827 protein-coding genes, 21 tRNA genes, 3 rRNA genes, 1 other RNA gene, 25 pseudogenes and 2 riboswitches (1 of these 879 only partly in view) are annotated in these 907,397 nt (G+C 70.6%); of the genes and pseudogenes, 439 read left to right on the top strand and 438 right to left on the bottom strand.

What is annotated here, in order from left to right:
- The 3 genes from OG322_RS14460 to OG322_RS14470 form a co-directional block, all read left to right on the top strand.
- Window positions 1-1,069, top strand: partial view of a 2-oxoacid:acceptor oxidoreductase subunit alpha gene (locus OG322_RS14460; protein ID WP_329306509.1) — the 3' portion only. It extends 884 nt beyond the left edge of the window; the window shows 1,069 of its 1,953 coding nt (coding positions 885-1,953); its start codon lies beyond the left edge, outside the window; it ends in the stop codon at window positions 1,067-1,069.
- Window positions 1,062-2,168, top strand: a complete 1,107-nt coding sequence (locus OG322_RS14465) for a 2-oxoacid:ferredoxin oxidoreductase subunit beta (RefSeq protein WP_185095361.1) — start codon at window positions 1,062-1,064, stop codon at window positions 2,166-2,168. Before OG322_RS14460 ends, OG322_RS14465 begins: the two co-directional genes overlap by 8 nt.
- Window positions 2,169-2,325: 157 nt before the next feature.
- Window positions 2,326-4,281, top strand: coding sequence for an APC family permease (locus tag OG322_RS14470; RefSeq protein WP_123461010.1), 1,956 nt, complete (start codon window positions 2,326-2,328; stop codon window positions 4,279-4,281).
- Between the two features lie 60 nt (window positions 4,282-4,341).
- Here OG322_RS14470 and OG322_RS14475 read toward each other — a convergent pair whose 3' ends face one another.
- Window positions 4,342-4,761, bottom strand: a complete 420-nt coding sequence (locus OG322_RS14475; protein WP_405699928.1) for a winged helix-turn-helix transcriptional regulator — start codon at window positions 4,759-4,761, stop codon at window positions 4,342-4,344.
- Between the two features lie 109 nt (window positions 4,762-4,870).
- Between OG322_RS14475 and OG322_RS14480 the strand changes: the two genes are divergently transcribed.
- The 6 genes from OG322_RS14480 (at window position 4,871) to OG322_RS14505 (ending at window position 11,553) form a co-directional block, all read left to right on the top strand.
- Window positions 4,871-5,731, top strand: coding sequence for an SDR family oxidoreductase (locus OG322_RS14480; RefSeq protein ID WP_329306510.1), 861 nt, complete (start codon window positions 4,871-4,873; stop codon window positions 5,729-5,731).
- A gap of 159 nt (window positions 5,732-5,890) precedes the next feature.
- Window positions 5,891-6,877, top strand: a complete 987-nt coding sequence (gene rarD, locus OG322_RS14485; protein WP_123461007.1) for an EamA family transporter RarD — start codon at window positions 5,891-5,893, stop codon at window positions 6,875-6,877.
- 88 nt (window positions 6,878-6,965) lie between these two features.
- Window positions 6,966-8,537, top strand: coding sequence for an FAD-dependent monooxygenase (locus OG322_RS14490; RefSeq protein WP_123461006.1), 1,572 nt, complete (start codon window positions 6,966-6,968; stop codon window positions 8,535-8,537).
- A gap of 58 nt (window positions 8,538-8,595) precedes the next feature.
- Window positions 8,596-10,371 (top strand): hypothetical protein, encoded by a 1,776-nt coding sequence (locus OG322_RS14495; RefSeq protein ID WP_329306511.1) that lies wholly within the window; start codon window positions 8,596-8,598, stop codon window positions 10,369-10,371.
- Window positions 10,368-11,039 (top strand): class F sortase, encoded by a 672-nt coding sequence (locus tag OG322_RS14500; RefSeq protein ID WP_260146764.1) that lies wholly within the window; start codon window positions 10,368-10,370, stop codon window positions 11,037-11,039. The genes OG322_RS14495 and OG322_RS14500 overlap by 4 nt, the downstream gene beginning before the upstream one ends.
- 64 nt (window positions 11,040-11,103) lie before the next feature.
- Window positions 11,104-11,553 (top strand): VOC family protein, encoded by a 450-nt coding sequence (locus tag OG322_RS14505; RefSeq protein ID WP_124284762.1) that lies wholly within the window; start codon window positions 11,104-11,106, stop codon window positions 11,551-11,553.
- Window positions 11,554-11,832: 279 nt separating this feature from the next.
- Here OG322_RS14505 and OG322_RS14510 read toward each other — a convergent pair whose 3' ends face one another.
- A complete protein-coding gene (locus OG322_RS14510; protein WP_329306512.1) occupies window positions 11,833-12,369 on the bottom strand; it encodes a GNAT family N-acetyltransferase in 537 nt (178 codons plus the stop codon).
- 239 nt (window positions 12,370-12,608) lie between these two features.
- On the opposite strand from OG322_RS14510, the gene OG322_RS14515 reads away from it, so the two are divergent.
- Complete coding sequence (locus tag OG322_RS14515) at window positions 12,609-13,415, top strand: HAD family hydrolase (RefSeq protein WP_124284761.1); 807 nt, start codon at window positions 12,609-12,611, stop codon at window positions 13,413-13,415.
- A 27-nt stretch (window positions 13,416-13,442) separates the two neighbouring features.
- Here OG322_RS14515 and OG322_RS14520 read toward each other — a convergent pair whose 3' ends face one another.
- The 6 genes from OG322_RS14520 to OG322_RS14545 form a co-directional block, all read right to left on the bottom strand.
- Window positions 13,443-14,189: a class I SAM-dependent methyltransferase gene (locus OG322_RS14520; RefSeq protein ID WP_123461001.1), complete on the bottom strand. Its 747-nt coding sequence runs from the start codon at window positions 14,187-14,189 to the stop codon at window positions 13,443-13,445.
- A gap of 114 nt (window positions 14,190-14,303) precedes the next feature.
- A complete protein-coding gene (locus OG322_RS14525; protein ID WP_123461000.1) occupies window positions 14,304-14,894 on the bottom strand; it encodes a TetR/AcrR family transcriptional regulator in 591 nt (196 codons plus the stop codon).
- A 197-nt stretch (window positions 14,895-15,091) separates the two neighbouring features.
- Window positions 15,092-15,982, bottom strand: a complete 891-nt coding sequence (locus tag OG322_RS14530; RefSeq protein ID WP_329306513.1) for an ABC transporter permease — start codon at window positions 15,980-15,982, stop codon at window positions 15,092-15,094.
- Window positions 15,969-16,976, bottom strand: coding sequence for an ABC transporter ATP-binding protein (locus OG322_RS14535; RefSeq protein WP_241200106.1), 1,008 nt, complete (start codon window positions 16,974-16,976; stop codon window positions 15,969-15,971). The genes OG322_RS14530 and OG322_RS14535 overlap by 14 nt, the downstream gene beginning before the upstream one ends.
- Before the next feature lie 150 nt (window positions 16,977-17,126).
- A complete protein-coding gene (locus OG322_RS14540; RefSeq protein WP_124284758.1) occupies window positions 17,127-18,380 on the bottom strand; it encodes a LolA family protein in 1,254 nt (417 codons plus the stop codon).
- A 229-nt stretch (window positions 18,381-18,609) separates the two neighbouring features.
- Window positions 18,610-19,620 (bottom strand): polyprenyl synthetase family protein, encoded by a 1,011-nt coding sequence (locus OG322_RS14545; protein WP_123460997.1) that lies wholly within the window; start codon window positions 19,618-19,620, stop codon window positions 18,610-18,612.
- 156 nt (window positions 19,621-19,776) lie between these two features.
- Here OG322_RS14545 and OG322_RS14550 point away from each other — a divergent pair, with 156 nt between their 5' ends.
- The 5 genes from OG322_RS14550 to OG322_RS14570 all read left to right on the top strand — a co-directional run bounded on the left by OG322_RS14550 (window position 19,777) and on the right by OG322_RS14570 (window position 25,661).
- Window positions 19,777-21,276 carry a peptide MFS transporter gene (locus OG322_RS14550; protein ID WP_123460996.1) on the top strand — a complete coding sequence of 500 codons (1,500 nt, stop codon included), beginning with the start codon at window positions 19,777-19,779 and terminating at the stop codon, window positions 21,274-21,276.
- Window positions 21,277-21,285: 9 nt separating this feature from the next.
- The gene (locus OG322_RS14555) at window positions 21,286-23,280 is read left to right on the top strand and encodes a CocE/NonD family hydrolase (RefSeq protein WP_123460995.1); all 1,995 of its coding nucleotides are present in this window, start codon (window positions 21,286-21,288) and stop codon (window positions 23,278-23,280) included.
- Window positions 23,281-23,429: 149 nt separating this feature from the next.
- Window positions 23,430-24,659: a fumarylacetoacetase gene (gene fahA / locus OG322_RS14560; protein ID WP_123460994.1), complete on the top strand. Its 1,230-nt coding sequence runs from the start codon at window positions 23,430-23,432 to the stop codon at window positions 24,657-24,659.
- Window positions 24,656-24,904 (top strand): GPP34 family phosphoprotein, encoded by a 249-nt coding sequence (locus OG322_RS14565; RefSeq protein ID WP_124284756.1) that lies wholly within the window; start codon window positions 24,656-24,658, stop codon window positions 24,902-24,904. The genes fahA and OG322_RS14565 overlap by 4 nt, the downstream gene beginning before the upstream one ends.
- Before the next feature lie 148 nt (window positions 24,905-25,052).
- Complete coding sequence (locus OG322_RS14570) at window positions 25,053-25,661, top strand: Uma2 family endonuclease (RefSeq protein WP_123462348.1); 609 nt, start codon at window positions 25,053-25,055, stop codon at window positions 25,659-25,661.
- A gap of 28 nt (window positions 25,662-25,689) precedes the next feature.
- On the opposite strand, the gene recQ is transcribed toward OG322_RS14570, so the two are convergent.
- The 15 genes from recQ to OG322_RS14645 all read right to left on the bottom strand — a co-directional run bounded on the left by recQ (window position 25,690) and on the right by OG322_RS14645 (window position 44,052).
- On the bottom strand, window positions 25,690-27,750 hold the full coding sequence (gene recQ, locus OG322_RS14575) for a DNA helicase RecQ (protein ID WP_329307734.1): 2,061 nt from the start codon (window positions 27,748-27,750) through the stop codon (window positions 25,690-25,692).
- A gap of 171 nt (window positions 27,751-27,921) precedes the next feature.
- On the bottom strand, window positions 27,922-29,586 hold the full coding sequence (nuoN, locus tag OG322_RS14580; protein ID WP_266411224.1) for an NADH-quinone oxidoreductase subunit NuoN: 1,665 nt from the start codon (window positions 29,584-29,586) through the stop codon (window positions 27,922-27,924).
- Window positions 29,583-31,178 (bottom strand): NADH-quinone oxidoreductase subunit M, encoded by a 1,596-nt coding sequence (locus OG322_RS14585; protein WP_123460992.1) that lies wholly within the window; start codon window positions 31,176-31,178, stop codon window positions 29,583-29,585. The genes nuoN and OG322_RS14585 overlap by 4 nt, the downstream gene beginning before the upstream one ends.
- Window positions 31,179-31,182: 4 nt before the next feature.
- Complete coding sequence (gene nuoL, locus OG322_RS14590) at window positions 31,183-33,084, bottom strand: NADH-quinone oxidoreductase subunit L (protein ID WP_123460991.1); 1,902 nt, start codon at window positions 33,082-33,084, stop codon at window positions 31,183-31,185.
- Window positions 33,085-33,100: 16 nt separating this feature from the next.
- Window positions 33,101-33,400, bottom strand: a complete 300-nt coding sequence (gene nuoK / locus OG322_RS14595) for an NADH-quinone oxidoreductase subunit NuoK (protein WP_024493678.1) — start codon at window positions 33,398-33,400, stop codon at window positions 33,101-33,103.
- Window positions 33,397-34,227, bottom strand: coding sequence for an NADH-quinone oxidoreductase subunit J (locus OG322_RS14600; RefSeq protein ID WP_123460990.1), 831 nt, complete (start codon window positions 34,225-34,227; stop codon window positions 33,397-33,399). Before OG322_RS14600 ends, nuoK begins: the two co-directional genes overlap by 4 nt.
- On the bottom strand, window positions 34,224-34,952 hold the full coding sequence (gene nuoI, locus OG322_RS14605) for an NADH-quinone oxidoreductase subunit NuoI (protein WP_164494379.1): 729 nt from the start codon (window positions 34,950-34,952) through the stop codon (window positions 34,224-34,226). Before nuoI ends, OG322_RS14600 begins: the two co-directional genes overlap by 4 nt.
- A complete protein-coding gene (gene nuoH / locus OG322_RS14610; RefSeq protein ID WP_123460989.1) occupies window positions 34,945-36,351 on the bottom strand; it encodes an NADH-quinone oxidoreductase subunit NuoH in 1,407 nt (468 codons plus the stop codon). Before nuoH ends, nuoI begins: the two co-directional genes overlap by 8 nt.
- Entirely contained in the window at window positions 36,348-38,855 is a 2,508-nt protein-coding gene (locus OG322_RS14615; protein WP_123460988.1) for an NADH-quinone oxidoreductase subunit G, read from the bottom strand. Before OG322_RS14615 ends, nuoH begins: the two co-directional genes overlap by 4 nt.
- Window positions 38,852-40,216: an NADH-quinone oxidoreductase subunit NuoF gene (gene nuoF, locus OG322_RS14620; RefSeq protein WP_123460987.1), complete on the bottom strand. Its 1,365-nt coding sequence runs from the start codon at window positions 40,214-40,216 to the stop codon at window positions 38,852-38,854. The genes OG322_RS14615 and nuoF overlap by 4 nt, the downstream gene beginning before the upstream one ends.
- On the bottom strand, window positions 40,216-41,046 hold the full coding sequence (gene nuoE, locus OG322_RS14625; RefSeq protein ID WP_123460986.1) for an NADH-quinone oxidoreductase subunit NuoE: 831 nt from the start codon (window positions 41,044-41,046) through the stop codon (window positions 40,216-40,218). The genes nuoF and nuoE overlap by 1 nt, the downstream gene beginning before the upstream one ends.
- 29 nt (window positions 41,047-41,075) lie before the next feature.
- A complete protein-coding gene (locus OG322_RS14630) occupies window positions 41,076-42,398 on the bottom strand; it encodes an NADH-quinone oxidoreductase subunit D (protein WP_123460985.1) in 1,323 nt (440 codons plus the stop codon).
- Window positions 42,398-43,123, bottom strand: coding sequence for an NADH-quinone oxidoreductase subunit C (locus tag OG322_RS14635; protein WP_123460984.1), 726 nt, complete (start codon window positions 43,121-43,123; stop codon window positions 42,398-42,400). Before OG322_RS14635 ends, OG322_RS14630 begins: the two co-directional genes overlap by 1 nt.
- Window positions 43,120-43,674 (bottom strand): NuoB/complex I 20 kDa subunit family protein, encoded by a 555-nt coding sequence (locus tag OG322_RS14640; protein WP_024491742.1) that lies wholly within the window; start codon window positions 43,672-43,674, stop codon window positions 43,120-43,122. Before OG322_RS14640 ends, OG322_RS14635 begins: the two co-directional genes overlap by 4 nt.
- A gap of 18 nt (window positions 43,675-43,692) precedes the next feature.
- On the bottom strand, window positions 43,693-44,052 hold the full coding sequence (locus OG322_RS14645) for an NADH-quinone oxidoreductase subunit A (RefSeq protein ID WP_123460983.1): 360 nt from the start codon (window positions 44,050-44,052) through the stop codon (window positions 43,693-43,695).
- A 791-nt stretch (window positions 44,053-44,843) separates the two neighbouring features.
- On the opposite strand from OG322_RS14645, the gene OG322_RS14650 reads away from it, so the two are divergent.
- Window positions 44,844-45,680, top strand: coding sequence for a C40 family peptidase (locus OG322_RS14650; protein WP_266411232.1), 837 nt, complete (start codon window positions 44,844-44,846; stop codon window positions 45,678-45,680).
- A gap of 220 nt (window positions 45,681-45,900) precedes the next feature.
- Entirely contained in the window at window positions 45,901-47,118 is a 1,218-nt protein-coding gene (locus tag OG322_RS14655; RefSeq protein ID WP_443066545.1) for an MFS transporter, read from the top strand.
- 22 nt (window positions 47,119-47,140) lie between these two features.
- Here the strand turns inward: OG322_RS14655 and OG322_RS14660 are convergent, their stop codons facing one another.
- Window positions 47,141-47,593 (bottom strand): ATP-binding protein, encoded by a 453-nt coding sequence (locus tag OG322_RS14660; RefSeq protein ID WP_124284752.1) that lies wholly within the window; start codon window positions 47,591-47,593, stop codon window positions 47,141-47,143.
- A gap of 265 nt (window positions 47,594-47,858) precedes the next feature.
- Between OG322_RS14660 and OG322_RS14665 the strand changes: the two genes are divergently transcribed.
- The 3 genes from OG322_RS14665 to OG322_RS14675 all read left to right on the top strand — a co-directional run bounded on the left by OG322_RS14665 (window position 47,859) and on the right by OG322_RS14675 (window position 49,583).
- Complete coding sequence (locus tag OG322_RS14665; RefSeq protein ID WP_124284751.1) at window positions 47,859-48,713, top strand: helix-turn-helix domain-containing protein; 855 nt, start codon at window positions 47,859-47,861, stop codon at window positions 48,711-48,713.
- Between the two features lie 11 nt (window positions 48,714-48,724).
- Window positions 48,725-48,925: a DUF397 domain-containing protein gene (locus OG322_RS14670; RefSeq protein ID WP_024491737.1), complete on the top strand. Its 201-nt coding sequence runs from the start codon at window positions 48,725-48,727 to the stop codon at window positions 48,923-48,925.
- Window positions 48,926-49,178: 253 nt separating this feature from the next.
- On the top strand, window positions 49,179-49,583 hold the full coding sequence (locus OG322_RS14675; RefSeq protein ID WP_123460978.1) for a hypothetical protein: 405 nt from the start codon (window positions 49,179-49,181) through the stop codon (window positions 49,581-49,583).
- 227 nt (window positions 49,584-49,810) lie between these two features.
- On the opposite strand, the gene OG322_RS14680 is transcribed toward OG322_RS14675, so the two are convergent.
- Window positions 49,811-51,094 carry a geranylgeranyl reductase family protein gene (locus OG322_RS14680; RefSeq protein WP_123460977.1) on the bottom strand — a complete coding sequence of 428 codons (1,284 nt, stop codon included), beginning with the start codon at window positions 51,092-51,094 and terminating at the stop codon, window positions 49,811-49,813.
- A gap of 97 nt (window positions 51,095-51,191) precedes the next feature.
- Here OG322_RS14680 and OG322_RS14685 point away from each other — a divergent pair, with 97 nt between their 5' ends.
- Window positions 51,192-51,716 carry a GNAT family N-acetyltransferase gene (locus OG322_RS14685; RefSeq protein WP_124284749.1) on the top strand — a complete coding sequence of 175 codons (525 nt, stop codon included), beginning with the start codon at window positions 51,192-51,194 and terminating at the stop codon, window positions 51,714-51,716.
- 26 nt (window positions 51,717-51,742) lie between these two features.
- Here the strand turns inward: OG322_RS14685 and OG322_RS14690 are convergent, their stop codons facing one another.
- On the bottom strand, window positions 51,743-52,435 hold the full coding sequence (locus OG322_RS14690; RefSeq protein ID WP_123460976.1) for a demethylmenaquinone methyltransferase: 693 nt from the start codon (window positions 52,433-52,435) through the stop codon (window positions 51,743-51,745).
- Between the two features lie 363 nt (window positions 52,436-52,798).
- Here OG322_RS14690 and OG322_RS14695 point away from each other — a divergent pair, with 363 nt between their 5' ends.
- From OG322_RS14695 to OG322_RS14705, 3 genes are all read left to right on the top strand, one after another.
- Window positions 52,799-52,993: a hypothetical protein gene (locus OG322_RS14695; protein ID WP_329306514.1), complete on the top strand. Its 195-nt coding sequence runs from the start codon at window positions 52,799-52,801 to the stop codon at window positions 52,991-52,993.
- Window positions 52,983-53,903 carry a DUF3152 domain-containing protein gene (locus tag OG322_RS14700; protein WP_266411236.1) on the top strand — a complete coding sequence of 307 codons (921 nt, stop codon included), beginning with the start codon at window positions 52,983-52,985 and terminating at the stop codon, window positions 53,901-53,903. Before OG322_RS14695 ends, OG322_RS14700 begins: the two co-directional genes overlap by 11 nt.
- 183 nt (window positions 53,904-54,086) lie before the next feature.
- Window positions 54,087-54,722: a DUF3152 domain-containing protein gene (locus OG322_RS14705; RefSeq protein ID WP_329306515.1), complete on the top strand. Its 636-nt coding sequence runs from the start codon at window positions 54,087-54,089 to the stop codon at window positions 54,720-54,722.
- 23 nt (window positions 54,723-54,745) lie between these two features.
- On the opposite strand, the gene OG322_RS14710 is transcribed toward OG322_RS14705, so the two are convergent.
- From OG322_RS14710 to OG322_RS14725, 4 genes are all read right to left on the bottom strand, one after another.
- Window positions 54,746-55,399 (bottom strand): imidazolonepropionase-like domain-containing protein, encoded by a 654-nt coding sequence (locus OG322_RS14710; protein ID WP_123460974.1) that lies wholly within the window; start codon window positions 55,397-55,399, stop codon window positions 54,746-54,748.
- 7 nt (window positions 55,400-55,406) lie between these two features.
- Window positions 55,407-56,606, bottom strand: a complete 1,200-nt coding sequence (gene mqnC / locus OG322_RS14715) for a cyclic dehypoxanthinyl futalosine synthase (RefSeq protein WP_123460973.1) — start codon at window positions 56,604-56,606, stop codon at window positions 55,407-55,409.
- Between the two features lie 72 nt (window positions 56,607-56,678).
- On the bottom strand, window positions 56,679-58,382 hold the full coding sequence (locus tag OG322_RS14720) for a serine/threonine-protein kinase (RefSeq protein ID WP_123460972.1): 1,704 nt from the start codon (window positions 58,380-58,382) through the stop codon (window positions 56,679-56,681).
- Between the two features lie 359 nt (window positions 58,383-58,741).
- Complete coding sequence (locus OG322_RS14725; protein ID WP_123460971.1) at window positions 58,742-59,620, bottom strand: menaquinone biosynthetic enzyme MqnA/MqnD family protein; 879 nt, start codon at window positions 59,618-59,620, stop codon at window positions 58,742-58,744.
- A gap of 352 nt (window positions 59,621-59,972) precedes the next feature.
- Between OG322_RS14725 and OG322_RS14730 the strand changes: the two genes are divergently transcribed.
- Both OG322_RS14730 and OG322_RS14735 read left to right on the top strand, forming a co-directional pair.
- Window positions 59,973-60,176, top strand: a complete 204-nt coding sequence (locus tag OG322_RS14730) for a cold-shock protein (RefSeq protein WP_003967102.1) — start codon at window positions 59,973-59,975, stop codon at window positions 60,174-60,176.
- Window positions 60,177-60,481: 305 nt separating this feature from the next.
- On the top strand, window positions 60,482-61,309 hold the full coding sequence (locus OG322_RS14735) for a MerR family transcriptional regulator (RefSeq protein ID WP_329306516.1): 828 nt from the start codon (window positions 60,482-60,484) through the stop codon (window positions 61,307-61,309).
- A 57-nt stretch (window positions 61,310-61,366) separates the two neighbouring features.
- Here the strand turns inward: OG322_RS14735 and OG322_RS14740 are convergent, their stop codons facing one another.
- The gene (locus tag OG322_RS14740; protein WP_123460969.1) at window positions 61,367-62,599 is read right to left on the bottom strand and encodes an amidohydrolase family protein; all 1,233 of its coding nucleotides are present in this window, start codon (window positions 62,597-62,599) and stop codon (window positions 61,367-61,369) included.
- Between the two features lie 236 nt (window positions 62,600-62,835).
- Here OG322_RS14740 and OG322_RS14745 point away from each other — a divergent pair, with 236 nt between their 5' ends.
- Window positions 62,836-65,805 carry an AfsR/SARP family transcriptional regulator gene (locus tag OG322_RS14745; protein WP_124284746.1) on the top strand — a complete coding sequence of 990 codons (2,970 nt, stop codon included), beginning with the start codon at window positions 62,836-62,838 and terminating at the stop codon, window positions 65,803-65,805.
- A gap of 195 nt (window positions 65,806-66,000) precedes the next feature.
- A complete protein-coding gene (locus OG322_RS14750) occupies window positions 66,001-66,219 on the top strand; it encodes a hypothetical protein (RefSeq protein WP_123460967.1) in 219 nt (72 codons plus the stop codon).
- Window positions 66,220-66,412: 193 nt separating this feature from the next.
- Here the strand turns inward: OG322_RS14750 and OG322_RS14755 are convergent, their stop codons facing one another.
- On the bottom strand, window positions 66,413-67,975 hold the full coding sequence (locus OG322_RS14755; protein WP_123460966.1) for a FadD3 family acyl-CoA ligase: 1,563 nt from the start codon (window positions 67,973-67,975) through the stop codon (window positions 66,413-66,415).
- A 102-nt stretch (window positions 67,976-68,077) separates the two neighbouring features.
- On the opposite strand from OG322_RS14755, the gene OG322_RS14760 reads away from it, so the two are divergent.
- The 3 genes from OG322_RS14760 to OG322_RS14770 are packed head-to-tail and all read left to right on the top strand — an operon-like array spanning window position 68,078 to window position 70,461.
- Window positions 68,078-69,226, top strand: coding sequence for a lipid-transfer protein (locus OG322_RS14760; RefSeq protein ID WP_123460965.1), 1,149 nt, complete (start codon window positions 68,078-68,080; stop codon window positions 69,224-69,226).
- A gap of 5 nt (window positions 69,227-69,231) precedes the next feature.
- Entirely contained in the window at window positions 69,232-69,672 is a 441-nt protein-coding gene (locus OG322_RS14765) for a Zn-ribbon domain-containing OB-fold protein (RefSeq protein ID WP_185095358.1), read from the top strand.
- A 6-nt stretch (window positions 69,673-69,678) separates the two neighbouring features.
- The gene (locus OG322_RS14770; RefSeq protein WP_123460963.1) at window positions 69,679-70,461 is read left to right on the top strand and encodes an enoyl-CoA hydratase/isomerase family protein; all 783 of its coding nucleotides are present in this window, start codon (window positions 69,679-69,681) and stop codon (window positions 70,459-70,461) included.
- A 38-nt stretch (window positions 70,462-70,499) separates the two neighbouring features.
- Here OG322_RS14770 and OG322_RS14775 read toward each other — a convergent pair whose 3' ends face one another.
- A complete protein-coding gene (locus tag OG322_RS14775; RefSeq protein ID WP_123460962.1) occupies window positions 70,500-71,045 on the bottom strand; it encodes a hypothetical protein in 546 nt (181 codons plus the stop codon).
- Window positions 71,046-71,311: 266 nt separating this feature from the next.
- Between OG322_RS14775 and OG322_RS14780 the strand changes: the two genes are divergently transcribed.
- Window positions 71,312-71,947, top strand: coding sequence for a hypothetical protein (locus tag OG322_RS14780; protein WP_123460961.1), 636 nt, complete (start codon window positions 71,312-71,314; stop codon window positions 71,945-71,947).
- 96 nt (window positions 71,948-72,043) lie between these two features.
- Here OG322_RS14780 and OG322_RS14785 read toward each other — a convergent pair whose 3' ends face one another.
- Together OG322_RS14785 and OG322_RS14790 are read right to left on the bottom strand one after the other, a co-directional pair.
- On the bottom strand, window positions 72,044-74,428 hold the full coding sequence (locus OG322_RS14785; protein ID WP_123460960.1) for an outer membrane protein assembly factor BamB family protein: 2,385 nt from the start codon (window positions 74,426-74,428) through the stop codon (window positions 72,044-72,046).
- Between the two features lie 179 nt (window positions 74,429-74,607).
- Window positions 74,608-75,408, bottom strand: coding sequence for a VOC family protein (locus OG322_RS14790; RefSeq protein ID WP_123460959.1), 801 nt, complete (start codon window positions 75,406-75,408; stop codon window positions 74,608-74,610).
- A gap of 311 nt (window positions 75,409-75,719) precedes the next feature.
- On the opposite strand from OG322_RS14790, the gene OG322_RS14795 reads away from it, so the two are divergent.
- Window positions 75,720-76,367 carry a TetR family transcriptional regulator gene (locus OG322_RS14795; RefSeq protein WP_123460958.1) on the top strand — a complete coding sequence of 216 codons (648 nt, stop codon included), beginning with the start codon at window positions 75,720-75,722 and terminating at the stop codon, window positions 76,365-76,367.
- Window positions 76,368-76,521: 154 nt separating this feature from the next.
- On the opposite strand, the gene OG322_RS14800 is transcribed toward OG322_RS14795, so the two are convergent.
- The gene (locus OG322_RS14800; RefSeq protein ID WP_123460957.1) at window positions 76,522-77,019 is read right to left on the bottom strand and encodes a nitroreductase family deazaflavin-dependent oxidoreductase; all 498 of its coding nucleotides are present in this window, start codon (window positions 77,017-77,019) and stop codon (window positions 76,522-76,524) included.
- The gene (locus tag OG322_RS14805; RefSeq protein WP_329306517.1) at window positions 77,019-78,269 is read right to left on the bottom strand and encodes an acyl-CoA dehydrogenase family protein; all 1,251 of its coding nucleotides are present in this window, start codon (window positions 78,267-78,269) and stop codon (window positions 77,019-77,021) included. Before OG322_RS14805 ends, OG322_RS14800 begins: the two co-directional genes overlap by 1 nt.
- A 163-nt stretch (window positions 78,270-78,432) precedes the next feature.
- Here OG322_RS14805 and OG322_RS14810 point away from each other — a divergent pair, with 163 nt between their 5' ends.
- On the top strand, window positions 78,433-79,602 hold the full coding sequence (locus tag OG322_RS14810; protein WP_123460955.1) for a thiolase C-terminal domain-containing protein: 1,170 nt from the start codon (window positions 78,433-78,435) through the stop codon (window positions 79,600-79,602).
- Window positions 79,603-79,653: 51 nt separating this feature from the next.
- Here OG322_RS14810 and OG322_RS14815 read toward each other — a convergent pair whose 3' ends face one another.
- Together OG322_RS14815 and OG322_RS14820 are read right to left on the bottom strand one after the other, a co-directional pair.
- Window positions 79,654-80,058 (bottom strand): type II toxin-antitoxin system VapC family toxin, encoded by a 405-nt coding sequence (locus tag OG322_RS14815; protein ID WP_124284743.1) that lies wholly within the window; start codon window positions 80,056-80,058, stop codon window positions 79,654-79,656.
- Window positions 80,051-80,329 carry a type II toxin-antitoxin system Phd/YefM family antitoxin gene (locus tag OG322_RS14820; RefSeq protein ID WP_123460953.1) on the bottom strand — a complete coding sequence of 93 codons (279 nt, stop codon included), beginning with the start codon at window positions 80,327-80,329 and terminating at the stop codon, window positions 80,051-80,053. Before OG322_RS14820 ends, OG322_RS14815 begins: the two co-directional genes overlap by 8 nt.
- A 77-nt stretch (window positions 80,330-80,406) precedes the next feature.
- On the opposite strand from OG322_RS14820, the gene OG322_RS14825 reads away from it, so the two are divergent.
- Window positions 80,407-81,123 carry a pyridoxine/pyridoxamine 5'-phosphate oxidase gene (locus OG322_RS14825; protein ID WP_123460952.1) on the top strand — a complete coding sequence of 239 codons (717 nt, stop codon included), beginning with the start codon at window positions 80,407-80,409 and terminating at the stop codon, window positions 81,121-81,123.
- Window positions 81,124-81,202: 79 nt separating this feature from the next.
- Here OG322_RS14825 and OG322_RS14830 read toward each other — a convergent pair whose 3' ends face one another.
- Both OG322_RS14830 and OG322_RS14835 read right to left on the bottom strand, forming a co-directional pair.
- Entirely contained in the window at window positions 81,203-81,391 is a 189-nt protein-coding gene (locus tag OG322_RS14830; RefSeq protein ID WP_123462335.1) for a ferredoxin, read from the bottom strand.
- A gap of 35 nt (window positions 81,392-81,426) precedes the next feature.
- Entirely contained in the window at window positions 81,427-82,647 is a 1,221-nt protein-coding gene (locus OG322_RS14835) for a cytochrome P450 (protein ID WP_329306518.1), read from the bottom strand.
- A gap of 216 nt (window positions 82,648-82,863) precedes the next feature.
- Between OG322_RS14835 and htpX the strand changes: the two genes are divergently transcribed.
- Window positions 82,864-83,775 carry a zinc metalloprotease HtpX gene (gene htpX / locus OG322_RS14840; RefSeq protein WP_123460950.1) on the top strand — a complete coding sequence of 304 codons (912 nt, stop codon included), beginning with the start codon at window positions 82,864-82,866 and terminating at the stop codon, window positions 83,773-83,775.
- 9 nt (window positions 83,776-83,784) lie between these two features.
- A complete protein-coding gene (gene pspAB, locus OG322_RS14845; protein WP_123460949.1) occupies window positions 83,785-84,366 on the top strand; it encodes a PspA-associated protein PspAB in 582 nt (193 codons plus the stop codon).
- A gap of 34 nt (window positions 84,367-84,400) precedes the next feature.
- Here the strand turns inward: pspAB and OG322_RS14850 are convergent, their stop codons facing one another.
- The 3 genes from OG322_RS14850 to OG322_RS14860 are packed head-to-tail and all read right to left on the bottom strand — an operon-like array spanning window position 84,401 to window position 85,887.
- Window positions 84,401-84,859: a GNAT family N-acetyltransferase gene (locus OG322_RS14850; protein ID WP_260146759.1), complete on the bottom strand. Its 459-nt coding sequence runs from the start codon at window positions 84,857-84,859 to the stop codon at window positions 84,401-84,403.
- A 3-nt stretch (window positions 84,860-84,862) separates the two neighbouring features.
- A complete protein-coding gene (locus OG322_RS14855; protein ID WP_123460948.1) occupies window positions 84,863-85,114 on the bottom strand; it encodes a DUF397 domain-containing protein in 252 nt (83 codons plus the stop codon).
- Entirely contained in the window at window positions 85,111-85,887 is a 777-nt protein-coding gene (locus OG322_RS14860; protein ID WP_123462331.1) for a helix-turn-helix domain-containing protein, read from the bottom strand. The genes OG322_RS14855 and OG322_RS14860 overlap by 4 nt, the downstream gene beginning before the upstream one ends.
- 123 nt (window positions 85,888-86,010) lie before the next feature.
- On the opposite strand from OG322_RS14860, the gene OG322_RS14865 reads away from it, so the two are divergent.
- Complete coding sequence (locus OG322_RS14865) at window positions 86,011-86,415, top strand: hypothetical protein (RefSeq protein ID WP_123460947.1); 405 nt, start codon at window positions 86,011-86,013, stop codon at window positions 86,413-86,415.
- 54 nt (window positions 86,416-86,469) lie between these two features.
- Window positions 86,470-87,060, top strand: a complete 591-nt coding sequence (locus OG322_RS14870) for a DUF1707 SHOCT-like domain-containing protein (RefSeq protein WP_123460946.1) — start codon at window positions 86,470-86,472, stop codon at window positions 87,058-87,060.
- 18 nt (window positions 87,061-87,078) lie between these two features.
- On the opposite strand, the gene OG322_RS14875 is transcribed toward OG322_RS14870, so the two are convergent.
- The 3 genes from OG322_RS14875 to OG322_RS14885 all read right to left on the bottom strand — a co-directional run bounded on the left by OG322_RS14875 (window position 87,079) and on the right by OG322_RS14885 (window position 88,864).
- Window positions 87,079-87,861, bottom strand: coding sequence for a thioesterase family protein (locus tag OG322_RS14875; RefSeq protein ID WP_123460945.1), 783 nt, complete (start codon window positions 87,859-87,861; stop codon window positions 87,079-87,081).
- An 89-nt stretch (window positions 87,862-87,950) separates the two neighbouring features.
- Window positions 87,951-88,415, bottom strand: a complete 465-nt coding sequence (locus tag OG322_RS14880; RefSeq protein WP_185095357.1) for a Zn-ribbon domain-containing OB-fold protein — start codon at window positions 88,413-88,415, stop codon at window positions 87,951-87,953.
- On the bottom strand, window positions 88,412-88,864 hold the full coding sequence (locus OG322_RS14885) for a DoxX family protein (RefSeq protein WP_123460944.1): 453 nt from the start codon (window positions 88,862-88,864) through the stop codon (window positions 88,412-88,414). Before OG322_RS14885 ends, OG322_RS14880 begins: the two co-directional genes overlap by 4 nt.
- A gap of 148 nt (window positions 88,865-89,012) precedes the next feature.
- Here OG322_RS14885 and OG322_RS14890 point away from each other — a divergent pair, with 148 nt between their 5' ends.
- The 3 genes from OG322_RS14890 (at window position 89,013) to OG322_RS14900 (ending at window position 93,583) form a co-directional block, all read left to right on the top strand.
- Window positions 89,013-90,200, top strand: coding sequence for a flavin-containing monooxygenase (locus OG322_RS14890; protein WP_123460943.1), 1,188 nt, complete (start codon window positions 89,013-89,015; stop codon window positions 90,198-90,200).
- Between the two features lie 226 nt (window positions 90,201-90,426).
- The gene (locus tag OG322_RS14895; RefSeq protein WP_329306519.1) at window positions 90,427-92,655 is read left to right on the top strand and encodes an acetate--CoA ligase family protein; all 2,229 of its coding nucleotides are present in this window, start codon (window positions 90,427-90,429) and stop codon (window positions 92,653-92,655) included.
- A gap of 88 nt (window positions 92,656-92,743) precedes the next feature.
- Window positions 92,744-93,583, top strand: a complete 840-nt coding sequence (locus OG322_RS14900) for an enoyl-CoA hydratase/isomerase family protein (protein WP_123460941.1) — start codon at window positions 92,744-92,746, stop codon at window positions 93,581-93,583.
- 87 nt (window positions 93,584-93,670) lie between these two features.
- On the opposite strand, the gene OG322_RS14905 is transcribed toward OG322_RS14900, so the two are convergent.
- A complete protein-coding gene (locus OG322_RS14905) occupies window positions 93,671-94,492 on the bottom strand; it encodes an SDR family NAD(P)-dependent oxidoreductase (protein ID WP_123460940.1) in 822 nt (273 codons plus the stop codon).
- 264 nt (window positions 94,493-94,756) lie between these two features.
- Here OG322_RS14905 and OG322_RS14910 point away from each other — a divergent pair, with 264 nt between their 5' ends.
- Complete coding sequence (locus tag OG322_RS14910; protein ID WP_123462328.1) at window positions 94,757-95,386, top strand: flavin reductase family protein; 630 nt, start codon at window positions 94,757-94,759, stop codon at window positions 95,384-95,386.
- A gap of 36 nt (window positions 95,387-95,422) precedes the next feature.
- On the opposite strand, the gene OG322_RS14915 is transcribed toward OG322_RS14910, so the two are convergent.
- Window positions 95,423-96,739, bottom strand: coding sequence for an MFS transporter (locus tag OG322_RS14915; RefSeq protein WP_398911167.1), 1,317 nt, complete (start codon window positions 96,737-96,739; stop codon window positions 95,423-95,425).
- A 222-nt stretch (window positions 96,740-96,961) separates the two neighbouring features.
- On the opposite strand from OG322_RS14915, the gene OG322_RS14920 reads away from it, so the two are divergent.
- Window positions 96,962-97,282, top strand: a complete 321-nt coding sequence (locus OG322_RS14920; protein WP_241200104.1) for a hypothetical protein — start codon at window positions 96,962-96,964, stop codon at window positions 97,280-97,282.
- Here the strand turns inward: OG322_RS14920 and OG322_RS14925 are convergent.
- Complete coding sequence (locus tag OG322_RS14925; protein WP_123460938.1) at window positions 97,239-97,664, bottom strand: ribosomal maturation YjgA family protein; 426 nt, start codon at window positions 97,662-97,664, stop codon at window positions 97,239-97,241. The genes OG322_RS14920 and OG322_RS14925 overlap by 44 nt on opposite strands.
- A gap of 38 nt (window positions 97,665-97,702) precedes the next feature.
- Window positions 97,703-98,926, bottom strand: coding sequence for an MFS transporter (locus OG322_RS14930; protein WP_443066546.1), 1,224 nt, complete (start codon window positions 98,924-98,926; stop codon window positions 97,703-97,705).
- Between the two features lie 141 nt (window positions 98,927-99,067).
- Between OG322_RS14930 and OG322_RS14935 the strand changes: the two genes are divergently transcribed.
- Window positions 99,068-100,060 carry a GlxA family transcriptional regulator gene (locus OG322_RS14935; protein ID WP_266411254.1) on the top strand — a complete coding sequence of 331 codons (993 nt, stop codon included), beginning with the start codon at window positions 99,068-99,070 and terminating at the stop codon, window positions 100,058-100,060.
- A 73-nt stretch (window positions 100,061-100,133) separates the two neighbouring features.
- Here the strand turns inward: OG322_RS14935 and OG322_RS14940 are convergent, their stop codons facing one another.
- The 12 genes from OG322_RS14940 to OG322_RS14995 all read right to left on the bottom strand — a co-directional run bounded on the left by OG322_RS14940 (window position 100,134) and on the right by OG322_RS14995 (window position 106,763).
- Entirely contained in the window at window positions 100,134-100,589 is a 456-nt protein-coding gene (locus tag OG322_RS14940; protein WP_266411256.1) for an Asp23/Gls24 family envelope stress response protein, read from the bottom strand.
- A gap of 136 nt (window positions 100,590-100,725) precedes the next feature.
- On the bottom strand, window positions 100,726-101,004 hold the full coding sequence (locus tag OG322_RS14945) for a gas vesicle protein K (RefSeq protein WP_123460934.1): 279 nt from the start codon (window positions 101,002-101,004) through the stop codon (window positions 100,726-100,728).
- Complete coding sequence (locus OG322_RS14950; RefSeq protein WP_123460933.1) at window positions 101,001-101,228, bottom strand: gas vesicle protein; 228 nt, start codon at window positions 101,226-101,228, stop codon at window positions 101,001-101,003. The genes OG322_RS14945 and OG322_RS14950 overlap by 4 nt, the downstream gene beginning before the upstream one ends.
- Window positions 101,229-101,231: 3 nt before the next feature.
- On the bottom strand, window positions 101,232-102,050 hold the full coding sequence (locus OG322_RS14955; protein ID WP_266411258.1) for a GvpL/GvpF family gas vesicle protein: 819 nt from the start codon (window positions 102,048-102,050) through the stop codon (window positions 101,232-101,234).
- Window positions 102,051-102,071: 21 nt separating this feature from the next.
- On the bottom strand, window positions 102,072-102,410 hold the full coding sequence (locus OG322_RS14960) for a gas vesicle protein (RefSeq protein WP_123460931.1): 339 nt from the start codon (window positions 102,408-102,410) through the stop codon (window positions 102,072-102,074).
- Window positions 102,403-103,530 carry an SRPBCC family protein gene (locus OG322_RS14965; RefSeq protein WP_124284737.1) on the bottom strand — a complete coding sequence of 376 codons (1,128 nt, stop codon included), beginning with the start codon at window positions 103,528-103,530 and terminating at the stop codon, window positions 102,403-102,405. Before OG322_RS14965 ends, OG322_RS14960 begins: the two co-directional genes overlap by 8 nt.
- A 6-nt stretch (window positions 103,531-103,536) precedes the next feature.
- Window positions 103,537-104,457, bottom strand: a complete 921-nt coding sequence (locus tag OG322_RS14970) for a histone protein (protein ID WP_329306520.1) — start codon at window positions 104,455-104,457, stop codon at window positions 103,537-103,539.
- Window positions 104,458-104,464: 7 nt separating this feature from the next.
- Window positions 104,465-104,719 (bottom strand): gas vesicle protein GvpG, encoded by a 255-nt coding sequence (locus tag OG322_RS14975; protein WP_123460929.1) that lies wholly within the window; start codon window positions 104,717-104,719, stop codon window positions 104,465-104,467.
- Window position 104,720: 1 nt separating this feature from the next.
- A complete protein-coding gene (locus OG322_RS14980; protein ID WP_123460928.1) occupies window positions 104,721-105,470 on the bottom strand; it encodes a GvpL/GvpF family gas vesicle protein in 750 nt (249 codons plus the stop codon).
- 2 nt (window positions 105,471-105,472) lie between these two features.
- A complete protein-coding gene (locus OG322_RS14985) occupies window positions 105,473-105,934 on the bottom strand; it encodes a gas vesicle structural protein GvpA (protein ID WP_123460927.1) in 462 nt (153 codons plus the stop codon).
- Between the two features lie 33 nt (window positions 105,935-105,967).
- The gene (locus OG322_RS14990) at window positions 105,968-106,288 is read right to left on the bottom strand and encodes a gas vesicle protein GvpO (RefSeq protein WP_123460926.1); all 321 of its coding nucleotides are present in this window, start codon (window positions 106,286-106,288) and stop codon (window positions 105,968-105,970) included.
- Between the two features lie 301 nt (window positions 106,289-106,589).
- A complete protein-coding gene (locus OG322_RS14995) occupies window positions 106,590-106,763 on the bottom strand; it encodes a CsbD family protein (protein ID WP_123460925.1) in 174 nt (57 codons plus the stop codon).
- Between the two features lie 209 nt (window positions 106,764-106,972).
- Between OG322_RS14995 and OG322_RS15000 the strand changes: the two genes are divergently transcribed.
- Both OG322_RS15000 and OG322_RS15005 read left to right on the top strand, forming a co-directional pair.
- Entirely contained in the window at window positions 106,973-107,143 is a 171-nt protein-coding gene (locus tag OG322_RS15000) for a hydrophobic protein (protein WP_123460924.1), read from the top strand.
- A 255-nt stretch (window positions 107,144-107,398) separates the two neighbouring features.
- Window positions 107,399-107,752, top strand: a complete 354-nt coding sequence (locus tag OG322_RS15005) for a PRC-barrel domain-containing protein (protein ID WP_123460923.1) — start codon at window positions 107,399-107,401, stop codon at window positions 107,750-107,752.
- 148 nt (window positions 107,753-107,900) lie between these two features.
- On the opposite strand, the gene OG322_RS15010 is transcribed toward OG322_RS15005, so the two are convergent.
- The 3 genes from OG322_RS15010 to OG322_RS15020 all read right to left on the bottom strand — a co-directional run bounded on the left by OG322_RS15010 (window position 107,901) and on the right by OG322_RS15020 (window position 111,275).
- Entirely contained in the window at window positions 107,901-108,950 is a 1,050-nt protein-coding gene (locus tag OG322_RS15010) for a Zn-dependent alcohol dehydrogenase (RefSeq protein ID WP_123460922.1), read from the bottom strand.
- On the bottom strand, window positions 108,947-110,173 hold the full coding sequence (locus OG322_RS15015; RefSeq protein WP_123460921.1) for an acyl-CoA dehydrogenase family protein: 1,227 nt from the start codon (window positions 110,171-110,173) through the stop codon (window positions 108,947-108,949). The genes OG322_RS15010 and OG322_RS15015 overlap by 4 nt, the downstream gene beginning before the upstream one ends.
- A 184-nt stretch (window positions 110,174-110,357) precedes the next feature.
- A complete protein-coding gene (locus tag OG322_RS15020; protein ID WP_124284735.1) occupies window positions 110,358-111,275 on the bottom strand; it encodes an SDR family oxidoreductase in 918 nt (305 codons plus the stop codon).
- A gap of 83 nt (window positions 111,276-111,358) precedes the next feature.
- Between OG322_RS15020 and OG322_RS15025 the strand changes: the two genes are divergently transcribed.
- Window positions 111,359-112,285 carry a cyclase family protein gene (locus OG322_RS15025; protein WP_123460919.1) on the top strand — a complete coding sequence of 309 codons (927 nt, stop codon included), beginning with the start codon at window positions 111,359-111,361 and terminating at the stop codon, window positions 112,283-112,285.
- A 73-nt stretch (window positions 112,286-112,358) separates the two neighbouring features.
- On the opposite strand, the gene OG322_RS15030 is transcribed toward OG322_RS15025, so the two are convergent.
- The 4 genes from OG322_RS15030 to OG322_RS15045 form a co-directional block, all read right to left on the bottom strand.
- The gene (locus tag OG322_RS15030) at window positions 112,359-112,913 is read right to left on the bottom strand and encodes an ATP-binding protein (RefSeq protein ID WP_241200103.1); all 555 of its coding nucleotides are present in this window, start codon (window positions 112,911-112,913) and stop codon (window positions 112,359-112,361) included.
- Window positions 112,914-113,408: 495 nt separating this feature from the next.
- Window positions 113,409-114,356 (bottom strand): acyl-CoA dehydrogenase family protein, encoded by a 948-nt coding sequence (locus OG322_RS15035; RefSeq protein WP_329306521.1) that lies wholly within the window; start codon window positions 114,354-114,356, stop codon window positions 113,409-113,411.
- Between the two features lie 7 nt (window positions 114,357-114,363).
- Window positions 114,364-115,521 carry an acyl-CoA dehydrogenase gene (locus OG322_RS15040; protein WP_124284733.1) on the bottom strand — a complete coding sequence of 386 codons (1,158 nt, stop codon included), beginning with the start codon at window positions 115,519-115,521 and terminating at the stop codon, window positions 114,364-114,366.
- Between the two features lie 7 nt (window positions 115,522-115,528).
- Entirely contained in the window at window positions 115,529-116,722 is a 1,194-nt protein-coding gene (locus OG322_RS15045; protein WP_124284732.1) for an amidohydrolase family protein, read from the bottom strand.
- 144 nt (window positions 116,723-116,866) lie between these two features.
- On the opposite strand from OG322_RS15045, the gene OG322_RS15050 reads away from it, so the two are divergent.
- Window positions 116,867-118,408, top strand: a complete 1,542-nt coding sequence (locus OG322_RS15050; protein ID WP_266411264.1) for a class I adenylate-forming enzyme family protein — start codon at window positions 116,867-116,869, stop codon at window positions 118,406-118,408.
- A gap of 166 nt (window positions 118,409-118,574) precedes the next feature.
- Here the strand turns inward: OG322_RS15050 and OG322_RS15055 are convergent, their stop codons facing one another.
- Window positions 118,575-119,096: an EF-hand domain-containing protein gene (locus OG322_RS15055; RefSeq protein ID WP_123460914.1), complete on the bottom strand. Its 522-nt coding sequence runs from the start codon at window positions 119,094-119,096 to the stop codon at window positions 118,575-118,577.
- Between the two features lie 107 nt (window positions 119,097-119,203).
- Entirely contained in the window at window positions 119,204-119,572 is a 369-nt protein-coding gene (locus OG322_RS15060) for an STAS domain-containing protein (RefSeq protein WP_123462321.1), read from the bottom strand.
- A 388-nt stretch (window positions 119,573-119,960) separates the two neighbouring features.
- Between OG322_RS15060 and OG322_RS15065 the strand changes: the two genes are divergently transcribed.
- Window positions 119,961-120,557 (top strand): RNA polymerase sigma factor, encoded by a 597-nt coding sequence (locus tag OG322_RS15065; RefSeq protein WP_123460913.1) that lies wholly within the window; start codon window positions 119,961-119,963, stop codon window positions 120,555-120,557.
- Complete coding sequence (locus tag OG322_RS15070) at window positions 120,554-121,918, top strand: zf-HC2 domain-containing protein (protein ID WP_124284731.1); 1,365 nt, start codon at window positions 120,554-120,556, stop codon at window positions 121,916-121,918. Before OG322_RS15065 ends, OG322_RS15070 begins: the two co-directional genes overlap by 4 nt.
- A gap of 49 nt (window positions 121,919-121,967) precedes the next feature.
- Here OG322_RS15070 and purU read toward each other — a convergent pair whose 3' ends face one another.
- The gene (purU, locus tag OG322_RS15075) at window positions 121,968-122,870 is read right to left on the bottom strand and encodes a formyltetrahydrofolate deformylase (RefSeq protein WP_123460911.1); all 903 of its coding nucleotides are present in this window, start codon (window positions 122,868-122,870) and stop codon (window positions 121,968-121,970) included.
- Window positions 122,871-122,898: 28 nt separating this feature from the next.
- The gene (locus OG322_RS15080) at window positions 122,899-123,345 is read right to left on the bottom strand and encodes an SCO4402 family protein (RefSeq protein ID WP_123460910.1); all 447 of its coding nucleotides are present in this window, start codon (window positions 123,343-123,345) and stop codon (window positions 122,899-122,901) included.
- Between the two features lie 174 nt (window positions 123,346-123,519).
- On the opposite strand from OG322_RS15080, the gene OG322_RS15085 reads away from it, so the two are divergent.
- On the top strand, window positions 123,520-124,800 hold the full coding sequence (locus tag OG322_RS15085) for an ABC transporter substrate-binding protein (protein WP_329306522.1): 1,281 nt from the start codon (window positions 123,520-123,522) through the stop codon (window positions 124,798-124,800).
- A 42-nt stretch (window positions 124,801-124,842) separates the two neighbouring features.
- Here OG322_RS15085 and OG322_RS15090 read toward each other — a convergent pair whose 3' ends face one another.
- Window positions 124,843-126,363, bottom strand: coding sequence for a hypothetical protein (locus tag OG322_RS15090; protein WP_206432352.1), 1,521 nt, complete (start codon window positions 126,361-126,363; stop codon window positions 124,843-124,845).
- Between the two features lie 199 nt (window positions 126,364-126,562).
- Window positions 126,563-127,945, bottom strand: a complete 1,383-nt coding sequence (locus OG322_RS15095) for a transcriptional regulator (RefSeq protein ID WP_329306523.1) — start codon at window positions 127,943-127,945, stop codon at window positions 126,563-126,565.
- 324 nt (window positions 127,946-128,269) lie between these two features.
- Between OG322_RS15095 and OG322_RS15100 the strand changes: the two genes are divergently transcribed.
- Genes OG322_RS15100 through OG322_RS15110 form a run of 3 tightly spaced genes read left to right on the top strand, consistent with a single transcriptional unit; the run spans window position 128,270 to window position 131,442 of the window.
- Window positions 128,270-128,926, top strand: coding sequence for a bifunctional DNA primase/polymerase (locus OG322_RS15100; protein ID WP_123462285.1), 657 nt, complete (start codon window positions 128,270-128,272; stop codon window positions 128,924-128,926).
- A 39-nt stretch (window positions 128,927-128,965) separates the two neighbouring features.
- Window positions 128,966-129,796 carry an ABC transporter ATP-binding protein gene (locus tag OG322_RS15105; protein ID WP_123460906.1) on the top strand — a complete coding sequence of 277 codons (831 nt, stop codon included), beginning with the start codon at window positions 128,966-128,968 and terminating at the stop codon, window positions 129,794-129,796.
- Window positions 129,793-131,442 (top strand): transporter, encoded by a 1,650-nt coding sequence (locus OG322_RS15110; protein ID WP_124284728.1) that lies wholly within the window; start codon window positions 129,793-129,795, stop codon window positions 131,440-131,442. Before OG322_RS15105 ends, OG322_RS15110 begins: the two co-directional genes overlap by 4 nt.
- Window positions 131,443-131,476: 34 nt before the next feature.
- Here the strand turns inward: OG322_RS15110 and OG322_RS15115 are convergent, their stop codons facing one another.
- Window positions 131,477-132,370 (bottom strand): alpha/beta fold hydrolase, encoded by an 894-nt coding sequence (locus tag OG322_RS15115; RefSeq protein WP_123460904.1) that lies wholly within the window; start codon window positions 132,368-132,370, stop codon window positions 131,477-131,479.
- A gap of 639 nt (window positions 132,371-133,009) precedes the next feature.
- The gene (locus tag OG322_RS15120; RefSeq protein WP_123460903.1) at window positions 133,010-133,702 is read right to left on the bottom strand and encodes a metal-dependent transcriptional regulator; all 693 of its coding nucleotides are present in this window, start codon (window positions 133,700-133,702) and stop codon (window positions 133,010-133,012) included.
- A 207-nt stretch (window positions 133,703-133,909) separates the two neighbouring features.
- On the opposite strand from OG322_RS15120, the gene OG322_RS15125 reads away from it, so the two are divergent.
- From OG322_RS15125 to OG322_RS15135, 3 genes and pseudogenes are all read left to right on the top strand, one after another.
- A complete protein-coding gene (locus OG322_RS15125; protein WP_123460902.1) occupies window positions 133,910-134,665 on the top strand; it encodes an SIS domain-containing protein in 756 nt (251 codons plus the stop codon).
- 277 nt (window positions 134,666-134,942) lie between these two features.
- A pseudogene (locus OG322_RS15130) lies at window positions 134,943-135,673 on the top strand (transposase family protein).
- Between the two features lie 134 nt (window positions 135,674-135,807).
- The gene (locus tag OG322_RS15135; RefSeq protein WP_241200102.1) at window positions 135,808-138,132 is read left to right on the top strand and encodes a M9 family metallopeptidase; all 2,325 of its coding nucleotides are present in this window, start codon (window positions 135,808-135,810) and stop codon (window positions 138,130-138,132) included.
- 904 nt (window positions 138,133-139,036) lie between these two features.
- Here the strand turns inward: OG322_RS15135 and OG322_RS15140 are convergent.
- The 3 genes from OG322_RS15140 to pdxH form a co-directional block, all read right to left on the bottom strand.
- On the bottom strand, window positions 139,037-139,828 hold the full coding sequence (locus tag OG322_RS15140; protein WP_329306524.1) for a DUF2785 domain-containing protein: 792 nt from the start codon (window positions 139,826-139,828) through the stop codon (window positions 139,037-139,039).
- 296 nt (window positions 139,829-140,124) lie between these two features.
- Window positions 140,125-141,558, bottom strand: coding sequence for a PAS domain-containing protein (locus OG322_RS15145; protein ID WP_329306525.1), 1,434 nt, complete (start codon window positions 141,556-141,558; stop codon window positions 140,125-140,127).
- 417 nt (window positions 141,559-141,975) lie between these two features.
- Entirely contained in the window at window positions 141,976-142,644 is a 669-nt protein-coding gene (gene pdxH, locus OG322_RS15150; RefSeq protein WP_123462283.1) for a pyridoxamine 5'-phosphate oxidase, read from the bottom strand.
- A gap of 225 nt (window positions 142,645-142,869) precedes the next feature.
- On the opposite strand from pdxH, the gene OG322_RS15155 reads away from it, so the two are divergent.
- Complete coding sequence (locus OG322_RS15155) at window positions 142,870-143,979, top strand: citrate synthase 2 (protein WP_123460898.1); 1,110 nt, start codon at window positions 142,870-142,872, stop codon at window positions 143,977-143,979.
- Window positions 143,980-144,352: 373 nt separating this feature from the next.
- On the top strand, window positions 144,353-144,997 hold the full coding sequence (locus OG322_RS15160; protein ID WP_266411271.1) for a hypothetical protein: 645 nt from the start codon (window positions 144,353-144,355) through the stop codon (window positions 144,995-144,997).
- A gap of 63 nt (window positions 144,998-145,060) precedes the next feature.
- Here the strand turns inward: OG322_RS15160 and OG322_RS15165 are convergent.
- Both OG322_RS15165 and OG322_RS15170 read right to left on the bottom strand, forming a co-directional pair.
- Window positions 145,061-145,468, bottom strand: a pseudogene (locus tag OG322_RS15165) (VOC family protein); the annotation flags it as partial.
- Window positions 145,469-145,588: 120 nt separating this feature from the next.
- The gene (locus OG322_RS15170) at window positions 145,589-146,200 is read right to left on the bottom strand and encodes a hypothetical protein (protein ID WP_329306526.1); all 612 of its coding nucleotides are present in this window, start codon (window positions 146,198-146,200) and stop codon (window positions 145,589-145,591) included.
- Between the two features lie 237 nt (window positions 146,201-146,437).
- Between OG322_RS15170 and OG322_RS15175 the strand changes: the two genes are divergently transcribed.
- Window positions 146,438-146,791, top strand: a complete 354-nt coding sequence (locus OG322_RS15175; RefSeq protein WP_241200101.1) for a PadR family transcriptional regulator — start codon at window positions 146,438-146,440, stop codon at window positions 146,789-146,791.
- A complete protein-coding gene (locus OG322_RS15180; RefSeq protein ID WP_123460895.1) occupies window positions 146,788-147,609 on the top strand; it encodes a hypothetical protein in 822 nt (273 codons plus the stop codon). The genes OG322_RS15175 and OG322_RS15180 overlap by 4 nt, the downstream gene beginning before the upstream one ends.
- 104 nt (window positions 147,610-147,713) lie before the next feature.
- Here OG322_RS15180 and OG322_RS15185 read toward each other — a convergent pair whose 3' ends face one another.
- Both OG322_RS15185 and OG322_RS15190 read right to left on the bottom strand, forming a co-directional pair.
- Window positions 147,714-148,073 (bottom strand): DUF397 domain-containing protein, encoded by a 360-nt coding sequence (locus tag OG322_RS15185; protein WP_123460894.1) that lies wholly within the window; start codon window positions 148,071-148,073, stop codon window positions 147,714-147,716.
- The gene (locus OG322_RS15190; protein ID WP_123460893.1) at window positions 148,070-148,855 is read right to left on the bottom strand and encodes a helix-turn-helix domain-containing protein; all 786 of its coding nucleotides are present in this window, start codon (window positions 148,853-148,855) and stop codon (window positions 148,070-148,072) included. Before OG322_RS15190 ends, OG322_RS15185 begins: the two co-directional genes overlap by 4 nt.
- Window positions 148,856-149,342: 487 nt before the next feature.
- Here OG322_RS15190 and OG322_RS15195 point away from each other — a divergent pair, with 487 nt between their 5' ends.
- From OG322_RS15195 to OG322_RS15205, 3 genes are all read left to right on the top strand, one after another.
- The gene (locus OG322_RS15195) at window positions 149,343-150,305 is read left to right on the top strand and encodes a MarR family transcriptional regulator (RefSeq protein ID WP_329306527.1); all 963 of its coding nucleotides are present in this window, start codon (window positions 149,343-149,345) and stop codon (window positions 150,303-150,305) included.
- 159 nt (window positions 150,306-150,464) lie between these two features.
- A complete protein-coding gene (locus OG322_RS15200) occupies window positions 150,465-151,754 on the top strand; it encodes an AAA family ATPase (RefSeq protein ID WP_329306528.1) in 1,290 nt (429 codons plus the stop codon).
- Complete coding sequence (locus tag OG322_RS15205) at window positions 151,738-152,358, top strand: RloB family protein (RefSeq protein ID WP_329306529.1); 621 nt, start codon at window positions 151,738-151,740, stop codon at window positions 152,356-152,358. The genes OG322_RS15200 and OG322_RS15205 overlap by 17 nt, the downstream gene beginning before the upstream one ends.
- Window positions 152,359-152,375: 17 nt before the next feature.
- On the opposite strand, the gene OG322_RS15210 is transcribed toward OG322_RS15205, so the two are convergent.
- The 12 genes from OG322_RS15210 to OG322_RS15265 form a co-directional block, all read right to left on the bottom strand.
- Entirely contained in the window at window positions 152,376-152,918 is a 543-nt protein-coding gene (locus tag OG322_RS15210) for a GNAT family N-acetyltransferase (protein ID WP_329306530.1), read from the bottom strand.
- Window positions 152,919-152,971: 53 nt separating this feature from the next.
- Window positions 152,972-153,328, bottom strand: a complete 357-nt coding sequence (locus OG322_RS15215; RefSeq protein WP_329307735.1) for a DoxX family protein — start codon at window positions 153,326-153,328, stop codon at window positions 152,972-152,974.
- A 273-nt stretch (window positions 153,329-153,601) separates the two neighbouring features.
- Window positions 153,602-154,657 (bottom strand): aldo/keto reductase, encoded by a 1,056-nt coding sequence (locus tag OG322_RS15220; protein WP_329306531.1) that lies wholly within the window; start codon window positions 154,655-154,657, stop codon window positions 153,602-153,604.
- 311 nt (window positions 154,658-154,968) lie between these two features.
- Window positions 154,969-155,259 carry a hypothetical protein gene (locus OG322_RS15225; protein WP_266411277.1) on the bottom strand — a complete coding sequence of 97 codons (291 nt, stop codon included), beginning with the start codon at window positions 155,257-155,259 and terminating at the stop codon, window positions 154,969-154,971.
- Window positions 155,260-155,317: 58 nt separating this feature from the next.
- Window positions 155,318-155,911 carry a TetR/AcrR family transcriptional regulator gene (locus OG322_RS15230; protein WP_266411278.1) on the bottom strand — a complete coding sequence of 198 codons (594 nt, stop codon included), beginning with the start codon at window positions 155,909-155,911 and terminating at the stop codon, window positions 155,318-155,320.
- Window positions 155,899-156,636, bottom strand: a complete 738-nt coding sequence (locus OG322_RS15235; protein ID WP_266411279.1) for an enoyl-CoA hydratase family protein — start codon at window positions 156,634-156,636, stop codon at window positions 155,899-155,901. Before OG322_RS15235 ends, OG322_RS15230 begins: the two co-directional genes overlap by 13 nt.
- Complete coding sequence (locus tag OG322_RS15240; protein WP_266411280.1) at window positions 156,633-158,258, bottom strand: 4-coumarate--CoA ligase family protein; 1,626 nt, start codon at window positions 158,256-158,258, stop codon at window positions 156,633-156,635. Before OG322_RS15240 ends, OG322_RS15235 begins: the two co-directional genes overlap by 4 nt.
- Before the next feature lie 153 nt (window positions 158,259-158,411).
- Window positions 158,412-159,572: an acyl-CoA dehydrogenase family protein gene (locus OG322_RS15245; RefSeq protein WP_123460886.1), complete on the bottom strand. Its 1,161-nt coding sequence runs from the start codon at window positions 159,570-159,572 to the stop codon at window positions 158,412-158,414.
- A complete protein-coding gene (locus OG322_RS15250; protein ID WP_123460885.1) occupies window positions 159,569-161,539 on the bottom strand; it encodes an acetyl/propionyl/methylcrotonyl-CoA carboxylase subunit alpha in 1,971 nt (656 codons plus the stop codon). Before OG322_RS15250 ends, OG322_RS15245 begins: the two co-directional genes overlap by 4 nt.
- A gap of 8 nt (window positions 161,540-161,547) precedes the next feature.
- Window positions 161,548-163,146, bottom strand: a complete 1,599-nt coding sequence (locus OG322_RS15255; protein WP_329306532.1) for an acyl-CoA carboxylase subunit beta — start codon at window positions 163,144-163,146, stop codon at window positions 161,548-161,550.
- Window positions 163,143-164,873 (bottom strand): acyclic terpene utilization AtuA family protein, encoded by a 1,731-nt coding sequence (locus OG322_RS15260; protein WP_329306533.1) that lies wholly within the window; start codon window positions 164,871-164,873, stop codon window positions 163,143-163,145. Before OG322_RS15260 ends, OG322_RS15255 begins: the two co-directional genes overlap by 4 nt.
- Window positions 164,870-165,670 (bottom strand): TIGR03084 family metal-binding protein, encoded by an 801-nt coding sequence (locus tag OG322_RS15265; RefSeq protein ID WP_329306534.1) that lies wholly within the window; start codon window positions 165,668-165,670, stop codon window positions 164,870-164,872. Before OG322_RS15265 ends, OG322_RS15260 begins: the two co-directional genes overlap by 4 nt.
- 297 nt (window positions 165,671-165,967) lie before the next feature.
- On the opposite strand from OG322_RS15265, the gene OG322_RS15270 reads away from it, so the two are divergent.
- Window positions 165,968-166,921, top strand: coding sequence for an alpha/beta fold hydrolase (locus OG322_RS15270; protein WP_329306535.1), 954 nt, complete (start codon window positions 165,968-165,970; stop codon window positions 166,919-166,921).
- A 98-nt stretch (window positions 166,922-167,019) separates the two neighbouring features.
- Here OG322_RS15270 and OG322_RS15275 read toward each other — a convergent pair whose 3' ends face one another.
- From OG322_RS15275 to OG322_RS15290, 4 genes are all read right to left on the bottom strand, one after another.
- Window positions 167,020-167,340, bottom strand: coding sequence for a hypothetical protein (locus OG322_RS15275; protein ID WP_329306536.1), 321 nt, complete (start codon window positions 167,338-167,340; stop codon window positions 167,020-167,022).
- Window positions 167,341-167,648: 308 nt separating this feature from the next.
- Window positions 167,649-168,146, bottom strand: coding sequence for a phospholipase (locus OG322_RS15280; RefSeq protein ID WP_329306537.1), 498 nt, complete (start codon window positions 168,144-168,146; stop codon window positions 167,649-167,651).
- Between the two features lie 304 nt (window positions 168,147-168,450).
- Window positions 168,451-168,858, bottom strand: a complete 408-nt coding sequence (locus tag OG322_RS15285; protein WP_329306538.1) for a hypothetical protein — start codon at window positions 168,856-168,858, stop codon at window positions 168,451-168,453.
- A 141-nt stretch (window positions 168,859-168,999) separates the two neighbouring features.
- Window positions 169,000-169,206 (bottom strand): hypothetical protein, encoded by a 207-nt coding sequence (locus OG322_RS15290; RefSeq protein ID WP_185095352.1) that lies wholly within the window; start codon window positions 169,204-169,206, stop codon window positions 169,000-169,002.
- Between OG322_RS15290 and OG322_RS15295 the strand changes: the two genes are divergently transcribed.
- Window positions 169,196-169,828 (top strand): MmyB family transcriptional regulator, encoded by a 633-nt coding sequence (locus OG322_RS15295; protein WP_329306539.1) that lies wholly within the window; start codon window positions 169,196-169,198, stop codon window positions 169,826-169,828. The two genes, OG322_RS15290 and OG322_RS15295, sit on opposite strands and share 11 nt — an antisense overlap.
- Window positions 169,829-169,952: 124 nt before the next feature.
- Window positions 169,953-170,027: transfer RNA gene (locus tag OG322_RS15300), tRNA-Trp, on the top strand.
- Window positions 170,028-170,097: 70 nt separating this feature from the next.
- Here OG322_RS15300 and OG322_RS15305 read toward each other — a convergent pair.
- The gene (locus tag OG322_RS15305) at window positions 170,098-171,069 is read right to left on the bottom strand and encodes an EamA family transporter (protein WP_123460878.1); all 972 of its coding nucleotides are present in this window, start codon (window positions 171,067-171,069) and stop codon (window positions 170,098-170,100) included.
- 162 nt (window positions 171,070-171,231) lie between these two features.
- Here OG322_RS15305 and OG322_RS15310 point away from each other — a divergent pair, with 162 nt between their 5' ends.
- Window positions 171,232-172,176, top strand: coding sequence for a LysR family transcriptional regulator (locus OG322_RS15310; protein ID WP_123460877.1), 945 nt, complete (start codon window positions 171,232-171,234; stop codon window positions 172,174-172,176).
- A gap of 61 nt (window positions 172,177-172,237) precedes the next feature.
- On the opposite strand, the gene OG322_RS15315 is transcribed toward OG322_RS15310, so the two are convergent.
- A complete protein-coding gene (locus OG322_RS15315; protein WP_329306540.1) occupies window positions 172,238-175,099 on the bottom strand; it encodes an FAD-binding and (Fe-S)-binding domain-containing protein in 2,862 nt (953 codons plus the stop codon).
- Window positions 175,100-175,365: 266 nt separating this feature from the next.
- Here OG322_RS15315 and OG322_RS15320 point away from each other — a divergent pair, with 266 nt between their 5' ends.
- From OG322_RS15320 to OG322_RS15360, 9 genes and pseudogenes are all read left to right on the top strand, one after another.
- Complete coding sequence (locus tag OG322_RS15320; RefSeq protein WP_329306541.1) at window positions 175,366-176,937, top strand: sensor histidine kinase; 1,572 nt, start codon at window positions 175,366-175,368, stop codon at window positions 176,935-176,937.
- Window positions 176,934-177,371 (top strand): roadblock/LC7 domain-containing protein, encoded by a 438-nt coding sequence (locus tag OG322_RS15325; protein WP_123460874.1) that lies wholly within the window; start codon window positions 176,934-176,936, stop codon window positions 177,369-177,371. The genes OG322_RS15320 and OG322_RS15325 overlap by 4 nt, the downstream gene beginning before the upstream one ends.
- Window positions 177,368-177,733, top strand: a complete 366-nt coding sequence (locus OG322_RS15330; RefSeq protein WP_123460873.1) for a DUF742 domain-containing protein — start codon at window positions 177,368-177,370, stop codon at window positions 177,731-177,733. The genes OG322_RS15325 and OG322_RS15330 overlap by 4 nt, the downstream gene beginning before the upstream one ends.
- Window positions 177,714-178,367 carry a GTP-binding protein gene (locus tag OG322_RS15335; protein WP_123460872.1) on the top strand — a complete coding sequence of 218 codons (654 nt, stop codon included), beginning with the start codon at window positions 177,714-177,716 and terminating at the stop codon, window positions 178,365-178,367. The genes OG322_RS15330 and OG322_RS15335 overlap by 20 nt, the downstream gene beginning before the upstream one ends.
- Window positions 178,364-179,629: a cytochrome P450 gene (locus OG322_RS15340; RefSeq protein ID WP_123460871.1), complete on the top strand. Its 1,266-nt coding sequence runs from the start codon at window positions 178,364-178,366 to the stop codon at window positions 179,627-179,629. Before OG322_RS15335 ends, OG322_RS15340 begins: the two co-directional genes overlap by 4 nt.
- The gene (locus OG322_RS15345) at window positions 179,626-180,834 is read left to right on the top strand and encodes a cytochrome P450 family protein (RefSeq protein ID WP_123460870.1); all 1,209 of its coding nucleotides are present in this window, start codon (window positions 179,626-179,628) and stop codon (window positions 180,832-180,834) included. Before OG322_RS15340 ends, OG322_RS15345 begins: the two co-directional genes overlap by 4 nt.
- A gap of 106 nt (window positions 180,835-180,940) precedes the next feature.
- On the top strand, window positions 180,941-182,059 hold the full coding sequence (serC, locus tag OG322_RS15350) for a phosphoserine transaminase (protein ID WP_124284707.1): 1,119 nt from the start codon (window positions 180,941-180,943) through the stop codon (window positions 182,057-182,059).
- A gap of 95 nt (window positions 182,060-182,154) precedes the next feature.
- Window positions 182,155-182,472 (top strand): annotated as a pseudogene (locus OG322_RS15355) (Uma2 family endonuclease); the annotation flags it as partial.
- A gap of 61 nt (window positions 182,473-182,533) precedes the next feature.
- A complete protein-coding gene (locus OG322_RS15360; protein WP_124284706.1) occupies window positions 182,534-183,043 on the top strand; it encodes a DinB family protein in 510 nt (169 codons plus the stop codon).
- A 75-nt stretch (window positions 183,044-183,118) separates the two neighbouring features.
- On the opposite strand, the gene OG322_RS15365 is transcribed toward OG322_RS15360, so the two are convergent.
- Window positions 183,119-183,661 (bottom strand): GNAT family N-acetyltransferase, encoded by a 543-nt coding sequence (locus OG322_RS15365; protein WP_329306542.1) that lies wholly within the window; start codon window positions 183,659-183,661, stop codon window positions 183,119-183,121.
- Window positions 183,662-183,701: 40 nt separating this feature from the next.
- On the bottom strand, window positions 183,702-184,688 hold the full coding sequence (locus OG322_RS15370) for a WD40 repeat domain-containing protein (protein WP_123462275.1): 987 nt from the start codon (window positions 184,686-184,688) through the stop codon (window positions 183,702-183,704).
- Window positions 184,689-184,746: 58 nt separating this feature from the next.
- Here OG322_RS15370 and OG322_RS15375 point away from each other — a divergent pair, with 58 nt between their 5' ends.
- Window positions 184,747-185,466, top strand: a complete 720-nt coding sequence (locus OG322_RS15375) for a GDSL-type esterase/lipase family protein (protein ID WP_124284704.1) — start codon at window positions 184,747-184,749, stop codon at window positions 185,464-185,466.
- Here the strand turns inward: OG322_RS15375 and OG322_RS15380 are convergent, their stop codons facing one another.
- The 4 genes from OG322_RS15380 to OG322_RS15395 all read right to left on the bottom strand — a co-directional run bounded on the left by OG322_RS15380 (window position 185,467) and on the right by OG322_RS15395 (window position 187,642).
- A complete protein-coding gene (locus tag OG322_RS15380; RefSeq protein WP_123460866.1) occupies window positions 185,467-186,093 on the bottom strand; it encodes a helix-turn-helix domain-containing protein in 627 nt (208 codons plus the stop codon).
- A gap of 43 nt (window positions 186,094-186,136) precedes the next feature.
- Window positions 186,137-186,793 (bottom strand): TetR/AcrR family transcriptional regulator, encoded by a 657-nt coding sequence (locus OG322_RS15385; RefSeq protein WP_123460865.1) that lies wholly within the window; start codon window positions 186,791-186,793, stop codon window positions 186,137-186,139.
- Between the two features lie 93 nt (window positions 186,794-186,886).
- Complete coding sequence (locus OG322_RS15390) at window positions 186,887-187,078, bottom strand: hypothetical protein (protein WP_123460864.1); 192 nt, start codon at window positions 187,076-187,078, stop codon at window positions 186,887-186,889.
- Window positions 187,079-187,243: 165 nt separating this feature from the next.
- Window positions 187,244-187,642 (bottom strand): hypothetical protein, encoded by a 399-nt coding sequence (locus tag OG322_RS15395; RefSeq protein WP_329307736.1) that lies wholly within the window; start codon window positions 187,640-187,642, stop codon window positions 187,244-187,246.
- 144 nt (window positions 187,643-187,786) lie between these two features.
- On the opposite strand from OG322_RS15395, the gene OG322_RS15400 reads away from it, so the two are divergent.
- The 4 genes and pseudogenes from OG322_RS15400 (at window position 187,787) to OG322_RS15415 (ending at window position 190,450) form a co-directional block, all read left to right on the top strand.
- Window positions 187,787-188,563: a helix-turn-helix domain-containing protein gene (locus tag OG322_RS15400; protein ID WP_123460862.1), complete on the top strand. Its 777-nt coding sequence runs from the start codon at window positions 187,787-187,789 to the stop codon at window positions 188,561-188,563.
- Window positions 188,560-188,739: a DUF397 domain-containing protein gene (locus OG322_RS15405; RefSeq protein WP_123460861.1), complete on the top strand. Its 180-nt coding sequence runs from the start codon at window positions 188,560-188,562 to the stop codon at window positions 188,737-188,739. Before OG322_RS15400 ends, OG322_RS15405 begins: the two co-directional genes overlap by 4 nt.
- Before the next feature lie 73 nt (window positions 188,740-188,812).
- A pseudogene (locus OG322_RS15410) lies at window positions 188,813-189,813 on the top strand (IS5 family transposase).
- A gap of 220 nt (window positions 189,814-190,033) precedes the next feature.
- Window positions 190,034-190,450 (top strand): hypothetical protein, encoded by a 417-nt coding sequence (locus OG322_RS15415; RefSeq protein WP_329306543.1) that lies wholly within the window; start codon window positions 190,034-190,036, stop codon window positions 190,448-190,450.
- Between the two features lie 22 nt (window positions 190,451-190,472).
- On the opposite strand, the gene OG322_RS15420 is transcribed toward OG322_RS15415, so the two are convergent.
- Window positions 190,473-190,871: a VOC family protein gene (locus OG322_RS15420; protein WP_123460859.1), complete on the bottom strand. Its 399-nt coding sequence runs from the start codon at window positions 190,869-190,871 to the stop codon at window positions 190,473-190,475.
- Window positions 190,872-190,963: 92 nt separating this feature from the next.
- On the opposite strand from OG322_RS15420, the gene OG322_RS15425 reads away from it, so the two are divergent.
- The gene (locus OG322_RS15425) at window positions 190,964-191,953 is read left to right on the top strand and encodes a helix-turn-helix transcriptional regulator (protein ID WP_329306544.1); all 990 of its coding nucleotides are present in this window, start codon (window positions 190,964-190,966) and stop codon (window positions 191,951-191,953) included.
- A 51-nt stretch (window positions 191,954-192,004) separates the two neighbouring features.
- Here OG322_RS15425 and OG322_RS15430 read toward each other — a convergent pair whose 3' ends face one another.
- A complete protein-coding gene (locus OG322_RS15430; RefSeq protein WP_266411295.1) occupies window positions 192,005-192,748 on the bottom strand; it encodes a VOC family protein in 744 nt (247 codons plus the stop codon).
- Between the two features lie 148 nt (window positions 192,749-192,896).
- Between OG322_RS15430 and OG322_RS15435 the strand changes: the two genes are divergently transcribed.
- Window positions 192,897-193,316 (top strand): YwqJ-related putative deaminase, encoded by a 420-nt coding sequence (locus OG322_RS15435; RefSeq protein WP_123460856.1) that lies wholly within the window; start codon window positions 192,897-192,899, stop codon window positions 193,314-193,316.
- On the opposite strand, the gene OG322_RS15440 is transcribed toward OG322_RS15435, so the two are convergent.
- From OG322_RS15440 to OG322_RS15450, 3 genes are read right to left on the bottom strand one after another with little or no spacing between them, the layout of a single operon-like run.
- Complete coding sequence (locus OG322_RS15440) at window positions 193,277-194,305, bottom strand: endonuclease/exonuclease/phosphatase family protein (protein WP_221198122.1); 1,029 nt, start codon at window positions 194,303-194,305, stop codon at window positions 193,277-193,279. The genes OG322_RS15435 and OG322_RS15440 overlap by 40 nt on opposite strands.
- Window positions 194,302-194,949, bottom strand: coding sequence for a CGNR zinc finger domain-containing protein (locus OG322_RS15445; RefSeq protein ID WP_329306545.1), 648 nt, complete (start codon window positions 194,947-194,949; stop codon window positions 194,302-194,304). The genes OG322_RS15440 and OG322_RS15445 overlap by 4 nt, the downstream gene beginning before the upstream one ends.
- 49 nt (window positions 194,950-194,998) lie before the next feature.
- Complete coding sequence (locus OG322_RS15450; protein WP_123460853.1) at window positions 194,999-195,523, bottom strand: GNAT family N-acetyltransferase; 525 nt, start codon at window positions 195,521-195,523, stop codon at window positions 194,999-195,001.
- A 182-nt stretch (window positions 195,524-195,705) separates the two neighbouring features.
- Between OG322_RS15450 and OG322_RS15455 the strand changes: the two genes are divergently transcribed.
- On the top strand, window positions 195,706-196,284 hold the full coding sequence (locus OG322_RS15455) for a carboxymuconolactone decarboxylase family protein (RefSeq protein WP_329306546.1): 579 nt from the start codon (window positions 195,706-195,708) through the stop codon (window positions 196,282-196,284).
- A complete protein-coding gene (locus OG322_RS15460; RefSeq protein ID WP_123460851.1) occupies window positions 196,281-197,150 on the top strand; it encodes an RNA polymerase sigma-70 factor in 870 nt (289 codons plus the stop codon). The genes OG322_RS15455 and OG322_RS15460 overlap by 4 nt, the downstream gene beginning before the upstream one ends.
- Before the next feature lie 40 nt (window positions 197,151-197,190).
- On the opposite strand, the gene OG322_RS15465 is transcribed toward OG322_RS15460, so the two are convergent.
- A complete protein-coding gene (locus OG322_RS15465) occupies window positions 197,191-197,682 on the bottom strand; it encodes a hypothetical protein (protein WP_123460850.1) in 492 nt (163 codons plus the stop codon).
- A 34-nt stretch (window positions 197,683-197,716) separates the two neighbouring features.
- Complete coding sequence (locus OG322_RS15470) at window positions 197,717-198,964, bottom strand: FAD-dependent monooxygenase (protein WP_123460849.1); 1,248 nt, start codon at window positions 198,962-198,964, stop codon at window positions 197,717-197,719.
- 253 nt (window positions 198,965-199,217) lie between these two features.
- Between OG322_RS15470 and OG322_RS15475 the strand changes: the two genes are divergently transcribed.
- The 3 genes from OG322_RS15475 to OG322_RS15485 all read left to right on the top strand — a co-directional run bounded on the left by OG322_RS15475 (window position 199,218) and on the right by OG322_RS15485 (window position 201,768).
- Window positions 199,218-200,207, top strand: coding sequence for an ABC transporter ATP-binding protein (locus OG322_RS15475; protein WP_329306547.1), 990 nt, complete (start codon window positions 199,218-199,220; stop codon window positions 200,205-200,207).
- Window positions 200,204-201,034, top strand: a complete 831-nt coding sequence (locus tag OG322_RS15480; protein ID WP_123460847.1) for an ABC transporter permease — start codon at window positions 200,204-200,206, stop codon at window positions 201,032-201,034. The genes OG322_RS15475 and OG322_RS15480 overlap by 4 nt, the downstream gene beginning before the upstream one ends.
- Window positions 201,035-201,210: 176 nt before the next feature.
- Window positions 201,211-201,768 carry a YceI family protein gene (locus OG322_RS15485; protein WP_329306548.1) on the top strand — a complete coding sequence of 186 codons (558 nt, stop codon included), beginning with the start codon at window positions 201,211-201,213 and terminating at the stop codon, window positions 201,766-201,768.
- Between the two features lie 104 nt (window positions 201,769-201,872).
- On the opposite strand, the gene OG322_RS15490 is transcribed toward OG322_RS15485, so the two are convergent.
- The 6 genes from OG322_RS15490 to OG322_RS15515 are packed head-to-tail and all read right to left on the bottom strand — an operon-like array spanning window position 201,873 to window position 212,057.
- Complete coding sequence (locus tag OG322_RS15490; RefSeq protein WP_329306549.1) at window positions 201,873-202,820, bottom strand: thiopeptide-type bacteriocin biosynthesis protein; 948 nt, start codon at window positions 202,818-202,820, stop codon at window positions 201,873-201,875.
- Window positions 202,821-202,855: 35 nt separating this feature from the next.
- On the bottom strand, window positions 202,856-204,421 hold the full coding sequence (locus OG322_RS15495) for a hypothetical protein (protein ID WP_329306550.1): 1,566 nt from the start codon (window positions 204,419-204,421) through the stop codon (window positions 202,856-202,858).
- On the bottom strand, window positions 204,418-206,352 hold the full coding sequence (locus tag OG322_RS15500; protein ID WP_329306551.1) for a TOMM precursor leader peptide-binding protein: 1,935 nt from the start codon (window positions 206,350-206,352) through the stop codon (window positions 204,418-204,420). Before OG322_RS15500 ends, OG322_RS15495 begins: the two co-directional genes overlap by 4 nt.
- A complete protein-coding gene (locus OG322_RS15505; protein WP_329306552.1) occupies window positions 206,342-208,282 on the bottom strand; it encodes a hypothetical protein in 1,941 nt (646 codons plus the stop codon). Before OG322_RS15505 ends, OG322_RS15500 begins: the two co-directional genes overlap by 11 nt.
- Window positions 208,279-210,888 (bottom strand): lantibiotic dehydratase, encoded by a 2,610-nt coding sequence (locus OG322_RS15510; protein WP_124284694.1) that lies wholly within the window; start codon window positions 210,886-210,888, stop codon window positions 208,279-208,281. Before OG322_RS15510 ends, OG322_RS15505 begins: the two co-directional genes overlap by 4 nt.
- Window positions 210,885-212,057, bottom strand: coding sequence for a hypothetical protein (locus tag OG322_RS15515; protein ID WP_329306553.1), 1,173 nt, complete (start codon window positions 212,055-212,057; stop codon window positions 210,885-210,887). The genes OG322_RS15510 and OG322_RS15515 overlap by 4 nt, the downstream gene beginning before the upstream one ends.
- 255 nt (window positions 212,058-212,312) lie before the next feature.
- On the opposite strand from OG322_RS15515, the gene OG322_RS15520 reads away from it, so the two are divergent.
- Window positions 212,313-212,903, top strand: a complete 591-nt coding sequence (locus tag OG322_RS15520; RefSeq protein ID WP_266411313.1) for a hypothetical protein — start codon at window positions 212,313-212,315, stop codon at window positions 212,901-212,903.
- A gap of 133 nt (window positions 212,904-213,036) precedes the next feature.
- On the opposite strand, the gene OG322_RS15525 is transcribed toward OG322_RS15520, so the two are convergent.
- The 3 genes from OG322_RS15525 to OG322_RS15535 all read right to left on the bottom strand — a co-directional run bounded on the left by OG322_RS15525 (window position 213,037) and on the right by OG322_RS15535 (window position 215,139).
- Window positions 213,037-213,204 carry a thiazolylpeptide-type bacteriocin gene (locus tag OG322_RS15525; protein ID WP_123460839.1) on the bottom strand — a complete coding sequence of 56 codons (168 nt, stop codon included), beginning with the start codon at window positions 213,202-213,204 and terminating at the stop codon, window positions 213,037-213,039.
- Window positions 213,205-213,253: 49 nt separating this feature from the next.
- Window positions 213,254-213,421, bottom strand: coding sequence for a thiazolylpeptide-type bacteriocin (locus OG322_RS15530; RefSeq protein ID WP_123460838.1), 168 nt, complete (start codon window positions 213,419-213,421; stop codon window positions 213,254-213,256).
- Between the two features lie 179 nt (window positions 213,422-213,600).
- On the bottom strand, window positions 213,601-215,139 hold the full coding sequence (locus OG322_RS15535; RefSeq protein ID WP_329306554.1) for a SagB/ThcOx family dehydrogenase: 1,539 nt from the start codon (window positions 215,137-215,139) through the stop codon (window positions 213,601-213,603).
- Between the two features lie 257 nt (window positions 215,140-215,396).
- Between OG322_RS15535 and OG322_RS15540 the strand changes: the two genes are divergently transcribed.
- The 4 genes from OG322_RS15540 to OG322_RS15555 all read left to right on the top strand — a co-directional run bounded on the left by OG322_RS15540 (window position 215,397) and on the right by OG322_RS15555 (window position 220,675).
- Window positions 215,397-216,881 carry a multicopper oxidase family protein gene (locus OG322_RS15540; RefSeq protein ID WP_329306555.1) on the top strand — a complete coding sequence of 495 codons (1,485 nt, stop codon included), beginning with the start codon at window positions 215,397-215,399 and terminating at the stop codon, window positions 216,879-216,881.
- 74 nt (window positions 216,882-216,955) lie between these two features.
- Window positions 216,956-218,638: a class I adenylate-forming enzyme family protein gene (locus OG322_RS15545; protein ID WP_123460835.1), complete on the top strand. Its 1,683-nt coding sequence runs from the start codon at window positions 216,956-216,958 to the stop codon at window positions 218,636-218,638.
- Window positions 218,635-219,588 (top strand): 2-amino-3,7-dideoxy-D-threo-hept-6-ulosonate synthase, encoded by a 954-nt coding sequence (locus tag OG322_RS15550; protein WP_123460834.1) that lies wholly within the window; start codon window positions 218,635-218,637, stop codon window positions 219,586-219,588. The genes OG322_RS15545 and OG322_RS15550 overlap by 4 nt, the downstream gene beginning before the upstream one ends.
- Window positions 219,560-220,675, top strand: coding sequence for a 3-dehydroquinate synthase II (locus tag OG322_RS15555; protein WP_207319768.1), 1,116 nt, complete (start codon window positions 219,560-219,562; stop codon window positions 220,673-220,675). The genes OG322_RS15550 and OG322_RS15555 overlap by 29 nt, the downstream gene beginning before the upstream one ends.
- Window positions 220,676-220,791: 116 nt before the next feature.
- Here the strand turns inward: OG322_RS15555 and OG322_RS15560 are convergent, their stop codons facing one another.
- Window positions 220,792-221,397, bottom strand: coding sequence for a response regulator transcription factor (locus OG322_RS15560; RefSeq protein ID WP_123460832.1), 606 nt, complete (start codon window positions 221,395-221,397; stop codon window positions 220,792-220,794).
- 46 nt (window positions 221,398-221,443) lie between these two features.
- Entirely contained in the window at window positions 221,444-221,950 is a 507-nt protein-coding gene (locus OG322_RS15565) for an SDR family NAD(P)-dependent oxidoreductase (protein ID WP_123460831.1), read from the bottom strand.
- A 144-nt stretch (window positions 221,951-222,094) separates the two neighbouring features.
- Between OG322_RS15565 and OG322_RS15570 the strand changes: the two genes are divergently transcribed.
- Window positions 222,095-223,084, top strand: a complete 990-nt coding sequence (locus OG322_RS15570; protein ID WP_123460830.1) for a helix-turn-helix transcriptional regulator — start codon at window positions 222,095-222,097, stop codon at window positions 223,082-223,084.
- Between the two features lie 31 nt (window positions 223,085-223,115).
- Here the strand turns inward: OG322_RS15570 and OG322_RS15575 are convergent, their stop codons facing one another.
- Complete coding sequence (locus tag OG322_RS15575; RefSeq protein WP_123460829.1) at window positions 223,116-223,394, bottom strand: hypothetical protein; 279 nt, start codon at window positions 223,392-223,394, stop codon at window positions 223,116-223,118.
- A gap of 278 nt (window positions 223,395-223,672) precedes the next feature.
- Here OG322_RS15575 and pip point away from each other — a divergent pair, with 278 nt between their 5' ends.
- Both pip and OG322_RS15585 read left to right on the top strand, forming a co-directional pair.
- Window positions 223,673-224,650, top strand: a complete 978-nt coding sequence (gene pip, locus OG322_RS15580; protein ID WP_123460828.1) for a prolyl aminopeptidase — start codon at window positions 223,673-223,675, stop codon at window positions 224,648-224,650.
- Window positions 224,651-224,925: 275 nt separating this feature from the next.
- Window positions 224,926-225,921, top strand: coding sequence for an aldo/keto reductase (locus tag OG322_RS15585; RefSeq protein ID WP_123460827.1), 996 nt, complete (start codon window positions 224,926-224,928; stop codon window positions 225,919-225,921).
- 284 nt (window positions 225,922-226,205) lie between these two features.
- Here the strand turns inward: OG322_RS15585 and OG322_RS15590 are convergent, their stop codons facing one another.
- Both OG322_RS15590 and OG322_RS15595 read right to left on the bottom strand, forming a co-directional pair.
- Window positions 226,206-227,540: an MFS transporter gene (locus tag OG322_RS15590; protein WP_123460826.1), complete on the bottom strand. Its 1,335-nt coding sequence runs from the start codon at window positions 227,538-227,540 to the stop codon at window positions 226,206-226,208.
- A 95-nt stretch (window positions 227,541-227,635) separates the two neighbouring features.
- The gene (locus tag OG322_RS15595) at window positions 227,636-228,076 is read right to left on the bottom strand and encodes a MarR family winged helix-turn-helix transcriptional regulator (RefSeq protein WP_123460825.1); all 441 of its coding nucleotides are present in this window, start codon (window positions 228,074-228,076) and stop codon (window positions 227,636-227,638) included.
- Between the two features lie 145 nt (window positions 228,077-228,221).
- Here OG322_RS15595 and OG322_RS15600 point away from each other — a divergent pair, with 145 nt between their 5' ends.
- Entirely contained in the window at window positions 228,222-228,428 is a 207-nt protein-coding gene (locus OG322_RS15600; protein ID WP_185095349.1) for a ribbon-helix-helix protein, CopG family, read from the top strand.
- Window positions 228,429-228,456: 28 nt separating this feature from the next.
- Here the strand turns inward: OG322_RS15600 and OG322_RS15605 are convergent, their stop codons facing one another.
- Window positions 228,457-229,911, bottom strand: coding sequence for an NCS2 family permease (locus OG322_RS15605; RefSeq protein ID WP_123460824.1), 1,455 nt, complete (start codon window positions 229,909-229,911; stop codon window positions 228,457-228,459).
- A 197-nt stretch (window positions 229,912-230,108) separates the two neighbouring features.
- On the opposite strand from OG322_RS15605, the gene OG322_RS15610 reads away from it, so the two are divergent.
- Together OG322_RS15610 and OG322_RS15615 are read left to right on the top strand one after the other, a co-directional pair.
- Complete coding sequence (locus OG322_RS15610) at window positions 230,109-230,405, top strand: DUF2530 domain-containing protein (protein WP_123460823.1); 297 nt, start codon at window positions 230,109-230,111, stop codon at window positions 230,403-230,405.
- A gap of 162 nt (window positions 230,406-230,567) precedes the next feature.
- Complete coding sequence (locus OG322_RS15615) at window positions 230,568-233,051, top strand: cation-translocating P-type ATPase (RefSeq protein ID WP_123460822.1); 2,484 nt, start codon at window positions 230,568-230,570, stop codon at window positions 233,049-233,051.
- 48 nt (window positions 233,052-233,099) lie between these two features.
- On the opposite strand, the gene OG322_RS15620 is transcribed toward OG322_RS15615, so the two are convergent.
- The 3 genes from OG322_RS15620 to OG322_RS15630 form a co-directional block, all read right to left on the bottom strand.
- Complete coding sequence (locus OG322_RS15620) at window positions 233,100-234,035, bottom strand: hypothetical protein (protein ID WP_329306556.1); 936 nt, start codon at window positions 234,033-234,035, stop codon at window positions 233,100-233,102.
- Between the two features lie 239 nt (window positions 234,036-234,274).
- Window positions 234,275-237,481, bottom strand: coding sequence for a sacsin N-terminal ATP-binding-like domain-containing protein (locus OG322_RS15625; protein ID WP_329307737.1), 3,207 nt, complete (start codon window positions 237,479-237,481; stop codon window positions 234,275-234,277).
- A gap of 322 nt (window positions 237,482-237,803) precedes the next feature.
- Window positions 237,804-238,730: a DUF3027 domain-containing protein gene (locus tag OG322_RS15630; protein ID WP_123460819.1), complete on the bottom strand. Its 927-nt coding sequence runs from the start codon at window positions 238,728-238,730 to the stop codon at window positions 237,804-237,806.
- 419 nt (window positions 238,731-239,149) lie between these two features.
- Here OG322_RS15630 and OG322_RS15635 point away from each other — a divergent pair, with 419 nt between their 5' ends.
- Genes OG322_RS15635 through OG322_RS15650 form a run of 4 tightly spaced genes read left to right on the top strand, consistent with a single transcriptional unit; the run spans window position 239,150 to window position 242,664 of the window.
- Window positions 239,150-240,583 (top strand): MFS transporter, encoded by a 1,434-nt coding sequence (locus OG322_RS15635; protein WP_329306557.1) that lies wholly within the window; start codon window positions 239,150-239,152, stop codon window positions 240,581-240,583.
- 27 nt (window positions 240,584-240,610) lie between these two features.
- On the top strand, window positions 240,611-241,090 hold the full coding sequence (locus OG322_RS15640) for a DUF2771 domain-containing protein (protein ID WP_123460817.1): 480 nt from the start codon (window positions 240,611-240,613) through the stop codon (window positions 241,088-241,090).
- Between the two features lie 28 nt (window positions 241,091-241,118).
- Complete coding sequence (locus OG322_RS15645; RefSeq protein WP_329306558.1) at window positions 241,119-241,826, top strand: futalosine hydrolase; 708 nt, start codon at window positions 241,119-241,121, stop codon at window positions 241,824-241,826.
- Complete coding sequence (locus OG322_RS15650; protein WP_124284688.1) at window positions 241,807-242,664, top strand: 1,4-dihydroxy-6-naphthoate synthase; 858 nt, start codon at window positions 241,807-241,809, stop codon at window positions 242,662-242,664. The genes OG322_RS15645 and OG322_RS15650 overlap by 20 nt, the downstream gene beginning before the upstream one ends.
- A 9-nt stretch (window positions 242,665-242,673) precedes the next feature.
- On the opposite strand, the gene OG322_RS15655 is transcribed toward OG322_RS15650, so the two are convergent.
- Complete coding sequence (locus tag OG322_RS15655) at window positions 242,674-243,057, bottom strand: cold-shock protein (protein ID WP_123460814.1); 384 nt, start codon at window positions 243,055-243,057, stop codon at window positions 242,674-242,676.
- 160 nt (window positions 243,058-243,217) lie between these two features.
- Here OG322_RS15655 and OG322_RS15660 point away from each other — a divergent pair, with 160 nt between their 5' ends.
- Window positions 243,218-243,442, top strand: coding sequence for a hypothetical protein (locus OG322_RS15660; protein WP_329306559.1), 225 nt, complete (start codon window positions 243,218-243,220; stop codon window positions 243,440-243,442).
- Between the two features lie 47 nt (window positions 243,443-243,489).
- Here OG322_RS15660 and OG322_RS15665 read toward each other — a convergent pair whose 3' ends face one another.
- Window positions 243,490-244,113 carry an HAD family hydrolase gene (locus tag OG322_RS15665; protein WP_123460812.1) on the bottom strand — a complete coding sequence of 208 codons (624 nt, stop codon included), beginning with the start codon at window positions 244,111-244,113 and terminating at the stop codon, window positions 243,490-243,492.
- 104 nt (window positions 244,114-244,217) lie between these two features.
- Here OG322_RS15665 and OG322_RS15670 point away from each other — a divergent pair, with 104 nt between their 5' ends.
- Genes OG322_RS15670 through OG322_RS15685 form a run of 4 tightly spaced genes read left to right on the top strand, consistent with a single transcriptional unit; the run spans window position 244,218 to window position 248,151 of the window.
- Window positions 244,218-245,228, top strand: coding sequence for a FecCD family ABC transporter permease (locus OG322_RS15670; protein ID WP_123460811.1), 1,011 nt, complete (start codon window positions 244,218-244,220; stop codon window positions 245,226-245,228).
- Window positions 245,225-246,295 (top strand): FecCD family ABC transporter permease, encoded by a 1,071-nt coding sequence (locus tag OG322_RS15675; RefSeq protein ID WP_123460810.1) that lies wholly within the window; start codon window positions 245,225-245,227, stop codon window positions 246,293-246,295. The genes OG322_RS15670 and OG322_RS15675 overlap by 4 nt, the downstream gene beginning before the upstream one ends.
- Window positions 246,292-247,137: an ABC transporter ATP-binding protein gene (locus tag OG322_RS15680; protein ID WP_329306560.1), complete on the top strand. Its 846-nt coding sequence runs from the start codon at window positions 246,292-246,294 to the stop codon at window positions 247,135-247,137. Before OG322_RS15675 ends, OG322_RS15680 begins: the two co-directional genes overlap by 4 nt.
- Before the next feature lie 36 nt (window positions 247,138-247,173).
- Window positions 247,174-248,151 carry an ABC transporter substrate-binding protein gene (locus OG322_RS15685; RefSeq protein WP_329306561.1) on the top strand — a complete coding sequence of 326 codons (978 nt, stop codon included), beginning with the start codon at window positions 247,174-247,176 and terminating at the stop codon, window positions 248,149-248,151.
- 79 nt (window positions 248,152-248,230) lie between these two features.
- Here the strand turns inward: OG322_RS15685 and OG322_RS15690 are convergent, their stop codons facing one another.
- Window positions 248,231-249,322, bottom strand: coding sequence for a hypothetical protein (locus tag OG322_RS15690; RefSeq protein ID WP_266411323.1), 1,092 nt, complete (start codon window positions 249,320-249,322; stop codon window positions 248,231-248,233).
- Window positions 249,323-249,397: 75 nt separating this feature from the next.
- Between OG322_RS15690 and OG322_RS15695 the strand changes: the two genes are divergently transcribed.
- Entirely contained in the window at window positions 249,398-251,851 is a 2,454-nt protein-coding gene (locus tag OG322_RS15695; RefSeq protein WP_124284685.1) for a helicase C-terminal domain-containing protein, read from the top strand.
- Between the two features lie 86 nt (window positions 251,852-251,937).
- Here the strand turns inward: OG322_RS15695 and rph are convergent, their stop codons facing one another.
- Window positions 251,938-254,535, bottom strand: coding sequence for a rifamycin-inactivating phosphotransferase (rph, locus tag OG322_RS15700; protein WP_329306562.1), 2,598 nt, complete (start codon window positions 254,533-254,535; stop codon window positions 251,938-251,940).
- Between the two features lie 336 nt (window positions 254,536-254,871).
- Window positions 254,872-256,923 carry a DNA topoisomerase (ATP-hydrolyzing) subunit B gene (gyrB, locus tag OG322_RS15705; protein ID WP_123460804.1) on the bottom strand — a complete coding sequence of 684 codons (2,052 nt, stop codon included), beginning with the start codon at window positions 256,921-256,923 and terminating at the stop codon, window positions 254,872-254,874.
- Window positions 256,924-257,667: 744 nt separating this feature from the next.
- Here gyrB (OG322_RS15705) and OG322_RS15710 point away from each other — a divergent pair.
- Window positions 257,668-259,308, top strand: coding sequence for a DNA repair helicase XPB (locus OG322_RS15710; protein WP_123460803.1), 1,641 nt, complete (start codon window positions 257,668-257,670; stop codon window positions 259,306-259,308).
- Window positions 259,309-259,334: 26 nt separating this feature from the next.
- Here OG322_RS15710 and OG322_RS15715 read toward each other — a convergent pair whose 3' ends face one another.
- On the bottom strand, window positions 259,335-259,526 hold the full coding sequence (locus tag OG322_RS15715; RefSeq protein WP_123462267.1) for a hypothetical protein: 192 nt from the start codon (window positions 259,524-259,526) through the stop codon (window positions 259,335-259,337).
- Between the two features lie 405 nt (window positions 259,527-259,931).
- Between OG322_RS15715 and OG322_RS15720 the strand changes: the two genes are divergently transcribed.
- Entirely contained in the window at window positions 259,932-262,049 is a 2,118-nt protein-coding gene (locus OG322_RS15720; protein WP_123460802.1) for a HelD family protein, read from the top strand.
- Between the two features lie 228 nt (window positions 262,050-262,277).
- Here the strand turns inward: OG322_RS15720 and OG322_RS15725 are convergent, their stop codons facing one another.
- Window positions 262,278-262,967, bottom strand: a complete 690-nt coding sequence (locus tag OG322_RS15725; protein WP_123460801.1) for a copper homeostasis protein CutC — start codon at window positions 262,965-262,967, stop codon at window positions 262,278-262,280.
- 251 nt (window positions 262,968-263,218) lie between these two features.
- Between OG322_RS15725 and OG322_RS15730 the strand changes: the two genes are divergently transcribed.
- From OG322_RS15730 to OG322_RS15740, 3 genes are all read left to right on the top strand, one after another.
- Window positions 263,219-265,522 (top strand): heavy metal translocating P-type ATPase, encoded by a 2,304-nt coding sequence (locus tag OG322_RS15730; RefSeq protein WP_398911083.1) that lies wholly within the window; start codon window positions 263,219-263,221, stop codon window positions 265,520-265,522.
- Window positions 265,523-265,612: 90 nt separating this feature from the next.
- On the top strand, window positions 265,613-266,161 hold the full coding sequence (locus OG322_RS15735; protein ID WP_206432349.1) for a hypothetical protein: 549 nt from the start codon (window positions 265,613-265,615) through the stop codon (window positions 266,159-266,161).
- On the top strand, window positions 266,158-266,814 hold the full coding sequence (locus OG322_RS15740) for a hypothetical protein (protein ID WP_329306563.1): 657 nt from the start codon (window positions 266,158-266,160) through the stop codon (window positions 266,812-266,814). The genes OG322_RS15735 and OG322_RS15740 overlap by 4 nt, the downstream gene beginning before the upstream one ends.
- Here the strand turns inward: OG322_RS15740 and OG322_RS15745 are convergent.
- The 4 genes from OG322_RS15745 to OG322_RS15760 form a co-directional block, all read right to left on the bottom strand.
- Entirely contained in the window at window positions 266,718-267,584 is an 867-nt protein-coding gene (locus tag OG322_RS15745; protein ID WP_123460798.1) for a biotin-dependent carboxyltransferase family protein, read from the bottom strand. The genes OG322_RS15740 and OG322_RS15745 overlap by 97 nt on opposite strands.
- The gene (locus OG322_RS15750; RefSeq protein ID WP_123460797.1) at window positions 267,581-268,279 is read right to left on the bottom strand and encodes a 5-oxoprolinase subunit B family protein; all 699 of its coding nucleotides are present in this window, start codon (window positions 268,277-268,279) and stop codon (window positions 267,581-267,583) included. The genes OG322_RS15745 and OG322_RS15750 overlap by 4 nt, the downstream gene beginning before the upstream one ends.
- Window positions 268,276-269,025, bottom strand: coding sequence for a LamB/YcsF family protein (locus OG322_RS15755; RefSeq protein WP_123462263.1), 750 nt, complete (start codon window positions 269,023-269,025; stop codon window positions 268,276-268,278). The genes OG322_RS15750 and OG322_RS15755 overlap by 4 nt, the downstream gene beginning before the upstream one ends.
- A gap of 84 nt (window positions 269,026-269,109) precedes the next feature.
- The gene (locus OG322_RS15760) at window positions 269,110-269,763 is read right to left on the bottom strand and encodes a maleylpyruvate isomerase family mycothiol-dependent enzyme (protein ID WP_124284681.1); all 654 of its coding nucleotides are present in this window, start codon (window positions 269,761-269,763) and stop codon (window positions 269,110-269,112) included.
- A gap of 117 nt (window positions 269,764-269,880) precedes the next feature.
- Here OG322_RS15760 and OG322_RS15765 point away from each other — a divergent pair, with 117 nt between their 5' ends.
- The gene (locus OG322_RS15765) at window positions 269,881-270,555 is read left to right on the top strand and encodes an HD domain-containing protein (protein ID WP_329306564.1); all 675 of its coding nucleotides are present in this window, start codon (window positions 269,881-269,883) and stop codon (window positions 270,553-270,555) included.
- A 187-nt stretch (window positions 270,556-270,742) separates the two neighbouring features.
- Window positions 270,743-271,975, top strand: coding sequence for a Cmx/CmrA family chloramphenicol efflux MFS transporter (locus OG322_RS15770; RefSeq protein ID WP_123460794.1), 1,233 nt, complete (start codon window positions 270,743-270,745; stop codon window positions 271,973-271,975).
- 6 nt (window positions 271,976-271,981) lie between these two features.
- Here the strand turns inward: OG322_RS15770 and OG322_RS15775 are convergent, their stop codons facing one another.
- Window positions 271,982-272,254, bottom strand: a complete 273-nt coding sequence (locus tag OG322_RS15775; RefSeq protein ID WP_123460793.1) for a DUF4031 domain-containing protein — start codon at window positions 272,252-272,254, stop codon at window positions 271,982-271,984.
- Window positions 272,251-272,619, bottom strand: a complete 369-nt coding sequence (locus OG322_RS15780; protein ID WP_123460792.1) for a hypothetical protein — start codon at window positions 272,617-272,619, stop codon at window positions 272,251-272,253. The genes OG322_RS15775 and OG322_RS15780 overlap by 4 nt, the downstream gene beginning before the upstream one ends.
- 103 nt (window positions 272,620-272,722) lie before the next feature.
- Here OG322_RS15780 and OG322_RS15785 point away from each other — a divergent pair, with 103 nt between their 5' ends.
- The 3 genes from OG322_RS15785 (at window position 272,723) to OG322_RS15795 (ending at window position 276,244) form a co-directional block, all read left to right on the top strand.
- On the top strand, window positions 272,723-273,640 hold the full coding sequence (locus tag OG322_RS15785; RefSeq protein ID WP_123460791.1) for a MurR/RpiR family transcriptional regulator: 918 nt from the start codon (window positions 272,723-272,725) through the stop codon (window positions 273,638-273,640).
- A 70-nt stretch (window positions 273,641-273,710) separates the two neighbouring features.
- On the top strand, window positions 273,711-274,676 hold the full coding sequence (gene murQ / locus OG322_RS15790; RefSeq protein WP_123460790.1) for an N-acetylmuramic acid 6-phosphate etherase: 966 nt from the start codon (window positions 273,711-273,713) through the stop codon (window positions 274,674-274,676).
- A gap of 47 nt (window positions 274,677-274,723) precedes the next feature.
- On the top strand, window positions 274,724-276,244 hold the full coding sequence (locus OG322_RS15795; protein ID WP_329306565.1) for a PTS transporter subunit EIIC: 1,521 nt from the start codon (window positions 274,724-274,726) through the stop codon (window positions 276,242-276,244).
- A gap of 135 nt (window positions 276,245-276,379) precedes the next feature.
- Here the strand turns inward: OG322_RS15795 and OG322_RS15800 are convergent, their stop codons facing one another.
- A complete protein-coding gene (locus tag OG322_RS15800; RefSeq protein WP_123460788.1) occupies window positions 276,380-276,985 on the bottom strand; it encodes a Uma2 family endonuclease in 606 nt (201 codons plus the stop codon).
- 118 nt (window positions 276,986-277,103) lie between these two features.
- Entirely contained in the window at window positions 277,104-277,988 is an 885-nt protein-coding gene (locus OG322_RS15805) for an EamA family transporter (RefSeq protein WP_266411327.1), read from the bottom strand.
- A gap of 231 nt (window positions 277,989-278,219) precedes the next feature.
- On the opposite strand from OG322_RS15805, the gene OG322_RS15810 reads away from it, so the two are divergent.
- Both OG322_RS15810 and OG322_RS15815 read left to right on the top strand, forming a co-directional pair.
- A complete protein-coding gene (locus OG322_RS15810) occupies window positions 278,220-278,759 on the top strand; it encodes an ArsR family transcriptional regulator (RefSeq protein WP_124284676.1) in 540 nt (179 codons plus the stop codon).
- Window positions 278,756-280,039, top strand: a complete 1,284-nt coding sequence (locus tag OG322_RS15815) for an MFS transporter (RefSeq protein WP_123460785.1) — start codon at window positions 278,756-278,758, stop codon at window positions 280,037-280,039. The genes OG322_RS15810 and OG322_RS15815 overlap by 4 nt, the downstream gene beginning before the upstream one ends.
- Here OG322_RS15815 and OG322_RS15820 read toward each other — a convergent pair.
- The 3 genes from OG322_RS15820 to OG322_RS15830 are packed head-to-tail and all read right to left on the bottom strand — an operon-like array spanning window position 280,000 to window position 281,380.
- Entirely contained in the window at window positions 280,000-280,851 is an 852-nt protein-coding gene (locus OG322_RS15820; protein WP_123460784.1) for an inositol monophosphatase family protein, read from the bottom strand. The genes OG322_RS15815 and OG322_RS15820 overlap by 40 nt on opposite strands.
- Window positions 280,852-280,905: 54 nt before the next feature.
- The gene (locus OG322_RS15825; protein WP_123460783.1) at window positions 280,906-281,148 is read right to left on the bottom strand and encodes a hypothetical protein; all 243 of its coding nucleotides are present in this window, start codon (window positions 281,146-281,148) and stop codon (window positions 280,906-280,908) included.
- Window positions 281,138-281,380, bottom strand: coding sequence for a hypothetical protein (locus OG322_RS15830; RefSeq protein ID WP_123460782.1), 243 nt, complete (start codon window positions 281,378-281,380; stop codon window positions 281,138-281,140). Before OG322_RS15830 ends, OG322_RS15825 begins: the two co-directional genes overlap by 11 nt.
- A gap of 113 nt (window positions 281,381-281,493) precedes the next feature.
- On the opposite strand from OG322_RS15830, the gene OG322_RS15835 reads away from it, so the two are divergent.
- Both OG322_RS15835 and OG322_RS15840 read left to right on the top strand, forming a co-directional pair.
- Window positions 281,494-282,336 (top strand): helix-turn-helix domain-containing protein, encoded by an 843-nt coding sequence (locus OG322_RS15835; protein ID WP_329306566.1) that lies wholly within the window; start codon window positions 281,494-281,496, stop codon window positions 282,334-282,336.
- Entirely contained in the window at window positions 282,317-282,532 is a 216-nt protein-coding gene (locus OG322_RS15840) for a DUF397 domain-containing protein (protein ID WP_124284671.1), read from the top strand. The genes OG322_RS15835 and OG322_RS15840 overlap by 20 nt, the downstream gene beginning before the upstream one ends.
- Here OG322_RS15840 and OG322_RS15845 read toward each other — a convergent pair.
- Window positions 282,513-282,902, bottom strand: coding sequence for a VOC family protein (locus OG322_RS15845; RefSeq protein WP_123460779.1), 390 nt, complete (start codon window positions 282,900-282,902; stop codon window positions 282,513-282,515). The genes OG322_RS15840 and OG322_RS15845 overlap by 20 nt on opposite strands.
- A gap of 67 nt (window positions 282,903-282,969) precedes the next feature.
- Window positions 282,970-284,367, bottom strand: a complete 1,398-nt coding sequence (locus tag OG322_RS15850; RefSeq protein WP_164494374.1) for a ricin-type beta-trefoil lectin domain protein — start codon at window positions 284,365-284,367, stop codon at window positions 282,970-282,972.
- 399 nt (window positions 284,368-284,766) lie between these two features.
- Between OG322_RS15850 and OG322_RS15855 the strand changes: the two genes are divergently transcribed.
- Both OG322_RS15855 and OG322_RS15860 read left to right on the top strand, forming a co-directional pair.
- Entirely contained in the window at window positions 284,767-286,179 is a 1,413-nt protein-coding gene (locus OG322_RS15855; RefSeq protein WP_329306567.1) for a DUF6056 family protein, read from the top strand.
- A 225-nt stretch (window positions 286,180-286,404) separates the two neighbouring features.
- On the top strand, window positions 286,405-286,755 hold the full coding sequence (locus OG322_RS15860; RefSeq protein ID WP_123460776.1) for a hypothetical protein: 351 nt from the start codon (window positions 286,405-286,407) through the stop codon (window positions 286,753-286,755).
- Window positions 286,756-286,805: 50 nt separating this feature from the next.
- Here OG322_RS15860 and OG322_RS15865 read toward each other — a convergent pair whose 3' ends face one another.
- Window positions 286,806-287,327 (bottom strand): hypothetical protein, encoded by a 522-nt coding sequence (locus tag OG322_RS15865; RefSeq protein ID WP_124284667.1) that lies wholly within the window; start codon window positions 287,325-287,327, stop codon window positions 286,806-286,808.
- Window positions 287,328-287,849: 522 nt separating this feature from the next.
- Here OG322_RS15865 and OG322_RS15870 point away from each other — a divergent pair.
- Both OG322_RS15870 and OG322_RS41550 read left to right on the top strand, forming a co-directional pair.
- Window positions 287,850-289,211, top strand: a complete 1,362-nt coding sequence (locus OG322_RS15870; protein WP_123460774.1) for an erythromycin esterase family protein — start codon at window positions 287,850-287,852, stop codon at window positions 289,209-289,211.
- 200 nt (window positions 289,212-289,411) lie between these two features.
- A pseudogene (locus tag OG322_RS41550) lies at window positions 289,412-289,507 on the top strand (IS5/IS1182 family transposase); the annotation flags it as partial.
- A gap of 15 nt (window positions 289,508-289,522) precedes the next feature.
- Here the strand turns inward: OG322_RS41550 and OG322_RS15875 are convergent.
- Entirely contained in the window at window positions 289,523-290,395 is an 873-nt protein-coding gene (locus OG322_RS15875) for an aldo/keto reductase family oxidoreductase (protein ID WP_123460773.1), read from the bottom strand.
- A gap of 130 nt (window positions 290,396-290,525) precedes the next feature.
- Between OG322_RS15875 and OG322_RS15880 the strand changes: the two genes are divergently transcribed.
- Window positions 290,526-290,969, top strand: a complete 444-nt coding sequence (locus tag OG322_RS15880) for a winged helix-turn-helix transcriptional regulator (protein ID WP_123460772.1) — start codon at window positions 290,526-290,528, stop codon at window positions 290,967-290,969.
- A gap of 67 nt (window positions 290,970-291,036) precedes the next feature.
- Here OG322_RS15880 and OG322_RS15885 read toward each other — a convergent pair whose 3' ends face one another.
- On the bottom strand, window positions 291,037-291,879 hold the full coding sequence (locus OG322_RS15885) for an IS5 family transposase (protein ID WP_329306568.1): 843 nt from the start codon (window positions 291,877-291,879) through the stop codon (window positions 291,037-291,039).
- 393 nt (window positions 291,880-292,272) lie between these two features.
- Complete coding sequence (locus OG322_RS15890; RefSeq protein ID WP_123460770.1) at window positions 292,273-292,626, bottom strand: beta/gamma crystallin domain-containing protein; 354 nt, start codon at window positions 292,624-292,626, stop codon at window positions 292,273-292,275.
- Between the two features lie 418 nt (window positions 292,627-293,044).
- Here OG322_RS15890 and OG322_RS15895 point away from each other — a divergent pair, with 418 nt between their 5' ends.
- The 6 genes from OG322_RS15895 (at window position 293,045) to OG322_RS15920 (ending at window position 297,197) form a co-directional block, all read left to right on the top strand.
- A complete protein-coding gene (locus OG322_RS15895; RefSeq protein WP_329306569.1) occupies window positions 293,045-293,758 on the top strand; it encodes a TetR/AcrR family transcriptional regulator in 714 nt (237 codons plus the stop codon).
- 321 nt (window positions 293,759-294,079) lie between these two features.
- Complete coding sequence (locus OG322_RS15900; RefSeq protein ID WP_123460768.1) at window positions 294,080-294,913, top strand: hypothetical protein; 834 nt, start codon at window positions 294,080-294,082, stop codon at window positions 294,911-294,913.
- A gap of 55 nt (window positions 294,914-294,968) precedes the next feature.
- Window positions 294,969-295,103: a hypothetical protein gene (locus OG322_RS15905; RefSeq protein ID WP_260146750.1), complete on the top strand. Its 135-nt coding sequence runs from the start codon at window positions 294,969-294,971 to the stop codon at window positions 295,101-295,103.
- 76 nt (window positions 295,104-295,179) lie between these two features.
- Entirely contained in the window at window positions 295,180-295,740 is a 561-nt protein-coding gene (locus tag OG322_RS15910; protein ID WP_370375069.1) for a DinB family protein, read from the top strand.
- 193 nt (window positions 295,741-295,933) lie between these two features.
- Window positions 295,934-297,025, top strand: a complete 1,092-nt coding sequence (locus tag OG322_RS15915) for a hypothetical protein (protein ID WP_123460766.1) — start codon at window positions 295,934-295,936, stop codon at window positions 297,023-297,025.
- A 37-nt stretch (window positions 297,026-297,062) separates the two neighbouring features.
- Window positions 297,063-297,197 carry a hypothetical protein gene (locus OG322_RS15920; RefSeq protein WP_277426231.1) on the top strand — a complete coding sequence of 45 codons (135 nt, stop codon included), beginning with the start codon at window positions 297,063-297,065 and terminating at the stop codon, window positions 297,195-297,197.
- Between the two features lie 31 nt (window positions 297,198-297,228).
- Here the strand turns inward: OG322_RS15920 and OG322_RS15925 are convergent, their stop codons facing one another.
- Both OG322_RS15925 and OG322_RS15930 read right to left on the bottom strand, forming a co-directional pair.
- Window positions 297,229-297,987: a GNAT family N-acetyltransferase gene (locus OG322_RS15925; RefSeq protein WP_329306570.1), complete on the bottom strand. Its 759-nt coding sequence runs from the start codon at window positions 297,985-297,987 to the stop codon at window positions 297,229-297,231.
- 657 nt (window positions 297,988-298,644) lie between these two features.
- Window positions 298,645-300,324 carry a CocE/NonD family hydrolase gene (locus OG322_RS15930; RefSeq protein WP_329306571.1) on the bottom strand — a complete coding sequence of 560 codons (1,680 nt, stop codon included), beginning with the start codon at window positions 300,322-300,324 and terminating at the stop codon, window positions 298,645-298,647.
- A gap of 161 nt (window positions 300,325-300,485) precedes the next feature.
- Here OG322_RS15930 and OG322_RS15935 point away from each other — a divergent pair, with 161 nt between their 5' ends.
- Together OG322_RS15935 and OG322_RS15940 are read left to right on the top strand one after the other, a co-directional pair.
- Window positions 300,486-301,202: a TetR/AcrR family transcriptional regulator gene (locus tag OG322_RS15935; RefSeq protein ID WP_123460762.1), complete on the top strand. Its 717-nt coding sequence runs from the start codon at window positions 300,486-300,488 to the stop codon at window positions 301,200-301,202.
- Window positions 301,203-301,886: 684 nt separating this feature from the next.
- Window positions 301,887-302,090 carry a hypothetical protein gene (locus tag OG322_RS15940; RefSeq protein WP_241200094.1) on the top strand — a complete coding sequence of 68 codons (204 nt, stop codon included), beginning with the start codon at window positions 301,887-301,889 and terminating at the stop codon, window positions 302,088-302,090.
- An 88-nt stretch (window positions 302,091-302,178) separates the two neighbouring features.
- Here OG322_RS15940 and groL read toward each other — a convergent pair whose 3' ends face one another.
- From groL to thrC, 4 genes are all read right to left on the bottom strand, one after another.
- Complete coding sequence (gene groL, locus OG322_RS15945; RefSeq protein ID WP_123460761.1) at window positions 302,179-303,801, bottom strand: chaperonin GroEL; 1,623 nt, start codon at window positions 303,799-303,801, stop codon at window positions 302,179-302,181.
- Window positions 303,802-304,163: 362 nt separating this feature from the next.
- Window positions 304,164-304,370 (bottom strand): cold-shock protein, encoded by a 207-nt coding sequence (locus OG322_RS15950; RefSeq protein ID WP_003967346.1) that lies wholly within the window; start codon window positions 304,368-304,370, stop codon window positions 304,164-304,166.
- A gap of 432 nt (window positions 304,371-304,802) precedes the next feature.
- Entirely contained in the window at window positions 304,803-305,081 is a 279-nt protein-coding gene (locus OG322_RS15955; protein WP_123460760.1) for a MoaD/ThiS family protein, read from the bottom strand.
- 80 nt (window positions 305,082-305,161) lie between these two features.
- On the bottom strand, window positions 305,162-306,454 hold the full coding sequence (thrC, locus tag OG322_RS15960) for a threonine synthase (RefSeq protein WP_123460759.1): 1,293 nt from the start codon (window positions 306,452-306,454) through the stop codon (window positions 305,162-305,164).
- Window positions 306,455-306,471: 17 nt separating this feature from the next.
- Window positions 306,472-306,598, bottom strand: a riboswitch (SAM riboswitch).
- A gap of 153 nt (window positions 306,599-306,751) precedes the next feature.
- Between thrC and OG322_RS15965 the strand changes: the two genes are divergently transcribed.
- Both OG322_RS15965 and OG322_RS15970 read left to right on the top strand, forming a co-directional pair.
- Window positions 306,752-307,702, top strand: coding sequence for a glucosyl-3-phosphoglycerate synthase (locus OG322_RS15965; protein WP_329306572.1), 951 nt, complete (start codon window positions 306,752-306,754; stop codon window positions 307,700-307,702).
- A gap of 57 nt (window positions 307,703-307,759) precedes the next feature.
- Window positions 307,760-309,151, top strand: a complete 1,392-nt coding sequence (locus OG322_RS15970) for an alpha,alpha-trehalose-phosphate synthase (UDP-forming) (protein ID WP_123460757.1) — start codon at window positions 307,760-307,762, stop codon at window positions 309,149-309,151.
- On the opposite strand, the gene otsB is transcribed toward OG322_RS15970, so the two are convergent.
- From otsB to OG322_RS15985, 3 genes are all read right to left on the bottom strand, one after another.
- The gene (gene otsB / locus OG322_RS15975; protein WP_123460756.1) at window positions 309,128-309,985 is read right to left on the bottom strand and encodes a trehalose-phosphatase; all 858 of its coding nucleotides are present in this window, start codon (window positions 309,983-309,985) and stop codon (window positions 309,128-309,130) included. The genes OG322_RS15970 and otsB overlap by 24 nt on opposite strands.
- A 69-nt stretch (window positions 309,986-310,054) precedes the next feature.
- Complete coding sequence (locus tag OG322_RS15980) at window positions 310,055-310,324, bottom strand: DUF3263 domain-containing protein (protein WP_123460755.1); 270 nt, start codon at window positions 310,322-310,324, stop codon at window positions 310,055-310,057.
- A 32-nt stretch (window positions 310,325-310,356) separates the two neighbouring features.
- Window positions 310,357-311,574 carry an extracellular solute-binding protein gene (locus tag OG322_RS15985; RefSeq protein WP_164494372.1) on the bottom strand — a complete coding sequence of 406 codons (1,218 nt, stop codon included), beginning with the start codon at window positions 311,572-311,574 and terminating at the stop codon, window positions 310,357-310,359.
- Window positions 311,575-311,907: 333 nt separating this feature from the next.
- Here OG322_RS15985 and OG322_RS15990 point away from each other — a divergent pair, with 333 nt between their 5' ends.
- The 5 genes from OG322_RS15990 (at window position 311,908) to OG322_RS16010 (ending at window position 317,100) form a co-directional block, all read left to right on the top strand.
- A complete protein-coding gene (locus OG322_RS15990; RefSeq protein ID WP_123460754.1) occupies window positions 311,908-312,816 on the top strand; it encodes an SIS domain-containing protein in 909 nt (302 codons plus the stop codon).
- Between the two features lie 162 nt (window positions 312,817-312,978).
- On the top strand, window positions 312,979-313,911 hold the full coding sequence (locus OG322_RS15995) for an ROK family protein (RefSeq protein ID WP_123460753.1): 933 nt from the start codon (window positions 312,979-312,981) through the stop codon (window positions 313,909-313,911).
- Window positions 313,911-315,071: an N-acetylglucosamine-6-phosphate deacetylase gene (nagA, locus tag OG322_RS16000; RefSeq protein ID WP_123460752.1), complete on the top strand. Its 1,161-nt coding sequence runs from the start codon at window positions 313,911-313,913 to the stop codon at window positions 315,069-315,071. Before OG322_RS15995 ends, nagA begins: the two co-directional genes overlap by 1 nt.
- A gap of 168 nt (window positions 315,072-315,239) precedes the next feature.
- A complete protein-coding gene (locus OG322_RS16005; RefSeq protein WP_124285257.1) occupies window positions 315,240-316,181 on the top strand; it encodes a 1-phosphofructokinase family hexose kinase in 942 nt (313 codons plus the stop codon).
- Between the two features lie 55 nt (window positions 316,182-316,236).
- Complete coding sequence (locus OG322_RS16010) at window positions 316,237-317,100, top strand: class II fructose-bisphosphate aldolase (RefSeq protein WP_123460751.1); 864 nt, start codon at window positions 316,237-316,239, stop codon at window positions 317,098-317,100.
- Window positions 317,101-317,305: 205 nt separating this feature from the next.
- Here OG322_RS16010 and OG322_RS16015 read toward each other — a convergent pair whose 3' ends face one another.
- Both OG322_RS16015 and cdgB read right to left on the bottom strand, forming a co-directional pair.
- Window positions 317,306-318,289 (bottom strand): CBM35 domain-containing protein, encoded by a 984-nt coding sequence (locus OG322_RS16015; protein WP_123460750.1) that lies wholly within the window; start codon window positions 318,287-318,289, stop codon window positions 317,306-317,308.
- 152 nt (window positions 318,290-318,441) lie between these two features.
- Window positions 318,442-320,091, bottom strand: coding sequence for a diguanylate cyclase CdgB (gene cdgB, locus OG322_RS16020; RefSeq protein WP_123460749.1), 1,650 nt, complete (start codon window positions 320,089-320,091; stop codon window positions 318,442-318,444).
- A 299-nt stretch (window positions 320,092-320,390) separates the two neighbouring features.
- Here cdgB and OG322_RS16025 point away from each other — a divergent pair, with 299 nt between their 5' ends.
- Window positions 320,391-320,897, top strand: a complete 507-nt coding sequence (locus OG322_RS16025) for a flavin reductase family protein (protein ID WP_123460748.1) — start codon at window positions 320,391-320,393, stop codon at window positions 320,895-320,897.
- A gap of 135 nt (window positions 320,898-321,032) precedes the next feature.
- On the opposite strand, the gene arfB is transcribed toward OG322_RS16025, so the two are convergent.
- The gene (gene arfB, locus OG322_RS16030) at window positions 321,033-321,467 is read right to left on the bottom strand and encodes an alternative ribosome rescue aminoacyl-tRNA hydrolase ArfB (protein ID WP_123460747.1); all 435 of its coding nucleotides are present in this window, start codon (window positions 321,465-321,467) and stop codon (window positions 321,033-321,035) included.
- A 191-nt stretch (window positions 321,468-321,658) separates the two neighbouring features.
- Between arfB and OG322_RS16035 the strand changes: the two genes are divergently transcribed.
- Both OG322_RS16035 and OG322_RS16040 read left to right on the top strand, forming a co-directional pair.
- Window positions 321,659-322,234 carry a TerD family protein gene (locus tag OG322_RS16035; RefSeq protein ID WP_123460746.1) on the top strand — a complete coding sequence of 192 codons (576 nt, stop codon included), beginning with the start codon at window positions 321,659-321,661 and terminating at the stop codon, window positions 322,232-322,234.
- Window positions 322,235-322,511: 277 nt separating this feature from the next.
- Window positions 322,512-324,095: a M4 family metallopeptidase gene (locus OG322_RS16040; RefSeq protein WP_124284657.1), complete on the top strand. Its 1,584-nt coding sequence runs from the start codon at window positions 322,512-322,514 to the stop codon at window positions 324,093-324,095.
- A gap of 28 nt (window positions 324,096-324,123) precedes the next feature.
- Here OG322_RS16040 and OG322_RS16045 read toward each other — a convergent pair whose 3' ends face one another.
- Window positions 324,124-325,548 (bottom strand): M1 family metallopeptidase, encoded by a 1,425-nt coding sequence (locus tag OG322_RS16045; RefSeq protein ID WP_124284656.1) that lies wholly within the window; start codon window positions 325,546-325,548, stop codon window positions 324,124-324,126.
- Between the two features lie 346 nt (window positions 325,549-325,894).
- Window positions 325,895-326,452 carry a GlcG/HbpS family heme-binding protein gene (locus tag OG322_RS16050; protein ID WP_123462254.1) on the bottom strand — a complete coding sequence of 186 codons (558 nt, stop codon included), beginning with the start codon at window positions 326,450-326,452 and terminating at the stop codon, window positions 325,895-325,897.
- Window positions 326,453-326,693: 241 nt separating this feature from the next.
- On the opposite strand from OG322_RS16050, the gene OG322_RS16055 reads away from it, so the two are divergent.
- The 3 genes from OG322_RS16055 (at window position 326,694) to OG322_RS16065 (ending at window position 329,217) form a co-directional block, all read left to right on the top strand.
- Window positions 326,694-327,941, top strand: a complete 1,248-nt coding sequence (locus OG322_RS16055) for a sensor histidine kinase (RefSeq protein WP_124284655.1) — start codon at window positions 326,694-326,696, stop codon at window positions 327,939-327,941.
- The gene (locus tag OG322_RS16060; RefSeq protein ID WP_329306573.1) at window positions 327,938-328,621 is read left to right on the top strand and encodes a response regulator transcription factor; all 684 of its coding nucleotides are present in this window, start codon (window positions 327,938-327,940) and stop codon (window positions 328,619-328,621) included. The genes OG322_RS16055 and OG322_RS16060 overlap by 4 nt, the downstream gene beginning before the upstream one ends.
- A 98-nt stretch (window positions 328,622-328,719) precedes the next feature.
- Window positions 328,720-329,217 carry a hypothetical protein gene (locus OG322_RS16065; protein ID WP_123460741.1) on the top strand — a complete coding sequence of 166 codons (498 nt, stop codon included), beginning with the start codon at window positions 328,720-328,722 and terminating at the stop codon, window positions 329,215-329,217.
- A gap of 81 nt (window positions 329,218-329,298) precedes the next feature.
- Here OG322_RS16065 and OG322_RS16070 read toward each other — a convergent pair whose 3' ends face one another.
- On the bottom strand, window positions 329,299-330,006 hold the full coding sequence (locus OG322_RS16070; protein WP_185095346.1) for a pentapeptide repeat-containing protein: 708 nt from the start codon (window positions 330,004-330,006) through the stop codon (window positions 329,299-329,301).
- Between the two features lie 110 nt (window positions 330,007-330,116).
- Between OG322_RS16070 and OG322_RS16075 the strand changes: the two genes are divergently transcribed.
- Window positions 330,117-331,304 carry an NAD(P)-binding protein gene (locus OG322_RS16075; RefSeq protein WP_329306574.1) on the top strand — a complete coding sequence of 396 codons (1,188 nt, stop codon included), beginning with the start codon at window positions 330,117-330,119 and terminating at the stop codon, window positions 331,302-331,304.
- Between the two features lie 34 nt (window positions 331,305-331,338).
- On the opposite strand, the gene OG322_RS16080 is transcribed toward OG322_RS16075, so the two are convergent.
- Entirely contained in the window at window positions 331,339-331,815 is a 477-nt protein-coding gene (locus OG322_RS16080; RefSeq protein WP_124284653.1) for a GNAT family N-acetyltransferase, read from the bottom strand.
- 31 nt (window positions 331,816-331,846) lie between these two features.
- The gene (locus OG322_RS16085; RefSeq protein WP_405700088.1) at window positions 331,847-332,815 is read right to left on the bottom strand and encodes an aminoglycoside phosphotransferase family protein; all 969 of its coding nucleotides are present in this window, start codon (window positions 332,813-332,815) and stop codon (window positions 331,847-331,849) included.
- Between OG322_RS16085 and OG322_RS16090 the strand changes: the two genes are divergently transcribed.
- Together OG322_RS16090 and OG322_RS16095 are read left to right on the top strand one after the other, a co-directional pair.
- Window positions 332,801-333,478 (top strand): rhomboid-like protein, encoded by a 678-nt coding sequence (locus tag OG322_RS16090; RefSeq protein WP_123460737.1) that lies wholly within the window; start codon window positions 332,801-332,803, stop codon window positions 333,476-333,478. The genes OG322_RS16085 and OG322_RS16090 overlap by 15 nt on opposite strands.
- 74 nt (window positions 333,479-333,552) lie before the next feature.
- On the top strand, window positions 333,553-334,953 hold the full coding sequence (locus OG322_RS16095; RefSeq protein WP_123460736.1) for an NAD(P)/FAD-dependent oxidoreductase: 1,401 nt from the start codon (window positions 333,553-333,555) through the stop codon (window positions 334,951-334,953).
- A 68-nt stretch (window positions 334,954-335,021) separates the two neighbouring features.
- Here the strand turns inward: OG322_RS16095 and OG322_RS16100 are convergent.
- Window positions 335,022-335,094 (bottom strand) — tRNA-Thr (locus OG322_RS16100).
- Between the two features lie 155 nt (window positions 335,095-335,249).
- On the opposite strand from OG322_RS16100, the gene OG322_RS16105 reads away from it, so the two are divergent.
- The 4 genes from OG322_RS16105 (at window position 335,250) to OG322_RS16120 (ending at window position 339,501) form a co-directional block, all read left to right on the top strand.
- Window positions 335,250-336,650 (top strand): RNA-guided endonuclease InsQ/TnpB family protein, encoded by a 1,401-nt coding sequence (locus OG322_RS16105; protein ID WP_123460735.1) that lies wholly within the window; start codon window positions 335,250-335,252, stop codon window positions 336,648-336,650.
- A gap of 340 nt (window positions 336,651-336,990) precedes the next feature.
- On the top strand, window positions 336,991-338,127 hold the full coding sequence (locus tag OG322_RS16110; RefSeq protein ID WP_123460734.1) for an ABC transporter ATP-binding protein: 1,137 nt from the start codon (window positions 336,991-336,993) through the stop codon (window positions 338,125-338,127).
- A gap of 214 nt (window positions 338,128-338,341) precedes the next feature.
- Window positions 338,342-338,755, top strand: a complete 414-nt coding sequence (locus OG322_RS16115) for a hypothetical protein (protein ID WP_123460733.1) — start codon at window positions 338,342-338,344, stop codon at window positions 338,753-338,755.
- Window positions 338,756-338,790: 35 nt separating this feature from the next.
- The gene (locus OG322_RS16120; protein WP_123460732.1) at window positions 338,791-339,501 is read left to right on the top strand and encodes a nucleotidyltransferase family protein; all 711 of its coding nucleotides are present in this window, start codon (window positions 338,791-338,793) and stop codon (window positions 339,499-339,501) included.
- Between the two features lie 161 nt (window positions 339,502-339,662).
- Here OG322_RS16120 and OG322_RS16125 read toward each other — a convergent pair whose 3' ends face one another.
- The 10 genes from OG322_RS16125 to OG322_RS16170 all read right to left on the bottom strand — a co-directional run bounded on the left by OG322_RS16125 (window position 339,663) and on the right by OG322_RS16170 (window position 351,696).
- Window positions 339,663-341,339 carry a DoxX family membrane protein gene (locus OG322_RS16125; protein ID WP_260146749.1) on the bottom strand — a complete coding sequence of 559 codons (1,677 nt, stop codon included), beginning with the start codon at window positions 341,337-341,339 and terminating at the stop codon, window positions 339,663-339,665.
- 278 nt (window positions 341,340-341,617) lie between these two features.
- Complete coding sequence (rlmB, locus tag OG322_RS16130) at window positions 341,618-342,574, bottom strand: 23S rRNA (guanosine(2251)-2'-O)-methyltransferase RlmB (RefSeq protein WP_123460730.1); 957 nt, start codon at window positions 342,572-342,574, stop codon at window positions 341,618-341,620.
- Between the two features lie 87 nt (window positions 342,575-342,661).
- Entirely contained in the window at window positions 342,662-344,065 is a 1,404-nt protein-coding gene (gene cysS, locus OG322_RS16135) for a cysteine--tRNA ligase (RefSeq protein ID WP_123460729.1), read from the bottom strand.
- A 120-nt stretch (window positions 344,066-344,185) separates the two neighbouring features.
- Entirely contained in the window at window positions 344,186-345,490 is a 1,305-nt protein-coding gene (locus OG322_RS16140; protein WP_329306576.1) for an MFS transporter, read from the bottom strand.
- Window positions 345,487-347,229 carry an ABC transporter permease subunit gene (locus tag OG322_RS16145; protein ID WP_329306577.1) on the bottom strand — a complete coding sequence of 581 codons (1,743 nt, stop codon included), beginning with the start codon at window positions 347,227-347,229 and terminating at the stop codon, window positions 345,487-345,489. The genes OG322_RS16140 and OG322_RS16145 overlap by 4 nt, the downstream gene beginning before the upstream one ends.
- A gap of 4 nt (window positions 347,230-347,233) precedes the next feature.
- Complete coding sequence (locus OG322_RS16150) at window positions 347,234-348,754, bottom strand: ABC transporter substrate-binding protein (protein WP_123460726.1); 1,521 nt, start codon at window positions 348,752-348,754, stop codon at window positions 347,234-347,236.
- A 54-nt stretch (window positions 348,755-348,808) separates the two neighbouring features.
- Entirely contained in the window at window positions 348,809-349,381 is a 573-nt protein-coding gene (locus OG322_RS16155; protein WP_123460725.1) for a GNAT family N-acetyltransferase, read from the bottom strand.
- 119 nt (window positions 349,382-349,500) lie between these two features.
- Window positions 349,501-350,040 (bottom strand): 2-C-methyl-D-erythritol 2,4-cyclodiphosphate synthase, encoded by a 540-nt coding sequence (gene ispF, locus OG322_RS16160; protein ID WP_185095344.1) that lies wholly within the window; start codon window positions 350,038-350,040, stop codon window positions 349,501-349,503.
- Entirely contained in the window at window positions 350,030-350,776 is a 747-nt protein-coding gene (gene ispD, locus OG322_RS16165; RefSeq protein WP_123460723.1) for a 2-C-methyl-D-erythritol 4-phosphate cytidylyltransferase, read from the bottom strand. Before ispD ends, ispF begins: the two co-directional genes overlap by 11 nt.
- Before the next feature lie 437 nt (window positions 350,777-351,213).
- The gene (locus OG322_RS16170) at window positions 351,214-351,696 is read right to left on the bottom strand and encodes a CarD family transcriptional regulator (RefSeq protein WP_006380568.1); all 483 of its coding nucleotides are present in this window, start codon (window positions 351,694-351,696) and stop codon (window positions 351,214-351,216) included.
- Between the two features lie 622 nt (window positions 351,697-352,318).
- Here OG322_RS16170 and OG322_RS16175 point away from each other — a divergent pair.
- Entirely contained in the window at window positions 352,319-352,981 is a 663-nt protein-coding gene (locus tag OG322_RS16175; protein ID WP_123460721.1) for a DUF461 domain-containing protein, read from the top strand.
- A gap of 91 nt (window positions 352,982-353,072) precedes the next feature.
- On the opposite strand, the gene OG322_RS16180 is transcribed toward OG322_RS16175, so the two are convergent.
- Entirely contained in the window at window positions 353,073-353,753 is a 681-nt protein-coding gene (locus tag OG322_RS16180) for a response regulator transcription factor (RefSeq protein ID WP_123460720.1), read from the bottom strand.
- Entirely contained in the window at window positions 353,750-355,024 is a 1,275-nt protein-coding gene (locus tag OG322_RS16185; RefSeq protein WP_123460719.1) for a sensor histidine kinase, read from the bottom strand. Before OG322_RS16185 ends, OG322_RS16180 begins: the two co-directional genes overlap by 4 nt.
- Before the next feature lie 198 nt (window positions 355,025-355,222).
- Here OG322_RS16185 and phoU point away from each other — a divergent pair, with 198 nt between their 5' ends.
- Complete coding sequence (gene phoU, locus OG322_RS16190) at window positions 355,223-355,900, top strand: phosphate signaling complex protein PhoU (protein ID WP_123460718.1); 678 nt, start codon at window positions 355,223-355,225, stop codon at window positions 355,898-355,900.
- A gap of 195 nt (window positions 355,901-356,095) precedes the next feature.
- The gene (locus tag OG322_RS16195) at window positions 356,096-356,245 is read left to right on the top strand and encodes a hypothetical protein (RefSeq protein ID WP_164494371.1); all 150 of its coding nucleotides are present in this window, start codon (window positions 356,096-356,098) and stop codon (window positions 356,243-356,245) included.
- Window positions 356,246-356,362: 117 nt separating this feature from the next.
- Here the strand turns inward: OG322_RS16195 and OG322_RS16200 are convergent, their stop codons facing one another.
- On the bottom strand, window positions 356,363-357,682 hold the full coding sequence (locus OG322_RS16200) for an MDR family MFS transporter (protein ID WP_329306578.1): 1,320 nt from the start codon (window positions 357,680-357,682) through the stop codon (window positions 356,363-356,365).
- Window positions 357,683-357,913: 231 nt separating this feature from the next.
- Between OG322_RS16200 and OG322_RS16205 the strand changes: the two genes are divergently transcribed.
- The 4 genes from OG322_RS16205 (at window position 357,914) to OG322_RS16220 (ending at window position 360,460) form a co-directional block, all read left to right on the top strand.
- Window positions 357,914-358,675 carry a phosphoglyceromutase gene (locus OG322_RS16205; protein ID WP_124284647.1) on the top strand — a complete coding sequence of 254 codons (762 nt, stop codon included), beginning with the start codon at window positions 357,914-357,916 and terminating at the stop codon, window positions 358,673-358,675.
- Window positions 358,676-359,063: 388 nt separating this feature from the next.
- Window positions 359,064-359,915: a hypothetical protein gene (locus OG322_RS16210; protein ID WP_329306579.1), complete on the top strand. Its 852-nt coding sequence runs from the start codon at window positions 359,064-359,066 to the stop codon at window positions 359,913-359,915.
- A 57-nt stretch (window positions 359,916-359,972) separates the two neighbouring features.
- Entirely contained in the window at window positions 359,973-360,221 is a 249-nt protein-coding gene (locus OG322_RS16215; RefSeq protein ID WP_123460714.1) for a hypothetical protein, read from the top strand.
- On the top strand, window positions 360,218-360,460 hold the full coding sequence (locus OG322_RS16220) for a hypothetical protein (protein WP_123460713.1): 243 nt from the start codon (window positions 360,218-360,220) through the stop codon (window positions 360,458-360,460). Before OG322_RS16215 ends, OG322_RS16220 begins: the two co-directional genes overlap by 4 nt.
- A gap of 7 nt (window positions 360,461-360,467) precedes the next feature.
- Here the strand turns inward: OG322_RS16220 and OG322_RS16225 are convergent, their stop codons facing one another.
- Window positions 360,468-361,247, bottom strand: coding sequence for a hypothetical protein (locus OG322_RS16225; protein WP_329306580.1), 780 nt, complete (start codon window positions 361,245-361,247; stop codon window positions 360,468-360,470).
- Window positions 361,248-361,494: 247 nt separating this feature from the next.
- Between OG322_RS16225 and OG322_RS16230 the strand changes: the two genes are divergently transcribed.
- Window positions 361,495-362,511: a phosphotransferase family protein gene (locus OG322_RS16230; RefSeq protein ID WP_124284636.1), complete on the top strand. Its 1,017-nt coding sequence runs from the start codon at window positions 361,495-361,497 to the stop codon at window positions 362,509-362,511.
- Between the two features lie 33 nt (window positions 362,512-362,544).
- On the opposite strand, the gene OG322_RS16235 is transcribed toward OG322_RS16230, so the two are convergent.
- The 3 genes from OG322_RS16235 to mshA all read right to left on the bottom strand — a co-directional run bounded on the left by OG322_RS16235 (window position 362,545) and on the right by mshA (window position 366,334).
- Window positions 362,545-364,254 carry a glycosyl hydrolase family 28-related protein gene (locus tag OG322_RS16235; protein ID WP_124284635.1) on the bottom strand — a complete coding sequence of 570 codons (1,710 nt, stop codon included), beginning with the start codon at window positions 364,252-364,254 and terminating at the stop codon, window positions 362,545-362,547.
- A gap of 149 nt (window positions 364,255-364,403) precedes the next feature.
- Window positions 364,404-364,913, bottom strand: coding sequence for a YbjN domain-containing protein (locus OG322_RS16240; RefSeq protein WP_124284634.1), 510 nt, complete (start codon window positions 364,911-364,913; stop codon window positions 364,404-364,406).
- 56 nt (window positions 364,914-364,969) lie between these two features.
- On the bottom strand, window positions 364,970-366,334 hold the full coding sequence (gene mshA, locus OG322_RS16245) for a D-inositol-3-phosphate glycosyltransferase (protein ID WP_123460709.1): 1,365 nt from the start codon (window positions 366,332-366,334) through the stop codon (window positions 364,970-364,972).
- 203 nt (window positions 366,335-366,537) lie between these two features.
- Between mshA and OG322_RS16250 the strand changes: the two genes are divergently transcribed.
- From OG322_RS16250 to OG322_RS16260, 3 genes are all read left to right on the top strand, one after another.
- Window positions 366,538-367,314, top strand: coding sequence for a class I SAM-dependent methyltransferase (locus OG322_RS16250; RefSeq protein ID WP_124284633.1), 777 nt, complete (start codon window positions 366,538-366,540; stop codon window positions 367,312-367,314).
- A gap of 242 nt (window positions 367,315-367,556) precedes the next feature.
- Complete coding sequence (locus OG322_RS16255; RefSeq protein WP_123460707.1) at window positions 367,557-368,618, top strand: C40 family peptidase; 1,062 nt, start codon at window positions 367,557-367,559, stop codon at window positions 368,616-368,618.
- Between the two features lie 519 nt (window positions 368,619-369,137).
- Window positions 369,138-370,481 (top strand): PP2C family protein-serine/threonine phosphatase, encoded by a 1,344-nt coding sequence (locus OG322_RS16260; protein ID WP_123460706.1) that lies wholly within the window; start codon window positions 369,138-369,140, stop codon window positions 370,479-370,481.
- Here the strand turns inward: OG322_RS16260 and OG322_RS16265 are convergent.
- The 3 genes from OG322_RS16265 to OG322_RS16275 form a co-directional block, all read right to left on the bottom strand.
- Window positions 370,463-370,798, bottom strand: a complete 336-nt coding sequence (locus tag OG322_RS16265) for a DUF2516 family protein (RefSeq protein ID WP_123462248.1) — start codon at window positions 370,796-370,798, stop codon at window positions 370,463-370,465. The two genes, OG322_RS16260 and OG322_RS16265, sit on opposite strands and share 19 nt — an antisense overlap.
- Before the next feature lie 115 nt (window positions 370,799-370,913).
- Window positions 370,914-371,555 carry a hypothetical protein gene (locus tag OG322_RS16270; protein WP_123460705.1) on the bottom strand — a complete coding sequence of 214 codons (642 nt, stop codon included), beginning with the start codon at window positions 371,553-371,555 and terminating at the stop codon, window positions 370,914-370,916.
- Between the two features lie 27 nt (window positions 371,556-371,582).
- Window positions 371,583-372,038 carry a helix-turn-helix domain-containing protein gene (locus tag OG322_RS16275; RefSeq protein WP_123460704.1) on the bottom strand — a complete coding sequence of 152 codons (456 nt, stop codon included), beginning with the start codon at window positions 372,036-372,038 and terminating at the stop codon, window positions 371,583-371,585.
- Between the two features lie 222 nt (window positions 372,039-372,260).
- Between OG322_RS16275 and OG322_RS16280 the strand changes: the two genes are divergently transcribed.
- The 4 genes and pseudogenes from OG322_RS16280 (at window position 372,261) to OG322_RS16295 (ending at window position 375,351) form a co-directional block, all read left to right on the top strand.
- Window positions 372,261-372,764, top strand: coding sequence for an NUDIX domain-containing protein (locus OG322_RS16280; protein WP_306088580.1), 504 nt, complete (start codon window positions 372,261-372,263; stop codon window positions 372,762-372,764).
- A 254-nt stretch (window positions 372,765-373,018) separates the two neighbouring features.
- Window positions 373,019-373,780, top strand: coding sequence for an SMI1/KNR4 family protein (locus OG322_RS16285; protein WP_329306581.1), 762 nt, complete (start codon window positions 373,019-373,021; stop codon window positions 373,778-373,780).
- 209 nt (window positions 373,781-373,989) lie between these two features.
- Window positions 373,990-374,208 (top strand): annotated as a pseudogene (locus OG322_RS16290) (DUF5958 family protein); the annotation flags it as partial.
- 345 nt (window positions 374,209-374,553) lie between these two features.
- Window positions 374,554-375,351 carry a hypothetical protein gene (locus tag OG322_RS16295; RefSeq protein WP_329307738.1) on the top strand — a complete coding sequence of 266 codons (798 nt, stop codon included), beginning with the start codon at window positions 374,554-374,556 and terminating at the stop codon, window positions 375,349-375,351.
- Between the two features lie 165 nt (window positions 375,352-375,516).
- Here OG322_RS16295 and OG322_RS16300 read toward each other — a convergent pair whose 3' ends face one another.
- The 3 genes from OG322_RS16300 to OG322_RS16310 all read right to left on the bottom strand — a co-directional run bounded on the left by OG322_RS16300 (window position 375,517) and on the right by OG322_RS16310 (window position 378,252).
- Window positions 375,517-375,933, bottom strand: coding sequence for a hypothetical protein (locus OG322_RS16300; RefSeq protein WP_329306582.1), 417 nt, complete (start codon window positions 375,931-375,933; stop codon window positions 375,517-375,519).
- A gap of 431 nt (window positions 375,934-376,364) precedes the next feature.
- On the bottom strand, window positions 376,365-376,856 hold the full coding sequence (locus tag OG322_RS16305; RefSeq protein WP_329307739.1) for a nucleotidyltransferase domain-containing protein: 492 nt from the start codon (window positions 376,854-376,856) through the stop codon (window positions 376,365-376,367).
- Window positions 376,857-377,061: 205 nt separating this feature from the next.
- Window positions 377,062-378,252, bottom strand: a complete 1,191-nt coding sequence (locus OG322_RS16310; RefSeq protein WP_124284631.1) for an MFS transporter — start codon at window positions 378,250-378,252, stop codon at window positions 377,062-377,064.
- A gap of 90 nt (window positions 378,253-378,342) precedes the next feature.
- On the opposite strand from OG322_RS16310, the gene OG322_RS16315 reads away from it, so the two are divergent.
- Complete coding sequence (locus OG322_RS16315) at window positions 378,343-378,798, top strand: winged helix-turn-helix transcriptional regulator (protein WP_123460700.1); 456 nt, start codon at window positions 378,343-378,345, stop codon at window positions 378,796-378,798.
- A 111-nt stretch (window positions 378,799-378,909) separates the two neighbouring features.
- Here the strand turns inward: OG322_RS16315 and OG322_RS16320 are convergent, their stop codons facing one another.
- Window positions 378,910-379,869: an NAD(P)H-dependent flavin oxidoreductase gene (locus tag OG322_RS16320; RefSeq protein ID WP_123460699.1), complete on the bottom strand. Its 960-nt coding sequence runs from the start codon at window positions 379,867-379,869 to the stop codon at window positions 378,910-378,912.
- Between the two features lie 447 nt (window positions 379,870-380,316).
- Window positions 380,317-380,667 carry a winged helix-turn-helix transcriptional regulator gene (locus OG322_RS16325; protein WP_123460698.1) on the bottom strand — a complete coding sequence of 117 codons (351 nt, stop codon included), beginning with the start codon at window positions 380,665-380,667 and terminating at the stop codon, window positions 380,317-380,319.
- Window positions 380,668-380,714: 47 nt separating this feature from the next.
- On the opposite strand from OG322_RS16325, the gene OG322_RS16330 reads away from it, so the two are divergent.
- Window positions 380,715-381,602 (top strand): NAD(P)-dependent oxidoreductase, encoded by an 888-nt coding sequence (locus tag OG322_RS16330; protein WP_123460697.1) that lies wholly within the window; start codon window positions 380,715-380,717, stop codon window positions 381,600-381,602.
- 68 nt (window positions 381,603-381,670) lie between these two features.
- Here OG322_RS16330 and OG322_RS16335 read toward each other — a convergent pair whose 3' ends face one another.
- Window positions 381,671-382,498, bottom strand: coding sequence for an alpha/beta fold hydrolase (locus OG322_RS16335; RefSeq protein ID WP_329307740.1), 828 nt, complete (start codon window positions 382,496-382,498; stop codon window positions 381,671-381,673).
- Between the two features lie 74 nt (window positions 382,499-382,572).
- Here OG322_RS16335 and OG322_RS16340 point away from each other — a divergent pair, with 74 nt between their 5' ends.
- Window positions 382,573-383,235, top strand: a complete 663-nt coding sequence (locus tag OG322_RS16340; protein ID WP_123460695.1) for a sigma-70 family RNA polymerase sigma factor — start codon at window positions 382,573-382,575, stop codon at window positions 383,233-383,235.
- Between the two features lie 15 nt (window positions 383,236-383,250).
- On the opposite strand, the gene OG322_RS16345 is transcribed toward OG322_RS16340, so the two are convergent.
- Together OG322_RS16345 and OG322_RS16350 are read right to left on the bottom strand one after the other, a co-directional pair.
- The gene (locus OG322_RS16345; RefSeq protein ID WP_123460694.1) at window positions 383,251-384,654 is read right to left on the bottom strand and encodes an MFS transporter; all 1,404 of its coding nucleotides are present in this window, start codon (window positions 384,652-384,654) and stop codon (window positions 383,251-383,253) included.
- Window positions 384,655-384,828: 174 nt separating this feature from the next.
- Window positions 384,829-385,944 carry a DUF4037 domain-containing protein gene (locus OG322_RS16350; RefSeq protein WP_329306583.1) on the bottom strand — a complete coding sequence of 372 codons (1,116 nt, stop codon included), beginning with the start codon at window positions 385,942-385,944 and terminating at the stop codon, window positions 384,829-384,831.
- Window positions 385,945-386,067: 123 nt separating this feature from the next.
- Here OG322_RS16350 and OG322_RS16355 point away from each other — a divergent pair, with 123 nt between their 5' ends.
- The 3 genes from OG322_RS16355 (at window position 386,068) to OG322_RS16365 (ending at window position 387,867) form a co-directional block, all read left to right on the top strand.
- Window positions 386,068-386,556 carry a MarR family winged helix-turn-helix transcriptional regulator gene (locus tag OG322_RS16355; protein ID WP_266411377.1) on the top strand — a complete coding sequence of 163 codons (489 nt, stop codon included), beginning with the start codon at window positions 386,068-386,070 and terminating at the stop codon, window positions 386,554-386,556.
- Window positions 386,557-386,670: 114 nt separating this feature from the next.
- Window positions 386,671-387,159, top strand: a complete 489-nt coding sequence (locus OG322_RS16360; RefSeq protein WP_123460692.1) for a pyridoxamine 5'-phosphate oxidase family protein — start codon at window positions 386,671-386,673, stop codon at window positions 387,157-387,159.
- Window positions 387,160-387,351: 192 nt separating this feature from the next.
- Window positions 387,352-387,867 carry a DUF2199 domain-containing protein gene (locus tag OG322_RS16365; protein ID WP_443066547.1) on the top strand — a complete coding sequence of 172 codons (516 nt, stop codon included), beginning with the start codon at window positions 387,352-387,354 and terminating at the stop codon, window positions 387,865-387,867.
- Between the two features lie 64 nt (window positions 387,868-387,931).
- On the opposite strand, the gene OG322_RS16370 is transcribed toward OG322_RS16365, so the two are convergent.
- Together OG322_RS16370 and OG322_RS16375 are read right to left on the bottom strand one after the other, a co-directional pair.
- Window positions 387,932-388,603: a TetR/AcrR family transcriptional regulator gene (locus tag OG322_RS16370; RefSeq protein WP_124284626.1), complete on the bottom strand. Its 672-nt coding sequence runs from the start codon at window positions 388,601-388,603 to the stop codon at window positions 387,932-387,934.
- Between the two features lie 25 nt (window positions 388,604-388,628).
- Window positions 388,629-389,447, bottom strand: a complete 819-nt coding sequence (locus OG322_RS16375; protein WP_329306584.1) for a TetR/AcrR family transcriptional regulator — start codon at window positions 389,445-389,447, stop codon at window positions 388,629-388,631.
- A 147-nt stretch (window positions 389,448-389,594) separates the two neighbouring features.
- On the opposite strand from OG322_RS16375, the pseudogene OG322_RS16380 reads away from it, so the two are divergent.
- From OG322_RS16380 to OG322_RS16395, 4 genes and pseudogenes are all read left to right on the top strand, one after another.
- Window positions 389,595-390,383: pseudogene (locus OG322_RS16380) on the top strand (ATP-binding cassette domain-containing protein); the annotation flags it as partial.
- The gene (locus OG322_RS16385) at window positions 390,376-390,531 is read left to right on the top strand and encodes a hypothetical protein (protein ID WP_260146746.1); all 156 of its coding nucleotides are present in this window, start codon (window positions 390,376-390,378) and stop codon (window positions 390,529-390,531) included. The pseudogene OG322_RS16380 and the gene OG322_RS16385, both read left to right, overlap by 8 nt.
- 181 nt (window positions 390,532-390,712) lie before the next feature.
- Complete coding sequence (locus OG322_RS16390; protein ID WP_123460688.1) at window positions 390,713-391,873, top strand: PP2C family protein-serine/threonine phosphatase; 1,161 nt, start codon at window positions 390,713-390,715, stop codon at window positions 391,871-391,873.
- 94 nt (window positions 391,874-391,967) lie between these two features.
- Window positions 391,968-392,129 (top strand): annotated as a pseudogene (locus tag OG322_RS16395) (ABC transporter permease); the annotation flags it as partial.
- A 288-nt stretch (window positions 392,130-392,417) separates the two neighbouring features.
- Here the strand turns inward: OG322_RS16395 and OG322_RS16400 are convergent.
- The 8 genes and pseudogenes from OG322_RS16400 to OG322_RS16430 all read right to left on the bottom strand — a co-directional run bounded on the left by OG322_RS16400 (window position 392,418) and on the right by OG322_RS16430 (window position 397,621).
- Window positions 392,418-392,681 (bottom strand): DUF7848 domain-containing protein, encoded by a 264-nt coding sequence (locus tag OG322_RS16400; RefSeq protein ID WP_329306585.1) that lies wholly within the window; start codon window positions 392,679-392,681, stop codon window positions 392,418-392,420.
- Window positions 392,678-393,142, bottom strand: a complete 465-nt coding sequence (locus tag OG322_RS16405; RefSeq protein WP_329306586.1) for a hypothetical protein — start codon at window positions 393,140-393,142, stop codon at window positions 392,678-392,680. Before OG322_RS16405 ends, OG322_RS16400 begins: the two co-directional genes overlap by 4 nt.
- Before the next feature lie 210 nt (window positions 393,143-393,352).
- Window positions 393,353-393,913, bottom strand: a pseudogene (locus OG322_RS16410) (transcriptional regulator); the annotation flags it as partial.
- A 9-nt stretch (window positions 393,914-393,922) separates the two neighbouring features.
- A pseudogene (locus OG322_RS41555) lies at window positions 393,923-394,234 on the bottom strand (helix-turn-helix domain-containing protein); the annotation flags it as partial.
- Window positions 394,194-394,538, bottom strand: a complete 345-nt coding sequence (locus tag OG322_RS16415; protein WP_266411381.1) for a GNAT family N-acetyltransferase — start codon at window positions 394,536-394,538, stop codon at window positions 394,194-394,196. The pseudogene OG322_RS41555 and the gene OG322_RS16415, both read right to left, overlap by 41 nt.
- A gap of 78 nt (window positions 394,539-394,616) precedes the next feature.
- Complete coding sequence (locus OG322_RS16420; RefSeq protein WP_329306588.1) at window positions 394,617-395,870, bottom strand: GNAT family N-acetyltransferase; 1,254 nt, start codon at window positions 395,868-395,870, stop codon at window positions 394,617-394,619.
- Window positions 395,871-395,964: 94 nt separating this feature from the next.
- Complete coding sequence (locus OG322_RS16425; RefSeq protein ID WP_123460681.1) at window positions 395,965-396,951, bottom strand: asparaginase; 987 nt, start codon at window positions 396,949-396,951, stop codon at window positions 395,965-395,967.
- A gap of 46 nt (window positions 396,952-396,997) precedes the next feature.
- Window positions 396,998-397,621 (bottom strand): RsiG family protein, encoded by a 624-nt coding sequence (locus tag OG322_RS16430; RefSeq protein ID WP_185095341.1) that lies wholly within the window; start codon window positions 397,619-397,621, stop codon window positions 396,998-397,000.
- Window positions 397,622-397,737: 116 nt separating this feature from the next.
- Here OG322_RS16430 and dtd point away from each other — a divergent pair, with 116 nt between their 5' ends.
- Window positions 397,738-398,187, top strand: coding sequence for a D-aminoacyl-tRNA deacylase (gene dtd, locus OG322_RS16435; protein ID WP_123460680.1), 450 nt, complete (start codon window positions 397,738-397,740; stop codon window positions 398,185-398,187).
- A 34-nt stretch (window positions 398,188-398,221) separates the two neighbouring features.
- Here the strand turns inward: dtd and ygfZ are convergent, their stop codons facing one another.
- The 6 genes from ygfZ to OG322_RS16465 form a co-directional block, all read right to left on the bottom strand.
- Window positions 398,222-399,190 (bottom strand): CAF17-like 4Fe-4S cluster assembly/insertion protein YgfZ, encoded by a 969-nt coding sequence (ygfZ, locus tag OG322_RS16440; protein WP_123460679.1) that lies wholly within the window; start codon window positions 399,188-399,190, stop codon window positions 398,222-398,224.
- A gap of 24 nt (window positions 399,191-399,214) precedes the next feature.
- Window positions 399,215-399,661: a Fur family transcriptional regulator gene (locus OG322_RS16445; RefSeq protein WP_123460678.1), complete on the bottom strand. Its 447-nt coding sequence runs from the start codon at window positions 399,659-399,661 to the stop codon at window positions 399,215-399,217.
- Window positions 399,662-399,735: 74 nt separating this feature from the next.
- The gene (locus tag OG322_RS16450) at window positions 399,736-400,308 is read right to left on the bottom strand and encodes an FABP family protein (RefSeq protein ID WP_123460677.1); all 573 of its coding nucleotides are present in this window, start codon (window positions 400,306-400,308) and stop codon (window positions 399,736-399,738) included.
- 262 nt (window positions 400,309-400,570) lie between these two features.
- Complete coding sequence (locus tag OG322_RS16455) at window positions 400,571-401,464, bottom strand: hypothetical protein (RefSeq protein ID WP_123460675.1); 894 nt, start codon at window positions 401,462-401,464, stop codon at window positions 400,571-400,573.
- On the bottom strand, window positions 401,461-402,300 hold the full coding sequence (locus OG322_RS16460) for a hypothetical protein (RefSeq protein WP_241200236.1): 840 nt from the start codon (window positions 402,298-402,300) through the stop codon (window positions 401,461-401,463). Before OG322_RS16460 ends, OG322_RS16455 begins: the two co-directional genes overlap by 4 nt.
- Entirely contained in the window at window positions 402,297-403,094 is a 798-nt protein-coding gene (locus tag OG322_RS16465; protein WP_241200091.1) for a hypothetical protein, read from the bottom strand. The genes OG322_RS16460 and OG322_RS16465 overlap by 4 nt, the downstream gene beginning before the upstream one ends.
- Window positions 403,095-403,275: 181 nt before the next feature.
- Here OG322_RS16465 and OG322_RS16470 point away from each other — a divergent pair, with 181 nt between their 5' ends.
- Window positions 403,276-403,638, top strand: coding sequence for a DsrE family protein (locus OG322_RS16470; protein ID WP_123460672.1), 363 nt, complete (start codon window positions 403,276-403,278; stop codon window positions 403,636-403,638).
- Between the two features lie 13 nt (window positions 403,639-403,651).
- Here the strand turns inward: OG322_RS16470 and OG322_RS16475 are convergent, their stop codons facing one another.
- The 8 genes from OG322_RS16475 to OG322_RS16505 all read right to left on the bottom strand — a co-directional run bounded on the left by OG322_RS16475 (window position 403,652) and on the right by OG322_RS16505 (window position 409,497).
- Complete coding sequence (locus OG322_RS16475; protein WP_123460671.1) at window positions 403,652-403,978, bottom strand: DUF3099 domain-containing protein; 327 nt, start codon at window positions 403,976-403,978, stop codon at window positions 403,652-403,654.
- Window positions 403,979-404,196: 218 nt separating this feature from the next.
- Entirely contained in the window at window positions 404,197-404,484 is a 288-nt protein-coding gene (locus OG322_RS16480; RefSeq protein ID WP_018490348.1) for a DUF1416 domain-containing protein, read from the bottom strand.
- A 101-nt stretch (window positions 404,485-404,585) separates the two neighbouring features.
- Window positions 404,586-405,431, bottom strand: a complete 846-nt coding sequence (locus OG322_RS16485; protein WP_207319451.1) for a sulfurtransferase — start codon at window positions 405,429-405,431, stop codon at window positions 404,586-404,588.
- A 143-nt stretch (window positions 405,432-405,574) separates the two neighbouring features.
- A complete protein-coding gene (locus OG322_RS41560; RefSeq protein WP_353962123.1) occupies window positions 405,575-405,682 on the bottom strand; it encodes a putative leader peptide in 108 nt (35 codons plus the stop codon).
- A gap of 273 nt (window positions 405,683-405,955) precedes the next feature.
- The gene (locus OG322_RS16490; protein WP_124284618.1) at window positions 405,956-406,645 is read right to left on the bottom strand and encodes an LmeA family phospholipid-binding protein; all 690 of its coding nucleotides are present in this window, start codon (window positions 406,643-406,645) and stop codon (window positions 405,956-405,958) included.
- 183 nt (window positions 406,646-406,828) lie between these two features.
- Window positions 406,829-408,286 (bottom strand): hypothetical protein, encoded by a 1,458-nt coding sequence (locus tag OG322_RS16495; protein ID WP_329306589.1) that lies wholly within the window; start codon window positions 408,284-408,286, stop codon window positions 406,829-406,831.
- A gap of 10 nt (window positions 408,287-408,296) precedes the next feature.
- Window positions 408,297-408,551 carry a MoaD/ThiS family protein gene (locus tag OG322_RS16500; RefSeq protein ID WP_123460667.1) on the bottom strand — a complete coding sequence of 85 codons (255 nt, stop codon included), beginning with the start codon at window positions 408,549-408,551 and terminating at the stop codon, window positions 408,297-408,299.
- Window positions 408,552-408,600: 49 nt separating this feature from the next.
- Window positions 408,601-409,497: an alpha/beta hydrolase family protein gene (locus OG322_RS16505; protein WP_123460666.1), complete on the bottom strand. Its 897-nt coding sequence runs from the start codon at window positions 409,495-409,497 to the stop codon at window positions 408,601-408,603.
- A gap of 302 nt (window positions 409,498-409,799) precedes the next feature.
- Between OG322_RS16505 and OG322_RS16510 the strand changes: the two genes are divergently transcribed.
- The 6 genes from OG322_RS16510 to OG322_RS16535 all read left to right on the top strand — a co-directional run bounded on the left by OG322_RS16510 (window position 409,800) and on the right by OG322_RS16535 (window position 415,441).
- Complete coding sequence (locus tag OG322_RS16510; RefSeq protein WP_123460665.1) at window positions 409,800-410,603, top strand: response regulator transcription factor; 804 nt, start codon at window positions 409,800-409,802, stop codon at window positions 410,601-410,603.
- Between the two features lie 24 nt (window positions 410,604-410,627).
- A complete protein-coding gene (locus OG322_RS16515) occupies window positions 410,628-411,680 on the top strand; it encodes a LacI family DNA-binding transcriptional regulator (protein ID WP_123460664.1) in 1,053 nt (350 codons plus the stop codon).
- 172 nt (window positions 411,681-411,852) lie between these two features.
- Window positions 411,853-412,998 (top strand): S1C family serine protease, encoded by a 1,146-nt coding sequence (locus OG322_RS16520; protein WP_329306590.1) that lies wholly within the window; start codon window positions 411,853-411,855, stop codon window positions 412,996-412,998.
- Window positions 412,999-413,008: 10 nt separating this feature from the next.
- The gene (locus tag OG322_RS16525; protein ID WP_266411388.1) at window positions 413,009-413,200 is read left to right on the top strand and encodes a hypothetical protein; all 192 of its coding nucleotides are present in this window, start codon (window positions 413,009-413,011) and stop codon (window positions 413,198-413,200) included.
- 88 nt (window positions 413,201-413,288) lie between these two features.
- The gene (locus OG322_RS16530; protein ID WP_123460661.1) at window positions 413,289-414,020 is read left to right on the top strand and encodes a response regulator transcription factor; all 732 of its coding nucleotides are present in this window, start codon (window positions 413,289-413,291) and stop codon (window positions 414,018-414,020) included.
- The gene (locus OG322_RS16535) at window positions 414,017-415,441 is read left to right on the top strand and encodes a sensor histidine kinase (RefSeq protein WP_123460660.1); all 1,425 of its coding nucleotides are present in this window, start codon (window positions 414,017-414,019) and stop codon (window positions 415,439-415,441) included. Before OG322_RS16530 ends, OG322_RS16535 begins: the two co-directional genes overlap by 4 nt.
- A 149-nt stretch (window positions 415,442-415,590) precedes the next feature.
- Here the strand turns inward: OG322_RS16535 and OG322_RS16540 are convergent, their stop codons facing one another.
- A complete protein-coding gene (locus OG322_RS16540) occupies window positions 415,591-416,484 on the bottom strand; it encodes a phosphatidylinositol-specific phospholipase C (RefSeq protein WP_123460659.1) in 894 nt (297 codons plus the stop codon).
- A 217-nt stretch (window positions 416,485-416,701) separates the two neighbouring features.
- Between OG322_RS16540 and OG322_RS16545 the strand changes: the two genes are divergently transcribed.
- Window positions 416,702-416,775, top strand: a tRNA-Met gene (locus OG322_RS16545).
- Between the two features lie 156 nt (window positions 416,776-416,931).
- On the opposite strand, the gene OG322_RS16550 is transcribed toward OG322_RS16545, so the two are convergent.
- Complete coding sequence (locus tag OG322_RS16550) at window positions 416,932-418,818, bottom strand: bifunctional metallophosphatase/5'-nucleotidase (protein ID WP_124284614.1); 1,887 nt, start codon at window positions 418,816-418,818, stop codon at window positions 416,932-416,934.
- A 379-nt stretch (window positions 418,819-419,197) separates the two neighbouring features.
- Between OG322_RS16550 and mshD the strand changes: the two genes are divergently transcribed.
- The 7 genes from mshD to OG322_RS16585 all read left to right on the top strand — a co-directional run bounded on the left by mshD (window position 419,198) and on the right by OG322_RS16585 (window position 426,410).
- Window positions 419,198-420,133: a mycothiol synthase gene (mshD, locus tag OG322_RS16555; RefSeq protein ID WP_124284613.1), complete on the top strand. Its 936-nt coding sequence runs from the start codon at window positions 419,198-419,200 to the stop codon at window positions 420,131-420,133.
- Between the two features lie 90 nt (window positions 420,134-420,223).
- Window positions 420,224-420,634, top strand: coding sequence for a GntR family transcriptional regulator (locus OG322_RS16560; RefSeq protein ID WP_123460656.1), 411 nt, complete (start codon window positions 420,224-420,226; stop codon window positions 420,632-420,634).
- Window positions 420,631-421,533 carry an ABC transporter ATP-binding protein gene (locus tag OG322_RS16565; RefSeq protein WP_123460655.1) on the top strand — a complete coding sequence of 301 codons (903 nt, stop codon included), beginning with the start codon at window positions 420,631-420,633 and terminating at the stop codon, window positions 421,531-421,533. Before OG322_RS16560 ends, OG322_RS16565 begins: the two co-directional genes overlap by 4 nt.
- Window positions 421,530-422,501: a hypothetical protein gene (locus OG322_RS16570; protein WP_329306591.1), complete on the top strand. Its 972-nt coding sequence runs from the start codon at window positions 421,530-421,532 to the stop codon at window positions 422,499-422,501. The genes OG322_RS16565 and OG322_RS16570 overlap by 4 nt, the downstream gene beginning before the upstream one ends.
- A 243-nt stretch (window positions 422,502-422,744) precedes the next feature.
- The gene (locus OG322_RS16575) at window positions 422,745-425,000 is read left to right on the top strand and encodes an RNA degradosome polyphosphate kinase (RefSeq protein ID WP_329306592.1); all 2,256 of its coding nucleotides are present in this window, start codon (window positions 422,745-422,747) and stop codon (window positions 424,998-425,000) included.
- A complete protein-coding gene (locus OG322_RS16580; RefSeq protein WP_260146744.1) occupies window positions 424,987-425,988 on the top strand; it encodes a CHAD domain-containing protein in 1,002 nt (333 codons plus the stop codon). The genes OG322_RS16575 and OG322_RS16580 overlap by 14 nt, the downstream gene beginning before the upstream one ends.
- Window positions 425,985-426,410, top strand: coding sequence for an NUDIX hydrolase (locus OG322_RS16585; RefSeq protein ID WP_123460652.1), 426 nt, complete (start codon window positions 425,985-425,987; stop codon window positions 426,408-426,410). Before OG322_RS16580 ends, OG322_RS16585 begins: the two co-directional genes overlap by 4 nt.
- 212 nt (window positions 426,411-426,622) lie before the next feature.
- On the opposite strand, the gene OG322_RS16590 is transcribed toward OG322_RS16585, so the two are convergent.
- Window positions 426,623-427,249 (bottom strand): hypothetical protein, encoded by a 627-nt coding sequence (locus OG322_RS16590; protein ID WP_329306593.1) that lies wholly within the window; start codon window positions 427,247-427,249, stop codon window positions 426,623-426,625.
- A gap of 525 nt (window positions 427,250-427,774) precedes the next feature.
- Here OG322_RS16590 and pstS point away from each other — a divergent pair.
- From pstS to pstB, 4 genes are all read left to right on the top strand, one after another.
- A complete protein-coding gene (pstS, locus tag OG322_RS16595) occupies window positions 427,775-428,911 on the top strand; it encodes a phosphate ABC transporter substrate-binding protein PstS (RefSeq protein WP_123460650.1) in 1,137 nt (378 codons plus the stop codon).
- A gap of 150 nt (window positions 428,912-429,061) precedes the next feature.
- Window positions 429,062-430,054, top strand: coding sequence for a phosphate ABC transporter permease subunit PstC (pstC, locus tag OG322_RS16600; protein WP_123460649.1), 993 nt, complete (start codon window positions 429,062-429,064; stop codon window positions 430,052-430,054).
- The gene (gene pstA / locus OG322_RS16605; protein ID WP_124284607.1) at window positions 430,051-431,133 is read left to right on the top strand and encodes a phosphate ABC transporter permease PstA; all 1,083 of its coding nucleotides are present in this window, start codon (window positions 430,051-430,053) and stop codon (window positions 431,131-431,133) included. The genes pstC and pstA overlap by 4 nt, the downstream gene beginning before the upstream one ends.
- Before the next feature lie 23 nt (window positions 431,134-431,156).
- The gene (gene pstB / locus OG322_RS16610; RefSeq protein WP_123460647.1) at window positions 431,157-431,933 is read left to right on the top strand and encodes a phosphate ABC transporter ATP-binding protein PstB; all 777 of its coding nucleotides are present in this window, start codon (window positions 431,157-431,159) and stop codon (window positions 431,931-431,933) included.
- A 176-nt stretch (window positions 431,934-432,109) separates the two neighbouring features.
- Here the strand turns inward: pstB and OG322_RS16615 are convergent, their stop codons facing one another.
- Both OG322_RS16615 and OG322_RS16620 read right to left on the bottom strand, forming a co-directional pair.
- Entirely contained in the window at window positions 432,110-433,108 is a 999-nt protein-coding gene (locus OG322_RS16615; protein WP_123460646.1) for an inorganic phosphate transporter, read from the bottom strand.
- Between the two features lie 5 nt (window positions 433,109-433,113).
- Window positions 433,114-433,734, bottom strand: coding sequence for a DUF47 domain-containing protein (locus OG322_RS16620; RefSeq protein ID WP_024493297.1), 621 nt, complete (start codon window positions 433,732-433,734; stop codon window positions 433,114-433,116).
- Between the two features lie 200 nt (window positions 433,735-433,934).
- Here OG322_RS16620 and OG322_RS16625 point away from each other — a divergent pair, with 200 nt between their 5' ends.
- Window positions 433,935-434,330, top strand: a complete 396-nt coding sequence (locus OG322_RS16625) for a metal-sensitive transcriptional regulator (protein WP_123460645.1) — start codon at window positions 433,935-433,937, stop codon at window positions 434,328-434,330.
- Window positions 434,331-434,434: 104 nt separating this feature from the next.
- Here OG322_RS16625 and OG322_RS16630 read toward each other — a convergent pair whose 3' ends face one another.
- Both OG322_RS16630 and OG322_RS16635 read right to left on the bottom strand, forming a co-directional pair.
- On the bottom strand, window positions 434,435-434,629 hold the full coding sequence (locus tag OG322_RS16630; protein WP_123462240.1) for a hypothetical protein: 195 nt from the start codon (window positions 434,627-434,629) through the stop codon (window positions 434,435-434,437).
- A 156-nt stretch (window positions 434,630-434,785) separates the two neighbouring features.
- Window positions 434,786-435,712 carry a hypothetical protein gene (locus OG322_RS16635; RefSeq protein WP_329306594.1) on the bottom strand — a complete coding sequence of 309 codons (927 nt, stop codon included), beginning with the start codon at window positions 435,710-435,712 and terminating at the stop codon, window positions 434,786-434,788.
- A gap of 133 nt (window positions 435,713-435,845) precedes the next feature.
- Here OG322_RS16635 and OG322_RS16640 point away from each other — a divergent pair, with 133 nt between their 5' ends.
- Entirely contained in the window at window positions 435,846-436,031 is a 186-nt protein-coding gene (locus OG322_RS16640; RefSeq protein ID WP_123460643.1) for a hypothetical protein, read from the top strand.
- 53 nt (window positions 436,032-436,084) lie between these two features.
- Complete coding sequence (locus OG322_RS16645) at window positions 436,085-437,689, top strand: FAD-binding oxidoreductase (protein ID WP_123460642.1); 1,605 nt, start codon at window positions 436,085-436,087, stop codon at window positions 437,687-437,689.
- A 227-nt stretch (window positions 437,690-437,916) separates the two neighbouring features.
- On the opposite strand, the gene OG322_RS16650 is transcribed toward OG322_RS16645, so the two are convergent.
- From OG322_RS16650 to OG322_RS16675, 6 genes are all read right to left on the bottom strand, one after another.
- Window positions 437,917-438,651: a phosphatase PAP2 family protein gene (locus tag OG322_RS16650; RefSeq protein WP_123460641.1), complete on the bottom strand. Its 735-nt coding sequence runs from the start codon at window positions 438,649-438,651 to the stop codon at window positions 437,917-437,919.
- Window positions 438,652-438,920: 269 nt separating this feature from the next.
- Entirely contained in the window at window positions 438,921-439,913 is a 993-nt protein-coding gene (locus tag OG322_RS16655) for a C40 family peptidase (RefSeq protein WP_164494367.1), read from the bottom strand.
- A 96-nt stretch (window positions 439,914-440,009) separates the two neighbouring features.
- Window positions 440,010-440,465 carry a hypothetical protein gene (locus OG322_RS16660; protein WP_123460639.1) on the bottom strand — a complete coding sequence of 152 codons (456 nt, stop codon included), beginning with the start codon at window positions 440,463-440,465 and terminating at the stop codon, window positions 440,010-440,012.
- A 101-nt stretch (window positions 440,466-440,566) separates the two neighbouring features.
- Window positions 440,567-442,366, bottom strand: coding sequence for an alpha/beta hydrolase (locus tag OG322_RS16665; protein WP_329306595.1), 1,800 nt, complete (start codon window positions 442,364-442,366; stop codon window positions 440,567-440,569).
- A complete protein-coding gene (locus OG322_RS16670) occupies window positions 442,363-442,605 on the bottom strand; it encodes a hypothetical protein (protein WP_329306596.1) in 243 nt (80 codons plus the stop codon). The genes OG322_RS16665 and OG322_RS16670 overlap by 4 nt, the downstream gene beginning before the upstream one ends.
- Before the next feature lie 348 nt (window positions 442,606-442,953).
- Window positions 442,954-444,774, bottom strand: a complete 1,821-nt coding sequence (locus OG322_RS16675; protein WP_329306597.1) for a hypothetical protein — start codon at window positions 444,772-444,774, stop codon at window positions 442,954-442,956.
- Window positions 444,775-445,123: 349 nt separating this feature from the next.
- On the opposite strand from OG322_RS16675, the pseudogene OG322_RS16680 reads away from it, so the two are divergent.
- A pseudogene (locus OG322_RS16680) lies at window positions 445,124-445,855 on the top strand (low temperature requirement protein A); the annotation flags it as partial.
- Between the two features lie 107 nt (window positions 445,856-445,962).
- On the opposite strand, the gene OG322_RS16685 reads toward OG322_RS16680, so the two are convergent.
- Entirely contained in the window at window positions 445,963-447,135 is a 1,173-nt protein-coding gene (locus OG322_RS16685) for a hypothetical protein (protein WP_311316949.1), read from the bottom strand.
- A 197-nt stretch (window positions 447,136-447,332) separates the two neighbouring features.
- Between OG322_RS16685 and OG322_RS16690 the strand changes: the two genes are divergently transcribed.
- Window positions 447,333-447,797, top strand: coding sequence for a hypothetical protein (locus tag OG322_RS16690; protein WP_123460636.1), 465 nt, complete (start codon window positions 447,333-447,335; stop codon window positions 447,795-447,797).
- A 679-nt stretch (window positions 447,798-448,476) separates the two neighbouring features.
- Here OG322_RS16690 and OG322_RS16695 read toward each other — a convergent pair.
- Window positions 448,477-451,644 carry a glycoside hydrolase family 2 TIM barrel-domain containing protein gene (locus OG322_RS16695; protein ID WP_329306598.1) on the bottom strand — a complete coding sequence of 1,056 codons (3,168 nt, stop codon included), beginning with the start codon at window positions 451,642-451,644 and terminating at the stop codon, window positions 448,477-448,479.
- A 156-nt stretch (window positions 451,645-451,800) separates the two neighbouring features.
- A complete protein-coding gene (locus OG322_RS16700) occupies window positions 451,801-452,259 on the bottom strand; it encodes an ATP-binding protein (protein WP_123460634.1) in 459 nt (152 codons plus the stop codon).
- 222 nt (window positions 452,260-452,481) lie between these two features.
- Here OG322_RS16700 and OG322_RS16705 point away from each other — a divergent pair, with 222 nt between their 5' ends.
- The 11 genes from OG322_RS16705 to OG322_RS16755 all read left to right on the top strand — a co-directional run bounded on the left by OG322_RS16705 (window position 452,482) and on the right by OG322_RS16755 (window position 462,680).
- On the top strand, window positions 452,482-453,333 hold the full coding sequence (locus OG322_RS16705) for a helix-turn-helix domain-containing protein (protein WP_123460633.1): 852 nt from the start codon (window positions 452,482-452,484) through the stop codon (window positions 453,331-453,333).
- 11 nt (window positions 453,334-453,344) lie between these two features.
- Window positions 453,345-453,533: a DUF397 domain-containing protein gene (locus OG322_RS16710; protein WP_123460632.1), complete on the top strand. Its 189-nt coding sequence runs from the start codon at window positions 453,345-453,347 to the stop codon at window positions 453,531-453,533.
- Window positions 453,526-453,777 carry a DUF397 domain-containing protein gene (locus OG322_RS16715; RefSeq protein ID WP_123460631.1) on the top strand — a complete coding sequence of 84 codons (252 nt, stop codon included), beginning with the start codon at window positions 453,526-453,528 and terminating at the stop codon, window positions 453,775-453,777. Before OG322_RS16710 ends, OG322_RS16715 begins: the two co-directional genes overlap by 8 nt.
- Before the next feature lie 22 nt (window positions 453,778-453,799).
- Window positions 453,800-454,183: a hypothetical protein gene (locus OG322_RS16720; protein ID WP_123460630.1), complete on the top strand. Its 384-nt coding sequence runs from the start codon at window positions 453,800-453,802 to the stop codon at window positions 454,181-454,183.
- Between the two features lie 94 nt (window positions 454,184-454,277).
- Window positions 454,278-455,009 carry a DUF402 domain-containing protein gene (locus OG322_RS16725; protein ID WP_329306599.1) on the top strand — a complete coding sequence of 244 codons (732 nt, stop codon included), beginning with the start codon at window positions 454,278-454,280 and terminating at the stop codon, window positions 455,007-455,009.
- A gap of 316 nt (window positions 455,010-455,325) precedes the next feature.
- Window positions 455,326-455,634: a hypothetical protein gene (locus tag OG322_RS16730; protein WP_024493027.1), complete on the top strand. Its 309-nt coding sequence runs from the start codon at window positions 455,326-455,328 to the stop codon at window positions 455,632-455,634.
- Between the two features lie 182 nt (window positions 455,635-455,816).
- Window positions 455,817-456,686: a hypothetical protein gene (locus tag OG322_RS16735; RefSeq protein WP_123460629.1), complete on the top strand. Its 870-nt coding sequence runs from the start codon at window positions 455,817-455,819 to the stop codon at window positions 456,684-456,686.
- Complete coding sequence (locus tag OG322_RS16740) at window positions 456,676-458,034, top strand: hypothetical protein (protein ID WP_123460628.1); 1,359 nt, start codon at window positions 456,676-456,678, stop codon at window positions 458,032-458,034. Before OG322_RS16735 ends, OG322_RS16740 begins: the two co-directional genes overlap by 11 nt.
- The gene (locus tag OG322_RS16745; RefSeq protein ID WP_207319182.1) at window positions 458,031-459,581 is read left to right on the top strand and encodes an SCO6880 family protein; all 1,551 of its coding nucleotides are present in this window, start codon (window positions 458,031-458,033) and stop codon (window positions 459,579-459,581) included. The genes OG322_RS16740 and OG322_RS16745 overlap by 4 nt, the downstream gene beginning before the upstream one ends.
- Before the next feature lie 65 nt (window positions 459,582-459,646).
- The gene (locus OG322_RS16750; RefSeq protein ID WP_123460626.1) at window positions 459,647-461,065 is read left to right on the top strand and encodes an ATP-binding protein; all 1,419 of its coding nucleotides are present in this window, start codon (window positions 459,647-459,649) and stop codon (window positions 461,063-461,065) included.
- Window position 461,066: 1 nt separating this feature from the next.
- A complete protein-coding gene (locus OG322_RS16755; RefSeq protein WP_329306600.1) occupies window positions 461,067-462,680 on the top strand; it encodes a type IV secretory system conjugative DNA transfer family protein in 1,614 nt (537 codons plus the stop codon).
- 21 nt (window positions 462,681-462,701) lie between these two features.
- Here OG322_RS16755 and OG322_RS16760 read toward each other — a convergent pair whose 3' ends face one another.
- Window positions 462,702-463,259, bottom strand: a complete 558-nt coding sequence (locus OG322_RS16760) for a GNAT family N-acetyltransferase (protein ID WP_123460624.1) — start codon at window positions 463,257-463,259, stop codon at window positions 462,702-462,704.
- Window positions 463,260-463,401: 142 nt separating this feature from the next.
- On the opposite strand from OG322_RS16760, the gene OG322_RS16765 reads away from it, so the two are divergent.
- The 4 genes from OG322_RS16765 to OG322_RS16780 all read left to right on the top strand — a co-directional run bounded on the left by OG322_RS16765 (window position 463,402) and on the right by OG322_RS16780 (window position 467,121).
- Window positions 463,402-464,340 (top strand): ABC transporter ATP-binding protein, encoded by a 939-nt coding sequence (locus tag OG322_RS16765; protein ID WP_306088738.1) that lies wholly within the window; start codon window positions 463,402-463,404, stop codon window positions 464,338-464,340.
- Window positions 464,337-465,128, top strand: coding sequence for an ABC transporter permease subunit (locus OG322_RS16770; protein ID WP_329306601.1), 792 nt, complete (start codon window positions 464,337-464,339; stop codon window positions 465,126-465,128). Before OG322_RS16765 ends, OG322_RS16770 begins: the two co-directional genes overlap by 4 nt.
- A gap of 68 nt (window positions 465,129-465,196) precedes the next feature.
- A complete protein-coding gene (locus tag OG322_RS16775) occupies window positions 465,197-466,459 on the top strand; it encodes a sensor histidine kinase (protein ID WP_266411404.1) in 1,263 nt (420 codons plus the stop codon).
- Window positions 466,456-467,121 carry a response regulator transcription factor gene (locus OG322_RS16780; RefSeq protein WP_329306602.1) on the top strand — a complete coding sequence of 222 codons (666 nt, stop codon included), beginning with the start codon at window positions 466,456-466,458 and terminating at the stop codon, window positions 467,119-467,121. The genes OG322_RS16775 and OG322_RS16780 overlap by 4 nt, the downstream gene beginning before the upstream one ends.
- An 80-nt stretch (window positions 467,122-467,201) precedes the next feature.
- On the opposite strand, the gene rrf is transcribed toward OG322_RS16780, so the two are convergent.
- The 4 genes from rrf to OG322_RS16800 form a co-directional block, all read right to left on the bottom strand.
- Window positions 467,202-467,318, bottom strand: a 5S ribosomal RNA gene (gene rrf, locus OG322_RS16785).
- A gap of 79 nt (window positions 467,319-467,397) precedes the next feature.
- Window positions 467,398-470,522: ribosomal RNA gene (locus OG322_RS16790) — 23S ribosomal RNA — on the bottom strand.
- Window positions 470,523-470,821: 299 nt separating this feature from the next.
- Window positions 470,822-472,347: ribosomal RNA gene (locus OG322_RS16795) — 16S ribosomal RNA — on the bottom strand.
- Together the 16S, 23S and 5S rRNA genes form the textbook arrangement of a ribosomal RNA operon.
- Before the next feature lie 693 nt (window positions 472,348-473,040).
- On the bottom strand, window positions 473,041-473,595 hold the full coding sequence (locus OG322_RS16800; RefSeq protein WP_123460619.1) for a MarR family winged helix-turn-helix transcriptional regulator: 555 nt from the start codon (window positions 473,593-473,595) through the stop codon (window positions 473,041-473,043).
- Window positions 473,596-473,751: 156 nt separating this feature from the next.
- On the opposite strand from OG322_RS16800, the gene OG322_RS16805 reads away from it, so the two are divergent.
- The gene (locus tag OG322_RS16805; protein ID WP_123460618.1) at window positions 473,752-475,059 is read left to right on the top strand and encodes an MFS transporter; all 1,308 of its coding nucleotides are present in this window, start codon (window positions 473,752-473,754) and stop codon (window positions 475,057-475,059) included.
- Window positions 475,060-475,076: 17 nt separating this feature from the next.
- On the opposite strand, the gene OG322_RS16810 is transcribed toward OG322_RS16805, so the two are convergent.
- The gene (locus OG322_RS16810) at window positions 475,077-476,741 is read right to left on the bottom strand and encodes an ATP-binding SpoIIE family protein phosphatase (protein WP_123460617.1); all 1,665 of its coding nucleotides are present in this window, start codon (window positions 476,739-476,741) and stop codon (window positions 475,077-475,079) included.
- 226 nt (window positions 476,742-476,967) lie between these two features.
- Window positions 476,968-478,365: an NAD(P)/FAD-dependent oxidoreductase gene (locus tag OG322_RS16815; protein ID WP_123462229.1), complete on the bottom strand. Its 1,398-nt coding sequence runs from the start codon at window positions 478,363-478,365 to the stop codon at window positions 476,968-476,970.
- 469 nt (window positions 478,366-478,834) lie between these two features.
- Between OG322_RS16815 and OG322_RS16820 the strand changes: the two genes are divergently transcribed.
- The gene (locus OG322_RS16820) at window positions 478,835-479,635 is read left to right on the top strand and encodes a TetR/AcrR family transcriptional regulator (protein ID WP_398910964.1); all 801 of its coding nucleotides are present in this window, start codon (window positions 478,835-478,837) and stop codon (window positions 479,633-479,635) included.
- Between the two features lie 121 nt (window positions 479,636-479,756).
- On the opposite strand, the gene OG322_RS16825 is transcribed toward OG322_RS16820, so the two are convergent.
- A complete protein-coding gene (locus OG322_RS16825; protein WP_164494365.1) occupies window positions 479,757-479,951 on the bottom strand; it encodes a hypothetical protein in 195 nt (64 codons plus the stop codon).
- 164 nt (window positions 479,952-480,115) lie between these two features.
- Between OG322_RS16825 and OG322_RS16830 the strand changes: the two genes are divergently transcribed.
- Window positions 480,116-482,182, top strand: a complete 2,067-nt coding sequence (locus OG322_RS16830) for a sigma-70 family RNA polymerase sigma factor (protein ID WP_329306603.1) — start codon at window positions 480,116-480,118, stop codon at window positions 482,180-482,182.
- 37 nt (window positions 482,183-482,219) lie between these two features.
- On the opposite strand, the gene OG322_RS16835 is transcribed toward OG322_RS16830, so the two are convergent.
- Both OG322_RS16835 and OG322_RS16840 read right to left on the bottom strand, forming a co-directional pair.
- The gene (locus OG322_RS16835) at window positions 482,220-485,642 is read right to left on the bottom strand and encodes an ATP-binding protein (RefSeq protein ID WP_329306604.1); all 3,423 of its coding nucleotides are present in this window, start codon (window positions 485,640-485,642) and stop codon (window positions 482,220-482,222) included.
- 101 nt (window positions 485,643-485,743) lie between these two features.
- Complete coding sequence (locus tag OG322_RS16840) at window positions 485,744-487,855, bottom strand: asparagine synthase-related protein (protein ID WP_124284589.1); 2,112 nt, start codon at window positions 487,853-487,855, stop codon at window positions 485,744-485,746.
- Window positions 487,856-489,268: 1,413 nt separating this feature from the next.
- On the opposite strand from OG322_RS16840, the gene OG322_RS16845 reads away from it, so the two are divergent.
- The 4 genes from OG322_RS16845 to OG322_RS16860 all read left to right on the top strand — a co-directional run bounded on the left by OG322_RS16845 (window position 489,269) and on the right by OG322_RS16860 (window position 494,881).
- The gene (locus OG322_RS16845; protein WP_123460611.1) at window positions 489,269-490,918 is read left to right on the top strand and encodes a sporulation protein; all 1,650 of its coding nucleotides are present in this window, start codon (window positions 489,269-489,271) and stop codon (window positions 490,916-490,918) included.
- Window positions 490,919-491,053: 135 nt separating this feature from the next.
- Window positions 491,054-492,310 carry an L-2-hydroxyglutarate oxidase gene (gene lhgO, locus OG322_RS16850; RefSeq protein WP_124284588.1) on the top strand — a complete coding sequence of 419 codons (1,257 nt, stop codon included), beginning with the start codon at window positions 491,054-491,056 and terminating at the stop codon, window positions 492,308-492,310.
- A 4-nt stretch (window positions 492,311-492,314) separates the two neighbouring features.
- Window positions 492,315-493,193: a tRNA (guanosine(46)-N7)-methyltransferase TrmB gene (gene trmB, locus OG322_RS16855; RefSeq protein ID WP_398911722.1), complete on the top strand. Its 879-nt coding sequence runs from the start codon at window positions 492,315-492,317 to the stop codon at window positions 493,191-493,193.
- Window positions 493,194-493,273: 80 nt separating this feature from the next.
- Window positions 493,274-494,881 carry a PrsW family intramembrane metalloprotease gene (locus OG322_RS16860; protein WP_123460608.1) on the top strand — a complete coding sequence of 536 codons (1,608 nt, stop codon included), beginning with the start codon at window positions 493,274-493,276 and terminating at the stop codon, window positions 494,879-494,881.
- A 47-nt stretch (window positions 494,882-494,928) separates the two neighbouring features.
- On the opposite strand, the gene OG322_RS16865 is transcribed toward OG322_RS16860, so the two are convergent.
- From OG322_RS16865 to OG322_RS16880, 4 genes are all read right to left on the bottom strand, one after another.
- Window positions 494,929-495,873, bottom strand: coding sequence for an aldo/keto reductase (locus OG322_RS16865; RefSeq protein ID WP_123460607.1), 945 nt, complete (start codon window positions 495,871-495,873; stop codon window positions 494,929-494,931).
- Window positions 495,874-496,160: 287 nt separating this feature from the next.
- Entirely contained in the window at window positions 496,161-497,336 is a 1,176-nt protein-coding gene (locus tag OG322_RS16870; protein WP_443066548.1) for a M23 family metallopeptidase, read from the bottom strand.
- An 11-nt stretch (window positions 497,337-497,347) separates the two neighbouring features.
- Window positions 497,348-497,501, bottom strand: a riboswitch (cyclic di-AMP (ydaO/yuaA leader).
- Between the two features lie 191 nt (window positions 497,502-497,692).
- Window positions 497,693-498,847, bottom strand: coding sequence for a PP2C family protein-serine/threonine phosphatase (locus tag OG322_RS16875; protein WP_164494364.1), 1,155 nt, complete (start codon window positions 498,845-498,847; stop codon window positions 497,693-497,695).
- Between the two features lie 219 nt (window positions 498,848-499,066).
- Window positions 499,067-499,140, bottom strand: a tRNA-Met gene (locus OG322_RS16880).
- 507 nt (window positions 499,141-499,647) lie between these two features.
- Here OG322_RS16880 and OG322_RS16885 point away from each other — a divergent pair.
- Entirely contained in the window at window positions 499,648-499,959 is a 312-nt protein-coding gene (locus tag OG322_RS16885) for a hypothetical protein (protein WP_123460606.1), read from the top strand.
- 128 nt (window positions 499,960-500,087) lie between these two features.
- Here OG322_RS16885 and OG322_RS16890 read toward each other — a convergent pair whose 3' ends face one another.
- Together OG322_RS16890 and OG322_RS16895 are read right to left on the bottom strand one after the other, a co-directional pair.
- Entirely contained in the window at window positions 500,088-501,320 is a 1,233-nt protein-coding gene (locus tag OG322_RS16890; protein WP_123460605.1) for an SPFH domain-containing protein, read from the bottom strand.
- Between the two features lie 32 nt (window positions 501,321-501,352).
- Complete coding sequence (locus OG322_RS16895; RefSeq protein WP_123460604.1) at window positions 501,353-501,574, bottom strand: hypothetical protein; 222 nt, start codon at window positions 501,572-501,574, stop codon at window positions 501,353-501,355.
- A 210-nt stretch (window positions 501,575-501,784) separates the two neighbouring features.
- Between OG322_RS16895 and OG322_RS16900 the strand changes: the two genes are divergently transcribed.
- Complete coding sequence (locus tag OG322_RS16900; RefSeq protein WP_123460603.1) at window positions 501,785-502,195, top strand: SHOCT domain-containing protein; 411 nt, start codon at window positions 501,785-501,787, stop codon at window positions 502,193-502,195.
- Between the two features lie 63 nt (window positions 502,196-502,258).
- Here OG322_RS16900 and OG322_RS16905 read toward each other — a convergent pair whose 3' ends face one another.
- From OG322_RS16905 to OG322_RS16920, 4 genes and pseudogenes are all read right to left on the bottom strand, one after another.
- Entirely contained in the window at window positions 502,259-503,707 is a 1,449-nt protein-coding gene (locus OG322_RS16905) for an NAD(P)/FAD-dependent oxidoreductase (RefSeq protein ID WP_123460602.1), read from the bottom strand.
- A 137-nt stretch (window positions 503,708-503,844) separates the two neighbouring features.
- Window positions 503,845-504,213: pseudogene (locus OG322_RS16910) on the bottom strand (MFS transporter); the annotation flags it as partial.
- Window positions 504,174-505,322, bottom strand: a complete 1,149-nt coding sequence (locus tag OG322_RS16915; RefSeq protein ID WP_260146834.1) for a sensor histidine kinase — start codon at window positions 505,320-505,322, stop codon at window positions 504,174-504,176. The gene OG322_RS16915 and the pseudogene OG322_RS16910, both read right to left, overlap by 40 nt.
- Window positions 505,323-505,387: 65 nt before the next feature.
- A complete protein-coding gene (locus tag OG322_RS16920) occupies window positions 505,388-506,044 on the bottom strand; it encodes a response regulator transcription factor (protein ID WP_123460600.1) in 657 nt (218 codons plus the stop codon).
- A gap of 166 nt (window positions 506,045-506,210) precedes the next feature.
- Here OG322_RS16920 and OG322_RS16925 point away from each other — a divergent pair, with 166 nt between their 5' ends.
- The 8 genes and pseudogenes from OG322_RS16925 (at window position 506,211) to OG322_RS16960 (ending at window position 512,735) form a co-directional block, all read left to right on the top strand.
- Window positions 506,211-506,744, top strand: coding sequence for a hypothetical protein (locus OG322_RS16925; RefSeq protein WP_123460599.1), 534 nt, complete (start codon window positions 506,211-506,213; stop codon window positions 506,742-506,744).
- A gap of 2 nt (window positions 506,745-506,746) precedes the next feature.
- The gene (locus tag OG322_RS16930) at window positions 506,747-507,874 is read left to right on the top strand and encodes a peptidoglycan-binding domain-containing protein (RefSeq protein ID WP_329306605.1); all 1,128 of its coding nucleotides are present in this window, start codon (window positions 506,747-506,749) and stop codon (window positions 507,872-507,874) included.
- Complete coding sequence (locus OG322_RS16935) at window positions 507,874-508,599, top strand: ABC transporter ATP-binding protein (protein ID WP_123460597.1); 726 nt, start codon at window positions 507,874-507,876, stop codon at window positions 508,597-508,599. Before OG322_RS16930 ends, OG322_RS16935 begins: the two co-directional genes overlap by 1 nt.
- Complete coding sequence (locus OG322_RS16940; RefSeq protein ID WP_123460596.1) at window positions 508,596-509,789, top strand: ABC transporter permease; 1,194 nt, start codon at window positions 508,596-508,598, stop codon at window positions 509,787-509,789. The genes OG322_RS16935 and OG322_RS16940 overlap by 4 nt, the downstream gene beginning before the upstream one ends.
- A 158-nt stretch (window positions 509,790-509,947) precedes the next feature.
- Window positions 509,948-510,214, top strand: a pseudogene (locus OG322_RS16945) (site-specific integrase); the annotation flags it as partial.
- Between the two features lie 310 nt (window positions 510,215-510,524).
- The gene (locus OG322_RS16950) at window positions 510,525-510,695 is read left to right on the top strand and encodes a hypothetical protein (RefSeq protein WP_329306606.1); all 171 of its coding nucleotides are present in this window, start codon (window positions 510,525-510,527) and stop codon (window positions 510,693-510,695) included.
- Window positions 510,696-511,006: 311 nt separating this feature from the next.
- Window positions 511,007-511,138, top strand: a complete 132-nt coding sequence (locus tag OG322_RS16955; RefSeq protein ID WP_329306607.1) for an Rmf/CrpP fold protein — start codon at window positions 511,007-511,009, stop codon at window positions 511,136-511,138.
- A 139-nt stretch (window positions 511,139-511,277) separates the two neighbouring features.
- The gene (locus OG322_RS16960) at window positions 511,278-512,735 is read left to right on the top strand and encodes an NF041680 family putative transposase (protein ID WP_329306608.1); all 1,458 of its coding nucleotides are present in this window, start codon (window positions 511,278-511,280) and stop codon (window positions 512,733-512,735) included.
- 263 nt (window positions 512,736-512,998) lie between these two features.
- Here the strand turns inward: OG322_RS16960 and OG322_RS16965 are convergent, their stop codons facing one another.
- From OG322_RS16965 to OG322_RS17015, 11 genes are all read right to left on the bottom strand, one after another.
- Window positions 512,999-514,513, bottom strand: a complete 1,515-nt coding sequence (locus OG322_RS16965; RefSeq protein ID WP_241200083.1) for a pentapeptide repeat-containing protein — start codon at window positions 514,511-514,513, stop codon at window positions 512,999-513,001.
- An 832-nt stretch (window positions 514,514-515,345) separates the two neighbouring features.
- On the bottom strand, window positions 515,346-515,567 hold the full coding sequence (locus tag OG322_RS16970; protein WP_124284581.1) for a hypothetical protein: 222 nt from the start codon (window positions 515,565-515,567) through the stop codon (window positions 515,346-515,348).
- An 86-nt stretch (window positions 515,568-515,653) separates the two neighbouring features.
- A complete protein-coding gene (locus OG322_RS16975; RefSeq protein WP_123460593.1) occupies window positions 515,654-516,502 on the bottom strand; it encodes a helix-turn-helix domain-containing protein in 849 nt (282 codons plus the stop codon).
- Complete coding sequence (locus OG322_RS16980; RefSeq protein WP_123460592.1) at window positions 516,499-517,239, bottom strand: DUF6879 family protein; 741 nt, start codon at window positions 517,237-517,239, stop codon at window positions 516,499-516,501. The genes OG322_RS16975 and OG322_RS16980 overlap by 4 nt, the downstream gene beginning before the upstream one ends.
- Window positions 517,240-517,714: 475 nt before the next feature.
- Window positions 517,715-517,790, bottom strand: a tRNA-Lys gene (locus OG322_RS16985).
- Window positions 517,791-517,881: 91 nt separating this feature from the next.
- Window positions 517,882-519,492, bottom strand: coding sequence for an amino acid permease (locus tag OG322_RS16990; protein WP_241200082.1), 1,611 nt, complete (start codon window positions 519,490-519,492; stop codon window positions 517,882-517,884).
- An 81-nt stretch (window positions 519,493-519,573) separates the two neighbouring features.
- Window positions 519,574-521,709, bottom strand: a complete 2,136-nt coding sequence (locus OG322_RS16995) for an FG-GAP repeat domain-containing protein (RefSeq protein ID WP_260146833.1) — start codon at window positions 521,707-521,709, stop codon at window positions 519,574-519,576.
- Between the two features lie 50 nt (window positions 521,710-521,759).
- Complete coding sequence (locus tag OG322_RS17000; protein WP_329306609.1) at window positions 521,760-524,813, bottom strand: FG-GAP-like repeat-containing protein; 3,054 nt, start codon at window positions 524,811-524,813, stop codon at window positions 521,760-521,762.
- A gap of 231 nt (window positions 524,814-525,044) precedes the next feature.
- Window positions 525,045-527,351 carry a DEAD/DEAH box helicase gene (locus OG322_RS17005; RefSeq protein ID WP_329306610.1) on the bottom strand — a complete coding sequence of 769 codons (2,307 nt, stop codon included), beginning with the start codon at window positions 527,349-527,351 and terminating at the stop codon, window positions 525,045-525,047.
- A gap of 210 nt (window positions 527,352-527,561) precedes the next feature.
- Window positions 527,562-528,044 (bottom strand): hypothetical protein, encoded by a 483-nt coding sequence (locus OG322_RS17010; RefSeq protein WP_323179806.1) that lies wholly within the window; start codon window positions 528,042-528,044, stop codon window positions 527,562-527,564.
- Window positions 528,045-528,323: 279 nt separating this feature from the next.
- Window positions 528,324-528,674 carry a metallopeptidase family protein gene (locus OG322_RS17015; protein WP_185095426.1) on the bottom strand — a complete coding sequence of 117 codons (351 nt, stop codon included), beginning with the start codon at window positions 528,672-528,674 and terminating at the stop codon, window positions 528,324-528,326.
- Between the two features lie 85 nt (window positions 528,675-528,759).
- Here OG322_RS17015 and OG322_RS17020 point away from each other — a divergent pair, with 85 nt between their 5' ends.
- The 4 genes from OG322_RS17020 (at window position 528,760) to OG322_RS17035 (ending at window position 530,751) form a co-directional block, all read left to right on the top strand.
- A complete protein-coding gene (locus tag OG322_RS17020) occupies window positions 528,760-530,295 on the top strand; it encodes a metallophosphoesterase family protein (protein WP_123460587.1) in 1,536 nt (511 codons plus the stop codon).
- A 173-nt stretch (window positions 530,296-530,468) separates the two neighbouring features.
- Window positions 530,469-530,541 (top strand) — tRNA-Glu (locus OG322_RS17025).
- A 36-nt stretch (window positions 530,542-530,577) separates the two neighbouring features.
- Window positions 530,578-530,652, top strand: a tRNA-Asp gene (locus tag OG322_RS17030).
- A 22-nt stretch (window positions 530,653-530,674) separates the two neighbouring features.
- Window positions 530,675-530,751 (top strand) — tRNA-Phe (locus tag OG322_RS17035).
- A gap of 38 nt (window positions 530,752-530,789) precedes the next feature.
- Here the strand turns inward: OG322_RS17035 and OG322_RS17040 are convergent.
- The 3 genes from OG322_RS17040 to OG322_RS17050 form a co-directional block, all read right to left on the bottom strand.
- On the bottom strand, window positions 530,790-531,683 hold the full coding sequence (locus tag OG322_RS17040; protein WP_123460586.1) for a cytochrome c biogenesis CcdA family protein: 894 nt from the start codon (window positions 531,681-531,683) through the stop codon (window positions 530,790-530,792).
- Window positions 531,680-532,489 (bottom strand): DsbA family protein, encoded by an 810-nt coding sequence (locus OG322_RS17045; protein ID WP_123462217.1) that lies wholly within the window; start codon window positions 532,487-532,489, stop codon window positions 531,680-531,682. Before OG322_RS17045 ends, OG322_RS17040 begins: the two co-directional genes overlap by 4 nt.
- Window positions 532,490-532,568: 79 nt before the next feature.
- On the bottom strand, window positions 532,569-532,973 hold the full coding sequence (locus OG322_RS17050; RefSeq protein WP_329306611.1) for a hypothetical protein: 405 nt from the start codon (window positions 532,971-532,973) through the stop codon (window positions 532,569-532,571).
- 178 nt (window positions 532,974-533,151) lie between these two features.
- Between OG322_RS17050 and hrpA the strand changes: the two genes are divergently transcribed.
- From hrpA to OG322_RS41565, 3 genes are all read left to right on the top strand, one after another.
- Window positions 533,152-537,108, top strand: coding sequence for an ATP-dependent RNA helicase HrpA (gene hrpA, locus OG322_RS17055; RefSeq protein ID WP_329306612.1), 3,957 nt, complete (start codon window positions 533,152-533,154; stop codon window positions 537,106-537,108).
- Window positions 537,109-537,222: 114 nt separating this feature from the next.
- Window positions 537,223-537,297: transfer RNA gene (locus tag OG322_RS17060), tRNA-Asp, on the top strand.
- Between the two features lie 140 nt (window positions 537,298-537,437).
- Window positions 537,438-537,914, top strand: a complete 477-nt coding sequence (locus tag OG322_RS41565) for a DUF6274 family protein (RefSeq protein WP_443066549.1) — start codon at window positions 537,438-537,440, stop codon at window positions 537,912-537,914.
- A gap of 514 nt (window positions 537,915-538,428) precedes the next feature.
- Here OG322_RS41565 and bldC read toward each other — a convergent pair.
- Window positions 538,429-538,635, bottom strand: coding sequence for a developmental transcriptional regulator BldC (gene bldC, locus OG322_RS17070; protein WP_003949541.1), 207 nt, complete (start codon window positions 538,633-538,635; stop codon window positions 538,429-538,431).
- Window positions 538,636-539,147: 512 nt separating this feature from the next.
- Window positions 539,148-539,993, bottom strand: coding sequence for a hypothetical protein (locus OG322_RS17075; RefSeq protein ID WP_123460582.1), 846 nt, complete (start codon window positions 539,991-539,993; stop codon window positions 539,148-539,150).
- Window positions 539,994-540,175: 182 nt separating this feature from the next.
- On the opposite strand from OG322_RS17075, the gene OG322_RS17080 reads away from it, so the two are divergent.
- Together OG322_RS17080 and OG322_RS17085 are read left to right on the top strand one after the other, a co-directional pair.
- Window positions 540,176-541,267 (top strand): Leu/Phe/Val dehydrogenase, encoded by a 1,092-nt coding sequence (locus tag OG322_RS17080; RefSeq protein WP_123462215.1) that lies wholly within the window; start codon window positions 540,176-540,178, stop codon window positions 541,265-541,267.
- Between the two features lie 314 nt (window positions 541,268-541,581).
- Entirely contained in the window at window positions 541,582-541,839 is a 258-nt protein-coding gene (locus OG322_RS17085) for a DUF3073 domain-containing protein (protein WP_123460581.1), read from the top strand.
- Window positions 541,840-541,982: 143 nt separating this feature from the next.
- Here OG322_RS17085 and purM read toward each other — a convergent pair whose 3' ends face one another.
- The 4 genes from purM to OG322_RS17105 all read right to left on the bottom strand — a co-directional run bounded on the left by purM (window position 541,983) and on the right by OG322_RS17105 (window position 546,759).
- The gene (gene purM / locus OG322_RS17090) at window positions 541,983-543,056 is read right to left on the bottom strand and encodes a phosphoribosylformylglycinamidine cyclo-ligase (RefSeq protein WP_329306613.1); all 1,074 of its coding nucleotides are present in this window, start codon (window positions 543,054-543,056) and stop codon (window positions 541,983-541,985) included.
- 60 nt (window positions 543,057-543,116) lie between these two features.
- Window positions 543,117-544,643, bottom strand: a complete 1,527-nt coding sequence (gene purF, locus OG322_RS17095; protein WP_123460579.1) for an amidophosphoribosyltransferase — start codon at window positions 544,641-544,643, stop codon at window positions 543,117-543,119.
- 523 nt (window positions 544,644-545,166) lie between these two features.
- A complete protein-coding gene (locus OG322_RS17100) occupies window positions 545,167-545,967 on the bottom strand; it encodes a maleylpyruvate isomerase family mycothiol-dependent enzyme (RefSeq protein WP_329306614.1) in 801 nt (266 codons plus the stop codon).
- A 141-nt stretch (window positions 545,968-546,108) separates the two neighbouring features.
- Window positions 546,109-546,759: a TetR/AcrR family transcriptional regulator gene (locus OG322_RS17105; RefSeq protein WP_123460577.1), complete on the bottom strand. Its 651-nt coding sequence runs from the start codon at window positions 546,757-546,759 to the stop codon at window positions 546,109-546,111.
- 130 nt (window positions 546,760-546,889) lie between these two features.
- Between OG322_RS17105 and OG322_RS17110 the strand changes: the two are divergent.
- Window positions 546,890-547,624, top strand: a pseudogene (locus tag OG322_RS17110) (MFS transporter); the annotation flags it as partial.
- 103 nt (window positions 547,625-547,727) lie between these two features.
- Here OG322_RS17110 and OG322_RS17115 read toward each other — a convergent pair.
- The 5 genes from OG322_RS17115 to purS all read right to left on the bottom strand — a co-directional run bounded on the left by OG322_RS17115 (window position 547,728) and on the right by purS (window position 552,621).
- A complete protein-coding gene (locus OG322_RS17115; protein WP_123460576.1) occupies window positions 547,728-548,630 on the bottom strand; it encodes a M23 family metallopeptidase in 903 nt (300 codons plus the stop codon).
- Window positions 548,631-548,701: 71 nt separating this feature from the next.
- Window positions 548,702-549,235: an ArsR/SmtB family transcription factor gene (locus OG322_RS17120; RefSeq protein WP_123460575.1), complete on the bottom strand. Its 534-nt coding sequence runs from the start codon at window positions 549,233-549,235 to the stop codon at window positions 548,702-548,704.
- A gap of 196 nt (window positions 549,236-549,431) precedes the next feature.
- On the bottom strand, window positions 549,432-551,681 hold the full coding sequence (purL, locus tag OG322_RS17125; protein WP_266411425.1) for a phosphoribosylformylglycinamidine synthase subunit PurL: 2,250 nt from the start codon (window positions 551,679-551,681) through the stop codon (window positions 549,432-549,434).
- Window positions 551,678-552,358 (bottom strand): phosphoribosylformylglycinamidine synthase subunit PurQ, encoded by a 681-nt coding sequence (gene purQ / locus OG322_RS17130; RefSeq protein ID WP_123460573.1) that lies wholly within the window; start codon window positions 552,356-552,358, stop codon window positions 551,678-551,680. The genes purL and purQ overlap by 4 nt, the downstream gene beginning before the upstream one ends.
- The gene (gene purS, locus OG322_RS17135; protein ID WP_123460572.1) at window positions 552,355-552,621 is read right to left on the bottom strand and encodes a phosphoribosylformylglycinamidine synthase subunit PurS; all 267 of its coding nucleotides are present in this window, start codon (window positions 552,619-552,621) and stop codon (window positions 552,355-552,357) included. Before purS ends, purQ begins: the two co-directional genes overlap by 4 nt.
- A gap of 480 nt (window positions 552,622-553,101) precedes the next feature.
- On the opposite strand from purS, the gene OG322_RS17140 reads away from it, so the two are divergent.
- From OG322_RS17140 to OG322_RS17175, 8 genes are all read left to right on the top strand, one after another.
- Window positions 553,102-553,437 carry a histone-like nucleoid-structuring protein Lsr2 gene (locus OG322_RS17140; RefSeq protein WP_185095337.1) on the top strand — a complete coding sequence of 112 codons (336 nt, stop codon included), beginning with the start codon at window positions 553,102-553,104 and terminating at the stop codon, window positions 553,435-553,437.
- Window positions 553,438-553,602: 165 nt separating this feature from the next.
- Window positions 553,603-553,674: transfer RNA gene (locus OG322_RS17145), tRNA-Gly, on the top strand.
- A gap of 81 nt (window positions 553,675-553,755) precedes the next feature.
- Window positions 553,756-553,828, top strand: a tRNA-Gly gene (locus OG322_RS17150).
- Window positions 553,829-553,972: 144 nt separating this feature from the next.
- A complete protein-coding gene (locus OG322_RS17155) occupies window positions 553,973-554,947 on the top strand; it encodes an ABC transporter ATP-binding protein (RefSeq protein ID WP_123460570.1) in 975 nt (324 codons plus the stop codon).
- Window positions 554,944-555,756, top strand: coding sequence for an ABC transporter permease (locus OG322_RS17160; RefSeq protein WP_123460569.1), 813 nt, complete (start codon window positions 554,944-554,946; stop codon window positions 555,754-555,756). The genes OG322_RS17155 and OG322_RS17160 overlap by 4 nt, the downstream gene beginning before the upstream one ends.
- Window positions 555,757-555,769: 13 nt before the next feature.
- Window positions 555,770-557,107, top strand: a complete 1,338-nt coding sequence (locus OG322_RS17165) for a sensor histidine kinase (protein ID WP_329306615.1) — start codon at window positions 555,770-555,772, stop codon at window positions 557,105-557,107.
- The gene (locus OG322_RS17170; protein WP_123460567.1) at window positions 557,104-557,715 is read left to right on the top strand and encodes a response regulator transcription factor; all 612 of its coding nucleotides are present in this window, start codon (window positions 557,104-557,106) and stop codon (window positions 557,713-557,715) included. Before OG322_RS17165 ends, OG322_RS17170 begins: the two co-directional genes overlap by 4 nt.
- Before the next feature lie 22 nt (window positions 557,716-557,737).
- Window positions 557,738-557,810: transfer RNA gene (locus OG322_RS17175), tRNA-Gly, on the top strand.
- A 60-nt stretch (window positions 557,811-557,870) separates the two neighbouring features.
- Here the strand turns inward: OG322_RS17175 and OG322_RS17180 are convergent.
- From OG322_RS17180 to ffs, 6 genes are all read right to left on the bottom strand, one after another.
- Window positions 557,871-558,785, bottom strand: a complete 915-nt coding sequence (locus OG322_RS17180; protein WP_123460566.1) for a phosphoribosylaminoimidazolesuccinocarboxamide synthase — start codon at window positions 558,783-558,785, stop codon at window positions 557,871-557,873.
- 105 nt (window positions 558,786-558,890) lie between these two features.
- Window positions 558,891-560,354 carry a N,N-dimethylformamidase beta subunit family domain-containing protein gene (locus OG322_RS17185; protein ID WP_123460565.1) on the bottom strand — a complete coding sequence of 488 codons (1,464 nt, stop codon included), beginning with the start codon at window positions 560,352-560,354 and terminating at the stop codon, window positions 558,891-558,893.
- Between the two features lie 278 nt (window positions 560,355-560,632).
- Window positions 560,633-562,447 (bottom strand): hypothetical protein, encoded by a 1,815-nt coding sequence (locus tag OG322_RS17190; protein ID WP_329306616.1) that lies wholly within the window; start codon window positions 562,445-562,447, stop codon window positions 560,633-560,635.
- A 294-nt stretch (window positions 562,448-562,741) separates the two neighbouring features.
- Window positions 562,742-563,992: a phosphoribosylamine--glycine ligase gene (purD, locus tag OG322_RS17195; protein ID WP_123460563.1), complete on the bottom strand. Its 1,251-nt coding sequence runs from the start codon at window positions 563,990-563,992 to the stop codon at window positions 562,742-562,744.
- A 286-nt stretch (window positions 563,993-564,278) separates the two neighbouring features.
- A complete protein-coding gene (locus OG322_RS17200) occupies window positions 564,279-566,474 on the bottom strand; it encodes a DNA polymerase III subunit gamma and tau (RefSeq protein ID WP_329306617.1) in 2,196 nt (731 codons plus the stop codon).
- Between the two features lie 142 nt (window positions 566,475-566,616).
- An RNA gene (gene ffs / locus OG322_RS17205) (signal recognition particle sRNA small type) lies at window positions 566,617-566,711 on the bottom strand.
- 121 nt (window positions 566,712-566,832) lie between these two features.
- On the opposite strand from ffs, the gene OG322_RS17210 reads away from it, so the two are divergent.
- From OG322_RS17210 to OG322_RS17230, 5 genes are all read left to right on the top strand, one after another.
- Window positions 566,833-566,920 (top strand) — tRNA-Ser (locus OG322_RS17210).
- Window positions 566,921-567,149: 229 nt separating this feature from the next.
- A complete protein-coding gene (locus OG322_RS17215) occupies window positions 567,150-568,148 on the top strand; it encodes a CBASS oligonucleotide cyclase (protein WP_329306618.1) in 999 nt (332 codons plus the stop codon).
- Between the two features lie 2 nt (window positions 568,149-568,150).
- Window positions 568,151-568,666, top strand: coding sequence for an HORMA-1 domain-containing protein (locus tag OG322_RS17220; RefSeq protein ID WP_328904893.1), 516 nt, complete (start codon window positions 568,151-568,153; stop codon window positions 568,664-568,666).
- Between the two features lie 31 nt (window positions 568,667-568,697).
- The gene (locus OG322_RS17225) at window positions 568,698-569,618 is read left to right on the top strand and encodes an AAA family ATPase (protein ID WP_275535643.1); all 921 of its coding nucleotides are present in this window, start codon (window positions 568,698-568,700) and stop codon (window positions 569,616-569,618) included.
- Window positions 569,618-571,102, top strand: coding sequence for an SAVED domain-containing protein (locus OG322_RS17230; RefSeq protein WP_275535644.1), 1,485 nt, complete (start codon window positions 569,618-569,620; stop codon window positions 571,100-571,102). The genes OG322_RS17225 and OG322_RS17230 overlap by 1 nt, the downstream gene beginning before the upstream one ends.
- A 116-nt stretch (window positions 571,103-571,218) precedes the next feature.
- Here OG322_RS17230 and OG322_RS17235 read toward each other — a convergent pair whose 3' ends face one another.
- The 3 genes from OG322_RS17235 to OG322_RS17245 all read right to left on the bottom strand — a co-directional run bounded on the left by OG322_RS17235 (window position 571,219) and on the right by OG322_RS17245 (window position 573,447).
- Window positions 571,219-572,469, bottom strand: coding sequence for a tyrosine-type recombinase/integrase (locus OG322_RS17235; RefSeq protein ID WP_329306619.1), 1,251 nt, complete (start codon window positions 572,467-572,469; stop codon window positions 571,219-571,221).
- Window positions 572,466-572,765: a helix-turn-helix domain-containing protein gene (locus OG322_RS17240; protein WP_329306620.1), complete on the bottom strand. Its 300-nt coding sequence runs from the start codon at window positions 572,763-572,765 to the stop codon at window positions 572,466-572,468. The genes OG322_RS17235 and OG322_RS17240 overlap by 4 nt, the downstream gene beginning before the upstream one ends.
- A 136-nt stretch (window positions 572,766-572,901) precedes the next feature.
- Window positions 572,902-573,447 carry a helix-turn-helix transcriptional regulator gene (locus OG322_RS17245; RefSeq protein ID WP_329306621.1) on the bottom strand — a complete coding sequence of 182 codons (546 nt, stop codon included), beginning with the start codon at window positions 573,445-573,447 and terminating at the stop codon, window positions 572,902-572,904.
- Between the two features lie 275 nt (window positions 573,448-573,722).
- Here OG322_RS17245 and OG322_RS17250 point away from each other — a divergent pair, with 275 nt between their 5' ends.
- The 4 genes and pseudogenes from OG322_RS17250 to OG322_RS17265 all read left to right on the top strand — a co-directional run bounded on the left by OG322_RS17250 (window position 573,723) and on the right by OG322_RS17265 (window position 578,945).
- Window positions 573,723-575,252, top strand: a complete 1,530-nt coding sequence (locus OG322_RS17250; protein ID WP_443066595.1) for a DnaB-like helicase N-terminal domain-containing protein — start codon at window positions 573,723-573,725, stop codon at window positions 575,250-575,252.
- Between the two features lie 295 nt (window positions 575,253-575,547).
- A pseudogene (locus OG322_RS17255) lies at window positions 575,548-576,342 on the top strand (DUF2637 domain-containing protein).
- A 322-nt stretch (window positions 576,343-576,664) separates the two neighbouring features.
- Window positions 576,665-577,216, top strand: a complete 552-nt coding sequence (locus OG322_RS17260; protein WP_329306623.1) for a MobC family plasmid mobilization relaxosome protein — start codon at window positions 576,665-576,667, stop codon at window positions 577,214-577,216.
- 4 nt (window positions 577,217-577,220) lie between these two features.
- Window positions 577,221-578,945 (top strand): relaxase/mobilization nuclease domain-containing protein, encoded by a 1,725-nt coding sequence (locus OG322_RS17265; protein ID WP_329306624.1) that lies wholly within the window; start codon window positions 577,221-577,223, stop codon window positions 578,943-578,945.
- A 588-nt stretch (window positions 578,946-579,533) separates the two neighbouring features.
- Here OG322_RS17265 and OG322_RS17270 read toward each other — a convergent pair.
- The 5 genes from OG322_RS17270 to OG322_RS17290 form a co-directional block, all read right to left on the bottom strand.
- Entirely contained in the window at window positions 579,534-580,121 is a 588-nt protein-coding gene (locus OG322_RS17270; protein WP_329306625.1) for a class IV adenylate cyclase, read from the bottom strand.
- Between the two features lie 20 nt (window positions 580,122-580,141).
- Entirely contained in the window at window positions 580,142-580,795 is a 654-nt protein-coding gene (locus OG322_RS17275; RefSeq protein ID WP_329210440.1) for a class I SAM-dependent methyltransferase, read from the bottom strand.
- A complete protein-coding gene (locus OG322_RS17280) occupies window positions 580,713-581,354 on the bottom strand; it encodes an AAA family ATPase (RefSeq protein WP_329306626.1) in 642 nt (213 codons plus the stop codon). Before OG322_RS17280 ends, OG322_RS17275 begins: the two co-directional genes overlap by 83 nt.
- Entirely contained in the window at window positions 581,347-582,249 is a 903-nt protein-coding gene (locus OG322_RS17285; RefSeq protein WP_329306627.1) for a radical SAM protein, read from the bottom strand. Before OG322_RS17285 ends, OG322_RS17280 begins: the two co-directional genes overlap by 8 nt.
- A gap of 106 nt (window positions 582,250-582,355) precedes the next feature.
- Complete coding sequence (locus OG322_RS17290) at window positions 582,356-583,048, bottom strand: HAD family hydrolase (protein ID WP_329306628.1); 693 nt, start codon at window positions 583,046-583,048, stop codon at window positions 582,356-582,358.
- A gap of 98 nt (window positions 583,049-583,146) precedes the next feature.
- On the opposite strand from OG322_RS17290, the gene OG322_RS17295 reads away from it, so the two are divergent.
- The gene (locus OG322_RS17295) at window positions 583,147-583,920 is read left to right on the top strand and encodes an XRE family transcriptional regulator (protein WP_329306629.1); all 774 of its coding nucleotides are present in this window, start codon (window positions 583,147-583,149) and stop codon (window positions 583,918-583,920) included.
- Window positions 583,907-584,374, top strand: coding sequence for an NUDIX hydrolase (locus OG322_RS17300; protein WP_329306630.1), 468 nt, complete (start codon window positions 583,907-583,909; stop codon window positions 584,372-584,374). Before OG322_RS17295 ends, OG322_RS17300 begins: the two co-directional genes overlap by 14 nt.
- Here the strand turns inward: OG322_RS17300 and OG322_RS17305 are convergent.
- Window positions 584,362-584,925 carry an HD domain-containing protein gene (locus tag OG322_RS17305; protein WP_329306631.1) on the bottom strand — a complete coding sequence of 188 codons (564 nt, stop codon included), beginning with the start codon at window positions 584,923-584,925 and terminating at the stop codon, window positions 584,362-584,364. The two genes, OG322_RS17300 and OG322_RS17305, sit on opposite strands and share 13 nt — an antisense overlap.
- A gap of 234 nt (window positions 584,926-585,159) precedes the next feature.
- On the opposite strand from OG322_RS17305, the gene OG322_RS17310 reads away from it, so the two are divergent.
- The 4 genes and pseudogenes from OG322_RS17310 to OG322_RS41570 form a co-directional block, all read left to right on the top strand.
- Window positions 585,160-588,240 (top strand): N-6 DNA methylase, encoded by a 3,081-nt coding sequence (locus OG322_RS17310; protein ID WP_329306632.1) that lies wholly within the window; start codon window positions 585,160-585,162, stop codon window positions 588,238-588,240.
- Between the two features lie 250 nt (window positions 588,241-588,490).
- Window positions 588,491-589,267, top strand: a complete 777-nt coding sequence (locus OG322_RS17315) for a hypothetical protein (RefSeq protein WP_329306633.1) — start codon at window positions 588,491-588,493, stop codon at window positions 589,265-589,267.
- Window positions 589,268-589,365: 98 nt separating this feature from the next.
- Window positions 589,366-590,379, top strand: coding sequence for a PIN domain-containing protein (locus OG322_RS17320; protein ID WP_329306634.1), 1,014 nt, complete (start codon window positions 589,366-589,368; stop codon window positions 590,377-590,379).
- Window positions 590,380-590,507: 128 nt separating this feature from the next.
- Window positions 590,508-590,662 (top strand): annotated as a pseudogene (locus OG322_RS41570) (IS5/IS1182 family transposase); the annotation flags it as partial.
- On the opposite strand, the gene OG322_RS41575 reads toward OG322_RS41570, so the two are convergent.
- The 3 genes from OG322_RS41575 to OG322_RS17335 all read right to left on the bottom strand — a co-directional run bounded on the left by OG322_RS41575 (window position 590,596) and on the right by OG322_RS17335 (window position 593,348).
- Window positions 590,596-590,766, bottom strand: coding sequence for a hypothetical protein (locus OG322_RS41575; protein WP_443066550.1), 171 nt, complete (start codon window positions 590,764-590,766; stop codon window positions 590,596-590,598). The pseudogene OG322_RS41570 and the gene OG322_RS41575 sit on opposite strands and share 67 nt — an antisense overlap.
- 488 nt (window positions 590,767-591,254) lie before the next feature.
- A complete protein-coding gene (locus tag OG322_RS17330; protein ID WP_329306635.1) occupies window positions 591,255-592,586 on the bottom strand; it encodes a helicase-associated domain-containing protein in 1,332 nt (443 codons plus the stop codon).
- 39 nt (window positions 592,587-592,625) lie between these two features.
- Window positions 592,626-593,348, bottom strand: a complete 723-nt coding sequence (locus tag OG322_RS17335) for a hypothetical protein (RefSeq protein ID WP_206432343.1) — start codon at window positions 593,346-593,348, stop codon at window positions 592,626-592,628.
- Between the two features lie 112 nt (window positions 593,349-593,460).
- Between OG322_RS17335 and OG322_RS17340 the strand changes: the two genes are divergently transcribed.
- The 3 genes and pseudogenes from OG322_RS17340 to OG322_RS17350 form a co-directional block, all read left to right on the top strand.
- The gene (locus OG322_RS17340) at window positions 593,461-593,787 is read left to right on the top strand and encodes a hypothetical protein (RefSeq protein WP_241200079.1); all 327 of its coding nucleotides are present in this window, start codon (window positions 593,461-593,463) and stop codon (window positions 593,785-593,787) included.
- A gap of 83 nt (window positions 593,788-593,870) precedes the next feature.
- Window positions 593,871-594,014: pseudogene (locus tag OG322_RS17345) on the top strand (IS1096 element passenger TnpR family protein); the annotation flags it as partial.
- A pseudogene (locus tag OG322_RS17350) lies at window positions 593,948-594,349 on the top strand (plasmid pRiA4b ORF-3 family protein); the annotation flags it as partial. The pseudogenes OG322_RS17345 and OG322_RS17350, both read left to right, overlap by 67 nt.
- Before the next feature lie 233 nt (window positions 594,350-594,582).
- Here OG322_RS17350 and OG322_RS17355 read toward each other — a convergent pair.
- From OG322_RS17355 to OG322_RS17365, 3 genes are all read right to left on the bottom strand, one after another.
- Complete coding sequence (locus OG322_RS17355) at window positions 594,583-594,996, bottom strand: DNA-binding protein (RefSeq protein WP_124284569.1); 414 nt, start codon at window positions 594,994-594,996, stop codon at window positions 594,583-594,585.
- Entirely contained in the window at window positions 594,978-595,262 is a 285-nt protein-coding gene (locus tag OG322_RS17360) for a hypothetical protein (RefSeq protein WP_123460560.1), read from the bottom strand. The genes OG322_RS17355 and OG322_RS17360 overlap by 19 nt, the downstream gene beginning before the upstream one ends.
- 386 nt (window positions 595,263-595,648) lie before the next feature.
- The gene (locus OG322_RS17365; protein ID WP_329306636.1) at window positions 595,649-597,013 is read right to left on the bottom strand and encodes an FAD-binding oxidoreductase; all 1,365 of its coding nucleotides are present in this window, start codon (window positions 597,011-597,013) and stop codon (window positions 595,649-595,651) included.
- Between the two features lie 628 nt (window positions 597,014-597,641).
- Here OG322_RS17365 and OG322_RS17370 point away from each other — a divergent pair.
- Window positions 597,642-598,572 (top strand): IS5 family transposase gene (locus tag OG322_RS17370; RefSeq protein WP_443066535.1). Its coding sequence is split into 2 segments (ribosomal slippage): window positions 597,642-597,979 and window positions 597,978-598,572, totalling 933 coding nucleotides; the frame shifts between segments, so codons are not numbered across the junction.
- Between the two features lie 196 nt (window positions 598,573-598,768).
- On the opposite strand, the gene OG322_RS17375 is transcribed toward OG322_RS17370, so the two are convergent.
- Window positions 598,769-599,995: an IS701 family transposase gene (locus OG322_RS17375; RefSeq protein WP_123466689.1), complete on the bottom strand. Its 1,227-nt coding sequence runs from the start codon at window positions 599,993-599,995 to the stop codon at window positions 598,769-598,771.
- Between the two features lie 332 nt (window positions 599,996-600,327).
- Between OG322_RS17375 and OG322_RS17380 the strand changes: the two are divergent.
- Together OG322_RS17380 and OG322_RS17385 are read left to right on the top strand one after the other, a co-directional pair.
- A pseudogene (locus tag OG322_RS17380) lies at window positions 600,328-600,771 on the top strand (IS30 family transposase); the annotation flags it as partial.
- A 487-nt stretch (window positions 600,772-601,258) separates the two neighbouring features.
- A complete protein-coding gene (locus OG322_RS17385) occupies window positions 601,259-604,030 on the top strand; it encodes a hypothetical protein (protein WP_329306637.1) in 2,772 nt (923 codons plus the stop codon).
- A gap of 208 nt (window positions 604,031-604,238) precedes the next feature.
- Here OG322_RS17385 and OG322_RS17390 read toward each other — a convergent pair whose 3' ends face one another.
- The 3 genes from OG322_RS17390 to OG322_RS17400 all read right to left on the bottom strand — a co-directional run bounded on the left by OG322_RS17390 (window position 604,239) and on the right by OG322_RS17400 (window position 606,928).
- Entirely contained in the window at window positions 604,239-604,889 is a 651-nt protein-coding gene (locus tag OG322_RS17390; RefSeq protein WP_123460557.1) for a TetR/AcrR family transcriptional regulator, read from the bottom strand.
- A 60-nt stretch (window positions 604,890-604,949) separates the two neighbouring features.
- The gene (locus tag OG322_RS17395; protein ID WP_329306638.1) at window positions 604,950-606,449 is read right to left on the bottom strand and encodes an MFS transporter; all 1,500 of its coding nucleotides are present in this window, start codon (window positions 606,447-606,449) and stop codon (window positions 604,950-604,952) included.
- A 239-nt stretch (window positions 606,450-606,688) separates the two neighbouring features.
- The gene (locus OG322_RS17400; RefSeq protein ID WP_266411430.1) at window positions 606,689-606,928 is read right to left on the bottom strand and encodes a hypothetical protein; all 240 of its coding nucleotides are present in this window, start codon (window positions 606,926-606,928) and stop codon (window positions 606,689-606,691) included.
- Between the two features lie 113 nt (window positions 606,929-607,041).
- Here OG322_RS17400 and OG322_RS17405 point away from each other — a divergent pair, with 113 nt between their 5' ends.
- On the top strand, window positions 607,042-607,965 hold the full coding sequence (locus OG322_RS17405; RefSeq protein ID WP_329306639.1) for a phosphorothioated DNA-binding restriction endonuclease: 924 nt from the start codon (window positions 607,042-607,044) through the stop codon (window positions 607,963-607,965).
- Between the two features lie 162 nt (window positions 607,966-608,127).
- Here OG322_RS17405 and OG322_RS17410 read toward each other — a convergent pair whose 3' ends face one another.
- Window positions 608,128-608,823 carry a hypothetical protein gene (locus OG322_RS17410; protein WP_164494363.1) on the bottom strand — a complete coding sequence of 232 codons (696 nt, stop codon included), beginning with the start codon at window positions 608,821-608,823 and terminating at the stop codon, window positions 608,128-608,130.
- Window positions 608,824-609,463: 640 nt separating this feature from the next.
- Here OG322_RS17410 and OG322_RS17415 point away from each other — a divergent pair.
- Both OG322_RS17415 and OG322_RS17420 read left to right on the top strand, forming a co-directional pair.
- On the top strand, window positions 609,464-611,635 hold the full coding sequence (locus OG322_RS17415; RefSeq protein ID WP_329306640.1) for a TerD family protein: 2,172 nt from the start codon (window positions 609,464-609,466) through the stop codon (window positions 611,633-611,635).
- 323 nt (window positions 611,636-611,958) lie between these two features.
- Window positions 611,959-612,579: an HhH-GPD-type base excision DNA repair protein gene (locus tag OG322_RS17420; protein WP_123460552.1), complete on the top strand. Its 621-nt coding sequence runs from the start codon at window positions 611,959-611,961 to the stop codon at window positions 612,577-612,579.
- Window positions 612,580-612,593: 14 nt separating this feature from the next.
- On the opposite strand, the gene OG322_RS17425 is transcribed toward OG322_RS17420, so the two are convergent.
- Window positions 612,594-612,749 (bottom strand): hypothetical protein, encoded by a 156-nt coding sequence (locus OG322_RS17425; protein WP_164494362.1) that lies wholly within the window; start codon window positions 612,747-612,749, stop codon window positions 612,594-612,596.
- 103 nt (window positions 612,750-612,852) lie between these two features.
- On the opposite strand from OG322_RS17425, the gene OG322_RS17430 reads away from it, so the two are divergent.
- Complete coding sequence (locus OG322_RS17430; protein WP_073736427.1) at window positions 612,853-613,149, top strand: type II toxin-antitoxin system VapB family antitoxin; 297 nt, start codon at window positions 612,853-612,855, stop codon at window positions 613,147-613,149.
- A 139-nt stretch (window positions 613,150-613,288) separates the two neighbouring features.
- Entirely contained in the window at window positions 613,289-613,882 is a 594-nt protein-coding gene (locus OG322_RS17435) for a LytR C-terminal domain-containing protein (protein ID WP_123460551.1), read from the top strand.
- A gap of 61 nt (window positions 613,883-613,943) precedes the next feature.
- Here the strand turns inward: OG322_RS17435 and upp are convergent, their stop codons facing one another.
- The gene (gene upp / locus OG322_RS17440) at window positions 613,944-614,579 is read right to left on the bottom strand and encodes a uracil phosphoribosyltransferase (RefSeq protein WP_123460550.1); all 636 of its coding nucleotides are present in this window, start codon (window positions 614,577-614,579) and stop codon (window positions 613,944-613,946) included.
- 103 nt (window positions 614,580-614,682) lie between these two features.
- Here upp and OG322_RS17445 point away from each other — a divergent pair, with 103 nt between their 5' ends.
- The 4 genes from OG322_RS17445 to OG322_RS17460 all read left to right on the top strand — a co-directional run bounded on the left by OG322_RS17445 (window position 614,683) and on the right by OG322_RS17460 (window position 616,528).
- A complete protein-coding gene (locus OG322_RS17445; protein WP_123460549.1) occupies window positions 614,683-614,934 on the top strand; it encodes a hypothetical protein in 252 nt (83 codons plus the stop codon).
- A gap of 348 nt (window positions 614,935-615,282) precedes the next feature.
- Window positions 615,283-615,843 (top strand): tRNA adenosine deaminase-associated protein, encoded by a 561-nt coding sequence (locus OG322_RS17450; RefSeq protein WP_123460548.1) that lies wholly within the window; start codon window positions 615,283-615,285, stop codon window positions 615,841-615,843.
- 9 nt (window positions 615,844-615,852) lie between these two features.
- Complete coding sequence (tadA, locus tag OG322_RS17455; RefSeq protein WP_123460547.1) at window positions 615,853-616,365, top strand: tRNA adenosine(34) deaminase TadA; 513 nt, start codon at window positions 615,853-615,855, stop codon at window positions 616,363-616,365.
- Window positions 616,366-616,443: 78 nt separating this feature from the next.
- Window positions 616,444-616,528: transfer RNA gene (locus OG322_RS17460), tRNA-Ser, on the top strand.
- Window positions 616,529-616,594: 66 nt separating this feature from the next.
- Here OG322_RS17460 and OG322_RS17465 read toward each other — a convergent pair.
- Window positions 616,595-616,897, bottom strand: a complete 303-nt coding sequence (locus OG322_RS17465; RefSeq protein ID WP_124284564.1) for a hypothetical protein — start codon at window positions 616,895-616,897, stop codon at window positions 616,595-616,597.
- A gap of 451 nt (window positions 616,898-617,348) precedes the next feature.
- Here OG322_RS17465 and OG322_RS17470 point away from each other — a divergent pair, with 451 nt between their 5' ends.
- The 5 genes from OG322_RS17470 (at window position 617,349) to OG322_RS17490 (ending at window position 620,992) form a co-directional block, all read left to right on the top strand.
- Entirely contained in the window at window positions 617,349-617,513 is a 165-nt protein-coding gene (locus OG322_RS17470; RefSeq protein WP_164494361.1) for a hypothetical protein, read from the top strand.
- A gap of 10 nt (window positions 617,514-617,523) precedes the next feature.
- Window positions 617,524-617,817, top strand: coding sequence for a Dabb family protein (locus tag OG322_RS17475; RefSeq protein ID WP_123460545.1), 294 nt, complete (start codon window positions 617,524-617,526; stop codon window positions 617,815-617,817).
- 340 nt (window positions 617,818-618,157) lie between these two features.
- Window positions 618,158-618,973, top strand: coding sequence for an RNA polymerase sigma factor SigF (locus OG322_RS17480; RefSeq protein ID WP_241200196.1), 816 nt, complete (start codon window positions 618,158-618,160; stop codon window positions 618,971-618,973).
- Window positions 618,974-619,207: 234 nt separating this feature from the next.
- Window positions 619,208-620,074, top strand: a complete 867-nt coding sequence (locus OG322_RS17485) for an RNA polymerase sigma factor SigF (protein WP_123460544.1) — start codon at window positions 619,208-619,210, stop codon at window positions 620,072-620,074.
- A 57-nt stretch (window positions 620,075-620,131) separates the two neighbouring features.
- Window positions 620,132-620,992, top strand: a complete 861-nt coding sequence (locus OG322_RS17490) for a hypothetical protein (protein WP_329306641.1) — start codon at window positions 620,132-620,134, stop codon at window positions 620,990-620,992.
- A 30-nt stretch (window positions 620,993-621,022) separates the two neighbouring features.
- On the opposite strand, the gene OG322_RS17495 is transcribed toward OG322_RS17490, so the two are convergent.
- On the bottom strand, window positions 621,023-621,235 hold the full coding sequence (locus OG322_RS17495; RefSeq protein WP_123460542.1) for a hypothetical protein: 213 nt from the start codon (window positions 621,233-621,235) through the stop codon (window positions 621,023-621,025).
- Between the two features lie 551 nt (window positions 621,236-621,786).
- Between OG322_RS17495 and OG322_RS17500 the strand changes: the two genes are divergently transcribed.
- The 5 genes from OG322_RS17500 (at window position 621,787) to OG322_RS17520 (ending at window position 627,308) form a co-directional block, all read left to right on the top strand.
- A complete protein-coding gene (locus OG322_RS17500; RefSeq protein ID WP_123460541.1) occupies window positions 621,787-622,308 on the top strand; it encodes a MarR family winged helix-turn-helix transcriptional regulator in 522 nt (173 codons plus the stop codon).
- Window positions 622,309-622,331: 23 nt separating this feature from the next.
- Window positions 622,332-624,839 carry an MFS transporter gene (locus tag OG322_RS17505; protein WP_185095336.1) on the top strand — a complete coding sequence of 836 codons (2,508 nt, stop codon included), beginning with the start codon at window positions 622,332-622,334 and terminating at the stop codon, window positions 624,837-624,839.
- A gap of 176 nt (window positions 624,840-625,015) precedes the next feature.
- Window positions 625,016-625,834: a YceI family protein gene (locus OG322_RS17510; protein ID WP_123460539.1), complete on the top strand. Its 819-nt coding sequence runs from the start codon at window positions 625,016-625,018 to the stop codon at window positions 625,832-625,834.
- 25 nt (window positions 625,835-625,859) lie between these two features.
- A complete protein-coding gene (locus OG322_RS17515; protein WP_123460538.1) occupies window positions 625,860-626,330 on the top strand; it encodes a PPOX class F420-dependent oxidoreductase in 471 nt (156 codons plus the stop codon).
- 42 nt (window positions 626,331-626,372) lie between these two features.
- Window positions 626,373-627,308, top strand: a complete 936-nt coding sequence (locus tag OG322_RS17520) for an NAD(P)-dependent oxidoreductase (protein ID WP_123460537.1) — start codon at window positions 626,373-626,375, stop codon at window positions 627,306-627,308.
- Window positions 627,309-627,366: 58 nt separating this feature from the next.
- Here OG322_RS17520 and OG322_RS17525 read toward each other — a convergent pair whose 3' ends face one another.
- Window positions 627,367-628,128, bottom strand: coding sequence for a TetR/AcrR family transcriptional regulator (locus OG322_RS17525; protein ID WP_329306642.1), 762 nt, complete (start codon window positions 628,126-628,128; stop codon window positions 627,367-627,369).
- 93 nt (window positions 628,129-628,221) lie between these two features.
- On the bottom strand, window positions 628,222-629,745 hold the full coding sequence (locus tag OG322_RS17530) for an MFS transporter (RefSeq protein ID WP_124285241.1): 1,524 nt from the start codon (window positions 629,743-629,745) through the stop codon (window positions 628,222-628,224).
- 141 nt (window positions 629,746-629,886) lie between these two features.
- Between OG322_RS17530 and OG322_RS17535 the strand changes: the two genes are divergently transcribed.
- On the top strand, window positions 629,887-630,750 hold the full coding sequence (locus tag OG322_RS17535; protein WP_329306643.1) for an endonuclease/exonuclease/phosphatase family protein: 864 nt from the start codon (window positions 629,887-629,889) through the stop codon (window positions 630,748-630,750).
- A gap of 23 nt (window positions 630,751-630,773) precedes the next feature.
- Here OG322_RS17535 and OG322_RS17540 read toward each other — a convergent pair whose 3' ends face one another.
- From OG322_RS17540 to OG322_RS17565, 6 genes are all read right to left on the bottom strand, one after another.
- Complete coding sequence (locus tag OG322_RS17540) at window positions 630,774-632,969, bottom strand: ArnT family glycosyltransferase (protein ID WP_329306644.1); 2,196 nt, start codon at window positions 632,967-632,969, stop codon at window positions 630,774-630,776.
- The gene (locus tag OG322_RS17545) at window positions 632,966-634,375 is read right to left on the bottom strand and encodes a bifunctional glycosyltransferase family 2/GtrA family protein (protein WP_329306645.1); all 1,410 of its coding nucleotides are present in this window, start codon (window positions 634,373-634,375) and stop codon (window positions 632,966-632,968) included. Before OG322_RS17545 ends, OG322_RS17540 begins: the two co-directional genes overlap by 4 nt.
- Window positions 634,376-634,401: 26 nt before the next feature.
- Entirely contained in the window at window positions 634,402-635,958 is a 1,557-nt protein-coding gene (locus OG322_RS17550; RefSeq protein ID WP_329307742.1) for a HAMP domain-containing sensor histidine kinase, read from the bottom strand.
- Between the two features lie 46 nt (window positions 635,959-636,004).
- The gene (locus OG322_RS17555) at window positions 636,005-636,745 is read right to left on the bottom strand and encodes a response regulator transcription factor (protein WP_123460532.1); all 741 of its coding nucleotides are present in this window, start codon (window positions 636,743-636,745) and stop codon (window positions 636,005-636,007) included.
- Window positions 636,746-636,859: 114 nt separating this feature from the next.
- Window positions 636,860-637,744, bottom strand: coding sequence for an amidohydrolase family protein (locus OG322_RS17560; protein WP_123460531.1), 885 nt, complete (start codon window positions 637,742-637,744; stop codon window positions 636,860-636,862).
- Between the two features lie 89 nt (window positions 637,745-637,833).
- Window positions 637,834-638,760: a DUF2797 domain-containing protein gene (locus tag OG322_RS17565; protein WP_123460530.1), complete on the bottom strand. Its 927-nt coding sequence runs from the start codon at window positions 638,758-638,760 to the stop codon at window positions 637,834-637,836.
- 124 nt (window positions 638,761-638,884) lie between these two features.
- Here OG322_RS17565 and sigJ point away from each other — a divergent pair, with 124 nt between their 5' ends.
- Together sigJ and OG322_RS17575 are read left to right on the top strand one after the other, a co-directional pair.
- Entirely contained in the window at window positions 638,885-639,832 is a 948-nt protein-coding gene (sigJ, locus tag OG322_RS17570; protein WP_329306646.1) for an RNA polymerase sigma factor SigJ, read from the top strand.
- A 92-nt stretch (window positions 639,833-639,924) separates the two neighbouring features.
- Entirely contained in the window at window positions 639,925-641,133 is a 1,209-nt protein-coding gene (locus OG322_RS17575) for an NAD(P)/FAD-dependent oxidoreductase (protein ID WP_124284556.1), read from the top strand.
- Window positions 641,134-641,188: 55 nt separating this feature from the next.
- On the opposite strand, the gene OG322_RS17580 is transcribed toward OG322_RS17575, so the two are convergent.
- From OG322_RS17580 to OG322_RS17590, 3 genes are all read right to left on the bottom strand, one after another.
- Entirely contained in the window at window positions 641,189-641,329 is a 141-nt protein-coding gene (locus OG322_RS17580; protein ID WP_241200076.1) for a hypothetical protein, read from the bottom strand.
- Window positions 641,330-641,527: 198 nt separating this feature from the next.
- Window positions 641,528-642,703: a cell wall protein gene (locus OG322_RS17585; protein ID WP_124284554.1), complete on the bottom strand. Its 1,176-nt coding sequence runs from the start codon at window positions 642,701-642,703 to the stop codon at window positions 641,528-641,530.
- Between the two features lie 287 nt (window positions 642,704-642,990).
- Entirely contained in the window at window positions 642,991-643,311 is a 321-nt protein-coding gene (locus tag OG322_RS17590; RefSeq protein WP_124284553.1) for a hypothetical protein, read from the bottom strand.
- Between the two features lie 191 nt (window positions 643,312-643,502).
- On the opposite strand from OG322_RS17590, the gene OG322_RS17595 reads away from it, so the two are divergent.
- Together OG322_RS17595 and OG322_RS17600 are read left to right on the top strand one after the other, a co-directional pair.
- Window positions 643,503-643,733, top strand: a complete 231-nt coding sequence (locus tag OG322_RS17595) for a hypothetical protein (protein WP_123460524.1) — start codon at window positions 643,503-643,505, stop codon at window positions 643,731-643,733.
- A gap of 171 nt (window positions 643,734-643,904) precedes the next feature.
- A pseudogene (locus OG322_RS17600) lies at window positions 643,905-644,135 on the top strand (site-specific integrase); the annotation flags it as partial.
- Window positions 644,136-644,223: 88 nt separating this feature from the next.
- Here OG322_RS17600 and OG322_RS17605 read toward each other — a convergent pair.
- A tRNA-Arg gene (locus tag OG322_RS17605) sits at window positions 644,224-644,296 on the bottom strand.
- A 230-nt stretch (window positions 644,297-644,526) separates the two neighbouring features.
- Window positions 644,527-644,617, bottom strand: a tRNA-Ser gene (locus tag OG322_RS17610).
- A 224-nt stretch (window positions 644,618-644,841) separates the two neighbouring features.
- On the opposite strand from OG322_RS17610, the gene OG322_RS17615 reads away from it, so the two are divergent.
- Window positions 644,842-645,303 carry an SSI family serine proteinase inhibitor gene (locus OG322_RS17615; protein WP_123460523.1) on the top strand — a complete coding sequence of 154 codons (462 nt, stop codon included), beginning with the start codon at window positions 644,842-644,844 and terminating at the stop codon, window positions 645,301-645,303.
- A gap of 212 nt (window positions 645,304-645,515) precedes the next feature.
- Window positions 645,516-650,072, top strand: coding sequence for a PAS domain-containing protein (locus OG322_RS17620; RefSeq protein WP_329306647.1), 4,557 nt, complete (start codon window positions 645,516-645,518; stop codon window positions 650,070-650,072).
- Between the two features lie 84 nt (window positions 650,073-650,156).
- Here OG322_RS17620 and OG322_RS17625 read toward each other — a convergent pair whose 3' ends face one another.
- The 8 genes from OG322_RS17625 to OG322_RS17660 all read right to left on the bottom strand — a co-directional run bounded on the left by OG322_RS17625 (window position 650,157) and on the right by OG322_RS17660 (window position 658,404).
- Window positions 650,157-651,806: a long-chain fatty acid--CoA ligase gene (locus tag OG322_RS17625; RefSeq protein ID WP_123460521.1), complete on the bottom strand. Its 1,650-nt coding sequence runs from the start codon at window positions 651,804-651,806 to the stop codon at window positions 650,157-650,159.
- A gap of 300 nt (window positions 651,807-652,106) precedes the next feature.
- A complete protein-coding gene (locus OG322_RS17630) occupies window positions 652,107-652,808 on the bottom strand; it encodes a SigE family RNA polymerase sigma factor (RefSeq protein WP_241200075.1) in 702 nt (233 codons plus the stop codon).
- Window positions 652,809-652,978: 170 nt separating this feature from the next.
- Window positions 652,979-654,145, bottom strand: a complete 1,167-nt coding sequence (locus tag OG322_RS17635; protein WP_123460520.1) for a lipid-transfer protein — start codon at window positions 654,143-654,145, stop codon at window positions 652,979-652,981.
- Window positions 654,142-654,537, bottom strand: coding sequence for a MaoC family dehydratase (locus OG322_RS17640; protein WP_123460519.1), 396 nt, complete (start codon window positions 654,535-654,537; stop codon window positions 654,142-654,144). Before OG322_RS17640 ends, OG322_RS17635 begins: the two co-directional genes overlap by 4 nt.
- Window positions 654,534-655,568, bottom strand: coding sequence for an acyl-CoA dehydrogenase family protein (locus OG322_RS17645; RefSeq protein ID WP_123460518.1), 1,035 nt, complete (start codon window positions 655,566-655,568; stop codon window positions 654,534-654,536). Before OG322_RS17645 ends, OG322_RS17640 begins: the two co-directional genes overlap by 4 nt.
- A gap of 1 nt (window position 655,569) precedes the next feature.
- Window positions 655,570-656,691: a bifunctional MaoC family dehydratase N-terminal/OB-fold nucleic acid binding domain-containing protein gene (locus tag OG322_RS17650; RefSeq protein WP_329306648.1), complete on the bottom strand. Its 1,122-nt coding sequence runs from the start codon at window positions 656,689-656,691 to the stop codon at window positions 655,570-655,572.
- Window positions 656,691-657,866: an acyl-CoA dehydrogenase family protein gene (locus OG322_RS17655; protein WP_123460516.1), complete on the bottom strand. Its 1,176-nt coding sequence runs from the start codon at window positions 657,864-657,866 to the stop codon at window positions 656,691-656,693. The genes OG322_RS17650 and OG322_RS17655 overlap by 1 nt, the downstream gene beginning before the upstream one ends.
- Before the next feature lie 226 nt (window positions 657,867-658,092).
- Window positions 658,093-658,404, bottom strand: coding sequence for a hypothetical protein (locus OG322_RS17660; RefSeq protein WP_123460515.1), 312 nt, complete (start codon window positions 658,402-658,404; stop codon window positions 658,093-658,095).
- Window positions 658,405-658,718: 314 nt separating this feature from the next.
- Here OG322_RS17660 and OG322_RS17665 point away from each other — a divergent pair, with 314 nt between their 5' ends.
- Both OG322_RS17665 and OG322_RS17670 read left to right on the top strand, forming a co-directional pair.
- The gene (locus OG322_RS17665) at window positions 658,719-659,600 is read left to right on the top strand and encodes a bifunctional DNA primase/polymerase (RefSeq protein ID WP_123460514.1); all 882 of its coding nucleotides are present in this window, start codon (window positions 658,719-658,721) and stop codon (window positions 659,598-659,600) included.
- Window positions 659,601-659,989: 389 nt separating this feature from the next.
- On the top strand, window positions 659,990-660,775 hold the full coding sequence (locus OG322_RS17670) for an NUDIX domain-containing protein (RefSeq protein ID WP_329306649.1): 786 nt from the start codon (window positions 659,990-659,992) through the stop codon (window positions 660,773-660,775).
- On the opposite strand, the gene OG322_RS17675 is transcribed toward OG322_RS17670, so the two are convergent.
- Window positions 660,759-661,766 carry an XRE family transcriptional regulator gene (locus OG322_RS17675; RefSeq protein WP_329307743.1) on the bottom strand — a complete coding sequence of 336 codons (1,008 nt, stop codon included), beginning with the start codon at window positions 661,764-661,766 and terminating at the stop codon, window positions 660,759-660,761. The genes OG322_RS17670 and OG322_RS17675 overlap by 17 nt on opposite strands.
- A gap of 796 nt (window positions 661,767-662,562) precedes the next feature.
- Here OG322_RS17675 and OG322_RS17680 point away from each other — a divergent pair.
- From OG322_RS17680 to OG322_RS17760, 17 genes are all read left to right on the top strand, one after another.
- The gene (locus OG322_RS17680; protein WP_329306650.1) at window positions 662,563-662,826 is read left to right on the top strand and encodes a DUF6284 family protein; all 264 of its coding nucleotides are present in this window, start codon (window positions 662,563-662,565) and stop codon (window positions 662,824-662,826) included.
- On the top strand, window positions 662,823-663,275 hold the full coding sequence (locus OG322_RS17685) for a Pycsar system effector family protein (protein ID WP_329306651.1): 453 nt from the start codon (window positions 662,823-662,825) through the stop codon (window positions 663,273-663,275). Before OG322_RS17680 ends, OG322_RS17685 begins: the two co-directional genes overlap by 4 nt.
- Window positions 663,272-664,135: a protein spdB gene (locus OG322_RS17690; RefSeq protein ID WP_329306652.1), complete on the top strand. Its 864-nt coding sequence runs from the start codon at window positions 663,272-663,274 to the stop codon at window positions 664,133-664,135. Before OG322_RS17685 ends, OG322_RS17690 begins: the two co-directional genes overlap by 4 nt.
- Window positions 664,135-664,464, top strand: coding sequence for an RRQRL motif-containing zinc-binding protein (locus tag OG322_RS17695; protein WP_329306653.1), 330 nt, complete (start codon window positions 664,135-664,137; stop codon window positions 664,462-664,464). The genes OG322_RS17690 and OG322_RS17695 overlap by 1 nt, the downstream gene beginning before the upstream one ends.
- Window positions 664,465-664,481: 17 nt before the next feature.
- On the top strand, window positions 664,482-664,865 hold the full coding sequence (locus tag OG322_RS17700; protein WP_329306654.1) for a DUF6251 family protein: 384 nt from the start codon (window positions 664,482-664,484) through the stop codon (window positions 664,863-664,865).
- An 84-nt stretch (window positions 664,866-664,949) separates the two neighbouring features.
- The gene (locus tag OG322_RS17705) at window positions 664,950-665,165 is read left to right on the top strand and encodes a hypothetical protein (RefSeq protein WP_329306655.1); all 216 of its coding nucleotides are present in this window, start codon (window positions 664,950-664,952) and stop codon (window positions 665,163-665,165) included.
- A 54-nt stretch (window positions 665,166-665,219) separates the two neighbouring features.
- The gene (locus OG322_RS17710; RefSeq protein WP_329306656.1) at window positions 665,220-665,540 is read left to right on the top strand and encodes a hypothetical protein; all 321 of its coding nucleotides are present in this window, start codon (window positions 665,220-665,222) and stop codon (window positions 665,538-665,540) included.
- 42 nt (window positions 665,541-665,582) lie between these two features.
- On the top strand, window positions 665,583-665,969 hold the full coding sequence (locus tag OG322_RS17715; protein ID WP_329306657.1) for a ParB/RepB/Spo0J family partition protein: 387 nt from the start codon (window positions 665,583-665,585) through the stop codon (window positions 665,967-665,969).
- Between the two features lie 83 nt (window positions 665,970-666,052).
- The gene (locus OG322_RS17720) at window positions 666,053-668,167 is read left to right on the top strand and encodes an FtsK/SpoIIIE domain-containing protein (protein WP_329306658.1); all 2,115 of its coding nucleotides are present in this window, start codon (window positions 666,053-666,055) and stop codon (window positions 668,165-668,167) included.
- Between the two features lie 204 nt (window positions 668,168-668,371).
- Window positions 668,372-668,545, top strand: a complete 174-nt coding sequence (locus OG322_RS17725) for a hypothetical protein (RefSeq protein WP_329306659.1) — start codon at window positions 668,372-668,374, stop codon at window positions 668,543-668,545.
- Window positions 668,546-668,562: 17 nt separating this feature from the next.
- Window positions 668,563-668,955, top strand: coding sequence for a hypothetical protein (locus tag OG322_RS17730; protein WP_329306660.1), 393 nt, complete (start codon window positions 668,563-668,565; stop codon window positions 668,953-668,955).
- Between the two features lie 84 nt (window positions 668,956-669,039).
- Complete coding sequence (locus OG322_RS17735) at window positions 669,040-670,317, top strand: DNA cytosine methyltransferase (RefSeq protein WP_329306661.1); 1,278 nt, start codon at window positions 669,040-669,042, stop codon at window positions 670,315-670,317.
- A gap of 85 nt (window positions 670,318-670,402) precedes the next feature.
- Window positions 670,403-671,305 carry a bifunctional DNA primase/polymerase gene (locus OG322_RS17740; RefSeq protein WP_329306662.1) on the top strand — a complete coding sequence of 301 codons (903 nt, stop codon included), beginning with the start codon at window positions 670,403-670,405 and terminating at the stop codon, window positions 671,303-671,305.
- Entirely contained in the window at window positions 671,302-671,652 is a 351-nt protein-coding gene (locus OG322_RS17745; RefSeq protein ID WP_329306663.1) for a hypothetical protein, read from the top strand. The genes OG322_RS17740 and OG322_RS17745 overlap by 4 nt, the downstream gene beginning before the upstream one ends.
- Complete coding sequence (locus tag OG322_RS17750; RefSeq protein ID WP_329306664.1) at window positions 671,649-672,809, top strand: DUF3631 domain-containing protein; 1,161 nt, start codon at window positions 671,649-671,651, stop codon at window positions 672,807-672,809. The genes OG322_RS17745 and OG322_RS17750 overlap by 4 nt, the downstream gene beginning before the upstream one ends.
- A 204-nt stretch (window positions 672,810-673,013) precedes the next feature.
- Window positions 673,014-673,202 (top strand): helix-turn-helix transcriptional regulator, encoded by a 189-nt coding sequence (locus OG322_RS17755; protein WP_329306665.1) that lies wholly within the window; start codon window positions 673,014-673,016, stop codon window positions 673,200-673,202.
- 59 nt (window positions 673,203-673,261) lie between these two features.
- Window positions 673,262-674,647, top strand: coding sequence for a tyrosine-type recombinase/integrase (locus tag OG322_RS17760; protein ID WP_329306666.1), 1,386 nt, complete (start codon window positions 673,262-673,264; stop codon window positions 674,645-674,647).
- A gap of 143 nt (window positions 674,648-674,790) precedes the next feature.
- Here OG322_RS17760 and OG322_RS17765 read toward each other — a convergent pair.
- Window positions 674,791-674,877: transfer RNA gene (locus OG322_RS17765), tRNA-Ser, on the bottom strand.
- 52 nt (window positions 674,878-674,929) lie between these two features.
- Window positions 674,930-676,417, bottom strand: a complete 1,488-nt coding sequence (locus OG322_RS17770) for a S1C family serine protease (protein ID WP_123460513.1) — start codon at window positions 676,415-676,417, stop codon at window positions 674,930-674,932.
- Window positions 676,418-676,616: 199 nt separating this feature from the next.
- Here OG322_RS17770 and OG322_RS17775 point away from each other — a divergent pair, with 199 nt between their 5' ends.
- From OG322_RS17775 to OG322_RS17785, 3 genes are all read left to right on the top strand, one after another.
- Window positions 676,617-677,462 carry a glycerophosphodiester phosphodiesterase gene (locus OG322_RS17775; RefSeq protein WP_123460512.1) on the top strand — a complete coding sequence of 282 codons (846 nt, stop codon included), beginning with the start codon at window positions 676,617-676,619 and terminating at the stop codon, window positions 677,460-677,462.
- A 173-nt stretch (window positions 677,463-677,635) separates the two neighbouring features.
- A complete protein-coding gene (locus OG322_RS17780) occupies window positions 677,636-678,175 on the top strand; it encodes an ATP-binding protein (protein ID WP_242644764.1) in 540 nt (179 codons plus the stop codon).
- 246 nt (window positions 678,176-678,421) lie between these two features.
- A complete protein-coding gene (locus OG322_RS17785) occupies window positions 678,422-679,387 on the top strand; it encodes a DUF5926 family protein (RefSeq protein WP_123460510.1) in 966 nt (321 codons plus the stop codon).
- A gap of 835 nt (window positions 679,388-680,222) precedes the next feature.
- Here OG322_RS17785 and OG322_RS17790 read toward each other — a convergent pair.
- A complete protein-coding gene (locus OG322_RS17790) occupies window positions 680,223-680,933 on the bottom strand; it encodes a bifunctional DNA primase/polymerase (protein ID WP_123460509.1) in 711 nt (236 codons plus the stop codon).
- Window positions 680,934-681,415: 482 nt separating this feature from the next.
- On the opposite strand from OG322_RS17790, the gene OG322_RS17795 reads away from it, so the two are divergent.
- Window positions 681,416-682,903 (top strand): PP2C family protein-serine/threonine phosphatase, encoded by a 1,488-nt coding sequence (locus tag OG322_RS17795; protein ID WP_329307744.1) that lies wholly within the window; start codon window positions 681,416-681,418, stop codon window positions 682,901-682,903.
- A gap of 131 nt (window positions 682,904-683,034) precedes the next feature.
- Window positions 683,035-684,498 (top strand): aminopeptidase P family protein, encoded by a 1,464-nt coding sequence (locus tag OG322_RS17800; RefSeq protein ID WP_123460507.1) that lies wholly within the window; start codon window positions 683,035-683,037, stop codon window positions 684,496-684,498.
- 51 nt (window positions 684,499-684,549) lie between these two features.
- Here OG322_RS17800 and OG322_RS17805 read toward each other — a convergent pair whose 3' ends face one another.
- Window positions 684,550-685,125 carry an ATP-binding protein gene (locus OG322_RS17805; protein ID WP_329306667.1) on the bottom strand — a complete coding sequence of 192 codons (576 nt, stop codon included), beginning with the start codon at window positions 685,123-685,125 and terminating at the stop codon, window positions 684,550-684,552.
- A 257-nt stretch (window positions 685,126-685,382) separates the two neighbouring features.
- Between OG322_RS17805 and OG322_RS17810 the strand changes: the two genes are divergently transcribed.
- The 9 genes from OG322_RS17810 (at window position 685,383) to OG322_RS17850 (ending at window position 695,370) form a co-directional block, all read left to right on the top strand.
- The gene (locus OG322_RS17810; RefSeq protein WP_185095335.1) at window positions 685,383-686,204 is read left to right on the top strand and encodes a hypothetical protein; all 822 of its coding nucleotides are present in this window, start codon (window positions 685,383-685,385) and stop codon (window positions 686,202-686,204) included.
- Between the two features lie 165 nt (window positions 686,205-686,369).
- A complete protein-coding gene (locus OG322_RS17815; protein ID WP_123460505.1) occupies window positions 686,370-687,104 on the top strand; it encodes a YcnI family copper-binding membrane protein in 735 nt (244 codons plus the stop codon).
- Between the two features lie 50 nt (window positions 687,105-687,154).
- Window positions 687,155-687,808, top strand: coding sequence for an SCO family protein (locus OG322_RS17820; protein ID WP_123460504.1), 654 nt, complete (start codon window positions 687,155-687,157; stop codon window positions 687,806-687,808).
- Window positions 687,805-688,254 (top strand): copper chaperone PCu(A)C, encoded by a 450-nt coding sequence (locus OG322_RS17825; protein ID WP_123460503.1) that lies wholly within the window; start codon window positions 687,805-687,807, stop codon window positions 688,252-688,254. The genes OG322_RS17820 and OG322_RS17825 overlap by 4 nt, the downstream gene beginning before the upstream one ends.
- A gap of 14 nt (window positions 688,255-688,268) precedes the next feature.
- On the top strand, window positions 688,269-690,263 hold the full coding sequence (locus OG322_RS17830; RefSeq protein ID WP_329306668.1) for a copper resistance CopC/CopD family protein: 1,995 nt from the start codon (window positions 688,269-688,271) through the stop codon (window positions 690,261-690,263).
- Window positions 690,264-690,325: 62 nt separating this feature from the next.
- Window positions 690,326-691,636, top strand: coding sequence for an iron uptake transporter deferrochelatase/peroxidase subunit (gene efeB / locus OG322_RS17835; protein ID WP_123462199.1), 1,311 nt, complete (start codon window positions 690,326-690,328; stop codon window positions 691,634-691,636).
- Window positions 691,637-691,663: 27 nt separating this feature from the next.
- The gene (gene pheA, locus OG322_RS17840; protein ID WP_123460501.1) at window positions 691,664-692,599 is read left to right on the top strand and encodes a prephenate dehydratase; all 936 of its coding nucleotides are present in this window, start codon (window positions 691,664-691,666) and stop codon (window positions 692,597-692,599) included.
- Between the two features lie 663 nt (window positions 692,600-693,262).
- Window positions 693,263-694,552 carry a serine--tRNA ligase gene (gene serS / locus OG322_RS17845; RefSeq protein ID WP_123460500.1) on the top strand — a complete coding sequence of 430 codons (1,290 nt, stop codon included), beginning with the start codon at window positions 693,263-693,265 and terminating at the stop codon, window positions 694,550-694,552.
- A complete protein-coding gene (locus OG322_RS17850) occupies window positions 694,549-695,370 on the top strand; it encodes an HAD family hydrolase (protein WP_123460499.1) in 822 nt (273 codons plus the stop codon). Before serS ends, OG322_RS17850 begins: the two co-directional genes overlap by 4 nt.
- A 2-nt stretch (window positions 695,371-695,372) precedes the next feature.
- On the opposite strand, the gene OG322_RS17855 is transcribed toward OG322_RS17850, so the two are convergent.
- The 6 genes from OG322_RS17855 to OG322_RS17880 form a co-directional block, all read right to left on the bottom strand.
- Window positions 695,373-695,461 (bottom strand) — tRNA-Ser (locus OG322_RS17855).
- Between the two features lie 277 nt (window positions 695,462-695,738).
- Window positions 695,739-696,434 carry a hypothetical protein gene (locus OG322_RS17860; RefSeq protein ID WP_124284542.1) on the bottom strand — a complete coding sequence of 232 codons (696 nt, stop codon included), beginning with the start codon at window positions 696,432-696,434 and terminating at the stop codon, window positions 695,739-695,741.
- A 297-nt stretch (window positions 696,435-696,731) separates the two neighbouring features.
- Window positions 696,732-697,451: an ABC transporter permease gene (locus tag OG322_RS17865; protein WP_123460497.1), complete on the bottom strand. Its 720-nt coding sequence runs from the start codon at window positions 697,449-697,451 to the stop codon at window positions 696,732-696,734.
- A 30-nt stretch (window positions 697,452-697,481) separates the two neighbouring features.
- The gene (locus OG322_RS17870) at window positions 697,482-698,393 is read right to left on the bottom strand and encodes an ABC transporter ATP-binding protein (protein ID WP_123460496.1); all 912 of its coding nucleotides are present in this window, start codon (window positions 698,391-698,393) and stop codon (window positions 697,482-697,484) included.
- Window positions 698,390-699,298 carry an ABC transporter permease gene (locus tag OG322_RS17875; RefSeq protein ID WP_123460495.1) on the bottom strand — a complete coding sequence of 303 codons (909 nt, stop codon included), beginning with the start codon at window positions 699,296-699,298 and terminating at the stop codon, window positions 698,390-698,392. The genes OG322_RS17870 and OG322_RS17875 overlap by 4 nt, the downstream gene beginning before the upstream one ends.
- Window positions 699,288-700,322, bottom strand: coding sequence for an ABC transporter ATP-binding protein (locus tag OG322_RS17880; RefSeq protein ID WP_260146731.1), 1,035 nt, complete (start codon window positions 700,320-700,322; stop codon window positions 699,288-699,290). Before OG322_RS17880 ends, OG322_RS17875 begins: the two co-directional genes overlap by 11 nt.
- 278 nt (window positions 700,323-700,600) lie before the next feature.
- Here OG322_RS17880 and OG322_RS17885 point away from each other — a divergent pair, with 278 nt between their 5' ends.
- From OG322_RS17885 to OG322_RS17900, 4 genes are all read left to right on the top strand, one after another.
- Entirely contained in the window at window positions 700,601-701,452 is an 852-nt protein-coding gene (locus OG322_RS17885) for a M24 family metallopeptidase (protein WP_124284541.1), read from the top strand.
- The gene (locus OG322_RS17890) at window positions 701,449-703,230 is read left to right on the top strand and encodes an SDR family oxidoreductase (protein WP_329306669.1); all 1,782 of its coding nucleotides are present in this window, start codon (window positions 701,449-701,451) and stop codon (window positions 703,228-703,230) included. The genes OG322_RS17885 and OG322_RS17890 overlap by 4 nt, the downstream gene beginning before the upstream one ends.
- On the top strand, window positions 703,227-704,195 hold the full coding sequence (locus OG322_RS17895; protein WP_329306670.1) for a MerR family transcriptional regulator: 969 nt from the start codon (window positions 703,227-703,229) through the stop codon (window positions 704,193-704,195). The genes OG322_RS17890 and OG322_RS17895 overlap by 4 nt, the downstream gene beginning before the upstream one ends.
- Window positions 704,196-704,659: 464 nt before the next feature.
- Entirely contained in the window at window positions 704,660-704,908 is a 249-nt protein-coding gene (locus OG322_RS17900; RefSeq protein WP_123460490.1) for a hypothetical protein, read from the top strand.
- 141 nt (window positions 704,909-705,049) lie between these two features.
- Here OG322_RS17900 and OG322_RS17905 read toward each other — a convergent pair whose 3' ends face one another.
- On the bottom strand, window positions 705,050-705,952 hold the full coding sequence (locus tag OG322_RS17905; protein ID WP_266411491.1) for an LLM class flavin-dependent oxidoreductase: 903 nt from the start codon (window positions 705,950-705,952) through the stop codon (window positions 705,050-705,052).
- 140 nt (window positions 705,953-706,092) lie between these two features.
- The gene (locus OG322_RS17910; RefSeq protein WP_329306671.1) at window positions 706,093-706,971 is read right to left on the bottom strand and encodes an isocitrate lyase/PEP mutase family protein; all 879 of its coding nucleotides are present in this window, start codon (window positions 706,969-706,971) and stop codon (window positions 706,093-706,095) included.
- Window positions 706,972-707,247: 276 nt separating this feature from the next.
- On the opposite strand from OG322_RS17910, the gene OG322_RS17915 reads away from it, so the two are divergent.
- Window positions 707,248-708,114 (top strand): HAD hydrolase family protein, encoded by an 867-nt coding sequence (locus tag OG322_RS17915; RefSeq protein ID WP_123460485.1) that lies wholly within the window; start codon window positions 707,248-707,250, stop codon window positions 708,112-708,114.
- A 90-nt stretch (window positions 708,115-708,204) separates the two neighbouring features.
- Here the strand turns inward: OG322_RS17915 and OG322_RS17920 are convergent, their stop codons facing one another.
- The 5 genes from OG322_RS17920 to hisC form a co-directional block, all read right to left on the bottom strand.
- Window positions 708,205-709,956 carry a GAF domain-containing sensor histidine kinase gene (locus OG322_RS17920; RefSeq protein WP_123460484.1) on the bottom strand — a complete coding sequence of 584 codons (1,752 nt, stop codon included), beginning with the start codon at window positions 709,954-709,956 and terminating at the stop codon, window positions 708,205-708,207.
- Between the two features lie 72 nt (window positions 709,957-710,028).
- Window positions 710,029-713,562: a thiol reductant ABC exporter subunit CydD gene (gene cydD / locus OG322_RS17925; protein ID WP_329306672.1), complete on the bottom strand. Its 3,534-nt coding sequence runs from the start codon at window positions 713,560-713,562 to the stop codon at window positions 710,029-710,031.
- Between the two features lie 46 nt (window positions 713,563-713,608).
- Window positions 713,609-714,610 carry a cytochrome d ubiquinol oxidase subunit II gene (cydB, locus tag OG322_RS17930; RefSeq protein WP_123460483.1) on the bottom strand — a complete coding sequence of 334 codons (1,002 nt, stop codon included), beginning with the start codon at window positions 714,608-714,610 and terminating at the stop codon, window positions 713,609-713,611.
- Window positions 714,611-714,628: 18 nt separating this feature from the next.
- Complete coding sequence (locus OG322_RS17935; RefSeq protein ID WP_329306673.1) at window positions 714,629-716,137, bottom strand: cytochrome ubiquinol oxidase subunit I; 1,509 nt, start codon at window positions 716,135-716,137, stop codon at window positions 714,629-714,631.
- Window positions 716,138-716,478: 341 nt separating this feature from the next.
- Window positions 716,479-717,558: a histidinol-phosphate transaminase gene (gene hisC / locus OG322_RS17940; protein WP_124284534.1), complete on the bottom strand. Its 1,080-nt coding sequence runs from the start codon at window positions 717,556-717,558 to the stop codon at window positions 716,479-716,481.
- A gap of 371 nt (window positions 717,559-717,929) precedes the next feature.
- Here hisC and OG322_RS17945 point away from each other — a divergent pair, with 371 nt between their 5' ends.
- From OG322_RS17945 to OG322_RS17955, 3 genes are all read left to right on the top strand, one after another.
- Complete coding sequence (locus OG322_RS17945; protein WP_329306674.1) at window positions 717,930-719,042, top strand: LacI family DNA-binding transcriptional regulator; 1,113 nt, start codon at window positions 717,930-717,932, stop codon at window positions 719,040-719,042.
- A 173-nt stretch (window positions 719,043-719,215) separates the two neighbouring features.
- Complete coding sequence (locus OG322_RS17950) at window positions 719,216-720,274, top strand: metallophosphoesterase (protein ID WP_123460480.1); 1,059 nt, start codon at window positions 719,216-719,218, stop codon at window positions 720,272-720,274.
- A gap of 182 nt (window positions 720,275-720,456) precedes the next feature.
- On the top strand, window positions 720,457-721,281 hold the full coding sequence (locus OG322_RS17955) for a hypothetical protein (protein ID WP_123460479.1): 825 nt from the start codon (window positions 720,457-720,459) through the stop codon (window positions 721,279-721,281).
- Window positions 721,282-721,378: 97 nt separating this feature from the next.
- Here OG322_RS17955 and thiC read toward each other — a convergent pair whose 3' ends face one another.
- On the bottom strand, window positions 721,379-723,154 hold the full coding sequence (gene thiC, locus OG322_RS17960) for a phosphomethylpyrimidine synthase ThiC (RefSeq protein ID WP_123460478.1): 1,776 nt from the start codon (window positions 723,152-723,154) through the stop codon (window positions 721,379-721,381).
- A 196-nt stretch (window positions 723,155-723,350) separates the two neighbouring features.
- Between thiC and OG322_RS17965 the strand changes: the two genes are divergently transcribed.
- Complete coding sequence (locus tag OG322_RS17965) at window positions 723,351-724,685, top strand: YibE/F family protein (RefSeq protein WP_329306675.1); 1,335 nt, start codon at window positions 723,351-723,353, stop codon at window positions 724,683-724,685.
- Window positions 724,686-724,766: 81 nt separating this feature from the next.
- Here OG322_RS17965 and OG322_RS17970 read toward each other — a convergent pair whose 3' ends face one another.
- The 4 genes from OG322_RS17970 to OG322_RS17985 form a co-directional block, all read right to left on the bottom strand.
- Window positions 724,767-725,204 carry an SsgA family sporulation/cell division regulator gene (locus tag OG322_RS17970; RefSeq protein ID WP_024489558.1) on the bottom strand — a complete coding sequence of 146 codons (438 nt, stop codon included), beginning with the start codon at window positions 725,202-725,204 and terminating at the stop codon, window positions 724,767-724,769.
- Window positions 725,205-725,305: 101 nt separating this feature from the next.
- Window positions 725,306-726,076, bottom strand: coding sequence for an IclR family transcriptional regulator (locus tag OG322_RS17975; RefSeq protein ID WP_185095333.1), 771 nt, complete (start codon window positions 726,074-726,076; stop codon window positions 725,306-725,308).
- 239 nt (window positions 726,077-726,315) lie between these two features.
- The gene (locus tag OG322_RS17980) at window positions 726,316-726,528 is read right to left on the bottom strand and encodes a DUF5326 family protein (RefSeq protein WP_024489556.1); all 213 of its coding nucleotides are present in this window, start codon (window positions 726,526-726,528) and stop codon (window positions 726,316-726,318) included.
- A 142-nt stretch (window positions 726,529-726,670) separates the two neighbouring features.
- Complete coding sequence (locus OG322_RS17985) at window positions 726,671-726,988, bottom strand: cupin domain-containing protein (protein WP_123460477.1); 318 nt, start codon at window positions 726,986-726,988, stop codon at window positions 726,671-726,673.
- Window positions 726,989-727,056: 68 nt separating this feature from the next.
- On the opposite strand from OG322_RS17985, the gene OG322_RS17990 reads away from it, so the two are divergent.
- The 5 genes from OG322_RS17990 (at window position 727,057) to OG322_RS18010 (ending at window position 731,527) form a co-directional block, all read left to right on the top strand.
- A complete protein-coding gene (locus OG322_RS17990; protein WP_123460476.1) occupies window positions 727,057-727,434 on the top strand; it encodes a phage holin family protein in 378 nt (125 codons plus the stop codon).
- A gap of 67 nt (window positions 727,435-727,501) precedes the next feature.
- On the top strand, window positions 727,502-728,632 hold the full coding sequence (locus OG322_RS17995; protein ID WP_123460475.1) for a cystathionine gamma-lyase: 1,131 nt from the start codon (window positions 727,502-727,504) through the stop codon (window positions 728,630-728,632).
- A 216-nt stretch (window positions 728,633-728,848) separates the two neighbouring features.
- The gene (locus tag OG322_RS18000; RefSeq protein WP_123460474.1) at window positions 728,849-729,745 is read left to right on the top strand and encodes a LysR family transcriptional regulator; all 897 of its coding nucleotides are present in this window, start codon (window positions 728,849-728,851) and stop codon (window positions 729,743-729,745) included.
- A gap of 63 nt (window positions 729,746-729,808) precedes the next feature.
- Window positions 729,809-730,288 (top strand): NUDIX domain-containing protein, encoded by a 480-nt coding sequence (locus OG322_RS18005; protein WP_266411500.1) that lies wholly within the window; start codon window positions 729,809-729,811, stop codon window positions 730,286-730,288.
- Window positions 730,289-730,621: 333 nt separating this feature from the next.
- Window positions 730,622-731,527, top strand: coding sequence for a GNAT family N-acetyltransferase (locus OG322_RS18010; protein WP_266411501.1), 906 nt, complete (start codon window positions 730,622-730,624; stop codon window positions 731,525-731,527).
- A gap of 136 nt (window positions 731,528-731,663) precedes the next feature.
- On the opposite strand, the gene OG322_RS18015 is transcribed toward OG322_RS18010, so the two are convergent.
- Together OG322_RS18015 and OG322_RS18020 are read right to left on the bottom strand one after the other, a co-directional pair.
- The gene (locus OG322_RS18015; protein ID WP_123460471.1) at window positions 731,664-732,089 is read right to left on the bottom strand and encodes a GlcG/HbpS family heme-binding protein; all 426 of its coding nucleotides are present in this window, start codon (window positions 732,087-732,089) and stop codon (window positions 731,664-731,666) included.
- Window positions 732,086-733,303 (bottom strand): MFS transporter, encoded by a 1,218-nt coding sequence (locus tag OG322_RS18020; protein ID WP_123460470.1) that lies wholly within the window; start codon window positions 733,301-733,303, stop codon window positions 732,086-732,088. The genes OG322_RS18015 and OG322_RS18020 overlap by 4 nt, the downstream gene beginning before the upstream one ends.
- Window positions 733,304-733,445: 142 nt before the next feature.
- Here OG322_RS18020 and OG322_RS18025 point away from each other — a divergent pair, with 142 nt between their 5' ends.
- Genes OG322_RS18025 through OG322_RS18035 form a run of 3 tightly spaced genes read left to right on the top strand, consistent with a single transcriptional unit; the run spans window position 733,446 to window position 735,597 of the window.
- A complete protein-coding gene (locus OG322_RS18025) occupies window positions 733,446-733,904 on the top strand; it encodes a MarR family winged helix-turn-helix transcriptional regulator (protein WP_123460469.1) in 459 nt (152 codons plus the stop codon).
- Window positions 733,905-733,951: 47 nt separating this feature from the next.
- Entirely contained in the window at window positions 733,952-734,404 is a 453-nt protein-coding gene (locus tag OG322_RS18030) for a GNAT family N-acetyltransferase (RefSeq protein ID WP_123460468.1), read from the top strand.
- Between the two features lie 29 nt (window positions 734,405-734,433).
- Entirely contained in the window at window positions 734,434-735,597 is a 1,164-nt protein-coding gene (locus OG322_RS18035) for a winged helix DNA-binding domain-containing protein (RefSeq protein WP_329306676.1), read from the top strand.
- Window positions 735,598-735,669: 72 nt separating this feature from the next.
- Here the strand turns inward: OG322_RS18035 and OG322_RS18040 are convergent, their stop codons facing one another.
- Both OG322_RS18040 and OG322_RS18045 read right to left on the bottom strand, forming a co-directional pair.
- A complete protein-coding gene (locus OG322_RS18040) occupies window positions 735,670-737,052 on the bottom strand; it encodes a serine hydrolase domain-containing protein (protein ID WP_329306677.1) in 1,383 nt (460 codons plus the stop codon).
- A 122-nt stretch (window positions 737,053-737,174) separates the two neighbouring features.
- A pseudogene (locus OG322_RS18045) lies at window positions 737,175-737,653 on the bottom strand (SDR family oxidoreductase); the annotation flags it as partial.
- A 186-nt stretch (window positions 737,654-737,839) separates the two neighbouring features.
- On the opposite strand from OG322_RS18045, the gene OG322_RS18050 reads away from it, so the two are divergent.
- Window positions 737,840-738,682 carry a dienelactone hydrolase family protein gene (locus OG322_RS18050; RefSeq protein WP_329306678.1) on the top strand — a complete coding sequence of 281 codons (843 nt, stop codon included), beginning with the start codon at window positions 737,840-737,842 and terminating at the stop codon, window positions 738,680-738,682.
- A 13-nt stretch (window positions 738,683-738,695) separates the two neighbouring features.
- Here the strand turns inward: OG322_RS18050 and OG322_RS18055 are convergent, their stop codons facing one another.
- Entirely contained in the window at window positions 738,696-739,889 is a 1,194-nt protein-coding gene (locus OG322_RS18055; RefSeq protein WP_329306679.1) for an acyl-CoA dehydrogenase family protein, read from the bottom strand.
- Between the two features lie 134 nt (window positions 739,890-740,023).
- On the opposite strand from OG322_RS18055, the gene OG322_RS18060 reads away from it, so the two are divergent.
- Window positions 740,024-740,680 carry a TetR/AcrR family transcriptional regulator gene (locus OG322_RS18060; RefSeq protein WP_124285235.1) on the top strand — a complete coding sequence of 219 codons (657 nt, stop codon included), beginning with the start codon at window positions 740,024-740,026 and terminating at the stop codon, window positions 740,678-740,680.
- Window positions 740,681-740,951: 271 nt separating this feature from the next.
- On the opposite strand, the gene OG322_RS18065 is transcribed toward OG322_RS18060, so the two are convergent.
- From OG322_RS18065 to OG322_RS18075, 3 genes are all read right to left on the bottom strand, one after another.
- Entirely contained in the window at window positions 740,952-741,785 is an 834-nt protein-coding gene (locus tag OG322_RS18065) for a PIG-L family deacetylase (protein ID WP_123460465.1), read from the bottom strand.
- A gap of 636 nt (window positions 741,786-742,421) precedes the next feature.
- Window positions 742,422-743,081, bottom strand: coding sequence for a response regulator (locus OG322_RS18070; protein ID WP_123460464.1), 660 nt, complete (start codon window positions 743,079-743,081; stop codon window positions 742,422-742,424).
- Between the two features lie 50 nt (window positions 743,082-743,131).
- The gene (locus OG322_RS18075; RefSeq protein WP_123460463.1) at window positions 743,132-744,346 is read right to left on the bottom strand and encodes a sensor histidine kinase; all 1,215 of its coding nucleotides are present in this window, start codon (window positions 744,344-744,346) and stop codon (window positions 743,132-743,134) included.
- 125 nt (window positions 744,347-744,471) lie between these two features.
- Here OG322_RS18075 and OG322_RS18080 point away from each other — a divergent pair, with 125 nt between their 5' ends.
- Window positions 744,472-744,963: a hypothetical protein gene (locus tag OG322_RS18080; protein ID WP_241200069.1), complete on the top strand. Its 492-nt coding sequence runs from the start codon at window positions 744,472-744,474 to the stop codon at window positions 744,961-744,963.
- Between the two features lie 10 nt (window positions 744,964-744,973).
- On the opposite strand, the pseudogene OG322_RS18085 reads toward OG322_RS18080, so the two are convergent.
- Window positions 744,974-745,210, bottom strand: a pseudogene (locus OG322_RS18085) (transposase); the annotation flags it as partial.
- A gap of 36 nt (window positions 745,211-745,246) precedes the next feature.
- A complete protein-coding gene (gene dnaB / locus OG322_RS18090) occupies window positions 745,247-746,725 on the bottom strand; it encodes a replicative DNA helicase (RefSeq protein ID WP_266411508.1) in 1,479 nt (492 codons plus the stop codon).
- Window positions 746,726-747,184: 459 nt separating this feature from the next.
- Between dnaB and OG322_RS18095 the strand changes: the two genes are divergently transcribed.
- Window positions 747,185-748,522: an MATE family efflux transporter gene (locus tag OG322_RS18095; RefSeq protein ID WP_124284529.1), complete on the top strand. Its 1,338-nt coding sequence runs from the start codon at window positions 747,185-747,187 to the stop codon at window positions 748,520-748,522.
- A 127-nt stretch (window positions 748,523-748,649) separates the two neighbouring features.
- Here the strand turns inward: OG322_RS18095 and rplI are convergent, their stop codons facing one another.
- From rplI to rpsF, 4 genes are all read right to left on the bottom strand, one after another.
- Complete coding sequence (gene rplI, locus OG322_RS18100; protein ID WP_123460461.1) at window positions 748,650-749,096, bottom strand: 50S ribosomal protein L9; 447 nt, start codon at window positions 749,094-749,096, stop codon at window positions 748,650-748,652.
- Between the two features lie 18 nt (window positions 749,097-749,114).
- Window positions 749,115-749,351 (bottom strand): 30S ribosomal protein S18, encoded by a 237-nt coding sequence (rpsR, locus tag OG322_RS18105; RefSeq protein ID WP_003967857.1) that lies wholly within the window; start codon window positions 749,349-749,351, stop codon window positions 749,115-749,117.
- A 44-nt stretch (window positions 749,352-749,395) separates the two neighbouring features.
- Window positions 749,396-750,025: a single-stranded DNA-binding protein gene (locus OG322_RS18110; RefSeq protein WP_123460460.1), complete on the bottom strand. Its 630-nt coding sequence runs from the start codon at window positions 750,023-750,025 to the stop codon at window positions 749,396-749,398.
- A gap of 74 nt (window positions 750,026-750,099) precedes the next feature.
- Window positions 750,100-750,390 (bottom strand): 30S ribosomal protein S6, encoded by a 291-nt coding sequence (rpsF, locus tag OG322_RS18115; RefSeq protein ID WP_018101872.1) that lies wholly within the window; start codon window positions 750,388-750,390, stop codon window positions 750,100-750,102.
- 280 nt (window positions 750,391-750,670) lie between these two features.
- Here rpsF and OG322_RS18120 point away from each other — a divergent pair, with 280 nt between their 5' ends.
- The 3 genes from OG322_RS18120 (at window position 750,671) to OG322_RS18130 (ending at window position 753,469) form a co-directional block, all read left to right on the top strand.
- Window positions 750,671-750,985, top strand: a complete 315-nt coding sequence (locus OG322_RS18120) for a hypothetical protein (RefSeq protein WP_123460459.1) — start codon at window positions 750,671-750,673, stop codon at window positions 750,983-750,985.
- 190 nt (window positions 750,986-751,175) lie between these two features.
- Entirely contained in the window at window positions 751,176-752,294 is a 1,119-nt protein-coding gene (locus OG322_RS18125) for a lipid II:glycine glycyltransferase FemX (RefSeq protein WP_123460458.1), read from the top strand.
- 143 nt (window positions 752,295-752,437) lie between these two features.
- Complete coding sequence (locus OG322_RS18130) at window positions 752,438-753,469, top strand: alanine racemase (RefSeq protein WP_123460457.1); 1,032 nt, start codon at window positions 752,438-752,440, stop codon at window positions 753,467-753,469.
- A 57-nt stretch (window positions 753,470-753,526) separates the two neighbouring features.
- Here the strand turns inward: OG322_RS18130 and OG322_RS18135 are convergent, their stop codons facing one another.
- Together OG322_RS18135 and OG322_RS18140 are read right to left on the bottom strand one after the other, a co-directional pair.
- Entirely contained in the window at window positions 753,527-755,032 is a 1,506-nt protein-coding gene (locus OG322_RS18135) for a glycosyltransferase family 87 protein (protein ID WP_123460456.1), read from the bottom strand.
- Between the two features lie 135 nt (window positions 755,033-755,167).
- On the bottom strand, window positions 755,168-757,903 hold the full coding sequence (locus tag OG322_RS18140; protein WP_329306680.1) for a transglycosylase domain-containing protein: 2,736 nt from the start codon (window positions 757,901-757,903) through the stop codon (window positions 755,168-755,170).
- A gap of 401 nt (window positions 757,904-758,304) precedes the next feature.
- Between OG322_RS18140 and OG322_RS18145 the strand changes: the two genes are divergently transcribed.
- The 3 genes from OG322_RS18145 to OG322_RS18155 all read left to right on the top strand — a co-directional run bounded on the left by OG322_RS18145 (window position 758,305) and on the right by OG322_RS18155 (window position 761,591).
- Window positions 758,305-759,009, top strand: a complete 705-nt coding sequence (locus OG322_RS18145; RefSeq protein ID WP_123460454.1) for a PadR family transcriptional regulator — start codon at window positions 758,305-758,307, stop codon at window positions 759,007-759,009.
- Window positions 759,010-759,071: 62 nt separating this feature from the next.
- On the top strand, window positions 759,072-760,154 hold the full coding sequence (locus tag OG322_RS18150) for an inositol-3-phosphate synthase (protein WP_123460453.1): 1,083 nt from the start codon (window positions 759,072-759,074) through the stop codon (window positions 760,152-760,154).
- Between the two features lie 168 nt (window positions 760,155-760,322).
- Complete coding sequence (locus tag OG322_RS18155; RefSeq protein WP_329306681.1) at window positions 760,323-761,591, top strand: MFS transporter; 1,269 nt, start codon at window positions 760,323-760,325, stop codon at window positions 761,589-761,591.
- A gap of 247 nt (window positions 761,592-761,838) precedes the next feature.
- Here the strand turns inward: OG322_RS18155 and OG322_RS18160 are convergent, their stop codons facing one another.
- Entirely contained in the window at window positions 761,839-763,281 is a 1,443-nt protein-coding gene (locus OG322_RS18160; RefSeq protein ID WP_123460451.1) for a CCA tRNA nucleotidyltransferase, read from the bottom strand.
- Window positions 763,282-763,464: 183 nt separating this feature from the next.
- On the opposite strand from OG322_RS18160, the gene OG322_RS18165 reads away from it, so the two are divergent.
- The 7 genes from OG322_RS18165 (at window position 763,465) to trxA (ending at window position 773,009) form a co-directional block, all read left to right on the top strand.
- On the top strand, window positions 763,465-765,762 hold the full coding sequence (locus OG322_RS18165; RefSeq protein ID WP_123460450.1) for a DUF6049 family protein: 2,298 nt from the start codon (window positions 763,465-763,467) through the stop codon (window positions 765,760-765,762).
- Between the two features lie 49 nt (window positions 765,763-765,811).
- Window positions 765,812-767,974 carry a murein biosynthesis integral membrane protein MurJ gene (gene murJ, locus OG322_RS18170; RefSeq protein ID WP_123460449.1) on the top strand — a complete coding sequence of 721 codons (2,163 nt, stop codon included), beginning with the start codon at window positions 765,812-765,814 and terminating at the stop codon, window positions 767,972-767,974.
- Window positions 767,975-768,102: 128 nt separating this feature from the next.
- A complete protein-coding gene (locus OG322_RS18175) occupies window positions 768,103-769,821 on the top strand; it encodes a protein kinase family protein (RefSeq protein WP_123460448.1) in 1,719 nt (572 codons plus the stop codon).
- 79 nt (window positions 769,822-769,900) lie between these two features.
- Window positions 769,901-770,605, top strand: coding sequence for an RNA polymerase sigma factor SigM (sigM, locus tag OG322_RS18180; protein WP_123460447.1), 705 nt, complete (start codon window positions 769,901-769,903; stop codon window positions 770,603-770,605).
- Window positions 770,602-771,537, top strand: coding sequence for a hypothetical protein (locus tag OG322_RS18185; RefSeq protein ID WP_329306682.1), 936 nt, complete (start codon window positions 770,602-770,604; stop codon window positions 771,535-771,537). Before sigM ends, OG322_RS18185 begins: the two co-directional genes overlap by 4 nt.
- A 133-nt stretch (window positions 771,538-771,670) precedes the next feature.
- Entirely contained in the window at window positions 771,671-772,633 is a 963-nt protein-coding gene (trxB, locus tag OG322_RS18190; protein ID WP_123460445.1) for a thioredoxin-disulfide reductase, read from the top strand.
- A gap of 43 nt (window positions 772,634-772,676) precedes the next feature.
- A complete protein-coding gene (gene trxA, locus OG322_RS18195; RefSeq protein ID WP_123460444.1) occupies window positions 772,677-773,009 on the top strand; it encodes a thioredoxin in 333 nt (110 codons plus the stop codon).
- Window positions 773,010-773,100: 91 nt separating this feature from the next.
- Here the strand turns inward: trxA and OG322_RS18200 are convergent, their stop codons facing one another.
- The 9 genes from OG322_RS18200 to rpmH all read right to left on the bottom strand — a co-directional run bounded on the left by OG322_RS18200 (window position 773,101) and on the right by rpmH (window position 779,877).
- Window positions 773,101-773,718, bottom strand: coding sequence for a GNAT family N-acetyltransferase (locus OG322_RS18200; RefSeq protein ID WP_123460443.1), 618 nt, complete (start codon window positions 773,716-773,718; stop codon window positions 773,101-773,103).
- Window positions 773,719-773,918: 200 nt separating this feature from the next.
- Window positions 773,919-775,010, bottom strand: coding sequence for a ParB/RepB/Spo0J family partition protein (locus OG322_RS18205; protein WP_123460442.1), 1,092 nt, complete (start codon window positions 775,008-775,010; stop codon window positions 773,919-773,921).
- Window positions 775,007-776,083 (bottom strand): ParA family protein, encoded by a 1,077-nt coding sequence (locus OG322_RS18210; protein WP_123460441.1) that lies wholly within the window; start codon window positions 776,081-776,083, stop codon window positions 775,007-775,009. Before OG322_RS18210 ends, OG322_RS18205 begins: the two co-directional genes overlap by 4 nt.
- 292 nt (window positions 776,084-776,375) lie before the next feature.
- The gene (gene rsmG / locus OG322_RS18215; RefSeq protein ID WP_123460440.1) at window positions 776,376-777,092 is read right to left on the bottom strand and encodes a 16S rRNA (guanine(527)-N(7))-methyltransferase RsmG; all 717 of its coding nucleotides are present in this window, start codon (window positions 777,090-777,092) and stop codon (window positions 776,376-776,378) included.
- Window positions 777,093-777,200: 108 nt separating this feature from the next.
- Window positions 777,201-777,710 (bottom strand): Jag family protein, encoded by a 510-nt coding sequence (locus OG322_RS18220; protein ID WP_123460439.1) that lies wholly within the window; start codon window positions 777,708-777,710, stop codon window positions 777,201-777,203.
- A 14-nt stretch (window positions 777,711-777,724) separates the two neighbouring features.
- Window positions 777,725-778,987, bottom strand: a complete 1,263-nt coding sequence (yidC, locus tag OG322_RS18225) for a membrane protein insertase YidC (RefSeq protein ID WP_123460438.1) — start codon at window positions 778,985-778,987, stop codon at window positions 777,725-777,727.
- A gap of 3 nt (window positions 778,988-778,990) precedes the next feature.
- Complete coding sequence (yidD, locus tag OG322_RS18230; protein ID WP_078617610.1) at window positions 778,991-779,350, bottom strand: membrane protein insertion efficiency factor YidD; 360 nt, start codon at window positions 779,348-779,350, stop codon at window positions 778,991-778,993.
- Window positions 779,347-779,718, bottom strand: a complete 372-nt coding sequence (rnpA, locus tag OG322_RS18235; RefSeq protein ID WP_123460437.1) for a ribonuclease P protein component — start codon at window positions 779,716-779,718, stop codon at window positions 779,347-779,349. Before rnpA ends, yidD begins: the two co-directional genes overlap by 4 nt.
- Window positions 779,719-779,739: 21 nt before the next feature.
- Entirely contained in the window at window positions 779,740-779,877 is a 138-nt protein-coding gene (rpmH, locus tag OG322_RS18240; RefSeq protein ID WP_030930485.1) for a 50S ribosomal protein L34, read from the bottom strand.
- A 381-nt stretch (window positions 779,878-780,258) separates the two neighbouring features.
- On the opposite strand from rpmH, the gene dnaA reads away from it, so the two are divergent.
- The 9 genes from dnaA to OG322_RS18285 all read left to right on the top strand — a co-directional run bounded on the left by dnaA (window position 780,259) and on the right by OG322_RS18285 (window position 793,170).
- Window positions 780,259-782,055, top strand: coding sequence for a chromosomal replication initiator protein DnaA (gene dnaA / locus OG322_RS18245; RefSeq protein WP_123460436.1), 1,797 nt, complete (start codon window positions 780,259-780,261; stop codon window positions 782,053-782,055).
- A 1,108-nt stretch (window positions 782,056-783,163) separates the two neighbouring features.
- A complete protein-coding gene (gene dnaN, locus OG322_RS18250) occupies window positions 783,164-784,294 on the top strand; it encodes a DNA polymerase III subunit beta (protein ID WP_123460435.1) in 1,131 nt (376 codons plus the stop codon).
- A 131-nt stretch (window positions 784,295-784,425) separates the two neighbouring features.
- Entirely contained in the window at window positions 784,426-785,304 is an 879-nt protein-coding gene (gene gnd / locus OG322_RS18255) for a phosphogluconate dehydrogenase (NAD(+)-dependent, decarboxylating) (RefSeq protein ID WP_123460434.1), read from the top strand.
- 99 nt (window positions 785,305-785,403) lie between these two features.
- Entirely contained in the window at window positions 785,404-786,558 is a 1,155-nt protein-coding gene (recF, locus tag OG322_RS18260; RefSeq protein WP_123460433.1) for a DNA replication/repair protein RecF, read from the top strand.
- Between the two features lie 26 nt (window positions 786,559-786,584).
- Window positions 786,585-787,151, top strand: coding sequence for a DUF721 domain-containing protein (locus tag OG322_RS18265; protein ID WP_123462177.1), 567 nt, complete (start codon window positions 786,585-786,587; stop codon window positions 787,149-787,151).
- A 393-nt stretch (window positions 787,152-787,544) separates the two neighbouring features.
- Window positions 787,545-789,632: a DNA topoisomerase (ATP-hydrolyzing) subunit B gene (gene gyrB, locus OG322_RS18270; protein WP_123460432.1), complete on the top strand. Its 2,088-nt coding sequence runs from the start codon at window positions 787,545-787,547 to the stop codon at window positions 789,630-789,632.
- 46 nt (window positions 789,633-789,678) lie between these two features.
- Entirely contained in the window at window positions 789,679-792,324 is a 2,646-nt protein-coding gene (gene gyrA / locus OG322_RS18275; RefSeq protein ID WP_123460431.1) for a DNA gyrase subunit A, read from the top strand.
- Window positions 792,325-792,417: 93 nt separating this feature from the next.
- The gene (locus tag OG322_RS18280) at window positions 792,418-793,026 is read left to right on the top strand and encodes a DUF3566 domain-containing protein (protein WP_123460430.1); all 609 of its coding nucleotides are present in this window, start codon (window positions 792,418-792,420) and stop codon (window positions 793,024-793,026) included.
- A gap of 70 nt (window positions 793,027-793,096) precedes the next feature.
- A tRNA-Ile gene (locus OG322_RS18285) sits at window positions 793,097-793,170 on the top strand.
- Between the two features lie 381 nt (window positions 793,171-793,551).
- Here the strand turns inward: OG322_RS18285 and OG322_RS18290 are convergent.
- Entirely contained in the window at window positions 793,552-793,923 is a 372-nt protein-coding gene (locus OG322_RS18290; protein ID WP_123460429.1) for a DUF6344 domain-containing protein, read from the bottom strand.
- Between the two features lie 321 nt (window positions 793,924-794,244).
- On the opposite strand from OG322_RS18290, the gene OG322_RS18295 reads away from it, so the two are divergent.
- The 3 genes and pseudogenes from OG322_RS18295 (at window position 794,245) to OG322_RS18310 (ending at window position 797,843) form a co-directional block, all read left to right on the top strand.
- Window positions 794,245-794,379, top strand: a complete 135-nt coding sequence (locus OG322_RS18295) for a DLW-39 family protein (protein WP_003958712.1) — start codon at window positions 794,245-794,247, stop codon at window positions 794,377-794,379.
- A 151-nt stretch (window positions 794,380-794,530) separates the two neighbouring features.
- Window positions 794,531-796,476, top strand: a pseudogene (locus tag OG322_RS18305) (vWA domain-containing protein).
- Window positions 796,476-797,843, top strand: coding sequence for a hypothetical protein (locus OG322_RS18310; protein WP_329306685.1), 1,368 nt, complete (start codon window positions 796,476-796,478; stop codon window positions 797,841-797,843). Before OG322_RS18305 ends, OG322_RS18310 begins: the two are co-directional and overlap by 1 nt.
- Before the next feature lie 47 nt (window positions 797,844-797,890).
- Here the strand turns inward: OG322_RS18310 and OG322_RS18315 are convergent, their stop codons facing one another.
- Window positions 797,891-799,306: a serine/threonine protein kinase gene (locus OG322_RS18315; RefSeq protein WP_123460425.1), complete on the bottom strand. Its 1,416-nt coding sequence runs from the start codon at window positions 799,304-799,306 to the stop codon at window positions 797,891-797,893.
- Window positions 799,307-799,391: 85 nt separating this feature from the next.
- Entirely contained in the window at window positions 799,392-799,940 is a 549-nt protein-coding gene (locus OG322_RS18320) for a helix-turn-helix domain-containing protein (protein WP_024489493.1), read from the bottom strand.
- A 167-nt stretch (window positions 799,941-800,107) separates the two neighbouring features.
- Between OG322_RS18320 and OG322_RS18325 the strand changes: the two genes are divergently transcribed.
- The 4 genes and pseudogenes from OG322_RS18325 (at window position 800,108) to OG322_RS18340 (ending at window position 801,394) form a co-directional block, all read left to right on the top strand.
- Window positions 800,108-800,180: transfer RNA gene (locus OG322_RS18325), tRNA-Ala, on the top strand.
- A gap of 95 nt (window positions 800,181-800,275) precedes the next feature.
- On the top strand, window positions 800,276-800,668 hold the full coding sequence (locus OG322_RS18330; protein ID WP_329306686.1) for a hypothetical protein: 393 nt from the start codon (window positions 800,276-800,278) through the stop codon (window positions 800,666-800,668).
- 190 nt (window positions 800,669-800,858) lie between these two features.
- Window positions 800,859-801,035: pseudogene (locus OG322_RS18335) on the top strand (PIG-L deacetylase family protein); the annotation flags it as partial.
- 119 nt (window positions 801,036-801,154) lie between these two features.
- Window positions 801,155-801,394, top strand: a complete 240-nt coding sequence (locus tag OG322_RS18340) for a hypothetical protein (RefSeq protein ID WP_266413267.1) — start codon at window positions 801,155-801,157, stop codon at window positions 801,392-801,394.
- Window positions 801,395-801,400: 6 nt separating this feature from the next.
- Here OG322_RS18340 and OG322_RS18345 read toward each other — a convergent pair whose 3' ends face one another.
- Both OG322_RS18345 and OG322_RS18350 read right to left on the bottom strand, forming a co-directional pair.
- Entirely contained in the window at window positions 801,401-801,694 is a 294-nt protein-coding gene (locus tag OG322_RS18345) for a hypothetical protein (RefSeq protein WP_329306687.1), read from the bottom strand.
- Window positions 801,695-801,822: 128 nt separating this feature from the next.
- A complete protein-coding gene (locus OG322_RS18350; protein WP_124284524.1) occupies window positions 801,823-802,536 on the bottom strand; it encodes a DUF5324 family protein in 714 nt (237 codons plus the stop codon).
- Window positions 802,537-802,877: 341 nt separating this feature from the next.
- Between OG322_RS18350 and OG322_RS18355 the strand changes: the two genes are divergently transcribed.
- The gene (locus OG322_RS18355) at window positions 802,878-803,405 is read left to right on the top strand and encodes a peptidylprolyl isomerase (protein WP_123460422.1); all 528 of its coding nucleotides are present in this window, start codon (window positions 802,878-802,880) and stop codon (window positions 803,403-803,405) included.
- 152 nt (window positions 803,406-803,557) lie between these two features.
- A complete protein-coding gene (locus OG322_RS18360) occupies window positions 803,558-804,457 on the top strand; it encodes a rhomboid family intramembrane serine protease (protein WP_329306688.1) in 900 nt (299 codons plus the stop codon).
- 286 nt (window positions 804,458-804,743) lie between these two features.
- On the opposite strand, the gene crgA is transcribed toward OG322_RS18360, so the two are convergent.
- The gene (gene crgA, locus OG322_RS18365; RefSeq protein ID WP_123460421.1) at window positions 804,744-804,998 is read right to left on the bottom strand and encodes a cell division protein CrgA; all 255 of its coding nucleotides are present in this window, start codon (window positions 804,996-804,998) and stop codon (window positions 804,744-804,746) included.
- Window positions 804,999-805,140: 142 nt separating this feature from the next.
- On the opposite strand from crgA, the gene OG322_RS18370 reads away from it, so the two are divergent.
- The 6 genes from OG322_RS18370 to OG322_RS18395 are packed head-to-tail and all read left to right on the top strand — an operon-like array spanning window position 805,141 to window position 809,738.
- Complete coding sequence (locus tag OG322_RS18370; protein ID WP_123460420.1) at window positions 805,141-805,908, top strand: DUF881 domain-containing protein; 768 nt, start codon at window positions 805,141-805,143, stop codon at window positions 805,906-805,908.
- A gap of 25 nt (window positions 805,909-805,933) precedes the next feature.
- Window positions 805,934-806,659: a class E sortase gene (locus OG322_RS18375; RefSeq protein WP_329306689.1), complete on the top strand. Its 726-nt coding sequence runs from the start codon at window positions 805,934-805,936 to the stop codon at window positions 806,657-806,659.
- Between the two features lie 56 nt (window positions 806,660-806,715).
- On the top strand, window positions 806,716-806,898 hold the full coding sequence (locus OG322_RS18380) for a hypothetical protein (RefSeq protein ID WP_329306690.1): 183 nt from the start codon (window positions 806,716-806,718) through the stop codon (window positions 806,896-806,898).
- On the top strand, window positions 806,895-807,533 hold the full coding sequence (locus OG322_RS18385; protein WP_124284520.1) for an aminodeoxychorismate/anthranilate synthase component II: 639 nt from the start codon (window positions 806,895-806,897) through the stop codon (window positions 807,531-807,533). The genes OG322_RS18380 and OG322_RS18385 overlap by 4 nt, the downstream gene beginning before the upstream one ends.
- Window positions 807,530-808,975 (top strand): class E sortase, encoded by a 1,446-nt coding sequence (locus OG322_RS18390; protein ID WP_124284519.1) that lies wholly within the window; start codon window positions 807,530-807,532, stop codon window positions 808,973-808,975. The genes OG322_RS18385 and OG322_RS18390 overlap by 4 nt, the downstream gene beginning before the upstream one ends.
- 34 nt (window positions 808,976-809,009) lie before the next feature.
- Window positions 809,010-809,738 carry a class E sortase gene (locus tag OG322_RS18395; protein WP_123460415.1) on the top strand — a complete coding sequence of 243 codons (729 nt, stop codon included), beginning with the start codon at window positions 809,010-809,012 and terminating at the stop codon, window positions 809,736-809,738.
- Between the two features lie 141 nt (window positions 809,739-809,879).
- Here OG322_RS18395 and pknB read toward each other — a convergent pair whose 3' ends face one another.
- The 6 genes from pknB to OG322_RS18425 form a co-directional block, all read right to left on the bottom strand.
- On the bottom strand, window positions 809,880-811,883 hold the full coding sequence (gene pknB, locus OG322_RS18400; protein WP_124284518.1) for a Stk1 family PASTA domain-containing Ser/Thr kinase: 2,004 nt from the start codon (window positions 811,881-811,883) through the stop codon (window positions 809,880-809,882).
- A 167-nt stretch (window positions 811,884-812,050) separates the two neighbouring features.
- Window positions 812,051-813,514 carry a peptidoglycan D,D-transpeptidase FtsI family protein gene (locus tag OG322_RS18405; RefSeq protein ID WP_124284517.1) on the bottom strand — a complete coding sequence of 488 codons (1,464 nt, stop codon included), beginning with the start codon at window positions 813,512-813,514 and terminating at the stop codon, window positions 812,051-812,053.
- On the bottom strand, window positions 813,511-814,929 hold the full coding sequence (locus OG322_RS18410; RefSeq protein WP_329306691.1) for an FtsW/RodA/SpoVE family cell cycle protein: 1,419 nt from the start codon (window positions 814,927-814,929) through the stop codon (window positions 813,511-813,513). The genes OG322_RS18405 and OG322_RS18410 overlap by 4 nt, the downstream gene beginning before the upstream one ends.
- A gap of 23 nt (window positions 814,930-814,952) precedes the next feature.
- The gene (locus OG322_RS18415; protein ID WP_123462173.1) at window positions 814,953-816,449 is read right to left on the bottom strand and encodes a Stp1/IreP family PP2C-type Ser/Thr phosphatase; all 1,497 of its coding nucleotides are present in this window, start codon (window positions 816,447-816,449) and stop codon (window positions 814,953-814,955) included.
- Between the two features lie 129 nt (window positions 816,450-816,578).
- Window positions 816,579-817,094, bottom strand: a complete 516-nt coding sequence (locus OG322_RS18420; RefSeq protein ID WP_123460411.1) for an FHA domain-containing protein FhaB/FipA — start codon at window positions 817,092-817,094, stop codon at window positions 816,579-816,581.
- A 10-nt stretch (window positions 817,095-817,104) separates the two neighbouring features.
- Window positions 817,105-817,998, bottom strand: a complete 894-nt coding sequence (locus OG322_RS18425) for a DUF3662 and FHA domain-containing protein (RefSeq protein WP_329306692.1) — start codon at window positions 817,996-817,998, stop codon at window positions 817,105-817,107.
- 317 nt (window positions 817,999-818,315) lie between these two features.
- On the opposite strand from OG322_RS18425, the gene OG322_RS18430 reads away from it, so the two are divergent.
- Window positions 818,316-818,398, top strand: a tRNA-Leu gene (locus OG322_RS18430).
- A 352-nt stretch (window positions 818,399-818,750) separates the two neighbouring features.
- Here the strand turns inward: OG322_RS18430 and OG322_RS18435 are convergent.
- The gene (locus OG322_RS18435) at window positions 818,751-819,362 is read right to left on the bottom strand and encodes an FMN-dependent NADH-azoreductase (RefSeq protein WP_329306693.1); all 612 of its coding nucleotides are present in this window, start codon (window positions 819,360-819,362) and stop codon (window positions 818,751-818,753) included.
- A 146-nt stretch (window positions 819,363-819,508) separates the two neighbouring features.
- On the opposite strand from OG322_RS18435, the gene OG322_RS18440 reads away from it, so the two are divergent.
- From OG322_RS18440 to OG322_RS18455, 4 genes are all read left to right on the top strand, one after another.
- Entirely contained in the window at window positions 819,509-819,856 is a 348-nt protein-coding gene (locus OG322_RS18440) for a winged helix-turn-helix transcriptional regulator (RefSeq protein WP_123460408.1), read from the top strand.
- A gap of 217 nt (window positions 819,857-820,073) precedes the next feature.
- The gene (locus OG322_RS18445) at window positions 820,074-821,525 is read left to right on the top strand and encodes a DUF2252 domain-containing protein (protein WP_123460407.1); all 1,452 of its coding nucleotides are present in this window, start codon (window positions 820,074-820,076) and stop codon (window positions 821,523-821,525) included.
- 58 nt (window positions 821,526-821,583) lie between these two features.
- Window positions 821,584-822,609 carry a J domain-containing protein gene (locus OG322_RS18450; RefSeq protein ID WP_329306694.1) on the top strand — a complete coding sequence of 342 codons (1,026 nt, stop codon included), beginning with the start codon at window positions 821,584-821,586 and terminating at the stop codon, window positions 822,607-822,609.
- A gap of 46 nt (window positions 822,610-822,655) precedes the next feature.
- Window positions 822,656-823,000, top strand: coding sequence for a rhodanese-like domain-containing protein (locus OG322_RS18455; RefSeq protein ID WP_123460406.1), 345 nt, complete (start codon window positions 822,656-822,658; stop codon window positions 822,998-823,000).
- Window positions 823,001-823,137: 137 nt separating this feature from the next.
- Here the strand turns inward: OG322_RS18455 and OG322_RS18460 are convergent, their stop codons facing one another.
- The 6 genes from OG322_RS18460 to paaA all read right to left on the bottom strand — a co-directional run bounded on the left by OG322_RS18460 (window position 823,138) and on the right by paaA (window position 827,999).
- Window positions 823,138-824,313: an acyl-CoA dehydrogenase family protein gene (locus OG322_RS18460; RefSeq protein WP_124284515.1), complete on the bottom strand. Its 1,176-nt coding sequence runs from the start codon at window positions 824,311-824,313 to the stop codon at window positions 823,138-823,140.
- Window positions 824,314-824,450: 137 nt separating this feature from the next.
- Window positions 824,451-825,509, bottom strand: a complete 1,059-nt coding sequence (locus OG322_RS18465; protein ID WP_123460404.1) for a 2Fe-2S iron-sulfur cluster-binding protein — start codon at window positions 825,507-825,509, stop codon at window positions 824,451-824,453.
- Window positions 825,510-826,016, bottom strand: a complete 507-nt coding sequence (gene paaD / locus OG322_RS18470) for a 1,2-phenylacetyl-CoA epoxidase subunit PaaD (protein ID WP_123460403.1) — start codon at window positions 826,014-826,016, stop codon at window positions 825,510-825,512.
- Window positions 826,010-826,711: a 1,2-phenylacetyl-CoA epoxidase subunit PaaC gene (paaC, locus tag OG322_RS18475; protein WP_123460402.1), complete on the bottom strand. Its 702-nt coding sequence runs from the start codon at window positions 826,709-826,711 to the stop codon at window positions 826,010-826,012. The genes paaD and paaC overlap by 7 nt, the downstream gene beginning before the upstream one ends.
- Window positions 826,708-826,998, bottom strand: coding sequence for a 1,2-phenylacetyl-CoA epoxidase subunit PaaB (gene paaB / locus OG322_RS18480; protein ID WP_123460401.1), 291 nt, complete (start codon window positions 826,996-826,998; stop codon window positions 826,708-826,710). Before paaB ends, paaC begins: the two co-directional genes overlap by 4 nt.
- The gene (gene paaA, locus OG322_RS18485) at window positions 826,995-827,999 is read right to left on the bottom strand and encodes a 1,2-phenylacetyl-CoA epoxidase subunit PaaA (protein WP_123460400.1); all 1,005 of its coding nucleotides are present in this window, start codon (window positions 827,997-827,999) and stop codon (window positions 826,995-826,997) included. The genes paaB and paaA overlap by 4 nt, the downstream gene beginning before the upstream one ends.
- Before the next feature lie 114 nt (window positions 828,000-828,113).
- On the opposite strand from paaA, the gene OG322_RS18490 reads away from it, so the two are divergent.
- Genes OG322_RS18490 through OG322_RS18500 form a run of 3 tightly spaced genes read left to right on the top strand, consistent with a single transcriptional unit; the run spans window position 828,114 to window position 830,997 of the window.
- The gene (locus OG322_RS18490) at window positions 828,114-828,992 is read left to right on the top strand and encodes a DUF5819 family protein (protein ID WP_329306695.1); all 879 of its coding nucleotides are present in this window, start codon (window positions 828,114-828,116) and stop codon (window positions 828,990-828,992) included.
- A complete protein-coding gene (locus OG322_RS18495) occupies window positions 828,989-830,269 on the top strand; it encodes an HTTM domain-containing protein (RefSeq protein ID WP_124284511.1) in 1,281 nt (426 codons plus the stop codon). Before OG322_RS18490 ends, OG322_RS18495 begins: the two co-directional genes overlap by 4 nt.
- Window positions 830,266-830,997, top strand: a complete 732-nt coding sequence (locus tag OG322_RS18500) for a TrmH family RNA methyltransferase (RefSeq protein WP_123460397.1) — start codon at window positions 830,266-830,268, stop codon at window positions 830,995-830,997. Before OG322_RS18495 ends, OG322_RS18500 begins: the two co-directional genes overlap by 4 nt.
- Before the next feature lie 82 nt (window positions 830,998-831,079).
- On the opposite strand, the gene paaN is transcribed toward OG322_RS18500, so the two are convergent.
- A complete protein-coding gene (gene paaN, locus OG322_RS18505) occupies window positions 831,080-832,780 on the bottom strand; it encodes a phenylacetic acid degradation protein PaaN (protein ID WP_329306696.1) in 1,701 nt (566 codons plus the stop codon).
- 123 nt (window positions 832,781-832,903) lie between these two features.
- On the opposite strand from paaN, the gene OG322_RS18510 reads away from it, so the two are divergent.
- Entirely contained in the window at window positions 832,904-833,497 is a 594-nt protein-coding gene (locus tag OG322_RS18510; RefSeq protein ID WP_123460395.1) for a TetR/AcrR family transcriptional regulator, read from the top strand.
- A 42-nt stretch (window positions 833,498-833,539) separates the two neighbouring features.
- On the opposite strand, the gene OG322_RS18515 is transcribed toward OG322_RS18510, so the two are convergent.
- Complete coding sequence (locus OG322_RS18515; protein WP_123460394.1) at window positions 833,540-834,046, bottom strand: Lrp/AsnC family transcriptional regulator; 507 nt, start codon at window positions 834,044-834,046, stop codon at window positions 833,540-833,542.
- A 263-nt stretch (window positions 834,047-834,309) separates the two neighbouring features.
- Here OG322_RS18515 and pdhA (OG322_RS18520) point away from each other — a divergent pair, with 263 nt between their 5' ends.
- The 7 genes from pdhA (OG322_RS18520) to OG322_RS18550 all read left to right on the top strand — a co-directional run bounded on the left by pdhA (OG322_RS18520) (window position 834,310) and on the right by OG322_RS18550 (window position 842,873).
- Window positions 834,310-835,473, top strand: a complete 1,164-nt coding sequence (gene pdhA / locus OG322_RS18520; RefSeq protein WP_123460393.1) for a pyruvate dehydrogenase (acetyl-transferring) E1 component subunit alpha — start codon at window positions 834,310-834,312, stop codon at window positions 835,471-835,473.
- The gene (locus OG322_RS18525; RefSeq protein ID WP_329306697.1) at window positions 835,470-836,501 is read left to right on the top strand and encodes an alpha-ketoacid dehydrogenase subunit beta; all 1,032 of its coding nucleotides are present in this window, start codon (window positions 835,470-835,472) and stop codon (window positions 836,499-836,501) included. Before pdhA (OG322_RS18520) ends, OG322_RS18525 begins: the two co-directional genes overlap by 4 nt.
- Window positions 836,501-837,892 carry a dihydrolipoamide acetyltransferase family protein gene (locus OG322_RS18530; protein WP_329306698.1) on the top strand — a complete coding sequence of 464 codons (1,392 nt, stop codon included), beginning with the start codon at window positions 836,501-836,503 and terminating at the stop codon, window positions 837,890-837,892. The genes OG322_RS18525 and OG322_RS18530 overlap by 1 nt, the downstream gene beginning before the upstream one ends.
- Window positions 837,893-838,042: 150 nt before the next feature.
- Window positions 838,043-838,891 carry an NTP transferase domain-containing protein gene (locus OG322_RS18535; protein ID WP_123460390.1) on the top strand — a complete coding sequence of 283 codons (849 nt, stop codon included), beginning with the start codon at window positions 838,043-838,045 and terminating at the stop codon, window positions 838,889-838,891.
- On the top strand, window positions 838,888-840,705 hold the full coding sequence (locus OG322_RS18540) for a molybdopterin molybdotransferase MoeA (protein ID WP_329306699.1): 1,818 nt from the start codon (window positions 838,888-838,890) through the stop codon (window positions 840,703-840,705). Before OG322_RS18535 ends, OG322_RS18540 begins: the two co-directional genes overlap by 4 nt.
- Window positions 840,706-840,725: 20 nt before the next feature.
- Complete coding sequence (locus OG322_RS18545) at window positions 840,726-841,799, top strand: potassium channel family protein (protein WP_242644757.1); 1,074 nt, start codon at window positions 840,726-840,728, stop codon at window positions 841,797-841,799.
- Between the two features lie 84 nt (window positions 841,800-841,883).
- Window positions 841,884-842,873, top strand: coding sequence for an NAD(P)H-quinone oxidoreductase (locus OG322_RS18550; RefSeq protein ID WP_124284508.1), 990 nt, complete (start codon window positions 841,884-841,886; stop codon window positions 842,871-842,873).
- Between the two features lie 127 nt (window positions 842,874-843,000).
- Here OG322_RS18550 and OG322_RS18555 read toward each other — a convergent pair whose 3' ends face one another.
- From OG322_RS18555 to OG322_RS18580, 6 genes are all read right to left on the bottom strand, one after another.
- The gene (locus tag OG322_RS18555) at window positions 843,001-843,549 is read right to left on the bottom strand and encodes a bacterial proteasome activator family protein (RefSeq protein WP_123462169.1); all 549 of its coding nucleotides are present in this window, start codon (window positions 843,547-843,549) and stop codon (window positions 843,001-843,003) included.
- A 131-nt stretch (window positions 843,550-843,680) separates the two neighbouring features.
- The gene (locus OG322_RS18560) at window positions 843,681-846,524 is read right to left on the bottom strand and encodes an FtsX-like permease family protein (RefSeq protein WP_124284507.1); all 2,844 of its coding nucleotides are present in this window, start codon (window positions 846,522-846,524) and stop codon (window positions 843,681-843,683) included.
- Window positions 846,521-847,291 (bottom strand): ABC transporter ATP-binding protein, encoded by a 771-nt coding sequence (locus OG322_RS18565; protein WP_123460385.1) that lies wholly within the window; start codon window positions 847,289-847,291, stop codon window positions 846,521-846,523. The genes OG322_RS18560 and OG322_RS18565 overlap by 4 nt, the downstream gene beginning before the upstream one ends.
- Window positions 847,292-847,385: 94 nt before the next feature.
- Window positions 847,386-847,994 (bottom strand): PadR family transcriptional regulator, encoded by a 609-nt coding sequence (locus tag OG322_RS18570; protein WP_123460384.1) that lies wholly within the window; start codon window positions 847,992-847,994, stop codon window positions 847,386-847,388.
- Between the two features lie 82 nt (window positions 847,995-848,076).
- Window positions 848,077-848,385 (bottom strand): hypothetical protein, encoded by a 309-nt coding sequence (locus OG322_RS18575; RefSeq protein ID WP_123460383.1) that lies wholly within the window; start codon window positions 848,383-848,385, stop codon window positions 848,077-848,079.
- 625 nt (window positions 848,386-849,010) lie between these two features.
- Window positions 849,011-850,651 carry a protein kinase domain-containing protein gene (locus tag OG322_RS18580; protein ID WP_123460382.1) on the bottom strand — a complete coding sequence of 547 codons (1,641 nt, stop codon included), beginning with the start codon at window positions 850,649-850,651 and terminating at the stop codon, window positions 849,011-849,013.
- A 296-nt stretch (window positions 850,652-850,947) separates the two neighbouring features.
- Here OG322_RS18580 and OG322_RS18585 point away from each other — a divergent pair, with 296 nt between their 5' ends.
- Window positions 850,948-852,573, top strand: a complete 1,626-nt coding sequence (locus tag OG322_RS18585; RefSeq protein WP_123460381.1) for a protein kinase domain-containing protein — start codon at window positions 850,948-850,950, stop codon at window positions 852,571-852,573.
- Window positions 852,574-852,583: 10 nt separating this feature from the next.
- Here OG322_RS18585 and OG322_RS18590 read toward each other — a convergent pair whose 3' ends face one another.
- The 3 genes from OG322_RS18590 to OG322_RS18600 form a co-directional block, all read right to left on the bottom strand.
- Complete coding sequence (locus OG322_RS18590) at window positions 852,584-853,576, bottom strand: phosphotransferase enzyme family protein (protein WP_124285230.1); 993 nt, start codon at window positions 853,574-853,576, stop codon at window positions 852,584-852,586.
- Window positions 853,577-853,634: 58 nt separating this feature from the next.
- Window positions 853,635-854,072, bottom strand: coding sequence for a pyridoxamine 5'-phosphate oxidase family protein (locus OG322_RS18595; RefSeq protein WP_123460379.1), 438 nt, complete (start codon window positions 854,070-854,072; stop codon window positions 853,635-853,637).
- 130 nt (window positions 854,073-854,202) lie between these two features.
- On the bottom strand, window positions 854,203-854,862 hold the full coding sequence (locus OG322_RS18600) for a response regulator (protein ID WP_123460378.1): 660 nt from the start codon (window positions 854,860-854,862) through the stop codon (window positions 854,203-854,205).
- Window positions 854,863-855,203: 341 nt separating this feature from the next.
- Between OG322_RS18600 and pdhA (OG322_RS18605) the strand changes: the two genes are divergently transcribed.
- From pdhA (OG322_RS18605) to OG322_RS18615, 3 genes are read left to right on the top strand one after another with little or no spacing between them, the layout of a single operon-like run.
- Window positions 855,204-856,367, top strand: a complete 1,164-nt coding sequence (gene pdhA, locus OG322_RS18605; protein WP_123460377.1) for a pyruvate dehydrogenase (acetyl-transferring) E1 component subunit alpha — start codon at window positions 855,204-855,206, stop codon at window positions 856,365-856,367.
- A 2-nt stretch (window positions 856,368-856,369) separates the two neighbouring features.
- Entirely contained in the window at window positions 856,370-857,350 is a 981-nt protein-coding gene (locus OG322_RS18610) for an alpha-ketoacid dehydrogenase subunit beta (RefSeq protein WP_123460376.1), read from the top strand.
- Window positions 857,351-857,360: 10 nt separating this feature from the next.
- The gene (locus OG322_RS18615; RefSeq protein WP_329306700.1) at window positions 857,361-858,812 is read left to right on the top strand and encodes a dihydrolipoamide acetyltransferase family protein; all 1,452 of its coding nucleotides are present in this window, start codon (window positions 857,361-857,363) and stop codon (window positions 858,810-858,812) included.
- Between the two features lie 136 nt (window positions 858,813-858,948).
- On the opposite strand, the gene OG322_RS18620 is transcribed toward OG322_RS18615, so the two are convergent.
- Window positions 858,949-859,257 carry a histidine phosphatase family protein gene (locus OG322_RS18620; protein WP_241200066.1) on the bottom strand — a complete coding sequence of 103 codons (309 nt, stop codon included), beginning with the start codon at window positions 859,255-859,257 and terminating at the stop codon, window positions 858,949-858,951.
- Here OG322_RS18620 and OG322_RS18625 point away from each other — a divergent pair.
- The 3 genes from OG322_RS18625 to OG322_RS18635 all read left to right on the top strand — a co-directional run bounded on the left by OG322_RS18625 (window position 859,231) and on the right by OG322_RS18635 (window position 861,031).
- Window positions 859,231-859,476 carry a hypothetical protein gene (locus OG322_RS18625; RefSeq protein WP_185095449.1) on the top strand — a complete coding sequence of 82 codons (246 nt, stop codon included), beginning with the start codon at window positions 859,231-859,233 and terminating at the stop codon, window positions 859,474-859,476. The two genes, OG322_RS18620 and OG322_RS18625, sit on opposite strands and share 27 nt — an antisense overlap.
- Before the next feature lie 491 nt (window positions 859,477-859,967).
- Window positions 859,968-860,846 (top strand): helix-turn-helix domain-containing protein, encoded by an 879-nt coding sequence (locus OG322_RS18630; protein ID WP_123460374.1) that lies wholly within the window; start codon window positions 859,968-859,970, stop codon window positions 860,844-860,846.
- Window positions 860,847-860,848: 2 nt separating this feature from the next.
- On the top strand, window positions 860,849-861,031 hold the full coding sequence (locus OG322_RS18635) for a DUF397 domain-containing protein (protein WP_123460373.1): 183 nt from the start codon (window positions 860,849-860,851) through the stop codon (window positions 861,029-861,031).
- A gap of 135 nt (window positions 861,032-861,166) precedes the next feature.
- On the opposite strand, the gene OG322_RS18640 is transcribed toward OG322_RS18635, so the two are convergent.
- Together OG322_RS18640 and OG322_RS18645 are read right to left on the bottom strand one after the other, a co-directional pair.
- Complete coding sequence (locus OG322_RS18640; protein WP_123460372.1) at window positions 861,167-862,132, bottom strand: S1 family peptidase; 966 nt, start codon at window positions 862,130-862,132, stop codon at window positions 861,167-861,169.
- A 1,096-nt stretch (window positions 862,133-863,228) separates the two neighbouring features.
- The gene (locus OG322_RS18645; RefSeq protein WP_266411539.1) at window positions 863,229-863,777 is read right to left on the bottom strand and encodes a DUF1062 domain-containing protein; all 549 of its coding nucleotides are present in this window, start codon (window positions 863,775-863,777) and stop codon (window positions 863,229-863,231) included.
- Between the two features lie 686 nt (window positions 863,778-864,463).
- On the opposite strand from OG322_RS18645, the gene OG322_RS18650 reads away from it, so the two are divergent.
- The 6 genes from OG322_RS18650 to OG322_RS18675 all read left to right on the top strand — a co-directional run bounded on the left by OG322_RS18650 (window position 864,464) and on the right by OG322_RS18675 (window position 872,608).
- Complete coding sequence (locus OG322_RS18650; protein ID WP_241200065.1) at window positions 864,464-864,796, top strand: hypothetical protein; 333 nt, start codon at window positions 864,464-864,466, stop codon at window positions 864,794-864,796.
- Between the two features lie 86 nt (window positions 864,797-864,882).
- Window positions 864,883-865,269 (top strand): tail fiber domain-containing protein, encoded by a 387-nt coding sequence (locus tag OG322_RS18655; RefSeq protein WP_241200064.1) that lies wholly within the window; start codon window positions 864,883-864,885, stop codon window positions 865,267-865,269.
- Between the two features lie 108 nt (window positions 865,270-865,377).
- A complete protein-coding gene (locus OG322_RS18660) occupies window positions 865,378-865,848 on the top strand; it encodes a nuclear transport factor 2 family protein (RefSeq protein ID WP_123460368.1) in 471 nt (156 codons plus the stop codon).
- Between the two features lie 129 nt (window positions 865,849-865,977).
- Window positions 865,978-867,315, top strand: coding sequence for a S41 family peptidase (locus tag OG322_RS18665; protein ID WP_329306701.1), 1,338 nt, complete (start codon window positions 865,978-865,980; stop codon window positions 867,313-867,315).
- 264 nt (window positions 867,316-867,579) lie between these two features.
- Window positions 867,580-871,887, top strand: coding sequence for a S8 family serine peptidase (locus OG322_RS18670; protein ID WP_329306702.1), 4,308 nt, complete (start codon window positions 867,580-867,582; stop codon window positions 871,885-871,887).
- 223 nt (window positions 871,888-872,110) lie between these two features.
- Window positions 872,111-872,608, top strand: coding sequence for a GNAT family N-acetyltransferase (locus OG322_RS18675; protein ID WP_329306703.1), 498 nt, complete (start codon window positions 872,111-872,113; stop codon window positions 872,606-872,608).
- A gap of 54 nt (window positions 872,609-872,662) precedes the next feature.
- On the opposite strand, the gene OG322_RS18680 is transcribed toward OG322_RS18675, so the two are convergent.
- Both OG322_RS18680 and OG322_RS18685 read right to left on the bottom strand, forming a co-directional pair.
- Window positions 872,663-873,097, bottom strand: a complete 435-nt coding sequence (locus OG322_RS18680) for a VOC family protein (RefSeq protein ID WP_123460363.1) — start codon at window positions 873,095-873,097, stop codon at window positions 872,663-872,665.
- A 159-nt stretch (window positions 873,098-873,256) separates the two neighbouring features.
- Window positions 873,257-874,156: a D-alanyl-D-alanine carboxypeptidase family protein gene (locus OG322_RS18685; RefSeq protein ID WP_123460362.1), complete on the bottom strand. Its 900-nt coding sequence runs from the start codon at window positions 874,154-874,156 to the stop codon at window positions 873,257-873,259.
- 294 nt (window positions 874,157-874,450) lie between these two features.
- Between OG322_RS18685 and OG322_RS18690 the strand changes: the two genes are divergently transcribed.
- On the top strand, window positions 874,451-875,125 hold the full coding sequence (locus OG322_RS18690) for a GntR family transcriptional regulator (RefSeq protein WP_123460361.1): 675 nt from the start codon (window positions 874,451-874,453) through the stop codon (window positions 875,123-875,125).
- Complete coding sequence (locus OG322_RS18695; RefSeq protein WP_123460360.1) at window positions 875,122-876,432, top strand: MFS transporter; 1,311 nt, start codon at window positions 875,122-875,124, stop codon at window positions 876,430-876,432. Before OG322_RS18690 ends, OG322_RS18695 begins: the two co-directional genes overlap by 4 nt.
- Window positions 876,433-876,493: 61 nt before the next feature.
- Here the strand turns inward: OG322_RS18695 and OG322_RS18700 are convergent, their stop codons facing one another.
- Window positions 876,494-877,318, bottom strand: coding sequence for a maleylpyruvate isomerase family mycothiol-dependent enzyme (locus tag OG322_RS18700; RefSeq protein WP_123460359.1), 825 nt, complete (start codon window positions 877,316-877,318; stop codon window positions 876,494-876,496).
- Between the two features lie 178 nt (window positions 877,319-877,496).
- On the opposite strand from OG322_RS18700, the gene OG322_RS18705 reads away from it, so the two are divergent.
- Window positions 877,497-878,297, top strand: a complete 801-nt coding sequence (locus tag OG322_RS18705; RefSeq protein ID WP_123460358.1) for a carbon-nitrogen family hydrolase — start codon at window positions 877,497-877,499, stop codon at window positions 878,295-878,297.
- A gap of 103 nt (window positions 878,298-878,400) precedes the next feature.
- Here the strand turns inward: OG322_RS18705 and OG322_RS18710 are convergent, their stop codons facing one another.
- The gene (locus tag OG322_RS18710) at window positions 878,401-878,892 is read right to left on the bottom strand and encodes an LURP-one-related/scramblase family protein (RefSeq protein ID WP_123460357.1); all 492 of its coding nucleotides are present in this window, start codon (window positions 878,890-878,892) and stop codon (window positions 878,401-878,403) included.
- A gap of 64 nt (window positions 878,893-878,956) precedes the next feature.
- Between OG322_RS18710 and OG322_RS18715 the strand changes: the two genes are divergently transcribed.
- Window positions 878,957-880,768, top strand: coding sequence for an NHL domain-containing thioredoxin family protein (locus OG322_RS18715; RefSeq protein ID WP_123460356.1), 1,812 nt, complete (start codon window positions 878,957-878,959; stop codon window positions 880,766-880,768).
- Window positions 880,769-880,799: 31 nt separating this feature from the next.
- Here the strand turns inward: OG322_RS18715 and OG322_RS18720 are convergent.
- The 5 genes and pseudogenes from OG322_RS18720 to OG322_RS18740 form a co-directional block, all read right to left on the bottom strand.
- Window positions 880,800-880,889, bottom strand: a pseudogene (locus OG322_RS18720) (DUF4232 domain-containing protein); the annotation flags it as partial.
- A 4-nt stretch (window positions 880,890-880,893) separates the two neighbouring features.
- A complete protein-coding gene (locus OG322_RS18725; RefSeq protein WP_329306704.1) occupies window positions 880,894-883,665 on the bottom strand; it encodes an AfsR/SARP family transcriptional regulator in 2,772 nt (923 codons plus the stop codon).
- 123 nt (window positions 883,666-883,788) lie between these two features.
- On the bottom strand, window positions 883,789-884,004 hold the full coding sequence (locus tag OG322_RS18730; RefSeq protein WP_123460354.1) for a DUF6458 family protein: 216 nt from the start codon (window positions 884,002-884,004) through the stop codon (window positions 883,789-883,791).
- 100 nt (window positions 884,005-884,104) lie between these two features.
- Complete coding sequence (locus tag OG322_RS18735) at window positions 884,105-885,403, bottom strand: M18 family aminopeptidase (protein WP_123460353.1); 1,299 nt, start codon at window positions 885,401-885,403, stop codon at window positions 884,105-884,107.
- 175 nt (window positions 885,404-885,578) lie between these two features.
- A complete protein-coding gene (locus tag OG322_RS18740) occupies window positions 885,579-887,405 on the bottom strand; it encodes an acyl-CoA dehydrogenase (RefSeq protein ID WP_123460352.1) in 1,827 nt (608 codons plus the stop codon).
- A gap of 199 nt (window positions 887,406-887,604) precedes the next feature.
- Between OG322_RS18740 and OG322_RS18745 the strand changes: the two genes are divergently transcribed.
- The 3 genes from OG322_RS18745 to OG322_RS18755 all read left to right on the top strand — a co-directional run bounded on the left by OG322_RS18745 (window position 887,605) and on the right by OG322_RS18755 (window position 890,399).
- Window positions 887,605-888,045, top strand: a complete 441-nt coding sequence (locus OG322_RS18745) for an SseB family protein (protein ID WP_018522179.1) — start codon at window positions 887,605-887,607, stop codon at window positions 888,043-888,045.
- A 194-nt stretch (window positions 888,046-888,239) separates the two neighbouring features.
- Window positions 888,240-889,196 carry a pirin family protein gene (locus OG322_RS18750; protein ID WP_123460351.1) on the top strand — a complete coding sequence of 319 codons (957 nt, stop codon included), beginning with the start codon at window positions 888,240-888,242 and terminating at the stop codon, window positions 889,194-889,196.
- An 84-nt stretch (window positions 889,197-889,280) separates the two neighbouring features.
- Window positions 889,281-890,399: an AI-2E family transporter gene (locus OG322_RS18755; protein ID WP_123460350.1), complete on the top strand. Its 1,119-nt coding sequence runs from the start codon at window positions 889,281-889,283 to the stop codon at window positions 890,397-890,399.
- A 27-nt stretch (window positions 890,400-890,426) separates the two neighbouring features.
- Here the strand turns inward: OG322_RS18755 and OG322_RS18760 are convergent, their stop codons facing one another.
- The gene (locus tag OG322_RS18760) at window positions 890,427-892,577 is read right to left on the bottom strand and encodes an ATP-binding SpoIIE family protein phosphatase (protein WP_329306705.1); all 2,151 of its coding nucleotides are present in this window, start codon (window positions 892,575-892,577) and stop codon (window positions 890,427-890,429) included.
- 164 nt (window positions 892,578-892,741) lie between these two features.
- Here OG322_RS18760 and aspS point away from each other — a divergent pair, with 164 nt between their 5' ends.
- The 4 genes from aspS (at window position 892,742) to OG322_RS41580 (ending at window position 897,096) form a co-directional block, all read left to right on the top strand.
- Window positions 892,742-894,526, top strand: coding sequence for an aspartate--tRNA ligase (gene aspS, locus OG322_RS18765; RefSeq protein ID WP_329306706.1), 1,785 nt, complete (start codon window positions 892,742-892,744; stop codon window positions 894,524-894,526).
- 193 nt (window positions 894,527-894,719) lie between these two features.
- Entirely contained in the window at window positions 894,720-895,673 is a 954-nt protein-coding gene (locus tag OG322_RS18770; RefSeq protein WP_124284496.1) for an intradiol ring-cleavage dioxygenase, read from the top strand.
- A 323-nt stretch (window positions 895,674-895,996) separates the two neighbouring features.
- Entirely contained in the window at window positions 895,997-896,803 is an 807-nt protein-coding gene (locus OG322_RS18775; protein ID WP_124284495.1) for a L,D-transpeptidase family protein, read from the top strand.
- 68 nt (window positions 896,804-896,871) lie between these two features.
- Complete coding sequence (locus OG322_RS41580) at window positions 896,872-897,096, top strand: hypothetical protein (protein ID WP_124284494.1); 225 nt, start codon at window positions 896,872-896,874, stop codon at window positions 897,094-897,096.
- 97 nt (window positions 897,097-897,193) lie between these two features.
- Here OG322_RS41580 and metG read toward each other — a convergent pair whose 3' ends face one another.
- Complete coding sequence (gene metG, locus OG322_RS18785) at window positions 897,194-898,807, bottom strand: methionine--tRNA ligase (protein WP_123460344.1); 1,614 nt, start codon at window positions 898,805-898,807, stop codon at window positions 897,194-897,196.
- A 172-nt stretch (window positions 898,808-898,979) separates the two neighbouring features.
- Between metG and OG322_RS18790 the strand changes: the two genes are divergently transcribed.
- Together OG322_RS18790 and OG322_RS18795 are read left to right on the top strand one after the other, a co-directional pair.
- Window positions 898,980-899,633, top strand: coding sequence for a response regulator transcription factor (locus OG322_RS18790; RefSeq protein ID WP_206432391.1), 654 nt, complete (start codon window positions 898,980-898,982; stop codon window positions 899,631-899,633).
- Window positions 899,630-900,826 (top strand): sensor histidine kinase, encoded by a 1,197-nt coding sequence (locus OG322_RS18795; RefSeq protein WP_329306707.1) that lies wholly within the window; start codon window positions 899,630-899,632, stop codon window positions 900,824-900,826. The genes OG322_RS18790 and OG322_RS18795 overlap by 4 nt, the downstream gene beginning before the upstream one ends.
- Here OG322_RS18795 and OG322_RS18800 read toward each other — a convergent pair.
- Window positions 900,775-902,301 carry a VWA domain-containing protein gene (locus OG322_RS18800; protein WP_329306708.1) on the bottom strand — a complete coding sequence of 509 codons (1,527 nt, stop codon included), beginning with the start codon at window positions 902,299-902,301 and terminating at the stop codon, window positions 900,775-900,777. The genes OG322_RS18795 and OG322_RS18800 overlap by 52 nt on opposite strands.
- 280 nt (window positions 902,302-902,581) lie before the next feature.
- On the opposite strand from OG322_RS18800, the gene OG322_RS18805 reads away from it, so the two are divergent.
- Window positions 902,582-902,986, top strand: a complete 405-nt coding sequence (locus tag OG322_RS18805; protein ID WP_123460341.1) for an RNA-binding S4 domain-containing protein — start codon at window positions 902,582-902,584, stop codon at window positions 902,984-902,986.
- A 100-nt stretch (window positions 902,987-903,086) separates the two neighbouring features.
- Here the strand turns inward: OG322_RS18805 and OG322_RS18810 are convergent, their stop codons facing one another.
- From OG322_RS18810 to OG322_RS18825, 4 genes are all read right to left on the bottom strand, one after another.
- On the bottom strand, window positions 903,087-905,003 hold the full coding sequence (locus tag OG322_RS18810; RefSeq protein WP_124285228.1) for an FUSC family protein: 1,917 nt from the start codon (window positions 905,001-905,003) through the stop codon (window positions 903,087-903,089).
- A 64-nt stretch (window positions 905,004-905,067) separates the two neighbouring features.
- Window positions 905,068-905,319: a DUF2630 family protein gene (locus tag OG322_RS18815; RefSeq protein WP_124284493.1), complete on the bottom strand. Its 252-nt coding sequence runs from the start codon at window positions 905,317-905,319 to the stop codon at window positions 905,068-905,070.
- Between the two features lie 49 nt (window positions 905,320-905,368).
- Window positions 905,369-906,328, bottom strand: a complete 960-nt coding sequence (locus OG322_RS18820) for an NADP-dependent oxidoreductase (RefSeq protein WP_329306709.1) — start codon at window positions 906,326-906,328, stop codon at window positions 905,369-905,371.
- A 94-nt stretch (window positions 906,329-906,422) separates the two neighbouring features.
- Window positions 906,423-907,319 (bottom strand): hypothetical protein, encoded by an 897-nt coding sequence (locus OG322_RS18825; protein ID WP_329306710.1) that lies wholly within the window; start codon window positions 907,317-907,319, stop codon window positions 906,423-906,425.
- Window positions 907,320-907,397: the final 78 nt, after the last annotated feature.

Here is a 907,397-nt window from a genome sequence, read left to right on the forward strand (position 1 = left end):
GTACCCCATCACCCCGGCCTCCGACATCCTGCACGAGCTGTCGAAGCACAAGAACTTCGGCGTACGCACCTTCCAGGCCGAGGACGAGATCGCGGGCATCGGCGCCGCGCTGGGCGCCGCGTTCGGCGGTGCGCTCGGGGTGACGACCACGTCGGGGCCGGGGGTGGCGCTGAAGTCGGAGACCATCGGCCTCGCCGTCTCCCTCGAACTGCCGCTGCTGATCATCGACATCCAGCGCGGCGGCCCGTCCACCGGTCTGCCCACCAAGACCGAGCAGGCCGACCTGCTCCAGGCGATGTACGGGCGCAACGGCGAGGCCCCGGTCCCCATCGTCGCCCCCAGGACCCCGGCGGACTGCTTCGACGCGGCGCTCGACGCCGCCCGGATCGCCCTGACCTACCGCACCCCGGTCTTCCTCCTCTCCGACGGCTACCTGGCCAACGGCTCCGAGCCCTGGCGCATCCCGGAGGTCGACCGGCTTCCGGACCTGCGCGTCCAGTTCGCCGGCGGCCCGAACCACGAGCTGGCGGACGGCACCGAGGTCTTCTGGCCGTACAAGCGCGACCCGCAGACCCTGGCCCGCCCCTGGGCCGTGCCCGGCACCCCCGGCCTCGAACACCGCATCGGCGGCATCGAGAAGCAGGACGGCACCGGCAACATCTCCTACGACCCCGCCAACCACGAGTTGATGGTCCGCACCCGGCAGGCCAAGATCGACGGCATCGAGGTCCCGGACGTGGAGGTCGACGACCCCGCTCAGGCCCGGACGCTGGTCCTGGGCTGGGGCTCCACCTACGGCCCCATCACCGCCGCCGTCCGCCGGCTGCGCGCCGCCGGACAACCCATCGCCCAGGCACATCTGCGCCATATCAATCCGTTCCCGCGGAATCTCGGCGAGGTGCTGAAGCGTTACGACAAGGTGGTCGTCCCGGAGATGAACCTCGGGCAGCTGGCCACGCTCATCCGGGCCAAGTACCTGGTGGACGCGCACAGTTACAACCAGGTCAACGGCATGCCGTTCAAGGCCGAGCAGCTCGCGACGGCCCTCAAGGAGGCCATCGATGCCTGAGACCAATGAGCTCCTCCAGCCCGGGACCGAGGCCGGATCCGAGGCCGGGACCAACGAACTCCTTCAGCTGGTGCCGAAGTCCGAGGCCAGGCAGTCGATGAAGGACTTCAAGTCCGACCAGGAAGTGCGCTGGTGCCCGGGCTGCGGCGACTACGCGGTCCTCGCCGCCGTGCAGGGCTTCATGCCCGAGCTGGGTCTGGCGAAGGAGAACATCGTCTTCGTCTCCGGCATCGGCTGCTCCTCCCGTTTCCCGTACTACATGAACACCTACGGGATGCACTCGATCCACGGCCGCGCCCCGGCCATCGCCACCGGACTCGCCTCCTCCCGGCGGGACCTGAGCGTCTGGGTGGTCACCGGTGACGGCGACGCGCTGTCCATCGGCGGCAACCACCTCATCCACGCCCTGCGCCGCAACGTCAACCTGAAGATCCTGCTCTTCAACAACCGGATCTACGGGCTCACCAAGGGCCAGTACTCCCCCACCTCCGAGGTCGGGAAGATCACCAAGTCGACGCCGATGGGATCGCTGGACTCCCCCTTCAACCCGGTGTCGCTGGCCATCGGCGCGGAGGCGTCCTTCGTCGCCCGCACGGTCGACTCCGACCGCAAGCACCTCACGAGCGTGCTGCGCGCGGCGGCCGACCATCCCGGCACGGCGCTGGTGGAGATCTACCAGAACTGCAACATCTTCAACGACGGCGCGTTCGAGGTCCTCAAGGACCGGGAGCAGGCCCAGGAGGCCGTGATCCGGCTGGAGCACGGGCAGCCGATCCTCTTCGGCACCGACAGCTCCAAGGGTGTCGTACGGGACCCGCGGACGGGTGATCTGTCGGTGGTCGCGGTCACCGAGGAGAACCGCTCGCAGATCCTCGTCCACGACGCGCACGCCGCCAACCCGAACACCGCGTTCGCGCTGTCCCGGCTCGCCGACCCGGACACCCTGCACCACACCCCGATCGGGGTGCTGCGCAGCGTCGAACGGCCGGTCTACGACACGCAGATGGCCGAACAGCTGGACAGCGCCGTCGAGCGGGACGGCAAGGGCGACCTGGGCGCGCTGCTCGCGGGCAACGACAACTGGACAGTGGTCGGCTAGGGCGGCGGCGACATATCGCCGTCCGCCCTGTCCGGCGAGTGACGCGGCCCCCGGGAGTGTTCTCCCGGGGGCCGCGTCACTCGCCGAACGGGCTGACTTTCCGGGCGTCCGGCGATTGCGGACCGGGCTCCGGCCGGCATCCGCGCACCATGTGGCCATGACCCTGGACCGCCCGGCGTACCGCATCAAACGACAACTGCTCGGCAAACCGCTGACCACCGAGCGCATCAGCGACGAGAAGCTGAACAACCGGACGGCGCTGGGTGTGCTCGCCTCCGACTGCATCAGCTCGTCCGCGTACGGCTCCGAGGAGATGCTCCGGGTCCTCGTGCCCGTCGTCGGCGCCGCCGCCTTCACGCTGATCATGCCGGTGACCTTCGCGATCCTGCTGGTGCTGCTGCTGCTGACGCTCTGTTACAGCGATGTGGTGACGATCTACACCCGGGCGGGCGGGTCGTACGTCGTCGCCCGGGAGAACTTCGGGCCGAACGTCGCGCAGATCGCCGCGGTGGCGCTGCTCGTCGACTACATCGTCACCGTCGCCGTGCAGGTGTCGGCCGGCACCAACGCCCTCATCTCGCTCGCCCATCTGGCCGGCGACAACTTCACCGGCCTGGACCATCTCCAGCTCCCGGTCTCCGTCGCCGTGATCGTGATTCTCGCGTACGGGAATCTGCGCGGGGTCCGTGAGGCGGGCCGGCTCTTCGCGCTGCCCGCCTACCTCTTCATGGCCGCCGTCGGCCTGATCCTGGTCGTCTCCGCGCTGCGCGGGCTCACCGGCGGACTGCCGCACGCCGATCTGCACGCGGCCGGGGTCGTGCCGCTCGGCACCCCGGGCGAAGGCTGGCTCTACGGCGCCTCGCTCTTCATCGTGCTGCGCTCGTTCGCCAACGGCGGTTCGTCCCTCACCGGGCTCGAAGCGATCTCCAACGGCATCTCCGCGTTCCGAGAGCCCCAGGGCCGCAACGCGCGCCGCACCCTCATCACCATGAGCGTGATCCTCGGCATCCTCGTACTCGGTGTCTCCACGCTGGCGCACTTCACCCATGCCGTCCCGTACACGGACGGCACGCCGACCGTCATCGCGCAGGAGGCCCATCTCGCCTTCGGCGGCGGGGTCCTCGGCACGGTCGGGCTGGTCTTCGTGCAGCTGGCGACCGCGCTGGTCCTCTACACGGGTGCCAACACCCCGTTCACCGGCTTCCCCTACCTGGCCAGCTTCGTCGCCGAGGACCGGTTCCTGCCGCGGGTGCTGACCCGACGCGGGCACCGCCTCGCGTTCTCCAACGGCATCATCGCGCTGACCGTCGTCTCACTGGCGCTGCTGCTGGCGACCGGCGCCAGCGTGGACAAGCTGGTGGCGCTGTACGCGATCGGCGTGTTCACCGCGTTCACCATGGCGGGGGCCGGCCTCACCGTCTACCACCTGAGACGCCAGGACCGATACCGCAGAACGAAGATCACGATCAACGCGCTCGCCGCGGTCACCTCGGCCGCCGTCGTGCTGATCTTCGCGGTCACCAAGTTCACCGAGGGCGCCTGGCTGGTCGTGGTGGTCTTCCCGCTCGGGGTGTGGACGCTGACGCGGATCAACCGCGAGTACCGGCGCGAGGCCGCCGCGCTCCAGGGCATCCAGGCCCCGGGCGCGGACCGGGCGGTCTACCGGCGCCATCTGGTCCTGGTCCTGGTCGAGACGCTCGACCTGGCGACGCTGATGGCCCTGCGGTACGCCCATGAGCTGCGCCCCGACGAGATCCGTGCGGTGCACTTCTCGATCGACGAGGCGTACGCCAGGCGGCTGGCCGCCCGCTGGGCGGCGACGTCCGCCACCGCCGTCCCGCTGGAGCTGGTGAACTGCCCGGACCGGCGGCTGCGCCACGCGATGAAGGAGCTCGCGTACCGCAGCACCGAGGACGGGGAGACCTGGCTGACGGTCCTGGTGCCCCGGCGCATGTACACCAACGCGCTCGGGAAGCTGCTGCACCGGGGCACGGGCGAGAAGATGGGCAAGACGCTGACGCAGCTGCCGCACGTGGTGGTGACGATCCTGCCGTTCGACGTCTCGCGGGCGCTGCGGGCGATGGAGGAGCGGCCTCGGTCCCGGCCGCAGTGACCCCGCCCCACACGGCTCGGCCCGCCCCGCTCTGCCCGACCCGGACCGGCTCTGCCCGAATCAGACCGAACCGGCCCGGCCGCTCGCGTCGTACGCCGTGCGCGCCGCGTCCACCGCGTCCAGGTGCCGTTCCGACCAGCGCGCCAGGCCCCACACCTGCTCGGCGGCCTCCCGGCCCATCGCGGTGAGCGTGTAGTCCACCCGGGGCGGGATGACCGGCTTGGCGTCCCGGTCCACGAAGCCGTCGCGCTCCAGCGTCCGGAGCGTCTGCGACAGCATCTTCTCGCTGACCCCACCGACCTCGCGGCGCAGCTCGCTGAAGCGGTACGAGCGCTCCAGCAGGGCGGCGAGCACCAGGACCCCCCAGCGGCTGGTGACGTGTTCGAGCACCACCCGCGAAGGACACATCGGCCGCCGCACGTCCGCCTGCCGCACATCGGGCCGCTGCTCCGGATCGGCTTCCACGTTCCTTACTCCCATACCAGTACCTTACTTCAAAGTGCGTACTTTCTTTTGGTTAGTGCCACCCCTAAGGTGAGTAACAGAACGCACGAACAGAACATGAGCACCTAAAGAGGAGCAAAACCCCATGAGCATCGTCGTCACCGGAGCCACCGGAGAGCTCGGCCGCCTCGTCATCGACCAGCTGCTGACCACCACGCCCGCCGACAAGATCGCCGCCGTCGTCCGCGACAAGGAAAAGGCCGCCGGCCTCGCCGCCCGCGGCGTCGAGCTCCGGATCGCCGACTACGACCGGCCGGAGACCCTGACCGGGGCCTTCCGGGCCGGCGACCGGGTCCTGCTGATCTCCGGCAGCGAGGTCGGCAGCCGGGTCCGGCAGCACACCGCCGTCATCGACGCGGCCAAGGCGGCGGGCGTGGCGCAGCTCGCGTACACCGGCGTCCTGGGCGGTCCCGACGCGGACTTCCTGCTGGCCGCCGAGCACAAGGTGACCGAGCAGCTGATCCTCGGCTCCGGCCTGCCGTACACCTTCCTGCGCAACGGCTGGTACACCGAGAACTACACGGCCAATCTGGCCCCCGTCCTGGCCCACGGCGCCGTGGCGGCCAACGCGGGCGACGGCAGGGTCGCCTCCGCCACCCGCGCCGACTACGCGGCCGCGGCCGCCGCCGTACTGACCGGTGAGGGCCACCTGGGCAAGGCCTACGAGCTGAGCGGCGATGTCGCCTGGTCGCTCACGGAGTACGCCGCCGAGGTCGCCAAGGCGTCCGGCAAGGAGATCGCCCACAACGACGTCCCGGCCGCCGCGCACCAGGAGATCCTGGTCGGCGCCGGTCTGCCCGCGGACTTCGCCGCGATCCTGGTGGACGTGGACGAGGCGATCCGGCGGGGACTGCTCGCCGGCACCAGCGGCGACCTGGCCCGGCTGATCGGCCGCCCGACGACCCCGCTCGCCGAGACCGTCGCGGCAGCGGTCGCCGCCCAGTAGACGGAAGGAGCGCCTGCGGGAGCCCGCGGCAGGGGTGCGCGACAGGGCCCCGGGACCCGGTGTCATGACCGTCTGGCGATACGGCAATGACACCGGGCCCGGTCGGCGCTACCTTCGTCTGGCTGACGAAGCGTCGACGCACATCTGCCAGGAGGGCCCGTGAAGGGGACAAATGAACAGCGGGCCGGGCTCCTGTCCGGATTCGCCGCCTACGGACTGTGGGGTCTGGTCCCGCTCTTCTGGCCACTGCTGAAGCCGTCCGGTGCGGTCGAGATCCTCGCCCACCGCATGGTCTGGTCCCTCGGCGTCGTCGGCATCGCACTCCTCGTGCTGCGCCGCTGGTCCTGGATCGGCGAACTGCTGCGGCAGCCGCGGAAGCTGGCGCTGATCACCGTCGCCGCGATCGTGATCAGCATCAACTGGGGCCTGTACATCTGGTCGGTGAACCACGGCCACGTCGTCGAGGCCTCCCTCGGCTACTTCATCAATCCGCTGGTCACCATCGCCATGGGCGTCCTGCTCCTGGGCGAACGGCTGCGCCCCGTGCAGTGGGTGGCGGTCGGCACCGGCGCCGCCTCGGTGCTCGTCCTGGCGATCGGTTACGGGCAGCCGCCGTGGATCTCGCTGATCCTGGCGTTCTCCTTCGCGACGTACGGCCTGATGAAGAAGAAGGTCAACATGGGCGGCCTGGAGTCGCTCGCGGCCGAGACCGCGGTCGTGTTCGTGCCCGCGCTCGGCTATCTGCTGTGGCTGGGCGCGCGGGGCGAGTCGACGTTCCTCTCCGGGGGCGCCGGTCACGTGGCGCTGCTCGCCTCGACGGGGGTGGTGACGGCCGGGCCGCTGATCCTGTTCGGGGCCGCGGCGATCCGCGTACCGCTCTCCACGCTCGGCCTGCTCCAGTACCTGGCACCGGTCTTCCAGTTCATCCTGGGAATCGTGTACTTCCACGAGGCGATGCCGCCCGAGCGGTGGGCCGGCTTCGCCCTGGTCTGGCTCGCGCTCACACTGCTGACCTGGGACGCGCTGCGGACGTCACGGCGCACGAGGATGCAGGCACTGGCCGCGCGACAGGCCGCGGCGAAGTCGGCCAAGCCCGCCGCGGACGATTCCGCTTCCTCTTCCGCGGTGACGACCCCGACACCCTGACCCACACCCACAACTATTGACCCAGTTGCTTTTTTAACTCGGTTGCGTTTCCATGGAGTCCAAGGGAACCGGCAACCGAGGAGTGCGCATGCCCAAGCCCCCGACCACCGTGCTGATCGCAGGATCCGGACCGACCGGCCTGACCCTGGCCGTCGATCTGGCCCGGCGGGACATCGGCGTACGGATCATCGACAAGTCCCCGCAGTTCCCGCGCAGTTCCCGGGCCAAGGGCCCCAACCCGCGTTCCCTGGAGGTCCTGGAGGACCTCGGTGTCGTCGAGCAGGTGCTGGCCGCCGGATCGGCGCCGCTGCCGATGCGCAAGTACCGCGGCGGGGAAGTCATCGCCGACGCCGACCCGTTCGCGGCGGCGCGCCCGATGCCGGACGCCCCCTACGACCGGCCCTGGCTGATCGCCCAGTGGCGGCTGGAGGAGATCCTGCGCGCCCGGCTCGCGGAGTACGGCGTACGGGTCGAACTCGGCGCCGAACTGGTGGGGCTGGCCCAGGGCGACGACTCCGTGACGGCGTCCCTGGCAGATGGCCGGGAGATCGAGTCCCGGTACGCGGTGGGCTGCGACGGCGGCCACAGCGCGGTGCGCAAACTGCTCGGCGTCCCGTTCGAGGGGAAGACGGACGAGGAGCAGTCGATGGTCTGCGGAGACGTCGAGGCGGAGGGGCCGGACCGCGGCATCTGGCACCAGTGGTTCGACGAGGACGGCGGCGTGATGCTCTGCCCGATCCCCGGCACCCGGTCGGGCTGGTGGTTCCAGGCCGCCCCCGAGAAGGACGCCGCCGGCCGCCCCGTACCCCCGTCGCTGGAGAGCTTCCAGCGGCTCTTCGCCAAGCACTCCGGACTCCCCGGCGGCCATCTCTCGCAGGCCACCCTGCTCTCCGCCTACCGGGTCAACGAGCGCATGGCGGACCGCTACCGGGTGGGCCGGGTGTTCCTGGCCGGTGACGCCGCGCACGTGCACGCCATCGCGGGCGGGCTGGGCATGAACACCGGCATCCAGGACGCGTACAACCTGGGCTGGAAGCTCGCCCGGGTCGCCACCGGCCGGGCGGCACCGGAGCTGCTCGACACGTACGAGGAGGAGCGGCTGCCGATCGCCGCCCGAACCCTGGACATCACCGCGGAGCGGCTGCGGGCCACGCTGGAGGCGATCAAGGAGCCGGGCGGCGGTCTGGACTCGGCGATCACCCCGCAGACCTACGGCCTGGGGGACGGCTACCGCTGGAGCTCCCTGGCCCCCGCGGGCGGCACCGCCCGGCTGCGCGCGGGCGACCGCGCGCCGGACGCACCCTGCCGCGACGCGGCCACGGGTGCGCCCCGCCGGCTGTTCGAGACCTTCGCCGGACCGCACTTCACCCTGCTCGGCTTCGGCGCGGGCACCGCACGGGCCCTGCGGGAGGCGGCTGCGGCCCACGGCGACGAACTGCGGGCGCACGCGGTGGACGGGGCATACGGCTCGGCCGGAGGCACAGCGCACGGCGGGCTGTCCGACGACGACGGCCGGGCCCGCTCGGCGTACGGCATCGCGCCGGACGAGGACGTACTCGTACTGATCCGCCCGGACAACCACGTGGGCCTCATCGCCCCGGCCGGGGACCACCGGGCCGTCGCCGAGTACCTGAAGGGTGCGGCATTGGAGCGAGCTTGAGCGAGTCACAGCGGGTCATCCCCCTGATGACCCGCTGCTTATATTTTCCTCACATCTTATGACTCGACCCCTGCGCGCGTCCGGGACGTCCCGCACGCTTCTGCGCACCGCGACCGCCACCGCCGCCCTGTCCGCCGTGTCCGTCCTCACCTGCGGAATCGCTCCCACCGCAGTCGCGGACGACACCGTGCGGACCGTCCATCAGGACGGGCTCGGCCCCAACGGCCCCTGGCTCCGCCTCCAGGAAACGACCCCCGACCGGGAGCCGGGGGTCCAGGTGGTCTCCCCGAAGCCCGACCCGGTCCACCTGAACGGCAGCCTGCGGCTGTCCATCGCGGCCGGACAACAGGCCCAGGCCGCCCACTACTTCAACTCGACCTGGACGCCGGAACCGATGCAGCCGCTGCTGGACGCGGGCGTCTCGTACTGGGCGTACACGGCGTCCGAGGGCTCCAGCGTCACCAATGTCGGCGCCAACCTGCAGTTCCCGGCGTCCTGCGGGGGCTTCACCACCCTGTCGTTCGAACCCGGCCACAACACGGACACGCAGGGCGCGGCACTGGAGCCGGACACCTGGCAGAAGTACCGGCTCACCGGCGACTCCGTGATGCGGACCTCGCGTGCCGTGGCGGGCATCCCGGCGGGCGGGGACGCCCCGCTGTCGCACTTCGTCACGGCGTGCGAGGGTGCGTACGGGGTGATCGCCAACATCGGCCGGCTCGGCGACCCGAACGGCACGCTGAACACCTACGTCGACAACATCACCGCCAAGGGCACCACCTGGGACTTCGCCGTCACCGGCCGGGCGTCGGCGGCGCTCACCGTCCCCACGGAGATCAAGGCGGGAGACGGCCCCCGCCCGGCCGACGCCTCCTACACCGATCCGGCGGACGGCCCCGAGTACCAGGGCATCGGCACCCGTCTGACGCTCAAGGGCCCGGCCGGGCTGAAGCCGGACCAGCTGACCGTCATGTCCGAGGGCTCCACGGTCCCCCTGACCCAGCAGGCGGACGGTTCACTCACCGGCGAACTGCGGACCAACCTCCGGGCGGGCGCCACGATGGAGCCGGGCGGAAAGGCCGGGGCCGCGTTCACCCTGGCCGCGGCGGAGGGTGCGCCGACAGGACGGCTCGACGTGACGGCCGAACTGACCGTCGCCGTCGACGGCACCGACGGCCCGGTGCGCACGGGCGTGAGCGCCACGGACCACAGCCGGATCACCGACGCCGACACGGGTCACGGCCCGTCCCCCTCCCCCACGCACCCCCACCACCCCAAGCCCAGCCCGCCCGGCGGCGGCCACGGCAACGGCAACTGGGGCGACGGCCACGGCAAGGGCCAAGGCAAGGGCCAAGGCAACTGGGTTGGCGGCCACGGCAACGGCCAAGGCAAGGGAAACTGGGGTGACAGTCACGGCGACGGCGGCACGAGCGGCGGCGGCACGAGCGGCAGCCACAGCAACGGCGGCACGGGCGGCGGCCACAGCAACGGCGGCACGGGCGACAGCGGCACGGGCGGCAGCCACAGCAACGGCGGCACGGGCGACAGCGGCACGGGCGGCAGCCACAGCAGCGGCGGAACGGGCGACAGCGGCACGGGCGGCAGCCACAGCAGCGGCGGAACGGGCGACAGCGGCACGGGCGGCAGCCACGGCAACGGCGGCGCACCGCTGCCGAACGGCCCGGTCGACGCGGGTGGCGGCTCCACCGCCCTGACCGGCTCCGGCTCCGGCGGCCTCTCCGGTCCCGGCCTGGCGATCGGCGCGGCCGGGCTGCTGGCAGCGGTCGCCGCCGCTGTCGGCGGGCTCCGCACGGCGCGGCGCCGGCGCGGTTGAGCGCCCGCGTCCCGCGGGAACGGCCGCCTCGCCGGCCGTTCCCGCGCCTGACCGGGGCGGCCGGGCTGATCCCGGCCGCCGCAGCGGCGCTGGTCCTGCTGCTGGGCTCCCCCCTCGCGGAGTCCGGCACCGGGACCGTCGCCCGGTCCGGCCCCGCTCCCACGGCGGCGGCGCCCCTCCCCGCCGCCCGCCCCGCCGCCCTCCCCGCCGCCCGCCCCGTCCGCATCGACATCCCCGGACTCGGCGTCAGCGCGCCCCTGGTGGACCTGACCCTGGACAGCCGGGACAAGCTCGGCGTGCCCGACCCGGCGGACCGCAACCTGGCCGGCTGGTACCGGGACGGCGTGACGCCGGGCTCCCCGGGCAACGCGATCGTGGTGGCCCATGTCGACACCCCCACGGGCCCGGCCGCCTTCGCCGGACTCGACGCGCTGCCGCCCGGCGCCACCGTGGACGTCCGCCGCGCGGACCGGAAGATCGCGACCTTCCGCGTCTACGCGATCGAGGAGTACGAGAAGAACGACTTCCCGAGCACCCATGTCTACGGACCGACGAAGGACGCCCAACTCCGCCTGCTCACCTGCGGCGGCGCCTACGACCGCAGCGCGGGCGGCTACCAGTCCAACGTGGTGGCCTTCGCCCGGCTGGCATCGGTCCGAGCAGGCTGAGATTCCGTCACACCCGAACAGTGATTCGACTCCGAAGCGGGCCCGGACGGGCCAGAATGGCGCCATGCCTCTTGACTGGAAGATCGTCATCGACGCTGCGGACCCGCACGCCCAGGCCGGATTCTGGGCCGCCGCCCTCGGCTACGAGATCGAGGACAACAGCCCCTTGGTCGAACGCCTCCTGGGCCTCGGAGCCGTACCGCAGGCGATCACGACGACCGCGCACGGCCGGAAGGCCTGGCTGGACCTGGCGGCGGCCCGGCACCCGGACGACCCGTTCGAGCAGGAGAGCGGAACGGGTCTCGGGCGCCGCCTGCTGTTCCAGCGCGTCCCCGAGTCCAAGACGGTGAAGAACCGCCTCCACCTGGACGTGCACGCCGGACCGGACCGCCGCGAGGCGGAGGTGGCCCGCCTGGAGGGGCTGGGCGCGAAGGTGCTCCGCAAGTTCGCGGAACCGGGCGGGACGTGGACCCTGATGAGCGACCCGGAGGAGAACGAGTTCTGCGTGCAGTAGGCGTGAGCGGGGCGGCAACCATGCCGCCCCGCAATGCACTCGGCCGGGCAGGGGGTCGCCTCCCTGTCGTCGTGCGGTTGCGGAGTTACGCACGAGCGATCACCCCCGAACAGGCCGATGAACGGGTTGCGTTCCTGATCGACTACAAGGCGAAGCGATGTCACAGGCGGCGCCCGTGGCCTTGATCAGCGAGTTGCGAAAGGGCATCCCGTGACGACCGAATCCCCCCGTTGGTTCACGTCCTCGTACAGCGACAACGGCGGCAACGGCCTCAGCCGCTCATGACTGCGGCTTCCACTCCTCGGACAGCAGCCCCAGAATGACCTCGTCCGCGAATGCGCCGTACACCCATGCCGAGCGGCGCAGGGTGCCCTCCAGGGTGAATCCGGACCTGGCCGCGGCCTTGATCATCGGAAGGTTGTCCGAGAGGGTCTCGATCTGCAGCCGCTGCAGACCCCGCACCACGAATCCGTACTCGCACAGTGCGCGCACGATGTCGGTGCCGAGGTTGCGGCCCCGGAAGTCCGGCCGCAGCGAGATCCCCAGGTGCGCCGTCCTGTTGTGGCTGTCGATGCCCCACAACAGCGCTTCACCGGCCAGTTCCTGCGCGGACAGCTCGACCACCGAGAAGCACGCCGCCCCGTCGGAGGGTTCGGCGATCGTGTAGGGGGAGTGCGTCGATCCCGGCGCGATGGGCTGCCAAGGGCGGGAGTCGGCGCGTGAGCGTGTCACCACGTCGTCGTACAGCTCGGACTGGAGGACCTGGACGTCACTTTCGTGGCGGGCTCGAAGCCCGATGCTTCCGCTGCGTATCACCCGGCAGTCCTATCCGATGGGCCGCGGCCAGACAATCCAATTTCGCGGCCGGCCGCCACGGGCGCGGTGCCGCGGAGCCTCCATGGGCGCGTGATCACCGAGCGTGCTTCTACTCCAGCAGCTTTGCCCGGGTGCAGTGCCCCGAGAAGCTCCGTACCCCGGGCCACGGGGGGCCAGGAGCTCCTCGTCGGCCCCGCTCCCCCGGCGGGCGCCTGGATCGGACCGTTTACGCTCGCCCCATGCTTCCCCCGCCCGCATATGCCCTCGTCGCCACGGACCTGGACGGCACCCTGCTGCGCCGCGACGACACCGTGAGCCCCCGCACCCGCGCCGCGCTCGGACTCGCCGCTGCCGCCGGGGCCCGCCACCTGGTGGTCACCGGCCGACCGGTGCCTGCCGTAAGGGAGTTGTTCGCCGGGCTGGGGTACCGGGGGCTCGCCGTCTGCGGGCAGGGGACACAGGTGTACGACGCCGGGGCCGGGCGCCTGATCCATGCGGTGAGCCTGGACCGGGAGGCGGCCGCCGCCGCGCTCGGCAAGATAGAGGCCCAGGTGGGGCAGGTCTTCGCCGCGGTGGACCAGGACGGGGCGGACGGCCGGACCCTGATCGAGCCGGGCTATCTGATGCCGCACCCCGCGCTGTCGGCCCGACAGACCCTGCACCGCGACGAGTTGTGGGCCGCTCCGGTCATCAAGGTGCTGATCCGCCACCCGGAGCTCGACGACGACGCGCTGGCGGCCGCCGCCCACGCGGCCGTCGGGGATCTGGCGACCGTCACGCTGTCCGGGCCGGGCACGGTCGAGCTCCAGCCGTACGGCATCGACAAGGGCGCCGGGATCGCGCTCGCCGCCGGGCACCTGGGGCTGGACCCGGCGACCGCGATCGCCTTCGGTGACATGCCCAACGACCTGCCGATGTTCCGCAGTTGCGGGTACGGGGTGGCGATGGCCAACGCCCATCCGCTCCTACGGGCCGCGGCGGACGAGGTGACCCTGTCCCATGAGGACGACGGGGTCGCAGTGGTCCTGGAGCGGGTCTTCGGCTGACCGGCACCCCCCTGTCGCAGCGCCGTGTCAGCGGATGGCGACAGCCAGGCTGACCACGTAGTGCTCCTCGACCATCCCGTTCGGGAAAACGTCGGTCAGGAGGTCGCGCTCCTCGGCGACAAAGGTGTTCGTCGCCTCCTTACCGAGGACGAGGAAGTCGGAGTAGCTGGCGAGGTTGGCCAGATGCATGTCGAGAGGAACGCTCCGGGTCCACGGCACGTGCCGGTGGACGAAGCCGAGCTCGTCCGGCAGTCGGCGGAACCGGGCCATGGGGTCGTGCGGGCTGTCCTCGGCGCCGAAGAGCCGGCGCAGGCGCGCGTCCTGGTCGGCGATCCACGCGATGGTGCTGTCCGAGTCGTTCCACCAGAGGGCGAGTGCACCACCGGGGCGCAGGACCCGGAGCGCCTCCGGGACGGACTTGCGCTGATCGGTCCAGTGCCAGGCCTGGGCATAGGTGACGAGGTCGACGGAGTCGGAGGCCAGCGGCAGGTTGTTGCCGTTCCCGATCACGAGGGGGACTCCGGGCAGGCCGAGACGGAACTGAGAGGCCATCCCGGGGCCGGGCTCGACGGCGATGACGTTCGCTCCGCGGGCCCGCAGAAGCGTCGTCGCCAGTCCGGTGCCGGCTCCGACGTCGGCGACGCGAGCACCGTCCAGCGGGCGGCCGGTGAGTTCCTCGACCGCGTCGAGCAGTCCGGACGGGTACGAAGGACGGTTCGCGGCGTAGTCGGCGGCAGCCGTGTCGAACGAGAGGGACTGCGAGGTGATGGTCATACCAACATTGTTGACGGCTACAGGCACTTGGCGCCTGGCTTTCGCGGGGAAGGACGCTGCGCCGGGGCCGAAACGCTTGTCAGGACAGGGCCGAACCGCACCCCGCCGCCGGCGTCAGCCCGTCAACGCCCCGAGCGACCGCAGCACATGGTCGACCAGCGACGCCACCGCCTCCGCCCCCTGCATCGGCTTGCGCAGTACGTGGCGGTAGTAGACCGGGCCGTACAGCATCTCCACCGCCAGCCGCAGATCGGCGCCCGGCGGGATCTGGCCCTGTTCCTGGGCGCTGCGCAGCCGGCTGACCACGGCTTCGAAGCGGGGCTCGATCAGCTGGGTGCGGACCGTTTCGGCCAACTCGTCGTCGTGGTGGACCTCGGAGAGTATTCCGGCGTACGCGGGGCCGTAGGGCGGTACGGAGAGCACGCCGACCGCGCCGGTCACATGGGTCCGCAGGTCCGCGGCGATGTCATCGGTGTCGGCGGACGGGGTGGCCTGGACCAGCGCTTCCGTGAACGCCTCCAGCAGCACCGCGCTCTTCGACGGCCACCAGCGGTAGATCGTCTTCTTGCTGACACCCGCCCGCGCCGCGATGGCCTCGACGGTGACGCGGCCGTAGCCCTTCTCCGTACAGAGGTCGAGGGCGGCTTCCAGGGTCGCCCTGCGTGAGCTCTCGCTACGGCGCAATGAACTCGGCGATGTGATCATTCGGTGAGCATAGGGCTGTTCGAGCCAATCCTTGTTGACAGTCCGTCGCCAGAGGTCGAACAATACTCAAGCGGAAACGGAACGTACCGTGTCGGCCCGTTCCCATCCTTCGCACCGTTCGTGCCGTTCGTGCCGCGACGAGCCGATCGGGGGACGGCTCGCCCGGCCGACGGTACGGGTGAGGGTCCCGGTATCGGTCAGGCCGTGATGTCCTTCGCCGTGAAACGCGCCCAGGCCGCCGAGCCGAACACCGCCGCGTACAGCCCCTGGAGCTCCAGGTTCTTCACCAGGTCGTCCCAGTAGACGGGGGCGCGCAGCAGGTCCGCGAAGGACAGCCAGTAGTGCGGGAAGAGATACGGGTGAATCCCGTGCAGCTGCGGAATGGTGTCCACGATCTGCACCGTGATCAGGACCCCGACCGTCGCCGCCATGGCCGCGATGCCGCTGTTGGTGAGGGTCGAGACGAACAGTCCGAGCGCCGCGAAGCCGATCAGTGACGCCGCGACCGCCACCGCGATGACCGCCGCTCTGAACAGGCCCTCGCCGAAGCCGATCCGGGTGCCGGAGATCGTCGTGACGTCGCCGACGGGGAACAGCAGGGCGCCCACGACCAGCGCGGAAGCCGCCACGACCAGGGTCGCGATCAGGCAGAAGGCCAGCGTGGTGGCGTACTTGGCGAGCAGGAGCCGGGTCCGGCCGGCCGGTGCGACCAGCAGATAGCGCAGCGTTCCCGCGTTGGCCTCGCCCGCGACGGAGTCGCCCGCGATGACGCCCACCGCCATCGGGAGGAAGACCGGGAGCGTGGCGGCGAGGGAGGCGAAGACCAGGAAGAGGCCGTTGTTGGTCACCTGGGAGAGGAACGCGGGCCCGGCCCCGCCCTCGCCGGGACCGGCCGAGGAGCCGTTGGCCGTCTCGATCCGCACCGCGATCCCGATCAGTACGGGGACGGCGGCCAGCACCCCGAGCAGGGCGATGGTGCGCCAGCGGCGCAGGGTGGTGGTCAGTTCGGAGCGCAGGATGCCGAGCGTCCACAGCGGATTACGCCGGAGCGGGCGGGCCTCCTCGCGTACCTGTTCAGCCTGCGACATCGAATCCCTCTCCGGTGAGCGCGACGAAGGCGTCCTCCAGCGAGGCCCGCTCGACGCCGAAGGACCGTACCCGTACTCCGCCGCGCACCAGGGCGGCGTTCAGGTCGGCGAGTTCGACGGAGCCCGGCGGGGCGTCGGCCCGCAGCCGGTCGCCGTCGAGGGTGAGCCCGGTGACTCCGTGTTCCTTCAGGATGCGGGCGGCACCGGCCGGGTCCGGGGTGGTGACGGCGAGCCGGCCGCGGGTGCCTGCCGCGAGGTCGGCGACCGGGCCCTGGGTGAGCAGCCGGCCCCGTGCCATGACCGCCGCGTGTGTGCAGACCTGCTCGATCTCGTCCAGCAGGTGGGAGGAGAGGAAGACGGTGGTGCCCTCGGCCGCCAGCTCCCGGACCAGGGTGCGGATCTCCCTCATGCCCTGCGGGTCCAGGCCGTTGGTCGGCTCGTCCAGGACGAGCAGCCGGCGGGGCCGGAGCAGGGCGGCTGCCAGGCCGAGCCGCTGCTTCATGCCCAGCGAGTACGCCCGCGCCTTCTTGCCGCCCGCGGCGGCCAGGCCGACCCGGTCCAGGGCGTGGCCGACGCGGGCGCGGCGGGTGCGCGGATCGGCGGTCGGGTCGGCGCGGTCGTAGCGCACGAGGTTGTCCCGGCCGCTCAGGAATCCGTACAGCGCGGGCCCCTCGATCAGCGCCCCGACGTGCGGGAGCACGGTGCGGGACGCGTCCGGCATGGGGCGGCCCAGGACCCTCGCGGTGCCGGACGTCGGATCGATCAGCCCCATCAGCATCCGGATGGTGGTGGTCTTCCCGGAGCCGTTGGGGCCGAGGAAGCCGAAGACGCTGCCGCCGGGGACGGTGAGGTCGAGCCCGTCGACGGCGAGCTGGCCGCCCCGGTACCGCTTGGTCAGGCCCCGGGTCTCGATCACCGGAGCGGCCTCCGTCGCCGGCCGTGGACCGCTCACGGTCCCGGGGCCGGTCACCGGCACGGTCTCGGACTCGGTCATGCGTACTCCCCATGGGTTCGCCGGAGCGGACTCGCCGAACGGATGCGCCGGAGCGAACCCGCGGCAGCGGGCGCGGACCGCGTCCGCCCCGCCGTACGGAGGCTACGGCGGGGCGGATGCGTGGTGCACGCGCTGGCGCGCGGTCGGGTGTCAGCCGGCGTTGTCGGCCGCCTTCACCAGCGCGTCCTTCGTGACCGCGCCGACGTACACCCGGCCGTCGTCGGTCATCAGCGCGTTGACCAGGCGGGTCTTGAAGACCGTGCCCGAGCCGAACGTGCCGGTGACCTTGTCACCGAACGAGTCCAGGAACTGCTGCGCCTCGGCCGGTACGTCGCCCGACGCCTTCGAGGGGATGCCGGTGCCGCCGGGGGTCTTGATCTCGGCGATCGTGTTCCAGCCCTTGCCGATCGTGTTCACGCCCTCACCGATCGCGTTCATGCCCTTGAGCGCGCCCAGGCCGCCTTCGGCCTTCTCCGCCTCCCGGGCCTTCTCGCGGTTTCCGGCACTGTCCGCCTCGGTGACCTCGGCGCCCTTGGGCGGGGTGAAGGAGAACAAGGACGCGTCCGGCTTCCCGAAGCCGACCGAGGTGAACCCCGCGTCGACCGCCGCCTTGCCACCGCTGCTGGGCAACAGGGTGAACTTGAGCGGCACGCCGGTCTTCGCGTCCACCGCGACGGTGATCGAACCGATCGTGGAGCCGCTCTGCTCGGGCTTGATGACCAGCCGGTACGCATCGCGGCCCGCGACCTGCGCGGTGCCCTCGACCTTCACGGACGTGGTGCCGTCGGCGGCCTTGAGGGCCTGTTCGGCGAAGGCCTTCGGGGTGGTCGGTACGCCGTCGGGGACCGGGTGCCCGCCGCGCTCCGTACCGGCCGGGGCCTTCTCCTTCGCGTGGTAGACCGCGTTCGACTTGCTGTCGTAGGCCCAGACCTGGTCACCGTTGTGGATGAGGCTGTACTCGGACGCGTCGTCCAGGATGGACACCCGCTGCTTGTCGGGGCCGTCGGCGGCCACCCGGAGGGTGTGCGTGCCGGACGCCAGCTCGGTCAGCTTCGCCTGCGGGTCGGCGCTCGCCGAGCCCTTGTCCCCCGCACCGTCCGGGATGAAGGAGCCTGCCAGGCCGCCGGCCGACGGGATGCCGAGGTCGGTGCTGATCTTCACCGTGCCGGACAGCTGCTGCGCGTCCGAGGCGGCGATCTTCTCGATGAGTTCCTGTGCGGTGATCTCCGGCAGATCGGGGTCGCCCGAGCTCGCGAGCGCCGGGACCAGCCCGATCGTCGCGGCCGCCACTCCCGCCACCGCTACCGGAACGATGTAGCGCACCGCCTTCCGGCGGCCCGCGACGGTACCCGTGGTGCCGTGCGGGGCCGTGCCGTTGGTCCCCGCGCTGTCGTTCGGTGCCATGTGTGCCCTACCTCCGTGGTCGGCGGCTTCCGTCCGGATGCACTCGTCCACTCCGTGCCGCCATTCTCACCCGTTTTGGTCAGGAGTGGTTGTTCTCCATCTGACCAAATCGGGGAGCCGTAAGCGTCAGCCCGAGGGAGCAACTCCTCGTACCTCTTCGGTATGACACCGAGGGGCTGTCGCTCCGCCAACCCGTAGGGGGCGGCGGGCGGAGCCGCCCCGACAGGCTTCAGCCCGCGCGGTGCACCACGGCGTCACACATCTCTTCCAGGGCGGACTTGGCGTAGCAGCCGGGCAGCGGTGCCAGCGTGGCCCGCGCCTCCTCGGCGTACCGGATGGTGTCGCGCCGGGCCTGTTCGAGCGCCGGGTGGGCGCGCAGCCGGCGCAGCGCCTCGGCGAGCCGGCCGGCGTCGGTCAGGTCGCCGTCCAGGAGCTCGACGAGCGCCAGGTCGTCCGGCTTGCCGTCGGCCTCCGCCTGGGCCCTCAGATGGAGCACGGGCAGCGTCGGGATGCCTTCGAGGAGGTCGGTCCCCGGGGTCTTGCCGGACTCGTGGGAGTCGGAGGCGATGTCGAGGACGTCGTCGGCGAGCTGGAAGGCGACGCCGAGCCGTTCGCCGTACTGGGTGAGGGTGTCGGTCGCCGACTCGCCGGCACCGGCCATCATCGCGCCGAACCGGCAGGCCACGGCGACCAGCGAACCGGTCTTGCCGCGCATCACTTCGAGGTAGTGGTCGACCGGGTCGCGGCCGTCGCGCGGGCCCGCGGTCTCCAGGATCTGGCCGGTGACCAGGCGCTCGAACGCCTCCGCCTGGATGCGCACGGCCTCGGGGCCGAGGTCGGCCAGGATGTGCGACGCGCGCGCGAAGAGAAAGTCGCCGGTCAGCACCGCCACCGAGTTGCCCCAGCGCGAATTGGCGCTGTCGACCCCGCGCCGGACGTCGGCCTCGTCCATCACGTCGTCGTGGTACAGCGTCGCGAGGTGCGTCAGCTCGACGACGACGGCTGCGGGCACCACGCCCGGGGCCTCGGCGTCACCGAACTGGGCCGCCAGCATCGCGAGCAGCGGGCGGAACCGCTTGCCCCCCGCGTGCACGAGGTGCTGCGCGGCCTCTGTGATGAAGGGCACCTCGCTCTTGGTCGCATCGAGCAGCCCCGACTCGACAGCAGCCAAACCGGCCTGGACACCGGCTTCAAGAGCCTGGTCCCGCACGCTCAGTCCGAACGGCCCGACGACGGTCACGAGGGGATCTCCTGTCTGCTGACGATCACACGGAATGTCGATGTGTCGCTGCCATCACTCAAGTCAGCGTATCCGGTCCCCTTTGGATCACCGTGGGCGGCTTCCCGCCACCGCCGGTATGTTCGGGATCAGCTCATACGATCAGGAGTTGTCCCTTTGTCCCACACCGCTACCGACACCGAACCCGCCCAGCCCCCGCCGGGTGACGACCACGCCTTCTTCGGCCAGCCACGAGGTCTGATGACCCTGTCCGGCCTGGAGGTCTGGGAGCGGTTCTCGTTCCTCGGCATGCAGGCCATCCTGGTCCTCTACTTCGCCGACACCGTCAGCAACGGTGGCATGGGGATGGCGGCCGGTACCGCCGCGTCCGTCTCCGCCGCCTACGGCACCCTCGTCTACCTGGTCTCCGTGGCCGGCGGCTGGCTGGCCGACCGGATTCTCGGCTCGTACCGCGCCGTCCTGTACGGCGGCATCCTCATCGCCATCGGGCATTACGCCATGGCGGTGCCCACCAACGCCATGACCTGGGTCGGCCTCGGCCTGATCAGTGCCGGAACGGGCCTGCTCAAGCCCAATGTGGCCACCATGGTCGGCAAGCTCTACCGCACCGACGACGAGCGCCGCGACGCCGGCTTCGCCCTCTATTACATGGGCATCAACATCGGCGCGTTCCTCGGCCCGCTGGTCACCGGCTGGCTCGGTGACCACGCGAGCTGGCACTGGGGCTTCTCGGCCGCCGCCTTCGGTATGACGCTCGGCCTGATCCAGTACGTACTGGGCCGGCGTCACCTGGCCGGGCGTAAGAACACCGCCGAATTCGCCCTGGCCCCCGCACCGATGCGCCGAGCCGTCCGGCTCATCGTCATCGGCGCCGTCGTGGTCGCCGCGCTCGCCACCGCACTGGCGCTGGCGGGCTGGCTGACCATGGACCGCTTCGTCGACCTGCTCACCCTCATCTCGGTGATCGCACCGGTCGTGTACTTCGTGGTGATGTTCAGGAGCCCCCGGGTCAGCGCCGAGGAGCGCGGCAGGCTGCGGCCGTACGTGGTGCTGTTCCTGGCCTCCGTCGTCTTCAACTTCATCCTCTTCCAGGCGTACTCGACGATGATTCTGCTGGCGTCGGCCAACGCCCGCACGGAGATCTTCGGCTTCCACTTCCCGGCCAGCTGGTACGCCTCGGCGCTCGGCGCGTTCGAGGTGGCACTCGCTCCGGTGGTCGCCGCCGTCTGGGCGAGGATGGGCCCGCGCCAGCCGCACGCGTCCAACAAGATCGCGATCGGAGTGATCCTCGGCGGGCTCTCGTTCCTGCTGATGGTCCTGCCGACCTCCGGGCACTCCGACGACACCTACAAGATGGCCGCCTGGTGGATCGTCGGCTCGTACCTGCTGCTCGGACTCGGCGACATCCTGGTGGAGACCTCCGGCATGTCCGCGACCACCAAGCTCGCCCCCAAGGCGTTCGCCAGCCAGACGATGGCTCTCTGGTTCCTCTCACTGGCCCTCGCCAACGGAATCCAGTCCCAGATCGTGAAGCTGTACGGCGAGGTCTCCAACCCCGCCTACTTCGGTGTCAATGGCGCTATCGCGGTGGTGGCCGGTCTGGCCGTCGTCGCCGCCGCCCCCTGGCTCAAGCGCACCATGCACCCCGTCCGATGAGGTACCCCCATGCACATCCGCACCGAACTCCCGTACGAGACGACCCACGAGGACATCCGTATCCCGCTGCCGGACGGCACCCGGCTGTACGCCCGGATCTGGCGGCCGGTCACCGATGAACCGGTGCCCGCCCTGCTTGAGTACCTGCCCTACCGGCTGAGCGACTGGACGGCGCCGCGCGACTGGCAGCGCCACCCCTGGTACGCGGGCCACGGCTACGCCTCGGTGCGCGTCGACGTGCGCGGCCACGGCAACAGCGAGGGGCTGCCGGGCGACGAGTACGACGCGGCCGAGCTCGCGGACGGCGTCGCCGTCATCCACTGGCTGGCCCAGCAGGAGTGGTGCTCGGGCCGCGTCGGCATGTTCGGCATCTCCTGGGGCGGCTTCAACTCCCTCCAGATCGCCGCGCTCGCCCCCGAGCCGCTGAAGGCGATCGTCACCGTGTGCTCGACGGACGACCGCTACGACAACGACGTCCACTACATGGGCGGCTCGGTCCTCGCCGTGGACATGCACGCCTGGGCCGCCACGATGCTGGCCTTCGTCTGCCGGCCGCCCGACCCGGCCCAGGTCGGCGACGCGTGGAAGGACATGTGGCTGGAACGGCTCGAAGCGGTCGACCCCTTCATCCACACCTGGCTGGCCCACCAGACACGCGACGACTACTGGAAGCACGGCAGCGTCTGCGAGGACTACTCCGCCATCAAGGCGAACGTCCTGGCGGTCGGCGGCTGGCACGACCCGTACCGCGACACCGTCCTCCGGCTCGTCGAGCACCTGGACCCGGCGAAGGTCCGCGGGCTGATCGGGCCGTGGTCGCACCAGTACCCCGACCGCGGTCTGCCGCCGGGGCCCGGCATCGGCTTCCTCCAGGAGACGCTGCGCTGGTGGGACCAGCACCTGAAGGAGAAGGACACCGGCGTCATGTCGGAGCCACTGCTGCGCTCCTGGATCAGCGAGTCGCACCGGCCCGCCACGGTCTACGAGACGCTGCCCGGCCGCTGGGTCGGGGACACCAGCTGGCCGTCGGAGAACGTCGCGCCCGTCGCGTACGCCCTCAAGGGCGGCCCGCAGACCGTCCACTCGCCACAGCAGACCGGGGTGGACGCGGGCCGGTTCTTCCCGTTCGGCAACGACGCCGACCTACCGCCCGACCAGCGCGACGAGGACGCCAAGTCGGTGTGCTTCGAGTTCCCGGTCGAGGACGCCCCGATCGAGATCCTGGGCCGCCCCTGGGTGCAGCTGCGCATCCGGATGGACGTACCGCGCGGCCAGGCCGTCGCCCGGCTCTGCGACGTCGCCCCCGACGGCTCCTCCACGCTCGTCACCCGCGGCGTCCTCAACCTCGCCGCCCGGCACGGCCGGGACCGCGCCCAGGACTGGCCGGTGGGGGCGACCGAGGACGTGACGTTCGAGCTGAACGGCATCGGGCACACCTTCCCGCCCGGCCACCGGATCAGGCTCGCGATCTCCTCCTCGTACTGGCCCTGGATCTGGCCGCAGGCCGGTTCGGCGGGCTTCACGCTGGACGCCGAGGGCAGCTTCGTCGAACTGCCGGTGCGCCGGCACACCGAGGACCCCGCGATCCACTTCGAGGAGCCGGAGCAGTCGCAGCCGCTCGGTGTCGTCTACCCGGCCACGCTCGACGAGCAGCGCCCCGAGCGCCTGGTGATCCGCGATGTCGCCAAGGGCGAGTGGCGGATGGAGGTGGACCCGCGCTACGGCGGCACCCGGGTCTACCCGGACGGCCTCGAATTCACCGAGGACGCGGTCGAGACGTACACGATCCAGGAGAGCGACCCGCTCTCCGCACGCACCCGCTCCGACTGGACGGTCCGGCTGCACCGCCCGGAGATGGCCTGGGACACGCTGATCGAGACGCGCTCCGAGATCTCCGCCGACGCGACCCACTTCATCACCTCCAACGAGGTGGTCTGCAAGGACAGCGGCGACGTCGTCTTCCACCGGACCTGGGAGAAGCGCATCCCGCGCACCGCGGGCTGAACGATGCCTATGTATCCCCGCGTTCCTCCGGATGCGCGGGGATACAGCGGCACTTTCCGGGCATCGGGGGACCGTTGGGGCTCTGCCGCCGGGTGACACCCCCGACGTAACGTGTCCCTCAAGCGACCTGGAAAGCGAGGCAGCAACAGATGCCCGAGCAGAGCAGCCCGCTCGAACTGGCCGAGGGCGATCCCTTCGGCCCGCACAACCTTCCGTACGGCGTTTTCTCCGCCCCCGACCGGCCCGGTGAGCGACGGGTCGGCGTCCGCATCGGCAGCCATGTGCTGGACGCCGGCGCGGCCGCGCTGGCCCTCGGCTCGCCCTACGCGCAACTGCTGGCCCAGCCCGACCTGATGCCGCTGCTCGCGGCCGGCCGCACCGCCTGGAGCGATGTGCGCCGGGCGCTTACCGCGTGGGTGACGGTCCCGGCCCACCGCGCGGACATAGAGCCACTGCTGCACCCGGTGGACTCCGTGACGCTCCACCTGCCCTACCGGGTGGCGGACTACGTCGACTTCTACGCCAGCGAGAACCACGCCACCAACGTCGGCCGGATCTTCCGCCCGGACGGTGACGCGCTCACGCCCAACTGGAAGCATCTGCCCATCGGTTACCACGGCAGGGCGGGCACGGTCGTGGTCTCCGGCACGGATGTGACGCGCCCGTCGGGCCAGCGCAAGGCCCCCGCCGACCCGGCTCCGGTCTTCGGCCCGTCCGTGAAGCTGGACATCGAGGCCGAGGTCGGATTCGTCGTCGGCACCGGCTCCGAGCAGGGCCGTCCCGTCGCACTCGCCGACTTCCGCGAGCACGTCTTCGGCCTGTCTCTGCTCAACGACTGGTCGGCGCGCGACATCCAGGCGTGGGAGTACGTACCGCTGGGACCCTTCCTCGGCAAGTCGTTCGCCACCTCGGTATCGGCCTGGGTGACCCCGCTGGAGGCCCTGGACGCCGCCCGCACCGCCCCGCCCGCACGCGACTTCCCGCTGCTGCCCTACCTCGACGACACGGACGAGGAGCAGCCCGGCGGCTTCGACCTCCGGCTCTCCGTCGCCATCAACGGCCAGGTCGTCGCGGAACCGCCGTTCTCCACCATGTACTGGACGGCGGCCCAGCAGCTGGCGCAGATGACGGTGAACGGCGCCTCGCTGCGCACCGGTGACCTGTACGGCTCCGGCACCATCAGCGGCGCCGAGCCCGCCCAGCGCGGCTCGCTGCTCGAACTCACCTGGAACGGCCGCGATCCGCTGGAACTCCCCGAGGGCAAGCGGACGTTCCTGGAGGACGGCGACACGGTGACGCTGACGGCCTGGGCACCGGGACCGGACGGCACCCGGGTCGGTCTCGGCGAGGTGACCGGACGGATCGTCTCCGCGCCATGATCCCGCCGCCGCCCGAACCGACGCTGCCCGAGGAACTGCTGCTGCTCGCGCCGGACCCCCGGCGCGGCAGACCGTACTGCCGCAGCCGCTTCCTGGAGTACGCGATGGCCGGGGCGGCCCTGGCCGAGCTGTCACTCCAGGGGTGGATCACCGAAGAGCGCGGACGGGCACTCGCCGCACTCGTCTCGGCGGCGGACCTGTCCCGCTTCGTCGCCGCCGACCGGACCAGGCGGGGCGGCGGGTAGGTATCCGCCCGGCGCGGGCGCCGACGGGTGCCCGCGCGAGGGGCGCCGGTCAGTGCTGCGGGAGGCGTTCACACGTTCGGGGGAGCCTCATCCGGTTCCCGGCGGATACCCTGAAACCTCCCGCGAGACTGCGTCCATGGGAGCACTGATGAGCATCGAACCCGAGGCCTCCGAGCCGCGGTGGGCGGTCCCGCCCGTGGGCGGCTGGACCGCCGATGACCTGGACACGCTTCCCAATCTGCCTCCGCACACGGAGCTGATCGACGGGAGCCTGGTTTTCGTGAGTCCGCAGACCGTATTCCACGAGCGCGCGATCGACTATCTCAAGTGGCAGTTGCAGTCACTCGCGCCGCTCGACCTGGAGGTCTTTCGGGAATTCACCATCGACGTCGACTTCCAGAACCGCCCCGAGCCCGATGTGGTCGTCGTCCGCGCCGACGCGGTCGAGAGTCTGCGGCAGACCCGGTTCCCCGCGAGCAGTGTGCTGCTCGCGATCGAGGTCGTGTCCGACGAGTCCATCACGCGTGACCGTGAGACCAAGCCCGTGAAGTACGCGCGGGCGAAGATCCCGCACTACTGGCGGGTGGAGAACCAGGACGGCCGCGCCGTCGTCTACGTCTTCGAGCTGGAGCCGGCGACCGGGGCCTACACCTCCACCGGGATCTTCCATGACCGGATGAAGGTGTCCGCGCCCTTCCCCGTCGACCTCGACCTGACCGCGATCGTCTCCCGCCGCCGGGCGACGGCCTCCGAGTAGACCGGCCGCCGCCCGCCGCGCCTCGGGCTCACTCGTACTCGGGCGGCTCCTCGTCCCAGCCGAACTCCGGATCGGCGTCCTGGACGGCGGGGCGGGGCGCTACGGCAGGTGCGGGTACGGCAGGTGCGGGTACGGCCGCCGGGGCGGGGGCCGCTTCCGCGGTCGGTGCCGGGGCCGCTTCCGGCGCGGGGGCCGGGGGCTGTGCCGGGGCCGAGGGCTGTGCCGGGGCCGAGGTCTCCGCGGGTGCGTCGCCGAACGACGCGAGCACCTCCAGCACCCCGTCCCCGTACGTCGCCAGCTTCTTCTCCCCCAGGCCGCTGACACCACCGAGCTCGGCGGTCGAGCCCGGACGCAGCGTCGCGATCTCGCGCAGCGTCGCGTCGTGGAAGATCACGTACGCCGGGAGGCCCAGCTCCTTCGCCTGGGCGCCGCGCCAGGCGCGCAGCGCCTCGAACACCGGCACGGCCTGCTCGGGCAGCTCGGCGGCCGCCGCCGAGGACTTCGCCTTCCGGTCGCCCTTCGAGGAGCGCGACGCGGGCTTCGGCGCCTCCTTGCGCAGCAGCACCTCGCGCTCCCGGCCGAGGACCGAACCGCTCTCCTCCGTCAGCACCAGCGTGCCGTACTCGCCCTCGACCGCGAGGAGGCCCTGGGCCAGCAGCTGCCGGACCACACCCCGCCACTCCGCCTCGGCCAGCTCCTCGCCGATGCCGAACACCGAGAGCTGGTCGTGGTCGAACTGGATGATCTTCGCCGTCTTGCGGCCCAGCAGGATGTCGATGATCTGGCCGGCGCCGAACTTCTGCCCGCGCTCCCGCTTCAGCCGTACCACCGTGGACAGCAGCTTCTGGGAGACCACGGTGCCGTCCCAGGTCTCGGGCGGGGCCAGGCAGGTGTCGCAGTTGCCGCAGGAGGCCGTGGCGGGCTCCTGGCCGAAGTACTTCAGCAGCTGGGCCCGGCGGCACCGCACGGTCTCGCACAGGGCCAGCATGGAGTCCAGGTGCGAGGCGGCCCGGCGGCGGAAGGCCTCGTCGCCCTCGCCGCCCTGGATGAGCTTGCGCTGCTGGACGACGTCCTGGAGCCCGTAGGCCATCCAGGCCGTGGAGGGGGCGCCGTCCCGGCCGGCCCGGCCCGTCTCCTGGTAGTACCCCTCGACGGACTTCGGCAGGTCGAGGTGGGCGACGAAGCGCACGTCCGGCTTGTCGATGCCCATGCCGAAGGCGATCGTCGCGACGACGACCAGGCCCTCCTCGCGCAGGAAGCGGGACTGGTGGCGCGCTCGGGTGCCGGCGTCCAGACCCGCGTGGTAGGGGACGGCCTCGATGCCATTGCGGCAGAGGTACTCGGCGGTCTTCTCGGTGGAGTTGCGCGAGAGGCAGTAGACGATGCCCGCGTCCCCGGCGTGCTCCTCCTTGAGGAAGGACAGCAGCTGCTTCTTCGGGTCGGCCTTGGGCACGATGCGGTACTGGATGTTGGGCCGGTCGAAGCCCGCCACGAAGTGCTTGGCGTCGGGCATGCCCAGGCGCTGGGTGATCTCCTGGTGCGTGGCCGCGGTCGCCGTCGCCGTGAGCGCGATACGCGGTACGTCGGGCCAGCGCTCGCCCAGCACGGACAGGGCCAGGTAGTCGGGCCGGAAGTCGTGGCCCCACTGGGCGACGCAGTGCGCCTCGTCGATGGCGAAGACGGAGATCTCACCGCGGGAGAGCAGACCGAGGGTGGAGTCCAGCCGGAGCCGCTCCGGGGCCAGGTACAGCAGGTCGAGCTCGCCCGCGACGTACTGGGCCTCCATGGAGCGCCGCTCGTCCAGGTCCTGCGTGGAGTTGACGAACCCGGCCCGCACGCCCAGCGCCCGCAGGGCATCCACCTGGTCCTGCATCAGGGCGATCAGCGGCGAGATGACGATGCCCGTACCGGACCTGACCAGGGACGGGATCTGGTAGCAGAGCGACTTGCCGCCGCCGGTCGGCATGAGCACGACGGCGTCGCCGCCGGCCACCACATGGTCGACGACCGCTTCCTGCTCGCCCCGGAACGCCTCGTACCCGAAAACCCGGTGGAGCGTCTGCCGCGCATCACTCTCGGTCACACCCATGGTCACGCCTGTCACACCTGTCACGCCCGTCCCGCTCATCGCTCTGTCCCCCGGCATCCGGCCCGTTCTGTCCCGCACTCCCCTGCCACGATAGGCGCCGCCTACGACAGCGCCGGACGGGCTTGACTTCCAAGCCCGTCCGGCGCTGTTCCAGCGGTGGTGCGTCCGCCCCTACCGCACGAAGACTCCCGCCTGGCTCGCCAGGTCCAGGAAGTACTGCGGGGCCAGGCCCAGCACCAGCGTGACCGCGACCCCGACCGCGATCGTGGTCATCGTCAGCGGGGACGGGACGGCGACCGTGGGGCCGTCCGCCTTCGGCTCACTGAAGAACATCAGCACGATGACGCGGATGTAGAAGAACGCGGCGATCGCCGAGGAGATCACACCGACGACGACCAGTCCGCCGGCGCCGCCGTCGGCCGCGGCCTTGAACACCGCGAACTTCCCGGCGAAGCCCGAGGTGAGCGGGATACCGGCGAAGGCCAGCAGGAACACCGCGAAGACCGCGGCGACCAGCGGCGAGCGACGGCCGAGCCCGGCCCACTTCGACAGATGCGTGGCCTCGCCGCCCGCGTCACGCACCAGGGTGACGACGGCGAAGGCGCCGACCGTCACGAAGGAGTACGTGGCCAGGTAGAAGAGGACCGAGGAGATGCCCTCCGGCGTGGCCGCGATGACACCGGCGAGGATGAAGCCGGCGTGCGCGATCGAGGAGTAGGCCAGCAGCCGCTTGATGTCGGTCTGGGTGATGGCGACGATCGCGCCGCCCAGCATCGTGACGATCGCGACGCCCCACATGACCGGCCGCAGGTCCCAGGTGAGACCGGGCAGCACCACGTACAGCAGGCGCAGCAGCGCACCGAACGCGGCGACCTTCGTGGCCGCGGCCATGAAGCCGGTGACCGGGGTCGGGGCGCCCTGGTAGACGTCCGGGGTCCACATGTGGAAGGGAACCGCGCCGACCTTGAAGAGCAGGCCGGTCAGGATCATCGCGCCGCCGATGAGCAGCAGCGCGTCGTTGCCCATGGTGTCGGCGAGCGCCGGGTCGATCTTCTGGATGGAGCCGTCCACGACGGAGGCGATCCGGGCGTACGAGACGGAGCCGGCGTAACCGTAGATCAGGGCGATCCCGAAGAGCAGGAACGCCGAGGAGAAGGCGCCGAGCAGGAAGTACTTCACCGCGGCCTCCTGCGACATCAGCCGCTTGCGGCGGGCGACGGCGCACAGGAGGTAGAGCGGGAGCGAGAAGACTTCCAGGGCCACGAAGAGCGTCAGCAGATCGTTGGCCGCGGGGAAGACCAGCATGCCCGCCACCGAGAAGAGGATCAGCGGGAAGACCTCGGTGGTGGTGAACCCGGCCTTGACCGCGGCCTTCTCGCTGTCGCTGCCGGGGACCGAGGCGGCCTGTGCGGCGAACGAGTCGACGCGGTTGCCGTGCGACGCGGGATCGAGCCGCCGCTCGGCGAAGGTGAACACGGCGACCAGCGACGTCAGCAGGATGGTGCCCTGAAGGAACAGGGCGGGCCCGTCGATGGCGACGGCCCCCATCGCGGCGATGTGCGCCTTTGTCGTACCGTATCCGCCGGCCGCCAGGCCGACCACCGCGGCGAACGCGGCGACCAGGGCGACGACGGCCAAGAAGACCTGTGTGTGGTAGCGGGCCCGGCGCGGCACGAAGGCCTCGACGAGCACGCCCAGGACGGCGACTCCGATCACGATCAGGACCGGGGTCAGCTGGGCGTACTCGATGACCGGCGCCTTGAACTTCTCGTCAGGGGCGGCCGATGTCACCCCGCCCGCCATTGTCCACAGGCTGTGGACAGCTGTTGCGCTCACTTGGCGGCCTCCACCTCGGGCTGGGGGTCCTTCTTCTGTACGTCCGACATGGTGTGCTGCACCGCCGGGTTGACGATGTCCGTCAACGGCTTCGGGTAGACGCCCAGGAAGATCAGCAGTGCGATCAGCGGGACGACCACCACCAGCTCACGGACCTTGAGGTCCGCCATGCCCTGGACCTCGGCCTTGACCGGTCCCGTCATCGTCCGCTGGTAGAGGACCAGGACGTAGATCGCGGCGAGCACGATCCCGGTGGTGGCGATGATGCCGACCGCCGGATACGCGGAGAACACCCCGACCAGGACCAGGAACTCACTGACGAACGGGGCGAGCCCCGGCAGCGACAGGGTGGCCAGACCACCGATCAGGAAGGTGCCGGCCAGGATCGGCGCCACCTTCTGCACTCCGCCGTAGTCGGCGATGAGCCGCGAGCCGCGCCGGGTGATCAGGAAGCCCGCCACCAGCATCAGCGCGGCCGTCGAGATGCCGTGGTTGACCATGTAGAGCGTCGCGCCCGACTGGCCCTGGCTCGTCATGGCGAAGATGCCGAGGACGATGAAGCCGAAGTGCGAGATCGACGCGTAGGCGATCAGCCGCTTGATGTCGCGCTGGCCGACGGCGAGCAGCGCCCCGTACACGATGCTGATCAGCGCCAGGACCAGGATCACCGGCGTGGCCCACTTGCTGGCCTCCGGGAAGAGCTGGAGGCAGAAGCGCATCATCGCGAAGGTGCCGACCTTGTCGACGACCGCGGTGAGCAGCACGGCGACCGGGGAGGTCGCCTCCCCCATGGCGTTGGGCAGCCAGGTGTGCAGCGGCCACAGCGGGGCCTTCACCGCGAAGGCGAAGAAGAACCCGAGGAAGAGCCAGCGCTCGGTGCTGGTCGCCATGGAGAACGTGCCGTTGGCGCGGGCCTCGGCGATCTCGGAGAGCGAGAACGTCCCCGCGACCGTGTAGAGCCCGATCACCGCGGCCAGCATGATGAGGCCGCCGACCAGGTTGTACAGGAGGAACTTCACTGCTGCGTACGAGCGTTGGGCCGCGGCGTTCTCGTCGCCGCCGCCCGCCGCCGCAGCGGCCGCGGAGGAGGTGGCCCGGTCCCCGAAGCCGCCGATGAGGAAGTACATCGGGATGAGCATGGCTTCGAACAGGATGTAGAAGACGAAGACGTCGGTGGCCTCGAAGGAGAGGATCACCATCGCTTCGGTCATCAGCATCAGGGCGAAGAAGCCCTGGGTCGGCCGCCAGCGCCGGCTCTGGCTCTCCAGGGGGTCGGCATCGTGCCAGCCCGCCAGGATGATGAAGGGCATGAGCAGGGCGGTGAGCGCCAGGAGCGCCACGCCGATGCCGTCCACCCCCAGCTCGTACCGGACGCCGAAGTCCTTGATCCAGGCGTGCGATTCGGTGAGCTGGAAGCGGCTGCCGCCGGGTTCGAAGCGGGCGAGCACGACGCCCGCGAGCACCAGGGTGCCCAGCGAGAACAGCAGCGCCAGCCATTTGGCGGCGGTGCGCCGTGCGGCCGGGACGGCGGCGGTGGCGATCGCGCCGATCGCCGGGAGCACCGCCGTCGCTGTCAGGAGGGGAAAGGACATGTGATCAGACCGCCCTCATCAGCAGGGTCGCGGCGATGAGAACCGCCGTACCGCCGAACATCGAGACCGCGTAGGAGCGGGCGTAGCCGTTCTGCAGTTTTCGCAGCCGGCCGGAGAGCCCGCCCATCGAGGCGGCCGTGCCGTTGACGACCCCGTCGACCAGGGTGTGGTCGACGTAGACCAGGGAGCGGGTGAGGTGCTCGCCGCCGCGGACCAGGACCACGTGGTTGAAGTCGTCCTGGAGGAGATCGCGGCGGGCGGCCCGGGTGAGCAGCGAGCCGCGCGGGGCGACCGCGGGCACGGGCTTGCGCCCATACATCATCCAGGCGATGCCGACACCGATGACGAGCACCACCATGGTGGCGGCGGTGACGGTGGTCGCGCTGACCGGGGCGTCGCCGTGGTCGTGGCCGGTGACGGGCTCCAGCCAGTGCAGGAAGCGGTCGCCGATGGAGAAGAAGCCTCCGGCGAAGACCGAGCCGAACGCCAGGACGATCATGGGGATGGTCATGGACTTCGGGGACTCGTGCGGATGCGGCTCATGGCCTTCCGCGTCCGGCTGCCAGCGCTTCTCACCGAAGAACGTCAGCAGCATCACGCGCGTCATGTAGAACGCGGTGATCGCGGCGCCGAGGAGGGTGACCGCGCCGAGGATCCATCCCTCGGTGCCGCCCTTGGCGAAGGCCGCCTCGATGATCTTGTCCTTGGAGAAGAAGCCGGACAGTCCGGGGAAGCCGATGATCGCGAGGTAGCCGAGCCCGAAGGTGATGAAGGTGACCGGCATGTACGTGCGCAGGCCGCCGAACTTCCGCATGTCGACCTCGTCGTTCATGCCGTGCATGACCGAACCGGCGCCGAGGAAGAGCCCGGCCTTGAAGAAGCCGTGCGTCACCAGGTGCATGATCGCGAAGACGTAGCCGATCGGGCCGAGCCCGGCGGCCAGGATCATGTAGCCGATCTGCGACATCGTCGAGCCGGCGAGGGCCTTCTTGATGTCGTCCTTCGCGCAACCGACGATCGCCCCGAAGATCAGCGTGACCGCACCGACGACCACGACGACCAGCTGTGCGTCCGGGGCGGCGTTGAAGATCGCGCCGGACCGGACGATGAGGTAGACGCCCGCGGTCACCATGGTGGCGGCGTGGATCAGGGCCGAGACCGGGGTCGGGCCCTCCATCGCGTCACCCAGCCAGGACTGCAGCGGCACCTGGGCGGACTTGCCGCACGCGGCGAGCAGCAGCATCAGGCCGATCGCCGTCAGCTTGCCCTCGCTCGCCTGGCCGGTGGCCGCCAGGACGGGGCCGAAGGCGAAGGTGCCGAAGGTGGTGAACATCAGCATGATCGCGATCGACAGGCCCATGTCGCCGACCCGGTTGACCAGGAAGGCCTTCTTCGCGGCGGTGGCCGCGCTGGGCTTGTGCTGCCAGAAGCCGATGAGCAGGTACGACGCCAGACCGACGCCCTCCCACCCGACGTACAGCAGAAGGTAGTTGTCGGCGATGACCAGGATCAGCATCGCCGCGAGGAACAGGTTCAGATAGCCGAAGAAGCGGCGACGGCGCTCGTCGTGCGCCATGTAGCCGATCGAGTAGATGTGGATCAGCGTGCCCACACCGGTGATCAGCAGGACGAAGGTCATCGACAACTGGTCGAGCTGGAAGGCCACATCGGCCTGGAAGCCCTCGACGGGAATCCAGCTGAACAGCTTCTGGTGCAGCGCCCGGTCGTCGGCGCTCTTCCCCAGCATGTCGAGGAAGAGCACCACGCCGATGACGAAGGAGGCGGCGGCGAACAGGGTGCCGAGCCAATGTCCCGCGCGGTCAAGGCGTCGGCCGCCGCAGAGCAGCACCGCCGCTCCGAGCAGGGGCGCCGCGACAAGCAGCGCAATCAGGTTCTCTGCGTTCATTGGGTCCAGCGCCCCTTTACAGCTTCATCAGGCTGGCGTCGTCGACCGAGGCCGAGTGGCGGGAACGGAACAGCGACACGATGATCGCGAGCCCGACGACGACCTCCGCGGCGGCGACGACCATCGTGAAGAAGGCGATGATCTGGCCGTCGAGGTTGCCGTGCATTCGGGAGAAGGTGACGAACGCGAGGTTGCAGGCGTTGAGCATCAGCTCCACGCACATGAACACCACGATCGCGTTCCGCCTGATCAGCACCCCGGATGCGCCGATGGTGAACAACAGTGCGGCGAGATAGAGGTAGTTGACCGGATTCACTTGGCGACCTCCTCTTCTTCGGCGTTGTCCCGGCCGAGCCGTTCACCGGAGCGCTGTTCGAGCGCCTTGAGCTCGGCCAGCGACTCGTCGGAGACATCGCGCATCTGGCCGCGCTTGCGCAGCGTCTGCATCACGGTGAGTTCGGACGGTGTGCCGTCGGGGAGCAGTCCGGCGATATCCACGGCGTTGTGCCGGGCGTAGACGCCGGGGGCGGGCAGCGGCGGCAGATGGCTGCTGCGTACGCGGTCCTCGGACATCTCCCGCTGGGTCTTGGCCCGTTCGGTGCGCTCGCGGTGGGTGAGCACCATCGCGCCGACGGTCGCGGTGATCAGCAGGGCGCCGGTGATCTCGAAGGCGAAGACGTACTTGGTGAAGATGAGGCTGGCGAGCCCCTCCACGTTCCCGCCGTGCTCGGCGTTGGCCGCGCCGAGCCCGTTGAAGCTGCTCAGCGAGGCGTTGCCGATGCCGGCGATCAGCAGGACGCCGAAGCCGAGCCCACAGCCGACGGCCAGCCAGCGCTGGCCCTTGAGCGTCTCCTTCAGCGAGTCCGCCGCCGTGACACCGACGAGCATGACCACGAAGAGGAACAGCATCATGATCGCGCCGGTGTAGACGACGATCTGGACGATCCCCAGGAAGTAGGCGCCGTTGGCGAGGTAGAAGACCGCCAGGACGATCATGGTCCCGGCGAGGCTCAGCGCACTGTGCACGGCCCTCCTCATCAGGACGGTGGACAGCGCGCCGATCACGGCGACGGTGCCGAGCACCCAGAACTGGAAGGCCTCGCCGGTCGAGGTCTGGGAGGCCGCAGCGGCCAGGCCGGTCATGCGTCCACCTCCTGCGCCGAGCCGTTGCTCTCGCTGTCGCGGTCGGACGGCTTCTCGCCCTTGGAGACGGCGACCTGGCGTTCCGTACCGGGGGCTACCTCGGTCACCAGGCCCCGGTAGTAGTCCTGTTCGTCCATGCCGGGGAAGATCGCGTGCGGACTGTCGACCATGCCTTCCTCCAGGCCCGCGAGCAGCTCGTCCTTGGTGTAGATGAGGCTCTCGCGGGTGGTGTTGGCGAGCTCGAACTCATTGGTCATCGTGAGCGCCCGGGTCGGGCAGGCCTCGATGCACAGTCCGCACAGGATGCAGCGCGCGTAGTTGATCTGGTAGACGCGGCCGTAGCGCTCCCCCGGGGAGTAGCGCTCCTCGTCGGTGTTGTCCGCGCCCTCGACGTAGATCGCGTCCGCCGGGCAGGCCCAGGCGCACAGCTCGCAGCCGATGCACTTCTCCAGGCCGTCCGGGTGGCGATTGAGCTGGTGCCGGCCGTGGAAGCGCGGCGCCGTCACCTTCGGCGTCTCCGGATACTGCTCGGTCAGCCGCTTCTTGAACATGGCCTTGAAGGTCACGCCGAAGCCGGCCACCGGATTCTGGAACTTGTCGTCCGAGGACTGCGGGGACTGGGCGGACCCGCCGGCCCCCGAGCCCCCGGAAGCCACGCTCGACCCCGTCGGCCCGGTGGCCTTCGGCGGCTTCTCGGACCCCCGCGACTCAGGCAGTTCAGACATGGTCGGCCTCCTTTCCGTCACTCGGATTTCCGTCACTCTGAGTATCCGCCCCGCCACTGACAACGAGCTCCCGCTCACGGCGCGGCACGCGCCGCGGCACTGGCGGCAGGGTCTGTCCGGGCAGCGGTGGCACCGGGAATCCGCCCGCCATCGGGTCGAACGCCGGCTGCTCCGGCTCCGCGTCCGCCTCGGCGTCCCGGCCCTTCTTGTCGCGGAACATGTCGACGACGAAGGAGATCAGCAGGATCGCGATCACGGCCCCGGCCACGTAGAGCAGGATCTTCGAGTAGTCGTAGCCCTCGTTGCGCAGCGCCCGCACCGTGGCGACGAGCATCAGCCAGAGCACGGAGACCGGGATCAGGACCTTCCAGCCCAGCTTCATCAGCTGGTCGTAGCGGACCCGGGGCAGCGTGCCGCGCAGCCAGATGAAGAAGAACAGCAGCAGCTGGACCTTGATGACGAACCAGAGCATCGGCCACCAGCCGTGGTTCGCGCCCTCCCAGAAGGTGCTGATCGGCCACGGGGCCCGCCAGCCGCCCAGGAACAGGGTGATGGAGACCGCGGAGACGGTGACCATGTTGACGTACTCGGCGAGCATGAACATCGCGAACTTGATGGACGAGTACTCGGTGTTGAAGCCGCCGACCAGGTCGCCCTCGGACTCGGGCATGTCGAACGGGGCGCGGTTGGTCTCACCGACCATCGTGATGATGTAGATGATGAACGAGACCGGCAGCAGCAGGATGAACCAGCGGTCCTGCTGGGCCTCCACGATCTTCGAGGTCGACATCGACCCGGAGTAGAGGAAGACCGAGGCGAACGCGGCGCCCATCGCGATCTCGTAGCTGATCATCTGCGCGCACGAGCGCAGACCGCCGAGCAGCGGGTACGTCGATCCGGAGGACCAGCCCGCCAGCACGATGCCGTAGATCCCGACCGAGGCGACCGCGAGGATGTAGAGCATCGCGATCGGCAGGTCGGTGAGCTGCATCGCCGTACGCTGCCCGAAGATCGAGACCTCGTTGCCGGGCGGGCCGAACGGGATCACCGCGATCGCCATGAACGCCGGTACGGCGGCGACGATCGGGGCGAGGATGTAGACGACCTTGTCCGCCCGCTTGACGACCAGGTCCTCCTTCAGCATCAGCTTGATGCCGTCGGCGAGCGACTGGAGCATGCCCCAGGGGCCGTGCCGGTTGGGACCGATGCGCAGCTGCATCCAGGCGACGACCTTGCGCTCCCACACGATGGAGAAGAGCACGGTCACCATCAGGAACGCGAAGCAGAAGACCGCCTTGACGACGACGAGCCACCAGGGGTCGGTGCCGAACATCGACAGGTCCTCGGCGGCGAGCACCGCGCCGTGCGGGGCCGCGGCCAGTTGAGCGAGGGCAGTCACGCTCGCACCTCCGGTGTGACGTCGGGAGTACCCGGTGCGGCGGGACCGATCCGCACCAGACCGCCGGGCCGGGCGCCGGTACCGGCCGGCACACCCCGTCCGACGGAGTTCAGCGGCACCCAGACCACCCGGTCCGGCATGTCGGTGACCTGGAGCGGGAGTTCGACACTGCCCGCCGGGCCGCTGACGGCCAGCAGATCGCCGTCCTTGACGCCGGTCTCGGCGGCGGTGACGGCGGAGAGCCGGGCGACCGCGGCGTGCCGCGTCCCGGCCAGCGCCGTATCGCCCTCCTGGAGCCGGCCCAGGTCCAGCAGCAGCCGGTGGCCCGCCAGGACCGCCTCGCCGTCGCCGGGCCGGGGCAGCGGCTGGGCCGGCTCGCGCGGGTCGTCCGCGTGCGTGCCCTGCCAGCCGCCCAGCCGGTCCAGCTCGCGGCGTACGGACTTCAGGTCCGGCAGCGCGAAGTGGACGTCGAGCGCGTCGGCCAGCATGTGCAGCACCCGGGCGTCGCCCGGCGCGAGGGTCCGGGTCATCTGCTCCGGCTTCAGCGCGGCCTCGAACATCCGCGCCCTGCCCTCCCAGTTGAGGAAGGTGCCGGACTTCTCGGCGACCGCGGCCACCGGGAACACCACATCGGCGCGGTCGGTGACCTCGCTGGGGCGGAGCTCCAGCGAGACCAGGAAGCCGACCCGGTCCAGGGCCTCCAGGGCCCGGTGCGGATCGGGCAGGTCCGCGGTCTCGACCCCGGCGACGAGCAGCGCGCCCAGTTCGCCGGTGGCCGCGGCCTCGATGATCTGGCCGGTGTCGCGGCCGAACCGGGACGGGAGTTCGGCGACGCCCCAGACGGCCGCCACCTCGTCCCGGGCCCGCGGGTCGGTGGACGGGCGGCCGCCGGGCAGCAGCGACGGGAGTGCGCCCGCCTCCACCGCGCCGCGTTCGCCGGCCCGCCGGGGAATCCACACCAGGGTGGCACCGGTGGCGGTCGCGGCCCGTACCGCGGCGGTCGGACCGCCCGGCACGCCGGCCAGTCGCTCCCCCACCACGATCAGGGCGCCCGCACCGCGCAGCGCCTCGGCCGCGGCCGCGCCGTCGCCGTCCAGGCCGACACCGCCCGCGATCGCGTCCAGCCACTCCGTCTCGGTACCGGGGGCGGCGGGCAGCAGCGTGCCGCCCGCCTTCGTGAGCCCGCGGGTGGCGTGCGAGGCGACGGCGAAGGTGCGCTGGCCGTGGTTGCGGTGGGCCTTGCGCAGCCGCAGGAAGACGCCGGGCGCCTCCTCCTCGGACTCGAAGCCGACCAGCAGCACGGCCGGGGCCTTCTCCAGCGAGGTGTACGTGACCCCGCCGCCGTCCAGATCGCGTCCGCGCCCGGCGACGCGGGCGGCCAGGAAGTCGCCCTCCTCGCTGCTGTGCACCCGGGCCCGGAAGTCGATGTCGTTGGTGCCCAGGGCGATCCGGGCGAACTTGCTGTACGCGTAGGCGTCCTCGACGGTCAGCCGGCCGCCCGTGAGGACCCCGGCCCGGCCGCGTGCGGCCAGGAGTCCGGCGGCGGCCGCCGCCAGGGCCTCGGGCCAGCTCGCCGGTTCCAGCTCACCGGCCTCGTTGCGTACCAGCGGTGTGGTGAGCCGGTCGCGCTGCTGCGCGTAGCGGAAGCCGAAGCGGCCCTTGTCGCAGAGCCACTCCTCGTTGACCTCGGGGTCGTTGGAGGCGAGCCGCCGCATGACCTTGCCGCGCCGGTGGTCGGTGCGGGTGGCGCAGCCGCCCGCGCAGTGCTCGCACACCGAGTGCGAGGAGACCAGGTCGAAGGGGCGGGAGCGGAACCGGTACGCCGCCGAGGTCAGTGCCCCGACGGGGCAGATCTGGATGGTGTTGCCGGAGAAGTACGACTCGAACGGGTCGCCCTCGCCGGTGCCGACCTGCTGCAGCGCGCCGCGCTCGAGCAGCTCGATCATCGGGTCGCCCGCCACCTGGTTGGAGAACCGGGTGCAGCGGGCGCAGAGCACGCACCGCTCACGGTCCAGCAGCACCTGGGTGGAGATCGGGACGGGCTTTTCGAAGGTGCGCTTCTTGCCGTCGAAGCGTGAGTCGGTGTCGCCGTGCGACATCGCCTGGTTCTGCAGGGGGCACTCGCCGCCCTTGTCGCAGACGGGGCAGTCCAGCGGATGGTTGATCAGCAGCAGCTCCATCACGCCCTTCTGCGCCTTCTCGGCGACGGGCGAGGTGATCTGCGACTTGACGACCATGCCGTCGGTGCAGGTGATGGTGCAGGACGCCATCGGCTTGCGCTGGCCCTCGACCTCGACGATGCACTGGCGGCAGGCGCCGGCCGGGTCGAGGAGCGGGTGGTCGCAGAAGCGCGGGATCTCGATGCCGAGGAGTTCGGCGGCCCGGATGACCAGGGTGCCCTTGGGCACGCTGATCTCGATGCCGTCGATGGTCAGCGTGACGAGGTCCTCGGGCGGGAGAGCCGCCTCGCCGCCCCCGGAGGGCGCACTCGTGGTGACTGTCATGCGTTCACCCCCCGGTGAGCGTTCTTGTCGTCGGCCCAGACGGTCGACTTGGCGGGATCGAAGGGGCAGCCCTTGCCCGTGATGTGCTGCTCGTACTCCTCGCGGAAGTACTTGAGCGAGGAGAAGATCGGCGAGGCGGCGCCGTCACCGAGGGCGCAGAACGACTTGCCGTTGATGTTGTCGGCGATGTCGTTCAGCTTGTCGAGGTCGGACATCTGTCCCTTGCCGGCCTCGATGTCGCGGAGCAGCTGGACGAGCCAGTAGGTGCCCTCACGGCACGGCGTGCACTTGCCGCAGGACTCGTGGGCGTAGAACTCGGTCCACCGGGTGACGGCCCGCACGACGCAGGTCGTCTCGTCGAAGCACTGGAGCGCCTTGGTGCCGAGCATGGAACCGGCGGCACCGACGCCCTCGTAGTCGAGGGGCACGTCGAGGTGCTCCTCGGTGAACATCGGGGTGGAGGAGCCGCCCGGGGTCCAGAACTTGAGCCGGTGGCCGGGGCGCATACCGCCGCTGATGTCGAGGAGCTGGCGCAGTGTGACGCCGAGCGGGGCCTCGTACTGGCCGGGCCCCGAGACGTGTCCGCTGAGCGAGTAGAGCGTGAAGCCCGGGGACTTCTCGCTGCCCATCGACTTGAACCAGTCCTTGCCCTTGTTCAGGATCGCGGGAACCGAGGCGATGGACTCGACGTTGTTCACCACAGTGGGGCAGGCGTACAGACCGGCGACCGCGGGGAAGGGCGGCCGGAGCCGGGGCTGGCCGCGCCGTCCTTCGAGCGAGTCGAGCAGCGCGGTCTCCTCACCGCAGATGTACGCGCCGGCGCCCGCGTGCACGGTGAGTTCCAGATCGAGTCCGGAGCCCATGATGTCCGTACCGAGGTAGCCCGCCTCGTACGCCTCGCGCACGGCCTCGTGCAGCCGCCGCAGTACGGGGACGACTTCGCCGCGCAGGTAGATGAAGGCGTGCGAGGAGCGGATCGCGTAGCAGGCGATCACGATGCCTTCGATGAGGCTGTGCGGGTTGGCGAAGAGGAGCGGGATGTCCTTGCAGGTCCCGGGCTCCGACTCGTCGGCGTTGACCACCAGGTAGTGCGGTTTGCCGTCGCCCTGCGGGATGAACTGCCACTTCATCCCGGTGGGGAAGCCCGCGCCGCCGCGGCCGCGCAGACCGGAGTCCTTGACGTACGCGATGAGGTCGTCCGGGGTCATGGCGAGGGCCTTGCGCAGTCCCTCGTACCCCTCGTGGCGGCGGTAGGTCTCCAGGGTCCAGGATTCGGGCTCGTCCCAGAAGGCGGACAGGACCGGTGCCAGAAGCTTCTCGGGACTGGTCCCGTTCTTGTCGATTTCGGCGGCCAACGTCATCACTCCCCCTCCTCGGCGGCGGGACCGGCCGGGTGGTCCGGGTCGGATGCCGAGGTCTGCTGTGGTGCGTCGTGGGAGCTGAGGTGCTCGGCGCCCTTGTGCGGTTCGTCGCGCGGGGCTTGGTCGCGCGGGGTCTCACCACGCGGGGAGACCACCCGCGGCTGTCCGGTGGCCTCGCCCTTGGCCAGCTTCAGGCCGATCAGCGAGGCGGGTCCGGCACCGCCGGTGGCCTGGACGGCGCCGGGGCGCTCGTCGGGGAAACCGGCCAGTATCCGGGCGGTCTCCTTGTACGAGCACAGCGGGGCGCCGCGGGTCGGCTCGACGGTGCGGCCGGCGATCAGGTCGTCGACCAGCTGCGTCGCGCTCTCGGGCGTCTGGTTGTCGAAGAACTCCCAGTTCACCATCACGACGGGCGCGAAGTCGCAGGCCGCGTTGCACTCGATGTGTTCGAGGGTGACCTTGCCGTCCTCGGTCGTCTCGTCGTTGCCGACGCCGAGGTGGTCCTTGAGCCGGTCGAAGATCGCGTCGCCGCCCATCACCGCGCAGAGCGTGTTGGTGCAGACGCCGACCTGGTAGTCGCCGCTCGGCCTGCGGCGGTACATCGTGTAGAAGGTGGCGACCGCGGTGACCTCGGCGGTGGTGAGGCCGAGCAGCTCGGCGCAGAACGCCATGCCCGTACGGGAGACGTACCCCTCCTCCGACTGCACGAGGTGCAGCAGCGGCAGCAGCGCGGAGCGGCTGCCGGGGTAGCGGGCGATCACCTCCTTCGCATCCGCTTCGAGCCTGGCGCGCACCTCGGCCGGGTAGGCGGGGGCGGGGAGCTGCGGCATCCCCAGACTGACTTCGCTGCGTGCTTCGGTCACCGGTCGACGCCTCCCATCACGGGGTCGAGGGATGCGACGGCGACGATGACGTCGGCCACCTGGCCGCCCTCGCACATCGCCGCCATGGCCTGGAGATTGGTGAAGGACGGGTCACGGAAGTGGACCCGGTAGGGGCGGGTGCCGCCGTCCGAGACGACGTGCACGCCGAGTTCGCCCTTGGGCGACTCGACCGCGGTGTACGCCTGCCCGGCCGGGACCCGGAAGCCCTCGGTCACCAGCTTGAAGTGGTGGATCAGGGCCTCCATGGAGGTGCCCATGATCTTCCTGATGTGGTCGAGCGAGTTGCCGAGCCCGTCCGGTCCGAGCGCGAGCTGCGCGGGCCAGGCGATCTTCTTGTCGGCGACCATGACCGGGCCGGGGGCCAGCCGGTCGATGCACTGCTCGACGATCCGCAGCGACTGGCGCATCTCCTCGAGACGGATGAGGAAGCGGCCGTAGGCGTCGCAGCTGTCCGCCGTGGGGACGTCGAACTCGTAGTCCTCGTACCCGCAGTAGGGATCGGTCTTGCGCAGGTCGTGCGGGAGTCCGGCGGAGCGCAGGACGGGACCGGTGGCGCCGAGCGCCATGCAGCCGCTCAGGTCGAGGTAGCCGACGTCCTGCATACGGGCCTTGAAGATGGGGTTGCCGGTGGCGAGCTTGTCGTACTCCGGCAGGTTCTTCTTCATGGTCTTCACGAACTCGCGCAGCTGGTCGACCGCGCCCGGGGGCAGGTCCTGCGCGAGTCCGCCGGGCCGGACGAACGCGTGGTTCATCCGCAGGCCGGTGATCAGCTCGAAGAGATCGAGAACGAGTTCACGGTCGCGGAAGCCGTAGATCATGATCGTCGTGGCGCCGAGCTCCATGCCGCCGGTGGCGATGCACACCAGGTGCGAGGAGATCCGGTTGAGCTCCATCAGCAGCACGCGCAGGACGGTGGCCCGGTCGGGGATCTGGTCCTCGATGCCGAGGAGCTTCTCCACCCCCAGGCAGTACGCCGTCTCGTTGAAGAACGGCGTCAGGTAGTCCATGCGCGTGACGAAGGTGGTGCCCTGCGTCCAGTTCCGGAATTCGAGGTTCTTCTCGATGCCGGTGTGGAGGTAGCCGATGCCGCAGCGGGCCTCGGTGACGGTCTCGCCGTCGATCTCCAGGATCAGCCGGAGCACGCCGTGCGTGGACGGGTGCTGGGGGCCCATGTTGACGATGATGCGCTCGTCGTCGGAGGCGGCCGCCGACTGGACGACCTCGTCCCAGTCGCCGCCGGTGACTGTATATACAGTCCCCTCGGTCGTCGCACGGGGTGTCGCGTGGGGAGTGGTCATCAGGAGTACGACCTCCGCTGGTCCGGAGCCGGGATCTGGGCGCCCTTGTACTCGACGGCGATGCCGCCGAGCGGGTAGTCCTTGCGCTGCGGGAAGCCCTGCCAGTCGTCCGGCATCATGATCCGGGTGAGGGCGGGATGCCCGTCGAAGATGAGCCCGAAGAAGTCGTAGGTCTCGCGCTCGTGCCAGTCGTTGGTCGGGTAGACCGCGACGAGGGACGGGACGTGCGGATCGCTGTCCGGTGCGGACACCTCCAGCCGGATGAGCCGGCCGTGGGTGAGGGAGCGCAGGTGGTAGACGGCGTGCAGCTCACGTCCCTTGTCACCGAGGAAGTGGACGCCGCTCACCCCCGTACAGAGCTCGAAGCGCAGCGCCGGGTCGTCGCGCAAGGTCCTGGCGACGGTGGGCAGGTGCTCGCGGGCGATGTGGAAGGTGAGCTCGCCGCGGTCCACGACGGTCTTCTCGATGGCGTTGTCCGGAAGGAGACCCTGTTCCTCCAGGGCCCCTTCGAGCTCGTCGGCCACCTCGTCGAACCAGCCGCCGTACGGGCGCGAGGTGGCGCCCGGCAGGGTGACCGTGCGGATGAGCCCGCCGTAGCCGGAGGTGTCGCCGCCGTTGTCGGCGCCGAACATGCCCTTGCGTACGCCGATGACCTCGCCGGTCTCGTCGCGCGGGGAGGGGACGCCGTTGGCGTTCCGCTCGCCCTGGTTGCCGTTCTCGCTCACCGGAGCAGCCCCTTCATCTCGATCAGGGGCAGTGCGTTGAGCGCCGCTTCCTCCGCCTCGCGGGCGGCCTCCTCCGCGTTGACCCCGAGCTTGGAGCCCTGGATCTTCTGGTGGAGCTTGAGGATCGCGTCGATCAGCATCTCGGGACGCGGTGGGCAGCCCGGCAAATAGATATCAACCGGGACAATGTGATCAACACCCTGAACAATGGCGTAATTATTGAACATACCGCCCGATGACGCGCAAACCCCCATGGAGATGACCCACTTGGGGTTCGGCATCTGGTCATAGACCTGCCGCAGGACGGGCGCCATCTTCTGGCTGACCCGCCCCGCCACGATCATCAGGTCCGCCTGCCGCGGCGATCCGCGGAAGACCTCCATCCCGAACCGGGCCAGGTCGTAGCGCCCGGCCCCGGTCGTCATCATCTCGATGGCGCAGCAGGCGAGGCCGAAGGTGGCGGGGAATACGGACGACTTCCGTACCCAGCCGGCGGCCTGCTCGACAGTGGTCAGCACGAAGCCGCTGGGCAGCTTCTCTTCGAGTCCCATGGTGTGCCCCTCAGCCCCTCAGTCCCATTCCAGGCCGCCGCGACGCCATACATACGCATAGGCGACGAAGACGGTGAGCACGAAGAGCAGCATCTCGACGAGCCCGAAAATCCCCAGGGCGTCGAAGGTGACCGCCCAGGGATAGAGGAAGACGATCTCGATGTCGAAGACGATGAAGAGCATCGCCGTCAGGTAGTACTTGATCGGGAAGCGGCCGCCTCCGGCTGGAGTGGGGGTGGGTTCGATACCGCACTCGTACGCTTCGAGCTTTGCCCGGTTGTACCGCTTGGGGCCGATAAGCGTGGCGCTGACCACGGAGAAGATCGCAAACCCTGCCCCGAGGGCGCCGAGCACGAGGATGGGCGCGTAGGCATTCACGCTCCTCGCTCCTTCCAGTCGTCCTTGACCGTTGGACCGCATCGGGCAATCTGGCTCGCCACCTCACCAAGATCGTGCACATGTGAGGCAGTTCACAAGCCCGACTGCCCCGCATCCTATGCCCGCCATCCTGTGATCTGCGACACGGGGTGCGACAACGTCTTTGTGATCTCCACCACCTGACGAACGATCATGAAGTCGGATGAGCGGTGATCTTCGTACACGAAGCGGCCGAGTGATCACGAGACGTGACATCCGGCCCCGTTACCGCTGGTCAAAGGGGTGTCGCTCTATCAAGCCGTGGCGGCTACAGCCAAATTGGCGATGGACGCGATGCGGTGATATAGGGATCTGCCCCACTCTGGGGCAAGCACGAGGCCATCCCGGGGCACGCGGGCGAGGGCCACGGGGAACGAAGTGGACGCATCCGGACACGCACCCCCTTCCGGGCGAATGGGTCATCGAGCGCCTTCGGTTCCGCACGCGCCCCACGCCTCTCGCGCGAGGTGCCCGTATGCCCGTCACCCCGAGACCATGCCGTGACCTGCGTCACTCGACCGACCCCGTCATATAAGCGGGCTTGGCCAACAGTGTGAACGGATGGTAAGTGACGGGCAATTCGGGCGTATTGCCGAAAACCCGTGATCACAGCCGTGATCACGTCCGCCCGATTTGCCCGTTACGGCGTCAATAAAGGCCACCGGAAAGCGGATTCACAGATTCCGGACGTAACTGTGTCGCAACACACGTTTCTTGATGGGACCCCTGAGGCCCTGATAGCGCTAGTACCCATGTCCCACACCGCTCTCATACCCAGCCACCGGAAGCCCCGCCGAAACGCCTCGAAGACGGCGCTGCGAGCCGGAGTTGCCGGTGGCGTCCTCAGCACCATCGCGGTCGCAGGCGCTGCCGCTCCGGCCCAGGCCGAGCCGGTGACCCAGACCATCGAGATGCCCACCATCACGGCCGGGCTCTCCACCACCGTCGCGGCGTCCGCCGAGGCCACGCAGCAGGTCGCCCTGGACCTGGAGACGCAGGCCCAGGAGAACGCCGCAGCCACGACCGCCGCCAAGGCCGCCAAGAAGGCCAAGGCCGAGGCCGTCCGCAAGGCCGAGGCCAAGAAGAAGGCCGAGGCGGCCGCCAAGGCCAAGGCGGAGGCCGCCGAGCGCGCCTCCCGCACCGCCGAGCGCACGACGCTCAGCACCCCCTCGGGCTCCTCCTCGTCCGGTTCCTCGGTGTCGACCGCCTCGGCACCGGCCTCCTCCTCCGCCACGGGCTCCGCGGCCTCCGTCGTCTCGTTCGTGCAGATGCAGGTCGGCGACGCGTACGTCCCCGGCGGCACCGGCCCCAACTCGTGGGACTGCTCCGGCCTCGTCCAGGCCGCGTTCCGCACGGTGGGCGTCGACCTGCCGCGCGTCTCGCAGAGCCAGTCGACCGCGGGCACCCAGGTCGGGCTCGGCAACCTCCAGCCGGGCGACATCCTTTACTGGGGCAGCGCGGGCAGCGCGTACCACGTCGGGGTCTACGTGGGCGGCGGCCAGTTCGTCGGCGCGCAGAACTCCTCCACCGGTGTGGTGCAGCGCCCCCTGGACTACGACATGCCGACCGGCGCGGTCCGCATCCTCTGAGTTCTCGGATTCACAAGCGCCTCGGCGCACATCGAAGGGCCGTCGCTCCCCCGCTCGGGAGCCGCGGCCCTTCGGCGTTTCCGGTCGGCGCCTGCGGCGGGAACGCGACCTCACCCCCGGCGGGCGACGTTGACGTCGCGAACCTGCCGGACACCGGCCGCGTGCGCTTGTGAACTGGAGCGAACAGCCCCCGCCCCAGCGAACACAGGACGGCCCCGCCATGCCCACGACGGTCACCGCTGGCACCACCGGCACCACTGGCACCTCAACCCGCACACGCTTACGCGGCTGGTGGGCCGTTTTCTCCATGACGCTGGCTCTGTTCGCCATCGTCACCACCGAGATCCTGCCCATCGGTCTGCTGACGCCGATCGGGGCCGAGTTCGGCGTCTCCGACGGCACAGCGGGCCTGATGATGACCATGCCGGGGCTCCTCGCCGCCGTCGCCGCCCCGACCGTGACCGTCGCGACGGCCCGCGTCGACCGCAGGCTGATGCTCTGCGCCCTCGTCCTGCTGCTCGCGGTGGCCAACTTCCTCACCGCTGCCGCGACGGCCTACTGGCTGGTGCTGGTCGCCCGGGTGCTGGTCGGCATCACCATCGGCGGCTTCTGGTCGATCGGCGCCGGACTGGCCGGCCGGCTGGTCCGCCCGGCATCGACGGGACGGGCGACGGCGGTCATCTTCTCGGCCGTACCCCTCGGTTCCGTCCTCGGCGTCCCCGCCGGCACGCTCATCGGTGATCTGGCGGGCTGGCGCACCACGTTCGCGGCGATGGGGCTGCTGAGCACCGGCGCCCTGGCCCTGCTCCTCCTGACGCTCCCCGCCCTGCCCCCGGCCGGCGTCACCCGCCCCTCGGTGCTCCGCGCCCTGCTGCGCGGCACGGGCACCCGGTACGCCCTGCTGATGACGTTCCTCGTCGTACTGGCCCATTTCGCCGCGTACACCTATGTAACCCCCTTCCTGCGGCAGATCACCCGGGCCGATCCGGGACAGATCACCGGATACCTGCTGATCTACGGCGCCGCGGGGGTGGCCGGCAACTTCATCGGCGGCGCACTGGTCACACGCGCCCCACGCCTCGCGTTCGGGACGGCCGCCGGGACGATCGCCGCCGCGACCGCGCTGCTGCCAGTCCTGGGCCGCGGCGATGCGGGCGCCCTCGCGCTGCTCATCGTCTGGGGACTCGGCTACGGCGCGGTCCCGGTCTGCTCCCAGACCTGGTTCGTCCGCGCCGCCCCGCGAACGCCCGAGGCCGCCACGGTCCTGTTCACCGCGTCCTTCCAGGCCACACTGGCCGCCGGCGCGCTGGCCGGCGGCACGGTCGTCGACCACACCTCGCTCAGCGCGGTCATGTGGTGCGGGGCGGTGACGGCGGGTCTGGTGGTGCTCGTCGCGACAGCCTCCCGGAACGCGGGCACGCCTCCGCGGGACCATTGACGGCGCGGGCGCGTCCCCCGGTTCACCAGCGGTCCAGGGCGCGTTCGACCAGGACGAACCAGACGCTCTTGGCGGTCCGTACCCGCCCGCCGCGCGTCGTGGTCCCCCACCGATCGGTCAGGCTCTCCACGATGACGAGCCCGCGTCCGCTCTCCGCGTGCGGCGCGGCGCCCGGCCTCGGCAGCCGGTCCGGTTCGTCGTCGGTCACGTAGACCATGACCTGACGCCGGTTCACCGTGACATCGACCCGGATGCGCGCCGACCGCGTATGGCAGTGCGCGTTGGACACCACCTCGCTCACGCACAACCGGGCGTCGTCGATCAGCCCGGGGTGCTCGGTGGTCCGCAGCAACGTACCCACGAAGTCCCGCGCGACGCGGGGTGCGGTGGGGGTGTTCGGCGCGACGAGCCGGTAGCGCTCGCCGCGCTGCGGGAGGTACGGGGCGGGCGGGGGCGGAACGGTTACGGAGGTCATGGCGCGGTCTCCCTACGTGAATGGGTCTCCGGTACGTCGGCCGGTTCCGGTGAGGCGTGGCATCGGCCGGTCCCGTGCGAGGGCAACTCGCTTCCGGATGGCTGCACTTCGGCTCACCGAACCGTGGTGGTCGACACCACTGGACGTTAGGGTCAATACATGCACCGGTGCAAGGCTGCACCGCAAGGATTCACGCCCAGGAGTGAACCCGTCGCACACGGACCAGGGCCCTGCGAGACTGCACACGCGAACAGAAGAAGGTGACATGCCACCAAGGGACAACCCCACCGCACGCCAGGCCCGCCTGGGCAGCGAGCTGCGCAAGCTCCGCGAGCGCGCGGGCAGAACGGCCCGCGAGGCCGCCGGACGCATCTCCACCGACCAGGCCAGGATCAGCCATATCGAGGCCGGTCGCAGTGGCATCGGCGAGGAGCGGATTCGCCGGCTCGCGAGCTTCTACACCTGCGACGACGAAGCACTGATCGAGGCGCTGTGCGCGATATCCCGCGAGCACCGGGGCCAGTTCTGGTGGGACGAATACCGAGGCACACTGGCACCCGGATTCCTGAACATCGCGGAGCTTGAGCACCACGCGAGCCATATGCGGTGCCTCCAGTCCATGACACTGCCAGGACTGCTCCAGACTCCGGCGTACTCCCGGGCCCTGTTCGACGGGGTGCTCCCGAAGCTGCCCGAGGACGAGGTCGCGGCACGCGTCGAGCACCGCATGCGCAGAAAGTCGGTGCTCGACCGCGACGAACCACCCGAGTTCGAGGCGATCATGCACGAGGCGAGCCTGCGCATGCGGGTCGGCGGTCGCAAGGTTGCCCGCGAGCAACTTGAGCATCTGCTTGAGGCGACGGACCGGCCGGCCGTGACAGTCCGAGTGATTCCGTTCGCGAGCGAACAGTTCGTCGAAGTCACACAGACAGTGCTGTACGCGGGCGGAGTTGTGCCCCAGCTGGACACCGTGCACATCGACGCACCCTTCGGCGGCGTCCAGTTGGATGCCGCCGCCGATCTCCACCGGTACGGGATGCAGCTCGACTTCGCCCAGCGAGCCTGCCTGTCGCCCGAGGAGTCGCGCAGCTTCATTCACCACATCACACGGGACCTGTGATAATCCGCAGCATGAACACAGAGATTGAGTGGCAGAAGTCGTCTTTCTCGGGGGGCGGCGGAGAGCAGTGCGTCGAGGTGGCTCAGCACGCCGAGCAGATCCTGATGCGCGAAAGCGACGATCCCGGCGCGGTGACCACCACCAGCCGCGCAAAGTTCGCCGCGTTCATCAAGGGCGTCAAGGCCGGCGAGTTCGACCACTTCGCCCAGTAAAGCCTTCAGCCCCGAGGTCTGCCGAGCCCCCTGCCCGACGGCGGGGGGCTCTTGTGCGTCTCGAATACATAGATGCACCGGAGCATGGTTGCACCGAAAACATCGGTGCCGCTACCGTCACCGTACGTCGCCACCCCGGCCGGGCACACCGCCCGACCGCACTCGGTGACGCCGCAACTTCCCCTGCGTACAGGCCAATCGAGGGTCACGCGCCTATTCCGCGCGCCCGCACGCCGCGATCGGACGGTCGACCATGCGTACGTCACCCCGCACCACCTCCGTAGAGGCCCGCGTCGAACGCGGCTTCCGGTTCGAAGTGCTCCGGTACTCCCCCGCGACCGGCTTCCTCCCGGAACCGGTCGACCTGCGCATCCTGCCCGGCCCCCGCGAGGCGATCCGCGCCATCCGCGTCCAGCTCCGCGCGAGCCACGTACTGGGGCTGACCCCACGCGAAACGGCGCGGGCGCTCTACTGGGCGGACCAGGGCGGCTGGGTACAGGCGCTCGGCGCACTCCATCGTGGCGAGCCCTGCGGATTCACCCTCCTGCTCCGCAGGGGGCGCCACATCGAGTGGCGCGTACGCCCCGTGCTCCACCTGACGCTCACGCCCCCGGCACCGGCGCACGGGGGGTTCAGTGAGGCCTTCTCGGCAACGTGACAGTTGCGGAGTGTGACGGGGTGCGGGTGCCCGCTCGCGGCCCAGTTCTGCGGTGCCAGGGTGCCCAGGACGTCGGACTCGTTGCCGAACCAGCCTGATGACGAGGCTGCGGGCCGTGCCTTCTCGGCGCGGCCCGCAGCCTCGTCCGCGCCTCGCGAACGGGCAGCTCGGCTACAACGCCCGCGCGGCGTTCCCGAACATCCTCCGAGGTCGAAAGTCTCGCCCGCTCAGGACTTCGGCGCCACCTTCGAGAGCCCGTTGATGATGCGGTCCATCGCGTCGCCGCCCGTCGGGTCGGTGAGGTTGGCGAGCATCTTCAGGGTGAACTTCATCAGCAGCGGGTGCGTCAGGCCGCGCTGGGTGGCGACCTTCATGACCTTCGGGTTGCCGATCAGCTTCACGAAGGCGCGGCCCATCGTGTAGTAGCCGCCGTAGGTCTCCTTGAGCACCTTCGGGTAGTTGTTCAGGGCCAGTTCGCGCTGGGCCGGGGTCGAACGCGCGTGGGCCTGGACGATGACGTCCGCGGCGATCTGGCCCGACTCCATGGCGTACGCGATGCCTTCGCCGTTGAACGGGTTGACCATGCCACCCGCGTCACCGACCAGCAGCAGACCCTTGGTGTAGTGCGGCTGACGGTTGAAGGCCATCGGGAGGGCGGCGCCGCGGATCGGCATCGTCATGTTCTCGGGGGTGTAGCCCCAGTCCTCGGGCATGGACGCGCACCACGCCTTGAGGACCTCGCGCCAGTCCAGCTCCTTGAAGGCGGAGGAGGAGTTGAGGATGCCGAGGCCGACGTTGGAGGTGCCGTCGCCCATGCCGAAGATCCAGCCGTAGCCGGGCAGCAGCCGGTCCTCGGCGCCCCGGCGGTCCCAGAGTTCCAGCCAGGACTCCAGGTAGTCGTCGTCGTGACGGGGCGAGGTGAAATACGTACGGACCGCGACGCCCATCGGGCGGTCCTCGCGGCGGTGCAGGCCCATCGCCAGAGAGAGCCGGGTGGAGTTGCCGTCGGCGGCGACGACGAGGGGGGCGTGGAAGGTGACCGGGGTCTTCTCCTCGCCGAGCTTCGCGTGCACGCCGGTGATCCGGCCGGTGCGGGGGTCGGTGATCGGGGCGCCGACGTTGCAGCGCTCGTACAGCCGCGCGCCGCCCTTCTGCGCCTGGCGGGCCAGCTGCTCGTCGAAGTCGTCGCGCTTGCGGACCAGCCCGTAGTCCGGGTAGGAGGCGAGATCCGGCCAGTCCAGCTGGAGCCGGACGCCGCCGCCGATGATGCGCAGGCCCTTGTTCCGGAGCCAGCCGGCCTCTTCGGAGATGTCGATGCCCATGGAGACGAGCTGCTTGGTGGCGCGCGGTGTGAGGCCGTCGCCGCAGACCTTCTCGCGAGGGAAGGCGGTCTTCTCCAGGAGGAGGACGTCGAGGCCCGCCTTGGCGAGGTAGTACGCGGTCGTGGAGCCGGCTGGGCCTGCCCCGACGACGATCACGTCCGCGCTGTGTTCGGACAGGGGCTCGGTCACGGTCGGATCTCCCGAAGACTCGAAATCGCGTGCCGCGCGGCACATGTCCCGTGCAGTCTATGGGGGCCTGCTGATCAACCTCCCGAAGGGCTCCCCCATGTCGATCGCGCCCCGCGCACTCCCTGCCGTACAGCTGCGTGTCCCGACCGACGAGGACGCGATGGCCTGGCACCGCGCCTTCGCCGACCCGGCGGTGATGGAGTTCCTCGGCGGCCGCCCGTCCGAACTGTCCCTGTACGAGGAGTGGACCGCCCGGCAGCGCAGACTCGACGCCGAACGAGGCTTCTGCCTGTGGACCGTGCTCGACGCGAACGGCGCGGTCGTCGGCTTCACCGGGGCGCAGCCGTGGCCGCAGACCGCGTACGGCCCGGTGGGCGAGATCGAGATCGGCTGGCGGCTGGCCCGTCCGGCCTGGGGCCGCGGCTACGTGACCGCGGCCGCGCACCTCGCACTGGAGCGGCTGCGCGCGGCCGGGGTGGAGCGGATCGTGGCGACGGTCGACGAGCTCAACGAGCGGTCGGTCGCGGTGGCCCGGCGTCTCGGCATGGAGCGGGCCGAGAGCTTCACGGCCCCCCGGTCGGGGCAGGAGGTGCGCTGCTTCCGGCTGGAGCTGGGACGGTGAGCCGCTCCCCGTGAGGCCGGGGCCCGTCAGGCCCGGACGCCCCGGTGCAGCGCCACCACGCCGCCGGTGAGGTTGCGCCAGGCGACCTTCGACCAGCCGGCCTCCTGGAGCAGGGCGGCGAGCCCGGCCTGGTCGGGCCAGGCGCGGATCGACTCGGCGAGGTAGACGTACGCGTCGGGGTTGGACGACACCGCGCGCGCGACCGGCGGCAGCGCCCGCATCAGGTACTCGGTGTAGACGGTCCGGAACGGCGTCCAGACCGGCTGGGAGAACTCGCAGATGACGACCCGGCCGCCCGGCTTCGTCACCCGGTACAGCTCGCGCAGCGCCGCGTCCGTGTCCTGGACGTTGCGCAGCCCGAAGGAGATGGTCACCGCGTCGAACGTCTCGTCGCGGAACGGCAGCCGTGTCGCGTCGCCCGCGGTGAACGGCAGCCAGGAGTTGCGCCTCTTGCCCTCCTGGAGCATGCCGATGGAGAAGTCGCACGGCACGACGTACGCACCGGTCGCGGCGAACGGCAGCGAGGACGTCGCGGTCCCGGCGGCCAGGTCGAGGACCTTCTCCGCGGGCCGGGCGTGCACCGCCTTCGCGACCTCCTTGCGCCACAGCCGGGCCTGGCCGAGCGAGAGCACGTCGTTGGTGAGGTCGTAGTTCGCCGCCACGTCGTCGAACATCGAGGCGACTTCGTGCGGCTGCTTGTCCAGGGAGGCTCGGGTCACGTCTCCCATTCAAGCAGTCCGCCCGGGGAGCGGCGGGGCGGGCCCGCCGTCCGGAGACCGGGCGACCGGTACGGCCGGGGCCGGGATGCGGACACGGATTTGAATTCGGCTTCAACCTTTCCGGCCCGTGAGCTCTCAGTAACAGGAGGAGAGACCACCCACGGACCGTGAAGGGGGCCGGATGACCACGGGGCCCAGCCGGGGCGCCGACAAGCTTCGAGGAGTTCGCGCGGGCGAGTCAGCGCCGGCGGCAACGTCTTCCCCGTCGTCTTCTCGGCACGCCCCGAGAGCGATCGGAGTGTCGCTCCACAGGAAGCGCCCTGCCGCAACTACGCGGACAAGAAGCTGCGTTGCAAAGGGGCGATGCTTCCCGGCGGGATCGAGGCCCATACGGTGACCGTGGTCTCGGTCAGCGGTGACGAGGACACGAGAGGGCCCTCACCCGTCACCGCCGATCAACTGCTCGCCGTCGCAGGGAAACCCAGGTTCCTGAACCTCGTGAAGTACGCGGCGGCATACCCCATGGAAACGAAGGAGTACGCGGATCGTGTCGGCTGAGGTACGGAGAAGGCAGACACGGCGACGGGGCGGGGGGACCCGGCGGCGCTCGCGGCAGGAGCGTCACCGCCGCAGCCGGATAAGGCTGCTGGTCGCGGTCCTCGTGCCGACGGCGGTGATCTGCGTCGCGGTCGCGGCCGCGCCGCTGTGGACCGGCGGGGACGATCTGTCGACTGCGGCGGCCGCGTCCGGATCGGCCGGTTCCGTCAAGGACCCGCCTGCCTCGGCCTCCGCGTCCGGTCCCGGTTCAAAGGCAGGGGCGAGCACCGAGCCGAAGGCGAGAGCCAAGCCCAGCACGAAGACCAAGCCGGGTTCCGGCTCCGGCTCCGGGGCCGGTGGCCATCCGGTCATTCCCCCGTCCGGCCCCGGCACCTTCACGGTCGCCCGCGCGGGCGCGTCGGACACCGGCAGGGGCAACGCCTACCGGGTCGAGGTGGAGGACGGCTCCGGCGTCGATCCGGACGCGGCCGCCACCCAGATCGCCGGTTTCCTGGCCGCGCCGCGCGGCTGGGCGCACGGCGGGGAGCACTCGTTCCACCAGGTCTCGGAGGGTCCGGCGGGGCTGGTGGTCCGTATCGCCACGGCGGCGACCACCGACCGGATCTGCGGGAGGAGCGGTCTCGACACGCACGGCGAGGTCAACTGCCGCGTCGGCGTCGACGTCATGGTCAACCTCAAACGCTGGCAGACCGGTTCACCCGAATTCGACGGACCCCTCGCCGACTACCGGGCCCTCATCATCAACCACGAAGTCGGCCACTGGCTCGGCCACGGCCACGAGACCTGCCCCGGCAAGGGCCGCCCCGCCCCCGCCATGATGCAACAGATCTACGGCCTCAAAGGATGCGTCGCCAACGCCTGGCCCTACAACGCCAAAGGCCAGTACCTGAGCGGCCCGTCAGTCCCCTGAGCCTCCTGCGGGCACCCGTCCCGCGCCCGCATCGCAGCCGAGTGGACTGAACCAATCCACGCCGGCAGCAGTCATTACAGAGGGGAGTACGGAACACTGGAGTACTGGGGAGGGGAGCGGATGTCCGGATCGGGCGTGCGTCGGCAGGGGCAGCGGGAACGCGGCCGGAACCGGCTTTTCATCATGGCCGTCGTTCCGGTCGTGCTGGTGGCGGCCACCGCGGTGGGGCTCCGGTGGAAGAGCGAGCGCTCGGGACCCGGCCCTTCGTCCTCCTCCAGCTCCTTCGCCGTCGCCCGCGCGGGCGCAACGGACACCGGCAGGGGCAACGCCTACCGGGTCGAGGTGGAGGACGGCTCCGGCCTGGACCCGGACAAGGCGGCCGCCGAGGTCACCCGCATCCTGGCCGCTCCCCGGGGCTGGTCGCACCACGGCGAGAACACCTTCCGCCAGGTCGCCGAGGGCCCGGCGGGCCTGGTCATACGCATCGCCTCCCCCCGGACCACCGACCGGATCTGCGGGAGGAGCGGTCTCGACACGCACGGCGAGGTCAACTGCCGCGTCGGCGTCGACGTCATGGTCAACCTCAAACGCTGGCAGACCGGTTCACCCGAATTCGACGGACCCCTCGCCGACTACCGGGCCCTCATCATCAACCACGAAGTCGGCCACTGGCTCGGCCACGGCCACGAGACCTGCCCCGGCAAGGGCCGCCCCGCCCCCGCCATGATGCAACAGATCTACGGCCTCAAAGGATGCGTCGCCAACGCCTGGCCCTACAACGCCAAAGGCCAGTACCTGAGCGGCCCGTCAGTCCCGTGACACCGGACCGGGCGCCGCTGCGCTCAGCGCCGGCGGTACACCAGCCGCCCGGCAAGGACGGTGACCACGCAGGACGCCGCCCCCGCCGCGACGAGCGCGGCCTCGTCCGGCACGTCGAAAACCGCGAAGTCGGCGCGGGCACCGGTGACGAGCGGGGTGTGCACGGAGCCCGGCAGGTCACGGCCCACCGCGAACGGGTCCAGGTCCGGACCGCCGTCCGGGATGCCGGGGGCCGCGGCGGCGGGCACCTCGACCAGGCCCGAGCGGGACACGGCGGTACGGACGACCGGGTCGCGGAACGGGCCGGTGAGGTGTGTCGTGCCGTACCGCAGCATCTGCTGGAGACCCCGTCGTACGCTGCCCGCCCACCGAGTCGCGTCCAGCTCCCCCGCCAGCCGTGCGAACGCCTCGCCGGACAGCGGATCGGTCCCGAGTTCGTCCGCCTCGCGCGGGTCGGGGTGGTAGCAGCGGGTGAGCAGCCATTCGGCGTGCCGCTGCCGAAGGCCCGGGGCGATGACGCCCGGCCACTGCCGCACCCGCGCCGCCGGATGGGCGGCGGCGACCTCGTCGTACGGGCCGAGGGCGGTGATCCGGTCCCCCTCCACGGCCACCGCGCCCCGCCCGACGGCAGCCGCGCCGACCGGGAGAACCAGCGGCGCGGCGTGAACGGTCAGCATGACGGCGTCAGTTGGCGCTCAGGAGCTTGAGCTCCGGGTGGGCGGTGCCGCCCTCGATCGCGGTGGACGAGATGTGCGAGACGACGCGCTCGTCGACCGGGTCGTTCGCCGGGTCGTCGTGGACGACGAGGTGCTCGTACGTGGTGGCGCGCTGGGCCGGGACCCGGTCCGCCTTGCGGATCAGGTCGATGATCTCCAGCCGGTTGGAGCGGTGCTTGGCCCCGGCGGAGGAGACGACGTTCTCCTCCAGCATGATCGAGCCGAGGTCGTCCGCGCCGTAGTGCAGCGACAGCTGGCCGACCTCCTTGCCGGTGGTGAGCCAGGAGCCCTGGATGTGGGCGACGTTGTCCAGGAAGAGCCGGGCGATGGCGATGATCCGCAGGTACTCGAAGAGCGTGGCCTGCGTCTGGCCCTTCAGCTTGTTGTTCTCCGGCTGGTACGTGTACGGGATGAAGGCGCGGAAGCCGCCGGTGCGGTCCTGCACATCGCGGATCATGCTCAGGTGCTCGATGCGCTCGGCGTTGGTCTCGCCGGTGCCCATCAGCATGGTGGAGGTGGACTCGACACCGAGGCGGTGGGCGATCTCCATGATCTCCAGCCAGCGCTCGCCGGACTCCTTGAGCGGGGCGATCGCGGTACGCGGCCGGGCCGGCAGCAGCTCGGCGCCGGCGCCCGCGAAGGAGTCGAGGCCGGCGGCGTGGATGCGCTGGATGGCCTCCTCCGCGGAGACCTTCGAGATACGGGCCATGTGCTCGATCTCGGAGGCGCCGAGGGAGTGGATGACCAGCTGCGGGAACGCCTTCTTGATCGCGGAGAAGTGCTCCTCGTAGTACTCCACGCCGTAGTCCGGGTGGTGCCCGCCCTGGAACATGATCTGCGTGCCGCCCAGTTCGACGGTCTCCGCGCAGCGGCGCAGGATGTCGTCGAGGTCGCGGGACCAGCCCTTGGCGGTGTCCTTGGGCGCTGCGTAGAAGGCGCAGAACTTGCACGCCGTGACGCACACGTTCGTGTAGTTGATGTTGCGCTCGATGATGTACGTCGCGATGTGCTCCGTACCGGCGTAGCGGCGTCGGCGCACGGCGTCGGCGGCCGCGCCCAGCGCGTGCAGGGGCGCGGAGCGGTAGAGGTCGAGCGCCTCCGCCGGGGTGATCCGGCCGCCTTCGGCGGCTCGGTCGAGGATGGGCTGGAGGTCGGCCTTCTCGGTCACCGGGCTGTCACCTTTCGGCGGTTTTTCAACGGATCTACGGACCGGTTCAGCGTACGCCAGCCCCGGTCGGGGTCAGTGGCCGGACCGGGTCAGCGTGCCGTACGGAAGTCCGGCGCCCCGCTCGTCGGACCGGAAGCGCAGGGTGCCGTCGGCGGCGCGGGTGAAGTGGACGTCCGTGGTGGTGACCGTGCACAGGCCCGGGGTGCTGGGGCGGTCCGGATCGTCGCGTTCCCGCAGGGTCAACTCCTTCTCGGTGCCGGAGGTGAGGGATCCGACGCTGTTGCAGCTGACCTCGATGTCCAGGGCGGTGACCGTCGTGTTCATCGTGACCACGTCGGCGCCCTTCTTCCCCTCCTTGAACACCGCGGTGAGCGTGCCGTGCGGCTGGCCGGTCGTCTTCTCGGTGATCGGCCCCTTCCAGGTGCCGACGAAGCTCTTCGGCACCTTGGTGACCTGGCCGCCCGGGGTTGCGGTGGCGGCGTCCCCGGGTGCGGACGGCCCGGCCGACGCGGTGGCCCCCGGGGTCGGCGCGGTGTCCCCGTGCCCGGCGGTGTTGCCGCCGTCGCCGCCCGGCATCAGGTCGAAGACATAGGCGCTGCCCACCGTCACCGCGGCGAGCGCTCCGGCCACCGCGAGGGCGACGGTGCAGCTCAGCCTGCGCCCCCGGTGCTCGCCGGGCCCGGCGCCGGCGCTCATGGAGACGGCGAACCGGGGGTCGGGGGTGCGCTGCCCCGGCACCCCGTCCGTCTCGGTGGGCGGGTGCCGCGGCGGGGCCGGGAGCGGTTCGAGCGGCGGGCCGAACACACCGGCGGCTCCAGCCCCGTTGAACCCGAACGACGCCTGGGTGAACGGCACCGGCCCCGACTGCACGGGGGCCTCCTGCGGTTCCAGGTCCAGCAGCGCGACCGCCGACCGGCTGACCTCGCGCACCAGCGGGCCGGGCAGCCAGCCCGCCGCCACCCGGGCCGCCGCACCGCCGGGCGCCAACTGCCGGGCGAGCTCCGCCGGGGTGGGCCGGTGCGCGGGGTTCTTCGCCAGGCAGGAGGCGACGACCTCGCGCAGCCCGCCCTCCAGATCACCCAGTTCGGGCTCCTCGTGCACCACCTTGTAGAGCAGTACGGCGGACGAGTCGCCGAGGAAGGGGGCGGCGCCGGTGGCCGCGTACGCGAGCACCGCGCCCAGCGAGAAGACGTCGACCGCGCCCGAGATCTCCTGGCCCCGGATCTGCTCCGGCGCCATGTAGCCGGGTGAGCCGACCGAGACCCCGGTGGAGGTGAGGGAGGCGGTGGCGTCGATGGCCCTGGCGATGCCGAAGTCGATCAGGCGGGGGCCGTCGAGGGCCAGCAGGACGTTGGAGGGCTTGACGTCCCGGTGGATCAGGCCCTGCTCATGGACCGCGGTGAGCGCCTCGGCGAGCCCGGCGCCCAGGGTGCGTACCGCCTGTTCGGGCAGCGGACCGTGTTCGGTGATCGCGGCCGAGAGCGGGGGGCCGGCCACGTAGCCGGTGGCCACCCACGGGACGGGGGCGTCCGGATCGGCGTCCAGGACGGGCGCGGTCCACTGGGCGCCGATGCGCCGTGCCGCGTCCACCTCGCGCCTGAACCGGGCGCGGAACTGCTCGTCGAGCGCGAAGTGCGGATGGACCACCTTGACCGCCACGGTGCGGCCGCCGGCGCTGCGTCCCAGATAGACGCGCCCCATGCCACCGGCACCGAGTCTGCCGAGCAGTCGGTAGGCACCGATGCTCAGCGGTTCGCCGGCTTCCAGCGGCTGCATATGCGGACTCCCCCTGTGGACCGGCCGGACCTCCGACCGAAGCCTAGAGGCGAAGGTCATCAGGTCACAGGCAAACCATCCGCCGATTTCGTCCCCAAGGGAACGAACGGCGCCATTCATCACAAGAAAAGGGCGCGAATGTGTCGTCCCCAGGTGACAGACCGATTGGCGGGAGACGCCGGGCCGTACTCCCGACGCTTCCCGCCAATCGGCCATTCAACGCGTATTCACCCGAATCGATATCCACCGTGAACATCCTGGGGGAACGGAAGGAGCGCGGAACGAAGGGAACGCGGAAAGGGAGGCGGGTGGAATGGCGCGCATTCCACCTGCCCGGCGCGTGAGGCCGGCGCGTGCGCTCAGCCGCCGAGCAGCTCCACGTTCACGTCCGCGGCGAACCCCGTCGTCGGGCCGGTCCGGCGCGCGAACTCCTGGACGCCCGCCAGCTGCGCGGGTCCGAAGCGGAAGTCGAGGGTCGTGAAGTAGCGCTCCAGGATCTCGGCGTCGAAGGCCTCCCAGCGTGCCGCCTGTTCCGCGACCTTGGTGACCTCCTCCAGGGAGACGTCCCGCGAGGCCAGGAACGCCTCGTGCACCTTCTTCACCGCGGTGGGCTCGGCCGCCAGGTAGTCCTTGCGGGCGGCCCAGACGGCGAAGACGAACGGCAGCCCCGTCCACTCCTTCCACATCGCGCCCAGGTCGTGGACCTGGAGCCCGAGCCTGGGGGCGTCGTGCAGGTTGGCGCGCAGCGCGGCGTCACCGATGAGGACGGCGGCGTCCGCCTCCTGCATCATCACGCCGAGGTCGGGCGGGCAGGTGTAGTACTCGGGGGTCACCCCGTACCGCTCGGCGAGCAGCAGCTGCGCCAGCCGTACCGAGGTGCGGGAGGTCGAACCGAGCGCCACCCGGGCCCGGTCGAGGTCCTCCAGGGGCCGCTGCGACACGATCACGCACGACATGACGGGCCCGTCGCAGCCGACCGCGATGTCGGGGAAGGCCACCAGGTCGTCGGCGTTGCGCAGGAACTCCACGAGGGTGACGGGTCCGATGTCCAGATCGCCCCTGATCAGCTGCTCGCTGAGCTTCTCCGGGGTGTCCTTCGAGAGCTCCAGGTCGAGCAGGGTCCCGGTCCGCGCCAGCCCCCAGTAGAGGGGAAGGCAGTTGAGGAACTGGATGTGGCCGACGCGCGGCCGGTTGCGACGGTCGTCGCCTGCGACGGTGGTGACGGTTGAATTGTCCACATCGCGAGGCTAGACCTGTCGCCCCCCGACAGCCCCACCGGGGGCGCGCGGCGTCACACGGCCCCCTCCCGAGGGGTCCCCGGAATGGTGCCGGAGCCCTCTTCGCAAGGGCTTCCCGAGCCGCCCGAAGGGCCTCTCGGACCGTGCGCGCGCACGGCAATCAAACATTCGAGTGAAGTGATCTTTCCCTCTACCCTTCCGCACATGCTGCGTGCTAGGCTCAACGCCAAGTTGCAGTTTGGTTTCCCTTGCAGTACAGAGCCTGCGGAGCATGTAACCCGCAGGCTTTTGTAGTTTTCAGACTTCTTTGCAGGTTCTGGAGCAGGGCAACCCTTTGGCCCAAGGAGGGCTTATGGCTACCGGAACCGTCAAGTGGTTCAACGCTGAAAAGGGCTTCGGCTTCATCGCCCAGGACGGCGGCGGCCCGGATGTCTTCGTCCACTACTCCGCGATCAACGCGTCCGGGTTCCGCTCCCTCGAGGAGAACCAGGTCGTGAACTTCGACGTCACTCAGGGACCCAAGGGTCCGCAGGCTGAGAACGTCACCCCGGCCTAGTTGCCCGGGTCGGCCGATCGCGGCCGGTAACGCAGTACCCAAGGAGCCCCGCTCCCCCGCCTCGGCGGAGGAGCGGGGCTCCTGCCTGTGGTGGCGACCCGCGAGCGGGCGGCCGGTCCACTGCTCGTCGAAGAGGCCGCCGAACGCGTCCGGGTCACCTGCCCGTATCCGGGCTCTCAAGGAATGCTCCACATCAGGTCCTGTCCGCAGCGGACAGTGAGTTCCGGTGCTCCGCGTCACGCCCGCGTCGGGGCGCTGCGACCCTTGACCCTGACACCGTGTGAGGCCGTGCACTGGGAGACATCATGTTCACCATCGGAGACTTCGCCCGGCACGGGCGGGTGTCGGCCCGGATGCTGCGTCACTACGACGCGATCGGGCTGCTGCACCCCGACAGTACCGACCCCGCGACCGGCTACCGCCACTACGGCGGCGGCCAGCTGGCCCGGCTCAACCGGATCATCGCCCTCAAGGATCTCGGCTTCACGCTCCAGCAGGTGCGGGCCGTCCTCGACGAGGAGGTGGGTCCCGAGGAGCTGCGCGGAATGCTCCGGCTGCGGCACTCGGAGCTGGAGGCGGCGATGGCCGCGGCGGCGGCACGGCTGGCCCAGGTCGAGGCGAGGCTCCGGTCGATCGAGAGCGAGGGACACATGTCTGTGGACGATGTGGTGGTAAGGCACGTTCCGGCGGTACGGGTCGCGGAGCTGACGGGGATGGCCGCCGGCTACGGGCCCGGGGACATCACTCCGGTGATCCGCCCGCTGTACGAGCAGCTGTTCCCGCTGCTGAACCGGGCCGGGGTCTCCCCGACGGGCCCCGGGATCGCGCGCTACGAGGACGCCCCGGACGGCGGCGGAGCGGTCGTCGTCCATGCCGGGGTGACGGTCTCGGCGCCGGTGGGGCCGCTGGGCGACACCGGGGTCACGGTGGTCGAGCTGCCCCCGTTCGAGGCGGCGACCATCATCCACCGGGGTGCGATGGACGGCGTCCTGCCGACGGCCCAGACCCTGGCCCGCTGGATCGACGCCTCCGGGTACCGGTCGGCGGGGTACGCCCGTGAGATCAGCCTGGAGTGCCCCGAGGACGAGGCGAAGTGGGTGACGGAGCTCCAGGAGCCGGTCGTCGGGGACTGATGCGGGAGGGGCGGGTGCCGGGACCGTCCGGGCGGACGGCCACGGCACCCGCCCGTTTCACGCCCCGGTACCCGGACCCGCCCACAGTCCGTCCCGGGTCAGCCCGAGCAGGTCGATCGCGTTACGGCGCACGATGCGGTCCACCACGTCCGCGTCCAGGTGCCCCATCTGTTCCTCGCCGACCTCGCGGGACTTGGGCCAGGTCGAGTCGGAGTGCGGGTAGTCCGTCTCGTACAGCACGTTGCCGACGCCGATCGCGTCCAGGTTCTTCAGCCCGAAGGCGTCGTCGAAGAAGCAGCCGTAGACGTGCTCGGTGAACAGCTCCGACGGCGGCCGGTGGACCTTGTCGGCGACTCCGCCCCAGCCGCGGTTCTCCTCCCAGACCACGTCGGCGCGTTCCAGGATGTACGGAATCCAGCCGATCTGACCCTCCGCGTACATGATCCGCAGGTTCGGGAAGCGCTCGAACTTGCCGCTCATCAGCCAGTCGACCATCGAGAAGCAGCAGTTGGCGAAGGTGATGGTGGAGCCGACGGCGGGCGGGGCGTCGGCCGAGGTGGACGGCATCTTCGAGGACGAGCCGATGTGCATGGCGATCACCGTCCCCGTCTCGTCGCAGGCCCGGAGGAACGGATCCCACTCGTCCGTATGAATGGACGGCAGTCCGAGATGTGGAGGTATTTCGGAGAACGCCACCGCACGCACCCCGCGTGCCGCGTTGCGCCTGACCTCGTCGGCGGCCAGTTCCGCGTCCCAGAGCGGGACCAGGGTGAGCGGTATGAGCCGGCCGTGCGCCGCCGGGCCGCACCACTCGTCGACCATCCAGTCGTTGTACGCCCGCACCCCGAGCAGCCCGAGCTCGCGGTCCTTCGCTTCGGTGAAGGTCTGGCCGCAGAAGCGGGGGAAGGTCGGGAAGCAGAGCGCGGACTGCACGTGGTTGATGTCCATGTCGGCGAGCCGCTCGGGCACCGAGAACGAACCGGGGCGCATCTGCTCGTAAGTGATGACTTCGAGCTTGATCTCGTCCCTGTCGTAGCCGACGGAGGTGTCGAGGCGGGTGAGCGGGCGGTGCAGGTCCTCGTACACCCACCAGTCGCCGACCGGTCCGTCGTCGCCCTTCGCACCCATCACGGGCGCGAACTTTCCGCCCATGAACGTCATTTCCTTGAGTGGCGCCCGGACGATGCGCGGACCGGAGTCCGCGTACTTGGACGGGAGCCGGTCCCGCCAGACATGAGGGGGCTCCACCGTGTGGTCGTCCACCGAGATGATCTTCGGGAAGGTCTCCATGCGTACCACGGTAGCGTTGATCTGACGAACCGTCAGCTATCTGTGCGAGGCTCCGTTCCACAATCGTTGTCGAGGGCTCGTGCAGAGAGTCACCCACTGCTGACGCGTCCCCCTTTCACAAGGCAGACTGTTGACGGCGATACCAACGGTATGGAGCAATCCGGATCTCCTCGGCGGTGTCCCGACATGTGCGCAGCGGCACTGGGCAGTGGCGGAGAGCAGGACAGGAGGCGGCAATGGGCCGTGACGACGGGCCACGGGTGCGTGTTCCGGAACAGCGAGCTCCGGAGCGACGGCCGGTGGACGGCACAGACCTGTACTTTTCCGTGCTCGGCCCGGTACGGGCCCGGCGGAACGGCGAGACGCTGCCGTCCGGTTCGCCGCAGCAGCGCGCCCTGTTGACCGCTCTCCTGCTGCGCGGCGGGCACACCGCCACGGCCTCCGAACTCATCGACGCCATCTGGGGCGACGAGCCGCCCTCGCAGGCGCTGGCCGCCGTGCGTACGTACGCCTCCCGGCTCCGCAAGATCCTGGGTCCGCAGACCCTGGCGAGCGATTCCGGCGGGTACGCGATGCGGACCGGGCCCGACGCCCTCGATGTGACCGTGGCCGAGGAACTGGCCGCCGGCGCCGACAAGGCCCGCACCGCGGGCGACCGGGGCCGGGCCAGGGCGCTGCTGAACAAGGCGCTCGCCCTGTGGGACGGCGAGGCGCTCGCCTCCGTGCCCGGCCCGTACGCCGAGAACCAGCGCACCCGGCTGGAGGAGTGGCGGCTCCAGCTCACCGAGACCCGCCTGGACCTGGACCTGGAGGTCGGCTGCCACGCGGAGGCGGTCTCCGAACTGACCGCGCTCACCGCCGCGCACCCGCTGCGCGAACGGCTGCGCGAGCTCCTGATGGTGGCCCTGTACCGCAGCGGCCGGCAGGCCGAGGCCCTCGCGGTGTACGCCGACACCCGCCGGCTGCTCGCCGAGGAACTGGGCGTCGACCCGCGCCCCGAACTCGCCCAGCTCCAGCAGCGCATCCTGCAGGCCGACGAGGAGCTGGCCCGCCCGGCCGACGACCCCACCCCGGCCGCCGCACCGGTGCGCCCCGCGCAGCTCCCGGCCACGGTGCCCGACTTCACCGGCCGCGCCTCCTTCGTACGCGAACTGGGCGACCGCATCGCCACCGCCGAGGGCTCCGTCATGGCCGTCTCCGCGCTGGCCGGCATCGGCGGCGTCGGCAAGACGACCCTCGCCGTGCACGTCGCCCACCAGGCCCGCAAGCACTTCCCGGACGGCCAGCTGTACGTCGACCTCCAGGGCGCGGGCTCCCGCGCCGCCGAACCGGAGACGGTCCTCGGTGCGTTCCTGCGCGCCCTGGGCACGGCGGACTCGGCGATCCCCGAATCCCTCGACGAACGCGCCGCGCTCTACCGCTCCACGCTCGACGGCCGCCGCATCCTGATCCTCCTGGACAACGCCCACGACGCGGCCCAGATCCGCCCCCTGCTCCCCGGTACGACGGGCTGCGCGGCGCTGGTCACCAGCCGGGTCCGGATGGTCGACCTGGCGGGCGCGCACCTGGTCGACCTGGACGTGATGTCGCCCGAGGAGGCGCTCCAGCTCTTCACCCGCATCGTGGGCGAGGAGCGCATCAACTCCGAGCGCAAGGCGGCCCTGGACGTGGTCGCCGCCTGCGGCTTCCTCCCGCTGGCCATCCGCATCGCCGCCTCCCGCCTGGCCTCCCGCCGCACCTGGACGGTCTCGGTCCTGGCCGCCAAGCTCGCCGACGAACGCCGCCGCCTGGACGAACTCCAGGCGGGCGACCTCGCGGTGAAGGCCACCTTCGAACTCGGCTACGGCCAGCTGGAACCCGCCCAGGCCCGCGCCTTCCGCCTCCTGGGCCTCGCGGACGGCCCCGACATCTCCCTCGCCGCCGCGGCCGCCCTGCTGAACCTGGAGGTGCACGCGGCGGAGGACCTCCTGGAGGCCCTGGTCGACACGTCCCTGGTGGAGTCGGCGGCCCCGGGCCGCTACCGCTACCACGACCTGGTGCGCCTCTACGCGCGTTCCTGCGCGGAGCGGGACGAGCAGCCGCCGGTGGAGCGGGAGCTGGCGCTGTCACGGCTGCTGGACTTCTACCTGGCCACGGCGGCGGGGGTGTACGCACTGGAGCGGCCGGGCGACCGGACGGTCAACCACCTGGAGCGCACCGAGCATCCCGGGCTGTCGTTCACCGACCACGGCCGGGCCCTGGACTGGCTGTACGCGGAGGCGAACCCACTCCTGGCATGCGTCCGGCAGAGCATCACCGCCACCACCATCCGGCGGGCCGTTGATCTCCTCCTCGCCTCCAAGGACCTCGCCGAGTCGGGTGCCAACTCACGCCAGTTCGAGTCGGTCGCCACCATCGTGCGGGATGCCGCGACCGTCACGGGTGACGCTCGTTCCGAGGCGAGGGCACGGACGACACTCGCCCAGGTGCACAGCACCGCGGGCCGTTTCGACCAGGCCGAGGACGAGGCCCGGCAGGCGATGGTCCTCGCGTCGTCGATCGATGACATCTGGACCCACTGCAACGCTCCGAACGAGCTCGGGATCATCGCCGGATACCGCAACCGGCTCGACGAGGCGGAAGTCCTCCTCCAGCAGACCATCACCGCCTTCCGGGCCGACACCAACCAAGCGGGCGAAGCCAGCGCGCTGTGCAATCTGTCCCGGGTCCACCTGGCCATCGGACGGACCGCGAGTGCCGTCGAGCTCGCCGGCCAGGGAATCGATCTCTACGCCCGGCTGGGCCTCACCCTGCGCCTGGCGAACGGCCGCTACGCCCTGGGACTCGCCCTGACCCGGGCGGGCCGGCAGAACGAGGCCGAGGGCCGCCTCTCCGAGGCGCTCACCGTCTTCCGGGAGAGCCGCCAGCGGCTGTGGGAAGGCATGACTCTCTTCAGGCTGGCCGAGGTACACCTCGCCGCTCAGCGTCCGGCCCGGGCCGCCGCGTTCTCCGAGCAGGCTCTGACGGTGCTGCTCCACATCGGCGGCGAGTGGCGTCGGGCCAACGTGCTGACCGTACTGGGCCAGGCCCTGGACGGCATCGGGCAGGCGGACCGGGCGAGTGTCTGCTGGCGGGAGGCGCTCGCGGTCTTCGATCAGTTGAAGGCTCCGGAGAGCGACATCGTCCGCGGCCTGCTCGCTCCGACGGTCTCACCGCAGAGACGCTGACCCCGCGTTCATCGTTCGTTTATCGCCACCCGGCACTCTCGTACCTGTCGATGCGTCGCGTCGGGGGGCAGGCGAGTCGACAGTGGAACCGCACACTAAGGTGAACGGCTCTGAACAGCCCGTCCGGCAACACACGGGGGAGTCGCCGGACGGGCTTTGCCGACTAACCATGCATCCAGCAACGGAGTTCACAGCATGAGCGACGACAAGAAGACCCAGATACCCACACCGAAGTCCGGCACCACGGGCGACGTCAAGCCTGCGGACAGCCACATGACCGGCGAGCCCGAAGTCCAGGCGATGGACAGCCACATGACCGGCGAGCCCAAGGTCAAGCCGCTGGACAGCCACATGACCGGCGAGCCCGAGATCAAGCCGATGGACAGCCACATGACCGGCGCCGACCCGCGCTGAAGCCACCCTGCGGGGGCATGGGGGACACGGGGGCACGGGGGAGCGGCCGCGGCGGCGCGGAGGGGGAGCCGTCGCGGCCGCTGCATGTCCGCACGCCGGCAGGGCGACCGCGCACTTCCCGGTAGCCGCACCAGCCGTCATTGCCCTGGGTCGGCGCGCCCCATGGTGTGACCGGCAGGCACGTCCCGCCTCCTCAGCCCCCCGCACGCCCCCGCAGCTCCCCCTTCACCACCTTGCCGCCCGCGTTGCGCGGCAGCTCCGTCACGAACTCCACCGCCCTGGGCACCTTGTAGTTCGCCATCTCGCGCCGCGACCAGGCGATCAGGTCGTCGGCGGTCACCGTCGAGCCCGGGCGGCGCACCGCGTACGCCTTGCCGACCTCGCCGAGGCGGGGGTCGGGGATGCCGATGACCGCGACGTCGGCCACGTCCGGGTGCAGGCCCAGGAGCTGTTCGATCTCCGCGGGGTAGGCGTTGAAGCCGCCGACAATGAACATGTCCTTGATCCGGTCCGTGATCCGCAGGCTGCCGTCCTCCTCCAGGACGCCCACGTCGCCGGTGTGCAGCCAGCCGTCCGAGGTGATCGTGGCGGCGGTGGTCGCCGGGTCCTCGAAGTAGCCACGCATCACGTTGAAGCCGCGGACCAGGACCTCGCCCGGTTCGCCGGGGGCCGCCAGGACGCGTATCTCGGTGCCGGGGATCGCCCGGCCGGAGGTGGAGGCGATGACCTCCGCCGGGTCGCCGCGGCGGCACATCGAGACGATGCCGCTCGCCTCGGAGAGGCCGTAGGCGGTCAGGACCGTGGCGATGCCGAGTTCGGTGCGCAGGCGCTCCACCAGCTGGAGCGGGACCACCGCCGCGCCCGTCACGACCAGGCGGAGCGCCGAGAGGTCGTGGCTGGAGCGGGCCGGGTGGTCCAGGAGCGACTGGTGGAGGGTGGGCGGGCCGGGGAGGACCGAGATGCGCTCCGCGGCGATGTTGGCGAGGACCGTGTCCACGTTGAACACCGGCTGCGGGATCATCGTCGCGCCCCGCATCAGGCACGCGATGACGCCCGCCTTGTAGCCGAAGGTGTGGAAGAACGGGTTCACGATCAGATAGCGGTCGCCCTCGCGCAGACCGGCCAGCTCGCTCCAGATCTCGTAGCAGCGCAGGGTCTGGGCATGGCTGATGACCGCGCCCTTGGGGCGTCCCGTGGTGCCCGAGGTGTAGATGATGTCGGAGGGGGCGGACGATGAGATCGCGTCCGCCCGTTCGCGTACTCGCTCGGAGGAGATCCGCTCCCCGCCGGCCAGGAAGTCCTTCCAGGTGACGTAGTCGGCGGGGGCGGTGTCGGCGAGGACCACCACCGTTTCCAGGTGCGGGAGTTCGATGTCGGCGCGGCGCAGGGACGCCACGTACGACGTGCCGAGGAAGGTGCCCGTGACGAAGAGCAGCTTCGCCCGGCTCCGCTCCAGGACGTACGCCGCCTCCGTGCCCTTGAAGCGGGTGTTGAGCGGGACCAGGACCGCGCCGGCCGTCACCGCGCCCAGCGCGGAGACGATCCAGTCCAGGGTGTTCGGCGCCCAGACCGCCACCCGGTCCCCCGGTTCCACCCCCGAGGCCATGCACGCGGCGGCGGCCCGCTCCACGCGCTCGCCGAGTTCCGTGTAGGTGATCCTGGCGCGGCCCTCGACCACCGCCTCGCGGTCGCCGTACCGCCGCGCCGCCTCCCGTACCAGGTTCGGGACGGTGGACCATTCCTCGTCGCCGCGCATCTCGTGCCCTCCCGCCGAACGGAACCGCAGTAGCTGACTATCCGTCAGATTAGCTGTAGCCTCCTCCGCTGTCAGCAGTCATGACGGCTTCGGAGGTGGCGGGTGGCGACGCTCAAGGACAAGACAGCGATAGCCGGGATAGGTCAGACGCGGTTCGCGAAACACCTGCCCGAGTCGGAGAAGACCCTGGCCTGCCGGGCCATCGTCGCGGCGCTCGACGACGCGGGCATCGCCGCGTCGGAGGTGGACGCGTTCGCCTCGTACACGATGGAGGAGACCGACGAGGTCGAGGTCGCCAAGTCCATCGGGGCCGGCGATGTCACCTTCTTCAGCAAGGTGGGCTACGGGGGCGGCGGTTCCTGCGCGACGCTCGCGCACCTCGCCGCCGCCGTGGCGACCGGGCAGGCGAGTGTGGGGGTCGCCTGGCGGTCGCGGAAGCGGGGGTCGGGGCCCCGGCCCTGGAAGAACACCGCCGTGCAACTGCCCACCCCCGCGCAGTGGACCCGGCCCTACGGGCTGCTTCGGCCCGCCGACGAGATCGGGATGCTGGCCCGGCGGTACATGCACGAGTACGGCGCGACCCGCGACCATCTCTTCAACGTGGCGCTGGCCTGCCGCAACCGGGCCAACCAGAATCCCGACGCGGTGATGTACGAGCGGCCGCTGACCCGCGACATGTATATGACCTCGCGCTGGATCAGCGAACCGCTCTGCCTCTTCGACAACTGCCTGGAGACGGACGGTGCGCTGGCCTGTGTCATCGTCTCCGCAGAACGGGCCCGCGACTGCCGGCAGAAGCCCGTCTACCTCCACTCCGTCGCCCAGGGGCTGCCCGCCCAGCACCACGGGATGGTCAACTACTGGAACGACGACCCGCTCACCGGTCCGGCCTGGGCCGCCGCCCGCCAGCTGTGGAAGCAGGCCGATTTCGGACCGGACGACGTCGATGTCGCCCAGATCTACGACGCGTTCACCCCGCTCATCCCGCTCTCCCTGGAGGGGTACGGATTCTGCGGCCGCGGCGAGGGCGCCGCGTTCACCGAGGGCGGGGCCCTGGAGAGCGGGGGCCGGCTGCCCATCAATACGGGTGGCGGCGGGCTCAGCGAGGGGTACGTGCACGGCTTCAACCTCATCAACGAGGGCGTGAAGCAGTTGCGCGGCGTCTCCACCGCCCAGGTCCCGGACGCCTCGACCTGCCTGGTCACCGCCGGTGAGGGCGTGCCCACATCCGCCGTACTGCTGAGGAGCTGACCGAGATGGATGCCATGCTGCTGCCCGCCGTGGACGAGGACGGCACGCCCTTCTGGGAGTACGCGGCCCGCGGTGAACTGCGCGTCCAGGCGTGCGCCGCCCCGGAGTGCGGCCGGCTCCGCTTCCCGCCCCGGCCGTGCTGCCCGCACTGCCAGTCGTTCGAGAGCGAGTGGCGGGCGATGAGCGGGCGCGGCCGCATCTGGTCGTACGTGCTGCCGCATCCGCCGCTGCTGCCCGCCTACGCGGCGCAGGCCCCGTACAACGCGGTGGTGGTCGAACTGGCCGACGCCCCGGAGATCCGGCTGGTCGGCAATGTGGTGACCGGGCCGGACGCACCACTGAACTCGGTGGACCCGGGCCGGCTGCGGATCGGGGCGGCGGTGAAGGCGGTCTTCTGCCCCGTCTCCCCCGAAGTGACCCTGGTCCGCTGGCTGCTGGAGCGGTGACCGGCGATGGCGCTGCGCACGGAGACGGACAAGGCGACCGGGGTCGCGCTGCTCACCCTGGACCGGCCTGCGAGGCTCAACGCGATCGACCTCGCGACGGCCGCCGAACTGGCCGCCGCCTGGCGGGCGTTCCGCTATGACGAGGGGGTGCGGGCCGTCGTCGTGACCGGCGCCGGCGGCCGGGCGTTCTGTACCGGGATCGATCGCGGCGTGGACGTCCCGCAGCCCTCGTCCCCGTACACGATCGACGATCCGCTGATCGCGATCGGGCCGAAGGCGAACGACCTGTGGAAGCCGGTGATCGCGGCCGTGGAGGGGATGGCCTGCGGTGGGGCCTTCTACCTGCTGGGCGAGTCGGAGTTCGTCATCGCGTCCGAGGAGGCGACGTTCTTCGACCCGCACACCACGTACGGCATGGTCAGCGCCTACGAGGCGATCTCGATGGCGCAGCGGATGCCGTTCGGCGAGGTCGCCCGGATGTCCCTGATGGGGACGGCCGAACGGGTCACGGCCCGTCGCGCGTACGAGACCGGGCTGGTCAGCGAGGTCACCGAGCCCGGCGGCGCGGTCCCGGCGGCGCTGCGGGCGGCGGCGGTCATCGCCTCGTACCCGACCGCGGCGGTGCAGGGGACGGTACGGGCCGTCTGGTCCGCGAAGGAGGCGGCGAGAACGCAGGCACTGGCCCATGCCCCGCACCTGATCGCGCTCGGCAACCTGGCGCCGGAGCGGCAGGCGGAGCTGTTCGGGGAGCGGGGCAGGGGGGCCGGTGGTGAGTACCGCCTGCGGTGAGCCCGGTGTTTCGGTGGCGGTGGCGGCTGCGCCGTCCGTCAGTAGCTGAGCTCGGCGGTGACCGAGCACCTCTTCACCCGGGAGACCTTCCCCGGGCTGTCCATCCGGACGGAGACGGTCTTCGTCTCGCCGCCGTCCGCGTCCACGCTCGCCTCACCCGTGTCGACGGTGTTGCCGAGCGAGTCGAGGAACGTCACGTCGACCTCGTAGCTGTGGCTGCCGGCCGCGCTCGCGGTGAGCCGCACGGTGGAGGTGGTGACGGCCTTGCGCTTGCCCTTGCGGGGCGTCGCACAGCGGAAGACGTACGCCCGGGGCGCGTCCGTCGCGGTGGCGCCGGGGGTCGCCGTGCCGTAGGTGGAGCCGCTGGAGGAGCTGCCCGACGTGCCGTAGTCGTCATCGTCGTAGTCGGTGTCGTGGTAGGTGCCGTTGCTCTTCTTGGAGTTGGAGCACCCGCCGCCACTGCTGCCGGACTTCCCGCTCCTGCCGCTCTTGCTGCCGTGGCCGTGGCCGGAGCTGGAGAAGCCGGTGAGCGCGAGGACCACCGCGGCCAGGACCACTGTCAGTTTCATGTGCTGCCGCATCATCGATGCCGCCCCCCTTGTGTTGTGGCTCAGCTGTACGGTCTTCGGCGCTGCTGCCGGACAGCCGCGCGACACCGTAGCGCACAGCATGGCCGGTTCTGATCGGCGTCTCAGTCATGACCCTGTCACGATCTCGTCATCGTCTGCCCGCAGCCCGCGTGTCGCCGTCTGGTGGCGGGGGTCATGCGCCCGGCGTAGCGTCGAGGCGAGAGCGGTGCTGATCCGCGCCACCGGCCGGTGGCGCCCCGCACGCCCGCTGGAGGCCGGAGATGATCCGTAACGTCCTCGGCTCGATCGTCGCTCTCGCAGGAGCGGCGGCCGCCGTGCTGAGCCCCTTCCGTGACTGGTACGACGGCCGCCTCGGGCGGTATTACCGGATCGGCGACCTCTTCACCGGGGTCACCGCGGCGCACCCCGGCCTCTTCGGTTCGATCCTGCTGCCCTTTCTCTTCGCCGCGGTCGTGACGGTCGTCGGTGTGGTGCTGCGGTCCCGGCTGCTGGTCGCGCTCGCGGGCGTGGTGGTCCTCGGGTTCACGGTGCTCTGGATGGTCCGCCAGGGCCAGGCGGCCGGAGAGCTGACGGTCACGGGCGGCGGTTCCGGGCTCCAGCAGGGGGTGGCGAGCGCGGCGGGCGGCGGGGTGCTGCTGCTGCTGGGGGCGGCGCTGATGTCGGGGCGCGCGGGCGCGCGGGCGGACCGGAACCGGCCGTACACCGCGCCGGGGTCGGCCGATCCCGACACCTGGCCGCCCACGCGGGAGCCGGGTCCTTCGATGCAGACGAGCCCCTGGCCGGAGCCGGAGGCGGAGCCGTACGTGGGGCCGTCGCCCGAAGCGGCCCCGGACGGGCCCGACACGGCCCCGTACCCGGTCCGGCACCCGGATGACCCCGCGCCTCCGCAACGCTGAGGCCGCCCGCACCTTCACGCCCGTGCGTACCGGCGCCCGCCCCTCCGCGGTTTCGTCCTCGAACGCCGGACGGGCGGAGGCGGCGGGCCAGGGCCCCTACGGGCGGGGCCTGTTGCCCGTTCCGGTCCCCTTCAGCGCGTCCAGGGCGTACACGCAGCGGTCCTTGCTGCACGCGTACACCACCCCGCCCTGCGCCACCGGCGAACCCGTGATCTCGCCTCCCGTGGCGAGCTTCCAGCGGAGCTGGCCGCCCGCCGCGTCCAGGGTGTAGAGCACATGGTCGGCCGAGCCGAAGTGCACCCGGCCGTCGGCGACGACCGGTGCGCCCACCACCTCGCCGCCCGCGGCGAACCGCCACTTCGGGGTGCCGGTGACCGCGTCCAGCGTGTACAGCGCGCTGCCGCTGCCGACATGGACGTTCCCCGTCGTCACCAGCACCGGTTCGGTCGACTGGCGGGACTCCGTGGCGATGCGCCAGCGGTCCTTCCCGGTCGAGGCGTCCAGCGCGTACACCGTGCCGAGGTAGTCCGCGAGGTACACCCCGCCGCCGGTGACCGCCGGGCCCGGCGCGAACGCGGGCGGCGAGAGGAAGACCGCCGGCGACTCGAAGTGCCAGCGCACCCGGCCGGAGCCGATGTCCAGCGCGAGGACCCGGGTTCCCGCGCAGACGTACGCGTAGCCGTCCGGCGCGGGGGTCACCCGGAGCGGCACCCCGCCGCAGGAGGCCGCGTCGCCGACCGGGTACGACCAGCGCTCGACGCCCGTACGGGCGTCGACGGCCCGCAGCCGGGCGTCCTGCCAGAGGTAGACCGTGCCGTCGTGGACGGCCGGTCCGGCCTCCGCCGTCTCGAAGTCCGTCTGCGCGCCGGTGGTCTCCCAGAGCTTCTCCCCGGTGGACGCCTCCCACGCCTGGACGCCGCCGCCCCGGGTGCCGGTGACGACCGTGCCGCGGTCGGCCTTGAGCGAGTACACCCACGCATCGGTCTGGAGCCGCCAGCGCTCGGCGCCGGTGACCGCGTCCAGGGCGTAGAGCGACGGGCCGTCGGAGGCGTGGATGCGGCCCCCTTCCACGGCCATCGCCCAGGCCACGTCGCGGGTCTTGAACTGGCGCCGGCCGTTGCCGGTGTCCAGCGCGTGCACCTCGAACGAGGTGACGTACAGCAGGTCGCCGACGACGACCGGCGTCCCCCACACGTCGTTCGACATCCGGAACCGCCAGGGCCGCCAGCGCTCCGGACCAAAGGACGCGCTGTCCGGCGCCTGCGCCGGAGCGGGGACGGGGGCGGCGGGGGCCACCGCGTTCACCCCGGCGGGCGGACGCACCCAGCCGGTCGCCGGAGCCGCCTCCGCGGCAGCCGAGGCGCGTACGTCCTGGGCGCGCGGACCGGGGCCGATCGGCACCTGCACACCGGACAGCCGCACCGGGCCGCCGTCGGGAGCGGCCGCGGGCGAGGTCGCGGGGGTGGACGAGGCGGGCCGGGGGCGCAGGTCCGCGCCGCTGCGCCAGGCGGTGTCCCGGTCGGAGCCCGGCCGCCTGGCGGGCGGCGGCGGCACGGGTGCGGGAGGGGGCGCGGCGGCGACCACGCGTCCGCCGCCGCGGCGCAGCTCGATCATCTCGGTGGCGGAGGCCGGCAGCCAGGCCGACGCCGTACCACTGTCGTCGCCGCCGGAGGCGAAGAGGTGCGGGGCGAGCTGGGACTGAAGCTCGGCCGGGGTGGGCCGGCGCGACGCGTCCATCTGCATGCAGGACTCGATCAGCGGCCGCAGATCGTCGGGCAGACCGGTGACGTCGGGACCCTCGCGCAGCAGCATGAAGACCGTCTCGACCGGGTTGGCCCCGTGGAACGGCGCATGGCCGGTCGCGGCGAAGACGAGCGTCGAGCCGAGCGAGAAGATGTCGCTGGCCCCCGTGACGCTGCGCGAGTCCCGCGCCTGCTCGGGCGACATGTACGCGGGCGTGCCCACGGCGACGTTGGTCATGGTGAGCCGGGTGTTGGAGACGCCGGAGGCGATCCCGAAGTCGATGACCCGGGGGCCGTCCTCCACGACGAGCACGTTCGACGGCTTCATGTCGCGATGGACGAGCTTCGCACCGTGGATGGACTGGAGGGCCTCGGCGATGCCCGCGGCCAGCCAGCGCACCGCCTGGGTCGGCATCGGCCCGCACTCATTCACTATTTCCTCGAGCGAGGGTGCGGGCACATAGGCGGTGGCGAGCCAGGGCACGGCGGCGCGCGGATCGGCGTCCACCACGGCGGCCGTGTAGAAACCGCTGACCGCGCGGGCGGCCTCCACCTCACGCGTGAAGCGGACCCGGAACAGCTGGTCCTCGGCCAGTTCCGTACGCACCGTCTTGATCGCCACCCGCCGGCCCGACGCCGAGCGGGCCAGATAGACCAGCCCCATGCCGCCGGCCCCGAGCCGTCCCAGCACCTCGAACGGGCCGATCCGCCTCGGGTCGTGCTGCGTCAGCTGCTCCATCACTTACCTGCCACCCTCCCCGTACGGACCTCAGTCGACAGAGGCCCGCGAAAAACCGCCCTGTGCAGCGTCTCACCACTGGGCACCACCCGACGGTGCGCACCCCGATTGTTCCTGGCCGAGGCGCCGGTTGCGAACCCGGGGGCAGAACCGGGTGTCATGGATCACTCCGGGCGGTATCAGGACACCGGTGGCTGAAGTACGGCGAAGACGGCGCCCTGATCGTCCTGGAGCACCGCCATCCGCCCGTACGGGATGTCGAAGGGCGGTGCGGAGACCCGGCCGCCGAGCCGTACGACGGTCTCGGCCGCCTCGTCGCAGTCCGCCACGGCGAAGTAGATGAGGAAGTAGCTGGGCATCATGGCGGGGAACGCGTCGGTGATGACGCTGCGCCCGCCGACCGCGGTGTCCGGCCCGGGTTCCGTGCCCGCCGGCGACCAGATGCGGAAGTCGACGCCGGACTCGTCCGTGCCCGGAGCGCCGGAGCCGGCCTCGTCCGGATCGACGGAGCGGAAGCCGAAGACCTCCTCGTAGAAGGGGTCGACGCGTTCCTTCTGCCGGGTGTAGACCTCGGTCCAGCAGAAGGAGCCCGGCTCGTTCTGCTTCTGGAACCCCGCGCGCTCACCCGCCTGCCACAGCCCGAAGACCGCGCCGCCGGGGTCGGCGGCCTGGGCGAGCGCCCCCAGCCGGCCGGCCCGGACCGGTTCGGTGATCACCTGACCGCCCGCCTCCCTGACGCGGGCGACGGAGTCGGTGATGTCCGCGGTCGCGAAGTAGACGCCCCAGGTGGTCGGCATCCGGCCGTCCTGCTTGGCGGCGAGCGCGGCGACCAGGGCCCCGCCGCTGAGGGCGTCGGCGCGGGGGCCGTCGCCCGCCCGGAAGGTCCAGCCGAAGAGCTCACCGTAGAAGCGCTTGCCCGCTTCGAGGTCGGGGAGCTGCACATCCACCCAGCACGGCGCGGACTGCGCGAATGCGGCCATCGGCCCGGATCCTTCCGTCGCGGTGACGCTCGTCACACCCAACGTAACCGCGCGTCGCGTTGACCGCGCCCCGGACCTTTTCATGCGAACACATTTTCGATATCAAGGTCACCGAACCCCGCCGTCACGGAAAGTTATCCACGGAAGTTATCCACAGGCTGTTCATAACATTAGCCAGACTGTGGGGAACCGGGTGCGAAGCCATGGACACATGGCCGGATATCCCCTCACTCCCCCCCGCCCCGCCTGCGGCCCTCCCCATTTGCAGTCGGCCGAATCGCGCTCCGATCACCCGTCGGTAAGCTGACGGCATGACAGGACAAGTACGCACCGTCGACGGCCGCGTGGCCGGTCGACGCGGACAGGCGACGCGGCAGAAGCTGCTCGACTGCCTCAGCGAGATGCTCAGCTCCTCGCCGTACCGGGACGTCAAAGTCATCGACGTCGCCCGGAAGGCGGGGACTTCACCCGCGACCTTCTATCAATACTTCCCCGACGTCGAGGGCGCCGTCCTCGAAATCGCCGAAGAGATGGCCAAGGAGGGCGCCGGCCTGACCGAACTGGTCGCCGGGCGCTCCTGGGTCGGCAAGTCGGGCTGGCAGACCGCCGAAGAACTCGTCGAGGGATTCCTCGACTTCTGGCGGCGCAACGACGCGATCCTCCGCGTGGTCGACCTCGGCGCGGCCGAGGGCGACAAACGGTTCTACAAGATCCGTATGAAGATCCTCAACTCCGTCACCAACTCCCTTACGGATTCGGTGAAGGAGCTCCAGTCCAAGGGCAAGGTGGACAAGGACATCAACCCCGCGGCGATGGCCGGCTCCCTGGTAGCGATGCTGGCCGCGGTCGCCTCGCACCAGAAGGGCTTCACCACCTGGGGTGTGAAGCAGGCCGAACTCCGGCCGAACCTCGCGCTGCTGGTGCATCTGGGCATCACCGGCAAGAAGCCGGTGAAGTAGCGCCCGCGCCGGATTCCCCGTACTGGGTGACGCGCGGTGATCCCGGGCGCCCCAGGTCCTGTCTCACCGACGGCGGACCACGCATGTGGTCCGCCGTCGGTGTATCCGGACGTATCGCCGCCCAGGGCCGGGCAGCCGGCACGAACCGGCACACTCACACGGAATCGCCCCGCCGCTCCAGCCGGAACAGCCGGATCTCGCGGTCGATCCGCGCCTGGTACGCCGCGTAGGGCGGCCAGAACTTCAGCGCCGCCTCCCACACCGCCGCCCGCTCGGCACCCGCCAGCAGCCGGGCCCGTACCGGAATGTCGCGGCCCTTCCAGCTGATGACGGCCGCCTCCGGATGCGCCAGCAGGTTCGCCGTCCAGGCCGGGTGCCCCGTACGGCCGAAGTTGCTGCCGACCAGGATCCAGCTGCCCGGGTCACCGTCCCCGCGTTCCGGCATACAGGCCAGCGGGGTGGTCCTGAGCTGTCCGCTGCGCGCCCCCGGCACCGTCAGGACCACCCCCGGCAGCATCTGCGCGCTGAGCAGCACCCGGCCGCGGGTGAGCCGGTGGACGGTCCGGTCCATGGCCGGTACGAGATGGGGTGCGATCCGGGCGAAGGCCCGGGTCGAGGAGACCTTCTGGACGAGGCGGACGCCGGGCGCCATCAGACCGCCACCCGATCGGCCGGTCCCGCTTCGGCCGGTCCTTGTTCGGACGGTCCCGCCGTGTCCGGACCGGGGCCGAAGAGTCCGGCCCGCCGGGCCGCGTGGTCGCGGAGCCGGTGGACCGGGCCCAGGAGCAGTTCGTCGGCGGCGGCCCGCTTGAAGTACAGGTGCGCCTCGTGCTCCCAGGTGAAGCCGATGCCCCCGTGCAGCTGCACGGCCTCGGCGGTGGTGACCCGCAGGGCCTCCAGCGCCTGGGCGAGGGCGAGCCCGCCGGCCTCCGGGTCCCAGGCCGCGTAGTACGCCGCGGAGCGGGCCGACTGCACCCGTACGTACAGATCGGCGAGGCGGTGCTTCACGGCCTGGAAGGAGCCGATCGCACGGCCGAACTGCTCGCGCTCCCCGACGTAGGCGACCGTCCGCTCCAGCGCGCTCGCCGCCGCCCCCACCGCCTCGGCGGCGAGCGCCGCGGCGGCGGCGCGGCCGGCCACGGCGAGGGCCGCCGTCGCGTCCACGGTGTCGTCGGCGCCGAGGAGTTCGGCCTCGGTGTCGCGCAGCTGGACGCGGGCGAGCGGCCGGGTCTCGTCGAGTGCGGTCTGCCGGGTGCGGACGAGTCCGGCGGGCGCCTGCGGCCCGTCCGTCCGGACCAGGAACAGCAGGGTGCGGCTGCGCGGGAAGCCGCCCGTGTGCGCGGCGACCAGGAGCAGTCCGGCGCTGTGCCCGTCCAGCACCTGGTCGGCCTCTCCGTACAACCGCCACCCCCCGTCGCCGCCGGCCGGCCGGGCCTGGACTCCGCCCGCCCGGCCGCCGCCCGCCCAGCTGCCGCCGGTGAGGTCGCCGGTGAGGCCGAGGGCGGTGGAGAGCGAGCCGCCGGGCACGGCCAGCGCCGCGGTGAGCTCGCCCGCCGCGACGGCCGGCAGCAGGGCGGTGCGCTGCTCCTCGGTGCCGAGCGCCGCGATCAGGGGCGCGGCGAGTACGGCGGTGGCGAGCAGCGGGGACGGCAGCAGCGCGCGGCCCGCCTCCTCGCAGACCACGGCGAGCTCGGCGGGGCCGCAGCCGGCACCTCCGTACTCCTGCGGGAGGGCGAGTCCGGGCAGCCCGAGGCCCTGGGCGAGCCGGCGCCACAGCGCGGCGTCGTACCCCTCCCGCGTACCCACCGCGCTCCTGACGTCGTCGGGGCCGCTGTGTCTGGCCAGCAGTTCGCGCACGGTGCGGCGGATCTCGTCCTGTTCCGCGGTGAAGGCGGCATCCATCGTCGGACTCCTTCCCCTCAGAGGCCGACGGCCTCTGATCTGACGGGCCGTCATGCTAGGGCGGATACGGCGAGATGCCCAGAGCCGCGCACCGCGACGGCCCGCAAGATCCCGCTGCCGCGAGCCGGTTCACTCCGATAGAATCTGATGTACCGTCAGATTCATGCCCTCTTCCCACCGCAAGGTCGCTGTCGTCGGCATATCCCTCGCCGACTGCGGACGCGTCGACACGGCCACGCCGTACGCCCTGCACGCCCAGGCCGCCCGCCGGGCGCTCGCCGACTCGGGTCTGGACCGGTCGGTCGTCGACGGGTTCGCCTCCGCCGGACTCGGCACGCTCGCCCCGGTCGAGGTCGCCGAGTACCTGGGGCTGAAACCCACCTGGGTGGACTCCACCTCGGTCGGCGGATCGACCTGGGAGGTGATGGCGGCCCATGCGGCGGACGCCATCGCGGCGGGCCGCGCCAACGCCGTACTGCTGGTGTACGGGTCGACGGCACGGGCGGACATCAAGGCGGGGCGCCGCACGTCCAACCTCTCCTTCGGGGCCCGCGGCCCGCTCCAGTTCGAGGTGCCGTACGGGCACTCGCTGATCGCCAAGTACGCGATGGCCGCCCGCCGCCACATGCACGAGTACGGCACCACCCTGGAGCAGCTCGCCGAGGTGGCGGTACAGGCCCGCGCCAACGCGGCCGCCAACCCGGACGCGATGTTCCGCGAGCCGGTCACCGTGGACGAGGTGCTGTCCGGCCCGATGATCGCCGACCCGTTCACCAAACTGCACTGCTGCATCCGCAGCGACGGCGGCTGCGCGGTGCTGCTGGCCGCCGAGGAGTACGTGGCGGACACGGCGAAGGAACCGGTCTGGATTCTCGGCACCGGCGAGCACGTCTCGCACTCCGCCATGTCCGAGTGGGACGACTTCACGGTCTCCCCCGCCGCCGTCTCGGGCCGGCTGGCCTTCGAGCGGGCGGGGGTGCGGCCCGCCGACATCGATCTGGCCGAGATCTACGACGCCTTCACCTATATGACGCTGGTGACGCTGGAGGACCTGGGATTCTGCGCGAAGGGCGAGGGCGGCGCGTACGTCGAGAAGGGCCGCACCGGCCTGACGGGCGAGCTCCCGGTGAACACCGACGGGGGCGGCCTCTCCGCCTGCCACCCCGGGATGCGCGGGCTGTTCCTGCTGGTGGAGGCGGTACGCCAGCTGCGCGGCGAGGCGGGGGCGCGCCAGGTCCGCAAGGCGGGCGGCCGGCTGCCGGAGCTGGCGGTGGCGTCGGGGACGGGCGGCTGGTTCTGCTCGTCGGGGACGGTGGTGCTGGGGCGGGGGTGAGGGGTGGGGGGCGGGGGGGCAGGGGTGGTCCGGGGCCCGGATCCCGCCGGATCACACGGCGACGACGGTGAGCACACCTTCCAGCCCCTTGAAGTCGTCCGCATTGCGGGTGAAGAGCGGCAACCCCCTGACGGAGGCGATGGACGCGATCATCAGGTCCGTGCGACGGGGGCGGGGGGTGCGGCCCGCAGCGACGACAAGGGACACCAGGCTCCCGTACCGGGCAGCCGCCTCGCCGTCAAAGGGGAGCGGTTCGAAGTCGGCCACGGCGGCGCCCAGCTTCTCCATCCGCGCCGCCCGCCCGGCCGCGTCCCCGGCCATCGCCACACCTTGCTGAAGCTCGGCCATCGTCACGGCGGTGAGTGCCGGAAAGGCAGGGAGATCCTCGGCACACAGCAGGTCGAGGTCGATGTACGTGCAGGTGTCGAGCACACCCACGCGGTAGCGCTCAGCCATGCACGCGCTCCCAGGGATCGTCGTCCCCGGCCCGGTCCTCGTCACCGAAGAGCTCGTCCGCCTCGCGACGCATCAACGCACCGTCCACGCGGGGAAGCCGCCGGTGCCGGGCCACCAGTTCCTCGGCACTCAGCCTCCGCTTACGCGTGAGCGGCCTGAGCTCCGCGACCTCTATCCCGTTTCGGGTGATGTGGAAGATCTCGCCCTCCTCCACAGCGTTCATGACATCCGCGGACCGGTTCCGGAACTCGCGCTGCGTGATGGTCTTCATGCGTCCAGCGTAGCTCTACGTGTCTCGCTGTGCTACATCGTTCTCGATGCCCACGGTCCATGAGGTCCAATGGCCGCATGACCGACGCATCCGCCTCCGCCGCACAGCACGCCTTCCGTGACCTGCTCCACGCCCAGCGTGTGTGGGACATCGAACTCCCCGCCTTCGACGCGGCCGCCGCGCCGCAGGCCCCGCTCCCCCTCTTCCACTCCTGGTTCGCCGAGGCGGTGGCCGCCGGGCAGGTGGAGCCGCACACCATGACCCTGGCCACGGCCGACGCGGAGGGCCGGCCCGATGTGCGCACCCTGATGCTGCACGACGCGGACGAGCGCGGCTGGCACTTCGCCACCCACGCCACCAGCGCGAAGGGCCGCCAGCTCGCCGGCCTGCCCCATGCCGCGCTGGGCTTCTACTGGCCCGCGCAGGGGCGGCAGGTACGGGTGCGGGGACCGGTCACCGCGTGCTCCGCCGCCGAGAGCCGGGCCGATCTGCACGCCCGTTCCACCGGGGCGCTGGCCTCGGCGCTGGTGGGGCGGCAGAGCGAGGTGCTGGGCTCGTCCGCGGAGCTGGACCGCGCCTCCGACGCCGCCTGGGACCGGGCCCGGGAGGAGCCGGAGGCGGAGGTGGCGAGCTGGACGCGGTACGTGGTCGAGCCGTACGAGGTCGAGTTCTTCCAGGGCGACGCACGGCGGCGGCACATCCGGCTGCGCTACCACCGGGAGGCCGGGGCGGCGGGGGCCGCAGAAACCTCGGAGCCCGCCGGGGCCTGGCAGCGGGAGCTGCTCTGGCCCTGACCGGCCGGGCGGCCGGCGGACGGACGGATGGACGGCTGCCCCGCCCCGCGCCGTGCTGTGCGGGCAGCCGCCCGGCCGCTCAGTTCACCGTGATCGCCTGCACAGGACAGGCGCGGGCCGCCTCACCGACCAGGGGACCGGCGAGGGCGTCTCCCGGTTCGGGCAGCAGCTCACTGAACCCGTCGTCGTCCTGGGTGAACACCTTCGGCGCGGCGAGCGCGCACTGCCCCGCGCCGATGCACACGTCCCGGTCGATATCGATCTTCATCGGCATCCCAGCAGGGCCTTCCGGTCGGATTTCGGTCACCACGTCACGGGCAGTTCCAGGAGCCCCTGGATCGTGTCCCCCGGTTTGAACGGAACGTCCTCGGCGGGCACCGCCAGCCGCAGACCGGGAAGACGCTCGAAGAGGGCGGGCAGCGCGATCTCCAGTTCGGCCCGTGCCAGGTTCTGGCCCAGGCACTGGTGGATACCGAACCCGAACGCCACGTGATTGCGCGCGTTGCGGCCGAGGTCCAGCTCATCGGGCGACGGGTACACGGACTCGTCCCGGTTGATCACCGACGTGGACAGCAGGACGCCGTCACCCGCCCGGACGGTCACCCCGCCCACCTCGATGTCCTCGACGGCCACCCGCGACAGCCCGTCCGCGATGGACAGGAACCGCAGCAGCTCCTCCACCGCGGCAGGCATCCCAGGACCGGGGTCGTCACCGGTACCGGCACCGGCGGCGCGCAGCAAGGCCAGCTGATCCGGGTGCTGGAGAAGGGTGAAGGTGCCGAGCGAGATCATGTTCGCGGTCGTCTCGTGGCCCGCCACGAGCAGGATCTCGGCCAGCCGCACCAGCTCCTCGCCGTCCACCGCACCGGTCTCCAGCTGCTTGACGATCAGCTCGTCGAGCAGTCCTTCGCCGGGATCACGCCGCTTCCGCTCGATCAGTACCCGGAAGTACTCGTCGAGGGTGTCCCGCGCGGCTTCGAGATCGGAGGCCTCGGGGCCGCGGAGCAGCTTGCGCGACTGCGCCTCGAAGAACTCGTGGTCCGCGTACGGCACCCCGAGCAGCGCGCAGATGACCATGGAGGGCACGGGCAGCGCGAAGGCGTTGACCAGATCGGCCGGCGGACCCTGCTCGACCATCGCGTCCAGCAGGGTGTCCACGGTCGCCCGGATCTGCGGCCGCAGGGCCGCCGTCCGCCTGACCGTGAAGCTCGGGATCAGCATCCGGCGCTGGACGTTGTGCTCCGGATCATCGACGCCGATCAGCTCGACGCGCCGCTGGGTGGTCTCGGCCTGCCGCTTGGCGAACAGCGGGAACGCGGGATTCTCCCGGTCGGACGACAGCCTGGGGTCCACCAGGAGCGACCGCGCCTCGGCGTGCCCGGTGACCAGCCACACCGTCCGGCCGGTGTAGAGCCGGACGGGGGTCACCGACTGCTGCCCCCGGCTCTCACTCGGATAGCCCGTCGGCGGGTGGTAGGGGCAGGTGCGGTTCTGCGGAAAGGTGACGGTCTCGGTCTCTGCCATGGAGGACCTCGCGAAGAGAGTGGGGGCGTCCTGCCGATCACCCACCACTAGATGCCCCAGGCACCTAGATGGGCTAGACGATGTTCGGCCAAATCCCCCGTACCCGTCCATCGGATGACGATCGGGACCACCCCGCCCCCCATTTACCCGTCGGGCTTATCCGCTTTCAACCGCCGAGGAGCACTATGGGAAGCAGATGAGGACTGGAGGTCACCCATGACCCGAACCCGTAGCCGGTACGCCCCGGACCGCGGTCTGACCACACGCATGGTCACCACCATGTTCCTGATCGGTCTGCTGTACGTGGTACTGGTCGGCGTACTGCTAGCCGTGCTGCGCGGCGCCTGGCCGATCATCCTGATCATCACCGGCGGCATGTTCATCGCCCAGTTCTGGTTCAGCGACCGCATCGCGGCCTTCAGCATGGGCGCCCGCGAGGTCACCCCGGAACAGGCGCCGGAACTGCACGGGGCCATCGACCGGATCTGCGCTCTCGCCGACATGCCCAAACCGCGGGTGGCCATCGCCCAGAGCGACGTCCCGAACGCCTTCGCCACCGGGCGCAGCGAACGCACGGCCCTCGTCTGCGCGACCACGGGGCTGCTGCGCAGACTGGAGCCCGAGGAGCTGGAGGGCGTGCTGGCCCACGAGATGTCGCACGTCGCGCACCGTGACGTCGCCGTCATGACGATCGCCTCGTTCCTCGGCGTACTCGCGGGCATCATCACCCGTGTCGCCCTGTGGGGCGGTTTTTCCCGCTCCAGCCGGAGCAACGACCCCGTCGGCATCGCGATCATGCTGATTCCGCTGATCAGCGCGGTGGTCTATGCCCTGAGCTTCCTCCTCACCCGGCTGCTGTCGCGCTACCGCGAGCTGTCCGCCGACCGCACCGCCGCCCTGCTCACCGGCCGGCCCTCGGCCCTCGCCTCCGCCCTCACCAAGGTGAGCGGCCAGATGGCGCGGATCCCGACGGAGGACCTGCGGAAGGCGGAGCCGTACAACGCCTTCTACTTCGTCCCGGCCTTCTCCTCCAAGGAGAGCCTGAGCCGGCTGCTCTCCTCGCACCCGACGCTGGAACAGCGCCTGGACCAGCTGGCCCGCATCTCCGCCGACCTCGCCCGCCCGTAAGGAGCGTCCATGGGCCTGCTCGACACCATCCTGGGCCGCAGCAAACCGGTCCGCCCCGACCTCGACCAGCTCTTCGCCGTCCCGTCCGCCGCCCTCACCCTCCAGGCGGCGACGGGCTTCGTGCCGACCGGCCTCGGCTCGGTGTGCTTCGCGGGCGTGGAGGGCGGCACCTTCGCCCGTATCCGGCAGGACGTGCAGGAGCTGCTGGACGCGGACACCGCGAGCGGCGGCGTCCCGGTGGAGTTCAGCAGGGACTCCTACGGCTACACCTGGCTGCTCGCCCGGCAGCCCGCCGAGGACACCGCCTCACTCGTCAACGACCTGCACGCGGTGAACACCCTGCTCCAGGACGGCGGCTTCGGCCCGCAGCTCCTCTGCTCACTGGTCAGCTTCCGGGACGAGCGGGAACGGCCGCTGGCCCTGGTCTACCTCTACAAGCGCGGCACGTTCTACCCCTTCGCCCCGCTGCCGGGCGGCGAGAAGCGCGACAACGAACTCGAACTCCAGGTCCGGGCCGCCCTCGGCGACGACCTCCGCGTGGAGAAGGACCTGGCCCGGTGGTTTCCGGTGTGGGGGGCGCCGGGGCTGTGAGGCAGCGCATCTCAGGAGGTGCGGCGGGTCCACGTCATGGGCGAACAGCGGCCGTATCCTGCGGACCGAGGTAGAACATTTCCGGGTCGCCCTCGTCCAGGCCGTGGAGCAGACCGGCCGGCGCCCATCCCGCTCGCTGAAGCAGCCGCTGCATCGGCTGGTTGGAGACGTTCGTCGAGGTGAACAGCTTCGGGGTGACGCACGAAGCCGCAGCCTCCGCCAGCAGCCGCCCGCCCACACCCCGGCCACGGGCGGCGGGCGCCACCATCAGCATCGTGACGAAGCCCTGCTCGAAGAACGTGTACTCCACCACGCAGTACCCCAGGGGCCCGGACGCGTCCTCGGCCATGATCGCGAGGCCCTGCCCGCACCACCGTCCGATGTTCGTGCACCGCCCCTCGTCGCCTTCCGCCGCGACCGAGTCGATCCGGACCAGCGCGTCCGCATCCGACCCACTCGCGCGGCGCACGGCGAACCCATCCGCGAGGCGCACCGGTCAGCCGTTGCCGGCCGCGTGCCCCAGGAACGCGGTCCAGGCGGCGGGGGCGACCGCGAAGGTCGGCCCGTCGGTGACCTTGGAGTCGCGGACGTGGACGGTGTGCGGGCAGGTGGCGACCTCTACGCAGGCCGCGCCCTCGTTGCCGCTGTAGCTGGACTTGTGCCAGGCGTAGGCGACTTCGATGCATTCGCCGCCCTCATTGCCGCTGTAGCTGGACTTGAACCAGGTCAGTCCGGGTCCGTGGTTCACAGTTGCCCCACCTTCGTCTCGATGATCTCCGCGGACATCCAAGGATTGAGTGCCTGAGCCCGCAGGATGCCGAAAAGGTCGAACTGATCGCTCACCCGATCCGGCTTCGAGATCAACCTATCGTCGCCATGCGCCTCTACGTACACCAGAGTGCGGCCTTCAGCCGTGGACATCAACTGCATAGGCCCCATCAACCCCGCGTGCGTGTGCTGAGCCGACGGCATCACCTGCACCGTCAAGTGGTTGAACCGCTTCGTGCAGTCGAGCAGATGCCGCAGTTGCTCTTTCAGTACCTCGGGCCCGCCGAGCGTCCGGTCCAGGACCGATTCCTCGATGACGTACCCGATGCGTGGCGGGGATGTGCGCCCCAGCACGGCCTGTCGTTCCAGCCTCGCTTCGACGAGACGGACGATCTCCGCCTCGGAGTACGCCGGGACGCGCGAACGGAAGAGCGCGTACACGTACTCCTCCGTCTGGAGCAGGCCAGGGATCAGCATCGTCTCGTACGCACTGATGACCCGCGCGGCCCGCTCCAACTTGGCCCAGTCCAGGAACTTAGGCGGGTACTTCTCCCCATCCACCAACTCGGCACACGCCTTCAACGCCCCGCCCGCGTCGAACACCTTGTCCGCATCGCGCAGGAACTCCAGCGAGGGAATGCGCTCCGCCCGCTCGTACGCCCCCAGCAGGGATTCCGACACCAACAGCTTCTCCGACGCGTCCTTCTGCGTCAGCCCCGCGCGCACCCGATGGATGCGAATCAGGTCCCCCACGAGCCTCCGCACCTGCGACGGCTCATTGCCCGTCCCCACAGCCACCACCACCCTTCCCACATCACGTTGATGTGGACCGTGTCCTCCTGGTCACGCTACGCAACCGGCGGAATGCTCGTAGCCATGACGAGCGAGAAACTCCCCGAATGGGTACCCGCCTCGGGGCTCCAACTCCACCTGTCCGGCATCCACTTCGACGCGATCCGGCTGCGCGGCGTACGGGGCGAGGCGGTGCTGCACCATCTGGCCACCCTCACCGACGGCGATCCGGGGCCCGTCGTGCGGGAGATCGCGGGGGCGCGGTGGACGTACTTCCTGCTGGCGCCCGGTGCGAGCCGGGGCTTCGACTGGCCGCCCGGCGCGAAGTGCTTCGGCCCGACCGCCCGCGACCAGTACGTGGGGATTCCCGCGCCGGACGGCAACACGTATCCGCTGAGCTGGCGGTGCGGGGCGCCGGAGGAAGGGGACTTCGTGGACGCGGAGTTGCTGTACGGAGTGGTGTCGGCGCAACTCGTACCCGAGGAGTGACCGGCCGGGCCGAGAGCTGCCGCCGGGTGCGGGGGCGTCCGTATCATCAGGTTCATGACTGCAGAGCCCTCGCGATCCGCCGGCCGTATGCGTGCCTCCGACGCCGACCGCGAAGCGGTGGTGGACCAGCTGCGGGAGGCGGCGGCCGAGGGCCGGATCGACCTCGACGAGCTGGATACCCGGCTGGGGCAGGCGCTCGTGGCCAAGACGCGCGGCGAACTGGCGCCGCTCACCGATGACCTCGGGCCGGCCGTGTTCGACTCGGGTGAACCGCTGACCCTGCGGGGCGGCATCCACGGCGCGGAGCGGACCGGCCGCTGGAAGGTGCCGCCGCGGATTCACGCGAAGGGCGGTATGGGCGGCGTACGTCTCGACTTCACGCGGGCGGAGTGCCGGCTGCGTGAGATCGAGGTGGAGGTGGACGCGCAGATGGCCGGGGTGCGGATCGTGATCCCGGTCGGCTGGCAGGCGGACACCGACGGGCTGGACCCCTCGCTCGGCGGCCTCAAGGACAAGACCTCCGGCCAGCGGCTGCCGGGCGCGCCGCTGATCCGGCTCACGGGCACGTGCGGCATGGGCGGCGTGCTCATCCGCCACCCCAACCTCCTGGAGCGCCGCAGGCAGCGCAAGGACCAGGCGCGCTGAGCGGCGGCCGGACCGGTACTACGAGGGCCGGACGGTGAGGATCTGCTGGGCCTGGCCGACGGGTCCGTTGATGTCGTGCAGGACGGTGCTGGTGATGCCCTGGCCCGTCGGACCGAAGACGACCGTGGTGTCGAGCCCGGTCCAGCGGCCTTCGGGCTGCCGGTGCAGGTGGATGGTCAGGTCGACGTTGGGGAACGTCCAGGCGCCGGGCTGCTGGCGTACGGCGATGCCGTTGGCCGTGTCGACGAGCGCGATGTAGGACGCGAGCGTGCTGACGGGCTCACCCGCGACGAGGTCGAGGGGCGTGGAGATCCAGGCCGTCGTACGGCCCGGCCGGGGCGGCGCGAGCGGGCGGACGTCGATGGACGCGATGTAGCCGCCGGGCCAGACGTCGGCCATGGCCCAGGGCGCGAGTGCCTCGGGGGCCGTGAGCCGGTCGGCGGCACCCCCGGCGACGGCGTCGGTGTCGCCGGAGGCGAGGCACCAGGCCCTGGCACGTACGACGGGTCGGTCGGCGATGAGGGCGACGGCTTCGACCAGTTCGATGGTGCGGCCGGGGCGGATGGTCTCGACCCGGATCTCGCACTCGTCGAGGGCGAGCCGGCCCAGGATGTCGAAGCTGATCCGGGACAGCAGCAGGCCGGTTCCCGGCCGGTCGGCCAGGTGCCGGTCGATGGCGTGGACGACGAGGCCGCCGAGCGGGCTGAAGTGCACTTCGTCCGTGCTCCACGCACCGCTCGCGTGGGCGGTGGGCTTGTAGCGGTGTGCGTCGATGCGCTCGTAGTAGCTGCCGGTGTTCATCGGGTGCGTACCTCGCGGCCGTGCGGATCAGGGAACCTCAGCCTGACACCGCACGGTCGCCGGCCGGCGCCCGGGTCCCCCGCAGCGCCCTACGGCCGGAACACCGCCACCGCCTCGCGCCCCTCCTCCTCCCGGAACGTCACCCGGAGCTCCATGCCGATGGCGAGCGCGGACTCCTCGCACTCCACGACCTCCGTCATCATCCGCGGCCCCTCGGCCAGGTCGACGACGGCCGCGACGTACGGCACGCGGGTGCCGAACGGCGGCAGGTCGTTGCGGTGGACGACGGACCAGGTGTAGAGCGTGGCCCGGCCGCTCGCCCGCTCCCAGGCGACGTCCTCGCTCCAGCAGTGCGGGCAGAACTCGCGCGGGTAGTGGTGCGCCCGGTCGCAGCCCCGGCAGCGGCGCAGCAGCAGGTGGCCCTCGGCGGCGGCGTCCCAGTAGGGGCGGGTGGACGCGTCCGGCTCCGGCAGGTCGTACCGGGGGGCCGGCGCGGTGGACGTCCGGGGGGCCGGCGCGGTGGACGTCCGGGGGGCCGGTGGGGTCGCCGTCACAGGAAGAGTCCGATCGCGTGGTCGAGGGACCAGGTCTGCCAGGACATCGCGAACAGTGCGACGAGGGAGATCAGCGCCATCATCGCGTTCTGCCCCTGCTCGGCCCAGTCGTGGATCATCAGCACCAGGTAGAGCAGGTTGAGCAGGAGTCCCGCGATCAGGGCGACCGGGGTCAGGAGTCCGGTCACCAGGCCGAGCCCCAGGGCGAGTTCCGCGTAGACGACGATGTACGCCATCGCCTTCGGGCGCGGTGCGACGATCTTCTCGAAGCCGCCGCGCACCACCGGCCAGCGGTGCTTCCCGGCGACGTCCGCGGCCCAGGCGATGCCGGTGCCGCGCTCGAACCAGCCCTTCTTGTCCTTGTGCCGCCAGCTCTCCAGCCACCACAGGCCGAGGCCTATCCGGAGCACGGCGAGCCACTCGGCTCCGTCGAGCCAGATCGTCCGCATGGGGCCCTCCCGTTCACGTAATCTGACGGTACGTCAGTTCACCTGATGGCGGCGGGCTGCGCAAGGGGTGCGCACCCGTGATCAATTCGCAATCGATTCCGGTCTTGACCGAGACCCATCAAGAGGGCGCGCGATTACGCTCCAAACCATGCCCGACAGCACATCCACCCCCGGTAGCCCCATTCCGGCCCCCACGGACCTCACCGAGGGCCGCCCCGTCTACGTCATCGGCGGCGGTCCGGGCGGTCTCGCAGTCGCGGCGGCCCTGCGCGCACAGGGCCAACGGGCCGTCGTGCTGGAGAAGTCCGCGGACGTCGGCGCGTCCTGGCGGGGCCACTACGACCGGCTGCACCTGCACACCACCCGGCGCTGGTCCGCCCTCCCGGGGCTGGCCATGCCCCGCCGGTTCGGCCGCTGGGTGTCCCGCGACAACGTGGTGCGCTACCTGGAGAAGTACGCCGAGCACCACGAGCTGGAAGTGGTGACGGGCGTCGAGGTGTCCCGCATCGACCGGGCGCCGGACGGCACCGGGTGGCGGCTGACCGCGACCGGCGGCCGTGAACTGACCGGCCGGGCCGTGGTCGTGGCCACCGGCTTCAACCACACCCCGCGCATCCCCGACTGGTCCGGGCGCGACACCTTCACCGGCGGACTCGTACACGCCGCCGACTACCGCAACCCGGCCCCCTACGCGGGCAAGGACGTCCTCGTCGTGGGCGTCGGCAACACGGGGGCGGAGATCGCCGTCGACCTGGTGGAGGGCGGCGCCTCACGGGTGCGGCTCGCGGTGCGCACCGTCCCGCACATCCTGCGCCGCTCCACGGCGGGCTGGCCCGCCCAGGGCACCGGCATCCTGGTGCGCCGGCTGCCGGTCGCCCTCGTGGACCGGGCCGGGGGGCTGCTGACCCGCGTCTCCATGCCCGACCTCGCCGAACACGGACTGCCCCGCCCGGACACCGGCCTGTACTCACGGGTCAAGGACGGCGCCATTCCGGTCCAGGACGTGGGGCTGGTCAACGCGGTGAAGGGCGGCCGGGTGGTGCCGGTGGCGGCCGTCGAGTCGTTCGACGAGGACGCGGTGGTACTGGCGGACGGCACCCGGATCACCCCGGACGCGGTCATCGCCGCGACCGGCTATCTGCGCTCCCTGGAGGGGCTGGTCGGCCACCTCGGCGTACTGGACGCCCGGGGCCGGCCGGTGGTGCACGGCGGCCGCACGCCGAGGCAGGCACCCGGGCTGTACTTCACCGGGTTCACCAACCCGATCAGCGGCATGCTCCGCGAACTGGCCCGGGACGCGGAGAAGATCGCCAAGAAGCTGGCCCGCACCCGCTGACCCGCCACCGCCCACCCGCGACCCCACCCGCCGCACCCACCCGCAGCCCCCGTCGGACGCCCCGGCGGGGGCTGCGGCGACCCGGCCCAAAACCGCCACTCTCAGGCTTTGCCTGCACACCCATTCCTGACGGGCCGTCAGTTCAGTAACCTGACACCGCGTCAGGTCATGACGCCGGCCGGGCAGCACGAGGGCCGAGGACCTTCGAGCAGGAGTGGGCGGAACGATGCTTGGATCGACTCACGGCACCCTCACCACCGACTTCCGCGCCAGGGTGGTGGCCTGCGGCGAGGAGCCGCACGCCGCTGTCCACAGCATGACGGCCGACGCCGCGGAAGGCGATCTCGATGTCAGCGGCCGTCCGCTGCACGCGGCCGTACCGGATCTGGACCGGTTCTTCCGGCCGGAGTCCGTGGCCGTCATCGGCGCCTCCGACACCGATGGCCGGCCCAACACCGGGATCACCCGGCAGCTGATCGCCTGGGCCGAGCGGGTCGGGGCGCGGCTGTATCCCGTGCACCCCACGCGGGAGTCCGTCTTCGGACGGCCATGTTCTCCTTCCGTGGCCGAGCTGCCGGAACAGGTGGACCTGGCGGTGCTGCTGGTCGGCGACCCGCTCCCGGTGATCGAGGAACTCGCGCACGCCAAGGTGAGGTTCGCCGTCGCCTTCGCCTCCGGATTCGCGGAGACCGGGGCGGAGGGCGCCGCCGCGCAGGCCCGGCTGGCCGCCGCGGTGGAGCGGTCGGGGCTGCGGCTGCTCGGGCCGAACACCAACCTCAACGCCTTCGAGGAGTTCCGGGACGACCTGGAGGGCCCGGCGATCGCACTGATCACCCAGTCCGGCCACCAGGGGCGCCCCGTCTACACCCTTCAGGAGCTGGGCGTGCGGCTCTCGCACTGGGCCCCCACCGGCAACGAGGCGGATCTGGAGACCTCCGACTTCATCGCGTACTTCTCCCAGCGCCCCGAGGTCGGGGCCATCGCCTGCTACGTGGAGGGGCTCAAGGACGGGCGCTCCTTCCTGCTCGCCGCCGACCGGGCCGCACGGGCCGGGGTCCCGGTGGTGGCGGTCAAGGTCGGGCGTACGGAGACGGGGGCCAGGATGGCCGCGTCACACACCGGCAAGCTGACCGGCGCCGACCAGGTCGTCGACGCGGCGATGCGGCAGTTCGGCGTCATCCGGGTGGACGGCCTCGACGAACTCCAGGACACCGCGGCCCTCCTGGCGCGGGCGCGCAAACCGCTGGCCGACGGGGTCGTGGTGTATTCGATCTCGGGCGGCACGGGCGCGCACTTCTCGGACCTGGCGACCGCGGCGGGCCTGGAGATCCCGGTCCTGCCCGAGGAGAAGCAGGCCGAGCTGCACACCTGGATACCCGGCTACCTGAACGTGGCCAACCCGGTCGACAACGGCGGGCACCCGGTCGGTGACTGGCGCGGCCGGAAGATCATCGACGCGATTCTCGCGGACCCCGGGGTCGGGGTGCTGATCTGTCCGATCACCGGCCCCTTCCCCCCGATGAGCGACAAGCTCGCGCAGGATCTGGTGGACGCCGCGGAGGCCACGGACAAGCTGGTGTGCGTGGTGTGGGGTTCGCCGGTCGGTACGGAGGACGCCTACCGCACGACGCTGCTCGGTTCGTCCCGCGTCGCCACCTTCCGTACGTTCGGCAACTGCATCACCGCGGTGAAGGCCTATCTGGACCACCACCGGTTCGCCGCCTCCTACCGCTCGCCCTTCGACGAGGCGCCGCGCACCCCGTCGCCCTCGTTCCGCAAGGCGCAGGCACTGATGCGTCCGGGCCACCAGCTGAGCGAGCACGCGGCGAAGCAGCTGCTGCGGGCGTACGGAATCCGGGTGCCCCGCGAACAGTTGGTGACCAGCGCCGCGGCGGCCGTCCGGGCGGCGGGGCTGGTCGGCTACCCCGTCGTCATGAAGGCGTCCGGCGCGCGGCTGGCCCACAAGACCGAACTGGGCCTGGTCAAGGTCGGCCTCACCTCCGCCAGCCAGGTGCGGGACGCCTATCGCGAACTGACCGACATCGCGCGCTACGAGGACATCGAGCTGGACGGCATCCTGGTGTGCCAGATGGTCGAGCGGGGCGTCGAGATGATGGTCGGCGTCACGCAGGACGCCCTGTTCGGCCCGACCGTGACCGTCGGGCTCGGTGGCGTACTGGTCGAGGTGCTGCACGATGCGGCGGTGCGGGTGCCGCCGTTCGGCGAGGACCAGGCGCGGGCGATGCTCGGCGAGCTGCGCGGCCGGGCCCTGCTGGAAGGGGTGCGCGGCGGTCCGCCGGTGGACGTGGACGCGCTCGTCGAAGTGGTGCTGCGGGTGCAGCGGATGGCGCTGGAACTGGGCGACGACCTCTGCGAACTCGACATCAACCCGCTGATGGTGCTGGGCCGCGGACAGGGCGCGGTGGCACTGGACGCGCTCGCCGTCTGCCGCTGACCGGCCCCCGCCGCGGGCCCCCGCCCTCTCGGGCGGCCCGGCCCGTCCACCCCGCCATCGGTCCCGCCACCTGCCCAGGAGCTGCCTCATGCCGTCCTCCCCCGAAGACACCACCGACCACCGCGACCCGTCCGGATCGCCTGAGTCATTGATACTCCACGCCACTGACAACGGCGTCTCGTGGATCACCCTCAACCGCCCCGAGGCGATGAACGCCGTCACCTGGGACCAGCGCGAACGCGTCATCGCGCTGCTCGCCGAGGCCTCCGCCGACCCCGGGGTCCGGGCCGTCGTCCTGACCGCCACCGGCCGCGGCTTCTGCGCGGGCGCCGACCTGCGGGGCGCCCCGGTGGCCGGCGACCGGGTGCCGGGCGATGTCGCCCGGACGATCCGGCTCGGCGCGCAGCGACTGATCGCCGCTGTCCTGGACTGCGAGAAGCCCGTCATCGCGGCCGTCAACGGCACCGCGGCGGGTATCGGCGCCCATCTCGCGTTCGCCTGCGACCTGGTGCTGGCCGCCGAGTCGGCGAAGTTCATCGAGGTGTTCGTGCGCCGCGGCCTCGTGCCGGACGGCGGTGGCGCCTACCTGCTGCCCCGGCTGGTCGGGCCGCAGCGCGCCAAGGAGCTGATGTTCTTCGGTGACTCGCTCCCGGCCCGGGACGCGGAGCGCCTGGGGCTCGTCAACCGGACCGTTCCGGACGAGGAACTGGCGGCGACGGCGCGGGCGTGGGCCCAGCGGCTGGCCGAGGGGCCCACCCGTTCGATCGCCCTCACCAAGCAGTTGGTCAACGCCTCGCTGGACTCCGACCGGGCCACGGCGTTCGCCGCCGAGGCCATGGCCCAGGAGATCAACATGACGACGCAGGACGCCAACGAGGGCGTGGCGAGCTTCGTGGAGCGGCGGGCGCCGAAGTACCGGGGAATCTGAGGCGTCTTCGCGGCCGTGACCGGGGCGGGACTCGCCGGTCACGACGCATCGGCACGTCCCGCCCCGGTCACGGCCGACAGCGCGGGCTCACCCCGGGGCCATCCGGCTGAGCGACTCCGAGGCCCGGTACTGCTCCGCGCGGGCCCGGTCCATCTCCCGTACGTAGTCGAACGACTTGTCACCGAGGATGAGGCGCTGCGGCGGGTCCGGCAGGGCGACCAGCTTCATGACGGCGGGGGCCGCCGTGCTCGCCTCCGGGCCGGCCTCGTCGCCCCACATCTCCTCCATCCGGGCGCGCAGTTCGGCGTAGGCGGGGTCGGGCGCCGTCTGCGTGGTGCCCGCCGTGAACAGGCCCGTGGAGTAGCCGCCCATCTGCACGATGGTGACCTTGACCCCAAACTGCTCGACCTCCATCGCCAGCGCCTCGCTGACCGAGTCGAGTGCCGCCTTCCCGGCCCCGTAGAACCCGACGGTGGCCATGCCGCCACCGGAGCCCATCGACGTGACCTGGAGCAGGCGTCCGGAGCCCCGCGCCCGCAGGTGGGGCAGCACGGCCTGGGACACCCAGACAGCGCCGAAGAAGTTGACGTCGAGGTGGTCCCGGATCTGCTTCTCCGTGGCCTCCTCCACCATCCCGTACAGCATTCCGCCCGCGTTGTTGACCACGATGTCGAGGCCGTCGAACGCCGCCGCCGCCCGGTCCACCGCCTCGAACACGGCCCCGCGGTCGGAGACGTCGAGGGTCAGCGGCAGGAGGGCCTGCGGGTACTTCTCCGCCAGGCCGGCGAGCGGATCGACGTCGCGGGCGGCCGCGACGACCCGGTCCCCGGCGTCGAGGGCGGCCTCGGCGAAAGCGCGGCCCAGACCGCGGGAGGCCCCGGTGATGAACCAGGTCCTGGTACTCGGCACGATTCCCACTCCTTCGTCCGGTTGAACGTCGCGGTGCGCGACGCTCGACCCTCAGCTCTCCGCTCCCAGCGCCTGCCGGTGCACGGCCGACGCGACGAGACGAGACGACCCGTCTCGCTAGAGGGTAACGAACCCCTCCGCCCCTCGCCACCGAGTTCGCGGCGCCGCCCCGCGGTACGGGCCGGACAGCCCGAAGCATGCCCCGGCACCCTTCCCATCTGACGTGTCGTCAGCTCTAATCGAAGGGTGATGGGACACGCAGGCATGGCCGCAACCGCCGTCCGCTACCTCAGGTCCGTCGGCGCCGCGACGGCCGCCGCTCCGGCGCCGGTCGATCCACTGCCGCGCCCGGCCCTGCGGGCCGTCGCCGACGACGAGCGGCTGCCCGTCGATCCAAGCGAATTCCGCCGGGTGCTCGGGCACTTCGCCAGCGGGGTCACCATCGTCACCGCGCACGACCCGGACGACACCGACGGCCCGGCCGGTCCGGCCGGCTTCGCCTGCCAGTCGTTCGCCTCGCTCTCGCTGGACCCGCCCCTGGTCACGTTCATGGTCGCCCGTACGTCGACGACCTGGCCGCGCATCGCCCGCGCCGGGGCCTTCTGCGTCAACATCCTGGGGGCGGAACAGGGCTCGCTGTGCCGGTCCTTCGCGGTCAGCGGGGCCGACAAGTTCGCCGGGGTGGCCCACACCCCCGCCCCCGCGACCGGGTCGCCGCTGCTGGACTCCGTGCCCGCCTGGGTCGACTGCCGCATCCAGGCCGTCCACACCGGCGGCGACCATCTGATCGTGGTCGGCCGGGTGGAGGCGCTGGGAGCGGCGACGGACGGGGACGGGACCGGGGGCGGTCCGCTGCTGTTCCACCAAGGGGCGTTCGGGCGCTTCAGCCGGTAGGCCGCGGCCGGGCCCTTCCTCCGGATCACACCGCGCTCACCGCAGGACGGAGTCCGACGGCTCCCGGACCCGCTGGATGACCAGCGCCATCAGCGCCGCCATCGCGCACAGCGCGCCCGCCGCGTACCAGACCACGTCGTACGAGCCGAAGCAGTCGCGCGCCACGCCGCCGAGGAACGCCACCAGCGCCGCGCCCACCTGGTGGGAGGCCAGGACCCAGCCGAACACGATCGCGCTGTCCTCGCCGTACTGCTCCCGGCACAGGGCCAGGGTCGGCGGGACCGTGGCGACCCAGTCCAGGCCGTAGAACACGATGAAGAAGACCATCGGCGGCTCCACGGTGGGTTGCAGCAGCATCGGCAGGAACAGCAGCGAGATCCCGCGCAGCGCGTAGTAGACGGCCAGCAGCCGGCGGGCGTCGAAGCGGTCGGTGAGCCAGCCCGAGAAGATCGTGCCGATGACGTCGAAGATCCCGATGACGGCCAGCAGTGAGGCCGCGGCGGTGATGGGCATGTGGTGGTCGTGCGCCGAGGGCACGAAGTGGGTGCGGATCAGGCCGTTGGTCGAGGCGCCGCAGATCGCGAAGGTGCCGGCCAGCAGCCAGAACGGTCCGGTGCGGGCGGCGTCGAGCAGCACGCGTACGGTCCGGCTCGCCGCACCCCGCGCGGGCGCGGGCTTCTCCACGTACTCCCCGCCGTACGGGGCCAGGCCCACGTCGGCCGGGTGGTCGCGCATCAGGAGCCAGACGAACGGGACGACGGCCAGGGCCGCCAGCGCGACGGTCACCGAGGCCGGGCGCCAGCCGTGCCGGTCGACGATCCAGGCGCAGAGCGGGAGGAAGACCAGCTGACCCGAGGCACCGGCCGCGGTGAGGATGCCGGTGACCAGGCCCCGCCGGGCGACGAACCAGCGGTTGGTGACCGTCGCGGAGAAGGCCATCGCCATCGAGCCGGTGCCGAGGCCGACGAGCAGCCCCCAATAGATCATCAGCTGCCAGGCGGCCGTCATCCAGACGCTGGCCAGCGCCCCGGCGGCGACCGCGCTGAGGGCGACGACCACGACCCGGCGGATGCCGAACCGGTCCATCAGCGCCGCGGCGAACGGCGCGGTGAGCCCGTACAGCGCCATGTCGATGGAGACCGCGAGACCGATCTCTCCGCGCGACCAGCCGAACTCCGTGTTCAGGGGGTCGATGAACAGCCCGGGAAGGGAGTTGAAGGCCGCGCCTCCGATGATCGTCACGAAGGTGACGACGGCGACGATCCACGCACGGTGGATACGCGGCCGGTGCCGCGCCTCGGGGGAGGTCCGCCGACGGGCATCCCGGGCGGGACTTTCGGTTGTCTGGGTCACGTCACCCAGCATCCGGTCCCGGTGGCCCTCCTCACGAGTGGCCGGAGGGACACTGTTCGCAGGAATCGGGCCAGACGCCGGGACGGGAATCGCACCGAGAATCGGGCCAACCGCCCCGCACCCGGCACCGGTTCACGCCGCGCGTGCGCTCTCGGACTCCGGGCGGCCCGGATACGCGTACGCACCGGGCCGCACCATCCACGTTCCCGGGGGCCTCATGCAGTGGGTCGCACGCCAGAATTTCCACCACCGGTCCGCGCCGATGCAGGGGGCGTCGCGCTGCTGCTCGTCGCCTGCGCGCTGTGGGTGTGGCTGGCCTTCCTGCCGGCCGGCCAGGCCGACGCGTACTGCTACCGCACCGTCTCGAACTGCGAACTGATCACCGCCCGGCCCGAGCAGCTCACCATCCTGGCCGTGTCCGCGCCGCTGTCCGTGCTCGGGTCGGCGCTGCTCGTCGGTGGCAGTGTGCGCCGGCAGACGAGCGCGCACATCCTCCAGGTCATCGAGACGCACAAGTCCGAGGACCGGGCGCGCGGGAAGTGACCGCCGCGGTGTGCACACCCCAGGCCGCCGCCGCGCCCACCGCGTACCAGAGCAGATCGGGTGCGTTGAACGTCGAGCCCAGCACCAGCCGCGCCACCGCGCTGTGCCGGGACAGCTCCGCGGGCACCCCGGTCAGCTGGAGCAGTTCGACCGCCCAGCTGAGCACCAGCCCCGTGCCGGCCACGGTGAACGGCCGGGCGCGGGGTGCGCACAGCGCGACGAGGGCACAGACCAGGACCGTGTAGAGCGCGTCCCCGGCGTACTTGGCGAGAGCGCCGTCCGCGACGGTACGGACGCCGAGCCCGGCCGCGACCGTCACCACGGCCGCCCCCGCCGCCACGGCCCGTGCTCCCGTCGCGCCGTGCGCACCCCGTACCTTCACCCGGTCCGCCCCCGCCGCCGTTCCCGCACCCCGTGCCCTCACCCGATCCGCTCCAGTCGGCGGATCGGCCGGGCCGCCAGCAGCACGCCCACCGCCAGCATATTGATCACCGCACCGGCCAGCAGCACCTCCGGTGCGCCCACCCGGTCCGCGACCGGTCCCGCCAGTGCCCGGCCCGCCGCCAGCATCAGCAGCGATCCGGCCACGTCATACGCGTGCAGCCGGTTCAGCGCCTCCGGCGGCACGTGTGTCTGGACGGTCGTCGACCACATCACCAGCCAGAACGCGAACGCCGAGCCCGCGATGAACTGACCGGCGCCCAGCGCGAACACGGGCAGCCCGAGCCCCAGCACCAACAGGTTCACGCACACCCCGGTCAGCGCCACGGCGCCCGCCGCCAGCGGGCGGCGCGGCCGCAGCCGCAGGGCGAGCAGGCCGCCGACGACACTGCCCGCGCCGTTCACCGCCATCATCGCGCCGTACGTCCCCGAGCCGTGCGCCTCGGTGACCTCGACGGCGGTCAGCGGAAGCATCGGACCGAGCACGCTGAAGCCGTACACCGTCCAGATCGCGATCACCCCCCACAGCCAGCTGCGCGCCCGGAACTCGTGCCACCCATCGACCAGTTCGGCGACGAACGTGCCGCGCACCGCCTCGTCCGACGGTGCCGGGGCCAGCCGCAGCAGGAAGAGGCAGATGCCGGAGACCAGGAACGTCGAGGCGTTCGCCGCGTAGACCGCGCCGGCGCTCGCCAGCCCGACGAGCACGCCCGCGAACGCCGGACCCGCCATGGTCATCAGCGCCTCGGAGACGCGGAGCACCGCATTGCCGCGCTGCACGTCCCTGGCCACCCGCGGCACGGTCGAGGCGACCCCCGGCTGGAAGAGCGCCGCCCCCACGCCGGCCACCGCGCTCAGCGAGTACACCGCCCACAGCGGCGGGTTGCCGACCGCGAAGGAGACCGCGAGCGCCGAGGCGCCGATCAGCCGCAGCGCGTCGGCGATGATCATCATCCGGCGCGGGGTGAACCGGTCCGCCAGCACGCCGCCGAAGAGCACGAACAGCGCCAGCGGCCCCATCCAGGCCGCCAGCGCGTACCCCACCGAGGAGTGCGGGCGCCCCGCCCCCAGCAGGCCCGCGGTGAGCGCCACCGGGATCATCCCGTCGCCGAAGAGCGCCGCGGTGCGGGCGACGAAGAAGAGCCGGAAGTTGCGGGTCCAGAGCCGGTCGGGCCCGAGGGGCAGGGACGGCAGGGGGGACAACGGGAGCAAGGTGGGCGAATCGCGCAAAGCGCTCTCGCTGTCCACGGCGGGAATGCATGCACGGTCTGCTGACTTTTCCTTCACACCGATGACATGTATCAGCTTATGGTCTATACCAGCTAGTGGTGAAGGGAGTCCGCCGTGCCACACCGAGTCGTCGTCCTCGCCCTCGATGGGCTGCTGCCCTTCGAACTGGGCATCCCCCAAAGGATATTCGGCCGTTCACTCGGATCCGAGCCGCTCAACCGGGGCCGCAAACTCTACGAAGTCGTGACCTGTTCGATCCGCCCGCCCGGCCGGGTCCGCACCGACGCGGACTTCACGATCACCGTCGAACACGGTCCGGAGGCCCTCGCCACCGCCGACACGGTGGTGATCCCCGCCAGCTACGAACTCGGCCCCGTCTACACCGAGGGACGGCTGACCGACGAACTCGCGGCCGCGTTCACCTACATCAGGCCCGGCACCCGGATGGTCTCCATCTGCACCGGTGGCTACGTCCTCGCCGCAGCCGGATACCTCGACGGCCGCCCCGCCACCACCCACTGGTCCTCCGCCGACCACTTCCAGAAGCTGTTCCCGGCGGTCCGGGTCGACCCCGACGTCCTGTTCATCGACGACGGGGACGTCCTGACCTCCGCCGGGGTCGCCGCCGGGATCGACCTCTGCCTGCACATCGTGCGCCGCGACCACGGCACCGCCGTCGCCAACGACGTCGCCCGGCGCACCGTCGTACCGCCGCACCGCGACGGCGGCCAGGCGCAGTACATCCAGCGCCCGGTCCCCGATGCCCAGATCGCCGGCACGACAGCCGCACGGGCCTGGGCGCTCGGACGGCTGGAACGGCCGATCCTGCTGCGCGACATGGCGCAACAGGAGTCGATGAGCGTACGGACGTTCACCCGCCGGTTCCGTGAGGAGGTCGGGATCAGCCCCGTCCAGTGGCTGACCCAGCAGCGGGTGGAACGAGCGCGTCAGCTGCTGGAGTCCACCGACCTGTCGATCGACCAGGTCGCCCGCGACGCCGGCTTCGGCACGCCCACCTCACTGCGGCAGCATCTCCAGGCGGCGCTGGGGGTGTCACCGACGATGTACCGCCGGACGTTCCGCGCGACGGTGGGAGACCGCTGCTAGCGACGTCCCCCCTGGATCCGGCCAGAACGTGCAGGTTCGAAGGGCCGACGATCGCCGTCGGCCCTTCGGCGCGTCACTGGACGCGGGGCTTCTTCTGTCCGCTGTCCGATTCGTCGTCGTCGTCGGATCCCGGGACATGGACGTCCAGCACGTTGATGTTGATCTCGACGACTTCCAGGCCCGTCATCGTCTCGACCGCGTCCGTCACGTGAGTGCGGATGTTCTTCGCGGCCTCCAGGATGGGGATGCCGTACTCCACGACGATGTCGACGTCGACGGCTGCCTGCTTCTCACCCACCTCCACCTTGACCCCGCGGCCGGGATCGTTGGAGCGGGACACCTTGTCCTTGACCGCCCCCAGCGCTCGCGAGGCGCCCCGGCCCACGGAGTGGATGCCGTCGGTCTCACGTACGGCTATACCCGCGATCGTCGAGACCACGGTGTCTGCGATGGTGGTCGTCCCACGGGTTCCCCCGTCTGAATTTCCCGTTCCCAGTGCGGTACCGCCGAGAGTGTCGTTCGTCGCCATGAGTGCCTCACACAGAGTTCCTACGTGAGGGGGCAGATCGGGGACGGCGGACGAATTCCGCTGCCCTGTGCCCCTCATTCCACTGTGCTCCGGAACCCCGCTGTCCGCCATTCGGCTGACGGTCGGCGGATCTCCGTCAGTCCCGGGGCAACAGCGTGCCGAGCGGGCCCAGGTCGAGGTTGAGGTCCTCCGGACGCACACCGTGCTGCTCGCACAGCTCTGTCATGCGCTGGTCGAGCAGCATGAGCGTGGTGCCGATCTCGTCCGTCTGCTCGTCGCTGAGGTCCCCCTGCTCGATGCGGCGAATCGCCTGGCGCTCCATCAGCTGACGCAGTAGCTCGACCACGGTGAGGACCAGGGTGACGAGGTCGCGCCCCATCTTCTCCGAGTCCAGGTCGACGCGTGAAGTCGTCACAACGGCCCTCCGTCCGCCCAGGGGGCGGGCACGCGTTCATTGACCGACGACAGCAGGGCGTGCAACGACACCCGTACCAGCGGGACATCGGCGATCGCGATGACCAGATCCCCGCTGACGACCACCCCGGTCGCCAGGACACGGTCCAGGAGGTCGACCAGCGGTACGCCGATGGGGCCGCAGAGAGGGCCGGGGTTGTCCCACGGAACGATGTCGCGCGCCACGGCTCACACCTCGCCGACGAAGGAGTAGGGGACCCAGGGGCCGGACAGCTCGATCTGCGCACCGGTCCGTTCGCGCAGGGCCTCCGCGAGCAGGGCCAGTTCCGCCGCCCGGTGCTCGGCCACCAGGTAGGTGGCGTTGAGGACCTGGACGCGGTGGTCGTCCCCGGCTGCCGCCGGGCCGTGCGTCCGGAGCCGCCGGGAGGCGGTGGCGACGCGGTTCATGTCCGCGTCCACAGCTTCGGCGACGCGCAGCGAGTCCTCCTGGCGCTGCTCGCGCCGGGCCTGCAGGTTCCTCTTGCGGTCGAGGTAGGCCCGGCCCGCTCCCGGAGCCGGACGGGACGGGCCCGCGGCTGCCTTCGGCTCCTCCGCCGGGCTGCTGTCGCGCTTCTGGGGGACGTGGGCCGCGTACACCTTCACTCCCCATTCGGCATGCCGCGCGATGCGCTTCAGCGCGGTGTGAAAGCGGGCCGACTCCTTGGTCAGCGCGAGCCTGGCGCTGTCCTCCCCGTGGTACAGCGTGGCCAGGGGCAGGGGAACGGTCGGCGCGTGGGCGGCCACCGCCGACACGACCTCGTGGTGGGCGCGGGCGTACCGTTCGAGTTCCGGCTCGTCCGCCAGACGTTCCTGCCAGGCCTCGTCCGTGAACTCAGCCGCTCGAACGGTCTGCACGATCGCCGTCAGGGCTCCGAACGACAGAGGACGTACGGGTGTCTCGCGCGTGACTCCGGGCACTCCGTCAAGAGGCAGCCGGTCCTCGGTCCGGCAGACCGCGTACACGTACATGGCATTCGCATCCGAAGCCCGGGGGCTGCGCTCCGTCATGTGCCTCTGTTCTCCCTCGGATCACTTCTCGGACGCGGACATGTCTTCGGACTTGGACTCAAGCGCGTCCAGGCGTGCGCGCAGTTCACGGTTCTCGTCCTCCAGGGCGTTCCGTGCCGCGTGGGAGCTGAGCGCCGGATCGGTCTCCCACCAGTCGATGCCGGCCTTCTTCGCGGTATCAACAGAAGCCACGAAGAGGCGCAGTCTGATCGTGAGCAACTCGATGTCGAGGAGGTCGATCTTGATGTCTCCGGCGATCACGATGCCCTTGTCGAGGACGCGCTCAAGGATGTCGGCGAGATTCGTGGTCTGCGGCCCGGAGGCAGGGTAGCCACCCTGCCTGAAGTCGAGATCAGTCACGACGAGCCTTTCGCGATGGCCGTTTGCCGCGGGCAGCCCGCTTCCGGGGAGGCGCGGCTTCCTCTTCTTCTTCCTCCTCCTCCGGTTCTTCCTGCTCTTCTTCTTCCTCTTCCTCTTCCTCCTCCGGTTCTTCCTCCTCCTCGTCCTCGTCGTCGTCTACCGGTTCCTCGTCGTCGTCGTAGTCCTCGTCCTCGTAGTCCTCGTCCTCGTCGTCCCCCTCCTCGCCGCCCTCCTCGTCCTCGTCCTCGTCCTCATAGCCGTCCTCGTCCTCGTTCTGGTTCTCCTCCTCTTCCATGGCGTCCTCGTGGGTCACCACGACCTCTCCGTCGCGGATCTCGCCGCGCCACCCCTCGGGCTCCTCCTCGGTGAGGGTGACGTAGCGCTGGAAGTGCTTGAAGTCCAGTCGCATACGGCGCCCCTGAGCGCGCCAGAGGTTGCCCGTCTTCTCGAAGAACCCGGACGGGTAGTACTCGACGACCAGGACGATGCGGGTGAGGCTCGGGGCCAGTTCGTGGAAGCTCACGGCGCCGCGCGTGGTGCCCTTCGCCCCCTCGGACGTCCAGACGATCCGTTCGTCGGGCACCTGTTCCTGAACGGTCGCCTTGAAGCTGCGCGAGGAGGGCCCGACCTTGACCTTCCAGTCGCTGGTCATCTCATCGCCCATCGAGACGTCACGCACGCCCTTGGCGAAGCTGCTGAACTGGTCGTACTGAGTCCAGTAGTCGTAAGCCGTACGCAGGGGCACGCCCACATCGAGCACCTCGATGATGTTCATGACCTTGCTGCCACTCGGCTTGCGCTTGCCCTTTCCTCCGCCGAAGGCCTCCTTGGCCTTGTCCACGACGTTGTCCTTGACACCCTTCGCCTTCTCCGAGACGAACGCCTTCACCGGCGAATCGCCCTTGAGGATGCGCGAACCCATCGCGGGAAGTTCTCCGCCGTTCTCGGCGACGTCGGTCAGCCGGCCCGTGACATCGGTCAGCTTCTCGCCCGCCTTCTCGGAGAGCTTGTCCACCTGGGCGCTGAGGAAGTTGGACAGCTCGCCACGGAGCCTGCCCATTCCCGTCTCTTCTTCCTCGCCCTCGTCTGCCTCGGGCTCCTTGTTCTCCGTCTTGGCCATGACGCGCTACCTCCGGCCGCTTGAACGCTTGGATGCGGTGCGCTTGCCCGGCGATGTCTTCTTCGCGGCCGTCTTCTTCGCCGCCGTCTTCTTCGCAGCGGTCTTCTTGGCCGCGGTCTTCTTGGCCGGGGGTGCCTTCTTCGCCGCGGTCTTCTTGGCGGCCGTCTTCTTCGCAGCGGTCTTCTTGGCCGGGGCCTTCTTGGCCGGGGCGGACTTCTTCGCTGCGGTCTTCTTCGCGGGAGCCGCCTTCTTCGCCGCGCTCTTCTTCGCCGCGCTCTTCTTCGCCCCGGAGTCCTTGTCAGCACCACTCCTGGCCGACCGGGACGGGGCCCGCCGGGAGGGCCGATGCCTCGGCTGCGGCTTCTCCGGCTCTTCCTCGGGCTCCTCTTCCTCCTCTTCCTCTTCCTCTTCCTCTTCCTCTTCCTCCTCACCCTCTTCCTCGTCTTCGCCCTCCTCGGGCTCCTCTTCCTCCTCTTCCTCGTCTTCCTCCTCTTCGCCTTCGGGCTCGTACTCTTCTTCGTCCTCGTACTCCGCGCCCTCGCCGTCCGGAGCCTCGTCGTACTCGTCCTCGTACTCGTCCTCGTACTCGTCCTCTTCGCCCTCGTCCTTCCGAGGTTCGATGAGACGGGCCGTGCGGTCGCTGATCGCATCGGCCAGCGAGCTCACGCCGCGGTTGGCCGCCGCGGTCATCGCCTTGCGCCCCGCGTCGAGGACCTCGCCCCTGAGCTGATTCTGCAGTTCCGCGAACTGGGGAACCTCTCCCAGCCGGCGCATGCCCTCCGCGGCGAGCTGACGGGGTTCCAGGCCGAACCGTCTGCCGGCCAGGTACGTCGCCACGGTCAGGGCAAGCCGCCCCTTCTTCGTCCGACCCAGCACATAGCCGCCCACTACTGCGGCGGCCAGGGTCACCTTGGCCTGGTCATCCATGAGCACGTCACCTCTGATCCATCCGTGCCGGGCCGACCCGTGCGGCGTGCAGCCGGTCAAGCAACCGTTCCTCTTGCCGTTCGAATTCCTCCAGGGTGATGTCGCCGGTCTCGTATTCCTGGTTGAGAAGGGCCAGTTGGGTTCGCAGTACGGCTGGGTCGTGCAGCTCCCGCTCAGCGGCGTCGTTGAGCTTCTCCGCCACCCAGACCACGCCGCGCACAGGCGCGATGGGAAGCGTGAGCAAGCCGGTGATCAGCCCCATGTCACACCCCGCCCACGAGCACGGAACGGGCCTCGGGCCCGACGAAGCTGTAGCAGGGCAGCGGACCGGCCAGGCGGAGCTCCACGTGGTCCCGGTGGGCGTCCGCGAAGTGCCGGGCGTTCGCCAGGAAGGCTTCACTGGCGCCGCGTTCGACGAGGAAGGACACGTTGAGCACGCAGCCCGGAACCTCAGGTCCTGCCGCGACGGCACGGGAGCCGGGGGTGAGTTCCCGCAGAACGCGCTGGCCGGCCGCTGTCGCCCTGCGGGCGAGCGCTGCGGCGACGGCTTCACCCAGCCGGAGACTGGCCTCGTAGCCGGGGCGCCTTCGCACCGCCTCGCGCAGCCGCCGTACGGTCTTGTCCTCGGCGACGAGAGCGGCCAGCGCGTTCTGCGCCGGAAGCGCTTTGACGTTGATCTCGAAGCGGCCGGACAACTGCTCCAGGGTGGCGGTGTGGTCGGCTTCGGCGCCGGCCAGTTGATGCAGGACGGTCTCTTCGTCCGGGGCGACCATGCCGAAGCGCATGGGCAGCACCGGCCCCTCGTCCGCCAGGCGCATCAGGAGTTCCTGGTGCGCCAGCAGGTCGCGGCGTCGCGCGCGCAATCCGGGCGCCGCATCGCTGACAACCGCGTCGAGCCCGCCCGTGGTGATGGTCCGCAGGACGGCGGGAGGGGACCCCACACCGCCGATGCCCTTCGGGAGCGCCGTGCCCGCGCGCATGACGGCGTAGACGTAGACCCCGTCGGCTGCCATGGTCATGCCGCCACGCGCCGGCGCCGGCTCTGGCTGCTGCGGGCAGGCGCTCGCCGCTTCTTCGGGCGTTCGTGCTGCTCGTCCTCGTCCTCGTCGTCGGACTTGTCGTCGCCGCCACCCACCGCCTTGCGCACGGTGTCACCCATGGTCTCGGCGGCTTTACGAACCTTGCGCTTGCCGACGGACTTGGCCACACCGCCACTGAGCAGCTCGGGGACGGTGGTGCTGCCGGAATCGCGTTCGAGGTCGAGCCTGTTGCAGGCCTCGGCGAACCGGAGGTACGTGTCCACGCTCGCGACGACGATGCGCGCGTCGATCTTCAGGATCTCGATGCCGACGAGCGACACCCGGATGAATACGTCGATCACCATGCCGCGGTCAAGAATCAATTCCAGTACGTCGTACAGCGTGCCGGCGCGCGGCGGGCAGGCCACTACCTCGTCGGAGTAAGTGGTCGCACTCATGGAATGTCCTTCCAGCAGGGGGAGCGAACACGATCATTCGTCGGCGGAACCCCGCCGGTACCGGCGGACCCGCTGGTATTCCAGGAGTTCGCCGGCCCGGTCGAGCTGCACCTCGTACGAGGCGAGGAGGCTTGTGGTGTCCGGGATCCGGGGCACTTCCAGGACGTCCACGACCACGCACCAGCCGTCGTCGGAATGTCTGACTGCGGACACACCCTCTGCGGGGTGACCGATGAGCCCCTCCAGGCTCCGACAGGCAGCCTTCGCCGCATGTTCCGGGCCTCGCGCGGGTGCCGCGCGGCGGGCGGTCGCCGTCTTTGCTTTCGCGGCGCGTGTGCGACGTTCTTCTGCCATAAGGCCAGTCTGGCGACTCCGGCCAGTCACGCATCTTGAGCGATGCCATCAGTGCTCGCGGGGCTCCGCACCGGGGTGCCGGAGAGGCCTCGCGGCGCTTCGGCACTCTTCCGCGGAACAGCCCACGTCCACCCGCCCCGCACCCGGGGAGTCAATGCGTTTCGCATATGAGCCCCCTGGAATCCGGGACCGGCGGACGCAGCCCGGGTAAAGCTCCCGGTACACGCTCCCGAGTTGTGGACAGCATCGATCCCGGCAGCCAGGATGCGACTGCCGGGATCGGCGCGGAGTGGAAGCGGTGTTACTCCTTGATGGCGTCCTTGGCCTTCTCCTTGGCCTGGCGCAGGTCACCCTTGGTTTCGTCGGCGCGCCCCTCGGCCTTCATGGACTCGTTGCCGACAGCGCCTCCGACGACCTTCTTGACCTTGCCCTCGACCTGTTCGCCCTTGGCCTGAGCCTTCTCATCCGCAGCCACAACGACTCACATCCTTCCGTATTCGATGAACGCGACATCCCACGTCTGGCCAGAACCCCTGCCACTCAAACCCCCGACTGTTGCCTCACGGAAATTATCGTGACGCAGGGTGGCGTAATCCACACAGCAGGGTGGCGGAACCCGCGCATAGGATCGGCAGGAGTGAACGGTCCGGACCGGGGAAGTCGTTGGCTCGGAGGTTGATAACAATGGTTCCTGTTCTTCTCGTTCTTCTGCTCGCCCTGATCCTTTTCGGCGCGGGTTTCGCACTCAAGATCCTTTGGTGGATCGCCGCCATCGTGCTGATCGTATGGCTGCTGGGCTTCGTCATCCGCCCTGCGGCGGGCGGCGGCAAGCGTGGCCGCTGGTACCGCTGGTAGACAGCGTTCAGCAGATTGATATGGGCGGGGTCCCGACGTGACTACGACGTCGGGACCCCGCCCGCTTTCACGCTCCCGCGAAGAAGAGAAAGGCGACAAGCGATCGTCCAGCTTTCTCCGAACCAAGGATGTGTAAGAGGAGAACGACGGGGCACGCGATGTTCCGAGAGCGCGTCACCGAACACCGGGAGACGCCTTCTCGACTCAAGGCCGACGCTTTTGAGTGAACCATCATTCCAATGAGGGAGCCGTTATATGAGTGACAACATCTGGGGCTATCAGCCGACCACCGGTTACACCGCGGGCGCCGACCTGACGGGGTACAAGGTGGAAGCGACCGATGGAAGCATCGGCAAGGTCGACAAGCACTCGGACGATGTCAACTCCGCCTACCTCGTGGTCGATACCGGTGTCTGGATCTTCGGCAAGCACGTTCTGCTGCCGGCCGGCACCGTGCGCACCATTGACGAGGCCGAGCGGAAGATCTTTGTCGACCTCACCAAGGACCAGATCAAGGACTCGCCCGAGTTCGACAAGGACAAGCATGTCGGGGACGCGGGGTACCACGAGCAGGTCGGCGGCTACTACCGGAGCCACCGCCGCTCCTGATCACACCGCACCACTTCACGACGTGGGGTCGGCCGGACCCGTTCCGGCCGACCCCACGTCGTCGCGCGCGGGCAGGCCCGTCCCGGCCCGGTCAGGCGGGATTCCGCCGTCTCGCGAGGCCGGAGGCCGCCAACCGCAGCCCGGCCCCTCAGAACACCAGCACCCCCCGTGCCACCCGCCCGTGGTGCGCGTCGTCCGCCGCCTTGGCGAAGTCCTCCACCGGGTAGGTCTCGGTGACGAGTTCGTCCAGCAGCAGCCGGCCCTCCCGGTACAGGTCCGCGTACAGGGCGATGTCCCGCTGCGGGCGCGAGGAGCCGTAGCGGCAGCCCAGGATCGACTTGTCCAGGAACATCGACGAGACCAGGAACGACGCCTCGGCCGTCGCCGCGGGCACGCCCAGCAGGATCGCCTGGCCGTGCCGGTCCAGCAGGTCGATCGCGGTACGGATCAGCTCGGTGCGGCCCACGCACTCGAAGACGTGGTCGGCGCCGCTCGGCAGGATCTCCCGGACGCGCTCGGCCGAGGTCAGGAAGTGGGTGGCGCCGAACTGCCGGGCCACCGCCTCCTTCTCCGGGTTGGAGTCGACCGCCACGATGGTCAGCGCCCCGGCGATCCGCGCCCCCTGGATCACATTGAGCCCGATACCGCCGGTGCCGATCACGACGACGCTCTCGCCGCGGTCGACCCTGGCCCGGTTCAGTACGGCTCCGACTCCCGTCAGCACCCCGCAGCCGATCAGGGCCGCCGAGGTGAGCGGCAGGTCCGCGGGGATCTTCACCGCCTGCACGGCCTTGACCAGGGTCCGTTCGGCGAACGCCGAATTGGACGCGAACTGGTACAGCGGCTTCCCGTCCCGCGAGAACGGCTGCCCCGGCATCCCGATCGCCTTGCGGCACATCGTCGGCCGGCCCCGGTCGCACTGGGCGCACGCGCCGCAGCTGGCCAGCGTGGACAGCGACACGTGGTCGCCGGGCGCCACATGGCTCACGCCCGCGCCGACCGCCTCGACCACGCCCGCGCCCTCGTGCCCGAGCACCACCGGCAGCGGGAACGGTATCGTCCCGTCGATCACCGACAGATCGCTGTGGCAGAGGCCTGCCGCGGCCACCGCGACCAGCACCTCGCCGGGACCCGGATCACGTATCTCCAGATCGTCGACGACCTCGGTCCGCTTGCCGTCGAAGACGACGCCTCTCATCTCGGCTCCCTCGGTAGGCCGAGCACGCGCTCGGCGATGATGTTCCGCTGGATCTCGTCCGAGCCGCCGTAAATGGTGTCGGACCGGGTGAACAGGAACAGGCGCTGTACCTCGTCGAGTTCGTACGGTGAACCGGGCGACCAGTCCCGGGGGCCGACTGCTCCGGCCGCGCCCCTGATCTCCACGGCCAGTTCGCCCAGGCGCTTGTGCCAGCCGCCCCAGAGCAGTTTCGCGACGCTGGGCACGCCGGGGTCGGTGGTGGTGCCGAGGGTGCGCAGGGCGTTCCAGCGCATCGTCCTCAGCTCGGCCCACTGGCGGACGAGCCGTTCGCGCAGGACCGGATCACCGGCGGCGCCGCTGTCGACGGCGGCCCGGACCACGCGGTCCAGCTCCGCGGCGAACCCGATCTGCTGGACGAGCGTGGAGACGCCGCGCTCCAGGGCCAGCAGGCCCATGGCGACGGCCCAGCCGTTGCCCTCGCCGCCGACCACCTCCTCGGCGTGCGCGCCGTCGAAGTAGACCTCGTTGAACTCGCTGGTCCCCGACATCTGCCGGATCGGCCGCACCTCGATCCGGCCCGGCTGGTCCATCGGTACCAGCAGGAACGACAGGCCGTGGTGGCGCCGCGAACCGGGCTCGGTGCGGGCCAGGACGAAGCACCAGTCGGCGTCCCGGGCGAGCGAGGTCCAGATCTTCTGGCCCGTTACGCGGTGCCCGCCGCGCTCCGGATCGCGTACGGCGGCCGTCCGCACCCCGGCGAGGTCGGATCCGGCGTCCGGCTCGCTGTACCCCTGGCACCACAGGGTCTCGCCGCGCGCGATGGGCGGCAGGAAGCGGCGCCGCTGCTCCTGGCTGCCGTACGCGATGAGGGTCGGAGCGAGCAGGTTCTCGCCGATGTGGCCGACCCGGGCGGGGGCGCGGAGGCGGGCGTACTCCTCGGCCCAGACGACCTGCTGGGTGAGGGTGGCCCGGCGGTTGCCGTGCGCCTCAGCGCCGACCGCCTCGCCGCCGCGCGCCTCACCGCTGCCCTCCCAGCCGAGGCCGATCCAGCCGCCGCCGCCCAGTTCGCGCTCCCAGGCGCGCCGGACCGCGACGCCCTCGTGCTCGCTGCCCGGACCGCCGGTGCCGGCGGCCGCCGCGTACTCGCCGACGAGGTGGGCCTCCAGCCAGGTGCGGGCTTCCTCGCGGAACGTGGCGTCGTCGGGGCCGAAGGTGAAGTCCACGCTGCCTCCTGTCGGTACGGGGCGCACGGTGGACCCGTCCGCCACTTCACGCCTACGCCTACGCCTCCAGGACCGGCGCCCACTTCAAGCCCGTCCGGCGCTTGAGGACCGGGGTCCGGGGCAGCGCCCCGGCGACGGTCCCGCGCGCCCGGCAACCGCCGGCCCCGCCTCCGGACAAGCCCCCTCACGCATTCGGCCGCTTCGCGGCACGCGCCGCCTCCGCCATCTCCTCCAACTGCGCCAGCATCGGCATCGGGTCCGTCCCCACCGTCCCCGGCAGGAAGTCCGCGATGCGTTCCGGGGTCCACGCCGCCCCCTCCGCGTACCCCGCGCGCAGCTCCCTCGGCTGGGCCCAGACCGCGATCTTCGGGCCCGCGATCGTGTACACCTGGCCGGTGATCCTCTCGGCGCGGGCCCGCTCGCTGAGCAGGTAGACGACGAGCGCCGCCACGTCCTCAGGCTCGCCGATCTCCTTGAGCTCCATGGGGACATTGGCGGACATCCGGGTACGCGCCACCGGAGCGACCGCGTTCGCCGTGACGCCGTACTTGTGCAGGCCCAGCGCCGCACTGCGGACCAGCGAGATGATCCCGCCCTTCGCGGCGCTGTAGTTCGCCTGCGCCACGCTCCCCTGGTGGTTGCCGCTGGTGAAGCCGATCAGCGTGCCCGCGCCCTCCTGCTTGCGCATCACCGCGGACGCGGCCCGGAAGACGGTGAACGTGCCCTTGAGGTGGGTGGCGATCACGGGGTCCCACTCCTCCTCGGACATGTTGAACAGCATCCGTTCACGCAGGATGCCGGCCACGCACACCACCCCGTCGATGCGCCCGAACCGTGCCAGCGCGGTGTCCACGACCCGCTGCCCGCCGGCCATGGTGGAGATGTCGTCCGCCACCGCGACCGCTTCGCCGCCCGCCGCCACGATCTCCTTGACGACGGACTCGGCTATCTCGCTGGCGGGTTCGCCGCCCTCTATCGAGACGCCGTAGTCGTTGACCACGACGCCGGCCCCCTCGGCCGCCGCGGCGAGCGCGACGGCCCGCCCGATGCCTCGTCCGGCACCCGTGACGGCCACCACTTTGCCTGCCAAGAAGTTCCCCATGCCCGGCCCCTTCCCGCGGTTTCTGACGGACCGTTAGATTCTATGGGTCATCAGGTCCACCGGCACAAGCCCCAGGAGGCTCCATGTCACTGCCGGACGAGTTCCACGACATCGCCAAGCGCGTGAACAACTGGGGCCGCTGGGGCGCGGACGACGAGATCGGGACGCTCAACCTCATCACCGACGAGGTCGTACGGGAGGCGGCGGCCACCGTCCGCACCGGGCAGCGGGTAGCGCTCGCGCTGCCGCTCCAGCAGGACGGCGTGCAGAGCGGGCTGATCCAGGGGCGGATCAATCCGCTGCACACCATGGTCCAGATCAATCAGGAACTGTTCGGTCCCGGCACCGTCGCCACCAGCGACGACAGCGCGGTCCTGAGCCTCCAGACCGCCACCCACTGGGACGCCCTCACCCATGTCTCGCACTCGGGGAAGATCTACAACGGCCGCCCGGCCGACACCATCACCGCCCACGAGGGCGCGCGGTTCAGCGGCATCGAGAAGGCCCCGCACATCGTCTCGCGCGGGGTGCTGCTCGATGTGGCCCGCGCCCACGGGGTGGACCGGCTGCCCGGCGGCCACGCCGTCACCCCCGAGGACCTGGAGGCGGCCGAGGAACTGGCCGGGGTCCGGGTGCGGGCCGGTGACATCGTGCTCGTACGGACCGGGCAGGTGCAGGTCTATCTGGCCGGGGACAAGAACGCGTACGGCTATCCGTCACCGGGGCTGTCGATCCGGACGCCCGAGTGGTTCCGGGCCCGGGATGTGGCCGCGGTCGCCAATGACACGCTGACCTTCGAGATCTTCCCGCCGGAGATCGAGGACCTGTGGCTGGGGGTGCACGCGCTGGACCTGGTCGAGATGGGCATGCTGCAGGGCCAGAACTGGAACCTGGAAAAGTTGTCCACAGCGTGTGCGGAATCGAGCCGCTACGGCTTCCTGCTCTCCGCCATGCCGGAGCCCTTCGTGGGAGCCACCGGCACACCGGTCGCCCCGGTCGCGGTCTTCTGAGGAGCGACCGCGGCAGAACCGGGCCGGCGCAGGGCCGGGCCCCGCACCGCCGGAACCGGCGCTCCTGACGAACCTACGCGCGATGGGTGACCGCGTGCGACGCCTCGTACGCGGCGCCCGCCTCGCGCCCGCCGGCGTCGCAGCCGCCGGTGTCGCACGGGGCGGCGCCGTGCGCGCCCGCCCCTTGGGCGCAGGGCTGCATCTGCACCTGGATCAGCGGGATGCCCCGGTCCACCTCGCACCAGATGCGCTTGCCGGCGCCCTCCGGCTGCCAGCCCCAGCGGTCGGCCAGTCCGTCGACCAGCTCCAGGCCCCGGCCGCCGGTGTCCTCGCCCTCCGCGTGCCGCTGCTGCGGCGGACGGCAGCTGGTGTCGGCCACCTCGACCCGTACGGTCCCGGCGTTACCCGGCGCTCCCGTCGAGCCGAACAGCATCCGCAGCACGGCCGGACAGCCGGTGTGCACGACCGCGTTGGTGACCAGCTCCGAGATCAGCAGGATGAGCGTCTCGGCCAGCGGCTCGTCGTCTCCTATCCCGGACCCGACCAGCCTCGAACGCGCCCATCTGCGGGCCCGGCCGACCTCTGCGGGGTCGGCCCCGACCTCCAACTGAACCTGAAGCACCTGCACCGCTCACACCATCCGAACCGGCGGACACATCGCCTCGCGCCTCCTCAGGGTCACGGAACGTGATTCCCTTACGAGACAGCATGGTTGACGTACAGTCACCGCAACAAGCGCTTCGGGCATATTCCAGCGCGAAGGAGTACGCGTGGTGCATACTGTGCGACGCACGTTGCGGAGAGTCGAACAGAGGCGCTCGGAGACCGCGGAAACCCTGAAAATCGTTTCCCCGGCAGGCCCGGCCCCTCTGTGTGGATCACGAGCAGGGCACCTCTCGCGGACCGGAGCAGCCGTACAGGCCACATCCGGATCGCCAGGTTCCAGAACCACTCGCATCCAACGGAGCGTACCCGAGCCCGGCGCCGACTCCACCCCGTGACGAATCACGCAAAGGACACAAGCCGGTATCGGCGCATACCGGCTGCACTGTGTTACTCCGCAGCGTGAACCTCAGGGGTCCGTCGCGTCACACGCACGCAGCGGGCGCCCGGCCGCCCGGGGTCAGGCCAGATCGGCGGCCAGCACCTCCTCCGCGTCCGCCGCCGTCAGCCACTGCCCGGACCGCAGCCAGGCCCGCTTGAGGTGCAGATGGACATCCGCCTCCCAGGTGAAGCCCATGCCGCCGTGCACCTGGAGGCAGTCGCGGGCATTGCCGACGGCCGCGTCGTCGGCGAGCAGCTTGGCCCCGGCGATCTCCACCGGGTCCGCGGTCACGGCGGCCGCGTAGACGGCGGTACGGGCCGTCTCGGCGCGCACCAGCATTCCGGCGCACAGATGCTTGACCGCCTGGAAGGCCCCGATCGGCGCTCCGAACTGTTCGCGTTCACCGGCGTGTTGAACCGCCGCCTCCAGGCTGCGGGCGGCACTGCCGAGCTGTTCGGCGGCGGTCAGCAGGGCGCCCTCGCGGCGCAGCCGCGCCCCTTCCGGCAGCGGTTCGCCGTCGTGCGCGGCCAGGTCCGGCACCCGCCACAGGGGGGTGCCCGGGTCGAGCGACCGCACGGGCCGGGCCTCCCGCAGGACCTGCCGCAGCGCCCCGCCGGTCAGCACCCGTGCCCGGTCCCCGTCCAGGACCAGCAGCGCGTCGGCCTGCGCCAGGTGCCCCACCGGCCGCCCGGCCTCCGCCAGCGCCACCACGGCCTCGCCCTCCGCCGCCCCCTTCACCACGCCCGCGGCGAGCTCGGTGGCGGCCAGGGGGCCCGGCAGGAGGGACCGCCCGATCTCATCGAACATGAGTACGGATTCGGGCAGGCCGAGCCCGACGCCGCCCGCCGTCCCGGGCAGCCGCAGCGCGAAGAGGCCGGCCGCGCCGAGCTCCCGCCACAGCTCACGGCCGACGCCCCCGCCCCCGTCGAGCGTGGCCCGCATCCGGTCCCTGGCGAACCGGCCGGCGAGCAGTTCCCGTATCCCCGTCCGCAGGGCCCGCTGGTCCTCCGAGAGCCGGAAGTCCACTGTCCGCTCACCGCCCCTTCGGCAGGCCGAGAATCCGCTCGGCGACGATGTTCCGCTGGATCTGCGAGGTACCGGCCGCGATCGTGTACGAGAGCGAGGAGAGCCGGTCCAGCACCCACTCCCGGTCCAGGTCGAGGGCGTCGCCCGCCCCGAGCACCTCGGCCGCCGCCTCGTACAGCTCCTGGCGGGCGTGCGAGTAGCGCAGCTTGAAGACCGAGCCGCCGGTACCGGGGACTCCGCCGGTGCTCTGCGCCTCGCTGACGTTCCACTGGGTGAGCCGCCACAGCGCCCGGAACTCGGCGTTCAGCCTGCCCAGCCTCCGGCGCAGGACCGCGTCGTCCCAGCGCCCGCTGCGCCGCGCCTCGGCCGCCAGGGCGTCCAGGGTGCGGCGGCAGGCGACGACCTCGCCCACGAAGGCCGTACCCCGCTCGAAGGAGAGGGTGACCATGGTGACCCGCCAGCCGTCGTTCTCCTCGCCGACGCGATGCGAGACGGGCACCCGCACCTCGTCGAGGAACATCTCGGCGAATTCCGTCGACCCGGCGAGTGTGCGCAGCGGCCGCACGGTGACGCCCGGAGCGTCCATCCGCATCGCGAGCCAGCTGATCCCGCGATGCCTGGGCGCCGCCGGGTCGGTGCGCACCAGCAGCTCGCACCAGTCGGCGACCTCCGCGTGCGAGGTCCAGATCTTCTGCCCGCTCACCACGTAGTCGTCACCGTCGCGCACCGCCCGGGTCCGCAGCGAGGCCAGGTCCGAGCCCGCCTCCGGTTCGCTGAACCCCTGGCACCAGACCTCGTCGCCGCGCAGCACCGGCGGCAGCCAGCGGGCCCGCTGCGCGGCGGTGCCCTCGGCGGCGATGGTGGGCCCGGCGTGCAGCAGCCCGACGAAGTTCGCCCCGACGTAGGGCGCCCCGGCGCGCTCCGTCTCCTCCAGGAAGATCAGGTGCTGGGTCGGGGTGGCGCCCCGGCCGCCCGCGTCGGCGGGCCAGTGCAGGCCCGCGTAGCCGGCGTCGTACAGCAGCCGCTGCCAGCCGGTGTCGTACGCCCGCCGCCCCGGCCAGTCGCCGGGGTCCGGCCTGCCGGGCAGCCCGGGGAGCGCCGAGGCCAGCCACTCCCGCAGCCGCGCCCGGAACTCCTCCTCCTCATCCGTGTACGAGAGGTCCACCGCGCGCCTACTTGTCGAGGTCCAGGCCGAGCATCCGGATCGCGTTCCCGCGCATCAGTTTGTGGACGGTCTCGTCGTCCAGCCCCTTGACGTGGTCGAGGGCGACCTCCTTCGTGTTCGGGAAGGTCGAGTCGACGTGCGGGTAGTCGGTCTCGAAGGTGGCGTTGTCCCGGCCGACGACGTCGAGCGAGGCGATGCCGTGCTTGTCGCGGAAGAAGCAGCAGAACATCTGCCGGTAGTAGTACGTCGACGGCGGCTCGGGGATCAGATCGCGCACCCCGCCCCAGGCCCGGTGCTCCTCCCAGACGTCATCGGCCCGCTCCAGGGCGTACGGGATCCAGCCCATCTGGCCCTCGCTGTAGGCGAGCTTCAGCTGCGGGAACTTCACCAGGACCCCGCTGAAGAGGAAGTCCATCATCGAGGCCATGGCGTTGTTGAAGGAGAGCGAGGCCTGTACGGCGGGCGGGGCGTCGGGGGACGCGGCGGGCATCTGCGAACTGGACCCGATGTGCATGTTCACGACCGTGCCGGTCTCCTGGCAGACGGCGAAGAACGGGTCCCAGTAGCCGGTGTGGATCGACGGCAGGCCGAGGTGGGTGGGGATCTCGGAGAAGGTCACCGCCCGCACCCCGCGCGCCGCGTTCCGCCTGATCTCGGCGACCGCCAGGCCGATGTCCCAGAGCGGGATGATGCAGAGCGGGATCAGCCGGCCGCCGCTGTCACCGCACCACTCCTCCACCATCCAGTCGTTGTAGGCGCGGACGCACGCGAGCGCGACCTCCTTGTCGTGCGCCTCCGCGAAGGTCTGCCCGCAGAACCGCGGGAAGGTGGGGAAGCAGAGGCTCGCCTCGACATGGTTGAGGTCCATGTCCTTCAGCCGCTCGGCCGGGTCCCAGCAGCCGCGCCGCATCTCCGCCCGGGTGATCCCCTCCAGCGTCATGTCGTCACGGTCGAAGCCGACGGCGGCGATGTTCCGCTTGTACGGGAACTTGAGGTCCTCGTAGATCCACCAGTCGGTGGGCGGACCGTCGGGGTCCATCGTGATGACGTACTTGCCGCCGGTGTACGCCAGCTCGCCGATGCCCGCGGTCAGCGGCTGCGGACCGCGCTCGCGGTACTTGGCCGGCAGCCAGGTCGAGAACAGGTGCGGCGGCTCGATCACATGGTCGTCGACGCTGACGATCCGAGGCAGTTCCGTCATGGTGTCCCCTTCGGCGCACGCTTTTCTGATGACCCGTCAGATTGACGTCGCCCTCAGGCTAGCCCCGCACCCCTGGACCGACAAGGCGCAGCGCTCTACGCTCTCCGCACGATCTGACTACCCGTCAGCTGTGAGGGGTTCGCCGTGAACGAGACCGCACATGCCCTGGGAACATCGGGCACCTTCTGGGAGCTCATCGAACGCCGGGCCGCCCTGACCCCGGACCTGCCCTTCCTGATCCAGGACGACCGCACGCTCACCTTCGGCGAGCTGAGGACCCGCGGCGAGCGGGTGGCGGCCGGCCTGTACGGGATGGGGGTGCGGCCGGGAACCGTGGTCGCCTGGCAGCTGCCGACCCGGCTGGAGACGGCGCTGCTGTCCTTCGCGCTGGCCCGGATCGGGGCGGTGCAGACGCCCCTCATCCCCTTCTACCGCGACCGCGAGATCGGCTTCGCGCTGCGCGAGTCGAAGGCCGGGTTCTTCGCCGTGCCCGGCACCTGGCGCGGCTTCGACCATGCGGCGATGGCCGGTCGTCTGGCGGCGGGGCTCGACCGCCCGCCGCAGGTCTTCGAGGCGTACGAGACCCTCCCGGACGGCGATCCGGCGATCCTGCCCCCACCGCCCGCCGACGGCACGTCGGTGCGCTGGATCTACTGGACCTCGGGCACCACCTCCGACCCGAAAGGCGTCCTGCACACCGACCGCAGCCTGATCGCGGCCGGCTCCTGCCTGGCCCACGCCCTGCGTCTGTCGGCGGCCGACGTCGGCTCGATGGCCTTCCCGTTCGCCCATGTCGCCGGCCCGGACTATTCGGTGATGCTGCTGCTGTACGGCTTCCCCGCGGTGCTGTTCGAGCACTTCGCGATGCCGGACGCGCTGGCGGACTACCGGCGTCACGGGGTGACGGTCGCGGGCGGCTCCACCGCGTTCTACTCGATGTTCCTGGCCGAGCAGCGCAAGGCCCCGGACGAACCGCTGATCCCCACCCTGCGCCTGCTGGCGGGCGGCGGTGCGCCGAAGCCGCCGGAGATCTACCACGCGGTGGTCCGCGAGATGGGCGTCCAGCTCACCCACGGGTACGGCATGACCGAGGTCCCCATGATCACGATGGGCGACCCGGACGACACGGTGGAACAGCTCGCGGAGACGGAGGGGCGGCCGCCCGAGGGCATGGAGATCCGGATCACCGACGAGGACGGCAAGCCGCTGCCGTACGACACGGACGGCGAGGTACGGCTACGGGGCGAGGCCGTCTGCAAGGGCTACCTGGCCTCCGCGAACCCCTTCGACGCCGAGGGCTTCCTGATCACGGGCGACGTCGGCCACGTCGGACCGAGCGGGCACCTCGTCCTCACCGGGCGGCTGAAGGACATCATCATCCGCAAGGGCGAGAACATCTCGGCGAAGGAGATAGAGGACCTCCTCGCCCGCCACCCCGGCGTGGGCGACGCGGCGGTGATAGGTCTCCCGGACGAGGAACGCGGCGAACGCGTCTGCGCGGTGGTGGAACAGCCCCCGCACGCCGCCGCGCTCACCCTCCCCGAACTGACGGCCTACCTGCGCGGCGAGGGCCTGTCCACCCACAAACTCCCGGAACAACTGGAACTGGTCGACGCGCTCCCCCGCAACGAGACCCTCCGCAAGGTCCTGAAGTACCAGCTGCGCGACCGCTACACGACCACCTGACCGGCACCGCCGGACGGGCTCGAAGTGTGCGGGCGCCCCGCGGCGCACCCGCACCACGACAGCCCGTCCGGCGCTTGAGGACGGAACCCTTCGCCCCGGACCGGGGCAGGGCGCGAAGGGCGAGGACCGGTCCGGGCCAAGGACCCGCGCCGCCGCCCGCCCAGGGCTACGCGTCGGGCTCGATCACCGTGAAGTACGCGGAGAACGCCGCCACCGCGTCCGCCTCCGCGATCCGCCCGTCCCGGTCCGCGTCCAGGCTCTGCGCGGCGAACGCCGCCGCGTCCGGGCTCGCGCCCAGCACCCGCAGCGCCCGCTCCACGGCGGGCACCTCGGCCGCACCGTCGTTGTCCTGGGCGGCCACGGCGAGCGCCGCGCGCAGGAAGGGGCGGGCGATCTCCGCGAACCGCTCGGGGCTGTCCCGGAGCCGTTTCACCGCGCCGCCGACGAACTCCGCACGGTTGACGCGCTGGTCCCCGTCCACGTCGGCGATGCCCGCCATGCCCTGCCAGAATGCCTCGGCCCCGCTGTAGAGCGCCTGGCCCTTGTCGCAGCGGGCCGTCGTACCGAACTCGGTGAGCAGACGGGCCGCGGCGGCGTTGAAATCCGCGCGATCGATGAATCCGTTGCCGTCCTGGTCGAAGGCGGCGAAGCGGAATGCGATCTTGCGCTCATACTCTGCGCTGTCCATGCGGGGAGCGTACGACGCCCACGGCGTTCACGTGTCATTTACCGGCCTCAGCGGCGTGACAACCCGGTACTGGACGAACGCGCCGGACAGCCGCCGCGCGGACCGGTTCAGGCCGAGAGAGGCTGGGCCTCGTCGTCGACGGCCGAATCCCAGTCGGGGTAGACCTCGAACAGCCGGCGTACGCCGAGCGCCGCGAGCACCCGGTTGACGTGGGAGCCGTCCTCCGCGCCCCGGGCGGGCAGGATCAGCCGCAGCCGGCCGCCGCAGGAACGCATCAGACGGCGGGAGGCGATCAGCACGCCGACGCCGCTGGAGTCGCAGAAGAAGACCTCGGAGAGATCGAGCACGACATCGTGGCGGCCGACGGCGACCGCGTCGTGGACGGACTGGCGGACGGCCGGTGAGGTCACCAGATCCAGCTCACCGCAAATGTGCAGCACGGTCCACCCGCCCTGCTCGCTCTCGGCCACGCTCAGTGGCTTCCGGGAACGTTCCTGGGTGAGCCAGGGGGCGTGGGCGGTGGCAGCCGGCAGGTGGTTTCCAGGAGGGGATGGCTTTGTCACGCGACTGGGCCTCTCGTTCCGGGGATTCCGGGGAGTTCGCGATCCGGAAGATTGCGTTCCTCCTCGCGGCTGCCCCGGGGCACTCCCCATGAAACACGGCCTCCCCCAGGAAGGCCCAGAAGGGTTTCAGGCAGAAAAGATCACCTCAGGTCCGATTCCGCCGCCGGGGGAGCCGCATTCCCTATCATCCAGGGCGTCCGCGCGGACGTACTTGCCGTAAAGGGACGTGCACGGCCAGTACGGCCGACTACATTCGATGTGACGAGGGGTACACGACGACGGGCACAGGGCTGGGGGTCTCATGGCCAATAACGCACCACCCCGCTGGGACCGCAAGATGCAGCAGCGGCTGGCGCGCGGAGAGGCGGCCGCCCTCGGGGAGCTCTACGACCGGTTCGCCTCGCTCGTGCACAGCCAGGCCCACCGGATGCTCGACGACGAGAGCGCCGCGGACCTGGTGACCCGGGAGGTCTTCGGGTACGTGTGGGAGAACCCCGACGACTACGATCCCAAGCAGGGCTCGATGCGGTCCTGGGTGGCCCGGCTCACCCACCGCCAGTCGGTGCGGCGGCTGCTCAGCACCGACACCGCGGGAACGTACGAGGACGCGCAGGACGGCGGGGACCGCGCGGAGCGGGCCGATCTGGAGGAGCGGGTGCGCCGTGCCACCGCGGCGGCCCGCGCCGACTACATCGTCGCGTCCATGCCCGCACCGCTGCGGGCCGCGCTGGAACTCGCGTACATCCAGCGCCGGGACTACCGGCAGACGGCGGCCGACCTCGGCGTCACCGAGGACGAGGCCCGGCGCCGGCTGCGGCTCGGGCTCCAGCTGCTGTCCACGGCCCACACCCGGCCGCTGGAGGGCTCCGCACCGCCCGGATACGGGCGGCGGCTGTGACCGACGACGCGGAAGGGCCCGACGGCGACGGACGCGAGCGCGGCGGGCAGGACGACGAGGTGCGGGGCGCCTGTCGCATACCGGGCCCGCGGGCCGCCGCGGACGACTTCGACAGGGGTCACGTGACGCCGCCACCCGCACCCGGGCCGCAATCCGCACCGCCGCCACCGGAACAGGCCGACGACCGTCCGGGGCAGCCAGGCCCACCCGGCCTGCCGAGTCCGCCGGCCCTGGTGCTCCCGCACCGCGTCCTGAAGGCGCTCCTCGGCGCGTGGGCGCTGGCCGCCTGCTCCGCCGAGGAGACCGAGGCCGTCGAGGCGCACCTCACGGAGTGCGCCCCCTGTGCGGACGAGGCGCTGCGACTGCGCGACGCGGTCGGGCTGCTGCACACCGACGGCAGCCTGGACCTCGATCCGCTGCTCCGGTCGCGGGTGCTGGAGACCTGCCTGAGCCGTCGGCCGGCCACGATCCCGGTGCCCGGCTGGGCGGCCCCGTACGACGCGGAGACCGCCCGGCTCGACGCGCTGCTGCGCGACATCGGCGCCTCCGAGTGGCACGCCCCGGTACGGCTGAAGTGGTTCGAGGGCGAGCACGCGGTCAACCGCAAGACGACGGTCGCCGGCGTCATCGGCCACCTCATGACCGTCGACGGACTGATCAGCACCGCCCTGGGCCTCGACGACCCGCTCGCCGACAGCGTCCCGGGCGTTCCGCGCCGGGGCCCCGGACCGGCGCTCGCGCCCACCGCGCGCACCGAGACGTACTGGTCGGCGGCCCGACGGCCGCCGACCCGCGCCGTCCGCGAGCCGTGGCGCGGCCAGAGCCACACCCTCATCCGCACCGTGTCCTTCGCGGGCCGCGGAGTCTCGGACCTCTCCGTCTCCTACGGCGACTTCGCGCTGCCGCTGCAGGACGCCCTGCTGGACCGTGCCTTCGAGTGCTGGGTGCACGGCGGGGACATCGCGGAGGCGGTGGACTATCCGTACGAGGCGCCCTCCGCGGCCCATCTCAACCGGATGATCGACCTGGCGGCCCGGATGCTGCCCGCCGCCCTGGCCGGGCGGCGACGGGCGGGGCTCGCCGGTCCGGCCCGCCAACTGGTGACGGCCGGTTCCCCGGGCCGCTCGCTCCATCTGGAGGTCGAGGGCCTGGGCGGCGGTGACTGGTACATCGCGCTGGATTCACCGGCCGCGGTCGGCTCCCCCGACCACGCGGTGGCCCAGGTCGCGCTGGACGGCACCGAGTTCTGCCAGCTGGTGGCGGGTCATGTGCCGCCCGTGGAGGCGGCGGCCGGCCAGCGCGGGGACCGCGAGGCGATCCAGGACGTGCTCTTCGCGGCGGCCTCGCTCAGCAGACTGTGAGACCAGCCGCCCGAACGAACCACGGACGACCGGCCGCCGCCCGAACGGCCTACGGGAAGACCACCGTGCGGCGGCCGTTCAGCAGGATGCGCCGCTCCGCGTGCCACTTCACCGCGCGCGCCAGCGCCTGGCACTCCACATCGCGCCCGATGGCCACCAGCTGGTCCGGCGTCACGCCGTGGCCCACCCGCTCGACCTCCTGCTCGATGATCGGCCCCTCGTCGAGGTCGGCCGTCACGTAGTGCGCCGTCGCACCGATCAGCTTCACGCCGCGGGCGTGCGCCTGGTGATACGGCTTGGCGCCCTTGAAGCTCGGCAGGAACGAGTGGTGGATGTTGATGATCCGGCCGCTCAGCTGCTTGCACAGATCGTCCGAGAGGACCTGCATGTAGCGGGCCAGCACGACCAGCTCCACGTCCTCCTCGCGGACCAGCTCCAGCAGCCGCGCCTCGGCGTCCGCCTTGTTGTCCCTGGACACCGGGATGTGCCGGAAGGGGACGCCGTACGAGGCGACGAGCTCGGCGAAGTCCGTGTGGTTGGAGACGACCGCGGCGATCTCGACCGGCAGCGCCCCGATCCGGGAGCGGAACAGCAGATCGTTCAGGCAGTGGCCGAACTTGCTGACCATCAGCACGATCCGCATCCGGTCCGAGGACCGGTGGATCTGCCAGTCCATCCGGAAGGAGTCACCGATCGCGGCGAAGCTCGCCCGCAGCTTGTCCGCCGTCACCGGGCTGTCCGCCGAGAAGTGGACCCGCATGAAGAACAGACCCGTGTCGTGGTCCCCGAACTGCTGACTGTCCTCGATATTGCAGCCGGTCATGAAGAGATAGCTCGACACGGCGTGCACGATGCCCATTTTGTCGGGGCACGAAAGCGTGAGGACGTACTGCTCGGACGCGGCGTCCGGGACAGCGGAGGCAACGGAATCGGCGGGCTGCGGCGCGGTCATCCCCGTAGGGTGCCACACCGCCCGGATCTCAGGCCGTTCTGGTCATGATGCGGAGCACGTCCAGCGAACGCGGCGGCACGTCCGGGTCCTCGCCGTCGTTCGAGGCGAGCAGCACATGGGCCTCGCGGGCGGCCCGGACGGCCTCCGGCCAGCCGTGGTGCTCCAGATAGGCGGACACCTGGGCGTCCGCGCCGACCTGGTGCATGATGCGCAGCACCCGCAGCACGGCGACGTCGACGAGGGCGGCCTCGCCGGAGTCCCGGAAGACCGTGCCGACGTATTTCTCGGCGGACCAGTTGTCGAGCCAGGTGTCCTCGACCAGGCGGTACACGGCGTCGGTGACGTCGCCGTATCCCTCCCGGCCGGCCAGCCAGCACTCGTGGTGGAAGACGGGGTCGGAGAGCATGTGCAGCGCCGAGCGCACGTTGCTGCGCCAGCGCCACCACGGAATGTCGTTGAGCGGCATGCCGCCCATGGTGGAGGAGCGACGGCCGCGACGGGAAGTGTTCTCGGAACCTGGCTGCACAGCTGTCGATCGTACGTTCCCTTTCCGGCCTCCCGTGCGGCCCCCTGCAATTCACCCGGATGTCACCGAGCGTTGAACGCGGCACACTGCAGCGTTACCCCCGGGCGGGGATCGTCTGTGCCCATGACCGGACGGCAACGCCCCATCCCTTCCCGCCCTTCGAGGCTGCTCATCAGCACTGTGGCGGCAGGGGCCTTGCTGATGACCGGCTGCGGTGCGCTCCCTGGGGCATCGGGGGACTCCAGGGAGCCCGTCACCGTCGTCACCTGGGCACCCAGCGGCGCGTCCGGCCCGGACACGGCCAACATGGCGGGAATGACCGCGATGGCGCGGGCGTACGCCCGCTGGGTCAACGGCGACGGCGGGCTCGACGGACACAGGCTGCGGGTGGTCACCTGCGACGAGGAGGACACCTCGGTCGGCGCGGGGAACTGCGCCCGGCTGGCCGTCGAGGAGAAGGCCGTCGCGGTCGTCGGCTCCTACAGCCGGCACGGGCGGGCGTTCATGGCGCCGCTGGAGGTGGCCGGGATTCCGTACATCGGCGGGTACGGCGCCTCCGAGGAGGAGTTCCGAAGCTATCTGTCCTACCCCGTGACCGGCGGCCAGTCCGCGCTGCTGGCCGGCAACGCCAAGCAGCTGGCCCGCAGGTGCGACCGGGTCTCCCTGGTGCGGCCGGACACCCTGGGCGGCGACGGGCAGTCCTGGCTCCTGAACACCGGCCTCACCGAGGCCCGTCGGCCCGCGCCGCTCGACATCCGGGCGGCGGAGACGGCCACTTCCTACGACGACGCGGCCGGCCGGGCACTGGCCGGGGCGGGCGCGTCCGGCGGCTGCGTGACGGCCGTGCTGGGCGACCGCACGGAGACCTTCTTCGACTCGTTCCGGCGGCTGGAGCCGACGACCGGGACGGTCAGGATCTCCTCGGTGCTCGGCAGCGTGGGCCAGCCGCTCATCGACCGCACCGGCGGCCGCGACAGCCCGTTCGAGGGCGCGTACGTCACCGGCTGGTACCCGGACTCGGGTGACGCCCGCTGGAACCTGATGCGGCAGGTGATCCGCAAGCACGCCTTCGGCGACAACCGGATCGACCCGGACGACACGGGCGTGCAGACCACCTGGATCGCCTACACCGCCCTGAAGTCGATCGTCGAGTCCCTGCACGAGCCGGGAATCACCGCCTGGAAGGTCACCAAGGCCCTCAACAAGGGCATCCGGGTCAGCACCGGCGGCCTCACCCCCGAGCTCCGCTGGCGCTACGAGGACATGCTCGGCTCGGACTCGTACCCGCGCATCGTGAACAGCAAGGTGACGTTCCAGGTCGTGCGCGACGGCAAGCTGGTCGCCGAGAAGAAGGGCTTCGTGGATGTGACGAAGACCCTGTCGGACGCGAGCGCGACCGGCTGAGACGGGCGGCCCGGTCCGGGCCGCCCGCCCCTGCCGCCGGGCTCAGAGCGCGGTCGCCTCGCGCTCGGTCAGGCCGTACTTCGTCGCGATGGTGTTCCACAGCCCGGACGCCTCGCGCTTGGCCTTGCTCGCCTCGCCGCTCTGCACGGTGGCCTGCTGCGTCTGCGGAGTCGTACGGGCCCTGCCGTGCTTGCAGACCTTCTTGCTCTTGGCCTGCTCGGCCCAGGCCGCGTAGTGGTCGTCGGCGGACGCGGACGCCTGCCAGGCCTTGGTGAGCGAGGCGGTCAGCCGGCCGTTGTCCGGCAGCTTGTCGACCGACAGGTCCTTGAGCCGGGTGACCAGGTCGCGGCGCTGCTGGGCGGCGCCCTTCAGATCTGCCACGGCCTGGTCCAGGTCGGTGCAGGTCTTGGTCTTCTCCACCGCGCCGATGACCGCGGCCCGGCTGTTGTTGCTGTCCGCGAGCAGCTTGTCCAGCGCCTCGGCCTGCTGCTTCGCCGGGTCGGCCGCGGCCTTGGCGGTGGGCTGGGCGGCGGGTGAACTCGCGGACGCCACCGGCTGCTTGCTGTCCTTGTCCTTGTCGTCGTCGCCACCGCTCAGCAGCGCACCGGCGCCGAGCCCGATCACGGCACAGCCGACGACGACCGCGGCGATCAGGGGGACGTGCGCGGGCCGCTTGCGCCGCTCGTCGCGCCCCTCCGAGGGCGGGCCGCCCTCGGGTCCGGTGTACGCGGGCGCCTGCTGGTACGCCTGCGGGGGCTGCTGGGGGCCCTGGTGCTGCGGGGGCAACTGCTGCGCGGGGTCGAACCGGGGCATCTGCTGCGTGGCCCCCGCGGGCTCGTCGCTGCGGAAGAGGTTGTCGAACTCGGCGGGCGGCGGGCGCTCACCGGGCGTCCCGGGCCTGATCCCGTACGGGGCGCCACCGGGCACCGGGGGTATGTACTGGGTCGCGTCGGAGTCCTGGCCGCCCTGCGCGGGCGGTGCGGCGTGACCGCCGGCGGGCGGCTGCTGGTACCCCTGCTGCCGGCCCTGGCCCAGGTACCGGGTCGACTCCGCGGGGTTCTCCGGCGGCAGCCCGCCCGGCGCGGGGCCCGAGGGCACCGGCGCGATGTACTGCGTGGCGTCCGAGTCCCCGCCCATGCCCATGCCGGGCACCGCCTCGGGCGGCAGCGGCTGGGCGTAGGTGCCCTGCGGCTGGGCGGGCGGCAGCGGCAGCGGCTGGCCGTACGCCGGTCCCTGCTGCCCCTGGTGTCCCTGCTGCCCCTGGTCGTACTGCCCGTGCTGCTGCTCCTGGCCGTACGCCGGTGCCTGCTGCCCCTGGTCGTACTGCCCGTGCTGCTGCCCGTACTGGCCGTGCCCCTGTGGAGGGCCCTGCGACGCGGCGCCCTGGTGCGGCGCCTGCGGCCCCCAGGGCTGACCCCATGGCTGTCCTTCCGCCGGGGCCGACTGGTCCGCGGGTCCCCCCGGCGTCCAGGGCTCGCCGCCACCCGCGGGCAGCACGACACCCTCGTGCGCGGGTCGTACAGCAGGGAGCTGCTGCTCGTCACCCTGTCCGCTCTGTGTCACCGGGACTCCTACGTGTGTACCTATGGAATCGTCGGCTCACGCTATCGGGTGGTTGCCGCCGTTCGCCAAGCGCGTGAGGTCACTCACCACCCCTTCACCCCGGCTGTAACACCCAGCGGCCTCAAGACGCAGTTAAGGGGCGGCCGGACGTGATCTGCTGCTCGGGCGGCCGGTACGGGCCCCGGCCGCACCCTTCGGATCAAGCCGCCTGGAGCTCCAGACGGGCCCCGAACTCCCGTACCGCGGGCTCGTCCCCGTACGGCACCAGTCGCTGTTGCAGGTCCTCCAGATACTCCGCGCCCCGGCTGGAGCGCACCGAGCCCAGCAGCTCCATCGCCCGCGTCCCGGTGTGGCAGGCCTGCTCCACGTCGCGCAGTTGCACCTGCGCCGCTGCCAGCAGCGCCAGGCCGATGCCGCGGCGGCGGGCCCGGGACTCCGGGTGGCCGTCCAGGGACTCCTTCGCCCGGCGCGCGGCCGCCTCCGCCTGGCCGAGGTCACGGTGGCAGTGCGCCAGCTCGTCGGCCAGATAGGCGTGGTCGAAGTGGGCGATCCAGTCGGGATCGTCACCGCTGTCCGGGTCGGCGCGCTCCAGGGCCGCCTGTGCCAGACCCGCCACCGACTGGCAGGTGCCGGCGTCACCGAGGAGGGCGTGGCCGCGCGCCTCCGCGGCGTAGAACATCGCCTCCGCCCTCGGGGTGACCCGTCCGCGCGCGCCCTCCTGCGCGGCCCTGGCCAGCTGGGCGATCTCGCGCGGATTGCCGAGCTGGGCCGCGAGATGGCTCATCGACGCGGCCAGCACATAGCCGCCGTAGGCGCGGTCGCCCGCCGCCTGTGCCAGCCGCAGCGCCTGGATGTAGTAGCGCTGGGCCAGCCCCGGCTGGCCCGTGTCGATCGCCATGTACCCGGCGAGCTCGGTGAGTCGCGCGACCGCCGCGAACAGCTGCCGCCCGGTCGATTCGCGGTACGCGCCCGAAAGCAGCCCGGAGACCACGCTGTTCAGGTAGTGCACCAGGACCGGCCGCACGTGGCCGCTGCCGAACCGGTGGTCGAGGTCGACCAGCGCGGCCGTCATCGCCCGCACCGCCTCCACGTCGGGCATCCCGACCCGGGCCCCGGCCGCCCGCGCGACCTGCGGATCCGCGCCGCTGATCAGCCAGTCCCGGCTGGGCTCGACCAGTGCCGAGGAGGCCACCGCCGAACCGGTGAGGAAGTCGCGGCGGCCGACATCGCTGCGCCACAACTCGCAGACCTGCTCGATCGCCCCGATCACCGTCGGGGCGAACTGCAGCCCCACGCCGGAGGCGAGGTTCTTGCCGTTGGCCATCCCGATCTCGTCGATCGTGACCGTACGGCCGAGCTTGCGGCCGAGCGCCTCGGCGATGATTCCCGGTGCCCTGCCGCGTGGTTGCTGTCCGCGCAGCCAGCGGGCGACCGAGGTCTTGTCGTACCGGAGGTCGAGCCCGCGTTCGGCCCCGACCATGTTGACGCGGCGGGCGAGGCCCGCGTTGGAGCATCCGGCTTCCTGGATGAGCGCCTGGAGCCGTTCGTTCGGCTGGCGTGCGACGAGAGGCCTGGCTGCCATGTTTGTCCCCCTGAGGCCGCAGTGATCGTTGCGGGATCACTGCCCGACATGTGCCTGAGAAATGCACCGATTCATCGTGTTGGTCACTTTCACGGCGTCTTGCATCTTTCGTCACAGCAAGCGCTCTAAGATGCGAGACGAACTGTGCCGGAATTCCCGTATCTGGTTACCCGCCCTTCGCCGTGATGCCTACCGCGCGCCCCCGCCCATGCATCGATGCGCCCCGTATGCGGGAGCGAAGCGCCCTGACAACCGCGCACGCCGCCCCCGTAACCCCAGGTGGTGGCGGGAGTTGTGCTGGGCGTGGAAGAGCCCATCGGAGTCATGGAAGCCGCACAGGTCCCCCAGCAGCGTGCCGAGCCGCTGCTCGACGCCGCCGTGCGATACGTGGAGGAGCGGCACTGGGACGTGTGCCCCGGCACCTGGCTGGAGCCGGCCGACGGGACGGAGCGGTGCTCGTGCGGCGAGCCCCGCTGCGCCGCTCCCGGCGCCCATCCCACCCGGGCCGACTGGGCGGGCCTGGCCACCGGCAGCGGCGCGGCGGCCTGCCGGATGTGGTCCCAACAGCCCCGGGCGGCGATCCTGTTGCCGACCGGACGCGTCTTCGACGCGATCGACGTACCGGAGTCGGCCGGCTTCCTGGCCCTGGCCCGGATGGAGCGGATGAGCCTGCCGCTCGGGCCGGTCACCCACACCCCCGACCGCCGCATGCAGTTCTTCGTCCTGCCGGGCGCCGCCGCCAAGGCCGACGGCCTGGTGCAGCGGCTGGGCTGGAGCGCCGCCGCGATCGATCTGCGCGGCTGCGGCGAGGGCCAGTACGTGACGGCCCCGCCGACCCGGGTCGGCGGCAGCGGCGCGGTGCAGTGGGCCCGCCGCCCCACCACCGCCAACCGCTGGCTGCCCGAGGTGGAGGAGCTCATCAGCCCGCTCGCCTACGCCTGCGGCCGGGAAGCGGCCGACGCGCGGACCCGCCTTTCGTAGGGTGGCCCCCACACACGGGGACTTCGAAGGGCGTGCACGATGCCGGACCGACGCGACACGGACAGAGCAGAGCAGGCCGTCGAGGCGGACGCCTCGCGGGTGACGCCACCCGCGGTGCGCGTGGAGGGGCTCTGGAAGCGGTTCGGCGAGCAGACCGCGGTCGCCGGAATCGATCTGGAGCTGCCCGCGGGCAAGTTCATCGGTCTGGTGGGGCCCAACGGCGCGGGCAAGACCACCACCCTGTCCATGGTCACCGGCCTGCTCCGACCCGACATGGGCCGGATCGAGGTCGGCGGGCGGGACGTCTGGCGCGATCCGGTCGAGGTGAAGTCCCGGATCGGTGTCCTGCCCGAGGGCCTGCGGCTCTTCGAACGCCTCTCGGGGCGTGAACTGCTCGGCTACACAGGCCGGTTGCGCGGACTGCCGGGGCCCGAGACGGACAGCCGGGCCACCCAGCTGCTGGACGTCCTGGATCTGGCGGGCGCCCAGCACAAACTGGTCGTCGACTACTCGACCGGTATGCGGAAGAAGATCGGGCTCGCGGCGGCGCTGCTGCACAATCCCGAAGTGCTCTTCCTGGACGAGCCGTTCGAGGGCGTCGATCCGGTGTCGGCGCAGACCATCCGCGGAGTGCTGGAGCGCTACACCCGCTCCGGGGCGACCGTCATCTTCTCCAGCCATGTGATGGAGCTCGTCGAGTCGCTCTGCGACTGGGTGGCCGTCATGGCGGCCGGCCGCATCAGGTCCCAGGGCACCCTGGCGCAGGTGCGCGGCGACGCGTCCTCGCTCCAGGAAGCCTTTCTGGAGCTCGTCGGCGCGGGCGGGCGCGACAGCGGCGACGCCCTGGACTGGCTGGGCGGCACCCGATGAGCGTGCTCGACACCCCGGCGGACTCCGGGCCCCGGACGGGCGGCATGGACGGTACGGCCCTGGTCCCCGTCTTCGTCACGCTCAAGCTCACGCTGCTGCGCAACGGGCTGCGGCAGTCGGCCGGCCGGCGGGCCGCGTACATCGCGTCCGCCGTCGTCACCCTGCTGATCGCCGCGGGCCAGCTGATCGGGCTGATCGCGCTGCGCGGCAACGCCCACGCGGAATCGCTCGTCGTGCCACTGGCCGCGGTCCTGGCGCTCGGCTGGGCCGTGATGCCGCTGTTCTTCGCCGCCGGGGACGAGACCCTCGACCCGAGCCGGCTGGTGATGCTGCCGCTGCGGCCGAGGCCCCTGCTCGCCGCGCTGCTGATGGCCTCGCTGGTCGGTATCGGCCCGCTGTTCACGCTCTGCCTGACGGCCGGTTCGGTGATCGCACTGGCCCACGGCGCGGGCGCGGCGGTGTTCGCGGTCGTGGCCGCTCCGCTGACCCTGCTGGTCTGCGTGGCGCTGGCGCGGGCCGTCGCCACGGCCAACAGCCGGCTGCTGACGTCCCGCAAGGGCCGTGATCTGGCGGTGCTCAGCGGACTGGTGATCGCGGTGGGCATCCAGTTCGTCAACTTCGGGGCGCAGCGGCTCGGCCGGGCCGGCGGCCTCTCCGCGCTGGACCCGGCGGCGGACGTGCTGCGCTGGCTGCCGCCCGCTTCGGCGATCGGGTCGGTGGATTCCGCGTCCCAGGGCTCGTACGGCCGGGCCGCCGTTCAGCTGCTGCTCTCCGTGGCGGCGCTGGCCCTGCTGGTGTGGCTGTGGCAGCGCAGCCTGGTGAAGCTGATGACGGCACCGGACGGCTCGACGCTCGCCGCGGCCGAGCCGAGCCGCGCGAAGTCCGGTTCGCGCGGCTCCGGCCTGTGGGCCCTGTTCCCGGAGGGGCGCACCGGCACGGTCATGCAGCGCAGTCTGCGCTACGTCGCCCGGGACCCGAAGACCAAGGCCGCGTGGGTGACGGCGCTGGCGATCGGGCTGATCGTGCCGCTGCTCAACGCCTTGCAGGGCACCGGCTCGGTCTACTTCGCCTGCTTCGCCGCCGGGATGCTCGGCATCCAGATGTACAACCAGTTCGGGCAGGACGCCTCCGCGTTCTGGATGGTGGCCGCGACGATCTCCTCGCCCCGGGACGCGTACCTGGAACTGCGGGCGCGCGCACTGGCGTTGCTGTTGATCACCCTGCCGTACACGGTCCTGGTGACGGTGCTGACGTGCGCGTTGCTCGGGGACTGGGCGAAGCTGCCGGGGGTCATGGGGCTGTCGTTCGCGCTGCTGGGCGCGATGCTGGCGACGGGCGCGGTGGCCTCGGCGAACTTCCCGTACTCGATCCCGCAGGACGGCGCGTTCAAGAACGTGGCGCCCGGTCAGGCCGGGCTCGCGTGGATCTCGGTCTTCGGCGGCATGGTCTCGGCGGCGCTGCTGTGCGCGCCGGTGATCGCTGCCACGATCTGGCTGCATCTCACCGGTGCGCAGGGGTGGCTGTGGCTGCTGTTGCCGGTGGGTGGCGGGTACGGGGCGCTGATCGCCTGGGCCGGGCTGCGGGTGGCGGCGCCCCGGACGGCGGACCGGCTGCCGGAGATCCTGGCGGCGGTCAGCAAGGGGTGACGGGGCGGCGGGTGCCGGGCTCCGGGCTCCGGGGTTACGGAGACACCGGCTCCCGGTCGTCGCGGATGTCCTCGGCGAACTGCTCCAGGAAGGGTTCGACCGCGGCGCGCCAGCCCTCCGGCTGGTCGTAGTGGACGAGATGGCCGGCGTCGGCCACCTCCGCGTACTGCCCGCGCGGCAGCACCCGGACCATCTCCTGGGCCTCCGCCCGGCCCAGCTCGCCGTCGAGGCCGCGGAGCACCAGGGTCGGGCAGCCGACCTGGGCCAGCTCCTCCCAGTGCGCCTCGAAGAACCAGGTGGCGCGGGACTGGAGCATCTGCCGGCGGGAGAAGACGGGCCGCCAGCCGTCGGCGCGCTCGGCCATCACCTCGGCGAAGAACTCACCGCGCGACGGATTGGGCCGTTCCACCCAGGGGTCGTCCTCGCCGAACCACTTCCGTACGTCGGACAGCGTCGCGAACGGCACCGGCCAGGACTTGAACCAGTCCTCCCACTCCCGCTGCGAGGCCGCTCCGAGCGCGGAGGCCCGCATGTCGCAGATGACCAGCGCCCGGACGAGGTCGGGGCGCTTGGCGGCGAGCTGCCAGGCTGTGAGCGCTCCCATGGAGTGCCCGACGAGGGTCACGGGGGCGAGGTCGAGCTGCTCGATCGCGGCCTCGGCGTCGGCGACGTACGCGTCGCGCGTGTACGGGCCGTCGGCCGGCTTGTCACTGCGGCCGTGGCCGCGCTGGTCGAGGCCGACCGCGCGGTGCCGCTCGGCGAGCCAGCGGGTGGTGGAGGCCCAGTGCGAGGCCCGGCCCATCAGACCGTGAAGCATTAAGACGCCGGGGGCGCGTTCGCCCGTCGCGCGCTCCTTGGGCGGATCGGCGAACTCCCAGGCCGCGAGGCGTACGCCGTCGGTTCCGGTCACATCGATGCGCCGCACCATATGTTCTGGCACCCCCTTCTGGTCCCTCGATCACCGTGTGGTCGCGTCCCGCCAGACTATCGAACTCTTATTCGAAAACTGGCTTCCGGCGCACAACACCGCTCGTTCGAGTGACAGCTCCCAAGGATTGACGTCGGCCTCGGAGGGGAGATCTTCTCCGGGGGGCGGGCCGCTCGGGGATGAGGGCCCGCAGGGACCGACCTGAAGAGCTCGGGGCTCCAGGTCGGAACAGGGGAGGACAGGCCCCGGCGCCGTGAGGCGCCGGGGCCATCCATCGCTCGTAGGGCCGGGGGCCGGGGCCGGGCGCGGGCGTGAGCGCGTCTCTCATCCGGTGCGCAGGCCGGACATGCCGGCACGACGGGCGCATACCCTGCTCCCCTCCCCGACCGCGCGGCCAGGCGGCCGACACTCTCAGGTATCCCTCAGCCACAGCCTGGCACGCGATCCGTCCGAGCGCTGCAATTCCGGACGGAAAAACGGGAAGCGGACATCGTCGGCCGGTACTCGACGCCGCCTGTGCGGCGTGGGTCGAGCACCGGCCGCCCACCGTTCGACGCAGGCCGGCGAACCCGTGCGTGCCGACGAATCAGCCGCTCGGCGACGGATCACCGCCGCGGCCAGTCAGCGCTCGGCGACGAATCAGCGCTTGGCGACGAACACGTGCGACGCCACCTCGGCATCCAGCTCCGCCGCCTCCCCGCTGCTGCCGACCAGCACCCCGCCGGGCGACTCCGTCACGCTGACCACGGAACCGGGCTGCACGCCCGCCCGCCGCAGCGTGTACATCAGCTGGGCGTCCGTCTGGATCGGCTCACCGATCCGGCGGACCACCACGGTCTTGCCCTCGGCGCCCGGGTCGAGATCCGACAGGCTCACCATGCCCTCGTCGAGGAACGGATCGGCCTCGGCCTTCTCGCCCAGCTCCTCCAGGCCCGGGATCGGATTCCCGTACGGGGACTCCGTCGGGTGGCGCAGCAGCTCCAGCACCCGCCGCTCCACGGCCTCGCTCATCACGTGTTCCCAGCGGCACGCCTCGGCGTGGACCTGCTCCCACTCCAGGCCGATCACGTCGACGAGCAGGCACTCGGCGAGCCGGTGCTTGCGCATCACGCGGGTGGCCAGTCGGCGCCCTTCCTCCGTCAGCTCCAGATGCCGGTCGCCCGCGACCTGAACCAGGCCGTCGCGCTCCATGCGCGCCACCGTCTGGCTGACCGTCGGACCGCTCTGGTCCAGCCGTTCCGCAATCCGGGCGCGCATGGGGACCACGCCTTCCTCTTCAAGTTCGAGGATGGTGCGGAGATACATCTCCGTTGTGTCGATCAGTCCGGACATTTCGTGCCCCTCGATGCAATCGTGCGCTGGCCCTGACCCAATTCTGACGCATACCACTGACAACCGTGCCTCGTCGGTGCCATGCGGCGTACCGGAGTGAGCCCGAGCACCCCTTGCGGTATTGACATGTCACTGGTCCAGACCGCAACGTGATCGGCGGTACGGACGCCCCTGGTCACCCCACCCCGCCGGAAAGGCCCTCCTCAGATGAGCGAAAGCAAGCTGGCCGGTCAGTTCTTCGACGCAGCGATCGGCCTGCTGGAGCGGGTGCGCGACGAGGAGTCCGGCAACATCGCGGCCGCCGGTACCGCGATCGCCGACACCGTCGAGGCCGGTGGCCGGCTCTTCGCCTTCGGCGCCGGGCACTCCTCGCTCGCCGCCCAGGACGTCGTCTACCGCGCGGGCGGGCTCGCCCTGATGAATCTCCTGGCCGTCCCCGGCGCACTCGGGGTCGACGTCATGCCCGCGACCCTGGGCTCGGCGCTGGAGCGGGTCGACGGCCTGGCGGGCGCGGTCCTCGACTCCAGCCCCGCGAAGGCGGGCGACGTCCTCGTGATCATCTCGCTGTCCGGGCGCAACGCGCTGCCGGTGGAGATGGCGATGAACGCGCGTGCGCTGGGCCTGAAGGTCATCGGCGTCACCTCGGTCGCGTACGCGGACGGCACCCGGTCCCGGCACAGCTCGGGCGGCTTCCTGCGGGACCACTGCGACATCGTCCTCGACAGCAAGATCGCGATCGGCGACGCGGAGCTGAACGTGGACGGCATCGAGGCACCGTTCGCGCCCGCGTCCACGGTGGTCACCAGTGCGGTGATGCAGGCGATGATGGCGGCGGCGGCGGAGCGGCTGCTGGAACGGGGCATTGAGCCGCCGTTGCTGCGCTCGGGAAACGTCGACGGGGGCCACGAGTGGAACGGGCGCGTGATGACGCAGTACTCGGACCGGATCTTCTACCGGCACTGAGCTTGACTCTGAAGCTTCTATAGATCGTCAAGCTGATCCATGCCCGGCCGTATTTGCACCAGTAGGTCGTGAGGGAGGGGCGCCGACGCCCCGGGTCTTTGCCTCCCTTCTGCCGGTTACTGCCAGCCGACACGGCGATGAGCTGGGAGTGCGTCAGGTCATTGAGACCTCTCCAACCTGAGCGCGCTGACCGCGAGTTGGACAGTCCTGGGTAACGACGAAGCTCCTGATAGACGGGTTCCCGCCCACGATCACCGGTGTCTGCCAGGAGCTTCGCGTGCTCGTCTACCCGTCGTCGATGGATCTGTCCAGCCGCACCCTGCGGTTCCTGACTGGGCAACTGACCGCCAGGAGGGCCTGCCGGTCGGCCGGCAGGCCCTCCTGGCCCTGACCCACCTGCGGTTCGGTGACGTCTACGCCCAGCTCACCGTGGGGTTCGGCATCGGGATCGCGACCGTATTTCGCTGCATACGCGAAGCCGTCGAGGTCCTGTCCACCCTCGCCCCGACACTCGCCGAGGCGATGAAAACGATCCGCACGAAGGCGTTCGTCATCCTTGACGGCACCCTGCTCCCGATCGACCGCATCGCAGCCGACACCTCGTACTACTCGGGGAAACACGAACGCCACGGCATGAACGTGCAAGTCCTCACCGACCCGTTCGGACGCCTGCTCTGGGCCTCACCCGCCCTGCCCGGCTCGACCCACGACCTCACCGCCGCCCGACGGCACGGAATCACCGAAGCCCTCACCGAGTCGGGGCTCAAACGCGGGGCGGACAAGGCGTATCAGGGAGCTGGCCGAGGCCGCCGCCCGAAGCGATGGAAGCGCCGCCACAACAGCAGCCACGCCAAGATCCGCTGCCTCGGCGAGCAAGCCATGGCTCCCCTCAAGGGCTGGCGCCTCCTGCGAAAGCTCCGCTGCAGCACCAACCGCATCACCGACATCGTCAAGGCCGTCCTCGTCCTTCACCACACCTCAATCCGAGGTTGGAAAAGACCCAGTTGACAACGTTTCAGTTGCGGTGGCCGGTAATCTGGCAGAAACCTTCCGATGCAATGCGACATGTGCAATTTTACATGTCACACATTAGCTGCCCGTGTCCCCAGCACGCGGCCAAACGGCCTCGGAGGCCCCCACAGATGCATCCCTTCCGGATATCGAAGGCCAACGCGCGCAGACTTCCTGCGCTCGGCGCAGCCGTCTTCATTGCGCTCGGCCTGCTCGCGCCACAGAGCCAGGCCTCCTCCGTCGGCGCCACGACCCCGGCCGGTGTGAAGGCAGGTGGAACCGCGGCCTCGGCGCCGCGGTCGATCCCGGTCCCCAAGTCGCCCCATGCAATGAACAACAACTCCCGCTTCCGGATCTCGTCGCAGGACAGTGCCGAGGAGTCCGCCCCGGCACCCGCCCCGACCGTCAAACCCGTCAAGGCCGGCAAGCAGTCCTCGGCCGCCGCCGAGGACGAGTGCGGCGACCTCTCCGGCGTGATCAACGCCACGGGCAACGCGTTGGTCCAGCAGCTCAAGACCCTCCCCCGGATCACCTGTACCTACCCGCTGTTCAACCTCACCGGGGAGGACGCGCGGAAGGCCTTCCGTGAAGCCCAGATGGTGACCGTCGCCAACGCTCTGCGCGACGCCTCCACCACCTACTCGGGCAACAACAGCGCCGCCGTCGGACAGCTGGTGCTGTTCCTGCGCGCCGGCTACTACGTGCAGGACAACCACGCGAACGTCGTCGGCGACTACGGCACGGCGCTGGACAGCGCGGCGCTCGGCGCGCTGGACGCGTTCTTCGCCTCCCCGCGCAGCAAGGACGTCACCGACGCCAACGGCGAGATCTTCAACGAGGTCGTCACGCTGATCGACAGCACCCACGCGGCCGGCCGGTACGCCGGCGTCGTCAAGTGGATGCTCGGCAGCTACGACGGCACCTGGCCCAGCCAGATGAACCTCGCCATGCAGCACGTCGAGTGGGTCGTCGAGAACGGTTTCAAGGCCAAGAACGACGACCGCGGCTGGCGGGCCGCCCTCAAGGCCGACCCCACCATCCTCAACACCTGGGCCGGCTTCATCACGCGCAACAGCGCGCAGCTGAACCGCTTGGACGTCGTCAGCAACGTCGGCCGCTACCTCGGCTACGCCCTCGACGTCCCCGAGCTCAAGGACCGGGTCAGGCCGCTGCTGAAGGACCTGATCAACCGCTACCCGAACGTCGGCCCCACCGCGCCGATCACCATGAACCTGGGCTGGTACACGCGCCAGTACGACAGGAACAACTGCGCGGCCTATGCCATCTGCGACCTGGGCGACCGTGTGCTCCCGGCGATCCTGCCGATCCAGCACACGTGCACCCCGGACCTGAAGATCCGCGCCCAGGACATGTCCCCCGGACAGCTGGCCAGCACCTGCACCAGCCTGGTCAACCAGGACGCCTACTTCCACCGGGTCATCGGCGACAAGGGCGCGATCCCCGGTGACGTGAACACCAACCTCGAGGTCGTCGTCTTCGACGACTACACCCAGTACTCGCTGTACGCCTGGGCGATCTACAACATCGACGTCGACAACGGCGGCATGTACGAGGAGGGCAACCCGGCCGCCGCCGGCAACCAGGCCCGCTTCATCGCCCACGAGGCCAGCTGGCTGCGCCCGGACTTCCAGATCTGGAACCTCAACCACGAGTACACCCACTACCTCGACGGCCGCTACAACATGGCCGGCGACTTCGACGCCAGCCTGACCACGCCGACCATCTGGTGGGTCGAGGGCATCGCCGAGAACATCTCGTACGGCTATCGCAACGAGCGCAACGCCGATGCGATCGGCGAGGCCGGCAAGAAGACCTACAAGCTCAGCGACCTGTTCGACACCGTCTACAACCAGGACGGGGACCCCGAGGTCAACTCGAACCGGGTCTACCGTTGGGGCTTCCTTGCGGTCCGCTACATGCTCCAGGCGCACCCCGCTGACGTCGAGACCGTGCTCAACAATTACCGCACCGGTGACTGGAACGGTGCCCGCACCTTCCTGAAGCAGACCATCGGCACCAGCTACGACGCCGGCTTCGCCACCTGGCTGACGACCGCCTGCGCGACCAACGACTGCGGCCCCCTGCCGGAGGCCTCGTCCACCCCGCTCTGCACCATCAGCGACCCCCGTCAGTTCGACAAGAACTGTCGCCGGGACAACCTCGCGGCCTCCACCGGCAACTACAGCTACCACTTCGTGTACCTGCCGGCCGGCCTCAAGCAGCTGACCATCACCAGTAGCGGCGGCACCGGCAACGCCGACCTGTACTACGGCGGCAGCAGCTGGGCCACCACCAGCAGCTACCAGGCGAAGTCCACCAACGCCGGCAACAGCGAGACCCTGACGATCGACAACCCGCCGTCCGGCTGGGTCTACTTCAGCCTCGCCGCCGCGCAGGATTTCAGCGGTGTGAGCGTCTCCACGCAGTCCGAGTGAGCCGGTCCCCCGGGACCAACTGGGCCAGCTGGGCTTCGGCGAACGTGGATCCGCTGAACAGGGATCCACTCGGCGAGGAGAGCCCCGTCGCACCCGCGCTGCCGGCCACCGGGGCCTGAGCGTGACGGCGGTCCTTGCCATCCGACCGCGGATGGCAAGGACCGCCGTTCGTGTTCAGGCGACCGGGTGGACGCAGACGGCCCGCCGCGGCAGCCGCCACCCGAACACGTGACAAGCCGTAGTCATATCGATCACCGAGCTTGTGGCTCGAACAGGGGGAACCGGGAGTCAGGGCACGGGCGTACGCGGACACCCGTCGCTCCGCCATCTCTGCATGAATCCGGCGGCCCCCTACCGGGGGTTGATACTGGTGAGCTCTCGTATTCAACTGTCGCCAGTTCTCCGAGGAGTCCAACCGACTGGTGACCTTGTGTGATCGCCAGCGGCGTACGGCTCCGCGTCCCGCCGGTCTCCTTCAGGAGGCGGCTGGTGCCCCTGTTGTGGTAGCCGAGAGCGTCCGCGACGACGGGCAGGCAGTTCGAGGAGCTGCTGTCGGATGGCGGCACCGCGGGCGGCTGCGACCGCGCGACGCCGATCCCGCCCCTGAGCGCGGAAGGTTGTCGGGGCGGGCCGGCTGGGGAAGAGCCAGCAGGGTGCCTGATTGGTGGCGGCGTTCATGTTGTCGCGACTTGCGATGTACTCCAGCAGCAGGGATGCGACTGGCGCGGGGGCGGGTGAGGCGGGTTCCCCGAGCCGTAAAAGCGTTGCTTCTCCGTCGCTGAACACGTCGTGAGCGTCAACTGGACGATGCGGGTAGGGGAGGCCGGTGTGCGCGATCAGCGCCATCCACGTCGTCCGTGGAGGGCATGCGTACCGGTCTGCCCGGCCGAACGGGTGCCGTCGGTCAGCGTCTGACGATCCGGTCGAGGACGCCGGCGACGCCGGACTTGACCGCGTCGCGGTGGTGGAGGGGTTCCGCGGGCAGTTCGCTCGTGGGGCGCACGCCCCGGTCGGCGAGGATGTAGAGCAGGCGCAGGGTGCGCAGGCAGTTGCTGATGTGAGCGGGCACCGGGGTGCTGATGCGGTCGGCCCCGAAGCGGTCGGCGATCGGATCCAGCCAGCCGACGGCGTCGCGTTCGCTCAGGTCGGTGCGGGTGAGGACCCGGGCGATCGCCCGGGCCAGGCGGTCGTCCTCCATCTGGTCGTAGACGTGGTCGGTGGGCGCCGTCAGCCGCGCGGCGGCGAGGTCCAGCATCCGCACCGGCGCCACCTCGGGGTGGCGACCGAAGCCGGCAAGCAGGTCCGCGCCGTGCGCCACCGCATGAAGCCAGCCGAGCGTGTCGTCGTGGCCGCGTAGATCCTTCTCCGCCGGGTACCAGTGCTCGAACGCGTCCACCCAGCCGGACTTCAAGTCCCCCGCGGCCACCAGCATGTCGAGCACGAGGGGCGCGAAGGTGCGGGCCTCGACCCGCGCGTCGGTGAACCGGGTCGCCATCTCGTCCCCCAGCTCCAGCCGCCGGGACGTCCCGATCGCCCCGCGGGCGATCCAGGTCGCAAGGACGGTGTAGGGCGCGCCGTCCCGGACCAGTGGATCGGGATCTGCCAGGGCACGGGACAACTCGCGGACGAGGTCGTCCATGGGCCGGTCAGCGGGCACGGCACAGTCGGCGGCCTCGACGCTCTTCCAGTCGATCATGACGAGCAGAGTAGGTCCTTGCCGTTGCCACACGCCTGCGAATTATGTCCAGGTATCCATCCCAACCCAGCAACTGCCCGACCAGACCCAGCAGTTCTGGCGTCTGTATCACTCTGCCCGCCGAGGCCGGACAGGGTGATGCACAGCGGCCAGGTCCAGCGCGCGATGCCGCGGGTCCGCGACCGGCCGAAGCCAGACCACTGGTCACGCGCCGCTTGGAACATCGGAACGAAAACTGGCGCTGAGCTGAGGCCCCGTCCGAGGGGTGCGCGCCCGCCACGGCGGGGGCTGCTCCCTCAGGCGCCGTACGGGCTGGTGTCGCCGGGGCTCTCCCGCAGGCACTGGTACAGGTCCACCGAGGCCGCGACGCGGTCCGCCATGCTTTCCGCGTACACCGCGTCCGGGCGTTCGAAGGCGGCGCGGTGGGCCGAGCGCAGGAACGTCACCACGCCCAGTGTCCGGCCCCGGCTCCGCAGCACCGCGCACAGGGCGTGCACCGAATCGGCCGGCCACTGACGCTCGGCGGCCCACTCCCCGGCGTCCCGCGTCGTCCCGGCCCCCGCCGTGGCCCGTACCGAGCCCGTGCGGTCCACCGCCTGGAGGGCCGGGTGGCCCGGTACGTACCGCAGCGGGATGCCGCCGCCGGCCACCGGCAGGCACGGGCCCGGCGCATCGGACGGCGTCGCCGCGGCGCGGACCAGCCGCTCCCCCGCCACCAGGTCGATCAGCGCGTGGTCCGCGAAGCCCGCGAGCGCGTAGTCGAGGGAGGTGGTCGCCGCCTCCATCGGGTCCTCGCACTCGGCCGCCGACCGCGAGGCCCGGTGCAGCTGGTTCGACCGGAAGCGCACCCGGTCCGCGTCCTGGGCGGCCAGTTTCGCCTCCGTGACGTCCTGGAACAGCCAGCCGACGCCCAGCGGCACCGGCTCCTCCGCGAGCGGTGAGGCCAGCCGCAGGAAGCCGCTGCGCCAGCAGCGCCGCCGGTTCCCCTCGGCCGTCCGCATTGTCACCCACAGCTCGGCGGGGGCGGGCGGGGCGCCCGCGGCCAGCACGTGCTGGAGCGCGCCCTCCAGGTCCTCGACGCCCTGCACGATCAGCTCCCCCAGCGGCCGCCCCAGCAGCGTCGTACGACCGCCGCCCAGCGCGCGGGCGGCGTGTGCGTTGACGACGGTCGGCCGCAGGTCCACATCGACGAGGACCACACCCCACGACGCGTCCTCGAACAGCGCCTCACTCAGCGCGATGGCCCGCTCCAGGTCGATCTGCGCATGGACCTCGCTGAACGCGCAGTACACCCCGGCCGGCTTCCCGTCCGCGCCCCGCACGCCGGCCGACTGGGTCCGCACCAGCACCCGCCCGCCGTCCTTGCGCAGCAGCGCGAACTCGTGCACCTGGCGCCCCGGCCCGTCCATGACGGCCATCAGCCGCCCCTGCACCTCGCCCGCGTCCGCCCGCCGCACGGCCCATCCGGCGAAGCCGGGCCGTCCGACGGCCTCCTCGGCACTCCAGCCGAGAATCCGCTCGGCCTCACGGTTCCAGTGGGTGACGGTGCCGTCCGCGTCGAAGGCGCAGAGCGCGGCGTCCATTCCGTCGAGCAGGGCCGCCAGCAGCTCCGACCCCGGGATCGCCCCCGGTCCGGCTTCCGACGCCTTGTCCGGCACCCCGGGCCGGCCCTCCGGGCCTTCCTCGGGCCCGAGGGCGTCGGTGGTTCCGCTGCTCCTGGAAGCACTCATCCCGTACCCCCCGCAGGACGTGTCCGGCATTGCTGCACGTCAGACCATTCAACTCGAACGTGACCCAGCACACAGCGACTTCACCGAAATCGATGCCCCGGATAATTCGGTTGTGCGGCCCGGGGGAGGTTCCTAGGCTGCGGGTACACATGAAGGGAGGTGCTCCGGAAGTGATTTCTTTTCGGACTCGTGAGGTGACTGCGGGCTGACGCCCGTCGTCGCATTCTTTGCAGTGCAGGCCGGTCGCCGGCCAATCCCAAGCAGTCACCGACCCGCAGGCTCGCCGGTCAGTCCGGCCGGCCCCTCCGCAAGGAGGGACCAGAGCCTGCGGGTTTCTGCGTGTCCGGAGGCGATACCGCCTGCCCGGAGGCGTCACCGCGTGTCCGGAGGCGTCACCGCGTGTCCGGGAGGCGTCCGCTACGGGCACAGCCGCTCGACGCGCCAGCCCCCGTCACCGCCCCCGTCACCGTCGCCGCCCCCGGTCCCGGGCGCGGCCTCCCGTACGTAGCGCAGCCGGTCGTGCAGCCGGTTCTCGTGGCCCTGCCAGAACTCGATCGTGCCGGGGACGACCCGGAAGCCGCCCCAGTGCGGGGGCGCCGGGATCTGCTCGCCCTCCGGGTAGCGGGCCGCCAGCTCCTCGTACCGCCGGAGCAGCTCGTCGCGGGAGCCGATCACCGTGGACTGGGCGCTCGCCCAGGCGCCGAGCTGGGAGCCGTGGGGGCGGGTGCGGAAGTAGGCGGCCGTCTCCTCGCGGCCGACGCGGGACGCGGTGCCGGTGACGATGACCTGGCGGGCCATCGGGTGCCAGGGGAAGAGCAGCGACACCCGCGGGTTGGCGGCCAGCTCGCGGCCCTTGCGGGACTCGTAGTTGGTGAAGAAGACGAAGCCGCGCTCGTCGTACATCTTCAGCAGCACCGTGCGGGAGGACGGCACACCCTCGGGCGTCGCCGTGGACACGACCATGGCGTTCGGCTCATGGAGTACCCCACCTGCGGCGATCTGCCGGAACCAGCGGGCGAACTGCTGCATGGGATCGGCGGCCAGGCTGTCCTCGGCGAAGCTCTCGGAACGGTACTGCTCGCGCATCGCGGCCGGATCGGTGGTGGAATCGAAGGAGGAATCTGCGGTGGACACACACTCATCCTGCCGCAGCGGCCCAGTCTGCCCGGCGAGGAGGGTCACCAACCGTTCCGGGAGAGAACGGGGAGCTGTGCCGGATGTCACGCTTCCCGGTCACGTCGGAACCCGCCAATATCGTGGGACGGGCCCGTTGCGGCCCGTCCGCAGCCGCCGATTCGAGGGAGCCGCCTGATGTCCGACTTCGTACCCGGACTCGAAGGAGTCGTCGCGTTCGAAACGGAGATCGCCGAACCCGACAAGGAAGGCGGTTCGCTCCGGTACCGCGGTGTCGACATCGAGGATCTCGTCGGCCATGTGTCGTTCGGCAACGTCTGGGGACTGCTGGTCGACGGGGCGTTCAACCCCGGTCTGCCGCCGGCCGAGCCGTTCCCGATCCCGGTGCACTCCGGTGACATCCGGGTCGACGTGCAGTCCGCGCTGGCGATGCTCGCCCCCGTGTGGGGGCTGAAACCGCTGCTGGACATCGACGCGGAGACCGCGCGCAACAACCTGGCACGGGCGGCCGTCATGGCGCTCTCGTACGTCGCCCAGTCGGCGCGCGGGCAGGGGCTGCCGATGGTCCCGCAGAGCGAGATCGACAAGGCGGGGTCCGTGGTGGAACGGTTCATGATCCGCTGGCGCGGCGAGCCGGACCCCCGCCATGTGAAGGCCGTGGACGCCTACTGGACGTCCGCCGCCGAGCACGGCATGAACGCCTCGACGTTCACCGCCCGTGTCATCGCCTCGACCGGCGCCGATGTGGCCGCCGCGCTGTCCGGCGCGGTGGGCGCCATGTCCGGCCCGCTGCACGGCGGCGCGCCGTCCCGGGTGCTCGGGATGATCGAGGAGATCGAGCGGACCGGGGACGCCACCGCGTACGTGAAGAAGGCCCTGGACAAGGGCGAGCGGCTGATGGGCTTCGGCCACCGGGTCTACCGCGCCGAGGACCCCCGCGCACGGGTGCTGCGACGCACGGCGCAGGAGCTGGGCGCACCGCGTTTCGAGGTGGCGCAGGCCCTGGAGAAGGCCGCGCTGGAGGAGCTGCACGCGCGCCGCCCGGACCGGGTGCTGGCGACGAACGTGGAGTTCTGGGCGGCCATCATGCTGGACTTCGCGGAGGTCCCGGCGCACATGTTCACGTCCATGTTCACGTGTGCCCGTACGGCGGGCTGGTCGGCGCACATCCTGGAGCAGAAGCGGACCGGCCGCCTGGTGCGGCCCTCGGCCACGTACATCGGGCCGGGGACGCGCGGCCCGCAGGAGATCCCGGGGTTCGATCAGCTGGCGGACCTGGGCAACTGAGGACGGTTCGCCAACAGCCGGGCGCCCGCCGCCGCACCGGCAGCGCGGGCGCCCTGGGGTCCCCCGCCGGCCAACACCGCCGCAAATGGGACCCGTTGAAGGCGGCGCACCGCCGCGGGACGACTGCCCGACGACGCGAATGCCGCAGGAGCTCCACGACCCGCCGGGCCGTGCCGCACTCGTCGCACGCCTGTGTCATGCCTGTGTCATTCTCGCCGCACTCTGAGATGCGTCACGGAGCGGCGCGGTGACGTACGCCCGTCGCCGCGCCGCTCCGGCGCGTCCGGCCGCATCCGCATGGCCGGAAGCTTCGTCCAGTTGTTGAACGTACCGGCTGCCGTATGGGGCAGCCGCCACTGCCAGTTAGGTCAAAATGACGTACAAGGGACGCATCCTCTTCGCGGTCGCTCTCAGCACCATGGCGCTCGGGCTCACGGCCTGCAATGACGACGAGGACTCGTCATCGGCACAGGACTCACCTTCGGTGTCCGCCCCGGCATCGTCCGATCCGGGCAGCAAGAGCCCGTCCGCGCCCCCCAGCGACGACGGTGCAGCTCCGGCCGGGGGTGACAACACCGCGCCGGGCACGAAGCTCAAGATCGGCGACAGGGCGGTCCTGCCGTTCGAGTACGGGACCGAGAAGAAGGGCACCATCGCCGTGACCGTCACGGCGATCGAGAAGGGCGCCGAGGCCGACATGGCCGGATTCGGCGCGAAGGCGAAGGGCATGACGCCCTACTACATCCGGATGAAGGTCGAGAACGTCGGCGGCACCGACCTCGCCTACGCGTCGCTGAAGCTGCGCGGCGAGCTGGAGGACGGCGGCCCCACGGGCATCGTGCTCATAGGCGACCTCCCTGGTAAGTGCGACAACGACACGGCACCCAGTGACTTCACCACCAAGGGCGCCTCGTACGAGACCTGCTCGCTCAGCGCCACCAAGACCACGCCCATCACGGCCGCCTCGTTCGACGAGGGTGACGCGTACAGCGACAGCCCGGTCCTCTGGACCAACTGACAAGCCGTTCCCGTGTCCGCGCGCCGGGCATCTCGCCCTTGGTGACATGCCCGGCCGGGCCCAGGAGTTGGACCAGTCCCTGGTGGAGAGCACCAGGAGGTATCCATCCGGGTCACGGACCGTCACGCCCCAGGTGTCCCAGTACGGATTGTGCGCGGGCACCCGCTGGCCGCCGTGCAGTTCGAGCCGCTCCACGAGGGAGTCCGGCACCGGTTCGCCGAGGTGGACGACCAGCAGGTCCTCGGGGGTGGGGTGCGGGTCGATGGGGGCGGCGGGGCCGTGCACGAGTTCCAGGTGCCAGGCCGCGCCGGGCCAGCCGACCATCAGCAGCGAGTGCCGGCCCGGCGTGCCGTCGGCCTCGTGCCGGTACAGGATGCCGAGCCCGAGCCCGGAGACCCGGAAGCGTTCCGCCGCCCGGAGATCGCGTGACGGACGGGCGATACGTACGTGAGCCGCGGCGTTGGCGGGCATGGGGCGGCCTCCTGAGCGGTGCGCATCGGCCACTCGCGCTGTCACGAAGACGGCCGCCCGAGGGCTGGCCAGACCGAGGGGTGTCGGAGACGGTCCGCAGGCAGGTCCTCCGGGGCACGCTCAGTCGGCGTTCGTGCCGTCCGTGTCGTACCGGACGGCCTTGCTGACATGCGGTTCGAAGGCCGAAAGAACGCTCCAGCTTGCGCCGCCGTCCAGTCGTTTCCGGCTGGTCACGGGGCGGGAGTCCATCATCACCATCGCGATGTTCCGGTCTGTCACGATCGAGATGCGCAGCCGCACCGGGCTGCCGGAGGTACTACCACAGACAACGGTGAGCTTGCCGTGCGTGAACTCCTCGACCTCGTCGATCCGGGGAGCCGGAACCTTCTTGAGGGCGTACAGCACGCTGTCGGTGAGCTGATAGGGAGTCGTGCCGGTGGGCACCGGGACATGGATCTCGGCGGTGCACGGCACAACCGCGGCCTCGGCCGTCAGCGGCAGCCCGTGCCGTGCGGCCGCGCGTCGGGCGTTCCACGTGTTCGACGTGGCGATCGCGACAGCGAGGACGGCTCCCGCCGCAAGGCCGAAGAGCGTGGCTTGGAGCAGCGAGCCCGCCCAGGCGCTCGCGTCCTCCGCTACGAGTACACCGGCCATGGCACCGCTGACGACGACCGCAGTCAGGACGGTGGGCACGGCGCTGCGACGCACGGTCGCGAGCCAGTAGCTGAGCACGTTCGAGGTCCGCGGTTCCTGTGTGAGGGGTGGATCAGATCGGGTCGGTGCCCGGCGAGGCCCCGCGGGTTGCCGGGCACTGGCCAAGTGACGGCTCAACTTTACCTCGGTCGTCCCCGAAGAGGGCCGTCCATGGACTGATCAAATAAGCCGGAAGGTCCCTCTGAGCGGGGACGACAGCCGAGCCCTGGTCACCCCCCTGCTCAATAGTCAGGTGACCGTACTATGGTCACTCGCATGGTTGACGTTGGCAGATCCATGCAGGAACCGACCCTGCTCATCCTCACGGCCTTGGCCGACAGGCCCCGGCACGGCTACGGGCTGGCTCAGGAGATTCTGGCGATTTCTCGGGGCCGCGTGCGGCTGCGCACCGGGACGCTCTACGGGTCTCTCGAACGCCTGCAAGGGGAAGGCCTGATCGAGGTCTTCTCGGAGGAGGTGGTCCAGGGTCGGCTCCGGCGTACGTACACGCTCACCCGCACCGGACGAGACACCCTCGCCGCGGAGGTCCGGCGCATCACTGCCCACGCTCGCGAGGCCACTCGACGCCTCAAGCAAGCCACCAACGCCCCGGCCGGAGCCCCCGCATGACCGACTCCCAGCGCTCTCCTCGTGTCCTCTCCCTGTACCCGCGCCGCTATCGGGCAAGCCACGGCGCCGAGATCCTGGAGATGTACCGGGATACCACCGAGGGCGCCTCAGCGACTGCCGGACGTCTGGAGCAACTGGACATCGCGGCACATGCGTTGCGTGTACGGACGCGCACCGGATCCAGCGATCGGGCCGGTCGCTTCCTGGTGGCCACCGCCCCGTACGCCTTGGCGGCTGCCGGGTCGATCGCCGCCGCCGGGCTGACCACCACCGTGGCGGACGCCGTGCGTGACGCGAGCACGGCCGGGGTGAATCTCCTAGGCGCGGCGGTGTACGTGGCCGTGCTGGTGGCCGGAACCATGGCCTGCCTGGGACGCTGGTCGGCATCCCGGATACTGGGGGCGCTGTCCCTCGTGGCGCTGCTCGCAGGGGCTCAAGGGTCCGCCTGGCTGATCCCGCTGCTGGCCCTGGTGACGGCGATGCCCGCGGCGGTCGGCCCAGGGAGAATTGACCGACGGCTGGCCCCGGCCTACGCCGTCATCACCTGGCTGCCTTCTCTGTATGCGGCCGTCTCGGGTGACAGCACCTTCTTTCTCGGAGCGATCCAGCAACTCGGCCCCACCATGCTGCTGATCGCCATCCGCACAGCGGCCCCGGACGTCCGCCCCCGGCACATCCTCGCGATCCTGATGGCCGGGGCACCGTGGGCCACGACACCGGCGGGCTCACCGATCGGTGCCGCCATCGCCGTCACAGCGCTCCTCCTCGCCTGGGGAGTTGGCCGCCTGTCCCGCAGGCGGCTCCCCGTCACTGCCTGAGCGCCGGCTCGTCGCAGTACGGCCACGGCTCGTCGGCGGGCCACAGCAAGGGTCCGCCGATCGAGCTGCCGCGCGGGGACGAGGCCCGGTGGTCGTCCAGTGCCTCAGCGGCCCACGTGTGCGGTGAACGCGGCCCAGGCGGCGGGCGGGAGGGCGAGGGCCGGGCCCTCGGGGTGCTTGGAGTCGCGGACGTGTACGGCGGCGGGGTGCGCGGCGACTTCGACACAGGCGCCGCCCTCGTCGCTGCTGTGGCTGGACTTCGCCCAGGCGTAGCCGACTTCAACGCATTGGCCGCCCTCGCTGCCGCTGTGCCTGGACTTCTTCCAGGCGTAGCCGACTTCGAGGCACTGGCCGCCCTCGTCGCCGCTGTAGCTGGACTTCCGCCACTCGTAGGCGACTTCGAGGCAGGCGCCGCCCTCGTCGCCGCTGTAGCTGGACTTGAACCACGCGCGTGCAGTGCTCATTGCTCTCCCAGCAGACGGTCCAACAGGCCCAGGGTGTCGGCGGGGCTGAGGGCCTGAGCTCGCAGCATCGCATATTTCTGGGACAGGATGCTGACCTCATCGGGGTCGCAGACGAGCAGGCTGCCGCGTTGGGTCTCGGAGTAGGCGACGTGTTGGAAGTCGGGTGTTTCCAACAGGATGAAGGGGCCGTTCAGCCCGGCATGGGTCCGGTGGCTCAGCGGGAGAATCTGAAGGCTGACCCCCGGCAGCGTTCCACACGTCCGCAAGTGGCGGAGCTGCTCCACATGCGTCTCGTCGTCGACGAGTTGGAGCCTCACCACCGGCTCCCAGATGACGAAGCTGATCGTCGGCGGCTCGCTGCGGTGCAGGATCTCCTGGCGTTCCAGCCGGGAAGCGGTCTGGATCGCGATCTTCTCCTCGCTGAACCCGGGGACCCGGTTGCGGAAGACCGCCCGAGCGTAGGCCTCGGTCTGGAGCAGTCCGGGCAGGACCTGGTTGTCGTACCAGGAGAGGGCCAGGGCCGTGCGCTCCAGGTCCATGTACTGCTCGGCCCAGGCCGGTACGAGGTCGACCTCCGGCATGTTCTCCACCGCCGTGGCCAGCGCGCCCTTCGTCTCCAGCAACTGGTCCAGCCGGCTCGCCAGGTCCGGGAGGAGCGAGCGGCGGCCCTGCTCGATGGAGGCGATCGTCTCCACCTGCACTCCCACCGCATTCGCGAGTTGGGCCTGCGTCAGACCCGCCGCGACGCGGAACAGGCCGAGCAGCTTGCCCACGAGTTTCATGGCCGAGGCGTTCTTGCGCTGCCGATTACTGGGGTGCATACGGTCCCCACTCCCACCCTTGTCCGTGGTTCACGCCTCGGCGCACTCGTACAGGAAATCTGTACGGGTGCCCTGTCGGCGGCCGTCCCGGCCACGAGGCTCGAAGCTCGCAGCTCGGGGCTCGGGTCCCGGGCTTCGGGAGGGGCGGTTCACTCGTTCGAGCGTACGAAGGGGCAGGTCGCCCCGGGGCTTGGGGCTTGGGATTCGAGCTCCGAGATTCGAGCTGCGAGATTCGAGCGCCTTCTTTTAACCGGTAGGGAAAGAAGGGTGGTTGGGAAATCCTTCCCGACCTCCCTGACCCGTCACGGCCAGCAAGTATGACTAATGGTGACAGCTTGCGACGGTGCGTGGCGACTGTCTACGGTGCGAGAACTAAACAACCCCGACACGGTGTTCCAACACCGGCCGGGGTCTGACCTCCAAGATCGCAGCAAAAGGAACCGATCTCGTGGCTGTTGAGCACCTTAGTCCCGCTCTGCCCGCGTCCGCAGTGTCGCCCCCGTACCCGATGGCCCATCCCGGTTACGGCAAGCGAACCGTTCCGGACGAACACCCATCCCGCGCCGCTGACTTCGCGTTGCTGCCCTTCCGGGAGCAATATGTCGCCGCGTTCATCGAGCGGCTGCCCGAGGGCGCCACGATGAGCGTGAAGTGCCTCGCCAAACAGATCCCGCTGTACGGGCAGCAGGCCGTCAGCTCCGCGCTGACCGCGCTGTCCGTGGCCGGACACCTGCGGCGCGTACGGTGCGCGGTCGGTGGCGGTGACCAGGTGCGGTGGGTCTTCCGGACCTACTGGACGCGGACCGCCCACGACAGCGAATGGTGGGCGAACCACCTGGCACCCGAACCCGTGCCCGCGCCCGATCCGGTGCGGGAACCCGTACGGGAAGCGGCGCCCGAGCCCGTCCGGGAAGCGGTCCCCGCGCCCCGCACCGAGAGCCCCGCCCCCGCCCCCGCCCCCTCGCCCGCGTACCTCGCACTGGCCGGGATCGGGCGGGCCGACGCACGCCTCGCGCTCTCCGCCGCCGACTGCACGGCCCTGGAAGCCCTGGCCGAGCGCTGGTTCGCACGCGGCGTGGACGCCGACTACCTCATCGGCGCCGTCACCTCCGGACTGCCCGCCCACGTCGACTCACCCGTCGGCTTCGTCCGCCACCGCCTCAACGACAAGATCCCGCCCGCACTCCCCACCACCCCCACACCGCCGCCCGCCGGAACCCCGGTCCGGCGCGTGATGATGGAGTGCACCGAATGCGGCACCCCCGGCCGCCCCGAAGCCCTCCCCGACGGCCTCTGCCAACCCTGCCGACAGCCCGAACCCGCCACCACCGACACCCAGGCGGGCCCGCCCGCCGAACGCGACGTCACCCAACTCGTCGCCGGACTCCGCGACCTCCTCAAAGCCCCCTGAGCCGAACCCTCTCGCTCGGCCTCGCCTCCACCGCCGTGACCCGCAGACTGAGCCTGTAGGGCTAAAGGGCCGCGAAATCCCTTGCTAAAGGTTGCCAGACCCCCTATTGCGCGTTTCACTTGCGCACATAGGCGGAAAATCACAGAGGGGAGGGTCCACATGCTGCTGAACTTCAGGATGTCGAACCATCGCTCGATCCGCGAGGAACAAGAACTCCAGCTTCACCCCGCCTACGACGCGGACCGTCCTACGGGTACGGACTGGGCCGCAGTCCCCGTGGCGGGCCTCTTCGGTGCCAACGCCGCAGGGAAATCGAACCTCGTGGGCGCACTGGGGTACATGGCCGGGATGGTCCTGAACTCGCATCGCGATGCGGAGCCCGGTGGCGGCATCGCCCGCAACGCGTTCCGCCTGGATGCCTCGGCTGCCGACGAGCCGTCCTGGTACGTGGTGGATCTCTCGCTGGACGGGGTGCGCTACACCTACGGCTTCAGCATCGACGACGAGCAAGTCCTCGACGAATGGCTCTACAGCTACCCGCTCGGTAAGAAGCGCAAGATCTTCGAGCGCTCCGAGGGCGAAGTGAATCCGGGTGACACACAGGCCCGACGTGAACTGGAACTGGTCGAGAACATCACCGAATCGAATGTGCTGTTCCTGACCATGGCCGCACGCTCCAAGCAGCAGGACTTCCGCCCCGTCTACGACTGGTTCGCGACAGGCCTGAAGTTCAGCGAGGGCCGCATGCGCTCACCGCTGGGAATCGCTCCGGGGACGCCGGGACCGGCCTGGGACACTCCCGGCCTCTTGGCTCTCCTGCGCTCGGCCGACCTGGGTATCGAGGCGTACGGCACCGAACGGCAGGTCCTGGACGAGGAAGCCCTGCGTCGGCTGTACGGCGGACGGGTACCCCAGCGTGAGCTCGCCAGGCTGGCGGAAAGAGGGCCGCGGGAGACCGTGCGACCGTGGATCGGCCACCGCGGGCGCACCGGCGTAGTCCGCATGGAACTCCACGAGGAGTCCGCGGGCACCAAGGCGCTGCTGGAGCAGGCTCCGCGATTTCTGTCCGTACTGCGCCGAGGCGGCACGCTCATCGTCGACGAGATCGACTCCAGCCTTCACCCACTGCTCACCACCCAGCTCATCAAGCTCTTCCAGGAGCCGGAGACCAACCCGCGCGGCGCACAACTCGTCTTCACCTCCCACGACGCCAGCCTGCTCGGTCGTGTCGACGGCGAGGACATCCTCAAGCGGGATCAGGTGTGGTTCGTGGAAAAGGACCAGTACGGGGAGACGAGACTGTTCGCCCTGTCCGAGTTCAAACCACGCGTCGGCGAGAACCACGAGCGCCGCTACCTGGGGGGCAGCTACGGCGGAGTGCCGTTCATCGACGAGAGCCTTGCCAAGGCACTGGCCACACGGAGGGAACAGAATGGCGCGGCAACCTAAGCCGGACGGGCGCAAGCGTCCCTCACGGGATTCCCAGCTCGGCAGGAGAACCGAGCTTCGCACCCCGCGCCTGCGATTACTGGTCGTCTGCGGCGCCGAGGTGACAGAACACGCCTACGTCCAGGGCCTCAAGCACGCCGCCCGGAATCCAGCCGTATCGATCAAGATCGTCAAGCATCCCAAGGCTCCCTCCCAAGTCGTCGCGCACACGGTGAAGCTGCTGGAGACGGCAGACGACGCCTACGACGAGGCGTGGTGCGTCCTGGATGTCGACGAGTTCACCGATATCGATCAGGCCCTACGTGAAGCCGCCCGCAACCGCATCGGGGTCGCGCTGTCGAACCCGTGCTTCGAAGTGTGGCTGCTGCTGCACTTCACCGATCACCGCAAGCACGCACCCTCCTACGACCGGCTCGTTCCGATTCTGAACAAGCACACGCCGGGCGGGTACTCCAAGACGGACCTTGACTTCCGTCACTACGAGGACGGCTGGCGCGAGGCGGTCCGCCGGGCGAGGCTGCTGGCTCCGGACGGCAAGGAGCGGGAAGTGAACCCCTCGACCGGCATGTGGAAGCTCGCGCTCGCCATCGGCGGGCCGCAGTAGGGCAGCGCCCTGCACAGTCAGGGGCGATCCAGGCCCCACGTCTGCAGGACATACGACCGCCCCTTCTCCTCGCCCTCGATCAGGGGCACGTCGAGCAGGCTGAAGCCCGCCCTCGTGGCTGCCCCGACGCTGGCGGCGTTGTCGGCCTCCAGCTCCAGGATCACCTGTTCCGCCCCCAGCTCCTCGAAGGCGTAAGCGGCCATCAGCCGTACCGCCCGTGCGGCCAGACCGTGACCCCGGTGGGCCGGGCCGACCGCGTAACCGAGTTCCGTGCCCTCGGGGGCGCGTCGCAGCATCACTTCGCCGAGCGGGGCGCCGCCGTCGACGGTGATCGCGAGCAGGATGGTCGAGCCCTCCTCCCGCACGCGCCGGGCCTTGTCCAGGCGGTTCCGGGCGGCCTCCTCGTCGAAGGGCGTGACGATCGGGGTCCAGTGCGCGATGTCGGCGTGGTCGAACAGATCCGGCATCGCGGACAGGTCCGCTTCCGTCCAGTCGCGCAGGACGAGGCCCTCCCCCGTGAGCTCGATCCGGGCGGGAAAGGGTGATGTGGTGCTGCTCATGGTGCGGGGCCTCCCTGGCGTGTTCAGGACGGATCAGGATATCCGTGCCGCGGCTACCGGGCCCCGTGGTCGAGCAGCCCCAGCACCAGGACGGCCGCCGCCGTGGCGAGGAAGACGATGCCGCCCACGATGTCGCGGGAGCCCACCCGCAGGTGGGCGATGATCGCGCCGATGAAGTAGAGGATGAGGCCGGCGGCTGCGAGGGTGCCCAGGAGCGGGACGGCGAGTCCCGCCAGCAGCCCCACGGTGCCCGCCGCGAGCAGCGAGCCCAGCACCGGCACCCATCTGCGGTGGATGCCCTTCATGTCCGCCTGGGTCTTGGGGTATTCGTGGCCGATCAGGTAGGTGACGGCGGCGGCGCCGTTGAAGACCACGCCGAGGACGGTGACCGTGACATAGGCGGCGAACACGACTTCTCCGATGCAGTGGGGAACGGTGATGCCCGGCACCCCGTTGCGGGATGCCGTTCCCCTGAACGACGAACCGGCGACGCGGAGTTGTGACATCGCCCCTCGGCGGGGCGGCCGCGCGTCGCCGCTCAGCCCAGCGCGTCCTCGATCAACGCCGCCCACTGCGCCACCACTCGGCGGCATGCAGGAGGCCGACGGCGATGCGGTGGGGTGGGCGTCATGGCGACCGTCACCGGGTGGGCCGAGGCCTCCCCCTTCAGGAAGGCGGGCAGGTCAAGAAGCGGCCCGCTCGTCCGTCGGGCGGCGGCGGAGGCCGGTGTCCGTCAGGGAGGGGGACTGCCATGCGCCGTCCGGGTGGTACAGGTTCGTGCCGGGCGGGACGATCTCGTCGATGCGGTCGAGGGCCGAGTCGTCCAGGACCACCGATGCCCCGTTCAGCAGGGCCTCCCACTGTTCCGCGGTGCGGGGGCCGATGATGACCGAGGTGACGGCCGGATGGGCGAGCGGGAAGGCGACGGCCAGCTCCGGGAGGGTGCAGCCGATGTCCGCGGCCAGTTCGGCGAGCCTGTCGGCCGCCTCCAGCTTGGTGATGTTCTCCGGGATGGACGGGTCGAAGCGTGCGGGGTTCAACTGCGCCCGTCCGGAGGTGAGATCGACGGTCCGTCCCGACCGGTAGCGGCCGCTCAGGAAGCCGGAGGCGAGCGGGCTCCAGGTCAGGACCCCCATGCCGTACCGCCGGGCCGTCGGCAGCACTGACGTTTCCACGCCGCGCGCGAGGACCGAGTACGGGGGCTGCTCGGTCCGGAAGCGCTGGAGGCCCCGCCGCTCCGCCACGTGCTGCGCCTCCGCGATCTCCTCGGCGGGGAACGTCGACGACCCGAACGCCCGGATCTTGCCCGCTTGCACGAGGTCACCGAGGACCCCGAGCGTCTCCTCGATGTCCGTGGTGTGATCCGGGCGGTGCACCTGGTAGAGGTCGATCCAGTCGGTGCCGAGCCGCCGCAGGCTCGCTTCCACGGCCTGGGTGATCCAGCGGCGGGAGTTGCCGCTCCGGTTCCTCCCCTCGCCCATCTGGAAGTGGACCTTCGTCGCGAGGACGACCTCGTCCCGCCGGCCGGACGCCCGCAGCGCCTTTCCGACAATCACCTCGGACTCACCGGCCGAGTACATGTCCGCCGTGTCGACGAAGTTGACGCCCGCGTCCATCGCGGCGTGGATGATCCGGGCGCTGTCCTCGTGGTCGGGGTTGCCGACCGCGCCGAACATCATCGTGCCCAGGCAGTAGGTGCTCACCTCGATGCCGGTGCGGCCGAGTGTGCGGTAACGCATGGTTGTGCTCCCTCGCTGTCGGGCTGTGCACGGCACGCCGGGGGAAGACCGTGGTGCGGCGCATCGTAGGAGCTGGAGTGCACTCGATGGCAAGCGAGTTGGGCCCGTCGCGCCTCCGCGACGCGTGGTGGCCGCGTCGCATCCCGCCCCCGCGTGGTCATCGGTCGCCGAGCGAGGATGAAATGCGGCCTAGCGCGGGACAGGACGAAGTCGGATGCTGTGGCGCGCTGCGGAGATGGGCAGGCTGGCATCGAAGCGGTTCCGACAGGAAAGCTGGCAACCTCTGGAATACGAGGATTCATGGCTGTTTCTCACCAGCACCTCAAGACCGGCATGTCCCGCGCGGATGATCTGCCGGGTGACTGTCCGGAGAACAGATACTCCACGGCGCCGGACCGTGCCGGGCGGCCCGAGCCGTGCGGAGCGAGGGTTCCCAGGAGCGGAACGGCGAGCCCGGCCAGCATCGCGAGCACCGGTACCCACGTGCGGGGCAGTCCCTTCATGTCCGCCTGGGTCTTGGGGTATTCGTGGCCGATCAGGTAGGTGACGGCGGCGACGCCGTTGAAGACCGCGCCGAGGACGGTGACATAGGCGGCGAACACGATTTCTCCGACGCGGAGTGTGACATCGCCCCTCGCCGGGGCGGCCGCGCGTCGCCGCTCAGCCCAGCGCGTCGTCGATCATCGCCGCCCACTGCGCCACCACGCGGCGCCGGCGGGCCGTGTCGTCGGTGAGGACGTTGGCCAGGCCCAGGCCGCGGGCCATGTCCAGGAGGCCCTGGACCGTTTCGCGTACGCCGGGGCGGTACTCGTCGGCGTGCAGGAGGCCGACGGCGATGCGGTGGGTCTCGCGGCCGACGCGGGCTTCGAGTTCGGTGACGCGGGGGCGCAGCTGTTCCTCGTTGGAGGCGGCGACCCAGAGCTGGAGGGCCGCGCGGAAGAGCGGGCCGGTGTAGAGGTCGACGAGGGCGGCGACGACCGCGGCGCGGCCCTGGTCGGGGAGGGCACGCAGGGCGGCGGAGCGTTCCTCGGCGACGTACTCGACGGCCGCGGTGAACAGGTCCTCGCGGGTGGGGAAGTGGTGCTGGGCGGCGCCGCGCGAGACTCCGGCGCGTTCGGCGACGACCGAGACGGTGGAGCCCGCCCAGCCGTGGTCGGCCAGGCAGGAGACCGCGGCCTCCAGGAGCCTTTTGCGGGTGGCCCGGCTGCGGTCCTGCTTGGGGCCGGGGCTGCTGCCCTGTGTCACCGCACCCATGCGGGGTCCCGTCGTTCGAGGAAGGCCGTCATCCCCTCGCGGGCCTCCGCGGAGGCGAAGAGTGCCGCGGAGCGGGCGATGAGGTCTTCGGAGTGCTGGTCGAAACTCTCCAGCACAGTAGCCGTGACCAGCTCCTTCGATGCCCTCAGCCCCTGCGGGGAGGCCCGGCGCAGTCCGTCGAGTACCGGGGCGAGTGCCTCGTCCACGTCGTCGGCTGCGGCCAGCGTGACGAGGGAGATCCGGGCGGCTTCGGCCGCGTCGAAGCGTTCGCCGGTGAGGTAGTAGCGGGCGGCGGCGCGCGGGTCGGTGCGGGGCAGCAGCGGCAGGGAGATGACGGCGGGGGCGAGGCCGAGGCGGGACTCGGTGAGGGCGAAGGTGGCGCCCGGCCCGGCCGCCGAGATGTCGCAGGCGCCGAGCAGCCCGAGTCCGCCCGCCCGGACGTGGCCGGTGACCCGGGCCACCACCGGTTTGGGCAGCGCGACGATCTGCCGCATCAGCGCGACGAAGGCCGCCGGGTCGGGGGGTGCGGTCAGGTCGGCGCCCGCGCAGAAGGTGTTGCCGGTGTGGGTGAGGACGACGGCTCGTACGGTGTCGTCGGCCGCGCACGCGGCGAGCGCGGCCGAGAGCTCGCCGACCAGCCGCGCGGAGAGTGCGTTGCGGTTGGCCGGCGAGTCCAGGGTGAGGGTGGTGATCCCGCGCTCGTGCGTGGGGGCGGCGAGCGTCACGGGGTCTTCTCCGGGGTGTCGGGGGCGGTGCGGGCCTTCTCGCGGGCGCGCAGTTCGCGGCGCAGGATCTTGCCGGACGTGGCGCGCGGTACGGCGTCGATGAACTCGACCTGCCGGATCTTCTTGTACGGGGCGACGCGTTCGGCGACGTACGCCATGACGTCGTCCGCCGTGAGGTCCACGGGTGCGACGGACGGCCGGCGGACCAGGCAGGCCTTGGGGACCTCGTTGCCGTCGGCGTCGTACACGCCGATGACGGCGGCGTCGGCTATGGACGCGTGGCCGAGCAGCAGCGCCTCGAGTTCGGCGGGGGCGACCTGGTAGCCCTTGTACTTGATGAGTTCCTTGACCCGGTCGACGACGAACAGCCAGCCGTCCTCGTCCACGCGGCCGATGTCGCCGGTGTGCACCCAGCCGTCGGCGTCGATCATCTCGGCGGTGGCGTCGGGGCGGCCGAGGTAGCCCTTCATCACCTGTGGGCCGCGGATCAGGATCTCGCCGTCGGTGTGGGTTCCGGCGTCCTCGCCGGGGGTGTCGAGGGAGACGATGCGCATCTCGGTGTTGGGCAGCAGGGTGCCGACGGCCCCGGGCGGCGGGTTCTCGGCGGCCAGCGGGACGACGTGGGTGCCGGGCGAGAGCTCCGTCATCCCGTAGGCCTGGCGCACGGGCGGCAGTCCGAGCCGGCGCGAGCAGGCGGCGGCGAGTTCGGCGTCGAGCGGGGCGGCGGAGCTGACGACGTACTCCAGCGAGGACAGGTCGTACCGGTCGACGACCGGGTGCTTCGCCAGAGCCAGCACGATCGGCGGGGCCACGTACAGGCCGGTGATGCGGTGCTTCTCGATCGCGGCCAGGAACTGGGCGAGGTCGAAGCGCGGCAGGACGACGACGGTGGCGCCGGTCCGCAGCGGTGCGTTCATCAGGGCGGTGAGCCCGTAGATGTGAAAGAAGGGGAGCACGGCCAGGATGCGGGCGCCGGTGCCCATGGGGACGAAGGGGCGCAGCTGTTCCAGGTTGGTGGCCATGGAGCGGTGGGTGAGCATGACGCCCTTGGGGATGCCCGTGGTGCCGGAGGAGTAGGGCAGCGCGGCGATGTCCTGCACCGGGTCGATGGTGATCATCGGTTCGGGGGCGGTGGTGGTGAGCATGTCGAGGATCGAGGTGTGCCCGTCCGCCTGGTCGCAGACGAAGATCTCCTCGATGCCGCCGACGAGTTCGGCGGCGCGGCGGGCCGTCTCCAGGAGCGGGGAGACGGTGACGATCCAGCGCGCGGAGGAGTCGCGGAGCTGTTTGGCGAACTCGTCGGACGTGGCGAGCGGGTGGACGGTGGTGACGGTGGCCCCGGCCCGGGTGGCGCCGAAGAAGACGGCCGGGTAGGCGATGGTGTTCGGGCTGTGCAGGGCCAGTACGTCGCCCTTGACGAGCCCGGCGCCGGCCAGCCCCGCGGCGATCTTCCGGTGGAAGGCGTCGAGCTGCCGGTAGGTGAGCCGGCTGCTGTCGTCCGTCCCGTCGATCAGGGCGACCGTGTCGCCGAACTCCGCGGCGGCCTGGCCCAGCACCGCGTCGTGGATGGCCGTGTCGAGTGGCTGGACGTCGGGGTAGTCGCTCCGGAACACGTGCGCCATGACGGGGAGTCCCTTCGATGCGGAATGGCGGGGCGGCGGCGGGAACGGGCCGCTCCGTACGACGCGTGGAGAGGTGGCGTGCGGCGCCGGGCCGGGACCCGCGGCCCGGAGGGTGCGGGTCCCGTACGGCGTGGAGAGACAGGATGGCGGCTGTCAGTACGACTTGGGGAGGCCCAGGGACTGATGGGACACGTAGTTCAGGATCATTTCCCGGCTGACCGGCGCGATCCGGGCGACCCGGGACGCGGTGATCAGGGACCCGAGGCCGTACTCGCGGGTGAGGCCGTTGCCGCCGAGGGTGTGCACCGCCTGGTCGACCGCCTTCACGCACGCCTCGCCGGCCGCGTACTTCGCCATGTTCGCGGCCTCGCCCGCGCCGATGTCGTCGCCGTCGTCGTAGAGCCGGGCGGCCTTCTGCATCATCAGCCGGGCCAGTTCGAGTTCGATGTGCGCCTGGGCCAGGGGGTGCGCGATGGCCTGGTGGGCGCCGATGGGCTCCTTCCACACCTGGCGGGTCTTCGCGTACTCGACGGCGCGGGCGAGGGCGTAGCGGCCCATCCCGATACCGAAGGCCGCCGTCATGATGCGTTCCGGGTTGAGCCCGGCGAAGAGCTGGAGGAGGCCCGCGTCCTCATCGCCGACGAGCGCGTCGGCGGGCAGCCGCACATCGTCGAGGACCAGCTCGAACTGCTTCTCCGGCGCCTGGAGTTCCATGTCGATCTGCGACCGCTGGAAGCCGGGGGCCTCGCGCGGGACGATGAAGAGGCAGGGCTTCAGCTTGCCGGACCTGGCGTCCTCGGTGCGGCCGACGATGAGGGTGGCGTCGGCGATGTCGACGCCGGAGACGAAGACCTTGCGGCCGGTGAGCACCCACTCCTGGCCGTCGCGGCGGGCGGTGGTGGTGATCCGGTGCGAGTTGGAACCGGCGTCCGGCTCGGTGATGCCGAAGGCCATGGTGAGGCTGCCGTCGGCGAGGCCCGGCAGCCACTGCCGCTTCTGGGCGTCGGTGCCGAAGCGGGCTATGACGGTGCCGCAGATGGCGGGCGAGACGACCATCATCAGCAGCGGGGAGCCTGCCGCACCCAACTCCTCAAGCACGATGGAGAGTTCGGCCATGCCGCTGCCTCCGCCGCCGTACTCCTCGGGGAGGTTCACGCCGAGATAGCCGAGCTTGGCGGCCTCCGCCCACAGCTCGCGGGGGTGGGCGCCGTCCCGGATGACGGAGGTCATGTAGTCGCGCCCGTACCGCGTGCCGAGGGCGGTGACGGCTGCGCGCAGGGCCTGGTGCTCTTCGGTTTCCAGGACGGTGCTCATGCGGTCTCCTCTGAGGCTTCGGGGTCATGGTCTGCGGGCTCGGTGACGACTGCGAGCAGTGCGCCGACCTCCACCTGGAGGCCGGGGGCGGCGTGGAGCGCGGTGAGGGTGCCGGTGGCGGGGGCGAGGATGCGGTGCTCCATCTTCATCGCCTCCAGCCAGATCAGCGGCTGCCCGGCCTCGACGGCGGACCCGGCCGCCAGGCCCTCGGCCAGGCGGACCACCGTGCCGGGCATCGGGGCGAGCAGGGAGCCGGGTTCGGTGCGTTCGGCGGGGTCGGTGAAGCGGGGCAGGGCGGTGAACGCGTACGAGCCGGTGGCGGTGTCCACGTACAGCCGGTCGTCGCGGCCGAGGACGTCGAAGTGCCGGGTGACGCCTTCGGATTCGAGGGTGACGCGGCCGCGGCCGGCGCGGACGACGCGGACGCCCTCCGTGCCGACGGCCAGGCCGTCGCGGGTGGTGCGGTAGGTGATCTCGTGCTCGCGGCCGTCCGGTTCGCTGCGGTAGCGCCTGAGCTGGGGCTGCGAGGGGAGATTGCGCCAGGCGCCGAAGCGGGCGAATCCCGATGTGGTGGCGGTGGCGTTACGGGCCGCCTCGGCGACGGCGGCGGCGATGGCGGCCAGCCGTACGGCCGACTCGTCGGGTGCGCGGGTCAGTGCCGCCAGGTGGCGTTCGTAGAAGCCGGTGTCCAGGCGGGCCGCCACGAAGTCCGGGTGGCGCAGGGAGCGTACGAGCAGATCGCGGTTGGTGACCGGGCCGTGGACGCGGGCGCGTTCCAGGGTGCGGGCGAGCAGGCGCACGGCTTCGGTGCGGGTGGGGGCGTGGGCGATGACCTTGGCGAGCATCGGGTCGTAGTGCGCGCCGATGGTGTCGCCGCCGGTGTATCCGGTGTCCAGCCGCACACCGGGCTCCTGCGGCACGTCCAGCGAGAGCAGTGCTCCGGTCTGCGGCTGCCAGTCGCGGGCCGGGTCCTCGGCGTAGAGCCGGGCCTCGACGGCGTGCCCCGCGGGGTGCGGCGGCGCGGCGGCGGGCAGCGGTTCGCCCTCGGCGGTGCGCAGCTGGAGCGCGACGAGGTCGAGGCCGAACACCGCTTCGGTGACGGGGTGTTCGACCTGGAGGCGGGTGTTCATCTCCAGGAAGTACGGCCGCCCGTCGTCGGTGACCAGGAATTCGACGGTGCCCGCACCCCGGTACCCGACGGCCCGTGCGGCGGCCACGGCGGCGGCGTGCAGCCGGTCGCGCAGCCCGTCGTCGAGACCGGGTGCGGGGGCCTCCTCGATGACCTTCTGGTGGCGGCGCTGGAGTGAGCAGTCGCGGGTGCCGAGCGCCCAGACGCCGTCGTGCTCGTCGGCCATGATCTGGACCTCGACGTGCCGGCCGCGTTCCACGTACGGCTCGGCGAAGACCTCCCCGTCCCCGAAGGCGGACAGCGCCTCGGCCGCGGCGGCGGTCAGCTCGCCTTCCAGATGGTTGAGTTCGCGGACGATCCGCATCCCCCGCCCGCCGCCGCCCGACGCCGCCTTGAGCAGCAGCGGCAGATCCCCGGCGCGGGCCGCGGCCGGGTCGACGGGGGCGAGGAGCGGCACCCCGGCGGCGGCCATCAGCTCCTTGGCGCGGGTCTTGGACGCCATCAGCTCGATGGCCTTGACCGGCGGGCCGACCCAGACCAGTCCGGCGTCCTGCACGGCGGCGGCGAACCCGGCGTTCTCGGAGAGGAAGCCGTACCCGGGATGGACGGCGTCCGCGCCTGCCGCGAGGGCGGCGGCCACGACGAGATCGCCACGCAGATACGTGTCGCGGGGCGCGGCCCCCGACAGCCGTACGGCGGTGTCGGCCTCCCGTACGTGCAGCGCGCCGGCGTCCGCGTCGGAGTACACGGCGACGGTGGCGATGCCGAGCGCGCGGCAGGTACGGAAGATCCGGCAGGCGATCTCGCCCCGGTTGGCAACGAGCAGGCTGGTGATCATGTGGGTTCTCACATCCGGAAGATGCCGAAGCCGCCGCGGGCGCCCTCGACCGGTGCGGTGTGGATGGCGGACAGGCACATCCCGAGGACGGTCCTGGTGTCGCGCGGGTCGATGACCCCGTCGTCGTACAGCCGGCCGGACAGGAACATCGGCAGGGACTCGGACTCGATCTGCTGCTCGACCATGGCGCGCAGTCCGGCGTCCGCCTCGTCGTCGTACGGCCGCCCCTTCGCCGCGGCGGAGGCGCGGGCGACGATGGAGAGCACCCCGGCCAGCTGCTGCGGGCCCATGACGGCGGACTTGCTGCTGGGCCAGGCGAACAGGAAGCGCGGGTCGTAGGCCCGGCCGCACATGCCGTAGTGCCCGGCGCCGTAGGAGGCGCCCATCAGCACGGACAGATGCGGGACCTTGGAGTTCGACACCGCGTTGATCATCATCGCGCCGTGCTTGATGATGCCGCCCTGCTCGTACTCCTTGCCGACCATGTAGCCGGTGGTGTTGTGCAGGAACAGCAGCGGGATGTCGCGCTGGTTGGCGAGCTGGATGAACTGGGCGGCCTTCTGCGACTCCTCGCTGAACAGCACGCCCTGCGCGTTGGCGAGGATGCCGACCGGGTAACCGTGCAGCCGCGCCCAGCCGGTCACCAGGCTCGTCCCGTAGAGCGGCTTGAACGCGTCGAAGTCCGAGCCGTCGACCAGCCGGGCGATGACCTCGCGCGGGTCGAAGGGCACCTTCAGGTCGCCGGGCACGATGCCGATCAGCTCGTCGCCGTAGTACTTGGGCGGCTCGGCGGGACCCGGATCGGCGTGCGCCTTGCGCCAGTTGAGGCGGGCGACGATCCGGCGGGCCTGGCGCAGCGCGTCCTGCTCGTCCACGGCGAAGTGGTCGGCGAGCCCGGAGATGCGGGCGTGCATCCCGGCGCCGCCGAGCGATTCGTCGTCGCTCTCCTCGCCGGTGGCCATCTTCACCAGCGGCGGACCGCCGAGGAAGACCTTGGACCGTTCCTTGATCATGACGGTGTGATCGGACATGCCGGGGACGTACGCCCCGCCGGCCGTGGAGTTCCCGAAGACGACGGCCACGGTCGGGATACCGGCGGCCGAGAGCCGGGTGAGGTCGCGGAAGAGCGCCCCGCCGGGGATGAAGATCTCCTTCTGCGAGGGGAGGTCGGCGCCGCCCGACTCGACGAGGCTGATGACCGGCAGCCGGTTGGCGAAGGCGATCTCGTTGGCGCGCAGGGCCTTCTTCAGCGTCCAGGGGTTGGAGGCGCCGCCGCGTACGGTCGGGTCGTTGGCGGTGATCAGGCACTCCACGCCCTCGACCACCCCGATCCCGGTGACGAGCGAGGCGCCGACCGCATAGTCGCTGCCCCAGGCGGCGAGCGGCGACAGTTCCAGGAACGGGGTGTCCTGGTCGATCAGCAGCTCGATGCGCTCGCGGGCCAGCAGTTTGCCGCGTGCCCGGTGCCGCTCGACGTACTTCTCTCCGCCGCCCTCCAGCGCCTTGGCATGCGCGGCGTCGAGGCCGGCGAGCTTGTCGAGCATGGCCGCGCGGTTCGCGGTGTATTCGGGGCTCGCGGTGTCGAGCCCGGTGGGCAGGACGGTCATGCGTGCACCTCCGGTGCGTCGGAGCTGTCCAGCAGGACCACGGGTATCTCCAGGTGGCGCGAGCGCAGCCACTCCCCCACCGCCTTGGCCTGCGGGTCGAAGCGGTGCTGGGCGGCCACGCCCTCGCCGAGCAGCCCGTGGACGGTGAAGTTCAGCGCGCGCAGGTTCGGCAGGACATGGCGTACGACGGTGAGCGGGGCGGTCTCCGGGAGCAGTTCGCGCAGCCGCTCGACGGTCAGCTCATGGGCCAGCCACCGCCACGCCTGATCGCTCCGCACCCACACCCCGACGTTCGCGTCCCCGCCCTTGTCGCCGCTGCGGGCGCCCGCGACGAGCCCGAGCGGAGCGGTACGGGTGGGCAGGCCGGGCGCCAACGGCGTTGGCAGCGGCGGCTGTTCGGCGTCCTGGAGGGGCCGGGTGCGGGCGGGCGGTTCCTGCACCTGCCGCCGGCCGTCCGGGAGCACGGCGACCTGCGTCACCTCCTCGGCCGGTACGTACCGGGCCTCGAACACCCCGTAGGGCGCACCCTTTCCGGGCGGGGCGGTGACATGGAAGCCCGGGTAGCTGCCGAGGGCCAGCTCGATCGCGGCGCCGGACAGGGCCCGCCCGACGGCGTCCGGTTCCTGGTCGCGGACGACGAGCCGGAGCAGGGCGCTCGCGGTCTCCTCGGTCGCGGCGTCGGTCCGGTCGGTACGGGCGAGCTCCCAGCGCACCTCCTCGGGCCGGCGCCCGGCACGGGCGAAGGCGTCCTCGAACTGGTGCCGGACGAGCCGCGCCTTGGCCTCGATGTCGAGTCCGGTGAGCACGAAGACGACCTCGCCCCGCCAGCCGCCGAGCCGGGTGAGTCCGGCCTTGAGGGTGGGCGGCGGGGCCTCGCCGCGCACCCCGGAGATGCTGACCCGGTCCGGGCCCTGCTGCGCCAGTCGTACGGTGTCGAGCCGGGCGGTGACGTCGGGTCCCGCGTACCGGGCGCCGCCGGTCTCGTACAGCAGCTGGGCGGTGACCGTGCCGAGGTCGACGACGCCGCCGGTGCCGTCGTGCTTGGTGATGACGGAGGTGCCGTCGGCGTGGATCTCGGCGACGGGGAAGCCGGGCCGCCGCAGGTCGTGGTCGCGGAAGAAGGAGTAGTTCCCGCCGGTGGCCTGGGTGCCGCACTCCAGCACGTGCCCGGCGACGACGGCTCCGGCGAGCGCGTCGTGGTCCTCGGGTCCCCAGCCGAAGTGGGCGGCGGCGGGCCCGGTGACGAGCGCGGCGTCGGTGACGCGGCCGGTGACGACGACATCGGCCCCGGCCCGCAGACAGGCGGCGATGCCCTCGCCGCCGAGATAGGCGTTGGCGGTGAGGAACCCGTCGGGAACAGGCAGGCTGTCCCCCTCGACATGCGCGACGCGCACGGGCACGCCCAGCTTGTCAGCCAACTCCCGTACCGCATCAGCCAGTCCGGCCGGATTGAGGCCGCCCGCGTTGGTGACGATCCGCACCCCGCGCTCCCGGGCGAGCCCGAGGCCCTCCTCAAGCTGCCGCAGGAAGGTGGTGGCGTAGCCGCGCGAGGGGTCCTTGAGCCGGCCGCGGCCGAGGATGAGCATGGTCAGCTCGGCGAGGTAGTCGCCGGTGAGGACGTCGAGGGGGCCGCCGGTGAGCATCTCGCGCACGGCGTCGAAGCGGTCGCCGTAGAACCCGGAGGCGTTGCCGACCCGCAGCGGCGCGGGCCCGGGCGCGTCCGTCACTTCCCGGTCCCCCGCCGCGGGTCGCGTCCGGGTCCGGCGGGCCCGGCGAAGGCCTGCGCGATGTCCAGCCACGCCTCGGCGTCGGCCCCCTCGGCCCGTACGGCGAGGTCGTCGCGGTGGGCGCGCTGGGTGACGAGCAGGCAGAAGTCGTGCAGCGGCCCGGTGACCCGCTGGGCGGCGCCCTCGGGGCCATAGGCAGTCAACTCACCGCCCGGCCCTTCCAGTTCCACCCGGAACTCCTCTCCGGGCGCCTTGATCCCCCGTACGAGGAAGGCGTAGTCCCTCGCCCGTACCCCGATCCGCGCGACGTGCCGCAGCCGGGCGGTGGGGGTGCGGGTGACACCGAGCGCGTCGGCCACGTCCTGGCCGTGTGCCCAGGTCTCCATGAGCCGCCCGGTCGCCATGGAGGCGACGCTCATGGGCGGCCCGTACCAGGGAAACCGGGTCCCGGCCGGGGCCGCCCGCAGCGCCTCCTGAAGCCGCTCGTGCCCGGCGCGCCAGTGGGTGAGCAGGGCGTCCGGGGCGTACGCCGCAACGACCTCGCCGGCGGCCTCGTCGACGAAGCCCTCGGGGTCCCGCATGGCCTTCGCGACCTCGTCGCCGAACCGCTCGGGGTCGGTGACGGAGAGCAGTGCCACCTCGTCGGTCCAGCTCAGATGGGCCACCTGATGGGCGACCGTCCACCCCGCGGCAGGCGTCGCCCCCGCCCATTGCGCGGCGCTCAACCCGGCTACCAGCAGGTCGAGTTCCTCGCTCTCGCTGCGCAGATCGTCGAGCACGGCTGAGGCATCGGACACGGTGCGCTCCCCTCGGGGCGTGGCGGTGTGCACCGGAGCCTGCCAGCGGGACAGAAAACAATCAAGCATGCTTGCATTATTTTTGCCGCGCGGTACCTCCGGGGAAGCGCTCGGGGGGTATCCCCACCCTCGCCAGGGGCCTCAGGCAGTCACGCAGCGGGCGGGCAGCCCCATCGACCGGGAATGCGGTTCCGACCAGGATGAGTGATGTCCGAAGAGAGCCCCACCGGGCCCGCCGGACACAGCAAAAGATAACCGTCCCCAGCTGTTCACATGACTGCCAGGAATGAAAAAGCCATGACTGAGACCGTACGTAAGAACCGCCGCCTGCGTCCCGCCCTCGTGGGTATATGCCTGGCCGCCGCAGTGACCGGAATCTCCGCCTGTGCGGATTCGACTCCGTCCGATTCCGGGAAATCGAAGAGCCCCGGCCAGTCGTCCCACCAGAATTCCGGTGCCCCGGCCGCCGCGAAGCCGTCGACACCTGCCGCCGCGGCGTCCCTCCGCATGATCGCGAACGGTGACCACAGCCTGGCCTTCCATGTCACACCCGGCCACCTCCCGGCCCTGGTCCTGGACGCGGGTGGCGGTGAGGACTCGTCGTACTGGAAGACGATGGCGCCCGAACTGGCGAAGAAGACCGGTTCCATGGTGGTCACGTACGACCGGGCCGGAATGGGAAAGAGCGACGAGGTTCCCGGGGCGTGGAAAGTCGAGAACGCGGTATCCGATCTGAAGGCCGGACTGACGAAGCTGGGAATCACCCATGACGTGATCCTGGTTTCACATTCCCAGGCGGGCGAGGTCGCCACCTATTTCGCCAAGGAGAACCCGAATTGGCTCGCGGGTGCCGTCCTCGTCGACGGAAGCCTTCCCGAGTTCTATACGGACGAGGAGACGGCGAAGATCGAAGCCGCGAACAAGGCCCAGGTGGAGGCCCTCAAGGACCAGCCCTCGACGCAGCAGACCCGCCAACTGCTCGCCACCGGGGACGGCTACGGCCCGATGCACCGCGCGTACCACCAGGTCTCCTGGCCGCAGAGCGTCCCGGCGACGGCCATCGTCTCGGAGAAGACCCCCTTTGAGACACCCGAGGACGCGCAGCTCTGGCGCAATGCCCAGCAGGAGTTCGTGAAGGGGGCCCCGAACCGCGACCTCGTGACCGCCGCGAAGAGCTCGCACGACATCGCCGGCGACCGTCCGGATGTCATCGTCACGGCGGTCGGGCAGATGCTGAAGACCGCGGGCTGACCGTGAGGGGAGGAGGAACGGCACCGCCCCGCACGGTCGGCGAGACCGTCGGTGGCGGTGGCGGTGGCGGTGGCGTCACGGTGACAGCGTCGCGCGGGTCATTCCTGAGAGAATTCATGCGGTCGCACCTTGAAACCAAGGCCCGCCGGCAACAGCGAGGATATCTTGACGAGTTCCTCCACCCAGGGCGCAACCGTGTAGCTGGTGGAGTTCACCACCTCCACCAGCGGGTGGCCGGAGTGGTCCGCGTGGATACGGGTGTACGCGAGTTGGATCAACGCCGTTGCCACACCGCACCCGTACACCCCGACCACAAGCGCGAGCAGTACCGTCGAGAGCCGAACCGAACGCGTCGGCCACGGCAGAAGGAACAACTGCAGTACGCCCCAGACAGCCGCAGCCGCCATCACTAACGTCATTCCCGCCCCAAGCCCTCAAATTACTTGATTCGCAAGTACGAATACATGTCAGATGTTCGACTGCGGCTGCAACGGCCCACGGCGGGAAACCTGGCAGGGGCAGTCGGGGGTCCTCGTGATGGGGATGCGATGGTCAGGGTGCTGTCGATCTGTACCGGGTTGCCTCCAACGTTGGCCGCAGGCAACCTCCGTGCCGTCGCGCCGACCACTCGGCCCGTACCGGCAGGTTGGCGCGTGCAGGCCGGGCGTGGGCCCGGGAGGCTCGGGCCGCGATCGGGCCGGCCCGAGCCTCCGAGCCGTGGGGCGGGTCAGGCGGACTGAGTCACTCTGCCGGCGCCCGCCTTCGCTGGTGCGATGCCGAAGATGTCCACCGCGTGGTAGTACGTCCAGGCCGTGGCGTTGCACGAGGTCAGCGTCGCGCCGGAGTAGGCGGCGCAGACGCGCTTGAGGTCCTCGTAGAGGGCGGAGTCGAGGCGAGCCTTGTTGGCGGAGAACGTGCCGGCGGCCTTGTAGTTGCGGTAGCCGAAGTCATGGCGGGCGCAGGCCGTCTGGAAGGGGAAGCCGAACGGGTTGTCGGGCGAGGAGCTGCAGTAGTCCGTCGACCAGTCGAAGCCGTACGCGCCCCAGGCGCCCTGGTTGTTGCGGGCGGCGTTCCAGGCGTTGTAACTGGAGGCACTCGTCTGGGTCCAGGAGCTGAGGACCTGGGGCTTGTCCGCCGGGGCGGCGGAAGCGGATGCGGCGGGCAGCAGGGCGAGCGGGAGCGACAGGGCAGCCGTGGCGAGCAAGGTGGCGAAGCGGCGACGCATGTACAACCTCCGTGGGATATAGGGGAGTTGCGGCAGCTGTGCGCCTCGTGGGTCTCATGAGGCAGCTTCAGCATGACGTCATGTACATGGCGAGTGCGGCAGTTTCGTCAATTAGCCTCGGCGTTTCGGTCGGGATAAGACCGGAAGCGGGGAGGAAATGCGAAAAGTTCCTTCTGAGCTGGGATGCTGAACCTTGTCGAGGGGTTCTTTCGGTCCAAGCGGAACGCAGTCGCCGCAGATCGACCAAAACTGCGAGGTGCCGTAGCTGTCGTCGCGCGCCCGCCAGGGATGACGGGACGTGCCCTTAGCGGGTCAGCGTCTCGTAGCCGCTGTCTCCGCAGTACTCCACGACGCGCCCCTCCGCCTCGGAGTCACCGTTCTTCATCGCCGCCGCCGTCGCCTCACCCAGGGTGCGGCCTCCGCCGACGGCCTCGTCCCGGAGCGGTTGCATCGCGAGGAGGGCGTCCTCAGCGACGGCCCCGACCTCGTCGTAGCCTGGCGACTCCGGCGCGTCCGAGTCCGTGTCCGAGTCAGTGCTCGTGTCCGAGTCCGAGTCCGCCGCGTTCCGCGCCTTCTGCCACGCCCCCAACTGCGTGCAGTAGCCCTCCCGCTGCTCGGTCAGCTGCTGCTCGCTCTTGCCGTTGGACGAGGAACACCCCGCCGACATCGCCACCAGAGCGAGGACCGGGAATACCGTCCTGAGTACGCGCACCACGTTGCCCCCCGGCCGGAATTGCGCCCGCTCGACGCTGTCACCCGCAATTTCCGCAGCAAGGTACACCTTGGGACATCCCGTCCGACGGTCGTCGCCCGGTCGGGGGCGACGGGTCCAGGGCTCCGGTGCGGCGGGCGACTACCGCTCGGACGCGCACGCGGTGAACCGTTCGGCTGCCTCCCAGAGTTCGTCCTCGCGCCGCGGGTCGTAGGACTCGTCCGACGAGCGGTCCACGCGGCCGCGGTCGACGCAGGAACCGGTCGGCGCCGGGGTCGTACCGAGAACGACGTCAGCGAGGTGGCGGCCCGCGGTGTTGCGGCTGGTGGCGAACGGGGTGAGCGTCATCACCGGCAGGACGCGCCGCACAACCGCCGCGCCCCCGGGCATCCAACGGCTCACCGCGCGTCTCGGCGACGTTCCGATCGGCGTGTTCGCCGCGGACTGGACCCTGGTGTGGTGGAACACCATGTGGAGCGCCCTGCACAGTGGTCCCGCTGTCCTCCCGGCCGCCGAACGCAATCTCGCCCGTGCGCTCTTCGGCACCGGTGCCGCACGCTCCCTGATGCTCCACATCCGCTTCGAGCACGGACAGGACGCCTTCGTGGCGTCGATCGTCGCCGACCTCAAGGACGCCGTCTCCCGCTATCCCGCGGATTCCCGGCTCGACCGTCTCGTGCGGGAGCTGCGGGAGCTGCGGGAGCTGCGGGAGCTGCGGGAGCTGCGGGAGACATCCGACGCCTTCGCCCATCAATGGGCCGCACCGACGGCCGCCGCCCCGCACACGAATGACCGCAAGACGATTCGGCACCCCCAGGTCGGCGACATCCTGCTCTACTGCGACGTTCTCGTCGTCCCCGGCGCCGACCTGCGCATGGTCACCTACACGGCGGCGACCGGAAGCGCCGAGGCGGGGAAGCTCGACCTTCTTCGCGTCACAGGAGGTCACACCGCCGGCGCGCTTCCCTGACCGGCTGCCGCTGAGCGGTTTCGCCAGGTGCGGGTCCACCCAAGGGCGAGGCGTCCCCCGCGTGCGCGCGACGGGCACGTTCCCGCGCCCTCCACACGGGTCCCCGTAGGATGCCGGTCCGGGCGGAACCGTAGCGCAGAGGTCGTCGCGCGCGGTCTCCAAAACCGCGAGGACGCCGGTTCGAATCCGGCCGGTTTCGCCTTGCCGCCGAGTCCAGGGGGGCCGAACGGGACTTGGTCGCATCCGCCCCCCGGGGCCACGCTCCCGGGTCACCCGCCCCCTGACTTCCGCAGCCCCCTCACCTGGCTGCGTACCGCGCCCATGCTCGCCCCGATGACCAGGGCGATGGCCAGGGCGTCCGTGGTGGAGAGCGCCTGGTCGAGGATGAGGAAGCCCGCCGCGGCCGCGATCGCCGGTTCCAGGCTCATCAGGATCGCGAAGGTGGGCGCGGGCAGCCTGCGCAGCGCCATCAGTTCCAGGGTGTAGGGGAGGACCGAGCTCAGCAGCGCGACGGCCGCGCCCAGTCCGAGCGTGCTGGGCACCAGGAGCTTCGAGCCCGACTCCATGATGCCGAGCGGCAGCGAGAGCAGGGCCGCCACCACCATCGCCATGGCCAGCCCGTCGGCCTGCGGGAAGCGGCGGCCGGTGCGGGCGCTGAAGATGATGTACGCCGCCCACATGGCTCCCGCGCCGAGGGCGTACGCGGCGCCCACCGGATCGAGCCGGTCGAAGCCGCCGCCGCTCAGCAGCAGGACGCCGCCCAGCGCGAGGGCGGCCCAGACCACGTTGACCAGACGGCGTGAGGCGACGACCGAGAGGGCGAGCGGGCCCAGCACCTCCAGGGTGACGGCCGCGCCGAGCGGGATGCGGTCGGCGGCCTGGTAGAAGAGCGTGTTCATACCGCTCATCGCGACACCGAACGCGAGCACCGTGCCCCAGTCGGCGCGCGAGTGGCCGCGCAGCCTGGGACGGCAGACGACGAGCAGCACCAGGGCGGCGGCGGCCAGCCGCAGCGTGACGACACCGAGGGCGCCGGCCTTCGGCATCAGCAGGACCGCGACCGCCGATCCGAACTGGACGGAGAGGCCGCCCGCAACCACCAGCGCGATCGGGGCAAGCGCGGCCCTGCGCCCCGCGGCGGGGGCCGGCCCGCCTGGCGCTCCCGGCTCACCGAGGGCGGTGACCGCCTCCGGTACGGCGACTGCGGCGGCCGATTCTGCGGCGGTGCCCTGGTCGTTCACCTGTGGCCTGACTTCCTGAGTTCACGGATTACGGGCGAGTGCAACACAGTGCACTACCCAATTGAAGATACTGCACTCATTCCGTGCAGCCCATCCCCTTACCGTAGGCACCTGCGCGCGGCGCGTGAAATGCCTACTGGGCTCCCGTTATGCTTCCCGCGCATGAGTACAGGACAGGGCGCCGACCGAAGCACGGGGACAGGCCGGGGCAGGGACCAGGGCGCGGACCAGGGCGCCGGACGCGGGGTCGAGATCCGCCATCTGCGCGCGTTCCTCGCCGTGGCGGACGAGTCCAGCGTCACCCGGGCCGCCGCCCGGCTCCGGCTCACCCAGCCCGCCGTCTCACGGACCCTGGCCGCCCTGGAGCGGCACCTCGGCATCCGGCTCGTCGACCGCTCCACCCACCACCTGGTCCTCACCCCCGAGGGCGTCGCCTTCCGCGACAAGGCCGCCGCCGCGGTGGCCGCGTTCGACGAGGCACTCGACCCCGGCGGGCTGCGCAGGTGGCCGCTGCGGCTCGGGCACGCCTGGTCCGCGTTCGGCCGGTACACCACACCGCTGCTCCGCAGCTGGCAGGAGCGGTATCCGCAGACCCCGCTCGAACTGCTGCGGATCGACGACCGCACGGCCGGACTGACCCGTGGCGAGGTCGATGCCGCGCTGCTGCGCGGGCCGGTCGACGCGCCCGGCCTCCTCACCGAGGTGCTGTTCGACGAGAAACGGGTCGCGGCCGTGGCGGCGGACGGCCCGCTGGCCGCCCGCGCCGCGCTCCGGCTCGCCGATCTGGCGACCGGCACCGTCGTCCTGAACACCGTCTCCGGCACCACCACCCCCGACCTGTGGCCGCCGTCCGCCCGGCCCGCCGCCACCCTCACCGTCGCCAACACCGACGACTGGCTGACCGCCATCGCGGCGGGCCGGGGGACCGGGGTCTCCACCGCCTCGACCGCCGCCATGCACCCGCACGCCGGTGTCGCCTACCGGCCGCTCACCGACGCCCCGACCGTGCCGGTGCTGCTCGCCCGCCGCGACGCCCCCGGCCATCCGGCGCTGGCGGACCTCGCCGCGCTGGCCCGCGAGATCGTGGGGCGAGACGTCTCGGGGTGAGGGAATTTCGCGGCGCGGCACCGCAGTGAGCGGACGGGGCTGAGCGGACCACGCGCCGGGTTCAGGTCCGGTCGGGGCCCGGCCCCTCGCCCGGCCCCTCGCCCAGCCCCTCCGCCAGCACCTGAGCCAGGTGCCTGGCCCGCACCCCGCCCAGCTGGTCCAGCTGGGTGCGGCAGGAGAACCCGTCCGCCAGGATCTCCGTACCCGGTGCCGCCTCCCGTACCGCCGGCATCAGCGCGTCCTCGGCGCAGGCCGCGGACACCTCCCAGTGGCCGCGTTCGAAGCCGAAGTTGCCGGCCAGTCCGCAGCAGCCGCCGGTCAGCTCGCCGCTCAGGCCGGCGCGTTCGCGCAGCCGGCGGTCCGGCCCGTCGCCCAGGACCGCGTGCTGGTGGCAGTGCGTCTGGCCGGTGACCGGGCGGTCCAGGTGCGGGGGCCGCCAGTCGGGGGCGTACTTCTCCAGGTACTCGGCCAGGGTGTGGACAGCGGCGGCCAGTCCGGCGGCGCGGGGGTCGTCGGGGAGGAGTTCCGGGAGGTCGCCGCGGAGGGTGGCCGCGCAGCTCGGTTCGAGGACGATCACGGGGAATTCGTGCATGCCGGTCAGCCGGTCCAGAGTGCGGCGCATCACCTTGCGGGCCTTGTCCAGCTGGCCCGTTGAGACGTAGGTGAGGCCGCAGCACAGTCCTCGGCCGGGCGTGAGCACCCGGCGGCCCGTCGCCGCCTCCACGACCTTCACCGCCGCCCGGCCCACCTCGGGCGAGAGGTGTTCGGTGAAGGTGTCGGGCCAGATGGCGGCCACCTCGTCGTTGGAGAAGATGAACGTCCCCTTGCCCCAGCGCCTGTCCAGCCATTGGCTGTACGTCTCCCGGGCCAGCACCGGAATCCCCCGCTCCGGCGCGATGCCCGCCAGCCGCTTGGCGAGCGCCGCGAGCGGCCGTACCCGGGCCAGTGCGTTCAGCGTGCCCGCGAAGGGGGACGCCAGGCGCAGCCACAGCGGGAGCCGCCCCATCGTGTAGTGGGCGGCGGGGCGCAGCCGGTGCCGGTAGTGGTGGTGCAGGAACTCCGCCTTGTACGTGGCCATGTCGACGCCCACCGGGCAGTCGCTGCGGCAGCCCTTGCAGGACAGGCACAGGTCGAGCGCGTCCCGTACCTCCGTCGAGCGCCAGCCGTCCGTGATCACCCCGCCCGCCGGTCCGGCCAGCATCTCGTGCAGCAGCCGGGCCCGGCCACGGGTGGAGTGGGCCTCCTCGCCGGTCGCGCGGAAGGACGGGCACATCACGGCCGGTCCGGAGGCCTCCTGCGTACGGCACTTGGCGACGCCGACGCACCTGCGCACCGCCGCCGAGAAGTCGCCGCCGTCGTGCGGGTAGCCGAAGGCCACGTCGACCGGCTCGCGGGGCAGCACGTCGAAGCGCAGGTTCTCGTCCAGTCGGGCGGGGCGGACGAGGATGCCGGGGTTCATGCCGCCGTCCGGGTCCCAGAGGTCCTTGAACCGGCCGAAGAGCGATACCAGTTCGCTCCCGTACATCCTCGGCAGGAGTTCGGCGCGGGCCTGGCCGTCACCGTGTTCGCCGGACAGTGATCCGCCGTGTGCGACCACGAGCGAGGCGAGCTCCTCGGAGAAGCGGCGGTAGCGGGCCACGCCGTCGCCGCTCAGCAGGTCGAAGTCGATGCGGACGTGGATGCAGCCGTCGCCGAAGTGCCCGTAAGGGGTGCCGCGCAGCCCGTGTCCGTTGAGCAGGGCGCGGAAGTCGCGGAGGTAGGGGCCGAGCCGGGCGGGCGGCACCGCGCAGTCCTCCCAGCCGGGCCAGGCCTCGCCGCCTTCCGGTGTGCGGGTCGCCGTTCCCGCCGCGTCCTCCCTGATCCGCCACAGCGACCGCTGCCCGGCCGGGTCGGTGACGACGGCGGTGTCCACCGCGTCGGCGGACGCGGTCCGGGCGATCCGTTCGGCGTGCGCCCGCGCCTCGGCCGGGGTGGCCCCGCCCGTCTCGACGAAGAGCCAGGCCGCGCCGCGCGGCAGCCCGGCCGGCCGGCGTACGAGGTCGGCGGCCATGCCCTCGACGGTCAGCGGGTGGTGCGGGAGGAGGCCGGGGGCGGCCTCGGCGGCGGCGGACTCGTCGGCGTAGCCGAGTACGGCGAGCGCGCGGGCGACGGGCGCCTCGACGAGCCGCAGCGTCGCCTCCGTCACCACGCCGAGCGTGCCCTCGCTGCCACAGAACGCGCGGGCGGGGTCCGGGCCGCGCTCGGGCAGCAGCGCGTCCAGGGCGTACCCGGAGATGCGGCGCGGGAGGTCGGGGAACCCGGTACGCAGGAGGGCGAGGTTGCCGGTGACCAGGTCGCGGAGTCCGGCGGGGCCCTCGGCGCCCCGTTCCAGGCGCAGGGTGTCGCCGCCGTAGCGGGCGACGGTCAGGGCGTGGACGTTGTCGGCGGTGGTGCCCCAGGCGACCGAGTGCGAGCCGCAGGAGTTGTTGCCGATCATCCCGCCGATGGTGCAGCGGCTGTGCGTGGAGGGGTCCGGGCCGAAGGTGAGCCCGTGCGGGGCGGCGGCGGCCCGTAGGTCGTCCAGGACGACGCCCGGCTGGACCACTGCTGTGCGGGAGCCGGCGTCCAGCTCGACGAGGGACCGCAGATGGCGGGTGAGGTCGAGGACGACGCCGGTGCCGGTGGCCTGCCCGGCGATGGACGTACCGCCGCCGCGCGGCACGACGGGCACCCCGTGCGCGCGGCAGACGGCGAGCGCGGCGGCGATGTCGTCGGCGTCGCGCGGGGCGACGACCCCGAGCGGCACCCGGCGGTAGTTGGACGCGTCCATCGTCGTCAGGGCCCGTGCGGTGGCGTCGAATGCGACGTCGCCCCTGACGGCCGCTCGCAGTTCGCCGGCGAGTGCGGTGCGGTCGGGGCCGGTTGTTGCCTCACGAGGTGCCATCCGGCCAGGATGCCGCCGGTCCGGGCCGGTGGCCGTCGGGGCCGGTGCGTTTCTGCCGAATACGTCAATACGTCTGAATCTGTCGGGCGCCCGAACATATACGCAACAGAGAGCACCACAAGTTCTTCCCAAACAGATCGTCAATTCTCATATAGTGACTCAGACTTGTCTGGGAATCATCTGTTCCAGTTGTCACAATTGCTCCTCGCCGTACCGACTTGCCCGAACCGTCCCATCCGTCATCGTCCGTCTCCCGAGGACTCCGCTTGCGCCCCTCAACCAAGCCGACCGCACTGGCCCTGCTGGTCACGGTGGCCATCACCGGATCCCTGTGTCTCTGGGCGGTCGTCGCCGCCCCCGACTCGGCCAGAACCGCAGTGGCATGGGGGGCGGGCGCCGCCGCCGTGCTGCTGTCCGCCGCCGTCGCCACCGCCGTTCACGCCCGGGCCGCGGTGCGCCGACTGCGGGAGATGAACGCGGCCGAGAGCAGCCGGTTCACCGCCGAGACCTCCCGGATGGTTTCGGCCTCCGCCTACGACGCCCAGCGGTTCACCGCCGAGACGGCAAGGATGAAATCGGCCGCCGCCGCCGAGACGGACCGGATCACCGCACAGGCCGCGGCCGACGTCGAGCGCCTCACCGCCGAGAACGCCAGGATCAAGGCCCGCGCCTCGCGCAGCGAGACCGAGCGCTCCGCCGCCGTCGCCGCGTGCGCCAACGCCGCGGGCCGGATGCAGGCGCTCGCCACGAGCATGCTCGCCGACCTGCGCGACATGGAGAACCGGCACGCCTCCGAGGACGTCCTGGGCGATCTGCTGCACCTGGACCACCGCACCGCCCAGGCGGGCCGGCTGGCCGACTCCATCGCTGTGCTGACCGGTGCTCGCTCCGGACGCCGCTGGGCGAAGCCCATCGTCATGGAGTCCATCCTGCGCGGCGCGATGGGCCGGATCAGCGGATACCAGCGGATACGTCTCCACTCCACCAGCGATGTCGCCGTCGCCGGGCACGCCGCCGAGGGCGTCATGCACGCGCTGGCCGAACTCCTCGACAACGCAGCGAACTTCTCGCCGCCCACGGCCGAGGTCCACGTGTACGTGGAGGAGGTGCCGGCCGGCATCGTGCTGACCGTCGAGGACAGCGGTCTGGTCATGAGCGATGTGCAGCTGCGCCGCGCCGAGCGCGCCGTCTCCGCGGTCAACCAGGACCTGACCGGTCTCTCCGGAACCCGGCTCGGCCTCGCCGTCGTCGGCCGGCTGGCCCGCAAGCACGGACTGACGGTCTCCTTCCGTCCGTCGGCGCGCGGTGGCACGGGCGCGCTGATGATGCTCCCGCACGAGATCATCACCAGGACCCCGATGCCGACCGCGGCACCGACGCCGACGCCGGAACCCGCCGCCCGGCCGGTGGCCGCTCCCCCGGGTGAACCCGAGCCGGTCCACGCCTCCGGAGCCGACCGGACCGTCGGAACCGACCGGACCGAAGCGACCGAGTCGGCCGAGTCGGCCGACCGGACCGACGCGACCGGCCGGGCCGGCGACGCCGGGGCACGGGACAGCTCCCGCACCCAGGAGATCCTGCGCTCCGACTCCATGTCGGACACCAGCGGCGGCCTCCCCGGATTCGGCGAGAGCGGCCTCCCCAAGCGCTCGCGCGGCCGCACCCTGGCCGCCGCCGAGTCCCGCGCCAGGGCCTCGGCCGACGCCGACTCCGACGCAACCGACGGATCGAACCCCCGGACCCGTACGTCCGACCCCAAGGCCCAGGCAGCCCGCTTCAGCAGCTTCCGCCAGGCCGTACGGCCCACCTCACCGCACCCGGAAGGCAACACCCGATGACCGCGACCACCGACGAGAAGCTCAACTGGCTGCTGGAGGGGCTCCTTGAGCGCACCCCCGGCGCCCGCCACGCCCTCGTGCTGTCCAGGGACGGCCTCAAGCTGTGCCGTACCCCCGAGCTCTCCGTCGACCAGGCTGACCAGCTGGCCGCGATCTCGGCCGGCATCCAGAGCCTGTCGCACGGCGCCTCCGTCGAGTTCGGCGACGGCACCGGCGGCGTACGGTCCGCGATGGCCGAGTTCTACGGCGGCGTGCTGTTCATCGTGGAGGCGGGTGCGGGTGCCCACCTCGCCGTCGTCGCCTCCGAGGACGCCGATGTCGGCCTCGTCGGGCACAACATGAGCGAGCTCGTCGAGCAGCTCGGCGAACACCTCGTCGCCCCGCCGCGCGAACCCTCCAAGGCCCCCGGGGCCTCCGAGAACGCGGCCGTATGACGAAGCGCCCCCGCCCCGGCCGGGACGACGACCCGGACCGGCTGTACACCCTCACCGGTGGCCGCAGCCGCTCCGACTCGGCCGCCTTCGACCTGGTGACGCTCGTCGTCTCGGAATGCGAACCGGCGCCCGGTATGCAGTCGGAGCACGTCGCGATCCTGCGCATGTGCGAACGGCCCACCGCGGTCGTCGAGATCGCCGCGAGCCTGAACCTGCCCGTCAGCATCGTGCGCATCCTGCTGTGCGACCTGCTCGACACCAGCCGGATCAGCGCCCGCCACCCTCGTACCGCACGCGTCGCGGACCGGCTCCCCGACCCCGACATCCTGGAACAGGTGCTCGTTGGACTCCGCAACCTCTGACCGTGCCGCCCTGCAGGCCACGGCCGACAACGGACTGAAAATAGTCGTCGTCGGTGGCTTCGGGGTCGGCAAGACCACCATGGTCCGATCCGTGAGCGAGATCCGTCCGCTCAACACGGAGGAGACGATGACCCGCGCGGGCGAGACGGTCGACGACCTCGACGGCGTGCAGTCCAAGACGTCCACCACCGTCGCCTTCGACTTCGGCCGGATCACGCTCGACGAACGCTCGGTGCTGTACCTGTTCGGCGCGCCCGGCCAGGAGCGCTTCTGGTTCCTGTGGGACCGGCTGTTCTCCGGGACGCTCGGTGCCGTCGTGCTCGTCGACACCCGTCGTCTCGCCGACTCCTGGTACGCCATCGACCGGCTGGAGCACCACGGCACGCCGTTCATCGTGGCGTGCAACGACTTCGGCGGTCCGCTCCACACCGAGCAGCAGATCCGGGAGGCGCTCGACCTCTCCGATGACGTACCGCTCGTGGAGTGCGACGCCCGGGACCGGTCCGCCAGCAAGTACGTACTGATCACGCTGGTGGAGCACCTGTACGCCCTTTCCAAGGGCACGGCCGGTTCCTCCTCCGCCGCCGCCCGTCCGGAGACCACGCCGGAGAAGACCCCGGAGCACACCACGTGACCCAGCCCACCGAACCGCCCCCGGGCTGCCCGGCGCACGGCCGCGCGCCACTGTCCGGGCCACGGTTCCAGACCGAACCCACCCAGCTGTACCGGGAGATGCGCCGGGACCACGGTGCCGTGGCACCCGTCGTCCTGGACGGCGGCATCCCGGCCTGGCTGGTGCTCGGCTACCGCGAAGTGCACCAGCTCACCAGCGACCCGGTGCTGTTCAGCCGCGACTCCGACCTGTGGAGCCAGTGGGAGAACATCCCCGACGACTGGCCGCTGCTGCCGATGATCGGCCGCAAACAGCCCTCGATCCTCTACACGGTCGGCGCCCGGCACGTCGAGCGCGCCCGGATGATCAGCGACGCCCTGGAGGCCGTCGACCCCTTCGCGCTCAAGCGGTACGCGGAGGAGTTCGCCGACGAGCTGATCGACCGGTTCTGCTCCAAGGGCGGGACCGACATCATCGCCGAGTACGCGATGCTGCTCCCCGCCCGCGTCCTGGCGCGGATCTACGGCTTCGGCGACGCGCTCGGCGACGCGCTCGTCGGCTCGATCAACGACATGATCGACGGCCGGGAACGCGCGCTGGCCGGACAGCAGCACCTCGCCACCTCGATGTTCCAGCTGCTGGCCGACAAGCACGAGGAGCCCGGCGACGACGTCGCCACCCGGATGCTGGCCGACACCGGCGGCTTCACGGACGAGGAGATCGCCCAGGACCTGATGGTCATGATGGCCGCCGGCCACCAGCCGACCGCGGACTGGATGGGCAACTCGCTGCGGCTGATGCTCGTTGACCACCGGTTCGCCGCCTCGCTCTCGGGCGGCCGGCACAGCGTCGCCGAGGCCATGAACGAGGTCCTGTGGGAGGACACCCCGACGCAGAACATCGCCGGCCGCTGGGCCTCGCGCGACACCCACCTGGGGGGCCGCCACATCCAGGCGGGCGACCTGCTGCTCCTGGGCATCGCCGCGGCCAACGCCGACCCGCAGATCCGCACCGACGGCTCCGCGCTGACCGGCGGGAACAACGCGTTCCTCTCCTTCGGCCACGGCGAGCACCGCTGCCCCTTCCCGGCCCAGGAGACCGCCGAGGTCATCGCCCGTACCGGCATCGAGGTACTGCTCGACCGCCTCCCGGACATCGACCTCGCCGTCTCCGCCGATCAGCTCACCCGGCGCCCGTCCCCCTGGCTCCGGGGACTGACGGACCTTCCCGTCGCCTTCACGCCCACCCCTGCCGCAGGACCTGTCATCGGAGGCCAGCAATGACCCGGATCGTCCTCGACCCCTTCGTCGCCGACCTCGACGGCGAGGGCGCCGCGCTGCGGGCCGCGGGCCCGCTCGCCGAGGTGGAGCTGCCCGGCGGGGTGCACTGCTACGCGGTCACCCACCACGCCGAGGCGCGGCAGCTGCTGACCGACACCCGGATCGTGAAGGACATCAACGTCTGGGGCGCCTGGCAGCGCGGTGAGATACCCCTGGACTGGCCGCTGATCGGCCTCGCCAACCCGGGCCGCTCCATGCTGACCGTCGACGGCGCCGACCACCGCCGGCTGCGCACCCTGGTGGCGCAGGCCCTGACGGTGAAGCGGGTGGAGCGGCTGCGCGCGGGCATCGAGGCGCTCACGGCCGCGAGCCTGGACCGCCTCGCGGCCCTGCCCCGGGGCGAGAAGGTCGACCTGAAGGCGCAGTTCGCGTACCCGCTGCCGATGAACGTCATCAGCGAGCTGATGGGCGTGGACGGGGCCGACCACCCCCGCCTCAAGGAGCTGTTCGAGAAGTTCTTCTCGACGCAGACGCCGCCGGAGGAGGTCCCGCAGATGATGGCGGACCTCGGCGCCCTCTTCACGAAGATCGTCGACGGCAAGCGGGACGAGCCGGGCGACGACCTGACCAGCGCCCTGATCGCGGCCTCCGAGGACGGCGACCACCTCAGCAACGAGGAGATCGTCAACACCCTCCAGCTGATCATCGCGGCCGGCCACGAGACCACGATCAGCCTGATCGTGAACGCCGTCGTCGCCCTCCAGACCCACCCCGAGCAGCGCAAGCAGGTGCTCGGCGGCGAGGTGCCGTGGGAGAACGTGATCGAGGAGACCCTGCGCTGGAACACCCCGACCTCGCACGTCCTGATCCGCTTCGCGACCGAGGACGTGGCGGTCGGGAAGAAGGTCCTCCCCAAGGGCGAGGCCCTGATCGTCTCCTTCGGCGCGCTGGGCCGGGACGAGCAGCAGTACGGGCCGACCGCGGGTGAGTTCGACGTCAACCGCACCCCCAACCGTCACATCGCCTTCGGTCACGGCCCGCACGTCTGCCCGGGTGCGGCGCTGTCCCGGCTGGAGGCGGGGGTCGCACTCCCGGCGCTCTACGAGCGCTTCCCGGAGCTGGACCTCGCGGTCCCTGCCTCCGAGCTGCGCAACAAGCCGATCGTCACCCAGAACGACCTGTTCGACCTCCCGGTCGAACTGGGCTGAGCCGGCCCGCCCGGGACACGCGTTCCGGCGTCCACGACCCGGATCGCGCGTCTCATCCGACGGACAAGGTGCGTAGCCGCCCCACCGAGCGGCTACGCTCCGGGTCGTGGCCGACATCCAGATTCCCGCTGACATCAAGCCCGCCGACGGGCGCTTCGGCGCCGGTCCTTCCAAGGTGCGGACGGAGGCGCTCGACGCGCTGGCCGCCACCGGAACGTCGCTGCTCGGTACGTCCCACCGCCAGGCTCCGGTGAAGAACCTGGTCGGCGCGGTCCGTGACGGAGTGCGCGACCTCTTCTCCCTCCCCGAGGGATACGAGGTGATCCTGGGCAACGGCGGCTCCACCGCCTTCTGGGACATCGCGACGCACGGTCTGATCGAGTCGAAGTCCCAGCACCTCAACTTCGGCGAGTTCTCCTCGAAGTTCGCGAAGGCCGCCAAGCTCGCCCCGTGGCTGGCCGACCCGACCGTCATCGCCTCCGACCCGGGCACCCACCCGGACCCGGAGGCCGAGGCGGGCGTCGACGTCTACGCCTTCACCCACAACGAGACCTCGACCGGTGTCGCCGCGCCCGTCAAGCGCGTCGCGGGCGCCGACGAGGGCTCCCTGGTCCTGGTGGACGCCACCTCCGGCGCGGGCGGCCTGCCGGTCGACATCGCCGAGACGGACGTCTACTACTTCGCCCCGCAGAAGTCCTTCGCCTCGGACGGCGGCCTCTGGATCGGCGTCTTCTCCCCGGCGGCCCTGGAGCGCGCAGCCCGCGTCCACGCCTCCGGCCGCCACATCCCGGAGTTCTTCTCGCTGCCCACGGCGATCGACAACTCCCTGAAGAACCAGACGTACAACACCCCGGCCCTGGCCACGCTCTTCCTCCTGAACGAGCAGCTGACCTGGATGAACACCCAGGGTGGTCTGGACTTCACCACGGGCCGCACGGCCGCCTCGTCCGGCCACCTGTACGGCTGGGCCGAGGACTCCAAGTACGCGACCCCGTTCGTCACCGACGCGGCCAAGCGTTCGCAGGTCATCGGCACGATCGACTTCGCGGACGAGATCGACGCCGCCGCGGTCGCCAAGGTGCTGCGCGCCAACGGCATCGTCGACACGGAGCCGTACCGCAAGCTGGGCCGCAACCAGCTGCGCGTGGCGATGTTCCCGGCGATCGACCCGTCGGACGTCCAGGCGCTGACGGCGTGCATCGACTACGTGATCGAGAAGCTGTAGCGGTACCTCTTACGCGTACGGAACGGCCCTGCACACGAGATCACGCGTGCAGGGCCGTTTCTGCTTCCCTCGACAGGGTGGCGCGGTGCGTACACCTGGCCGTCGTCGACGCCGATTTCGACGAGCACCTGGTGGAGAACAACTGCTACGACCCCGGCGCCTTCCGTCACAAGGTCGCGGCCTAGGCCAACGCCAAGATCCCCGTCTACGTCATCCTCGACCGCAAGCACGGCCGCGTCCATGTCCTCACGGAACCCCTCGCCGGTGGGTACGACAACCACCAGGTGTACGTGCCCGGCCACAGCGTCGCGCTCCCTGACTCGACCGGGGCCGAGGTCACGCCCGACGTCGCCGCCCTGGTGGCGGCGGGCCTCCCCCGCCCGAAGCCGAAGCCGAAGCCGTCCGAGGGCTGAGGACCGGCAGCGGCACCGATCCCCCGGTCCTGTTGTCAGTGCTGCTTGGTAGCTTCCGCGCATGAGCTCCCATGTGCCGTACACCGGCAGCGAGAAGGAATCCCTGCACACCGCCCTCGACCGGCACCGTGACGTGGTGCTGTGGAAGCTCGAAGGGCTGGACGACGAGCAGCTGCGCCGCCCGATGACACCGACGGGGACGAACCTCCTGGGGCTGGTGAAGCACCTGGCGACCGTCGAGTACGGCTGGTTCTGCGAATCGTTCGGGTACGAGGTCGAGAAGCTCTGGTTCGACTCGGCCACCGAGGACATGACGATCGCCCCGGACGAGACGACCGCCGGCATCCTGGCGTTCTACGAGCGCGCACGCGCCGCCGCGGACCGGGCCATCGAGAAGACGGACCTGAATGTGACGGGCACCTCGTGGAACGGGCGGACGGTGTCGATGCGGTGGGTGCTCATCCACATGCTGGAGGACGTCGTACGTCACGCCGGGCACATGGACATCGTCCGCGAACTCCTCGACGGATCGACGGGCGACCACCCGCGCCCGGCCCCGTCCGGAACCTGAGGGCGCGGGCGTGGGCAGAGGCCGGGACACTCCTGGCCCGGCCCGATCACAGCGAACGGCCCTGGGACCGGCCCCTCACCCCAGATCCGAACGCCACCGCACCTCGCCGTCCTCCCACTCCTCGGTCCGCACCAGCCCCGCCGCGGCGGCCACCGCGGCCGACGCCGCGTGGTCGGGGTGGATGTGGGCGACGACCGTACGCACCGCTCCCCCGTCCAGCAGGTGCGCGACGAGGCCCAACGCCGCCTCCTTGGCGTAGCCCCGGCCCTGCCACCCGGACCCGATCACCCAGGCGATCTCCGCCTGCGCGTCGCTCACGTTCACCGTCGCCTGCACATAGCCCGCCAGGCAGTCGTCACCGCGGACCCTGAGCACCCAGTTCCACCACCGCTCGGCCGGGTCCGGTGAGCCGGCGCTCTGGCGTGCGTAGCGGGTCCGCAGCGCGTCCGCGTCCTCCGGGGCGCCGCCGGTGAAGGTGTGCAGGGCCGGGTCCGCGAGTACGGAAGCCATCTCGTCGGCGTACGCCACATCGAGCGGCAGCGCGTCCAGGCGCGCGGTGGAGAAGGGCGCGGGCCCGTCGGTGCTGGTGAAGGGCGCGGGCCCGTTGTTCTTCGTCATAGACCGCCGACCCTACGACAGGCCCGCGGCCCGGCCGCCGTCAGCCCTTCTTGCGCCGCCTGCCCAGAACCAGCAGCAGACCGATCCCGGCGAGCACCGCGATCCCGGTCAGCGTGGTGCCCTTCACCGGCGCGCCGTCGCCGTCGCTGCCCGTGCCGGCGGACGACGGCGACTTCCCCCCGGAACGGCCGGAGTCGCCGCCGTTCTTCAGGTCCACCCGCACCACCTCGCTCTGCTCGCCCTCGGAGCCGTACATCAGCGCCGAGCCGTCAGCCGTGTACGTGACCGACTCGGCCTGCCTCAGCAGCGGGGACTCGACCGGGTAGTCCTTGCCGAGCCTGCCGTTCTCGAACGCGTAGCCGCGCGCGCTGAAGTACGAGCGCAGCACCAGTTCCTTCCCGTCCGGCGAGAACGCCCCGTCCGTCACCCACGGCACCTCACCGACCCGCCGGAAGATGTTGTCCGAGCCGGCCGTGAGCTTCGCGGGCCCCTCGTAGAGCCCGCCGCCGCCCTCCTTCTTCGAGGCGATGTACACGCGCCCGGTCTTCGGGTGGACCATCAGCGCCTCCGCGTTGCGCGGGCCGTCCGCGTACTTCACGTCGAACTGCGTCGCGCGGACCGTCGCGTCCCGCAGCTCCTTCGGCTCGGGGAAGCGGTAGATCCAGACGTGGTCCCAGCTGCCGTCCAGGTTGTCGCCGATGTCGGCGACGTACAGGTTCCCGTCGGGTCCGAGCGAGATCGCCTCCACGTCACGCGGCTCCCCGACCCCCTTCATGGTGATCGTCGCGACGGTCTTCCCGGTCCGGGAGTCGACGGCGAAGACGTACGGTCCGTCGTCGCTGTCGTTGTGCGTCCAGTAGATCCCCGGATGGGCACGGCTGGCGGCCAGCCCGCTGGACTCGGTGATCCGCGGGTCCTTGATGGTGAAGCTCCGGTCGGCCCCGCCGTCGTCGGCCACGGCGGGCACCGCCGCCGCGAGGGACAGGAACGCGGCGGCGCCGAAGGCAGTCAGTCGATACGAGCGCATGGCCCAAGTGTCCATCGTCACGTCGCAGGCCGGAGCCATGATCCGCGATGATGACGCCATGCGTTTCATGTTCGTCGGCGATTCCATGACCATCGGTAGCGCCGGCGACTTCACCTGGCGCTACCGCATGTGGCAGCACCTCGAAGCATCCTTCGACGGCCCGTACGCGATCGTCGGCCCGCGCACCGGGCTGCACGACACCACGACGGGCACCCCGGTCTCCCGCGCTTACGGCGCCCCGGCCTTTCCCGCCGACGCCCGCCACCACCTGGCCGGCTGGGGCGAGGGCTGGCTGCACATGGCCCCGGTGATCGCGGACACCGTCGCCGCGCACCGCGCGGACATCCTGCTCGTCTCGCTCGGCCTGATAGACCTCGGCTTCTACACGGACAGCGAGCAGACCGCCCGCAACGCCCGCGCGTTCCTCGCGGCGGCCCGCACCGCGAACCCGCACATCAGATGCGTGCTGCTCCCCGTCATACCCAACATCCGGGCCGAGACCGACGCCCCCTTCGCCGCTGAGTGCGACCGCTTCAACGAACTCCTCGCCAAGGCCGTGGCCGACCTCGACGAACCGACGTCCCCGATCCTGCTGGCGTCACGCCCGCCGGGCTACGACATCCACACGGACACCTACGACGGCACGCATCCCGGCCCGTCCGGGGAGCACGCACTCGCGGCCGCCTACGCCGACGCGATGCACCAGGCGTGGGGGCTGGGCGGACCGTACCGGGGGGCGGCGGAGGCCGGGCCGACGTCACCGAGGGCCCGGCGGTGATCACCTCCCCGTCGGCTTCGCCCGTACGTGCATCCGCTCCCCCTGCGGTCCGAACAGGCTGAGGAACTCCACCGGTTCCGGTCCGACGTTGCCCCACCAGTGCGGTGTACGCGTGTCGAACTCGGCCACCTCACCCGCCTTCAGCACCAGGTCGTGTTCGCCGAGCACCAGCCGCAGCCGCCCCGACAGCACGTACAGCCACTCGTACCCCTCGTGCACCCGCTGCTCGACCGGCCCCGGCGGGCCCGTCAGACCGGGCATGACCTGCTTGTACGCGTTCACCCCACCGATGTGCCGGGTCAGCGGCACGAACGTCATGCCGTGCCGGTTGAACGGGCGGAACGTGACCCGCGGATCACCGGTGTCCGGCGCGCCGACGAGTTCGTCCAGCTGCACCCCGTACGCCTTCGCCAGCGGGAGCAGCAGCTCCAGGGTCGGCTTACGGCCGCCGGACTCCAGCCGGGACAGCGTGCTGAGCGAGATCCCGGTGGTCTCGCTCAGCTGGGCCAGCGTCGTACCGCGCTCCGTCCGCAGCGCGCGCAGGCGTGGCCCCACGCCCGTCAGGACGGAAGAGAACTCGTCGTCCGCCGTGCCGCCGTCTTCCGCCCCGTGCTCATGTGCCGCCATTCCTCCATCATGCCTCTGCTTGCCGATCCGGCAACCGGCTTTGTCAGGCGGGGGCCTCGGGGGAGACGTCCGGCCCCATCATGGCCAGCGACATCCGGGTCAGCTCACTGGTCAGCCAGTCGCACGGCACCTGGCGCGGACGGCGCCCGTGGTGGGCGAGGAGCTCGTCGACGGAACGCGTCAGGACCTTCACGACGACCGTGAGATCACCGTCGGCCCCATGGCCCCGCTCCGCGGCGCGCTCGGCCTCGCGGGTCAGGAACTCGACCCACACCGACCGCCACATCGTGAGGTGGTCATCCATCGCCCGGCTCACCCCGAGCACTTCGACGAACGCCACCCTCGCCGCCCGCGAGTCCCGCGTGACGACCCGCACATAGGCGTCGAAGAGCCTTCGGAACCGTTCCTCCGTCGAACAGGTTTCCATGCCCTCGGCCGAGAGCTCCACCTCGACGGCCCGCATCCCGCCGATCGCCACCTCGTCGTACAGGTCGACGAGCAGGGCCTCTCGCGATTCGAACTCGCGGTAAAAATCTCGCGGTTGTACGTTCGCTGCGGCGCAGAGATCCTCGACGGAGGTACGGGCGTACCCGTACACGGCGAACAAGGTACGCCCGGCGGCCATCAGTTGCTCACGGCAGCGCACCGGGTCCCTCGTCGCCCGAACTCCGTCCCATCGGTCAACCATGGCGTCCACCACCGGTCCTCCTCAGTCCGTCCAGGCCCCCGGGCCCACTCTCCTCGCTCCACCGCGTCAGCGGTGGAACCGCCACACCGCGAACGGCCGTACGCCTCAGCCGGCGCCGCCGGCCGCATCCTCCGCGAGGACTGCCGCGACCCGCTCCCGCCAGGCCAGCGGCTCGGGCACTTCGAAGCCCTCGCGCTGATCGGGTGCGCAGACAGCCCACTTGGCCGAGCGCGCCCGCCACGCGGCCTCCTGCGCACACGGTGGGCACACCGTCTCGTCGCCCCGGGGCCGGAACACGTGCTCCCACCCCGGCCCCTCACAGGTGACAGGCGGCCGGGGCGCGGGTGCCGCGGGGGCGGGGTCCGCCACGCACACCGGCTCGGTGGAGGCCCTCGGCTCGGTGTTGGCAGCGCCCCCGGGGACCGCCCCATGCACAAAAACACACAGAGCGTGATGACACGATCACGGTACATCACACGCCTCTCGCTCCACCACACCCGCCAGAAGCTCGAACAGCAGTTCCGCATCCACGAACGGGACTTGGGCGGTGGGCAGCGAACGCCAGTCCAGCGGATACGTCAGCCCATTCAGCGCGGGCACCCCGACGAACGCCGCCCGCGCCCGCACCAACGCCTCGACCCCGGCGGGCCAGCGAAAGGCACCGGCGCTTCCCGGCGGCAGCAGAAAGAACATACTCCGCTCCCCGATCCGCGACCGGACGATGGGCCCGGCCTCGAAATCCGTGAACTGCATGATCTCGTAGGCCACTTGCTCGCCCAGGCAGCCGACGATCCGTACGGCGTCGAAGTGAATCCCCGCATGGCGGAGGGCGTGCCCGCTCGCGGGAATCCATGCAGGCATCGGGTCGGGTGAAGTTTTCGGTTCCATACGTAGAGCGTCGACATCTGCACGTACCGTGACCAGGGACACAAGGCATCTGTGCACGGCTGTGCACTTGGGGGGTGAGCTGTGCACTCCGATGGGCGCGGCGGCAGTAACGCGGAGATGTTCGGCACGCTGCTGCGGTTCTACCGCGAACGGGCGGGCCTGTCGCAGGAGTCGCTGGGCGCGAAGATCGGTTTCTCGAAGTCGCAGGTCGCGATGGTGGAGCGGGGGGAACGGCCGCCGAGGGGAGACTTCACTCCACTCGCTGACGCCGCGCTCGGCGCGGGCGGTGCCCTGACAGCAGCAGCCGAGGAGCTGACCTTCAGCCGGGTGGCTTCCTGGTTCGAGCCGTTCGCCGAGGAAGAGGCCAAGGCCAGGGCGCGCTACGAATACGAGTCCAACGTCATGCCCGGACTGCTGCAGATCGAGGAGCACGCACGTGCCGTGTTCAGCGGAGCCTGCCCGCCCCTTGATGACGATGAGATCGAGGGATTGATCGCCGGCCGTCTCGCACGTCAGGCCATGCTGACCCGCAAACCGGCGCCGGACATCAGTTTCGTCCTGGAACTCAGCGCGCTCCTTCGCCCCATCGGCGGACGGCACGTGCACCGGGCGCAACTTCAGCGCGTTCTTGAGGTTGCGGAGCTGCGTCACGTACATATTCAGGTGATGTCACCTCAGCGGGAGACACACGGCGGACTGAGTGGGTCCTTCGTCCTGCTGGAGACCGACGATCGGCATCGGCTGGCGTACTTGGAGGTCCAGAACTGCAACTTCCTTGTCAGTGAACAGGCCCACCTGGGAACCCTGTTCGCCAGATATGGCATTGTGCGAACGCAGGCTCTCGGACCGGAAGAGTCACGGAAGCTGATTGAGCAGGCAGCAGAGAGACTATGAGCACTCACCTCAAGTGGTTCAAGAGCAGCCACAGCGGCCCAGAGGGCGGCAACTGCGTCGAGGTGGCCACCGGCCCCCACGCCATCCACGTCCGCGACTCCAAGGACCTCACCGTCCCCTTCCTCAGCGTCTCCCCCGCCGCCTGGTCGGCCTTCCTCACGTACACGGTGGTCTAGGGCCTGTATCGAGTCGTGATCAATCTGCGGGATTCGCCGTCGCTTCGGGGGCGGATCCTGTAGTCCGGTGTGCATGACGCGGAGACAGCTGACGGACGAGGAGTGGGGGTACGTGGAGCCGTACTTGCCGATCGGCGAGTACGGGCCGTACCCCACGAAACTGCGCGAGCAGTTCGAGGGTGTGATCTGGAAGTTCCGCTCGGGCGCGCAGTGGCGGGAGATGCCGGCCGAGTTCGGCGCTTGGCCCACCGTGTACAACCGGTTCCGCCAGTGGCGGGATGCCGGGGTCTTCGAGAACCTGCTGGAAGGTCTGATCGCGAAGGCTGCGGAGCGGGGCGAGGTGGACCTTTCGCTGGTCAGCGTGGACTCCACCACTACACGTGCCCACCACGACGCCGCCGGGATGCGCCTTGATCCGGAGACGCTGGACGCCCTGGAGAAGGCGGCCGAGGAGGAGAGGACCCGCTCAAAGGGGGCGACAGCGAGGAACAAGTCGGGCAGGACACCGACGTCGAGGCCCGGCGGGTCGAACGGCGACGCGTCCGGCGACGCCGCAAGCTCCGCCTGAAGGCCGCCCTGCTCGGCCGCTCGCGGGGCGGGCAGACCAGCAAGGTCCACGTCGCTGCCGACCGCAAGTGCAGACCGCTCGTCCTCACGCTCACCGCCGGACAGGCCGCCGACAGCCCGCAGTTCATCCCCGTGCTCAACAAGGTGCGGGTTCGCCTCCCGGTCGGCCGTCCCCGAACCCGGCCCGACGCGGTCGCCGGAGACAAGGCGTACTCCTCCCGAGGCAACCGCGCCTACCTGCGCAAACGCAGCATCAAGGCAGCCATCCCGGAGAAGAAGGACCAGACCGCCAACCGGAAGAAGAAAGGCCGCCGGGGCGGCCGGCCCCTCACCCACGACGCCGAGCTCTACAAGGACCGCAACACCGTCGAGCGCCTGATCAACAGGCTGAAGGCATGGCGCGGCATCGCCACCCGCTACGACAAGACCCCCGAGAGCTACCTCGCCGGACTCCACCTCCGCGCCTCCATGATCTGGATCAAGGACCTCACGCGAACCACTCATTGATCACAACTCAATACAGGCCCTAGCACGATGTCCTGGTTCGACGAACTGCCCGAGGTCATCACCCGAGCCGACTTCGGAGCCCTGGTGGCGCGGCCGCCGCGCAATATCGAACTCATGGCGTCCAGGGGGCTGGCCGCAGATCCCGCGTACCGCAATCGCAACAAGTTCGTGTGGGGAGGCGGCCGCGCTCGGCTGGTTCCGTTCCCTCCAGGAGCACGCGGTGATCGTGCCCGCGAACGCTCAGGTCATGGCGGATCTGGCCGCACACGGCGCGTACGTATGCCCTCTCGACAGCAAACACGTGGGCCTCGCCCGCCCCAAGATGCTCGTGATGTACCGGCCGGGCGGCCAAGGCCGGGTCTTCGGCGTCGATGCGGTCGAGACCGTCAACCAACAGATCGACGGCACGCGCGAGGCGACCGCGCGGACGCGGCAGATCGTGCGCGACGGAGAGCCCCTGGACGCCTGGCAGAGGCCGTGGACCGTCTTCCACCTCAGGGAGGCCGGGGCGATCGGAAAGATCACACCCGGAATTCAGCAGGGCCGCTACCTACGGCTGGACGACGTCCTGGACGCGCTGACGACCGACCATCTCGCGGTCCCCACGCTCGACGAGGCTTTCCCCGCCCGGAAGTAGCGACGATGTCCGGTGTCCGGTGTCATCGAGCGAACTTCGCGAGGGCGGCCGGGGTGACCGGAGTGAAGAAGTTGACGAGGTTGCCGTCGGGATCGCGGAAGAGCAGCGCCCGGTTTCCCCAGGGCATCGTCGTCGGCTCGTTGACGAAGTCGGTGACGAGGCCGGTCAGGTTCTCGTACACCCGGTCCACGTCCTCCACGAGGAACTCGAGGATCACGCTGTGGTTGTCCGCCGGGCGGGCGGAGCCCGGAGCGAACATCGGGACGGTGCGGACGTCGGCGATCGCGAGCGTGACGCCGGGGGTACTGAGCTCGGCGAAGTCCTCGGTGGCCCAGACGGCAGGCACCCCCGTCGCCTTCTCGTAGAACTCGACGAGACGCGCGACGTCGCCGGTGATGATGCGGATCGAGACGAATTCCATGGTGTTCTCCCAGGTCGGTGGAGCCGCTGCACTCCGCAGGCTAGGACGAATAGAGGACAGAATCGGCCCGGTATCCGCGTTAGCCTTTGAACATGTCCCGACCCACCGTGCGCGTGCTGACCCTCCTGGAGCTGCTGCAGTCGGGCGGCATCCGGACGGTGGCTGAACTCGCCGACCGGCTCGGCGTGGACGGGCGGACCGTGCGGCGGTACGTGGAGCAGCTGATCGACCTCGACGTGCCGGTGGAAGCGGTGCGGGGCCGCTACGGCGGGTACCGGCTCGCCCCCGGATACCGCTTGCCCCCGCTCATGCTCAGCGACGACGAGGCGCTCGCCGCGCTGCTCGGCCTGGTCGCGGGCCGTCGAACGGGGCTGATGACGACGGCGGACACGGCGAGCGAGACGGCGGCGGCCAAGATCCGCAGGGTGCTGCCCGCGCGCGTGGCCCGCAGGCTCGACACGGTGCTGGAATCCCTCGCGTTCACGGTTGCGGCCGGTGAGTTCGCCCATCCGGACGCCGAGGTGCTGCTCACCGTCGCCGACGCGGTACGGCACCGCCGGCCGCTCTCGATCAGGTACACCGACCGCGACGGCCGGCGCAGCGAACGCCCGCTGCACGCGTACGGGATCGTCGCCCACTCGGGCCGGTGGTACGTCACGGGCGCGGACCCCGAGATCGGCGAGGACCGGACTTTCCGGCTCGATCGCATCGCGGGCGCGAGGACCCTGCCCGGCTCGTTCGAGACGCCCGCCGGACTTGATCCTGCCCAGCGTGTGCTGTCGGGGTTCGCCACGGCCGAGTACCGGTACGAGGTGACGTTGCGAATCCACGGAACGGTCGAGCAGATCCGCGCCCGCCTTCCGGCGAGCGTGGCGACCCTGGAAGAGGTCGCGCCCGCGGAGGGTGCGGATCCGGCGACCGGGCCTTGGCAGCGGGTCGAGCTACGGGTGGAGGAGCTCGACTGGCTGCCGCCGGTACTCGCCTCACTTGACCGGCCGTTCGTCATCGAGCGCCCCGATGAACTGCGCGGCCTGGTCATCGCGCTCGCCGACCGCCTCGCGTCCCGCGCCCGCCGGGCCTGACCGTCAGGGAACAACAACACCCATGTACCGGGGCGCCGTTGGGGCTCCGCGTCAGGCCCGGCCGAGGACGCAGAACTCGTGGCCCTCCGGGTCGGCCAGGCACGTCCACGGGACGTCGCCCTGGCCGAGGTCGAGGTCGGTGGCGCCGAGGGTCCGCAGCCGGGCCACCTCAGCCGCTTTGTCGTCACCGGGGTAGGGCAGCAGGTCGATGTGGACGCGGTCCGGCACGGTCTTCACGCCGGGCATGCGGAGGAACTCCAGATACGGGCCGACACCCTTGGCGGAGCGCAGCACCGCGTGGTCGTCCGTCACCTCGTGCAGGGTCCAGTCCACCGCCTCGCCCCAGAACCGGACCATGGCCCGCGGATCCACGCAGTCGACCACCACCCGGGCGATCGGCCCGGTGTCCCGGTAGATCTCCCGGGGCTCCAGCACGCAGAACTCGTTGCCCTCCGGGTCGGCGAGGACCGTCCACGGCACGTCGCCCTGGCCCACCTGGGCGGGCGTCGCACCGAGAGCCACCAGGCGCGCGACCAGCTCCGCCTGGTGGGCCGCCGAGGTGGTGGCGAGATCGAGGTGCACACGGTTCTTTGTCGCCGTCCTGGCCTCGGGGACGGTGACGACGTCGATGCAGACGGCGGCCGGGTCCGGCCAGTTGAAGCCGCCGCCGGGTTCGACGTTGGTCACGCCGGGCCCCTCGCTGGACACACCCCAGCCGAGCGCCTCCGCCCAGAACCGGCCGACCGCCGAGTCGTCAAGAGCCTTTATGTTCACCTGAACGGGTCGCAGTGCCATGCCGGCGATCCTATGCGCCCGCTCAATCCCGCCGGCCCTTCCCGTACTCCAGCCGGACTTCTGGCCGAGCCCATCTCGCATTCAGTAGCCACTCCTCCCGGATCCTCGGCCAGGCAATCGATCCCCCGTTCACACTGAAGGGCCGTCCATGAACCCCCGCGCCAAGGTCTACCCCCGCCTGCCGCCCACCGTGGGCACGTTGGTCTTCGCCGGCCGGTCCTACTCCCGTCCGGTCATCGACTACAGCCGCAGCCCGCACCTCCACCCGGTTCTGCAGGAACTGTTCGACTCCCTCTGGTCCGACAAGCGGGTCCCGCACGCGGGTCGCTGCGTCGAGGCCGCACTCGTCTCCGACCGGATGTGGGCGATGCAGGAACACTGGGGTGACCGGCGGATGGACGACTTCTGGGTCGGGGAGTTCTTCGAATCCGCCGCCACGACCATCACCGTGACCCGTGCGGGCCGGGTGGACGACCCGGCACACGGCACATACGAACCACCCTGCTCGTCCTGCACCGTGATGCTCGACTACTTCCGGATCGGCGCAGGCCCGGAACCCCTGCGCTGAGGGCTGCCAGGCGGTGCGAGCGAGATCCGCGTGGCGACCGGCAGATGGTCGCTGCCCGTGGCGGGCAGGGTGCGCAGGGGGCCGACCTCCGCGCCCCGGGCCATCACCTGGTCGATCCGGGCCAGCGGGAAGGAGGCCGGGAAGCTGAAGGCGAATCCCCGCTCCGAGAGGTTCAGCTGTGAGGTCAGCGGGGCCAGTCCGCGGTCGTCGACCGTGCCGTTGAGGTCGCCCAGCAGGATCACCGTTCCGACCTTCTCGGCGGCGACGGCCCGGCCCAGCAGGACGGCGCTCTCGTCGCGCCGGGCGGATGTCAGGCCGCCGGCTCCGACCCGTACCGAGGGAAGGTGCGCGACGTACGCCGCGACGTCGCCGTACGGGGTGTGGACCACGGTCCGCAGTCCGCGCTGCCAGGACTCCGTGATCCCGCGGGGCTTGATGTCCACCGGGCGGGTGCCCGAGAGCGGGTGCTTCGACCAGAGGGCGACCGTGCCCCGGACCGCGTGGAACGGGTAGTGCGGGGCGAGGGTCTTCTCGTACAACGGTCGTGCCGTCGGCAGCAGTTCCTCCATGGCGATGAGGTCGGGCCCGGCGTCCGCCAGGGTGCGGGCCGTGGCCGCCGGGGCGGTGTTCTCGTCGCTGACGTTGTGCTGCACCACGACCAGGGCTTGTGCACCGGGATGCGTGCCGGGCAGGAGCAGCCCGCCGAAGGCGTACGCCCAGGCCGCCACCGGAAGCAGCAGCGCCAGCAGGGCCGTGGCCGAGCGGCGCAGCAGGGCGAGGCCGAGCAGCGGGACGGCCGCCAGGCCCAGCCAGGGGAGGAAGGATTCCAGCAGACTCCCCACGCGCAAAGCCCAGTTGGGGATCGCGCGGGGGAAGGTGAGCAGTACGGCGACGAGTGCGGCCGACGCCGCGAGCACCCGCCCACGCGTCCAGGGCGAACCGGCCCGCGCCGCCCCTTTCGGCCGCGCCGCCGGTGGCTCGTGTGTCATGACGCCTGTGCGCAGGACGCGTCCTTGATGCGGTTGCGGTACGCCCGCTGCGCTGCCTGCGAGGAACACGCCGTGCCGCAGTACAGCCCGGAGGTGTTGCGGGTCCGGTCGAAGAAGCCCGAGTAGCAGGTGGGGTTCTTGCAGATCTTCATGCGCAGCCAGGCGCCGCGCGAGGCCGGGTCGGCCGCGGCGGCGAGGAGACCGGCGAAGGCGCCGAGCACTCCGGCCCGCGCGGGAACCGGCCGGCAGCCCTCGGCGGTGATCCTTAGCGTGAGCGGGTAGCGCTCGGCGATGCGTGCCAGATACTGCTCCGCCTCCGGCAGCCGGTCCGCGCTGCCCTCGCAGCCGGAGCGCGAGAGGAAGACCGTGCAGAGCGCGGACCGCAGCTCGTGCGCGGCCACGACGTCGGCCCGGGTCACGGCCGCGTCGGCCGCCATCAGGCCGGCCCCGGTCAGCCAGGCGTTGAGGCTCGCGCTGTCGCCCAGTAGTTCCACCGGCCCGCTGCCGTGAGGCGTGGTGTTCACGAAACCGAGGAGCACGTCCGAGCTCTCGCACAGCTCCGACAGACCGGCGCTCGTACCCGCCCCCGTGCCCGTGCTCCTGGTCCTTCGTGCGCCGCTCGCGTCGGCCACGTGCTGCTGCATGCCTACCTGCCTCCTCCGGGAAACCTACCGCCGCTTCGGACAGAGCCGGTCACCGGACGTCGCGCGAGGCCTTCTCCAGAAGTGTGAACGACTTGGGCGTACCGCCCGGCTGCGGCTTGCCCGCCTTCTGCCCGACGACCCGGTAACCCTCGTCCAGGTAGTAGGTGTTCAGGCGCGCGTTGCCGGCCAGGCAGTCCAGCCGTACGAACTCCCGCCCCGCGGTGGCGACACGGCGTTCCGCGGCGTGCAGCAGCAGCCGGCCGGTCCCGGGCGGGGCACTGCCGCGGTCCACCATCAACCGGTGCACATAGCCGGCCACCGGCGGCTGCGGCCCCCAGGCGTCCTCGTCCTCCCACCACAACTCCCAAGCCCCGGCCACCCGGTCACCTGCCTCGGCGAGCCAGATTTCCCCGCCGCGCGCCACGGTCCGGCGGAAGTCGTCCTCATTCAGCTCACCCGGCCGCCATTGACCGGTGATGCCCTGCGTGAGCATCCACCGGGCGGCGTTGTCACGCAGGCGAACGAGAGCGGCGAGGTCACGGTCGCCGGCGAGGCGAAGGTGCAGAGGGTCCACCGCACGATCGTCGCACGAGCCCGCGCGGGGCCGGCTGCCGCAGGCATCGCTGTCCGTCCCGGGCTGATGAACGCCGTGCCGGAATCCCGGCCGCACGGCCGGGAGGGCCGCTGTCACATCCGCGGGACCGGCGGTGTCTTCATGTCAGACGGACAGACGGACAGACGTACGAGGAGGACATCATGGCGCTTCGCGTTCCCAGGGCCGAGGTCAGTACCGAGATGAGCGAGAACCTGGTCAAGCAGCTCGGTGTCGTGCCGGAACCCGTCGAGGTGAGCTGGCACAGCCCCGCGGTCGCCAAGGACAGTCTGAAGCTCGGGGCCAGGGTGGGTGCGTGGGACGCGGCCGACGAGGGCCTCAAGTCGTTCGCGCACATGGCGGTCGCCGCCCAGGTCGGTTGCGGTTGGTGCCTCGACATCGGTTACTTCCAGGCGCAGAACCAGAAGCTGGACCTGCACAAGGCGAGCCAGGTCCCGCGCTGGCGGGAGTCGGACGTGTTCACACCCCTTGAGCGGGATGTGCTGGAGTACGCCGAGGCCATGACGAACACGCCGCCGACCGTCACCGACGAGCTGTCGGCCGGACTGCTCGACCGGCTCGGCCCGGCGGCGCTGGTCGAGCTCACCGCGTTCATCGCCTTCACCAACATGGCGACCAGGCACAATTCGGCGCTCGGAATCGAGTCTCAGGGCTTCTCCGACGCGTGCGAGATTCCGCTCGCCGCGCGTCCCGGGGGCTCCGGCGTAGCGTCGGCCGTATGACCGACGACCCGTTCGTCACCCATCGCAGCCTGCTCTTCACCGTCGCGTACGAGATGCTCGGCTCCGCGGCCGACGCGGAGGACGTGCTTCAGGAGTCCTGGCTGCGGTGGGCCGGCGTCGACCGCTCGCAGGTGCGTGACCCGCGGGCCTACCTCGTCCGGATCGTCACCCGGCAGGCGCTCAACCGGCTGCGGACGCTGTCGCGCAGCCGTGAGGAGTACGTCGGCGAGTGGCTGCCCGAACCGTTGCTGACCAGCCCCGACGTGGCCGAGGACGTCGAGCTCGCGGAGAGCGTCTCGATCGCGATGCTGACCGTGCTGGAGACGCTCGGGCCCACGGAGCGGGCGGTGTTCGTGCTCCGCGAGGTGTTCGAGCTGCCGTACGGCGAGATCGCCGAGGCCGTGGGTAAGTCCGCGGCCGCGGTGCGGCAGACCGCGCGGCGGGCCCGCGAGCATGTGGCGGCCCGGCAGCCGCGGGTGCGGGTGAGCCGGTCGGAGCAGAAGGCCGTGGTGGAACGCTTCCTCATCGCTTTGCGCACCGGCCAGTTGCAGGAGCTGATGGAGCTCATGGCGCCCGATGTGGTCCTGATCGCCGATGGCGGCGGGATCGCGGCGGCCGTCCGGGTGCCGGTCCACGGGGCCCAGCCGGTGGCGAAGTTGCTCGCCCGTGCGAACCGGATGGATGTGGCCGGGTTCGAGGCGACGGCCGTGTGGCTCAACGGGGCGCCTGCGGGCCGGATCGAGATCGGCGGCGAGTCGGCCGCGGTGAGCCTCGTGGTGGAGAACGGGCAGGTCACCCGGGTCTACGTGATGCGCAACCCGCGGAAGCTGACCCGGCTGGACGAACCGGCCGAACTGGTCAGGTAGGCCCGCCGCAGCAGGAGGGGTGCGCGCGGGGCCCGGACACTCAGCGCTCCGGGAACCGCTCCCCGCACTCGGCGCAGTACTTCGGCGCCGGTTCCCGGGACATGCGGCCGCACTCCGGGCAGACCCGGTCCAGGGAGCACGGGGCCTCGCCGCCCTCCTGCGCGGACACCGCCGGCCTGACGGTGAGGCCGGGACGGCGTCGGTGGACCGTGAGGTAGACGAGGCCGTCCGGGCCCGCGGCCAAGGCCCGCCGGGAGGTGCGGGGCAGCCAGGTGACCGTCGTCGGGGTCAGCTCCAGAGGCGTACCGCCACCGGCCGGGGTGAGACGGCCGCTGCCCGCGAGGACCACCAGGAGGACGTCGAGCACGTCCTCCTGGTGCTCGCCGACCTCCGCGCCCGGCGGCAGGCGTACCAGGTTGGCGTCCAGCTCCCGCCCCTGCCGGTCCAGTTGCCAGAGCGCTCCGCGGGCGTCGGGGGCCGCGGTGGCGAGCAGGTCGTCGAGTACGGCCAGTACCTCGGGAGTCGCGTTCACGCTCCTACGCTACGCCGCCGGGCGGAACGTCGGATCAGACCGGCTGGGCCTCCGGCTCACGGACGGGCAGCACGCTGCGGCCCGTCTCGTGGGCGTACAGGAGGGCGCGGTCCTTGAGGGCCGCGTGCACGGCCATCCGAGCGTCGCGGCGGCGCTGGGCCGGGCCGTCCGGGAGGTGCAGGACGCCCGCGTTGCCCCGGGAACCGCGCTGGATCTCGGCGGTGCGGGGCACCCGCAGGGCCTCGTAGCGGGCGAGGCGGCCGGGGATGTCGTGGGGTGCGGAGCCGGTGAGGCAGGACGCCAGGTCCATCGCGTCCTCGATGGCCTGGTTCGCGCCCTGGGCCATGAACGGGAGCATGGGGTGCGCGGCGTCCCCGAGCAGCGTGATGCGCCGGGTGGACCAGGTGCGCAGCGGCGGCCGGTCGTGCAGCGCCCACTGGTGGGTGGACTCAACGGCGTCGACGATGTGGGACACGAGGCCCGTCCAGTGGCCGAACGCCGCGCGCAGCGCCTCCGGGTCGCCGGGCCGGGACCAGGACTCGCGCGTCGGGGCGCCCGTGGTGACCGGGACGGTGGCCGCGTAGCTCAGGTACTCACCGGAGGCGACCGGGTAGCAGACGAAGTGCCCGCCGGGGCCGAGCCAGAGGCGGACCAGGGGCTTCTCGGCATCGGCCGGGAGCGCGTCCACGGGAACCAGCCCGCGGTAGATGCCCAGGCCGGAGAAGACCGGCTCGTCGCGCAGGAACGTCTCGCGGACCGTGGAGTGGATGCCGTCCGCGCCGACCACCACGTCGGCGGTGGACTCGGTGCCGTCCGCGAAGGTGAGGCGCACGGCGTCGTCGTCCGGTCCCTCGCCGGCCGGTGCGGCGGAGGTCAGCCGCTGCCCCAGGCCGAGGCGGTCGCGGTCGACGAGCGAGAGCAGCGCCTCGTGCAGATGCGCCCGGTGGACGGTCAGGTACGGGGCGGCGAACATCCGCTCGCACGCGTCGCCCAGCGGGGTTCGGGCGATGGGCCGGCCGCTCCAGCCGCGTACCTCCATCGCCTCGATGCGCACCGCGTGCTCGCGCAGCGCCGGGCCGAGGCCGAGGCGCAGCAGCGGGCGGATCGCGTTGGGCGAGAGCTGGACGCCCGCGCCGACCTCGGCGAGCTGCCGGGTCTGCTCGTGGATCACGTACGGCAGGCCGTTCGCGGCGAGCGCGCCCGCCAGGGCCAGACCGCCGATTCCCGCCCCGACGACGGTAATCCGAGGCGTCCCCGCATCCTTGTCTTTCCCGAACCGCACGTCTGGGACCACCTTCCGCGTCTGAGCAATGCCATCGGTCGCACCATGAGCATGTGCACCGCCCCGCCGCCCGGCAACGCCTGTCACCCCGTGCCCTGACAACTGTCGCCGGTTGCGTGACGGACGTCATCGAGACGGCTGCGCGGCTGCCGCGGCCCCGGTGGGCGGCCCTAGCTTCCAGGGACACAGAGCCGGTCCGGCATTCGATCCAGGAGGCACCCATGACGCCAGAACGACGCACGGAGCGGCGACGGTGAGCGCCGTGGCCGTTGAGGGCCTGCTCAAGAGGTACGGCGACCACGAGGCCGTCAGCGGGGTCGACTTCAGTGTCGAGGAGGGCGAGATCTTCGCGCTCCTCGGACCGAACGGCGCGGGCAAGACGACCACGATGGAGATCCTCGAAGGATTCCGGGAACGGGACGGCGGCAGCGTCCGGGTGCTCGGACGGGATCCGGGCACGAAGGCGGACGGGCGGTGGCTGCGCGGGCAGATCGGGCTCGTGCTCCAGGACATCGCCATCGAGCCGTATCTGACCGTGCGCGAGTCCGTCGCACGCAACGCCGGCTACTACCCGGCACCACGCGGCACCGACGAGGTCATCGACCTGGTGGGGCTCGGCGAGAAGCGCGACGCGAAGGTCAAGGACCTGTCCGGCGGGCAGAAGCGGCGGCTCGACCTCGCCCTCGGCGTCGTCGGCGACCCCCAGCTGCTGTTCCTGGACGAGCCCACCACCGGCTTCGACCCCAACGCCCGCCGCGGCGCCTGGGAGGTCGTCCGGAATCTGCGGGACGCCGGTACGACCATCCTGCTGACCACCCACTACATGGACGAGGCGCAGGAGCTCGCCGACTCCGTCGCCGTCATCGCGGGCGGGAAGATCGTCGCCGCGGGCACCCCGGACACGCTCGGCGGCCGGGACAGCGCACTCGCCCGCATCCGGTTCGCGCTGCCCAGGGGCGCCGCGATCGCCGATGTGCCGCTCGCGGTCACCGACGCCGAGGACGGCCTGGTCACCGCGGAGGCCGAGGAGCCGACCGCCGCCCTGCACCGGCTCACCTCCTGGGCGCTCGACCGGGGCACACCGCTGGAGCGGCTGACCGTCGAGCAGCCCACGCTCGAAGACATCTACCTCGGCCTGACCAGTTCGTACGCGCAGCAGGATGCCTCGTCGCCGTCCGCCGACCGGGGCCGCACACCGTCTCCGGAACGCCGGGGACGCCGAACCGGACGGAGCCGTCGATGACCAGCACCCTTCCCCCCACCACCGAGTCCGTCGCCCGCGAGCCGCGCGCCCCGCGGCAGCGGCCCGACCGGCGCGGCTCGGTCGCGATGCTCGTCCACCAGATCCGGTACGAGCAGCTGTCGTTCTGGCGCAACCCGCAGTCGATGGTGTTCACGTTCGTGCTGCCCATCGTCATCATCGCGATCTTCGGCGCGGTGTTCAGCGGCGGCGGCAGCGAAGAGTTCTTCTTCGGCATGAGCGGTATGCAGTACTACACGCCGACCATCGCCGCCGTGTCCGTACTGGGCGCCTGTTACGGCCAGTTGGCGATCGTCCTGGCCATGCGGAGGCAGACCGGCGTCCTCAAGCGGCTGCACGCCACCCCGCTGCCCGCCTGGGTGTACTTCGCCGGGCTGCTCGTCCACTGCATCGTGGTGAGCGTCATCGACGTGGCGCTCGTCATCGGGATCGGCACGCTGTACGACGTGTCGCTGCCCACCCACTGGGCGGCCGTCGGCGTCACCCTGGTGCTCGGTGCGGCCAGTTTCTGCGCCCTGGGCGTCGGTGTCGCCTCGCTGATCCGCAACTCCGAGGCCGCGCCCGCCGTCGTGCAGTTCATCCAGTTCCCGCTGGTGTTCATCTCCGGCAGCTACTTCCCGATCCATTCCGGGGTGCTGAACACGATCGCCGGGCTGCTCCCGGTGAAGCCGTTCAACGACGCCATGCTGGCGCCCTTCGCGCAGGACGCGAGCTTCCAGTGGAAGGAACTGGCGGTGCTCGCCGCCTGGGGTGTCATCGGTGCGCTGATCTCCGTACGCAGCTTCCGCTGGGACCCGCGCCCGGAGTAGCCCGAGCCGTCACGGCCCGGCGGTATCGCAGCGCCGCGCCTTCCGTCGTGAGGGGCCTCCACCTTGCCGGTGAGGCCCCCTCGGCGTATGCGGCGGAGCTCAAGAGCGAACGAACCACAGCAGGAACGCAGCCCCACCAGGAACGAAGTCAATCGACCACGAAGGGAATTCCCCCCATGTCTTCCAGCAACGACGCACCCCTGAACGTCTTTACCCCCACCGGTCTGGCCGCCCTGTCCGGTGACTGGACGCTCGATCCGGCCGAGTCCACCGTGGAGTTCACCGGCCGGCACTTCCTCTTCTTCCCCGTCACGGGTTCGGTGCCCGTGCGGTCCGGACGGGCCGGGCTCGACGCCGCCGGTTCGCTCACCCACCTCGACGCGACGGTCGTTGTGGCCGGCTTCGACACCGGCAACCCGCAGCGCGACCGGAAGGTGCGCGGCCCGGGATTCCTGGACGCCGGCCGGTTCCCCGTACTGCGGTACGCCGGTGAGCGGGTGGCGCAGGGCGCCCCGCCGGTGCTCACCGGAGTGCTCACCGGAGTGCTCACCGTGAAGGAGCGGGAGGTCCCCGTGGACTTCACCGTGGACGAGGTGACGGCCGACGGGGAGCAGGTCGTGGTCCGCGCCACCGCCGAGGTCGACCGGCATGTGTGCGGGGTGGGCGCGATGCGCGCGATGGTCGGCCCGCGGCTCGCGCTGCGGGTGCGCGCGGTGTTCGTCCGTACCCCGTAGCGGCCGGCCGGTGGACGGCGTCACCTGGTGCGGCACGCGGAAAGGTCCGGCCGGAGGGGGATTCCGGCCGGACCTTCGTTGTCCGGTACCCGCGGGCGGGGGGGTCAGCCCGCGGGTACCGCGTTCCGCAGCGGATCGGGCGCGTCCGCGGGGAGAGGAAAGACGTGGGACAGCCACGCGTAGGTGCGCAGCTCCTCCAGGAGGCTCAGGCCGAGCCGGTTGTGGAGCATGTGGGCGTGCGAGAACAGGATCATTCCGGGGTGCACCGGTGACGTGCGGCGGATGTCGGCCGCGTGTCCGGCCAGCGCCTCGTGCCAGGCGGTGAACGGGCCGTGCGCCTCGGGGTCGATGCGTACCGCGGCCGGGTCCTGGTCCACGTGTGTGATGCGGTCCAGGAGCGCCTGCGGGTGTCCGGCGTCCTTCGCCCAGGACCGCCAGGCGCCCAGCCCGTGGGCGAAGTAGTAGGCCCGTTCGGGCGGGGCGCCGAGGGCGACCGCGGCGGACAGCGTGCCGCGCAGGGCGAGCTGGGAGCGCCGGGCCCCGGTCGTCAGGGCGGGTGTCAGCCGCAGGACGAGCTCGCTGGACTGCCAGAACAGCTCCTCGGCGGCCGGCATATGGGCGGGGCCGCCGTAGCGCTCGTACTCGGGGTCGTACGTGGCGCGGTGGACGCCGGGCGCGAGCAGGGTCCGGACGCTGGTGTTCGGTCCGGTCTCCCCCGCCGCGGCCAGCCGGGCCGCGCCGTCCAGGTACGCGGCCTCGGCCAGCGGCTCCTCCCCGGGGGCGAGCCGGCAGGCGTCGGCGTGACGGGTGCGCAGCGCGGCCTCGGTCGCGGCGTACGCGTCCGGGGTCAGGTCCCCGACGCGCAGCCGCAGATGCGGGCCCGACTGCCAGTAGCGGATGAAGAACCACGGTGTGCCGGGCGGGAGTTCGCGGACCGTGGGGCCGATGACGTCGGTCAGGACCCGGTCGTGCGCCGAGCGGGCGGCGGTGGGCAGGTGCAGATGCCAGGCGCTCCACTGGGTGGCTGCGCCGGTTTCGGGCTGAGCGGGCATGTGGGGCTCCGGGTGGTGGGCTGGTCGGGGCACGGTCACGTACGGAGGTCGAGCAGTGCGCCTCCCGTGCTGCGCGGAACCCCCACCACCGCCGACAGGACGATCGTCTCGTCCGTGCCGAGGCCGATGACGCCCTGGGTGGGGATCTCCTTGAACGCCCGCACCGGCCGGGCGAACAGCCCCGACGCGGCGGCGGACAGGCACAGTCCGTGGACGGCCCAGCCGCAGGCGTGCTGCGCCGCGCCCCAGCCCGCGGGCCCGAAGCGGGCGAAGAGCTCGCGGGGGCGGACGGAGAAGAAGACGGTGACGGGGGCGTTCGCCACCCCGCAGCCGTTGACCGGGGACACGCCGTAGCCGTAGTGCTCCTCCAGCGCGGCGGGCGCGGCCGGATCGGCGCGGACCAGCTCGGCCCGCCCGTCACGGGCCCGGTACACGCCGTCCTCGTGGCCCTCGACGTGCTGCACCACGGCACTCACCCGCACCGCGTCGAACGCGGCGGCGAGCGCCGGGTGCGGCGGGGGTACGGCGAGCCAGGCCAGCGCGGTACGCAGGACGTCCGCCGGGAGCGCCGGGTGGCGGGCGGACGAGTCCATGCCGTGCAGCCCGCGCGGCATCCGGCCGGAGTGGCGCTGCCAGAGGAGCTCCGCCCAGTCGGGTGCGGCGGCGGACGCGGGGAGGCCGGCGGGTACGGCGGTCGTGAGGCGGGCGGCCGTCGGGCCGTTCCCGGCCGTACTCGGGTACCGCTGGCGCCTGTTGACGCGGACGACGTCCGTCAGCGCGGGGTCGCCGACGGGGACGGGGCTCTCCGGTACGGCGGGCGTCGCGGGGGCGGGGAGCCGTTCCGTGAGGTCCAGCTGCCAGGGCAGTGACCACTCCCAGGTGTTCCCCAGGTCCAGTTCCCGCAGCAGGGTGTCGCTGTCGGCCCCGGGCAGGGTCAGGGCCGCCGGCACGTCGAAGAGTTCGAGCCCGAGCGTCAACGCCCTGAGCACCATGCCGAGTTCGATCGCCACCAGGGAGCCCCGGAACCACTGGTAGGCGGCGGGGATCGCCGAGTAGCGCCCGGTGAGGGCGATCCGGGAGGGCGGTGTGCGGTCCGGGGTGCCGGTGAGGGCGTGCCGGGTGGGTTCCAGCAGCCGCCAGGGCGCGTCGGCCGCGCCCCCGTCCACGAAGGCGTGCACGGGGAAGAGGCAGCGGGGCGAGGCGTAGGGGCGGTGCTCGTTGTACGGGTTCTCGGGCTCGCGGCGCAGCGGCGCGAAAGCGGTGGTCAGTGCGTGGGCGAGCGCGGTGGCGCCGTCCGCCGGGCGGGGGTGCCGGGTGGCGGGGTACGGACGGGCGGAGAGGTACGCCGTGGCGCCCGGCGGCAGCGCGGTGCGGTGTCCGGCGCCGCGTGGCGGCGGGGGCGGGACATGGCTGTCGGGCGGGGGCGTCTCGGCCCAGGTCCACGGGGGCGGCTCGGGGTGGTCCGCGCCCTCCCCGTAGGCGTGCCAGAGCGGTTCGCGGGCGATGCTGTTGTCGTCCGCGTCGCCGGGGAGCCGGACGGGCGAGCGGGCCGGGTCCACCTGGCCGGCGGCCGTCGCGCGGGCCGTCGCCGGCGCCGTCACGGGAACGGGTGGGGGTCGTAGGGGATCGCCCGGTGTTCCTGGTCCGTGCCGCTCAGGGCGGCCCGGAGCCGGGGCAGCCCGTCCAGGCGCTGCTGGGCATGGCCGAAGCACATCGGGAGGATGCCGGGGACGACGGCGCGGGCGACACTGATGCCCGCGTCCGCGTGCTCCCGGCTGGTCTGGTCGACGATGACGATCCGGTCGAGCCCCGCGTCGGCGAACAGCCCCGAGACGTACTCCAGCGTGCCGCGCACATCGCCGCCGGCTGCCCTCTCCAGCCTCCCCGGCCAGTCGGGGAAGGCCTCCGCCGGGGTGACGGCCGGGCCGCCGAGGCCGGACAGCGCCCGGCCGCGGGTCTCCGGCAGCGAGGAGAACCGCACATGGTCCTCCAACTCCTCGACCAGCCAGGGGTTCTCGACCATCGGCTCGACGTCCTGCCGGGTCCAGTCGACCGGGTTGGTCACCAGCTGGGCGACCTCGCGCAGCGCGCCGCGGATCGCGGCGTCCGGGTCGGCGCCCGAGCCGGCGGAGGAGAAGGTCGCGGGGAAGGGGTTCTTCTCGTTGACGGCGATCACCCAGACCACCGGAAGTTCGATGTCCCGGGTGGCGACCAGGACATGGACGTCGAAGCCGCGCGAGCGGATCAGCTCGACCATGGCCCGGCTGGTCGGGTCGGTGAGGGTGGCGACCGGGATGTGCGGGAGCGGGGCGGCGCGGAACCACGAGGTGAGGAACGCGTCGCGCTCGGCCAGCTCGAACAGCGAGTGCAGCGCGGCCTCTTCGTGGTTGGCGCCGACCGCGCAGCCGCTGGAGCAGTCGAAGAAGTAGTGCCGGCGCCGGGCGGCGCCCGCGACGCGGGCCGCGCGGCGGTCCCTGCGGTAGGCGTACTCGTACTGGTAGAAGGCGTGGTCGGCCGGGACGAGCAGCGGCCGGCCGTCGGCGAGGTCGTGGCCCCAGGCCCAGTCCATCGGGGTGTCCGCGGTGAACGGGGTGGCCCGGCTGGTGGGGTGGGCGAGCTGCTCGGCGGTGTAGCGGCCCAGCGTGCCGGGGTCGACGGCGTGCTCGGCGACGTCGTTGTAGGAGCGCTCGGTGAGCAGCGGGATGTCGTACGGGTAGCCGCCGAGGCGTTCGTACGCTTCGAGGACGGCGACCGGTTCGGTCTCGGCGAAGGTGCGGGCCCGGCCGTGGCCCATCGCCGGGGCGTCCGCGACGACGGCCATGCTCATCGCGAACGGGGTGCGGGACTCGCGCAGGATGCCGCGGACCGGGCCGAAGCGGTCGTCGAGCAGCCGCTCGCGCAGCACTCCGCGCTCGACGAGGCGGCTGGCGGCCGTGCGGGTGGAGTCGCCGGGGACGGCGGGGCGGGGGACGAGGGTGCGGTGGGCGGGCGGTTCGGCGGTGGCGGTGAGGTCCCGGTCGGACGGGCCGCAGGCGGGGCAGTGGAAGCTGCGGGCGATGCGGTGGCGGCGGGTGCCGTGGACGGTCGCCGCGTACGCCTCGCCCGGGGCGAGCGGCCGGGCCGCCAGGTGGTCGACGGCGATGCCCAGGAGGCCGGGAAGCACGGCGGCGGGCGCGGCCGGGGTGGCGGCGGGCCGGGTGAGGTCGCCGACGAGCGGGTGGTCCAGGACCGTCCGCTCACGGACCTCGGCGCAGGCGGCGCAGCCCGCGTCGGTACCGGGGGCCCACAGCGGGCCGATCATGACCTCGTCCTCGTGGATGCGGACGGAGAGGTGCGGGGTGCGGCGCGGGTCCGCCCCGGCGCGGGCCACCCGGTCCCGCTCCCAGTCGAGGTCCCAGCCGGTGTTGGCCGAGACGGTGGCGCCGGTGGCGGCGGCCAGCCGGCCGAGTGCGGGCAGCCAGTCGCCGTGCGCCGCCGGGGCCAGGGACGGGCCCGCCGCCACGACGGCGGGCGCGATCGTGTCAGTCGGCATCGTGGTTCTCCTGCTCCTGCGCGGTACGGGCGACGGCCTCCACGGGGCCGTACCAGAAGGGGATGTCACCGAGCACCGGGTCCGTGCGCGAGGCGCGGCCGCGGTAGGCGGTGCCGGTGCGGTCCGTCCCGGGGGCGGGTGCGGTGAGCCGGGCGCGGAGTGCGGCGCGGGCGGCGTCGCCGGTGGAGAGGAGGGCGTCGGTGGAGAGGGGGTCGACGACGGTGCCGCTGCCGGTGACGCGTGCCTGGGTGGCGGCGAGGGCCGTGCACAGGGCCGCGTGCGTCGCCTCGGCGGGCGTCGGGCCCCAGCCCGCGCCGAGCCGGTCGCCGCCGGCGGTGACGCGGGCCAGGTACCAGCCGGTCTCCGGGCTCGGCGCCACGGCGATCTGGGGGCTGAACCGGTCGTCCTCCACGCGGAGTTCACTCAGGACGCGTTCGCTCTCGGCGGTGAACGGGTGCGCGGTGGCGTCCGACTCGGTGAACCCTGTTGTCGATGCGGCGAGTTGACGCAGCGCCCCGTCGAGGAGCCAGTGCTCCTCGGTGAGACCGGCGGCCGCGCTGCCCGGGGACCGGGAGCCGCGGTCGCGGAGGGCGGCGAGGGCGGCGGCCAGGGTGACCGTCTCCTGGTGGGCCGCCCACGCGGTGACGGAACCGCCGGTCCGCGGCGCCGCGCGGTGTTCGGCCGCGCGCAGGGCGAGCGGCATCTGGGGCAGGTCCTCGCCCTCGGCCGAGGCGAACAGCCCGGTCCAGCGGGTGGCGAGTTCACCGGCGGAGGCGAGGGCCGCCTCCGCTTCGGGGAACGGCCGGACGGGGGCCTCGTGGAGAGTGAGGGCCGCCGCTTCGGTCACGGGAGCGCCCGTGACGGTGACGCGGTCGGCCGTCAGGTCGTCGCCGTGCACGACATGGGCCTCACCGGGCTCCGCGACACCCGTGAGGGTGTCGGCCAGGAGCTGGGCGGCGAGGGCCCCCGCGAGGGCGTGGGCGACGGGTCCCGGTGCGGGTCCGGCGCCTTCGGCCGCCGCCCAGGACAGGGCACGGTCCCGGAACGCCGCCCAGGTGGCGGGGGTCGCGCCGACGGGACCGACGAGGGTGAGACCGGGGCCGAGCAGCACGGGCACGTCGAACGTGCCGGTGGGCCCGGGCCAGGTCTCGTCCCCGGTGAGGAACCGGATGGCGGTCCGGGTGGAGGGGGACGGCCGTGCCGCCGGGTCGCCGGCGGGGATCAGGTCGTACGCCTCACGCACCGCCGGGCCGCCGGCGGGAATCAGGTCACCCATGACACGCACCGCCGGGCCGCCGGCGGGAATCGGAGCATCCGTACCGCGCACCGCCGGGTCGCCGGCGGGGATCGGGTCGTGCGTTTCGTACGCCGCCGGGTCGCCGACGGAAGTGTGGGGAGCGCGGGGGGACGGGGCCGGGGCCCCGACGGCCGTCACGCGTCGTACTCCGGCGCGCCGCAGCCCGCGTTCCGCCGGGGCGGTCGCCGTCCCGGGGCCCCGCAGCTCGACGGCCGTCGCGTGCAACCGGGCGAACGCCGCGTACGGGTCGTCGAGGCGGGACTCCAGGCGGGCCAGGGAGTCGGCGTACCGCTCACGCACCGCGGCCGGGGGTTGTGGCGCGGTGAACGCCGCGCTGTCCAGGAGCAGTCCGTTCGCCCGGAGGCGGCCCACGATGTGGACCACCGCGGGGCGGGCCCGCTCCGTGCCGATCGCGGTGACCAGCGCGTCCAGGGTCGTGCCCGCCTCCAGGAGGGGCAGGCAGCCCTCGGCGACGGCGTACAGCACGTCGGACCCGCGCAGCACGAACTGTCCGCGCGTCCCGCTGAAGTAGACGCCTGAGGGGACCGGTGCGCAGTGCAGTCCGGGCCGCGACCTCAGTACGCCGGGGGCTGCCCCGTCGACGGCCGCCGGGGCCGTGGTGGTGATCGTCACGACCGCGCTCCTTCCGCGTGGTTCACCGGGTCGTAGGTGAAGGTGCCGCCGGCCGTGCGCCCGACCTCGACGACCCACTCGGTGGCGTGGGTGCCGTCCGTGACGCCGGGCAGGGCCTCCTCCAGGTAGCCGCCGGTCGGGCCGTCGCCGCGGCGTTCCAGCATCCGGGGCAGCACCCGGACCGCCAGCGCGCTGGTGAGGTCCACGTACTGGGGCTTCTGCTGGAGGCGCTTGGACTGGACGTCGGGGGCGCCCACCGAGAGCGGGCCCTCGTCCTCGGGGGCCGACTTGATGACGACCTCCTCCGGGACTCCGTGCCTGGCCCGCCACGCCGTGAGGGCGAGCAGCCGCTCGGGGCCGTCCTGGCCGGTGGCGACCGCCGTCTCCAGCTCGGCGCCGCCGTACCAGCGGCGGCGGCCGATGAGGACGTTGCCGACGCTCATCCGTGGAGCGACGCGGGTCTCCTTGCCGTCCCAGGGAAGCGACGCGTGCCAGGAGTTCGGGAGGCTGTTGAAGAGCCGGCCGCTGATCGCGAGGCCGGAGGCGACCGACAGCGGGGGCGGGAAGAGGCCGGGGTGGCCGGTGCCCAGGGGCAGTACCCGCAGCGGCGCCCCGTCCGCGTCCTCGACGCGCAGGGTGTCGGTGGCCGGGTCGTGCGCCAGCCGGAGGCCGAACCAGTCCTCCGGGGTGAGGCCGCCGGGCAGGATCGGGGCGTGCGCGTTGACGTTGAGCCGGTGCAGGCCCAGGTCCTCGGTGACGCGTGCGCCGTCGTGGCCGTAGAAGCGCTGGAGGTGTGCGGCCAGCCGGGGCAGGGCCTCGCCGCCGAGGCGCCGGTCGGCGTCCAGGAAGCGGGCGTACAGCATCCCGTGGCCCGGCAGTCCGTCGTTGAGGACGAGCCGGTCGCCGGCCTCCTGCAGCAGCACCCCGTAGATCAGCGGGTCCTGGCGGAAGCGGCCGGGCAGCGACCGCGTCAGGTCGGCGACGTCGGCCGCGGTGAGGGCGAGGGTGTCCTCGCCCGCGTCGGCCGTCTTGGTGAGCCGGGTGTGGATCTCCTCGGAGAGCTCGCGGCGCAGCTGGAACATGCGCTCCAGGCACCCGTCGGCCGGCCCGATCCCGGTCAGCGCGGAGGCGTCGCCGGTGCCCCGGGGACCGTAGACCGCGTCCATCGCGGCGGCCCGCCGGGAGACCTCGCCGACGACGAACGCGGCGTGCTCGGCGAGCGGGACGTTGGCTCCGGCGCCGAAGCGTTCGGTGAACGCGGCGGTCATCAGGACCCGGACGTCGTGCAGCCAGTCGAAGACGGAGAGCAGTTCGACGGCGGGGCCGAGGTCGGCCAGCGGGGTGTGCCAGTGGGAGGCCGCCACCTTCAGGGGCGGCATGACGTAGTCCTCCTCGACCGTGATCTGCGCCGGGCGGCCCGCGGCCTGGCTGAACCGGCCCAGCGTGGTGCGCAGTTCGGTCAGGGCGGCGCCGCGCTCCGCGGCCGGGGCCCCGACCACGCGGGGCATGCCCGCGCGGATCGCCTCGGCCAGTTCCCGCAGTCCGGGGGTGTGTTCGGTGTCGGGGAGCTCGGGGGTGAGGAGGTCCTCGTAGTCGGCGGCGCCGTCCTCCGCCGCGTTGAACGTGCACAGGACGCCCTGGTGCAGGGCGCGGCGCACCCGGCGGTCGGCCTCGGCCTGAGGGACGCCCGCCCGCGCCGCGACATGGGCGACGACGGCGGGGAAGCGGCGCGGGCCCATGGAGAGCGCGTCGAGGAGGTCCCCGGCGGGGCCGTCCAGCGGTACGGCGAAGCGCTGCATGCCCTGGTCGGTGAGCTTGAGGAAGAAGAGCTTTCCGGCGACCGGGTCCGGCGCGGAGGTCGGCGGCACCCCGACCCACAGCTCGGCGAGGTCCGTGGCGTGGGCGGTGGGCAGTCCGCCCAGTACGTAGCCGAGCATGACCCGGTCCAGGCCGGGCACGGCCCGCGCCCCGGTGAAGGGGACATCGCCGGGGTGCACGGCCTCCGGGTCGGTGGCGGGGGCGGGTTCGGCGATGCCCACCGCGGTGAAGCGGGAGAGCGGGCTGGTGCGGACCATGGCCCGGGTGACGTACTGGATGAGGCCGCGCTCGGACTTGCGGGTACGGGCGGACAGCTTGCCGGGTCCCGCGACGGCGGCCCGGTAGCGCTCGGCCTCCTGGTGCACCTCGGGGGCCAGCAGGGCCAGCGAGCGCAGCAGGTCGTCGTTGCCCAGCAGCTCCGCCAGCAGGGCGCGTTCGCGCTCAGCGGCATCGGGGTAGCCGTCGGCGACTGCGCTGCGCAGCCGCTCCCGCTCCTGGTACGCGGCCAGCCAGTGCGCCACCGCGGGGGTCGGGTCCTGGGGGGTCTTCTTGGGGGCGCGGCCGTTGTGGATGGAGCGGCGCAGGGCGATCAGGGCCCGGCGCTCGTCGTCGGAGGCGGCGGTGCCGATGCTCTCGTACAGTTCCTGCGAGCAGGCGTCCGCCGCCGCGGCGAGCTCCGTCTCGGCCGCTGCGAGACCGGCCAGCAGGGTGCGCTGTCCGGGGTCTCCCAGGCGGGCCCGGCGCAGCGGGTTGACGCGGAGGAACCACTGGGGTTCGGGGCTGGTCATCTCGGGGCTCCCGTCGGTTCGGGGGTGGCGACGGCCGGGCCGGCATCCAGGCGGTCCTGCCAGCTGACGCCCAGCACCTCGTCCACGGTCTCGGCGAGCGCGAAGCACATGTAGTAGCGCTGCATCGGCGACACGGTGAGCAGCGGCAGCTGCTGGTAGAAGAGATTGGTCAGCAGCCGGTAGGCCGCGAAGAACGGCGACGGGGAGCTGATGGCGCCGGAGCCGTGCACGGTGCGGTGGAACTCGGTGTCCGGCTGCTCGCCCCGCGGGACGACGGTGGTGGCTCCGGGCGGGCCCATCTCGCTGCGGTCCACCCCGTCGGTGACCGAGTCGAGCAGGTCGAGGGTGAGGGTGCCCGCCGCGACCGCGCTCTCCAGCGCACCGGAGGAGTAGGCGAACGCGGTGCGCCACTCGGCGGCCGCCGGGGACGCCTCACCGCTGAGCCGCTCCTCCACGACCGTGCGCAGCATGGCCGCGTCCTTGGCGAGGCGCTCCTTGAACACCGGGCGCATGTCCTTGCTCGGCGCCGCCCAGGCGAGGAAGGCCTCGACGTGGGAGCGGGGCGAGAACACCCCGTACGCCGGTCCGAGGAAGTGTGTGTCGACCAGGGCGGCGAACGCCTCGGCCAGCCGCCGGGTGCCGCTGCGCGGTTCGGCGGCCATCGACTCGATCATCCGGAGCACGGGCCTGGCCAGCGCGCCGCCGACGACGTGGCGCAGGGCGTCCAGCCGCGGTTCGCGGGAGCGCAGGGCCGGGTCGTCCGGGGCGATGACCTCCACCGCACCATGGGCGCGCAGCGGCAGGTAGGGCGGCTGCACCGCCTCCAGCCGGCCGAACTCCCGGGCCTGGTCGAGATACACCTCGTCGGTCAGGGCGCGGGCCGCGTCGAGCGGTCCGGCATCCAGCCGGGCCGCGACCGACTGCCAGTCGACGGCGCCGCCGGGTGCTCCCGGGGCGTCCATGGCGAGTACGTCGAAGTGCGGGCCGTGCAGCCATCCGCGCCTCAACTGGACGCCGGGGGCGCCCTGTTCGCCGAGCGAGCGGGCGGCCGGCACGACGTGCCGGGCGATCCAGGCCGGTGTCACCGGCATCCGTGTGTGGAGGCGCACCCCCGTCAGACCGGCGGAGTCCGGCCTCACGGCAGTGCGCTCCGGAGCGTCAAACCCCATGTCTTTCGCACCTTCCGAGATGAAATCGAGAACGTGAATTCACTATTGGCCAAGTGAATTTCCGGGGGAAGAGCGGGAGGTCCGGCGCTTACATACGTCACCGTTGTCGTGACACCGCTCCGGGAATCACGGAAAGAGGGATTTGGCTTCGCCCCGCCGTGACAGATGTCATCACCTCGGGATGTCATCGGCCCGAACCGGGCGACCTGGCCGAAAACAGCCAAACCGACGGGATGATCGTTGTACTCTCCGCCAATGACCCCCACTACGCCATCGACGCCCTCCACACCTTCGGCCACGGATGCCGAGTGCGTCGCGCTCACCCGGAACCTCCGCCGCAGGGGCACTCTCGTCCTGTCGGTGTTCGCCGTGATCTGGGCCTTCGCCGGCGCGTCCGGACTGGCGTCCCAGGGCGCGGCCCTGGCCATCGAGATCACCGGCGCGGCACTCACCGCGGTGGCGATCGTGCTCGCCTACCGCAAGGGCGCCGCACCCTCGCCCCGCATGGTGAGCCTGCCGGAGAACTGGGCGCGCGCGGTCGGCATCGTGAACGTCGTCGAGGTGGCCGCCGTCTTCGCGGTGATCGCGGCGTCCAACGCCTCGGGCCACCCGGAGTTCATCCCGGCCGCCATCGCGCTGGTCGTGGGCCTGCACTTCTTCCCGCTCGCACGCCTCTACGACCAGTGGCAGTACAAGGGGACGGCGGTCCTGCTGAGCGTCGTCGCGGTCGTCGGGTTCGTGCTCATCGCGGCCGGCCTGTCGGGCGAGGGCGTGCGGGCCGTGGTGGGCCTGGGCTCCGCGGTGGTGCTGTGGGCGTCCGCGTACCACGTGGCCGTCAAGGGCTGAGCCGGCGTCACCCGCCCGGCCCCGCGAGCGGGGCCCCTTCCCGCCTGCGCACACAAGGATGTACCCGGCCGGCCTGGAGGCCGGGCGGGCGCATCCTTCTGTGTGCGGTTCAGCCGTTACGGCCGAGCGGCAGTCAGCAGGCGGAGCAGGTGCTCGACGAGGACGACGAGGTCCCGATCGAACCGCTGGACGCGCCCATCTCCGGCAGCGCCACGCCCTGGGCGACCTCAAGGGTCTCCAGCTCGTCCGCGTCGAAGCCGTCGAACGCCGCGTCGTCGCCGTTGATGTCGTTGATGCTCATGTCTGAATTCCTTTCGAGGACCTGATGGTCCGGATTCGGGTGGGGTGGGTCAGCAGGCGGAGCAGGTGCTGGACGAGGAGGACGAGGTGCCGATCGAGCCGCTGGAGGCACCCATCTCCGGCAGCGCCACGCCCTGGGCGACCTCAAGGGTCTCCAGCTCGTCCGCGTCGAAGCCGTCGAACGCCGCGTCGTCGTTCTTGATGTCGTTGGCAGCCATGGTGCATTCCCTTCGATTGGGTTCCGGAATTTCTCGGATTCTCTGAATTCCGCCCCGGAACAACAGTCCTGCGAATATGAAGCCATTCGGTTTCTTCTGCTTTCCCGTCCGGCTTCGATATCCATATTGCTCGGCCCGCCACCCCCGCGCCAGACTTTCCGGCGCCGCGCTGACATTTATCACGGGGCGAATGACGCTTCGCCCGGCAGCGACCATTCGGGGCTGTTCACCATGTGCCATTCCGGACCGGGGTCGCCGGCGATCGCGGGGTCCTGACCAGGCGTACCGAGCAGGAAATCCCCCACCGAGGACTCCTCCAGGTAGTCCAGGCCCAGGACCCGGGCGGACATGTCGGCGTCCCCGTTGCCCAGGCCGCAGGGGGCCAGGCCCATCGCCGTGGCCACCAGATACATCGTCTGGTAGAGCACACCGGTGTGCCGCAGCGTCGTCGCGTACGCCATGGCCCGGTACTTCCACGCCATCCGCTGGAAGCGCGAGGTCACCGTGATGAGCACATCGGGGCGCACGTCGAAGCCGACCGAGCGGGACGCCACGTTCAGCAGCGACCTGCGGTCCACCTCGGCGTCGTTGACGAGCACCAGGCGGTGTCCGTAGGAGTCGTAGTGGTAGATGCCCGGCGCCAGCCCCGCGCAGCGCAGCACGGTGACGTACAGCTCCAGTTCGTAGAGCGAGCCGCCACTCGGGTAGGGGCGGGAGATCACCTCGTCGGCGCCGGGGCTGTCCGCGCCCGGGGTGTGGTGCACCCGGACACGCTGCACCCGGTACAGGAACTCGCCCAGCTCCTTGGCGGTCAACTCCCGCTCCCCGTAAGTACGGTGCGAACGCCTCGTCTCGATCGCGGCGGTCAGTGAGGGGTCACGGGCGTCGATGTCCCGGCGCAGCGGCCGGTACAGATCGACCGCCTCCCCGGCCGGGACGGGCTTCACCGCCGGCCGCGGCTCGATCTCCCCCTGGTAGGGGTAGACCGCGCCGAAGATCCCGTCGTAGCGGCCCGAGCGCACCCGCGAGTGGAACAGCAGGTCGTGGAAGTCCCACTGCCGCAGCTTCGGTTCGGTGTCGGAGGCGAACGTCCCGTCGGGTCCGGCGGCCTCGGCGAAGCCGGCCCCGATCAGATGCGCGAGCACGTCGAGGCTCTCCTGCGGCCCGAGACCGGTGCCCTCACCGGCCCGGCCGGCCGCCACCGGCTGCCCCAGGGCGGCCGTGAGCTCGCGCGCCCCCCGGTCGGCGAGCACCGCGCGGAACTTCACGAGCGGCGACTCCAGCACCAGCACGCCGTCGCGCGAGCGGCAGAACGCGAACCGGGACAGCCGCACCGCGGCGTCGGTGTCCACCGGGGCCGGTTCGTACCCGGCGTCGCGGGCCGTCTGCTCCAGCCGCACCAACTCCCGCCGCAGCGGCGCCTCGTCGCCGCTGAGCACGCTGTGCGCGAGGAGCTGCGAGGCCCGCTCCACGAGAGCGGCCGCCCGGACCCGCTCGGCCGGGGTGAACCCCTCGTACAGCTCGTCGTCGGGCAGCGGCTCGCCGCCGAGCCGGTCGAGCACGGTGCGCAGCGCCCCGCGTACCGGCCGCAGCACCAAGGAGCTGACGGGGCCGTGCAGGGTCACGGTGTCCGTGGCGCCGTCCAGGGCGACACGGACGTCGGCCCGCAGGACGCGGGCATGCGTCCTGGCGGGTCTCGTCGTGGATACGGGGATCATCCGGGGCCTCCGGTCTACGGAACTTCGCTGCGTACGTCGAAATCCACTCTGCGGCCCGATACACCCTCAACTCCCTTCTACGGCACACCACATGACACTCACCATTTCCATGGATGACCGAGGTCACGGTTCGCGTGACACATGACAGGGGCGTCCGGCTTTCGCTCGGACATCCGGCACCCGCGGCGCATCCTCGAAACACGCATTCGACTCACCGCACCGCATCCCGTGCACTCACCACAGGTAGGGAAAATCTCGTGCTCACTCGTCGTCATGCAATACGTCTCGGTCTGACCACCGGTGCCGTCGGCGCGGTCGGCGCTGCGGGCGGAACGTTCCAGCTGCTCGCCGGCGGCCAGTCGGCCCAGGCCGCGGAGGCCACCGGCCGCACCGCGGCGGCGGGCGCCGTCGAGCAGTTCACGGTGCCGCTGACGGTGCCGCCGGTACTGGCCCCGTACCGCAGGACCAAGGCGGCCGACTACTACCGCGTGACGATGCGCAGGGCGAGCACGGAGATCCTGCCGGGCACCCGCACCGACGTCCTCACGTACAACGGCTCCTTCCCCGGACCCACCATCCGCGCCCGCTCGGGCCGCACCGCGGTCGTCCAGCAGGTGAACGCCCTGGACATGCCCACCTCGGTGCACCTGCACGGCGGCAACAACCCGGTGGCCAACGACGGCGGCATGATGGACACCATCGCTCCGGGGCGCTCCCGGACGTACGTGTACGAGAACAGGCAGCCCGGCGCCACCCTGTGGACGCACGACCACGCGCACCACATGGAGTCCGAGCACGTCTACCGGGGTCTGTCCGGGGCGTATCTGCTCGGCGACAGCAACGAGGACGCGCTCGGACTGCCCTCGGGCGCCTACGACATCCCGCTCGTCCTGCGCGACGCGGCGTTCGACGAGAACGCCGCCATGGTCTACACGATGGACGACGCGGACAACCGGACGACGATCCTGGTCAACGGCCGGCCCTGGCCGTATCTGAAGGTCGAGGGCCGCAAGTACCGCTTCCGCCTGGTCAACTCGTGCAACCTGCGCATCTTCATCCTGGCGCTGACCGACGGCACGACCGACCAGCACCCGGTGCAGCAGATCGGCTCGGACGGCGGGCTGCTCGCGGCGCCCGCCGAGACGCCGGTCATGGTGCTGTCCCCCGGCGAGCGCATCGACTTCGTCGTCGACTTCGCCCAGTACGCGCCCGGCACCAAGCTCACCCTGTCCAACATGCTCGGCCCCGGCCCGACCGAACTGGTCGGCCAGGTCATGCGGTTCGACGTGGGCGAGAAGACCCCCGACAGCAGCCGGGTGCCCGCCGCCCTCGCCACGCTGCCGGCCCTGCCGAAGCCGACCGTCGAGCGCACCTTCGAACTGAACATGGACGAGCCGGGCACCGGCAGCCACCAGGCGTACATCAACGGCAGGACCTTCGACGCGAACCGGATCGACACCACCATCCGGTGGGGCGCCACGGAGGTATGGACGGTGGTGAACAAGAGCACCACCATTCCGCACAACTTCCATACGCACCTGGTGCAGTTCCGCATTCTCGAACGCGACGGGGCTGCGCCCTATCCGGCGGAGGCCGGCCTCAAGGACACCGTTCTGCTCTTCCCCGGACAGGTCGCGAAACTCCAGCTGACCTTCAGTTCGCACCGGGGCGTCTATCCCTATCACTGCCACATGATCGACCACAGCGCCATGGGAATGATGGGCCAGATGAAGATCGTCTGAACGGGCCTTTTCCCCTCCCCTCTTTCCGCTTTCGCCTTTCTCTTCTCCCACACCCTTGTGCAGAAAGGAGGATCATGACCACCCGAACCGCTCCGCCCTCATACGCGCGCCGGGTACTCGCCGCGCTGGCACGCGATCCCGCCCGTGCGGTCCTGCACCGGCGCGACTCGACGGTCGCAGCGGGTGAGCTGCATGAATCCGTGCTCGGGACCACCGCCCTGCTGAAGTCCCGGGGCATCGGCCCCGGGGCCACCGTCGCCACCCTGACCGGTCCCAACCACCCGCTGATGCTCAGCGCCCGGTACGCGGTGAATCTGCTGGGGGGCACCTCCGTCTACGTACGCTCGATGAATCCGCGGACCGACACCCAGACGTTCTCGCTGGCCACCCAGACCCAGCTGCTGCGCGAACTCGGCGTGCGGCTGCTGCTGGTGGACGACCGGGACGAGGACAGCGCAGCCCGCGGGCGGTGGCTGGCCCGGCGGCTGCCCGGCCTCACCGTGCTGCCGATCGCCCGCCGGGCGGATGGGCGGGCGCGGCTGCCGGATCTGCCGGAGCCGCGTCCGGACGATGTCGCGGTCGTCGACTTCACCAGCGGCTCCACCGGCCGGCCGAAGATGGTCGCCCAGCGCTACCGCACCCGCGAACAGCTCGTGGCGCGGCTCACGGACGGCCTCGATCCCCGGGGACCGGCGACGCTGCTCTCGGTCACCCCGATCAGCCACACGACGGCCCCGATGGCCGACGCGGTGCTGTCGGGCGGCGGAACGGTGGTGCTGCACGACGAGTTCGACGCCGACGCCACCCTGCACGCCTTCGACCGGCTGCGGGTGACCGACGTCTACCTCGCCGTGCCGCATCTGTACCGGCTGCTCGACCACCCGCTGGCGACGTCCTGCGACCTGTCGTCCCTGCGGCGCATCACCTACAGCGGCACCCCCGCCGCGCCCGAGCGGGTGCGGCAGGCGGTCCGGCTCTTCGGTGACGTGCTGATCCAGGTGTACGGCACGACGGAGGCCGGCGGCATCTCCAGCCTCAACCCGCTGGACCACCGCGAACCGGAGCTCCTCGGCTCGGTCGGCCGGCCCTTCCCCTGGGTACGCGTCGAGATCCGGGCACCCGGCAGCACGACGGCGCTGGGGCGCGGGCAGAGCGGCGAGATCTGGGTCAGCTCGGCCACGGTCTCGGCGGGCTACCTGGACGACCCGGAGCTGACCGCCAGGACGCTCAGGGACGGCTGGCTGCGCACCGGGGACCTCGGGCACTGGGACACCTACGGCTATCTGCGCCTGGACGGCCGGGTCGGCGACGTCATCAAGCACGGCGGGCTCAAGCTGGACCCGGCCGCGATCGAGGACGCGCTGACGGCGCACCCCCAGGTGCGGCAGGCCGCCGTCTTCGGGGTCCGCGACGCCGACCTCGTCGAGCAGGTGCACGCCGCGGTCGAACTCCACTCGGGCGCCGGGCACACCTCCTGCGACCTGCGTGACTACGTGGCGGCGGCGCTCACCCCGGAACACACCCCGGTCAGCGTCTCCGTCTGGCCCGAACTGCCGCTCACGCCCGCCGGGAAACCGGACCGCGCCCATCTGCGCAGCGTGACCGCACCGGTGCGGGCCCAACCCCCAGGACCCGCGCGCGCCGCACCCCTCCCGTCACCCGGCGAGGACGCGGAAGCGCGCGGTACGGGCCCGCCGGGGCCCGGCCACGCCGCCTGTCGGCGTACCGGTACGCGCAACAGAAAGGGCGCTCCATGACCGCATACGGCCACTTCGCCAGGTCACTGCGACTGCGGCGGCTCTACCGCCACAGCACGGCCGGCCTGATGATCACCCCTCTCGACCACTCGATCAGTGACGGACCCGTGGTGCCCAAGGGCACGACGCTCGACCAGCTCGCCGGCCGGCTGGCCGCCGGCGGCAGCGACGCGGTCGTCGTGCACAAGGGCAGCGTGCGCCACATCAGCCCGGAGCGGTTCGCCGCGATGTCGCTGATCATCCATCTCAACGCGTCCACCAACCAGGCACTCGACCCGAACGCCAAGTACGTGGTGACCGAGGTCGAGGAGGCGCTGCGGCTCGGCGCGGACGCGGTCAGCGTCCACGTCAACCTCGGCTCCGACGACGAACGGCAGCAGATCGGCGACCTCGGGCGGATCGCCGACGCCTGTGACCGCTGGAACCTGCCGCTGCTCGCCATGGTGTACCCGCGCGGCCCGCGCATCACCAACCCGCGTGACCCGGAGATGGTGGCGCACGCCGTCACCGTGGCGTCCGATCTGGGCGCGGACCTGGTCAAGACCGTCTTCCTCGGCTCCACCGCGGAGATGCTCGACCTGACCGCGGCCTGCCCGGTGCCGGTCCTGGTCGCGGGCGGCCCCGCGCTGCCCGCCGAGGAGGACGTGCTGCGGTACGTCCGCGACGCGCTGGCCGGCGGCGCGGGCGGGGTGGCGATGGGCCGCAACATCTTCCAGGCGCAGAACCCGCAGCGGCTCGCGGCGAAGGTCGCCCGGCTGGTCCACCACTTCCCCGAACAGCACTTCGGCCCGGACCCGTTCCCGGCCGCCGACCGGACGGACGAGCGGCTGACGCCCGACCACGCCCCGGATCACCTCGGAGCCCCGGCGCCCTCCGACGAGAACACCCACCACCTTTCCGATCTGACAGGAGGTCCGCATCATGACGGACGCAAAACTGTGCTGGCTTGACGTTCGCGGAACCGGCAACGCCACCGCCGCCGTACTCGAGGAAGCGATGCACCAGCGGATCGACGGCATCGTCGCCGCCGACCCGGCCGTCTTCAACGGACTGCCGCCCACCGTGCGCAAGATCCTGCTCTTCCCCGACGGCCTCGACGCCGTCCCCGCCGACCTCGGCGCCACCGACGTGGTCATCGTCCCCGGCGGCCGGGACGCCCGGTCGGAGCTGATGGCCGCGCACCCCGGCGTGGAGTTCGGCCGGTACGTCGAGATCGTGGACGCCGACACCCTGGAGGACGCCTGCCTGGCGGCCCGCCTAGAGCCGTGGAGCATCCTCGACTTCCGCGACCCGACCAAGATCCCGCTGGAGATCGTGATCGCGGCGGCGACCGGCTCGCCCGGCTCGATCATCACGACCGCGTCCAACACCGAGGAGGCCGAGATCATCTACGGCGTGCTCGAACTCGGCTCGGACGGGGTGCTGATGCGGGCCGACACCGTCGGCAACGCGACCGCCCTGCGTACCGCGGCCACCTCCCGCAGCGGTGAGATCCCGCTGGTGGAGCTGACCGTCGTCAAGGCCACCCACATCGGCATGGGCGAGCGGGCCTGCGTCGACACGACGACTCACTTCCGCAAGGACGAGGGCATCCTCGTCGGCAGCCACTCCAAGGGCATGGTCCTGTGCGTCAGCGAGACCCACCCGCTGCCGTACATGCCGACCCGCCCCTTCCGGGTCAACGCCGGCGCCCTGCACTCGTACACCGTCTCGGAGAACGGCCGCACCAACTACCTGAGTGAACTGCACTCCGGGAGCACGGTCCTGGCCGTCGACGTCAAGGGCCGGACCCGTCCGGTCAGCGTCGGCCGGGTGAAGATAGAGACCCGGCCGCTGATCTCCATCGACGCGGTGGCCCCGGGCGGCCAGCCGGTCAACCTGATCCTCCAGGACGACTGGCACGTGCGGGTGCTGGGTCCGGGCGCCGCGGTCCTCAACTCCACCGAGCTGAAGCCGGGCGACACGATCCTCGGCCACCTGCCGACGGCGGACCGCCATGTCGGCTACCCGATCGACGAGTTCTGCCTGGAGAAGTAGTCCGGCGCGGGCCCACCCGCGTAGCACCATCCGTACGATCCGCATCACCTCGCCACGCCCCGGCACCTCTTGTGCCGGGGCCGACGCGGGTGTCCGGACGCTGCCCAGGGGGCCGCTCACAGCAGCCCGTGCTCGATCGCGATACGGGCCGCGTCGAACCGGTTGCGGCCACCCAGCTTCTTGATCGCGGCCGAGGTCAGATTGCGTACGGTCCCGCCCGCCAGGAACAGCTCCCCCGCGATCTCCTTGACGGTCGCCCCGCCGGCGGTGAGCCGCAGCACGTCCACCTCGCGCACACTCAGCGAGGCATCACCCACGGCCACTGTCCGCAGCAGCGAGGGATCGACCGTCAGACAGCCCCCCGCCACCCCCATCAGCGTCGTGATCAGCTGCGGCAGCCGCGCGTTCTTCGGTACGACGCCCAGCGCCCCGGCCGCGACCGCCCGGTCCACCACCGACTGCGTCGCCGCGCCCACCATCAGCACGACACCGCACCTGAGGTGCTGGGTGCGCACATCGGCGGCGGCCCGCAGGGCCTTGCCGCCCATGGTGGACTCACCGAGCAACAGCACGGTCGGCCGGTGCCGTTCGACGGCGGGAAGCACCGACTCGTAGGACGTGGCGAGCCCCACGACCTCCAGTCCGTCGGCACTGTTCAGGGTCTCGGCGAAGGCTTCCAGGACGAGTTGGTGGTCGCCGGCGACGACGATTCGTACGGACATGTGATCAACCCCCGTATGGTTGACGGATCCGCTGAGCGGCGAATCCTCAGCAGGATTGCGGTCTGCGGTGCAGCAACTGGTCCACGAGCCCGTGGGCCGCCTCCTCATGGCCTTCGGTGCAGTCGGCCATGTCGATCTCGATGTGCCGTGCGCCGGGCGGCAGCGCGGCGGCGACCGTCGCCGACATGGTGCGGTAGGCCGCCGTCCGCTCCCCGGTGCAGGGGGCCGCGGGGATCACCACCACGCAGACGGCGACGGAACCCAGGTCCGCGGCGATCTGGGCGGGCAGCGTGCGGAAGGTGTCGGCCCGTTCGATGTCGGCCCGGTAGGGCAGGGCAACCATCCCGATCTCGGCCAACTCCTTGCAGAGGAAGGCCGCGTTGGTGGCCGCGTCGTCGCCACGTCCCCGGTGCTCCGCCCCGACCACCGCGACCTTCGCGCCGGCGGCACAGAGCCGGATGGTGATGATCCGGCCAATTCCGGTGGTGGCGTCGACGACGAGAACGACACGGCCTTCGAGGGCTTCAGGCGCGTAACTCTCTGCATGGGACACCGCGGCTCCTGAGCAGTTAATGTGTTGAACGTGTGAACTGGTGAGCCAGGGGAGTTGCGTGGTGCGCGACGCGACCTGCGTCGACTGCCACGTGCCTGACTCGGCACGTGCGCACGAGTCGGCCGCGATCCGGGGGAGACACACGTGGACGAGGTTTCGTCGCTCGATCAGGAGACGCTCGCGGTCTACCGCGCGATCCTTTTCCACAAGGAACACGATCCGCTCAAACTCGCCCAGCTGCTCGACATGGATACCGGTGGAGTGGAGGAGGCCCTGGGACGGCTCTCGCAGCTGTCCCTGCTCGCACCGTCCCGTGACTCACCCGGAACCCTGCGCGCGGTCAACCCGTCACTCGGCCTGAAGGTCCTGCTCCAGCGGGAACAGGACGAACTGGCCGCGCGCCAGCAGCGCATCGAACAGAACCGCGCGGCGCTGGCCGCCCTCGCCGCCGAGTACACGGCCTCCGGCCGCTCCTCCTCCGACCGGACCGAACAGCTCGACAACGTCGACGACATACGGATCAGGCTGGAGGCCCTCGCCGAGTCCTGCCAGCGCGAGTCCCTGGCCTTCCACCCCGTGGGCGGGCTGACCGAGGAGTCGATCGAGGCGGGCCGGCCGCTGAACGAGCGGGCACTCGCCCGCGGGGTCCGGTTCCGTTCGATCTACCTCGACAGCGTCGCCAACGACCGGGTGACCAAGGCGCACGCCCAGTGGATGGCGGAACGGGACAGCGAGATCCGTACCTCACCCACCCTGCCGATGCGGCTGCTCATCGTCGACACGACCGCCGCCGTCGTCGCCGGCCTGCCCGGTCAGGCGGGCCCCTCCGCGCTGCTGTTCAGCAGTCAGCCGGTGGTGCTCGCCATGCGGGCCCTGTTCGAGGCGTACTGGGAACACGCGGCCCCCCTGCACGGCCCCGGACATCCGGGCGAGGCCCTGGCCTGCGGGCTCACTCCGCAGGAGCGCAAGCTCCTCCAGCTCCTGTCCAGCGGTCTCACCGACGACGCGGTGGCCCGTGCGCTGGGCATCGGGGTCCGCACCGAGCGGCGCATCATGGCCGAGCTGATGGAGCGGCTCGGCGCGTCCAGCCGGTTCGAGGCCGGGGTGCAGGCGACGCGTCGGCAGTGGATCTGACGCGCGGCGCCCGCCGTGCCACCGGCCCGCTTCACGAGGAGGCCGGCGCCACCGGCCACACGAAGTCGCCCGGCATCCGCTGGCCGCCCGATCCGTCCCCCGGCGCGACCGGCCAGACGAAGTCGTCCGGCGTACGCGGGTTGCCACCCGGAGCCGTCGGCCACACGAAGTCGAGGGTGCCGTGCTGCGTCGCCGCCACGCCCACCCCTGCGGCCTGAGCGGGAGCCGCCCAGACGAGGGCGCCCAGCACTCCGGCGGCCAGGGTGGTGACGACGGCGGTACAGCGGGTGGCACGGGTGGCTCGGGACATGGCTGGTCTCCATTCCAGGCGCGACGATGACCGGATCGGCAGTGCGTTCGGAGCCAGTGGTGCTCGGTAGCTCCCCCGGACCGGTTCGCGATTTCCGCGTTCCGGCCGCTGAGATGAGATAACCACCGGCACCGCCCGGCTGTCCGCCTCCTGCGAGGCCAGGAAGCTGCCTGGCAGGGAGTTGCCCAGCCGCGGACCACGCTCGTGACCGCCTCCCTCCAGCAACACCCCTTAGGCTGTTCCCCTTTGCGCGCCGCTGAGCCGAGGGAGACACCACCGTGGAACGCCGCCCGGACGAGAAGTACCCGCCGATCGAGCCGTACGAGCAGGGGATGCTCGATGTCGGCGAAGGCAACCTCGTGTACTGGGAGGCGTGCGGCAACCCGGCCGGCAAACCCGCCGTCGTCGTGCACGGCGGACCGGGCTCGGGGTGCGCGGAGCGGCCCCGGCAGTACTTCGACCCGGAACGCTACCGCGTGATCCTCTTCGACCAGCGGGGCTGCGGCCGCTCCACCCCGCACGCGAGCGACCCGGCCGCCGACATGCGGTTCAACACGACGGACCGGCTGATCGCCGACATGGAGCGGCTGCGCGTCCGGCTGGGCATCGACAAGTGGCTGCTCTACGGGGGTTCCTGGGGCTCGACGCTGATCCTCGCGTACGCCGAGCAGTACCCGGAGCGGGTCAGCGAGATCGTGATCCCGGCCGTGACCACGACCCGCCGCTCCGAGATCGACTGGCTGTACCGGGTCGCGGGGCGGATCTTCCCCGAGGCATGGGACCGGTTCCGGGCCGGGGTCCCGGAGGCCGCGAGCGACGCGACCCCCGACGTGCTCGCCGCGTACGCCCGGCGGACGGAGAGCCCCGACCCGGAGGTGCGGGCGCGGGCGACGGCCGACTGGTGCGCCTGGGAGGACGCGGTGCTCTCCCAGGAGGCGTACACCGGACCGCCGCCGTACAGCGGCCGGCCCGCACGCGCGCAGCAGGCACTGGTGCGGATCTGCGCGCACTACTTCTCCCACGGCGCCTGGCTGGAGGAGGGGCAGCTGATCCGGGACGCCGGGCGGCTGGCGGGAATCCCGGGCGTGCTGGTGCACGGGCGGTTCGACCTGGGCGGCCCGCTGGGCACCGCGTGGGAGCTGGCGAAGGCGTGGCCGGACGCGGAACTGACCGTGATCGACGACGCGGGCCATCTCGGCGGGGCGGCGACGAGCCGGGCGGTGCTGGCGGCGCTGGACCGGTTCGCGGACCGATAGCGGGCCCGCCGCGCCCGTCCACCCGGCGCCGAGCGGGCCCCCCACCGCCCCGCCCGAACGGCTGCACGTCGCCCAGCGGGGTCCTCGCGGGCTCGCCTACGGGACCCCGCTCCGGTCCGGCGGCGACACTGCCGGTCGCCTGCGGCATCTGGCTCCTCACCGCACTGGCCCTGGGCCGGCTCCCGGCACCCGCGGCGCCGCGGACCGGGTGAGACCGCCGCGCCGCGGAGATCCGCCCTTGCTTCGAGCGGACTCCAAGGCGTTGGCTTGGCCTCATGAAGTACACGCAGCTCGGACGCACCGGACTCAAAGTCAGCCGCCTCGTGCTGGGGACGATGAACTTCGGCCCCCAGACCAACGAGAGCGACAGCCACGCCCTCATGGACGCCGCCCTGGACGCGGGTGTCAATTTCTTCGACACCGCGAACGTCTACGGCTGGGGCGAGAACAAGGGCCGTACCGAGGAGATCCTCGGCACCTGGTTCGCCCAGGGAGGCGACCGCCGCGACAAGGTCGTCCTCGCCACCAAGGTCTACGGCAACATGGCCGCCGACGGCGAGGCCTGGCCCAACCACGACAAACTGTCCGCGCTCAACATCCGCCGGGCCGTGGACGCCAGCCTGAAGCGGCTGCAGACGGACCACATCGACCTCTACCAGTTCCACCACGTCGACCGGTCCACCCCGGTCGAGGAGATCTGGCAGGCCATCGACGTACTGATCCAGCAGGGCAAGATCCTCTACGCGGGCTCCTCCAACTTCGCCGGATACAAGATCGCCCAGGCCAATGAGGTCGCCAAACAACGCGGCAGCTACGGACTGGTCAGCGAGCAGTGCATCTACAACCTGATGGAGCGGGGGGCCGAGATGGAGGTCATCCCGGCCGCCCGCGAGTACGGCCTCGGAGTCATCCCGTGGTCGCCGCTGCACGGCGGGCTGCTCGGCGGCGCGCTCCGCAAGGAGCGCGAGGGCGGCGGCGCCCGGTCCACCTCGGGCCGCTCCGGCGAGGCGCTCGCCGACCCGAAGGTGCGAGCGCAGATCCAGGCGTACGAGGACCTGCTGGAGAAGCACGGTCTGGAGCCCGGCGAGGCCGGTCTGGCCTGGCTGCTGACCCGGCCCGGCGTCACCGGCCCGATCTCCGGTCCGCGGACGCGCGAGCAGCTCGACTCCGCGCTGCGCGCGGTGGAGCTGGAACTGTCGGACGAGGTACTGACGGCCCTGGACGGGATCTTCCCCGGTCCGGGCCCGTCGCCGGAGAACTTCGCCTGGTAGGAACGGGCCCGCGTGCGGCCGTCCCCGGCAGACAGATCAGCCGAGGGCGGCCGCCGCTGCGACGACGACGAACATCAGCACGAGCACGGCCGCCATAATGCGGTTTCTGGTCTTGGGGTCCACCCGACGAGCGTAACCGCCCCGCTCACCGTCCCGGCGGCCAGGCCCGCACCACCTCGTACCGGGGCCGCTCCCCGGAGCAGGTCCGGAGAGTCCCGCCGCACGCGATACGGCCCCGTACCGGGATACCCGGTCGGGGCCGCAATCGTGGGCACCGAGAGCTCTCAGGCCGCCGTAGCCAGCTGCTCGCGCGGGACGAACCGCACATGCGGGCGGCCCGGACGCAGGTCGACCTGGAGGCGCAGGCCGCCGACGCGGGCCAGCATGAAGCCGACGCCGAGCGCGGCCACCAGCGAGAACGCGCCGCCGACCGCCATACCGGTCCGGACGCCGTACACATCGCTGATCCAGCCGACGATCGGGGCGCCCACCGGCGTACCGCCGGCGAAGACCATCATGTACAGGCTCATCACCCGGCCGCGCATGGCCGGGTCGGCCGCCATCTGGACGCTGGTGTTCGCGCTGATGTTGGTCGTCAGACCGATCATGCCGATCGGGACGAGCAGGATCGCGAAGATCCAGACGGACGGCGCCATGGAGGCGATGATCTCCAGCAGGCCGAACGCCGTGCCCGCGGCCACCAGCATCCGCAGCCGTGAGGAGCGGCGGCGGGCGGCGAGGAGGGCGCCCGCGAGGGAACCGGCCGCCATCAGGATGTTGAAGAACGAGTACATCCCGGCACCGCCGTCGAAGACCTCGTCCGCGAAGGCCGTCAGCCAGATCGGGAAGTTGAAGCCGAACGTGCCGACGAAGCCGACGAGGACGATCGGCCAGATCAGCTCCGGACGGCCGGAGACGTAGCGCAGGCCCTCGCGCAGCTGTCCCTTGGCGCGCGGTACGACGACGGCCTTGTGGAGCTCGCTCGTGCGCATCATCATCAGTCCGACGAGCGGGGCGAGGAACGACAGGCCGTTGAACATGAAGGCCCAGCCGCTGCCGACCGTGGTGATCAGCACACCCGCGACGGCGGGACCGATGAGCCGGGCGGACTGGAAGTTCGCCGAGTTCAGGCTGACCGCGTTCCGCAGCTGGGCGGGGCCGACCATCTCGGAGACGAACGACTGGCGGGCCGGGTTGTCCACGACCGTGACCATGCCGAGCAGGAAGGCGATCAGGTAGACGTGCCACACCTGGACCACGCCGGAGAGCGTGAGCACCGCGAGTGCGACACCGCACAGGCCAAGCGCGGCCTGGCTGAAGAGCAGGAGCTTGCGCTTCGGCAGGCGGTCGGCGATGACGCCGCCGTACAGACCGAAGAGCAGCATGGGGAGGAACTGGAGTGCCGTGGTGATACCGACGGCGGCTGCGGACCCGGTGAGGCTCAGGACGAGCCAGTCCTGCGTGATGCGGGACATCCAGGTACCGGTGTTGGAGATCACGGCGCCCGTGGCGAACAGGCGGTAGTTACGGATCTTCAGCGACGAGAAGGTCCCGCCGGGCTTGCTCTCGTGGGTGGAAGTCGGTGCGGGGGCGGAGTCTGCTCCGGATCCCGTACTCAAAAGGGTTCGCCTCCTCGGGCGTGGACATTGCGCGGGCTGACGGGGATGCGGCGGTGGGGCGGTGCGCCGGCTGTGATCCGGCGCGGCCCGCTCCGCTACAGGTGGGCGAGCTTCTCCAGCACGGGCGCCGCGTTGCGCAGCGTCTCCCACTCGTCCTCGTCCAGGCCTTCGGCGAGGGTGGTCAGCCAGGCGTTCCGCTTGGAGCGGCTCTCGGCGAGCATGGCCTCGGCCTGCTCGGTCTGGCTGACCATCTTCTGACGACGGTCATCGGGGTGCGGTTCCAGTCTGACGAGTCCCTTTGCTTCCAGCAGCGCGACGATGCGGGTCATCGACGGCGGCTGCACATGCTCCTTGCGGGCCAGCTCACCGGGGGTGGCCGAACCGCAACGCGCGAGTGTGCCGAGCACCGACATCTCGGTGGGGCTCAGCGACTCGTCGACGCGCTGGTGCTTGAGGCGCCGGCCGAGCAGCATGACGGCGGAACGAAGGGAGCTCACGGCGGCGGCACTGTCGCCGTCGTGGATCAGGTCAGGCATGTTTGTTAGCTTAACTCATTACCTACCCTAAAGACCACTCGGTGGTACACGCGCGAGAGCCGGATCACCAATCGATCACCCAAACGAGTGAGTGGGTTCCGGAAAGTCACGCGTGTCGGGCCCGGGGGACGTAACCCTGCATGGCATGGGATCGACAGTGCTCAGCCTGCGGATAGACGGTGAGCTGCTCGACCGGCTCAAGCAGCACGCCGCCAGACGCGGAATGAGCGTCCAGGACTATGTGGTCCGGACGCTCATTCGCGACGACTTCGACGAGCGCTTCCAGGCGGCCGTCGACGAGACAGAGAAGTTCTACGGGGCGGAAGGGGTCACGGCCGAGGAGGTCACCTGACCCCCGTCGGCCGTGCGCCCGCGAGGGATCACGCGAGGCCGAGCGCCGGCATCGCGTAGTAGAAGACGAAGACCGCCGACACCACGTACATGGCCACCGGCACCGAGCGACCACGCCCGGCGGCCAGCCGCAGCACGCAGAACGCGATGAAGCCGATACCGATGCCGTTGGTGATCGAGTACGTGAACGGCATCATCACCATGGCGAGGAAGGCCGGCATCGAGAGCGTGTAGTCGCTCCAGTCGATGTCCCGCACCGAGCCCGCGATGATCAGGAAGCCCACCGCCAGCAGGGCCGGAGTGGCCGCCTGCGAGGGGACCATGGTCGCCAGGGGTGTCAGGAACAGCGCCGCCGTGAACAGCAGCCCCGTCACGATGCTCGCGAAGCCGGTGCGGGCCCCCTCGCCGACGCCCGCCGTGGACTCCACGAAACAGGTGCCCGCCGAGGCGGAGCCCGCACCGCCCGCGGCGACCGCGATGCCGTCGACGAACAGCACCTTGTTGATGCCGGGGAAGTTGCCGTCCTTGTCCATCAGCTTGGCCTCGTCGCCGACGCCGAGGATGGTGCCCATCGCGTCGAAGAAGCAGGACAGCAGCACGGTGAAGACGAACAGGACGCCGGTGAGCACACCGACCTTGTCGAAGCCGCCGAACAGGCTGACCTTGCCGATCAGCCCGAAGTCCGGGGAGGCGACCGGATTGCCCGGCCAGTGCGGGACGGTCAGGCCCCAGGCCTCGCCCGGCAGGTCCGCGACCGCGTCGATGATCAGCGCGACGACCGTCATCGTGACGATGGAGATCAGGATCGCGCCCGGCACCTTGCGGACGATCAGCGCGAGGGTGAGCAGCGCGCCGAGCACGAAGACCAGGACCGGCCAGCCGTTGAGGTGGCCGTCGTTGCCGAGCTGAAGCGGGACGGTGGTGTGCGCGGCGTCCGGGATACGGGAGACGAAGCCCGAGTCGACCAGGCCGATCAGCAGGATGAAGAGGCCGATACCGATCGCGATGCCCTTGCGGAGCGAGGTCGGTACGGCGTTCATCACGCGTTCCCGCAGCCCGGTGGCGACCAGCAGCATGACCACGATGCCCGCGAGGACGACCATGCCCATCGCGTCGGGCCAGCTCATCCGGGGGGCGAGCTGGAGGGCGACGACGGTGTTGACGCCGAGGCCGGCGGCCAGCGCGATCGGCACATTGCCGATGACGCCCATCAGGAGCGTGGAGAAGGCCGCGACCAGCACCGTCGCGGTGACCAGCTGGCCACTGTCGAGCTGGTGCCCGTACATGTCCTTCGCGCTGCCCAGGATGATCGGGTTCAGCACGATGATGTACGCCATCGCGAAGAAGGTGGCGAATCCGCCGCGGATCTCACGCGCGACCGACGACCCCCGCTCGGAGATCTTGAAGAAACTGTCCAGGCCGCCGGAGGGCTGGGGAGCCGGGGGCTGATCGGAGTCGACCGGAGCGGTGGCCGAGGGGGGCATGAAGGACCTCAGTCATACGTAGAGGGAACCAAAAGAGGACTAAAACTGGTCAGCTTTGGACTTTCACACGAATAATTCGAGACAGTCGTAAGCAGATTCAGTATGAATACATAAGGCGAAGATCGCTATCTCCGCGCGTAGACCCATGGGCCGACTGGCCGGGCGGCCTTTATCCACACGCCGCCTACACTGACTGCATGGCGAAGTGGACACCGAAGCACGAGGCACCCGAGCCCCTGGAGGGGCCCGTCGTCGCGACCATCACCGGCGGCACGATCCTCTGGTTCGTCCTCTTCCTCGTCCAGCTCCCCTTCTACGGCTGGTTCGACGACCACGGGCACCTGTGGTGGGTGTGGACCTGCCTGGCCGGTGCGGGCCTCGGCCTGATCGGCATCTGGTACGTGCGGGGACGCGACGCCGCGCTCAAGCGGGCCGCCGCGGCTGCCGCCGCCCCACAGACCGGCCCCGGGGACACCCCCGGCGCCACCGCCTGACACACCGCTCCCGGAATCACAGCCCGCGGCCCCGCGCCACTGCCGAAAGTCAGAGGCGGACGGGCGCGCCGTACCACCACGGGACGATTCCCGTCCTCCCCCGGTCTGATCTTCGGACCATCCGGCGGGTGAACCGGACGTTACACCCGTACCGTCTGAACCATGACTCAGCGGGCACTCGACCCCTCAGGGGATGAGCCGAACAGATCCCCCATACCCTCCGGCACCGAGCGGCCGGTGATGATCGACGCCGGCAGCGAGCTCGACCCGGTGCACCCGGTCGAGCCGCCGGCTCCGGGCGGCGGCCGCGGGCTGACCGCGGCCGAGGTCGCCGAGCGGATCGCCCGCGGCGAGGTGAACGACGTCCCGGTCCGCTCGTCCCGGTCCCTGCGCGAGATCGTCCACGCCAACGTCTTCACCCGGTTCAACCTGATCATCGGCGTGCTCTGGGTGATCATGCTGTCCGTCGCGCCGATCCAGGACAGCCTCTTCGGCTTCGTGATCATCGCCAACACCGGCATCGGCATCGTGCAGGAGTGGCGGGCCAAGAAGACCCTGGACAGCCTCGCGGTCATCGGCGAGGCCAAACCCACCGTGCGGCGGGACGGGGTGGCGGCCGAGATCTCCACCTCCGAGATCGTCCTGGGCGACCTCGTCGAGCTCGGCCCCGGCGACAAGGTCGTGGTGGACGGCTCGGTCGCCGAGTCCGACAGCCTGGAGATCGACGAATCACTGCTCACCGGCGAGGCCGACCCGGTGCTGAAACGGCCCGGCGACCCGGTCATGTCCGGCAGCTTCGTCGTCGCGGGCGGCGGGGCGTTCGCCGCGACCAAGGTCGGCCGCGAGGCCTACGCCGCGCAGCTCGCCGAGGAGGCCTCCCGCTTCACGCTCGTCCAGTCCGAGCTGCGCAGCGGCATCTCCACCATCCTCAAGTACGTCACCTGGATGATGATCCCGACCGCGATCGGCCTCATCCTCAGCCAGCTCGTGGTGGACGAACACAACTTCAGGGCCTCCATCGCCCGGACCGTCGGCGGCATCGTCCCGATGATCCCGGAGGGCCTGGTCCTGCTCACCTCGGTCGCCTTCGCGATCGGGGTCGTACGGCTGGGCCGCAAGCAGTGCCTGGTCCAGGAGCTCCCCGCCATCGAGGGCCTGGCCCGGGTCGACATCGTCTGCCTGGACAAGACCGGCACCCTCACCGAGGGCGGCATGGACGTCACCGAGGTCCGCGCGCTGAACGGTACGGACGAGCCGTACCTGCGCCGCGTGCTGGCCGCCTTCGGCGCCTCCGACCCGCGGCCCAACGCCAGCCTCCAGGCGATCATCGACGCCTACCCGGTCCCGGACGGCGACGGCTGGGGCGTCACGCAGTCGCTGCCGTTCTCCTCGGCCCGCAAGTACAGCGGCGCCGCCTTCGACGAGGACGGCGGGCGGGCCTCCGGCTGGCTGCTCGGCGCCCCCGATGTGCTGCTGCCCGAGGACGACCCGGCTCTCACCGAGATCGAACAGCTCAACCGGCAGGGCCTGCGGGTACTGCTGCTGGCCCGCGTCGAGGGCCCGCTCGACGCCCCCGGGATCGGTACCGGGGGCGAACCGAGCGCGCTGATCGTCCTGGAGCAGCGGCTGCGGCCCGACGCCCAGGAGACGCTCGCCTACTTCGCCGACCAGCGGGTCGCCACCAAGGTGATCTCCGGCGACAACGCCGTCTCGGTCGGCGCCGTCGCCGCGAAGCTCGGCCTGCCGGGCGCCGAGCACCCCGTGGACGCGCGCCGGCTGCCCACCGATCCGGACGAGATGGCCACGGCCATGGAGGAGAACGCGGTCTTCGGCCGCGTCACCCCGCAGCAGAAGCGGGAGATGGTCGCCGCCCTCCAGTCCCGCGGTCACACCGTCGCGATGACGGGCGACGGGGTCAATGACGTCCTCGCCCTCAAGGACGCCGACATCGGCGTCTCGATGGGCTCCGGCTCGGAGGCGACCAGGGCCGTCGCCCAGATCGTGCTGCTCAACAACAGCTTCGCGACGCTGCCGTCCGTCGTCGCCGAGGGCCGCCGGGTCATCGGCAACATCACCCGGGTCGCCACCCTGTTCCTGACGAAGACCGTCTACTCGGTGCTGCTGGCCATCCTGGTGGTCTGCTTCCAGGTCGACTACCCGTTCCTGCCGCGGCACCTGACCCTGCTGTCGACGCTGACGATCGGCATCCCGGCGTTCTTCCTCGCCCTGGCCCCCAACAAGGAGCGCGCGCACCCGCACTTCGTGCGCCGCGTCATGCGGTACGCGATCCCGTCGGGCACGATCGCGGCCGTCGCCACCTTCGCCACGTACCTGCTCGCCCGGCACTACTACGTCGGCCCCGGCTCGCTGGACGCCGAGACCAGCGCGGCCACCCTCACACTGTTCCTGGTCTCGATGTGGGTCCTGGCGATCATCGCCCGCCCCTACACGTGGTGGCGGATCTGCCTGGTGGCGGCGATGGGCCTGGCGTTCCTGATCGTGCTCGTGGTGCCGTGGCTCCAGAACTTCTTCGCGCTGAAGCTGGTGGGCGCGCAGATGCCGTGGACGGCGGTGGGCATCGCCGTGGTCGCCTCGGCCGCCCTGGAGTACGCCTGGCGCCTGGTGAGCCGCCGCTTCCCGGCGTAGCGGGGAGGCGGCGGCCCGGACAGCGAGCCGGGAGGGGCCCGGGTGGGGCTACTTCACGTCGACGTAGTCGCCCGTGGCGGTGGCCGCGGGGGTGGTGGACGTACCGGCGAAGCTGTAGCGCCAGTAGCCGTCGACCGAGGCCTTGACCGTGGTCTTCAGGTCGCCCTTGTTGTTCGTCGTGACGGTCTTCACCGTCGTGTAGGTGCTGCTGCCCTTCTTGCGGAACTGGAGCTTCACCGGCTGGGCGGTGTAGCCGTGGTACTTCAGGTCGTCGAAGTTGGCCCGCGACAGCCATCCGGTGACCGTGAGGGTCTTGCCCTTCTTGACCGGCTCCGGAGAGGCGTTAACGCTCTGCTTCGACGCGCGCTGGAGAAGGGCGGTGCCCAGCTTGTCCTGCAGGGCGAAGCCGACCTCACCGAGGTCGGGGTTCTCCGGGTCCTGGCCGTTGTAGTCGATGGCGAAGCCCATCGCCTTCCACTTCGTGGCGTCGGCGTTGCCCAGCAGGTCGAACTCGGGCCAGACGGCGATCTGCCCCTTGCAGGTGGCGACCGTGGCGGAGACGGCCTTGCAGACGGGGGCGGCGTCGCTGTACAGCTCGTTCGTCGGGTCGTCGAACGAACCGCGGTAGATCGAGACGTCGAGGAAGAAGTCCTTGGCGAGGACGTTCACGTCGGCGGCGTGCGTCACGGTGTAGGAGGTCGTCACCCGCTTCGTCAGCGTGGTGCCCACGACGATCGGCTTGCCGCCGTTGACCGTGAGCTTGGAGAAGGTGAGGTCGAGCTGGCCCGGGGTGCTCGCGGCCGCGGCCGCGGGCGCGACCGAGCGCGCGCCGGTCTTCGCGGCGGAGACTGCCTGGGCCGCGCGCGCGGCGGCGGCCGATCCGGTCGAACCGTGCCCGCCGTCGGCCTGGGCGGCCGAAGGAAGGGCGAGAGCGGAAAGAGCCAGGGCGCCGCTGACGGCGGCAACGGTGGCACGAAGGCGCATGTTCTGTTCCCCAAGGTGGAGAAGGGGGTCCGCGGCATACGTTCGCCCGGACCCAGGATCGTCTGTGAAGCACGAAGCCTGGTGGCTTCAGAGACGAGACCATCGCCAACCGTAAAGGGTTGTGCGGGTCTTGGGGATTTCTCGCGGATTTCTTGCGGTTCCCCGGCCGGTGGTCGTGGCGGTGGTCCTCGGGACCGGCCGCCGCCTCCGGTCGCGCGCCGGCCGGAGGCGGGCCGCACTCAGTCGAACCAGCGGTCCCGGGCCAGTTCCTCGGTGCGCGACGGGTCCTCCAGCAGCGCCGCGACCTCGAAGCGGCGCGGCCACTGGCCCGCCGCCCAGGCCAGGCCCGCCGCGACGCCCTCCAGGGTCGCGGCGTGCACGATGCCGTCCGGCGTGCGGCGCCAGTCCAGTTCGACGCCGCCCGCGCGCAGTTCGCCGTGCTCGACGTACGTCTGCGGGGTCCCCGCGCCCAGCAGGATGCGCACCGGTTCCGGCACCCGGTGCTCCTCGCCCTCGCTCGTCACCTCCGCCTCGACGCTCTCGCCGAGCCGCCGCACCTGGAACAGCTCGGCCAGCTCCGCCGCGTTGGCCGGGGCGACCGGCAGGAGCGGCAGCCCCTCGGTCAGCGGCAGCAGATCGGGGGCGTCCGCGATCACCGCGTCCGCCGCGTCGACGACCCGCACCTCGCCGTCGACCACGGCCCGCAGCTCGTCCGGCAGCGTGACCTGCTCCGGGTCCAGGCCGGCCAGGGCCGTGTACAGGGAGTGCAGTTGTACGGGACCGACCGGGCGGTCCTCGTCCGCGAGCCGGCCCAGGAGTTCGGCCGCACCGCCGGGCTCGTCCAGCAGGGCGGCGACCGAGGTCCGGACCCCGAGGGCGCGCAGCACCTGGGCGTCGTCGAAGCCGGTCGCGTCGGTGGAGTCGTAGAGGCCCGCCAGCCGGGGGTCTCCCCCGTCGGCGCGCAGGCCCGCCGGGCGGCGGCCGTCCAGCACCGGGTGGTCGCGAAGCCACCAGGCGGTGTACGGGCGCACCGACCGCGTCGTGCCGTCCGGGAGCAGCACCCGTACCGGCTGGGTCAGCGCGTCGCGCAGCGGTGGCCGGGCGAGGAGCGCGAGCGCCTGGGGCCAGGCGTCGTCGTCGACCAGGTCGAGGTCGCGGACGGCGACGAGTTCGGTGGCGACCGGCGGCACCGGGGTGTCGGGGAGCTGGTCGAGGATGTCCTCGCACCACACGTCGACGGCGTCGAGCAGCCCGGCGTCGTCCGATTCGGCGAAGTCGCCGTCCCTGGGCTCCAGTTCGTCCGGGTCCAGGACCACATCGGTGGCCCGCACCAGGGCGAACGTGGCCAGCACCCCGCAGGCGGTGAGCGGCTGCTCGCCCCAGCGGGCGGCCAGCTCCTCTTCGCACAGGGCGAGTTCACCCTCACGCATGACGGAGGCGAACGGGCTGCCGGGCAGCACGAGTTCACCGGCCGGAGCGAGCTCGCCGTCCTCGTCCGGCAGCGCGAGCGCACCGAGCCAGGCCTCGTCGCCGGGTGCCAGGCCGGCGTCCCGGACCAGGGTGAGGACGGTCTCCGCCAGCTCGTCGCCGGTCGGCACGTCCTCGTCCCAGATCTCGCCCGCGTCCAGCGAACCGGCGACGGCGGCCCGCACCTGCGGGGTCCTCAGCACGGCGCGCGGGGTGGCGGGCAGGGCGCCCAGCTTCTCCAGGAGCGGGTGCGCGGCGTCCGGGTGGGCGACCTTCAGCCCGAGCCGGGCGAGCCGGTCCAGGACCGGGCCGGTCAGCGCGTCCGGGAGCGGGAGCAGGACCTGCCGGGGGCCGATGGTGGTGCGGGGGACGGCCGGGGCGTCGGGGTCCGCCCCCTGGGACGCCGTCCCGGCGAGCGGCACCGGCAGCCCGGAGAGCCGGTCCGGGTCGACACCGGCCAGGCTGTCGTACAGCCGCCGCCACCAGCCCGGGTCGCGCTCCAGTCCGGCGAGCCGGTCGATCGCCTCGGTCAGCGGCACCCGGGCGACGCCGAGCGTACGCAGCTCGACCCGGCGCTCCAGACCGGCGGGCAGCAGACAGGGCAGCACCTCGGCCAGCACCGCGACCGTCTCCGCACCGACCCCCTCCAGCACCTCGGCCTCGATGGGCCGCAGGGCGGTGGTGGCCTTGCGGCCGTCATCGGCCCCGGTGTCCCAGCTGTCCCACCGGTCGGGCTCGGCGGCGGGGTCGCGCGGGGCGGCCGGCTCCAGGAACGCGACGCGCGGCAGCCGCTCCAGGATCGCGCCGCGCAGCGCGCCGTCCAGCTCGCCCTTGCCGAGCGGTCCGGGCACGAGGGCGATCGTGGCGACGGAGACCGGCTGCCAGTCGGCGAGCAGTTCGGCGTACGCGTCGGCCGCGCGCTGCACCAGGAAGTCGGTGAGCGGGCCCGGCGCGGGGTGGCGGCGGGTGGTGTCCAGCGGCAGCGACGCGATGAGCAGCGCGGGTACGCCGAGCGGTTCGTCGGTGGGGGTCGGCGCGTGCACGACGGGGGCGGTGCGGGGGTGCACCGGGGCGCCCTCCGCGTCCACCGGGACGGCCCAGGTCACCGACCAGTGCGGGCGCAGCCGTTCCTCCAGCGGGCGGTCGGCGAGCAGGGCGGGCTCGACGGGGCCGTGGCGGGCGACGGTGCGCCAGCGGTTCGTACCGTGCGCCGAGTCGACGACGTGGGTGTACGGGCCGTGCTGCGAGCGGCTCAACGTCCGTACGGTGTCCGGGGTTTCGATGACGATCTCGTCGAGTCCGCTCAGGGTGAGCAGCAGCGCGTCATCGACGGCGTCCAGCAGCCGGCCGACCAGGTCCTCGGCGCCGCCGTCCCGCAGCGGCAGGACGACGACGGTGTCGTAGCCGTCCGGGGCGGTGCCCTCGGCGGGCAGCGGGAGCCGCAGCAGGGGTACGTGGCCGTCGCGGCGGCGCAGCTCGTCGCCGAGTCCCGGGCTGCCGACGGCGGCTTCCCGGGCCAGGCCGCGGGCCTCGGCGAGGGACCAGCGCACCCCGCCGTGCCGGCCGATGACGGCGGGTTCGTCGCTCACCGCGAGTACGGCGGCGAACCCGACGCCGAACCTGCCCACGGCGGACTCGTGTCCCTCGCGCTTGGCGGAGGCGCGCAGCGTGGACAGCGACTCCACCCCGGTGGCGTCCAGGGACGCGCCGGTGTTCGCGGCGGCCAGGACGGCGGGGGCGTCGGCGGTCGCGGGGTGCAGGGTGAGACGGAGCCGGCCGGGCGCCTGGGCGCGGGCGGCGGCGTCGGCGGCGTTCTGGGCCAGCTCGACGACGAGGCGGTCGCGGTAGCCGCCGAGCGCGAGGTCCTCCTCGGCGTTGGCGTCCTCACGGAAGCGGGCGGGGCCGGCGCCCCAGGCGTCGAGCACGCGGCGCCGCAGCCGTGCGGTGCCGAATGGGTCGGCCCCCTCGGTCGCATTCATGCTCACGCTGTGACTCCCTCTTCCGGTTAGGCGTACCCGTGACGCCAAGTGTGCGCCCCGAAGCTACCGGGTCCCTTCGTCCTCACACGCCGGACGGGCTGGAGAAAGCCGCCACGAACGGGCCCGCCGACGGCCCTGCCAACGCGGAACGATCAAGCCCGTCCGGCGGTCGAGGACAGCACGGTGCACCGGAGCAGCCCGCACAGAACCAAGCCCGTCCGGCGATCGAGGACGGAACCGGCCCGCCGGAGCACCCCGCACGCACCCCCGCAGCCCGCACCGCGACGGCACCCCCCGCAAGGGACCCCGCCCAGGCCGCCGCCTACGAGTGGCCGAGGTCCTCCGACGGCTCGTCCGGCTCCACCGGCACCGAGCCGGAATCCCGCGCCGGACGCAGCGGGTACTCGTCCACCTGCATCGTGTCCAGCGCGTGCGGCGCCGGCTTCGGCGGCTTCGGCATCACCGCGGCCTCCGAATGCCCGCCGCAGCCGTACGACAGGGACACCACGTGCCCGTCCGCCGGACCGAACTCGTTCGCGCACACCCCGAAGGCCTGCTTCAGCGACCCCGCCAGCGGCACCAGGAAGGCACAGGACACACAGGTGGCCGGAGCCGCCTGGGCCATCGGCGTCTTCGCGCCGAACCCCTCGTCCCAGCGGTCGGCCGCCACGTGCAGCCCGTACCGCGACAGCACCCGCGCACGCCGCATCCCGAGCTCGTCCGCGACCGCCGCGATCGAACCGCGGCGCGGCGGCTCCGGGCGCGTCGTCAGCTCCGCGTCCTCCGACTCGACGAGGTCGGCCAGCTCACCGGAGACCGGGGAGTTGGGCGGCGGCTCGTCGTCGCCGGTGTAACCGGGCTCCAGACGCAGATCGTCCGCCTCGGTGGGCAGCAGATCGCCCGGCCCCATGTCGCCCGGCCGCAGCCGCTCGCTCCACGGCACCCACTCCGGCGCGAGCAGCGCGTCGCCGCCGGGCAGCAGCACCGTTTCGTCCAGCGTGACGTTCTTCGCCCGGGAGGCCCTGGCGACCGTCACCGCCCAGCGCCAGCCCCGGTAGGCGGGGTCCCGGCACTCGAAGTAGTGCGTGACGACCCGGTCCCCCTCGGGGACCACGTCCACATGCTCGCCCACGACCCCTGGCGCGGCTGCCTCCTCGGCCGCCGCGCGGGCGAGGTCTACGGCCTCGGCGCACAAACGGTCGGGAACAGGGGTACGGGCCGTACGGCTTCTCGTCGTCGCAGCACTCACAGGTCTCGCTTCTCTCCTACGCCAGTCTCACGAGCGCGCCAGCACATCCATCGATTTCGGCCATTCGGTTGCGGGCGGAGCGGACCTGGGGGCCGCGTCGACGTCCACACCCGTTGTGCCTGCCTCGGGCGCACCTTCTGCTACCCATTCTGCGGGATCGCCGAGAGGCGCGCGGCCAAGAACAACCGCCGGTGGCGCGCTACGCACGCTACCCTCTCCGCCGCTTCCCGCCCACCTGCCCGTCCCAAACGACGCCGTATCCGGTGCCGTGTCCCCTGTAAAGAGCGCGCCCCGGCCATCGGGATTCACCGGCCCGCACCCGCTGCGACCTGGCCGATCGCTGACCCGACAGGGCGGTAGGCACCGCGCCCCGTGCCTGTCCCGGTTCGCGACGACTGGTCCTGGGGCAGTATGACCAAGTGGCTTCTGCCAGGTCGCACGACGGATCCGGTTCGCTCCGCAGGACGAGCCGGTCGATCGGTCATGCCCTCCAGTCCCCGTTCACCGGGACCGCCCGGGGCATCCGGAAGGCGACGCACGCCCACGGAGCCGGTGAGTCGGGTCTCGGCAAGCTGATCGAGCTGCACGCGGTGAACGGCGCGGGCGACGTGATGATCACGATCGCGCTGGCGTCCACGGTGTTCTTCTCCGTACCGACGGACCAGGCCCGCGGCCGGGTCGCGCTGTACCTCGCCGTCACGATGGCGCCGTTCATCCTCCTCGCCCCGGTCATCGGCCCGCTCCTGGACCATCTGCCGCACGGCCGCCGCGCCGCGATGGCGGCTTCCATGCTGGCCCGCGCGCTGCTGGCGCTCACCATGTCGGGCGCGGTCGCCACCGGCGGCCTGGAGCTGTATCCGGCGGCCCTGGGCGTCCTGGTCTGCTCGAAGGCGTACGGGGTGGTGCGCAGCGCCGTCGTACCGCGGCTGCTGCCACCCCGGTTCTCGCTGGTGAAGGCGAACTCGCGGGTCACCCTCGCCGGTCTCCTGGCCACCGGTGCGGCTGCTCCGATCGGGGCGGGGCTCCAGACGATCGGCCCGCCGTGGCCGCTCTACGGCGCGTCCGCGATCTTCGTCGGCGGTGCGATCCTCGCGTTCACCCTGCCGCCCAAGGTGGACTCGGCGAAGGGCGAGCGCAAGGCACACCTCGTGCACCCGCACGACGAGGGCGCCGCCCGGCCCGACGCGCTTCGCAAACCCGCCGCGCCCCGGACCGGCAGGAGGACCAGGTCCAGGGAGAAGAGCGGCGAGAAGCGGCCGGGGCTGCGTTCGGTCGGTCCGTCCGTCCTGCACGGGCTCCAGGCCAACGCCGCGCACCGCGCGCTCTCCGGCTTCCTGATCTTCTTCCTGGCGTTCCTGCTGCGCGAGCAGCCGCTCTCCGGCCAGAGCGCCGCGATCTCGCTCGGCATCGTCGGCGTGGCGGCCGGGGCGGGCAACGCGCTGGGCACGGCGGTCGGCTCCTGGCTGAGGGCCCGCGGGCCGGAAGTCATCGTCGCATCGGTGCTGGGCCTGGCGCTCGGCGTCGCCGTGCTGGCCGCGGCCTTCTTCAGCACGGTCATGGTCGCCGCGCTCGCGGCCATGGCGGGCTTCACCCAGGCCCTGTCGAAGCTGTCGCTGGACGCGATGATCCAGCGCGATGTGCCGGAGGAGGTGCGCACCTCCGCGTTCGCCCGCTCCGAGACGCTGCTCCAGATGGCGTGGGTGGCCGGCGGCGCGATCGGGATCTCCCTCCCCCTCAACGGCGTACTGGGCATGGCGGTCGCCGCGGGCATCCTCACGCTCGGTGCGGCGGCCTCCGTACGGGGGCTGCTGGGCGCCGCGCGGCGCGGCTCGCCGCACCCCCGCGTGGCATGAGCCGGGGCGACCGATAGCCTTCGGCCCATGACCGTTGCGTTCTTCTCCGGTAAGGGCCGTCGAATCGGCGTCGCTCTTGGTGCCGTGTCCGCGGGACTCCTTGTCCTCTCCGCCTGCGACAAGCCGACGCCGCTCGCCACCGTGACGGTCGGCGACAACTCGGTGAACACCGAGGCGTCCTGCTACAACGATGGCAAGGCCCTCAAGGAATCCGAGGTCAAGAGCTGCCTCAACAAGAAGGCGGAGAAGACCGTCGAGGTCGCGATGGACGACAAGGTCCACTTCGGCGTCGACCCCGAGGTCGCGGACCACGGCTGGACCCTCTTCATCAACGGCCAGCAGGCCGAGCAGGAGCCGTACAAGAAGACCTACCGGTCGATCCCGGGCAGCGCCTTCTTCTCCAGCCAGACCGGCGAGACCACGAACGAGACGCAGATCAGCATCGTGGAGACCAAGGGCAAGGAGCTGCTGGGCATCTGGCACTTCGAGCTCAAGAAGACCGACTGATCCCCTCCTGACCTCGGAGGCCTCTCCCGTGCGTGTGCTCGTCGTGACCGCTGTCCCGGTGGAACGGGACGCGGTCACGCGTGCGTTCGGGGACGGCTCCGAGGTGTCGGTACGCCGGGTGCCGGGCGCCGAGATCCACCGCGCGGGCCCCTTCGACGTCCTCGCGGGCGGCGCGGGACCGGCCGCCGCCGCGGCCGCCGCCGCGTTCGGCCTGGTCTCGGACCGCTACGACCTGGTGATCTCGGCGGGCATCGGCGGCGGCTTCGCCGGTGTCGCCCCGGTCGGCGCCCTGGTCGTGGCCGGCCGCATCGCCGCCGCCGACCTGGGCGCGGAGACCCCCGCGGGCTTCGTCCCCGTCACCGAACTGGGCTTCGGCCGCGACCGGCACCACCCGCCCCGCTCCCTGGTACGCGCGGTGGCCGCCGCGACCGGTGCGGTGACCGGCGACATCCTCACCGTCTCCACCGTGACCGGCAGCGCCGAGCGCGCCGCCGCCCTCCTCGACGCACACCCCGGCGCCGCCGCCGAGGCCATGGAGGGGTTCGGGGTCGCGGAGGCGGCCGGCCTGAGCGGCGTGCCCGTCCTGGAGATCAGGGCCGTCTCGAACGCCGTCGGCCCCCGCGACCGCGACGCCTGGCGCATCGGCGACGCGCTGGCCGCGCTCACCGACGCGTTCGGGAAGCTCATACCCGTACTGGAAGGCTGGACGACCCACCATGACCGAGACAACCCCTGACCCGCTGCGGATCGCCTTCTCGCCGTGCCCGAACGACACGTTCGTCTTCGATGCCTGGGCGCACGGCAGGGTCCCCGGCGCGCCCGCCCTCGATGTCACCTTCGCGGACATCGACATCACCAACGGCATGGCCGAGCGCGGTGAGCTGGACGTCCTGAAGGTCTCGTACGCGGTGCTTCCCTGGGTCCTTCAGGAGTACGCGCTGCTGCCGTGCGGCGGGGCGCTGGGGCGGGGCTGCGGGCCGCTGGTCCTCACCCGGGAGCCGGGCACGGACCTGACGGGCAGGACCGTCGCCGTACCGAGCGAGCGTTCCACCGCGTACCTGCTGTTCCGGCTGTGGGCCGCGGAGGTGGTGCCGGGCGGCGTCGGCAGAGTCGTCGTCATGCCGTTCGACGAGATCATGCCGGCGGTGCGGGACGGCAAGGTGGACGCCGGACTCGTCATCCACGAGGCGCGTTTCACCTACCAGAACTACGGTCTGCACAATCTGGCCGACATGGGCCGCCACTGGGAGAACACGACCGGCCTCCCGATCCCGCTCGGCGCGATCATCGCGAAGCGCTCGCTGGGCGCGGACACCCTGAAGCTGCTCGCCGAGTCGGTGCGCACGTCGGTACGGATGGCGTGGGACGACCCGCAGGCCTCGCGGCCGTACGTGCTGGAGCACGCGCAGGAGATGGACCCCTCCGTCGCCGACCAGCACATCGGCCTGTACGTGAACGAGTTCACCGCCGACCTCGGCGAGGACGGCTACGCGGCGATCCGCGGCCTGCTGACCCGCGCCGCGGCCGAGGGGCTGGTACCGCCCCTCGGACCGGACGCGCTGTCCTGTTACTGAGTACGGCTCCTACACGTCGAGCTGGTCCGCGACCGCGCGCAGCAGGCCGGCGATCTTGGCGCCCGCCGCCTTGTCGGGGTAGCGGCCGCGCTCCAGCAGCGGCGTGATGTTCTCCAGCACGGTCGTCAGATCCTGCACGATCGACGCCAGTTCGTCCGGCTTGCGGCGCTGGGCGGCCGCGACGGACGGGGTGGGGTCGAGGATGGCCACGGAAAGCGCCTGGTCACCGCGTTGTCCGGCGACCACGCCGAATTCGACGCGCTGGCCGGGCTTGAGTGCGTCGACTCCGGTGGGGAGCACCGACGAGTGCACGAAGACGTCGCTGCCGTCGTCGCGGGAGAGAAAGCCGAAGCCCTTCTCACTGTTGAACCACTTGACCTTGCCAGTCGGCAAAGCACGCACCCCATCTCAACCCGTATGCCGGAACAAAGCCTCAGCAGGTCAGGCCGTCCAGTGGTCGTGCTCCCCTGCTGGCAGAAGCCTCCACAGGTGAAGTACCCCTCGTCAAGCCTGGTCATCCGGACTGGTGTCCTGAAAGAACTACTCTGACAGTGTGAGTACTTCTCCTTCTGGCGCAGGCGACCTGCTGGTCCGGCTCGGCGCGATCGTCTTCTTCGTCGGCGCGGCGGCGACGCTGGTCACCATGGCCCCGTTGTTCCTCGGCACCGAGCCGTTCCCGTCCATCGCGTACGCGGTGTGCATGCTGATGGGAGTGGGGTTCCTGATCGCCGCGGCGGGCGTTGTCCGGTCGGCGCGGGCAGGGGCACCGCAGCGGTAGGCAGGGCCGAAACGCCGCTGAGGGTCCCGGACGGTGTGCGTGGGGTCCTACGCCGCGTACCCGTTCAGCCAGGCCGGGAACTCCGTCAGTGACGACAGGATCACGTCCGCCCCCGCCGACCGGAGTTCCTCCGCGTCGCAGGGACCCGTCGTCACGCCCACCGACAGCGCGCCCGCGGCCCGCGCGCCGCGTACGTCGCCGGTGTGGTCGCCCACGTACACACCCGCCCCGTGCTCCCGCAGCGCCTCCGCCTTCGCCTCGGCCCACAGGCCGCCCACGAGCACATCGGGTTCGATGCCCAGGTGGGTCAGGTGCAGCTTCGCGTTCGGCTCGTGCTTGGCGGTGACGACCATCGTCCGGCCGCCCAGCTCGCGGATCGCGTCGAGGGACTCACGCGCGCCGGGCAGGGCGAACGTCGGAGCGATCCCGTATGTGGGGTAGATCTCGCGGTAGCGGTCGGCCACCGCGGCCACCTCCGCCGCCGGGAACCAGTTCGCCAGCTCGTCCTCCGGCGGCGGGCCCAGCCGGCTCACCACCAGGTCGGCGTCGATCACCGACCCCGTCTCGGCGGAAAGCGCCAGGTAGGCGGCCTTGATGCCGGGCCGGGAGTCGATGAGCGTCATGTCCAGGTCGAAGCCGACCGTCAGTGCGTGCGAAGCCATGACCGCCATTGTGCCGAGCGGGTGCGGGACTCCGCACACCCCCGGACGGGCCCGTGGAGCCGGTGCTTAGACTTAGCCAAGCCTTACTTTGCTTCGCTTTTCGATGGGGTCCGATGCCAGCCGCCGCACCACGCCGCTCCAGACGCGCTCTGCTGACGGCGGCGGCCGTCGCGGCGCTGCTGCTCGCCGTACTGCTCAGCCTCGCCGTGGGGGCGCGCTCCATCGCCCCGTCCGCCGTCCTGGACGCCCTGCTGCACGGCGGGAACTCCGACGCCGCCGAGGTCATCCGGAACATGCGGGTGCCCCGCACCCTGATCGGGCTGATGGTCGGCGCCGCCCTCGCCCTCGCCGGCACGGTGCTCCAGGGCATCACCCGTAACCCCATCGCCGACCCGGGCATCCTCGGCATCAGCCAGGGCGCCTCGGTCGGGGTGGTGCTGGCCATCGCGTACGCGGGCATCCACACGCTCACCGGGTACGTCTGGTTCGCCTTCGCGGGGGCGGCGATCGCCTCCGTCGCGGTGTACGCCATCGCCTCCAGCGGACGCGGCGGCGCCACCCCGGTGAAACTCGCGCTCGGCGGCGCCGCGATCAACGCGCTGCTGGTGTCGGTGACCATGGCCGTACTGACGACGAAGGCGTCCGCGCTGGACGAGTTCCGGTTCTGGCAGGTCGGCTCGATCGCCGGACGCGAGGCCCAGGTCGCCCAGCAGATCTGGCCGTTCCTGCTGGTGGGGACGGTCCTCGTGCTCTCGGTCGCCCGCGGGCTCGACGCGCTGGCGCTCGGCGAGGACATGGCCAAGGGGCTCGGGCAGAAGATCGCGACGGTACGGATCGTCGGCGGCGTCGGCGCCACCGTGCTCACCGGCGTCGGTGTCGCGGCGGCCGGGCCGATCGCGTTCATCGGCCTCGCCGTCCCGCACATCGCCCGCGGAGTCGTCGGCAGCGACCACCGCTGGGTGCTCCCGATGGCCGCTCTGATCGGACCCGTGATGCTGCTCGTCTCCGATGTGATCGGCCGGATCCTCTTCCCGCCGAGCGAGATCCCGGCCGGTGTGATGACGGCGCTGATCGGGGTGCCGTTCCTGGTCACGCTGGTACGCCGGAAGGCGGTGCCCGCATGAGCGCCACCACGGCCGCGGTACGGCCCGCCGGGTACAGCGTCATACGGGTCGGGGCGCGCGGGCGGTTCCTGCTGCACCGCCGCGCCGCGGTCGCCGCCGCCGCGCTCGTCGTGCTGCTGGCCGTCGTCTGCGTCGCGTACCTGTGCGTCGGCGAGAGCTTCGTCGCGCCCGGCGAGGTCCTGAAGGTGGTCCTGGGCCGGCCCTCCGCCGACGAACTCGTCGTCGGCACGCTGCGGCTGCCGCGCATGGTCGTCGGGCTGCTCGTCGGCCTCGCCTTCGGGATCGCCGGCGCGCTGATCCAGACCGTGGCCCGCAACCCGCTCGCCAGCCCGGACATCATCGGCATCAGCCAGGGCGCGAGCGCGCTCACGGTCGGCGCGATGACGTTCGGCATCACCTCGTACACCGTCCTGCCGTACCTGTCGGTGGTCGGCGGGGTCGCGGCCGCCGCACTCGTCTACGCCTTCGCCTGGCGCGGCGGGCTCCACGCCACCCGCTTCGTCCTGATCGGCATCGGCTTCGCCATCGCGCTGCGCTCGGTCACCACCCTGTTCCTGACCAAGGGCGACTACCTCGTCGCCCAGCAGGCGCAGATCTGGATGACCGGCTCGCTCAACGGCCGCGGCTACGACGAGGCCGCGCCCATCGGCTGGACGCTGCTGGTCCTGCTGCCCGCCGTCCTGTGGGCCGCCCGCGCCCAGCGCACCGTGACCATGGACGACGACACGGCGACCGCGCTCGGGGTCCGGCTGGGCCGGGTACGGCTGGGGCTCGTCGCCCTCGGCGTGATCCTGGCGTCGGTGGCGACGGGGACGGCCGGGCCGGTCGACTTCGTCGCCCTGCTCGCCCCGCAGATCGCCCGCCGGATGACCCGGACCGCGCAGATCCCGCTGCTCTGTTCGGCGCTGCTCGGCGCGGTGATCGTCGTCTTCGCGGATCTGCTGGCCCGCAGACTCTTCTCCCCCACCGAACTGCCGGTGGGCGTCCTGACGGCGGCGGTCGGCGCCCCGTATCTGATCTGGCTGATCATCCGCGGTCACGGTGGCCGCAGGGGAGGCAACGCATGACCGAGACCCAGCAGCAGGACGCCGTGACCAGCCGGCTGACGGTGCGCGGGCTGACGCTCGCGTACGAGGACCGGACCGTCGTCCACGAGCTGGACCTGGCCGTGCCCGACGGCCGGGTGACGGTCATCGTCGGGCCGAACGCCTGCGGCAAGTCGACGACGCTGCGGGCGCTGGGCCGGCTGCTCAAGCCGCGCGGCGGCGCGGTGCTGCTGGACGGCACCGAGCTGTCGAAAATCCCCACGAAGAAGATCGCCCAGTCGATCGGGCTGCTTCCGCAGACCCCGGTGGCCCCCGAGGCGATCACCGTCTCCGACCTCGTCGCCCGCGGCCGCCAGCCCCACCAGCACTGGTGGCAGCAGTGGTCGCAGGAGGACGAGCGGGCGGTGACGGACGCCATGGAGCGCACCGACATCACCGCGCTCGGCTCCCGCTCGGTGGACGAGCTCTCCGGCGGGCAGCGCCAGCGGGTGTGGATCGCGATGGCGCTCGCCCAGGAGACCGATCTGCTGCTGCTCGACGAGCCGACCACGTACCTCGACATCGCCCACCAGGTGGAGGTCCTCGACCTGGTGCGCCGGCTCGCCGCCCCGGCGGCCGACGGCACCCGCGGCCGGACCGTGGTGACGGTGCTCCACGACCTCAACCAGGCCGCCCGGTACGCCGATCACCTGGTCGCCATGAAGGCGGGCCGGATCGTCGCCGAGGGCCGTCCCGGGGACATCGTCACCGCCGGACTCGTCCGTGAGGTCTTCGGCCTGGAGGCGGTGATCGTCCCGGACCCGGTGACGGGTTCGCCGCTCGTCGTGCCGGGGGCGCCCTGGCAGCCCGCGTACGCCTCCTGAACCCGAATCCGCACACCCCCCTACGAAAGGCAGCCCATGGCCACCTCCGTCCGCCGCCGTGGCCTCACATTCGGCGCGCTCGCCCTGACCGGCGCACTCGCACTCTCCGCCTGCGGCTCCTCCGGCTCCGGCGCCAGGAGCGACGGCTCCTCGTCGGCCGGTACGACGCACACCATGAAGACGGTGATGGGTGACGTGAAGGTTCCCGCGCACCCGAAGCGGGTCGTGGTCCTGGACACCGGTGAGCTGGACTCCGCGCTCACCCTCGGCGTGCGGCCCGTCGGCGGGACGCACTCCGCGACCGAGGACGGCTTCCCCGCCTATCTGCCGGCGGACAGGACGAAGGACATCAAGGAGGTCGGTGAGATCGCCAACCCCAGCATGGAGACCGTCGCCTCCCTGAAGCCGGACCTGATCCTCACCAGCAAGGTCCGCGACGGCGAACGCTACAAGCAGCTCAGCGCGATCGCCCCGACCGTGATGACGGAGTCCACCGGATCGGCCTGGAAGGAGAACTTCCAGGTCCACGCGGAGGCGCTCGGCAAGCAGGCCGAGGCGAAGAGGGTCATCGCCTCGTACGACGCCCATGTCGCGAAGGTGACCGCGGCGGTCGGCGGCAAGAAGAAGGCGGCGGCCACCGACGTCAACTTCGTGCGCTTCGTCGAGGGCGCGGACATCCGCATCTACGGCAAGCAGAACTACATCGGCTCGATCCTCGCCGACCTCGGCATGGGCCGCCCCGCCATCACGGACAAGGCCAAGGACGGCTTCTCCTACGACGTGTCGCCCGAGAAGATCGACCTCGCGGACGCGGACGCCGTCTTCACCTCGACGTACGGCGACCCGGACAAGGCGGGCACGACCCGGACGATGAGGAGCGGGCTGTGGAAGGGGCTGAAGGCCTCCAAGGACGGCAAGGTCTTCAAGGTCGACGACCGGCTGTGGATCGCGGGCATCGGCTACACCGCCGCGGACCGCATCCTCGACGAGTTCCAGACGAAGATGACCGGCTGACAAGGCGTCACGGACATGACCCGGCCCGGCTCGTCAGGGCCGGGCAGCCCTTGACGGCCGGGCTGTCACAGCCCGGCCGTCACGCCCGCCTTCGCGCCCGCCACACCAGGTAGAGCGCGGAGGCCACGGCCGCACCCCGCACCGCCCACGGCCAGGTCTGGCCGATCGCCGGGGCCATCTGCCCGTCCCCGATGGGCGTGCCCCACCGGCCGTCCATCCGGCCCCACAGCCAGACGAGGGCGCCCGCCGCGACCATCCCGGGCAGCCCCATCGCCACCCATTTCGCCTCCGCGCGGGACAGCTTGCGGGAGCTGTACGCGATCAGCCAGCCGCCCGCCAGGGCCAGCAGGGAGCCCATCACCGCTCCGGTCACCAGCAGTGCGGCGGCGAGCAGCAGCAGGGGGTGCGAGAAGCCGCGGGGCGCCCCGCCCCCGCCGCCCCGGGCGCGGCGCAGCCTGGGCCGCCACCGCCGTCGCGGAGCCGCCGGCTCCGCGGACTCCTCCTCGCCGTCCTCGCCCTCCTCCCACTCCTCCTCCGGCTCCCCGGACTCCTCGTCCTCGGCCGCCCCCGGCGGCCGCAGCACCGCCGGGATCTCCACCCCGCCGCGGAAACCCGCCACCGCGGTTCCCTCGCCGAACTCGCCGAACGGGCCCGGTTCGACGCGCCACCAGTCCGTCTCGCTCCCGGACGGACCCAGTTCGTCCGTGCCGGCGCGGTGCGGCGCGGCCGGCCCGCCCCCGGCCGGCACCCCGGGGGACGCCCCGGACGCCTGCGCCGGCAACTCCGACGCGCCCTTGCCCGAACTGTCTTTCCGGCCGTCCCCGCGGCTGTCCTTGCGGCTGTCCTTGCGGAGCTTCGGCCTGCGTGGCCGGGGGACGCCGGGCGCCTTCGCGGGACCCGGCTCCGGCTCCGGCGCCTGCGGCAGCGGCACCGATCCGTCGGCCGACGAGGCCGCCGCCGCGACCAGTTCGTCGGGGGTACCGAGCTTCCCTATGATGCGGCGCACCGCCGCAGGCGTGTCCGCGGCCTGCTTCACGCGCTGCCGGTCGATCTCGCCCCGCAGCGCCGACACGAGCCTCATCCGGGTGCCCGAGGACAGCTGTTGCTGCTGTGCCATGTCCCCGACCCGGCTCAGGTAGTCGTAGACCAGCTGATCGCTCTCGATCCCCACGCGATGGTTCCCCTCTACCGCCCTGCGACGACGGTAGCGCCCTCGGGCCCGTCCGGAGCGACTACCGTGGGACGGATGGGGATGACCACACCACCGCGGACGCTGGCCGAGGCTCTGCGCGCCCGGGACGACGAGTCGTTGGCCGGGCTGCTGCGTGCCCGGCCCGACCTGCTCAGCCCCGTGCCGGGCGACATCACCCAGCTCGCGACGCGGGCCGGCACCCGTGCCTCCGTCGTCCGCGCCCTGGAACACCTCGACCGGTTCGCCCTGCAGACCGCCGAAGCACTCGCGGTCGCGCCCGATCCCGCTCCGTACGACACCCTGCTCGGCCTGCTCACCGGCGACGGCCGGGACGACGGCGAGCATCACGGTGACGCGGGCGCCGCCATCGTGGACGCGCTGCCCGGGGCCCTCACCACCCTGCGCGAACAGGCCCTCGTCTGGGGGGAGGACGAACGGCTGCACCTGGTGCGCACCGCCCGCGAACTCCTCGCGCCGTCACCGCAGCACCCCTCCCCCACCGGCCTCGGCCCGACCGTCGCGGAGGCCACCGCAGGCATGTCGCCGGGCCGGCTCCAGGAGATCCTCACCGCGGCCGGGCTGCCCGCCACCTACGACCCGGTCTCCGCGGTGACCGCCCTGGCCGGGCTCTTCACCGACCGGGCCCGGATGGGCGAACTCCTGGACACCGCCCCCGTGGAGGCGCTGTCGGTGCTGGACCGGCTGGTCTGGGGCCCGCCGTACGGCGAGGTGACCCCGAATCCCACCCCGCCCGTGAAGTGGCTGCGCGACCGCGGACTGCTGCTGCCCGTGTCGACCCGGACCGTCGTGCTGCCGCGCGAGGCCGCGCTGCACCTGCGGGCCGGGCGCGCCCACCGGGTGCCCGAGCCGCAGCCGCCCGCCGTGGCCTCCGTGGCGGAACGCGATCCACAGGCTGTGGACAGTGCGGCGGCCGGCCAGGCGTTCCTGTCGGTGTCCACCGTCGAGGAGCTCCTGAAGAGCTGGAACGGCGGCGGCCCCGCCATACTGCGGGCAGGCGGCCTCAGCGTCCGCGAACTGAAGAAGACCGCCGCGGTGCTGGACGTGTCGGAGCCCGTCGCCGCGTTCTGGATCGAACTCGCCCACGCCGCCGGGCTGCTGGCCTCCGACGGCGAGGCCGACGAGCGGTACGCGCCGACCCCCGCGTACGACGACTGGACCGAACTCCCCGCCCAGGACCGCTGGGTGCGCCTCGCCACCGCCTGGCTCGCCGCCACCCGCACCCCGGGGCTGGTGGGCGGCCAGGACGCCAAGGGCCGCGCGCTGTCCACCCTCGGCCCCGACCTGGACCGCTCCGCCGCCCCCGAGGTCCGCCACCGCGTGCTGGCCCTGCTCACCGCGCTGCCCCCGGGCACCGCCCCGGACCCGGAGACCCTGCTCGCCCGGCTCCGCTGGGAGCGCCCGCTGCGCGGCGCCTCCGCCTCCGCCGGGGACACCACCGACCTGCGGTCCCGGATCGCCCTGTGGACGCTGAACGAGTCCGAGCTCCTCGGCATCACCGGCCGCGGCGCGCTGGCCTCGCAGTCCCGCGCCCTGCTGTCCACCGGCCCCGCCGAGGCCGCCGCCCGGCTCGCCCCGCTCATCCCGGAGCCCCTGGACCACGTGCTGCTCCAGGCCGACCTGACCGCGGTCGCGCCGGGCCCGCTGGAACGCCCGCTCGCGGACATGCTCGCCACTGTCGCGGACATCGAGTCGAAGGGTGGCGCGACGGTCTACCGGTTCACGCCCGGTTCCGTGCGACGCGCCCTGGACGCCGGGCAGTCCGCCGCCGACCTGCACGCCTTCCTCGCCACGCACAGCCGCACGCCGGTGCCGCAGCCGCTGAGCTACCTCATCGACGACGTCGCCCGCCGCCACGGCCATCTGCGGATCGGCGCCGCGTCCGCGTATGTGCGCTGTGACGACGAGGCCGTCCTCAACGAGATCCTCGCCGACAAGCGCTCGGCCACCCTGCGGCTGCGCCGGCTCGCCCCCACCGCCCTGGCCGCGCAGATCGACCCGGCCTCGCTCCTGGACGGCCTGCGCGAACTCGGCTACGCGCCCGCCGCGGAATCCGCCGACGGCGACGTCCTGATCACCCGCGCGGGCGCCCGCCGCACCCCGCCCCGCTCGGCCCCCGTCCCCGTCCCCGAGGGCCCGCCGCTCCCCGACCCCACCCTGCTGGGCGCGGCGGTCCGGGCCATCCGGGCCGGTGACACGGCCGCCACGGTCGTCCACAAGGACACCGGCCCCTCGGCCCCCGGGGACGCGCTGCCCCGTACGACGTCGGCCGAGACCCTGGTCACCGTCCAGGCCGCGGCGATGACCGGCTCCGCGATCTGGATCGGCTACGTGAACGCGGAGGGCGCCGCCAGCCAGCGCGTGATCGCCCCGGTCCGCGTCGAGGGCGGCTATGTGACGGCGTACGACCACACGGCCGACGAGGTCCGCACGTACCCCCTGCACCGCATCACGGGCGTGGCGGAACTGGCCGACGACCAGCAGACCTGACGGCCCGGGGTTCGGGTCCGGGTCCGGGTTCCGGGGCGCGGGGTTCCGTCCGGTGCCTCTCCGGGGCGTCTCCTCGGTGCGGCCGGTCAGGGCAGGATCTCGACGTACCCGTCGGTTCCGTGCACGCGGATCCGCTGCCCGTCCCGGATCAGCCGGGTGGCCCGCTCCACGCCCACGACGGCCGGCAAGCCGTACTCCCGGGCGATCACCGCGCCATGGGTCATCAGGCCGCCCACCTCCGTCACCAGGCCCGCGATTCCGACGAACAGCGGCGACCAGCTGGGGTCCGTGAAGGTCGTGACCAGGATGTCGCCCGCTTCGAGGTCGGCCTCCGCCATGTCAAGGATGACGCGGGCCCGCCCCTCGACGGTCCCGGCGGAGACCGGCAGGCCGGCGAGGGCGCCGGCCGGCACGTCGTCGCGCCGGTACGCCCCGGTGACGGCCTCACCGTCCGATGTGAGCACCCGGGGCGGTGTCAGCGCCTGGTACGACCGGAACGCGTCCTTGCGCTGCTGGATGAGCCGGTCATCCACCTGGTGCGAGCGCACCACGTCGCGCAGTTCCTGGAACGTGAGGGAGAAGATGTCCTCCTTCTCGGCGAGCACATGAGCCTGCACGAGGCGCTCGGCCTCCTCCATCAGGGCCCGCTTGTAGACGAAGTAGCGGCTGACGATGCCGTACTTCGGGTACTCCCGGTACCCGGCGAAGGCCCTGACCCGGTCGATCATCCGCTTGGCCTCGTCGGCCTTCCGGTCCCCGTCCGGCAGGGCCCGCAAGCGGGACAGCACCTCCTGTTCCTTCTTCCGCGCCTTCTGCCGCCCTTCCTCGAAGCGCCGCTCGGCGGCGCCCGGTTCGAAGATCCTGACGTTGTCGAGGATCACGGGCACGAGCGTGCTGGGGCGCTCGCTCCACCGTGGCCTGGTGATGTCGATCTCGCCGACGCAGCGCATGCCGTACCGGTCGAGGTAGGCCTCCATGGCGTCGCGCGCTTCGGCCCCGCCCGCGAGCTTCGCCAGCCCGTCCAGGAAGCCGTCGTCCTCGACGCCCTCGAGGAACGCCACCACTTCCGGGTGCGGGCGCACCACGTCGGCGACGCCGAGCAGCGCCAGTCCCATCTCCGACGTGATGTTGCCGGGCGCGGACAGCGTGAGCGTGTCAGCCGCGTTCTTCTCGCCCAGCCACTCCCGCAGCTTGTCGTTGAGCCACCACGTGGCCTCCATGCCCGCCATGATCGCCTGGATGTTCAGCGGATCGCCGAGGACTCGCCTGTGCTCCTCGAAGGCCTCCAGCAGGAAGTCGAACAGCGCCGGTCCGGACTTCGTCCGGATGTCGCGTTCCAGGGCGGCGACGGACACCTGGCTGCGCTCGATCAGCTCGGCGACGATGACCGGATCGGGCTCGGCCGGGGCGGACCGGACGACGGGCGGCGGCCCGCCGGGACCCGCGTCCGGGAGTGACGGGACGAAGCCGTCGCGGTCCAGGACGGTCTCCAGAGCGTCCCTGACCAGCGGATCACCCCTCCCCATGATGTCCAGGAGGGCGGCGCGGCTCGCGGGCGAGGCCAGGCGCCCGGTGACGTCGACGAACAGCCTCCCGCCGGCCTCGTGCATCGGCACCATGGCCGTCAGCTGCCACATGGAGAACCCCAGGGGCTTCATGGGGTCGGTCATCATCTGCTGATGACCGACGGAGACGTAGACGTGATTGTCCCGGTCGTCGGTCTCGGGGATGGGGAACAGGGTCGTGATCGGCCGGCTCTGAACGATCTGGAAGTCATCGTCGGCCAGGCACCATTCGATGTCCTGCGGGCGGCCGAAGCGCGCTTCGATCCGCCGCCCGAGCTCCACGAGACGCACGACCTGCCCATCCGTCAGCGACGGCTGCTCCTGCCGCCCCGCGTCGATCGCCACGTCCCGCGTACCGCCGGCCGGCAGGGCGTGAACGGCACGGTGTTTGGCGGCGATCGCCCTGGCGACGATCTCGCCGTCCCGCACCGTGAAGACATCCGGGTTCACCAGGCCGGAGACCAGGGCCTCGCCGAGGCCGAAGCCGGCGTCCACGGTGGCGACCTTCCGGTTGCCCGTGACGGGGTCGGCCGTGAAGAGGATGCCGGACGCGTGCGGGAGGACCATCTGCTGGACGACCACGGCCATGTGGACCGTGCGGTGGTCGATGCCGTGTTGCCGGCGGTAGTTCACGGCCCGCTCGGTGAACAGCGAGGCCCAGCACCGGCTGATGTGCTGGAGGACCGCCGTCGGCCCCACGATGTTCAGGTACGTGTCCTGCTGGCCGGCGAAGGAGGCCGTCGGCAGGTCCTCCGCCGTCGCGCTGGACCGGACCGCGCAGGCGGCCTGCCCGCCGAGCCGGCCGAGCGCGCCGGTGATCGCCGCCGCGAGATCGTCCGGGACGGCGATCCCTTCGATGGTCCGGCGGATCCGCGCGCTGAGCGTGCGGATTCCCTCCCGGTCGTCCGGGTTCAGGCACGACAGCTGATCGAGCTGATCGGCCATCGACGGCGCCCCGGCCATGACCCGCCGGAAGGCGTCCGTCGTCACGCAGAAGCCGTCCGGCACGCGGATGCCCTCGATCCGCGACAGCCCGCCCAGGTGCGCGCCCTTGCCACCGACGACCGCGACCTGTGTCTCGTCGATCTCCTGAAGGTCCAGCACATACTGCGCGGTCATCGCGATTCCTCCGGTTCTGCCGCCACTGGTCCGAGGTCACCGCGTCCCCCGTACGTCGACACCAGCAGATGCACGTCGTGCCCTCATTTCCGCAGGTTGTGGCCTCGGCCGACGATTCTGCGCCGTGACCAGGGTCTTGTGGCAAGCCCCCCGGTGCGCTATATCTTGATAGTGGCAAGGAGAGAGCTCTCCTTGCCTTTCCCTTTTTCCGCCGCGCGGTTTTTCCGCCGCCCGATGGAACCGGCCGGCTTCTCGCGAAGCGGTGGGTGAATCGACGTGGTTCGGCAACGGTGTCGGGGCGCGGGCCCCGTACCGGGTGGTGCGACTTCCGCCGGCTCAGATGTCGAGGAAGCGGACGTCCTTGGCATTGCGCTGGATGAAGGAGCGCCGTGCCTCGACGTCCTCGCCCATCAGCACCGAGAACAGGTCGTCGGCCTGCGCCGCGTCGTCCAGGGTGACCTGGCCCAGCACACGGTGGTCCACGTCCATCGTGGTGATGCGCAGCTCCTCGGCGTTCATCTCGCCGAGGCCCTTGAAGCGCTGGATCGAGTCGTCCTTGATCCGCTTGCCGTTCTGCTTGCCGAGGGCGACCAAGGCGTCGCGCTCACGGTCCGAGTACGCGTACTCGAAGTCGTCCCGGCCCCATTTGATCTTGAACAGCGGCGGGCGCGAGAGGTACACGTGACCGGCCTCGACCAGCGGGCGCATGAAGCGGAACAGGAAGGTCAGCAGCAGGGTGTTGATGTGCTGGCCGTCGACGTCGGCGTCCGCCATCAGAATGATCTTGTGATAGCGGAGCTTCTCGATGTCGAAGTCCTCGTGCACCCCGGTACCGAACGCCGAAATCAGCGCCTGGACCTCGGTGTTCTGGAGGATCTTGTCGATCCGCGCCTTCTCGACGTTCAGGATCTTGCCCCGGATCGGCAGGATGGCCTGGTACATCGGGTTACGGCCGGACTTCGCCGAACCACCGGCCGAGTCACCCTCGACGATGAAGATCTCGCACTTCGCCGGGTCGTTGGACTGACAGTCCGACAGCTTGCCCGGCAGCGAAGCCGATTCCAGCAGACCCTTGCGGCGCGTCAGGTCACGGGCCTTGCGGGCGGCGACGCGCGCCGTGGCCGCCTGGATCGACTTGCGGATGATGTCGGCGGCCTCGTTCGGGTTCCGGTCGAACCAGTCGTTGAGGTGCTCGTGCACGACCTTCTGCACGAAGGTCTTCGCCTCCGTGTTGCCCAGCTTGGTCTTCGTCTGACCCTCGAACTGCGGCTCACCCAGCTTCACCGAGATGATCGCCGTCAGACCCTCGCGGATGTCCTCACCCGCCAGGTTGTCGTCCTTCTCGCGCAGGAACCTCTTCTCCCGCGCGTACCGGTTGACCAGCCCCGTCATCGCCGCGCGGAAGCCCTCCTCGTGGGTACCGCCCTCGTGCGTGTGGATCGTGTTCGCGAAGGAGTACACGCTGTCGGAGAACTGGGTGTTCCACTGCATCGCGACTTCCACCGACAGCAGGCGCGCGGTGTCCTGCGCCTCCAGCGAGATGATCGACGGGTGGACGGGTTCGCCCTTGCGCACGTTCAGGTACTTCACGAAGTCGACGATGCCGCCCTCGTAGAAGTACTCCACCGTCCGCGCCGCCGGCTCGGACCCGTCGGCGTCCGGGTCGTCGGCGCCCACCGCGGCCTTCGCGGATTCACGCTCGTCGGTCAGCGTCAGGGTCAGGCCCTTGTTGAGGAAGGCCATCTCCTGGAAGCGGCGCGACAGCGTCTCGAAGGAGTACTGGGTGGTCTCGAAGATGTCGCCGTCGGCCCAGAACGTCAGCGAGGTGCCGGTCTCGGAGGTCTCCTCGTGCTGCTGGAGCGCGGCGGTCGGCACGCCCTTCTCGTACTCCTGGCTCCAGCGGTGCCCGCCGTAGCGCACCTCCGCCTCCACCCGTGTCGACAGGGCGTTGACCACGGACATGCCCACGCCGTGCAGACCGCCGGAGACGGCGTAGCCGCCGCCGCCGAACTTGCCGCCCGCGTGCAGCACCGTCAGTACGACCTCCAGGGCCGGCTTGCCCTCGGACGGCACGATGTCCACCGGGATGCCACGCCCGTTGTCGACGACCCTGATCCCGCAGTCGGCCAGGATCGTCACGTCGATGCGGTCCGCGTGCCCCGCGAGGGCCTCGTCGACCGAGTTGTCGACGATCTCGTGGACCAGGTGGTGCAGACCGCGCTCGCCGGTCGAGCCGATGTACATACCAGGCCGCTTGCGGACCGCCTCCAGACCCTCCAGGACCTGGATCTGACTGCCGGTGTAGGACGTGTCCCCCACGTCGCCCGTGGTGGGCACGGGTGCGGTGGCGTCGGCCGAAAGGTCTGAGGGAATACCGGGATCGGTCACAGGGGCGCTCTCTTTTCTGGCACGGCAGACCGCGCTCCCACCCAGTGGGGCGGGAGCGGCATGACGTCGGACGGAGGGTCGGTGCAGGGGCCCCGCCGACCGGCCGAGCCCCGTTCCCCAAGGTTCACCATAGAACCGGGAGTTAGGTTTAGCACACCCGACGCGAGTATGACAGATAGGGTTGCAAACCCCTTGAACGCCACCGTGACCGCCGTACATCCATCCAGTTGATCCCCCCTATGCGTGAAGCATCACATCCCCTTAGATCGCCACTCACGGATTCTCTCGCCCGGTGTCGCGGTCCGCTGAAAAAAGGGACCCGGGCACGGGCTGGAATTGGTCCGCAGCGTCCCTCGAAGCCGCCTCCGGAGACATGAGGCACCCACCTCCAGGTCATCCATCCGCCGCCCCGGGTGGAGGCGCCCACAGCGCGTTGCCGCCGATTCGCGGGCGGCGGTGTGAAGGGCGTCGAGCACCTCGCGGTGGCGGTGGGAAGGCGCGATCAACTCGGGCGGCGCGCTGCGACGGCGATCCGGCCGACGGGCCCGGTACGACGCCTCGCACCCGGCCCGTCGGCGCTCCGGCGAGGTAGACTCGTGTGTTTCGCGTGAACGTCGTACGTAGGTGGCAGCGCGCATCCCGGTGCACTGGCCGAGACGTTCTCGGAGCGTCGGGCACGGGCAGAGCCCGAGCCATGGCGAGTGTGCTGTCCCTCACGGGACGATCCCACTTCCGGAGGTATATGTGTCCTGCCTGATCGTCCAGAGCGACAAGACGCTGCTCCTCGAAGTCGACCACGAGCAGGCCGACGCCTGCCGCCGCGTGATCGCGCCCTTCGCGGAACTGGAGCGCGCCCCCGAGCACATCCACACCTACCGGCTGACCCCGCTCGGGCTGTGGAACGCCCGGGCCGCGGGACACGACGCCGAGCAGGTCGTCGACGCCCTCGTGAAGTACTCGCGCTACCCCGTACCGCACGCGCTGCTCGTCGACATCGCCGAGACGATGGGCCGCTACGGCCGCCTCACGCTCTCCAAGCACCCGGTCCACGGACTGGTGCTGACCTCCACCGACCGGCCCGTCCTGGAGGAGATCCTCCGGTCGAAGAAGGTCCAGCCGCTGGTCGGCGCCCGGATCGACCCCGACACGGTGGCCGTGCACCCCTCCGAGCGCGGGCAGGTCAAGCAGACGCTGCTGAAGCTGGGCTGGCCCGCCGAGGACCTCGCCGGTTACGTGGACGGCGAGGCGCACCCGATCGAGCTGGACGAGAGCGGCTGGGCGCTGCGGCCCTACCAGCAGCAGGCCGTCGAGGGCTTCTGGCACGGCGGCTCGGGAGTCGTCGTGCTGCCCTGCGGCGCGGGCAAGACGCTGGTCGGCGCGGGCGCCATGGCGCAGGCCAAGGCAACCACCCTGATCCTGGTCACCAACACCGTCTCCGCCCGGCAGTGGAAGCACGAGCTGGTGAAGCGGACCTCGCTGACCGAGGAGGAGATCGGCGAGTACAGCGGTACCCGCAAGGAGATCCGGCCGGTCACCATCGCCACCTACCAGGTGCTCACGACCCGCCGCAAGGGCGTCTACGCACACCTGGAGCTGTTCGACTCCCGCGACTGGGGTCTGGTGATCTACGACGAGGTGCATCTGCTGCCCGCGCCCGTCTTCAAGTTCACCGCCGACCTCCAGGCCCGCCGCCGGCTCGGCCTGACGGCGACGCTGGTGCGGGAGGACGGCCGCGAGTCGGACGTCTTCTCGCTGATCGGACCCAAACGGTTCGACGCCCCGTGGAAGGAGATCGAGGCGCAGGGCTACATCGCGCCCGCCGACTGTGTCGAGGTACGGGTCAATCTGACGGACAGCGAGCGGCTCGCGTACGCGACCGCCGAGGCCGAGGAGAAGTACCGGTACTGCGCCACGACCGCGACGAAGCGGAAGGTCACCGAGGCGCTGGTGCGCAAGCACAAGGGCGAGCAGACGCTGGTCATCGGGCAGTACATCGACCAGCTCGACGAGCTGGGTGAGCATCTGGACGCCCCGGTGATCAAGGGCGAGACGAGCAACGCCCAGCGGGAGAAGCTCTTCGACGCCTTCCGGCAGGGCGAGCTGAGCGTGCTGGTCGTGTCGAAGGTGGCGAACTTCTCCATCGACCTGCCGGAGGCCACCGTCGCGATCCAGGTGTCCGGCACGTTCGGTTCACGCCAGGAGGAGGCCCAGCGGCTCGGCCGGGTGCTGCGGCCGAAGGCGGACGGGCACGAGGCGCGGTTCTACTCGGTGGTCGCCCGCGACACGATCGACCAGGACTTCGCGGCCCACCGCCAGCGGTTCCTGGCCGAGCAGGGGTACGCGTACCGGATCGTGGACGCCGACGAGCTGCTGACGGACAACTGACCGTCCGGGGGCGGGGGTGCGCCGGCTCAGTGAGTGCGGCGGCGGACGCCCGCCTCCTGCGCGTACTCACCGAGGACGACGACGCCGAACGCGGCCCGTACGAAGATCTTGGCAGCGCGCAGGGCGTCACCGGCGCGGTGGCTGTAGTGGTGGCCGGTGGCCGCGGTCGCGCCGTGCGCGGGGCCGGTCTTTCGCGGGTTCAGGAAGACGGTGCTCATGTATTCCATGGTGCTCCGCCCGGCCGGTGAAGGCGTCGGCCCGCAGGCGGAAGGGGACGGGGCCGCGTCTACCCCTGTGGTCTCATGCCGTCCCCTACGGGGTGGACCCCCGCGGTCGTACGCAGATATTCGTTCGCGCCCGGCCCGGCCCGTCGATACAATCGCCGGTCTGCCCGCCTCCCGCACCGTGGTACCGGCAGCCCGGAAGGGCTCGCGCCGGCAGCCGGGGGAGCGCCGCCGACCGGACGGAAACCGGCCGACAGCCGTACGCACTGCCTGGTGCGTACCAGTGATCGATCCCCGAGCGGACCGCATCGCCCCCGGTCACCGGCCGGGGACGAGGGCCTTTCGTCAGGCCCCTCGCGTGCGGTCCGCCGTCCTGCGTTGAATGCCGGAGGCAACACCGTGCCCGCGCACGTACACGAAAGCGACACCACCACCGACCCCCTCGCCCATGAGCGCGCCCACCTCGCCGCCTCGCGCGCCGCGCTGCGCGCCATGCGTGAGGACGCCCAGGCCCTCGACATCCGCGATGTCACGGCGAACTGGGTGAACGCCGCAGTGCTGCAGGCCCAGCTCACCGACCGCATCAAATCGCTCGCCGACCTCAGCCACACCCCGCTCTTCTTCGGACGGCTGGACTACCTCCACGTGGTCGGTGCGGAGAAGGCCGAGGGCGCGGAGGGCGAGCAGTTCTACATCGGGCGCCGCCACGTCCACGACGCCGGCGGCGACCCGATGGTGATCGACTGGCGGGCGCCGGTCTCCCAGCCGTTCTACCGGGCGTCCCGCAACGACCCGCTCGACGTCGGCCAGCGGCGCCGCTTCGGCTACACCGGCGGCGAGCTGACCGCGTACGAGGACGAACACCTCACCGACCCTTCCCCAAGCTCCGAAGGAGCAGGGGAGATCCCACTGGCGGCGCAGACCAGCAAGCTGCTCCAGGCGGAGATCGAGCGGCCGCGTGTCGGCCCCATGCGCGACATCGTCGCGACGATCCAGCCGGAGCAGGACGAGATCGTCCGCAGCGAGCTGGGCGGCTCGGTCTGTGTGCAGGGCGGGCCCGGCACCGGGAAGACCGCCGTCGGCCTGCACCGGGTCGCGTATCTGCTGTACGCGCACCGGGAGCGGCTGGCCCGCACCGGGACGCTGGTCATCGGGCCGAACCAGTCCTTCCTGCACTACATCGAGCAGGTGCTGCCGGCCCTCGGTGAGCTGGAGGTGAAGCAGGCGACCGTCGACGACCTGGTGACGTCGCACGTCGAGGTCCGGGGCACGGACGAGGCGCGGGCCGCCGTCGTGAAGGGCGATGCCCGGATGGCCGAGGTGCTGCGGCGGGCGATCCGTTCGCACGTGAAGCCGCCGACGGAGCCGGTGATGGTGGTGCGCGGTTCCCGGCGCTGGCGGGTGCCCGCGTACGAGATCGAGGAGATGGTCAACGAGCTGCTGGCCCGGGACATGCGGTACGGGGCGGCGCACGAGGCCCTTCCGCAGCGCATCGCGCACGCCGTGCTGGTGCGGATGGAGGAGGCGGGCGAGGCGCCCGACGACCGGGTGCAGAACGCGGTGGCCCGCAACCCCGCGGTGAAGGCGGCGGTGAAGGCGGTCTGGCCTGCGGTCGAGCCGTCGAAGCTGGTGCTGCGGCTGCTGTCCGACCCGGAGTTCCTGGCCGCACAGGCGGACGGGCTGCTGACCGAGGACGAGCAGAAGCTGATCCTGTGGACCAAGCCGGTCCGCAGTGTGAGGTCCGCGAAGTGGTCGGCGGCGGACGCGGTGCTGATCGACGAGGCGATGGACCTGGTGGCGCGCACGCACTCGCTGGGCCATGTCGTGATCGACGAGGCGCAGGACCTCTCCCCCATGCAGTACCGGGCGGTGGGCCGGCGCTGCTCGACCGGTTCGGCCACTGTCCTGGGCGATCTGGCCCAGGGCACGACGCCGTGGTCGACGCAGAGCTGGGCCCAGGCGCTGCACCATCTGGGCAAGTCGGACGCGGTGGTGGAGGAGCTGACGGCGGGCTTCCGCGTGCCGCGCGAGGTGATCGCGTACGCGTCCCGGCTGCTGCCGGTGATCTCGCCCGGCCTGGCGGCGGTCGAGTCGGTGCGTGAGTCGCCCGGCTCGCTGTCGGTACGGGGGGTGGAGGCCACGACCACCGACGCGCTGGACGCGGCGGTGGTCGCGGCCTGCGAGGAGTCGCTGAAGCAGGAGGGTTCGACCGGCCTGATCGCCGCCGACGCCCGCATCCCGGCGCTGGCGGCCGCCCTGACGGCGGCGGGCCGCAGCTACCTCTCCCCCGGCCAGGAGACGACCGCCGAGTCCCGGCTGACCCTGGTCCCGGCGTCACTGGCGAAGGGCCTTGAGTACGACTACGTGGTGCTGGACGAACCGGCGGCGGTGGTCGACGGCGAACCGGACGAACGAACGGGCCTGCGCCGCCTGTACGTGGCCCTGACCCGAGCGGTATCGGGCCTGATCGTGGTCCACGCGACCCCCCTGCCGCACCAACTCCAATCAACCGAGTAGCCACCCAAGCCCCTCCGGCCGACCATTCAAGCCCCTCCGGGCGGCCGTTCAAGCCCCCTCGGCCGGCCGTTCAAGCCCCTCCGGGCGGCCGTTCAAGCCCCTCCGGCGATTGAGGAGCGGGGGTCCGGGGGCGGAGCCCCCGGGTTCACGAACCCCCGGGCCCCGCCCCTCACCCCGACACCCAGGCACCCGGAAACCCAGGCACCGCAACCCGGGGGCTCCGCCCCCCTACGCGTCGAGCACCGCCCGCCACTCCCGTACCGCCGCCGCGTCCACCGGCCCCGACCAGCCGCCGGGCCGCGCCGCGCCACCGATGTGGACGGCGTCGATCCCCGCGTCCAGCAGTTCCGGCAGATGGTCGAGCCGCAGCCCGCCACCGACCAGGATCTGCGGCTCGTACCCCGGCTCCCCCTTGCGCGCCGCCTCGACCAGCAGCGTGGGGATGCCGTCGTCCACCCCGGCGGCCGACCCCGCGGTGAGATACGTGTCCAGGCCCGGGAGATCCGCGAGCGCCTTGCGCAGGGCGTCCCGGTCGGCGGCACGGTCGATCGCGCGGTGGAACGTCCAGTGGCAGCCGTCCAGCTCGGCGATGATCCGCTCGACGGCCACGAGATCCGGGCGGCCGTCCGCGTCCAGGAAGCCGAACACGAATTCGTCCGCGCCCTCCGCCCGCAGCTCGTGCGCCTTGCGTACGAGTACATCGATGTCACCGGCCGCGAAGCCGTCCGCCACTCTGAGCATCACCCGCAGGGGGATGTCCACCGCGGCGCGGATTGCCGCGAAGGTCGCACAGGACGGGGTGAGGCCGTCCGCCGCCATGTCGGTGACCAGCTCAAGCCGGTCCGCACCACCCGCCTGGGCAGCGACCGCGTCCTCCGCGTCGAGAGCGATCACCTCCAGGACTGCACGGTTGCTCATGGGAACCCAATCCTCCAGGAAGCAGCTATAGGTCTAGTCCAATGGCCAGCCTACGGGCCGGACGGCCGAGGACACAGCCTCACCGCGCACGTGAAGATACGCCAGGTCAGAGGCACGCCAGGCAACCAGACGGCCGGAATTCGCGCGTCCACGGCGGACCACCCTTGCGGATTCATAGGGGTAGGGGGTATACCTGAATCAGCACCACATACCCCCCGGGGGTATGAATGATCCCCTACCGAGGAGGCCCCGTGTCCGCGCAGACCGCAGCCACCACCGGCACCACTGACATCAGTGGCACCACCGGTACCGGCGCCGCAGAGGTCGAGCTCGCCATCGGCGGCATGACCTGCGCCTCGTGCGCGGCCCGTATCGAGAAGAAGCTCAACCGGATGGACGGGGTCGAGGCCACCGTCAACTACGCCACCGAGAAGGCCCGGGTCAGCTACCGGGGCGAGGACGTCTCCGTACAGGACCTGATCACCACCGTCGAGAAGACCGGCTACAGCGCGCACGAGCCCGCTCCCCCGGTACGTACCGCTGACGCACCCGCCGAGGCGGCGAAGGCGGAGGCGGACGAGCTCCGCCCGCTGCGGCAGCGGCTGATCACCGCGGTCCTGCTCGCGGTGCCGGTGATCGCGATGGCGATGATCCCGGCGCTCCAGTTCGACAACTGGCAGTGGCTCTCGCTGACCCTCGCGGCGCCCGTCGTCACGTATGCCGCCTGGCCCTTCCACCGCGCCGCGTGGACCAACGCCCGGCACGGCGCGGCCACCATGGACACGCTGATCTCGGTCGGCACCTCGGCCGCGTTCCTGTGGTCGGTGTGGGCGCTCTTCTTCGGCACCGCCGGAATGACCGGCATGACGCACCCCTTCGAGCTGACCATCGGCCGCAGCGACGGCGCCGGGAACATCTACCTCGAAGCCGCCGCCGGAGTCACCGCGTTCATCCTGGCCGGGCGCTACTTCGAGGCCCGCTCCAAGCGGAAGGCGGGTGCGGCGCTGAAGGCCCTGCTCGAACTGGGCGCCAAGGAGGTCACCGTCCTGCGCGACGGCCGTGAGGTGACCGTGGACACGGCGGACCTCCAGGTCGGGGACCGCTTCCTGGTCCGGCCCGGCGAGAAGATCGCCACCGACGGCACCGTCGTCGAGGGCAACTCGGCGGTGGACGCCTCCATGCTCACCGGTGAGTCGGTCCCCGTCGAGGTCGGCGTCGGCGACCCGGTGACCGGTGCCACGCTCAACGCGGGCGGCCGGCTCGTCGTCGAGGCGACCCGGATCGGCGCCGACACCCAGCTGGCCCGGATGGCCAAGCTGGTCGAGGACGCGCAGAACGGCAAGGCGGCGGCCCAGCGCCTCGCCGACCGGATCTCGGCGGTGTTCGTCCCCGTGGTGATCGCGCTCGCGCTCGGCACGCTCGGCTTCTGGCTCGGCAACGGCTCGGGACTGACGGCCGCGTTCACCGCCGCCGTCGCCGTACTGATCATCGCCTGCCCCTGCGCCCTCGGCCTCGCCACACCCACCGCCCTCATGGTCGGCACCGGACGCGGCGCCCAGCTCGGCATCCTGATCAAGGGCCCCGAGGTCCTGGAGACCACCCGCCGCGTCGACACGATCGTGCTGGACAAGACCGGCACCGTCACCACCGGCAAGATGACCCTCCAGACCGTCCACACCGCCCCCAACGCCACCGAGACCGACGTACTGCGCCTCGCCGGCGCCCTGGAACACGCCTCCGAACACCCCATCGCCCAGGCCGTCGCCACCGGAGCCGGCGAACGCATCAACGCCTCCCTCCCCACCCCCGAGGACTTCGCCAACGTCCCGGGCCTCGGCGTCCAGGGCGTCGTCGAGGGCCATGCCGTTCTCGTGGGCCGCGAGCAGTTGCTGGCCGAGTGGGAGATCCGCCTCCCCGCGGAGCTGGCGCGCCGGAAGGCGGAGGCCGAGGCGGCGGGCCGCACGGCGATCGCGGTCGCCTGGGACGGCGAGGCGCGTGCGGTCCTGGAGGTGGCCGACGCGGTGAAGGACACCAGCGCCGAGGCGATCAAGAGGCTCCGCGCGCTCGGTCTGACACCGATCCTGCTGACCGGCGACAACCGGGCGGTGGCGGAATCGGTCGCGGCCGAGGTCGGCATCGACGAGGTGTACGCGGAGGTCATGCCGGAGGACAAGGTCGACGTCGTCAAGCGCCTCCAGGCGCAGGGGCGTTCGGTCGCGATGGTCGGTGACGGTGTGAACGACGCCGCCGCCCTCGCCCAGGCCGATCTGGGCCTCGCGATGGGCACCGGCACGGACGCGGCGATCGAGGCGGGTGACCTGACCCTGGTCCGGGGGGACCTGCGGGCCGCCGCCGACGCGATCCGGCTGTCGCGGAAGACCCTCGGCACCATCCGGACGAACCTGTTCTGGGCCTTCGCCTACAACGTGGCCGCCCTCCCGCTGGCCGCGGCGGGCCTGCTGAACCCGATGATCGCGGGTGCGGCGATGGCGTTCTCGTCGGTGTTCGTGGTCGGCAACTCACTGCGGCTGCGGGGGTTCAGGGCCGGGGTGTGACCGACTGCGCGTCCCCGCCCGCGGGCGGCCCCTCGCTCAACGGGGCTGTTGCCAGGCCCCGTTGTCAGTGGCCTGACCTAGGGTTTCGGCATGACCAGCTGGATGCACGACTCGTTTCCCGGCCACGAGGTGAACCTCGTCCTCTCCCGCGGACTGTCCCTCGACGCACTGACCGAAGGCCTTCGCGGGCTGCGCCGCGAGCCGCTCGCCCACGGCGAGGCGGGCGAGTGGGCCTGGGCGGTGCACGACATGCTCGACGACGGGACCGAGGACTACGAGGGTGTCGACTACCGGCGTCTGTGCCCGGAGGGCACGGAGCTCGTGGTGTTCGTCACCGAGCCGTGCAGCGCGAAGGCGCACGGGCCCCATTTCCACTACCTGCGCAGCGGCGTCACGACCTTGTTCTTCAGCTTCGAGGACATCGGTCAGCGGGTGGGCGACAACCCCGACTACTTGTCGGCCGAGCTCCTCGCCGCCGGACTCATAGGCCCCGGGGCATGGTGCGAGAAGGCTGACACGGACGACGACCACGAGTGCTTCGACCACCACTACGACGACGAGGACCGGCTCGTGAAGGCGATAGCGGACTGCTTCGCCCTGCCGTCGCCCCCGCTCGCCCTTGAGGTGACGGCCAAGTGACCGCGATCCCCCCGGACACGTTCGTCACCTACGCCAGGGGTTTGGACCTGCCGGCCCTCACCGCCGTCTTCACCGAGGCGATGTGTCCCGTCCGCACGTCGGGCGCATCGGACGGCTGGGCCTGGGTGACACACGACGCGACCGCCCTGAGCGGGCAGGCGGTCGTGGACCTGGCACGCGATATCACCGGATTCCGCTACGCGGAGCGGTTCGGCGGACCCGGCCGCGTGGAGACGGTGTTCCTGGCCTCCACTCCCGCGTGCACATGCCCGCACGGGCGGAACTACATGGTTCCGCACTGCCCCGAGCACCCGTTCAACTTCGTCCACAGCCGGGGCGGGTTCGAGGAGGGGTACTTCAACGTCGGGCGGCGCCGCGAGTCGTGTCGCCACGGCGACCTGCTGATACGGGAGTTGCTGGACGCCGGGATCGTCGGCCGGGAGACCCCGGCATACGACGCCGATCCGTCGTTCAACGCCGACGGCGCCGTGACGATGCGGATCATCGCCGACCACTTCGGGCTGCCCCGCCACGGCCTGAGCAGCGCCCCGGCGGATCACCTCCCGGTCAGCACGAACCGCACCGCCGTCCCCGGCGTCACCCGTGCCGCCGCCGCCAGCGCGGATTGCGGGACGACGCCCACCACCGGGTAGCCGCCCGTCGTCGGATGATCGTTCAGGAACACCACCGGGCGGCCGTCCGGAGGGACCTGGACCGCGCCCAGCACCATCCCCTCGCTGGGCAGTTCGCCCTGCCGGGCCCGGACCAGCGCGGGGCCCTCGGTGCGCAGGCCGATGCGGTTGCTCTGCGGCGAGACGCGGTACGCCGCCGTGGTGAGCGTGCGCAGCGCGGCGGACGTGAACCAGGTGTGGCGGGGGCCGAAGAGCACCGGAAGCACCAGTTCGGCGGGCACCCCCGGCCACGGCACCGCCGCGGCGGGCGGGGCGCCGGGCGGCGGGGGCGGGCCCAGCGGCAGCACGTCGCCGTCGCTCAGGGGCGCCGGGCCCAGCCCGGAGAGCAGGTCGGCGGACCGGCTGCCGAGCACCGGCTCCGGTTCCAGGCCGCCCGCGAACGCCAGGTATCCGCGCAGCCCGTACGCCGCGGGGCCGGCGTCCAGCACCGCGCCCGCCGGTACGTCGACCGCGGCTCCCCATGCCACCGGCCGCCCGTCCACCGTCACCCGGCAGGGCGCACCGCCGACGACCACCCGCACGGCACGACTCGGGCGGACCGCGCAGCCGGTGGCGGTCGTCTCCAGCAGCGCGGCGGTGACGGGGTTGCCGGCCAGCCGGTTGGCGAGCCGGGCGGACGGTGCGTCCAGGGCGCCGGCCCGCCCCACCCCCAGGTGCGCGTGGCCGAAGCGCCCCTCGTCCTGCACGGTGGTCAGGGCCCCGGCGCGGACGACCTCGATCACCGCGCTCACGCTTCCGCCCCCGAACCCGCGTCCGCGTCCGTGTCCGCCTCGACGAAGCGGACGCGCGCGCCGGGCGCCAGCAGCGCGGGCGGTTCGCGGTCCGGGTTCCACAGGGCGGCCGGGTCCGGCATCCGGCCGATCAGCTGCCAGCCGCCGGGGGACGGGCGCGGGTACACGCCGGTGTAGGGGCCCGCCAACGCCACCGCACCGGCCGGGACCCGGGTCCGTGGAGTCGCCCGGCGCGGCAGGTGGAGGTGGTCCGGCAGGCCCGTCAGGTAGCCGAATCCCGGGGCGAACCCGCAGAAGGCGACCCGGAATTCGGTCCCGGTGTGGATGGCCGCCACCTCGGCGGCCGCGACGCCCCACGCCTCGGCGACGTCGGCCAGGTCCGGGCCGTCGTACACGACCGGGATCTCCACCGCCTGCCCGGTGTCGCGCCGCAGCGGCGGTACCCGCCAGGACGCCAGCTCACGGGCGAGCCCGGCCGGGTCCCGCGCGATGCCGTCCAGCAGAACCGTCCGCGCACCGGGCACGACCTCGCGCACACCGGGCAGTTCACCGGCCGCGCGGCGCCGCAGCACCTCCGCGTGGAAGGCTTCCGTCTCCTCCCCGGAGCCCAGCTCGACGAGCAGCGCGTCCGCTCCCGCGGTCAGCACGACCGGCCCCGGCCCGCGTCCCTCGCCGTCCGGCGGCGGCGCACTCATGCGAAGGCCCGCACCACGACGCCCGCCTCTTCCAGCGCGGCCCGTACCCGCCGGGCGATGTCCGCCGCTCCGGGGGTGTCGCCGTGGACGCACAGGGACCGCGCCGCGACCGCGATCCGTGTGCCGCCGGCCGCGGTCACGCTCCGGTCCACCGCGAGACCGACGCTGCGACGCACCACCTCGTCCGCGTCGTGCACGACCGCGTCCGGCTCGGCGCGCGGCACGAGTGTCCCCTGCGGGGTGTACGCGCGGTCGGCGAAGGCCTCCTCGACCGCGGGCAGCCCCGCCTCGGCGGCCCGTACGAGCAGCCGGGAGCCGGGCAGCCCGAGGACGGCGAGCCCCCCGCCCGCCAGCCGGACGCCCTCGATCACCGCCGCCGCCTGCTCGTCGTCGCGGACCGCGCGGTTGTAGAGGGCGCCATGCGGTTTGACGTACGAGACGGTGGCACCGGCCGCCTCGGCGAACACCCGCAACGCACCGATCTGGTACGCCACTTCGGCGGTCAGCTCGCCGGCCGGCACATCCATGGAGCGGCGCCCGAAGCCCGCCAGGTCGCGGTACGAGACCTGCGCGCCGATCCGCACGCCCCGGGCGGCCGCGGTGTCGCAGACCCGCCGCATCACCGAGGGGTCCCCCGCGTGGAAGCCGCATGCCACGTTGGCGCTGGTCACGCACGCGAGGAGCGCCTCGTCGTCGGTGAGCGACCAGCGCCCGAACCCCTCGCCGAGATCGGCGTTGAGATCCATGGGAGCCGCCGCGGCCGGCTCGTCCCCCCGGTCCGCAGGATTCATCGGATTCGTCACGAAGCGCACGTTAGCGCCTTCGCGGGCTCAGAAGACGAACAGCTCGCTCTCCTTCACCCCCTCCAGCTCGTACCGCGTCCCCACCAGCGGCCGGTCCGCGTACAGCCTGATCAGCGTCGCCCCGTCCCCCCGGTACCGCCCCGGGGCCCGGCCCTCGTGCTCGGTCCCGATGGTCAGCTCCTCGCCGCTGTCCTCCAGCCGCGCGACCAGCAGCGGCGTCTTCCCACGCCGGGCGAACGGGGCCAGGAGCCTGAGCGCGTGGGTCAGCCCGGCGCCCTGGTACGCCCCGTCGAGCCCCCAGGCCTCACGCACGTCCCCCGCGTGAATCCACTCCCCGAGCGCCACCGCGTCCAGCTTCCCGCCCGCCTTGGCGATGGCCGTACCGGCCTCGTTCATCCCGCGCTCCAGCTCGTCCACCACCTGCGCGTCCGTCCAGTCGGCGCGCTCGGCGATGTCGCGGTCGTTGCACTCGGGGCTGAACACATCCGGCCCGAACCGGCTCTCCACCACCCGGTCGAGCACGGAACCGCAGTGCGCGAGGACATGCCGCACCGTCCAGCCGGGGCACGCGGTGCGCAGAGCGAAGTCGCTCGCGGCGGCGGACCGCAGCAACGGGAGGAGGGCCTCCCGCTCGGTGCGCAGGAGGAGACCGGGCAGTTCGGGATCGCGTTCGTCAGCCATGCCCCCCAGCCAACCATCCGGCTCCCCGGCGGACTTGGGTATTCGGCGAACACGCGGCCCGGCGCCCGGCGCCGCCGCGGCGGCGGGACACGCGGGGGAGGTCGTAACCTCAACGGCATGGACGACGACACCGCCCGGCCCGACCGCCACGGCGCCGACGACGCACTGCGCGGCCGGTGGCGCGACTGCCTGGTCCCGGCCCAGCGCGGCGCCGACGGCCCGGACCCGCTGCCGTACGCCGACAACCTCCTGGCACGCTGGGCCGAACCCCAGCGCAAGTACCACACCGCGGCCCATCTGACGGCGGTCCTGGACCGCGTCGACACGCTCGCCGGCCACGCCGCGGACCCGGACGCCGTACGGCTCGCCGCCTGGTTCCACGACGCGGTCTACCGCCCCGACCGCTCCGAGAACGAGGAGCGCAGCGCCGTCCTCGCCGAGCGCGCGCTGCCCGAGGCGGGGGTGCCCGCCGGGACCACCGCCGAGGTCGCCCGGCTGGTCCGGCTCACGGTCACGCACGATCCGGCCGACGGCGACAGCAACGGCGAGGTGCTGTGCGACGCGGACCTGGCGATCCTGGCGTCGTCGCCGAAGGAGTACGCGCGGTACGCGGCCCAGGTGCGCGAGGAGTACGGCTTCGTCCCCGACGAGGCGTTCCGGGAGGGCCGGGCGGCCGTGCTGCGGCAGCTCCTGGAGCTGCCGCGGCTGTTCCGTACGCCGTACGGGGCGGCCGAGTGGGAGCCGAGGGCCCGGCACAACCTGCTGACGGAGCTGGAGCTGCTCGCACGCTGAGCGGACACTCCGCCGGCACCGGACCGCTCCGGAGCGGTGCCGGCCCGATCCGTCCCGACCCGGTCCGACCCGGTCCGATCCGGTCCGATCCGGTCCGATCCGGTCCGATCCGGTCCGGCCGGGAATGTAACGGGTAAGCGCACTGTTAGGACCTGTCATGCCCGACTCTGCCGCTCGCCGCTCGCGTATGCCCCTGGCCGTATACATACTCGGCCTCTCCGTCTTCGCCCTCGGCACCAGCGAGTTCATGCTCTCCGGGCTGCTGCCGCCCATCGCCGACGACATGAACGTGTCGATCCCGCGCGCCGGGCTCCTCATATCCGCGTTCGCGATCGGCATGGTGGTGGGCGCCCCGCTGCTCGCCGTCGCGACGCTGCGGCTGCCGCGCCGCACCACCCTCATCGCGCTGATCTCGGTCTTCGGCCTCGGCCAGGTCGCGGGCGCGCTCGCGCCGACGTACGAGATCCTCTTCGCTTCCCGGGTGATCAGCGCCTTCGCGTGCGCCGGGTTCTGGGCCGTGGGTTCTGCCGTCGCCATCGCGATGGTCCGGGTGGACCAGCGGGCGCGCGCCATGGCCGTGATGATCGGCGGACTGTCCATCGCCAACGTGCTGGGGGTGCCGCTGGGGGCCTTCCTCGGGGAGCACCTCGGCTGGCGGTCGGCGTTCTGGGCGGTCGGGGTGGCCTCCGCGATCGCGCTCGTCGGGGTGGCGACGCTGATCCCCCGTATCCCCGTCCCGGACGAGAAGCCGCAGCTGAAGCGGGAGATGGGCATCTACCGCGACCGGCAGGTGTGGCTGTCCATCGCGATCACCGCGCTCGCGGCCGGTGGTGTGTTCTGCGCGTTCAGCTATCTCGCGCCGGTGCTGACGGACGTCGCCGGGCTGGACTCCGGCTGGGTGCCGACCGTGCTCGCGCTGTTCGGGATCGGCGCGCTGATCGGTACGACGATCGGCGGCCGGGTCGCGGACGCGCACCTCTTCGGGGTGCTGCTGAGCGGGATCACGGCCTCGACGGTCTTCCTGGCCGCGCTGGCGCTGTTCGCCTCCAGCCAGGTCGCCGTGATCGTGCTCTCGTTCCTGCTGGGTCTGTCGGCGTTCTACACGGCCCCGGCGCTGAACGCCCGGATGTTCAACGTCGCGGGCGCCGCCCCCACGCTGGCCGGTGCGACGACCACCGCCGCGTTCAACACCGGAAACACCAGTGGCCCCTGGCTGGGCGGCACGGTGATCGACGCGGACTTCGGGTTCGCGGCGACCGCGTGGGCGGGGGCGGCGATGACCGTACTGGCACTGGTGGCGGTGGTGTTCTCGCTGCGGCTGCAGCGCGGCCGCACCTCGTCGTCCCGGCTGGTGGCGGGTGCGCCGGCCGCCAGTTCGCAGGGCGCGGCGATGGAGTCCGCGCCCTCGACGGCCACCTGAGCGCTCTCAGCCCGGCGCCGGGCGCCCCTTCGGGCGGCGCAGGCCCGCTTCGGTGATCCGGCGGACCAGCTCCTTGGAGCCGATCTGCCGGGCGCCGGCCCGTACCGCGTCCTCGTACCGGGCCTCCGGGATGTCGTAGTGGTCCCGCTCGAAGGCCCGCTCCGGGCAGCCGATGGACGCCGCGAAGGCGTGCAGCTCGTCGAACGACTCGTCGCTGACCAGGTGCGACCAGAGTCGCCCGTGCCCCGGCCAGTCCGGCGGATCGATGTAGAGGGTCACGGACGCGCTATCGCGCTGAGCGAGCCGACCGGGGCGACCGCCACGGCGGCCTTCGTGCACACCCAGTGCGGGTCCGGGCCCAGCTCCGGTTCGACATCCAGCGCGTGCGGGTCGCCCGCGTCGCAGACCGGGCACAGCGGCCAGCGCCCGTACTCCTCCAGCAGCGCGTCCTGGACGTCCTGGGCGACGAGGCCGACCACGAATTCCACGCCTTGTGGCCACTGCTCGACCCACCAGCGCCGGTGCGTCACCGCGTCCTCGACCATCGAGACGATCTGCGCCTGCGCGACGTCTCCGGCGGCCAGGTCGGCCATGACGAGTGCGCGGGCGGTGTGCAGCGCCTGCTCCAGGCGATTCAGCTCCATACGGCCATTGTCCACCTGCGCACCGGCCCGCCCCGCCGTCGCCGCCAGAGGTCGGGACCAAAGGGGGGTTGACGGACATGCGCGTTGAAAATATCTTTCAAATGTGACCAATGACCTGAAGGAAAGTTTCAGCGCTGATTCGCCGCCCGCCCCGGCCGCCCTCGCCGCCAAGGTGCGCACGCTCGCGCCGTCCATGACCCGCTCCATGCAGCGGGTCGCCGAGGCGGTCGCGGGTGACCCGGCGGGCTGCGCCGCCCTGACGGTCACCGGTCTCGCCGAGCTCACCGGCACCAGCGAGGCCACGGTGGTCCGCACCGCCCGCCTCCTCGGCTACCCCGGCTACCGCGACCTGCGCCTCGCGCTCGCCGGTCTCGCCGCCCACCAGCAGTCCGGCCGGGCCCCCGCCGTCACGGCCGACATAGCGGTCGACGACCCGATCGCCGACGTGGTCGCCAAGCTCGCCTACGACGAGCAGCAGACCCTCGCCGACACGGCCGCCGGGCTCGACACCGTGCAGCTCGGTGCCGCCGTGGCAGCCGCCGCCACGGCCCGCCGGATCGACATCTACGGGGTCGGCGCCTCCTCACTCGTCGGCCAGGACCTGGCCCAGAAGCTGGCCCGTATCGGCCTGATCGCGCACTCCAACATGGACCCGCACCTGGCGGTGACCAACGCCGTGCAGCTGCGCGCCGGTGACGTGGCCATCGCGATCACCCACTCCGGTTCGACCGGTGACGTCATCGAGCCGCTGCGGGTCGCCTTCGACCGCGGCGCGACGACGATCGCGATCACCGGCCGCCCCGACGGGCCGGTCACGCAGTACGCCGACCACGTACTGACCACGTCCACGGCCCGCGAGAGCGAGCTGCGCCCCGCCGCGATGTCGAGCCGGACGAGCCAGCTCCTGGTCGTCGACTGCCTGTTCATCGGAGTCGCGCAGCGTACGTACGAGACGGCGGCCCCGGCCCTCGCCGCCTCCTACGAGGCGCTGGCCCACCGCCACAACCCCCGCACCCGCTGACGTCCGAACAGACAACCCCGCACCCGCACCCGCAGAACCGTACGAGTTCAAGAAAGCAGAGCCGCTCTCCATGACCTCCATCACCGACGCCGACGCCACCACCCCCGACGGATACGGGGAGCTGCGCGCCCAGCTCGCGACGCTCACCACCGAGGCGTTCCGCCCCGAGCTCGCCGACATCGACCAGCTGGCCACCGCGGAGATCGCCCGGATCATGAACGGCGAGGACCAGACCGTCCCCGCCGCCGTCGCCGCCCGGCTGCCCGAGATATCCGCCGCGATCGACGCCACCGCGGCGCGCATGGCCCGCGGCGGCCGGCTGATCTACGCGGGCGCCGGCACCGCGGGCCGCCTCGGCGTGCTGGATGCCAGCGAGTGCCCGCCCACCTTCAACACCGACCCGGCGGACGTCGTCGGCCTCATCGCCGGCGGCCCGTCCGCGATGATCACCGCCGTCGAGGGCGCCGAGGACAGCAAGGAGCTGGCCGCCGCCGACCTGGACGCCCTGGGCCTCACCGCCGACGACACCGTGGTCGGCATCTCGGCCTCCGGCCGCACGCCGTACGCGATCGGCGCCGTCGAGCACGCCCGCGCCAAGGGCGCGCTGACCATCGGCCTGTCCTGCAACGCGGACTCCGCGCTGGGCGGGGCGGCCGAACACCCCGTCGAGGTCGTCGTCGGCCCGGAGCTGCTCACCGGTTCCACCCGGCTCAAGGCGGGCACCGCCCAGAAGCTCGTCCTCAACATGCTCTCGACGATCACGATGATCCGGCTCGGCAAGACGTACGGAAACCTCATGGTCGACGTGCGTGCCTCCAACGAGAAGCTGCGCGCCCGTTCCCGGCGGATCGTCTCGCTGGCCACCGGGGCTTCGGACGCCGAGATCGAGGCCGCGCTCGCCGCCACCGACGGTGAGGTGAAGAACGCCATCCTCACCATCCTCGGCCAGGTCGACGGCCCCACCGCCGCCACCCTCCTGTCCGCGTCGGACGGCCACCTGCGCGCTGCGCTCGCCGCCGCCCCCCGCACCACCTGACCTCCCGCTCCACCTCCGCTCCCCCGCACAGCAAGGCACCACGCACCATGGCTACAGAAGACAAGAACCGCGCCACTGCCGCCGCGATCCTTCCGCTCGTCGGTGGCGCCGCGAACGTCAGCTCCATCGCCCACTGCATGACCCGGCTCCGGCTGGGCCTGCACGACCGCTCGCTCGTCCAGGACGACGCGCTGAAGGCCGTACCCGCCGTCATGGGCGTGGTCGACGACGACACGTACCAGATCGTTCTCGGTCCCGGTACGGTCGCCCGCGTCACGCCGGAGTTCGAGAAGCTCGTCAAGGAGGGCCGGGCGTCCGCCCCGGAGCCCGCCACCACGGTCACGGCCGAGGAGCTCGCCTCGCAGGGCGCCGAGATGAAGGCGGCACGGAAGGCGAAGAACGCCACGCCGTTCAAGCTCTTCCTGCGCAGGATCGCCAACATCTTCGTGCCCCTGATCCCGGCCCTGATCGGCTGCGGCATCATCGCCGGGCTCAACGGCCTGCTGGTCAACCTCGGCTGGCTGACGTCGGTCACCCCGGCCCTGGCGGCGATGGCGTCCGGCTTCATGGCGCTGATCGCGGTCTTCGTCGGCTACAACACGGCGAAGGAGTTCGGCGGTACGCCGATCCTCGGCGGTGCGGTCGCGGCCATCATCGTCTTCCCGGGCGTCGCGAACATCGAGGCGTTCGGCCAGAAGCTCTCCCCCGGCCAGGGCGGCGTCCTCGGCGCCCTGGGCGCGGCGGTGCTCGCGGTGTACGTGGAGAAGTGGTGCCGCCGCTGGGTCCCGGAGGCGCTGGACGTCCTGGTCACCCCGACCCTGACGGTCCTGATCTCCGGCCTGGTGACGATCTTCGGCCTGATGTACGTGGCGGGTGAGGTCTCCACCGCGATCGGCACGTTCGCCGACTGGCTGCTGTCCAACGGCGGAGCGGGCGCGGGCCTGGTGCTCGGCGGCTTCTTCCTCCCGCTGGTCATGCTGGGCCTGCACCAGGCGCTGATCCCGATCCACACCACGCTCATCGAGCAGCAGGGCTACACGGTCCTGCTCCCGATCCTCGCCATGGCAGGTGCCGGCCAGGTCGGTGCGGCCATCGCGGTCTACTTCCGCCTCCCCCGCAACGAGTCGATCCGCAGGACCATCAAGTCCGCCCTGCCCGCGGGCTTCCTGGGCGTCGGCGAGCCGCTGATCTACGGTGTCTCGCTGCCGCTGGGCCGCCCGTTCATCACGGCGTGCGTGGGCGGCGCGTTCGGCGGCGCGTTCGTCGGCTTCTTCAACCAGCTCGGTGACGCGGTCGGCTCCACCGCGATCGGCCCGTCCGGCTGGGCCCTGTTCCCGCTGCTGGACGGCAACCACGGCCTGGGCGCGACGATCGCGATCTACGGGGGCGGCCTGGTCGTCGGCTACCTGGCCGGCTTCGTCGCCACGTACTTCTTCGGCTTCAGCAAGGACCTGCTGACGGAGTTCAACGTGTCGCAGGAACCGGCCGCTTCGACGGCGACCGCGGCGGGCACCCCCGCACCGGTCACCGGCCCGGACCCGCTCGAAAAGACCCCCGCCGGGGTCTGAACCCGCGCATGACCGAGGGCGGCACCCGACACCGGGCGCCGTCCTCAGCCATGTGCACAAGGAAGTCCCCGCGCCGTAAGACACCGCGCGCACCAGGCGGACAGCGAGAAGGGCGCCGCCCTCATCCGTTCCCGGTCAGACCGGGAACCCATCGGTGGGCAGCGTCGTACCGAAGGGCTCGGGCAGCGTGAGCGGCTTCCCGAACGGCACCGCGTCGGAACGCTTGAACGTGCCGTCCTCGTTCGGCTCGGTGAACAGCGTGGCCATCGCCCCACGTGTGTCGAACCGGTCGATCAGCAGATACATGGGCACGCCCGCGCGCGCATAGGCGCGGTACTTCTTCGTACGGTCCTCCCGGGCGTTGCCCTTCGACGTGATCTCGACGATGAGGAGCGCGTCGGCGGCGTCCATCGGATCGCCGGCGTCCGGGTCGACGGCGTCAATCAACTCGGCAGGCATGACCACGAGATCGGGAACGTACAGCTTGTCGAGTGGCGCCACGTGCACACCCAGGGTCTGATAGATCTCCAGCTCCTCGGGCAGATTCGCGTAGAGTCGACGCTGCACTTTGGCGGCGATGCCGTTGTGATGCGGATGAGGCGGCGGTACCAAGACGATCTGCCCTTCGTCGATCTCGGCGCGCCACCCCTCGGGCACGTCCAGTTCCTGCCAGGTATGAAGCAGGTAGTCCCACGGGCGGCCTTCAGAGTCCTGCTGGTGCTCGACCATCGCGGCGGTCATCGCGGGTCCCTTCTCCTGAAGCCTGTTTGGGGAGCGTAGATCGACGGTTGCGCGGCGCGGGGCCGCTTCCATCAGCGTCCCACGATCGGGGGATGGACGCACCGAACGCTCCCTCTGTTCACCGGTCGGAGGGGGCGGGTTCGACCGACCGGCTCGCCTGGACGGTCACCAGCGCGATCCCCGCGCAGCAGACCGCCAGCAACAGCAGTTCGGCGAGCGAGGGCGCGGGTGCGGAGTCCAGGGCCCAGTCGCCGAGCCGGACCGTGAAGGGGACGGCCAGTTGGACGGCGGCCGTGAACACCGGGCCGCGGAGCAGGATGAGGCGGTGCTGCACGAGGTAGGCGGGGGCGTAGACGACCGCGCCGAGCACCACGATCCCGCCCGTCGCGGCGAGGGTCGGGGGGTGGGCGATCAGCGCGGGCAGGGCCATCGGGAGCAGCAGGCAGGTGGCCGCCGCGAGCAGCACGGGCAGGACGGCCAGCGGCGGCAGCCCGGACAGCCGGTCCCGGTACAGGAACCCGTACACCGCGAAGGCCACCGTCGCCGCCGCCACCAGCAGCAGCAGCCCCACCGCGTCCAGGTCCCCGGCATCCGCGCCCAGCGCCGCGTATCCGGCCGCCGCCGCGCAGGCCAGGACCGCGCCCGCCGCCTTGCGGGGCCCGGAGCGTTCGCCGAAGAACAGCGCGCCGACCGCCACCGAGGCGCACGGCATCAGCGCGACGACGAGGTTCGTCAGCGAGGTGCCGATGCGGGGGATGGCGAGCAGGGTGCCCGCCGCGTACCCGGCGAAGCCGAGCAGGCCCAGCAGCCAGACGGTCCCGGGCCGGGCCGCGGCCCGCCGCAGATCCGCCCGGCCGCCGGTGCTCGACGCGGCGACGACGGTGAGCACCAGGCAGCACACGGCGCTGCGGCCCACCGCGACGATCAGCGGATCGGTCCCGGTGACCAGGGAGCCGGACAGCAGCCAGGTGCCGGAGAGCAGCAGGACGAGAACGGCCGGCATCAATCATTCCCCTTTTCCGAGCCCCGCGGACGACGGGTTCCGCTCCACGCGACTGCCCACTGTCTCAGCACCGGCCGGCGGCACCGGCCGGTACTCCTGCGGTGCGGTTGCTCCCGGTGCAGGGCAGGTCGCGGTGACACGGGGATCACGCCGGCCGGTGTCACCCCGCGCCGAAAAGGCGTACGCGAAACCCCCTTGCTCAATGGTCAAGAATCGTTGACCATTGACGCCATGCCTGCCGAAGAGCTTCCCGAGACGATTCATGTCACCACTGACGAGCAGCTACGCGCCGTCTCCAACCTCACGCGTCACCGGATCATGGCCGTGCTCCGCTTCGAGCCGGCGACGATTACTCAGATCGCCGGGCGGGTGGGCCTGGCGAAGGGGAGTTCCAGCTACCACGTACGGCTGCTTGAGCGGGCCGGCCTGGTGAAGGTGGTACGGACGCGGAAGGTGCGGGGGGTCACCGAGCGGTACTACGCGATGGCCGCGCGAGCGATCGTGCTGCCGGATCCGGTGGCGGGGCAGCCGGATGCGCTGATGCGGCACGCGGTGGCGGACCTGGAGGCCGCACCGGCGGATGGCGAGCGGCACGTGCGGATGGCGCATCTGCGGCTCACCGAGGAACAGTTCGCGGAGTTGGGGGCGCGGCTGGACGCACTGGCGGACGAGTACCACGAGCTGTCCGATCCGTCGCTGCCGGATGCGTCACTCGTCTTCGCGCTGTTCCGGCCGGCGCCGCGCGAGCAGGCCGAAGGTGGCTCCAAGTGACCTCAGCCGAAAAGAAGTTGCCGACCGGGTTCGGACGACTGTGGACCGCACAGACGGTGTCCTCGCTGGGCGACGGGGTGACACATGCCGCGCTGCCGCTGCTCGCTCTGACGTTGACGCGGAATCCGATGGCGCTCGCCGTCGTCACGGCCGCCGGGACGCTGCCGTGGCTGCTCTTAGGGGTACTCGGCGGTGCGCTGGTGGACCGCTGGGACCGCCGCCGCACGATGTGGGTCGCGGACGCGGCGCGTGCGGTGCTGCTCGCGATACCCGCGGCGGCGGCCGTGCTCGACGTGCTGAGCATTCCGCTGCTCGCGGCCGTCGCCTTCCTGCTCGGCCTCGGCGGACTCTTCTTCGACACGGCCGCCACGGCCTATCTGCCGGATCTGCTCGGCCGCGAGCCCGCACTCCTTGAGCGCGCCAACTCCCGTCTGCGCGGCGCCCAGACCGCCGCCTCCGGCTTCGCGGGGCCGCCCGCGGGCAGTGCGCTGCTCGCGCTCGGGCGGTCGGTTCCGCTGCTCGCCGACGGGGTGTCGTTCGCGCTCTCCGCGCTGCTCGTACGGTCGCTGCCCGCCATGCCCCGGCCTGCCGGAGGCGCCCGCGAGTCGCTGCTCCGGCAGGCGCGGGCCGGGGCCTCGTACGTCGTGCGGGATCAGTTGCTGCTCGGGCTCGCGCTCCGTCCGGCGGTCGGGAACGTCGCCTTCCTCGCCGTGGAGACCGTACTGGCCCTCTTCGCGCACGACCGTCTCGGCATCGGCGACTTCGGCTTCGGCCTGCTCCTCACGGCGGAGGCCACCGGTGGCCTGCTCGGCGCGGGCATCGCCTCGTTCCTCGGCCGCCGGCTCGGCACCGGCACCGCACTGACCTGCACGGCCGCGGTCGAGGGGCTTGCCATCCTGGGGCTTGCCGCCGCCCCGGGTCCGTACGTGGCCGGGCTCGCGCTCGCCGTCTGCGGGGCGGGCATGGGCGCCACGATGGTGCTCGGGCCCTCCCTCCGGCAGACGATCGTCCCGGCCCACCTGATGGGCCGGGTCGCCTCCACCTCCCGGATGCTCGCCATGTGCGCCGCCCCGTTCGGCGCCTTCCTCGGCGGCTGGCTGGCCACCACGTACGACGTACGTACCCCGCTCTACGCCGCCGCCGGACTCCTCCTCGCCATGACCGCCGTCACGGGGACCATGACCAGCAACCGCCGGGTGGAGGCGGCGCTGCGTGGCGCTGCCCCGACCGGCGGCCCAGGTCACCCGGAGTCCGCGGAGCCGCTGTCCGATCCGGCCTGACGGCCGGCCGGGACCTGGCTCCTGATCATCTTCAGCAGCAGGGCGTGCGTCTCCTCATCGGCCGCCACGACCAGACCGCCCGCACCGGTGTGCAGCGGCTGGCCGTGGATGCCGGTCACCACGCAGCCCGCCGCTTCGCACAGGGCGATACCGGTGGCGAAGTGCACACTGTCGCGCAGCCTGCCGTCGGTGACGTACGCGGCCCGGCGCCCGGCCGCGACCCAGGCCACGGCAAGGGTGCTGGAGACGACGCGCGGCCGGAAGTGCTCCGCGAACTCCGCTGCGGCCAGCAGGCCGACCGCCCGGAAGTCCGGCGCGTTGGGGAACGGCGGGTCGAGGTTGACGTCGACCAGCCGTGACCCGGACGAGGGCGCCAACTCCTCGTCCGCACCGTCCGTACGGACACGGGCGCGCTCGCCGTCCGTCCAGAACACCTCCCCGCTGAACGGGTCGGCCGCCGCTGCCGCCGCAATAAAGGGCCCGACGCGCAGGGCGACGTTCACCGCGACCACCATGGTGTTCACGGCGTAGTTCAACGTGCCGCACAGGGGGTCGACCAGCCACCGGCGTTCCGCGCCGTCCGCGCCGGTGTGGCCGCTCTCCTCACCCGTCACCGCGTCATCGGGCCGGGCGGTTCGCAGGACGTCGAGGATGGCCCTCTCCGCCGCGAGGTCGGCGGCCGTCGCGAAGTCACCGCCGGACTTCTCGAACCGCTCCGGCGATGTCCCGTACATGTCCCGGACCACCGCCGCTCCCGCCTGGGCCGCCCTGACGGCCAGTTGTGCGTCGCTTTCCATGTTCATGCTCGGCATGAGGGCAGGCTATCCGCGCCCGTTCCCGCCGCGGCCCGAAACCCCTTCGCACCCTCACCGCGGCAACTGCCCCTCCCGGTTGACCTCCGTCACCCGCGCCCGCAGCACCAGCCCCGGCGGGGCCGGCCGGACGGCATCGGGCGGGCAGTCCCACTCCGAGCCCCCGCCGGGCGGCCGCAGCTGCACATACGGCCCGACGCGCCCCATCACCCGGCCCACCCTCCCGTCCCGCACATCCACGGCGAACGACCCCGGCTCCGGCACGCACGCCTCCAGGTCACCACCCTCACCCACCATGACCGGCCGCCTTCCCGTCCAGCAGACTGCTCAGCCGCCGCACCGTGTCGAGGTTGCAACGCCCCAGGTCGACAAGCACGGCCGGCCCGCTTCCCGCACACGAGACCGGGTCGACCCGCAGCGACGGCAACGTGATCCCGACCCCCGCGAACCCGTCCCGCAACCGCGCCACCGCCTCCTCTGCCTCCCGCACTCTGCTCGCCGTAACCCTGCGCCGCTCCGTAGTCGTCATGATCCATTCCTTCCACGCTGAGTAATGTCAATGCATACCCAGCGTGTCCAATCTCTCGTTAGCCTGGAAGAGGTGCAGTTCCAACAACCGCACGTGCATCACAGGGAGTTGTCATGCCGGGTCCCAGAAAGCTCGATCCCTCCTCCTCGCCCCGTGCCCTCCTGGGCGCCGAACTCCGCCACCGAAGAGAAGAAGCGGGCCTCTCGCAGTCGGACCTGGGCGCCCCGCTCTTCCTCAGCGGCTCCTTCGTCGGACAGCTGGAGTCCGGGGTGCGGCGCATGCAGATGGACCAGGCGGAGAAGTTCGACGAGATCCTCGGCGCGGACGGCTTCTTCGTACGGAACTGCGCGGCGCAGAAGGAGTCGAAGTACCCCGAGCACTTCGCGGAGGCCGCCGAGGCGGAGGCCCGCGCGGAGGCCATCCGGGAGTACGCGCCCCAGCTCATTCCGGGTCTGTTGCAGACGGAGGCGTATGCGCGGGCGGTGTTCTGGGCGTATCAGCCCACGGCTGTTGAGCAAGTGATCGACGAGCTGGTGACGACACGACTGGAGCGCGCGCAACTGCTGGCCGATCCAACAGTCCCCATGTTGTGGGTGGTGCTGGACGAGGCGGTGTTACGCCGGAGGGTGGGTGGCCCGGAGGCTATGGCGGAGGCACTTCGTCATGTCGCGGGACTGGTCAGGCAACACCGGATGGTCGCCCAGGTGCTGCCGTTCACGGAAGGTGCCCATGCGGCGCTGACCGGCCCTCTCAAGTTGATGGCGTTCCCGGATGCACCCCCACTCGCGTACGTCGACGGCATGGGTATCGGCCACTTGCAGGACGATCCGGCAACGGTCCGCCAGTACCAACTGGCTTACGATCTGGTGATGGCCAGCGCGATTCCACCCGCGGCATCCCTGGCCTTGATCGAGTCGGTGGCGGAGGAATACGACCATGAAGTTGCACGGTTCTGACTACGGCCTGACCACGGCGACCTGGCGCAAGTCCACGCACAGCGGAGGCGACGGCGGCAACTGCCTCGAAGTCCTCGACGGTGTCCCCGACGTCGTCCCCGTCCGCGACTCCAAGGTGACCGACGGCCCCGCGCTGATGTTCCGGACGGATGCCTGGGCATCGTTCGTCGGTGGTCTCAAGCGCGGATGTGCATGATCTGAATCAGGTTGCCGCAGGTGTCGTCCAGCACCGCAGTGGTGACCGGGCCCATCTCCATCGGCTCCTGGGTGAAGTGCACGCCGAGCTCGCGCAGCCGGCCGAACTCCGTGTGCACGTCGTCCACGGCGAAGGAGGTGGCCGGGATGCCGTCCTTCACCAGCGCCGTCTTGTACGGCTTCACCGCCGGATGGCCGTCGGGCTCCAGCAGCAGTTCCGTCCCGTCGGGGGCCTCCGGCGAGACCACGGTCAGCCAGCGGTCCGCGCCGACCGGGACATCGGCCTTCTTCACGAAACCCAGCACGTCCGTATAGAAGCGCAGCGCCTTCTCCTGGTCATCGACGAAAACGCTGGACAGGTGAATCCTCATGGGGTGCTCCCCGCTGCATCGGGCCTGGGCCATCGGGTCGCGAGGACCAGGGCGTTCGGTGGTCAGATCATGGCACCGGCGTCGGCGCGGAGGAGGTGGCGACACTTACGGGCAGCGCGCCCGCCCCGTACCAGCTCAGTTCCGGCCGGAGGGGGGAGCACGGCTTCAGGAGGAGTCTCGGGTTCCGAAGCGCCAGGTCTTCCTGGAACAGGCAGCGTCCGGCGGCCGCGGCTCCGGCGGACTGGATTTCCCCGTCCGCGCCCCGGCGCCATTCCTGGTGCGGGCGGCCGTCGCACCTCGCCAGGGTGACCCGCCGCGCGGCCGCGGTGAGGCACCGCGGTCCGGCCTTCGACTCGATGGTTCCGGCGTTGATGCGCCAGGACTGATCGGCCTGGCCAGTGCAGTCGAAGGTGCCGGCCGCCACGGTCGCGTGTGAGCCCTTCGCGCCGGCCGCCGGGCCGAGGCAGCGCTCGTGCCGCCCCTTCGCGTTCGCCAGGCCGATCGCCGAGACGATCTCGCCCGAACGGGCCGTCCGAGGTTTCAGGGAGTACTCCCGGTGCACCCACTCCACGTACTTCCCGCCCATGTAGTGACCGGCCGGACAGGGCCGGGACTCGCATCCCGCGCCCACCCGGTACGACTGGAAGATCTCCTCCTTCTGCCGGGCCAGGATCGGGCCGAGATTCTCGGGGAGGCGGGACATGTCGTATCCGAGGTACCCCGTCGCACCGATCGGGGTAACGCCGGGGAGGGCGAACGCGACGCGTCGGAGGTACCGGCCGGCCACCCCGTGGTCGCTGTGATCGGCTCCCGGCATGTACGTGTGCCCGAAGAACGTGTTGTCGTAGTCCAGGGTGAGCACGCGCTTGATCCCGTCCTGCCGGGCGAGAGCGGTGAGGGTGTCGATGAGCTGCTGCTCCGTGTAGCCCTGCGACTTGTCCACCGGCTGGATGGCCCGGATCTCGCCGCGGAAGAGTCTCAGGAGGCTCTGGTGGGCGTGCCTCGGATATCCGGTGCCGACGGGGTTCCCGTCAGGAAGCCTGAGGAACGAGAGCCGCACACTGAACGAGCCGTTCAAGGTGAAGGAGGCGATGGTGCGGGTTCCCACATGGATGTCGTGCCGTGTCCAGCGGTTCGGGACGCCCACCATTTCCGCGTAGGCCGCTCGCACGCCCTTTTCCCTGCTCTGTACGTAGTGGTCCCCGGCGTATGCGTGGCCGGCGTCCCCGGCGGTCAGGTAGACGGTACTGAACGCGCACCGCGGCCCCAGCGACTGCTGGATCTCCGGATCGATGAACAACAGGTCGTCGTCCTGATGGGCCACACCCACCATCGTGCGCCCGCAGACCTGCACACCGCTTCTTCGCCCCGTCACCCCGGGTCCGTCCAGGAGCGCGGTGGTGGCCCGGCTCCCGGACATCTCGGCAGGCTGGCCGAGGATCAGGAGGAGGAGAACAAGACTCATCGCCAGGCAGGGCGCACCCCAGAGCAACAACGTCCGACGGCTCCTGACCGCGCCCCTCCCGCGCCCCACCCGCATCGCACGCATCCCGACCTCCACCGCCTCGCTCGCGGCCCTGCCGTCACGCCGCGCTTCCCGCCGATGCTCCGCAAGGTCCGCCCTTCCCACCGGCCCGCCGGGCCGGGCCGCCACAGAATCTCACCGGAAGAACGCACCGCAGTAGACCGTTCGCGTTGCTTCGTCGCGGAGTCCGCGTGTGCGCGATCCCGGCCGCCGAACGGCTGAGGTACTGCGGACAGAAGGGAAACGAACAGCCACCAGGATGTCGAGGGCGGTTTCGCAGTGGGAGAAGGAGAACGGCCGGGATACGCGAAGGCTCCTGAGCCCCGGAGGTCATGGGCCGTGCCATGGGCGTACGTCCTCTCGCTGTTCCCGTTGGGGCTCCTCGCGACGGCCGCGTCCTTCGCTCGCTGGGTGCGCCCGAGCGGCGACGAGTGGTGCTTCCTGCCGGTCATCCGCGCTCACGGACTCTCCGGGATGGTCAGGAAGTTCTACGTCGACGACAACGGCCGAGTCATGAACGGCGTACTGGTCTGGCTCTACGGCAGGTCCGGTGTGCCGGGACAGCAGTGGTTCGCCCCCATCAGTGCCGTGTTCGTGCTGGGGATTCTGTGGACCGTGACCGCGCTGGCCCTGCGCAGGGCGGCCCTGACGGTGCCGCGCGGGATTCCGCTGTTCGTGGCGTCCATGGTGACGGTGGTCTTCCTTCTGGGGTCCCCCAACACGTACAAGACGTTCTACTGGCCCGCCGCGTCCGTCTCGCACACGCTGCCCCCGGTCCTCGCCTGCGCGGCGGTGATTCCGTTCCTGCTCGCACGGTCGCGCGGGGGCAGGGCCGTCGCGCTGGGCATCGGCGTGGTCATCGGCCTCTGCATCGGGACGCTCTCGGAGCAGAGCACGGTCGTCGTACTGGTGGTGCTGATCGCCGCGCTGGTGATGACCTTCCGGACGGGGGGCGGCCAGTCCCGCCGCCGGCTGCGGGCCTGGCTCGCCGTGGGTGTGGCCGCGACGCTGGCCGGGGCGCTGATCCTGGTGACGTCTCCGGGGTCCCGGCGCCGCAGGGGCCGGGTCGGCGCGGCGAAGGACACCTCTCTGATCGCGCCGGACTCGCTCGCCGGGACCGCCCGGAGCTTCGGGCACATCATGATCGACACCTTCTCCTCGTGGCAGTACCTGGGGGCGGTCGCGGCCGGTGTTCTGCTCGGCCTGGTGATGCGGGGCCCCGGCGGCGCCCGGCCGGACCCGCCGCGCCGTCCGGTGCTGCTGTTGTGTGCCGGAGCAGTCACGTTCCTGGTCGCCGGCTATCTCGCCACGCTCCTCGCGTATCCCGTCTTCCACGCCGGAGTGGTGAACTCCACCCGGCTCTGGAACGACTTCCTCTTCCTGTACGTCGCCCTGCTCACCGGTCTCGGCATGATGCTGGGGCAGTCGCTCCAGGGGGTCCGGCTGCACCGGCTGCACGGCGGCGTCCTGCGGTGGGCCGCCGCGGCCGCGTGCGCCGCCGTATGCGTCGGGCTCGCTCCCCCGCTCGTCCACCTCGGCGACCAGATGCGGGTGCGGGCGCACGCGTGGGAGCGTCAGGACGTCTGGCTGCGCGCCCGGGTGGCGCAGGGGGCGCGAGTCCTGCCGTACGCGCCGACGCCCATCGCCAAGATGACGGAGCCGTTCGGCAACGGGAAGCGAAGCTGGGTGACGGCGTGCGTGGCCCGCTACTACCACCTGACGCGGGTGGACTACGCCCCGGAGGTGCCCTGACGCGCCCCGGATCCGAAGGAGCCGCGCCCCATGGAGGTACCGGCACCCCGATCCGGGCACGCCGGGTCCGGCCGAGCCGCGCCGTCGTGCAGCAGCCACAGCCCGGGGCTCAAGCGTCAAAAGCCGGGCAGGCCTGCGGCAGACGGAGCACAACAGCCCACCGGACATGAGCCGCGCGGCCATCAGAGGCGTCATCGTCTCCCGTGATGGGGCAAGGTTGGCCGTATGCCTTCTGCCCTTGTTGTCGGTTACGACCCACAGGCGATCCCCGGCGCCGACGCGGATGCCCTTCGCGCCTCTCTCGACGCGGAGCTGGTCCGGTTCGGCCACCACGGCATCGACGCGGCGATGGCGCTGATCGTGTTCGGCGAATCCGTCGAGTCCGTCCTCGTCGCGGCCCTGACCGAGCGCCCGTGGGACGTGGTTGTCATCGGTGGCGGCATCCGCAGGACGGAGCAGCTGCTGCCGATCTTCGAGCAGACCGTGAACCTGATCCGCCGCCATGCGCCGCAGGCCGCGATCGCGTTCAACACCAGCGGCAGCGACAGCGTCGAGGCCGCACAGCGCCACCTCTGAGTCCGGCAAGGGCCACTGCTCGCCGCCGGGTTCGGCCGGGCCCGCCCGGATCAGGCCTGTGCGGCGCGGCGCCGTCGGTAGTAGGAGAGCGTGACCGCTGCGAGCAGCGGCCCCCAGGCGACCATGGGCAGGTAGAGGAATCCGGTGACCGTACTGCCGAGCGCGGTCATGTCGGCATGGGGAACTGCCCACCACACGGCGAACGGAGCCCACAGGACCGTCAGTGCGACGGCACCGAGAGCGGCGGGGATCACGGCCGCCGTCACGCGGACCCGGCGGCCACCGAGCAGCGGAACCCAGTGCGGGACGACCTCGCCCCACGGCCGGACCAGGCCGAGGGTGAGCAGTGCCAGAGCCTCGCCGGCAACGCTCAGGCCAACGACGTACGCAACTCCCCAGCCGCTGATGCCCATCGCCTGGTACCCGGCCTCGGTGTAGCCGCCGCGGTGTCCGGCTGCCAGCAGGAGGCGCCAGATTCCCGACGGCAGGGTGAGGAGCGGGACGAGGTGTGCGGCCCGAACCGCCCAGCGGGGCGGCAGCGAATCGGAGTGGGTGAGCCGGGTGGTGGTCATGTACACCATCGTCTCGGCGTACCGACACCACGACGTCGCTCGCGAGGACCAGCCTTGGGGCCGGCGCCAGGAGGAGATCCCTGCCACCGCCTCCCCCGCGCGGAGGAAGGCGGTCATCCCCTGTCCTTCCCTCCCCGCGCTCCCCGGCCAGGGAAGGAAACCCCTGACTCACCGTGTGCACTTCGAGGGGGGTTCCCGGCCCGGCGGGGTTGTCCAGCTCGCCGCGTTCGGCCCGGTTCAGGAGCCCCTGCCAGACGGTGCGGACGTCGCGGCCGTGAAGTGCGCAGGCAGCGGCTTCGGCGCACCACTCCCGGAGGGCGTCGCCGCCGCCGACCGAGCATTCCCACTGCCCGCCTGAGCGCCCGCGGCTCCCGAACCGCTCCGGCCGGACAGCCCTCGCTGAGGGCAAAGGGGGGATAGCCCCCGGTCAAACCCGGAGGACGCCCCCAGCGCGGCCCGCTCCCACTCCAGGCCATGATCGTTTCACCGCCCAGGAAACACGAACGAGCCGAGGAGTTCAGCATGACCGCGCACCACCAGGCGATCGGCCGACGGAGGCTGCTCGCCGCGACGGCCGGGCTCGCGGCCACGGCCCTGCTGGCCCCCACGGCCTCCGCCGCGACCACCACACCCGCCCCCACCGGGGCGAAGAGCCGGCAGGCCGACGCGCTCCGCGCGCTGGAGCGCGCCGCCCAGCCCCTGCGCTCGACGGAGCCCGGCGGCAACACCAGCGACCTACGGGCGCTGGACGCCATGATCGGCGACGCCAAGGTGGTCGGACTGGGCGAGGCCACCCACGGCTCGCACGAGTTCTTCACCATGAAGCAACGCGTCTTCAGCCACCTCGTCCAGGAGAAGGGCTTCACCACCTTCGCCCTGGAGATGAGCTGGACTGCGGGCCTGCGGATCGACGAGTACCTGCAGGGCGGCCCCGGCGACGCCCGGCGGATCGCGAAGGAGACACTGACCGGATCACCCTGGGAGCGCGAGGAGTTCGTCAGCCTCATCGCCTGGATGCGGCGCCACAACGACCGCCACCCCGGCCGGAAGGTCCACTTCATGGGCAACGACGTCGGGGCGCCCAAGCTCGGCGACGCAGTCTTCGACCGGGTGCTCTCGTACGTCCGCACGAGCCGCCCCCAGGACGTCGCACGCCTTGAGGAGCTGTACGCGGGCCTGCGCCCCCTCGACGACGTCTTCGCCTACCTGCGCAAGCCCGTCGCGGAACGTCGCCTCGACGCCGCCACCGCCCAGCAGGCGTTCGACCTGGTCACCGCGCACAAGGGGGACGGCGGCGACGCCTACGAATGGGCCGAGCAGCACGCCCGCAGCATCGCCCAGACCTTCGCGTTCGCCTCGCTCGACCTGTCCGACCCGGCATCGGTCTCCGCCGCGGAGCACCTCCGCGACCGGGTCATGGCCGACAACACCGCCTGGTGGCACCGCCGCACCGGCGACAAGATGCTGCTCTCGGCGCACAACGGCCACGTGGGCTACCTGGCCACCGACCCGGTGATGTACCCCACGACCCAGGGCGCCTTCCTGCGCGAGGCCCTCGGCCGGGACTACGCCGCCATCGGCTTCACCTTCGGCCGCGGCTCGTTCCTCACCGCGACCACCCTCGGCAGCCCCTGGAACAAGGTCACCGTCCCCGCGGCCACCCGCGGCATGCAGGAGTACACCCTCAACCGGGTGCACCACCGCGACTACTACCTCGACCTGCGCACCCTGCCCGCCGCGGGCCGCACCTGGCTGGACACGCCCCGCCCCACCTACGAGGCCGGCTCGTCCTTCACGAAGGACCCGCTCCCCACGCTCGCCATCACCCGGGCCTACGACATCCTCATCCACCTCGACCAGGTCCACGCAGCCACCAGCCTCTGACCCAGGGCTGCTTCAAGACGCGGGTGCTCCGCAGCAGCACCGAGGCCGAGGCGTGGCAGACGGGCGGCACAGCGAAGCTCCGGCTGTTCAGGGCGACTTAGAGCTCGCGCAGATTGGCGGGTGGGGCGCCCAGGCAGTGAGGCGAGCACAGGTGTCCCTGATCATGGAGTTGCGACGCTCTGTGATCACTGGGGAGACCTGTGCCCGTCCTTCCAGCATGGCTGACCGACCCGCTGTGGGACCAATTCGCGGCGCTGCTGCCCGAGCGTCCCGCAGTCGATCCGGCCCAGCCGCTGGTGAGCGCCGTAGGGTTAGCGGCCGATCTTGTCGAGCTCGGCGAGATCGTCGTCGGACAGCGGGAGTCCCGCGCCGGCGGCGTTCTCGCGCAGGTGTGCCACCGATGAGGTGCCGGGGATCAGCAGGATGTTCGGCGACCGCTGCAGGAGCCAGGCCAGGGCGACCGACATGGGCGTCGCGTCCAACCGGGTGGCTACGGCCGTGAGTGCCGAGGACTGCAGCGGGCTGAAGCCGCCGAGGGGGAAGAAGGGCACGTAGGCGATGCCCTGCTCTGCGAGCTCGTCGATCAGGTCGTCGTCGTGGCGGTGGGCGAGGTTGTACATGTTCTGCACGCACACGATCGGCGCGATCGAGCGCGCTTCGGCGACCTGTTCCGCCGTCGCGTTGCTCACGCCGAGGTGCCGGATGAGGCCCTGCCGCTGGAGGTCGACGAGCGCCCCGAACGCCTCCGCGAGCGAACCGGGCACGGGGCCCTGGGCGTCGCCGAGCCGGAGGTTGACCACGTCCAGCGTGTCGAGGCCGAGGTTCTCCAGGTTCTCGGTGACGGCCCGGCGCAGCTCTTCAGGCTTGCGTGCCGGGGGCCAGCCTCCCTCCTCGTCGCGAGTCGCCCCGACCTTGGTCACGATGTGCAGCGAGTCGGAGTACGGGTGCAGCGCTTCGCGGATCAGCTGGTTGGTGATGTGTGGCCCGTAGGCGTCGGCGGTGTCGATGTGGGTGATGCCGAGGCCGACGGCCTCGCGGAGAACGGCGAATGCGCCCTCGCGGTCGGCAGGCGGACCCATGACCCAGGGGCCGGCGAGCTGCATGGCGCCGTAGCCGAACCGGGTGACGGTCAGGTCGCCCAGGGTCCAGGTGCCGCCGGGAAGCGAGGCGGAGGGGGTGCCCATGGTGTGCCTTTCGTGTTGAGCCAGGTGATGGTGCCTGACGGCGCCTTGCACCACTATTGGTGCGTAGCTTCTTGTCGGGAAGTAGGCACTTCGAAGTGCGTAAGGCACCCACGGGTGAGAGGAATGATCCATGGCGACGATGACGGCAGCCCAGCAAAGGGCACAGGCCAAGGTGGAGTACGACGCCTTCGTGGCTGCCTGCCCCAGCCGCAAGCTGCTCGACCGGATCTCGGACAAGTGGGTCACGCTGATCCTGGCCGCGCTCGGCAGCGACAGCGCGCATCAGCCCGGCGCCGACTGCGCCGGCGGGCCCCGGGTGATGCGCTACTCGGAGCTGCAGCGCCTGGTGGCCGGCGTCAGCCAGAAGATGCTCACCCAGACGCTGCGTTCCCTGGAGCGCGACGGCCTGGTGTCCCGCACCGTGGTGCCGACCGTGCCGGTCACGGTCTCCTACGAGCTGACCGATCTCGGCCTGTCGCTGTACGAGATGATGCGGGGCCTCAAGGCCTGGGCCGAAACGCACATGGACGATGTGCTTGCCAACCGCGAGACCTACGACACCCGCGTCGCCTGAACCACACCAGGGTTGCTCATCAGCGCCGAACCGTCTGCGCGTATGAGGCCGGGCAGATGGACGGGGCTCAAGGACGTCGCTTGGGGCGGTCGTCCCAGCGGTGGGTGGTCCAGGCTCGGCGGATCAGGCTACGGACGGTGATGATCGTGTCTGCGAGGTCGAAGAAGGCGTTGGCGACGGTCGCACGACGCTCGTAGCAGCGGGCAAGGCGGTGGAAGGCGTTCTGCCAGGCGTGGGTGCGCTCGACGTGCCACCGATCCCTGGCCTGGATCGGCGCCTTCTCGCCCTTGTGCGCGATGCGGCCGTGCAGGTTGCGGGCAGCGAGTTCGGTGCGGGTCTTGTCCGAGTCGTAGCCGGCGTCCAGGTGCACGGTGATGTCGTCGGGCAGCGGTCCCAGGTGCTCCAGCAAGTCCAGGGTCGGGGCGAGCAGTGGGAAGTCGTGGCGGTTCGCTCCGGCGAGGACCCTGCCGAGCGGGATTCCGTAACCATCGGTCATGCCCGAGCGTTTGAGGCCTTGCTTGCCGCGGTCCACCGGTGAGCGCCCGGCGACCTCGCCGCCGCCGGGGGCCTTGGTGATGGAGCCGTCGATGGCGATCTGGTCGAGCACGAGTCCGACGATCCGGTCGTAGGACTCCAGCGCGATCTGCTTGAGCCGGGCGAAGACGCCGAGGGAGATCCACTCGTCGCGGCGGTTGCGGATGGTGGTCGCCGAGCAGGTGGTGTCGGCGATCGCCTGGTACGAGCAGCCGAACCGCAGCAGTCGCAGTAGCTTGTCGAACACGATCCGGTCGCCGATGCGGGGCCGGTGACACCCCAACGGGTGGGCCGGATCGACCGCGGGACGCTCGGGCAGCAGCGCCGCAAATTGGTCCCACAGCGGGTCGGTCAGCCATGCGGGAAGAACGGGCACAGGTCTCCCCAGTGACCACAGAGCGTCGCAACTCCATGATCACGGAGACCAGTCCCCTCCTCGCTGTCCGGGTGCCCCATCCGCCTATCTGCGCAGGCTCTTACGAGGTCACCCGTATACCGGAGCTTCGTTGCGTACGTGACGCCCTTCCAGGAGATCACCGGCCGGCCGTGACCGACGACGCCGCGTGATCACTCCGACTTTGATTCAGCCCTGCCGCCGGGCAGAGGTGAATTCAGTCGCACCCAGAATTCACCCCTGCCGGGGAAAGGTTGAATCCGCGAAGGATTGAATCCGCGAAGGGATTAAACCCGTGAAGCGGACTGAATCCATGAAGGATCGCGAGTCGGCACGGCCTTCCCGAAGCGCCGGCCCGCGCCTCCGCCGGAGGGTCTAGAGGATTTCGATGTCCTTGACCCGCGGCGGGTTGTTCGGGAACGTGATGTCGGTCCACCGGTTGATGCGCACCGAGTCGCCGTTCGCGTCGTAGTAGATGAGATCGTTGTTGCCCGTCGAAATGCGGTCGACCCACCAGTTGCCGAAGCCGGTCCGGCCCTTGTTGGCGTAGCAGTCCACGCTGGTGCTGCCGTCCAGGTGGGACCAGATCTTCAGGAAGTCCTCCCCGCCACGGCACTCGACGTGGTCGATGGCGAAGGCGTTGCTCGTGGGCATGACCATCGTGACCGCCGCGGTGGCGGCGATCGCCACGCCCAGGGAACGGGCGATCCTCTTCGTCTTCGAGATCACAACTTCTCCTTCATTCGATAATCGAACGGCAAGGACACGCTACGACCGGACAAAATGAAGACACGTCGAAAAGATATTCGCCCGCCTCCATACAGCCCTTCGCATGGCCCTTCCGTCGCCCCGTTTAATGCTCCTGCTCCACGAAGATCCCGCAGGGAAGCTGTGTATGGCAATCATCCACGCCTGCCCGGTCCGGAATGCACCCCTAAATGTCTAGATCGAGACGGTAGGGAAGGTTCGTGCCTATTTCCTTTCACGCCGGCCGTGAGCCCTTTCTGCCGGATAATCGAGCACTGTTCGAGCTCGGCCATGCCATGACGGCCGGGAAGCTTTTGGCCAATGAGGGCCATCCCCGCACCGGCGAACACGTTCGATCCGAACTTGTTCGGCCCATCGGCCGTTCGTTACGGTGGACCGCATGGAATCCGACACCGACCAGCCACGACGCAGCCGCCGGGAGCGCCCTGCCAAGCCCGCACTCTCGCGGAACGGGATCGTGGCCACGGCGGTCGGGATCATGCGGTCCGAAGGGCTGGGGAAGGTGACCATGCGCCGCCTGGCGCAGGAGCTGGACACGGGTCCCGCCTCGCTCTACGTGTACGTCGCCAACACGGCCGAGCTGCACGCGGCGATCCTCGACGAGCTGCTCGGAACGCTGCACGTCGCGGACGGCGGCGACTGGCGCGAGCGGCTGGAGGGGCTGCTCACCTCGTACACGGACACCCTCTTCGAGCACCCCGGCCTGGCGCGCGCCGCGCTGATGATCCGCCCCAGCGGCACGCACTACTTCCGGCTGGTCGAGTCGCTTCTCGCGCTGCTCGACGAGGGCGGCATCCCGCCCGGCCAGGCGGCCTGGGGCGTGGACGTACTGCTGCAGTACGCGACCGCGACGGCGGCGGAACAGGCGACGCGGGACCAGTCCGCCCACACGCGGGCCGAGTGGGACTCCCTCACGGGCGCCCTGCGCGGAACGTCCGGACGCACCCACCCGCACATCGCGGGCCTGGCCGCGCAGCTGGTCTCCGGCACGGCGGAGCAGCGCATGTCATGGGGCATCGCGACCCTGATCAACGGCATCAGGGACACGCCCGTACCCGCAGCGGACGTCCCGGCCGGGGGCGCACAGATCTGACCGGCCCGACCGGACCAGCCATGCGGCCGATCCGACCCCGGGGCTCAAGCGTCGAGATCCGAGCGCTCTTTCAGCGGAATGGGTGGAGGGATTGAATACCCGCCCACCCACCCTGACCGGCGAGTTGACCATGTGTGACCGACTTGCGACGGGTGGTGACGACGCTCTAACGTCAGCCGGGACACGACGGCCCCCGCCGGTGCGGAAACACCGAGCAGGGGCCTGACCACTTCGATCGTCAGGACCGATCTCATGGCTGTCCGCCAGCTTAGTGCTGCCTCTCCCCTCGCGCCCGTGTCCCCGCCCACGCTCGACCACCCGATGGCCAGTCCCGGGTACGGCAAGCGTTCGGCCCCGGACCAACGCCCTCGCACCGGGCACGACTTCACCCACCTCCTCCCCCGTGACGCCGCCGTCGCCGCGTACCTCGACGGGCTGTGCGACGGCGCCGACATCTCCGTGAAGACGCTGGCCAAGGCCCTCCCGTACGGCCAGTGCGCGCTGCGGACCACGCTGAACCGCCTCCAGGAAGCCGGACATCTGCGCCGGGGCAGCGAGTGCGTGGCGACCGAGGAGGTGCTGCTCTGGGTGACGCGGACGTTCTTCTCCCGCACCGCGCGCGACGACGCGTGGTGGGCGGCGTTCACCAGGGGCGACGTACCGCAGGAGCAGCCCCAACGCCCCATCCGCTCCCGCTCGTTCATCCTGCTCGCCGCCCTCGGGCGCAAGGCGCCCGCACTGACGCTGTCGCAGGCGGACTGCGTGGCACTGGAACCGCGGCTGGGCGAGTGGTTCGAGCGCGGCGCCACCGAGGCGGAGATCCTGCACGCCCTGACCGAGGGCCTGCCGTCGCCGGTCCACCACGCGGCGGGGCTCGTCCGCCGACGCCTGCGGGACAAACTCCCGCCCGCCCGGGTCGCCGCTCCCCCGCACCGCACGGCCGCACTCCGCACCCTGGAGTGCGGCGAATGCCGCGCACCGGCCGCCCCGGAGGCCCTGACGGGCGGGCTGTGCGGCACCTGCCGGGGCGGCAACCCGGGCCCCGCCCCCACCGCCCACGGCCCGCAGGGCGCCGTCCCCGTCCAGGGCGTACGGGCCAGGATGAGCGCGGTACGGGCGGGGCTGGCACCCCGGGCGGAGCGGGCCCGCCGGTAGCGGACGGACTGCCCGTTGACCTCCTTGCCGGTCTGATCACGGCAGCTGCACCGTCGTGGGCCTGGCGACCGTGTGGACCGGCCTTCCGTGGCTGCTCGTGCCCACCGTCTGCGGGGCGGCCGTCGCGCTCACGGCGTGGTTCCTCCACCGGGACCTGCGGCTCGGACGGGTCGGCCGGTCCGGCCCGTAGCGGAGGCGGGCCGGTGGCGGGAGCCGCGCCGCAAACCACTGGCGGGCACGGGCCCTCACGAACGACCATGGCACGCATGAGCGACCGACCCGCACGATGGAGCCAGGCAACCGTCTACCCCGACATGTGGACCGACCCCGACGACGACCCCCGCAACGGCGAAGGAGTCAGCCCGGACGGCGAACTGCCCACACTTCAGGACTTTCTGACGGACTACCGCCTCACCCTGCGGATGAAGTGCGAGGGCCTGGACGCGGAGCAGCTGGCCCGTCGGCCGGTTCCGCCGTCGACCATGTCGCTGCTCGGGCTGGTCCGGCACCTCGCCGAGGTGGAGCGAGACTGGCTGAACTGGATCAGTGACGGTGAGCCGAAGCCGAAGCTGTACGGCAAGCGCGACGCGGACTTCGACGGAGCCGTCGCCGACCAGGCCGTCGTCGAGGCCGCCTACGCCGACCTGGCCCGCGAACAGGCCGCGACCGACGCCGCCCTGGCCGAGCACCCGGACCTGGGCAAGCGCCTGGGCAAGGACGGCATCGCGGTACGGGAGTTGATGGTCCACCGGATCGAGGAGTACGCCCGCCACTGCGGCCACGCCGACCTGCTGCGCGAGTGCATCGACGGCCGGGTGGGCCAGTAGCCGGCTGAGCCGGCGGGGTGGGCCGACTCGGCGTCGTGCTCGGGGTCAGTGGGCTCATGCGATCATACGGGCGGCTCTCGATGGACCGGTGCGCAGTCAACTGACCGGACGGGTACGGCGATCGAGCCATCGAGCCATCGAGCGAGACCGGGAGTGCGATGTGAGCGGGGCTGGGGGGCACGACGGGTCGTCCGTGTCCGAAGAGGAGTGGGAGCGGTTCCTCCGTGAATCGGTGACGGGTGCGGCCGGGGCCCCCGTGGAGCCCTCGGCGCGCGCCCGCGAGGTGGAGCGGCGGCTGCGGGAGCGCCCCGGGCCGCCGGAAGGCTGGCGTACGTATTCACCGGCCCGGCCCCGGCGCAGGACAGGCTGGTACCTGACCGGGCTGGTGACGGCCGCCGCCCTCCTGGTCGTGGCGCTCTTCCCGCAGCAGGTCGTCGGCTGGTTCGGGGGCAAGGACGGCGGGCAGGACGGGGCGCCGTTGGCCGCCGAGTCGGACAGCCCGCGAAAGGCTCCCGGCGCCGGGCCGGATCTGCGCCCCACCCTCGCCGAACCCTTCCGGGGTTCGCCTGCCGCCCGCTGGGCCGACGGAGCGGCGGGGATCACCGTGCCACCGGCCGGGGCGACCGGCTGGATGGACGCCGCCCAGGTCGAGCGGGCACTGCGGCAGAGCCGGGACTTCCTGGTGGCCGCGGGGCTCAACTCCCGCGTGCTGCGCGGCGAGCGGCCCGCGAAGGCGATCGCGCTGCTGAACCCGCACCAGACGGACGTCCAGGAGTATCTCCGTACCGCCCTGTCATCGACGGCGCCCACCGACAAGACCGACCCGCTGCTGTTGTTCAGCCGCTTCCGGCCGGGGCAGTCCCGGCTGGTCGGTGACGTGGTCAGGACGCGCGGTCGGCTCACGTACAGGGAGGGGAAACGGGGGGCGGTCGAGGTGACGGCGGACGTCACCTTCGTGTACCCGGTCACCCCGGCCGGCGACAGCGGACAGGACGCCGAGGTCGTCCGTACGATCGTGCGGCGCGAGGTGGTGATGAGCTGGGACGACCCGGCCGAGGTCATCACCGAACCGGGCACGATGTCCCTCGTCTCGTACGCGCTCGACACGACCAACGGCGGCTGCTCCGCCCCGACCGGCTACTTCGTGCCACCCTTCGGCGCGGCCGACGAGCAGTCCGCCGACGAGGCCCACCACGTCGATCCGTACGACCGCAGCAAGCCGATCGGCATGGGCGACGGCACGGCGGCCACGGGCGACAGCTGCGCGACCGCCACCCGCTCCTAAGGGCTGCCCCGGTGAGCGGGCCACCGCACGAAAACACTTGGTCAGACCGGTACGCCTGCTCGTCTGGGACATGGGCCGGCGCATCGCCCGCTCGGTCCCGGACCGCCGCCTCACGTACGCTCTGGTCGGCATGCTCCTGGCACTGGCCCCGTATCTCGCGTTCCACTCCTGAGACGGCAGGTGGCCCCAGTCGGCGGTTGCCGTCAGCCGGTCGGTCCCGGCATACCCGCCCTCACCGACCGGTCGATCTCGATGCTCAGCTGGGAACCCAGTTCCGCGAAGCCCAGGGCGGCCGCGACCCGCCGGGAGGCGGGAGGCCGCGCACGCCACTGCGGCAGCAGGCCGGCAGCCAGCGCATGGGCGACCGCAGCCGAGCCCGTCACCCGCGCCAGCCCCCGCCCCCGCACCGCCGGCGCGGTCAGGACTCCGATGTGAGCGGTCCGGCGCGGCCAGCGCAGATAGCCGGCAGCAGCAACCACCTCACCGTGCTCACGGACCACGAAGACAGGTGACGTGATGTCATTCAGCGCGGCCTCCCCGGCGTCCTCGTCACCGGCCGCCATCTCCAGACGCCGCAGCTCCGGGTGGCCCGCTGGTAGGTGCTCCACCGGCAGCACACCGGCTTCCACGGGTCGAAAACCCTCTGGTGCGACATACGACAACGCAGCCGGTCCGAGCGTCCTCGCGACGGGCAGCACGTCCCGGACCAGCGTGTCGTTCACGACGTGCTCCGGCGACAGACCGGCCAGTGCGTCACGAACGAGCGCGGCGGCGCTCCTGTCCGGCACGGTCACGATCGATGATCCGCCCAGAGCCACCGCGCCGACCCAGCCGGCTGGGCACAACCCGGAATCCTGAGAGACCACCACGGTCACACCACCCGCAGGCGCGAACGCCACCGGCACCCTGGCCAGTTCCTCCCACAGTCCACGGGCTCCGAGCAGCAACGGGTCGATCGGCATGGGACCGATCCTGCCACGCGGATTCAGCGGCCGACTCGGTATGTCACTCGGCAACCGGTCTTCCGGGAAGCGCCACGACAGCGAGGAGGAGCGGCGGGACCGTGACCGTCGCGCAGCTGCCGAGGGCCAGCCAGTAGAGGTGCCCCTGACCGTTGCGGTGCAGCAGCAGAAACAGTGCGCCGCCGCACAGCGCGCCCAGCGCCTCGCCGGTGGTCCAGCAGACCTGCCGGAGGTTGAACGGCCGAGCACCAGCGCCAGCACCGGCATTGCCGTGTACAGGCCCAGCGAGACGAGCAGATGATGCGCCGACAACACGGAGGTGAGCCGTGCGCGCTGCTGCGGCCCGGCCTCGGGCGGCAGGCCGGATCGGGAAGGATTCGGGGCATGGTCGGGCGAGGATTCCTCGGACACGGCAGCGATCTCCCATGAGGGGATGCGCCCACCGCGCGAGCGAAGCGTTCAGCCGGTGGGCGTGGCGAAGTGGACGGCGTCCGGTGCGCACAGCAAGGCACACCGCGCGGATGCGGTGTTCACGAGCAGCGCCTCCCACACTTCGCCGGGTGGACCCCCGGCACGTCCGGCCATTCTCGCCCCCGGTCCGGGCCTGCGCAACGGCGCACTTCGCCGTCCCCGACCGGCGGGCCACCACACTGCCGGTCAGTCCTCCTGGGGGAGCATCAGTACCGAATCCGCGTGCACGCTCACCCGTATCGACACGAACTCCGTTGCCTGGGTGCGCGGTTCACCCGTGCCGGGGTTGCGCGCGTAGCGCGGGTGGGCGCCGCCGCTGATCTGCCAGCGGATTCGGTGACCCACGCCGAAGCGGTGGGCGGTGGCGCCCATGGGGAGGGTGACGTGTGCCGGTTCCTGCGCCGTGGTGCGGAGTTGGGCCAGTCCGTCGCAGACGTTGGTGGAGCGCCCCTGGGGGTCCACGTCGCACAGCCGGGAGAAGACGTCCCCGTGCCCGGTGTCCGTGGAGGCGCTGATCCGTGCGGAGACCGGGCCGAGGACGGTGACGGGTTCGGTCAGGACCGGGCCGGTGAACGTGAGGACGTCGTCCCGGGACTCCAGGGCGCTGTTGTCGCGGGCGCCCGCGGTACGGGAGAGAAGGGGGCCGCCGAGGGAGGGGGTGGGGGCGGCCGGATCGTAGCGGAAGGACGTCAGGGGCGCCGTGTCCGTGGGGGGCTGCCCGGTGAGATGGCCGTCGGGGGTGGGGAACCAGGAGGTGGTGGCGGGGGCGAGGGGCCACTCGTCGAGGTCCCGCCACGCCGCGCCCGCGCCGCCCAGGTGGATGCGTACGGGGGTGGGGCGCAGGCCGGAGGGGTCGTCGCACAGGTGGGCGCGGAGCCAGGCGAGGCTTTCGGCGAACACCTCGGGCCAGCCCTTCTGCAGGGCGGATGTGTGGGTCCAGGGGCCGACGAGCAGAGCGGTCTCGCATCCTGCGCGGCGCAGCCGTCCGTACTGCTCGAAGGTGTGGCCGGCCAGGACGTCGTACCGGCCGGTGATCAGGGCGGTGGGGATGCCCGGGGGCTCCGTCGCCTCGCCGGGTGCCGCGCCCCGCCAGTACGGGTCGTCCGCGTCCGGATGTGCCATCACCTCTTCCAGCCAGGGCACTTCGTACCCGAGCGCGGCCGCGAACGCCCCCCGCAGCGGCTGCGCGGAGACGATCGCGCGCATCCGGCGCTGCAGACGCAGCACCGCTCGGCCGAAAGCCGCGATGCCGCGGTGCTGGTGCGTCATGCCGGTGCCGACGACGAGCGCCGCCTCCAGATGGAGCACGCCGTCCGTGTGGAAGAGGGCGTACGGGTCCTGGAGGCCCACCTGCATCACCATCGCCTTCAGCTCCGGCGGCGGGTCCAGGGCGAGCGCCGACTGCACATAGCTGAGGTAGCTGGGGCCGACCGTGCCGAGTGTGCCGTTGAACCAGGGCTGTTCGCGCAGCCAGGACACGGTGGCCAGGCCGTCGGCGGCCTCGTTGCGCCAGAGGTCGAAGCGGCCGCCCGAGCCGCCGGTGCCGCGGCAGCTCTGCACGATCACGTGGAAGCCCTGCTCGGCGAAGAGGATGCCGTACTGGGGCGACCACGGCACGCCCCGCCCGTACGGCGAGCGCACCAGGAGGGTGGGGAAGTCGCCCTCCGCACGCGGGAAGCAGTGGTCCGTGATCAGCGGGCTGCCGTCGGCGGCCGGTACCACCAGCCCCGGTTCCCAGCCGGCCCTGTGACGTCGGGCCGGGAGCCCTCGCCAGGTGGCCCGCACCATCCGGGAGGACAGCGGCGGCTTCGCCGGCGACGACGTCCCTGCGGGCTTCGGCCGGGCGTCGTGCGTGGGTGATGTCATCGTTCGCCTCCATCGCTCCGAGCATTCTCGTACGGTGTACGAGAATAGTGGATGCTTGGATGGACTTCACAGGAGTCGCAGCAGTGATGTCCTCCACAGGAGGCCGTGGCCGCGAGGGCCGCGCAAGGTGCCGCAGCAGTGGCGAAGGGAGCCGCAGGACCGTGACCCGTGCCGAGGGGCCCGGCGCCGCCGGCGTCGACCCCCGAGAACTCTGGCTGAGCCCGGACCGCCCCCGCAGGGGCCGCAGGCCCGCCTTCAGCCGCGAGGCGATCACCGCGGCGGCCGTCGCCCTGGCCGACGCCGAGGGGATCGACGCGGTCACCATGCGGCGGGTCGCCGCGGAGGTGGGCGCCGGGGCCATGTCCCTCTACAGCTACGCCCCCGACAAGGAGACGCTGCTGGACCTGATGATCGACCACGTCTCCGGCGAACTGCCCGCATCCGCCCCCCTCACCGGCGACTGGCGCACCGATCTGAAGGCCGTCGGGCACCTCCAGCGCGACCACATGCTCCGCCACCCCTGGCTGCCCGCGGCCGTGCGGACCCGCCGGACCCCCGGCCCCAACACCCTCGCGTTCCTGGAACACGCCCTGGCCGCGCTGCGGCCCAGCGGGCTGGACGGGGCGGCGCGGCTGGAGATCTTCGCCCAGCTCACCGCGTTCGTGGCCGGGCACGTCGCCCACGAGGTCGCCCAGGCCGAGGCCGCGCGGTCACCCGGCCGGGCCGCCGCCGAGGCGCGCTACCTCGCGGCCGTCGCCGCGGACGGCCACCATCCGGAACTGGCCGAGGCGCTCTCCGCGGCCGGCCGGCCGCTCACCCCCGACGCCACGTTCACCCGCTTCCTCACCCGGCTGGTCGACGGCCTCGACGCCGGCTGACCCGGAGGCGGTTGCGCGGCCGCGGCCGGCCCCCGGCGCACGCCCAACTGCCCTGCGGGCGGGGGCGGATCTCATACCCGGGTACCAGGCGCCACGCCACCGAATGAGCACCGGGGTATCACGCGCCGGGCGGGCCGCGCCGGGCATCGTGGAGGCGTTCGCAACATCCCGCCGCACCCGCGCGCACGCGGCCCGGCCGCGTGCCGTACCACCCGACCGGGGAGTTCCAGGTGTCCGCTGTCCCGACCGCTCGTCCTCGTACCCGTACGCCCGGCCGCCGGCGCGTCCTCGCCACCGGCCTCGCCGCATCCGCCCTGCTGGCCACCGGCGCCGCGCCGTCCTCCGCGGCCGGGGACCGGCGTACGCGCGCCGCCCTGCCGGCCGCCCGGCTGCCCCGGCCCACCGGCCCGTTCGAGGTCGGGTGCACCGTCCTGCACCTCGTCGACCCGGCGCGGAGCGAGCCGTGGCTGCCGGGCACCTCGGCGCGCCGCGAGCTCATGGTCAGCGTCCGCTACCCGGCCGCACCCGGCGGACCGGCGCGGCGCGAGCCGCAGATGACGGCTGCGGCGGCCGCCCACTTCGGCGGAGCGGAGGGGGCCGCCGCACTGAACCTGGGGATGGCGCCGGGGTCCGTCGACTGGGGCGCCACGCTCAGCGCGCCACGCCTCGTACACCGACGCGCAGGTGCTGCTGCCGCAGCTGGCCCGGCAGGGCGCGGAACCGGACGGCGGCCTGGCGGCGGCGGTCGGGACGGTGCGGCCGGAGCGGTCCTCGGCCGCGAGCCGGGCCTACGTGGCGTCGTTCTTCGGGCGGTGGCTGTGCGGGCACGACGACCACCTGCTGGCCGGCCCTTCGGACCGCTTCCCGGAGATGGTGTTCACGCCGTAGCCGGGATGCGCGAACGACGTCGGCCCCCGGGGATCGCTCCCCGGGGGCCGACGTGGTGAAGCTGTGCCGAACTACCGATCCGTCAGGATCAGAAGTCCATGTCACCGCCCGGCATACCGCCCGGAGCGGCCGCGGAGGCCTTCTCCGGCTTGTCGGCGATGACGGCCTCGGTGGTGAGGAAGAGCGCGGCGATGGACGCGGCGTTCTGCAGGGCGGAGCGCGTGACCTTCGCCGGGTCGAGAATGCCCTCGGCGATCATGTCGACGTACTCGCCGGTCGCGGCGTTGAGGCCGTGACCGATCGGCAGGTTGCGCACCTTCTCGACGACGACTCCACCCTCAAGACCACCGTTGACGGCGATCTGCTTGAGCGGGGCCTCCAGCGCCAGCTTGACGGCGTTGGCGCCGGTCGCCTCGTCACCCGAGAGCTCCAGCTTCTCGAAGACGGCCGAGGCCTGGAGCAGAGCCACGCCACCACCGGCGACGATGCCCTCCTCGACGGCGGCCTTGGCGTTGCGCACCGCGTCCTCGATGCGGTGCTTGCGCTCCTTGAGCTCGACCTCGGTCGCGGCACCGGCCTTGATGACGGCCACGCCGCCGGCCAGCTTCGCGAGGCGCTCCTGGAGCTTCTCGCGGTCGTAGTCCGAGTCGGAGTTCTCGATCTCGGCACGGATCTGGTTGACGCGACCCTGAACCTGGTCGCTGTCACCGGCGCCGTCGACGATCGTCGTCTCGTCCTTGGTGATGACGACCTTGCGGGCACGGCCGAGCAGGTCGAGACCGGCGTTCTCCAGCTTGAGGCCGACCTCCTCGGAGATGACGGTGCCACCGGTGAGGATGGCGATGTCGCCGAGCATGGCCTTGCGGCGGTCACCGAAGCCCGGAGCCTTGACGGCGACGGACTTGAAGGTGCCACGGATCTTGTTGACGACCAGGGTCGACAGGGCCTCGCCCTCGACGTCCTCGGCGATGATCAGCAGCGGCTTGCCGGACTGCATGACCTTCTCGAGCAGCGGAAGGAGGTCCTTCACGTTGCTGATCTTCGAGTTCACGATCAGGATGTACGGGTCGTCCAGGGACGACTCCATGCGCTCCATGTCCGTGGCGAAGTACGCCGAGATGTAGCCCTTGTCGAAGCGCATACCCTCGGTGAGCTCGAGCTCCAGACCGAAGGTCTGGGACTCCTCGACGGTGATGACGCCTTCCTTGCCGACCTTGTCCATGGCCTCGGCGATGAGCTCGCCGATCTGGGTGTCAGCGGCGGAGATGGAGGCGGTCGAAGCGATCTGCTCCTTGGTCTCCACGTCCTTGGCCTGCTCCAGGAGGGCGGCGGAGACGGCCTCGACGGCCTTCTCGATGCCCCGCTTGAGAGCCATCGGGTTCGCACCCGCGGCCACGTTGCGAAGGCCCTCGCGGACGAGCGCCTGAGCGAGAACGGTGGCGGTGGTCGTACCGTCGCCGGCGACGTCGTCCGTCTTCTTGGCGACCTCCTTGACCAGCTCCGCACCGATCTTCTCGTACGGGTCCTCCAGCTCGATCTCCTTGGCGATGGAAACACCATCGTTGGTGATCGTGGGGGCGCCCCACTTCTTCTCAAGGACGACGTTGCGGCCCTTGGGGCCGAGGGTGACCTTGACGGCGTCGGCGAGCTGGTTCATGCCGCGCTCAAGACCGCGCCGGGCCTCCTCGTCGAACGCGATGATCTTGGCCATATGAAGTGGTCCTCCCGGACAGGGGTGGATTTCTCCGGACCGAGTGGCGCCCGCGACGGACGGCCTGCCGCCTGCCGGTTCCTTGCCCCGACAGACCTGCGGGCCTCACCGGCCCGGTCCAAGTTTCTGTCACTCTCACCCGGAGAGTGCTAAGCCCAATGATTAGCACTCGACCCCGTCGAGTGCAAGCGCCGAAGGCTCCTTGAGGGGTGGCGGTCGGGCGACGGGCGGGCGCAAGCGCCCCCTCCGGAGTGCGGACAACCGGACAGGGGGCCGAGGGGGCCCGGACGCGCGGAGGGCCCGTACCCCAGGGGTACGGGCCCTCCGTGCGTGAGTAGTGTCGTTGGCCGACCGTGCCGAGCTCAGCCGACAGCGAGCTTGACCATGTCCGCCTGCGGCCCCTTCTGGCCCTGCGAGATTTCGAATTCAACTCGCTGACCCTCTTCGAGGGTGCGGTATCCGTCCATCTGGATCGCGCTGTAGTGGACGAAAACATCCGCACCACCGTCGACCGCGATGAAGCCGTACCCCTTCTCCGCGTTGAACCACTTGACGGTGCCCTGAGCCATGCCCAACTCCCCTATTACTGGCCCTTGCACAGGACCGCACTTCGCGGGCCCGGGTCAGAACCCACCCCCCGACAGGAGAGGGTGCGTGCGCCGGAACGCGTCGACCGCGGCCGAATGTATCTGCCCAACTGCCCTCTGCAACAGGTCAATCGGACGAGAATTCTGGGCAGCGCCGATCGCCCGAACATGAGTAACTCATGAGATTCCAGGGCAAGTCGGGCCAGACAAAGGCGACTTATGGCGCAAGAAGTTCAGGTACTTTGGCTGCATCTTGTCGTGGCCGGGCGCATTCTCATATGCGGGGGGCACGGGCAGCGGAGGGGACTTCCCACACTCTACCGCGCTCAACCATGCAGAATTGCCCCCTCCGCTTCTCTCGCGGAGGGGGCAATTCCGGTGACGCGGTGAAGTGGGAACGCTCGGGTCCCGGGGTCAGCAACCGCCCGCGACGGCCGGGATGATCGAGATGCCGGCGCCGTCCGGGGTGACCGCTTCCAGGCCGCCCTCGAAGCGCACGTCGTCGTCGTTGACGTACACGTTCACGAAGCGGCGGAGCTTGCCCTGGTCGTCCAGGACGCGGGCGGCGATGCCCGGGTGGTTCCGCTCCAGGGAATCGATGACCTGGGAGAGGGTCGCGCCCTCGGCCGGGACCTCGGCCTGGCCGCCCGTGTAGGTGCGGAGGATGGTGGGGATACGGACCTTGACGCTCATGGTGGGTGCCCTTCCTGGAGTCACGGGTGGCCGGAGGCTGCGGCAGCCTCTCAGCCGGTGCCGAGTCAGCTGGTGCCGAGTCAGCTGGTGCCGAGGCCGGCGGCGCGGAAGGCGTCCAGGCTCGGCCGGATCGTCGCCGTCGCCTGCGAGGTGGCGGCCACCGCGTCCAGCGTCTTGAGGCCGTCACCGGTGTTCAGGACGACGGTGGTGAGCGACGGGTCGAGCAGACCCGCCTCGATCAGCTTCTTCGTCACGCCGACCGTCACCCCGCCGGCGGTCTCGGCGAAGATGCCCTCGGTGCGCGCCAGCAGCTTGATCGCGTCGACGACCTGCTCGTCGTTGACGTCCTCGACGGCGCCGCCGGTGCGGCGGGCGATGTCCAGGACGTACGGGCCGTCGGCCGGGTTGCCGATCGCCAGGGACTTGGCGATCGTGTTCGGCTTCTGCGGCCGCACGACGTCGTGTCCGGCCTTGAAGGCGGTGGAGACCGGGGAGCAGCCCTCGGCCTGGGCACCGAAGATCTTGTACGGCTTGTCCTCGACCAGACCGAGCTTGATCAGCTCCTGGAGGCCCTTGTCGATCTTCGTGAGCTGCGAGCCGGACGCGATCGGGATGACGATCTGGTCGGGCAGCCGCCAGCCGAGCTGCTCGCAGATCTCGTACGCGAGCGTCTTGGAACCCTCGCCGTAGTACGGGCGCAGGTTGACGTTGACGAAGCCCCAGCCCTCGCCGAGCGGGTCGCCGATGAGCTCCGAGCAGAAGCGGTTGACGTCGTCGTAGTTGCCCTCGATGCCGACCAGCTCACCGCCGTACACCGCGGCCATGACGACCTTGCCCTGCTCCAGGTCGTGCGGGATGAACACGCAGGACCGCAGGCCCGCGCGGGCGGCGGCGGCGCCCACCGCACCGGCGAGGTTGCCGGTGGAGGAGCAGGAGAGCGTGGTGAAACCGAAGGCGCGGGCGGCCTCGACGGCGATCGCGACGACGCGGTCCTTGAAGGAGTGCGTCGGGTTGCCGGAGTCGTCCTTGACGTACAGGCCGCCGGTGACGCCCAGTTCACGGGCGAGGTTGTCGGCCTTGACCAGCTTGGTGAAGCCGGGGTTGATGTTGGGCTTGTCCGCGACATCGGCGGGGACCGGCAGCAGCGGCGCGTACCGCCAGATGTTGTCGGGTCCGGCCTCGATGCGCTTCTTCAGCTCGTCCGGGGAGCCGCTCGGCAGGTCGTACGCCACTTCGAGCGGCCCGAAACAGCTCGCACAGGCGAAAAGGGGTCCGAGCTCGAATCGCTCTCCGCACTCGCGGCAGGAAAGCGCCGCGGCGGGACCAAGGTCCACAGAGGATTCGGTGTTTGCTGCAACAGTCTGAACAGCCATGATGGCGAGGCCCTTTCTCCTCATCTTCCTCGTGACGCATTTCGCCACAAGACGGAATTGGCACCGTCCCCACCTGACCTCGCGGTCGGCGGGATGGTTGCCGGGACTTCAACGGGCCGTTCCCTCTGTCCCTCTGGATGAGCGCTGTGGCACTGGACCATGGATCCAGGCGTTTATCAGCGGATGGACCCCGGCATGCCACGGCCATCTGCGTTGTTCAAGACTGTAACCGAAGCACCGGACTGTTGAGATAGTCGTCCGAACCGCGAGATGGATCACATACAGGGAGTATCGACCGTGCTGGAAGAGGTCGAAGGCTGGCTGACCAGGCGTTCCTGGTCCTGTGCCGACCGCCCGCTGGAGCAGCTCCTGGCCGCCGGGGACGGCGGCCCGCACCGCGGGAGCGTGAGTGTCGTCCTGCCCGCGCTCAACGAGGCGGCGACGGTCGGGGACATCGTCCGGGTGATCCGGCGCGAGCTCATGGAGAAGGTCCGGCTGGTCGACGAACTCGTGGTGATCGACTCCGGCTCCACGGACGCCACCGCCGAGGTCGCCCGCCGGGCGGGCGCCCGGGTGATCCGCCGGGACGCGATCCTGCCCCGCATCCCGGCCGTCCCCGGCAAGGGCGAGGTGCTCTGGCGGTCGCTGCTGGTGACCGGCGGTGACATCGTCTGCTTCATCGACGCGGACCTGAAGGACTTCTCGGCCGACTTCGTCTCCGGCATCGTCGGCCCGCTGCTGACCGACCCCTCGGTGCAGTTCGTCAAGGCGATGTACGACCGCCCCCTCGGGGACACCGCAGGCCAGGGCGGCCGGGTCACCGAACTGGTGGCACGGCCGCTGCTCAATCTGCACTGGCCGCAGCTGGCCGGCTTCGTCCAGCCGCTGGGCGGCGAGTACGCCGTACGCCGCTCCCTGCTCGAACAGCTGCCGTTCCCGGTCGGTTACGGAGTGGAGCTGGGGCTGCTCGTCGACGCCCTGCACACGGTCGGCCTGGACGCGCTCGGACAGGTCGACGTCGGCGTCAGGAAGCACCGCCACCAGGACGGCCAGGCACTCGGCCGGATGGCGGCGGCCATCTACCGGACCGCTCAGCTCCGGCTCTCCCGGGGCCATCTGGTCCGCCCCTCGCTGACCCAGTTCGAGCGCGGCGAGCGCGGTTTCGTCCCGCACACCTATCCGGTGGACACCGAGGAGCGGCCGCCGATGCGCGAGATCGAGGAGTACGTCTCACGCCGCGCGGCATGACCGGAGCGCGGACGCACGCACGTTTGGACGGTTCGGGATCGGGCTAGGTTCCGCAGCATGGTCTCCGAGCACGCCCCTCAGCACGCCGCCCAGGTACTCGTCGCGTCCAACCGCGGTCCGGTCTCGTACGCGCTCCACGAGGACGGCTCGCTCGACGCGAAACGGGGCGGGGGCGGTCTCGTCTCCGGGCTGAGCGCGGTGGACGACAAGATGTGGGTCTGCGCCGCACTCGGTGACGGCGACCGCGAGGCGGTCCGCCGCGGGGTCGGGGAGCCGGGCGTACGGATGCTCGACATCGACGCGGACGTGCACGCCGACGCGTACAACGGCATCGCGAACTCGGTGCTCTGGTTCGTCCATCACCTGCTCTACCAGACCCCGGTGGAACCCGTCTTCGACGCGGAGTTCCGCCGCCAGTGGGCCTCCTTCGAGGCCTACAACCGGGCCTTCGCCGAAGCGCTCGCCGAGGAGGCGGGCGAGGGCGCGGCGGTCCTGGTGCAGGACTACCACCTGGTGCTGGTGCCCGGAATGCTCCGCGAACTCCGCCCCGACCTGCGGATCGGCCACTTCTCGCACACCCCGTGGGCGCCCGTCGACTACTTCCGGATGCTGCCCGACGACATCGCCGAGCAGGTGCTGCGCGGCATCCTCGGCGCCGACCGGGCGGCCTTCCTGACCCGCCGCTGGGCGGACGCCTTCATCGGCTGCTGCACGGAGATCCTCGGCGGCACCGGCCACACCCGCATCGGCGTGCACGGGCTCGGCGCCGACGCGGACTTCCTGCTCCGCCGCGCGCACGAGGCGGACGTGGACGACCGGATGGCGGCGCTGCGCGAACAGGTGGGCCCCGGCCGGAAGACGATCGTGCGGGTGGACCGTACGGAGCTGTCCAAGAACATCGTCCGCGGGATGCTCGCCTACCGGGCCCTGCTCGACGAGCGGCCCGAGTGGCGCGGCCGGGTCGTCCACGTCGCGTTCGCCTACCCCTCGCGGCAGGACCTCGCGGTGTACCGGGAGTACACGGCCGAGGTGCAGCGCGTCGCCGACGACATCAACGCGGCGCACGGGACGGCGGACTGGACCCCGGTCGTACTCCACGTCAAGGACGACTTCGCGCGCTCGCTGGCGGCGTACCGGCTGGCCGACGTGGCGCTCGTCAACCCCATCCGGGACGGGATGAACCTGGTCGCCAAGGAGGTCCCGGTCGTCTCCGACCACGGCTGCGCGCTGGTGCTGTCGCGGGAGGCGGGGGCGCACGAGGAGCTGGGCGACGACGCGGTCACGGTGAATCCGTACGACGTGTCGGCCACCGCCGACGCGCTGCACGAGGCGCTGACGATGGAGGACGACGAGCGCGCGGAACGCACGGAGCGGCTGGCCGCGGCGGCCACCGCGCTGCCGCCGCAGCAGTGGTTCCTGGACCAGCTAGAGGCGCTGCGCCAGGGCTGACAGGAATTCGACGACGGCTCCCGGTCCCGGCAGCAACAGGTCGGCGCGCTGAGCCAGTTCGGGCACCTCCGCCTCACCGCTGCAGATCAGCAGGCCGGGGGTGCCGTCGGGGCCCTCGGCGCGGAGCTTCTCCACGGCGGCGTAGGCGGCCAGGTCGCCCAGGTCGTCGCCCGCGTACAGCACGGACTCGGCGCCCACCTCGCGCACGTACCGCGTGAGGGCGACGCCCTTGTCCATGCCCGAGGGGCGCAACTCCAGTACCAGGCGACCCGGTTCGACGATCAGTCCGTGCCGGGCGGCGAGCTCGCCGAGGGGGCCGCGCAGCGCCTCGAAGGCGGCCTGCGGGTCCCTGGCGCGGCGGGTGTGGACGGCGAGCGCCTGCCCCTTCTCCTCTATCCAGGTACCGCGCCAGGAGTCGAACGCATCGAGTACGCCGGGAAGTTCGGCCCGTACGGCGGCGACGCCGGGGTGCGGGGCGGGGGCGCGGACGGTGCCGGAGGCGGCGTCCCAGCGTTCGGCGCCGTAGTGGCCGAGGACGACGAGGTGGTCCAGTCCCGCCACCCCGGCGAAGCCTCCGTAGCGGACCGCGACACCGGCCGGCCGGCCGGTGATCACGGCGATCGACGCGACCTGGGGAGCGAGTGCGGCGAGCGCCTCGACGGTGCCGGGGTGGGCACGGGCCTGCTCGGGGTCCGGGACGATGTCGGCGAGGGTGCCGTCGAAATCGAGCGCGATGACGGCGCGGTCGGGGCGGGCGAGGAGGGCGGCGAGGCCCTCCCGGCCGGCGGGGGTCGTCGGGGTCGGCAGGGATGGGGTGTGCGGGTGGCTGCCCATGCCCCGAGCCTATAGCCGGTAAGGCGCGACCGGGGCTCCGCCGCGAGCCCCGAGCCGGGGCCCCGGTCCTCAGCGGCGTCCCCGCCGCGCCTCCCGCACGCGCCGGAGCCGGTTCACCGTGACCGGATCGGCCTCCAGCGCCCGCCGGTCGTCCAGCAGCGCGTTCAGCAGCTGGTAGTAGCGGGTCGGGGAGATGCCGAGCCGCTCCCTGATCGCCCGCTCCTTCGCCCCGGGCCCCGCCCACGACTGCCGCTCGACCGCGAGCACCGCACGGTCCCGCTCGGAGAGCCCGGAAGGCGGGGCGCTCTCGTCGGGGCCGTTCGCAGGGAGGTCGGTCATATCAGCCAATATATTGCGCGGCCCGCGGACCGCTACTCCGCGCTCTCCGCCGTCGTGGACTCCTGCGCTATGCGCCCCAGCACGCTCTCGGGGCTCGCGCCCGGCTCGACCGCCTCGCCGATGTTCTTCTTGATCGACTCGCTGGCCCGGGCCCAGGACGTCTTGCCGAACGGGTAGAACTGCGCGTTCGGCAGCGCGGCCAGGAACTTGTGCAGCGACTTGTACTTGGGGTCGGTCTCCATCGAGCCCGAGGCGCTGTCGGTGACCGGCAGCATGTCGTACGTGTCGGCGAAGTCGATGACGTTCTTGTCGCTGAACATGAAGTCGAAGAACTTGCCTGTCTCGACCCGGTGCTTGTTCTGCTTGAAGCCCATGATCCAGTCGGCGACGCCCATCGAGCTGCTGGTGGGCCCGGAGACGGCGGGCAGCGGCACCATGCCGACGTCCACGCCCTGCTTCTGGGCCTCCTGCATCAGCGTCGGATGGCCGTTGAGCATGCCGACCTCACCCTTGGTGAACGCCGCGAAGGCCTTGCCGCGGTTGAGGTCACCGGGGGCGACGGGGCCGACGAGCCCCTTGTCGACGAGGTTCGACTTCAGCCAGTCGAACGTCTTGATGTTCTCGGCCGAGTCGATGTTGTACGAGCCGACGTCGTCGGTGTAGCCGCCGCCGCCGCTGAGCAGCCACATCAGCGTCTCGGCCTGGGACTCCTCCTGGCCCAGCGGCAGCGCGAACGGATACTTCACGCCGTGTGCCTTGAGCGCGGCGGCGTCGCCCGCGATGTCGCTCCAGGTCTTCGGGGCGTCGAGGCCCGACTGGCTGAAGAGCTTCTTGTTGTAGAAGAGCAGCCGGGTGCTGGCCACGAACGGCAGCCCGTACTGGACCTGGTTGACCCGGCCCGCGTCCGCGAGGACGGGCAGGAAGTTCGCCTGGGTGCGGACGCTGAGCATCTGGTCGGCGGAGTAGAGCTTCCCGGCCTTGGCGTAGTCCGCGTACGCGCCGATCTGCGCGATGTCGGGGGCCTTTCCGGCCTTCACCATCTGGGCGACCTTGCGGTCGACATCCGTCCACGGGAGGACGGTCACCTCGACCTTGATGCCGGGGTGGGACGCCTCGAAGCCCCTGGCGACGCCGTCCCAGTACGTGTCGGACTTGTTCGCCTCGCCGGTGCCGTAGTCGGCCGCGACCAGCTTCAGCGTGACGTCGCCCCCGTCACTGTCGCCGCCGCAGCCCGACAGCGTTGCCGTCATCCCCAGAGCGGCGACAGCCGCCGTCAGTCCCAAGTAACGCCGCTGCACAGCCCAGTCCGTCCTCGTCGATCACGCCATCCGCGGCATCCACGTCTGCGTGGGGCGCTCCGGATGAGCTGCGATTTTCCCCCATCGCTTCCGATGAGGTCTACACCACCCCGGTATCGCTTCGGCAACGCGGCAGCATTGCACGGGACGCGGAGTGACTGCTAAGTAGGTCTCGGTCAACCAGGGCCGGACACAAGGCCCTTAATGGTCCAGGCCATATAACCGCACGCGTGCGGTGCCGCTGTGCCGCCCCGCTTCCGCCCACGCCGCAAGGAGCCGTACCGCATGTCCCGTACCGCATCAGAAATTGCCACCCAGCCCAGCTGCTGGCGGCGTGCCGCCCAGGCGGGCGCGGTGGCCGAGGGGCTGCCGCGTCCGGGCGAGCGGGTCGCCGTCACCGGGTGCGGAACCTCCTGGTTCATGGCCATCGCCTACGCGGCGCTGCGCGAGGCGGCCGGGCAGGGCGAGACGGACGCGTACGCCTCGTCGGAGTTCCCGGCCGGGCGGTCCTACGACCGGGTCGTGGCGATCACCCGCTCCGGCACCACGAGCGAGGTGCTGGCCCTGCTGGGCGAACTGCGCGGCCGGACCCCCACGGTCGCGCTGACCGCCGACCCGAAGACGCCGGTCATGGACGCCGCCGACACGGTGGCCGTACTGGACTGGGCCGACGAGGAGTCGGTCGTGCAGACCCGGTTCGCCACCACCGCGCTCGCCTTCCTGCGGGCCGGGCTGGAGGCGGCCGGCCCGCTCCCGGCGGGCGTGAAGACGGTCACCGAGGCAGCCGTCGACGCGGAGCTGGCGGTGACCGAGCCGTTGGACGAGGCGGTGGTCTCGGCCGAGCAGTGGACGTTCCTGGGGCGCGGCTGGACCTACGGCCTGGCGCAGGAGGCCGGGCTGAAGATGCGCGAGGCGGCGGGCGCCTGGACGGAGTCGTACCCCGCGATGGAATACCGCCACGGCCCGATCGCGATCACCGGCCCGAACCGGGTGGCGTGGGTGTTCGGCGCACTGCCCGAGGGCCTGGCGGGCGAGGTCGCGGGGGTCGGCGGAACGCTCGTCGCCCACACGGCCGCCGACCCGATGGCCGACCTGATCCGGGCCCAGCGGCTCGCGGTGGCGCTCGCGGAGTCGAAGGGGTACGACCCGGACCACCCGCGCAACCTGTCGCGCAGCGTGATCCTGCCGGGCTAGAGCGGCGTGTCCGCGGGCCCATCGGTCACGGGCGCTGTCGGCGGATTGCGTGCGGATGCCGGCGGATTGCCGCCGGGTTACGGTCCCGATTTTGTATGGATGCGCAACAAACACCGATAGTGGACTAGACCTTTTGGGGTTCGTCGGGCGAAACTGTTCCCCGTGAAACACGTCATCGCCCTCGATGTGGGCGGCACCGGAATGAAGGCCGCACTGGTCGGGGCCGATGGCGCCCTGCTCTACGAGGCACGGCGCGCGACCGGCAGAGAGCGCGGCCCCGACGCCGTCGTGGAGTCGATCCTCGCCTTCGCGGCGGATCTGCGCGCGTACGGCGTCGAGCACTTCGGCGAGAGCGCCGTCGCGGCCGGTGTCGCCGTGCCCGGCATCGTCGACGCCGCGAACGGGATCGCGCTCTACTCCGCGAACCTGGGCTGGAGCGACGTACCCATGCGCCGGCTGCTCGGCGAACGGCTCGGCGGCGTCCCCGTCGCCCTCGGCCACGACGTCAGGACCGGCGGGCTCGCCGAGGGCCGGATCGGAGCGGGCCGGGGCGCGGACCGCTTCGTGTTCATCCCGCTGGGCACCGGCATCGCCGGGGCCATCGGCATCGCGGGCACCATCGAGGAGGGCGCCCACGGCTCGGCGGGCGAGATCGGCCACATCGTGATCCGGCCGGACGGCCCGGACTGCAGCTGCGGCCAGCGCGGCTGTCTGGAGACGCTGGCCTCCGCGGCCGCCGTCAGCCGGGCCTGGGCCGCCGCCTCCGGCGACCCGAAGGCCGACGCCGCGGACTGCGCCAAGGCCGTGGAGTCGGGCGACCCGGCGGCCCTGGCGGTCTGGCACGACGCCGTCGACGCCCTCGCCGCCGGACTGGTCACCGCGCTCACCCTGCTGGACCCCCGCACTCTCATCATCGGTGGCGGTCTCGCCGAGGCGGGGGAAACCTTGTTCACACCACTGCGTGCGGCCGTCGAGGAACGCGTCACGTTCCAAAAGCTGCCCCACATCGTCCCGGCGGCCCTCGGGGACACCGCCGGATGCCTGGGCGCAGGGCTGCTCGCCTGGGATCTTCTCTCCACGGAGGTATCCGCCTGATGGCCGGACGCGCAGACAGCACAGTTCTCGCAGGTGCCCGGGTGGTACTGCCCACCGGCACCGTCGAGAACGGCCGGGTGATCATCGAGGGCACCCGCATCGCCGGCAGTCCGGCGCAGGACGCCCGGACCGTCGACCTGTCCGGCCACTGGATCGTCCCCGGCTTCGTGGACATGCACAACCACGGCGGAGGCGGCGCCTCCTTCACCTCCGGCACCGTGGACGACGTCCTCACCGGCGTCCGCACCCACCGCGAGCACGGCACCACCACCCTGGTCGCCTCCACCGTCACCGGCGAGATGGACTTCCTCGCCGAACGGGCCGGCGTCCTCTCCGAGCTGGTCGAACAGGGCGACCTGGCCGGCATCCACTTCGAGGGCCCCTTCATCTCGCCGTGCCGCAAGGGCGCGCACAGCGAGGGCCTGCTGCGCCACCCGGACCCGGCCGAGGTCCGCAAGCTGATGGACGCCGCCCGCGGCACCGCGAAGATGTTCACGCTCGCCACCGAACTGCCCGGCGGCATCGAGTCCGTACGGCTGCTCGCCGAGCACGGCGTCATCGCCGCGATCGGGCACACCGACGCCACGTACGAGCAGACCGTCGAGGCGATCGACGCGGGCGCCACCGTCGCCACGCACCTCTACAACGCGATGCCGCCCATCGGCCACCGCGCGCCCGGCCCGATCGCCGCCCTCCTGGAGGACGAGCGGATCACGGTCGAGCTGATCAACGACGGCACGCACCTGCACCCGGCCGCCCTGCAACTGGCCTACCACCACGCGGGCGCCCACCGCGTCGCCCTGATCACCGACGCCATGGACGCGGCCGGGTTCGGCGACGGCCAGTACCAGCTGGGCCCGCTCGCCGTCGAGGTCAAGGACGGCGTCGCCCGGCTCGTCGAGGGCGGCTCCATCGCCGGCTCCACGCTCACCCTGGACACCGCCTTCCACCGGGCCGTCACCATCGACCGCATCCCGGTCGGCGACGTGGTGCAGTCCATCTCCGCCAACCCGGCCCGGCTGCTCGGTGTGTACGACCGGGTCGGCTCGCTGGAACCGGGCAAGGACGCCGACCTGGTGGTCCTGGACGCCGACTTCACGCTCAAGGGCGTCATGCGCAAGGGCGAGTGGATCAGCCGGCCGGTGCCCGCGGCCGTGTGAGGACCGCACCTTGAGAACCGCGGAGCGGATACGTAACGAAGAGACGGCGGTTGTTCCCGAGGTCTGGGCCGGCCGCCGGCTCTTTGGCATGATCGTTCGCGAAACAATCAGGGAAAGCGCGTTCTGCCAAGGCATCCGCGCTCAGCACGGATCGAGGGGGTGGCCGAGGTGATCCTCACGGTCACGCTGAACACGGCACTCGACCTGACGTACGGCGTCGCGGCCCTCGTCCCGCACTCCAGCCACCGGGTCAGCGATCTCTCCGAGCGCCCCGGCGGCAAGGGCATCAACGTCGCCCGGGTGGTCACCGCCCTCGGCCACGACAGCGTCGTCACCGGCTTCGCCGGAGGCGCCACCGGCTCCGTACTGCGGGAACTGCTCGCGGCCCTCCCGCCGGGCACCGCGACCCTCACCGACGCACTCGTCCCGGTGGCCGGCGACACCCGCCGCACCCTGGCCGTCGCCGACCGGGCCACCGGCGACACCACCCAGTTCAACGAACCCGGCCCCCACATCACCGCCGCCGAGTGGACCGCCTTCCTCCGCTCGTACGAGGAACTGCTGACCGGCGCCGACGCGGTCGCCCTGTGCGGCAGCCTGCCCCCGGGCATACACGTCGGCGCCTACGCCGAACTGATCCGGCCGGCCCGTGCCGCGGGCGTCCCCGTACTCCTGGACACCAGCGGCGAACCGCTGCGCCGGGGCATCGCCGCCCGCCCCGACCTCATCAAGCCGAACGCCGACGAGCTCGCCCAGCTCACCGGCTCCCGCGACCCCCTGCGCGCCACCCGCGACGCCCGCCGCCGCGGTGCGCACGCGGTGATCGCCTCGCTGGGCCCGGACGGGATGCTGGCGGTCACGCCCGACGGCAGCTGGCAGGCGTCCCCGCCGGCCCCCGTGAAGGGCAACCCGACCGGGGCGGGCGACTCCGCGGTGGCCGGACTGCTGTCCGGCCTCGTCGAGGGCCTGAGCTGGCCGGACCGGCTGCGACGGGCGGTGGCACTGTCAACGGCGACCGTGCTGGCCCCCACCGCCGGTGACTTCGACCGCGCGGCCTACGAGGAGCTGCTGCCGCGCGTCGCCATCGAGGAACACGCACCCGCGGCCTGAGCGCCGCACCGCACCGGGCCCGTCCGGCGGGTCCGAGGAAGCAACAGAGGTCAGCATGCCGCTCGTCAGCACCGGTGAACTCGTCTCCGCCGCCCAGGCAGAGGGACGCGGAATCGCCGCCTTCAACGTCATCACGCTGGAACACGCGGAGGCCATCGCCACCGGTGCGGAGCGCGCGGGGGCCCCCGCCATCCTCCAGATCTCCGAGAACGCCGTGAAGTTCCACGGCGGCCGGCTCTCCGCCATCGCGGCCGCGGCCGCCGCCGTCGCCCGCACCTCCGCCGCCCCGCTCGCCCTCCACCTCGACCACGTCGAGTCCGTGGAGCTGCTGCACCAGGCATCCGGCGAGGGCTTCGGCTCGGTGATGTTCGACGCCTCCAAGCTGAGCTACGAGGACAACGTCCGGGCCACCGCCGAAGCCGTCGCCTGGGGCCACGAGCGCGGTATCTGGATCGAGGCCGAACTCGGCAAGGTCGGCGGCAAGGAGGGCGAGGCCCCGCTCGACGCCCACGCCCCCGGCGTCCGCACCGACCCGGCCGAGGCCGCCGCGTACGTCGCCGCCACCGGCGTGGACGCGCTGGCCGTCGCCGTCGGCTCCTCGCACGCGATGACCGAGCGCACCGCCGCCCTGGACCACGCCCTGATCGGCCGGCTGCGCGACGCCGTCCCCGTCCCGCTGGTGCTGCACGGCTCCAGCGGCGTCCCGGACGACGAGATCCGCCAGGCCGTCGCCTCCTCCGGCATGGTCAAGATCAACGTGGGCACGGCGCTGAACACCGCGTTCACCGGAGCCGTCCGGGCCCACCTGGCCGAGAACACCACGGGCGTGGACCCGCGCAAGTACCTCGCCCCCGGCCGCGAGGCCATGGCCGCGGTGATCAGCCACTTCCTGGGGCTTGTGTCCGGCGCCGCACGCTGACCCGGACCAACGGCTGACCGCGGGTGGCCGGATCTCTCCGCTGTCGTCAGACCCGGTGTTCTGATCTGGGGTGTCCCGCTGGTCCTGACACCGCAGTCGCGGGCCATCGAAACGGGCCCCGTCCCACGCACTCGGCGTGGGGCGGGGCCCGCTGTTTCCGGCAGTCAGCACACGCCCCGCGGAGACGGAGACGCGTCGGGAGAACTCAGTCCTTCGCGGGTGTGACCTCGACCCAGTCGAGGATCACGTCGCACTGGTTTCCGTCCTGGCACGAAATGCTGATCTCGTTCTCGCCATTCGTCAGGCTGACCGGCGCCCAGGTGGTCTGCCAGTTCTTCTCCCAGTTCGAGTCCGAGGAGCCGATGAAGTTCTTGAGCCCGATCGGCTGGGAGTTCGGCTTCCCGTTGACCGTCAGCGTGGCGTTGGCGTCCTTGGCGGGGATCGCGTAGCGGACCGTCAGGCGGTACGAACCGCCGGCGTGCAGGTTCGCCGTCCACGTCACGGACGAGCCGACCGCGTTGAAGCCGGTGACATACGACCCGTTGGGGCCTTCCGCACCGCCGATGGCCTTGTCGATGGTGGCCGTGCCGCCGAGCTTCAGCGACGCCGCGTCCTGCTTCGGGAGCTCGGCGGGGGCCTCGGAGCTGGCGGAATTCTGCGGCTTCGGCGACTCCTGCACCTCACCGGCCGCGCCGGAGGAGGACGTCGCCTCCTCCTTCTTCTTGTCCTTGCCGCCGTCGCCCGTCATCAGCGCGGCGCCGATGCCGATGAGCACGACCGCGACCACCGCGACCGCACCGATCAACAGGCCCTTGGTGTTGGGGCCGCCCTTGCCGGGACCGCCGTTGCCCCGGCCGCCCTGGTGCGGGACCTGCGTGGTGGGAGCGCCGGGGTACGTCTCCGGGGCCGCGTACTGCGCGTTCGGCTGCCCGTACTGCCCCTGGGGCTGTCCGTACTGGGCGTTCTGCGCCTGCGGGTAGCCGTACGCCCCCTGCTGCCCGTACTGACGCTCGCCGACGGTCCGCACCTGGTTGTAAGAGGTCCGCGGCACGCCGGGCTGCGCGGCGGGACCCGGGTAGCCGTAGCCTCCCTGACCCGGCGGCTGTGCGCCGGCCGCTCGCCCGTCCTCGTAGAGGTAGCCGAACGGGTCGTCGTCCTCGGGTGTGCTCGCGCCGTTGTTCCCGGCCATCCCTGGGTCACTCCTCACCATGTCGTCGGCCCTCGCCGTATGCCGTCAGTCCTCGCCGACCGGCCGAGCCTACCCCGAACAGACCTCGCCAGGAGTTGCCGGAGGTGCGGCGGGAACCGGGGTGGGGTAAGCGCACAACACGTCGGCAAACGTCACCCGGCCCTGCGGTGAACCTTCGACCTGGACCGCTTCTCGACGTACATCCGCTGGTCGGCGGAGCGCAGTACCTCTTCGGCGGTCATGCCGCAGGCGGCCCACCCGATGCCGAAACTCGCCCCGACGCGCACCGCCCGGCCGTCGACCCGAATCGGCGGAATGATGGCGTTACGCAGGCGTACGGCCAGGTCCGCGGCGTCTGCGGACCCCAGCCCGTCCGCGAGAACGACGAATTCGTCACCCCCGAGCCGGGCGACGGTGTCACCGTCGCGGACACAGGTGGTGAGCCGGCGGGCGACCTCGATGAGAACCGCGTCACCCGTGTGGTGGCCGAAGCGGTCGTTGATCGACTTGAAGCCGTCCAGGTCGCAGAAGAGCACCGCGAGCCCCTTCGCCCCGTCGTCCTGCACGGTGTCGGGTGCGACGGAGTGCACATGGTGGTCGTAGGGGCCGACGCCCGCCGCCGCGTCGAATCCGTCGACGGGGAAGCCGTGCACCCGGGCCTCGTCCACATCGCCGTACGCCGCGTCCAGCGCCTGCACATCCGTGGACGCCACCGCGTGCGGGCGCTCGCAGAGCCGGGCGCTGAGCCGGGAGCGCAGCTCCGCACTGTTGGGCAGACCGGTGAGCGCGTCGTGCGAGGCGCGGTGCGCGAGGTTCAGCTCGTGGCGCTTGCGCTCCTCTATGTCCTCGACATGGGTGAGCAGGAAGCGCGGCCCGTCCGCGGTGTCCGCGACGACGGAGTTGCGCAGCGAGACCCAGAGGTAGGTGCCGTCCCGACGGCCCAGCCGCAGCTCGGCGCGGCCGCCCTCGGCGGAGGTACGGAGCAGGGTGCCGATGTCCTCGGGGTGGACCAGGTCGGCGAAGGAGTAGCGGCGCAGCACCGAGGCGGGGCGGCCGAGCAGCCGGCACAGGGCGTCGTTGGTGCGCAGCAGCCGCCCGTGCTGGTCGCCGCCCATCTCCGCGATGGCCATGCCGCTGGGGGCGTACTCGAAGGCCTGGCGGAATGATTCCTCGCTGGCCCGCAGCGCCTGCTGTTCACGCTCCAGGCGGACCAGGGCGCGCTGCATGTTGGCCCGGAGCCTGGCGTTGCTGATGGCGATGGCCGACTGGGACGCGTACATCTGGAGCGCCTCGCGGCCCCAGGCGCCGGGGCGGCGGCCGTTGCGGGGGCGGTCGACGGATAGGACGCCGAGGAGGTCGAGGCCGCCGCCGGAGGCGTACATCGGGGCGTAGAGCCGGTCCTGCGGGTGCCACTCGTCCTCGAAGCGGGGCTCGGGGCCCTCGGTGTGCCACTGCGGGACGTCGTCGTCGAGGAGGACCCAGCCGTCGGTGTGCGGTATGAAGCGGAGCTCGTCCCATATCTCACCCATGGCCAGCCGGCGCTCCCAGGAGGTGCGGGAGCCGACGCGGCCGGTGATCAGTGCCTCGGCGGCGCTGTTGCCGGCGAAGGCGGCGACCACGAGATCACCGTCGGGACGGACGAGGTTGACGCAGGCCAGCTCGTAGCCGAGACCGGCGACGATTCCATCGGCCACGGTCTGCAGCGTGTCGGCCAGGCTCCGCGCCGTGTTGAGATCGGCCACGGCCTGGTGCAGCTGCCGCATCGTCGCAAGACGGACGTACGGCTCCGACTCGGCCTCCATCGCTCGCACTCCCCGAGACCTCGACAGCACTCCAGGTTTCATATCGGTGTACTTGACGTACTTACTGCAGTGTCACGGCCACTGAATCACAGTGAGCTGTGCACCCGGTACACAGGGTCAACAAATATTGCGCTCTGTGAGCCAAGTCACAACAGATGGTAAAGGATTTCAGCCGGTCCTAGGACCTGGCTGGTCCCCTGGCCCGATGCGCCGGGCCGCCGCGCACGGCTAGCGTGCCCGGTGTGTTGCAGACGAAGCCCCCCACCCCGCGTTCCGAGCCCATCCCCCATGCTGAGGGGGTGAGCAACGACGAGTTCCGCGGCGCCCTCGCCCGACTGGCCGCCGGTGTGGTGCTGATCACCGCGCAGGAGCCGCCGCTCGACGAGCACGGACGCGGCGAGGACGTCGGCATGACCGCGACCGCGTTCATGTCGGTCTCGATGGACCCGCCCCTGGTCATGGTGAGCCTGCGCAACGACTCACGGATGGACGACTTGTTGGCGGAACAGCCGCTGTGGGCCGTCTCGGTCCTGTCGGAGAGCCAGCGGCACATCGCCGGACGGTTCGCCATGAAGGGCCGGATCAGCGACCGGCTGCTGTTCGAGGACATCCCCTGTGTACGCGGGGAGATCACCGGAGCGCCGCTGGCCGGGGGCGCGCTCGCCACCCTGGAGTGCCGCACGGAGCAGCGTGTCCTGGCGGGTGATCACACGCTGGTGATCGGACGGGTGCTCACTGCGCGGCTGCCGAGCGAGGACGGCGGCCCGCTGACGTACTTCCGCGGGCGCTACCGGCAGCTGGGCTGACACCGGGCGCTGCCGGCGGCCGGTTTGACGGCGGGGGTGACGGCAGGGGGCGCCGCACCGGGCCGGCCGCGGGCGGGCGCCGCACCTGGCCGGCCGCGGGCGGGCGCCGCACCTGGCCGGCCGCGGATGCCCCGTTCACCAGTCGCGGCCCGAGCGGCCGCGCTTGGTGTCGCCGCGCTGCTTCTTCTCGCGCAGCCTGCGCTCGTTGATGCCGCGCGGGATCTTGCGCTTGACGCGCGGCTTGGGGGGCGGCGCCGTGGCCTCGGCCAGCAGGGCGGTGAGCCGTACGACGGCCGTCTCGCGGTTGCGCCACTGCGAGCGGTGCTCCGAGGACCGTACCGACACCACGCCGTTGACCAGCCGGTTCGCCAGCCGCTCCAGCGCGCGCTCCTTCCACACCTCGGGCAGCGACTCGGTCGCCGCGAGGTCGAAGCGGAGCTCCACCTGGGAGTCGCTGGTGTTGACGTGCTGCCCGCCTGGCCCTGAGGACCGCGAGAAACGCCACATGAGCTCGGCCTCCGGCAGGGAGACCGCACCGCGGATGACATAGGGCCCGGACATGACACCCATGTTCCCCGGCCCACCGGGTGTTCGTCACCTTCTTTAGCCGCACCACCGGTTCTCCGGCCGCGTCCCGCCATCAGTTCGGTAAAGAAAGCAAAGGCGGAAGGAACCTCCCGGTCCCCTGCCTGCGTTATGAGGGGTGACGGTAGCTTCGTGACGACACGAAGCCCGCAGACGACAGATGAAAGGGACTTCCCATGGCAGTAAGCCTGTCCAAGGGCGGCAACGTCTCCCTCACCAAGGAGGCCCCCGGCCTCACCGCCGTCACGGTCGGCCTCGGCTGGGACGTCCGGACCACCACCGGCACGGATTTCGACCTCGACGCCTCCGCGATCGCGGTCAACGCCGCCGGGAAGGTCTTCTCCGACGGCCACTTCGTCTTCTTCAACAACAAGGCGACGCCGGACCAGACCATCGTGCACACCGGTGACAACGTCACGGGCGAGGGCGAGGGCGACGACGAGCAGATCAACGTCAACCTGGCGGGCCTGCCGGCCGACATCGACAAGATCGTCTTCCCGGTGTCGATCTACGATGCCGAGACCCGCAGCCAGAACTTCGGCCAGGTGCGCAACGCGTACATCCGCATCCTCAACCAGGCCGGCGGCGCCGAGATCGCCCGCTACGACCTGAGCGAGGACGCCGCCACCGAGACCGCCATGGTCTTCGGCGAGCTGTACCGCAACGGCGCCGAGTGGAAGTTCCGTGCCGTCGGCCAGGGCTACGCCTCCGGCCTGCGCGGCATCGCCCAGGACTTCGGCGTCACTCTCTGACGCTCCGTCCTTCCGCTTCACCGGAGCCCCCGGCCGATCGTCCTGCGGCCGGGGGCTCCCGCGCGTCCGCGTACCACTGACCGCTCCCAACGGGGCGAACGACACGCGGTGTTGCACAAGTGAGGGAAGTCCGCCGGATAGCGGACACGGACGTACCCCAGTCGGACAAGAACTGGTCAAAGAATTGTGAGGTAATTGTTAGTACACCGTCAATGTCGGTCATTCAGTGGCACGCTCTCCGCTCGTAACCCCCCACGGAACGAGCAACGGAGAACCCATGACCCCCCACATGAACACCCGTCGCGCAGCAGCCCTGGCCGCCGTGGCCGCGATGGTCGTCGTCGGAGTACAGACCGGAACGGCGAACGCCGGGCCGGCCGCCCCCAACGACGGTTCCTCCGCCTCTCCCCGCACCTCCTCGCCCGCCTTCAGCAGCGCCTCGGCGCGCACGGCGGCCATCAAGTCGGCCCAGACCGACGCCTCTTCGACCGCCGGCTCGCTCGGGCTCGGCGGCAAGGAGAAGCTGATCGCCCGTGACGTGATCAAGGACGCCAAGGGCACGGTCCACACCCGCTACGAGCGCACCTACGCCGGACTGCCCGTCATCGGCGGCGACCTGGTCACCCACACCGCGAGCAACGGCAAGCTCAAGAGCGTCACCAAGGCGACCGACGCCAGGATATCCGTGCCGTCCACGACGGCGAAGATCAAGACCGCGGCCGCCGCCCGCAAGGTGATCTGGGCGGGCAGCGGCAAGCCCGTCCTCGCGTTCGAGTCCGTGAAGACCGGAGTGCAGAAGGACGGCACGCCCAGCCGCCGCCACATCATCACGGACGCCACCACCGGCAAGACGCTGCACAGCTACGAAGCGGTCGAGACGGCCGGCGTCGGCAACAGCCAGTACAGCGGCAAGGTCGACCTGTCCACCACCGCCTCCGGTTCCGGCTTCGAGCTGACCGACGGCGACCGCGGCGGCCACAAGACGTACGACCTGAACCAGGGCGAGAGCGGCACCGGCGACCTGGTCACCGACGACGACAACACGTGGGGCGACGGCACCGGCAACGACCGCCAGACCGCCGCGGTCGACGCCCACTACGGCGCCGCGAAGACCTGGGACTTCTACAAGACGGCGCTCGGCCGCGACGGCATCGCGGGCGACGGCAAGGCCGCCTACTCCCGGGTCCACTACGGCGACGCGTACGTCAACGCGTTCTGGGACGACAGCTGCTTCTGCATGACGTACGGCGACGGCGCCGACAACAAGAGCGCCCTCACCGGCCTCGACGTCGCCGGCCACGAGATGAGCCACGGGCTGACCGCGTCGACCGCCAACCTCGACTACGTCGGCGAGTCCGGCGGCCTCAACGAGGCGACCAGCGACATCTTCGGCACCGCGGTGGAGTTCTTCGCCGACAACGCCACCGACGTCGGCGACTACCTCATCGGCGAGAAGATCGACATCAACGGCGACGGCAGCCCGCTGCGCTACATGGACCAGCCGAGCAAGGACGGCGGCTCGGCCGACTACTGGGACAGCAGCGTCGGTGACCTGGACGTGCACTACTCGTCCGGTGTCGCCAACCACTTCTTCTACCTGCTGGCCGAGGGCAGCGGCGCGAAGACCATCAACGGAGTCGACTACGACTCCCCGACCTCCGACGGCTCCACGGTCACCGGCATCGGCCGGGACAAGGCCATCCAGATCTGGTACAAGGCCCTCTCCGAGTACATGACCTCGTCCACCGACTACGCGGCCGCCCGCACGGCGACCGAGAAGGCGGCGACCGACCTGTACGGGGCGGACAGCGCCGAGCTGAAGGCCGTCGACGCCGCCTGGAGCGGTGTCAACGTGAAGTAGCGCCCACCGCGTTGCTCCCGGGAGCCGGTCAGCCGTCCGCGGCGGGCCGGCTCCCGCCGTACAGCCAGGTCTTCCACAGCTCCGTCAGATCCTTGCCGGTCGCCTTCTCGACGTAGGCGGTGAAGTCCGCCGTCGTGGCGTTGCCGTGCCGGTGGGCCTTCGTCCAGCCCGCGAGCAGCGCGAAGAACCGCTCGTCGTCGTCCACGGCCTCGCGGATCTTGTGGATCACCATGGCGCCCCGCCCGTACACCGGCGGGTCCGAGATGTTGGCGGGGGCCGGCGGATCGGCCGGCGGGAAGGCCCAGTTGTCGTCGTCCTTGTAGGCCTCGTCGAACGACTGCTGGGCCGGGGTGTCCTCCTTCTCCTCCTCCCACAGCCACTCCGCGTAGGTCGCCAGACCCTCGTTGAGCCACATGTCCTGCCAGCTCTCGGGCGTGACCGAGTCACCGAACCACTGGTGCGCCATCTCGTGGACGAGCAGCCCGACGCTCGGCGGCCCGGGGAAGAACGGCCGGTTCTGCGTCTCCAGCGCGTACCCGGCGTCCCCCTTTCGCTCGACGATCGCGCCCGTGGCGGAGAACGGGTACGGGCCGAAGTGCGCGGCCTCCCACTTCACCACCTCGGGAACCCGGGCCACCGTCCGCGCACTCGCCTTCGCCGACACCGGGTCCACGGCGGTGAACACCGTGATGCCGCCCGCCATGGTCGACGTCTTCGTCTCGAACCGGCCGACGGCCAGCGTCGCGAGATAGCTCGCCATCGGTTCGGCGGTGTGCCAGCGGTACGTGGTGCGGCCCCCGGCCGTCCTGGGCGGACCGGCCGGCACACCGTTGGAGACCGCTGTCAGCCCCTTGGCAACGGTGACCGTCAGGTCGTACGTGGCCTTGTCGCTCGGGTGGTTGTTGCCCGGGAACCACGCCATCGAGCCGGTCGGTTCGCCCAGCGCCACCGCTCCGTCGGCGGTCGGCAGCCAGCCCTCCTTCGAACCGTCCGGGTCCTTGATGGTCTGCGGGGAGCCGGAGTAGCGCACGACCGTACGGAAGGTCAGGCCCCGGCGGAGCCGGTCCTGGACCTTGATGTCCGGACGCAGCGTCAGCTCGTCGCCCGCCCGGTTGACGGCGGCGGGGCGCCCCTCCACCGTGGCCGACTCCACCGTCAGCCCGGCCAGATCGAGGTTGAACGAGCTGAGGTCCTGGGTGGCGCGCGCGGTGATCTCGGCGGTGCCGCGCAGCGTCTTCGCGTCCTGGCCGACATCGAGCGTGAGGGCGTAGTGCGTGACGTCGTAGCCGCCGTTGCCCAGCTTGGGGAAGTACGGATCGCGCACCCCGGAGGCGCCCGGGGTGCCGTCCACGCCACCGGCACTCGCGCTGCAGCCGGGGGCGAGGACCGCCAGGGCGAGCAGCAGGACGGCGGTCCTCGCCCTGCGAGGGGTGGCCCTGCGGGGCGCGGCCACGCGAGGCGTTGCCCTGTGGGGCGTTGCCCTGTGGGGCGTGCGTGCCGTGCCGCGTGCGGGGAAGCGTTCCGGGGAGCGTTGATCCACGCCGATGATCCTATGTGCGGAATGTCGGAGTGCGGGGATGCCGGACGCCTGAATCGGTTCCGTGCCCCGGCTCCGGTCCCGCCCGCGTCAGAGCACCGCGACGCCAACCGGCCGGTCCCCGGCCACCGGCCGGACCGGGAGTGCCGGGGGCCGGGAGTGCCGGGGGCCGGGGGTACCGAGGCCGGGGGTACCGGCGCGTGCGGCGTCCAGCGGCTGATGATCGAGGGCGTTCAGGTCCGTCCCCCGTGGTTCGGTGCGACTACCTGGCGAGGGCGGCGGCGCCGGCCCGCGCGAACTTCTCGTCGAGGTCGCCGCTGGGCGCGCCGGCCACCCCGATGCCGGCCACCGGAGCGCCCTTGACCTGCACCGGGGCGCCGCCCGCGAGGAACAGCGTGCCAGGGATGTCCTTCAGGTTCGGGGTCTGGTCGAGCCGCTTGGCCAGCTCGGACGTGGGAGCGTTCCAGGACACGGCGGTGTACGCCTTCTTCACCGCCGACTCGTACGCCTGCGGGCCCGCGCCGTCGCCGCGCAGGGTGACGACGGTGTTGCCGTTGCGGTCGACGACGGACACGGCCACGCGCTGGTGCTCCTTCTCCGCCGCGTCCAGGGCCGCCCGAGCGGCCTTCGACGCGGCGTCCACGGTCAGGTGCGTGGACTGCTGGAGGTTCCGGTCCGCGGTGTCCGCCCGGACGGCGGTGGCGGGCGCGGCGGCGGGGGCGGAGGCGTTCGCGGACACGGCGCCGAGGGTGCCGGCCCCGAGGGCCGCGGCGGCGACAGTGCCGGTCAGGACACGGGTGCGCAGCGACATCTTCGTCAGGTTCTTCATGGTGGGCTCCTCAGCGGGACAGCGGGGGTTCCTGCGTTCTGTGTTCCATCCTTGGGCCGGTTCCGGGGCCGTACGGTCGGCGTACCGGCTCGACACCGCACGCGGGACGGCTGACGGCCCCATCGGCCGATCGGTTGATGCGGGGGCGGCCGATCAGGGTGACGATGGAGTGTCCGCGCAGGTCAGCAGCGGTCTCCGGACAGGGGCCCGCGGTGAGGAGCAGGGGTACCAGGTGGAGCAGCGAACCCCGTCGGCACGTGGCGCGGGGTGGGCCGCCGACGCGGACACCCGTGGTCTCGCCCTGCTCATGCACGCCGCGTTCTTCCTACTCCTGGGCGCCTCGCTGAGCCGGTTCCTGCTGCGCCACCCCGGCGAGGCCCGCACCCCGTGGATCATCGGGCTGTCCGTAGCCCTGGCCGCCCTGTACGTGATCGGCCCGGTGCTCGGCTCCCGCCCGACGCCGCGCAGCCTGCTCTGGCTGGGGGCGCTGGTCGCCGTGTGGATGGTGCTGGTCGTCCTCGCGCCGAGCTTCGCGTGGTGCGCGGTCCCGCTCTTCTACACCGGGCTGCGCATCCTGCCGCCGCGCGCCGCGCTCGCCCTGGTCGCGCTGCTCACCCTGTTCGTCGTCGCCGCGCAACTGCGGCTGGCCGACGGCTTCGACCCGAACCTGGTCCTCGCCCCGCCCGCCGTCGCGGCCGTCGCGACCGCCGTCTTCGTCCACACGCAACGGCAGGCCGCACGCCAGGACGAACTCATCGGCGACCTGCTGCGCACCCGCCGCGAGCTGGCCGCCACCGAACGGCGCGAAGGCACCCTCGCCGAACGCCAGCGGCTCTCCATGGAGATCCACGACACCCTCGCCCAGGGCCTGTCCAGCCAGCAGATGCTGCTCCAGGCCGCCGACCGCACCTGGGACACCGACCCGGCGACCGCCCGCCGCCACATCCGTACCGCCACCGGCATCGCGGAACGCAACCTCGCCGAGGCCCGCCGCTTCGTCCACGACCTGGCCCCCGCCGACCTGGCCGAGGGCGGCGGGCTGGACGCGGCGCTGCACGCACTCGCCGCCCGCGAGACCGCGCAGGCACAGGGCCGGCCGACCGTCCGCTGCCACGTCGAGGGCGCACCCCACGCCGCGCTGCCCGACCGGGTGCAGTCCGCGCTGCTGCGGATCGCCCAGGGCGCACTGGCCAACGTGACCGAGCACGCGGACGCCACCGAGGCCGCCCTGACCCTCACCCACCTCGACGACCGGATCGTCCTCGACATCGCCGACAACGGCCACGGCTTCGCCCCCGCCGCGCACACCGGAGCGCCGGGCGGCGTACGCGGTCACGGGCTGCCCGCGATGCGCGCCCGGCTGCGTCAGCTCGGCGGCAGCCTCACCATCGAATCCGCACCCGGCGAAGGCACCGTGGTGACCGCCGCCGTCCCCCTCACCGACGGACCCGCCGCCCTCACCCCCCAGGACCCCGCATGACCGCCGCGCAGCCGCCCGTCCGCATCCTGCTCTGCGACGACCACGCCGTCGTACGCGCCGGACTCCTCGCCCTCCTCGGCAGCGAACCCGACATCGAGGTCGTCGGCGAGGCGGGCAGCGGCGAGGAGGCCGTCGCCCTGGCCGGCCGGCTCACCCCCGACGTCGTCCTGATGGACCTCCAGCTGGGCGAGGGCATCGACGGCGTCGAGGCCACCCGCCGCATCACCGCAACCGCCGGTGGCACCTCAGCCGCCACCGCCGGTGGCGCGTCCAGTGCCGCGTCCGGTCCCCACGTCCTGGTCCTCACCACGTACGACACGGACGCCGACATCACCCGCGCCATCGGGGCGGGCGCCACCGGCTACCTGCTGAAGGCCGAACGCCCGGAGGAGCTCTTCGCCGCGATCCGCTCGGCCGCCCAGGGCCGCACCACGCTCTCCCCGCCCGTCGCCAGCCGCGTCATGGCCCGTATGCGCAGGCCGCTGCCCACCCTCACCGACCGCGAACGCGACATCCTCGGCCAGCTCTCCCGGGGCCTGGGCAACCGCGACATCGCCCGCGCCCTGTTCATCAGCGAGGCCACCGTCAAGACCCATCTGGGCCGGATCTACGACAAACTCGGCGTCGACACCCGGGCCGGAGCCGTCTCCGTCGCGAAGGAACAACGGCTGCTGCCCTGACGGCCCGTTCCGCGCGGCTCCGCGCAGCCGGCCCGCGCGGAACAGGGCAACGATCCGCTGGTGCGGGAGCGACACGCCGGGCATGACACCATCGAACCGTGCTCGACATCGGCTACTCCCTCTCCCGACGCTTCCCCGATCCCCCGCAGACCGACTACCGCCGAGCGGACGTCCGCTCCCTGCGCCACGATCTGTTCTCCGGGGACGTCTACCTCGCGGACACCAAGGAGGACCGCGAAGTATCCACAGGCTGGGGATGGGTACCGGTGCTCGACTTCGCCTGGGCCCTGTGCGACATCGTCGAACAGATCGACCGCGACCCCCGCGGCAACCGCTCGCACCGCCGCCAGTTCGCCGAACTCGACTTCACCGAGTCGTCCGACCGGATGCTCTTCGAGCGCCGCTTCGGCTGGGTCGACGTCGAGGCCGACTGGATGCCCGCGGAGGAAGCACCGCTCACCTTCAACCACTCCCTGCTGCGCCGCGAGGCCCGCGACTTCCTGCACGACCTGATCGCCGACCTCGCCGACATGCACGAAGGCCTCGCCGACAACCCGGCGATCTGGGACCTCCAGGCCCGCTTCCCCCGCCTCTGACCCCAGCCTCCCAGCCCCGTCTCGCAGCCCCCGCCTCCGAGCGGGCGCCTCCGAGCGGGCCCGAAGGCCAGGGCCCGGCCCTCACGCCTCCACCCGCACCCCGATCTGCGCCGCGAACGCCGGAGCCAGCTCCATCAGCTGCGACGGGCTGATCACCGCACCCGCCAGCCGCTCCACCCCGCGCGCGATATCCAGCTCCGCGACCGTCCGCAGATCCACCGACTCCATCCGCACCGCACTGAAATCGGCCCGCTTCAGCACACAGTCCCGGAACTCCACCCGGTCCAGCTGCGCGCCCCCGAAATCCGGCTCGGACAGCACACAGCCCTCGAACACCACATCCTTCAGCCGCGCCTTCCGCAGATTCAGGTAGTCGATCTTCCCGCCCCGCACCAGCACCCGCTCCAGCACCGCACCGTGCAGTTGCACCCCGCCCAGGCGCGCGTCCACGATCTCCACGTCCCGCAGCGACGCCCCGGCGAGATCCGTGCCCACCCCCCGTACCCCCGTCAGCACCGAATCGATGAAACGGGCCCTGACCAGCTCCGTACGGTCCAGAGCGCAGCCATCCAGCGCACAGTCCATGAACCGGGCCCCCGGACCCGACTCGTCCGCCAGATCCACGGACTCGAAGCGCACCCCGTCGTAATCCCCGTCCGGCTCCAGCCCCCCGCCGCCGTACGGCTCCAGCGGCGGCAGCCTCACCTCCGGACGCCGCGCCACCGCGACCCCGTCCTTACCGCCCCGGCCCCTGCCGCTTCCCTGACCACTACCGCTGCTGCGCACCATCCCCCCATCGTGACGCACCCCACTGACAACGCCCCGCCGCCGATGTCACACCCGGCCTCCCGCCGCCCGTCATGTACCCAAAGACACCTCCAGCGAAGGAGACCGGGACCATGCAGCGCATCCACATCATCGGCGGCGGCCTCGCCGGATTCACCGCAGCCATCACCGCGGCCGAATCCGGCGCCCTGGTGACCGTCCACGAGGCCCACCACACCCTCGGCGGACGCGCCAGGACCGCCGAAGGCCCGTACCGCACCAACGAGGGACCGCACGCCCTCTACCGCCGCGGCCCCCACTGGAGCTGGCTCGACCGGCGCAACCTCCTCGGCCCCACCACCACCGTCCCTCCCCTCGAAGCCGCCCGGCTCCGCTTCCGCCACCGCTCCACCCTGCGCCGCACCCCGCCCCTCGCCCTCCTCCGGCTCAGCCGCCGCAGCGCCGCACAGGCCCCCGTCGACACCGACTTCCGCACCTGGGCCACCGCACAGATCGGCGAGGACGGCGCCCGCACGGCCGCGCACTACACCGCCGTCGCCCTCTTCCACCACGACCCCGGCAGCCTCTCCGCGGCCTTCGTCCAGGAACGGCTGCACCGCGCCGGCGCACTGCCGCCCGAAGCCCGCTACCCCATCGGCGGCTGGGCCCAGATCATCGACCGGATGGCGTCCCGCGCCTGGAACCTCAGCGTCCGCATCGAGACCGCGAGCCGCATCGACTCCGCCGCCCTCGGCACCCTCGCCCGCACCGGCCCGGTCGTCGTCGCCACCTCCCTCGACGCCGCCCGCACCCTCCTCGGCGACCCGGCACTCACCTGGGCCTCCGGCCGCACCGCCCTCATCGACCTCGCCCTGCGCACCCGCCGCGGCGACGCGTTCGCCGTGTCCGACCTCGACGCCCCCGGCTGGATCGAACGGTTCACCGCCCAGGACCGCACCCTCGCCCCCCACGGGGAACAACTCCTCCAAGGACAGTTCCCCATCGCCCCCGACGCGTCCCGGGCCACCGGAACCGCCCGCGCCGAAGAACTCCTCGACCTCGGCTACCCCGGCTGGCGCGAGCGCACCGTCTGGCGCCGCGACGCCCTCGCCACCGGCCGCACCGGCGCGGTCGACCACCCCGGCACCACCTGGCGCGACCGGCCCGCCATCGACCGCGGCAACGGCATCTACCTCGCGGGCGACCAGGTCGCCGCCCCCGGCCTGCTCAGCGAGGTCTCCTTCACCAGCGGCATCAAAGCAGCCCTCCTCGCCCTCAAGGCCACCGAGAACCACACCGAGCCCAGCGCCCCACGCCTCTGACCGCCGACCGCCGACCGCCGACCCGACCGGGTGGCTAACGCCCGCCCAGCTCCGCCAGCGCCCCGTCCGTCAGCCGGTACACCGTCCACTCGTCCTGCGGCCGCGCACCCAGCGCCTCGTAGAACGCGATCGACGGAGCGTTCCAGTTCAGCACCGACCACTCGAGCCGCTCATAGCCACGCTCCACACAGATCCGCGCCAGCTCCCCCAGCAACGCCTTCCCGTGCCCGCCGCCCCGCCGCTCCGGACGCACATACAGATCCTCCAGATAGATACCGTGCACCCCACGCCAGGTGGAGAAGTTCAGGAACCACAACGCGAAGCCCACCACCTCACCGTCCTCGTCGGACTCGGCGATGTGCGCGAACGCCGCGGGCCGCTCACCGAACAGCGCCTCACGCAACTGCTCCTCGGTGGCATTCGCCTCGTGCAGCGCCTTCTCGTAATCGGCCAACTCACGGACCATCGCGTGAAGGGCAGGGACATCAGCAGCGGTAGCGGTACGAATCATGAGGGCAGCGTAAGCAGCACCGCGCCGCGCACTACGCCCGGCCCAGCAACCGCCGCGCGATCTCGGCCTGCTCCGGCGCCAGCCGCCGCGCACCGTCCTCGGCACCCCAGCACGCGTTCTGCAGCACCCGCCCGAGCGTCCACGCCCGCGCCCGCCCCCGGTCCAGCCCCAGCGCCCCCGTCAGCAGATCGAACCGCCACCCCACCGTCCCCGCGTCGAAGCGGTCGGCCAGCGCCGGAAGCAGCTCGAACCCCGGATCACCGGCCAGCGGCTTCGGATCGATCGCCACCCACCGCACCGCCTGCCCCGTCGGCCCGCCCCGCCCGGCCAGCACATTGCCGAAGTGCAGGTCCCAGTGCAGCAACCGGTCCCCCGGCTCCCCCGCCACCTCTCGCACCGCCGCGGCGCAGTCCGCCAGCAGCCGCCGCTCCCCCTCGTCCACCAGCAGCCCCGCCGCGCCCGGCGCCGCCGCCAGCATCCGCGCCGACACCTCGCCCAGCCCCCGCAAACCGCCCCCCGCCGGAGCCCGCACCGCCGTCAGCCCCGCCAGCAACTCCGCGACGACCCGCACCGCTTCCCGCACATCGGCCGTACCCGACAGCGGACGATGCCCGTCCAGCCGCTCCAGCAGCATCGTCCCCGTCGCCGGGTCGTGGTCCAGCAGCTCCACCGCACCCGCCGACGCCTCACCCCACACCCGCAGCGCGAGCGGCTCCCCCGCCGTCTCCACGTCCACCGCCTGCAACTTCAGCGCGGCCGGGCGCCCGTCCGCCACCCGCACCACCGGAAGCACCAGCGCACACACCCCGTACAACGCCTCGCCGTCCCGGCGCAGCCCCCACCGCTCCAGGAACTCCGCGGACATCCCCGGCAACGCGGCGAGAAACGCCCGCCCGGCCTCACCGTTGTACTTGGACTGAGTGGCGATCAGCGCATCCGGAATGTCAATCACGCCCCCGATCGTAGGAGCGTGCGTCAATCGGCTATGACCCCGAGCCATCCCGCCCCGCCCACGCGGCCCCGCCCCGCACCCGTCACGTGGCTCCGCGGCGCCGGCTCATGGATCCGCAGCGCCCCCGGCACCTACATCTGGCTGACGGCCCTCTTCATCACCACCGTCATCGTCCACCAGATGTCACCGGACTTCGAGGAGGACTTCCTCCGCCAGCGCTCCACCAACATCCACGAACTGTCCCAGGACCCCGTACGCGTCCTGATCAACAGCGCCTTCTGGATCGACGGCGGCGAGTGGCTCCCCTACGCCGTCCTCTACACCGTCTTCCACGCCCCCGCCGAACGCCGCCTCGGCACCCTGCGCTGGCTCGCCGTCGCCGCCGCCGCCCACATCCTCGCCACCTTCGTCAGCGAAGGCGTGCTGGCCTGGGCCATCCGGCACGGCCACGCACCCGCGACCGCCGCCAACACCCTGGACGTCGGCGTCAGCTACGCACTCGCCGGCGTCGTCGCCGTCCTCACCTACTACATCCCGCACCCCTGGCGGTACGTGTACCTCTTCGCCGTCCTCGTCATCTACGGCATCCCCCTCGTCACCAGCGCCACCTTCACCGACATCGGCCACTTCACCGCCGTGCTCATCGGCCTCGCCTGCTACCCACTGACCCGGCACCACCGCCACGAGACGAAACCGGCCCCTGCCCAGTAACGTCCAGCCGAACAGAGCACCGCACTCCACAGCCGGCCAGACAGCCAGCCAGTCACACGGACAGCAGGGGCAACATGAGTACCGTCAGCACCGTCAACGGCGGCATATCCTTCTGGTACGCGGACCAGGGCACCCCCACCCCCCGCGAACCTCTGCCCGGCGACGCCACCGCCGACGTCTGCATCGTCGGCGGCGGATACACCGGACTCTGGACGGCGTACTACCTCAAGAAGGCCGTCCCCTTCCTCAACATCACCGTCCTGGAAGCCAAGTTCTGCGGCTACGGCGCCTCCGGGCGCAACGGCGGCTGGCTCTACAACGGCATCGCCGGCCGCGACCGCTACGCGAAGCTCCACGGCCACGAGGCGGCCGTCCGCCTCCAGCAGTCGATGAACGACACCGTCGCCGAGGTCATCCGCGTCGCCGACGAGGAGAAGATCGACGCGGACATCCACCGGGGCGGCGTCCTGGAAGTCGCCTGCACCCCGGCCCAGCTCGCCCGCCTGAAGGACTTCCACTCCGCCGAGATCGCCTTCGGCGAGACCGACCGCACCCTGCACGGCGCCCGCGAGACCGCCGAACGCGTCCGCGTCACCGGAGCCGTCGGCTCCACCTGGACCCCGCACGGCGCCCGCCTGCACCCCGCCAAACTCGTCAAGGGCCTCGCCGACGTCGTGGAGGCCCTCGGCGTCACCCTCCACGAGTCGACCCCCGTCACCGAGATCAAGCCCAAACACGCCATCACCCCGTACGGCACGGTCCGCGCCCCCTACGTACTGCGCTGCACCGAAGGCTTCACGGCGGGCATCAAGGGCCAGAAGCGCACCTGGCTCCCGATGAACTCCTCCATGATCGTCACCGAGCCCCTCCCCGCCTCCCTCTGGGACACCATCGGCTGGAACGGCCGCGAAACCCTCGGCGACATGGCCCACGCCTACCTGTACGCCCAGCGCACCGCCGACGACCGCATCGCCCTGGGCGGCCGCGGCATCCCCTACCGCTACGGCTCGGCCACCGACAACGACGGCCGCACCCAGCCCGCCACCATCGAGGCCCTGCGCGACCTGCTCGTCCGCCTCTTCCCCACCACCGCGGGCACCCGCATCGCCCACGCCTGGTCCGGCGTCCTCGGCGTCCCCCGCGACTGGTGCGCCACCGTCACCCTGGACCGCTCCACCGGCCTCGGCTGGGCGGGCGGCTACGTCGGCTCCGGCGTCGCCACCACCAACCTCGCCGCCCGCACCCTGCGCGACCTGATCCAACAGGACTCCGGCCAGTCCGGCCCCACCGAACTAACCACCCTGCCCTGGGTCAACCACAAGGTCCGCCGCTGGGAACCGGAACCCCTGCGCTGGCTCGGCGTCCACGGCATGTACGCCGCCTACCGCGCCGCCGACCGCCGCGAACTCACCTCACCCCGCGCGGGCACCGACCCGATCGCGAAGATCGCGGACCGGCTGGCGGGGCGGCACTGACCGCTGGGAACGGCCGTTCCGCGCATAAAAAAATCCCAGGCCGGCAGAGCGCTGGCCTGGGATTTTTGAGCCGCCTGTCGGAATCGAACCGACGACCTTCGGATTACAAAGCCGGAGCTCTTCCAACTGAGCTAAGGCGGCAACGCGCATGTCAATCCACACGCGCGAACTCTCACTCTACACAGCGCGCACCAACCAATCCACGAAGTTCCGCAGCCCCCGTAACCGCCCGATCGCCCGTGCGTTAAGAACACTGACGTACTGATCCGGATATCGGACAGCCGAGGGGCGAGGGCATGACGGACACGGCAGACCGGCCTACACAGGTGACGGGCGACGAGGCCAAGCGCATCAAGCGCGAGACGCTGGGCATCGCCGACCGCACGAAGCACCGCGGCCGGGCGTCAACCGCCATGAGGAGCCGGGCCAAGGAGCCCGGTACGCAGCAGCGCGTGTACCGGTACCGCTGCTACCCGACCCAGTCGCAGGCCGAGCAGCTGGAGAAGACCTTCGGGGCCTGCCGCTGGGTCTACAACGAGGGGCTGGCATTGAGAGCCGACGCCTGGGAGCGGCATCGGGTGTCGGTGGGGTTCGCCGAGTCATGCCGGGCGTTGACGGGGTGGCGTCAGGCGTCGGGGACGTCCTGGCTGCGTGAGGTGTCGTCGACGGTGCTGCAGCAGTCGTTACGACATCTGGACGGGGCGTTCACACGGTTCTTCAGACAGAACGCGAAGTACCCGCAGCGGAAGCGGAAGCACCGGTCTCGGGATTCGGCGACGTATGTACGGACCGGCTTCCGATGGACAGAGGATCCCGAGCGGCCCGGCACCGGGCTGGTGACCTTGGCGAAGCAGACGGTGCCGTTGGACGTGCGGTGGTCGCGACCCCTGCCCGCCGGAGCCGCTCCGGTGAAGTTGTCGGTGACCCGGGACCGGGCGGGCCGGTACTTCGTCGCGGTCCTGGTGGAGGAGCGGATCGAGCCCCTGCCCGCGGCGTTCGTAGCGGACGGGCGCGAGCCGAGAGCTGTGGGGATCGATCTCGGCCTGGCTGCGCTGGTGACGCTGGACGACGGAACGAAGGTGGATCATCCCCGGCTGCTGAAGAAGCACGGAAAGGAGCTTGCGCGGCTCCAGAGGGGACTGCATCGGAAGAAGAAGGGATCGAAGAACCGGGCGAAGGCCCGGGAGCGCATCGCTCGGCTGTACGCGCTGATCAGCGATGTACGCGGGGACACCCTGGACCAGTTGACCACCCGCCTCGTGCGCGAGAACCAAGTGCTCGTGGTGGAAGACCTGGCCATCATGAATCTGCTGCGTCCGGCAGTCGGTAAGGGGCGTCGGCGCAAGGCCCGGCTGAGTCGGTCGATCATCGATGCGGCCTGGGGCGAGCTGATCCGGCAACTGCGGTACAAGTGCGCCTGGTACGGGCGGACGCTGGTGATCGTGGACCGCTTCTTCCCGTCGACGCGTCGGTGTTCCGGCTGTCACGCGAAGGGGCCCTCACTCGATATGGCCGTGCGGGAGTGGACCTGTGCGGAGTGCGGTGCGGTGCACGACCGGGACGTGAACGCGGCACAAAACCTCCGGGAGGAGGGCATGCGGCTGTACTGGCTGGTGGCTTCCGCGCTCCCGCCGGGGCGGACACCACCGTCGGCGATCAAGGCGTCGGAGCCGGCGGACGTACTGCTGGCTGCGTGAGGAAGTGAAGGACTGCGGTGCGGACCGACGGGCCGTCGGCCGCCAAGCCTGTGGAGTCCGCATAAGACCGGTCGGCTGGGCCCTTCAGGGGTACACCGGGTGGCAGGGGCGTTGAATCAGGAAGTGTTGTCACCGACACGGGTCAAAAGTGCGTTGCTCTGCCCCGGCGGGCACAGGCCGGGCCGCTCCCCACCCCGCCTGGGAGATATTCCTCCCCTTCGAACTACTGACAGATTCGACATGGCCAGGTAGCGTCGCGGAAGGTTCACTCAAGTGGACCAGACCACTCCCTTACTCGGATCGTCCGGCACGTTCCTGCCGGTGGAGGAGAAGATTCAGCATGGCCAGTGTCACGTTCGACAAGGCGTCCCGCGTATACCCCGGCTCCACGAAGCCCGCGGTTGACCAGCTCGAGATCGACATCGAGGACGGCGAGTTCCTCGTCCTCGTCGGTCCCTCCGGTTGTGGCAAGTCGACCTCCCTGCGCATGCTCGCGGGTCTTGAGGACGTCAACGGCGGCGCGATCCGCATCGGTGACCGCGACGTCACGCACCTGCCGCCGAAGGACCGGGACATCGCGATGGTGTTCCAGAACTACGCGCTCTACCCGCACATGTCCGTCGCGGACAACATGGGCTTCGCGCTGAAGATCGCCGGTATCAACAAGACCGAGATCCGGGCGAAGGTCGAAGAGGCCGCCAAGATGCTGGACCTCACCGACTACCTCGACCGCAAGCCGAAGGCGCTCTCCGGTGGTCAGCGTCAGCGTGTCGCGATGGGCCGCGCCATCGTGCGTGAGCCGCAGGTCTTCCTCATGGACGAGCCGCTGTCGAACCTCGATGCCAAGCTCCGTGTCTCCACCCGTACGCAGATCGCCTCGCTCCAGCGCCGGCTGGGCATCACGACCGTCTACGTCACCCACGACCAGGTCGAGGCGCTGACCATGGGTGACCGCGTCGCGGTCCTCAAGGACGGTCTGCTCCAGCAGGTCGACTCGCCGCGCAACATGTACGACAAGCCGGCGAACCTCTTCGTGGCCGGCTTCATCGGCTCCCCGGCGATGAACCTCGTCGAGGTCCCGATCACCGACGGTGGCGTGAAGTTCGGCAACAGCGTCGTCCCGGTCTCCCGTGCCGCGCTCACCGCCGCCGCGGACCGCGGCGACACGACCATCACGGTCGGCATCCGCCCCGAGCACTTCGACATCGTCGAGCACGGCGGCGCCGCCGCGAAGTCCCTCACCAAGGACTCCGCCGACGCCCCGGCCGGTCTGGCCGTCTCGGTCAACGTCGTCGAGGAGCTCGGCGCCGACGGCTTCGTCTACGGCTCCGCCAAGGTCGGCGAGCAGGAGAAGGACCTCGTCGTCCGCGTCGGCGGCCGCGCCGTCCCGGAGAAGGGCACCAAGCTCCACGTCGTGCCGCGCCCGGACGAGCTGCACGTCTTCGCGACCTCGACGGGTGAGCGTCTCACCGACTGATTTCGCACCGCCCGCTGTACGCCGTCGGCCCCGCACGGACTCCGTGCGGGGCCGACGCGCGTTCCGGGGGTTTGGGGGGCGGACGTCAAATTCCCCGGCACAACGGTCATTTCGCTCCGGTTCGTCAACACAGGATTCGAAAAACACTCTCGAACCATCCCTCGCGCGAGTGACGTAATGTCGCCGATTCATCACTGCCCGCTACGCTCACTGCGTGACCCACACCGCGCGCCGTATCGGCCGAACTCTCGCTCTCGTACTGCCTGTCGTCATGGTCCTGTCCGGGACCCTCGCGGTCACCGCCGTGCCGTGGGCATCTCACAACTCCGACTCGCAGATGCTCACCGCCTCGGCCCAGACCGTCTCCAAGCGCGCCAAGCCGCGCACCTCGCAGGACATCCTGCGCGACAGGCTTCTCCTGGAGCTCCGGGAGAAGGACCCCGCCGCCGCTCTGACGGACCTCCAGCGTGCCGTCGAGGGGCGTCCGTCGCTCGCACGGCACTGCATGTCGATCGCGAAGGCGCTGGGCAAGGCGGCGGTCGAGCAGTACGGTCCGACGCGGGCGCACCGGTTCTCGCGTCCCGTCTGCGACACGTCGTTCGCCTCGGGTGTCGCGCAGTTCAGCTGACCGGTCCCGGTCAGGCACGGCATATCGTGCCTGACATGCATACGTTTCCGACGCAGGCCGTGATCCTGGCGGGTGGCCAGGGATCGCGGCTGCGCCCGTACACCGATGACCGCCCCAAGCCGATGGTCGAGATCCCGGGTACCGGGACTCCGATCATCGGCCATCAGCTTTCCTGGCTGGCCGCCGAAGGCGTGACCGATGCCGTGGTGTCGTGCGGGCATCTGGCCGAGGTGCTGCAGGAGTGGCTGGACGCGGCGGTGCTGCCGCTGCGGGTCACGACGGTGGTGGAGTCCGAACCGCTGGGGCGTGGCGGCGGGCTGAAGTACGCGGCGGCCCGGCTGCCCGATCCGGAGCAGCCCTGGTACGCGACCAATGGTGACATCTGGACGCGTTTCTCGTTGCGTGAGATGGCCGCGTTCCATGCGGAGCGCGATGCGACCGCGACGCTGGCGCTGGCCCGGCCCCGCATTCCCTGGGGCGCGGTGGAGACGGACGCCTTCGGACACATCACCGACTTCATCGAGTCGCCGCCGTCGCCGTATCTGATCAATGCGGGGGTGTACGTGTTCTCCCCGGCGTTCACGGCGATGCTGCCGGACCTCGGTGATCATGAGCGGACGACGTTCCCCCGGCTGGCGCGGGAGCGCAGGCTGGCCGGGTACCCGTTGCCGCACGGGGCGTACTGGCGGGCCATTGACACCGCCAAGGACCTGACGGAGGCGGCGAAGGAGCTGGACGGGCGCTAGGGTCTCTCGTTTGGATCATGCTGGCCTCGCGGCCGCAACCCCATCGTCCGCCCGCCCCTCACCAGGGTCCGCCCTGTTCGCACACGCACACGCACACCGAGAGGGGCGGGCGCCGGAGATGGATCCGGTGCCCGCCCCTCTCGGCGTGCGGTGGGCCCGGGTCAGCCGAGGAGGCCGCCGATGGGGTTGCGGCCGCTTCCCCCGGCGGAGCCGTCCGTGGAGCCGGTGGAGCCGTTGCCGGGGTCCGAGCCGCCTGCCGTGGAGCCTCCGGTGGGACCGGCGGAGCTGGGGCCGGAGCTGGTGGCCGGGGGTGGCTGCTGGGGGGTGGTCTGCTGCGGGGGCTGCTGGCCGGTGCCCTGGGTCTGGCTGGGCCGGCCCGTGCCCGCCGTTGCCTGGCCCGACTCCCGGACGGTGCCCGTGGCGGGTGTGGAGGGCTTGGCCGACGGGGTACGAGGGGCGGTGCTCCGGGACGGGGTGGGCTGCTGTCCGGCCGGGGACCGGGAGGCCTTGCCGCCGCTGCGGGATTTCTCGGGGAGCGGGGAGCCGGGGAGCTGGTTGGTCGGGACACCGTTGGGTCCGGGGACGGTGACGACTCCGGAGGAGCGGACGGCGCCGCCGAGCACGGAGCCGATGAGCAGGGTGAGGCCGACGACGACGGCGGCGACGACCGCGCCGCGGCGCAGCACGCGGCGGCGGAGGTCCCAGATCTCGGATCGGGGGCCGAGCTTGCGCCAGGCTTCCCCGGCGAGGCGTCCGTCGGCGGAGTAGACGGGGGCGCCCGCGATGACCAGGGGGCTCCAGGCGGCGAGGTAGATGATGTCCGGCGCGTCGTAGACGGGGACGGTGCGCCAGCTGACGGTGACCAGGAGTGCGGCGGAGAGGAGGGCGCCGACCGAGGCGGCGACGCGCTGCCAGAGGCCGAGGACGGTGAGGACCCCGACGACGACCTGGAGGAAGGCGATGCTGAGTCCGGCGCCGACGGGGTGGGAGAGGGCGAATTCGCGGAGGGGTTCGGCGAGGGCCCAGGGGTGCAGTGAGGTCAGCCACTTGACCATGGAGCCGCGGTCGCCGCCGTCGAAGTAGACGGGGTCGCAGAGTTTGCCCATGCCGGCGTAGATGGAGATGAAGCCGAGGAAGACGCGCATGGGCAGGAGGACGACGCCGAGGTTCATGCGTCGGCCGGGGTAGTACGCGTGCCGGACCGAGTCGGCGCTCTGGCGGCGGTCGCGGGTGTCGGTGATGTCGAAGTCGTCGTCGTCCCGGTCGCGGTCCCGGTCGTAGTCGTCCGGGCCGTATCCGTCCGCGGCGTAGGGGCCGGGTCCGCTCTCGACGGGGTCGAAGGCGCCGACCGCCTGCCGCATGGGCGGCAGCAGCGGCCCGCCGGACCGGGGGCCGCCGATGACGGGGGTGGGCTGGGTCTCTTCGAGACGGGGGATGACCTGGGTGCCGGCTCCGCCGCGTCCGCCTTCGAGCTCGTACGAGGCGTACGGGTCGTAGGGGTCGTACGCGGTGTCGGGGCGGCCCGTGACGCCGGGCCGGGCCGCGGTGGAGTTCCGTACGGCCTGGAGCAGTCCGGTGGCGCCGGGGTCGCCGGGGGCGGACCTGCCGCTCCACACGACGGGGGCGCGCCGGCCGCGCCCCATTCCGGGGCCGCTCATGGCGGGGATCCTGGGCGCACCGGCGGGGGTCACACCGCGCAGCCGTGCGCGCTGGCCGGGTGCGAGCTGCACCCGGAAGCTGGCGTGGTTGACGATGACCTGCGCAGGGTCGCAGTCCACCTTGGTCATGCTCAGGGCGGGTTGTTCGTCGAACCGAGGCGTTCTGGTGTCCACACTCATCTAACCGAGTGATGTGTGTTTAGGACACTGCCTTGACGGTGTCGAAGTGTCCGAGGCCCGTCAACCGGTGGTAGCGGGGCGCGGTGGGGCGTACGCACGGTCGGATGCGCCCCCGGGGCAGGGCCGTCCGGGGCCGACGGGCGGCGGGGGTTTCCTCCGTCGGCCGCCGCCCGTGCGGGTGGTGCTGCCGGGCGGCTCGGAGGCTGCCGGGTGGCTCTGCCGGGCGGACGCGCCCCTGGCGGCGCACGCTTCCCGGTCCGAGGTCACCCGACGGCCTCTCAGGCGCGGCGGCGGGCGACCTCGTACATCACGATGCCGGCCGCGACACCGGCGTTCAGGGACTCGGCGCCACCGGGCATCGAGATGCGGACCCGGTAGTCGCAGGTCTCGCCGACGAGGCGGCCGAGGCCCTTGCCCTCGCTGCCGATGACGATGACGACGGGGCCGCCGAGGGCCTGCAGGTCCTCGACGGTGTGCTCGCCGTCGGCGGCCAGGCCGACGACGGTGATGCCTTCCTTCTTGTACGCCTCCAGCGCGCGGGTCAGGTTGGTGACCCGGGAGACCGGGGTGCGGGCGGCGGTTCCGGCGGAGGACTTCCAGGCTCCGGCGGTCATTCCGGCGGCACGGCGCTCGGGCACGACCACGCCGTGGCCGCCGAACGCGGAGACGGAGCGGACGATGGCGCCGAGGTTGCGCGGGTCGGTGACGCCGTCGAGGGCCACGATCAGCGGGTCCTCGCCGTTGTCGTACGCGGCGGCGGTGAGGTCCTGCGGGTCCGCGTACTCGTACGGCGGGACCTGGAGGACGAGGCCCTGGTGGTTCAGGCCGTTCGTCATCCGGTCCAGCTCGGGGCGCGGGGCCTCCATCAGGTTGATGTTGCCGCGCTCGCCGGCGAGCTGGAGGGCCTCGCGGACGCGCTCGTCGTTGTCGATGTACTGCTGGACGTACAGAGTGGTGGCGGGGACGCCGTCGCGCAGCGCCTCGAAGACCGGGTTGCGGCCGACGACCATCTCGGAGGTGCCCTTGGCGCCGCCGCGCCGGGGCGCGGGGCGGCGGTTGGCGGCCTGCTTGGCCTTGGCGGTCGCGATGCGGTTCTTCTTGTGCTTCTTGCGGGCCTCGGCGGGCGGCGTCGGTCCCCTGCCTTCGAGAGAGCGGCGTCGGTTACCGCCGCTGCCGACCTGCATGCCCTTCTTGTTGGACGTGCGGCGGTTCCTGCGCTGGCTGTTCCCGGCCATGACCTACCTGTTTCGTTGCTTCAGACGTGCGTACGTGTACGTAAGTGAAAGTGTGCCGCCCGGCGGGCCGGGCGGCACTTGGGAGGACTACTGGCGCGGGCCGAGTGTCCACCGTGGTCCGGTCGGGCTGTCCTCGATGACGAGCCCGGACTGGTTGAGCTGGTCGCGGATGGCGTCGGCCGCGGTCCAGTCCTTGCGCTCGCGTGCGGACTGGCGCTGGTCGAGGACGAGGCGTACGAGGGTGTCGACGACGCCGTGGAGGTCGTCGCCGCGGTCGCTCTCACCGGCCCAGTGGTCGTCGAGCGGGTCGAGGCCGAGTACCCCGAGCATCGCACGGACCTCGGCGAGGCGGGCGACGGCGGCTTCCTTGTCGTCGGCGGCGAGGGCGGAGTTGCCCTGGCGGACGGTGGTGTGGACGATCGCCAGGGCCTGCGGTACGCCCAGGTCGTCATCCATCGCCTCGGCGAAGGCGGGCGGCACCTCGGTGGCCGGGGCGACGGTCTCGCCGGCCTTCTCGGTGACGCGCTGGACGAAGCCCTCGATCCGGGCGAACGCGGACTCGGCCTCGCGCAGGGCCTCCTCGCTGTACTCGATCATGGACCGGTAGTGCGGGGTCCCGAGGTAGTAGCGCAGCACGATGGGGCGCCAGGCCTTGACCATCTCGCTGACGAGTACGGAGTTGCCGAGCGACTTCGACATCTTCTCGCCGGCCATGGTGACCCAGCCGTTGTGCACCCAGTAGTTCGCGAACGCGTCGCCGTAGGCCTTGGCCTGGGCGATCTCGTTCTCGTGGTGCGGGAAGATCAGGTCGATGCCGCCGCCGTGGATGTCGAAGGCGGAACCGAGGTACTTGTGCACCATGGCGGAGCACTCCAGGTGCCAGCCGGGGCGGCCGCGGCCCCAGGGGGTCTCCCAGCTGGGCTCGCCGGGCTTGGACGCCTTCCACATGGCGAAGTCGCGCTGGTCGCGCTTGCCGGTCTCGCCCTCGCCGGAGGGCTGGCGCAGATCGTCCAGCTCCTGGTTGGAGAGGGACAGGTAGCCGGGGAACGAGCGCACGTCGAAGTAGACGTTGCCCTCGGAGGCGTAGGCGTGGCCGCGCTCGATGAGGCCCCGCATCATCTCGATCATCTCGGTGATGTGGCCGGTGGCGCGCGGCTCGTACGTGGGCGGGAGGCAGCCCAGCGCGTCGTAGCCGGCGTTGAACGCGCGCTCGTTCTCGTAACCGATGGCCCACCACGGGCGGCCCTGCTCGGCCGACTTCGTGATGATCTTGTCGTCGATGTCTGTGACGTTCCGGACGAACGTCACGTCGTAGCCGCGGTGCTCGAACCAGCGGCGCATGATGTCGAAGTTCAGTCCGGACCTGATGTGCCCGATGTGCGGGGCGGCCTGGACAGTGGCGCCACAGAGGTAGATCGAGACACAGCCCGCTGTGAGCGGGACGAAGTCACGGATCTGCCGGGCGCTGGTGTCGTACAGGCGAATAGTCACGCCTCAAGGGTAGTGGGCGCGCACCAGTGCCCCGCGACCCCTTGGGGGATTGCGATGACAGTTGTTACGGCCCGGGTTCGCCCGGCCGGGGCGCCTTGGGTCCCGCGGAGAGTGCGGCCGTCACGGCGTCCGTACTCCCGAGGGGGTCCGCGGTGCCGCTGCCTCCGCGTCCTGTCCGGCCACCGGTCGCCGAGGCCGCTTTCCGTTCGCGCCCGCCGGAAGGGTCAGCGCGAGGGCGGCGCCCGCGAGCGGGACGGCGGCGAGCACCGCCCACCGGACGGGTGCGGGGGCGCCGAGCAGCGCCCCGGTGGCGGCGCTGCCCGCGAGTACGGCCACGCCGGAGACCGATGACAGTGCTCCGGTGGCGAGTCCGAGGTGCCGGTCGGCGACGAGATCCGGTACGAGGCCGCGGGCGGCCGGCACCAGCAGCATCTGCCCGAGGGTGAGGAGGACGACGAGCGTGGCCGCGGGCAGCAGTCCGGCGGGCCCGCCGGGGGCCAGGGGCACGGCGGCGAATCCGGTGGCGACGGTGACGAGCCCGGCGACGAGTGCGGTCCGCGGTGCGAGGCGGTGGGCGGCCCAGCGGGTCACCGGCAGCTGGGCGCAGACGACCAGCAGCGAGGAGAGCGCGAACAGCGGGCCGAGGGCGGCCTGCGAGCCGGTGGCGTGCCGCACCTCGGCCGGGAGCGAGAGGTAGAGCTGGTTGTACGCGACGAGGTAGCTGCTGTAGGTGAGGCAGAGCAGCAGGAACGGGCGGTTGCCGAAGACCTCGCGGGCGGAGCCCCGGGAGCGTTCCGTACGGGCCGCGGGGGCGCGGTGCGGCATCAGCCGGGCGTGTCCGGCGAGGACCGCGACGAAGACGAGGACCCCGGCGAGGGCGGCGGCCCGGAACCCGCCGCCCAGGAGCAGCAGGGCCGAGCCGAGGAGGGGGCCGAGGAACGCCCCGGCCTGTCCGGCGGCGGAGAACCGTGCGAGCACCTGGGCGCGCGGGGTGCCGGTCTCCTTCTCGTGGCGGACGGCCTCGCGGGCGGTTTCGGACTCGACGGCGGGTGAGAAGAGCGCGGCGGCGAGTCCGGTCAGCAGGACGGCGCCGATGACGGTCGCGGTGGATCCGGCGAAGGCGAGCCAGCCGAAACCGGCGATGCGCAGGACGCATCCGGCGAGGACGACGGGGCGCGGCCCGTACCGGTCGGTGAGTGCGCCGCCGATGACGAAGAGGCCCTGCTGGCTGAAGGTGCGCAGGCCGAGGACGAGGCCGACGAGCCAGCCGGCCATGCCGAGGCCGGTGCCGAGGTGGGTGGCGAGGTAGGGCAGGACGGCGTAGAAGCCGATGTTGAACGCGAACTGGGTGGTGGTCAGGAGGCGGAGGTAGCGGTCCGGGGCCAGGCCCGGGGTGGCCGGCCGCGGGGTCGGGGCGGCGCTCACGCGGCGCCCTTGCGGCCGCGTGCGCCCCGGTGGTGTCCCGCGCCCCGTACGGCCGCGGCCGCGAGGACGGCCGTCGCGCCGAGGACGGCGAGGGCGGCGGCGGGGGCGAGTACGGCCCAGGGGGCGCGCTCCGCGTAGGGGAGGTTCTCGGAGAGCATCCGGCCCCATTCGGGTGACGGGGGCGCGGTGCCGAGGCCGAGGAAGCCGAGGGAGGCGAGGGCCAGCGCGATGGCGGGGACGCGCAGGACGGCGTGGCGGACGACGGGGGGCAGTACGCCGGGCAGTACGTGGCGGCGCAGCAGGTGTGCGCGTCCGGCGCCCAGGGCGCGGGCGGCGGCGATGTGCGGGGCGGCGCGTTCCTGGGCGTACAGGGCGCTGGTGTGTGCGGCGATGGGGGCCCAGGCGACGGCGGTGACGGCGGCCGCGGCGCTCCAGGGGCCGGGTCCGGCGACACCGGCGACGACGAGGCCGGTGAGGATCGCGGGCAGTGCGTTGGCGGTCTCGGTGAGCGCTCCGGCGCGTACGGCTCCCAGCGCGAGGCCGAGCAGCAGGGTGGCCGCGGACACGGCGACGGCGGTGAGGACGGTGCGGGCGGCGCCGTGTCCGAGGCGGGCGAGGATGTCGCGGCCGAGGGAGTCGGTGCCGAAGGGGTGGGCGGTGGACGGTCCGGCGAGGCGGGCGGCGGCGTCGATCTGGAGGGGGTCGCGCAGGAGTCCGGCGACGGTGACGGCGGCGAAGAGCGCGGCCAGGACGACGGCGGCCGCGGTCAGCAGCCGGCGGGCCGGGAGGGCGGGCGGCAGGAGTGCGGGCAGGGCGCCGTCGCGCAGGGCGGGGCCGAGCAGGGTGCGGGAGGCGAGCCGGGCGGCCAGTCCGGCGGCGATGCCGAGGAGGAGCAGCAGCAGGACGCACGCCTGGAGGACCGGGAGGTCCTGGGCGAGTGCGGCGGCGAGCGCGGTGCCGCCGAGGCCGGGGATCGCGTAGAGGGTCTCGACGGCGACGGCTCCGCCGGTGAGTCCGACGACGATGAGGCCGAGCTGGGGCAGCAGGCCGGGCAGGGTGCGGCGCAGGGCGTGGCGGGCGATGCGGGTTGCGGGCAGTCCGCCGGCGGTGGCGGCGCGCGCCCAGGGTTCGGCGAACGCGGCGGGCAGTGCGTCGTCCAGCAGCCGGCCGAGCAGCGCGCCGGCGGGGATGCCCATGGCGAGGGCGGGCAGCACCGTCTGTCCGGGGGTGCCCCAGCCGAGCGCGGGGAGCCAGCCGAGCCGGACGGCGACGACGGCGGCGAGCACGGCGGCGATGAGGAATTCGGGGAAGGCGGCGAGGACGGCCGCGCCGACGCCCGCGCGGGTGGTGACGATGCGGCGTGCCGCCCCGCGTCGCAGGGTCCCGGCGGCGAGGGCCGCGGCGAGGAGCAGGGCGACGGCGAGGGAGGCGCCCATGAGGGTGAGCGAGACGCCCAGGGCGGCTATCGCGTCGGGGGCGACGGGCTGCCCGGAGACCCAAGAGGTGCCGAGGTCGCCGTGGAGGAGTCCGCCGAGCCAGCCGCCGAGGATGTGGAGGGGGCCGCCGTCGAGGCCGGTGTCGGCGCGGATGGCGTCGAGGGTCTCGGGGGTGGGCGGCCGCTCGGCGTACCGGGCGCGCAGGATCGTGAGGGCGGGGTCGGTGCGGGTCAGCCGGGGCAGCAGGCCGATGACGGCGAGGACCGCGAGGAGCGCGGCGAGCCGTCCGGCGAGGTACTTCACCCGGTCATCCGACGCGGGTGTCTGCGGTGATGAGGGTGCGTTCCATCGGGTCGAGCGCGACGCCGTGGACACGGCTGTCGTCGTACCCCTGGACGAAGCGCTCGTGGAGCAGCGGCACGAGGGCGTCGGTGCCGAGGATGTCGGCCTCGGCGGTCATCGCGGCGCGGTGGCGGGCGTCGTTTCCGGCGAGTGCGGCGGCCTTGTCCACGTCGGTGTCGACGCGCTTGTCGCAGAGCTGCGAGATGTTGAAGCTGCCGTCGCAGGTGAAGTCGGACGCGAGGTAGGAGACGGGGTCCGCGGTGTCCAGGAGGGTGTTGCGGGCCTGGATGAAGGCGTCGTACTTGCCCGCGAGGGCGTCGGCCTCCAGCTGGGCGTAGTCGCGGACGACCTGCTTGACGGTGAAGCCGCGCTTCTGGAGCTGCTGCTGGACGACGGTGGCGGCCTCGGGGAGTTCGGGCCGGTTGGTGTACGTGGCGAGGACGATCTGCTTCGTCCTCGCGACCTGCGCCCTGCCGGCGGCCCCCGCCCGGTCGGCCGGGGCCTTGCGGGCGGCGGCAGCCCACGGCACGCCGGGTCCGAGGAGGCCCTGCGCGCTGTCGGCGCGGCCTTCGTAGACGGCCTTGACGAGGGCCTCGGAGTCGATCGCCTCGCGGGCCGCGGCACGCATCGCGGGGTCGGCGAAGACCCCGTGTTCCGTGTTGAGGGAGAGGCCGTTGGTACGGGCGGAGGGGAACTCGTGGACGAGCCGGTCGCCGAGGAGGGAGGCCTGCGAGATCGGTACGTACTCGGCGACGTCGACGGCCCCGGTGCGCAGGGCGTTGGCGCGGGCGGTGCCGTCGGCCACGAAGGTCACGTCGGCACCGGGGGCCTTGGCCTTGCCGCCCCAGTAGTGGTCGTTTCGCTCCAGCGTGGCGCTGACGGCGCCCTTGACCGCGGCGAGGGTGAAGGGTCCGGTGGCGTGTCCGGCCGGGTTCACCTTGTCCCCCTGGTAGGCGGCGGCGGACAGGATCGTGAGGGAGGGGTTGGCGAGGCGCTGGGGCAGCAGCGGGTCGGCCGCGGTGGTGGTGATCCGTACGGTGCCGGCGCCCTGGGCGGTGGCGGTGATGCCGGTGTCGGACAGGACGCGGGGCTTGGGCGAGGCCTTCTGAGCGGCGTTCAGGGACCGGACGACGGCGGCCGGGTCGACCTTCGTGCCGTCCTGGAAGGACGCCTTGCGCAGGGTGAAGGTCCACGCCTTCGGGCTCTCGCGCTTCCAGGAGGCGGCGAGTGCGGGCTTCGCGGCGCCGTCGCGGCCGAGGGAGGTGAGGCCCTCGATGACCGCGAGGCGGCTGAGGTTGACGGCGTCGTCGCCGTAGGGGGACATCGCCTGGGCGGGTGGGAAGGCCATGGCGACCCGGAGGCGTTGCCCGCCGTCCGACGCGCTTGCGGTGTCGTTCGCGCCGCCGGAGCAGGCGGTGGCGAGCGGGACGAGGAGGGCGGCCGCGGTCAGCGGCAGCGCGGCGCGACGGAGTCGGGACGGGGGCATGGCAACGACCTTATATGAAAACGATTGTCATTTAAAAACAGTTCAGCGAGCGGCTCAACGGGCGGCGGGCACCGGCAGCTCGAAGTGGACGACGCTCTGACCGCGTCCGGGCAGAGTGCGTTCGTCGCACACCTCCCGCGCGAGCGACCGCCAGAACGGCTCGGCGCCCGGCACGGCCGGGTCGGTGTGCAGATAGACCGCCTCGTACCCGCCGGCCCGCGCGACGAAGTCGCAGAGCTCGCGCACCAGCCGCCGCGCCAGCCCGTGCCGGCGGTGCTCCGGCCGTACGTAGATCCGGCACAGCTGGGCGGTGGTACCGGACGGGAAGCGGTCCGCGACCCACCGCGGATTGGGCGGCGCCTGCGGCCCCCGGTCGCGCACGGCGCCCGTCGCGACGATCTCGCCGTCGCGCTCGACCACCAGCAGGGTGCAGCGCTCGGGCCGCAGATAGCTGGCCTCGGGGTCGATGATGTCGGCGTGCCAGCGGGGCACGTAGCCGGACCTCAGGTCGCGGTAGACGGTGTCGAGCATCACGGCCCGCGCGCCGCCGACGTCACGAGGAGTGGCGGTGCGCAGGACGTATCCGCCGGCATCGGCCCGTATCCCGGCCGTCGTCGTCGTACTCATCCCGGAGCCTCTCCGTCCCTCGCGTCATCTCATTGCCGTACCAGGGTACGTGCAATTGATGTGCAACAAGGCTGCGGGCCCGACGGTCCGCCGGGCCCGCTGTCCGGCTCCGGGGCAGGTCAGACCGTGCGGTAGACCAGCGCGGTGGCGATCCCGGCGATGCCCTCCGCACGGCCGGTGAAGCCGAGCCCGTCCGAGGTCGCGGCGGAGAGCGAGACGGGCGCGCCCACGGCGGCGGACAGGACCTTCTGCGCCTCGTCGCGCCGCTTGCCGATCTTCGGCCGTACGCCGACGACCTGGACCGCGACGTTGCCGATCTCGAACCCCTCGGACCGCACGATCCGGGCCGCCTCGGTCAGCAGCGTGACCCCTGCGGCGCCGGACCACTCGGGGCGTCCGGTGCCGAAGTGCTGCCCGAGGTCACCGAGCCCGGCGGCCGAGAACAGCGCGTTGCACGCGGCGTGCGCGACGACGTCCGCGTCGGAGTGCCCGGCGAGCCCGGGGCCCTCGCCCTCCCACAGGAGACCCGCGCACCACAGCTCGCGGCCCTCCTCGAAGGCGTGGATGTCGGTTCCGATCCCGACGAGCGGGATCACCGGTGCGGCGCGTTCCCCGGAGGCCAGGTGCCCCTCGGGGGCCATGTGTTCCTCAGAAGCCATCGTTCGCCCTCCTGCGTGCGAGTACCGCTTCGGCCAGGACCAGGTCCAGCGGCCGGGTCACCTTGAACGCCTCCTCGTGGCCGGGTACGACCACGACGGCCACTCCGAGCTGCTCGACCAGGCCCGCGTCGTCGGTCGCGCCCTCGCCGCTGACGGCGACCCGCTCATGGGCCCGCACCAGCGTGTCGCGGTCGAAGCCCTGCGGGGTCTGCACCGCCCGCAGCCTGGACCGCACCGGGGTGGAGAGCACCGGTTCGGGCTCCCCGGGCGCACCCGGCTCGACCTCCTTGACGGTGTCCGCCAGCGGCAGCGCCGGGACGACGGCGGGCGCCCCGTCCCGTACCGCCTCGACCACCGCGTCCACCGTGTCGACGGGCACCAGGGGGCGGGCCGCGTCATGGACGAGGACGGCACGGATATCGGCGGGCAGGGCGTCCAGGCCGAGCTTCACCGACTCCTGGCGGGTGCCGCCACCGGGCACGACGAGGAATTCGGTGCGCTCGGGCAGCGCGTGCTCGTCGAGCAGATTCCTGACCTCGGGGGCGCCGTCCGGCGGTGCGACGATCACGACCAGGGACACCTGACGGGACGCCGCCATGGCCCGTACCGCATGGACGAGCATGGGCGTTCCGCCCAGCGCACGCAGCGCCTTGGGGGCGCCGGGGCCGAGCCGTACGCCGCGGCCGGCCGCGGGAATCACGGCGGCGGTGCGGCTGGGACGCGATTGATCAGACATCGGTTGCACTCCGAAGCATCGGCATGTTTGTCTCCACGGCCGACGTGGGTATGGCCTCAATCGAGCCGGGCGCCATGCCATGACTCGACCGGGACCCTTTCCGTGACCCCGGGCGAGACGAGGACGGACCCGGCCGCTCGGGATCGGCCTGACACGTCGACTTCACAAGATCGCGAGCAAAGTACCGGGGGATCGTCGACGAGGCCAACGCGTCGGCGCATCGAGAACAACGTCCGGGATGCTCGGACCTCACCGCCCGGCGGCGTCCCTGTGCCCGGAATCCGGAATGTGTCTGGAATCCATGGGTCCGAAATCCGCAGTCGGACCGCCGGAATCCAGATCCGGACGTGCCGCGGTGCCCGACGACACGCCGTTCGGACGGCTGGTCAGCGGGCACCGCGGCACGTTATTCACGCCTTAGACCGGTGCGATCCGGTTCAGGACGCGAGGACCTCGTCGAGCAGGGCCTCGGCCTTGTCCTCGTTGGTGTTCTCCGCGAGGGCGAGCTCGCTCACCAGGATCTGGCGAGCCTTGGCGAGCATGCGCTTCTCACCTGCGGAGAGTCCACGCTCACGCTCACGACGCCACAGGTCACGAACCACTTCCGCGACCTTGATGACATCGCCGGAGGCGAGCTTCTCGAGATTTGCCTTGTAGCGCCGGGACCAGTTCGTCGGCTCTTCGGCATACGGCGCGCGCAGCACCTCGAAGACCCGGTCCAGCCCTTCCTGCCCGACAACGTCGCGCACACCCACGAACTCCGCATTGTCCGCCGGTACACGCACCGTCAAGTCGCCCTGGGCGACCTTGAGCACCAAGTAGGTCTTGTCCACGCCTTTGATCTGGCGAGTTTCGATAGCCTCGATCAGCGCGGCCCCGTGATGGGGATAGACCACGGTGTCGCCAACCTTGAACGTCATGTGACAGGTACCCCTTCCGTGGCTATCAAGAGTAACACGAGAACAGCTTCTCCTGAATGGCGTTTTCGCAGGTCAGGGCATATCTCGGGGCTTGACAACTGCAACACGTACGTGCTGCGGAAGGTTCGCCGGGGACGGTATTCGCAGGTCGGAGCCGCTGCGCGTGCGAGGAGAAACGCGGACGTTACACGTGCCGGAACCCGCTCGGAAGAGACCTAACGTCCCGGTTTGCCGGGTTCAGGATGGTGAACTTTCCCTACTCCGTTCGGGGATCGATCACCCGTACGGCGGTAAGTGCGGATGACCAATGAAATTGATCAACGTTCGGCCATCGCGTGGATTATCCGCAATGAATACGCCGGGGCACGCCAAGGCCGGTGGAACATCCGCAGGAAGCGCGGGCCGAACGCCCGGAGGAATTGATCAAGCGTGTTATGTGGACGGCTTGCGAATCATCGCCCCCGGGCCGGGCCGGGGGCGCCGGGGCGCCCGGGGGGCGGGTCGGGTGCGGGGCGGGGACGACGGCTCGGTAACCTGACCGCTGTCACACGCTTGGGGCGACTTCGACACCACTCGCCCGACCCCGTCCGTAAGTCCGCTCGTTCAAGGAGTTGCCACCGCCGTGAGCCGCAGCCTTCGACACGGCGCTCTCGCCGCCACCGCCATCGCGTTCTCGATCGCCGCGCTCTCCGCATGTGGTGCGGGCAATAACGCGCAGACGCTCGAAGTCAGGCCTGACAACGCCGCCGCCTCGGCCGGCGCCATCAAGATCCAGAACGCCAATGTCATCACCCAGCCGGACCACGGCGCCAAGGGCCCGGCCGTCGTGACCGCCACGCTGTTCAACAGCAGCTCCAAGCCGGAGACCCTCGACGCCATCGCCCTGGCCGGCACCAGCGCGTCCGTGCAGCTGCACGCCGCCAAGGGCTCGGGCCCGGTCATCGTCCCGGCCGAGGGACGGGTGGTGCTCGGCGGCAAGGGCAACGCCGCCGCCGTGATCGAGAACGGCAGCGAGGCCGCGCAGAACGGCAACGTCCAGAACCTGGTCTTCAAGTTCAGCGAGTCCGGCGACATCCCGCTGGGCGCCACCGTCGTCCCGGCCACCAGCTACTTCGCGGGCTTCGGCCCCAGCGCGCTCCCGAAGACGAAGCCGTCGGCCCCGGCGGGCGCCACGCCGTCCGGCTCCGCGTCCGAGACCCCGGGCACCCCGTCCGGGCCGGACTCGTCGAGCGACACGACCACGCCGACCGACGCGGCGTCCGACTCGATGCAGCCGAACGGCTGACCGCGCTCACGCGCACGTACGGCTGAGGCGCCTCCCGGACCGGGAGGCGCCTCAGCCGTACGTATCGCCCCTCGGAGGGCGGCGGGCCGGTTTACGGCTCGAACTTGTACCCGAGACCCCGCACCGTCACCAGGAACCTCGGTGCGCCCGGGTCGGGCTCGATCTTGGCGCGCAGCCGCTTCACATGGACGTCGAGCGTCTTGGTGTCGCCCACGTAGTCGGCGCCCCAGACCCGGTCGATCAGCTGCATCCGGGTCAGCACCCGGCCGGCGTTGCGCAGCAGCATCTCCAGCAGGTCGAACTCCTTGAGCGGGAGGTCGACCTTGCCGCCCGAGACCGTGACGACGTGGCGGTCCACGTCCATCCGGACCGGGCCCGCCTCCAGAGCGGCCGGGGCGACCTCCTCCGGCTCCCCGCGGCGGCGCAGCACCGCGCGGATGCGGGCGACGAGCTCGCGCGAGGAGAAGGGCTTGGTCACATAGTCGTCGGCTCCTATCTCCAGGCCGACGACCTTGTCGATCTCGCTGTCCTTGGCCGTGACCATGATCACGGGGACATTGGACTTGCTGCGCAGCTGCCGGCAGACCTCGGTGCCGGGCAGTCCGGGCAGCATCAGGTCGAGGAGCACGAGGTCGGCGCCGTTGCGCTCGAACTCGTCCAGGCCGTCGGGACCCGTGGCCGCGATGGCGACCTCGAAGCCTTCCTTGCGGAGCATGTAGGACAGGGCGTCGCTGAAGGATTCCTCATCCTCGACGACAAGCACTCGGGTCACGGAAGAGCCTCCGGGGCAGGGAATGAATCAAGAGTGTCAGGGGTGGCGGCCGGGTAGGCCGCCTCGTCGCCGTTGACGATGAGCGGTCCGCCTGATGTGCGGTCCCGTTCCCGCACGGCGCCCGCTTCGGGCAGCCGCAGGGTGAAGGTGGAGCCCTGTCCCTCCGAGCTCCAGACGGTGACCTCCCCGCCGTGCGAGGCGGCCACGTGCTTGACGATGGCGAGGCCGAGGCCGGTGCCACCGGTGGCCCGTGAGCGGGCCGGGTCGACGCGGTAGAAGCGTTCGAAGACCCGCTCGCGGTCCTTCTCCGAGATGCCGATGCCCTGGTCGGTCACCGCTATCTCGATCTCGTCCCCGCCGGACACGGCCACCCGGCGGGCGGCGATGCCGACGCGGGTGCGGGCGGGGCTGTAGTTGACGGCGTTCTCGACGAGGTTGCCGAGAGCGGCGGCGAGCTGGCCGCGGTTGCCCCAGATGCGGAGTTCGGCGGTGCCGCCCGCGGCCATGGTGATCTGTTTGGAGCCGGCCTGCTGCCGGCAGCGGTCGATGGCCTCGGCGACCAGTTCGTCCACCCGGACCGGTTCGGCGTCCTCCAGCGGGTCGTCGTTCTGCACCCGGGAGAGGTCGATGAGCTCCTGCACGAGGTTGGTGAGCCGGGTCGCCTCGATCTGCATCCGGCCCGCGAACCGTTCCACCGCCTCCGGGTCGTCGGAGGCGTCCATGACGGCCTCCGAGAGCAGGGACAGCGCACCGGTCGGGGTCTTGAGCTCATGGCTGACGTTGGCGACGAAGTCGCGCCGTACCGCTTCGATGCGGCGGGCCTCGGTGAGGTCCTCGACGAGCAGCAGCACCAGCCGGGAGCCCAGCGGGGCGACCCGGGCGGAGACCGCGAGGGCCTCGCCCCGGCCGGTGCCGCGCCGCGGGAGGTCCAGTTCGACCTGGCGTATCTCCCCGTCACGGCGGGTGTCCCTGGCCATGTTCAGCATCGGTTCGACGGCGAGCCGCCCGCCCCTGACCAGTCCCAGCGCGTACGCGGCGGAGCTGGCCTTGACGACGCCGTCGCTCTCGTCGAGCACGACGGCGGAGGAGCTGAGCACGGACAGGACCGTGTCGACCCCGGGGGGCAGGGGGGCATTGCTGTCGGGCCGCAGGGAGGTACGCGTCGGCTTCTTCTGGTCGCGCTCGCTCCAGCGGAACGCCAGCATGGCGATCACACCGGTACACAGCCCGGCGATCGCTGCAGCTGCGGCGACCGCCGCGTTCACGTCCATGGCTCCAGGTTATGCGGCCCGGCGGACACTCTCCCAGCCATCCGGGTGCCTCCTCGAACACTCGTCGCCCAGAGTTCACCGAGGAGCAAGCACTGGTTCACTTGGCCGGTCGGATCCGGACGCGTACCCACGTCACGGTAGGAGCGTGGGGTTCAGAGCTGGCCCCGGCCTCGGTTAAGGACTGGAGAGGGACTTCCCATGCGTGACGCGTACCACGAGGAACTCGACTCGATCGGCGAGGGGCTGGTCGAGATGGCCCGGCTCGTCGGGTCGGCGATCGGCCGGGCGACCACGTCCATGCTCGACGCCGATCTCAAGCTCGCGGAGACCGTGATCGCCGCGGACCAGAAGGTCGACGACCTCCAGCACGACCTGGAGGCCAGGGCCATCGCCCTGCTGGCGCGCCAGCAGCCGGTGGCGACCGATCTGCGGATCGTGGTCACCTCGCTCCGGATGAGCGCCGACCTGGAGCGCTCGGGCGACCTCGCCCAGCACGTCGCCAAGCTGACCCGGCTGCGCTTCCCGCAGTCGGCGGTACCGCACGACCTGCACGCCACCATCCTGGAGATGGGGCAGCTGGCGCAGCGCCTGATGGCCAAGGCCGCCGAGGTGATCATCACCAAGGACGTCGACCTGGCGCTGCAGCTGGAGCAGGACGACGACGAGATGGACCTGCTGCACCGCACGCTGTTCCAGCACCTGATGGACGACCGGTGGCAGCACGGCATCGAGACGGCCGTCGATGTGACGCTGCTCGGCCGCTACTACGAGCGGTTCGCCGACCACGCCGTGTCGGTGGCCAAGCGCGTCGTGTACCTGGTGACGGGCGAGCACGCGGACGAGATCCAGCAGGCGTCGCCGGTGGAGGGCGCCTAAGGGCTGTCCCGCAGCCGGAAGCGACGGGCGTACGACGGCGCACTTCCTCGCAAATGCGTTCCTGCGCGTGTGCGCCGTTGATGCGCCTGCCCGGGTGGGCATGCAATGGGGTGGGGCGGCACGACTTGTCCGTACGCCCCGGGTCGTGGGCCCCGTGCGGGTGCGCGGCCCTGTCGTACGCCTTGAGGAGGAACCATGGCCGATTCCCCCACGACCGAACCCCAGCAGGAGACACCCGCCGACGTGGCGCGCGGAGCCCTGCTCGGCGCCTGCGGCTGCGGCTCGGGCTGCGGGTGCGGATGCCAGTCCGGAGCACCGTGCCAGTGCGGCGGCTGCTCGGGCTGACGGACGCGGAGCAGCGGGAGGCCCCGCGCGGAGAACGTTCCGCGCGGGAAGCCTGCCGCGTACGACCGTGCGGGGCAGACCGTCCGGGGCAAGGCCGTGCGGGTCAGGCTGTGCGGGTCAGACCGTGCGCTCCACGGTGGGCTCCTGGCCGGTACCGGGCTCGGTGACGGCGGCGGGGCCGCTCTCCACCGTCAGGCCCGCCCGCGGCAGGTTCCGCATCAGCAGCCAGTACCCGAACGCCGCGACGGTGCCCAGGACCGCGCACATCCCCCAGAGCCACCCGGCCCCGAAGTGGTCGATCACCACACCGGACATCAGAGGGGCGACGAGCGCGGCGGCGGCCCAGGAGAGCGTGTACATGCCCTGGTAGCGGCCCCGGCCGTGGGCCGGGGAGAGCTGGACGACCAGGCCGTTCTGCACGGGTGCGTTGACGATCTCGGCGACGGTCCACACGCAGATCGTCAGCGCGTACACGGCGACCGAGCCGGCGAACGCGGTCAGCCCGAACCCGTACCCCGCCAGCAGCGACGACACGATGAGCAGCCGGCGCGGGTCGCGGTGCTGGATGAGCCGGGTGACCGGGATCTGGAGCACCACGATCATCACGCCGTTGACGGCGATGGCGGTACCGAAGTCGGAGCTGCTGAACCCGTCCGTCCCCATGGCCACCGGCAGCCCCACATACCCCTGCTGGAAGATCAGGGCGATGACGAAGGACAGCCCGACGACGCCCATGAACCGCCCGTCGCGCAGCACCGTGCCGAGCCGCACATCATCGGCGCCCGAGGCGCCCGAGGCGCCCGAGGCGTCCGAGGCGCCGGCAACCGCGCGCGGGGCCTTCTCCGGGCGGGACTCCGGCACCTTCATGAAGACGACGACGGCGCAGAGCAGGGTCATCACCGCCTCGCCGACGAAGCCGGCGAGATAGCTGTACTCGGCGACGAACCCGGCACCGGCCGAGGAGACCGCGAAGCCCAGGTTGATCGCCCAGTAGTTGAGCGAGAAGGCCCGGACCCGGTCCTTCGCCGGGACGATGTCGGCGATCATCGCCTGGACGGCGGGGCGGGAGGCATTGCTCGACATGCCGACGAAGAAGGCGACCCCGGCGATGGCCACCGGATGGACCATGAAGCCGAGCACCGCCACCGATACGGCCGTCGAGACCTGCGCGACGAGCATCGTGGGCCGCCGCCCGAACCGGTCGGTCATCACCCCGGCCCCGAGCGAGGAGACGACCCCGCCGAGCCCGTGCAGGGCGGCGACCAGACCGGCGTACGAGGCGGAGTAGCCCCGGTCCAGGGTCAGGTACAGGGCCATGAACGTGGCGACGAACGCCCCGAGCCGGTTGACCAGGGTGCTGGTCCACAGCCACCAGAACTCCCTGGGGAGACCGGAGACGGTGTCACGGGTGGCCCGTCCGAGACCGGCGACAGACATGCGGGTTCCCCCCGGGACGTAAGGAATCGGATCAAGGAATCGGATCGGCGACGGTAAGAGGCCCGCCGCCGATCCGAACATTACGAACCTCGGATTCCGCCCTGCCACTCGATTGACGGCTGCCGTCAATCGGAGCCGCTCCGGCTCCCCGGACCGGCCCGCTCCCCGCCCCGCTGTCCGCCCTGTGGCCGGGCGCGCGCGGCCCACACGGGTTCGATTACGCTCGGGCTCATGGCCGACGCACCGTACAAGCTGATCCTCCTCCGCCACGGCGAGAGCGAATGGAACGCGAAGAACCTGTTCACCGGATGGGTGGACGTCAACCTCACCGAGAAGGGCGAGAAGGAGGCGGTCCGCGGCGGTGAGCTGATCAAGGACGCCGGCCTGCTCCCCGATGTGCTGCACACCTCCCTCCAGAAGCGCGCCATCCGCACCGCCCAGCTCGCGCTGGAGTCCGCGGACCGCCACTGGATTCCCGTCCACCGCTCCTGGCGGCTGAACGAGCGCCACTACGGCGCCCTCCAGGGCAAGGACAAGGCGCAGACGCTCGCCGAGTTCGGCGAGGAGCAGTTCATGCTCTGGCGCCGCTCGTACGACACCCCGCCGCCGGAGCTCGCGGACGGCAGCGAGTTCTCGCAGAGCGACGACGCGCGCTACGCGACGATCCCGCCGGAGCTGCGCCCGCGCACCGAGTGCCTCAAGGACGTCGTCGTCCGCATGCTGCCGTACTGGTACGACGGCATCGTCCCGGACCTGCTGGCCGGCCGCACGGTCCTGGTCGCCGCGCACGGCAACAGCCTCCGGGCCCTGGTCAAGCACCTCGACGGCGTCTCCGACGCCGACATCGCGGGCCTGAACATCCCGACCGGCATCCCGCTCGCGTACGAACTGGACGCGGACTTCCGCCCGTTGAAGCCGGGCGGCACCTACCTCGACCCGGACGCGGCGAAGGCCGCCATCGAGGCCGTGAAGAACCAGGGCAAGAAGAAGTAGCCTTCGTGATCATGCCCCCTACCTGCGCTTACGGCGTGGGGCGGGGGCATTTTCATGGCCTGGGCCCACTGTGGGACCTCAGCGCGGCGAATCCTGCGGCGGTCGAAGTGCCTGCCCGAGTGCCTCAACTGCGCCTCCCGGGTCCGATGATGCCCATCGCTACGATTTTCCTCCGCTTGAGCCACTGCTTGATCCACTGGGTGGGCCCGGGCGGGCGCGCCCCGGCCCTGACGCGGAGTCTCCCGCCCCATCGGTCACACGGCGCAAGCAGCGGGCCGCAGGCGGCGGGAGACCAGCGCGCCGAGCCGCTGGACGGGCGCCCCGCCCACCAGGACCCCCGGTACGGCACAGGGCGACGGGAAGCGGTCCTCCGCTAGGTTCTGCTCTCATGTCCGAACAGACGGCCGATCACGGCTCCATCATCGATGCCATCGTCAGCAACAGCGGCCGCTGCACGCTGCCGTACCAACAGGCCCACCGCGGCGAGGCCTTCGGGACGGCGTTCTGGTTCAACGATCTCCTCTCCGAGGACGACGACGGGAACGCGACGTACCGCCAGTACCTCCTGACCGCGGGGGCGCTGACCCGCTACGACCTTGCCGAGATACGGCTGCGGCCCGGCCTGTCCGAGTCCGCCATGAGCGCCGGTGCCCTGATGATGCTGCGGTTCCAGGAGGGCTGGATCCCCCTCGGTGACTCCGGTGTCTCGGTGCTGCCCACCGACGTGCTGCACGCCCTCGCGCGCCGGAAGAAATGGGCCTGGGCGACCGACGAGATCACCGACGGGATGGCCGCGACGGCCGAGGACATCGCCCGGCTGGGTGACGCTCCGGTAGCGGCGTACGTGCTCGGCCACGACGTGGGGCCCGACCGTACGCAACGGGAACAGGCCGTGATCGTCGGGAAGGTCGTGCGGAGCGGCGACCATGGGGGCTTCGTATGGGACGGCCGTGTTCCCCAGGGCTGTGCCGGGGCGCCGGTCTTCGTCGGACTCCAGCTGGAGGGACGCCGGTTCAAACTGGTCTGCCTCGGTGTCCTGCTGCCGGGCGAGGGCGGGAGTGAGGGCGGAAGTGAGGGCGGGAATGAGGGCGGGAATGAGGGCGACGGCGACGGGCCCCGGCACCCCGTCGCCACCTTCGACCGTATCCGGACCGCTGTACGGGGACTGTCCGAGGCGTCCGCCTCCGGGGCCGGCACCGCGCCGGCCGCCAAGTCGCGCTGGTGGCACGGCCGGAGGTGACGGCCCGTACCCGTCGTCGTACTCTGTGGCGCATGCGGGGAGATCGGGAGAGCGGCCATGGGTGAGCCTCTGAAGACCTTTGTCGGCGGTGCCGAGGTCGAGGTGCCCAACAGCATCCCGGCCATCCGCGTCGCCCTGCCCGAGGCGAGACGCGAGGAGTTCGACCGTGCCATCAACGAGGCCGGGGTGCAGGAGATCCAGGCCGTGATGCGGCACTGGATGCTGGAGGCCGTGCCCGATCCCGAGGCCGAACGGATTCTGGACCGGCTGGCGCGCGACGAGGCCGAGAGGCGGAGCGTCGCTTGAGCTTCCGGATCTCCTACGCACCGCCCGCCGATGACACCCTGGCCAAGATGCCGGACGGCGACGCCTTCCGCGACGAGATGGCGCGTTCCCTGGGGCGCGAGCCCTACGGTCACGGGTCGTCCGCCGTCAAGGAGGAGCACGATCGCCGCGAGGCCACCGTCGCCGGGGCGATCGTGCTCTATTACGTCTCCGGGTCGGTCCTGACCGTCACCGTGGTGCGGCTCGTCCCGCTGCCCTGACCGGGGCTCAGGCCAGCTTGGCGACCTGCGCGTCGATCACGGCGGTCGGCAGCTCGAAGTCGCCGCCGGAGGAGGCCGCGGCCAGGTTGAGCGCGGTGAACGAGGCGACCGTGGCGCCCTGGCGGACCTGCACGAGCTTCATCGTGCTCTTCTCGCCGTCCGATTCGATGGTCACCGTCCAACCGGCGGCGTCCTCACCGCCCTTGACCTGCTCCTCCGCGATCTTGACGATCTGCTGCTTGGTTCCGGCCGCCTTCATCGTGAAGCCGGACGCGCACCCGGTCGCCGCGGTCCGCAGGGCGGCCACCGACTCCTCGGCGCCCTTGCCCTCGTAGGAGGAGAGCGTGGTGAGCGTCGTCGTGATGTCGAAGGCGGCCTTGAACGCCTCCTCGGGGTCGGCGCTGTCCTTGTCGGCGCCCTTCTTCGGCTCGCTGACCACCTTGCGCTGGGTGGACGCGACGGGCGTACCGGCCTTGGCGCCCATCAGGGCGTCGGAGAAGGCATCACAGGCGGCCTTGTCCGCGGTGACGTCGCCGGCCGAAACGGTGTCGGCGGGACCGGCCTTGGCGACCTTGTGGCCCTTGACGTCGCCCTGGGCGAGGGAGGCCTTCTCCAGCTCGGCGGCGGTCAGCGCCTTGGCGGCGGGCTTGGCCGAAGCGGTCGCGTCCGCCTTGCCCTTGTTGCCGCTGTCCTGGTCCGCCGAGTCCGAACCGCAGGCCGCGGCGAGCAGGGCCAGGGACATCACGGTGGCGGCAACAGCGGTACGGCGTATGGCAGTGGGTCGCATGGCCCATCCTTCTGTATCAGGTTGTTTCGCCCGCACGAAAGCAGCCGCCGCCGGGTTCGGCGCGGCCGGGGGAAGATCGTGGGGGTACGCCAACTCTATGAGCCGTCCGTGGTTTGGCAATCCGTCAGACCGGGCATCGCCCCTGATCGTGACTACGTCGTGATCACTCCGGGCCCGCTCTGAGCTGGCCGTTCGCACCGGCCGGCAGCGAGGCGTTCCGGGGTGGCCACCCGAAGGGGGTCCGCTGATGCCGATCGATTCCGCCCTGTCCGCCGTACTCGGTTCCGTGAATGTGCCACCGGAGCTGATCGCCTCGTACGACCCGCTCACCGGAGGCACGTACAACACCGTCACCCGGGTCGGGCTCACCGACGGCCGGGAGTGGGTGGTGAAGACCCCGCCACCCGCCACCGCCGGGACCCATCTCGGTTACGAGCGCGACCTGTTGGTCAACGAGGTCGCCTTCTACACCGCGGCGGCCGGCCTGGCCGAGGAGACCGCGGTCCCCCGCGTCGTGCACAGCGGGCTCGACCCGGCCGCCCCCGAGGGCGCGTACGTGATCATGACGGCGTGTCCCGGGCGGCCCTGGCACGAGGTCACCGACACGATGGCCGACGGCGAGGAGCAGCGGTTGCGCGGTGATCTCGGCCGGGCCGTCGGCCGCCTGCACACCGCCCCGGCACCCGGCGGATTCGGCTACCCGTCGGCGGCCCTGGCCCCGTTGGCGCCCACCTGGCGCCGCGCGTTCACCACGATGACGGACGCCGTGCTGGCCGACGCGCTGTCCTACGCGGCGCGGCTGCCGCGCGCGGCGCCGGACATCCGCGGAGTGCTCGGCGCCGCCTCGTACGTACTGGACGACGTCACGCGCCCCGCCCTGGTCCACTTCGACCTGTGGCAGGGCAACATCCTGGTCACCGGGGAGCCGGGGGCGCGGCGGATCGGCGGGATCATCGACGGGGAGCGGATGTTCTGGGGCGACCCGGCCGCCGACTTCGTCTCGCTCGCCCTCTTCGGGGACATCGAGGAGGACAAGGACTTCCTGGCCGGTTACGCGTCGGCCGCGGGCGGTCCGGTGGAGTTCGACGACTCGCTGCGGCTGCGGCTCGCGCTGTACCGCTCGTACCTCTACCTGATCATGCTGGTGGAGACCATGCCCCGCAAGACGGCCGGGGCGGACCTGGAGTGGACGTGGACCGAGGTGGCGCCGCGGCTCGAAGCGGCCCTCGGCGAGGTGGAGTCGGCGCTGCGGGCACGGGGGTGACCGCAGCGCCGACGGCTCGGGACGCCGGTGTCGTCAGCGCAGCAGGGCCCGTTGGGCGTCGTACAGGTTCTGCGGGCGGACGGCCTCCGGGGTGCCGTACGCCTCCAGGCGGGTGTGCAGGTCGCCGGTGAAGTCGGGGACGTCGATCTGGTCGAACTCCGTCACCTCGCTGATCCCGACACTCGCGCTGTACGGGGCGAGGCCGTCGATCCGCATCAGGCCGGCCCGGCCGTTGGTGACCCGGATGTTCCAGTGCGTGAAGCGGGCGCCGAACAGGGGGCCGGCGCTCGCGTCACCGCCGTGCCGGCCGTTGTTGTCGACGGTGATGTCGGTGCGGACGTCTGCGAACGGCATCCCCCGGTGCGAGTCGAACGTGCCCATCTCCATCACGCCGCGCGACCAGACGTTGTAGCTGGACAGGCCCTCGACGTTGATGCCGTGCAGCTGGGTCCCGGCGGGCGCCGGGACGGTGCGCCGCTCGATGGTGAAGTCCTCGATCAGGTTGTCGTGCGATCCCTCGCGGCAGTAGTACGGGTGGTGCGAGCCGCGGCCCGCGACTCTCGTGCGCCGCAGGGTGCAGGCGGACGCGCCGATGAGGCCGAAGCCGTTGTCGACGTGGCGCACGGTGATGTCGTCGGCCCAGCAGTCGTACGCGCACTGGAACGCGACGCCGTTGTACCCCTTGTCGAGCAGGTGCTGCGACTGCGGGGTCTCGACCGCTTCGAGGGTGAGCCCCTCGACGCCCGACCCGGTCAGCGGGGCGGCGAGGGTGGTGAGGCGGGGGTCCCACTCGGGGCGGATATCGAGCGGCAGGGGGCGTTCCAGGGTGACCCTGCGGCCGTGCACGGCGGTGATGCGGACCGGCCATTCGTAGGGGACGTACGAGGTCAGCTTCGTCTTGTCGTCCCAGTAGTACGCCTCGGGGCCCGGACCGCCGCCCGCCATGTGCTCCAGGAGGGTGTGCGCGGAGTCGTCGGCGAGGCGGAGCAGGACGAGTGCGCCGCGCCTGATCCCGCGGGTGTCGTCGACGGTGATCGTAAGGTCGCCGAGGCGGGCGGGGGCGATGGTGGTCAGGGTCCGCCACGCGTCGCGCTTGTTGCCGGTCCAGCCCTCGAAGGGCCAGTCCTTCGCCTTGATGGCGTCGGTGAGGGAGGTCCAGCGGTCCTCGGGGCAGAGCCAGATGAGGCCGCCGGCCCAGGACCAGCTGGACTTGTCGCCGCCGTACCGGCTGCCGTAGACGCCGATCAGTTCGGTGAGGTTCCGGGTCGCGTACAGCGTGGTGCGGCCGCTGCCCGCGCCGCGCACGACGACGTCGCTGTGTCCGATGCGGATGATGTCGTCGATGCGGTAGGTGCCCTCGGGGATGAGCACCGTGCCACCGCCGCGCTCTCCGGCGGCGGCGATGGCCCGGTTGATCGCGGGGGCGGCGTCGGCGGAGTTGTCCGGTCTGGCGCCGTAGTGCAGGACGTTGGCGGTGAAGCCGTGACCGGTACGGCGGGGCAGGTCCGCTCCGCCCCGGTAGCCGGCCAGGCCGATGAACGGGATCTGCGGGTGGGTGAGGGGTGCTGCGGCGAACTCCCGCCAGAGCGGGGTGACCTGCCCGCTGCCGCCCGCACCGGCCGCGGTGTCGCTGCCCGCCGCGAACGCCGTTCCACCGCCGGCCCATCCGGTCGCCGCGGCTGCGGCGACGGCCACAGCGCTGCCGAGCAGTCCACGCCTGCTGAAGTTCTCCATGGTCGCCATGAGCCCGATCCGCCTTTCATGAATGTGAACCATGTTCATGCCTGCGTCGGCGGTGAGCATGCCACGGCACCCCGGCGCGGCGAAAGGGTCGTGCGCCGTGGAATCTCGGGACCAGGAATCGCCAGGTGGCGTGGGTCAGTTGACCGGCATCAGCCGGCGGGGCGCTGGGTCAGATGCGTGAACGCGTCCAGGTTCCGCGTGGACTCGCCACGCGACACCCGCCACTCGTACTCCTTGCGGATCGCGCTCGCGAAACCGAGTTCCAGGAGGGGGTTGAAGGCGCCGTCGGCGGCCTCCAGGACCGTGCCGAGCAGCCGGTCCAGCTCCTCGGGCGTGACGACGGAGAGCGGCAGCTTGCCGACGAGGTAGACGTCCCCGAGCGAGTCGACGGCGTAACTCACGCCGAAGAGGCGGAGGTTGCGCTCCAGCAGCCAGCGGTGCACCGCCGCGTCGTTCTCGTCGGGGTGCCGGATGACGAACGCGTTGACGGAGAGCGAGTGCTCGCCGACGAGCAGCGAGCAGGTGGTGGAGAGCTTGCGGGTGCCGGGCAGCTGGACGACATAACTCCCGGGCTCGGGGCTCTCCCAGTCGAGCCCGGCGTCGCTGAGCGCCGCCTCGATGACCTGTGTCTTCGCCACTTCACTCGGTACGTCAGCCATGGTTCGAGCGTACGTCGCCACAGGCCTGACGCCACATCCGCCGCCCGGCCCGCGCCTCACACGTAGCGCGACCGCACCCGCCGCCGGTGTGCCTGCATCGCCTCCGTGTACACGTCAGCGGTCGCCGCGGCGGCCGTGTCCCAGCCGAACCGCTGGGCGTGCGCGGCGGCCGCGCCGCCCATCCGGGCGACCAGCTCCGGCGCCTGCGCGAAGCGCGCCAGCGCCTCCGCGTACGCCTCCGGATCGTGGCCGGGGATCAGGAAGCCGCTGACCCCGTCCCGCACCGCCACCGGCAGCCCGCCCACGGCCGCCGCGACGACCGGGGTGCCGGCCGCCTGGGCCTCTATGGCGACCAGGCCGAAGGACTCGCTGTACGAGGGCATGACCAGCACGGAAGCGGCCCGGAACCAGTCGGCGAGCTGGTCCTGCCCGACCGGCGGGTGGAACCGTACGACGTCCGCGATACCGAGCCGGGCGGCCAGCTTGTGCAACCCCTCCGGCTTGGCGAGCCCGCTGCCACTGGGGCCGCCGACGACCGGCACGACGATGCGCGACCGCAGCGCGGGATCGCGGTCCAGCAGGACGGCGACGGCGCGCAGCAGCACGTCCGGGGCCTTCAGCGGCTGGATGCGGCCCGCGAAGAGCGGGATCAGGGCGTCCTGCGGAAGCCCCAGCCGGTCCCGTGCCGCGGCCCGCCCGTCGGCCGGGCGGAAGCGGTCCAGGTTGACGCCGGGGTGGACGACGGCCACGGCCTGGGGATCGGCCTCGTAGAAGCGGACGAGCTCGTCCGCCTCCTCCGCGGTGTTCGCGATCAGCCGGTCGGCCGCACTGACGATCTGGGTCTCGCCGATGACCCGGGCGGCGGGTTCGGGGGTGTCGCCCTCGGCGAGCGACGCGTTCTTGACCTTCGCCATGGTGTGCATGGCGTGGACGAGCGGGACGCCCCAGCGCTGGGCGGCGAGCCAGCCGACATGGCCGGAGAGCCAGTAGTGGGAGTGCACCAGGTCGTAGTAGCCGGGGCGCTGGCCGGCCCACGCCTGCATCACACCGTGCGTGAAGGCGCAGAGCTGGGCGGGCAGCTCCTCCTTGGCCAGACCCTCGTACGGCCCCGCGTCGACATGGCGGACCAGGACGCCGGGCGACAGCTCGACCGTCGGCGGCAGCGCGCCGGTGGTGGAGCGGGTGAAGATCTCGACCTCGATGTTGATCGCGGCGAGGCGTTTGGCCAGCTCCACGATGTAGACGTTCATGCCGCCCGCGTCGCCCGTACCCGGCTGGTGCAGCGGGGAGGTGTGCACGGAGAGCATCGCGATCCGGCGGGGCTTGCGGTGGCCGCCCGGGAAGGAGCCGGAGAAACCGGCGGGGAACCTGAGACGCGGTGCGACGCGGCTGCTGCCGAGCCGAGAGACGTACTGGCTCACGTCGTCCGGTCCTCCTCGTTCAGGCACTGGTACCGACTTCGTTCAGGCATGGCACCGAGGGGACACACGGTCCCTCCGAAGGGCTGGAACAGCGAAACCCCTCCTTTCATTTCCGCTTTGCCAAATCATTGCAGTGCGTCTCCGGCGCGTCGCGGCGACGCCTCCGCGGCGTCCGCTCCACGCCGCTCGTTACGCTCTGTGTCATGCGCCCCATCGGCACCGCGACCCGCGGGACCACCAACCCGAACCGGCTGCGCCGTATGGACCGCTGGATCGCCGCCACCCACGGCCCCGCCCTGCGCCGCGCCGACGCCCCCGTCGCGGTCGACCTCGGGTACGGCGCCGCGCCCTGGACCGCCGTCGAACTGCTGGAGCGGCTGCGCGGCGCCGAGCCGCGCACCGCGGTGGTCGGCATCGAGATCTCCCCGGAGCGGGTCGCCGCGGCGAAGCCGTACGAGCGCGAGGGCCTCACCTTCCGGCACGGCGGCTTCGAGATCCCGCTGCCCGAGCGGCCCGCACTGATCCGCGCGGCGAACGTGCTGCGCCAGTACGACGAGGGCGAGGTCACCGCGGTCTGGCAGCGGCTGTGCGAGCGGCTCGCGCCGGGCGGGCTGCTGGTGGAGGGCACCTGCGACGAGATCGGGCGCCGCCACGTCTGGGTGGCGCTGGGCCCGGAAGGTCCGCGCACGGTGACCTTCGCGACCCGGCTCGGCTCCCTCGACCGGCCCTCCGACCTCGCGGAGCGGCTGCCCAAGGCGCTCATCCACCGCAACGTGCCGGGTGAGCCCGTCCACGCGTTCCTGCGCGACTTCGACCGGGCGTGGGCCGCCGCGGCGCCGTACGCCTCGCTGGGCGCCCGGCAGCGCTGGATCACGGCGGTACGGGCGCTGTCCGGCGACTGGCCGCTGACGGACGGGGTGCGGCGGTGGCGCCAGGGCGAAGTGACGGTGAACTGGGCGGCACTGAGACCCGGCCTCTAGCCCAACACGCCGGGAACGGGGAGGAACTCCTCCTCCACCGGGAACACCGGCCGGGCGCCGTTCGTCCCAGACATGGGGAGCGGTACGGGGGGAGCACGTCTGCGGCACCGGCGACTGGCCGGAATGTGCCGGAGATGTATGAGCCTCTGTTGCTTTTCGGTACGGCATGGCACGATCTCGTCGGTGCCATAAGTTACTGACGGTAAATCAGATCCGTTCGGGTCTGTCCGGAGGGGGAGCTCGTGAACCGACGCAACAGTGCCGCCGCGGCGATCACGCTGGTCTGCGCGCTGGCTGTACTGGCCGCACCGGTCCAGGCTTTCGCCGCACCGGCACCCCCCGCGCCGGAGCAGTCGGCGAAGTCCGGGAAGAAGAGCCTCGAAGAGGTGCGCGAGGAGATCGACGCCCTCTACCGCAAGGCGGGGGCCGCGACGGACGCGTACAACCTCGCCGAGGAACGGTCCAAGAAGCAGTCGGGCGAGATCGTCAAGCTGGCACAGGCCATAGTCGAGGGCCAGGCGAAGATCGCCGACCTCAAGAGCAGAGCGGGCGCCCAGGCCCGCGAGCAGTACCGCAACGCCGGACTGCCGCCCGGCGCCCAGCTGATGCTCAGCGGCGACCCGCAGCTCTTCCTGGACGGAGTCAGCCGGGCCCACCAGGGCCAGCAGGCCGCCAAGGGGGTCCTGGGCGAGCTGAACAGGACCCAGGAAGACCTGGAGACGTACACGCAGGACGCGAGCACCAACTGGACCAAGCTTGAGGCCAGTCGCATCAAGCAGGCCAAGGCCAAGAAGAAGATCAACGCACAGATCGCGGCGGCGAAGAAGCTGGAGTCCCGGCTCGAGAAGAAGGAGCGGGCCCGGCTCCTTGAGCTGGAACAGCAGGCGGAGTACAAGTCGCAGACGGCCTGGCTGAGTTCCGGCGCCCTGAAGGAGATCAACCGCGGGGCGAGCGCGAGCGGCAAGAAGGCGGTGGCCTTCGCGACCTCGCAGATCGGCAAGCCGTACGAATGGGGCGCCGTGGGCCCCTCGTCGTTCGACTGCTCGGGGCTGACCTCCAAGGCATGGGCGGCGGCCGGGCGGCCGATCCCGCGCACCTCGCAGGAGCAGTGGCGGCAGCTGCCGCACATCGCCGTCAAGGACATGCGCCCCGGCGACCTGATCATCTACTTCGGCGACGCCACGCACGTCGGGATGTACATCGGCGACGGCGCGATCGTGCACGCCCCGCGCCCCGGCCGCAACGTCACGCTCGCGGGAGCGGGCTCCATGGAGATCCTCGGAGTCGTGCGCCCGGACAAGTGACGGTGCCGGTTCCGGTGCTGGTGACGGTGCCAGTTCTGGTGCCGGTTCCGGTGCCGGTTCCCGGGGGACAGCCCCGGGCCGCCGGCGCCCGCCGGTCCGGCCTGATCAAGCCACCCCATCCGGGCAGCCCGGCCCGGACCGGCGCCGGCCAACCTTAAGAGAGCCTCAAGGGACCCTTAAGGCCGTCCGAGGGGCGGGCACGGAGCGGGCGGAGTCCTGAATCGGGCGGATTGCGTCGCCACCGACGGGCGCGAATCCGCTCCCGCCCCCGCAGCCGTGACCCGCGCCACCCGGCGCCCGCCGCAGCACGTGACCTTTGTCATGCGCCGGAAAGGGCCGTACCCCCCGCGCATCCCGCCGGATCTGCGTCCTTCCGCGGCTTAAGGCCCTCCCCGCAACGGCGGACACGCATCGAGCGCCATTCCGTTCCCGCATCCCGTACCGCTATCGTCCCCGTCTGGCGGGTCGTCGATCGTCGCTCCGCCGCGCCCTCGGGGGGAGGGAAGGAAACCCGATTCGATGCCCGTACCCGTACCGCAGCAGCGTTCCGTTCCCGCTGCGGAGACCAGCTATGGCGCCGACCTCACCCTCCTGGTGATCGAGGACGACCCCGCGGGCACCTTCACCGTCCCGGAGCTCCCGGCCGCGGCCGGGGCCCGGGTCCGCATCCGTACCGCCCGCAATCTGACCGAGGCGGGCCGGCTCCTCACCGACGACGTGGACTGCATCCTGCTGGACCTGGCCCTGCCGTCCGGCGCCGAGGCACGCACCGCCCGGGGCGAGGACCCGGACGGGCTGGCCACCCTCAAGCACGTCCTGCGGATCGCGCCCCGGCACGCCGTGCTCGCCCTCACGGCTCAGGAGGACGCCGAGCTGGCCGCCGAAGCGGTACGGGTGGGGGCGCAGGACTACCTCTTCCGCGACGAGCTCGACGGCAGGCTGCTCAGCCGCGCCATCCGCTACGCCGTCGAACGCAAGCGCGCCGACGTCGCGCAGCACCAGCTCACCGAGTCCCGGCTGCGGGCCCAGGAGAACGCCCGCCTGGAGCGCGGTCTGCTCCCCACCCCGCTGCTCGAGGGCTCCGATCTGCACTTCGCCGCCCGCTACCGCCCCGGCCGCAGCCGTGCGCTGCTCGGCGGGGACTTCTACGACACGGTCCGTACACCCGACGGCACGGTCCACGTGATGATCGGCGACGTCTGCGGGCACGGCCCGGACGAGGCGGCGCTCGGCGTGGAGCTGCGCATAGCGTGGCGGGCGCTGACGCTGGCGGGGCTCTGCGGCGACGAGCTGCTCTCCACGCTCCAGCAGGTCCTGGAGCACGAAAGGGAGAGCGAGGAGATCTTCGCGACCCTCTGCACGGTCGACATCGCCCCCGACGGCCGCCGAGCGGGCCTCTGCCTGGCGGGCCACCCCGCACCACTGATCGCCCGCCAGGGCCGGGCGGCGCATCTGCTCCCGTACCAGGACGGTGGCCCGGCACTCGGCCTGCTGCCGCGCGCCCGGTGGCCGCGCCGGCAGGTGGAACTGGGCGGTTCCTGGAGCCTGATGATGTACACGGACGGGCTGATCGAGGGCCGGATCGGAGACGGTACGCAGCGCCTCGGACAGGACGGAATGGTCGCGATGATCAACCGCCAGCTGGCCGAGGGGCTGACCGGCGAGGACCTGCTGGAGGCGGCGGTCACCCACGTCCGCGAGCTGAACGGCGGCGAACTGACCGACGATGTCGCGGTCCTGCTGCTCGACCGCGACCAGGACGTCGCGCGCCACCGGACGCACCACGGCGGCCGGGGCCGGAGCATTCCGCGCCCCCGCCCCGGACAGGTGTCACCCGCAGGTGCTCAACGCCCGCCGTTGTAGGGCCCGTACGGCCCGTCACTGCTTGAGCCGCCGCGCCGCCCACCGCCGCCCGTGACGGCCTTGAGCGCGGGCCGCACGTCCACGAAGAACACGATGGACGCGACCAGCCCGGCGAGCTGCACGAAGAGCATGGGCACCCAGAGGTTCACCACCACCGTGATGCCGAGAATGATCAGCCAGAAGGGCTTGGTCTGCTTGCCGGCGGCCCGGAAGGCGTCCTCGCGGGCGACCGCGGCCATGACCAGGGCGACCACGGCGAGGACGAGCATGGCCGTGGAGATCAGCCAGAGGAATGAGTTGAAGCCTTCGAGCAACATGATGTGCACCGCCTAGTACGTGGATGAGCGCCTCGCGGCCAAGGTACCGGGACAACGACCGGGGCACCCCGAAAGGTGCCCGCCCGTCCTCCCGGCACACCGGCCGGCCGTCACGCTACTTGGCGGTGGGCGGCGTGGTCTTCTTGGCGGCGGGCTTGCGCGCGGGCGCCTTCCTGGCCGGCGCGGGCGACGGCTTGGCCTCCGCCTTGATGTTCCTGGCGGCGGGCGCGGGCTTGGCGGCCGGCTTCGGCGCGGCCTTGGGCTCAGCCTTGGCCACCGGCTTGGAGTCCGGCTTGGACTCCTTGCGCGGCTCGACGACGACGGCGATCTCGACGATCTCCTCGGCGGTCTCGCCCCGCCACGTCCGCACGGTCTGCTCGCCGCGCTCGGCGACCTTCTCGTACGTCTCCCGGGCCCTGACCGCGTACTCGGCGGCCACACCCACACCGCGCAGCGCCAGGTCCTGGGCGCTCTCGCCCAGCTTCTTCAGATCGGTGTCGAACGCCCCGATCACCTCGGTGACCTTGGCCTGGAAGGTGGCCTGCGCCTCCTTGGCCTGCCCGGTCACCTTCTCCTGCACGACCTTGGGGTCGGTGTTGCGCACGGCCTCGATACGCTCCGGCGCCTCGGCCCGCAACTGCTCGATCAGCGCCGGAACCTTGCGCGCCTGCTGCACGGCGAGATCGGCCGTACCCGCGGCGAAGTAGAGGGGGGTCGGGTCGGTGAGGGTCTTGCGCAGGTCATCGGTGATGGCCATGACTGTGGTCCTCCCGGATCATCAGACTCAGTGTGAGGGTTTTGAAGGCTTTGAAGCTGTATCGGCAGCACTGCCGTCGGCATTGAAGGGCGCGTCCGCACCGGACGCATCCCCCTCCTCACCTCCGGGCTCGTCCTCGAACCCGTTCTCCTTGCGGAAGGAGGCGTAGATCTGCAGCAGCACGCTCTTCTGCCGCTCGTTGATCGACGGATCGGCCAGAATCACCGCCCGCGTCTCCAGCTCGTCCCGCTCCCGCTCATCCAGGATCCCGGCCCGTACGTAAAGGGTCTCGGCGGAGATCCGCAGCGCCTTGGCGACCTGCTGCAGCACCTCGGCACTGGGCTTGCGCAGCCCGCGCTCGATCTGGCTGAGATAGGGATTGGATACCCCGGCGGCGTCGGCGAGCTGCCGCAGCGACAGCTGCGCGGTACGCCGCTGCTCGCGCAGGTACTCGCCGAGGTTGCCGACGTTGAGTGATGCCATGTCTCGATGGTGGACCCTCGGCGCTAACTTTTGCAAGCAGGCGCTTGCAAAAGTGTTCCGAACCACTCGTACGGGCCTGTTGAGCCTGAGCACGATAGGTGTCGTATTTGCGCGACACCTGTCGTCATCCACGTCCGACCTCCTGGCGCAGGTTCTCTTGGGTCGGCCTCCACGGGGCTCCGGGAAGCGACGTTGTCGGTGGGCTCTGCCAGGGTGTCCGTCATGGACGAACTGGTGGAGCGTGTCGATGATCAAGATCGTGTGCTGGGGATAGTGGTCAGCCGCCGGCAGGCCATTCGGGAGAGTTGGCTGCACCGGGTCGCCGTGACGGTATGTCGTGATGAGCGAGGGCGGATCCTCGTCCACCGGCGGTCGGAGCAGCTGTCACGCTTCCCCGGGCTCCATGAGGTCGTGGTCGGTGGTGCCGTGGATGTCGGTGAGTCCTATGAACAGGCCGCCTCGCGGGAGCTGGCCGAAGAGCTGGGCATTCGGGTGCTGCCGCGCTTGCTGTTCACGTTCCTCAACCGCGGCGGTTTGAGCCCTCACTGGCTCGGCGTGCACGAAGCCTTGGTGCCGGACGCCGTGGCCGCCGATCCCGGTGAGGTCGCCTGGCATGGCTGGCTGACCGAGCCGGAGCTGCGGGCGGCCCTGCTGGAGTGGCGCTTCACCCCCGACAGCCACGAGGCCTTCAGCCGGTATCTCGTGTTCCGGACCGTGCAGTCCTGACCTTGCCCGCCTTTGCTTGCGATAAGTGCGGTACACGCCAAGAACGATGCGAATCCGACGACAGTTGTCGTGCTCAACGGCCCAGAAACCCCCCGGTCAGGGTGCCGGGTTGACGACAACTAGCTCGCTCCGTCTCACCTGTGCGGCTTCCAGCGGCAGATGTCCGTTCTCAGTAGATGTGGCGAGTCCCAGTGGTTCTGGCAAACGACCTGGCGGAGTCCCGGCGAAGCTGGCCGGCCTGTACGGTCCACCGCATGGTTGACGAGTTCGATGTGGCTCAAGCTCTGCGCGGTGGGATACTCGACAGGGCGCGAGCCTGGGCCTTCGTTCGGGACTTTGCCGCAGCGTGGGCGGAGCCGCTCGCCGACGGCGCGGGTACGCGAACGGAGGAGCTGGAGCGAGCCGAGGAGATGCTGGGGCTCACGCTGCCGACCGCGTTGCGCGAGGCGTACTCGCTTCTCGGTACGCGTCACGACCTCACCGGCAACCAGGACCCGCTGCTGCGCCCTTCCGAGCTGTTCGTGCACGACGAGTTCGGTGGAGTGCTCGTCTTCCGCAGCGAGAACCAGGGATGCGCTTTCTGGGGAGTGCGGCTGCGGGACCTCGGTCAGGACGATCCGCCGGTGTTCGTCCAGTCACGGGATGGTTGGGTCCGCTACCTGGAGCGGGTCTCCCTGGCCTGTGTCGAGCTCGTACTCAGCGAGACGCTGCTTGGCAGCGAAGGACGGCTCTACAACGCCTGCGAACTTCCCGCCAGCCTGATTCGAGAGCTGCCGAGTCGGTTCGCGCCGGTGGAGTTTCCCGAGTACCCGATGTGGACGGGGAAGGAAGAGTCACCCGTGTGCTGGTTTTCCGCGCCGGGGAAGCTCTTGCGGCTCGACGGACTGAGTGACCACAGCTGGCTGCACGTTCGGGGAAGTACGTTCGCCGACCTGGAGTCGCTCTGCGCCACCCTCCCCGGCCACTGGGTACGTGGGTACTCAGAGCCGTTGGAAGCCGACGAACTGCCTTTCTAAGGGCGTGCCGGTAAACAACTTGCTGTCGAACACCCTGCTTGAGCAGCGGTGTCAAGGGCTACAACACGCAAGTTAATGCTCTGCACGCCCTTAGGCACCCGAGGGTCTGCTTGGATGACCGGGAAAATCTGTGAGTCGAGCGTAACGGGGGCGCGAGAATGACTGATCCGTACATCATTCTCAACGAACTCGCCCAAGAGCTTCGACCGATGCCACAGGGAATCGAGTGGTTCGAGGGCCTCTCGACTGAGGAGCAGTCCAACACCCTGCGCCTCCTGTCACATTTCTGCATTCAGGCCCGCGCCACCACCGAGGACGGCCCGGAAAGTATCCGCCGCTCCGGACTTCGCGCCACGCACACGCCGGCAGTCCTGATCGTACGAGGGCGGATCGACCAACAACTCGGGAAGATCGCCAGTCTCACCCCTCACGATGAGCGCCTCAAATCATTCCGGCTATTGATCGCGGTGCTGGCAATCGCCGACGGGAGCGATTCTGCTCCGACAGTTGCGGCCACGAATGGCATTGCCTGTCCATTGACACCCCCGAAGCCTCGGCCTGATCCCTCGCGCTTTCGCGCCTACCGGGCCAGCGGCCGGAGGGGAAACATCGCGCTCAGCCTCGGCAGTTTGCGCATAGCCTCGACCAGCGGCCCAGCTCAGCACGGCGGTGTCATCCACCCCGAAGAGTCGCAGCACCGGCTGCGGCTGCCGCCCGGCTTCGGGGTTCGTCAGTCGCGAGCCGTGTCAGACCTGAGTGCGACACTGCGCCCCATGTCTCTTGCTGATCTCGGTCTCGACCAGTGGCGGTCCTTCGAGCTGCCTACCGCACGTCGCGTCGCCCAAGAGGCGGCGCACCAGGTGGAGGGCCACGTGACCGTCGTGGAGACCATGGAGCATCTCGGCGCTCCGCTGCATCGGGTTCGGATCGAGCGGGACGGGCAGGAATTCGCCCTGATACCCGGCGGCGCGGTGACACTCGGATTCGATCTCAACGCCTGGCAGCCGTCACCTGCGCAGGCCGCCGACTATGCAGAGAGCCTGGATCAGGGCTTTGGCTGTGGCTCCGACCTGCGGGCCCACCTCGCGCACGTGCTCAGCCCCCGCCGGAGCGTCACCCTGGCCACGGTGCTCATGGCTGTGGAGGACGAGGATCTGACCGAACCGCCTGCCGACATGCCGGCCGTCCTCGCGGCTCGCGGCCTGCGGATGCCGAGCTCCGACGAGTGGGAGCACGGCTGTGGAGCCGGCACGGACACCCTGTTCCGGTGGGGCAATGACCGCCCCCTCGACCGCATCCCCCACGGGGACCGCACCGGCCCGCATCAGCAGCTGAGCGGCTTCGGCCTGCGAATCGCCCATGACACCTACCGCACGGAACTGACGAGCGACGTCACTGCGGCCCACGGCGGTGACGGCGGCGAGTCGGTGTGCGGGGGGTACGGCTACATGCTGGCGTGGCTGCCCCTGGCTACTGCCAACCGCAACCCCTCCATGGCTGAGTTCGCGTACGGGCCGGACGGTGAAGGCCTCTGCGAGGACTTCTCCACCCGTCCCGTGCTCACGCTCTGATCCACTTGGGCTGTCAAACCTGTACGCCCCGGTTGGCGAAGCCCGCCGGTTGAGGCGCCCGGACCATGGTTGGCTCGGCGTTTCAGGCTCGGCGGATCGGTGCAGGCGGTGGAAGAGTGCCGCTTGCCGGGCCCGTTCTCCTGCCTCCCAAAGTGGGAATCCGGCTCAACTCCTGTGGTGGCGAACCCAGTCCCTGCTCGCCTCAGCGCGAGCCACTTCGGCGTCGTACTGACTCGCGTCGAAGTGGAGCTCCGGCAGCGGGTGGGGCATGGCGCTGTGTCCCTCTCGCGGCATCTCCCAGTCCGACCACTGCACGATCTCCCCGAGTCGCTGCACGACGACGGCCAGGAAGCCACAGCAGCCACCGGTGCAGCCCGGTTCTCCCAGCTCCAGGCGGCGCGCCTCGCGGGTCGCTCGGAGGGGACTGGGGTGGCCAGCCGGCAGCGCATCAGCGGCGTACGGTCCGCGCCCGCCTTCGCCGACCGCCTCTTCGAGCACATCCTCGCCGTTGACCCAGAACCGCACTTGGGCAGCGAACCGGGGTCCAGGAGGCAACACCCTGATCCCCAGGTAATCGAACATTTGACCACCTTATGGGGCGTGCAACAGGTTGACGGGCCGGTCCTGGTCTCGGCCTTGTCCTCATGAGGGGTGTCGCCCCGGATGATCCGGCGGGTCCCCTGCGTTTCTGGGCAGTTCTGCTCATGGGGTCGCGGGCGGAGGAATTCGACGTCGGCCGGCGTGATGCCGGAGGTGAGCACAGGTGGCTTCCGGCAGAGGCGGCGTCGGTGGAGCTGCTGTCGCAGCCACTACGGCTGCCGGCCCACCTACCGGCTGCTGAAGGCGTCGGGTTCGCTGGTCAGCAGGACGGGGCACCGCCGGTGGCGCCCTGCGCGCTGCTGGAAGCCGTTCCGCCGCAGGCAAGGCCTTCCTGAACCCTCCAGGACACACAACTGTGCCTGCCGGGGCTGACCTTCCAGTCCTGCGTTCATTCGCCATCTGGGCGACGGGGATCAGAAGTACGTCGCGATCCCGAAGACTCGACGGAGTTGAGTCATGTCATGCCGATCGCGGTCCGTGGGCTCGTAACCCTGGTGGAAGTAGACCTGCTGTTCGACGGATAGACACGGGACGGGCGTTCCCTCGATAGCGCCGGTCACAAAACATCGTGGGGGATAGAGGAACGGACGCTCCGGTTCGGGCGACGCCTGCACCGCCGAGCCGTCGTCGGCGAAGACGAGAGGATGAAGATCGATTTCCCGGCCGTCCGGAGCCGTGACGACGAATCGGATGGGCCTCCGGCTCAGGCTCTCGACGAACCCCACCTCGGAGAGAGCGGCCATCACAGCGGTCTCCTGGTCCTGCCGATGCATCAGGTCCACGTCGCGATGATCCCGGGTCTGTTCACCGATCAGAGCGTCGATCCCCCATCCTCCGCCGATCCAGACATCCGCTTCAGCCCGTCGCAGCAGAGCCAGGACGGACAACACATCTTCAGCTGTCATCACGCGACGCAGGCTAGAAGCGATCACCTCGGACAGCGAACGGATTCCTTCGGCCGGTCGCCGCAGATCACAGGAGTGGGTCAGGACCGATCGTTGCGGCGGGACATCCCATGCGCCGAACTGCCCACACCTGCACGGACGACCTCGGCCGGCACGTCCCGGACAGGACGAAGCACTGCGGGTCAGAGCCTCGCACTCCCCGCACTCAGCTGGGACAGGACACCGGCAGGGCACCTGCCGCCCGCCGGGAGAGCGCCCACACCGCCAGCGCGGCCACGGCATAGGCGGCGCCGAGCAGGCAGGACGCCCACCACCCCGAGGAGGCGTACGCCCACGCCGTGGTCACGGCACCGAGGGCGGAGCCGAGCGAGTAGAAGGCCATATAGGCGCCGATGACGCTGCTGGAGCGTTCGGGGTGCGCGGCGGTGAGGAGGTGCTGACTGCTCACATGCACGGCCTGGACGGCGAAGTCGAGCAGCACGACGCCTGCGATGAGCGGCCACAGGGCCGGTACCGTCTGCGCGGTGAGCGTCCAGGACACGGCCAGTAGCGCCAGCGACCAGCCGGTGACGGCCTGGGCGCGCCCCGCGTCGGCCCAGATGCCCGCGCGCCCGGCCGCCACGGCGCCGATGAGGCCGGCCAGGCCGAACAGCCCGATGGCCGTCGTACCGAAGTGCCATGGCGCGGCCGCCAACGGCAGGGCCAGCCCGCTCCACAGGGTGCCGAAGGACGCGAACAGGAAGAACGTGATCAGCCCGCGGCCGAGGAAGAGCCGGTCGGTGGCGACGAGATGTCCCGCGGTGGCGAGGACGTCCCGGTAGCGGGCCCGCGCGGGCCGGGCGTCGGGGTCGAGGGTCCGGTGCGCGATCAGGGCGAGAGTGAGGCAGAGCGCGGCGAGAACGGCGTAGACGGCCCGCCACCCGAAGTGGTCCCCCAGTACACCCGCGAGCACGCGGACGCCGAGAATCCCGAGCACCACCCCGGAGGTGACCGTGCCGATGTTGCGGCCGCGCTCGCCGGGCGGCGAGGTGGCCGCGACATAGGCGACCGTGATCTGCACAACCACCGCGAACAGGCCCGCGACCGCCAGGCCGACCCCGGCGATCACCCCTCCGGGCGCGAGGGACGTGATCGTCGCACCCGCGCCGGTGAGGATCAGATGCCCAACGATCAGCGTGCGCCGGTCGAGGACGTCCCCGAGCGGCACCAGCAGGACGAGTCCGGCGAAGTACCCGAGCTGGCCGACCGCGACCAGCCACCCCAGCGCCGAACCGGCCAGCCCGAGGTCGCTGCCCGCAGCCTCCAGCACCGGCTGGATCGCGTAGATCGTGGACACCGCCACCGCGCACACCGACGCCAGGACGAAACGCTGCCCGCTCGTGATCGTCGACGGCATCCCTGCCCACCTCCCGATTGGTTTCAATATGAAACCGTTTGAGATTAAGGCACAATGGTTTCGATCTGCAACTCATGCGGGAGGAGTCCAATGACGGACGCGGTGCCGGCAGACCAGGAGTGGACCGATCCGACGTGCCCGGTTGCGCGCACGGTCGATCTCGTCGGCGACCGGTGGAGTCTGCTCATCGTCCGTGACGCAATGGACGGCGCGGCGTCGTTCACCGATTTCCGAAACCGCCTCGGCGTCGCCCGCAACATCCTCAGCGACCGGCTCCGAAAGCTCACCGCGCACGGCATCCTGGCCACGAGCACTCCCCCCGGGGCCAAGCGCCACACCTACCGGCTCACCGACGCCGGCCAGGAGTTGTTCACCACCGTCGTCGCGCTCAGGCAGTGGGGAGAACGCCATGCCTTCGCCCCCGGCGAGGACCGCTCCGTCCTGGTCGACCACGACGGACGGGACGTGCCCCGCCTCAGCGTTCTGGACCGGAGCGGCCGGCCCGTCACGGCATCGACCTCACACGTGCGCAAGGTCGGCGGGTAACGCGGCCAGGAGATCGCCCGGCCGGCACGCGGGCGCCCACCAAGTGCCGTTCGGCGTGGCAGCTGTCCAGCAGCCGCCCGTCGGCGTGCCGAGGGCCGGCCTTCCCGGAGTTCAGCGCCTCCCCGCCCGCGCCAGGGCCTCGACGGCCTGAGTCGCCAGCGCGGCGACGAGATCGGCCGCGGGCGGCATGTCCGTGACGAGGTCGACGGCCTCGCCCGCCCATACCGGCAGAGGCGGCACAGCGCCTCTTGCCACATCGGCCCGATAGTCCTGCTGGGCCGCGGCGGACGCCGAGAGTTCCGCCTCCCGGCCCCGCCATCGGTCGAGGTAGGGGTGGCCGAGGGTGCGAGCCGTGTATTTCGCCGGCCACCGGGACCCGCGGGCGATGTCGAGAACGCTGTTGCGCTCCGTGTCCTGCCCGCGTCCCCGCACGATCGCCTCGGTGACCGAGGGGTCGGCGAGGGCCTCCGCCGTGGCCTGGAACCGGGTGCCGATGAGCGCCCCCGCAGCGCCCAGGGCCAGGGCGGCGGCCACGCCGCGGCCGTCGGCGATCCCGCCCGCCGCCAGCACCGGTACGGGCGCCGCCAGATCCACCACGACCGGCACGAACGGAAGCGTGGACCGCCCGCGCCGGGCGCCGTGCCCACCGCTCTCGGTGCCCTGCGCCACGATGATGTCGGCGCCCAGGTCCACGGCCTGCCGGGCCTCCTCCAGATCGGTGGCCTGAATGATCACCGCCGCGCCCGCCGCCCGGACGCGTTCGACGAACGGGCTCGGATCCCCGAAGGACAGCATCACCGCCCGGGGCCCGTACTCCAGCGCCTGCTCGACCGCACCGGCACCGGTCGCCCAGCTCAGGAAACCGACGCCCCACGGCTCCTCGACACCAGCCATGACCGGCAGTTCGCGGGCCAGCCAGTCCCGGTCCCCCATTCCGGCACCCAGCATCCCGAGTCCGCCGCCGCGGGAGACGGCCGACGCCAGCGCACCCCCGGCCGATCCGCCCATCGGCGCCAGCACGATCGGGTGCCGTACACCGAGCAATTCCGTGAACGCAGTGGACAGTTCCATGACCGTAAGCATCGCCCTCGCGGGCGTGCCACGTCATCCCGCGCGGCCGGACGGGAGCCGGCGCCTCGTCGGCCTACGTGGACTCGACCCGGCCGAACGGGCCTGAGCCGGACGCCAGTTCGTCCCGCGCCGCCTGCCAGGCGGAATCCCCGGGGTGGAGCTCCGTACGACCGCCCATCTGTTCCGCTTTGTCAACGACCGCCGGACCGCCTCGGTACCCGCCCTCGCACGCACCTCGGCACCCACCCCGGTACCCACCTTTTTGTGGGTACTTGGCAGCCGGCGCCGCCCGGGCGAACCTGGTTACGGAAGACAGCGCGGCAACGCACCCGGCATCCGGCCGGAAGCCGGACGCCGGAGGGGAGGTCATGGCGTCTCGCGTCGCCCGTGCCAGGAGAGTGGGCCCATGCCAGGAACTGCGCCCGGGTCAGAAGGTACGCACCCGGGTCAGGACGCCGAAGGGGACCCGGTCAGCCGCTCCAGGCGGCGGTGTCCCCAGTCGGACAGCGGCGCCAGCGCCTCGGAGAGCTCCCGGCCGAACGGGGTCAGGGAGTACTCGGTCCTGAGCGGCAGTTCGTCGTACACCTCCCGGTGCACCAGTCCGTCGTCCTCCATCTCGCGCAACCCCTGGGTCAGCACCTTCTCGCTGAGCCCCGGCAGCTGACGCCGCAGCTCTCCGGGGCGGCACGGCCCGGACTCCAGCAGCCAGAGCAGGGCGGTCTTCCACTTGCCGTCGATCACCGCGATCGCGGCCGTCACTCCGCAGACATTCGGATCCTGTGCACGGCTGCGTGTCATCTCGGTCTGTCCACCGCTTTCGTCAACGTTTTCAATGGAGTTGAAGCATGTCCACACCCTCCGAACAGTCTGCCGTCACCGTGCTCGGTCTGGGACCGATGGGCCGTTGCCTGGCCCGGGCGTTCCTGGACGCGGGTCTGCGGACCACGGTCTGGAACCGGACCCCGGGACGGGACCGGGAACTGGTCGAACGCGGCGCCACCGGCGCCCCGTCGGCCGGGGAGGCGGTCGCCGCGAGCCCGCTGACCGTGGTGTGCGTCGTGAACTACGACGCGGCCGACGCCGTCCTGCGGAGCGACGCGGTCACGGACGCGGCCAAGGGGCGCACGGTCGTGAACCTGAGCGCCGACACCCCGGACCGGGCCCGGTCCACCGCGGACTGGGCCGCCCGGCACGGCATCCGCTACCTGGACGGCGCGATCATGACGCCGACCACCACCATCGGGACACCGGCCGCCGTGTTCCTCCACAGCGGCCCGGCAGAGCTCTACCGGGAGCACCGGCCAGTCCTGCATGCGCTGGGCGGCACCCATACCCATCTGAGCGAGGAGATCGGCCGGGCGGCCGCGTACGACATCGCGCTGCTGGACATCTTCTGGACCGCGATGACCGGCTTCGCGCACGCCCTCGCGGTGGCGCGGGCGGAAGGGGTCACCGCGCGCGAACTGGCCCCGTTCGCCCAGGGAATCAGCGCGATCCTGCCACCGATCTTCGGGCAGTACGCACAGGCGCTGGACGACGGGGACTTCTCCGGCGAGGACAATCCGCTCACCTCGGCGGCATCCTCCATGGCCCATATCGTCCACACCTCCGAGGCCCACGGCATCGACGCGGGCGTGATGCGCGCGGCCGGGGAACTGGCGCGGCGGGCCGTCGCCGACGGGCATGGCACCGACGGCTTCGTCCGGGTCGCCGAACTGCTCGGCCGAGCCTGAGGGACCGGGCGAACCGGACCCGGCGAACCGGACTGGGCGGGGCCGGCCGACCGGCACCCGCGCCCGGATCACCGCAGGAACGCCTCGACAGCCGCGGTGAACCGGCCGGCGTCGTCGAGCCACGGATAGTGCCCCGCCCCCGGCTGCACGACGAGCGCCGCTCCGGGGAACAGCGCGGCGAATCCGGCCGCCGCCCGAGGGGGGCTGTTCAGGTCGAACTCCCCGGCCAGCAGCAGGACCGGGGCCCCGAAGCCGGCGATCGCCGCGCGGGTGGCGGCCGGGCCGAAGGCGCCCTCCGCTCCGAAGCCGGCGACGGCCTCCGGGTTCTCCGGCCGGCTCGCCACGCAGTGCTCCCGTGCCGCGTCGTCCCACCGGCCGTAGAAGAACGGGGCCACGGCATCCCAGTCGCCGCCCGCCCCCCGGGTGATCGCCTCCAGCGCGGTGGACGCGGCCGGGTACCACGGCTCGTCCTTCCGGAGCGCCGCGAGCTCGCGGCGCTCCTCCCCGGTGATCTCGATACCGACGGCCCGGGTGCTGGGGGTGATCAGGGCGAGCCTGCCGACACGCTGCGGGAACCGGGCCGCGTACAGCGTCGCGATGTTCGTACCGGCCGAGTGGGCGAGCAGGTCCGTCCGGGGAAGGCCGAGGTGTTCGCGCAGGGCCTCGACGTCGTCGACGAGGCGGTCGCAGCGGTAGGACGAGACGTCCTCGGGGACCGCGGACCCTCCGGTGCCGCGCAGGTCCGGGACGATCAGGCGGCGGTGACCGGACAGGCCGCCGAGGTCGCCCAGGTAGCGGGAGTCCGCAGGGCCTCCCGGGACGCAGACGAGCGGGTCGCCGTCCCCGTACGCGCGGTAGGCGAGCCGGGTGCCGTCGGACGCGCAGAAGGTGGTCATACGAGCGATACTGCCAGCCATAACCAGGTTGTACAACGTGGTTATGACGCGGTGGTCAGGTATATAACTTGGTTGTGGCAGGCGGAGAGAAGGACACGCGGCACAGCCCCGGGGCGCTGACCGAGGAACAGGCCGAGCGGATGCTCGCCGGGATGAACGACGTCATCCGCGCGGGCGAGGAGATGCGGAAGCTCCGCGCCGAGATGATCAGGCTGTTCATCGGCTTCGGCTGGACCCAGGACCGTATCGCGCGGCTCACCGACATGAGTCAGCCCGCCGTGTCCAAGCAGGTGACGAAGTACCGCTCCGCCGATCCGGCACCCTCGATGGACCTCTCCCTCGGCCAGCACGACGTTCCGTGGCTGGAGGGACGCCTGTGGGGGCTGGCCGAGGACATCTCCGAGACGTACGCGGACGCCGCCCGCTGCACGGGCTGCGTCAGCGCCCTCGCCCGGGGCAGGAAGCGCTTCACCCCGGAGAACGTCGACGAGCTGCGGCGGCTCGTCGAGGACGATCTGCGGCGGTACGGCGAGGGAGTGCCCGATGTCCACCGGGACGCGGACGCGCAGGCGTTGTCCCGTGCCCACCGGGACGCGTACGACGAGATCAGCCGCGGTCTCGACGTACCGTCCAGGCAGGCCACCGCCCCGGCCGGCGCCGCCCCGCTCGGCTCGGCCTCCGTACGCCGCACCCTCGCCCACCGGATTCAGCGCGACCGGCTCAGGGACGGCTCCTGAGCCCTCGGGCGGGTTTCAGCTGCTCCGGGCGCGGGCGGCGAGGGCGGCCGCCAGGACGCTCGGCACGAGCAGCAGGCCGAAGGCGGCGGCGTACCCGGCCAGGTCGGCGGAGCCGATGCCCAGGAAGAGGTTGAACACGGCCGAGGACACACCCATGACCGCCATCTGGCCCAGGTTCTGGCTGGTCTGCATCGCGCTGCTCGCATATCCCTGCCGGCCCGGCGGACTGTGCGTGAGCGAGAGCAGGGTGAGGGACGGGGCGACCATGCCCATGCCGATGGCCGCGAGCACCATGGCCCCGGCGGCGGTGAGCGCGGGTGTCCCGGGGAGCGTCCCGGCCGCGGCGATCACGACCGCCGCGCCCATCACCAGCGAACCGGCCGTGATCATCCGGTGGCGGGAGACGCGTCCCTGGAGGCGGCCCTGCAGCCAGGAGGCGCCCGCCCAGGCGATGGCGGCGCCCGTGAAGGCCAGCCCCGTCTGCACGGGCGGCACCCGCCGGGCGGTGTCGAGCAGCAGAGGCACGAATGCCTCCAGCGTGAAGTACGCCCCCGATGTCAGACCGCGCAGCAGCACGGCGGCGGGCAGCCCGCGCGCGGCACGCCAGGTGCCGGGCGGCAGCAGCCGGGGCGCGAACACCACCAGCAGCGCCACTCCCGCCACCCCGCACAGCAGGTGGCGCACGTCCCAGCCCGAGACGGCGTACTGCCCCAGCGCCGCGCCCACGCTCACCGCGGCCGCGACCAGCAGCGCGGGGCGCGGCACCCGGTCCGCCGACGCCTCGGAGGCCAGGTCCGCGGGCGCCGCCTGCCAGGAGCGGCTGCGCAGCAGGAACACCACGGCCAGCGAAGGAATCACGGTCAGGGCGGCCAGGCCGTAGAACACCACGCGCCAGGACCACCAGTCGGCCACCAGCCCCGCCAGCGGCGGGCCGGTCAGCGACGGGATGATCCAGCAGGTACTCATCAACGCCAGTGCGCGCGCCCGCAGTCGGTCCGGGTAGGCATGGGCGATGGCGGTGTTGATGGCCACCGCGATCATCCCGGCCGCCACCCCGTCCAGGAAGCGCCCGACCGCCAGTTGCCAGATGGTGGTGCTGGTCGCCGACACCACCAGGGTGACCACCGCCAGCACCACACCGGCCGCCAGCGGACGCCCCGCCCCGGCACGGTCCGCCCAGTCGCCGCCCAGCACCCCGCCGAGCAGGCTCGCGGCGACGAAACAGCCCGCCACCAGCGGGTAGAGGTGGACCCCGTCCAGCTCCCGGGCGGCCGCCGGGAGGGTGGGCACGACGGCGAGCGCGGCGAACCCGGTCAGGAACATCACCGCGGCGAAGCTGATGGTCGCGGCCGCGTACGTCCGGGAGAACAGACGCTCCTCGACGGCGGTCTCCGGCTTCGCCGGAGCACGCTCGGTCATCGCCGTCCGCCCGTCGTCAGAAGGTTGGCCGCCGTGGCGCACAGGACATGTGCCAACCCGTCGGACAGCGCTTTCGGATCATGAGTCACGGGCGCCAAAGCTATGCGGGCGGCGCGACGGCCTGCCACTGGATTTCGGGCCGCCGCGGCTGAGCGGCGGACGTCCGGCGCCCCCTCACCGGCGGGCCATCGCCGCCCCCGCCGCCCGAAGCGCGTCCCCGTCCGCTCCCATCAACAGGTCCGTGCTGTCCGCCCATTGGTCCACGGCCCCGGTCAGCGGCCGGCCGCACAGCTCCGGGTCCGTGAGCGAGGCGGCCAGCGGGCGGGCGAAGCGCTCCGCGTGCAGGACCAGGAACGGCCTGCCGTGGTACGGGCGGGGGGACGGGTCCACCGGGCCGATCAGGCCGCTCTCGTTCTGACGGATCGCCACCGCCTCGTACGCGGCGCAGAGGTGCCGTTCCCGTTCCGGCTGATCCGTGGCCGCCAGCGCGCCGCGCAGGGAGGGCAACAGCCCTTCGGCCGCCTCCAGTTGAGCGAATGCACTGCCCAGCCATTTGCTGTACGGCGCGTACCGTCGCTCCAGGAGCAGGCTCAGGCGCATGAGGTCGCGCACCAGCCGGGCCGCGACCACGGCCGAGCCGAGTTCGTCGCCGACCTCGGCACAGCGCCCCACGAAGGCCTCCTCCTGGGAGATCCGCTGCCACTGGCAGGCCAGCAGGTACCGCCACACCTGTTCGGGATACCCGGCCAGCCGCCGCCGTGCGGCAGTGAGGAGGCCGGGGCCGTCGTGGAACACCGCACCGCCGGTGATCCCGGCGAGTCTCTGCTGCGGCATCGCGAGCCAGTCCCGGACGGCCGGTTCGGCGGTCGACGCGTCGAAGCCGGCTTCCCTGGTCAGCCAGTCGCCGATGCCGTACGCGAACACGCGGTGGCTGACCGGTCCGTCGGTCGTCTCCAGGTGCCCGACCGGGTCGAGCGGATCACCGGCGGGGTGGAAGTGGGTGGACCAGCCGCGGATCTCCTTCGGCAGCCGGTCCGCCAGGAGCCGCCGGATCGCGTCGCCGTGTGCCGCCACGTCGTCCGCCGCGAGGAAGAGGTCCAGCCGCGGGCCCCAGTCGTGGTCGGCCGACCGGGCCGTGTCGAAGCCGAGCACCTCCGAGCCCGGCCCGATCCGCGCGGCGGCGTACGGCAGCCCGGGGAAGCCGGCCTCCAGGATCGGCCGCACGGCCTCCTCGTACAGGATGCGGGAGAGCTCCAGACCTGGCAGGAACGCGGCTTCGGTGTGGGTCATACGGCCACTGTGCGGGGGTGGAAGCGGATCGGCCATCGATTAGTTCCGGGCCGGCGGGGCCACCTCCCAGGAAAGTCTGTTTGCGGACGATCCGCCACAGATCGAATGGCTACGCTGGCAGACATGACCGCCATGGCACCCACACGCACCGCGCCGGACCTCTCCTACCTCCTGGACCACACCAGCCACGTACTGCGGACCCAGATGTCGGCGGCGCTCGCCGAGATCGGGCTCACGGCGCGGATGCACTGCGTCCTGGTCCACGCCCTGGAGGAGGAGCGCACCCAGATCCAGCTCGCCGAGATCGGCGACATGGACAAGACCACGATGGTGGTGACGGTGGACGCACTGGAGAGCGCGGGCCTCGCCGAGCGCCGGCCCTCCGGCCGGGACCGGCGGGCGCGGATCATCGCCGTCACCGAGAAGGGCGCGGCGCTCGCCGGACGGAGCCAGGAGATCGTGGACCGGGTGCACCGGGACGCCCTGACCGGCCTGGACCGCGGCGACCGCGACACACTCCTGCGCGCCCTGGGTCAACTGGCCGGCGGCCACCTGTCCGCCCCGGCCGAGACCCCCGGGGCGACCCGCCGGGCCCGGCAGAGCCGGAAGTAGCCGGACGGTCGGAGCCCGAAGCGGCGCACCCCAAAGATGAGACCGAAAGAAATAGTCCTCAACAAAACCATCTGTTAGCGTCTCTCTTGTTGACCCGACCGACAGGAGAGTCCGATGTCCGCCTCGCAGCCCTCCGGCCCCGGCACCGGCCCCGCCCCGCGCGTGCTCACCGACGCCGAACTGTCCCGGCTGCTCGGGGAGCGGCAGTTCGGAGTCCTGGCGAGCGTGCGGCGCACCGGGCACCCCCACCTGACGACCGTGCTCTACGCCTGGGACGCCGCGGAGCGCGTGGTGCGCGTCTCCAGCACCGCCGACCGCCTCAAGCCCCGCCGACTCCGCACCGATCCGCACGCCGCGCTGCACGTCAGCGGTCCGGACGTGTTCTCCTTCGCGGTCGCCGAGGGCGAGGCCGAGGTGTCGGAACCGGCCGCCGGGCCCGGTGACGCGGTGAGCCGCGAACTGCTCTCCATGACCCCCGGCTTCGAGGACCCCGCCGAGGAGGCGGCCTTCCTGTCCCAGGTGGTCGCCGACCGGCGCGTGGTGATCCGGCTCCGCGTCTCCCGGCTCTACGGAACCGCGCTGGACGTGCCTGCGGCGCAGTGACCCGCGCGGTACGGGCGCCGTCGCCGCAGGACGCGGGACGGCACAGCGCCACCCCGCGTCCGGAGCCGGTTCCGGCACCGGCTCCGGCGGCAGGCCGTGACGGCCCGTGCAGGTCCGGGTGACGGGCCGCCGGGCACCGCGGGCGGCCCGTGGAGCACCGGCGCGCAGCGGAGAGGCTCTAGGATCCCGCCCATGGCACCCGACCCCGGCTTCACCTGCTCCCGCTGCGGCGGACACCACACGGAACTCCCGATGGGGTACTCCACCATGGCACCCGACGTCTGGGACGCGAGCCTGGAGAGCGACCCCGACAGCATGCTCTCGACGGACCAGTGCATCGTCAGGCACGAGCACTACTTCATCAAGGGCCTGATCGAGATACCGGTGGCGGGCAGCCAGGAACCGTTCTCCTGGGGCGTCTGGGTGTCACTGAGCCGGGAGAACTTCGGCCGCGCCCTCGATGTGTGGGAGACCCCGGGCCGGGAGTCCGAGAAGCCGTACTTCGGTTGGCTGACCACCGAGTTGGGGCTCTACTCCCCCCGTACGACCAACCTCAGGACCAACGCGCACACCCGCCCGATCGGCCGCCGCCCGCTCATCGAGCTGGAGCCCACCGACCATCCGCTGGCCGTGGAGCAGCGGAACGGGATCACGCTCGGCCGGGTGCGGGAGATAGCCGAAGCGGTGCAGCACGCCGAGGACAGTTAGCCCGCGTCCGCGGAGTCCCGCCGGGCCCCGATCCGCCGCACGGGCCCTGGACCGCGGCCACCGCCTACCGCTCCCCCAGCCCCGACCGCAGCTGCGCGAACCCCAGCTCCGCCGCCTCGACCGCACCCCCGTACACCTGGTCCGCGCTCCGCCCCGCGCTGATCCGCTGCCAGTTGTCCAGGGCCAGGATGCGCAGGACCGCGACGATCTGGCCCGCCGCCAGCCGATCGGGCACCCGGTCACCCAGGGCGCGGGCGAGAGCGGCCTCGGAGCGGCCCTGGTACGCGTAGAGCCTGGCCACCAGGGACGGCGTCCCGTACAGCAGCCGGTGGAACGCCAGCACCTCGGGCACGTCGCAGAGGCCGGTGACCGGGTCGCGCCGCTCCAGGCCGTCCAGGAAGTGGCGCCGCAGCGCGTCGAGCGGGGATTCGCCGTCGGCGCGGGCGGCGACCACCCGGGCGGGCTCGTCCTCGTGGTCGGCGAACCGGTGCAGGGCCAGGTCCTCCTTGGACGGGAAGTACCGGAACAGCGTCGGCTTGGAGATGTCCGCGGCGGCCGCGACCTCCGCCACCGAGACCTTGTCGAAGCCGCGCTCCAGGAACATCGCGATCGCGGCGTCGGAGACGGCCTGGTACGTCAGCTGCTTCTTCCGCTCGCGCAGACTCATCGGCGCGTTCGGCCCACGGGGCGCGTCCTCGTCCGCCGCCGCGCCGGACCTGGGCTTCTCTCCGCTCATGACCACGAAGCGTACGCCCTTGACCTCAACCGGACTTGACGTCCACCGCCCGCGCCCTTCCCGGTGAGCCCTGATCCCGCCCGCGCTCCCGGACCAGCGCGTCGATCCCGTCCAGCACCCGTTCGAGGCCGAAGCGGAACTCGTGGTCGGGCTCCTCCGGGCCCCACATCACGCCGGACGCCATCAGCCGGGAGAGCGCGGGATGGCGCTCGGGGTCGACCAGCCGGTTCAGCGTGCGGGCATAGCTCTCCATCACCTCCTGCGCCGGTACGCCGCGCGCCTCGACGGCAGCGTCCAGATCGCCCATCAGCAGCGCCTCGTTCCGCACGAAACCGCCGACCAGGAGGATGACGGAGACCGCGTCACCCGGCCCGAGACCGCTGCCTTCGAGGGCCTGGAGGCCCTGTTCCCACCAGGCGACGGAGTGCGGGCTGGCGGGCGGTCCCGAGATGGGGATGCGGAGCATCCACAGGTTGCGGTGGAAGACCCGGCGCTGCGACCAGGCCCACTGCGAGAGCGCCTCCCGCCAGCCGGCCCCTTCCTCCAGGGCGGGCAGCGGGGGCGGCGGGCCCAGGGCCGCCTCCTGCATGAGCACGTAGAGCTCGTCCTTGGCGGCCACGTACCGGTAGAGCGACATCGTCGAGGCGCCGAGGTCCTTGGCGACCCGGCCCATGGAAACCCCGCCGAGCCCCTCGGACGCCGCCACCGCCACCGCGGCGTCCACGATGCGCTCCAGGCTGAGCCCCGGCTTGGGCCCCTTCACCGGGCGCGCCCGCAGCCCCCAGGCGGCCTCGATGCTGACCGGCAGGTCCGCGCCGCCCGGCGAACCGTTCTCTTCCGTCACCTGAACCCTCCTTCCCTTGACGGTCATCCTAGTTATGCGTAACCCTTACACAATAACGCGTATTCAATACGCAGAAAGGGGCGCACCCATGCCGCCAGGCACACCCATGCCCCCGGCCGCCATGATCGAGGCCCACGGACTGACCACACGCTCACCACCGCCGACAGCGGCACGGCCCGCGTCGCCGGGCACAATGTCGTGGCCGACCGGAGCCGGGTGCGCCGCGCGATCAGCCTCACCGGGCAGTACGCCGCCGTCGACGAGACGCAGACCGGCGAGGAGAACCTGCGCATGATGGGCCGGCTGGCCGACCGCTCCCGGGCGGACGCGCGCCTGCGGGCCGCCGAACTTCTCGAACGCTTCGGCCTCACCGAAGCCGCCCGCCGCACCGTCCGCACGTACTCCGGCGGGATGCGGCGCAGGCTCGACCCGGCGGCCGGTCTGGTCGGCAGCCCGCAGCCGGAGGCCTTCTTCCTCGACGAGCCGACGACCGGTCTCGAACCGCGCAGCCGGCAGGAGCTCTGGCAGGTGGTCCGCGATCTCGCCACCGAGGGCGCCACGGTGCTGCTCACCACCCAGTTCCTGGAGGAGGCCGACCGGCTGGCCGACCGCATCGCCGTCCTCGACCGGGGCCGCAAGGTCGCCGAGGGCACCGCGGACGCGCTGAAGTCACGCGTCGGGGGACACCGCCTGGACCTGGTCATGGCCGACCGCGCGAGCTACCTCCGGCTCACCCACCGCGCCGTGCACCACGCGCCCGCGACCCTCACCCTCGGGCTGCCGACGGACGGCTCCACGGCCCAGGTGCGGGCGCTGCTCGACGAGATCGACCCGGCCGGCACCGAGATCGAGCGGTTCACCCTGCACAGCACCACGCTCGACGACGTCTTCCTGGCCCTGACCGCGACGAAGGAGACACCGGCCGCCCATGCCTGAAGCCCTCGCCACCACCGCCCCGGCCCGGCCCCCGTCCGCGGTCCGCGCCCCGCTCGTCCACGCGGGCACGATGACCGCCCGTTCGCTGCGCATCAGCAGGCGCAACACCGACGCCCTCGTCACCTCGCTGATGCTGCACTGCTGGTAGTCGGCCCAGATGCCGAACAGGCAAGTGAGGCACCTTCCGCACGCTGATGGGGGTCCTGTAGGCGAGGGACTGGGACTCGCGTGCTGCCGTGCAAGGGCGCAACCTGGAAGCAGTGTGATCGAGTGCGGACGGTGCCGGCGGCCCGCCGGGACTTGCGCACGAGGACGCTGGGGAGGCAACGATGCCGGGTGACCCCTTCGGACTGGACAAGGTGCTCGCCGCGGCGGAGGACGCGGCGCCCGGGGCGTCTCTCGGCGTGGTGGCGCGCAATCTGCGCGACCGGTTCGACGCGCGGGCGGTGTCGTTCCTGTTCGTCGACCTCGTCGGCCAGCAGATGGTGCGCATCGACGAGACGATCGCCTCGCAGGCCGCCCTCCAAGCCGGCCGGATCCGGCTGGCCGGCAGCGTCTACGACCGAGTGCTGCGCACCCAGGAACTGGTGCAGGCCCCCGACGCCGGGCACGGAAAACGGCTACTGGCCCCGGTGACCAACCGCGGCGACACCATCGGCGTCCTGGAGCTGTCCCTGCCGCACGTCAGCCAGGAAATCCTGGAAGAGGTCCGCGAGGCCGCGCACGCACTGGCATACATCATCGTCACCGACCGCCGCTTCACCGACCTCTACCGGTGGGGCCAGCGCGCCACCCCGCTCACCCTGGCCGCCGAGATCCAGCGCCAGCTCCTGCCCAGCGCACCTTCCTGCGAAGCCGCGCAGTTCGTGCTCGCCGCGACCCTGGTCCCCGCCGACGACGCCGCCGGGGACACTTACGACTACACCCTCGACAACGACACCCTGCACCTGTCCATCACCGACGCCATGGGCCACGACGTCAACGCCGCCCTCATGGCCACCCTCCTGGTCAACGCCTCGCGCGGCGCCCGCCGCGACGGCGCCGACCTCGCCGGCCAGGCCCACAAGATCCACCAGGCCCTCCTCGACCACGGCCACCACACCCTCGCCACCGGTCAGCTCCTGCGCATCGCCCTCGACGGAACCGGCGCACAGCTCGTCAACGCCGGACACCCCTGGCCACTGCTCCTGCGCGACGGCACGGTGCACGAGGTACGCCTGGACATCGACCTGCTCTTCGGCGCCCCCGGAAGCACCGCTTACCACGTACAGGACCTCGACCTGCGCCCCGGCGACCGGCTCCTGTTCTACACCGACGGCATGCAGGAACAACATGCCGAGTCCGTCGACCTGCCCGGCCTCATACGCGACACCGCCTCCGAACATCCCCGAGAGGTCGTGCGTGTCCTGACAGCAGCGGTCACCGACGCCGGCAACGGCCACCTGGCCGACGACGCCACCGTGCTGTGCCTCGACTGGGGGTGCCGTTAACGAACAGTGAACCAAGTGCCAACTAGCGCAAAGCTTCAGGTCAGAAGCTCGTGATCTTGATCCGATGAGAGGTCTGGTCCGAGCTGCCGAAACCGCCGACCACCAGCCGGTCACCCCGGCCATCGAGTCCCTGCGCGGCCTCCTGCTGGACCAGCCGGTGGGCAACTCCCGCTGGATCGCGCTGACCTGGGCCGCCGGGATACTGCTGGCGGCGATGGCACTGCCGGGCGTGCTGTTCAGCGTGCGGACACGGTGACCACGGGGCCGTCCGTAGTTGCTCGTCGAGCGCCTACGAGCGGGAGTTAAGCGCTGACGTCGGCCGAGGTCGTGGCTGTCGTCGAGCTTCCGCCGGAACGCCAGCCGCTTCCGGGTGCGGGGCAGACACTCCGGGGTTCGCGGCGGATGGGCGTACGAGTCCTGTCGGGCCGCTGACATCGAGTCGCCGTACGCGACCACCACGTACGTGCCGGTGATCACCTGGTCGCAGTCAACGCATCTCATGACCGCACGCGCTTCTCAGCGATGGTGGTCGTGGGCACATCTGTCATGGTGCCTCCTGGTGCAACGGGTTGCCCGGGGCAGGGGTGACACGGAGGAACGACATGATGATCGCGCGGTATCCGCGATGGCCAGGGTTGTGGCCGGTATGACGCAGCGCCCAGTCCTCGGGCGGCCTCGGTCGCTCGTCGGCGTCGGACGCCTCCAGGCAGGTGGTGCACTCCACCTCGTACACAGGGCCCGAGGCGCCAGGGGTACGGTCCCCCTTGATCGTCCAGTCCGCCATACGGATCACTGATCGGATCGTCACGCGAGTCGCCCCGCCCTCGGGCCGAGCATGAGCGCCGTCGACGCGGCCAGGGCTGCGCGCAGCGTTACGGGCTCGATGCCGACGCGGCCGGATGTCGGCGGCCGGAGCCAGTGCAGACGGGTGTCCGTGGCGCTCAGCGGCGGCACCGTGACGTAGGTAGTGACCCCGCAGGGGACGGTGCCCTGCACCTCCCAGCCCGCGGTCGCACCTGCCGTGGTCAGGAAGTGCAGGATGCGGGACCACGAGTCGCTGATCACCGCACCGCAGTCGCCGCCCAGCGCCTCGACTGCCGGACGGCCGAGGCTGAACGGCACACGTACCGCGTCCCAGTGCTCACCGGCCCCGACCGTCCGCGCCATGCCGTCCGGCGGGAGCCACGGCAGCACGGGCCCCGGCGTGGCACCGGCGCGGCAGCCGCAGGTGACGATCGGCCTGAGGCGCTCGCGACCGGGCAGCGTCACCGTTCCAGCGGCATGCAATGTCGCGGCCACCGATCGGCAGGAGAGACACGATTCACCGCACAACCGCGCGGGGCTGACCGACTCCCCGACGAGAGGGAAGGGACTGGCTGCTGACTCGCTCATGACTGGCCCCATCTGCCCGCTTGTCCGACAGGGCAGATCATGGGCCGCAGCACGTGGCCCAAGTACCCCGGCGAGGGGTACCTCCCGTCAGGCCGGGTGGCACCACTCCGCGAAGTTCGTCAGCGTCTCCGAGTCCGCGCGCTTCAACCGGCGCAGCGTAGCGGCATCCTCTCGCACCCACGGATGCTCGCGGGTGTGCTGCGGTGCGATCCGTCGGGCGGCCTTCAGCGACTCGAAGCTGTCGTCCATGAGCCCGCCCCACAGCTGCGCGCGGGCCAGCTCGATGTAGAAGCCGGAGCGCCGTTCGGCCGGCAGGCCGGGCGGCGGCTTCCACTCACGAGCCACGTCCAAGGCGTGCTGTACGTGGTCGTCTCCGAGGCTGACTGCGACGCTGACCTCATGGACGCGGACGCTGTCCGGCCCGGACGCGGTCCCTCGGTAGACGCCTTCAGGCACGCGGTCTCCCAGCGTGCGCGCTTCGGTCAGGTGCGCGTCGGCGGCATCGGTGCGTCCGGCCCGCCCTGCGATGACGGCCGCCCGCATGTGAAGTGCCCCACGGGCTGCGATCGCCTCCGTACTGACAGGCCCTGGGCAGGCGTCGATGGCCTGCTCCAGTGCACGAAGCCCTGAAATGTGGGCTCGGGGCGCTCCGGCGATGGCATCAAGGGTGCGGTCAGTGACGCCGCGCTCTCCACGCTCGATCTTGCGGATGGTGCCGAGTGCGACGCTCGCGCGGTCGGCGAGCTGCTGCTGGGTCAACTTCGGTCGGGCGACACTGCGGTAGTACGCAATGCGGCGGCCTACCGAACCGGGCTGGGGGGCGGCATAGCGCTCCGTTCGGGGCGTCCGCTCGAACCGTACCGGGCAACTGCCACCTGGGTACGCAAACGGCGCCACCTGAACGCCCGGTGAGACCGTCACTTTGCGGTCACGGTTCGACGATCTCGACCAAATCCATGAGGGAGCCACGAGCCGTTGATGCCGTCCAGTAGGACACCCATCCCGTGCCGTGACGCCGATCCACCGGGCCGACGCACACCTGGCCGAGAACGAGGCCACCGCCATCGACGACGGCGAACGAGTGGGAGGAGCCCGCAGCCCACTGATCACCACGAGCCGCCACCCACCGTTCGGCAGACCGGACGGAATCAATCGGCTCGCTGGACTGGCTCCGCATGAGCGGATCCGCGAACGCGGTCATCACCGCCGGGGCGTCCTCGGCCTTCCATCTCCGCAGCACCAGGCCCGAGGAGGCATCTACACGATCGCGCATGCCGCGAGTCTCCCCCGGCGGGCATGGCCGGTCACACCGGTTTCCCGGCAGCCGCCACGCCACACGCGGTCGCAGAGGCTAGAACACGTCCGGGCACCAGGCCCGCCGCCCCGCCCGGAACACCCCGTCCGCCAGCGCCGCCGCGCCCGGGGTCAGCTCCTCGATGCGGTCCAGGGCCGCCAGCCGCAGGGCCGACTCGTCGCCCAGGTAGAGCGTCCCCAATTCCCGTACGTCCAGCGCGAGATCCGCGCTGCGCGTCGTCGGGGCGCAGGTGGCGCCGGCCGGGGAGGCGTCCAGGTGGAAGCGGCCCGCGGTGAGGCCGGTGGCGTCGTGGATGTCCAGGACCAGGGAGCCGGGGACGGCGTAGGTGCGGGCCTCCAGTGCGCGTACGACGTCCAGGAGGCGCACCCACAGGAAGTCCGCCTGCGTCACCACGCGGGCCGCGCGCGGGTCCGGGAGGAGCAGCGGGAGCAGGTCGTCGGGGGCGCGGTTGCCGGTGCGGATCGTGGTGACCCAGTCGACCGAGCAGAGGAAGTGCCACAGCGCCCGCTCCGCCGCCGGGGTCGTCGCGATCATGCTGCGCACCGTCGCCCGGTTCAGCGGCTGCTTGGCATCGCCCCAGTGATCGTCGGCGCGGTAGACGAGGAGGCCGTCCACGGTGCCTTCGGCGTCACGGTGGACGGCGTGGAACGGCTCGGTCCAGTGGTCGTTCGGGAAGAGCGCGTTGCCGGTCGTCAGGTCCCACCAGCGGTCGCCGCGGCTCACCACCCCGTGCTGCCGGGCCCGCAGCCGGTCGTGGAGGGCCGGCCCCAGCTTGCGTACCTCCGCGCCGTCCACCAGGTCGATCCGGCCGCCGCCGCGCTCGGACGTACCGGACAGCCGGGGGTCGAGGCCCGCCCGCGGTATGTCGATCTCCCACTCGGTGGTCCAGGTCGCGGGCCCGAACCCGTACCGCCCGTAGATCGGGTACTCGGCGGCGATCAGGGTGGCGGCCACGTCGCCGCGCTCCTTGGCCGCCGCCAGGTCCGCGGCCATCAGCCGGGTGAGCAGTCCGCGGCGGCGGTGGGTGGGCGTCACGGTGACGTTGGTGACCGCGTCGGTCGGCACCGTCGCCCCGCCGACGACCGTCAGCTCCTGCGCGAACGAACGGAACGTCGCCACGCACCGCCCGGCGTCGAACACCCCCTGGATGCGGGCCAGATCCATATGGGGCAGCCGTCCGGCCACCTCCTCGTCCGAGGGGGTCGGCGGGCGCAGGAATCCGGTGTTCAGGGCGCGCAGCCAGTCGGCGAACTCGGACTCGGTGACGGTACGGGCCTCAAGGCTGTTCATGCGCTCCACGCTAGACACCGCTGTTCGGGTTGTCGCCCGTTTTTCCCGCTGTACGGGACCGGCAACGGCGCCCGGAACCGGGAGGTGCGCCGGGTCAGAACGCCGCCCGGATCTCCCCCACCTCCGCGGCGCCGCCCAGCAGCGGCGCCCGGCCGATCCGCGACACCACCGGGGCGTCCACCCCGAGCAGTCCCAGCGCACGGGCCAGGACCGGGCCGAGCGCCCGGGCCGAGCCGTCGTCGATCTTGAAGGCCAGCGCCCTGCCGTCCGCGAGCGCCACCGCCTGGACCGCCTCCGCACCCATCTTGGACAGCGTGCCGGGCACCCCGCGCATCAGCCAGGTGTCCGGGCGGCGGGTCCCCGCCACGTACTCGGGGTGGGCGCGCATCGCGTCCGCCACCCGGCGCTCCGCCGTGCCCGGTGCCGCCGTGACGAACGTACGGAACGCCCGCGCGAGACCCACCAGGGAGATCGCCATCAGCGGCGCCCCGCAGCCGTCCGTGCCGACCGCGGCGACCGGTTCGCCCGCCGCCTCCTCGACCACCTGGTGGACGAGGCGCTGGAGCGGATGCGCCGGGTCGAGATAGGTGGCCGGGTCCCAGCCGTTGTGCAAGCACACCGCGAGCATCGCCGCGTGCTTGCCCGAGCAGTTCATGGTGATCCGCTCCCGGACGTGGCCCGCGGCGAGATACGTCTCCGCCTCGGCCGGGTCCAGCGGAAGGTCGGGCGGGGTCTGCAGATCGTCGGGCGACAGCCCGTGCTCGGTGAGCATCTTGCGTACGAGATCGAGGTGGAAACCCTCGCCCGCATGGCTCGCGGCCGCCAGCGCCAGCCGCTCCCCCGACAGGTCCAGCCCGGCCCGCAGCACGGCCGCGGCCTGCATCGGCTTGTTGGACGACCGGGGGAAGACCGGCGCCGACGGATCGCCCAGGGCCATCTCGACGCTGCCGTCGGCGGCCAGGACGACCAGTGATCCGCGATGGTGGCCCTCGACGAAACCGGACCGTACGACCTCGGCCAGCACCGGCGGAGCGGCTGTCGGGCCGGATATGGCGGACGGAGTTGTGGTGCTGGAGGTCATGGTGGCCTTCCGGGGACGGGCGGGACCCGCCCCCGGAGGGGTTGCCTCAGGCGAGCAGGTCGTCTACTTGTGCTTCCCCGTCACGGTACCTGCGGGCGATCTCCGCACTGCAGTCGTCCGCGGTGCGCTGAAGCCGGTGACGGCGCCGGGAGACCTGCTGTTCGTAGCGGACCAGGCGTCCCATCGCGGTGTGCAGTTCCTCGTCCGTCCGGGCGTCGAGGTCGGAGAGTTCGACCTCGGCGAGCGTCTCGGCGGCCAGCTGCCGGTACTCGTCGCTGCGCGGGGTGCTCAGCGTGACGTGCCGGGCGGAGGAGCGGTGCAGCGACGGGGCGTCGGCGAGGATCTCCGAGAGCCGGTCCACCACCGGCGACTCGGGGTCCCGCCGCCGGGCCAGCTCGGCCCGCAGGATGTCGATGCGCCCCTGGACCAGCCGCCGCACATAGCTGAGGTCGGCCTCGTCGCGCTGCGAGTCGCGGCGCAGTGTACGCAGCTCCGGCAGCCGCAGCGCGCCCAGTTCGGGCGGGAGCGCGGCCGGACCGTCGTCGGAGCCCTGTCCGGTCCGCTGCACGGGTGGGCGCATGGTGCTCGTACTCGTACCTGCACTGCTGTTGACGCCGGCACGCGTGACCGGCACGGTGCCCGGGGACTGCCCGGTTCCATGGGTGCTCATGCTTGTGTCCATCCCCTCGACCGGTGCGTCGGCGCACCGCCTCCGAGCATCGTGCCACTCCGAGGGTGCCGGTGGAGATGCTCTGTACCCGTTCAGCCCAAGATAGGTTGGTCTGTATGCGTGCAGTGGTACAGAGGGTGGACGGTGCGAGCGTCACGGTGGCCGACGCCGACGGCGAGGGCAGCGGCCCCGCGGTGGTCGGCGAAATCGTCGGCGAGGGCCTGTGTGTGCTGGTGGGAGTCACCCACGGGGACACCCCGGAAAAGGCGGCGCAGCTCGCCCGCAAGCTCTGGTCGGTCCGCATCCTGGAGGGCGAGAAGTCCTGCTCCGATGTGAATGCGCCACTTCTGGTGATTTCGCAGTTCACTCTCTACGGGGACGCCCGGAAGGGCCGCCGGCCCACCTGGAACTCCGCCGCGCCCGGCGAGATCGCCGAGCCGCTGGTCGACGAGGTGATCGCGCGGTTGCGGGCGCTGGGGGCGCAGGTGGAGACGGGCCGGTTCGGGGCGGACATGCGGGTCTCGCTCACGAACCACGGCCCGTTCACCGTCATCGTCGAGGTCTGATCCGGCGGCGGCAGGCGGGGACGCGGCCGGAGGGCTACGGCTCGACGACCGTCTCCTGGGCCGCCGCCGTGTTCTCCCCCGCCAGCAGCTCCGCGTCCACCGCCACGTTCCGCTTCACCAGGGCCAGGGCGATCGGCCCCAGCTCGTGGTGGCGGGCGGAGCTGGTGATGAAGCCGAGCTGACGGCCCTCGGCCCCGTCCGCGGCGAGCCGGATCGGGGTGCCGTGCCCGGGGAGCATGACCTCGCTGCCGTCCAGGTGCAGGAAGACCAGGCGCCGGGGCGGCTTGCCCAGGTTCTGCACCCGGGCCACGGTCTCCTGGCCCCGGTAGCAGCCCTTCTGGAGATGGACGGCGGTGCCGATCCAGCCCAGCTCGTGCGGGATGGTGCGGTGGTCGGTCTCGAAACCGAGGCGCGGGCGGTGGCCCTCGATGCGCAGCGCCTCGTAGGCCAGGACCCCGGCGACCGGGCCGTGCTCCGCCGCGTACGCCTCCAGGCCGGACCGCGGCAGGAACAGGTCACGGCCGTACGGCGTCTCCCGTACGGTGACTCCGTCCGGCACCACGGCGATGGAACCGGCCGGCAGATACACGACCGCGAAGTCCTCGGTGCGGTCGGCGACCTCGACCCGGTAGAAGAACTTCATCGACTCCAGATACGCGATCAGCTCGCCCTGCGTGCCCGGCTCGACGTGCATCCACACGGTCTCGCCGTCGTCGACGAGGTACATGGCGTGCTCGATGTGCCCGTTCGCCGTGAGGATCAGGGACTCGGTGGCCTGTCCCGGTGCGAGGTCGGTGACGTGCTGGGTGATCAGGAGGTGCAGCCACGCCAGCCGGTCGCTCCCGGTGACGGTGACGACGCCGCGGTGCGAGAGGTCGACGAGGCCGGAGCCGTCGGCGAGGGCACGCTGCTCGCGGAACAGGTCGCCGTAGTGCGCGGCGACGCCTTCGTCGCAGCCCTCGGCGGGGACGGCGCCGGGCAGGGACAGCAGGGGGCTCTTCATGCGACCAGCGTACGACTCGGCCCCTCAGGCCGGGTTCGCGGACTGCTCGGCCGCCTTCGCCGCGCAGTCCGCGCAGCGGCCGAAGATCGCGAAGTGCTTCATGTCCGTCTCGAACCCGAACGTGCCGCGCAGCTTCTCGGTGAACTCGGCGACGACGCCGACATCGGCCTCGATGACGTCTCCGCAGTCCCGGCAGACCAGATGGATGTGGTGATGTCGGTCGGCCAGGTGGTACGTCGGGGCTCCGTGGCCCAGATGGGCGTGACTGACCAGGCCGAGCTCCTCCAGAAGCTCCAGGGTCCGGTAGACGGTCGAGATGTTCACGCCGGACGCGGTCCGGCGCACCTCGGAGAGGATGTCGTCGGGCGTCGCGTGTTCCAGCGTGTCGACGGCTTCCAGGACAAGCTGCCGCTGCGGCGTCAGCCGGTAGCCGCGCTGCCGAAGATCGGTCTTCCAGTCGGTGCTCACCACAGGCCCCAGTGTAGGTCCGGGCGGCCGCCGCACCCAGCGGAATGCCGGGACAACTCTCAGGCACCGCGCACCGGCTACTTGAAGAACGCGATCCCGTCGTCCGGCAGGTCACCGAGGCTCTTCGCCATCGCGGCGACCTCTTCAGGGGTGACGACCTTCTTCAGGTGCGCCGACATGTACGGCCGCAGCTCCACCTCGGGCGTGGACTTCTCGCCGACCCACATCAGGTCGCTCTTCACGTAGCCGTAGAGCCGCTTGCCACCGTTGTACGGGCCGGAGGCCGCGGTTCGGGCCACCGCGTCGGTGACCAGGTCGATCTGCGGCTTCTGGTGGCCCAGCTCGCCGTACCAGATCTCGATGACGCCCTGGTCGCGGACCATCACGACCTCGACCTTGCGGTCCTTGTCGATCCGCCAGTACCCGGACTCGGACTCCAGCGGCCGGACCTTCTCGCCCTCGGCGTCGAGCACCCAGGAGTGCGAGACGTACTCCAGGAAGTCCCGGCCGTCGTGGCTGAAGGAGACCTCCTGGCCGAAGTTGCACTTCTCGGCGCCGGGGAAGTCGGACACGCCCGCGCCCGCCCAGTTGCCCAGGAGGAAGGCCAGCGGGACGAGGTCCGGGTGGAGGTCGGACGGAATCTCGATCATGAGCGGCTCAGACGATCTGTGAGGCGGGAGGACAGGGAGGGGCGCGCGTGGAGCTGAGGGGTCAGCGCTGACCCTCGTACAGCTTCTTCACGGTCAGGCCGGCGAAGGCGAGGGTGCCGACACAGACCAGGACCAGCAGGGTGGTGAAGAATGCCTCAAGCACGGGAGCTCCTTGAACGAGCGGTATGGCAGCAGTACGGGCCGGGTCCCAGCCTAATGGGTGGGGGCCCGGCCCGTCGGTTCGGGGTTTGCCGCGGGGCGGTCAGCCCAGCAGCTGATTCTGCAGGATCACCGTCTGGTGGAATGGGATGCGCTCCGTCCCCCCGGCTCCCGGGCGGGACTGGAAGATCAGGGCGACGGTGTCACCGGCGACCAGGTACGCCTGCCGGACCTGGGAGGCTCCGAAGGGCTTCGGCTCACGGGCCACGTGGGACGAGGTGCTCTCCACCTTCCCGCCGCCCGACCAGGTCTCGTCCAGGTCCATCTGAGCCGCGCCGATCAGCGGATCCCCCACCGTGGCGCCGATGTAGCGGTCGTCGTGGAACGCCTCGGCATAGCCCGCCGAGTTGAACTGGAGCAGGTAGATCCGGCTCGACGTGCCGTCCGGCATGGTCCAGCCGCGCGCGGCGATGTGCCGGAGGGCGGACTCCTTCAGCTGGTCGCCGATACCGGCACGCGAGTCCTTCTCGTACTCGGAGACGAACTGTCGCGTGCTGACCCAGCCGCCGGTCAGTTTCTCGTCGGCCGTTGCTCCGGCCGGGGCCGGGAGCAGCAGGCGGCGCAGGTCGGCGTGGTGGATCTCGGCGGTGTTGCCGTCGCTGAACGGGCGCGGCGCGCCGGCCGGGAGCGCGGGCAGGCTCAGCCGGGGGAAGTCCCAGCGCCCGTCGCCCTTCGTGGCCAGCCCCGGCACGTCGGTGCGCTCGGCCGAGGTGATGGCGTACGCCGTACCCGCACCGAGCCCGCCGAGCACCAGCACCGCGACGGTCCACCGGGCCACGGCCCGCAGCACCCGGCGCGGGGGCCGGGGCGCCGGGTGCTGCGGCGACGGGGGCAGCGGCGGCATGGGCGGGATCGGCACGGGCGGAGGCGTTACGGGGGTGGCGCCGGCCGGCTCGGGCGCGGATTCGGCGGCGGGCGCGGCCGTCTGCTCGGTCATACGTACTCCCCCGGGGACGTGATGTGGTCCAGCTGGTCCTTCACCAGTCCGGCGACGGACGACGTGTCGACAGGTGTGGGACCCGAAGCCGAGAAGGTGAGGACCGTCTCGCCGTCGTACGCCATGCAGAACATGCTCTCGATCTTGAGCTCGCTGTCCTCGGGCTGCAGGAAGCACTTGGCGTTCTTCTTGTGGCCGCCGACCGCCGGCCCGTCCCGGAGGAGGCCGGCGGCGTCGAAGAGTCCCGTCCGGAAGACGTAGAGGTCCCGGACGGCCTTTTCGTCCTTCATCCGCACCAGTTCGGTCCTGACGATCAGGTCGTTCCCGTCCGATGCGTAGGTGCGGATGGCCAGGCCCTGGACGTGGAGCTTGTCGATCCGCTTCTCCAGCTCCCGCCGCTGCTTGCCGGCGAGCCCGCGGCTGCCGGCCTTCATCTCGGCGGTGGCCTCGCGGCTGCTGAGCTCGCTGTCGTTGCCGTGCGCCCCGTGGTCCGGGCCGAGCCGGTATCCGTCGGGGACCGGCAGCAGCAGCTTGCTGAGTTCCGTGGACGCCCGGCCCCGGGAGACGTCGCCGGCCGGGTCCTTGCCGGGGCCGTGCGCGGACCGCGCCCAGAGGCGGGTCGTGACCGTACGGTCGGCGCCGTCGACGGTGGCCTTCGTGCACGCGGCTGCGCCGGCGACAGCGGCGAGCACCAGCACGACGGGGACCGTCGCGAGGATCACCCGGCGCGCCCTGCCCCTCCGGGCCGGGGCGGGACCGGGAACGGGTGCGGAATCGGGAACGGGCCCGGGACCGGGCTCGGGCAGCGGCGCAGGGGTGGTGGCGTCGTCGTTCACAGGCGCTCCAGCTGTCGCTCGGCCAGCGTCCGGATGTCCTTCTTGCTGATCGGACGGGTGTCGATCAGATTGATCTCGGCCATGACGTCGCCGCGGTAGAAGACCGCCCTGGCCCGGTAGAGCGGCATGTAGCCCGGCTTCAGTTCGGCCTTGTACACGTAGTAGCGGCCGCTGAGGCTGCCCTTGATCGCGTTGCCGTCGTTGCCCGCGCCGTCCTCGTCGCCGGACATGTACGCGCGCTGGTCCTCGGCGTGGTCGGCGGCTGACGTGTTGACACCGGAGCCGAACTGCACGAGACAGACATTGGCCTTGCCGTACTCGCCCTTCTTCCAGGCAGCAGCCGCGACACGGCGGACATCGGCCTCCAGGAGGCGGCCGAACATGAAGTCCTCGTTCGTGAAGCCGAGCACGTAGTCCTCCACCCCCATCCAGCCGTCCCGCACGAGGCCCATGTCCTTGTTCTCGCTCCAGCCCGCGGGCCTGGGGATGAGCAGCTTGCGCAGATCGCCGTCCGTCCGGACCCTGCGGTCCTGCGCGGCCGGCAGCGGGTCCGGCACCCGGTCCGCGGCCAGCGCCTTCGCCGGGTACGCCAGACCCGGCTGCGACAGCGCGGTCAGCGGGGTCGGCGCCCGCCCCGCCTGTACGCCGTAGCCGACGGCGGCGCCGCCGGTGATGCCGAGCACCGCGGCGGCGGCGATGATCAGAGCCGTACGCCCGCGCGGGCGCCGTTTCACCGCGCCGGGGTCCGGGACGCGCGTCTCCCCGGCGGGCGCGTCCGCAAGAGGCGCTGCCACAACCGCCGGAACCACTGCCCCGTCCCGGACGGACGGCTCGGCCGGCCCGTCGGGACTGGTGTCTTTCGGATTCAAAATGGGTCCCCCCACGAGACCTGAGGCGCAGATTCCGTCACCTGCGCATCCAACTGACCCGCCACTCACCGCCGAGGTTGTGCGGGCGAGGATTACAGTTCGGCATATGCCGAAGAAGCTCGTGATCAAGGTGACCGCAGGTGCCGACTCCGCCGAGCGCTGCTCGCAGGCGTTCACGGTGGCGGCGGTCGCCGTCGCCAGCGGCGTGGAGGTCTCGCTGTGGCTGACCGGGGAATCCGCCTGGTTCGCGCTGCCGGGGCGGGCCGCCGAGTTCGAACTGCCGCATTCGGCGCCGCTGCCGGATCTGATCGAGTCGATTCAGGCGGGCGGCCTGATCACGCTCTGCACCCAGTGCGCGGCCCGCCGCGACATCACCGAGCAGGACGTCCTGGAAGGCGTACGGATCGCCGGCGCCCAGGTCTTCGTCAGCGAGATCATGGCCGACGGCGTCCAGGCCCTCGTCTACTGAAGGAGCCGGTCCCTCACCGGCGGCGCTTCTTGCCGTCGAGTTCGTCCCACCAATCGTCGGACTCCGGGTCGCCGGTGGGATTCACTTTGCCCGGCCGGTCCCGGGGGCCCTGCTTGCCCGGCCGATCGCGGGGGCCCGGCGGCGGATCGTCCCACCAGCGGTCCTCCGGGCCCTTCCGGTTGGCCACGATCGCCGCGACGGGCGGGATGACCATGGCGATCACACACATGCTGATGGCGGCGGGAATCGACCAGAGCCTCACGAAGGCCCAGGCCGAGACGAAGAGGACGAGACATCCGCCCATCATCAGAAAATATGCGCGACGGCGTCGGGCGTACATAAATCCAGCGTAGGCCCGATCGGCTTGCCCAGCCGGTCCTGGACCTCACGGGGCAGCGGCCCGAACGGCACGAAGGGCCGTACCCCGGTTCAGTAGGGCGTCCAACCCCCTGGGGTACGGCCCTTCGGCCGGTTCGTCATCCGCGGAGCGGTGCGGCAGCTCCTAGGCGAGCGTGCGTGCCGGACCACGCGAGACAGACGGGACTTCTAAAACACGACCTAGACGGCGATGGCCACCTCGGAGAGGCCACCCGTCTGTGCCACCACCGTGCGGTCGGCGCTGCCGCCGGGGACGAGGGCGCGCAGCGTCCAGGTGCCCTCGGCCGCGTAGAAGCGGAACTGTCCGGTCGCCGAGGTCGGGACCTCCGCGGTGAACTCACCGGTCGAGTCCAGCAGGCGGACGTAGCCGGTGACGGGCTCGCCGTCACGGGTCACGCTGCCCTGGATGGTGGTCTCACCGGGCTTGATCGTCGAAGCGTCGGGGCCGCCGGCCTTTGCTCCACACATGGTGTTCTGTCCTTCTGATCGGGGGTCGTGCCGGTCTGGGTCGTGCCGGTCCGGCTCGTGCCGGTCGGCAGGTCCGAAGACCTGCCGAGTCGCGCGCGGGACTACTTGTTGGCGCCGAGCTCGATCGGCACGCCCACGAGGGAGCCGTACTCGGTCCACGAGCCGTCGTAGTTCCTGACGTTCTCCTGGCCGAGCAGCTGGTGCAGCACGAACCAGGTGAGCGCGGAGCGCTCACCGATGCGGCAGTAGGCGATGGTGTCCTTCGCCAGGTCGACCTGCTCGGCCTCGTAGAGGGCCTTCAGCTCGTCGTCCGACTTGAAGGTGCCGTCGTCGTTGGCGTTCTTCGACCACGGAATGTTGCGGGCGCTCGGCACGTGGCCGGGGCGCTGCGACTGCTCCTGCGGGAGGTGGGCCGGCGCGAGCAGCTTGCCGCTGAACTCGTCGGGCGACCGCACGTCGACCAGGTTCTGGGTGCCGATCGCCTTCACGACGTCGTCGCGGTAGGCGCGGATCGACTCGTCCTGCGGCTGGGCCTTGTACTGGGCAGCCGGGCGGGACGGGATCTGGTCGCCGTCGACCAGGTCGCGGGAGTCGAGCTCCCACTTCTTGCGGCCGCCGTCGAGCAGGCGGACGTCCTGGTGGCCGTAGAGCTTGAAGTACCAGAACGCGTAGGACGCGAACCAGTTGTTGTTGCCGCCGTACAGGACGACCGTGGTGTCGTTGCCGATGCCCTTGCCGGACAGCAGCTCCTCGAAGCCCGCCTGGTCAATGAAGTCACGGCGGACCGGGTCCTGGAGGTCCTTGGTCCAGTCGATCCGGATCGCGTTCTTGATGTGGTTCTTCTCGTACGCGGAGGTGTCCTCGTCGACCTCGACGATGGCAACCTTCGGGTCGTCGATGTGGGCCTCGACCCAGTCGGCGTCTACCAGGACGTCACTGCGGCTCATTGTGTTCTCCTCCGGGGCAGTCTGCGGCGAGATGGTGCGGGATGCGGATGTACGGAAGCCGGTTCGGCGCATGCACAGAGGCATCGGGATGGCCCCGACGAACGGTCGGCGGGCCGGGAATGCGGGAAATCGAGGAATCCCGCTCAGACAGTGCGACAGAGCATGGCGGCGACGCGGCACAGGTCCACTGCCCGCCGCTTCGTGAGATCCGCCCGTCCCCGCTGCGGGAGACCGCTAATAGAGCACTGCATGGGACCGATCGTAGGGACGTACGGGCGGGAATGTCACCGTTGTGTCGCATATTGAGACACGATCGTCCACCATGCGGGACGGGAGGGGAATTGCGCGCGCTCCGGAGCCGTCCCCCTGACCGCTGCACCCGTCGGACATCTATGGAACGGACGCGACCGTCTCAGTATGTGGCGCGGGCCCGTGACGTGCGGGTGTGTGCCGCGGGCCTGCGGGGCGGGCGTGCGGGGCGGGCGTGCGTGCGGGTGTGTGACGCAGCCCGGTCGCGGCGGGAGCTATCCCGCGAGCGAGATGTCGGTGCCGGTCACCGAGATCTCCAGACCTGCGGCGGTCGGCTGGATCTTCTCCAGCTTCAGGCCGTTCGGCAGTCCGCCGACCTCCCGCTCGAAGTCGGCCTTCTCGCGCACCATGCCCTCGAGTCCGGGGATTCCCTCGCCCGGCACCTTGTCGGCGTGCACCCGGACGGTGTGGCCGTCGACCAGGGTGACGGTGGACAGGACGCTGCGCGAGATCGTGCGGCCGAGGATGTCGACCGCGCCGGTCACCTTCACCTTGCCGTTGCCGCCGTACTCGACGGCGACGTCCTCGCTGGCCGCCTTGGTGAGGTCCGCGTACGAGACGACGGCCGTCCCGGTCGCCCGTGCGGCGGTGGCGCCGGAGAAACCGTTGGTCAGCCGGATCCGGTGCAGTTCGGCGTTCATCCTGCTGATCCGGAGCTTGCGGCCGTTCGCGCTGGTCTCGATGCCGGTGATCTTCACGTCGATCTCGTCGAGCTCCGATCCGGCGAGCTGGGTCAGGAACGGAAAGCCCTTGATGGAGACGTCCGTCGAGCCGATCTCCGTACCGGAGACCTGGACCCGGTCCGCGACCTGGGACTCGGCGAAATACACCGCCGCGCGGTCGACGGCGATGAACACGCCGGCCAGAACCACCACCATGACCAGCAGTATTCGCAGTGCACGCATGCCTGTCCCTCTCCCACCCGCGTCCGTTCGGCCCCCTGGCGCCCGTGAGCCTACTGCGGCCGCACATCACGCCCCGGGTGATCGACGAGCCGAAGCCCCCCATCGGTTCCCCGTGGAGGGCTTCGGCATCCCTGTGACGCATGAGGCGTGAGGGGTTTCGTGTGGCGGGTATCGCGTGACGGTCTACGAGATCGCGCGGCCGATCAGGTACACGGCGGGCGCGGCCGCGGTGAGCGGCAGCGCCACTCCGGCGGTCATGTGCACGAAGCGTGACGGGTAGTCATAGCTGGCCACCCGCAGCCCGATCAGCGCACAGCCACCGGCGGCGAGGCCGAGCAGCGCACCCTTCGCGCCCAGATCGGTGACGGCACCCGCCGCGGCACCGGCACCCGCGGCGACGACCAGCGCCGCCACGACGGAGGCCGGTTCCGGCAGCGGCAGTGCCCGTGCGAGCACCGCGAGGGCGACGGCGACCCCGCCGACCGTCACGGCGTCCGGGACCGCCGCGAGGTGCCCGGCGGCCAGCACCGCGAGCGCGGCCGAGGCGACGGTGGCCATCAGCCCCTGCATCCGCTCGTCGGCGCCCGCCCGGCTGCGCAGCTGGAGGACGACGGTGAGCAGCACCCAGACACCGAGCGTGCCGAGGATCGCGGCCGGTCCGTTCTCCCGGCCCGCGGCCAGCAGCACCACATCGGCGACGAGGCCGCCGGCGAACGCGAGCGCGATGCCCTGCCGGGCCGGCCACATGCCGTTGAGCCGGAACCACCCGGCCGCGGTCACCGCCTGGAGCAGCACCAGCGGGACCACCAGCGCGTACGAGCCGATGGCCGCACCGAGCGCGAGCAGCAGCCCGAGCCCCGCGGTGATCGCGGCCGGCTGCATGCCGGGCGCGATGATCGGCGAACGGCCCTCGGCGCGGGCGCGCTGGGCGTCGGTGATGCGGCTGTTGCCCAGAGTGGTGGGCGCGCTGTATCCGTCGTCCTGCGCGGCGTCCGCGGAGGCGGCGGCCGACGCGGGAGCGGCGATAGCCGCCGGGACCTCCGGGGGCAGCGGGTACCCGCCGGATGCGCCCTGGGGCGACGGAGAGGCGGTGCCGGCGGCGGGCCGGACGGGCTCGGCGGCCCGCACCGGCTGCGCGGGCTGCTGCCTCGGCCGGAGGGTGGGCTGGTACTGGGTGTCCCAGGTCTGGCCCTCCCAGGTCTGCGCGACGCCCTGCTCCCCGGCCGGCCAGTCGTCCCCGGCCTGCGGCTGCGGAGCCTGCTGGGCCTGCGGAGCCTGGTGGGGCTGCGGAGCCTGCTGCGGCTCGTACGGCTGCTGTACGGCCTGGTGGGTGGGGTGCGCGGCCTGGTACGGCTGCTGTGCGGCCTGCTGCGGCTCGTACGTGCCCTGCGGCGCGTACGGGGCCGCGTCGCCCGGGTAGGGAGCCTGCTGCCCGTAGGGCTGACCGCCGTACGGCTGCTGCTGCCCGTACGGCGAATCCGGGTAGCCCGGGTCCCCGTACGGCTGACCGCCGTACGACGGACCGGACGGATCGGGGTACGGCTGCTGCTGCCCGTACGGCTGCTGCGGGGGCTGCGGCTCCTGGCCGTACGGCTGCTGCGGCTGATTCGGGTACGGCTGCTGCTGATCGCTGCTGCTCATGTTCTGCGGTTCACCCTCCTGCGAACGGCGGGAGCACCTCGACCGTGCCGCCCTCGGCAAGGCGTACGGTCTCATGGCTCCGGGTCCCGACGGGGTCACCGTCGATGAGGAACGAACACCTTTGCAGCACTCGGGTCAGCTCGCCGGGGTGCTGGTCGCGCACCGCGTCGAGCGCCTCCTTGAGCGTCGCAGCGGTGTACGGCTCCTGCGCCGTTCCGGCAGCGGCCTTGGCGGCTGCCCAGTAACGGATCGTTCCCGCGGGCATGGCGGCGCTCCTCTCGTCTCGCGTCGGCTGTCTATCATCGGTCACCGCGTCATCGGCCCGTCGCCCAGTCGGCGATGCGGGTGAGCAGGGCCTCGTCCGCCGCGTTCTCCGCGTGCCCCATGCCGCGCTCCAGCCACAGCTCAGCGGCCCCGTCCGCCGCGTCGGCCAGCATCCGCGGGTGGTCGAGCGGGAAGTACGGGTCCCTGTCGCCGTGCACGAGCAGCAGCGGCGCCGGGGCGATCCGCGGGACCGCCGCGACCGGGGAGAGCGGGACCGGGTCCCAGTCGTTGCGGTCGATCCTGGTCCGGAGGCCGTACCGCCCGACCAGCCGGCCGGTGGGACGGGTGACCATCCAGTGCAGGCGACGCATCGGGGCCGTACCCCGGTAGTACCAACGCGCCGGGGCGCTCACGGAGACCACCGCATCGGCGTACGCCCCCGCACGCGCTTCTGTGCGCCCCTCGCGCGCCGGAACGGACCGGACACCCTCGCCCTCCGCCGCGGGATCCGTATACAGCGCCCCGTGCCGGAGCACCACGGAACCGCCCATGGAGAACCCGACCGTAACGACGCGCCGGTGCCCGAGCGACCGCGCCCAGGCCACCGCGGCCGCCAGGTCCAGCACCTCGCGGTCGCCCACCGTGGACCGTCCGCCGGAGCCGCCGTGTCCCCGGAAGGAGAACGTGATCACCGCCGCACGCTGGGAGAACACCTCCACGGCACGCCGCACCGCGGGGCGGTCCGCCGAACCGGTGAAACCGTGCGCGACGACGATCGCCGTACCGGCCTCGCCCGTCTTGGCGAGTGCGCCGTCATCCGCCGTACACGGGTCGTACACCGCCTCGATCCGGACCCCGTCATCGGCCCGCAATGCGGTCCGCGACCGCCCGCGCGTGATCAAGGGAACAGAGGAACTCGGAAATCGCCCCTCGGACACAGAACTCATGTGGGCTATTCTGCTCGGAAGAGGATCCGGGCAATGCAGCCCCCGGGTCCTTTTGTGCTTTTCGCGCGTTGTTACGGCGACGTTTCAACAAGCTCAGCGGCCCTGGGCGCGGGGCCGCACCCGTAAAACCCGTATGACGGAACGTCGTACGGGACAACACGAATAAGCGTACGAAGCAGTGCCGCATACTCCCCCGGGCCCCGCCCGGGAGTGCCCCTCTCGCAGGGAACGAGGAGGACCGACGTAATGGGCGAGCCAACCGTGCACGATCATCGACCGACGACCCAGGCAGGTGGGCGGCGATGAGTTCACTGCTGCTCCTGACGAATGCCCTCCAACCGTCGACGGAGGTGCTTCCCGCCCTCGGCCTCCTGCTGCACAGCGTGCGGGTGGCGCCCGCCGAGGGCCCCGCTCTCGTCGACACCCCAGGTGCCGACGTCATCCTCATCGACGGACGGCGCGACCTGCCGCAGGTGCGCTCGCTCTGTCAGCTGCTGCGGTCCACCGGACCCGGCTGTCCGCTGATCCTCGTCGTCACGGAGGGCGGCCTCGCGGCCGTCACCGCGGACTGGGGGATCGACGACGTACTGCTGGACACGGCGGGGCCCGCCGAGGTCGAGGCGCGGCTGCGGCTGGCCACCGGCCGGCAGCAGATCACCTCCGACGACTCCCCGATGGAGATCCGCAACGGCGATCTCTCGGTCGACGAGGCGACGTACAGCGCCAAGCTCAAGGGCCGGGTCCTGGACCTGACCTTCAAGGAATTCGAACTGATCAAGTATCTGGCGCAGCACCCGGGCCGGGTATTCACCCGTGCCCAGCTGCTCCAGGAGGTCTGGGGCTACGACTACTTCGGCGGCACGCGGACGGTCGACGTACACGTCCGGCGGCTGCGCGCCAAGCTCGGCCCCGAGCACGAGTCGCTCATCGGCACCGTCCGCAACGTGGGCTACCGCTTCGTCACACCGGAGAAGGTGGAGCGGGCCGCCGCCGAGGAGGCCAAGGCGACCGCCGCGAAGGCAGCCGCCGAAACCCTCGCCCGTTCGGAGCAGTCGGAGGCGATTGAGGTCTCGGAAGAAGCCCCGGTCCGGCCTGCCAAGAGGTAGGTCCATCCGCGTAGACTGCCGCGCGTGGCCAAGGTGACGCGGGACGATGTGGCGAGACTGGCGGGGACGTCGACCGCGGTCGTCAGCTACGTCATCAACAACGGACCCAGGCCGGTTGCCCCGGCCACGCGCGAGCGGGTACTCGCCGCGATCAAGGAGCTGGGCTACCGGCCCGACCGGGTCGCCCAGGCGATGGCCTCACGGCGGACCGACCTCATAGGGATGATCGTCCCGGACGCGCGGCAGCCGTTCTTCGCGGAGATGGCACACGCGGTCGAACAGGCCGCCGCCGAGCGCGGAAAAATGGTGCTCGTCGGCAACTCCGACTACCGCGACGAGCGCGAGGTCCACTATCTGCGGGCCTTCCTCGGTATGCGGGTCTCCGGGCTGATCCTGGTCAGCCAGGGCCCCAGCGAGCGGGCCGCCGCCGAGATCGAGGCGTGGGACGCCCGGGTCGTGCTGCTGCACGAGCGGCCCGAGGCGATCGACGACGTCGCGGTCGTCACGGACGATGTCGGCGGCGCCCAGCTCGCCACCCGGCACCTGCTGGAACACGGCAACGAGTACGTGGCGTGCCTCGGCGGCGTGGAGTCGACCCCGGTGGTCGGCGACCCGGTGGCCGACCACGTCGAGGGCTGGCGCCGGGCGATGCACGAGTCGGGGCGCTCGACACAGGGCCGGCTCTTCCAGGCCCCGTACAACCGTTACGACGCCTACCGGGTGGCGCTGGAGCTCCTCGCGGGCCCGGACCGTCCCCCGGCGATCTTCTGTGCGACGGACGACCAGGCCATCGGGGTGCTGCGGGCCGCGCGCGAGCTGCGGATCGATGTGCCGGGCGAACTCGCGGTGGCGGGCTTCGACGACGTGAAGGAAGCAGGACTGACCGATCCGCCGCTCACGACGGTCTTCTCGGACCGCCCGGCGATGGCGCGGGCGGCCGTGGACCTGGTGCTCGACGACTCGCTCCGGGTCTCGGGCTCGCGGCGGGAGCGGCTGAAGCAGTTCCCCTCGGCGCTGGTGGTCCGGCGCTCCTGCGGCTGCGGCGAGCCCCCGGCGGCCCGGGTGCCGCTCGCGTAGGCCGGACAGCCGCGTCCCTCGCGCGCAGGCGCCGGGGCCCGCGGCGCGGACCGTCCGCCCGGCCGTCGCCCAGGCCGTGCGGCCCGGTCCTTATATCGGGCATACGAGGTTCTGTCGGGCTTCTCAGGGCGTCCTCACGCTCCTCTCATCTTCGCTGGACACTCTCGTAGACATGACAGAGAGCCAGCGCCCGAGCGGCGAGTACCCGATGTACCCCTCGTACGGCAACGGCGACGCGGCCTACCCGCCGCCGCCGTCATACCAGCCCCCGCAGCCGGTCGCCGCGGGCTCCGGAACCACCGTGTGGCCCGGCTCCGGAGCGGCCGACGGGCACACCGGCGGTGCGGGCCACGGCGGCGGTGACGGGTTCCAGGGCCCCGGGCTGCCGCAGCCCGCGCCGGAGCCGTCCGCCTCCCGGCGCCGGGCCCGCCGCCCGGTCGCGCTCCTCGCGGCGGTGGCCATCGCGGCGGCGGTCGTCGGCGGCGGCACCGCCACCGTGATAGGGCAGCTCACCGACCAGGGCACCGGCAGCACCAGCAGCAGCGGCGTCATCCCGGGTACCACCGTCTCGCAGAGCAGCAAGGGCACCGTCTCCGGTGTGGCCGCGGCCCTGTCGCCGACGATCGTCGAGATCAGCGCGACCTCGACCGCGGGCCAGTCCACCGGCTCCGGCGTGATCATCACGTCCGACGGCGAGACCGTCACCAACAACCACGTCGTCGCGGGCGCCTCCTCGGTCAAGGTGACGCTCAGCACCGGCAAGACGTACACCGCCGATGTCGTCGGCACCGACCCCGCCAAGGACCTCGCGCTGATCAAGCTCCGGGGCGCGAGCGGGCTGAAGACGGCCACGCTCGGTGACTCCTCCAAGGTCGCCGTCGGCGACCAGGTCGTCGCGATCGGCTCGCCGGAGGGCCTGACCGGCACCGTCACCAGCGGCATCGTGTCCGCGCTCGACCGGGACGTCACGGTCGCCAAGGAAGGCGACAACAGCCAGGGCCAGGGGCAGAACGGCCAGGGCGGCGGACAGCAGTGGCCGTTCGAGTTCGGCGGAAAGCAGTTCAACGGCGACACCGGCGACTCCACCACCACGTACAAGGCACTCCAGACCGACGCCTCGCTCAACCCGGGCAACTCCGGCGGCGCGCTGATCAATATGAACGGCGAGATCATCGGCATCAACTCCGCCATGTACTCGGCGAGTTCGGCCGGCAGCTCCGGCAGCTCCGGCGCGGGCAGCGTCGGTCTCGGCTTCGCCATCCCGGTCAACACCCTCAAGGCCGACCTCAGCACCCTGCGGGCCGGCAACAGCTCCTGAGGAGACAGCCATGCACCACCCGGACGACACCTTCTCCGCCGGCCCCGCGGGCCTGGCCCTGCCGCTCGCGCTCGTCGCGTCCCTGGCCGAACGCTCCGCGGAACGGAACACCGACGGACAGCCCCGCGCCGCGGAGCTGCGTACCACCGGCAGCCGAGAACGCCGTGCCGCGCGACGCCGCGCCATGGCCGTGCGAGGCTGAGAGACCGAGGGCCGGGCGCACCGCCCGGCCGAAGTGCGGGGGCACCGCTTCCCGCCCCCGCACGGAACGAGAAGAGGACGAAGCAGCGATGAGCCCCGCCGAAGACGATCCGCAGCGCATCCTGATCGTCGACGACGAGCCCGCCGTGCGCGAGGCCCTGCAACGCAGTCTCGCGTTCGAGGGATACGGCACCGAGGTCGCCGTCGACGGGCTCGACGCCCTCACCAAGGCGGAGTCGTACGCCCCCGACCTCATCGTCCTCGACATCCAGATGCCGCGGATGGACGGGCTGACCGCCGCCCGCCGCATCCGTGCCACGGGCACCACCACGCCCATCCTGATGCTCACCGCCCGCGACACCGTCGGCGACCGTGTCACCGGACTCGACGCGGGCGCCGACGACTACCTGGTCAAGCCCTTCGAGCTGGACGAGCTGTTCGCCCGGATCAGGGCGCTGCTGCGCCGCACTTCGTACGCGGCCGCGGCGGGCGGCGACCTCCCCGACAACAACGTGCTGGCCTTCGCCGACCTCCGGATGGACCTCTCCACCCGCGAGGTCAACCGCGGCACCCGCCGCGTCGAGCTGACCCGCACCGAGTTCACCCTGCTGGAGATGTTCCTGGCGCACCCGCGCCAGGTGCTGACCCGCGAGCAGATCCTGAAGGCGGTGTGGGGCTTCGACTTCGAGCCGAGCTCCAACTCCCTGGACGTGTACGTGATGTACCTGCGCCGCAAGACGGAGGCGGACGGCGAACCGCGCCTCGTCCACACGGTGCGGGGCGTGGGGTACGCGCTGCGGTCGGGCGGGGGCGAGGGGTGACGGGGCTTCTGCGCCGCTTCCGCGCCCTGCCGCTCCGCTCCCGGCTCGCGCTGCTGGTCACGACCGCGGTGGCGGTGGCGGTGGCGGCGGTGGCGGCGGCGTGCTGGTTCGTGACGAAGGCGCAGCTGGAGCAGCAGCTCGACGACTCGCTGCGCAGCGCGAAAGTGGAGAACGGTCCGCTGGCGGACCTGCTGAAAGCGTGCCTGAGCGACGGGAGGCTGCCGGCCCAGGAGTTCCCCGGCCAGTACACCGTGCAGATCGTGTCGTCGAACGGCACCTACTGCCCCGCCCCGAACAGCACGCCCGTCCCCGCCCAGCCGAGCGATATCGCGGTGGCGGCCGGTCTGCGGCGCGAGACCCTGCACACCGCGAAGAACGACGACGGCAAGGAGATGCGGGTCTACACCCGCAAGCTGCCGGGGATCGTCGGGGTGGCGGACAACCAGCTCGCGGTCTCCGTCGCCCGTCCCCTGAGCGAGATCGACGCGCCGCTGTCCACGCTCGCCTGGATGCTCGCCATCGTCTCCGGCATCGGCGTGGTCGGCGCGGGCGCCGCCGGTCTCTGGGTCGCGCGCTCCGGTCTGCGCCCCGTCGACGAACTCACCGAGACCGTGGAGCACGTGGCCCGCACCGAGGACCTCACCGTCCGCATCCCGGTCGACGGCGAGGACGAGATCGCGCGGCTCTCCCGGTCCTTCAACTCGATGGCCGCCTCGCTCGCCACCTCCCGGGACCGCCAGGCCCAGTTGATCGCGGATGCCGGGCACGAGCTGCGCACCCCCCTGACCTCCCTGCGCACCAACGTGGAGCTCCTCGCCCGCAGCGACGAGACCGGCCGGGCCATCCCGCCGGACGACCGCAAGGCGCTGATGTCCTCGGTCAAGGCCCAGATGACCGAACTGGCCTCGCTCATCGGCGACCTCCAGGAACTGGCCCGTCCGGACGCCACCCAGCCCGGCCCGCTCCAGGTGGTCGCCCTGCACGACATCACCCGCACCGCCCTCGAACGCGCCCGCCTGCGCGGCCCGGAGCTGACCATCACGGCGGAGCTGGCCCCCTGGTACGTACGCGCCGAACCGGCCGCGCTGGAGCGGGCGGTCGTCAACGTCCTGGACAACGCGGTGAAGTTCAGCCCGCCGCGCGCCACGATCGACGTGGTCCTGCACCGAGGGGAGCTGACGGTCCGCGACCACGGCCCCGGCATCCCCGCCGACGAACTCCCGCACGTCTTCGAACGCTTCTGGCGCTCCCCGTCCGCCCGCCAGCTCCCCGGCTCCGGCCTGGGCCTGTCGATCGTCGCGCGTACGGTCCAGCAGGCGGGCGGCGAGATCGCCCTGCTCCCGGCGCCGGGCGGCGGCACGGAAGCCGCGATCCGCCTCCCGGGCGCCCCTCAGCCGCCACCGGACCCACCGCAGGGGTGAGGCGCGCCGGGCAGGCCACCGCCATGGCGTCGCTGCGCCCGTACACCTCACTCGTCACGCCGGAGACGGACCACTTCGTGCAGCTCCAGGACCCGAAGGGGTTCGCGCGGGCGGTACGGGAGTTCCTCGCGATCCTGTGAACACCCCCCTCAGGAAGCGGGGTTGTGCCGGATCAGCGATTCCACCAGTCCGGACCGGGTAGCCGGGAAGTCCAGCGGGACGATGCCGAGACCGGTCCAGCCGGCCGTCCCGGAGCCGTCGAGGAACGACTGGACCTGCGGGTTGAGCCGGTCCGCGTTCCAGCGGGGCGGCATCAGGGCGGCGGTCGAGACGTAGTTCATGAAGAGCTTGCCCGGCTGCGCGGCGGCCCTGCGGAACTGGTTCTCGATCTTCGGGTACTTGGCGAACGGTTCCGCCATGTAGTCGTCCTGGATGTCGAAGAGCCCTGGGTCGGCGTAACGCACCCCGGGCAGGCCGCCGTTGTCGGCGAGCAGCACCACCTTGCCGCGGGCCCGCCCCAGCGCGGGCAGCGCGGAGTCGATGTGGAACAGCGGCCGCCAGCCCCTGCCGTCGAGGTAGTCGTCGAAGACCGCCCGGAACGCCGCGTCGCTCTCCTCCGAGTACTCCTGCTTGACCCGCATCAGCACGGTCTCGGTGGGCCGCTCGGCCAGGAAGTCCCAGCAGGCGCCGAGGACATCACCGAACATCAGGTTCTGGTACGAGGCTCCGTGGTGGATCGCGAAGGAGCCACCCGTGATCCGGCACCGCACGTCGAGGAAACGCAGCCCGCTGTTCAGCTGCTCAGCAATCGTGGTGTTCTGGCACTCGGTCCAGGGACCGCCGTAGCGGGCGCCCGAGTCGTGCGAGCCGGGGATGGTGAGCCGCCGCAGATCGGTGGCGTCCGCGATGCCGCGCATCCAGTCCTGGGTGGTGAGGGCCTGGCGGGCCGCGGCACGGGCGGGCGCCGCGCCCAGGAGAGCGGTGGCGGAGACGGCCAGTGCGCCGGCCAGGAAGTTCCGGCGGTTACCGATGTACGGGCTCATACGGGAGTGCCTCCGTGTGCCGTGTGGGGGTCAGCTCACGAATTATGACGGGTGCACGTCACTTGCGGAATACGGCTTCCCCAACCGGTACGGCCAAAGGGGGCCGGGAGAGGCCGGATCGGGTCACTCCTGCGCTGCGGCCACGCCGGGTCGTCCCTCGCCGCCTTCGCATACCCGGAAGCGGCCGGGCGGTGGCTCGTATGACCGCGAGCGGGTGGGGGCTCGTAGCGCAGTGGTCGTCGCGCCTTCACCGCATGCGGGAGGACGCCGGGTCGAATCCGGTCGGCCCCATCCCGGTTCCCCGCGCCTCGTCCGGCAGCCGTGCCGCAGAGATCACGCGCATACGCCGCACAGCGATCACGAGACCTTCGGGTCACCCCTGGCAGAGCGCGGACGGGGGCGGCAGGCCATCCGGCCCACCGCCCCCGCGTTCCCGCTGAGTACGTCCTACTTGATGACCGTGATCCGGTCCGTCGCCGGCGGCGCGAGCGGCGCGGCGGCCGTGGAGTGCGCGGCCAGGTAGGAGTTGAACAGGTCCAGGTCGGAGGCGCCGACCAGCTTGTTGGTGCCCTGCCCGAGCGCCGCGAAGCCGTCGCCGCCGCCCGCCAGGAACTCGTTCATCGCGACGCGGTACGTCTTGGCGGGGTCGATCGCCTCGCCATTCAGCCTGATCGTGCCGGCGACCACGCGGTCCGCGCCCGACTTCGTCATGTCCAGGGTGTACGTGAGGCCCTTTGACACCTGAAGGATCTTCGGGCTGGCCTCGTTCGAGCCGCTGACCTGCTGCTGGAGCGCGCTGACGAGCTGCGCACCGGTCAGGTCGAGGACGTTCATCATGTTGGTGAACGGCTGCACGGTGAACGACTCGCCGTACGTCACCACGCCGTCGCCCTCACTGCCCGAGGCCTTGTACACCAGGTCGGCACGGATGCCGCCCGGGTTCATGAAGGCGACGACCGCCCCGCCCTTGTCCGCCGGGGCCAGACCCTCCAGCTGCGCGTCCGCGATCAGATTGCCGAGCGGCTTCTCCGGGGCCGTGGAGCCGCGGCCGTTGATGTCGGCCGAGATGAAGCCCTGCGGCCGGTTCGCGATCGGCGCCGCGAGGGTGTTCCAGCGCGCGATGAGAGCCGTCATGTCCGTGGCCTTGGGCTGGTCACGGGTGACGATGTGGTTCGCCGAGACCGGGTTCGCGGGCGCGGGGTGCTGCGGCTGCCCGTGGTGCTCCGAGGACTTCGACGTACCGGAGCCCTTCACCGCCGTGCGCACGATGTCGTTGGTGCGACGGTCGTAGGTGAGCGTCGTGTCCGTGTACAGCTTGCCGAACGACGAGGCCGAGGTGACCAGGCGCGGGTTGCCCGCCGGGTCCGGGATGGTGCACACGTACGCCTGGTGGGTGTGGCCCGTCACCAGCGCGTCGACCTTCGGCGAGATGCCCTTGGCGATGTCGGTGATCGGCCCGGAGATGCCGTCACCGGCAGCCGGGCTGTCGCAGTCGTAGTCGTACGACGACGAGGCGGGCAGGCCGCCCTCGTGGATCAGGGCGACGATGGACTTGACGCCCTGCCGGTCCAGCTCCTTGGCGTACTTGTTGACCGTCTCGATCTCGTCGTGGAACTTCAGGCCCTTGACGCCGTTGGCCGTCACGATGTTCGGCGTGCCCTCCAGGGTCACCCCGATGAAGCCGATCTTGACGCCGTTCTTCTTCCACACCGTGTACGGCTTGAGGATCGGCTTGCCGGTCTTCTCGCTCGTCACGTTGGCGGCGAGGTACGGGAAGTCGGCGCCCTTGAACTTCTTGCCCTCTTCGTAGCACCCCTCGACCGGGTGGCAGCCGCCGTTCTGGAGGCGGGCCAGCTCCGTGGCGCCCTCGTCGAACTCGTGGTTGCCGACGCTCGTCACATCGAGGTCGATCTTGTTGAGCGCCTCGACGGTCGGCTCGTCGTGGAAGAGCCCCGACAGCAGCGGGCTCGCGCCCACCATGTCGCCGCCGGCCGCGGTGATCGAGTACGGGTGGCCCTTGCGCGCGGTGCGCAGCGAGGAGGCGAGGTACTCCACGCCCCCGGCCGGAACGGCCTTCGTCGTGCCGTCGGCCTGCGTCTCGTTGACCATGCCGGCCGAGCCGGCGGGCGGCTCCAGGTTGCCGTGCAGGTCATTGAAGGACAGCAGTTGCACATCGACGGTCCGGTCCGGCGCGTGATGGCCGTGGTTCTTGCCGTGCCCGCGCTCCTGCGCCCCGGCCGGCATGGCCGCGACGAGCGCTCCTACGGTGGCAAGTCCGGCCGCGGCGGCGAGCACCCGCCGGGACGCGCGGTTCTTCTGCGGTGTCGCTGACATCGGTCCCCTTGTGGGTTCAGCGGGAGGTTTGAGAGTGGTGACGAGTCTGGAGACTGCGTGCCGCAGCCTAGAGTCAACGCGCGTAGCGCGACAGATGTTCGGGGTTACGAACTGGTTGCCGCCTGATCGGAACAGGGCCATTCACCCATGAGGCGTATATATGGGAGCAGAAACGTCACCGCCCGCACATGACGGACAAAACGCCAGTACCCCGTCGTCGTGGGCGACAGCGAGTACCGCGTCGACCTGCTCTTCTGCCTCTGCGAGCCGCACTGCTACGTCGTGCTGGAGCCCTCGTACCCCGCCGGCTGAGCACCGGCAGCCCCCGCACAGCCCCGCAACGCCCCCGCCCGCACCCCGCCGCCGTACGCTCGTACGCATGACGACTGACGTACCCCTCCCCGCCCCCGGACGCGAGATCCAGACGCTCGACGACCTCTCCCCCGACCAGGCGGAAGCCGTCTCCGGGCTCCTCGCCGAGGCGGCCCGGTCCGATGGCAGGCAGGCCGTGTCCGAGCAGGGGCGGCTGCAGCTGCGGGGCGGGCACCGGGAAGGCGTGCGGCATTTCCTGCTGACCGCCGGAGGTGTGCTGGTCGGGTACGCGCAGCTGGAGGACACCGACCCCGTCGAGGCGCCGGCCGCCGAGCTGGTCGTGCATCCCTCGCACCGCGGGCAGGGGCACGGGCGGGCGCTCGGGGCGGCGCTGCTGGCCGCCACCGGGAAGCGGCTGCGGGTATGGGCGCACGGCGGCAGGTCAGCGGCGCGCCACCTCGCGCAGGTACTCGGCCTCTCGCTCTTTCGCGAACTGCGCCAGCTGCGGCGTCCGTTGAGCCCGCTCAACGTCGCGGAGCCGGTACTGCCGCCGGGCGTCACCGTCCGCGCGTTCGTCCCCGGCCAGGACGACACCGCCTGGCTGGCCGTGAACCGCGCCGCCTTCGCCCACCACCCCGAGCAGGGTTCGCTGACCCAGCGCGACCTCGACGACCGCAAGGCCGAGCCCTGGTTCGACCCGAAGGGCTTCTTCCTCGCCGAGCGCGAGAAGGGCGGCACCACCGAGCTGATCGGCTTCCACTGGACGAAGGTGCACGCCGAGGAGCAGCTCGGCGAGGTGTACGTGGTCGGCATCCGGCCCGACGCGCAGGGCGGCGGCCTGGGCAAGGCGCTCACCGCGATCGGGCTGCGCCACCTCGCCGCCGAGGGGCTGCCGACCGCGATGCTCTACGTCGACGCGGACAACACCGCGGCCGTGACGGTCTACGAGCGGATGGGCTTCACCACCCACGAGGTGGACCTGATGTACCGCACGGAGACCTGAGCGGTCACAACTCACCAGGAGGCGGCGTCGTTTGACGCCGCCTCTTTTTTGCGACACCCTTTCACTACTCAATTAGTGAAAGGGGTGAACATGGCAGAGTCCGCAGCGGTCGAGTTCCGCATCGACCGGCGCAGCGGCGTCGCCACGTACCTCCAGATCGTCCAGCAGACCAAACAGGCGCTGCGCCTGAACCTGCTGGAGCCCGGCGACCGGCTGCCCACCGCGCGCGAGGTCGTCGAGGCCACCGCCATCAACCCGAACACCGTGCTGAAGGCCTACCGGGAGCTGGAGCGCGAGGGACTCGTCGAGGCCCGGCGCGGACTCGGCACCTTCGTCACCCGGACCCTCGGCGGCGCGGCGGCGGCCGACGACGCCCCGCTGCGCGCCGAACTCGCCGACTGGGCCCTGCGGGCCCGCGCGGCCGGCCTGGACAAGGACGACGTGAGCGCGCTCTTCGCCGCCGTACTGGACAAGACTTTCAAGGAGGATCAGGCCGGATGACAGGCGCTGCGATCGAGGCCGAGGGCCTCGGCATGAGGTACCGGGGCAAGGGCGGGGGCTGGGCGCTGCGCGACTGCTCGTTCCGGCTCCCCGCCGGGCGTGTGTGTGCCCTCGTCGGACCCAACGGTGCGGGAAAGTCCACCCTCCTGAGCCTGGCCGCGGGATTCCTGCGGCCGGCCGAGGGGACGGTACGCGTGCTGGGCTCGACGCCCGGCGACGCCCGCCGCCGGATGGCCTTCGTGGCCCAGGACAAGCCGCTGTACCCGCAGTTGACGGTCGCCGAGACGCTCTGGGCGGGCGCCGAGCTGAACCCCGCCACCTGGGACCAGGACACCGCCGAGCGGATCACCGAACCGCTTCCCCGGGACGCCCGGGTCCGCACGCTCTCCGGCGGCCAGCGCACCCGGCTCGCACTGGCCCTCGCCCTCGGCAAGCAGCCCGAACTGCTGCTGCTGGACGAGCCGATGGCCGACCTCGACCCGCTCGGCCGGCACCAGCTGATGGGCGCCCTGATGGCCGAGGCCGCCGAGCGCTCCACCACCATCGTGATGTCGTCGCACATCCTCGCCGAGCTGGAGGGCGCCTGCGACTACCTCCTGCTCGTCGACGGCGGCCGCATCCGCCTCGGCGGCGAGACGGACGACCTGCTCACCGCGCACACCCTGCTCACCGGCCCGGTACGGGACCTCGCCCCGCACACCGTCGTCGAGTCCCGCACCACGGGACGGCTGCTGACCGCACTCGTCCGGAAGGAGGGCCCGGTGGACACCGCCGACTGGGAGACCGCCGAACCGTCGCTGGAGGAGCTGCTGCTCGCGCACCTCCGCTCCCCCGACGCACCCGCGCTGCTCACACCGAGCGCGGACGCCCGGACCCGTGAGGCGGTGAGCGCGGCATGAGCGCCCTCGCCCTGCGCGGGCCGGCCCGCGTCGTCGTACTCCAGCACCGCCGCGTCCTGTGGATCACGGGGGCGCTCGCGCTGGCCGGGATCGCCCTGGTGGCCGTGGCCTGGTGGGTGACGTCCACCGCCGCCACCACCTTCTCCGGCACCGGCTGCTCGGTGCGGCACACCGTCCATGGCTGCGGCATCCCCGTCGGCCATTTCCTCAGCGTCGAGCTGCACTTCAACCGCCTGCTCCAGTACGCGGGCGTCGCCATGATGATCCTGCCCGCGGCCGTCGGCCTGTTCGTCGCCGGGCCCATGATCGGCCGGGAGCTGGAGGACGGGACCTACCGGCTCTCCTGGAGCCAGTCCGTCACGCCCACCCGCTGGCTGGCCGCGAAGCTCGCCGTACCCGCCGTCCTCACCGTGGCCGGCGTCTCCGTCCTGTCAGCCGTGTACGCCTGGGCCTGGTCCCGGGCACGCGGCACGAACTACCCGGTCCAGTGGTTCGAGCCGCAGGTGTACGGGGCGATGGGCCCCGCCCCCGTGGGCTACGCCCTGCTCTGCCTCGCCCTCGGCGCACTCGCCGCGGTACTGATCCGGCGCACGCTGCCCGCGATGGCCGTCACCGCCGTCGCCTACGCCGCGGTGGTCCTGGTCATGAACTCCGTACGCAGCGGTCTGTGGCCGATGCGCACGGACACCACGGCCCTCGGGAGGGAGTTCCGCTACCCGTCGGAGGCCTCTGACGTCTCCGTCGGCTGGATGACCGGCGGCGGCACCCGGCTGGACGACGCCACCTGCGTCAGCGCCGGTGACTTCGACGGGTGCATGGCCCGGCACGGCGCCGCCGCGCAGTACGTCGACTACCACCCGGCCTCGCACTTCTGGCCGCTCCAGCTCATCGAGACCGGCATCCTGCTGGTCCTGGCGGCCGCCATGGTCGCCGTCGCCTTCCGGGTGCTGCGCCGCAGCCACGGCTGAGCCGCCCGGCAGCCGTGTACGGGGGCCGGACCGTCCCCCGTACACGGCCACACCGCTTCCTGCATGTCATGTCGCCGTTACCGGGCATTCAGACGCCCTTGGGACCCTCTCAGGATGCAGCCAGCTGTGCCGTCCCCCCGCAACGGGAGAATTCCCGGCAGAGAACGCGCCGACCGTGCGATCTCCGCGATCTCGCCCCCCTCCGACGCGCCCCCGGAGCACTCCGCGCGGAAGAATGGGGCCATGAGCCAGCAGCCCAGCTCCGAGGTCCCGGTCCAGCCCGCCGCGCAGCCGTCCGTCGGCGCCCTCGCCGCACACCGGCCGCACGCCGTCGCCGCCCCCTCCGCCGCCAGTGCCGCCCTGTCCACCGCGGCCGATCTGGACCCCGACATCGACGGCGACGCCGACGCGTACGAGCCCGATGTCGACGGGGAGGAGCTGCCGCAGGGCCGGTTCCTGGACCGGGAACGCAGTTGGCTCGCGTTCAACGAACGCGTTCTGGAACTGGCCGAGGACCCCTCGACCCCCCTCCTCGAACGGGCTAATTTCCTCGCCATCTTCGCCTCGAACCTGGACGAGTTCTTCATGGTCCGGGTCGCGGGCCTGAAACGCCGGATCGCGACCGGTGTCGCCACCCGGTCCGCCTCCGGGCTCCAGCCCCGCGAGGTCCTCGACCTGATCTGGACCCGCTCGCGCGAACTCATGGCCCGGCACGCCGCCTGCTACCAGCAGGACGTCGCCCCCGCCCTGTCCGACGAGGGCATCCAGCTGATCCGCTGGCCCGAGCTGACCGAGAAGGAACAGGCCCGTCTGTTCACCTTCTTCCGCCAGCGCGTCTTCCCCGTGCTGACCCCGCTGGCCGTCGACCCGGCGCACCCCTTCCCGTACATCTCCGGCCTCTCGCTCAACCTCGCCGTCGTCGTACGCAACCCGGTCAGCGGCCACCGCCACTTCGCCCGGGTCAAGGTCCCGCCGCTGCTGACCCGCTTCCTGGAGGCCTCCCCGCAGCGCTACGTCCCCATCGAGGACATCATCGCCGCCCACCTGGAGGAGCTCTTCCCGGGCATGGAGGTCCTCGCCCACCACATGTTCCGGGTCACCAGGAACGAGGACCTGGAGGTCGAGGAGGACGACGCCGAGAATCTGCTCCAGGCCCTGGAGAAGGAGCTCATGCGGCGCCGCTTCGGCCCGCCGGTCCGCCTGGAGGTCGAGGAGTCCATCGACCCGTACGTGCTGGACCTGCTGGTCCGCGAGCTGAAGGTGTCCGACGCCGAGGTCTACCCGCTGCCCGGACCGCTCGACCTCACCGGACTGTTCGGCATAGCGTCGCTGGACCGGCCGGAGCTGAAGTTCCCCAAGTTCATCGCCGGCACCCACCGCGACCTCGCCGAGGTCGAGTCCGCCTCCGCGCCCGACATCTTCGCCGCCCTGCGCGAACGCGACGTGCTGCTGCACCACCCGTACGACTCCTTCTCCACCTCCGTCCAGGCCTTCCTGGAACAGGCGGCGGGCGACCCGGACGTCCTCGCCATCAAGCAGACCCTGTACCGGACCTCGGGCGACTCCCCGATAGTGGACGCCCTCATCGACGCCGCCGAGTCCGGCAAGCAGGTCCTCGTACTCGTCGAGATCAAGGCCCGCTTCGACGAGCAGGCCAACATCAAGTGGGCGCGCAAACTGGAGGAGGCGGGCTGCCACGTCGTCTACGGGCTCGTCGGCCTGAAGACGCACTGCAAGCTCTCGCTCGTCGTCCGCCAGGAGAGCGACACCCTGCGCCGCTACTCGCACGTCGGCACGGGCAACTACCACCCCAAGACGGCCCGGCTGTACGAGGACCTCGGCCTGCTCACCGCCGACCCGCAGGTCGGCGCGGACCTCTCCGACCTCTTCAACCGGCTCTCCGGCTACTCCCGCCGCGAGACCTACCGCCGCCTGCTGGTCGCCCCCAAGTCGCTGCGCGACGGGCTGATCGCCCGCATCAACAAGGAGATCGCGCACCAGCGGGCCGGCCGCCCCGCCTACGTACGCGTCAAGGTCAACTCGATGGTCGACGAAGCGATCATCGACGCCTGCTACCGGGCCGCGCAGGCGGGTGTCCCGGTCGACATCTGGGTGCGCGGCATCTGCGCGATCCGCCCCGGCGTCACCGGGCTCTCCGAGAACGTCCGGGTCCGCTCGATACTGGGCCGCTTCCTCGAACACTCCCGGGTGTTCTCGTTCGGCAACGGCGGCGAGCCCGAGGTCTGGTTCGGCAGCGCCGACATGATGCACCGCAACCTCGACCGCCGGATCGAGGCCCTGGTCCGGGTCACCGACCCCGCCCACCGGGCCGCGCTCAGCCGGCTCCTGGAGACGGGCATGGCCGACACCACCTCCTCCTGGCACCTGGGCCCCGACGGGAACTGGACCCGGCGCGCCACGGACGCGGAGGGCCGGCCGCTGCGCCACGTACAGGAAATGCTCATTGACGCGCGGAGGCGCCGGCGTGCGACGCCCTGACCACCAGACCCAGACGGACGTGACCGCGGGGGCGGTGCTCGCACCGTATCTCCGGTCGCAGGCAGCGGACTTCCTGCGGAGTCTGCGCCTGCACCGCGAGAACAGTGCCCCCACGGACGCCGGTCCGCAGGCCGCCGAACAGGCCGCCGGAGCGCTCCGGCGCTCGTCCCGCCGGATCAGCGGCACCCTGCACACCTTCCGGACCGCGCTCGACCCGCTCTGGGCCGAGCAACTGCGCACCGAACTGGCCTGGCTGTCCGGCACGCTCGCCCGCGAGCACGCCTACGCGGAACGGCTGAACCGGCTCCTCGACGCGCTGCACGGGCTGTCGGGGACACCGCTGCCCTCGGCCCGCGCGGAGTCCGCCGGCGGTTCCGCCGGCGGTTCCGCCGCCAAGGAGCGGGCCGGTCTCGGCGTCGGTGCGGCGCGCGCCGGGGCACTGCTGGAACGCCAGCTGACCCTCGCCCGGACCCGCGCCCACTCCGCGGCGCTCCAAGCGCTCGGCTCCTCCCGCTTCCACGCGGTGGCCGACGCGGTCGCGCTGCTCGCCTCCGAGGTCCCGCTGGCTCCCTCGGCCGCCGCACCCGCCGCCGAACTGCTGGGCGAGCCCGCGGACCGGGCCGAACAGCGGCTGCTCGGCGCGGTGGCGGCCCTCTCGTCGGACGAGACGGCCGAGCCGTACAACGAGGCGCAGGACGCGCCCTGGCACCAGACCCGGCTGCTGCTGCGGCTGCACCGGTACGCCCACGAGGTGGTGCGCGGCGCCCCCGACCCGGTCCTGGCCGGCCCCGGTCACGCGCTCGATCTGCACCGGGACGCGTCGGAGGCCGCCGCCGCGGCGGCGTCCGCGGCCCGCACACCGCGGATCGCACCGGCCACCGCGTACGCCCTGGGGGTGCTCCACGCCGACCAGCGCCACGAAGTGGGGGCGGCGCGCGCGGTGTTCCGGGAGACCTGGCCGTACGCGGCGGCCGTGACCGCGCGGTGAGCACCACGGTGCGGGCGGCGGGGTGCGTGCTCTGGCGCCGGGTGCCCGCGCCCGGCGCCGGAGTGGAGCTCTGCCTCGTACACCGGCCGCGTTACGACGACTGGTCGTTCCCCAAGGGCAAGCTGAAACGCGGCGAGTCCCCGCGGGACGCGGCTCTGCGCGAGGTCCTGGAGGAGACGGGCCACCACTGTGTCCCGGGCGCCGTGCTCCCCACGGCCCGGTACCTCGCGAACGGCCGGCCGAAGGAGGTCACCTACTGGGCCGCCGAGGCCACGGCGGGCGCCTTCTCGCCCAACGACGAGGTGGACCGCATCGTCTGGCTGCCCCCAGCCGCCGCGGGCGAACGGCTGACCCAGAAACGGGACAGGCTCCTGGTCGGCGCGTTTCTCAGCAGCCTTGAAATCTTCGGGGATTCCCCGTGATTTCCCCCCGCGCATACCGACGGGCCGATGATGCCGGCCCGCCTCTCTCCCTCTCCCGCGCAAGAACGCACCGCCAAGACATCATGAGAGCGGCGCCACCTCTTACGGGATTCGCCGGACACAGCGGCCGCAACCCGCGACGACGTCCGCAGATGAATCAGCGCACGACGTCGAGGGACACGTGGCGGGACGGCGGGGAGTTCATCTGCTCATCACATGGGACGGCACGGCACTGACGTCATCGCCTGTACCGCCCGAATGTTCAGCACTCCGAGTACGCTCTCGCCCGGAATGACGAAATGGCGGACGAACGGAATACCGGAATGAGGGAATGACGGAAGCGCCGCATCCGATTCCCTGCCGGATACGGCGCCGGACCCGCTCCCACCGTCATTCCGGTGGCCAGTCCGGTTCAGCCACAGTGCCCGTTGCGCTGCACCAACCCGTGGCGACCGCCGGACGCGTAGGTGATCGCCTTCACGTTGATGCACTTTCCGGCAGCCTGGACGGAGACCGGCCCCCGCGTACTGCGAGTAGATCCCGTTGTCCGTGACGGCGCTGCCGCCGTCGGCCCAGACGGAGACCGAGATCCGGGCAGCCGTACCGGCTCCACCTGCACTGGTGCGCACGTTGGACGCACAGTTCTTTCCGGTCGAAGCGTCGTAGTACAGGAAGATATCGCTGAGCACCGCACCATTGTCGGCGTCCGTCACGGGATAGACGTCGATCTGGCTTCCGGCGCAGCCAAATCCCGCAGCGCTTGCTGCCGGTGCGACCATCACCGCACCGCCGGTAATGGCCGCAAGACTGGTGAGAATCACCATCGCCCGCTTGAGCATGGGTACACACTCCCTTTTCACGAGTCGCCGAACACCGAACCCTGAAAACCGCAGAACTCTGCGGGCAAAGCACAGATGCGCCAAGGGCAGCAAATCGCACCGATTGAACCGTTTGGCCGCGCTTGTCATTCACCGTCAGAAATCCCCCGATCTCAACTGCGCACCGATTCCGGGCCCCACCGCCGGCCGCTCGCCACTCATTCCATTTACCAGCTCATAAATCGCGCTGACCCCCACGAATCAGGGGCGCCACCCACCCCCGACGCGCGGCGCACGTGATTCCGAATGGCACGCCTGTCCGGCATGATGAGCAAAATTGAGCCCATTCCATGTCACCGGGCGGATACGGCCGGCACCTTGAGGTGTATCAAGGTTCACCTCCCGTTCACTTTTCCCCGTAGGTCACTTCATCTGTTCTGCCTAATTTCGGACCTACACGGTGCACGGCATCAGCCATCGCACCACTCGCGTCGCACGCCGCCCCGCAACACCAGCCGCGGCGGCTCCTGGAAGGAACACCCGAAAGTGAAGCTTCAGCGCAAGACCCGGCTTCGTGCCACCGCGCTCGGTGCCCTCGCCGTCTCCGGCGCCCTGGTCCTCACGGCGTGCGGTTCGGACAACAACAGCGGCGGCGACACCGGCGGCAGCGGCAGCAAGACGAAGGCCGCTTCGAACGTCAAGTGCGACGGCGCCAAGGGCCAGCTGCGCGCCTCCGGATCGAGCGCCCAGAAGAACGCCATGGACCTGTGGGTCAAGGACTACATGGCCGCCTGTTCCGGCGTGGAGATCAACTACAACTCCTCCTCGTCCGGCGAGGGCATCGTCGCCTTCAACCAGGGCACCGTCGGCTTCGCCGGCTCCGACTCGGCGCTGAAGCCCGAAGAGGTCGCCGACTCGAAGAAGGTCTGCAAGACCGGCCAGGGCATCAACCTCCCGATGGTCGGCGGCCCGATCGCGGTCGGCTTCCACCTCGACGGTGTCGACAGCCTGACCCTGGACGCCCCGACGCTCGCCAAGATCTTCGACACCAAGATCAAGAAGTGGAACGACGAGGCGATCGCCAAGCTCAACCCCGGCGCCAAGCTCCCGGACAAGGCCATCCAGCCCTTCCACCGCTCCGAGGACTCCGGCACCACCCAGAACCTCGGCAAGTACCTCGGCGCCGCGGCCCCGAGCGACTGGAAGTACGAGGCCGAGAAGAAGTGGCCGGCCCCCGGTGGCCAGGGCGCGACCAACTCCTCCGGTGTCGCCGCCCAGGTGAAGCAGGTCGACGGCGCGATCGGCTACTTCGAGCTCTCCTACGCCGCCTCGCAGAAGATCACCACGGTCGACATCAACACCGGTGGCGCCGCCCCGGTCAAGGCCTCCGCGGAGAACGCCTCCAAGGCCATCGCCGCGGCCAAGGTCAAGGGCACCGGCAAGGACCTGGCGCTCGACCTCGACTACACCACCAAGGCCGACGGCGCCTACCCGCTGGTCCTGGTGACGTACGAGGTCGTCTGCGACACCGGCAACAAGGCCGACACCCTCGGCACCGTCAAGTCCTTCCTGACCTACACCGCCTCGGCCGAGGGCCAGCAGCTCCTCACCGACGCCGGCTACGCCCCGATCCCCGAGGCGATCAACACCAAGGTCCGCGAGACGATCTCCTCCCTCTCGTAACCCGGACCCGCACGGCACAGACGCACAACCAGATCTGATCCAAGGCGGCCGGTCCGGTACACCCCTCCGGACCGGCCGGCCCCCACCACCCCCATCCGGTGCACCGCCGCCAGGGGAGCCCTCCGCTCCCCCACACAGACCGGAAAGACCATGGCTTCCACCACACAGACGCAGACACCACCGGCCCGGCCGGGCGGGCGCACCCGCCCCACGCCGACCGGTCGCCTCGGCGACAAGATATTCCTGGGCCTGTCACGGGGCTCCGGCATCCTGCTGCTCGCGATCATGGCGTCGATCGCCGTGTTCCTCAGCTACCGCGCCGCCATCGCCATCTCCAAGGACGAAGGCAACTTCTTCACCACCTTCGACTGGAACCCGGCAGGCAGCCCCCCCGTCTTCGGCATCGCGGTCCTGCTCTTCGGGACCGTCGTCAGCTCGATCATCGCGATGGTCATCGCGGTTCCGATCGCTGTCGGCATCGCCCTCTTCATCTCGCACTACGCACCGCGCAGGCTCGCCGCCCCGGTCGCGTACATCGTCGATCTGCTCGCCGCGGTTCCCAGCATCGTCTACGGCATCTGGGGCGCACTCGTCCTCGTGCCGTATCTCGAAGGCCTCAACCTCTGGCTCGACCAGTTCTTCGGCTGGACGTACATCTTCGAGAAGACCGAGGTCGGCGTCGCCCGCTCGCTCTTCACCGTCGGCATCCTGCTCGCGATCATGATCCTGCCGATCGTGACCAGCGTCAGCCGCGAGGTCTTCCTCCAGGTCCCGAAGATGAACGAGGAAGCCGCACTCGCGCTCGGCGCCACCCGCTGGGAGGTCATCCGCCTCTCGGTGCTTCCGTTCGGCCGCTCCGGCGTGATCTCCGCCTCGATGCTGGGCCTGGGACGCGCGCTCGGCGAGACGATGGCCGTCGCCACGGTCCTGTCGCCGAGCTTCCTCATCTCGCTCCATGTGCTCAACCCGGGCGGCGGAACGTTCGCCCAGAACATCGCCGCGAAGTTCGGCGAGGCCGACGCGTTCGGGCGTGACGCCCTGATCGCCTCCGGCCTGGTCCTCTTCGTCCTCACCCTGCTGGTCAACGGCGCCGCGCGGCTCATCATCGCCCGCCGCAAGGAGTACTCGGGGGCCAACGCATGAGCCACGCATCCACCAGCGTCCAGGACCGTCCGACGCCCGCACCGCCCGCACCGGGCAACAGCCTCAGCAGCCGTACGCTGCCCCGCCTGGCCCCGCTCGGCTTCGCCGCCGTGTCGATCGCCCTCGGCGTCGGCATCGGTGCGGCCGCTGGCTGGCACAGCCGCGTCCAGTGGGGCCTGATCGCCGCGCTGCTCTTCCTGACGATCTCGTACGTCGCGACCAGCGTCGTGGAGAACCAGCGACAGGCCAGGGACCGCCTCGCCACCAGCCTGGTGTGGGTGTGCTTCCTGATCGCCGTCGTCCCGCTGGCCTCGCTGCTCTGGACGACCGTCAGCCGCGGCTCGGGGCGCCTGGACCTCTACTTCCTGACCCACTCGATGGCCGGTGTCCTCGGCTCCGAGGCCAGCGGCGGTGTCTACCACGCCCTGATCGGCACGCTGGAACAGGTCGGCATCGCCACGGTGATCTCCGCCCCGCTCGGCCTGCTCACCGCGGTCTACCTGGTGGAGTACGGCAAGGGCCCGCTCGCCAAGGCCGTCACCTTCTTCGTCGACGTGATGACCGGTATCCCGTCCATCGTGGCCGGCCTGTTCATCCTCTCGATCATGCTGATCGCGGGACTCGAGCCCTCCGGCCTGATGGGCGCGCTGGCCCTGACGATCCTGATGATCCCGGTCGTGGTCCGCTCCACCGAGGAGATGCTGAAGCTCGTACCGAACGAGCTCCGCGAGGCCTCCCTGGCGCTGGGCATCCCCAAGTGGCGGACCATCCTGAAGGTGGTCCTGCCCACCGCGATCGGCGGCATCGCCACCGGCGTCATGCTCGCCATCGCGCGGATCGCCGGAGAGACCGCACCGATCATCCTGCTGGTCTTCGGCAGTCAGCTGATCAACCCGAACCCCTTCGAAGGCGCCCAGTCCTCACTGCCGTTCTACATCTACGAGCAGTACAAGATCGGCGAGACCGCGTCGTACGACCGCGCCTGGGCCGCTGCCCTGGTCCTGATCGCCTTCGTCATGATCCTCAATCTGGTGGCCCGCGGCATCGCCCGCTGGAAGGCCCCGAAGACCGGCCGCTGAGGCCGCGGAAAGCAGTGATTCAGATGGCCAAGCGCATCGACATCAGCGGCCTGTCGGCCTACTACGGCGCCCACAAGGCGATCGACGACATCTCCATGACCGTGGAACCCCGCTCCGTGACCGCCTTCATAGGCCCGTCCGGCTGCGGCAAGTCCACCTTCCTGCGCACCCTGAACCGGATGCACGAGGTCACCCCCGGTGGCCGCGTCGAGGGCAAGGTGCTGCTGGACGACGAGGACCTGTACGGCTCCAACGTCGACCCGGTCACCGTGCGCCGCACGGTCGGCATGGTCTTCCAGCGCCCGAACCCCTTCCCGACCATGTCGATCTTCGACAACGTCGCGGCGGGCCTGCGGCTGAACGGCAAGTACCGCAAGAGCGCCCTCAACGACATCGTGGAGAAGTCGCTGCGCGGCGCCAACCTCTGGAACGAGGTCAAGGACCGGCTGAACAAGCCCGGCTCCGGCCTCTCCGGCGGTCAGCAGCAGCGACTGTGCATCGCCCGCGCGATCGCGGTCGAACCGGACGTGCTGCTGATGGACGAGCCGTGCTCCGCCCTCGACCCGATCTCCACCCTCGCCATCGAGGACCTGATCGGCGAGCTGAAGGAGCGCTTCACGATCGTCATCGTGACGCACAACATGCAGCAGGCGGCCCGCGTCTCGGACCGCACGGCGTTCTTCAACCTCGCGGCGGTCGGGATGCCCGGCAAGCTCGTGGAGATAGACGAGACGGAACGCATCTTCTCCAACCCGTCGGTCCAGGCCACGGAGGACTACATCTCCGGCCGCTTCGGCTGATCCCCAGACGGCCTTGAGGTGCTGCATGGCGGTGCCACCACAAGGCAGAGGTCCGCCCCGCTCTCCGAGAAGAGAGCGGGGCGGACCCGTTTCGGCCGGTTCGAGCGCGTCCGGCGCCTGAGGACGGAGCGCCCACCGGGCACACCCGGCAACAGCTCACCCGCCCCGCGCCACCGTCAGCCGAACAGCAGCACGACAACCCCGTAGCTCGCCGCGGCGACCAACGCTGCGGCCGGCATCGTGATGAACCAGCCCAGGATGATGTTCTTGGCGACACCCCAGCGCACCGCGTTCACCCGCTTCGTGGCGCCCACACCCATGATCGCCGAGGTGATGACATGCGTCGTCGAGATCGGCGCGTGGAACAGGAACGCCGAGCCGAACATGATCGACGCCCCCGTCGTCTCCGCGGCGAAGCCCTGCGGCGGGTCCAGCTCGATGATCTTGCGGCCGAGCGTCCGCATGATGCGCCAGCCACCCGCGTACGTACCCAGCGACAGCATCAGCGCGCAGACGAGCTTCACCCAGACCGGGATCGGGTCGCTGTACGTCTCGTGGCCCGAGATGACCAGGGCCATCACCACGATGCCCATCGTCTTCTGTGCGTCCTGCAGACCGTGACCGAGCGCCATGCCCGCGGCCGAGACCGTCTGCGCGATCCGGAAACCGCGCTTGGCCTTGTGCGGGTTGGACTTCCGGAACATCCACATGATGGCGACCATCACCAGATAGCCGACCACCAGGCCGATCACCGGCGAGATGAACATCGGGATGACGACCTTGTCGAGCACCCCGCTCCAGTGCACCAGCGTCCCGCCCGCGAGCGCCGCGCCGACCATGCCGCCGAACAGGGCATGGGAGGACGACGACGGCAGGCCGAAGTACCAGGTGACCAGGTTCCAGATGATCGCGCCGACCAGCGCGGCGAAGAGGATTCCCATCCCCTTGTCGCCCTCGGGCGTCGCGATCAGGCCCTCACTGACGGTCTTGGCGACCCCGCTGCCGAGGAAGGCACCGGCGAGGTTCATCACCGCTGCCATGGCCAGTGCCGCACGCGGGGTGAGCGCCCGGGTGGAGACCGAGGTGGCGATGGCGTTCGCCGAGTCGTGGAAGCCGTTCGTATACGTGAAGCCGAGCGCGACGCCGATGGTCACGACCAGTACAAAGGTGTCCACGTGGTTCAGGACTCCTTGACCGCGATGGTCTCCACCGTGTTCGCGACGTGCTCGAATGCGTCGGCGGCCTCTTCCAGCACGTCCACGATCTGCTTCAGCTTCAGCACCTCCATGGCGTCGTACTTGCCGTTGAAGAGCTGGGCGAGCAGCTTGCGGTGGATCTGGTCGGCCTGGTTCTCCAGGCGGTTGACCTCGATCCAGTACTCGGTGAGGTTGTCCATGGTCCGCAGGTTCGGCATGGCCGCGGCGGTCAGTTCCGCCGCCCGTGCCAGAACCTCGACCTGCTGCTCGACACCCTTGGGGAGCTCGTCGACCTGGTACAGCACGACGAGGTCGACTGCCTCCTCCATGAAGTCCATGATGTCGTCGAGCGACGATGCGAGATTGTAAATGTCCTCGCGGTCGAACGGCGTAATGAAGGAGGAGTTCAGCTGGTGGAAGATCGCGTGGGTGGCGTCATCCCCCGCGTGCTCCGCTGCCCGCATACGCTCCGCGATCTCGACTCGGGAGGCAGAATCCGCCCCGAGCAGTTCCATCAGGAGTTTCGAGCCCGTGACGATGTTGTCCGCAGACGCGGAGAACATGTCGTAGAAGCTCGTCTCCCTGGGGGTCAGACGAAAGCGCACGTGGGGTCCTCGGGGTGCTTTGGATTCGGTCAGGCTGATGCTAGGCGCATCATCCGGCCACGGCTAACCGGCATTCTTCAGTGTCGCGCATCAGGCACAGTGATCAGCACGGGGCCCCGGTCACGTTTCAGCTGAATTCGTTAAGATATACCCACCAGGGGTATATAAACGGCAGGGTAAAGGGAAAACGGGAGGCAGCAATGACCACCACCGAGGCCACCGGGGCGGCCCAGTCGCCGGACGCCGCGGCCGCCGGGACCCCGGCGGACGCCACGGTTCCCGCGGACGCGATCGTCACCGATCATGACCGGGGCATACACGGCTACCACCACCAGAAGGCGGAGCACCTCAAGCGCCTGCGACGCGTCGAGGGCCAGATCCGCGGCCTGCAGCGCATGGTCGACGAGGACGTCTACTGCATCGACATACTCACCCAGGTATCGGCTTCCACCAAGGCGCTCCAGTCCTTCGCACTCCAGCTGCTTGAGGAGCACCTGCGCCACTGCGTCGCCGACGCGGCGGTCAAGGGCGGCGAGGAGATCGACGCGAAGGTCGAGGAGGCCACCAAGGCCATCGCCCGGCTGCTGCGCACCTGAGACCCCGGTACGCGCCACCGCCCGGACACCGGCGCCGGCCCTGTCACCCGCTGCCGCACCGGCCGGGCCGGGCCCCCTGTCGCGGGCCCGTCACCCCGCCCCCGTCACCCCCGGTGGTCTCCCTGCCGGGGGACGGTGGTGCGTTCGGTGATCACCTTGACGTCGAGCACCTCGTCGATGCGGTCCGCACTGAGCCGTTCCCCGACCGCCGCCGACGCCGCGATCATGAGCTCCCCGCACAGCTCGATCTCGGCGAGTGCCACATGGTCCGATACGGTCCGTGCGCTGAGCGTCACCACGTCACTCACCTCTCACTGCCGTCGCCGACTTCCTAGGGTAGGGAGCGCACCACACCCCGCGCATGGCACGGACGGACCATTTCGCCTCGGTCAGATGCCTAAAAGCTGCCGTTCGGATCACGCCGGGCTCGCGGGGTCCCGGGCCGTCGGCAGCGGTCACGGCTGCCGCCCCTGCTCGATCTCACCGGTGTAGATGTCGCGCCCGTCCGGGATCGGTACGGAGACCGGCACCCCGAACCCGTACAGCAACGTCGTCGACACCACCTCCACCGCGGGCCCCTTGTTGGCAAAGCTGAACCGGTGGCGCACCTTGCGCAGCCGCCCCTGCTCGTCCAGATAGGCGTCGAACGGCACCGTGTCCGTGCGGAACCCCTTGGCCGCCGCGGTCAGCGCACCCCGTGAGGGAGCCGATGCCTGCCGCGCGGCCCGCCCGATGTCCGTGGTCCCCCGGTAGTGCCGCACCGTCACCCCGGCCAGATCGGTCTCGCCCACATACGTCACCGCACGCACCCCGCGCAGCAGCTCCGCCGCGGCCATCGGATCGGTCACCCCACCGGTCACCAGATTGCCGTCCGCCAGGCCCGTCGTGTCGATCCTGACCCACTTGTCCTTGGGCACCCCGGCACCGCGGTTCATCATGTAGAGCGCGCCGGGGGCCAGCAGCTCCGTGATGGGCAGGTGCTCCTCCTCGCCCGCGGCGTCCTGCGGCAGCACGACCCTGAGCCGGCCGGTCCGGGTGCGGAAGTCGTACGTCCCCCTGCCCCTGATCGTCACCCGGGTGCCGCCCGCCGCCGTCTCCATCGACGTACTCACCTTGGCGGTCGCGGCCGCGGACCGCTTCCCCGCGTCCGGGTTGCCCGTGTCCGGTTTCCCCGCGGCGGACTCGCTGCCGGTTCCCGTCCCGGCGAGCACCTCCGCCGCCCGCCGCACCGCGCCGACGGCCCCGACGCCGACCCGGTCGTCGGCCGCGGCCCGGTCCCCGCCACCGCCCGAGCAACCGGCGGCCGCCGCCATCACGCCCATCACGGCGAGGGCACACACAGCGCGCGCCCCGCCTCCGGATCTGTGCTGCTGCACCACCATCGCCTGCCAACCCCCAACGCCGTGCCGCTTGCCCGAGCCCCCCACCCGTTCCGGATAACGACCGCCCCTGTCCCCCGTAACGCCGCTCGCCCACCCCTCACCACCGGACGGCCCCGCCCAGTACCGTGGACGCGTGTACGACCAACACACCGCCGAGGTTCCACCGGCCGTCCCGCCGGCCCGGTCCGCCCACGAACCCACCACCGTCGAACGCGGCTCGTTCTGCACCGCCCGATGCGGCTGCGGCTGGTCAGGACCGGCCCGCAGATCCCGCGACCGGGCCCGCGCCGACGCCGCGGCGCACCGCGCGACCCCCTGACCCGGCCGCCCGCCACGCCCCACGAGGACCCGTCCCCCCACCCCGGAGGTCCGATGACCCTGCCGAACCGGCGCACCGTCCTGAGCGCGGGCGCCGCCGCCGTACTCACCGGCGTCACCGCCACCGCCTGCGACGACACCGGTTCCGGCACACCCACCGGCGGCTCCACCCCGGCCGCGCCAACCGTCACCCCGACGGCAACCGGCACGTCCGCGGCCCCGTCGACGGCCGCACCCTCCGGCCCGGCGGACTGGTCCGCGCTGGCCAGGAGCCTCGACGGATCCCTCGTACGCCCCGACGACGCGGCCTACCGGACGGCCCGTCAGCTCTACAACACCCGCTACGACGGCCAGAAACCGGCCGCGGTCGCCTACGTCAGGCACGACGCCGACATCCGCGAGTGCCTGGCCTTCGCACGGCGCAGCTCCACTCCCGTCGCCATCCGCAGCGGCGGCCACTCCTACGCCGGCTGGTCGAGCGGCAACGGCAGGCTCGTCGTTGACGTCTCGTCACTCTCCCGCGTCGACCGGAACGGCACGATCGGCGCCGGGGCCCGGCTCCTCGACGTCTACCAGGGCCTCGCCGCGCACGGCGTGACCATCCCCGGCGGCTCCTGCCCCACGGTCGCCATCTCCGGCCTCACCCTCGGCGGCGGTCACGGCGTCGCAGCCCGCGCGTACGGCCTGACCTGCGACAGCCTCACCGCCGCGACAATCGTCACCGCAGACGGCAAGACCCTCACCGCCGACGCCACACACCACTCGGACCTCTTCTGGGCGCTGCGCGGCGCGGGCAACGGCAACTTCGGCGTCGTCACCGAACTCCGCTTCCGCACCCGTCCCGCCCCGCAGACCGTCACCGCGTACATGTCCTGGCCGTGGTCGCGCGCCCGGTCCGTCATCACGGCCTGGCAGGAGTGGGGCCCGGACCAGCCGGACGAGATCTGGTCCTCCGCCCACCTCGCGGCGGGCCCCGGCGGCGGCAACCCGACCGTGTCGGTCGCGGCCTTCAGCCTCGGCACGTACGGCGATCTGCAGAACGCCGTCGACCGCCTCGCCGACCGGATAGGCGCCCCGGCCTCCTCGGTCTCGCTGCGCCGCCGCAGCTACCAGGAGGCGATGCTCGTGTACGCGGGCTGCTCCGGCATCACCGATGCCCAGTGCCACCTGCCGGGCACCACGCCCGGCCGCACCTCGCAGGGCACGCTCCAGCGCGAGACGTACGCGGCCGCATCCGACTTCTACGACCACTCACTGCCCCCGGCCGGCGTCCAGGCCCTCCTCGACCGGACGCAGGCCTTCACCCGGCTCGACGCGGACCAGGGCGGCGGGGGTTCGATCGCGCTCACCGCGCTGGGCGGGGCCATCAACCGCGTCGACCCGCAGGCCACGGCGTTCGTCCACCGGCGCTCGCGGATGCTCGCCCAGTACATCGGCGCCTGGCGCTCCGGCACCTCGGGCAGCACACAAAAGAACTGGCTGAAAGACACCTATTCCGCGCTGCGCCGTTACGCATCCGGAGCGGCGTACCAGAACTACGCGGACCCGGCGCTGACTGACTGGCGGGACGCGTACTACGGCACGGCGGCCGCCCGTCTCGGCGATGTGAAGAAGCAGTACGACCCGGACGGCTTCTTCACGTTCCCGCAGTCGCTCTGAGCGCGTAGCGCTGGGCGCTGGGCTACGCGTAGCGCTGGGCTACGAAAGCGAACGGCCGCCGCCCCCACCGGGCCGGAAACCGCTCTCGCGGTGACCGGCGCCGGAGGGAGCGGCGGCCGCGAAACACCTCTGCGTCCAAGGGCCCTCACGCACCTGCACCCTCAGGCCCCTGCACCGTCAAGCACCTGCACCGTCAGGCATCTGCGTCGTCAGGCGTCTGCGCACTCTTACGCCGCGAGCCCTTTCTCGCCATCCCCGCCGCCGCCCGATCCGGGCCGCGGCTCGGGAATCCCGAGCGCCTCGCCCCGGCTCCCGGCCCCTGCCACCGACAGCGGCCGGCGCGACCGCACGAGCCGGCCCACCCGGGGAGACCGCGAGACGGCACCCACCAGGGGCGTCAGCAGCATCATCGCGAGCGGCGCGAGAAGCAGCGCGGCAGCCGTACCGAGGGCGAAACCGCCGATGACATCGGTCGGGTAGTGAACGCCCATGTAGATCCGGCAGAAACCCTCCAGCACTGCGAGCCCGATCGCCGCGATGCCGAACTTACGGTTCGCCACGAAGAGTCCGACGCCGAGAGCCATCGCCATCGTGGCGTGGTCACTCACGAAGGAGAAGTCGTTCTTCCCGTCGACCAGGACCTCCAGCCCCTGGTGATCCTTGAACGGACGCGGCCGTTCAACGAATCCGCGGATCGGGATGTTGATGAGCAGTGCGATCCCCGCAGCGAGCGGCGCCCAGACGATTCCGGAGACAGCCGTCACCGAATCCTCGAGTGAGCCGCGCCGGCGGACGCTCCACCAGCACCACAGGACCACCAGGACCATGCCGAGCATGATCCCGTACTCGCCGATGAACTCCATGACCCGGTCGAACCAGGTGGGAGCGGACTTGGCAAGCCCGTTGATGTCGTAGAGCAGGCTGACGTCGGGGTTCGACCCATCCAGTGCGAGTCCAGCCATCTGCCGCGGCCCCTTGCCTTGTCTGCTGTTGGTACTGCGGCACACGCCCATGTGCACCGCTCTGACGAACCCCCGTGTTCGCTTCGATCACGTACGTGGGACGACGCTCGGTCAGTGGCTGCGGCCCCGGTCCAACCAGAGAACGACGCGTTCCACGCGTACGTTCCACTCTCCACCGAATGATCACCATGACGTTATCGAAGAGTGACTCATCGTCGCAGCTCAGGGCCCAGGCTTCACAGAGAGTTCCGGCCACCGCCGCCCATCGGTCAGGCCGCCGGCTGCGTGGTCGGAAGAGCGGCGGCACCGTCCTTGGTGACGCGTGTCGCACCGAAGTAGTCGGGCGAGTCGATCTTGTCGAACCGGATGACGGCACCGGTGTACGGGGCGTTGATCATGTACCCGCCGCCAACGTACAGGCCGACGTGGTGGATGGCCCGCGAGTTGGCCAGGTCGTCGGAGAAGAACACCAGGTCACCGGGGAGCAGCTCGTCGCGCGAGGGGTGCGGCCCTGCGTTGTACTGGTCGTTCGCCACCCGCGGCAGCTCGATGTCCACCGTCCGGTACGCGGCCTGCGTCAGCCCCGAACAGTCGAACCGCCCACCCTGCTCCGGCGTGCCGTTGCCGCCCCACAGGTACTTCGTACCGAGCTTCTTCTGCGCGAAGTAGATGGCGCCCGCGGCCTGCTGCGAGGGCTGCACCCGGCCCACGGGCTTGGCGAAGCTCTTCTCCAGGGAGCGGATGATCTTGACGTAGTTCTCCGTCTCCGCGATACGCGGGACCCCACCCGACTTGATCACCCGGTACGCGCCGGCGTTGTAGGCGGCCAACATGTTGTCGGTCGCGTCCCCCGGCACCTTCTTTACGTACCCGGCCAGTTCGCAGTCGTACGACGCGGCGGACGGAATCGCGTCAGCGGGATCCCAGACGTCACGGTCGCCGTCGTTGTCCCCGTCGATCCCGTGCCCTGCCCAGGTCCCGGGGATGAACTGCGCAATGCCCTGCGCAGCGGCCGGACTCGTGGCATCCGGGTTCCAGCCGCTCTCCTGGTAGAGCTGGGCGGCCAGGAGGGCGGGGTTGATGGCGGGACAGAGATTGCCCCACTTCTCCACAAGCGGCTGGTACTTGGCCGGCACGGCCCCCTTGGCCAGCCCAACGGCCCCGCCGCCACCGCCCCCGAGGCCGGCGGCGGCGGAGTACGTACCGACGACGAGCAACGCCACGAAGCACATGGCGGCCCCGACGCCGATCCCACCAACCATCCAGAATTTCCGCACCCCTCAACCATCCCCCATCGGGGACGGGTTCATGGGTGGTTTCGACGGTGTGTGCGAGTCATTGGGGTCACTGATGGGTCATCAGGGTGCCCCGGCGGACCAGAAGGCGGAGTGGACGTTGGGGCGGGGCAGCGGGTAGACGCCCTCGTAGGACGGGCCGTTGGGCGGCGTTGTCGACTCGACCACTTCGGACTCTTCCACGCAGGGGCTGTCCACTTCGAAGAAGACTTGGCCACCCCCTCCAACACTCAGAGTGACACCGAATCCATCGCTCGTCTGAGCGTAGATCGCAGGGAGATCCGGATCCCTGTTCACCGCCTTGATCCTGTACCCGTTCTTTCGCCAGAAGCGATCCACCACACCTAGAAAGCTGCCGCGACGACCATCGGACACAATTGTCATAACAACGCGCATACGCGATACGTCACAACTCCCAGCACTCGTAGGGCCATGCGCCCATTGCACTCCCGGTTTAACTTCTTCCAAAACAGCATCGAGGATCCTGTCCGCACGATCTGCCGCAGTTTGCATATCCATTTTTGCGTGCCCATCCCCACCAGACAAACCATGATCATCTCGGCAACTCGACAGAGATAGACATAACAGCAGCACACCAAACAACCCCAACCTGCGGCATCTCATCGAGAGGCCTCCATCTTGACCTTGTCGGCCCGCCCAACGGTGATCAAAGCGATACTGTCTGCCGACATAGCGTCTCGCTGGGGGTCGAAATACTGCGAGTGCGCATCAATGGAAACCCCATTGCCGCCAACAAGCCGAGGCCCCTCGTCCACCGGAAAACGCCTGGCGCCGAATGCCTTACTCGCAGGGTCCTTGCCAAACCAGAGATCGTCATCCCCTTGGTCAGCGATCTCACCCAGGAGATAAGCACCGGCCGGCCCTGCCGCTGCCCAACCCGCAGCGCCGACAGCACTCTGCCGCTTGGACGGAAGCTTGGTCACGATATCGTTCTCTGCCGCACCGACGAAAACGTGATCCTTACCCACCCCGAGGTCCTCTGCTCGATCTACGCCAACTCCGGGACTTCCGACCAGAACGATGTCGTCAACCCCTGGAATTCCACCCCTTTGCTGCGTGGCAGCCCCCACAGTACGCGAGCCGTACGAATGCCCAATTGCGGTCATGTGTAGATCCCCATTCTCATTCGTGGCCGAAATGCCACCCATAAATTGATTAAAGGCGCCTCCACCTGTCACGGCCCGTTCATCCCTCATCACGTCAAGGCTGCCAAATCCATCCGGAGTTTGCGGCGCGTCGTAGCCCAGCCAAACAATCGCCGCACTGGAATGGTCGTACTTATTCGCCCCCTTGGCGGTATCCCGAGCACGCTTGAGGTCATTTCGCGCAAAATCCTCATCCAACGACGTATTCAACCCCGGCACATAAGCCGAAACATTGCGCGCCGTATCCGGATTCCCGAACGAAACAATCGCGCGTCCGTTCCCCTCGTCCCCGATGCCGAGCAAGTACATCGGCGGCTGCCCATCCGCCCGCAGCTGCCGGTCGATCTCCCGCAGCCCCGCCAACTGCGTCTCCGCCCCCGCATCGCCCCGCCCCTCCAGCTTGCCGATCAGCAGTTGGAGGTTTTCGCGGTTCGCCGCGTCACGGACCAGGGCGGGGATGCCGTCCAGGTTGCCGATCTGGTCCGGGTAGACCGCGAGGTACTCCTCGCGCTGTTCCTCCGTCAGGCCCGCCCACCACGCCCGGCGCGCCGCCGGAGTCGCATCGAGCGGGATGCCCGCCTTCAGGTAGCCGCGCGCCGCGTCCCGTACCGCTGCGGCGTCCCCCGCCGCGTCCGTCCACGTCCGGTCCGGGACCTTCAGGCCCTCCTCGGCCTTCAGCTTTCGCAGGATTCCGGCGAACCGCCAGTCGATCTCGGCCGCCGTCCGCACGGCTTTCGTCACCCGGTCCGCGATGTCCTGCGCCTTGGCCGCGTTCGGGTTCGGGGCCACCAGCCCCGACGGCGGCAGCAGTCCCGGCGCCGCCCCCATCGACGCCGTGCCACCCGCCAACGGCTTCCCGTCGATCAGTCCCTCCCCGGCCTCCGGGTAGGTCACCGAGCCGTCCGCGTGCACGGTGAACCTCAGCGCCTCCGCATCGTCCAAGGCGTCCCGCAGGACACGTTGCTGGGCTCTCATCTCGTGGGCGAGGCTGTTCAGTGCCGTGCGGACCAGGCCGCACTCCGTGTACACGTACTGGAGGTTCCGTCCCAGCTGCTGCAGCCTGCCCACCGCCGCGTCCGCCGCCGCGCCCTGCTGGGTCTCGCGCAAGCCGTTCAGCAGTTGCTTCTCGATCCGGTCCCGCCCGGCGTCGGCGCGGTTGCTCGCCTTTCCCCATCCATCGGCCGCGCCCTCCAGCTCGGCGCACTTCAGGTCCCGTAACTGGCCCCAGGTCAGCGGGGAGGCCTGCGGCGTCAACGCTCGACCCCTCGCGTGCGCCTCGCCACCGGTGCGAAGGACGACTTCACGGTCTCGTTCGTCTCGCCCTGGGCCCGTGCGACAGTCCGCAGGTTTCCGGCCAGGGAACCGCACTCCCGGCGCGCGGACTCGAAGCGCCGCTCCCACGACTCCCGGACGGTCCCCAGCTCAGCAAGCGCGCTCAGCCCCGCCGTACCGGCGAGAAGGCCCTCGTGCGCCACCGCCAGCTCCGTCCTCACCGGCCCTAGGTGCGCGGCCATCCCCTCCGCGCCGCCGGCAGCACGCACCCACACCCCGTCGCTGTGCCGAAGCTGATCCCCACCAGACCCACCAGATCCACCAGCCCCGCCAACTCCGCCGGCTCCACCAGCCAGATCGCTCAGCCTCTGCCGCCCCCCGGGCTGCCCCACAACGGCCATACCGCTCACCCCGCTCCTTGATCGTGGAGCGGCACTGTGCCAAACCGGGCAACCGCGACACGCCGCAGGCCCGGAGGCAGGGAGCGGGCAGTCCCCCTGTTCCCCGGGCCCCCCAACGGGGCGCCATCACCCACGGATCACCCGAACGGTGGACCGGGGCACCGCGCCCTACGAGCCGTACGTCCTCGGGTCCACCGTGGCGAGCCGGTGCAGTACGGCCGCCGCACGCTCCTTTGGCGCAGTGCCGTCGTCAGGGATGTGCCACAGGTAGTGCCGCGAGGAGCCGTCCTCCCCGGCGTACAGCAGGGACAGCGCCGTACGGTCCCGGTCCCGGAAGTCCGTGCCGACCCAGCCCAGCCGCACGTCCCAGCGGGAGAGCAGTTCCGGCCGGTCACGCAGTCCGACGGCGATCAGCCGGGCGACCCTGCGGGCCGGCCACGTCCACGAGTGGTCACTCTCGGCGCGGGTGACCTCGGCGTCGTACGCGGCGGCATCGAAGCGGTACTCGGGGAGTTCGCGCGTATGCAGCGGCGACGACGGTGGCGGCGGCGGGCAGCGCCAGTCGGACCAGACGACCTCGTCGCCGTCCCGCCGGATCGTGACGTGGAGCGCGCCGCAGCACCCCTCGGTGCAGTGCGCCTCCGCGAGCTGCACCTCGTGGGGTTCCTCCGTGGCCCGCAGCCTGCCGCTGTCCAGCAGCCACTCCGGGGGGTGCGCGGCACCCCGCCCGAAGAACTCGGGCACCAGCGGACGGCCGTCGATCAGGAGGCGGACCTCCACGGTGTCCGGCTCCACGGGGTCGCGCACCACGGTCTCGATCCGCAACCGTCCCGCCGGTTCCGTGAGACGGCGGAACGGCTGCCGTGCCGCGCGCCGGGCCCAGTCAATCCGTCGGCGCTCGGCGACCCCGCCAATACCGGGGCCGGTACCGGGGCGAGAACCGGTATCACCGACATCACCGGCATCACCGACTTCGGCGTGCAGCACAGCGCGGTACTCCGGCCGGCTCAGAACCGCGTCCAGTTCCTCCAGCAACTCCTCGCACACCCCAGGCCCCCACGCGTGCAGCCTGCTCGGACCGCTGTGCAGGTCGAGGGCCGCGGAGAGCAGGATCCCGTAATGGTCGAGAGTGGGTGTCAGGTCTCCGGCGCACGCCACGACCGCCTCGTACGTGCGGACGGCCTCCGGGTAGAGAAGGATCTCGGCCCAGTCGCCGCGCAGGCTCGTCATCCGGAACAGCAGCCACCCGGTCTGAGCCGCCAGCCCGGCGTCCACCGGCCCGTCGGCCGCAAGGAGATCGGCGGCCCGGACGGCCTCCGCGATCCTGCGCGCCGTCTCGGGCGCCACGGTCCCCGGTTCCCGGGGCACCGCGAGCAGCCACCCCCGGACGGCGGCATCGTCCCCCGCCACCAGGGCGTCGACCAGGCCACGCAGTGCGGACGTCTCCGCGTGATGGCCGAGCCACACCAGAGCCCCGGCCGGCCGGTCGATCGCGTCGAGGGCACGCACGGCGGGGCCGACGAGAACGCGCAGCTGCCCGAGGATCCTGAGATACGGCACGTCCTCCGGCTCACCGAGCCGGGCGAGGAGAGAAAGGCCGACGCACACGGCCTCGGAAGTCGATCCCGCACGCGTGAGGCACCGCGCGAGGGCACGCGCCCTGGCCTGGTCCTCCAGCACCAACTCGGCGACGACGCGGTGGATATGGCCGGGCCGGACGGCCTCGGTGAGTTCGGAGAGTTGACGCTGCAGCCGTTCGGCGGCCCGAACCGGGTCGGGGGCCAGGAGGAGAGGGCCGAGCAGATCGGTCAGCGCCGCCCGGGTCTTCGCCCAACTACGGCTGCCCTGACGCTTCTGCTCAGAGGGATCGGGAAGCTCGTATCCCTTCCCGGGGACACGGCCTTCGGGCTCCGCGCGGTGGAGGCGCAGGGCGTAGGAGTACAGCGAGGGCCGGGGAGTGAGCGCACCGCGCACTTCCGGGGCGCTCAACGGGCGGGGTGGTTCTCGATTCCGCGAGTTCCATACGTCATACGACGGAGTCTGGCAGGCCCGCCCGCCACCTTCCAGCGGATTTCACCGCCGTCCGACCGCCGCAAGCCGCCGCCGCCGCCGCCCACGAACTCCTCCGGGCCACTGCGAAACGCCTCGAACCACCCCGGGAACGGGCCCCCACATCGCACCCCACCCGCGATGGGCACACGATCAACCGCGCCCCGGCCCGCCCGGCAGGAAGAATACGGGCGCATGAGCCATTCACAGCCCGCCCGCGACGAGTCCGCGTGGCACCGGCCGATGGTCGCCCGCCTCGCCGACGAGCAGCATCGCACCGCGACCATGGATCCTCGTGGTGCAGGTCGGCTGGGTCGTACGCCTCGCCCTGCCCGAAGGAAGCGGACTCGCGACGTTCGCGGTCCTCGTGGTCGCCGAGATCGCCGTCCCCGTCTGGGCCGAGCGGGCGGCCGTCACCACCTGGCACCCGCACCACATCGCGGAACGGTACGGCCTGTTCACGCTGATCGTGCTCGGCGAGTCGATCACCGCCGCCACCGGTGCCGTACACGCCTCCCTCGACACCCACGCGGCTCTCGGCGACCTCGCCGCGCTCGTCGTCGGGGGGATCCTGACCGTCTTCGCCCTGTGGTGGCTGTACTTCGCGCAGAACGCGCCCCAACGGCTCACCACCCTCCGCGTCGCGCTCCTCTGGGGCTACGGGCACTACTTCGTCTTCGCGTCCGCGGCCGCCGTCGGCGCCGGCCGCGCACTCAACGTGTCCCACGCCACGGGCCACGGCCACCTCTCCGACCACGCGGCGGCAGCGGCCTACACCGTTCCCGTCGCGGTCTTCATCGCCCTCGTGTGGCTGTTGCACCACCCCACCCCGGTGCGGCCCGACACCGCCGACATCGTGCATCCGGTCGCGGTCGCCGCCATTCTCGCCGCAACGTTCACGCCTTCGCCCGTCCTCGTCACGGGCATCCTCGCCGCGCTCCTCATCGCCGCGAAACTGAGCCTCTCCGCACGCGGCACCACGAAGGCGGGAACCGCCCAGGCGCCGCGCACATCGCCCTGATCGACGCCGTCGCCCGCTACGGACCGACGCTCAGAACCGGCCTGGCCGGCCTGCCCCCCACCCGGTCACGGGACAAGCTCGCAGCGAAGTCCGCGAAGTCAGCGAAGTCAGCGGGTGCTGCGGGCCGCCTGCCCCGGCAGGGCGATGCCGTGGGCCTGGGCGACCTTCCCCGGGCGCAGGGTCCACGGCACCGGTGAGGTGTCGGTCAGCCAGTCCTCGGCGACGATCCGGTGCACGACGAAGCCGCGCAGCGACCGCGACAGCTTCCAGCCCAGGCCCTTGCACAGCTGGCTGTAGGAGGGGCCGTGCCCGTGTTCCGCGCGGAAGGCGGCGGCGAAACCCGCGGCCTGCGGACCGCGGTCGGGGTGCCCGTCCTCCCAGGCGTCGTAGGCGGTGAGCACGGACCGGGGGGCGGGGATGCCGGCGGGGGGGTACATGAACGCCTTCGCGACCCGTCCGGTGGAGAACCGGCACAGCGGGCAGTGCTCGACCGCCTCCACGTGCCGCCGCAGAGCGGGGCTGGCACCGGACTTCCACCCGTCCCACTCGGCCGGGCTGATCTGCCCCGGTTCGGGGGCGGAAGGCGTCCGGCACGCTTCGGCGCGCTCCTCTTCCGCGATCTCGGCGGGGGTACGGAACAGGCCCGCGAGGTGGCGCACCACCGGGTCGAGCCGGTACGTGTCGCCGGAGAGTTCGGCGAGGAACCCCTTGACGGCGAGTTCGGGCACGGCGGCGCGGCAGGCCTCCGGCAGCTGGACCGGGATCTGCCCGTGGAGCTCGGAGGTGCTGTGGGCCGCCAGGAACAGGGCGGCCAGCCGGGTGGCCGGCGACGCCTTCCTGACCGGCTTCGCGATCCGCGCGCGCATGGCCCACCCCGACACCCGCGACCGTGTCCCCTTGCCCAGGGGCAGCGGGTGGTCCGTCTCACGGCTCATGTCCGGGACCTTGATCCCCACCGGGATGTCCTGGTCCCCGTCGACCAGCGAACCGGGCACCTGCCATCCGACGGCCTCCAGATCGGCCACGGCCCGGCGCGGGTCCTCCAGCTTCAACGAGCGCAGGTCGGTGCCGGTGACGTTACCGACGCCGCCCCGCGCGGCCCGGATGGCCACGACGACGGCAAGGAACTGCGCGTCGACGGACGCGAGCGGCAGTTCGACCACGTACGAGAGAAGCGCGCGTGCCGCCTCCCCCTGCCGTGTGGTCAGCAAGAAGGGCGGCAGGACGGGTTTCATGGACGGTGAGGCGGCGGTCTCTTGCGAGATGACAGTCTTGGGCACATCTCTCCTAACGCGGGGCGGCCGTCGAGGTCACGGGCAATGTCGCGCCCGGTCGAAATTCCGCACCTGACAACCTTAGTGAGACGTGATGTCTCCCGGCCTCCGACGCGAAGGCAATCACCGGACGCGAAGGCGGTCACCGGTCGGCTCGATGGCCACTGGTCGAGTCGACGGGGGTTCTGGTTGCATGGTGCGCCATGGATGCCATAGCCACGAGCGTCATCGCGGTCCTCGGTACTCTGCTGGGCTCGACGGTCACGCACGTCTTCCAGCAGCGATCCGCGCGGCGCACCGAGGCCAATGCCCAGCGGGAGCGACTGCGTCAGGGACGGCTCGACGTCTACGGCACGTACGCCGGACTGCTCGTCGACTTCCGCCAGGCCATGCTGCACCACTGGTTCTGCGTGCACGAAGGCCGCGACCCGGACGACGAAGTCTCCCTGCGCAACCGTTCGTTCGAGCTGCGCTCCACGACACAGCACGCCCTCTTCCAACTCCAGCTGATCACCGCCGAACCCCCGCTCATCGCCGCCGCGGTCGAGGTCTTCTCGGCGGTCGGCAGGATCAACCGCGCGGAGGACCTCGATGACGTCGCGGCCCGGCGGGCGGCGACCCGGAACCTGATCGACGCCTTCGTCGGGACTGCACGCCGACACGTCTGAGGACAGGGGCGGACCCGGGAACCAATGCGTCCCTCAGTTCCGGACAGCCGACGGGGCGGCCGCGAGATATCCGGCATGGAGCTGTCCGGGAGAAGGACTTTTCCGAATCCTTCCCGCCCCCGACATCGAATCACACATCTCGTACGGGATATCCCGACCCGGAAGTCACTCTCCCTCAACTCGGTTGTTTCATAGCCCCATTCGCGGGATATCCCGCCGCCTCCCTCTCTCGGCCAGAGTGACAAGGGTTGAACGACGAGTACCGAACGGCACCTGTCCGAACGGGGGAGAAACGAGATGAGGATCCAACAACGCATTGCAGGGCCGCTCACCGGAACAGCTCTGCCGGCAGGCGCGTTGGCCGACACGGCCGCGCCGGCCCGGGCCTGCGGCCCGAACCCGGCGGTACGTACTTCCGGCGCGACCCCGGAAGTCACGCCGTCAAAATGGTCCTCCGCGCGTGGTCGGTTCATCGGCAAGGCGGAGTTCCATCCGTACGACGAGAAGCTCTACGTCTACGACACCAAAAACGACGGGGGAGGACGGGGAAGGCCGCGCCCCCGGGGGCGGGACGCGGCCTTCGCGGCCTTCGGCTCCCAGCCGGTCGCGGCTGCGGTCGGACCGGGTGAGACGGGGCTCAGCAGCCCACCGACCAGGCGTGCGAGCCGCCCTGGTCCCGCTACGCGGACCGCAGCCGGTAGGCGTACGTATAGGTGCGCCCCGCGTGCAGCAGGTACTCCGCGAGCGGAGGGGCGCCCCAGGAGTCGTTGCCGCCGACCCCCATCTGCCGGTGGTTGACGCCCAGGATCGTCTCGTCGCGCCGCTTCAGCTCGTAAGGGTGCTTCGGCCCGTCCAGGTCGAACGGCGAGTGGTGCAGGACGCTCGTCTCCAGCAGGGGACCGTCCTCGTCCGGATCGGCCCGCACCAGAAGTCCGGTGCCCGACCGGTCAGTGACCGACAGATGGCGTACGTCGGTCATGTTGCCGGTCTGCTCGGGCCGGACGTACGGCGCGACCTGCTGGTCGACGGTGGAGCGGTAGCGGCCCACGAACGCGCCGGTGTGCCGGTCCCAGTAGTTCTCCTGCGGGCCGCGCCCGTACCAGTCGATCTGCTCGAAGCCCTCCGGGACCGTCAGCAGTGCGCCCACCATGGGCAGATCGGGCAGCCCGGCGGCGGCCTCCAAGGTGTGCCGGACCCGGATCTCGCCGTCCCCGCGCACAGTGAACACCGTGGTCCAGGTGGACGCCGTGGGTGCGGTGGGCAGGGTGCACGCCACCTCGACGGTGACCACTCCGGGCGACGGCCGGCCGGTCTTGACGGAGGTGACCTTGCGGTCGGTGCCGGCGTCCCGCCAGGTCCGCAGGGAGTTCTGGGCGCCGCGGCCGATGTCGTTGTCGGTGGGCCCGCGCCAGAAGTTCGGCACCGGGCCGCCGGCCAGCAGCAGCCGCCCCTTCACCCGGTACGACGCCAGCGTTCCGGTGGACTTGTCCAGGACCACGTCCATGTCGCGCCCGCTGATCCGTACGCGCGCGTCGGTCTCGTCGAGGTCGAGGGCGGGCAGCGTGTCCGGGGCCGGGTCGGCGGGGGCCGGGGTGTGCCAGTCGAGAGCGAGCTGTTCGGCGGCCACGGTGTGCCCGGCATCGGCCCAACTGGCCTTCGCCTTCAGCACGAAGGAGACGTTCAGCCAGTACTCGGCGCCCGGCTCGGGCTTCTGCGGCTTCCGGTAGGGGACGCGCACGGTCCCCTCGCCGCCGGGCGCCACCTTCGGCGCCGCGAGCCTGCCGTGCTGCACGCTCCGGCCGTCGCAGGTCACGTCCCAGCGCAGCTCGTACGCGTCCAGGCCGCTGAACAGGTGCTTGTTGCGCACCGTGACCGTCCCGGCCGCGAGATCCGCCGCGAGGACCGCGACCGGCTGGTACACCTTCTTGAGCTCCAGCAGCCCGGGATGCGGCGTACGGTCGGCCGCGACCAGGCCGTTGCAGCAGAAGTTGGCGTCGGTGGGGTACCCCTCGTGCCAGTCCCCGCCGTACGACAGGTAGGTGTGCTTCGCGTCGCCCGGTACCGGGAGCCGGATCGCCTGGTCGACCCAGTCCCACACGAACGCACCGTGCAGATTCGGGTAGCGGTCGAAGATGTCCCAGTACTCCTTGAGGTTGCCGCTGCTGTTGCCCATGGCGTGCGCGTACTCGCAGAGCATGAAGGGCGTCTGCTTGCCCGACCTGCCGTACGCCTCCACCTGCGCCGGCTTGGTGTACATCTCGCTGTGCAGGTCGGCGACTTCGTTCATGCCCTCGTAGTGCACGGGCCGGGAGGCGTCCCGGGCGTGCACCCAGTCGGCCATGGCCTGGAAGTTGGACCCCCCACCGGCCTCGTTGCCCAGCGACCAGACCACGACGCTCGGGTGGTTCTTGTCGCGCTCGACCATGGAGCGGATCCGGTCGACACAGGCGTCGGTCCACTCCGGCAGGGAGGCCGGCAGGGTGTCGCGCACGCCGTGGCTCTCCAGGTTCGTCTCGTCGACGACGTACAGGCCGTACTCGTCGCACAGCTCCAGCCAGCGCGGGCTGTTGGGGTAGTGCGAGGTGCGCACGGCGTTGATGTTGTGCTGCTTCATCAGCCGGATGTCCTGGAGCATCCGCGGCTCGCGGATCGCCTGGCCGTGGTCGGGGTCGGACTCGTGGCGGTTGGTGCCGCGGAACATGACGGGCTTGCCGTTCACGGTGAACCTGCCCGGCCCGAAGTCGACCTCGCGGAAACCGGTACGGGTCCGCTGGACGTCGACCGTCCGCCCCGAGCCGTCGGTGAGCGTGACGACCACGGTGTAGAGGTTCGGGTCCTCGGCCGACCACAGCGCGGGCGCGGCGACATCCGCCTTCAGCGTCACCTCCACGTCCTCGCCCGAGCCCTTCGGGTCGACGTCACCGGTGAGCGGACGGCCGACCCGGCGCCCCCGCCCGTCGTACAGCACCGCCTCGATCCGGTGGCGGCCTGCGGCCTCGGCGCCGCCCCGGTCGCGCACCGTCGTGGTGACCGTGAGGACCGCGTCGCGGTACGCGTCGTCCAGCGCGGTCCGCACGAAGAGGTCCTGCACATGGACCGGCGCGATCGCGTACAGATAGACGTCCCGGAAGATCCCGGACAGGTCGATCATGTCCTGGTCCTCGAGCCAACTGCCGTCGGACCAGCGGTAGACCTCGACGGCCAGGGTGTTGTCGCCCGGCCGCACGTGGTCGGTGATGTCGAACTCGGCGGGGGTGTAGCTGTCCTCGCTGTAGCCGACCCGTTTGCCGTTGACCCAGAGGAAGAACGCCGACTTCACGCCCTGGAAGGAGATCAGGGTGCGCCGGCCCGACCAGTCGCGCGGCACGGTGAAGGTGCGGCGGTAGGAGCCGACCGGGTTGAAGTCGTGCGGAACCGCGGGAGGCGCGGGGGTCTCGTAGCCGATCCACGGGTAGCGGATATTGAGGTAGATCGGCTCCGGATAGCCCTCGATCTCCCAGTTCGACGGTACGGGGATCCGGTCCCAGCCGCCGTCGTCGTAACCGGGCGCCTCGAAGCCGGCGGGCCGGGCGTCGGGGTTCCTGGACCACTTGAAGCGCCAGGTTCCGTTCAGGGAACGGAAGTAGGGCGACTTCTCCATGTCTCCGCGCAGTGCCTCGGAGCCGCTCGCGTACGGCACGAGCCGGGACCGCGCCGCCTCTCTGCCGACCTGGAAGACTCTCGGCTCCGCGTCCCACTCGGGGGCGTCCGCGGCGAAAGCCTGTCTCTGCGCTGAGAAGACGGCCCAGCCCGCGAGGGCTGCTCCGGTCGAAAGGACGGAACGACGGCTCGGACGGTATGCGCTCATGAAGCGACTCCGAACGGAAGGCAACAAGAACCATCACCATCAGACGAAATCACTCAGCACGCAAGACTCCGCGCGGGATCGCCACGCGTCGCGGCCTGATCCCGCCGAAAGGCCCTATCGGCAGCCACCGGAAATCCGGCACCCCTCCGCACACGGCTACGGCAGCTCACCCGACCGGCAGTCCGGCTTCGCCGCGCATTCCACCCAGAGCAGCTTGCCGCCCTGCCCCGGAAGCCCGCCACGCATCGGGTACGCACCCCAGCACTCCGCGTAGAGCGTGACGAGATACAGCCCCCGCCCTCTCTCGGCGAGCTCCGCAGGCGCCTGCTCACTCCACCGGAACGGCGCCGGGATCCGCGGATCGGTGTCCCACACACCCAGCCGGACCCGGCTGCGCCCCGCGTCACGCATACGCAGGGAGTACGACCCCGAAGAGTGCTGGTACGCGTTGGTGACGAGCTCGCTCGCCAACAGTTCCGCGGTTTCGAGGAGTTCGGACATACCGTGAACGCGGAGTACGTGACGGAGCGTATGCCGGGCCACCCCGGGGGCCCGGGGATCCCGCGGGAGTTGGAGGGTGTACGTCCAGGGCGGCGCTACGGTGGCCGTGGGCATGGAAGTCTCCGATCGCGAGGGGCGGAAGGTGGGGATGGAGGGTCCTGCGGTGGGTGCCCGGTGACGAGGCCGCTCCGTCGAGCGGGGTGCTTCCGGGCGGGTGGCCTGGGACCGAGATTAGACGGATGCAAGGATTCCTTGCACTCGCGGACCGGAATCCTTGATATGAATCACTCGTGTGAGTGACAGTCCAACCCAGCTGCATTGCAATGGGAGTTCGAGATGGCACGCAGGGCCGCCCCCTCCGCACGTCGCACACGACTTGGCGCCGAGCTGCGCAAATTGCGGGAACGCGCCGGAATGACCACCACGCAAGCGGCCGACCTCCTCGGTACCAGCTCGGGACAGCTCAGCAACATGGAGGTGGCACGCTTCGGGGTGAGTGCCGAACGAGTACGGGTCGCGGCCCACACGTACTCCTGCACGGATCAAGCCCTGATCGAGGCACTCGTATCCATGACGACCGACCGCAAGCGCGGCTGGTGGGAGGAGTACCGGGAGATCCTTCCGCCCAAGCTGCTCGACCTGGCCGAGATCGAGCACCACGGCACCGCCTTGCACGCGGCACACAGCATCCACATCCCCGGCCTGCTCCAGACCGTCGATCACGCCCGGGAGATCTATCGGCAGGCCGTCCCCGACTTGCCACCGCCGGAGATCGAGCACCGCGTCTCCTACCGCATCAAGCGGCAGGAAGTCCTCTATCGCACAAGCCCTGCGCCCTACCGGGCCGTTATTCACGAGGCAGCTCTGCGCATGCGGTTCGGCGGCCCGGACATCGCCCGGAGTCAGCTCCGGCACCTGCTCGAGATGAGCGAGCTCCCCCACACAGCCATCCGCGTGATCCCCTTCGAGGCCAGTTGCTACCCGGGTTCGGGGCAATCCCTCTACTACGTACGCGGCCCCGTTCCCGTACTCGACACCGCGCAGCTCGACCAATCGCACGGCCCCGTGTTCATCGACGCGGAATCCCAACTGGCCCAGTACCGACTTCTGCTGGAGCGCCTCAATGCCGCTTCCCTGAACGTCGAACAGTCCCAGGAACTCATCCACAAGATCGCCCAAGGCCTGTGAAAGGAACCCTGATGCCCGCACACTCCTGGCAGAGGTCGTCCTACTGCGCACAGGGAGAAGCCTGCCTCCACGTGGCCGCCCACAACGGCAAGGTGAGACTCACCGAATCAGGCGACCCCAGCGGCGCGATACTCCGGACCACCCCCGCCGCCCTCGACGCCCTCCTCCGCACGCTCAAGGAGGACCGGCTCCATGACTGACCAGCCCGCCGACCTGACCTGGATCCGCGCCGCCCCCGAGGACGAGCCCGGACCCGGCCCCTGGATCGAGATCGCGTTCGGCGAGGTCGATCTCGTCCACCTGCGCGAGACCAGCGACCCCGAGAACGTGGTCACGACCACCCGCACCAAGTGGGAGGCCTTCGCCAAGGGCGTCCGGGCCGGCGAGTTCGACCACTTCACCGAACCCGCGACCGGCTCGGCGCCCGCGCGGGGTTCCGCCTGACCGGGGCGTCATGACCGGATGGATGTCCCGGACCCCACGCCACGCGGTAGCGCTGGTCTGCGCGTACGCGACCGGCCTCCTCCTCGTGGGGTCCGTCGCCCACATCACCGGCCTCCTCCAGCACGGCCTTCGCCCCTACGACTGGGCTCCCGGTTGGCTGAACCTGTACTGGACCTCGCTGGCTCTCCTGGACACGCTCGCGGCGCTTCTCCTGCTCCGGGGAAGGCGCGCAGGGGTAGACCTGGCCTGCGCCATCATGGCGACCGACCTCGTCGCCAACTGGTACGCGGTCCACGGCATCCAGCACAGCCACTTCACGGTGCAGCCCGGTCTGCAACGGCTCACCGCTTTCACCGTGCTCGTACTGGGAACAGCACCGTTCGCCCGCAGGCACCTCACCAGGTGACGGCCGCCCGCGAACGCCACTTGGATGCGGGCCCCCTCCGGGAGTGCGAGCGCCTGACAGGTACGGGCACGTGTCCGAAGACCTCGATGCGGGCATGATCAATCGCATGAAAGCGGGCAAGAGGGACGTCGCGACCAACGGCACGAGGCTCAACACGGGCGGCCTTACGGGCGGCCGTACGGGCGGCCGAGCAGGCACAGAACCGAGTCCGGGGCAGATCCTGCACTGGAACTTCTTCATAGGCGGACACCTGAGCGCCTCCGTTCCCGTCCGCCTCGTCGAACGTACGACCGCGGGTCAGCTGCTGTGGATGGAGACCGGCACGCCGATGTGGCGGACCGCCCTGCCGCGCGGCACCACGCATCTGCGGGACATCGCCCCGCACGAACGCCCCGCCGACGGGTACCCCGTGGTCCCGGACCGGTGGCCGATGGGCAACGCCCTCTTCTACCAGCCGACCGGCGCGGCCCACTCCGTCCTGTGGCTGTTCGGGCGCAGACAGAAGTTCCGCGGCTGGTACGTCAATCTGGAACGCCGGCTCCATCACGGCGACGACATCGACATCGCGGACCACGAGCTGGACCTCAACGTGGCGCCGAACCGTACCTGGCGATGGAAGGACGAGCAGTCCTTCGCGGAGAAGACCGGCCACCCCGCGTACTGGACCGCCGAGGAAGCGGTCGCCATCCGCTCCGAGGGGGACGCGGTCGCACGGCTCGCCGAGGCCGGAACGTTTCCCTTCGACGGCTCCTGGTGCGATTTCAAGCCACCGTCGGCCTGGACGACACCACCCCGTCCACCCAACCCCCGCCGCTCGCTCCTCTGAACGACGCACACCCCCACCTCGCCATACATGCGCCGATAGGTGCGGTTCAGGCATTTGATGTCGGTCTCGGCCAGGGTGGCGCGATGGCGATCATTGCCCGGCGTCACCCTCCGTGATACACAGAGTAACGATATGTAATTCGCTCACACACCGATTCGATCCGCAGGTCAGGGCGGTCAGACCGGTCAAATGTGCGAGATCCGGGTAAAGAGAGCTGCCAAGTCGTCGTGCGAACGCAGTTTCATCAGCGAAGATAGAGGGTGACTCGTGCCGTGCGGTGCGGGCACCGAACTACCCAGCAAGGGCGGTGACTTAAATGATCCTGGCAGCTGAAAAGGGCGACATCACCACCATCATCGGCGGAATCGCCCCGAACTGGGGGCCGTTCGGGACCTTGGGCAACGAGGCCCGCGTCATGATCGAAGTGGTGATGGCGATCGCCATCCTGCTCTGCCTCGGCATCGCGATCTGGGGAGCGGCGAAACAACGGATCGGCGCGACGGCTCTGCGCGACACGTTCAGCGCGGAGCAGGGCAAGGGGCTGATCGTCGCCGGCCTCACCGGTGTGTTCATCATCGGATCGCTGGGAACCCTGTTCACCATCGTCTACGGGATGGCTGTCTAACCGACCGTCAGCCCGCGTCCTGGGGCACTCCCGCCCCGTCCCCACCATCCGCCCGTCGTGCCCACCGGCAGAGGTTGCGTCTCCCTGATGTCGAGTCACCACACCGCGCCCGCGCGGGAACCAGCACGGCTACCGTCGTACTACGACGCGGTTCAGGCAACGGTTGAGGGGGCGTACGCGGCATGAGTCCCGACGACGACGGCTACGGCAACGACTCCGGCCGTTCGAACGACGGCTACAGCACCCTCGGCGGCACGCGTCAGACCCGCACCCGCCTCCCCGACACCCAGGGCGGCGACGGCTACGGCCCCCGCCGCCCGGCCCGCAACTCCCGCTCGCTCTTCACCGTCCTCGGCGTGGTGGTCCTGCTCCTGGCCGCCATCGCCTTCGCGAACATGGGCGGAGGCGGCGGGGACAACGGCGGCAACGGTGCGCGCGGAAGCGACGCCAAGAAGGCCGGCTCGGCACCGACCGCGGCCACGGGGACGAAGCCGGTGACGGGGAAGAACGGCTCGATTCCCTCGGGGTACGCGCATGACGAGCAGGGGGCGCAGAGCGCGGCGTCCAACTTCGCGGTGGCGCTCGGCTCTGTCGAGATGTTCAAGAAGGACAGCCGGCACGCGATCGTGGATGCCGTTTACACCTCCCAGGCTGCGGCGAAGCTCAGAGGCCCTCAGGACGCCGCCTACTCGCCCGCATTCCTTGCAAAGCTCGGCCTCGACAGTGACGGCAAGGCGCCACAGGGCAGCACATTTGTGTCACGAACAATCCCCGTGGGCACCAAGCTGGACTCCTTCGAAGGCGATACGGCCAAGGTGTCCGTTTGGTACACGGGGTTGATCGGCATGTCCGGTCCGGGTTCCACCGATCCTGTTCGTACCTCCTGGAAGACCTTCACTGTCGAGCTCACGTGGACGGACGAGGGTTGGAGGACCGTCAGCGACTCCCAGAAGGACGGTCCGGCGCCGGTCCCTGGGGATGTAGCGGCTTCCAGTTCAGACGAGATCAGCAAGGCCGTCGAGGAATACGGAGGCTTCACTTATGCCAGGTAGCCCTCGCCTTCGCTCCGTCGTCACTGCTCTGGCTACAGTGCAAACGGCTGTCGTCCTCCTGTCCGCACGCGCTGTTGCCGCGCCCAGCCCGTCCCCCTCGCCGAGTTCAGGAAGCAAGGCCTGCGACCTGCTCATCGGCCCCGCCAAGCAGTACTGCGAAGGCGACGCAGGCACCAGCAAGTCCAACGCCCCCAAAAGCACCGACCCCGCCCTGGACCCCCTCACCTCCCTGGGCCGCGGCTGTGCCGACGCCGCTGCCTGGATCGTCGGCAAGCTCAGCGACGCCGTCAAAAGCACCGCGAACGTCGACTTCACGAACACCCGGTTCCTCCAGCAGTACGCGATCGTCTTCGCCGCCTCCACCGTGCTCACCCTCGTCCTGTGGCTGCTCGCCGTCGCCAAGCGCGCCATCCGCGGCGTGCCGCTCACCACCGCCATCTCCGAGGCCATCGGCTTCCTGTGGCTGACGGTCCTCGCGTCCGCGTTCACGCCGCTGATCCTGTACACGATCGTCTCCGCGACCGACGCCGTCACCGAGGTCATCGCCTCGTCCTCCGGCGGGCAGACAGACGTCTTCTTCGGATCGTTCGCCGAGGCGCTCAAGAAGGACTCCGACATCGGCGGCGGGCCGATCATGCTGATCGTCGTCTCGCTGGTGTCGATCCTCGCCGCGGGCATCCTCTGGCTGGAACTGGTGATCCGGGCCGCCCTGCTCTACGTCGGCGCCCTGCTCGGAACCGCCGTGTACGCGGGGCTCGTCGACAAGAACATGTGGGGACACGTACGCCGCTGGGCAGGCATCATGATCGCGGTGATCATGGTGAAACCGGTCATCGTCATCGTGCTCGGCCTGGCCGGCGCGCTGTCCTCGGACGACGGGCCCGACGCGTTCTCCGCCGTCGTCTCCGGGCTGGCCATCATCCTGCTCGCGATCTTCGCCTCCGGCATGATCTACCGCTTCGTCCCCGGCTTCGGCGACGAGATCCAGGGCGCCCGTACCAACCGCAAGCAGGCCACCGACGGCTCCCAGGCCGCCGCGATGATCAGCTCACCCGCGGCTCTCGTCTCCCAGGGCATCAAGACCCACAGCAGCCGCGGCGGCGGCCAGGACAGCGGAGGCGGCAACAACAGCGGCGGCGGACGCCCCGCCAATCCGGTCAGCGGCGGAGTCGCCGCCCACAGCTCCCGCAATTCCGGGAGCGGGGTCGGCGGCGGATCTGTCCCCTCCGCCGCACCTCCGCCCCGCAGCGGATCGGGTCCCACCTCCGGTACCCCGCACGGCAGCCGCAGCCCGCGCCGCGGATCAGGCGGTTCAGGTAACAACAGCACAGGAGGTGGCGGGCGTTGAGCACGCAGTCCCATCCGATCGCGCCCCGCCGTACGTATCTCATCGGCCGGGCCAGGCCCAACGCGATGGTCGGCAAGAACCGCGAGACCGGCGAGATCGCCCTCATCATCGGCGGGGCGTTCCTCGGCATGATGAGCGGACTGCTCGTACCGGTCCTGTCCATGCGGATCGTGCTGCTCACTGGCTTCCCGCTGCTCGCCCTGGCGATCGTCTACGTCCCGTACAAGCACCGGACCTTCTACAAGTGGTTCGAGATCAACCGCAGCTACAAGCGCTCCCTGCGCCGCGGCACCGCGTACCAGTCCGGCGCCATGGAAGCGGGCGTGAGCGCCGACGGGCGTGAGGTCGAGATCGGACCGCCCCCCGGCATCGGCCGGATCAACTGGCTGGCCGCGCCCTTCGGGCCGGACGAGATCGCCGTACTGCTGCACGCCGACCGCCGCACCGTCACCGCAGCGATCGAGATCGAGGGGCCGGGCGTCGGGCTGCGCGACAGCGAGGACCAGGAAGCACTCGTCGACCGGTTCGGCACCCTGCTCAAGCACGTCGCCAACGGCGACGGCTTCGTGACCCGCATCCAGATGCTGGCCCGCACCCTGCCCGCCGACCCCGACGCGCACGCCAAGGACGTCGCCCAGCGCGGCGACAAGGCATCCCCGGGCTGGCTCCAGGAGTCGTACGACCAGCTCCAGTCCATGGTCTCCACCTCCAGCGAACAGCACCGCGCCTACCTCGTGGCCTGCATGGAGTTCGACCGCGAGCTCGCCGCCGAGGCCAACGCCATGGCCCGCGCCGCCCGCCCCCACGGCGGCCGCAAGCTCGACCGGGACGCAGGCCTCGCGGTCGTCATGGCGCGCGAGCTCACCGACATCTGCGCCCGCCTCGCCGAGGCCGACATCCGGGTACGCCAGCCGCTCGGCCAGAGCCGCCTGGCCTCGCTCGTCCACTCGATGTACGACCCCGACCACCCCATCGACCACATCCAGGCCATGACGAAACGCAACGCCTGGCCGGCCGAACTGGACGCGGTCGAACCGACGTTCCTCCAGGCCAAGACCCGTGAGTCGTCCACCCGCGCGCCCTGGTGCCACTCCACGGCCTGGGTGAAGGAGTGGCCGATGACGCCCGTCGGCGTCAACTTCCTGGCCCCGCTCCTCGTCCACACGCCCGATGTGATCCGTACGGTCGCGGTCTGCATGGACCTCGAACCCACCGAGATCGCCATCGAGCGGATGCTCACCGAGAAGACCAACGACGAGGCCGAGGCCAGCCGCCAGGCCAAGATGAACCGCACCGTCGACCCCCGCGACATCGCCGCCCACGGCAGGCTCGACCAGCGGGGTGAAGATCTCGCCAGCGGCGCGGCCGGGGTGAACCTGGTGGGGTACATCACCGTGTCGTCGCGTTCGCCCGAGTCCCTCGCCCGCGACAAGCGGACGATCCGGGCCTCGGCCGGCAAGTCGTATCTGAAGCTGGAGTGGTGCGACCGCGAGCACCACCGCGCGTTCGTGAACACCCTGCCGTTCGCCACCGGCATCCGCCGCTAGCCGCACACGGCCGAGAGCACCGAGCACCGAGCACCGAGAGAGACGAAAGGGAGGTCGGTCACGCCATGCGAGATCCGCTGTCCGCGTTGTCGGACGCCTTTACCGCCTTCCTCTTCGGGAAGGTGGAGACGACCCGGCTGCCCGTCCGCACCTCCACCGGACAGGCCCAGGCGGTCTACCTGCCCACCGCCGCCCCCGGCCTCGGCGACTCCGGCGTGATCATCGGCCGCGAGGTGTACTCCGGCAAGGGCTACATCTACGACCCCTTCCAGCTCTACGGACAGCAGCTCCCCGCCCCGCACTGGCTGGTGCTCGGCGAGTCCGGGAACGGCAAGTCCGCGCTGGAGAAGACGTACGTGCTCCGCCAGCTCCGTTTCCGCGACCGCCAGGTCGTCGTCCTGGACGCCCAGGGCGAGGACGGCGTCGGCGAATGGAACCTCATCGCCCAGGAACTGGGCCTGACCCCCATCCGCCTCGACCCCACCTCCGCGCTCAACGGCGGCATCCGGCTCAACCCGCTCGACCCCGCGATCACCACCACCGGACAGCTCGCCCTGCTCCGCACGATCATCGAAGTCGCCATGGGCCACGGCCTCGACGAACGGTCCGGCTTCGCGCTCAAGGTCGCGCACGCCTTCGTGAACGAGACGAAGGCCGACCGCCAGCCCGTCCTGATGGACATCGTCGACCAGCTGCGCCACCCGGAACCCGAGTCCGCCCAGGCGATGAACGTGGACATAGACGACGTACGGGCCTGGGGCCTGGACGTCGCCCTCGTCCTGGACCGGCTCGTCGACGGCGACCTGCGCGGCATGTTCGACGGGCCGACGTCCGCCGACATCGATCTGGACGCCCCACTGATCGTCTTCGACCTCTCGCACATCGACCGCAACTCGATCGCCATGCCGATCCTGATGGCGATCGTCGGTGTCTGGCTGGAGCACACCTGGATCAGGCCCGACCGGAAGAAGCGCATCTTCCTGGTCGAGGAGGCCTGGCACATCATCAACTCACCATTCGTGGCCCAGCTCTTCCAGCGCCTGCTGAAGTTCGGCCGACGGCTCGGGCTGTCCTTCGTCGCCGTCGTCCACCACCTCAGCGATGTGGTCGACGGGGCCGCGGCGCGGGAAGCGGCGGCCATCCTCAAGATGGCGTCGACCCGCACGATCTACGCCCAGAAGGCCGACGAGGCCAGAGCCACCGGCCGGGTGCTCGGGCTGCCCCGATGGGCGGTCGAGATCATCCCCACGCTCACCCCGGGCATCGCCGTCTGGGACGTCAACGGCAACGTCCAGGTCGTCAAACACCTGATCACCGAGGCCGAACGCCCCCTCGTCTTCACCGACCGCGCCATGACCGAGTCCTCAGCCGTCGACCTGCTCCCGGAGGACGTACGCGCCGCCGAACTGGAGGCGGAACAGCGCGCGGCCCGGATCGAGAACCAACAGCGGCTCAACGAGTCGTCCGAGTCAACGGTGGCATGACATGGCACGGCGCGGCGAGGCACGGCCCGGTGGCACCGGGGAGGGCAGCGGCGGCATCCCCGACGGACTACTGATCGGCCTGCTGGCCTTTCTGCTCGGGCTGACCCTGCTGGCCTGGACGGCCACCGGTCTGTCCGGACTCCTCGCGCACGGCGCCTGGCCGCACGGCGTCACGCTCGCCGAGACCCCGCTGGCCATGCGCCGACTGGTGGAGGCCCCGCACGACCTGCCGGCCGCCTGGCCGACCACACCCGCGGGGGAGCTCTCCGGGTACGGCCTGTTCTGGGGCCTGTTCATAGGCGAACTGATGGTGCTGGTGGTGCTGACCATCTTCGTCATGGGCGTGGTCGCGCGCTGGCGCGGCGTACGGTCCCGGCAGCGCGCCCAACGGCTGGAACAACTGGAGCAACATCAGCTGGACCACGCCCGGCCGCGGCCCGACCTGGGCAAGCGACAGGAGTACGCGCACGAGGTCCCGGCCCCCGACCCCGCACAGGCCCCGGCAGCCCGCACCGCCCCACGGGAGCCGGCCCCGGCGGCCGCGGAACACCTCACCGAACCACAGCCACCGCCACCATCACAGCCACAGCCACAGGCCACGACCCCGCCCGGCGCCACAGGCACCATCGCCGCCACCGAGCTCCTCGCGACCGCGCCGCCGCTCACCGTTCCCTCTCCCCGCGCCCCCCTCGTCGTCTACGGGCCCGCCGCCACCCGTCGGCCCACCGTCGTCCAGGCCATCAGCGAAGCCGACGGGCCCGTGCTCGTCGTCACCTCCGACCCCAGCGTCTGGGCCGAGACCAAGGACGCCCGCGCCAAGCTGGGCCCCGTCCTCATCTACGACCCGGGCCACCTCTGCGACACCCCGGCCAGGCTCCACTGGGCCCCCACCGCCGGCTGTGAGCTGCCCGACCGGGCGGCCGCCCGCGCCGCGGCCCTCCTCGCCCCGGTCCGCCCGCAGGCCCGCATCGACGCGGCGACGGCCGACACCGCCGAAACGCTCCTCCAGTGCTGGCTGCACGCCGCCGCCATCGACGGCCGCCCCTTCCGCCAGGTCCACCGCTGGGCACAGGGCGGCGCCGCGCACGAACCGGTGCGGCTGCTCCGTACCCACCCCAAGGCCGCATCCGGACTCGCCGGACTGCTGGAGTCCGCACTCACCGCACACCCCGAACGCCGCGAGATGGCACAGGAACTCGCCGTACGGGCCTTCGGCGCGCTCTCCTCGGTCCACATCCGCGACTCCTGCACCCCCAACCGAGCCGATGCGCTCGCGCTGGAATCCTTCGCGGACGAGGGGGGCACCCTCTACGTGGTGGGTGAACCCATCGAGAACCCCCGATCGGCCCCCGGAGCCATGCCCCTGCTCACGGCGCTCGCCTCAGACGTGGTCGAGCACGGCCGCCGCATGGCCGCACGATCATCCACCGGCCGGCTCGACCCACCAATGACGCTCGTCCTCGACGACGTAGCAGCCGTGGCACCCCTGCCCGGGCTGCCCGAACTGCTGGCGAGCGGCAAGAACCAGGGCCTGCCGACCGTCGCCCTGCTCCGCTCCCCCGAACAGGGCCGCGCCCGCTGGACCAAGCCACTCCAGACGCCGAGCGCGCCCTGATCCTCTGCCCCACCAGGACCCTTACGGCCGGGCCACCGCATACTCCAGTTCACGGGCCGTGGGGTCACCCTGCATCGGCACCGTCTCCCCGGTCGGCACGAACCCGATCCGGCGGTAGAACGCCGAGGCCCGCGGGTTGTCCTCGTGCACATACAGCCGTACGCGCGCGATCCGCGGCTCGCCCAGCGACCACGCCCAGTCCATGCCGGCCCGGAACAGTTCCTCGGCCACTCCCCCGCCCCGCGCCTCGGGGCGTACGAACACCCCCACCACATGGGCCTGGTGGACGTCGGCCGCCGCACCGAACCGCACCTCCGCGTCGGGCCGCTCGATGAGCACGGTCACCGAACCCGCCCAGCTCCCGTCCGGCGCCACGGCGACGAACTGCCGCTTCTCACCGTCGCCCGTCTCCGAGGAACCGGCCGCCCGCTCCCGCCAGAACGCGTCGGGCCGCTCCACGCCCTGCTCGTACGTCTCCAGGAACGCCACCGGCGCCACCGGGTCCCGCAGCGCGGCCAGCCGGAGTTCCTTCACCAGCTGCCACTCCCCGGCACGCACCGGCCGTATCACGTAGTCCATGCGCCGATCCTCACCCGCCGCCGACGGCCGCGCAAACAGGTTCCCGCCGCGGCCCCGGCGTCGTACCCCGGTACTACGCGCGCCGCCGCTTCCCGCCCCCGGTCCGACGTGCCGCGCCCGCCAGCTCCGTAGCGTCGACCGCATGATCAGGGCATACGAACTCACCAAACGCTACGGGGACACCACCGTCGTCCAGGACCTCGACTTCACGGTCCGCCCCGGCACCGTGACCGGCTTCCTCGGCCCGAACGGCGCCGGGAAATCAACCACCATGCGCATGCTGCTCGGCCTGGACGCCCCCACCCGGGGCCGCTCGACCATCAGCGGACACGCGTACGCCACCCACAGCGCACCGCTGACCGAGGTCGGCGCCCTGCTGGAGGCCCGCTCCGTCCACCCCGGCCGCACCGCCTTCCACCACCTGATGTCCCTCGCGCACACCCACGGCATCCCCCGCAGCCGCGTCGAACACGTCCTCGACCTGGCCGGGCTGACCGCGGTCGCCGGGAAGCGGGTCAAGGGCTTCTCGCTCGGCATGGGCCAACGGCTCGGCATCGCCGCCGCACTGCTCGGCGACCCGGCCGTCCTCATCCTCGACGAACCCGTCAACGGGCTCGACCCCGAGGGCGTCCTGTGGATGCGCAACCTGCTCAGGTCCCTCGCCGCACAAGGCCGCACGGTCCTCGTCTCCTCGCACCTGATGAGCGAGATGGCGCTCACCGCCGACCACCTCGTCATCATCGGACGCGGCCGCCTCCTCGCCGACACCACCGTCGCCGACTTCATCGCCACGGCGGGCGGCGCCTCGGTCCGGGTCCGCACCCCGCAGGCCCCGGCCCTGCACGGCCTCCTCCAGGGACCCGGCATCGACATCACCGGCCCCACCGGTACCGAACCCGGTGAACTGGAGGTCCGCGGCGCGGACGCCGCCCACATCGGCCGTATCGCCGCCGCGCACGCCATCCCGCTGTACGAACTCACCCCGCGCACCGCCTCACTGGAACAGGCCTTCATGGACCTCACCCAGGAGTCGGTCGAGTACCGGATCACCGCCCCCGAAACGACCGGAGCCCCCGCATGACCACCGTGGCAGTCACCCCGCACCCCTACCGCATCACCCCGGCCCGGGTGCTGCGCTCCGAGTGGCACAAACTCCGGTCCCTGCGTTCGAGCTGGATCACCCTGGGATCGGCAGCCGCGCTGGTACTCGCCGTCGGCATCGTCATGGGCGCGACCTACACCTCCGGCGGCGGCGACTCGGACGTCGACACGGTGGTCATGGTCCTCTACGGCACCACACTCGGCACGCTCTGCACGGTCGTGCTGGGCATCCTGGTCACGGCGGGCGAGTACTCGACGGGCATGATCCGCGCCTCACTCACCGCCGTCCCCCGCCGGCTCCCGGTCCTGTGGGCGAAGGCGGCGGTCTTCGCCGCCACCGTGTTCACCGCCATGCTGGCCACCTCGCTGGTCACCTTCGCCGTCGCGCAGTTCTTCCTCGACGACACCGACCAGGCCGCCTCCTTCACCGATCCCGGCGTGCTGCGCGCCGTGGCGGGCAACGCCGCCGGGACCACGCTGCTGAGCCTGAGCGCCCTGGGCCTCGGTGCCCTGCTCCGCTCGGTCCCCGGCGCGATCGGCGCCTACATCGGGGGCGTGATGGTCCTTCCGGAGGTGCTCTCCATGCTTCCCTACGACGCGGTGGACACCGCAGTCCGCTACTTCCCCACCCAGGCCGCCGCGGTTCTGGGCTCCGCCACCCCGCTCCCCGACGCCGCCTCCAACGGCGCCGCCCTGCTCGCCCTCGTCCTCTGGGCCTCGGCCGCACTCCTCGCGGCAGCCGCGCTCCTGCGCCGCCGCGACGCATGACGCGGACGGGGCCGGCGACGAAGGTGCAAAGATCGCACGGGGAGACGTACGAAGCGGGGGACGCACAGGTGACGCACGACGGTACGGACCGGGCGGGGACACTGCGCCCCAGCCCGCTCACCGGGCACATCCAGCGACTGCTCCAGCGCGTCCGCGCGGCCGACCAACGCCGGCCCGCCGTCTGGGACGGACTGCTCACCACGTTCTGCATTCTGTTCGCCGTGCTCGACGTCTCCTCGGGTGGCTGGCGCACCGTCGCGGTCGACCCGAGCATGTCACCGCGGCTGGTGCTGCTGCTGAGCGCCGCGTTCTCCGCACCGCTGCTCCTGCGCCGCAGCCACCCGTCGGCCGTCCTGCTGTTCATGACCCCGTTCGCCCTGGTCAACGTCTGGTCGGGGGCGGTCGTCCAGGCCGCCTTCCTCCAGGAGATCGTGGTCTTCAACATCGCGCTCCGGCTGCCGTTGCGCACCCTGGCCGGGGCGGGCGGGATCGTGCTCGCCCCGCTCCTGATCGGCTCGGCCCGCTTCCCCGCGGACTGGAACCAGCTCTTCGTCCCCCATCTGTACGCGTTCGTGTTCGTCTCCCTGCTGGGGATCGTGTTCCGTACGCGCAAGGAGTACACGGAGGCCCTCGTCGACCGCGCCAACCGGCTGGAACTCGAACGGGACCAGCAGGCCCAGCTGGCGGCCGTCGCCGAACGGACGCGGATCGCCCGGGAGATGCACGACATCATCGGCCACAACCTCTCCGTCATCACGGGCCTCGCCGACGGCGGCGCCTACGCCGCGGCCAAGAGCCCGGAACGGGCAGCCCAGGCCCTGGACGCGATCGGCACCACCAGCCGCCAGGCCCTCGCCGAACTCCGCCGCCTGCTCGGGGTCCTGCGCGATCCCCCGGACCACGCCGACCGCACCCCGCAACCGACCCTCGACGACCTGGACACCCTGCTCGCGGGCGTACGGACGGCAGGCCTCCCGGTACGCCTGAGCCGCCGCGGTACGCCGCCGGCCGTCCCACCCACCGCTGGACGGCAGTTGACGGTCTACCGGGTGGTGCAGGAAGCCCTGACCAATACGCTGAAGCACGGCGGCGGACACTCCGCCCTGGCGGCCGAGGTCGTCCTGACCTACGGGGCGAAGGAGCTGGAGGCCGTGATCACCGACAACGGAACCCCTGATCCCGCGGCCACCGCACCCGACGGCACCGGACAGGGCATCACGGGCATGCGTGAACGCGCTTCCCTGTACGACGGCACCGTAGAAGCAGGCCGTCCCACCGGCACAGGCTGGCGGGTACGGCTCCGGCTCCCTCTGGAGGACTCCCCCTCGTGACGACCGTGCTCATCGCGGACGACCAGCCGATGCAACGCTTCGGATTCCGCATGCTGTTGGAGAGCCAGGACGACATGACGGTCGTCGGCGAGGCCGCCAACGGCCACGAGGCCCTCCAGCTCGTCACCCGGCATCAGCCGGACGTCGCCCTGATGGACATCCGCATGCCGCTGCTCGACGGCATCGAGGCGACCCGCCGCATCATCAGGACCGGCTCCCGCACCCGCATACTCATCGTCACGACCTTCGACCTGGACCGGTACGCGTACGACGGTCTGCGCGCCGGCGCGAGCGGCTTCCTCATCAAGGACGCGATGCCGCAGGAGCTGCTCTCCGGCATCCGGGCCGTCGCCAGCGGCGACGCGGTGGTCGCCCCCAGCCTGACCCGCCGTCTCCTGGACGCGTATGTCCAGCATCTGCCGACAACCCCCGGGGGACCCGCAACACCGGATGCACGCATCGGGGCCCTCACCGGCCGGGAACGGGAGATCCTCACCGTCATCGGACAGGGCTGGACCAACTCGGAGATCGCGGAGCGACTGCACCTCGCCGAATCGACCGTGAAGACCCATGTCTCCCGCATCCTCGCCAAAACCGGTGCCAGAGACCGCGTCCAGGCAGTGATCCTGGCGTACGACACCCACCTGGTCACCCCGGGCTGAGTGGGACAGGGCCGTTCTGGCCGGGAACGCAGAAAAGCCCCGTGCCACAAGGGCACGGGGCTCAACTACTATCAAAAGGAGTTCGGCGGCGTCCTACTCTCCCACAGGGTCCCCCCTGCAGTACCATCGGCGCTGAAAGGCTTAGCTTCCGGGTTCGGAATGTAACCGGGCGTTTCCCTAACGCAATGACCACCGAAACACTATGAAATTAACCAACACCGGAACAAAACACGGCCGTTCGTTATTTCAGAACTAACACAGTGGACGCGAGCAACTGAGGACAAGCCCTCGGCCTATTAGTACCAGTCAGCTCCACCCGTTACCGGGCTTCCACATCTGGCCTATCAACCCAGTCGTCTACTGGGAGCCTTAACCCTTCAAGAGGGTGGGAATACTCATCTCGAAGCAGGCTTCCCGCTTAGATGCTTTCAGCGGTTATCCTTTCCGAACGTAGCCAACCAGCCATGCCCTTGGCAGGACAACTGGCACACCAGAGGTTCGTCCGTCCCGGTCCTCTCGTACTAGGGACAGCCCTTCTCAATATTCCTACGCGCACAGCGGATAGGGACCGAACTGTCTCACGACGTTCTAAACCCAGCTCGCGTACCGCTTTAATGGGCGAACAGCCCAACCCTTGGGACCGACTCCAGCCCCAGGATGCGACGAGCCGACATCGAGGTGCCAAACCATCCCGTCGATATGGACTCTTGGGGAAGATCAGCCTGTTATCCCCGGGGTACCTTTTATCCGTTGAGCGACAGCGCTTCCACAAGCCACTGCCGGATCACTAGTCCCGACTTTCGTCCCTGCTCGACCCGTCGGTCTCACAGTCAAGCTCCCTTGTGCACTTACACTCAACACCTGATTGCCAACCAGGCTGAGGGAACCTTTGGGCGCCTCCGTTACTCTTTAGGAGGCAACCGCCCCAGTTAAACTACCCATCAGACACTGTCCCTGATCCGGATCACGGACCCAGGTTAGACATCCAGCACGACCAGAGTGGTATTTCAACGACGACTCCACAACCACTGGCGTGGCCGCTTCAAAGTCTCCCACCTATCCTACACAAGCCGAACCGAACACCAATATCAAACTATAGTAAAGGTCCCGGGGTCTTTCCGTCCTGCTGCGCGAAACGAGCATCTTTACTCGTAGTGCAATTTCACCGGGCCTATGGTTGAGACAGTCGAGAAGTCGTTACGCCATTCGTGCAGGTCGGAACTTACCCGACAAGGAATTTCGCTACCTTAGGATGGTTATAGTTACCACCGCCGTTTACTGGCGCTTAAGTTCTCAGCTTCGCCGACCCGAAAGTCAGCTAACCGGTCCCCTTAACGTTCCAGCACCGGGCAGGCGTCAGTCCGTATACATCGCCTTACGGCTTCGCACGGACCTGTGTTTTTAGTAAACAGTCGCTTCTCGCTGGTCTCTGCGGCCACCCCCAGCTCATGGAGTAAATCCAATCACCAGTGATGGCCCCCCTTCTCCCGAAGTTACGGGGGCATTTTGCCGAGTTCCTTAACCATAGTTCACCCGAACGCCTCGGTATTCTCTACCTGACTACCTGAGTCGGTTTAGGGTACGGGCCGCCATGAAACTCGCTAGAGGCTTTTCTCGACAGCATAGGATCATCCACTTCACCACAATCGGCTCGGCATCAGGTCTCAGCCTTAATGTGTGACGGATTTACCTACCACACGGCCTACACCCTTACCCCGGGACTACCACCGCCCGGGCTGGACTACCTTCCTGCGTCACCCCATCGCTTACCTAGTACAAGTCTGGTTCGTCGGCTCCACCACTACCCTCAACTCCGAAGAGATCGGGCCGGCTTCACGGACTTAGCATCGCCTGATTCAGTATTGGGCGTTTCAAAGCGGGTACCGGAATATCAACCGGTTGTCCATCGACTACGCCTGTCGGCCTCGCCTTAGGTCCCGACTTACCCTGGGCAGATCAGCTTGACCCAGGAACCCTTAGTCAATCGGCGCACACGTTTCTCACGTGTGTATCGCTACTCATGCCTGCATTCTCACTCGTGAACCGTCCACAACTCGCTTCCGCGGCTGCTTCACCCGGCACACGACGCTCCCCTACCCATCCATACTCCCGTTGGGGATATGTGTATGAATGACACGACTTCGGCGGTACGCTTGAGCCCCGCTACATTGTCGGCGCGGAATCACTTGACCAGTGAGCTATTACGCACTCTTTCAAGGGTGGCTGCTTCTAAGCCAACCTCCTGGTTGTCTCTGCGACTCCACATCCTTTCCCACTTAGCGTACGCTTAGGGGCCTTAGTCGATGCTCTGGGCTGTTTCCCTCTCGACCATGGAGCTTATCCCCCACAGTCTCACTGCCGTGCTCTCACTTACCGGCATTCGGAGTTTGGCTAAGGTCAGTAACCCGGTAGGGCCCATCGCCTATCCAGTGCTCTACCTCCGGCAAGAAACACACGACGCTGCACCTAAATGCATTTCGGGGAGAACCAGCTATCACGGAGTTTGATTGGCCTTTCACCCCTAACCACAGGTCATCCCCCAGGTTTTCAACCCTGGTGGGTTCGGTCCTCCACGAAGTCTTACCTCCGCTTCAACCTGCCCATGGCTAGATCACTCCGCTTCGGGTCTTGAGCGCGCTACTAAATCGCCCTATTCGGACTCGCTTTCGCTACGGCTTCCCCACACGGGTTAACCTCGCAACACACCGCAAACTCGCAGGCTCATTCTTCAAAAGGCACGCAGTCACGACTGCATGTGCAAGCACACACAGCGACGCTCCCACGGCTTGTAGGCACACGGTTTCAGGTACTATTTCACTCCGCTCCCGCGGTACTTTTCACCATTCCCTCACGGTACTATCCGCTATCGGTCACCAGGGAATATTTAGGCTTAACGGGTGGTCCCGCCAGATTCACACGGGATTTCTCGGGCCCCGTGCTACTTGGGTGTCTCTTAAACGAGCCGTTAATGTTTCAGCTACGGGGGTCTTACCCTCTACGCCGGACCTTTCGCATGTCCTTCGCCTACATCAACGGTTTCTGACTCGTCTCACAGCCGGCAGACCGTGAAAAAGAGATCCCACAACCCCGCATGCGCAACCCCTGCCGGGTATCACACGCATACGGTTTGGCCTGATCCAGTTTCGCTCGCCACTACTCCCGGAATCACGGTTGTTTTCTCTTCCTGAGGGTACTGAGATGTTTCACTTCCCCTCGTTCCCTCCACACTGCCTATGTGTTCAGCAGCGGGTGACAGCCCATGACGACTGCCGGGTTTCCCCATTCGGACACCCCCGGATCAAAGCTTGGTTGACAGCTCCCCGGGGCCTATCGTGGCCTCCCACGTCCTTCATCGGTTCCTGGTGCCAAGGCATCCACCGTGCGCCCTTAAAAACTTGGCCACAGATGCTCGCGTCCACTGTGCAGTTCTCAAACAACGACCAGCCACCCACCACCCCACCCTTACCGGGCGAGTTCACTGGGGCCGGCAACCGAAGGACGACCATGACGGCCGTACCTTCAGATACCCAACAGCGTGCCCGACCCGACCGATCACTCCCCACATTCCACGCCGAAGCAGTACTAGTGAAAAACAACCTGTCGTGCCGAATAGTCAACGTTCCACCCATGAGCTAACCACCGTCGATCGTTTGCCGACGTAGTGGCTCTGGATTCCTTGCGGAATCTAGATGCTCCTTAGAAAGGAGGTGATCCAGCCGCACCTTCCGGTACGGCTACCTTGTTACGACTTCGTCCCAATCGCCAGTCCCACCTTCGACAGCTCCCTCCCACAAGGGGTTGGGCCACCGGCTTCGGGTGTTACCGACTTTCGTGACGTGACGGGCGGTGTGTACAAGGCCCGGGAACGTATTCACCGCAGCAATGCTGATCTGCGATTACTAGCAACTCCGACTTCATGGGGTCGAGTTGCAGACCCCAATCCGAACTGAGACCGGCTTTTTGAGATTCGCTCCGCCTCGCGGCATCGCAGCTCATTGTACCGGCCATTGTAGCACGTGTGCAGCCCAAGACATAAGGGGCATGATGACTTGACGTCGTCCCCACCTTCCTCCGAGTTGACCCCGGCAGTCTCCTGTGAGTCCCCATCACCCCGAAGGGCATGCTGGCAACACAGAACAAGGGTTGCGCTCGTTGCGGGACTTAACCCAACATCTCACGACACGAGCTGACGACAGCCATGCACCACCTGTACACCGACCACAAGGGGGGCACCATCTCTGATGCTTTCCGGTGTATGTCAAGCCTTGGTAAGGTTCTTCGCGTTGCGTCGAATTAAGCCACATGCTCCGCTGCTTGTGCGGGCCCCCGTCAATTCCTTTGAGTTTTAGCCTTGCGGCCGTACTCCCCAGGCGGGGAACTTAATGCGTTAGCTGCGGCACCGACGACGTGGAATGTCGCCAACACCTAGTTCCCAACGTTTACGGCGTGGACTACCAGGGTATCTAATCCTGTTCGCTCCCCACGCTTTCGCTCCTCAGCGTCAGTAATGGCCCAGAGATCCGCCTTCGCCACCGGTGTTCCTCCTGATATCTGCGCATTTCACCGCTACACCAGGAATTCCGATCTCCCCTACCACACTCTAGCCTGCCCGTATCGACTGCAGACCCGGGGTTAAGCCCCGGGCTTTCACAACCGACGCAACAAGCCGCCTACGAGCTCTTTACGCCCAATAATTCCGGACAACGCTTGCGCCCTACGTATTACCGCGGCTGCTGGCACGTAGTTAGCCGGCGCTTCTTCTGCAGGTACCGTCACTTTCGCTTCTTCCCTGCTGAAAGAGGTTTACAACCCGAAGGCCGTCATCCCTCACGCGGCGTCGCTGCATCAGGCTTTCGCCCATTGTGCAATATTCCCCACTGCTGCCTCCCGTAGGAGTCTGGGCCGTGTCTCAGTCCCAGTGTGGCCGGTCGCCCTCTCAGGCCGGCTACCCGTCGTCGCCTTGGTAGGCCATTACCCCACCAACTAGCTGATAGGCCGCGGGCTCATCCTTCACCGCCGGAGCTTTTAACCTTCCCCCATGAGAGGGAAAGTATTATCCGGTATTAGACCCCGTTTCCAGGGCTTGTCCCAGAGTGAAGGGCAGATTGCCCACGTGTTACTCACCCGTTCGCCACTAATCCACCCCGAAGGGCTTCATCGTTCGACTTGCATGTGTTAAGCACGCCGCCAGCGTTCGTCCTGAGCCAGGATCAAACTCTCCGTGAATGTTTTCCCGTAATCGGGATCACACACACGAGAGCGGAACAATCGAGTCGGAATAAGACCGATCGTTCACTATGTCCTCGCTATGTGCATTGCCTGGTAGAACCACTAGTGTGGTCTGCCAGGACTTTCAAAGGAACCTCGAACCTGCCGAAGCAGGTCGGGGTATCAACGTATCTGGCGTTGACTTTTGGCACGCTGTTGAGTTCTCAAGGAACGGACGCTTCCTTTGTACTCACCACCAGAACATTTTCTGGGGCTTTCCTCCGGGCGCTTCCCTTCGGTCTTGCGTTTCCGACTCTATCAGACTCTTTCGTGTCCGATTCCCGGTCGAAGCGGGCCTCGCATTTTCGCTTTCCAGTTCTTCGCTTTCGCGTTTCCCTTTCCGGCGAGTCCGACTCTATCAGATCCTTTCGGGCCTGATTCCCAGTCAGCGGGGTTTGTCTTCCCGGCTGTTGGGCCGTTCCGACGTCTCAAACTCTAGCGGATCTTCCCGGCGGCTCATAATCGAGCCTTCGAAATCAATTTCGGCATACCGAAATTCTCCCGAGTGGGAGATCGTGCTGAGTTTTGGTTGCCGCATTCGCGGCGGGATCGGCTGCCGCGGAACCGTGCAGGCTCCGTGACAACTCGAAGAACCTTACGGATCTCGGTGGGGCATGTCAACCCCTCCCTGGCCGACCCGGCAGGGCCGTGTCAGTCCAGGTCGGTGAGGCGACCGCCGGCGTCCGGCTGGGCGTGCTCCACCCGGCGCAGGAGCCGGATGAGCATCTCGCCGAGGACTCCACGCTCGTCGCCCGAGAGGTCCTGGAGCAGCTCCTCCTCGAAGTCCGTGGCCATCCGCATCGCCTCCAGCCACTTCGCCCGGCCCTCGTCCGTCAGCTCGACGATGACGCGGACCCGGTTGTTCTCGTCGCGGTCGCGGGTGACCAGGCCCTCGCCGGCCATGCGGTCGATGCGGTGCGTCATCGCGGCCGGGGTGAGTCCGAGCCGCTTGGCCAGCTCCCCCGGGCCCAGCCGGTACGGGGTGCCGGCCAGCACGAGGGTCTTGAGGACCTCCCACTCGGCGTTGCTGATGCCGAGGGCGGCGACCTGACGTCCGTACGCCACGTTCATTCGGCGGTTCAGCCTGCCCAGCGCCGAGACGACCTGCTCGACCTGTGGGTCCAGGTCTCGGAACTCGCGCTGATAGGCGGCGATCTGCTCGTCGAGGCTCGGCTCCTGGAGACCGGGCTCGGTGGTGTCAGGCATGGCGCGCAGTATGGCACGCCACCCATAGCCGTCGAAGTCCTTCGGTCTGTATTGTTGACCTTCTAACTTTAATGCTAAAGTCTTCGGGTTCGAGTCGTTCGGTTCGCTCGATCACATGGCTTCGAGACCTTGAGGTAGGTGAGTGTGACCAGGGAAATGGGTGCAGCACTGCGGCGGATCCAGCTGGGGAGCGCGCTGAGCGCGTTCGGGCTCGGGTTCACCGTTCCGTATCTGTACGTCTACGTGGCGCAGGTACGGGATCTGGGTGCCGGTACGGCGGGAGTCGTACTGGCGGTCTTCGCCATGGCAGCGCTCGCCGTCCTGCCGTTCACCGGCCGGGTCATCGACCGTCGCGGGCCGCTGCCCGTACTGCTCGTCGCCTCGGTCGTCGCCTCCCTGGGCGCGGCCGCCCTGGGCTTCTCCTCGCAGGTGACCGCCGCCGTCCTGTCGGCCGCGGTCCTCGGCGCGGGGACCGCGGTCATGCAGCCCGCCCTCGCCACGATGCTGGTCCGGTGCTCCGACACCGGCACCCGTACCCGTGCCTTCGCCATGCAGTTCTTCCTGCAGAACCTGGGACTCGGCATCGGCGGACTGGTCGGCGGACAGATCGTCGACACGGAGCGGCCTTCGTCCTTCACGCTGCTGTTCCTGATCGAAGCGGTGATGTTCCTCGTGCTCGGCGCCATCACGGCGACCGTGCGGATGCCTCGTACGTCCGCCGTCGCGGCGGGGGTGTCCGGGGCCGGTGATGCCGCGCGGGGCGGGATGCGGGGGCTGCTCTCGCACCGGGCCATGGTGCAGCTGTGTGTGCTGGGGTTCGTGGTGTTCTTCGCCTGCTACGGACAGTTCGAGTCCGGTCTTGCGGCGTACGGCACCGAGGCCGCCGGGATCGAGCCCTCCACGCTCGGGATCGCGCTGGCCGCCAACACCGCGGTCATCGTCGTCGCCCAGTTCGTGGTGCTGCGGCTGGTGGAGCGCCGCCGTCGCAGCCGGGTGATCGCCGCGGTCGGTCTGATCTGGGCGTTCGCCTGGATCGTGGCGGGCTACGCCGGCCTCGGGCACGGCAGCCAGACCATGGCGACGGCCGCGATGATCTCCACGTACGCGCTGTTCGGGCTCGGTGAGTCGATGCTCTCGCCGACCGTCGCACCGCTCGTCGCCGATCTGGCGCCGGAGTCGATGGTCGGGCAGTACAACTCGGCCTTCGCCCTGTGCAAGCAGCTGGCGCTGGCGGTCGGTCCCGCCGTGGGCGGTCCCATGGGGGCATCGCTGCACGGGCCGTACATCGTGACGTTCGTGCTGTTCTCGCTGGGCATCACGGTGCTCGCGCTGCGGCTGGGCCGACGGCTCACCCCCGTACAGGACCAGCCTTCACTCGCGGCGGTGCCGTCGCGGGTGGTGGCCGTGTCGTTGCCGGAGGCCGCGCCGGCCGAGGTGCCGCACCCGGTCGCCGCTCTTCACTGAGGGTCCGGGCCCGCCTTCTAGCGCGGCAGGGCGAATTCGCACCAGACCGCTTTGCCGCCGCCCGGCGTGCGGCGGCTGCCCCAGGACGTGGCGATCGTCGCGATGATGGAGATGCCCCGGCCCGCCTCGTCCGCCGGTTCGGCGCGGCGGCGGCGCGGCAGGTGGTCGTCGCCGTCGGTCACCTCGATGATCAGCCGGCGGTCGGTGCGCCGCAGGCCCAGGCGCATCGGCGGTGTGCCGTGCTGGAGGGAATTGGCGACCAGCTCACCGGCGGCGAGGACGCCCAGGTCGCACAGGTCCACCGGGAAGCGCCACGACGTCAGGACGCCCGTCGCGAAGGCGCGGGCGCGCGGAGCCGCCTCGATGCCGCCGAGCAGATCGAGCGAGGCGTTGTGGAACAGCTCCGCGGTCGGCCCGGTGCGGGCGGGGTGCTGGACCACCAGCACCGCCACGTCGTCGTCGTGTTCCGCGGTGATGTTGAGGGAGCGCATCAGGCGGTCGCAGACCACCTGTGGTGCGCCCTTCGCACCGGACAGCGCGCGCTCCAGCGCGGCCACGCCCTCGTCGATGTCCTCGCTGCGGCGCTCGACCAGGCCGTCGGTGTAGAGGACCGCGGTGGAGCCGGGCGGCAGCGCGATCGTGCCGGAGGTGTGGATCCAGCCGCCGGTGCCGAGCGGGGGTCCGGTCGGGCCCTCGGCGCGGTGCACCGTGCCGTCCTCGTCGCGCACCAGGATCGGGAGGTGCCCGGCGGAGGAGTAGACCAACAAGCCCTCGTTGGGGTCGTGGACCGCGTAGGCGCAGGTGGCGATCTGGCTGGCGTCGATCTCGGCGGCCAGTCCGTCGAGCAGCTGGAGCACCTCGTGCGGCGGGAGGTCCAGCCGGGCGTAGGCCCGGACCGCGGTGCGCAGCTGGCCCATCACCGCGGCGGCGCGCACCCCGCGCCCCATCACGTCCCCGATGACCAGGGCGGTGCGGCCCGCGCCGAGGGTGATGACGTCGTACCAGTCGCCGCCGACCGCGGCGTCCGTGCCGCCCGGCTGGTAGGTGGCGGCGATCCGCAGGTCGTCGGGCTGCTCCAGCTCCTGCGGGAGCAGTGAGCGCTGGAGGGTGACGGCCGTTTCGCGGTGGCGCCGCTCGCTGGTGCGCAGCCGCTCGGCCGCTTCGGCGTGGTCGGTGACATCGGCGGCGTACACGAGCACTCCGCCCTCGTGCCCCTTGTCCTTGTCGTGCGCTACGGGGGTGCAGGTCACGGTGTACGAGCTGCCGCTGCGGGCCTTTCGGGACTTGACCGTGCGGGGTGTGCCGCTGCGCAGGACCTGGTCCATCAGGGGGAGGAGGCTGAGCTCGGTGAGTTCGGGCATCGCCTCGGCCGCGGGGAGACCGGACGGGCGGGGGCCGAAGGCCGCGGCGTAGGCGTCGTTGACGTACGCGATGCGGTGGTCGGGTCCGTGCACCAGAGCGACGAGGGCGGGCAGCCGGCCGAGGATGTCGCGGGCGGAGAGGTTCTCCAGGGCGGGCGCCGGGGGCCGGGGCGCGGCGTCGTCCGGTTCGCTCTCCGGCGGGCCGGACCCGGTTTCGTCCTGTGCGTACTCGGCGCGGGCCGCCGGTACGGCACTCTGGTCGTCCCGGGCGGCTCGACGCTGCGTACCGGGTAGGCGGGCGCTCCAACGCGTGAAGTTCACGGAATTTCTGGCCTCGTGTGTCGGTCTGGTCCGCTCGGGCGGGCTGCTTCCTCTGCCGGATCCTCTGCCGGTTCTTCCTGCCGGTTCACTCTCGCCGGTTCGGGGCCGGACCGCCGGAACGCGCAGCCGGAGCCGGTCTCTGCTGATCACTTTCGGTCGCTGCCTGCCGGGTCACTCTGTGCAGATGTGAGCCCACCTATGGTCACACGTCCAAGTGTGTCGGACCCTACTGACAGTCGTCGCCGTCGGTCCTGGGACGCCTTCCCGCGGCGAGTTCGAACTCGGCCCTGGGGTGTTCCAGCGAGCCGAGGGAGACGATCTCGCGTTTGAAGAGGCCGGCCAGGGTCCATTCGGCGAGCACGCGGGCCTTGCGGTTGAACGTCGGGACCCGGCTCAGGTGATAGACACGGTGCATCAGCCAGGCCGGGTAGCCCTTGAGCCTGCGTCCGTAGACGTGCGCGACGCCCTTGTGGAGGCCGAGCGAGGCGACGGAGCCCGCATAGCTGTGCCGGTACTCCGTGAGCGGTTCGCCGTTCATGGACGCCACGATGTTCTCCGCGAGGACCTTGGCCTGGCGGACCGCGTGCTGGGCGTTGGGCGCGGTCTCCCGTCCGGGCTCGTCGGCGGTCAGGTCGGGGACGGCGGCGGCGTCACCGGCGGCCCAGGCGTGTTCGGCGCCTTCGACGGTGAGTTCCGCCGTGCAGGTGAGCCGGCCGCGTTCGTTGAGCGGGAGGCCGGTGGCGGCGAGCAGCGGCGCGGGTTTCACGCCCGCTGTCCACACGAGCGTGCGGGTCGGGAAGCGGGAACCGTCGCTGAGTACGGCCACCCGGTCCTCGCAGGACTCCAGCCGGGTGTCGAGACGTACGTCGATATTGCGGCCGCGCAGCTCCCGGACGGCGTACTTGCCCATCGATTCGCCGACCTCGGGCAGGATGCGGCCGGTCGCCTCGACGAGGATCCACTTCAGGTCCTCGGCCTTGATGTTGTGGTAGTACCGCGCGGTGTAGCGGGCCATGTCCTCCAGCTCGGCCAGCGCCTCCACGCCCGCGTAGCCGCCACCGACGAAGACGAAGGTGAGGGCGGCGTCGCGGATCGCGGGGTCGCGGGTGGCGGAGGCGATGTCCATCTGCTCGATCACGTGGTTGCGCAGCCCGATGGCCTCCTCGATGGTCTTGAAGCCGAAGCCGTGGTCGGCGAGGCCGGGGACCGGGAGGGTGCGCGAGACGGAGCCGGGCGCGATGACGATCTCGTCGTACGGGATCTCGACCGCACCGGTGCCGTCCTCGCCCGTGGCCAGGGTGGTGACCGTCGCGGTGCGCTCGGCCGTATCGATGCGCTGCGCCTCGCCGATGACGATCGTGCAGTGCGGCAGGACCCGGCGCAGCGGGACGACCACATGGCGCGGTGAGATCGAACCGGCGGCGGCTTCGGGAAGGAACGGCTGATACGTCATATAAGGATCAGGAGTGACGACGACAATCTCGGCCTCGCCGCTTCTCAGCCGCTGCTTCAGCTTCCGCTGGAGACGCAGCGCGGTGTACATCCCGACGTAGCCGCCGCCGACGACGAGAATGCGCACACCCGGCGGGGGGCCGGGGGGTGTTCCCCCGGAATCTGAAGCCATCACCACCCCATGACGCAACGCGCTCCGGAGTTTGTCCACAGCCCCGGCAAATTGTGTGACCGGAGCTTCCGAACGGGCCGCTCCGGTTGATCGTTGCGGCAATACGGAAGTCCCGCAGGTCAGGGGTTGCGGTGAGGGGCACGGGCAGAGGGCGAATCGGTGACCAACCGGTCCTTGTTCCGATCGGGGGGCGCTCCGGGCGGAACTGCCCCCTTCTGAATTGACCCTGGCTCAACTATGTTCGTGTGTCGTCGGGGTGTCGGATGGGGACCATCGGTCAACCCGGCAGACACGGCGGGAGTCTCCGGGGGGAGACGTCATAACCGGGGGAACAGTTATGCATATTCAGGAATCGCATTGGCCGACTGCTGCTGTCGCGTCCGAAGGAAACGGACGAATCGGCGCAGTCGGTACAGTCGGAACGGTGAGCGGCATCGGGTCATCAGGAACCGCCGCACCGTCGGGAGCAGTGAGCACTCTGGGTGCCGCACTCGGCTCGGGCACCGTCGGTGCCGGAGCGCACGGCCGCTCGGCGCCGCTGCGCGTGGACGCGCAGCGCAATCTGGAACATGTGCTGCGGGCGGCGCGCGAAGTGTTCGGCGAGCTCGGGTACGGCGCTCCGATGGAGGACGTGGCGCGTCGCGCCCGCGTCGGTGTCGGCACGGTGTACCGGCGCTTCCCCAGCAAGGACGTGCTGGTGCGGCGGATAGCCGAGGAGGAGACCTCCCGGCTGACCGACCAGGCCCGGTCCGCGCTGGGGCAGGAGGAGGAGCCGTGGTCGGCGCTGTCGCGCTTCCTGCGGACCTCGGTCGCCTCGGGCGCGGGGCGGCTGCTGCCTCCGCAGATACTGCGGGTCGACGTGGACACCGACGACTCGACAGTGGTCGGCGATCCGGGCGCCGTACGGGCAGCGGAGTCGGCCCTACCGGGCTCGGCGGCCATTGACGCCCGGGACGAACCCCGGGTGCCGCAGCAGCGGCAGGAGGCCGGCCAGGCGACGGGCGGACCACGGGTGGCCGAGCCCCGGCCTGTGCCGGAGCCGGAGATCGACGGCGTCGGCAGTGGATCGGCCGAGCTGCTGGAGGTCGTGGGCCGGCTGGTCGACCGGGCGCGGACGTCGGGTGAGCTGCGCCGCGATGTGACGGTGGCCGATGTGCTGCTGGTCATCGCGACGGCGGCACCCGCGCTGCCGGACGCGGCTCAGCAGGCGGCGGCTTCGGCCCGGCTGCTGGACATCCTGCTGGAGGGGCTGCGCTCGCGGCCTGCGTGAGCGGGCCGGGCCGGCGGTTCGGGCCGGCGGGCCGCGTGAGGTTTGCGTGAGCGGGCGGCGTGAGGCCTGCGTCGGCCTGCTGGAGTGACAGGGGAGCGCGCCCGGCTCGGCTGGGTCCGACTCACCCGGTCCGGTCCGGCCTGCCCCGCTCGGTGAGCGTCTCGCTCACGCGGTGCGGTGAGTCGGCGAGTGCGGTGCGATGAGTGCGGTGAGTGCCGGTCGGTGCGTCGATGCGACCCGTGATCGCGGGGCGTACCGGCGGACCGACCGTGGCCTCAGTCGCCACTTTCGACGCCGCCGCACTCAACTGCCCCATCAGCACATCCTGTTACTCCTTCCCCGAACGAGTGTCCGCTAGTGCTCACATTCGGGAGGCCGCCCCGGATGAGTGGTTGGCAGGGCTGAGGGGTCGCCGCTCCTGCCCTCTGTGGCACGCTTGCCCGGTATTCGGGTCCGAAAGCGCATACGGGGGCGTCCGCGATGAGCGGTGACGGGCAGCAGGAAGAGCCGTTCGACGGTGTCTCCACCACGGGTGGCGGCACCGGCACGGGCGGCCTGCCCTCGGAACAGGTGCCGAGCCAGGCCGGACCCGGGCGCCAGAGGGCCGGCGAAGAGGCCGGCGGCACGGTTCTGCCCGGACCATGGCTCCCCGCACCGGTCGAGACCCCGGCACCGGCGAACCCGGACGGGACCTACGCCGCAACGGGGACCGCGGTCCCCATGCAGCGGGTCGCCAGCAGCTCGGCTGCTGCGGACACGACCGGACTCACCCTCTCCGACGCCCAGTTGATCCAGCGGATGCGGGACGGCGACGACCTCGCGTACGAGGAGCTGTTCCGCCGGCACTCGGACCAGGTGCGCCGGTACGCGCGCACCTGCTGCCGGGACGCGCACACCGCAGACGACCTGACGGCCGAGGTCTTCGCCCGGACACTGCAGGCGGTACGGGGCGGCAAGGGGCCCGAGGAGGCGGTGCGCGCCTATCTGATGACCGCGGTCCGGCACGTCGGCGCCGCGTGGACGAAGACCGCCAGGCGGGAGCAACTGGTCGATGACTTCGCGGCGTTCGCCGCTCAGGCGTCGCGCTCCTCGAAGGTGTCGGACGCCGACACTCTCGATCTCGGCGCCGATGTGACGGCGATGCACGAGGCCGAGCAGTCGATGGCGATGCAGGCCTTCCGCAGCCTCCCGGAGCGCTGGCAGGCGGTCCTGTGGCACACCACCGTCGAGGAGGAGTCGCCCAGCGACATCGCCCCGCTGTTCGGGCTCACCGCCAACGCCACTTCGGTACTGGCCAGCCGGGCCCGCGAAGGGCTCAAGCAGGCGTATCTGCAGGCCCATGTGAGCCAGGCGCTCACCTCCGGCGGCGACTGTGCGCGCTACGCCGACCGGCTCGGCGCCTATGCCCGTGGCGGGCTGCGGATGCGCGCCGAGCGCGGGCTGCGGGGGCACCTGGACGAATGCGCGAAATGCCGCTTGGCAGCAGGCGAACTGGCCCACGTGAATGCCGGGATTCCCGCGCTGCTCCCGATCGCGGTCATCGGCTGGTTCGCCGCCGGATACGCGCTCAAGGCCGCCGGGATCGTGGCGGGCGGCGCAGTCGGCGCCGCGGGTGCGGGGGCCGCGGCCGCGGCGACCGGCGGGAGTTCGTCCGCAGGGTCGGCCGGTGGCGCCGCCGTCTCCGAGGGGCTCGGCGCTCCGGTGAAGGCCGGCATCGCGGCGGCGGCGGTCGCCGTCGCGGCCGCGGCCGGGCTGGTGTGGGCGCTGGCCGGCGACGACCAGCCGCGGCCCGAGGCGAAGCCGGTGGCCAGGCCGCCGGCCGTGGCACCTGCGGTGCCGTCGCCCGCACCGCCGAAGCCGGAGCCGAAGCCCACCCCGCCCCCCAGGCCCACGCCGCCCGCTCCCGTACCGCAGAAGCCGAAGCCCACGCCGACTCCCACACCCACGCCCACGCCCACGCCGACACCGACACCGACACCGACACCGACACCGACACCGAAGCCCACTCCGCCGGCTCCCGTCCCACCGCCGCCCGTCCCGAAGCCGGCTCCGACGCCCACCCCGACTCCGACGCCGACTCCGACTCCCCCGTCGCCGCCCGCACCGGCGCCGGAGGTCTACCAGGTCAACAAGTTGAGCTACAGCCTCTTCGGCGACCACACCGGACCCGAGGTGGTGCTCGGTGAGAGCAGCTGGGTCTGGCAGCGTTCCGGGATGTCGATCGGCGGCACGCGGTACGCCCACGGGGTGACCGTCCACAGCCGCTCGTCGGTCGTCATCCAGCTGAACCGCCAGTGCACCCGTTACGAGGCGATGGTCGGCGTCGACGACCTGACCATGGGGCTCGGATCCGTGCGCTTCTCCGTGTTCGACGGCGACGGTGCGCGGCTGTGGCAGTCCCCGGTGACGAACGGCAACGACCCGGCCGTACCGGTCGGCGTCGGCATCGAGGGCCGGGACCGGATCCGGCTCGTCGTGGAGCCGATGACCGAGTTCGGCGGGGTGGCCCTCGCGGACTGGGCCGATTCCCGCATCAGCTGCCGCTGACCGGGCCGGGCCGGGGTCCTTCGGCAGCCCCGCCGCTTCAGTGGGCGGCGCCTTCCGGCGGCGGGAGCTCCGCGGTGATGTCCATGAGCAGGTCGATGACGTTGTCGACGGTCAGCACGCGGCCGGCCGCGTGCTCCTCCTCGTACTGCCGCGCCCCCAGTACCTTGCGGGCCAGTTGCCCGGCCGCGTCCACCTCGGACTGTTCCGCCGCGGTCCTGGGGCCGGACAGCCGCCAGCTGTCGGCGGCGGCCAGGATGCGTACGGCGGCCGCGTGACGGCCCACCTCGGGCAGTACGGTCACCACGCCGTCCGCCAGGCGTCCGGTGACGATCTCGGCGCACAGTGCGTCCCGTGCCGAGACGAGGGCCGCCGTCAGCCCGCGCAGGCCGGCGGCCGGACCGCTCCCGGGCCCCGGTTCGTGGATGGTGATGCGGGCCGACAGCCCCTCCAGGATCGCGGTGAAGTGCGACGGCGGGCTGCCGATCCCGTTCTCAGCCTTAGCCGCGGCGTGCATCCGCCGCGCCGTCGGGATATCACCGCGTTCCAGCGCCATGGTGGCCCGCAGGTAGTGGACGTACGCGGTCGCGTCGTGCGTCTGGTAGCGCTCCGCCTCGGACTCCGACCGTTCCAGGAGCTGATCGGCGGCCGCCGGGTCGTCGGTGCGGTAGAAGAGTTCGGCGAGCCTGGCCAGGAGGAACGGGGCCTCGGTATGGGCCCCGACCTCGCGGGCGAGCAGCAGTGCCTCCTCGTAGGCCGCACGCGCCTCGTCGTACCGCCCGCGCATCATGCCCGCCTCGGCTGCGGCGGAGGCGACCTGGGCACGCATCCAGCGGTCGCCGACGAGGCGGCTCAGTGCGCGCAGCTCCGCCAGATCGGCGTCGACCCCCGGCATGCCGCCGGGCATGTCGACGACCATGTGCGTCCGGAACATCAGCGCGACGCCGTACTCCCAGGCACCACCGTGGATACGGGCGTTGCCGACGACCGCGTCGATCTTCTTCCGGCGGTCCGGCACGCCCGGGCTGAAGAAAGTGGTCATCGGCCAGAGCAGCCCGGGGAAGCGGGCGGCCTGGGGCCCCGAGGACGCGAAGGCGTCGGCCACCCGGCTCGCGAGCGCCGCCCGGGTGTCGTGGTCGTCGTCGCGGTCCGCATCGGACGGACGGCTCTCCATCTCCAGGAAGAACCGCAGCATGCGCAGATTCATCCAGGGCCAGTAGCGGGGGTCGGTCCGGTCGGTGGGCTCAGGGCCGAACGCCAGCGCCCGCGCGGTCCAGATGAGGCCCTCGGTGCGGTAGTTGCGCAGCCACCAGAACCAACCCATGCCCAGCACCAGACGCACCGCGTCGGATTCGGACGGCTGCCGCGGCTGCGACGGACCCGGGAAGTCCGACGGACCGGACGGAGCTGACGGATCTGACATGTCCGACGGACCTGCGAGGGCGGTGCTGCGGTGGAGTGCGGCCCGGATGTTGTCGAGGTCCGTCTCCAGGCGCTGGATCCAGGGGAGCTGGTCGGCGGAGCGCAGCCGCGGATCGGCCTCCTCGACGAGTGCGAGGAAGTGCGCGGTGTGCGCCCGCCCGGCAGCGGCCCGTACGCCGGGAGTTTCGGCGCAGCGCTCGATGGCGTACTCGTGAATGGTCTCCAGGAGGCGGTAGCGCATCCCGCCGCCGTCGACCGGGGTGGCGACGACGAGGGACTTGTCGATGAGTGCCCCGATGAGGTCGGCGGTGTCGGCCGTCGTCGTGATGACCGCCTCGGCGGCGGGCAGGTCCCAGCCGCCCGCGAAGACCGAGACCTGGCGCAGGGCGGTGCGTTCGTCCTCGTCCAGGAGGTCCCAGGACCAGTCGACGACCGCCCGCAGGGTCTGCTGGCGCGGCAGCACGGTCCGGCTGCCGCCGGTCAGCAGGCGGAACCGGTCGTCCAGCCGGTCGGCGATCTGCCGCGGACCGAGCATCCGGAGCCGGGCGGCGGCGAGTTCGATGGCGAGCGGCAGCCCGTCCAGGCGGCGGCAGATCTCGGCAACGGCGTGCGGATCGTGTGCGGCCTCCCGCTCGGGGTCGAACTCGGGGCGCACGGCACGGGCCCGCTCGGTGAAGAGGCGGTGGGCGAAATCGGCCGGGAGCGGGTCCACCGGACGTACGGCTTCGCCGGGCACGCCGAGCGGTTCGCGGCTGGTGGCGAGGATGCGCAGCCGCGGGCAGCGGGTCAGCAGGGTCTCGGCCAGCGCGGCCGCCGCATCGATGACGTGCTCGCAGTTGTCGAGGATGAGGAGGAAGGGGCGCGATCTGGAGCAGTGCGCGAGGTGATCGGCGAGCAGGTCGACCGGATCGGTGCGCGGATACGTTCCTTCGTGGCCGCTGTCCCGCAGCAGGGCCGTCTCGCGCAGCCCGAGCGCGGAGAGTACGGCTCCCGGGACGGCTTCGGGCGCTTCCACCGGGGCGAGTTCGGCGAGCCAGACGTCACCGGCGGCGGCCCGGCCCTCGTGCGCCGCGGACTCCTCGGCGAGGCGGGTCTTCCCCGAGCCTCCCGGACCGGTGAGGGTGACCAGCCTGGAGCGGGTCAGATCGTCCCGGATGGTGCGGAGTTCGGGCTCGCGGCCGACGAAGGAGGTGAGGCGGGGGCGGAGGTTGCCCCGGGCGGGTTCCGTCCCCGCGGGGCCGGGTGCGAACGATGCGGGGGCGAGCAGTCCGCGATGGAGAGCGGTCAGTTCGGGTCCGGGGTCGGTGCCGAGCCCCTCGGCGAGGGCGCGGCGCGCGTCCTCGTACGCGGCGAGAGCGTCGGCCTGCCGGCCGGCGGCGCGCAGGGCGCGGATGAGCTGGGCCCGGAAGCGTTCGTCGTACGGGTGGGCCGCGGTCAGCTCCATCAGCTCGGGCACGAGGGCGGCGGGCGGGGCCGCCGAGGGCGAGGGCGTGGCCGGCGGGGTCCCGGCCACGGTCGTTGTCCCCGCCGGCGGACCGGCCCCCGCGCATCGCAGGTCGGCCTCGATGCGGCGCTCCAGTGCGGCCAGCCGGTGGGCCTGCGGACGCAGCGCGTGGTCGCGGTCGGGCAGGTCGGCCAGGGCGGGGCCGCGCCAGAGAGCGAGTGCCGTACGGAGCGTGCGGGCGGCGTCCTCGGGCGCGCCGGACGTCAGCTCGGCCGCGCCCTGCCGGGCGAGCCGCTCGAACACGTGCAGGTCGACGTCGTCCGGGCCGGCGGCCAGCCGGTAGCCGCCCGGGGTGCTGGTGAGCGTGTCCCTCCCCAGCGCCCGGCGCAGGCGGCCGACGAGGGCCTGGAGCGCGGCGGGTGCGTCCGCCGGGGGATCGTCAGCCCATACGTCGTCGACGAGTTCGGCGATCGGCACGGACCGGCCGGGGCGAAGGGCCAGGGCGGCGAGGAGGGCCCGCAGGCGCATACCGCCGAGGGGCAGCGCACCGCCCTGCTCGTCTCGCGCCTCCGTGACGCCCAGGATCAGATACCGCACCCTGCCATTGTGTCCCGCCGGCCGGACACCGGAAGGCTGCCGGCGGGCGGCGTGTGCCGGGCGGCCCGGAACCCTTCCGTCCGCTCCCCGCCGCCCTCCGCCTACGGCTGGAGCGTCCGTCGTGCCGGGACCACCCCGCCGGCGACCGCGCGCTGGCGCGGCGCCGCCGTGCCCGTCCAGCAGGTGCCGCGGCGCGAGATGAGACGGCGCAGCCACAGTTCGGTGGAGGCGAGGTCGGCGAGGCCGTCCAGAGGGAGGGGTTCGCCCTCGGCGGCCGCGCGCAGGGCCTTCCGTACGACGCGGGCCTCGACCAGGCCCGCGTCGGCGAGCAGCGGGGCGTCGAAGAGGGCGATCAGCTCGGGCAGCGAGGCGCGCAGGCCGGTGCGGGTGACCGCGGTCGAGGTGGCCTGGGAGGGTGCGCCCCAGCCGGGCGGCAGCTCATGGATACCGGTGCCCGCCAGGACCCGGCGCAGGACCGCCGCGCGGGCGCCCGGCTGCACCCGGAGGGACTCGGGGAGCGCGCGGGCGGCGCGTACGACCTGGTTGTCGAGGAAGGGGGCGTGCAGCCGCTGGCTGCGGACCTCGGCGGCCTGCTCCAGGATCCGGTGGTCGGCGGCGCTCCGGGCGAGCGCGGCCCTGGCGCGGGCCTCGCCGGGGCGCTGGACGGAGGTGGGGCGGATCGCCGCCTCCTGAAGGCGAACCGATACTTCAGCGAGCGCCTCCCCGGTCAGCCAGCGGGCGGCGGGCCCCGGACGTGACCAGGTCAGCGCGGCGAGCGAGGCGTCGGCGGGGGTGTCGAGGTCGGGGGTGAGGCGGTTGGCGTCGGGAAGGCGGCCTGCCGCCGCTTCGAGACCGCTGCGGTACGACGTACGGGCGAGGCGCCGGGCCGCCCGGTAGACGGTCAGCGGGACGAACAGGGAGTGCGCGGAGGGGCCTTCGGCCTTGGCGAGCGCGGCGACCGGGCGCAGCAGATGGCGTCGGCGGCGGTCGATCAGCAGGTCGGCGAGGCGGGCCGGGTGGGCGTCGAGCACCTGCCGGGCGCCGTCGCCCACGAAGTGGTCGGCGCTGCCCGCGGAGAGCCGGCGGCGATGGCGTTCGACGACGACGAGGGACGGGGCCGGTTCGTCGGTCAGGGGGCCGTTCTCCAGCTCGGCGTACGGCAGGGCCTCTTCTCCCGCGGCGACGACGACGTGGTGCAGCCGGGGGTTGGCGGCGATGACACGGGCGCGTTCGAGCTCGTCCTCGTGGGCGCGGGTGGTCAGGTCGTTGAACGTGACGGCGAGCAGTCGCTCGCCCGCTCCCGTGCCATGGCCCAGGAGTGTGCCCGGCAGCCCGGGGAGCCCGGCCGCGAGCAGGGCGAGGGTGGCCGACGCGCTGCCTCCGGAGAGGTCGGACCCGATACCGGGCACGGGCGCGCCCCGGGCGGCACGGCGTTCGGCGGGGCCCATGCCGGGGACCGGTCCGGGGTCGGGAGGCTGGGTCTCCGGGGCGTGGCGGGGCGCCAGCAGCCTGGCGCGCACGGCTTCGACGAGGGCGTCGCGGACCCCGTCGACGGCGCTCACCGGATCGAGCTCGGGCGCGGCCACCGCGAGGGAGGCCACCGCCTCGTACCCGGTGATCTCCCGCGAGCCCTCGCGGAGGATCAGCGCGTGTCCCGGCGGGATGCGCTTCACCCCGGCGTACGGAGTGCCGTCGCGCAGCGCCTCCGGGGTTTCGGGGCAGGCGAGCAGCGCGGCGAGGTGGCCGATGTCGAGCTGTGCCTCGATGAGGTCGGCGAGCGGGAGCGCGGCGGTGGCGTACGCCGTACCGCCGGCCCAGGGCGTGTAGAAGACGGGCCGGGCTCCGGCGAGGTCGCCGACCACGGTGATCCGTCGGCCTATCTGGACGACGGCCGTGTAGCTGCCGGTCCAGGCGGTGAGGTGGCGCAGGGCTCCGCCGCGTGCGGCGAGCAGCCCGACGCGCAGTTGTTCGTCGGTGGCGCCGCAGCAGCCGAGTACGGCGAGCCGGACCGTGGGCGCGCCCTCGGCCGTGTCCACCCGGATGGTGCGGATCTCGTCGGGCCGCCAGTCGCCGACCGCCCAGAGCGGATCCGGGTCCCCCCAGAGGAGTTGGGAGCCCACGGGGTGCATCGTGCGCCCCTCGTCACTTGCCCCGACCGCCCCGGCCGTGCCGAAGCTCGCGGCGATACTGCTCCAACCCACCAACCAACGCATCGCCGCCTCCACAGGCTGTGGACAAAACGGCGCGGCAGGGCGGTATCGGGAGAACTCCGGTAACGCGCGGCGCCGTTGCGGACATGCTGCCACGACAACGGCGTGCAGGAGTGGCTAGGGACGGCGCACGTCGTGAGCGCATGCGCCCCTGGCAAAGGCCGGACCGGGACTGTCGGCCGCATCGTCCGGCACAGCGCCCGCGCGCGTCGGACCCGGCAGCAACGGAGTTACGGATTCCGCGTGTTGCCTTCTCCTGCCCGCACCACTTCGACGGCCCGGATCCGGCCACCGTGCACGCCCTGCGCGGACAGCGGTCGGGGTGTCCGCGAATCCGTCGTCCCAACCTCGCTCGACCGACGACATTCGGCCAATTTCAGGACGCGGTGGAACCCGACAGCCAGAAGACCACGCCCGCCTTCCTCCGCATTCCTCCCGGGTTGTTCCGGACCACACCGGACAAGGTCACGGGCCGCCGCGGACCGGCTCAGAGCGCCGAAACGGTTCGGCTGAGCGGTGCAGCCTCCCGCGCGAACCCGCACCCGGACTCGCGCGTGAACTCCCGTGTGACCTCCCGCGCGAAGGCGGTTTCGCCGGGCCGGACACCGGCCCCGACCGCTCACCCCGGTCCGACGTACGGTCCGGGAGACGCAGTTCGCCTCCCGGACCGGTCCACCGCCTGCGGGGAATGAGGCGGCGGTTTCCCCCAGCCCGCAGTGTCCAGTGCAGCGGGCCGACCCACGCAGCACCCATGGAAGCGCTTCCGTACGGACCGGGCCAGAGCGCACGGCCGGGCGCACGGCCACACACGAGGAGCACGCCGGGACACCTCGAAACGGAACCCCCGCAAGGGCCGGCCGGACCGTGCGGACCGCGGGCGGCCGTACCACCCGGAACCCGGGTCCGGGCTGGTCAGCGCGTGCGGGCAGGGGCGCGGCCAGCCGGCCCGCACCCCTGCCCGCCCCCTGCCCGCACCTGCCTCCGCGCCGCCCCGGCGCTCCCCGTCCGTGCCGCTTCCCGGACCTCTCCCCCGGCGCATCCGGCGGACCACGCCGCTCCTCCCCCTTCCCCCCTCCTTCCCTCCGCCCCGCCTTCACTTTTCCTCCGCCTCCCGACCGCCACGGCCGCCCCACCGGCCCCTCACGCCCTCGGGGCTCCCACTGTTCGCCGCCGTTCGCCGCCGAAGGCTCCGGACCGACAACAATCCCGCCATACGGACGTCCGCCCCTTAACGGTAGGGATGCGGCGAACTACGCTGGGTTTACTGATGTTCTCAGCAGAGCGGCATATTCCTCGGGGCTCGGCCAAATGCGTGTGCGGCCGGAGTGCCGGGGTTCGTCCCTGGGGAGAACACGGTACGAATGCCGCGCGCCTCAACGGTGACGCGGCTGCCGTCTGTGTGTCGAGGGGTGGCGCATGTCCAGGGAGCAACGCGGGCCGAACGAGAAGCTCGGAACCGTTCTCGCCCTCGCGGGAATCAGCAACGCCGGGCTCGCCCGGCGGGTCAACGACCTCGGGGCGCAGCGCGGACTGACACTTCGGTACGACAAGACCTCGGTGGCCAGATGGGTCTCCAAGGGCATGGTGCCGCAGGGCGCCGCGCCCCATCTCATCGCTGCGGCGATCGGCGCCAAGCTCGGCAGGCCGGTCCCGCTGCACGAGATCGGGCTCGCCGACGCCGACCCCGCGCCGGAGGTCGGTCTGACGTTCCCGCGCGATGTGGGTGAGGCGGTCCGCTCGGCGACCGAGCTGTACCGGCTGGATCTGGCCGGGCGGCGGGCCGGCAGCGGCGGCATCTGGCAGTCGCTGGCGGGCTCGTTCTCGGTGAGCGCGTACGCCACCCCGGCGTCCCGCTGGCTGATATCCCCCGCCGACCCGTCGGTCGCCCGCGCCTCGGCGGCCGCCGAGGCGGCGGTGCTCGGCACACAGGGCGCACGGGGCGCAGCGGGGGCGCAGGGCACGCCGGGTGCACCCGGAGCCACGGCGCCGCCCGGCGCGCCGGGGAAGCAGATCCTGTCCGGAACCCCGCTCGTACCGGGTCAGGCGGGGGCGCCGCCGGTCCACGGGCACGGCGCGCCACCGACACCGGGGCACAGCGTCTCCATCCCGGCCCAGCCGGGTCCCGAGTCCGCGCACGGCGTCTCGCCGCTGCGGGTCGGCCACAGCGATGTGTCCAAACTGCGCGAGGCCGCCCAGGACGCGCGCCGCTGGGACTCCAAGTACGGCGGCGGGGACTGGCGTTCGTCCATGGTCCCGGAGTGCTTACGGGTCGACGCCGCACCGCTGCTGCTGGGTTCGTACAGCGACGAGGTGGGCCGGGCTCTCTTCGGCGCCGCGGCGGAACTGACCAGGCTCGCCGGGTGGATGGCCTTCGACACCGGCCAGCAGGAGGCCGCACAGCGCTACTACATCCAGGCGCTGCGCCTGGCGCGTGCCGCGGCCGACGTACCGCTCGGCGGCTACGTCCTCGCCTCCATGTCGCTGCAGGCGACCTACCGCGGCTTCGCCGACGAGGGCGTCGACCTCGCGCAGGCGGCCGTGGAGCGCAACCGCGGGCTCGCGACGGCGCGCACGATGAGCTTCTTCCGCCTGGTGGAGGCACGGGCTCACGCCAAGGCGAGCGACGCACCGGCCGCGGGGGCCGCGCTGAAGGCTGCCGAGGGGTGGCTGGAGCGCTCCCGGGACGGCGACGCGGACCCGTCGTGGCTGGGCTTCTACTCGTACGACCGGTTCGCGGCCGACGCCGCGGAGTGCCACCTCGACCTCAAGGCGCCGCGGCAGGTGCGGCGCTTCACCGAGCAGGCGCTGTCCAGGCCGACCGAGGAGTTCGTCCGCTCGCACGGGCTGCGGCTCGTGGTGTCGGCCGTCGCCGAGCTGGAGTCGGGGAACCTGGACGCGGCCTGCGCCGCGGGGACCCGCGCGGTGGAGGTGGCGGGCCGCATCTCGTCGGCGCGGACCACCGAGTACGTGCGCGACCTGCTGCACCGGCTGGAGCCCTACGGGGACGAGCCGCGCGTCGCCGAGCTGCGGGAACGCGCCCGCCCGCTGCTGGTGGCCCCCGCGTAGCCGCTCCGGTGAACGGGCCGGGCACCGGCGGTCCGGTGCCCCCGCGCCGCCGGAATTTCGGGCGCCACGCTGGCCCTGGCGGGTTTGAGTGCGTTGTCAGTGGGTCAGTGCACTATCGGGGTGGGAGGTGGCGTGATGATGACGCACGCGGCGTACGACTGCGATGTGCTGGTGATCGGCGGCGGGATCGTCGGTCTGTCGACCGCGTATGCGATCACGCGGACCGCTCCGGGCACCAGGGTGACCGTGCTGGAGAAGGAGTGGGGCCCCGCGCGCCACCAGACGGGGCGCAACAGCGGGGTGATCCACAGCGGCATCTACTACCGCCCGGGTTCACTCAAGGCGCGGTACGCGGTGCGCGGCGCCGCCGAGATGGTCGACTTCTGCCGGGAGCACGGCATCGCGCACGCGGTGACCGGCAAGCTGATCGTCGCGACCGGGCGCGCCGAGCTGCCCCGGCTGCACGCGCTGGTGCAGCGCGGCCGCGAGCACGGGCTTCCGGTGCGCGAGCTGGGGCCGGCCCAGATCGCGGAGTACGAACCCCGGGTGCGCGGCCTCGCCGCGATCCGGGTGGGCACGACGGGGGTGTGCGACTTCGGCGCGGTCGCCGGGCGGTTCGCCGACGAGGTACGGGCCGGCGGCGGCCTGATCCGGTTCGGCGCCGAGGTGACCGCGATCGACCGACGGCCCTGGGGCGTCGCGGTGCGGACGGCGGACGGCCTGGTGGTGCGGGCCCGGGTACTGGTCAACTGCGCGGGGCTGCAGTGCGACCGGGTGGCCCGGCTGGCGGGCGACGACCCGGGGATGCGGATCGTGCCCTTCCGGGGGGAGTACTACGAGCTGGCCCGGCCCGATCTGGTGCGCGGCCTGGTCTATCCGGTGCCGGATCCGGCGTTCCCGTTCCTCGGCGTGCATCTGACCCGCGGCCACGACGGCAGCGTCCACGTCGGGCCGAACGCGGTGCCCGCGCTGGCCCGCGAGGGCTACGGCTGGCCGGTCGTGCGCCCCCGTGAGCTGATGGACACGCTGAGCTGGCCGGGCACCTGGCGGATCGCGCGCAGACACTGGCGGTACGGGGCGGGCGAGGTGCACCGCTCACTGTCGAAGCACGCCTTCACGGCGGCCGTGCGGCGGCTGCTGCCCGACGTCACCGAGGCCGACCTGCGGCCCGCCCCGGCCGGGGTCAGGGCCCAGGCGGTCCTCCGGGACGGCACCCTGGTGGACGATTTCCTGATCCGCGAGGCCCCGCACACGGTGCATGTGCTGAACGCTCCGTCGCCCGCCGCCACGGCCTCGCTGCCCATCGGGCGGGAGGTGGCGCGCAGGGCGCTCCTGCGGGCACAGGGGACGGGGTGGAAACCGCCCGCCGTAGAATCAGGGCATTGTGTCTGAGCCCATGAACCCCTCCCCCACGACGCCCGGCGACGTCGCGCCCGGAGCCGAACCGGCAGCGGCCGCGCCCGGGGCCGAGCCCGCGCCCGTCGCACCCGCCACCGCCGGAATCCCGGACGATCTGCGCACCGCGGCACTGGACCGCCAGCGCCGGCTGCGTCAGGAGCCCCGCTTTCCCGGCGGCCCCGCAGCCGATCCCGCCGGTTCGCACCACGAGCGCCGGATCCGCAGCTTCCAGCCGCGCCGCAGCCGGGTCTCGCCCGGCCAGCAGGACGCCCTGGAGCGGCTCTGGCCGAAGTGGGGCCTGGACATCGACGGGCTGCGGGTCCTCGATCTGCCCGCGCTGTTCGACGGGCTGCCGGTGGTGCTGGAGATCGGCTTCGGAATGGGCGAGGCCACCGCGCAGATGGCCGCCGACGACCCGGGCACGGGCATCCTCGCCGTCGACGTGCACACCCCGGGCCAGGGCAATCTGCTCCGCCTCGCGGACCGGAACGGCATGTCCAACATCCGGGTCGCCAACGGCGACGCGATCATCCTGCTGCGGGAGATGCTGACACCGGACTCGCTGGACGGGCTCCGGGTGTACTTCCCCGACCCGTGGCCCAAGTCCCGCCACCACAAGCGCCGGCTGATCCAGCCGGAGTTCCTCGACCTGGTGGCGCGGCGGCTGCGGCCGGGAGCGGTCCTGCACTGCGCGACCGACTGGGAGCCGTACGCCGAGCAGATGCTGGAGGTGCTGACCGCGCACCCCCGGTTCGAGAACACGGCGGCGGACGGCGGCTACGCGCCGCGGCCCGCGTTCCGGCCGCTGACCCGGTTCGAGGGGCAGGGCCTGGACAAGGGCCATGTCGTGCACGACCTGCTCTTCGCCCGCCACTGAGCCGGACCGGAACAGGGCCCCGTGGCCGGGCCCGGCGATACGCCATGGCCGTTGTCAGTCCTCCTCGTTAGGGTCGTGGGGTGTCCGACGGTTCTGTGCAGCAGCAGCGGCAGTCGCAGCCGGCCGTCCCGGTGCTCGAGGAGCAGCGGGTCGGCGAGATCCTGGCTGCCGTGCCGGAGCGGGGCCAGTGGCGTTACCGGCCGCGCCGCGTCGGGATGCTGTGGCGGAGCAGGACGCTCCGCGTCGTCGCCGTCTTCACCGTGCTGGCCCTGTGCGGCCTGGTGATCCTCGCTCTGGTCCGCGACCAGACGGGCACGCAGGGGTTCCTCGTCGGTCTGGGGCTTGCGGTTCTGCCGGTCCCGCTGCTGATGACGGCGTTCCGCTGGCTGGACCGGGTCGAACCGGGCCCGTGGCGCAACATGCTGTTCGCCTTCGCCTGGGGTGCCTGCGCGGCCGCCCTCGTCGCGATCCTCGCGAATTCGTTCGCGACCCAGTGGATCGCCACGGCCACCGCCGACCCGGGCAGCGCGGACACGCTGGGCGCCACGGTGATAGCGCCCGTCGTCGAGGAGAGCGCCAAGGCCGCGGCCGTGCTGCTGCTCTTCCTGTTCCGAAGACGGGACTTCAACGGGATCGTCGACGGTGTGGTCGTCGCCGGCTTCGCCGCGACGGGCTTCGCCTTCACCGAGAACATCCTCTATCTGGGCAACGCCTTCGGCGAGGACCAGGAGATGGGCTCGGGTTTCGTATCGGTGACCGTCGCGACGTTCTTCGTACGGGCGGTGATGTCACCGTTCGCGCATCCGCTCTTCACCGTCATGACGGGCATCGGCTTCGGGATCGCCGCGAGCAGCGCACGCCATCAGCGCTTCCGCCGCATCGCGCTGCCGCTGCTCGGCCTGGTCCTCGCGATGGGCATGCACGCCCTGTGGAACGGCTCGTCGACGTTCGGCCCGTACGGTTTCTACGCGGTGTACGGCGTGTTCATGGTGCCCGCCTTCGGCCTGGTGACCTGGCTGGCGATCTGGTCCCGCCAGCGCGAGCTGCGCACTCTGGCCGTCGAGCTGCCCGCCTACGCCGCGGCCGGCTGGCTGTCCCCCGCCGAGCCCCTCGCCCTGGCCTCGATGCGGGCCCGCGGCATGGCCAGGGACACGGCACGCCGGTGGCAGGCGGCGGCAGCGGGTGGCGGTCCGTACGGCCGCCAGGGCTACGTACCGGCCCCGATCGGCGCCCAGGCCAGGGCCCGGGCCAAAGCACAGGGCAAGGCGGCGGCCCGTGCGGTCGCCGAGTACGAGTCGTTCGCGACGTCACTGGCGTTTCTGCGCCGGCAGGCCCGCCGCGGCACGGCGGGCCATGACCTGGCCGAACGCGAGCTGGAGCTGCTGCACCATCTGTGGCAGCGCCGGGAGGTCGCCGGACCCGCACTGGCGTACGCGGCGCAGGCGACGGGCCGTCTGCGTCCCCGGTTCACGCCTCCGGCGCACCAGCCGTACCCGGGACACGGCACGTACCAGCCCTACGGCAGCCACGCCCCGCGCCCGCACCCCACGTATCCGTACGGCCAACCCCCGTACGGCCAGAACCCGTACGCGGGTCAGCCGTACACGCAGCCCCCGTACAACGCACCGCTCCACAACCCGGCGCCCTGCAACCCGCCGCCCGACGGCCAACAGCCTTACGGCCAGTAGACCTGCGACCGGCCGATCTGCGACCGGCAGTCCGGTACCGGCAGCCCTTAGGCGGACGCCTCGGTGAGCTCGGTCAGCTCCTGGTCCGTGAGCCGCAGATCAGCGACGGCCACCAGCGCGGGCAGCTGCTCGACCGTACGGGCGGAGGCGATCGGGGCGGCGACGGTCGACCGGGACGCCAGCCAGGCCAGCGCCACGGTCGCGATCTCGGCGTTCCGCTCCTGCGCCACCTTGTCGAGCGCGGCGAGGACCTTCTGCCCGCGCTCCGACTCCAGGTGCAGGCCCGCCTTTCCGGCGCGCGCGCTGTCCACGGTCGTACCGGGGCGGTACTTGCCGGTGAGGAAGCCGGAGGCGAGTGCGAAGTACGGGACCGCGGCGAGCCCGGCGGCGGCAGCGGTGTCCTGGAGCTCGCCCTCGTAGGTGTCCCTGGAGACGAGGTTGTAGTGCGGCTGCAGGGCCACGTAACGGGCCAGCCCCTCGCGCTCGGAGAAGTCCAGCGAGGCGCGGAGCCGCTCCGGGGTGATGTTGGAGGCGGCGATCTCGCGGACCTTGCCGTCCTTCACCAGCTGGTCGAGGGCGGTGATGATCTCCTCGACCGGGACCGTCTCGTCGTCGAAGTGCGTGTAGTAGAGATCGATGTGGTCACTGCCGAGCCGGCGCAGCGATTCCTCGGCCGCGGCCTTGATGGTGGCGGGGGAGAGTCCCTTGTACGAGGGGTGGGCACCGACCTTGGTGGCCAGGACGATGTCGGAACGGTTGCCCCGCGCCGCGAACCACTTGCCGATCAGGGTCTCCGACTCGCCGCCCTCGTTGCCGGGGACCCAGGAGGAGTACGTGTCGGCGGTGTCGATGAAGTTGCCGCCTGCCGCCGCGTACGCGTCGAGGACGGCGAAGGACTGCGCCTCGTCGGCGGTCCAGCCGAAGACGTTGCCGCCGAGGGCGAGCGGGAAGACCTGGAGGCTGGATGAGCCGAGCTTGCGGAGAGTAGTCATGAATGGAACAACCCGTTCCGCCGCTCGCGCTATTCCATGCCCTGTACAGCTACAGCGTTCCGCGCACTGCGCGGCCACGGCCACGGGGGCGGGCCGACGCAGCGGGGGGCGGGGAGGAGGAGAGGACGGACGGACAGGCGTCTCGACAGACCGACAGCCCTGACGTCGGGGGGGGAAGCGTCAGGGCTGCCGGGGTTCAGCGGTCGGGGAACAGCACGGGGAACGAACGGCACAGGGCACGGCAGCGGGCCGGGAACGGGGATCCCGGCTCCGGCCGCGCGGCGGCCTCAGACCGTCAGGCCCCGGGCACGCAGCCAGGTCATCGGGTCGATCCCGGTGCCGTCCGGGGTGTGGACCTCAAGGTGAAGGTGCGGGCCGGTCACATTGCCGGTCGCGCCGACGCGCCCGATGGTGTCCCCGGTGGTGACCTTCTGGCCGACGCCGACACCGATCGAGGACTGGTGGCAGAACCACAGCTCGGTACCGTCCTCAAGCTCCAGGACCGTGCGGTAGCCGTACGAGCCGGACCAGCCGGCCGACTTGACGGTGCCGCTGTGGATGGCCTTGATCGGGGTACCGGTCGGCGCCGCGAAGTCGAGGCCCGTGTGGTAGCCGGAGGACCACATCGAACCGGCCTCGCCGAAGGTCGAGGTGATCGTGTACGAGGAGGTGGGGATGGCGTAGCTGGCGGCGAGCTTGGCGAGCCGCGCTGCCTCCGCCTTCTTCTTCGCCTCTTCCGCCGCCTTCTTCTTCGCGGCGGCGGCCTTCTCCTCTGCGGCGTCCTGCTGCTTCTTCGCCTCGGCGGCCGCCTTCTCCGCGGCGGCCTTCTCCTCGGCCGCCTTGGCCTCCGCGTCGGCGGAGTCCTGCTGCTGCTCGGCCTGCTGGAGGATGCGGGCGCGGAGCGCCTCGCCGGCGTCCGTCGTGCCCTGTTCGGCCTCGGTGGTGGTGATGCCGGCCGTCGTCAGCGGGGCGGAAGCGGTCTCGGCCTTGGCCTTCTCCGCCTCGGACTCACCCGAGAACAACGCGCCGACACCCGGCAGGGACTTGGCCTCGGGGAGATTGTCCGAGATGGCATCGGGAAGGGAGATGGAGACCGGCGGCCTGCTCTGCGCGGAGGCCATGCCGCCCGCGCCGACGGCCGCGATGACACCGACGCCGAGAACGGTGGAGCTACGGGCGAGACCGTTGCGCTGCTTGGCGACGCGGTGCTTGCCGCGTACGGGGCGAACGGACTCCTCGGTGGGATTCCATTCCTCCCACGCCTTGTCGGGTCCGGCCTCGTCGGCCAGGAAGCCGTTGCCGGACTCGCTGCTCCGATCGGTTCCGTATGCGGTTCCGTGGTCGGTCCCGTAAGCGGTTCCGTGGTTGGTGCCGTAGACAGCACCGGGCCCGGTTCCGAAGTCATTTCCGTGTTCGGGCACGAACCAGGAGGGGGCTTCGGGGGCAGGCTTGTTGGACGCCACTGGGGCGCACTCCTTTCCTTCCTTCTCGCCTACCGGGTTAGCTGACGGGTTCGGAGCAGGAAGGTCTCCTACGGGTTCCTCCGCCTCTCAACGAGACAGAGATGCCCGATTCACCCCATGTAGGTGGTTCCCCGGTTCCCTTGCGGAATTCGGCGCTCGCGCACGGTGCCGCCTCTGACGGCGGCTGGGACAACCGCGCTGCGTTATCGAACGTTAATAGACACACGGGTCCGATTCCAAGCCGTTCCGACTGATCATTCACGTCTTCGGCCTGGACTTACAGGACACAACCGGGTGGAAACGGGCGAGTTGATCGCCCCTCAATCGTTATCTGTTTTCTGACATTGCGTCAAATGTTATGCGGAGGGGTCCCTTACGGTTACGCACGGTGGCATTGGTCGCGACACCTCCCGGGGGCGCACGACGGCGAGCAGCGCCATGTCGTCGGTCGTCACCCCGCCGGTGTGCAGCCGTACGTCATCGGTCAGCGCCGACAGCAGTTCCTCGGGGCCCGGGAAGATCCGTCCGCGCAGCCGCTCGGCGGGGTCGTAGAAGACCCCGTCGGCGTCACGGGCCTCGGAGAGGCCGTCCGTGTAGAGGAGGAGCGTCGCCCCGGGGGGCAGCTCCCACTCGTCGGCGCGGTCCGGCCACACGCCCAGGTCCATTCCCAGGGGCAGCGCGGGCAGCGTGGGCTCCAGTACCTCCAGCGCCCCGTCCGAGTGCAGCAGCAGCGGTTCGGGGTGGCCGCGGTTGACGATCCGTACCCGGGCCGCACCCGGCGGGATCTCGGCGAGCGCGGCGGTGATGAACCCCTCGGCCGCGTCGAGGCCGCCGAGCCCGCTCGATTCCCGCGCCAGCGCACGCTCCAGCCGCTGAGCCACCCCCTCCAGCGACCGCTCCTGCTCGGCAGCCTCCCGGAACGCGCCGATGATCACCGCCACGGCCTCCACCGCGTCCAGACCCTTGCCGCGCACGTCCCCGACCACCAGCCGCACCCCGTACGGGGTGTCCGTGACCGAGAACAGGTCGCCGCCGACGAACTCGTCCGCCTGCGCCGCCTCGTACCGCGCGGCCACGTACAGCCCGCCGATCCGGTCGGACGGCGTCGGCAGCACCGCGCGCATGGCGGTCTCCGCGATGACCCGTGCGGAGGCCAGCTGCTCGTTGCTGCGCCGGACGACCCCGTTGATGAAGAGCGCGAGGATCGAGACGGTGAGAACGGTGAGGAGCTCGATGACCGGCACGACCTGGAACAGCGTTCCGCTGTAGAGCCGCAGCCCCGCCACGCACAGCAGTGCGGCGATCCCGACACGGATGGTGCCGGCCAGTGAGAAGAACGGCGCGGCGATCAGCGGGGCCGCGGCGAACAGCGGAACGGCCGTGAAGGCGGGCGGGGTGAGGAAGTCGAACATCAGCCCGCCGACGATGATCAGGCCAGGCAGCGCCCGGACGAACCGGTGGTTGCGGATCTCCCCGATGCGTCTCCCCCGCCGCTGCTGCCGCTTCCCCACCTGTGGTCTCCTGCCCGGTGCGCTCACGGCCGCGGACGATACCGCGCACCACCCCCAGACTTCCCGGAGCGCGGTCGCGGGGCGACCCCTCGACGGCCAATAGGAGTACGCGCGCCGCGCGGATCGCACAGGCCGGCGGGCCGACGGCCCGGCGAACGTACACATGTACAAACGAATCAGACCCGGCACGCTCTATGCGTGCCGGGTCTGATTCTTCAGTAGCGGGGACAGGATTTGAACCTGCGACCTCTGGGTTATGAGCCCAGCGAGCTACCGAGCTGCTCCACCCCGCGTCGGTAAACACAACTCTACGGCATGTTCGACGCACTCATGACCACCCCGCGCGCCCCACCCCTCGAACGACTCCCCACCACCTCGCCCCCTTGACGGCGCCATGACGAGCCCAGGGGGCGACCCCGCGCACGCTCCCCGCACACGCACTGCCACCCCGCCCCGGCCGCGCCCCAACCACCCGCAATGGCCGTCAACGACCTTGGCAAAGGGGTGGATCAATGCAGCAAACCCCCAACAGCAGCCCCCTGCATGCTTCTTGCCGCCCCATCGGATCAGTCACCGGTAAGCGGGGCGGGGCCGCACTCAAGACCGGCAGGCCACGCCAAGAACGTCAAAGTGTCGAAAATGAGAAGGTGTTGCGAGGAACACGTGTTCTGCCGCAAGGTATCTGCTGCATCCCCCGGACCGGTGGGCTGCCCGTGCGAGCAGACCCGGGAGCGCGCATTGCCGTGCCCCGCAAGCCGCTCCCGGTCTCTCATCGCAGCCTGTCTGGAGGGCCTCCGCCGATGACCGCACCGCTCACTCCCGCCCCCGCCCCCGCGTCCGCCCCCGCAGCCACTGCGGCCTCACCGCTGCGCGGTGCCGTCATCAGTGGCGTGATCGGCGGAGTGATCGGGGCGGTGATGAGCGCGGGAGTCAACTACGCGATCATCGGCATGCCGGACAGCGAATCGGTCAACGCGGTCAATCACGCGATATCCGGCCTGGTCAGCGGGTTCCTCGCAGGCTTCATAGGAATCATCGCGCACCACCGGAAGGTCACCTCGACTGCGCGCGCAGAGGCGGCTGCGCTCCCCGTCTCCGTACCGGAGAAGTAGCCGTACCGGAGGAGCAGCCCTACCGGGGGCGCAGCCGTACCGGGCCCGCTTCTGGCGGGCAAGGCCCGTAACGCGACCCGAGGCCGCCCCCACGAGCGGGCGGGGCCGGCCTCCGGTCGCCGTCCGTGTCATTCCGCGTCGGCGATCCTGGGTGTCCGGTCCTGGTCCTGGTCCCGGTCCCCTGTGTCCCGGTCCGGGGCCGCCCCGCTGTCCGTGCCGCTGTCCGTGCCGCGCTGGAGCGACTGAAGGATCGCCAGCCCCTGGCCGACGACGCCCGCCGCCATCTGGTTGACACCGTCGGTGCCGTTGAGCACGGTGAGGCTGGCTCCCGACATCCCGCGGGCGGCCGCGTCGGCCAGAGCCGGCAGGTTCTCCACGATGCGGTTGGCCGCGATGAGTTCCTGGTTGCCTTCCCGCAGCGACACGGCGCGGGCCGTGTTGGCGTCCGCCTGAGCCTGGGCGAGGGTCCGTTCGGCGTACGCGCTTCCGTCCGCCTGGAACTTCACCTGATCACGGGCTGCCTCTGCCAGCGTGCGCTGCCGGTAGGCCTCGGCGTCCGCCGGGCGCCCGACCTCCGCCTCCAGCCGCTGGGCGGCCAGTCCCGCCTGGCGCTGGGCCAGCGCGGTCTGTTCGTCGATGACCTCGTGCGATGCCCTGGCCTGCGCGAGCGGCCCGGCCTGGGCGGCCCGGGCGTTGTACTGCTCCGTCTCGGCGAGGAATCCGGCCCTCTTGATCGCGGTGTCCCGTTCGTACTCGGCCTTGAGCGCGGAGGCCTGCTGCTCGCGTTCGGCGGCCTGCTGATCGGCCTTGGCACGCGCGATCCGGGCCTGTCCGGCGACCGCGGCGGCGTGCGGGGCGGCCAGGTTGTCGATGTACCCGGTGGCATCGTCGATCTCCTGGATCTGGAGGGCGTCCACGACGATGCCGAGCTTCTCCATCTCACCGTGGCTGCCCGCGATGACCTCCTGGGAGACCCGGCTGCGTTCCCGGATGATCTGTTCCACGGTCAGTCCGCCGACGATGGAACGCAGATGTCCGGCGAAGATCCGGCCGACGAGCTCCTCCATCTGGTTCTGCTCGGACAGGAAGCGCCGCGCGGCGTTGGCGATGGACACGGCGTCGTCGCCGACCTTGAAGACGGAAACGGCCCGGACCGTGAGGCGGATGCCCTGCTGGGTGACGCAGTCCTCGGTGATCTCCGCCTCCCGGAGCGCGAGGGACAGCATCCGCGCCTTCTGTTTGATCGGAAGGACGAAGCTTCCGTGGCCGGTGACTATCCGGAACTGCGTGTCCTGCGTCTGCCGCTTCGAACCCGATATGAGCATCGCCTCGTTGGGGGCGGGAACATGCCAGAACAACATGAGAGGACTCCTGTCAGACGTCACTTCCCGGGTCAGGACGGCAAGGGCTCCACGACCACGGTGCGTGCCGAGACCAAGTCGACGACCACGATGCGTACGTCCCTGTCGATCGACGTGGCCGACCAGGCGGTATAGGCCTCGGAACCGCCCCGTACGGCCACCAGGACTTCCCCTGCCCCGTCGGGCGGGATCGGCACGGTGACACGCCCCACCGCCCCGACCGGGCTCCGGCCGGACTCATCTGCCGCGCGCACGCGTGCACCGCCGCAGGTCCGTGTACGAACACGTCATCACAGTCACGAGGCGAACCGCCTCCCGGAGGCCCACGCCTCCCTCGACACGTCCACGTTACTCCCCGCATCCCGGCCTGTATCGCTCGCGGAACCCACCGAGCGAAGGGTGAAATGTGGTGATATGAATAACTTCGTATTCACCCATTCGACGCGGCGCCCTGGGAGTGGACGATGGACGATTACCCGCTGCTCAACCTCTTCTGGACCATGCTGTGGTTCTTCCTCTGGATCATGTGGCTGTTCCTTCTGTTCCGCGTGATCATGGACATCTTCCGCAGCGACGACCTGCACGGATGGGCCAAGGCCGGCTGGCTGGTCCTGGCTCTGGTGCTGCCGTACGTGGGCGTCCTGATCTACGTGATCGCCCGCGGCAAGTCCATGGGGTCGCGCGACTTGAAGGACGCGAGGGACCGGGACGCGGCCTTCAAGGCCTACGTGAGAGAGGCCGCGGGCACGGACACCGCGGGCGGCGCGACGAAGAGCAGCCACGTCGAGGATCTGACGAGACTCGCCGACCTCAAGGACAAGGGCGCGATCACGGACGAGGAGTACCAGCAAGCGAAGGCGAAGCTCCTCGTCTGACCGCTGCCCCACGGCGCGGCGCCTTCCGCGTCCCCCGCGGCCCGGCGGCCCGGCGGCCCCGGCTCATCGCGACGGTGCCCGACCGGGCACCGTCGCCGTCTCCGTGCGCCGCACGGCGGACTCCCACTCCTCCCGTGCGGGGCCGTCGAATCCGGGTGTGAAATCCGGGTGGTCCGCCAGCCAGCACGCCAGGCGGGCGCGCACTTCTTCGGTGCCGTACGCCTGATCGGCGGGCAGGACGAGATGCCGGATACGGGCCCGCGCCCGCATCACGACCGGGTCGTCCCAGGAACAGGCGGACAGCGCCGCCTTCTCGCGGGCCACCGCGGTCGGCGGCTGCGCCGACGCCCGTGCGGGGCTCCTGAGCTGGGCCTCGTTGGCCCGGTCCATGGCGACCTGGATGTCGAACCACGGGCGCAGCGCCTGCTCGGTCCAGCGGTGGTAGTCGGCGGCGAACGACGCCGGCTCGTCCCCGGCGGTGCCGGCCTGCCGGGCCACCCACTGCGCCGCGCGGAGAGCCAGGGCCACGCCCTGGCCCATCGTGGGATTGGTGTACGTGACCGCGTCCCCGATCCCGACCAGCCCGGTGACCACGGGCCCGGACGCGTCGGCGAGCCCGGTCCAGCGGTTGTCCAGGCCCCCCATCGCGAGCACCCCCGAGATCGCCTCGGGCCGCAGGTCCAGCCACGCCGCCACCGCGGGAAACGTCCGGGCCACCCGCTCGAAGACCGCGGGATCCCGGAGCGCCCCCCGGGTGGGGTCGGCGGTGGACACGGTCAGGGACACCGCGAAGGTGCCGTTGTCCGAGGGGAACACCCCGCCGACCGCGAAGGCCGCCACCGACCCCGCCTTGACCCGCCCCGGGTTGCGCGGCCCGTCCGGGCGCAGCCGGTACCAGCGGCAGACGTACGCGATCCCGATGCGGTGGTTCTCCACGACCGCGTCCCGGCAGCCCGCCCCGGACAGCCAGCCCGTCACCGGGGAGCGTCGCCCGCCGGCGTCGACCACCAGATCCGCGTCGTGGCGCCCCGACGCGGACCGCACCCCCGTGACCCGAGGGACCTCGCCGTGCCGGTCGAGGACGAGCCCTTCGGCGGCCTCCCCGAGCCGCATGTCGATCCCCGGTTCGCGGTGCACCGCGTCGTGCAGGGCGGCTTCGAGGACGATGCGGCGGGTCTGGAGCGTGACCAGGTCCTCGTCCCCGGGCCGGCCGGGCGGAGGCTCGGCGAACCACTCGAACTCGTTGCGCTCGATGGCCCCCAGGCGCAGTACCGCGTCGTACACGTCCGGGGTCTCGGCCCGCAGCACGGTACGGACCGGCGCCAGCAGACCGTGCGGCTGATTCGCCTGCGGCACTCCGGGACGGCGCCAGTCGAAGAAGTCCGCGTCGAGATCGGGCCCCGGCCGGCGGTCGTCCCGCTCCAGCACGGTGACCGTATGCCCCCGACGCGCCAGGAACAACGCGGCGGCCAGACCGCCGATCCCCCCGCCGATCATCGCAACCCGTGTCAATGCGGCTCCCTCCACGCGGTGTTGCGCATCAACGGTAGCCCGGCGCCCGGACACAGCCCCCTGGCGACCGGGCGCCGGGAAGCGGGACGGCCGCCATCACCGTGCCGGGTTCCGCATCACCTCCGGCACCTTGCACGTCACCTTGCCCGACGTGTCCGACCAGCCAGGGCGATCAGTGCCGCAAGTCCGGAAAGCGCGGCACGCAGCGCGAAGAGGAGTGGGTAGCCGCCGAGTGGTGAGGCCAGCGCTACGCCGGCGAAGGGGGCGAGTGCTGAGGCGGTGGTCGCAGGTGCTGCGAGGAGTCCGGACAGGCGGCCGTAGCGGGTGGTGCCCCATCGGTCGGTGATGGCTGTGGCCTGCAGCAGGGTGAGGTTGCCGCAGACCATCCCGGCCGCGACCGACAAGGCGATCAGCAGGGCGTAGGGGCCGGGCGTGAAGGTGGCTGTGGTGACGCCACCGAGCGCGATCAGCGTGGTGGTACGTGCGGTGACTCCGGTGTGGCGGGCAGTTCGACTCGGACGGTGAGGCCGCCGCCGGGGCGTGGGGTGGCGGTGAGCTCGCCGTGGTGGGTCAGGGTGATCGCCCGGACCACGGCCAGTCCCAGCCCGGTCCCGTCGCTGCGGTGTTCCCGACCGCGCTGGAACGGTTCGAAGAGGGCGGGGATTTCGTCCGGGTCCAATACCGGGCCGGTGTTGCCGACTTCGATGAAGGCAAGGCCGCCGAGGGTGCCGGTGGTCACCGTCGCCGTGCCGTCGCGGTGGTTGTGCCGCACAGCGTTGGCGAGCAGGTTCAGTGCGATCTGCCGGAGCAGTGAGGGGTCGCCCGTGACCGGGGCGGGCTCCGGGTCTGCGGTGATCCGGATGCCTGCCGTCCGGGCCTCGTCGGCCAGGTCCGCCAAGGCGTCCCTGGCGGCGTCCTTGAGGTCGACCGGTTGCGGCGTCAGCTGTGCGCTCTCGCCACGTGCCAGTGTCAGCAGTGCCGCGATCAGCTGTTCACTGCGGGCGTTGGCGTCCAGCGCACGCTGGACGGCGGGTCTCAGGTCGGCCGGGACCCGGCCTTGGGCGAGTGGGATCTCCAGGGCGGTGCGCTGGAGGGTGAGCGGGGTGCGCAGTTCGTGCGAGGCGTGGGAGGTGAAGCGGCGCTGGGCGGTGAAGCTGCGGTCCAGGCGGTCGAGCATGGTGTCGAAGGTGTCGCCGAGTTCGCGGACCTCGTCGTGCGGGCCGGTCAGGCCGAGCCGTTCGTCCAGGGTGCTGCCGGTACTGATCCGCCGGGCCGCAGCAGTGACCTGGCTGAGGCGGTGCAGTGAGCGGCTGCTGCCCCACCAGGCGAGCAGCCCGGCGAGTGCGGTGAAGACGGCGAGCAGGAGCAGGGAGCGCAGCAGCAGATCACTGAGGACGGTGTGCTGAAAGTCCTCGAAGCGCTCGGCGGGACTGGTGAGTGCGGCGGGGATCGAGGGGCCTTGCGGGGTGGCGGTGGGGCTCGGCGCCGTCTGGGCGGGAGCGAGCACGCTCGCGGGATCGATGCGGTAGCGGTTGTCTTTCAGGAGTTGGCGGGCGCTCAGCCAGTTCAGCAGGAGCAGTCCGCTGCCCAGGACTGCGAAGACCGTCGTGGTCATCAGGGTCAGTCGGCCGCGCAGGGGCAGCGCGTGCAGCGAGAGACGGCGACCGGTCCGGGCTCGGCTCACAGCCGGTACCCGTAGCCGGGGTCGGTGGTGATCAGTGGCGGGTCGCCGAGCTTGCGGCGCAGCGAGTGGACGGTGACCCGGACGGCGGTGGTGGCCGGGTCCAGCGCCGCGTCCCACAGGCTGTCCCGCAGTTGCTCGGTGTGGACCGGGGCGCCGTCCGCGGCCAGCAGTAGTTCCAGCACACCGAGCTCCTTGGGTGTCAGCTTCAGTGGCCGGCCGTCGCGTTCGGAAACCCTGCGCACGGTGTCCAGGTTGACGCCGTGCCTGCTCAGCACGGTGGCACTGCTGCCGGCAGGGGAGCGGCGGCCCAGCGCGCGCAGCCGGGCGATCAGCTCCAGGTACGAGAAGGGTTTGGCCAGGTAGTCGTCGGCGCCCTGGCCGAGGCCGTCGACCAGGTCGGCCAGGGCGCCGGCGGCGGTGAGCATCAGGATTCTGGCCGGGTAGCCGGCTGTGTTCAGGGCCCGGCAGACGGCGTCCCCACTCAGGGTGGGCAGGTTACGGTCCAGGAGCAGGACGTCGTACTCGGCGGCGGCCGTCATTTCGAGCGCGCGGGCGCCGTCGTGGGCGACCTCGCAGACCATTCCCTCGGCGCGCAGGCCCTCGGCGAGCATCGTGGCCAGGTCCACCTCGTCCTCGACGATCAGCACTCGCATGCTCTTGCCCTCCACTCGCGGCGCCCTGGCCTGCCCTGGCCTGCCCTGGTCAACGATGCGTCGGCAGGCGTTAGCCAGCGGTTAGGCACACACTCACCCGTGCATAACTCGTCGGTCCGTAGGAATGGCGGAGGTCAATGTCGACGCCCAGCAGGGAGAGCAGGAAATGCCTACCAAGACCATACGGACCGTACTGGCGGCGACCGCCGTGACGGCGGCGCTGGTAATGACCGGATGCTCCTCACAGGACACGGCGCCCAGCGTGGCCGGGGGCGACGGCACTGGAGAGAGCAAGCCGCAGGACGACGACGCGGTCCGGCGGGCCTGGGTCGACTGCATGCACAAGCAGGGGCAGACCAGCGTCGAGCAGGACAAGGACGGCAACATCACCTTCCCGGCCTCCGGAACCGGTGTCGACGGTCCCGGCTCGGCCAACGGCTTCGACGCGGCGAGCAAGGCCTGCGACGCCAAGGTCCCCGGTATCCACCAGGTCCAGCAGAAGGGCAACGAGAAGTTCGTCGAGCAAGGGCGCGCCTTCGTCGCGTGCGCGCGGAAGCACGGCTACGCGGGCATCCCTGACCCCGACCCCAAGAGCGGCATCCTCAATTTCCCGGCTAAATCGTTCAACACCGCCGCGTGGGACGCCATCCAGCCGGCCTGCGGCAAGCTCCCGATGCCCGGCTACTCGATCGGTCAGTGATCATGAGCCGCACTGTGGAGACCACCGCCCCCGCCGACACCTCGCCCGCTCCCACGCGAAAGAAGCGCCGTAAGGTCGTCGTCGCGCTCGTCCTGGTCGCCGCGCTCGGCGGCTCGGGTGCGCTCGCCGCGATGCGCCCCTGGGAGCACCACGGCACCGCTTCCGCGCAGCCGTCCGTCAGCCACGGCACCGTCGCGGTGCAGAAGGGCTCGCTGTCCACCGGCATCCAGGTCGGCGGCGCGCTCAGCTACGACACCCCGACTCCCGTCATCGCCTCCGGCCACGGAACCATCACCGCCCTGCCCGCCGTCGGCGCCGTCGTCAAGGCGGGAGCGAAGTTCTACGAGGTCGACGGACGGCCCGTGGTGCTGCTCACCGGGGACCGGCCGATGTGGCGCGACCTCGGCCCCGAAATCAGTGACGGACCCGACATCGAACAGCTCAAACGCAACCTGATCAAGCTCGGCCACGCCGACGGACTCGGTCTGACGGCCGACCAGAAGTTCACCCCTGCCACCGTCACCGCCGTCAAGCGCTGGCAGAAGTCCCTCGGCGAGAAGCAGACGGGGACGGTCACGCTCGGCAGCGTCGTCATGCTGCCTCAGGCGACCGTGCGGGTGCAGCAGCTCGGCGCACAGCTCGGCTCGGCCCTAGGGGCCACCGCGGTCATGACCGTGACCGGCACCGACCTGGTCGCCACCGCGCAGCCCGCCGACAGCCAGCTCTCCCAGTTCAAGCCCAATGGCCGGGTGACCGTGAAGCTGGCCGACGGCAGCACCATCAATGGACGCATTCGCTCACTGGTCCACGGCGGTTCCGGCAACGGCGGGGACAGCGGCTCGGACGGCGCGGACAAGACCACCGTCACCATCGCACTGGACCACCAGCGACAGGCCGAGCAGGCCGGGCCCTCCTCCGTGACCGTCACCGTCGTCGGCGAGACCGTCAGCGACGCGCTCATCGTCCCCGTCACCGCGCTGCTCGCCCTGGACGGCGGCGGCTACGGAGTCCAGGTCGTCTCCGGCACCACCACCCGGCTCGTCAGGATCCAGCTGGGACTGGTCGCCGACGCCAAGGCGCAGATCACCGGGGACGTCCAAGCCGGCGCCCAGGTGGTGATCCCGAAGTGATGTCCCCTCAGCCACCCGGCAGGGCACCCGTGCTGGAACTCTCCGGCATCACCAAGGAGTACCCGGGATCACCGCCGCTGCGCATCCTGCACGGCATCGACCTCACCGTCGAAGCCGGGGAACTCCTCGCCGTGGTCGGCCCCTCCGGCTCCGGCAAGTCCACCCTCCTCGCGCTGCTCGGCTCCCTCGACCGGCCCACTGCGGGGAAGCTGCACTTCGAAGGACGCGACCTGTCCGCGCTCTCCGACCCCGAACTGGCCGCCCTGCGCGCCCACCGGATCGGCTTCGTCTTCCAGCAGTTCTTCCTGCTGTCCGGGCTCACCACGGTCGAGAACGTCGCCACCGGCCTCCTCTACAGCGGTGCCCCCGCCTCACTCCGGCGCACCAGAGCCGTCGAAGCCCTGCGCGAGGTGGGCCTCGGACACCGACTCCGCCACCACCCCGACCAGCTCTCCGGTGGCGAGAAGCAGCGCGTCGCCATCGCCCGCGCCCTGGTCGGCCGCCCCGCACTGCTGCTCGCCGACGAACCCACCGGAGCCCTGGACAGCGTCTCCGGCGCCGCCGTCGTCGAGCTGCTGCGCACCCTGAACGCCAACGGCACCACGGTCGTCGTCATCACCCACGACCGCGAGCTGGCCGCCTCCTTCCCCCGGCGAATCGCCCTCCACGACGGCCGCATCGACTTCGACGAACGCGGCCCGCACCCCGCAGGAGCTGTCCGATGACGCCACCCCTGCGACGCACCCGGCTGCGCCCGACGGACATGCTGCGCCTCGGCATGATCGGACCGCGCACCCGCAAGATGCGCTCCGCCCTGTCCGCACTCGGCATCTCCCTGGGCATCGCCGCCGTCATCGCCGTGACCGGGATCTCCGCCTCCAACCAGGCGCACCTGCTGGAGCGCCTGGACCGGCTCGGCTCCAACCTGATCACCGTCGCCCCCGGCAACGGCCCCGACCAGAAGCCGGTGCCGCTGCCGCCCACGGCCGAGAAGATGCTGGCCAACATCGCCCCCGTGCAACAGGTCACCGCGACCGGGGCCACCAAGGCCCAGGTCTACCGCAACGACCTGGTCCCGGCGCAGCAGACCAACAGCCTCACCGTGCTGGCCGCCCGGCTCAACCTGCTCGACGTCCTGCACGCCACCCTGCAGAGCGGACACTGGCTGGACAAGGCGAGCGAGAACCTCCCCATGACCGTGCTCGGCGACCAGGCCGCACTCCGGCTCGGCGTGACCGCGCCGGGCGAGCGGGTCTGGCTGGGCGGACAGTGGTTCGTCGTCACCGGAATCCTGGCACCGAACGAGCTCGCACCCGAGCTCGGCACCGCCGCCCTGGTCGGCTGGCCCGAAGCCACCGCCCACCTGGGCGCGGACGGCACCGCCGCCATGGTCTACCTCAGGGCCCACCCCGAACGCGTCCCTGACGTACAGACCGTTGCCGGAGCCACCGCCGACCCCGCCAACCCGAGCACGGTCGCCGTCAGCCGCCCTTCCGACCTGTACACGGCACGGGCCGAGACCAAGAACTCCCTCACCGGACTCGTCCTCGCCCTCGCAGCGGTCGCCCTGCTCGTGGGCGGCGTCGGCATCGCCAACACCATGGTGGTGGGAGTGATGGAACGCCGCGGCGAGGTCGGACTGCGCCGCGCGCTGGGCGCCCGAGGCGGCCAGATCGCCGTCCAGTTCCTCATCGAGGCCGTACTGATGGGCCTCATCGGAGGAGTCGGCGGGCTGTTCGTGGGCGGCCTCGCGGTCTACGGCTACGCCCTCGCACAGGGCTGGCCCGCCTCCATCCCGCTCTACACGGTCATCGCCGGACCCCTGGTATCAGTGCTGGTAGCGGCCGTCGCCGGAATCTACCCGGCACTGCGCGCAGCCAGGGTGTCCCCGACAGACGCCCTGCGTTCGGCCTGACCGACACGCCGGAGCCTCCGAGGTCGCAGACGGGGCCCGACTACGCGGACATGGCGTCCGCCGACGCCCATGCGCTGCTTCCCCGGCTCCACCACGGCCAGCCGCGGAGCATGCTGCCACGCCGTCTGCAGATGCGTCGCCGCCACCCACAGGGTTAGCGCATCCTCGCCACCACGGATCTGCCGCCCATCACTCTGCGCGGTCTGCGCCACTCCACGATCACGCTGACCTCTGACACGCACACGAGCCTGCTGCCCGAGGTCGACAAGGCTGCCGCCGAAGCCGCCGCTGCCCTGGTGCCACGTGCCCGTAAGGCTTCCTCCGTAGCGCCTGCTGTCGGACCGTCCGCTCACGCATCGCTCACGCAAGAGCCCCGGAACGACGAAGCGCCCCGACCGGATGAAGCCAGTCGGGGCGCTAAGTAGCAGGTCAGATGGAGTTTTCCCGCCCTGCATCGCGTAGGCCGTGTGGGACTCGAACCCACAACCAACGGATTAAAAGTTCGAATTCAGATGTGCCGCCGGGTGATGCCCGGTGACGAATCTCTGCTCCCGTGCAGGTCAGCGGGGTAGGGCTCCTCCGTCCGGTGCCGCCCCGTGTCGGCTAGCTACAGCGCATCCGTGACCACTCACGTGACCACGCCACCGCGCCGCCGACACAGAGCGGCGCCGCTCCGGTGCTCGCAACACCGGCAAGGCGCCTTGATCCGAGCCCTTCCGATCAAGGAGTCAGACCATGAGCATCACCGTACCGATCCCGGAACAGTTGAACGCCCCGCAGGCAGACGGCCGTGCGTGCGTCGCCTGCGGCACCGAGACTGCGGCCATGCGGCCGGTGGGCGACCGCGCCGGCGTCCAGCTCTTCGCGTGCGTCGCGTGCATCGACCACGCGGAGGACGGCCGATGAGCAGTCAGCAGCGAGTGTCCGTGCGCCGTACAGCCAACTTTGACGACGACCTGGCCCTGTTGCAGGGGCCCGGTGTGACGGCGTCGGACGCTGTCCGACACGCGGTGCGGCTCGTGGCGCAGGCGCATCGGTACGCGGACCTGTGGGCCCAGGCTCACGGCGGCCGGCGGCCGTCGGTACTGTCCATTCGGACCTGTGACCTGTTGTTGGTGGCACCGGTGTCCGACGGGCGCGAGTAGGTCGTGTGACGCGAGAGCGCTCACCCGTCGGACACGGGCGGGCCCTGTCATACATGCAGGTCAAGAGGGGGAATGGTGGGTACACGCGAGGACATCACACGGGCAGTGATCGAGGGAACCGAGGCCGGGCGCCGCGGCGACCCCCCGACCGTATGCCCGTACCCGCGTACGTCCCTGCTGCGTACCGCGTGGATCCGCGGCTAACTTGATCTTTAACCTCGGGGTCCGAACGGCTCGTCGTACTTGATCACTCGGATTGGTAACTGCCGTACACACGGGCGGCCTTCGGCTGAGCATGTGATCCGACCAAGGAACACACAAGCTCAGCACGAAGGCCGTGGGGATGACTCTGTCGCACCATGCTGTCGGGCAGGATCCGTTTGCGGAACTGTCACGCTTCCGGGGTGAGTTCTACTCCTGTCTGACCAGGCGTGCGGATGCGCTGTTCGAACTCGCGGACGCGGTGCTGTGTGCGGACGGTCCCGTCCGGTCGCTGGTGGAACTGTCGCTGGTGGGTGAACACCGTCGCGGACACGGCGGGCTCTACGACGCCCTGTCTGCAGGCCGGGTCGACGTCGCGCGGCTGCGACGGGCTCTGGCGGCGGTGCCGCTGCCGCGGGCGGCGGACGGCCGGCTGGTCCTGGCCGCCGACCTCACCTGCTGGCTGCGGCCCAGCGCGCACACCTCACCACAGCGGATCCTGTGCCACACCTACGGACGGGGCAAGGACCAGCACATTCCCGTGCCCGGCTGGCCCTACTCGGTGATCTGTGCGCTGGAGACGGGCCGCAGTTCCTGGACCGCACCGCTGGACGCGCTGCGTCTGGCGCCGGGCGATGATGCTGCCACTGTCACCGCCGGGCAGATGCGTGACCTTGTCGAGCGGCTGATCGCGGCGGGGCAGTGGAAGGACGGCGACCCGGAGATCCTGATCGTGGTGGATGCCGGCTACGACGTGCCCCGTCTGGCCTTTCTGCTGAAGGACCTACCGGTGCAGGTACTGGGCCGGATGCGCTCGGACCGTGTCCTGCGACGCGCGGTCCCATGCCGCGAGCCCGGTGTCCGGGGGCGGCCGCCCCGCCACGGCGGCGAGTTCGTCTTCGGTGACCCCGCCACCTGGGGCACTCCCGATGCCCAGACGGTGACCGCAACCCGCCTCTACGGCGCCGCCATCGCACGGGCCTGGGACCGTCTTCACCCGAGACTGACCCACCGCTCTGCCTGGACGGCCCAGCTCGGCGCCCTGCCGGTCATCGAAGGAACCGTGATCCGTTTGCAGGTCGAGCACCTGCCCAGCGGCGCGACACCGAAGCCGGTCTGGCTGTGGTGGTCAGGCACCGACGCCACCACCGGCGACGTCGACCTGCTCTGGCAGGCATTCCTGCGACGCTTCGACATCGAGCACACCTTCCGCCTGTTCAAGCAGACCCTGGGCTGGACCTGCCCGAAGATCCGCAGCCCCGAAGCCGCCGACCGCTGGACCTGGCTGACCCTGGTGGTCTTCACCCAGCTCCGACTCGCCCGCCCGCTGGCCGCCGACCTCCGACGGCCGTGGGAGAAGCCGAGCCCGCCGGACAAACTGACCCCCGCACGAGTCCGCCGAGATTTCCGGCACCTCCGCCCGAAGGCTGCCTGTCCTGCCGGAGCACCGAAATCCTCACGGCCCGGCCCAGGACGGCCACCCGGCCGCAGAAACAACCAACCCACCGCACGCTACGACGTGCACACAGTCGGCAAACCAGGCCCCGCAAAGCGACGGACGAAAAAGTCAACAACCCCCCGTCCCCGCCGCACAGGATAAAGATCAAGCTAAGGGCTGTCCCGCAATTCCTGGCGGATCAGCGCGCGGCGTCGGATGCGGTGCATCGCAAGGCGGAGGGGCGTCCGCATACTGGATGTATGTGGACGTTCCGACAACGCGGCGAGGTGCCGTAGCTGTCGTCGCGCGCCCGCCGGAAATTGCGGGGCAGCCCTTGCGCGCGAACCCGGCCGATTGCAGCGGCTACAAGGTGAGCGCTGCAACGGTGCTGAGCACGGGCCTCTCCCAGAACGACGGAATGGGGGTCATCGCTTCACCCGCCCGCGAATGGCGAGTGCGGCCAGACCAAGCAGGATCGGTTCCGAGAATCTGGACACCATCTCGATATACTCACCGGATGTGGTCAAGTCTCCCTCGCTGGACCGGAACACGACCGAGTTAAGCGTGACCTTCAACGCCTTCTCAAACCGCTTGCTTGTGAACCGATCCCTCACTGGGTTCTTCGGGTCTTCCTTGTCGATCTCGAAGGTGACCCTGCCCCCGCTGGTCGGTGCCGTTCCGGTTGCTTCCTGCTTTGGCGAGTTCTGGGGCAGTCCGAATCCCATCATCAGCACTACCGTGACCAGCATTGCAATAATGAGCCAGCCGAGGGCGCGGGAGGCCCGAAGCCCGTAACCAGATAGCAGCCAGTACGCGGAAAGAAGCCAGCGTTCGGCCCTGCGCCATCCGAAGCTATGGCGGCGCATCTCCATTTCTCCATAGTAGAAGTCGGCAGCACCCGGTTCATCCTTCGCGTCCTCCCGGGATTTTCGAAGCTGCCGGTAAATAATCGTAAGCGTGGCGAGACCGGGGACGTCGTGCTCATTCTCGCAAGGGATTCCCCATCCGCGGCACAGTCCAGCAGGGCGACCAGGCAGAGCACGCCATTGGCGTTCCTCTTCTATGACTTGCCGGCGGGTCCACCTGAAGGGAAGTCCTCGGTGCCAGCGCCGCCCTTGTGGTGTGCCAGCGAAAGCCCAATGCCCGTCGAGGCGAAGCTGATCTAGATGCAGGGCGCCAGAGAACCGGCATGATGTGAGATCGACATCAGACATGGTGAGCATCGCGCAATCGACACCGCGAAGAGACTCGACACTGAGGCCTGCCTGAGACCAACGAACTCCCGATTCGTTGAGACGGTCGCTACGGCTGAATGGGACAGGATGGGCTATTACCGAGACAGGCTGCGTCAACACGGCATCAGCGAGATCCAATGTCGCGTGACGAAGCCGCAGAGTGGCAGTGGAATCCCATCGAGTTCGTTCGCACGTTATGCGCTCTGCCCCGGCTTCAATAGTGACGGGCATTGCAAACGATGCGTAGTCGAGAATCAAGGTACCTCCGCACAGCAGAGGCCCGAGCCTCGGCGCAGCCGCAGTGAAGGTGGCCCGACTTAAATCGAAATCACCCGAGCTCAGCACTTCACCAAAGAAGGCCAGATCATTAAAAGTGACAGCCGAGAAGAAGGCGAATTCAAGAAACCCCACAGCATCGAAAAATGCAGGCTTACGGAATACCGCTTCCAAGAAGCTAGCGCCGCGCACAAATATGCATTCGTTAAAGTAGGCATACTCATTGAAGAGTGACTCATCAAAAGATGCCCTCTCAGCGAATGAGGCCGAGCTGAATTCCGCGACATCAAATTCTGCACGATCGAAGTTCGCCGCGCCCGTAAACTCCGTTTCGGAAAAAATCGCCGATCCGTGAAATGTTGCCTCTTGGAAAGAGGCGACACCGATCCGGGTCGGGCTGCCAGCATGTTCTCTGAGAGCGTCGAGCAAGTCTCTGAGTAGCACGGTATGGAAAGGCGTGCCCCGATGGTCGACGGCATCGCCTGGCCGCAGTCCGCCGAGGTACGACGCGCGGTCTGCCTCATCGAGGTGGGCTAGGCATGCGGAGAATCCAGGTACCTTCACCCCCCGGCACCCCGCGGGATCAGCAGTTCCGTCGGCCCCGTTGGCGCAGTGATCCCAGTCAGGAAAGCTAACGTCCCCTAATGTATCGAGCACGTTGGTGCTGACGCCTCCTCTGCGCTTCCGGTTCCACGCGAAGTTGGTGCTGTCAGTCGGTGATGGTGGACAACTTCGTGGGCGGGTCGCAGCTTTGGTGCGAAGCCCGTCGGCACCCTGAGCCCCGAGAACCCCTCTGTTGACTGTAGGACGGGGCAGGATGGGAAAGGTCGCCGGATGGGCAGCGAAGTGGCTTTGGGCGGGGCTGCCACGGGGCGAGGGATCATCGCCCACACGCTGGCCGCGAATAGGGCAGCCCTTGGCCAGTCATCGCGGACCGCAACACCCTGGTCGTGAATGGGCCCTATGCGGTGGTGTGCCGGGCCAGGCGCCATGCGGGCAGTAGGCCGAGCCCGTCGGACCGTGAGCCCCGCACGCTGGCGATCGGCGGACGCTACGGGGGGAGCGTCGCCACCAGCGTGCGGGGCGGTCTACGGGGCGCGGCACTGATGGCACTCGCACGGCGGCCACGCAGAGGTCAGTAGTGGGGGTAGGTCGTCCGTACCGCGCATGGTCTTCTGCGGCTCCCACGTACGGCCGCTGTCGCGGGAGACCCGCATCGTCATGAGGGTCTGCTCGTCACTCACTCGCTGGGTTCGGTCGGTCATCGGTTCGGCGTCTGGTTGCTGCGGGCGCGGGTGGCGTCGCGGAGTGCCCTACGCATCTCGGTGCCGGTCTCGCAGTCACGTTCGGGACTGTTGCACCGGGGACAGGGGCCGGTCGTCTCGGTGCCGCCCGTGTGCTCTACGAGGACGCGGTACGCCGCCTCTTCAGCGGGGGACCACGGGATGTTCTGGATGCGCGGCGTGGGTGTCCGTGTGGTCATATCGGGACGGTAGGGAACGCGATTGCGCGGCCGTGCGCCGATTGCGCGTGATTGCGGGCGCCGTGGGGCAGGTTGCGGCCGGTTGCCTACAAGGGATCCAGAGAGGCGCGGGCGCGGCCGATGAGGCGACGGGCTTGCGATCCGTACTCGGCGGCCTCGGCGAGCCATTCCCACGCGCGTTCGTACAGGGCAAGGTCGTCGTCACCGGTGAGCCACAGTTCCTCGCTGATCGTCTCGACGATGACCAACCGCCGGTCGTAGATCCAAAAGCCGTGCGGCGCGGTGCGGCGCAGCTGCGTGCCGAAGGGGATGATGCCTATCTCGATGCGCCGCTGCCCGATGAGGGTGTACAGGCGGTCGAGCTGTTCGGCCATCACGTCGGCCGGGCACGCGCGGTGGTAGAGAGCAGCTTCGCAGACGAGGAACCGGAACGACTTCTCCGGGTCGTAGAGCGCCTCTTGGCGACGTATGCGGGCCGCTACGGCGGCCTCGGTGGTGGCTGGGATGCCGCGGAAGTCGGCGTTGATTTCGAAGATGGCTCGGGCGTACTCCGGCGTCTGAAACAGACCGGGGATGCGGGAGACTTCCAGACCGCGGATCATCGTCGTCTTCTCGGTCTGCCGCACGGCGATTTCCTGCCGCCCGCGGTGTCCGCCCGCCAACTGCCGTCGCCATGAGCGGTGGCGCTGCTTCATCTCCAGTCCGGCGCGGAGTCCTTGTAGCTCGGCTTCGGTGTCGCCCTGGCCGCACGACTGCGCCCACGCCGTGAGGTCGTCGCGGCTGGGCGTCTGCTTGCCGTTCTGGAGCCGGGAGACCTTCGAGGTCTGCCAACCGAGCTTGGTGGCCAGGTCCTTGCCGTCGAGGCCGGCCTCGGTGCGCAGTTCCCGCAGGCGCGCGCCGAGTGCCTCTCTCGCGGTCTGAAAGTCGGTGCTCACATCGCGGAACGTACCTGCTTGGCGAACTCGGTTGCAGGTGCGGCGTGGTGCCATGCGGCGTCGCGGGCCTGGCAGGCGGCGAGGACCTGGGCGGGGTCCTCGGTGACGTAGACGCCAAGGGTGGTGTCGTCCTCGTCGAACGCGAAACGGGCGAGGATCTTGGAGTCGAACAGCCAGTAGTCGTCATCGGGCAGGCGCAGCCGGTCGGCCTCGGCACGAGTGAGGTGGCGGATGTCCTCGCCTGCGGCAATGTTGCCCGGGGTGCTGGCGCGAAGGAATTCCTGACCCTGGGTGAGCGGTTCGTCGACGATGCGGACGCGTTCGAACCTCTTGCCCTGCTCGGTCTGGGCGGTGACGTTCTCCCGCCAGGGGTTGCCGGGGTCGCTTCTGATGTCCTCGCCATTGAGCCAGCGTTGCCACTTGGGGCTGTTTCGGTCGGTGGCGTAGCCGCGGCGCATCTCCAGCCGCCAGGCCGTGTGCCGGAAGTCGCGGAACAGGTGGGAGATCGACGCGAACGGCTGAAGCGTGGGGGCGTCGTCTCTGGGGGCGTAGCGGGTGAGGAGTGCCCGGGGGACGCGTACGAACGTCTCTGACGACTTCACATCGCGAAGTTGGGCCAGGTGGCCGGGGTCGGTCTCGCGGTCGCCCTGAACAAGGATCTCGTCCGTTTCCTCGATTTCGTACAGGGTGGGGCAGTCTCCATCGTCGCTGGTGGTGCCGATGAACCTGAGCGTCATGTTGCCCTCCGGTCGCCTCCGGTCGCCTGCGGTCAGGGGACCAGGGTGCGGCCGATGGCTGCTGACGGCCCGGGGATTGCGGGAAATTGCGGACAAGTGGGTGGGCTGTCGGCTTGCGCGCAATCGGGGGTGTGGGCACTGAGAGGCCCCGGCGGTGAGGGCGCCGGGGTCGGTCATGCTCGGATGCGGGGGCGGCCGACGAGGCGTTCGTAGTCGTCGGGTCACTCGGTGGCGAGGCGGTACCACTCCCATGCGGTGAGGTGGCGGGTCTCGGCGAGGGTGGCCGGCGGGCGGAACGCACGCAAGGGCGGCGGCTGCTACCCCGCGCCCGCCGCACCGCGCCAACTGCGCCGACCGACGGTGAGCGTGACCACACGGTGACCACCTCGGCTACGGATTCGCCCGTCGAGCAGGTCACGGAAACGACAGAACCCCCGTTGACGCAGGTCAACGAGGGTTCTGACCCCGAGGGGTCTGGTAGGCCGTGTGGGACTCGAACCCACAACCAACGGATTAAAAGTCCGCTGCTCTGCCAATTGAGCTAACGGCCCTCGCCGAATCACCCCCGAGCATAGCCCGCCGCGACCCGGCCGCCGATCGGGTATCGGTTGCCGGGCCCCGTCATCGTGGAGGCGGCCTCGCTCAGCGAGGCGTATTGCGGGCGATCGTGCGCTTGTGATCCGGATTGAGGAACCAGTGACGGGCCGAGGCCAGCCACCAGGTGGCGGCGAAGCCGAGGACCACCAGGACGGCGACCGGGGCGTAGTTGAAGGTTTCCCAGGTGACGGGTGAGACCTGGGGCAGCATGAAGAGCACCGTGATGACCGCCACCCAGACCACCGCGACGATGCCGATGGGGCGGGACCAGCGGCCCAGGTGCCAGGGACCGGGCCGGAAGTCGCCGCGCAGCAGGCGGAGCAGGGTGGGGATGACGTAGGCGATGTAGAGGCCGATCACCGCGATGGAGGTGACGGCCGCGTACGCGGTGACGTTGATCAGGTACGGGAGGCCCAGTACCAGGGCGCCGATGGCGGCCAGCCAGACCGCCGCCACAGGGGTGCGGGTGCGCGGGCTGACCGTGTGCCAGACGTGGGAGAACGGGAGGGCGCCGTCCCGGGAGAACGCGTAGATCATGCGGCTGTTGGCGGTCACGGACGCCATGCCGCAGAAGAGCTGGGCGCCGATGACCACCAGGAGCAGCAGCTTGCCCGTGGTGGCGCCCAGGGCGTCCAGGAGGATCTGGGCGGGCGGGGCGCCGGTCGGGGAGGCCAGGGCTCCGTCGTAGGACTGGATGGCGAAGGTGAAGCCGAGGAGGAGGACGAAGCCGGCGATCCAGGAGGTCCAGATCGACTGGACGATGCCGCGCGGGCCCGCCGTCGCCGCGTCGTGCGTCTCCTCCGTCATATGGGCGGAGGCGTCGTATCCGGTGAAGGTGTACTGGGCCATCAGCAGCCCGATCATCACCACGTAGAACCCGCTGCCCCAGCCGGTGTTGTTCACGAACCCCGTGAAGACGAACGACGCCGACTGGTGGGAGTCCGGTACGAAGGTCAGCGCGCCGACGATGACCGCGACGCCGAGCACGTGCCACCACACGCTCACGCTGTTGAGGAACGCGACGATCCCTACCCCGAAGGTGTTCAGCAGGCCGTGCAGGAACAGGATCGCGGCGAAGAGGAGGATCGTGCGGCCGGGCGTGATCCCGAAGTCGAACTGGAGGTTCAGGTACGCGCCCAGGAACGACGCGGCCCCGAAGTCGATCCCGGCGGTCACCGCGACCTGGCCGAGCACGTTGAACCAGCCCGTGAACCACGCCCATGCCGCCGCCGAGCGCGGCGGAGCCAGCCGGTGGGCCCAGAAGTACAGGCCGGCGGACGTCGGGTACGCCGAACAGATCTCGGCCATCGCGAGCCCGACGAACAGCGTCATCAGGCCGACGCCGACCCAGCCCCAGGTGATCAGGACCGGGCCGCCGGTGTTCATGCCGAACAGGTAGAGCGTCAGGCAGCCGGAGAGCACCGAGATGATCGTGAACGAGACCGCGTAGTTGGAGAAGGCCGACATCCGGCGGGCGAGAACCTGGGTGTAGCCGAGCTCGGCCAGCCGCTCCTCATCGGAGACGGGTGAGGCGGGAGGGGCTGGTAAGGCGGGGGAGGTGGGTGAGACGGCGGTCGCGGGTGAGGGATCCGACGGACCGGAGGGGCTTGACCCGTCGGACGGACCGGACCGGGTCTCACTGGGGTTGTTTGTCATGCCCCCAGCGATTCCCTCGCCGGGGGCACGACATGCACCGACGGCCCGGCCCCGTGGGGCGGAGGCCGGGGCCTCAGTGCCTCAGAAGATCCCCTTGTACGTCTGCCACCCCGTGGCGATCTGCGTACGGGCCCCGAACGAGCCCTTGCCGTTGCCGTTGTTGCGGAACAGCTTCCCCGCCGGGTCGCGTACGACGATGTCGTTCCTGCCGTCGCCGCTCAGGTCTCCGACTCCCACCACCGCGTTGTACGAACGCCCCCAGTCCGAGAACACCTTCACCCGCGGCGCGAAGCTGCCGTTGCCCAGGCCGTTGTAGCGCCACAGGCCGCCGTCGCGGTCGTGGCCGAGCAGGTCGGGGCGGCCGTCGCCGGTGATGTCGCCGACGCCGGTGATCTGGGCGTACGTCTTCCAGTTGGTGAAGATCCTGGCCTTCGGCGCGAACTTCCCGCCGGCCGCTCCCGCGTAGAAGTACATGTCGCCGGTGGACGTCTGACGGGCCACGAGGTCGGCCCGGCCGTCCCCGTTCAGATCGCCGGGCGAGGTCAGTACGTCGTACTGCTGCCAGCCCGTGCCGATCGTGGTGTGCTTGCCGGCCGGCGTGTACCCGGAGGTGCCGCAGCGGCCGGCGTACTGGCGCAGTTCGCCGCCCGGCATCCGTACGAGCAGTTCGGAGCAGCGGTCGCTGCCGGTGTCCGCGAACGGTACGGCGAGCGTGCCGGCCGGCCAGCCGGAACCGGACTTCTTGCCGTCGAAGCTGCCCGGGGTCTGCCCGAACTGGACGGTCAGAGAGCCGGAGGAGTTGAGGGTGACCAGGTCGCCGATGCTGTATCCGCCCTGGTCGTGGAAGCCCGCCACGGCGCCGCCCACCCCGATGGTCCCGCTGGTGGTGTACGTCCCGGACCCGTCCTCGGCCGTCGCCTTCAGGGTCCAGGCGTGCCGGCCGTTGCCCGTGTATCCGCCCGCGTCCGTCCGGCCGTCCCAGGCGACGTCCGCCTCGGTGCCGGAGCCGGCGCCCTTCAGGGTGCGCACCGTACTGCCGGTCCAGTCCTTGACGGTGTACGTCCAGTTGACGGGCTTGTTGAACTGCCAGGTGCTGAGCCACGCCTCCAGGCCATTGACGCCCTTGATGTCGATGGAGGTGCCGCCGACGTCGGAGGCGATCTTCGCGAGGGGCTGCGCGGGCACTTCGCTGGGCACGATGTGGACGGAGTTCGCGGCGTCGACGTACGCGATGTCCCCGCCGAACTTGTCCACCGCCCAGGTCAGCCGCCGCTGGTCGGCGGTCTTCCCGGCGGGCAGGTCGGCCACCACGCGGGTGACCGTCGCCTTGCCGGTGTGGAAGTCGGTCAGCAGCAGCTTTCCGGCGGTCCGGTCGTGCCGGACGAGGTACCCGTCGCCGACGAGGGCGGGCCCGGACGGCACGGTGAACGACTTCTTCGCCGTCCGGTCGTACACACCGGCCGCCCCGGTCGTCCCGCAGTTCCAGTAGACCCAGCGTCCGACCGCACGGACCTCCTTGATCACACAGGGGGCGCCGGTGGCCGCCTTCTCCACGACCTTGTTCTTCTCGATGTCGGTCGCGGTGAGCGCACCCGTGGTGGAGGCCGCCGCCCAGAGCGAGGTGCCCCAGACGGAGGCCGCGGTGGGGCTGCGGACGATGGGGTCGGCGTTCGCGTAGTAGCTCGGGTACATGTCGGCCCGCTGCTTGACGGGGGCTCCGCCGTTGACGACATAGGCGCGGGCCGTCAGGTCCACGAGCTTCGCGGTGCCCGCGGGGTAGTGGACATCGCCGCCGTGGTACGAGTCCCCGGGCCGCCAGAACTGGACGCTCTCGGTGCCGGCGTCGTCGCCGTCGACGAACACGACGCCGTAGTCCCCGTGGCCCGAGGCGACCAGCTCCACGCAGGAGCCCATGTCGCAGGGCACCGTCCTGAAGTGCGCGCCGTTGGCGAAGGGCCCGGCGTACGACCGGCTCTCCCGCGCCCCCACGGTCACGCCGTCGGCGGACACCCGGCGCTCGAAGACCATCGCGTCACCGCTGCCACTCCGCTCCGCGGTGACCAGCCGCCCACCGGCGAAGTCGAGGCCGCGGACGCCGGTGGTCACCACGGTGGCCGGAGCCCCGCCAGGGGCGGCCGTGGCGGGTACGGCGGCCGTCGCGAGGACGGTCGCCCCCAGCGCGGCCCCCACCAGTGCCGTACGGCCACGAACGAACACGGTCAACGAAATCCCCTCCCGGGCGACAGACGGAATGCTGCGTACGCGCATCAGGACAGCCACGCGTACATCTGCCAGCCGCCGCCGACCTTCACCCGCGCGGCCAGGCCGCCCTTGCCGTCGCCCCGGTAGCTCCACAGTGCCCCGGACGTGTCCCGCGCCAGCAGATCCGCTTTGCCGTCGCCGTTCAGGTCACCGGCCCCGACCATCGAGTCGTACATGGTCCAGCCCCAGCCCACCTTGACCCGGGTCCCGAGCGTCCCCTTGCCGGTGGCGGGGTAGCGCCACACCACACCGGAACCGTCCCGGGCCAGCAGGTCGCCCTTGCCGTCGCCGTTCAGGTCGCCCATCCCGGCCAGCAGGTACTTCTGCCAGCCGGTGCCGATCCTCACGCGCGGCTCGAAGAAACCGTTGCCCTTGCTCTTGTACAGGTACAGGGACCCGGTCGAGGTCTCGCGGGCGAGCAGGTCCGCGTGGCCGTCCCCGGTCAGATCGCCGGGCGAGGTGAGCGCGTTGAAGATGTTCCAGCCCGTACCGATCTTCGTGTACGGGGTGGTGGGCTTCAGCGCGGCACCGCACGCGGGCTTGTACGTGCGCAGTTCGCCGGTCTTCATCCGCACCAGCACGTCGTTGCAGCGGTCACCGCTGACGTCCTCGAACGGCACGGTCGCCGTCACGGTGTTCGCGCCCGTCCAGCCGGAGCCGGAGAACTTCGTCTCGACCCGGCCCGTTCCCGTGCCCGTACCGGCACGCCAGTCGGCCACCCCGGCCGGGGTGAACGCCAGCAGGTCACCGAAACCGTCGTTGCCGACGAAGTCCCGCGCCACGGCGGCGCCGCCGGACAGTTTCACCGTGCCCGAGGTGGTGAGGGCCGTGCCCTGGCCGTCGGCGGGCTTCGCGGTGAGGGTCCAGGTGTACGCGCCGTTGGCGACCAGCCGCCCCGCCGCGTCCTTCCCGTTCCACCCCGCCTTCACCAGCCCACGCGCCTCACCGCCCGTGAGCGTGCGGACGGCCGCACCCGTCGCCTTGTTCTTCAGCGTCAACTGCCAGGACGCGGCGGGCTTCGACAGCCACCAGCGGGGCGACCAGGACGCGCTCGCGGCATGGACCGACGCGGCGGCGTCCGTGTCCCGGACGGAGAGCGCGGAGGTCTTCACGCCGGAGGGAACGACGTGGACGTTCCCTCCCTTGTCCGCGTACACGAGCGGGCCGCCGAACCGGTCGAGGGTCCAGCCCTCGCCCGGCTCTGCGTTGGCCGGGCTGCCGACGGTGCGCGTTCCGGCCGTACCCCGCACATCGGTCACCCGGAGGACGCCGTCCTTCTCCCAGCCGACGTATCCGTCGCCGAGCATGGCGGACCGGTGGGCCGGGAGCCGGATCGACTTCTTCGTGACGGTGCCGTACACCCCCGACGTCGTCACCCCGCACTCCCAGTAGAGGTCGGTGCCGTTCGCCCGCAGGTCCGTGATGTTGCAGTCACCGACGTCAACGGTGCGGACGGCCTTGCCCGTCCGCACGTCGAGTGCCTGCACGACCCCGGCAGTGGCGCCCTCGACCCAGAGCGTGCTTCCGTCGATCGCGAAGGCCGGCATGTACTGCTGCTGGGCCGGGCCGGTGTAGGCCGCCTTCCCGGTGTCCAGGTCGATGACCTGGAGGCGCGGCCGGTAGTCCTCGGATGCCGGGCCGGGGATCCTTGCCACGGTGTAGCGCCCGGACGCCTGCATGGTGTCGTGCGGCTGCTGGTACGTGGACTGGTCGTTGACCTTCCGGGCCGGCAGGGCCGCCGTCTCGTCGAGAACGCTCAGCCCGTCGCCGTTGATCCCCTGGTACGCCAGCCGGCCGTCACCGGTCGACTGAACCTCCTCGCACCAGTCCCGGTCGCATCCGGCGTAGTCGTTGAACAACCCCCGGTCCTCGCGCGCCGCAGCCGTCGGGCTGCCGCTCACCGAGATGTCGGTGCGGCGCAGCCGCGCCTTGCCGAACGGGATTCTGTCGATGGTGTGCATACGGCCCTGGGCCATGCTCATGCCCTCGACCACGGTCGGAACGGCCAGCACTTCGGCGACCCGGCCCGTCGACAGCGCCCCGTCCTTCCCCGACCGCAACGCGTACACGGAATACGCCGCGCCCTGCTTCTCGGGTGCCCTGCCCAGAAGCATGGTCCCGTCGGGCTCGAACGCCGCGATCGACGCCGCACGGTCCAGGACCACCCGCTCGGGGCCGCCGGTCACCGGGACCGCCAGGACGGTGTGGTCGGCAACCGAGGGGTCCGGGGAACCACCCGTGGCGGAAGGACGGGTGAACAGCACGTCGTTGCCCACCACTCCGAGCATCTGTGCCGGACTCACATCGGGGAGGGTGAGCTCATGGGCGGGCTTCGAGAGGTCCGACAGGTTCCACACCCGGTAGGTGTCCCTGTTGCCGAACCGCTCGACGACCTGCGGGCCGCTCCCGTTCACCTGGTTGTCGAAGAGCGCCGTGGGACGGAGTCCGGATGCGTCCAGCCGGTACACGACTGGCCGGCTGTTCACCATGGCCCTGACGAACACGCCGTCCCGGTCGCCGTGCCCCTGGACGTCCAGCGCCGTGGCCCCTGCCGGCAGGCCGGTCACCGCGCTGTCCACCACCTGGCCGTTCTCCCAGGTCAGGAGGTGAATGATGGCGACCCTGTCGGCCTTCTGTTCGATCGTGACGACGGTGGCGCCGTAGCTCGCCCGGTACCACTGGCCGGCGGGGACCATGAGGGTCCACTCCTGGCCCGTGCCCATGTCCCGCTGGACAGGATTCGACGTACCGGTGAACGTCACCACATCGGTACCGGACACCTGGGCCACCCGCAGGCCGGCCGGAACCGCTACCGCCCGGGTGGAACCATCGGCGTACGAGGTCCAGTTGTAGCCCTCACCGGCCTGCCCCCACAGATAGCCGGATGCCCCGGCACCGACCAGGCGGCCGGCGTTGGGGTTCTGGTTCTGCCCTGCGGGGATGACGAGTTCGGCCGGCGGCGGGGCTGTGGCGCCTGCCGCGAGGGGCACGAACCCCGCCCCGATACCAAGGGCCCCGATCATCGCGACAGCGCTGCGTACAACTGTGTTGCGTCTCAAACCCAGTCCCTCCCGGGAACTTCAAGAAGAGCATGAGGAGGACGCGGCAGCGTGCCGCGGTCTGTGCGAAGTGTGAAAGCCCCCCGGCCCCAACCCCTCATGCAAGTGGGCCGACTTTAACAGCAGTCCCACAGGTGGCGACAGGGAGATTCGAACCGGTTCAAACAGAACAGGGCCCGCACACCACCGAAGTGATGTACGGGCCCTGATCAGCAGTCAGGCGATCGGAGATCAGCCGTTGCGCTTCCAGCGCGGCTTGTCGTCGCGACGGCCGAAGGAGCCGGTGCTCGTGCCGGTACCCGTGGAACGGTGGTCGTCACGGCGACCGGTCGGGCGGTCGCTGCCGCCGCCGGAGCGGAAGCCGCCCGCCGGACGGTCGTCACGACGGTCACGGTTGACCGGACGGTCGCCGCCGCCGGAGCGGAAGCCACCGGACGGGCGGTCGTCACGACGGTCGCGGTTGAACGACGGACGGTCGTTGTCACGGTTGAACGACGGACGGTCGTTGTCACGACGCTCGAAGGAACGGCCGCCACGGTCACCGCCGCGGTCGTCACGACGGTCGTTGCCGCCGGAGCGGAAGCCACCGGACGGACGGTCGTCACGACGGTCGCGGTTGAACGACGGACGGTCGTTGTCACGGTTGAACGACGGACGGTCGTTGTCACGACGCTCGAAGGAACGGCCGCCACGGTCACCGCCGCGGTCGTTGCTGCCGCGGAACGACGGACGGTCGCTGCTGCCGCGGTAGCCGTTGCCACCGGTGGGACGGCCACTGCGCTCGCCGACCCGGTCGTTGCCGCCGCGGTATCCACCGCGGTCGCCGCCGCGGTTGTCCCGGCGCTCGAAGTTGCCGCGGTCGTCGCGGCGCTCCTCGCGCGCGGCCTGCTGCTCCGGCACGGAAGCGGCGGCCACGAGTGCGGCCTCCGCCTCGGCGGCGACCTCGGCCACCGCTGCCTCGGGGTCGTCGCCCCGCTCGCGTGCGGCACGGGCGACCAGGCGGTCGGCCTCCTCGCGCAGCTCCACGGCACGGCGCTGGATGCGCTCAAGCTGCTTGGTCAGGTCGGCGGCCTCGCGCTCGGCCTGCTTGGCGGCGTTGTTCGCGGAGTCGGCCTGGACCTCGGTGAGCGAACGCGCACCGGTGATCTCGGCGACCTCCGGCTCGAAGACGCCCGCGCCCTGCACCATGTGACGCGAGGCGTCGACGCCCGCGTCCTCCATCAGGCGGAAGATCTGACGGCGCTGGTGCGGCAGCGCCAGCGAGACGACGACACCGGACTTGCCGGCACGGGCGGTACGGCCCGAGCGGTGCAGGTAGTCCTTGTGGTCACCGGCCGGGTCCACGTTCAGGACCAGGTCGATGCCGTCGACGTGGATACCGCGCGCCGCGACGTCGGTCGCGACCAGCGCGTTGACGTAGCCCTTCTTGAAGTCCTCAAGAACGCGGGTACGGGCACCCTGGGTCATGCCGCCGTGCAGCGCGTCCGCCTTGACGCCCGCCTCGACGAGCTGCTCGGCGATGCGGTCGGCGCCCAGCTGGGTGCGGACGAAGATGATCGTGCGGCCCTTGCGGGCGGCGATGGCGGAGGTGACCGGCGCCTTGTCCTTCGGCTTCACGACGAGGACGTGGTGCGACATGGTCGAGACGTTGCCCTGGGCGGAGTCGACCTCGTGGGTGACCGGGTTGCTCAGGTAGCGCTTGACCAGGGTGCCGATCTCGTTCTCCATGGTGGCGGAGAAGAGCATCCGCTGGCCGCCACCGGGGATCTGGTCGAGCAGCTCGGTGACCTCGGGCAGGAAGCCCAGGTCGGACATCTGGTCGGCCTCGTCGAGGACGGCGACCTGGACGTTCTCCAGGGAGCAGGCGCCCCGGTTGATGATGTCGCGCAGCCGGCCCGGGGTGGCGACGAGGACGTCGACACCGCGCTCCAGCGCGTAGATCTGGTTGCCCATCGACGTACCGCCGCAGACGACCTTCATCTTCAGGCCGAGCACGTCACCGTACGGCTGCAGCGCGTCCGCGACCTGCATCGCGAGCTCGCGGGTCGGGGTGAGGATGATCGCGCGGGGCTTCTTCTTCTCGGTGTGGCCGCCGGCCAGCGAGGCCAGCGTCGGCAGACCGAAGGAGAGGGTCTTGCCGGAGCCGGTACGGCCACGGCCCAGGATGTCCTTTCCGGCCAGGGCGTCCGGGATGGTCGCTGCCTGGATCGGGAAAGGCGCGGTCACACCGTTCTGCGCGAGCTTGCGGACGATGCCCTCGGGCAGGCCCAGGTCGCCGAAGGTGACGGTCGGCTCGGCGTCCGCCTCGTCGGCGGCGGAGTCGGTGTCGGCCTGCTCGGCCTGCGGAGCGTCGGTGACGTCCTTCTCGGCCTTCTCGGCCTTCTCGGCCTGAGGAGCGTCGGTGTCGGCCTGGGGAGCCGCGATGTAGTCCTTGATGGAGACGGCGGACTCGGCTACAACGGCCTCTGCGGCCTCGACGAGCTCGTCGTTCTCGATGTTCTCGGGCAGCACGGTGTGGTCAGAACTGGAAATTGACATGCGAAATGCGAAACCTTCCGGAGTCTCGGCACGCGCCCGTAACTCCGTGTTTTCGCAATTTCGACCGCCTCAATGCGGTCCAGCCACGGCAAGGGAGAGTACGCGCCACACGGCGCTCTTCTGTGTCGGCGCCGGGCAATGGATCAAACGATCTACTACCATACGCACTAACCCCGGCATCGCGCAAGCCGACCCCCGCCGGCCACCCCCTCAAGCCGGTCCCACCTGCGGTGATGCCTCCGGGGTCCGCATGTCGTCCACGTTGCCCTGCGCGCCCATCGCGTCGTTGCGGAGCTGCGCGGCGGGCGACGCCGAAGGAACCGCCGGCGGCTCCGACGGCTCCGGCTCGGGCTCCGGCGGAACCGACGGCTCAGGGGCCTGCGGCTCGGACGGGGCCGGGGGGTCCGGCCGCTCCGGGACCCCTGGCTCCGACGGCTGGAGCGGCGGCGCCGACAGCCGGCCGCCCCGGACCCGGCCGGGCTCGGCGGACCCCGTGCCGGGACTGTCCGAGGGGCCGGCGGGGGCACTCGGGGCGCCGGACTCGGCGGCCTCCCGCTCGGAGTGCGCCTCGGCGCCGCCGGTACGGGCCCGGCCGGTACCGGCCGCCGTGGAGCCGTCGGGGCCGGCCACCGACCCCTTCGGTGCGGCGGACCGCGAGGGCGCCGGTTTCCCGCCGCCGTCGCCGACGCTCATACAGCCTGTGGACGCGGCGATCGTCACAACGGTGACGGCCGCCCAACGGACGGGGACGGACAACTGGCGCACGGGGGCACCTCCGGGGGGCGCGAAGAAGGACGAGGCGGTACGGAAACGAGCCGGGCAGCGCTGTGCCCAACTCCCGCCGCCCCGCCGGGGACACGCCCCGGGACCGGCCCGCACACCTCATTCACACCTCGGGCTTCCGTTTGGATCAGGCCGGAACCCGCGGGCCCGGCATGATCCGGACGAGTGGCCGTCGCCGCCCGCGGCGCCTCACCCGTAACCCAGCGCGTGCAGCCTCTCGTCGTCGATGCCGAAGTGGTGGGCGATCTCATGGACCACCGTGATCTCCGTCTCGGCGACAGCGTGCTCGCGCGACTCGCACATCCGCAGCGTCGGCCCGCGGTAGATGGTGATCCGGTCCGGCAGCACGCCCGCGTACCACTCACCGCGCTCGGTCAGCGGCGTGCCCTCGTAGAGCCCGAGCAGATCCGGATCGTCGGCCTCCGGTTCGTCCTCGACGAAGACCGCGACGTTGTCCATCAGCCGGGTCAGCTCCGGCGGGATCCGGTCCAGCGCCTCGCCGACCAGTTCCTCGAACTCTTCCCGCGTCATCTCCAGCACCCCGTCATTGTCACGCACCGCCGCAGGACACGCCCCGAGGTGCCCGGAGCGCATACCTCCCTGCGGACCGGGGCACAGTCGCCCCATGGCCCGCGACCCGTTCCGCGCCGCAGCAGCCCGTGTCCGGCACCGCCCCCGGCCGCGCACCGGCCGCCGCGCCGGCGGCGCGCTCGTCGCCCCGCCGCGCCCCTTCGCCCGCGCGCTGGGTCTGGTCACCGTCGTGCTGTTCGGCGCCTGGCTCGGGCTGCTGGCCGTCGGCAGTGTGCGTACGACCGTCGGCCCGATGGACACGACGATGACCCTGCGCCCCTCGCTCAGCGGCGGCACCAAGATCAACGTGTCCCCGCTCGGCGCCCTGGAACTGGACTCGCACCACGCCCCGGTCCGGCTCGACGTCGATGTCGACCGCCTCGACCCGGTCCGCTCCGAGGCCCTGGTCCAGCACCCCGAACGGCTCTCCGGACTGGAGGACGAGGTCACCGGGGATGTCGCCGCCGGCACCCGCGAGCTCGCCGTGCGCTCCTGCGTCGCGGTCGTCTCCGGGGCCACCGCGCTGGGCCTCGCGGTCTACCGCAGGCCCCGCCGCGCACTCGCGGCCGGCGGGCTCGCGCTCTCGCTGCTGGCCGCCTCGGGGGTCAGCGCGTACGCCACCTGGAACCCGAAGTCGGTCCTGGAGCCCCGGTTCTCCGGCCTGCTCTCCAGCGCCCCCTCCGTCGTCGGCGACGCCCGCTCGATCGTCACCGACTTCGACGTCTACCAGCGGGAGCTGGCCCGGCTGGTCACCAACGTCACCAGGCTGTACGACGCCACCTCGACGCTCCCCGTCTACAGCCCGGACCCCGCCACGCTCCGTGTCCTGCAGGTCTCCGACATCCATCTGAACCCCGCGGCCTGGCACATCATCGGCTCGCTCGTCGAGCAGTACGACATCGACGTGATCATCGATTCGGGCGACACGATGGACCACGGCGCCGCCGTCGAGAACACCTTCCTCGACCCGGTCGGCGATCTGGGCGCCCCCTACGTCTGGGTCCGCGGGAACCACGACTCCGCGATCACCCAGAAGTACCTGGAGCACACCAAGCGGTTCAAGAACGTGCACGTGCTGGACGAGGGCCGGGCGGTGAACGTCGGCGGGCTGCGGGTGGCGGGCATCGGGGACCCGGAGTTCACCCCGGACCGCACCGGGCCCGAACAGGCCGAGGACGTCGAACGGACGGCGGGCCTGCGGCTGGCGGCCGCCCTGCGCGAGCAGCGGCGCGCCGGCACCCCGGTCGACATCGCCGTCACCCATGAGCCGGCCGCGGCCCGGGAGACGGACGGCACGGTCCCGCTCGTGCTGGCCGGTCATGTGCACCACCGGCAGAACGAGGTGATGAAGCTCGGCACCCGGCTGAAGGTCGAGGGCTCCACGGGCGGCGGCGGGCTGCGCGCCGTACAGAACAAGAAGCCGGAACAGGTGCTCGCCTCGGTGCTCTATCTGGACCGCTCCACCCGGCGTCTGCAGGCCTGGGACGAGATCACGCTGGGCGGTCTCGGCCTGACGACGGCCGAGGTCAGCCGCCATCTGCCGGAGGAGAAGCCGGCCGACGCGACGCCCTCCCCTATTCGGTTTGGCTGACACCGAAACGCCGTAGTACAGTCTCCGACGTGCCCAAGGGCGCCGGTCAGGGCTTGGCCGTTCTGGAACCTCAAAGGTTGCGGAAGAAGCGGAACCTCTTGAGGGGAAGTCAGTCACATGCTTCTTACGTTCCCTCGGGCGACAGATGAAGAAGCGACTGTATGAGCAGTTCTGCCCTCATCGTCTAGTGGCCCAGGACGCCGCCCTTTCAAGGCGGTAGCACGGGTTCGAATCCCGTTGGGGGCACGCACAACCTGTGCGACACTTAGTCGCACAAAGCTTGGTCCTGTGGAGCAGTTTGGAGTGCTCGCCACCCTGTCAAGGTGGAGGCCGCGGGTTCAAATCCCGTCAGGACCGCTGCAGCCCGTATGAGCTGCGTGGCTGGGTAGCTCAGTTGGTACGAGCGATCGCCTGAAAAGCGATAGGTCGCCGGTTCGATCCCGGCCCCAGCCACCACCCGAAGGCCCCGTCCGGTGGACGGGGCCTTCGTCGTGTCAGACACCCTCCCGGTCGGCGGTGTTCAGCTCGTCCGCAGTGTCTGTGGTGTCCGTGGCCTCTGCGGCCTGCGCACGGCGGCGGCGCCCGGCCCGTACCGCGAGCATCAGCAGCACCACGGCCACCACCGCGACCAGCATCACTACATCCGGCACATGCTCGCCGACACCCTGGGCCCACTGCTCGACGGCGAACGACTGGTCCACGTCCAGCAGCCCGGGCAGCGCGGTCGTCCCGTCGTACACCAGGAACATGGCGCCGAGCCCGATGAAGAAGAGCCCCGACAGCAGTGACGTGGTGTGCAGTTCGAAGCGGCCGAGCCGCAGGACACGCCCGCGCAGCCACGCCCGGCGGCCCAGGTCGAACCGTTCCCAGAGCAGCGCGAGCAGGAAGAGCGGTACCGCCATGCCCAGTGCGTAGACGGCGAGCAGCAGTCCGCCGTACGCCGGGCTGCCGCTGATGGCCGCCACGGTGAGGACGCTCCCGAGGATCGGTCCCGCACAGAAGCCGGCCAGTCCGTAGACCGCTCCGAGCGCGTAGACCGATACGGCGGTCGTGGGACGGATCCGGCCGCTGAGGGCGGCGATCCGCCGCGAGGCGAAGCCGAGTCCGACGATCTGGGCGGCGCCGAGCCCGATGATCAGCCAGCCCGCGCCGAGGACGAGGGCGTCGCGGTGGCTGTAGAAGAGCCGTCCGGCGTACGAACCCGCCGCGCCCAGCGGGACGAGGGTGGTGGCCAGGCCCGCGTAGAAGATTCCGGTCCGGGCGAGCAGCCGCGAGGTGGAGTTGATGGAGTACGCGAAGAAGGCGGGGAGCAGCAGGGCACTGCACGGGCTGAGCAGCGCCAGCAGCCCGCCGAGAAGCGCGGCGAAGTAGCCGATCCCGGCCGTCACTTCGCGGCGCCCTTGGCGTCCTCGCCCGCGTTGCCGGGCTTCTTCGCCCGCTCCGCCGCCTGCTCGATGGCCTGGTCGAAGGTCTGCGTCGACTGCGCCCCGGCGATCGGGCGGCCGTTGATCAGGAACGACGGGGTGGAGGTCGCGCCGATTCCGTACCCCTGCTCCTGGTCCTTGCTCACCGCGGCCGCGGCCGCGGCACCGTCCGCGTCGGCCTGGAAGCGGTCGAGGTCGGCCACCCCCGCCTGCTGGGCGAGCGCCTTCAGCCGGTCCTTGCCGAACCCCTTCTCCTTGACGCCTTCGGCATACGCGGCGCTGTGGAACTGCCAGAAGCGGCCCTGCTGTCCGGCGGCCCAGGAGGCGCGCGCCGCGGCCTCGGACTCGGCGCCGAAGATCGGGAAGTTGCGCCACTCGATGCGCAGGGTGCCGTTGTCGACGTACTTCTTCACCAGGGCGGGTTCGGTGTCCCTGGCGAACTTCGCGCAGTAGCCGCACTTGAAGTCGGCGTACTCGATGAGGACGACGGGCGCGTCCGCCCGGCCCTGTGCCAGCTTGTCGCCGGCGTCGCGCCGGGCCAGCTTCGCCAGCTCGGGGTAGACGCCGGCATCGGGCTCCGCGGTGACATCGGCGACCGCGGAGGAGCCGGAGTCCGAGGAGTCGGGGGCGGTGGCCAGGTAGGAGACGTAGCCGAACAGGGCGGCGGCCACGACGACCCCGGCGCCGTAGACGAGCGGCTTCCTCGACTTGCCGGCCTTGTTCGACCTGCCCGGCTTATTGGACTGCGGGGACGGCTTGGACGTGGACATGGGCATGGACTTGGACATGCGGAACTCCGTGCTGGCGATGCGGGAGAGGTGAGGGGACGGCCGTGGAGGTGCGGGCCGTCTACACCCTCAGTACGGAGAGTTCCACCGGGCCGGGCGCGGCCGCGTCGGGACCGCGCAGCGCCGTCGGAGCGGGCGGCCTGACCGGCCCCGGTCCGGTGGCGACGGGCAGGCCCCATTCGGCGAGGCCCGGCGCCTGGTCCTGGGCCCCTCGGGCCCGGCCGGGAACGGCGGGCTCGCCGCCCTCGCGCTTCCCGTCCCTGCCGCAGCCCGGAACCCGGTCCCCGCTGTCCGTGGCGACTGCCACGGCCGGCACCGGGCCCGGGACCGGTACCGGGGACGCCACGACGGCCGCCGCCCGGACCGGCGCCGTGACTGCCGTCCGGGCCGCCGTCGACTGTCCGCAGAACAGCCCCAGGACGACCGCGAGCGCCGCCACCAGGCAGCACCACTGCGAACGGGGCACGGCGACCGGCCTTCCTGGGGCTGTTCTGCGGACGGAGTTCATGGGGTTCACGGGAGTCCAACTGTCCGGAATGGTACGTGCTGTGATCGCGCCCACCCCCACCCTGCCGACTCCGTGACCGAGCCCGCGCGAAATAGGTTCGCCGTTCCTCGGGCCCGGGTGAGATCCTGGAACCCGTATGTCTACTTCCTTCGCCGATCTCCAGTCCCAGCTCGGGCAGCTCTCGCTGCGCGACGCCCACCGGCTCGGCCGCCGCCTCGAAGGGGCGCGCCGCATCCGTCAGCCCGAGGCCCAGCAAGGCGTGCTGGACGAGATCGCCGTCCAGGCCACGAAGGCAGCCGGGCGGCTCGCCCTGCGGGCCGGGCGGCTGCCTGCCCTCTCGTACCCGGAACAGCTTCCGGTCAGCCAGAAGAAGGACGAGATCCTGGAGGCGATACGCGAGCACCAGGTCGTGATCGTCGCCGGTGAGACCGGCTCCGGCAAGACCACCCAGATCCCCAAGATCTGCATGGAGCTGGGGCGTGGCGTCCGCGGCATGATCGGGCACACCCAGCCGCGCCGGATCGCGGCCCGCACGGTGGCCGAGCGGATCGCCGAGGAGCTGAAGACGCCGCTGGGCGAGGCGGTGGGCTGGAAGGTCCGCTTCACCGACCAGGTGAATCAGGACGCGACCTTCGTCAAGCTCATGACGGACGGCATCCTGCTCGCCGAGATCCAGACGGACCGCGAGCTGCTCGCGTACGACACGATCATCATCGACGAGGCCCACGAGCGGTCGCTGAACATCGACTTCCTGCTCGGCTATCTGGCCCGGCTGCTGCCCAAGCGCCCGGATCTGAAGGTCGTCATCACCTCGGCGACGATCGACCCGCAGCGTTTCGCACGCCACTTCGGCGAGGCCCCGGTCGTCGAGGTCAGCGGCCGTACGTACCCGGTGGAGGTGCGGTACCGCCCCCTGATGGAGGGGGCCGCCGAAGACACGGACGACTCCGACCGCGACCAGATCACCGCGATCTGCGACGCCGTCGACGAGCTCCAGTCGGAGGGCCCCGGCGACGTCCTGGTCTTCCTCTCCGGGGAGCGGGAGATCCGCGACACCGCGGACGCGCTGGGCAAACGCAACCTCAGACATACCGAGGTGCTCCCCCTCTACGCGCGCCTGTCGCACGCCGAGCAGCACCGGGTGTTCCAGCGCCACACGGGACGCAGGATCGTGCTGGCGACCAATGTCGCCGAGACCTCGCTGACCGTCCCCGGCATCAAGTACGTGATCGACCCGGGCAACGCCCGTATCTCCCGCTACAGCCACCGCACCAAGGTCCAGCGGCTGCCGATCGAGCGGATCTCGCAGGCCAGCGCCAACCAGCGCAAGGGCCGCTGCGGCCGTACGTCGGACGGCATCTGCATCCGGCTGTACTCCGAGGACGACTTCCTGACCCGTCCGGAGTTCACGGACCCGGAGATCCTGCGGACGAACCTGGCCTCCGTCATCCTCCAGATGACCGCGGCCGGCCTCGGCGACATCGAGAAGTTCCCCTTCATCGATCCGCCGGACCACCGCAACATCCGCGACGGTGTGCAGCTCCTCCAGGAGCTGGGCGCGCTGGAGCAGGAGGAGAAGTCCCCCCAGGAGGGAAAGAAGGGTCAGCGCCTCACTTCGCTCGGCCGCCAGCTCTCCCAGCTGCCGGTGGACCCGCGCCTGGCCCGGATGGTCATCGAGGCCGACCGCAACGGCTGTGTCCGCGAGGTCATGGTCATCGCCGCCGCACTCTCCATCCAGGACCCGCGCGAGCGGCCGTCCGAGAAGCAGACGCAGGCCGATCAGCAGCACGCCCGGTTCAAGGACGAGACGTCCGACTTCATGGCGTTCCTCAATCTGTGGCGCTACATCCGCGAGCAGCAGAAGGAGCGCGGCTCCTCCAGCTTCCGCCGGATGTGCAAGCAGGAGTACCTGAACTTCCTGCGCATCCGCGAATGGCAGGACATCTACGCGCAGCTGCGCACGGTGGCCAAGCAGATGGGACTCGAGCTGGAGGAGTCCTCGACGGGTACGGACGCCTCCGAGCAGTCGGTGCACACCTCGCTGCTGGCCGGTCTGCTGTCGCACATCGGGCTGAAGGACACCGAGAAGAACGAGTACGTCGGTGCCCGCAACGCCAAGTTCGCGATCTTCCCCGGATCGGCCCTCTTCAAGAAGCAGCCGCGGTTCGTGATGTCGGCCGAGCTGGTGGAGACGTCCCGGCTGTGGGCGCGGGTCAACGCCCGGGTCGAGCCGGAGTGGATCGAGCCGCTGGCCCAGCACCTGCTGAAGCGCACGTACAGCGAGCCGCACTGGGAGAAAGACCAGGCGGCGGTGATGGCGTTCGAGCGGGTCACGCTGTACGGCGTACCGATCGTCGCCCAGCGCAAGATCAATTTCGGCCGTATCGACCAGGAGACCTCGCGGGACCTCTTCATCCGCAACGCCCTGGTCGAGGGCGACTGGCGCACGCACCACCAGTTCTTCCACGACAACCGCAAGCTCCTGAGCGAGGTCGAGGAGCTGGAGCACCGTGCCCGGCGCCGCGACATCCTCGTGGACGACGAGACGCTCTTCGACTTCTACGACCAGCGGATCCCGGAGCACGTCGTCTCGGGTGCGCACTTCGACTCCTGGTGGAAGCACAAGCGCCGCGACGAGCCGGACGCGCTGGACTTCGAGCGCTCGATGCTCATCAACGAGAAGGCCGGGAGCGTCACCAAGGACGACTACCCGGACTCCTGGCGGCAGGGGAAGCTCAAGTTCCGGGTGACGTACCAGTTCGAGCCCGGCGCGGACGCCGACGGTGTGACCGTCCACATCCCGCTCCAGGTGCTCAACCAGGTCACCTCGGAGGGCTTCGACTGGCAGATCCCGGGCCTGCGCGAGGAAGTGGTCACCGAGCTGATCCGCTCCCTGCCCAAGCCGATCCGCCGGCACTACGTGCCCGCCCCGGACTACGCGGACAAGTTCCTGGACCGGGCCGTCCCCCTCCAGGAGCCGCTGCCGGTCACCCTCGCCCGCGAGCTCCAGCGGATGGTCGGCGTCCCGGTCACCGCCGACGACTTCGATCTGAGCCGCGTCCCGGACCACCTGAAGATCACCTTCCGGATCGTCGACGAGCGGCGCCGCAAGGTCGCCGAGGACAAGGACCTGGAGGCGCTGAAGATCCAGCTGCGCCCCAAGGCCCGGCAGGCCCTCTCCAAGGCCGCCGCGGCGACCGCGGGCCCCACGGGCGAGTCCATCGAGCGTTCGGGCCTCACGGACTGGACGATCGGCGCCCTGGACCGGATCTTCGAGACCCGGAGGGCCGGCCAGCCGGTGAAGGCGTATCCGGCCCTGGTCGACCAGGGCGAGACGGTCGCCGTACGGCTCTTCGACACCGAGGCCGAGCAGCAGCAGGCGATGTGGCGCGGCACCCGGAAGCTGATCCTGCTGAACATCCCGGTGAACCCGGCGAAGTTCGCCTCGGACAAGCTGACGAACCAGCAGAAGCTGGCCCTGTCCCGCAACCCGCACGGCTCCATCCAGGCGCTGTTCGACGACTGCGCGACCGCCGCCGCCGACCGGCTGATCGCCGCGCACGGCGGCCCCGCCTGGGACGAGGCGTCGTTCCGCAAGCTGTACGACAAGGTGCGCGCCGATCTGGTGGACCTCACCGTCCGCACGATCGGCCAGGTGCAGCAGATCCTGGCGGCCTGGCAGGCGTGCGAGCGCCGGCTGAAGGCCACCAACAGCCTGGTCCTGATCAACAACGTCACCGATGTACGGGAGCACCTCGCCCGTCTCGTCCCGCCCGGGTTCGTCACCGCGACCGGGCTGCGCAGGCTGCCCGACCTGATGCGCTACCTGGTGGCGGAGGACCGCCGGCTCCAGCAGATGCCGACCAACGTCCAGCGCGACACCTCGCGCATGGAGAAGGTCCACGAGATGCAGGACGAGTACGCCTGGCTGCTCGAACAGCTGCCGCAGGGCAGGCCCGTCCCGCAGGAGGTCCTGGACATCCGCTGGATGATCGAGGAGCTGCGCGTCAGCTATTTCGCGCACGCGCTGGGCACCGCGTTCCCCGTCTCCGACAAGCGGATCGTGAAGGCGATCGACGCCGCCGCCCCGTAACCGTCCGCCGGTGGCCGGGTAATCGCCCCGCCACCGGAAGTGAGGTCGACCGCACCCTCTGACCTCCTGTACAGTCTGTCTTCGCAGCCAGCCGCAAGGCAGCCGCGAAAACCTGGTCCTGTGGAGCAGTTTGGAGTGCTCGCCACCCTGTCAAGGTGGAGGCCGCGGGTTCAAATCCCGTCAGGACCGCAGTAACGAAAGCCCGGATCCACTGGATCCGGGCTTTCGCGCGTATTGACTCCGGTGTCCGGCGACGAGTACTCAGAAAACAGGGGCTGTCCCTGTTTTCACGGCGCGGGGCAGCGCGCATCCACCGGGAGGTGGCGGGGATGGCGGCATCCACGGACGAGGGGTTCCGGGCGGACGAGGGGTTCCGGGCGGACGAGGATTTGCGCACGGCCGAGAGGCTCCGGACGGACGGGGGGCTTCGGACGGACGGGGGCGGCGCCCGCGAACCGGCCCCGCCCCGGCCCCCGGACCGGCCAAGGACTCCCCGGCACGAGATCCGCGCCCTGCTGCGCGCTCATCTGGCGGCCGCCACCGGCTACCGCCACCTCACCCGGCACTGCGCGGTCTGCGCCCGGCTGCTGCGGCTCGCCATGGAGCCCGTGACGGCCTCTCCGGCGACGGAACCGACCGAGGAGCCAACCGGCCCGCCCCGGCCGCCCACAGGGCCCTGGAAGGCCGCCGCGTGGGCCGCCGGGGCGTCGCGCGGCGATGCACCGTCACCGGGAGGCTCCGGACCCGCCCATGACGGCCGGTCCGCCCCCCGGCGGACGGAGGACGAAAGTCCTCCCGCCACGTGACCAATGGCGCGCTGTCGCACCCCTATGCAGTGGCAGGCTCGTACTTGGCAAGAGTCCTGCCGTGTGACGGGAGTCACCAAATCAGTTTTGAGAAGGGGTGACTTTACTCCCTTCCTACAACTGGCGAATTTAATATGTGCAATTGCACCACTCGGACGGGACCCGCCCAGGAGGCCCCGAACCGTCCCGGCCCGGCCTTCCCGGGACGAGGGCGCACAGTCCCGCACAGACCCGAGCAAGCCCGCACGAGACCCATCGGGAGCCAACCGGGCGTCCGGTTTCCAGTGGCCTGAACAGGCGGGGAGCCGCGGGCCGGGGTGCGGGTGCCGGCAAGCCGTGTGCGCACAAAAAAGATCGCGCTGGACCCGGCGGAGTCCAGCGCGATCTGACGACGTGACCTGCACGACACAGGTATGGCGCCCGTTGGGGCGGGCGCCCGTCATATGGAGCTATGGGTGGGCTGTGCGGGTTGGGGGACCCAAAAGCCCGGTTGTGCTGCGGCGACAGGGGTTTGTCAGGCCTCGCTGCGCTGCTGCGGAATACCCGCAAGCAGTGCGCGGACCTCTGCCTCGCGGTACCGGCGATGTCCACCGAGCGTGCGGATGGACGTGAGCTTGCCTGCCTTGGCCCAACGGGTAACCGTCTTCGGGTCCACGCGGAACATCGTGGCAACCTCAGCCGGGGTCAGCAGCGGCTCGGCATCAGGGGTGCGAGCGGTCATGAGCGGCCTCCTCGGGAGAACCGAACCATCTCGGTTCTTTCCTCTAAATTCTGCACCTTGACCCGCGTTGCCCGAAATGGCGGACGCGGGCCGAGTCGGTTATAGGACGAACGGCTTGTCCTCGGCACTACAACTACACCATCCGTCCAGCCACGTCGGCCAAACCGATGGAATTGCCCTCCCAGGTGTTCATCAGCGACGGAAGCCGATGGACCATGCCATAGCGGACAGTCACACCACTGTGACGATCAGTCACAGAGCGATCAGGAGCCATCAGACCCCCCATAGAACGCAATGCAGAGCACTCCGCCCATAATTGGACGAATAGAGCCCTCCCCGGACTCCTTGTCCTATTTTGGCACGAGGAGTAGGTAAGGGCGCAAGGGCCCCGTAAGTGCTATCCATCACGCTTGAGGCAAAGGCCCGGTTCGGGACGTAGGTCCTGAGACATCAGGCGTACGCTTCCGCCTCTTCACCCTCACGTGTCACACAGGACGCAGGTTCATCGATTGTCAGTTCGCGAACTGGCGATCCCTTACGGACCTCCAGCGCTCCGAAAGGCGTGCGTACGCCTCGCTCGCCGCCTCGGTGTCACCAGCACGCAGCGCCGAGATGCCCTCGGCCACATCGGCGGCGCTCCGGTCCTCGGCAAGGTGCCGCGCCGGGAGGGCGTGCACCAGCCCGCCGTAGTCCAGCTCGACCAGGGCGCGCGGATGGAACTCCTCCAGCCAGCGGCCGACATCCACCAGGCCGCCGGTGAGCGGCCCCTCGTCCACCGTCTCGCGCAGCGTCTTCAGCGCCCGCGCCAGCCGGCGGCGCGCCTGGACCATCGGCGTCCGGTACCGCAGCACGGCCGGCTCGCCGTCCTCGCCCGCCGCCCGGTGCTCGCGCTCCTCGTCCGAGACGAGGACGAACCAGCGCACCGGGACCTGCCACACCGCCGTCCTGATCCAGGGCCGGGCGTCCGGATTGCGCTGCGACCACCGCTCGTGGTCGGCGAGGGCCTGCCCCCGCACCACCGGCGGCAGCACGGCGTCGAGCACCGGCCCGGGGAACATGTCCGCGAGACCGTCCAGCGCCAGCCAGCCGCGCAGCCGGGTCCGCCACGGGCAGACGCACACCACACCGTCCACCTCGGCGACGAACGCGTCGGCGCTCTCGTGCGCCGGGACACCGGCCGGCGGGGTCGCCGCCAGGTCGGCCAGCGAGCGGCGCAGTTCGTCCTGCGCCGTGGGGATCCGGGCCCGGCCCGCATAGCGCGCCCAGTGCGCGCGTTCGGCCTCCGGGAAGGCCGCCAGTGGCTCGTAGACCCTGAGGTAGGACGCGTATGGGACGGGCACCGAAGACACCACCGACATGCAGCGATCGTGTCACGCCCGTACTCCGCTCGTGGGTGATCCGCCCCGCCGGATCAGATCTCCGTCCGTGCGGGACGGGCGGCCTTAAGCTCATGCCCACGGACCGTCCGTGCCGGTCGGTCCGGGGCCCTCCCCACCTTCAGGAGGGTCTTCCCGCCGCTTCGTAATTGGGAGTCACCACAGTGACCGATGTGACCGACGGCGTCCTGCACACCCTGTTCCACTCGGATCAGGGGGGCCACGAACAAGTCGTGCTCTGTCAGGACCGTGCCAGCGGCCTCAAGGCCGTCATCGCCATCCACTCCACCGCCCTGGGCCCGGCCCTGGGCGGCACCCGTTTCTATCCGTACGCCTCCGAGGAGGCCGCCGTCGCGGACGCGCTGAACCTCGCGCGCGGAATGTCGTACAAGAACGCCCTGGCCGGGCTCGACCACGGTGGCGGCAAGGCCGTCATCATCGGCGATCCGGAGGCCTTCGAGGGCACCCGGAGGACCGAACTGCTCCTGGCCTACGGCCGGTCCGTGGCCTCGCTCGGTGGCCGCTACGTGACGGCCTGCGATGTCGGCACGTACGTCGCCGACATGGACGTCGTGGCCCGCGAGTGCCGCTGGACAACCGGCCGCTCCCCCGAGAACGGCGGCGCCGGCGACTCGTCGGTGCTCACCGCGTTCGGCGTCTTCCAGGGCATGCGGGCCTCGGCCCAGCACCTCTGGGGGGACCCGACGCTGCGTGGCCGAAAAGTGGGGGTCGCCGGAGTCGGCAAGGTCGGCCACCACCTGGTCGAACACCTGCTGGCGGACGGAGCCCTGGTCACGATCACCGATGTACGGGACGAGTCCGTGCGCCGGGTCACCGAGAAGCACCCCGGCGTCGCCGTGGCGGCGGACACCGGGGCACTGATCCGTACCGAGGGCCTGGACATCTACGCCCCGTGCGCGCTCGGCGGCGCGCTGAACGACGACACCGTTCCGGTGCTCACCGCCTCGGTGGTGTGCGGCGCGGCCAACAACCAGCTCGCACACCCGGGCGTCGAGAAGGATCTGGCGGACCGCTCGATCCTCTACGCACCCGACTACGTGGTGAACGCCGGCGGCGTCGTCCAGGTCGCCGACGAGCTGCACGGCTTCGACTTCGACCGGTGCCGGGCCAAGGCGGCAAAGATCTTCGACACGACGCTGGCCATATTCGCACGTGCGAAGAGTGATGGCATTCCGCCGGCTGCCGCGGCCGACCGGATCGCCGAGCAGCGGATGGCCGACGCCGTCCGTCGCTGACCGCGCCCGGGGCCCTACGGGGCGTCATCCCCTGTGCACGGAATGCTGTACCCGCCGGTCGGGGAGACATGCCTCACCCCGGTCGGCGGGTCGCATGCCCAGAAGAGGTTAAAATCGCAGTTGACCAGCGAGGACGGGGCTCCTCGCGGGTTCTCTTCCGGGGCGTGTGATGCGGGCGGCGTACCGTATGGCCGCGGAAGCAGGTACCGTTAAAGCTCTACAGGCACGGTCTCTCTACCGAGAGTCCGTCCTGAAACATGAACGCGTGTCAAGACTCTGGGGCCGTCGAGCCCCGTCACCGAGGGGGTCGAGCCATGGGGCGCGGCCGGGCAAAGGCCAAGCAGACCAAGGTCGCCCGTCAGCTGAAGTACAGCAGCGGCGGGACTGACCTGTCGCGTCTGGCCAATGAGCTGGGCGCATCACCTTCGAGTCAACCACCGAACGCCGAGCCGTTCGAGGACGACGACGAGGAAGATGACCCGTACGCACAGTACGCGGATCAGTACAACGACGACGATGACGAGGACGAGGACGACCAGTCCGGTCCGTCGTCACAGCGCCGCGGCGCTTGACCTCGCGCTGACACATCAACCCGGTCCGGGCCTGCTCCGGACCGGGTTCTGTGCTGTCCCGATCCGGAGGACGTGCCGTCCCCGTCCGCCGGGCGAATCATGTCGACCCGCCCGGCGTCCGGTGCCGTCTTCCGTGCCCGCACTCAGCGCGCGTACCCGCCCACGAGCTCCGCACCCGTCGGGTGCGCGCCGCGGTCCGTGATCTCGCCGGCGATCCAGGAGTCGACGCCGCGGTCGGCCAGTGTCGTCAGGGCCGCGTCGGCCGACTCCGCCGGGACGATCGCGATCATGCCGACGCCCATGTTGAGCGTCTTCTCCAGCTCCAGCTGCTCGACCTGACCGGCCTTGCCCACCAGGTCGAAGACCGCGCCGGGCGTCCAGGTGGAGCGGTCCACCGTCGCGTGCAGTCCGTCCGGGACGACCCGGGCCAGGTTGTTGGCCAGGCCGCCGCCGGTGACGTGGCTGAAGCCGTGCACCTCGGTCGTACGGGTCAGCGCCAGGCAGTCCAGCGAGTAGATCCTGGTGGGTTCCAGGAGCTCCTCGCCGAGCGTCCGGCCGAACTCCTCGATCTCGCGGTCCAGCGTCCAGCCGGCCCGGTCGAAGACGACGTGTCGGACGAGCGAGTACCCGTTGGAGTGAAGCCCGGACGACGCCATCGCGATGACCGCGTCACCCTTGCGGATGCGGTCGGGGCCCAGCAGCCGGTCGGCCTCCACCACGCCCGTACCGGCGCCGGCGACATCGAAGTCGTCCGGTCCGAGCAGGCCGGGGTGTTCGGCGGTCTCGCCGCCGACCAGGGCGCAGCCCGCCAGCACACAGCCTTCGGCGATGCCCTTCACGATGGCCGCGACACGCTCGGGGTGCACCTTGCCGACGCAGATGTAGTCGGTCATGAACAGCGGTTCGGCGCCGCAGACGACCAGGTCGTCCACGACCATGCCGACGAGGTCGTGGCCGATCGTGTCGTACACGCCCATCTGGCGGGCGAGGTCGACCTTGGTGCCGACGCCGTCGGTGGCGGAGGCGAGCAGCGGACGCTCGTAACGCTTGAGGGCCGAGGCGTCGAAGAGTCCGGCGAAGCCGCCGAGGCCGCCGAGGCCCGCGACCTCGGGGCGCTGGGTCTTCTTCACCCACTCCTTCATCAGCTCGACGGCACGGTCGCCGGCCTCGATGTCGACGCCCGCTGCCGCGTAGGAAGCACCTGTTGTCTCAGACATTGCCTGGGATCTTTCGTGTGGAGATACGGGGCTGGTGGAAAGGCTGCCGGACGGTCCGGGTCACGGACGGCGCAGCGCGTCGGCCGCGGCGGTCGCCGCAGGGCCTGCCGCCAGCTCGGTCTCCAGCAGCTGCTTGCCGAGCAGCTCCGGGTCCGGAAGCTCCATCGGGTACTCGCCGTCGAAGCAGGCGCGGCAGAGATTCGGCTTGTCGATCGTCGTCGCCTCGATCATCGCGTCGAGCGAGATGTACGAGAGCGAGTCGGCCCCCATCGACGTGGCGATCTCGTCGACGGACATGCCGTTGGCGATCAGCTCGGCGCGGGTCGCGAAGTCGATGCCGAAGAAGCAGGGCCACTTCACCGGCGGGGACGAGATCCGGATGTGGATCTCGGCGGCGCCCGCCTCGCGGAGCATCCGGACCAGCGCGCGCTGGGTGTTGCCGCGGACGATCGAGTCGTCGACGACCACCAGGCGCTTGCCCTTGATGACTTCCTTGAGCGGGTTCAGCTTGAGCCGGATACCCAGCTGCCGGATGGTCTGGGACGGCTGGATGAAGGTCCGGCCGACGTAGGCGTTCTTGACCAGTCCGGCGCCGAACGGGATTCCGCTGGCCTCCGCGTAACCGATGGCGGCGGGGGTGCCGGACTCCGGCGTCGCTATGACCAGATCGGCCTCGACCGGGGCCTCGGCGGCCAGCTTGCGGCCCATCTCCACGCGGGAGAGGTAGACGTTGCGCCCGGCGATATCGGTGTCGGGGCGGGCCAGGTAGACGTACTCGAAGACACAGCCCTTGGGCTTCGCTTCCGCGAACCGGGAGGTGCGCAGGCCGTTCTCGTCGATGGCGATCAGCTCGCCGGGCTCGATCTCGCGGACGAAACTGGCGCCGCAGATGTCGAGGGCGGCGGACTCGGAGGCCACCACCCAGCCGCGCTCCAGCCGGCCGAGCACCAGCGGGCGGATGCCCTGCGGGTCGCGGGCGGCGTAGAGGGTGTGCTCATCCATGAAGACGAGGGAGAAGGCGCCCTTCGTCTCGGGGAGCACCTTGGTGGCGGCTTCCTCGATGGTGAGCGGCTTGCCCTCGTCATCGGTCTGGCCGGCGAGCAGCGCGGTCACCAGATCGGTGTCGTTGGTCGCGGCGACCTGGGTGGCGCGACCGTCCTTGCGCGGGAGGTCGGCGACCATCTCGGCGAGCTGAGCCGTATTGACCAGGTTGCCGTTGTGACCCAGGGCGATCGAGCCGTGCGCGGTCGCACGGAACGTCGGCTGCGCGTTCTCCCACACCGAGGCACCGGTGGTGGAGTAGCGGGCATGACCGACCGCGATATGGCCCTGGAGCGATCCCAGAGAAGTTTCGTCGAAGACCTGCGAGACCAGTCCCATGTCCTTGAAGACCAGGATCTGGGACCCGTTGCTCACTGCGATGCCCGCGGACTCCTGTCCACGGTGCTGCAGGGCATACAGTCCGAAATAGGTGAGCTTGGCGACCTCTTCGCCCGGAGCCCAGACACCGAAGACGCCGCAAGCGTCCTGGGGGCCTTTCTCTCCGGGGAGCAGGTCGTGGTTGAGTCGTCCATCACCACGAGGCACACCACCGAGTGTAGGCGAGATCGACCACTGGTCCGAATGGGGACACCCGGCCGGAGCACAGGGCGAGCGCCCCCGCAGCCGCCTCCGGATGCCGCAGGGACGGTCACACGGAGTGATCATGGCGCGATGGCGGGCGGCCCGCCGCGAGGGCCGCAGGGCAGTCGTCGCCCGGATCACCGGCGGATTACCGACTGATTCCGGCCAGCGGGCCGGGCACCCGGCAGACCGGTTCGTGGCGCTCCGTGAGCCGGCGCCCAGGGGCGTGCGACGGGGTGGCCGAACGCTCGTTTCGTGGTGAGCCTCACACCGGGGCGACCGGTATGCGGCATCTCGGGACGCAGGGCTCGGGGAGATTCCGGCCGGGCTCTGGGGTTCCGGGGCTCCGGGAACGCCGGACCGGACGGACCGGACCGGACGGGACGGACCGGACCGGACGGGACGGACCGGACCGGACGGGACGGGGCTGCCGCAGACCGGTCGGTCGGTCTCGAACCGTGGCTGCCGGCGGCCGGTCAGGGTCCCGTCAGCCCATCAAGGGAAGCAGCCCGGCGAGGTCCGCCCGCTCGCCGCTGGCGCTGACCTTCGCCTCGTCGAGCGCCTGTGCCCACTCGGTTCGCCCGGTCGCCAGTCGCAACCAGGTGACCGGATCGGTCTCGACGACATTGGGCGGGGTGCCCCGGGTGTGCTTCGGGCCCTGGACGCACTGGACGACGGCGAACGGTGGAACCCTGACCTCGACCGAGCCGCCCGGCGCCTTCTCCGCCAGCGCGTCGGCGAGCAGCCGGGTACAGGCGGCGAGCGCCTGACGGTCGTACGGGATGTCGAGCCCGGCCGCCTCGTTGAGATCGTACGTGTGGACGACGAGCTCCACGGTCCGGGTGACCAGGAAGTCGCCGAGCCGCATCGCGCCGGCCCGGGTGGGCAGCAGCCGGTCCTCGGAGGCGCCGGCCACGAGCGACTCGAAGCGGTCGGCGACCTCCCCGTACAGCGCGTTCACATCCGGGTGTCCGGCGGCGAGCGCCGACGTGTCGTCCGCGATCCGTCCGGCCCGCCCGGCGGTCGAGAACGGCCACTCCAGGAGCGTGACATCGGGCTTGGCGAGGGCCGGCTCGGGGAGCTCCAGGTTCCGGCTGACGTGTGAGAGCGCCATGGCCAGGTGGACGGCCAGCTCACGCACCGTCCAGTCGCCGAGGCCGCTCGGCCCTTCCAGCTGCTGGGTCGTCAGGGCGCCGACGGCTGCGCGGACATGGGCGAACTGTGCCAGGACCGCGGTGCGGGTCCTGATCGGGTCGTAGCGGCGGGCGCGCTTCTGGGACGGCGGCATGACGAGGAGCCTACGGCTTCGCCCCCGGCGGCTGGGGGCGGGGATGCGGGGCGGGTCCTCGCGGGAGGGAGCAGCGGGGCGGGTCCCGGCGGCGGGGCGGGTCCCGGCGAGGCAGGGGGCGGACGGGAGCGGGCGGGGCTTTCAGATCTCGCCCTGGGCCCGGGTCGCGTAGTCGCCCAGGCCCTTTTCGAGCAGGTCGAACCCGCGCCCGGCGATCACCACGGCGTCCGCGGCGATCTCCTCGACCGGCTCCCCCGCCAGCAGCCGTCGGTGGTTCTCCGTGATCAGGGCGTTGCGGGTGCCGATGAGCTGAGCGGCCACGATGCGCGCGATGGCCGGCTCCTCGCCCTCATCGACCAGAACATCGGTCAGCTGGTCGAAGGAGAGCACGAAGAAGGCATGGGCCCGGGTGAGCAGCGTGGGCGTCTGCTGGATCAGCTGAAGGAGTCCGAGTGCCACCGGCGAATCGCTCATACCCACCGAGGCGTCCCGGTTCTCGATGGCGGTCAGGAAGTGGCGGCGCACGGCGGCCACCGCGGACTCACCGGGCTCCCGGTCCCGGACCACCTGAGCGACATCCCCGATGTGTTCCTCCATCGGGGCGAAGACCAGGTCCTCTTTGCTGTCGAAGTAGTTGAAGACCGTCATCTTCGACACGTCGGCCGCTTCGGCGATCTCCGCTACCGAGACCTGGTCGAAGCCTCGCTCGGTGAAGAGCTTCGTGGCCTCGCTCAGCAGACGGCGTCGCGTCTGGATCTTCTTGCGCTCACGCAGGCTCAGCCCCTCGGTCATGCCATCACTGTACCAGGATGAAACTTAATCTCGGATGAAAATTTGACTGAGTATGTTCACGTGAGGAGAGTGGTGCCGACCACAGCGGCGCCATGCCGTCCCGGAGGCGAGCCCCGCCATGCCCGAAACGATGTCCGAAACCCGGTCCACGGCCATCAAGGCCCAGCGATCCACCAGCCCGCGATCCACCAGCCGGAACCGCACCATCGGCTTCGTCCTCTGCATCACCACGATCCTGCTGGCCATGCTCGACTCGAACATCGTTACCTCGGCGACCGTGCCGATCGTCCGTGAACTCGATCCGGTCCACGGCGTCGACCGGATCGCCTGGTTGATCGCCGCCTATCAGCTCGCCGCGACGGCCGCGCTCCCGCTGTACGGGAAACTCTGCGACTCGCTCGGCTCGAAGAACGTCTTCATCGGCGCGCTCGCCACCTTCCTGGACGGCTCGGCCGTGTGCGGAATGGCCCAGTCCATGGGCGAACTGATCGCCGCCCGCGCCCTCCAGGGCATCGGTGGCGGGGGCCTGATGAGCGTCACCATGGTCGTCCTGCGCGAACTCGGAGGGTCGCAGTACGAGTCCGGCAGCGGGAGCGACGGCCAGGGCGCGGGCAGCACCAGGAGCGAGGACGACAGTGCGGGCAGCACCAGGAGCAGGGGCGAAGGCGGGGACAGCCGTGCGGGCGGCAGCAGAGGCGGCAACCTCGGCGGCGTCATCGCCGGTGCGGGAATGGCGCTCGGCCCCTGGATCGGCGGAGCCCTCTCCGACCACGCCGGGTGGCGGTGGATCTTCTACGTCAACCTTCCGGTCGGAATCGCGGTACTCGTCGCGGCCATCACCCTGCTGAAGCTCCCCGCCCGCACCACCGGCTGGTCGCAGAAGGCGTTCGTCGTGTGTTCTGCTGCGCCACCGGCGTGATGATCCTGGCCGCATTCCTGGCCACCCGGCTGCCCGGGGCCGTCCGGACTCAGGAGGTCTGAGCCCCTCCCGGCTCCCCGGCCGGACTTCCGTGTGCGGTTGCGCCGGCCGTGAATGCCTCGCCGTTCGCCGGAACGCCTATCCCCCGCCAGGTGAACGGAATTCCGACTGCCACATCCAGGTCCGGATCGTCCATCAGCTGGAAATGCACATGCGGTTCGGTGGAATTCCCGGAGTTTCCGCACTCGGCGAGAGGCTGCCCGGCCCGGACCTTCTCCCCCTCGCGCACCCGGAGCGAGCCGTGCCGCAGATGGGCGTACATGGCATACATGCCGTCACCCAGGTCCAGCACGATGTGGTTCCCGACGATGGCGCCCGCACCGCGCACGTCCCGCACGGAAGCCTCGATCAGCATCAAGTAGACGAGCGCGGGGATGGAGTTGCGGCTGAGGTGGTCGCGACTGCCGTGCGAGGCGTGCACCACCGTGCCGTCGGCCACCGCGAGGAGCGGAGCCCCGAAGGCCGGGAAGTGGTGGTTGCGCCGGGCGACGGGCCACAGGCTGCGGAACTTCGGACGGACCGGCACAGGCTCGCCCTCGGACCCGGCCTTCGGCTCGGCCTCCGACTCGGCCCCGGGCTCCGCCACGATGTCGATCGCGTACGTCTGCCCGTAGGCGTGCACCCCGTGGCTGGGCACCTTGTCCGCCGGGCTGTTCAGAGCCGTCCAGCGCCCCGTCACCGGTGGCTCGACCTCCACCGCGGGCCGCGGGTCCGCCGCCGCTGCCCGGCCCCTGCGGCCCGTCGTCAGAGCGAGGGCGACCGCGGCGGCCGCCGGAACCCAGGTCAGCCAGTACGGGAACGGCGGCCGGGGAAAGAGGCTGATGAGCACCATCACGAAGAAGGCGATCCAGCAGACCCGGTACAGCACCATGACAGCTTTACGGACGGACATGACTTCCCCCTGGCGTGTCTGTTTCGTCGTACGCGTTCCCCGGACTGCCTGTCTTCCTTCGTACGCGCCCCTCAGGATCTGGCCGCCGTGAGGACCACCAGCAGCGGCACCACCCGGACGCCGGGGACCTCGTACCGCCCCCGCCCCGTCGTGTGCAGCCAGCCCGCACCGGTCAGTTGACGCAGGTGGTGGTAGATCTGCCCCGTCGTGCCGGTCTCGTCGAGCGCGGCGAGCTCCGCGGCCGTGCGCCGGCCGCCGAGGATCTCCCGCAGCAACCGCAGCCGCACCGGATGCCCGAGCGCGGCGAACGACTCGGCGGCATCCGACCAGTCGGCGCCCGGCTCCCCGGGATCTCCCGCCTCTCCGCCCTCCAGCAGCTGTTCCGTGAGCGCGCCGTACTGCCACTCGTACCGCTCGCCCGTCGGCAGCCGCACCGCGCCCGTGTACAGCACACCGCCATCGGCGACCCCGGCCCCGGAGAGCTGTTGCTTCAGCCCCTCCAGGGCCCAGAAGTCGGCCCCCGTCGGGCGCGGGGCATCCGGGTGGTCACCCACGAGCGCCTCAAGCCGCCGCTCCAGCTCCGAGACACGTTCCTCCAGTTCCATTCATTCAGATTACGTAATTACGTAATCCAGTGCAAGGGGGTGCGCGAAGCCGACACATGGGACGCGAAAGCGCCGCACCGGAGTCGGCGCACGGGAATCGACCGGCGGAAGAGCGCCCGGAATCGACCACGGCAGACAGAGAGGCCCCCACCCAGTCGGACCGGGTGGGGGCCTCCGTGACCGTGCGCAGGCAGAACTACGCGAGCAGTGCGGGGATCGTCCCCTCGTGCGCCGTACGCAGCTCGCTCAGCGGGATGCTGAACTCGCCCTGGATCTCGATCTCCTCGCCGTCCACGACACCGATACGGGCCACGGGCAGACCCCGCGCCCCGCACATGTCGTTGAAGCGGAGCTCCTCGCTGCGCGGGATCGAGACGATCGCGCGTCCCGCCGACTCGGAGAACAGGAAGGTGAACACGTCCAGTCCGTCCGGCACGACCAGCCGGGCACCCTTGCCGCCGCGCAGGCAGGACTCGGTGACCGCCTGGATCAGACCGCCGTCGGACAGGTCGTGCGCCGCGTCGATCATGCCGTCGCGGGAGGCCGAGATCAGGATCTCGCCGAGCAGCTTCTCGCGGCCCAGGTCGACCTTGGGCGGCATACCGCCGAGGTGGCTGTGGACGACCTCGGACCAGGCCGAGCCGCCGAACTCCTCGTGCGTGTCGCCGAGCAGGTAGAGGAGCTGGCCCTCTTCCTTGAAGGCGACCGGCGTGCGCCGGGTGACGTCGTCGATCACGCCGAGCACGGCCACGACCGGCGTCGGGTGGATCGCCGTCTCACCGGTCTGGTTGTACAGCGACACATTGCCGCCGGTGACCGGGGTGCCCAGCTCCAGGCAGCCGTCCGCCAGACCACGGGTGGCCTCGGCGAACTGCCACATGACGTCCGGGTCCTCGGGCGAACCGAAGTTCAGGCAGTCCGAAATCGCGAGCGGCTTGGCGCCGGAGGCGGCGACGTTGCGGTACGACTCCGCCAGCGCGAGCTGCGCGCCGGTGTACGGGTCGAGCTTCGCGTACCGGCCGTTGCCGTCGGTCGCCATGGCCACGCCGAGGTTGGACTCCTCGTCGATGCGGACCATGCCGGCGTCCTCGGGCATCGCGAGCACGGTGTTGCCCTGCACGAAGCGGTCGTACTGGTCCGTGATCCAGGACTTGGAGGCCTGGTTCGGGGACGAGACCAGGCGCAGGACCTGCTCGCGCAGCTCGGCGCCGTTGGCCGGACGGGCCAGCTTGCCGGCGTCGTCGGCCTGGAGCGCGTCCTGCCAGGACGGGCGGGCGAACGGGCGGTGGTAGGTCGGGCCCTCGTGGGCGACGGACCGCGGCGGCACGTCCACGATCTGCTCGCCGTGCCAGAAGATCTCCAGCTGCGAGCCCTCGGTCACCTCACCGATGACGGTGGCGATGACGTCCCACTTCTCGCAGATCTCCAGGAAGCGGTCCACGTGCTGCGGCTCGACGATCGCGCACATGCGCTCCTGCGACTCGCTCATGAGGATTTCCTCGGGCGAGAGGGAGGAGTCGCGCAGCGGCACGGTGTCCAGCTCGACGCGCATACCGCCCGAACCGGCCGAGGCCAGCTCGGAGGTGGCACAGGAGAGCCCGGCGCCGCCGAGGTCCTGGATACCCGCGACGAGCTTCTCCTTGAAGATCTCCAGGGTGCACTCGATGAGGAGCTTCTCCTGGAACGGGTCGCCGACCTGGACGGCCGGGCGCTTGGCCGGACCGGTCGACTCGAAGGTCTCCGAGGCCAGCACGGAGACGCCGCCGATGCCGTCGCCGCCGGTGCGGGCGCCGTACAGGATCACCTTGTTGCCGGGGCCGGAGGCCTGTGCCAGGTGGATGTCCTCGTGCTTCATCACACCGATGCAGCCGGCGTTGACGAGCGGGTTGCCCTGGTAGCAGGCGTCGAAGACGACCTCGCCGCCGATGTTCGGCAGGCCCAGGCAGTTGCCGTAACCGCCGATGCCCGCGACGACGCCCGGCAGGACGCGCTTGGTGTCGGGGTGGTCGGCCGCGCCGAAACGCAGCGGGTCGACGACCGCGACCGGCCGCGCGCCCATCGCGAGGATGTCGCGGACGATGCCGCCGACGCCGGTGGCCGCGCCCTGGTAGGGCTCGATGTACGAGGGGTGGTTGTGCGACTCGACCTTGAAGGTGACCGCGTAACCCTGGCCGACGTCGACCACACCGGCGTTCTCGCCGATGCCGACGAGCATCGCGTCGTTGTCGGGGACCTTCTCGCCGAACTGCTTGAGGTGGACCTTGCTGCTCTTGTAGGAGCAGTGCTCGGACCACATCACGGAGTACATGGCGAGCTCGGCGCCGGTGGGACGGCGGCCCAGGATCTCGCGGACCTTGGCGTACTCGTCCTCCTTGAGGCCGAGTTCCTTCCAGGGCTGCTCGGTGTCCGGGGTTTCGGCCGCGTGCTTGACCGTGTCCAGGCTCATGCGTTGACCAGCTTCTTGATGATCGAGGTGAAGAAGCCGAGACCGTCGGTACGACCGGTGCCGATCAGCGGCTCGACGGCGTGCTCGGGGTGCGGCATCAGACCGACGACGTTGCCCGCGGCGTTGGAGATGCCGGCGATGTCGCGCAGCGAGCCGTTGGGGTTGACGTCCACGTAGCGGAACGCGACGCGGCCCTCGGCCTCCAGCTCGTCGAGCGTGTGCTCGTCGGCGGTGTAGCGGCCGTCCATGTTCTTGAGGGGAACGGAGATCTCCTGGCCCTCGGAGTAGTCCGAGGTCCAGGCGGTGCCCGCGTTCTCGACGCGCAGCTTCTGGTCGCGGCAGATGAAGTGCAGGTGGTTGTTGCGCAGCATCGCCCCGGGCAGCAGATGTGCCTCGGTCAGGATCTGGAAGCCGTTGCAGATGCCGAGGACCGGCATGCCCGCCTTCGCCTGCTCGATCACGGTCTCCATGACCGGCGAGAAGCGGGAGATGGCTCCGGCCCGCAGATAGTCGCCGTAGGAGAAACCGCCCGCCAGGATGACCGCGTCGACCTGGTGCAGATCCTTGTCGCGGTGCCACAGCGAAACGGGCTCGGCGCCCGCCACGCGTACGGCCCGCAGGCTGTCCTGGTCGTCGAGGGTGCCCGGAAAGGTGACGACTCCGATACGAGCAGTCACTTCGACTCCTCGGCCTTCTCCACCTTCACGGTGAAGTCCTCGATGACGGTGTTGGCGAGGAACGTCTCGGCCATCTCGTGAATACGGGTGAGGGCGGCCTCGTCGACCGGCCCCTCGATCTCCAGCTCGAAACGCTTTCCCTGACGTACGTCCGCGATTCCCTCGAAGCCGAGACGGGGCAGCGCACGCTGCACAGCCTGTCCCTGCGGGTCGAGGATCTCGGGCTTGAGCATGACGTCGACTACGACGCGTGCCACTGGCACTCCCGGTGTGGTGGTGTGGTGCGGCTGTTTCTCCGGGGGGTTCCCCAGGACCCCCGCGGGTCCCCTCAGCGTACCTGTCCAGAAAATCTACGCGGGTAGATATCAGGTGGCCCAGATCACGCCGGGATATCGGCCGCGACAACTGATGCAGTTGATGCAAACCACGGAAGCGGCAACGGAACCGGGAACACGCACGGGAACGGATGCGAGAACGGAACGGATGCCGCAACGGGATGTGGCAACGGATGCGAAAAATCCTGTGAAAAAATCCCTACCAGCAGCACACATAGCAGGCTGACACGCGCACGTAATTGGGTGGGCTTCACAATGCGGTGCACATCGCTGTACAAATGATTACCGGGGAAAGCGACATTGCCCCGGAACGGCCGGCACCAGTCGGCCCTCATCCGCGCTCACAGCCGGAAGGCCGGCATCCGCGCATGTCAGACGCGCAGGTGCCGCAGGAAAGGACCGATATCCGTGGCTCAGCGCGTAGTGGTCACACTCTCCGACGACATCGACGGGGGAGCGGCAGCGGAAACGGTCACCTTCGCGCTGGACGGGAAGTCGTACGAGATCGACCTCAATCCGTCCAATGCAAAGAAACTGCGCAAGGCCCTGGCCCCGTACATGGCGGCCGGCCGAAAGCAGACAAATGCCAGCAAGCATGGCAAGACTCCCGTCTCCTACCGGCACACCTCACTCGCGCCCGACCCGGCGGCAGTGCGCGCCTGGGCCCGCTCGCACCGGATGGAGGTGCCGGCCCGCGGCCGGATTCCCAAGAAGGTCTACGAGGCGTTCCAAGAAGCCAGTTGAGCGGAAACGCCGGACGGCCGGTGCCGGGCGGGGGCGCCGGACCGCCCGGCACCGGCCTCCCCGACGACACCTCGCGGGAGCCGACTTGCGCGATACCCCTGCAGGTCGGCTAGAGTCTGGAGCACGCCGAAGGGCAAGGCCGAAAAGCCGGACCTCAAGCAGCGTGCGGGTGTAGTTCAGTAGTAGAACATCCCCCTTCCAGGGGGAAGGCGCAGTGTGCAATTCCTGTCACCCGCTCTGCATCACTCTTCCTCAACCACTCCGGTGGATCGGGTAGAGTAGTGCTCGCTCCACCGGTGAAAGCCGAGTGGCTGCAATGCGGACGTAGCTCAGTTGGTAGAGCGCAACCTTGCCAAGGTTGAGGTCGCCAGTTCGAACCTGGTCGTCCGCTCCGTTCAGCAAGAAGCCCCCGGTCATTGGCCGGGGGCTTCTTCGTATTCGATCTCGGTCATCTCCGCACCCCCATGACGTTTGTCATGCACTGCGATGACAGCTCGCACTGCTCCCGGCGCCGTCCGGGCGGAAGCCTTGAGTCATGACCCCCGACGAATTTCCCCATGAGTGCGTGATCGAGGCGGACGGTGTCCGACGCAGTTATGCGGGCGGCTTCGAGGCTGTGACCGGCGTCACCTTCTCCGTGGCACGCGGCGAGCTGTTCGCCCTGCTCGGCACGAACGGCGCCGGCAAGACCTCCACCGTCGAACTGCTCGAAGGACTGGCCCGCCCCGACGGCGGCACGGTACGGGTGCTCGGCCACGACCCCTTCGAGGAACGCGCCGCGGTCCGCCCGCGGATCGGGGTGATGCTCCAGGAGGGCGGCTTCCCCTCCGACCTGACGACCACCGAGACCGTACGGATGTGGGCGGGATGCACCAGCGGGGCCCGGCCCACCGGCGAGGCCCTGGACCTGGTGGGGCTCGGCCACCGGGCGCGCGTCCGGGTCAAGCAGCTCTCCGGCGGTGAGCGGCGGCGACTGGATCTGGCGCTGGCCCTCCTCGGCCGGCCCGAGGTGCTCTTCCTCGACGAACCGACCACCGGCCTCGACGCCGAGGGGCGGCGCGACACCTGGGCGCTGGTGCGCCGGCTCCAGGAGGGCGGCATCACCGTGCTGCTCACCACGCACTACCTGGAGGAGGCCGAGACGCTCGCCGACCGGCTGGCGATCATGCACCGGGGACGGATCGTGACCTCGGGCACCACCGCGGAGGTGACGGCCGCGCGCCCGTCCCGGATTCGGTTCGAGCTCCCCGCCGGAACCGCGGCAGGGCGGCTGCCGCTGAGTCTGCACGCCGGGGCCGACGGCCCGCGGATCGAGATCCGCACCCACCGCCTCCAGGAGTCACTGGCCGAACTCCTGCGCTGGGCAACGGAGTCGGGCGTCCAGCTGATCGGGCTCGATGCCCGGTCGGCCTCACTCGAAGAGGCGTTCCTCGACATCGCGAGGTCCTCGGCGAAGACCGAGGGCAGGACCGGAACCGAGAACGAGAACGAAAAGGTGGCTGTGGCATGACGACCGCGACAACGCGCCCGAACACCGCGACGGCCGGAGCCCCGGCCACGACGGTCCGCGGCCGGCTGACCGCTCTCGGACGGGCCGAGCTGACGCTGCTCGCCCGCAACAGGACGGCCCTCTTCGTCGCGCTGCTGATGCCCGCCGCCATGGTCACGGCCATGAGATCGACGTTCGAGCAGATGGATCTCGGCGGGACCGGGCTGACCGTCGCCGGCGCGGCCCTCACCGGCGGTATCGGAACGGTGCTGATCCAGGCCGTCTACATGAACATGGTCGCCGCCTACGTGGCGCGGCGCGAGGAGCTGGTCCTCAAGCGGCTGCGTACCGGCGAGGTCACCGACGGGGAGATCCTGACCGGAACCGCGCTGCCCGCGGCCGCACTGGCCCTGGCGCAGACCGCGGTGATCGTCGTGGCCGGTACCGCCTTCTTCGGCCTCGGCGCACCTGAACACCCCGAGCTGCTCCTGCTGGGGCTGGTGACGGGCGTGGTGCTGCTGACGGCGCTGGCGGCGGCCACCTCCGTGATCACCCGCACCGTGCAGACGGCTCAGCTCACGACCCTCCCGCTGTTCTTCGCCTCCATGATGGGCTCGGGGCTCTTCGTACCGCTGGAGATCCTTCCGGACCGGCTCGCGTCGGTGTGTGAGCTGCTGCCGCTGACCGGAGTGATGACACTCGTACGGGCCGGCTGGCTCGGCGGCGCCGAGGGCACCGAACTGCTGGGGGCCGCGCTGACCGGGTTGGTCTGGACCGTGCTCGCGGTGTTTGCTGTCAAGCGGTGGTTCCGCTGGGATCCGCGACGCTGAGGGGTGTGGTGCCGTGTTGACGCGCGTACGTGGCTGGCGCCGCGGCTGGCAGGAACGCAGCAAACTGGAACGGATCGACCTGTACTCGCGGCTGACCGTGTTGGTGATCCCCTGGCTCTTCACCCTGTCCTGGCAGCTGGTTCCGCTGAAGAAGGACATCCGCCATGCGTCGCTCCCGCTGGCGCTGGGCCTGGCGCTGCTCGTCGTATGCCTGGCGCAGTGCGGGCTGAGCAACCGCAATGTGCGGCCGTCGTACGCCCACTACCTCGGCACCTCCGTGTTCCCACGGCGGCGGATGGCCGCGCCGCTGGCCCTGCTGCTGGTGGGGCTGGGACTGCTGGCGGCGCTGGCCGCTGTGGACGGGGTCGGCGGAGCGGGGCTGCTGCTGATGGCCATGAACGCACCGATGGCGCTGGTGATGACGCAGGTCCTGCTGGTCCCGGTCCGCACGTTCCTGGTCCAGTCGCTCGCCCTCGTCGCGTTGACCACCGGCGTCCTCGCAGCGGCCGGAGTGCGGGGCGGGATCCTGGCCGGGGTGGTGCCTGCCACGCTCTTCGGCTGTGTGCTGGTCCTGGTCTCCGTACGGCCGAGCACCTGGAGCCTGAGCGTGATGTGGCAGGCGGAGGAGGCCCGGGACGTGCAGGCCCGGCTCGCGGTCGCCGAGGAGCGGCTGCGGTTCGGGCGGGACATGCACGACGTGCTGGGCCGCAATCTCGCCGTGATCGCGCTCAAGAGCGAGCTGGCGGTGGAGCTGGCCCAGCGCGGCAGACCCCAGGCGGTGGACCAGATGGTCGAGGTGCAGCGGATCGCCCGCGCCTCCCAGCAGGAGGTGCGCGATGTCGTACGGGGCTACCGGGAAGCCGATCTGAGTACGGAACTGGCCGGGGCGACAGGCGTGTTGCGGGCGGCCGGGATCGAGTGCGCGGTGGTGGGCGACAGCGGCGCCGAACTGGCCGCGCCCGTCCAGGCCGCGCTCGGCTGGGTGGTGCGTGAGGCGGCCACCAACGTGCTGCGGCACGGCGACCCCCGACACTGCACGATCCGGCTCGCCGCCTCTGCGGACGAGGTGGTGCTGGGCGTCGAGAACGACGGCGCGTCGACGACGGCCGCTACCGGGGAGCAGGGTTCCGACGGGAGCGGTTCAGGGCTGGCCGGACTGCGCGAACGGCTCGGCGCCCTCGACGGCTCGCTGGACGCGGGAACGGCGGGCGACGGACTCTTCCGGCTGACCGCGAGAATCCCGCTGCCCCGCCCGGACCCGGGCCGGAAGCCCGGCGCCGCGTCACGTACGGCTTCCGGTGATGTATCGCGTACGGAAGACCCTGTGGCCCTTGTGGAGGAGCGACGATGACTGCGGTGCGGGTGCTGCTCGCCGACGACGAGCACCTGATCCGGGGCGCGCTCGCCGCGCTGCTCGCGCTGGAGGACGACCTGGTGGTGGTCGCCGAGGCGGCGACCGGGCCCGAGGCGCTGGCCATGGCCCGTGCGCACCGCCCCGATGTGGCGGTCCTGGACCTGGAGATGCCGGGGGCGGACGGTGTGAGCGTCGCCACATCACTGCGGTCCGAACTCCCGGGCTGCCGCACCATGATCGTGACCAGTCACGGCCGGCCGGGCCACCTGAAGCGGGCTCTCGCGGCGGGTGTGCGGGCGTTCGTGCCGAAGACCGTCAGCGCCCGTCAGCTGGCCGGGATCATCCGTACGGTGCACGCCGGGAACCGCTATGTGGACCCGGAGTTGGCAGCCGACGCGATCGCGGCCGGGGACTCGCCGCTGACCGTGCGCGAGGCCGAGGTGCTGGAACTGGCCGCGGACGGGGCGCCGGTCGCGGAGATCGCGGAGCGGGCCTCACTGACGCAGGGAACGGTACGGAACTACCTCTCGTCGGCGGCCTCGAAGCTCGGGGCCGAGAACCGTCACGCCGCGGTGCGTCTCGCGCGGGAGCGGGGTTGGGTATAGTAGTCCTCGCGCTTCGGCGTTTGCGGACGTAGCTCAGTTGGTAGAGCGCAACCTTGCCAAGGTTGAGGTCGCCAGTTCGAACCTGGTCGTCCGCTCCGTTCAGCAAGAAGCCCCCGGCCTTTCGGCCGGGGGCTTCTTCGTGTGCTGCGGGGCGGCTACTGCCAGGGCGTGCCGGTGAGGAGTTCGTACGCCTCCAGGTACTTGGCCCGGGTCGCGTCCACGATCTCCTGCGGCAGCGCCGGCGGCGGCTGCTCGCTCTTGCGGTCCCAGCCGGAGGCCGGCGAGGTCAGCCAGTCGCGCACGAACTGCTTGTCGTACGACGGCTGGGCGTGGCCCGGCTCCCAGGTGGCGGCGGGCCAGAAGCGCGAGGAGTCCGGGGTCAGCACCTCGTCCGCGATGATCAGTTCCTCGCCGCCGTCGGCGGTGGGCGCGAAGCCGAACTCGAACTTCGTGTCCGCAAGGATGATCCCGCGCTCGCGCGCGATGTCACGGGCCCGGCCGTACACGTCCAGCGTCGTCCGGCGCAGCTGTGCGGCGGTCTCGGCGCCGACCTGGCGGGCGACTTCCTCGTAGCTCACGTTCTCGTCGTGGTCGCCGACGGCCGCCTTGGTGGCCGGGGTGAAGATCGGCGCCGGGAGCTCGGAGCCGTCGGTGAGGCCCTCGGGAAGGGCGAGACCGCAGACGGTGCGCGAGGCGTTGTACTCGACCAGTCCGGAGCCGGTCAGATAGCCGCGGGCGACGCACTCGACCGGGACCATCCGCAGCGACCTGCAGATCGTCGTGCGGCCGGCCCAGTCGTCCGGTGCGCCGGCGGGCAGCTCGGTGGACAGGACGTGGTTCGGTACGAGATCGGCGAGCTGATCGAACCACCACAGCGAGAGCCGGGTCAGGACGCGGCCCTTGTCCGGGATCTCGGTGGGCAGGACCCAGTCGTACGCGGACATCCGGTCGCTGGCGACCATGACGAGGTCACCGGCCTCGTTCCGGTACAGGTCGCGCACCTTGCCCGTGTGCAGGTGGGTGAGACCCGGTACCTGCACGGGCTCGGGCTTTTCTACAAATCCGGACACGCTGCCTCCGCGTAGGTTGATCCAGGAGTCGTTCCGATTGTCCCGTATCCGGGTGCGGACGGCTGCGCAGGGGTGCGGCGGGGGCGAGGGGGCGCACGGTGGCCCTCAGGCGCGCTTGCAGATGCGGTCGAGCAGGTTGGCGGTGGCCCGCTGGATACGGGGGTCCACATGGCCGGGGCGGTCCAGGGCCGGGGACCAGGCGAAGGTGCCGGAGGCGAAGACGAGCGCCCCGGACGGGGCCCGGTACAGGGACGTCTCCTGGTGGCGCGTCACGCCTTCGCCGTCCTGGTACGGGGAGTGTGCGAGCAGGATGCGGTTGTCGTGCTCGGGAAGCGTGGTGCGCGGGAAGTAGCGGTCGGCCTCGCCCGCGACCAGGCCGTCGATCTCGTCGCCCTCACCGGCACCGGTCGCGTCCCAGAGCCAGTGCTCCGCGTTCCGCACGACCAGGGGGTGGGGGTCGGGGACCCGGCCCGCGTACTGGATGCCGAGGAGCTGCTGCTCGGCGCGGTCGACCTCGCGCCAGAGAGCGGGCTTTCCCGGACCGTGCCGCTTGCGGCAGGTGAGCAGCCGGTCGGGGACGCCGGACGCCGACGGTGCGAGGCTGACCTGCCAGTACATGGTGTTGGCGGAGAGGAAGACCAGGGAGGTGCCGTTGTCGCGGGCGCGCTCGGTGGTGCGGCGCATGGGGGCCGACCAGTACTCGTCGTGGCCGGGGAAGACCAGGCCCCGGTAACGGGTCGGGTCGATGCGACCCGCGTGCAGGTCGCGGGTGTCGGCGTAGGCGATGTCGTAGCCGTAGCGCTCGGCCCAGCGGATGAAGTCGTAGGCATGACCGACGTGCAGCGGGAGGCCCGCGCCCGCGTAGGGGCGGTCGAAGGAGACGGTGACCGCCGCGTCCTCCTCGCCCAGCAGCCGGCCCTGTTCGTCCCAGGCGTGGTAGAGGCTGGCGCCGGTGCGGCCGTCCTCCGGATAGAGGTTGTACGCCTGCCAGGTGATGTCCGGGAGGATCAGCAGCAGATCGGCCGGATGGTCGTCGCGGACCGTGAACGGGATGTGGGAGCGGTATCCGTCGACCGTCGTGAGCACGGCGACGTAGGCGCCGATCGACCAGTAGGTGGGGATCTGGAGCCGCCAGGACTGCCACCAGTGGTGGCAGGAGACCGTGCGGTCGGCGGCCAGGGGTGCGGGCTGGACGATGCCGGAAAGCCGCGGGCTCGTGGTGATCTTGGCGGCGCCGTCGCCCCCGTAGTGGCCGATGCGGTAGATGTCCACGGAGAACTGCTGGGGCGGGTCCACGGTGATGTGGAAGTCGATCGCCTCACCGGGGGCCGCGGCGCCGGTGGAAGTGAAGCCCTTGATCTGTCGGTGCACGTCGTCGGCGGTACGGGTGCCGCCGCCGGTGGAGCCGCGGGGCAGCGTGGGATCGGCGTACCAGGGCACTACCTGGCCGGTGTCGTCGAAGTAGTTCTCGCTGCCGCGCAGCCAGGGGAGCGGCCCCTGCCCGAAGGGGTCGGTGACGGCGTGCGCGAGGGCACCTGATTCCCAACGACGAATCTGCTCCGCCCCCATAACGCGCTTCCCTCTCTCAGGCCCCCGGAACAACAGTGGTGCGCTGACTGTCAGCGCCGGTCCCCAGCACATCACATAACGCATCCACTCCGTCACCGTTCGTCGCGAATTGACGTTAACGGAGCCTGAGCTTCCGGGTATTGGGTGCCGTGCACCGGCGATATGCCTCGATATCACCCCAGTTGCGCTTCGGAACGGCCGGGGAACGGAGCAGAGCGCCACGGAACATCTCGGAACGCTTCGGCTATGGCTCGGCTACGGCTCGGCTCGAAACCGTTTCAGACGAGACGGACGGGTTTGTCGGTGCGCACACCGACCGAGGAGAGCCAGGAGCGCAGGGGGCCGGCGTCGCCGTCCTCGACGAGGCTGAGAACCGGGGTGCCGAGATCGGACCGGCGTTCGCCGTCGATCAGCAGCGCGGGCCCGTCGAGCCAGTCGAGGCCGGGGGCCGCGCCCGCCGTGTCGACGGCGGCGCAGCAGACCATCGCCGCGACATGATCGGCGAGCAGCTCGGTCCCCGTACGGGGCGGCTGGAGCGGGAACAGCGGGAGGGGGTCGGGCCCCCAGAAGTCCAGCACGTCCCCGCCGGAGCCACCTGAAACACCAGGAACACCGGAACCGTTGACTCCACCGGATCCCGGCTGAGGGTTCTGTCCCTGGTTCTGTCCCTGGCCCTGGCTCTGTCCCTGCTTCTGGGCCTGCGCCTGCGCCTGGGCCTCGTCACGGGCCACCGCGGCACTGATACCTGCCGCGAGCTCCTCACCGCTGCCGTTGCCGTTGCCCGCGACGAGATGCTCGACGACGCGGGCCAGTGTGGGCACCGCGGCACCGCCCACGTCGGGCGCACCGGCGGAGGACGCGGGCGGTACGCCCATGTCGTCCAGGACGCGGTGCAGACGGGCCGCCTCCGTGCGCCACTTCCGGTCGACGACTTCCTCCGGATACTGCTGCCAGTCCACCGGGGACCAGTCGGGCCCCGTCTCCGCGGGGCCGCCGTGGAAGAGCCGGGCGGCCAGCAGGGACGCCGCCTCGTCGGCCGCTCCCGGCTCCTCCAGGAGGTCGCAGGCGGGCCGTTCGCCGAGCCGGGAGGTGAACCCGTCGGCCAGCCGGTCGCGCCGGGAGAGCTCGGTGAGGGCGGAGACGACACCGGCGTCCAGCCGGGACGGCCAGCGCCCCATCCGCCAGGCGGGCAGCGCGACCCGCGTGAGCAGCCGGTCCCAGCCCGCGTAGGCGAGCCCGACCTGCTCCTGGGCGGCGATCCGCAGCCCGTAGTCCACCGCCTGGGCGCGGGTGGACGCCGCGGCGGCGACGCCGCGCTCCATCTCCGCGGCATGGCTGTGGCAGCTGCGCAGCAGCAGTCGGGCGATCCGGCCGATGACGGCGTGCGGCAGCCGCAGAACCTTGCGCACGGGGCCCTGGGCGGGTGCGGCCGCGTCGGCGACGGCCCCGTCCAGTCCCCGGACGAAGCGCCGGGCCGCGGCTATGTCGGGGTGGGCGGCGGAGCCCGTGCCCGCGACGACCGGGGCGAGCACGGCCCGCAGCTCCGCGACGCGCATCCACCAGAGGAACGGCGACCCGATCACCAGCACGGGCGCGGCCAGCACCCTGCGGCGTCCTGGACCGGCCCCCGGACCGTCCTGGTCCCGACGGGCGGCCTCCTTGGCCGCACGGTCGGCGGCCGGGTGGGTGCGGTCCTCCAGCCAGCTGTCGCAGTCGGGCGTCAGCGCTATGGCCGAGGGCGCCGGCACGTCGAGGCGATCGGCGAGATCACGGACCAGCCGGTAGAGGTCCGGGGCCGCCTTCTCGGTGAGGGGAACGGTCGGGCTGACCGCCGGCCTCGCCCGTACCACCGCGACCGCGACGGCTGCCGCGACCAGCAGAACGACGACGGCGCAGGCCGTCACGGCCCAGCTCACCGCGTCCCAGCCACCGCCGACGACGAATCCCTGTGCGCCTGCGGCGAACAGCACGACGGCGACGGCCGCGGGCAGCAGCGCCACCGCCGTCGCCCTGCTGCGGATGCGCAGCAGGGCGAGCGCCCGGGCGCGCGCGGCCTGCGCACCCAACTCCTCACCTGTACCGGTACCGGACACGGCTGGATGTCACCCCCTCTGCCCTCGCGACGGTGTTGCTCACTCCCCCACTGTGGCACCCGTCACTGACATCGCAATGCCGGTGGGCCAAGTGCCGGAAAGCTTGCGCCGCACCCTAGTTGGGCCTTCGGCGGGCGTCATCCGGATGGCTCAGCCGTCACTCGATGGAATGGCTTTGGGCAAAGCTGCTGACGCGCCGCTGTCCATGGGGCAACGGCGCGTCGGCGGAGGCGGGACCGCGATCGCGGGCAGGTCCCCGATCGCGGGCGGGACCGCGATCGGGGGCGAGAGGGCTCAGGCCTCCGCGGCCTTCTTGGCGATGTCCGTACGGAGCTGGGAGCCGTCGAGCCGGATCCGGGCCGCCGCCGCGTAGGCGCGCTCACGGGCGCCCGCGAGGTCCTTGGCGGTCGCGGTGACGGAGAGCACCCTGCCGCCCGCGCTGACGACCGTGTCACCGTCCCGCCGGGTCCCGGCGTGCAGGACGTACGCATGCGGGGCATCCTGTGCCGCGACCTCGTCGAGGCCCTCGATCGGGTCACCCGTTCGCGGGGTGTCCGGGTAGTTGTGGGAGGCGATGACCACGGTGACCGCCGCGTCGTCGCGCCACTTCAGCGAAGGCAGCTCGTCCAGGGTGCCGTTGGCGGAGCCCAGCAGGACGCCGGCCAGCGGGGTCTTCAGCCGGGCCAGGACCACCTGGGTCTCCGGGTCGCCGAAGCGGGCGTTGAACTCGATGACCCGTACGCCGCGCGAGGTGATCGCGAGACCCGCGTACAGCAGCCCGGAGAAGGGCGTACCGCGGCGGCGGAGCTCGTCGACGGTCGGCTGGAGGACCGACTGCATGACCTCGTCGACCAGCTTGGGGTCGGCCCACGGCAGCGGGGAGTACGCGCCCATGCCGCCGGTGTTCGGGCCCTCGTCGTTGTCGAGGGCGCGCTTGAAGTCCTGGGCGGGCTGGAGAGGCAGCACGGTGGTGCCGTCGGTGATGGCGAAGAGGCTCACCTCGGGGCCGTCGAGGAACTCCTCGATGACCACGCGGTCGCAGGCCAGCGCGTGGGCGCGGGCCGCCTCGACGTCATCGGTGACGACGACGCCCTTGCCGGCGGCGAGACCGTCGTCCTTGACGACGTACGGAGCACCGAACGCGTCGAGGGCCGTGTCGATCTCGGCGGCGGTGGTGCAGACGTAGCTACGGGCGGTCGGAACGCCTGCCCCGGCCATCACGTCCTTGGCGAACGCCTTGGAGCCCTCCAGCCGGGCCGCCTCGCCGGACGGGCCGAAGCAGGGGATGCCCGCGGCGCGCACGGCGTCGGCGACCCCGGCGACAAGCGGTGCCTCCGGGCCGACGACCACCAGCTCGGCGCCCAGTTCAGTGGCGAGGCGCGCGACGGCAGCGCCGTCGAGTGCGTCGACCGGGTGCAGTTCGGCCACCTCTGCGATGCCGGCGTTGCCGGGGGCGCAGTACAGAGCGGTGACGTCGGGGTCGAGGGAGAGAGAGCGGCACAGGGCGTGTTCGCGGGCGCCGCCGCCGATGACGAGGACCTTCACGGGGTGCAGCCTAGCCGCCGGGGCAGGGCGGGCTTGACGGGCGCCGGTCCGTGGACACCGGGCCGGGGCCTGCCCGGCGGATCGGGGACGGACAGGGGGCGGCCAGGGCGCGGCGTCCGCTGCGGTGCGTCACGGGGCGCCGGAGCGTCTCGACAGCGGAGCTGCCGGGGCGTTTCGGCGGCCGAGCTGTCGCGGCTTTCCGGTAACGCGGCGAGGTGCCGTGGCAGGCGCCGGGAGCCCGGCCGTGATCCGGTGCGGACAGGCCCCGGTCCCCCGCGGCGCGCTTCTACTCGTTGGTGTACTCCTCGACGACCGTGGCGCCCAGCTCGCGGACGATCAGGTCGTGGCCGGAGAGCGCGGAGTCGACCAGGTCCGGGTCGTCGGCCTCGGCGGTGTCGTCCTCCGGGGCGACCGAACGAGGTGGTTCGGGAGCCGTGTACGGCGGCGACGCGGGCGCCGCGGCGGATTCGCCGCCCCCCGGCTGCTGCCGCTCCGGGGCCGGCCGGGGCTCGTACTGCTGCTGCGGCGCGGGCGGCGCCGGGCGCTGTGGTGCGGGCGGGGCCGAGGGGCGGCCGCCGCCGGCCTGCGGAGGCTGTCCGGCGCCGCCCGACGGGTCGACGATCGCCTCGATCTTCCACTGGGCGTTGAAGCGCTCGGCCAATGCCTGCTTCAGCACGTCCTCGCTGCCGCTGCTCGTGAAGTTGTCGCGGGCACCCGCGTTGAGGAAGCCGATCTGGAGCGTGGCGCCGTCGAAGCCGGTGACCTGGGCGTTCTGGCTGAGCAGGATCCAGGTGAACCGGCGGCGGTTCTTGACCGCCTCCAGGATGTCGGGCCACATGTTGCGCACCTGTCCGGCGCCCTGGGTCATCCCCGGGGCCGGCTCCGGGGCGGCGGGCCCCAAGGCGGGTGCAACAGGCGCGGCCGGTGCGGGGGCGGCCTGCGAGGCCGGAGCCTGGCCGGGGGTGGAGGCGGTCGGCCAGCCTCCGGGCCGGCGCCCCTGCTCGGGCGCGGCCGCGGCGGGCCAGGCGCCGGGCCGCTGACCGGCCGCGGGAGCCTCGGCGGGCGGCGGCTGTACGGGCGCGGCGGGCGGGGCCGCCTGCACCGGGGCCGGCGGCGGCGCATCCCCGCGTGCGGCGGCACGCGCGGCGGCGGGCCCCGTCCCGGCGTCCGGCTGCGCGGCGGGGTACGGCGCGGGAGCAGGGGCCTGCGGTGCTTGAGATACCTGAGGTGCTTGTGGCGCCTGCGGTGCGACGGGGGCGTGGGCCAGTGCCTCGGGCCCCGGGACGTACCCCATGGCGGGGCCCGGTCCGGTGGTGGCGAAGGACGCGCCACGCTCCAGCCGGTCCAGCCGTGCCTGCAGTGAGCGCTCGTCGTCGAAGGCCGCGGGCAGCAGTACCCGGGCGCAGATCAGCTCGACCTGGAGGCGCGGCGAGGTCGCCCCGCGCATCTCCGTGAGTCCCTCGTTGACCAGGTCGGCGGCGCGGCTCAGCTCGGCGGCCCCGAAGACGGACGCCTGGGCCTGCATCCGCTCGACGACATCGGCCGGGGCGTCGATGAGCCCCTTCTCCCCGGCATCCGGCACCGCGGCCAGGATCACCAGGTCGCGCAGCCGCTCCAGCAGGTCGGCGACGAAGCGACGCGGGTCGTTGCCGCCCTCGACGACCCGGTCCACGACCTCGAACGCCGCGGCCCCGTCACCCGACGCGAAGGCGTCCACGACGGAGTCGAGCAGCGAGCCGTCCGTGTAACCGAGCAGGGACGTCGCCATGGCATACGTCACACCGTCGTCGGCCGCGCCGGCCAGCAGCTGGTCCATGACCGACATCGAGTCACGCACGGAGCCCGCGCCGGCCCGCACCACCAGCGGAAGCACCCCGTCCTCGACGAAGCTGTCCTCCTTGGCGCACACCTCGGCGAGGTAGTCGCGCAGCGTCCCCGGAGGCACCAGCCGGAACGGATAGTGGTGGGTACGCGACCGGATCGTGCCGATGACCTTCTCGGGCTCCGTGGTCGCGAAGATGAACTTGAGGTGCTCCGGCGGCTCCTCGACCACCTTCAGCAGGGCGTTGAACCCCGCCGACGTGACCATGTGCGCCTCGTCGATGATGTAGATCTTGTAACGACTCGACGCGGGCCCGAAGAACGCCTTCTCCCGCAGATCACGGGCATCGTCCACACCACCGTGCGAAGCGGCGTCGATCTCGATCACGTCGATCGAACCCGGCCCGTTGCGCGCGAGGTCCTGGCAGGACTGGCACTCCCCGCAGGGCGTGGGCGTGGGCCCCTGCTCACAGTTCAGACAGCGGGCGAGAATGCGCGCGCTGGTCGTCTTGCCGCAGCCGCGCGGACCGCTGAACAGGTACGCGTGATTGACCCGGTTGTTCCGCAGGGCCTGCTGCAAGGGGTCAGTGACATGCTCCTGACCGATGACCTCGGCGAACGACTCGGGGCGATAGCGGCGGTACAGCGCAAGGGACGACACACATACGAGGCTATAGGGACGGACCGACAACCGGCCCCGGGCCGGGCACACCACCGGCCCCGAGAGCACATCCACCACGAAGACCGGGGCCCCCGGACACGTGCCGGACGGCCACGGACACCCGCTCGACGGCCCGGGAAACGCAAGGGCCCCCCACGCACCCGCCAGAGCCAACCTACCCTTGCTGCCTTCCGGCCCTGGGGGAGTTCAGTCAGATAGCGCCACGTGAGGGGCTGACGCCCACCTTAGCCGATCCCCGCCCCCGCAAGTCCACCTCCCCACCCCTCAGGCCCCCGCCGGGACCGCCGACGGGGAACGTGTTCGCGAGCACTCCTCAACGTCTTGTATTGTTTGCCGCGGAGGATTCGCCTAGTGGCCTAGGGCGCACGCTTGGAAAGCGTGTTGGGGGCAACCCCTCACGAGTTCGAATCTCGTATCCTCCGCCATTGCTCTCACCGGGCAATACGTCGAAGGGCCCCACCGCTTGCGGTGGGGCCCTTCGACGTTGGTGGTTGCAGTTCTGGTTGCAGTTCGTGTGGCGGCCCAGCCTGGAACCGCCAGACGGTCCACTACCGGCACCTAGGCATCCCTCGCAACTTCGACCGGCTTTGTCGGTGGTGAGTGGTAAGTCTGTTCTCCTACCGATCGGCTTCTCGGGTGAAGGGGCGGACAGCCATGGCGGGGGAGAGCTACGTCGACCACGAGGTCCTCAAGGCGTACGCGAAGAGCAAGGTGAACGTGCCGAAGGAGGAGGCGAAGGAACGCCGCCGCCAGGTGAACTACCTGCGGGAGCGGCTGGAGGACTACATCGCAGCCCACCCAGACTTCGACCTCGTGAAGCTCCGAGCATCCGGCAGCACGGCCAAGCACACAGCGATCCGTCGCAGGCGCGGCACAGGGTCTGACGCGGATGTCGCCGCGTACCTGCGCGTCGGCGATCCCGCCATCGACGTCTCGACGGCACTGGCCTGGCTGGAGAAGCGTTGCAAAGAGGTCTATGGCAAGACGAAGGTTGCGGAGGACTTCAAGCTCTCCGACCACGCCGTCGGTATCACGATGCGGGGCTCCGGCTTGAAGATCGACGTGGTGCCGGTGCTCTACACCGGCGAGCCGGACGACCAGGGCTACCTGGTCACCAGTGGCGGCATCAAGGTACTCACCTCGGTCACGCTGCACCTGCGCTTCATCGAAAAGCGCAAGGGGGAGGCCGGCGACGGCTACCGGGAGCTTATCCGCCTGCTGAAGGGATGGGTCCGGGAGAGCAAGGAGGGCGATCCGCAGCTGCGCTGCAAGTCCTTCCTGATTGAACTCTTGGTCGCGCACCTCTGGGACGTCGGCTGGAACGGACAGCCGCTGCAGGTTGACGACTATCCGCGGGCGATCGAGCAGGTCCTCTCCTACATCGTCCGCACCGGCCTGAAGACACCGATCACCTTCACCGACTACTACACGGCCGACGAGGTGAGCGCGACGACAGACCCTATCCAGGTCTGGGACCCGGTCAATCCGGAAAACAATGTCGCTCGCGGCTACACCGAGTTCGACCGCCAGCGGTTGGTCAACCACGCCAAGACGACCCTCGACACGCTCACGACGGCCGCCTACGCGACCACGAAGAGTGAGGCGCTCGACCTCTGGCGCGAGCTGTTCGGCCCCACCTTCCCGGGAGAGTGACCATGACCGGCTCGTACTCCAGATCCGCTTCCGGCTCGTTCACGATCACCGATGCCCGCTACGTCGGAGGCAGAGTCGCTGCGGACCTGCGCCTGCTGTACAACCTCTACGGCGAGCCCTCCCTCGAGAGAATCGAGAAGTTCGCCGAGGAGGTCGCCCTGCTCCTGCGCGACGGCTATCTCGACACCGTCGACTACGGCTTCCGCGACACGGCAACCAACGCCTGGAAGTTCCGCCTGCGCTATAAGGCCACGGCCGGCGGCCAGCTCATCGACTCCCGGCCAGGCAGCTTCCCTGACGCGGTCGACCTCACCGGCTACACCTTTCATAGCTTCCTGGACTACAGCTCTGCCTTCTGGCTCCTGACCAGCAGCCAGAAGGCTGGGGTCAAGGAGGCCCTGCCGATCTCCCGGACGACCGGCACCGCCCCGAGTGCCGTCGCGGGCACCGGCACCACGGGGCACGGCTACGCCCGAAACGGCACGGGAGTCTCACGCGACGTCTACGTCGCTTACTAGTCCGAAGCCTTTGAGCAGGAGGAACGAGCACGTGACCAGCCAGGACGACCTGTTCCACCCCGTCATCGAGTTGCCCGAGCCCACCCGACGCGCCCGCTACGACCGCTTGATCGGCCTGGACGAGACGAAGCTGCGCCTGCGCAAGGAAGCCGCGCTCCTCGCGGATCCGCGCCGGCTTCGGTCTTGGGCCGCGCAGTACCACGGTGGCGACGTCGCCGCTCTCGCTCTGTTCGCAGACCGGGCGCCGCTGTTCGTTTTCGCAGGCGACGTCGGCTCCGGCAAGTCCGCGCTGGCCGAATCCTTCGGCTGCGACCTCGCCGACTGGCTCGATCTGCCGGTGTACCTATACCGGCTCAAGCTCGCTACCCGCGGCAGCGGCTTGGTCGGCGAGATGACCTCGCTCATTGGAGACGCCTTTACCCACATGCACACAGTGGGCAAGCGGGCGTCGGGCTCTGGGGGAGCACGCGCAGTGCAGCTTCTTGTCGTCGACGAGGCGGACGCCCTGGTGCAGTCCCGCGAGGCCCAGCAGATGCACCATGAGGATCGCGCCGGCGTCGACGCGTTCCTGGCCGGCATCGACGGCTTGACCGGCGCCGCGCTCCCGGTCGTCATCGTGCTGTGCACCAACCGGGTCGGCGCCCTCGACCCGGCCGTCATGCGCCGCGCCGCGGCCACATTCACCTTCACCCGCCCCAGCGACGAGCAACGCCACGCAGTCCTCACTCAGGCTCTCGACGGACTCGGCATCCGACCGGAGACCGTCCGCAAGGTAGTCGTGCTCACCGGCCCTACTGAGGGACGCCCCGGCTACACCTTCTCCGACCTCACCCAGCGCCTGGTCCCGGCAGCTGTCTTCCGTGCCTTCCCCGACCGGCCCGTCATGGACGAGGACCTCCTCGCCCTTGCCGAGGAGATGGAGCCCACCCCCGTCTTCACCGAGGAACGCTGATGGCCCACCTCCCCGCCCCCGGCCCCACCAGCGTCCGCACCACCGGTGACTATTACCAATGGCTAGTCGCCTGGGAGGCATGCCTGACCCTCCTCCGGGAGAACGCCGCCCGTTCGCATAACCCTGTGCGCGCCGTCGGCGTCGAGCTTGACGGCGTCGGCAATCTCGACGACGTCGTCATGCTGCGCGATGTTCCTCCGAGCACTTACAAGCAGGTCAAGTACGCGGTCGACAGCGCCACACCGGTCAACGTGGAATACCTGACCAAGCCCAGCAACAGCGGTGGCCCGTCGATTCTCAAGAAGATCGCCAGGACGTGGAAGCAGTTGACCGCAGACGGCGGCAGCGTCGAGCTGCACTTGGTCACCAACCGGGCGGCCGATCCTGCTGATGATCTGGTGAAGGTCTGCGATGCCCGCACCGGGCTTCTGATGCCAAAGGCAGGCGTCGGCGGAGACAAGTCGGATCGCGGCAAGGCCCGTGCCCGGTGGGCCGAGGAAGCAGCTCTAACCGAGGCTGAACTCCTCGACCTGCTGTCGGTTCTGCACTTCGACCTGTCAGTGAACATGGTCAAGTACCAGGAATATCTGCAGCTGTTGATGGCCGTCGCGGGTCTACACAACGACCAGCGGGCGTTGGAGGCGGGAGCCGGATGGGTCGCCAAGATGGTCCGCGATGGCCAGCGCGAGCTCACGCTGGCCATGGTCGAGAGTGCCGTCACCGAGTTGGGCCTGGAGGCCGGCCCCGCTCGGGCCGTCCTGTCGATCGCCACTCTTAAGCCAGACCCGATGGCCCCGGACGCCGACCACGCCATTGATTGGGTTGACCGCTTCGAAAGCGAATCCGAGTACACAAAGCGTCGACCCTTGTCGCCGAATACCTGGGCCCAGCTGCAGGCGGACATTGAGGCCGCGCCCGGGCGCCTCCCCGCCGGTACGACCGCCGTCTCCGTCACGGGCAGCATCCGTCTAGCGCCAGCCTTTTTGGTTGGTACCACCTTCCGCATGGTCACAGGGACCGACCTGGCAGCGCTGCAGCGGGGGAGAGCCGGCAGCGAGCTCTGGTCCACCAACGACCCGTTCGAGACCCCCTTGGCCCCGGAAGTCGCTGAGTACGAGCTTGGCCAAGGCGACGAGATCGCTGTCGCCATCGCGGTCGCAACGGAGATCACCAGCGACGTCCTGGAGTACCTGCGCGAGCAGAACCTCCCGGTCGGTAAGCTCATCGTCTTCGCCCCGCCGAGCGGTAAGGCGAATGACGGCTCCGTCCATGGCAGCACCGCCGCCAACGCCTTGGCAGTGGGCATCCGCGATCATCTCCGCCGCTCCACTCGCCGAGTTCAGCGCATGCATCTCTTCCTCGCCTGCCCGATGGGACTTGCTGTTCTACTGGGCAACCGATGGAACCGGCTGTGTCAGACCGTCGTTTACGAGGACATCAAGATCGGCGACGGATACGAAGCAGCATTCACCGTAGAGGCATAAGAGGCTCAAGCCCAAGGGCGCCGGATCTCAGTGTTCAGAGGGTCGCCAGCCTCTGCGCAGAGTGCGGGCTCCGACCATTGGCGGATCGGAGCCCGCATGGCCCCCCTGCAGCAGGATCAGAGGGCGGGTGGCTCGCCAGCCCGGGGCCAAAGCAGCCCACCGACCTTGTCCGCTGTGTCCTTGAGGACGCGGCTGGTCAGGTGCTGATAACGGCGGCGCATCCGCGCGGACTTGCCCGGTTCCCACCCCATGATTCCGTCCACCACCGCGTCAGAGACGCCCAGGATCAGCAGGACGGTCGCTGCGGTGTGGCGAGCGTCGTGGAGGCGACCGTCGCGGACTCCCGCCGCCTTCAGCAAGTCCTTCCACTTGTGGAAGTCCGTGTTCGGGTTCAGAGGCTCGCCGGTCGGCGAGGTAAAGACGTACCCCTTCTCTGTCCACAGGTCCCGTCCGCGCTTCCGCTCGCGGCCCTGTTCCTCCTTGTGCTGGCGAAGTAGCTCCATCAGCTCACCCGGGACGCCGATGGGCCTCTGACCGGCTCGGGACTTCACGCTCTTGGTCTCACGCCGGGTGTTGATCTTCTGGGGGCAGAAGCCCGGCTTACGCCCGCAGCGGTCGCCGCAGCCGTGCTGGTAGCGGGGCCGCAGCCGGCCTCGGCGCACGCGGATCACATTAAGTTCGAAGTCGACGTCACTCCACTGCATGCCGAGGACCTCGCCCTGTCGCAGGCCGAGCGCGAGGGCGATGACCCAGCGTGCGGTGTTGCGATGCTTGTGCGCTTCGGCGAGCAGGCGCTGGACCTCCTCTACCGAGTACGGCTCGACCTCCTCCTCTTCAACACGAGGGCCCTTGGCGATCGTTGCTGGGTTGACCGTGAGGTGAGCCCGCCGCACCGCCTCATTGAGGGCGGTACGGACGGTCCGGTGACTCTGGTGAGCGGTGCCGGCCGAGCTTCCGTTGTCCTGCATCTTCTTGTAGAAGCGCTCCAGGTGCTCTGGCTCCAGCTTCGCCAGGCGGTGGGCACCGAGGCCGGGTATGAGGTGGTGGTAGACCGCGACACGGTAGCCGTCGATCGTGTTCTCGGAGACGTTCGGCGCGGCAATGTTCTCGACCCAGTGGACGAGCCAGGTCTCCAGCGTCCAGTTCTGGTCGGTCTTGCGGACGGCTCCCTTGTCCCGCTGGCGCTCCAGTTCGCGGACGGCCCTGGTGACGTCAGGGCGGGTCTTCCGACTGATGTGGCGCCGATCGGGTGCACCGTTGTCCTTGGTGCCCACGGTCACGTATCCGTGCCAGCGTCCGTCCTTGCCGTAGAAGATCGACGAGGCGCCATTGGGCTGACGGCCTTTCGCCGTCCCGGCCCGGGTCATGCTGCGGTCCCGAAGTCGCCGGCCGTGAGACGCCGAGCCAGGAAGTCGTTCACCGCCTCTGTTGGGATGCGGCGCAAACTACCGATCTTGACCGAGGCGATCTCGCCGGAGGTGACGTACTCGTACAGTTTCGTGCGGCCGATGCCGATCCGTCGCGCGGCCTCGGCGACGGTGAAGGCGACAAGGGTGGTCTCGTCTTGGGCGGGCCGACTTTCGGAGATCAGGTTCCGCAGGTCGTCCTCGGGGACGTCCAGCAGGTCGGCTATCAGGGCAAGCGGAAGGTCGCTTCGGTGCAAGGGAGGGTCCTCTCCTGGCAGGCCACGGGACGGCGAATCCCGCTAGGTCGGCAAGTCGTTCAGGGATGGGCGTGAAGAGAAGAGAAAGAGCCGGAGACGGCAAGACCTGCGCTGTTCGTAGCAGCGAGGGGCCGAGTCAGCTCTGCTCGGACGGCGCGTCCATGCGCTCGCCGAGGTAGCTGCGAAGCCGAGTTGGCGCTCCAAGGTGGTGATGGAATTCGCCATTCGAGGCGATGGTCAGCTCGTGGGCCAGTAGCGCCTTGACCATGTCGTCCTGGTTGGGATTGGCGTCCGTGTACGCCGCCAGTTCGTCCTGGATTCGGCGCATGTCCTTGCCCAGATCCCGCCATTCCCTCCATCTCGCGACGTACTCGCCGACGAGACGTCGGACCAGCGGATTGGCGAGCTGGCCGGGCGGGCTGGTCAGCTCGTCGAAGGTCAGATCGAAGACCTTGCAGAAGCCGAGCGCCTCATCGAGGTTGACCCTTCGGCGGGGCTTCCCACTCTCGATGCGCCAGATCGCGGACTGGTTGACCGGGTGGCCGGCATCAGCCATCCGCTCGGCGAGCGTGACCGTGCTCCACCCGCGTGCCTCGCGTTCGAGCTTGATCCGCTCCGCGACATGCTCCTCGGCCGGCGGCCGGTCCGGCCCCGCGCGGGAGGCGCCTTCGTCACTGCTCATCACTGCACCTCCTTGCTGGGGCCCGACGAACAGCCGGGGCGATGGTGAAAACTAAACACCATTCCGGAGCCGAATGCAACCGTTGCGCTTCCAAAAACGTCAGGTACTGTAGACGTCCGCCCTCGAACAGCGGTGAACGCAAAAAGCCCCCGACGCTACGAACGTCGGGGGCCAAGCACGAACTCTCGTAACCGCCCATCCCTGAACGATTGACCCGCGTGGCCTGGGATTCGCCGTCCCGTACGGCCCGCAAGTTGAGGAGCTCAATGTCCAGTATGGACGAACCCCGGCCGACCGCGCCACACCTCGCGGGAACCGGTCGCCAGCCCACGGCCGGCGACCTCACCGCGGTTCCGCCGCACGACGTCGACGCCGAGGCTGCCGTGCTGGGGGCCTGCATGCACAAGGGCGCGGTGATCGACGAAGTGCGCCTGCTGCTCGACGCGGCCGATTTCTACCGCCCCGCACACGAGACGGTCTGGCGTGCCATCCTCGCCCTGCACAGCGAGGACAAGCCGACCGACCCCATCGTCCTGTCGCACCAGCTGCGCGCCCAGGACGACCTGGAGCGGGTCGGCGGTGTGGTGTACGTCCACCAGCTCGCCGACGCCGTGCCCTCCGCCAGCAGTGCCGCCTACTACGCGGGCATCGTGCGCACGATGGCCGACCTCAGGCGTCTGCGCGCCTCCGGCATCCGGACCGCTCAGCAGGCGATGGAGCCGGGCGCCGATCCGGATGCCATCCGCAGCGAGGTGGAGGCAGAGGTCCAGGCCGAGCGCGAGCGTGCGCTGGCCTCGGGACAGGGCCGACTCTCCCGGTTCATCACCGACGGATGGCGCTTCGTCACCGAGACCGGCACTGACACCGAACCTCTCTGGGGCACTCGGGAGCAGACGGCCTGGTCGTCGGGAGAGAGCCTGATGATTGTTGGAGCGCCGGGGGTCGGGAAGACCACGCTGGCCCACCAGGTGATCCTCGCTCGTCTGGGCCTGTCGGACAGCGTCCTGGACATGCCGGTCGCACCGAGCCGACGGGTGCTTTACCTCGCGCTGGACCGGTACAAGCAGATCGCCCGCGCCATGGCCCGCAGCGTCGGGCCCGAGCATGAGCAGCGCTTGCGCGACGGGCTCGCCGTCTGGCAGGGCCCCCTGCCCGCCAGTCTGGACAAGGAGCCCGACCTTCTCGCCGACCTTGCCGCAGCCCACCAGGCCGACACCATCGTGATCGACAGCCTCAAGGACGCGGTGAGCACGCTGGTCGACGACGCGCTTGGCGTCGCCTACAACAACGCCCGCCAGCGAGCCATGCGCAACGGCGTCGAGATCATGGAACTCCACCACCAGCGCAAGGCCACCGAGGGCGCCCCACGCGCCCACAAGCCCACCCTGGACCGGGTCTACGGATCCACCTGGATCACCTCCGGCGCGGGCAGCGTCCTCTTCATCGCCGGGGAAGCGGGCGACCTCGCCGTCACCCTGCACCACCTCAAAACCCCCACCGGCGAGATCGGCCCCCTCCAGGTCATCCACGACCACGAACGCGGCACCTCGACGCTCGACCCCGCCCTCGACCCGGTCGCCATCCTGCGCCAGCGCCCCGACGGACTGACCGTGCGCGAGCTGGCCATGATCCAAAGCGGCCAGAACAACCCCGAGCGCTCGGCCACCGAGAAAGCCAGGCGCACCCTGGACCGACTCGTCAGGGCCGGACTCGCAGGCAAGGCCGAAGGCACCGCAGGCGGCACCGGAGGCGGCCAGCAAGCCCGCTACCGCGCCTCAGTCCGCCATATCGGCGCCGTCTCCTGACCTGATCGCCGAACGCCGGGACCGTACACGAGGGCGTACACGCACCCCTCCCCCGCGCACCGGCGCACGCCCCGCCCCAGGCGTACACGCCAAAAACGAAACCCCAGGTCAGACGATCACGCGATCGTTCACGCCGTACACGCACACCAGCGTTCACGCGTGAGCCCCCCTTTAGAAGGGGGCTCGCGTGTACGCCCCCTGCGTGAACGCCGTGATCGCCTCCGCAGAACCACCCCGGAGAACCCGCATGACCACACCCGCCACGCCTCATGACACCACCCAGCAGGGCAACGCGATGCCCCACGCCGATCACGTCCAGGACGTGAAGCCACAAGCAACGGCCCAGCATGCCGCCGAGCGGTACGCCCTCGCCGCAGCCGGAACCGTCATCATCGCCCTCACCGCCGGCGGCTTCTGGCTCTCCTACGCACACCTCGCCCAAGTCGCCGGACAGCATGGCCTGGGAAGCTCCCCGGTCCGGCAATGGGCCTGGCCCGCGACCCTGGACGCCTTCATCGTCGCGGGCGAACTGCTCATGCTCCGCGCCGGCCTCCGCCGAGTGACCGACTGGTGAGCGGTCACCCTGACCGCTACCGGGTCGGTCGGATCCATTGCGCTCAACGTGGCCGGTGTCAGCGGCACGGGCAACGCGAGCGTCGTGCCCTTGCTCGACTACGTGGTCGCGGCGGTTCCCCCGACCGCAGCCCTGCTGGCCTTCGGCGTGCTGATGCGGCAGATCCACCAACTGGTCGACCGGCCCCTCGACCGCCCGGCACTCAATTCCGCCGAGGCACCGGAACCGCGGGCCACACCATCCGAACGCATCGCCAATCCGCAGGCAACCGACTCCGGCCGAACGCCGTCGCCCCGGATTTCGGAGGACCAGCCGCGTGGTGGGCGTCCGGTCAGCGCGACGGTCGAGGAACTGGTTGAGATCGGGCGGATCGCTGCGGCCGAGCAGCGCAAGCTCACACGGGGCATCGTGCAACAGGCCATACGGGCCAAAGGACATACGGTCGGCGGCCAGAGGCTGACCGAAGTCATGGAAGTCCTCCGGTCGGAACCCGGCATCGGTCGGAACGTCGACTGATCGCCCGCCATCCCGGTGGCCGGAACTCCTACGGCCACCGGTCAAGCGGTCCCCGCCTCTCCGCCGCCCTCACTCATCCACACTCCCGCAGTCGTAGCCGTGGCCTCCGCACGCCACCACCCGGCCCACACCTTCCGGAGAGCTATCCGTGACCCACGACACGAACCACACTGACGGCTCCATCGACGGGCCGCCGACACTGACGAAGTCGCCTACGCTGGCGGAACGTTTGCGGCGGGCGTTCGGACGGACGGCTCCTGGCGGAGCCAGTAGTACTCCGAGTCCGACTCATGGCCGGTCTTCGGGGGTCTCCGCCCCGGGGGTGGCGGAGACGGGCCAGCGCCAGGGGGCGCCGGACCGGGAGGCCGGGGCCGAGGGAGGCCCCGACCAGGACGAGATCCGTACCGTCCAGCATCAGATCCTTCACCCCACGCCCACCGCCGAGCCGACGGCCGGCGAGCGCGATGTCCAGAGCGTCCAGCCGGCGATCCGCCGCTTCACCGGCACCAAGCGAACCGTCCGCGTCGGCCCGCTGCGCTTCACCGCCGACGAGCACGCCGCCCTCCAGGAGGCCGCCGCCGAGCACGGCTACAAGGGAGAATCCGGCTTCGCCGCCGACATCGTCCTCGCCTTCGTCACCGGCCGGTTCACCGCGAACCTTCCCCTGTCCGAGGACCGCCGCCGCACCCATATGTTCCGCGCCCAGGTGCTGCGCGAGCTCAACCGCATCGGCGTCAACGTCAACCAGCTCGCCCGCGCGCTCAACAGCGACTTCACCCCGCCCGACATCCGCCAGCGCCTCGACGAACTCCACCACCTGCTCGCCCTGATCGCCGAAGCCCTGCGCCGGCCCACTGACCCAACGGAGGTCTGACCGGATGATCGCCGCCATCAAACCGACCGGAGCCAACACCCGCGGCCTGCTCGCCTACCTCTACGGCCCAGGCCGACACGACGAACACCTCGACCCGCACCTGGTGACCGGCTACGCGATGCTCGGCATGCCCGACCCCGGACGCGACGAGAACGCCACCCTCACCCAGCTTGCCCGCAACCTCGACGAGCCCGTACGCCTGCGGAACAGCGAGTTCGGCAAACCCGTCACCGACCACGTCTGGCACTGCCCCGTCCGCGCCGCACCCGAGGACCGCCATCTCTCCGACACCGAGTGGGGCGAGATCGCCCAGCGCATCGTTCACGCAGCAGGCATCGCCCCTGACGGCGACGACCTGTCCTGCCGATGGATCGCCGTACGCCACGCCGACGACCACATCCACATCCTCGCCACCACAGTCCGCGAAGACGGTCGCCGCCCCAAACTGCACGACAGCGGCATCCGCGTCGGCGACGAATGCCGTCAGATCGAGAAGGACTACGGGCTGCGCCGCCTGAAGAAGGGCGACCGCACCGCCGGGCGTCGGCCCGCCCAGGCCGAGATACACAAGGCCGAGCGCCTCGGCTGGGAGCAGACCAGCCGCCAGTGGCTCCAGGACCGCATCCGCGCCGCCATCCCGCACGCCACCAGCGCCGAGGAACTCCTCGCCTACCTCGAAGCCGACGACATCCTGGTCAAGCCCCGCCGAGGCCCCTCCGGAGACCTCCTCGGCTACGCCGTCGGCAGGCCAGGCGACCTCAACAAGGACGGCGAGCAGATCTACCACCCCGGCGGGAAGATCGCCCCCGACCTCACCCTGCCCAAGCTCAAGGCCCGACTGGAAACCATCGCGCCTGAGGAACACCCCACAGCCCGTCGCGACCGACCCACCACCCCCTGGCATCAGGCAACCCAAGCCCTCGACACCCTTCGCCCAGAGACCACCACCACGAGCGCCGACGAAGACGCACGGACACAGGCGAACATCAGTGCTCTGGGCGAACTGATCGAAGCCACCGCCCAAGCAGCACCCTCCGACCATCGCGCTCAACTGCGCTCAGCCAGTGCGGCATTCGCCCGTGCACAGCGGTCACAGATCCGGGCCGAGGACCGTGCCGCCCACGCCCTGCGGACCGCGGCCCGCGACATCGCACACACCGCCACCGGCCCCGACGGCAGCACCCTCGCAGCCCTGACCGCCGCACTCCTCTGGGCCGCCATCCTCGCCGCACGCTGGCACGAGGCCAAGGGCCACGCCCACCAGGCCGATGCTGCCCGCCAAGCCGTCCAGCACCTCCAGTCAGCAGCCGACGCCGCGCTCGCTCCGACGCTCTCCAAACTTGAAGCTCGGCGCCCTGGTGAAGGGACCCGCCGCACTCTTGCCAACGACGTACGCGCAGCCGTCCCCGAACACGCCGAGCGGATCCTTACCGACCCGGGCTGGCCCACCCTCGCCACCGTCCTCGCCGACGCCGAAGCCAGCGGCCACAAACCCCACCAGCTCCTCAAGGAAGCCGCAGCCCAACGTGAACTGACCACCGCCCGCCAACCGGCCCGCGTCTTGATCACCCGCATCCAGCACACCAGCCGCAACCCCGCACCCAACCGCCGCGCCGAGGCAGCCCGCCTACGAAGCGTCAGCGCATCAGCCTTTGGCGCCCCTTCACCTAACGACCAGCCGAGGACAACCGCAGCGCCCACGAGCCAGCCGAGCCGCCACCGACGCTGACCCGGCAGGAGAGCCAGATCCCCAGAGACCCGCCAGCAACGTCGGCGGGGGTCTCCTCAGGACGCCCGTGAGCCCCGGAAGCGTGGACCTACGTCGGAGAGGCGCCTGTATATCAGCGGCTGGGCCGGTCACCACGCGTGGTGACCGGCCCAGCCGCTGATGCGCCCACTGTCCGTTCTCGGCCTCACTCCCGACGGAACCTCACTCCCGACGGAACATGCCGCCCCGCGCGCGATGCTTTCCAACGCGGCGCCCTTCAGGCTGCTCGGTTGCAGAAGCCGTGCTCACAGGTGGCGGGCGAGTCGGTTCGTCGTGAAGGAGGAGGGACTGCCAGACCTGCTCCTGCAAGACGCGGATGCACGGGCCGCAGGCGAACATCGGCGCCTGGGCACCCGCCACACTCACCGGGCCGATCCATAGAACACGGGTCCATCGCTGGCCGCAGTAGAGCCAGCAGAAACCGTCAGTCCACGTATTGCCGTCGTCAGTGTCTGCTGTGGCGGGCAGACCGCCGCGCGCGAACTCAGCGATGCCGGGTATGACCCGAGGCGTCACGGCCAGTTCTATCAACACAGCTCGTCCCCAAGATCACTCGCTCGGGACAGCTGCCCTGGCCGAAGCCTGCTTGTCGTTGTCAGCGAAGAGGAGCGTGGGCTCGGCCAGGATGTCCCTGCCGGCCTCGCTCTTGTAGATCTCGTCGACGCTGCCGAATCGTGCCTCGGTGTAGTCGAGGTCGAGCAGGGCGGCTGCCTGGCGGACCGATGCCTCGTCGGGTCCTTCGATCTCGACGAAGGTGGGGAGGTCCGGCCAGGTGTCGAAGTCGAAGGCGACTTCGCCCAGGCGCCACTCCTCGCGGAAGTTCTCCTGGTAGCGGACTTCGCGCAGGCCGACGTTGCGGAGGATCTCGGCCATAGCGTGCAGGTCGGACACCTCGGTCTCGATCTCGGTGGTGCCGTCGATCGTCGTGGAGTCGGTGACCTGCTTCAGCGTGAGAGTGGAGCGGGTGGCCTCGTCCCTCAGGCGGACCCAGGCGCCGCCTTCGAGGGCGTCGTTCTCAAAGATCTTCCGGGTGAGGAGGGTGCGCGGAAATGCCTGAACGGCTCCGAGCGCCGTCAGTTTGGCCTGGAGGCCGTCGACGTCGACGGCGAGGAACTTGGCCTCGTACTCGTGCTTCATATGTCCTTCTTCCCGTAGCTCTAGGAGGGGGTGGACGCGCGGGCTGCGAGGAGAAGGCCCATGCGGTGGTTGTGGTCCTGCAGCTGTCCGACGTGCGCCTGCTCGGTGAACTCGTTGGTCCGCAGTGTGAGCAGGACGTCCCAGTCCCCGATGAAGTAACGCCGCAGCTTCTCGGGGGATGTGTAGTGCTCCAGCACGTGGTGGCGTTGCGTGAGGGGCATCATGAACTCCGCGCCGAACAGACCGCCGGGCCGGACCAGGCGCTGCATGCGATCGACGAACTCGCCCAACGGCCGATGGTGGTTGGCACTGTAATGCCACGAGCAGCTCGTCCAGACAGCGTCGCAGGGCGCGGTGACGGGTTCGGAGGCGAGGAAGTCCTCCTCCACGACCTGGACACGGTCGTGAAGCCCTTCCTGCTTCAGCCGCTCGATCATGCCCATCGCGTGACCGGTTCTGTCACCCGGAAGTTGGACCTCGCCGCCGTGGAGGGCGAGCGGGTCGCGCTCGATGGCGATGACGCGGTAGCCGGCCGCGGCCAGGGGTACGACGAGTCTGCCGTCGCTCGCGCCGATGACCGTCACCGTGGAGTCAGGCTCCGTACGCTCCTTCAGCGCGGCGAGGAACTGGGGGAAGAAGGTGAGGGTGTGCCGCCACATGCTGGGTGTCTGCACGGGGTTGCTCTCCTTGCGGGTGGGTGCTCAGGACGGCTCGGAGTGCCTCGTCAGGGGTGAGTCCGGTGGTGTTCACGCGGTGCATTGGGAACGAGGCGTAGGCGTCGGTGATCTTGTCTGCGGTGATCTCGGCGAGGGTGTCCCAACGCGAGACAGGCTTGTCGCGTCGGGCGAGTCGGCGCTGGCGCTCGTCCTCCGCGCAGACGAGGTAGTGGGTGACGGGACGCGGGATGCCCGGCGGCAGGGACACGGAGAGATCGGCTCCGAAGGCGCGGTGGTTGGCCAGACAGCGTGCGAAGTAGCTTTCGACGACGACCGGGGTGCCTGCGGACAGGTACCGCTGGATCTGATCGGTGGCGGTGAGCAGGGCCGAGAGGTAGAAGCACATGCGTGCCTCTGCGTTTCCCAGCCGGTCAACCTCTTGCCGCAGTGCCTGATAGGCGGGTGGCACGGTCGGGAGCAGTACCGCGCCACGGGCCGCCGCGAGCATGGGGGCGAGGGTGGATTTGCCGGTGCCGCGGAGCCCTTCGACGCTCTCGAACGACGCCGGGTCAGACACGTCCGTACACCACGTCCGGCACCGCGAGGGTGAGTTCGTCAGTGGCGGAAGGCCGGTGGGCGATGTGGTCGGCGACCTTGTCGTACCAGAAGGCGTGCGAGTCCTTGCCGACAGCCTTGCAGGACATGGTGAGCGCGCCACGCGGGTCGGCCTCGATCCGCTCGATCTCCACAGGGCCCCCGGCGGGGAGGCAGGCGTCCGGCGCACCGAGCTCGGACAGGTCCTCGTCGAGGATCACCTCGATGCCCAGCTCGGCCGAGGCCAGGCGCTCCCGCAGACGGGTGTAGGCCGTGGCGTCGTTGACGAGGAGCTCGGGGTGATCCGCTGCGTTGCCGACCAGCCGAAGGCAGTGGAGTTTCAGCTGCTCCACCCCGTGGTGCTGCAACGTGCGGGCGAGCGGCAGGACCTCGTCGATGTTGCGTGAGGTGACCGTCATGGTCGCGCCGGCCCGGACGCCGAGTTGCTGGGCGATTTCGAGGGCGCTCAGGGCACTCCGGTAGCTTCCGAACTTGCGGATCTTGTCGTTGGTCGTGCCGATGCCCTCCAGTGACACCCGGAGCAGGTCCAGGTCGGGGGCGATCTCGGTCAGCCGGCGCTCGATGCGGTAGCCGTTGGTGCAGATCTCGACCTGCATGCCCAGGTCCCGCTTGGCGTACCGGACGACCTGGGCGAGGTCGCGGTAGACGAACGGCTCGCCGCCCAGCAGGGTGACCGCCTCGGTGCCGTACTCGTTACGCATCAGCGTGAGGAGGTTGACCGCCTCGTCCGTGGTGAAGGCGTCGGCATGCTGGAGCCGCTTGCCGTGGAAGCAGTGCAGGCATTCGAAGTTGCAGCGGTAGAGCAGCTGCAGGTACAGCATCCGGATCCTGCGGATCCCGGTGACTTCGCTGATCACGAGGGTCTCCTTCGGGCGCTTGCCTGGTGGGAGACCTGATAGTGGCGGGACAGGTACGGACCTCGTCACCGCGTATCGGGACGCTCCGAGGACGTCCTGGGACGTTTCAGCGTGCGGCCAGCATCTCCAGAACTCCGAGCACACGGCCGGTGTCCGTCAAATCAGGCAGGACCGTACGGGCACCGGCGTCTGCCAGCTCCTGGGGGCTGTGAACGCCGGAGGCGACCGCGATGATCTCGGAGCCCGTGGCGAGCGCGGCCTCCACGTCCCTCGGGGTATCTCCGACCAGCACGACGGGCACGCCATCCGGGGCGCCCCGCAGCCGCTGGGCACGCTCCCGGGCCACAGCGACCAGGTCGGGGCGCTGGAGGGCATCGGCCCCGTAGGCACCGACCGGCAGATCGAGGAGGGGATCAAGGCCGAAGGCCGCGACCTTCACGCGGGCGTTGTCCGCGATATTGCCGGTGAGCACCGACGACACCCAACTGCTGCGTACAGAGACCTCCTTCAGGACTTCCCGTACGCCGGGCAAGGCTGTTCCCCGACGGCTGAGGTCCTGGAGACGCGCCTCCCCTGCGTCGGACAGCGCCCCCTCGACCGCTGCCCAGTCCGGCTCGGCCAAGCCGTTCCGCTCGAACATGTCGCGCATGATCAGCCGGTCCGTACGCCCTTCCGTCCGCGCCGGCCCTGCGGGCGCCCTTCCCGCCAGGGCCGTGAAGGCGGCGGCGTAGATCTCCTTGCTGACCCCGGCGTTCTCGATGAGGGTGTGGTCGATGTCCCACAGGACGATGAGCTCCATGCATCCAGCGTAAATACAGCAGCCATGACCCCCTCCTTCCGTGGAACGTCCCGAAACGTCCTTGCCGCTCCTGACCGGTCTCGGCTTGTATGGCGTCTGTGAACGAGCGATTGCACTCCGTGCTCGCCCAGCGCGGCATCCCACCCGAATCACTCGCCGAAGTCTGCGAGGTGGACCCCAAGACCGTTGGCCGGTGGCTCGGCGGACGCGTTCCCCATCCTCGCCACCGCTTCCGCGTGGCCAAGCACTTACGGGTGGAGGAACTGTTCCTCTGGCCCGCACCGGCGCCGAGCACGCAGCAGCAGCTCACTGGTTCAGGACAGGAGCTGATCGGGACCTACCAGAACCGGGCGAGCGTCCCGCGCGACACGTGGCTGTCGCTGCTCGACGGCGCCCAGGAACAGATCAGCGTCCTCGTTTTCTCCGGCACCTTCTTCGCCCAGTCCAACCCCCACGTCGCCAAGATGCTCGCCGAGCGCGCGTCGAGCGGGGTGCGAGTGCGGCTCTGCTTCGGCGACTCGAAGGGCCAGGCGGCAGCAATCCGGGGCCACGAAGAGGGAATCGGCGACACACTCGCCGCCAAGATCCGTGCCTCCCTGACCTACTACCGGCCCTTGTTGTCCGAGGCCGGATGCGAGGTGAGGCTGCACGACACCACGCTCTACACCTCCATGTTCCGGTACGACGATGACCTTCTGATCAACCCGCACGTCTGGGGCCAGCCGGCCAGCGCCAACCCCCTCCTCCATCTCCGCAGAGCAGACACGGCGGGCTGGTTCGACAACTACGCTCAGAGTTTCGAAGCTGTCTGGGCCACCGCACGGCCCTGGACACCAGACCAGGAGGAGCCCTCGCCACATGGGCAGGACTGAGTACTACAACGACCCCAAGGCCCCCAAGGCGAACACGCTCATCCCCGCCAATAACCTGCTCGTCGTCGACGACGACGGCGCCATACTGCTCCAACGCCGCCGGGACACCGGCCAATGGGCCCTGCCCGGAGGAGCCCAGGACATCGGCGAGACGGCGGCCCAGTGCGCCGTGCGGGAATGCCTGGAAGAGACCGGGATCATCGCCGAGGTCACGGGGTTCCTGGGGGTCTACACGAACCCGAACCACATCGTGGCCTACACCGACGGTGAGATTCGCCAGCAGTACGAGAACACCTACATCGGCCGCCCGGTGGGCGGCGAGCCCACGATCAACGACGAGGCCGACGGGGTCCGTTACGTCCTGCCGAGCGACCTGGACGAGTACGACATCCATCCCAGCATGCGCCAGCAGATCGGCGACTACCTCGCCGGCACGTACCCCTACCTGGGCTGAGCGACCAATGCCGCTTCCACCCGGCCGACGGCTGCACAGATGTCCGGCTCCGCCCTGCGGATGAACCGCCCCACGAGGCTGTCCACCCCGTAGCGGCTCACGATCTCCGCCACCCGCTCAGCTGCAGTGGTTCTCTCGCCATCGGGCGTCGTTGTCATGTCGCAGTATACGAGCGCGTCCACAAGTAGCCCCTCATCCAGCAAGGGGAACTCGCGTTCCAGAACCCGCATCAGCCCGCGCTCCTCGGCTTCCAACAGCGCGAACGAATGGTTCGCTACCAACCGGACCAGCCGCTCATCAGCACCGTGCTCGTCCCGGAGAAACCGCGCCCCGTCGAGCGGGTGGAACCCCGTCTCCGCCAGCCGGGGCGCGTATCCCACGTCGTGCAGCACAGCAGCAGCAATCAACAGCTCCACGTCCGCTGTCAGGGCCGGGCCGAGCCCGGCAGCACGTGCCGCCACGCCCTGCGAATGCGCCCACCGCCGGGGAAGCGCGTCACTGAGCTCCCTTTCGGCTACCTGCGTCGCCCACGTCAGCATCGTTTCGCCCATGGCCCATTCCATGCCCTGCAAGAGCCGAAGTCAGTCGTATGCCAGGATTCCGACGGGACAGCCAGCTCCCGCCGCCGTTCCTGTGCAGGGAAAGGGAACTGGACCTGCGGCAAGTAGAAAATACGGATTCGCTCAGCAGGGCTGTGCTGACACCCGCCCCTGCACGACAATGGTCGACTGGACCACACTTTCCCTCGCTGCCCTGTACACCATGATGCTCTTGGAGCTCTCGCCGTGACGCTCTCCGTCCCCTCTTCGCCCACCGCACTCGAAACCGTGTTTAAGCGTGTCATCGAGCGCAAGGCTGTTCGCGCCGAGGCGACACTGCAGGCTGACATCCGCCAGTTCCTGATGGACGCAGACCTCAACCTCGGCGAGCAGGACCTTCTGATTCCTGTGTTGGAAGCGCAAGTGGGCGACGGCACCGGGCACCGCATCGATATTGAGATGGGCGCGACCGTCGTCGAGGTCAAGAAGGACATCAGTCGGCCGAAGATCCGCAAGGACGCGATCGAGCAGCTGGCTAAGTATGTGCGGGCTCGGACGGAGCAGCGCGAGCGGCGGCACGTCGGCATCCTCACCGACGGTGCCGACTGGCGTGCCTATGCGCTGGTCAACAACGAGCTGAACGAGGTGAACCGTCTCGATGCGCGGGAACGCAACGGCAACGCGCTCACCCTGGTCCGTTGGCTCGAGGGCGTCCTGGCAACGTCCGAGGGCGCGGCCCCCACTCCAGATGCCATCGCTACCCGCCTTGGAGCGGACAGCGTTGCACACTCCATCGACAAGGCGGTCCTGGCCGCGTTGTACGAGGAGAACAAGAGTCGGCCGACCGTCCAGCTGAAGCGCGATCTGTGGGCACGTCTGCTACGTGATGCACTGGGTGCCCAGTTCGAGGACAGCGATGATCTGTTCATCGAACACACGCTCTTGGTGAACACGGCCTCAATCATCGCCCACGCGGTGATGGGCATCGATGTGAAGGACACCTCACCCGCCTCGCTGGTCTACGGTCAGCTCTTCGCACGGGCGAGGATCTCAGGTGTGGTCGAATCGGACTTCTTCGGCTGGCCCCTGGAAACCGAGGGCGGCGAGGGCTTCGTCCAAGATCTGGCCCGCCGCCTCGCCGGTTTCGACTGGTCGAAGGTCGAACACGACGTACTGAAAGTTCTGTACGAGTCGGTGATCGCCCCGGAGACCCGTAAGAAGCAGGGGGAGTACTACACGCCGGACTGGTTGGCCGAAGCCACGGTAGCCGAAGCTGTTTCCGATCCACTGCATCAGCGGATCATGGACCCGTCATGCGGCTCCGGCACATTCCTCTTCCACGGCGTCCGACGTTACCTGGCTGCCGCGCAAGACGCTGGACGGCCATTGCGCGAAGCATTGGACGGCCTGCACGACCATGTAGCCGGCATCGACCTACACCCTGTCGCTGTGGCACTGGCCCGCGTAACCTACCTTCTCGCTATCGGCCGCGACACGCTCACCTCTGAGGAACGCGGTCCCATAAGCGTCCCTGTCTACCTGGGCGACAGTATCCAGTGGGGGCGGCGCACTGACCTCATCGACCACGGCCACCTCGTCATTCAGACCGGCACGGGAAACCAGCTCTTCACCAACGAACTTCGCTTCTCCGAAGCCTTGCTGAAGGATGCCAGTCGCTTCGACGCGATCGTCAACGAACTTGCCGACAAGGCGGCCGACCCGCACCGAACTAAGCGAAAGGTGCCTTCACTCGGTGCTGTCTTCAACCGGCATGGAGTCACAGACAGTGACGATCGTGACGAACTGACGGAGAACTTCCGCGTCCTTTGCGACCTGGTCGACGATGGCCGCAACCACATCTGGTCCTACTACGTTCGCAACCTGGCCCGCCCCATGTGGCTGTCGCGCGCTGAAAACCGCGTAGACGTCCTCATCGGCAACCCACCCTGGCTCTCCTATCGGCACATGTCGGCCGACATGCAGAAGACCTTCAAAGACATGATGCAGGCCCGTGGCCTGTGGAGCGGCTTCGAGGTCGCCACCCACCAGGACCTGTCCGGTCTGTTCATCGCCCGGACCGTGCAGCAGTATCTTCGCGCAGACGGGGCGTTCGCCTTCGTCGTCCCCAACCCGGTCCTGGACCGACCGTACTGGGCTGGCTTCCGCAGCGGGGAATGGGCGGACCCCGACCATCCCGTCAAGGTCAACTTCACTGGTTCCTGGGACCTGCGCCGACTTCGCCCACACTTCTTTCCCCGTGCCGCTGCCGTAGTCTTCGGCCGCCGGCGCCCCCTTGCCATCGGACAACAGGGCAACAGTGCCGTCGCACTGCCAAAGCAGACCGAGATCTGGACCGGGAAGATCGCCAAGAGCGCAGCTCGCTGGGAACACGCCAAGGGCTGGATCACCCGAAAGGCGGGCGATCTCCGCTACCCCAAGGAAGGGTTGATCAGCTCGCCCTACCGGGATCGGTTCGGGCAAGGGGCTACCGTTGTCCCGAAGGTCCTCTTCTTCGTCAAGGAGCAGGCTGCCAATTCTCTCGGCCTCGGCGGCGGCCGAGTGTCAGTCCGCTCCCAGCGCAGCACTCTGGAGAAGAAGCCTTGGAAGGAACTCCCCGACCGGGAAGGATCGGTCGAGAAGCAGTTCGTCCGGCCCGTTCTGCTCGGCGAGCACGTCGTCCCCTACCGGGTTATGGGCGCCGATAAGGTCGTCCTGCCCATCGAGGGGACGAATACCCTCATGGACGGCGAACACGACCACCTCGACCGATATCCAGACCTGGCGATCTGGTGGCGTGACGCCGAACGACTCTGGGATGACAACCGCTCCAGCGAACGGCTTTCTCTGACCGAACAGCTCAACTTCCGGAAAAAACTGACTGAACAGCTCCCCGGAGCGCCCCTGCGTGTGGTGTACGGCGCATCCGGAATGCACGTCTCTGCCGCCCTGGTGGACGATCCGAACGCGATTATTGAGCACGTCCTGTACTGGGCTGCGGTTGCCACACGGCAGGAGGGCATGTACCTCCTTGCGCTCCTCAACGCTCCACGCCTCACGGAAGCCGTCCGCCCGCTGATGTCCTACGGCAAGGACGAGCGGCACATCGACAAGGCCGTGTGGGAACTGCCCATCCCCGACTTCGACCCATCCGACCCCAAGCACGTACGGATTGCCGAGCTGGGGGAAGCGGAAGCGGGGCGGATCGCTGAGCTGCAGTTCGACAGGGAAAGCAGCTACATCAAGATCCGTCGCACCCTGCGGGACTTCCTTCTCTCCTCCCCCGACGCCGAGGAACTGGATCAACTGGTGACCGAACTGCTCGGCTGAGATGCTCCCCGTACTCCAGACGTTCCGTTGCCTTCCCCGGCAGGACCGTGGGTCTTCAGCTGCCCTATCTCAAAAGTGGGGACCAACGAGGCAGCTGCGAAGACGAGTTGAGACTTCGAACCTCTCTCTCAACAGCGATGGGTCGCACCGGGCCGCGCGGACCTAGGATCCGAGGTCCCGCTACACCGCACTCCCCGAAGGACTCCGCGTGGCACGCCTGCTGCACCCTCTCCAGCCCCCACTGGACAAGATGACCGACTATCTCCGGGACGCGCAGCTCATCCACCGGGCGACCCAGGAACGCCTCACCCGGAAGACCACCGAGCGCCAGGCACAGGGCAAAGGGGGCAACGGCCAGCCCGGAGCGGAGCACTCCGCTCTGAACCGGGCCGTGGTCGTCGCGGCCGTCGGCGCACTCGAAGCCTTCACCGAAGACCTCGCCATAACAGCTCAGGAGCACTATCCGTCGGCTAAACCTCCGCGGAAGGAGTGGTACACCGTCGCCGGCCCCAACGGCATGGTCCAGACTCCCAGCCCCACCAACCTGCGGAAACTGTTCTGGACCTTCTTCCGGTATGACCCGATGGCCGCCTGGGACTGGCAAGTTCGGGTATCAGAGAGCGAGACCGGGGGGACCAACACTTGGCCCAGCGGCACCGCGCAACTGGCTGGGGCAGACGCGTTCACGTTCTTGGACACGATGGTCAAAGTCCGCCATGGTTTCGCCCACCAGGACAAGGGACAACTCAAGGTCCACAGCCCTGGGATCGCAGGCCAAACCACAGGCGGCAAGATCTCCATCCACGCACACCACGCGACCAACGCCGTAAGTGTGCTCCTCCAGTACGCGGTGCTCACCACGGTTGGCCTGGCCAGAGAGCTCGGCTGCACCAACAACTGCTGCACCCGCCAGTTCCGCTGGAGTACGGCCATGAGCCAGGCGGGCTGGGCGCCCCACCTCGTCGGGACACCTGCGAGCATCCTGGTGAGGGGGACCTGGAGGAACCCTCCCCCGGTCCTCCAGTAGCCGCGCTGCAGAGCGCCGCTCTCCGGAGGGGCGGTGCCGCCCGCGCACAGGACCGAAATCCCGCACCGGCCGGTCAACACCCCCACTAAGATGCGCAGATGAACGACCTGCCGCCGCCCGTGCGGCGCACTCTGTACCAGCGCGGGCCGCTACGCCGCGCGCTACTGGACACGTCTGTGCTGACCTCGGACATCATCGCTGCCACCCGGCGGCGGGACCCGTCGTCGTTCGTCGCCGGGGCGCGGGCGGGGACGGTGCGGTGCCTGATCCCTATTCACGTGTGGGAGGAAGTACCGCGAGTTCTGGCCGACCGACACCGGGAGGGCGGCCGGTTCGACCTGGGGCGGGCGCTGGAGCTGTGGCACTCCCGGTACGCACCTGTCCTGTACGTCGTGGACGCCGCTGGTCTACCAATGACCCCTCAAGCTCAGGTCCTCGCGGGACGAGACGCCTCCGATGTCCCGATGCTGCTGCTGGCAGGGGTGATCGCCCCGGTGGTCGTCATCGGGACCGACTCGGACCTGGTCGACAGCGGGCTCGCGGACGCTGACTACGTTGCCCTCCGCGCGGCTCTGGGGCACGTGGGGGTGACGGAAGGACGGATGGCCGACCTGGAACGGCAGGCCAGTATCGCGGCGAACATGACCGGCTACCTGGCCAAAGCTGCGGTGGCCCAGCTCAGCGAGCGGAAGCAGCTGGCGTTGGTCGTGGCGAGCGGGGCCCTGGTCGGGGCGCTGTACTGGGACTCGCGAAAGAGGAAGCGCCCGAAAGTCCCAGTACAGCGGACGCCGGTGCTCCCCATGGTGCTTGAGCATGCCTCCACGCGGCTGGCCGCACATGCCGCGCGGCACACTCTCGGTGAGAACCGGTGGTGTAAGGCAGAGCTGGGTACGCCCGGCGACACGCTTCTACACAAGGTCGCCCGGACAGTTACCGAGTGCCGGGAGCCCCAGACCCGCACGGCGATCGTGCAGCGCCTGAGCGAGGCCGTCCCCGGCTCCAACCACAAGGAACAGATGGCCGCCGTCCTGGATGTGCTGGACACCCACCCGATGTTCGTGGACGCCACGGGCCGGGGGCACTGGCAGGTCGGCCGCCTCGGCGGCCCGTGACACCCGGTGACTCCCGGGGGACTGCGCCCTCCCTGCAGGACGCCTGCTACGGAGCGGGGGACGCGGACGACACTGGGCTCGCATGTCTCCACGTACACCGCGAGGGTATCGACCTCTGTCTGGTCCCCCACGGAGCTGGGGGCCGTCCACTCACCCACGTACCGGCAGTACGCCTCGTGCAGCGGCGGCATCCACTCGACAGGGTCCTGGCCGGTCTCAGGCCGGCCTGACGTGCAAGATCCCCCTCGCCAGCGAAGGCGGCTGCCGCCCACTGGCCCTCCTTCGCGTACGGCAGCCCCGTTCCTCAAGGCCGTGGCGGAAGGGGGTTCTGACGCCGTAGCCCGCATCCGCGCCCACGACCGAGGCGGTCAGTACCCAACCGGTCACGTTGTCCAGCAGCCCGAGCGCGAGCCGCTACTTCTCCTGATGGACGATGTCGTCGGAGATGCTGGCCCGGCGGCAGCGGACTGGCTCGTCAAACCAGCGGAGCCATGGTTGCATTTTGGGTTGCATTCACTGATGTACAGCACTGTTCGGGGAGCCCGCCGCAGCAGACTCCACCGCAGGTCAGAACACCGGCGCACACCGTCGAACCTCCAGGCGAACATTTGGAAAGCGTGTTGGGGGCAACCCCTCACGAGTTCGAATCTCGTATCCTCCGCCATTGCTCTCACCGGGCAATACGTCGAAGGCCCCCGCAGTTCGCTGCGGGGGCCTTCGACGTTGGTGGTCTCAGTCTCGGTCTCAGCCATTTCCGACATTCAAGACATTTCGCCCATGCGGCGAACGCGCCCCCTGCCGACAATCAGTGGTCACGCAACGACGTGCGGCCCGGCCTCGGCCAGAGGGGCCCCGAAGCGGCTCTCCTCGTGCCATCAGGCCAGCGGGTAGCCCAGGGCCAGGGCGGCCTTGCGGAACGCCGGCAGACGGTCGGGGGAGACCGCAAGGTGGCGCTCGCCGATTCGGGTACACAGCACGCGCAGGCGGCGGTCGCTGACGATGAGGGCTGCCAGTGTCTCGTCCGCGCATTCGATGAGATGGGTCTGACCTGCATCGCGGAGTCGGCCGGTGCGACGGCCAGTGTCATCGAGCAGGGTGGTGACGGTCTGGGGCACGGGGTGCGAGGCGGCCTGGTCCAGGTAGCCACGGAGCTCGTCGAGGGTGTGCCCGCGGTCGAGGGCGTGCAGAAGAGAAGCGGTGGTGAGCGTCCAGACCTGTTCGGTTTTCCGGTCGGAGAAGGCGTCCAGGAGAAGTGTGTCGGCGGAGGGCAGCCCGTCGAAGGCGACGATGTCGAAGTTCGCCAGGATGGTGACGCTGCCCGTCGGGACGGCCGAGCCGGGGTCTTGGGCAGGGGCGTAGTCGCCCGTGAGGCCGGCGGCGTGGGCGCCCAGGGGATTGAGGCGGAGTGCGGACAGGCCGTCGTAGCGGCAGAGCTGGTCGAGGTAGTCGCCACCCCAGTTGTCCCGGTAGTCATCGCGGGCGCCCGCCGGGGGGACGTACTCGATGTCGATGAGGCCGAGCGTGGCGGCGTACTCGAAGAGCACCGCCAGGGTGTACCGGCCCTGGAGGAGGGACCAGCCGTGGTGGCCGTCGTAGCCGAGGCTGCCGTATTGCGGATCCTCCAGGTACAGCTTCCACAGTGCGCGTTCACTGCGGTGGACGACTGGATCCAGTCCGGCCGCGCGCATGTCTGTGAACAGGCCGTCGATGGACATCCACGCGCCCGGGGTGAGGCCGGCCAGCGCTTGGCCGACGAGCTTGCGGCGCGGTTTGGCGGCGCTCAGGACGTTCGCCGAGCGCTGACCCTTGATCTCCTCGACGCGGGAAAACTCGTCCAGGAGGCTGTTGTTCAGCCAGCGTTGCCACAGCTGAGGAATGGTCAGGTGCGGTGGCCGGGTCAGCGCGGCCCGTCCGCGCGTGGTCAGCACCAGCCGACCGCCGGTGAGCTGGGCGAGGCCGCCTGCCTGGAGCAGCATCGGCCAGGCGAAGGCCGCGATGGCCTCGTGCGGATAGAAGTCGCCGCCGTCCAGGACGTCGGCGACCGCCGAGACGGTGGCGGTGCTGGGGCGGCGGGTCTTTTCGCTGCACCGCAGCTTCTGCGTCATACACAGGCGCAGCACCGTCAGCAGGTTGACCTGCGCCTCGTGCTCGGTGTGCCGGACCCGTGGAGCGCCGCTGGGCTCCTTTTGCTGTTCGCCCGGTATCACTGCTCGTGCTCCCCGCTTCGTGCCGCTCGCGTCCCGTTCCTACAGATGGGCAACGTAGTCGTAGTTGTCCGGACCGCAGGTGCGCTCGAGGGTCTGGACCATCTTGCGCGGGTTGTCGTAGGGGCCGGAGAGGTAGAACGGCTTGCCGTCCCTGCCGAAGCCGATGACGGGCCGGTCGCCGGTCGGGGCACCCAGGTGCACTGCTGCGTCCGCGAAGCCGCCCGCGGGCTCGAAGCCAAGACCGCGGGCGTAGGCGACCGCATCGTGCACGATCGTCTGCGCCTGCTCCACGCCGATCGGCAGCGGCCGATGATCGAAGGCCGAGTAGTACACCGGTACGTAGGTGGTCAGGGATCCGGACCCCATCACCTCGGGGTCGGTGACGTTCTTGACTCCCAGGCAGTAGACGTCCACCAGGAACCCGGTGACTGTCACCCTGCTGGCACGTTCCTGGCGGGCCAGGAGAATCTGGGCGAAGCCGCCCGTGCCCGGGTCCGGCTCCTGGCCGAGAGGGTCGGCCGCCGCCCAGTCCGGGGCTTTGGCCATGTCCAGTCCCGCGCTCCAGCCCGCGTTGACCCAGCAGCCCACCACCGGCCGCTCATCCGGCGCGATGTTCCCCAGTGCCGCCTCGGCAACCCGTCTGACCAGCGCGGTCGCCTGAGCCGGGCGTAGCCCCAGCGCCTTCGCGATCTGCTTCGGCGCGCTGCCGCGCTCCCTCATCTCCCGGACCCGGGCCAGCAGTTCCTCGTCGCGTGTTGTCACCGTCACAGTCTGGCACCTCCGTGTCGCCCCATGCGAAGCACAGGGTGCGCCGGCGGTGCTGCCGTCCTGGGTTCGAGTGATACGGGATGCGAAGCGGAACAAGCAGGTCGGCATGGGTGAGACAGTGGGCGGGACCGTCGAGCAGGTGCGAGCGCTGGTCGGTTGGGTCGGCGCGGGCCGCAAGCTGACCCAGACCGGCCGTGTGACGCTTGCCGACGCGCGAGCACTGGTGGAGGTTCTGGACACCGGCGACCGGATGGACCCGGTGATCGGGGACCGTACGTTCAAGGCGAAATCCAGCGAGGAGCTGTACCACCTCACACTGCTGGTCGAGTGGGCGAAGGCGGCACGACTGCTGCGGACCGCGGGCGGGCGCCTGCTGCCGACCGCCTGGGGCATCTGCATACCGCCAACGACCACGACATCCAACGGGTCCTGAAGGCCCTGGTCCCCCTGGGTGCTGCCCATCCCACCTATGTATGGGTCAAGTTGACGACGGACGGCCGTACCGAGACGGCCCGGATGCGCGGCGAGCCCGAGCCCGGCGACGCCGTGTTGCGGATCCTCGTCGAGCTCGCCGACGTAGACGACCCCCCGGTTTGGCGGCAGTTGCTGGTGCCCGCCGCGATCCGCCTGGACCGGCTTCATTCCGTGATCCAGGACGCGATGGGCCGGCAGAACTGCCACATGCACGCGTTTACCATCGACGGTGTCCAGTACGGTCGTCCCGGCGGCGACTCGGACTACGCGACGAGCGCACCCCCACACTGGCCACCCTGCTCAAACCGGGCGCCCACTTCGTGTACACGTACGACTTCGGGGACTCCTGGGAGCACCTCATCACCGTGGAGCAGGTGCAGACAGCCTCAGCCGGGCCTCACTGTCCGTACTGCACGGACGGTGCCGGGACGTGCCCGCCCGAGGACTGCGACGGCACCCCCGGCTACAGCGATCTCAAAGTGATCCTCGCCGACCCGGCACATGAGGAACACCACGCCATGCTGGTGTGGCTCGGACTTCGGTCCGCCACGAAATTCGCCCCGGACCGTTTCGCTCCGGACGAGGCCAACGCGCGGCTGCTGCGCCTCACGGCACCACGTAGGACGAGCCGTCCGGCCACGCCACCGTTCGCGGCCCTGGGCGCTACCGACTGGTCCACCGACCCGGCTACGCCGCGCCGGGACAAAACGTACGGGCCGACCTTGCATCCTGACGTTCAGGTCCTGGGCGTCGACTACACGGCGACGAGGCGCACTCTGTCGCCGCACAACTTCGTCATGTCGTCAATGTCCGAGGTGATCATGACGACCGGGCGGCGCTGCCGCAGCGCCATCTCGGCCACGGCGGCGTCGATGGCGTATTCGTGACCATGAAGCCCAGCATTGATCAGCATGGCTGAGGCGGCCTTGGCCTCCTCATCACCGATGTGCACGATCCGCACGCCGGACAGGACCCAGGCGAGCCGCGCCTTCTCGGTCCGACGATGCACCGCTTCAATGATGGTGAGTGCGCTGATGACCACCTCCATGCCCCGCTTGCGGGCTTCCGCGATGAGGGCGACGACGGGCTCGTGATCACTGACGAACTTCGAGAGGCCCTCGCAGTCGAGAACGAGGGTGCCTTCGTGGCTCAGCTTGCGGCGGGCCACTGCCCCTCCTCGGCGAACACCTCGTCGAAGACCCGGCGTACCCGCTCCTGCTCGTGCTCGGAGATCGGCCCCCGGCGGCGTTCGTAGTCGGCCAGGTACTCATCCAGGATCTGACCGCGCAGCTCGCGCTCCACCGCTTCGGTGATGAACGCGGAGAACTCACGCTTGCCGACCCGTCGGCGAATCGCCTCCGCCGTCCCCTCGGGGAGGGAGAGACTGACCCTGGTGGCCGGCCCTTCGCCGACGCTGTAAGGAATCTCGCTCATGGAACCGACATTATCAAACAAGTAGGAATTCTGCCTGGGCGCAGCATCCGCCGAACGACGCGAGCCGCTTGCGGTGGGGCTCTTCGACGTCGGCCGTCTCGGTTTCCGTCTCAGTCGGTCTTCGGCAGCTCCCGGAGCGCGTGCGCGACTTGCTGCGCGACCTTGCGGAGCATGGGGCTGGTGATGTGCATGTATCGAGCGCGCATCCGGGCCGCTCCCCCGGGCTCCCATCCCGTGATCGCGTCCACGACGACCCACAACCGTGGCTGATCCCCGCAGCCCATGTGGCTGGGCCGACAGCCCTCGGCGACCGTCGTGCCGGTAGTTCGGGACGAGGGGGTCATAGTTGAGCCCCCTCCCGGCCGGGAGGGGGCTCGGCTTGTCGATCAGCAGAACGCGGGCGGGATGCTCTGCTCGTACTGGAAGACGTTGCGGGGATCGTACTTTGCCTTGATCTTGCGCAGCCGGTCGAAGTTGGATCCCCAGTAGGCGGTTTCCCAGTCCTGCATGCCGACGTTCGGCACGTTGACGTAGGCGCCGCTCACGTAGGGCCGCAGTGCCTGGCTGAACTCGGCGATCCAGGCCTGGGCCTGCGGGGTCAACTCGTCGCCGCTGTCCGGTTCTCCACGGGTCCCCCAGCCGGCACCCGGCTCGGAGTAGAAGAGCGCATCGCGATGAGGGAACGCCGTGCCACCGCGGGGGCTCTTCCTGACCGCTCCGCCGAAGGCCTGGGTGAAGAAGTTGCTGTCGTCCGTCGGTGCGTCCCGCATGAACGAGGCGACCACGCTGATCGCCTTCCTCGGGAACGGCTTGTTGGTGAACTGCGAGAAGAACTTCCAGTTCGCGGGCTCGTCCGCGGTCGGAATCTGGAATCCCGCGTATACCTCGCCCCAGTTGCCGACCTGCACCGAGACATCGGGACGACCGACCGACAGGATCGGGGCCAGCAGCTTCTTCGCCTCCGCAGGCGTTCCTTCTGCGAGGACCGCGAACAGCAGGATCTGGTTTCTGTGAATTTCGAGCTGGGTGCCGAGGCGGTTGTCGGCGACCGGCGCCGTGCGCTGCCACGTGTCGAAGACCCTGTGCAGGTCCCCGAGGCCGTCCCACGTCGCTTGCACATAAGTGACGCTCTTCAGTGGCGCCACTTTGTAGGTAAGCGACGTGACGATCCCGAAGTTGCCGTTGCCTGCCCCTCGGAGCGCCCAGAGCAGGTCCGAATGGTTCTTCAGATCCGCCTTGATGACCTCGGCGCAGTCGCCGCCTTCCGCAACGACGATCTCGGCGCCGATCAGGCTGTCACAGGCCATGCCGAGATAGCGGTTGAGGAAGCCGAAGCCGCCGCCGAGCGTCGCGCCGGACAGGCCTACGCTGCCCTCCGTTCCGGTCGTCACCGCGAGGTTCTTCTTCGCGAGCGTGGTCACCGCTTCCAACTGGTTGAGCCCGGCGCCGACCGTCGCCGTACGAGCGGCGGTGTCGATGTGAGCCGACTTGAGTTCGCTGACATCGATCACGATGCCGTTGTCCACGTTCGACCAGCCCTCAAGGCTGTGGCCGCCGCTGCGCACCCTCAGCGCGACGTCATGCTGCCGCGCCCACGTGAGGGCGTTGACCACATCCTGGGTCTTCTGGGCGTAGACAATGACCAGCGGATAGTGTACGAACAACTCGTCCCAGCCCAGGCTCGCTTCAGCGTAGTTGGGGTCGTCGGGACGGACGATGCGTCCGGTCAGTTTCGCCGGCGGGCACTTCACACTCTCGGCCCCTCCAGTCACGGCGCTCGCTCCCGGGGCCTCTACAGCCGCACCACCCGGGAGGACGACAGCGCCGGCGCCGGCGACCGCCGTAGCCTTGAGCAGTCCGCGACGAGAAAAGTCGTACATGGTCCGTGTCCCCTCGACCGCCAGTTGACGCGAATCGGTCCTTTGTGGACGATTTCAACGAGGCGCACAGTAGCAAGGGCGACCATGCCAGAATTGCCCGACACGCCAATTGCAGACAATGGCGAATCGCTCAATGGTGATGTGTGCAACTGGACGTGAATTGGTCCAACTGGGAGGACCGCACGACATCGTGGCCGTCCGTCTCGGTTTCCGTCTCATTCAGCAACGGCCATCGGCGTTCATCCGGGACACAACGGCAAGCCCGGCCGAACGGACGGATGGACATGAACGCAGGCGAACGCCCCCGCACTCAGCCCGAGCGACCACCAACAAATTTGGAAAGCGTTTTGGGGGCAACGCCTCACAAGTTCGAATCCCGCATCCTCCTCCATTACTCTCACCGGGTAATACGTTGAAGGGCCCCGCTGCTTGCTTCAGTTCTAGGTCCTGTTTCTCGGATCTCCTGACCTGCGAGGGGTGTTGGGGCCAGGCTGGGTTCATGGGCCGTGGGGATCTGACGAATGCGGAGTGGGATCGGCTGGAGTCGTTCCTACCTCCTGGTGGTACGCGTGGAGGTCGGTGGAGCGATCACCGCCGGGTGATCAACGGGGTTCTCTACCGGGTGCGGACCGGCGTGCAGTGGCGGGATCTGCCGGAGCGATTCGGGCCATGGGAGACGGTCTATAAACGACATCGTCGCTGGTCAGCCGATGGAACCTGGCAGATGCTGCTGTCTCGCATCCAGGTAGCCGAGGACGCCGAGGGCGGCATCGACTGGGACGTGTCGGTGGACTCGACAGCCGTGCGAGCCCACCAGCACGCCGCCGGTGCGAGGAAAGCGCCCCCGGCCGCCGTCCCTCAAAGGGGGCCAAGTGGGGGACGAACCAGGTCGATCCGGTACTGCGGAGACTGACCATCCGCCTGGAGGAGGTGGTCAGGTCGGCGAATGTCTGGGACGTTCCCGCGGAGGATTCACCACCAAGATCCACCTCGTTGCCGAGGGACGATGCCGGCCCCTCGCCTTCGTCCTGACACCCGGACACTACGGAGACGGACCCCAGCTCGAGCGGGTGCTGGAACAGGTTCTGGTGCCGCGAGCCGGAGTCGGCCGGCCACGCACCCGGCCCGACCATGTCTTGGCGGACAAGGCCTACACGTCCCGGAAGAACCGCCGCTACCTGCGACGACGCGGAATCCGGCACACCATCCCCGAACGTCTCGACCAGCAGAGACACCGCAAGAACCGAGGTTCACGCGGCGGTCGGCCTACCGGTTTCGACAGCGAGCTCTACAAGAAGCGCAACACCGTCGAACGCACCATCAACCGCCTCAAAGGCTTCCGCGCCGTCGCGACCCGCTACGAGAAACGCGCCTACATCTACCTCGGCACCGTCACACTCGCAGCACTCATGATCTGGCTCCGTACATGATCCGAGAAACAGGACCTAGTACTCCAGCCGGACTTCTTCATTGGCGCTGGTCAACGGCTTGGGCGTGGGGAGTGTAGCGGGCTGGAACGGGAGTGGGGCGGTTCTTTGCCGGGCCGTCCCACGAACGTGTGGCCGCGCCGCTTGTAGTGGCAGTGGCGGGCGCGTGCTTGATGTCGGCGACGCCAGTGGGACCACCTCATCGCGTGGTCGCGGTCCGGAGTACGGCGGCTGGGTTCAACTGCCAGCAGACGTCGAATTTCGGCCGGTGTGAGGTCCACGAGGTCGGGTGTGTCCCGCTCGGTGCCCCCTTTTCTCGTTCCTGGCCGGCCAGGACTGCGAGGAAGGCATGCGCGAGCATCGCGAGTGTGATGTGCCGGTACCAGCCCACGTAGCGGCGGACTTCGTACTGGTCCAGGCCGCATTCGTTCTTCGCGCTCTGGAAGCATTCCTCGACCTTCCAGCGGCAGCCGGCGACGCGTACGAGGTCGGCGACGGTGGCTTCCAGGGGTGCGCTGGCGAGGTAGTAGGCGAGTTCGTCGGGCTTGGCGATGCTGCGGCGGGCCAGCATCCAGCGCTGCCGGGTCGGTTCGTCGCCGTCGAATTCCCACACAGCGGGCAGGCGGGCTGCGGCCCAGTCGTAGAAACGCTCGCCCTTCGCGCCGCTTCCTGCTGACAGCCGCTGCCAGGCTTCGGGCGGGGCGTGGCCGATGAGGTGGTCGATGCGCGGACCGTGGACCTGCTGGGACTTGGGCACGGCCACGACGTAGGAGAGCTGGTGGTCTTCGAGGAAGCGGCGGAAGTGGGAGTCCTGGCCGTAGGCGGAGTCCGCGGTGACCCAGCCGACGGGCAGGGGCGAGGCGAGGGCACGCAGGATGATGGCCCGCGCCAGCTCTCCCTTGGTGGCGAAGACGCGGTCGTCGGGGACACGGGCAGCCCGACAGCGTTCACGGTCCTCGGTCCAGGACTTGGGCAGGTAGAGCTCGCGGTCGACCAGGGTGTGGCCGCGGAAGGTGGCGTAGGCGGCGAAGACCCCGATCTGGCAATTCTCGGTGCGGCCTGCGGTGCCGGAATACTGGCGTTGGACGCCGGCGGAGGTGGTGCCCTTCTTCACGAAGCCGGTGTCGTCGATGATCAGCACGCCGTTGTCCGCACCGAGGTACTCGGCGACGTAGGTGTGCAGGTCATCGCGGACCTCGTCGGCCTCCCAGCGACTCCGGGAAAGCAGGTGCTGCAGCCCGTCGGGGGTGGCGTGGCCAGCGTATTCGGCGAGCTGCCAGCCGTTCTTGCGGCCCACAGGGCCAAGAAGCCCACGAACGTAGTCCCGCATCCGACGCCGGGATTCCACGCGGGAAAAACGTCCTCCGATCCGCAAGAGCAGCTCAGCAAGTCCCTCTTCCCACAGGCCCGTTGGTGAATCACTCATGCGAGCGGGCTGCCCGGAACGTTGCCACTCCAAGCAGCGCGGCCACACGTTCGTGGGACGGCCCGGCAAAGAACCGCCCCACTCCCGTTCCAGCCCGCTACACTCCCCACGCCCAAGCCGTTGACCAGCGCCAATGAAGAAGTCCGGCTGGAGTACTAGTGGTCGTTGCAACACCCCAGTTCAAGGGGTGTCGTGGGCTTCGAGATCCGCAAGGACAGGAAGCCGCAGAGGCGGAGGCCGTTGGCCCGTGAGCGGGCCGCATACTTCCAGCTCATCGAGCAGGGTTACAGCACCCGGGAGGCGGCCCGGATCGTCGGCATCGACCGCCGCACATCATCGGCAAGGACGGACGTTCCGCCATCGGCACCCTCGTCGAACGAGCCACCCGCTACGTGATGCTCGTCCATCTGCCGGTCGGCCACAGCGCCATCGCCACCCGCAACGCACTTGCCGCTACCGTCCAGACCCTGCCGCCGTATCTGTGGCGTTCTCTGACCTGGGACCAGGGCTCGGAGATGGCCGCCCACCGGGCCTTCACCGTCGCTACCGACATCCCGGTCTACTTCTGCGACCCAGCCAGCCCCTGGCAGGGCGGATCGAACGAGAACACGAACGGCCTGCTGCGGCAGTACTTTCCCAAGGGCACCGACCTGTCCGCCCACGCCCCCGACCACCTGAAGGTCGTGGCCGCCGAACTCAACAGCCGCCCACGCAAAACGCTCGGCTGGGAAACCCCAGCCGAGCGCCTCGCTAAGCTACTGGACCTAGCCAGCTGACCAGCAGTGTTGCAACGACCCCTCGAATTCGCCCTGCCTGTCCGGGCCTTGGCGTTCCGCTCGCTGTCCAGTCAGGTATCGAAGGCCGCGGTCAGCACCCCGAGGCACAAGACCATGCAGTCGGCTACGAAGACAGCCTCGGGTTGTCCTGTCCCTGACCACCTTTTCGGCATGAAGGCCGACAGGGCGACGACTGCGGAAGCCAGTGCGGCCACGAAGAGCCAGGCGATTCGCGTCGCAGCGGGCAGGTCACGGTTCGCCGCACGGACGTCGGACCGCCGCTCCGGGCCTGGATCCCTCGATCAGCGGACCGCCCCCATGACTCCCGTCCGGCTCCTGTTTGGCCCCTGTTTGGCTCCTGTCAGATTCCTGTCAGGTTCCCGAGGCGGGACAACCGGTGACGACACGTCACCCTCTCCCCGGTGCGGGGGGTGCTCCTGGGATTCCTGGGGCGCTGAAGCACAACCAACGACGAGGAGACACCATCGTGAGACAGGTCTCACGCGCGCTGACGGCTGCCTTGGCGGCCGTGGCGCTGGCGGCGGGTGTGCCGGGGCCGGCGCACGCGCAACCGGCCGCCGAGCCCATACCCGGCGCGCCGCCGGGCGCCTCCGGGGAGCGGCTGCCGGAGGGGTGGCGTGTCGAGGGTGGGGAGCTGGTCTGGAGCTCGCCCGAGCCCGTGGGCATGGGCGGCGCCCCGGTCGAGTTCCGCTCGGGGAAGCACACCCTCGGCGTCGCGGAGCCCTCCCCCGACCAACGCACCTTCCGGCTCCGCCTCGACAGGGCGAAGATCGGCCGGGCGAGCGAACTCCAGGTGGTCGCCGGTTCGCGGCGGCTGGACGCCGCAGGGGCGGACCAGGCACCCGGTCAGCGACGCTCGACGGCCTTGGCGGTGCCCCAGGAGCCGTTCCCCGCCAACCCGGTCGACCCCGGTGTCGCCGGTAAGTACCGCACCACCAGCGGTGAGTACGTCCTGAAGTCGGTGAGGCTGCCGGGCTACGCCGAGCCCGTGGAGATGCGTGCCACGGTCGTCGGCCCGACGGACGCGCCGGGGAAGCGACCGCTGGCGCTCTTCCTCCACGGCCGCAGCGCCACCTGCTACGAGCCCGGCAAGAACAGTGCGGGCATGCAGTGGCCGTGCAAGCCGGGCCACAAGGCGGTCCCGAGCTACCGCGGCTTTCTGCACGACCAGAAGCGCCTGGCGTCCCAGGGCTATGTGACGGTTTCCATCTCCGCGAACGGTGTCAACGCGCAGGACGGCCGCGCGGCCGACTTCGGGGCGCAGGCCCGTTCGTCCCTGGTGCGCCGGCACCTCGCCCGCTGGGCGGCGTGGGGCGCGAACCCCGCGAAGGCCCCCGAGGCCGTGCGCGCGACGGAGCCCGCGGACCTGTCGAAAGTGCTCCTGGTCGGCCACTCCCGGGGCGGCGAGGGCGTCAACCGGGCGGCCCTCGACAGCGTCTCCCCGCCGCCGCCCGCCGAGGACGGCTACCGGGGCCCGGTGGGCTGGCGGATCCGCGGCACCGTGCTGATCGGCCCCACCATCTTCGGCCAGAACCCCACACCCGACGTGCCCTCCATGACCATCCTGCCGGGCTGTGACGGCGATGTGAGCGACCTCCAGGGCCAGATCTACCTCGACGGCACCCGGGGCATCGGCCGGGGCACGGCGCTGCACAGCGCGGTGTACATGGTCGGCGCCAACCACAACTTCTTCAACACGGAGTGGACGCCCGGCCAGGCCGAGGCCCCGGCAGCCGACGACTTCTGGGACGACGAGAACAACCCGGACCCGGTCTGCTCGGCACAGGCCAGGACCCGCCTGAGCGCCAAGCAGCAGCAGACGGCGGGCACCACCTATATCGCCGCCGCCGCGCGGCTCTTCCTCGCGGGCGACGACCGGGTCCGCCCGCTGCTCGACGGTTCCGACCGGCGCGCACCCTCGGCCGGCCCCGCCCGGGTCCTGACCCACGCCGTCGGCGGCCACCGCACCCCGGCGATCCGGCCCGACGACCCGCTCTCGGTGACGAACGGGCGCGTGTGCCGGCAGATCACCACGAGCACCACCCGGGCCTGCAGGCCGGACTCCGACCCCGGCAGGTCGCCGCACTTCGCGTCCTGGGCGGACACCACCAGCGAGCCGGGCCGCAACGCGGTCACGGCCCGCTGGACCAAACCGGGCACCCCGGTCCGGCTGACGCCGGAGCGCGCCTTCTCGCTGGCGGGCTCCGACGCGCTCGCCCTGCGGGTGATCGTGCCGCCGAACACCCGGGGCACCCGGCTCGACATCGCCCTCACCGACACCTCCGGCAAGCGGGTGAGGCTCGGTCAGGTCACCGTCGACGGCCTTCCCGGCTCCGCATCGACGGCCGCACACTGGGCGCGTGAGGTCCGCGTCCCGCTGAAGGCCGCCGTCAGCGCCGGTGCCGACCTGAAGCGGACGCAGTCGCTGGAGCTCACCCCGCGCAGCAGCTCCGGCGAGTTCTGGCTGATGGACGCCTGGGGCTGGCGCCCCGGCACCCCGGCGGTACGCCCCGTCGCGCTCCCGCGTGTCGACATCGGCAGACTGACGGTCAAGGAGGGCGACTCCGGCACCCGCACCTACCACGTGCCCGTCCACGTCACCGGCAAGGGCACCGGCGTGGTCAAGCTCGCCGTCCGCGACCCGGAGACCTACACGTCCACCGTCCGTACCGTGACGGTGAAGGCCGGTGGCTCCGTGGGCGTGTCGATCACGGTCAAGGGCAACTCCCGCTACAACTACGACCTCCGCCACGAGGTCGCGGCCAAGGCCGTGCGCGGCACGGCGGTCGGCGGCGCCTTCGGGGGCGTGCTCGTCGAGAACGACGACCCCATGCCCACGGTCAGCGTGACCCCGGTCGCCGACTCGGTCACCGAGGGCCAGAAGCTCACCTGGAAGGTAGCGCTCTCCCAGCCCGCCGACACCACCATCGAGACGCGGTTCGACCTCATGCCGGTGAACGAGGGCACGGAGCTGTCCACGAAGGACGTCGACGAGGAATGGCTCTCCGGGCTCGGCGAGTCCGCCGACCCGGAGCGGCCCCTGTCCACGGACAGTCCCTCCCTCTGGGCGTCCGTCCCCAAGGGCGAGACGAGCACCGAAGTGTCCGTGCCCACGGTCACCGACGCGCTGACCGAGTCGCAGGAATCCCTGCGGATGCAGGTGTACATCCTCAAGGAGAACGAGTGGCTGGAGGGCCCCCTCCTCACGGGGAAGGTCACGGACGCGCGCCAGGGCTGACGCCCGGGGTCCGCGTCCCGCGCTGACGGTGCCCGAGCGCACCACCTGGACCTGATGGCACCGGCCCCCGCCACGGGGGCCGGTGCCATCGGCGTGAGGGGGCCGCGCGGGGGCCCGGGAATTCGGTGGCGCCCCCGCCCAGGGCTCGCGCGGCTGGAAGCCCGTCTCGGCCTCCGGGCAGCCCTGTTGGAAGTACGGGCGGGGGGGGTCACGGGGCGTTCCAGAGATCCCTCAGCTCCGCCCAGGTGGGCGGGCCGACCGGCTGGATGCCCGTGTTCGCGGGGTTCCGAAGACCGCTCAGGACGAGGTCCAGGTAGCGCAGGTGCAGTTCGACCGCGCGCTCGGTGGTCGTGGGCAGGCGGGCGTTGAGGTGGGCGAGCAGCAGCAGGAGGTCGGCCGAGCTGAAGTCCGGGCGTAGTGCGCCGGACCGGTGGGCGGCGTCGACCAGGACGTCGAGTGCCGCCCGGAGGCAGTCGTCCGCGGCGTCCACTTCGTCGGTGGCGGGCAGGCGGCCCCCTATGAGGGGGAGGAGGGAGCCGGTGCCGGTGGCGGACAGCGTCGCTCGCAGGAAGGCGACGAGTGCGGCCCAGGGGTCGGGGTGGTCGGCCATGGCGGTGCGGGCCAGGGAGGCCAGCTCGTTCATGCCCTCCACACGCAGCGCCTGGGCCAGGTCCTCCTTGGCGGGGTAGCGCCGGTAGAGACTGCCCATGCCCACGCCGGCACGGCGGGCGACCTCCGAGACGGGGGCGTCCCAGCCGTGTTCGGCGAAGACTTCACGTGCCGCACGCAGGATCCGCTCGTCGTTGCGGTCGGCTTCCTTCTGGCGTCCGCGGGGCGGTCCGGTGCGGTCGGCGCGCATGCTCGTGCTCCTTCGGTGCGGCAGTCAACGCGGTCCTGCCCCGTGGGCGGGCTGACTGGGTCAGTGCGGGTTGCTGAGGACCGGAGCCGGTGCTGCCAGTGCTGCCACGGTGGGCTCGGTCGTGGGCTCCTCGTGGTGCGGGCGGATGCGCAGGGCCCCGACGAGCAGGATACCGAGGGCACCGAGCGCGGCGGCGACCCAGAAACCCACCGTGAAGGCCTTCTCGGCGGGCACGGGCGTGCCGTCCACGGTGAAGGTCTGCAGGAAGCCGACGGAGAGCTGGCTGCCCACGGCGCTGCCGACGGTCCGGATGACGGTGTTCAGCCCGTTGCCCGCGGCGATCTCGCGGCGCGGCACGAGGGCCGCGACCAGGTCGGCGAGTGCCGCGTACCCGTAGCCCGCACCGAGGCCGATCAGGCAGAACCACAGGGCGAGCTGCGTCGGGGAGCCGTGGAAGAACGCGGTGAGCACGGCTCCCGACGTCATCAGCGTCATGCATGCGGCCAGGGGCGCCCGGGCGCCGAGCCGCCCACGCAGCCAGTGCGCGGTCCGCCCGGCCAGGACGACGCAGACCGAACTGGGCAGCACCAGCAGTGCGGCCTGGACGATGGTCAGGCCGCCTCCGTAGGAGGCCGCCGGGCGGAGCGCGGGCGGCAGACCGTTGGGCAGCTGCAGCAGCTGCGGGACCAGGACGTAGAAGAAGAACGGCACGACACCGATCAGCAGCGCCGCGAGGTTGGTGACGAGCATCGGCAGATGGGTGATGTGCCGGAGGTCGAGGATCGGGTCGGACCGGCGGGCCGACACCACACCGAGTACGGCGAAGAGCGCCACGGCGGCCGCGAAGAGCGACAGCACTCCGGCGGAGAGCCAGCCCCACTTCGTGCCTTCGGTGATCGCCAGGAGCAGGGCGACGAGCCCGCCGGCCAGGAGGACGGCCCCGGGCACGTCGACGCGCTTGCTGTGCCGTTCGGGGCTTTCCGGCACCCAGGCGATGACCATGAGGGTCGCCAGGGCGATGAACACCGCTTCGACGCCGAACATCCAGCGCCACGAGGTGTGCTGGATGATCAGGGCGCCCAGGACCAGCCCGATGCCCGCGCCGCCGCCGAGCATGGCGGCGGTGGTGCCGAAACTGGAGGCGATCCGTTCCCGGGGCATCGCTTCGCGGACGATGGCGAGGGCCAGCGGGAGCGAGGCCATGGAGGCGCCTTGCACCGCGCGCATCGCGATGAGGAAGCCGATGTTCGGGGCGGCGGCGCCCCCGAGGGTGCTCGCGAGGAATACGAGCAGGACGATCACGAGGAGCCGTCGGTGGCCGTACTTGTCGCCGAGCAGGCTCAGTACGGGGGTGAGGACGGCCCCGCCGAGCAGGAATGCGGTGATCAGCCATCCGGCCGTGGCGGTGTCGGTGTGCAGGCGTTGCGCGAGCACGGACATCGCGGGAATGACCAGGGTCTGCATCAGCGAGAAGCAGCCCACCGCGGCAAGCAGTGCCGCCAGCACCAAGTTCGGCCGCGATGCCATCGCGCCGCGGTGCTGGGTTCTGTTGTCGTCCACTGACGACTCCTTCTGAGGTTGAGGGGCGGCAGCACGCCGCGTGGGAGCGGGGCGGTCCGCCCGGCATGGGTCCGGCCGCCGTCCCGGGCGCCGTTGTGACGGCGGCTGGGCAGCGGGCCCGGAGGCGTCACGACCGCGCGTGAACCGCGTGCGCCGCACTCTCACGCCACGACTGTCATGCCGCCCGGCAGGTGGACTCGAATTTATCGGAGCGGAGCGCTCCGTTCAAATTTGCCTGATCAGCCGGACACCGAGGAGATCGTCGACGCGTACGCGAAGAACCCGGCGTACAGCGATCGGCGTACAGCGATGTCCGCCGGTTCGCCCGTGCCGTCGCCGCCGGCACCGTCGAGTACGTCGCCGCCTGGGACAACCGGACCGCACGCGCCCTCAGCCGGCTCGTACTCGACCCGCCCTGCCTCCACGCCCGGTGCCACCTGCGCGACGACGAAAGGGTCTTCGCCCTCGCCGGCCTTCACGGCGTCCTGCCCGGGTAGCCGGGATCCTCGTCGCGACTCGATGTCCGGCCGGCCACCGCGGCGGGGCCCCCGCGACCGAGCGCCGGACCGGACCGCCACTACGATCGCCGACCATGGACTGGGTCGAGCGCACCGCGCAGTTGCGGCAGTGGACGAGGAGCGGAGCGCGGGCTCCGCACAAACCGTTGCTGTTCCTGTACGCACTCAGCCGGTTCCAGCAGGACGCCGACGAGGAGCTGCGGTACAGCGCGGTGGAGGAGGACCTGGGGCGACTGCTCGCCGAGTACGGTCCCGGGAACCGGACGACCCCCGCCTATCCCTTCCATCATCTGGTGAGTGACGGCGTGTGGGAGGTGCGTACCGAGCGCGGGCCCGGCAGTCCCGGGACCGGGGTCAGGGAACTGCGCGCGACCGGCGCCGCCGGCCGCCTGACGCCGGAGCTGCGGGCGGCGCTGCGGCGGGAGCCGTCCCTGTTCGGCCGGATGGCACGGGTGCTGCTCGATCTGAACTTCCCGCCCTCGCTCCACGGCGAGCTGTGCGAAGCCGTCGGCCTGGAGCTGGAGGAGGCCGAGACCGGAGTGCTCCCGGCCGCGCGCAGGCGGCGGGACCGGCGGATGCGGGAGACGGTCCTGACTGCGTACGAGTACCAGTGCGCCTTCTGCGGGTACGACGGCAGGATCGGCGCGGTGCCGGTCGGGCTTGAGGCCGCCCATGTGCGCTGGTGGGCGTTCGACGGACCGGACGACGTCGAGAACGGGCTGTGCCTGTGCTCACTGCACCACAAGCTGTTCGACAAAGGCGTACTCGGCCTCGGCGAGGGCGAGGGCGAGGGCGAGGGCCACCGCGAGGGCGAGGGTCACCGCATCCTGGTCTCGCAGAGCTTCGTCGGCCGCAGCACGGCCGCCCGCGAGCACGTCATCACGCTCGCCGGCCGTCCGGTCATCGGCCCCCAGCCGGGCATCCGTCCCATCGCCGCCACCCACCGTTCCTGGCACACCGGCCAGGTCTTCCACGGCAGCCCGCGCCCCGCGGCGTAGCGCCCGGCCGAGACCCCCGGAGGCACCCGCCCCATACGGCCCGAGCCGGGCCTGCCGCCCCACGCGACCGGACCGATCCGCTGCGGTGAACGCCGTTCCAGGTCCAGCGGGCGACGGCGATCGGCACCGCTGCGACATCAGCGGTCGGGCACCGCTCCGGCGTCAGCGGTCGCCCACGAGCGCGAAGGCGAACGCCAGCCGCCGGTCGACCCAGTCCGCTTTCACGGTGACCTGCGCACTGCCCTCCGAGACCATCACCACCTCGCCGTCCACGGTCCATTCGAGCGTCCGCGGCCTGGACGGCTGATCGCCGCCCTCCGCACCGAAGTCCGCGAGCGCCCCCACCAGCCCGATGGCCGCCTTGACGGCGACACGTCCGACGGCTTCCTTCGCGGAGTCACCGGCCGCCCACTCGTTGCGGCCCACGATCTCGGGGTGTCCGGGCTGGTCGATGCGCCAGGTGTGCCGGAAGGGCCGCCGCGGCGGTATCCGGCGCAGCGTCCCCAGGACCCCGCCCTGCCCGTCGCGCACCACATGGTGCCGCTCCCCGTCCACTTCCCGGGCCTCGTCGACGTAGCAGAGCAACTGCCGCGCCTCCGGGTCCTCGTACAGGGTGAGGCCGGTGGCCGACGGTCCGGCGGCGGCGCGCGAGGCGGGGGCGAGGTAGGCGCAGGGGGCGTTGACCCGGAAGTCCTTGCCGCCCTTGGGGACGCGTACCGCACGCGGTCCGCGAACGCCCTTCTTGCGCTTGACGGTTACCGGCTTCTCCTCGCTGCTGACCACGAAGGTGCGGACGTCCGCCCATGCCACCGGCTCCACCGGCGGCTCCTCGGTCTTCCTGCTTCTGCCGAACGCCACCGCTGCTCCCCCTGGTCACTCATTCCTCAGCACCCGAGCCTACGACCCCGGCGCGCCCGGCAGCCGGTGACACCGATCCGCAGGGTCCCTTCCGGCCGGTCCGTGATGATCAGAACGGGCGAACCGTGCAGGCCCGGTGTCCTGGACTCCGAGGCGCGGTCGCGCTTCGGAGGCTGAGCAGCGGGAGACCGGAGACGGGCCGGGACGCAGGTTGCTCACGGTCGACGGAGGACCCACCCTCGAACTCCGCCTCTGGTGCGGAACATGCCCGTTCCTGTTCCGCCGGCCGGAAGCCGCCCGGCAGGCATGGTCGCAGGAGCGGCTCACCGGCGGACGGGCCGATCCGGACGACTGCGGCGTGATCGATGCGTTCGGTGCGCTGCTGCCGCAGGGCGACCACCGGCCGGCCGGGACGCTCAGGGGCCGACTGCGGCGCTCAGCCGCAGCGGATCCCACCGGGTCTCAGCGGATCTCGGGCGGGCTCGGTGCAGCACGCACCCGGAGTTCATGATTCCTTCACGCCTCCTCCTTCCGGACGTTACCGTTCTCCTCGTGTGCAGCGGATTGCGCTGTGTCACGGATCAACATGCTGCCGCTGCCAGGGCGCGTCCCGACACGGCTGCGTGTCTGGGGGGACTGCATGCGTGAAATGACCAAGGGGGCCAACGTCGGCCTCGCGGACCTGAGCGACGAGGCCGGCTCGGTCATCGCCAGTCTGAGCTGGAGCAGCAACGCCGGGGACGGCGACGCCGACGTGTCCGTACTGCTGCTGGACGGCAACGGCAAGGTCCGCACCGACGCCGACTTCTTCTACTACAACAACCCGGCCGCGGCCGACGGCAGCGTGCAGTTGCTCGGCAAGACGCCGACCGACAGCGGCAGCGAGGACCGCATCGGCCTCGACCTGACCGCCGTACCCGCGGACATCGAACGCCTCGTGGTGGCCGCGAGCCGGTACGGCGGCTCGCGTTTCGGTGAACTGGACGATCTGCGGATGACGGTCGCCGACCGCACCGGAGAGGTGCTCCTCGGGTTCTCGATCGCCGATGCCGGGGTGGAGAGCGCCTTCATCTTCGGTGAGCTGTACCGACGGGGCACGGAGTGGAAGTACCGGGCCATCGGCCAGGGGTACGAGACCGGACTGGCGGGTCTCGCCACGGACTTCGGGATCGACATCGACGACGAGGGAGAGAACGAGGAGGAGAACCAGGTCGGAACGGAGTCCGGGAACGACGGCCTGGACGGGCGCGGGACCGGAAGCCCCGGCGAAGCGGCGGCGCCACCGAGTGCGCAGGATGCCGCGGGCGGTTCCCCGTCCCGCGCCGGCGAGGCCCCCGGACCGGTCCCCGCCGGGCAGCCCGGCTCCGTGCCCCGGCAGCCGGTTGGCGAAGCCGGGGATGAGGGTACTGGTCCGGCGACGGCCCCGCCCAAGCGCGCCCGCGGCCCCCGGACCGCGAAGAAGAAGGTGACCCTCCCGGCCGTGGCCAAGAAGTCGCTGGCCGAGAACGACGCGTGGAGGGCCGCCCGGCTGTTCCCCGCCCCGACGCTCAAGAGCGACAGGGAGCGGGAGGTGCGGGCGACCTCCGTGCTGCTGTCGGTGATGGCCCAGGTACCGGAGTTCGGACGCCGGCTGACAGCGGTCTTCGGTGCTCCGGCCGGCCGTATGCAGACCTTCACCGAGGTCTCGCTCCCGCAGGGGGACACCCCCAGACGTCCCGACGGTGTGATCCGGGTGGAGCGGGCGGGCAAGCTGTGGACCGCCCTCGTGGAGACGAAGACGAACGGCAACGCGCTGAAGTCCGAGCAGGTCCAGAACTACATGGACATCGCCGCCCGCCGCGGTTACGAGGCAGTGATCACGCTGTCCAACGACGTGGCCCTGGAGGGCAGTCCGCTCGTCGACGTCAAGACCGACGGACGGCGCAAGCACAAGGTCGCGCTCCGGCACCTGTCGTGGGCCGAAGTGGCCCACCAGGCACACATGCTGATCCGGCACGAGGGCGTCGGGAACGCCGCTCACGCCTGGCTCCTGCAGGAGCTCGTGCACTACCTCCAGCACGAGAACTCCGGCTGCCACGGCTTCCAGAACATGGGCCCGTCGTGGGTCCCCGTACGCAACGGCATCGACACGGAGACGCTCAGCCAGGGCGATCCGCGCGCCGTCGAGGTCATCGAGAGCTGGGAGCGGCTCATCCGCCAGGTCTGTCTGCGGCTCGGCGGTGAACTGGGCCAGAAGGCCCTCCCCGTGCAGCGCGCCCAGCGCGGCACCACCGCGCGGTCGCGTCGGACGGCCCTCGCCGACCAGCTCTGCGAGGAGGGCCGGCTCACCGCCGAACTCCGCGTGGACGGTTCGCCCGGCATCATCACGATCACCGCCGACCTGCGGACCGGGAAGCTGCGCACCTCGGTGGAGATCCCGGTGCCGGAGGGGGCGTACCCCCTCACTTCGGCCAAACGTCTGATGCGGCAGCTGGCGGAGGCTCCCGCCGACCTCCACGTCGAAACGCTCGTCGAGGGGCACAGCGGTCCGCGCGGCACCCTGGAACGCCTCCGTCCGGAGCCGGGCGACATGCTCCCCAAGGACGGCAGCCGGATCGCCGGATTCCGGCTCTCCCTCTTCAAGGGCATGGGCGGCTCGCGCGGCAACGCCGAATCCGGCTTCATCCGCAGCGTCGACGACGCCGTGGACCGGTTCCACGCACACGTCGTCGCGCATCTTCCGCAGGCCGAACGCCGCACCGCGCGCCGGTCGCCGGAGCCGGAACCGGGGTCCGCACCGGCCGCGCCGCCGGGTGCACCGGTGCCGGTCTGACACCGGTCCGTATCCGGCGCGCACACGTGGGCCTTTCAGGTTCCCGAAACCGGAGGAGGGGGTGCCGGATGGCCGAACCGGGCCGGGCCGTCGCCGTCGCGATGGTGCACGGGCCGCGGGCCGGGCTCACCGAGGCCGACGCGCGCGCGGACCGGCTCGGCGGCCAAGGGCGGTCCAGGACATGAGGCCGGCGCGGAACGGAGACGGTGAGAACCGCCGGAGAACGGCGGGTAACAGCGGCAAACGGCTGCAATCGGCCGCGAACAGCTCCACAGGCGGTGATGGTGCTGGCCGTCGCACCCCGCGCTCGCGATGATCGGGGCATGACCAAAAGCAACAAGGACCAGGACATCACCCTCCGGATCGCCCAGCAGCCGGAGGCGGACGAGCTCCTCGGACGCAGTCCACTCGCCGCCCTGGTGGGCATGCTGCTGGACCAGCAGGTGCCGATGGAGTGGGCCTTCTCCGGCCCGTACACCCTGGCGCAGCGCATGGGCGGGGACGATCTGGACGCCCATGAGATCGCCGTGTACGACCCCGAGGCGTTCACCGAACTGTTCACCGCCAAACCCGCGTTGCACCGCTATCCGGGCTCCATGGCCAAGCGCGTGCAACAGCTCTGCCAGTACCTGGTGGCGCAGTACGACGGGGTGGCGAGCGGGGTGTGGAGCGATGCCGCCACCGGGGCCGAGCTGCGGAAGCGGCTGAACGCCCTGCCCGGGTTCGGCACCCAGAAGTCGCAGATCTTCCTGGCGCTGCTGGGCAAGCAGTTCGGCGTCCGGCCGCCGGGCTGGCGCGAGGCGGCGGGGCCGTACGGGGAGGCCGGCTCGCACCGCTCGGTCGCCGACATCACCGGCCCCGAGTCGCTCGCCGAGGTCCGCGCGTACAAGCAGGAGGCCAAACAGGCCGCCAAGGCGGCGAAGGCCGGCGCCAGGAGCAGGTGAGCGCCCCGTCCTCACTACCGTCTGCGGCGGGCCGTACCGAAGAGCGAGCGTGAGATCTCCCGGCCCACCCGCGCCTGCTCGGGCAGCGCACCTCCGGTACCGGAGGCACCGATCGCACCACCCTCCGCGCCCCCGAGCGCGCCCCCGCCCGTGCTGTCGCTGCCACTCATCACGGCCTCAATTCCGGAATCGACGCTTATATGACCTCGTGGCCTGCATCGCAGTCCCGTCCCATGGCTGCGCCCGGAGGTTCTTGACCGGTAGGCTTTCCGTGTGATCTTCAAGCGCATCGGAAATGGCCAGCCTTATCCCGACCACGGCCGGGAAAGCACCCGGCAGTGGGCGGATGTCGCGCCGCGCCCGGTCCGCCTCGACCAGCTCGTGACCACCAAGGGCCAGTTGGATCTCGAAACCCTCCTCGCCGAGGACTCCACGTTCTACGGCGACCTGTTCGCCCACGTCGTGAAGTGGCAGGGCGACCTCTATCTGGAGGACGGACTGCACCGCGCGGTCCGTGCCGCGCTCCAGCAGCGCCAGGTACTGCACGCCCGCGTGCTCGAACTCGGCTGAGACACCGCCCCACACCGCCGCCCGCAGGGTTCGTTCGGGTGTTTTCCCACTCGGACGGGTGCGATCCATTGATCATTTAGTAGGCATCATCACCGGGCCGCACTACGCTGCGCCCATGAGCATGCTCACTCCCCCCGGCATGGGCGGAAAATACCGCATCACGGGTGACAAGTACCCACAAATGCGGCGCCCCCGCCGCAGCAGACTGGTCCTCGCGGCCACCGCCTCCGTGGTCGCCCTAGGGCTGGCCGGATGGGGCACGCTGCAGCTCATCGACGTCTTCACGGGCGGCGACAAGGCGGCCAGCGCCGCCGACCGCAAGGCGGACTGCCCGTCCGCCAAGCCGTCCGCGCCCGCCGCGGCACTGCCGAAGCCCGCGAAGATCAAGGTCAACGTCTACAACGCGACCCCGCGCGGCGGGCTCGCGAAGGCGGCGGCCGATGAGCTGAAGAAGCGCGGGTTCGCGATCGGCAAGATCGGCAACGCCCCCGCCGCGTACGACAAGAAGGTCACCGGTACCGGGATACTGCTCGGCGCTCCGACAGCGGTCAACGGCACCTTCCCGGTGCTCGGCACGCAGCTGCCCGGGGCCGCGACGAAGACCGACGCCCGCAAGTCCGCGGACGTCGATCTGATCATCGGTACGAAGTTCAAGGCGTTCAGCACGCCCCAGGCAGCCTCCACCGCCCTGACCGCGCTGACCAAGCCGGCCCCCGCGCCGTCCTCCTGCTGAGGACCGCGCGGGGCGGGCGGGGCTCCTGGAGCCCTTGGAGGGCCCCGGCTGCCGGGCCCTCCTAGCCGACGGTGCCGTACATCCGGTCACCCGCGTCGCCGAGGCCCGGCACGATGTAGCCGTGCTCGTTGAGCCGCTCGTCGACCGAGGCGGTGACCACGGTGACCGGCGTCCCCGCCAGCTCGCGCTCCATCACCTCGACGCCCTCGGGCGCGGCGAGCAGCACGACGGCGGTGACGTCGTCCGCACCGCGCTTGATCAGCTCCTGGATGGCCGCGACCAGCGTGCCGCCGGTGGCCAGCATCGGGTCCAGGACGTACACCTGGCGGCCCGAGAGGTCCTCCGGCATACGGGACGCGTACGTGGACGCCTGAAGCGTCTCCTCGTCGCGGATCATGCCCAGGAAGCCCACCTCGGCGGTCGGCAGCAGCCGGACCATGCCGTCGAGCATGCCGAGGCCGGCCCGCAGGATCGGCACGACCAGGGGCCGCGGATACGAGAGCTTCACGCCGGTGGTGGGTGTCACCGGGGTCTCGATGTCGACCTGCTCGGTGCGCACATCGCGGGTGGCCTCGTACGCGAGCAGGGTGACCAGCTCGTCGGCGAGGCGCCGGAAGGTCGGGGAGTCGGTGCGCTTGTCGCGCAGGGTGGTGAGTTTGTGCGCGACCAGCGGGTGGTCGACGACGTGGATCCGCATGGGACCCAGAGTAGCCGCGCCTCCCGCACCCGTGCGCTGGCATCAATCACACGTTCGGGGGGAAGGTGGGGGCATACGGACCCAGCCTGGGGGTGATGAGCCGATGCCGGACGGGGCACAGTACGAACGGGACGGGGCGGGCCCTCCCGAGCTCTGGGACACGCAGGACACACGGGACACGCAGGACACGCAGGAGACCGACGCGCAGGAGACCGACGCACAGCGCCGCAGGCGCCGCGCCCAGTTCCTCCGCGAGCTTCACGAGGCCAAGGCGCTGCGCGACCGGGTCCAGCCTCGGCGCGTCAAGGCCGCCCGAATGCGCCAGGCCATGCGGATGCGGACGTTTCGCTGGTAGCCGTCCGGCCTGCGGAAGAACCCCCTGCCGACGGGGTCGGACAGAACTGGTGGCCGACGCAACGTCCGAACTGCTCTCGCCGGGCCCTCGTTTCTGCCACGATTCCGATGGGCGGGACGCAGGGCAGCCGGACCACCGACTGCCCTCCCGCCGGACCGACACACCTAGGGTCTCTCGTTTGGATCAGGCCGGATCAGGGAGCAGGGTCCGGTGCGTGCAGCTGCGAGGCGGAGGATTGCGGAAACGCGGAGCGTCGGTGATTGACGACAACGCCGCAGATGGGCGTGCGGACCCCGCGAGCCCGGCCTGATCCGAACGAGAGGCCCCTAGACCAGTGGGAGAGTCACGGTGTACTTCGCCGCACTGCTCGCGCGCACCGAAGACGGGTGGGAAGCGAGCGACACGGATCTCGACGATGTGGAGACCCTGTCCGATCTGACGGAGCTGGCCCGTGAAGCCTCGGTTGACGAGGACACGGTGCTCGTTTTCATCGAGCAGGAGGACGCCTGGTTCGGCGTCATCCGGGTGGACGGTGAGGAGGACCCGCGTATCTACGTCTCGAACGCCTCCGCCGCCACCCGCTCCTCGTACGGGGAGATCCTGCTCACCGATGAACTGCTCGGCCGCGAACCCGGGGCCGAGGACTCGATTGCCGCCCTCGAAGAGCTCGTCGGACTCGACGGTACTGAGGACGGCGAGCCGGACAACGCCCCCGACAACGACAACGACACCGCCGACAACGATGACGACGACGGGCTCGACGCCGTACCGGCAGGTCCCCTGGGTGACACCGGGATCCTGTCCGACCTCGGGCTCCCCGAGGCGGAGCTGCTGATGCTGCGGACGGACGCACTGGTGGAGATCGCGGACGCGCTGGGAGCGGCCGAGGTTCTGGAGACCGTCCGTTAAGGTCCGCGGGTGACCGAAGCACCGCACCCGCAGGACCAGCCCCAACCGCACGATCCACCGCACGATCCCGTACGGAACCCGTGGCGGGCGGCCATGCGCCGCGCCCTGGACGAGGCCGACCGGGCGGCGGCGGCCGGCGATGTGCCGGTCGGCGCCGTCGTCCTCGCCCCGGACGGCACACCGCTCGCCACGGGACACAACGAACGCGAGGCGACCGGCGACCCGACCGCGCACGCCGAGATCCTCGCCCTCCGCCGGGCCGCCGCGGCGCTCGGCGAATGGCGGCTGTCCGGATGCACCCTGGTGGTCACGCTGGAGCCCTGCACGATGTGCGCGGGTGCGCTGGTGCAGTCCCGGGTGGCCCGGGTCGTCTACGGAGCCCCGGACGAGAAGGCCGGAGCGGCCGGCTCGCTCTGGGACGTCGTGCGCGACCGTCGGCTCAACCACCGCCCCGAGGTGATCCCCGGGGTGCTGGAGGCCGACTGCGCGGCCCGTCTCACCGCCTTCTTCCGCCACCGCTGACCTGGCGTCCCCGCGTCCGGGCGGTGCCTTCGGGAATCGGATTTCGAAGGACGGCCGGGATGGTCTAAGCTCTCTCTCGGTAGCGTGTCCGAGCGGCCGAAGGAGCTCGCCTCGAAAGCGAGTGTGGGGAAACTCACCGAGGGTTCAAATCCCTCCGCTACCGCAGGTAGATGAAGGGGCAGACCCGTTTGGGTCTGCCCCTTCACTGCGTTCCGTCTCAGTTTCCGTCTCAGTCGTGGTGCTCCAGACCCAGCAGACGTCTGGGTTGCTCATACGGGTGCGCCCCACCCGTACGAGGAGCACGATTCCACTTCGCGGTCGCTGCCATGGCACCGTCACCGCACACTTCGAACTGGTCTTCCTCTGTGTGGCGGCAATAACCCTGCTCACCCTGCGTCCAGTCCGGGGCGAGGCAGCGGCCCTCGCCGGTGCGGCCGGTGTCGATGAGGACGCCGCGAGCGGCCGGCGTCGGCTGGAGGCGCTTGAGGCGGCCGGAGAGGACTTCGCCCTCCAGCACACCCTTCGCGGACATGTACAGCAACCGGATCCCGATCGAGCGCCTGGTGCGGGACCCCGCCGCACGTGACCCGGCTCGTCCGGATAACGCGGTGGCCCCGGTGACAGGGAGGCTGACCCGGGGCCACCGCACTGATTCAGGTCGGGGGAAGCGGCATCGGGGGGACAAGCCGCTCCCCCCGATGAGAACAGGCCCTACCAGCCCTCGCCGCGATCGGGGGTAGGCCGCGGCGAGGACCCCACAGAGAGGTCCCGTTCCTCGCCCCGCGGACTTCCTGCCACATCCGCCGGGCTCGTCATCCATCCTGCTTCGCCGCAGAAGCCGCGCGGGCGGGCAAAGGGCCCCGATCTCCGGGTCCTTGGTCCTTAAAGTCCGGATGAGTGATCGGAAACACCACACGGATACGGCCATTCGTGCGGATAGACTCGCCCGACCGCGCAGGGGATCGAAGGGGAGTCAGGGGCCGATGGTGCAAGCGAAGAAGATCGCTCTCTACTTGATAGTCGTCTTCGTGCTCTACACGATCATCACCTCCCCGGCCCGGGCCGCGGACCTCGTCCAGGTAGGGTTCGAGGGCGTTTCGAGTGCCGCGCAGAGCGTCGGCGACTTCATGACCGAGCTGGTGAAGTAGGAGTACGCCCATGATCCGCCATCTGGTCCTGTTCAAGCTGAACGACGGCGTCGAGCGGGACGACCCGCGGGTCGTCGCGGGGGCCAGGGCCTTCCAGGAACTGGCGGACAAGGTCCCCGGGCTGGAGTTCTGGGAGTGCGCCTGGAACATCACCGACCGGCCGATCGCGTACGACTTCGCCATCAACTCCGCCGTCGCCGACGAGGCCGCGCTGAAGCGCTACATCGAGCATCCGGCCCACCAGGCGGCCGCCGGTCAGTGGCGTGAATTCGCCACCTGGGTGATCGCCGACTACCCGTTCTGACTCCTTCGGCCCTGCGAGCCCCTCACCACAGCGGTGAGGGGCTTTTCTTGTGTTTAAACCGATTCGAGGTCAACACGGCGCAATAGGGTGCTTGCACATAGTGGACATGTCTTGTGATGCTATGACCGCTTTTGACGGATGAGTTGACCGAAGTTGACCGCAAAGGGGTGGCGTCATCGTGCCGGCCAGTACAGCGCCTCAAGTGCCTCCCCAGACCGCCCAGACGGGGCAGGCCGTCCAGACGGCACCGACCGCCCGGACGGCGCAGACCGTCCAGTCGCCGCAGCAGGTGCAGCAGCCGCAGACGGTGCAGCAGGCGGTGCAGGTGCAGCCGCAGGCGGTGCAGACGATCGAGACCGAGACGCCCGACGACACCGTCACGCCCGCCAGGACCAGGGGCGCGGACACCAGGGCGCTCACCCAGGTGCTCTTCGGGCAGCTCAAGGGGCTGGAGCCGGGCACCGCGGAGCACGGCCGGGTCCGGACGGCGCTGATCGAGGCGAACCTCCCCCTCGTGCGGTACGCCGCGGCGCGGTTCCGGAGCCGCAACGAGCCGATGGAGGATGTCGTCCAGGTCGGCACGATCGGGCTGATCAACGCCATCGACCGGTTCGACCCCGAACGGGGCGTCCAGTTCCCGACCTTCGCGATGCCGACCGTGGTCGGCGAGATCAAGCGGTATTTCCGGGACAACGTACGGACCGTCCACGTGCCGCGCCGGCTGCACGAGCTCTGGGTCCAGGTCACCGGCGCCACCGAGGACCTGACGACCGCTCACGGCCGCTCACCCACCACCGCGGAGATCGCCGAGCGGCTGAAGATCTCCGAGGACGAGGTGCTGGCCTGCATCGAGGCGGGGCGCTCGTACCACGCGACCTCACTGGAAGCCGCCCAGGAGGGTGACGGGCTGCCCGGCCTGCTGGACCGGCTCGGCTACGAGGACCCGGCCCTGGCCGGGGTCGAACACCGCGATCTGGTCCGGCACCTGCTCGTCCAGCTGCCCGAGCGCGAGCAGCGGATCCTGCTGCTGCGCTACTACAGCAATCTGACGCAGTCCCAGATCAGCGCGGAACTGGGTGTCTCCCAGATGCACGTGTCAAGGCTCCTCGCCCGAAGTTTCGCCCGACTCCGATCCGCAAACAGGATCGAGGCGTAACCGGAACGGGTAAGACGCTCCTCGGGCATTCCTCTCGGACCAGATACGGCATACCCGCTGTTAACCCCACAGACTCCCCCAAGACTTGTCGACAAGTCACTACAGCGCGTTGCCGACATGTGACATTCTGCGGGAACCGCGTTTGCCGCCGCCTCCCCTCCGGTATTCAGGTGGAGGCTGCGTTCCTCCGATGGTCGCGGCCACCGCGACCGTCCGCGACCTCAAGGGGGTGGCATGTCCGCAGAACAGGGCAGCTCGAAGGTGCTCACGCTCACCAAGAGCGCACCCGCACCCGTTGTGCTCACCAGCTCGTCGGAAGCCATCGACACCCGCACGCTGTCCCGCTCGCTGTTCGTGCGGCTCGCCGCACTGGGTCCCGCACCGGGTCCCGATGGAACGGACAGCCCGGAGCGTGCCTATGTGCGGGACACACTCATCGAGCTCAACCTGCCGCTGGTGCGTTATGCCGCGGCGCGGTTCCGGAGCCGTAACGAACCCATGGAGGACATCGTCCAGGTCGGCACGATCGGCCTGATCAAGGCGATCGACCGGTTCGACTGCGAACGCGGCGTGGAGTTCCCCACGTTCGCGATGCCCACCGTCGTCGGCGAGATCAAGCGCTTCTTCCGCGACACCTCGTGGTCGGTACGGGTGCCCCGCCGGCTCCAGGAGCTGCGGCTCGCCCTCACCAAGACCAGCGACGAGCTCGCCCAGAAGCTCGACCGCTCGCCGACCGTGCCGGAGCTGGCCAAGGCGCTCGGGGTCTCCGAGGAGGACGTCGTCGACGGCCTCGCCGTCGGCAACGCCTACACCGCCTCCTCGCTGGACTCGCCCTCACCCGAGGACGACGGCGGCGAGGGCTCACTGGCCGACCGGCTGGGATACGAGGACGCGGCGCTGGAGGGCGTCGAGTACCGCGAGTCCCTCAAGCCGCTGCTGGCCAAACTCCCGCCCCGGGAGCGGCAGATCATCATGCTGCGGTTCTTCGCCAACATGACCCAGTCGCAGATCGGCGAGGAGGTCGGCATCTCGCAGATGCACGTCTCGCGCCTGCTGACCCGCACGCTCGCCCAGCTCAGGGAGGGGCTCATCGCCGACTGACCTGCGCGCAGCCGCGCAAGGGTTCCGAATTGACGGACCGTCAGCCACACTGGCGCGATGCGACGTCAGACATTCGGCCCGCCCGGCCGCCGGGGCACCGTGATCGCCGCCTCGGCGGCCGTGCTGTGCCTGGGCGGGTCCCTGGCAGGCTGCGGCGACGGGACGGGCGGCGACGGCTACACGGCCGTCGGCGCGGCACAGGCGGCCCCCGGAAAGGCCCCTTCGGGGGCGGTGGCGCCCTCGGGGAAGGTCACGCTGGTCCCGCTGGACGGGGACGAGCGCGGGGGCGGCGACCGGAGCGGTGCCGGGAGACGCGGGGGCTCCTCGCCCTCGCCGGGCTCCTCGGCCGCGGCCCGCGGTGCGGGCGGCGGTGCCGAGGTCAGCGGTGCGGGTGGTTCAGGCGGTGCGGGTGGCGCCGATGCCGGGCGACCGGGTGCGCCGGGCCGCGCGGCGGACGGGTCCGGCGGCGCGGGCGGCGGCGGCGGCACGACCGGCGGCGGCAGCACGGGCGGCGCGAGCCCCACAGGCGGCAGTCCCGCGGGCGGCTCCGACTCCGGTGGCCCCACCGGCCCCGCGACCCCGTCCGCGCCGGGCTCCACCGCCCCCGCGGGAGCCGCCGTACTGGAGGTGGGCGCACCCGGGCGCGCGGCGGCGGACAAGCGCTGGTGCGAGAAGGTGACCGTGGAGTTCCGCAACACCGGTGGATCACCGGTGCGTTCGGGCACCGTCACCTTCGCCACGCACATCATCGGCGGGCTGGGGATCGACTGGGCGACCCGGGAATCGACAGCGCCGCTGCCCGCGCCGATCGGCGCGGGAGCGGCGCGGGAGAAGACGTACACCGTCTGTGTGGACGCCTGGCGGGTGCCCCTGGGCATGCATGTCGAGACCCGGGACGTCACCGCCGTCTGGAAGTGACGGATGGGGACGGGGTGACCGGAGGGCCGGTCAGCCGAGCGCGAGCCAGGCGACCGCGCCGAGGACGATGATCACCGCGACGACCGCGGCGATCAATCCGGTCCTCGGGCCGGACGACACGGCCGCGGGCTGCTGCCGACGCTGCGGCTCGCCCTCGTCGACGAAGGCGCGGAACATCTGCGTGTTGCCTGCCGGGTCGCTTGTGCCCTCGGGACCCTGCGGGGCGTGGGGGTTGTGTGCCATGTCGCAGGACCCTAGCGAACTCGGCGCAGGCGCCCAACCCCCGGGGCGGTGAAGGCGCGAGACCTCAGCGGGGGGAACCGGTGCGGAAGCAACGGGTGAGGGGCGGGGAAGGCGCGGACACACGGCGGGGAATCCTCCGGGCCCGCCGGACCCCACTCGGTGACCCGCACCGGTTCCGGTGTCGCTCCGGTCGGGCAACACCGTTGCGTCCCGGGCCACTTGGGGACGAAGGCCGTCCCCGTCCGCCTGCCCTCCCGTATATATGCGCGAGGGGCGATCACGCGCCGCTCGCGCGTGGCGCCGCAGCGCCCGACGAGTGGACCGATCCACCCGGAAACCGGGTTCCGGACCGCGCCACCCGCACCTCTCGTGTGGCACGAGACACATCCACCACTCGCGCACCGCAGACGCTGGGGCTTTGACTCCACCCCTACGGAGCCTTTTGCGTTCCTTTACTTATGCAAGCCCTATTTCGTTTGCCTGCAGCAACCAACGGCTTCTATGGTTGCCCTAAGCAACAAGGTGACCGGTGTGAGATGTCTGGGGGTCCCGTGGCCGCACGGAGTCAGTACGAAGAACTGGCCCGGCAGCTGAGCGCCATCGGCGCCGTGAAACGAGGACTCGCCCGCACCCTGCCGGCCGAATGCCCCGCGGGGTCCGCGGCCGTACTGGCTCTGCTGAGCCGGCACGGCGAAATACGGATCAGCAGACTGGCCGAGCTGCTCGACGTCGATATGTCCGTGACCAGCCGACATGTCGCCCACGTAGCGGAACGCGGCTGGATCGAACGGTCTCCGGACCCGGCGGACAAGCGTTCCCGGATCCTGCGACTCACCCCCGCGGGCGAGGACGTGCTCGGCAACCTGAACTGCCGGACCACCGAAATGTTCGCCCACCACCTCCAGGATTGGTCCGACGAAGAGGTCGGGCAGCTCAACACGTTGTTGGCCCGGCTGCGCGACAGCTTCTCCTGCCGCGGTTCCGGCGGGTGCGCCCCCGGAAGGCACAGCGGCGACTGCCGCTCCCGGCCGGCCGACAGCAACGACGGCTCGTACACCCGTACACCCGTGTAACAGAAGCAAAGACAAGGAATTAAATGGCTACGACCACACCAACCGGTGTGCGGGGCGGCCACGCCAAGCACGGAGGGCACGATTCCTCCGACGGCACGCCGATGACACACCGGCAGATCATGGAAGCACTCACCGGGCTCATGCTCGGCATGTTCGTCGCGATTCTGTCGTCCACCGTCGTCACCAACGCCCTGCCGGAGATCATCTCCGACCTCGGCGGCGGCCAGAGCGCCTACACCTGGGTCGTCACGGCCTCGCTGCTGGCCATGACGGCGACCACCCCCCTGTGGGGCAAGCTCTCCGACCTGTTCAGCAAGAAGCTGCTGGTCCAGATAGCACTGGTCATCTACGTCCTCGGCTCGGTCGTCGCCGGTATGTCGACCAGCAGCGGCATGCTGATCGCCTGCCGTGTGGTGCAGGGCATCGGCGTCGGCGGTCTCTCCGCCCTCGCCCAGATCGTGATGGCCGCGATGATCGCCCCGCGTGAGCGCGGTCGCTACAGCGGCTACCTCGGTGCTGTCTTCGCCGTCGCCACCGTCGGCGGCCCGCTGCTCGGCGGTGTCATCACCGACACCAGCTGGATGGGCTGGCGCTGGTGCTTCTACGTCGGTGTGCCGTTCGCGGCCATCGCCCTCGTCGTGCTGCAGAAGACCCTGAAGCTCCCGGTCGTCAAGCGCGAGGTCAAGGTCGACTGGACCGGGGCCTTCTTCATCAGCTCCGCCGTCTCGCTGCTGCTCCTCTGGGTGACCTTCGCGGGCGACAAGTACGACTGGATGTCCTGGCAGACCGGCGTGATGCTGGCCGGCTCGGTGGTCCTCGCGCTGCTCTTCGTCCTCACCGAGTCGCGGGCCAGTGAGCCGATCATCCCGCTGCGGCTGTTCCGCAACCGCACCATCACGCTCGCCTCGCTCGCCTCGCTGTTCGTCGGTATCGCGATGTTCGCGGGCACCGTCTTCTTCAGCCAGTACTTCCAGCTGGCGCGCGGCAAGTCGCCGACGATGTCCGGTGTGATGACGATCCCGATGATCACGGGTCTGTTCCTCTCCTCCACCATCTCGGGCCAGGTCATCACCAGGACGGGCCGCTGGAAGGCCTGGCTGGTCAGCGGTGGCTTCCTGATCACGGCCGGGCTCGGCATGCTCGGCACCATCCGGTACGACACGGCGTACTGGCAGATCGCGATCTACATGTTCGTGATGGGGCTCGGCGTCGGCATGATGATGCAGAACCTGGTGCTCGCCACCCAGAACCAGGTCGACCCCAAGGACCTCGGTTCGGCCAGCTCCGTCGTCACCTTCTTCCGCTCGCTCGGTGGTGCCATCGGTGTCTCGGCACTGGGCGCCATCATGGCGAACCGCGTCACCCACTACGTCAAGGACGGCCTGGCGGACCTCGGTACCCAGGGCGCGTCCATGGGCACCGGCGGCGGGGGCATCCCCGACCTGGACAAGCTGCCCGCACCGATCCGTACGGTCGTGGAGGCCGCCTACGGACACGGCGTCGGTGACGTCTTCCTTTACGCGGCTCCGGCCGCCCTGCTCGCCTTCATCATCACGATCTTCATCAAGGAGGTCGCGCTGAGGACGAACGCCGCGAACGACGCCCCGGCGCGGGCCGAGGCACCGGCTCCGGTCGAGGCGGCTGTTCCGGTCGAGACGGCGGCGCTCGCCGGGGTCCCGTCCGGTACCACCGCACTGGTCTCCGAGGGATCGGCCGGCGTCACCGCGGTCGACACCCCTCAGGCCGCTCCGGTGGCGACCCTGCAGGGCACCGCGGTAAGCGGTGTGGTGCGCGGCGCCGAGGGCGCACCCGTCGGCGGTGCCGCTGTCACGCTGATCTCGCTGGGCGGCCGGCAGCTGGGCATCTCGGCCGCGCAGGCCGACGGCAGCTACGGTCTGAACGCCCCGGGCGCCGGTTCGTACGTGCTGATCGCGTCCGCCGACGGCTTCCAGCCGCAGGCGTCCACCGTGGTCGTCGGCGAGGAGCCGCTCGCGTACGACATCCTGCTCGCCGGTACGAGCGGGCTGGCCGGGACCGTGCGGGCCGCCGAGAGCGGTTCGCCGGTCGAGGGCGCCATGATCATCGTGACCGATGTCCGCGGCGACGTGCTGGCCACCGGCAAGTCCGGTGTGACGGGCGAGTTCACCTTCGGTGAGCTGGTCCCCGGTTCGGTGACCGTCGCGGTCAACGCGGCCGGGTTCCGCCCGATGGCACTGCCCGTGGAGGTCGGCGGCCAGGGTGTCACCCGGGTCGACGCCGCACTGCGGTCCGGTGCGCTGGTGCAGGGTGTCGTGCGGGCCGGTTCCGGTCTGCGGCCGCTGCCGGACGCCCGCGTCACACTGATCGACGCGGCGGGCAACGTGATCGCCAACTCGACGACCGGGGAGGACGGGGCGTACGCCTTCACCGACCTGGACGCGGGCGAGTACTCGGTCATCGCGACCGGATACCCGCCGGTGGCAGGCGCCCTGACCGTGGCCGGTCGCGGTGTCGACGGCCACGACATCGAGCTCGCCCACCCCGGCGAGTAGTCAAGACCCCTGGCGGGACGGCCCTCGAGCGGAGAGGCTGTCCCGGCCGGTGGAAATGGGCCCCGGTGGCGGGGACGGCAGGCAGGGGACGGCCTGCCGTCCCCGCCCCGGGGCCCGACTCATTGAGTGACCCGTTCCGTGAGCGGACGGGGCATTGAGCAAGGAGAGAAAACGGGATGGGACTTCGCGCACAGGTACGGACGCGGGACGGCTGGGCGGTCCAGCACGCGGTCGTGACGGTCACCGACATGACCGGGACGCAGGTGCTGCGGGCCGCCGCCGACGAGGACGGGGCGGTGCGCGCCGACACCCCGCTGTCCGCGGGCGCGTACACCGTGATCGTGACGGCGGTCGGGTACGCCCCCGCCGCCTCGACCGCCCTCGTCACGGCGAGCGGCCGGGTCGAGGCCGGCACGGTGGTGCTGGCCCGCCAGGGCGGTGTGGAGCTGCCGCCGCCGGGCGCCTGGTCGCTGGACCCGGCGCACTGCTCGGTGGGCGCGGTCGCCCAGCACCTGGGGATCTCCAGCGTGCACGGCCGGTTCACCGAGTTCGGCGGCCGGATCGAGATCGCCGAGGACCTGCAGCGGTCCCGGGTGGACGCGGTCATCAGCGCGACCAGCATCGACACCGGCAACGGCATGCGGGACAAGCACCTGCGGTCGCCGGACTTCCTCGACACGGACCGGTTCCCGGAGATCACCTACCGCTCCAGCGGGCTGACCCCGGCCGGCCCCGACCGGTGGACCGTGCACGGCGAGCTCACGCTGCACGGCGTGAAGCGCCCCATCGACCTCGACCTGACCTACCTCGGCACCGGCCCCGACCCGTGGGGCGGTGTGCGCGCGGCGTTCCGGGCGACGGCCGAGCTGCGCCGGGAGGACTTCGCCATGAACTACAACCAGGTGATCCAGGCGGGCATCTCGGCGATCGGCACGACGCTGCGGGTGGAGCTCGACATCCAGGCCGTGCAGGGCGATTCCCTTCCGGCCGCGTAACCCCCGCGGTCATAGGGTCTGTTCCATGGCACCCAACATCGCGACCAACACCATCGTGGAACTCGACGAGTTGCTGGCATTCGTACGCCCCAGGCACCGGGCGGTCCTGCTGACCACCCGGTCCGACGGCCGCCCCCAGGGCTCCCCGCTCACCTGCGGCGTCGACGACGCGGGCCGGATCGTCATCTCGACGTACCCCGAACGGGCCAAGACCCGTAACGCCAAGCGGGACGACCGGGTGAGCCTGATCGTCCTGTCCGACGAGTGGGACGGGCCGTGGGTGCAGATCGACGGCTCGGCCGAGGTGATCGACTCACCGGACTCGGTCGAGCCGCTCGTCGAGTACTTCCGCACCATCTCGGGGGAGCACCCCGACTGGGACGAGTACCGGGCGGCGATGGTGAAGCAGGGGAAGTCGATCATCAGGGTCACTCCCGAGCGGTGGAGCCCGGTCGCGACGGGCGGCTTCCCGGCACGGCCTGCGTCCGATGGCTGACCGGGTGACCGTCCGGCTCACCGGCGCCGGGCGGCCCGCCCCGTGACCGTCCCGCCGGTCAGCACCGAACACCTCGCGCGGGCGCGGCTGCTGGCCGCGCCCGGCCTCGCCGCGCCCGTCGTCCGCTCGCTGGAGCGGATCGCCGGGCGGCCGGTGGAGCCGGAGGACACCGTGCCGGCCGGCCCCTACGTGTACGTGGGGGCCGCCCTGCCCGAGGCGCTGCGCGGGGACGGGCTGCTCTGGTTCCACAGCGTGAACGCCGGGACCGACGCGGTTCTGGACGCCGGGCCGTGGCCGTCCGGGGCGCTGCTCACCCGGACGGTGGGCCGGATGGGCGAGCGGATCGCACAGTACGTGCTGGCCTGGGTGCTGGCCGACTGCCAGTCCGTACCGGAGTTCGCCGCGCAGCACGAGCGGGCCGAGTGGCGCCGTATCCCCTCCGAACTCGCCTCCGGGCAGACCGCGTTGATCCACGGCACCGGCCGGATCGGCTCGGCCGTCGCCGGGCTGCTGCGGGCCTGCGGCATCCGGACGGTGGGCGTGGCGCGCACCCCGCGCGCGATCCCTCCGCCCGGCTTCGACGCGACGGCCGGTCCGGACGAGCCGGTGGCCGCCCGCTGGGTGATCGCCGCGCTTCCGCTGACCGGGGCGACGACGGGCTACTTCGGGGCGGACCGGTTCGCGGCCATGGGCGGCGCCTCGTTCATCAATGTGGGCCGGGGCGCGACCGTGGACCTGGAGGCGCTGGAGGCCGCGCTGCACGCGGGGACGGTGGGACGCGCGGTGCTCGACGTGCTGGCGGACGAGCCCGCCGCACCGGGCGACCGCTGCTGGCGGCTGCCCCGGACGGTGGTCACCTCGCACTCCGCGGGCATCACGGCGGACGACGACATCATCACGGACTTCGCGGCGTGCCTGCGGGCGCTCATGGCGGGCCGGGTCCCGGCACTCGCCGTGAACCCCGCACGCGGCTACTGACGGCGGCCGCGGACAGCCCCCGGAGGGCCGGGCGCGCGGAGCTCCGGAGGGACGGGCGCTACCCGCGCCCGCGCATCGCCTCGATGCCCGCGATCAGCAGGTCGAGGGCGAAGGCGAAGTCCCGCTCGCGCATCTCCTCGACGGTGTCCCCGCCCCGCGCCTCCATCAGGCTCCGCGAGGCCGCCAACAGCTCCTTCAGCTGCGGCTGGGCGCTGATCGTGCCCATCGCCTGCCGGTAGAACTCGTCCTGGCTGAGCCCCGCGTCCGCGGAGCGCTGCACGACATGGCCCTCGATCGTGCCGAATCCGTACACGAACTGGAAGACCGCGGACATCGCGCCCGTCTGGTGCCGCAGCGGCAGCGCGGTGGCCCGGACGACGTCCTGCATGGCGTACGAGAAGAGCATCGCGTGCGGGCCGATGTTCAGGAAGTTCCCGGCCAGCGCCGACGCCCAGGTGTGCCGGACGAGCATGCTGCGGTAGCTGGTGGCCAGTTCGCGCAGCCGTTCGCGCCAGTCGGCGTCCGTGCGCGGGGGCGCGATCTCGGCGAAGACCGAGTCCAGGGCCAGCTCCAGCAGGTCGTCCTTGGTGTCGACGTACCAGTAGAGGGACATCGCCGTGACGTTCAGCTCGGCGGCGAGGCGGCGCATGGAGAACTTGGCGAGGCCCTCGGCGTCCAGCAGCCGGACCGACGCCGCCGTGATCCGCTCCCGGTCCAGCCCGGCCGGCTGGTCGGATTTCCGGCTGCGCGTCGGTGACCTGCCGTCGAGCCACACACTCGTCCTGGCAGGGTTCTTCACGCGATCGGCCGCGGACACCATGGCGCACTCCCTTGTCTCGCCGGCGGGACGAACCGGGTACGTCCTCCATGCCCAGAAATCGGAGTCGCACGGTCCGGTACGTCCCGCCCGATGCTATGCCGCTACCGCGGCCGGGTCAGCCTGGGCCGATTCTCCTCGCTCCGCACGGCGCAGCAGCACGGCGGCCAGCAGACCGCCCACCAGCACCGCCGCCGCCCCGACCAGCTGGCTCGTCGCCAGCCCCGAGGCGAAGGCGTCCGTGATGCGCTGCCGCTCCCCCTCGCCGTTCGCGGCGGCCAGTGCGGCGGGCAGGGAGGCCGCCCCGACGGCCGTCGGGACGAGCGCGGCGAACCGGGAGTTCAGCACGGCGCCGAGCACCGCGACCCCGAGGCCGTTGCCGCATTCGGCGAGGGTGCCGTTGACCCCGGCGCCGACGCCCGCCTTCTCGGGCGGGATCGCGCTCATGATCGCGTTGGCCATGGCGGGCATGGCGAGTGCGATGCCCGCACCCATCACGACGAGGCCGAGCAGCATGCCCCCGTAGCCGTCCCGGCCGAGCAGCGCGATCGAGGCCAGACCGGCGGCGAGCAGCCCCATCCCGGAGGCGATGGTGACGGGCGTGCCGAGCTTGGGCACCAGCCGGGCGCCCAGCCCGGCGAGGTTGAGGACGATGACGCTCAACGCCAGCGGAGCCGTCCGCAGACCGGCCTCCAGCGGACCGTAACCGAGCACGAACTGGAGCTGCTGGGTGAGCAGGAAGAGCGAGCCGCCCATCCCGAACGCGACCAGGATCGCGCCCGCGACCGCGCCGACGAACCGCTGGTTCCGGAAGAAGTGCATGTCCAGCATCGGATACGGGATGTGCAGCTCCCACAGCACGAATCCGGTGAGGACGGCGACCCCGGTGAAGGCGGTCAGCAGCACCTGGCCGGAGGTCCAGCCGTGCCCCGGCCCGGAGATGATCGCGTAGACGACCGCGGCCATGCCGATGGTGGAGAGCAGCGCGCCGAGCAGGTCGGGGCGGTCCCCGGTCGGGTTCTTGGACTCCGGCACCAGCCGCGCCACCGCCACCAGGCCGATCACGGCGACCGGGATGTTGATCAGGAAGATCGCGCCCCACCAGAAGTGGTCCAGCATCACCCCGCCGATCAGCGGGCCGACGGCGAAGCCGAGGGAGCTGACGGTCGACCAGACACCGATCGCCTTCACCCGCTCGGCGTCGTCGAAGATCTGGACGACGACGGCCAGCGTCGTGGTCATCAGCAGCGCACCGCCGATGCCCATCCCGGCCCGCGCGGCGATCAGTTGCGCGGAGGACTGGGCGAGCCCGGCCACCAGCGAGCCGATGCCGAACAGCGCGAGCCCCGTGATCAGCATCTTCTTGCGGCCGTAGCGGTCGGCCGAGCTGCCGGCGGTCAGCAGCAGACCCGACTGGACGAGCGAGTAGGCGTTGATCATCCACTGCACATCGGCGGTGGAGGCGTCCAGTTCGCGGGTGAGGGAGGGGATCGCGACGTTGAGGACGGTGTTGTCGAGCAGCACGGTGAGCTGTGCGAGGCAGATGACACCGAGGATCAGCCAGCGCTGCGGATGGCTCGTCGGCGAGAGGTGGTTCTGCTCGGCGGCGGTCGCCGTCATACGGACTCCCGGGCGTTCGGTCATGGCCCTATACGGTGTACAGGGAAGCGGTTGTACACCGTATAGCCGCTCCTGTGCGGCCTACAACCGACTTTCCCGCGATACGGTGCCGATCGCTGATCCGACAAGGGCTGGAGTGGTATGTCACTGCGTCGTCGTACGGTGGAAGTCCTGCTTGCCGCGGGCCTGTTGGGAACGGCGCTCGCGCCTCCCGCGTCGGCCGCCGGGCACGGTCGGGAGCGGCTGGTGCCCCTGCGTGTCGCCACCTACAACATCCATGCGGGTGCGGGCATGGACAACGTCTTCGATCTCGGCCGGCAGGTGGCCGAGCTCCGCTCGCTGGACGCGGACGTGATCGGGCTCCAGGAGGTCGACGTCCACTGGGGCGCCCGCAGCGAGTGGCGGGACCTGGCGGGCGAGCTGGGCAGGCGGCTCGGCATGCGGGTGTCGTTCGCCCCGATCTACAGCCTCGACCCGGCGACTGCGGGTGCGCCGCGGCGCGAGTTCGGGGTCGCGGTGCTGTCCCGGTACAGGATCGTGAGCGCCGAGAACCACGACATCACCCGGCTCTCCACCCAGGACCCGAACCCGGTACCGGCGCCCGCTCCCGGATTCGGCGAGGTGGTCCTGCGGGTGAAGGGGCTGCCCGTGCACGTGTACGCGACGCACCTCGACTACCGCGGCGACCCGTCCGTACGCACCGCCCAGGTGGCGGACACCCGCCGGATCATGGCCGAGGACCAGAAGGAGGAGCAGCGGCCCGTGCGGCAGATCCTGCTCGGCGACTTCAACGCGGCGCCGACCGCTCCCGAGCTGGCCCCGCTGTGGGAGAACCTGACGGACATCGAGCCGGGCGGCCCCACCTTCCCGGCGCAGGACCCGGTGCAGCGGATCGACTACGTGGCGGTGTCGAAGGACACCGTGCGGGTACGCGACGCGGGGGTGGCCGAGACGCTTGCCTCGGACCACCGCCCCGTTGTCGCGGACCTGTTGCTGCGGCGCTGAGCCTCAGCTGATCTTCGGCCGGGTCAGGTCGGTTGGGTCAGGTCGTAGAACGTGGCGCTGCCCGCCGTGACCTTCTTGAAGTTCGCCTCGACCCAGGTGGAGATCTTCGACGAGGTACCGCTGTTGCCGCCCATGCCGCCACCGCCGCCCTCCCCACTGGAGATGAAGTAGTGGATGCGGCCGTCCTCGACGTACTTCTTGAACTGGGAGAGCGTCGGGGACGGGTCGCTGCCGTTGAAGCCGCCGATCGCCATCACCGGATCGCCGGTGGCGAGCTGGTAACTGGCGGCGTTCTGCGAGCCGATGGCCGCGGCGCTCCAGGTGTAGTCGTCCGCGTTCCTCGCCAGGAGCTTCTTCGCCGCGGTGTCCACGGACGCGCCGTTGAGCAGCCCGCCCATGCCGCCGCCACCACCGCCGCCGCCCCGGAAGCCTTCGCCGGTGCCGGGCATGGCACCCGGCTGCTGCCCCTGCTGCGATGTGCCGGTCCGGCCCTGGCCCTGCTGGCTGCCGGTCGGGGGCTGCCCGCCCTGGCCGCCGGTGGGCGGCCGGCCCATGCCGCCGCCCTGCTGATTGCCCTGCTGCTTGCCCCGGCCCGGAGGCTGCATGCCGCCGCGGCCGCCACCGCCGCCGAATCCGCCCATCCCGCCGGCGGACGGACCGGCCGTGACGATCGAGCCCTGGTGCCCGGTGTTCAGCGTGTTCAGCGTGTAGGCGACCGGTCCGGCCAGCGAGGCGGCGAAGCCCAGCCCCACGGCGGCGAGGGCCAGTTGGCGCCCCAGCCGGGCCGCAAGCAGCAGGCCCGCCGCGCCCACGAGCCCGGCGACGAGTACGGCCTGCCGCAGCCACGGCAGATAGTCCGGGGTCCGGCCGAGCAGCACGTACGACCAGAGTGCCGTCGCGACGACGGTGAGCGCGAGCGCGGCACCCGCCCACCAGCGGGACCGCTCCTCCCAGAGGACCGTGACGCCCATCCCGATCAGCGCCGCGATGTAGGGGACCAGGGCCACCGTGTAGTACTGGTGGAAGATGCCGGCCATGAAGCTGAACACGCCCGCGGTCATCAGCAGCGAGCTGCCCCAGGCGAGGAAGGCCGCCCGGGCCGCGTCCGTCCTCCCCCAGCGCTTAATGCCTGGGAGGTGCCCCCCTGCCCGCCAGGTCAGCCAGACGCCCGCGACGAGCAGGATCAGCGCGGCGGGCAGCAGCCAGGAGATCTGGCTGCCGATCTCGGAGTTGAACATCCGGCCGATGCCGGTCTCGCCCCACTGACCGCCGGACCCGCCGCCGGGGCCGCCCCCGCCGCCGACGCTGCCGGTCTCCTCGCCGTTGATCCGGCCGAGCCCGTTGTAGCCGAAGGTCAGCTCAAGGAACGAGTTGTTCTGCGAGCCGCCGATGTACGGACGTGAGGAGGCGGGCCACAGCTCGACGATCGCCACCCACCAGCCGCCCGCGACGGCCATCGCCAGGGCCGAGAGCCCCAGCTGGCCGAACCGCTTGCGTAGGGAGACGGGTGCGAACACCGCGTACAGCACCGCCAGCGGCGGCAGGATCAGGAACGCCTGAAGGGTCTTGGACAGGAACGCGAGACCCACCGCGACGCCCGCCCACACCAGCCACTTGGTGCGGCCGTGCTCCATCGCGCGCAGCACGCAGTAGACCGTGACGGTCATCAGCAGCGCGAGCAGCGCGTCCGGGTTGTTGAAGCGGAACATCAGCGCGGCGACGGGCGTCAGCGCGAACACCGCCATGGTGATCAGCCCGGCGGCGGCGCTGAAGCGGCGCCGTACGGAGGCGTACAGCACCCCGGCCGTCGCCACGCCCATCAGCACCTGCGGCAGCAGGATCGCCCAGGAGCTGAGGCCGAGGACGCGCACTGACACGGCCATCGGCCACAGGGTCGCCGGGGGCTTGTCGACGGTGATGGCGTTGGCCGAGTCCAGCGAGCCGAAGAAGAAGGCCTTCCAGCTCTGGCTGCCGGCCTGCGCGGCCGCGGAGTAGAAGGAGTTGGCGTAGCCGGAGGCGCTGAGGTTCCACAGGTAGGCCACCGTGATGACCAGCAGCATGCCGAGGAAGGCCGGACGCGCCCAGCCGGGGTCCTCGGGCCGGCCCCGCCACACGCGGTGCGGCAACGACCGGCCGGGACGCCCGTGGTTCACGGTCGCGGCGGCGGGCGGGGGCGCGTCCGGTGGGGAGGTGAGGTGATCGGGACGGAGCGTGGTCATCGGGCGTTCCTCAGGTCGTGGCGGGTGTCATCGGCCGGGACGGGGGCGGGGGCCGGAGCGGGGACGGGGGCAGGGTCCGCGAGCGCGGAGGCCGGAACCGCGGCAGCGCGGTCCGGGCCGTGAGCGAGGCCGTCGCGGTCCGGGCCGTGCTCACGGCCGTCGCGGTCCGGGAAGACCCAGGCGCGGAAGAGCAGGAAGCGCAGCACCGTTGCCGCGAGGTTGGCCGCGATGAGCACGGCGAGCTCGGTGGAGTGCGAGGGCGCTCCGGTCGCCGCCCCCAGCGCGGCCAGCGAACCGCTGGTCAGCGCGAGGCCGATGGCGAACACCACGAGGCCCTGTGCCTGGTGGCGTACGGCTCCGCCCCGGCCGCGCACCCCGAACGTGAGCCTCCGGTTGGCCGACGTATTGGCGACGGCCGACACCAGCAGCGCGCCCCCGTTGGCGATCTGCGGGCCGGCGCCCAGCCGGAACAGCGAGTACAGGGCCAGGTAGAAGAGGGTCGAGAGGGCGCCCACGACGCAGAACCCGACCAGCTGCCGGGCCAGTCCGCCCGGCACCCCGCCGATCCGCCGGTCGCGCGGGTCGTCGCCGAAGGGCCGGGCCAGCCGGTCCAGCGGCAGCGCGCCGACGGCCAGCGCGCGCCCGACCCGCCAGACGCCCAACAGGTCGTCGGTGGCGGTCCGCACGATGTGGACCGTCGAGTCGGGGTCGTCGACCCAGTCGACCGGCACCTCGTGGATGCGCAGCCCGGCCCGCTCGGCGAGCACCAGCAGCTCGGTGTCGAAGAACCAGCCGGTGTCCTCGACCATCGGCAGCAGCCGTTGCGCGACATCACGGCGGATCGCCTTGAACCCGCACTGCGCATCGCTGAACCGGGCGGCCAGCGACGAGCGCAGGATGATGTTGTACGCCCGCGAGATGAACTCCCGCTTCGTCCCCCGCACCACCCGCGAACTGCGGGCGAGACGCGAGCCGATGGCCAGGTCGGAGTGGCCGGAGATCAGCGGGGCGACCAGCGGGAGCAGCGCGTTCAGATCGGTGGAGAGATCCACGTCCATGTACGCGAGGACCGGGGCGTCCGAGTGCGACCAGACCGTGCGCAGCGCCCGTCCCCGGCCCTTCTCCTCCAGCCGGAAGGACCGCACCCGGGGAAGCGCCGCCGCGAGCCGCCGCGCCACCTGCGCGGTCCGGTCGGTGCTCGCGTTGTCCGCGACCGTGATCCTGAAGTCGTACGGGAAGGTACGCGCCAGATGGTCGTGCAGCCGCAGCACACACGGTTCGAGGTCCTTCTCCTCGTTGTAGACGGGTACCACCACATCGAGTACGGGGGCACCTGCCACATCGCCCGCGCCGGCCAGGAGGTGTTCCCGGGCCGGCAGGGTGCCCCAAGGAGTGTCGGTTCGCATGACATCGACACTCGCCAACCGCGCTGTCACACCCGTGTGCTGAGCCTGTGGCCCCCCTGTGAGTGCTCCGGGCCGTCCCCGCACCCCGGGTCCGCCGGCAGATGGACGGCGAACACCGTGTCCCCCGGCACCGAACGCACCTCGGCGAGCCCGCCGTGCGCGGCGGTGACGGCCTGCACGATGGCGAGACCGAGCCCCGTCGACCCGGCGTGCCGGGAGCGCGAGGCGTCCCCGCGCGCGAACCGTTCGAAGACGTGCGGCAGCAGCTCCGGCGGGATGCCGGGCCCGTTGTCCTGGACCTCCAGGGTGACCCACGGATACCCGGCCCCCGCGCGCACCCGGGCCGTGACCGTGGTCCCGGGCGGGGTGTGCGTACGGGCGTTGGCCAGCAGGTTGACCAGCACCTGCTGGATCCTGGTCGGATCGGCCCGTACGGTCGCGGGCACCTCGGGCAGTTCAAGGCGCCAGTGGTGCGTGGGTCCGGGCCCGTCCGGGGAGGCCGTCCGGCCCGCGACGCGGGCGTCGCTCACCGCGTCTATGACGAGCGGTGACAGATCGGTGCTCTCGTACGAGAGCGGCCGTCCGGCATCCAGCCTGGCGAGCAGCAGCAGATCCTCCACCATGCCCGTCATGCGTTCGGCCTCCGACTCGATCCGCCCCAGCGCGTGCCGGGTGTCGGGGCCGGTGCTCTCCCGGCCGCGCCGGGTCAGTTCGGCGTATCCGCGGATCGAGGCGAGCGGGGTGCGCAGCTCGTGGCTGGCGTCGGCGACGAACTGCCGGACCCGCATCTCGCTCTTCTGCCGCGCGTCCAGGGCCGAACCGACGTGGCCCAGCATCCGGTTGAGGGCCGCGCCGACCTGGCCGACCTCGGTCCGCGGATCGGCCTCCGCCCCGGGAACCCGTTCGAAGAGGGCGACCTCGCCGCTGTGCAGCGGTATTTCGGAGACGCGCGTCGCGGTGGCGGCCACCCGGCGCAGCGGCCGCAGGGCGACCGTGACCATGGCGGCGCCCGCGATCCCGGCGGCGATGAGCCCGGCCCCGGTCACACAGACCTCGACGAGGATCAGGGTGCTGAGGGCCTTGCTCACCTCGGCGGTGGGAATGCCGACGAGGACGGTCGTGCCGTCGCTCATGGGGACGGCCTCCACCCGGTAGCCGCCGAGTCCGGGCATCTCGACGTCGTACGCGTTGCGGTCCGCGCGGACTCCGGCCGCCTCCAGGACATCCTGCTGGGCCCCGGTCAGCGGCTCGTTGCTCGGCTGCACGCCGGGCCCGCCGTCCTTCACGACCACCGAATCGGTGACCGCGCCGTCCGCGAGGACGGCGCCGAACGTATTGAGGGGCTGGCCTCCCCCGCCGATGAATCCGAGCGGTTCCTTGCCCTTGAGCCCACCGGGTACGGGCGCACCCGGCATCCGCTCGGCCCGGACGGCGATGTCGCGCAGCTGGTCGTCGAGCTTGCCGTACATATAGCTGTGGAAGGCGATGGCGGTGACCGAGCCGATCACGGCCGCGACGACCGCGATCAGCGTCACCGCGGAGACGACGAGCCGGGTCCGCAGCGTCCACGGCCCCTTCCGCAACCTCACCAGCCGTTTCACCGGGCTGCTCGCGGGGCTGCTCTCCCTCCTACTCACCGGGCTTGATGAGATATCCCGCCCCGCGCCGGGTGTGGATCATCGGCGTCCGGCCGGCGTCGATCTTCTTGCGCAGGTACGAGATGTAGAGCTCGACCACGTTGGCCTGGCCGCCGAAGTCGTAGTTCCAGACCCGGTCCAGGATCTGCGCCTTGCTCAGCACCCGGCGCGGATTGCGCATCAGGAAGCGCAGCAGCTCGAACTCGGTCGCGGTGAGGTGGATGTTGGCACCGCCCCGGCTCACCTCGTGGCTGTCCTCGTCCAGCGTCAGGTCGCCGACGGCGAGCATCGACTCGCTGCGCACCGCCGCCGTACCGGAGCGCCGGATCAGCCCGCGCAGCCGGGCCACGACCTCCTCCAGGCTGAACGGCTTCGTGACGTAGTCGTCGCCGCCCGCCGTGAGCCCGGCGATCCGGTCCTCGACGGAATCCCGCGCGGTCAGGAACAGCACCGGTACGTCGGAGAGCTCCCGGCGCAGCCTGCCGAGGACGGCGAGCCCGTCCATGTCGGGCAGCATCACATCGAGGACCACCGCGTCGGGCCGGAAGTCACGGGCGGTACGGACGGCACCGGCGCCGTCCCCGGCGCTGCGCACCTCCCAGCCCTCGTAACGCAGCGCCATGGAGAGCAGCTCGGCCAGCGGGGCCTCGTCGTCCACGACCAGGACCCGGACGGGGCTGCGGTCCGGCCTGAGCAGTTCGGTACGCCCCTGGGGCGAGGTCGTCGTCGTCATGCCCCAACCCTGTGAGACGCCTCTGAGAGAGTTCTTTCCCGATTCTGTGAATTCCCTGAGAAAGGCACGGGAGGAGGGACCGCCCTGGGCCCGGCGGCCCCGGCCCTCACCGCGTCAGCAGTCGAACAACGCCTTCGCGTTGTCGTGGCAGACCGCCCGCAGCCAGTCGTCCCCGAGCTCCAGCCGCTCCAGGGCGTGCAGTTGATGGGCGTACGGATACGGGATGTTCGGGAAGTCCGTCCCCAGCAGGATCCGGTCCCCGAGCGCCGCGAGCCGCCCCCGCTCCGCCACCGGGAAGGGGGTGAAGTCCTCCGTGAAGTCGGTGAACACCATCGTCGTGTCGAGCCGCACCTCCGGGTACGCCTCCGCGAGCGCCAGGAACTCCGTGTACTCCGGCATCCCCATGTGCGCCACGATCAGCCGCAGCCGGGGATGCCTGGCGAGCAGCCGGCCGACCGGTTGTGGCCCGGTGTGCTTCCCGGGCGCGGGCCCGGACCCGCAGTGCATCACGACCGGGACCCCGGCCTCGGCGAGCAGCCCCCACACGGGTTCCAGCAGCGGATCGTTCGGGTCGTACGCCCCGACCTGCAGATGCGACTTGAAGACCCGCGCCCCGGCCCCGACCGCCTCCGCCACGTACCGCTCCACGCCCTCCTCGGGGAAGAAGGTGGCGGTGTGCAGACAGTCGGGCACCCGGTCCGCGAACCCGGCCGCCCAGCCGTTCAGCCAGGCCGCCATGCCCGCCTTGTGCGGGTAGAGCATCGAGGTGAACCGGAGCACACCGAACGAACGGAGCAGCGCGAGCCGTTCGTCCTCGTCGTGCCGGTAGGCGATCGGCCACTCCATCCCGGTCAGCGGACCGGCTGAGTCGAAGTAGGCCCAGACCTTGCGCAGCACCTGCTCCGGCATGAAGTGGGTATGGACGTCGATGAGCCCCGGCAGCCCGAGCCGTTCCCAGAACCGCACCACTCCATCGCGGCCTGCAAGGTCATCACTCATCCGGCACCCTCTCCCATCCATCCGACCGCCGCTCGCCCGACCGCCCGATCGTTCGCCCGTTCGCCCGTTCGCCCGTTCGCCCGACGATCTCAGAACAGCCCGTCCTGCGACACGCCGCCCCCGACGCCGACGGTCGGCACGCTCACCCCGGCCTCCGGGCCGGCCGCCGCCAGCGCCCAGCCGGTCATCAGCCGGGTGTCCACCACGACGACGCCGTCCGCACCGGTCTCCAGATGCAGATCCGGCCCGGCCGCCGCGACCAGCCGCCCCGCGACGGCGCCCCCGTCCACCAGCCCGGTCACCGCCCGCACCGCACCGCCCTGCCCGCCAACCCCACCGATCCCCCCCACCTCACCGGCCCTGCCGGCCTCACCGATCCCGAAGATCCCCGCGTGGTCGACTGCCTCGAACGGCAGCCGCTCCAGCGCCTCGGGCCAGCCGCCCCCGTCGAGCGCCACCGCCCGCCCGTACAGCTCCGCCACCTCACCGGACCGCCCGGCCGCCCCGGGGAGCTCCGTCCGCACCGCCCGCTTTCGCGCGTACGGAATCCGGTCCGGCACCCCGAGCGCGGCCCGGAGCAACTCCTCGGCCCGGCGCGCCGCCATCAACGGCCCCCGCCCCAGCCAGCTGAAGACCACCGCCCCCTGCTCCCGCAGCCGGGCCGCGCCGCGCTGTTCGGCGGTGATCCCCACCTTCACCATCCCGGGCCCGAACCAGGCCAGGTACACGCGGTAGGTACGCGGATCATCGGGAATCGTGTCGGCCGCCACCGAGTGCGCCCGGTCCAGCCGCCCGCACTCCGGACACCTGCCCCCGGTGCTCCGCGCCGCCACCACGGCCCCCACCGGACACGCGTTCCCCCGGGCCCCGGCACAGCCCCGCACCCCCTCGGCCCGGAACCCGAACTCGGTCCCGTACGCCAGCGCGCTCCCCCGGACCGCCCGCCCCTTCCGCCACCCGAGCACGGGACCGCCACGCTCCTCGGGCCACCGGAGCCCGGTGCACTGCCATTCCACGCACGAGCTCCCTTGTTCCGTGGCCAAAAGTACCTACAGCGCCGTCGCCGGCCCGGGGACTTCGCGGACACGGCCCAAGGACTGTCCCGCGATCCCCGGCGGGACAGCCCCTAGAATCCGGGCCATGCCCCTGACCGTGAACGACGTGGCGCGGTTCGAGGCCTCCATGCCCCGCCTGGAGGCCATCGCCTACCGCCTCCTCGGCTCCGCGACCGAGGCCGAGGACGCCGTACAGGACACCTTCCTGCGCTGGCAGGCCGCCGATGTCGACCGTATCGAGGTCCCCGAGGCCTGGCTGACGAAGGCGCTCACCAACCTGTGCCTCAACCAGCTCACCTCGGCCCGCGCCCGGCGAGAGATGTACGTGGGCCAGTGGCTCCCCGAGCCACTGCTCGCCGGAGACCCGATGCTCGGCCCCGCCGACACCGCCGAACAGCGCGAATCGGTCTCGTACGCGGTGCTCGCCCTCATGGAGCGGCTCTCCCCCAACGAGCGGGCGGTGTACGTGCTGCGGGAGGCGTTCGGATACCCGCACCGTGAGATCGCCGGGATCCTCGACCTCACCGAGGCCGCCTGCCAGCAGATCCTGCACCGCGCCAAGAAGCACGTCGCGGAGGGCAGGACCCGCACCGAGATCGACGAGGCGACCGCCCGGCGGATCGTCGGGGAGTTCCTCGCGGCCGCCACCAGCGGCCGGACCGAGCCGCTGGTGCGGCTGCTCACCGAGGACGCCGTCTCCATCGGCGACGGAGGCGGAAAGGTCCCGGCCCGCGCCAAGGCGTTCGAGGGCGCCCTCGCGGTCGCGACGTTCATGCGGGGCCTGTTCAAACCCGGCAAGGCCATGCGCGCCCTGGTCGGCGGCTCCCCCGGGGTCTACGCCACGACCGCCAACGGCGCCCCCGCCATCGTGGCGGTCTTCGAGGGCCGGGTCGTCGGGATCATGTGCCTGGAGATCACCCCCGAGGGCATCGCCGCGATCCTCAACCAGGTCAACCCCGACAAGCTCGAACGCGCGACCCAGCGCTGGGCGGCCGTCGGCGACCACGGGGACCCCCTGTTCAACGCCTTCTAGTCCGATGTGAGGCGCATCACACCCTGCTCCTGTCAGGAAACGGCGGGCTGCCCGGTTCAAGGGGCGAACCCGCGCGAGACAGGAGCAGGGAAATGCAGCACCGAATCATCGTTCTCGGAGCCGGATACACCGGAGCCACCGCCGCCGGGCGCCTCGCCAAGCGCCTGCGCCGCGAAGACGTCACCATCACCCTCGTCAACGCCGAGCCCGACTTCGTCGAGCGGGTCCGGATGCACCAGCTGGCGGTCGGCCAGGACCTCAGGCCCCGGCCCTTCAGCGAGATGTTCGCGGGGACCGGGGTCGAGCTGAAGCTCGCGGAGGTCACCGGCATCGACGTCGGCCGCAAGACGGTCGCCGTCAGGGACGCGAACAGCGCCGAGGAGCAGGAGCTGGCCTACGACAGCCTCGTGTACGCGCTCGGCAGCAGCTGGAACACCCAGGGCGTCCCCGGCACCGCCGAGCACGCCCACGAGATCGCCGGCCGCCCCGGAGCACTCCGGCTGCGCGAGCGCCTGGCCGGCCTGGACGCCGGACAGCCCGTGGTCGTCGTCGGCGGCGGCCTCACCGGCCTGGAGGCCGCGACCGAGATCGCCGAGGCCCGCCCGGACCTCGACGTCGCCCTCGCCGCCCGAGGCGGGCTCGGCGACTGGCTCTCACCCAAGGGCCGCCTGCATCTGCGGAAGGTCTGCGACCGGCTCGGCATCACCGTGCACGAAGACACCGCCGTCACCGGCGTCGACGCCGACCGCGTGGCCGCCTCCGACGGCACGTCCATCCCGGCCGCGGTCACCGTGTGGACCACCGGCTTCGCGGTCCACCCGATCGCGAGGGCCACCGCCCTGGAGGTCACCGGCACGGGCCAGATCGTCGTCGACGGGACCATGCGTTCGGTCTCGCACCCGGACGTGTACGCGGTCGGCGACGCGGCCATGGCGATGGGCCCCGGCGACAAGCCCCTGCGGATGTCGTGCGCCTCGGGCACCCCCGCCGCATGGCAGGCCGCCGACACCATCGCGGCACGCCTGACCGGCGGCAAGCTCCCGGACACCCCGCTCCGCTACTTCAACCAGTGCATCTCGCTGGGCCGCAGGGAAGGCCTCATCCAGTACGTCACCGCGGACGACCGCGCCGTCAGCGCGGCCCTGACCGGGCGGCTCGCCGCCGTCTACAAGGAACTGGTCTGCAAGGGCGCCGCCTGGGGCGTCGCCCACCCGACCCTCGGCCTCCCGGCCAGGCGCCGGCCGGTCGCCCGGCCCGAGCAGCAGCCCCACGAGGCCGCGGTCGCCAACGCCGAGGCCTGACGGGCGCACGCTCCCCGCGCACACGCTGTCGCAGGGAGCGTCGCTCCGACGCGGTTCATTCGCGCCAAACGGCGACCAGGCGCCCCGCCAGAGCCAGTACCAGCGCTGCCGCGAGGAGATACAGGCCAAGACGTTCTTCGGGCACTACCGGTGACCACACCCGCCAGGCCGACGAGCTGTAGCTGTCGGCGTCCATGGAGGATCCGTGCAGGTAAACACCGGAGAGCGTGAGCCCCGTGCTGGTCCGGCTTCGCAACCACAGGAGAGCGCCTATGGCGGCGCAGGTCGCCGCTATCGCGTACAAGGCCGTAGCGCTGCGCGGGGTCTGTCTCTTCACGGGCTCTTCCTCGCCTCTGTCGTCGTGTTGTACGGATCCTCTCGCCGCCCACACCGATCACCTGAGGGCAGAGTCGTGCCGAGCGCCGGTACGCCTACGGCGCACCCCGGTGAACTCGTACAACAGCACGTCATCCACGAGCCGGTTCGTGTACAGCCGACGGGTGTCACGCTCCCCAAGGTTCTCCAGGGCGGCAAGCACCAGACCCGGGTCCGTCGCGGCAGCCGACCGTAACTGGACGACCTCCCCACGGGTCAGCCCTTCGATGCCGTACGACGGGCCGTCGGCACCCACCACGGCCCCCGCCTCCCGCGCATCGGTCACGGAGCGGCGGAACGCCTCGGGCGGGTCCGTACGCCCATGCCCCACGGGCTCCCCTTCCCGCGCCAGAGCGGCGGTGATCCAGGCCGCCGGGCGGACCGGCCGCCATCCGGCAGCCAGGCCGCAGAGCTCGGCCGCGATGTCGCGCGCGTCGAGGCCCCGGTCGATGAGCGGGCGCAGCGCGTACGCGAGACGGCGCAGCCCCTCGTGCTGGGTCCATCCTACGAGCGGCCGCACCTGCCGGGCGGTGGCGATGTCCCGGGCCACCTGAAGCGGGGACCGCCGCGCCGGACGGCCGGATGTCGCGCGCCTGCGCGAGGTGTAGTTCAACTTCCCACTCACATCAGCTCTGCGTACGTCGTGGTGGGGCCCGGAAGAATGGGGCGCACGCCCGCCTGAACTGCGTTTTCCCACAGACGGGTTGTCCAGAGCCCCGGTTCTCGCCCGCCCGGCCTCGACCGCACGGTCCCGGCCCGCGTCCGTCACCCCGCACACCCGCGCCCCGTAGCCGGCGCCCTCCAGACGGTGGCCCATCGCCGCGTCGTACACGGCCGGGATCGTCGCCGCGTAGACCGTCGCCGTGCCCGCGTACCGGCGGCCGGGCAGACGCAGGTTCCGCTTCGTCCCGTGCCGCCGCCACACCAGCGCACCCAACTCCCGTAACACCCGGACGTGCCGCTTCACCGTCGCCACCGACACCCCGCACCGGGCAGCCGTACCCTCCAGGTCGTACAGGACGAACCCGAGCCGGTAGTCCATCCGCCCGGCCAGATCCCGCGCGACGACCAGCGTCGTCGCCCCTGCCCGGCGGTGCAGACCCGCCTCGACGAGCCACATCACCGCCCGCAGCCACGCACGCGGCCGGGCGCTCCGGGAAGCCGTCGCATCGAGCTCCTGAAGGAGGCGAGGCACGGGGGTCCATGCCGGATCCGGGCATGACGGAGAAGCGCAGCACGAAGCCGCGCCGGTGGGATGGCGCATCACAGTCCGTGGGGTGAGGAGCGGCCGGTGGGGCCGCTGAATTCAAAGGGGGGGCGGAGCCGTTCCGGACGACGGCTCAGGGCATGGGAGTGGTCACCACGCCGGTACCGGCCCTACGATCGAACGCGAATCCTTCTCTTCAGGGTGGATTTCGGATCGGCGGGCTGATCACCCGCTGGTCACTACGGCCGGGCGGTCTCTACACCGCTCGGCCGTTCTCATCCAGCGGCAGGCCCTTGTGCTTCCCGGTCGGCCCGACGCCGTTGCGCTCCGCTCTGACCCTTGCCGATCTGCTGGGCACGGGCCGCAGAAATGCCTCCCAGGAGCTGCCCGATGTCCTTCCATGTCCTGCCTTGTTCCTTCAGGGCGTTGACACGCTGCTGCCGAAGTTGCCGAAGCTTCGTCTGGTAGCTGGGCCACTCCTCCAACGCCCGCGACACGGCCAAGGCGCAAGCCTCGTCGTCCTCGATGTCCCTGAATGCCGCGATGGCTTCCACCAGGCGTTTCACCTCCTGGATCTGCTCAGGGTCATTCACCATCCCCGCGCTCCCTCCTGCGGCGCGGCCAGCACGACTGTAAACCCCGGGCTTGACGCAATCAACCCCGGGGTTTAACTTCGTTCTCGCGAGGCCGACCAACGGTCCCGTAGCAACAGAACGGCCCCGGCCCGGAGTTCGCACCTCCGCTCGGCCGGGGCCAGTCAGAACCTGAGATCACCAGGAGACCGACCATGCGCCATCCTTCCACCCCGGTACCCCCACCCGACAGGCGGCTCGTCACGCTGCCTCCGGTCGTGGCGCTGTCCTCCCAGCAGCAACGGGGCGTGCACTGCGTCTTCTGCGGTACGGCCCTGCACACCGGGGCGGTCCGCGACCTCGGCCCGCGACTGACCAAGGCGCACGGATCGGTGGTCCGCTGGTTCCCGCGCAGCTGCCGGTCGTGCTGGGAGGCACAGCGATGACGTGCGACCGCTGCGGCCGGCCAATCGCCGCTGGAGACGAGGAACGCGTAATGATCCACGGCGCGTCAGGGGCGGGCGGCACGATCACCGTGCACGCGGCGTACTGCCTCCCACCACGGTCCCGCCCGGCTCCCGCCCATCGCGTTTAGGGCACGGCATACGGCCCTGGGCCTCACCCAAATGTTCGCGCTCCGAGCCGGCCTGCGGGTCATCCCGCTGCGGAACACCCGGCACACATGCAGTTCGCTGCTGGTCGCGCTCAAAGTGCATCCGAAGATCGCGCAGCGCATCGTTCGGCACTCACAGATCGCCATGACGAGGGAGGTCTACGCCGAAGCGAGCGAGGAAGAAGTACGCGATGCGATCGGCAGGCTGTCCGGCGCCATGGGCGGTACCGGCTGACAGCGATGGGCACGGTTGCTGTACTTCGCTGCCGCACGGGCAACGCGAGAGGCCCCCAGGATTTCTCCTGGGGGCCTCTCGCCTGCTGTGCACTCGGCAGGATTCGAACCTGCAACCTTCTGATCCGTAGTCAGATGCTCTATCCGTTAAGCTACGAGTGCTTGTGCGTTCCGGGCTTTTTTCTGCCCCGTCGGCGTTGCGAGAACAACATTACATGACCTGCGCCGTGACGCGAAATCCATTAGCCGCACTACTGCTGAGCTGCGAGATCACCGGTTCGAGACACCCCCCGATCGGCCCAGTCCCGACCCTGTTCCAGCCCCGCCCAGCCCCACCCCGACGCACGAACGACCGAAGCCCCGGCCAGTGGCACGGGGCTTCGGTGATCAAGCGGAGGCGGAGGGATTTGAACCCTCGATGGGCTTTAAAACCCAAACCGCATTAGCAGTGCGGCGCCATAGACCGGACTAGGCGACGCCTCCAGCACACCCCGCGCAAGCGCGGGTGGTGCGTGCAGATGATGACACAGCTGAGCACTGCGTCACCAATCGCCGCCTACGTTACTAGGCAGCCGGCCGCTAGGGCAAAGCGTCTGCGTTGCGCAACGCCGTGGCGTGCGAAGCGTTAGTCATGCGGGGGCGCCGCCCCCGCCGTTCCCCTCCGTCGCCGGCCACTGCCGCCGACGTGCACGAGCACAGGAGCCCGCATGCTGCGTCGCCTCGCCCTCACCGCTGTCGTGTCCCTTGCCGCACTGTCCGCCGCCGCCCCCGCCGCGACGGCTTCGGCCGGTCCGCTGCCGCGGCCGTTGCTGCCGCTGCCCCTCCTCCAGGGCGACGACGGCCGGACGCATCTGACCGTGGTCGTCTCGGGATCGGGGGACCCGGCGGCGGACGGCAGCTACGAGCTGGAGTGCGATCCGGCGGGCGGCAGCCACCCCGCGGCGCGGCAGGCCTGCGACCGGCTGGCGCAGCTGCCGGGCGAGAGCGCGGACCCGTTCGCCCCGGTTTCCCCGGACGCGATGTGCACGCAGCAGTACGGCGGGCCGGCCACCGCCCGGGTCACCGGTAGCTGGCGGGGGCGAAGCATCGATGCCGCGTTCGACCGGACCAACGGGTGCGAGATCGGGCGCTGGAACAGCCTGCGCCCGGTGCTCCCGAACGTCCGCTGAGCAGCGGCTGCGCAGGGCGCGGGAGGGCGCACGGGGCGCGTAATGGGCCAGAGCCGTACACCGTATGCACAGAACCTTGGTGAGAGCTCCCCCTCATCCGCCGCCCCTTGCCCCTCCCCTGCCTTTAGACTCCTCCAGTGACAGCCTGAGGCCCGAGGGGCAAGATGGGGCCGCTGTCGGCAAGGTGCAGTAATCAGGGAGGAAGCGTCGTCGTGAGCAGCAGGCCATCCCGAGGCGCTGCTCGCCTCGCAGCCATACTCGACGCCCTTCCGGACGGGCTTCTGCTCGTCAACTGCAACGGTACGGTCGTCAACGCCAACACCATCGCCCTCGAAATGTTCGAGACGCCGGGCACCGCGCTCGTCGGACGCGGACTGCTCGATCTGCTTCCGGAGTTCGACTCCAAGCTGATCCCGGGGTCGATGCGGAGGCCGGAGGCTGCGGACGAGCGGGGCCGTACCAAGCCCACGCGGATGACCGCGCGGCGGACCGACGGCAACGAGTACCCCGTCGAGGTGACGAGCGCCAGCCTGGAGGACGGGCAGGCCGCGTACAACGACGTCCAGGTGAGTTACAGCGGCACTTATACGGGTGACGAGCTGCTGATGCTCGTCGTGCGCGACCTGTCGGGCACCGTCGACACCGAGGCCGAGCTGGCCCGCTCGCAGCGCCAGACCGAGATGATCCTGCGGGCCGCCTCCGAGGGTGTCGTCGGCACGGACACGGACGGCCGGGTCGTCCTGGTCAACCCCGCCGCCGCGCAGATCCTCGGCTTCCGCGCCACCGACCTGGGCGGCCAGGAGCTGCATCCGCTGATCCTGCACTCGCGGGCCGAGGGCGAGCCGTTCCCGTACGAGGAATCGCCGCTGGCCGACACCCTCAAGTCGGGGCGCAAGCACCGGGTGCGCGGGCAGGTCCTGTGGTCCAAGAGCGGCGCGCAGGTGCCGGTCGACCTGACCACGGCACCCGTGCGGGACGGCGACCAGCTGGTCGGCGCGGTGATGACGTTCACCGACCGCAGGCCGTACGAGGAACTCGGCGAGCAGCACTCGGCCGAGATCACCGAACTGACCGCGAACCACACCGGCGCAGTCACCGAACTGACCGCGAATCACACCGCCGAGATCACCCGGCTGACGGAGCTGCACGCCGCGGAACTGGCCGACCGGGCCGAGCGGTACGCCTCCGCGCTGGAGGAGCAGGCCGACCGGATGGAGGAACAGGCCGGGCAGCTGGCGGACCTGTCCGCCCGTCACACCCAGCTGACCGCCGTGCTCGGCGAGTCGCTGCGCGGACCGCTGGAGGAGCTGCGCGGCGAGCTGTCCACGCTCGCCGCCGACCCCGCGGGCCAGCTGTGGCCCGAGGCCAACCAGATCCTGCATCACCTGGCCGCGGGCTACGCACGGATGACGACGCTCGTCGACAACGTGCTGAGCTACCAGCGCCTGGACGGCGGCTCCGAAGCGCTCGTCAAGACGAACGTGCTGCTCGACGGCGTGGTGACGGCCGGTATCGACGCCGCGGTCGAGCTGATCGGCCCCGGCCGCGCCCAGTTCGCGGTGCACGCGCCGCCGATCGAGGCCGAGGTCGACGCGGGGCGGCTGGTGACCGCGCTCGCGCACCTCGTCGCGGACGTCGCCGGGGTCGACTCGACCGGCAAGGCACGGCTGGTGCCGGGCGGTGGCTACGTCGACTCGACGGTCGTCGTCGCCGCCGCACAGCGCGGTGAGGTCGTACGGATCGAGGTGCGCGGACCGTTCGCCGGGGGAGACCCGGTGCACGAGCCGATCGTGCGCGGGATCGTGCGGGCGCACGGCGGCGTGCTCCAGACACACGAGATGCCGGGCATGAGCGGCAGCGCGTACGTGCTCGAAGTACCGCTGGGCGCGGGCTCGGGGACAGCGGTGCCTCCGATGGCCCCGGAGGTTCCGGGGAGCCCGGGAGGTATGGAGGTTCCGGGGAGCCCGGGAGGTATGGAGGTTCCGGGGAGCCCGGGAGGTATGGAGGTTCCGGGGACTCCGACGGCTCCCGGGGCTGCGGAGGCCCCCATGGCTCCGGAGGGGCCGATGGCTCCCGGGGCTCCGATGGCTCTGGAAGTCCCTCAGGATCCTCAGGTTTCTCAGGCACCTCAGGTTTCTCAGGCACCTCAGGTTCCTCAGGTTTCTCAGGCGATTGAGGTGGCTCCAGGGGCCGCGGGTGGTCATGAGGGCGGCGGGGGGCGGCGCCGGGGGCGCAGGGCCTCCACGGATGCCTTCCTGGAGAGCCCGGTGGGCGGTTCCGAGGGCGCGGGCGAGCCCGGGGCGGCGGCCGGGGACACCGGGGCCGGCGAACCGACCGGGCGGCGGCGGGCCCGGCGCAGGCCTGCGGCCGGAACCGCGGACGAGTCCGTGGGCCCGTCCGCGTCCGCGGCTGCCGTCGAGCACGACGGGCCGAACCCGCACGAACAGATTCCGGCCGGGCAGCGCGGGGGTTCCGGGCGCAGGCGCGGCCGGCCCAGCCCGGCGGAGACCGGCGCCCAGGTCGCCGACGGACAGCAGGGACCGGGGCAGGCCCTGGCGCTGCCCGCTGCCGCTGCCCCGTCCGAGGGGTCCGTGGTGACGGCGGCCGAGGGCGCTCAGGGGGCCGGGGGCCGTCCGCAGCGCGGGCAGACCGTGCCGCCTCAGGGCGTTCCGGCCGAGGCGCCGACGCCGGTACCGGCCGCTGGACACCGGGCGCGCCAGGGTGGGGAGAGCCGGCTGGCCCTTCCTGCCGCCATGCCGTCGGTGAACGCCGTGGAGTCCCAGGGCCCTGCGGCCTTCTCCGATCTCGACGGGGTCGCCCGGCCGCTGGCGTCGGCTCAGGAGGCCCGTCCGGCCGCGCCCGCTCCGGAATCCGCGCCCGTACCCGCGCGGCAGCAGCCGACCGGGCGACGGGCCCGGCGCGCGCTCTCCGTCGCACAGGACCGGGCCGCCCAGGCCGAACCGACGGGCCCTCGGGTCCCCTTCGCCCTGCCGCCCGCCGCCGCCGACCGGCTGCCGCCGAACGCCGCCGACCAGATGCCGCCCGTCGCCGAGGCCGACGCCTCGCTGCCGGGGCGTCACGACGCGGTGTCCGGTCCGCCGGACCTCGACCACACCCCGGCACAGGCACACCCGCTGCCGACCGGACGACGCCGGGCCCGGCACGCGGACGCGCAGGCGGCCCCGCCGCAGCAGCCGCCCGGGGCATCGGGGCTGCCCGAGACGGCTCCCTCCGCTCTGCCCGAGCATGGCGCCCCGTCCGCACCCGCTGCCCCGTCCACGCAGCCGGCACCGGCCGCAGCGCAGGACGGTGGCTGGGAACAGGACAATGGCTGGGAGCAGGACGGCGGCTGGGAGCAGGACGGCGTACCGGGCCAGGGCCGGATCCAGGGTCCGGCTGCGGCGGCCGGGGCTCCCGGGGAGCAGCCCGACGGCGACTCGGAGTGGCCCGGGGCGGGCCGCACCACGCACACCACCGGCACGACCCCGGCCGGCAACGCCCGCGGCCCCGCAGACCCCGACGGTCCCACCGGATCCGACGAGTCCCGTCCGCGGACCCTCGTGCCCGGACCGGACGCACGGAGGCAGCCGCTGCCCGCCGAGGCGCCCATGCCCGGTGAGTCCTCGGACTCGACGCACGGGCGCGCGTTCAGCGTGCGGACGCTCGGGCAGGGCGTGCCGTTCGCCCAGCACATCACGCACCAGCAGAACCAGACACTCGGCGGCGCCGGCCGGCGCCGCAAGCTCGCCGCACCACCCGAGAGCGACCCGGCCGACCAGGCCGCCCTTCCGGCGCCCGCTGCCGCGGCACCGCAGCCGGCGAACCCGCAGCCCGGTGCCGGCGGCCCCGGCCCCGGCGGCACAAGCGGCACGGTGCAGGGCTCGGGCTCCGGGCCGCTGCTGCCCGCTCCGGCGGCCGAAGGACGCGCGTACGCCATTGGGGCACCCGACGAGGGGGCCGCCGAGGGACCGGAGCCGCTGGACGGCCCCGGTGGCGCGGTCGAGGTCGCCAACCGCCCCTCCCCGCAGCCCGCGGACGACGAACTGCCCCCGGAGCCGCTGGACAACCCGCGCCGGCTGCTCGTCTGGCCGGCGCCCGATGTCTCCACCCAGCAGGCGTTGAGCGACCGCGGCTACCGGCCGGTGATCGTGCACTCGCGCGAGGAGGTCGACGCGCAGATCGCGGCGTTCCCCGCCGCGCTCTTCGTGGACCCGCTGACCGGTCCCATCACCCGCAAGGCACTTCAGTCGCTGCGCCAGGCGGCGGTGGCGGCCGAGGTACCCGTACTGGTGACGGCCGGTCTGGGGCAGGCCTCGCGGGAGGCGGCATACGGCGCCGACCCGGCCGTACTCCTGAAGGCACTCGCCCCGCGCGACAGTGAACAGCACCCGCCCCGGGTCCTCCTGATCGAGGAGCACGAGGACATCGCGCACGCGCTGACGCAGACGCTGGAGCGCCGCGGTATGCAGGTCGCGTGCGCCGCGACCGACAGCGAGGCGGTCTCGCTGGCGACCCGGATGCGGCCGAACCTGGTGGTGATGGACCTGATGCAGGTACGCCGCCGCCGGGCCGGGATCGTCGACTGGCTGCGCGCCAACGGCCAGCTGAACCGCACCCCGCTGGTCGTCTACACCTCGGCCGACATGAGCCAGTCGGACCTGCCGAAGCTGAGTTCGGGCGAGACCGTGCTCTTCCTCGCGGAGCGTTCGACGAGCGACGAGGTGCAGGCACGCATCGTCGACCTGCTCGCGAAGATCGGCACGAACTGACCGGACCGTACAGGACGAGGGCGGTACGGGATCTCTCCCGTACCGCCCTCGTCCTGTACTCGCCGTCGGCCGCCGGTACCCGGCTCAGAGCTGGGTGATGTCCAGCTCGCCCTCCGCGTACTGCTTGCGGATCACCTTCTTGTCGAACTTGCCGACGCTGGTCTTCGGTACGGACACGATGACCGACCAGCGCTCAGGCAGCTGCCACTTGGCAATGCCCTGCTCCGCGAGAAAAGCCCTCAGCGCCTGGTAGTCGGCGCTCGCGCCCTCCTTGAGGACCACGGTCGCCAGCGGACGCTCGCCCCACCTGTCGTCCGGGACGGCCACGACCGCCGCCTCGGCCACATCCGGGTGCCCCATCAGTACGTTTTCGAGCTCGACACTCGAGATCCACTCGCCGCCGGACTTGATGACGTCCTTGGCGCGGTCGGTGAGCGTGAGGAAGCCGTCGTCGCTGATCACCCCGACGTCACCGGTCTTCAGCCAGCCGTCCTCGCTGAACTTGTCCTCGGGCCGCAGCACCTCGCCGTCCGCACCGCCGTAGTACGCACCGGCGATCCAGGAGCCGCGCACCTCCAACTCACCGGCCGACTCGCCGTCCCACGGCAGGTGTTCGCCGCCGGGTCCGACCAGCCGTGCCTCGACACCGGCGGGGAAGCGGCCCTGGGTGATGCGGTAGGGCCACGCCTGCTCCTCGGTCAGTCCGGCGGGCGGGTTGGCCATGGTGCCGAGCGGCGAGGTCTCCGTCATGCCCCAGGCGTGACAGAGGCGGACACCGAGCTTGTCGTACGCCTCCATGAGGGAGGGCGGGCAGGCGGCGCCGCCGATGGTGACGCGCGCCATGGAGGTGAGGTCGCGCGGATTGGCGATGACCTCGGCCAGCAGGCCCTGCCAGATGGTGGGAACGGCGGCGGCGTGGGTCGGCCTCTCCCGCTCGATCATGTCGGCCAGCGGGGCGGGCTGCAGGAAGCGGTCCGGCATCAGCATGTTGACACCGGCCATGAACGTCGCGTGCGGCAGACCCCAGGCGTTGACATGGAACTGGGGGACGACCACCAGGGTGGTGTCCTTGTCGGTCAGGCCCATCGACTCGGACATGTTGACCTGCATGGAGTGCAGGTAGATCGAACGGTGGGAGTAGACGACGCCCTTGGGGTCCCCGGTGGTGCCGGAGGTGTAGCACATGGCGGCGGCCTGGCGTTCGTCCAGCTCGGGCCAGTCATAGCTGGTGGCCCGGCCGGCGATCAGCTCCTCGTAGTCGTGCACCCGGGGCACGGCGCCGTCGAGGACGGAACGGTCACCGGCGCCCGCGACGACCACGTGTTCCAGCGACGTCAGCTGGGGGAGCAGCGGCGCGAGGAGGGGCAGCACGGAGCCGTTGACGATGAGGACCTTGTCGTCGGCGTGCTTGACGATCCAGACCAGCTGTTCGGCGGGGAGCCGGAGGTTGAGGGTGTGGAGCACGGCGCCCATGGACGGGATGGCGAGGTAGGCCTCCACGTGCTCGGCGTTGTTCCACATCAGCGTCGCGACGCGCTGGTCCCCGTCGATCCCGAGTTCGTCACGCAGGGCGTGGGCGAGCTGGGTGGCCCGCCTGCCGATCTCGGCGAAACTGCGCCGCTGCGGCTCGGGCTCTCCGGTCCAGGTCGTGACCTGCGACTTCCCGTGAATGGTCATCCCATGGCTCAGGATGCGGGTGACGGTCAGCGGTACGTCCTGCATGGTGCTGAGCACGGCGTCCTCCCGGTGGGCGCTACGCGGCAGTAAGGTTCCGCTGATTCTGCGCACATACCGAGCGGTATGTCACTAGTCCCGGGCGTACGAATCGGTGCCGTCCGGCAAAATCACACCATCCGTGCGCAATGGCCGCACCCCTCTCGGGCATGTCCATGACCAGGCCCGACGTGGCCTCGCCAGCCAGGTCCACGGCCGGGGACACCGCCAGAACATGACCGTCCGGGACACCGCCGAGGACACGACCGTCCGGGGACATCGGCGGGCCCGGCGCCTCGCTTCCCGGCCGGAGTCGCCGCCTCATCTGACCGGTGCCAGCTCCGGGTCCTGACGCAGCTTGCCGAGCGCCCGGGACACGGCACTCTTGACCGTGCCGACGGACACTCCCAGCACTTCGGCCGTCTGCGCCTCGCTGAGGTCCTCGTAGTAGCGCAGGACGACCATCGCCCGCTGACGGTCGGGGAGTCTCAGCACGGCCCGCCACATGGCGTCGTGCAGCGACTGCTGCTCGGCGGGGTCGGGCCCCGGCACCGTCTCCTGCTCGGGCACCTCGTCGCAGGCGAACTCGTCGACCTTGCGCTTGCGCCACTGCGAGGTCCGGGTGTTCAGCAGAGCCCGGCGGACATAGCCGTCGAGCGCCCGGTGGTCCTCGATGCGCTCCCAGGCCACATACGTCTTGGTGAGAGCGGTCTGCAGCAGGTCCTCGGCGTCGCTGGGATTCGCGGTCAGCGAGCGGGCCGCGCGCAGCAGCACGGGCCCGCGGGCCTTCACGAACGACGTGAACGACGGGTACGGGACGTACGGAGCGCGTGCACCGTACGTCGTGCGCGCGGCGGCCGACGTACGCGGCACCGCGTACGGAGCGACCGAGGCATGCGGTGCACGCGGGGCCGTCGATGTGTGCGGCGGGTGCCCGGCGAGCGGCGCGTGCGGGGTGTGCGGCGTGCGTCCCGCGTTGGCAGCGGCTCCCCTGGAGGTGTCCGTGCAGACTGGCGTGGTCATGCTTCCACGCTAGGAGCGGGCGCCGCCCCGGGGATCGCCCCCAGGTCCCGAAACCGGGTCCGCCTCAGGGTGTAGGTCCGGTCCCCCTTCCACCTCCTCTAGGTGGAGGGCCGTACGGCAGGCCTCAGGGTCGCCCCGGAGACCGCGCACCGCGGACCGGTTGCGCCCGCTCACTCCTCCCGGCCCAGGACCAGACCCGAGGTGGGTACCCCCGTGCCGGCCGTGACCAGGGACCGGGCCGCCCCCGGTATCTGGTTCACCGAAGTGCCCCGGATCTGCCGGACCGCCTCCGCGATGCCGTTCATCCCGTGCAGGTACGCCTCTCCCAGCTGGCCGCCATGGGTGTTCAGGGGCAGCGCGTCGGCCGCCACGAAGTCGGCGGCCTCACCCGGTCCGCAGAAGCCGAACTCCTCCAGCTGCATCAGCACGAACGGGGTGAAGTGGTCGTACAGGATCGCCACGTCGATATCGGCGGGGGAGAGGCCGGAGCTCCGCCAGAGCTGGCGGGCGACGACATCCATCTCCGGCAGGCCGGTCAGCCCGTCCCGGTAGAAGCTGGTCATCTGCTCCTGGGCCCGCCCGGCTCCCTGCGCGGCGGCGACGATCACCGCGGGCGGCTGCCGCAGGTCCCTGGCCCGTTCCGCGCTGGTGACGACGATCGCCTGCCCGCCGTCGGTCTCCTGACAGCAGTCGAGCAGTCGCAGCGGCTCGACGATCCAGCGGGACGCGGCATGCTCGGCGAGGGTGATCGGCTTCTCGTAGAAGTACGCCGCCGGGTTGCGCGCGGCATGGCGCCGGTCAGTGACCGCGACGTGGCCGAAGGCCTCCGGCGTCAGCCCGTAGGTGTGCAGATACCGCTGGGCCGCCATGGCGACCCAGGAGGCGGGGGTGAGCAGCCCGAAGGGCAGGTTCCAGCCGAGCGCCGCGCCCTCGGCGGTGGGCTCCCGCTGCTGCACCCCGGAGCCGAAGCGCCGCCCCGACCTCTCGTTGAACGCGCGGTAGCAGACGACCACGTCGGCCACCCCACAGGCAACGGCGAGGGCCGCCTGCTGGACGGTCGCGCAGGCCGCCCCGCCGCCGTAGTGGATGCGGGAGAAGAACGACAGCTCGCCGATGCCCGCCGCCTGGGCGACGGTGATCTCGGGGCTGGTGTCCATCGTGAACGTGACGAGTCCGTCGACATCGGCGGGGCTGAGCCCCGCGTCGTCGAGCGCCGCCTGCACGGCCTCGACGGCCAGCTTGAGTTCGCTGCGTCCCGAGTCCTTGGAGAACTCGGTCGCCCCGATCCCGGCCACGGCCGCCCGTCCGCCGAGCGAATCGGCCCTGCGCACGCTCATGCGGATCCCTCCGGAACGCTGATGGTCACCGTGCCGGTGACATGCCTGCCGAGCCCGTTGACCCCGACGATCGACACCTCGGCCGTCCCGTCGTCGCCGAGAGCGGTCACCTTGCCGCTCAACACCATCGTGTCGCCGGGATAGTTCGGGACGCCCAGCCTGATGGCGACCCTTCTGAGCACCGCCGAGGACCCGAAGTGGTCGGTGACATACCGCCCGACCAGCCCGTTGGTCGTCAGGATGTTCATGAAGATGTCCGGGGAGCCCTTCTCCCGGGCCAGTTCCGCGTCATGGTGCACGTCCTGGTAGTCGCGGGAGGCGACGGCGCCCGCCACGATCAGGGTGCGGGTCACCGCGATCTCCAGCGGTGCCAGCTCTTCGCCGACCTTCACCGCGATCCCTCCTTCACCAGCAGTCCGCCGAGTTCCTGGAGCACTTCGCTGCCGCAGCCGAGATACGCGTCGAGCTGACGCCCCCAGAGGAAGTGCCGGTGCACGGGGTGGTCCAGGTCGGCGCCCGTACCTCCGTGCAGATGCTGCGCCGCGTGCACGACCCGCTTCCCCGCCTCGGACGCCCACCACGCGGCGGTCAGCGCCTGCGCCGCGCAGGGCAGCGACCGGTCGTGGAGCCATGCGGCCTCGTACGCGGTGACGCGTATCGCCTCGGTGTCCATATGGGCGTCGGCGGCTCGCAGCAGCACTCCCTGATTGGTCGAGAGCGGGCGCCCGAACTGCTCACGCGTGCCCGCGTGTTCCACAGCGCGCGCCACCGCGCCCGCGCACACCCCCGCCTGCAGGCCCGCGAACGCCGTCCGGGCCGTTGCGAGCATCTCCTCGTACGCCCGCGTCCCACCGAGCCGTTCCCCGGATGCCCCGTCGAGCACGAGCCGTCCCGCCGACCACGGGGCCGTGGTCTCCACCGGCTCGGCCAGCACCCCGGCGTCCGCGGTCCGTACGATCCACAGCGACCGGTCCGCGGCCGCGACGAGGACATGGGTCGCCTCCCTCAGCCACGGCACCAGCGGCACCGCGCCGCTCAATCCCCCCTCCGGCCGGGCCTGTACGGCGCCGCCTGCCGGGAAGGCCCCCGCCGCCACCGCCGTACCGTCCCGCAGCTGCGGCAGCAGCCGCCGGCGCTGTTCGTCCGTACCGTGTCCGGCGACGGCGAGCAGCCCGTACACACAGCTCGACGCGAAGGGCACCTGCGCGGTCGTCCGGCCCTGTTCCTCCAGGAGGAGCACCAGGCCGAGGAGTCCGATCTCCTCGACCGCTCCGGGCAGTCCGGCCGCACAGAGCTCCTTCCAGAGCTCGGCGTCCGTACCGGTGCCGGCCGCGACCAGACGCTCGTGCACCGACAGATCCCCGAAGATCCGGGCGGCGAGCCCCTGCGCGGCGGTCTGCTCCTCAGTGGGTGTGAAATCCATGTCAGCCCTCACTCCCCCGGAAGACCGGCAGTTCCAGCTCGGGGTCCGTACGCAGGAATTCCAGCCGCACCGGCATTCCCACCCGCACCTTGTCGTACGGCACCCCGATCACGTTGCTGACCATCCGGACGCCCTCCGCGAGCTCTATCAGCGCCACCGCGTACGGCCCGGCCTCCTCCGACGTGCTGAACGCGGGGAAGGGCGGGTGATGCATCACGACGTACGAGAAGACGGTGCCCTCGCCCGATGCCGCGACCGCCTCCCACTCGGACGACCCGCAGGCATTGCAGCCGGGCAGCCAGGGGAAGCGCAGGGTGCCGCATGCCCCACAGCGCTGGATCAGCAGCTGGTGTGCGGAGACGCCCTTCCAGAATCCGGCGTTGTCCCGGTTGATCACCGGCCGGGGCCGCAGGCTCCTGCCACCGCGCCGCTCCCCGGACCGCTCCGTCCCGTCGACCTGCGTCCCGTCGACCTGCGTCCCGTTTCTCTGCGTCCGGTTGCCCTGCGTCCGGTCGCCCTGCGTCCCCTTTCCCTCCACGCCCTCGGCCAGAGCCCCCTTGCCCTGGGCCTGCGTACCCTTTGCCCCTGCGGCTTTTGCCCCCGTGCCTTTTGCCCCCGAGGCCGCCCTCGCCGCCGGCCGGTACTTGAGAATCCGGAAGCGGTGCGTCCCCGCCGGCTCGTCCTGGGCCCGGACGTCCATCCGCGTGGTGATGAAGTAGCCCGTCCCCAGCTTCGTCGTCTTCCGCTCCGACACCGCCTCGATCACCGCGTCGAAGGTGATCCGGTCACCGGGCCGCAGCGGCCGCAGATACTCCTGCTCGCAGTCGGTCGCGACCACCGAGACGTACCCGGCCCCGTCCAGCAGGCCGAAGAGCTCGTCGTGGGCCTGGCCCCGGTCCGTGTGCCCCGACAGCCCGCCCATCGTCCACGCCTGCAGCATGGCCGGAGGGGCAATGGCGCCGGGGCCGGTGTATGCCGGGTTCGTGTCCCCCATGGCCTCGCACCAGTGCCTGATCATGGGCTCGTTGACCAGATCCTTGCCGCTGCCGGCGATGGCGGCCGCCCGCCCCTCGTACACCCTGAGCCGCTCGTACAGTTCGTCCCGCACGCCCTGCCCTGCCATCACCGCTTCCCCCTCTTCATCCCGAGCCGCATCGTCGCGACGATCTCCCGCTGCACCTCGCTCACCCCGCCCCCGAAGGTGTTGATCTGTGCCGCCCTGTTCATCCGCTCCAGCTCCCCGTCCCCGAAGGAGCCGGGCGAACCGCCCCGGATCATTCCGGCATCGCCCGTGATCTCCTGGCACATCCGATACACCTCTACGGCGCTCTCGGTACCCACGAACTTCACGCCGCTCGCGTCGCCGGGAGCCAGCGCACCGGCCCCCACATCCCCCACCAAACGCCAGTTGAGCAGGCGTGTTGCCGCCAGCCGGGCATACGCCTCGGCCAGCCTGGACCGGATCCACGGCTCGTCAACCGGGCGCCGCCCCGTCACCGGATCGGGCGTACGGGCGAAGGTGAGCGCCGCGTCGTAGAAGTCCTCGGCCTGCATCCCGATCGCGGCCAGGGCCACCCGCTCATGGTTCAGCTGGTTGGTGATCAGCCCCCAGCCGCCGTTCTCCGTACCGACCAGCCCGGTGACGGGCACCTGTACGCCGTCGTAGTACGTGGCGGTCGTGGTCAGCCCGCCCACGGTCTCGATGGGCGTCCAGGAGAAGCCGGGCGCGTCCGTCGGCACCAGGACGATCGAGATGCCCCGGTGCTTGGGCGCGTCCGGATCCGTACGGCAGGCGAGCCAGATCCAGTCCGCGTTCTGCGCGTTGCTGGTGAAGATCTTCTGCCCGTCGATCACCCACGAGTCGCCCTGCCGCACGGCCCTGGTCCGCAGCGCCGCCAGATCGGTACCGGCCTCCGGCTCGCTGTAGCCGATGGCGAAGACGAGCTCACCGGCCAGGATCCGCGGCAGGAAGTACTCCTTCTGCGCCTCGGTCCCGTACTTCATCAGGGTGGGGCCCACCGTGTTGAGGGTGACCATCGAGACCGGGGCGCCCGCCCGGTAGGCCTCGTCGAAGAACACGAACTGCTCGTCCGCACCACGCCCCTGCCCGCCGTACTCGACGGGCCAGCCGAGTCCCAGCATCCCGTCCGCGCCGATACGACGCAGCAGTCGCCGCTGCTCAGCCGGGTCCTCGGCCGCCGGACCGGTCCGGCGGCCGGACTCCGGCATCACATCGCGGAAGTACGTGCGGAGTTCGGTGCGCAGCTGTAGCTGGCGCTCCGTAGGGGCCAGATGCACGGCGGCTGCCTCCCGGGAAAGGCTGACGGATCAGGGTTTCTGACTGTCCGTCAGATTCCGTTCACCTGTCAAGGCACCTGACAGCAGACGCTCACCGGCCGCTCCCCTTTCCCTCCACCCCGGGAACGACGAACGGCCTGCGCACCGCCACCGAAGTGACACCGCGCAGGCCGTCGTCCCCCCAACCGCGGCCCGGCCCCCCGACCGGTCCGCGGCAGGCACCGGATCACCAGAGATTGGTGAAGTTCACCGCGAGGTTGTGACTGGACTGGTCGATGGCCGTGAATGCGGAGCCGTTCACCTGGGCGGAGTTGCTGTGGTTGGACGCCCCGTCCCCGATGGCCTGCTGCTGCGAGGTGGACGAATTGCCGAAGTTGTCCCCGCCGACGCCACTGCCGCTGATCGCGGCCACACCCGCGTTCGATCCGTCGTTCGCGAACGAACCGTTGTCGGCCTGGGCCACACCGCCGAGGAGAGCGGCGGCGAGGGGCAGAGCGGCAACAACGGCGAGGGCACGAGCGGTACGGATGCTTGCCATGTCTATTCCTCCAGGAACCGAAAGTAAGGCTGATCCCGGGTCAGTTGGCCGACCGCCCGGGGCGCTGGTCACGACGTCGCGAGATCAAGGTTGCCCACCGCCACCCCGGCGAACCACCCATGCTTTTCGATTCCCTCGCAAGCGTGAGGAAGAGCCGATAAACCCCCAGACATCACAGACTCCCAGATCAGCCGGGCACACACCCACAACCCTTGTCCCGCAAGAGAAGAAGCGTTCCGCCAGAGCACGCCGCACCCCACCCGCAGACCTCTCCCCCTCTTCCTTTATTCGAACGTTAGTACGAAACTAGAATCATGGCCATCACCGACCGGCGAACGTTCACCCTGGCCCTGGCCCACGCACTGTCCGCGGCCGAACACGGGCTCCCCGTCATCCCGTTGTCCGCCACCAAGCTCCCCGCCCTGCGCTCCCCGCACCGCGGCGACGACCGGCCGCGCAGCTGCCGGGGCGCCTGCGGCCTGCCCGGACACGGCGTCCATGACGCCACCACCGACCCCGCCGCCGTACGCGCCCTCTTCGCCGCCGCCCCCTGGGCCACCGGCTACGGCATCGCCTGCGGCCGGGCCCCGCACCACCTCATCGGCATCGACCTCGACATCGACACCACCGGCCGGAACGACTCCGCGGCGGCCCTGCAACAGCTTGCCCTGCAACACCTGTTCACCATCCCGCCGACCGTCACGGTGCGCACCCCCAGCGGCGGCCGCCACATCTGGCTGTCCGGACCGCCCGAAGTGGCCGTTCCGAACTCCGCCGGCCGCCTCGCACCCGGCATCGACATCCGTGGCACGGGCGGCTACCTGGTCGGCCCCGGCTCGTCCACCCTCCGCGGCACCTACCGGCTCGTCCCCGGCACCGGCAGCCTCCCGCCGGCCCCCTGCCCCGGCGCCCTCCTCCGACTGCTGACGCCCCCGGCACCCACGCATCGCCACCACAGCCACCCCGACGACCGGGGCCGGGGCCTGATCCGGTTCGTCCTCGCGGCGGACGAGGGGCAGCGCAACACCCGGCTCTTCTGGGCCGCCTGCCGCGCCTACGAACACGGCTTCGGCGACACCCTGGCGGACGCCCTCACCGAAGCCGCCGCCCGCACCGGCCTCCCGGAACACGAGGCCCGCGCAACCATCGCCTCCGCGGCCCGCCTCACCACAACCCGCTGCGAACCCCCGAGGTGACGTCGGGCCTCCCGGCGCCCGGACATGCGAACGGCCCCCGACCATACGTACTGGTCGGGGGCCGTTCATCTGCGGTGGGTGTGGGATTTGAACCCACGGTGACATCGCTGCCACGACGGTTTTCAAGACCGACACTTCGATCACATTCATAGCGCTGTGACCTGCGAGGATACGGCGCTTCCCCCTCTCTACTGGCCTCCCGGCCCACAGATGGCCCATGAGATTCGCATCTAGGCCAGGGTGTCCGCCACGTGCATGACTCGCGGGCGTAGATGGCCCCGCCGCGCTGGCCAGCCGGTTCACCTCTGAGAGCTGCGTAAGTCGACTCACGCAGCCCGTACCCTGGTCCGCACCACCAACAGGTCCTCAGAACGGAGAGTGCTTCACGGATGGGTCCCAAGTCAGCAAAGGTCTACGCGGCAATCCGTGCACGACTCGCATCCGGCGAGCTGGCGCCCGGTGACAAGCTGCCCTCCGAGCGTGCCATGGTGGAAGAACTCGGCATTGGCCGCACAGCCCTGCGGCAGGTACTCGCCAAGCTCGTAGCCGAGGGGGCAATCGAGGTTCGAGGTCGCAGCTCGTACCTGATCCCCGGAAGCGCCAGCGTCTCCCGCCCCGAGGAACGTGCGCCGTGGAAGGTTCACGGCACACGGACCCTCTACGACAATCGCTGGGTCAAGCTCGAACTCTGGGATGTCGAACCCCCTGGAGTTGAGCGGTTCGAGCACCACGTAGTGAAGCTTCAACACGTCGCGATCTCCGTCGTGCTAGATGATCAGGACCGCGTGCTCCTGCTTTGGCGATATCGATTCGTTCCTCAGCAGTGGGGTTGGGAACTTCCCGGAGGAATCGTGGATCCCGGCGAGAGCGCCCACGAAACGGCAGTCCGCGAAGTTGAGGAAGAGACAGGGTGGCGGCCGACCAATCTGGACCATGCGGTCACCTATCAGCCCATGGTTGGGATGGTCGACTCGCCTCACGAAATCTTCGTGGGTAGGGGCGCCGAGCACGTGGGAGAGCCCACGGATGCGGAGGAGGCCGGCCACGTCGAGTGGGTCCCCCTGGCTGACGTGCCGCGCCTGATGGCTCAGGGGGATCTGATGGGTTCCGGGACTCTGGTCGGCCTGCTGCACGTGCTGGCGAACCGGAGCGGGCTCCCTACAACTCCTGCGTGAGGAGATCGATACGACGGCGATGCCGTACAGACCCCGTGCGGCTGGCCAGCAGACGCGCGGCCCGCAGGTGCGTGTCGACCTGGTCGTATTCACCTCGCGCAAGGTGAGCTTGCGCGAGGTCGCATCGGAGTCCTGCCTGTGCCCGAACGAATGTCGGATCCACGCGTTCAAGAGCCCCGTACAGCTCGGTAACTGCGTCGCCGTCGCCCACCATCGCAAGGATGTTGCCACGCCACCGTTCGAGGTGCGAGCCGTTCAGGAAGATGCTCAGCATGTCCGGGTCCCGGTCCTCCGCTCCGCCCGGGATGCTCGCGGCGGCAGCGTCGAGCGCTCGTCTGCAATCCACCAACAGACCTGCGCGGGCACACACTTCGGCCTCTGTTGCGTGGAGCCACGCCAGTAGGCGGGGAGAGCCTTGTCGGCCGAGAACCCTCTGTGCGTCACGTACGAGGTCGACGGCCAGGACAGGGCGGCCGGCGTCGCACAGAACGTACGCCTGCTCCCCCATCGCGTGAGCCAGGTACATGGGGGCCTCTGCGTCTCTCGCGGCCCTCTTCGCGAGCTCGTAGTGACGCCATGCTCGATCCACTGCTCCAGCGTCTAACGCCTGCCACGCCGCCAAAGTTGCTGCACCAGTCAAGGCAAGCGCCACAGGCCGACGCGTGTGCGGCAAGACGGCGAAATTCAGCGTTTCCTCAAGCTGGGCCAGGTGCCCGGCCATCTGGTCAACAAGGCCAGATGCGCCCATCTGACGGTCCATCGTTCGTAGCAGCTCTGTCTGCGCGTTGAAGGACTCCACCATGCTGTCGCCAACGCTGCCCGCCGTGTCGATCCGACTGAGCAAGTCGTCATAACCGTCTGCGGTGAGCACCTGCACAGCCGCGGCGGAAGACCTCAGCTCGCCGTCCGTAACCCCGAGAAGGCGTCGCAGGATCACTGCGTAGCGGTCTGAGATCACCCGCTTGCCGTTCTCCCATTCAGAGACATACACACGCAAACTCGCGGTCGAAGCGACATCCGACGCGTGTTGTCTGGCGTACCGCTCGATCTCATGGACGAGCCGCTCTTGGGACCATCCGCGATTTTTGCGCGCGCCCCGAAGTCCTTCACTCACGTGCCACCGCCGGGCGATAGATGCCGTCGCTGTCCAGTCCAGCATGCACCACATCACCGCAGGTCAATAGGGGTTAACAGGAGCTTTGTTAAGCGCTGTTGGCTACCGACCACCACACCTTCCGGGGTCTTCTGATTAGGCACCGCCAAGGCAGAGCGGCCATCGAGTAGCCGAACATCCTTGACTCTGGTGCGCACCAGATGCTTATCTGTTGGTGCGCACCAGATGCGGGCTCCGGCCCGCTGGTGAGCAGAGGCAGAGGGCGGGGACGCTGCAATCCCGCTAAAGGCCAGGAGACAGGGCTTCGGCCCGACTGGCGAGGTGGCCCGGTGACCGCGAGCAACGGCCGGCGAGTGGGGACGAGATCCCCCTTGCAGTGATTGCCCTGATCCGAACAACCGAGAGGACCACCCGTGAGCCAGCGAAGTATGTGGGCGCCGTCCGTGCTGGACCGGCCGGACCGGTAAGCCCCTCGCGTCATCGCCTGATCTGCCGCTCACGCGGCCGGTTGCCTCCCCCGTCCGTCCAGACCGCTTCCTGCGGGGCTGTACGGGCGGGGCAGAGGGGAGCCGGAGGCGCATCTCCCGCTTCATCACAGACGGCGCGCGGCCCCGGTGCTCGAACACCGGGGCCGCTGTTGCTGGGCCGTCCTACCGCTAGGAGAAAACGACCCATGAAGACCATCGCTGCACTTCAGACCACTGTTACGGCAGCCTCGCTTGACTTCGAGCCGTCGGCTGCCGAGCTGGCCGCGATCGAGGCCGAGATGCCGCTCATCCGGGCCGAGGTCGAGTTGCTGGACGCGCAGATCATGACCATCGACCGGCCGGCGAACGAGGTGGACGAGCGGCGGATTCGCCGGGCCGGCCGCAAGGTGCTGGCCGCTCGCCGCGTGCTGGCGAATGCCGCGTCGCAGGTTCCGGGGGTGGGGGCATGAACACCCTCACTCCTCAGCAGGCTCTCACCGCCGCTCACGCGGAGGTAAAGGCCGAGATCGCACGGACCGACACCAAGACCGGGCTGCTCCTCGCGTTCGTCGGCGCGCTCCTGGCCGGTGCCTGGACCGTCGCCAAGGACGCCCCCCTGAACCTCCCCGCCTACGTGGTGGGCGGTCTGGGGATGGGGCTGCTGGTCGCGGCGGCCGGTCTGCTGCTGCGGTCGGTCCGCCCGAACCTTCGCGGCCGGCACGGCTTCCCGCTGTGGGCCACGCTCACCGCCGAGCAGATCCCCGCCACCCTGTCCGGCGACCTCAGCGCGGACATCGCGGGCCTGTCCCGCCTGGCGGTCACCAAGTTCACCGGCCTGCGCCGTGCGGTGGACCTGACCTGCGCGGGCGGCGCTCTGCTTGTCCTCGCCGCTCTCCTCACGCTCGGGGGTGCCGCATGAACGCCAAGACCGTTCTGCCCGCCGTCGGCATGACGGCGGTGTCCATGGTGCTCACTCTGGCCGTGGTCGTGATGTGGCTCGGCACGGCGATGCCGTGGCCCGTCGCCCTGGTCGTCGGTCTCGGGATCGACGGCGGCTGGCTGGCCACCCTCGCCTACGAACGCCGCCTGGCCGCGCAGGGCGACCACAGCAACGTGGTCACCGCCGTCGGCTGGTCCTTCGGGCTCATCGCGACCGGCGTACTGATCACCCACGCCCTCACCGCCGAAGAGTCCACCGGCGCGTGGCTGGCCGTCGCCTGGCTGCCCATCGCCGCCAAAGCCCTGTGGCTGGTCCACGGCCTGTGGGAGCGGACCGCGCTTACCGGTGAGGCCCTGGACGCGATCCAGGGCATCCAGCAGGAAGCCCGCGACGAAGCCGCCGTGGCCCGCGCCCGACTCCGGTCGGAAGCCGCCACGGAAGAGACCCGGCTGATGGCCGTGACGCAGGCTGGCGCCCGCGTCGCACACGTCCAGGCCACGACCGCCAACGCCTTGTCCCGGGCCTGGTCGACGCTGGAAACAGCGCGCGAGGGTGAGGGCACCGGACGGGCGCTGACCAGCGTGACGACCCGCGTCACACCCGGCGTCACACCCCGCTGGGAACTCCCCGTCTGGGGCCCCACCGAGCCCGTATCGGCGTTCGAGCTGGAGTCGGCCGGTGCCCTCACCGATGAGGCGCTGGACGCCATGGTCGACCAGATCCGACACAGCGAAACCCCCGCCCTCTCCTACCGCGAGATGGCCACCCGGTTCCGGGCGGCCGGCCACTCCGCGTCAGAGGTGCGGCTGCGGGCGGCGTGGAAGCGCATGGTCGCCTGATGGCCACGCTCTCCGAATACCGGTGGCGCCTGGCCCCGGACGGATATGCGACACGCCGGCAGTTGCGGGCGCTGGGGCTGCGGCCCGGTGGGCAGGGCGTCGCCGCCGTGGTGGAGCGCCCCCGTCGCCGCCGCGAACCGCTGGTCGCCTACCTCTACCGCATCGACCGGGCCAAGCCCGTACGGCCCATGACCCCGGGCCGTGCCGCAGCGCTCGAAGCAGCGATGCGGGCTCGCCGTACCTGCCCGAACTGCCTTCGCGATGCCGGGTACTGCATCCCGCGTTCGCTCGGCATGTGCGTGACCTGCGCCGACACCCCCAACGTCTGACCTGGAAGGACCCCGGCATGGACCCCAACCTGCCCGCCCACCGGGCGGTCACCGTCATCCAGCTCCAGGACGGCACCTACACCTACGCCGACCCGGCCCACCTGCCCGCACCGCAGGCCGCGCCGCAGCAGATCGTCCAGCACATCCACCACGCCCCGCCCGACCGCACGGTCCAGCGCCTCGCGCTCGGCTCCGGTGTCGGCGCCGGAGCGGTCGCGGCCGGCGTCTACTTCGGCCCGCTCCTCGTCGGTGTCCTGACCGCCATCGCCGCGAACCTCGCGATGCTCACGTTCCTTGCCGCGGTCATGGTCTGGGGCGTCGTGACCGTCGTCAGGTCGGTTGGTGGCACGGACGGCAAGGCCGCAGCCGGTGCGGTGCGTAAGGCACGCGGGCGTCGCTGACGGTTGCCTGTCCGCCCCGGCCAGTGGCCGGGGCGGGCGGAGAGCCGGACAGTCCGGACACACTCTGCGAGAGGACCCCTTCCCGTGTCTCAGACCTCCTTTGTCGAGCGGGCCTCCTCACGAGGCGGCTGGCACTTCAAGTGCTCCTGCGGCTCTTACGGCCGCGCGGTGAACACCCCCGGAGCTGCCGAGCGACTGCGCATCGCGCACATGCAGCGCCGTCACGGCATCACCGTCAATACGTCCCGGGCCGTCCGCGCCCAGCGCGATGTCTGGGACCGGATCGCCCGCAACCGCTAGCAGCAACCCAGCACCCCTCACCCGCCCGTTCACCACTGCTGAGGAGTCAGCGTCATGGAGAGCTACACCCCCGCCGAGAAGCACGAGCGTGCACGGCTGTTCCGCAAGGGCTTCCGCCAGGCCCTCGCCGACTGCGTCGACCCGAAGGTCGAGAAGGCGATCGAGCGGATCGACCAGCGCGCCGCCGAGCGCGGCGCCCAGGAACTGCGGGCCCTGCACCAGGTGCAGGCCGACGCCCGCCAGACCCTGGCCAACGCCAAGGCCACCGAGCGCACCGTCGCCCGCACCGACCGCGCCGCCGCCCGCCAGGCCCGCAAGCAGGCCGAGGACGCCGTACGCCGCGCCGAACGCGCCGTACTGCGCGCCGACCGCTGAACCCACCCCCGCACCTCGTCAGTCCGTCGGAAGGACATGTTGATGCTGTTTCGAGGCGACATGCAGACGTCGTTCCTCAACGACCGGCAGATCAGGCCCACCGAGTTCCGCAAATGGGCTGACGCCAAGCGCCAGTTCACACACCGCGAAAAGGACCGGCTGAAGGTCGAAGAGCTGACGGAATCGATCGCCCGGAAGGGATTGAAGAAGCCGATCATCCTCGGCATCAGTGACCGCTACCCGGACGTGTACGTGGCCGACGGACATCACCGGGCCATCGCCTTGATGGAGCTGGGAGCTCGCTCGTTCCCCTTCCACTGGTACTGGATCAAGTCGTTCGGGGTCCGGATGGAACACGGCCCGTTCCCGTTCGACGTCCTCACGCCCGCCAACGGCCGTCCGGTCAAGAAGCCGTCGAGCTGGTGGTGACCACACCCCGCACCCGCACCACTCACCTCACCCATACGCCCTTACTACCCCCAGATCAGGGGGAGTTGACGGGAGACGCAACCATGTCCAACAACGTCGTCCACCTGTTCAAAACCCCGCCCACCACCACCCCGCTCGACACCCCCACACCCGCACCGGCCTCTGTCGCGGTGCGGCCGGTGCGGGTGTGGCGGCGTACGGGCCGTGCCGTGGTCCGGGCGGTCCGGCATGAGCGCACTACGACCGCCGGCCGTGCGGTCGTGCGGCACGGTTCCTACGTCATCGGGGGCACCAGGATCGTGACCCGCCGGGCGTGGGACGGCCGTACCGGGGCCCGCTACGAACGGATGCTGCGGGCCGCCGAAGCCGTGGGCAACTACGAAGCCGCGGGCGAGTGGGAAGAGCGCCTGCACCGCTTCCGCACCGACCGGCACCGCCGCCGCATGGACCTGCTCACCGCCCCGGAGAAGGTCGTCAAGGGTGCGGCACTCGGCACGGCCGGCGGGGTCGGAACCCTGATCGTGATCGGGATCGCACTGGCCATAGCGAACAAGAACCCCGCCGACGTCATCACCCCGCTCAAAGCGTTCATCGACCTGATCCGCCTGCTCGTCGTCATCGCCGCCATCGTGTGGGGGCCGCTCGTCGCCGCCGCCCCCTGGGCGGCACTGGCCGGGGTCTGGGCCGTCGGCCGTCACCGTGGCGCCGCACCCGCATGGGCCCTGCCCACCGCAACCCGCGGCGAGGATGCCGGGGCGCCGCTCACCCCATCCATCGTCGTCACCGCCCTGCGAGACCTCGGAGTCGCCCCACTACGGACCGCCATCAAGGAGATGGGCGACGCCGGTGCGGCGATGCTCGGACCGATCCGGATCGCCGGATGCGGCGTCGAAGTCGACGTCACCCTGCCCTCCGGCGTCTCCACCAACGAGGTGCAGAAGCGGCGGCGCAAGCTCGCCGAGAACCTCGCCCGGCATGAGCACGAAGTGTTCATCACCATCCCCCAGGCAGCCCGAACCGTCCGGCTCTGGGTCGCCGACAGCGGCGCGCTCGATGAGCCGATCGGCCCGTCCCCGCTGACCACCGACGACACCCTGACCGCCGACTACGCCAAGGGCCGCGCCCCCTGGGGCCAGGACCTGCGCGGCGACGCGGCGGCCATGAGCCTGTATCAGCGCCACCTGCTCATCACCGGTCTGTCCAACCAGGGCAAGACCGTGGCGCTGCGCTCGCTGGCCCTGTGGCTGGCACTGGACAAGTCGGTGCAGTTCCTCATGGGTGACCTCAAGGGCGTCGGAGACTGGGCCATGTTCGACGGCTTGGCCACCACCCTGATCCAGGGACCGACCGACGACCACGTCATCCAGGTGACCGAGATGGTCGAAGGCGCGGTGGACGAGATGAACCGCCGCATCCAGGCACCCCCGGGCACCAAGTTCCCCGCCCTGGTCGTCCTGGTCGATGAAGCGCAGGTCGCGTTCATGTGCCCGGTCAAGGACGACGAGAAGCGCCCGTACGGCGGCTCGAAGGCCAACTCCCGGTACTTCATGGCCGTGCGCAAGCTCCACAACCAGGGGCGCGCGGTCAACGTCCTGATGTGGCAGGGCACCCAGGACCCCACCGACCAGAACCTCCCCAAGCTCGTCCGCGAAGGCGCCCACACCCGCGCCTCACTCGCCCTGGGCACCGAATCCCAGGCCCGCATGGCACTGGGAGACAAGGCAGTCGACGGCGGCGCCGCACCGAACCTGCTGCGCCCCGGACTGGACCGGGGAACCCTCGTCGTCGCCTCCGACGGCATCGTCATCCCGGCCGGCCAGGCGTCCATCACCGTGCGCACGCACTACATCGACGACGACGACGCCCGAGCCATCACCGACCGCGCCAAGGCACTGCGCAACGGCGGGGTCACCACGTTGCACGTCATCGAGCAGGGCGAGGACCGGGACGCGCTCGCGGACATCGCTCTTGTGCTCAAGGACGCGTCGCGTCTCGTCACCCAGGACGTGCTGCAGCGCCTCACCGTGCTGAGCAACGACACCTACAGCAAGTGGACGTTCGCCGACCTCAAGCGCGTGCTGGACGGCACCGGGGCCGAGCCCTACAAGTCCGACGGGCGCATGGTCGTCGGCCGCGAACGCGTCACCCGCGCCCTCACCAACCGCGACACCGACGGTTCCGCTTCCGCCTCCCAGTAGAGGGAGGCGCACCCCTGGCCGGTCAGGGAGGCAGGGAGAACTCCCTGACCACCTCCCTGCCCCGCCTCCCTGTGTCTGACCTGCGCAAATGATGTTCAGGGAGGCAGGGAGGCATCCCAGGTCAGAGCCCCGAAACCCCGCTCCACGCGCTTATCCCAAGGGGGTGCCTTTACCTCCCTGGACGAGCGAAGGAAGGGATTCCGCATGCCGCTCCTGGACTGGCGGGCCGCCCGCCACTTCGACGCCACCCGCGACCTGCCGTGCGTCCTGTGCGGGCGCCCCACCCCGATGCGCTCCCACGACCGCGAACCGGTCCACAAGGTGTGCGCCGAAGCGTGGCTGGACCAACATCCCACCTCCGACCGCTTCCACAACTGACCCCCGAAAGGACGCCCATGACCACCCGCAACACCGACCCGGCCCGGCACCCGTCCAAGGCCGCCGACGCCGTACGCGCCTTCAACCACGCCACCCTGCCCACCCGCACCGGTCCCGGCATCGCCTACCCCGGCACCATCTACAACGCGATCGGCTCGCTCGCCTCGCTCGCCCACCGGCTGCCGCAGGCGTTCGACCAGATCGCCATCGCGCTCGCCGACCTCCACAAGGCCGGACACCTCACCGCCGACCACGGCACCCCCACCCAGCACACCACCACCGCCGCGGCCGCGCTGCGCGACGCCGAACGGCTCGCCACCGCACTGACCGACGCGCTGGAACGCGCGCACAACGCCTCCAGCCCGCTCGGCTACTGCGGCCCCATCAACGACACCGAAGACGACCTGTAGCTACGCCGACGGCGGCCCCCTCACGCCAATGACCGGGGCCGCCGTCGTCCAGCCATCCACATCAGAGAACTGGAGACAGCCAGCATGACGCATCTGTCCACCGTGCCGCCGGACGGCGGCAACATCAGTTTGTGCACCGGGTCCGGGGCGCTGGACCAGGCCGTGCACGCCGTCACGGGTCTGCCCACGGTCATGGTCGGTGAGAAGGACCCGGCCGCTTCCCGGCTGCTCGCCGCCCGGCTGCCGCACGTCCCCAACCTGGGGGACATCAAGGCCGTCGACTGGGTGGCCCTGGCCGCGACGCGGCCCCGGCCGGCGGCATTGACCGCCGGGTTTCCCTGCCAGGACATTTCCAACGCCGGACCTAGGGGAGGAATCGCCGGTGACCGCTCAGGACTCTGGAAAACCATCGCCCAAGCCGTTCGCCACCTTCGACCCCGACTCGTCTTCCTGGAAAACGTCGCAGCCCTCCGCAGCCGGGGACTCGACGTCGTCGCCGCCGACCTGGCCGCGATCGGGTACGACGCGCGGTGGATGTGCCTACGCGCTGGAGATCCCGAAGTCGGAGCCTGCCACCGACGCGACCGCTGGTTCGCCGTCGCGTATCCCGCTGCTGAAGACCCCCACCTCACAGTTGGGGCGCAACGGCGGCCCACAGCACCCGGACAAGCGCAAGGCAGGCGGGCACGGGCCCACGCTGGAGGACGAAGTGGTGTTCTTGCTTCCCCCGGCGAACACCTGAGGCTGCTGCCCACACCGGCCGCCGCCGACGGAACCGGGGGCCCCGGCCTCTCGGACAAACGGCAGGGCGGAATGAACCTGCGCACCGCCGTCACCCTCCTGCCCACCCCCGCGGCCCGCGACTGGAAATCCGGCGCCTCCAACCTGATCGGCACCAACTCCCGCCCCCTCAACGAAGTCATCGTCAACCTGCTGCCCACCCCGAAGGCATCCGACGGACCGCACGGCGGACCCAACCAGCCCGACACCGCCGGGCACTACTACCTCCCCGGCCAGGCCGTGCGACTGGACGGGCAGTGGGTGGCGACCAACGGCACCGACTACGGACCCGCCATCCGCCGCTGGGAACAGGTCCTGGGCCGCCCCGCACCCGAGCCCACCGAACCCGGCACCAAGAACAACCGGCGCCTGTCCCCGGCGTTCGTGGAATGGATGATGGGCGCCGACCCCGGCTGGGTGACCGGCACGGACCTGGGACTCTCCCGCTCCGACCAGCTCAAGATCCTCGGCAACGGCGTCGTCATCCACCAGGCCCACACCGCATACCGCACCCTCCTCGCCGTGGAAGCAGCCGAGCCCGCGCCCCTCGCGCCCTCACAGCTCGCGCTCGACATCGCCTGAACACACCGAGGGCGGCCCCCGTCTCGCCAAAGCCTGGGGCCGCCCTTGTCCAGCCATCCACATCAGAGAACTGGAGACCCCCAGCATGACCCACGAACGCAACACCCCGCTGCTCGATGCGGCGTTACGAGCAGCCGAACGCGGCTGGCACGTCTTCCCGCTCCGCCCCGGCGACAAGCGCCCCGCCCTCCACGGCGAGACCGCCTGCACCGGTCTCGGGGACTGCGCCGGCGGACACCGCAAATGGGAGGACCGGGCCACCACCGACCCGGACCGCATCCGGCGGGCATGGGCCGACCGGCCGTACAACATCGGGATCGCCACGGGCCCGTCCGGGCTGGTCGTCGTCGACCTCGACATGCCCAAGCCCAACAGCAGCACAGACACGCCTTCCGGCGTGACGACCTTCCAAGCGCTCTGCGAGCGCGCCGACCAGGCCGTCCCCGCCACCTACCGGACCCGGACCCCGAGCGGCGGACACCACCGCTACTTCACCGCCCCACCCGGCATCCGGCTCACGAACAGTGCGGGAAGGCTCGGCAAGCTCATCGACACCCGCGCCCACGGCGGATACGTCGTCGCCGCCGGAAGCCTCACCCCCACGGGCGCCTACACCGTCACCGACCCCACACCGCCCGCCCCGCTCCCGGAATGGCTGTACACCCTCCTGATGCCCCCTCAGGCATCGCGGGCATTGATGGCCGCGCCCTCGCCGCACCGGGCGTCCAGGTACGCCGCAGCCGCGCTCAAGGCCGAACGCGCCGCAGTGGCCGCCGCCGGGGAGGGCGTGCGGAACTGGACGCTGGTCCGGGCCGCCCGCGCTCTGGGGCGGTTCGTCGCGTCCGGCGACCTCAGCCGCAGTGAGGTCGAGGAGGCTCTTAATTGGGGCGGATTGGCGGCCGGCCTGCGCGAATCCGAGTGCAGGGCTGCCATCACCAGCGCACTGAACTGGTCCATCGCCAACAACCCCACGGGCAGGACCGCATGACGGCGCCCAGGAATCCCCCACTTAAGAGCGTCCAGACACCCCCGACCGGCCCCCGCATCGCCGAACCGGCCCCGACCGCATCCGGCAGTGGTGCGCCGAAGGGCGTCACCGAAGGCGTCCCCATTGCTGTTCTCCCTGACCAGCAGACGGGAGACGGCCGCTACCCCATCGCCTGGCTCACCATCACCGCACCCCGCGGCGCGGTGCCGACCGTGACCAGTGTGTGCGAATGCGGCCGCAACCGTTTCGCCGCAGGACAACGCAAGGCACTCGCCTTGATCACCGACCACGCCGACCACCGCACCCGCTGCCCGCTGCGCACCGACCAGGAAGGCATCGCCGCATGAACGCGACACCGACCGCCCCGCTCATCGACGGCTCCGCCCTGCTCGATGCAGTGGAGACGTTCCACCGCCGGTTCAACGCCTTCCCGACCGAGGCGGCCTACGTCGCCGTCGCGTTGTGGGACGCACACACGCACCTGCTCGACTGCTTCGACTCCACTCCGCGGCTCGCCTTCCTCTCCCCTGAGCCCGGCAGCGGAAAGACCCGGGCACTGGAAGTCATCAGCACCCTGGTACCCCACCCCATGCACGCCGTGAACGCCTCACCCGCCGCACTCTTCCGAGCGGTGGCCGACGAGGCCGGACGGCCCACGATTCTCTTCGACGAGATCGACACCGTCTTTGGGCCCAAGGCCAAGGACAACGAGGATCTGCGCGGACTGCTGAACGCCGGTCACCGCAAGAGCGGCGTCTCCTACCGGTGCGTTGGCGACGGCGGCACACAGACGGTCGTTGCCTTCCCCTCGTACTGCGCCGTCGCCATGGGCGGGCTCGGCTCGCTGCCAGACACGATCCTGGCCCGTTCCGTCATCATCCGAATGCGGCGCCGCGCCCGTAACGAGCGAGTGGAACCCTTCCGGGCCCGCATCCACGAACCACAGGGCCACGCCTTGCGCGACCAGCTCACCACCTGGGCCGAGCAGGTCCGGCCCCGCGTCGACGGCGCCTTCCCCGACATGCCCGAGGGCATCACGGACCGGCCCGCAGACGTCTGGGAACCACTGCTCGCCGTGGCCGACGCGGCCGGCGGAACCTGGCCCGACCGGGCCCGGCAAGCCTGCGTCGATCTCGTCACCGCCGTGAACGAGGACGACCGCGCCTCGCTCGGAGTCAAGCTCCTCACCGACCTGCGCGACCACGTCTTCCCCGGCGAGGACACCGTCTCCACCATCGAAATCCTGCACCTGCTCAACGCCATGGAGGAATCGCCCTGGGGCGACCTCGACGGCCGCCCGCTCAACGCCCGCACCCTCTCCAAGACCCTCAAGGAATACGTCACCGCCAAGAGCAAGCCCATCTCTCCCCGGCCACTGCGCATCGGCGGACAGATCGTCAAGGGCTACCACCGCGACGACCTCACAGACGCCTGGAACCGCTACTGCCCCCCGCCCCCGGAATCCTCGGTTACATCGGTTACACCCCTCCCGATGGGCTCCTGACCTGCGGCGCTTCTGTAACCGATCGGGGTGGTGTAACCGGAACACCTCCAGTTACACCACCCCGGTCCCCCGCCACCTGTAACCGCACGCCATCGGTTACACCCCACCCATCGGTTACAGAAAAGGGGCCCCTGACCTGCGATGTAACCGACGTAACCGACGTAACCGCACCTGTGAGACCGAACCGAGCCAAGGAGTCACACCGTGGCACGCCCTCAGATGCTCAAACTCCCCGAAGTTCTCGTCGAACTCGGCATGAGCCGCGCCGCCTTCTACCGCATGCGCGCCCGTGGCCTCGCACCCAAGCTCATCAAGCTGCCCAACAAGCAGATCCGCGTCCGCCGTGCCGACCTGGACGCCTGGCTGAGCCAGTACGAGCAGACCGCCGCCTGATTCGCCCCGCTTCGAGAGGGCCCGCCGAACGGCGGGCCCTCTCGCGTTTTTGGAGAGCCATGCTCACGTATGACGTAGACATCTGGTCGATCAGGCAGCGCAAGGGCCGTCCGAAGCCGTTCGAGCTGCGGTGGCGCGTGGGCGAGCGCGCCCATTCGCGCAGTTTCAAGCTCAAGCCGCAGGCCACCGGCCGGAGTTCAGAACTGATGACCGCACTTCGCAACCGGGAGCAGTTCGACGAAGAGACCGGTCTTCCTGTCTCAGAGTTCGAGGCGCTGAACACCCCGACGTGGTTCGAGCACGCCACGGCCTACATGCTGATGAAGTGGCCGAAGGCGGCGGCCAAGCACCGCGCCAGCATCGCCGAGACGCTCGCCACCGTCACGCCCGCCTTCCTGTCCACATCACGCGGGGCACCGAAGGACGCCGTCCTGCGAAAGGCGTTGTACGGATGGGCATTCAGGGCGGTCACGGGTCCGGACGAGGCACTGTGCCCTCGTCACCAGGGGGAGGAACCGCCGGCGGATATTGCGGCTGCCCTCGCGTGGATCTCAACGAACACGGTCAAGATGACCGAGGTCAGCCGGTCGGAGCGGGTGCGAGCGGCCCTGGACGCCCTGTCGAAGAAGCTCAACGGGAAGCCCGCAGCCTCCAACACCGCGAACCGGAAGCGCATGGTTCTGAGCAACACCCTGCGGTACGCCGTTGAGCGCGGCACGCTCCCCGCCAACCCGCTGGGCCGGGTGGACTGGTCGGCCCCCGACAAGGATGACGAGGTGGATTTTCGCTACGTCCCCAACCCGGATCAGGCCGCCGCCCTCATCGACGCCGTACGGCAGATCAGCGCGCGGGGCGATCACATGGCCGCGTTCTTCGGCTGCCTGTACTACGCGGCCATGCGGCCCTCGGAGATCGCGGCTCTCCGGGACTCGGACTGCACCCTTCCCGAGACGGGCTGGGGTGAGCTGATCCTCGCGGGGAGCCGTCCCGAGGTCGGTGCGGGGTGGACCGACGATGGGCGGTCGTTCGAACAGCGGGGTCTCAAACGCCGAGCCCGGACCGCGACCAGGTCCGTGCCGATCCCTCCCGTGCTGACGGCGATGCTCCGGGACCACAAGGCGAAGTACGGGGTGACCGAGGGAGGCCAGCTCTTCCGCGCGGCGATGGGAGGTCGGGTGCGGTCCACGGAGTACTGCAATCTCTGGGACGCGGCGCGGCTCAAAGCCCTCGCAGCGAAGGAAGCGAAGACGCCTCTGGCAGACGTGCCGTATTCCCTCCGGCACGCGGGAGTGTCCTTGTGGATCAACTCGGGTGTCGACCCGGTGGAAGTCGCCCGACGGGCGGGGCACAGCCTCACGGTGCTCTTCCGGTTCTACGCCAAGATCCTGCGCGGGCAGCAGGACCGCGCCAACGCCCTGATCGAGCAAGGACTCAACGGGGGATGATCGCGCGGGCCTGGCCCACACATGGCCCATACGCACTGGTCACCACCGAGATATGGGCGATCCTGGGTGAGACAGGGTGAGCACAAAGGGCGGGCCTCCGAACCGGAGACCCGCCCTTTGACCTGCACATACTCTGACCTGTGCGGTGGGTGTGGGATTTGAACCCACGGTGACATCGCTGCCACGACGGTTTTCAAGACCGTTCCCTTAGGCCGCTCGGGCAACCCACCCCGCGTCGGCGGTCAACGCGACCCGCTTTCGACGCGAGGACAGCCTAGCCGGTCAGCTGTCGCCCTTGCGCTCCCCCAGGGTGACTTCGGCGGTCGAGGTCTTGCCGTCGCGCTTGTAGGTCAGCATGACCTTGTCGCCCGGCTTGTGGGTCCAGATCTCGCCGATCAGGGTCGGGCCGCTGTCGACCACGGTGTCGTTGAACTTCGTGATGACGTCACCCGGCTTGAGACCGGCCCTGCCCGCCGGGCTGTCCTTCGGGACCGCGGCCGTGCCGCCCGTGCCCTGGTCCGAGATGACCGCGCCGCCGGTCTTCTCGTCCATCGTCACCGTGGCGCCGATGACCGGGTAGACCGGCTGGCCGGTCTTGATCAGCTGCTCGGCGACGTTCTTCGCCTGGTTGATCGGGATCGCGAAGCCGAGGCCGATGGAGCCCGCCTGGGACTGGCCGGTGCTGCTGCCGGTCGACTGGATCGCCGAGTTGATCCCGATGACCGCGCCGCCGGCGCTCAGCAGCGGGCCGCCGGAGTTGCCCGGGTTGATCGAGGCGTCGGTCTGCAGGGCGCTCATGTACGAGTTGCTGCCGCCGGAGCCGTCACCGGAGGCGACCGGGCGGTTCTTCGCGCTGATGATGCCCGTGGTGACCGTGTTGGACAGGCCGAACGGGGCGCCGATCGCGATCGTCGAATCGCCCACCGCCACCTGGTCCGAGTTGCCCAGCTCCAGCGGGGTGAGCCCCTGCGGCGGGTTCTTCAGCTTCAGGACCGCGACGTCGTAGCCCTCGGCCCGGCCGACGACCTCGGCGCCGTACTTCTTGCCGTTCGAGAACGTCGCGGTGAGCTGACCGCTGTCCGCGGCGGAGGCCACCACGTGGTTGTTCGTGAGGATGTGGCCCTCCTTGTCGTACACGAAGCCGGTGCCGGTGCCGCCCTCGCCGTCGCCGCCCTGGGCGTCGATGGTGACCACGCTGGGCAGCGCCTTGGCCGCCACCCCCGCGACCGTGCCCGGGTCGCGCTTGAGGTCCTGCGGGTTGGCCGACGCCGCGACCGTGGTCGAACCGGACGAGCCGGAGCCGTCATTGCTGTCGGCGGCCCAGTAGCCGAGGGCTCCGCCGACTCCGCCCGCCACGAGCGCTGCCACGACCACCGCGGCCACCAGACCGCCCGCACGCCGTTTACGGGGGGAGTCGGGTGTCTGCGGTTGGCCGGGCGGGCCCCACACGGGGCCGCCGCCCTGTGCGCCGTGGGCGTAGGCGGGGACTGCGGGCGGGGGCGGGGGCCAGCCGGCATCCGCTGCCGACTGCGGTGCGGGAGGGGGCGTGTGGGGCTGCGGCGCCGGCGGGACCTGGGCCATGGGCGTGGTCGCCGGGTCATGGGCCGGGGGGACCTGCGGCTGCACAGCCGTCACATCCGGCTGCTCAGCGGCCGGGGGCGCGCTTCCAGGAGGCCCCTGGGGAGCATCGGCCGGCACTGGAGGTGCGGACGGAACGGACGGGGCGGCCTCGGCCGCGGTGCCCTCGTTGCCCTCGTTCTCTGTGCTCACAGCTCTGTACTCCTCGGTTCCACATCATGATTCGGCAAGAGATCCGCTGTGCACGTGTCTGGAGTCAGCTTTTCCCACAGCACGTCAGACCACTGTAAGCAGGACCTGTGCATCCGCGCACGGGTCTTTACATCGGGCAAAACGGTCCCGCGTCGCAAGGTTCGCGCGCCCGCGGGCCCGCCGGTGACACCATGACGCGGTGACCCAAGCACGGCAGCAGCACACCACGCAGCATCCCATCCAGGTCATCGCACACCGAGGCGCGTCCGACGACGCCCCCGAGCACACCCTGGCCGCATACCGGAAGGCGATCGAGGACGGCGCCGACGCCCTGGAGTGCGACGTACGGCTCACCGCCGACGGCCATCTCGTATGCGTACACGACCGTCGGGTGAACCGTACGTCCAACGGTCGCGGCGCGGTCTCCGCCCTGGAGCTCTCCGAGCTCGCCGCCCTCGACTTCGGCTCGTGGAAGGACCGCGAGGAATCGGAGTCCCCGGACTGGGACCCGGTCCCGGGCGAGCTCACCTCGGTACTCACCCTGGAACGGCTGCTCGAACTGCTCGTCGAGACACGAGCCGCCGGGCGTCCGCTCCAGCTGGCCATCGAGACCAAGCACCCGACCCGCTGGGCGGGCCAGGTCGAGGAGCGGCTGCTGCATCTGCTGAAGCGCTTCGAGCTCGACGCACCGCCGGCCGGGGGCCCCTCTCCGGTCCGCATCATGAGCTTCTCGGCCCGCTCCCTGCACCGCGTCCAGGACGCCTCACCGGATCTGCCCACCGTCTATCTGATGCAGTTCGTCTCGCCGCGACTGCGCGACGGACGGCTGCCGGCCGGCGCCCGGATCGCCGGTCCCGGGATGCGGATCGTGCGCAGTCACCCCGGCTACATCGACCGCCTGCACCGCGCGGGCCACCGGGCACACGTCTGGACGGTCAACGAACCGGAGGACGTCGACCTCTGCGTCCGGCTCGGAGTGGAGGCGATCATCACGAACCGCCCGAGGCAGGTCCTGTCACAATTGGGACGCTCTTCATATCAGTAACAGGGAGTACACCGGCGCATTCGGGCTGCACTCGATCGTTACGAGTGCGTCACTGGCAGACCACTGGCCGGTTTCCGGCCCAGCCCAGGGGGGCATCCACTCCGTGGCGTGGGGCAAAGGAGGTCTCGGGGGTGGCGTTGGTGGTGGCACAGGAAGTGCCCACGTCGTCGAGCATGGCCGTTCCCCATGGCCCTGCGGGCGTGGGCCAGGCACGGCACCGGATGCGTGAGCAGTTGCGCAGCCACGGGGTGTCGGATTCGGTCGTCGACGATGCTGTATTGATCCTTTCCGAACTGCTCAGCAATGCCTGCCGGCACGGCAGGCCGCTGGGCCGGCACAGCGACGTGGGAGAGGGCGACGTGCGCGCCGCCTGGCGCGTCGACAGAACGGGCGGGCTGACCGTCGAGGTGACGGACGGAGGCGGTCCGACCCGACCGGTTCCGGCCACTCCGTCGGTAACCGCGCGCGGCGGCCGAGGGCTCAACATCATCAGCGCGCTCGCCGAGAAGTGGGGCGTACGCGACGACTCGTCCGGCGAGGTCACGGTCTGGGTGCTGGTCAACGAGGGGCCGGGGCGCCCCGGCGGCCGGCCGGGCGGACAGGGCAACGGACGGGCAACCGGTACGACCGTGCTGCCGGGTGCGACCGGAATGCCCGTCGTGCCGGGGCTCGACGGGCTGGATCTCGCCGACGCCTTCGACGACGCGGGCTGACCCGGGCGCAGCCCCGTGGGCTGACGCGTCGCAGGCCCACGCGGGCGAGCCCCGCGGGCTGGACACGCGGGCGAAGCGGTACGACAACCGGGAAGGCGGCACCAAAAGCGCGGCATCCGAAACGCGGCGTTCGCGGGCCCGTGCCCGCAGGCGGCTGGGGCAGCTGTGCCCCGGACACCGCACGGGCGGCTAGGCTCGCGGCCCAGACCGCACTGTCGCACCGTCGCAACCGGGAGAAAGCCCACCATGGCCAAGAAGCGCCCTCAGACCAAGGCCGGGAAGCAGCAACTCAAGGACGGCGAGATCCCGGTGGTCGGGGCTCGCGAGCCCTGCCCGTGCGGTTCGGGCCGCCGTTACAAGGCCTGCCACGGCCGCGCCGCCGCCCAGGCCGTGACCGAGCTGGTCCAGCGCCCCTTCGAGGGACTGGCCGGCGAATGCGACTGGGTCGCGCTGCGCGAACTGGTCCCCGCGGCCACGGTCGAGCTGACGCTGAAGGGCGGGCTGCCCGAGGGCGTGCCGTCCGTGACGCTCGCGACCGTGCTCCCGATGGCCTGGCCCGCGCTGCGCCGCGACGACGGCTCGGTCCTGCTCGCCCTGCAGAACGACACCTCTTCCGGTGACCTCAGCCGGGACCTCGCCGACACCCTGCAGCGGGCGCTGGAGACCGAGCCCGGCTCGCCCGTCGCCGCCCGGCGCGTTCCGGCCGACGGGCCCCGGTTGCAGGATGTCCTGGACCCGGATGCGCCGTTCGCGCCGGTCGTGCACTCGGGCTTCGAGTTCTGGGTGCCGGACTCGGAGAACACCACAGCCGAGGTGTCCGCCTCCCTGGAGCGCGCGAACGACGCCGCGATCCCGACCGTCCTGCTCACCGGGGTGGACGCCGCCTACTGGTGCGAGACGCCGGACAAGAACCACCTCCGGTGGGTCATGCCGCACCCCGAGGAGCAGCTCCTCGACGCTCTCGCCCGGCTGCACGCCGCCGGAGTCTCGTCCCTCGGCGAGGGGACCCGGCTGGTCGGCTCCTTCCGCGCGCACGGCCTGATGGTCCCGGTCTGGGATCTGCCGAGCGCGATGGGGGCCGAGGAGTGCGAGAAGCCCGCCGCCGTGTTCGCGGAGCGGCTGGCCACGGCGCTCGCCTCGGACGCGCCCCTCACCCCCGAGGAGCGCCGGGCGCGCGGCGGGCTCACCAACCGCCAAGTGACACTCAGCTGACAGTGACCACCGCCCGGACCGTACGGTGACTCGCGTCACAACTGACCGTACTGACAGGTAAATCGCTGTCCGAATACATGAGATCGAATTTGCGAACGGCAGATCTCTTGTTACCGTTCTAGAAGCCCGGTCGCTGGTGCATCCCCCGTCGCCAGCGACCGGGCATCCTCATTTCCGGGTACGGCGCCCACGGCGCACGCACGGCGCGTGAACCGCGCACAGACCTGACACGGTCCCCGGACGAGCCCTTCAGTGACGCAAGCCCCGCCATCTGCTGCCCGGCCTCCGACGGCTCACGGCGCTCCCGTCAGCTCGGACAGCAGAGGCCACTGGCCTGCGTCAACCCGGCTCGGATGAAACCGGATTGGGTCCGGCCCCCACAGAACCCGGATCGGATCCGGTGCCCGCAGCGGCGCCGCACACCCCCGGATCCCGCGTCAGCCGCAGGGCCCGCCGGCGCCGGGCGGGAAGGCGCCGGCCGGAGCCGTCCGCCGGACCTTCGGACACCCGCAGGAATGCGGCTTCCGCCGGAATGCAGCCGAAGAAACACCGCGACAGCGCCCGGACAGCCCTCTGACAACGTCTGAAGTGATCCTCGAAAGAGAAACTCGAACATTCTTCGAACGCGTTTCGGAGGGGGCATCAGAAAGCCGACCGCCGAACAACTTTGTACCGGCGTGCTTTGCACAGCCGGTACAAGGCCATGGCGGCGGCCGACCGCCCGGAAGATCCAGCAGCACACCATTGCGGGTATCCCCGGCGGGCCCCAGCTGCCCGGTGTGCGGCAATTCCTGACGTCGCGCCGAAATCCCGGCGCGCTGCCGCCGCCCGCCCGTCAGTAGGCGAGCCGGCTACCGCCGTCCGGGGCGCTGTTGCTCGCTTCGACCAGCGCGTCCAGAACCGTCCCCACGTCCGGCAGCCAAGGCGAGGCGGCCGCCGCGACGGGCGCTCCGCCCGTCAGCCGCAGCCGGGAGACCCGGTCCGGCGCCCGCTCCCAGCGCACTTGCCCCGCACCGGTCTCGGACGGCGGAAGGACGAGATAGCCCCCCTCACCGTGGAACCGCAGCGAACTGGGCACCCAGTCCTGCGCGTGCAGCAGTTCACCGAGCCGTTCGAGGGTGTACGGGGCGACCAGCAGCGACCACCGGGTCGGCGTCGCCACCACGGGGCCCAGCCGCACCCCCATCCGGTCGAGTCCGGCCAGCGCCCCGGCACCGGCCGCGGCCGGCAGGCTCAGTGCGCACGGAGCCGACCCGCCGGTGGCCAGCACGACCGGCGCGGTGGGCCGGTTCGTCCACCACCAGCGCACCATCCGCGGGTCGGTGGTCGCCGCGAGCAGTCCGGGATCGAAGGGGTGCGCGCCGGGCACGGCGCACTCGGGATCGGGGCAGGCGCAGCCGCGCTCACCGCGGCCGTCGGCCGTCTGTAGCCCCACTCCCGGGAGTACCGGCCACCGCCACTCGGTGGCACAGGCCAGGGCCGCGTCGAGCTGGGCGGGCCTGTCCCGGAACCGGAGCCTGCGTCGCCTTCCGAGGATCTCGCGCATGAGCGCTCGTTCCTTTCCGTTGAACGCCGAGGGTCCACATCACACCACGCGTGCGTCACATCGCGTGTGCGGAAATTCACTGTGTGTACATGCTCGTCGAGCCTGCGGTACGGGTTGGTCGTCGCTACCGAGCGTGAGCTGTGCTGAGCCGAATCGAGCCGGTTCCAGTCGAAATCGTGGCGGGGCGCAGGGCGCGTATCGCGCCTGCCGTCCGTACGTACAACCTCGCCACTCAGGGGTGGGGCGTGGCCGTCACAGATGAGGACGTCCGGGCCCGCTGCCAGGTTCCGGGAGTGGTCGGAACCACCCCTGGCCATCTATCGACTACGTACCCAGCATGCCCGGAATGACGCTCCCCTCGGGACTTCACCCCGAGGGCACCTCCTGCCCGAGCAGACCCAGTCGACCGCAAATAGCTTCCGCAGGGTGCATTTTTTGGCCAAGTTAGTTATCACTTGGACACCACAAATCCCGTGGGGACAATGCTGGACATCGCCTCACTTGTGCGTGTACATGTGGATGCACTGATAGCGGCGCAGAATGACATGGGGGTTTGCGATGCTATTCGACGAAAAACACCAGTCGGAAAGCCGGCAACCATGAGCGCCCCGCACCTGCCGAAAGTGGCTGGAATCGATCCCACAGTTCCGGTTTCGACGCACACTGACGGGCCTCTCTCCGAGGTGCCCGCCGCTCCCGGTGCCTTCGTCCAGGACCGTCTGGCGGGCTGGGTCTCCGACCTCACCACGCTGCACGAACTCACCGAGCGGCTGGCCAGAACCAGCACCCTGGACGACGCACTTCACGAACTGCTCGACGCCGGAGCCGCTCTGGTGGGAGCCCGCCGCGGGCTGATCGCGTTCGAACCGTCCGACCGCCGCGGCCCCGTCAGCACCATCGGCCTCGGACTGGCCCACGCGGAGCTCGGCCAGATCGAGACGGTGCCGCGCAGCGCCACGTCCTACGGACGGATCCTGGAAGGTCTGCCCAACGCCGAAGGCCCGCTGACCACCCCCGACCTGCCCGGCGACACCGGCCTGGACCCCCGCAGGCGTGAGGTCGCCGCCCGGCTCGGCTACGCCGCCAGCTACGCACTGCCGATCACCACCGACCGGACCGGCCGGCTCGCCGCCGCCGTCTGGCTCTACGACGAACCCGCCGAGCCGCTGGAGCGCCAGCGCCACCTGGTCGGCCTGTACACCGGGTACGCCGCCGAACACCTGGCCCGGCTGCTGGAGCTGGAGCGGGCCAGGACCGATGTCGCCACCGTCACCGAGGAGCTCCTGCCCAGCCGGATGCCCCGGATTCCCGGCGTGGAACTGGCCATACGCCATCACGCCGCGCCCCAGGGCGGCAACGACTGGTACGACGCGCTGGCCCTCCCGGAGGGTGCGCTCGGCCTCGCCGTCGGCTCGGTGAGCGGCTCCGGGCCGAGCGCCCTGGCCGCGATGGGACGGCTGCGCGCCGGCCTGCGGGCGTACGCGGTGATGGAGGGCGAGGACCCGGTCGCCGTACTCTCCGATCTTGAGCTCCTGCTGCGGCTGACCGAACCCGCCCGTTCCGCGACCGCGCTCTTCGCCTACTGCGAGCCCGCCCGCCGCAAGATCCTGCTGGCCGGGGCCGGGCACACCCCGCCGCTGATCGTCGGCGACCGGCGCACCGAGTACGTGGAGACCACCCTGTCCGCGCCGCTGGGCATGCTCGCCTGCTGGGAGGCGCCGAGCGTGGAGATCGCCCCGGCGCCCGGCGAGACCGTACTGCTGTACACCGACGGCCTGCTGCGCCGGGCCGGGGACTCGATGGACCGGGCGTTCGCCCGGCTCCACTCGGCGGCGGCGAGCGTCCCCAGGGCGCTGCGCCATGACGCCGCGTCGGTCGCCGACCATGTGCTGCGCACCATGCTGCCCGACGGGCCCGAGCAGGGCGACGACACCGAGGACGTGGTGGTGCTGGCCGCACGGTTCGACTGAGCCGCCGCGGTGCCGCCGGTCCGTTCACGGTGGTCCGAGCAATCCTGGTAAGAGGTCTTCCGGCCCTGGGCCCCCTTTCGTACGCCCGTACGATGGAGGGGGCCCAGTGTCGTATCAAGGAGAGACAAGTCGTGTCTGAGGAGCTCACCCCGGAGAACCCGGAGACCGAAGAGGCAGAGCCGGTCAAGCAGCGGAAGAACGGCCTGTACCCGGGCGTCTCCGACGAGCTCGCCGCGAGCATGAAGTCCGGTTGGGCCGACACCGAGCTGCACGGACTGGAGCCGATCGCTCAGGCCGGGCACACCGCCGACCGCCGCGCCGCGCTCTCCGCGCGTTTCCCCGGCGAGCGGCTGGTCGTTCCCGCGGGCCGGCTGAAGACCCGTTCCAACGACACCGAGTACGCCTTCCGCGCCTCCACCGAGTACGCGTACCTCACCGGCGACCAGACCCAGGACGGCGTCCTCGTCCTGGAGCCGAAGGACGGCGGCCACGAGGCGACCGTCTACCTGCTGCCGCGCTCGGACCGTGAGAACGGCGAGTTCTGGCTCGACGGCCAGGGCGAGCTGTGGGTCGGCCGCCGCCACTCCCTCACCGAGGCCGAGCAGCTGCTCGGTATCCCGGCGAAGGACGTACGGGAGCTTCCCGCCGCGCTGACCGAGGCCACCGGCCCGGTCCGTAACGTCCGCGGCCACGACGCCGCCATCGAGGCCGCGCTGACCGACAAGGTCACCGCGGAGCGCGACGAGGAGCTGCGGGTCTTCCTCTCCGAGGCACGCGTGGTCAAGGACGCCTTCGAGATCGCCGAGCTGGCGAAGGCCTGCGACATCACCGCGCGCGGTTTCGAGGACGTGGTGAAGGTCCTCGACAAGGCCGAGGCGACGAGCGAGCGGTACATCGAGGGAACGTTCTTCCTGCGCGCCCGCATCGAGGGCAACGACATCGGCTACGGCTCGATCTGCGCCGCGGGCCCGCACGCCACCACCCTGCACTGGGTGCGCAACGACGGCGCGGTGCGCTCCGGCGAGCTGCTGCTGCTCGACGCCGGCGTGGAGACCAACGACCTCTACACCGCCGATGTGACCCGCACCCTTCCCATCAACGGCACGTTCACGCCGCTGCAGCGGAAGATCTACGACGCGGTGTACGAGGCCCAGGAGGCCGGTATCGCGGCGGTGAAGCCCGGCGCCGGCTTCCGCGACTTCCACGACGCCGCGCAGCGCGTCCTCACCGAGAAGCTCGTCGAGTGGGGTCTGCTCGGCGACCGGTCCGTGGACGAGGTCCTGGAGCTGGGCCTGCAGCGCCGCTGGACCCTGCACGGCACCGGCCACATGCTCGGCATGGACGTCCACGACTGCGCCGCCGCGCGGACGGAGTCGTACGTCAACGGAACGCTGGAGCCCGGGGTGTGCCTCACCGTCGAGCCCGGTCTCTACTTCCAGGCCGACGACCTGACCGTCCCCGAGGAGTACCGCGGCATCGGTGTCCGGATCGAGGACGACATCCTCGTCACCGAGGACGGCAACCGGAACCTCTCGGACAAGCTGCCGCGTCAGGCCGACGAGGTCGAGGCATGGATGGCCCGGCTCAAGGGCTGACCTGCCACCGGCCGGTTACGGGCCGCCGACGCGCGCCGGAGGGCGCCCTGCTCAGGACACCATGAGCAGGGCGTCCTCCCGCCATTTCAGGATCTTGTCGAAGCTCACCACCGCGCCGCCGCGCCCCGGCCGGTTGCCGAAGTGGACATGGTCGGCGAGCTGCTCGATCAGGCAGAGGCCACGCCCGCTCTCGGCGGCCAGCGGCGGATGCGCTGCCTGCTGTGACTGGAACTGCCGCAGTTCGTACTGCTGCGGTTCCTGTCGGTACGGATCGTGCTGTTGCTGTGCGGCGTCGCGATGCGTGCGCCGGGCGGGGAAGCCGGGACCGGAATCAGAGACTTCGATGCGGCATTTCTCGCCGTCCAGATATGCGGTCACCCGGTACTGCCCGCAGGCCGTACTGGACGGCTCCTCCCATGCGTCCCAGATCTTCCCGGCATCGTCCGGGCCGCCATGGGCCCCGCCGTGCTCGACGGCGTTCGCACAGGCCTCGCTGAGCGCGACCGACAGGTCGAAGGAGATGTCCGGGTCCACGCCCGCGGATTCCATGGTGCCGAGCAGGAAACGACGGGCGAGCGGAACGCTCGCAGCTTCGCGCCGCAGATGGAGTGACCACCACATGCTCATGCTCCAGCCTCCTGGCTGCGGCTCGACATACCGATACGTATTGCCGCCCGATGCCGTTCGTAAGCACAGACGGGATGTGAGACCGCTCATTCGGCGGATACCCGGGCTTGCCACACCTGTGCATGCCCGCCCACAAGGCGTCTCCTACCCCGTCCGCAACCATCCCCAACAGCCCGGTGCGCAGCCAATCGGGCGGAAGGTGACCTTCCGGACCTGCCGTACGGCGGCCGGGGTCGCAGTGCGATGATGACCCGGCCATGTCTAGGTCTGTGGGACGCGCCGGAGCCGGTCTGCGGCTGTTGAGGGCCGCGGTGTTCGCCGCGGTCTGCGTCGTGTTGTCCGCGGCCGGACACGCACTGGCCTCCTGCGTGGCGGTGCCCGGGTGGACCCTGCTCGCCGGATTCCTCGGGATTCTCGCGGTGGCGGTACCACTGGCCGGCCGCGAACGCTCGCTGCCGTCGATCGCGGCGGCCCTGGCCGGCGGACAGATCGCACTGCACACGCTCTTCGGTGTCGGTACGCACACCGCGACGCAACAGCCCGCGGCCGGTGAGGACTCGCTGATCCGGTTCGCGGCCGGCCTCGTCTGCGGGGCGGGCCCCGCGCAGTTGAGCGCCACCGACGCCCATCGCATCGTCACCACCGCGGGCATCGACCCGGCATCGGTGACCGAGCAGGCCCATCAGCACCTGGCCACCGCCTCCTCCGGCGGCATGGCCGGCACCGGCGGAGCGGCCGGCCTCGCCGGAATGTTCCCCAGCCTGCCCATGCTGCTCGGCCACCTGCTGGCAGCGCTGGCCACCGGCTGGCTGCTGCGGCGCGGTGAGATCGCCCTGTTCCGGCTCGCCCGGCTGTCGGCGCACGGCGCCCAGCAGGTCGCGGCCGCAGCCCGGCTGCGGGCGCTGCGCGCGGCGCTCGTCCTCGTGTCCGCCCTGCGCGCCGGCCTTCCGGGCGGACCGGCGACCGGGCCGTGCACCCTCCGTACGGCCGTGGACGCACCGCCCCCGGTCACCGGGGATCCCTTGCAGCACATGGTGATCAGACGCGGGCCGCCGCCCGTATGCGCTCTCGCAGCCTGACGCGACGCCCTCCACGCGATGCACGCGCGCCCCTCGCAGGCACCTCTCCGGTGCCGGTGCGGGTCGGCGCGCACCCGCCGCTCGTGAGGAAGAGGTGTCGCGATGCCGTCGCGCACCCGCGCGGCGGAGCACCTTTCCTTCGTGCTTTGTGGAGTGATCCCTGACATGAACGTTTCCCGCATCGCCCTCGCCGGCGGCGTCGCCGCGTCCACCGTGCTCATCCTCGCCGGTACGGCCTCCGCCCACGTCAGCGTCCAGCCGCAGGGCGAGGCCGCCAAGGGCGGTTACGCCGTCATCAACTTCAAGGTCCCCAACGAGCGCGACGACGCCGCGACGACCAAGCTCGAGGTCAACTTCCCGACCGACCACCCGCTGGCCTCCGTCCAGCCGCAGGCGATCCCCGGCTGGAAGATCGACGTCACCACCAGCAAGCTGGCCAAGCCGCTCGACATGCACGGCAAGAAGATCAACGAGGCCGTCTCCAAGGTCACCTGGACCGCGGACGGCGCCAAGATCGAGCCCGGCCGCTTCCAGCAGTTCCCGCTCTCCGTCGGCCAGCTCCCCGAGAACGCCGACCAACTGGTGTTCAAGGCCATCCAGACGTACGACGACAAGGAAGTCGTCCGCTGGATCGAGGAGCAGAAGGACGGGGCCGAAGAGCCCGAGAGCCCCGCTCCGGTCCTCAAGCTGACGGCTGCCACCGATGCCGCGCACGGCGCCGCGGCCGCCGGCTCCACTGGCAAGAACGCTGCCGCGGACCAGTCGAAGGACAAGGAGACGACCGCTTCGGCGTCCTCCTCCAGCGACACCACGGCCCGCGTCCTCGGCGTCGTCGGCATCGTCATCGGCGTCGCAGGTGTCGCGTTCGGCGTGCTGGCCGGCCGTCGGCGCACCGCCTGACCGTCCAGAAGCCCCACCCGTTACACCGACCCATCAGGAATCAGTGCTCCATGGTTAAGAAGTCTGTGCTGGCCGCGGCGCTCGTCGCCGCGGCCGCACTCACCCTGTCCGCCTGCGGCGGCAGTGACAACGACAGCAAGAAGCCGATCGCCGACGTCTCGACGGAGGCGAGGACCAAGGCCGCGACGGTGCTCGACGATCCGTTCACCAAGCCGAATCTCGTCCTGACCGACACCCACGGCAAGAAGTACGACCTGCGCGAGAAGACCAAGGGCAAGCCGACGCTCATCTACTTCGGCTACACCACGTGCCCCGACGTCTGCCCGCTCATCATGAGCAACATCGCGATCGCCAAGAAGTCCCTCCCCGAGGCGGACCGGGACAAGCTCCAGGTCGTCTTCGTGACCACCAACCCGGAGCAGGACACCCCGTCCTCGCTGGGCAGCTGGCTCAAGTCCCAGGACTCGTCCTTCATCGGTCTCACCGGCGACTTCCCGACCATCCAGGCGGGCGCCCGGCAGATCGGCATCGGTATCGACGCGCCGAAGAAGGAGAAGGACGGCACGGTCATCTCGATGCACGGCTCGCAGGTCATCGCGTTCTCCCCGAAGACCGACAAGGGGTACGTGCTGTACGGCGAGGACACCACGCCCGACGACTACACCAAGGACCTCCCCAAGATCATCAAGGGGGAGAAGCCGTGAACCGCCGCACCGCCCTCGCCGGCGTCCTGGCCCTCTCCACGGGGCTGACGCTGGCGGGGTGCTCCTCCTCGGACAGCAAGCCGGAGCTGAAGGTCAGCGGCGCGTTCATGCCGCAGCCCGTCAACGACATGGCGGCCGGCTTCCTCGTCGTGCAGAACAGCGGCGGCAGCTCCGACCGGCTCACCTCCGTCACCAGCCCGCTCTCGGACGACGTCACGATCCACGAGACGAAGAACCAGACGATGCGCATGGTGACGTCCTTCACGGTACCCGCGGGCGGTGAGCTGGACCTGGAACGCGGTGGAAACCACATCATGTTCATGAAGCTCAAGCAGCGGCCCAAGCAGGGCGACAAGGTGTCCGTGGAGCTGCACTTCGAGAAGACCGACCCGATCAAGGTCGACCTTCCCGTGAAGGAGACCACCCACAACCCGAAGAAGCAGTGAGGGACTGACAGACCATGACAGCCACCGCCCCGCACTTCGGGCCGCCCCCGTCCGTATCCGCCACACGCCGGCCGCTCGCCAAGGCCGGACTCCTCGCCGCTCTGGTCGGCGTGGTGTTCGGTCTGCTGCTGGCGGTCGCGGGTCCCGCGTCGGCTCACGCCGCGCTCACCGGGAGCGATCCGCAGGACGGGGCGGTGGTCGACACCGCACCCAAACAGGTCACGCTGACCTTCTCCGAGCAGGTCGCCGTGGGCGAGGGCTCCATCCGGATCCTGGACCCGAACGGCAAGCGCGCCGACACCGAGGCCGCCCCGCTCGATCTGCACAGCGGCTCCACCGTGAAATACGGCGTCGCCCTGCACACCGGCCTGCCCGACGGCACGTACACCGTCGCCTGGCAGGCCGTCTCCGCCGACAGCCATCCGGTCTCCGGCGCCTTCACCTTCTCCATCGGCGCCCCCTCCGAGACCACCGTCGCCCTCCCGGAGAACGAGGCCGGGGGCGGTCTCGTCGGCACGCTCTACGACATCGCGCGCTACGCCGCGTACGCCGGCTTCATCGTGCTCGCCGGCGGCGCCGCCTTCGTGCTGGCCTGCTGGCAGCGCGGGGCGGGCGCGCGCCCGCTGCAACGCCTCGTGGTGCGCGGCTGGATGACCCTCACCGCGGCCACCCTCGCCATGCTGCTGCTGCGCAACCCGTACACCGGTTCCGGGAAGCTCGCGGACGCCTTCGACCTCGACGGGCTGAAGGCGGTCCTCGACACCAAGCCCGGCGCCGCACTCGTCTCGCGGCTGCTGCTGCTCGGTGCCAGTGCGCTGTTCATCGCCGTGCTGTTCGGGGCCTACGCGAAGCGCGAGGACGAGCGCGAGAAGAAGGACCTCACCTTCGGCCTCGCCATCGGCGGCGCGGTCATCGCCGCCGGGATCGCCGGGACCTGGGCCCTCGCCGAGCACGCGTCGACCGGTATCCAGCCGGGGATCGCCATGCCGGTCGATGTCCTCCATCTGCTGGCCGTAGCGACCTGGCTGGGCGGGCTCGCGGCCCTGCTGGTCGCGCTGTACCGCACCCCCGACGTCACCGCCGACGCCGTACGGCGCTTCTCCCGGATCGCGTTCGGCAGTGTCCTCGTGGTCGCCGCCACCGGGATCTACCAGTCCTGGCGCCAGCTCGGCTCATGGTCCGCGCTGACCGGCACCGGGTACGGGCAGCTGCTGCTCGTGAAGGTGGGGCTCGTCGCGGTCCTCGTCGGCGTCGCATCGGTCTCACGCCGGTGGACGGCGCGGCTGGCGGCCGGCGGGGTCGCGGTCGCGGCCCCGAAGGCTGAGACCGAGGCAGCGGCCGAAGCAGGCACACCCGCAGCCGAAGCCGCGCCCGACCCGGAGCCGGACCTGATGTCACAGGACCCGGCGTCGCAAGATGCCACCTCGCAGGACCCGGCGCGGGCCGTCCAGCTCGCCCGCCAGAAGGCCGCCGTGGCAACCGCCGAGAGGAAGCGGGTGCGTGATGCCGACCCCGACCGCTCCGGCCTCCGCCGCTCGGTGCTGGCCGAAGTCGGCGTCGCGGTGGCTCTGCTGGCGGTGACCACCATCCTGACCTCGACCGAGCCCGGCCGTACCGAGGAGGAGGCGGCCCGTGCGTCGAGCGCGGCCGCCGCCCCCGCGGCAAGCGGTCCCGTCAACCTCACGCTGCCTTTCGACACCGGCGGCGAGAACGGCAAGGGCACGGTCCGGGTGGACATCGACCCGGGCCGTACCGGGACCAATGTGCTCCACCTCTGGATCGAGGACGTCAACGGGAAGGCCATGGACGTCCCCGAGGTGAAGGTCGCCCTCACCCTGAAGTCCAAGGACATCGGCCCCCTTCCGGTGGTCCCGGTCCGGCTGGCCGAGGGGCACTGGACATCCACCGGCGTCCAGATCCCGATAGCGGGCAACTGGAACGTCTCGGCGACCGTACGGACGTCGGACATCGACCAGACGACGGTCGACAAGAACGTGAAGATCGGCTGAGCAGGATCGTGAGCGTAAACAGTTCAAACAGCGCGGACAACGCAACCAGCGCCAACAACGGCATCGGTTCACACCCCGGGAACAAGCGGCCCGGCGAAGATGCCGTGCCCGGGACCACCGGCGCCCTCTCCCGGCGGCGGCTGCTCGGCTCGGCGGGTGTGGCAGGGGCCGCCGGGCTGGTGCTCGGGGCGGCCGGCGGTGCGACCGGCTACGCCGCGACGCGGGACAAGGCGCCGACCGCGCTGACCTCCGTCGGCTCCTCAGAGGTGATGTTTCACGGGAAACATCAGCCGGGGATCACCACCCCGCTTCAGGCGAGCGGCCATCTCATCGCCTTCGACCTGGTCCCCGGCGCCGGCCGGAAGGAGGCGGCCGCCCTGATGCGCCGCTGGTCAGCCGCCGCGCAGCGGCTGATGGCGGGCGAGCCCACCGCCGGTGGCGCGGCGGACGGTACGGGGCACGACACCGGCATCGCGCTGGATGCCGGGCCGTCCTCACTGACCGTCACCTTCGGCTTCGGCGCCACCTTCTTCGAACGCACGGGCCTGGTCGGCCGCCGGCCACCGGGACTCGACCCGCTGCCGCCGTTCTCCGCCGACCACCTCGACACCGCCCGCTCCAACGGCGACCTCTGGGTGCAGATCGGCGCCGACGACGCTCTCGTCGCGTTCCACGCGCTGCGAGCCGTACAGAAGGAGGCCGCTTCGACGGCCACCGTGCGCTGGCAGATGAACGGGTTCAACCGCACACCCGGCGCCACCGCCAAGCCGATGACCGCCCGCAACCTGATGGGCCAGATCGACGGCACCGGTAATCCGAAACCGGCCGACACCGACTTCGACCGGCGCGTCTTCGTCCCGTCCGGCGCCGATGAAGCGACGTACGAATGGCTGGCCGGCGGCTCGTACGCGGTCGTCCGGCGGATCAGGATGCTGCTCGACGACTGGGAAAAGCTCCCGGTGGAGCGCCAGGAACGGGTCATCGGCAGACGCAAGGCGGACGGCGCCCCCCTGAGCGGCGGCACCGAGACCACCGACATGGATCTCGACAAGGCGGGCCCCGACGGCAAGCTGCTGATCCCCGACAACGCCCACGCCCGGATCTCCTCCCCCGAGCGCAACAGCGGAGCGGCCATGCTCCGCCGCCCGTTCTCGTACCACGACGGCATCGCCACGGACGGCACCCCGGACGCCGGACTGCTGTTCATCTGCTGGCAGGCGGATCCGCTGCGGGGCTTCGTACCGGTGCAGCGCAAACTCGACCGGGGAGACGCCCTGTCGCCCTTCCTCCGCCACGAGGCGAGCGGCCTCTTCGCGGTGCCGGGTGGTGCGGCGGCCGGGGAGTACGTGGGACAGCGGTTGCTGGAGTCCTGAGCCACCACGGCGCATTAGGGTGACGGTATGTCCGCCACGCGCTACGCCTATCTCGGTCCCGAAGGCACCTTCACCGAGGTCGCCCTCCGTACGCTCCCGGAAGCCGCCACCCGTGAGCTCGTCCCGATGGTCTCCGTGCCGGCGGCCCTGGACGCGGTGCGCAACGGCACGGCCGCCGCGGCACTCGTCCCGATCGAGAACTCCGTCGAGGGCGGCATCACCACCACCCTCGACCAGCTGACCAGCGGTGAACCGCTGATGATCTACCGCGAGGTGCTGCTGTCCATCACCTTCGCGCTGCTCGTACGCCCCGGTACCAAGCTGTCCGACGTCAAGACGGTCACCGCGCACCCGGCCGCACAGCCGCAGGTACGCAACTGGATGGCCGCCCACCTCCCGCAGGCCGTATGGGAGTCGGCGGCGTCCAACGCGGACGGTGCACGGCTCGTGCAGGAGGGGCGGTACGACGCCGCCTTCGCCGGTGAGTTCGCCGCGGCGACGTACGGGCTCGAACCGCTGGTGACCGAGATCCACGACGCGGAGAACGCCCAGACCCGTTTCGTGCTGGTGGGCCGCCCGGCCCGGCCGGCGGCGCCGACCGGTGCGGACAAGACGTCGGTGGTCATCTGGCTGGGCGACGACCATCCCGGTGCGCTGCTCGAACTGCTCCAGGAGTTCGCGGTGCGCGGGGTGAACCTGATGCTGATCCAGTCCCGGCCGACGGGCGCGGGCATCGGGAACTACTGCTTCGCGGTGGACGCCGAGGGCCATATCTCCGACCGCCGGGTGGGCGAGGCGCTGATGGGGCTGAAGCGGATCTGCCCGAACGTCCGCTTCCTCGGCTCTTATCCGCGGGCGGGCGTGACGCCGGCGGACGTACGCCGGCTGCGTCCGGGTACGTCGGACGCGGAGTTCACGGTGGCCTCGGACTGGCTGGCCCGGAACCAGGACGGGCGGGCCTGACGGTCCGCGGCCTGTCGGGCCCCAACATCCACTCGCCTCACACCCGTACGCCCACGCGTCTCGCCCCGTACGGCCGCGTGCCCTCGCGCTCCTGCCCTTCCGCGCGTCCGCTCTTCCGGTGCGATCAGCGGATCATCGGCATCGGAAAAGTTATCCACAGGGACGCGTCTCGACCTGGGGACAAGTCGACACCGCAATGCGACATCGTCGACAAATCTCCCAGTCCACCCAGATCCGTCCACAGATCAGCAGGACGCCCGGTGTCACCTCAATTCCATTGATCAACTCTTTAGGGCGAGGAATTCCCACCCGGACGAGCGTGCTGGGTGGGCTTGAAGCGGGATTCCATGAGGCTTCACGCGACTTTCGGAATGATCTCCTCCGCGTCCACAGATCTTCCTCACAGCCTGTGGATAACTTTCGAGAACCACCCCTCCCTGTGGACAAGTGGCGGTCAACTCCCCTTCCAGGCAAGGCTGATACGTCAAGACCCATGAACCCTTCTGCCCCATTTAGGGGAATAGGGCCTCTTTATTGACGATGGCATCCAAGCACTCGCCCAGGATTCCTCTCCAGCATTACCAATACCGGCAATTCGGGCAAAGTGACACGCTCGTCAATATCGGTTCGAGCTACGGAAGCCGACACCGGTAGCCTGGAGGGGTGATTGACCTTCGCCTGCTTCGTGAGGACCCCGACCGTGTTCGCGCCTCCCAGCGCGCCCGTGGAGAGGACGTCGAACTCGTCGACGCCCTTCTCTCCGCCGACGAGCGGCGCAGGTCGTCCGGGGTTCGGTTCGACGAACTCCGTTCCGAGCAGAAATCGCTCGGCAAGCTCATCCCCAAGGCCTCCCCTCAGGAGCGCGCCGAGCTCCTGAAGAAGGCCGAGCAGCTCAAGGTCGACGTCAAGGCGGCCGACGCGGCGCAGGACGAGGCCGACGAGGAGGCCAGGAACCTCCTGCTGCGACTCGGCAACATCGTCCACGCGGACGTGCCGGTCGGCGGCGAGGAGGACTTCGTCGTCCTGGAGACGCACGGCACCATCCGCGACTTCGGTGCCGAGGGCTTCGAGCCCAAGGACCACCTGGAGCTCGGCGAGGCGCTCGGCGCGATCGACATGGAGCGCGGCGCCAAGGTGTCCGGCTCGCGCTTCTACTACCTGACGGGCGTCGGCGCACTGCTGGAGCTCGCCCTCGTCAACGCGGCGATCGCCCAGGCCACCGAGGCCGGCTTCATCCCGATGCTCACCCCGGCGCTGGTCCGTCCGCGCGCCATGGAGGGCACCGGCTTCCTCGGCCAGGCCGCGGAGAACGTGTACCACCTGGAGAAGGACGACTACTACCTGGTCGGCACCTCCGAGGTACCGCTCGCGGCGTACCACATGGACGAGATCATCGACGCGGACAAGCTGCCGCTGCGCTACGCGGGCTTCTCGCCGTGCTTCCGCCGCGAGGCCGGTACGTACGGCAAGGACACCCGTGGCATCTTCCGGGTGCACCAGTTCGACAAGGTCGAGATGTTCTCGTACGTCGACCCGGCGGACGCCGAGGCCGAGCACCAGCGGCTGCTGGACTGGGAGAAGCAGTGGCTCACCGCTCTCGGGCTGCCCTTCCAGGTGATCGATGTCGCCACCGGCGATCTGGGGTCCTCGGCCTCCAGGAAGTTCGACTGCGAGGCGTGGATCCCGACGCAGGGCAAGTACCGCGAGCTGACCTCCGCGTCCAACTGCGACGGTTTCCAGGCCCGCCGGCTGTCCGTGCGGATGCGTGACACCCGCGACGGCAAGAAGGTGCTCCAGCCGCTGTCCACGCTGAACGGCACGCTCTGCGCCGTACCGCGCACCATCGTGGCGATCCTGGAGAACCACCAGCTGGCCGACGGTTCGGTGCGGGTGCCCGAGGTGCTCCGTCCGTACCTGGGCGGGCGTGAGGTTCTGGAGCCGGTCGCCAAGTGACCTTTCCCTACAAGCTCGTCGCGACCGACCTCGACGGCACCCTGCTGCGTGAGGACGACACGGTCTCCGGGCGCACGCGCGAGGCACTGGCCGCGGTCACCGCGGCCGGTGCGGCGCACATCATCGTCACCGGCCGCGCGGTCCCGTGGACCCGGCACATCCTGGACGACCTGGGCTACGAGGGCCTGGCGGTCTGCGGCCAGGGCGCGCAGGTCTACCACGCGGGCGAGCGCAAGCTGCTGACCTCGCTGACCCTGGACCGGCAGCTCGCCGGTCTCGCACTGTCCAAGGTCGAGGCGGAGGTCGGCCCGCTGGCGCTGGCGGCCAGCCGTGACGGGCTGGACGGCGAGGTGCTGGTCGGTCCGGGCTACCGCGTGCAGGAGGGTCCGCTGCCGGCCGTCTTCATACAGGACGCGGCCGAGATGTGGGCGGCCCCGCTCAACAAGGTCTACATCCAGCACCCGGATCTGGACGACGACGCACTGGCGAAGGCCGCCCGAGCGGCGGTCGGCAACCTGGTCGACGTGGTCATGGCCGGCCCCGGGGTCGTGGAGATCCTGCCGCTGGGGCTCAGCAAGGCCACCGGCCTCTCGCTCGCCGCGCGCCGGCTGGGGGTGAAGGCGGCGGACACGATCGCCTTTGGTGACATGCCGAACGACATCCCGATGTTCGCCTGGTCGCGGCACGGTGTGGCGATGGCCAACGCGCACGAGGATCTGAAGGCCGTGGCCCACGAGGTCACCACGTCGAACGAGGACGACGGGATCGCCGTGGTGCTGGAGCAGCTGCTCCAGCGGCCTTCGGGGCCGGCTGCCTGAGGCGGAGGATGCGCGGATCGAACGCGCGCGGGGTTTAGGGACCCCGACGACGGCTTAGCAAGCCGCTGCCTTACCACTCGGCCAATCCTCCGGGGGAGGGCGGCCGCGCGCGATGCGCGTGAACGGCCGCCCCGGCGTACTGCTCGGAGCGGCTCGGCGGAGCAGTCGCTGACTACTCCGCGGCCCGCTCGGGCACGCCTTGCTGGGAGCTCGACGGACTCGGACTTCCGGCCATCGTCGCGCTCCTCTCCCGGTCTGCGGTGCCGTTCCCGGCGGGTGCCGTACTGCCTACTGTGCGGCGCGCCCGATGTCCGGTGCCACTCATTTACGGGCGGCGAGTGCCGGGTGGCACCGGACACCGGGGTTCGTCAGCGGCTCCTGTTGCGGCGGCTGAGATCCTTCAGACCGCGCGCGAGCGCGTCCATCCGCCCGTCGAGCCGGACGATGTCCTCGGACACCCCGCCCAGCCGCACGCTCATGGCACCGATCACCTGCTGCGTGACCTCCAGCCTCCGGTCGAGGCTGTCGAGCCTGAACGACATCCGGTTGAGCACCGGCCCCAGCTCCTGGAGGGCGGTACCGACTCCGGCCAGGCAGCTTTCGACCCGGGTGACGCGGTGTTCGAGCGAGGCGTATCCCGCCCGCAGGTCCTGCTCGGCGTCGAGGAGGTACGTACGGACGCAGCGCGCGATGTCGCTGTCGCGAAGAAGCATCGCGACGTTGAGGACGGTCCTGCGGGTGTAGAGCGTGAGCTGCGCGTGCGCCTGTGGATAACTTTCACCCTCCCCGCCATCCAATAGGGACATCATGTCCCTATTAAAAACGCGCAGGTCAGAGCCGCGCAGCAGCCTGAGGCCGTTCTCCTCCATCTCCGCGCGGTGGCGCTGGATCACCTTCTTGACGACCTCTGTGGATACTTCGAAGTAACGGGCCACGTCCTCTGTGCGGACATGGATTCCGTCCGGGAGCATGACAAGGCTCTTCACCTTGTCGAGAGCGTCGACGCGCTCCATCTGTTCGACGCGCAGCGCGCGCGATTCGAGCAGGGCCACTTCCGTGGGCATGAGCAGGCCTTCCGATCGTGAAAGCGACGGGGGACAGCCCTCTCCCCGGGCTTCAGGGGCGGAGGACGCTCACGGTTGCCACTTGCTCAATGGCCGACCCGGTGGGCGCCGTCCGCAGACGTGTCCCACCGGCATCGGCGTTCCCCGAATTCACGAAAGCTCGACGTCACGGATTCCAGTTGCCTCCACGCATCCGGGACAACGAACCGATATCCGTACAGTTACGCGTATTACTGTCCGACATGCGACAACCCCCGTCCACCGGACGGGGGTTGTCGCGTCGCAGGCTCTCTGCGCTCACTCCTCGCCGGCGAGCTTCAGGGTGCGCAGCTTCTGGCCCGCGTACCAGGTCGCCGCCACGGTGACCGCGATCAGCAGCACCGTCGCGAGCGGCAGTCCGACGTCGGAGGTGATGGCGCCGCCCCCGCCGACCTTCTCGGCCAGCGCGAGAGACCACTGCTGGACGCTGAGCGTGCGCGCACCGGGGACCAGGCTGCCGAAGAGGGCCTCCCACACCAGCGCGTAGACGAGTCCGAGGACCACCGCGTGCCGGCTGACCGTGCCCAGCAGCAGGAACAGCGCGCTGTAGGCGATCGAGGCGACCAGGGCGGCGATCGTGTAGGCCACCGCGATCTGCTGGCCGTTGCCGTTGAGGATCAGGCCGGCGACCAGGGTCGGCACCGCCGAGAACACCATCGTCACGGCGATGGCCACGATCAGCTTGGTGAAGATGATCGTCGGCCGGGTCACCGGCTTGGCCAGCAGGTAGACGATCGAGCCGTCGTCGATCTCCGGACCGATGGCTCCGGTTCCGGCGATCACGCCGATCAGCGGCACCATGGTGGCGATGGCGAAGCCGCCCAGCACATCCGAGGCGACCTGGTCATCGGCCCCGGCGAACATCCGTACCGCCACCGCGATGATCACCAGCAGTGCGGGCAGGATGAAGAGGATGGCGGCCCGGCGCCGGCCGAGCAGGGCCCGGTAGGTGAGCCGGGCGACTGTGGGGTCGTACATGACGCTTCACAGCTCCTTATCGGCCACTACTCAGGCCGCTACGAGATAGGAAAAGACCGATTCGAGGGATTCGTCGGACGGCGAAACGGTCAGCAGCCGGATGCCCTGCTCGCGTGCCACCTTCGGCAGCAGCGTGGTGAAGCGTCCGAAGTCGACCGCCTGGATGCGCAGGGCCTTCTCGCTCAGGTCCACTTCGATGCCGGCTGTCGACGGGTCGGCGATGAGCGCGGCAGCGAGCGCGCGGTCGTCGCTGGACCGTACGAGGTAGCGGTGCGGGCGGTCCGTCATCAGCCGGCGGATCTTCCGGAAGTCGCCGGACGCGGCGTGCCGTCCGGCCACGATCACCTCGATGTGCGAGGCGAGTTGCTCGACCTCTTCGAGGATGTGGGAGGAGAAGAGGACCGTGCGACCCTCCGCTCCCATCCGTCGCAGCAGTTCCATCAGCTGCATCCGCTGGCGCGGGTCCATTCCGTTGAACGGCTCGTCGAGCAGCAGCACGGACGGGTCGTGGACCAGCGCGGAGGCCATCTTCACGCGCTGGCGCATGCCCTTGCTGTACGTCGAGATCTTGCGGTCCTGCGCGTACTCCATCTGGACCGTGACCAGCGCGGCTGCCGCCTCGGCGTCGCCGAGACCGTGCAGTTCCGCGTTGGCCACCACGAATTCGCGGCCGGTCAGGAAGTCGTACATGCCCTCCCGCTCCGGCACGATGCCGATCTCCCGGTACACGGCTTCGTTGCGCCAGATCGCCTTGCCGTCGAGCGTGACGGTACCCGTGGACGGGGCGAGGAATCCGGCCATCATGTTGATCAGCGTGGACTTGCCCGCGCCGTTGGGACCCAGCAGACCGGTGACACCCGGCCCCACGGTCATGCTCACGTCGTTGACGGCGACCACATTGCCGAACCAGCGGGAGGTGTGGTCGATCTCGATGGTGGTCACAGCCCGACCCTCCGGTAGCGGCGCATCAGTACGGCGTACGAGCCGGCGACGAGCGCGAGAACAACGATCAGATAGACCACTCCGGCACCGGCTCCCGGGCCTTCCCCTCCGGGGAAGGCGGAGGTGGCGCCGAGGAACGCGGTCTGCACACCGTCGATCAGGGTGATCGGGGAGAAGAGCCCCAGCCACGGGACGGCTCCGGTGGACCCGGTCGACCAGGCGATTCCCTGGACGGTGGAGACCGCACCGTAGGAGATGGTGAGTACGGCGATCACGGCAGCGACACCGAAGCCCCGGCGCGGGGTGAGGGCGGCCATCACGAGGCCGAGGCCGGCGAAGAGTACGGACAGCAGAGCCACCGACACCATTCCCTGGGCGAACCACTTGGTCTGGTCGCCGAAGTCGAACTTCCCCAGCAGTGCGCCCGCGTAGAGGATGACAAGCGGCACACCGGTGAGGACGAAGAGTGCGGAGGCCATGGCGGCGAACTTGGCGGCGACGTAGTCGCCCCGTTCGATCGGCCGGGAGAAGTACAGCGGCACGCTCTTGAAACGAAGGTCCCTGGAGACCGACTGCGGTGCCTGCGAGGCGAGGAACAGGCCGATGACCGCCTGGAGATAGACCGCGTACGAGGTGTACTTGACCGGCAGCTTCGTCGAGTCGGGGATGTTGATGGCCACTGCCACGATGATCGCCGCGACCAGGCACATCACGCCGAACAGCAGCATGGGCAGCACCTTGGACTTGGCCGAGCGGCCGAGCCCGAAAGTACCGCGCAGGGACTGCGAGTAGAGCGAGCGGCGTGCGTAGGCGCGGCCGAGGCGCGGGCCGTCGTAGGCGCGATAGCCGATGTTGTGGATCCGGGAGGTCTCGCTCCCGGTCGCGACGCCGGTCTCAGTGCTCATCGCTACCGCTCCCCTTCTGCTGTACGGCCCCGGCGGCCACGGACGCGGTCTGCGCCGCGGCCTGCGCTGCCGGTGCCTCTTCGGTACGGAAGACCTCGGCGATGTGGTGGCGGCGCTGTTCCATCCGGACGAGGCCGAGCCCGAGGCCGGCGACGCTGTCGCGGACGATGTCGTACGTCTCCTCGCCGGTCGCCTCGATCAGCAGGATGTGCCCCGCACCCGGGAGCCCCTCCGTGTCCAGGCCGTCGAAACCCACCAGCTTGATCCCCGTACCCGTGAGGGCGCGGCGCAGCGCGTCGGTGCCGTCGGGGTGGGTGTCGCTGTCGGTGACCTCGACCGCGAGGGTCGTGGTGGTCTGGGTGAACTCGCTGGTGGAGCTGGAGCGCAGCAGCGCCCCGCCGTCGATGACGACGACGTGGTCGCAGGTGCGTTCCAGTTCGCCCAGGAGGTGCGAGGTGACCAGGACCGAGATGCCGAAGTCGGTGTGCACCCGCCGGATCAGGCCGAGCATCTCGTCGCGGCCGACCGGGTCCAGCCCGTTGGTCGGCTCGTCGAGGAGGACCAGCTGCGGGTCGTGGACCAGGGCCTGGGCCAGCTTCACCCGCTGTTTCATGCCGGTCGAGTAGCCCCCGATGGGGCGGTAGCGCTCCTCGTACAGGCCGACGTGGCGCAGGGTGTCCGCGGTGCGTTCGCGCGCCGCGGTGGGCGGCAGTCCGGACATCCGGGCCATGTGGACGACGAACTCGGTGGCCGAGACGTCGGGCGGCAGGCAGTCGTGCTCGGGCATGTAGCCGACCCGTTCCCGGATGGCGGCGCCGCTGGTCGAGACATCGAGCCCGAGCACCGCGGCCCGGCCCTCGGTGGCGGGAGACAGACCCAGCAGGATCTTGATCAACGTGGACTTGCCGGCTCCGTTGGCGCCCACCAGCCCGGTCACACCGGGGCCGATGTCCAAGGAGAGCCGGTCAAGCGCGGTCACCCGGGGGAACCGCTTGCTCAGGCTTTCGGTCGCAATGACAGTCACGTCATGAACGGTAGTGGCGCGGGCCACACCCGTCGTCAGACCTGGCGGCTGGATTCTCGTCAGACTCCAGATGTACGGACCCGTAGGGGGACCCCGTGAAGGAGGAGGCCGATGCCCCGGGACTTCGGGGACACGGCCTGGTCCCGGCGGTCGCGCCGGTGGTCCGCGGAGTTGTCCACAGGTCCCGCACACCCCTTGACGTAGCCGCCGGACATTGTCACATTCATCAGTGTCACGTTACGGGCACGTACCGCACACGGCAGGGAACGGACGGTGGCATGGCCTCGCGAGTGAACGACGAACGGGCCCCGGAGCTCAAGGGGTTCAGAGACGTGCAGCGTCTCGCGTACGCCTGCGCGGAAGCGGTCGCCGCCCGTCTGAAGCCGGGGGTGACCGAGCGGGACGCGGCCCGGATGCAGCGCGAGTGGCTGCGCGAGCGCGGCGTGCGGGACTGGTTCCATCTCCCCTTCGCCTGGTTCGGGGACCGCACGGCGTTCACCGGCTTCAAGGTGCCGCTGCAGTTCTTCCCGACCAACCGGCAGCTGGAACCGGGGATGCCGTTCATCCTCGACATGGCCCCGGTGTACCGGGGATTCACCGCGGACATCGGCTACTCCGGCTGCCTGGGGCTGCACCCGCTGCACGACAGGCTGCTCGCCGACCTGGAGGTCCATCGCGAGCTGATCCTGCGCGAAGTGCGCGAGCGGCGCCCGCTGCGCGAGATCTACGAGGACGTCGAGCGCCTGATGATCAGGCAGGGCTACGCCAATCGGCACCGCGCGTACCCCTTCGGAGTCATCGCCCACAAGGTCGACCGCGTGGCCGAACGGCGTTGGTCGCCGCACGTGTTCGGGTTCGGCACCCAGTCGCTCAAGGGCCTGCTGAGTGATGCGGTCCACGGACACCGGGACGGCTGGTCGCCGCTCTGGAGCCCGTACCGCTTCTCCGACCATCCCCCGCAGCCGGGCCTGTGGGCGGTCGAACCCCATCTCGGATTCCGGGGTACCGGCGCGAAGTTCGAGGAGATCCTGGTCGTCACCGACTCACGGGACCCCGAGCAGAGCGCCTTCTGGCTGGACGACGATCTGCCGCACGTGCGGCGCTGGGCCGAGGAGAGGGTGGCGGCATGAGTCTGCGGGATCTGCCGGGGGCGCGCGAGCGCCGGGTGGCCACGGGCGGTATCGAGCTGTGCGTCGTCGAGCTGGGCGAGGCGACGCGTCCGACGATCGTGCTCGTGCACGGCTACCCGGACAGCAAGGAGGTCTGGACGCAGGTCGCCCGGCAACTGGCCGAGCAGTGGCACGTCGTGCTGTACGACGTACGCGGTCACGGCAGTTCGACGGCGCCCGTTCCGCTGCGCGGCGGTTTCACCCTGGAGAAGCTGACCGACGACTTCCTGGCCGTCGTCGACGCGGTGAGCCCGGACCGGCCCGTGCATGTGGTCGGGCACGACTGGGGCTCGGTCCAGGCCTGGGAGTTCGCGACGGTCAGCCGCACCGAGGGCCGCATCGCCTCCTTCACCTCGATGTCCGGCCCCTCCCTGGACCACTTCGGACACTGGATCAAGCAGCGGGTGGCCCGGCCCACCCCGCGCCGGGTCGGCCAGTTGCTGGGCCAGGGCGCCAAGTCCTGGTACGTGTACATGCTGCATACGCCGGTCCTGCCGGAGCTCGCCTGGCGCGGCCCGCTCGGCAAGCGGTGGCCCGGCATCCTGGAGCGGCTGGAGAAGGTGCCGCCGGGCGACTACCCGACGGCGTCCCTGCCCGACGACGCGGCGCACGGGGCCTGGCTCTACCGCGACAACGTCCGGACCCGGCTGCGCAGGCCCCGCGCCGACGCCTACGCGCATGTGCCGGTCCAGCTGATCACGCCGACCGGTGACATCTTCCTGTCGGAGCAGCTCTATGACGACCTTGAGTCATGGGTACCGCAGTTGACCCGCCGCACACTGCCGGCCAAGCACTGGGTACCACGCACCAGGCCGGACCAGCTGGCTTCCTGGATCGCTGAGTTCGCCGCCGCCAACGAGGCGGCTCCGCAGGGCGGCATCCCGGTGCGGGACACCGCGCCGAAGGGTGCGCACGCGGACCGGTTCGGCGGCCAGCTCGTCCTGGTGACGGGCGCGGCAGGCGGCATCGGCCGGGCCACCGCCTTCGCCTTCGCGGAGGCGGGCGCCCGGGTGGTGGCCGTGGACCGGGATGCGGACGGTGCGGCCCGAACGGCGGAACTGGCCCGGCTGATCGGCGCCCCGGCCGCCTGGGCGGAGACGGTCGACGTCAGCGACGAACAGGCCATGGAGAAGCTCGCCGAGAAGGTCGCCGCCGAATACGGGATCGTCGACGTGCTGGTCAACAACGCGGGGATCGGGCTGTCCGGCTCGTTCCTGGAGACGACCGCCGAGGACTGGAGACACGTCCTCGACGTCAATCTCTGGGGTGTCATCCACGGCTGTCGGCTCTTCGGCAAGCAGATGGCCGAGCGCGGGCAGGGTGGTCACATCGTCAACACGGCTTCCGCTGCGGCGTATCAGCCCTCGCGCGCGCTTCCGGCGTACAGCACGTCGAAGGCCGCCGTGCTGATGCTCAGCGAATGCCTGCGCGCCGAGTTCGCCGAGAAGTCGATCGGGGTCAGCGCGGTCTGTCCCGGCATCGTCAACACGAACATCACCGCGACCACCCATTTCGCCGGGACCGACGCGGCACAGGAGCAGCGGCTGCGGAAACGGACGAGCAAGCTGTACGGAGTCCGCAACTACCCGCCGGAGAAGGTCGCCGAGGCGATCCTGCGGGCGGTCGTCCGCAACCAGGCCGTCGTCCCGGTGACGCCGGAGTCCCATGCCGCACGGTTCCTGTCCCGGCTCAGCCCCGGGACGCTGCGCGGCATCGCCCGGCTGAAGCCGCCGCTGTGAGCGGCCCCGGGCCTTCGGCCGGCCGGGCGGCCGCGGAGTACCGGATCGAGGACCTGGCACATGCCAGCGGTGCCACGGTCCGCACGATCCGCGCCTACCAGGACCGCGGGCTGCTGCCGACCCCGGAGCGGCGGGGCCGGGCCAATGTGTACCGGGACACCCATCTCGCCCGGCTCCGGCAGATCGCCGATCTGCTCGACCGCGGCTACACGCTGGCCAGCATCAAGGAGTTGCTGGAGGCGTGGGACACGGGCCGCGGCCTCGGCGGGGTGCTCGGGCTCGTCGCCGAGGTGCACGGACCGTGGACCGACGAACGGGCGGACCGGATCACCCGGGCCGAGCTGGACGTGAAGTTCGGCGGCACTCCTGACGAGCAGGCCGTTGCCGAGGCGGTGGACCTCGGCGTGCTCGAACGGATCCCCGGACGGGACGACGCATTCCTCGTGCCGAGCCCCCAAGAGCTTTCGGTCGCGGTGGAGTTGTACGCGGCCGGCGTTCCGCTCAGCGCAATCTCCGGGCATCTGAGGGAGCTTCGGGGCCAGGTCGAGCAGATAGCCTCCCGTTTCCTGGAGTTCACCACGGAGCATGTTTTCGCCCGCTATCTCGGTCATCGGCCTCCGACGGACGCGGACGCGGCCGAGGCCGCCTCAATGGTCCGCAAACTCCGCCCGCTCGCCCAGCAGACGGTGGACGCCGAACTCGCTCGGGCAATGCGGACGCTCGCCACCCGTCACCTGGAGCACCACCTCACCGCCGAGGAACCCTTCACCGCGGGCAGTGCGGCGCGTCCGCCGGTACCGGTAGCCCTTCCGTCCGGGACAATCACTGCCGTGGAGCGGCTGGTTGGCCGCGGGCACGTCTCGGCCTTCGTCGCAGCGGCCACTGAACGTGAGGTACAAGCAAGAACATTGGACACACTTGCCTCATCTCACGCCAATGCTCAGCAAATTGACCAAATAGGTTAAATGGCAAGCCACTTGTCCACAGAATCGTCAAATTCCCTGTGGATAACTCGAGTTGGCTGTGGATCAAACCTGTGGACAAGAATTACCCGGCGAACGCCGCTACGCCGAAGCCGGCTTCGGCTCCCCCGGATCGGCGAGGCGCCCGTCGAGCCGGTTCGTCACCCGAACGTCGTCAACTGCTTCTCCGCCTCCAGGGCAGGGCTGCCGGGAGAACGCGTCGGCTTCGCGATCGGTGACCCCCGGCAGGGCGGCGCGCTTGCCTCCTTCCTCTCCCACTCGTTCCTGCACGCCTCCCAGTTGCCCCCGCCGGCGCCGGCCACGACACTGCACGGAGGGAGCCTTGACGAGGTCACCCGCGACGCGATCACCCCGCACTACCGCCGCAGGCGGGAGTTGGTGGACGAGCTGCTCGCCGAGCAGCTGCCACCGGCCCTCGGCTGGCGGAGCCACTCCGGGGCCGGGGGATGTTCTCCTGGGTGTGGATCGACCACGAGTGGTTCGACGACATCGAGCTGTACCGGCGGCTGACGGAGAAACGGGTGTTCGTCGTCCACGGGCGCCACTTCTTCGTCGACGCCCCCTCCGCGCCGCTGCCGAACGGCCACGTCACACGCTGCTTCCGGATGAGTCCCAGCGCGCCGGAGAAGACCCTCATCGACGAGATCTCGCTGGTCGCGGAGGCTCTGAAGGAGATGCGCGCGGCGGCACGGTGAAGCACCGTCCGTACGGCAGCGCGGTTTGGGAGGACCCACTCGGTGAGCCGCCAGACTCGCTGAGCCACCACGTGTACGGGCCCCCGGCCGCGAGTCCGACCGGGGCTTCGAGTCCCTCCGCCGGGACGGGACCGCCGCGGGTCAGCCCAGTTGGCGAACGGCCTCCGTCGCGATGCGCTCGAAGACGGCTTCGTCCGCGGCGAAGTCGGAGTCGGGGATCGGCCAGTGGACCACGATCTCGGTGAACCCGGTCTCGCGCTGCCGGCCCGCGAAGTCCACGAAGGCGTCCACCGAGTCGAGCATCGTGGAGCGGTCCGGGGTGAACGCGGTGAGCAGGACCTTGTCCAGCTCGGCCACATCCCGCCCGATCGTCCCGCACGCAGCCCCGAGCCTCGCGACCTGGCCGCGCAGCGCCTCGTCCGACTGCTCCGGCGTGCCCTCCTCGTAGAGCTTGGGATCGCCCGTGGTCACCCACGCCTGCCCGTACCGCGCGGCGAGCCTGAGCCCGCGCGGGCCGGTCGCGGCGACGGCGAAGGGCAGCCGGGGCCGCTGCACACAGCCCGGGATGTTCCGCGCCTCGACGGCCGAGTAGAAGTCCCCCTCCTGCGTCACCGCGTCCTCGGTGAGCAGCCGGTCGAGCAGCGGCACGAACTCGCCGAAGCGGTCGGCGCGTTCACGCGGCGTCCACGCCTCCTGCCCCAGCGCCGTCGCGTCGAAGCCGTTCCCGCCCGCGCCGACCCCCAGCGTGATCCGCCCACCGGAGATGTCGTCGAGGGAGATCAGCTCCTTCGCGAGCGTCACCGGATGCCGGAAATTCGGGGAGGTGACGAGGGTTCCCAGGCGCAGGCGGGTGGTCGCCGCCGCGGCGGCGGTGAGGGTGGGCAGAGCACCGAACCAAGGGCCTTCGCGGAAGGTGCGCCAGGAGAGGTGGTCGTACGTGTACGCCGCGTGGAAGCCGAGCTCCTCGGCACGCTGCCACTTCGCCCGGCCTCCCCCGTGCCAGCGGTCGACAGGCAGGATCACGGTGCTCAGGCGCAGACTCATGCCCCGAGCCTACGTCCCGCCGCTCTGTCGTCCGAGGCCACCCGTCCAGCCGCGGTACCGGCGCGGAGCCGGTGGCCCCGGTGGTGGGCGCGGTGGTGGCGCGGAGCCGGTGACCCCGGTGGTGGGCGCGGTGGTGGCGCTCACTTCCTGGCGTCGGTATCCGGGATCCGGGGTACGGGCGGACGCCTCATCCACCGGTTCACGTCTGCGTAGGCCGGGGCCTCCTCCACGAACCCGAAGGTCCCGTGGTCGAGCACCTCACGGGCTGCCCGGACGAATCCGCCCAGCGCCGCCCGGGACAGAGTCGAACCGAGGCTGATCCGGCGCACCCCGCAGGCCGCGAGCGCGGCCACGTCCAACGTCGGCTGCCCGCTCCCCGCGAGGACGTTGACCGGCCGCCCGACCGAGGTGCACACGGCGCGCACGGCCTCGGCCGACGGCAGTCCGGGCGCGTAGAGGACGTCGGCGCCCGCTTCCTCGTAGGCCCGCAGACGACGGATCGTGTCGTCGAGGTCGGGGCGCCCGTAAAGGAAGTTCTCCGCGCGTGCGGTGACGGTGAACGGGAAGGGCAGGCCGCGGGCGGCCTCCACCGCCGCCGCCGGCCTGTCCACCGCCTCCGCGAGCGGACGGACCGGATCGCCCGGCCGTCCCGTCGCGTCCTCGACCGAGCCGCCCACCAGTCCCGCGTCCGCCGCCGCGCGAATGGTCTCGGCGACGCCCTCCGGGGTCCCGGCGAATCCGCTCTCCAGATCGGCGGAGACCGGCAGCGGCGTCGCGGCAACGATCTCGCGGGCGTTCGCGAGCACCATGTCGCGGGCCAGCAGACCGGCGCCGTCCGGCACACCGAGGGTGGCGGCGAGACCGGCGCTGGTCGTCGCGAGCGCCGGGAAGCCGAGCCCGGCCAGAATCAGGGCGGTGCCCGCGTTCCACGGGTTGGGGATCACGAAGGGTTCAGGTCCGTTGTGCAGGTCCCGGAACGCGGCGCCCCTGGAACGCAGTTCGCTCACAGACAGTGGCACTTTGAGTCTCCCCATCAGGTACGCGGATCTCCTCGGCGGGACGTCCCGCCGACGCGCGGCACGGGCGCCGTCACCGACCGATGAAATCAGCACATCGGCCGGCCGGCGGGCAGGTCCGGTAAGCAGCCGTGCCAGCGTCCGGCAGGCAATCCCCGGTCGCGACGCAGGTGAATCCGTCGGCATATGCCAGCGGAATGTTCCCCTGTTCAGAAGCGCGCGTACTCAGATGTGCGCCCCTGCGCACGCCCGTGCACCCCGGTACGCGAGAATGGAGCGGTGACCTCAGCTACCGATTCCCCTCTTCCTGCCGCTCCCCGGCTGATCGCCACCGATCTGGACGGCACCCTCCTGCGGGACGACAAGACCGTCTCGGACCGTACGGTCGCGGCGCTCGCCGCCGCCGAGGAAGCCGGGATCGAGGTCTTCTTCGTCACCGGCCGCCCCGCCCGCTGGATGGATGTCGTCAGCGACCACGTCCACGGCCACGGCCTGGCGATCTGCGCCAACGGCGCCGCCGTCGCCGACCTGCACGACGGCGGCAGACTGCTGAAGGTCCGCGCCCTGGAGCGGGAGACCGCCCTCGGCGTCGTGCACACCCTGCGCGCGGCCGCGCCCGGCACCTCGTTCGCGGTCGAACTGGCCACCGGTATCCACTACGAGCCGGCCTACCCGCCCTTCCACCTCGATCCCGGCGCCACCGTGGCCGTCGCCGAGAAGCTGCTCCACGAGGAGGCACCGGGCACCGGCGCCCCCGTGCTGAAGCTCCTCGCCCACCACGGCGAGCTGGCCCCGGACGACTTCCTCGCCCTGGCCCGGACGGCCGCCGGCGAGCGGGCCTCCTTCACCCGGTCCAGCCCGACCGCCCTCCTGGAGGTCAGCGGACCGGGCGTCTCCAAGGCCAGCACGCTGGAGCTCTGCTGCGCCGAGCGCGGCATCTCCCCCTCCGAGGTCGTCGCGTTCGGCGACATGCCCAACGACGTGGAGATGCTGAGCTGGGCCGGCACCTCGTACGCGATGGGCAACGCCCACCCGGCCGCCCTGGCGGCGGCCACCGGCCGTACGGTCACCAACAACGAGGACGGCGTCGCCGTCGTCATCGAGCGGATCATCGCCGAGCGGATCCTGTCCCGCACGGAGCGCTGAACCGGCGCGACCCACGCGTACGCCGCTGATGCTGCTGATGCCGCGCGGCATTTCGCGCGGCACGGCTCGGGCGGCATGACTCGCACGGTGTCAGAGCGGTGCCTGCCACACCACCGTCGTACCGCCGCCGTCCTCCCCGATGCCGGGCCCGAACCAGCTGGCCCCACCGAGCGACTCCGCCCGGCGGGCCAGGTTCCGCAACCCGCTGCGCCTGCCGCCCGGCGGGATGCCCACACCGTCGTCGGCGACCGTGAGCCGTACCGCGTCCCGCCCGTCGGGAAGCGTGGCGGTCGCGTCCACGACCACGTCGATCCGGGACGCGACGGCGTGCCGGAAGGCGTTGGACAGCGCCTCCCGCAGCGCCGCGATCAGGTTCTTGCCGGTCAGCTCGCCGACCAGGGAGTCGACCGGGCCGAGGAAGCGGTGCGACGGTTTGAAGCCCAGCGGGACCGCCGCCATGTTGATCTCGCGCAGCACCCGGGTGCGCAGCCCGGACGGCGCCTCGGCCGGCTCCTGCTGCAGCGCGAAGATGGCGGTGCGGATCTCCTGGATGGTCACGTCCAGCTCGTCGACCGCCCGGCCGACGCCGGTCTGCACCTCCGGCACGTCCGACCGGCGCTGGGCGCTCTCCAGCATCATCCCGGTGGCGAACAGCCGCTGGATGACCAGGTCGTGCAGGTCCCGGGCGATCCGGTCACGGTCCTCGTAGACCGCGAGCCGTTCCCGGTCCCGCTGCGCCTCGGCCATCATCAGCGCCAGCGCGGCCTGTGAGGCGAACTGGGCGGCGAGGGTCCGCTCCGTCTCCGTGAACGGCCGGCCGCCCCGGGCCCGCGGGGTGACGAGCGCGCCGAGCACCCGGCCCCCACTGTGCAGCGGAAGCAGCATGCTCGGCCCGAACCGGTCCGCCAGCCTGGTGACCATGCGGGGGTCGGTGGCCGAATCGTCCACGAAGACGGCCTCGCCGCCCAGCAGCATCCCCACGATCGGGCTCTGCGCCGGGATGATCACCCCGAGCGCCGCCACCGGTTCCTCCGCGGACACGGCGACGATCTCCAGGCCTCCCTCCTCGGCCGGCAGCAACACGATCCCGGCGTCGGAGGCGGCGAGATGGCGGGCCTGTTCGGCGACGACCGCGAGCGCGTCGTCGGCGTCCCCGCCGGAGAGCAGGGCGGTGGTCACGGCCACCGAGCCGTCGATCCACCGCTCTCGCTGCCGGGCGGCCTCGTACAGCCGGGCATTGCCGATGGCGATGCCCGCCTCGGTGGCCAGCACCCGCACCATGTGCAGGTCGTAGTCGGTGAACTCACCCCCGCCGTCCTTCTCGGCCAGATAGAGATTGCCGAAGATCTCGCCCTGCACCCGGATCGGTACGCCGAGGAAGGTCCGCATCGGCGGATGGCCCGGCGGAAATCCGGCGAACCGCGGGTCGGCCGTCAGATCGGCGAGCCGCACGGGGCGGGGGTCGTGGATCAGGGCGCCGAGCAGACCCCGGTGGCCGTCCGGCCGGTGGCCGATCTCGGTGGCCACCGACTCCGGGACTCCGTAGGTGACGAAGTCCGAGAGCCCCTTGCCCTCCTCGTCCACGACGCCGATGGCCGCGTAGCGGGCGTGGGCCAGCTCGGCCGCCGTCTCGCAGATCCGGTCGAGGGTGGTGTGCAGTTCGAGCCCGGTGCCGACGGAGCGCATGGCTTCCAGCAGCTGCGGCACGCGGGCGGTGAGTTCGGTGGACAGGCCCTGCAGACTGCGGGTCGCCTCCGTCGCGGCTTCGAGCGAGTCCTTCGGGTGCGCCGGATGCGTCGAGTCCTTCGGGTGCTTCGGGTGCTTCGGGCCCTGCTCTGACATACCCAGAGCGTAGTTAGTCCCTTTTATTGGGGAAAGTCGGGAATCGGCGCGGACACCTCGGACCCGCAGGCCTCAGACCCGTGCATCCAGGACCTCGCCCGGCTCCCGTAGGGTCTCGCGCTCGCGCGCCAGCATCCGGCTCAGCGGCCCGTCCACCGCCACGAGTGCCGCGTACGGGCCCCGCTGCACCACCGCGCCCGCTTCCAGGACCACCACCTCGTCGACCGCGTCCAGGCCTTCGAGCCGGTGAGTGATCAGCACCGTCGTACGTCCTCGGGTGGCCGCCAGCAGGTCCGCGGTCAGGGCGTCGGCGGTCGGCAGATCGAGGTGCTCGGCGGGCTCGTCCAGAACGAGCACAGGGAAGTCCGCCAGCAGCGCCCGGGCCAGCGCGAGCCGCTGGCGCTGGCCGCCGGAGAGGCGGGCGCCGTGTTCGCCGACGAGGGTGTCCAGGCCCTCCGGCAGCGCCTCGGCCCAGTCGAGCAGCCGGGCCTGTGCCAGGGCGCCGCGCAGTTCCGCGTCGGTCGCTCCGGTACGGGCCAGCCGCAGGTTCTCCCGGATGGAGCTGTCGAAGATGTGGGCGTCCTGGGCGCACAGCCCGACGAACCGCCGGACCGTGTCCCCGTCCAGTGCGGACGCCTCCACGCCGCCGATCCGGTACGTCCCCGCCCGCGCGTCCAGGAAGCGGAGCAGGACCTGGGCGAGCGTGGTCTTCCCGGAACCCGAAGGCCCCACGACCGCGATGCGCCGACCGGCCTCCAGCGTGAGGTCCACGGAGTCCAGTGCGTCGTGCCGCGCTCCCGCGTACCGGGCCGACAGCCCCCGTACCTCCAGCGGGAAGGGCGATGCGGGCGCCTCGGCCGGGGTGGCGGGTTCGCACACCGGCACCGGGGCGTCCAGTACCTCGTACACCCGCTCCGCGCTCCGCCTGACCCGCTGCCGGTACTGCACGGCGAGCGGCAGACCGGTCACGGCCTCGAAGGCGGCCAGCGGGGTGAGGACGACGACGGCGAGCTGCACGCCGGCCAGCCGTCCGTCGGCCACCGCGGGAAGGGCGACGAGTGCGGCGGCGACCACGGTGAGGCCGCCGATCAGAGCGGTGAGCCCGCCGCCGAGCGCGGTGGCGGTCGCCGCCCGGGAGGCGATCCGGGTGAGGACGCCGTCGGCCTCCCGGGTCTTCGCCGAGCGTCCGGGCAGCGCGCCCGCGACGGTCAGTTCGGCGGTCCCGCCGAGCAGGTCGGTGATCCGGGTCGCCAGATCGGCGCGGGCGGGCGCCAGCCGCCGCTCGGCGTGCCGGGCACAGGCGCCGCTGACGAGCGGCACCCCGACCCCGGCCAGCAGCAGTCCGGAGGCGAGCACGGCGCCCGCCTCCGGCAGCAGCCAGCCGGTGAATCCGGCGGCTGCCGCTCCCACGACGACCGCGGTCCCGGCGGGCAGCAGCCACCGCAGCCAGTAGTCCTGCAGGGCGTCCACATCGGCGACGAGCCGCGAGAGCAGATCCCCGCGCCGGGTCCGGCGCAGACCCGCGGGCGCGATGCGCTCCAGGCCCCGGTAGACGGCGACGCGCAGTTCGGCGAGCATCCTGAGCACCGCGTCGTGCGAGACGAGGCGTTCGGCGTAGCGGAAGACCGCCCGCCCGATACCGAAGGCGCGGGTCGCCGTCACCGCGACCATCAGATAGAGCACCGGGGGCTGTTCGGATGCGCGGGAGATCAGCCAGCCGGAGACGGCCATGAGACCGACCGCCGAGCCGAGCGCGAGGCTGCCCAGCAGCAGCGCGAGCGCGAGCCGGCCGCGCTGTGCCCCGGCGGCCTCCCTGACCCGGGCCAGCACGTGCCCGGTCCGGGCCACGGTGTCCCGCAGCACCTCGGGCTCCCGCCCCGCCCCGTCGCCGGTGAGGTCATCGGGAGCGGCCGCCGGGCGCGGCACCAGGGCGGACACCGGGGGCTCCGTCGAATCGGCCGGTCCGCTCGTCGCACCCGGCTCCAGCCGCACCACCCGGTCGGCGACCGACAGGAGCGCCGGCCGGTGCACCACCAGCAGCACGGTCCGGCCCGCCGCCAGTCTGCGTACCGCCTCGACGATGCCCGCCTCCGTCTCGCCGTCCAGGCTCGCGGTCGGCTCGTCGAGCAGCAGCACCGGCCGGTCGGCGAGAAACGCGCGGGCGAGCGCGAGACGCTGCCGCTGTCCGGCGGAGAGACCCGAGCCGTCCTCGCCGAGGAGGGTGGCGGCGCCGTCCGGCAGCTCCGTCACGAAGTCGTACGCCCCGGCGTCGCGCAGCGCGGCCGTCACCGCGCTGTCGTCCGCCTCCGGCCGGGCCAGCCGTACGTTCTCCGCGATCGTGCCGGCGAAGAGGTGCGGGCGCTGCGGGACCCAGGCGATCCGCTCGCGCCAGCGTTCGGGGGAGAGGTCCGCGAGATCGGTGCCGCCGACCCGCACCCGCCCCTCGTCGGGTGCGGCGAAACCCAGCACCACGTTCAGCAGGGTGGACTTGCCGACGCCGCTCGGGCCGACCAGGGCAACGGTCTCGCACTCGTCCACCACCAGCGAGGCCCCGGCGAGCGAGGGCTCGGTGCGCCCCGCGTGCCGGACGGTCACGCCCTCCAGCTCCAGCCGCAGCGATGTCGGGACCTCCTGCGTACCGCCCGCACGCGGCTCGGTCTCCAGGACCGAGAAGATCTCCTCCGCGGCCGAGAGGCCCTCGGCGGCGGCGTGGTACTGCGCCCCCACCTGCCTGAGCGGCAGATAGGCCTCCGGCGCGAGGATCAGCACCACGAGACCGGTGTAGAGGTCGAGTTCGCCGTGCACCAGCCGCATGCCGATGGTGACGGCGACGAGGGCCACCGAGAGCGTCGCCAGCAGCTCCAGGGCGAAGGACGACAGGAAGGCGATCCGCAGCGTGCGCACGGTCGCCAGCCGGTACTGCGAGGTGATGGTGCGGATGGACTCGGCCTGGGCCTTGGCCCGGCCGAAGACCTTCAGCGTCGGCAGCCCGGCGACCACGTCGAGGAAGTGCCCGGAGAGCCGCGAGAGCAGCCGCCACTGACGGTCCATCCGCGACTGGGTCGCCCAGCCGATCAGAATCATGAAGAGCGGGATGAGCGGCAGGGTGACGACGATGATCGCCGCCGAGATCCAGTCCTCCGTGACGACCCTGGCGAGCACCGCCACCGGGACCACCACCGCGAGCCCCAGCTGCGGCAGATAGCGCGCGAAGTAGTCGTCGAGCGCGTCGATCCCCCGGGTGGCGAGCGTCACCAGCGAGCCGGTGCGCTGCCCGCTCAGCCATTCCGGGCCCAGCGCCGCCGCCCGGTCGAGCAGCCGTCCGCGCAGTTCCGACTTGACGGCCGCGCCGGCCCGGTAGGCGGCCAGCTCGGTGAGCCAGGAGACCAGGGCCCGGCCGAGCGCGACCGCGGCGAGAAGAAGGAGTGGGGTGCGCAGCCCCGACCCGGTGAGCCCGTCCTCGAAACCGCCCACCACCACTTCGGCGACGAGCATGGCCTGGGCGATGACCAGCGCCGCCCCAGCCAGGCCGAGTACCACCACAGCCACCAGGAAGTGGCGGGTGGCACGGGCGTGGCGGAGCAGGCGCGGGTCGATCGGTTTCACGTGAAACACCCCATGGGGTTCGGCTCGGTCAAGGCACTCACTGCGTTCAGTGGGCGTCGGCGATGTGGTGCGTACCGATCCGCTTGCGGAACACCCAGTAGGTCCAGCCCTGGTACAGCAGCACCACGGGAGTGGCGATCCCCGCGCACCAGGTCATGATCTTCAGCGTGTACGGGGTGGACGAGGCATTGGTGACCGTCAGGCTCCAGGCATCGTTCAGCGAGGACGGCATGACGTTCGGGAAGAGCGTCAGGAAGAGCATCGCGACCGCGGCCGTGATGGTCACACCGGAGAGGGCGAAGGACCAGCCCTCTCGCCCCGCCGCGACGGCGCCGATCGCCCCGACCAGGGACACCACAGCGATGATCATCGCGATCAGGCTCCAGCCGTCCCCGTTGTCGGCCTGGGTCCAGATCAGGAATCCCAGTGCCAGCACCGCGGTGACCGCGCCCAGCTTCAGGGCCAGCCCGCGCGCCCTGACCCGGATGTCCCCGACCGTCTTGAGCCCCGCGAACACCGTCCCGTGGAAGGTGAAGAGGGAGAGCGTGACCAGCCCGCCGAGGATCGAGTACGGATTGAGCAGGTCCCAGAAGTTGCCCACGTACTCCATGTCCGCGTCGATCTTCACGCCGCGCACGATGTTCCCGAAGGCCACGCCCCAGAGCAGGGCCGGGATCAGCGAGGTCCAGAAGATCAGGTTCTCCCAGTTGGTCTGCCACTTCTCCTCGGGCCGCTTCGCCCGGTACTCGAAGGCGACACCGCGCACGATCAGGCAGAGCAGGATGATCAGCAGCGGCAGGTAGAAGCCGGAGAACAGCGTGGCGTACCACTCGGGGAACGCGGCGAAGGTAGCTCCGCCGGCGCTGAGCAGCCAGACCTCGTTGCCGTCCCAGACGGGCCCGATCGTATTGATCAGGACCCGCCGTTCCTTGCGGTCCCGGGCCAGCAGCTTGGTGAGCACACCGATCCCGAAGTCGAATCCCTCCAGGAAGAAGTAGCCGATCCAGAGGACGGCGATGAGCACGAACCAGACGTCGTGGAGTTCCATCTCTCGGCTCCTGTGCTCTCAGTAGGAGAAGGCCATGGGCCGGTCGGCGTCGTCATGGTCGCCGCCGATCCTGGTGGGCGGGTTGAGGTCGTCGTCCGTGAGCTCCGGGGGCCCGGCCTTGATGTACTTCACGAGCAGCTTGACCTCGACCACGGCAAGCACCGCGTAGAGCAGTGTGAAGAGGATCATCGAGGTGAGCACCTCGCCCTGCGAGACGCCGGGGGAGACCGCGTCGCGGGTCTGGAGCACGCCGTAGACGACCCAGGGCTGGCGGCCCATCTCGGTGAAGATCCAGCCCCAGGAGTTGGCGATCAGCGGGAAGAGCAGGGTCCACAGGGCGACGATCCAGTAGCACCTGGCGAGCTTCGGGCTCAGCGCCTTGTTCTTGAACAGGACCAGGTGCGGTACTTCGTCCTCACCGGTCCGCATCCCCGGTGGCAGCATGAACTTCTTCCGGGTCAGCCACAGTCCCAGGATTCCGAGGGCGAAGGACGCCATCCCGAAGCCGATCATCCACCGGAAGCTCCAGAAGGCGACCGGGATGTTGGGCCGGTAGTCGCCGGGCCCGAACCTCTCCTGCTCGGCCTTGTTGATGTCGTTGATGCCGGGGACGTACGAGTTGAAGTTGTCGTCGGCGAGGAAGGACAGTATTCCGGGGATCGAGATCTCGACGGAGTTGTGCCCCTTGCTGACATCTCCGTACGCGAAGATCGAGAAGGGCGCGGAGTTCTGCCCGTCCCACAGCGCTTCGGCCGCAGCCATCTTCATCGGCTGCTGCTTGAACATCACCTTGCCGAGCTGGTCACCGCTGACGGCCGTGAGCAGACCGGCGGCCACCACGGTCACCAGCCCCAGCCGCAGCGAGGTCCGCATCACCGGGATGTGCTTCTTGCGGGCCAGGTGGAAGGCGGCGATGCCGACCATGAACGCCCCGCCGACCAGGAAGGCCGCCGTGATGGTGTGGAAGAACTGGGCGAGCGCGGTGTTCTGGGTGAGCACGTGCCAGAAGTCGGTGAGCTCCGCGCGCCCGCGATCCTTGTTGATGCGGTAGCCGACCGGGTGCTGCATCCAGGAGTTGGCCGCCAGGATGAAGTACGCGGAGAGGATGGTGCCGAGCGAGACCATCCAGATGCAGGCCAGGTGGATCTTCTTCGGCAGCTTGTCCCAGCCGAAGATCCACAGGCCGATGAAGGTGGACTCGAAGAAGAACGCGATCAGCGCCTCGAACGCGAGCGGGGCACCGAAGATGTCTCCGACGAACCGCGAGTAGTCCGACCAGTTCATGCCGAACTGGAACTCCTGGACGATGCCGGTGACGACGCCCATGGCGATGTTGATCAGGAAGAGCTTTCCCCAGAACTTGGTGGCCCTGAGGTACTTCTCGTTGTTCGTCCGCACCCAGGCGGTCTGCAGGCCTGCGGTGAGCGCGGCGAGCGAGATCGTCAGGGGAACGAAGAGGAAGTGGTAGACGGTGGTCGTTCCGAACTGCCATCGCGCCAGGGTCTCCGGCGCCAGAGCTAGCTCCACGTCGTCTTCTCCTTACGTCGCCGTAGTTGCACCGGCATTTTGTCCTTTGAATCCGACTGAACAGGGGAGAAAGCAGGACACGCTTGTGAACGCGTTCACATTCACAAGCAATTATGGCGCACCCTCGTATCGAACTCTCGGCCGGGGTACCCCTCCGAGGACGTACTGATCATTTCCCCCGAAGCAGACATCGCTCCGGCCCGAGGTCGAGGCACGCAGAAGGCCCCGCACCTCGCGATCGAGGTACAGGGCCTTCCTTCATACGGACGCGTGCGAATACGTACGGCTACGACCGCCAGACAGGTAGGGCCACGGCCGCCGGACGCGTCCGGCGGTGTCCGCTACAGCACCTTGCGGTACGACTCCGTCACCTTCAGGAACAGGTCGTTCGCCTCGTCCTCGCCGATCGTGACCCGCACGCCCTCGCCCGCGAACGGCCGGACCACCACTCCGGCCTTATCGCAGACCGCGGCGAAGTCGGCGGTACGGTCCCCCAGCCGCAGCCAGACGAAGTTCGCCTGGGACTCCGGAACCGTCCACCCCTGTCGCGCCAGCGTCTCCTGCACCCGCTGGCGCTCGCACACCAACGAGCCCACCCGGCCCAGGAGTTCGTCCTCGGCACGCAGGGACGCCACCGCCGCGTCCTGCGCGAGCTGGCTGACGCCGAACGGCACCGCGGTCTTGCGCAGCGCGGCCGCCACCGGCTCGTGGGCCACGGCGAAGCCGACCCGCAGCCCGGCCAGACCGTAGGCCTTGGAGAACGTCCGCAGCACCGCCACATTGGGCCGGTCCCGGTAGATCTCGATGCCGTCCGGCACATCGGCGTCGCGGATGAACTCCTTGTACGCCTCGTCCAGCACCACGAGCACATCGCCCGGCACCCGGTCCAGGAACCGCTCCAGCTCGGCCCTGCGCACCACGGTGCCGGTGGGGTTGTTCGGATTGCAGACGAAGATCATCCGGGTCCGGTCGGTGATCGCGTCCGCCATCGCGTCCAGGTCGTGCACCTCACCGTCGGTCAGCGGCACCTTCACCGACGTCGCGCCGCTGACCTGCGTGATGATCGGGTACGCCTCGAAGGAGCGCCAGGCGTAGATGACCTCGTCGCCCGGCCCCGAGGTGGCCTGCAGCAGCTGCTGCGCCACACCGACCGAGCCGGTGCCGGTGGCCAGGTGCGAGACCGGCACGCCGAAGCGGTCGGACAGCTCGTTCATCAGGCCGGTGCAGGCCATGTCCGGGTAGCGGTTGAAGTGCGCGGCCGCGGCCATCGCGGACTCCATCACCCCCGGCAGCGGCGGATACGGATTCTCGTTGGAGGACAGCTTGAACGCGACCGGTCCGTCCGCCGCGGCCGGCTTGCCCGGCACATAGGCGGGAACGCCGTCCAGCTCGGCGCGCAGCTTGGGGCTCGTCTGGCTCACCGCAGGTCCTCCTCGACCGTCTGTACACATCAATACTGCTCACCTTATGAGGATTGAGCGCCCCTGCGAATGGCGGGACGGCGGATTCGTCCGGTGGGCCCCGGAATGAGGGGGAGCGCTCCTCTCCCTGGCGCGCGCCGGTGGCTCACTCCGTGGCGCGCGTCCCTCGAAGAGGTGAGTTGAGACCTCTTCGAGACATCGCCCGTTCGGCAGGCCCATCCGGTCCGACACCCGACACATGATGGTCTCGCCCGATAACGCCCTTGATTCACAAGGCCATTGGTCGCTGATGACCATGCAGAAACGTGCCTGTCAACGAGTGCATATGCGATCGGACCAACTGCCCGTACGAGCCCTACTATCGGCTCGCCATGACAGCAGCAGGGAAGCACCAGGTGAGCCGGACGGAGACCCCCCGGCGCGGCGGCAGGCGGGGACGAGCAGGAATCCGGGACGTGGCCGCCGCCGCCGGAGTCTCCATCACGACCGTCTCCGACGCGCTCAACGGCAAGGGCAGGCTCCCGGACGCCACCCGTCGCCATGTCCGCGAGGTCGCTGAGCGCTTGGGCTACCGCCCTTCCGCCGCGGCCCGAACCCTCCGTACCGGCAAGTCCGGCCTGATCGGCCTGACCGTGACGACCTACGGGGATGAACCCTTCACCTTCACCGAATTCGCGTACTTCGCCGAGATGGCCAGAGCGGCCACCTCCGCCGCACTGGCCCGCGGCTACGCCCTCGTCATCCTGCCCGCCACCTCACGCCACGACGTCTGGTCGAATGTCGCCCTCGACGGCACCGTCGTCATCGACCCCTCCGACCAGGACCCGGTCGTCACCGAACTCGTCCGCCAGGGGCTGCCCGTCGTCTCCGACGGCCGGCCGGCCGGGACCCTCCCGGTCACCGCCTGGGTCGACAACGACCACCGGGCAGCCGTGCTCGATCTCCTCGACCACCTCGCCGCCGCCGGGGCCCGCCGCATCGGGCTGCTCACCGGAACCACCACCGACACGTACACCCGGCTGTCCACCACCGCGTACCTCCACTGGTGCGAGCGGGTGGGCCAGGATCCGGTGTACGAGTCCTACCCCGCCCACGACCCGTGCGCGGGTGCGGTGGCCGCCGACCGGCTGCTGGCCCGTCCGGACCGCCCTGACGCCGTCTACGGGCTCTTCGACCCCAACGGCACCGATCTGCTCGCGGCGGCCCGCCGGTACGGCCTGCGCGTCCCTGAGGACCTGCTGCTGGTCTGCTGCAGCGAATCCACCGTCTACGCGACGACCGAGCCGCCCATCACCACGCTCTCGCTCAAACCGCGCAGAATCGGCACGGCGGTCGTACAACTGCTCATCGACGCCATCGAGGGCGTCGACCAGGACGGCCCGGTGGAGCAGGTGATACCGACGGAGCTCATCGTCCGGGCCTCCTCGCAACGACGTCCGCCCCGCACCACGGTCAGCGCGCCGCGCTCTCCGGCAGGGGATTGATCAGACCAATCGGGATCAATCGACCGGAGAACCCGGCGTGCGTTCGGATTCACCACCCCTGGTGCGTCACAGAGCACGATTCGCATTCCTATGATGGGCGGACGACACCGCGGACCACCCCGACCAGCAGGGCCCGTCAGGTGTACGGCGGCGCAACGGTGGTGGAGGGGTCGATGACACAGGGGGCCGGTCAGGAACCCGCGGTGCGGGCGGCGACGTTGCGCGACTTCCGCGTACCGCCCTATGCGCAGTCCCCGGCGCCGCCTGCGGCTCCGCACCCGGGGAACGCCTTCCCGGAAGGTGAGGTGCCGGAGGGGTACACCCCCACCGAGCGCGACCTTCCGGTGATCACCCGCGAGGACACCGTCCGGGTGCGGGCCGTGCCCGAACCGCGGCCCGCGCAGGATCCGGAGCTCGGCCCCCTGTACGTGGTCGGCGACGTCCACGGCTATCTGGACGAGCTCCACGCCGCCCTCGCCGAACAGGGTCTGATCGACGGCGAGGGCAACTGGTCCGCGGGCAACGCGCGGCTCTGGTTCCTCGGCGACTTCACCGACCGCGGACCCGACGGCATCGGCGTCATCGACCTCGTGATGCGGCTGTCCGCCGAGGCCGCGGCCGCGGGTGGCTACTGCAAGGCGCTGATGGGCAACCACGAACTGCTGCTCCTGGGCGCCAAGCGGTTCGGCGACACTCCGGTGAACTCCGGCGCCGGCACCGCCACCTTCCAGGCCGCCTGGCTGCTCAACGGCGGCCAGAAGACCGATATGGAACGGCTCCAGGACGTCCACCTCCAGTGGATGTCCCGGCTCGACGCGGTCGTCGAGGAGGACGGGCATCTGCTGATGCACTCGGACACGACGGCGTACCTCGACTACGGCACCACCATCGAGGACGTCAACGACACGGTGCACGCCATTCTGACGCGGAACGACGCCGATGAGTGCTGGGACCTCTTCCGCAAGCTCACCAAGCGCTTCGCCTTCCGCGACGATTCGGGTCCGCAGGCCGTCCAGGAGCTGATGGCGGCCTACGGCGGCCGACGCGTCGTCCATGGCCACAGCCCCATTCCGTATCTGCTCGGCGAGGTCGGCTCCGAGGACGGCGAGGACAGTGCCGACCCGCGGGTGGACGGCCCCCATGTGTACGCGGACGGGCTCGCCATCGCCATGGACGGCGGAGTGACCATGGCCGGAAAGCTACTGGTCGTCCAACTCCCGCTGCATGACTGACGGTCTTCGGGGAAGACGCATCAACGACTCGACCGTGCCGATCACTGGGCCTATTTCCGGAAACCCCCTGTCACCCTGTGCCGTGGGCGCTCTACCATCGGCGTACCAGTAGCAGGCTCTCCTCCGTTTCCGCCCAACCGCCCGGTCATATCGGGCATACAGGCCCTACGGAGCATCGGGGGATGCACATGAACAGCGCTCCGCACCTGCTGACCGAGGACCGCCCCGAGTACGAGCGGATCCTCGACGACGCGCTGCGTCACGCCCATGAACGACCGGATCTGGCCGCAGTCGGCGAACGGCTCAACCCGGTGCAGCTGCGCACCATGGCGATGGCCGCCACCGCCCTGATCACCGCCACGGCCGCCACCGAGTACGAGCACTACGTGAAGGCCCGCGAGGACCTGCGCGCCACGCCCGCCGGTCCCGACCAGGAAGCGGGCCGGGGAACCGGCGCCGACGACCCCAACCAGTCGGGCGCCGGCATAGGAGCCGTCGTCACCGTGCTGGCCCCGGTGCTGGCAGGCACGGCCGCGGTGATATTCCTGCTGGTCGGCTACATCCTGAAGATGCTCAGCCCGCCACCGTCCTTCGCGGGGACCATGGTCGGCGCGGGCTGGGTCTTCGCGGCGCTCACCGCGGCCGCCATCCTGATCGCCGCCGTCGGCCTCCTCATCGCCGCCCTGCGCAACGGCTCCACGTCCCTGGCCGCCGAGGATCCCGGCGAGGAACTGCCGGAGGACGTGGCGCGCGCCCGGGAGGCCTGGCGGCACGCACTGCTGGAGCGGGGCATCCTGCCGTTCCTGCGGGACGCGCTCGCCGACCCCGGCGCCGCCCCCGCCGCCCGCACCCCGTATCCCTCGGCCAACCGCATCCCGAAGATCGGCTACAGCAGGCCGGACTTCTCCAGCCCGGACGACGGCCCGGCGGCCGCGCCCCGGCCGACCTTCACCAGTCCGGACTTCACCAGCCCCGACTTCGGCGGGCCGGAACACGAAATGGACTGACCGGGTCCACGTTCCCGACAAGCCCGTCTCCGGGTCCGAGGGAACGCGCGGCGCGTCGTACCGGCCGGCGGGGCCCGCCGGTACGACGCGCCCTGCCTCAGTCCGCGATCGGCAGATAGACCCGGTTGCCCGCGGCCGCGAACTCCCTGGACTTCTCCGCCATGCCCGCCTCGATCTCCGACTGCGAACCGCCGTGCTCACGCCGGATGTCGTGCGAGATCTTCATCGAGCAGAACTTCGGACCGCACATCGAGCAGAAGTGCGCCGTCTTCGCCGGCTCGGCCGGCAGCGTCTCGTCGTGGAACTCCCGTGCCGTGTCCGGGTCGAGCGCCAGATTGAACTGGTCCTCCCAGCGGAACTCGAACCGGGCGTCCGACAGCGCGTCGTCCCACTCCTGCGCCCCCGGGTGCCCCTTGGCGAGGTCCGCGGCATGGGCCGCGATCCGGTAGGTGATGACCCCGGTCTTCACATCGTCCCGGTTGGGCAGCCCGAGGTGCTCCTTGGGCGTCACGTAACAGAGCATCGCCGTCCCCCACCAGGCGATCATCGCGGCGCCGATACCCGAGGTGATGTGGTCGTACGCCGGAGCGACGTCGGTGGTCAGCGGGCCGAGCGTGTAGAACGGCGCCTCCTCGCAGATCTCCTGCTGGAGGTCGATGTTCTCCTTGATCTTGTGCATCGGGACGTGTCCCGGTCCCTCGATCATGGTCTGGACGCCGAACCGCTTCGCGACCGTGTTCAGTTCGCCGAGCGTGCGCAGTTCGGCGAACTGCGCCTCGTCGTTGGCGTCCGCGATCGATCCGGGGCGCAGCCCGTCGCCCAGCGAGTACGTCACGTCGTACGAGGCGAGAATCTCACAGAGCTCCTCGAAGTGCTCGTACAGGAACGACTCCTTGTGGTGCGCGAGGCACCACGCGGCCATGATCGAGCCGCCCCGGGAGACGATGCCGGTCTTGCGGCGGGCCGTCAGCGGCACGTACGGCAGGCGTACGCCGGCGTGGACCGTCATGTAGTCGACGCCCTGCTCAGCCTGTTCGATGACGGTGTCCTTGTAGATCTCCCAGGTCAGCTCCTCCGCCCTGCCGTCGACCTTTTCGAGGGCCTGGTAGAGGGGGACGGTGCCGATCGGCACCGGGGAGTTGCGCAGAACCCACTCACGGGTGGTGTGAATGTTGCGGCCGGTGGAAAGGTCCATGACCGTGTCGGCGCCCCACTTGGTCGCCCAGGTCATCTTGTCCACCTCCTCCTCGATGGAGGACGTCACCGCGGAGTTGCCGATGTTGGCGTTCACCTTCACCAGGAACCGCTTGCCGATGATCATCGGCTCGATCTCCGGGTGGTTGACGTTGGCCGGCAGCACGGCCCGGCCCGCGGCGATCTCCTCGCGCACCACCTCGGGCGCGACGTTCTCCCGGATCGCCACGTACTCCATCTCCGGGGTGATCTCGCCCCGGCGGGCGTACCCGAGCTGGGTCACCGGGCGCCCGTCCCGGCTGCGCCGCGGCTGGCGCGGACGGCCGGGGAAGACCGCGTCCAGATTGCGCAGTCCCCCGCGCGGTGAGGTGTGCTTGAGCCCGTCGTCCTCGGGCCGCGCGGCCCGGCCGGCGTACTCCTCGGTGTCGCCCCGGGCGATGATCCAGTTCTCCCGCAGAGGTGCGAGTCCGCGGCGGACATCGGTGTCGATGGCGGGATCGGTGTACGGCCCCGACGTGTCGTACAGCGTCACGTCCTTGCCGTTGGTGAGGTGCACCTGCCGGACCGGCACCCGGAGGTCCGGGCGCGAGCCCTGGACGTACCCCTTGTGCCAGCCGATGGACTTCCCGGCCTCGTCGCTCTGATTGGAGGCAGGCGTGCGTGCGTCCGCTGTGGTCATGAGACCTACTCCCTACGCCGGCATTACCCGGTAACAGGTTCGGCGGTCGGCGCAGCTTGTCCCGTACGGACGTACGGAGATCAGCGCCCTCTCAGCCCGGTGCTCCGAGCTCCCGCGTGTGCAAAGGTGCCGCCACGCTAACGCCCCCGCGGGTGTGCTGGCCAGAGGGCCCTGCTCTTCTTGCGATGATCGGCCGGTGACGTCCCCCCATATCGTTCCCGAGCAGGCGAGCCATCAGCACACCCACTCGCACGGCCCGGCCGCGCCCGTTTCCACGCACCTGCGCAAGGTGATCGCCGCCGTGCTGATCCCGTTCGCGGCCGCGGTCGTCGTCGGTCTCGTGGTGCTCTGGCCCGGTGGTGCGCCGGCGCACGAGCGCACCGGTGTCGGTTTCGACCGGCAGACTCAGCAGGCGAAGGTGGTGAACATCGACAAGGTCGACTGCAAGGACCTGAACGCGGCCCAGATGCCCACCAGCGGCGAGACCACGCCGCCGACGGGGGACCCGGCCACCGGTGGCGACGGGGCCCGACTCTGCGAGAAGGCCACGGTCGAGGTCACGAGTGGCAAGGACGAGGGGCGCACGTTCATCGAGGTGGTCCAGCCCGACGCACCACGGCAACTGCGCCAGGGGCAGGCAGTGGTGGTCTCGTACGCCCCCGACGCGCCCCATGACCTCCAGTACTCCGTGACGGATGTGAACCGGAAGTTCCCGATGACACTGCTGGCCGGGATCTTCGCCGTGGCGGTGGTCGTCGTGGGCAGGCTGCGCGGGGTCATGGCGCTGGTGGCGCTCGCCCTGTCGTTCGCCGTGCTGACCCTGTTCATCCTCCCGGCCATCCTGCAGGGCTCGAATCCGCTGCTCGTGGCGGTCGTCGGGGCCGGCGCCATCATGTTGATCGCCCTCTACATCTGCCACGGGCTGACCGCCCGCACCTCGGTCGCCGTCATCGGCACCCTGATCTCACTGCTGCTGATCGGGCTGCTCGGCTCGCTCTTCATCGGCTGGGCGAGTCTGAGCGGGAACACCGACGACAGCACCGGCCTCATCCACGGCCTGTATCCGCACATCGACATGAGCGGTCTGCTCCTGGCCGGCGTCATCATCGGTTCGCTGGGCGTGCTCGACGATGTGACGGTCACCCAGACGTCGGCGGTCTGGGAACTGCACCAGGCGGACCCGACGATGAATACCAAGCAGCTCTACCGGGCAGGGATCAGGATCGGACGGGACCACATCGCCTCGGTGGTCAACACCCTGGTGCTCGCCTATGCGGGCGCCGCGCTTCCGCTGCTGCTGCTGTTCTCCATCGCCCAGAGCAGCATGGGGACGGTAGCCAACAGCGAGCTGGTGGCGGAGGAGATCGTGCGAACACTGGTCGGCTCGATCGGGCTGGTCGCCTCGGTGCCGGTGACCACCGCGCTCGCGGCACTGGTCGTCTCCGCGGACCGTACGGGGCTCGGCGCGGAAGCCTGGGCTTCGGCACCCGTACGGACTGGCAGAGGACGCCGCCGACGGGCGAGGTCCTGAACGGTTGGGCACAGAGAGTGATTCACCCGTTCGGCAGGTGTGGTGTTCGACCGGCACCCGGGGCCTGAGGCACGGTTCCCGTCAGCCGGCGTTCTGCTCCTCGGCCAGAATTCGCCCCAATGCCTCTTCCAGATTGCCCTCGAAGTCACCCAGCGTGCACTCCTGCCCGAGTGGGACGAGCTTGTCCGTCCGGTCGAGAAACGCCACAAGTGGTGCCGTACCTGCCCTGAAGAGAGCGCGGTCCGCCCCCACCTGGAGCCGGATGTGGACGTCGCACAGCCCTTCGGGCTCAGTCGGCCCGATGTGTACGTCGCCGTCGCCACTGGGGCTGTTGAGGCCGTCGAGCAGCAGCTCACGGCCGAAAGCCCAGGTGACGGGGGCGTCGCCGGGCAGATGGAAGGTCATCCGGATCGCGTACGGATCGCACACTTCGTACCGGAGCTCCACCGGGATACGGAAAGAGAGCTCCTCGGAGACGAGGAAGCTCATCATGACCTCAGCTTGAACCGACTCGCGCATCGTTCAACCCCGCAGTAGATGAATCTGGCCAGGAATGATCCCCCATGGCCCTATTGACGCCATCGTGGTGCACGCGATAGCAGATCACAAGGAGTGATTTTTCAGATACTGATAGAGAACACGAACGAACGCAAGAGGCTGGCCACTTCGCCACGTAGTCGTTCGACTGCGGGGAGCAACCGTTCTTCCTGGTCGAGAGGTATCGAAATGGCCATCGCCGCAGCCGTGAATCCGGCCGCGATCGGGATGGCCGCGCAGACCGTCCCGAGGGCGTACTCCTGTCGCTCGATGACAGGTTCCATTCGCTCCAGCGACCGCAGCCGTTCAAGGAACGCCGGCCGGTCGCGTACGGAGTAGCGGGTCAGCGGACGCACCGGATGCCGGTCCAGGTGGTCCTCGCGAGCCCTCTCGTCGAGCTGGCTCAGCAGGCACTGGCCGATCGCGTGGGCGTGCCCGGTCTCCTGGAAGGCGGCCCACTCGTCCACCGCGGGCGCTGCCGGGGTGTCGGCGACCGCGACCAGTTCGATCTCACCGTCGCGGTAGACGGCGCAGTACACCGGGGCTCCGATGATGTCCCGCCAGCGGCCCAGTGACTGGGTCATCCGGCTACGCCGGTTATGCAGAGCGCCGTCGTCCACCAGCCGCTCGGCGGCGGCACCGACGAGGAAGACACCGTTCTCCCGGCGCAGATACCCCTCATGGGTGAGGGTGCGCAGCAGGTGGTAGGCGGTGGGCAGCGGGAGCCCCGCCTCCCGTGCGAGCTGTTTGGCCGGCGCCCCGTCGCGATGGGCGCCCACGGCCTCCAGCAGCCTCAGCGCCCGCTGTACCGATCCGATCAACGTCGGCACAGCGGTACTCGATGCCGTGGTCAACGGTCACCCCCACGCATGGTGACGGGCGGTCAGCCCGCCTGTGGAGGCCGCCCCCACATGTCTGCCGCAGGCCTGGATCCGGAGGCCGGATGCCGTGCCCACCACTGGTCAGGTGGTGACTGACGGTGTTCTCCCAGGTGGCGGCAGCGGACTTCCACTGTATCGGCAGCTCCCGAAGGGGTGGCTGTTTCGTCTTCCGCTTAGCTCAGCTGGGCTAACCGTCCGGCCTCCTCGCGCGGCTACCAGTCGCCGCGCGAGGAGGAGGACGACATGAACTTCCGCACGAGGAAAACGATCCCGCCGACCAGGACCACGAAGATCAGGACCTTGAAGAGCAGCCAGACGACGAAGCCGACCACGCTGGCGATCAGGCCGCCGAACACGACGATCGCGATGACGGGCACCGCGATCCACTTCACCCACCAGGGCATTCCCGCGAATATCTCCCGCACGGCCATCGTCCTACCTCGTCTCTGTGAGTTCCTGCTTCGATGCTAGAGGTGCGGAGGTGGTCGGCGGGGGCCTCGCAGCCCTTGAACTCCCCTGATCGAACCCTGAGGGATCCCCGAGAGACGGCTCCGCCTCCCGGTCCCCTCAGCCCTCGGGCGGCGAGAAGACCACCATCACCCTCAGGTCCTCGGTGATGTGGTGGAACTTGTGGGCCGTGCCGGCAGGGACATACACGACACTTCCTCTGCCCACCTGCGTGGTTTCCATGCCCACGGTGATCGACGCGCGCCCGCTGACGACCAGGTAGACCTCGTCCTGCTTGTGCGGCTGCTGCGGGTCGAGCTCACCGGCGTCCAGCGCGTACAGGCCGACAGACATGTTCCGTTCGCGTACGAACTGCAGATACGCGCCGTCGTTGGCGGCCCGTTCCGCTTCCAGCTCGTCCAGTCTGAATGCCTTCATGGCCTGTCCGTCCCTTGCCTCTGCCCAGCCGGTGTCCGCCACCGATCGTGTCTGCCACGATCAGACACATGAAGAATTTCGTAGTCAAGACGATCGCCAACGCGGGTGCGCTGGCAGTGGCCATCTGGCTGCTCCAGGACATCACGCTGACCGGCGGCAGCACCGGCCGCAAGATACTCACCCTGATCGTGGTCGCTCTGATCTTCGGCCTGGTCAATTTCTGTGTGAAGCCGGTCCTGAAGCTGCTCACACTGCCCCTCTTCATCCTCACGCTGGGGCTGTTCACCCTGGTGGTGAACGCACTGATGCTGATGCTGACCTCCTGGCTGGCCGACCAGTTCAATCTGAGCTTCCACGTCCACGGCTTCTGGACCGCCGTCCTCGGCGGACTGATCATCTCGATCGTTTCCTGGGCGCTGAACGTCGTCCTGCCCGACGAGGACTGACCCGCGTACACCTGGAACAGTGCAGGCAGAACCGGTGACGGACCGGGGAGAGCAGTGAGGACGCAGCATGAGCACCATGGGCGACGGAACCCGCGCGGTACGTGCCGGCCTGCCGGCACCGGAACAGTACGAACCGACTCTCCCCGGTCCGGTCTTCGCCGCGCACTTCCACCTCTCCGGCGACCCGACCGGCCCGTACACCTACGGCCGTGACACCAACCCGACCTGGACCCATCTGGAACGGGCCATCGGCGAGCTCGAAGCGCCGGGAGAGAGTGTCGAGACCACGGTCTTCGCCTCCGGAATGGCGGCGGTCTCGGCCGTGCTGCTGTCCCAGGCGCGCAGCGGTGACGTGATCGTGCTGCCCGACGACGGATACCAGGCACTCCCGTTGGTACGGGCGCAGCTGGAGGCCTACGGAGTCGAGGTGCGGACCGCCCCGACCGGGGGCGATGCCCAGCTGGCCGCCCTGGAGGGCGCCAGGCTCCTGTGGATCGAGACCCCGTCCAACCCCGGGCTCGACGTCTGCGACGTGCGGCGGCTCGTCGAGGCCGCGCACGCGGGCGGGACGCTGGTGGCCGTGGACAACACGCTCGCCACCCCGCTCGGCCAGCGCCCGCTGGAGCTGGGGGCCGACTTCTCGGTGGCCAGCGACACCAAGGGTATGACCGGGCACGGCGACATCCTGCTCGGCCACGTGGCCTGCCTCGATCCCGGGCTGGCGGCAGGGGTACGGCGCTGGCGCAAGGTGGTCGGCGCGATCCCCGGGCCGATGGAAGCCTGGCTCGCGCACCGCTCACTGGCCACCCTGGAACTGCGGATCGAGCGGCAGTGCGCGAACGCCCTCGCTCTGGCCGAGGCGCTCGCCGGGCATCGGGAGGTGACCGGACTGCGGTATCCCGGGCTGCCCACCGACCCCTCGCACCCGAACGCCGTGCGGCAGATGCGGCGTTTCGGCTCCGTGGTGTCGTTCGTGCTGGCCGACCGGGAGACCGCCGAGCGCTTCCTCTCGGCGCTCCGGCTGGCCGAGGACGCGACCAGCTTCGGCGGTGTGCGCTCCACCGCCGAGCGACGGGCCCGCTGGGGCGGCGACGCCGTGCCGGAAGGCTTCATCCGCTTCTCGGTCGGCGCCGAGAACCCGGCGGACCTGGTGGCCGACGTGGAACGGGCGCTGGCCGAGGCGGTCGACGGAGGCTGAGCGGCCTACCGGCGGCAGCCGGCGCGGTACGGACGGTCCGAGCCTCCCCCCTCGTGGCTCGGACCGTCCCGGCCCTCCGCTCTCTCCACGCGAAGAACCGCCTCGACAAGGCTAGTTGACTCTGCGTCAGTGTCCAATCACAGTAGCGGCAGCGGCCTATCGACATATTTATGGTTGTCCGGGCCCGACACGTCGCCACGGTGGGAGGGACAGGACATGGACCTGGCCCTGCTGCGCACGTTCGTCACCGTGCACCGGGCGGGTTCGTTCACCCGGGCCGCCGCACTCCTCGGCCTCTCCCAGCCGGCCGTGACGTCCCAGATACGCACCCTGGAGCGGCAGCTGGGCCGCCCGCTCTTCCTGCGCAGAGCCCGCGGTGTGACTCCCACCACTATCGGAGACGAACTCGCGCACCGGGCCGCTCCCCATCTGGACGCGCTGGTGGAGATCGCCGAGACGGAACTGGACGACGAGTCGGGCGTTCGGACGCTGCATCTGGCGGGTCCGCCGGAGTTCACCTCGCTACGGGCGCTGCCCGCGCTCACGCCACTCATCACCCAGGGCCTCGCCCTGCGCAGCTCGTTCTCCGCGGACACCGACGAGACACTGGACGGCCTGGCCGCCGGACACCACGATCTGGCCATCGTGACGGCCCGCCCGCGCGGCGGGCTGCTCACCGCGACCCCGCTCTGCGACGAGGAGCACGTCCTGGTCGCCGCGCCCCGCTGGGCCGGGCGGCTCGGTCCGGGGACCTTGCGGCGCAACGGCCCGGTGGTCCTGGAACAGCTGCCGGTGGTGGAGGTACACGAGAGCCTGCCGCTCGTCTCCCGCTACTGGGCCGCGGTCTTCGACAGCCGGCCCGCAGCCGCCGGGGCCGTCATCGCACCGGATCTTCGGGCGGTCCTGGAATGCACGGCGGCGGGTGCCGGACTGGCCGTCCTGCCCCGCTATCTCTGCGAGGGCGCACTGGAGCGGGGTGAGGTGGTGGCCCTCCTCGACCCTCCGGTGCCCCCGCTGCGCACCTACTTCCTCGCCGCGCGGGCCGGCACGCTCGCACTGCCGCATCTCGCTCGCGCGCACGAATGGCTGCTGCGTGCCGCAGCCGACTGGTGACCTCAGAACGGTCCGGCAGCCCTCGGGTGTTTCAGAACGGGTCCAGCGGGCCACTCTCTTGCCATGACCGAACGTCCCGTGGTCAAGCGCACCGCACGCGCCATCCTGCTCGACGGCAACGACCTCGTCCTCATCAAGCGCACCAAGCCGGGGGTAGATCCGTACTGGCTCACGCCGGGCGGCGGGGTCGAGCCCGAGGACGCGACCGTCGTCGATGCCCTGCACCGCGAGTTGGACGAGGAGCTCGGCGCAAAGATCACCGATGTGGTCCCCTGCTTCGTCGATACCGTGGAGCACATCGAGAGCAGTGGGGTGAAGGGCGTCAAGGTCCAGCACTTCTTCGTCTGCCGACTCGACTCGATGGACCTGTCCCTGCGCCACGGACCCGAGATCGACGCCCCCTGCGGGGAGTACGACGTCGTACGGGTGCCGTTCAGCCGGGTCGGGATCGCTGCCGTGCATCTCGTACCGCTGTCGCTGCGGCATTATCTGGACGGCAACATCGAGGGCGTCCGTGCGATGCACGCGACAGATCTGGGCTGATCGGGTCCCGGGGCCGGGCGTGGGTACGTCCGTGTCCGGGCACTGCCCCTCGCCGGACGACCGGCCAGCCGCCCCCTGCACCGTTGTTTCACGTGAAACGGCCGACATCACCATGACCGCTGCTCCGCACTCCGATCGTTTCTCCGTACGCTGGCCGTCGCTCCGTACCCTGGCCGTTGCTCCGCCGGTGGCGGCGGTGGCCTATTTCTTCGTCACAGCCATCCCGGTCCTGAAGCCGTGGGGGCCGGCACGGCATGGCAGGCGGCTGCGGGTCTCGGCCAGTTCCGTTAAAACGGTGGACGAGCGATCATCGCGTCGGAGAGCCTGACCCCCATGTCCAGTTCACTGCCCCGCCCGCTCGCCGGTCTGCCGATCCGGCGCCTCACCCGGGACGATCTGGTCCCTTGCGCCGATCTCTGCGAGGACCGCGGCTGGCCGCGTGATGAGCACCGCTGGGGGCTGCTCCTTGCGGCGGGAACGGGCTTCGGCATCGACGACCCGGACGGCAAGGGCCTGATGGCAACCTGTGTGGTGACCTCCTACGGTCCGCGCATGGCCGCCATCGGCATGCTGCTGGTCGCCGGACGTTACGCCCGGCAGGGGGTCGCCCAACACCTGATGCGCCAGGTGATCGAATCGACCGGGAGCGCTCCCCTCAGCCTCTACGCGACGGCACCGGGCCGGCCGCTCTACGAGAAGCTCGGGTTCACCGCGGTGGGCCGGGCCGAGCGGATGAGCGGGCATTTCCGGCCGACTGCCGGGCCCGGCAGTCCGGACGCGGGCGTTCACCCAGATCTTGGGGTCCGCCCCGGCCTAACTGTTCGCCCTGCCTCGGCCGGGGACGTTCAGGCCATGCTCCGGCTGGACGGGAACGCCTTCGGCCTCGACCGGACGCACCTCCTGACACGCCTCCCCGCCTTCGCCGACCACCTGCGGGTGGCCGAGGACGGCGAAGAGCTCGTCGGTTACGCGGCGCTGTGGCCGAGCTCGGGCAGCCATGTGGTCGGCCCCCTCGTCGCGCGGGACACCGCCACGGCCAAGCTCCTCGTGTCCTCGCTCGCCGGGGCGACCGAACGGCCACTGCGCGCCGACATCGACGCCCGTCACGAGGAACTGCTCCGCTGGCTCGGGGAACGCGGGCTTCGGCCCGAATCGGCGACCACGGTGATGAGCCTCGGGGAGCAGCAGCCGGGGGACTGGACGCAGTGCTTCGCGCCGTTGAGCGTGGCGACGGGCTGACCTCCCGGCCTCGGTCCGGGTGGTCCCGCCGGTCCGCGGTCTCGGCCGGCTCGTCCCGGTGGGCACACTTCAATGGGTTCCAGCAGATCCCACTGGGGCGGTGCGCCGTGGCACCTTGCCGGCAGGGCGGACGGACTCAGACGAGGCTGTCCGCAGCGGCCGCAGCGAACCCGTGGTCCTGCTCGGGCGCCCCGCCACCGACGCCGATGGCGCCGATCAGGCGGCCGTCGCGGTGGACCGGGACACCACCGGCGATGAACAGCAGCGGCCGGTCCAGCGCGGTCGGCAGGGTGTGGAAGGGCCCTCCCGGCTGAACGGCGTCGACCAGGTCGGCCGTGGGGGCGTTGAGCTGCAGTGCCGTGTAGGCCTTGCGGGTACTGGTCTCGCCGGCGATGAGAACGGCCCGGTCGTCGCGGCGGAAGGCCAGCAGATGGCCGCCCGCGTCGAGGACCGTGACCGCCGCGGCGACGCCTGCGGCCTCGGCGGCCGTCCGGGCTGCTTCGATGAGCGTCTCCGCGTCCTGCGTGGTCAGCGGGGCGACGGCGGCAGTGAGGGTACTCATGGGGATGGCTCCTTGATGGGTACGGCGGCCGGCTCCGGGATGTGGCTGGCGACGAGACGGCTCCGGGTGGCCGTGCGGCGCTCCAGGGTGCTGGAGACGACGGCGAGTACCAGGGCTGAGGCCGCGAGGACCGCGCCGACCCAGTTGGGCGCGGTGTAGCCGAGACCGGCAGCGATAACGACGCCACCGAGCCATGCCGACAGTGCGTTGCCGAGGTTGAAGGCGCCGATGTTCACGGCGGAGGCGAGGGTCGGGGCGCCCGCCGCCTGGTCGAGCACCCTCTTCTGCAACGGGGGCACGGTCGCGAAGCCAAGGCCCCCGATCAGCACGATGGTCACGGCTGCCGCGATCTTGTTGTGCGCGGTCAGGGTGAAGAGCGACAGGACCACGGCGAGCGCGCCCAGCGACACGTACAGCAGCGGCATCAGGTGGCGGTCGGCGAGCTTGCCGCCGAGCAGGTTGCCTCCGACCATGCCGAGTCCGAAGAGGACCAGCAGCCAGGTGACCGAGGAAGCCGAGTAGCCGGCGATCTCGGTCATCATCGGTGTGATGTAGGTGATCGCTGCGAAGACTCCCCCGAAGCCCAGCACCGTCATCGCCATGGCGAGCAGGACCTGCACATTACGGAACGCGGCCAGTTCGTGGCGGAGCCGGACACCTTCGGCGCGGGGCTGGTCGGGGACGAGCCTGGCCACCCCGAGAAGGCCGATGACGCCGAGGGCGGCGACGGCGAAGAACGTGGCCCGCCAGCCGACGCTCTGCCCGATGTAGGTGCCGAGCGGGACACCGACGACGTTGGCGACGGTGAGGCCGGTGAACATCATGGCGATCGCACCGGCCTTCTTGTGCGGCGCGACCAGATCGGCCGCGACGACCGACCCGATGCCGAAGAAGGCACCGTGGGCGAGGGAGGCGATGACCCGGCCGGCGAGCATCACCTCGAAGACGGGTGCGGTCGCTGACACCACGTTGCCGACGACGAACAGCCCCATCAGGAACATCAGCATGCGTTTGCGAGTGACCCTGGTGCCGAGAACGGTCATCAACGGGGCACCGAGGACGACACCGAGCGCATAGCCCGTGACGAGGAAGCCGGCGGCCGGGATCGAGACCTGGAAGTCCGCAGCAACCTCGGGGAGCAGCCCCATGATCACGAACTCGGTGGTTCCGATACCGAATGCCCCGATGGCGAGGGCGAGGAGCGCGAGCGGCATGGGTTACACCTTCCCTGGAGATTGCGTCTGCGTCTTACGAGCGTCCACAATAATTGCAGGCGCAGGTTAATTGCAAGCGCGGGCTATTGCGCACGTCGCCTATCCTGTACGTAAGCGGCTCCAGCACGGAGGAGAGACACCCATGACAGCGACGGACCCGGCACTGACCGCCCTCTCCCAGGGCTGGTGCGCGCTCTCCCTGCTCCACGGGAAGATCGAGGCCCGTATCGAGCGTGCCCTGCAGAGCCGGCACGACCTCAGCGTGAGGGAGTACTCACTGCTGGACGTACTGAGCCGGCAGCACAGCGGACCAGGCGGACATCTGCAGATGAAGCAGGTGGCCGACGCCGTCGTACTCAGCCAGAGCGCCACCACCCGCCTGGTCACCCGCCTGGAGGACCGCGATCTGCTGACCCGGTACCTCTGCGACACCGACCGCAGGGGCATCTACACCGATGTCACCGAGGCGGGTCTCGCTCTGCTCGCCGAGGCCAGGCCGACCAATGACACCGCCCTGCGCGCCGCACTCGACGAGGCCGCCAAGAACCCCGAGCTGGTCCCGCTCGTGCGGGCGGTCGAGGGGCTGAAGGTCCCCGTGTAGCCCGATTGCCACCGCGTGGCCCGAGGCGGCTGCGTAGGCTGCTGATCATGAGCGATCTGGAAATACGTGCCGCGGGCATCGACGACCTCTCCGAGATCGTGGCCATGCTCGCCGACGATGCGCTGGGTGCCGGGCGCGAGTCGCCGGACGACCTCACGCCGTACCACGCGGCCTTCCAGCGGCTGGCCGGGGATCCGAACCAGCACCTGATGGTCGCCGTGCGCGCGGACCGGATCGTCGGCACACTCCAGCTGACGGTGATCCCCGGCCTCTCCCGACGCGGCTCGACGCGCTCCGTGGTCGAGGGTGTCCGTGTGCACAAAGACGAACGCGGCAGCGGACTCGGCACCCGGCTGATCCAGTGGGCGGTGGACGAATCCCGGCGCCAGGACTGCCAGTTGGTCCAGCTGACATCGGACGCGACCCGGACCGACGCACATCGCTTCTACGAACGGCTCGGCTTCGTCGCCAGCCACGTGGGCTTCAAGCTCGCTCTCTGACCGCAGACCGGCATCCGAGGGGGTCGACGGTGCACCGCATCAGCGACGAACAGCGCCGGACCAGGCTCGCCAGGCGCCATCTCCTGGCACCCGCCCTGCGGTCCGACTCCCCGGTGGCCGTGGCCGACGCCCTCGTCGCGCTGCACGCCACCGACGCGGCCACCGTCTTCCTGTCTGTCTGCGCCCGGCTCCGCACACCGAACGTCGCCGCCGTGGAGAAGCCCCTGTACGAGGACGTGTCACTGGTCCGGCTGCTCTCCATGCGCAACACCCTCTTCGCCGTGTCGGAAGCGCTGGCCCCGCAGATCGAAGCGTCGAACGCCCGCGCGGTGGCGGCCAAGGAACGCCGGACCTTCCTGAAGCACTTGGCCGAGGACGGCCAGGGCCTGGGCGGGCGCTGGCTGGAAGACACGGAGAAGGCCACCCTGTCCGCCCTGACCGCCCGCGGGACGGCCACCGGCAGCGAACTCTCCGCCGCCGTACCGGCCCTGCGTACGAAGATCACGGTCTTCCCCGGCAAGAAGTACGAGGCGGTACAGGGGGTGGCCTCCCGGGTCATCCGCATACTGGCCGCCGAAGGCCGGATCCGCCGGGACCGGCCCCGGGGCTCCTGGACGTCCAGCCAGTTCCGCTGGACGGCTGCCGAACCCCGGCCGGCACCGGCAACCGCCGGGGCACAAGCGGAATTGGCCCTGCGCTGGCTCCGCTCCTACGGCCCCGCGACCGAGACCGACCTCAAGTGGTGGACGGGCTGGGGGCTCGGGCAGGTCAGCAAGGCGCTGGCGGCCGTCGGAGCCGAGGAGGTACGGCTCGATGGCGGCTCCACCGCCTGGGTCGCGCCGGGTGACACCGCGTCCGAACCGGCGCCGGAACCCTGGGCGGCATTGCTGCCCGCGCTCGACCCGAGCGCGATGGGCTGGGCCGACCGCGGTTTCCACCTCGCCGCCGAACACCGGGCAGCCCTCTTCGACCGCTCCGGCAACATCGGCCCCACCGTGTGGTGGAACGGCCGCATCATCGGCGGTTGGGCACAGCGCGCCAACGGCGAGCCGGTGTGGCGGCTCCTGACCGACACTGGCCGGGACGCCTCCGCGGCAATCGAGGAGGAGGCATCCCGGCTGGCAGGCTGGGTGGGGCAAGCGCGGATCACACCGCGCTTCCGCACCCCGCTGGAACGGGAGTTGACGGACTGACCGGTCCGCTGCCGTGTTTCACGTGAAACAGGCACCCTCTGACCGGTCCGCGTTTCACGTGAAACACGACGTTCAGCCTCCCAGGCCACGCCACCCGTTCTCGTCCACCCCGCCCGGAACATCTGCTGCGGGGTCGTACGGTTCGCGCGTGAAGACGAACGAACCCAGGTCCAGATGGTTCACGCTGCCGTCGTCGTTACGGACGATCCGCAGCGTCTCCCCCGCGTAATAGCCGTCCAGCCCGATCCAGGTGCCGTCGGGCCGGGCGGTGAAGCGAGCGCCGCGGCCATCGCCGCGGAGGCCGCGGAGTTCCAGTCCGCGATCGGGCGTCAGCCGCAGGATGTTGGGACGCGTGCCCCAGTACCAGGGGCCGGTGAGCGCAAGAAGTGCGGCGTCCACCTCGGGCAGCGGGCGCCATGGCTCCGGGATGCGGGGCTCAGCCTCGGCGACGATGTCCACAAGCTCGGCGGCCACCTCGCCGATCGGCGGACCCGAGGTGACGTTGGCGAACACGACCGCGGCCACATTCTCCTCGGCGCAGAACCACAGGGCGGCCAGAAATCCAGGAAGCGACCCCGTGTGCCCGACGAGCGTACGGCCCTTCCGCCGGATCACCTGAAGCCCCAGACCGTAATTCCCTTCCCAGTCCCCCGACTCGGGCGGCGCGGACGGCTCCTTCATCTCCTCCACGGAAGCGGTGCAGAGCACCCGGTCGTCCCCCTCGGCAAGGAAGGCGGCGAACCGGAGGAGATCGGCGGTGGTGGACCAGAGCTGACCGGCCGGCGCCATCAGTCCGAGGTCCTCAGCCGGTTCGGGCAGCATGGCATCCGCCCACGGATGGACGGCCCAGCCCCCGGCATGGGGTGCCTCCGGCTCCGGACCCGTACGGTGCATGCCCAGCGGCTCCAGGAGCTCACGCCGCAGAACCTGCGCCCAGGGCGCGCCACGCATGGTTTCGATCAGCGCTCCGAGCACTGTGTAGCCCGGGTTGGAGTAGTGGTGACGCCGGCCGGGAGCGTGCATCCGGGTCTGCTCACCGAGCACGTCGGCGAGCTCGGGACGCAGCCTGCCCGGCGTCCGTTCCCACCAGGGAACGGGCGACTCCGCGCCGAGTCCGGCGCTGTGGCCCAGCAGCTGATGAATGGTGGCCTCGCCCGCCCCCGTTCCGGGCAGGTGCTTCTCCAGCGGATCGGCCAGATCCAGCAGGCCCTCGTCACGCAGCCGCAGGACCAGCACCGCGGTGAACGTCTTGGTGAGGGACCCGATTCTGAACTGTGTGTCGGCATCGGGGCCATGGCCGTCGACACAGGTGCGGGAGCCGTTCCAGACGGTCTGTCCCTGCCGCTGCACAGCGGCGGCCAAGGAGGGTGAGCGGCCTTCGGTCTGGGCGGTGGCGATGCGGTGCAGCAGAGCGCGCTGCGTACCCGGAAGCAACTGTTCAACAGGAGTAGTCATCATCAACAACTACCGCCCCGGACCGCCCGGGGCGACCATATTTCGCGGCCCGCCCGGGTCCCGTCGTCGTGACCGTACCCGTGACGGCCCTCTTCGACGGCAACCACACGGGAGCGGAGCTCGCAGAGGCCTCCGTTGGCACGAATGTTCTGGCCCGTCAGCCAACGTCCGTCCGGACCCGCAAGGAAAGCGACGACGTCCGCCACGTCCTCGGGCTGGCCGAGGTGTCCGAGCGAGGTCATTCCGATGGCCACCGCCAGCCACTCCGGTTTGTTGGCCGCTCTCAGAAGATCGGTGTCCGTGGCGCCGGGCGATACCGTGTAGCCGCGTTGTTGATCAGAATGTCCAGGCCGCCGAGTCGGCGTTCGGCAGTAGCTAACAACTCCTCGGCCGCACTGGGCTCGGCCAGATCCAGCTGGACCGCAATAGCGTTCCCATCCGTCTTCTCAGCCTGTCGCACGACCTCATCCGCAGCGTCCCGGGATTGCGCGTAGTTGAAGACCACGGTCGCTCCATCCCGCGCGAGCCGCAGCACGACAGCCCGGCCGATCCCCCGTGAGCCTCCGGTAACGACAGCTGCCTTTCCTGCGAGCACCGCCATGATCTCTCCCTGCCTTGATGAACCCTCCGTCGCGAACCTCCATACGCACCAAGCGGCTCCGAAAGCGTGAAGGACCTGGCGTCCATGGTCGAGGAACTCCCGCTGTGGCAGGCATCTTTGTGACCGTTCTCTGCCGACGGTGAAGACCTGCCCGACCGCGCTCGACGATCGCTACTGTCGAGTCCCATGACGACGATTGCAACGCGCACGGTCGAGTACCCAGCCGACAGCCTGACGATGACCGGGCACCTCGCGCTCCCGGCCGGCATCGGCCGCCGGCCCGCGGTGCTGCTCGGACCAGAGGGCCTGGGGCTCAGCGACGTCGAGCGCCGCCGGGCCGAGGCGCTCGCCGAGCTGGGTTACGTGGCCCTGGCCTTCGACCTCCACGGCGGGCGCTACCTGGGCGACCCCGAGGAGATGCTTGCGCGTTGCATGCCGCTGCTCGCCGACCCTGGCCGGATGCGGGGCATCGGCCACGCGGCGCTCAACGTGTTGCGGGCTGAACCGCGGACCGACCCCGACCGGATCGCCGCCGTCGGCTACGGCACCGGGGGCGCAATCGCGCTGGAACTCGGGCGCGACGGCGCCAGCCTGCGCGCGATCGGGACGGTCAACGCGCTGACCACAGGCCGACCGGGCGAGGCGGCGCGCATTCGCTGCCCGGTGTGGGCCGGGGTCGGGTCAGAGGACCCCATCATGCCGCCCGCACAACGGGACGCGTTCACCGCCGAGATGCAGGCCGCGGGCGTCGACTGGCGCCTCGCGGTCTACGGCGGAGCCCTTCACGCCTTCCACCACCCGCCGGTCGACCACACCGTGCTCCCCGGCGTCGGCTACCACCCACGGCACGCGCAGCGCGCCTGGAACGACGTCGTCGACCTGCTCGCCGAGTGCCTGCCCGTCACGGAACCGGCCGGAGCATCGGGACCGCCGTCGTCATCGTCCGGTGCCGGACCGTTCCGGTCGCATGTCGAGGTGTGCGGGGAAGGCGAACGCTGCGCCTGTCACGAACGGTCCATTCCGCAGTAGGGCTGATCCGGCATCAGATACGGACGATCGTCGAGAGGGGCGGAAGCTCACCGGACACCTCGAACATGCCCACGTAGACGTTCTTGGCGTCGATGGGGTCATGGGAGGCGAACGTGCGTGCATTGCGCCAGAAGCGGTCGAGCCGGTACGCGTTCGAGGTGCTGCGGGCCCCGGCCACCTCGTGCATGCTGCCGGCGGCTTCAAGAGAAGCTTCCACGCAGGCGGCCTTGGCACGGAAGCAGTCCACCGCGGCGGCTTCAATCGCGCCGTCGTGGGCGGCCTCGATCTGATCGGCCGCGGTGAACAGAAGCGCACGGGAAGCTGCCAGCCGGCTCGACAGGCTTCCTATCCTGCGCAGGATCAGGGGGTCCTCGGCCGCGGTGGCGAACTGGGGGAGCGTGCCGCGCTTCATCGTGCGGACGTACTGGATCAGGGCGGTGAGGGCGCCGTCCCCGATGCCCTGCATCAAGGCGGAGTGCAGCAGCATCACCGCGCCGAGGAATGCCGGGGACGGCGTGTTCGCGGCGTAGTGCCATCCGTTGGGTACGAAGACGTCGTGATAGGTGATGGTCTGACTGCGGGTACCGCGCTGGCCCATGTTGTCCCAGTCGCCGTGCAGTTCGACATCGGGGTGGGTCAGTTCCACCAGCACGTGGTGGCGGGCAGGGTGCTCCCCTTGCAGGAGGCATCCGACGTTGGCGATTCCGTGGCCGCCGCTGTTGGTGTTGAAGGACTTGGTCCCGCTGAGGATCACGCCGCCGTCCACGGGGCGGGCGGTGACTTTTCCGTTCACGCCCGTCTCAGCGTTGGACGCGACGAGCCTCAGGCCCTCGTTCAGCAGCCGGTCCGCCAATTCCCGGCGGGTCTCCTCGGGCAGGCCGCTGTTCTCGTCGAAGACCTCGCGGGCGACGAGTCCGGTGGTGGCCCAGTTCTGTCCGGTGGGGCCGTCCCCGGTGCTGATCTCGGTGATGGCACGGATGAAGGCGCCGATGCCGCCGAGCGGCGTGCCGTCCCACAGGCCGCCGTAGGCGGCGGGAACGACGATGCGGGAGGCACCTGTCTCCGAGAGGAGTGCCAGGTTGTCCAAGGGGTCGGTGTTGTCCCTGTCGCTGCGGAACCCGGTGTCCGCGAGTTCGTGGAGCCGCGCACCGATGGTCGAGAGGAGCGTGCGGATGTCGTGGGGGGCGATGGGTTCGGCGGTCGTCATGTGTACATCTCTCCGGGGGAACAAGAGCGTAAAATGCGAACAGACATTCCGGTTCACATCGTGCTGCGGAAGAGATGCACATGTCAACACACCACGGGCGCGCCGATCACGGGCCTGTACCATCGCCCTTCGTGATGTCAGAGGCAGCGCCCGTGGACGGCTTTCGCGAACCCCAGCAGGCGCGCAGCCGCGAGAAGCTGCAGCGGGTGCTGCAGGCCGCTGAGGACGTGCTGGCCACCGCCGGGTTCGAGGACTTCACCATGGCCGCCGTGGCCGCACGGGCCAGTGTCTCTGTGGGCGCGATCTACCGCCGGTTCGCGGGCAAGGAACAGCTCATCGCCGCCGTCCAGGACCGGATACTGACCCAGGTGGAGGGGCGCCTCAGCGCGCGGCTCAGCACCGCGGACGGGTGCCTGGCGGGTGTGATCGAGGTCTACTCGCACGTCCTGGCCGAGGCGATGGGCGACGGCGGCCGGTTCTTCCCCTTCCTGCTGCACGCGGGTCCGCAGTCGGAGGCGGAGGAACGGGGCAGGCGGGCACTCGCCGAGACGCGACGGCTGCTCCTTGAGGCTGCCGAGCCGCACCGAGCGGAGATCCTGCGGTCGGACCCCGGGATGGCTCTCGATGTGATCGCGCGGACCATTGTGGGGGCGTGCATCCACGCCGTGCTGCGGCCGGACAAGCTGCCCGGCAGGCCGGCGTGGAAGCAGTTCGCCGACCAGCTCAGCGATATGGCGGTCGCCTATCTGATGACGCCCGATCGCTGGCGGGGCACGAGGCTCCCCACGTAGTGGGGAGCCCATCAGAGGAAGACTGTCGTGCGGCGACGGGGCCGTCGGCCGAGTGCCCGGACCGGAATGCGGTCAGCTCTGAGAAGATGGCGCGGCTGTGGAGAACCCACAACGTCTGCAGGCTCTCGCCGCTCGGGTCGGACCCCGTCGGCGAGGGCCTGGACGCGGGCTGCCGGAACGGAACTCGCCCGGACAAGCCTTCGGGTCTGTGACCCGCTCGATCGCGCTGTGCGGCCGATGAGCTTTCCCGGCCCCCGGTCGGACGGGCGGATCAGCGCAGACCGGCGAAGAGATCGTTCTCGGGTACGGCCGCGCCGGTGGCGTCCTTGACCCGTACGAAGGTCTCCATGCCCATCAGCTCGCCGAACCTCTCCTTGCCCATCTTGAGGAAGAAGATGTTCTCGCCCTGACTGGCGTGCGCGGCCAGCGCATCGAACTTCTGACCGCTGAACGCGGTGGTGTCCACCCACGTGGTGATCTCATCGTCGGGGAGGCCGATCTCTGCCATCGCGGCGACCTCGGCAGGATCCGGCTCCGGCATGTCCTCCTGGAACTCGCGCAGGGTCTCCCAGAACCCCTGCATCATCGAGCGGGGCATCGTCGTCCAGTACACCTTCGGTGTCAGCTCGGTCATCTCCAGCGCCGCCATCGTGATGCGGTGGGCCTGGATGTGGTCGGGGTGGCCGTAGAAGCCGTTCTCGTCGTAGGTGACGACCACATCGGGCCGGTAGTGCCGCATGAGCTCCGCAAGCCGGGCGGCGCCTTCCTCCACGGGGGTCTGCCAGAAGGATCCGGGGGCGTCGTTGCTCGGCCAGCCGGTCATCCCGGAGTCGGCATAGTCCAGCATCTCCAGGTCGCTGACCTTCAGGACGTCACAGCTCGCCTCCAGTTCCTGACGGCGTATCAAGGCGACGGCCGCCGGATCGTGCCCCCGGTCGCCCGGCTTGACACCCCCCGGTCCGTCACCGCAACCGCCGTCGGTACACGTCACGAGAACCGTGCGGATGCCTTCCGCCGCGTACCGCGCGAGGACTCCTCCGGTTCCGGTGGCCTCGTCGTCGGGATGGGCGTGTACTGCCATCAGCGTCAAGGGCCGGTCTGTCATGAAACAGTCCTCCTGCAGAAATACGTCTTGGTCCGAGTGCGCGGCGGGCGTACCGCGATCCTGGGGCCCGGATCCTGGTGGGGCGGACGACCTCGTGGTCTCCGTGATCCCCGCCCGCGCGGCGCCGGTCCCTCAGTCGATGCAACCGTGCCGGCCGGGCCGGCTGTTCCCGGCGCGGCCGCTCAGCAGGCGTCGGCGTTTCCACGCGAACGAGGTACAGCCGCGACCTGCACGTTTCGGCGCCGCGTCGGATCCGGCTTCCATCCGGCACCAGCCGTGGGGTCCCGACATGAAATCTGACACCCCACAGCATCTGTCGGTTCCCATTACCTGTTTTACCGTCACCTCGGCCGACGTGCGGCTTCGCGCACCGTTCCAGCATCGTGTCAGTGCCGGATTCCCATGGTGCGTGTCATTTTCCTCGGCGCGCGGGCCCGGAGGCGTCTGTGGCGCCCAGTACTCCGAGCGTCGTCCAGTGCGTGCGATCGCAAGGCGGCCGGAAGTCCTTGGATGGGGTCTCCCCTGCTTGAACGAAGTTGAGAGCTTGGGGAAGGGACTACCAGGGCTTTTGGCCAACGCGGCGAGCGTGCGTGCTGGACGACGCGACGGGGGCAAGCTTGCCGGCCGGGAGGATCACTAGACACCCACTCCCAAGAAATGCAGCACCGCCAGTACCCGGCGGTGGTCGGCGTCCGCCTTGGGGAAGTCGAGTTTGGCGAGGATGTTGTTGATGTGCTTGGCGACCGCGCTCTCGCTGACCACGAGCTGGGCGGCGATGCCCGCGTTGGAGCGGCCCTCGGCCATCAGGGCCAGCACCTCCCGTTCGCGGGCCGTCAGCCGTTCCAGCGGATCGCTCGGCCGCCGCACCAATAGCTGGGCGACGACCTGCGGGTCGAGCGCGGTACCGCCGTCCGCCACCCGTTGCAGCGCCTCGATGAACTCCTCGACATCCGCGACCCGTTGTTTGAGCAGATAGCCCACCCCGCTGATGTTGGCGGCGAGCAGGTCGGCCGCATAGCGCTCCTCGACGTACTGGGAGAGCAGCAACACGGCGGTCGACGGCCGGCTCCGGCGGATCGACAGCGCGGCACGCACCCCCTCGTCCGTGAAGCCGGGCGGCATCCGGACGTCCACCACCGCCAGGTCGGGCCGATGCTTCTCGACCGCGGCCAGCAGCCCGTGTGCGTCGCCCACCTCGGCCGCCACCTCAAAGCCAGCCATCTCCACCACCTTGACCAGTCCGACCCGCAGCAGTACGGAGTCCTCGGCGATCACGGCACGCCGCACATCGGGCATCTCACACCGCACATCGGGCGCCTCTTGTCCCGTGCCAGGCGCGGCACTCCTCATCTCGGGCACGGCAGCTCCACGCTCATCATGGTCGGGCCCCCCACGGGGCTGCTCATCCGGAATGTTCCGTCCACGGACCGCACGCGCTGGGCAAGCCCCGCAAGACCGCTCCCCTTGGAGGGATCGGCGCCGCCCAGACCATCGTCGGCGATCACCACCCGCATTATCTCGCCCAGCCGGGTGACCGTCACATCCACCCGGGTCGACTCCTGTGCGTGCTTGGCGACATTCGTCAGCGCCTCGGAGACCACGAAGTACGCGACCGCCTCGATCGCCGGCGCCAGCCGTTGCGGCAGATCCACACGCAGCCGTACCGGCAGCGGGGCGCGGGCCGCGAGTCCCGACAGCGCCGCATCCAGCCCGAGTTCGTCCAGGACGGCCGGGTGCAGCCCACGCACAAGACCGCTCAGCTCCTCGATCGCCTCCTTCGCCTCCCGGTGCGCCGTGTCGATCACTTCCCGCGCCTCCGGCGGCAGATCCGCCAGCGTGGCCTTGGCGAGACCCAGATTCAGCGCCAGCGACACCAGTCGCTGCTGGGCGCCGTCGTGCAGATCCCGTTCGATACGGCGCCGTTCGGCATCCGCGGCGTCCACTGCCCCGGCCCGGCTCTCGGTGAGGTCCTCGACCCGCCGCGCCAGGTCCTCTTCCCTGCTGCGGCCGAGCAGGGCGGGCACCACATGGCTCTCAAGGCGCACGAGGGCGGCGGCCAGGCCCGGGACGGTGGCCAGCACGACCAGCCCTGCCACGGAGATGTACCCCGCCTGTACGGAGTAGCCGAGATGCTCGATCCGCCACTGCCAGGGCAGCGCGTAGACCCACGCAAAGGTCAGCGACGCGCTCACCCCGGCCACCAGCAGCCCCACCACCAACACTTCGAGCCAGCCGAACAGCGCCCCGACCAGGCAGTGGTGACCGAACTGGCGCCACGGCCGCCGCCACCCCGGGCGGGGGATGTCGATCCCGAGCAGCTGCCGGAAACGCCAGCGCTGGGCCGCGGTCAGCGCCGGCACGGCGAACACCGTCAGCACCAGCGCAAACCCCAGGACCGCCGGCGCGCTGCTGTCCCGCCCCGCGATGACCTCCCACACGAGGCCGAAAATCATGAGCAGCAGGAACCCCATGAGGAGGTGTAGCGGCGCCCCTAGAGCGAGGAAGGACGTATCGCGGGTCAGGCGGTTGAGCGCACGCCGCTGCCGAGGCGGGATTTTCATGGTCTAAACGTAGGTGCCGGGCGCCGCAGTCTGCCATGCAACTGCCGTCCGTATCAGGGGTATAGCTAGTGCCACCCCAAGACGGACAGCGGTGTTACTGACTCCTGCCGTCGGAAATCGGAGGGTTGATCACGAGCCCGACGGCCGGGTTCGTGACACCGGAGGAGACCTCCGTCGTGGCCTTCATCGCCTTCACCTCCCCTTCCCGAACGGGTAGTTGCCCCACATTCGGCGCCGCCCGCGGTTCCGCGCACCTCAGCCGCGCCCGCTGCTGGCAGAGCCGCATACTGATGGGCGCGGGGCTCGCCCTGCTGCCCTGGCTCGGCTACCTCGCCGGGACCCTGCCGCCCGCCGAGGCCGCCGCCTGGGTCACCCTCGACGCCCTGGAGGCCGCCGCGCTGCTCACCGCCGGCAGCCGCCTGCTGTGCGCCGGCACTCGTCACCGGGCGCCCGCGGCCGCCGCGGCAGTGCTCCTCCTCGCCGATACCTGCATCGATCTCGCCACTGCCGCTCCCGGCCCGGAACTGGCCACCGCTGTCGTCATGGCCGCGGCCGCGGAACTCCCTCTCGCGGCCCTGTGCGCGGCGCTCGCCACACGCCCGGCGCGGCGTGCCTAGAGCATTGACAGTCCATCGCAACGGTCAACTCCGCCTGCATCCACCGCAGCGTCATCGGGTCGGGCGCGAACACCTCCAGCCGCGTGGTGTTCATCAGCACGTACTCGCCCGGCCGCGTGGGCCGCAGCTTTCCGTAGACGCCCCGGGGTCGGTCGGCGACGTCGCGGTTGCGCTGCGTGCTCAGCCGGAACGTCGGATGGCGTCGCTCCAGCTCCTGCATCCACCGGTAAGCCGTTGTCTGCGGCGGCACCGGCACCTTGACCACAACCTGCGACATCGCCGGTCAGGTCTGCGCCATGTCCACGAAGCGCGAGTAGTGCCCCTGGAAGGCGACGGTGATCGTCGCCGTCGGACCGTTACGGTGCTTCGCCACGATCAGGTCCGCCTCGCCCGCCCGCGGTGACTCCTTCTCGTAGGCGTCCTCACGGTGCAGCAGGATCACCATGTCGGCGTCCTGCTCGATGGAACCGGACTCTCGAAGGTCGGAGACCATCGGCTTCTTGTCCGTCCGCTGCTCGGGGCCACGGTTCAGCTGGGAGAGTGCGATGACCGGCAGTTGCAGTTCCTTGGCCAGCAGCTTGAGGTTTCGGGACATGTCCGAGACCTCCTGCTGACGGCTCTCGGCACGCTTCGATCCACCGGACTGCATCAGCTGCAGATAGTCGATGACCACCAGCTTGAGATCGTTGCGCTGCTTGAGGCGACGGCACTTCGCCCGGATCTCCATCATCGAGAGGTTCGGGGAGTCGTCGATATAGAGCGGGGCGGCGGAGACATCCGGCATCCGCCGCGCCAGCCGCGTCCAGTCCTCGTCGGTCATGGTGCCGGAGCGCATGTGGTGGAGTGCCACCCGCGCCTCGGCGGACAGCAGTCGCATCGCGATCTCGTTCCGCCCCATTTCCAGGGAGAAGATCACGCTGGGCAGGTTGCTCTTGATCGAACAGGCCCGGGCGAAGTCCAGGGCGAGCGTGGACTTACCCATGGCGGGCCGGGCCGCGATGACGACCATCTGGCCCGGGTGGAGGCCGTTGGTCAGAGCGTCGAGGTCGGTGAAGCCGGTCGGTACACCCGTCATCTCGCCGCTGCGTGAACCGATCGCCTCGATCTCGTCGAGCGCGCCCTCCATGATGTCGCCGAGCGGCAGGTAGTCCTCACTGGTCCGCTGCTCGGTGACGGCGTAGATCTCGGCCTGTGCGGAGTTGACGATGTCGTCGACATCGCCGTCGGCCGCATATCCCATCTGCGTGATCTTCGTGCCGGCCTCGACGAGACGTCGGAGTACCGCCCGCTCGTGAACGATCTCCGCGTAGTACGAAGCGTTGGCCGCGGTCGGCACCGACTGGACCAGGGTGTGCAGATACGGGGCTCCGCCCACCTTGGTGATCTCGCCGCGCTTGACGAGTTCGGCCGCCACCGTGATCGGGTCGGCCGGCTCGCCCTTGGCATAGAGGTCGAGGATCGCCTGAAAGACGGTCTCGTGGGCGGGGCGGTAGAAATCGTGGCCCTTGATGATCTCCACGACATCGGCGATGGCGTCCTTGGACAGGAGCATGCCACCGAGGACGGACTGTTCCGCGTCGAGGTCCTGGGGCGGCACCCGCTCGAATCCCGGGGAGCCGCCTTCCCAGTCGTTGCTCTCCCGGCCGCGGTCGTGCTGCTCGGTGCGGTCCCGGCCCTCACCCCGGCGCTGACGGGAAACAGGCAGCCGGTCACTGGGACCGGTGTCGGCCCAGGGGTCGTCCAAAGGCTCGGGAATACTCATCCGGCCACCTCCTCCCGTCCGCTCCGCGGACCTAGCCGTGCCACTCTTTCTTACGGCACGGCACCGACAAACAAGACGCCCGACTCCGGTTGCGGTGTGTCGGGTTCTGCCGGTTTCCAGGGCCGAAACGGGGTGGGGGCGCCGCACCACGTTAGGCCTCCCGGCACCGTCAGCCAATCTGGTTATCCACAGGGCATGTGGACGACGGACCAGATGCTGTGGAGAACCATGCAGAACCTGTGCACGGACCGGGGGACAGCACTGTGGACAAACTCATAGCACCCCCACCATCACCCGCCTGACCTGCACGTTCCCCATCCACCGGCTGTGGGGGAGAAAAACTTTCCGAGTCGGCGCAAGATCACGGCAAACCACGCGCAGCAGAACACCGAACTCCCACACATGTAAGGATCAATAAGGGATTGCATCTGTTACCTGTGGAAGATTAGATTGACCCCCATGACCCAGGCACCGGCGAGCCCGCCACCCAGCCGCCGTCGGCACGACCGCGAGATCATCGCGCTCGCTGTTCCCGCCTTCGGCGCCCTCGTGGCCGAGCCCCTTTTCGTCATGGTCGACAGCGCCATCGTCGGCCATCTCGGGACCCCGCAACTGGCCGGCCTGGCCGTTGCCGCGGCCCTCCTGACGACCGCCGTGAGCATCTTCGTCTTCCTTGCCTACGCCACCACAGCAGCGGTCGCCCGGCGGGTCGGTGCCGGGGACCTGACCTCCGCGATCCGCCAGGGCATGGACGGCATCTGGCTGGCCATCCTGCTCGGCCTCGCGGTCATCGCTGTGACTCTCCCTCTGGCCCCCTGGCTCGTGGAAGTCTTCGGTGCCTCCCACACCGCGGCCCCCTACGCCACCACCTATCTGCGGATCTCCAGCCTCGGCATCCCCGCGATGCTCGTAGTGATGGCCGCGACCGGTGTGCTCCGGGGCCTGCAGAACACCCGCACCCCGCTCTATGTCGCCATCGGCGGCTTCGCCGCAAACGGAGCCCTCAACGCGGGGCTCGTCTACGGCGCCGGACTCGGCATTGCCGGATCGGCCTGGGGCACGGTGATCGCCCAGATCTCGATGGCGGTCGCCTATCTCGTCGTGGTGGTCCGAGGCGCGCGGCGACACGGGGCCTCGCTGCGCCCCGACGCCGCAGGCATCAGGGCCAGCGCCCAGGCCGGGGTGCCCCTCCTGGTCCGTACGCTGTCACTCCGCGCCGTCCTGCTCATCGCCACCGCCGTCGCCGCCCGGCTGGGCGACACCGACCTGGCCGCGCACCAGATCATCCTCTCGCTCTGGAGCCTGATGGCCTTCGCGCTGGACGCCATCGCCATCGCCGGGCAGGCCATCATCGGGCGGTACTTGGGGGCCGATGACGCAAAGGGCGCCCGTGAGGCCTGCCGCCGCATGGTGGAGTGGGGCGTTGCCTCCGGTGTGCTGTTCGGAGTGCTGATCGTTCTCGCCCGTCCCCTGTTCGTGCCGTTGTTCACCAGCGACCAGTCCGTCCAGGACACCCTCTTCCCCGCCTTGCTGGTGGTGGCCCTGACCCAGCCGATCTCCGGGGTCGTCTTCGTTCTGGACGGCGTACTGATGGGCGCCGGGGACGGTCCGTATCTGGCCTGGGCCATGCTCGTCACCCTGGCCGTCTTCGCCCCGGTGGCCCTGCTGGTTCCTGCCCTCGGCGGCGGGCTGACAGCGCTGTGGTGCGCGATGGCTCTGATGATGGCCGTTCGCATGGCGACTCTCTGGATCCGTACCCGCTCAGGCAAGTGGCTGGTCACCGGCGCCGCTCGCTGAGCCGCTGGATGCCTGGCCGTTTCACGTGAAACAGCCAGGCATCCAGCAAGCTCCCGAAGCCGGAAACGGCGAAGGGCCGCACCTCAAGAGGTGCGGCCCTTCACTGTTCTGCTGAGATGCGGCCTGGTCAGGCAGCAATAACCTCGATGCCGAGCTTCGCAGCGACCTCGGGGTGCAGACGCACGGACACCTGGTGTCCGCCGAGCGTCTTGATCGGCGAGCCGAGCTCGACGCGACGCTTGTCGACGTCCGGACCACCGGCAGCCTTGATCGCCGAGGCGATGTCGGCCGGGGTGACGGAGCCGAAGAGACGGCCGGCGTCGCCGGAGCGAACAGCCAGACGGACCTTCACGGCCTCGAGCTTGGACTTGATCTCGTTGGCCTGCTCGATCGTGGCGATCTCGTGGATCTTGCGGGCGCGGCGGATCTGCGCCACGTCCTTCTCGCCACCCTTGGTCCAGCGGATGGCAAAGCCACGCGGAACCAGGTAGTTACGGGCGTACCCGTCCTTGACGTCAACGACGTCGCCAGCAGCACCGAGGCCGGAGACCTCGTGGGTGAGGATGATCTTCATGATTCGGTCACCCTTCCCTTATCGCGCGGTGGACGTGTAGGGCAGCAGCGCCATCTCACGGCTGTTCTTGACAGCCGTGGCGACGTCACGCTGGTGCTGAGTGCAGTTGCCGGTGACGCGGCGGGCACGGATCTTGCCACGGTCGGAAATGAACTTCCGCAGCATGTTCGTGTCCTTGTAGTCCACGTACTGGGTCTTGTCCTTGCAGAACGCGCAGACCTTCTTCTTAGGCTTGCGCACAGGCGGCTTCGCCATGGTGTTTCTCCTGTGTGATCAAGAAGTGGGGGTACGAGCTGCCCTTAGAAGGGCGGCTCGTCCGAGTAGCCGCCGCCAGATGCACCAGAGCCACCGGAACCGCCGGAGCTTCCGCCCCAGCCGCCTCCGCCGCTCTGCTGGCCCCCGCCCTGCTGGCCGCCGGACGGCGCGCTCGTGGCCCACGGGTCGTCGGCGGGAGCACCGCCACCACCCTGCTGGCCACCAGCACCGGGACCGCCGCCCCAGTTACCGCCACCCTGCTGACCGCCGCCGTATCCACCCTGGCCCTGGCCGCCCTGGCCACCGCGACCGGTGGTCTTGGTGACCTTGGCGGTGGCGTTCTTGAGACTGGGGCCGACTTCCTCGACATCCAGCTCGTAGACCGTGCGCTTGACGCCCTCGCGGTCTTCGTACGACCGCTGCTTCAGCCGGCCCTGCACGACAACGCGCATGCCTCGCGTGAGCGACTCGGCGACGTTCTCCGCCGCCTGCCGCCAGACCGAGCAGGTGAGGAACAGGCCTTCGCCGTCCTTCCACTCATTGGTCTGCCGGTCGAAGATGCGGGGAGTGGACGCGACGCGGAACTTCGCGACCGCCGCACCGGACGGGGTGAAGCGCAGCTCGGGGTCGTCGACGAGATTGCCGACGACCGTGATGACGGTCTCGCCTGCCATGGATGAACCTCTCGGCGGGGATTGCTTCTGGCTGCTTGCTGCTACTCGAACCCGATGACCACTGAGCTAGAAGCTCAGTGGATCTCGGGACGGAGGACCTTGGTCCGGAGGACCGACTCGTTCAGGTTCATCTGGCGGTCGAGCTCCTTGACGACCGCAGGCTCGGCCTGCAGGTCGATGACCGAGTAGATGCCCTCGGGCTTCTTCTTGATCTCGTAAGCGAGACGACGACGGCCCCAGGTGTCGACCTTCTCAACCTTTCCTTCGCCCTCACGGACGACGGAGAGGAAGTTCTCGATCAGCGGGGAGACTGCTCGCTCCTCGAGATCGGGGTCGAGGATGACCATCACCTCGTAGTGACGCATGTGGAACCCACCTCCTTTGGACTCAGCGGCCACGGTCGTTCCGTGGCAGGAGGGTCGTGATGCGTGAGCAACAGTGTCTCCGAGTAAAACAGCCGCCACTGACAACGCCCTCCTTCGAGAAGGGGCTGACCTGTGGTGGCCTGGGCAGACACCGGTGCAGACCGTCCAGAGTACCTGTAGACAGGCTTCCGGTTGAAATCCGGTGGTCAGGAGACGCAATCTGTACACATCGGGTGTGAGCGGCGCCACGATGCGCCGCCTTTCGGCCAGGAGGTACTCCATGGCACACGCAGTGCGACCCCGCTCGTCCGTCTCCCTCTTCGCCACGGACGGAAAGGCCCATCCGCTCCAGAACGCCCTGGTTGCGGTAACGCTGGCTCTCGGCGTCCTCGCGTTCGTGACGGCGATGTTCCACAGCCTGCATCTGATCAGCTCGTGGGCCGGGCTCGTCGGAATTCTCGTAGGCGCGTACGGGCAGTACATCTCCGTGACGACGCGGGAGAGGTTCCCGCTGATCCTCGGTATGGGAGCCTCCGCCATCGGGTTCTTCCTCGGCATGGCCCACGGCGGTCTCTTCGGCGGCGTGGTGGGCTGAGTACGCCGGAATCAGCGGTCCCGGCACTGGCTCGGGGCGGCGTCGCAGCCCGGCGCCGCCCCCCGCACCACCTGCCGGAACCGTCCGGGTACGACAGGGCCAGACCGCGCGCTTCCCGGTCACAGTAGGCTTCGGCGCGAGAGCCGGAGCCCCTGACCGATGGGGACACACCTGCCGAGGAGCGCCCCGCATGAGCCTGACCCTGAGGACCATCAGCCGAGAGCAGCATCTGGCGTACATCCAGAGTCTGCCCGCGGCGAGTCACATGCAGGTGCCGGCATGGGCGGATGTGAAGGCCGAGTGGCGCTCGGAGAGCCTGGGCTGGTTCGACAAGAGCGGCGAGCTCGTCGGCGCCGGCCTGGTGCTCTACCGGCAGCTGCCCAAGATCAAGCGATACCTCGCCTATCTGCCCGAGGGCCCGGTCATCAACTGGTACGCCCCGAACCTGGCCGACTGGCTGCAGCCGATGCTGACGCACCTCAAGCAGCAGGGCGCCTTCTCGGTGAAGATGGGCCCGCCGGTCGTCATCCGCCGCTGGGACGCCCACGCGATCAAGGCCGGAATCCAGGACCCCGACGTGAAGCGCCTGCGCGACGTCGAGGCCACCCACATCGAGCCCCGCGCCTTCGAAGTCGCGGACCGGCTGCGGAAGATGGGGTGGCAGCAGGGCGAGGACGGCGGCGCCGGCTTCGGTGACGTACAGCCCCGCTACATCTTCCAGGTGCCGCTGGCGAACCGTTCGCTCGAAGACGTCCACAAGGGCTTCAACCAGCTCTGGCGACGCAACATCAAGAAGGCCGAGAAGGCCGGCGTCGAGGTCGTCCAGGGCAGCTACGCCGAGCTCGCCGAGTGGCAGCGGCTGTACGAGATCACGGCCGAGCGAGACCACTTCCGGCCGCGCCCGCTCGGCTACTTCCAGCGCATGTGGACGGCCCTCAACAACGAGGACCCCAACCGGATGCGGCTGTACTTCGCCCGCCACGAGGGCGAGAACGTCGCGGCCGCGACCATGCTGATCGTCGGCGGCCACGTCTGGTACTCCTACGGCGCCTCGGCCAACCACAAGCGCGAGGTCCGGCCCTCGAACGCGATGCAGTGGCGGATGCTCCGTGACTCGTACGCCATGGGCGCCACCGTCTACGACCTGCGCGGCATCTCCGACTCCCTGGACGAGACCGACCACCTCTTCGGGCTGATCCAGTTCAAGGTCGGCACCGGCGGTCAGGCGGCGGAGTACCTCGGCGAGTGGGACTTCCCGCTCAACAAGCTGCTGCACAAAGCGCTCGACATGTACATGTCCCGCCGCTGATCCGCGGCGCAAGGCTGACGAAACCGGCTTCATTCGTTTCAATGGGTTCGTGAAGTCAACGCGTTCGTGAAGTCAATGGGCTCTTCAAGAAGCTCCTCATACCTCTGATACACCGCAGCCACCAGAAAGGTTCCGGACCGGCCATGGCGCTCTCCCTGTACGTCGACACCGCGCGCTGGCGGGCGCACCAGAAATCCGTGCTCGACCAGTTCCCCGGGCTCGTACCGGTCTGCAAGGGCAACGGGTACGGCTTCGGCCACGAACGGCTGGCCGACGAGGCGATCCGCTTCGGCTCCGACACGCTCGCGGTCGGCACCACCTACGAAGCAGCGCGGATCAAGGACTGGTTCAGCGGCGATCTGCTGGTGCTCACACCGTTCCGGCGGGGTGAGGAGCCGGTGCCGCTGCCCGACCGGGTCATCCGTTCCGTGTCGTCCGTGGACGGCGTGCACGCCCTGGTGGGCGCCCGGGTCGTCATTGAGTGCATGAGCTCGATGAGGCGGCACGGCGTCAAGGAGGAGGAGCTCGGACAGCTGCACGCAGCCATCGAGGACGTACGGCTCGAAGGCTTCGCCCTGCACCTGCCGCTGGACCGCACGGACGGCTCGGACGCGGTCGAGGAGGTCATCGCCTGGATGGACCGTCTCCGGGCGGCGCGGCTGCCGCTGCACACGATGTTCGTCAGCCATCTCCGGGCCGAGGAGCTGGGCCGGCTTCAGCAGCAGTTCCCGCAGACCCGCTTCCGCGCCCGCATCGGGACCCGGCTCTGGCTCGGCGACCACGAGGCGACGGAGTACCGGGGAGCCGTGCTCGACGTCACGCGCGTCGTCAAGGGAGACCGGTTCGGCTACCGGCAGCAGAAGGCCGCCTCCGACGGCTGGCTGGTGGTCGTCGCGGGCGGAACGTCGCACGGGGTGGGCCTGGAGGCCCCGAAGGCGCTGCACGGCGTGATGCCGCGCGCCAAGGGGGTCGCCCGTGCGGGCCTGGCCACCGTCAACCGCAATCTGTCGCCGTTCGTCTGGGCCGGCAAGCAGCGCTGGTTCGCCGAGCCGCCGCACATGCAGGTGTCGATCCTGTTCGTGCCCTCGGACGCCGAGGAGCCGAGGGTCGGCGACGAGCTGGTGGCCCACCTGCGCCACACCACCACGCAGTTCGACCGCCTCGTCGACCGCTGAGCCGCCCGGGGCCGCCGCGACGACGGCGGCCCCGGAGCGCCTGCCCCGTGCCGTTGCTCAGTCGGCGGCCGGAGTACCCGGAGTACCCCGGGGGCCCCACTCCACGCGCGGCCCCTCGACCGTGAGCGCGGCGTTGCGCGGCGGATGCGCGGCCGCGTGGCCCAGCACGAAGACGTCCGGCGCCCCGTCAAGCACCCCGCCCGACGGATCGTCCGATCCGTCGCGCCGCACACCGTCCCGCTCCGGCATCAGGATGTCCCGCACGACCACGGCGCAGAGGTACAGCGTGCCGAGCAGATGCAGGGCGATGGCCAGCTGATAGCCCTCCGTCGGCAGGCCCTGGTGCTTGTCACCGCTCGTCGTGTAGGCGAGGTACATCCAGATCCCCAGGAAGTACATGACCTCGCACGCCTGCCAGATCAGGAAGTCCCGCCAGCGCGGCCGGGCCAGCACGGCGAGGGGGATCAGCCACAGCACGTACTGCGGTGAATAGACCTTGTTCACGAGGATGAACACCGCCACGACGAGGAACGCGAGCTGCGCGAACCGTGGCCTGCGCGGCGCTGTCAGCGTCAGCGCGCCGATGGCGGCGCACAGCGCGACCGTCGCCAGGGTCGAGACGGTGTTGACCGTGCTGACCTCGATGGCGGTACCGGTGCGCTGTGTGATGATCAGCCAGAAGGAGCCGAAGTCGATCGAGCGCTCCTCACTGAAGGTGTAGAACTTCTTCCACCCCTCGGGCGCGAACACCATCACCGGCAGGTTGACCACCAGCCAGGATGCCGCCGCGCCGAGCGTCGCCACCCCGAACGCCCGCCATTTCCCGGCCCGCCAGCACAACACGAAGGCCGGGCCCAGCAGGAGCACGGGATACAGCTTGGCGGCCGTGGCCAGCCCGATCAGGATGCCGAACGCCAACGGCCGGCTCCTGGACCACATGAGCATCGCCGCGGCCGTGAGAGCGACGGCCAGCAGATCCCAGTTGATCGTGGCGGTGAGGGCGAAGGCGGGCGCGAGCGCCACCAGGAGGCCGTCCCAGGGGCGGCGCCGGTGCGTGCGCGCGACACACACGGCGATGATCGCGGTGCAGATCATCAGCATGCCCGCGTTGACCAGCCAGTACACCTGCTCCTGGTGCTGGATCGAACCACCCGGGGTCAGCCAGGAGGCGATCTGCATGAACACCCCCGTCAGCACGGGGTACTCCAGATACTGCATATCGCCGGGCAGCCGGTCGAAGTAGGGCACCAGGCCGTCGGAGAAGCCGCGTCCGGCGTACAGATGCGGAATGTCCGAGTAGCAGGCGTGGGTGTACTGGGAGCCGGCGCCCTGGAACCAGGCCCAGTTGTAGCAGGGCAGCTTCTGCACCATGCCGAGCGCGAACATCCCGAGCGCCACCAGCGCGACGGCGCCCACGGGGGTGAGCGCGGTACTGCCGAGCCGCGACCAGCGGCCCGACCTCCCACCGATCAGCTCGCTGCCGGCCGCGGCGACCTCGTCCTCGCGCGTGGGCCGTACGACGGACCGTTCCTGATGCACGCTCGTGTCCTCTGCACTTGGCATGCCGCACATCCTGCCGTACCGGGCTGTGCGAACGTCGAGGGCCGCCGCACCCTGGGGTGCGGCGGCCCTCGTCATGTCCCTCGGATCGCCTCGCGCCGGCCTGCGGGCCGGGCGAACGGTGCTGCCTGCCGGGCGCTACCCGGCCGGGCCACCGAAGATATTGCCGTTGCCGTTGCCATTGCCGTTGCCATTGCCGTTGCCATTACCGCCGTCGCCGGGGGGCGGACTGGAGCCGCCGGGATCGCCGTTGCCCGCCGACGTGCCGGGCGTGCCGCCGGTCGTGCCGGAATCGGTGCCGCCGTTGTCCCCGCCCTCAGACGTACCGCCACCGTCGTTCTGGCAGGGCCAGTCCCATGTGCCACAGGTCTCGGACGGGTCGGGTGACGGAGAGGTCGGGGCACTCGGTGTGGGCGTGTCGGACGGCGACGGGGGCGGGCTCGGGGGAGGCGTGTAGCTGGGCGTCGGCTCGGGGCTGCTCGCGCCGCCTCCGTAGAGCGTCTCGCCGATCGGCTCCGCCTTCGGGAACGCCACGACCTTCTCGTTCTTCATCGCTTCGGCCATGTAGTCGTGCCAGATCTGGGCCGGGAACGAGGCGCCGTGGATCTTCTCCTCACCGCCGGTCCCGTACATCTTCTCGAATTTGCGGTTCTTGTGCTTCTCGTTGTCGTCCAGCCGGTACATGCTGATCGCGGTCGACAACTGCGGGGTGTAGCCGACGAACCAGGCGGAGAGGTTGTCGTCCGTCGTACCCGTCTTGCCCGCCACATCACGGCCCGGGAGCTTGGCGGGCGTACCCGTGCCCTTCTCGACGACGTTCTTGAGCACGTCGGTCACGTTGTCGGCGACGACATTGTCGAAGGCGTGCTTGGTGACCGTCTCGTGCTGGTAGATCACGTTGCCGAGCTTCTTCACCTGGGTGACCGAGAACGGCTCGCGCTGCTGGCCGCTGGCCGCGAACGTGGCGTACGCGCCGGCCATCCGGATCACGCTCGGCGAGGACGTACCGATGGAGAACGACGGAACGTTCGAGTCCGCCATGTTCCTGTCGTCCTTCAGACCGGCCGCCATGGCCGCCTTCTTCACCTTGTCGGTGCCTACGTCCATGCCCAGCTGGACGTAGGGGGAGTTGGCGGACCACTGCATGGCCTCACGAAGGGTGATGTCGCCTCGCGACTCGTTCCCGTCGTTGGTCTGCAGCCACTCCTTGCCGTTCTCGTCGGTCCAGATGTCGCCGTTGTACTTCTTGATCTTGAGCTTGTTGTCGGCGTTGTAGATGCTCTTCGGCGAGACCTTCTTACGCTGCGAATCGCCCTGATCCGCAATGCCCGCGGGGTCCCGCTTCCCGTACTCCATCGCGGCTGCCAGCACGAAGGGCTTGAAGGTCGAACCGACCGCGGCGCCCGTCGGGTCGGCGTTGTTGGTGTAGTGCTGGGTCGCGTCCTTGCCGCCGTAGATCGCCTTGATGGCGCCGGTCTCCGGATCGACCGACCCGCCACCGAACTGGACGTGAGTGTCCTTGTCGGGGCGCTTCTTGGGGTCCATCTTCTCGTCGTAGACCCTCTTGACCGCCTTGTTGAGCTGTCCGACCTTCTCCCTGTCGAAGGTCGTGTGGATCTCGTACCCGCCCTGGCTGAGCATTTCGGCGGTGACGTGGTGAGTGTTGTTGTTGAGGAAGTACGACTTGGCGAGGTCGACCAGGTAGCCGGTCTGGCCGCCCAGCTGGGCGTCCTTCTTCGGCGGATCGGGCATCGGGAAGTCCTGGTACTTGTCGCGCTCGGACTTCTTCATCCGGCCGTCCTTCACCTCTTCGTCGAGGATCCACTTCCAGCGCTTCGTCGCCCGGTCCAGGTTCTTCTCCCGGGTGGCTTCCTTCGGGTCGACCTCCGGGACACCGGCCGGGTCGTAGTAGCCGGCGCCCTTGAGCAGGGTCGCGAGGAAGGCGCACTGGCTCGGGTTCAGGTTCTTGGCGTCCTTGCCGTAGTACGTACGGGCCGCCGCCTGGAGACCTGACGCGCCCCGTCCGTAGTACGAGACGTTGAGGTACCCGGCCATGACCGTCTTCTTGTCCTCCTCCTTGCCGACCTTCAGCGTGATGAAGAGCTCCTCGAACTTCCGGCTCAGGGTCTGTTCCTGGGAGAGCCGCGAGTTCTTGACGTACTGCTGGGTGATGGTCGAGCCACCCTGGGTCTGGCCGCCCTTGGCCATGTTGACCAGGGCGCGCGCGATACCCATCGGGTCGATGCCCTTGTCGTGGTCGAAGGACTTGTTCTCCGCCGAGATGACCGCGTTGCGCATCGCCTCGGGGATCTGCTCGTAGCCGATGACCTGCCGGTTGACCTCACCACCGGTGGCGACCATCTGTGTGTTGTCGGCCCAGTAGTAGACGTTGTTCTCCGCCTTCGCGGCCGCCTTCACCTCGGGCTTGGCGACCATCGCGTACGCGAGGCCGGCGAGTCCCATCAGAAGGCCGAGGAAGCCGATGCAGAGGCTGGAGACCAGCCTCCACGACGGCACCCAGCGCCGCACGCCGTACTTACCGGCACGCGGGTAGTCGATGAAGCGTTTCTTGGCCGGGCGCTGGTTTCCGCGCCCGCGGCCCCGGTCGGGGCCCTCCGGCCCGTCGCCGCCACCGCCGCGGCGGCGCCCTCCGCCGTCGGAACCACCGCGGCCGCCGGAGCCGCGCTGGGCGGCCCGTCTCGCAGCGGCACGCCCGCCGTACGGGGCGTCCTCGCCGTGCGAACCGGAAGGTGACTCAGATGTGACTCCGTGTGACGGTGCCGCGCGGCGTCCTGAGGACTGCTGGGTGGCTCGTCTGGTCGCGGCGCGCCCGCCACCTTGCGGTTGCGGCGTTTTGCGACGGTGCTCGCTCATCGAACGACTACTCCTCGGGCAGGCGAGAACGCCTGGAAGCGGCAGTTGAGATCCGGTCCCCCCGAATGACGGACCATCCCTGCGACGGGCTCGTCCGCAGTGCATCCGGTCAGTCCGCGGAGACTGACGCGGTCGGGCGTCACACGGTTCCCGGTGGTCTGCATGCCGCACAGACTACGCACGGTCAAAACCCGCCTAGGACCGAACTTCACCTCAAATTACGCAAGTCGGTTCCTAAGAATTAGCGATGTGACGCCGCTCACTAAGGCCCCCCTTGCCCCAACCCGGAGTCCGATCTATCGTGCTGATGTATCGAGTCGATACATCAGCTCGGTACATCGGCTCGGCATATCGGCTGAGCACAGGGACAGCGAGAGCACTCGGAGAAGGAGGAGGCGAGGTTGAGCAGACGCTCCGGCATCCTCGAGTTCGCTGTCCTCGGACTGCTTCGTGAGTCCCCGATGCACGGCTACGAGCTGCGTAAACGTCTCAACACATCGCTGGGGATCTTCCGTGCTTTCAGCTACGGAACCCTCTATCCCTGCCTCAAGACGCTGGTCGCCAACGGCTGGTTGATCGAGGAGCCGGGAAACGCTCCGGCAGATCTTCCGCCCGGCTCCGGCCGTGCTGTGGCCCCTTCCTCTTCTCTGGCAGGGCGCCGCGCCAAGATCGTCTATCGATTGACGGCGGAAGGTAAGGAGCACTTCGAAGAGCTGCTCTCGCACACCGGCCCCGACTCCTGGGAGGACGAGCACTTCGCTGCTCGTTTCGCCTTCTTCGGACAGACGGAGCACGAGGTGCGGATGCGGGTGCTGGAAGGCCGTCGCAGCCGGCTGGAGGAACGTCTCGAGAAGATGAGCGCCTCTCTGGCCCGCACCCGCGAGCGACTCGACGACTACACACTTGAGCTTCAGCGACACGGCATGGAGTCCGTGGAGCGCGAAGTGCGCTGGCTGAACGAGCTCATCGAGAGCGAGCGGTCGGGACGGGATCAGCGACGATCCTCGCCCGAGGGCTCAGCTCAGCAGAACACCGCAGGAGAGCCGGACGGCCTGCCCCGGCGGGGTAACAACCCGCCGGATCCGTCCGGCGACACCGCCAAGTGAGGTCCCCGCAGATCCGCGGGGACCTCATCAGGAACATCCATTACACACAGGGAGCAACCGGAATGGGTTCGGTTCGCGTAGCCATCGTCGGCGTGGGCAACTGCGCCGCCTCGCTGGTCCAGGGCGTCGAGTACTACAAGGACGCCGATCCGGCCGGCAAGGTGCCCGGTCTGATGCACGTCCAGTTCGGCGAGTACCACGTACGGGACGTCGAGTTCGTCGCCGCCTTCGACGTCGACGCGAAGAAGGTCGGCCTCGACCTCTCGGACGCCATCGGCGCCAGCGAGAACAACACCATCAAGCTCTGCGACGTGCCGAACGCCGGACTGACCGTCCAGCGTGGCCACACCCACGACGGGCTCGGCAAGTACTACCGCGAGACCATCGAGGAGTCGACCGAGGCCCCGGTCGACATCGTCCAGATCCTCAAGGACCGCAAGGTCGACGTGCTGGTCTGCTACCTGCCCGTCGGTTCCGAGGTCGCTGCGAAGTTCTACGCGCAGTGCGCCATCGACGCCAAGGTCGCGTTCGTCAACGCCCTCCCGGTCTTCATCGCCGGCACCAAGGAGTGGGCGGACAAGTTCACCGAGGCCGGTGTCCCGATCGTCGGCGACGACATCAAGTCGCAGGTCGGCGCCACCATCACGCACCGCGTGATGGCGAAGCTGTTCGAGGACCGGGGCGTTGTCCTGGACCGCACGATGCAGCTGAACGTCGGCGGCAACATGGACTTCAAGAACATGCTCGAGCGTGAGCGCCTTGAGTCCAAGAAGATCTCCAAGACGCAGGCCGTCACCTCGCAGATCCGTGACCGCGAGCTCGGTGCGGACAACGTCCACATCGGCCCGTCGGACTACGTGGCCTGGCTGGACGACCGCAAGTGGGCGTACGTGCGCCTTGAGGGCCGCGCCTTCGGTGACGTTCCGCTGAACCTGGAGTACAAGCTCGAGGTCTGGGACTCCCCGAACTCGGCCGGTGTCATCATCGACGCCGTCCGCGCTGCGAAGATCGCCAAGGACCGCGGCATCGGCGGCCCGATCCTCTCCGCGTCCTCGTACTTCATGAAGTCCCCGCCGGTCCAGTACTTCGACGACGAGGCTCGCGAGAACGTCGAGAAGTTCATCAAGGGCGAGGTCTCCAACTGACGCCACCTGAATAGGGCCTCCTGTCTGGTTCAGGCCGAATCCAGACGAACGGCCCCAGGTACGTCGGCGCGGCGCAGCGGGGAGCGGTAACGCTCCTTGGCTCCCGCACCGTTGAGGGTCCCCGGGCAATCCGCCCGGGGACCCTCAACGTATGTGACCCTTGCTCCCATGCCCGTCGTGCGTGACCTGTGCGTTCTCCTGCGTCTTCGGAACTTCCGCCGCCTGCTGGCCGTACGGGTGCTGTCCCAGTCGGCCGACGGCGTCTATCAGGTGGCCCTCGCGACGCACGTGGTCTTCTCCCCGGAGAAACAGGCATCGGCGGGCGCCATCGCCTCCGCGATGGCCGTACTCCTGTTGCCCTACTCACTCATCGGCCCGTTCGCCGGAGTGCTGCTGGACCGCTGGCCCCGCCGTCAGGTCTTCCTCTACGGCAATCTGCTGCGCGCCGCACTCGCGTGCTGCACCGCACTCCTGATCATCGGCTCCGCCCCCGACTGGCTCTTCTACGCCTCGGCCCTGTGTGTCACCGCGGTGAACCGCTTCGTCCTGGCCGGCCTCTCCGCCGCCCTGCCGCGTGTCGTCGACCGGGACCGGTTGGTGCTGGCCAACTCCCTCTCCCCGACCGCGGGCACACTCGCCGCGACGGCGGGCGGTGGCCTCGCCTTCGTCGTACGACTGCTGCTGGCGGACTCCGATGCGGCGGTGGTGTTGCTGGGAGCGGGGCTCTACCTTGCCTCGGCGGTAGCGTCCCTGAGCCTTGCCACCGGACTTCTCGGACCGGAGCGGAGCAGCGGCCGTCTCCACCTGAGCAGGGCCCTGGCCACGACCGCCCGCGGGCTCGGCGCCGGACTGCGCCATCTGGCGGAACGCAAGCATGCCGCACGGGCGCTGGCCGCCATAACGGTGATCCGCTTCTGTTACGGGGCGCTGACCGTCACGGTCCTGATGCTGTGCCGGTACGCCTGGGCCGACACCGAGTCCCACGGACTGGCCCTGCTCGGGCTGGCGGTGGGCGTATCCGGTGCGGGGTTCTTCGCGGCGGCGGTGCTGTCCCCCTGGGCCGTGGCACGGCTCGGCCGGTTCCGCTGGATGATGGTGTGCGCGGCGGCGGCCGCCGTCCTTGAGCCGGCACTGGGGCTGTGGTTCACCCCCGCGCCGGTGCTCGTCGCCGCGTTCGTGCTCGGACTCGTCACCCAGGGGGCGAAGATCGCGACGGACACGGTGGTGCAGACCTCGGTGGACGATGCCTTCCGCGGCCGGATCTTCTCGCTCTACGACGTGCTGTTCAACGTGGCGTTCGTGGGCGCCGCCGCAGTCTCCGCCCTGGTCCTGCCTCCTGACGGGAAGTCGGCAGCGGTCGTGATCGGAGTGGCCGTGCTCTACGCCGTGGTGGCCGCGGCCCTGTTCCGCTGGAGCCGGGCCGGTGAGGTTCTATAGCGCGCGTGCCCGCATCACGGTCAGCAACCCTGAGGGCAGCCCGCCAGGCGGTCCGCCCTCGCAGGGGATGCCGCTGGTGCTTTGCCTCAGGCCGATCAAGCCGACGGGCTGATCCCCCGGCGCCGGACGCAGAACCGGCCGAGGGTGCTGTTTCACGTGAAACAGCACCCTCAGCGTATGCACTGCCGGTCATGTTTCACGTGAAACATGACCGGCAGCCCTCGCGGCCGTACCGCCTTCGCGGGGCTCAGCTCTGCGATTCCCACCACTTCTTTAGCTCCGCCACTGCCTCGTCATGCCCCAGAGGCCCGTTCTCCAGGCGCAGTTCCAGCAGGAACGCGTACGCCTTGCCGATGACCGGTCCCGGTCCGACGCTCAGGATCTGCATGATCTCGTTGCCGTCCAGGTCCGGCCGAATCGCGTCGAGCTCCTCCTTGTCCTGCAACTGCGCGATGCGCTCCTCCAGCGCGTCATAGGTCCGGGAGAGGGCGGCGGCCTTGCGCTTGTTGCGCGTGGTGCAGTCCGAGCGGGTGAGCTTGTGCAGCCGATCCAGCAGAGGACCGGCGTCACGCACATAGCGGCGGACCGCCGAGTCGGTCCACTCCCCGTCGCCGTACCCGTGGAAGCGCAGATGCAGCTCCACCAGTTTCGAGACGTCCTTGACCATGTCGTTGGAGTACTTGAGGTCGGTCATCCGCTTCTTGACCATCTTGGCGCCCACGACCTCGTGGTGATGGAAGGAGACCCGGCCGTCCTTCTCGAAGCGCCGGGTCCTCGGCTTGCCGATGTCATGCAGGAGGGCGGCAAGACGCAGAACGAGGTCCGGACCGTCCTCCTCCAGGTCGATCGCCTGCTCCAGAACGGTCAGAGAGTGCTCGTACACATCCTTGTGACGGTGATGCTCGTCACTTTCCAGCCGGAGCGCGGGAAGCTCGGGAAGGATCTTCTGTGCCAGTCCCGTGTCGACAAGGAGCGCCAGCCCCTTCCGGGGGTGCGAGGAGAGCAGGAGCTTGTTGAGCTCCTCACGGACCCGCTCGGCGGAGACGATTTCGATCCGGTCCGCCATTTCCGTCATCGCCGCGACGACATCGGAAGCCACTTCGAAGTCCAGCTGCGCGGCGAAGCGTGCGGCGCGCAGCATACGCAGGGGATCGTCGGAGAAAGATCCCTCAGGCGTTCCGGGGGTGCGCAGGACGCACTCCGCCAGGTCCTCGATGCCACCGTGCGGGTCGATGAAGTCCTTCTGCGGCAGCGCGACGGCCATCGCGTTGACCGTGAAATCACGGCGGACGAGGTCTTCCTCGATGGAGTCGCCGTAGGAAACTTCCGGCTTGCGCGAGGTTCGGTCGTACGCCTCGGACCGGTATGTGGTGACTTCGATCTGGTAGCCGTCCTTCTGGGCGCCCACCGTGCCAAAGGCGATCCCGATCTCCCACACCGAGTCAGCCCATGGCCGGACGATCTTCAGGACGGCCTCGGGACGGGCGTCGGTCGTGAAGTCCAGGTCGTTCCCGAGCCTGCCGAGAAGTGCGTCCCGGACCGAGCCGCCGACCAGGGCGAGACTGAATCCGGCATCCTGGAATCGGCGGGCGAGGTCGTCGGCGACCGGGGACACCCGGAGCAGTTCACTGACTGCGCGGTGCTGCACCTGGGTCAGGGCGCTGGAGTTGTCTTCATTGGCGTTCGGCACAACAGAAAAGGGTACGTGCCCGGACCGGCCCGGGCGTCATGGTTTCCTTCAGCCCTGCGAGACTCTCCCGATCATGTGCCGCACTCCCCAGCACTCGGGCCCCGCGCACATCGTTACCATGCGTGGACGCAGCAACGGACGACGATCGACAGCAGCTCACGACGACGAGGGACGGGTAGGCGCGTGGCCGAGGCGGCAGACTTCCAGGGGATGAATCCCTCTCCTGCCCGCCGGTGGCTGCGGCGCACAGCCGCCGTGCTTGCCGGGGCTCCGCTCGTCGCCGCCCTGCTGGCCGGGGTGACCGCCCCGGTGGCGCAGGCCGGCGAGACGAGCAAGGCCCCGACGGGTTCCGGCACCGTCGCGGTGTCCCTGGACACGGTGACTCCGAGCGCCCCTGTGAAGGGGGACACACTCACCGTCTCCGGCACTCTGACCAACAAGGGCAAGGAGACCGTCACCGCGGCTCAGGTCGATCTGCGCGTGGGGCCCCGGCTTTTCAGCAGGACCTCGATCGACGCGGCCAACCGGCGCACGGGATACCTGCCCGGCGCCGACCCGTCGCCGGTCGGCGGCAAGTACACGGTCAAGATCGCCAAGCTTCCCTCCGGGATCAGCCAGGACTTCACCCTGTCCGTGCCCGTCAGCAAGCTGGGGCTCGGCGACGACGGCGTGTACCAGCTCGGCGTCACCCTGTCGGGCCGGACGCCCCATGCTCTGTACGACCAGGTGCTCGGGATCAAGCGGACGTTCCTCCCCTGGCAGAGCACGGACAGCGACTCCAAGCCCCGGATCAGCTACGCCTGGCCCCTGATCGCATCGGCGCACCTCACCGCGGAGACCGGCTCCGACTCCCAGCAGACCCCGGTGTTCGCCGACGACGACCTGGCCGCCGAGATCGCGCCCGGCGGTCGGCTGGAACAGATGGTGTCGCTGGGCAGGCAGCTGCCCGTGACCTGGGTCATCGACCCGGATCTGCTGGCCAGTGTCGACGCGATGACACGGGACTACCGGGTCAAGTCCGGTGACACCACGATCGCCGGTACGAATCAGAACGTGGCCAAGCAGTGGCTCACCTCACTGGAAGCGGCGGTGACCGAGGGCAAGGTCATCGCGCTGCCGTTCGGGGATCCCGACCTGGCCTCGATCGCGCACCGCGGCAAGAACGTGTCGGGCACCCTGAGCCACCTCCAGAACGCCAGCGAGGTGGCCGCGACGACCGTGCAGACGATCCTGCACCTGAAGCCGTCGACGGACTTCGCATGGCCGGTGGACGGTGCCGTCGACCCCTCCATCGTGGACGTCGCCACCTCGGCCGGCGCCCACAACGTGATCGCCCGCAGCGACAGCCTTCAGGAGACCGGCGACCTGGTGTACACGCCCACCGCCGCCCGGCCGATCGGCGGCGGCACGACCGCCGTGGTCTCCGACGCCCGGCTCTCCACGGCGTTCCAGGGCGACATGACGAAGGCCGGGGACTCCACGCTCGCCGTGCAGAAGTTCCTCGCCCTCACGCTCTCTCTGGCCGAGCAGGACACGGACGAGGACCGAAGCGTCGTCGTCGCACCCCAGCGGATGCCGACGGTCGCCCAGGCCCAGTCGATGGCCCGTGCCCTGCACGCCCTCGACGACGGCCGCTGGACGCAGTCCCAGGGGCTGGTCCAGGCGGCGGAGGCGAAGCCCGACGCGAAGGCGACCACAGAGGTCCCGCGGGCGTCCCGGTACCCGAAGAAGCTGCGCAGCCAGGAGCTGCCCACCCAGGCCTTCCAGGACATCAAGTCCACCCAGGCCTCCCTCAACAACTTCCAGGTCATCCTCACCCAGCCCGAGCGAGTGGTGACCCCCTTCGGCAACGCGGTCAACCGCTCCATGTCGACGTCGTGGCGGGGCAAGCCCCTGGAGGCCCAGCAGTACCGGGACTCGGTGCGTACCTATCTGCAGAGCCTCGTCAATGAGGTCCAGCTCATCTCCAAGTCGGACGTCACCCTGTCCGGCCGCAGCGCCACCATCCCCGTGACGGTGCAGAACAGACTGCTTCAGGATGTCGACCATCTGGTACTGCGGCTGAGGTCGGAGAACGCGACACGCCTCAAGCTGAACGACGACGGTGCCGTGGCGGAGCAGCCGATCCAGATCGCCGGCGGTCACAGTCAGTCCGTGAAGTTCGACGCCGCGGCCAACATCAACGGTCAGGTCCAGATGACCGGACAGCTGTACACCGAGGACGGGACACCGTACGGCGCGGAGATGAACTTCACCGTGAAGGTGTCCGAGCTGACACCGACCGTGCTTCTCGTGATCGCCGGCGGGCTGCTGCTGCTGGTCCTCGCCGGCATCAGGATGTATGCACATCGCAAGCGCGCCAACGCGGGCGGCGCGGCGGGCGACGACGGCAGTGAACCCGAGCAGCCGAGTGACCCGACGCCGGACACCGGTCCCGAAAGCGCGGAGCCGTCGGGCACGGGTGAGAAAGTGGACCGTTGAGCGATGTCTGTCGTGGCCGGTCGGCCGGGGACGATGAGGTGGGGTTTCGATGAACGCGCCGTACGACGGTGACCGCGGTCAGGGTACGGGCGGAGCTGGGTCTTCCGGCGGTCCTCCGGTGCCCCCTGGGCCGGAGCAGGTGCCACCGGCACCCGATCCGTATCTGCAGGCCGCGTACGACTACGACCCCTACCGGGCCCAGGACCTCTCGGCGCAGGATCCGGTGGGCGAGGCGTTGTACGACCGCGCCGCGCATCCGCCGCCGCCTCCTGGCACCTATCAGCAGCCCCAGCCGCTCTACCAGCAGCCGCCCGCGGCCCCGTACGCCCCCGACCCCCGGATCTGGGCACAGACCCCGCCGCCCGAGCCCGACGGTCCGTCCCGGCATCTGCCGTACGGCGACGACGCCGCGACCACCCAGTTCGTCGGCGTGGACGATCTCGTCACCCAGGCCTCGGCGGACCGCGACGAACCCGATGCGTTCGCCCACCTCTTCAGGGACCAGGAGGGCCCGGCGGGATCGCCCGGCCCGGCCAGGCCCGAGCCGGCCCCCGCACCCGTACCGCCGAAGTCCGGGGGCGGCGGCCGGGCCTCCGGCCTGCTGAAGTCCAGTGCGGTCATGGCGGCCGGCACCCTCGTCTCACGGCTCACCGGATTCGTACGCAGTCTGGTGATCACCGCGGCGCTCGGCGCGGCCCTGCTCGGCGACAGCTTCACCATCGCGTACACGCTGCCGACGATGATCTACATCCTCACCGTGGGCGGCGGCCTCAACTCGGTGTTCGTCCCCCAGCTCGTCCGCTCCATGAAGGACGACGAGGACGGCGGCGAGGCCTATGCGAACCGGCTGCTGACCCTCGTGATGGTCGCGCTCGGCCTGATCGTCGCCCTCGCCGTTTTCGCCGCGCCCTGGCTCATCCGGCTGATGTCGCTGCCGATCGCGAACGACCCCGCCGCCAACAACGTGGCCACCACCTTCGCCCGGTACTGCCTGCCCACCATCTTCTTCATGGGTGTGCACGTCGTGATGGGCCAGATCCTCAACGCCCGCGGAAAGTTCGGCGCGATGATGTGGACCCCGGTCCTCAACAACATCGTCATGATCTTCACCTTCGGCATGTTCATCTGGGTCTACGGCACCTCGCACGAGTCCCACATGGGCGTCCAGACGATCCCGCCGGAAGGTGTCCGGCTGCTGGGCATCGGCACCCTGCTGGGCCTGATCGTCCAGTCCCTGGCCATGATCCCGTACCTGCGCGAGGCCGGATTCCGGTTCCGGCCGCGCTTCGACTGGAAGGGCCACGGGCTCGGCAAGACGGTCAAGCTGGCGAAGTGGACGGTCCTGTTCGTCTTCGCCAACCAGGCCGGTGTCCTCATCGTCACCCAGCTCGCGACCGCGGCCGGCAAGGAGTCGGGCAGGAACGGGGCGGGCATCCTGGCCTATTCCAACGCCCAGCTGATCTGGGGCATGCCGCAAGCGATCATCACCGTCTCGGTCATGGCCGCCCTGCTGCCCCGTATCTCCCGTGCCGCACACGACAACGACCCCGGCGCGGTCCGCGACGACATCTCGCAGGGCCTGCGCAATTCCGCCGTGGCCATCGTGCCGGTCGCGTTCACGTTCCTCGCCCTGGGCGTTCCGATGTGCACGCTGCTCTATGCCTCCAGTGGCCCCGAGGCTGCCCGCTCCATGGGATTCATCCTGATGGCCTTCGGCCTCGGGCTGATCCCCTACTCGGTGCAGTACGTGGTGCTGCGAGGGTTCTACGCCTACGAGGACACCCGCACCCCCTTCTACAACACCGTCATCGTCGCCGTGGTCAACGCAGCCGCCTCGGCCATCTGCTACCTCGTTCTGCCCGCCCAGTGGGCCGTGGTCGGCATGGCGGGCTCCTACGGCCTCGCCTACGCCGTCGGCGTCGGCATCGCGTGGCGCCGGCTGCGCAACCGTCTGGGCGGCGATCTGGACGGCGCCCACGTCCTGCGCACCTACGCCCGGCTGTGCCTCGCCGCGATTCCTGGGGCAGTGATCGGCGGCGGCGTGGGATTCGCTCTTCTCCACGTGCTCGGCGACGGCGCCTCCGGCTCGCTCATCGCGTTGGTCTGCGGTGGGATCGTACTGCTGGGAGTCTTCGTCGTCGCGGCTAAGCGGATGCGGATCGAAGAGATCAACGGCATGGTCGGCATGATCCGGGGACGGCTCGGCCGCTGAGGATCACCGGCCCGCACAACCATCGCCGGTCCCCGCGTGTCGTGCATGGTGCCGGAGTATGGGCACAATTGGCGAGACTGTGCAGAGCTGGCTGGCATCGCGCAACGGATGGGGAGGCAGGAACGACGGTGGCGGAACGTAGCACGGCTGCCGTTGACGTGGCCGACAACAGCGGTGACGAGCCGCTGTCCGCCAAGGCGGACGAGGCCACGACCGACGGCACGGCAGAAGCTCAGGATTCAACGGGCGCAGGCCCCCAGGAAGCGGTGGACGAGCCGACAGGCTCCGAAGACCCCGTGTCGACCCCTGACCTGCACAGTGGTCACAAACTTGCCGGGCGCTACCGGCTGGAGGAGTGCGTCACCCGTCTGGACGGGTTCAGCAGCTGGCGTGCTGTCGATGAGAAACTGCGCCGCGCGGTGGGCGTCCATCTCCTTCCCGCCGACCATCCGCGAGCCCGCTCGGTGCTGGCCGCGGCCCGTTCCTCCGCGCTGCTCGGCGACCCCCGCTTCGTGCAGGTCCTCGATGCCGTGGAGGAGAACGACCTCGTCTACGTCGTCCACGAGTGGCTTCCGGACGCCACCGAGCTCACCGCCCTGCTGGGCGCGGGCCCGATGGACGCCCACGACGCCTACCAGCTCGTCAGTCAGATCTCCCAGGCCATGGCGGCCGCACACCGTGAGGGGCTGGCCCATCTGAGGCTCACTCCCGGAGCGGTGCTGCGCAGCTCTTCGGGCCAGTACCGGATCCGCGGCCTCGCGGTGAACGCCGCGCTGCGGGGCATCACGTCCGAAAGCCCCCAGCGCGCCGACACCGAAGCGATCGGCGCCCTGCTCTACGCCGCGCTGACCCAGCGCTGGCCGTACGAGAGCGACGCCTACGGCCTCACCGGACTTCCCAAGGGCGTGGGCCTGATCGCACCCGACCAGGTGCGGGCCGGCGTCCACCGCGGTCTCTCCGAGATCGCCATGCGGGCGCTCGCCAACGACGGAGCCACGGCCTCCCGCCAGGAGCAGCCGTGCACCACCCCGGACGAGCTCGCGAGGGCCGTCGCGGCGATGCCCCGCATCCGCCCGCCCGAGCCCACGTTCACCGCACCGCCCGAGTACCAGCGGACCACGTACCAGCAAGGCACCTACGGCCGCCCGGCCGGGCCGGGCGCCCCGCCCACCCAGTCCGTGCACGTCATACCGCCCGCCCCGCTCCAGAGCCGCACGGGCAAGGCCCTCAAGTGGGCCGTGTCCGCGCTGCTCATCGCCGCACTGGGTCTCGGTAGCTGGCAGCTCGCCGAGACCCTCCTGGACAAGGACAACAGCTCGGGTGACCCCGGTACCACGCAGAGCGACCCGCGGAACGGTGACGAAGTCCCGCCGCCTCCTGCCGTGCCCCTGCGGATCACCGATGCGGCGGAGTTCATGCCCAGTGGGTCCGGGATCAAGCAGGAGGCCGTACCGAATGCCATCGACGGCAAGCCTGACACCTCGTGGATCACTCCGCGCTACCAGGGCTACGCGAATTTCGGCAACCTCCCGTCGCGCAAGGACGGCAGCGGCATAGTCGTTGACCTGGGAAGCGTGAAGGACGTCTCGGGCATCGACATCACCATGTATCGCAGCGGGCAGAAGGCCGAGGTACTGGCGGCCGACGAGAGCGCCTCCGCACCCTCGTCCCTCTCGGACTTCCCACAGCGCCTCACCCAGCTCGGAACGGCGGGAAGCAGCCTCAAGGAGACCCTCACCAAGCCGGTGCGGACCCGCTACGTCCTCATCCACATCACGGAGCTCCCCTCGGACGACACCGGCAGCGGCTACCGCGGAGGCATCTCGGAGATCTCAGTTCTCGGCTGACCGACTCTGCCCCCTCCCCCTCCTCACGGGAACCGTGATAGACAGACGCACCTTGACTCAGAGAGGGAGGGAGGGGGAGGTGGCCGCCGAGCCGTCCGAGCAACTCAGCGACTCAGACCTCCTCGCTCGCCATGTAGCCGGTGAACCCGACGCCTTCGGCGAGCTCGTCAGGCGTCATCGCGACCGGCTGTGGGCCGTGGCTCTGCGAACGCTGGGCGACCGCGAGGAGGCGGCCGACGCCGTGCAGGACGCCCTGGTCTCCGCCTTTCGCGCCGCCCACACCTTCCGTGGCCAGTCCGCCGTGACCACCTGGCTGCACCGCATCACCGTCAACGCCTGTCTCGACCGGGTCCGCAAGGCGTCCTCGCGGAAGACCTCTCCCGTCAACGATCCGGAGCGGCTCGACCAGCTGCTGGAGCCGCACGAGTCCGCCGAGGCGCCGGCCGAGCGGCAGGACCTGCACCGCGAACTGTTCGCGGCACTCGCCACCCTCCCCGCCGAGCAGCGCGCGGCACTCGTCCTCGTCGATATGCAGGGCTACCCGGTGGCAGAGGCGGGCCGCATCCTCGACGTACCGGTCGGCACCGTGAAGAGCCGCTGCGCCCGGGGCCGTGCCCGACTGGCCCCGCTGCTCACCCATCTCCGCAGGGAAACCGGAGACGGCGATGAACGGAAGACGGAAAGGAACCGGCCACCGAGAACATCCGTCCCACCGGCAGCGGGACCAAGAGATGCGGCAACGAGCGATCCAGCTGGAGTGAAGGGCGGAGGTGGGCGCACATGACATCGACGGCCGACACAACGCAGCACCCGGACGTCTCAGAGATCTCCGACCTCACCGAAGGCGTGCTCTCACCGCCCCGCACAGCGGATGTCCGCCGCCATGTGGACAGCTGTGAGCTCTGCTCCGACGTCCAGGCGTCGCTGGAGGAGATTCGCAGTCTGCTGGGCTCCATGCCTGCCCCGCAGACCATGCCCATCGATATAGCGGACCGCATCGATGCCGCGCTGGCCGACGAAGCCCGTGCCGTTTCCACTGCATCCGACGTTGAGACAGATGTTTCACGTGAAACAGAGCACGCTGCCACGGTGCAGGACCTCGCGGACCGCCCCGCCGGACATTCACGTGCCGCCACCGGTCCCGGCCGGCGGTCGGTGCGGCGACGCCGCCGCACGGCGGTGCTCGGCACCGCACTGGGCGCCGCCGCGGTCGGTGTGAGCGTCTTCCTGCTGCAGAACGTCTCCTCGTCCCAGAACTCCGCCGACCTCAGTGCCTCAGACCGCGGAGCCGACGCCTCGAAGGCAAGCTCACAAACGTTCTCGCACTCCACGCTCGAAGAGCGTGTCCATAGTCTCCTGAGCTCCCGCACGGACCCGTCGAGCCCAAAGGAGTCGGACGGCGGGAAGCAGGCACCGTCCATCGATACGAAGTCCTCGCCGGAGACCGCTTCTCCCGGGTCCGCGTCACCGCAAGCGCCGCTTCGCGCTCCCGTTGTGGTCATCCCTTCCTGTGTTGAGCAGGGCATCGGGCGGAACGCCGCCGCCCTCGCCGTCGAGAAGGGCACCTACGAAGGCGCGGATGCCTTCCTCGTTGTCCTTCCTCACCCCACCGATGCGAGCCGTGTCGAGGCCTACGTCGTCGATGCGGCATGCGTCGCCGCAGACCCTCCAGCCAAGGGGAAGCTCTTGCTGACCCATGCCTACGCCCGCCCCTGAGCATCACGCGAGATGCCGCCCCGGCACGTCGGGAATGCATCCCCCGTAGGATCCGTTGGGTGGGGTGAGAGTCGTTGAACCGACCCCAGTAGGCGTGGACAGTAGGCAGTCTGCAGAGACGAGGAAGAAACCCGTGAGCGACGTGCGTAATGTGATCATCATCGGCTCCGGCCCCGCGGGCTACACAGCCGCCCTCTACACCGCGCGCGCCTCGCTGAAGCCGCTGGTCTTCGAGGGTGCCGTCACCGCCGGTGGCGCGCTGATGAACACGACCGACGTGGAGAACTTCCCCGGATTCCAGGACGGAATCATGGGCCCGGAGCTCATGGACAACATGCGCGCCCAGGCCGAGCGCTTCGGTGCCGAGCTCATCCCGGACGACGTGGTCTCCGTCGACCTCACCGGTGACATCAAGACCGTCACCGACACCGCGGGTACGGTGCACCGCGCCAAGGCCGTCATCGTCACCACCGGCTCGCAGCACCGCAAGCTCGGTCTGCCCAACGAGGACGCCCTCTCCGGACGCGGCGTCTCCTGGTGTGCGACCTGTGACGGGTTCTTCTTCAAGGACCAGGACATTGCCGTGGTCGGCGGCGGCGACACCGCGATGGAGGAGGCAACGTTCCTCTCCCGCTTCGCCAAGTCGGTCACCATCGTCCACCGCCGCGACTCGCTGCGTGCCTCCAAGGCCATGCAGGACCGCGCCTTCGCGGACCCGAAGATCAAGTTCGCCTGGGACAGCGAGGTAGCCGGGGTCCACGGCGAGCAGAAGCTCTCCGGTCTGACCCTGCGCAACACCAAGACCGGTGAGACTTCCGAGCTGCCCGTGACCGGCCTGTTCATCGCAGTCGGCCATGACCCGCGCACCGAGCTCTTCAAGGGACAGCTCGACCTCGACGACGAGGGCTACCTCAAGGTCGAGGCCCCCTCGACGCGCACCAACGTCACCGGTGTCTTCGGCGCCGGCGACGTCGTCGACCACACCTACCGGCAGGCCATCACCGCTGCCGGCACCGGCTGCTCCGCCGCACTCGATGCCGAGCGCTTCCTTGCCGCGCTCGCCGACGACGAGAAGGCTGCCGCAGCCACCGTCTGATCCAAGCCTCACCCCCACACCCCGCGAAGTTAAGGAGGCCGCCGTGGCCGGCGCGCTGAAGAACGTGACTGACGACTCGTTCGACGAGGTCGTCCTGAAGAGCGACAAGCCCGTACTGGTGGACTTCTGGGCCGCCTGGTGCGGTCCGTGCCGCCAGATCGCCCCCTCCCTGGAGGCCATCGCGGCTGAGCACGGCGACCGGATCGAGATCGTCAAGCTCAACATCGACGAGAACCCGGCCACCGCTGCCAAGTACGGCGTCATGTCCATCCCGACGCTGAACGTCTACCAGGGCGGCGAGGTCGCCAAGACCATCGTCGGCGCCAAGCCGAAGGCCGCGATCCTCCGCGACCTGGATGCTTTCATCACCGAGTAAGGCAGTACCGCCGTCCGATGTTTCACGTGAAACGGGCCCACCCCTCGGGGATGGGCCCGTTTCACGTTTCACGGCACCTACGGATCTCGGATCACAGCGGTCGCAGTGCCGGCTCCTTCTGGACCGCACCCAGCAGCCGGTCCAGGGCCAGCTCGACATCTTCCTTCCACGAAAGTGTCGTACGCAGCTCCAGTCTCAGCCTCGGGTGAGACGGATGCGTTCGTACGGTCTTGAATCCCACTGCCAGCAGATGGTCTGCGGGCAGCACGCAGGCGGGCTCTTTCCAGCGGGCGTCCCCGAATGCTTCGATCGCCTTGAATCCGCGACTGAGCAGATCCTTGGCGACGGTCTGCACCATGACCCGGCCGAGGCCCTGCCCCTGGTAGCCCGGCAGGATCAAGGCAGTCATCAGCTGGACGGCATCGGGGGAGACGGGGCTTGTCGGAAAGGACGCAGCCCGCGGAACGTAGGCCGGAGGTGCGTAGAGAACGAAGCCGACCGGGACATCATCGACGTAGACGACACGGCCGCAGGATCCCCACTCCAGCAGGACGCTGGAGATCCAGGCCTCCTTCTCGGCCCCAGGCCTGCCGGCCTTGACCGCAGCTGCCCCACGCACCGGATCAAGTTCCCAGAAGACACAGGAGCGGCAGCGCTCGGGAAGATCGGGAAGGTTGTCCAGCGTGAGCGGTGCGAGCCGACGCCCCATGAAGGCTGTTCCTCACTTCCCTCGCCCGCCGCATCGTGTGCGACGGGAGGTGTACTCCGTTCGCGGAGGTGGATCAACTGGATGTGGCCTGCCAGAACGCATCGTATCCACCACGGGATCAAGCTGACACCGAGAGAAAGCAAAGGGCGGGCTGTGTTCCGTCCTTCCGGAACACAGCCCGCCCAGCGTCGCTCCGAACGTCAGCTCTCCGCGTCCTCTGCCGACTCCTCCGACGGGCCGTGGTCCAGCACACGGCCTTCGCCGGGAGCGAGACTGCCGAGGATGCGGTCCAGATCCTCCATCGAGGCAAACTCGACGACGATCTTTCCCTTCTTCTGCCCGAGATCGACCTTCACTCGGGTCTCGAAGCGGTCCGAGAGCCTGGACGCGAGATCAGACAACGCCGGCGACAGCCGACCGCCCGCCCGGGGCCCCTTGGCCTTGGAGGCGCTCGTGGGCCGGGAGCCCATGAGCGTCACGATCTCCTCGACCGCACGCACCGAGAGCCCCTCGGCCACGATGCGGTGCGCCAGCTTGTCCTGCTCCTCGGAGTCATCCACCGACAGCAGCGCACGCGCATGTCCCGCCGAGAGCACCCCGGCCGCGACCCTGCGCTGCACCGGGGGCGACAGCCTCAGCAGACGCAAGGTGTTGGACACCTGCGGCCGGGACCGTCCGATGCGGTCGGCCAGCTGGTCATGCGTGCACTTGAATTCCTTGAGCAGCTGGTCGTACGCCGCCGCCTCCTCCAACGGGTTGAGCTGAGCCCGGTGAAGGTTCTCCAAGAGCGCGTCCAGAAGCAGCTTCTCGTCATCCGTGGCCCGGACGATGGACGGGATCCGCTCCAGACCGGCTTCACGGCAGGCCCTCCAGCGCCGCTCGCCCATGATGAGCTCAAAGCGCTCGGGGCCGATCTGCCGCACGACGACAGGCTGAAGAAGGCCCACCTCCTTGATGGAGGTGACCAACTCGGCAAGCGCATCCTCGTCGAACACCTCTCGGGGCTGACGAGGGTTCGGCGTGATGGAGTCGAGAAGAATCTCGGCGAAGTACGCCCCCGCCACCTCGCTCGGCCCGTCGGCCCCGCCTGGCTCCGAGACAGGCACGCTCGGCTCCGGCACCATGCCGAGCGTGGTCACCTTGGCGGCAGCCACTCCGCGCTCGGCCGTCATGACCGGAGCCGTTGCGGGAGAGGACGCACCAGCGCCGGTGGACGGCACCTGCCTCTCCTGCGGAGCGGCGGGGATCAGGGCACCGAGCCCTCGCCCCAACCCTCTACGACGCTCACTCACTGGATCCCCTCCGAAGTGTTCTGCTGGCTGTTCCGACTGCCCGTGTGGGCGTGCTGCGCCTCGTACTGCAACCCCGCCCCGCGCAGAGCGATCTCACGTGCCGCCTCAAGATATGACAGGGAACCGCTGGAGCCCGGGTCATAGGTGAGCACGGTCTGCCCGTAGCTCGGTGCCTCGGAGATCCTCACCGAGCGCGGAATGCTGGTGCGCAGCACCTCCTTACCGAAGTGGGTGCGCACCTCCTCCGCAACCTGCGACGCGAGCCTGGTCCGGCCGTCGTACATGGTGAGCAGGATCGTCGACACATGGAGGTCGGGGTTGAGGTGCCCCCGTACCAGGTCGACGTTGCGCAGCAGCTGCCCAAGCCCTTCCAGCGCGTAGTACTCGCACTGAATCGGGATCAGCACCTCGGCGCCGGCCACCAAGGCGTTGACCGTCAGGAGACCGAGTGAGGGCGGGCAGTCGATGAGGATGTAATCCAGCGGCTGCTCGTAGGCCTGGATTGCCCGCTGGAGTCGACTCTCCCGCGCCACCAGCGACACCAGCTCGATCTCCGCACCGGCGAGATCGATGGTCGCTGGGGCGCAGAAGAGACCTTCGACGTCCGGGACGGGCTGAACCACGTCGGAGAGCGGCTTGCTCTCCACCAGAACGTCGTAGATCGAGGGGACCTCGGCGTGGTGGTCAATCCCCAGCGCCGTGGAGGCGTTCCCCTGCGGGTCCAGGTCGACCACCAGAACACGAGCACCGTGAAGGGCAAGTGACGCGGCAAGGTTGACCGTCGAGGTGGTCTTACCCACTCCGCCCTTCTGATTGGCCACCACCATGACGCGCGTCTGGTCAGGCCGCGGCAGCCCCTCGCCGGCGCGGCCAAGGGCCTCGACCGCCAGCTGGGCCGCGCGACCGATGGGTGTGTCGTCCATCGGTGGCGGTGTTTCACGTGAAACACCGTCCACCGCCGATTCGGATCGGGGACCGGGGACCGGATCGGTCATCGGTCCCGCGATGTTGGCGTCGGACCGCAAGGATTCACTCTCCTCGACTTCAGGCTCGCAATGAGCAGAGCCTGCCATGCTTTCAGGGTCGCGAACCAGCGAGGCCCGCTCTTCTGTGGATGAATCCACTTCTGTGGACAACTCCGTAGCCCTAACGGGCCTGCGATGGCGAGGCGTGGCAGCCGCACGACCGCGGCCGATAATTCCATGCAGCAGAGAGCGACGTTTCACGTGAAACACGATGCCCCTGCAGCGTAGCTACAGGGGCACGACACTCCGCGCGGGGTAGGTACGCCTCCCCGCGCGAAGCATCACCAATACACGCGCTAAACGGTGCGTAACGGTCATGTACGCAACGCAACCGGATGAGTCAGCGACGACGGCGCGTCCGGCTGACCCTCGCGGCCTTGGCTCTCTTTGCGGCGAACCTCACACCACCCGGACTCTCGCCCACCACCACACGCACCACGGTGGACAGCGGATCAACGACACCCTCGCCCACATGCAGCACCTCGGTCTCCAGCACTCCGAGCTTGCTCAGGGCCGCCCTCGCGCCGTTGATCTCTTCCTCGGCGGTATCGCCCTTGAGTGCCAGCATCTCGCCGTACGGGCGAAGCAGCGGCACTCCCCAGCCCGCCAAGCGGTCCAGCGGAGCCACCGCCCGAGCCGTCACCACATGGACCGGCTGAAGCGTCCCCAGGACCTCCTCGGCCCGGCCACGGACGACCGTCACATGATCCAGGCCCAGGAGCTCGACGACCTCCTGGAGGAAATTCGTCCGCCGCAGCAACGGCTCAAGCAGGGTGATCTTCAGATCCGGCCGCACGAGCGCCAGCGGAATCCCCGGAAGCCCGGCACCCGAGCCCACATCGCAGACCGTGACGCCGTCGGGGACGACCTCGGAGAGCACCGCACAGTTCAGCAGGTGCCTCTCCCACAGCCGCGGCACCTCGCGCGGACCGATCAACCCTCGCTTGACCCCCGCATCGGCCAGCAGTTCGGCGTATCGGACGGCCTCAGGAAAGCACTCACCGAATACCTCCCGGGCCTCTTCGGGCGCCTGGGGAAGCTCTACTTCCTCCGTCACGGGAACCGTCCTTCCATACCGCACTACCGCACCATGGGTGGCTGACTATCAGGCTGACAAAGATCGGCCCCGTCTGCGAACAGACGGGGCCGACAGGAGAAGGGCCGGTCAGGCCGGAAGGACGACGACGAAGCGCTGCGGCTCCTCGCCCTCCGATTCGCTGCGCAGACCCGCGGCCGCAACCGCGTCGTGCACGACCTTGCGCTCGAACGGCGTCATCGGATCCAGCTTCACCGGCTCACCGGAGTTCTTGACCTCGTCCGCGGCCTTGGCACCCAGCTCGGCAAGCTCCGTGCGCTTCTGCGCCCGGAAACCCCCGATGTCGAGCATCAGACGGCTCCGGTCACCGGTCTCCCGGTGCACGGCCAGCCGCGTCAGCTCCTGGAGCGCCTCCAGCACCTCACCGTCGCGGCCCACGAGCTTCTGCAGTTCACGTGCCGACTCGCTGATGATCGAGACCGCGGCCCGATCAGCCTCGACGTCCATGTCGATGTCGCCGTCGAGATCGGCGATGTCGAGCAGGCCCTCAAGGTAGTCCGCTGCGATCTCCCCTTCCTGCTCAAGGCGGGTCAAGGTGTCGCTTCCCTCAGCGGCCGTGGAGGTGGTGCCTTCCGTCACGGATGGACTCCTTCTTACTTCTTGGACGGGTGCTTGGGCCGCTGCGGGCCCTTGCGCTGTCCGGACTTGGCTTGGCGTGAGGAGCCGGACGCGGGCTTGCCCGCCGGCTTGGGCTTGTCGTCCTGCGGCGCTTTCTTCTGCAGAGAGGTCGTGGGCTCCGACTCACTGGAGTCGGTGTCCTTGGCCCCGCTCTGCTGACCTGCACCGGTGTGACGCTGCGCCTTGGTCTGGCGCTTGGGCTGCTGACGCCGCTGCGCGGCGCCGCCCTCGGCGTCGGCCACGGCGGTATCGCTCTTCTCCACCGTGCCGTCCTCCTGGGCGGCGAGGCCGAGCTTGGCCAGTCCCGTGATGAACTTCCGCTCGATGTCATTGCGGTCCGGGCCCTTGGACACGATCCGCTTGACCGTATTGCGCTTGGTCCTGCCGCGCACCTCACCGTGGGTGGTGATGCTCTTCAGCAGACGTCCCAGGTACTGGTCCTGCGCCTTGCTGCCCGGCGTCGGGTTCTGGTTGATCACGTACATCTGCTGACCCATGGTCCAGACGTTGGTGGTCAGCCAGTAGACGAGGACACCGACGGGGAAGTTGATACCCATGACGGCGAAGATCAGCGGGAAGATGTACATCAGCATCTTCTGCTGCTGCATGTACGGCGTCTTGACCGTCAGGTCCACGTTCTTCGTCATCAGCTGGCGCTGCGTGAAGAACTGCGAGGCCGACATCATCACGATCATGACCGCGGTGACGACCCGGACATCCACCAGGGAGGCGCCGAGCGCACTGACCTTGTCCGCGCTGTCCATGAACTTCGCGGCCAGCGGAGCACCGAAGATGTGTGCCTGACGCGCGCTGTCCAGCAGCGACTGGTCGATGACACCGATCTTCTTGTTCGACGCGATGGCCGAGAGCACGTGGTACAGGGCGAAGAAGAACGGCGACTGCGCCAGGATGGGAAGGCACGAGGACAACGGGTTGGTACCCGTCTCCTTGTACAGCTTCATCATCTCTTCGGACTGACGCTGCTTGTCGCTCTTGTAGCGCTCCTGGATCGCCTTCATCTTCGGCTGGAGCACCTGCATGTTCCGCGTCGACTTGATCTGCTTGACGAACAGCGGAACAAGACAGATACGGATCAGCACCACGAGGGACACGATGGACAGACCCCAGGCCCATCCCGTGTCGGGGCCGAAGATCGCCCCGTACAACGTGTGGAACTGGACGATGACCCAGGAAACAGGCCATGTAATGAAGCTGAACAGACTGGCAATCGTGTCCACTAATCAGGCTCCTTGAGCATTGGGCGAAGTCTCTGCGGCCGAGCTCGGGAGATCGGTGGCCGATCCCCCGGGAGGCACATCAGCGGCGGAGTCCCCGCCCTTACCGCCGCGGAAAAGATCTCGCAGCAGTTCGTGCCAACGCGGACGTTTGCGTGGTGGTACGTAATCCACGCCGCCGGGTGACCACGGATTGCATCGCAGGATGCGCCAGGCTGTCAGCGCCGTTCCCTTGATCGCTCCGTGCCGGTCGATCGCCGTATATCCATAGTGGGAACACGACGGGTAGTAACGGCAGACAGGCCCGAGAAGTGGGCTGATCGTCCACTGGTAGAGCTTGATGAGAGCCAGCAGCGGGTACTTCATCGCGCGCCCCCTCCCAGTAGCCGCTGAAGGGCGGCGTCCAGGTCTCGGGCCAGCTGTTCATGGTCGGCGTCGCCCGCTCCGGGCAACGCGCGTACGACAACCAGGCTACCGGGGGGCAGCAGGGCCAGTCGTTCTCGGACCAGATGGCGAAGCCTTCGCTTCACCGCTGTGCGGACGACCGCGCCACCCACGGCTTTGCTGACAACGAAACCCGCACGCGGCGGGGGAGCAGTCTCCCCAGTCACGTGCGGGTCCGTTTCACCGCTGCGTAGATGGACGACGAGTAGCGGGCGGCCGGCCCGGCGTCCTCGTCGTACTGCGGTCGCGAAGTCCTCGCGCCGCCTCAGCCGATTCTCGGTAGGCAGCACGTCATAACGACCTGTACGCGATCAGGCGGACAGGTTGGCGCGACCCTTGCCACGGCGGGACGCGAGAATCGCGCGGCCGGCACGGGTGCGCATACGCAGCCGAAAGCCGTGGGTCTTCGCGCGACGACGGTTGTTCGGCTGGAAGGTGCGCTTGCTCACTCGGGGGCTCCAGAAATGATTCGTGTGTTGGCGGGACATCGCCTGGCTGTCACCGTGCGCCCACGAGAGACTCGCGTAAACGCCCTAGTGCACCGCTTCACAATCACAGATCGTGATCTTTGCCCATCGGAGGCAGGCGGCAGCAGCCATCGACAACTCGACCTGGTCACGGTACGCGCGGCTACGCCATCCGGTCAAACCAGCCTTGTCGCAGCCTCCATTGTGCACAGCCTGTGGACAACGACTTGAACCGCGCGGGTCGGCCTGACTACCGTGGCTGAACCCCGGTTCTTTTTCTTCCCGCCTGCCGGTCCTCACCCATCCCGACCCATCCCGTCCCGAGAAACACACATTCGTGGGACCAGCGAGAGAGCGTGCCTTGTGGCTGACGTACCTGCCGATCTTGCCGCAGTGTGGCCACGAGTGCTGGAGCAGCTCCTCGGGGAGGGCCAGCAGGGCATCGAGCCGAAGGACAAACAGTGGATCGAGCGGTGCCAGCCGCTCGCCCTGGTCGCCGACACCGCGCTGCTCGCCGTCCCCAACGAATGGGGCAAGCGGGTCCTGGAGGGCCGGCTCGCTCCGCTCATCAGCGAGACGCTGAGCCGCGAGTGCGGCCGCCCGATCCGGATCGCGATCACGGTCGACGACTCCGCGGGCGAGCCGCCGAACCCGCCGGCGCCCCCGATGCACCAGTCCCAGCAGCAGCACCGCTACCAGGGACCGCAGCACGACGAGCGGCAGCACAACGACTCCTACGACGGATACGGCCACCGGCCCTCGGACGACGGCATGCCGACCGCCCGGCCCGCCTACCCCGACTACCAGCAGCAGCGCCCCGAGCCCGGCGCCTGGCCCCGTTCCCAGGAGGACCTCTCCTGGCAGCAGCCCCGGCTCGGCGGATTCCAGGACCGCGACACCTCCGGCGAGCACTGGCGCGAGCCCTACGGAGGCGGCCGCTCCCAGCAGCAGCCGCAGCACGACTACCGCCAGCAGCCTCCCGAGCGCCAGGGTTACGAATCCCAGCGGCCCGAGCGCCACGACATGCAGGAGCCCCAGCACCGGCAGGGCGGCGGTACCGGCCGGCCCGGCGGGGTACCGGGGCCGATGGGCGCGCAGCCCGCGCCCGCACCGGGCCCCGGTGAGCCGCACGCCCGGCTGAACCCGAAGTACCTCTTCGACACCTTCGTCATCGGGGCGTCGAACCGCTTCGCTCACGCCGCGGCCGTCGCCGTCGCCGAAGCGCCCGCCAAGGCGTACAACCCGCTCTTCATCTACGGGGAGTCGGGACTCGGCAAGACCCACCTGCTGCACGCCATCGGGCACTACGCCCGCAGCCTCTACCCGGGCACCCGGGTGCGGTACGTGAGCTCGGAGGAGTTCACCAACGAGTTCATCAACTCGATCCGCGACGGCAAGGGCGACACCTTCCGCAAGCGGTACCGCGATGTCGACATCCTGCTGGTCGACGACATCCAGTTCCTGGCGAGCAAGGAGTCGACGCAGGAGGAGTTCTTCCACACCTTCAATACGCTCCACAACGCCAACAAGCAGATCGTGCTGTCCTCCGACCGGCCGCCCAAGCAGTTGGTGACCCTGGAGGACCGGCTGCGGAATCGTTTCGAGTGGGGTCTCACCACCGATGTGCAGCCGCCCGAGCTGGAGACGCGCATCGCGATCCTCCGTAAGAAGGCGGTGCAGGAGCAGCTCAACGCTCCGCCGGAGGTGCTGGAGTTCATCGCCTCGCGGATCTCACGCAACATCCGGGAGCTGGAGGGCGCCCTGATCCGGGTGACTGCCTTCGCCTCCCTCAACCGCCAGCCGGTGGACCTCGGGCTGACCGAGATCGTGCTGAAGGACCTGATCCCGGGCGGTGAGGACTCCGCCCCGGAGATCACCGCGCCGGCCATCATGGCGGCGACCGCGGACTACTTCGGGCTGACGGTGGAGGACCTCTGCGGATCCTCGCGCAGCCGCGTGCTCGTGACGGCACGCCAGATCGCGATGTACCTGTGCCGTGAGCTGACGGACCTCTCGCTGCCCAAGATCGGCGCTCAGTTCGGCGGCCGCGACCATACGACCGTGATGCACGCCGACCGGAAGATCCGCGCGCTGATGGCGGAGCGGCGCTCCATCTACAACCAGGTCACCGAGCTCACCAACCGCATCAAGAACGGCTGACGGACCACCACCTCGTCACACAGCCGCGCATCCGGGCACCGAAAGGGCGCTGGGGGACCCACCGGTCCCCCAGCGCCCTTCTCAGTTCCACGGGGCGCGGCCGGAGCCACCTGACCGGCAGCCGCGGCCCGGGGTCGCAAGCGCCCCCAGGAGAGACCCCGAGAGACCCGAGGAGACCCGGAAACGGCTCCCCAGCGGCTCCCACGCGGCCCCGGCAGGTCCCACATGCGCTCGGGCAGCGGTCCGAAAGGGCTCCGACAGCGGTGCGAAACGGCTCCGGCAGCGGTCCGGGTCGGCTGTGCGCGGGGTTCTCGGGGGTTCCGGCCCGTCCCGGCTGTTCGAATACCCGCCGTGGAGGGGCCGTTCTCCACAGATCTGGGCACAATCTCCCCTCCACAGCCTGGGGATTGAAAAGTTGTCCATACTGCTTCCACAGGCACGGCAGTCGATACTCCATCAGGCCAGCTCAGGGGCCTGGGGATTTGTGGTCAACAATGATCCACAGCCTGTGGACAAGTTTTTCGTCCACAGGGGCCCGTCATCGTTGTCCACCGGCTGCCCACAGGGAGGGCCTTCTTGTCCCCAGCTTCCGTCGGCTTCTCCACACCTCCGTCCACTGTTCGGCAACGTGACACCCGCTTTCACCGCACCGAGTGAAAGGCGTCACACCAAGAGGGTCGGTTGGGCTGTGGGGAAGCTGGGTAAAGCTGGGGACAGACCTGGGGAGAAACCCCCCTGCCCTGTGCACCGGTTGTGCAGAACTTTCGGGTGTCCACAGAAACCCCGGGTTGTCCACCGGTTCCACCCACAGGGTCGGTGGATAAAAAACAGGGCCTGACCTGCGGAAACGACGTTATCCACGGTTTCCACAGGCCCTACTACTACTACTACCTCTAGTTAGCTCGGAATCCGCTTCGAAGTGGGGCCTGTGCACAACTCGGCGCCGGAGCTCCCCGAACCTGTTGTCGCGACTTGACCCCGAGCAGCACCGAGTGTCGGTGCCGTACGTCAGACTGGTCCCCGGCGGCCTCCCCTCTCATCGGTGGAGCGACCCGACCAGACGACGAAGGCCAGCAGGGCGAGCGAGCAACAGCAGGAGGCGGTTCCGGTGAAGATCCGGGTGGAGCGCGATGTACTCGCGGAGGCTGTGGCCTGGGTGGCCCGTAGCCTCCCGGCCCGGCCGCCGGCGCCCGTTCTTGCGGGCCTTCTGCTGAAGGCTGAGGACGGCGCGCTCAGCTTCTCGAGCTTCGACTACGAGGTCTCGGCCCGGGTCTCGGTGGATGCCGAGATCGAGGAGGACGGCACGGTGCTGGTCTCCGGCCGGCTGCTCGCCGACATCTGCCGTGCCCTGCCCAACCGGCCGGTGGAGATTTCCACAGACGGTGTACGGGCGACCGTGGCCTGCGGCTCCTCGCGATTCACACTCCACACCCTTCCTGTGGAGGAGTACCCCGCGCTGCCGCAGATGCCGACGGCGACCGGAACGGTCCCCGGCGAGGTCTTCGCCTCGGCGGCCGCCCAGGTGGCCATCGCAGCGGGCCGCGACGACACGCTGCCCGTCCTCACCGGTGTGCGCATCGAGATCGAGGGCGACACGGTCACCCTGGCCTCCACCGACCGCTACCGCTTCGCGGTCCGCGAGTTCCTCTGGAAGCCGGAGAACGCCGACGCCTCCGCGGTCGCCCTGGTGCCCGCCAAGACGCTGCTGGACACCGCCAAGGCGCTCACCAGCGGCGACACGGTGACGCTGGCGCTGTCGGGCTCCGGCGCGGGTGAGGGTCTCATCGGCTTCGAGGGGGCCGGCCGGCGGACCACCACCCGGCTGCTCGAAGGCGATCTGCCGAAGTACCGCACGCTCTTCCCGACCGAGTTCAACACGGTCGCGGTCATCGAGACCGCCCCGTTCGTCGAGGCCGTCAAGCGCGTCGCGCTGGTGGCCGAGCGGAACACCCCGGTCCGGCTCAGCTTCGAGCAGGGTGTGCTGATCCTGGAAGCGGGTTCCAGCGACGACGCACAGGCTGTGGAGCGCGTGGACGCCGTCCTGGAGGGCGACGACATCTCGATCGCCTTCAACCCGACCTTCCTGCTGGACGGTCTGAGCGCGATCGACTCCCCGGTCGCCCAGCTCTCCTTCACGACGTCCACCAAGCCCGCGCTGCTCAGCGGCCGTGCCGCCGTGGATGCCGAGGCGGATGACGCGTACAAGTACCTGATCATGCCGGTCCGCCTCTCCGGCTGATCCGGTCACCGGTCCTGTCACGGCAGGCGACGACGGGCACGCTCAGCGCCGAGCATGCCCGTCGCCCTGTCCCCGGCCGGGCGTAGGCTCGGTCCTGGGTACGAATCGGCACAACGCTTAAGGAATCTCTGATGGAGCTCGGTCTCGTCGGCCTCGGCAAGATGGGCGGCAACATGCGCGAGCGCATCCGCCGCGCAGGCCACACCGTCATCGGTTACGACCGCAACCCGGACGTCGCCGATGTCCACAGCCTCGAAGAGCTTGTGGGCAAGCTGAAGGGCCCCCGGGTCGTGTGGGTGATGGTCCCGGCCGGCGCCGCGACCCAGTCCACGATCGACGAGCTGGCCGAGCTGCTGTCGCCCGGTGACATCGTCGTGGACGGTGGGAACTCCCGCTGGACCGACGACGAGAAGCACGCGGTCGAGCTCGGCATCAAGGGCATCGGCTTCGTCGACTGCGGCGTCTCCGGCGGTGTCTGGGGCCTTGAGAACGGCTACGCGCTGATGTACGGCGGCGACGCCGAGCACGTCGCGAAGGTCCAGCCGGTCTTCGACGCGCTGAAGCCCGAGGGCGACTTCGGTTCCGTCCACGCGGGCAAGGTCGGTGCCGGCCACTTCGCGAAGATGGTTCACAACGGCATCGAGTACGCCATGATGCAGGCCTACGCCGAGGGCTGGGAGCTCCTGGAGAAGGTCGACTCCGTCACCGATGTGCGCGAGGTCTTCCGCTCCTGGCAGGAGGGCACGGTCATCCGTTCCTGGCTGCTCGACCTGGCGGTCAACGCGCTGGACGACGACGAGCACCTGGACCAGCTCCGCGGCTTCGCCGCCGACTCCGGTGAGGGCCGGTGGACGGTGGAGGCCGCGATCGACAACGCGGTGCCGCTGCCCGCGATCACCGCGTCGCTCTTCGCCCGGTTCGCCTCGCGCCAGGACGACTCCCCGCAGATGAAGATGATCGCCGCGCTGCGCAACCAGTTCGGTGGCCACGCGGTCGAGAACAAGAAGTAGTCGAGAACAAGAAGCAGCAGCAACGAGGAGCGGGCCGGACCGGGCGTCCGCCCGCACTACGGAGCACGGAGCAGGAAGCCGGGAAGGTCGGCGTACACCATGCATGTCACGCATCTGTCGCTGGCCGACTTCCGCTCGTACGCCCGGGTCGAGGTGCCTCTCGACCCGGGCGTCACCGCGTTCGTGGGGGCCAACGGCCAGGGCAAGACGAATCTGGTCGAGGCCGTCGGCTATCTCGCGACGCTCGGCAGCCACCGGGTCTCCTCCGACGCGCCGCTGGTGCGCATGGGGGCGGAGCGGGCTGTCATCAGGGCCGCGGTCACCCAGGGCGAGCGCTCGCAGCTGATCGAGCTGGAGCTGAATCCGGGTAAGGCCAATCGCGCCCGCATCAATCGATCGTCGCAGGTCAGACCCCGTGATGTGCTCGGCATCGTACGGACCGTGCTGTTCGCGCCGGAGGATCTGGCGCTGGTCAAGGGCGATCCGGGGGAGCGCCGCCGGTTCCTGGACGAGCTGGTCACGGCACGTTCGCCGCGGATGGCCGGGGTGCGATCGGACTACGAGCGGGTGCTGAAGCAGCGGAACACGCTGCTGAAGTCGGCGGCGATGGCGCGCAGGCACGGTGGCCGTTCGATGGACCTGTCGACGCTCGACGTATGGGACCAGCACCTGGGCCGGGTGGGCGCCGAGCTGCTGGCGCAGCGGCTTGATCTGATCGCGACGATGCAGCCGCTGACGGACAAGGCGTACGCGGACGTGGCGCCCGGCGGCGGGCCGGTGACGCTGGAGTACCGCAGCTCGGTGGGCGCCGAGGTGGGCGTGGGACCGGGTGTGGGGGTGGACCCCGCCCGTACGCGCGAGGAGCTGTACGCGCAGCTGATCGCGGCCCTGGCCGAGGTGCGCAAGCAGGAGATCGAGCGGGGCGTGACGCTGGTCGGCCCGCACCGCGACGATCTGGTGCTGGGGCTGCGGGGAATGCCGGCCAAGGGGTACGCGAGCCACGGGGAGTCGTGGTCGTACGCGCTGGCCCTGCGGCTGGCCTCGTACGATCTGCTGCGCTCGGAGGGCAACGAGCCGGTGCTGGTTCTGGACGATGTCTTCGCCGAACTGGACGCGCGTCGCCGCGAGCGGCTGGCCGAGCTGGTGGCTCCGGGTGAGCAGGTGCTGGTGACGGCCGCGGTGGACGACGACGTCCCGGGGGTGCTCGCAGGTACGCGGTACGCGGTGTCGGCCGGTGAGGTGGAACGGCTGTGAGCGGCCGTACGGACGGCCCGGAGCCGTTGCCGGAGGGGCCGGCCGGCTCACCGCGCGAACCGTCCTCCGCAGCGGCGAAGCCGCCGGAGCCCTCGGGGGTGGACCTGGCGCGGGTGGCCCTGCGTGCGGCGAAGGAGCAGGCGCGGGCGCGCGGTGCGGCGGCGCAGCAGAAGAAGCAGGCCCGGCGGGGCGGCGGGCTGCGGTCCGGGGCGCGGGCGGACGGCCGCGATCCGCTGCCGCTGGGTGCGGCGATCAACCGGCTGATCACCGAACGCGGCTGGGAGGCACCCGCGGCGGTGGGCGGTGTGATGGGCCGCTGGCCGCAGATCGTAGGTGATGATCTGGCCAATCATTGTGTGCCGTTGCGTTACGACGAGGATCCCGCGGAGCGGGTGCTGACGGTGCAGTGCGATTCGACGGCGTGGGCGACCCAGCTGCGGCTGCTGGCGCCCCAGCTGGTGGCCCGGCTGAACGCGGATCTGGGGCACGGCACCGTGCGGATGATCAAGGTACTGGGGCCGGGAGGGCCGCAGCGCAGGTTCGGTCCGCTGCGCGCTCCGGGGAGCAAGGGGCCGGGCGACACCTACGGCTGAGCTGGCCTTTTACCCGTTTCCGAGGCCAGTGTGCCGACTCTGGCGGAGGGCGCCGCGGTGAGGTGCGCCCCGGTTGTCCCCGATGCCTGCGGACTCCGTGTTGTGCGGGTGTGCGGTGGTTGAAACCGTACGTCGTCGAGCGGGCGTCCCTCACGGTAGCGGGAGGTTGACAGGCCGAAGCGCTCAACGCCCGTGTGAGCCTCTTGAGGCCCCTTCCCGAATATGGGGAGTCGTCAGCCGCTCATTCAGGGCGGCACATGCGGACTCAGGTACCGGCAAACCCCCATTCGGGTCGGCGCTACCGGTAGACTGGTGGACAATCCCGCGTCCTTGCGGGATTCGTCGATACAAGCCGAACGACGCAGCCGCTCCCGCCTGCCCGGAGAACGGCCTGTGCTGTGCCAGAAAGGGCGCTTCGTGGCCGATTCCGGCAACCCCAACGAGAACATTCCGTCCACCCCCGGTGAGAGCGGCGCCGCTTCCGCCTCGAACGAGGTGACAGCCTCGTACGACGCCAGCGCGATCACCGTCCTGGAGGGCCTGGACGCGGTCCGCAAGCGGCCCGGCATGTACATCGGCTCGACCGGTGAGCGAGGCCTGCACCACCTGGTGCAGGAGGTCGTCGACAACTCGGTCGACGAGGCGCTGGCCGGCCACGCCGACACGATCGATGTCACGATCCTCGCCGACGGCGCGGTCCGGGTGATCGACAACGGCCGGGGCATCCCGGTCGACATCGTGCCGTCGGAGGGCAAGCCGGCCGTCGAGGTCGTACTGACGGTGCTGCACGCCGGCGGCAAGTTCGGCGGCGGCGGCTATGCCGTCTCCGGCGGTCTGCACGGTGTCGGTGTCTCCGTGGTCAACGCGCTGTCGGCGCGGGTCGCGGTCGAGGTCAGGCGGGACGGCTACCGCTGGACCCAGGACTACAAGCTCGGTGTGCCGACGGCGCCGCTGGCCCGTAACGAGGCCACCGAAGAGACCGGCACGACCGTCACCTTCTGGGTCGACGGGGACATCTTCGAGACGACCGAGTACTCCTTCGAGACCCTGTCGCGCCGCTTCCAGGAGATGGCGTTCCTCAACAAGGGTCTGACGATCAAGCTCACCGACGAGCGTGAGTCGGCGAAGGCGACGGCGGGCGCGGATGTCGCCGAGGTGGCCGAGGTCGCCGAGGAGGAGCAGGCGCGCACGGTCACGTACCACTACGAGGGCGGCATCGTCGACTTCGTGAAGTACCTGAACTCGCGCAAGGGCGACGTCATCCATGATTCGGTGATCGACATCGAGGCCGAGGACAAGGAGCGACTCCTCTCGGCCGAGATCGCCATGCAGTGGAACACGCAGTACAGCGAGAGCGTCTACTCCTTCGCGAACACGATCCACACGCATGAGGGCGGTACCCACGAGGAGGGCTTCCGTGCGGCGATGACCTCGCTGGTCAACCGGTACGCGCGGGACAAGAAGCTGCTGCGCGAGAAGGACGACAACCTCACCGGCGAGGACGTCCGCGAGGGTCTGACCGCGATCATCTCGGTGAAGCTGGGCGAGCCGCAGTTCGAGGGTCAGACCAAGACCAAGCTGGGCAACACCGAGGCGAAGACCTTCGTCCAGAAGGTGGTCCATGAGCAGCTGACGGACTGGTTCGACCGCAACCCGAACGAGGCGGCCGACATCATCCGCAAGGGCATCGCGGCCGCCACGGCCCGGGTCGCTGCCCGCAAGGCCCGTGACCTGACCCGGCGCAAGGGGCTCCTGGAGAGCGCCTCGCTGCCTGGCAAGCTGAGCGACTGCCAGTCCAACGATCCGACGAAGTGCGAGATCTTCATCGTCGAGGGTGACTCGGCCGGTGGTTCGGCGAAGTCCGGCCGTAACCCGATGTACCAGGCCATCCTGCCGATCCGGGGCAAGATCCTGAACGTCGAGAAGGCGCGGATCGACAAGATCCTTCAGAACACCGAGGTCCAGGCGCTGATTTCGGCGTTCGGTACCGGGGTGCACGAGGACTTCGACATCGAGAAGCTCCGCTATCACAAGATCATTCTGATGGCGGACGCCGACGTCGACGGCCAGCACATCAACACCCTGCTGCTGACCTTCCTGTTCCGCTTCATGCGCCCGCTGGTCGAGGCCGGTCACGTGTACCTCTCGCGCCCGCCGCTGTTCAAGATCAAATGGGGCCGGGACGACTTCGAGTACGCGTACTCGGACCGTGAGCGCGACGCCCTGGTCGCCCTCGGCAAGCAGAACGGCAAGCGGATCAAGGACGACTCGATCCAGCGCTTCAAGGGCCTCGGCGAGATGAACGCCGAGGAGCTGCGCATCACCACGATGGACGTGGACCACCGTGTGCTGGGCCAGGTCACCCTGGACGACGCGGCGCAGGCCGACGACCTGTTCTCGGTGCTGATGGGCGAGGACGTCGAGGCACGGCGCTCCTTCATCCAGCGCAATGCCAAGGACGTCCGCTTCCTCGACATCTGAGTCGGCCGTACAAGCAAGCCGCAGCGCGAAAGGACTTTGACCAACCATGGCCGACGAGAACACCCCTGTGACACCCGAAGAGGAACCCGCCGTCGTGGGTGTGGGCATGCGTGTCGAGCCCGTCGGGCTCGAGACGGAGATGCAGCGCTCCTACCTCGACTACGCGATGTCCGTCATCGTCTCGCGTGCGCTGCCCGACGTGCGGGACGGTCTGAAGCCCGTCCACCGCCGGGTCCTGTACGCGATGTACGACGGCGGCTACCGGCCCGAGAAGGGCTTCTACAAGTGCGCCCGTGTCGTCGGTGACGTCATGGGTACGTACCACCCGCACGGCGACTCCTCGATCTACGACGCCCTGGTGCGCCTGGCGCAGCACTGGTCGATGCGCATGCCGCTGGTCGACTCCAACGGCAACTTCGGTTCCCCGGGCAACGACCCGGCCGCGGCCATGCGGTACACCGAGTGCAAGATGATGCCGCTGTCCATGGAGATGGTCCGGGACATCGACGAGGAGACCGTCGACTTCCAGGACAACTACGACGGCCGCAACCAGGAGCCGACGGTTCTGCCGGCGCGCTTCCCGAACCTGCTGGTCAACGGTTCCGCGGGCATCGCGGTCGGTATGGCGACCAACATCCCGCCGCACAACCTGCGCGAGGTCGCGTCCGGCGCGCAGTGGTACCTGGAGCACCCGGAGGCCTCGCAGGAGGAGCTCCTGGATGCCCTGCTCGAGCGGATCAAGGGCCCGGACTTCCCGACCGGCGCACTCGTCGTGGGCCGCAAGGGCATCGAGGACGCGTACCGCACGGGCCGTGGCTCGATCACGATGCGCGCGGTCGTGGCGGTCGAGGAGATCCAGAACCGCCAGTGCCTGGTGGTCACGGAACTCCCGTACCAGACCAACCCCGACAACCTCGCGCAGAAGATCGCCGACCTGGTGAAGGACGGCAAGGTCGGCGGGATCGCGGACGTCCGGGACGAGACCTCGTCGCGTACGGGGCAGCGCCTGGTCGTCGTGCTCAAGCGGGACGCGGTCGCCAAGGTCGTACTGAACAACCTGTACAAGCACACCGATCTGCAGAACAACTTCGGCGCCAACATGCTGGCGCTGGTGGACGGGGTGCCGCGCACCCTGTCGATCGACGCGTTCATCCGCCACTGGGTGACGCACCAGATCGAGGTCATCGTCCGGCGTACGCGGTTCCGCCTGCGCAAGGCGGAGGAGCGGGCGCACATCCTGCGCGGCCTGCTCAAGGCCCTGGACGCGATCGATGAGGTCATCGCCCTCATCCGGCGCAGCAACACCGTGGAGATCGCGCGTGAGGGCCTGATGGGCCTGCTGGAGATCGACGAGATCCAGGCGAACGCGATCCTGGAGATGCAGCTGCGCCGGCTGGCCGCGCTGGAGCACCAGAAGATCACCGCCGAGCACGACGAGCTCCAGGCGAAGATCAACGAGTACAACGCGATCCTGGTGTCGCCCGAGCGGCAGCGGCAGATCGTCAGCGAGGAGCTGGCGGCGATCGTCGACAAGTTCGGCGACGACCGGCGCTCCAAGCTGGTGCCCTTCGACGGTGACATGTCCATCGAGGACCTGATCGCCGAGGAGGACATCGTCGTCACGATCTCCCGCGGCGGCTATGTGAAGCGCACGAAGACGGACGACTACCGCTCGCAGAAGCGCGGCGGCAAGGGCGTGCGCGGCACGAAGCTCAAGGAAGACGACATCGTCGACCACTTCTTCGTGTCGACGACGCACCACTGGCTGCTGTTCTTCACCAACAAGGGCCGCGTCTACCGCGCGAAGGCCTACGAGCTCCCGGACGCCGGACGGGACGCGCGCGGTCAGCACGTGGCCAACCTGCTGGCCTTCCAGCCGGACGAGCAGATCGCGCAGATCCTGGCGATCCGCGACTACGACGCGGCGCCGTACCTGATCCTGGCCACGAAGGGCGGTCTCGTGAAGAAGACCGCGCTGAAGGACTACGACTCGCCCCGCTCCGGTGGCGTCATCGCCATCAACCTGCGCGAGACGGCGGACGGCTCGGACGACGAGCTGATCGGTGCGGAGCTGGTGTCGTCCGAGGACGATCTGCTGCTCATCAGCAAGAAGGCCCAGTCGATCAGGTTCACTGCGACGGACGATGCGCTGCGCCCGATGGGCCGTGCCACCTCGGGCGTCAAGGGCATGAGTTTCCGCGAGGGAGACGAACTCCTCTCGATGAATGTCGTCAGGCCCGGTACTTTCGTGTTCACTGCCACTGACGGCGGGTACGCGAAGCGGACCCCTGTCGACGAGTACCGCGTTCAGGGTCGCGGCGGTCTGGGCATCAAGGCCGCCAAGATCGTGGAGGACCGGGGCTCGCTGGTCGGTGCGCTGGTGGTCGAGGCTACGGATGAGATCCTTGCCATCACGCTCGGCGGCGGTGTCATTCGTACGCGAGTCAATGAAGTCAGGGAGACGGGCCGTGACACCATGGGCGTCCAACTGATCAATCTGGGCAAGCGTGATGCCGTTGTCGGGATCGCGCGTAACGCCGAGGCGGGTCGTGAGGCCGAAGAGGTCGACGGTCCCACCGACGCCGACGGCGAGACGGCCGAGGCAGTGACAGCTGAGGCCACCACGGCCGACGCGACTGGTGAGAGCACTGTCGAGGGCACGACGCCCTCGACCGGGGAGCACGAGGAGTAAAGCGTGAGTGGAGCCACGGGCGCCGGTTCGGCCGCTTCCGGAGCCGGCGCGAACGGTGCCCGTGGCCCTGCCACGGACTCCCAAGGGGGCACTGTGACGGATACCCGGGGTCCTCAACCCCAGTACGAGGGCTACTCGGCCGGGCCGTTGCCCGGTGAGCGCGAGCCCGCACCTGGCCAGGCGGGGCCGTACCACCCGCCGCAGGCCTACCCCTCGCCTCCGGGCGGGACACAGGGGGGCCACCCCCACGCCGCCCAGCAGGGCGGCGTGCAGGGCATGGGCACGGCACAGGCGTCCCGCAAACCGCGGACGGGGGCGCGGACCACTCCGCGTACCCGTAAGGCGCGTCTGCGGGTGGCCAAGGCCGATCCGTGGTCGGTGATGAAGGTCAGCTTCCTGCTGTCCATCGCACTCGGCATCTGCACGGTGGTGGCGTCGGCGGTCCTGTGGATGGTGATGGACGCGATGGGCGTCTTCAACACCGTGGGCGGCACGATCAGCGAGGCAACCGGTTCGAACGAGGGCAGTGGCTTCGATCTGCAGGCGTTCCTGTCGCTGCCGAGGGTCCTCATCTTCACCTCGGTCATCGCGGTGATCGACGTGGTTCTGGCGACCGCGCTGGCGACGCTGGGTGCCTTCATCTACAACTTGTCGGCCGGCTTCGTGGGCGGTGTCGAGCTCACGCTGGCCGAGGACGAGTAGCGACGCGGGTATCGATTTTGGGACTGGCCACGACGTGCGCTAATCTTCAGAAGTCAGCGCACAGCGCGGCGGGGCTATAGCTCAGTTGGTTAGAGCGCATCCCTGATAAGGATGAGGCCACAGGTTCAAATCCTGTTAGCCCCACAGTGACAACAGAAGGCCCGGTCTCTTCGGAGAGACCGGGCCTTCTGCGTGGGCGGGGTGTGGTGTTGGGCGGGAGTTGCGTGAACTCCCGCCTCTTTTGTTGAGCCGGAGCCGGAGCCGGAGCCGGTGACCACTCGCTTCCAGAGCTCCGGCGCCAGAGCTCCGCCGCAAGCGGCACAGAGGCACGGGGCCCAGAAGCCCAGAAGCCCAGAAGCCCAGAAGCCCAGAAGTCCAGAAGCGCAACGGCACGGTACGGCTGCGGGGGCCCGCTCCGGTCACTCCGGCAGGGAGGGATGTCCGGTGCCGCCGTGGTGGGCGCACGGGAAAGCCCCCGTCCGGTGTGAACCGGCCCGGGGGCTCTGGGTGTCAGGTGCGCCGCTCTCAGGGAGGCAGCAGGGAGGCGTCCCCCGCCGGTGCCCCGTGCGAGGCGCGGGCCGTGCTTGTGGTGTTCGCGGTGTCCGCCGTGTCTGCGGACAGATGGCGGGTGGCGGGTGAGGAGCCGTGCGCCTCGGCGCGGATGCGCTGCTTCATCGTGGGTGGCAGTGCCCGGTCACGCGGAAGGGTCCATCGCACTGACGGGGTGTTCGCGGTTGCCGCGGTCGCACCCGTGTGCTTGTGGGTCGTGGCCGCCGGCTCCGTGACCGTGGCTTCCGTGGCCGACGCGGTGGAGCCTGCGAGGCCCAGTGCGGCGAGAAGTGCGAAGAACGCGGTGATGAAGGCGGTCCAGAGGTTCTTGGCCCGGTAGGTGCTCATGGCCCCTCACTCACTTTCGGATGGTCCGTTTTGCTTACCTTCCTGATGATGTGGATTCGGCTCGCGATTTCGCGGACCGACGCTGCCGATGTGCCGATGTTCAGATGAACACCACTCGTATGGTGCAACTGCTCCCGATCGGCCGGGTCCGGGCCCTCTCCGGGGGTGGTGGCGGGGTGGTGACGGGGGTGGCCCGATCCTCCGACGATCGCTTTTCCGCAGGCCCCAGTTGGGTTGCGGGGAGGTCACCGGTCGATATCGGCCGGTGTGTATAGTCGGGCGGCAGAAGTCCCCTACGCCAAGGAAAGACGAGGTCGCGCGGTGAAGAAGCTTCTCCTGGTCGCACTGGCCGCCATCGGCGGGCTCCTCGTGTACCGCCAGATCCAGGCGGATCGCGCCGAGCAGGATCTGTGGACGGAGGCGACTGACTCCGTGCCCGCAGGTTCGGGTGTGTGAGACAGAACAGCCTGATGCGAGCCCCGGTCGCCTGAGCGGCCGGGGCTTCGTGCTGTTGCGGGACCGTGACGCCTGTGCTCTTGAGTTCACCTACGCAAATCAATAGGTTGCTTGAGCAAAGAGGCTGGGGAGTTCGGTCGAGGGGGCACGGATGAGTGCACGCAACCACCGGCGCACGGCGCGGGCGGGGACATTGATCGGCGGGGCGCTGTTCGCTCTGGTGGCAGGCGCGCTGCCGGCCGTGGCGGCGCCCGGGGAGGCCTCCGCCGCGTCGGACGCGGCCGGATCCGACGGGAGCGGCAGCCTGGTCATGGTGCTCGACTCGTCCGGCTCCATGGGGGACGACGACGGTACGGGCCGGACCCGGATGGAGAGCGCCCGCGCAGCCGTCGGCACGGTCGTGGACGGCCTTCCGGACGGCTATCCGACGGGCTTGCGGGTCTACGGCGCCGACCGGCCGCAGGGCTGTACGGACACCCGGCTCGTGCGCCGGTGCGGAAGCTGGACCGGGCCGCGGTGAAGCGGGCGGTCGCAGGCGTACGGCCCAGGGGCGACACCCCCATCGGCCTGTCGCTCCGCAAGGCGGCGCAGGATCTGCCGCAGCCCGCGGGCGGCGCCATCGGCACGCGCACGATCCTGCTGATCTCCGACGGCGAGGACAACTGCGGTACGCCGCAGCCCTGCGAGGTCGCCGAGCAGCTCGGCAAGGACGGGGCCGGGCTGCGGATCGACACCGTGGGCTTCCAGGTGAAGGGCGCGGCCCGCGAGCAGCTCGAATGCGTCGCGAAGGCGGGCAACGGGCGGTACTACGACGCCCCGGACGCCAAGTCGCTGGCCCGTCAGCTCCAGCGCGCCTCCCAGCTCTCCGCGGACGGGTACCGCTTCCGGGGCGAGCGGGTGGCGGGCGCGGCCACGGCCGACCGGTCCCCGGTGCTCGTACCCGGGCAGTATCTGGACACCATCGGGCCTGGCGAGAAGCGGTACTACGCGGTGGATCTGGATGCCGTGTCCACGGCTGACTTCGCGGCGACGGCGGTGCCGCAGCCCGGGGCGGCCGTCGACACGTTCGACGCGCTGAGCACCAGGATCGAGTACGACGAGCACGGTTCCTGCGGGACGAACACCGAGCGCTTCCAGCAGAAGGAGGGGGCGGCCCCGCTGACGTCGGCGGTCGCCCGGATCCGCTCCGAGGAGGGCACCCGCACCTGCGACCGTGCGGGCCGCTACCGGCTGGTGGTGGAACGGGAGAGCAAGAAGGGTTCCGATGCCGCGCGTTGGCCGCTGGAGCTCGTGTACGGGGTCGAGGCGCCGCTGGAGAAGGGTGTGACGCCCGCCCAGTCGCAGGCGGAGTACGGCAGTGGCGGCAAGGAGGCCACGCTGCCCGCGGGTGATCCCCGCGATGTGCGGGGCGGCACCGGCTTCAACGATGCCAGGGCGATCGGACAGGGCGTGTGGCGCGACCGGATCCTGCCGTCCCAGACGCTCTGGTACAGGGTTCCGGCCGGCTGGGGCCAGCAGGTGCGCTACGACGTGGAGTTCGCGAACGAGCCCACGGTGGACCGCGGCTCCGCCACGTACTCCTACGGGGCGACCCGGCTCTACACCCCGGCCCGCTATCCGCTCACCGGCGGCGGTGAGTTCACCTCGACCACGATGTACAACGGCCGGCCCTCGGCCCTGCGGATGGGCGGCGTCCCGGTCTCCTGGACCAACCGCTACGAGAACCGGAACAATGTGCAGCCGGTGCACGCAGGGGGCGGCTTCTACATTTCGGTGACGCTGGGCGCCCGGGCCGCCGAGATCGCGGAGAATCCGCAGATCGCTCTGGTGCTGAGGGTGTCGGTGCTCGGCGCGGAACGGACCGGGCCGCAACACGGGGCCCCCGTGCGGGCCGGGTCCGGCAGCGGCGCTGACGAGGATGCGGACAAGAAGGGCGATTCGATCGCGTCCGCAGACAGCGGTGGTGCCGGAGGGGCAGGATGGACCGGCATCGCGGCTGCCGCCGGGGCGGCCGTCGTGGCTCTGCCGGCCGCCGTGTTCGTATATGTACGCAACCGCCGCGGGGCAGCCGCACGGTCGACGAGGGGAAGCGCGTGATGAGGCAGCGCAGCAGGGGCCGGGCGACGCTGGCCGCGGTCGCGGCAATGTGCGCGGTGGCGGCGCTGCCGGGGCAGGCGTACGGGGCGGACGGGCCCGCGGCGTACACGTTCGATCCGAAGGCGCAGGCGATCAGCGGCGTTGCGGTCAACACCGATGCGAGGGATCTCACGGCCGGTTCGGTCTACCGGAGTTCGATCAAGTTCGGCGAGAAGCTCTACTACCGGCTGAACCTGGAGGAGACGACGAACGCCTACGTCTCGGCCGTCGTCGTGCCCAAGGACGGCGGCAAGGTCGCCTACGGGGACGGCATCGCGATCAGCATCAGGGACAAGTCGGACCTGGGGTGCAGCTCGGAGAACGCCCGGTTCGGGTCCGCCGAGTACCCGCGGCCCATCGCCGCCTACGCCTACCGGACCGTGGACAAGGACAGCAGCAGCTGTCAGGGCGCCGGGGTGTACAACGTCCTGATCGAGCGGCAGAGCGAAACCACCTCGGGGCGCGGGGAGTGGGAGCTGGAGATCCGGTACGCGTCGGAGCCGCAGCTCGCGAAGGAGCCTTCGACGCGGCCCGAGGCGCCGGAGGACTGGCCGTCCGCCTCACCGAAGCCGGCGACTCGGGCCACGGACAACCGCAGGCACGGCGGCGGCAGTTACTACGACGCGACGAGCCTGGAAACCGGTGAGTGGAAGGACGAGGTCGTCCCCGGACAGACCCTCTTCTACCGGGTTCCGCTGGACTGGGGGCAGCAGATCTTCGCCACCGCCGGTCTCGGCAACAGCACCGTCCCGGACGAGGACGAGTACATCAGCGGCGCGCTCGCGATGTCCCTGGACAATCCGGCGCAGGGCCATGTCGACAGCGCTTCCCCCATGGCCTACTCGGGCAAACCGGCCTCGATGTCCCTGGACCCGGTGCCTCCGGTGGCGTACCGGAACAGGTTCGCCTCCGACACCAGCGTCAGTGCGATGCGCTTCGCCGGCTGGTACTACCTGTCCGTCACGCTGAGCCCGGACGTCGCCAAGCCCTACGGTTCCAAGCCGTTCCCGCTGACTCTCACGGTCAATGTCGAGGGGAAGGCAGCCGGGACCACGCCGTACAAGGGCGAGGCGGGGATCTTCGGCGTCACGCAGGACGACAAGGACATGGCGAGGAACGGCCAGAGCGGCTCGCAGGCCGCCGAGAGCAAGAGCAGGAGCGGCAACATGAAGCTGCTCGGCGCGGCGGGCATCGGCGCGGGCGCCGTGCTGGTGCTCGGACTTGGCGGGTGGATGCTGCTGGCACGGCGCGGACGGGCCGCGGCACCGGCTGGGACGGCCGACGCCGGACAGCAGCAGCCGTACGGAGGACCGCCCCAGGCCTGGTAGCCGGACGCGGGCCGCCGTTGCCGCCCGCGTCGGGCCGGGTTCGTCGCTCAGGCCTGGGTCAGGGCCCAGATCCCCACGGCGAAGCAGATCAACGCCACCAGCAGCACCGGGACCGCCACCTTCGTGGACGGTCCCGGCCGCTTTCGCGGAGCGGGCGCCGCGGTGTGCGACGGGGGTATGACCTGGGACGACGCTGCCTGCGCGAAGTGCGGCGGAGCCCCGGCCCCGGAAACTCCCGGTCCGGGAACGGGAACCTGCTGAGCGGTGTACGGACGGGTGAGCGCTTGTTCGTGCTGCACCGCGGCCGTGGGGGCCTGTGAGAGGTCAGGAGGGGCGGCGGGGTGGGGGGACGCCGTATGCGCCGGATGGGGAGTGCCGGGAGTGACGGGCTGCGCCGCCTGGGGCGTGGCGGCGGGGTGCTGCGGGGGCGGCTGAAGGTGGAAGCTGCCCGTCTCCGACATCGAGGCAGGGGGCTGTGCGTACGACTGCGGTGCGGCGTGCCGGCCTGCCTGCTGCCCGGGTTCCTGGGCTGCCTGCGTCTGCCCGTGCGGGGCGTCCGGTCGGCCTGTCTGCCGCGGGGCCGGTACCGGCCCCGCGGGGCCGAAACCGGCGGGCAGCGGGCCGATCTGGTCGAAGACCTCCACCGGCTCGTCCTCGGCCCCGGGTTCGGGCAGCATCTCGACCGCGGCCGTCAGCGCCTTGCGCGCGCCCGTGGCCGTACGGAAGCGGGCCTGGGGGTCCGGTTGCAGCAGCCCGGCGAGCACCTGCCAGAGCGGCTCGGGGATGCCTTGCGGAGCACTGGGTGTGCCGTACGCGGCGAAGTGCTCGACGAGCGCCTGGGAGTCGGGCTTCTTCCCCTGGAGCAGGTACAGGGCGACGAGGCCGACCGCGAAGAGGTCTGCCGGGAAGTCCGGCTCCGCGCCCATCATCTGCTCGGGCGCGAAGTAACCCGGCGTTCCCACCACGTAGTTCGTCTCGGTGAGGCGCGGCTCACCCTTGCGCATGGAGATGCCGAAGTCGGACAGCCGCAGATGCGGCCGGCCGGTTCCGGTGGCCTCCATGAGGATGTTGGCGGGCTTGATGTCCCGGTGCACGACCCCCTCGGCGTGCACCGTCGACAGTCCGGACAGCAGCTGGTCGAGCAGCGTGCAGACGAACCGCGGGGGCAGCGGCCCGTAGTCACCGATGACATGGGCCAGCGAACCGCCGCTGATGAGGTCCATGGTGAACAGGACCTTGTCGTCGTCCGCGGCCCAACTGGCCGGAGCGAGCACATGCGGATGCTCGATCCGCAGCGCCTGTTCGCGGACGAAGCGCAGCAGCGTGTGTGCGTCGCTCTGCTGGAGGACCTTGGCTGCCACATAGCGGCGGCGCCGGTGATCCCAGGCACGCCAGACAGCACCGACCCCACCACGTCCGATCGGATCGATCAGCTCGTACCGACCAGCGAAGACCTCACCCATTGCGCTGCGCTCGCTCCCCGTTCCTGCCCTCGGCCGGTGCGTGTGCCCGTGCCCGGATACTGCGGCTGCCGGTGTGTACCCCGGTCTAGCTCTGGTGTCCCTCGTAGTGCGCCACCGCGTCCGCGGTGCGTCCTGCCCCGTACACCTTGAGGAACTCTGCCAGTTCCGGGTGCGTCGGGGCGAGGGAGTCCGCGGCATCGATGATGTCACCGGCCGCCGCGACGGACCGCAGCAGCGACTGGATCTCGCGGACCACACGGCGCACGGTGGGCGCCCCGCTGGTCGACGACGTCTGGCCCGTGCCGGTGAGTACGGAGCCGCCCTGGGACTTCTTGATCTCTTCCATCCGGTCGGTGGCCTCTCCCGCGCTGACACTGCCGTCCGCGACCTGACTGGCCAGTTCCTGGAGCGCCTGGACGCGCTGGACCACGGCCGGATTACCGATCTTCGCCCGCTGACCACTCATGAGCTGGGAGAGCATGGGGGCGGACAGCCCGAGTACCGCCGCCAGCCGGGCTTGGTTCAGGCCCAGATCATCGATCAGCCGTCGGAAGAGCGCACCCAGCGGTTCCCCGTACCAACTGCGCTGAAGTTCCCTGGCTCTGGCCGTCGCCTCTTGCTGTGCTGCATCCATAGCGTCTCCCCTTCGCTGAGGCTTCGCTGCTGCGAACCTCGCGAGCATCTTACGGAGCGTGGTCGTCGGCCGGGAGCCCCTGTCTTTTGGAGGATTGAGGGGATCACCGGGTACTCTGGTCTGCGGCGGTGACCACGATGCCGGTGCGTCCGGTGCTGCCCGCTTTCGGGGCCTTAGCTCAGTTGGTAGAGCGCTGCCTTTGCAAGGCAGATGTCAGGAGTTCGAATCTCCTAGGCTCCACTTGCCAAATGCCCCCTGACCTGCGAGAACGCGGTTTCAGGGGGCATTTTTTTGTGCCCATCAGTGGGCGCATCGTGCCTACGGGGGCTGGGGCGGTGCGATGGAGCAGTACTCCCCGGCGCTGTCCTGGGGGGACGCTGCTCCTCGTTTGCCTGGTCTCCCTCGCGGTCGGCTCGCTGGCCGCCGCCGTCCCGGCCCGCCGGGCCGCCGAGCGGGTACCCGCCGGCCTGACCCTCGACGAGCAGGCCGAGGTCCTGCCCGCGGAGCTCGACTCCTTCGCCGAACGGCACGCCGTGGGGCGGGGTTTCCTGCTGCTGGCCCACTCCTACGGCGGCAAGCTCGCCCTCATGACCGTGGGCCACAACATCAGCCTCGGCCGGGCCGCCCGCTGCTACCACCTGCGCGCGCTCGCCGTCTTCGAGGAGTGCCTGCTATCCGCCCCGGAGACCACGACCCGGCCGACACGCACCCCCGGCGAGGCACGATGACCAAGCCGTACGAACCGATGCCGGCGGACTGGGAGCGCGCGCTGTGCGTCGTCGCGCACCCCGACGACCTGGAGTACGGGCCCGCCTGCGCGGTCGCCAGGTGGACCACGCAGGGCAAGTTCGTCGCCTATGCCGTGGCGGCCGTGGCGAAGCCGGGATCGCCACCATGGCCCCGGATGCCACCGGTGCGATGCGCGCCGGGGAACAGCTGCGGGCCGCGGCCGTGGTCGGGGTGCGGGACGTGGACTTCCTCGGCCACTCGGACGGCATCATCGAGTACGGCCTGCCGCTGCGCCGTGACCTCGCGCGCTCGATCCGCAAGTACCGCCCGGACGCGCTGGTCACCATCAACTTCTGTGAACGGTGGCGCAGCGGCGACTGGAACACCCCCGACCACCGCAACGTCGGCGTCGCACTGCTCGACGCGGCCGCCGACGCCGGCAACCCCTGGGTCTTCCCCGAACTCGTCGACGAGGGCTTCCCGCCGTGGGACGGCGTGCGCTTCGTGGCTGTCGGCGGCTCCCGGAGTCCGGGCACGCCATCGACGTCACCGACGGCATGGACGCCGGTATCGAGGCGCTGGCCGCGCACGCCGGCTATCTGGCGTCGCTGCCGCCGGACAACCCGATGGCCGACGTCGCCGGCTACCTCACCACCAAGCACACGCGCTTCGGCGAGCGCTTCAACAACGTGCCGACCATGCCGTTCGAGATCATCGGTGTCTGAGCCGGATCAGCAGCCGGCGGCGGAGAACAGCAGGCAGTGGTCGCCGGTGAGGCTCTCCGACGGCGTGCTCCACTCGAAGTAGATCTCGCCCTCGAATTCCAGCACCTCCGACAGCGCGTGCCCGATGTCGAACGCCAGCGGGGTGACCTTGCCGCTGGAGTCGCGGAAGTTGCCGGCGCAGACGCCGATCGGGCCGCCCGGACGCAGATGCTTGCCGATGGTGCCGAAGATGTCCGCGTGGTGGTCTTCACCGCCCCCGACCCGCTCTGACGATCCTGCGTCCGCGGAGCCCGATGCCACCGCGTCCTGCGGGCGGCCGGCCCTGCGGACGCGTGGCGGTTCGGTGCGCCGCCCCGGGGAAACGACGGGCGCCGGAAGACCGCGAGGTCTTCCGGCGCCCGTTCTCCTTACTGCTGCTGAGCGGCCGGTCAGGGGCGGTCGTCCAGGTCCGTGCCGTCCACGGCGTCCGGTCCGTCCGTCTCCGCGTCGGCCTGCTTGCCCTGGACGTCGGGGTCGAGGGCCGTCGAGCCGCTCCCGTCGACCGAGGTCAGCGGGGCACGGTCGTCGACCTCGGTGGGAGCGGGCGGCTCGACCAGCCAGTCGGGGTTGGCCTGCTTGTCCCACCAGCGCCAGACGGCATAGGCGCTGCCCGCCAGGATGCCGGCCACGGCCAGTGCCTTGGACACGCGGCCGGCCCTGGCCCGCCGCTCGTGCTTCCGGGTCAGCTTCCTGATTTCCTTCGGCGTGACCTGCCCGCGCAGTGCGGCCAGGGCGGCGGCACTGCGAGCGGTGGCCTCCTGGGCGACCGGCTGGGCCGCGGCCATCGCGTGCTCGACGCGGGGAACGGTGTAGTCCGCAGCGCTCCTGGCGACCTGACGGGCGCGCTGCGCGGCCTCGTCGACCTTGGGGGGCACATGCGTAAGGGCGAGTTCGATACGTGGTGCGAGGTGCGCGCCGTACTGGACGCGAGCCTGCTTGGCTGCCTTCGAAACCTTCGGCGCGAGCAGCGTACGGGCCTCTTGCGCGTAGTGAACGGCCTGTTCCCTGGCCGTGTCGGCGTAGGGGGCCGCCACTTCCGCGGCGTGCTGCACGCTGTCCCTCGCCGAGTCGGTTGCGGCGCGCACGCTGTCGATGCGGGTCACGGGATCCTCCTCCTTGGTGGCGGGTTGGTACTCCGCCTTTCCACCCAGTTCGAGATCATGCCTACCCGGAGCCTGTGCGGCACCTGGGGCGGGCATCCGGGTCATTCAGGTCATGAGGGACACCCTCGGGCAATGAGGTGCAAGGGGAGCCTGTCGACGACAATGCCACGGTTCGGCCCGGCACGCGCCGGTTCGTCACGCACTTGGCCGCATTCGTTTCCGTCGGAAGCCGCGGCGGGCAGCGGGGAGAAGGGCGGGGAGGCGTGGGCGGGCCGGACGACGCGGGGTGTGGTCCGTGCGAGGATCGGTGGACGTCAGAGAAGACTTACGGAAGGCAGATCGTGGCCGAGCAGCTTTACGCCACCTTGAAGACCAACCAGGGCGACATCGAGATCCGGCTTCTGCCGAACCACGCGCCCAAGACGGTCAAGAACTTCGTCGAGCTCGCCACCGGTGAGCGCGAGTGGACCCACCCCGCGACCGGGAACAAGTCCAAGGACCGGCTGTACGACGGCACCGTCTTCCACCGCGTCATCAGCGGCTTCATGATCCAGGGCGGCGACCCGCTGGGCAACGGCACGGGCGGCCCGGGGTACGAGTTCGGTGACGAGTTCCACCCCGACCTCGCCTTCACCAAGCCGTACCTGCTGGCGATGGCCAACGCCGGCCCGGGGACCAACGGCTCGCAGTTCTTCGTGACGGTGTCGCCGACCGCCTGGCTGACCGGCAAGCACACCATCTTCGGTGAGGTGGCGGACCCGGCGAGCCAGAAGGTCGTCGACACCATCGCGGCCGCCCAGACCAACGCGCGCACCGACCGTCCGTTGCAGGACGTGGTCATCGAGTCGGTCGTCGTCGAGACCCGCTGACTGCCGAGCGTCGCCGGCCGCTCACTCTCTGATCCGCCCGGGAACCAACTGCCCCGCCCGTCCGTACTTGATGACAGAACGGACGTGCAGGGCGGCTCGGTGTGCCCTGCCGCGATGACGAGGACCGAGGGGACCGGGAAGTGATGGGACCGATGGACCAGCAGCCGCCGGGCGAGCAGAACGCGTCCGCTCCCGTGGACGGTCCGGTCACCTGTTACCGCCATCCGGGCCGTGAGGCGACGATCCGCTGCACCCGCTGCGACCGCCCGGTCTGCCCGGACTGCATGGTCAGCGCCTCGGTCGGCTTCCAGTGCCCGGACTGCGTCCGGCAGGGATCCGGCACGGGTCACAGCCCGGCGGCCGCCCGGCCGCGCACGATCGCCGGCGGCTCGGTCGCGGCGGATCCCCGGCTGATCACCAAGATCCTGCTCGGGATCAACGTCGCGGTGTTCGTCGCGGTGCTGGCCAACAGCGCGCTGGTCGGCGATCTGGTGCTCCTGGGCCGGGCCAATTTCTACTACGGCGGTCCGCCCGAGGGCATTGCGGAAGGCCAGTGGTACCGGCTGGTGACGTCGATGTTCCTGCACCAGGAGGTGTGGCACATCGCCTTCAACATGCTGGGGCTCTGGTGGCTGGGCGGTCCGCTGGAAGCGGCGCTCGGCCGCGCCCGCTACCTCGCGCTCTACATGCTCTCGGGGCTGGCGGGCAGTGCCCTGACCTACTGGCTCGCCGAGCCGAACCAGCCCTCGCTGGGCGCCTCGGGCGCCATCTTCGGTCTGCTGGGCGCCACCGCGGTGCTCATGCGCCGGCTCAACTACGACATGCGCCCGGTCTTCGCGCTTCTCGCGATCAACCTGGTCATCACCTTCAACCCCTGGGGCGGAATCGCCTGGCAGGCACATGTCGGCGGGCTGATCGCGGGCACGCTGATCGCCATCGGCATGGTGCACGCCCCGCGCGAGCGGCGGAATCTGGTGCAGTACGGCACCTGCGCCGCGGCCCTGGTCGTGGTGGTCCTGATCGTGGTCCTCAGAACGGCCTCGCTGACCTGAGGGCTCGATACGGACCGTTTGTGATCGAAGTTGTCCACAGCGTGCACCTGATCTTGTGCATTCAGCGGGTACAACTGTGCCCCTTGTCGCTGAGCTGGGTTTTTCCAGCAGGGACAAGGGGCGTGCTGCCCCGGTCAGGGGCGGCTGCAGTCACACCGGAGTCAACGGTCAAGGAGTTATCCACAGATCGTCTGACCTTTTCCCCCGCCTGTGGATAACGCTGTGGGTAACTCAGGGCAAGGGTTGCGGTACCGGGGTCCGCCGTGGTGCTACGCGCTTCGGGGAGCTACTTCCACTGGGTGGAGACGCCGAAGCCGCCGGCGATGAAGCCGAAGCCGACGACGATGTTCCAGTTCCCCAGTGCCTTGACCGGCAGGTCGCCGTCGGTCACATAGAAAACGACGATCCAGGCCAGGCCGATCAGGAAGAGCGCCAGCATGACCGGCGCCACCCAACTGCGGTTGGTCAGCTTTATGCTGGTTGCCTGCTTCGCCGGAGGGGGCGTGAAGTCGGCCTTCTTGCGGATACGTGACTTCGGCACGAGGAACTCTCCTGTCGATGCGCTGCGTTACCGCGCAGGGAACTGATGGCTGACGCCGGGTGTGGCGCGAGGGGGAAATGCTGCCTCCCCCGGGCGTCCGTTAGCGTAGTGCTTCCGTGGCGCCGAAGGAGATAAGGGTACGTTGAGCAATTCTGCCGACTCTCCCCCAGGCCCGGTCCGGCGCACCCTCCGGTATCCGGTCAGAGTGCTCACCGCTGCCGTTTTCGCCCTGGCCGGTCTCATCTTCGTCACCAGCGCGAACACGGCCAAGGGCACCAACATCCGCACCGACTCCTCGCTGCTGAAGCTCTCCGACCTCATCCAGCAGCGCAGCGAGAAGAACGCGGCCCTGGAGGAATCCGCCGCGTCCGTGCGCCAGGACATCGACACCCTCGCCCAGCGCGACGACGGCAGCACCACGGCGGAGGACGCCCGGCTCAAGGCGCTGGAGCGGGCCGCCGGCACCAAGAAGCTCTCCGGCCGAGCGGTGTCCGTCACCCTCGACGACGCCCCGCCGAACGCCACCGCGAACCCCGGTTACCCCGATCCGCAACCCAATGACCTGGTCATTCACCAGCAGGACCTGCAAGCGGTCGTCAACGCCCTCTGGCAGGGCGGAGCCGGTGGCATCGAGGTCATGGACCAGCGGCTGATCTCCACCAGCGCGGTGCGCTGCGTCGGCAACACCCTGATCCTCCAGGGCCGGGTCTACTCACCGCCGTACAAGATCACCGCCGTCGGTGACCCCGGCAAGCTCAAGCAGGCGCTCAACGCCTCCCCGGCGATCCAGAACTACCTGCTGTACGTGAAGGCGTACGGGCTCGGCTGGAAAGTCGATGAGCGCCAGGCGGTGACTCTTCCCGGCTACTCGGGCACAGTGGATCTCCACTATGCGGAGCCGGTGAAGTAGCGAGCAGCTGCGGGGAGGCCGACCGGTGTCGGTGCGACTGATCGTCAGGACGTTCAGCGAACTGTGCATCACGATCGGTGCCCTGATCGTGCTGTTTGTGGTGTATGTACTGTTCTGGACCGGGGTGAAGGCCGCCGGTGCGACCGAGGGACAGATCGACGACCTGCAGCGCCAGTGGGCGCGGGGGACGGTGTCCGCGCCCGCCCCGTCGGCATCGCCGACCGCACCGCCGACCGCACCGTCATCGCCGGGTCCGAAGCCCCCGGCTCCCAGGGCGTACCGCGACGGGAAGCCGTTCGCGATGCTCTACATACCCCGTTTCGGAAAGGGCTGGGAGTGGCCCGTCCTGGAGAACACGGAGGTCAAGACCTTGCAGAAGGGCCTGGGGCACTACCGCGGCACCGCCCGTCCCGGAGCCACCGGCAACTTCGCGGTCGCCGGTCACCGCCGCACGTACGGCGATCCCTTCAAGGACTTCCCGAAGCTGCGCCCCGGGGACCCGGTGCTGCTGACGGACGGGACGACGTGGTTCACGTACCGCATCGACAAGAAGCCCTACCGCACCGTTCCGAGCGATATCGGCGTCATCGACCCCGTCCCGCGCAAGTCCGGCTTCGACGGGCCCGGCCGCTACCTGACGCTGACCACCTGCGAGCCCGAGTGGGGCAGCAGCCACCGGCTGATCGCCTGGGCGCACCTGGACGCGACCCAGCCCGTGACCGAAGGAAGGCCGGCAGCTTTCCACAGCTGACCCACGGCCCTGCCCCGGCCCTTTAGTCTGGTCCCGTACCGAATGGAGGGGTCAGCATGTACGGCTGGATCTGGCGTCATCTGCCGGGCAACGCGTGGGTGCGCGGGTTCATCTCGCTCGTGCTCGCCGTGGCGGTTGTCTATGTGCTGTTCCAGTACGTCTTCCCGTGGGCGGAGCCGCTGCTTCCGTTCGGCGATGTGACGGTCGACGGCGCGGGCGCGACGGGGGCCGGCCGATGAGCGCCCGCATCCTGGTCGTCGACAACTACGACAGCTTCGTCTTCAACCTCGTCCAGTACCTCTACCAGCTCGGCGCCGAGTGCGAGGTGCTGCGCAACGACGAGGTGACCACGGCCCACGCCCAGGACGGCTTCGACGGCGTTCTGCTCTCGCCCGGCCCCGGCACCCCCGAGCACGCGGGCGTCTGCGTCGACATGGTGCGGCACTGCGCGGCGACCGGCGTCCCGGTCTTCGGGGTCTGCCTCGGGATGCAGTCGATGGCGGTGGCGTACGGCGGTGTCGTGGACCGCGCCCCCGAACTGCTGCACGGCAAGACGTCCCCGGTGACCCACGAGGGCAAGGGCGTCTTCGCCGGTCTGCCCTCCCCCTTCACCGCGACCCGCTACCACTCGCTCGCCGCCGAACCGGACACGGTCCCCGAGGAGCTGGAGGTCACCGCGCGCACGGCCGACGGCATCATCATGGGGCTGCGGCACCGGGAGCTGGCGGTCGAGGGAGTGCAGTTCCACCCGGAGTCGGTGCTCACTGAGCACGGCCACCTGATGCTGGCGAACTGGCTGGCGCAGTGCGGTGACGCCGGAGCCGTCGAGAGGTCGGCGGGGCTCGCGCCGGTGGTGGGCAAGGCCGTCGCGTGACCCCACCCCGCCACGGACGCGACGCCGGTCAGGACGGCCCGCCCGAAGAGGGGACGCACGGGGCCGCAGGCGCGTTCGAGGCGGCGGTCGGCCAGCTGGCGGACCCGCTGAACGATCCGTTGCCGGGGGAGCACGCCTCCCCCTGGTCCCGGGCGGAGGACGTTCTCGGGGGAACGGCGGGCCCGGACGGCGGACCGGGCGGCGCCGGTACGCCGTCTGCGCAGGCGCCACACGGGCCGCAGGCGGCTCAGGAACCTCCGCGCGAGTGGTACGACCCCGAGGGATACGAACGGGACTGGTACGGGCGGCAGGCGCCCGTCCCGGCGGCCCCGGCCGCAGTGCCCCCTCGGCAGGACGAGACCGTCGCACTGCGGACCCCGGACACCAGGACCCCGGACACCCGGCGAATAGTCCCCCCCGCGCGAACGGCACACCGCCCGCAACCGGAACGTGATCCGGCGGCCGAGGGCGCCACGGAAGTCATGGCAGCCCTGCCGGCCATGGCAGCCGTACCGGCCGTCGCAACGGTGGAATCCGTGGAAGAGGAACCGAGGACCACCGATGAGGCCGGCGGCGGAATCGGCGTGGGTCCGCAGACGGGCGCGGCCGGTGCCGCGCCGGGCACCGGGGGCCGGGCCGAACGCCGCCGTGCGGCCAAGGGCCGCGGCCGCAGGCGTCCCGACCCGCAGCCGGGGCCGGCGTCCGGGCAGGCCGCCGCCGCGAAGCCGATGTCGCGGGTCGAGGCGCGACGGGCGGCGCGGGCGGCCAAGGACAGCCCCGCCGTCGTGGTCAGCCGGGTGGTCGGCGAACTGTTCATCTCGCTGGGCGTCCTGATGCTGCTGTTCGTCACGTACCAGCTGTGGTGGACCAACGTGCGCGCCGACCAGATCGCCGGCAACGAGACGCACAAGATCCAGGACGACTGGGCCAGCGGCAAACGTGCCCCCGGTGTCTTCGAGGCCGGGCAGGGCTTCGCCATCATCCACATCCCGAAGCTGGACGTGGTCACGCCGATCGCCGAGGGCACCAGCAAGGACAAGGTGCTCGACCGCGGCATGGTCGGCCACTACTCCGAGAAGCCGCTGCGCACGGCGATGCCGTCGGCCAAGCAGGGCAACTTCGCGCTGGCCGGCCACCGCAACACCCACGGCGAGCCCTTCCGCTACATCAACCGGCTGCGCCCCGGCGACCCGATCGTGGTCGAGACGCAGGACGCCTACTACACGTACGAGATGACGAGCGTGCTGCCCCAGACCTCGCCGTCCAATGTGTCGGTGATCGGCCCGGTGCCGCCGCAGTCGGGGTTCACCGAGCCCGGTCGGTACATCACATTGACGACCTGTACGCCCGAATTCACGAGTACGTACCGATTGATCGTCTGGGGCAAGATGGTCGACGAACGGCCGCGCAGCAAGGGAAAGCCCGACGCGCTCGTGGGCTGAACGGGCTGAACATCATCACGACAGGGACGGTGCGGTGGCAGCGAGGACCGAGGACCAAGAGCAGACCGGCGAGTCCGCGCCCCCGGTGCGGCGCAGGGGCCGCCATCCCGTCGCGACCGCGGTCAGTGTCTTCGGCGAACTCCTGATCACCGCAGGCCTGGTGCTCGGGCTCTTCGTCGTCTACTCCCTGTGGTGGACGAACGTGCTCGCCGACCGCGAGGCCACCAAGCAGGGCCACACCGTCCGCGACCGCTGGGCCGGCGGCCCGGGGGCGCTGGACACCAAGGACGGCATCGGCTTCCTGCACGTCCCGTCGATGAAGAACGGCGAGGTGCTCGTCAAGAAGGGCACCGACACCGAGAACCTCAACGACGGCATCGCCGGCTACTACACCGACCCGGTCAAGTCGGCGCTCCCTTCTGCGGAGAAGGGCAACTTCACCCTGGCCGCCCACCGGGACGGCCACGGGGCGAAGTTCCACAACATCGACAAGGTGCGGACCGGGGACGCGGTCGTCTTCGAGACCAAGGACACCTGGTACGTCTACAAGGTCTTCAAGGAGCTGCCGGAGACATCGAAGTACAACGTCGACGTGCTCCAGGAGGTCCCGAAGGGCTCGGGCAAGAAGAAGCCCGGCCGCTACATCACGCTGACGACGTGCACGCCGGTCTTCACGTCGAAGTACCGCTACATCGTGTGGGGCGAGCTGGTCCGTACGGAGAAGGTCGACCGCGACCGTACGAAGCCGGCGGAGCTGCGCTGACGCGCGTCCCCCTCTTCTCCCCGTCCCCTCTCCCCTTCCCCTCACTCCGTCCGGACCACAGCACAGGGCCCCGGTCACCGTTGCGGTGCCGGGGCCCTGCGCTGTGTCCGTGCCGGATGCGCGGACGGGGTGAGACGTGGGTCAGTGCCGGGAGCCGGACGGGCCGCCGAAGATGTTCCCGTCTCCGCCGCCGGGACCGTCGCCGCCCATCGTGGTGAGGGTGACGGTGGTGTTCGCCGGGTCGGCCTGGGTGTTCGGCTGCGGGTCGATGCCGGTCACCCTGGCGTTGTCGTTGTCCGAGCTGCCCTCCGCGAACTGGATGTTCGTGAAGCCGGCATCGTTCAGGATCTGCTTGGCCTCGGAGACCTTCGTCGTCCTGACCTCGGGAACGGGCTTTGTCGTCGGCTCCGGCGGACCCTTGGACACCTTCAGGATGATCGCGGCGTCCTTGCCCGCCTTCGAGTTGGCTTCCGGGGTCTGGCCGATCACCTCGTTCGCGGGCTTTTCGCTGTCGGTGTCGGTCCTGGCGACGTTGGTGAAACCGAGCTGTGTCAGCTGTGTCAGAGCCTCGTCGTACGAGCGGCCGTCCAGGCCCGGCACCGTGAGGAGCTCCTCCGTCGCGACCGAGAGCTTGACCTCGGAGTTCTTCTCGGCCTTGGCGTTGCCCTTCGGGGACTGGTCCAGGACGGTCCCCGTCTTCTCGGCGGACTCCACCGACTTGACGGTGACCGTGAAGCCCTGGTCCTCGAGGAGCTTGCGCGCGCTGTCCTCGGACTTCTCCGTGACGTCCGGGACAGTGACCTTCGGCGCGCCGGTGGAGACGAACACCGTGAGGGTGTCGTTCTCCTTCATCTTCTCGTCAGGCGTCGGGGTCTGGCGGCAGATCTTGTCCTTGGGCTGGTCCTTGCACGCTTCCTTCGGACCCTGCTTGAGCACGATGTTGGTGTTGTCGGCGAGCCTCTTCGCGCCCTTGACGGTCGAACCGACCATGTTGGGCGCGGCGAACGTGTCGCCGCCGTTGTTCGAGTCACCGAAGACCGACTTGCCGATCAGGACCGCCCCGATCAGCACCAGGATGCCCGCGACGACCAGCAGGATCGTCGAGGTGTTGCTCTTCTTCTGACGGCGGCGGTCGGGCCGGTCGTCGTGGGCGTAGCCGCCGTCGTCCGGATTGACCGGGGGCAGCATCGAGGTCTGGGCGCCGTTCTGGTCCGCGGGGCGCATGGCGGTGGTGGGCTGGTCGTTGCCGTAACCGTCGTAGCCGCCGTAACCGGCCGCGCCCATCGCCGCGGTGGCGGCGACCGGCTGGCCCTCGAGGCAGGCCTCGATGTCGGCGCGCATCTCGTCGGCCGACTGGTAGCGGTAGTCCGGGTCCTTGACCAGGGCCTTCAACACGATCGCGTCCATCTCGGGCGTGATCTCGGGGTCGAAGTTGCTGGGGGTCTGCGGCTCTTCCCGTACGTGCTGGTAGGCGACCGCGACAGGTGAGTCGCCGATGAACGGCGGCCGGACCGTCAGCAGCTCATAGAGCAGGCAACCCGTCGAATACAGGTCCGATCGCGCGTCGACCTGCTCGCCCTTGGCCTGCTCCGGGGAGAGGTACTGGGCGGTGCCGATGACGGCCGAGGTCTGGGTCATCGTCATACCGGAGTCGCCCATGGCGCGGGCGATGCCGAAGTCCATGACCTTGACCTGGCCGGTGCGCGTCAGCATGACGTTGGCCGGCTTGATGTCACGGTGGACGATGCCCGCACGGTGCGAGTACTCCAGCGCCTGGAGGATGCCGACCGTCATTTCGAGGGTGCGCTCCGGCAGCAGTCTGCGGCCCGAGTGCAGCAGCTCCCTGAGCGTCGAGCCGTCGACGTACTCCATGACGATGTACGGGATCGAGACCCCGTCGACGTAGTCCTCACCGGTGTCGTACACCGCGACGATCGCCGGATGGTTGAGCGAGGCGGCGGACTGGGCCTCACGGCGGAACCGGGCCTGGAAGGACGGGTCGCGGGCAAGATCAGCCCGCAGCGTCTTCACAGCTACGGTGCGGCCGAGCCGGGTGTCGTGGGCGAGGTATACCTCGGCCATGCCACCACGGCCGAGCACCGAGCCCAGCTCGTACCGGCCGCCGAGGCGACGCGGCTCTTCCATAACTGTTCCAGCCCTCTCCGTCAGTCCTGACCGCACCGGTGTGCGGTCCGGCGGTGTGCTGTCCGCGCATACGCTACCGGCCGCGCACTACCTGATCAGCCCGCAGCCCATAGCTGATATCCGACCGGTATCCCAACGTGCGGATATGGTGCCCGGCGTGATGGGCGTCACTTCTTGCCGTCGATGACCGCTTTCATGACGGCCTTCGCGATCGGGGCGGCCAGGCCGCCACCGGAGACGTCGTCGCGGTTGGCCTTGCTGTCCTCGACGACCACGGCGACGGCGACGGGAGAGCCGCTGTCGGTCTTCGCGTACGAGATGAACCAGGCGTACGGCTTCTCGCTGTTGTTGAGACCGTGCTGAGCCGTACCCGTCTTGCCGCCGACGGTGACGCCGGGGATCTTGGCGTTCTGCCCCGTTCCGGTCTCGACGACGGTCTTCATCATTTCCTGGAGCTTCTGGGCGTTCTCACCCGAGAGGGGCTGGCTGAGCTGTTCCTTCTCGTGGGTGTAGATGACGTCCAGGCTGGGGGCCTGGCGCTCGGCGACCATGTACGGCTGCATCAGCTTGCCGTCGTTGGCGACCGCGGAGGCGACCATCGCCATCTGGAGCGGGGTGGCGCGGTTGGACGCCTGGCCGATGCCCGCCATGGCGTTCTGCGGCCGGTTGTCCTTGGGGTAGATGCTCGCGGTGGCGCGGACCGGCGTGAAGACGTCCTTGTTGAAGCCGAATTTGGCGGCCTCGTCGATCATCTTCTGGTTGCCGAGGTCATCGCTGATCTTGCCGAAGACGGTGTTGCAGGACATTCGCAGCGCTTCCCGGAGCGAGGCGTTCTCACACGGGATGTTGCCCTCGTTCTCCAGGTTCCCGGTGGTCAGGGGAAGGCGGTAGGGCAGCGGGGAGTCCGTCTTCGCGTCGATGTCCGTGTAGAGGCCGTTCTCCAGGGCGGCCGCCGCGGTGACGACCTTGAAGGTCGAGCCGGGCGGGTAGGTCTCGCGCAATGCCCGGTTGAGCATCGGCTTGTCCTTGTCCTTCTGGAGCGCCTGCCAGGCCTTGGAGTCCTTGTTGGAGTTGCCCGCGAAGGTCGAGGGGTCGTACGAGGGCGTGCTGGCGAGCGCCAGGATGGCGCCGGTCTGCGGGTCGAGGGCGGCGACGGCGCCCTTCTTGTCACCCAGCCCGGTGAAGGCGGCCTTCTGCGCGGCGGCGTTGAGCGTGGTGACGACGTTGCCGCCCTGCTTGTCCTTGCTGCCGGTGAACATCGACAGGGTGCGGTCGAAGAAGAGCTGGTCGTCGTTGCCGGTGAGGATGCCGTCCTCAAGCTTCTCGAGCTGCGAGGCGTCGAACGCCTGCGAGGAGTAGCCGGTGACCGGGGCCCACATGGGGCCGTCCTGCCAGACCCGCTTGAACTTGAAGTCGCTGTCCTTGGTCTCCTTGGACCCGGTGACGGCCTTGCCGCCGTCGACGATGATGTCGCCGCGCTCGTGTGCGTACCGCTCGATACGGACCCGGCGGTTCTCGTCGCGGGTGTTGAGCTCGTCGGCCCGTACGTACTGGAGGTAGTTGGTGCGTACGAGCAGAGCCAGGATGAGGATTCCGCAGAAGACCGAGATCCGGCGCAGGGGCTTGTTCACGGGCGGACCACCTGGGTCATCTCGGCGTCGGAGGAGGGTGCGGGGGCCGGGGCGGGGCGGCGCGCGGTGTCGCTGATGCGGATCAGGATCCCGATCAGGGCCCAGTTGGCGATCACGGACGATCCACCGGCGGCGAGGAAGGGCATCGTCATACCGGTCAGCGGGATGAGGCCCATGACACCGCCGGCGACGACGAAGACCTGGATGGCGAAGGCGCCGGAGAGGCCGATCGCGAGGAGCTTGCCGAACGGGTCGCGGGCGGCGAGTGCGGTACGGACGCCGCGTTCGACGATCAGACCGTAGACCAGCAGGACGGCCATCATTCCGGCGAGGCCGAGTTCCTCACCGACGGTGGAGAGGATGAAGTCGGCGTTGGCGGCGAAGCCGATCAGGTCGGAGTGGCCCTGGCCCCAGCCGGTGCCCAGAGTGCCGCCGGAGCCGAAGGACATGATCGCGTTGGAGATCTGTTCGCAGGCGCCGCTCACGTCGGTGGAGTAGCAGGCGAACGGATCCTGCCATGCGGTCACTCGCGACTGCACGTGCGGCTCGAAGGTGGCGACACCCACGGCGCCGGCCGCCGACATCAGCAGGCCGAAGACGATCCAGCTGGTCCGCTCCGTGGCGACATACAGCATGATCACGAAGAGGCCGAAGAACAGGAGCGACGTCCCGAGGTCGGTCTCGAAGACCAGGATCAGGATCGACAGCGCCCAGATGACCAGGATCGGCCCGAGGTCGCGGCCGCGGGGCAGGTAGAGGCCCATGAAGCGGCGGCTGGCGAGGGCCAGGGCATCACGTTTCACCATGAGGTAGCCGGAGAAGAAGATCGCGATGATGATCTTCGCGAACTCGCCGGGCTGGATGGAGAAGGGGCCGAGGCTGACCCAGATCTTCGCGCCGTTCACCGCGGGGAAGAACATGGGCAGGATTAGCAGGACCAGCGCTGCCACCATGGAGATGTAGGTGTAACGCTGCAGGATGCGGTGGTCCTTCAGGACTATCAGAACCGCGACCAGCAGCGCGACGCCGACCGCGGAGTACATCAGCTGCTTCGGGGCGTCGGGTGTGAACTTGCCCCACGCGGACTCGGCCCGGTTGATCAGCCGCTGCGACTGGTCCAGCCGCCAGATCAGCACCAGCCCCAGCCCGTTGAGCAGCGTGGCCAGCGGCAGCAGCAGCGGGTCCGCGTACGGGGCGAACTTGCGCACCACGAGGTGGGCCACGCCGCCGAGCAGGACCAGGCCGAGCCCGTATCCGAACATGCCGGAGGGCAGCTTGCCGTCGATGGCGAGGCCCACGTTGGCGTAGGCGAACACCGAGATGCCGATGGCGAAGACCATCATCATCAGTTCGGTGTTGCGCCGGCTCGGTGCGTCGATCGCGCCGATCGTGGTCGTGTTGGTGACAACGCTCATAGTGCTGAAGGCCCCCTACGGCTTTACTGCTTACCGCACTGCGGGACCAGCTTCTTCTCTTCCTCCGAGAGGCTGGGACCAGGAGTGGGAGTCGCTGAAGTCTGCTTGGTCTTGGTGGCGCCGGACGTCGAGGACGTCTTGGTGGCGTCCGTGTCCGTACTGCCGGCCTGGCCCTCGTCGCTGAGAGCGTTCTTCTCGGCCGCGCGGCGCTGTGCGTCCTTCTTGCAGGCGGTCGCCTGGGTGGAGAGTTCGGTGACCTTCTCGCGGGCGTCGGCGAGGCTGCCCTCGGCGATGGTCGCCTCGACCTGCTTGCGCTGGTAGGGCGGGAGGTACTTGAGTTCGATCTCGGGGTGGTCGTCCTCCACCTTCGAGAGCGAGACCCAGGCGAGGTCCTGGCTGATGCCCCGGTACAGCGCGACGTTGTCGTTCTTCGCGCCGACGTAGAACTGGGTCTGGGTCCAGCGGTAGCCGCCGTACAGACCGCCGCCGATGACCGCCAGCGCCAGCACGGTGTACAGCGACCGCTTGAGCCACTTGCGGCCGCCGGGCTTGACGAAGTCGTCGTCGGAGTAGGACCCGAAGGATCCGTCCGGCATTCCGTCGTAGCCGGCGTCGTCACCGCTGCCGGGGGGGCCGAAGCCGCCCGAGGGAGGCGGGACGGGACGGCCGAGGCCTGCCGCGCGTCCGGCGGGGGTCTCCATCGCGCCGCCGTCGTTCAGCTGGGCGGCCTGGTTCTCCGCGACCGCGCCGACGATGACCGGGGTGTCGTTGAGCTGCCCGGCCAGGGTGTCGTTGCTGTCGACGTCGAGGACGTCCGCGACGATGCAGGTGATGTTGTCCGGGCCGCCGCCGCGCAGGGCGAGCTGGATCAGGTCCTGGATGGTCTCCTGCGGGCCCTGGTAGCTGGCGAGCGTCTCCTCCATCGTCTGGTGGGAGACGACGCCGGAGAGGCCGTCGGAGCAGATCAGGTAACGGTCGCCGGCCCGGACCTCGCGGATGGAGAGGTCGGGTTCGACGTGGTCGCCACTGCCCAGCGCGCGCATCAGCAGGGAGCGCTGCGGGTGGGTGGTGGCCTCCTCCTCGGTGATCCGGCCCTCGTCGACCAGTCGCTGGACCCAGGTGTGGTCCTGCGTGATCTGGGTCAGTACGCCGTCACGCAGCAGGTACGCGCGTGAGTCGCCGACGTGCACGAGGCCGAGACGCTGACCGGTCCAGAGGAGGGCGGTGAGCGTGGTGCCCATGCCCTCCAGCTGCGGGTCCTCCTCGACCATCATGCGCAGCTGGTCGTTGGCCCGCTGGACCGCCGTACCGAGCGAGGTGAGGATGTCGGAGCCAGGTACGTCGTCGTCCAGCTGGACGAGCGTGGAGATCACCTCGGAGCTGGCGACCTCACCGGCTGCCTGGCCGCCCATTCCGTCGGCGATGGCGAGAAGGCGCGGTCCGGCATAGCCGGAGTCCTCGTTGCCTTCCCGGATCATGCCCTTGTGCGATCCGGCGGCGAAGCGCAGGGAAAGACTCATGCGCACCTCGCCCGTCGGCTCGGGGTACAGCCGGTCTCGAGCCACACTGCCCACCCTCCGGTCGGGAGCCCGGCCGGGTCCGATGCCCGGGCCGCCGCGGCTCGCTCGCTCCGCTCGCTCATTGTCGTACTACTTCCGCAGCTCGATGACGGTCTTGCCGATCCGGATCGGCGCGCCCAGCGGAACAGGCGTCGGGGTGGTGAGACGGGTCCGGTCCAGATACGTGCCGTTGGTGGACCCGAGATCCTCGACGATCCACTGGCCGTCACGGTCGGGGTAGATCCTGGCATGCCTGCTGGACGCGTAGTCGTCATCCAGCACGATCGTTGAATCATGGGCCCGGCCCAGCGAGATGGTCTGCCCCTGGAGCGCCACCGTGGTGCCGGTGAGAGTGCCCTCGGAGACGACCAGCTTGGTCGGTGCCCCCCGGCGCTGGCGGCCGGGTTGCTGACGTTGCTGCGGCGGTGCCGCGGCGGTTTGGCGTGCCTGTGGCGGGCGCGCGTCGGACGCGGTGCGGCGTGAGCCGCGCTGCGTCACGCGCGTTCCGAACAGGTCGCTTCGGATGACCTGGACGGCCACGATCACGAACAGCCACAGAACAGCCAGGAAACCTAGCCGCATGACCGTAAGGGTCAGCTCTGACATTGCCCCCGCTTCACCCTTCGGCTTGCCGGTAAACGATGGTGGTGTTGCCCACGACGATCCGCGAGCCGTCGCGGAGCGTAGCGCGGGTTGTGTGCTGCCCGTCTACCACGATGCCGTTGGTAGACCCGAGATCCTGGATCGTCGAGGGCGTTCCGGTCCGGATCTCACAGTGCCGGCGGGAAACGCCGGGGTCGTCGATCCGCACGTCGGCGTCGGTGCTGCGGCCCATCACCAACGTCGGGCGGGAGATCTGATGGCGGGTGCCGTTGATCTCGATCCAGCGTCGCACCTGCGTGTTCGGCAGGGGGCTGGGATTGGCCGGCGGGCGCCGGTCGGATGAGGGTGTCGCGGGACGCCCGGAGCCCGGCGGCGGGGCCGCGGGCATGGGCGGGGCGGAGGTGGGCGGGTAGCCGTAGCCGCCAGGGGCCTGCGGGGCGGCGGGGCGACCATGACCGGGACGCGCGGACGGGGCCGGCTGTCCGGACTGGTTCTGGAACCCCTGCTGGTCGGGCGGGCCCTGCTGTGACGAACTCGATGCCAGAGTGCGGCTGCGTACCCGGTAGAGCCCGGTGTCGAGGTCGTCGGCCTTCTCCAGATGGACCTTGATGGGGCCCATGAAGGTGTACCGCTGCTGCTTGGCGTAGTCCCGCACCAGGCCCGAGAGTTCGTCGCCCAGCTGGCCCGAGTACGGGCTGAGCCGCTCGTAGTCGGGGGCGCTGAGTTCGACGATGAAGTCGTTGGGGACGACGGTCCGCTCGCGGTTCCAGATGGTGGCGTTGTTGTCGCACTCCCGCTGGAGGGCTCCAGCGATCTCGACCGGCTGCACCTCGGACTTGAAGACCTTGGCGAAAGTGCCATTGACGAGACCTTCGAGACGTTGCTCGAAACGCTTCATGACTCCCATGGGGCACCTCCTCCGGTGTCGTCGTCCCTGTACTGCTTACTGATCGTATCCACGCGTCGGGAAATCGGCTGGTTCCCCTTGTCTGCACTGCGGATGAGTGTCCCCCCTCACACGGATCGTAGAGGCGGCCTCCTGACAGTGTCCCGCACCTTGGGTGCACTCAGGAGGAGTGGGGGGCGTCCGCTCCGGGTTCCCGGTTCCCGTCAGGCGTTCGGCGAAACAAACGGATGTGAATCCACCCTGTCCAGCGTGCTAATCTTCCGGATGTCGCCAGGGGCTCGCACCGAAAAGTGAGAGTCGCTGGAAACACCACTCTTGCGCGAGTGGCGGAACGGCAGACGCGCTGGCTTCAGGTGCCAGTGTCCTTAGGGACGTGGGGGTTCAAATCCCCCCTCGCGCACAACAGGGAAGCCCCGCAGACCATGGTCTGCGGGGCTTCTTCGGTTTGCTCTCCGACTCGGGGCACAGCAGGGCTGATGCCGGGGCTCGTGGGGATGGGGGCCGGGCTTGGTTTCACGTGAAACGCCCGATTGGTTCTCCCTGGTGAGGCTGTCGGTGGGGCTGCCGCTGGGCACTGGTGGGGGCGTCGGCGGGGATGCGGGCCGGGTCGGCGCGGGGCCGGGAGTGCTGGGATCGTTATGCGGGAAGGCCGGGGTCCGTTGACTCCGGCCTTCCTTGTCGCATGCGCCATGGCCTCACGGCTCGGGTCGCGGCTCCCGTACGTCTCGGACGTCTCAGGTATCTCGGGTGTCTCAGGCGGCGAGCCGGGACGCGAGGCTCTTGGCCTTCTCCGCGGCGTCGGTGAGCGCCTTGGCGCGGGAGGTCTCGGCGAGCGGGATGAGCTCGGTCATCTCCGGCTTGCTGTGGGCCAGGGTCAGCTCCGGGACGATGAAGTCGACCTCGGCGGCGAACATGGACGTCAGCAGCGTCGCCAGATAGTTCTGGACGAACTCGGCGCCCTCGCGCGGGGTGCCGGCGGCGTAGGAACCGCCGCGACTGGCGACGACCGTGATCGGGGTGCCGGCCACCGGGCTGTCGGGCCCGATGTTGTGCCCGGCGATGATCACGTGGTCGAGCCATGCCTTCAGCGTCGACGGAATCGTGAAGTTGTACATCGGCGCACCGATCAGGACCGCGTCCGCAGCGGCCAGCTCGGCGGCGAGTTCGCCACGCAGCGGGTGCTCGGCGCCGGCGGCGACAGCCGCGGCGTTCAGGTGCGGCAGCGGGTCGGCGGCGAGATCGCGGTAGACGACTTGCCCGTCGGGGTGCTGCTCGCTCCAGGCCCGGACGAATGCGGCGGTGACCTCGCGCGACGCGGAGCCCTGGGGGAATGCGGCGGAGTCGAGGTGCAGCAGTGTGGCCATGGGGGTCTCCACGGGGTGTCGGTGGCGTGGCGGGGTTCGGTGGGGTGGCGGGCCGGTGAGGCGACCCAAGTTTTCGTGCGTACCTATTAATAACATAGGGACTTACGAATCGTAAGTCCCTCACGGCGGCGCAGTACCCTGGGCGTATGGCGGATCACAGCGAGCAGGCGTGCCGGCGGGTCGACGTGAGCATCACTCGCGTCTTCGAGCTGTTCGGCAAGCGCTGGACGGGGCCGATCGTCTCCGTGCTGCTTCAGCAGCCCGTGCACTTCGCCGATCTGCGGCGGGCGATTCCGGGCATCAGCGAGCGCATGCTCTCGGACCGGCTGTCCGAACTGGGGACAGCGGGCCTGGTGGTCCGGGAGGTCGACGAGGGTCCGCCGCTCAGGGTTTCGTACCGCCTGACGCAGGCCGGTGCCGCGATGGAGCCCGCGCTCAAGGAGCTGGGGCGCTGGGCGGAGAAGCATCTGAAGGACGGTGACGGCGGCTGTTGACGGCCGCTGCCGGCCGACGGGCTGCTGTGTACGGGGACCGGCGGAGCGGGCATTGGGGGCAGGTGCTGGAGTTGTCCACAGGCGGTCCGGCCGGTCATCCACCGGTCATCCACAGGGGCAGACGGACGCCGGTGAACGGCGGTAGCGTCGTCGGTAGTTGATGTGGGACCGGGGGGCCGGACGGCGGCTTCGAGCGAGGTCGGGGGAGCTGTGCGCCATGGGTGAGGTCGAAGCGACAGTGCCGGTGCGGCGGGCCGTGACGGACGATCCGCGCATTCCGGTGGTGCCCGGGTTCGCCCGCCGCGCTCACCCGATGGACCGGGGCGGCCCGCAATCACCGAGAGATGCGGGCAAGGCGCTGCGTGAGCGTGTGCCCCGGTCCTCGCACGCCTCGCTGGTCCTGCCTGCGGACCGGCCCGATGCGGTGCGGGCGGCCGAGGAGTCGAACCGGGGCCGGGTGCCCGCGCTCACGCCGATCCGGGTGGGGAGGATGGCTGCCACCCCGTTCGCCTTTCTCCGGGGTTCGGCCGGGCTGATGGCCCACGACCTGGTGGGCACCCCCGTCACCGGGGTGGGCGCCCAGCTCTGCGGGGACGCCCACGCGGCCAACTTCGGGCTGTACGGCGATGCGCGGGGCAGCCTGGTCATCGACCTGAACGACTTCGACGAGACGGTGACCGGCCCCTGGGAGTGGGATCTCAAGCGCCTTGCCACCTCACTGGTGCTCGCAGGCCGCGAGGTGGGCGCGGACGAGGAGACCTGTCGCAGGGGTGCGTACGACACGGTGGGCGCCTACCGGCGGACGATGAGGCTGCTGGCCAAGCTGCCGGCGCTCGACGCCTGGAATGCCATCGCCGACGAGGAACTCGTCTCGCACACGGACGCGCGGGATCTGCTCGGCACGCTGGAGCGGGTCTCGGAGAAGGCCCGCAACAACACCAGCGCCCGCTTCGCCGCGAAGTCCACGGAGGGCTCCGAGGACGGCGGACGCCGATTCATCGACGCACCGCCGGTGCTGCGCCGGGTGCCGGACGAGGAGGCCGCGTCCGTGGCGGCGGGGCTCGGCGACTATCTGTGCACCGTCTCGCAGGACCGGGTCCCGCTGCTCGCCCGGTACGCGATTCACGATGTGGCGTTCCGGGTGGTCGGCACGGGGAGTGTGGGCACCCGGTCGTATGTGGTGCTGCTGCTGGATCACCGGGGTGAGCCACTGGTGCTGCAGGTGAAGGAGGCCAGGCCCTCGGTGCTGGCGCCCCATCTGCCCGCCGTGGGGTTCGACGTGCCGGAGGTGGTGCACGAGGGGCGCCGGGTGGTGCTGGGGCAGAAGCGGATGCAGGTCGTCAGCGACATCCTGCTGGGCTGGGCGACCGTGGACGGGCGGCCCTTCCAGGTAAGGCAGTTCAGGAACCGCAAGGGCAGCGTCGACCCGGCGGCCCTGGCAGCCGACGAGGTCGACGACTACGGCCGGATGACCGGCGCGCTGCTGGCCCGCGCTCACGCGCACAGCGCCGATCCGAGGCTGATCGCGGGCTACTGCGGCAAGAACGACGAGCTGGACGAGGCGATGGCGGCGTTCGCGGTGACCTACGCGGACCGTACTGAGGCGGATCATGCCGAGCTCGAGCGGGCGATCGGCGCGGGCCGGATAGCCGCCGAGCCGGGGGTGTGACGCCCGTTCCGCCGACCGCGCGTCCCCGGGGCACGGGCCGTGGCCATACGCTGGACGGGTGACCCACGAAGCCGCCGGGGTGCCGACCACCCGGAACGACGATGACCGGCAGGACGACGACCGGCAGCACGAGCAGCCCGGCCGCCCGGCCGACGCGCACACGGAGACCGCTCCCGCCGGAGCCCCGGCCGCCGGCGCCGCGGAGCCCGGTACTGGAGAGGCCGGCGCCGCGGAGCCCGGTACCGCGGCGCCCGGCGAGGCCGAGGCCGCCGGAACCGCTGACGGTGCCGGCGGCGGAACTGCCGGGCAGGCGCGGCCCGAGGCGCGGCTCGCGCACGCTGTGCGGGTGGCCGAGCAGGCCCTGATCGAGTTCGAGATCGCGGTGGAGACCTTCCGGGTCGAGGTGGAGAACTTCTCCCGGCTGCACCACCAGCGGCTTGGCCCGATGTACGCGCGTCTCGACGAGCTCGACGCGCAGATCGCGGAGGCACGGGCCGCGAGGACCGGCGATCCCGAGGATCTGCGCAAGGCGCAGGAGGCGCGGGCGATCGTGATGCCCATGCCGGGTATCGACGAGTTGTTCCACGACTGGATGGACTCCGACGGGCTGTCCCCCGAGGCGAGCGCGATGCTGACCGAGCAGCCCGTCCGGCCGCCGAAGCGGGTCCGGCCGACCGAGGAGGCCCGCAAGCTGTACCGCGAGCTTGCGCGCAAGGCCCATCCGGATCTGGCCCAGGACGAGGAGGAGCGGGCCCGCCGGGACGAGTTCATCACCCGCGTCAACGCCGCGTACGGGCGTGGGGACGAGGCACTGCTCAAGGAACTGGCCCAGGAGTGGGCGGCCGGGCCGGCAGTCCCGGAGGCGGAGCTCGGCGAGGCCGACGAGCTCTACGCCCGGCTGAACTGGCTGACCCGGCGCAAGGAACTGCTGACGGTGCTCGCCCAGGAGCTGGAGCAGAGTGCGATCGGCGCCATGCTGCGGATGGCCCCGGACGATCCGGATCACCTGCTCGAGGAGATCGCCGATCAGCTGCTGGGCGAGGTGTCGCAGCGCGAGGCTGAACTGGCAGGTCTGGTGCAGTAGCGTTTCCGGTGACTTCGGAGCGTATTGACGAGAGAAGGCATGACCCATGAATTTCGGCCCGCTTCCCACGGTCGATGTCGCGGCGGTGCCGGCGGACGGCTTCGTGCTGGACGTACGGGAGGACGACGAATGGGCGGCCGGGCACGTCGACGGTGCCCTGCACATTCCGATGAGTGACTTCGTGGGCCGCTTCGGTGAGCTGACCGAGGCCGCCCAGGACGGCCGGCGCGTGCATGTGATGTGCCGGGTCGGCGGCCGGTCCGCCCAGGTCACCCAGTACCTGGTGCAGCAGGGCATCGACGCCGTGAACATCGACGGCGGAATGCTCGCCTGGGACGGTGCCGGGCGCCCGATGGTCACCGACAGCGGGAACCCGGCCTTCGTCGTCTGACCGGGGCTTCTTCGGGCGGGGCCTCCTCGGTCCCTGCCCTCTTTCTTCTGGCCGGGGGCGTTGTCCGGCCCCCGGCCAAGGCGTCTCCTGACCCGGGCCTTGTCCGGGCTCCTCGGCGCCGGTGCGTTCAGTCGAGTTCAGTCGAGGGAGTGCGCGGCCAGCAGGTCGCCCAGTGCCTCCTCGTGGGCCGCGGCCGGGCCGAGGGAGAGCTCGATCTGCTTCGCCCAGGCGTGGAAGCGGTGCAGGGGGTAGTCGGTGTCCGCGCCGAAGCCGCCGTGCAGGTGCTGTGCCGTCTGCACGACCCGGCGGACCCCGTCGGATGCCCAGATCTTCGCCACGGCGACATCGCCCGCAGCGGGCAGCGTGCCACTCCCGCCGGTGGCGATCCGCCAGGCCGCCTGCCAGAGGGTCACCTCCATGGCCCGCAGGTCGATGTATCGGTCCGCGGTCTGTACGGCGACGGACTGGAAGGTCGCCACGGGGAAGCCGAACTGCTCGCGCTTTCCGGTGTACTGGCTCGTCATGGCCAGGACGGCCTCACCCAGGCCCAGCGCGAGTGCGCAGGTTCCGGTGGTGAGCAGCGCGTGCAGCCATTCCCAGGCCCCGGCGGCGTCGATCAGCTCGCGGCGGGCGATCCGTACCGCGTCCAGCCGTACCTCGCCGAACAGTTCACCGCTGGTGGAGACCTGCTCGGCGATGGTGACGCCGTCGTGGCCGCGGCGGATCAGGGCCAGAACGGCCCGGCCGTCCCCGGTGTGGGCGGGCACCGCGATCCAGTCCGCCGCCTGCGCCCACGGCACGGCCGACTGCACACCGTCGAGTACCCAGACAGCTTCGGAGCCGTCGCCGGCGTCCCCGTCGGCCTCGCGCCCGTCGTCGGCCGGGCGGGCCGTGACGGCGAGTTCGGCCGGATCGTGGCCGGTGCGCCCATTGGCTCCGACGGTGAGGACCAGCTCACCGCGGCCGACGCCGGGCAGCAGCTCGGCGGCCAGCTCCTGGTCCCCGTAGCGCTGGAGCGTCATCGCGACCGCGCACGTCTCCAGCAGAGGGACCCGCGCAAGGACCTTCGCGGACTCGCGCAGCACCAGGCAGAGCGCGATCAGGTCGAGGCCGGCTCCGCCGTGCTCGGGCGACAGTGTCAGGCTCAGCAGATCCCCGGCGGCGAGACCGGCCCACAGCGGCCTGTCGATGTCCTCGGCCACCGCACCCGGTACGAGTGCGGGGCTGGGAACCGCGTCGGGCTCGACGCCCGAGAAGACCGCTCGTGCCGCCTCTGCGGCTGCCTGCTGTTCCTCGGTGAAGGTGAAGTCCACTGTCCTGGCCTCCCGCGAACCGCTGCGCCCGTACCCGGACCTGACGGAGCGTCAAGATAGAACAGGTTCTACAAGAAGGGAACAGGTGCGGTGCAGTGCGCGGTGACGGGCGAACTGCGTTGCGGTGGGCGGAACAGTCACCGGTCGAAGTCGAGCTCCACCTCCCCGGTCACCGGATGGGACTGGCAGGCCAGCACATAGCCCGCCCCCGTCTCTTCCGGTTCGAGCGCGAAGTTGCGGTCCATCCGGACCTCGCCGGAGACCAGGAAGGCCCGGCAGGTCCCGCACACGCCCCCCTTGCAGGCGTACGGCGCGTCCGAGCGGCTGCGGAGCACCGTCTCCAGCAGCGATTCGCCGTCCTGCACCGGCCACGTGCCCGAGCGGCCGTCCAGGGTCGCCGTGAGCATGCTGCCGACCGGGGCCTCGATCCGGGGCCGGACTGCCGTGCCGGGCCCGTCGTCGACGTGGAAGATCTCCTGGTGGATACGGGTCCGCTCGACGCCCAGACCGTGCAGCGCGCCCTCGGCTGCCCGGACCAGACCGAGCGGACCGCACAGGTACCAGCCGTCCACCTCGGCCACCGGCAGCAGCGCGGGCAGCAGACCGGTGAGCCGCTCGCGGTCCAGCCGGCCCGAGGGGAGGCCGGCCTGCTGCTCCTCCCGGGAGAGCGCGGTGACCAGCTGGAACCGGTCCGGATAGCGGTCCTTGAGGTCGGCGACCTCGTCCAGGAACATCGTCGACGCAGCGGTCCGGTCGCTGCGGATCAGGCAGAACGAGGCGTCGGGCTCCCGGGCCAGCAGCGTCGCCGCGATGGAGAGCACCGGGGTGATCCCGCTGCCGCCGACGACCGCCGCGAACTGCCCGGCGCGCGGCGTGAGCACGAAGCGGCCCATCGGAGGCATCGCCTCGACCTGATCGCCGACAGCGAGCTCCTTGAGCGCGTACGTGGAGAACGCGCCGCCGTCGACGAGCCGGATGCCCACCCGCAGCGCAGGGTCGGCCGGCTGCTCGGTGGCCGGTGCGCAGATCGAGTACGAGCGGCGGACCTCCTCACCGGCGACGGTGTAGCGGACATTGAGGTGCTGGCCGGGCTTGTGGCGGAACGTCTCGCGCAGTTCCGGCGGCACGGCGAACTCGACGGCCACCGAATCGTCGGTGAGCCGTTCGATCGCGCTGACCCGGAGCGGATGGAACATCTACAACTCCTTGAAGTGATCAAAGGGCTCGCGGCATGTCACACACCTGCGCAGCGCCTTGCAGGCAGTCGACGAGAACCGGCTCAGCAGCTCCGTGTCGGTGGAGCCGCAGTGCGGGCAGCGCACCGACAGGGCGAGCGGCACGGGCCCGGCGGCGGGGGAGGCCGCATCACGCGACCGAGGGGGCGCTATGCCGAACTCCGTGAGCTTGCGCCGGCCTTCCGCGCTGATGTCGTCCGTGGACCAGGCCGGGGCGAGGACGGTGACCACGGAGACCTCGGTCATGCCGTGGTCGAGCAGCACGCGCTCGATGTCCGTGGACATGGTCTCCAACGCGGGGCAGCCGGTGTAGGTGGGGGTGAGCCGGACCTTGACGCGGCCCGGTGCGAGCATCTCCACCCCCCGGAGCACACCCAGCTCCTCAAGGGTCAGCACGGGCAGCTCCGGGTCGGGGACGGAGCCCGCGAGGTGGCGCAGCTCCTCCTCCAGTGCCGTCCAGGTCACCATGACGCCCCCGGGTGGCTGCGGTGCAGATGCTGCATCTCGGCGATCATCCGGCCGAAAGGCTCCGTGTGGATGCCCTGACGGCCCGCTCCGGCCGTCCAGGCGCCGGACTGCGGCCCGGCCGGTACCGTCAGCGTGGCCCGTTCCAGTACGTCGGTGACGGATGCCAGCCAGTCGCTCCGCAGGGCCTTCCAGTCCACCTCCACGCCTTCGACGGGCTGGAACAGTTCACCGGTGAAACGCCACAGCGCGTCCACCGCGCGCTGCATCCGGTCGTGGCTCTCCGCCGTTCCGTCACCGAGGCGCAGCGTCCACTGCTCGGCGTGGTCACGGTGATAGGCGACCTCCTTGACGGCCTTGGCCGCGATCCCGGCGAACTCGCCGTCACCGGCCGCCAGCTGCTCGTACAGTCCGTGCTGGTGGACGGAGAAGTAGAGCTGACGGGCGATGGTGTGGGCGAAGTCGCCGTTCGGCTGCTCGACCAGCTGGACGTTGCGGAAGGCGCGCTCCTCGCGCAGATACGCCAGCTCGTCCTCGTCCCCGGCCAGGGAGAGCAGCAGGCGGGCCTGGCCCAGCAGGTCCAGGGCGATGTTGGCGAGGGCCACTTCCTCCTCCAGTACGGGGGCGTGGCCCGCCCACTCCCCCAGCCGGTGCGAGAGCACCAGCGCGTCGTCGCCGAGGGCGAGGGCCGCGGTCACAGGTGCTTCACCCCGTCCGGGATCTTGTAGAACGTCGGGTGCCGGTAGGGCTTGTCGCCGGCCGGCTCGAAGAACGTGTCCTTCTCGTCCGGCGAGGACGCCGTGATCCGGTTGGACGGCACCACCCAGATGGAGACCCCTTCGGACCGGCGCGTGTACAGATCGCGAGCGTTGCGCAGGGCCATCTCGGCGTCCGGGGCGTGCAGGCTGCCGGCGTGGGTGTGGGAGAGGCCACGCCGCGAGCGCACGAATACCTCCCACAATGGCCAGTCGGTCGAACTGCTCATGCTGTCGCCTCCCCGTTCGGTACAACTGTCTGCTTCTGTGCGTATGCCGCGGCGGCGTCGCGCACCCAGGCGCCTTCCTCGTGCGCCCGGCGGCGCTGTGTGAGGCGCTCCTCGTTGCACGGGCCGTTCCCCTTCAGGACCTCCTGGAACTCCGTCCAGTCGATGGCCCCGAAATCGTGCTGACCGCGCTCCTCGTTCCACCGGAGGTCCGGGTCGGGGAGGGTGAGCCCCAGTACCTCTGCCTGCGGGACGCAGATGTCGACGAAGCGCTGCCGCAGCTCGTCGTTGGAATGCCGCTTGATCTTCCAGGTCATCGACTGGGCGGAGTGCGACGAGGCGTCGTCCGGCGGGCCGAACATCATCAGGGACGGCCACCACCAGCGGTTCACCGCGTCCTGGGCCATCTCGTGCTGTGCGGCCGTGCCGCCGCTGAGGGCCAGCAGCAGTTCGTAGCCCTGCCGCTGGTGGAAGGACTCCTCCTTGCAGACACGGACCATCGCGCGGGCATAGGGGCCGTAGGAGCAGCGGCACAGAGGCACCTGGTTGGTGATCGCGGCGCCGTCCACGAGCCAGCCGATCGCGCCCACGTCCGCCCAGGTCAGGGTGGGGTAATTGAAGATCGACGAATACCGCTGACGGCCCGCGTGGAGCTTGTCGAGCAGCTCCTCGCGGCCGGTGCCGAGGGTCTCGGCGGCGCTGTACAGATAGAGACCGTGTCCCGCCTCGTCCTGCACCTTCGCGATCAGGATCGCCTTGCGGCGCAGCGAGGGCGCTCGCGTGATCCAGTTGGCCTCGGGCTGCATGCCGATGATTTCGGAGTGGGCGTGCTGGGCCATTTGCCTGACCAGCGAGGCGCGGTAGGCGTCAGGCATCCAGTCACGCGGCTCGATGCGCTCGTCGGCCGCCACCGCGGCGTCGAAAGCCGCCGCCAAGGCCCCGTCCGCCCCATCCCTACTGCCCGCTGTCGCCTGCGCTGTCTGGCCCGCAGTCACTGCCGCCATCCCGGACTCCCTACCGACCGATCGTTCGGTTCAATGTCTTCAATGGTGAGTCTGCGGCCCGTAGGGTGTCAACCCTGTGGATAACTGACCGGGATCGACGGGGATCGGGGCGGGATGGATTCGTACGACGACAGGGGCGTCGGCGGTGGGGACGGGCGCTTTGCCGGGCCCGATTCAGGGAGGGTTCCAACGGTTCCTGAACCGCGTGCCGAGCCTGAACCTCGTACCGATCCCGATTCCGATCCGGAGCCTGGTCCGGAGCCCGAGACGGAGCCCGAGCCCCGTGTCGGGTCGGAGTTCCGTACCGGGTCGGAGTTCCGTACCGGGTCGGAGTCCCGTACCGGGATCGCGGCGCTGTCGTTTCCGTACCAGGTCGCCGCCGCTGTGGCGCTGGCGGTGATCGGGCTGATCACCTGCACTCAGCTGGCGATGGTGTTCCTGCATGTCGCCCCCTCCAATACGCTGACCAAGCAGCACGGCAAGGGGGTCGACGAATGGATCTATCCCGAGTTCGAGCAGAACTGGAAGCTCTTCGCCCCCAATCCGCTTCAGCAGAACATCGCCGTGCACGTACGTGCTGAGATAGCCGGTGCCGACGGCCGTCGTACCACCCCCTGGATGAACCTCTCGGGCGAGGACGGCAAGGCGATACGCGGCAATCCGCTGCCCAGCCACGTCCAGCAGAACGAGCTCCGCCGGGGCTGGGACTTCTACCTCGGGTCCCACGACAGCCAGAACCGGGCCAACGGGCTGCGCGGCACCCTCTCCGAGCAGTACATCCGCCGCATAGTCATGCTGCGCCTCGGTGAACACGACTACGGCGGCACCGTCGAACGGATCCAGGTCCGCTCCGAGGTGCGGTCCGTCGCGGCGCCCGCGTGGAGCAACGAGAAGATCAGCACGAAACCGTCCTACCGGGTACTGCCCTGGTGGACCGTCACCGCAGCCGACCTCCCCGAGGGTGCGGCGGACCCGAAGGAGACGGACCAGTGAGCACGCCCGGCCCCGACCGCCGGCTCGCCCGCGGTATCCAGCGCATCACCGCCTCGTCCCTCGGCCGGTACCAGAGCGCCGTCATCCGGATCGGCTTCTCCGCCACGTACCTGCTGTTCCTGCTGCGGGAGCTGCCGCACCGGCACGAGATGTACGGCCCGAACGCCCCGTGGCGCTGGGACATGGCGGAGCAGCTGATATCGAACAACCAGGCCTTCACCACACTCATGTGGTCGGACAGCACCGTCTGGTTCGAGATCGTGTACGCGCTGGCGATCCTCGCCGCGGTGTTGCTGCTGGTGGGCTGGCACACCCGCGCCGTGTCCATCCTGTTCATGGCCGGAGTCCTCTCGCTGCAGAACCGCAGCATCTTCATGGGCGACGGCGGCGACAACGTCCTCCACCTGATGGCGATCTACCTGGTGCTGACCCGGTGCGGGCAGGTCTGGTCGCTGGACGCCCGGCGCGCCGCGCGCGGAGCACAGGCGGTCCGGGCCGCGGACGGGGGCGGGGAGCCGGTAGGTGGCGGGGAGGCCGGCGGGGGACGTCCGGTGCGCGGGGACGTGGCCGGTCCGCTGCTGTGGGTGGCGTTCGGCGCCGTTCTGCTCGGGGCCACGGTGACGGACAGCCTGGGCGGAACCGTCTGGCTGCCGGTGCTGTTCTGGGTTCTGTGGACCGGCCACGGTGCATGGTGGGCCGTGAACCGGTACGCGCCGCACAGCGAGTCGCGCACCCTGCTCGACATCATCGCCAACCTCGCCCACAACGCCACCCTCGTCGTGATCATGGCCGAGGTCTGCCTGATCTACTCCACCGCGGGCTGGTACAAGATCCAGGGTTCGAGGTGGCAGGACGGCACGGCGCTGTACTACCCGCTCAAGCTCCACTACTTCACGCCGTGGCCCGGCCTCTCCGACATCCTCGCCTCAAGCGGGGTGATGGTGATGGTGCTGACGTACGCCACGGTCATCGTGCAGGTCGCGTTCCCGTTCACCCTGTTCAACCGGCGGGTCAAGAACGTCCTGCTCGTCGTGATGATCGGCGAGCACGCCGGTATCGCCCTGCTGCTGGGGCTGCCCTTCTTCTCGATGGCCATGATCGCCGCGGACGCCGTCTTCCTGCCGACCGTCTTCCTGGTGTGGCTGGGGAGCCGGGCGGCGCTCGGGCGCGAGCTGTTGTTCCGGCCGCGCGGCAAGGTCCCGGGGACCCGGGACGGAGCCGAGGACCGGGAGGCACCGCAGCACAGCGGCGGCGGGGGCCATACGCTCGTCGGGTGAGCAGCGAGACCGGGAGCACCGGCAGTACCAGCAGGAATCCGTCGACCGATGAGTCCGCGACGGCCGAGCCGCCCGTGGTGGACGAGCCGGCTCAGTACGACGACGGGTTCGGGGCGGAGATCGGCGTCGGGCCGCACCCGCTGCCCTGGCCCGTGGGCGAGCGCTACGACCCCGAGCTGCTCGCCCACGGCGACCGGCGCAATGTGGGCGACGCGTACCGGTACTGGACCCGGGAGGCGATCGTCGCCGATCTGGATCTGCGGCGGCACGACTTCCACGTGGCGGTGGAGAACTGGGGCCACGACTTCAATATCGGCTCGGTGGTGCGCACCGCGAACGCGTTCCTCGCCAAGGAGATCCACATCGTGGGGCGGCGGCGCTGGAACCGTCGCGGGGCGATGGTCACCGACCGCTACCAGCATGTCCGCCACCACCCCGACACCACGGATCTGACCGCCTGGGCGGAGGCCGAGGGGCTGCCGATCATCGGCATCGACAATCTGCCGGGCGCGGTGCCGCTGGAGCGGACCGAGCTGCCGCGGCGCTGTGTGCTGCTGTTCGGGCAGGAGGGGCCCGGACTGACCGAGGAGGCCCGTAAGCACGCGTCGATGGTGTGCTCGATCGCGCAGTTCGGGTCCACGCGGTCGATCAATGCGGGGGCGGCGGCGGCGATTGCCATGCACGCGTGGGTGCAGCGCCATGCGGACATCCCCGGGGCGGGCGTGTAGGCCCGTACCCGGGGGCTCCGTCTCCGGGCCCCCGGTCCGCCCCGGTCCGCACATGCCGGACGGGGGCGGATGGAGGGCGCCGTCAGCGCTGGCGGCGGACTTCCAGGGTGCGGAAGCGGTTGGATACGAAAGCTCCGTCGCACAGGGCCGCGTTGGCCGCCGGGTTGCCGCCCGAGCCATGGAAGTCGGAGAACGCCGCCGTCTGGTTCACGTACACCCCGCTCGTCAGATTCAGCGAGAGCTGGGCCGACTCGTCCAGGCAGACGTCCACCAGTGTGCCCTCCACCTCGGGCGATGTGGTGTACGCGCCCACCGTCATCGCGCCCTTCTCGCGGATCGTGCGGCGCAGCAGTGCCACGGCGTCCGCCGTCGAGTCGACCGCGACCGCGAACGAGACCGGGCCGAAGCACTCCGACAGGTAGGGGGAGTCGTCGTCGGGCTTCGCGCCGTCCAGCTTGACGATCAGTGGCGTACGGACCACCGCGTCCGGGAAGTCGGGGTTGGCCACTTCCCTTGAGGGCAGGGCGACTTCGCCGAGCTTCGCGGCCGCCTCCAGACGGGCCCGCACCTCCGGGTTGACCAGGGCGCCGAGCAGGGCGTTGGCCCGTGCGTCGTCACCCAGGAGTCCGGCGACCGCTGCGGCGATGTCGACGACCACGTCCTCGTACGTCTTCTCGCCGATGTCCGTCGTGATGCCGTCGCGGGGAATCAGCAGGTTCTGCGGGGTGGTGCACATCTGGCCGCTGTAGAGGGAGAGCGAGAACGCCAGGTTGGAGAGCATGCCGCGGTAGTCGTCGGTGGAGTCGAGGACGATCGTGTTGACCCCGGCCTTCTCCGTATAGACCTGGGCCTGAAGGGCGTTGGCCTCCAGCCAGTCACCGAACGCCGTGGATCCGGTGTAGTCGATGATCCTGATCTCGGGGCGCAGTGCCAGGGACTTGGCGATGCCCTCGCCCGGCCGCTCGGCGGCCAGGGCGACCAGGTTGGGGTCGAAGCCCGCCTCGGTGAGCACCTCGCGCGCCAGCTGAACGGTGAGGGCCAGCGGAAGCACCGCACGGGGGTGCGGTTTGACCAGGACGGGATTGCCGGTGGCGAGCGAGGCGAAGAGGCCCGGATAGCCGTTCCACGTGGGGAAGGTGTTGCAGCCGATCAGCAGGGAGATGCCGCGGCCCGCCGCGGTGAACGTCTTGTGCAGCTCGATCGGGTCGCGCTTGCCCTGGGGCTTGGACCAGTCCGCCGTCCGCGGAGCGCGGATCTGCTCCTCGTACGCGTACGCCACCGCCTCCAGGCCGCGGTCCTGGGCGTGCGGGCCACCGGCCTGGAACGCCATCATGAAGGCCTGTCCGCTGGTGTGCATCACCGCGTGGCCGAACTCATGGGTGCGGGCGCTGATCCGGGCCAGGATCTCCAGACAGACCAGGGCCCTGGTCTCGGGCCCCGCCTCGCGCCAGGCCGGCATCCCCGCGCGCATCGCCGGAATCAGGACATCCGGATCGGCGTGCGGGTACTCGACGCCGAGCTCCGGTCCGTACGGGGAGATCTCCCCGCCCGTCCACCCGTCGGTGCCCGGCTGGCCGAGGTCGACACGCGTGTTCAGCACGGCGTCGAAGGCGGCCTTGCCCTCGGCGGCGCCCAGGCTGCCGGGGGAGCCGCCCTCGCCGTACGCCTTCGGGTGCTCGGGGTGCGGGGACCAGTAGGCACGCGAGCGGATCGCGTCGAGGGCCCGGTCGAGCGTGGGGCGGTGCTTCTCGGTCAGCTGGTGCGGGGAGAGCTCGGCGGCCATGACGGACCAACTCCTCATCGAGCTGGGCAGGGACGGGCGGACAGAGTTAGAGTAACCGAACGATCGGTCGGGACAAGGGGCCCCACGAAACCTGTGGACAACTCGTAGGGGAGGATCGCTGGCATGACCACGGCCAAGCGGGACACGTACACCCCGGAGACCCTGCTCACCGTCGCTGTCCGTGTCTTCAACGAGCGCGGTTACGACGGCACGTCCATGGAGCACCTCTCGAAGGCGGCGGGGATCTCCAAGTCGTCCATCTACCACCATGTGGCCGGCAAGGAAGAACTGCTGCGGCGAGCGGTCAGCCGGGCGCTGGACGGGCTCTTCGGAATCCTCGACGAGTCGGGTGCGACGCGCGGTCGCGCGATCGGGCGGGTCGAGTACGTCACCCGTCGTACCGTCGAGGTGTTGATAGCCGAACTGCCCTACGTCACGCTGCTGCTGCGGGTGCGGGGCAACACGAAGACCGAGCGCTGGGCGCTGGAGCGGCGGCGCGAGTTCGACCAGCGGGTGGGCGATCTGCTCAAGGCCGCGGTCGCGGACGGCGACCTCCGTTCCGACGTGGACATACGCCTGGCGACCCGGCTGCTTTTCGGCATGGTCAACTCCCTGGTGGAGTGGTACCGGCCGTTGCCGGACGGCGGCGCGGAACGGGACCAGCTCGCGGACACCGTCGTACAGCTGGCCTTCGACGGCATGAAGTCCAGCCGCTGAGCCGCTGAGCCGCGCTGGGCCCACGGCCCGTCCTGTCTCGCCTCAGGTGAGCTCCGTGGGGCGGTCGGGGCCCGGGGCCAGGTCCGTCTCCTCGAACACCAGCAGGGTGCGGGTGGAGAGCACCTCCGGGATGGACTGGATCCTGGTCAGCACCAGCTCGCGCAGTGACCGGTTGTCCCGTGTGTGCACCAGCAGCAGGACATCGAAATCGCCGCTGACCAGCGCGATGTGCGTGGCTCCCGGCAGCGCCTGGAGCTGCTCCCGAACGGTGCGCCAGGAATTCTGGACGATCTTGAGCGTGATGTAGGCGGAGGCCCCCTGCCCCGCCCGTTCATGGTTCACCCGCGCGCTGAAGCCCCGGATCACCCCGTCGTCGATGAGCCGGTTGATCCGGGCGTAGGCGTTGGCGCGCGACACATGGACGCGATCGGCCACCGACCGTATCGAGGCGCGGCCGTCCGTCTGGAGCAACCGGAGGATGGCGCGGTCGATGGAGTCGAGCGGGCGTGCCGGAGGAATCCGGCCGGGGTCCTCGCCCCCGTCAGCCATTTGTTCAGCTGCCATGTTCCCGCGCCTCCCTGTCCTGGACGAGCTGTCCCCATCCCAGGCTGTGGAGAACCGTTTGTCCACAGGCTGACGGCGCCTGTAGCCAAAATGCGCTCGCGACCGAACAATCGGTAGGTGAGGCGCACCACATGCGTGCCTCACGCAGTCATTGATATTTCGACATATTTCGACACCCCTCGATGTCGGGGCACCCCCGACGTCGACAGTTGCCGCTCGATACCCCTCGATGCCAGGAGGTGCTTGTCATGACGGTCCAAGAGCTGCCCGGCGCGGCCGCCTACCGGCCCACGCCGCCGCCGGCGTGGAAGCCGCTCACCGACCCGGCGCCGCTGCTCCCGGACCCCGAGCCGTACCGTGTGCTCGGTACGGACGCCGCGGCCGACGCAGACCCGGAACTGCTGCTGCGGCTCTACGCCGAGCTGGTGCGCGGCCGGCGCTACAACACCCAGGCGACCGCCCTCACCAAGCAGGGCCGGCTCGCCGTCTATCCGTCGAGCACGGGGCAGGAGGCCTGCGAGATCGCGGCCGCCCTGGTGCTGGAGGAGCGGGACTGGCTCTTCCCCAGCTACCGCGACACGCTCGCGGCCGTGGCGCGGGGGCTGGATCCGGTCGAGGCGCTGACCCTGCTGCGGGGCGACCGGCACACCGGCTACGACCCGCGCGAGCACCGCATCGCCCCGCTCTGCACCCCCCTCGCCACCCAGCTGCCCCATGCCGTGGGCCTGGCGCACGCGGCGCGGCTCAAGGGGGATGACGTGGTCGCGCTCGCCATGGTCGGCGACGGCGGCACCAGCGAGGGCGATTTCCACGAGGCGCTCAATTTCGCGGCCGTCTGGAAGGCCCCGGTCGTTTTCCTCGTGCAGAACAACGGCTTCGCCATCTCCGTACCGCTGGCCAAGCAGACCGCGGCACCCTCCCTGGCGCACAAGGCCGTGGGGTACGGGATGCCGGGCCGGCTGGTCGACGGCAACGACGCGGCGGCGGTGCACCAGGTCCTCTCCGAGGCGGTCGAGCGGGCCAGGAGCGGCGGCGGCCCGACGCTCGTGGAGGCCATCACCTACCGCATGGACGCGCATACGAACGCCGATGACGCGACCCGCTACCGCGGCGACAGCGAGGTCGAGGCGTGGCGGGCCCACGATCCGGTCCAGCTCATGGAGCGGGAGCTGACCGGGCGCGGGCTGCTCGGAGCCGACGGCATCGAGGAGGCACGCACGGCCGCCGAGCGGATGGCGGCCGGACTGCGCGAGCGGATGAACGCGGATCCGGTGCTCGACCCGATGGATCTCTTCACCCATGTGTACGCGGAGCAGACCACCCAGCTGCGTGAGCAGGCGGCCCGCCTGCGCGTCGAGCTGGACGCGGAGAACGAGCAGCACGGCACGGACGACGGGGGAGCAGGGCGATGACCACCGCAGCGGCCACGGCCGGAGAGCGGACGGCGAAGGCCAAACCCGCCACCATGGCGCAGGCCCTCGGGCGTGCGCTGCGCGACTCGATGGCGCAGGACCCCTCCGTGCACGTCCTCGGGGAGGACGTCGGGACGCTCGGCGGTGTCTTCCGGATCACCGACGGCCTGGCGAAGGAGTTCGGCGAGGACCGTTGCACGGACACCCCGCTGGCCGAGGCCGGCATCCTCGGGGCGGCCGTCGGCATGGCGATGTACGGGCTGCGGCCCGTCGTCGAGATGCAGTTCGACGCCTTCGCCTATCCGGCGTTCGAGCAGCTCATCAGCCATGTCGCCAAGATGCGGAACCGGACCGCGGGCGCCATGCCGCTGCCGATCACGGTCCGGGTGCCGTACGGCGGCGGAATCGGCGGCGTCGAGCACCACAGCGACTCCTCGGAGGCGTACTACATGGCGACTCCTGGTCTCCATGTCGTCACGCCCGCCACCGTCGATGACGCCTACGGGCTGCTGAGGGCCTCGATCGCCTCCGACGATCCGGTGGTCTTCCTGGAGCCCAAGCGGCTCTACTGGTCGAAGGCGGCCTGGTCGCCGCACGCGCCCGCCCCCGTGGAGCCCATCGGGCGGGCCGTCGTGCGCCGGCCCGGACGCAGCGCGACCCTGATCACGTACGGGCCTTCCCTGCCCGTCTGCATGGAGGCCGCGCAGGCCGCGGTCGAGGAGGGCTGGGACCTCGAAGTCGTCGATCTGCGCTCGCTGGTGCCGTTCGACGACGAGACGGTGGCCGCCTCCGTGCGGCGCACCGGCCGTGCGGTCGTCGTCCATGAGTCCACCGGCTTCGGCGGTCCGGGCGGCGAGATCGCGGCCCGGATCACCGAGCGCTGCTTCCACCATCTGGAGGCGCCGGTGCTGCGCGTCGCCGGTTTCGACATCCCGTATCCGCCGCCGATGCAGGAGCGACACCACCTGCCGGGCGTGGACCGGGTGCTCGACGCCGTCGCGCGACTGCAGTGGGAGGCGGAGCACTGATGCCGCAGGTACTCGAATTCAAGCTTCCGGATCTCGGTGAGGGACTGACAGAGGCCGAGATCGTGCGCTGGCTGGTGGAGGTCGGCGATGTCGTCGCCATCGATCAGCCGGTCGTCGAGGTCGAGACGGCCAAGGCGATGGTGGAGGTGCCGTGCCCGTACGGGGGCGTGGTGACCGCGCGGTTCGGCGAGGAGGGTACGGAACTGCCGGTCGGGGCACCGTTGCTGACGGTCGCGGTCGGATCCGTGGAGCCGTCGGGGAGTACGGCGGAATCCGGGTCCGGTACGGGGGCCGCCGGGGCGGAACCGTCCGGGTCCGGCAATGTGCTGGTGGGGTACGGAACCGGCGCACCGCCGGTGCGCCGCAAGCGGGTACGGCCGGAGGGACTCTCGGCGCCCGCCGCCGCCGCCGCCACTTCTGCTGCTCAGCCTGTTCCGGTTGCTTCCGTTGCTCCGGTGCCCGCTGCGGTCGTGGCTTCCGCCGTCGTTCCGGACGGGGCACAGGGGCCGGTCGCCGTCGTCTCCCCGCTGGTGCGCAAGCTCGCGCGGCAGCACGACCTCGATCTGCGCCAGCTCTCGGGCTCAGGGCCCGACGGGCTGATCCTGCGGGCCGACGTGGAGTCCGCCATCCGGTCGGTCACCGCGACCCCGCAGGAGGCCGCGGTGACGGACCAGGCATCGGCACGTCCAGGCGGCGAACGGGTTCCGCTGCGCGGGGTACGGGGCGCGGTCGCCGACAAGCTGGCGCGCAGCCGGCGCGAGATCCCCGACGCCACCTGCTGGGTGGACGCGGATGCCACCGAGCTGATGGCGGCCAGGGCGGCGATGAACGCCGCCGGTGGTCCCGGTGCCGGGCCCAAGGTGTCGGTGCTCGCCCTGCTCGCCCGTATCTGCACAGCCGCCCTGGCCCGGTACCCCGAACTCAACTCCACGGTGGACCAGGAAGCACGGGAGATCGTGCGGCTGTCCGGTGTCCACCTCGGGTTCGCGGCCCAGACCGAGCGGGGGCTGGTCGTCCCGGTCGTACGGGATGCGCAGGCGCGCAGCACGGAGTCGATCGGGGCCGAGATCACCCGGCTCACGGAGGCCGCCAGGACGGGAACGCTGAAGCCGGCTGAGCTGACCGGTGGCACGTTCACGCTCAACAACTACGGGGTGTTCGGGGTGGACGGCTCGACCCCGATCATCAACCACCCCGAGGCGGCGATGCTCGGTGTCGGCCGTATCGTCCCCAAGCCGTGGGTGCACGAGGGCGAGCTGGCCGTGCGGCGGGTCGTCCAGCTCTCGCTGACCTTCGACCACCGGGTCTGCGACGGCGGCACGGCGGGAGGTTTCCTGCGCTACGTGGCCGACTGCGTGGAACAGCCGGCGGTGCTCCTGCGGGCGCTGTAGGCACCGCCGCCGGTATTCCCGCTTCTTCCGGTTCTCCCTGTTCCGTTCCGCGTTCCGTTCCGCGTTCCGTTCCGCGTTCCGTTCCGCGTTGATCCACGGGAGCGCGGACGGGGAGGACCCACCGGGCCGGACGGCCCGCATACTCGGGGCATGACCGCGTATGACGCCATCGTTCTCGCCGGAGGTGCCGCGAAGCGGCTCGGCGGTGCCGACAAGCCGGGGCTCCGGATCGGTGGCCGTGCGCTGCTCGACCGGGTGCTCGCGGCCTGTGGCGACGCCGGGACCACGGTGGTGGTGGGGGGCAGACGGCCCACGGTGCGCCCCGTGACGTGGGCGCGCGAAGAGCCGCAGGGCGGCGGTCCGTTGGCCGCACTCGGTGCCGGGGTGCGGCACACGGCGGCGGAGCGCCTTCTGGTGCTCTCCGCCGATCTGCCGTTTCTGGGGGCGGACACGGTCGGGTCCCTGCTGGCAGCCGTCGGCCGGGACGGCCTGGAAGGCGCTGTCTGCACCGATCAGGACGGCCGTGACCAGCCGCTGGTGGCCGTCTACCGGGCGGAACCGTTGCGCCGCGAACTGGCACTGCTCGCCGCGGAGCACGGTGGACTCGCCGGACTGCCCCTGCGGTTGCTGACGCACGAGCTGCGGCTCTCCCGGGTGGCTGCGGACCCGCTCGCCTCGTTCGACTGCGACACCTGGGAGGACATCGCTTCGGCCCGGGCCCGGATCAGAGAACATGGGACGGTGCTGGACGAATGGATCACCGCAGTCAAGAACGAACTGGCCATCGAAATCGACGTCGACACCGCCGTCCTGCTCGACCTCGCCCGTGACGCCGCCCACGGTGTCGCCAGGCCCGCCGCGCCCCTGACGACCTTCCTGGTCGGGTACGCGGCGGCGAAGGCGAGCAGCGACGGGGGCGGGCCCGAGGCAGTGGCCGAGGCCGCCCGTAAGGCCGCCGCGCTCGCTCTCCGCTGGGCGGACGAGACCGAGACGCCATGACGGGTCGCAGTGGCAGTACCGGGCGGCCCCCGGCTGCCGTGCAGAACCCGGCCGAGAGGAAGGGCCCGGCCGGGGCGAAGGACCTGGCCGACGCGGAGGGCGCCGCCGAGTCCGTTGAGTCCTTGGATTCCGTCGACTCCGCTGACGCCGAAGCGCGACGCGCGGCGAAGGCCGAGGCCGAGGCCGACGAGGAGCGGGCCGTCGCGCAGGCTCTTGCGCTGGTCGGCCGACAGCCGTACCGCGGCCCGGGTACTGGACCTGAACCTGTTAACGGCCCCGGCCCCGACCGGTCGCCGGACCCGACGTCGCCATCGGACCCGCCGCAGCCCGACCCCAGGGGCCCCGGAGACCCTGCCAGTCCCACCGGCTCCACCGGCTCCCCCGGCTCCACCGGCTCCCCCGGCTACACCGGCTCCCCGCGAAACGCCGACCGTGCCTCCGGCCGTGCCGCCGACCGGGCCTCCGAGGGCGGACGCCGCCCCGCCGCGCAGGCCCGGCGGCGTACCCACGCCACCGCGTGGGGCGAGGCGCGTGCCGTCGCGGCCCGCGCCGGGCGCGGGGTTCCTCCCCGCACCGGACGTCTCCCCCTCGACCACGCGCTCGGACACGTGCTGGCCGAGCCGCTCGCCGCCCTCACCGATCTCCCGTCCTTCGACACCTCCGCCATGGACGGCTGGGCCGTCGCGGGCCCGGGCCCGTGGCACATCCGGGAGAACGAGGGCGTCCTCGCGGGCCACGCCGCCCCCGCCCCGCTCCCCGACGGTGACGCCGTGCGCATCGCCACCGGAGCCCGTATCCCGGCGGACGCCACCGCCGTCATCCGGAGCGAACACGCTCAGGCCGACGGTGCGAAGGGACTGTTGTACGCGCAGCGACAGGTGAATCCCGGGCAGGACATCAGGCCGCGCGGACAGGAGTGCCGCTTTGGAGAGCAACTCCTCCCCGCCGGAACGCTGGTGACGCCCGCCGTTCTCGGGCTGGCCGCTGCCGCCGGGTACGACGAACTGCTCACCCGCCCCCGGCCGCGCGTCGATGTCCTGGTCCTGGGCGACGAACTGCTGACGGCCGGGCTGCCGCACGACGGGCTGATCCGTGACGCACTCGGCCCGATGATCGGCCCCTGGCTGCGCGCGCTGGGTGCCGAGGTCTCCGCGCCCCGCCGCCTCGGAGACGACGCGGAAGCCCTCCGCAAGGCGCTCGTCGCCTCCGACGCGGATCTGGTCATCACCACCGGCGGCACTGCTGCGGGACCGGTCGACCATGTGCACCCCGTGCTCGCCGATCTGGGGGCCGAGCTGCTCGTCGACGGTGTCGCCGTCCGCCCCGGCCACCCCATGCTGCTGGCCCGGCTCCGTGCCGGAGGGCCGTATCTTGTCGGGCTGCCCGGTAACCCCCTGGCCGCCGTGTCCGGGCTGCTCACGCTTGCCGAGCCACTGCTCAGCGGGCTGGCGGGCCGGACTTCGCAGGACCTCTACCGCGTCGCGGTCCGTGACGAGGTGCACGGCCACCCGCACGACACCCGGCTGGTCCCCGTGATCCATCGCACGGAAGGCGCCCGCGAGTTCACCCACCGCGCCGGAACCGGAACCGGAACCGGAACCAGAACCGGAGCCCGCGCCGGAACCGGAACCGGCGCCGGAATCGATCACGTCGTACCCCTGCATTACAACGGTCCAGCCATGCTGCGCGGGATCGCTGCCGCGGACGGGCTGGCCGTCGTGGAGCCGGGCGGGGTACGGTCCGGCACCGAGGTGGAGATCCTCGATCTACCGTGGGCCCCGGCGACGCCGTGGGCTGAAGGGTGTTTCACGTGAAACTTCCCGGCCATGACGCGATGGCCAGGCGCGCCGATGAGCATGTCGTACCCACCCGGGTGATGCTCCCGCGCCGGGTCGTCGACGGACCGGCGCGACAGGTCGCCAAGCGGCTGATGATGGCCCTGATGGTGCTGGCCGCCACGGTGCTCATCGTCTGGGCCGACCGCGGCGGCTACCATGACGCGGCCGACGACAAGGTCGACCTCCTGGACGCGGTCTACTACGCGACGGTCACCCTCTCGACCACCGGGTACGGCGATATCACCCCGTACAGCGACGGCGCCCGGCTCACCAATGTGGTGCTCGTGACACCGCTGCGCGTGCTCTTCCTCATCATCCTGGTCGGCACCACCCTTGAGGTCCTCACGGAGCGGACCCGCGAGGACTTCCGGCTGAAGCGTTGGAGAACCAACTTGCGTGACCACACCGTTGTCGTCGGCTTCGGCACGAAGGGCCGTTCGGCCATCCAGACCCTCTGCGCCACCGGCCTGAAGAAAGATCAGATCGTCATCGTCGACCCGGCGTCCAAGGTGATAGAGATCGCCAACGCCGAGGGGTACACCGGAGTGCTCGGTGATGCGACGCGCAGTGATGTGCTGCTGCGGGCCGAGCTGCAGAAGGCGCGTCAGATCATCATCGCCACCCAACGCGACGACACGGCGGTACTGGTCGCGCTGACCGCGCGCCAGCTCAACCGCAGTGCGAAGATCGTCGCCGCGGTGCGCGAGGAGGAGAACGCCCCGCTGCTGCGGCAGTCCGGTGCCGATGCCGTGATCACCAGTGCCAGCGCGGCCGGCCGGCTGCTCGGCCTCTCCGTGCTCAGCCCCAGCGCGGGCACGGTGATGGAGGACCTGATCCAGCAGGGCAGCGGGCTCGATCTGGTCGAACGGCCGGTGATAAAGGCCGAGGTGGGCAAGAACGTCCGGGAGACCGACGATCTCGTGGTCAGCGTTCTGCGCGGTCACCGGCTGCTCGGTTACGACGATCCGGTGGCCAGCCCGCTCCAGCTGACGGACCGGCTGATCACCATCGTGCGGGTCACGAACGAACCGCCCATCAACCACACCCCGCCGACGGCCCCGCGCCCCTGACCCGAGCCCGGCCGGCCGTCCCGCAGACCCGTCCGGCCGCGCCTCGCGGCGGCCGTCGGCACCGCACGGAGTAGCCTCGCGGCCATGCATGCGATCACGATCCCCGAACCCGGTGGCCCCGAGGCGCTCGTGTGGGCCGAGGTGCCCGATCCCGTACCCGGTGAGGGCGAGGTCCTCGTCGATGTCGTCTCCAGCGCGGTCAACCGCGCGGATGTGCTCCAGCGGCAGGGGTTCTACAACCCGCCGCCCGGCGCCTCCCCCTACCCGGGGCTGGAGTGCGCGGGCCGGATCTCCGCCATCGGTCCCGGCGTCACCGGCTGGTCGGTCGGCGACGAGGTGTGTGCGCTGCTGGCCGGCGGCGGTTACGCGGAGAAGGTCGCCGTCCCCGCCGGGCAGCTGCTCCCCGTACCGGCCGGACTCGACCTCGTCCTCGCCGCGGCGCTGCCCGAAGTGACCGCGACCGTCTGGTCCAACGTGTTCATGGTGGCCCATCTGCGCCCCACCGAGACACTGCTGGTGCACGGCGGGTCCAGCGGCATCGGCACGATGGCGATCCAGCTCGCCAAGGCGGTCGGCGCCCGGGTCGCGGTGACCGCGGGCGGGCCCGGGAAGCTGGCGCGCTGCGCCGAGCTCGGTGCCGACATCCTGATCGACTACCGGGAACAGGACTTCGTCGAGGAGCTCGGCAAGGCGACGGACGGCGCGGGCGCCGACGTCATCCTCGACATCATCGGTGCGAAGTACCTGGACCGGAACGTGCAGGCGCTCGCCGTCAACGGCCGGCTCGCGATCATCGGTCTCCAGGGCGGTGCCAAGGGCGAACTCAACCTGGGCGCCCTGCTGAGCAAGCGGGCCGCCGTCACCGCGACCTCGCTGCGCGGGCGTCCGCTCGCTGAGAAGTCCGCGATCGTCGCGGCCGTACGCGAGCACGTCTGGCCGCTCATCGCCGACGGCGTCGTGCGGCCGGTGGTGGACCGTACGCTGCCGATGCGGGACGCGGCCGAAGCGCACCGGGTGGTGGAGTCCAGCACGCACATCGGCAAGGTGCTGCTCCGGTCGCCCGCAGCGGCCTGAGCCGAGCACGGCCCACTTCCTGAATCACCGGCCGACTCCATGTCACCCCTACCCGAAGGGCCCGGCACACGAAGATCGTGTGCCGGGCCCTTCGGGTATGACTGATCGGTGCGGGTGCGGGTGCGGGTTACAGGTACGGGCCTGAGCGGATCGCCCCGTGCGGGTCGCCGCTGCCTTCCTCCTCCTCGTGGCCACTGCCCGGGGGCAGGGCGCGGCGCATCTGCTCCAGTTGTGCGCGGGCCGCCATCTGCTGGGCGAACAGCGCCGTCTGGATGCCGTGGAAGAGACCCTCCAGCCAGCCCACCAACTGGGCCTGCGCGATCCGGAGTTCCGCCTCGGAGGGTACCGACTCCTCGTTGAACGGCAGCGAGAGCCGCTCCAGCTCCTCCACCAGCTCCGGCGCGAGGCCGTCCTCCAGCTCCTTGACCGAGCTGGCGTGGATCTCCTTGAGGCGTACGCGGCTCGCCTCGTCGAGGGGCGCCGCCCTGACCTCCTCCAGGAGCTGCTTGATCATGCTGCCGATGCGCATGACCTTCGCGGGCTGCTCGACCATCTCCGTCACCGGGATCTCGCGCGACTCGTCGTCAGTGCCACCGCCGCCGATCGCCATTCCGTCCTGTCCCACCACGAGGACTTGGGGGTGCTCCTGCGACCGTTCATTCCTCGGCATCTCCATGTCGTCCATTGTCTCGTACACCTGCCGTACAACACTGTGGTGCCCCCGGAAACGTGTGATCCACCTTTTCCGAGGGCACCGGAACAACTCCGAAGCAGCCGGTCAGCCCGCTGCCGGGGCCTCCCGCCCGGTCATCCGGCGCGCCGTGACAGCGCCAGCCGGGAGCGGGTGAACACCGCTGCCAGCACCCCGGCCAGCAGCGGGACGACCACGGCCAGCAGCCCGATGGTCGGCCAGGGCAGCACGATCGGGGTGTACGCGGACTCCATGGGGTCCAGCCGCATCTGCCGCATCGCGTTGCGCAGGTCGATCAGGCGCAGCGCCACCGCGGGCACCAGCCCCGCGGCCGTGCCGAGCAGCACCCCGGTGAGCGCCACCACCAGGCACTGGAACCCGGAAAGGGTCCGCCGCACCCCCGGGGGCGCGCCCACCGCACTGAGCGTGGTGAGGTCGGCCTCGGCGTCGGCCTTGGACAGCCCGGTCGTGATCGCGGCCGCGCCCAGGGTCACCACACCGGCGAACAGCGTCAGCACCAGCAGCATGACGTCCTCGCGGCCGGACGAACCCTCGCCGGACTGCAGATAGACGCCGCCGCCCGCCTGGGCGATCGCGGCCTCGGTCCGCTGTGTATCGGCGTCCGACGGCCGGTGGGAGACGGCGTACACACTGCCGTACACCGCGGTGTGCAGGCCGATCCGCTGTGCGGCCTTCTCCGGCATGATCATGCGGATTCCGGGGGTCTCGGCGTACTTCGCGGCCGCGACGTACACCTTCATCCGGTCCGTCGTCCTCTTCGCCGGTCCCGGGTGGTCGGCGCGGTTCTTCTTGTCCTTGGGGCTGTAGCGGTGGACGGCCTTGACCGTGACCTCGCCGTCCTTCGCGAACGCCTGGTTGAGCAGCACGGGGATGCCCGCGTCCAGTGCCCTCGCGGCGGCCGGGTCGTCGAGCTTCACATAGGTCTTCAGCAGCGTGGCGTCACCCACGACGATGTTGCTTCCGTCGCTGCCGAACGTGTTCATGCTGTAGCGCTCGTCCATGCACGCGGGGGAGTGCATCATGCTGCGGTGTTCCTCGGCGGTCAGCCGCTCGGCGAGCGCCTTGGCGCCCTTGGAGTTGAGGGGGCAGTCGTGCCCCTTGCCGGTGGGCTTGACCAGTTCGAGCGAGCCGCAGCCGTTCTCCTCGTAGTAGGTGTTGCAGTCGCTGCCCGCCCAGACGCGGGAGATCTCGGCGGGTTGGCCGGTGGGCGACATGTTCCGCTCCACCGCCGCCCGGGCCAGCGGGAGTCGCTCGGTGGCCTTGGCGTCCATGGTGGAGAGCACGACCGCCTTCTCGCTGAGCATCGGCGTGTAGTCGTAGTCCCACTCGGCGGTGGAGCTGGACATGTACGTGGCGATGGCCACCGATCCCGCGACCGCGGCCATCACCGCCGCGACCGCCGGGGCGGTCCTGCCGCGGTTGCGGGCCGCGTCGCGCAGCGCCATCCGGGGCGAGAGCGGGAGCCCGCGGCCGAGCCGGCCGAGCATTCCGACGATCACCGGGATGCAGCCGAGGAGCCCGAGTTCGGCGATCACCGAGCCGGCGGCGACCTTGCCGGAGCTGCCGGTGGTGCCGCCGAGGACGGCGATCGCGATGCCGAGGGCCAGGGCGCAGGCGCCCACGATCGGCAGGACCCGGGAGCTGCGACGGACCCCGCGGTGCCCGGTGAGCGATTCCAGCACGGACTGCCGGCTCGCCACGATCGCCGGGGCGAAGGCCGCCAGCAGCCCGGTGACCAGTCCGATCACGGCGATGGCCAGCAGTTCCTTCGGATGCAGGGCGAGCGAGCCGAAGCGGTGTCCGGCCTGGTCCTCGATCAGCGGCCGGAACACCACGGTCAGCACCAGCCCGGTCACCACCCCCACGACGGCTCCGGCGCCGCCGAGCACCAGACCACCGGAGAGGACCACGGCCCGTACATGGCGCCGGTCCCCGCCGCAGGTGCCGACGAGACCGAGCTGACGGCGTGAGCGGCGCGCACCGACGGCGAAGGCCGGTCCGGCGAGCAGCACGATCTCCAGGACCGCCATGGCGACGACCGTGATGAGGGCCGCGCTCAGCTCACTGGAGGTGCCGGCCGTGGGGGTGCGGCCCAGCGTGCGGATGAGGGGGACCTCGGAGTCCGGCGGCGGGTCGAGCACGACCTGGCGGGAGACGACGAGGGCGCCCTTCTTGTTGGCCGCCATCACGTCGGGCCAGGTGACGCCCTTTCCGCTGTTCGCCGTCACCAGCCAGGTCAGGGGGCCGGCGTTCGGCGGCAGCACCTTCTTGTCGTGGGCGGCGACGGTCTTCCAGGGGGCGATGACCGCGCCCGGATCGGCGTACAGCGCCTTGGTCTTCAGGTCGTCCGGCTGTTCGACCACGCCGGTGATGGTGTACTTCTGCTCCGGCCCGCGCACGGTGATGTGGGAACCGATGTGCAGCCCGGCCGACTTCAGGAACGATTCGGTGGCGACCATGTCGCCGGTGCCCTTCGGGAACGAGCCGTCGACGAGGTCGAGCTTGCCGCGCGCCATCCGGTCCGAGGTCCGGAACTCGAGGATGTCGACGTCCGCGATGCCGTACCCGGTGGTGACGCTCGCGGGCACGGACTGGCTGCTGATGCCCCGCGCACCCTGCGGGAACGCCGTCCGCAGGTCGAGTGGCGGCGCGTCCTCGGACGGCGGGGTGTCGCTGACGTTGCCGTAGTTGTCCCCGGTGACCGACTGATCCATCGGACCGGAACCGGGGTCGCTGAACAGCGCGTCGGCCGAACCCATCTCAGCCGTCAGCTTCTCGGCAGTGGTGGGCTCCACACTGCGGTACGTCACGTCGAGGGCGGTGACGCCGAGCACGGGGATGGCGATCATCGCGATCACCAGCGCGCTGCGGCCCTTGGCGCGCACGGCGTCGCGCCGGGCTATCCGGAGGGCGGCGCGCCACCCCGTGAAGACGCTCATTCGGTGCCCCCGGCGGCGAGCAGCGAGTCCGCCCCGGCGTTGCTCAGCGTCTGGTCGACGATCGAGCCGTCCCGCAGGAAGACGACCCGGTCCGCCCAGGCGGCGTACCGCGGTTCGTGCGTCACCATCACACCGGCCGCGCCCTGGTCGCAGCGATTGCGCAGCAGTGCGAGGACGGCCTCGCCGGTCTCGGAGTCGAGCGCTCCGGTCGGCTCGTCGGCGAGCACCAGGCGCCGGTCCCCCACCAGCGCGCGGGCTATCGCGACGCGCTGCTGCTGGCCGCCGGACATCTCGTCCGGGAAGCGGTCGCCGATCTCCAGGAGGTTCATCTCCTCCAGCGCGGCACGGGCCTCCTTGCGCGCCTTGCGCACCGGGATGCCGTCGAGCTCGCGCGGCAGGGCGATGTTCTCGGCGGCGGTCAGGGCGGGGATCAGGTTGTAGTCCTGGAAGACGTAGCCGACGCTGCGGCGGCGCAGCGCGGCCACGCCCTTGCGGCCGAGCGCGGAGATGTCCTGGCCCTCGATGACGACCTGGCCCGCGGTCGCGGTGTCGAGGCCGCCGGCGATCGTCAGCAGGGTGGACTTGCCGGAGCCGGAGGGTCCCATCACGGCGACGAGCTCACCGGCGTGCACCGACAGGTCGATGCCGCGCAGGGCGTGCACCTCGGCGATGCCGGTGCCGTGGGTACGGGTGAGCGAGCGGAGTTCGAGCACCGGCGCATCCACCGACAGGGGCGGGGCGGCTGGGGACGGGGCGTGCAGTGACATGACGGGTTGTTCCCCCTTGGAACGGTTCTGTGGTCGGTGTCGCGGGCGGACGAGCCGCCGGGGCCGTGGCTCAGCGGTGTGGGGCCGCCGTGGCTCAGCGGCGTGCGCGGGCCCGTGCGGTGCGCGCGGGGCCGGGCGCGGGCGTGCTGGTCTCCGGCTCCGTGGCGGCGGCCTCGGCGAGACGGACCAGCCGGGCCTCGCAGTGGTCCAGCCAGCGGGCCTCCGCCTCGGCCTGGAAGATCAGCTGTTCCAGTACCAGCAGCCAGGCGACCTCGTCGCGGTTGGCGGGCACGTCGCTGAGGGCCTGCGCCTTGAGGCGGGTGTAGTCCTGCATCGCCTTCACGGTGTGATGACGCTGGGACTGGATGACGGCCCGGATGTCCACGCCGGGCGCGCCGACGGCCATGGCGAGCTTGATGGCCAGCTCGTCGCGGGGCGGATTGCTGCGGTCGACGGGGGTCTCGAACCAGCTGCGCAGCTCGGTTCGTCCGGCGTCGCTGATCGAGTACAGCGAGTGCCCCTGGTCGTCCTCGCCGTCCTGGGCGACCAGGCCGTCACGCTCCAGCCTGCTGAGTGTCGTGTACACCTGTCCGACGTTGAGCGGCCAGGTGGAGCCGGTGCGGGACTCGAATTCGGTGCGGAGCTGGGAGCCGTAGCGCGGCCCCCGTTCCAGTAGGGCGAGTAGCCCGTGGCGGATCGACATACTGAGTATGTATACCGAGTATGTCGATGGGCGCAAGTCCGTGACCTGGTGCGAAGGGGCTGGGGCGGTCCGCGTGCGGCAATCAGCCGGTGCGGCGCAAGCGCAGCGCGAGGAAGCCGAGACCCAGCCCGACCAGGGCGATGCCCACGCCGAGCGACATCTCCTTGACCTGTCGTACGGCCGCTTTGCCGAGGGCCTGCCGCGAGCGCCGGCCGGTCTCGGGCGATGCGCTCGGGGCAGGGGTGACGGCCGGTAGCGCGGCGGGCTCCGTCGCGGCGGACTCCTTCTCCTCGTCCGCCGATTCGGCGGCGTCGTCCGCCTGCGCGGTCTCCTGGGGTGTCAGCTGTCGTCCGGGGCGCTGTCGCCCCTCCCCGGCGGGCCGCCCCGCCAACGGCGACTGCTCGTCCTGCGGCCGCGGTGACCCGGCGCTCGGCGAGGGCGATCCGGAGGCGCCGGACAGGGGGCCCGAGGGCGCGGACGGCAGGGGCGCGGGCGGTGCGGGCGCGGCCGGGGGGCCCGCGGACGCGCTGGGTGCGTGCGGGGCGGAAGGGTTCTCCGGAGGCGGCACGGTGGGCGTGGCGGACGGCGTCCCGCCGGCCGGGGAGCGGGACGGGCCGGGCGCGGCGGCGGAAGAGGACGCGGCACCGGATGGGGACGCGGCGCCGGATGGGGAAGCGGTGCCGGAAGGGGAAGCGGTGCCGGAAGGGGACGCGGCACCGGAAGGCTGCGCGGTCGCCGCCGTACGCGGCGCCACGGAGGTGCTGACCGGCCCGGGACCCCCGGCTGCCGCACGCGGTCCCGCGTGCGCCTCGCCACCCGTCACGGCCCCCAGTGCCGCGGCTGCCGTGAGTGCAAGGCAGGCCACGCGCCTTGAGGGCGGCGAGGAGAGGTGTCCTGAAGCCATGTGGTCAGCGTCACATGTGACGGTGTGTCCGGCATCTCAGGTGATGCGGACGGATGGATGGCCCCGGGCAGGACTGCGCCGACGAAGCCCCAGCTGACCCGGAGTACCGGTACTACGCCGGGTCACCCGTAGCGATACGGAGCTCGAAGTGGGCACCCGTCTTGGGCACCGCGGTTCCGGAGGTGGGGAACTGGTCGACGACCTGGTCCTCCGCGTAGGCGTTCCCCGGCACCTTGATCTGCTTGATCGTCCAGCCGGCCGCGTCCGCGCACTGCCGCGCGGAGATGATGTCCTTGTACAGGAAGCTCGGGGCGTCGACCTTGTTCGGGTCGTCGTTGTCCTCCAGCGCGTCCGTGCAGGCCTCGGTCTTCATCGTCCGGTTCCGCTCCGGATCCTTGTGGTCGGCGGCCGCCTGGGAATCGCTCGACGAAGGGCTGTCGTCGCCCTTGTCGCCGCCCTTCAGCGAGAGCACCGTGACCAGGCCGCCGATCGCGATCAGGGCCACCACGATCGAGCCCACGATCACCGGAACGTTTCGCTTGGACCCGCCGCCGCCCGAAGAAGTGGACGCCGTCTGCGGCGAGATCGAATACGGCGGGGTCTGCTGCTGCATCGGCGACATCGGCGCCTGGCTCTGGTACGCCGGGGCCGACTGGGGGTAGCCGTACGACGGCGCGGGCGTCGGCGGACCGTACGGGCCGGGCTGCTGCTGCGACTGGTACGGGCCGGGCTGGTACGGCGTCTGGACGCTCTGCGGCGCCGGGGCGGACTGGTCGACCGGCGGGAAGACCGCCGAACCGACGCCCGAGCCGCTGTTCGCCGCTGCGCCGGTGCCACTGACGATCACCGGGGCGCCCGTCTGGCCGCCCGCGCCCAGCACCCGGGTGATCTCGTCCTGCATCGCGGCGGCGCTCGGGAAGCGCTCGTTCGGGTTCTTCTTCAGCGCGCGGGCGACCAGCGCGTCCATCGCCGGGGTGATCGACCGGTTGATGGTGGACGGCGCGACCGGCTCCTCCTGCACATGCGCGTACGCGATGGCCAGGGGCGAGTCCGCGTCGAAGGGGATGCGGCCGGTCAGCAGCTGGAAGAGCATGATGCCGACCGAGTACAGGTCGGAGCGCGCGTCGACCCCGCGGCCCAGGGCCTGTTCGGGGGAGAGGTACTGAGGGGTGCCGACGACCATGCCGGTCTGCGTCATCGACGTGACGCCGGACTGCATGGCGCGGGCGATGCCGAAGTCCATGACCTTCACGATGCCGCGCTTGGTCACCATGACGTTGCCGGGCTTGATGTCGCGGTGGACCAGGCCCATTTCGTGGCTGGTGTCCAGGGCGGCCAGCACATCGGCCGTCACCTTGAGCGCCTTGTCGGCGGGCATCGCACCGTGACTGCGGATGTCGGCCTGGAGCACGGAGCCGAGCGGCTGCCCCTCGACGTACTCCATGACGATGTACGGCATCAGCGCACCGCCGAGCTCGTCCTCGCCGGTATCGAAGACGGAGACGATGTTGGTGTGCTGGAGCTTGGCGACCGCCTGGGCCTCGCGCCGGAACCTCTCGCGGAAGGACTGCTCGCGCCCGAGTTCCGTGTGGAGCGTCTTGATGGCGACCTGCCGGTCGAGCGCGGAGTCGTACGCCAGGTATACGGACGCCATCCCGCCTTCGCCGAGCAGGTCACGCAGCTGGTAGCGGCCGCCGGCGACCGAACCGCCCGCGTAGCGCCCCTGGGCCCCTTGTGCGCCGTCCTGGCTCATGACTTGACTTCCCCCTCGGGCGCGCGACTCACGCGAAGATCCGTATGACGCGCCAAGTCTGCCCGAGGGGTACGACACGTCAAGCCGGGTGCCCGTTCCGTGACCCTACGCACAAGAAGCGTCTCGGAAGCGTTACAGGAACCGCATGTAATTTGCGCGGGCGGCTTGCCAGCCGGTTGGATGGCCGGTCCCTCTCGAAATCGGTGCGTCCGACGAAGGCTGTAGCGTGACGTGGCAATGCAGCAAGGCACCGTGAGAACCCGCGGACGCGCGGACAGATACGACGGCGAGGACTGATGGCACCCGAACCCGAAGCAAACGGCGGCGGAGTTCCGGATGGCACCGACTCCTGGGGCATCGGCGGTGTTGTCGGCGACGGGCGTTACCGGCTGACCCACCGGCTCGGCCGGGGCGGTATGGCCGAGGTCTTCGCGGCCGAGGACGTCCGGCTCGGACGCACGGTCGCGGTGAAGCTGCTGCGCTCCGACCTCGCGGAGGACCCGGTCTCCAAGGCCCGGTTCACGCGCGAGGCCCAGTCGGTCGCAGGGCTCAACCACCATGCGGTCGTGGCGGTGTACGACTCCGGCGAGGACACCGTGGCCGGCCAGACCGTCCCGTACATCGTGATGGAGCTCGTCGAGGGCCACACCATCCGTGACCTGCTGCTCAACGCCGAGGCCCCGCCTCCGGAGCAGGCCCTGATCATTGTCTCCGGGGTACTTGAGGCGCTCGCCTACTCGCACCAGCACGGGATCGTGCACCGGGACATCAAGCCCGCCAACGTGATCATCACGCACTCCGGCGCGGTCAAGGTGATGGACTTCGGCATCGCCCGTGCGCTGCACGGCGCGCAGTCGACGATGACCCAGACCGGCATGGTCATGGGCACGCCGCAGTACCTCTCCCCCGAGCAGGCGCTGGGCAAGGCCGTCGACCACCGCTCCGACCTGTACGCCACCGGCTGCCTCCTGTACGAACTCCTCGCACTGCGGCCCCCGTTCACGGGTGAGACGCCGCTCTCCGTCGTGTACCAGCACGTTCAGGACATTCCGGTCCCGCCGTCGGAGGTCTCCGACGCGGTGCCCGCGGAGCTGGACGGGCTTGTCATGCGCTCGCTCGCGAAGGACCCGGACGACCGGTTCCAGAGCGCCGAGGAGATGCGCGGCCTCGTCCAGTACAGCCTGCAGATGCTCCAGGTCCAGGGCGGCCACACCGGTACGTGGAACACCGGCCCGGTCGTGACGCACGAGGGCGGTGCCACCCCGCCCGGGGGCATGACCGGCGCCACCCATGCGATGGGGCACCCGCAGCACGGGGACACCTCGCAGGGGCCGATCCTGCCGCCGATGAACCCCGACGACGGCGGGTACGACGGCAGCGGCGGCCGGCCGGGCGGTGGCGGCCGCGGCAAGCTGTGGCTGTTCGTCGTGCTGGCACTGATCGCGATCGGTGCGGGCGTCGCCATCGCGGTCAACGCGACGAAGGGCAGCGGCGGGCCGCCCGCGAAGGATCCGGCGCCGACGTCCAGCTCTCCTTCCCCGAAGAAGAGTTCACCCTCGCCGACCGAGGAGCAGACCCAGGACACCCAGCAGCCCGGGAGTTCCAGCGGCGATCAGCAGCAGACGCCGCACAAGCCCAGGTACACCCCCTCGACCACACCGAGCGAAACCGCCGAGCCCCCGACGCCCAGCCCGACGGACACAGCACCGGGCACCACGACGGACGGCGGGACGAGCACCGACACGGGCGGCACGGCGACGGACGGCGGTTCGAGCACCGACACGGGCGGCACGACAACCGACGGCGGCGCCAACGGCGACACGAGCGGCACGACGCCGACCGGCGGAGCGGCCGGCGAGCCGGGCACCGCGGAGGGTGCCAGCGCCGGCACCGCCGCGGGGACGGTGGGCACCACCCCGTAGCCAACCGCTCTCAGTCCGTGAAGGCTTCGCGCACCGCGTCGTACTCACGGGTCCACCACACCGCCAGGGCCGACACCGCAGGGAACTGCGGGTCGGCCCTTCGGTCGTTCAGGCAGTAGCGCCAGCGCAGTATCCAGAAGTCGTTGAGCCGCTCCCACCACACCCGGTGCACCGCCGCGGCCAGCTCGGCGGCCCCGGCCCCGGCCGCCCGCCGGTAGGCGCGCGCGTACGCCCGCACCTTCACCAGCTCCAGCTCACCGGCAGGCTGGACGAAGAAGATCGCCGCGGCCCGTACCGCCTCCTCCGCCCGGGGCTGCACGCCGAGGCGGTCCCAGTCGAGGATCGCCACCGGGTCGGCGCCCCGGTAGAGCACGTTCAGCGGGTGGAAGTCGCCGTGCACCCAGCCGGTCGCCGGAACCCCGGGCGCGGGCGGCCGGCGGTCCGCGTGCTGGTCCAGCAGGGTGCGCCGCTCCAGGAGCCGGTGCTCGGCCAGTTCGTCGAAGGCGTCCCGGGGCCGCCGGCCGCGCGCCGCGGCCAGCAGCTCGTCGATCAGCGCGAAGGTGTCGGCGGGGTCCGGGCTCGCATGGCCGGGGAGGCTGCCCGTGGCCCCCGCGCCCGCCTCCATCACCTGCTCAAGACCGGTGTGTACGGCTCCGAGGAGCGCCCCGAGACGCACCGACTGGGCGACAGTGAGCTGGGCGCCGGCCCGGTGCAGCCCGTCGACCCAGGGGTGCAGGGCGTAGCAGCGGCCGCCGATCTCGGCGACGGTGCCGCCCTCGGTGTCCTCGATGGGCGGGGCAACGGGTACTCCGAGTGACTGGAGCCGCTGGGTGGCACGGTGCTGGCGGACGATCGTGGCGCGGTCGCCGGTGGAGTCGTCCAGATGGTGCTTGAGGAAGTAGGAACCCCGGGTGGTGGAGACCCGGTATCCGTGGTTCAGCAGGCCCTGGTCCAGGGGTTTGCAGGTGAGCGGATCACCTGCGTGCGGATAGCGGCGGAGCACCTCGCCGACCGGGGGAACAGGCGGGAGGGTTACAGATGAGCGCGGCACTCGCCAGATGTTAGATCACGCTGTGTTGCGCACCGTGACGAGTTGCGTGGAAGTCCAGAGTGTGCACGCTGACGAAGTGCGGGTCGAGCCGGAGATAGGCCGGGGTGAAGGGCTCCCCGTTCACCTCGACGGGGACCGGACCGAAGAGTTCGCGCTGGACGCAGGTCGGCTCGACGGTCTCCGCGGGCCCGGTGAACTGCACGGACCACAGGTCCCGGCTGCCCGCCGAGGTGGCCGCGTTGAAGTTGTCCGCCCCGTACGCGACGACCGTGCCGTTGCAGGCGTCGTGGTAGCCGAGGCCGCTGTGCATCCGCAGGACGACCCGGCCGTCGATCACGATGTGGCGGGCCACCGTCAGGAACGGAAGCGCCCTCATGCTCGTCGCCAGCCGACCGTAGGGGACCCGGCCGAGCAGGTCGATTGCGTGGAGTTCTTCCTCGGTGGACATGACCTCCACTGTGCGTCACCGAGAGGGACGGAATAAGAGGCCGCAGCCCCGGGCGTCGGGGGACCAAAGTCCCGAGTCTGCCCGGGGCCGCGGCTCTTCCGTACGGACCGGCTTCCCGGTTGCGTACCGTTCAGCGCTTTTCGGCCTGGAGCCGCGCCACATAGGCGGCGGCCTGCGAGCGGCGCTCCATGCCGAGTTTGGAGAGCAGGCTGGAGACGTAATTCTTGATCGTCTTCTCGGCGAGATGCAGCCGCTCCCCGATCACCCGGTTCGTCAGCCCCTCACCGATCAGATCCAGGATTTTGCGCTCCTGTTCCGTGAGACCCGCGAGTTTGTCGTCGCCGCGGCCCTTCTTGCCTTCGCGCAGCCGCTCCAGCACCCGCGCGGTGGCCACCGGGTCGAGCAGCGACTTTCCGGCCGCCACGTCCCGTACGGCGTTCAGCAGCTCGCTGCCCCGGATCGCCTTGAGCACGTATCCGGAGGCGCCCGCCATGATCGCGTCGAAAAGTGCCTCGTCATCGGCGTACGAGGTCAGCATCAGGCATTTGATGGACTCGTCCTGCGACCGGATCTCCCGGCAGACCTCCACCCCGCTGCCGTCCGGCAGCCGTACGTCCAGGACGGCGACATCGGGCCGGGTCGCGGGGATGCGGACCAGCGCGTCCTCCGCGGTACCGGCCTCGCCGACCACCTCGATATCGTCCTCCACCGAGAGGAGCTCATGGACTCCGCGCCGGACGACTTCATGGTCATCAAGCAGAAAAACCGTGATTTTTCCTTCTTTGCGCACAAACGCAGTCTCACACACTCACCCCTTCCCTGCCGCTGTCCGGCGGGATAACGTGCCGTTGTTCCGGCTGCCTGCAAGGCTGTTCCCAGTGCTGTGACCAGCGAGAGTTCCCGATTTCTTCGATTTACTTGGATATCCAAGCAAAATCGCAGGTCAGATAGGGTTTCGCAGTTACACGAAGCACTGGGTAACGTGCCTAATAGCAGGGCGCTCGCCGGGGCACCTGTCACGCCTGTTCCCGGACCGAGCGGCACCCCACCCCGTGCACGGGTACGGACACAGGCGAGCCGCACTGGTCTCCCGGCAGACCCCGGGGGCCGGACCGACGGAGGAGCACGCACGTGACCGTGGAGAGCACTGCTGCCGCGCGCAAACCGCGACGCAGCAGCAAGCGGACCAGCGCCGCGAAGACGCCCGCGAAGACGCCACAGAGTTCCGGACCCGAGCTCGTACAGCTGCTGACGCCTGAGGGCGAGCGCGTCGAGCACCCGGACTACTCGATCGACCTGACCGCGGAAGAGCTGCGCGGCCTGTACCGGGACATGGTCCTGACCCGCCGCTTCGACGCCGAGGCCACCGCCCTCCAGCGTCAGGGCGAGCTGGGCCTGTGGGCCTCGCTGCTGGGCCAGGAGGCCGCCCAGATCGGTTCCGGCCGGGCCCTGCGCGACGACGACTACGTCTTCCCGACCTACCGTGAGCACGGCGTGGCCTGGTGCCGCGGCGTCGACCCGACCAATCTGCTCGGGATGTTCCGCGGTGTGAACCACGGCGGCTGGGACCCGACCACCAACAACTTCCACCTGTACACGATCGTCATCGGCTCGCAGACCCTGCACGCCACCGGCTACGCCATGGGCGTCGCCAAGGACGGCGCGGACTCGGCCGTGATCGCGTACTTCGGTGACGGCGCCTCCAGCCAGGGCGATGTCGCCGAGTCGTTCACCTTCTCCGCGGTCTACAACGCCCCGGTCGTGTTCTTCTGCCAGAACAACCAGTGGGCGATCTCCGAGCCGACCGAGAAGCAGACCCGGGTGCCGCTCTACCAGCGTGCCCAGGGCTTCGGCTTCCCCGGCGTCCGGGTCGACGGCAACGACGTACTGGCCTGCCTGGCCGTCACCCGGTCCGCCCTGGAGCGGGCCCGGCGCGGCGAGGGGCCCACCCTCGTCGAGGCGTTCACCTACCGGATGGGCGCGCACACCACCTCCGACGACCCGACGAAGTACCGGGCCGACGAGGAGCGCGTCTCCTGGGAGGCCAAGGACCCGATCCTGCGCCTGCGCACGTACCTGGAGAAGCAGGGCGCAGCCGACGAGGCGTTCTTCACCGGCCTCGACGAGGAGAGCGAAATCCTCGGCAAGCGGGTGCGGGAAGCGGTACGGGCCATGCCCGACCCGGACCGCCTCGCGATCTTCGACCACGCCTACGCCGACGGGAGCGCCCTCGTCGACGAGGAGCGCGCCCAGTTCGCCGCCTACCAGGCATCGTTCGCCGAGGAGGGCAAGTAGCCATGGCCATGCAAAAGATGTCCATCGCGAAGGCGCTCAACGAGTCGCTGCGCAAGGCCCTCGACACCGACCCCAAGGTCCTCATCATGGGTGAGGACGTCGGAAAGCTGGGCGGGGTCTTCCGGATCACCGACGGCCTCCAGAAGGACTTCGGAGAGGGCCGGGTCATCGACACCCCGCTCGCCGAGTCCGGCATCGTCGGTACGGCGATCGGCCTGGCGCTGCGCGGCTACCGGCCGGTCGTGGAGATCCAGTTCGACGGCTTCGTCTTCCCCGCGTACGACCAGATCGTCACGCAGCTCGCGAAGATGCACGCCCGCTCGCTCGGCAAGATCAAGCTGCCGGTCGTCGTGCGGATTCCGTACGGCGGCGGCATCGGCGCCGTGGAGCACCACAGCGAGTCGCCCGAGGCGCTCTTCGCGCACGTCGCGGGCCTGAAGGTGGTCTCCCCGTCCAATGCGTCGGACGCCTACTGGATGATGCAGCAGGCCGTGCTGAGCGACGACCCGGTCATCTTCTTCGAGCCGAAGCGCCGCTACTGGGACAAGGGCGAGCTCGACACCGAGTCCATCCCCGGCCAGCTGCACCGCGCCTCCGTCGCCCGCACCGGCACGGACCTCACGCTGGTCGCGTACGGCCCGATGGTGAAGGTCTGCCTGGAGGCCGCCGCGGCCGCCCAGGAGGAGGGCAAGTCGATCGAGGTCGTGGATCTGCGCTCGATGTCCCCGATCGACTTCGACGCCATCCAGACCTCGGTCGAGAAGACCCGCAGGCTGGTCGTGGTGCACGAGGCGCCGGTGTTCTACGGCTCCGGCGCGGAGATCGCCGCTCGCATCACGGAGCGGTGCTTCTACCACCTGGAAGCACCGGTGCTGAGGGTCGGCGGCTACCACGTCCCGTACCCGCCGGCCCGGCTGGAGGACGAGTACCTGCCGGGTCTCGACCGTGTGCTCGACGCCGTCGACCGCTCGCTGGCGTACTGAGGACTGGGGCGTGACAACCATGACCGAAACTTCCAACGCCGCTCGCTTCCGTGAGTTCAAGATGCCCGACGTGGGCGAGGGACTGACCGAGGCCGAGATCCTCAAGTGGTTCGTCCAGCCGGGCGACACCGTCACCGACGGCCAGGTCGTCTGCGAGGTCGAGACGGCGAAGGCGGCCGTAGAGCTGCCGATCCCGTTCGACGGGGTGGTGCACGAGCTGCGCTTCGGCGAGGGCACGACCGTCGACGTCGGCCAGGTGATCATCGCGGTGGACGTGGCGCCGGGCAGCGGTGACGAGGCCGCGGCCCCGGCTCCGGCTCCGGCTGCGGCTCCGGCTGAGCCGGCCCCCGCGCCCGCCGCCGCGCCGGAGGCCGAGGCGCCGAAGGGCCGTACGCCCGTCCTGGTCGGCTACGGCGTGGCCGAGTCCTCCACGAAGCGGCGCGCCCGCAAGGGCACGGAGACCGGCCCGCCGGCCGCCGCGTCCGCCGCGATCCAGGGCGAGATGAACGGGTACGGCACCGCACCCGCCGTACCCGGGACCCGGCCGCTCGCGAAGCCTCCGGTACGGAAGCTGGCGAAGGACCTGGGCATCGACCTGGCGACGGTCGTCCCGACCGGCGAGGGCGGCGTCATCACCCGCGACGACGTGCACGCGGCGGCGACGCCGGTCCCGGTCCCGGTCCCGGCCCCCGCGCCGGTGCAGGCCGAGGCCCCGGCCCCGGCCTCGGCGCAGGCTCCGGCCGTGGTCACTTCGATGGGTGCGCGGGAGACGCGTATCCCCGTCAAGGGCGTGCGGAAGGCCATCGCGCAGGCGATGGTCGGCAGCGCGTTCACGGCGCCGCACGTGACCGAGTTCGTGACGGTCGACGTGACCCGCACGATGAAGCTGGTCGCGGAGCTCAAGGAGGACAAGGAGATGGCCGGGGTGCGGGTCAATCCGCTCCTGATCATCGCCAAGGCGCTCCTGGTCGCGATCAAGCGGCATCCCGAGGTCAACGCCGCCTGGGACGAGGCGAACCAGGAGATCGTGCAGAAGCACTACGTGAACCTGGGCATCGCGGCCGCGACCCCGCGCGGACTGATCGTGCCGAACATCAAGGACGCGCACGAGCAGACGCTCCCGCAACTGGCCGCGTCCCTGGGCGAACTGGTCTCCACGGCCCGCGAGGGCAAGACGTCCCCCGCCGCGATGGCGGGCGGCACGGTGACCATCACCAACGTCGGCGTCTTCGGCGTCGACACGGGTACGCCGATCCTCAACCCGGGCGAGTCCGCGATCCTCGCGGTCGGCGCGATCAAGCTCCAGCCGTGGGTCCACAAGGGCAAGGTGAAGCCCCGCCAGGTGACCACCCTGGCGCTCTCCTTCGACCACCGCCTGGTCGACGGCGAGCTCGGCTCCAAGGTGCTGGCGGATGTCGCCGCGATCCTGGAACAGCCGAAGCGGCTGATCACCTGGGCGTAGTCGCCCCGGCGGCAGTTGTGTCAGGTGGGCCCGTGCGAAGTGTGCGCGGGCCCACCTTCCGCTGTTACCGGACGTTCCACGCGGAGACGACCGGCTGCCCGCCCTCGGTGGCCAGGATGCTGAGCGTGCCCGGACGTCACCGTCGGCCAGCAGTGGCCGGATGCGGTCCAACACCGCGTCGGTGCGTGCGGCCCCGCCGTAGTCCCACTCCACCAGATCGGGATCGGGCCTGACATATGTGAGTCCCGCCGGCTGGGCCAGTCCGCATGGCGCGGGTGAGCGGGCTGCTCGGAACGGCGGCCAGGTGCCGTTGGGCCGGCCTCGGAGCCAAGGCCTTGGCTGCTGCCTCGCCCGCGTCGGTCAGCGGAACGTCGGTACGGCCGGCGTGCTGCCCGGACAGGCCCCATTCGGTCTGACCGTGCCTGATCAGGATCAGTTCGCCCATGGCCGGGCACCGTACCGGGCGACGCGCGCCTCAGGGGCGCACAGCCACGTCCGCCCGCCTGCGCAGGGCGAGTTCGGCGAAGACCGTCTTGCCGACGGAGCGCGGCTCGACGCCCCAGCGGTCGGCGAGCCGGGCGACAATGAGCAGTCCGCGCCCGTAGCAGTCGTCGTCCCCGGCCTCGCGCAGGCCGGGCAGCCGCTCGCCCCGGGGGGTCGCTGACCTCGATACGCAGGGTGGTGGCGGTGAGGATGAGGTGCACCCGGAAGAGCCGTCCCCGCATGGAGCCGTGCAGCAGGGCGTTGGTCGCCAACTCGCTCACCAGCAAGGCGACTTCCGCGACGTGGTTGGGGTACCCCCACTCGGACACCAGCCGCACGGCTCGACGCCGGCAGAGGCTGACGCTGCGGGCGGTGGGGGTGTAGTCGAGGCGGTCCTCGCGGAGGACGGGCTCGGGGGCGGGGACCTTCTCCTGGGCTGCGGTCATGGAAGCGGGCCTCTCGGTGAGGGGGCGGTGGCGATGTCGCGCCTGCGGGGCGCCGGTTCGGGCGCGGGGCGGGGCGGCGAACTTCCGCCGAGCGGTGCCGCTGTGTGAGCGGAGTGATGCCGAACGTAGCGACCCTTGAGAACTGCGCGCAAGTGAAACGGAGACACTTGTCCCCAATGGGTGATGGTGGTCGACTACCGGCCTTGCGGGACGAGACACTGAGTCGGTGAATCGAGCGACTCAGCAAGGCAATCGGTCGTCAACTGTCCTCGGCCGCAGACTTGGTAGCGAGCTGTTCCGCCTGCGTGCTGCGTCCGGGAAGACGCAGCAGCAGGCCGCCCAGGTCATCAGTGCGACCAACTCGAAGATCGTGAAGATGGAGCGGGGATGGGTTCCGATGAGGGACCCGGACATCCGCACTCTCTGCGAGTTCTATGGCCTTGCGGACGCGAAGCTCATCAGTCGCCTGCTGGAGGTGGCCCGGCTCGACAGGGAACGTCGCAAGGCGAAGGGCTGGTGGAATCAGTACCCGGAGCTGCGCTCTCTGGTTGAGTACGTCGCGCTCGAAGACATCGCGACGGGGATCAGAACCTGGCAAGGGGCGTTCGTGCCCGGACTGCTTCAGACACCGGACTACGCCAGGGCGCTCGCAGTCGGCAACGCGGACTGGGACGACCCGGAGGAGATCGAGCGTTTCGTCGAAGCGAAGATCGCTCGCCAGGGGCGCCTGGCGGACAACAACCCGCTCGCTCTGTGGGCGATCGTCGCAGAAGGCGCCTTGCGGCAACTGGTGGGCGGTCGCGAAGTGATGCGTACGCAACTGGCACGTCTGGCAGAGGCGGCCGCCGAGCCAAATGTCACGGTGCAGGTTGTCCCCTTCCTGGCGGGCTCACACCCGGGCATGACCAGCGCTTTTAGCGTGGTGTCGTTCGCTGAACCCGGTGCGATGGACGTGGTCTACATGGACACCACGTCGTCTACGCTGTGGCTGGAGAGCGAGACGGATGCCGCGCGTCACAACGTCACGTTCGGCCGTGTCGCCAGAAACGGACTCGCTCCCCGCGATTCCATCGCTCTGATTGGGCGTATTCGCAAGGAGCTGTAGTCGTGCCCCACTTCGAGTTCGTCAAGTCCAGCTACAGCAGCGGCAACGGCGAGTGCGTCGAAGTAGCCGGCAATGTCCCTGGGGTCATAGCCGTCCGCGACTCCAAGGATCCCATCGGCCCCCATATCCTCCTCGCCCCCGCCGCGTGGGACGCCTTCCGGGAGGCCTTCGGCCGGGGGGCGTAGGACGCGCCTTTCGCGTACGGCCCCCGGCCCCGGCTGCGTACCGAACCGAGGCTCGCGGCGAGGGTGACCTCGGTGCCCGTGCCCCCCGTTGAGCAGCCGACGTATTCACGAGCTGAGCGGCCTTCGACGCGGCGGTCAGGCGGCGCGGCGGGCCTTGCGGCGGCGCACCGCGACGGCGGTGCCGCCACCGGCGACGATCAGCGTGGCGGCCACACCGGCGATCGCCGCGGTGTTGTCGTTCGTGCCGGTGTCGGCGAGGCCGGAGCCATTGGCCGCGGCCGGCGGGGCGCTGTGGGTCTTCATGGTCGTGCCGATCCAGCCCGCGTAGGCGGGCGCGCTGGTGTAGAGGCCGGGACCCTGCGAGCACGGCACCTCCGGGGCGCCGGGCCCCGAGGTGACGCCGATCAGCTCCCAGCTGCCGTCCCGGCCCTTTTGGACCTGCGGTCCGCCGGAGTCCCCGAAGCACGCCATGGCCTTGGGCACCGTGGTGATCGTGCACAGCCGGGTCCGGTCCGCGTAGCCGGGCGCGCACTCGGATGCGGCGGCCCTGCGGGTGTTCAGTTCCTGGAGCCGGTCCGGGAACTTGAACTCGGTGTCGGCGGTGGTGCCGAAGCCCAGAAGCCGGGTCGGCGTGCCGGGATGCCCGGCCTGCTCGGCGATCTTGATGGGCTTTTCGGTGACCGGCCGGTCCAGGCGTACCAGAGCCAGGTCGTTCTTGTTGGCGGCCTTGCCGTCGCCGTTCACATAGTCGGGGTGGACGAAGGTCCGGTCGATCTTCCGGACGGTGCCACCGGACTTGCGTTGGTCGCTGCCGACACGCACGATGCCGTCCAGCTCCAGGCCTTCGCCCTTCACGCAGTGGGCCGCCGTCAGCACCCACCGCTCATCGATCAGTGACGCCCCGCAGGTCCCGTCGTGCAGACCCAGTGTCGGGGCCGACTCCGGGATGGTCGCCATGAACGGGTAGCTCTCGGTGGAGTCCGACCCGTTGACGATGGCTCCCGCGTTGCCGGCCATGACGGTGACGCAGGCAGCGGCGGCGAGAGCGCCGACGGCAGCGGTGCGGGCGGCTCGGCGGCGGGGCGGTGCGAAGCTGAACACAGAGGGGTCCTTTTTGTTCGATTGATCCTTATGTATTCAGCTTCGTTGTCCGAGTCCTGCTGGGCCATCCGGGCAACGGGCCGGTCGGTGCTGGGGCCAGCCCCCCTTCGCGTGGGGGAAAGCTCGTCATTGATGACTCCGCGTGCTCCGCTGCACCGTCAACCGGGGCACCGAGCTGGTGAAGCCGTCCTCGTCGTTCACCGCGCCTCAATCCGGGGCGGGGGAACTCTCGCCCGAGTCATCCATGTGCCGCCTCTGTGTCGAGCCGGGATCTGATTCTGGCCCTATTGCTGGTTCACGGATGTGATCGCGATTCGGAGAGGACCTCAAATTGAGCTCAGATAAGCATCGAAAAACTGTGTGCGCTGCCTTTCCTGTGAGTAACTATGGTCACGGCCGCTCCGGTGGGATGCGGACAATGGGGAGGTTCTTATGGGCATTATTGAGACTGGATCAGAGCCCGGGACGATAGACGTCGCGCCGCCGGCCGGGAAGAACGTGGGCCGGTACACGTGGGAAGGCTGACCGCCTCGCGGGGTGCCGGTTCCAGTCGCGGCATCGCCCTGCTGGCCGTCGCGGTCGCTCTGGGGGTAAGCGGATGCAGTGGCGATGGGGACTCCGCAACAACGCACCCGTCAGCTTCGAAATCGGCAGTCGCCACTCCTTCTCGGAGCAGCGACAGGGCTGGTCATGTTGACGGAGAGAAAGTCACGGTAGCGCCCAAGCCCGTAAATGACGGGAAAGTCCTGCTCTCCGCGGCGTCGAAACACGGAAATGCCGAGATGCCGCTTGGGGCCGGAAGCGGAGTCGAGCCGCTGGCGATTCAGGTGAATTGCCAGGGCAAGGGAACACTCAAGGTGTTCATCGAGCCAGTAGGCGTATCTTTCCCTCTGGAATGCGTAGAGGGGGAAGTCAGCAGTACCTACAACGAAATGAGGGTCAAAGGAGCTCGCGCTGAGGGCAGTGTGCGGGTGTCGGCGCCTTCGGACGTCCGTTGGGCTCTCACAGTCGAACAGTAGTCGGCAAGTCCAGTCGGCCGACACCAGGGCCTGTCCGGTGGATCTCGCCGGACAGGCCCTGAACTCCCCTGTACAGCTCAGCGCTTGAGCATGAACGCAAAGTCGCCGGAGGTCTTGCCGCTCAGCCGGGTAGCCGAAACGAGCTTCCCCTCCGTGATCAGCCTTTCGACCTCCGCCCGCGGAAGACCGCACCCTTCAGCGATCAGCCGCACCGGCCGGACAGGAATCCGCGCCGCGAAGCGGACCGAGATGTCGATCACCTCGTGGTCCGGGTGATCCGGTTCGCCGGTGTCGAGGCGCCAGGCGCCGTCCCAGTCGAGGGCGATGCGATTGCGGCGCCGTAGGACCGGATCCTGGAGCAGCTCGGCCGCCAGGCCGGGGTCGTTGTCGTGCATCCGGTCCAGCAGCTCCGGCCGTATGGAGCGCACATGCGTGCGCTCCAGGACCGTGAGCTTTGTGGTGTCCCCGCAAGTGGTGCAGAGAGCGAGGAGCCAGGCGTCGAGCAGCTTGTGGTGCGCGTTGACGCGGAATTTGCCGTTCGTCCGGAAGCTCTCGGACGCGCACGTGTGGCAGCGGCGGAGAACGCGTGGCAGGCACGTGGGCATGACGACCCAGTTGTTGAGCACAGAAGTACACCGGTTTCAGTGAGAAGTCCGCAGCAAAAAGCAGCGCGGCGCACAGGTGCGACGCGCGACAGATCAGCACTCGGGAGGTCTCAAACGGTGTACAACGGAACGCCCTTGCGTAGACGACGTGGGTCGGCAGCACGGTAACCGCGCACAGTGGCGCTGTTCCAATGGTTTTGAAGCGCGTCACGGCAGGCAGGGTCCGTTGCCTGACCGGTCTCTCGGATTCCGGATGTCTCAGCGGGTCGATCGGCCGGCGACGTTGAACGTCAAGCTGTGCCCAGAGCCGCCGCCCCCGCGATCAACCCCGCGGCGCGAGGACCCCATCCTTCATCAGATCGGGCGAACTACCATTTTTGATGTGGTTGAGCCGAATTGGGCGCCATAGGATCCGTCGAATCGTCCGGAAGAGGGCGGCATTCGTCGCGTATTGCACGCGCCCCCGCTCGTCCCGGTCCAGTGCGCTGTTCGGACCCTGCGGGGTAGTTCAATTTGGGGTAGATGTGACCACTTTGGGTCGTAAGGCTGCCGCGGTGATGGCCGCGGCGTTGGCATCGGTGGGCGTGGGCAGCGGCGCCATCGCTTCGGCGGAGACCCCGTCGGCGCCATCGTGCAGCGGGGCGGAGTGCCCCAGTCTCCAGCCGGTCAACTTGTCAGCCAGTCAGGGCTCGTTGAACGTCACACAGATGCAGCTGGAGAACCTCGCCGCGACCGCCGTCGACGCTGTCACCGGACAGCCCATCCGCGGAGCGCAGGTGCAGTTCTACACCACCGGCGGTCGACTGCTGGGGGCGGCCTACACGAACTACAACGGCATCGCCGGGATCAGCGCATCGGAGAATCTCGGCCCAGGCACGGTCCAGGAACTGCTGACCGGCTACAACGCGGTGCTGGTCGGGGACGGCATCCACACCCCGGCCTCCGCTCACGGGGCGATCACCGTGGGAGACGACGGAAGTCTGCTCTTCAGTGACCGCAAGCTCAAGCGGGACGTGCTCCTGATCGACTGGAGCCGGTAGCGGTGCGGGTCTTCCGCCGGCGGTCCCGGGTCCCTGATCGCAGTGCCCCGGCTCGGCTTTCGGCTGAGGCGCGGGAGAGCGGCGGTGTGGCTGCGGCCGGCGCCGTCAGCGGCTATGCGGTCCTGGAGACCGTGGCCGCGCTGCCCGTCAGTAGCTGGCGCTATCTCTGGGAGCCCGAAGAGGTGCGGCACATCGGGCCGATGGCTCAGGACTGGCACGCCGCCTTCGGCTTCAACCAGGACGACACCACCATCAACCCGGTCGACGCCAATGGCGTCCTCCTGGTGTGCGTCCAGGCGCTCACCCGCCGGGTGGAAGAACTCACGGCCGAAGTGGGCCGTCTGCGGGCCGAGGGCGTGAACGAACCAGAGGTCGCGCGACAGGGATCTCGCGCCGGGGTCCCGGATGAATCCGGGCAGACCGATCAGGCAATGGCCCCTGCCACCGTAGTTCGCGTGGGTGAGAGCCGGTAACGCCGGGGTGTGCGCTTACCCGTGAGGTAATCGCCCTGGGCTGCCCGTTCCGGCAACAATGGTGACGTCCACGTCGGAGGACGTGGGTCGCGAACTGGAGGAGCAGCCATGGCAGTTGTCACGTCCACGACCACGCGCGCCGCCGTCGAGGAGTTGCTGCGCCGGATCGGCGAGGGCGACCCCGAGCGCATCGCCGAGCTGTATGCCGAGCGAGTCGACTGGAAGCTGGACTGGCCGGAGGCCGAACACGGCCGCACCGCCACCCCGTGGATCCGCCACCGGTCCACCCGCGCCGAGGCCGCCGCCCACTTCCGCGAGCTTGCCGAGCACCACGTGCCCGGGTCCGCGGCCACCGAGATCGAGCGCATCCTCGTGGACGGCGACGACGCGGTCGTGATCGGCGAGATCCGGCAGACCGCCCGGTCCACCGGACGTGCCTACCGTGCACGCTTCGCCCTGCACCTCACGGTCGAACACGGTCTGGTCACCCGGCACCACGTCTACGAGGACAGCCTCGCGGTGGCTCAGGCATTCGAGGTCCAGGGCCCGGACGCGGACCCCGCTCCGTCGGGAGCATGACGCTGTCCGCCCTCAGGGTGCACGGGATATCCCCCCGCCGATACACCTGCCCGTCGGATGTCGTCCCGGCCGGCGGTCGGCGATCGTCGGTTCCCTGACGCGGATCGCGTACGGGGAAACGGGGAGACTGTGCGACTCAGGAATTCCAAGGCCGCAACGGCGCTTGTGGCACTGGCACTCACAGGCGGGGCGATCGTGCCCGCCGCGGCGGCGCAACCGCCGGCCGTGGACGGCACCTGGCGGGTGAACGGCTACGGCACCGTGCTGCGCATCGCGGACGGACGATTGCAGGAGTACCAGACGACCTCGGTGAGCTGCCTGAAGGGCGAATCCGCGAAGCAGACGGGGAAGGGCGTGTTCAGCGCCGACGACGGGACGCTCCTCACCGTGCGGCCGGCGGCCGGGTCGTTGGAGCTGTCCGGTTCGGCGGGGCGCAGGGAACTGCGGCGGATCAGGGCGCTGCCGCAGGCGTGCAAGCACCCCGTGCCCACGGACCCGGTGACGACGTTCGACGTCTTCTGGCAGTCCTTCGAGGAGAACTACCCCTTTTTTGCCGCCAAGGGCATCGACTGGCATGCCGTACGGGACACCTACCGGCCGAAGGTGCACGCGGACACGAGCCGTGACGTCCTCTTCTCCCTCTTCAGCGACATGGTGAAGCCGCTCTACGACGCGCATGTCGCCGTCTTCGACGGGGAGCGCCACTTCGCCGGGGTGCGCCCGGGTACGGCGATGCCCAGTGACACGCTGGACGCCAGGATCAAGAACCACATCGTGGCGCGCGACCTCAAGGGCGGGAAGCCGCGGGAGTTCGCGGAAGGGCGGATCAGTTACGCGGACCTGCCGGACGGGCTGGGCTATCTGCGGATCTCCGGATTCGGCGGGTACAACAAGAAGGACTCCTCGTACGCGGCCCAACTGGCCGAGCTGGACCAGGCGCTGGACGCGGTCCTCACCACCGGGCGCACGGCTTCGCTCACCGGGCTCGTCATCGACGTCCGGATCAACGGCGGCGGCTCCGACGCGCTCGGCGTGCACATCGCGGAGCGCCTGACGGACACCCCGTACACCGCCTACCGGAAGCGCACCCGGTACACCCGGCCGCAGCCCGTCCCCGTACGGCCCGCGAAGGGCGCGCCCCGCTACGGCGGTCCGGTCGCGGTGCTGACGGCCGGGACGACGTTCAGCGCGGGCGAGACCTTCGCGCAGGCGCTCATCGACCGGCCCGGCGGGACCATCCGGATCGGGGAGCCCACCCAGGGCGTCTTCTCGGACACGCTGGACCGCGTGCTGCCCAACGGCATGGCGGTCTGGCTGCCGAACGAGGAGTTCCTGAGCCGCTCGGGGCAGACCTTCGACGGCGCGGGCATCCCGCCCCACATCCGTACACCGGTCTTCACCGAGGAGGAGTTCGCGAAGAACCGCGACTCGGCCTTCGACGCGGCGATCGCGGCGCTGCGGCGCTAGACCCCGCTCCCGCCCCCGCCCCCCGGTCAACTCCCCAGTGACTGAAACTCGATGACCGGCCGTGCCGCTGTGGTGCCGACAACAGGTGCGTTGATGCGGGGCGGGATGCCGCCATGTCACACATCCGCCGGACCCGGCCCATTGCTGCGCGCCGGTTCCGCTGCGAGATTCCGGGACGGGCTCGCGACCGAGCCGGGACACGTCACCAGAAGGAGCAGCGTGAGACGTAAGCGACCCAAACCACTCACTACGATCGGCGCAGCGGTGTTGACCGCTGCGGTCCTGATCATCGGCCAGTCGCCCAGCGCCGCGGCGGCGACGGACGGTCCGGGGGCGGGCGGCCCGCGGGCGCCCGTTGCGGATCCGTCGCCGGCGGCCGACGATCCGTATCGGCCGACCACGGACGACAAGGGATTCCAGCCGCTGGACGCCACGGCGCCGGCCGGCAGGAGTTCGGAGAAGCTCGGGGCCCACGACACCCAGGTGCTGCAGCAGGCGCAGGCCACCGAGACCAAGACCGTCACGGTGATGCTGCTCGCCGAGTTAGGCAACACCAAGGAGGTGACGGCGGCCGTCGCCAAGGCCGGCGGCTCCGTGGGCAAGGTCCAGCCCGAGATCGGCTATGTGCGGGCCACTGTCCCGACCGGCAAGGTCCAGAGCCTGGCCGCGCTCCCGGTGGTGAAGGCCATCGATCTGGACAAGACGTTCCGTGTGCCGAGCCCGGAGCCGGGCAACGCCGTCAGCCCGGCCGGAGCCGGGGCGAGGGCCGCTCATCCGGCGGCGCCGAACGCGACCACGCCGGCCGACAATCCGTATATGCCGGTCAACGACATCGGTGCCGTCGATTTCGTTGCGGCGCATCAGAAGTGGGACGGGCGCGGGATCACTGTCGGAGTGCTCGACACCGGCGTCGACCTCGATCATCCGGCCCTGCAGAAGACCAGCGACGGGCGGCCGAAGGTGGTCGACTGGGTGACGGCCACCGATCCGGTGACGGACGGCGACGGAACCTGGGTGCGGATGAGCAAGGCGGTGACCGGGCCCCGGTTCAACTACGCCGGGGCCGACTGGACGGCCCCGGAGGGTTCGTTCCAACTCGGCCTGTTCTACGAGATGAGCACCACCCAGAGCGATTTCGGTGGCGATCTCAACAACAACGGCACCACCACCGACAGGTTCGGCGTGCTGTACGACCCGCAGACCCACCGCATGTGGGTGGATGCCGACGGCGACCACGACTTCACCGATGCGCCGGCGATGCTGCCGTACGGCCGGCAGCGGCAGATCGGCCACTTCGGCACCGAAGATCCGCAAACCGCCGTCACCGAGCGGATTCCGTACGTCGTGGACTACCGGGACAACGTCGATGTGTCGCCGCTGGGCGGCAGTGACGTCGGCAAGGTGGCGAACTACGTGAACATCGGCTTGCCGTCGGGGTCGCACGCCACCCATGTCGCGGGAATCACCGCCGGCACGTCGTTGCTCGGCGGCGCGATGCACGGTGTGGCTCCGGGCGCGCAGATCGTCTCGTCCCGGGCCTGCACCTGGGGCGGCGGTTGCACAGAGGCGGCGCTCACCGAAGGCATGATCGACCTGGTCGTCAATCGCGGCGTCGATGTGGTCAACCTGTCGATCGGCGGACTGCCGGCGCTCAACGACGGATCCGACGTGATCTCCCAGCTGTACAACACGCTGACCAGCCGCTTCGGCGTGCAGATCGTGGTGGCGGCCGGTAACGAGGGCGCGGGCACCAACACCGTCGGCGCCCCGGGGGTCTCCTCGTCGGTGCTGGCCGTCGCAGCGTCGGTGAGCAAGGAGACCTGGTGGGCCAACTACGGTGCCGCGGTCGACGCACCGCAGGGACTGTTCGGGTTCTCTTCCCACGGCCCGTCCGAGGACGGCGCGCTCGCACCCGCGGTCAGCGCCCCGGGATCGGCGATCTCCTCGATCCCCGGCTGGTTGGAAGGCGAGGTCGTGCCGGAAGCGCGCTACTCGCTGCCGGTCGGCTACGGCATGGCGAACGGAACCTCGATGGCGGCACCCCAGGTGGCCGGAGCCGCTGCCCTGTTGCTGTCGGCGGCGAAGTCCCGGAACGTCGAATCCGGTCCAACGGCGCTGCGCGCCGTGCTGACCGGAACGGCGGCACACATCGACGGAGTGCCGACCACCGCCCAGGGCGCCGGACTGGTCGACATCCCGGCCGCCTGGAAGCAGCTCTCGAAGGGCGTGCGGGTCGACAACTATGACGTCTCCGCTCCGGTGTGCACGGCGCTGTCGGGCAATCTGGCCGCCCCGAACAGCGGCGCCGGGATCTACAACCGGTGCCTGCCCGGGTCGGGTGGGCAGCCGGTCGCGACCGGCAAGTCCTACCCGGTGACGGTGACCAGGACCAACGGGAAGGCCGGGAACACCAGTAGCCGAATCGGCTGGATCGGCAATGACGGCACGTTCCGGGCGCCGAAGACCCTCTCGTCGCGGCGCGGCACCTCGAACACCGTGACGGTGACCGCCACTCCGGCGACAACCGGTGTGCACAGTGCGATCATGACGATCGACGATCCGGCTACGGTCGGCATCGACCGGTTCGTGGCGGTTACCGTGCTGGCGGCGGATCCGTTGCGCGGCCCGGCCTATCAGGTCAGCAGGACCGGAACCCTTGATCGCGCCCAAGCGACGTCGTTCCTGGTTGCGGTGCCGCAGGGCGTCGAAGCCCTGCAGCTGAACCTCGGCGGACTGGCCAGGGGCAGCCAGATGCGCGTCCTGCCCATCGGTCCCGACGGGATCCCGGCAGACTCCAACGCCAGCAATCACTGCTACACCGGATACAGCGATCCGGCCGGATGCGATCCGCGATCCAGGGCCGTGCTGCGGCCCAAGGCGGGCATCTGGGAGTTCGTCGTGGAAGCCCGACGGACCTCCGAGACCGCCGACAACCCTTTCACCGCGTCGATTTCGTTGCAGGGCATGTCGTTTGCGCCGGACGTGACGACGTTGCCCTCGGCCACCGTGCACCAGAAGGCGTCGGTCGAGTTCACCGGGACGAACACCTGGGGCACGGCGAAGCTCAAGGCCACCGACGGTGAACTCGGTTTTGTCCGGAACCTGTTCTCCACCGTCGCCAACGGACAGCTCACGGCGAATCGGGTCGACGTGCCGCGGCAGTCGACGCGACTGGACGTGACGCTGACCCCGCGCGCCGACGATGCCGATCTCGACATGTACATCGTCGGAGCCCGCGGCGTCGCAGCCACCAGCATGGACATCGGCCCGGGCGTGGAGCGCATCGTCATGGACGATCCGGCACCTGGCACCTACTACGTGGTGGTGACCGGCGCCGACGTCGCGTCCGGCCCGGTGACCTTCGACTATCACGAGGAGATGTTCTCCCGCGGCATCGGGACCATCACGGCACAGTCCGACAAGGCGTTGCGGCTCAAGCCGGGACAGTCGATGCCGGTGGCCGCCGACATCGACCTCAGCGCGGTCACCCGGACGAGCGAGCCGGTGATCGGCCGGGTCCGAGTGGCCAACGCGGACGGCACCATCGTCGGCGCGGCGAAGGTCAGGATCAACAGCGTTGTCGCGCCGAAGCTGTCGGCGGTGAAATGGGAGAGGCCCTTCGTCGGTGCCAAACTCACCAACAGCGGCGTCGTCGCGGGTGATCGGCAGTTCAACTCCACGATGACGCCGACCACCTGGACCAAGGAGGCCGGGTTCACCGACCTGGCCCTGGGGAGGGCGAAGAACGGCTCGGCACTGGACATGAATGAGCACCGGGAATCGGCCGGGATGCTCTATTACGGTGGTGAGGAAGGCACCCGGCCGGCCGCGTGGGCGGCCGACGGGAGTGTGACGGATCTCGGGCTGCCGGACTGGCGGGAGAGGGCCTACGACAGCGGGTTCGCCACCGGCGTCAGCGACAGCGGCACCGTCGTCGGGTTCGCGAGCCTCCAGTACCGGGAGAACGATCAGGGGCACACCTACGTGGACTCGTTCAGTTGGACCAGAAGCGGCGGTTACGCGAAGCTGGCCCACCTGTCGGGCGACACCACGGAAACCCAGCCGAGGGCGATCAACGCCCAAGGCACTGCGGTCGGGTCGTCGCGCACCGCTGAGGGGCAAGTGCGAGCCGTCACCTGGAAGACCTCAACCGGGAAGATCACCGATCTCGGCACCCTTCCCGGGCAGTCCGACTCGGTTGCCCTGGGCGTCAACGCGACCGGCTCGGTGGTCGGCGCCAGCGGGGACGACGCGTTCGTCTGGACGCCGAAAGCCGGAATGAAGCGCTTGCCGGACTACGGGTTCAACGCCAAGGCGGAGAAGATCACCGCCGACGGCTGGATCCTCGGCACCGTGGAACTGCAGCCCGACTTCGAGGTTTCGGCGATGTGGGATCCGCAGGGCCGGCTCTGGGATCTGTCGGCGATGATCCCCGGGGACGGCTGGTTCCTGCCGACCTACAGCTTCGGCATCAACGAGAACCACGATCTGATGGTCTACGGCGAAGGCGGGCCCGCCGGGTCCTCGTCGAGCACTGTCCTGCTGCACATACCGGATCAGATCTCCGGCTAGCCCTTGCGCACCGACCGCGACCGTGGCCGGCCCGAGGCGACTCGGAGCCGGTCACGGTCGCGGCCGTACCAGCCGAGCAACAAGGTCAGCATCTCCCGATCCGTCGGATCGACCAGGCCGCCCGACGACGGCACGCACGCGGAGGCGGAGGTGTGGATTCCGGTGGAGCGGGTGGGCGGCTGAACGGATCGTTCCGCGCCGAACGGCGGTAGCGTCGGCACTCATGAGCTGGCTGCCCGACGACTTCGTCCGCCCCGTCCACGTACCCGTGCCCGGCACCGCGCTTCATCTGCGGCCGATCCGGGAGGCGGACACCCCGCTGGACTACCCCGCCGTGATGGGCTCCCGGGAGCGCCTGTGGGAGATCTTCGGCCCGGCCTGGGCCTGGCCCCCGGAGACGATGACCCAGGAGGAGGACCGGCTCGACCTGGTGCGGCACGAGCAGGAGATCGCCGCGCACAAGTCGTTCAACTACGCGCTGCTGGACGCGGAGGAGACGGCGGTCCTCGGCTGCGTCTACATCGACCCGCCCGAGCGCACCGGCTCCGACGGCGAGGTCTCCTGGTGGGTGGTGGACGGCCTCGTCGGCGGCGAGGCGGAACGCGCGCTCGACGCGCTGGTGCCGCAGTGGATCGCCGCCGACTGGCCGTTCCTGCGGCCCCGTTACCTGGGCCGGGACATCACGTGGCAGGACTGGCTCGGGCTGCCGCGCGCCTCGTGACACACGCGCGAGGCGCGTGTCCGCAGCCGGGACCGGGCAGCTCGTGCCGGTCCGTCACGCGGAGGCGGCCGCGACGCAGAACTCGTTGCCCTCCGGGTCGGCCATCAGAACATGGTGCCCGTCGAATACTTCCAGGGCGGCACCGCCCGCCCGCACCAGGCGTTCGGACTCCGCCTTGATCCGTGCCCATCGCTCGTCGGGAGTGCCGTGCCCCGGCACTCGGACGTCCATGTGGAGCCGGTTCTTCGCCGTCTTGGGCTCGGGGACCTTGAGGATGGACAGGCCGGGGCCGGCGCCGTCGGGGTCGCACAGCCACGCCGAGTCGTCGACATGGTCGTCCTCCGGCAGGTCGAAGGAGGCGAACCACTCCTCTCGTGTGCTGAAGGGGGGCGGCGGCGGCCGGTCGATATAGCCGAGGGCCGTCTTCCAGAAGACCGCGAGGACCTGTGCGTCCGCGCAGTCAAGCGTCAGATCGATTTTGGCTGCCATGGGACGACCGTACTGGGCGCCTCTGACAGTTCAGGGTCGTACGCGGCGTCCGCGACCGGCGCCCCGGACGCCGAGGGGCCCGGCGCACGTGGTGATGTGCGCCGGGCCCCTCGTCGGCCGCCGCCGGGCGGTACCGCTTCCTGAAGCCGGCCGGGCGGGCTACTTCTTGAAGCCGTAGTCCATGAGCTTCTTCGCGTCCGCGGTCCGGGTGGACTCGGAGGTGGCCGTCAGGACCGTGCCGATGACCGTCTTGCCGCTGCGGGTCGCGGCGAAGACCAGGCAGTACTTGGCCGCCGGGCCGGAGCCGGTCTTCACGCCGATCGCGCCGCTGTAGGTGCCCAGCAGCTTGTTGGTGTTGGTCCACGACATGTAGCGGTAGCCGCCGCTCTTCGTCGTGACCTTCTGCTTCGTCGACTTGGTCTTGACGACGCTGCGGAAGGTGGAGTACTTCATCGCGCTGCTGGCGAGCTTCGTCAGATCGCGCGGGGTCGAGTAGTTGGACCCGTTCCCTATGCCGTCGAACGAGTCGAAGTGGGTGTTCTTCAGCCCGAGCGTCTTCGCGGTGCTGTTCATCTTGCCGATGAACGACTTCACCCGGGCCGCGCGCGTGGAGCCGGAGCCGAACTTGTCGGCCAGGGCGTACGCGGCGTCGCAGCCGGACGGCAGCATCAGTCCGTACATCAGCTGGCGGACCGTGACCTTGTCGCCCACGATGAGGCGGGCCGAGGACGCGCCCTTGGAGACGATGTAGTCGCTGTACGCCTTCTGGATCGTGACCTTGGAATCCAGGTTGAGGCCCTTCTGGGCCAGCACCACCCGGGCGGTCATGATCTTGGTCGTGGAGCCGGTGGAACGGCGGGTGTCCGCGGCCTTGGTGAAGAGGGTCTTCCCCGTTCCGTCGTTCATCACGAAGCCGCCCTTGGCGACGATCGTCGGCGGCTTCGGCGCGGCGGCCTGGGCCTGGGAGGCGAACGCGCCTCCCGCGATGACGGCACCTGCGGTGAGGGCGACCGTGGCGGTAGCCGATACGCGGCTTATGCCCTGAATCTTGATATTCAAGTCAAACGCTCCAAATGCCCCTGGAATGCGGCCACATGAGGGTGCCGCGCGTTGTGAGACGTATGAGGTGGATGCATGGTTGTAGGGAGTTGGGGGTGAATCTCCCCGTCCGGTGTTGCCGGTCCCTGTCATTGGCCCGCCTCTGACCTCAGGGGGCGTTCCCTGCGCGCCCCGGGTCCGCCGTGTACCCGCGTTCGCCGGGCGTGCACGGATGGCGCGGGTGGTGCGCCCCCGGCGCGGTCCACAATCCGGACGCGCCGATGCCTGTATGCGTGTTGTATCTATGCTGTGTGCATGCCTGCCCCAGCCTCGTCCCCCGTCCGTCCGCCCGTGAAGCGGCCCCCCGCCGCCGAGCGCGTCTACACCCATATCAAGGAAGCGGTCCTGGACCGCCGGTACGAGGGCGGGACGCTCCTCACCGAGGGCGATCTCGCGGACGCCGTGGGGGTCTCCCGCACGCCCGTGCGCGAGGCGCTGCTGCGGCTGGAGGTGGAGGGGCTGATCAAGCTCTATCCGAAGAAGGGCGCCCTGGTGCTCGCCGTCTCCGCGCAGGAGATCGCGGACGTCGTGGAGACCCGGCTGCTCGTCGAGGAGTTCGCCGTGCGCCGGGCCGTGCCCGCGTCGGCGAAGCTGATCGCCCGGCTGGAGGAGCTGCTGGAGGAGCAGCGGCAGATGTCGGAGGCGGGGGATCTGGCCGCCGTCTCGGTCAAGGACCGCTGCTTCCACGCCGAGATCGTCCGGCACGCCGGCAACGAGATCCTGTCCCGCCTCTACGACCAGCTGCGCGACCGCCAGCTGCGGATGGGCGTCGCCGTCATGGAGGCCCACCCCGGCAGGATCGCCGCCAACATCACCGAGCACGGCGAGCTGCTGGAGGCGATCAGGGCCGGTGACGCGGACGGTGCCGCGCACGTCGTGCGCCGTCATGTGAGCCGGGTCAAGGTGCTGGTCAGGGGTGAGGACCGGTGAGTTCCGCCGCCGCCCCCACGCTGTCCCTGCCCGGCGATCCGCCCGGCGGCCGGCGGGCCGCCATGGTCTGGGGCGTCGGGGTCGCCGTCTACTTCGTCGCCATCATCTTCCGCACCAGCCTGGGCGTCGCCGGGCTCGACGCCGCCGACCGGTTCGACGTCAGCGCCTCGGCGCTCTCCACCTTCTCCATCCTTCAGCTGCTGGTCTACGCGGGCATGCAGATACCCGTCGGCCTGATGGTGGACCGGCTGGGCACCAAGAAGGTGCTCACCATCGGCGCCGTCCTGTTCACCCTCGGGCAGCTCGGCTTCGCGCTCTCCCCCTCGTACGGTGCCGCGCTGGCCTCCCGCGCCCTGCTGGGCTGCGGCGACGCGATGACGTTCATCAGCGTGCTGCGGCTGGGGGCGCGCTGGTTCCCGGCCCGGCGCGGCCCGATGATCGGGCAGGTCGCCGCCCTCTTCGGGATGGCGGGCAACCTCGTCTCGACGCTGGTGATCGCCCGCTCCCTGCACGGCCTGGGCTGGACCACCACCTTCGTCGGCAGCTCGCTGGCCGGGGTCGTGGTGCTGGTCCTGCTGCTGCTCTTCCTGAAGGACCATCCCGAGGGGCACGCGCCGCCGCCCGCCGAGCACGCCGGCGGGACGTACGTGCGCAAGCAGATCGCCGCCGCCTGGCGGGAACCGGGCACCCGGCTCGGGATGTGGGTGCACTTCACCACGCAGTTCCCGGCCATGGTGTTCCTGCTGCTGTGGGGGATGCCGTTCCTGGTCGAGGCGCAGGGGCTGAGCCGGGGGACCGCGGGGGAGCTGCTCACCCTGGTGGTGCTCTCCAACATGGCCGTCGGCCTCGTCTACGGGCAGATCATCGCCCGCCACCACGCGGCCCGTGTCCCGCTCGCGCTGGGCACGGTCGCGATGACGGCGCTGCTGTGGGCGTCGGCCATCCTGCACCCCGGAGACCATGCGCCGATGTGGCTGCTGGTCACGCTGTGCGTGGTGCTCGGTGCCTGTGGGCCCGCGTCGATGATCGGCTTCGACTTCGCCCGTCCGGCCAACCCGCCGGAGCGCCAGGGCACCGCTTCGGGGATCGTCAACATGGGCGGCTTCGTCGCGTCGATGACCACACTGTTCGCCGTCGGCGTGCTGCTGGACGCGACCGGCGACAACTACCGCATCGCGTTCGCCTCGGTCTTCGTCCTGGAGGCGCTCGGGGTCGTGCAGATCCTGCGGCTGCGGGCCAGGGCCGCGCACCGGGAGCGCGAGCACCATGTGATCAGCCGGGTGGAGGCCGTACACGTACCCGCGTAGGGGACGTGGACGCGGCGGCGCGCCCGTCCCCCTGCGGGGCGGGCGTCGCCGGTTGCCGTGACTACGGGGTGACGGCGAAGTTCTGCAGGATGGCGGCGGCCAGGTCCTGGTCGCCCTCGGCCTTGATGTCGTCCGCGACCGAGCTCGCCCGCACCCGGCCGCAGGCCAGCCGTACGTACGTCTCCCAGTCCATCGCCAGCGTCACCGCCGGGCCCAGCGACGGTGCGCCGTCCACCGAACCGCGGCCCTCCGCGTCGACCCGGACGGTGCGCAGGAACTCCACCGGTCCGTGGACATCCAGCACGACCGCCGAGTTGGGCGGTGCGCCCGCGTCCTTGGCGACCACCTTCGGCAGTGCGGCCAGCAGCGTGTCCCGGACGATCGTGGCACCGGGGGAGTCCAGATTGCCGGGCTTCCCCAGCGTCGTACGCAGATCCTGCTCGTGCACCCATACGTCGAAGGCGCGCATCCGCAGCGCCAGTTCGAGGGTCTGCTCGGCGCCGAGCGGCGCGCGCGTCATGGTCTCCGGGGCACGCGTCTCGTTGCGCAGCTGACGGGCCCGGCGGATGATGGTGTACTCCAGCTCGGAGGTCATCTCCGGTGCGGTGTGGTGGCGCCGCACATCGACCTGCATCTCCATGTAGCGGGCGAAGTCGTTCTGCACGTGATAGAGATCGCGCGGCAGTGTGTGGATGGGGCGCGGATCGCCGAGCTGCTCGCATTCCATGCCGATGATGTGCGACACGATGTCGCGCACCGACCAGTTGGGACATGGAGTACGGCCGTTCCACTCCCCCTCGGTGAGCGGGCTCACCAGCTCGGCTATCGACTCGATGGAGTGGGTCCAGGCGTCGGCGTAGGTCTGGAGGCTGGGATGGACGGTCACGGGACCCCTCGTGCGGTTCTGCGGTGCATGGGCTGGAGAACTGGGCGCGGACGGCGGGCTGCGAGCTGCAGTGAGGTTCGGTCGGTCCAAGTTACGCTGCGAGCAGGCACCCCGGCAGTGCTTTCGTGTGACGATCGTAGGCCCGTGTTGACGGCTCATATGCCAGGACGGTGGTAGTGTGCGCGCCTCTCTCATCCAGATCGCAGTAGACCCGGACGAATCCGTCAAGGCCCGTAGGGGGCGCGTGGCTTCGCTGATCGCGACCCAGCGGGGCGCGGATCTGGTGGTCCTGCCCGAGCTCTGGCCGGTCGGAGCCTTCGCCTACGAGGAGTTCGAGGCCGAGGCCGAACCGCTGCGCGGTCCCACGCACGAGGTGATGGCCAAGGCCGCCGCCGATGCCGGGGTCTGGCTGTACGCCGGCTCCTTCGTCGAGCGGGCCGACGACGGCACCCTCTACAACACCACGCTCGTCTTCACCCCCGAGGGCGAACGGGCCGCCGCGTACCGCAAGATCCACCGCTTCGGCTTCGACAAGGGCGAGGCGGTCATGATGGGCGCCGGTGACGAGCTGGTCACCGTCGCCCTGCCGCAGACCACGATCGGGCTCGCCACCTGCTACGACCTGCGCTTCCCGGAGATGTTCCGCGGGCTGGTCGACGCGGGCGCCGAGACCCTGGTCGTCGCGGCGGGCTGGCCCGAGCGCCGCCGTGCCCACTGGACGCTGCTCGCCCAGGCGCGGGCGGTGGAGAACCAGGCGTATGTGCTGGCCGTCGGATGCGCCGGTACCCACGCCGGAGTCCCGCAGGCCGGGCACAGCATCGTCGTCGACCCCTGGGGCGAGGTGCTCGCGCAGGCGGGCGCGGGCGAGGAGGTGCTGAGCGTGGAGTTCGATCCTTCCCGGGTCGCCGCCACCCGGGAGCAGTTCCCGGCCCTCAAGGACCGCCGGCTGGGGCTCGCGCCGCCTGCCGTCCTCGGATAGTGCCGCCGGCTGTCCTCGGACCGTCACGTACCACCGGACAGCCGCGTACAACCGTGGGTTCTTCCGCGGTGCCTGTTTCACGTGAAACAGGCACCGCCGCCGCTCAGTCCTCGTGCTCCTTCTCCGCGAGCACGATGACGCACACCGCCACCGCGATCAGCAGCGCCGTGTCGGCGTCCTCCCGCACGACATCGATCCCGTACGTGTCCCGGACGGTCAGCCAGCGGCGCGAGATCTGGGCCAGCAGCTCCCCGTCGTACTCCACCGCGAACTCGCGGTCCAGGATCTTGCCGCTGACGTCGAGCTCGGTGCCGTCCACCAGGGTGACCCGGTAGTGGTTGCGCAGCAGCGACAGCCGCTTCCGCTTGACCTTGGCCAGCTGCTCGCCGTCGCGCTCGATGAGCATCGTGTCGCGCAGGCTGATCAGTTTCTGCCGGATCTCGACGACGATCCGGCCCTGTGCGTCCTTCAGCTCGAAGGTGTCCCGCACCCGCATGGCCTTGCCGTCGACGAGGAAGACCTTGCGGCCGTCCGCGTCCTCGATCCAGTAGTCGTCGCCGATGCCGAACAGTCGCTCACGCACGAGAAGTCTCATGGCTCACAGGTTCCCCGAGGCACCTGTGGAATGCGTGGACGCCACGGTGATGTTGACTGTTCACATGGCAACACGTGCGCGCGTCAGGGCCCCCGAACTGATCGGCAAGGGCGGCTGGCTCAATACAGGCGACCAGCAGTACACCCTCGCTGACCTGCGAGGACGCATTGTGATCTTGGATTTCTGGACGTTCTGCTGTGTGAACTGCCTGCATGTCCTCGATGAGCTGCGCGAGCTGGAGGAGAAGCACCGCGACACCGTGGTGATCATCGGCGTGCACTCGCCGAAGTTCGTCCATGAGGCGGAGCACCAGGCCGTGGTCGACGCCGTCGAGCGGTACGAGGTGCACCACCCGGTGCTGGACGACCCCGAGCTCGCGACCTGGAAGCAGTACGCCGTCCGCGCCTGGCCGACGCTCGTCGTCGTCGACCCCGAGGGATATGTCGTCGCCCAGCACGCGGGCGAGGGCCACGCCCACGCCATCGAGAAGCTCGTCGAGGAGCTGGAGGCCGAGCACGCCGCGAAGGGCACCCTACGACGCGGCGACGGGCCGTACGTGGCGCCCGAGCCGGTGGCGACGCATCTGCGGTTCCCCGGGAAGGCACTGCTGCTGGCCGACGGCGGCTTCCTGGTCTCCGACACCACCCGCCACCGGCTGGTCGAGCTGGACGCGGACGGCGAGAGCGTCCGCCGCCACTTCGGGACCGGCGACCGCGGGTTCACCGACGGCGGGCCCGAGGAGGTCCGGTTCAGCGAGCCGCAGGGGCTGGCGGTGCTGCCCGACGGGCGGATCGCCGTCGCCGACACGGTCAACCACGCGATCCGCGCGCTCGACCTCACGACCGGTACGACGACCACCCTCGCCGGCAGCGGCCGCCAGTGGTGGCAGGGGGCGCCGACCAGTGGCGCGGGCCGCGAGGTCGACCTCTCCTCCCCGTGGGACGTCGCCTGGTTCGACGGCAGGCTCTGGATCGCCATGGCGGGCGTGCACCAGCTGTGGACGTACGACCCCGGGAACGGCACCGTACGGGTCGCGGCCGGCACCACGAACGAGGGCCTGGTCGACGGTCCGGGCGACGAGGCCTGGTTCGCCCAGCCGTCCGGGCTCGCCGCCACCGCGGAGCGGCTCTGGGTCGCCGACTCGGAGACGTCCGCGCTGCGCTACGTCGATCTGGAGGGCGCCGTCCACACCGTGGTCGGCACCGGACTCTTCGACTTCGGCCACCGCGACGGGGCCGCTGACAAGGCTCTGCTCCAGCACCCGCTGGGCGTCACCGCACTGCCCGACGGGTCCGTCGCCGTCTGCGACACCTACAACCATGCCCTGCGCCGCTATGACCCGGCGAGCGGTGAGGTCACCACGCTCGCCACGGATCTGCGCGAGCCCAGCGACGCCGTGCTCGTGGACGGCGATCTCGTGGTCGTCGAGTCCGCCAGGCACCGGCTGACCAGGCTGCGGCTGCCCGAGGAGGCGGTACGCGTCGCCGGTTCCGCGCACCGCACCCAGCGCGTCGCCACCGAGATCGCCCCGGGCGCGCTCCGGCTCGACATCGTCTTCCAGGCGCCCGCCGGCCAGAAGCTGGACACCCGGTACGGGCCCTCGACCCGGCTGCTGGTCTCCTCGACCCCGCCGGAGCTGCTGGCCGGGGGCGACGGTGCGGGCACCGATCTGTTCCGCGATCTGGTCCTCGCGGACGGGGTGACCGAGGGCGTCCTGCACGTCTCGGCGATGGCCGCGTCCTGCGACGACGACCCCGCGAACGAGTACCCGGCCTGCCATGTCCACCAACAGGACTGGGGCGTCCCCGTCCGCGTGGTCGCGGAGGGGACGCCCCGGCTGCCGCTCGTGCTCGCGGGGATGGACGAGCAGAGCTGACAGCCGTCCGGAGGGGACGGGGACGGGCGGCTCAGAAGTCGTCGGCGCCGTTGCGCAGCCCGTAGGTCCAGTAGCCGGTCTTGTACTTCGCCGGGTCGACGGCGATGCCCTCGGCGCCGGGCGGGTCAGGGCCCGCCGTCGGTGAGCCGCCGGACCGCCTGTTCGTACCGCCGTACGTACTCCGTCCCCGAGGTCACCCGCAGCAGCGCCTCCAGCGACCGCACCGCGCCCTCGTCGTACCCGTCGCGCTCCGCCTCCGCGGCCGCCAGGTCCAGCAGCCGGATGCCCTCGCGCTGCGTGCCGAGGGCCAGGTGCGCCTCGCCGCTGACGGTCAGCAGGAGTACGCGACGGGCGGCCTCCTCGTGCTCGGGGCCCAGGTCGAACGCGGTCCGGGCGGAGTCCAGGGCGTCCTGCGGGCGGCCGGCCGCGAGCTGCATCCGGGCGAGGTGCTGGAGGGCGAGCATCTCGGTGTGCGCGTCGCGTTCCTTCCCGGCCAGCGCGACGGCCTGCCCGCAGCCCTCCAACGCCTCGTCGAGACCGCCCTGTTCGGCCTGGACGATCGCCAGGTTGATCAGGGCCGTCGCCTCGCCGAGCCGGTCACCGGCGCGCCGGGCCAGACCGGGCGAGGGCTCCAGCATGGCCTCGGCCTCCGCGGTCCTGCCCTCCTCCGACAGCACCCAGCCCAGCAGATTGCGCACCCGCGACTCGGCGTACGGGTCGCTCCGTGCGACCGCCGCGTCCAGCGCCAGCTCCAGCATCGGCACCCAGCCGTCCCGGACCCGCCACACCACATACGGCCACTGGAGCAGGATGATCCGCCAGGCGCGGTCGTCGAGACCGGCACCGCGGGCGGCGGCGGCCGCCAGGGACAGGTCCTCGCGCTCGGTGGCCAGCCAGTTCATCGCCTCGGCCCGGTCGGTGAAATCCCGTACGGCGGTCGGCCGGCGGTAGTCCTCCGGCAGGACGAAGCAGGGCTCGCCGCCCGGTTCGGCCGTGTCGGCGGCGGCGAGCGCGGTCGCGATGCAGTGGTCGAGCACACCGACGAGGGCGTCGGGCCCGGACGCGGGATCGAGGCCGCGGGCGTAGAGGCGCACCAGATCGTGCAGCACCCAGCGCCCGGGACCCGTCTCGCTGACGAGGTGGGCGGCGGCGAGCCGCTCCAGCGCCGCCGTGGCGACGACCGGGTCGCTGCCGGCGAGCGCGGCGGCGGTGTACGGGTCGAAATGGCTGCCGGGGTGGTGGCCGAGACGGGCGAAGTGGTGGACGGTGTCCGGCGGCAGTTGCTGCACGGTCAGCCGCAGCGCGGCGGAGACCCCGGTGTCCTCCACGTCGAGATACGTCAGCCGGCTGCGTTCGTCGGCCAGTTCGTCTGCCGTCCCGGCGAGCGTCCGGTGCGGGCGGCCCGCCAGCCGGGCCGCCGTGACCCGCAGGGCGAGCGGCAGTCCGCCGCACAGCTCGGCCAGCCGACGGGCCGCCACCGGTTCGGCGAGCACCCGCTCCTCGCCGAGCACCCCGGCCAGCAGGGCGGTGCCGTCCGGCGGCTCCAGCACGTCCAGCGGTACCGGACGGGCGGCGTCCGAGGCGATGAGGCCGTCCAGCCGGTGCCTGCTGGTGACCAGCGTGACGCAGTCGGTGCCGCCCGGCAGCAGCGGCCTGACCTGGGCCGAGTCACGGGCGTTGTCGAGGACGACGAGCAGGCTGCGCCGGTCGGTCAGCGAGCGGAAGAGCGCGGCGGCGGCCTGGGCGGACTCCGGGACCCGGCGGGGCGCGACGCCGAGCGCGAGCAGGAACTCGCGCAGGACCTCCAGCGGCGTCGGTTCCCCCGTGTCGCCGAACCCGCGCAGATCGGCGAAGAGCCGCCCGTCCGGGAACGCGGCGGGGGCGCGGCGGGCCCAGTGCAGGGCCAGGGCGGTCTTGCCCACCCCGGCCGGTCCGGTGAGCAGGCAGACGGGCGCCTCGCCGGCCGCCGCCCGGGAGAGCGCGGCCAGCTCGGCCGCCCGGCCCTGGAAGCCGCGGGGGGCGCGGGGCAGCAGATCGGTGGGGTGGGCGTGGAGGCCCGGGGCGCCGCCCGGCGTACCTGCTCCGGTGCCGGCCGGCGTACCGGCCCCGGCCCCGTCGCCCACCGTCGTACGGCCGGGAAGGTCCGGTGCGGGTTCCGGGTCGCCGCGGAGGATCTGCGCGTAGGCGTCCGCCAGTTCGCGTCCGGGGCCGATGCCCAGTTCGTCGGTGAGCAGCCGCCGCGTGCGGTGGAAGCAGTCCACCGCCTCGGACTGGCGCCCCGACCGGTGCAGCGCCGTCATCAGGGCCGCCGCCAGCGACTCCCGCAGCGGATGGGCCACTGCCTCGGCCCGCAGCACCGCCGCCGCCCGGTGGTGCTCGCCCAGCACGGCGTAGGCGTGAGCCAGCTGCTCGACCGTCGTGAGCCGGGACTCCTCCAGCGCGTGCGCGGCCGCCTGGAGCGGTGCGCTGGGGTACGTACCGGTGAGCGCCGGACCCTCCCACAGCGACAGGGCCTCCTTCAGTATCAGCACGCTGTCGGACGGGCTGCGCTGCTCCCGGGCCAGCATCAGCAGTTCCTCGAACCGCTGGGAGTCCAGCAGGGCCTCCGGCACCCGCAGCATGTACGCGTCGCCGAGCGTCGCCAGCTCGACCCCGTACATCTCCGCGTCCGCGCCCGTCAGCAGGGCGCGCAGCCGCGACACATGACCCTGGACGACCGTGCGGGCGTGCAGCGGCGGGGTGTCGTCCCACAGGCAGTCCGACAGCCGGGCCACGGACACGGGGGTGTTGGCGCGCAGCAGGAGGGCGGCCAGCAGGCTGCGGCGTTTGGCGGGGCCGAGGGGCAGTGGCCCGGTCTGCGTGTCGACGCAGACGGTGCCGAGCAGCCGGAACTCCACGAGCGGCTCCCCTTCCGGGCATGACGCGCCCGGTGCCGGGTCACGGACAAGATCCCAGAATATCCGGCGTTCCCGGAGAGCGGGGAGGGGGTGCGCCCGGACTGCGGGGCGCACCCGGCCGGGTCACAGACGGCGTTCGTCCTCGGAAACCACTGTGGTGGGGGGCACGACCATGCGGCGGCGCCGCATGACGCTCGCGTAGACGAAGACGCCGATGACGCCGACGACCATCATGATCCAGCCGACCATGTCGACGTTGACGCTGTCCATCTCCCAGTCGGTCGCGAAGGCGAGTATCGCCCCCGCACCGATGAGAATGATGCATCCTCCGAGTCCCATGAGTTTCCGCCTCCTCGATGCCCCGGAAGCTCCGGGCCGTGTAAGGAGCGGGTACCCGGCCCGGCAACGACCATGTGTGCGGTGGCGGTTGCCGTTGCGGTCAGCCCGCCAGGAACGATGCCAGGGCGGTCGCCAGCAGATGCGGGTCGTCGGCGCCGCACAGCTCACGGGCGCTGTGCATCGACAGGATGGCCACGCCGATGTCGACGGTCTGGATGCCGTGCCGGGCGGCGGTGATCGGGCCGATCGTGGTGCCGCACGGCATCGAGTTGTTGGAGACGAACGTCTGCCACGGCACGCCCGCCTTCTCGCACGCCGACGCGAACACGGCCCGGCCGCTGCCGTCGGTCGCGTACCGCATGTTGACGTTGACCTTGAGGATCGGTCCGCCGTTGACGACCGGGTGGTGCGTCGGGTCGTGCCGCTCGCCGTAGTTGGGGTGGATCGCGTGGCCGGTGTCGGAGGAGAGACAGACGGTGCCGGCGAAGGCGCGGGCGCGGTCCTCGTACGTACCGCCGCGGGCGAACACCGAACGCTCCAGGACCGTGCCGAGCAGCGGTCCGTCCGCGCCGGTGTCGGACTGCGAGCCGTTCTCCTCGTGGTCGAAGGCGGCCAGCACCGGGATGTACGGGATCTGCGCGTCGGGCTGTCCGGCCACGGCGGCGAGCGCCGCGACCGCCGCGTGCACCGAGAGCAGGTTGTCCATCCGGGGCCCGGCCACCAGCTCGCGGTCACGGCCCAGGTAGGACGGTGCCTCGACGGGGTGCGGCATCAGGTCCCAGCCGGTGACGTCCTCGGCATCGACGCCCGCCTCCTCGGCGACGAACCGGATGAGGTCGCCCTCCTCCACGTCCCCGAGGCCCCAGATCGGCTGCATGTGCTTCTGGCGGTCGAGCTTCAGGCCGTCGGGGTTGGCCGACCGGTCCAGGTGCACGGCCAGCTGCGGGACGCGCAGCAGCGGCCGGTCGATGTCGACCAGCCGGTGCGTCCCGTCGCGCAGCGAGATCCGCCCGGCGAGGCCGAGGTCCCGGTCCAGCCAGGTGTTGAGGAGCGTGCCGCCGTAGACCTCCACGGCGATCTGCCGCCAGCCGTGGGCGCCCGTGTCGGGCAGCGGCTTCACCCGCAGGTTCGGTGAGTCGGTGTGCGCCCCGGCGATCCGGAACGGGGTGTGCGCCCCCGCGCCCTCGGGCACGTACCAGGCCACGATCGCTCCGCCGCGCAGGACGTACTTGCCGCCGGTCGTTCCGTCCCAGGCCGCCGTCTCCTCGACCTGCCGGAAACCGGCCTTCTCCAGCTTCGACGCGGCGGCCGCCACGGCGTGGTACGGGGAGGGGCCGGCCATCAGGAAGGCCATCAGATCGTCGGTGTGCCCGCGGTCGAAGCGGAGGGAAGAACTCATGTTCTTCACTGTAACCAGGCCCGTGGCAGAGAATTCACCGTCGTCCCCCGGCGTGACGCGGCTATCGTCGGGGCAGTGCCGCGGAGGGCCTGTCGCCGTCCTGCGCTACGACAGCACCGCCACCCGGAAGCGTGTCCGGGTGGCGGTGCTGTCGGCGATTCCAACTGCGGAAGCCCTAGAACGCGGCCTCGTCCAGCTCCATCAGGGAGTTGTCGACGGACTCGGCGAGCGCGCGCTCGGCGCCGACGCCCGGCAGGACGTTCGCGGCGAAGAACTTCGCGGCGGCGATCTTGCCCCGGTAGAAGGCGACGTCCTTGGCGGAGGCGGTCGGCAGCTTCTCGGCGGCCACGGACGCGCCCTTGAGCAGCAGGTAGCCGACGACGACATCGCCGGAGGCCAGCAGCAGGCGGGTGGTGTTCAGGCCCACCTTGTAGATGTTCTTCACGTCCTCGCCGGTCGCGGTGAGGTCGGTGATCATCGTGCCGACGATCGCCTCCAGGTCCACGGCGGCCTTGGCGAGCGAGTCCAGCGCGCCGGACAGCTCCTCGTTGCCCTGGGCGCCCGCGAGGAACTTCTTGATCTCCTCGGAGAGCGTGTTGAGCGAGGCGCCCTGGTCGCGGACGATCTTCCGGAAGAAGAAGTCCTGGCCCTGGATGGCCGTCGTGCCCTCGTACAGCGTGTCGATCTTGGCGTCACGGATGTACTGCTCGATCGGGTACTCCTGGAGGTACCCGGAGCCGCCGAACGTCTGGAGCGACTGCGCCAGCTGCTCGTACGACTTCTCCGAGCCGTAGCCCTTCACGATCGGCAGCAGCAGGTCGTTGAGGCCGTGCAGCGCCTTCGCGTCCTCGCCCGCGGCCTCCTTCTCCTGGATCGCGTCCTGGACGGAGGCGGTGTACAGCACGAGGGAGCGCATGCCCTCGGCGTACGCCTTCTGCGTCATGAGCGAGCGGCGCACGTCGGGGTGGTGCGTGATGGTGACCTTGGGGGCCGTCTTGTCCATGAACTGCGACAGGTCGGTGCCCTGGACGCGCTCCTTGGCGTACTCCAGCGCGTTCAGGTAACCCGTCGAGAGCGCCGCGATGGCCTTCGTGCCGACCATCATGCGGGCGAACTCGATGATGCGGAACATCTGGCGGATGCCGTCGTGCTTGTCACCGATCAGCCAGCCCTTGGCGGGGTGCTGGTCGCCGAACGTCATCTCGCAGGTGTTGGACGCCTTGAGGCCCATCTTGTGCTCGACGTTCGTCGCGTACACGCCGTTGCGCTCGCCCAGCTCGCCGGTGGTCCAGTCGAAGTGGAACTTCGGGACCATGAAGAGCGACAGGCCCTTGGTGCCCGGTCCCGCACCTTCGGGGCGGGCCAGTACGTAGTGAATGATGTTCTCGGACATGTCGTGCTCGCCCGAGGTGATGAAGCGCTTCACGCCCTCTATGTGCCAGGAGCCGTCCTCCTGCTCGACGGCCTTCGTGCGGCCCGCGCCGACGTCGGAACCGGCGTCCGGCTCGGTCAGCACCATCGTCGAGCCCCACTGCTTCTCGACGGCGATCTCGGCGATCTTCTTCTGTGCCTCGTTGCCCTCGTCGAAGAGGATGCCGGCGAACGCCGGGCCGGAGGAGTACATCCACACGGCCGGGTTGGCGCCGAGCAGAAGCTCCGCGTAACCCCAGATCAGGGAGCGCGGGGAGGTCGTGCCGCCGATCTCCTCGGGGAGGCCCAGGCGCCAGTACTCGGAGTCCATGAAGGCCTGGTAGGACTTCTTGAAGCTCTCCGGGACCGGTGCGGTGCTGGTCTCCGGGTCGAAGACCGGGGGGTTGCGGTCGGCGTCGGCGTAGGAGTCGGCGAGCTCGTTCTCCGCGAGGCGGGCGACCTCGTCGAGGATGCTCTTCGCGGTCTCGACGTCCATCTCCGCGAACGGTCCGGTGCCGTACAGCTTGTCGCGCCCGAGGACCTCGAAGAGGTTGAACTCGATGTCGCGGAGATTCGACTTGTAGTGCCCCATGGGAAGGCTCCGTAATCAATAGCAGTGGCGCGCAGCGCCCCGTGGAGGGTGAGAAACGGGCGACGGGCTCGCGGATACCGGTCTGCCGCGCGGTCGGGGCGGGGCCCGGACGTATCAGCTGACCTCTACGATGATGCTACCCGTCAGTAATAAGACGCAACCCCCCGAGGCAGAGATGTGTCCGATTACTCTTTGTCCCATGTACGGCTACGACCAGAATCAGGGCGCACAGCAGCCGATGGGTGGCGGCTACGGCGAGCAGCCGCTGTATCCCGAACCCTCGCCGCCCTCGCTGGGCGACGCGGTACGGGCCTTCACGACCGGCTCGCTGGCCGCCGAGGACTTCCAGCAGATCTTCGCGACGTCGAAGGTCTACTGCCCGCGCGGTGACAATCCGGGCTTCCTCGCGCTGCACAACACCCAGCAGCCGGTCATCCCGATGTTCACCACGCTCAAGGAGCTGCGGCTCTACGCGGGCAAGGAGTCCAAGTACTTCGTGATCACCGGGGCCGAGGTGATCGACCTGCTGCCCACCGGCTACGGCTTCGTCCTGGACATGGAGGGCGAGCACCGCATGGTCTTCGACGCCAAGGCCGTGGAGCAGATGGTCGACTTCGCGATGCGCCGCATGTACGGCTGACCGCCGGCCCACTCCCCCTCGCAAGGGGCTCGTACCGCTCGGCGGTACGAGCCCCTTGCGCTGTTCCGGGCGGTGCGGGAGCTGTTTTGGGCGGTGCGGGAGCTGTTTTGGGCGGTGCGGGAATGAAAGCCGCCTTGCAGGATGTTCACCATTCAACTAAATTGATTTCAGAACAGTCCCCGGAGGTGGCTTCCATGCCCGCAGTAACCGTCGAAAACCCGCTGACCCTGCCCAAGGTCGCCGCCCCGGCCGACGCCGTGGCCCGTCCCGTGCTCGCCGTGACCACGGCGCCCAGCGGGTTCGAGGGCGAGGGATTCCCCGTGCGCCGCGCATTCGCGGGGATCAACTACAAGCACCTCGACCCGTTCATCATGATGGACCAGATGGGCGAGGTGGAGTACGCGGCCGGTGAGCCCAAGGGCACCCCCTGGCACCCGCACCGCGGCTTCGAGACCGTCACGTACCTGATCGACGGCACCTTCGTGCACCAGGACTCCAACGGTGGCGGCGGCACCATCCAGAACGGCGACACCCAGTGGATGACGGCCGGGTCCGGGCTGCTCCACATCGAGGCGCCGCCGGAGTCGCTCGTCCTGTCGGGCGGCCTCTTCCACGGCCTCCAGCTCTGGGTGAACCTGCCCAGGGCCGACAAGATGATGGCCCCGCGCTACCAGGACATCCGCGGTGGCCAGGTCCAGCTGCTCGCCTCCCCGGACGGCGGCGCGCTGCTCCGGGTGATCGCGGGCGAGCTCGACGGCCACGAGGGCCCCGGTGTCACCCACACCCCCATCACGATGATCCACGCCACCGTGCGCCCCGGCGCCGAGGTGACCCTGCCGTGGCGCGAGGACTTCAACGGCCTCGCGTACGTGCTCGCGGGCCGCGGCACCGTGGGCGAGGACCGCAGGCCCGTCCACATGGGCCAGACCGCCGTCTTCGGCGCCGGCTCCTCGCTGACCGTCCGCGCGGACGAGCAGCAGGACGGCAACACCCCGGAGCTGGAGGTCGTCCTCCTCGGCGGGCGTCCCATCCGGGAGCCGATGGCGCACTACGGGCCGTTCGTGATGAACAGCCAGGCCGAACTGAAGGAGGCCTTCGAGGACTTCCAGGCCGGCCGCCTCGGCACCGTGCCCGCCGTCCACGGGATGTGAGCCGCGCCGCCGCCGTATGACGGTGCGTCACTCGTACGGCGGCGCGAGCGGGACATCGCCCCCGCGGCGTGATCGGGTGGGAGGGTGCAGACCCAGAAGCCCCTCCTGCCCATCGGTGCGCGGCGACTGGCCGCCTGGTGCGGTGTCGTCCTGCTGGTCGCCGGCGTCGCCGCGGTGGCCATCTGGCTGTGTGTCGCCCTCAAGACCGCCGTCACCCCCGTCCTGCTCGCGCTGCTCGGTACGGCGCTGCTCGGTCCGGTCCACCGCAGGCTCACCGCGCACGGGGTGAACCGTTCGGTGGCGGCCGGGTTCACCTGCGTCCTTCTCGTCGCGGTGGTCGGCGGCGCCGGCTACATCGTCGTCACCGCGCTCATCGACACCGGCGACCAGATCGTCCGGTCGCTGAAGGAAGCCGCTCAGTGGGTCGTCGACCACTTCGGCGTCACCGGCAACACGAATGTGGACGACCTGGCCACCAGCGGCAAGAAGCTCGTCGAGAAGTTCGGCGCGAGCGCCGCGGGCGGGCTGCTGAGCGGCCTCAGCCTGGTCGGTTCGCTCATCGCCACGAGCGTGCTCGCGCTCCTGCTGACCTTCTTCTTCCTGCGCGACTCCGACCGGGCCGCGCAGCTCGCGCACTCCATCGCCCCGCGCGGCGCCGGCGACCTGGTCGAGGCGATGGGCCGGCGGGCGTTCGAGGCCGTCGAGGGCTTCATGCGCGGTACGACGTTCATCGCGCTCATCGACGCCGTCTGCATCACGGTCGGCCTGCTGATCCTGCGGGTGCCCGGTGCGGTGGGGCTGGGTGCGCTGGTCCTGGTCGGCGCCTACATCCCGTACCTCGGGGCCTTCATCTCGGGCGCCGTCGCGGTCCTGGTGGCGCTCGCGGACCGGGGTTTCGTGATCGCGCTCTGGGCGCTCGGGGTGGTGCTCGCCGTACAGGTGATGGAGGGCCACGTCCTCCAGCCGATGATCCAGAGCCGTACGGTCCAGATGCACCCCGCCACGATCATGATCGCGCTGACGGCGGGCGCGAGCGTGGCGGGCCTGCTGGGGATGCTGCTCGCGGTCCCGTTGTGCGCGGCGGCGTTCGGCATCCTCGGCGAACTGCGCAAGGGCCAGCTGCCCCCACCAGCCCCCCCGGACGCGGAAGCCCCCGCCCCGGACACGTCCCCCGGCGCACCTCCGAGCCCGTCCGGCGCCTGAGCACGGAAGCCTGGCGCCCGAGGGGGGCTACCGGTCCGGTTCCGGTTCTGGCTCCAGCTCCGGAACCGGCTGCACCCCCGCCAGTTCCACCAGTTCCACCGGCTCCGCCGACTCGTACAGCTCGAACCAGATCGACTTGCCCGCACCCCGCGGATCGACCCCCCACGCATCCGCGAGCATCTCCATCAGCACCAGACCCCGCCCGCTGGACGCCATCTCCCCGGGCCGCCGCTTGTGCGGCAGTTCGTTGCTGCCGTCGGCCACCTCCACCCGCAGCCGCCGCTCCCCGTGCTCCCCGCTGGCCTGGGCGACCAGCAGCGCGTCCCCGTCCGTGTGGACCAGCACGTTCGTGGCCATCTCGGAGATCATCAGCACGGCCGAGTCGACCTGCTCCGGGTCCGCCCAGTCGTGCAGCATCTCGCGCACCTGCTGCCGGGCCGCCGAGATCCGCTCCGGTTCGGCCTGGGCGATGGTCAGCGCGGTCCGCCGCGGCGCGGTCCGCAGGGACGTGGTGCCCTCGCGGCGCAGCAGCAGCACCGCGACGTCGTCCTCGCGCCGGTCCGCGAGCGGGCCCGTCGTGTAGTGCGAGGCCGGCCCGTGCACCGCCTGCACCAAGGCGTCCGCGAGCTTCTCCAGATCGTCGGTGTGCCGCTCCAGGATCGGCCGGAGCCGGACCCAGCCGGTGGCCAGGTCGTGCCCGCCGGTCTCGATCAGCCCGTCCGTGCAGAGCATGATCGTTTCCCCGGCCTCCAGCGTGACCCGGGTCGTCGGGTAGTCGGTGTCCGCCTGGATGCCCAGTGGGAGCCCGCCCGCCGTCTGCCGGATGACCGCGGTCCCGTCCGGGGTCATCACCACGGGGTCGGGGTGCCCGGCCCGTGCGATGTCGAGCGTGCCGGTTTCCGGGTCGGCCTCCGCGTACAGGCACGTCGCGAAGCGCGCTCCGGTGTGCTCCGCGTCGTCGTGCGCGTCGGTGAGCCCGGAGAGGAAGCGCGAGGCCCGCGAGAGCACCGCGTCCGGGCGGTGCCCCTCGGAGGCGTACGCGCGCAGGGCGATCCGCAACTGGCCCATCACCGCCGCCGCCCGCACGTCGTGGCCCTGGACGTCGCCGATGACGAGGGCGATACGGCCGTTGGGGAGCGGAATCATGTCGTACCAGTCGCCGCCGACCTGGAGCCCGCCGCCGGTCGGCACATAGCGTGCGGCCACCGTCATCCCCGGGACGCTGAGCACCAGGGACGGCATCATCGTGCGCTGGAGCCCCTGCGAGAGCTCTCGCTCGGTCTCGGCGATCCCGGCGCGGGCCAGCGCCTGTGCGAGCATCCGGGCCACCGTCGTCAGCACGGACCGCTCGTCCGGCGAGAACGCCACCGGATGCCGGAAGCCGGCCATCCAGGCGCCCATCGTGCGCCCCGCCACGATCAGCGGCAGGAAGGCCCAGGAGTGGCGCTCGAACCGGCGGGCCAGCGGCCAGGCGGCCGGGTAGCGGGCGTAGTAGTCCTCGGCGGTGGGCAGATAGATCGCCCGCCCCGTCCGTACGACCTCCGCGGCCGGGTAGTCGGTCTCCAGCGGCATGTCGTTGAAGGGGCCCTCGTCACCGGCGTGCTGACCGTGGTGCCCGACGATCGTCAGCCGTTCGCCCTCGACCCCGAAGACGGCCAGTCCCTCCGGCGAGAATCCGGGCATGGAGAGCGAGTAGGCCACCCGCAGCACCTCCTCCGTCGACCGGGCCTCGGCCAGCGCCCGCCCCGCGTCCAGCAGGAACGCCTCCCGGGACCGGCGCCAGTCGCCGGTGATCGGGGTGTGCGCCCCGGTGGTGCCGGGCTGCGGCTCGGCGACCTCCTGGAGGGTGCCGACCAGCACGTAGTCCGCGCCGCCGTCGGCCGGGAGCGGCTTGGAGCGGCTCCGTACGGTACGCAGCACCCGGCCGCGCTCGTCCACGATCCGCAGCCGGGCCTCGGCGAGCGTGTCCTCCGCGACGGCCAGGTTGACCACCCCGTAGACCTCGTTCCAGTCGACGGGATGGAAGCGGGAGCGCACCTCCGACTCACGGAAGGCACCTGGCTCGGAGGGCAGCTCCAGCAGCCGGGCCGCCTCCGCGTCGAGCGTGACCGTCCCGGCTGCGTTGTCCCAGCGCCAAAGACCGGTCGCGGTCGCGGCCAGGACATCCTCGGTGCGCATTGCCCCACTTTATGAAGATGTACGGCCCAAACGCCACCGAGGGTCGCCCGTCCCGGGTCCACCGGTGATCTTGCTGGGGACAATGGCAATGAAACGGTCCGGTCGCGGGCGGTAGCCTGGGGTGGCTGTATCCGCCCCCAACCGCGAAGACTGGATGAACGACGATGCATCGGTACAGGTCCCACACCTGCGGCGAGCTCCGCGCCTCTGACGTCGGCACCGACGTCCGGCTGAGCGGCTGGCTGCACAATCGCCGAGACCTGGGTGGCATCCTCTTCATCGATCTGCGCGACCACTACGGTCTGGTGCAGCTCGTCGCCCGCCCCGGCACGCCCGGCAACGACGCCCTGGCGAAGCTCACCAAGGAGACCGTCGTACGGATCGACGGCAAGGTGTCCGCCCGCGGCGCCGACAACGTCAACCCGGAGCTCCCGACCGGCGAGATCGAGATCGAGGTCACCGAGGTCGAGGTGCTGGGCGAGGCCGCCCCGCTGCCCTTCACGATCAACGCCGAGGACGGGGTGAACGAGGAGCGGCGTCTGGAGTACCGCTTCCTCGACCTGCGCCGCGAGCGCATGCACCGCAACATCATGCTGCGCTCCTCCGTCATCGCCTCGATCCGCTCCAAGATGGTGGCCCTCGGCTTCAACGAGATGGCGACGCCGATCCTCACCGCGACCTCCCCCGAGGGCGCCCGTGACTTCGTCGTCCCGTCCCGGCTGAACCCGGGCAAGTTCTACGCGCTGCCGCAGGCCCCGCAGCAGTTCAAGCAGCTGCTGATGATCTCCGGCTTCGACCGCTACTTCCAGATCGCGCCGTGCTTCCGCGACGAGGACGCCCGTGCCGACCGGTCGCCCGGCGAGTTCTACCAGCTCGACGTCGAGATGTCCTTCGTCGAGCAGGAGGACGTCTTCCGCCCGATCGAGAGGCTGATGACCGAGCTCTTCGAGGAGTTCGGCAACGGCCGCCACGTCACCTCGCCCTTCCCGCGCATCCCGTTCCGCGAGTCGATGCTGAAGTACGGCAACGACAAGCCGGACCTGCGCGCCAAGCTGGAGCTCGTGGACATCTCCGACGTCTTCGCGGACTCGGAGTTCAAGGCGTTCGCCGGCAAGCACGTCCGCGCCCTCCCGGTGCCGGACACCGCGGGCCAGTCCCGGAAGTTCTTCGACGGCCTCGGCGACTACGCGGTCGAGCACGGCGCCAAGGGCCTCGCCTGGGTCCGGGTCGGCGAGGACGGCAAGCTGGCGGGCCCGATCGCCAAGTTCCTCACCGAGACGGACGTCAAGACCCTCACCGAGCGGCTCTCCCTCGTCCCCGGCCACGCCGTGTTCTTCGGCGCCGGCGAGTTCGACGAGGTCTCCAAGATCATGTCGGTCGTCCGCGTCGAGGCGGCCAAGCGCGCCGGTCACTTCGAGGACGGCGTCTTCCGCTTCTGCTGGATCGTCGACTTCCCGATGTACGAGAAGGACGAGGACACCGGGAAGATCGACTTCTCGCACAACCCCTTCTCGATGCCCCAGGGCGGCCTGAAGGACCTTGAGGAGAAGGACCCGCTCGACATCCTCGCCTGGCAGTACGACATCGTCTGCAACGGCATCGAGCTGTCCTCCGGCGCCATCCGTAACCACGAGCCCGAGCTGATGCTCAAGGCCTTCGAGATCGCCGGTTACGACCGCGAGACCGTCGAGCACGAGTTCGCGGGCATGCTCCGCGCCTTCCGCCTCGGCGCCCCGCCGCACGGTGGCATCGCCCCGGGTGTCGACCGCATCGTGATGCTGCTGGCCGACGAGCCCAACATCCGCGAGACGATCGCCTTCCCGCTGAACGGCAACGCCCAGGACCTGATGATGGGTGCTCCCACGGTGCTGGACGAGACCCGGCTGCGCGAGCTGAACATCCAGCTCCGCAAGCCGGTCGCGCCCGCGAAGGACGCCACCGAGAAGTAGCCCGTCAGCTGCACCGGGTTTCACGTGAAACAGCCCCTGGCCACCCGGCCGGGGGCTGTTCCGTGTCCCGGCCGTGCCGACTGCCCGCACCGGACGGCCTGCCCACACGGGGATGCGGCCCGCACCGCAATCACACAGGAACCCACAGCCTGTGCTCACGCCCCTGCCAGCTGGGCTCCCTAGCCTCCCCTGCATGACAGAGAATCAGGGACCCGCGCACAAGAAGGATCTGACCCGTCGCCGGATGATCCTCGCCGGTGGCGCGGCCGTGGCCGCGGCCGGAATCGGAGCCGGAGCCGTCGCGAACGCCTCGGCCGGTGAGAGCGGCGGCGAACGTGGCGGCAGCGGCGGCGGGAAGAAGCCCACCGGGCAGGGCGAGGCGTGTTACCGGCTCACCTCGGAGACCACCGAGGGCCCGTACTACATCGACGCCGACAAGATCCGTAAGGACATCACCGAGGACAAGGAGGGCATCCCGATGACCCTCCGCCTCAAGGTGATCGACTCCGACACCTGCAAGCCGCTCAAGCGGGCGGCCGTCGACATCTGGCACTGCGACGCCCTGGGCGTCTACTCCGGATACGAGAGCATGAGCACGGGCGGTCCCGGCGGTCCGGGCGGCGGCACCCCGCCGACCGGCGCCCCCACGGACGCACCGACCGGCGCCCCCACCGGTACGCCCCCGACCGGCGGCCCCGGCGGCCCCGGCGGCGGTGGCGGCGGGCACAGCGAGCCCACCGACGACGAGCGCTATCTGCGGGGCACTCAGCTCACCGACCAGCACGGGTACGTGGAGTTCCGGACGATCTTCCCGGGCTGGTACCAGGGCCGTGCCGTGCACATCCACACCAAGGTGCACGTCGGCGGCAGGATGACCGACGCCGGGTACGAGGGCGGGCACACCTGCCACACCGGCCAGTTCTTCTTCGCGGAGTCCGCGGTCCTCGACTCGGCGAAGGCCGAGCCGTACTCGGCCAGCACCACCACCCGCACGACCCTCACCGAGGACACCATCTACGACCAGAGCGGTGTCACGGGCGGGCTGATGAAGCTCTCGTACCGGAAGAACCACATGGCGCGCGGTGTCGTCGGCTCGATCACCATGGGCGTGGACCCGGACGGGACGCAGGACGGGACGGGGATGTGATCGCACCGACCTGACCCGATCGCGCCGATCGGCCCACCGACGCCTCCTCAGGCCTCCGTTCCCCCGCGGAGCCGAAGGGCCCGGAACCGGAGCAGTACCCGGTTCCGGGCCCTTCGTGATGTGCGCCGACAGACGTGCACCGACAAGGGCTGCGCGCATACAAGTGCATGAATCACGCGAACGGGTACAGCCGGATGGCCCCGGTGCCGGATTGGCCGGTCCCGGCTGCGGCAAAGACTGCCTGGGCCGACATCGGCACAGCGGACCTCACGCCGCGTCCGCAAAGCCCCCGCGGCTTCGCCGCCGACTGCTGAGGAGCCACCGTGTCCGTGCCCCGTCCGAGCGTTCCCCTGCGGCTCCCGTACGTCGTCTGTGCCGTCTTCGTCCTGCTGCTGGCCGCGTGCGGAACGGGCGGCGTCGTCGGTTCTCGTGAGCGCGGTGCCCCCACGAGGACCGCGGGCGCTCCCGGCCCGTCGGCGGGCGGCGCGTCGGCGGCCGGGCCCGCCGCCGCACCGCCCAGAGCGTCGCCCGCCCCGCCGCGGGAGATCCCGGGGCTCGGCCCGCGGACCAGGGCGGCGATCCCGGCAGGCACCCGGCAGGTGTTCGTCGTCACGGGCGAGTCCCCGGACTCCAGCCGCTCCACCGCCGTGCTCTACACCCGGGACGGCCCCGCCGCGGACTGGCGGGCCACGGCGCCCTGGGCCGCCCACAACGCCCTGAACGGCTGGACGGCCGAGCACTGGGAGGGCGATCTGCGCTCACCCGTCGGCGTCTACACGCTGACCGCGGCGGGCGGCCGGCTCGATCCCCCGTCCACGGTGTTCCCGTACGACCTGAGCCCGGACTTCACGGTGGAGGGCGAGGGCTTCCACGGGGAGCCGCTGGAGGGTTCCTTCGACTACGTCATCGCCATCGACTACAACCGCCTCCCCGGCACCTCCCCCCTGGACCACACCCGTCCGCTCGGCACGGAGCGTGGCGGCGGCATCTGGATCCACGTCGACCACGGCGGCCCCACCCAGGGCTGCGTCTCGATCAGCGAGGACCGGATGAAGGAGCTGCTGAGCCTCCTCGACCCGGCCAAGGACCCCGTCGTCGTGATGGGGGACGCCGCGTCCCTGGGCGGCTGAAGTCGCTGCGCGCCAGGTCCGCGGACCGTAACCTGGAGACTGCCCGACCGGCTCTCGAGGAGGCAGGCGTGAGCGTGGTCGACGACGGTGTGCTGACACAGGAGGTCTTCGAGGACCTGGCCCGTCATGCCATACGCGCGGAAGAAGCGCTGCGACTGGAGTTCGTGCACTCCCAGCCGGACGGTGTGCGGTACGAGACGGTGGTGACGGTCCCGTTCGGCAAGACGGTCCGGCTGCCCGACCCGGTGGGCATCGAGCTGGACACCGAACCGCTCAAGAACTGGGTCCGCTGACCGGAGCCGGAGCCGGAGCCGGAGCCGGAGCCCGGCACGCGAGAAGGGGCGGGACCGTCAGTGTGGTCCCGCCCCTTCTCGCGTACGTACGAACCCCTTACTCGGGCTTCTCCTCCAGGCGCGGGAACAGCACCGCGCCCTTCGTCACCGTCGCGCCCGCCGGCAGCCGGCCCCAGCCGGCGGCTTCCTGCACACGCTGTCCGGAGAGCGCGCCCAGGGACTCCTCGGCGCCCAGGCACTCCCACAGCTTCTGCGAGGTGTCCGGCATGACGGGGTTCAGCAGGACCGCGACACCGCGCAGCGCCTCGGCGGCCGTGTACAGGATCGTCGCGAGACGGGCCCGGCCCTCGGGCGACTCGTCCTTGGCGACCTTCCAGGGCTCCTGCTCCGTGATGTAGCCGTTGACCTGCTTCACGAAGTCGAAGATCGCCAGGATGCCGCCCTGGAAGTCCAGCTCCTCGCCGATCTTCCGGTCGGCCGTCGCGACGGCCTTCGCCAGCCCGTCCCGCACCGCCTGCTCGGCCTCACCCGCGGCCGTGGCCCCGGGGAGCGCACCGCCGTAGTACTTGCCGACCATGGCCGCGAGGCGCGAGGCCAGGTTGCCGTAGTCGTTGGCGAGCTCGGAGGTGTAGCGGGCGGTGAAGTCCTCCCAGGAGAACGAGCCGTCGCTGCCGTACGCGATGGCCCGCAGGAAGTACCAGCGGTAGGCGTCCACGCCGAAGTGCGAGGTCAGATCCTGCGGCTTGATGCCCGTCAGGTTCGACTTCGACATCTTCTCGCCGCCGACCATCAGCCAGCCGTTGGCGACGACCTTGCCGGGCAGCGGCAGCCCCTGCGCCATCAGCATCGCCGGCCAGATGACCGAGTGGAACCGCAGGATGTCCTTGCCGATCAGGTGCACGTTCGCCGGGAACGTACCGTCGAACTTCTCCTGGTTGGCGCCGTAGCCGACCGCCGTCGCGTAGTTGAGCAGCGCGTCGACCCATACGTAGATGACGTGCTTGTCGTCCCACGGGACCGGGACGCCCCAGTCGAAGGTCGAGCGCGAGATCGACAGGTCCTGGAGACCCTGCTTGACGAAGTTCACGATCTCGTTGCGGGCCGACTCGGGCTGGATGAAGCCGGGGTTGGCCGCGTAGAACTCCAGCAGCTTCGGGCCGTACGCGCTGAGCTTGAAGAAGTAGTTCTCCTCCTTGAGGATCTCCACCGGCTTCTTGTGGATCGGGCACAGCTTCGTGCCGTCCTCCGCCTCGATCAGGTCGCCGGGGAGCTTGTACTCCTCGCAGCCCACGCAGTACGGGCCTTCGTATCCGCCCTTGTAGATCTCGTCCTTGTCGTACAGGTCCTGCACGAACTCCTGCACACGGTCGGTGTGCCGCTTCTCCGTGGTACGGATGAAGTCGTCGTTCGCGATGCCGAGGTGCTCCCAGAGGGGCTTCCAGGCCTCCTCGACGAGCTTGTCGCACCACGCCTGGGGTGTGACGTTGTTCGCCTCGGCCGTGCGCATGATCTTCTGACCGTGCTCGTCCGTGCCGGTGAGGTACCACACCTTCTCGCCGCGCTGACGGTGCCAGCGGGTGAGCACGTCGCCTGCGACGGTCGTGTAGGCGTGGCCCAGGTGAGGAGCGTCGTTGACGTAGTAAATGGGGGTCGAGACGTAGAAACTCCGCACGTCCTCGCCCCCCTGCTTCTCTGATCCAGTGGCCGCCATGGTCGAAATCCTAACGGTCCGGGGGAGGTCCACTCGCACCGATAAACCCGGCGCCGGGCGCGGAGCGCTTCGCGGCGAGCTTCTCGGAGAGCTTTGCGAAACATCGCTTCCCGTAGCAAAGACGCATCCTGGGATGGAGTGGACACGCATGCACGAGGCAGAGGACATCACGATGCGGGTACTGGTCGCCGAGGACGAGGAGATCCTGGCGGAGCTGGTCGCCACCGGGCTGCGGCGGGCGGGGTTCGCCGTCGACACGGTGTACAGCGGTGATGCCGCCCAGGCCTATCTGGGGCTGCACGACTACGACGTCGTCGTCCTGGACCGCGACCTGCCCCGGGTGCACGGCGACGACGTGGCCCGCGGCCTCGTGGCCTCCGGCTCCCGGACCAGAATCCTGATGCTCACCGCCGCCGGGTCCATGGAGGACCGGGTCTCCGGGCTCGACCTGGGCGCCGACGACTATCTCGGCAAGCCGTTCGAGTTCCCCGAACTCGTTTCGCGGGTACGCGCGCTGCGGCGGCGCAGCGCCCGCCCCGTACCGCCGCAGCTGGAGCGGTACGGAATCCGGCTCGACACCGTACGCCGTACCGCGTCCCGCGACGGGCGGGAGCTGGACCTCTCGCCGAAGGAGTTCACCGTGCTGCAGCTGCTGCTGGAGGCTGATGGCGGGACGGTGAGCGCGGAGGAGCTGCTGGAGCGGGCCTGGGACGCCAATGCCGACCCCTTCACCGGGGCCGTCCGCGTCTGCATGAGCAAGCTGCGCGGCAAACTCGGCGAACCGGCGGTGATCCGCACCGTGCAGGGTGTCGGGTACGCCCTGTGAAGCGTCCGGCCCGGGTGCCGCACTCCACGATCAGGACCCGGATCGCGCTCGTGTACGGCGGGGTGTTCCTGGTGCTCGGCACGGCCCTGCTCGTCACCGTCAACCTGGCCTCCCGCGCCGGTACGGACTCGCAGGCCCGCTCCATCGCCCGCACGGCCGCGGTCGTCCAGCCCGGCTACGCGGTGAACGGCCCCCTCGTCACCCGCCGGAACCTCGGCCCGCCGACCGTCTACGACCTCACCGACCACGTCAGCGACGCGGCCGGTCATCAGCTGCTCATCTGGTCCGCCGCCTCGCTGCTCGTGATGACGGCCTGCGCGGTGGGTGTCGGATGGTGGACCGCGGGGCGGGTCCTGCGGCCCGTCCACGCCATGACCGCCAAGGCGCGCAGGCTCTCCGAGCACACGCTGCACGAGCGGATCGCCTCCAGCGGCCCCGACGACGAGCTCAGGGAGCTCGGCGACACGCTCGACGCGCTGCTCGCCCGGCTGGAGAGGGCCTTCGACAGCCAGCGGCGGTTCATCGCCAACGCCTCGCACGAGCTGCGGACCCCACTGGCCACCCAGCGGGCGGCGATCCAGGTCGGCCTGGACGACCCGACGCCGGACGACCTCGTGCGGACCCGGCAGACGCTCCTGGACAACAACCGGCGCAGCGAGCGGCTCATCGAGGGACTGCTGGTGCTGGCGCGCAGCGAGCGCGGGCTCGCGAAGGGCGAGCGGGAGGACGTGGACCTGGCCCGGGTGGTGGCGGAGGAGGCGGGCCGGCATCCGGGGGTGACGGTCGAGACCGTGCCCTGCGCGGTGCTGGGGAACCGGATGCTGCTGGCCCAGCTGGTGGGCAATCTGCTGGCCAACGCGGTGACGTACAACGTGCCCGGCGGGACGGTGGAGGTGTCGCTGGCCACCGGGGGCGGGAACGGGGTGCTCGTGGTGCGCAACACCGGTCCGGTGGTGGACGGGGCGGACATTCCCGGGCTGTTCGAGCCGTTCCGGCGGGGCGAGGGCAGGGACCGGATGGGGCCCGGCTCCGGGCTCGGTCTTTCGATCGTACGTTCTGTAGCAGTGGCGCACGGCGGTACGGTCACGGCGGTGCCGGGCCCGGAGGGCGGGCTCGCCGTGACCGTACGCCTGCCGGCCGATCAGGCTCCGGCGGCGACCCAGGCGGGCAGCGCGGCGAGCACCTCGCGGTAGAACGCGGCGTCCGCGACCTCGCGCGGGGCGGGGCCCGCGTGGAAGAAGCCGGCGTTCGGGGCGTCCAGCTTCCGCAGGAAGTCGAAGCTCTTCCCGTCCGCGTCGCCGAACGCGACGAACTGGAAGAACAGCGGCAGCCGTGCCGCGTCCGTCAGGGCCTGGCGGGCGGCCTGCTTGGCGTCCGGCGGGCCGTCCGTCTGGAAGATCACCAGCGCCGGGCCGGTGGCCTCGGTCTTCTCGTAGTGCGCGACGACCTCCTCGACGGCGCGGTGGTAGTTCGTCCGGCCGAGCCGGCCGAGGCCCGCGTTCAGCTCGTCGATCCGGCCCTCGTGGCCGGACAGCTCGACCGTGCCGGTGCCGTCGATGTCCGTCGAGAAGAAGACGACCTGGACGGTGGCGCTCTCGTCCAGGTGCGCGGCGAGAGCGAGGGTGCGGTCGCCCAGGTGCTGCGCGCTGCCGTCCTTGTAGAACGGCCGCATGGAGCCGGAGCGGTCCAGGACCAGGTAGACGGTGGCGCGCAGGCCGGTCAGCCCGTGCGCCTTCAGCCCGGCCTGGGCGGCCTTGTACGGGGCGACGAGCTCCGGTGCGCGGGACTTGACCCGGGCGAGGGAGAGCGCGGGCTTGCCGTCGGCGGGGGACACGGGGGACACGGGGGTCACCGTGATCTCCGTGATCTCCGCGATCTCCGGAGTCTCCGAGGCGGCGACGGGGGCGGCGGGTGCGGAGGCCGGGGCGGCCGCGGCGGCTGCGGCGGCCGGTTCGGGCTCCGCTTCGGGTACGAGTTCCGGTTCCGGTTCGGGGGCCGGGTCCATGTCGATGGTGATCGGCTCGGGCGCGGTCGCGGCGGCGACCGGCTCGGCGGCGACCGGCTCGGCGGGGGCGGGGACTTCGGCCTCGGCTTCAGTCGTGACCTCGGCGGCGACCGGCTCCACGGCGGCGGGGGCCGCTGCCGGAACCTCAACGGGCTCCGGGGCCACGGCATCCGCCGCTTCCTCGACCGGCTTCGACTCCGACTCCGACTTCGGCTCCGGCTTCGGCTCCGACTTCGGCTCCGACTTCGACTCCGGTTCCAGTTTCGGTTCCGTCTTCGCCTCCGCGGCCTTCGTCCTGGGCCCGGAGCCCTGCGACGGCACCGTGGGTGTGGCCCTGGGTGCGGGGGCGGCGGCCTTGTCGAAGGCGGCTGCCACCAGATCCGTCGCCAGATCGCCGTCGTCCTTGGCGGACTGGGACGTGGCGGACCCGGACGAGGTGGACCGGGACGAGGTGGGGGAGGCCGGGGCCGGTACCGAGACCTTGGCGGCCGGGGCGGGTTCGGGATCCGGCTCGGCCTGCACAACCGGTTCGTCCACCGCCACCGACTCCGACTCCGCGGGCCGGGTGCGCTCGCCCTGGGGCGGGACCGTGGCCGTCGTCCGGCCGTCCTGCTCCGTGACGTCACGGCCGAACACCTTGCGCAGCAAGCTCCGAATGCCCATGGGCGAGGCCTTTCACGTGAGTTGGGTGCGATGAATGTCCGTACTGCGGGAATTGATCCCTGGCCAGGGCGGATACGTAAGGTTAGCGGCCGGATCCGGCCGTTCGGTGGCGCGGCCCGCCTGAGGGACAACTGAGCCGAAACCGATTCCGGACCGAGTCCTGTAACCGTGGAGTGGTGGTCTGATGTACGTCATTCACATGTATTTCTGTAGTGCCGAGTTGCCGGGTTGACGCGAGCAGCCGGGTCCCTCGCGCAGGAGGCGCACTAGAGTCGGAAGCATGGTTTCCGGTGAGGCGCCGCAGGCGGCGGGCAGCGTTCGGGTCGACGTCTGGATCTGGTCGGTCCGGCTGACGAAGACGCGTGCGCAGGCTGCCGCCGCCTGTCGCGCGGGGCATGTGAAGGTGGCCGGCGAGCGTGCCAAGCCGGCCCAGGCGTTGCACGTCGGCGACGAGGTACGGCTGCGGCACGCGGGCCGGGACCGGGTCGTGGTCGTGTCGAAGATCGTGAAGAAGCGGGTCGGGCCTCCGGTAGCGGCGGAGTGCTTCGTCGACAACAGTCCGCCTCCGCCGCCGCGTGAGGCCGCGATCCAGGTGCCGGTGCGGGACCGAGGGGCGGGTCGGCCGACGAAGCGGGACCGGCGCGAGATGGAGCGGTTGCGGGGGGACGGGCCGGCTGCGGAGTGACCGGGGTCGTCCGGCGGCCGCTCCGCCCGCGATCGCCGGGCGGGCTCCGAGGATGTCCCCAAGCGCCGGACGGGCTTGACGCGGGCGCGCGGGGGTGGGGTCAGGGCTGCGGGGACGCGATCGCCCTGGCCGCTGCCACCTCCTGGCGCAGCGGGGCCAGTACGCCCTCCTCGTCGCCGGGGAGTTCGGCGCGCACCTCCACCAGCACTTTGCTCGCCCTGATGCCCGCTGCCAGTTCGCGGAGCTGGTGCCGCACCTCGGCGACCTCTGCCGGGTCCGGTTCCGGCGCCCCGTGGTTGACGCGGACCCGGGCCGCGGTCGTGGCGTCCACGATGCGTTCCACCGCGACGACCAGGGGCCACCACGCGGCGGCCCGGCGGCCGGTCGGAGGCGGTTCCGTCAGGGCGCGCTGGAACTCGGAGCGTACGGACGACAGATCGCGGTAGATGCGGCGCCGGGCCCGTACCCGTTCCGCCCGGTCACCGGAGGCGTCCGGTTCGAAGGCGTAGGCCACGTAGTCCGCGATGTCCGTCACCGCGTCGGCCAGTCGGTGGCCGATCCGGGTGTGCCAGCTCTCCGGCCACAGCAGGTATCCGGCCACCAGGACGATGCCGCAGCCGATCAGGCTGTCCAGGAAGCGCGGCCAGACCAGGTGCACGCCCTGATGGTTCAGCAGGTCGGACAGGAGCAGGATGACCGGGGTGACAGCCGCCGTCTGGAAGGCGTAACCCTTCGCCGTGAACGCCGGGATCAGCGCGGCGAGCAGCACCATCACCGGCACGTCCCACCAGCCGATCGGCACCTTCGCCAGCACCGGCGCCGCGATGACGAGACCCGCGGCCGTGCCCACCGAACGCAGCACGGCGCGGGAGAACACCGAGCCGAAGTCGGGCTTGAGGACGAAGGTGACGGTCAGCGCCACCCAGTAGGAGCGCGGCACGTCGACCAGTGAGGTCAGCGACTGGGCCAGCCCGATGCAGAGCGCGAGACGCAGCCCGTACCGCCACGAGGGCCCGGACAGCAGCACGTTGCGGGTGGCGCGCCGCACACGTACACCCAGCGCGGCGGGCCGTCCGAGCCGGTCGTCGACGTTGTACGGATCGGGTTCGGCCTTGTGGACGACCGCGGCGGCGTGCCGCAGGGCACTGTCCACGGCCAGGGTGGCGGGCGAGTCCGGTGCGGGCAGGGCGGGTTCGGCGCCGCCGGTGCGGCTCTCCTCGATGTCGTCGGCCAGCTTCCGCACCGCGGCCGGGATCTCGGGAGGCAGCGGACGCCGCCGCAGGTGCACCGCCGGGGCCGCCTCGACCAGCGGGATGATGACGTTGAGCTGCGACAGCATCCGCACCATGGCGCCGCTGCGGCCGTGGTAGCGGGCGCGGCGGGCGAGGACCAGGTCGTAGGAGGTGTTGAGGGAGTGGGTGACGGCCTGCCGCTTCTCCTCGTAGGCGTCGGTGCCGGCTGCGGCGAGCAGATCGGCGACCGTGCAGTACGTCCCGGCGACCGAGACGCGTTCCGGCAGTTTCCGCCGCAGCGGCCAGGCCAGCAGGGTCAGGGCGAGGACGAACAGTCCGCCGAGCGTCAGCAGCAGCGGCGCCACCCACCAGGGGTCCGGCATCGGGAGCCCGGCGCCCACCACCGAGTTGAGCAGGAGCAGCAGCCCCGACACGGAGGCCACGGCGCCGATCGTCGACATCATGCCGGAGACGAGCCCGATGACCGTGAGCACGGCGACGGCGCCCCAGCCGGTCCCGTGCACGAGCGTGCCGATCATGATGCCGAGCGCGCCGAACAACTGCGGCACGGCGATGTTGAGGATGCGCATCCGGTACGCGTCGGCGGTGTCGCCGATCACGCCGGAGAGCGCGCCCATGGAGACCAGCGCCCCGTACACCGGCCGGTCGACGGCGAATCCGGCGGCGAGCGGCGCGGCCAGGGCGACGGACGCGCGGGCGACGGCGGCCCAGGGGACGGGGGTGGGCTGCGGGCGCAGTCCGTACCGGAGCCAGACGGGCGGCATCCCCCGCCGCGGTGCCGCGGCGGAACCGGTGCCTGACAATGCGTCCCCCTCCGGTGTTCAGCGGTCAGCCGCGGTATCCCTCGACCTCGTCGGCCGGGCGGACCCGGGCCTGTGACGGGTCCTCCCCGAACTCACTCAGTGCGCGGCGCTGCCGCAGCAGGTCCCAGCACTGGTCGAGCCGGACCTCCACCGTACGCAGTCGCTTCTGCTCCTCGGCGGTGAGGCCCGGGTCCCGGCCGCCGCGGTCGCGCAGGGTGCGCTCCTCCGCGACGAGCCCGTCGATGCCGCCGATGATGTCGTGCTCCTGGTCGTCCATGACGTCTTCGTTCCTCTCGGTGAGCTTGGAGATGTCCTTGTGGCGCGGTTCAGCGGCGGCCGTGGTTGCGCAGCACGATGACGGTCTTGCCGCGGGCCCCGCCGGTCCGGTTGCGGTCCAGGGCCTGCGGGGCCTTCTCCAGCGGGAGTTCGACGTCGATGGGGACGCGCAGCACGCCCTCCGCGGCGCCCGCGGCCAGGACGTCCAGCAGGACGGGGCTCGGGTCGAGCCGGAAGTCGATGCCGCGCACGCCCTCGGGGAGCGCCGCCCCGGCCGCGACGCCGCGGGTGCTGAGCGCGATACCGCCGGGCCGGACCGTCGAGGCGTGGGCCGCGAACGCCTCCGGGGTGCCGGAGACCAGATCGGCCAGCGCGTCGATGCCGTCCGGGCAGACCGCCCGCACCGAGTCGGCCGTCGGGCCCCGGGTGGTGTCGACCGTGGCGGCGGCTCCCAACGACCCCATCCTGGACCGCTCGTCGCCGCGCACCGCCGCGATCACGCGCACGTCCCGGGCCCTGGCGAGCTGGGTCAGACAGCTGCCGACGCCGCCCGCCGCGCCGATGATCAGCAGGCTCTCGTGGCCGCGGAGCACCGCCGTCTCCAGGATCTGCGCGGCCGCCATCCCGGCGGACGGCAGCGCGGCCGCGATCCGGGCGTCCAGGCCGCGCGGGACGAGGGTGATGGCGGCGTCCTGCGGGACGCAGACGTAGTCGCAGTACGTACCGGCGCCGACCGGCGGGCCGGCCCGGCCGAAGACCTTGTCACCGACCCGGAAGCGGTTGTCGCCGCCGCCGATCATGTCCACCCGGCCCGCGAAGTCCACGCCGACGACCAGCGGGAACACATGCGGGACCTGTCCGTCCAGGGAGCCCTCGGCCGTCTGCCAGTCGTAGGGGTTGAGGGAGGCGTACTCGACCCTCACCCGTACCTCGCCGGATGCCGGTTCCGGCTTGGGGACCTCGACCAGTGCGGGGTCGGCCCGGAATGCGCCGACGGCGATGGCTCGCATATGGAAGACCTCCCAGTAGCCCCGGCCAGTGCACGCAATCCACTCTTCCCCGGCCCGCCCGCGCGCGCACGTCGGCGCCCGCGGGACGCATCCGTCACGCGTCGGGCGTCGGTACCGGCAGCACCCGCTGGGCCCAGATCCGGGCCGCCACCGCGCACACCGCCAGGGCCAGTCCGGTACCGAAGACGATCCACACCGTCGTGCGCAGGGACGCCGTCAGCGCGTCGTAGACCGCGGCCGCCCCGTCGGTCTCGTTGCCCGGCACCTCGGCCAGCACCCGGTTGCGGGCGAGGGCGATCACCCCGCGCAGCAGCAGCGCGCCGGCCGCGAAGCCGGTTCCGGCGACGGCGGTGGCGGCCAGCGCGGCGAGCGCGGAGCCCCGGCGGCCGGGCCCGCCGCGCACCCAGGCAACGGCCACGGCCAGCAGGGCGAACACCAGCGTGCCGACGGCCGGCCAGATACTCGCGGCCCGCAGCCACCGGAAGCTCTGGCGCAGCTGGTCGGCCCGGTCCGCGGAGACGATCTGGATGTCGGTGTGCTCGATGGGGATGCGGTCGGCGAACGGCACCCCGTTGTCCAGCAGGTTCTGCTTCACCTGTTCCGTCACGGGCGCCAGGTCGATGGTGACGCTCTTGCCGCTCCCGCCGTCCAGCGCGGCGGTGACGGCCTCGTGGGCGGTGCGGTTGGCGGCGGTCCAGGCGGCCCGGAAGGCATCGGTGGTGGTGAAGGACTCCACGGCCTGGTGCAGGAAGCCGCGCACGGTGTCCGTGAGCGGACCGACGTCGATCTGCTTCATCGCCTCGTCGGTGATCAGGTCGGCCACGGTCTTCTGCACAGCGGGATCGGAGGCGAGCGGTGCCACGGCGGCGACGTAGCGGTCCGTGTTGTCGATCTCCAGATCGACCCAGGCGGAGAGCGCGCTCAGCGGCACCAGAACGGCGAGGAGCACCAGAAGTGCCGCCGAGAGCGCCGTGGAGAAGAAGGTCCGCACCTCACCAGGGAATCCCGGATGGGCCGGGAGCGCTCCGGGCCGTGCGCCATTCGAGTTGCCGGGCGGCGCGAGCAGGTG

The sequence above is a fragment of the Streptomyces sp. NBC_01260 genome, assembly GCF_036226405.1.
Taxonomy (GTDB): domain Bacteria; phylum Actinomycetota; class Actinomycetes; order Streptomycetales; family Streptomycetaceae; genus Streptomyces; species Streptomyces laculatispora.

Bases quoted from the DNA above. Each gene is read 5' to 3' on its own strand.
- OG322_RS16705 (WP_123460633.1), top strand. From the start codon at position 452,482: ATGGCACGCAGGGCCGCCCCCTCCGCACGTCGCACACGACTTGGCGCC.
- OG322_RS14495 (WP_329306511.1), top strand. From the start codon at position 8,596: ATGACTCGACCCCTGCGCGCGTCCGGGACGTCCCGCACGCTTCTGCGC.
- OG322_RS16660 (WP_123460639.1), bottom strand. From the start codon at position 440,465: ATGGATATGCAAACTGCGGCAGATCGTGCGGACAGGATCCTCGATGCT.
- OG322_RS16390 (WP_123460688.1), top strand. From the start codon at position 390,713: ATGCCGGGTGACCCCTTCGGACTGGACAAGGTGCTCGCCGCGGCGGAG.
- OG322_RS14780 (WP_123460961.1), top strand. From the start codon at position 71,312: ATGATCCGTAACGTCCTCGGCTCGATCGTCGCTCTCGCAGGAGCGGCG.
- OG322_RS16325 (WP_123460698.1), bottom strand. From the start codon at position 380,667: ATGACACGCAGCCGTGCACAGGATCCGAATGTCTGCGGAGTGACGGCC.
- OG322_RS15800 (WP_123460788.1), bottom strand. From the start codon at position 276,985: ATGACCGCCGCGATGGTCGAGCACCAGCAGGACTCTGAAGGCCGCCCG.
- paaD (WP_123460403.1), bottom strand. From the start codon at position 826,016: ATGGTGACCTGGACGGCACTGGAGGAGGAGCTGCGCCACCTCGCGGGC.
- OG322_RS18750 (WP_123460351.1), top strand. From the start codon at position 888,240: ATGCCCGCAGTAACCGTCGAAAACCCGCTGACCCTGCCCAAGGTCGCC.
- OG322_RS17245 (WP_329306621.1), bottom strand. From the start codon at position 573,447: ATGAGCAGTGACGAAGGCGCCTCCCGCGCGGGGCCGGACCGGCCGCCG.
- OG322_RS18060 (WP_124285235.1), top strand. From the start codon at position 740,024: ATGTCAGAGGCAGCGCCCGTGGACGGCTTTCGCGAACCCCAGCAGGCG.
- OG322_RS15820 (WP_123460784.1), bottom strand. From the start codon at position 280,851: ATGCCGAGCATGAACATGGAAAGCGACGCACAACTGGCCGTCAGGGCG.
- OG322_RS17220 (WP_328904893.1), top strand. From the start codon at position 568,151: ATGACCGGCTCGTACTCCAGATCCGCTTCCGGCTCGTTCACGATCACC.
- OG322_RS15440 (WP_221198122.1), bottom strand. From the start codon at position 194,305: ATGACACACGAGCCACCGGCGGCGCGGCCGAAAGGGGCGGCGCGGGCC.
- OG322_RS18585 (WP_123460381.1), top strand. From the start codon at position 850,948: ATGGCACCCGAACCCGAAGCAAACGGCGGCGGAGTTCCGGATGGCACC.
- OG322_RS17375 (WP_123466689.1), bottom strand. From the start codon at position 599,995: ATGAGTGATTCACCAACGGGCCTGTGGGAAGAGGGACTTGCTGAGCTG.
- nagA (WP_123460752.1), top strand. From the start codon at position 313,911: ATGGCCGGACGCGCAGACAGCACAGTTCTCGCAGGTGCCCGGGTGGTA.
- OG322_RS15760 (WP_124284681.1), bottom strand. From the start codon at position 269,763: ATGGCTGACGAACGCGATCCCGAACTGCCCGGTCTCCTCCTGCGCACC.
- OG322_RS15445 (WP_329306545.1), bottom strand. From the start codon at position 194,949: ATGCAGCAGCACGTGGCCGACGCGAGCGGCGCACGAAGGACCAGGAGC.
- OG322_RS18010 (WP_266411501.1), top strand. From the start codon at position 730,622: ATGTCCAGTTCACTGCCCCGCCCGCTCGCCGGTCTGCCGATCCGGCGC.
- OG322_RS17490 (WP_329306641.1), top strand. From the start codon at position 620,132: ATGCGACGTCAGACATTCGGCCCGCCCGGCCGCCGGGGCACCGTGATC.
- OG322_RS17670 (WP_329306649.1), top strand. From the start codon at position 659,990: ATGGGTCCCAAGTCAGCAAAGGTCTACGCGGCAATCCGTGCACGACTC.
- OG322_RS15765 (WP_329306564.1), top strand. From the start codon at position 269,881: ATGGACGACGACACCGCCCGGCCCGACCGCCACGGCGCCGACGACGCA.
- OG322_RS14990 (WP_123460926.1), bottom strand. From the start codon at position 106,288: ATGGCAGAAGAACGTCGCACACGCGCCGCGAAAGCAAAGACGGCGACC.
- OG322_RS15175 (WP_241200101.1), top strand. From the start codon at position 146,438: ATGGTTGACGTTGGCAGATCCATGCAGGAACCGACCCTGCTCATCCTC.
- OG322_RS16305 (WP_329307739.1), bottom strand. From the start codon at position 376,856: ATGACAGCTGAAGATGTGTTGTCCGTCCTGGCTCTGCTGCGACGGGCT.
- OG322_RS16565 (WP_123460655.1), top strand. From the start codon at position 420,631: ATGACAGGCGCTGCGATCGAGGCCGAGGGCCTCGGCATGAGGTACCGG.
- OG322_RS17075 (WP_123460582.1), bottom strand. From the start codon at position 539,993: ATGTCGGTGGTGTCTTCGGTGCCCGTCCCATACGCGTCCTACCTCAGG.
- OG322_RS15670 (WP_123460811.1), top strand. From the start codon at position 244,218: ATGCCAGCCGCCGCACCACGCCGCTCCAGACGCGCTCTGCTGACGGCG.
- dnaB (WP_266411508.1), bottom strand. From the start codon at position 746,725: ATGAGTATTCCCGAGCCTTTGGACGACCCCTGGGCCGACACCGGTCCC.
- OG322_RS41560 (WP_353962123.1), bottom strand. From the start codon at position 405,682: ATGCAGTGCTCTATTAGCGGTCTCCCGCAGCGGGGACGGGCGGATCTC.
- ispF (WP_185095344.1), bottom strand. From the start codon at position 350,040: ATGGCTTCTGAGGAACACATGGCCCCCGAGGGGCACCTGGCCTCCGGG.
- OG322_RS17695 (WP_329306653.1), top strand. From the start codon at position 664,135: ATGGCCACGCTCTCCGAATACCGGTGGCGCCTGGCCCCGGACGGATAT.
- OG322_RS18435 (WP_329306693.1), bottom strand. From the start codon at position 819,362: ATGGCCACACTGCTGCACCTCGACTCCGCCGCATTCCCCCAGGGCTCC.
- OG322_RS16110 (WP_123460734.1), top strand. From the start codon at position 336,991: ATGGCCAGTGTCACGTTCGACAAGGCGTCCCGCGTATACCCCGGCTCC.
- OG322_RS14490 (WP_123461006.1), top strand. From the start codon at position 6,966: ATGCCCAAGCCCCCGACCACCGTGCTGATCGCAGGATCCGGACCGACC.
- rlmB (WP_123460730.1), bottom strand. From the start codon at position 342,574: ATGGCCGGGAACAGCCAGCGCAGGAACCGCCGCACGTCCAACAAGAAG.
- OG322_RS16010 (WP_123460751.1), top strand. From the start codon at position 316,237: ATGCCGCTCGTCAGCACCGGTGAACTCGTCTCCGCCGCCCAGGCAGAG.
- OG322_RS15115 (WP_123460904.1), bottom strand. From the start codon at position 132,370: ATGGTGCGGCGCATCGATGTGACCGGAACCGACGGCGTACGCCTCGCG.
- yidD (WP_078617610.1), bottom strand. From the start codon at position 779,350: ATGAAGTACCCGCTGCTGGCTCTCATCAAGCTCTACCAGTGGACGATC.
- OG322_RS16120 (WP_123460732.1), top strand. From the start codon at position 338,791: ATGCATACGTTTCCGACGCAGGCCGTGATCCTGGCGGGTGGCCAGGGA.
- groL (WP_123460761.1), bottom strand. From the start codon at position 303,801: ATGGCCAAGATCATCGCGTTCGACGAGGAGGCCCGGCGCGGTCTTGAG.
- OG322_RS15405 (WP_123460861.1), top strand. From the start codon at position 188,560: ATGAGCACTCACCTCAAGTGGTTCAAGAGCAGCCACAGCGGCCCAGAG.
- OG322_RS16300 (WP_329306582.1), bottom strand. From the start codon at position 375,933: ATGTTCGATTACCTGGGGATCAGGGTGTTGCCTCCTGGACCCCGGTTC.
- OG322_RS17505 (WP_185095336.1), top strand. From the start codon at position 622,332: ATGGCTACGACCACACCAACCGGTGTGCGGGGCGGCCACGCCAAGCAC.
- OG322_RS17115 (WP_123460576.1), bottom strand. From the start codon at position 548,630: ATGTCCGTCCGTAAAGCTGTCATGGTGCTGTACCGGGTCTGCTGGATC.
- OG322_RS17630 (WP_241200075.1), bottom strand. From the start codon at position 652,808: ATGACCACGCCAGTCTGCACGGACACCTCCAGGGGAGCCGCTGCCAAC.
- OG322_RS14820 (WP_123460953.1), bottom strand. From the start codon at position 80,329: ATGAAGACCATCACGCAGCGCGAGTTCCGGAACCGGTCCGCGGATGTC.
- OG322_RS16150 (WP_123460726.1), bottom strand. From the start codon at position 348,754: ATGCCCCCGTCCCGACTCCGTCGCGCCGCGCTGCCGCTGACCGCGGCC.
- OG322_RS15725 (WP_123460801.1), bottom strand. From the start codon at position 262,967: ATGAGCAACCGTGCAGTCCTGGAGGTGATCGCTCTCGACGCGGAGGAC.
- OG322_RS14685 (WP_124284749.1), top strand. From the start codon at position 51,192: ATGTCGATCGCGCCCCGCGCACTCCCTGCCGTACAGCTGCGTGTCCCG.
- nuoL (WP_123460991.1), bottom strand. From the start codon at position 33,084: ATGAACGCAGAGAACCTGATTGCGCTGCTTGTCGCGGCGCCCCTGCTC.
- OG322_RS17865 (WP_123460497.1), bottom strand. From the start codon at position 697,451: ATGTACGACCCCACAGTCGCCCGGCTCACCTACCGGGCCCTGCTCGGC.
- OG322_RS15620 (WP_329306556.1), bottom strand. From the start codon at position 234,035: ATGCGCCTTCGTGCCACCGTTGCCGCCGTCAGCGGCGCCCTGGCTCTT.
- OG322_RS15105 (WP_123460906.1), top strand. From the start codon at position 128,966: ATGCCGGACCGACGCGACACGGACAGAGCAGAGCAGGCCGTCGAGGCG.
- OG322_RS17415 (WP_329306640.1), top strand. From the start codon at position 609,464: ATGCGTGAAATGACCAAGGGGGCCAACGTCGGCCTCGCGGACCTGAGC.
- OG322_RS15535 (WP_329306554.1), bottom strand. From the start codon at position 215,139: ATGATCCCCGTATCCACGACGAGACCCGCCAGGACGCATGCCCGCGTC.
- OG322_RS15860 (WP_123460776.1), top strand. From the start codon at position 286,405: ATGCCTTCTGCCCTTGTTGTCGGTTACGACCCACAGGCGATCCCCGGC.
- OG322_RS16210 (WP_329306579.1), top strand. From the start codon at position 359,064: ATGTCCGAACAGACGGCCGATCACGGCTCCATCATCGATGCCATCGTC.
- OG322_RS15160 (WP_266411271.1), top strand. From the start codon at position 144,353: ATGACGTACAAGGGACGCATCCTCTTCGCGGTCGCTCTCAGCACCATG.
- OG322_RS17525 (WP_329306642.1), bottom strand. From the start codon at position 628,128: ATGGTGTCCGCGGCCGATCGCGTGAAGAACCCTGCCAGGACGAGTGTG.
- OG322_RS15805 (WP_266411327.1), bottom strand. From the start codon at position 277,988: ATGCCGGCCGTTCTCGTCCTGCTGCTCTCCGGCACCTGGCTGCTGTCC.
- OG322_RS15555 (WP_207319768.1), top strand. From the start codon at position 219,560: ATGACGGACGCAAAACTGTGCTGGCTTGACGTTCGCGGAACCGGCAAC.
- OG322_RS14695 (WP_329306514.1), top strand. From the start codon at position 52,799: ATGCTTCCCGGCGGGATCGAGGCCCATACGGTGACCGTGGTCTCGGTC.
- OG322_RS18715 (WP_123460356.1), top strand. From the start codon at position 878,957: ATGGCAACACGTGCGCGCGTCAGGGCCCCCGAACTGATCGGCAAGGGC.
- OG322_RS16080 (WP_124284653.1), bottom strand. From the start codon at position 331,815: ATGATTCGTACCGCTACCGCTGCTGATGTCCCTGCCCTTCACGCGATG.
- OG322_RS14650 (WP_266411232.1), top strand. From the start codon at position 44,844: ATGTCCCACACCGCTCTCATACCCAGCCACCGGAAGCCCCGCCGAAAC.
- OG322_RS15045 (WP_124284732.1), bottom strand. From the start codon at position 116,722: ATGACGGAACTGCCTCGGATCGTCAGCGTCGACGACCATGTGATCGAG.
- OG322_RS16280 (WP_306088580.1), top strand. From the start codon at position 372,261: ATGGACGAACTGGTGGAGCGTGTCGATGATCAAGATCGTGTGCTGGGG.
- OG322_RS17730 (WP_329306660.1), top strand. From the start codon at position 668,563: ATGACCACCCGCAACACCGACCCGGCCCGGCACCCGTCCAAGGCCGCC.
- OG322_RS15610 (WP_123460823.1), top strand. From the start codon at position 230,109: ATGGCGAAGTGGACACCGAAGCACGAGGCACCCGAGCCCCTGGAGGGG.
- OG322_RS18440 (WP_123460408.1), top strand. From the start codon at position 819,509: ATGGCGGATCACAGCGAGCAGGCGTGCCGGCGGGTCGACGTGAGCATC.
- OG322_RS17230 (WP_275535644.1), top strand. From the start codon at position 569,618: ATGGCCCACCTCCCCGCCCCCGGCCCCACCAGCGTCCGCACCACCGGT.
- OG322_RS16320 (WP_123460699.1), bottom strand. From the start codon at position 379,869: ATGGAACTGTCCACTGCGTTCACGGAATTGCTCGGTGTACGGCACCCG.
- OG322_RS17660 (WP_123460515.1), bottom strand. From the start codon at position 658,404: ATGGCAAGCATCCGTACCGCTCGTGCCCTCGCCGTTGTTGCCGCTCTG.
- OG322_RS17700 (WP_329306654.1), top strand. From the start codon at position 664,482: ATGGACCCCAACCTGCCCGCCCACCGGGCGGTCACCGTCATCCAGCTC.
- OG322_RS17405 (WP_329306639.1), top strand. From the start codon at position 607,042: ATGGACTGGGTCGAGCGCACCGCGCAGTTGCGGCAGTGGACGAGGAGC.
- OG322_RS17860 (WP_124284542.1), bottom strand. From the start codon at position 696,434: ATGCCCACGGAAGTGGCCCTGCTCGAATCGCGCGCGCTGCGCGTCGAA.
- OG322_RS15845 (WP_123460779.1), bottom strand. From the start codon at position 282,902: ATGAGGATTCACCTGTCCAGCGTTTTCGTCGATGACCAGGAGAAGGCG.
- OG322_RS15895 (WP_329306569.1), top strand. From the start codon at position 293,045: ATGGAATCCGACACCGACCAGCCACGACGCAGCCGCCGGGAGCGCCCT.
- OG322_RS14720 (WP_123460972.1), bottom strand. From the start codon at position 58,382: ATGCAGCCGCTGGAAGCCGGCGAACCGCTGAGCATCGGTGCCTACCGA.
- OG322_RS16560 (WP_123460656.1), top strand. From the start codon at position 420,224: ATGGCAGAGTCCGCAGCGGTCGAGTTCCGCATCGACCGGCGCAGCGGC.
- aspS (WP_329306706.1), top strand. From the start codon at position 892,742: ATGCATCGGTACAGGTCCCACACCTGCGGCGAGCTCCGCGCCTCTGAC.
- upp (WP_123460550.1), bottom strand. From the start codon at position 614,579: ATGCGGATCCACGTCGTCGACCACCCGCTGGTCGCGCACAAACTCACC.
- sigJ (WP_329306646.1), top strand. From the start codon at position 638,885: ATGCCCCTGACCGTGAACGACGTGGCGCGGTTCGAGGCCTCCATGCCC.
- OG322_RS15055 (WP_123460914.1), bottom strand. From the start codon at position 119,096: ATGGACAGCGCAGAGTATGAGCGCAAGATCGCATTCCGCTTCGCCGCC.
- OG322_RS17360 (WP_123460560.1), bottom strand. From the start codon at position 595,262: ATGAGCGAGATTCCTTACAGCGTCGGCGAAGGGCCGGCCACCAGGGTC.
- OG322_RS17020 (WP_123460587.1), top strand. From the start codon at position 528,760: ATGGCCCGCGACCCGTTCCGCGCCGCAGCAGCCCGTGTCCGGCACCGC.
- OG322_RS15310 (WP_123460877.1), top strand. From the start codon at position 171,232: ATGAGTACAGGACAGGGCGCCGACCGAAGCACGGGGACAGGCCGGGGC.
- OG322_RS14740 (WP_123460969.1), bottom strand. From the start codon at position 62,599: ATGGAGACCTTCCCGAAGATCATCTCGGTGGACGACCACACGGTGGAG.
- OG322_RS18020 (WP_123460470.1), bottom strand. From the start codon at position 733,303: ATGCCGCTCGCGCTCCTCGCCCTCGCCATCGGGGCATTCGGTATCGGA.
- OG322_RS15080 (WP_123460910.1), bottom strand. From the start codon at position 123,345: ATGGGCGGCATGCCGCTCAACGACATTCCGTGGTGGCGCTGGCGCAGC.
- OG322_RS18530 (WP_329306698.1), top strand. From the start codon at position 836,501: ATGCCGCAGGTACTCGAATTCAAGCTTCCGGATCTCGGTGAGGGACTG.
- OG322_RS16060 (WP_329306573.1), top strand. From the start codon at position 327,938: ATGACCGCCGCGCAGCCGCCCGTCCGCATCCTGCTCTGCGACGACCAC.
- OG322_RS14940 (WP_266411256.1), bottom strand. From the start codon at position 100,589: ATGGCGACGAACGACACTCTCGGCGGTACCGCACTGGGAACGGGAAAT.
- OG322_RS18745 (WP_018522179.1), top strand. From the start codon at position 887,605: ATGTACGGCTACGACCAGAATCAGGGCGCACAGCAGCCGATGGGTGGC.
- OG322_RS14525 (WP_123461000.1), bottom strand. From the start codon at position 14,894: ATGATCACATCGCCGAGTTCATTGCGCCGTAGCGAGAGCTCACGCAGG.
- OG322_RS16035 (WP_123460746.1), top strand. From the start codon at position 321,659: ATGGCAGTAAGCCTGTCCAAGGGCGGCAACGTCTCCCTCACCAAGGAG.
- OG322_RS14615 (WP_123460988.1), bottom strand. From the start codon at position 38,855: ATGACAGTCACCACGAGTGCGCCCTCCGGGGGCGGCGAGGCGGCTCTC.
- OG322_RS16815 (WP_123462229.1), bottom strand. From the start codon at position 478,365: ATGGCTTCAGATTCCGGGGGAACACCCCCCGGCCCCCCGCCGGGTGTG.
- OG322_RS18760 (WP_329306705.1), bottom strand. From the start codon at position 892,577: ATGCGCACCGAGGATGTCCTGGCCGCGACCGCGACCGGTCTTTGGCGC.
- OG322_RS15985 (WP_164494372.1), bottom strand. From the start codon at position 311,574: ATGACGGCAACGCTGTCGGGCTGCGGCGGCGACAGTGACGGGGGCGAC.
- OG322_RS16495 (WP_329306589.1), bottom strand. From the start codon at position 408,286: ATGAGCAGCAGCGATCAGCAGCAGCCGTACCCGAATCAGCCGCAGCAG.
- OG322_RS14505 (WP_124284762.1), top strand. From the start codon at position 11,104: ATGCCTCTTGACTGGAAGATCGTCATCGACGCTGCGGACCCGCACGCC.
- OG322_RS15490 (WP_329306549.1), bottom strand. From the start codon at position 202,820: ATGCCCGCTCAGCCCGAAACCGGCGCAGCCACCCAGTGGAGCGCCTGG.
- pdhA (WP_123460393.1), top strand. From the start codon at position 834,310: ATGACGGTCCAAGAGCTGCCCGGCGCGGCCGCCTACCGGCCCACGCCG.
- OG322_RS17215 (WP_329306618.1), top strand. From the start codon at position 567,150: ATGGCGGGGGAGAGCTACGTCGACCACGAGGTCCTCAAGGCGTACGCG.
- OG322_RS14480 (WP_329306510.1), top strand. From the start codon at position 4,871: ATGAGCATCGTCGTCACCGGAGCCACCGGAGAGCTCGGCCGCCTCGTC.
- OG322_RS17560 (WP_123460531.1), bottom strand. From the start codon at position 637,744: ATGAGTGATGACCTTGCAGGCCGCGATGGAGTGGTGCGGTTCTGGGAA.
- OG322_RS17420 (WP_123460552.1), top strand. From the start codon at position 611,959: ATGACCAAAAGCAACAAGGACCAGGACATCACCCTCCGGATCGCCCAG.
- OG322_RS14810 (WP_123460955.1), top strand. From the start codon at position 78,433: ATGCCCTCTTCCCACCGCAAGGTCGCTGTCGTCGGCATATCCCTCGCC.
- ispD (WP_123460723.1), bottom strand. From the start codon at position 350,776: ATGTCTGATCAATCGCGTCCCAGCCGCACCGCCGCCGTGATTCCCGCG.
- OG322_RS17435 (WP_123460551.1), top strand. From the start codon at position 613,289: ATGGGCGGAAAATACCGCATCACGGGTGACAAGTACCCACAAATGCGG.
- OG322_RS17885 (WP_124284541.1), top strand. From the start codon at position 700,601: ATGGCCTCGCGAGTGAACGACGAACGGGCCCCGGAGCTCAAGGGGTTC.
- OG322_RS17650 (WP_329306648.1), bottom strand. From the start codon at position 656,691: ATGGCAGGGCAGGGCGTGCGGGACGAACTGTACGAGCGGCTCAGGGTG.
- OG322_RS15525 (WP_123460839.1), bottom strand. From the start codon at position 213,204: ATGAGCATCAACGACATCAACGGCGACGACGCGGCGTTCGACGGCTTC.
- OG322_RS17250 (WP_443066595.1), top strand. From the start codon at position 573,723: ATGGACGAACCCCGGCCGACCGCGCCACACCTCGCGGGAACCGGTCGC.
- OG322_RS16200 (WP_329306578.1), bottom strand. From the start codon at position 357,682: ATGTCTGTCGCCGGTCTCGGACGGGCCACCCGTGACACCGTCTCCGGT.
- OG322_RS17725 (WP_329306659.1), top strand. From the start codon at position 668,372: ATGCCGCTCCTGGACTGGCGGGCCGCCCGCCACTTCGACGCCACCCGC.
- OG322_RS14815 (WP_124284743.1), bottom strand. From the start codon at position 80,058: ATGGCTGAGCGCTACCGCGTGGGTGTGCTCGACACCTGCACGTACATC.
- OG322_RS17235 (WP_329306619.1), bottom strand. From the start codon at position 572,469: ATGACCCGGGCCGGGACGGCGAAAGGCCGTCAGCCCAATGGCGCCTCG.
- OG322_RS16635 (WP_329306594.1), bottom strand. From the start codon at position 435,712: ATGGTGGTGCAGCAGCACAGATCCGGAGGCGGGGCGCGCGCTGTGTGT.
- OG322_RS15250 (WP_123460885.1), bottom strand. From the start codon at position 161,539: ATGATCACCAGCCTGCTCGTTGCCAACCGGGGCGAGATCGCCTGCCGG.
- OG322_RS17680 (WP_329306650.1), top strand. From the start codon at position 662,563: ATGAAGACCATCGCTGCACTTCAGACCACTGTTACGGCAGCCTCGCTT.
- OG322_RS15750 (WP_123460797.1), bottom strand. From the start codon at position 268,279: ATGAGTGCGCCGCCGCCGGACGGCGAGGGACGCGGGCCGGGGCCGGTC.
- OG322_RS18660 (WP_123460368.1), top strand. From the start codon at position 865,378: ATGGCAGTTGTCACGTCCACGACCACGCGCGCCGCCGTCGAGGAGTTG.
- pspAB (WP_123460949.1), top strand. From the start codon at position 83,785: ATGGGCCTGCTCGACACCATCCTGGGCCGCAGCAAACCGGTCCGCCCC.
- OG322_RS17645 (WP_123460518.1), bottom strand. From the start codon at position 655,568: ATGGATTTCACACCCACTGAGGAGCAGACCGCCGCGCAGGGGCTCGCC.
- OG322_RS14785 (WP_123460960.1), bottom strand. From the start codon at position 74,428: ATGGAGCAGCTGACGCAGCACGACCCGAGGCGGATCGGCCCGTTCGAG.
- OG322_RS18065 (WP_123460465.1), bottom strand. From the start codon at position 741,785: ATGACAGACCGGCCCTTGACGCTGATGGCAGTACACGCCCATCCCGAC.
- OG322_RS18570 (WP_123460384.1), bottom strand. From the start codon at position 847,994: ATGTCGATCCGCCACGGGCTACTCGCCCTACTGGAACGGGGGCCGCGC.
- OG322_RS15255 (WP_329306532.1), bottom strand. From the start codon at position 163,146: ATGACCGTCCTGCCCACCGGGCTCGACACCGCGAGCCCCGAATACACC.
- OG322_RS15205 (WP_329306529.1), top strand. From the start codon at position 151,738: ATGGCGCGGCAACCTAAGCCGGACGGGCGCAAGCGTCCCTCACGGGAT.
- OG322_RS15880 (WP_123460772.1), top strand. From the start codon at position 290,526: ATGGCGACGATGACGGCAGCCCAGCAAAGGGCACAGGCCAAGGTGGAG.
- OG322_RS15425 (WP_329306544.1), top strand. From the start codon at position 190,964: ATGTCCCGACCCACCGTGCGCGTGCTGACCCTCCTGGAGCTGCTGCAG.
- OG322_RS15550 (WP_123460834.1), top strand. From the start codon at position 218,635: ATGACCGCATACGGCCACTTCGCCAGGTCACTGCGACTGCGGCGGCTC.
- OG322_RS15780 (WP_123460792.1), bottom strand. From the start codon at position 272,619: ATGGAGCTGAATCGCCTGGAGCAGGCGCTGCACACCGCCCGCGCACTC.
- metG (WP_123460344.1), bottom strand. From the start codon at position 898,807: ATGGCGGCCACTGGATCAGAGAAGCAGGGGGGCGAGGACGTGCGGAGT.
- OG322_RS14585 (WP_123460992.1), bottom strand. From the start codon at position 31,178: ATGTCCTTTCCCCTCCTGACAGCGACGGCGGTGCTCCCGGCGATCGGC.
- OG322_RS16710 (WP_123460632.1), top strand. From the start codon at position 453,345: ATGCCCGCACACTCCTGGCAGAGGTCGTCCTACTGCGCACAGGGAGAA.
- paaN (WP_329306696.1), bottom strand. From the start codon at position 832,780: ATGGCCGCCGAGCTCTCCCCGCACCAGCTGACCGAGAAGCACCGCCCC.
- OG322_RS18445 (WP_123460407.1), top strand. From the start codon at position 820,074: ATGGGTGAGGTCGAAGCGACAGTGCCGGTGCGGCGGGCCGTGACGGAC.
- OG322_RS16360 (WP_123460692.1), top strand. From the start codon at position 386,671: ATGTCCGCCTCGCAGCCCTCCGGCCCCGGCACCGGCCCCGCCCCGCGC.
- OG322_RS16925 (WP_123460599.1), top strand. From the start codon at position 506,211: ATGCCTACCAAGACCATACGGACCGTACTGGCGGCGACCGCCGTGACG.
- OG322_RS17105 (WP_123460577.1), bottom strand. From the start codon at position 546,759: ATGACCGAGGGGCTGAGCCTGCGTGAGCGCAAGAAGATCCAGACGCGA.
- OG322_RS15500 (WP_329306551.1), bottom strand. From the start codon at position 206,352: ATGCCGACTGACACGATCGCGCCCGCCGTCGTGGCGGCGGGCCCGTCC.
- OG322_RS14970 (WP_329306520.1), bottom strand. From the start codon at position 104,457: ATGGATGACCAGGCCAAGGTGACCCTGGCCGCCGCAGTAGTGGGCGGC.
- recQ (WP_329307734.1), bottom strand. From the start codon at position 27,750: ATGGGTGTGACCGAGAGTGATGCGCGGCAGACGCTCCACCGGGTTTTC.
- OG322_RS14770 (WP_123460963.1), top strand. From the start codon at position 69,679: ATGGCGCTGCGCACGGAGACGGACAAGGCGACCGGGGTCGCGCTGCTC.
- OG322_RS16090 (WP_123460737.1), top strand. From the start codon at position 332,801: ATGACCCCGAGCCATCCCGCCCCGCCCACGCGGCCCCGCCCCGCACCC.
- OG322_RS16575 (WP_329306592.1), top strand. From the start codon at position 422,745: ATGAGCCAGCAGCCCAGCTCCGAGGTCCCGGTCCAGCCCGCCGCGCAG.
- OG322_RS18525 (WP_329306697.1), top strand. From the start codon at position 835,470: ATGACCACCGCAGCGGCCACGGCCGGAGAGCGGACGGCGAAGGCCAAA.
- OG322_RS15135 (WP_241200102.1), top strand. From the start codon at position 135,808: ATGCATCCCTTCCGGATATCGAAGGCCAACGCGCGCAGACTTCCTGCG.
- OG322_RS17160 (WP_123460569.1), top strand. From the start codon at position 554,944: ATGACGACCGCGACAACGCGCCCGAACACCGCGACGGCCGGAGCCCCG.
- OG322_RS14975 (WP_123460929.1), bottom strand. From the start codon at position 104,719: ATGGGGCTGATCACCGGCTTGCTCACGCTTCCCATCGCGCCTGTGCGC.
- OG322_RS17530 (WP_124285241.1), bottom strand. From the start codon at position 629,745: ATGACGGCGACCGCCGCCGAGCAGAACCACCTCTCGCCGACGAGCCAT.
- OG322_RS15850 (WP_164494374.1), bottom strand. From the start codon at position 284,367: ATGAGTCTTGTTCTCCTCCTCCTGATCCTCGGCCAGCCTGCCGAGATG.
- OG322_RS17740 (WP_329306662.1), top strand. From the start codon at position 670,403: ATGACCCACGAACGCAACACCCCGCTGCTCGATGCGGCGTTACGAGCA.
- OG322_RS17540 (WP_329306644.1), bottom strand. From the start codon at position 632,969: ATGACCACGCTCCGTCCCGATCACCTCACCTCCCCACCGGACGCGCCC.
- OG322_RS18135 (WP_123460456.1), bottom strand. From the start codon at position 755,032: ATGCCAAGTGCAGAGGACACGAGCGTGCATCAGGAACGGTCCGTCGTA.
- OG322_RS15770 (WP_123460794.1), top strand. From the start codon at position 270,743: ATGCCCCTGGCCGTATACATACTCGGCCTCTCCGTCTTCGCCCTCGGC.
- OG322_RS18545 (WP_242644757.1), top strand. From the start codon at position 840,726: ATGGCCAGGCGCGCCGATGAGCATGTCGTACCCACCCGGGTGATGCTC.
- OG322_RS17820 (WP_123460504.1), top strand. From the start codon at position 687,155: ATGGTTAAGAAGTCTGTGCTGGCCGCGGCGCTCGTCGCCGCGGCCGCA.
- OG322_RS16890 (WP_123460605.1), bottom strand. From the start codon at position 501,320: ATGTTGTTCTGGCATGTTCCCGCCCCCAACGAGGCGATGCTCATATCG.
- OG322_RS17300 (WP_329306630.1), top strand. From the start codon at position 583,907: ATGGGCAGGACTGAGTACTACAACGACCCCAAGGCCCCCAAGGCGAAC.
- fahA (WP_123460994.1), top strand. From the start codon at position 23,430: ATGCCCGAGCAGAGCAGCCCGCTCGAACTGGCCGAGGGCGATCCCTTC.
- OG322_RS16520 (WP_329306590.1), top strand. From the start codon at position 411,853: ATGACAGAGAGCCAGCGCCCGAGCGGCGAGTACCCGATGTACCCCTCG.
- OG322_RS16355 (WP_266411377.1), top strand. From the start codon at position 386,068: ATGACCGCCATGGCACCCACACGCACCGCGCCGGACCTCTCCTACCTC.
- OG322_RS18560 (WP_124284507.1), bottom strand. From the start codon at position 846,524: ATGAGCGTCTTCACGGGGTGGCGCGCCGCCCTCCGGATAGCCCGGCGC.
- cydB (WP_123460483.1), bottom strand. From the start codon at position 714,610: ATGGAACTCCACGACGTCTGGTTCGTGCTCATCGCCGTCCTCTGGATC.
- OG322_RS18610 (WP_123460376.1), top strand. From the start codon at position 856,370: ATGGCCATGCAAAAGATGTCCATCGCGAAGGCGCTCAACGAGTCGCTG.
- thiC (WP_123460478.1), bottom strand. From the start codon at position 723,154: ATGACCACAGCGGACGCACGCACGCCTGCCTCCAATCAGAGCGACGAG.
- OG322_RS15145 (WP_329306525.1), bottom strand. From the start codon at position 141,558: ATGAGTGCTTCCAGGAGCAGCGGAACCACCGACGCCCTCGGGCCCGAG.
- OG322_RS14865 (WP_123460947.1), top strand. From the start codon at position 86,011: ATGACGAGCGAGAAACTCCCCGAATGGGTACCCGCCTCGGGGCTCCAA.
- OG322_RS16755 (WP_329306600.1), top strand. From the start codon at position 461,067: ATGGCACGGCGCGGCGAGGCACGGCCCGGTGGCACCGGGGAGGGCAGC.
- OG322_RS18075 (WP_123460463.1), bottom strand. From the start codon at position 744,346: ATGAAAATCCCGCCTCGGCAGCGGCGTGCGCTCAACCGCCTGACCCGC.
- OG322_RS16750 (WP_123460626.1), top strand. From the start codon at position 459,647: ATGCGAGATCCGCTGTCCGCGTTGTCGGACGCCTTTACCGCCTTCCTC.
- OG322_RS16365 (WP_443066547.1), top strand. From the start codon at position 387,352: ATGGCACCCGACCCCGGCTTCACCTGCTCCCGCTGCGGCGGACACCAC.
- OG322_RS17390 (WP_123460557.1), bottom strand. From the start codon at position 604,889: ATGCGCGCCGACCGCACCGGACCGCCCCGCGGACGCCAGAAGGAAGCC.
- OG322_RS17760 (WP_329306666.1), top strand. From the start codon at position 673,262: ATGCTCACGTATGACGTAGACATCTGGTCGATCAGGCAGCGCAAGGGC.
- OG322_RS16525 (WP_266411388.1), top strand. From the start codon at position 413,009: ATGCACCACCCGGACGACACCTTCTCCGCCGGCCCCGCGGGCCTGGCC.
- OG322_RS15025 (WP_123460919.1), top strand. From the start codon at position 111,359: ATGTCACTGCCGGACGAGTTCCACGACATCGCCAAGCGCGTGAACAAC.
- OG322_RS18595 (WP_123460379.1), bottom strand. From the start codon at position 854,072: ATGTCCACCGAGGAAGAACTCCACGCAATCGACCTGCTCGGCCGGGTC.
- OG322_RS18290 (WP_123460429.1), bottom strand. From the start codon at position 793,923: ATGAGCACCTACCGGGCCAAGAACCTCTGGACCGCCTTCATCACCGCG.
- OG322_RS17785 (WP_123460510.1), top strand. From the start codon at position 678,422: ATGGCCAAGAAGCGCCCTCAGACCAAGGCCGGGAAGCAGCAACTCAAG.
- OG322_RS18000 (WP_123460474.1), top strand. From the start codon at position 728,849: ATGGACCTGGCCCTGCTGCGCACGTTCGTCACCGTGCACCGGGCGGGT.
- OG322_RS14640 (WP_024491742.1), bottom strand. From the start codon at position 43,674: ATGGGACTCGAAGAGAAGCTGCCCAGCGGCTTCGTGCTGACCACTGTC.
- pstC (WP_123460649.1), top strand. From the start codon at position 429,062: ATGGCTTCCACCACACAGACGCAGACACCACCGGCCCGGCCGGGCGGG.
- OG322_RS16540 (WP_123460659.1), bottom strand. From the start codon at position 416,484: ATGAGCCCGTACATCGGTAACCGCCGGAACTTCCTGGCCGGCGCACTG.
- OG322_RS17595 (WP_123460524.1), top strand. From the start codon at position 643,503: ATGCGCCATCCTTCCACCCCGGTACCCCCACCCGACAGGCGGCTCGTC.
- OG322_RS17665 (WP_123460514.1), top strand. From the start codon at position 658,719: ATGGCCATCACCGACCGGCGAACGTTCACCCTGGCCCTGGCCCACGCA.
- OG322_RS15930 (WP_329306571.1), bottom strand. From the start codon at position 300,324: ATGACATCACCCACGCACGACGCCCGGCCGAAGCCCGCAGGGACGTCG.
- OG322_RS15520 (WP_266411313.1), top strand. From the start codon at position 212,313: ATGACCCCCACTACGCCATCGACGCCCTCCACACCTTCGGCCACGGAT.
- rph (WP_329306562.1), bottom strand. From the start codon at position 254,535: ATGACCGCGCAGTATGTGCTGGACCTTCAGGAGATCGACGAGACACAG.
- OG322_RS16590 (WP_329306593.1), bottom strand. From the start codon at position 427,249: ATGCTCAAGCGGGCGATGGTGATTCTCACCAGTCTTGCGGCCATTACC.
- arfB (WP_123460747.1), bottom strand. From the start codon at position 321,467: ATGGGTGTCATGTCCGGGCCCTATGTCATCCGCGGTGCGGTCTCCCTG.
- OG322_RS15575 (WP_123460829.1), bottom strand. From the start codon at position 223,394: ATGTCCCGAGCCACCCGTGCCACCCGCTGTACCGCCGTCGTCACCACC.
- OG322_RS17290 (WP_329306628.1), bottom strand. From the start codon at position 583,048: ATGGAGCTCATCGTCCTGTGGGACATCGACCACACCCTCATCGAGAAC.
- OG322_RS16170 (WP_006380568.1), bottom strand. From the start codon at position 351,696: ATGACGTTCAAGGTTGGCGACACCGTGGTCTATCCCCATCACGGGGCC.
- OG322_RS15290 (WP_185095352.1), bottom strand. From the start codon at position 169,206: ATGACGCTCACCCCGTTCGCCACCAGCCGCAACACCGCGGGCCGCCAC.
- OG322_RS17715 (WP_329306657.1), top strand. From the start codon at position 665,583: ATGCTGTTTCGAGGCGACATGCAGACGTCGTTCCTCAACGACCGGCAG.
- OG322_RS16310 (WP_124284631.1), bottom strand. From the start codon at position 378,252: ATGCCGTCGACGATCACGAGCGGGCAGCGTTTCGTCCTGGCGTCGGTG.
- OG322_RS16085 (WP_405700088.1), bottom strand. From the start codon at position 332,815: ATGGCTCGGGGTCATAGCCGATTGACGCACGCTCCTACGATCGGGGGC.
- OG322_RS18425 (WP_329306692.1), bottom strand. From the start codon at position 817,998: ATGGGAGTCATGAAGCGTTTCGAGCAACGTCTCGAAGGTCTCGTCAAT.
- OG322_RS16510 (WP_123460665.1), top strand. From the start codon at position 409,800: ATGAGTTCACTGCTGCTCCTGACGAATGCCCTCCAACCGTCGACGGAG.
- OG322_RS14675 (WP_123460978.1), top strand. From the start codon at position 49,179: ATGCGTACGTCACCCCGCACCACCTCCGTAGAGGCCCGCGTCGAACGC.
- OG322_RS18025 (WP_123460469.1), top strand. From the start codon at position 733,446: ATGACAGCGACGGACCCGGCACTGACCGCCCTCTCCCAGGGCTGGTGC.
- OG322_RS14830 (WP_123462335.1), bottom strand. From the start codon at position 81,391: ATGAAGATCGATATCGACCGGGACGTGTGCATCGGCGCGGGGCAGTGC.
- OG322_RS16625 (WP_123460645.1), top strand. From the start codon at position 433,935: ATGACCACCACCGAGGCCACCGGGGCGGCCCAGTCGCCGGACGCCGCG.
- OG322_RS16505 (WP_123460666.1), bottom strand. From the start codon at position 409,497: ATGAGTTCTGTGTCCGAGGGGCGATTTCCGAGTTCCTCTGTTCCCTTG.
- OG322_RS17875 (WP_123460495.1), bottom strand. From the start codon at position 699,298: ATGAGCACTGAGACCGGCGTCGCGACCGGGAGCGAGACCTCCCGGATC.
- OG322_RS14790 (WP_123460959.1), bottom strand. From the start codon at position 75,408: ATGGCCGCATTCGCGCAGTCCGCGCCGTGCTGGGTGGATGTGCAGCTC.
- OG322_RS15280 (WP_329306537.1), bottom strand. From the start codon at position 168,146: ATGCGTCGCCGCTTCGCCACCTTGCTCGCCACGGCTGCCCTGTCGCTC.
- OG322_RS16455 (WP_123460675.1), bottom strand. From the start codon at position 401,464: ATGACCGAGCAGACGGCCGCGCCCGCCGCCGAATCCGCGCCCGAGCCG.
- OG322_RS18515 (WP_123460394.1), bottom strand. From the start codon at position 834,046: ATGGCTGACGGGGGCGAGGACCCCGGCCGGATTCCTCCGGCACGCCCG.
- OG322_RS16730 (WP_024493027.1), top strand. From the start codon at position 455,326: ATGATCCTGGCAGCTGAAAAGGGCGACATCACCACCATCATCGGCGGA.
- OG322_RS18465 (WP_123460404.1), bottom strand. From the start codon at position 825,509: ATGTTCCATCCGCTCCGGGTCAGCGCGATCGAACGGCTCACCGACGAT.
- OG322_RS15430 (WP_266411295.1), bottom strand. From the start codon at position 192,748: ATGGCACTGCGACCCGTTCAGGTGAACATAAAGGCTCTTGACGACTCG.
- phoU (WP_123460718.1), top strand. From the start codon at position 355,223: ATGCGTGACGCGTACCACGAGGAACTCGACTCGATCGGCGAGGGGCTG.
- OG322_RS15065 (WP_123460913.1), top strand. From the start codon at position 119,961: ATGGCCAATAACGCACCACCCCGCTGGGACCGCAAGATGCAGCAGCGG.
- OG322_RS14765 (WP_185095358.1), top strand. From the start codon at position 69,232: ATGGATGCCATGCTGCTGCCCGCCGTGGACGAGGACGGCACGCCCTTC.
- OG322_RS15315 (WP_329306540.1), bottom strand. From the start codon at position 175,099: ATGGCACCTCGTGAGGCAACAACCGGCCCCGACCGCACCGCACTCGCC.
- purM (WP_329306613.1), bottom strand. From the start codon at position 543,056: ATGTCTGAGACAACAGGTGCTTCCTACGCGGCAGCGGGCGTCGACATC.
- OG322_RS17265 (WP_329306624.1), top strand. From the start codon at position 577,221: ATGATCGCCGCCATCAAACCGACCGGAGCCAACACCCGCGGCCTGCTC.
- OG322_RS15200 (WP_329306528.1), top strand. From the start codon at position 150,465: ATGCTGCTGAACTTCAGGATGTCGAACCATCGCTCGATCCGCGAGGAA.
- OG322_RS15990 (WP_123460754.1), top strand. From the start codon at position 311,908: ATGTCCCGTACCGCATCAGAAATTGCCACCCAGCCCAGCTGCTGGCGG.
- OG322_RS16770 (WP_329306601.1), top strand. From the start codon at position 464,337: ATGACCACCGTGGCAGTCACCCCGCACCCCTACCGCATCACCCCGGCC.
- mshD (WP_124284613.1), top strand. From the start codon at position 419,198: ATGACGACTGACGTACCCCTCCCCGCCCCCGGACGCGAGATCCAGACG.
- OG322_RS17955 (WP_123460479.1), top strand. From the start codon at position 720,457: ATGCACATGAACAGCGCTCCGCACCTGCTGACCGAGGACCGCCCCGAG.
- OG322_RS17690 (WP_329306652.1), top strand. From the start codon at position 663,272: ATGAACGCCAAGACCGTTCTGCCCGCCGTCGGCATGACGGCGGTGTCC.
- OG322_RS15000 (WP_123460924.1), top strand. From the start codon at position 106,973: ATGGTTCCTGTTCTTCTCGTTCTTCTGCTCGCCCTGATCCTTTTCGGC.
- OG322_RS16650 (WP_123460641.1), bottom strand. From the start codon at position 438,651: ATGGCTGGACTCGCACTGGATGGGTCGAACCCCGACGTCAGCCTGCTC.
- OG322_RS14895 (WP_329306519.1), top strand. From the start codon at position 90,427: ATGCTTGGATCGACTCACGGCACCCTCACCACCGACTTCCGCGCCAGG.
- OG322_RS17795 (WP_329307744.1), top strand. From the start codon at position 681,416: ATGCTGGACATCGCCTCACTTGTGCGTGTACATGTGGATGCACTGATA.
- OG322_RS17495 (WP_123460542.1), bottom strand. From the start codon at position 621,235: ATGGCACACAACCCCCACGCCCCGCAGGGTCCCGAGGGCACAAGCGAC.
- OG322_RS17535 (WP_329306643.1), top strand. From the start codon at position 629,887: ATGTCACTGCGTCGTCGTACGGTGGAAGTCCTGCTTGCCGCGGGCCTG.
- OG322_RS17920 (WP_123460484.1), bottom strand. From the start codon at position 709,956: ATGTCAGAGCAGGGCCCGAAGCACCCGAAGCACCCGAAGGACTCGACG.
- OG322_RS15400 (WP_123460862.1), top strand. From the start codon at position 187,787: ATGTTCGGCACGCTGCTGCGGTTCTACCGCGAACGGGCGGGCCTGTCG.
- lhgO (WP_124284588.1), top strand. From the start codon at position 491,054: ATGATGACGCACGCGGCGTACGACTGCGATGTGCTGGTGATCGGCGGC.
- OG322_RS16240 (WP_124284634.1), bottom strand. From the start codon at position 364,913: ATGGCTGACGTACCGAGTGAAGTGGCGAAGACACAGGTCATCGAGGCG.
- OG322_RS15455 (WP_329306546.1), top strand. From the start codon at position 195,706: ATGGCGCTTCGCGTTCCCAGGGCCGAGGTCAGTACCGAGATGAGCGAG.
- pknB (WP_124284518.1), bottom strand. From the start codon at position 811,883: ATGGAAGAGCCGCGTCGCCTCGGCGGCCGGTACGAGCTGGGCTCGGTG.
- OG322_RS18210 (WP_123460441.1), bottom strand. From the start codon at position 776,083: ATGGCAGGCTCTGCTCATTGCGAGCCTGAAGTCGAGGAGAGTGAATCC.
- OG322_RS15840 (WP_124284671.1), top strand. From the start codon at position 282,317: ATGAAGTTGCACGGTTCTGACTACGGCCTGACCACGGCGACCTGGCGC.
- OG322_RS17995 (WP_123460475.1), top strand. From the start codon at position 727,502: ATGAGCACCATGGGCGACGGAACCCGCGCGGTACGTGCCGGCCTGCCG.
- OG322_RS15480 (WP_123460847.1), top strand. From the start codon at position 200,204: ATGACCAGCACCCTTCCCCCCACCACCGAGTCCGTCGCCCGCGAGCCG.
- OG322_RS17985 (WP_123460477.1), bottom strand. From the start codon at position 726,988: ATGAAGGCATTCAGACTGGACGAGCTGGAAGCGGAACGGGCCGCCAAC.
- OG322_RS14775 (WP_123460962.1), bottom strand. From the start codon at position 71,045: ATGATGCGGCAGCACATGAAACTGACAGTGGTCCTGGCCGCGGTGGTC.
- hrpA (WP_329306612.1), top strand. From the start codon at position 533,152: ATGTCTACTTCCTTCGCCGATCTCCAGTCCCAGCTCGGGCAGCTCTCG.
- OG322_RS16530 (WP_123460661.1), top strand. From the start codon at position 413,289: ATGAGCCCCGCCGAAGACGATCCGCAGCGCATCCTGATCGTCGACGAC.
- OG322_RS16760 (WP_123460624.1), bottom strand. From the start codon at position 463,259: ATGGACTACGTGATACGGCCGGTGCGTGCCGGGGAGTGGCAGCTGGTG.
- OG322_RS16735 (WP_123460629.1), top strand. From the start codon at position 455,817: ATGAGTCCCGACGACGACGGCTACGGCAACGACTCCGGCCGTTCGAAC.
- OG322_RS15110 (WP_124284728.1), top strand. From the start codon at position 129,793: ATGAGCGTGCTCGACACCCCGGCGGACTCCGGGCCCCGGACGGGCGGC.
- OG322_RS15925 (WP_329306570.1), bottom strand. From the start codon at position 297,987: ATGCCGATCGACCCGTTGCTGCTCGGAGCCCGTGGACTGTGGGAGGAA.
- OG322_RS16570 (WP_329306591.1), top strand. From the start codon at position 421,530: ATGAGCGCCCTCGCCCTGCGCGGGCCGGCCCGCGTCGTCGTACTCCAG.
- pheA (WP_123460501.1), top strand. From the start codon at position 691,664: ATGTCCGCCACGCGCTACGCCTATCTCGGTCCCGAAGGCACCTTCACC.
- OG322_RS17990 (WP_123460476.1), top strand. From the start codon at position 727,057: ATGAAGAATTTCGTAGTCAAGACGATCGCCAACGCGGGTGCGCTGGCA.
- OG322_RS17900 (WP_123460490.1), top strand. From the start codon at position 704,660: ATGTTCTCCTGGGTGTGGATCGACCACGAGTGGTTCGACGACATCGAG.
- OG322_RS16765 (WP_306088738.1), top strand. From the start codon at position 463,402: ATGATCAGGGCATACGAACTCACCAAACGCTACGGGGACACCACCGTC.
- OG322_RS16350 (WP_329306583.1), bottom strand. From the start codon at position 385,944: ATGACCCACACCGAAGCCGCGTTCCTGCCAGGTCTGGAGCTCTCCCGC.
- OG322_RS15120 (WP_123460903.1), bottom strand. From the start codon at position 133,702: ATGTCCGGACTGATCGACACAACGGAGATGTATCTCCGCACCATCCTC.
- OG322_RS16715 (WP_123460631.1), top strand. From the start codon at position 453,526: ATGACTGACCAGCCCGCCGACCTGACCTGGATCCGCGCCGCCCCCGAG.
- OG322_RS16980 (WP_123460592.1), bottom strand. From the start codon at position 517,239: ATGACGCTCAGGTTCATCGGCACCACCAGCGACGATGGAGACTGCCCC.
- OG322_RS16185 (WP_123460719.1), bottom strand. From the start codon at position 355,024: ATGGACGTGAACGCGGCGGTCGCCGCAGCTGCAGCGATCGCCGGGCTG.
- pstA (WP_124284607.1), top strand. From the start codon at position 430,051: ATGAGCCACGCATCCACCAGCGTCCAGGACCGTCCGACGCCCGCACCG.
- OG322_RS15715 (WP_123462267.1), bottom strand. From the start codon at position 259,526: ATGAGCACCGTCTTCCTGAACCCGCGAAAGACCGGCCCCGCGCACGGC.
- purL (WP_266411425.1), bottom strand. From the start codon at position 551,681: ATGAGCCTGGACACGGTCAAGCACGCGGCCGAAACCCCGGACACCGAG.
- OG322_RS15100 (WP_123462285.1), top strand. From the start codon at position 128,270: ATGGAAGCCGCACAGGTCCCCCAGCAGCGTGCCGAGCCGCTGCTCGAC.
- OG322_RS17635 (WP_123460520.1), bottom strand. From the start codon at position 654,145: ATGAGCGTGCGCAGGGCCGATTCGCTCGGCGGACGGGCGGCCGTGGCC.
- OG322_RS17970 (WP_024489558.1), bottom strand. From the start codon at position 725,204: ATGCGCGAGTCGGTTCAAGCTGAGGTCATGATGAGCTTCCTCGTCTCC.
- OG322_RS16295 (WP_329307738.1), top strand. From the start codon at position 374,554: ATGTCTCTTGCTGATCTCGGTCTCGACCAGTGGCGGTCCTTCGAGCTG.
- OG322_RS15240 (WP_266411280.1), bottom strand. From the start codon at position 158,258: ATGGCGCACGTGTTCCGGAGCGACTACCCCGACGTCCAGCCACTCGAC.
- OG322_RS17305 (WP_329306631.1), bottom strand. From the start codon at position 584,925: ATGGGCGAAACGATGCTGACGTGGGCGACGCAGGTAGCCGAAAGGGAG.
- OG322_RS18150 (WP_123460453.1), top strand. From the start codon at position 759,072: ATGGGTTCGGTTCGCGTAGCCATCGTCGGCGTGGGCAACTGCGCCGCC.
- OG322_RS14705 (WP_329306515.1), top strand. From the start codon at position 54,087: ATGGCCGTCGTTCCGGTCGTGCTGGTGGCGGCCACCGCGGTGGGGCTC.
- OG322_RS14520 (WP_123461001.1), bottom strand. From the start codon at position 14,189: ATGACCATCACCTCGCAGTCCCTCTCGTTCGACACGGCTGCCGCCGAC.
- OG322_RS14540 (WP_124284758.1), bottom strand. From the start codon at position 18,380: ATGGCACCGAACGACAGCGCGGGGACCAACGGCACGGCCCCGCACGGC.
- OG322_RS14475 (WP_405699928.1), bottom strand. From the start codon at position 4,761: ATGGGAGTAAGGAACGTGGAAGCCGATCCGGAGCAGCGGCCCGATGTG.
- OG322_RS15755 (WP_123462263.1), bottom strand. From the start codon at position 269,025: ATGGATCTCAACGCCGATCTCGGCGAGGGGTTCGGGCGCTGGTCGCTC.
- nuoF (WP_123460987.1), bottom strand. From the start codon at position 40,216: ATGACGTTGGCCGCCGAAATCGACAAGAACGGGACCAGTCCCGAGAAG.
- OG322_RS16840 (WP_124284589.1), bottom strand. From the start codon at position 487,855: ATGCGTTGGTTGGTGGGTTGGAGCAGTATCGCCGCGAGCTTCGGCACG.
- OG322_RS18040 (WP_329306677.1), bottom strand. From the start codon at position 737,052: ATGACTACTCCTGTTGAACAGTTGCTTCCGGGTACGCAGCGCGCTCTG.
- OG322_RS18125 (WP_123460458.1), top strand. From the start codon at position 751,176: ATGAGCCTGACCCTGAGGACCATCAGCCGAGAGCAGCATCTGGCGTAC.
- OG322_RS17545 (WP_329306645.1), bottom strand. From the start codon at position 634,375: ATGCGAACCGACACTCCTTGGGGCACCCTGCCGGCCCGGGAACACCTC.
- OG322_RS16270 (WP_123460705.1), bottom strand. From the start codon at position 371,555: ATGGCCATCACCGATGACCTGCGCAAGACCCTCACCGACCCGACCCCC.
- OG322_RS15585 (WP_123460827.1), top strand. From the start codon at position 224,926: ATGAAGTACACGCAGCTCGGACGCACCGGACTCAAAGTCAGCCGCCTC.
- OG322_RS15270 (WP_329306535.1), top strand. From the start codon at position 165,968: ATGACTGAGACCGTACGTAAGAACCGCCGCCTGCGTCCCGCCCTCGTG.
- OG322_RS16345 (WP_123460694.1), bottom strand. From the start codon at position 384,654: ATGACCGAGCGTGCTCCGGCGAAGCCGGAGACCGCCGTCGAGGAGCGT.
- OG322_RS18680 (WP_123460363.1), bottom strand. From the start codon at position 873,097: ATGGCAGCCAAAATCGATCTGACGCTTGACTGCGCGGACGCACAGGTC.
- OG322_RS14955 (WP_266411258.1), bottom strand. From the start codon at position 102,050: ATGACGGAGCGCAGCCCCCGGGCTTCGGATGCGAATGCCATGTACGTG.
- OG322_RS17750 (WP_329306664.1), top strand. From the start codon at position 671,649: ATGAACGCGACACCGACCGCCCCGCTCATCGACGGCTCCGCCCTGCTC.
- OG322_RS15795 (WP_329306565.1), top strand. From the start codon at position 274,724: ATGGCTACAGAAGACAAGAACCGCGCCACTGCCGCCGCGATCCTTCCG.
- OG322_RS16950 (WP_329306606.1), top strand. From the start codon at position 510,525: ATGAGCATCACCGTACCGATCCCGGAACAGTTGAACGCCCCGCAGGCA.
- OG322_RS18015 (WP_123460471.1), bottom strand. From the start codon at position 732,089: ATGAGTACCCTCACTGCCGCCGTCGCCCCGCTGACCACGCAGGACGCG.
- OG322_RS17555 (WP_123460532.1), bottom strand. From the start codon at position 636,745: ATGACGACGACGACCTCGCCCCAGGGGCGTACCGAACTGCTCAGGCCG.
- OG322_RS17805 (WP_329306667.1), bottom strand. From the start codon at position 685,125: ATGAGCATGTGGTGGTCACTCCATCTGCGGCGCGAAGCTGCGAGCGTT.
- OG322_RS14890 (WP_123460943.1), top strand. From the start codon at position 89,013: ATGCCCGACAGCACATCCACCCCCGGTAGCCCCATTCCGGCCCCCACG.
- OG322_RS14985 (WP_123460927.1), bottom strand. From the start codon at position 105,934: ATGAGTGCGACCACTTACTCCGACGAGGTAGTGGCCTGCCCGCCGCGC.
- OG322_RS18740 (WP_123460352.1), bottom strand. From the start codon at position 887,405: ATGGGGCACTACAAGTCGAATCTCCGCGACATCGAGTTCAACCTCTTC.
- OG322_RS14600 (WP_123460990.1), bottom strand. From the start codon at position 34,227: ATGACCGGCCTGGCCGCTGCGGCCTCCCAGACCTCGACCGGCGAGGCC.
- murQ (WP_123460790.1), top strand. From the start codon at position 273,711: ATGACCTCCATCACCGACGCCGACGCCACCACCCCCGACGGATACGGG.
- OG322_RS15910 (WP_370375069.1), top strand. From the start codon at position 295,180: ATGAGCGACCGACCCGCACGATGGAGCCAGGCAACCGTCTACCCCGAC.
- OG322_RS16740 (WP_123460628.1), top strand. From the start codon at position 456,676: ATGCCAGGTAGCCCTCGCCTTCGCTCCGTCGTCACTGCTCTGGCTACA.
- OG322_RS17590 (WP_124284553.1), bottom strand. From the start codon at position 643,311: ATGGTGAATGACCCTGAGCAGATCCAGGAGGTGAAACGCCTGGTGGAA.
- OG322_RS14730 (WP_003967102.1), top strand. From the start codon at position 59,973: ATGGCTACCGGAACCGTCAAGTGGTTCAACGCTGAAAAGGGCTTCGGC.
- OG322_RS16690 (WP_123460636.1), top strand. From the start codon at position 447,333: ATGGATGCCATAGCCACGAGCGTCATCGCGGTCCTCGGTACTCTGCTG.
- OG322_RS14835 (WP_329306518.1), bottom strand. From the start codon at position 82,647: ATGGCAGAGACCGAGACCGTCACCTTTCCGCAGAACCGCACCTGCCCC.
- OG322_RS18620 (WP_241200066.1), bottom strand. From the start codon at position 859,257: ATGGGCGAACTGATCCTGATCAGGCACGGTCAGACCGAATGGGGCCTG.
- ygfZ (WP_123460679.1), bottom strand. From the start codon at position 399,190: ATGAAGAGCCCCCTGCTGTCCCTGCCCGGCGCCGTCCCCGCCGAGGGC.
- OG322_RS15650 (WP_124284688.1), top strand. From the start codon at position 241,807: ATGACCGAGACAACCCCTGACCCGCTGCGGATCGCCTTCTCGCCGTGC.
- OG322_RS15095 (WP_329306523.1), bottom strand. From the start codon at position 127,945: ATGGCAGCCAGGCCTCTCGTCGCACGCCAGCCGAACGAACGGCTCCAG.
- OG322_RS16960 (WP_329306608.1), top strand. From the start codon at position 511,278: ATGACTCTGTCGCACCATGCTGTCGGGCAGGATCCGTTTGCGGAACTG.
- OG322_RS15825 (WP_123460783.1), bottom strand. From the start codon at position 281,148: ATGGTGGGTGAGGGTGGTGACCTGGAGGCGTGCGTGCCGGAGCCGGGG.
- OG322_RS18555 (WP_123462169.1), bottom strand. From the start codon at position 843,549: ATGGAGATGCCGAGGAATGAACGGTCGCAGGAGCACCCCCAAGTCCTC.
- OG322_RS17780 (WP_242644764.1), top strand. From the start codon at position 677,636: ATGGCCGTTCCCCATGGCCCTGCGGGCGTGGGCCAGGCACGGCACCGG.
- OG322_RS15695 (WP_124284685.1), top strand. From the start codon at position 249,398: ATGGGGATGACCACACCACCGCGGACGCTGGCCGAGGCTCTGCGCGCC.
- pdxH (WP_123462283.1), bottom strand. From the start codon at position 142,644: ATGCGCGAGCAGTACCGTTCCGAGAGCTTCGCCGAGGACAGCCTGGCC.
- OG322_RS15665 (WP_123460812.1), bottom strand. From the start codon at position 244,113: ATGGCGGTCATGGCTTCGCACGCACTGACGGTCGGCTTCGACCTGGAC.
- OG322_RS15190 (WP_123460893.1), bottom strand. From the start codon at position 148,855: ATGAAACTCGTGGGCAAGCTGCTCGGCCTGTTCCGCGTCGCGGCGGGT.
- OG322_RS18735 (WP_123460353.1), bottom strand. From the start codon at position 885,403: ATGAGTTCTTCCCTCCGCTTCGACCGCGGGCACACCGACGATCTGATG.
- OG322_RS15375 (WP_124284704.1), top strand. From the start codon at position 184,747: ATGCGTTTCATGTTCGTCGGCGATTCCATGACCATCGGTAGCGCCGGC.
- OG322_RS16695 (WP_329306598.1), bottom strand. From the start codon at position 451,644: ATGAGCGCATACCGTCCGAGCCGTCGTTCCGTCCTTTCGACCGGAGCA.
- OG322_RS18315 (WP_123460425.1), bottom strand. From the start codon at position 799,306: ATGGGTGAGGTCTTCGCTGGTCGGTACGAGCTGATCGATCCGATCGGA.
- rpsF (WP_018101872.1), bottom strand. From the start codon at position 750,390: ATGCGTCACTACGAGGTGATGGTCATCCTCGACCCCGATCTCGAGGAG.
- OG322_RS16335 (WP_329307740.1), bottom strand. From the start codon at position 382,498: ATGACCACCTTCTGCGCGTCCGACGGCACCCGGCTCGCCTACCGCGCG.
- OG322_RS16800 (WP_123460619.1), bottom strand. From the start codon at position 473,595: ATGCCTGACACCACCGAGCCCGGTCTCCAGGAGCCGAGCCTCGACGAG.
- OG322_RS16700 (WP_123460634.1), bottom strand. From the start codon at position 452,259: ATGCCCACGGCCACCGTAGCGCCGCCCTGGACGTACACCCTCCAACTC.
- OG322_RS15595 (WP_123460825.1), bottom strand. From the start codon at position 228,076: ATGCCTGACCTGATCCACGACGGCGACAGTGCCGCCGCCGTGAGCTCC.
- pstB (WP_123460647.1), top strand. From the start codon at position 431,157: ATGGCCAAGCGCATCGACATCAGCGGCCTGTCGGCCTACTACGGCGCC.
- OG322_RS15560 (WP_123460832.1), bottom strand. From the start codon at position 221,397: ATGTCCGTACGAATCGTCGTCGCCGGCGACCACCAACTCGTCCTGGAA.
- OG322_RS16215 (WP_123460714.1), top strand. From the start codon at position 359,973: ATGGGTGAGCCTCTGAAGACCTTTGTCGGCGGTGCCGAGGTCGAGGTG.
- paaB (WP_123460401.1), bottom strand. From the start codon at position 826,998: ATGAGCAGTTCGACCGACTGGCCATTGTGGGAGGTATTCGTGCGCTCG.
- OG322_RS15085 (WP_329306522.1), top strand. From the start codon at position 123,520: ATGACCGGACGGCAACGCCCCATCCCTTCCCGCCCTTCGAGGCTGCTC.
- OG322_RS16315 (WP_123460700.1), top strand. From the start codon at position 378,343: ATGACGGACGCGGTGCCGGCAGACCAGGAGTGGACCGATCCGACGTGC.
- OG322_RS16930 (WP_329306605.1), top strand. From the start codon at position 506,747: ATGAGCCGCACTGTGGAGACCACCGCCCCCGCCGACACCTCGCCCGCT.
- OG322_RS15330 (WP_123460873.1), top strand. From the start codon at position 177,368: ATGACGAAGCGCCCCCGCCCCGGCCGGGACGACGACCCGGACCGGCTG.
- OG322_RS16260 (WP_123460706.1), top strand. From the start codon at position 369,138: ATGCCCGTACCCGTACCGCAGCAGCGTTCCGTTCCCGCTGCGGAGACC.
- OG322_RS18770 (WP_124284496.1), top strand. From the start codon at position 894,720: ATGACAGAGAATCAGGGACCCGCGCACAAGAAGGATCTGACCCGTCGC.
- OG322_RS18490 (WP_329306695.1), top strand. From the start codon at position 828,114: ATGGATTCGTACGACGACAGGGGCGTCGGCGGTGGGGACGGGCGCTTT.
- OG322_RS14465 (WP_185095361.1), top strand. From the start codon at position 1,062: ATGCCTGAGACCAATGAGCTCCTCCAGCCCGGGACCGAGGCCGGATCC.
- recF (WP_123460433.1), top strand. From the start codon at position 785,404: ATGCATGTCACGCATCTGTCGCTGGCCGACTTCCGCTCGTACGCCCGG.
- OG322_RS16490 (WP_124284618.1), bottom strand. From the start codon at position 406,645: ATGCGTGCACTGCGAATACTGCTGGTCATGGTGGTGGTTCTGGCCGGC.
- OG322_RS16955 (WP_329306607.1), top strand. From the start codon at position 511,007: ATGGTGGGTACACGCGAGGACATCACACGGGCAGTGATCGAGGGAACC.
- OG322_RS15370 (WP_123462275.1), bottom strand. From the start codon at position 184,688: ATGCGCTCGTATCGACTGACTGCCTTCGGCGCCGCCGCGTTCCTGTCC.
- OG322_RS15485 (WP_329306548.1), top strand. From the start codon at position 201,211: ATGTCTTCCAGCAACGACGCACCCCTGAACGTCTTTACCCCCACCGGT.
- OG322_RS18815 (WP_124284493.1), bottom strand. From the start codon at position 905,319: ATGGACGACCAGGAGCACGACATCATCGGCGGCATCGACGGGCTCGTC.
- OG322_RS15010 (WP_123460922.1), bottom strand. From the start codon at position 108,950: ATGAGAGGCGTCGTCTTCGACGGCAAGCGGACCGAGGTCGTCGACGAT.
- nuoI (WP_164494379.1), bottom strand. From the start codon at position 34,952: ATGTCTGAACTGCCTGAGTCGCGGGGGTCCGAGAAGCCGCCGAAGGCC.
- OG322_RS17685 (WP_329306651.1), top strand. From the start codon at position 662,823: ATGAACACCCTCACTCCTCAGCAGGCTCTCACCGCCGCTCACGCGGAG.
- OG322_RS17745 (WP_329306663.1), top strand. From the start codon at position 671,302: ATGACGGCGCCCAGGAATCCCCCACTTAAGAGCGTCCAGACACCCCCG.
- OG322_RS16420 (WP_329306588.1), bottom strand. From the start codon at position 395,870: ATGAACAGCCTTGAGGCCCGTACCGTCACCGAGTCCGAGTTCGCCGAC.
- OG322_RS17890 (WP_329306669.1), top strand. From the start codon at position 701,449: ATGAGTCTGCGGGATCTGCCGGGGGCGCGCGAGCGCCGGGTGGCCACG.
- OG322_RS41565 (WP_443066549.1), top strand. From the start codon at position 537,438: ATGGCGGCATCCACGGACGAGGGGTTCCGGGCGGACGAGGGGTTCCGG.
- OG322_RS16370 (WP_124284626.1), bottom strand. From the start codon at position 388,603: ATGAGCGGAGAGAAGCCCAGGTCCGGCGCGGCGGCGGACGAGGACGCG.
- OG322_RS18385 (WP_124284520.1), top strand. From the start codon at position 806,895: ATGAGCGCCCGCATCCTGGTCGTCGACAACTACGACAGCTTCGTCTTC.
- OG322_RS18730 (WP_123460354.1), bottom strand. From the start codon at position 884,004: ATGGGACTCGGAGGATGCATCATTCTCATCGGTGCGGGGGCGATACTC.
- otsB (WP_123460756.1), bottom strand. From the start codon at position 309,985: ATGGGCAGCCACCCGCACACCCCATCCCTGCCGACCCCGACGACCCCC.
- OG322_RS17270 (WP_329306625.1), bottom strand. From the start codon at position 580,121: ATGAAGCACGAGTACGAGGCCAAGTTCCTCGCCGTCGACGTCGACGGC.
- OG322_RS16265 (WP_123462248.1), bottom strand. From the start codon at position 370,798: ATGTTGCTCGAAGGCTTCAACTCATTCCTCTGGCTGATCTCCACGGCC.
- OG322_RS17905 (WP_266411491.1), bottom strand. From the start codon at position 705,952: ATGAGTCTGCGCCTGAGCACCGTGATCCTGCCTGTCGACCGCTGGCAC.
- OG322_RS17185 (WP_123460565.1), bottom strand. From the start codon at position 560,354: ATGGGGGCGGAGCAGATTCGTCGTTGGGAATCAGGTGCCCTCGCGCAC.
- OG322_RS18820 (WP_329306709.1), bottom strand. From the start codon at position 906,328: ATGCGAGCCATCGCCGTCGGCGCATTCCGGGCCGACCCCGCACTGGTC.
- OG322_RS16285 (WP_329306581.1), top strand. From the start codon at position 373,019: ATGGTTGACGAGTTCGATGTGGCTCAAGCTCTGCGCGGTGGGATACTC.
- OG322_RS15615 (WP_123460822.1), top strand. From the start codon at position 230,568: ATGACTCAGCGGGCACTCGACCCCTCAGGGGATGAGCCGAACAGATCC.
- OG322_RS15210 (WP_329306530.1), bottom strand. From the start codon at position 152,918: ATGAGCAGCACCACATCACCCTTTCCCGCCCGGATCGAGCTCACGGGG.
- OG322_RS15835 (WP_329306566.1), top strand. From the start codon at position 281,494: ATGCCGGGTCCCAGAAAGCTCGATCCCTCCTCCTCGCCCCGTGCCCTC.
- OG322_RS17710 (WP_329306656.1), top strand. From the start codon at position 665,220: ATGGAGAGCTACACCCCCGCCGAGAAGCACGAGCGTGCACGGCTGTTC.
- OG322_RS15875 (WP_123460773.1), bottom strand. From the start codon at position 290,395: ATGGGCACCCCCTCCGCCTCGCTTCCCGGCGGCACCTGGACCCTGGGC.
- OG322_RS15640 (WP_123460817.1), top strand. From the start codon at position 240,611: ATGACCGTTGCGTTCTTCTCCGGTAAGGGCCGTCGAATCGGCGTCGCT.
- OG322_RS14745 (WP_124284746.1), top strand. From the start codon at position 62,836: ATGGGCCGTGACGACGGGCCACGGGTGCGTGTTCCGGAACAGCGAGCT.
- OG322_RS16865 (WP_123460607.1), bottom strand. From the start codon at position 495,873: ATGACTACTCTCCGCAAGCTCGGCTCATCCAGCCTCCAGGTCTTCCCG.
- OG322_RS16940 (WP_123460596.1), top strand. From the start codon at position 508,596: ATGACGCCACCCCTGCGACGCACCCGGCTGCGCCCGACGGACATGCTG.
- OG322_RS15125 (WP_123460902.1), top strand. From the start codon at position 133,910: ATGAGCGAAAGCAAGCTGGCCGGTCAGTTCTTCGACGCAGCGATCGGC.
- OG322_RS15810 (WP_124284676.1), top strand. From the start codon at position 278,220: ATGCCTGCCGAAGAGCTTCCCGAGACGATTCATGTCACCACTGACGAG.
- OG322_RS17340 (WP_241200079.1), top strand. From the start codon at position 593,461: ATGGGTGAGACAGTGGGCGGGACCGTCGAGCAGGTGCGAGCGCTGGTC.
- OG322_RS14755 (WP_123460966.1), bottom strand. From the start codon at position 67,975: ATGCGCGGCGACGAGGAATGGTCCACCGTCCCGAACCTGGTACGGGAG.
- OG322_RS14750 (WP_123460967.1), top strand. From the start codon at position 66,001: ATGAGCGACGACAAGAAGACCCAGATACCCACACCGAAGTCCGGCACC.
- OG322_RS18320 (WP_024489493.1), bottom strand. From the start codon at position 799,940: ATGGATGCAGCACAGCAAGAGGCGACGGCCAGAGCCAGGGAACTTCAG.
- OG322_RS17465 (WP_124284564.1), bottom strand. From the start codon at position 616,897: ATGTCCGCGAAGGGTGTGCTGGAGGGCGAAGTCCTCTCCGGCCGCCTC.
- OG322_RS18030 (WP_123460468.1), top strand. From the start codon at position 733,952: ATGAGCGATCTGGAAATACGTGCCGCGGGCATCGACGACCTCTCCGAG.
- OG322_RS15140 (WP_329306524.1), bottom strand. From the start codon at position 139,828: ATGATCGACTGGAAGAGCGTCGAGGCCGCCGACTGTGCCGTGCCCGCT.
- OG322_RS14965 (WP_124284737.1), bottom strand. From the start codon at position 103,530: ATGGCCAAGACGGAGAACAAGGAGCCCGAGGCAGACGAGGGCGAGGAA.
- OG322_RS15420 (WP_123460859.1), bottom strand. From the start codon at position 190,871: ATGGAATTCGTCTCGATCCGCATCATCACCGGCGACGTCGCGCGTCTC.
- OG322_RS14630 (WP_123460985.1), bottom strand. From the start codon at position 42,398: ATGACCACTCCCCACGCGACACCCCGTGCGACGACCGAGGGGACTGTA.
- OG322_RS18805 (WP_123460341.1), top strand. From the start codon at position 902,582: ATGGTTTCCGGTGAGGCGCCGCAGGCGGCGGGCAGCGTTCGGGTCGAC.
- OG322_RS15955 (WP_123460760.1), bottom strand. From the start codon at position 305,081: ATGAGCGTCAAGGTCCGTATCCCCACCATCCTCCGCACCTACACGGGC.
- OG322_RS16105 (WP_123460735.1), top strand. From the start codon at position 335,250: ATGACGGACACGGCAGACCGGCCTACACAGGTGACGGGCGACGAGGCC.
- OG322_RS15625 (WP_329307737.1), bottom strand. From the start codon at position 237,481: ATGAATGCGACCGAGGGGGCCGACCCATTCGGCACCGCACGGCTGCGG.
- OG322_RS15830 (WP_123460782.1), bottom strand. From the start codon at position 281,380: ATGACGACTACGGAGCGGCGCAGGGTTACGGCGAGCAGAGTGCGGGAG.
- OG322_RS16915 (WP_260146834.1), bottom strand. From the start codon at position 505,322: ATGACCACGACGGTCTTCGCAGTCCTGGGCAGCGGACTGCTCCTGCTG.
- OG322_RS15980 (WP_123460755.1), bottom strand. From the start codon at position 310,324: ATGACCGACCTCCCTGCGAACGGCCCCGACGAGAGCGCCCCGCCTTCC.
- OG322_RS15395 (WP_329307736.1), bottom strand. From the start codon at position 187,642: ATGCCTGCATGGATTCCCGCGAGCGGGCACGCCCTCCGCCATGCGGGG.
- trmB (WP_398911722.1), top strand. From the start codon at position 492,315: ATGAACCCCTCCCCCACGACGCCCGGCGACGTCGCGCCCGGAGCCGAA.
- OG322_RS18140 (WP_329306680.1), bottom strand. From the start codon at position 757,903: ATGAGCGAGCACCGTCGCAAAACGCCGCAACCGCAAGGTGGCGGGCGC.
- OG322_RS16330 (WP_123460697.1), top strand. From the start codon at position 380,715: ATGTCCACACCCTCCGAACAGTCTGCCGTCACCGTGCTCGGTCTGGGA.
- OG322_RS16550 (WP_124284614.1), bottom strand. From the start codon at position 418,818: ATGTCAGCGACACCGCAGAAGAACCGCGCGTCCCGGCGGGTGCTCGCC.
- OG322_RS16845 (WP_123460611.1), top strand. From the start codon at position 489,269: ATGTCCAGGGAGCAACGCGGGCCGAACGAGAAGCTCGGAACCGTTCTC.
- OG322_RS17485 (WP_123460544.1), top strand. From the start codon at position 619,208: ATGTCCGCAGAACAGGGCAGCTCGAAGGTGCTCACGCTCACCAAGAGC.
- OG322_RS16825 (WP_164494365.1), bottom strand. From the start codon at position 479,951: ATGGGGCAGTTGAGTGCGGCGGCGTCGAAAGTGGCGACTGAGGCCACG.
- OG322_RS18095 (WP_124284529.1), top strand. From the start codon at position 747,185: ATGACCCAGGCACCGGCGAGCCCGCCACCCAGCCGCCGTCGGCACGAC.
- OG322_RS17735 (WP_329306661.1), top strand. From the start codon at position 669,040: ATGACGCATCTGTCCACCGTGCCGCCGGACGGCGGCAACATCAGTTTG.
- OG322_RS18410 (WP_329306691.1), bottom strand. From the start codon at position 814,929: ATGAGCGTTGTCACCAACACGACCACGATCGGCGCGATCGACGCACCG.
- OG322_RS18200 (WP_123460443.1), bottom strand. From the start codon at position 773,718: ATGGGGCGTCGGCTCGCACCGCTCACGCTGGACAACCTTCCCGATCTT.
- OG322_RS16970 (WP_124284581.1), bottom strand. From the start codon at position 515,567: ATGACCACACGGACACCCACGCCGCGCATCCAGAACATCCCGTGGTCC.
- OG322_RS15545 (WP_123460835.1), top strand. From the start codon at position 216,956: ATGACCACCCGAACCGCTCCGCCCTCATACGCGCGCCGGGTACTCGCC.
- OG322_RS14530 (WP_329306513.1), bottom strand. From the start codon at position 15,982: ATGTCGCAGGCTGAACAGGTACGCGAGGAGGCCCGCCCGCTCCGGCGT.
- OG322_RS18185 (WP_329306682.1), top strand. From the start codon at position 770,602: ATGACATCGACGGCCGACACAACGCAGCACCCGGACGTCTCAGAGATC.
- OG322_RS15345 (WP_123460870.1), top strand. From the start codon at position 179,626: ATGACCCGGATCGTCCTCGACCCCTTCGTCGCCGACCTCGACGGCGAG.
- OG322_RS18810 (WP_124285228.1), bottom strand. From the start codon at position 905,003: ATGCCGCCCGTCTGGCTCCGGTACGGACTGCGCCCGCAGCCCACCCCC.
- OG322_RS18790 (WP_206432391.1), top strand. From the start codon at position 898,980: ATGCGGGTACTGGTCGCCGAGGACGAGGAGATCCTGGCGGAGCTGGTC.
- OG322_RS15530 (WP_123460838.1), bottom strand. From the start codon at position 213,421: ATGGCTGCCAACGACATCAAGAACGACGACGCGGCGTTCGACGGCTTC.
- OG322_RS14655 (WP_443066545.1), top strand. From the start codon at position 45,901: ATGCCCACGACGGTCACCGCTGGCACCACCGGCACCACTGGCACCTCA.
- OG322_RS17515 (WP_123460538.1), top strand. From the start codon at position 625,860: ATGGCACCCAACATCGCGACCAACACCATCGTGGAACTCGACGAGTTG.
- OG322_RS18110 (WP_123460460.1), bottom strand. From the start codon at position 750,025: ATGGCAGGCGAGACCGTCATCACGGTCGTCGGCAATCTCGTCGACGAC.
- OG322_RS18540 (WP_329306699.1), top strand. From the start codon at position 838,888: ATGACGGGTCGCAGTGGCAGTACCGGGCGGCCCCCGGCTGCCGTGCAG.
- gyrA (WP_123460431.1), top strand. From the start codon at position 789,679: ATGGCCGACGAGAACACCCCTGTGACACCCGAAGAGGAACCCGCCGTC.
- OG322_RS17155 (WP_123460570.1), top strand. From the start codon at position 553,973: ATGACCCCCGACGAATTTCCCCATGAGTGCGTGATCGAGGCGGACGGT.
- murJ (WP_123460449.1), top strand. From the start codon at position 765,812: ATGAACGCGCCGTACGACGGTGACCGCGGTCAGGGTACGGGCGGAGCT.
- OG322_RS17120 (WP_123460575.1), bottom strand. From the start codon at position 549,235: ATGGAACTGGAGGAACGTGTCTCGGAGCTGGAGCGGCGGCTTGAGGCG.
- OG322_RS18380 (WP_329306690.1), top strand. From the start codon at position 806,716: ATGTACGGCTGGATCTGGCGTCATCTGCCGGGCAACGCGTGGGTGCGC.
- OG322_RS18055 (WP_329306679.1), bottom strand. From the start codon at position 739,889: ATGACGACCGCCGAACCCATCGCCCCCCACGACATCCGCACGCTCCTC.
- OG322_RS16425 (WP_123460681.1), bottom strand. From the start codon at position 396,951: ATGACCTCCAGCACCACAACTCCGTCCGCCATATCCGGCCCGACAGCC.
- rplI (WP_123460461.1), bottom strand. From the start codon at position 749,096: ATGAAGATCATCCTCACCCACGAGGTCTCCGGCCTCGGTGCTGCTGGC.
- OG322_RS16250 (WP_124284633.1), top strand. From the start codon at position 366,538: ATGCGCCCCATCGGCACCGCGACCCGCGGGACCACCAACCCGAACCGG.
- OG322_RS15685 (WP_329306561.1), top strand. From the start codon at position 247,174: ATGGCCACCTCCGTCCGCCGCCGTGGCCTCACATTCGGCGCGCTCGCC.
- OG322_RS14800 (WP_123460957.1), bottom strand. From the start codon at position 77,019: ATGGCGCCCGGCGTCCGCCTCGTCCAGAAGGTCTCCTCGACCCGGGCC.
- OG322_RS18420 (WP_123460411.1), bottom strand. From the start codon at position 817,094: ATGTCAGAGCTGACCCTTACGGTCATGCGGCTAGGTTTCCTGGCTGTT.
- OG322_RS14665 (WP_124284751.1), top strand. From the start codon at position 47,859: ATGCCACCAAGGGACAACCCCACCGCACGCCAGGCCCGCCTGGGCAGC.
- OG322_RS17580 (WP_241200076.1), bottom strand. From the start codon at position 641,329: ATGGACGCCGACAGCTACAGCTCGTCGGCCTGGCGGGTGTGGTCACCG.
- OG322_RS15245 (WP_123460886.1), bottom strand. From the start codon at position 159,572: ATGAGCACCGTCCTGGAAACCGAAGAGCACCAGGCCCTGCGCGCAGCC.
- OG322_RS15900 (WP_123460768.1), top strand. From the start codon at position 294,080: ATGGCCAGTCCCGGGTACGGCAAGCGTTCGGCCCCGGACCAACGCCCT.
- OG322_RS15005 (WP_123460923.1), top strand. From the start codon at position 107,399: ATGAGTGACAACATCTGGGGCTATCAGCCGACCACCGGTTACACCGCG.
- OG322_RS16230 (WP_124284636.1), top strand. From the start codon at position 361,495: ATGCCGATCGATTCCGCCCTGTCCGCCGTACTCGGTTCCGTGAATGTG.
- OG322_RS17575 (WP_124284556.1), top strand. From the start codon at position 639,925: ATGCAGCACCGAATCATCGTTCTCGGAGCCGGATACACCGGAGCCACC.
- OG322_RS16155 (WP_123460725.1), bottom strand. From the start codon at position 349,381: ATGAGTACGACGACGACGGCCGGGATACGGGCCGATGCCGGCGGATAC.
- OG322_RS17045 (WP_123462217.1), bottom strand. From the start codon at position 532,489: ATGTCCACGTCCAAGCCGTCCCCGCAGTCCAATAAGCCGGGCAGGTCG.
- OG322_RS17810 (WP_185095335.1), top strand. From the start codon at position 685,383: ATGTCTAGGTCTGTGGGACGCGCCGGAGCCGGTCTGCGGCTGTTGAGG.
- OG322_RS15865 (WP_124284667.1), bottom strand. From the start codon at position 287,327: ATGACCACCACCCGGCTCACCCACTCCGATTCGCTGCCGCCCCGCTGG.
- OG322_RS17170 (WP_123460567.1), top strand. From the start codon at position 557,104: ATGACTGCGGTGCGGGTGCTGCTCGCCGACGACGAGCACCTGATCCGG.
- OG322_RS16385 (WP_260146746.1), top strand. From the start codon at position 390,376: ATGCCTGAAGCCCTCGCCACCACCGCCCCGGCCCGGCCCCCGTCCGCG.
- thrC (WP_123460759.1), bottom strand. From the start codon at position 306,454: ATGGCTGTTCAGACTGTTGCAGCAAACACCGAATCCTCTGTGGACCTT.
- OG322_RS16885 (WP_123460606.1), top strand. From the start codon at position 499,648: ATGACCGCACCGCTCACTCCCGCCCCCGCCCCCGCGTCCGCCCCCGCA.
- OG322_RS16485 (WP_207319451.1), bottom strand. From the start codon at position 405,431: ATGAGCCGCAGTGACGTCCTGGTAGACGCCGACTGGGTCGAGGCCCAC.
- OG322_RS16645 (WP_123460642.1), top strand. From the start codon at position 436,085: ATGACCCTGCCGAACCGGCGCACCGTCCTGAGCGCGGGCGCCGCCGCC.
- OG322_RS17510 (WP_123460539.1), top strand. From the start codon at position 625,016: ATGGGACTTCGCGCACAGGTACGGACGCGGGACGGCTGGGCGGTCCAG.
- OG322_RS16805 (WP_123460618.1), top strand. From the start codon at position 473,752: ATGGGTGCAGCACTGCGGCGGATCCAGCTGGGGAGCGCGCTGAGCGCG.
- OG322_RS18415 (WP_123462173.1), bottom strand. From the start codon at position 816,449: ATGAGTCTTTCCCTGCGCTTCGCCGCCGGATCGCACAAGGGCATGATC.
- OG322_RS16195 (WP_164494371.1), top strand. From the start codon at position 356,096: ATGGCCGATTCCCCCACGACCGAACCCCAGCAGGAGACACCCGCCGAC.
- OG322_RS16720 (WP_123460630.1), top strand. From the start codon at position 453,800: ATGTCCCGGACCCCACGCCACGCGGTAGCGCTGGTCTGCGCGTACGCG.
- OG322_RS18155 (WP_329306681.1), top strand. From the start codon at position 760,323: ATGCCCGTCGTGCGTGACCTGTGCGTTCTCCTGCGTCTTCGGAACTTC.
- OG322_RS17445 (WP_123460549.1), top strand. From the start codon at position 614,683: ATGCCGGACGGGGCACAGTACGAACGGGACGGGGCGGGCCCTCCCGAG.
- OG322_RS14660 (WP_124284752.1), bottom strand. From the start codon at position 47,593: ATGACCTCCGTAACCGTTCCGCCCCCGCCCGCCCCGTACCTCCCGCAG.
- OG322_RS18510 (WP_123460395.1), top strand. From the start codon at position 832,904: ATGACCACGGCCAAGCGGGACACGTACACCCCGGAGACCCTGCTCACC.
- OG322_RS14515 (WP_124284761.1), top strand. From the start codon at position 12,609: ATGCTTCCCCCGCCCGCATATGCCCTCGTCGCCACGGACCTGGACGGC.
- OG322_RS15365 (WP_329306542.1), bottom strand. From the start codon at position 183,661: ATGACGAAGAACAACGGGCCCGCGCCCTTCACCAGCACCGACGGGCCC.
- OG322_RS15180 (WP_123460895.1), top strand. From the start codon at position 146,788: ATGACCGACTCCCAGCGCTCTCCTCGTGTCCTCTCCCTGTACCCGCGC.
- OG322_RS18675 (WP_329306703.1), top strand. From the start codon at position 872,111: ATGAGCTGGCTGCCCGACGACTTCGTCCGCCCCGTCCACGTACCCGTG.
- OG322_RS14735 (WP_329306516.1), top strand. From the start codon at position 60,482: ATGTTCACCATCGGAGACTTCGCCCGGCACGGGCGGGTGTCGGCCCGG.
- OG322_RS14910 (WP_123462328.1), top strand. From the start codon at position 94,757: ATGGCCGCAACCGCCGTCCGCTACCTCAGGTCCGTCGGCGCCGCGACG.
- OG322_RS17950 (WP_123460480.1), top strand. From the start codon at position 719,216: ATGACACAGGGGGCCGGTCAGGAACCCGCGGTGCGGGCGGCGACGTTG.
- OG322_RS17100 (WP_329306614.1), bottom strand. From the start codon at position 545,967: ATGCCGCCGTCCCAGAAGCGCGCCCGCCGCTACGACCCGATCAGGACC.
- OG322_RS16125 (WP_260146749.1), bottom strand. From the start codon at position 341,339: ATGAGTGTGGACACCAGAACGCCTCGGTTCGACGAACAACCCGCCCTG.
- OG322_RS15970 (WP_123460757.1), top strand. From the start codon at position 307,760: ATGGTCTCCGAGCACGCCCCTCAGCACGCCGCCCAGGTACTCGTCGCG.
- OG322_RS16655 (WP_164494367.1), bottom strand. From the start codon at position 439,913: ATGGTTGGTGGGATCGGCGTCGGGGCCGCCATGTGCTTCGTGGCGTTG.
- OG322_RS17790 (WP_123460509.1), bottom strand. From the start codon at position 680,933: ATGCGCGAGATCCTCGGAAGGCGACGCAGGCTCCGGTTCCGGGACAGG.
- OG322_RS14795 (WP_123460958.1), top strand. From the start codon at position 75,720: ATGACAGGACAAGTACGCACCGTCGACGGCCGCGTGGCCGGTCGACGC.
- OG322_RS15950 (WP_003967346.1), bottom strand. From the start codon at position 304,370: ATGGCTCAGGGCACCGTCAAGTGGTTCAACGCGGAGAAGGGGTACGGC.
- OG322_RS15680 (WP_329306560.1), top strand. From the start codon at position 246,292: ATGACCGAGACCCAGCAGCAGGACGCCGTGACCAGCCGGCTGACGGTG.
- OG322_RS18070 (WP_123460464.1), bottom strand. From the start codon at position 743,081: ATGCCCGATGTGCGGCGTGCCGTGATCGCCGAGGACTCCGTACTGCTG.
- OG322_RS15325 (WP_123460874.1), top strand. From the start codon at position 176,934: ATGACCGCGACCACCGACGAGAAGCTCAACTGGCTGCTGGAGGGGCTC.
- OG322_RS17720 (WP_329306658.1), top strand. From the start codon at position 666,053: ATGTCCAACAACGTCGTCCACCTGTTCAAAACCCCGCCCACCACCACC.
- nuoE (WP_123460986.1), bottom strand. From the start codon at position 41,046: ATGCCGCAGCTCCCCGCCCCCGCCTACCCGGCCGAGGTGCGCGCCAGG.
- OG322_RS14670 (WP_024491737.1), top strand. From the start codon at position 48,725: ATGAACACAGAGATTGAGTGGCAGAAGTCGTCTTTCTCGGGGGGCGGC.
- OG322_RS16225 (WP_329306580.1), bottom strand. From the start codon at position 361,247: ATGCGACCCACTGCCATACGCCGTACCGCTGTTGCCGCCACCGTGATG.
- rpsR (WP_003967857.1), bottom strand. From the start codon at position 749,351: ATGGCGAAGCCGCCTGTGCGCAAGCCTAAGAAGAAGGTCTGCGCGTTC.
- OG322_RS15020 (WP_124284735.1), bottom strand. From the start codon at position 111,275: ATGGGGAACTTCTTGGCAGGCAAAGTGGTGGCCGTCACGGGTGCCGGA.
- OG322_RS18535 (WP_123460390.1), top strand. From the start codon at position 838,043: ATGACCGCGTATGACGCCATCGTTCTCGCCGGAGGTGCCGCGAAGCGG.
- OG322_RS16500 (WP_123460667.1), bottom strand. From the start codon at position 408,551: ATGCCCGCGGGAACGATCCGTTACTGGGCAGCCGCCAAGGCCGCTGCC.
- OG322_RS18455 (WP_123460406.1), top strand. From the start codon at position 822,656: ATGAATTTCGGCCCGCTTCCCACGGTCGATGTCGCGGCGGTGCCGGCG.
- OG322_RS18690 (WP_123460361.1), top strand. From the start codon at position 874,451: ATGCCTGCCCCAGCCTCGTCCCCCGTCCGTCCGCCCGTGAAGCGGCCC.
- OG322_RS16015 (WP_123460750.1), bottom strand. From the start codon at position 318,289: ATGGCCGGGAACAACGGCGCGAGCACACCCGAGGACGACGACCCGTTC.
- OG322_RS15220 (WP_329306531.1), bottom strand. From the start codon at position 154,657: ATGCGTTACCGCACACTCGGCCGCACCGGCATCGAGGTGAGCACCTAC.
- OG322_RS14900 (WP_123460941.1), top strand. From the start codon at position 92,744: ATGCCGTCCTCCCCCGAAGACACCACCGACCACCGCGACCCGTCCGGA.
- OG322_RS16450 (WP_123460677.1), bottom strand. From the start codon at position 400,308: ATGATCGAGATTCCGTCCGACCTCCACCCGGACCTCGTCCCGCTGGCC.
- OG322_RS16920 (WP_123460600.1), bottom strand. From the start codon at position 506,044: ATGCGAGTGCTGATCGTCGAGGACGAGGTGGACCTGGCCACGATGCTC.
- OG322_RS18005 (WP_266411500.1), top strand. From the start codon at position 729,809: ATGACCGAACGTCCCGTGGTCAAGCGCACCGCACGCGCCATCCTGCTC.
- OG322_RS16070 (WP_185095346.1), bottom strand. From the start codon at position 330,006: ATGGTGCGCAGCAGCGGTAGTGGTCAGGGAAGCGGCAGGGGCCGGGGC.
- OG322_RS14535 (WP_241200106.1), bottom strand. From the start codon at position 16,976: ATGACCGAGTCCGAGACCGTGCCGGTGACCGGCCCCGGGACCGTGAGC.
- OG322_RS17615 (WP_123460523.1), top strand. From the start codon at position 644,842: ATGCTGCGTCGCCTCGCCCTCACCGCTGTCGTGTCCCTTGCCGCACTG.
- OG322_RS15675 (WP_123460810.1), top strand. From the start codon at position 245,225: ATGAGCGCCACCACGGCCGCGGTACGGCCCGCCGGGTACAGCGTCATA.
- OG322_RS18130 (WP_123460457.1), top strand. From the start codon at position 752,438: ATGGCGCTCTCCCTGTACGTCGACACCGCGCGCTGGCGGGCGCACCAG.
- paaA (WP_123460400.1), bottom strand. From the start codon at position 827,999: ATGGCGGCAGTGACTGCGGGCCAGACAGCGCAGGCGACAGCGGGCAGT.
- OG322_RS15230 (WP_266411278.1), bottom strand. From the start codon at position 155,911: ATGGGTGCGGTGACACAGGGCAGCAGCCCCGGCCCCAAGCAGGACCGC.
- OG322_RS18650 (WP_241200065.1), top strand. From the start codon at position 864,464: ATGCAGCTGGAGAACCTCGCCGCGACCGCCGTCGACGCTGTCACCGGA.
- OG322_RS16095 (WP_123460736.1), top strand. From the start codon at position 333,553: ATGAGTACCGTCAGCACCGTCAACGGCGGCATATCCTTCTGGTACGCG.
- OG322_RS15515 (WP_329306553.1), bottom strand. From the start codon at position 212,057: ATGGGGTTTGACGCTCCGGAGCGCACTGCCGTGAGGCCGGACTCCGCC.
- OG322_RS18550 (WP_124284508.1), top strand. From the start codon at position 841,884: ATGCATGCGATCACGATCCCCGAACCCGGTGGCCCCGAGGCGCTCGTG.
- OG322_RS16480 (WP_018490348.1), bottom strand. From the start codon at position 404,484: ATGTGTGGAGCAAAGGCCGGCGGCCCCGACGCTTCGACGATCAAGCCC.
- OG322_RS15360 (WP_124284706.1), top strand. From the start codon at position 182,534: ATGAGCTCCCATGTGCCGTACACCGGCAGCGAGAAGGAATCCCTGCAC.
- purU (WP_123460911.1), bottom strand. From the start codon at position 122,870: ATGACCGCGCCGCAGCCCGCCGATTCCGTTGCCTCCGCTGTCCCGGAC.
- OG322_RS17010 (WP_323179806.1), bottom strand. From the start codon at position 528,044: ATGAGCGTCGGCGACGGCGGCGGGAAACCGGCGCCCTCGCGGTCCGCC.
- OG322_RS15460 (WP_123460851.1), top strand. From the start codon at position 196,281: ATGACCGACGACCCGTTCGTCACCCATCGCAGCCTGCTCTTCACCGTC.
- OG322_RS14885 (WP_123460944.1), bottom strand. From the start codon at position 88,864: ATGCGGACGATCTGGCTCGACGGAGCCGAGTGGCTCGCCGTGCTCCGG.
- OG322_RS17425 (WP_164494362.1), bottom strand. From the start codon at position 612,749: ATGAGTGGCAGCGACAGCACGGGCGGGGGCGCGCTCGGGGGCGCGGAG.
- OG322_RS16900 (WP_123460603.1), top strand. From the start codon at position 501,785: ATGGACGATTACCCGCTGCTCAACCTCTTCTGGACCATGCTGTGGTTC.
- OG322_RS15275 (WP_329306536.1), bottom strand. From the start codon at position 167,340: ATGACGTTAGTGATGGCGGCTGCGGCTGTCTGGGGCGTACTGCAGTTG.
- OG322_RS15870 (WP_123460774.1), top strand. From the start codon at position 287,850: ATGACCGCGCACCACCAGGCGATCGGCCGACGGAGGCTGCTCGCCGCG.
- cdgB (WP_123460749.1), bottom strand. From the start codon at position 320,091: ATGGAGGCCGAGTCGGAGCCGTACGTCCGTCTTGCGACGATGCGGCAG.
- OG322_RS16725 (WP_329306599.1), top strand. From the start codon at position 454,278: ATGATCAATCGCATGAAAGCGGGCAAGAGGGACGTCGCGACCAACGGC.
- OG322_RS18800 (WP_329306708.1), bottom strand. From the start codon at position 902,301: ATGGGCATTCGGAGCTTGCTGCGCAAGGTGTTCGGCCGTGACGTCACG.
- OG322_RS16075 (WP_329306574.1), top strand. From the start codon at position 330,117: ATGCAGCGCATCCACATCATCGGCGGCGGCCTCGCCGGATTCACCGCA.
- OG322_RS16415 (WP_266411381.1), bottom strand. From the start codon at position 394,538: ATGCGCGATCGTGTAGATGCCTCCTCGGGCCTGGTGCTGCGGAGATGG.
- gnd (WP_123460434.1), top strand. From the start codon at position 784,426: ATGGAGCTCGGTCTCGTCGGCCTCGGCAAGATGGGCGGCAACATGCGC.
- OG322_RS16205 (WP_124284647.1), top strand. From the start codon at position 357,914: ATGGCCGACGCACCGTACAAGCTGATCCTCCTCCGCCACGGCGAGAGC.
- OG322_RS14710 (WP_123460974.1), bottom strand. From the start codon at position 55,399: ATGCTGACCGTTCACGCCGCGCCGCTGGTTCTCCCGGTCGGCGCGGCT.
- OG322_RS14570 (WP_123462348.1), top strand. From the start codon at position 25,053: ATGAGCATCGAACCCGAGGCCTCCGAGCCGCGGTGGGCGGTCCCGCCC.
- OG322_RS16040 (WP_124284657.1), top strand. From the start codon at position 322,512: ATGACCCCCCACATGAACACCCGTCGCGCAGCAGCCCTGGCCGCCGTG.
- OG322_RS17315 (WP_329306633.1), top strand. From the start codon at position 588,491: ATGACCGACTATCTCCGGGACGCGCAGCTCATCCACCGGGCGACCCAG.
- htpX (WP_123460950.1), top strand. From the start codon at position 82,864: ATGACCCGAACCCGTAGCCGGTACGCCCCGGACCGCGGTCTGACCACA.
- OG322_RS16830 (WP_329306603.1), top strand. From the start codon at position 480,116: ATGAGCGGTGACGGGCAGCAGGAAGAGCCGTTCGACGGTGTCTCCACC.
- OG322_RS18360 (WP_329306688.1), top strand. From the start codon at position 803,558: ATGGACCAGCAGCCGCCGGGCGAGCAGAACGCGTCCGCTCCCGTGGAC.
- OG322_RS15435 (WP_123460856.1), top strand. From the start codon at position 192,897: ATGAACCCCCGCGCCAAGGTCTACCCCCGCCTGCCGCCCACCGTGGGC.
- OG322_RS16990 (WP_241200082.1), bottom strand. From the start codon at position 519,492: ATGACAAACAACCCCAGTGAGACCCGGTCCGGTCCGTCCGACGGGTCA.
- OG322_RS18050 (WP_329306678.1), top strand. From the start codon at position 737,840: ATGACGACGATTGCAACGCGCACGGTCGAGTACCCAGCCGACAGCCTG.
- OG322_RS15605 (WP_123460824.1), bottom strand. From the start codon at position 229,911: ATGCCCCCCTCGGCCACCGCTCCGGTCGACTCCGATCAGCCCCCGGCT.
- OG322_RS17475 (WP_123460545.1), top strand. From the start codon at position 617,524: ATGATCCGCCATCTGGTCCTGTTCAAGCTGAACGACGGCGTCGAGCGG.
- OG322_RS16475 (WP_123460671.1), bottom strand. From the start codon at position 403,978: ATGTACGCCCGACGCCGTCGCGCATATTTTCTGATGATGGGCGGATGT.
- OG322_RS18310 (WP_329306685.1), top strand. From the start codon at position 796,476: ATGAGGCAGCGCAGCAGGGGCCGGGCGACGCTGGCCGCGGTCGCGGCA.
- OG322_RS15510 (WP_124284694.1), bottom strand. From the start codon at position 210,888: ATGACCAGCCCCGAACCCCAGTGGTTCCTCCGCGTCAACCCGCTGCGC.
- OG322_RS17815 (WP_123460505.1), top strand. From the start codon at position 686,370: ATGAACGTTTCCCGCATCGCCCTCGCCGGCGGCGTCGCCGCGTCCACC.
- OG322_RS18120 (WP_123460459.1), top strand. From the start codon at position 750,671: ATGGCACACGCAGTGCGACCCCGCTCGTCCGTCTCCCTCTTCGCCACG.
- OG322_RS14565 (WP_124284756.1), top strand. From the start codon at position 24,656: ATGATCCCGCCGCCGCCCGAACCGACGCTGCCCGAGGAACTGCTGCTG.
- OG322_RS15380 (WP_123460866.1), bottom strand. From the start codon at position 186,093: ATGGCGGCACATGAGCACGGGGCGGAAGACGGCGGCACGGCGGACGAC.
- OG322_RS18580 (WP_123460382.1), bottom strand. From the start codon at position 850,651: ATGAGCCAGGACGGCGCACAAGGGGCCCAGGGGCGCTACGCGGGCGGT.
- OG322_RS16430 (WP_185095341.1), bottom strand. From the start codon at position 397,621: ATGAGCACCCATGGAACCGGGCAGTCCCCGGGCACCGTGCCGGTCACG.
- OG322_RS14825 (WP_123460952.1), top strand. From the start codon at position 80,407: ATGACCGACGCATCCGCCTCCGCCGCACAGCACGCCTTCCGTGACCTG.
- OG322_RS17830 (WP_329306668.1), top strand. From the start codon at position 688,269: ATGACAGCCACCGCCCCGCACTTCGGGCCGCCCCCGTCCGTATCCGCC.
- OG322_RS14875 (WP_123460945.1), bottom strand. From the start codon at position 87,861: ATGAACACCGGCAGCTACTACGAGCGCATCGACGCACACCGCTACAAG.
- OG322_RS16470 (WP_123460672.1), top strand. From the start codon at position 403,276: ATGCCGAAGAAGCTCGTGATCAAGGTGACCGCAGGTGCCGACTCCGCC.
- OG322_RS17085 (WP_123460581.1), top strand. From the start codon at position 541,582: ATGGGGCGCGGCCGGGCAAAGGCCAAGCAGACCAAGGTCGCCCGTCAG.
- OG322_RS15600 (WP_185095349.1), top strand. From the start codon at position 228,222: ATGGGATCGACAGTGCTCAGCCTGCGGATAGACGGTGAGCTGCTCGAC.
- OG322_RS15185 (WP_123460894.1), bottom strand. From the start codon at position 148,073: ATGAGCACTGCACGCGCGTGGTTCAAGTCCAGCTACAGCGGCGACGAG.
- OG322_RS16935 (WP_123460597.1), top strand. From the start codon at position 507,874: ATGTCCCCTCAGCCACCCGGCAGGGCACCCGTGCTGGAACTCTCCGGC.
- OG322_RS14470 (WP_123461010.1), top strand. From the start codon at position 2,326: ATGACCCTGGACCGCCCGGCGTACCGCATCAAACGACAACTGCTCGGC.
- OG322_RS16235 (WP_124284635.1), bottom strand. From the start codon at position 364,254: ATGGCGACCATGGAGAACTTCAGCAGGCGTGGACTGCTCGGCAGCGCT.
- OG322_RS15735 (WP_206432349.1), top strand. From the start codon at position 265,613: ATGACCAGCTGGATGCACGACTCGTTTCCCGGCCACGAGGTGAACCTC.
- OG322_RS14870 (WP_123460946.1), top strand. From the start codon at position 86,470: ATGACTGCAGAGCCCTCGCGATCCGCCGGCCGTATGCGTGCCTCCGAC.
- OG322_RS17320 (WP_329306634.1), top strand. From the start codon at position 589,366: ATGAACGACCTGCCGCCGCCCGTGCGGCGCACTCTGTACCAGCGCGGG.
- OG322_RS15155 (WP_123460898.1), top strand. From the start codon at position 142,870: ATGTCCGACTTCGTACCCGGACTCGAAGGAGTCGTCGCGTTCGAAACG.
- dtd (WP_123460680.1), top strand. From the start codon at position 397,738: ATGCGTGCAGTGGTACAGAGGGTGGACGGTGCGAGCGTCACGGTGGCC.
- OG322_RS17470 (WP_164494361.1), top strand. From the start codon at position 617,349: ATGGTGCAAGCGAAGAAGATCGCTCTCTACTTGATAGTCGTCTTCGTG.
- bldC (WP_003949541.1), bottom strand. From the start codon at position 538,635: ATGACCGCTCGCACCCCTGATGCCGAGCCGCTGCTGACCCCGGCTGAG.
- OG322_RS14555 (WP_123460995.1), top strand. From the start codon at position 21,286: ATGCACATCCGCACCGAACTCCCGTACGAGACGACCCACGAGGACATC.
- OG322_RS14980 (WP_123460928.1), bottom strand. From the start codon at position 105,470: ATGGCAGCCGACGGGGTCTACGTCTACGCCGTCATGCGCGCGGGCACG.
- OG322_RS18710 (WP_123460357.1), bottom strand. From the start codon at position 878,892: ATGAGACTTCTCGTGCGTGAGCGACTGTTCGGCATCGGCGACGACTAC.
- OG322_RS17005 (WP_329306610.1), bottom strand. From the start codon at position 527,351: ATGTCAATTTCCAGTTCTGACCACACCGTGCTGCCCGAGAACATCGAG.
- OG322_RS14805 (WP_329306517.1), bottom strand. From the start codon at position 78,269: ATGGATGCCGCCTTCACCGCGGAACAGGACGAGATCCGCCGCACCGTG.
- OG322_RS16275 (WP_123460704.1), bottom strand. From the start codon at position 372,038: ATGGCATCACTCAACGTCGGCAACCTCGGCGAGTACCTGCGCGAGCAG.
- OG322_RS17945 (WP_329306674.1), top strand. From the start codon at position 717,930: ATGACAGCAGCAGGGAAGCACCAGGTGAGCCGGACGGAGACCCCCCGG.
- OG322_RS18565 (WP_123460385.1), bottom strand. From the start codon at position 847,291: ATGTCACTGCACGCCCCGTCCCCAGCCGCCCCGCCCCTGTCGGTGGAT.